This is a genomic window from Psychrobacillus sp. FSL K6-1464, assembly GCF_038003145.1.
GTDB lineage: Bacteria > Bacillota > Bacilli > Bacillales_A > Planococcaceae > Psychrobacillus > Psychrobacillus psychrotolerans.
Window position 1 is genome coordinate 3,110,427 of the sequence record NZ_JBBOOP010000001.1, and the last position, 670,523, is coordinate 3,780,949.

General features: G+C 37.0%; 719 protein-coding genes, 13 tRNA genes, 12 rRNA genes, 5 pseudogenes, 7 riboswitches and 6 other annotated features. Of the genes and pseudogenes, 158 read left to right on the plus strand and 591 right to left on the minus strand.

What is annotated here, in order from left to right; all coding sequences use genetic code 11:
* Positions 1–51 precede the first annotated feature (51 nt).
* Positions 52–570, plus strand: coding sequence for a CarD family transcriptional regulator (locus tag MKX39_RS15775; protein ID WP_340763539.1), 519 nt, complete (start codon positions 52–54; stop codon positions 568–570).
* 93 nt (positions 571–663) lie between these two features.
* Here MKX39_RS15775 and MKX39_RS15780 read toward each other — a convergent pair.
* Positions 664–1,161: pseudogene (locus MKX39_RS15780) on the minus strand (DNA glycosylase); the annotation flags it as partial.
* A gap of 264 nt (positions 1,162–1,425) precedes the next feature.
* On the minus strand, positions 1,426–1,971 hold the full coding sequence (locus MKX39_RS15785) for a helix-turn-helix domain-containing protein (protein WP_340770352.1): 546 nt from the start codon (positions 1,969–1,971) through the stop codon (positions 1,426–1,428).
* A gap of 124 nt (positions 1,972–2,095) precedes the next feature.
* Here MKX39_RS15785 and MKX39_RS15790 point away from each other — a divergent pair, with 124 nt between their 5' ends.
* From MKX39_RS15790 to MKX39_RS15805, 4 genes are all read left to right on the plus strand, one after another.
* Positions 2,096–2,347, plus strand: coding sequence for a PLD nuclease N-terminal domain-containing protein (locus tag MKX39_RS15790; protein ID WP_340770355.1), 252 nt, complete (start codon positions 2,096–2,098; stop codon positions 2,345–2,347).
* The gene (locus MKX39_RS15795) at positions 2,331–3,236 is read left to right on the plus strand and encodes an ABC transporter ATP-binding protein (protein WP_340771482.1); all 906 of its coding nucleotides are present in this window, start codon (positions 2,331–2,333) and stop codon (positions 3,234–3,236) included. Before MKX39_RS15790 ends, MKX39_RS15795 begins: the two co-directional genes overlap by 17 nt.
* Positions 3,233–4,021, plus strand: coding sequence for an ABC transporter permease (locus tag MKX39_RS15800; protein ID WP_340763542.1), 789 nt, complete (start codon positions 3,233–3,235; stop codon positions 4,019–4,021). The genes MKX39_RS15795 and MKX39_RS15800 overlap by 4 nt, the downstream gene beginning before the upstream one ends.
* 195 nt (positions 4,022–4,216) lie before the next feature.
* A complete protein-coding gene (locus tag MKX39_RS15805) occupies positions 4,217–5,356 on the plus strand; it encodes a fused response regulator/phosphatase (RefSeq protein ID WP_340763543.1) in 1,140 nt (379 codons plus the stop codon).
* Between the two features lie 168 nt (positions 5,357–5,524).
* On the opposite strand, the gene MKX39_RS15810 is transcribed toward MKX39_RS15805, so the two are convergent.
* From MKX39_RS15810 to MKX39_RS15830, 5 genes are all read right to left on the minus strand, one after another.
* Entirely contained in the window at positions 5,525–6,379 is an 855-nt protein-coding gene (locus MKX39_RS15810; protein WP_093538288.1) for a CheR family methyltransferase, read from the minus strand.
* 14 nt (positions 6,380–6,393) lie between these two features.
* The gene (locus tag MKX39_RS15815) at positions 6,394–9,180 is read right to left on the minus strand and encodes a CHASE3 domain-containing protein (RefSeq protein ID WP_340770358.1); all 2,787 of its coding nucleotides are present in this window, start codon (positions 9,178–9,180) and stop codon (positions 6,394–6,396) included.
* 209 nt (positions 9,181–9,389) lie between these two features.
* Complete coding sequence (locus tag MKX39_RS15820; protein WP_340770360.1) at positions 9,390–9,959, minus strand: SF0329 family protein; 570 nt, start codon at positions 9,957–9,959, stop codon at positions 9,390–9,392.
* A gap of 308 nt (positions 9,960–10,267) precedes the next feature.
* Positions 10,268–11,719 carry a vWA domain-containing protein gene (locus tag MKX39_RS15825; protein WP_445678029.1) on the minus strand — a complete coding sequence of 484 codons (1,452 nt, stop codon included), beginning with the start codon at positions 11,717–11,719 and terminating at the stop codon, positions 10,268–10,270.
* A 6-nt stretch (positions 11,720–11,725) separates the two neighbouring features.
* On the minus strand, positions 11,726–12,901 hold the full coding sequence (locus MKX39_RS15830) for an AAA family ATPase (RefSeq protein ID WP_340770364.1): 1,176 nt from the start codon (positions 12,899–12,901) through the stop codon (positions 11,726–11,728).
* A gap of 456 nt (positions 12,902–13,357) precedes the next feature.
* Between MKX39_RS15830 and MKX39_RS15835 the strand changes: the two are divergent.
* A pseudogene (locus MKX39_RS15835) lies at positions 13,358–13,574 on the plus strand (tyrosine-type recombinase/integrase); the annotation flags it as partial.
* 67 nt (positions 13,575–13,641) lie between these two features.
* Here MKX39_RS15835 and groL read toward each other — a convergent pair.
* Both groL and groES read right to left on the minus strand, forming a co-directional pair.
* On the minus strand, positions 13,642–15,273 hold the full coding sequence (gene groL, locus MKX39_RS15840) for a chaperonin GroEL (RefSeq protein ID WP_093538283.1): 1,632 nt from the start codon (positions 15,271–15,273) through the stop codon (positions 13,642–13,644).
* A gap of 42 nt (positions 15,274–15,315) precedes the next feature.
* On the minus strand, positions 15,316–15,600 hold the full coding sequence (gene groES / locus MKX39_RS15845; protein ID WP_340770366.1) for a co-chaperone GroES: 285 nt from the start codon (positions 15,598–15,600) through the stop codon (positions 15,316–15,318).
* Positions 15,601–15,787: 187 nt separating this feature from the next.
* Between groES and MKX39_RS15850 the strand changes: the two genes are divergently transcribed.
* A complete protein-coding gene (locus MKX39_RS15850; protein WP_093538281.1) occupies positions 15,788–16,516 on the plus strand; it encodes a CPBP family intramembrane glutamic endopeptidase in 729 nt (242 codons plus the stop codon).
* Positions 16,517–16,589: 73 nt separating this feature from the next.
* Here MKX39_RS15850 and MKX39_RS15855 read toward each other — a convergent pair whose 3' ends face one another.
* Positions 16,590–17,231, minus strand: coding sequence for a redox-sensing transcriptional repressor Rex (locus MKX39_RS15855; protein WP_340770370.1), 642 nt, complete (start codon positions 17,229–17,231; stop codon positions 16,590–16,592).
* Between the two features lie 129 nt (positions 17,232–17,360).
* On the opposite strand from MKX39_RS15855, the gene MKX39_RS15860 reads away from it, so the two are divergent.
* Positions 17,361–19,292, plus strand: coding sequence for an ABC-F family ATP-binding cassette domain-containing protein (locus MKX39_RS15860; RefSeq protein ID WP_340770373.1), 1,932 nt, complete (start codon positions 17,361–17,363; stop codon positions 19,290–19,292).
* A gap of 562 nt (positions 19,293–19,854) precedes the next feature.
* Here the strand turns inward: MKX39_RS15860 and tsaD are convergent.
* The 6 genes from tsaD to MKX39_RS15890 form a co-directional block, all read right to left on the minus strand.
* Positions 19,855–20,874, minus strand: a complete 1,020-nt coding sequence (gene tsaD / locus MKX39_RS15865; protein ID WP_340770375.1) for a tRNA (adenosine(37)-N6)-threonylcarbamoyltransferase complex transferase subunit TsaD — start codon at positions 20,872–20,874, stop codon at positions 19,855–19,857.
* Positions 20,871–21,326, minus strand: coding sequence for a ribosomal protein S18-alanine N-acetyltransferase (gene rimI / locus MKX39_RS15870; protein ID WP_093538277.1), 456 nt, complete (start codon positions 21,324–21,326; stop codon positions 20,871–20,873). The genes tsaD and rimI overlap by 4 nt, the downstream gene beginning before the upstream one ends.
* On the minus strand, positions 21,316–22,002 hold the full coding sequence (gene tsaB, locus MKX39_RS15875; protein ID WP_340770377.1) for a tRNA (adenosine(37)-N6)-threonylcarbamoyltransferase complex dimerization subunit type 1 TsaB: 687 nt from the start codon (positions 22,000–22,002) through the stop codon (positions 21,316–21,318). The genes rimI and tsaB overlap by 11 nt, the downstream gene beginning before the upstream one ends.
* A complete protein-coding gene (gene tsaE / locus MKX39_RS15880) occupies positions 21,999–22,451 on the minus strand; it encodes a tRNA (adenosine(37)-N6)-threonylcarbamoyltransferase complex ATPase subunit type 1 TsaE (RefSeq protein ID WP_093538275.1) in 453 nt (150 codons plus the stop codon). The genes tsaB and tsaE overlap by 4 nt, the downstream gene beginning before the upstream one ends.
* Positions 22,452–22,837: 386 nt before the next feature.
* Positions 22,838–23,248, minus strand: coding sequence for a YugN family protein (locus MKX39_RS15885; protein WP_093538274.1), 411 nt, complete (start codon positions 23,246–23,248; stop codon positions 22,838–22,840).
* Positions 23,249–23,309: 61 nt separating this feature from the next.
* Entirely contained in the window at positions 23,310–23,921 is a 612-nt protein-coding gene (locus tag MKX39_RS15890) for a GDSL-type esterase/lipase family protein (RefSeq protein ID WP_093538273.1), read from the minus strand.
* Positions 23,922–24,031: 110 nt separating this feature from the next.
* Here MKX39_RS15890 and MKX39_RS15895 point away from each other — a divergent pair, with 110 nt between their 5' ends.
* A complete protein-coding gene (locus tag MKX39_RS15895) occupies positions 24,032–25,078 on the plus strand; it encodes an acyltransferase family protein (protein WP_340763554.1) in 1,047 nt (348 codons plus the stop codon).
* A 499-nt stretch (positions 25,079–25,577) separates the two neighbouring features.
* Here the strand turns inward: MKX39_RS15895 and purU are convergent, their stop codons facing one another.
* On the minus strand, positions 25,578–26,486 hold the full coding sequence (purU, locus tag MKX39_RS15900; protein WP_340770382.1) for a formyltetrahydrofolate deformylase: 909 nt from the start codon (positions 26,484–26,486) through the stop codon (positions 25,578–25,580).
* Positions 26,487–26,628: 142 nt separating this feature from the next.
* Between purU and MKX39_RS15905 the strand changes: the two genes are divergently transcribed.
* Complete coding sequence (locus MKX39_RS15905; protein WP_093538270.1) at positions 26,629–27,147, plus strand: hypothetical protein; 519 nt, start codon at positions 26,629–26,631, stop codon at positions 27,145–27,147.
* A gap of 25 nt (positions 27,148–27,172) precedes the next feature.
* On the opposite strand, the gene MKX39_RS15910 is transcribed toward MKX39_RS15905, so the two are convergent.
* Positions 27,173–28,165, minus strand: a complete 993-nt coding sequence (locus MKX39_RS15910; RefSeq protein ID WP_093538269.1) for an ABC transporter substrate-binding protein — start codon at positions 28,163–28,165, stop codon at positions 27,173–27,175.
* Positions 28,166–28,278: 113 nt separating this feature from the next.
* On the opposite strand from MKX39_RS15910, the gene MKX39_RS15915 reads away from it, so the two are divergent.
* Complete coding sequence (locus MKX39_RS15915) at positions 28,279–29,313, plus strand: FecCD family ABC transporter permease (protein WP_445678030.1); 1,035 nt, start codon at positions 28,279–28,281, stop codon at positions 29,311–29,313.
* Positions 29,310–30,338 (plus strand): FecCD family ABC transporter permease, encoded by a 1,029-nt coding sequence (locus MKX39_RS15920; RefSeq protein ID WP_445678031.1) that lies wholly within the window; start codon positions 29,310–29,312, stop codon positions 30,336–30,338. Before MKX39_RS15915 ends, MKX39_RS15920 begins: the two co-directional genes overlap by 4 nt.
* A 55-nt stretch (positions 30,339–30,393) precedes the next feature.
* Here the strand turns inward: MKX39_RS15920 and MKX39_RS15925 are convergent, their stop codons facing one another.
* The 9 genes from MKX39_RS15925 to MKX39_RS15965 form a co-directional block, all read right to left on the minus strand.
* Positions 30,394–31,152 carry a 3D domain-containing protein gene (locus MKX39_RS15925; RefSeq protein ID WP_281249763.1) on the minus strand — a complete coding sequence of 253 codons (759 nt, stop codon included), beginning with the start codon at positions 31,150–31,152 and terminating at the stop codon, positions 30,394–30,396.
* Between the two features lie 169 nt (positions 31,153–31,321).
* Positions 31,322–31,948 (minus strand): 3D domain-containing protein, encoded by a 627-nt coding sequence (locus MKX39_RS15930; RefSeq protein ID WP_340770392.1) that lies wholly within the window; start codon positions 31,946–31,948, stop codon positions 31,322–31,324.
* A gap of 332 nt (positions 31,949–32,280) precedes the next feature.
* Entirely contained in the window at positions 32,281–33,231 is a 951-nt protein-coding gene (locus MKX39_RS15935; RefSeq protein WP_340770394.1) for a sensor domain-containing diguanylate cyclase, read from the minus strand.
* Positions 33,232–33,521: 290 nt separating this feature from the next.
* On the minus strand, positions 33,522–34,400 hold the full coding sequence (locus tag MKX39_RS15940; protein ID WP_340770397.1) for an ROK family protein: 879 nt from the start codon (positions 34,398–34,400) through the stop codon (positions 33,522–33,524).
* A gap of 5 nt (positions 34,401–34,405) precedes the next feature.
* The gene (locus MKX39_RS15945; protein ID WP_340770400.1) at positions 34,406–35,110 is read right to left on the minus strand and encodes an N-acetylmannosamine-6-phosphate 2-epimerase; all 705 of its coding nucleotides are present in this window, start codon (positions 35,108–35,110) and stop codon (positions 34,406–34,408) included.
* Between the two features lie 18 nt (positions 35,111–35,128).
* Complete coding sequence (locus tag MKX39_RS15950) at positions 35,129–36,043, minus strand: dihydrodipicolinate synthase family protein (protein WP_445678048.1); 915 nt, start codon at positions 36,041–36,043, stop codon at positions 35,129–35,131.
* Positions 36,044–36,056: 13 nt separating this feature from the next.
* Positions 36,057–36,938 carry a carbohydrate ABC transporter permease gene (locus MKX39_RS15955; RefSeq protein ID WP_340770402.1) on the minus strand — a complete coding sequence of 294 codons (882 nt, stop codon included), beginning with the start codon at positions 36,936–36,938 and terminating at the stop codon, positions 36,057–36,059.
* 14 nt (positions 36,939–36,952) lie between these two features.
* Positions 36,953–37,849, minus strand: a complete 897-nt coding sequence (locus MKX39_RS15960; RefSeq protein WP_434092747.1) for a carbohydrate ABC transporter permease — start codon at positions 37,847–37,849, stop codon at positions 36,953–36,955.
* Positions 37,850–38,126: 277 nt separating this feature from the next.
* A complete protein-coding gene (locus MKX39_RS15965; RefSeq protein WP_340770405.1) occupies positions 38,127–39,497 on the minus strand; it encodes an ABC transporter substrate-binding protein in 1,371 nt (456 codons plus the stop codon).
* A gap of 275 nt (positions 39,498–39,772) precedes the next feature.
* On the opposite strand from MKX39_RS15965, the gene MKX39_RS15970 reads away from it, so the two are divergent.
* The 4 genes from MKX39_RS15970 (at position 39,773) to MKX39_RS15985 (ending at position 43,934) form a co-directional block, all read left to right on the plus strand.
* Positions 39,773–40,570, plus strand: a complete 798-nt coding sequence (locus MKX39_RS15970) for a response regulator transcription factor (RefSeq protein WP_340770408.1) — start codon at positions 39,773–39,775, stop codon at positions 40,568–40,570.
* A 1-nt stretch (position 40,571) separates the two neighbouring features.
* The gene (locus MKX39_RS15975; protein WP_340770410.1) at positions 40,572–42,383 is read left to right on the plus strand and encodes a cache domain-containing sensor histidine kinase; all 1,812 of its coding nucleotides are present in this window, start codon (positions 40,572–40,574) and stop codon (positions 42,381–42,383) included.
* A gap of 232 nt (positions 42,384–42,615) precedes the next feature.
* On the plus strand, positions 42,616–43,053 hold the full coding sequence (locus MKX39_RS15980) for a GNAT family N-acetyltransferase (protein WP_340770412.1): 438 nt from the start codon (positions 42,616–42,618) through the stop codon (positions 43,051–43,053).
* Positions 43,054–43,391: 338 nt separating this feature from the next.
* On the plus strand, positions 43,392–43,934 hold the full coding sequence (locus MKX39_RS15985; RefSeq protein WP_093538259.1) for an NADPH-dependent FMN reductase: 543 nt from the start codon (positions 43,392–43,394) through the stop codon (positions 43,932–43,934).
* A 176-nt stretch (positions 43,935–44,110) separates the two neighbouring features.
* Here the strand turns inward: MKX39_RS15985 and gltS are convergent, their stop codons facing one another.
* Positions 44,111–45,295 carry a sodium/glutamate symporter gene (gltS, locus tag MKX39_RS15990; RefSeq protein WP_340770414.1) on the minus strand — a complete coding sequence of 395 codons (1,185 nt, stop codon included), beginning with the start codon at positions 45,293–45,295 and terminating at the stop codon, positions 44,111–44,113.
* Between the two features lie 10 nt (positions 45,296–45,305).
* On the minus strand, positions 45,306–46,235 hold the full coding sequence (gene hutG / locus MKX39_RS15995; protein WP_340770416.1) for a formimidoylglutamase: 930 nt from the start codon (positions 46,233–46,235) through the stop codon (positions 45,306–45,308).
* Between the two features lie 118 nt (positions 46,236–46,353).
* On the opposite strand from hutG, the gene MKX39_RS16000 reads away from it, so the two are divergent.
* Positions 46,354–47,232, plus strand: coding sequence for a LysR family transcriptional regulator (locus MKX39_RS16000; RefSeq protein WP_340770419.1), 879 nt, complete (start codon positions 46,354–46,356; stop codon positions 47,230–47,232).
* A 78-nt stretch (positions 47,233–47,310) separates the two neighbouring features.
* On the opposite strand, the gene MKX39_RS16005 is transcribed toward MKX39_RS16000, so the two are convergent.
* The gene (locus tag MKX39_RS16005; protein ID WP_340763580.1) at positions 47,311–48,015 is read right to left on the minus strand and encodes a DUF421 domain-containing protein; all 705 of its coding nucleotides are present in this window, start codon (positions 48,013–48,015) and stop codon (positions 47,311–47,313) included.
* 154 nt (positions 48,016–48,169) lie between these two features.
* Between MKX39_RS16005 and MKX39_RS16010 the strand changes: the two genes are divergently transcribed.
* A complete protein-coding gene (locus MKX39_RS16010) occupies positions 48,170–48,754 on the plus strand; it encodes a Crp/Fnr family transcriptional regulator (protein WP_340770420.1) in 585 nt (194 codons plus the stop codon).
* A gap of 7 nt (positions 48,755–48,761) precedes the next feature.
* On the opposite strand, the gene MKX39_RS16015 is transcribed toward MKX39_RS16010, so the two are convergent.
* A complete protein-coding gene (locus MKX39_RS16015) occupies positions 48,762–49,433 on the minus strand; it encodes a DUF4386 domain-containing protein (RefSeq protein WP_340770422.1) in 672 nt (223 codons plus the stop codon).
* Between the two features lie 162 nt (positions 49,434–49,595).
* Here MKX39_RS16015 and MKX39_RS16020 point away from each other — a divergent pair, with 162 nt between their 5' ends.
* Complete coding sequence (locus tag MKX39_RS16020; protein WP_340770425.1) at positions 49,596–49,991, plus strand: pyrimidine dimer DNA glycosylase/endonuclease V; 396 nt, start codon at positions 49,596–49,598, stop codon at positions 49,989–49,991.
* 252 nt (positions 49,992–50,243) lie between these two features.
* On the opposite strand, the gene splB is transcribed toward MKX39_RS16020, so the two are convergent.
* Positions 50,244–51,272 carry a spore photoproduct lyase gene (gene splB, locus MKX39_RS16025; RefSeq protein WP_340770428.1) on the minus strand — a complete coding sequence of 343 codons (1,029 nt, stop codon included), beginning with the start codon at positions 51,270–51,272 and terminating at the stop codon, positions 50,244–50,246.
* A gap of 305 nt (positions 51,273–51,577) precedes the next feature.
* On the opposite strand from splB, the gene MKX39_RS16030 reads away from it, so the two are divergent.
* Entirely contained in the window at positions 51,578–51,685 is a 108-nt protein-coding gene (locus tag MKX39_RS16030; RefSeq protein ID WP_245762754.1) for a putative holin-like toxin, read from the plus strand.
* An 861-nt stretch (positions 51,686–52,546) separates the two neighbouring features.
* Here MKX39_RS16030 and MKX39_RS16035 read toward each other — a convergent pair.
* From MKX39_RS16035 to MKX39_RS16045, 3 genes are all read right to left on the minus strand, one after another.
* The gene (locus tag MKX39_RS16035) at positions 52,547–53,278 is read right to left on the minus strand and encodes an MBL fold metallo-hydrolase (RefSeq protein WP_340770431.1); all 732 of its coding nucleotides are present in this window, start codon (positions 53,276–53,278) and stop codon (positions 52,547–52,549) included.
* A 105-nt stretch (positions 53,279–53,383) separates the two neighbouring features.
* Entirely contained in the window at positions 53,384–53,977 is a 594-nt protein-coding gene (locus tag MKX39_RS16040) for an ankyrin repeat domain-containing protein (protein WP_445678049.1), read from the minus strand.
* A 146-nt stretch (positions 53,978–54,123) separates the two neighbouring features.
* Positions 54,124–55,281, minus strand: coding sequence for a TerD family protein (locus tag MKX39_RS16045; protein ID WP_340770435.1), 1,158 nt, complete (start codon positions 55,279–55,281; stop codon positions 54,124–54,126).
* 182 nt (positions 55,282–55,463) lie between these two features.
* Here MKX39_RS16045 and MKX39_RS16050 point away from each other — a divergent pair, with 182 nt between their 5' ends.
* Positions 55,464–55,790 carry a nucleoside triphosphate pyrophosphohydrolase gene (locus tag MKX39_RS16050; RefSeq protein ID WP_340770437.1) on the plus strand — a complete coding sequence of 109 codons (327 nt, stop codon included), beginning with the start codon at positions 55,464–55,466 and terminating at the stop codon, positions 55,788–55,790.
* A gap of 401 nt (positions 55,791–56,191) precedes the next feature.
* Complete coding sequence (locus MKX39_RS16055; protein ID WP_340770439.1) at positions 56,192–56,647, plus strand: staygreen family protein; 456 nt, start codon at positions 56,192–56,194, stop codon at positions 56,645–56,647.
* 323 nt (positions 56,648–56,970) lie between these two features.
* Here the strand turns inward: MKX39_RS16055 and MKX39_RS16060 are convergent, their stop codons facing one another.
* Both MKX39_RS16060 and MKX39_RS16065 read right to left on the minus strand, forming a co-directional pair.
* Positions 56,971–58,029 carry an NERD domain-containing protein gene (locus MKX39_RS16060; RefSeq protein WP_340770441.1) on the minus strand — a complete coding sequence of 353 codons (1,059 nt, stop codon included), beginning with the start codon at positions 58,027–58,029 and terminating at the stop codon, positions 56,971–56,973.
* A 245-nt stretch (positions 58,030–58,274) separates the two neighbouring features.
* Positions 58,275–58,433, minus strand: a complete 159-nt coding sequence (locus MKX39_RS16065; protein ID WP_340770443.1) for a hypothetical protein — start codon at positions 58,431–58,433, stop codon at positions 58,275–58,277.
* A 395-nt stretch (positions 58,434–58,828) separates the two neighbouring features.
* Between MKX39_RS16065 and MKX39_RS16070 the strand changes: the two genes are divergently transcribed.
* Positions 58,829–59,362: a dihydrofolate reductase family protein gene (locus MKX39_RS16070; RefSeq protein WP_340770445.1), complete on the plus strand. Its 534-nt coding sequence runs from the start codon at positions 58,829–58,831 to the stop codon at positions 59,360–59,362.
* A 55-nt stretch (positions 59,363–59,417) separates the two neighbouring features.
* Here MKX39_RS16070 and MKX39_RS16075 read toward each other — a convergent pair whose 3' ends face one another.
* Both MKX39_RS16075 and MKX39_RS16080 read right to left on the minus strand, forming a co-directional pair.
* Entirely contained in the window at positions 59,418–59,594 is a 177-nt protein-coding gene (locus MKX39_RS16075; RefSeq protein WP_340770448.1) for a GGDEF domain-containing protein, read from the minus strand.
* A gap of 17 nt (positions 59,595–59,611) precedes the next feature.
* Positions 59,612–60,829 (minus strand): tetratricopeptide repeat-containing diguanylate cyclase, encoded by a 1,218-nt coding sequence (locus MKX39_RS16080; RefSeq protein WP_340770450.1) that lies wholly within the window; start codon positions 60,827–60,829, stop codon positions 59,612–59,614.
* Positions 60,830–61,254: 425 nt separating this feature from the next.
* Positions 61,255–61,507: a binding site (T-box leader), on the plus strand.
* Between the two features lie 69 nt (positions 61,508–61,576).
* Here MKX39_RS16080 and brnQ (MKX39_RS16085) point away from each other — a divergent pair.
* A complete protein-coding gene (gene brnQ, locus MKX39_RS16085; RefSeq protein WP_340770452.1) occupies positions 61,577–62,899 on the plus strand; it encodes a branched-chain amino acid transport system II carrier protein in 1,323 nt (440 codons plus the stop codon).
* A 63-nt stretch (positions 62,900–62,962) separates the two neighbouring features.
* Here brnQ (MKX39_RS16085) and MKX39_RS16090 read toward each other — a convergent pair whose 3' ends face one another.
* Positions 62,963–63,205 carry a hypothetical protein gene (locus MKX39_RS16090; RefSeq protein ID WP_340770454.1) on the minus strand — a complete coding sequence of 81 codons (243 nt, stop codon included), beginning with the start codon at positions 63,203–63,205 and terminating at the stop codon, positions 62,963–62,965.
* Between the two features lie 281 nt (positions 63,206–63,486).
* Between MKX39_RS16090 and MKX39_RS16095 the strand changes: the two genes are divergently transcribed.
* Complete coding sequence (locus MKX39_RS16095) at positions 63,487–63,597, plus strand: hypothetical protein (protein WP_340771489.1); 111 nt, start codon at positions 63,487–63,489, stop codon at positions 63,595–63,597.
* A gap of 201 nt (positions 63,598–63,798) precedes the next feature.
* Here the strand turns inward: MKX39_RS16095 and MKX39_RS16100 are convergent.
* Positions 63,799–64,387 (minus strand): annotated as a pseudogene (locus tag MKX39_RS16100) (NAD(P)H-dependent oxidoreductase).
* Between the two features lie 117 nt (positions 64,388–64,504).
* On the opposite strand from MKX39_RS16100, the gene MKX39_RS16105 reads away from it, so the two are divergent.
* Complete coding sequence (locus tag MKX39_RS16105; RefSeq protein ID WP_340770455.1) at positions 64,505–64,948, plus strand: MarR family winged helix-turn-helix transcriptional regulator; 444 nt, start codon at positions 64,505–64,507, stop codon at positions 64,946–64,948.
* Positions 64,949–65,130: 182 nt separating this feature from the next.
* Here MKX39_RS16105 and MKX39_RS16110 read toward each other — a convergent pair whose 3' ends face one another.
* The 13 genes from MKX39_RS16110 to MKX39_RS16170 all read right to left on the minus strand — a co-directional run bounded on the left by MKX39_RS16110 (position 65,131) and on the right by MKX39_RS16170 (position 75,389).
* Positions 65,131–66,165: a Gfo/Idh/MocA family protein gene (locus MKX39_RS16110; protein WP_340770457.1), complete on the minus strand. Its 1,035-nt coding sequence runs from the start codon at positions 66,163–66,165 to the stop codon at positions 65,131–65,133.
* 81 nt (positions 66,166–66,246) lie between these two features.
* Positions 66,247–66,453, minus strand: a complete 207-nt coding sequence (locus MKX39_RS16115) for a hypothetical protein (protein WP_340770459.1) — start codon at positions 66,451–66,453, stop codon at positions 66,247–66,249.
* Positions 66,454–66,621: 168 nt separating this feature from the next.
* Positions 66,622–67,128, minus strand: coding sequence for a flavin reductase family protein (locus MKX39_RS16120; RefSeq protein WP_340770461.1), 507 nt, complete (start codon positions 67,126–67,128; stop codon positions 66,622–66,624).
* A gap of 11 nt (positions 67,129–67,139) precedes the next feature.
* On the minus strand, positions 67,140–67,670 hold the full coding sequence (locus MKX39_RS16125) for a GNAT family N-acetyltransferase (protein WP_340770463.1): 531 nt from the start codon (positions 67,668–67,670) through the stop codon (positions 67,140–67,142).
* A 21-nt stretch (positions 67,671–67,691) separates the two neighbouring features.
* Positions 67,692–68,402 carry an amino acid ABC transporter permease gene (locus tag MKX39_RS16130; RefSeq protein ID WP_340770464.1) on the minus strand — a complete coding sequence of 237 codons (711 nt, stop codon included), beginning with the start codon at positions 68,400–68,402 and terminating at the stop codon, positions 67,692–67,694.
* A 20-nt stretch (positions 68,403–68,422) separates the two neighbouring features.
* Positions 68,423–69,127 carry an amino acid ABC transporter permease gene (locus tag MKX39_RS16135; protein ID WP_340770466.1) on the minus strand — a complete coding sequence of 235 codons (705 nt, stop codon included), beginning with the start codon at positions 69,125–69,127 and terminating at the stop codon, positions 68,423–68,425.
* 18 nt (positions 69,128–69,145) lie between these two features.
* Positions 69,146–69,943, minus strand: coding sequence for a transporter substrate-binding domain-containing protein (locus MKX39_RS16140; RefSeq protein ID WP_340770469.1), 798 nt, complete (start codon positions 69,941–69,943; stop codon positions 69,146–69,148).
* A gap of 102 nt (positions 69,944–70,045) precedes the next feature.
* Complete coding sequence (locus MKX39_RS16145) at positions 70,046–70,843, minus strand: transporter substrate-binding domain-containing protein (protein WP_340770471.1); 798 nt, start codon at positions 70,841–70,843, stop codon at positions 70,046–70,048.
* Positions 70,844–70,901: 58 nt separating this feature from the next.
* Positions 70,902–71,165 carry a glutaredoxin family protein gene (locus MKX39_RS16150; RefSeq protein ID WP_340770474.1) on the minus strand — a complete coding sequence of 88 codons (264 nt, stop codon included), beginning with the start codon at positions 71,163–71,165 and terminating at the stop codon, positions 70,902–70,904.
* Positions 71,166–71,182: 17 nt separating this feature from the next.
* Positions 71,183–72,190, minus strand: coding sequence for an LLM class flavin-dependent oxidoreductase (locus MKX39_RS16155; RefSeq protein ID WP_340770476.1), 1,008 nt, complete (start codon positions 72,188–72,190; stop codon positions 71,183–71,185).
* Positions 72,191–72,216: 26 nt separating this feature from the next.
* Complete coding sequence (locus MKX39_RS16160; protein ID WP_340770479.1) at positions 72,217–72,969, minus strand: amino acid ABC transporter ATP-binding protein; 753 nt, start codon at positions 72,967–72,969, stop codon at positions 72,217–72,219.
* A gap of 45 nt (positions 72,970–73,014) precedes the next feature.
* Positions 73,015–74,343, minus strand: a complete 1,329-nt coding sequence (locus tag MKX39_RS16165) for an LLM class flavin-dependent oxidoreductase (RefSeq protein WP_340770482.1) — start codon at positions 74,341–74,343, stop codon at positions 73,015–73,017.
* 137 nt (positions 74,344–74,480) lie between these two features.
* On the minus strand, positions 74,481–75,389 hold the full coding sequence (locus tag MKX39_RS16170) for a LysR family transcriptional regulator (RefSeq protein WP_340770485.1): 909 nt from the start codon (positions 75,387–75,389) through the stop codon (positions 74,481–74,483).
* Positions 75,390–75,981: 592 nt separating this feature from the next.
* Between MKX39_RS16170 and MKX39_RS16175 the strand changes: the two genes are divergently transcribed.
* Genes MKX39_RS16175 through MKX39_RS16185 form a run of 3 tightly spaced genes read left to right on the plus strand, consistent with a single transcriptional unit; the run spans position 75,982 to position 78,667 of the window.
* Entirely contained in the window at positions 75,982–77,118 is a 1,137-nt protein-coding gene (locus MKX39_RS16175; RefSeq protein WP_340770486.1) for a betaine/proline/choline family ABC transporter ATP-binding protein, read from the plus strand.
* The gene (locus MKX39_RS16180; protein ID WP_093538234.1) at positions 77,111–77,764 is read left to right on the plus strand and encodes an ABC transporter permease; all 654 of its coding nucleotides are present in this window, start codon (positions 77,111–77,113) and stop codon (positions 77,762–77,764) included. The genes MKX39_RS16175 and MKX39_RS16180 overlap by 8 nt, the downstream gene beginning before the upstream one ends.
* A gap of 9 nt (positions 77,765–77,773) precedes the next feature.
* Positions 77,774–78,667 carry a glycine betaine ABC transporter substrate-binding protein gene (locus MKX39_RS16185; RefSeq protein WP_340770489.1) on the plus strand — a complete coding sequence of 298 codons (894 nt, stop codon included), beginning with the start codon at positions 77,774–77,776 and terminating at the stop codon, positions 78,665–78,667.
* Between the two features lie 95 nt (positions 78,668–78,762).
* Here MKX39_RS16185 and MKX39_RS16190 read toward each other — a convergent pair whose 3' ends face one another.
* From MKX39_RS16190 to MKX39_RS16240, 11 genes are all read right to left on the minus strand, one after another.
* The gene (locus MKX39_RS16190; RefSeq protein WP_093538232.1) at positions 78,763–79,377 is read right to left on the minus strand and encodes an NUDIX hydrolase; all 615 of its coding nucleotides are present in this window, start codon (positions 79,375–79,377) and stop codon (positions 78,763–78,765) included.
* 208 nt (positions 79,378–79,585) lie between these two features.
* Complete coding sequence (gene rlmN / locus MKX39_RS16195; RefSeq protein ID WP_340763617.1) at positions 79,586–80,653, minus strand: 23S rRNA (adenine(2503)-C(2))-methyltransferase RlmN; 1,068 nt, start codon at positions 80,651–80,653, stop codon at positions 79,586–79,588.
* Between the two features lie 109 nt (positions 80,654–80,762).
* Positions 80,763–81,539 carry a DUF1295 domain-containing protein gene (locus tag MKX39_RS16200; protein WP_340770491.1) on the minus strand — a complete coding sequence of 259 codons (777 nt, stop codon included), beginning with the start codon at positions 81,537–81,539 and terminating at the stop codon, positions 80,763–80,765.
* Between the two features lie 15 nt (positions 81,540–81,554).
* Entirely contained in the window at positions 81,555–83,342 is a 1,788-nt protein-coding gene (locus MKX39_RS16205; protein WP_340770494.1) for a DAK2 domain-containing protein, read from the minus strand.
* A complete protein-coding gene (locus MKX39_RS16210; RefSeq protein ID WP_340770495.1) occupies positions 83,339–83,746 on the minus strand; it encodes a DUF2177 family protein in 408 nt (135 codons plus the stop codon). Before MKX39_RS16210 ends, MKX39_RS16205 begins: the two co-directional genes overlap by 4 nt.
* Before the next feature lie 294 nt (positions 83,747–84,040).
* Positions 84,041–84,679, minus strand: coding sequence for a PAQR family membrane homeostasis protein TrhA (trhA, locus tag MKX39_RS16215; protein ID WP_340770498.1), 639 nt, complete (start codon positions 84,677–84,679; stop codon positions 84,041–84,043).
* Between the two features lie 269 nt (positions 84,680–84,948).
* Entirely contained in the window at positions 84,949–85,149 is a 201-nt protein-coding gene (locus MKX39_RS16220; RefSeq protein WP_090568691.1) for a cold-shock protein, read from the minus strand.
* Positions 85,150–85,317: 168 nt separating this feature from the next.
* The gene (locus tag MKX39_RS16225; protein ID WP_093538225.1) at positions 85,318–85,833 is read right to left on the minus strand and encodes a hypothetical protein; all 516 of its coding nucleotides are present in this window, start codon (positions 85,831–85,833) and stop codon (positions 85,318–85,320) included.
* 222 nt (positions 85,834–86,055) lie between these two features.
* Positions 86,056–87,006: a hypothetical protein gene (locus tag MKX39_RS16230; RefSeq protein ID WP_340770500.1), complete on the minus strand. Its 951-nt coding sequence runs from the start codon at positions 87,004–87,006 to the stop codon at positions 86,056–86,058.
* Positions 87,007–87,101: 95 nt separating this feature from the next.
* Positions 87,102–87,701, minus strand: coding sequence for a pyroglutamyl-peptidase I (gene pcp, locus MKX39_RS16235; protein ID WP_340763624.1), 600 nt, complete (start codon positions 87,699–87,701; stop codon positions 87,102–87,104).
* A gap of 206 nt (positions 87,702–87,907) precedes the next feature.
* A complete protein-coding gene (locus tag MKX39_RS16240) occupies positions 87,908–88,108 on the minus strand; it encodes a cold-shock protein (RefSeq protein WP_090568691.1) in 201 nt (66 codons plus the stop codon).
* Positions 88,109–88,434: 326 nt separating this feature from the next.
* Here MKX39_RS16240 and MKX39_RS16245 point away from each other — a divergent pair, with 326 nt between their 5' ends.
* Positions 88,435–88,878, plus strand: coding sequence for a small multi-drug export protein (locus MKX39_RS16245; RefSeq protein ID WP_340771492.1), 444 nt, complete (start codon positions 88,435–88,437; stop codon positions 88,876–88,878).
* Positions 88,879–88,926: 48 nt separating this feature from the next.
* On the opposite strand, the gene MKX39_RS16250 is transcribed toward MKX39_RS16245, so the two are convergent.
* From MKX39_RS16250 to MKX39_RS16260, 3 genes are all read right to left on the minus strand, one after another.
* On the minus strand, positions 88,927–90,453 hold the full coding sequence (locus MKX39_RS16250; protein ID WP_340770502.1) for a sensor domain-containing diguanylate cyclase: 1,527 nt from the start codon (positions 90,451–90,453) through the stop codon (positions 88,927–88,929).
* Positions 90,454–90,736: 283 nt separating this feature from the next.
* Positions 90,737–91,900: a PstS family phosphate ABC transporter substrate-binding protein gene (locus MKX39_RS16255; RefSeq protein WP_340770505.1), complete on the minus strand. Its 1,164-nt coding sequence runs from the start codon at positions 91,898–91,900 to the stop codon at positions 90,737–90,739.
* A 16-nt stretch (positions 91,901–91,916) separates the two neighbouring features.
* Positions 91,917–92,372, minus strand: a complete 456-nt coding sequence (locus MKX39_RS16260) for a helix-turn-helix transcriptional regulator (RefSeq protein ID WP_340770507.1) — start codon at positions 92,370–92,372, stop codon at positions 91,917–91,919.
* Positions 92,373–92,565: 193 nt separating this feature from the next.
* Between MKX39_RS16260 and MKX39_RS16265 the strand changes: the two genes are divergently transcribed.
* The gene (locus MKX39_RS16265) at positions 92,566–94,719 is read left to right on the plus strand and encodes a M28 family peptidase (protein WP_340770509.1); all 2,154 of its coding nucleotides are present in this window, start codon (positions 92,566–92,568) and stop codon (positions 94,717–94,719) included.
* 65 nt (positions 94,720–94,784) lie between these two features.
* Here MKX39_RS16265 and MKX39_RS16270 read toward each other — a convergent pair whose 3' ends face one another.
* Together MKX39_RS16270 and MKX39_RS16275 are read right to left on the minus strand one after the other, a co-directional pair.
* Complete coding sequence (locus tag MKX39_RS16270) at positions 94,785–95,744, minus strand: D-2-hydroxyacid dehydrogenase family protein (protein ID WP_340770511.1); 960 nt, start codon at positions 95,742–95,744, stop codon at positions 94,785–94,787.
* A gap of 12 nt (positions 95,745–95,756) precedes the next feature.
* Complete coding sequence (locus MKX39_RS16275) at positions 95,757–96,491, minus strand: sulfite exporter TauE/SafE family protein (RefSeq protein ID WP_340770512.1); 735 nt, start codon at positions 96,489–96,491, stop codon at positions 95,757–95,759.
* Between the two features lie 163 nt (positions 96,492–96,654).
* Between MKX39_RS16275 and MKX39_RS16280 the strand changes: the two genes are divergently transcribed.
* Entirely contained in the window at positions 96,655–97,656 is a 1,002-nt protein-coding gene (locus tag MKX39_RS16280) for a PQQ-dependent sugar dehydrogenase (protein WP_445678050.1), read from the plus strand.
* 104 nt (positions 97,657–97,760) lie between these two features.
* Here the strand turns inward: MKX39_RS16280 and MKX39_RS16285 are convergent, their stop codons facing one another.
* Positions 97,761–98,255 carry a GNAT family N-acetyltransferase gene (locus MKX39_RS16285; protein WP_340770516.1) on the minus strand — a complete coding sequence of 165 codons (495 nt, stop codon included), beginning with the start codon at positions 98,253–98,255 and terminating at the stop codon, positions 97,761–97,763.
* A gap of 51 nt (positions 98,256–98,306) precedes the next feature.
* On the opposite strand from MKX39_RS16285, the gene MKX39_RS16290 reads away from it, so the two are divergent.
* Positions 98,307–99,449, plus strand: coding sequence for an FAD-dependent monooxygenase (locus MKX39_RS16290; RefSeq protein WP_340770519.1), 1,143 nt, complete (start codon positions 98,307–98,309; stop codon positions 99,447–99,449).
* 31 nt (positions 99,450–99,480) lie between these two features.
* Here the strand turns inward: MKX39_RS16290 and MKX39_RS16295 are convergent, their stop codons facing one another.
* Genes MKX39_RS16295 through MKX39_RS16310 form a run of 4 tightly spaced genes read right to left on the minus strand, consistent with a single transcriptional unit; the run spans position 99,481 to position 102,140 of the window.
* On the minus strand, positions 99,481–100,170 hold the full coding sequence (locus tag MKX39_RS16295) for a hypothetical protein (RefSeq protein ID WP_340770522.1): 690 nt from the start codon (positions 100,168–100,170) through the stop codon (positions 99,481–99,483).
* On the minus strand, positions 100,167–100,898 hold the full coding sequence (locus MKX39_RS16300) for a hypothetical protein (protein ID WP_340770524.1): 732 nt from the start codon (positions 100,896–100,898) through the stop codon (positions 100,167–100,169). Before MKX39_RS16300 ends, MKX39_RS16295 begins: the two co-directional genes overlap by 4 nt.
* The gene (locus MKX39_RS16305; RefSeq protein WP_340770527.1) at positions 100,882–101,769 is read right to left on the minus strand and encodes an ABC transporter ATP-binding protein; all 888 of its coding nucleotides are present in this window, start codon (positions 101,767–101,769) and stop codon (positions 100,882–100,884) included. The genes MKX39_RS16300 and MKX39_RS16305 overlap by 17 nt, the downstream gene beginning before the upstream one ends.
* Positions 101,766–102,140, minus strand: a complete 375-nt coding sequence (locus MKX39_RS16310; protein WP_093538209.1) for a GntR family transcriptional regulator — start codon at positions 102,138–102,140, stop codon at positions 101,766–101,768. The genes MKX39_RS16305 and MKX39_RS16310 overlap by 4 nt, the downstream gene beginning before the upstream one ends.
* Before the next feature lie 172 nt (positions 102,141–102,312).
* Between MKX39_RS16310 and MKX39_RS16315 the strand changes: the two genes are divergently transcribed.
* Complete coding sequence (locus tag MKX39_RS16315; protein WP_340770529.1) at positions 102,313–102,666, plus strand: VOC family protein; 354 nt, start codon at positions 102,313–102,315, stop codon at positions 102,664–102,666.
* 60 nt (positions 102,667–102,726) lie between these two features.
* Here the strand turns inward: MKX39_RS16315 and rrf (MKX39_RS16320) are convergent.
* The 32 genes from rrf (MKX39_RS16320) to acpS form a co-directional block, all read right to left on the minus strand.
* Positions 102,727–102,842, minus strand: a 5S ribosomal RNA gene (gene rrf / locus MKX39_RS16320).
* A gap of 109 nt (positions 102,843–102,951) precedes the next feature.
* A 23S ribosomal RNA gene (locus MKX39_RS16325) occupies positions 102,952–105,880 on the minus strand.
* A gap of 195 nt (positions 105,881–106,075) precedes the next feature.
* Positions 106,076–107,629 (minus strand): 16S ribosomal RNA (locus MKX39_RS16330).
* The 16S, 23S and 5S rRNA genes sit together here, the layout of an rRNA operon.
* A 479-nt stretch (positions 107,630–108,108) precedes the next feature.
* Positions 108,109–109,569, minus strand: coding sequence for a spore germination protein (locus MKX39_RS16335; protein ID WP_340770531.1), 1,461 nt, complete (start codon positions 109,567–109,569; stop codon positions 108,109–108,111).
* 359 nt (positions 109,570–109,928) lie between these two features.
* Positions 109,929–110,044, minus strand: a 5S ribosomal RNA gene (gene rrf, locus MKX39_RS16340).
* A 109-nt stretch (positions 110,045–110,153) separates the two neighbouring features.
* Positions 110,154–113,082 (minus strand): 23S ribosomal RNA (locus MKX39_RS16345).
* A gap of 195 nt (positions 113,083–113,277) precedes the next feature.
* Positions 113,278–114,831 (minus strand): 16S ribosomal RNA (locus MKX39_RS16350).
* A gap of 975 nt (positions 114,832–115,806) precedes the next feature.
* Positions 115,807–115,922 (minus strand): 5S ribosomal RNA (gene rrf, locus MKX39_RS16355).
* Between the two features lie 107 nt (positions 115,923–116,029).
* A 23S ribosomal RNA gene (locus MKX39_RS16360) occupies positions 116,030–118,958 on the minus strand.
* A 195-nt stretch (positions 118,959–119,153) separates the two neighbouring features.
* Positions 119,154–120,707: ribosomal RNA gene (locus tag MKX39_RS16365) — 16S ribosomal RNA — on the minus strand.
* Positions 120,708–120,864: 157 nt separating this feature from the next.
* Positions 120,865–120,938, minus strand: a tRNA-Gly gene (locus tag MKX39_RS16370).
* A gap of 28 nt (positions 120,939–120,966) precedes the next feature.
* Positions 120,967–121,053: transfer RNA gene (locus MKX39_RS16375), tRNA-Leu, on the minus strand.
* Positions 121,054–121,117: 64 nt separating this feature from the next.
* Positions 121,118–121,190 (minus strand) — tRNA-Lys (locus tag MKX39_RS16380).
* A 5-nt stretch (positions 121,191–121,195) separates the two neighbouring features.
* Positions 121,196–121,270: transfer RNA gene (locus MKX39_RS16385), tRNA-Gln, on the minus strand.
* A gap of 3 nt (positions 121,271–121,273) precedes the next feature.
* Positions 121,274–121,349: transfer RNA gene (locus MKX39_RS16390), tRNA-Asp, on the minus strand.
* Positions 121,350–121,383: 34 nt separating this feature from the next.
* Positions 121,384–121,455, minus strand: a tRNA-Glu gene (locus MKX39_RS16395).
* Positions 121,456–121,459: 4 nt separating this feature from the next.
* Positions 121,460–121,534 (minus strand) — tRNA-Asn (locus MKX39_RS16400).
* Between the two features lie 80 nt (positions 121,535–121,614).
* Positions 121,615–122,085 carry a SprT family protein gene (locus MKX39_RS16405; RefSeq protein ID WP_340770533.1) on the minus strand — a complete coding sequence of 157 codons (471 nt, stop codon included), beginning with the start codon at positions 122,083–122,085 and terminating at the stop codon, positions 121,615–121,617.
* A gap of 65 nt (positions 122,086–122,150) precedes the next feature.
* The gene (locus tag MKX39_RS16410; RefSeq protein ID WP_340770535.1) at positions 122,151–124,316 is read right to left on the minus strand and encodes a Tex family protein; all 2,166 of its coding nucleotides are present in this window, start codon (positions 124,314–124,316) and stop codon (positions 122,151–122,153) included.
* 85 nt (positions 124,317–124,401) lie between these two features.
* Complete coding sequence (locus tag MKX39_RS16415) at positions 124,402–124,998, minus strand: PP2C family serine/threonine-protein phosphatase (protein WP_093537584.1); 597 nt, start codon at positions 124,996–124,998, stop codon at positions 124,402–124,404.
* Complete coding sequence (gene sigB, locus MKX39_RS16420; protein ID WP_093537583.1) at positions 124,995–125,780, minus strand: RNA polymerase sigma factor SigB; 786 nt, start codon at positions 125,778–125,780, stop codon at positions 124,995–124,997. The genes MKX39_RS16415 and sigB overlap by 4 nt, the downstream gene beginning before the upstream one ends.
* Positions 125,758–126,228, minus strand: a complete 471-nt coding sequence (gene rsbW / locus MKX39_RS16425; protein WP_093537582.1) for an anti-sigma B factor RsbW — start codon at positions 126,226–126,228, stop codon at positions 125,758–125,760. Before rsbW ends, sigB begins: the two co-directional genes overlap by 23 nt.
* Entirely contained in the window at positions 126,215–126,562 is a 348-nt protein-coding gene (locus MKX39_RS16430; protein ID WP_093537581.1) for an anti-sigma factor antagonist, read from the minus strand. Before MKX39_RS16430 ends, rsbW begins: the two co-directional genes overlap by 14 nt.
* 87 nt (positions 126,563–126,649) lie before the next feature.
* The gene (locus MKX39_RS16435; RefSeq protein ID WP_093537580.1) at positions 126,650–127,648 is read right to left on the minus strand and encodes a PP2C family protein-serine/threonine phosphatase; all 999 of its coding nucleotides are present in this window, start codon (positions 127,646–127,648) and stop codon (positions 126,650–126,652) included.
* A 15-nt stretch (positions 127,649–127,663) separates the two neighbouring features.
* Complete coding sequence (locus MKX39_RS16440; protein ID WP_093537579.1) at positions 127,664–128,065, minus strand: anti-sigma regulatory factor; 402 nt, start codon at positions 128,063–128,065, stop codon at positions 127,664–127,666.
* Positions 128,066–128,068: 3 nt separating this feature from the next.
* Positions 128,069–128,431 carry an STAS domain-containing protein gene (locus MKX39_RS16445; protein WP_093537578.1) on the minus strand — a complete coding sequence of 121 codons (363 nt, stop codon included), beginning with the start codon at positions 128,429–128,431 and terminating at the stop codon, positions 128,069–128,071.
* Positions 128,431–129,258 (minus strand): STAS domain-containing protein, encoded by an 828-nt coding sequence (locus MKX39_RS16450; RefSeq protein WP_340764572.1) that lies wholly within the window; start codon positions 129,256–129,258, stop codon positions 128,431–128,433. The genes MKX39_RS16445 and MKX39_RS16450 overlap by 1 nt, the downstream gene beginning before the upstream one ends.
* A gap of 240 nt (positions 129,259–129,498) precedes the next feature.
* Entirely contained in the window at positions 129,499–129,849 is a 351-nt protein-coding gene (locus MKX39_RS16455) for a type II toxin-antitoxin system PemK/MazF family toxin (RefSeq protein WP_093537576.1), read from the minus strand.
* Positions 129,850–129,853: 4 nt separating this feature from the next.
* Complete coding sequence (locus MKX39_RS16460) at positions 129,854–130,135, minus strand: transcriptional regulator (RefSeq protein ID WP_245762718.1); 282 nt, start codon at positions 130,133–130,135, stop codon at positions 129,854–129,856.
* A gap of 133 nt (positions 130,136–130,268) precedes the next feature.
* A complete protein-coding gene (gene alr, locus MKX39_RS16465) occupies positions 130,269–131,375 on the minus strand; it encodes an alanine racemase (RefSeq protein ID WP_340770537.1) in 1,107 nt (368 codons plus the stop codon).
* A 66-nt stretch (positions 131,376–131,441) separates the two neighbouring features.
* Positions 131,442–132,467 (minus strand): LolA family protein, encoded by a 1,026-nt coding sequence (locus MKX39_RS16470; protein WP_340763639.1) that lies wholly within the window; start codon positions 132,465–132,467, stop codon positions 131,442–131,444.
* A 58-nt stretch (positions 132,468–132,525) separates the two neighbouring features.
* Positions 132,526–132,879 carry a holo-ACP synthase gene (gene acpS, locus MKX39_RS16475; protein ID WP_093537572.1) on the minus strand — a complete coding sequence of 118 codons (354 nt, stop codon included), beginning with the start codon at positions 132,877–132,879 and terminating at the stop codon, positions 132,526–132,528.
* A 68-nt stretch (positions 132,880–132,947) separates the two neighbouring features.
* On the opposite strand from acpS, the gene MKX39_RS16480 reads away from it, so the two are divergent.
* Positions 132,948–133,574: a rhomboid family intramembrane serine protease gene (locus MKX39_RS16480; RefSeq protein ID WP_340763641.1), complete on the plus strand. Its 627-nt coding sequence runs from the start codon at positions 132,948–132,950 to the stop codon at positions 133,572–133,574.
* Positions 133,575–133,742: 168 nt separating this feature from the next.
* On the opposite strand, the gene MKX39_RS16485 is transcribed toward MKX39_RS16480, so the two are convergent.
* From MKX39_RS16485 to MKX39_RS16525, 9 genes are all read right to left on the minus strand, one after another.
* Positions 133,743–135,245: a PH domain-containing protein gene (locus MKX39_RS16485; protein ID WP_340770542.1), complete on the minus strand. Its 1,503-nt coding sequence runs from the start codon at positions 135,243–135,245 to the stop codon at positions 133,743–133,745.
* Complete coding sequence (locus MKX39_RS16490) at positions 135,235–135,714, minus strand: PH domain-containing protein (protein WP_340770544.1); 480 nt, start codon at positions 135,712–135,714, stop codon at positions 135,235–135,237. The genes MKX39_RS16485 and MKX39_RS16490 overlap by 11 nt, the downstream gene beginning before the upstream one ends.
* Positions 135,715–135,884: 170 nt before the next feature.
* On the minus strand, positions 135,885–137,441 hold the full coding sequence (locus MKX39_RS16495; protein WP_340770545.1) for a DEAD/DEAH box helicase: 1,557 nt from the start codon (positions 137,439–137,441) through the stop codon (positions 135,885–135,887).
* 338 nt (positions 137,442–137,779) lie between these two features.
* Complete coding sequence (locus MKX39_RS16500) at positions 137,780–138,499, minus strand: alpha/beta hydrolase (RefSeq protein ID WP_340770547.1); 720 nt, start codon at positions 138,497–138,499, stop codon at positions 137,780–137,782.
* Between the two features lie 19 nt (positions 138,500–138,518).
* Positions 138,519–139,889, minus strand: a complete 1,371-nt coding sequence (locus MKX39_RS16505) for a UDP-N-acetylmuramoyl-tripeptide--D-alanyl-D-alanine ligase (protein WP_340770550.1) — start codon at positions 139,887–139,889, stop codon at positions 138,519–138,521.
* Positions 139,890–139,893: 4 nt separating this feature from the next.
* Positions 139,894–140,976, minus strand: a complete 1,083-nt coding sequence (locus tag MKX39_RS16510) for a D-alanine--D-alanine ligase (RefSeq protein WP_093537566.1) — start codon at positions 140,974–140,976, stop codon at positions 139,894–139,896.
* A 66-nt stretch (positions 140,977–141,042) separates the two neighbouring features.
* Positions 141,043–141,357 carry a DMT family transporter gene (locus tag MKX39_RS16515; protein ID WP_093537565.1) on the minus strand — a complete coding sequence of 105 codons (315 nt, stop codon included), beginning with the start codon at positions 141,355–141,357 and terminating at the stop codon, positions 141,043–141,045.
* Positions 141,357–141,695, minus strand: coding sequence for a quaternary ammonium compound efflux SMR transporter SugE (sugE, locus tag MKX39_RS16520; protein WP_093537564.1), 339 nt, complete (start codon positions 141,693–141,695; stop codon positions 141,357–141,359). The genes MKX39_RS16515 and sugE overlap by 1 nt, the downstream gene beginning before the upstream one ends.
* Positions 141,696–141,754: 59 nt before the next feature.
* A complete protein-coding gene (locus MKX39_RS16525; RefSeq protein WP_245762717.1) occupies positions 141,755–142,498 on the minus strand; it encodes a hypothetical protein in 744 nt (247 codons plus the stop codon).
* A 155-nt stretch (positions 142,499–142,653) separates the two neighbouring features.
* On the opposite strand from MKX39_RS16525, the gene MKX39_RS16530 reads away from it, so the two are divergent.
* A complete protein-coding gene (locus MKX39_RS16530) occupies positions 142,654–143,835 on the plus strand; it encodes an FtsW/RodA/SpoVE family cell cycle protein (protein WP_093537563.1) in 1,182 nt (393 codons plus the stop codon).
* Positions 143,836–144,252: 417 nt separating this feature from the next.
* Here the strand turns inward: MKX39_RS16530 and MKX39_RS16535 are convergent, their stop codons facing one another.
* The gene (locus tag MKX39_RS16535) at positions 144,253–144,390 is read right to left on the minus strand and encodes an Lmo0850 family protein (protein ID WP_175496281.1); all 138 of its coding nucleotides are present in this window, start codon (positions 144,388–144,390) and stop codon (positions 144,253–144,255) included.
* Between the two features lie 170 nt (positions 144,391–144,560).
* On the opposite strand from MKX39_RS16535, the gene MKX39_RS16540 reads away from it, so the two are divergent.
* Positions 144,561–144,974, plus strand: coding sequence for a CBS domain-containing protein (locus MKX39_RS16540; RefSeq protein ID WP_093537562.1), 414 nt, complete (start codon positions 144,561–144,563; stop codon positions 144,972–144,974).
* Positions 144,975–145,151: 177 nt separating this feature from the next.
* The gene (locus MKX39_RS16545; protein WP_340763648.1) at positions 145,152–146,315 is read left to right on the plus strand and encodes an MFS transporter; all 1,164 of its coding nucleotides are present in this window, start codon (positions 145,152–145,154) and stop codon (positions 146,313–146,315) included.
* 205 nt (positions 146,316–146,520) lie between these two features.
* Here MKX39_RS16545 and MKX39_RS16550 read toward each other — a convergent pair whose 3' ends face one another.
* Entirely contained in the window at positions 146,521–147,816 is a 1,296-nt protein-coding gene (locus MKX39_RS16550; protein WP_340770553.1) for an MFS transporter, read from the minus strand.
* Positions 147,817–147,943: 127 nt separating this feature from the next.
* Here MKX39_RS16550 and MKX39_RS16555 point away from each other — a divergent pair, with 127 nt between their 5' ends.
* The gene (locus tag MKX39_RS16555; protein ID WP_340770555.1) at positions 147,944–149,191 is read left to right on the plus strand and encodes a helix-turn-helix domain-containing protein; all 1,248 of its coding nucleotides are present in this window, start codon (positions 147,944–147,946) and stop codon (positions 149,189–149,191) included.
* A gap of 115 nt (positions 149,192–149,306) precedes the next feature.
* Here MKX39_RS16555 and MKX39_RS16560 read toward each other — a convergent pair whose 3' ends face one another.
* The 5 genes from MKX39_RS16560 to MKX39_RS16580 form a co-directional block, all read right to left on the minus strand.
* A complete protein-coding gene (locus tag MKX39_RS16560) occupies positions 149,307–150,866 on the minus strand; it encodes a GNAT family N-acetyltransferase (RefSeq protein WP_340770558.1) in 1,560 nt (519 codons plus the stop codon).
* Between the two features lie 15 nt (positions 150,867–150,881).
* Positions 150,882–151,991, minus strand: a complete 1,110-nt coding sequence (locus tag MKX39_RS16565) for an ABC transporter permease (protein WP_340770560.1) — start codon at positions 151,989–151,991, stop codon at positions 150,882–150,884.
* Complete coding sequence (locus MKX39_RS16570) at positions 151,988–153,262, minus strand: ABC transporter permease (protein WP_340770562.1); 1,275 nt, start codon at positions 153,260–153,262, stop codon at positions 151,988–151,990. The genes MKX39_RS16565 and MKX39_RS16570 overlap by 4 nt, the downstream gene beginning before the upstream one ends.
* Positions 153,263–153,278: 16 nt before the next feature.
* Complete coding sequence (locus MKX39_RS16575) at positions 153,279–154,208, minus strand: ABC transporter ATP-binding protein (RefSeq protein WP_340770564.1); 930 nt, start codon at positions 154,206–154,208, stop codon at positions 153,279–153,281.
* Between the two features lie 293 nt (positions 154,209–154,501).
* Positions 154,502–155,896: an L-cystine transporter gene (locus MKX39_RS16580; protein WP_093537554.1), complete on the minus strand. Its 1,395-nt coding sequence runs from the start codon at positions 155,894–155,896 to the stop codon at positions 154,502–154,504.
* A gap of 171 nt (positions 155,897–156,067) precedes the next feature.
* On the opposite strand from MKX39_RS16580, the gene cls reads away from it, so the two are divergent.
* The gene (gene cls / locus MKX39_RS16585) at positions 156,068–157,522 is read left to right on the plus strand and encodes a cardiolipin synthase (RefSeq protein WP_093537553.1); all 1,455 of its coding nucleotides are present in this window, start codon (positions 156,068–156,070) and stop codon (positions 157,520–157,522) included.
* 674 nt (positions 157,523–158,196) lie between these two features.
* Here cls and MKX39_RS16590 read toward each other — a convergent pair.
* The 5 genes from MKX39_RS16590 to MKX39_RS16610 form a co-directional block, all read right to left on the minus strand.
* Positions 158,197–159,042, minus strand: a complete 846-nt coding sequence (locus tag MKX39_RS16590) for a M15 family metallopeptidase (RefSeq protein ID WP_340770566.1) — start codon at positions 159,040–159,042, stop codon at positions 158,197–158,199.
* Between the two features lie 178 nt (positions 159,043–159,220).
* On the minus strand, positions 159,221–159,466 hold the full coding sequence (locus tag MKX39_RS16595) for a hypothetical protein (protein ID WP_093537551.1): 246 nt from the start codon (positions 159,464–159,466) through the stop codon (positions 159,221–159,223).
* 53 nt (positions 159,467–159,519) lie between these two features.
* Entirely contained in the window at positions 159,520–160,287 is a 768-nt protein-coding gene (gene yidC / locus MKX39_RS16600; RefSeq protein WP_093537550.1) for a membrane protein insertase YidC, read from the minus strand.
* A gap of 78 nt (positions 160,288–160,365) precedes the next feature.
* Positions 160,366–161,157, minus strand: coding sequence for an AraC family transcriptional regulator (locus tag MKX39_RS16605; RefSeq protein WP_093537549.1), 792 nt, complete (start codon positions 161,155–161,157; stop codon positions 160,366–160,368).
* Positions 161,158–161,268: 111 nt separating this feature from the next.
* Positions 161,269–162,156: a diacylglycerol/lipid kinase family protein gene (locus tag MKX39_RS16610; RefSeq protein ID WP_340770567.1), complete on the minus strand. Its 888-nt coding sequence runs from the start codon at positions 162,154–162,156 to the stop codon at positions 161,269–161,271.
* A gap of 104 nt (positions 162,157–162,260) precedes the next feature.
* Here MKX39_RS16610 and MKX39_RS16615 point away from each other — a divergent pair, with 104 nt between their 5' ends.
* Positions 162,261–163,385, plus strand: coding sequence for an MFS transporter (locus MKX39_RS16615; protein ID WP_340770568.1), 1,125 nt, complete (start codon positions 162,261–162,263; stop codon positions 163,383–163,385).
* 45 nt (positions 163,386–163,430) lie between these two features.
* On the opposite strand, the gene MKX39_RS16620 is transcribed toward MKX39_RS16615, so the two are convergent.
* Positions 163,431–163,769, minus strand: coding sequence for a hypothetical protein (locus tag MKX39_RS16620; RefSeq protein ID WP_093537546.1), 339 nt, complete (start codon positions 163,767–163,769; stop codon positions 163,431–163,433).
* Positions 163,770–163,987: 218 nt separating this feature from the next.
* On the opposite strand from MKX39_RS16620, the gene MKX39_RS16625 reads away from it, so the two are divergent.
* Positions 163,988–164,479, plus strand: coding sequence for a GNAT family N-acetyltransferase (locus tag MKX39_RS16625; protein WP_093537545.1), 492 nt, complete (start codon positions 163,988–163,990; stop codon positions 164,477–164,479).
* A gap of 17 nt (positions 164,480–164,496) precedes the next feature.
* Here MKX39_RS16625 and MKX39_RS16630 read toward each other — a convergent pair whose 3' ends face one another.
* From MKX39_RS16630 to MKX39_RS16660, 7 genes are all read right to left on the minus strand, one after another.
* Positions 164,497–164,982 (minus strand): DUF4064 domain-containing protein, encoded by a 486-nt coding sequence (locus MKX39_RS16630; RefSeq protein ID WP_340770572.1) that lies wholly within the window; start codon positions 164,980–164,982, stop codon positions 164,497–164,499.
* 324 nt (positions 164,983–165,306) lie between these two features.
* Positions 165,307–165,588 (minus strand): GNAT family N-acetyltransferase, encoded by a 282-nt coding sequence (locus MKX39_RS16635; RefSeq protein WP_340770574.1) that lies wholly within the window; start codon positions 165,586–165,588, stop codon positions 165,307–165,309.
* 33 nt (positions 165,589–165,621) lie between these two features.
* Positions 165,622–166,590, minus strand: coding sequence for a ring-cleaving dioxygenase (locus tag MKX39_RS16640; protein ID WP_340770576.1), 969 nt, complete (start codon positions 166,588–166,590; stop codon positions 165,622–165,624).
* A gap of 287 nt (positions 166,591–166,877) precedes the next feature.
* A complete protein-coding gene (locus tag MKX39_RS16645) occupies positions 166,878–167,795 on the minus strand; it encodes a DUF1002 domain-containing protein (RefSeq protein WP_093537541.1) in 918 nt (305 codons plus the stop codon).
* 96 nt (positions 167,796–167,891) lie between these two features.
* A complete protein-coding gene (locus tag MKX39_RS16650; protein ID WP_093537540.1) occupies positions 167,892–168,752 on the minus strand; it encodes a CvfB family protein in 861 nt (286 codons plus the stop codon).
* 242 nt (positions 168,753–168,994) lie between these two features.
* Entirely contained in the window at positions 168,995–169,423 is a 429-nt protein-coding gene (mntR, locus tag MKX39_RS16655) for a transcriptional regulator MntR (RefSeq protein ID WP_340763680.1), read from the minus strand.
* Positions 169,424–169,758: 335 nt separating this feature from the next.
* Positions 169,759–170,037, minus strand: coding sequence for a late competence development ComFB family protein (locus MKX39_RS16660; RefSeq protein ID WP_322788088.1), 279 nt, complete (start codon positions 170,035–170,037; stop codon positions 169,759–169,761).
* Positions 170,038–170,145: 108 nt separating this feature from the next.
* Between MKX39_RS16660 and MKX39_RS16665 the strand changes: the two genes are divergently transcribed.
* The gene (locus MKX39_RS16665) at positions 170,146–170,301 is read left to right on the plus strand and encodes a lmo0937 family membrane protein (RefSeq protein WP_139219921.1); all 156 of its coding nucleotides are present in this window, start codon (positions 170,146–170,148) and stop codon (positions 170,299–170,301) included.
* A gap of 62 nt (positions 170,302–170,363) precedes the next feature.
* Here MKX39_RS16665 and MKX39_RS16670 read toward each other — a convergent pair whose 3' ends face one another.
* From MKX39_RS16670 to MKX39_RS16695, 6 genes are all read right to left on the minus strand, one after another.
* A complete protein-coding gene (locus MKX39_RS16670; RefSeq protein WP_340763683.1) occupies positions 170,364–171,488 on the minus strand; it encodes a GNAT family N-acetyltransferase in 1,125 nt (374 codons plus the stop codon).
* 19 nt (positions 171,489–171,507) lie between these two features.
* Positions 171,508–173,604: a heavy metal translocating P-type ATPase gene (locus MKX39_RS16675; protein WP_340770578.1), complete on the minus strand. Its 2,097-nt coding sequence runs from the start codon at positions 173,602–173,604 to the stop codon at positions 171,508–171,510.
* Positions 173,588–173,962 carry an ArsR/SmtB family transcription factor gene (locus tag MKX39_RS16680; protein WP_093537536.1) on the minus strand — a complete coding sequence of 125 codons (375 nt, stop codon included), beginning with the start codon at positions 173,960–173,962 and terminating at the stop codon, positions 173,588–173,590. The genes MKX39_RS16675 and MKX39_RS16680 overlap by 17 nt, the downstream gene beginning before the upstream one ends.
* A 198-nt stretch (positions 173,963–174,160) precedes the next feature.
* Positions 174,161–176,518 (minus strand): penicillin acylase family protein, encoded by a 2,358-nt coding sequence (locus tag MKX39_RS16685; RefSeq protein WP_340770580.1) that lies wholly within the window; start codon positions 176,516–176,518, stop codon positions 174,161–174,163.
* Between the two features lie 234 nt (positions 176,519–176,752).
* Entirely contained in the window at positions 176,753–177,670 is a 918-nt protein-coding gene (gene murB, locus MKX39_RS16690; protein WP_340770581.1) for a UDP-N-acetylmuramate dehydrogenase, read from the minus strand.
* A 79-nt stretch (positions 177,671–177,749) separates the two neighbouring features.
* Entirely contained in the window at positions 177,750–178,055 is a 306-nt protein-coding gene (locus tag MKX39_RS16695; RefSeq protein WP_093537533.1) for a winged helix-turn-helix transcriptional regulator, read from the minus strand.
* Positions 178,056–178,305: 250 nt separating this feature from the next.
* On the opposite strand from MKX39_RS16695, the gene MKX39_RS16700 reads away from it, so the two are divergent.
* From MKX39_RS16700 to MKX39_RS16730, 7 genes are all read left to right on the plus strand, one after another.
* Positions 178,306–178,833 carry a YceI family protein gene (locus MKX39_RS16700; protein ID WP_093537532.1) on the plus strand — a complete coding sequence of 176 codons (528 nt, stop codon included), beginning with the start codon at positions 178,306–178,308 and terminating at the stop codon, positions 178,831–178,833.
* A 184-nt stretch (positions 178,834–179,017) separates the two neighbouring features.
* Positions 179,018–180,205, plus strand: coding sequence for a hypothetical protein (locus tag MKX39_RS16705; protein WP_340770583.1), 1,188 nt, complete (start codon positions 179,018–179,020; stop codon positions 180,203–180,205).
* A gap of 112 nt (positions 180,206–180,317) precedes the next feature.
* Positions 180,318–181,493 (plus strand): M20 metallopeptidase family protein, encoded by a 1,176-nt coding sequence (locus tag MKX39_RS16710; RefSeq protein ID WP_340770585.1) that lies wholly within the window; start codon positions 180,318–180,320, stop codon positions 181,491–181,493.
* Between the two features lie 134 nt (positions 181,494–181,627).
* Positions 181,628–181,909 carry a hypothetical protein gene (locus tag MKX39_RS16715; protein WP_340763694.1) on the plus strand — a complete coding sequence of 94 codons (282 nt, stop codon included), beginning with the start codon at positions 181,628–181,630 and terminating at the stop codon, positions 181,907–181,909.
* A 132-nt stretch (positions 181,910–182,041) separates the two neighbouring features.
* Positions 182,042–183,763, plus strand: a complete 1,722-nt coding sequence (locus tag MKX39_RS16720) for an ABC transporter ATP-binding protein (protein WP_340770587.1) — start codon at positions 182,042–182,044, stop codon at positions 183,761–183,763.
* Positions 183,764–184,122: 359 nt separating this feature from the next.
* Positions 184,123–185,409 (plus strand): helix-turn-helix domain-containing protein, encoded by a 1,287-nt coding sequence (locus tag MKX39_RS16725; RefSeq protein WP_340770589.1) that lies wholly within the window; start codon positions 184,123–184,125, stop codon positions 185,407–185,409.
* Positions 185,406–185,528, plus strand: a complete 123-nt coding sequence (locus MKX39_RS16730) for a hypothetical protein (protein ID WP_281249753.1) — start codon at positions 185,406–185,408, stop codon at positions 185,526–185,528. The genes MKX39_RS16725 and MKX39_RS16730 overlap by 4 nt, the downstream gene beginning before the upstream one ends.
* A gap of 133 nt (positions 185,529–185,661) precedes the next feature.
* Here MKX39_RS16730 and MKX39_RS16735 read toward each other — a convergent pair whose 3' ends face one another.
* The 5 genes from MKX39_RS16735 to MKX39_RS16755 all read right to left on the minus strand — a co-directional run bounded on the left by MKX39_RS16735 (position 185,662) and on the right by MKX39_RS16755 (position 191,836).
* Positions 185,662–185,964, minus strand: coding sequence for a DUF4288 domain-containing protein (locus MKX39_RS16735; protein WP_340770591.1), 303 nt, complete (start codon positions 185,962–185,964; stop codon positions 185,662–185,664).
* Between the two features lie 172 nt (positions 185,965–186,136).
* Positions 186,137–187,828: an ABC transporter ATP-binding protein gene (locus MKX39_RS16740; protein WP_445678051.1), complete on the minus strand. Its 1,692-nt coding sequence runs from the start codon at positions 187,826–187,828 to the stop codon at positions 186,137–186,139.
* 118 nt (positions 187,829–187,946) lie between these two features.
* Positions 187,947–189,689: an ABC transporter ATP-binding protein gene (locus MKX39_RS16745; RefSeq protein ID WP_340770596.1), complete on the minus strand. Its 1,743-nt coding sequence runs from the start codon at positions 189,687–189,689 to the stop codon at positions 187,947–187,949.
* Between the two features lie 12 nt (positions 189,690–189,701).
* Positions 189,702–190,163, minus strand: a complete 462-nt coding sequence (locus tag MKX39_RS16750) for a PadR family transcriptional regulator (RefSeq protein WP_093537522.1) — start codon at positions 190,161–190,163, stop codon at positions 189,702–189,704.
* A 140-nt stretch (positions 190,164–190,303) separates the two neighbouring features.
* Positions 190,304–191,836: an FAD-dependent oxidoreductase gene (locus MKX39_RS16755; protein WP_340770598.1), complete on the minus strand. Its 1,533-nt coding sequence runs from the start codon at positions 191,834–191,836 to the stop codon at positions 190,304–190,306.
* Between the two features lie 100 nt (positions 191,837–191,936).
* On the opposite strand from MKX39_RS16755, the gene MKX39_RS16760 reads away from it, so the two are divergent.
* Positions 191,937–192,293 carry a DUF2500 domain-containing protein gene (locus MKX39_RS16760; protein ID WP_340770600.1) on the plus strand — a complete coding sequence of 119 codons (357 nt, stop codon included), beginning with the start codon at positions 191,937–191,939 and terminating at the stop codon, positions 192,291–192,293.
* A 90-nt stretch (positions 192,294–192,383) separates the two neighbouring features.
* On the opposite strand, the gene MKX39_RS16765 is transcribed toward MKX39_RS16760, so the two are convergent.
* From MKX39_RS16765 to MKX39_RS16780, 4 genes are all read right to left on the minus strand, one after another.
* Positions 192,384–193,781, minus strand: a complete 1,398-nt coding sequence (locus MKX39_RS16765; RefSeq protein WP_093537520.1) for an alanine/glycine:cation symporter family protein — start codon at positions 193,779–193,781, stop codon at positions 192,384–192,386.
* 106 nt (positions 193,782–193,887) lie between these two features.
* Positions 193,888–194,535: a DsbA family oxidoreductase gene (locus MKX39_RS16770; RefSeq protein WP_340770602.1), complete on the minus strand. Its 648-nt coding sequence runs from the start codon at positions 194,533–194,535 to the stop codon at positions 193,888–193,890.
* Positions 194,536–194,775: 240 nt separating this feature from the next.
* Entirely contained in the window at positions 194,776–195,705 is a 930-nt protein-coding gene (locus MKX39_RS16775) for a manganese-dependent inorganic pyrophosphatase (RefSeq protein WP_340770604.1), read from the minus strand.
* A gap of 38 nt (positions 195,706–195,743) precedes the next feature.
* The gene (locus MKX39_RS16780) at positions 195,744–196,193 is read right to left on the minus strand and encodes an RrF2 family transcriptional regulator (RefSeq protein ID WP_093537518.1); all 450 of its coding nucleotides are present in this window, start codon (positions 196,191–196,193) and stop codon (positions 195,744–195,746) included.
* A gap of 154 nt (positions 196,194–196,347) precedes the next feature.
* Between MKX39_RS16780 and hmpA the strand changes: the two genes are divergently transcribed.
* Together hmpA and MKX39_RS16790 are read left to right on the plus strand one after the other, a co-directional pair.
* The gene (gene hmpA, locus MKX39_RS16785; RefSeq protein ID WP_340770606.1) at positions 196,348–197,535 is read left to right on the plus strand and encodes an NO-inducible flavohemoprotein; all 1,188 of its coding nucleotides are present in this window, start codon (positions 196,348–196,350) and stop codon (positions 197,533–197,535) included.
* Between the two features lie 150 nt (positions 197,536–197,685).
* On the plus strand, positions 197,686–198,483 hold the full coding sequence (locus MKX39_RS16790; RefSeq protein ID WP_340763717.1) for a GNAT family N-acetyltransferase: 798 nt from the start codon (positions 197,686–197,688) through the stop codon (positions 198,481–198,483).
* Positions 198,484–198,987: 504 nt separating this feature from the next.
* On the opposite strand, the gene MKX39_RS16795 is transcribed toward MKX39_RS16790, so the two are convergent.
* From MKX39_RS16795 to MKX39_RS16810, 4 genes are all read right to left on the minus strand, one after another.
* Positions 198,988–199,587: a DNA-3-methyladenine glycosylase gene (locus tag MKX39_RS16795; protein WP_340771495.1), complete on the minus strand. Its 600-nt coding sequence runs from the start codon at positions 199,585–199,587 to the stop codon at positions 198,988–198,990.
* 1 nt (position 199,588) lies between these two features.
* On the minus strand, positions 199,589–200,860 hold the full coding sequence (locus MKX39_RS16800; RefSeq protein ID WP_340770607.1) for an acetyl-CoA hydrolase/transferase family protein: 1,272 nt from the start codon (positions 200,858–200,860) through the stop codon (positions 199,589–199,591).
* Positions 200,861–200,965: 105 nt separating this feature from the next.
* On the minus strand, positions 200,966–201,496 hold the full coding sequence (locus MKX39_RS16805) for a DNA topology modulation protein (protein WP_340770609.1): 531 nt from the start codon (positions 201,494–201,496) through the stop codon (positions 200,966–200,968).
* Positions 201,497–201,591: 95 nt separating this feature from the next.
* Positions 201,592–202,794: an MFS transporter gene (locus MKX39_RS16810; RefSeq protein WP_093537513.1), complete on the minus strand. Its 1,203-nt coding sequence runs from the start codon at positions 202,792–202,794 to the stop codon at positions 201,592–201,594.
* A gap of 180 nt (positions 202,795–202,974) precedes the next feature.
* Between MKX39_RS16810 and thrC the strand changes: the two genes are divergently transcribed.
* Positions 202,975–204,033, plus strand: coding sequence for a threonine synthase (thrC, locus tag MKX39_RS16815; RefSeq protein ID WP_093537512.1), 1,059 nt, complete (start codon positions 202,975–202,977; stop codon positions 204,031–204,033).
* Entirely contained in the window at positions 204,033–204,944 is a 912-nt protein-coding gene (gene thrB, locus MKX39_RS16820; RefSeq protein WP_340770611.1) for a homoserine kinase, read from the plus strand. Before thrC ends, thrB begins: the two co-directional genes overlap by 1 nt.
* Before the next feature lie 96 nt (positions 204,945–205,040).
* Here the strand turns inward: thrB and zupT are convergent, their stop codons facing one another.
* The 11 genes from zupT to MKX39_RS16875 all read right to left on the minus strand — a co-directional run bounded on the left by zupT (position 205,041) and on the right by MKX39_RS16875 (position 215,126).
* Positions 205,041–205,850, minus strand: a complete 810-nt coding sequence (gene zupT / locus MKX39_RS16825; RefSeq protein WP_093537510.1) for a zinc transporter ZupT — start codon at positions 205,848–205,850, stop codon at positions 205,041–205,043.
* A gap of 284 nt (positions 205,851–206,134) precedes the next feature.
* Complete coding sequence (locus MKX39_RS16830) at positions 206,135–206,467, minus strand: antibiotic biosynthesis monooxygenase family protein (protein ID WP_093537509.1); 333 nt, start codon at positions 206,465–206,467, stop codon at positions 206,135–206,137.
* Between the two features lie 34 nt (positions 206,468–206,501).
* Entirely contained in the window at positions 206,502–206,858 is a 357-nt protein-coding gene (locus MKX39_RS16835) for a hypothetical protein (RefSeq protein WP_340763728.1), read from the minus strand.
* 93 nt (positions 206,859–206,951) lie between these two features.
* Complete coding sequence (locus MKX39_RS16840) at positions 206,952–207,602, minus strand: uracil-DNA glycosylase (RefSeq protein ID WP_340763731.1); 651 nt, start codon at positions 207,600–207,602, stop codon at positions 206,952–206,954.
* 45 nt (positions 207,603–207,647) lie between these two features.
* A complete protein-coding gene (locus tag MKX39_RS16845) occupies positions 207,648–208,259 on the minus strand; it encodes a phosphatase PAP2 family protein (RefSeq protein ID WP_340770613.1) in 612 nt (203 codons plus the stop codon).
* A 306-nt stretch (positions 208,260–208,565) separates the two neighbouring features.
* Positions 208,566–209,603 (minus strand): siderophore ABC transporter substrate-binding protein, encoded by a 1,038-nt coding sequence (locus MKX39_RS16850; RefSeq protein WP_093537506.1) that lies wholly within the window; start codon positions 209,601–209,603, stop codon positions 208,566–208,568.
* A 121-nt stretch (positions 209,604–209,724) separates the two neighbouring features.
* Positions 209,725–210,492 carry an iron ABC transporter ATP-binding protein gene (locus tag MKX39_RS16855; RefSeq protein WP_093537505.1) on the minus strand — a complete coding sequence of 256 codons (768 nt, stop codon included), beginning with the start codon at positions 210,490–210,492 and terminating at the stop codon, positions 209,725–209,727.
* A complete protein-coding gene (locus MKX39_RS16860; protein WP_093537504.1) occupies positions 210,489–211,445 on the minus strand; it encodes an iron chelate uptake ABC transporter family permease subunit in 957 nt (318 codons plus the stop codon). Before MKX39_RS16860 ends, MKX39_RS16855 begins: the two co-directional genes overlap by 4 nt.
* A complete protein-coding gene (locus MKX39_RS16865) occupies positions 211,432–212,388 on the minus strand; it encodes an ABC transporter permease (protein WP_093537503.1) in 957 nt (318 codons plus the stop codon). Before MKX39_RS16865 ends, MKX39_RS16860 begins: the two co-directional genes overlap by 14 nt.
* A 329-nt stretch (positions 212,389–212,717) precedes the next feature.
* Entirely contained in the window at positions 212,718–213,563 is an 846-nt protein-coding gene (locus tag MKX39_RS16870; RefSeq protein ID WP_340770618.1) for a DUF6612 family protein, read from the minus strand.
* 75 nt (positions 213,564–213,638) lie between these two features.
* On the minus strand, positions 213,639–215,126 hold the full coding sequence (locus MKX39_RS16875) for a peptide MFS transporter (RefSeq protein ID WP_340763742.1): 1,488 nt from the start codon (positions 215,124–215,126) through the stop codon (positions 213,639–213,641).
* A gap of 324 nt (positions 215,127–215,450) precedes the next feature.
* Between MKX39_RS16875 and MKX39_RS16880 the strand changes: the two genes are divergently transcribed.
* The gene (locus MKX39_RS16880; RefSeq protein WP_340763744.1) at positions 215,451–217,169 is read left to right on the plus strand and encodes an ABC transporter ATP-binding protein; all 1,719 of its coding nucleotides are present in this window, start codon (positions 215,451–215,453) and stop codon (positions 217,167–217,169) included.
* Between the two features lie 180 nt (positions 217,170–217,349).
* On the opposite strand, the gene hflX is transcribed toward MKX39_RS16880, so the two are convergent.
* From hflX to MKX39_RS16900, 4 genes are all read right to left on the minus strand, one after another.
* On the minus strand, positions 217,350–218,621 hold the full coding sequence (hflX, locus tag MKX39_RS16885) for a GTPase HflX (protein ID WP_093537499.1): 1,272 nt from the start codon (positions 218,619–218,621) through the stop codon (positions 217,350–217,352).
* A 13-nt stretch (positions 218,622–218,634) separates the two neighbouring features.
* Positions 218,635–219,381: a VOC family protein gene (locus MKX39_RS16890; protein ID WP_340770620.1), complete on the minus strand. Its 747-nt coding sequence runs from the start codon at positions 219,379–219,381 to the stop codon at positions 218,635–218,637.
* An 88-nt stretch (positions 219,382–219,469) separates the two neighbouring features.
* The gene (locus MKX39_RS16895) at positions 219,470–219,994 is read right to left on the minus strand and encodes an RDD family protein (RefSeq protein ID WP_340770622.1); all 525 of its coding nucleotides are present in this window, start codon (positions 219,992–219,994) and stop codon (positions 219,470–219,472) included.
* A gap of 83 nt (positions 219,995–220,077) precedes the next feature.
* Complete coding sequence (locus tag MKX39_RS16900) at positions 220,078–221,709, minus strand: AMP-binding protein (protein ID WP_445678032.1); 1,632 nt, start codon at positions 221,707–221,709, stop codon at positions 220,078–220,080.
* 173 nt (positions 221,710–221,882) lie between these two features.
* On the opposite strand from MKX39_RS16900, the gene nhaC reads away from it, so the two are divergent.
* From nhaC to MKX39_RS16915, 3 genes are read left to right on the plus strand one after another with little or no spacing between them, the layout of a single operon-like run.
* On the plus strand, positions 221,883–223,262 hold the full coding sequence (nhaC, locus tag MKX39_RS16905; RefSeq protein ID WP_340763753.1) for a Na+/H+ antiporter NhaC: 1,380 nt from the start codon (positions 221,883–221,885) through the stop codon (positions 223,260–223,262).
* A 52-nt stretch (positions 223,263–223,314) separates the two neighbouring features.
* Positions 223,315–224,478, plus strand: a complete 1,164-nt coding sequence (locus MKX39_RS16910) for a class I SAM-dependent methyltransferase (RefSeq protein ID WP_340763755.1) — start codon at positions 223,315–223,317, stop codon at positions 224,476–224,478.
* A 33-nt stretch (positions 224,479–224,511) separates the two neighbouring features.
* Positions 224,512–224,778, plus strand: a complete 267-nt coding sequence (locus MKX39_RS16915; protein WP_340763757.1) for a hypothetical protein — start codon at positions 224,512–224,514, stop codon at positions 224,776–224,778.
* Positions 224,779–224,828: 50 nt separating this feature from the next.
* Here MKX39_RS16915 and MKX39_RS16920 read toward each other — a convergent pair whose 3' ends face one another.
* The 5 genes from MKX39_RS16920 to MKX39_RS16940 form a co-directional block, all read right to left on the minus strand.
* Positions 224,829–226,115, minus strand: a complete 1,287-nt coding sequence (locus tag MKX39_RS16920) for an ABC transporter permease (protein ID WP_340763759.1) — start codon at positions 226,113–226,115, stop codon at positions 224,829–224,831.
* Positions 226,115–226,804: an ABC transporter ATP-binding protein gene (locus MKX39_RS16925; RefSeq protein ID WP_340770624.1), complete on the minus strand. Its 690-nt coding sequence runs from the start codon at positions 226,802–226,804 to the stop codon at positions 226,115–226,117. The genes MKX39_RS16920 and MKX39_RS16925 overlap by 1 nt, the downstream gene beginning before the upstream one ends.
* A gap of 214 nt (positions 226,805–227,018) precedes the next feature.
* The gene (locus tag MKX39_RS16930) at positions 227,019–227,801 is read right to left on the minus strand and encodes a hypothetical protein (RefSeq protein ID WP_340770626.1); all 783 of its coding nucleotides are present in this window, start codon (positions 227,799–227,801) and stop codon (positions 227,019–227,021) included.
* Between the two features lies 1 nt (position 227,802).
* Positions 227,803–228,675 (minus strand): ABC transporter ATP-binding protein, encoded by an 873-nt coding sequence (locus tag MKX39_RS16935; RefSeq protein ID WP_340770628.1) that lies wholly within the window; start codon positions 228,673–228,675, stop codon positions 227,803–227,805.
* The gene (locus MKX39_RS16940; protein WP_340763767.1) at positions 228,672–229,049 is read right to left on the minus strand and encodes a GntR family transcriptional regulator; all 378 of its coding nucleotides are present in this window, start codon (positions 229,047–229,049) and stop codon (positions 228,672–228,674) included. Before MKX39_RS16940 ends, MKX39_RS16935 begins: the two co-directional genes overlap by 4 nt.
* A 191-nt stretch (positions 229,050–229,240) precedes the next feature.
* Between MKX39_RS16940 and MKX39_RS16945 the strand changes: the two genes are divergently transcribed.
* Both MKX39_RS16945 and MKX39_RS16950 read left to right on the plus strand, forming a co-directional pair.
* Positions 229,241–229,738 carry a sigma-70 family RNA polymerase sigma factor gene (locus MKX39_RS16945; RefSeq protein WP_340763769.1) on the plus strand — a complete coding sequence of 166 codons (498 nt, stop codon included), beginning with the start codon at positions 229,241–229,243 and terminating at the stop codon, positions 229,736–229,738.
* Complete coding sequence (locus MKX39_RS16950) at positions 229,735–230,604, plus strand: DUF3298 and DUF4163 domain-containing protein (protein WP_340770630.1); 870 nt, start codon at positions 229,735–229,737, stop codon at positions 230,602–230,604. The genes MKX39_RS16945 and MKX39_RS16950 overlap by 4 nt, the downstream gene beginning before the upstream one ends.
* 110 nt (positions 230,605–230,714) lie before the next feature.
* On the opposite strand, the gene MKX39_RS16955 is transcribed toward MKX39_RS16950, so the two are convergent.
* The 5 genes from MKX39_RS16955 to MKX39_RS16975 form a co-directional block, all read right to left on the minus strand.
* On the minus strand, positions 230,715–231,206 hold the full coding sequence (locus tag MKX39_RS16955) for a PCYCGC motif-containing (lipo)protein (RefSeq protein WP_340771501.1): 492 nt from the start codon (positions 231,204–231,206) through the stop codon (positions 230,715–230,717).
* 101 nt (positions 231,207–231,307) lie between these two features.
* Entirely contained in the window at positions 231,308–232,684 is a 1,377-nt protein-coding gene (fumC, locus tag MKX39_RS16960) for a class II fumarate hydratase (RefSeq protein WP_340770633.1), read from the minus strand.
* 14 nt (positions 232,685–232,698) lie between these two features.
* Positions 232,699–233,634, minus strand: a complete 936-nt coding sequence (locus MKX39_RS16965) for an HD-GYP domain-containing protein (RefSeq protein ID WP_340770634.1) — start codon at positions 233,632–233,634, stop codon at positions 232,699–232,701.
* A gap of 126 nt (positions 233,635–233,760) precedes the next feature.
* Positions 233,761–235,278: a flotillin family protein gene (locus MKX39_RS16970; protein WP_093537490.1), complete on the minus strand. Its 1,518-nt coding sequence runs from the start codon at positions 235,276–235,278 to the stop codon at positions 233,761–233,763.
* A 19-nt stretch (positions 235,279–235,297) separates the two neighbouring features.
* Positions 235,298–235,816 (minus strand): NfeD family protein, encoded by a 519-nt coding sequence (locus MKX39_RS16975; RefSeq protein WP_093537489.1) that lies wholly within the window; start codon positions 235,814–235,816, stop codon positions 235,298–235,300.
* A gap of 288 nt (positions 235,817–236,104) precedes the next feature.
* Here MKX39_RS16975 and MKX39_RS16980 point away from each other — a divergent pair, with 288 nt between their 5' ends.
* A complete protein-coding gene (locus MKX39_RS16980; RefSeq protein ID WP_093537488.1) occupies positions 236,105–236,725 on the plus strand; it encodes a DUF47 domain-containing protein in 621 nt (206 codons plus the stop codon).
* Positions 236,726–236,737: 12 nt separating this feature from the next.
* Positions 236,738–237,736, plus strand: a complete 999-nt coding sequence (locus MKX39_RS16985) for an inorganic phosphate transporter (RefSeq protein ID WP_340763784.1) — start codon at positions 236,738–236,740, stop codon at positions 237,734–237,736.
* A 71-nt stretch (positions 237,737–237,807) separates the two neighbouring features.
* Here the strand turns inward: MKX39_RS16985 and MKX39_RS16990 are convergent, their stop codons facing one another.
* On the minus strand, positions 237,808–238,440 hold the full coding sequence (locus MKX39_RS16990; RefSeq protein ID WP_093537486.1) for a pentapeptide repeat-containing protein: 633 nt from the start codon (positions 238,438–238,440) through the stop codon (positions 237,808–237,810).
* 105 nt (positions 238,441–238,545) lie between these two features.
* Here MKX39_RS16990 and MKX39_RS16995 point away from each other — a divergent pair, with 105 nt between their 5' ends.
* A complete protein-coding gene (locus tag MKX39_RS16995) occupies positions 238,546–240,675 on the plus strand; it encodes an MMPL family transporter (protein ID WP_340770638.1) in 2,130 nt (709 codons plus the stop codon).
* A 161-nt stretch (positions 240,676–240,836) separates the two neighbouring features.
* Here the strand turns inward: MKX39_RS16995 and MKX39_RS17000 are convergent, their stop codons facing one another.
* The 8 genes from MKX39_RS17000 to MKX39_RS17035 all read right to left on the minus strand — a co-directional run bounded on the left by MKX39_RS17000 (position 240,837) and on the right by MKX39_RS17035 (position 248,177).
* On the minus strand, positions 240,837–242,390 hold the full coding sequence (locus MKX39_RS17000) for a histidine kinase N-terminal 7TM domain-containing diguanylate cyclase (protein ID WP_340770641.1): 1,554 nt from the start codon (positions 242,388–242,390) through the stop codon (positions 240,837–240,839).
* Between the two features lie 173 nt (positions 242,391–242,563).
* Positions 242,564–243,169 (minus strand): alpha/beta hydrolase, encoded by a 606-nt coding sequence (locus MKX39_RS17005; RefSeq protein ID WP_340770644.1) that lies wholly within the window; start codon positions 243,167–243,169, stop codon positions 242,564–242,566.
* 57 nt (positions 243,170–243,226) lie between these two features.
* Complete coding sequence (locus MKX39_RS17010; RefSeq protein ID WP_340770647.1) at positions 243,227–244,267, minus strand: beta-carotene 15,15'-monooxygenase; 1,041 nt, start codon at positions 244,265–244,267, stop codon at positions 243,227–243,229.
* 132 nt (positions 244,268–244,399) lie between these two features.
* Positions 244,400–245,572 (minus strand): MFS transporter, encoded by a 1,173-nt coding sequence (locus tag MKX39_RS17015; protein WP_093537481.1) that lies wholly within the window; start codon positions 245,570–245,572, stop codon positions 244,400–244,402.
* Between the two features lie 119 nt (positions 245,573–245,691).
* Positions 245,692–246,069: a YobA family protein gene (locus MKX39_RS17020; protein WP_093537480.1), complete on the minus strand. Its 378-nt coding sequence runs from the start codon at positions 246,067–246,069 to the stop codon at positions 245,692–245,694.
* A gap of 13 nt (positions 246,070–246,082) precedes the next feature.
* Complete coding sequence (locus MKX39_RS17025; RefSeq protein ID WP_093537479.1) at positions 246,083–246,556, minus strand: hypothetical protein; 474 nt, start codon at positions 246,554–246,556, stop codon at positions 246,083–246,085.
* A gap of 154 nt (positions 246,557–246,710) precedes the next feature.
* The gene (locus tag MKX39_RS17030) at positions 246,711–247,649 is read right to left on the minus strand and encodes a dipeptidase (protein ID WP_093537478.1); all 939 of its coding nucleotides are present in this window, start codon (positions 247,647–247,649) and stop codon (positions 246,711–246,713) included.
* 27 nt (positions 247,650–247,676) lie between these two features.
* Positions 247,677–248,177, minus strand: a complete 501-nt coding sequence (locus tag MKX39_RS17035; RefSeq protein WP_340770650.1) for a DinB family protein — start codon at positions 248,175–248,177, stop codon at positions 247,677–247,679.
* Between the two features lie 141 nt (positions 248,178–248,318).
* Between MKX39_RS17035 and MKX39_RS17040 the strand changes: the two genes are divergently transcribed.
* Complete coding sequence (locus MKX39_RS17040; RefSeq protein ID WP_093537476.1) at positions 248,319–248,693, plus strand: nucleotide excision repair endonuclease; 375 nt, start codon at positions 248,319–248,321, stop codon at positions 248,691–248,693.
* A gap of 173 nt (positions 248,694–248,866) precedes the next feature.
* On the opposite strand, the gene MKX39_RS17045 is transcribed toward MKX39_RS17040, so the two are convergent.
* The 3 genes from MKX39_RS17045 to MKX39_RS17055 all read right to left on the minus strand — a co-directional run bounded on the left by MKX39_RS17045 (position 248,867) and on the right by MKX39_RS17055 (position 250,957).
* On the minus strand, positions 248,867–249,859 hold the full coding sequence (locus MKX39_RS17045) for an NAD(P)/FAD-dependent oxidoreductase (RefSeq protein WP_340763801.1): 993 nt from the start codon (positions 249,857–249,859) through the stop codon (positions 248,867–248,869).
* A gap of 61 nt (positions 249,860–249,920) precedes the next feature.
* On the minus strand, positions 249,921–250,310 hold the full coding sequence (locus tag MKX39_RS17050; RefSeq protein WP_340770653.1) for a thiol-disulfide oxidoreductase DCC family protein: 390 nt from the start codon (positions 250,308–250,310) through the stop codon (positions 249,921–249,923).
* A gap of 161 nt (positions 250,311–250,471) precedes the next feature.
* A complete protein-coding gene (locus tag MKX39_RS17055; protein WP_340763804.1) occupies positions 250,472–250,957 on the minus strand; it encodes a TraR/DksA C4-type zinc finger protein in 486 nt (161 codons plus the stop codon).
* Positions 250,958–251,218: 261 nt separating this feature from the next.
* Here MKX39_RS17055 and MKX39_RS17060 point away from each other — a divergent pair, with 261 nt between their 5' ends.
* On the plus strand, positions 251,219–251,845 hold the full coding sequence (locus MKX39_RS17060; RefSeq protein WP_093537472.1) for a YfbR-like 5'-deoxynucleotidase: 627 nt from the start codon (positions 251,219–251,221) through the stop codon (positions 251,843–251,845).
* An 87-nt stretch (positions 251,846–251,932) separates the two neighbouring features.
* Entirely contained in the window at positions 251,933–252,577 is a 645-nt protein-coding gene (locus MKX39_RS17065; protein ID WP_340770655.1) for a GntR family transcriptional regulator, read from the plus strand.
* 251 nt (positions 252,578–252,828) lie between these two features.
* Here the strand turns inward: MKX39_RS17065 and brnQ (MKX39_RS17070) are convergent, their stop codons facing one another.
* From brnQ (MKX39_RS17070) to MKX39_RS17105, 8 genes are all read right to left on the minus strand, one after another.
* Positions 252,829–254,184, minus strand: a complete 1,356-nt coding sequence (brnQ, locus tag MKX39_RS17070; RefSeq protein WP_340770657.1) for a branched-chain amino acid transport system II carrier protein — start codon at positions 254,182–254,184, stop codon at positions 252,829–252,831.
* 420 nt (positions 254,185–254,604) lie between these two features.
* On the minus strand, positions 254,605–254,964 hold the full coding sequence (locus tag MKX39_RS17075; protein ID WP_093537469.1) for a Na+/H+ antiporter subunit G: 360 nt from the start codon (positions 254,962–254,964) through the stop codon (positions 254,605–254,607).
* Positions 254,942–255,226, minus strand: coding sequence for a Na(+)/H(+) antiporter subunit F1 (locus MKX39_RS17080; protein ID WP_093537468.1), 285 nt, complete (start codon positions 255,224–255,226; stop codon positions 254,942–254,944). Before MKX39_RS17080 ends, MKX39_RS17075 begins: the two co-directional genes overlap by 23 nt.
* The gene (locus MKX39_RS17085) at positions 255,226–255,708 is read right to left on the minus strand and encodes a Na+/H+ antiporter subunit E (RefSeq protein WP_093537595.1); all 483 of its coding nucleotides are present in this window, start codon (positions 255,706–255,708) and stop codon (positions 255,226–255,228) included. Before MKX39_RS17085 ends, MKX39_RS17080 begins: the two co-directional genes overlap by 1 nt.
* 17 nt (positions 255,709–255,725) lie before the next feature.
* Positions 255,726–257,210, minus strand: coding sequence for a Na+/H+ antiporter subunit D (locus MKX39_RS17090; RefSeq protein ID WP_093537467.1), 1,485 nt, complete (start codon positions 257,208–257,210; stop codon positions 255,726–255,728).
* Entirely contained in the window at positions 257,203–257,541 is a 339-nt protein-coding gene (locus tag MKX39_RS17095; protein WP_093537466.1) for a Na(+)/H(+) antiporter subunit C, read from the minus strand. Before MKX39_RS17095 ends, MKX39_RS17090 begins: the two co-directional genes overlap by 8 nt.
* A gap of 3 nt (positions 257,542–257,544) precedes the next feature.
* A complete protein-coding gene (locus tag MKX39_RS17100) occupies positions 257,545–257,970 on the minus strand; it encodes a Na(+)/H(+) antiporter subunit B (protein ID WP_093537465.1) in 426 nt (141 codons plus the stop codon).
* A complete protein-coding gene (locus tag MKX39_RS17105; protein WP_340770661.1) occupies positions 257,957–260,368 on the minus strand; it encodes a Na+/H+ antiporter subunit A in 2,412 nt (803 codons plus the stop codon). The genes MKX39_RS17100 and MKX39_RS17105 overlap by 14 nt, the downstream gene beginning before the upstream one ends.
* Before the next feature lie 338 nt (positions 260,369–260,706).
* Between MKX39_RS17105 and MKX39_RS17110 the strand changes: the two genes are divergently transcribed.
* A complete protein-coding gene (locus tag MKX39_RS17110) occupies positions 260,707–261,390 on the plus strand; it encodes a histidine kinase (protein ID WP_093537463.1) in 684 nt (227 codons plus the stop codon).
* Positions 261,391–261,436: 46 nt separating this feature from the next.
* Here MKX39_RS17110 and MKX39_RS17115 read toward each other — a convergent pair whose 3' ends face one another.
* Positions 261,437–262,645, minus strand: a complete 1,209-nt coding sequence (locus tag MKX39_RS17115; RefSeq protein ID WP_340770663.1) for an MFS transporter — start codon at positions 262,643–262,645, stop codon at positions 261,437–261,439.
* A gap of 144 nt (positions 262,646–262,789) precedes the next feature.
* On the opposite strand from MKX39_RS17115, the gene MKX39_RS17120 reads away from it, so the two are divergent.
* A complete protein-coding gene (locus MKX39_RS17120) occupies positions 262,790–263,497 on the plus strand; it encodes a YetF domain-containing protein (RefSeq protein ID WP_093537461.1) in 708 nt (235 codons plus the stop codon).
* A gap of 81 nt (positions 263,498–263,578) precedes the next feature.
* Here the strand turns inward: MKX39_RS17120 and MKX39_RS17125 are convergent, their stop codons facing one another.
* Both MKX39_RS17125 and nagZ read right to left on the minus strand, forming a co-directional pair.
* Positions 263,579–264,355 carry an alpha/beta fold hydrolase gene (locus MKX39_RS17125; RefSeq protein ID WP_340770665.1) on the minus strand — a complete coding sequence of 259 codons (777 nt, stop codon included), beginning with the start codon at positions 264,353–264,355 and terminating at the stop codon, positions 263,579–263,581.
* Between the two features lie 4 nt (positions 264,356–264,359).
* Positions 264,360–266,003, minus strand: coding sequence for a beta-N-acetylhexosaminidase (gene nagZ, locus MKX39_RS17130; RefSeq protein ID WP_340770666.1), 1,644 nt, complete (start codon positions 266,001–266,003; stop codon positions 264,360–264,362).
* 146 nt (positions 266,004–266,149) lie between these two features.
* Between nagZ and MKX39_RS17135 the strand changes: the two genes are divergently transcribed.
* Positions 266,150–266,308, plus strand: a complete 159-nt coding sequence (locus MKX39_RS17135) for a hypothetical protein (RefSeq protein ID WP_340770667.1) — start codon at positions 266,150–266,152, stop codon at positions 266,306–266,308.
* 47 nt (positions 266,309–266,355) lie between these two features.
* On the opposite strand, the gene MKX39_RS17140 is transcribed toward MKX39_RS17135, so the two are convergent.
* Positions 266,356–266,946: a histidine phosphatase family protein gene (locus MKX39_RS17140; RefSeq protein WP_340770668.1), complete on the minus strand. Its 591-nt coding sequence runs from the start codon at positions 266,944–266,946 to the stop codon at positions 266,356–266,358.
* Between the two features lie 115 nt (positions 266,947–267,061).
* Here MKX39_RS17140 and MKX39_RS17145 point away from each other — a divergent pair, with 115 nt between their 5' ends.
* The gene (locus MKX39_RS17145) at positions 267,062–267,817 is read left to right on the plus strand and encodes a MerR family transcriptional regulator (RefSeq protein WP_340770669.1); all 756 of its coding nucleotides are present in this window, start codon (positions 267,062–267,064) and stop codon (positions 267,815–267,817) included.
* 275 nt (positions 267,818–268,092) lie between these two features.
* Here the strand turns inward: MKX39_RS17145 and MKX39_RS17150 are convergent, their stop codons facing one another.
* Positions 268,093–268,521 carry an NUDIX hydrolase gene (locus MKX39_RS17150; RefSeq protein ID WP_340770672.1) on the minus strand — a complete coding sequence of 143 codons (429 nt, stop codon included), beginning with the start codon at positions 268,519–268,521 and terminating at the stop codon, positions 268,093–268,095.
* Between the two features lie 21 nt (positions 268,522–268,542).
* On the minus strand, positions 268,543–268,872 hold the full coding sequence (locus tag MKX39_RS17155) for an MGMT family protein (protein ID WP_340771504.1): 330 nt from the start codon (positions 268,870–268,872) through the stop codon (positions 268,543–268,545).
* 151 nt (positions 268,873–269,023) lie between these two features.
* On the opposite strand from MKX39_RS17155, the gene MKX39_RS17160 reads away from it, so the two are divergent.
* Positions 269,024–269,347: a PadR family transcriptional regulator gene (locus MKX39_RS17160; protein WP_093537455.1), complete on the plus strand. Its 324-nt coding sequence runs from the start codon at positions 269,024–269,026 to the stop codon at positions 269,345–269,347.
* On the plus strand, positions 269,340–270,386 hold the full coding sequence (locus tag MKX39_RS17165) for a DUF4097 family beta strand repeat-containing protein (protein ID WP_340770674.1): 1,047 nt from the start codon (positions 269,340–269,342) through the stop codon (positions 270,384–270,386). The genes MKX39_RS17160 and MKX39_RS17165 overlap by 8 nt, the downstream gene beginning before the upstream one ends.
* A 273-nt stretch (positions 270,387–270,659) precedes the next feature.
* On the opposite strand, the gene MKX39_RS17170 is transcribed toward MKX39_RS17165, so the two are convergent.
* A complete protein-coding gene (locus MKX39_RS17170) occupies positions 270,660–273,749 on the minus strand; it encodes an efflux RND transporter permease subunit (protein WP_340763837.1) in 3,090 nt (1,029 codons plus the stop codon).
* A gap of 99 nt (positions 273,750–273,848) precedes the next feature.
* Between MKX39_RS17170 and MKX39_RS17175 the strand changes: the two genes are divergently transcribed.
* Positions 273,849–274,691, plus strand: a complete 843-nt coding sequence (locus MKX39_RS17175) for a TetR/AcrR family transcriptional regulator (protein WP_340763839.1) — start codon at positions 273,849–273,851, stop codon at positions 274,689–274,691.
* Between the two features lie 93 nt (positions 274,692–274,784).
* The gene (locus MKX39_RS17180; RefSeq protein ID WP_340763841.1) at positions 274,785–275,360 is read left to right on the plus strand and encodes a hypothetical protein; all 576 of its coding nucleotides are present in this window, start codon (positions 274,785–274,787) and stop codon (positions 275,358–275,360) included.
* 78 nt (positions 275,361–275,438) lie between these two features.
* On the opposite strand, the gene MKX39_RS17185 is transcribed toward MKX39_RS17180, so the two are convergent.
* The gene (locus MKX39_RS17185) at positions 275,439–276,458 is read right to left on the minus strand and encodes an STAS domain-containing protein (RefSeq protein ID WP_340770676.1); all 1,020 of its coding nucleotides are present in this window, start codon (positions 276,456–276,458) and stop codon (positions 275,439–275,441) included.
* Between the two features lie 112 nt (positions 276,459–276,570).
* Positions 276,571–277,422 carry a GNAT family N-acetyltransferase gene (locus MKX39_RS17190; protein ID WP_340770678.1) on the minus strand — a complete coding sequence of 284 codons (852 nt, stop codon included), beginning with the start codon at positions 277,420–277,422 and terminating at the stop codon, positions 276,571–276,573.
* A gap of 68 nt (positions 277,423–277,490) precedes the next feature.
* On the opposite strand from MKX39_RS17190, the gene aroD reads away from it, so the two are divergent.
* Entirely contained in the window at positions 277,491–278,246 is a 756-nt protein-coding gene (gene aroD / locus MKX39_RS17195; RefSeq protein WP_340770680.1) for a type I 3-dehydroquinate dehydratase, read from the plus strand.
* Positions 278,247–278,349: 103 nt separating this feature from the next.
* On the opposite strand, the gene MKX39_RS17200 is transcribed toward aroD, so the two are convergent.
* Positions 278,350–279,771 carry a stalk domain-containing protein gene (locus MKX39_RS17200; RefSeq protein ID WP_340770683.1) on the minus strand — a complete coding sequence of 474 codons (1,422 nt, stop codon included), beginning with the start codon at positions 279,769–279,771 and terminating at the stop codon, positions 278,350–278,352.
* Between the two features lie 129 nt (positions 279,772–279,900).
* Between MKX39_RS17200 and MKX39_RS17205 the strand changes: the two genes are divergently transcribed.
* The 4 genes from MKX39_RS17205 (at position 279,901) to asnB (ending at position 285,956) form a co-directional block, all read left to right on the plus strand.
* The gene (locus tag MKX39_RS17205) at positions 279,901–280,800 is read left to right on the plus strand and encodes an ABC transporter ATP-binding protein (RefSeq protein ID WP_093537446.1); all 900 of its coding nucleotides are present in this window, start codon (positions 279,901–279,903) and stop codon (positions 280,798–280,800) included.
* Entirely contained in the window at positions 280,793–282,031 is a 1,239-nt protein-coding gene (locus MKX39_RS17210; protein ID WP_340770685.1) for an ABC transporter permease, read from the plus strand. Before MKX39_RS17205 ends, MKX39_RS17210 begins: the two co-directional genes overlap by 8 nt.
* Positions 282,032–282,316: 285 nt before the next feature.
* The gene (locus MKX39_RS17215) at positions 282,317–284,002 is read left to right on the plus strand and encodes a methyl-accepting chemotaxis protein (RefSeq protein ID WP_340770688.1); all 1,686 of its coding nucleotides are present in this window, start codon (positions 282,317–282,319) and stop codon (positions 284,000–284,002) included.
* 109 nt (positions 284,003–284,111) lie between these two features.
* A complete protein-coding gene (asnB, locus tag MKX39_RS17220; RefSeq protein WP_340770691.1) occupies positions 284,112–285,956 on the plus strand; it encodes an asparagine synthase (glutamine-hydrolyzing) in 1,845 nt (614 codons plus the stop codon).
* A 112-nt stretch (positions 285,957–286,068) separates the two neighbouring features.
* Here the strand turns inward: asnB and MKX39_RS17225 are convergent, their stop codons facing one another.
* Together MKX39_RS17225 and dapD are read right to left on the minus strand one after the other, a co-directional pair.
* Entirely contained in the window at positions 286,069–287,193 is a 1,125-nt protein-coding gene (locus tag MKX39_RS17225; protein WP_340770693.1) for an N-acetyldiaminopimelate deacetylase, read from the minus strand.
* 11 nt (positions 287,194–287,204) lie between these two features.
* Positions 287,205–287,918, minus strand: coding sequence for a 2,3,4,5-tetrahydropyridine-2,6-dicarboxylate N-acetyltransferase (gene dapD, locus MKX39_RS17230; protein WP_093537441.1), 714 nt, complete (start codon positions 287,916–287,918; stop codon positions 287,205–287,207).
* Between the two features lie 436 nt (positions 287,919–288,354).
* Here dapD and abc-f point away from each other — a divergent pair, with 436 nt between their 5' ends.
* Positions 288,355–290,010, plus strand: coding sequence for a ribosomal protection-like ABC-F family protein (gene abc-f, locus MKX39_RS17235; protein ID WP_340770695.1), 1,656 nt, complete (start codon positions 288,355–288,357; stop codon positions 290,008–290,010).
* 165 nt (positions 290,011–290,175) lie between these two features.
* Positions 290,176–290,598 carry a DUF4395 domain-containing protein gene (locus MKX39_RS17240; protein WP_340770697.1) on the plus strand — a complete coding sequence of 141 codons (423 nt, stop codon included), beginning with the start codon at positions 290,176–290,178 and terminating at the stop codon, positions 290,596–290,598.
* Between the two features lie 150 nt (positions 290,599–290,748).
* Here the strand turns inward: MKX39_RS17240 and MKX39_RS17245 are convergent, their stop codons facing one another.
* From MKX39_RS17245 to MKX39_RS17265, 5 genes are all read right to left on the minus strand, one after another.
* Positions 290,749–291,123: a DUF5412 domain-containing protein gene (locus MKX39_RS17245; RefSeq protein ID WP_340770699.1), complete on the minus strand. Its 375-nt coding sequence runs from the start codon at positions 291,121–291,123 to the stop codon at positions 290,749–290,751.
* A complete protein-coding gene (locus tag MKX39_RS17250; RefSeq protein ID WP_340770700.1) occupies positions 291,120–291,572 on the minus strand; it encodes a hypothetical protein in 453 nt (150 codons plus the stop codon). The genes MKX39_RS17245 and MKX39_RS17250 overlap by 4 nt, the downstream gene beginning before the upstream one ends.
* 110 nt (positions 291,573–291,682) lie before the next feature.
* On the minus strand, positions 291,683–292,402 hold the full coding sequence (locus MKX39_RS17255) for a YebC/PmpR family DNA-binding transcriptional regulator (RefSeq protein WP_093537437.1): 720 nt from the start codon (positions 292,400–292,402) through the stop codon (positions 291,683–291,685).
* A 100-nt stretch (positions 292,403–292,502) separates the two neighbouring features.
* Entirely contained in the window at positions 292,503–292,931 is a 429-nt protein-coding gene (locus tag MKX39_RS17260) for a DUF1801 domain-containing protein (RefSeq protein WP_340763864.1), read from the minus strand.
* Positions 292,932–292,953: 22 nt separating this feature from the next.
* On the minus strand, positions 292,954–294,540 hold the full coding sequence (locus tag MKX39_RS17265; RefSeq protein ID WP_340770702.1) for a DUF2339 domain-containing protein: 1,587 nt from the start codon (positions 294,538–294,540) through the stop codon (positions 292,954–292,956).
* Positions 294,541–294,695: 155 nt separating this feature from the next.
* On the opposite strand from MKX39_RS17265, the gene MKX39_RS17270 reads away from it, so the two are divergent.
* Complete coding sequence (locus MKX39_RS17270) at positions 294,696–295,085, plus strand: NUDIX hydrolase (RefSeq protein WP_093537434.1); 390 nt, start codon at positions 294,696–294,698, stop codon at positions 295,083–295,085.
* A gap of 75 nt (positions 295,086–295,160) precedes the next feature.
* Positions 295,161–296,024, plus strand: coding sequence for an AraC family transcriptional regulator (locus tag MKX39_RS17275; protein ID WP_340770704.1), 864 nt, complete (start codon positions 295,161–295,163; stop codon positions 296,022–296,024).
* Positions 296,025–296,134: 110 nt separating this feature from the next.
* On the opposite strand, the gene MKX39_RS17280 is transcribed toward MKX39_RS17275, so the two are convergent.
* Both MKX39_RS17280 and MKX39_RS17285 read right to left on the minus strand, forming a co-directional pair.
* Complete coding sequence (locus MKX39_RS17280) at positions 296,135–297,079, minus strand: ABC transporter substrate-binding protein (RefSeq protein ID WP_340770706.1); 945 nt, start codon at positions 297,077–297,079, stop codon at positions 296,135–296,137.
* Positions 297,080–297,083: 4 nt separating this feature from the next.
* A complete protein-coding gene (locus tag MKX39_RS17285; RefSeq protein WP_340770709.1) occupies positions 297,084–297,623 on the minus strand; it encodes a hypothetical protein in 540 nt (179 codons plus the stop codon).
* A gap of 169 nt (positions 297,624–297,792) precedes the next feature.
* A riboswitch (cobalamin riboswitch) is annotated at positions 297,793–297,980 on the minus strand.
* Between the two features lie 93 nt (positions 297,981–298,073).
* Between MKX39_RS17285 and MKX39_RS17290 the strand changes: the two genes are divergently transcribed.
* Positions 298,074–298,544 carry a VanZ family protein gene (locus tag MKX39_RS17290; protein ID WP_340770711.1) on the plus strand — a complete coding sequence of 157 codons (471 nt, stop codon included), beginning with the start codon at positions 298,074–298,076 and terminating at the stop codon, positions 298,542–298,544.
* A 4-nt stretch (positions 298,545–298,548) separates the two neighbouring features.
* On the opposite strand, the gene MKX39_RS17295 is transcribed toward MKX39_RS17290, so the two are convergent.
* From MKX39_RS17295 to MKX39_RS17305, 3 genes are read right to left on the minus strand one after another with little or no spacing between them, the layout of a single operon-like run.
* Entirely contained in the window at positions 298,549–298,875 is a 327-nt protein-coding gene (locus MKX39_RS17295) for a nucleotide pyrophosphohydrolase (protein WP_340770713.1), read from the minus strand.
* A 1-nt stretch (position 298,876) separates the two neighbouring features.
* Positions 298,877–299,695 (minus strand): methyltransferase domain-containing protein, encoded by an 819-nt coding sequence (locus MKX39_RS17300; protein WP_340770715.1) that lies wholly within the window; start codon positions 299,693–299,695, stop codon positions 298,877–298,879.
* A 54-nt stretch (positions 299,696–299,749) separates the two neighbouring features.
* On the minus strand, positions 299,750–300,256 hold the full coding sequence (locus MKX39_RS17305; RefSeq protein ID WP_340770718.1) for a GNAT family N-acetyltransferase: 507 nt from the start codon (positions 300,254–300,256) through the stop codon (positions 299,750–299,752).
* A 222-nt stretch (positions 300,257–300,478) separates the two neighbouring features.
* Between MKX39_RS17305 and MKX39_RS17310 the strand changes: the two genes are divergently transcribed.
* Positions 300,479–301,327, plus strand: a complete 849-nt coding sequence (locus MKX39_RS17310) for a DegV family protein (RefSeq protein WP_340770719.1) — start codon at positions 300,479–300,481, stop codon at positions 301,325–301,327.
* Positions 301,328–301,337: 10 nt separating this feature from the next.
* Here MKX39_RS17310 and MKX39_RS17315 read toward each other — a convergent pair whose 3' ends face one another.
* The 4 genes from MKX39_RS17315 to MKX39_RS17330 form a co-directional block, all read right to left on the minus strand.
* Positions 301,338–302,087, minus strand: coding sequence for a GNAT family N-acetyltransferase (locus tag MKX39_RS17315; RefSeq protein ID WP_245762708.1), 750 nt, complete (start codon positions 302,085–302,087; stop codon positions 301,338–301,340).
* Between the two features lie 72 nt (positions 302,088–302,159).
* Positions 302,160–303,407, minus strand: a complete 1,248-nt coding sequence (gene thrS, locus MKX39_RS17320; protein WP_445678033.1) for a threonine--tRNA ligase — start codon at positions 303,405–303,407, stop codon at positions 302,160–302,162.
* Positions 303,408–303,412: 5 nt separating this feature from the next.
* Positions 303,413–303,638, minus strand: a binding site (T-box leader).
* 37 nt (positions 303,639–303,675) lie between these two features.
* Positions 303,676–303,901: a binding site (T-box leader), on the minus strand.
* Positions 303,902–303,954: 53 nt separating this feature from the next.
* Positions 303,955–305,295, minus strand: a complete 1,341-nt coding sequence (locus MKX39_RS17325; protein ID WP_340770720.1) for an FAD-dependent oxidoreductase — start codon at positions 305,293–305,295, stop codon at positions 303,955–303,957.
* 197 nt (positions 305,296–305,492) lie between these two features.
* Positions 305,493–307,529, minus strand: a complete 2,037-nt coding sequence (locus MKX39_RS17330; RefSeq protein WP_340770721.1) for a catalase — start codon at positions 307,527–307,529, stop codon at positions 305,493–305,495.
* Positions 307,530–307,691: 162 nt separating this feature from the next.
* Positions 307,692–307,791, plus strand: a riboswitch (SAM riboswitch).
* A gap of 103 nt (positions 307,792–307,894) precedes the next feature.
* Between MKX39_RS17330 and MKX39_RS17335 the strand changes: the two genes are divergently transcribed.
* From MKX39_RS17335 to MKX39_RS17355, 5 genes are all read left to right on the plus strand, one after another.
* Positions 307,895–309,076, plus strand: a complete 1,182-nt coding sequence (locus tag MKX39_RS17335; protein WP_340770722.1) for an acyl-CoA dehydrogenase family protein — start codon at positions 307,895–307,897, stop codon at positions 309,074–309,076.
* Between the two features lie 2 nt (positions 309,077–309,078).
* Positions 309,079–309,930 (plus strand): transporter substrate-binding domain-containing protein, encoded by an 852-nt coding sequence (locus MKX39_RS17340; RefSeq protein WP_340770723.1) that lies wholly within the window; start codon positions 309,079–309,081, stop codon positions 309,928–309,930.
* Between the two features lie 80 nt (positions 309,931–310,010).
* On the plus strand, positions 310,011–310,718 hold the full coding sequence (locus MKX39_RS17345) for an amino acid ABC transporter permease (RefSeq protein ID WP_340770727.1): 708 nt from the start codon (positions 310,011–310,013) through the stop codon (positions 310,716–310,718).
* A 12-nt stretch (positions 310,719–310,730) separates the two neighbouring features.
* A complete protein-coding gene (locus MKX39_RS17350) occupies positions 310,731–311,444 on the plus strand; it encodes an amino acid ABC transporter permease (protein WP_340770729.1) in 714 nt (237 codons plus the stop codon).
* 13 nt (positions 311,445–311,457) lie between these two features.
* The gene (locus MKX39_RS17355) at positions 311,458–312,213 is read left to right on the plus strand and encodes an amino acid ABC transporter ATP-binding protein (protein ID WP_340770732.1); all 756 of its coding nucleotides are present in this window, start codon (positions 311,458–311,460) and stop codon (positions 312,211–312,213) included.
* A 162-nt stretch (positions 312,214–312,375) separates the two neighbouring features.
* Here MKX39_RS17355 and fabI read toward each other — a convergent pair whose 3' ends face one another.
* The 4 genes from fabI to MKX39_RS17375 all read right to left on the minus strand — a co-directional run bounded on the left by fabI (position 312,376) and on the right by MKX39_RS17375 (position 316,926).
* Entirely contained in the window at positions 312,376–313,155 is a 780-nt protein-coding gene (gene fabI / locus MKX39_RS17360) for an enoyl-ACP reductase FabI (RefSeq protein ID WP_093537418.1), read from the minus strand.
* Between the two features lie 192 nt (positions 313,156–313,347).
* A complete protein-coding gene (locus MKX39_RS17365) occupies positions 313,348–315,060 on the minus strand; it encodes a GMC family oxidoreductase (protein ID WP_340770733.1) in 1,713 nt (570 codons plus the stop codon).
* Positions 315,061–315,083: 23 nt separating this feature from the next.
* Complete coding sequence (locus MKX39_RS17370; protein WP_093537416.1) at positions 315,084–315,824, minus strand: gluconate 2-dehydrogenase subunit 3 family protein; 741 nt, start codon at positions 315,822–315,824, stop codon at positions 315,084–315,086.
* A gap of 199 nt (positions 315,825–316,023) precedes the next feature.
* Positions 316,024–316,926, minus strand: a complete 903-nt coding sequence (locus MKX39_RS17375; protein WP_245762705.1) for a MerR family transcriptional regulator — start codon at positions 316,924–316,926, stop codon at positions 316,024–316,026.
* Positions 316,927–317,080: 154 nt separating this feature from the next.
* Between MKX39_RS17375 and MKX39_RS17380 the strand changes: the two genes are divergently transcribed.
* The 4 genes from MKX39_RS17380 to MKX39_RS17395 all read left to right on the plus strand — a co-directional run bounded on the left by MKX39_RS17380 (position 317,081) and on the right by MKX39_RS17395 (position 320,874).
* Positions 317,081–317,536, plus strand: a complete 456-nt coding sequence (locus MKX39_RS17380; protein WP_340770736.1) for a hypothetical protein — start codon at positions 317,081–317,083, stop codon at positions 317,534–317,536.
* A gap of 124 nt (positions 317,537–317,660) precedes the next feature.
* Positions 317,661–318,731 (plus strand): ABC transporter permease, encoded by a 1,071-nt coding sequence (locus MKX39_RS17385; protein ID WP_093537415.1) that lies wholly within the window; start codon positions 317,661–317,663, stop codon positions 318,729–318,731.
* Between the two features lie 4 nt (positions 318,732–318,735).
* A complete protein-coding gene (locus tag MKX39_RS17390; protein ID WP_093537414.1) occupies positions 318,736–319,434 on the plus strand; it encodes an ABC transporter ATP-binding protein in 699 nt (232 codons plus the stop codon).
* Between the two features lie 264 nt (positions 319,435–319,698).
* Positions 319,699–320,874, plus strand: a complete 1,176-nt coding sequence (locus MKX39_RS17395) for an aminotransferase class I/II-fold pyridoxal phosphate-dependent enzyme (protein WP_340770738.1) — start codon at positions 319,699–319,701, stop codon at positions 320,872–320,874.
* 69 nt (positions 320,875–320,943) lie between these two features.
* Here the strand turns inward: MKX39_RS17395 and MKX39_RS17400 are convergent, their stop codons facing one another.
* From MKX39_RS17400 to MKX39_RS17455, 12 genes are all read right to left on the minus strand, one after another.
* Positions 320,944–322,611, minus strand: coding sequence for a diguanylate cyclase domain-containing protein (locus tag MKX39_RS17400; protein WP_340770740.1), 1,668 nt, complete (start codon positions 322,609–322,611; stop codon positions 320,944–320,946).
* Positions 322,612–322,709: 98 nt separating this feature from the next.
* Positions 322,710–324,095 carry an MATE family efflux transporter gene (locus MKX39_RS17405; RefSeq protein WP_245762704.1) on the minus strand — a complete coding sequence of 462 codons (1,386 nt, stop codon included), beginning with the start codon at positions 324,093–324,095 and terminating at the stop codon, positions 322,710–322,712.
* A gap of 161 nt (positions 324,096–324,256) precedes the next feature.
* Positions 324,257–324,607: a hypothetical protein gene (locus tag MKX39_RS17410; protein WP_340763910.1), complete on the minus strand. Its 351-nt coding sequence runs from the start codon at positions 324,605–324,607 to the stop codon at positions 324,257–324,259.
* A gap of 65 nt (positions 324,608–324,672) precedes the next feature.
* A complete protein-coding gene (locus tag MKX39_RS17415; RefSeq protein WP_340770742.1) occupies positions 324,673–325,167 on the minus strand; it encodes a glutathione peroxidase in 495 nt (164 codons plus the stop codon).
* Between the two features lie 5 nt (positions 325,168–325,172).
* Entirely contained in the window at positions 325,173–325,610 is a 438-nt protein-coding gene (locus MKX39_RS17420; protein ID WP_093537409.1) for a MarR family winged helix-turn-helix transcriptional regulator, read from the minus strand.
* Between the two features lie 19 nt (positions 325,611–325,629).
* Entirely contained in the window at positions 325,630–326,052 is a 423-nt protein-coding gene (locus MKX39_RS17425) for an organic hydroperoxide resistance protein (RefSeq protein ID WP_093537408.1), read from the minus strand.
* Positions 326,053–326,185: 133 nt separating this feature from the next.
* Positions 326,186–326,707, minus strand: a complete 522-nt coding sequence (locus MKX39_RS17430; protein ID WP_340770743.1) for a tubby C-terminal domain-like protein — start codon at positions 326,705–326,707, stop codon at positions 326,186–326,188.
* Positions 326,708–326,888: 181 nt separating this feature from the next.
* Positions 326,889–327,791 carry an NAD-dependent epimerase/dehydratase family protein gene (locus MKX39_RS17435; RefSeq protein WP_340770744.1) on the minus strand — a complete coding sequence of 301 codons (903 nt, stop codon included), beginning with the start codon at positions 327,789–327,791 and terminating at the stop codon, positions 326,889–326,891.
* Positions 327,788–328,747 (minus strand): NAD-dependent epimerase/dehydratase family protein, encoded by a 960-nt coding sequence (locus tag MKX39_RS17440; protein ID WP_340770746.1) that lies wholly within the window; start codon positions 328,745–328,747, stop codon positions 327,788–327,790. The genes MKX39_RS17435 and MKX39_RS17440 overlap by 4 nt, the downstream gene beginning before the upstream one ends.
* A gap of 165 nt (positions 328,748–328,912) precedes the next feature.
* Entirely contained in the window at positions 328,913–329,476 is a 564-nt protein-coding gene (locus MKX39_RS17445; RefSeq protein ID WP_340770748.1) for a hypothetical protein, read from the minus strand.
* Between the two features lie 49 nt (positions 329,477–329,525).
* A complete protein-coding gene (locus MKX39_RS17450) occupies positions 329,526–330,779 on the minus strand; it encodes a glycosyltransferase family 4 protein (protein WP_434092730.1) in 1,254 nt (417 codons plus the stop codon).
* A gap of 69 nt (positions 330,780–330,848) precedes the next feature.
* Positions 330,849–331,208, minus strand: coding sequence for a DUF4183 domain-containing protein (locus tag MKX39_RS17455; RefSeq protein ID WP_340770752.1), 360 nt, complete (start codon positions 331,206–331,208; stop codon positions 330,849–330,851).
* 164 nt (positions 331,209–331,372) lie between these two features.
* Here MKX39_RS17455 and MKX39_RS17460 point away from each other — a divergent pair, with 164 nt between their 5' ends.
* The 3 genes from MKX39_RS17460 to MKX39_RS17470 all read left to right on the plus strand — a co-directional run bounded on the left by MKX39_RS17460 (position 331,373) and on the right by MKX39_RS17470 (position 333,684).
* Positions 331,373–331,744: a DUF4183 domain-containing protein gene (locus MKX39_RS17460; RefSeq protein ID WP_340763926.1), complete on the plus strand. Its 372-nt coding sequence runs from the start codon at positions 331,373–331,375 to the stop codon at positions 331,742–331,744.
* A gap of 298 nt (positions 331,745–332,042) precedes the next feature.
* The gene (locus MKX39_RS17465; protein ID WP_340763928.1) at positions 332,043–332,666 is read left to right on the plus strand and encodes a DUF1796 family putative cysteine peptidase; all 624 of its coding nucleotides are present in this window, start codon (positions 332,043–332,045) and stop codon (positions 332,664–332,666) included.
* A gap of 52 nt (positions 332,667–332,718) precedes the next feature.
* Positions 332,719–333,684 (plus strand): polysaccharide biosynthesis protein, encoded by a 966-nt coding sequence (locus MKX39_RS17470; protein ID WP_340764586.1) that lies wholly within the window; start codon positions 332,719–332,721, stop codon positions 333,682–333,684.
* 66 nt (positions 333,685–333,750) lie between these two features.
* Here the strand turns inward: MKX39_RS17470 and MKX39_RS17475 are convergent, their stop codons facing one another.
* From MKX39_RS17475 to MKX39_RS17510, 8 genes are all read right to left on the minus strand, one after another.
* Entirely contained in the window at positions 333,751–334,653 is a 903-nt protein-coding gene (locus tag MKX39_RS17475) for a DMT family transporter (RefSeq protein WP_093537402.1), read from the minus strand.
* Between the two features lie 108 nt (positions 334,654–334,761).
* Positions 334,762–336,207 (minus strand): hypothetical protein, encoded by a 1,446-nt coding sequence (locus MKX39_RS17480; RefSeq protein ID WP_340770754.1) that lies wholly within the window; start codon positions 336,205–336,207, stop codon positions 334,762–334,764.
* A gap of 121 nt (positions 336,208–336,328) precedes the next feature.
* A complete protein-coding gene (locus MKX39_RS17485; protein ID WP_340763931.1) occupies positions 336,329–336,541 on the minus strand; it encodes a hypothetical protein in 213 nt (70 codons plus the stop codon).
* 53 nt (positions 336,542–336,594) lie between these two features.
* Positions 336,595–337,059, minus strand: a complete 465-nt coding sequence (locus tag MKX39_RS17490) for a YndM family protein (RefSeq protein WP_340763933.1) — start codon at positions 337,057–337,059, stop codon at positions 336,595–336,597.
* Between the two features lie 31 nt (positions 337,060–337,090).
* A complete protein-coding gene (locus MKX39_RS17495; RefSeq protein ID WP_340770756.1) occupies positions 337,091–338,029 on the minus strand; it encodes a cytochrome c oxidase assembly protein in 939 nt (312 codons plus the stop codon).
* 6 nt (positions 338,030–338,035) lie between these two features.
* On the minus strand, positions 338,036–338,455 hold the full coding sequence (locus MKX39_RS17500; protein WP_340764588.1) for a DUF2243 domain-containing protein: 420 nt from the start codon (positions 338,453–338,455) through the stop codon (positions 338,036–338,038).
* A gap of 521 nt (positions 338,456–338,976) precedes the next feature.
* Entirely contained in the window at positions 338,977–339,534 is a 558-nt protein-coding gene (locus MKX39_RS17505) for an isochorismatase family protein (protein WP_340770759.1), read from the minus strand.
* Between the two features lie 22 nt (positions 339,535–339,556).
* A complete protein-coding gene (locus MKX39_RS17510; RefSeq protein WP_340770761.1) occupies positions 339,557–340,075 on the minus strand; it encodes a GNAT family N-acetyltransferase in 519 nt (172 codons plus the stop codon).
* Between the two features lie 338 nt (positions 340,076–340,413).
* Between MKX39_RS17510 and MKX39_RS17515 the strand changes: the two genes are divergently transcribed.
* Positions 340,414–340,704, plus strand: a complete 291-nt coding sequence (locus MKX39_RS17515) for a YiaA/YiaB family inner membrane protein (RefSeq protein ID WP_340763945.1) — start codon at positions 340,414–340,416, stop codon at positions 340,702–340,704.
* Positions 340,705–340,742: 38 nt separating this feature from the next.
* Here the strand turns inward: MKX39_RS17515 and MKX39_RS17520 are convergent, their stop codons facing one another.
* A complete protein-coding gene (locus tag MKX39_RS17520; RefSeq protein ID WP_340770763.1) occupies positions 340,743–341,291 on the minus strand; it encodes a histidine phosphatase family protein in 549 nt (182 codons plus the stop codon).
* A 215-nt stretch (positions 341,292–341,506) separates the two neighbouring features.
* Between MKX39_RS17520 and MKX39_RS17525 the strand changes: the two genes are divergently transcribed.
* The 3 genes from MKX39_RS17525 (at position 341,507) to MKX39_RS17535 (ending at position 343,470) form a co-directional block, all read left to right on the plus strand.
* A complete protein-coding gene (locus MKX39_RS17525) occupies positions 341,507–342,052 on the plus strand; it encodes a GNAT family N-acetyltransferase (RefSeq protein ID WP_340770765.1) in 546 nt (181 codons plus the stop codon).
* A 117-nt stretch (positions 342,053–342,169) separates the two neighbouring features.
* Positions 342,170–342,553 carry a potassium channel family protein gene (locus MKX39_RS17530; protein ID WP_340763952.1) on the plus strand — a complete coding sequence of 128 codons (384 nt, stop codon included), beginning with the start codon at positions 342,170–342,172 and terminating at the stop codon, positions 342,551–342,553.
* 137 nt (positions 342,554–342,690) lie between these two features.
* Positions 342,691–343,470 (plus strand): ABC transporter substrate-binding protein, encoded by a 780-nt coding sequence (locus MKX39_RS17535; protein ID WP_340770766.1) that lies wholly within the window; start codon positions 342,691–342,693, stop codon positions 343,468–343,470.
* Between the two features lie 218 nt (positions 343,471–343,688).
* Here the strand turns inward: MKX39_RS17535 and MKX39_RS17540 are convergent, their stop codons facing one another.
* Entirely contained in the window at positions 343,689–343,994 is a 306-nt protein-coding gene (locus tag MKX39_RS17540; RefSeq protein WP_093537386.1) for a DUF3817 domain-containing protein, read from the minus strand.
* A gap of 24 nt (positions 343,995–344,018) precedes the next feature.
* Positions 344,019–344,360, minus strand: a complete 342-nt coding sequence (locus tag MKX39_RS17545) for a zinc ribbon domain-containing protein YjdM (protein WP_340763957.1) — start codon at positions 344,358–344,360, stop codon at positions 344,019–344,021.
* A 151-nt stretch (positions 344,361–344,511) separates the two neighbouring features.
* Here MKX39_RS17545 and MKX39_RS17550 point away from each other — a divergent pair, with 151 nt between their 5' ends.
* A complete protein-coding gene (locus tag MKX39_RS17550) occupies positions 344,512–344,661 on the plus strand; it encodes a hypothetical protein (protein ID WP_175454042.1) in 150 nt (49 codons plus the stop codon).
* Between the two features lie 163 nt (positions 344,662–344,824).
* Here the strand turns inward: MKX39_RS17550 and MKX39_RS17555 are convergent, their stop codons facing one another.
* The 3 genes from MKX39_RS17555 to MKX39_RS17565 form a co-directional block, all read right to left on the minus strand.
* A complete protein-coding gene (locus tag MKX39_RS17555) occupies positions 344,825–346,432 on the minus strand; it encodes a thiamine pyrophosphate-binding protein (protein ID WP_340770768.1) in 1,608 nt (535 codons plus the stop codon).
* Between the two features lie 149 nt (positions 346,433–346,581).
* Positions 346,582–347,214 carry an FMN-dependent NADH-azoreductase gene (locus tag MKX39_RS17560; protein WP_340770771.1) on the minus strand — a complete coding sequence of 211 codons (633 nt, stop codon included), beginning with the start codon at positions 347,212–347,214 and terminating at the stop codon, positions 346,582–346,584.
* A gap of 130 nt (positions 347,215–347,344) precedes the next feature.
* Positions 347,345–348,496, minus strand: coding sequence for an MFS transporter (locus tag MKX39_RS17565; RefSeq protein WP_340764590.1), 1,152 nt, complete (start codon positions 348,494–348,496; stop codon positions 347,345–347,347).
* Between the two features lie 98 nt (positions 348,497–348,594).
* On the opposite strand from MKX39_RS17565, the gene yeiL reads away from it, so the two are divergent.
* Entirely contained in the window at positions 348,595–349,260 is a 666-nt protein-coding gene (gene yeiL / locus MKX39_RS17570) for a transcriptional regulator YeiL (protein WP_340770773.1), read from the plus strand.
* Between the two features lie 153 nt (positions 349,261–349,413).
* Here the strand turns inward: yeiL and MKX39_RS17575 are convergent, their stop codons facing one another.
* A complete protein-coding gene (locus MKX39_RS17575; RefSeq protein WP_340770775.1) occupies positions 349,414–350,469 on the minus strand; it encodes an LLM class flavin-dependent oxidoreductase in 1,056 nt (351 codons plus the stop codon).
* A gap of 143 nt (positions 350,470–350,612) precedes the next feature.
* Here MKX39_RS17575 and MKX39_RS17580 point away from each other — a divergent pair, with 143 nt between their 5' ends.
* Positions 350,613–350,960: a winged helix-turn-helix transcriptional regulator gene (locus MKX39_RS17580; protein WP_093537588.1), complete on the plus strand. Its 348-nt coding sequence runs from the start codon at positions 350,613–350,615 to the stop codon at positions 350,958–350,960.
* Positions 350,961–351,043: 83 nt separating this feature from the next.
* Here the strand turns inward: MKX39_RS17580 and MKX39_RS17585 are convergent, their stop codons facing one another.
* The 5 genes from MKX39_RS17585 to MKX39_RS17605 all read right to left on the minus strand — a co-directional run bounded on the left by MKX39_RS17585 (position 351,044) and on the right by MKX39_RS17605 (position 354,407).
* A complete protein-coding gene (locus MKX39_RS17585; RefSeq protein ID WP_340770777.1) occupies positions 351,044–351,487 on the minus strand; it encodes a GNAT family N-acetyltransferase in 444 nt (147 codons plus the stop codon).
* Positions 351,488–351,514: 27 nt separating this feature from the next.
* A complete protein-coding gene (locus tag MKX39_RS17590; protein WP_340770779.1) occupies positions 351,515–351,709 on the minus strand; it encodes a hypothetical protein in 195 nt (64 codons plus the stop codon).
* Between the two features lie 32 nt (positions 351,710–351,741).
* On the minus strand, positions 351,742–352,197 hold the full coding sequence (locus tag MKX39_RS17595; protein ID WP_340770781.1) for a GNAT family N-acetyltransferase: 456 nt from the start codon (positions 352,195–352,197) through the stop codon (positions 351,742–351,744).
* Positions 352,198–352,311: 114 nt separating this feature from the next.
* Positions 352,312–352,899 carry a lipoprotein BA_5634 family protein gene (locus MKX39_RS17600; RefSeq protein ID WP_340770783.1) on the minus strand — a complete coding sequence of 196 codons (588 nt, stop codon included), beginning with the start codon at positions 352,897–352,899 and terminating at the stop codon, positions 352,312–352,314.
* Positions 352,900–353,078: 179 nt separating this feature from the next.
* The gene (locus tag MKX39_RS17605; protein ID WP_340770784.1) at positions 353,079–354,407 is read right to left on the minus strand and encodes a TrkH family potassium uptake protein; all 1,329 of its coding nucleotides are present in this window, start codon (positions 354,405–354,407) and stop codon (positions 353,079–353,081) included.
* A 219-nt stretch (positions 354,408–354,626) separates the two neighbouring features.
* On the opposite strand from MKX39_RS17605, the gene MKX39_RS17610 reads away from it, so the two are divergent.
* Positions 354,627–355,139 carry a methylated-DNA--[protein]-cysteine S-methyltransferase gene (locus MKX39_RS17610; RefSeq protein WP_093537375.1) on the plus strand — a complete coding sequence of 171 codons (513 nt, stop codon included), beginning with the start codon at positions 354,627–354,629 and terminating at the stop codon, positions 355,137–355,139.
* A gap of 93 nt (positions 355,140–355,232) precedes the next feature.
* Positions 355,233–355,463, plus strand: a binding site (T-box leader).
* Positions 355,464–355,538: 75 nt separating this feature from the next.
* Positions 355,539–356,900, plus strand: coding sequence for a sodium-dependent transporter (locus MKX39_RS17615; protein ID WP_340770789.1), 1,362 nt, complete (start codon positions 355,539–355,541; stop codon positions 356,898–356,900).
* Positions 356,901–357,021: 121 nt separating this feature from the next.
* Here MKX39_RS17615 and MKX39_RS17620 read toward each other — a convergent pair whose 3' ends face one another.
* The 4 genes from MKX39_RS17620 to MKX39_RS17635 all read right to left on the minus strand — a co-directional run bounded on the left by MKX39_RS17620 (position 357,022) and on the right by MKX39_RS17635 (position 360,650).
* A complete protein-coding gene (locus MKX39_RS17620) occupies positions 357,022–357,573 on the minus strand; it encodes a YdhK family protein (RefSeq protein WP_340771510.1) in 552 nt (183 codons plus the stop codon).
* Between the two features lie 28 nt (positions 357,574–357,601).
* On the minus strand, positions 357,602–360,034 hold the full coding sequence (locus tag MKX39_RS17625) for a heavy metal translocating P-type ATPase (RefSeq protein ID WP_340770791.1): 2,433 nt from the start codon (positions 360,032–360,034) through the stop codon (positions 357,602–357,604).
* A gap of 76 nt (positions 360,035–360,110) precedes the next feature.
* Positions 360,111–360,320: a copper chaperone CopZ gene (gene copZ / locus MKX39_RS17630; RefSeq protein ID WP_093537371.1), complete on the minus strand. Its 210-nt coding sequence runs from the start codon at positions 360,318–360,320 to the stop codon at positions 360,111–360,113.
* 15 nt (positions 360,321–360,335) lie between these two features.
* Positions 360,336–360,650 (minus strand): metal-sensing transcriptional repressor, encoded by a 315-nt coding sequence (locus MKX39_RS17635; protein WP_340771512.1) that lies wholly within the window; start codon positions 360,648–360,650, stop codon positions 360,336–360,338.
* Positions 360,651–360,868: 218 nt separating this feature from the next.
* Here MKX39_RS17635 and MKX39_RS17640 point away from each other — a divergent pair, with 218 nt between their 5' ends.
* Positions 360,869–361,816 (plus strand): cation diffusion facilitator family transporter, encoded by a 948-nt coding sequence (locus tag MKX39_RS17640; RefSeq protein ID WP_093537370.1) that lies wholly within the window; start codon positions 360,869–360,871, stop codon positions 361,814–361,816.
* 30 nt (positions 361,817–361,846) lie between these two features.
* Positions 361,847–362,161, plus strand: coding sequence for an ArsR/SmtB family transcription factor (locus tag MKX39_RS17645; protein WP_093537369.1), 315 nt, complete (start codon positions 361,847–361,849; stop codon positions 362,159–362,161).
* 55 nt (positions 362,162–362,216) lie between these two features.
* Here the strand turns inward: MKX39_RS17645 and MKX39_RS17650 are convergent, their stop codons facing one another.
* The 4 genes from MKX39_RS17650 to MKX39_RS17665 all read right to left on the minus strand — a co-directional run bounded on the left by MKX39_RS17650 (position 362,217) and on the right by MKX39_RS17665 (position 365,180).
* Complete coding sequence (locus tag MKX39_RS17650) at positions 362,217–362,933, minus strand: ZIP family metal transporter (protein ID WP_340770792.1); 717 nt, start codon at positions 362,931–362,933, stop codon at positions 362,217–362,219.
* 151 nt (positions 362,934–363,084) lie between these two features.
* Entirely contained in the window at positions 363,085–363,504 is a 420-nt protein-coding gene (gene arsC, locus MKX39_RS17655) for an arsenate reductase (thioredoxin) (protein WP_340770795.1), read from the minus strand.
* 21 nt (positions 363,505–363,525) lie between these two features.
* A complete protein-coding gene (locus tag MKX39_RS17660) occupies positions 363,526–364,824 on the minus strand; it encodes an arsenic transporter (RefSeq protein ID WP_445678034.1) in 1,299 nt (432 codons plus the stop codon).
* A gap of 11 nt (positions 364,825–364,835) precedes the next feature.
* The gene (locus MKX39_RS17665) at positions 364,836–365,180 is read right to left on the minus strand and encodes an ArsR/SmtB family transcription factor (RefSeq protein WP_093537365.1); all 345 of its coding nucleotides are present in this window, start codon (positions 365,178–365,180) and stop codon (positions 364,836–364,838) included.
* A 349-nt stretch (positions 365,181–365,529) separates the two neighbouring features.
* Between MKX39_RS17665 and MKX39_RS17670 the strand changes: the two genes are divergently transcribed.
* Positions 365,530–365,796 (plus strand): hypothetical protein, encoded by a 267-nt coding sequence (locus tag MKX39_RS17670; protein WP_093537364.1) that lies wholly within the window; start codon positions 365,530–365,532, stop codon positions 365,794–365,796.
* Between the two features lie 311 nt (positions 365,797–366,107).
* Here the strand turns inward: MKX39_RS17670 and MKX39_RS17675 are convergent, their stop codons facing one another.
* The 21 genes from MKX39_RS17675 to MKX39_RS17775 all read right to left on the minus strand — a co-directional run bounded on the left by MKX39_RS17675 (position 366,108) and on the right by MKX39_RS17775 (position 385,389).
* A complete protein-coding gene (locus MKX39_RS17675) occupies positions 366,108–367,046 on the minus strand; it encodes a DNA/RNA non-specific endonuclease (RefSeq protein WP_340770796.1) in 939 nt (312 codons plus the stop codon).
* Between the two features lie 263 nt (positions 367,047–367,309).
* Positions 367,310–369,112, minus strand: a complete 1,803-nt coding sequence (gene glmS, locus MKX39_RS17680; protein WP_340770798.1) for a glutamine--fructose-6-phosphate transaminase (isomerizing) — start codon at positions 369,110–369,112, stop codon at positions 367,310–367,312.
* 420 nt (positions 369,113–369,532) lie between these two features.
* Positions 369,533–371,137: a gamma-glutamyltransferase family protein gene (locus MKX39_RS17685; protein ID WP_340770800.1), complete on the minus strand. Its 1,605-nt coding sequence runs from the start codon at positions 371,135–371,137 to the stop codon at positions 369,533–369,535.
* A 156-nt stretch (positions 371,138–371,293) separates the two neighbouring features.
* The gene (locus tag MKX39_RS17690) at positions 371,294–371,806 is read right to left on the minus strand and encodes a type 1 glutamine amidotransferase domain-containing protein (RefSeq protein ID WP_093537360.1); all 513 of its coding nucleotides are present in this window, start codon (positions 371,804–371,806) and stop codon (positions 371,294–371,296) included.
* Between the two features lie 70 nt (positions 371,807–371,876).
* Positions 371,877–372,488 carry an FMN-binding negative transcriptional regulator gene (locus MKX39_RS17695; RefSeq protein ID WP_340770801.1) on the minus strand — a complete coding sequence of 204 codons (612 nt, stop codon included), beginning with the start codon at positions 372,486–372,488 and terminating at the stop codon, positions 371,877–371,879.
* A gap of 148 nt (positions 372,489–372,636) precedes the next feature.
* Positions 372,637–373,989: a phosphoglucosamine mutase gene (gene glmM / locus MKX39_RS17700; protein ID WP_093537358.1), complete on the minus strand. Its 1,353-nt coding sequence runs from the start codon at positions 373,987–373,989 to the stop codon at positions 372,637–372,639.
* Positions 373,990–374,022: 33 nt separating this feature from the next.
* Positions 374,023–375,297: a CdaR family protein gene (locus MKX39_RS17705; RefSeq protein WP_340770804.1), complete on the minus strand. Its 1,275-nt coding sequence runs from the start codon at positions 375,295–375,297 to the stop codon at positions 374,023–374,025.
* Positions 375,290–376,123 carry a diadenylate cyclase CdaA gene (gene cdaA / locus MKX39_RS17710; RefSeq protein WP_093537356.1) on the minus strand — a complete coding sequence of 278 codons (834 nt, stop codon included), beginning with the start codon at positions 376,121–376,123 and terminating at the stop codon, positions 375,290–375,292. Before cdaA ends, MKX39_RS17705 begins: the two co-directional genes overlap by 8 nt.
* A 121-nt stretch (positions 376,124–376,244) precedes the next feature.
* On the minus strand, positions 376,245–376,871 hold the full coding sequence (locus tag MKX39_RS17715) for a zf-HC2 domain-containing protein (protein ID WP_093537355.1): 627 nt from the start codon (positions 376,869–376,871) through the stop codon (positions 376,245–376,247).
* A 17-nt stretch (positions 376,872–376,888) separates the two neighbouring features.
* Complete coding sequence (gene sigW / locus MKX39_RS17720) at positions 376,889–377,461, minus strand: RNA polymerase sigma factor SigW (RefSeq protein ID WP_093537354.1); 573 nt, start codon at positions 377,459–377,461, stop codon at positions 376,889–376,891.
* A 207-nt stretch (positions 377,462–377,668) separates the two neighbouring features.
* Positions 377,669–378,568 (minus strand): arginase, encoded by a 900-nt coding sequence (gene rocF, locus MKX39_RS17725; RefSeq protein ID WP_093537353.1) that lies wholly within the window; start codon positions 378,566–378,568, stop codon positions 377,669–377,671.
* Between the two features lie 70 nt (positions 378,569–378,638).
* Positions 378,639–379,229, minus strand: coding sequence for a GNAT family N-acetyltransferase (locus tag MKX39_RS17730; RefSeq protein ID WP_245762702.1), 591 nt, complete (start codon positions 379,227–379,229; stop codon positions 378,639–378,641).
* A gap of 105 nt (positions 379,230–379,334) precedes the next feature.
* Positions 379,335–379,407: transfer RNA gene (locus tag MKX39_RS17735), tRNA-Ala, on the minus strand.
* An 18-nt stretch (positions 379,408–379,425) separates the two neighbouring features.
* A tRNA-Gln gene (locus MKX39_RS17740) sits at positions 379,426–379,500 on the minus strand.
* Between the two features lie 6 nt (positions 379,501–379,506).
* A tRNA-Tyr gene (locus MKX39_RS17745) sits at positions 379,507–379,590 on the minus strand.
* 20 nt (positions 379,591–379,610) lie between these two features.
* A tRNA-Val gene (locus MKX39_RS17750) sits at positions 379,611–379,686 on the minus strand.
* Positions 379,687–379,846: 160 nt separating this feature from the next.
* Positions 379,847–379,919, minus strand: a tRNA-Thr gene (locus tag MKX39_RS17755).
* A 12-nt stretch (positions 379,920–379,931) separates the two neighbouring features.
* Positions 379,932–380,006 (minus strand) — tRNA-Asn (locus tag MKX39_RS17760).
* A gap of 404 nt (positions 380,007–380,410) precedes the next feature.
* A 5S ribosomal RNA gene (rrf, locus tag MKX39_RS17765) occupies positions 380,411–380,526 on the minus strand.
* A gap of 185 nt (positions 380,527–380,711) precedes the next feature.
* Positions 380,712–383,640, minus strand: a 23S ribosomal RNA gene (locus MKX39_RS17770).
* A 195-nt stretch (positions 383,641–383,835) separates the two neighbouring features.
* A 16S ribosomal RNA gene (locus tag MKX39_RS17775) occupies positions 383,836–385,389 on the minus strand.
* Between the two features lie 291 nt (positions 385,390–385,680).
* Between MKX39_RS17775 and MKX39_RS17780 the strand changes: the two genes are divergently transcribed.
* Positions 385,681–386,340, plus strand: a complete 660-nt coding sequence (locus MKX39_RS17780) for a hypothetical protein (protein WP_093537829.1) — start codon at positions 385,681–385,683, stop codon at positions 386,338–386,340.
* A gap of 68 nt (positions 386,341–386,408) precedes the next feature.
* Here MKX39_RS17780 and MKX39_RS17785 read toward each other — a convergent pair whose 3' ends face one another.
* Entirely contained in the window at positions 386,409–387,086 is a 678-nt protein-coding gene (locus MKX39_RS17785; RefSeq protein WP_093537830.1) for a KinB-signaling pathway activation protein, read from the minus strand.
* 135 nt (positions 387,087–387,221) lie between these two features.
* Here MKX39_RS17785 and gerD point away from each other — a divergent pair, with 135 nt between their 5' ends.
* On the plus strand, positions 387,222–387,824 hold the full coding sequence (gene gerD, locus MKX39_RS17790) for a spore germination lipoprotein GerD (protein ID WP_093537831.1): 603 nt from the start codon (positions 387,222–387,224) through the stop codon (positions 387,822–387,824).
* A 30-nt stretch (positions 387,825–387,854) separates the two neighbouring features.
* On the opposite strand, the gene MKX39_RS17795 is transcribed toward gerD, so the two are convergent.
* The 68 genes from MKX39_RS17795 to MKX39_RS18130 all read right to left on the minus strand — a co-directional run bounded on the left by MKX39_RS17795 (position 387,855) and on the right by MKX39_RS18130 (position 431,293).
* The gene (locus MKX39_RS17795) at positions 387,855–388,907 is read right to left on the minus strand and encodes an Mrp/NBP35 family ATP-binding protein (RefSeq protein WP_093537832.1); all 1,053 of its coding nucleotides are present in this window, start codon (positions 388,905–388,907) and stop codon (positions 387,855–387,857) included.
* A 78-nt stretch (positions 388,908–388,985) separates the two neighbouring features.
* A complete protein-coding gene (locus MKX39_RS17800) occupies positions 388,986–389,699 on the minus strand; it encodes an N-acetylmuramoyl-L-alanine amidase (protein ID WP_093538023.1) in 714 nt (237 codons plus the stop codon).
* Between the two features lie 51 nt (positions 389,700–389,750).
* Positions 389,751–390,935: an MFS transporter gene (locus tag MKX39_RS17805; RefSeq protein ID WP_340770806.1), complete on the minus strand. Its 1,185-nt coding sequence runs from the start codon at positions 390,933–390,935 to the stop codon at positions 389,751–389,753.
* Positions 390,932–391,471, minus strand: a complete 540-nt coding sequence (locus MKX39_RS17810) for a GNAT family N-acetyltransferase (RefSeq protein ID WP_340770808.1) — start codon at positions 391,469–391,471, stop codon at positions 390,932–390,934. The genes MKX39_RS17805 and MKX39_RS17810 overlap by 4 nt, the downstream gene beginning before the upstream one ends.
* A 386-nt stretch (positions 391,472–391,857) precedes the next feature.
* On the minus strand, positions 391,858–392,586 hold the full coding sequence (locus tag MKX39_RS17815; RefSeq protein ID WP_340770811.1) for a hypothetical protein: 729 nt from the start codon (positions 392,584–392,586) through the stop codon (positions 391,858–391,860).
* A 163-nt stretch (positions 392,587–392,749) separates the two neighbouring features.
* Complete coding sequence (locus tag MKX39_RS17820; protein ID WP_340770813.1) at positions 392,750–393,079, minus strand: YolD-like family protein; 330 nt, start codon at positions 393,077–393,079, stop codon at positions 392,750–392,752.
* Between the two features lie 11 nt (positions 393,080–393,090).
* Positions 393,091–394,350: a Y-family DNA polymerase gene (locus MKX39_RS17825; RefSeq protein WP_340770815.1), complete on the minus strand. Its 1,260-nt coding sequence runs from the start codon at positions 394,348–394,350 to the stop codon at positions 393,091–393,093.
* A complete protein-coding gene (locus MKX39_RS17830; RefSeq protein WP_340770818.1) occupies positions 394,347–394,550 on the minus strand; it encodes a LexA family protein in 204 nt (67 codons plus the stop codon). The genes MKX39_RS17825 and MKX39_RS17830 overlap by 4 nt, the downstream gene beginning before the upstream one ends.
* Positions 394,547–394,768 carry a transcriptional regulator gene (locus tag MKX39_RS17835; RefSeq protein ID WP_340770820.1) on the minus strand — a complete coding sequence of 74 codons (222 nt, stop codon included), beginning with the start codon at positions 394,766–394,768 and terminating at the stop codon, positions 394,547–394,549. The genes MKX39_RS17830 and MKX39_RS17835 overlap by 4 nt, the downstream gene beginning before the upstream one ends.
* A gap of 115 nt (positions 394,769–394,883) precedes the next feature.
* A complete protein-coding gene (locus MKX39_RS17840) occupies positions 394,884–395,465 on the minus strand; it encodes an SLATT domain-containing protein (protein WP_340770822.1) in 582 nt (193 codons plus the stop codon).
* Positions 395,443–396,321 (minus strand): SMODS domain-containing nucleotidyltransferase, encoded by an 879-nt coding sequence (locus MKX39_RS17845; protein ID WP_340770824.1) that lies wholly within the window; start codon positions 396,319–396,321, stop codon positions 395,443–395,445. The genes MKX39_RS17840 and MKX39_RS17845 overlap by 23 nt, the downstream gene beginning before the upstream one ends.
* A gap of 141 nt (positions 396,322–396,462) precedes the next feature.
* A complete protein-coding gene (locus tag MKX39_RS17850) occupies positions 396,463–397,326 on the minus strand; it encodes an N-acetylmuramoyl-L-alanine amidase family protein (RefSeq protein WP_340770826.1) in 864 nt (287 codons plus the stop codon).
* 1 nt (position 397,327) lies between these two features.
* Entirely contained in the window at positions 397,328–397,576 is a 249-nt protein-coding gene (locus MKX39_RS17855) for a phage holin (protein ID WP_340770829.1), read from the minus strand.
* A gap of 12 nt (positions 397,577–397,588) precedes the next feature.
* Positions 397,589–397,891, minus strand: a complete 303-nt coding sequence (locus tag MKX39_RS17860) for a hypothetical protein (protein ID WP_340770831.1) — start codon at positions 397,889–397,891, stop codon at positions 397,589–397,591.
* Positions 397,892–397,973: 82 nt separating this feature from the next.
* Complete coding sequence (locus MKX39_RS17865) at positions 397,974–398,204, minus strand: hypothetical protein (protein ID WP_340770833.1); 231 nt, start codon at positions 398,202–398,204, stop codon at positions 397,974–397,976.
* Between the two features lie 108 nt (positions 398,205–398,312).
* Complete coding sequence (locus MKX39_RS17870) at positions 398,313–398,969, minus strand: hypothetical protein (RefSeq protein ID WP_340770835.1); 657 nt, start codon at positions 398,967–398,969, stop codon at positions 398,313–398,315.
* Between the two features lie 160 nt (positions 398,970–399,129).
* The gene (locus tag MKX39_RS17875) at positions 399,130–399,282 is read right to left on the minus strand and encodes a hypothetical protein (protein WP_340770837.1); all 153 of its coding nucleotides are present in this window, start codon (positions 399,280–399,282) and stop codon (positions 399,130–399,132) included.
* Complete coding sequence (locus tag MKX39_RS17880; protein WP_340770838.1) at positions 399,279–399,578, minus strand: hypothetical protein; 300 nt, start codon at positions 399,576–399,578, stop codon at positions 399,279–399,281. The genes MKX39_RS17875 and MKX39_RS17880 overlap by 4 nt, the downstream gene beginning before the upstream one ends.
* A gap of 23 nt (positions 399,579–399,601) precedes the next feature.
* Positions 399,602–401,113 (minus strand): glycine-rich domain-containing protein, encoded by a 1,512-nt coding sequence (locus MKX39_RS17885; protein WP_340770839.1) that lies wholly within the window; start codon positions 401,111–401,113, stop codon positions 399,602–399,604.
* 1 nt (position 401,114) lies between these two features.
* Complete coding sequence (locus MKX39_RS17890) at positions 401,115–401,678, minus strand: phage tail protein I (protein ID WP_340770841.1); 564 nt, start codon at positions 401,676–401,678, stop codon at positions 401,115–401,117.
* Positions 401,671–402,798, minus strand: coding sequence for a baseplate assembly protein (locus MKX39_RS17895; protein ID WP_340770843.1), 1,128 nt, complete (start codon positions 402,796–402,798; stop codon positions 401,671–401,673). The genes MKX39_RS17890 and MKX39_RS17895 overlap by 8 nt, the downstream gene beginning before the upstream one ends.
* Entirely contained in the window at positions 402,785–403,090 is a 306-nt protein-coding gene (locus MKX39_RS17900; protein WP_340770845.1) for a hypothetical protein, read from the minus strand. Before MKX39_RS17900 ends, MKX39_RS17895 begins: the two co-directional genes overlap by 14 nt.
* Positions 403,091–403,489, minus strand: a complete 399-nt coding sequence (locus MKX39_RS17905) for a phage tail protein (protein WP_340770847.1) — start codon at positions 403,487–403,489, stop codon at positions 403,091–403,093.
* 8 nt (positions 403,490–403,497) lie between these two features.
* Positions 403,498–403,884, minus strand: coding sequence for a hypothetical protein (locus tag MKX39_RS17910; protein WP_340770850.1), 387 nt, complete (start codon positions 403,882–403,884; stop codon positions 403,498–403,500).
* Positions 403,885–404,904, minus strand: coding sequence for a phage late control D family protein (locus tag MKX39_RS17915; RefSeq protein ID WP_340770852.1), 1,020 nt, complete (start codon positions 404,902–404,904; stop codon positions 403,885–403,887). It abuts the gene before it with no gap.
* A gap of 3 nt (positions 404,905–404,907) precedes the next feature.
* On the minus strand, positions 404,908–405,114 hold the full coding sequence (locus MKX39_RS17920; protein ID WP_340770854.1) for a tail protein X: 207 nt from the start codon (positions 405,112–405,114) through the stop codon (positions 404,908–404,910).
* A 12-nt stretch (positions 405,115–405,126) separates the two neighbouring features.
* Positions 405,127–407,724, minus strand: a complete 2,598-nt coding sequence (locus tag MKX39_RS17925) for a phage tail tape measure protein (protein ID WP_340770855.1) — start codon at positions 407,722–407,724, stop codon at positions 405,127–405,129.
* Between the two features lie 175 nt (positions 407,725–407,899).
* The gene (locus tag MKX39_RS17930) at positions 407,900–408,190 is read right to left on the minus strand and encodes a hypothetical protein (RefSeq protein WP_340770857.1); all 291 of its coding nucleotides are present in this window, start codon (positions 408,188–408,190) and stop codon (positions 407,900–407,902) included.
* Positions 408,191–408,206: 16 nt separating this feature from the next.
* Positions 408,207–408,725, minus strand: a complete 519-nt coding sequence (locus MKX39_RS17935; RefSeq protein WP_340770859.1) for a phage major tail tube protein — start codon at positions 408,723–408,725, stop codon at positions 408,207–408,209.
* A 3-nt stretch (positions 408,726–408,728) separates the two neighbouring features.
* The gene (locus MKX39_RS17940; protein ID WP_340770861.1) at positions 408,729–410,192 is read right to left on the minus strand and encodes a phage tail sheath family protein; all 1,464 of its coding nucleotides are present in this window, start codon (positions 410,190–410,192) and stop codon (positions 408,729–408,731) included.
* A complete protein-coding gene (locus MKX39_RS17945; RefSeq protein WP_340770863.1) occupies positions 410,182–410,508 on the minus strand; it encodes a hypothetical protein in 327 nt (108 codons plus the stop codon). The genes MKX39_RS17940 and MKX39_RS17945 overlap by 11 nt, the downstream gene beginning before the upstream one ends.
* Entirely contained in the window at positions 410,505–410,969 is a 465-nt protein-coding gene (locus tag MKX39_RS17950; RefSeq protein WP_340770864.1) for a hypothetical protein, read from the minus strand. The genes MKX39_RS17945 and MKX39_RS17950 overlap by 4 nt, the downstream gene beginning before the upstream one ends.
* Positions 410,969–411,529 (minus strand): phage tail protein, encoded by a 561-nt coding sequence (locus MKX39_RS17955; protein ID WP_340770866.1) that lies wholly within the window; start codon positions 411,527–411,529, stop codon positions 410,969–410,971. The genes MKX39_RS17950 and MKX39_RS17955 overlap by 1 nt, the downstream gene beginning before the upstream one ends.
* The gene (locus tag MKX39_RS17960) at positions 411,526–411,846 is read right to left on the minus strand and encodes a hypothetical protein (protein ID WP_340770868.1); all 321 of its coding nucleotides are present in this window, start codon (positions 411,844–411,846) and stop codon (positions 411,526–411,528) included. Before MKX39_RS17960 ends, MKX39_RS17955 begins: the two co-directional genes overlap by 4 nt.
* 14 nt (positions 411,847–411,860) lie before the next feature.
* On the minus strand, positions 411,861–412,247 hold the full coding sequence (locus MKX39_RS17965; protein WP_340770869.1) for a hypothetical protein: 387 nt from the start codon (positions 412,245–412,247) through the stop codon (positions 411,861–411,863).
* 17 nt (positions 412,248–412,264) lie between these two features.
* Positions 412,265–413,314: a major capsid protein gene (locus MKX39_RS17970; protein WP_340770871.1), complete on the minus strand. Its 1,050-nt coding sequence runs from the start codon at positions 413,312–413,314 to the stop codon at positions 412,265–412,267.
* Between the two features lie 18 nt (positions 413,315–413,332).
* Positions 413,333–413,698, minus strand: coding sequence for a hypothetical protein (locus MKX39_RS17975; RefSeq protein WP_340770873.1), 366 nt, complete (start codon positions 413,696–413,698; stop codon positions 413,333–413,335).
* Position 413,699: 1 nt separating this feature from the next.
* Positions 413,700–414,764: a head maturation protease, ClpP-related gene (locus MKX39_RS17980; RefSeq protein ID WP_340770875.1), complete on the minus strand. Its 1,065-nt coding sequence runs from the start codon at positions 414,762–414,764 to the stop codon at positions 413,700–413,702.
* Positions 414,765–414,793: 29 nt separating this feature from the next.
* Entirely contained in the window at positions 414,794–415,027 is a 234-nt protein-coding gene (locus tag MKX39_RS17985; protein ID WP_340770877.1) for an Acb2/Tad1 domain-containing protein, read from the minus strand.
* Positions 415,005–416,624, minus strand: coding sequence for a phage portal protein (locus MKX39_RS17990; protein ID WP_340770879.1), 1,620 nt, complete (start codon positions 416,622–416,624; stop codon positions 415,005–415,007). The genes MKX39_RS17985 and MKX39_RS17990 overlap by 23 nt, the downstream gene beginning before the upstream one ends.
* Positions 416,625–416,644: 20 nt before the next feature.
* Entirely contained in the window at positions 416,645–416,875 is a 231-nt protein-coding gene (locus tag MKX39_RS17995) for a DUF6148 family protein (RefSeq protein WP_340770881.1), read from the minus strand.
* Complete coding sequence (locus MKX39_RS18000) at positions 416,872–418,650, minus strand: phage terminase large subunit family protein (RefSeq protein ID WP_340770883.1); 1,779 nt, start codon at positions 418,648–418,650, stop codon at positions 416,872–416,874. The genes MKX39_RS17995 and MKX39_RS18000 overlap by 4 nt, the downstream gene beginning before the upstream one ends.
* Entirely contained in the window at positions 418,643–419,167 is a 525-nt protein-coding gene (locus MKX39_RS18005) for a hypothetical protein (protein ID WP_340770885.1), read from the minus strand. The genes MKX39_RS18000 and MKX39_RS18005 overlap by 8 nt, the downstream gene beginning before the upstream one ends.
* 508 nt (positions 419,168–419,675) lie before the next feature.
* A complete protein-coding gene (locus MKX39_RS18010; protein ID WP_340770887.1) occupies positions 419,676–420,233 on the minus strand; it encodes a tyrosine-type recombinase/integrase in 558 nt (185 codons plus the stop codon).
* A complete protein-coding gene (locus MKX39_RS18015; protein ID WP_340770889.1) occupies positions 420,230–420,781 on the minus strand; it encodes a sigma factor-like helix-turn-helix DNA-binding protein in 552 nt (183 codons plus the stop codon). The genes MKX39_RS18010 and MKX39_RS18015 overlap by 4 nt, the downstream gene beginning before the upstream one ends.
* Before the next feature lie 20 nt (positions 420,782–420,801).
* Complete coding sequence (locus tag MKX39_RS18020; protein WP_340770890.1) at positions 420,802–420,981, minus strand: hypothetical protein; 180 nt, start codon at positions 420,979–420,981, stop codon at positions 420,802–420,804.
* Positions 420,982–420,991: 10 nt separating this feature from the next.
* A complete protein-coding gene (locus MKX39_RS18025; protein WP_340770892.1) occupies positions 420,992–421,261 on the minus strand; it encodes a hypothetical protein in 270 nt (89 codons plus the stop codon).
* Positions 421,262–421,351: 90 nt separating this feature from the next.
* Complete coding sequence (locus MKX39_RS18030; protein WP_340770894.1) at positions 421,352–421,516, minus strand: hypothetical protein; 165 nt, start codon at positions 421,514–421,516, stop codon at positions 421,352–421,354.
* On the minus strand, positions 421,516–421,701 hold the full coding sequence (locus tag MKX39_RS18035; RefSeq protein ID WP_340770896.1) for a DUF3954 domain-containing protein: 186 nt from the start codon (positions 421,699–421,701) through the stop codon (positions 421,516–421,518). Before MKX39_RS18035 ends, MKX39_RS18030 begins: the two co-directional genes overlap by 1 nt.
* A gap of 58 nt (positions 421,702–421,759) precedes the next feature.
* On the minus strand, positions 421,760–422,035 hold the full coding sequence (locus tag MKX39_RS18040) for a hypothetical protein (RefSeq protein WP_340770898.1): 276 nt from the start codon (positions 422,033–422,035) through the stop codon (positions 421,760–421,762).
* Between the two features lie 34 nt (positions 422,036–422,069).
* Positions 422,070–422,483, minus strand: a complete 414-nt coding sequence (locus tag MKX39_RS18045; protein WP_445678035.1) for a hypothetical protein — start codon at positions 422,481–422,483, stop codon at positions 422,070–422,072.
* A 44-nt stretch (positions 422,484–422,527) separates the two neighbouring features.
* Positions 422,528–423,259, minus strand: a complete 732-nt coding sequence (locus tag MKX39_RS18050) for a DUF2786 domain-containing protein (RefSeq protein ID WP_340770904.1) — start codon at positions 423,257–423,259, stop codon at positions 422,528–422,530.
* A gap of 70 nt (positions 423,260–423,329) precedes the next feature.
* Positions 423,330–424,106, minus strand: a complete 777-nt coding sequence (locus tag MKX39_RS18055; protein WP_340770906.1) for a DNA-methyltransferase — start codon at positions 424,104–424,106, stop codon at positions 423,330–423,332.
* Between the two features lie 111 nt (positions 424,107–424,217).
* Positions 424,218–424,388, minus strand: coding sequence for a hypothetical protein (locus tag MKX39_RS18060; protein ID WP_340770908.1), 171 nt, complete (start codon positions 424,386–424,388; stop codon positions 424,218–424,220).
* Positions 424,389–424,431: 43 nt separating this feature from the next.
* On the minus strand, positions 424,432–425,187 hold the full coding sequence (locus MKX39_RS18065) for a hypothetical protein (protein ID WP_340770910.1): 756 nt from the start codon (positions 425,185–425,187) through the stop codon (positions 424,432–424,434).
* Between the two features lie 329 nt (positions 425,188–425,516).
* Positions 425,517–425,681, minus strand: coding sequence for a hypothetical protein (locus MKX39_RS18070; protein WP_340770912.1), 165 nt, complete (start codon positions 425,679–425,681; stop codon positions 425,517–425,519).
* A gap of 11 nt (positions 425,682–425,692) precedes the next feature.
* Positions 425,693–425,845: a hypothetical protein gene (locus MKX39_RS18075; protein WP_340770914.1), complete on the minus strand. Its 153-nt coding sequence runs from the start codon at positions 425,843–425,845 to the stop codon at positions 425,693–425,695.
* A complete protein-coding gene (locus tag MKX39_RS18080) occupies positions 425,842–426,324 on the minus strand; it encodes a hypothetical protein (RefSeq protein WP_340770916.1) in 483 nt (160 codons plus the stop codon). The genes MKX39_RS18075 and MKX39_RS18080 overlap by 4 nt, the downstream gene beginning before the upstream one ends.
* Entirely contained in the window at positions 426,321–427,610 is a 1,290-nt protein-coding gene (locus tag MKX39_RS18085) for a replicative DNA helicase (protein ID WP_340770919.1), read from the minus strand. Before MKX39_RS18085 ends, MKX39_RS18080 begins: the two co-directional genes overlap by 4 nt.
* Positions 427,607–428,413 (minus strand): conserved phage C-terminal domain-containing protein, encoded by an 807-nt coding sequence (locus MKX39_RS18090; RefSeq protein ID WP_340770921.1) that lies wholly within the window; start codon positions 428,411–428,413, stop codon positions 427,607–427,609. Before MKX39_RS18090 ends, MKX39_RS18085 begins: the two co-directional genes overlap by 4 nt.
* A gap of 60 nt (positions 428,414–428,473) precedes the next feature.
* Positions 428,474–428,611, minus strand: a complete 138-nt coding sequence (locus MKX39_RS18095; protein ID WP_340770923.1) for a hypothetical protein — start codon at positions 428,609–428,611, stop codon at positions 428,474–428,476.
* On the minus strand, positions 428,604–428,861 hold the full coding sequence (locus tag MKX39_RS18100; RefSeq protein ID WP_340770925.1) for a hypothetical protein: 258 nt from the start codon (positions 428,859–428,861) through the stop codon (positions 428,604–428,606). The genes MKX39_RS18095 and MKX39_RS18100 overlap by 8 nt, the downstream gene beginning before the upstream one ends.
* Complete coding sequence (locus MKX39_RS18105) at positions 428,854–429,513, minus strand: ORF6N domain-containing protein (protein WP_340770926.1); 660 nt, start codon at positions 429,511–429,513, stop codon at positions 428,854–428,856. Before MKX39_RS18105 ends, MKX39_RS18100 begins: the two co-directional genes overlap by 8 nt.
* 47 nt (positions 429,514–429,560) lie before the next feature.
* Positions 429,561–429,965, minus strand: a complete 405-nt coding sequence (locus MKX39_RS18110; protein WP_340770928.1) for a helix-turn-helix domain-containing protein — start codon at positions 429,963–429,965, stop codon at positions 429,561–429,563.
* 161 nt (positions 429,966–430,126) lie between these two features.
* Positions 430,127–430,399 carry a helix-turn-helix domain-containing protein gene (locus tag MKX39_RS18115; RefSeq protein WP_340770931.1) on the minus strand — a complete coding sequence of 91 codons (273 nt, stop codon included), beginning with the start codon at positions 430,397–430,399 and terminating at the stop codon, positions 430,127–430,129.
* 203 nt (positions 430,400–430,602) lie between these two features.
* Complete coding sequence (locus MKX39_RS18120) at positions 430,603–430,833, minus strand: hypothetical protein (protein ID WP_340770934.1); 231 nt, start codon at positions 430,831–430,833, stop codon at positions 430,603–430,605.
* Positions 430,834–430,840: 7 nt separating this feature from the next.
* The gene (locus MKX39_RS18125) at positions 430,841–431,056 is read right to left on the minus strand and encodes a hypothetical protein (RefSeq protein ID WP_340770936.1); all 216 of its coding nucleotides are present in this window, start codon (positions 431,054–431,056) and stop codon (positions 430,841–430,843) included.
* 39 nt (positions 431,057–431,095) lie between these two features.
* Positions 431,096–431,293, minus strand: coding sequence for a helix-turn-helix transcriptional regulator (locus MKX39_RS18130; RefSeq protein WP_340770938.1), 198 nt, complete (start codon positions 431,291–431,293; stop codon positions 431,096–431,098).
* A gap of 135 nt (positions 431,294–431,428) precedes the next feature.
* Here MKX39_RS18130 and MKX39_RS18135 point away from each other — a divergent pair, with 135 nt between their 5' ends.
* The 5 genes from MKX39_RS18135 to MKX39_RS18155 all read left to right on the plus strand — a co-directional run bounded on the left by MKX39_RS18135 (position 431,429) and on the right by MKX39_RS18155 (position 435,318).
* A complete protein-coding gene (locus tag MKX39_RS18135; RefSeq protein WP_340770940.1) occupies positions 431,429–431,797 on the plus strand; it encodes a helix-turn-helix domain-containing protein in 369 nt (122 codons plus the stop codon).
* A 128-nt stretch (positions 431,798–431,925) separates the two neighbouring features.
* Positions 431,926–432,579: a DUF3862 domain-containing protein gene (locus MKX39_RS18140; protein WP_340770943.1), complete on the plus strand. Its 654-nt coding sequence runs from the start codon at positions 431,926–431,928 to the stop codon at positions 432,577–432,579.
* 192 nt (positions 432,580–432,771) lie between these two features.
* Positions 432,772–433,608 (plus strand): hypothetical protein, encoded by an 837-nt coding sequence (locus MKX39_RS18145; RefSeq protein WP_340770945.1) that lies wholly within the window; start codon positions 432,772–432,774, stop codon positions 433,606–433,608.
* A 145-nt stretch (positions 433,609–433,753) separates the two neighbouring features.
* Entirely contained in the window at positions 433,754–434,245 is a 492-nt protein-coding gene (locus MKX39_RS18150) for an ImmA/IrrE family metallo-endopeptidase (RefSeq protein ID WP_340770947.1), read from the plus strand.
* A gap of 50 nt (positions 434,246–434,295) precedes the next feature.
* Positions 434,296–435,318 (plus strand): tyrosine-type recombinase/integrase, encoded by a 1,023-nt coding sequence (locus MKX39_RS18155; protein WP_340770949.1) that lies wholly within the window; start codon positions 434,296–434,298, stop codon positions 435,316–435,318.
* A 136-nt stretch (positions 435,319–435,454) separates the two neighbouring features.
* On the opposite strand, the pseudogene rpsI (MKX39_RS18160) reads toward MKX39_RS18155, so the two are convergent.
* Positions 435,455–435,520: pseudogene (gene rpsI / locus MKX39_RS18160) on the minus strand (30S ribosomal protein S9); the annotation flags it as partial.
* 276 nt (positions 435,521–435,796) lie between these two features.
* Between rpsI (MKX39_RS18160) and MKX39_RS18165 the strand changes: the two are divergent.
* Positions 435,797–436,297, plus strand: a complete 501-nt coding sequence (locus MKX39_RS18165) for a membrane lipoprotein lipid attachment site-containing protein (protein ID WP_340770951.1) — start codon at positions 435,797–435,799, stop codon at positions 436,295–436,297.
* Between the two features lie 22 nt (positions 436,298–436,319).
* Here the strand turns inward: MKX39_RS18165 and MKX39_RS18170 are convergent, their stop codons facing one another.
* The 40 genes from MKX39_RS18170 to MKX39_RS18365 form a co-directional block, all read right to left on the minus strand.
* Positions 436,320–436,487 (minus strand): hypothetical protein, encoded by a 168-nt coding sequence (locus tag MKX39_RS18170; RefSeq protein WP_340770953.1) that lies wholly within the window; start codon positions 436,485–436,487, stop codon positions 436,320–436,322.
* A gap of 14 nt (positions 436,488–436,501) precedes the next feature.
* Positions 436,502–436,831 (minus strand): YolD-like family protein, encoded by a 330-nt coding sequence (locus MKX39_RS18175; protein WP_340770955.1) that lies wholly within the window; start codon positions 436,829–436,831, stop codon positions 436,502–436,504.
* A gap of 11 nt (positions 436,832–436,842) precedes the next feature.
* The gene (locus tag MKX39_RS18180) at positions 436,843–438,102 is read right to left on the minus strand and encodes a Y-family DNA polymerase (protein ID WP_340770957.1); all 1,260 of its coding nucleotides are present in this window, start codon (positions 438,100–438,102) and stop codon (positions 436,843–436,845) included.
* Positions 438,099–438,302, minus strand: coding sequence for a LexA family protein (locus MKX39_RS18185; RefSeq protein WP_340770960.1), 204 nt, complete (start codon positions 438,300–438,302; stop codon positions 438,099–438,101). The genes MKX39_RS18180 and MKX39_RS18185 overlap by 4 nt, the downstream gene beginning before the upstream one ends.
* Complete coding sequence (locus tag MKX39_RS18190; RefSeq protein WP_340770963.1) at positions 438,299–438,520, minus strand: transcriptional regulator; 222 nt, start codon at positions 438,518–438,520, stop codon at positions 438,299–438,301. The genes MKX39_RS18185 and MKX39_RS18190 overlap by 4 nt, the downstream gene beginning before the upstream one ends.
* A gap of 97 nt (positions 438,521–438,617) precedes the next feature.
* Entirely contained in the window at positions 438,618–439,715 is a 1,098-nt protein-coding gene (locus tag MKX39_RS18195; protein WP_340770965.1) for a HigA family addiction module antitoxin, read from the minus strand.
* Complete coding sequence (locus tag MKX39_RS18200; RefSeq protein ID WP_340770968.1) at positions 439,708–440,046, minus strand: type II toxin-antitoxin system RelE/ParE family toxin; 339 nt, start codon at positions 440,044–440,046, stop codon at positions 439,708–439,710. The genes MKX39_RS18195 and MKX39_RS18200 overlap by 8 nt, the downstream gene beginning before the upstream one ends.
* A gap of 174 nt (positions 440,047–440,220) precedes the next feature.
* The gene (locus MKX39_RS18205) at positions 440,221–440,985 is read right to left on the minus strand and encodes a M15 family metallopeptidase (RefSeq protein ID WP_340770970.1); all 765 of its coding nucleotides are present in this window, start codon (positions 440,983–440,985) and stop codon (positions 440,221–440,223) included.
* A gap of 1 nt (position 440,986) precedes the next feature.
* The gene (locus tag MKX39_RS18210) at positions 440,987–441,238 is read right to left on the minus strand and encodes a phage holin (protein ID WP_445678036.1); all 252 of its coding nucleotides are present in this window, start codon (positions 441,236–441,238) and stop codon (positions 440,987–440,989) included.
* A gap of 8 nt (positions 441,239–441,246) precedes the next feature.
* Entirely contained in the window at positions 441,247–441,546 is a 300-nt protein-coding gene (locus tag MKX39_RS18215) for a hemolysin XhlA family protein (protein WP_340770972.1), read from the minus strand.
* Positions 441,547–441,674: 128 nt separating this feature from the next.
* The gene (locus MKX39_RS18220; protein WP_340770974.1) at positions 441,675–442,007 is read right to left on the minus strand and encodes a hypothetical protein; all 333 of its coding nucleotides are present in this window, start codon (positions 442,005–442,007) and stop codon (positions 441,675–441,677) included.
* Between the two features lie 100 nt (positions 442,008–442,107).
* The gene (locus MKX39_RS18225; protein WP_340770976.1) at positions 442,108–442,260 is read right to left on the minus strand and encodes a hypothetical protein; all 153 of its coding nucleotides are present in this window, start codon (positions 442,258–442,260) and stop codon (positions 442,108–442,110) included.
* Positions 442,261–442,310: 50 nt separating this feature from the next.
* The gene (locus MKX39_RS18230; protein ID WP_340770979.1) at positions 442,311–442,604 is read right to left on the minus strand and encodes a hypothetical protein; all 294 of its coding nucleotides are present in this window, start codon (positions 442,602–442,604) and stop codon (positions 442,311–442,313) included.
* Between the two features lie 15 nt (positions 442,605–442,619).
* Positions 442,620–444,152 carry a hypothetical protein gene (locus tag MKX39_RS18235; protein ID WP_340770980.1) on the minus strand — a complete coding sequence of 511 codons (1,533 nt, stop codon included), beginning with the start codon at positions 444,150–444,152 and terminating at the stop codon, positions 442,620–442,622.
* Positions 444,149–445,261 (minus strand): siphovirus ReqiPepy6 Gp37-like family protein, encoded by a 1,113-nt coding sequence (locus MKX39_RS18240; protein WP_340770981.1) that lies wholly within the window; start codon positions 445,259–445,261, stop codon positions 444,149–444,151. The genes MKX39_RS18235 and MKX39_RS18240 overlap by 4 nt, the downstream gene beginning before the upstream one ends.
* Before the next feature lie 2 nt (positions 445,262–445,263).
* On the minus strand, positions 445,264–446,151 hold the full coding sequence (locus MKX39_RS18245; RefSeq protein WP_340770983.1) for a phage tail family protein: 888 nt from the start codon (positions 446,149–446,151) through the stop codon (positions 445,264–445,266).
* 9 nt (positions 446,152–446,160) lie between these two features.
* Positions 446,161–450,399 carry a phage tail protein gene (locus MKX39_RS18250; RefSeq protein WP_340770986.1) on the minus strand — a complete coding sequence of 1,413 codons (4,239 nt, stop codon included), beginning with the start codon at positions 450,397–450,399 and terminating at the stop codon, positions 446,161–446,163.
* A 224-nt stretch (positions 450,400–450,623) separates the two neighbouring features.
* On the minus strand, positions 450,624–450,977 hold the full coding sequence (locus tag MKX39_RS18255) for a hypothetical protein (protein WP_340770988.1): 354 nt from the start codon (positions 450,975–450,977) through the stop codon (positions 450,624–450,626).
* A 3-nt stretch (positions 450,978–450,980) separates the two neighbouring features.
* Complete coding sequence (locus tag MKX39_RS18260) at positions 450,981–451,559, minus strand: major tail protein (protein WP_340770990.1); 579 nt, start codon at positions 451,557–451,559, stop codon at positions 450,981–450,983.
* A gap of 16 nt (positions 451,560–451,575) precedes the next feature.
* Positions 451,576–451,905: a hypothetical protein gene (locus MKX39_RS18265; protein WP_340770992.1), complete on the minus strand. Its 330-nt coding sequence runs from the start codon at positions 451,903–451,905 to the stop codon at positions 451,576–451,578.
* A complete protein-coding gene (locus MKX39_RS18270) occupies positions 451,902–452,267 on the minus strand; it encodes an HK97 gp10 family phage protein (protein WP_340770993.1) in 366 nt (121 codons plus the stop codon). Before MKX39_RS18270 ends, MKX39_RS18265 begins: the two co-directional genes overlap by 4 nt.
* Positions 452,257–452,601 carry a hypothetical protein gene (locus MKX39_RS18275; protein ID WP_340770995.1) on the minus strand — a complete coding sequence of 115 codons (345 nt, stop codon included), beginning with the start codon at positions 452,599–452,601 and terminating at the stop codon, positions 452,257–452,259. The genes MKX39_RS18270 and MKX39_RS18275 overlap by 11 nt, the downstream gene beginning before the upstream one ends.
* Positions 452,588–452,884, minus strand: coding sequence for a hypothetical protein (locus tag MKX39_RS18280; RefSeq protein WP_340770997.1), 297 nt, complete (start codon positions 452,882–452,884; stop codon positions 452,588–452,590). The genes MKX39_RS18275 and MKX39_RS18280 overlap by 14 nt, the downstream gene beginning before the upstream one ends.
* Positions 452,884–453,060: a hypothetical protein gene (locus tag MKX39_RS18285; protein WP_340771001.1), complete on the minus strand. Its 177-nt coding sequence runs from the start codon at positions 453,058–453,060 to the stop codon at positions 452,884–452,886. Before MKX39_RS18285 ends, MKX39_RS18280 begins: the two co-directional genes overlap by 1 nt.
* A 23-nt stretch (positions 453,061–453,083) precedes the next feature.
* Positions 453,084–454,508: a phage major capsid protein gene (locus MKX39_RS18290; RefSeq protein WP_340771004.1), complete on the minus strand. Its 1,425-nt coding sequence runs from the start codon at positions 454,506–454,508 to the stop codon at positions 453,084–453,086.
* Positions 454,505–455,086, minus strand: coding sequence for an HK97 family phage prohead protease (locus MKX39_RS18295; RefSeq protein ID WP_340771007.1), 582 nt, complete (start codon positions 455,084–455,086; stop codon positions 454,505–454,507). The genes MKX39_RS18290 and MKX39_RS18295 overlap by 4 nt, the downstream gene beginning before the upstream one ends.
* A complete protein-coding gene (locus MKX39_RS18300; RefSeq protein WP_340771010.1) occupies positions 455,070–456,278 on the minus strand; it encodes a phage portal protein in 1,209 nt (402 codons plus the stop codon). Before MKX39_RS18300 ends, MKX39_RS18295 begins: the two co-directional genes overlap by 17 nt.
* A 4-nt stretch (positions 456,279–456,282) precedes the next feature.
* The gene (locus MKX39_RS18305) at positions 456,283–456,450 is read right to left on the minus strand and encodes a hypothetical protein (protein ID WP_340771016.1); all 168 of its coding nucleotides are present in this window, start codon (positions 456,448–456,450) and stop codon (positions 456,283–456,285) included.
* Between the two features lie 3 nt (positions 456,451–456,453).
* A complete protein-coding gene (locus MKX39_RS18310) occupies positions 456,454–458,208 on the minus strand; it encodes a terminase large subunit (RefSeq protein WP_340771019.1) in 1,755 nt (584 codons plus the stop codon).
* A gap of 5 nt (positions 458,209–458,213) precedes the next feature.
* Positions 458,214–458,579 (minus strand): P27 family phage terminase small subunit, encoded by a 366-nt coding sequence (locus tag MKX39_RS18315; RefSeq protein ID WP_340771516.1) that lies wholly within the window; start codon positions 458,577–458,579, stop codon positions 458,214–458,216.
* Between the two features lie 114 nt (positions 458,580–458,693).
* On the minus strand, positions 458,694–458,975 hold the full coding sequence (locus MKX39_RS18320) for an HNH endonuclease (protein ID WP_340771024.1): 282 nt from the start codon (positions 458,973–458,975) through the stop codon (positions 458,694–458,696).
* Between the two features lie 63 nt (positions 458,976–459,038).
* Complete coding sequence (locus MKX39_RS18325; protein ID WP_340771026.1) at positions 459,039–459,236, minus strand: hypothetical protein; 198 nt, start codon at positions 459,234–459,236, stop codon at positions 459,039–459,041.
* A 99-nt stretch (positions 459,237–459,335) separates the two neighbouring features.
* On the minus strand, positions 459,336–459,872 hold the full coding sequence (locus MKX39_RS18330; RefSeq protein WP_340771029.1) for a hypothetical protein: 537 nt from the start codon (positions 459,870–459,872) through the stop codon (positions 459,336–459,338).
* A 42-nt stretch (positions 459,873–459,914) separates the two neighbouring features.
* Positions 459,915–460,880: a DUF6731 family protein gene (locus MKX39_RS18335; protein WP_340771033.1), complete on the minus strand. Its 966-nt coding sequence runs from the start codon at positions 460,878–460,880 to the stop codon at positions 459,915–459,917.
* A 307-nt stretch (positions 460,881–461,187) separates the two neighbouring features.
* Positions 461,188–461,478: a hypothetical protein gene (locus MKX39_RS18340; RefSeq protein WP_340771036.1), complete on the minus strand. Its 291-nt coding sequence runs from the start codon at positions 461,476–461,478 to the stop codon at positions 461,188–461,190.
* Positions 461,479–461,622: 144 nt separating this feature from the next.
* The gene (locus tag MKX39_RS18345; protein WP_340771037.1) at positions 461,623–462,165 is read right to left on the minus strand and encodes a site-specific integrase; all 543 of its coding nucleotides are present in this window, start codon (positions 462,163–462,165) and stop codon (positions 461,623–461,625) included.
* Complete coding sequence (locus MKX39_RS18350) at positions 462,162–462,611, minus strand: ArpU family phage packaging/lysis transcriptional regulator (protein WP_340771040.1); 450 nt, start codon at positions 462,609–462,611, stop codon at positions 462,162–462,164. Before MKX39_RS18350 ends, MKX39_RS18345 begins: the two co-directional genes overlap by 4 nt.
* Positions 462,612–462,699: 88 nt before the next feature.
* On the minus strand, positions 462,700–462,876 hold the full coding sequence (locus MKX39_RS18355) for a DUF3954 domain-containing protein (protein ID WP_340771042.1): 177 nt from the start codon (positions 462,874–462,876) through the stop codon (positions 462,700–462,702).
* Between the two features lie 58 nt (positions 462,877–462,934).
* Positions 462,935–463,153, minus strand: a complete 219-nt coding sequence (locus MKX39_RS18360) for a hypothetical protein (RefSeq protein WP_340771044.1) — start codon at positions 463,151–463,153, stop codon at positions 462,935–462,937.
* 1 nt (position 463,154) lies between these two features.
* A complete protein-coding gene (locus MKX39_RS18365) occupies positions 463,155–463,418 on the minus strand; it encodes a hypothetical protein (protein WP_340771046.1) in 264 nt (87 codons plus the stop codon).
* A 156-nt stretch (positions 463,419–463,574) separates the two neighbouring features.
* On the opposite strand from MKX39_RS18365, the gene MKX39_RS18370 reads away from it, so the two are divergent.
* On the plus strand, positions 463,575–463,754 hold the full coding sequence (locus MKX39_RS18370; RefSeq protein ID WP_340771048.1) for a hypothetical protein: 180 nt from the start codon (positions 463,575–463,577) through the stop codon (positions 463,752–463,754).
* Between the two features lie 22 nt (positions 463,755–463,776).
* Here the strand turns inward: MKX39_RS18370 and MKX39_RS18375 are convergent, their stop codons facing one another.
* From MKX39_RS18375 to MKX39_RS18435, 13 genes are all read right to left on the minus strand, one after another.
* Positions 463,777–463,971 carry a hypothetical protein gene (locus MKX39_RS18375; RefSeq protein ID WP_340771049.1) on the minus strand — a complete coding sequence of 65 codons (195 nt, stop codon included), beginning with the start codon at positions 463,969–463,971 and terminating at the stop codon, positions 463,777–463,779.
* Between the two features lie 353 nt (positions 463,972–464,324).
* Positions 464,325–464,585, minus strand: coding sequence for a DNA-entry nuclease (locus MKX39_RS18380; RefSeq protein WP_340771052.1), 261 nt, complete (start codon positions 464,583–464,585; stop codon positions 464,325–464,327).
* Between the two features lie 159 nt (positions 464,586–464,744).
* Positions 464,745–464,897: a pilus assembly protein PilO gene (locus MKX39_RS18385; protein ID WP_340771054.1), complete on the minus strand. Its 153-nt coding sequence runs from the start codon at positions 464,895–464,897 to the stop codon at positions 464,745–464,747.
* A 3-nt stretch (positions 464,898–464,900) separates the two neighbouring features.
* Entirely contained in the window at positions 464,901–465,587 is a 687-nt protein-coding gene (locus MKX39_RS18390; RefSeq protein ID WP_340771058.1) for a Rha family transcriptional regulator, read from the minus strand.
* Between the two features lie 14 nt (positions 465,588–465,601).
* Positions 465,602–465,733: a hypothetical protein gene (locus tag MKX39_RS18395; protein ID WP_340771060.1), complete on the minus strand. Its 132-nt coding sequence runs from the start codon at positions 465,731–465,733 to the stop codon at positions 465,602–465,604.
* Positions 465,734–465,747: 14 nt separating this feature from the next.
* Positions 465,748–466,575, minus strand: coding sequence for a hypothetical protein (locus MKX39_RS18400; RefSeq protein ID WP_340771062.1), 828 nt, complete (start codon positions 466,573–466,575; stop codon positions 465,748–465,750).
* Positions 466,517–467,308 (minus strand): conserved phage C-terminal domain-containing protein, encoded by a 792-nt coding sequence (locus MKX39_RS18405; protein ID WP_340771064.1) that lies wholly within the window; start codon positions 467,306–467,308, stop codon positions 466,517–466,519. Before MKX39_RS18405 ends, MKX39_RS18400 begins: the two co-directional genes overlap by 59 nt.
* Before the next feature lie 15 nt (positions 467,309–467,323).
* Entirely contained in the window at positions 467,324–467,509 is a 186-nt protein-coding gene (locus tag MKX39_RS18410) for a hypothetical protein (protein ID WP_340771066.1), read from the minus strand.
* 90 nt (positions 467,510–467,599) lie between these two features.
* Positions 467,600–467,731 (minus strand): hypothetical protein, encoded by a 132-nt coding sequence (locus MKX39_RS18415; protein ID WP_340771068.1) that lies wholly within the window; start codon positions 467,729–467,731, stop codon positions 467,600–467,602.
* Positions 467,724–468,197, minus strand: coding sequence for a hypothetical protein (locus MKX39_RS18420; protein WP_340771070.1), 474 nt, complete (start codon positions 468,195–468,197; stop codon positions 467,724–467,726). Before MKX39_RS18420 ends, MKX39_RS18415 begins: the two co-directional genes overlap by 8 nt.
* Before the next feature lie 142 nt (positions 468,198–468,339).
* The gene (locus tag MKX39_RS18425; protein ID WP_340771072.1) at positions 468,340–468,843 is read right to left on the minus strand and encodes a helix-turn-helix domain-containing protein; all 504 of its coding nucleotides are present in this window, start codon (positions 468,841–468,843) and stop codon (positions 468,340–468,342) included.
* A 113-nt stretch (positions 468,844–468,956) separates the two neighbouring features.
* Positions 468,957–469,256 carry a hypothetical protein gene (locus MKX39_RS18430; protein ID WP_340771073.1) on the minus strand — a complete coding sequence of 100 codons (300 nt, stop codon included), beginning with the start codon at positions 469,254–469,256 and terminating at the stop codon, positions 468,957–468,959.
* A complete protein-coding gene (locus MKX39_RS18435) occupies positions 469,256–469,477 on the minus strand; it encodes a helix-turn-helix transcriptional regulator (protein ID WP_340771518.1) in 222 nt (73 codons plus the stop codon). Before MKX39_RS18435 ends, MKX39_RS18430 begins: the two co-directional genes overlap by 1 nt.
* 192 nt (positions 469,478–469,669) lie before the next feature.
* On the opposite strand from MKX39_RS18435, the gene MKX39_RS18440 reads away from it, so the two are divergent.
* The 5 genes from MKX39_RS18440 (at position 469,670) to MKX39_RS18460 (ending at position 473,007) form a co-directional block, all read left to right on the plus strand.
* Positions 469,670–470,344, plus strand: coding sequence for a helix-turn-helix domain-containing protein (locus tag MKX39_RS18440; protein WP_340771075.1), 675 nt, complete (start codon positions 469,670–469,672; stop codon positions 470,342–470,344).
* A gap of 64 nt (positions 470,345–470,408) precedes the next feature.
* The gene (locus MKX39_RS18445; RefSeq protein ID WP_340771077.1) at positions 470,409–470,885 is read left to right on the plus strand and encodes a hypothetical protein; all 477 of its coding nucleotides are present in this window, start codon (positions 470,409–470,411) and stop codon (positions 470,883–470,885) included.
* Positions 470,857–471,231, plus strand: coding sequence for a hypothetical protein (locus MKX39_RS18450; RefSeq protein ID WP_340771079.1), 375 nt, complete (start codon positions 470,857–470,859; stop codon positions 471,229–471,231). Before MKX39_RS18445 ends, MKX39_RS18450 begins: the two co-directional genes overlap by 29 nt.
* An 85-nt stretch (positions 471,232–471,316) precedes the next feature.
* Positions 471,317–471,754 (plus strand): ImmA/IrrE family metallo-endopeptidase, encoded by a 438-nt coding sequence (locus MKX39_RS18455; protein ID WP_340771080.1) that lies wholly within the window; start codon positions 471,317–471,319, stop codon positions 471,752–471,754.
* Positions 471,755–471,813: 59 nt separating this feature from the next.
* Positions 471,814–473,007: a tyrosine-type recombinase/integrase gene (locus MKX39_RS18460; protein ID WP_340771084.1), complete on the plus strand. Its 1,194-nt coding sequence runs from the start codon at positions 471,814–471,816 to the stop codon at positions 473,005–473,007.
* 47 nt (positions 473,008–473,054) lie between these two features.
* Here the strand turns inward: MKX39_RS18460 and rpsI (MKX39_RS18465) are convergent, their stop codons facing one another.
* The 81 genes from rpsI (MKX39_RS18465) to MKX39_RS18865 all read right to left on the minus strand — a co-directional run bounded on the left by rpsI (MKX39_RS18465) (position 473,055) and on the right by MKX39_RS18865 (position 542,068).
* Positions 473,055–473,447, minus strand: coding sequence for a 30S ribosomal protein S9 (gene rpsI / locus MKX39_RS18465; RefSeq protein ID WP_093537835.1), 393 nt, complete (start codon positions 473,445–473,447; stop codon positions 473,055–473,057).
* A 22-nt stretch (positions 473,448–473,469) separates the two neighbouring features.
* Positions 473,470–473,907 (minus strand): 50S ribosomal protein L13, encoded by a 438-nt coding sequence (gene rplM / locus MKX39_RS18470; RefSeq protein ID WP_093537836.1) that lies wholly within the window; start codon positions 473,905–473,907, stop codon positions 473,470–473,472.
* Positions 473,908–474,073: 166 nt separating this feature from the next.
* Complete coding sequence (truA, locus tag MKX39_RS18475; protein ID WP_093537837.1) at positions 474,074–474,823, minus strand: tRNA pseudouridine(38-40) synthase TruA; 750 nt, start codon at positions 474,821–474,823, stop codon at positions 474,074–474,076.
* A 15-nt stretch (positions 474,824–474,838) separates the two neighbouring features.
* Complete coding sequence (locus MKX39_RS18480) at positions 474,839–475,636, minus strand: energy-coupling factor transporter transmembrane component T family protein (RefSeq protein ID WP_340764019.1); 798 nt, start codon at positions 475,634–475,636, stop codon at positions 474,839–474,841.
* Positions 475,636–476,505, minus strand: a complete 870-nt coding sequence (locus MKX39_RS18485) for an energy-coupling factor ABC transporter ATP-binding protein (protein ID WP_340771085.1) — start codon at positions 476,503–476,505, stop codon at positions 475,636–475,638. The genes MKX39_RS18480 and MKX39_RS18485 overlap by 1 nt, the downstream gene beginning before the upstream one ends.
* Entirely contained in the window at positions 476,481–477,329 is an 849-nt protein-coding gene (locus MKX39_RS18490; RefSeq protein ID WP_340771087.1) for an energy-coupling factor ABC transporter ATP-binding protein, read from the minus strand. Before MKX39_RS18490 ends, MKX39_RS18485 begins: the two co-directional genes overlap by 25 nt.
* Before the next feature lie 321 nt (positions 477,330–477,650).
* Positions 477,651–478,031, minus strand: a complete 381-nt coding sequence (rplQ, locus tag MKX39_RS18495) for a 50S ribosomal protein L17 (protein ID WP_093537841.1) — start codon at positions 478,029–478,031, stop codon at positions 477,651–477,653.
* A 53-nt stretch (positions 478,032–478,084) separates the two neighbouring features.
* Positions 478,085–479,029 carry a DNA-directed RNA polymerase subunit alpha gene (locus MKX39_RS18500; protein WP_093537842.1) on the minus strand — a complete coding sequence of 315 codons (945 nt, stop codon included), beginning with the start codon at positions 479,027–479,029 and terminating at the stop codon, positions 478,085–478,087.
* A gap of 134 nt (positions 479,030–479,163) precedes the next feature.
* Positions 479,164–479,553, minus strand: coding sequence for a 30S ribosomal protein S11 (gene rpsK, locus MKX39_RS18505; RefSeq protein ID WP_093537843.1), 390 nt, complete (start codon positions 479,551–479,553; stop codon positions 479,164–479,166).
* Positions 479,554–479,578: 25 nt separating this feature from the next.
* Positions 479,579–479,944 carry a 30S ribosomal protein S13 gene (gene rpsM, locus MKX39_RS18510; RefSeq protein ID WP_093537844.1) on the minus strand — a complete coding sequence of 122 codons (366 nt, stop codon included), beginning with the start codon at positions 479,942–479,944 and terminating at the stop codon, positions 479,579–479,581.
* 23 nt (positions 479,945–479,967) lie between these two features.
* Entirely contained in the window at positions 479,968–480,081 is a 114-nt protein-coding gene (rpmJ, locus tag MKX39_RS18515) for a 50S ribosomal protein L36 (RefSeq protein WP_003247619.1), read from the minus strand.
* Between the two features lie 40 nt (positions 480,082–480,121).
* On the minus strand, positions 480,122–480,340 hold the full coding sequence (gene infA, locus MKX39_RS18520) for a translation initiation factor IF-1 (RefSeq protein ID WP_016429904.1): 219 nt from the start codon (positions 480,338–480,340) through the stop codon (positions 480,122–480,124).
* 440 nt (positions 480,341–480,780) lie between these two features.
* Complete coding sequence (locus MKX39_RS18525; RefSeq protein ID WP_093537845.1) at positions 480,781–481,434, minus strand: adenylate kinase; 654 nt, start codon at positions 481,432–481,434, stop codon at positions 480,781–480,783.
* Positions 481,435–481,500: 66 nt separating this feature from the next.
* Positions 481,501–482,793: a preprotein translocase subunit SecY gene (gene secY / locus MKX39_RS18530; RefSeq protein ID WP_093537846.1), complete on the minus strand. Its 1,293-nt coding sequence runs from the start codon at positions 482,791–482,793 to the stop codon at positions 481,501–481,503.
* Complete coding sequence (gene rplO / locus MKX39_RS18535) at positions 482,793–483,233, minus strand: 50S ribosomal protein L15 (RefSeq protein ID WP_093537847.1); 441 nt, start codon at positions 483,231–483,233, stop codon at positions 482,793–482,795. Before rplO ends, secY begins: the two co-directional genes overlap by 1 nt.
* Before the next feature lie 32 nt (positions 483,234–483,265).
* Complete coding sequence (gene rpmD / locus MKX39_RS18540; protein ID WP_093537848.1) at positions 483,266–483,448, minus strand: 50S ribosomal protein L30; 183 nt, start codon at positions 483,446–483,448, stop codon at positions 483,266–483,268.
* Positions 483,449–483,463: 15 nt separating this feature from the next.
* On the minus strand, positions 483,464–483,964 hold the full coding sequence (gene rpsE / locus MKX39_RS18545) for a 30S ribosomal protein S5 (RefSeq protein WP_093537849.1): 501 nt from the start codon (positions 483,962–483,964) through the stop codon (positions 483,464–483,466).
* A gap of 21 nt (positions 483,965–483,985) precedes the next feature.
* Complete coding sequence (rplR, locus tag MKX39_RS18550; protein WP_093537850.1) at positions 483,986–484,345, minus strand: 50S ribosomal protein L18; 360 nt, start codon at positions 484,343–484,345, stop codon at positions 483,986–483,988.
* Between the two features lie 30 nt (positions 484,346–484,375).
* Positions 484,376–484,915, minus strand: a complete 540-nt coding sequence (gene rplF, locus MKX39_RS18555; protein WP_093537851.1) for a 50S ribosomal protein L6 — start codon at positions 484,913–484,915, stop codon at positions 484,376–484,378.
* A gap of 30 nt (positions 484,916–484,945) precedes the next feature.
* Complete coding sequence (gene rpsH, locus MKX39_RS18560; protein WP_090567854.1) at positions 484,946–485,344, minus strand: 30S ribosomal protein S8; 399 nt, start codon at positions 485,342–485,344, stop codon at positions 484,946–484,948.
* Between the two features lie 30 nt (positions 485,345–485,374).
* Complete coding sequence (locus MKX39_RS18565) at positions 485,375–485,560, minus strand: type Z 30S ribosomal protein S14 (protein ID WP_093537852.1); 186 nt, start codon at positions 485,558–485,560, stop codon at positions 485,375–485,377.
* Positions 485,561–485,578: 18 nt separating this feature from the next.
* Positions 485,579–486,118 carry a 50S ribosomal protein L5 gene (gene rplE, locus MKX39_RS18570; protein ID WP_093537853.1) on the minus strand — a complete coding sequence of 180 codons (540 nt, stop codon included), beginning with the start codon at positions 486,116–486,118 and terminating at the stop codon, positions 485,579–485,581.
* Between the two features lie 23 nt (positions 486,119–486,141).
* A complete protein-coding gene (gene rplX, locus MKX39_RS18575) occupies positions 486,142–486,450 on the minus strand; it encodes a 50S ribosomal protein L24 (RefSeq protein WP_090567845.1) in 309 nt (102 codons plus the stop codon).
* Positions 486,451–486,487: 37 nt separating this feature from the next.
* Positions 486,488–486,856: a 50S ribosomal protein L14 gene (gene rplN, locus MKX39_RS18580; RefSeq protein WP_053591327.1), complete on the minus strand. Its 369-nt coding sequence runs from the start codon at positions 486,854–486,856 to the stop codon at positions 486,488–486,490.
* A 43-nt stretch (positions 486,857–486,899) separates the two neighbouring features.
* Positions 486,900–487,163 carry a 30S ribosomal protein S17 gene (gene rpsQ / locus MKX39_RS18585; protein WP_090567844.1) on the minus strand — a complete coding sequence of 88 codons (264 nt, stop codon included), beginning with the start codon at positions 487,161–487,163 and terminating at the stop codon, positions 486,900–486,902.
* Positions 487,164–487,181: 18 nt separating this feature from the next.
* Entirely contained in the window at positions 487,182–487,382 is a 201-nt protein-coding gene (gene rpmC / locus MKX39_RS18590) for a 50S ribosomal protein L29 (protein ID WP_093537854.1), read from the minus strand.
* Entirely contained in the window at positions 487,372–487,806 is a 435-nt protein-coding gene (gene rplP / locus MKX39_RS18595; RefSeq protein WP_093537855.1) for a 50S ribosomal protein L16, read from the minus strand. Before rplP ends, rpmC begins: the two co-directional genes overlap by 11 nt.
* Position 487,807: 1 nt before the next feature.
* Positions 487,808–488,464 (minus strand): 30S ribosomal protein S3, encoded by a 657-nt coding sequence (rpsC, locus tag MKX39_RS18600; protein WP_093537856.1) that lies wholly within the window; start codon positions 488,462–488,464, stop codon positions 487,808–487,810.
* 3 nt (positions 488,465–488,467) lie between these two features.
* The gene (rplV, locus tag MKX39_RS18605; protein WP_093537857.1) at positions 488,468–488,812 is read right to left on the minus strand and encodes a 50S ribosomal protein L22; all 345 of its coding nucleotides are present in this window, start codon (positions 488,810–488,812) and stop codon (positions 488,468–488,470) included.
* 20 nt (positions 488,813–488,832) lie between these two features.
* Positions 488,833–489,111: a 30S ribosomal protein S19 gene (gene rpsS, locus MKX39_RS18610; protein ID WP_093537858.1), complete on the minus strand. Its 279-nt coding sequence runs from the start codon at positions 489,109–489,111 to the stop codon at positions 488,833–488,835.
* A gap of 60 nt (positions 489,112–489,171) precedes the next feature.
* Entirely contained in the window at positions 489,172–490,002 is an 831-nt protein-coding gene (rplB, locus tag MKX39_RS18615; RefSeq protein ID WP_093537859.1) for a 50S ribosomal protein L2, read from the minus strand.
* A 42-nt stretch (positions 490,003–490,044) separates the two neighbouring features.
* On the minus strand, positions 490,045–490,329 hold the full coding sequence (rplW, locus tag MKX39_RS18620) for a 50S ribosomal protein L23 (RefSeq protein ID WP_093537860.1): 285 nt from the start codon (positions 490,327–490,329) through the stop codon (positions 490,045–490,047).
* Positions 490,329–490,952 carry a 50S ribosomal protein L4 gene (gene rplD / locus MKX39_RS18625; protein WP_093537861.1) on the minus strand — a complete coding sequence of 208 codons (624 nt, stop codon included), beginning with the start codon at positions 490,950–490,952 and terminating at the stop codon, positions 490,329–490,331. The genes rplW and rplD overlap by 1 nt, the downstream gene beginning before the upstream one ends.
* A 26-nt stretch (positions 490,953–490,978) precedes the next feature.
* Positions 490,979–491,608 carry a 50S ribosomal protein L3 gene (rplC, locus tag MKX39_RS18630; protein ID WP_093537862.1) on the minus strand — a complete coding sequence of 210 codons (630 nt, stop codon included), beginning with the start codon at positions 491,606–491,608 and terminating at the stop codon, positions 490,979–490,981.
* A 45-nt stretch (positions 491,609–491,653) separates the two neighbouring features.
* Positions 491,654–491,962, minus strand: a complete 309-nt coding sequence (rpsJ, locus tag MKX39_RS18635; RefSeq protein ID WP_042478628.1) for a 30S ribosomal protein S10 — start codon at positions 491,960–491,962, stop codon at positions 491,654–491,656.
* A gap of 377 nt (positions 491,963–492,339) precedes the next feature.
* Positions 492,340–493,656 (minus strand): Na+/H+ antiporter family protein, encoded by a 1,317-nt coding sequence (locus tag MKX39_RS18640; protein WP_340771089.1) that lies wholly within the window; start codon positions 493,654–493,656, stop codon positions 492,340–492,342.
* Positions 493,657–493,895: 239 nt separating this feature from the next.
* On the minus strand, positions 493,896–495,875 hold the full coding sequence (locus MKX39_RS18645) for an ABC transporter permease (RefSeq protein WP_340771091.1): 1,980 nt from the start codon (positions 495,873–495,875) through the stop codon (positions 493,896–493,898).
* Positions 495,865–496,626 carry an ABC transporter ATP-binding protein gene (locus MKX39_RS18650; protein WP_340771092.1) on the minus strand — a complete coding sequence of 254 codons (762 nt, stop codon included), beginning with the start codon at positions 496,624–496,626 and terminating at the stop codon, positions 495,865–495,867. Before MKX39_RS18650 ends, MKX39_RS18645 begins: the two co-directional genes overlap by 11 nt.
* 98 nt (positions 496,627–496,724) lie before the next feature.
* On the minus strand, positions 496,725–497,756 hold the full coding sequence (locus MKX39_RS18655; RefSeq protein ID WP_340771094.1) for a sensor histidine kinase: 1,032 nt from the start codon (positions 497,754–497,756) through the stop codon (positions 496,725–496,727).
* The gene (locus MKX39_RS18660; RefSeq protein WP_340764086.1) at positions 497,753–498,442 is read right to left on the minus strand and encodes a response regulator transcription factor; all 690 of its coding nucleotides are present in this window, start codon (positions 498,440–498,442) and stop codon (positions 497,753–497,755) included. Before MKX39_RS18660 ends, MKX39_RS18655 begins: the two co-directional genes overlap by 4 nt.
* 91 nt (positions 498,443–498,533) lie before the next feature.
* Complete coding sequence (gene tuf / locus MKX39_RS18665) at positions 498,534–499,721, minus strand: elongation factor Tu (RefSeq protein WP_093537867.1); 1,188 nt, start codon at positions 499,719–499,721, stop codon at positions 498,534–498,536.
* Positions 499,722–499,837: 116 nt separating this feature from the next.
* Positions 499,838–501,916: an elongation factor G gene (gene fusA / locus MKX39_RS18670; protein WP_340771096.1), complete on the minus strand. Its 2,079-nt coding sequence runs from the start codon at positions 501,914–501,916 to the stop codon at positions 499,838–499,840.
* 62 nt (positions 501,917–501,978) lie between these two features.
* A complete protein-coding gene (rpsG, locus tag MKX39_RS18675) occupies positions 501,979–502,449 on the minus strand; it encodes a 30S ribosomal protein S7 (RefSeq protein WP_093537869.1) in 471 nt (156 codons plus the stop codon).
* A 41-nt stretch (positions 502,450–502,490) separates the two neighbouring features.
* Entirely contained in the window at positions 502,491–502,913 is a 423-nt protein-coding gene (gene rpsL, locus MKX39_RS18680; protein WP_093537870.1) for a 30S ribosomal protein S12, read from the minus strand.
* 98 nt (positions 502,914–503,011) lie between these two features.
* A complete protein-coding gene (locus MKX39_RS18685; RefSeq protein WP_093537871.1) occupies positions 503,012–503,260 on the minus strand; it encodes a ribosomal L7Ae/L30e/S12e/Gadd45 family protein in 249 nt (82 codons plus the stop codon).
* Positions 503,261–503,395: 135 nt separating this feature from the next.
* Positions 503,396–506,998, minus strand: a complete 3,603-nt coding sequence (rpoC, locus tag MKX39_RS18690; RefSeq protein ID WP_340764091.1) for a DNA-directed RNA polymerase subunit beta' — start codon at positions 506,996–506,998, stop codon at positions 503,396–503,398.
* A gap of 138 nt (positions 506,999–507,136) precedes the next feature.
* Positions 507,137–510,691 carry a DNA-directed RNA polymerase subunit beta gene (rpoB, locus tag MKX39_RS18695; protein ID WP_093537873.1) on the minus strand — a complete coding sequence of 1,185 codons (3,555 nt, stop codon included), beginning with the start codon at positions 510,689–510,691 and terminating at the stop codon, positions 507,137–507,139.
* Between the two features lie 219 nt (positions 510,692–510,910).
* On the minus strand, positions 510,911–511,531 hold the full coding sequence (locus MKX39_RS18700; RefSeq protein WP_093537874.1) for a class I SAM-dependent methyltransferase: 621 nt from the start codon (positions 511,529–511,531) through the stop codon (positions 510,911–510,913).
* 77 nt (positions 511,532–511,608) lie between these two features.
* Positions 511,609–511,971 (minus strand): 50S ribosomal protein L7/L12, encoded by a 363-nt coding sequence (gene rplL / locus MKX39_RS18705; RefSeq protein ID WP_093537875.1) that lies wholly within the window; start codon positions 511,969–511,971, stop codon positions 511,609–511,611.
* A 70-nt stretch (positions 511,972–512,041) separates the two neighbouring features.
* Positions 512,042–512,542 carry a 50S ribosomal protein L10 gene (rplJ, locus tag MKX39_RS18710; RefSeq protein WP_093537876.1) on the minus strand — a complete coding sequence of 167 codons (501 nt, stop codon included), beginning with the start codon at positions 512,540–512,542 and terminating at the stop codon, positions 512,042–512,044.
* A 32-nt stretch (positions 512,543–512,574) separates the two neighbouring features.
* Positions 512,575–512,718, minus strand: a sequence feature (ribosomal protein L10 leader region).
* 42 nt (positions 512,719–512,760) lie between these two features.
* Complete coding sequence (gene rplA, locus MKX39_RS18715) at positions 512,761–513,453, minus strand: 50S ribosomal protein L1 (RefSeq protein WP_093537877.1); 693 nt, start codon at positions 513,451–513,453, stop codon at positions 512,761–512,763.
* 128 nt (positions 513,454–513,581) lie between these two features.
* Positions 513,582–514,007: a 50S ribosomal protein L11 gene (rplK, locus tag MKX39_RS18720; RefSeq protein ID WP_139176005.1), complete on the minus strand. Its 426-nt coding sequence runs from the start codon at positions 514,005–514,007 to the stop codon at positions 513,582–513,584.
* Between the two features lie 171 nt (positions 514,008–514,178).
* A complete protein-coding gene (nusG, locus tag MKX39_RS18725) occupies positions 514,179–514,712 on the minus strand; it encodes a transcription termination/antitermination protein NusG (RefSeq protein WP_093537878.1) in 534 nt (177 codons plus the stop codon).
* Positions 514,713–514,813: 101 nt separating this feature from the next.
* The gene (gene secE / locus MKX39_RS18730; RefSeq protein ID WP_093537879.1) at positions 514,814–514,999 is read right to left on the minus strand and encodes a preprotein translocase subunit SecE; all 186 of its coding nucleotides are present in this window, start codon (positions 514,997–514,999) and stop codon (positions 514,814–514,816) included.
* A gap of 41 nt (positions 515,000–515,040) precedes the next feature.
* Positions 515,041–515,241: a 50S ribosomal protein L33 gene (rpmG, locus tag MKX39_RS18735; protein WP_411748183.1), complete on the minus strand. Its 201-nt coding sequence runs from the start codon at positions 515,239–515,241 to the stop codon at positions 515,041–515,043.
* Between the two features lie 21 nt (positions 515,242–515,262).
* Positions 515,263–515,904 (minus strand): RNA polymerase sporulation sigma factor SigH, encoded by a 642-nt coding sequence (gene sigH, locus MKX39_RS18740; RefSeq protein WP_407691716.1) that lies wholly within the window; start codon positions 515,902–515,904, stop codon positions 515,263–515,265.
* 68 nt (positions 515,905–515,972) lie between these two features.
* Positions 515,973–516,482 carry an NYN domain-containing protein gene (locus MKX39_RS18745; RefSeq protein ID WP_093537880.1) on the minus strand — a complete coding sequence of 170 codons (510 nt, stop codon included), beginning with the start codon at positions 516,480–516,482 and terminating at the stop codon, positions 515,973–515,975.
* 4 nt (positions 516,483–516,486) lie between these two features.
* Positions 516,487–517,257 (minus strand): 23S rRNA (guanosine(2251)-2'-O)-methyltransferase RlmB, encoded by a 771-nt coding sequence (rlmB, locus tag MKX39_RS18750; RefSeq protein ID WP_093537881.1) that lies wholly within the window; start codon positions 517,255–517,257, stop codon positions 516,487–516,489.
* Positions 517,258–517,677 (minus strand): Mini-ribonuclease 3, encoded by a 420-nt coding sequence (locus MKX39_RS18755; protein WP_093537882.1) that lies wholly within the window; start codon positions 517,675–517,677, stop codon positions 517,258–517,260.
* Positions 517,678–517,681: 4 nt separating this feature from the next.
* Positions 517,682–519,082, minus strand: a complete 1,401-nt coding sequence (cysS, locus tag MKX39_RS18760) for a cysteine--tRNA ligase (protein WP_340764103.1) — start codon at positions 519,080–519,082, stop codon at positions 517,682–517,684.
* The gene (cysE, locus tag MKX39_RS18765; protein WP_340764105.1) at positions 519,063–519,734 is read right to left on the minus strand and encodes a serine O-acetyltransferase; all 672 of its coding nucleotides are present in this window, start codon (positions 519,732–519,734) and stop codon (positions 519,063–519,065) included. Before cysE ends, cysS begins: the two co-directional genes overlap by 20 nt.
* A 53-nt stretch (positions 519,735–519,787) precedes the next feature.
* Positions 519,788–520,005 (minus strand) — a binding site (T-box leader).
* A 59-nt stretch (positions 520,006–520,064) separates the two neighbouring features.
* Entirely contained in the window at positions 520,065–521,528 is a 1,464-nt protein-coding gene (gltX, locus tag MKX39_RS18770; protein WP_340771099.1) for a glutamate--tRNA ligase, read from the minus strand.
* Between the two features lie 127 nt (positions 521,529–521,655).
* A complete protein-coding gene (gene ispF, locus MKX39_RS18775; RefSeq protein WP_093537886.1) occupies positions 521,656–522,135 on the minus strand; it encodes a 2-C-methyl-D-erythritol 2,4-cyclodiphosphate synthase in 480 nt (159 codons plus the stop codon).
* A 1-nt stretch (position 522,136) separates the two neighbouring features.
* The gene (gene ispD, locus MKX39_RS18780) at positions 522,137–522,829 is read right to left on the minus strand and encodes a 2-C-methyl-D-erythritol 4-phosphate cytidylyltransferase (protein WP_340771101.1); all 693 of its coding nucleotides are present in this window, start codon (positions 522,827–522,829) and stop codon (positions 522,137–522,139) included.
* Between the two features lie 66 nt (positions 522,830–522,895).
* Positions 522,896–523,984, minus strand: a complete 1,089-nt coding sequence (locus MKX39_RS18785; RefSeq protein WP_093537888.1) for a PIN/TRAM domain-containing protein — start codon at positions 523,982–523,984, stop codon at positions 522,896–522,898.
* Positions 523,985–524,176: 192 nt separating this feature from the next.
* Complete coding sequence (radA, locus tag MKX39_RS18790) at positions 524,177–525,547, minus strand: DNA repair protein RadA (protein WP_340771103.1); 1,371 nt, start codon at positions 525,545–525,547, stop codon at positions 524,177–524,179.
* 157 nt (positions 525,548–525,704) lie between these two features.
* The gene (locus MKX39_RS18795) at positions 525,705–528,155 is read right to left on the minus strand and encodes an ATP-dependent Clp protease ATP-binding subunit (RefSeq protein ID WP_093537890.1); all 2,451 of its coding nucleotides are present in this window, start codon (positions 528,153–528,155) and stop codon (positions 525,705–525,707) included.
* Complete coding sequence (locus MKX39_RS18800) at positions 528,152–529,246, minus strand: protein arginine kinase (protein ID WP_093537891.1); 1,095 nt, start codon at positions 529,244–529,246, stop codon at positions 528,152–528,154. Before MKX39_RS18800 ends, MKX39_RS18795 begins: the two co-directional genes overlap by 4 nt.
* Positions 529,236–529,784 carry a UvrB/UvrC motif-containing protein gene (locus MKX39_RS18805; protein WP_340764114.1) on the minus strand — a complete coding sequence of 183 codons (549 nt, stop codon included), beginning with the start codon at positions 529,782–529,784 and terminating at the stop codon, positions 529,236–529,238. Before MKX39_RS18805 ends, MKX39_RS18800 begins: the two co-directional genes overlap by 11 nt.
* 16 nt (positions 529,785–529,800) lie before the next feature.
* Positions 529,801–530,274 (minus strand): CtsR family transcriptional regulator, encoded by a 474-nt coding sequence (locus tag MKX39_RS18810; RefSeq protein WP_093537893.1) that lies wholly within the window; start codon positions 530,272–530,274, stop codon positions 529,801–529,803.
* A gap of 218 nt (positions 530,275–530,492) precedes the next feature.
* Entirely contained in the window at positions 530,493–531,548 is a 1,056-nt protein-coding gene (rsgA, locus tag MKX39_RS18815) for a ribosome small subunit-dependent GTPase A (RefSeq protein WP_340771106.1), read from the minus strand.
* Between the two features lie 307 nt (positions 531,549–531,855).
* Positions 531,856–532,815 carry an ABC transporter ATP-binding protein gene (locus MKX39_RS18820; RefSeq protein ID WP_340771109.1) on the minus strand — a complete coding sequence of 320 codons (960 nt, stop codon included), beginning with the start codon at positions 532,813–532,815 and terminating at the stop codon, positions 531,856–531,858.
* Between the two features lie 11 nt (positions 532,816–532,826).
* Positions 532,827–533,750: a C40 family peptidase gene (locus MKX39_RS18825; protein ID WP_340771111.1), complete on the minus strand. Its 924-nt coding sequence runs from the start codon at positions 533,748–533,750 to the stop codon at positions 532,827–532,829.
* An 11-nt stretch (positions 533,751–533,761) separates the two neighbouring features.
* Positions 533,762–534,844 (minus strand): dipeptide epimerase, encoded by a 1,083-nt coding sequence (locus MKX39_RS18830; RefSeq protein ID WP_340771113.1) that lies wholly within the window; start codon positions 534,842–534,844, stop codon positions 533,762–533,764.
* A 13-nt stretch (positions 534,845–534,857) separates the two neighbouring features.
* Positions 534,858–535,781, minus strand: a complete 924-nt coding sequence (locus MKX39_RS18835; RefSeq protein WP_340771115.1) for a S66 peptidase family protein — start codon at positions 535,779–535,781, stop codon at positions 534,858–534,860.
* 135 nt (positions 535,782–535,916) lie between these two features.
* Positions 535,917–537,569, minus strand: coding sequence for a peptide ABC transporter substrate-binding protein (locus tag MKX39_RS18840; protein WP_340771116.1), 1,653 nt, complete (start codon positions 537,567–537,569; stop codon positions 535,917–535,919).
* 56 nt (positions 537,570–537,625) lie between these two features.
* A complete protein-coding gene (locus tag MKX39_RS18845) occupies positions 537,626–538,750 on the minus strand; it encodes an ABC transporter ATP-binding protein (protein WP_340771118.1) in 1,125 nt (374 codons plus the stop codon).
* Between the two features lie 5 nt (positions 538,751–538,755).
* Entirely contained in the window at positions 538,756–539,703 is a 948-nt protein-coding gene (locus MKX39_RS18850) for an ABC transporter permease (protein WP_340764130.1), read from the minus strand.
* Positions 539,703–540,638 (minus strand): ABC transporter permease, encoded by a 936-nt coding sequence (locus MKX39_RS18855; RefSeq protein ID WP_340771120.1) that lies wholly within the window; start codon positions 540,636–540,638, stop codon positions 539,703–539,705. The genes MKX39_RS18850 and MKX39_RS18855 overlap by 1 nt, the downstream gene beginning before the upstream one ends.
* A 12-nt stretch (positions 540,639–540,650) precedes the next feature.
* Positions 540,651–541,475, minus strand: a complete 825-nt coding sequence (locus tag MKX39_RS18860) for a M55 family metallopeptidase (RefSeq protein WP_340771122.1) — start codon at positions 541,473–541,475, stop codon at positions 540,651–540,653.
* A 233-nt stretch (positions 541,476–541,708) separates the two neighbouring features.
* Positions 541,709–542,068, minus strand: coding sequence for a hypothetical protein (locus MKX39_RS18865; protein WP_093537904.1), 360 nt, complete (start codon positions 542,066–542,068; stop codon positions 541,709–541,711).
* Positions 542,069–542,311: 243 nt separating this feature from the next.
* On the opposite strand from MKX39_RS18865, the gene MKX39_RS18870 reads away from it, so the two are divergent.
* The gene (locus MKX39_RS18870; RefSeq protein ID WP_340771124.1) at positions 542,312–543,787 is read left to right on the plus strand and encodes a BCCT family transporter; all 1,476 of its coding nucleotides are present in this window, start codon (positions 542,312–542,314) and stop codon (positions 543,785–543,787) included.
* A gap of 167 nt (positions 543,788–543,954) precedes the next feature.
* On the opposite strand, the pseudogene MKX39_RS18875 reads toward MKX39_RS18870, so the two are convergent.
* Both MKX39_RS18875 and MKX39_RS18880 read right to left on the minus strand, forming a co-directional pair.
* Positions 543,955–544,092, minus strand: a pseudogene (locus tag MKX39_RS18875) (5-methyltetrahydropteroyltriglutamate--homocysteine S-methyltransferase); the annotation flags it as partial.
* A gap of 131 nt (positions 544,093–544,223) precedes the next feature.
* Entirely contained in the window at positions 544,224–544,961 is a 738-nt protein-coding gene (locus MKX39_RS18880; RefSeq protein ID WP_340771126.1) for a cyclase family protein, read from the minus strand.
* A 94-nt stretch (positions 544,962–545,055) separates the two neighbouring features.
* Positions 545,056–545,158: riboswitch (SAM riboswitch) on the minus strand.
* A 202-nt stretch (positions 545,159–545,360) separates the two neighbouring features.
* Here MKX39_RS18880 and corA point away from each other — a divergent pair.
* The gene (gene corA, locus MKX39_RS18885) at positions 545,361–546,323 is read left to right on the plus strand and encodes a magnesium/cobalt transporter CorA (protein ID WP_093537914.1); all 963 of its coding nucleotides are present in this window, start codon (positions 545,361–545,363) and stop codon (positions 546,321–546,323) included.
* 601 nt (positions 546,324–546,924) lie between these two features.
* Here the strand turns inward: corA and MKX39_RS18890 are convergent.
* The 19 genes from MKX39_RS18890 to MKX39_RS18980 all read right to left on the minus strand — a co-directional run bounded on the left by MKX39_RS18890 (position 546,925) and on the right by MKX39_RS18980 (position 563,148).
* On the minus strand, positions 546,925–547,731 hold the full coding sequence (locus MKX39_RS18890) for a hypothetical protein (RefSeq protein WP_340771129.1): 807 nt from the start codon (positions 547,729–547,731) through the stop codon (positions 546,925–546,927).
* Positions 547,732–547,814: 83 nt separating this feature from the next.
* Positions 547,815–548,756: a malate dehydrogenase gene (gene mdh / locus MKX39_RS18895; RefSeq protein WP_340771131.1), complete on the minus strand. Its 942-nt coding sequence runs from the start codon at positions 548,754–548,756 to the stop codon at positions 547,815–547,817.
* A gap of 22 nt (positions 548,757–548,778) precedes the next feature.
* A complete protein-coding gene (locus MKX39_RS18900) occupies positions 548,779–549,141 on the minus strand; it encodes a BMC domain-containing protein (RefSeq protein ID WP_340771132.1) in 363 nt (120 codons plus the stop codon).
* Complete coding sequence (locus MKX39_RS18905; RefSeq protein WP_340771133.1) at positions 549,116–549,418, minus strand: EutN/CcmL family microcompartment protein; 303 nt, start codon at positions 549,416–549,418, stop codon at positions 549,116–549,118. Before MKX39_RS18905 ends, MKX39_RS18900 begins: the two co-directional genes overlap by 26 nt.
* Positions 549,419–549,429: 11 nt before the next feature.
* Positions 549,430–550,290: a phosphate propanoyltransferase gene (gene pduL, locus MKX39_RS18910; RefSeq protein WP_340771135.1), complete on the minus strand. Its 861-nt coding sequence runs from the start codon at positions 550,288–550,290 to the stop codon at positions 549,430–549,432.
* A gap of 29 nt (positions 550,291–550,319) precedes the next feature.
* On the minus strand, positions 550,320–550,607 hold the full coding sequence (locus MKX39_RS18915; RefSeq protein ID WP_211896023.1) for a BMC domain-containing protein: 288 nt from the start codon (positions 550,605–550,607) through the stop codon (positions 550,320–550,322).
* Positions 550,608–550,627: 20 nt separating this feature from the next.
* On the minus strand, positions 550,628–552,151 hold the full coding sequence (locus MKX39_RS18920) for an aldehyde dehydrogenase family protein (RefSeq protein WP_340771141.1): 1,524 nt from the start codon (positions 552,149–552,151) through the stop codon (positions 550,628–550,630).
* 16 nt (positions 552,152–552,167) lie between these two features.
* The gene (gene eutL, locus MKX39_RS18925; RefSeq protein WP_445678037.1) at positions 552,168–552,815 is read right to left on the minus strand and encodes an ethanolamine utilization microcompartment protein EutL; all 648 of its coding nucleotides are present in this window, start codon (positions 552,813–552,815) and stop codon (positions 552,168–552,170) included.
* A gap of 17 nt (positions 552,816–552,832) precedes the next feature.
* Positions 552,833–553,783 carry an ethanolamine ammonia-lyase subunit EutC gene (gene eutC, locus MKX39_RS18930; protein ID WP_340771143.1) on the minus strand — a complete coding sequence of 317 codons (951 nt, stop codon included), beginning with the start codon at positions 553,781–553,783 and terminating at the stop codon, positions 552,833–552,835.
* Positions 553,784–553,795: 12 nt separating this feature from the next.
* Positions 553,796–555,145 (minus strand): ethanolamine ammonia-lyase subunit EutB, encoded by a 1,350-nt coding sequence (locus MKX39_RS18935; protein WP_340771522.1) that lies wholly within the window; start codon positions 555,143–555,145, stop codon positions 553,796–553,798.
* Between the two features lie 31 nt (positions 555,146–555,176).
* Complete coding sequence (locus MKX39_RS18940; protein ID WP_445678038.1) at positions 555,177–556,625, minus strand: ethanolamine ammonia-lyase reactivating factor EutA; 1,449 nt, start codon at positions 556,623–556,625, stop codon at positions 555,177–555,179.
* A 167-nt stretch (positions 556,626–556,792) separates the two neighbouring features.
* On the minus strand, positions 556,793–557,302 hold the full coding sequence (locus tag MKX39_RS18945) for a EutP/PduV family microcompartment system protein (RefSeq protein ID WP_340771145.1): 510 nt from the start codon (positions 557,300–557,302) through the stop codon (positions 556,793–556,795).
* Positions 557,303–557,318: 16 nt separating this feature from the next.
* Entirely contained in the window at positions 557,319–557,660 is a 342-nt protein-coding gene (locus MKX39_RS18950) for a BMC domain-containing protein (protein WP_340771147.1), read from the minus strand.
* A gap of 34 nt (positions 557,661–557,694) precedes the next feature.
* Positions 557,695–558,963, minus strand: a complete 1,269-nt coding sequence (gene eutH / locus MKX39_RS18955; protein ID WP_340771149.1) for an ethanolamine utilization protein EutH — start codon at positions 558,961–558,963, stop codon at positions 557,695–557,697.
* A 140-nt stretch (positions 558,964–559,103) separates the two neighbouring features.
* On the minus strand, positions 559,104–559,673 hold the full coding sequence (locus tag MKX39_RS18960; protein WP_340771151.1) for an ANTAR domain-containing response regulator: 570 nt from the start codon (positions 559,671–559,673) through the stop codon (positions 559,104–559,106).
* Positions 559,648–561,090 (minus strand): sensor histidine kinase, encoded by a 1,443-nt coding sequence (locus tag MKX39_RS18965; RefSeq protein ID WP_340771153.1) that lies wholly within the window; start codon positions 561,088–561,090, stop codon positions 559,648–559,650. The genes MKX39_RS18960 and MKX39_RS18965 overlap by 26 nt, the downstream gene beginning before the upstream one ends.
* Before the next feature lie 169 nt (positions 561,091–561,259).
* Positions 561,260–561,637, minus strand: a complete 378-nt coding sequence (locus MKX39_RS18970) for a hypothetical protein (RefSeq protein ID WP_093537916.1) — start codon at positions 561,635–561,637, stop codon at positions 561,260–561,262.
* A gap of 20 nt (positions 561,638–561,657) precedes the next feature.
* Entirely contained in the window at positions 561,658–562,131 is a 474-nt protein-coding gene (locus MKX39_RS18975) for an acyl-CoA thioesterase (RefSeq protein WP_093537917.1), read from the minus strand.
* 51 nt (positions 562,132–562,182) lie between these two features.
* Entirely contained in the window at positions 562,183–563,148 is a 966-nt protein-coding gene (locus tag MKX39_RS18980; RefSeq protein WP_340771155.1) for a DUF4003 family protein, read from the minus strand.
* Positions 563,149–563,239: 91 nt separating this feature from the next.
* Here MKX39_RS18980 and rluF point away from each other — a divergent pair, with 91 nt between their 5' ends.
* On the plus strand, positions 563,240–563,944 hold the full coding sequence (gene rluF, locus MKX39_RS18985; protein ID WP_093537919.1) for a 23S rRNA pseudouridine(2604) synthase RluF: 705 nt from the start codon (positions 563,240–563,242) through the stop codon (positions 563,942–563,944).
* A 95-nt stretch (positions 563,945–564,039) separates the two neighbouring features.
* Here rluF and MKX39_RS18990 read toward each other — a convergent pair whose 3' ends face one another.
* The 5 genes from MKX39_RS18990 to MKX39_RS19010 form a co-directional block, all read right to left on the minus strand.
* Entirely contained in the window at positions 564,040–565,581 is a 1,542-nt protein-coding gene (locus MKX39_RS18990; protein WP_340771157.1) for a Mur ligase family protein, read from the minus strand.
* Positions 565,582–565,970: 389 nt separating this feature from the next.
* A complete protein-coding gene (locus tag MKX39_RS18995; protein ID WP_322788095.1) occupies positions 565,971–566,270 on the minus strand; it encodes a DUF6509 family protein in 300 nt (99 codons plus the stop codon).
* A gap of 292 nt (positions 566,271–566,562) precedes the next feature.
* Positions 566,563–567,567, minus strand: a complete 1,005-nt coding sequence (locus MKX39_RS19000; protein WP_340771159.1) for a serine hydrolase domain-containing protein — start codon at positions 567,565–567,567, stop codon at positions 566,563–566,565.
* A 12-nt stretch (positions 567,568–567,579) separates the two neighbouring features.
* Entirely contained in the window at positions 567,580–568,098 is a 519-nt protein-coding gene (locus MKX39_RS19005; protein ID WP_340771161.1) for a DUF4825 domain-containing protein, read from the minus strand.
* A gap of 14 nt (positions 568,099–568,112) precedes the next feature.
* The gene (locus MKX39_RS19010; RefSeq protein WP_340771162.1) at positions 568,113–570,734 is read right to left on the minus strand and encodes a cation-translocating P-type ATPase; all 2,622 of its coding nucleotides are present in this window, start codon (positions 570,732–570,734) and stop codon (positions 568,113–568,115) included.
* A 126-nt stretch (positions 570,735–570,860) separates the two neighbouring features.
* Here MKX39_RS19010 and MKX39_RS19015 point away from each other — a divergent pair, with 126 nt between their 5' ends.
* Positions 570,861–571,685 carry an STAS domain-containing protein gene (locus MKX39_RS19015; protein WP_340771164.1) on the plus strand — a complete coding sequence of 275 codons (825 nt, stop codon included), beginning with the start codon at positions 570,861–570,863 and terminating at the stop codon, positions 571,683–571,685.
* A gap of 113 nt (positions 571,686–571,798) precedes the next feature.
* On the opposite strand, the gene MKX39_RS19020 is transcribed toward MKX39_RS19015, so the two are convergent.
* Both MKX39_RS19020 and MKX39_RS19025 read right to left on the minus strand, forming a co-directional pair.
* Entirely contained in the window at positions 571,799–572,452 is a 654-nt protein-coding gene (locus MKX39_RS19020; protein WP_093537928.1) for a hypothetical protein, read from the minus strand.
* 13 nt (positions 572,453–572,465) lie between these two features.
* Positions 572,466–572,909 (minus strand): ASCH domain-containing protein, encoded by a 444-nt coding sequence (locus tag MKX39_RS19025; RefSeq protein WP_340771526.1) that lies wholly within the window; start codon positions 572,907–572,909, stop codon positions 572,466–572,468.
* Between the two features lie 206 nt (positions 572,910–573,115).
* On the opposite strand from MKX39_RS19025, the gene MKX39_RS19030 reads away from it, so the two are divergent.
* From MKX39_RS19030 to MKX39_RS19055, 6 genes are all read left to right on the plus strand, one after another.
* Positions 573,116–574,288: an alanyl-tRNA editing protein gene (locus MKX39_RS19030; RefSeq protein ID WP_340771166.1), complete on the plus strand. Its 1,173-nt coding sequence runs from the start codon at positions 573,116–573,118 to the stop codon at positions 574,286–574,288.
* A gap of 67 nt (positions 574,289–574,355) precedes the next feature.
* Positions 574,356–574,838: a hypothetical protein gene (locus MKX39_RS19035; protein ID WP_340771168.1), complete on the plus strand. Its 483-nt coding sequence runs from the start codon at positions 574,356–574,358 to the stop codon at positions 574,836–574,838.
* 148 nt (positions 574,839–574,986) lie between these two features.
* Positions 574,987–575,382: a MarR family winged helix-turn-helix transcriptional regulator gene (locus MKX39_RS19040; protein ID WP_340771170.1), complete on the plus strand. Its 396-nt coding sequence runs from the start codon at positions 574,987–574,989 to the stop codon at positions 575,380–575,382.
* A gap of 192 nt (positions 575,383–575,574) precedes the next feature.
* The gene (locus MKX39_RS19045; RefSeq protein WP_340771173.1) at positions 575,575–576,747 is read left to right on the plus strand and encodes an MFS transporter; all 1,173 of its coding nucleotides are present in this window, start codon (positions 575,575–575,577) and stop codon (positions 576,745–576,747) included.
* Positions 576,748–576,850: 103 nt separating this feature from the next.
* Positions 576,851–577,387 (plus strand): superoxide dismutase family protein, encoded by a 537-nt coding sequence (locus tag MKX39_RS19050; protein ID WP_340764165.1) that lies wholly within the window; start codon positions 576,851–576,853, stop codon positions 577,385–577,387.
* A gap of 14 nt (positions 577,388–577,401) precedes the next feature.
* A complete protein-coding gene (locus MKX39_RS19055; protein ID WP_340771176.1) occupies positions 577,402–578,487 on the plus strand; it encodes a CAP domain-containing protein in 1,086 nt (361 codons plus the stop codon).
* A 57-nt stretch (positions 578,488–578,544) separates the two neighbouring features.
* Here the strand turns inward: MKX39_RS19055 and MKX39_RS19060 are convergent, their stop codons facing one another.
* From MKX39_RS19060 to adh, 4 genes are all read right to left on the minus strand, one after another.
* The gene (locus MKX39_RS19060) at positions 578,545–579,180 is read right to left on the minus strand and encodes a DNA alkylation repair protein (protein WP_340771528.1); all 636 of its coding nucleotides are present in this window, start codon (positions 579,178–579,180) and stop codon (positions 578,545–578,547) included.
* A gap of 35 nt (positions 579,181–579,215) precedes the next feature.
* On the minus strand, positions 579,216–579,947 hold the full coding sequence (gene nfsA, locus MKX39_RS19065) for an oxygen-insensitive NADPH nitroreductase (protein ID WP_340771178.1): 732 nt from the start codon (positions 579,945–579,947) through the stop codon (positions 579,216–579,218).
* Positions 579,948–580,035: 88 nt separating this feature from the next.
* Entirely contained in the window at positions 580,036–580,392 is a 357-nt protein-coding gene (locus tag MKX39_RS19070; protein WP_340764170.1) for a DUF779 domain-containing protein, read from the minus strand.
* Between the two features lie 23 nt (positions 580,393–580,415).
* Positions 580,416–581,936 carry an aldehyde dehydrogenase gene (adh, locus tag MKX39_RS19075; RefSeq protein WP_093537937.1) on the minus strand — a complete coding sequence of 507 codons (1,521 nt, stop codon included), beginning with the start codon at positions 581,934–581,936 and terminating at the stop codon, positions 580,416–580,418.
* 396 nt (positions 581,937–582,332) lie between these two features.
* On the opposite strand from adh, the gene MKX39_RS19080 reads away from it, so the two are divergent.
* Positions 582,333–583,145, plus strand: coding sequence for a YitT family protein (locus MKX39_RS19080; protein WP_093538028.1), 813 nt, complete (start codon positions 582,333–582,335; stop codon positions 583,143–583,145).
* Positions 583,146–583,229: 84 nt separating this feature from the next.
* On the opposite strand, the gene MKX39_RS19085 is transcribed toward MKX39_RS19080, so the two are convergent.
* The 3 genes from MKX39_RS19085 to MKX39_RS19095 all read right to left on the minus strand — a co-directional run bounded on the left by MKX39_RS19085 (position 583,230) and on the right by MKX39_RS19095 (position 586,587).
* On the minus strand, positions 583,230–584,744 hold the full coding sequence (locus MKX39_RS19085) for an acetyl-CoA hydrolase/transferase family protein (protein ID WP_340771183.1): 1,515 nt from the start codon (positions 584,742–584,744) through the stop codon (positions 583,230–583,232).
* Positions 584,745–584,966: 222 nt separating this feature from the next.
* Positions 584,967–585,611 carry a LytTR family DNA-binding domain-containing protein gene (locus tag MKX39_RS19090; protein ID WP_340771187.1) on the minus strand — a complete coding sequence of 215 codons (645 nt, stop codon included), beginning with the start codon at positions 585,609–585,611 and terminating at the stop codon, positions 584,967–584,969.
* A gap of 25 nt (positions 585,612–585,636) precedes the next feature.
* Positions 585,637–586,587, minus strand: coding sequence for a TRM11 family SAM-dependent methyltransferase (locus tag MKX39_RS19095; RefSeq protein WP_340771530.1), 951 nt, complete (start codon positions 586,585–586,587; stop codon positions 585,637–585,639).
* A 140-nt stretch (positions 586,588–586,727) separates the two neighbouring features.
* Here MKX39_RS19095 and MKX39_RS19100 point away from each other — a divergent pair, with 140 nt between their 5' ends.
* On the plus strand, positions 586,728–588,389 hold the full coding sequence (locus tag MKX39_RS19100; protein WP_340771189.1) for an FAD-binding dehydrogenase: 1,662 nt from the start codon (positions 586,728–586,730) through the stop codon (positions 588,387–588,389).
* A 76-nt stretch (positions 588,390–588,465) separates the two neighbouring features.
* Here the strand turns inward: MKX39_RS19100 and MKX39_RS19105 are convergent, their stop codons facing one another.
* A complete protein-coding gene (locus MKX39_RS19105) occupies positions 588,466–589,266 on the minus strand; it encodes a serine hydrolase (RefSeq protein ID WP_340771191.1) in 801 nt (266 codons plus the stop codon).
* A gap of 176 nt (positions 589,267–589,442) precedes the next feature.
* Positions 589,443–589,631, plus strand: a riboswitch (cobalamin riboswitch).
* Between the two features lie 36 nt (positions 589,632–589,667).
* Here MKX39_RS19105 and MKX39_RS19110 point away from each other — a divergent pair.
* On the plus strand, positions 589,668–589,799 hold the full coding sequence (locus MKX39_RS19110; protein WP_340771192.1) for a hypothetical protein: 132 nt from the start codon (positions 589,668–589,670) through the stop codon (positions 589,797–589,799).
* A gap of 52 nt (positions 589,800–589,851) precedes the next feature.
* Entirely contained in the window at positions 589,852–590,079 is a 228-nt protein-coding gene (locus MKX39_RS19115) for a hypothetical protein (RefSeq protein WP_340764182.1), read from the plus strand.
* Positions 590,080–590,117: 38 nt separating this feature from the next.
* On the opposite strand, the gene MKX39_RS19120 is transcribed toward MKX39_RS19115, so the two are convergent.
* Positions 590,118–590,294: a hypothetical protein gene (locus tag MKX39_RS19120; protein ID WP_093537944.1), complete on the minus strand. Its 177-nt coding sequence runs from the start codon at positions 590,292–590,294 to the stop codon at positions 590,118–590,120.
* A gap of 98 nt (positions 590,295–590,392) precedes the next feature.
* Here MKX39_RS19120 and MKX39_RS19125 point away from each other — a divergent pair, with 98 nt between their 5' ends.
* Positions 590,393–592,318, plus strand: coding sequence for a translation factor GTPase family protein (locus tag MKX39_RS19125; protein WP_340771194.1), 1,926 nt, complete (start codon positions 590,393–590,395; stop codon positions 592,316–592,318).
* Between the two features lie 175 nt (positions 592,319–592,493).
* Here MKX39_RS19125 and MKX39_RS19130 read toward each other — a convergent pair whose 3' ends face one another.
* Positions 592,494–593,102 carry a class I SAM-dependent methyltransferase gene (locus tag MKX39_RS19130; protein ID WP_340771195.1) on the minus strand — a complete coding sequence of 203 codons (609 nt, stop codon included), beginning with the start codon at positions 593,100–593,102 and terminating at the stop codon, positions 592,494–592,496.
* A 15-nt stretch (positions 593,103–593,117) separates the two neighbouring features.
* Positions 593,118–594,209: a CapA family protein gene (locus MKX39_RS19135; protein WP_340771197.1), complete on the minus strand. Its 1,092-nt coding sequence runs from the start codon at positions 594,207–594,209 to the stop codon at positions 593,118–593,120.
* A 163-nt stretch (positions 594,210–594,372) separates the two neighbouring features.
* Between MKX39_RS19135 and MKX39_RS19140 the strand changes: the two genes are divergently transcribed.
* From MKX39_RS19140 to tatA, 4 genes are all read left to right on the plus strand, one after another.
* Complete coding sequence (locus MKX39_RS19140) at positions 594,373–595,992, plus strand: glycosyltransferase family 2 protein (protein ID WP_340764191.1); 1,620 nt, start codon at positions 594,373–594,375, stop codon at positions 595,990–595,992.
* Positions 595,989–597,107 carry a non-hydrolyzing UDP-N-acetylglucosamine 2-epimerase gene (wecB, locus tag MKX39_RS19145; protein ID WP_340771199.1) on the plus strand — a complete coding sequence of 373 codons (1,119 nt, stop codon included), beginning with the start codon at positions 595,989–595,991 and terminating at the stop codon, positions 597,105–597,107. Before MKX39_RS19140 ends, wecB begins: the two co-directional genes overlap by 4 nt.
* A 479-nt stretch (positions 597,108–597,586) precedes the next feature.
* Positions 597,587–598,342, plus strand: a complete 756-nt coding sequence (tatC, locus tag MKX39_RS19150) for a twin-arginine translocase subunit TatC (RefSeq protein ID WP_340764195.1) — start codon at positions 597,587–597,589, stop codon at positions 598,340–598,342.
* Between the two features lie 58 nt (positions 598,343–598,400).
* Positions 598,401–598,604 (plus strand): twin-arginine translocase TatA/TatE family subunit, encoded by a 204-nt coding sequence (gene tatA / locus MKX39_RS19155; protein WP_093537949.1) that lies wholly within the window; start codon positions 598,401–598,403, stop codon positions 598,602–598,604.
* A gap of 65 nt (positions 598,605–598,669) precedes the next feature.
* Here tatA and MKX39_RS19160 read toward each other — a convergent pair whose 3' ends face one another.
* The 7 genes from MKX39_RS19160 to mtnK form a co-directional block, all read right to left on the minus strand.
* On the minus strand, positions 598,670–599,653 hold the full coding sequence (locus tag MKX39_RS19160; protein WP_340771201.1) for an EAL domain-containing protein: 984 nt from the start codon (positions 599,651–599,653) through the stop codon (positions 598,670–598,672).
* Positions 599,654–599,737: 84 nt separating this feature from the next.
* Entirely contained in the window at positions 599,738–600,904 is a 1,167-nt protein-coding gene (locus MKX39_RS19165) for a TraB/GumN family protein (protein WP_093537951.1), read from the minus strand.
* Positions 600,905–601,062: 158 nt separating this feature from the next.
* Positions 601,063–602,082, minus strand: coding sequence for an ABC transporter permease (locus MKX39_RS19170; RefSeq protein WP_093537952.1), 1,020 nt, complete (start codon positions 602,080–602,082; stop codon positions 601,063–601,065).
* Positions 602,057–603,562, minus strand: coding sequence for a sugar ABC transporter ATP-binding protein (locus MKX39_RS19175; RefSeq protein WP_340771206.1), 1,506 nt, complete (start codon positions 603,560–603,562; stop codon positions 602,057–602,059). The genes MKX39_RS19170 and MKX39_RS19175 overlap by 26 nt, the downstream gene beginning before the upstream one ends.
* 60 nt (positions 603,563–603,622) lie before the next feature.
* Entirely contained in the window at positions 603,623–604,711 is a 1,089-nt protein-coding gene (locus MKX39_RS19180) for a sugar ABC transporter substrate-binding protein (protein ID WP_340771207.1), read from the minus strand.
* On the minus strand, positions 604,698–605,768 hold the full coding sequence (gene mtnA / locus MKX39_RS19185; RefSeq protein ID WP_340771209.1) for an S-methyl-5-thioribose-1-phosphate isomerase: 1,071 nt from the start codon (positions 605,766–605,768) through the stop codon (positions 604,698–604,700). Before mtnA ends, MKX39_RS19180 begins: the two co-directional genes overlap by 14 nt.
* The gene (mtnK, locus tag MKX39_RS19190) at positions 605,768–606,955 is read right to left on the minus strand and encodes an S-methyl-5-thioribose kinase (RefSeq protein ID WP_340771211.1); all 1,188 of its coding nucleotides are present in this window, start codon (positions 606,953–606,955) and stop codon (positions 605,768–605,770) included. The genes mtnA and mtnK overlap by 1 nt, the downstream gene beginning before the upstream one ends.
* A 75-nt stretch (positions 606,956–607,030) precedes the next feature.
* Positions 607,031–607,187: riboswitch (SAM riboswitch) on the minus strand.
* A 157-nt stretch (positions 607,188–607,344) separates the two neighbouring features.
* Positions 607,345–607,449, plus strand: a riboswitch (SAM riboswitch).
* Between the two features lie 104 nt (positions 607,450–607,553).
* Here mtnK and mtnW point away from each other — a divergent pair.
* The 5 genes from mtnW (at position 607,554) to MKX39_RS19215 (ending at position 611,013) form a co-directional block, all read left to right on the plus strand.
* Positions 607,554–608,768, plus strand: coding sequence for a 2,3-diketo-5-methylthiopentyl-1-phosphate enolase (gene mtnW, locus MKX39_RS19195; RefSeq protein ID WP_340771212.1), 1,215 nt, complete (start codon positions 607,554–607,556; stop codon positions 608,766–608,768).
* A gap of 4 nt (positions 608,769–608,772) precedes the next feature.
* Positions 608,773–609,438 (plus strand): 2-hydroxy-3-keto-5-methylthiopentenyl-1-phosphate phosphatase, encoded by a 666-nt coding sequence (locus MKX39_RS19200; RefSeq protein ID WP_340771215.1) that lies wholly within the window; start codon positions 608,773–608,775, stop codon positions 609,436–609,438.
* Positions 609,435–610,049 (plus strand): methylthioribulose 1-phosphate dehydratase, encoded by a 615-nt coding sequence (locus MKX39_RS19205; RefSeq protein WP_340764214.1) that lies wholly within the window; start codon positions 609,435–609,437, stop codon positions 610,047–610,049. Before MKX39_RS19200 ends, MKX39_RS19205 begins: the two co-directional genes overlap by 4 nt.
* Positions 610,050–610,064: 15 nt before the next feature.
* Positions 610,065–610,598 carry a 1,2-dihydroxy-3-keto-5-methylthiopentene dioxygenase gene (locus MKX39_RS19210; protein WP_340764216.1) on the plus strand — a complete coding sequence of 178 codons (534 nt, stop codon included), beginning with the start codon at positions 610,065–610,067 and terminating at the stop codon, positions 610,596–610,598.
* 76 nt (positions 610,599–610,674) lie between these two features.
* A complete protein-coding gene (locus MKX39_RS19215; RefSeq protein WP_093537961.1) occupies positions 610,675–611,013 on the plus strand; it encodes a heme oxygenase in 339 nt (112 codons plus the stop codon).
* Between the two features lie 16 nt (positions 611,014–611,029).
* On the opposite strand, the gene MKX39_RS19220 is transcribed toward MKX39_RS19215, so the two are convergent.
* The 4 genes from MKX39_RS19220 to MKX39_RS19235 form a co-directional block, all read right to left on the minus strand.
* The gene (locus MKX39_RS19220) at positions 611,030–611,764 is read right to left on the minus strand and encodes a hypothetical protein (protein ID WP_340771217.1); all 735 of its coding nucleotides are present in this window, start codon (positions 611,762–611,764) and stop codon (positions 611,030–611,032) included.
* A 23-nt stretch (positions 611,765–611,787) separates the two neighbouring features.
* A complete protein-coding gene (locus MKX39_RS19225; protein WP_340764222.1) occupies positions 611,788–612,522 on the minus strand; it encodes an amino acid ABC transporter ATP-binding protein in 735 nt (244 codons plus the stop codon).
* 18 nt (positions 612,523–612,540) lie between these two features.
* On the minus strand, positions 612,541–613,302 hold the full coding sequence (locus MKX39_RS19230) for an amino acid ABC transporter permease (protein ID WP_340764224.1): 762 nt from the start codon (positions 613,300–613,302) through the stop codon (positions 612,541–612,543).
* A 129-nt stretch (positions 613,303–613,431) separates the two neighbouring features.
* Positions 613,432–614,277 (minus strand): transporter substrate-binding domain-containing protein, encoded by an 846-nt coding sequence (locus MKX39_RS19235; protein WP_340771220.1) that lies wholly within the window; start codon positions 614,275–614,277, stop codon positions 613,432–613,434.
* 125 nt (positions 614,278–614,402) lie between these two features.
* A riboswitch (Lysine riboswitch) is annotated at positions 614,403–614,586 on the minus strand.
* A gap of 190 nt (positions 614,587–614,776) precedes the next feature.
* Between MKX39_RS19235 and MKX39_RS19240 the strand changes: the two genes are divergently transcribed.
* A complete protein-coding gene (locus MKX39_RS19240) occupies positions 614,777–616,177 on the plus strand; it encodes a purine-cytosine permease family protein (protein WP_093537966.1) in 1,401 nt (466 codons plus the stop codon).
* Between the two features lie 188 nt (positions 616,178–616,365).
* Here the strand turns inward: MKX39_RS19240 and MKX39_RS19245 are convergent, their stop codons facing one another.
* Positions 616,366–616,530: a YvrJ family protein gene (locus tag MKX39_RS19245; RefSeq protein WP_093062371.1), complete on the minus strand. Its 165-nt coding sequence runs from the start codon at positions 616,528–616,530 to the stop codon at positions 616,366–616,368.
* Positions 616,531–616,972: 442 nt separating this feature from the next.
* Between MKX39_RS19245 and MKX39_RS19250 the strand changes: the two genes are divergently transcribed.
* The gene (locus MKX39_RS19250; protein WP_340764237.1) at positions 616,973–618,277 is read left to right on the plus strand and encodes a helix-turn-helix domain-containing protein; all 1,305 of its coding nucleotides are present in this window, start codon (positions 616,973–616,975) and stop codon (positions 618,275–618,277) included.
* A gap of 1 nt (position 618,278) precedes the next feature.
* Positions 618,279–618,410, plus strand: a complete 132-nt coding sequence (locus MKX39_RS19255; protein WP_281249759.1) for a hypothetical protein — start codon at positions 618,279–618,281, stop codon at positions 618,408–618,410.
* Between the two features lie 177 nt (positions 618,411–618,587).
* Here MKX39_RS19255 and gltP read toward each other — a convergent pair whose 3' ends face one another.
* The 3 genes from gltP to MKX39_RS19270 all read right to left on the minus strand — a co-directional run bounded on the left by gltP (position 618,588) and on the right by MKX39_RS19270 (position 622,144).
* A complete protein-coding gene (gene gltP, locus MKX39_RS19260) occupies positions 618,588–619,868 on the minus strand; it encodes a glutamate/aspartate:proton symporter GltP (protein ID WP_093537968.1) in 1,281 nt (426 codons plus the stop codon).
* A 121-nt stretch (positions 619,869–619,989) separates the two neighbouring features.
* Positions 619,990–620,874 (minus strand): response regulator, encoded by an 885-nt coding sequence (locus MKX39_RS19265; protein WP_340771224.1) that lies wholly within the window; start codon positions 620,872–620,874, stop codon positions 619,990–619,992.
* Between the two features lie 4 nt (positions 620,875–620,878).
* Positions 620,879–622,144, minus strand: a complete 1,266-nt coding sequence (locus MKX39_RS19270; protein WP_340771226.1) for a sensor histidine kinase — start codon at positions 622,142–622,144, stop codon at positions 620,879–620,881.
* 137 nt (positions 622,145–622,281) lie between these two features.
* Between MKX39_RS19270 and pgeF the strand changes: the two genes are divergently transcribed.
* Entirely contained in the window at positions 622,282–623,043 is a 762-nt protein-coding gene (pgeF, locus tag MKX39_RS19275) for a peptidoglycan editing factor PgeF (RefSeq protein ID WP_340771229.1), read from the plus strand.
* A 112-nt stretch (positions 623,044–623,155) separates the two neighbouring features.
* Complete coding sequence (locus MKX39_RS19280; RefSeq protein ID WP_340771231.1) at positions 623,156–624,346, plus strand: M14 family metallopeptidase; 1,191 nt, start codon at positions 623,156–623,158, stop codon at positions 624,344–624,346.
* Positions 624,347–624,420: 74 nt separating this feature from the next.
* Here the strand turns inward: MKX39_RS19280 and MKX39_RS19285 are convergent, their stop codons facing one another.
* Positions 624,421–625,224, minus strand: a complete 804-nt coding sequence (locus tag MKX39_RS19285; RefSeq protein WP_340771233.1) for a hypothetical protein — start codon at positions 625,222–625,224, stop codon at positions 624,421–624,423.
* Positions 625,225–625,511: 287 nt separating this feature from the next.
* On the opposite strand from MKX39_RS19285, the gene MKX39_RS19290 reads away from it, so the two are divergent.
* Entirely contained in the window at positions 625,512–626,045 is a 534-nt protein-coding gene (locus MKX39_RS19290; protein WP_093537974.1) for an ECF transporter S component, read from the plus strand.
* 120 nt (positions 626,046–626,165) lie between these two features.
* On the opposite strand, the gene MKX39_RS19295 is transcribed toward MKX39_RS19290, so the two are convergent.
* From MKX39_RS19295 to MKX39_RS19330, 8 genes are all read right to left on the minus strand, one after another.
* Complete coding sequence (locus MKX39_RS19295) at positions 626,166–626,390, minus strand: DUF1540 domain-containing protein (protein WP_093537975.1); 225 nt, start codon at positions 626,388–626,390, stop codon at positions 626,166–626,168.
* A gap of 169 nt (positions 626,391–626,559) precedes the next feature.
* Positions 626,560–628,068 (minus strand): malate:quinone oxidoreductase, encoded by a 1,509-nt coding sequence (locus MKX39_RS19300; RefSeq protein WP_340771235.1) that lies wholly within the window; start codon positions 628,066–628,068, stop codon positions 626,560–626,562.
* A gap of 370 nt (positions 628,069–628,438) precedes the next feature.
* A complete protein-coding gene (locus MKX39_RS19305; protein ID WP_340764251.1) occupies positions 628,439–629,263 on the minus strand; it encodes a MetQ/NlpA family ABC transporter substrate-binding protein in 825 nt (274 codons plus the stop codon).
* Between the two features lie 25 nt (positions 629,264–629,288).
* A complete protein-coding gene (locus MKX39_RS19310; RefSeq protein WP_340771531.1) occupies positions 629,289–629,951 on the minus strand; it encodes a methionine ABC transporter permease in 663 nt (220 codons plus the stop codon).
* Positions 629,944–630,693 carry a methionine ABC transporter ATP-binding protein gene (locus MKX39_RS19315; RefSeq protein WP_340771237.1) on the minus strand — a complete coding sequence of 250 codons (750 nt, stop codon included), beginning with the start codon at positions 630,691–630,693 and terminating at the stop codon, positions 629,944–629,946. Before MKX39_RS19315 ends, MKX39_RS19310 begins: the two co-directional genes overlap by 8 nt.
* 209 nt (positions 630,694–630,902) lie before the next feature.
* Positions 630,903–631,808 carry an ABC transporter ATP-binding protein gene (locus tag MKX39_RS19320; protein ID WP_340771238.1) on the minus strand — a complete coding sequence of 302 codons (906 nt, stop codon included), beginning with the start codon at positions 631,806–631,808 and terminating at the stop codon, positions 630,903–630,905.
* An 18-nt stretch (positions 631,809–631,826) separates the two neighbouring features.
* On the minus strand, positions 631,827–633,017 hold the full coding sequence (locus MKX39_RS19325; RefSeq protein WP_340771240.1) for an ABC transporter permease: 1,191 nt from the start codon (positions 633,015–633,017) through the stop codon (positions 631,827–631,829).
* Positions 633,018–633,029: 12 nt separating this feature from the next.
* A complete protein-coding gene (locus MKX39_RS19330) occupies positions 633,030–634,148 on the minus strand; it encodes a hypothetical protein (RefSeq protein ID WP_340771242.1) in 1,119 nt (372 codons plus the stop codon).
* 231 nt (positions 634,149–634,379) lie between these two features.
* On the opposite strand from MKX39_RS19330, the gene MKX39_RS19335 reads away from it, so the two are divergent.
* Both MKX39_RS19335 and MKX39_RS19340 read left to right on the plus strand, forming a co-directional pair.
* A complete protein-coding gene (locus tag MKX39_RS19335; RefSeq protein ID WP_340771244.1) occupies positions 634,380–635,279 on the plus strand; it encodes an EamA family transporter in 900 nt (299 codons plus the stop codon).
* 371 nt (positions 635,280–635,650) lie between these two features.
* Complete coding sequence (locus MKX39_RS19340) at positions 635,651–636,196, plus strand: glutathione peroxidase (RefSeq protein WP_340764262.1); 546 nt, start codon at positions 635,651–635,653, stop codon at positions 636,194–636,196.
* A 260-nt stretch (positions 636,197–636,456) separates the two neighbouring features.
* On the opposite strand, the gene MKX39_RS19345 is transcribed toward MKX39_RS19340, so the two are convergent.
* The 19 genes from MKX39_RS19345 to rpsF all read right to left on the minus strand — a co-directional run bounded on the left by MKX39_RS19345 (position 636,457) and on the right by rpsF (position 656,336).
* Complete coding sequence (locus tag MKX39_RS19345; RefSeq protein ID WP_340771245.1) at positions 636,457–637,635, minus strand: DUF262 domain-containing protein; 1,179 nt, start codon at positions 637,633–637,635, stop codon at positions 636,457–636,459.
* On the minus strand, positions 637,632–638,861 hold the full coding sequence (locus MKX39_RS19350) for an FRG domain-containing protein (RefSeq protein ID WP_340771249.1): 1,230 nt from the start codon (positions 638,859–638,861) through the stop codon (positions 637,632–637,634). The genes MKX39_RS19345 and MKX39_RS19350 overlap by 4 nt, the downstream gene beginning before the upstream one ends.
* 79 nt (positions 638,862–638,940) lie before the next feature.
* Positions 638,941–639,420, minus strand: a complete 480-nt coding sequence (gene rlmH, locus MKX39_RS19355) for a 23S rRNA (pseudouridine(1915)-N(3))-methyltransferase RlmH (RefSeq protein ID WP_093537986.1) — start codon at positions 639,418–639,420, stop codon at positions 638,941–638,943.
* A gap of 87 nt (positions 639,421–639,507) precedes the next feature.
* The gene (locus tag MKX39_RS19360) at positions 639,508–639,675 is read right to left on the minus strand and encodes a CxxH/CxxC protein (RefSeq protein ID WP_340764266.1); all 168 of its coding nucleotides are present in this window, start codon (positions 639,673–639,675) and stop codon (positions 639,508–639,510) included.
* Between the two features lie 166 nt (positions 639,676–639,841).
* A complete protein-coding gene (locus MKX39_RS19365) occupies positions 639,842–641,074 on the minus strand; it encodes a S1C family serine protease (RefSeq protein WP_419957692.1) in 1,233 nt (410 codons plus the stop codon).
* Between the two features lie 135 nt (positions 641,075–641,209).
* Positions 641,210–641,998, minus strand: coding sequence for an MBL fold metallo-hydrolase (locus MKX39_RS19370; protein WP_093537989.1), 789 nt, complete (start codon positions 641,996–641,998; stop codon positions 641,210–641,212).
* A gap of 12 nt (positions 641,999–642,010) precedes the next feature.
* Entirely contained in the window at positions 642,011–642,814 is an 804-nt protein-coding gene (locus tag MKX39_RS19375) for a two-component system regulatory protein YycI (protein WP_340764268.1), read from the minus strand.
* On the minus strand, positions 642,801–644,129 hold the full coding sequence (locus tag MKX39_RS19380; RefSeq protein ID WP_340771253.1) for a YycH family regulatory protein: 1,329 nt from the start codon (positions 644,127–644,129) through the stop codon (positions 642,801–642,803). Before MKX39_RS19380 ends, MKX39_RS19375 begins: the two co-directional genes overlap by 14 nt.
* A complete protein-coding gene (gene walK, locus MKX39_RS19385) occupies positions 644,120–645,943 on the minus strand; it encodes a cell wall metabolism sensor histidine kinase WalK (protein ID WP_340771255.1) in 1,824 nt (607 codons plus the stop codon). The genes MKX39_RS19380 and walK overlap by 10 nt, the downstream gene beginning before the upstream one ends.
* Positions 645,944–645,948: 5 nt before the next feature.
* A complete protein-coding gene (gene yycF / locus MKX39_RS19390) occupies positions 645,949–646,653 on the minus strand; it encodes a response regulator YycF (protein ID WP_093537993.1) in 705 nt (234 codons plus the stop codon).
* Positions 646,654–646,901: 248 nt separating this feature from the next.
* On the minus strand, positions 646,902–648,380 hold the full coding sequence (locus MKX39_RS19395; protein WP_340771257.1) for a peptidoglycan DD-metalloendopeptidase family protein: 1,479 nt from the start codon (positions 648,378–648,380) through the stop codon (positions 646,902–646,904).
* A gap of 355 nt (positions 648,381–648,735) precedes the next feature.
* Positions 648,736–650,022 (minus strand): adenylosuccinate synthase, encoded by a 1,287-nt coding sequence (locus MKX39_RS19400; protein ID WP_093537995.1) that lies wholly within the window; start codon positions 650,020–650,022, stop codon positions 648,736–648,738.
* A gap of 202 nt (positions 650,023–650,224) precedes the next feature.
* Entirely contained in the window at positions 650,225–651,580 is a 1,356-nt protein-coding gene (gene dnaB, locus MKX39_RS19405) for a replicative DNA helicase (protein WP_093537996.1), read from the minus strand.
* A gap of 12 nt (positions 651,581–651,592) precedes the next feature.
* Positions 651,593–652,042 carry a 50S ribosomal protein L9 gene (gene rplI, locus MKX39_RS19410; protein ID WP_093537997.1) on the minus strand — a complete coding sequence of 150 codons (450 nt, stop codon included), beginning with the start codon at positions 652,040–652,042 and terminating at the stop codon, positions 651,593–651,595.
* Positions 652,039–654,015 carry a DHH family phosphoesterase gene (locus MKX39_RS19415; protein WP_340771259.1) on the minus strand — a complete coding sequence of 659 codons (1,977 nt, stop codon included), beginning with the start codon at positions 654,013–654,015 and terminating at the stop codon, positions 652,039–652,041. Before MKX39_RS19415 ends, rplI begins: the two co-directional genes overlap by 4 nt.
* 12 nt (positions 654,016–654,027) lie before the next feature.
* The gene (locus MKX39_RS19420; protein WP_093537999.1) at positions 654,028–654,969 is read right to left on the minus strand and encodes a YybS family protein; all 942 of its coding nucleotides are present in this window, start codon (positions 654,967–654,969) and stop codon (positions 654,028–654,030) included.
* Between the two features lie 232 nt (positions 654,970–655,201).
* Positions 655,202–655,438, minus strand: coding sequence for a 30S ribosomal protein S18 (rpsR, locus tag MKX39_RS19425; protein WP_093538000.1), 237 nt, complete (start codon positions 655,436–655,438; stop codon positions 655,202–655,204).
* Between the two features lie 49 nt (positions 655,439–655,487).
* Entirely contained in the window at positions 655,488–655,988 is a 501-nt protein-coding gene (gene ssb, locus MKX39_RS19430; protein WP_093538001.1) for a single-stranded DNA-binding protein, read from the minus strand.
* Between the two features lie 39 nt (positions 655,989–656,027).
* The gene (gene rpsF, locus MKX39_RS19435; RefSeq protein ID WP_093062319.1) at positions 656,028–656,336 is read right to left on the minus strand and encodes a 30S ribosomal protein S6; all 309 of its coding nucleotides are present in this window, start codon (positions 656,334–656,336) and stop codon (positions 656,028–656,030) included.
* 168 nt (positions 656,337–656,504) lie between these two features.
* Between rpsF and MKX39_RS19440 the strand changes: the two genes are divergently transcribed.
* On the plus strand, positions 656,505–657,062 hold the full coding sequence (locus MKX39_RS19440) for a DUF3267 domain-containing protein (RefSeq protein WP_340771266.1): 558 nt from the start codon (positions 656,505–656,507) through the stop codon (positions 657,060–657,062).
* 214 nt (positions 657,063–657,276) lie between these two features.
* Here the strand turns inward: MKX39_RS19440 and ychF are convergent, their stop codons facing one another.
* The 3 genes from ychF to MKX39_RS19455 form a co-directional block, all read right to left on the minus strand.
* Positions 657,277–658,377 carry a redox-regulated ATPase YchF gene (gene ychF, locus MKX39_RS19445; protein WP_093538004.1) on the minus strand — a complete coding sequence of 367 codons (1,101 nt, stop codon included), beginning with the start codon at positions 658,375–658,377 and terminating at the stop codon, positions 657,277–657,279.
* 86 nt (positions 658,378–658,463) lie between these two features.
* Complete coding sequence (locus MKX39_RS19450) at positions 658,464–658,664, minus strand: DUF951 domain-containing protein (protein ID WP_093538005.1); 201 nt, start codon at positions 658,662–658,664, stop codon at positions 658,464–658,466.
* Positions 658,665–658,697: 33 nt separating this feature from the next.
* Positions 658,698–659,516, minus strand: a complete 819-nt coding sequence (locus MKX39_RS19455) for a mechanosensitive ion channel family protein (protein WP_340764287.1) — start codon at positions 659,514–659,516, stop codon at positions 658,698–658,700.
* 78 nt (positions 659,517–659,594) lie between these two features.
* Between MKX39_RS19455 and yyaC the strand changes: the two genes are divergently transcribed.
* Positions 659,595–660,197 carry a spore protease YyaC gene (gene yyaC / locus MKX39_RS19460; RefSeq protein WP_093538007.1) on the plus strand — a complete coding sequence of 201 codons (603 nt, stop codon included), beginning with the start codon at positions 659,595–659,597 and terminating at the stop codon, positions 660,195–660,197.
* Here yyaC and MKX39_RS19465 read toward each other — a convergent pair.
* From MKX39_RS19465 to rpmH, 11 genes are all read right to left on the minus strand, one after another.
* Positions 660,153–660,857 carry a DUF554 domain-containing protein gene (locus MKX39_RS19465; RefSeq protein ID WP_093538029.1) on the minus strand — a complete coding sequence of 235 codons (705 nt, stop codon included), beginning with the start codon at positions 660,855–660,857 and terminating at the stop codon, positions 660,153–660,155. The genes yyaC and MKX39_RS19465 overlap by 45 nt on opposite strands.
* Positions 660,858–660,921: 64 nt before the next feature.
* Positions 660,922–661,764 (minus strand): ParB/RepB/Spo0J family partition protein, encoded by an 843-nt coding sequence (locus MKX39_RS19470; RefSeq protein ID WP_093538008.1) that lies wholly within the window; start codon positions 661,762–661,764, stop codon positions 660,922–660,924.
* A complete protein-coding gene (locus tag MKX39_RS19475; protein ID WP_093538009.1) occupies positions 661,757–662,518 on the minus strand; it encodes a ParA family protein in 762 nt (253 codons plus the stop codon). Before MKX39_RS19475 ends, MKX39_RS19470 begins: the two co-directional genes overlap by 8 nt.
* A gap of 134 nt (positions 662,519–662,652) precedes the next feature.
* Positions 662,653–663,522 (minus strand): nucleoid occlusion protein, encoded by an 870-nt coding sequence (noc, locus tag MKX39_RS19480; RefSeq protein WP_340764290.1) that lies wholly within the window; start codon positions 663,520–663,522, stop codon positions 662,653–662,655.
* A gap of 88 nt (positions 663,523–663,610) precedes the next feature.
* A complete protein-coding gene (gene rsmG, locus MKX39_RS19485) occupies positions 663,611–664,327 on the minus strand; it encodes a 16S rRNA (guanine(527)-N(7))-methyltransferase RsmG (RefSeq protein WP_093538011.1) in 717 nt (238 codons plus the stop codon).
* Between the two features lie 23 nt (positions 664,328–664,350).
* Positions 664,351–666,240, minus strand: coding sequence for a tRNA uridine-5-carboxymethylaminomethyl(34) synthesis enzyme MnmG (gene mnmG, locus MKX39_RS19490; protein ID WP_093538012.1), 1,890 nt, complete (start codon positions 666,238–666,240; stop codon positions 664,351–664,353).
* Between the two features lie 22 nt (positions 666,241–666,262).
* Positions 666,263–667,648 carry a tRNA uridine-5-carboxymethylaminomethyl(34) synthesis GTPase MnmE gene (mnmE, locus tag MKX39_RS19495; RefSeq protein WP_340764295.1) on the minus strand — a complete coding sequence of 462 codons (1,386 nt, stop codon included), beginning with the start codon at positions 667,646–667,648 and terminating at the stop codon, positions 666,263–666,265.
* Between the two features lie 235 nt (positions 667,649–667,883).
* Positions 667,884–668,627 carry an RNA-binding cell elongation regulator Jag/EloR gene (jag, locus tag MKX39_RS19500; protein ID WP_093538014.1) on the minus strand — a complete coding sequence of 248 codons (744 nt, stop codon included), beginning with the start codon at positions 668,625–668,627 and terminating at the stop codon, positions 667,884–667,886.
* Complete coding sequence (gene yidC, locus MKX39_RS19505; RefSeq protein WP_340764299.1) at positions 668,624–669,394, minus strand: membrane protein insertase YidC; 771 nt, start codon at positions 669,392–669,394, stop codon at positions 668,624–668,626. Before yidC (MKX39_RS19505) ends, jag begins: the two co-directional genes overlap by 4 nt.
* 65 nt (positions 669,395–669,459) lie before the next feature.
* On the minus strand, positions 669,460–669,807 hold the full coding sequence (gene rnpA / locus MKX39_RS19510) for a ribonuclease P protein component (protein ID WP_093538016.1): 348 nt from the start codon (positions 669,805–669,807) through the stop codon (positions 669,460–669,462).
* A gap of 65 nt (positions 669,808–669,872) precedes the next feature.
* Positions 669,873–670,007 (minus strand): 50S ribosomal protein L34, encoded by a 135-nt coding sequence (rpmH, locus tag MKX39_RS19515; protein ID WP_090567297.1) that lies wholly within the window; start codon positions 670,005–670,007, stop codon positions 669,873–669,875.
* Between the last annotated feature and the right edge of the window lie 516 nt (positions 670,008–670,523).

The window sequence follows — 670,523 nt, forward strand, 5'->3', positions numbered from 1 at the left end:
ATAATTAGCTTAGTTAACTTAGTTGACAATATTCTTTAGAGGAGCATGTAAATGTTTAAAGTTGGCGAACTAATTGTTTATTCTACTCATGGCATATGTCAGATAGATGATATTTGTGAAAAAACATATTTCGATATTACAAAGAAATATTATGTTTTACACCCATTAGACAATCTGAAGTTATCGATAAGCACTCCGGTCAATAGTAAAGCGGTAGCTATGCTTGAACTCCTTGATCAAGCTGAGGCTAAAACAATATTAAATTCCTTTGGCTCATCGGGTATTGAGTGGATTGAAGATAGTAAACAACGTACAAAAACTTACTCTGAGATTATTAAAAGTGGTAATCGAAAAGGGCTCGCAAAAGTAGTAAATACACTTTTACGAAAAAAGTATGATGCCCAGTTGGAAAATAAAAAATTAGTTGACCAGGACTTGAAACTATTGATTTCCGTTCAAAACATTCTGTATAGAGAACTGGCATATTCTTTAAATACTTCCTTTGAATCCATATTGGAAGAGATTTCAAACAGCATTCACTCAAAAATGAAAGTTTCCAGTACTGTGTGATATATTCTATACAAAAAGCCCCGACCAATTCAGTGAATTGATTGGAGGCTTATTTAGTTCTTTTCATACCAACGAACCTAAGAACATCTTCAATTAATATAAGAATCTCCATAAATAAAAGGTTGCATATGACTCCCAGCCCCTCCATGGGACTGCTAGTTTTGATATTTCTTCTTTTGTTGGTTTATCTACTGTACCGGTTAAATTAGCAATATCCCCGAATGTTTCTACCAATCTTCTTTTTAATGTATATGCATATGCCAGATTGATCTGCTGTCCAAGAATTCCCCAAACTATTGCTTCAAATAAATCTGGAATCCCAATATTACGAAGCCCATAAAACTCATCCACTGCATTATGTAGTAAGTAATCTTTTTTAGCCATTTCATAAAAAGGTCTTAAATCATTATCTAGATCCAACCATTCTCTTACATATTGGTGTACCTCGTCCCGTACCTTTTCACTGACAACGTAGTTATCCTCTAAAAAGTGAATAACAAGATTCCCGTCAGTATTTTCACTAATTCTAACCAATTGAACTTCATCTATTACGGGGATTGCTTTTACGACTATATTATCTAGGAATGAGAAGCCTCTTAACTCTTAGATCCTATATGAAATTACCATTTCACTTTAACCCTTATGCATGTTAGAAGTACACTTTCTGACTTTCTGCATCGAGGTTGAAAATTCCTTCTATTGATAGTTACTAACTCTTTTACTTTTTACCTTTTCATAGACTTCACATATTCCATGTCTACGTAAAAAGAGACCTCCCATCAATCCAATAGAATGATGAGAAATCTCTAGAATAAATCTAACTAGCTATTCCCTTTAGGCTTTTTTGAAACCACTTTATGTATCGGGAATAATTGTAACTCCAATTGTTCGTACGGGGATATCTTTTTCCTCTTGGTTACTTGGAAAAAGATAGTATTTAGTTAAAATTTCTTTTAGCTCATTTTGAAAATTTAAGAAATCTTCGTCATTCATTTTTAATTCGATTAAAGAAAATGCTGCTCCATCATGAGAATCGTTCGTTTCTTCTATTTTCTTTAAATAGTTTTGATATTGAGTCATTAATGTTAATTGATAGAAAGATACAAAATCAAGTTTTTCTTGTTGAGATGCTTGATTCCACTCCCCTTGATCAAGTTTCAGCTTCTCTTCATTTAACACATAATATTTCTCAGATACCGATTTCACCTTCTTTTCATTTATTACACGAATTATCTCGGAGTCTAATAACACTTGTATATGTCTGTAGAGAGTTGCTTGTGGCACATCCTTAATAATTTTGACCATTTCTAATGGTGTTAATCCATTTTCTTTATTTCTTAATAATGCTTGAGAAATTTTCATTCGTACTGGATGCATAAGAACTTCAACTTTATTTAACATTATATCCCCTCACTTGGTTATTCTTATTCTCATTATAAAGAATAAGAATAAGTAGTGCAAAATATAAAACACTATGTTATCATTATTGATAATGAGAATTACTTTTTAAAAAGGAGTTGGGATTATGCAATTGCATTATGGAATAAATGATTTAAAAGACTTTGATTTAATGTCTTTCCTACCTATCGTGCTCCCAGTTATTTTAGTAGGATTTATACTTGCTATGGTTGCATTAATAGATTTGTACAGAAATAAAAACAGGAGAAATAATGTACTTATATGGACACTAATAATAATTTTTGGCAACACACTTGGACCAGTTCTGTATTTTGTTATAGGAAGAAAGGATAGTGAGCAAGTTGACATTGGAAATTAGAAATGTAAAGAAAACTTTTAAAAACAAAACTGCCGTTGACAGCTTCTCGGTGGTACTACAATCAGGAGATTGTGTAGGATTAATCGGACCTAATGGGGCTGGGAAATCGACACTCATTAAAATGATTGCAGATATTATTAATCCAGACACTGGTGAGATCCTATTAAACGGGAAAAAAATTTCTTTGATGAAAAAAGAAATTGGATACTTACCACAATATCCAAATTTCTTCCCCTGGATGACAGCCAAAGAGACACTAATGTTTATGGGAAAACTTTCTGGATTAAATAGAGCTGTACTAACAAGCACTATTCCGAGTATTTTAAAAAAAGTCGGTTTAAGCGAAGAGGAAGACTCGAAAGTAGGCACATTTTCAGGTGGTATGAAACAGCGACTTGGAATTGCTCAAACCTTACTACATAAGCCCTCCCTCATTATTATGGATGAACCCGTTTCTGCTCTGGACCCCATTGGCCGAAGAGAAGTATTAAACCTTATCCAAGAAATAAAACAGGAAACAACCATCCTACTATCAACGCATATTTTAGGTGATGCACAAGAAATCTGTGAGCGATTTATAGTTATTAAAAATGGGTTGAAAATCGAGGACACAACGAGTACTGAACTACTTCAAAGAAATAGCGAAGATAGATTGAATATTGAAATTACAGAAACAGATCATAAATGGGTTGGTATTATAGGAGAATTACCTTATGTGAAAGGAATAGAAGTAATTGGGAATAAACTAATGGTGAAAATGGAAAACCTAGAGGCTAACAAAAACTTATTACTAGGCAATGCACTGAAACATAATGTAAATATCTTAAAGTTTGAAGTAGGTAATGATACGTTAGAAGAAATTTTCTTAAAATTGGTGGTGGAGAAATGAATACTTTTATAGTCCTAGTTAACAAAGAATTTACCCAGATGGCACGAGATTTTAAGATTATTTGGCTTCCGCTAGTATTTATCTTGCTAGGGATTACGCAACCTGTAATGACATATTACTTGCCTGCTATATTAGATACTTTGGGAAGCGGTCAAGGCATTACGATTGACCCAAGTATGACAAATCAACAAGGTGGTGAGATTTTAGCTGGCACGATAGGTGCCCAATTTGATCAGCTAGGAATTATGATTATTGCAATCTCTTTGATGGGAATCATCCAAACCGATAAAGCTAGCGGAATGTTAGCCTTTATTTTAACTAGACCTGTAGCTGTTTTCTCATACGTGGGAGGTAAAATTGCTTCTAACTATATTTTTATTGCATTTAGTGTTGCTGCTGGATACCTCGCATCCTATCTATACGTAAATTTTCTATTCACAGATGTGGCTGTTTCCGATATGCTCATCGCTCTATTATTTTATCTAATATGGGTTATTTTTATAGTCTCGTTTACAGCAATGATTAGCACACTTATAAATAGTCCAGGCCTTATCGCATTAATCTCCATTGCATTTTTAATAGGTTGTAGAGTTATTGTTGGCTTAAATTCAATAATCGATTTAGTAAATCCGGCCAGTATGAGTAAACATGCAATGGAAGTGCTCATAACTGGATCTGTAAATTCAAACGCATTTGTCAATTTAGCGGTAACGTTGGTTTGTGTTGCCGGAGCAATATTTGTAACAAACTATTGGATTTCCAATAAAAAATACAGTAATGAATGACCAGATACTCAAATAAAAAATCTAAATTAGGATTCCAGTATACAAGAATTGAACTAGTTTTAAATTGAAGCATTAATCTTTTAAATACCGTATCTGTATAATCTTTTGTATAATAAAGAGATAAAAAGTATTAGTTCATATTATTAAGTGATAAAATACAAAACTATCTTTATAAACTACAGGGGGAAATAACCAATGACGATTTTACTGGTAGATGACAATACCGTCAATCTATTTGTAATAGAAAAAATATTAGATAGCGCTGGTTATAAAGATACAGTTTCACTAACATCGGCTCAAATGTTATTTGACTATTTACAACTTGATCATCCTAATCCAACCTTTAATTCGGTTGATTTAATTTTACTAGACATCATGATGCCCGAAATTGATGGCATTGAGGCTTGTAAACGTATTAAACAAAATGAGAGATTTAAAGATATCCAAATAATCTTCGTAACAGCACTCGAAGATAAAAACAAACTAGCTGAAGCACTTGATATTGGTGGGAGCGATTATATAACTAAGCCAATAAACAAAGTGGAGCTATTAGCACGTATTCGCGTAGCCCTTCGATTAAAGGCAGAACTTGACTGGCATACCCAACATGAAAACAAAATTCAATACGAGCTAGACTTGGCCACACATGTCCAAAGAAGTTTATTGACCGCTCCTTTTAAAGAAGAAAAGATACAAATCGAAGTATCATACTTACCTTCTTTTAATCTTGCTGGAGATATGTACTATTGGCATAAAATAAGTGACAATCGATATGCGATCGTTTTATTGGACATGATGGGACATGGTATTTCGGCTTCCTTAGTATGTATGTTTATATCCTCCGTACTAAGAGAGTCCATTAAGCAATTAGTAGAGCCGGAACTAGTTATTAAGGAATTAAATCGTTATATGCTTCTTTTACATAATGAAAAAATTGGAATCCCTTATTATTTTACAGCTATCTATATGGTTGTAGACACAGAAAAGAAAACGATTGAATACGTGAATGCTGGTCATCCTCCGGGATTCGCACTTGTAGACGATACTAAAATGGTTCCATTAGATAAAGGGAGCTGCGCAGTTGGTTTCTTCGATGAGATTGAGGTTAAAAAAGAGGTTATTACGTACGAGAAAGATATACAAATTATATTGTATACAGACGGAGTTCTAGAAGCTATGGATCCTTGTGAAATAGAATCTGAAAAAAAACTTGAACAGTTAGCTTCTAAAAGATGGAAACAATCACAGTCATTGATTGATAACCTATTAACAAAAGAACAACAAACTGCTCAACCTGACGATATGTGTGTGTTAATGATTAAATGCAACGAATAATTTAAAAAGTACATTCTTATATAAAAAAAAGCACAAATGTTATTTTACAACATTTGTGCTTTTTAAAATTTATTGGTTAACTTAGGAGAGATATGATAGTCAGCTATGATTAGAAGCTTAAAAAGTAAATGTAAATACTCCTCCTAAAACATCCTAAAGTAATCATTATCAAACCCTTTGATAAATACGTTCATTCCCTGCTATTTCTTGATACTTCTCCGTGACTTGAGAGAAACGGAGTGTTTCTTTGTCTCCCAATCCGAGGAACCCTTGAGGGCTTAAACTCTCATAGAATAGATGCTGTACCTGTTCTTGGAGATCTGCAGTAAAGTAAATAAGGACATTTCGGCATATAATCACATGAAACTCATTGAATGATTGATCTGTCACTAGATTATGCTGAGCAAAGATAATATTCTCTAGTATAGATGGATGAAAATAAGCATATTGATCATCTGCTTTATAGTACTCAGAAAATGCGTAATTTCCTCCTGCAAGCATATAGTTTTTCGTATATGCTTGCATTTTTTGGATAGGAAAGGCGCCTTTTCTTGCCTTTTCCAATACTTGTTCATTCATATCCGTCGCATATATAACTGCTTTGTCCTTGAGTCCTTCTTCTTCTAACAAAATTGCCATGGAGTATACCTCTTCACCCGTTGCACATCCTGCATGCCAAATTCGAATCTCTGGATACTTGCGAAGAATAGGAACTACTTCTTTTCTAAAAGTCTTAAAGAAGCTAGGATTACGAAACATTTCTGTTACGTTGATGGAAAAATCATTTAGCAAGCTTTCTAAAAAGTGCTCTTCATGTATCACTTTTTCTAGTAACCCGGTAACTGTCTCAATGCCATTTATATTCATGCGATTGTGAATTCGACGAGAAATGGAAGATCGGTTGTACTGTCGAAAATCGAATCCTGATAAGCGATAGATGGCTTCCAGCAAGAAATCGATCTCCAAGTCTTCATGTTGTTTATATACTTCCTCAAGTTTCATATTTTCACCTTGCTTGTCCATCTTTTAAAACTCCCTTAAGATACTAACCATACTCGAAGAACAGAGAATAGTTGATCTAGATTTAGTGGTTTACTGATATAGTCAGAAGCACCAGCTTCCAAACACTTATCTCGATCATTCTTCATTGCCTTCGCTGTTAAAGCTATTACAGGTAATTCTTTCAATTTTAAATCGTTTCTAATTCTATACATTGCTTCATATCCATCCATATTCGGCATCATGATATCCATTAGTACTATATCAATTTCAGTATTGTCCTGTAATATATCCAAGCATTCAATGCCATCTTTGGCTACCAGGATATTCACTCCCCTTTTTTCAAGGGCCGTTTTAAGAGCGTATATATTACGGTAATCATCATCAACGATTAAAATATTTTTGTTTTGGAAAACATTCGTGTGATCATGCAAAGAAACTAACACTTCATCTTTTTTAATTCCTGTTTGCTTCTGGACCTCTAGATTAGCGAAATCTGATACAAAAGCTGTGGACGGTTCGAATGATGCCTGTGTTACAGCTACCTCTGAATAATCTATATTTAAATGTTTATCTAGAATAAGGCCGTTCGGAAGACTTGGAACAACTAGTTTAAATACGCTACCAACTCCTTCTTCACTTTGCAGTGTAATCCAACCACCAAGTAACCTTGCGAACTCTTTACAAATAGATAAACCAAGACCTGTTCCACCAAACTTACGAACGGTTGCACCATCAGCTTGCTGGAATGTCTCAAAAATTAGCTCATGCTTGTCTACTGGGATACCAATACCTGTGTCGGCTATCGATACTTCCAACCAATCTTTGCTTATTGCTCTCATTTCCTCTGTTTGCAGTTGGTTCTCAATTTGTTTAATCGTTAATGCAACGGAACCTTCTTCCGTAAATTTAAAGGCATTGGATAGAAGATTTTTTAAAATCTGCTGAAACCTTTTTTCGTCTGTAAAGAAAAGGTCTATTACATCGTCCTCTTTGAAAATATGAAATTCTAAATTTTTCTTCTGTGCAATAGGCGAGAATACATGCTCCATATGTTGAGGTAACTCACTTAAATTGACTTCTTCAAATAGAACTTCGAGTTTACCTGCCTCTACCTTAGAAAGATCTAAGATGTCGTTTATTAGCGAGAGTAAATCTTCTCCTGAAGAATGGATAACATTTGCAAACTCTGCATCCTCATCAGTTAAACGTCCTTGATCGTTTTCTGCTAGCATTTCCGATAATATCAGAATACTATTCAAAGGTGTTCGGAGTTCATGAGACATATTCGCCAGAAACTCCGATTTATAGTTTGAATGTAGGGTAAGTTGCTCTGCCTTTTCTACTAATTCTTTCCTAATTTTCTCTAGCTCTTTGTTTTTTGTTTCCGCATCCTTTGTTTTTTCTTCTAACTGCTCATTAATTTGTGTTAATTCTTCCGTTTGCATTTGAAGCTCTTCGGATTGAGTTTGTAATTCCTCAGACTGTACTTGTAATTCTTCTGTCATCGCTCTAGATTCGTTTAGTAGTCGAATAATTTCCATGCGTCCTATGACACTATTAATCGATAATCCAAAGGTCTCCACAATTTGTTTTACTAAGTCCTGCTGTAGCTTACTATATTCAGACATAGTAGCAAGTTCCATCACTGCTATGACGTCCCCTTCAAATAATATAGGAACAATAAAGATACTACGAGGAGGTACTTCCCCTAAACCAGTAGATATATAGCGATAATCTTCGGGTATTTCATTAAAGATAAAGGTTTGTTTCTCTTGCACACACTGCCCAATTAGCCCCTGTCCAATTCGAAAACTTTCTCTTCCAATATCCTTCTCGAAATTATTATCTGCAAAGGAGGCATTCTTTATGAAATGATTTCGGTTATCCTCTATTTCTCTTACATAAAATGCACCAGAAGAAGAGTTAGTCATCTTAGCTATTTCAGACATAAATACTTTTGCAAGTGCTTCTATAGAAGCAACACCTTGATATTTTGTCACAATTTCAGCAAGATTTGTTTGCAACCATTCTCGGCCATCCAAATTATCCAATAGATCATTGGTTGCATTTGCAAGTTCATTTATTTCATCATTCGTATTTACATGTATTCTTTCTTTCAAATCACCATTGTTAGAGGCAATTTTTTTAATGGTTTGTGTCACATCATTAATAGTTCTAACAATTGATTTCGAAACCTGGCTTGATATAACTATTGCAATGATAGAAACAGTTAAAAGCAGACCGAATAATCCTACTGTCAAATTATTATTTTGCTTATCTAACTCTTCTGCCCTAACTTGGGCAAGCTCTCTTTCGGATTCACGGAAGTCGTTAAACTGATTTCTAATAGATTGCATGTATTCACGACCACGGTCATTGGCATAGAACTGTTGAATAGCAGCATCATCATTGTCCCTTTTCAGTCTAATCGCGTTCTCCCCAGCCTCCTCTATCCAAAGGTCAGTTGTTTCTCTTACCACCTGTAATTTTTGTTGCTGATCTGGTTTATCCGCCATTAACTGATACAGTTCCTTGAATTCAATCTGCCACTCACCAGCTGCTTTGTAGTAAGGCTCTAAATAGATTTCATTTCCTGTAATGACAAACCCACGCTGACCTGCCTGCATATCCATCACAAATTTCTCTACATTATTTGTCAGTGTTTCTACTTTATTATTATATTGAAGAAGAAAATTTCTTTCTTGCTGAAGTGAACGAATTTGATTGTTTAATATAATCACGGAAGCAAATAAACAAACAATAATAATGATGTATCCGATGGTAATCTTAGGACGTATACCAAACTTCCATTTATTCTCCATTTATATCCTACCTTTATTTTAGATTTTCTTATTTAATACTATAGCAATTAGCCGTAAAATAACAGTGTTCCTTAGACTATTTAAAACAAACTATTATTTAAAATATTTAAATATAAAAAAGAAGAAAGACCTCTCTCCAAAGCTATGTTTGGATGAAAGGTCGCTAAACTGTTGAATGTCATTATAAATTTTCACATCGTTATTTATTATCATAATTTACTAAGTCGTAGTGCATAAAAATACTGTACAATTGGATGCTTTAGCTTTATCTTCTCAGCCATATTTAAAATTCGTTTTTTTCCAAGCCGTCTGTCTACCAAAGCTAGAATATTCATTAGAATATCATTGCTCTCTAGGCTTTCCTCTAGAGGAGTGGATAAAAACTTATTAGCTACAACGATAAAGTTTGATTTGCTTAATGATGACTGCGCTGACAAAAGCTCCTTTGCCAATTCTGATAACTTTCTGTTCCTTGCTATTACTAGTAGGCGATCCTCTGGAACTAATCCCTTGGTTTCTTTTCTCAATACTTCAATTTCCTCATTACTGATAGGAATTTGTATACCAGAGTCATTCTTAATTTCTTGCTCTGTCTGATACCATTTGATTAAGGTAGTTTTATCGCTCATATTGAATACATTTTTTTTATCGACCGCGATATAACAACTCCCTGCTTTATCGGGTAAATAACGGTAGCTAGTTGCACGGTATTCAACTCTTCCTTGTAATGCAGGACAGAGAAAACTCTCCAAATTTTGTTTCAATTTGCTCCAGGACATATAATTCTCCTTAATTTTCATACTGTATAAATAAATTGAGTTAGTTAAGCTGTTCTAATATTATCATACAATAATCAACACATCGAACATACTAAATGCTAGGTGATTTTAGAATATCAGGCTTTACCAAAATTTTTGAATTGGTGATTACTCATTTTTACTATATAGGAAACTTACTATTCATCCTTGTTAAATTGAATAGTATTTTAAAAGCATAAAAAATAACCACCTCTCTACTTACATGAAGTGGTTATAGCTTTATTATATTAAAGAAAATGAAAAGAAGAGCCAAAATGGAAAGCTTTCTTTTATATTTCAAACGCAGTAAAACTACCCTCTTCATCAAAATCTTTAACTTTAATAACCTTATCGGCAAACTGTTCAACAGTATCTATGCTGCAACCTATTACAAGGGATAGCACTTTAAAATTCTTCTCCTTTTTCTTTCTATTAAATGCTTCAAGAAATGAAGCCGAAACCTTATCTTCCCCGTCTGTTACAAACACAATATCCGCTTGCTTAAACTTGCTTTCATTTATTACATTCAATGCTCCATCAAGCGGAAGCGCAAAGTTCGTACCTCCACCTAAGAAAGTTTGGGCTAAATTGATCGTATCTGAACTTTTTATTTTTCCTTTTTCGAATGTTAAAATCTGCGTGGAGGTAGAGAACAAAATTAAACAAAAATCCCTTCTTTGCTTTCTTGCAATTGACATAAGAGCTAATGTAAAGCCTTTGGATTGGGTGTCTAGCCTTTGCATACTTCCTGATTGATCTAGACAAAGTATGATTGGTCCTTTCCCCAATACTTCTTTCCCTATTTGCTCATATTGCATCGTCTGCCCTTCTACAAAGCGACGAAGGAAGTCGTTCTTTGTTATTGGGTGTATATATAAGCCCAATTCTATCGGCAGTATTCTCTCCACATCGTTGCCTAACGTAACCCCACTTCTTTCTATTGAATCACTTTTATTGGGCTTTTGCTTATTGCGAGCTATCTGTTTAAATCTTCCAGCCCAATCCGCAATTTCTTTCATCTTTTTATTAGATGCAATTTTTTCAGCTAATGAGATTTGGTCACGCAAAGGAATCTTTTTCAGTTCTGCATCACCATTCCCTGCACTGTAGCCACCAAGCAACGACTTCAGACTATCTTTCACTTGTTTTGTTTCTTGCATAGCGTGAACCAATGCATGGGAAAAGCTGTCACTGTTGATTTGAAGCATCCAATGCAATTTCTCATTAAACTTAGTCATCGCTTCTGTAAGATTCTCTTCTGACACCAAAGGTTCTTTTCCTATATACTCTTGCCGCTTTTGCTTTAGAAAATTCCTTTGAATCATGTGAAGTTCCTGCATCTGTTTCTGAATTTTTTCATCTTCCTGTATTTGGTCAACCAGCCATTGGTTCGTCCTCTCTCCGATTTTCACAGTGGCAATAGCTGACGAAAAATCATCCAATCGGGTGAAGTTCCGGTATTCTACAAAATATTCATCCTTCATAATTCTTTCCATGAGTGTTTTATTGACCATAAGCATGTTATCTACATCACTTTCCGTAATTTCAGGTTTCATCTTATATAATGATGCCCAAATGTCAGCTAGTAATGGTTCGAACATCGGTAATACACCTTCACCTCTAACCTTTTGAAGGCCGGGTGACATCTCAAATACTTCTTTGAAGCGTCTTTTATCGAATGAGTCCGTGTTCAATACGGAAAGATTATCGATGTAACTTTTAGGAGATTTCACAGAGGTCATCCCTTTTCACATCTTAAAAAAGATACTCGTGGAACATCTTTTTTCTTTTAGGTTATCCAAATAACAGGGTTCTAAAATCCTATCCAACATTTCATGTTGCATCGAGGTTACTTTATTTAGTAAGACATCGATATCAGCCTTTCGACTTTCATTTTGATTTTTAAGCTTATTTAAATCAGCCACTAAGGCCATCATTTTTTGAGTCGCTTCCATTCCAGTCTCTGGTGACTGATCCTGGAGTATGGAGTAGAACACTTCATTTGCTTCATTTTGTAAGGAATAGAGAGTTTGCGTAATAACGTCATGTGCATGGTTCCGAATAATGTAAGACACGGCATCTTTTTGCTCCACCTTTTCCCAAAGAACATTTTCAAGAATCGCGATATCATCCATCTGGACAACTTGCCTTTGGTTAATCATTGCTTTCGCTTGTAGAACACTCAATGACTGCTTGAACCTTCTATCTGATGGGCGAATTCCTTCATCCCTTAACTCCACACGAATTTTCGATAGGGCTTTATATACCTCGTCAGGAATGACTACCCTATCGGTCAAAAACTGGAGATGCAGCAATTCTTCCATTGTCATGAATGGCATTTGTATAGTTTGTCCAGCAGCTTTCAACATCGAGACAAAATTTGTTTCATCTGCGATAAAGTCAATCTCAAATCGCAAAAGGAAACGATCAAATAGCGCATCAAGCCCTTCTTCTTCCTCAGGGTATTCATTGGAAGCACCTATTACAGACATCAAGGGAACTTGAACTGGTGACCCATTATTATAGAATAGTCTTTCATTAATAAGCGTAAGTAAGCTATTCAAAATAGCAGAGTTCGCTTTAAAGATTTCATCTAAGAAAACTATATTCGCTTCCGGCATTTTAGATGTAATAATCCGTTGGTATACGCCCTGTTCCAAACCTTTTAACGACAATGGGCCAAATACTTCCTCGGGTGTACTGAACTTTGTCAGCAACCATTGAAAATATGCAGATCCCTCTATAATTTTAGATAATTCACTCGACAATGCCGATTTTGCAGTTCCTGCAGGACCAATCATGAGCATATGCTGCCTAGAGAGTAATGCAACTAGAATTCCTTCAACCTCATTCTCTCGTTCAAAAAACTTTGAATTGAGGGCCTGTCTGATTTCCTCTAACTTATTGCAATTAGTAAATATCATTTTATATAACTCCTTACTTTGTAATATAAATAGAAAAAACCCTTGCTTGTAGTCTCACTTTCCCATTTCTCGAAAGAAAATATATGCGAGAACTGGTTTTAATACAGTTTGATTCAAACTCATTCACTTTACTCTCCCCATAACTATATTTTACTGAAAGATGCTTCTTCTCCTTCCAAAACAGAACAAAATATACCTCTCCAAAATTCAGCGAATTAAAGAGAGGCATCAATATTTAATATAAATAAAAGTGCATAAACACCAAACTATCGTTTTTTTCCTAGTAACAGCACTACAGATGAGGTGAATAGAAAGTGAGTAGAAACTATGGCCATAAGGATAAAAGAGTAAGAAAAAAGGTCTTTCAACAATTCAGCGAATTGATGAAAGACCTTCCTATTTAGAGTATTTAGAGGCGCAGATGGGGCTCTGTTCTTATATAAGTGGAATGGTTGACTAAACCAATCGATTTCACCGCATTCATTGAGGCATACGCACACTTCATTATTAGCAGAAGCAGGTGTCGCACTCGAACAAGTCATGGATAGACTTGGCCATTTCAGATGATCAAATCACCAAGAATGTCTATCTCCACGTTACAAAAGAAATGAAAAAAGAAGCTTCCCAAAAGTTTGCACTAATGAGAAGCCTCGAATATAATCCTCTATATTAGCAAAATGTTAGCATTTCACTTTCACCTTACATACAAACCCATACATATCAAGGGTTGAAGCAGCTTATTACATCATGCCGCCCATTCCACCCATGTCAGGCATACCCATGCCGCCGCCTGCTGGTTCTGGAATATCTGCTACTACTGCTTCTGTAGTTAAGAATAATGCTGCTACAGATGCAGCATTTTGAAGTGCTGAACGAGTAACTTTAGTTGGATCTACGATACCAGCTTCGATCATGTTCACCCATTCGCCTGTTGCTGCGTTAAAGCCGATACCAACTTCTTCACGTTTCAAACGATCTACAACGATAGATCCTTCAAGACCTGCGTTGTTAGCGATTTGACGAACTGGTTCTTCTAATGCACGAAGTACAATTTTCAGTCCAGTTGCTACGTCGCCTTCTTTAGTTTCTGCTAATTCTGCAACTTTGTTATATACGTTTACTAGTGCAGTACCACCACCAGCTACGATACCTTCTTCTACAGCTGCGCGAGTTGCGTTTAAAGCATCCTCAATACGAAGCTTACGTTCTTTTAGTTCTGTTTCTGTAGCTGCTCCAACTTTCACTACTGCTACACCACCAGCTAATTTAGCAAGGCGTTCTTGTAGTTTTTCTTTGTCGAATTCAGATGTTGTGTCTTCTAATTGAGAACGGATTTGTGTTACACGACCAGCGATGCGATCAGAATCTCCGTTACCTTCTACGATTGTCGTATTGTCTTTAGATACAACAACTTTAGAAGCGCGACCTAACTGTGTAATATTAGCAGATTTTAAGTCTAAACCTAAATCTTCTGTAATTACTTCAGCACCAGTTAATACGGCAATATCTTCTAGCATTGCTTTACGACGGTCACCAAATCCTGGAGCTTTAACAGCTACAGCATTGAAAGTTCCACGTAATTTGTTTAACACTAGAGTAGCAAGTGCTTCTCCTTCTACGTCCTCAGAGATTAGTAAAAGTGGCTTGCCTTGTTGAACAACTTGCTCAAGCACAGGAAGAATTTCTTGAATGCTTGTGATTTTTTTATCAGTAATTAAAATATATGGATTATCTAAAATAGCTTCCATTTTATCTGAATCTGTCACCATATAAGGAGATGCATATCCACGATCGAATTGCATACCTTCTACTACATCAAGTTCAGTTGTAAACCCTTTAGATTCTTCAATAGTAATAACACCGTCGTTACCAACGCGTTCCATTGCTTCAGCGATTAGTTCACCAACTTCAGAATCACCTGAAGATATAGCTGCAACTTGAGCAATAGACTCTTTGCCTTCAATTTGTTTAGAGATTGCTTTTAGTTCTGTAACTGCTGCAGCAACTGCAAGGTCAATACCTTTACGGATTCCTACTGGGTTAGCACCAGCTGTTACGTTTTTCAATCCTTCGCGAATCATGGATTGTGCAAGTACTGTAGCAGTTGTTGTACCGTCACCAGCGATATCGTTTGTTTTAGAAGCAACTTCTGCCACTAATTTAGCACCCATGTTTTCGAATGCATCTTCCAATTCGATATCTTTTGCAATTGTTACACCATCATTAGTAATAAGTGGTGAACCAAATTTTTTCTCTAGAACAACGTTACGTCCTTTTGGTCCAAGTGTTACTTTAACAGCATCTGCAAGTTTATCCACTCCACGTAGCATTGCACTACGAGCGTCTTCACTGAATTTAATTTCTTTAGCCATGTGTATAGTTACCTCCTGAATATATTTTGTAAAGTTTTATTATTAGCCAATTACAGCTAGTACATCGCTTTCGCGTAATATTAAATAGTCATTGTTGTCATATTTCACTTCTGTACCTGAATATTTAGAGAAGATGATACGGTCTCCCTCTTTAACGTCAAGTTCAACGCGAGTGCCGTTTTCAAGTACTCGTCCAGTACCTATAGCAACAATTTTTCCTTCTTGCGGTTTTTCTTTAGCAGAGTCTGGAAGTACGATGCCAGATGCTGTTTTTTCCTCAGCTTCGATTAATTCGATTATAATACGATCACCTAATGGTCTTAACAAGTGAAACTACCTCCCTAAAATAGTAAAATGTAATATTATTAGCACTCTTACTCTTTGAGTGCTAACACACTTATAATAATAATTAATCACAGAACATTTTGCAAGTGAGAAGGTATCTTTTTCTTTTATTTCCTATTTCCTATACAATAAAAGGAGAAGGTACATACAGAGAGGAATCAAACTGTTCATGAAACAACAAAAAACCGGTATCTACATTTTAATTGTTTATTGTATTATGCAGTTATCAGGAGCTGTGTTTGCACCGCTTCTTTATAAGTTATTAGAAACTATGGAAATAGAAAATGCAGCCCTCATTGCTTCTGGATGGTGGGTATTTCTTAGTATGGGGATCGCCACATTAATCACCTTGTTCATTATTAAGAAAGACAATAATTACTTAAAACCGTTAAAAGGCAAGTCTAGTCCACTCCTTCAAACAGTTGGTTGGGGAGTTATCGGTTTTTTCCTAGTCCTTTTAGGTCAAGCTTATGCAGCTAACATTGAACAAAAGTTTGGTGTGGATCCTGGATCAGAGAATACAACCCAGTTTATCGAAATCGCCCAAGCTGTACCATTAGCTATTTTTTCCATCGTTATTTTCGCTCCTATTTTAGAGGAGCTCATATTCAGACGCATAATCTTCGGAACATTATTACCAAAAACTAATTTCTTTGTAGCTGCTTCTGTTAGTGCGATTGTATTTGGAATTATTCACTTTGACTTTACGCACATACTACTATATGCAGTATCAGGATTTATATTCTCCTTTATCTATTACAAGACGAAAAGGATTATTGCGTCTATGATCTCCCATATGCTATTAAATGGATTCGTTGTACTCGTTCAATTTTACGGAGATGAAATCCAGCAATTTTTGAAGCAATATTCCAATATGCAGTTAATATTCTTTCAATAGTACACTCCTATAACTTATAGTCATCAATAAAAAGCCTTTGACCCATTAGCATTGTGGTCAAAGGCTTCTTTAGTTATTCAGTATGTTCGTTTCTTATGAGATAAATCAAAGTTTGCAATTCAACAGATAAATCAATTGTGTGTACTCGGATCGCATCCGTTGTTTGAATACGAATTGGTGTAAAGTTTAGTATCCCTTTAATAGACGAAATCCCTAGTTGGTCTGCTACTTGCTGTGCTGATCTACTCGGCAAAGTGAAAATAACTAACTCAATTCCATATTCCTCTAGTTTTTCTAGCATAACACTAGAATGATATACAGGTATATCACTAATAGTCGTTCCCTCAACAGGTGCCTTTGTATCAAAAGCTACAACAATCTTAGTGTTATGATTTTTTTGGAAGTTATACTTCAAGAAAGCAGTTCCCAAACTACCAACACCAATAAGCGCGACATTCGCTGCCTCATCCTGATCTAGTGTTTTACGGAAAAACTCCAGTAACGTTGGTACTTCGTAGCCGTAACCCTTTTTCCCGAGAGCACCAAAATGAGAGAAATCTCTTCTAATTGTTGCGGAATCAATCTTCATCGCTTCACTCAATTCCTGTGAAGAAACTCTTTTATGTCCAGCATTATCAAAACTTTGTAAAAATCTATAATATAATGGAAGTCTTTTTGTAGTTGCTTGAGGAATTCTTGGTATATCTGGTTTCATAAAAATCCTCCTAGTTTAGTCAAACAAATCGTTTTTATCTTACTAGACATTTCTACCATTGTAAAGCTATGGCGTTGCAACAACAAGCCCTATCTATTACACTTAAGTTAGAATTGAGGTGCGAATACTGTGATCGTTTTACAAGTCAATCAAATAACAAAATCCTTTAACGGTGAAGATATATTAACAAACGTAAAGCTAGAGGTTCAGGACAGAGACCGGGTCGCCCTTGTTGGCAGAAACGGTGCTGGAAAATCTACTTTACTTAAAATAATTGCTGGTGAAATGTCATACGATTCAGGCGAAATCATTATGCCCAAAAATATTCGTCTTGGCTATCTAGAGCAACATGCAGGTCTAGAATCTAAGCTGACTATTTGGGATGAAATGAAGACTATTTTTAGTCATCTCATTAACTCAGAAAAAGAGCTTCGTTCCTTAGAATCACAGATGGCTGATCCTTCTGTATATGAAGATACCGAGGCTTATGCAAGAGTGGCAGCAACGTACGATGAATTGCAATTAGCTTTCAATGAAGCTGGTGGTTATCGCTTCGAATCTGATATTCGATCTATCCTACATGGCATGCAGTTCTTCCCAGAAGATTATGAGAAGCCAGTACAAGCATTATCTGGTGGTCAAAAAACGAGACTAGCATTAGCTAAAATGCTTTTAAGTAAGCCAGACTTACTCATCCTCGATGAGCCTACCAATCATTTGGACATTCAAACATTAAGCTTTTTAGAAAATTATTTAAAGAATTATAATGGTGCTGTTCTTATCGTATCGCATGATCGTTACTTTTTAGATCAGGTAGTTACCATTGTGTATGAGGTATCTCGTCATAATGTAGCAAGATTTGTTGGAAACTATAGCTCTTACTTAACGCAAAAAGCAAAAAACTATGAATTAGATAGTAAGAAATATGAAAAACAGCAAGAGGAAAAAGCAAAGCTAGAGGAGTTTGTTAGTAAAAACCTAGCTCGTGCCTCTACGACTAAAATGGCCCAATCTAGACGGAAGGTTATTGAAAAAACAGAGTGGATGGATTCCCCAGATGGCGATGAAAAATCTGCTTCATTCGGATTTACTATCGACCGACCTAGTGGGAATGACGTTCTCCGCCTAGAGGAAATTGCAGTCGGTTATCCAAACAATACAGTTTCATCTAACATATCCTTTTCTGTGTACAAACAGGATCGAATTGCACTTGTTGGACCAAATGGAGTTGGAAAATCGACTTTACTAAAAACCATTATGAAACAACTGGAAGCTGCTGGAGGCAAAATTCAATACGGAACAAATGTCCAATTTGGTTATTATGACCAAGAACAAGCGGCACTGACTGGCAATAAGACAGCTTTGTTAGAACTGTGGGATGAATGGCCATTGATGAATGAGCGAGATATCCGTAACGTATTAGGTCGATTCTTATTTACGGGAGATGATGTACAAAAAACGGTATCTACACTGTCTGGTGGTGAAAAAGCTAGACTTGCACTTGCCAAGCTCATGCTTTTAAAAGCGAACACCCTTGTACTCGATGAGCCTACTAACCATCTAGACTTAGACAGTAAAGAGGTTCTCGAAAATGCATTACTTGATTTCCCAGGGACGATTATATTCGTATCCCATGACCGTTATTTCATTAACCGAATAGCAACAAAAGTGATTGAGTTAGCAAGTGATAATGCAACCCTGTTCCTTGGAGACTACGACTACTACTTAGAGAAAAAAGAAGAAATGGAAGAGCTTGCTTTAGAAAATGCTGTCGTGGAAAATACGGTAGTTACCAAAGTGAACACATCCACTATAGATAAAGAAGCTAAGAAAAAAGAACGCCAGCTTCGACGTCAGCTAGAGGAATTAGAAAGTCAGATGCCGACGGTGGACGCGGAAATTACGATAATCGAAGAAAAGCTATGTGAACCGGAGATTTTCCAAGACCATGAAGCTGTTCAACAATTACAAATGGAACTCGATCAATTGAAGGAAAAACAAGATAACTTATCCAATGAGTGGTTGGAATTACAGGAACAACTGGAAGAAATAGCGACTTAAAGAAAAAAGGTAGTGTAACCAATTTTGTTTTGGCTTCACTACCTTTTCTTTTTGCTTTCTAATCTTGGTATTTTCTCCCTAACTACTAAAATTCTACAATTTTAGTATTAATCCTTCCTTTATATTAATTTTTCATTGAATGTCTGTCGTATGGTGTACATATATGTTGGTCAAGTGCTATTTTGCAATAATTTTTCTCCACATATTTATTCACAAAGAAAAACGAGTTATATCAATCTATCAACAGGTTTATCCACATTGTCCACAATTCAAAAACTTAGTTGTCCACAGCGCTGTGCATAACAATCATACTATATATAGTTTTATCTTAAGTTACACACATGTTATCCACAAATTGTGCATAAGTACGGATGTTCTCTATTGACAACTACTAAATTCCGTGTTAAAAAACCCTCTTTTCTTGTCGAAGAAAAGAGGGCATCAATTATTTGTCTAGGCTCTAGCCCCTTGAGTTATTTCAGAATGTCGGATAAAGGAAAAAGATGCCTTACTGTCAAATCTCCGACGCTTTTCAGGGCTATTATAGGTATTTGTGTTTTTTTCAGTTCCAACTATCTAATTCTAGTCCAGGCCTACCATTCATCGACATATTACCTCTATGACCCGCTGAAAATTTCGAATTTCCTGCAGCTGCAATCATCGCAGCATTATCGGTACACAGTTTGATGGGAGGAACATAAAAAGGTATATTTTCTTTAATAAAAGCTTCTTCTAGTGATGTACGAAGTCCTTTATTGGCAGCAACTCCACCTGCCGCTATGACTTGTTTAACTTTAAATTCTCGTGCAGCACGAATTGTTTTTGTTGTTAACACTTCCACTACACTTTGCTGGAAGCCCGCCGCCAGATGGTTCGGATTTACTTTTTCCCCTCGTTGCTCGGCGTTATGCTGATAATTGATAACTGCTGATTTTAATCCACTAAAGCTAAAATCATAGGACCCCTCTTCTAGCCAAGCTCTTGGAAATTGCAGTGCTTCGTCACTTTCATTAGCTAGTTTATCGATATGTGGGCCTCCTGGGTAAGGGAGATTCAGTACACGTGCTACTTTATCGTACGCTTCACCTGCAGCGTCATCTCTAGTCTCACCGATTAGTTCGAACAGACCATCGTCCTTCATCAATACAAGCTCTGTATGCCCTCCAGAAACAACTAATGCAAGAAGTGGAAATTCCATCTTCTGTACTAACGCATTTGCATAAATATGTCCTGCGATATGATGAACTCCGACAAGTGGAAGCCCATTCGCAAAAGCAAATGCTTTCGCTGCATTTATACCTATTAGAAGAGCCCCTACTAACCCAGGTCCTTCTGTTACTGCAACTGCATCTAAATCCTGAGGGGACATGCCTGCTTGTTTTAATGCTTCTTCAATGACAATCGTAATTTGCTCCACATGATGTCTGGATGCAATTTCGGGCACTACCCCACCGAATCGTTTATGACTTTCAATTTGTGAAGCGACTACATTGGAAATAATCTCTTGCCCATTTTTTACTATCGATGCCGCTGTCTCATCACAGCTCGTTTCTATCCCTAAGATATATTGGTCTTTCATCATTTAAATTCCACCCACATCACAAGTGCATCCTCTCCGGTATCTGAATAATAATTTTTCCGTATGCCTCCGTCTTGAAAATTGAGTTTATGATATAAGTTCTTCGCTACATCATTTGAAACTCTAACTTCTAACGTCATGAGAACTACATTTTGCTCTGTTACAACACGGATAGCTTCACGCATTAAGCCTTCGCCAATTTTGTTTCCACGCATTCTTTCCGATACCGCCACATTGGTAATATGACTTTCATCCATCACTACCCACATGCCACAGTATCCAACTAACTCTTTCGTTTCAGTTTCAGCTACAAGATAGTGTGAATATTCATTTGTCGTCATTTCGTGCTCAAAGGCTTCTCTTGTCCACGGTGTATCGAAAGCTTCCTCTTCGATTAACAGAACTTGGTCTATATCATCTATTGTCATTTTGCGATACGTAATATTAGTTTCCATTTTGCTTCTGCTCTTTCATCCAGTTTGCCTCTGCTTCTGTAATACGTAAATACTCCGGCACTACTGTATGCACTTCGTCAGGCTCCCTTTTTTTTGCCATCTCTATTAAAACTGCAGCATTTGGTAAATCGAAAGCAGCATTAACACGTTGCACCTTATCTCCAAGTACTTCCTTTATATGCTCCCAGTGAATTGTAACGTCCATCCCAACAAACAAAACTGGCTGTTCTAAATTATCTAACGTGGTCAGTAGATCTACTAAAGACATATGCGCTTCTTTTACTACTTCACCGTTTGTATAGATTCCAGCAAAGACATTACCGCGACGTGCATCCATAATAGAACACACTACTCCTTGGAAATAGGGTGCATTCTCGGCAAGTACATGTAAGCTCGATACTGAATATATCGGCACTTTTAGTGTCCATGCGAGCGTTTTTCCAATCGTAACTCCAATACGGACTCCTGTATAAGAACCGGGTCCTTTCGCTACAGCAATTGCCTCTATTTCATTTGGCTTGATATTTGCTTTTTCCATTAATTCTTCAATCGCTGGCATTGTTCCAATCGAGTGAGTAATTTTCATAGAGGACTGAATCGAAGCAAGTACTTGTTCATCCTTTACAATAGCTACCGCTAGCGGTGTATGTGATGTATCTATTCCTAACCAAATCATTCAAAAAGCTCCTCACATAATTGTTCATATCGTTCGCCCAGGGGCATAAACGTAAATTTTCTAGCATTCTCATCTAGCCGTAGTATCTGAATCGCTAATCGTTCTGCTGGTAGGTCTTCTTCTATCAAATGGGCCCACTCAATAATACTGACCGCATCCCCGTAAAACAGCTCGTCCCACCCTAGATCCTCGTCACTATTTGCAAGTCGGTAAACATCTAAATGGTTTAACGGGAGCCTACCCTCATACTGTTTTAAAATAGTAAAAGTGGGACTGTTCACGTTACGCTTAATACCCAAACCTTTTGCCACACTTTTAGTGAATGTCGTTTTACCTGCTCCTAAATCACCTTCTAGAGTCAGGACATCCCCGGCATGTAAGCGAGCTGCCATTTGCTCAGCAAGAGCCTGTGTTTCTTGCTCCGAATTAATCATTCGTTCATATTTCATCGGTTGCTTTCCTTTCCAGTTACATCTCTAATGCTTCTATTATAATGAAATACGTCGAATATTGTAAGTGTGGGGTCTTTCAGTTAGCTTCTAGCAAGAACAAAAGCGCAAGCGCCTAGGTAAGACCCGACAAGCGCTGGAAGAATAGCAATAAAGACGCTCTTTGCCTTTATTGCTATTCTGAAGCGACTCGAGGGGCTAGACGCGGCGACACCAGCTATATAGCTTGAGCTGAAACCAAGCCCACGGAAAGCTGCCGCCGGAAGTGAAAATCAGTAGTATAATTTTTTCTTAAAGGTTCAGTAAATCCAGATTTCTCGCTACATACACTTTCTCATCTGTTAAAAAAAAGACCATTTCGCAACTTGTGCAAAATGATCTTTCACTTATTGAACTAACCGTACGATTTTCTCAACTGCTTGTTCTCCAGCTGCTGTCCATTTATTTTGGTTTTCAATTTGACCATCCTTATCAACTGGAGGTTGGAATTGATTGAAACCTGTAGAAGTGAGCAGTGAATTCTCCTCATCATCTAAACCTATATTAACAACATGCTTGATCACATAAGGAGTTTGAAACTTAATCTGTGCGTCGTAATTATCTAACTCCCCTTCCACCACTTCAAATGGAAGTCGCAAGTAAATGGTTTCGCCTTCATTTCGCCATAATACATTGTCAAAACTGCCTTTATGGTAGTCCCAATTTCCACCTATCGTATACCCGAGGCTATCTATTCTACTTCTTAAATCACCAAAACCGATTTCTTTTCCTTCTAACTCTGTTTGTAATTGTAGCATGAAAAATTCACTCCTCATTCGAATCTTTCTATTATCATTACCAACAATCGCTAGAAAAATACTAGCCTCTCATTAATCGGTCTACTAACTTTTTGAAGAAACCATCCTCAATTTCCATGTCCTCTATCTTTTCCACTATTACATCAGAAAGTAATTCATAGCAAGCTTCCCCAAAATGAAGTCCATCATTCTTCTCTCCAACTAATAACTCCTTATAGTTTGGCTTTGAGTATACAATTTGAAAAAAATCGATAAAATAACTGTTTGTCTCTTCTGCCACCTCTTGAACGACCTGAGCATATTGTTTTAAACGTTCATTCGTTCGGTTGCGCTGAAGGGATTCATCAACGGGAGCTGGGCTTATTAATATAGTCTTTTCTGGACCAATCTGCTTTGTAAACAATGAAATATTACGCTTAAACGTATCTATATCTACCAACTTATCAGTTGCCGAATCATTTGCTCCAAATAATACAGTCACTACATCTGGACGCTTAGATAACACATCTTTGTTAAAACGAAACATCGCTTGCTCCGTTGTATTTCCGGATACTCCTGCATTGATAAATTTATAATTAGGCATTTTTGAAGACATTTTATGAGTTAGTATGGGCGATGGATACCCTTCTTTTCTGGCAGTGATACTATCACCAAAACAAATTACTTCCAACATATAACAAAACTCCTTTTAAAAATATGTAATATACTTGAAACACATTATACGTTTATAATTACCCAAAAACGGATAAACAAACATAGATATTATGTGTTGGAGGAAGTTTTATGGCTAACAAGCGATTAACATGGGTCGATGTGACAAAAGGATTCTTAATGATATTAGTTGTAATCGGACATTATCCAGGTGAATTGGATTTTCCGTTTATCACATATATATATTGGTTTCATATGCCGGCCTTTTTCTTATTAAGTGGATTATTTTTCAAAGAATTAAAAGAGGAACAAGATACAAAAGTCTCTATCAAAAAAAGGTTTCTACAGCTGATGGTACCTTATTTCTTTTTCCTATTAGCCATTACAACTGTTCGATATGGAATGGAGCTTGCAGGAGGTAACTTCGACTTATCCTGGTACATACAAGATTTATGGAAATTAGTTATTGCGGGTCGTTTTGCACGTGGTGCTTATGGAGTTTTCTGGTTCGTCACCACATTGTTCTTTACATATTTATTGTTCACATTGATGACAAAGTATTTAAATCGATTCAAACAAATAGTATTACTTATCGTATTTTACATCGTCGCACATTTAGAAAGTATTTTTGCAATGCAATATATTAGTGGAGCTCCAGATAAAGCTTCACAAACAATTCCAATGCTTTGGAACTTGGATGTCGTCTTAATGGCAATCGTCTATTTTTCTCTTGGCTATTATGCTAAATCTATTTGGATGAACATTACTAAAACGTGGTTTATCGGAGCTCTAATCGTGGCAATAACTGCCATAGTTACTGATAAACTTGGGGTTATTGATTATCACTTAAGTATGAAATTCCTTCGCTATGAACATTTACTACTAGACTTAGTGATACCCATTGCGTTCATAATCGTTATTCTTGGTCTGTTCCAAAGAATTACTACTATTCTTTCGTTAGACTGGTTGGCAAAAATTGAAAAACATTCAATTACTATTATGTATTTGCATATTTTCACTGATATTATCCTGAACGACTATTTCCAATACGGCATTATTGGTTTTACAACACTCGGATTAATCATACCGATCATAGCATCTATTATTATTCAAAAAATGATTCCATACGGAAGGTTCTTATTAGGAGATATTCGAGCAAAGAAACCCATTCAAATTTAATAGAAGCCCTACCAGAGAAATAATTGCTCTGGTAGGGCTTTTATTGTCGGAGAATTTATGTGAAAAATCATGCATCTGTGACATCATTAGATAGAGATTCGAATAACGACACAACAATAAAATAGAACATTAGTTCTTTTTTGTGTTATAATAAGTTGGCAATTACATAGTAGGGTAGGCGGCTGGTCACTTTTCCGTTAGGAGGTGTTGCCATGACAACATACCAGATGATGAGTTTGTTGATCCAGCTTAGTGCTGTACTGATAGCAACCTTTTCCATTGTAGTGACCATTATCATTTTCTTTGTAAAAAAGAAATAACCGTCCCCTGAGCTAAAGGTTTGACGGTTATTTTCGACCTTGGACCAACCGCTCTTTCCGCGGTCTGTAATTGCTGACTGGATATTCGCGTATCCAGTCTTTATAGTCTCTGTTTCTATATCCATTATATACAGAAGGAGTAGCGCATTCAACCTATATGAGCATTACCAACTTTTGACTTAGTGGAAAACGATCGTCTTATTGCCTTCTACGATAACACGATTTTCTAAATGCCATTTCACAGCTTTTGTTAATACTCGTCGCTCGATATTACGACCAATTTTCTTTAACTGAACTACGTCATCCCGATGATCTACTCGCTCCACATCTTGTTCGATAATTGGACCTTCATCTAAATTGTTTGTTACATAATGAGAAGTAGCCCCAATCAGCTTTACTCCGCGTTCGTATGCCCGCTCATATGGACCAGCACCGATAAACGCTGGTAGAAATGAATGATGTATATTAATAATCCGATTTTCAAAATGCTCTACAAACTCTGGTGTTAATATTTGCATATAACGAGCCAGGATGAGTAAATCTACTTTGTACTGCTCCATTAAACGAACCTGTTCAGCTTCCACTTGTTTTCGAATTTCTTTGTTTGCTGGTATATAATAATATGGAATGCCTAGAGCCTCGACAAATGGTCGGGCGTCTTCATGATTACTAATGACTACAACTATATCTGTATCCAAATCTCCGTTTTGCCATTCCCATAAAAGCTCCATTAAACAGTGTGGTTCCTTAGAAACAAAAATTGCAGAACGTGTACGCTCACGTAAATAATTAAAACTATATTCCATATTATGCACTGCAGCAATTTGTTCGAAATCCTTTTCCATTTGTGCACACTTTCCAACTAAACCTTCACAATGATATGCAATTCGTATAAAAAATGTACCGTTCACTGGATCACTGGAATATTGGCTAGACTCAATAATATTTGAATTATGTGTGTGTAAAAATGTTGATAGCACTGACACGATTCCTGGTTTATCAGGGCATTTTACTAGCAATCGTCCACGATTTTCAAAATGACTGTTTTGATGTTGTAAGTTACTTTTTGCTTTCATGTTAATAGACATAGAAACAGCTCCCATTATATAAATATTAATTTTCTTATTATGCTACATTCTATCTGTCTTCTCAACCCTTTAGTAAATTAAATGATTAAAGGGGGGTACAATCGATGTTAAACATAGAATTTTACGCAAAGAGGGTGTGTACATGCATCAGAAACTGACAAAAACACTATTTAAATTGTTTACAGGTGAATTGACCGCAACAATTATGTTTGGAGGTGTATGGCTACTGTTTTTACGTATGTATGAATGGGCAAATCCATACTTAACTTCTTTTCCCCCTTTATATGCATTTCTATTCCTAGAATTTCTATTATTACAAGGAAGTTATTATTGGTATTTAAAATGGAGACAAGCTAAGCATAGGGATTTCACTATATTGCCCGATTATCATCTGAAATTTTTTCGGATTCTAAAGCGAGTGAATCTTTTTCTTATAGGAGCTGGCTTTGTTCTATTGATATATGAATCGATAAATCATTCTAAAGCCTACTATTGGACCCTCTTTTTATATTTGTTTGCGCTAGCAGAGTATATAAATTATTACTATATTCGCTTGTCTTATCAATCTGTGGATGAGATGAAGGACTTTCTGCGACACAGAAAGTTACGTAGATCTAAATTGGCAGAAGAACTAAAACAATTAAAGGCTATCTCCCAATAACAGGGAGATAGCCTCTCTTGGCAAACTATTTTACAATGCTTTTTAAAATATTGTCGATAATTTGTTCATTAGCAATTGTTCCAGTGTATAACCAACTTTCGTCTGGGGAAAATTCATATACATTTCCAGCTTTTACAGCAGGAACACTGTTCCATAATGCTTCACTTAAAGCAGTAGAACCACTTGTTGTATCACTATTAATCAAGAATAAATGCTCTGCATCTAACTCAACCAGTTTTTCTAAAGATATTTCACTCCAGTTACCAGTTGCACTTGCTGAAATTTCTTTTACTACTGCAGGTGTCTTCAATCCTAAATCACCATACATTACCGCACCACTAGATAAGTTTTCTCCTACTACGAAGAATTTCCCACCTACTAGCCATACAGCAGCTACTGAAGGATTTCCTACCTCGGCTTCTATCGTTGCTTTTGCTTCTGCCGCTTTTGCATCATAATCTTCCAGTGCTTTTTGAGCTTCTGCTTCTTTACCGAATACTTCCCCTACACGCTTTAGTTCGTCGCGCCAATCGTTGTTGACTTCTGTTCCAATTACGTATGTTGGAGCAATTTTACTGTATTGTTCGTATTTACCGCCTTCTACCATGCTTGCTGAATCCATGATGATCAAGTCAGGTGCGTATTCTTGAACTGCTTCGAATGGTAGGTCATAAGGAATCATTGGAACGTCTTTTAAATCGTCCTGTAAATATCCCTGTATGCTTGCTCCATCATTTACACTCCATTGTGCAACAGGAGTTATTCCTAATGCGACTAAATTATCTTCTAAGTATGAAGCTAGTACACGTTCTGGGTTAACAGGCACTACTACTTCATTGCCCATCGCATCTGTCAATGTACGTGTATCGCTTTCCTGTGCGTCCGTTGCTTGTTCTTCTGCTTTATCTGTTGTGGACTGCTCTTTAGAATCTTCATCCCCACAAGCCGCTAATGCTAAAGCTAAAGCACCTGCTCCTACTAATTGTATCCATTTATTTTTACCTAGTATATTTTTCATGTTAATCTCCCTTTTGGTATGATATAATAGAATCATTGATAATGATTCTCGATTTCAATTAGAATACAAATTCTTTCATTTGTCAATATTTATTTTTTCTTAAAATGGGGATAATGATACATATGAATACTAAAACAACATTAGATTATAAAAATCCTTACACTAGCTCTGCTGTCATTATCATTGGCATCATACTACTTGCCCTTAGTGTGGTCGTATCTATAAATTTTGGGGCATCCTCCACCTTAAGCTATCAGGACGTATGGAGTGCTATTTTTCACTTTGATCCAACTAATTCTTCCCATGTTATCATTCGTGAACTTCGACTTCCCCGAGCAATAGCCGCTATTTCTGTTGGAGCTGCTTTAGCAGTATCTGGTGCAATCATGCAAGGGATGACAAGAAATCCATTGGCTTCCCCATCCATAATGGGGGTTACTTCAGGGTCATCTTTTTTAATAGCCATTGCGCTAGCTGTGTTACCAGGTATAAGTTACTTAGGCTTAATGATGTTCTCATTCGTTGGAGCGGGGCTCGGTGCAGCTTTAGTATTTGGAATCTCTGCTATGGCGAAGGGTGGAGTTACTCCGGTAAAATTAGCGCTAGTCGGCTCAGCCATTACTTCCTTACTTAGTTCCCTATCCACAGCTATTGGTATTAAATTCAATGTATCAAAGGATATCAGCTACTGGTATGCTGGCGGCGTATCGAGTATTCAGCCGCAACATATTTTATTTGCTATTCCATTTATCATCGTCGGACTTATATTAGCGTTAATCTTGTCGCGCTCTATCTCTGTGCTAAGTTTAGGAGAAGATGTCGCAAAAGGACTCGGTCAACGAACCGGTTATGTACAATTGTTAGGAACAATTGCTGTACTTCTATTAACGGGAGCTGCAGTATCCATTGCTGGGATGATTGGTTTTGTAGGTCTGGTAATTCCTCATATCACTAGATTTCTAGTTGGAGTAGATTATCGGTGGATTATTCCATGTTCCGCTATTTTAGGCGGTATATTATTGATCACTGCAGATATCGTTGGACGCAGTGTAAATCCTCCCTTTGAGACACCTGTTAGTGCTATTACTGCCTTGATCGGTGTGCCGTTCTTTCTCTACCTAGCACGTAAAGAGGGGAGAGGATTATGATGCCAAACACTTTAGCTAAAAATGAAGCCAAATATAAGTTTCTTATGATCACTACATTTATTTTAATCATTATGGCTATTCTTATAAGTATTAATGCAGGATATATGAAAATACCGATTGCCGATGTTATTGCTACATTGTTTGGTAATGGTACTCCTCAAAATGAACTTACTATATTTGAATTCCGCTTACCTCGAATATTCATGGCCTTACTGGTAGGTTTAGGAATTTCTATATCTGGTGCAATTTTGCAAGGAATTTCTGGAAACCCACTAGCTGATCCCGGTATTCTAGGCATCAATGCTGGTGCAGGTTTTACCATCGTGCTTTATATGTTCTTTTTTCAAGGAACTGTCTTTATAACTGGTTGGCTCTCTATTTTCATCATGCCATTTGCAGCACTAATCGGAGGATTTATAGCAGCATTCCTCATCTATATAATTTCCTGGAAAAATGGTCGTGTAACTCCTATACGGCTAATACTTGTAGGAATCGGGATTAATGCTGCATTTGGAGCAGGTCTAACTATTTTCCAAATGAAAATGGAGCCGATTGACTTTATGAAAGCGATAGTTTGGCTTTCTGGTAGTATTTGGGGAACAAATTGGACATTTGTTTGGATGATTGCACTTTGGTTAGTTGTCCTAATCCCAATTGTTCTTTATAAATCTCGAGTCTTAGATGTATTAAAGTTAGGAGACTCTATTGCAATAGGTGTCGGGGCCAATATTGAAAAAGAAAGACGCTTCCTTCTGTTCATTTCCGTAGCGATTGCGGCGGTTTGTGTATCAGTTGGAGGAGGAATTACTTTTCTCGGTCTAATCGCTCCACATATGGCACGCCGTTTAGTAGGTGCTTCTCATGCCAAGTCACTACCCCTAGCTGCTTTGCTAGGAGCACTGTTACTTTTACTCGCAGACACCCTTGGCCGAGTCATATTAGCACCAATGGAACTCCCAGTCGGATTGGTTATCTCCGTTCTTGGTGCTCCTTACTTTATCTACTTACTTATAAAAGCGAATTAAATATGTATTACTAAAAAAACAGATCAGCATAAGTCGCTGATCTGTTTTTTGGGATTTAATTGATAACTCTAAGTTTTACTTCTTTGACTCCCCAAGCGATAGCATTATCATGAGAAGGGATAAAAACATCAATTTTATTGCCTTTAATAGCTCCCCCTGTGTCACCAGCTATTGCTTCTCCATAACCCTCTACCCACACTCTTGTACCTAATGGGATTACCCGAGGATCTACTGCTATTACTTTTTGATTGGGGTTAGCTCGCAAATCGATTCCATATGCGGTCGTCCCTGAGCACCCTGCGCAATACGCTGTGTAAGCCGTGGCGGTAACCGTCATCTCTGCTCCATAACTTTCCGGCTCTTCTTTGGAAGAAGATACGGTTACTTTTGGTTCTTCCACCGTATTAGTTGGTGGGGAACTTCTAGCTACAGTTGTTGAAGCAGCCGCTACCTTCTTAATAGTTTCAGGAATACCAGTGTTGCTTACAGTTAATACATCGCCAGGTAAGATTAGTTCCCCTTCGATATTATTCCATTCCATCAGAGATTCCAATGAAATACTATGCTCTAGAGCAATCCTAAATAGATTATCCCCTTTTTCTACCGTATATGTCTTAGGTTCCAGTAGAAAATCATAAGCTAGTTCGATATTTAGTGCATCATCAAAAAAAGAAAAATCCGCGACGCTATCTGAATTGTATATATCAAATTCTTCTCCATCACTAGTGGCGACTAGAAATGGATCAGCAGCGTACGTTACTGAGCTCATCGAAAAAGTAGCTACTAAAATCATTAACAACGTTTTTGCTTTCAATACTTTATCCTCCTTACAAGCAATCTTTCAATCACTTTTAAATTTGATTAAGTATTGCCCAAAAACTTTCAAAAACAAACATTCTAACAAAATAAAAAGAAACCATCCTCCCAAACATATAAAATCTGTTTGGAAAAATGGTGTTATATACACATAGTTTACATCTAAATTACTCCAGGATTTTCAATATTATTTCCTGTCTTCCCCACTCAATTGCTCCATCATAAGTAGGAATGAACACATCAATTCGATTACCTTTTATAGCACCACCAGTATCCCCAGCAATTGCTTCTCCGTATCCTTCTACCCACACTTTAGTGCCAAGCGGAATAACTGTAGGGTCCACTGCAATCACTTTCTCTTCTGGATTAGATCTTAGATCGATACCGTAAGCAGTTATGCCGATGCAGCCATAGCAATAGGCTGTATAGGCTGTTGCCTCCACTATCATCTCTAGTCCTGGTCCGTCTGGCGGAATAGTACTTGGGTGCTTCACTAGCTCCGCATCCTTACTTAGTATTAACTGGTCTTTTGGATAAATCACATGATCAGACAATCCATTCCACTCCATTAGTAAGTCAATGGGAACATTATAAGCTTCCGCAATATCATACAGATTATCTCCTTCTACAACTGTATGAATAGTTGGATCTGGAAGACTTTCTTCTACGATAGGTGTATCCTCTACCTTTGTATTTGGTAAATCTAGTTGGTTTATCAATGGTTCTGAAGCACTTGCTGTAGATAAAGTTATACTTATAAATATTAGTGTAAATATTATAATTCTATTTTTCAATGTTATACCTCCGATGTACTTTTCAATAATCCCTTTTATGTATTGCCCTAAAAAAGAGAGATACAAACATTTCTGTATATAAGTGCAATAGGTAGCTTTCCAAAGCGCACATTATAGAGGTCTCTTAAAATCTGAAGTTGTCGACTGTTTTAATATGCATCAAAACAATTATTTTATGTAAGGATTTATATGGAAATAAGTATTTTAAATACATCGAATCATTATTTGTAACGCAAAAAAGAAGCTACCAAAGAGGATTGGCAGCTTCTTACTTTCTATTTAATTGGATATTGAACTATCATGATTTCAAGGCTTTAGATCACTTTCTTTTTTTATAACTCTACAAGTTTTCTTTTGCCTATTTTTTCTTCATACATCTTTTTGTCCGCTTCCACGAATAGAGCATCCATTTTCCCTAAAGAAGATGGACTATATGCATAACCAACCGATATTTTAACACGGTAAGGTCTACTTACACTATTAAAAAGATCAATTTTTTTTCGAAGATCCGTTAAATACTTTTCAATATGTAATAATTCAGTATTGATGAATATAACAGCAAATTCATCCCCACCTATTCTTGCTACTATCCCATTTTCAATTACTGTACTATTTAATAATTTGGCTGTTTCACGGATTAAAGAATCCCCTACTCTGTGTCCAAAATGATCATTTACTAGTTTTAGTTCATCTACATCACATATGAGAACTGCAACAGGGACATCTCTTTTCCAGTTGAAGTAATCTAACTGTGATTCAAAAAAACCTCGATTATATACATTCGTCAAAGCGTCATGGGTGACTTTGTATTCTAGTTTCTGTTGCAGTTCCACTTTTTCACTTATGTCTCTTAACACTCCTTGAATAGCAATTAGCCTTTCCTGGTCATATACAGGTGTAGCATATTCCTCAAACCAAATGTATTTACCATCCGTGTTTTTCAGTCTAGTTACGATGGGCTTACTATAATCCAGTTCGCCATTATTTTTCTTCACTAAAATATGACGATCATCCGGATGCACAAGATCACGAAAGATTATACTAGGATTTTTTATATGTTCCTGCATAGCACCCTCTCCAAAAAACTGGTCTACTACAGGACTTAAATAGCGATATTTTAAGTTTGGCTTTAACTCGCAATAGTACATAATATCTTTTAAGTTTTCTACGACTTCTAGCATTGGGATTACAGAGTCTACCTCTTGTTGTAACTTTGACCGTTTAAAGTTTAATAGAAGAATTACAATAATAAGTACTACTAATAGTACACTCAATATCCACATCCAAAAATTCCCTTCACATCTATCATAGTTATAATTGCATATAAAGTAGTTAAATTAACTCATGTCTTTTTTCCTGTTACTTTGACAATTTTACTATTTATAAGCCCTTAAAACAATGGGTGAAAGGTTATTTTTATATCGATTTGGAACCTAATATATTTACCCATATATGTCTAAATACCCTCACATAATTTATTATCCTTATAAAAAAAGAAATATCCGCTACCTCTAATTGGATAGAACGATTATTTCTCAGTTGAAAAGAACTTAAGACTTACACTAAGGTTCACTCATAAATGCAAGGAAACTGCACCTAATAACCCCGCTTTGTTACCGAGTGTTGCCTTTACAATTTCTATGTCGGAATAGCTTTCCATTACTAGTTCCTTCACTTTACTGTTTACCAATGATACTAATTTATCCTGTTCCATAACTCCACCGCCTAATATAATTACAGGCGGATTGAATATGTGGGTCAATGAAACTAAACCATATGCTACATCGATTATCCATGCATTCAGAATCTTCTCCAGTTCTGTATTACCTCTTTCAAGCCCTTCAAATATTGCTCGACCGTTCGCATACTTATGATCGACTTGAAGTGCTTTTTCAACTAAGGCTGTCGTGGAACCATACACTTCATAACAGCCTAAAAAGCCACAAGTACATTTCCTTCCACCTGGATATAGAATGATATGTCCAAACTCAGCTGCTGAGCCATTAAATCCTCTATAGATACTAGAATTATATACAATAGCACCACCTATACCAGTTCCATAGGTTAAACATAAAAAGTCAGTATACCTTTTACCAGCACCAAACTTTTTTTCCCCTAACGCTGCAGCATTCACATCATTTTCTACAGCAACTGGGACATTAAAAGTCAACTCAAAAATATCCTTTAACCTCATACCAGTAAAATTAGGAATGTTATCATTTGCATAGGTGATAGAGCCTTCTTTACTATTAACCTGCCCAGCAGTACTAATGCCAATAGCTTGAAAGTCTACATAATTCATTTTGACTAACTGAATTATTCTTTCTATTAAATGTTTCCCTCCCATTTTAGCTTGAGATTCGAACTCTTGAAAATTTACTATATTTCCTTTTTCATCAGAGATACCAAGTTTAATAGATGTTCCACCAATATCGATAGCTAATATATTCATCGGCTTCACCCTTCTAGATCGAACTTTACGGCTTTTACAAATCTTTTCGTAATATCCATCGGTCTCGTAATGGCAGTTCCCACTACCGCTGAATATGCACCTAATTCGAATACTTCCTTTAGTTCCTCAGGTGTCCAAATTCCACCCTCTGCAATGATTGGAATTGGAAAATCTCTAACTAGGTTTGCAATCAGCTCCCCATCTGGTAATTTAGTACCTTGAGTATATGTTGTATAACCACTAAGTGTAGTACCTAAGCAATCAAAACCTAATTCATATGCTTGTTTTGCTTCATCATAAGTGGAACAATCAGCCATAAACAATTGGTTCCTATATTGTTCACGAATAGCTGGAAAAACTTCGCTAATTACTCTACCATCAGGTCTAATCCTATTAGTTGCATCAATCGCAATAATTTCGACGCCTTCCTGATAGAGTAAATCTATTTCTTTACGTGTAGGTGTGATGAAAACATTCGATTCATCATAGACCTGTTTAATAATTCCAATGATCGGCAGGTTAACTGCTTTTTTAATCTCTCTAATATCATCAATGCTATTCGCTCTAATCCCCTTTGCGCCACCCAACATTGCAGCATAAGCCATTCTTGCCATAATGTAAGGGCTATGCAATGGTTCTTCAGGCAAAGCCTGGCAAGAAACGATGAGTTCACGCTCGATGGATTTTAATATTTCCTCTTTACGTTTCATCTATATTCATCTCCATACTTAAGCCATTTGATATTTTTCGATTGCCTCATCAATCATCCTTTTAATACCTTCTGCTTTTCCTAAATCTTCTCCATGTAGTGCCTCTAATGGACCTCGGACACTTCCAATATTTATGCCTCTTATTTTTAAAATCTCTTTTATAACGGAATACATCGAACCATTCAATGAACAAAGTGCAATAATAATATCGTTAATATCATGTTGGATTTCTCTAGCATTTGAGAAGTTACCTGTTGCAATAAATTCCTCTGCTTTTAAGAATAACTCCGGCATTACTCCATACGTTCCACCAATTCCTCCATCTGCCCCTATTAATCTACCAGACACATATTGTTCATCTGGTCCATTAAAAACGATAAATTCCTCATGGGCTGCTGCTTTAAATCGCTCAATATCCATCACTGGCATAGAAGAATTCTTAACGCCGATTAGCTTATCATTTTTTAATAGCCTTTTCAGTAACGAAACAGAAAGGTTATAGCCCGTCGTTTGAGGAATGTTGTAAATGATAAATGGCAATTCCGTTGAATTCATAATTTCCAACCAGTATTTTTCAATCGCACTTTCAGGTAGTTGAAAATAGATCGGGGGAATAGCAGATAACGCGTCATAGCCTAATTCCTCCGCATACTTGGCTAATTCCACACTTTCCTTAGTAGATGGTGCTCCGACATGTGCGATGAGCGTCAATTTCCCTTGCAGGCTTTCCGCAACATACTTGAGTGTTGCCTTTCTTTCGGCAAGAGATTGATATATACACTCGCCCGAACTTCCCCCCACATAGAGACCCTTGATCCCTTTTTCATATAAATACTGACTTAATTTTATTATTCTCTCTTGTGATATTTCCCCTGCATCATCATAGCAAGCATAAAAAGCAGGTATGATTCCCTTAAATTTGTTTAGCAATATAATCCCCACCTTTTTACTTGATAGAACCCATTGTAATTCCTTGTGTGAATGATTTTTGGAAAAGCATGAAGATGATGATCATAGGAACAGAAGCTAATGCAGCACCGGCCATCATTACACCGTAATCTGTTTTGTATTCACCCTGCATGGTTGCAATACCTAATGGCAGAGTCATCATATCCGTGGAACGCGTAATAACAAGTTGGCTAAAATAATCATTCCAACTTAACATGAAGGTGAAAATGGCCAAAGCACCGATTGCTGGTTTAAGCATTGGCAACACGATATGGAAAAATGAACGAATCTCACCACAGCCATCTATTTTTGCAGCTTCTAGGAGTTCATTTGGTATTGTTTGTGAGAACTGCTTCATCAAGAAAACTCCAAATGGCCAGCCAATTGCGGGAATGATTAGTCCTTTATATGTATCTACCCACCCCAAATCTGCCAGCATCGTAAACAGCGGAACTAAAATAACCTGTTTAGGTAGCGCCATTGCAGCGATAAGTGCGATAAAGATAAGCTTACGACCAGGAAATACCTTTTTTGCTAGTACAAAACCTGCTGTTGCACTTACAAAACATACGGCAATCATCTCTGCACTTGCTATGAAGAAACTATTAAATGTCCAACGCCAAACTGGATTGTTAAATAATATTACCCAGTTATCCAGTATAGGATTTAACGGAAACCATTCTGGTGGAATTGTGATTGCTACAACTTGAGATTTAAACGCGCCAGTAACAATCCAGTAAAGTGGGAACAAAAAGAATAATCCAGAGAGGACTAATATAATTGTGGATATTATTTTAAATGCGCTTAAGTCGCGAAACCATTTTGGACGTCCACGCCCATCTTTTTCTTTCTTCATTTTTACCGGAGATATTGCTTTCAAGATGTTTCCTCCTTTTAATACTCCACGTCATTCCCTAAGTATTTAAATTGAATGATTGAAATTATGCCAATGATAATGGCTAGAATTACCCCCATAGCTGAGGCTATACCAAAGTTACCTAAAAGAAATGCTTGTTGGTAAACACCATACATGACCGTCGAGGTACTATGAATTGGTCCGCCGGAAGTAAGTAATTGTATAAGTGCAAAACACTGAAACGAATTTATAGTAGTGATGACAATTACATACAAGCTTGTTGGCATTAGTAATGGCCAAATAATTTTGCGGAAAATTTGTCCTGGGCTTGCACGGTCAATTTGAGCAGCTTCTATATAACTGGCAGGAATATTACCTAAAGAAGCAACATATAAAATGATCGGCTGACCGACAGATGTTGTGATTAATATGACTGTTATGGCCATTAATGCTGTTTTTGGATCTCCAAGCCAGGATATTGGCTCCATTCCGAAAAAATTAGTTATATAGTTTAGCAGTCCAAAGTTTGGATGGTAGATCCACCCCCATACGACGGTCACACTTACAACAGAAGTAACCGCTGGCAGATAAAAGATGCCTCTACAAAATGACCGGATAAACTCACTTTTCTTGTAAATCGCCATTGCGACGAAAATAGAGAAGCCGATAACTATAGGAACTGCAACAGCAACTAATACAATCGTATTTATGAGTGACTTATGGAAAGTTTCATCATGATACAACGTTACATAGTTTTCCCATCCAATGAATTCAAAGCTTGTAATGCTATAGTCGAAGAAACTCATATATATCCCTCTTAACATAGGATATACAACAAAAATGAGGAAAAATGTTAACGCTGGTAACAAGAACAAATAACTCATCAACCAATCGTGCAATTTGTGTTTGTTTGGCTTACGAATAGTTGCTAACAATTTACTACCACCTCAATCTAATTCTTTTTTTAGATAAGTATATAAATATGGAGGATGAACACTGAGTTCATGGAATTTTAAAAAATGAATAATACTACTGATTTCAGAGGCTAAGAGCGCCACCTCGTGTGGCAACGCCTTTGTGACCACATCCTGTTGGCCTCCGCGGGCGATGGCAAGCATCCTTTTGACTAATTTTTCTTTTTAGAAAGGAGCAAGACATCAATGATGCTGCTCCTTTTCCATCTATTCATACTGCTGTGTAATATCGGTAATACTATTTTGCAGATTTTGCTTTTTCAATCGTTGCATTCGCTTTTTCCGCAAACTCATCTAATGCTTCTTTCGGTGTTTTCGTTTCAAGAATTGCTTCTTGCAGCGCAGGGAACCAGAAAGTACGGATTTCAGCATAACCATCTGCAGTAGTTGGAGGATCTGTTATAAATTTACGTGCTAACTCTGAGTAGTCATATTCAGACCCTTCGTATATCCCCGTTACGGAGTTACGCGCTGACAATCCTCCAGTTTGAATAAGGTTCTTTTCGCCCCATTCTGGATCATTCACGATAAAGTCGATTAATTTCTTAGAAGCCTCTACCTTTTTGTCATCTTCATTGTTGAATACAGCTAACCCTCCAAGAAACGGCTCAAGCTTTGGATCTGAACCATCTGGAGTTGGATAAGGTAATAATACATCTTCAAAGTCTTCTGTTTTATTTGGAGCAAATAGTGATTTTAGTACAGCAGAATAGTTAATAGCAAATGCCATTTTCCCTTGCAGGAACAAATCATTATGATCTCCTGCTTCAAGTGAAGCTGCACCCGGTGCTACTAATCCATCTCTAGAAGCTTGCACAACCCACTCAAGACCTTTTACACCAGCAGCTGAATTAATCGCTACTTCGCTATAATCCTCATTTAAAAATCTACTTCCACCTAAGTTCGTAATGTAACCTCGTGTTCCTTGATCACCTGCAACACTCTTTGCATAAAACCCAGAAGGTATAATATCTGGCGCTTTTTCTTTCACTGCATTTAGAGCTTTTTCATATTCTTCGACAGTCCAAGTACGATCTGGTCGATCTAAAGGCAATAAATCAAGTTCTCCAATTTCCTCAAACAATGTTTTATTTACCGCCATCATGAATGGTCCTGTATTGAATGGGTACATGAATACTTCCTCCCCAACCATCGATAGCTTTAACAAAGCTGGAGAAATATCACTCATTACCTCTTCTGGCATCATGTCATTTAACGGTGCAAGTAAATCTTTTTTTCCCCAGTCAATAATTCTTCCAGGAGCATCGTAAATTACGTCTGGCGCTGTATTTGTAGCAATAGCCACGTTAAGCTTTTCCGGACCACCTTCAAAAGTTAGCATTTCTAAATTCACTTTAATATCAGGATTTTTCTCCTGGAAAGCTGCTATAATTCCTTCTTCATACTTCCCTACTTCTCCATCTAAAGCCTGGAAGTTGGGAAAATTCCACCATGTTATTTCTACTGATTTTGCGTCACTAGAAGCTGGAACTTTTGTAGAATCATCTTTTTCTTTTTCACTAGCATCCTCACTACAAGCTGCCAAGAACATTGATACAACAAATGCAATTGCGATAAACAAAATGAACCTTCTCTTTGAACCTTGCATAGTATCCCCCCTATTATGAATCTTGAAATATTGGTAAGCGCTTTCATTACCTGTTTTTATCATAGAGTTATAGAGCTCTATCTACAATCCCTCTTATTTTACATTCATACTCCCATTCTGACATATACACTCTAAACATATAAAATTATCTGAATGCTCATATAATTACCTATTGGGAAATTCTACTTTATCATGTACACTAGGAAAAAATGGCATAGAAAAATGTCTAAACGTGTTCTATAACAACAACTACTATTAAATCATTTTGGGGGAATATGATGTACAAATTAATGATAGTTGAAGATGAACCTGTCATACGTTCTGGCTTAAAGCAATATTTTGATTGGAAGGAATTAGGGGTTGAAACCATTGTGGAAGCAGAGAATGGCAAAGATGGAGTAGATACAGCTTTAATCGAATTACCTCACCTAATCATTACAGATATTCGAATGCCCGTAATGGATGGACTTGAAATGATAGGTCATCTACGACCAAAGTTACCTGACGCTATCTTCATTATTTTAACTGGGCATAGCGAATTTGAATATGCACAAAAAGCTATTCACTACGGCGGGGTACACGATTATTTACTCAAACCATTACAGTATGACAAGAGTTTTTCAGTTATTGTGGAATGCATAGAAAAAATCCGTAAGAAGCAATTAGGATCCCTAGAAACTATAGAGAGCACGCAAAATATACTGGATTCCTCTCTCATTTTGAATAGAATGGAAACGCTTTCTCAAGAGGATCTCCAACTGTTCAAAAAAATTGAATCCTATATAAAAAAGCATATTAACCAAGAGTTAACACTCAATATGGTTGCGGATCATTTCTTTTATAATCCATCGTATTTAAGTCGGTTATTTAAAACAAAACTAAATATGAACTATATGACCTTTGTAAGCGAAATCAGAATTCGCTATGCGCTAGAATGTCTAAAAGAATCCAAATACTCCATCAATGACGTGTCACTTATGTGTGGCTATAAAAGCTATAAACACTTCGTTAAATTATTTAAAAGTATTTCGCAAATGACACCTACGGAATACCGAAAACAATTAAGGATATAACATGATGAAACAACTAAAACGACTCTTTCAAATATGTCAGTTTAAACATGTTAACTATCAAATTTTCAGTCTAATGATTATAACAATTACCATACCGTTGCTAATTTTATCCGTTATTATATATATCTTCTCTATACAATCAGCAAAAAGTGAATATCAAAATAGTTCGAACCTGATTCTCAATAATTTATCATTTAATTTCGATCAATATTTGCGGAGTGTGGAAATTGGAGCTTTAACAGCTCATATGGATAGTAATCTTCAAAATGCATTAGAAAATTGGGGGAAAACGGACTCCGACAAGGACTATGTTCAAAGTCTAGAATACGAAAATGCCATTGAACATTTCATCAGCAGTATTGAAATGACCATTGATAATGTAGACAGTGTACAAATCTTTTTAGACAATCGTGTATTTTACTCGAGCTTTAAAAGAGCTGTTTACGATGTTAGTAACCTTTCAAGCGAGGAATGGTATAAACAAACGGTGGCCCAAAAAGGAAAAAGAGTATTATTTGGAACCCACCAACCCTTTCATCGCCCTAACTCTAGTGAATCTGTTATTTCTATCGCAAGGGTCATTAACAAAAGTGGTACTAGGAATCCTTTAGGTGTTCTACTAATCGATATCCGTTTAGATTCACTCCGCAATATCTTAAACCTATCAGAGAATAGCAATCGAAACTTCGTTATTATGGATGACGTTGGCAATATTATTTATGCTTCTGATTTAAATCAGGTTAACTCTAACAAAAAATTTAAAACACCTATTCAGCAAGCAATATCAGATACTCAAACAGATAACGGAAGCTTCTATGCCGAAGTAAATGAAGTTAACTCTTTCTTTAACTATGTTACTTCTCCATACTCCGGATGGACAGTTATACAATATATTGAGGAACAAGAAATGACGAAGCATGCAGATATCCTTCGTCAGGTTATTTTATGGTTAGCACTCTTCTCCATAGCTATGGCTATGTTGTTTATGGTGATCTTATATTCACGTGTGACTAAACCTATTATCTTTTTAAGTAAGCAAGTAAAAAAAATTGGAAGTGGACAATTCAATGTTAACTTAACTAGTGAACGTCAAGATGAATTCGGTGTTTTATATCAAGGGATTAGTAAAATGACTACTAACTTAAAAGGTTATATAGAACGAGCCTCTTATCTCAAAGCCCAACAACAACTAGCACATTACCGCGCGCTAAAAAGTCAGGTCAATCCACACTTTTTAGCAAACGCCCTCGAATCAATTCAAATGAAGGCGGTCATCAACAAACAACGAGATATTGCAGAAATGATTGGACTCCTGGGACAGTTATTCCGCATCACTATACAAAGTGGAAAAGAAACTATCACATTGGAAGAAGAACTCACACATATTCGCTTATATATACAAGTGCAGCAAATGCGATTTGGGGACAAAATACAGTATATCGAAAACTTAGCACCACATAGTAATTCCATACACATTGTACATTTTTCCCTACAGCCCCTAGTGGAGAATGCAATTATTCATGGTTTAGAACCGATGCTTGGACAAGGCACGCTAGAACTTTCTTCTACCTTTTCAGGCAAAGACCTACTTATTAAGATTCAAGATAACGGAGTAGGTATTAATCCAGAAAAAGTTCAGCAATTGCGAGATTATCTAGAAGAATCATCTAACACGTTAACCGAAGAACATATCGGACTTAAAAATGTACACGATCAAATCCGATATTATTTCGGCAACAAATATGGAATCACTATTGATAGTGTGTTAGGAGAAGGCACTACTTTAACAGTTCGAATTCCAGCCCTTTCATAATAAGAAAACTCAGGACATTTCGGAAGAGCTTGGACAAATGTTTTCTATATTATTAACGAGTAAATGAATAGTGGTATTGGTTGGACATAATACACAGCCAGTATCACTTTTTTTCGTTATTCCTGTGGTTTAAATTGAACTAAAATGACAGGTTAGTTGAATTACTAGAAATAGATATCTGGAATATTATGTTAGAATATATCAAAGAACTTTGAAAGGAATGACTCTTTTAATGGATATAAGAAGACCTAGTGATTGCGAACTTAAAGAGGTTCTTTTACTTTCTCCACAAGCCGTATTTGACGGCACATTGGGTGAAGTAAAACCTACAATTGAAAAAGTAAAAAGTCTTATGGAACCACTATTAGAAAAGGGGAGCTATTATTTAATAGCAACAGAGAACGGTAAAATAATTGGGTGGATTCTTTTAGGGGAGAGTAAAGACCAATTTACTGATAAGATGAATGGATTTATTTATGAGTTATTTGTTAAAGAAGAATTTAGAGGGAATGGAGTTTCCAAACTGTTAATGAGAACAGCCATTGACCAGCTAAGATTAAATGGATACTCTGAAGTTCGTCTTAGTGCATTTGCAGGAAATCAAGCTATTAAACTTTATGAAAGCATAGGATTTAAGTTAAGAACAGTTTCTATGAGTTTACCATTATAAGCTTGGAAATTTTCACACGAAGCCTTAGTAAAATAGGACAACACAATAAGTGAGTGGTGAATATATCCTAACTCCTTATTGTGCATTTTAAATAAACCACTAGCTTTAAGGATCAACAGCTATATTTGTCGCGAAGACGTATTATATATAGCAGCGAGCCAAATTCTTTGACTTACTTTTAGTAACCTCCTATACTAACAAAGGACTAAAGTTGAAAAAATGACACAATATAAAGAGTCTGCTACTTATATTGTGTCACTTTTAACAACTAGCAGTCACACACACTTATAATGGAAATCACAAATTTCCACTAACTAGAACTTTGGAGGGAACACATCATGAAATTAGTAGCAATTGTAGGAAGTATCCGAGAAGATTCATTCAATTTGAAACTAGCAAAACATCTACAAACACGCTATGCGGAGAAGTTTGAGCTAGAGATCTTAGATTTAAAACCGATTCCAATGTATAACCAAGATATCGAGTTAGATGCACCACAGGAAGTATTAGACTTTAAAGCAAAAGTAAAAGCAGCCGACGCTGTTCTTTGGATAACACCCGAATATAACTCTACGATTCCAGGTGTTTTAGGAAACGCTATTGACTGGATGAGTCGTGTAGATAAAGTTATGACAGGAAAACCATCTATGATTATGGGTGCTTCTATGGGTGCTATGGGTACGGTAAAAGCACAAATGCATTTACGTGATATTCTATTCGCAAGTGGTTTAAATTCACCTTTACTACCGATGAACGAAGTATACGTTGGAGCAGCACATACTAAATTCAATGACAATGGTGAATTAACAGACCAAGCAACAGTTGAGTTTATTGATACAGTAATTGCCAACTTCCAAGAATGGATGAAAAATTACTTATAATACTGAAAAACACCTCTTCATCGAAGAGGTGTTTTCTATTTCCTACATTTAGTGATTGGTTCCCTGTGTAGCAAACAAACATGAAAGTTCAAACATTCACGTTTGTTCAAACTAACGCGAATGTTTCTTACACAGGGACGAAATTCAAGGGTTTGCGCTTTTCTATGCCCAGTATTCTATTTAAAGAGATTAATAGTTGTTATAATAATTGGCATACCGAAAACATCTATTAAGAATGCTCCTACAATCGGTACGATTAGGAATGCTTTCCGTGATGGACCAAATTTCGATACTACTGCAGACATATTAGCCATTGCGTTAGGCGTTGCACCTAGACCATGTCCAAGGAAACCCGATACCATAATTGCTGCATCGTAGTTTTTTCCAAGCAAACGGAAAAGGACGAACACAGCGAATAGTACGATGAAGATTACTTGTACTAAAACGATGATAAATAACGGTAACGCTAAGTCTGCAATTTCCCATAGCTTTATGCTCATCAATGCCATTGATAGGAAAATACCAAGGGAAATATCACCGATTAAATTTATTTCTCTCATATTGATTAGTTCAGGCTTGATGCGATCCACCACATTACGAACGATTACTGCTATGAACATAGCACCTACATAACCAGGTAAAACAAATCCTGTTATAGTAGAGAACCATTCGCCTACATATGTACCGACAGCCATACAGAAAGTGATTAAGAAAACTTGCATCATGAATGATTTGTCTGTAATCGGATGTTGTGATTTTTCAACGTATGCTTCTGTTTCTTCAGAAGATGGTTTTAAGTCAAATCTACGGATTAAGTAGCCGATAACAGGACCACCAACAAGTCCACCAGCTACCAGTCCACATGTAGCTGCAGCCATCCCTATTGATACTGCGGATGGTACTCCTAACCCTTCAATTGTTTCGCCAAAAGCCGCAGCCGCACCATGTCCCCCTTCCATAGATACAGCCCCTGCCATAACGCCGATCAATGGATGAAGATCCATTAATTTAGCTAAAGAAACACCAATCACATTTTGCATTAAGGCTAAGAATCCACAAGCTAACCAATAGATTACTAATAATTTTCCACCTAATTTAACAAGTTTGAAACTCGCACCAAGTCCGATAGTTGTAAAGAAGGTAATCATGAAAATAGATTGTAGTGATGTATCTAACGTAATCTCGATTAGGTCTAAACCCTTCAAGATAGTTGCTAGAATTGCGAATAGTAAGCCTCCTACAACGGGTGCTGGAATACAAAAACGATTTAAAAGGCCTACCCTTTTAACTAAAAAAGTGCCTACTAAAAATAATGTTACTGCGAGACATAATGTTGTAATTTGATTTATAGCCATATACATTCCCCTTTGTTTATTCGAAGCTATTCATAATTACTTCATTTATAAAGTAAGCCCCCAATTTTGCTGTTTGGTTGTTTATATCAAGCGAAGGATTCACTTCACAAATACTAAAACTTACCGTGTTTTTATGTGAAACCATCTGACGTAAAATGTCTCGAACTTTTATAGCGGATAATCCAAATGGAGATGGTGCACTGACACCTGGAGCTTCAGCAGCATTTAAAACATCCATACAAAGAGTAACGAGTAATACATCATGGGCGTCCATAAAATCTGTTAAATCTTTGTTAAACTGAGGTGATTCCAATTGTTCATCTAAAAAATATTGAACATTATAATGAGCTGCTGTATTAAATAATGCCGTAGTGTTCCCATATTGTTGGATGCCACATACGAAATAATGTGCATTTGGATCCTCATCTAAAATTTGCTTAAACATTGTGCCAGAAGAGGTTTGTTCATCATAAGCACGCATATCAAAGTGCGCATCAATATTAAGCAAGCCTATGGATGCTTCTGCCCCTACTGCTTTACGCACCCCTAAATATTGTCCATATAACGTTTCGTGCCCACCTCCAAGTACAATTGCCTTCCCATTTGTTAGGATGTCAGAAACTTTATCTCCCAATTCCAGTTGTGCCTGTTCTAGTTCATGCCCCTCACAAACGATATCCCCAAAATCCATTAAAGAATTTGGCTGAACATGATTGCGCCATGGTAACGATGCCAACTGTTTACGCAAAGCAAGAGGAGCATCTTTTGCACCAACACGTCCATTATTACGCCGGACACCTTCATCACAAGAAAAACCTACTAAGCCAATTTTTCCATGCTCAGTTGTTGGTTCGACTTGAACAATTTGGTGATAACGAAAGTAGGCCGAATCCACCTCATGATCGATGCGACCTTGCCAAATACTCACATCCGTTTTTCTATACAATAGGCTCGTCTCCTTATAAACTGAAAAATTCATATTTTCATTATATTTATATGTATTTATAATAACAAATACTATTTTTTTATATTATAATAGTTTAAAACTATAAATGAGGTGCGAAATGGATTTACGGAGGATGTATTACTTCAATGCCACTGTAAAATATCAAAGCTTTTCAAGAGCCGCAAAATCTCTACATATATCCCAGCCTTCATTAAGCAATGCAATAAAAACCTTAGAATTAGAAATAAATGCACCACTTATAGAGCGCACAACCAAAAAATTTCAACTAACAGAATTAGGCCAGCAATTCTATGAACGTTCAAAAAGTTTACTTGCTCAATTTGAAGTAATGGATACTGAGTTAAAGGAGTTAGCAAAAGGCGAGCAATTAGAAATTAGATTAGGCATGATTGAGTCAGCGAATCACTGGTTTTCACAAGTAATCATTGCCTATCAAAAACAATATCCACAAAACCAAATTACGTTAATCGATACATTGTACAATCAAACGGTTCGTCAAGCGTTATTAGGTTTAAATGTACATGGTGTTATTACAAACCAGCATATTGTCGATCAGGAAATAAAAAGCGAATTATTGTATACCGAACCGTACGTCGTGCTAACTAAAAAAGATCATCCTTTTGCTACAAAAGAGAAAATAACGCTAGTAGATTTTGCGGAAGAATCCCTCATAATTGGAATGCCTGAATTTCAAACGAGTGCACAAATATTAAAAGCATTTGAACAAGAAAATATCACACCACATATTCAATATAAAATAGAAAGATTTGAGATGATTAAAGTTTTGGTAGAAGAAGGGCTCGGAATCGCTCTACTGCCCCAACAATATGTTAACCACCATTTATCCGAGAGCTTAATATCACGCCAAGTACACAGTGATTTTCTAAGTCGAAATGTATACTTAAGTACTATGAAAGACCGTACATTTCCAGAGAGTATACGAAAGCTATTTGAGCTTATAAAGACAATGCATTAAATAGATTGCAGCATAAACAAACGCCCCGGAGAAGTCTTTGGGCGTTGTTTTATAAAATGAAACTAAGAATCCCTTCAATTACTTATAAAGAAAAACCTTCAAATTTTCTTTCTTATCAATTGTAGCGAGCAGAACATTTTTTATTTCGGTCTGGTATTGTGTTTTTAAGTTTGAAGCTACCCATTGTTCGTCCCTATTGATTTGCATTAACTCCTTTAATTCCAATTTTCCATCCTTAATGATTAACTTTGGTAGATCAAAGGGCTCTGTTACTAACTGATAATTTGCAGGTGTAAGTGGATTATATTTTGGATCTAAGAATACGGAAATTTTCCCATCCGCCTCCCAAATAGCTAATGCCACTTTCTTTACATCTTCTACTTTTTCTTCTCTTAGCTCCTCCAATAACACATCAATAGAAATTCTTGCTTTTTTTAATCCCTGATAAATGATTTCTCCATCTTTTATAAGGTTAATGGGTGGAGGTGTCACTAGTCTTCTAAACCACGGCCATTTAAGGATCAGATAAATACCACAAAGATATAGGGAAACCAATACAATTGTTGTAATAACAGAACCTTTAAGTCCAAGGTTCTCATCAGATAATGGATGTGCAATAATATTTCCGATGACCAAAGCCATAACAAAATCTAAAAGTCTTAATTGGGAGATGGCGCGTTGACCCATCACTTTAGCTACAATAACTAAAAAGATAAATGCAACAATGGCTCGCAATACCCACTCAATCGAAGTAAGTGTTTCCTGACTCTGAAAAAAATCCATAGGACACATCCTTTCTTACAAGAGCTACTAATACTTAGTTTGCACGGATGTTATTCTATTAGTCATGATGACAAGATAAATTTATAGGAACATAATCCTTCAAAATGATTTGTAGTATTATAGGATAAAAGCGTTTGGATAAAAGGAGAGCAAAATGAAAAGTATATTGTTTAAGTACATGTCTAAATTCACTACTCTTACTGAAGAACAGCAACAGACCATCGCTAATGAAATAAAGATCGACGAACTTAAAAAAGGAACAATCCTTTTTAGACAAGGAGATGTTCCAACTAAATGTTATTTTGTACTAAGTGGGTGTATAAGGCAGTATTCTGTAGATGAAAATGGAAAAGAAGTTACGTCCAATTTCTACACAGAAGAACAGGCGATTGCAGTTTTCAATAATCATAAACTAGACAAATCATCCGATTACACTTTCCTATGTTTAGAGGATTCAATCCTCGTCGTTGGAGATTTAGCTATCGAACAAAACATGTATACCAAATATACACAGTTGGAAGTAATGACACGAAAGATGATTGAGGAAAACTTCGCAAATGTACAAGATGAATTTGCTACATTTATTGCCTCTACTCCTGAAGAACGTTTTAAAACATTACTAATAAAAAGACCTCAACTAATTGATCGTGTACCGCAACATCAACTGGCAAGCTATCTCGGAATAACTCCAGAGTCATTAAGTAGAATAAAAAAACGCTTGGAAATAGATAGTAAGTAAGAGGAAATCAAAACTTTTTAATAACTTTTCCACCTTTAAATAGTAGCCACAATCCAAAACCTAATTCCCCTGCTATCATAGGCATATTAAAAATAAATTCTATTGTAGTAATGATATTTTGATCGATAAGTAAAGTTTTGCATACATGAATACCAAGGTATCCTACTGCTGCTATTACCAGTAAAATAGAAATAATTTTAGGGATACTATTTGTCTGGAAAGTAATCCACCCCACTATGAATAGATGCAAACCAAAAACAATTAATCCAACAGCCCAAATCATTTCAAATGCTTCCAAATAGAAAGTAATACTTTCTTGAAGTTGATCGGTTACGGGTACATTATTGGAGAGCAGTAATACAAAGAGCAGGTTTAATATGCCTATTCCTAATATAACTGCATACGTGAGACGTAACCAGGAAGCCAGTAATGCTAACTCCTGATTAATCGGCTTGAGGAAGATATAAAATGACCAAGTGACTATTACGTCTAAGATTAAGATAATAATCCACCCCACTATTTCCACTTTAAATAGCGTTATGGATGAAGCGATATTATGATAGGTTGTGCTCACATCGCCAGGCACGACAAGACTATTGTGGACATAACCGTAAGAAAAGCCTGCCACAATGGCCATAATGATAAGTGCAATGCCCGAAATTATAGCAGCTGTTCTCAAATTTACGTTCCTTTGTGTACTAATAATAAAGACCCCCTATTACTATTTTGACTTAATTGTAATAGGAAAGTTAAAGTGATTCATTGACTTAAATCAAGATTGCCTGTTATTAAGAACAAAAAGGCGAAATTATTATAACTGATTGAACTGGAGATGATTTATTTGCGTTTATGGCACCAGAGTTTACTAAGCGTTTTGCCGAAGTCCCAGCTGCTGGCACAGTGGCGCGAGTTAAATAGTATTTATGCAAAGGAAGATCGGCATATTTTGATAAATTATATTTATGACTATCCGAAAGATGATTTGTTTTCTTATACTGAACTAGTCCTACAGGAAATGCGTGCCCGAGAAATTAACATTCGCACTGTTGATAAAATGGAACGATACTTCCCAGATGGCCCTTTTGAAAAAGTGACGAATCCATTCGTTCGTCATCATAACAAGGAGTATTTAGAAATATGTTATTTCAATCTTAAAGAAAAATTTATTCGTGGACAGAAGGATTTTGATGAGGAGCGGTATGAAGCTTTGAGGGAGATGTATGAATCGATGGTGTGAAGTATTAAATCGCAAGATCGACTCCGAGAATCGCAATACATTTCCCGGAAATCGCAAGCTCAGGACCACAAATCACAAGTCTCATCGTGTTTTTGGGTGAATCGCAAATGAAATCCTTCAAATCGCATGTTCATCACTAACAATCGCAAGTCGAATGATTTGTTTGGCACTAAGTAGTAACCTCTTCTACTAATTCCATCAAAAAAAGCGTAAAGCCCCTGTTCCCAGGAGTTTTAAGCTTTTTGTAATGATTCATGTAAAATATTCTAACTTCGCATTCGGAAAGTATTTATCCATATAGCCGTAAAGATGGGATTTTATATCCTCCTCTTCGTCCTTTTGATAAATGTATTTCCCAATTCCATACTTACCCCATTTATAGCGTCTTTTTTCTTCATCCAACTCTAATTTTGACTTTGGATAGTTTTTCTCAATGACTTTTTTCGCGGGCTTTGTGAACCGATGTTGGATGAATTCAAAGGTAATATCATCTCTTGCATCTTTTGGCAATTCCTCGTCTAGTCGTTCGAACATGTGACGGTAGCCTTCCTCCCAGCCATCATGGAGGTAGATGGGAGCAACGATAAAACCAAGCGGGTATCCTGCTCTTGCTACTTTCCCTGCAGCCTCGATTCTTTTATCCAAAGGAGAAGTGCCGGGCTCGAAATTTTTAATCACATAGTCGGCATTTATACTAAATCGGAATCGCGTATTCCCATTGTGTTTAGCATCCAATAAATGATCGACAAAATGGAATTTCGTTACAAAACGAAGCCTACCTAATTCTGTTTGACCAATATGTTCAATCGCTCTTTTTAATGAATGCGTCAAATAATCAATTCCCACAATATCAGATGTACACGCGGCTTCAAAACGAGTAATCTCAGGTGCCCGTTCCTCAATATAACGATCCGCTGCTTCAAAAATCTCCTCCACGTTCACGTAAGTTCGAATATATGGTTTACTGCCCATCGTCGTTTGTAAATAACAATAATGACAATGCCCCATACATCCTGTCGCAAGTGGGATTGCATATTCAGCAGATGGCTTAGATGTATCAAATTTTAACGTTTTCCGAATACCTACAACTAAGGTAGATTTTGCAATGCGATATTTTTGAGCGTCTGTTTCACCTGGTAAATCCCGAATTTGATTGTGTGAAGTAGTAAAGCGGATTTCGATACCCATTTTCTCGAACTTATCCTTTAGTTCTTTTCCAAGTGGATAATCCAGTGCGTTAGGCTCAAAATATACAAGCTGTGGTACGAAGGGTTTATTCATATTGCAAACTACCTAATCCATTATTTTTGTCCATTCCATCACCTTTCTCTTTTTTATAGCTTGTCTTAAAAGTGAGAAATTATGAAAGTGGACTTAATTTTCGGTGAGTGTTCAAGACTCAGCATGAGATTCTAAACAAAGAAAATCCAGAAAAGAAACAGTACAAAACCGTTTCTTTTCTGGAATAGTTAAAACCTATCTTCTCTTTTAAAATAGAATATTCATTCTGTTTCAATGGTATAATAAAGGCACAATTGCATAGCAGAGTGGGCGGTTGGTCACTTCCTTTCAAGGAGGTGATGCCAGTGACCACATACGAAGCAATCAGTTTGTTAATACAGCTAAGTGCTGTAATTTTAGCAGCTTTTTCTATCGTTGTGACATTGATTATTTTCTTTGCTAAAAAGAAATAACCGTCCCTCAGCAAAGGTTTGACGGTTATTTTCTGACCCAGGACCAACCGCTCTTTCTGCGGTTAGCAGTTGTAGGACTGGATATTAGCGTATCCAGTCTTTCTTATTTTATGATTCTAAGTTCATTATATACAGAAACTTTTTTGTATTCAACAAATACGCAAGTTATTGCCTGTCCCTCCTTTGTCACTACACAGAGACAGCAACGGGGATCAGATTGCCTTAACTATCACTAGGATAATGAGACAGATGACAACATCTGCTAGACTAATAGAAACTACGATATGATAATTAATAAGAAAGTTGGTGAAACTATGAATGTGTTCCTAATACTCATGCTGCTCATCTCGTTGACTATAATTATAGCGATAACCATCTACGGATTAAGAGCAAAGACTAGCGAGAATATGATGCTATTCCAATCCCTACTAGCATTCTTTTTATTCAACTTTATATTAATAGTTATACCGCTCTTCTCCAAACTTTTTCCAGAACCAGAAATAGAGAATACTAGTGTTCTATTCACGCTTTTGTTTCCAGGGGGATTTTTCCATTATGCGGGCTTACTTTTCATCGTACTTTTTCCCACGGTTTTGGGTATCTGCCTTTCTATGACGATTCTAGGCATTAAAGGAATAACACGGTGGAAGACCAATAAGGATAAACTCTTGCTCGCAGTGTCCCTTCTATCCGCCACAAGCATCTTAACCTTTTCAATTACGATCATCTTATATCCTCTACTAACTATTTATATCGTGTGCCTTAAAATGGTGAGGACACAAAATAAAAAAAGCAATCCTATTTAGGCTCAAAAAAACTGGTAGAACGAATACTTTTCAACAAGCATTCATTCTACCAATTTTATATTTCTATTAACATTCCTGACTCTGCTAACTCAATATGTTTATTTCCTTGGTTTATCGCACTAACTACTAAATCGTTCAAATCACCGTAGTGTGGAAGATGTGTTAATAACACTCTTTTTGCTTTTGATTGATACGCTAGTATACCGGCATCCTTGGAAGTCATATGTCCCGAACCTTCCCCGTCCATTCCTTCATACAAACTACATTCAGTAATAAGAAGATCGCTATTAGAAGCAAAATCTATTAAATCTGGCGTAAAGCTAGTATCAGATGTGAACACAATACTTTTGCTGTCGCATACAATTTTTATGCTATACGTTTCTACTGGATGAATATTTCGCTTAAATGTACAGGTGAATGGTCCGATTTCTAATTGACTCTTTTCGTTAAATGAAGTGAAACGAGAATAAGCAACAGCTTCCACTTGCTTTTGCATCCCATCGTCTGCCGGTCCATAAACACATAATTCTTCCGAAGCTCTACCTAACTGTGTATTTACCAACCTAGAGAATAAATACGATCCAATATCACTGAAATGATCATAATGATAGTGAGTTAAAATAACATGATTTATATCATTCAAATCTATATAATTTTGCAGCTCCGATAAGACACCACTGCAACATTCAAGTAATAGTGAAAACCCTTCATGCTGGATTAAATATCCGGAACAAGGACCATTCTTTTTAGGAAATCCTCCCCACATACCAATTACTCTGCATTCCATAGGTTTTAGCCTCTTTCTATGAATCTTTCTGATTCCATCATATTATCATGCGCTATTAGGGAGTACCAAATTATATATAATACTCTGTAAAATATTCCCATATCATTAGTTTGCCCCTGCTTCCAACAAAATCTCTTCAATCTCTTTATATCCCTTTTCCCTCGCATGTTCCAACGGAGTTACCCCATCTTTATCTGCAAGATTTACATCTGCTCCGTGCTCGATTAATAAACGAATCGTTTGCTGCTGTTTTTCAGATCCATCATTTAAAATGATAGCCTCGAGCAAAGCAGTCCACCCTAGATTATTAACATGATTCACGTCAGTCTTTGTATTTGTCAAAAGCTCGTTCACTACCTCTACATACCCATGTTCTGAGGCAGGGATGAGTGCAACTCCACCATATCGATTAGTGATCGTTGGATCTGCTCCAGCTGCAATCATTAGCTTTAAGATTTCCATATATCCTTCTGCTCCTGCATAAAGAAAAGGGTTATTAAGCATATTATCCTGAATATCTACATCTGCACCTTCAGCGATTAATACCTTGACCATTTCCACGTCATTTGCGTAAGTAGCAATCATGATCGCTGTTCTCCCCTGTGTATCCTGTGCATTGATATCTACTCCTTTATCAAGTAAATCTCTAACTCTATCAACCTCTTTGCCTTCTACTACTTTGAATAATTGCTCGTTCATCGTCTCATCCTCTCCTATATTCATCGCCATACAGCCTTGGAGGAATAAAGTTATCCCCATTAATATGAACAGTCTCTGCATATCCTACCCACAACTTTCCACCATTATCCTAGCTTCCACACACAAATGGATACAGCATATAAGAATTATTTAAACTCAACTACTCCACGATCCATTTCAAACAAGCCATCCGCGTATAGCTCTGGAGAATGTTCAGAACCAGATTTTGAATACCTCTCTACGTGGCTGACATTAATATTATCGGCATCTGTAAAGTCAATATGGGCAATCGCTACCCAGTAAGCTAAACGATTTTTCTCATATAACGGGCTAGTTATCCGTTGACCCAATTGGTTATCAACGACAGCTTGCGCCTTCATACTTTTGAAACTACCTATGCCATTGCTAACTGCGCTATATGCCGCAAACAATACATACTTCAATTTAGAGGGATCGTGTATATCAATAGTTTCTTTCCCTGCTCCCCTACTATCACCATCTAGCGTAATAAAAGGCTCTTGGTTCGCATTCCCCATTGAACGGTAATACACTTTTCCTGTATCACCATTTTTCAATACATAAAAACAATATAAATCTAAATCCTTTTTACGATTCGCCCACTCCAAAGTGGCTACAATTTTATTGGACTTAGCTATCGATATGGATTCCTTTTTCTTCAGATTAATATTCATTTTCTCCAGGTTTGGCTTTTCTTTTTTAGGTGCTTCTATAGGAGGTGGAGTAGGATCACTCTGTATACTACTCTCGCTATTTTCAATCTCTAAACCATAATTTAAGCATAATGCCTCCAGCCCTCCATTAAATCCACTACCAATCACACTAAATTTCCAATACCCCTTATATCTATATAACTCACCTACCACTATGGCCGTCTCCTGCTGCAAGTCGTCACCAAACGAATAAGTATATAAAGTATTGCCTGTAGCAGCATCTCTTATAAGAAGCTCTAGCTTTTCTACTTCTTGAAAACGTAAATTTTGCGCGTCTCCTTCATGAATAGTCAAGGCAATAGCTATTTTTTCAATTGTTTCAGGAACAGTATTCAACTGAATAGTAATCGAGCCATCTAATATTGTTCCTTTCGCATAGCTAACTGATTTATCGGGACTATGTGGTTGACCGTAAAAGATAAAATGTTCATCCTTTTCGCAGCGACCCCCAGTTTGCAATAAAAAGGAAGAAATATCTAGCTCCATATCTTTTTTCGGTGTGGACCATCGTACAAAACATTCGAGTTGTGTTGTATTTTCTAATGTAACCTTCTGCCCACGTTGTATTTGCATGAAAACACCCCTTTAGATTATTACTTACCATTATACAAAATACGCTATATTTTTTCTTTGTTTTCAGATTTTTACACACGTATTTTTTAAAAAATGAGAAAGCAGAGAAGGATACCCCACTAGTTCTAACCTTTCAAATAATCCCAGTTTTCTCTATAATAAAAGAAAAAGGGGGATTTTCAATGCCAGTCTACAACAAACTAGTACGCGATTTAATACCGCAAGTCATCGAAAAATCAGGCAGTAAATTCACTACTCGTACACTAGATCCTTCCGAACATTTAACGGAAATAAAGAAAAAACTATATGAAGAAGTACAGGAATTCCAAGAAACGATGAATCACCAGGATGCATTAGAGGAACTAGCAGACATATTAGAATTAATTCATGCAGCTCTTCCTATTCATGAAGCAACTTATGAGAATTTGGAGAAAATCCGAATTGCTAAGAAAGAAAAAAGAGGTGGATTTGAAGAAGGGATTTATTTGATAGAGGTGGAGGATGAATAAGTAAAAGGATAAGTGTTTCCAACTTATTCTATGTCACAATATTTAACTATTTTACTGGACCTTTTTACAACTAGAGAACAAAGTAAAAAATCAGTTCAATTGGAAATGGATTTTCAGCCAATCAAGCTTGAACATGATGGAAAGGCAAAGCTTAATTGGTTTTATATTGCTACCTAAAACTCCACTTTGCTTTTTATGTCCATTAATTTGTTCATATATGACACTCTGTTCAATGAAGGGTCATATTCCTACAATAATTGCATCATACAATAAAAAACTCATTAGCCTTCCTTGTTTAGTGTGATGAAAATTCCTAGATGATTCTGAACATCCATGACTTGTTACCGTTCTCAAACAAAAAAGTAGCATATACATATAAATAAACGATTGGGGTTAATGGCATGAGTAAGTTCAATTCAGAAAAACTATCTGTTGAATACAGGGATTGCGTCACCGCTACGGAGCCGATTATTTCTAGAAAATACACACTAACTCATTCTGATTTCACTGGAGAACTATTCTTAACAATTGGAACCCAGTTTGCGTGGTATAAAGTCAATCCTAAAATGAGAGATGAAGTATTAGGTGAATGGGTAACACATGAAAATTGTTTATATTTCAATGTATTTCTATATATCGATCAAGGAGAGTACGACTTAACCACAGCAACAAAACGAGATGAAGTTTTCCGACGCGAACTACCAATTGCTTTAACAGCTATTCGATATGGTGACAGGTTTTTATTCCACCTATACCCAGATCTAAATAATGCCTTAATCATTGTGAATTTCATATCCACTTACCCTCCACTTGCTAAACAAGAGGTTTGGCAGACTTTCAACAGTTTCACCACTTAATTTTCATATAAAATTGGAAAAGCTTGAAATATACGAAGCTGTTTTCTTCTTCATCCCTTACTTCCGTACAAAAGAAAACAGTCCCTCTGACCTTTAGTCATTATTTTTCAATAAGTATTGCTCTTTAATTTGTCTACCTCGCTATTTTTTCGTTTTCTACTGGACTACACAAACTTTCCTTTATACCATTTCTAAATTAGTAGCGAGGGTAAGACTCACGTATCTATATTGATGTAGGCCCCTCGGTTATAACATACTAAGCCAAAGTGTTGCATTAATCCTCCAATAGTTGTAAAGCTACAATTGTTAAATCTAATTGACTTTCAATCTTTCGAAGCCTGTCTCTGAATAACTTCAATTATTTCACTCCCAAATTCCTCTATCTTTTTATCACCAATACCTCTTATTGTTGATAGTTCTATCAAAGTAGTAGGTTGTTTTGAAACAATTTCGTCTAGAGTCTGATTTGAAAATATATGAAATGCTTTCATACCTAAAGCTGTTGCTTTGTTTTTTCTAAATTTTCTTAACGCCTCTTCTAGCCCTGATACAGTTGGAGAATTTTCTACTGGTGTAGTTTCCATAGCTTCTACTGTTTCACCTAATAGTTTCATTTCTACTGTATCCTCGGTCTTTTCTATTTCATTTTCGATGTGAGACTCCATTAGAAAATTACTTATATCAGACATACGATTATCTAAAATTTGAACAGGTGAAGGTTTCTTTAATTCCTTTGATATGTATCCGACTAATCCATCTACACGTACAATTCTATCTTGTATATTCTCTTTTGCTTTTTTCAAGTCTAGTATTGTTTTGTTATTAGTAAACACAACTACTTGTTTAATAGGCGTCTTGTCCCCTATTACCCCATGCTCCTTCAATAAGGTTCGTAATACTTCTGTTTGTCTTTCTATTTGGCGTATTGGACTGTAAAATCCTTCTTGAAAAACTACCTTTTTCCCCTTCATGACATTCCGTATAAAATCTCCCTGTTCTGTTACATGAATGTTCCCGTAGTAATTTTTCACTTCGACAACGAGTATAAATTTTCGTGTTATAACAATAAAGTCAATTTGGGCTTTCCATTCACCATGTTCCAAGTAAAGATCATGCAAAATATGAATAGGAATAAATGCGTTCATTAGCTCAAATTGAACACTTTTTTCACCGGATAATCCTAATTCAAAGATTTTAATTTTATTTACTAAGTCTTTTTGAGTTTCAGATGACTTCTCTTTTTCCAAATCAATTTGCATTTTATCGATTGTTTTTTGAGCAGTTCTACCTTCTTTTATAAGAACCGGTACTTTTAGTTCTTCCTTATCCTTTAAAGCTAATTTCACTCTTTCTAAAAATGACTTTTTAGCAAATCCCGTCACTTTAATCTCTCCTCAAAATACCTATTTTTCAAATATAGTTTCCTCTTAACTAATTCTAATTACCTTCATAATATCACAATATTTAACTATTTTACCTGACTTTATTTTTTAACACAGGGAGCCATTAACTCATGACTGTGAAAATTGCTTTGATTGAATTTCTTCTAATTTTGTCCTCATAGAAAAAAACACTCTTCGTACTAGGTATTGTCTATACCTAACGAAAAGTGTTTTATTGTATCCTATTAATTTCCGCCACGTTCATCCACATGATGATCATTTTGGCCATCTTTCACTTGAAGTTCTTCTTTCTGTTGGTCACTTAACTCATTGGGCTTTCCTTGCTCCACAGTTATATCTTTTGGATTAGAGGTATCCTTGTTATGATTAGACTCTTTTTTCATCACATTCACCTTCCTATTTTTCTTCTTAGTATTTCTTTTCCCTAAAAAATTCATTTCTAACATTTTTCCTTTAAAACTTAATGATTCAACTATTTCTTCGATAAAAAAATCACCTTTTTACGTAAGCTTATAGCTGTCCAGTTAATCTTTACCTATCATGTAGGATGAAAATTTAAAGAGACAAGTTTAAAAGGATAATTTCCAGAAAGTATTGTATGATGGGACTAAAATATGCTCCCTGTGTAACACACAACTTCAACACTACTTGGAATTGTTTCTGAGTTGTATCTTACACAGGGTAACTTTATATTTCTTTTATAAAAGAGCCATGACCAGAATTCTCTTATCTTCGTTTGATCCTGGTCTCTCTAGAAATCTAACTAAAGGAGTTTATTATGATTAATAAAAGAAAAATTGTATTGTTCATTGCCACAAGCTTAGACGGGTATATTGCCACAGAGGATGACTCTTTAGAGTGGTTATTTAAGGTGGAAGGTGAAGGTGATAATGGATATTCTGAATTCTATGACACAGTAGATACTGTAATAATGGGTAGACGCACATACGATTGGCTTCTCGAACAAGAATCAGAAAGCTTCCCTTATAAAGGTAAGGAATGCTATGTTTTCTCTAGAACCGTTAGTAAGGATAATGAGAACGTCAAATTCTTTAGTGAAAATGTAGTCGACTTTACGAATCAATTAAAAAATAAAGAAGGAAAAAATATTTGGGTAATGGGCGGTGGAGATTTAATCCACTCATTCATTAACGATAAATTAGTGGATGAAATGATTATTACAGTGTCCCCAGTGCTAATCGGAAAAGGAATTCCTTTGTTTAAAGAAGTGGATTTTGATACGGAGCTTACTCTAAAGAGTATTAATCGCTTTAACCAATTTGCTGAGCTTCATTATGAAGTGAAGAAATAACAAAGGGACAAGACAGTGAAGTTCATTCACCTATCTTGTCCTTTTGTTTAATTGATCAAACCTTTATGTTACCTGCGTATACCTGATTCTTGCCATTTTGTTTTGCATTATAAAGACGCATGTCAGCCATATGAAAAAGCTCATCAAAGGAATTAAGTGAATCATCTTCTGTAGAAGAAACACCAAAGCTAGCTGCTATTGTTATAGACTGCTCATTTACAACTATTCTCATGCCTGACATAACTTCTTTCAATACGCAAGCTTCACTGTTTCATCTAATGAGCTTCTTCCAAGTACCACAAATTCATCCCCTCCATAACGTCCAATGACGAAATCAGGGCTTAATGCGCTTTTGCACACCTTTCCTACTTCACGAATAACTTTGTCACCCATTAAGTGTCCATGTACATCGTTAACCGCCTTGAATCCATCCAAATCGAAGGCAATACAGCTAATTGGCGTTTTCATTTCTTTCACATCCCTGAGCCAAGTTGTTGCCAGTTCACTCAAATAACCTCTATTAAACAAACCAGTTAGATAATCTAATTCTGCTTTTTTCTGTATTTTGGATAATTGGTGTTTTACATTTAATTTAATAGCCTTATAAGCAATTTCTCGCTCATTAATAATATTTAGAAGGTTTATGTATTCTTTTTGGACTTGATAAGATAAATGAAAGTCTTCCATTATTTCGCTCGTTTTTAAACGTTTTTCTTGAATGGTCTTTAACAAATAGACATCCTGATAAGTATTTACAATTTCCTTTGCAGTAGAATATGCTTGAAAAGCCTCTTTATATGCTTTTTTCTTTCTTAGCCATTCTCCTTTTAATAATTGGAACTGTGCACGCTCTCTTACAAATGAATCGAACACATTTTTCTGTTCCATTTCAACCATTATTAGGTTCGCATCTTCCAAAAGGTTTAAGTTAATGTAGGCATGAGCTATATTAAACATTACCCTTACTTCTAGTACAGGAGTGTTTGGCTCATGTAGCTTTGCAGCAGCTAACCCTTTTTTTGCCATATCTAATGCTTCTTCATACTCCTCTAGTTTGATGCACACATGACTATAATTACTATAGGCATTGCTCAAAATATTATACTTCTTTAATTGCTCTGCTAGATGCATACTTTTTTGCAGAGTTTCTTTCGCAAGGGCATACTGTTTGTTAAATTCATATAACAAGAACAAGATATTATATAATTGCAGATAGTCAGCATCGTCACCATGTACTTGTGTAATTTCCTCGTATTGCTCCATACTTGCAAAAGCTTCCTCAATATCTCCAATGGAATAATAAGAAGCAGCCTGATTGATATGAGCAATAAGCATTGATTTGTAATCATTATATAAGGTCCCAATCTCCAACAGCTCGTTTGCTTTTTCAATTGTTTCTTGGTATTTCCCTTCAGCTCGTAACTGGGTAACTTCTGTCTGCAAACTACTTAACATTTCTTTCCCCATTATCTTGCTCCATTCTCATCGGACTTCTATCAAAAAAATTTAAGGTTCTATTATTAACAAGTTCAATAAACAAGACTAAACAAGTATGTAAAAAATAAGAAAAACTAAAAATAGAGGTATTTTAACCCACCTCTAAACTTATTTAAAATTACTTTTAGACTATCCAATTATAACGTGAAAATATTTATTATCCAATCATTGTTAATTTTAATATTACCTTTCCACTGGATTGATAGTCTTCAAAACACACCATTCAAATAGATAAAACTTTCTCAAATAAAATAAACAATGCTCAGACACTTCAATAAGTCTGCTCTACGATGACTTTTTCTGTGTCTTATATTCCCTTCACAGTTACTTGAGGGTGTAAAACTTTCCCACTATATTGACAATTCATTTTTCTGTTGGTAAGCTATTAAACAAATCCAAATTCGTTGAAGAGAATAAGTACGAATGGTCACTTAATCTGTAGAGAGTCGACGTATGCTGAAAGTCGATGTTTAAGTCCTTTTTTGAAATCATCTCTGAGAAGCAAAATTGAACTTCTTGTAAATTTTGCCGGTTTATCCTCCGTTACCTTGGGATCACGTATGATAGTACGTTGACTGAGTGCCGGAATTTTTGTGAAAGACAAATTTCCGGAATTAGGGTGGTATCGCGAGTAATCTCGTCCCTTTTTATAGGGGCGAGTTTTTTTGTGCCTATTTTTCACTGAATATGGATCATTATATTGAAGGAGTGAATGAAATGAATAAGTCTAGAACACTATTTATAGGTCTAATGTTATTTTCGATGTTTTTTGGAGCTGGTAATCTTATCTTCCCACCATTTTTAGGTGCAAATGCCGGCACAAACTTTCCACTCGCTATTGCTGGATTTATCGTAACTGCAGTGGGTCTTCCACTTCTTGTGTTAACTGCACTTTCTTTGGTTAAAGGCGGCGCTCGTACGCTAGCTGGTCGGGTCCATCCTATTTTTGGTTTAGTATTTACGGTTATTGTTTATTTGTCGATAGGACCGTTTCTAGGTATCCCCCGTAATGCAACACTTGCTTATGAAATGGGGTTTAAACCGTTTATCGCGGATTCTTCCGTTGCTTTATTTGGTTTTACAGCTGTGTTCTTTCTTCTTGTATTTTTAGTTAGTTTAAACCAAAGCAAAATGGTAGACCTTATGGGGAAAACTATTACGCCACTTTTATTGCTGGGTATGGTCGTATTAGTTGTAACAGGATTTATGCAATTAAAAAATAGTTCGTTAGGTCCTTCGACACTAGAATATCAACAGTCCCCATTTTTGAAAGGATTTTTGGAAGGTTACAATACAATGGATGCACTTGCCGCTCTTGCATTTGGAATTGTCATTTTAACTACCTTAAAGCAGCAAGGTGTTTCAGAGGGGAAAATGATGAGAAGAGAAATGCTTAAAGCTGGTTTACTAGCTGGGTCCCTACTTGCTGTTGTGTATTGTTCTCTTGGTTACATTGGAGTAGAAATGGCTGGGGTTGGGGCATTTGAAAACGGGAGTGTGCTCCTTTCGTCAGCTTCTTCCTTATTGTTTGGTCAATGGGGAAATTTGCTATTAGGAATTATTTTTGTATTAGCTTGCTTCACTACTTGCGTAGGTTTAGTTTCTGCTTGCGGGAATTATTTTCATTCGTTATTGCCGAAAGCTAGCTATAAAAAAATTACTTTGTTCTTTACGATCATTAGTTTTGTTTTTGCCAATTTTGGACTAAACACCATTTTATCTGTAAGTGTTCCGTTTTTGGTAGCTACATATTCCCTAACGATCGTATTAATCGTATTATCTTTTTTTCACCCGCTGTTTGGAGGGTCTCCCTATGTCTACATTGGAGCAATCACGCTAACTGGAATAATCGCTGTATATGATGGATTAAAAGCATTTGGAATCAAATTTGGAATCTTTGATATCTATATGGGCTATCTTCCATTCGCAGAACTTGGTCTCGGGTGGATTATTCCTTCACTTGTAGGTACTGCAATTGGTTATGGATTATTTGTAATGAAAAGAAAGCCATTGATCCTTCAGAAACATACTTTAGAGTGATGATGCTATATCATAAGGTCAATCATAAAAGTGGTTGAAAATTCTATTTTAAAAGTAAAAGCATCAGATTTTATCAATCCCTGATGCTTTTTTCGTTTTATCTATTCGGTGATATTCTGCTATTTGAGTCACTCGAGCTCTCCTCGTATTTAGTTCATGATATATCCCTCTGCTATCTGTAAATGAAATATATCCATCCCGCTCATTTTGAATTAGTTCTTCCGCTTTTTCTTGAGACTCGGCATAGATGAACCTTCTTATATAATGATCTTCATCAAAAAAGTAAGTAACTTTGAATTCTTTCACGACTACTATCTCCTGTTCTAAAAAATCCATGATAATTTTTTCAAAATTATTAGCTTCGATACTTACTATAATTTTCTATAGTATAACTAAGTTTTTTCACACTTAAACTTCTCTTATTTCTTTGAAAAACTGGAGGTGAAATTTAGAATGGATAAATTTAATCGGTTTTGTAAGAAACGGTCCAGTTCATATAAGAAGTTTAACCATTTAGAGATGCGAATATTATACCTGAATTAGAATTACAAGATCGCTTAAGCGAAATACCAAAAGACAAGGAAATTATTGTTTATTGCTGGGATGTCTGGTGCAATACTGCTGCCAATGTAGCTAAGGTATTATTAGAAAAGGATTATAAGATTAAAGAGTTGACCGGGGGTATTGCAGCATGGTAAGCAATGAACTTTCCTGTTTCAGAACGAGCCCAAGATGCTAGAGTAACTGACAATTGCGGGTGTTAAGTGAAGTTTTTGATTGGAGTCGCTTTTCGAGATTATGTGATGAATGTGGTTTATGGTAGAAGTTAAAGGAGATTAGAGTGTTCTAATCTCCTTTAAATTCTTTAGATTTTCTCGGTTAAAAAAGGATTTGGTTTCTTAGTGCTCTATCTTTTTAAAATAATTATAGACTTTTTCTAGCTTTTTCTTTTGATTTCCCTTTGGACTTTCCATATTTCCAAACTCAAAGAACTTAACTTTCCTGATACCCACAAAATTAAATAAGGCTCTTTTCATTAGAATTTTGTGGGCATTGTTTAACCAAAGAAATGGATAGTTAGTTGGCCCCTTCATGGTAGACACACATACCACGGACTTCCCTTTCAATAGTCCTTCCGGGAAAAGTCCTTTCTTATCTTTATAGGCAAAATTAGAAGAAAATAATTGATCTACATATCCCAATAGCATTGCAGGTGGTCTTCCCCACCAAATCGGATAGATAAAAACAATCTTGTCAGCCCACATAAATTGTTCCCTATATTTTTCAAGACTAGGATCAGTATGCATATCACGTCTTCGCTTTTGTTCGTTAAACACTAGAAGTTGGATTAAATTTCTCTTCATATAAATCTAAAACCTGTAAGTCCTCTACCTTGGGATTTTCGTTACTACCCCTAAGAACTTTTTGTAAAAATGTATAGTTTAAGCTGTTGTGGTTTGGATATGTGTAAATTAGCAGCAACTTCATAACGCACCTCTTTATTATCATTTGATAACTAAATCATAACATGTGAAATTTTAATTATCAAATGATAATTGTTTTTTGACAATATCTTTGTTACCTTGTCTATAAGAGGTGAGGAAAATGGACAAAAATGCTCTTTTTTATAAATTAGTATCATTTACATCTTCTGTTCATCGAGTAACACAGGAATTAACAAAAAATGCAAAGTCAGATTCAATCTCGCAGACCCAATATAATATTCTTGAATATATATCAGTTAGTCAACCTGTGACTCCCAGTGAAATTAATTATTGTCAAAACATGTCTATGCCGAACACGAGTCGTGAGCTCAGTAAGTTAAGTAATAAGAATTTAATTGAAAAAATAAATGATACTGAAGATCGACGAAAACAATATATTCGTCTATCGAATGATGGAGAAGCCATGATGAACGAAGCTTTTGCAACTATAGAATCTCGTTTTCTAAAACGAATAGAAAATGCTTCAATAGAAGATTTAGATGATATTGAACATGCATTAGAAGTTCTGCAGACAAAACTATTTTATTCATCAGACAAGAGTTAAACATCACTTTTTAGTAAAGATGCTGCATTTACTTCCTCCTCTTTAGTATGAATTCCTATTTCAAAAGTGGGTAGTGGATCTGAAAAACTATCGAAGGAAAGTCATGATATTAAAAAAGCCTTTTTCTGTTCAGTCAGAAAAAGGCTTTGTTTATTGTATAATTTTTATTTCATCCTTGTACTTTATATCGTCACAACCGTATTTGTTTCAGCTGCTTCTATAATACCTAAAATAACTTTTAAAGCAAGAAGTGCATCTTCTCCAGTAACAAGCGAAGTCTGATCCATTCGGATGCTTTCGATAAAGGCATCGATTACCCCACTGTTTGTTTGGTTGTTATTCGTTTGGATATTCTCTAGTTGGTATTGTACCTTCTCTCCATCTTTCGTAATCACTTCTAATTGGTGTTGATCACTATGATAGATTTTCACAATACCTTTTTCACAGTAGATAATAGTGCTATTATCTTCTTCTCCGTAATATGTCCACGAAAATGCTGCAGTTCCTAAACGCCCTTTTTTCGTTTTTAAACTACATACAATGTTATCGCATACTTCTATTGGTTCGTTGTTTTCATCGACCTTTTCTAGTGCTCCTTGGAAAGCACTTACCTGTTCCATTTCATCATCTAATAAGTAGTGCAATAAATCTACCTTATGAATTCCTAAATCTCCTGCTACACCAAGACCAGAACGCTCCTTTTGAAAGAACCATGTGGAGTTAGATTTATTAATACCCCATTGTTCTGGCCCTGAATGTCCAAATGTCGTTCTAAAAGTCAGTACTTTTCCAAGCTCTTCACTCTGTATGATTTCTTTCGCCTTTTGATGTGCACGTGTAAAACGTTGATTGTGATCGACCATAAACTTTTTTCCGGACTGCTTTTGCGCATCCAGAATTTCTTTTGCATGTTCAATCGTAAGCGAGATTGGTTTTTCACACAGTACATGCTTCCCATTTAATAATGCTTTAGTTGAAAATAGATGGTGAGATTCATTCGAAGAACAATCACTAATTACTTGAATCGTAGGATCTGTTAATAATTTATCTACATCTTGCTCTACTATCCCATCAAACATGACCGCTAAAGCCTCTGCTCGTTCAGGATTCCGATCATAAAAAACGATTTCTTCTACAAATGGATTTGCTTTATATTCTGGTGCATGGCGCAATTTAGTAATCGATCCACATCCTATAATTCCCACTTTTATCCCCATTGTATCTCTCCTTTTTTTGTTCCCTGTGTAAGTAACAATTTAGAATTGTTTCTTACACAGGGAACATCAAAAAACGATTTCCTATTCGAAATCGTTTTTTGATGCTTTCTCTGCTTTAATACCTCTTGCCAAATATATGATTAACATTACTGTTCCTGAAATTGCAACGACCATGCTGATCAAGAAACCTGTAATCCACAGACCAAAATCCATTGTTAAATCTGCAAACATAAAAATACCAAGCAACACTGCTCCTATGAACATCAGCACTGTACCAGTTCTTTTCACTGTTGAACCTCCTCTAGCTGTAGCAAACATAACTTGTCCTTCTTCTCATCTTACCGAACTTGTGCTAGGATTCGCAAGCAATTAACAGTTTTCATTTCCCCAAAAAGCGAAGGAGGTGATAAAGTCACTCCCCTTCGCTTTAGACTCCAATCTGCAATAAGTTAAACCTTATACCTTTGCTACTTTTTTATAGAATTCCTCGGGAATAGCACCAAAATTTCGTTTGTGATAAAGCAAAGGGTTTTTATCTTCATTGGAGATGTGAATAACTTCTCCAATGAAGATAATATGATCACCAGCATCAACTTTTTTGTATACTTCACATTCAAGTTGGGAAAGTGCACCTGGGAATACCGGTAATTGTCGTTCGGATAAATCCCACTCACATTGACCGAAGCGATCCGCTACTTTTGAAGCAAACAGACTACATAAGTTTTCTTGATCCTCCGCTAAAATATTTATAGCAAATTTACTAGTTTGTATAAATGCATTGTATAAGCTCGATTTTTTATCAAGCGACCATAAAATAAGTAAAGGATCTATCGAAACAGATGCAAAGGAATTTGCGGTTAACCCTACCGGCTTATTATTTTCATCCAGAGTAGTGATTACTGTAACGCCCGTTGGATAATTACCTAATGCTCTTTTAAATTCTACTTGTGAAATTGTCTCCACTTCCTATTCTTTTAGAATTGAGTATTTGAAGATTGCATATCGTATCTGAAACACTTTACAACAAAATTTAGTTTGTTAAACTCCTTGGAGGTATCCCGTTTGAATCCTAACCATTCATATAACCTAATTGCATCTGCCATTAGATCCGTCGAATGTAAATAAATATGATCCGCTCCTTTTTCACGAGCATAGCTGATACTTTCTCTTAACAATGCTTGGGCAACGCCTTTTCCTCTCGCTGAAGGACTTACACCAAGCATCCGAATAATGGGAGAGAAAATCGCTAAGTTTGGCAGATTATATGCAGTTTCAGAATTGGTGAATAGCTGTAAGCTTCCTAAAATTTCTTCTCCATCTCTAGCTACTAAAATACGGTCAACGAATGGATTATGCACCGAATCCCTTAAGCTTTCTGCATACTCTAGCCAGTCTTCTTTACGGTTATATGACGCCTGATACTGCGAATAGCTTTCTACAAGCTTTTCACTAACCTGCTCAAATTCCCCTACTCGAATATCTTCAATTGTAATTACACTTCGCATAGATTAAAACCTCCTTGGGCTTTAAGTAACTCCGCCCTTACTATATTCCTTCACTCTTTTTTCGATGAGATGAGAGATTCCTTCAATAATGATCGATAACCCCCAATAGATTATTCCAGCAGCGATAAAAGCTTCTAAGAACTTCAAGTTTGAGGATGCCACGATATTAGCGGTTCCAGTTAGTTCTTTTTGCGAAACAAGAAAAGCAATAGACGTTAAATGTAAAAATCCTACCGAAATATTTGTTAAATTAGGAATCGATTTTGCCAAGGCTTGTGGAAAGAGAATTCTTTTCATCGCTTGGTAAGTACTCATCCCAATAGAGTGCGCTGCCTCCATCTGTCCTTTCGCAACACTAGAAATACCTGACCGTATAATTTCAGATAAATACGCTCCCGCTGTAAGTGATAATGCAAATAGCACAAAAACGATAATAGGAATCGAGCTCGTTTGAAATGGTATATGAAGCGAAGCAAAGATACTGTCTAGTAATAAAGGAATACCAAAATAAATTAACATTATATGCATAATTGCTGGGGTTCCTCTAAAAAAGGAAACATAGGCATTTGCTATGACATACAAACCCTTCACTTTGTACTCTCTTATTAACGTAACTGCTAATCCAATAAAAAAACCAATGATAATGGGAACAATAGCTAATACTAATGTTAAGGGGATTGCTTTTGCGATCTCTTTAAAAGCCACCCATATAAATCCAATATCAATACCCATAGCTGTTAACTCCCTTACGATCAAGCAACCGACGTATCTATTCCTTGATAACGATTTGTGTATTTCTCAAAAACTCTAAACCCTTTTTCTAGGATAAGGACTACGACGTAATAGATTATCGACAAAGCAATATATACTTCTAATGCATGTGCTGAGGATGCTATTAACGTTTCTCCCCTACCCATCATATCCATAACCCCAATCGTAAAAGCTAATGAAGTATCCTTCAATGATCCTATAACCGTGTTTGCGATATTTGGGAATGCCACACGAATAGCCTGTGGGAATACAATTCGCGTAAAGTTATAAAAAGGAGTCATCCCGATCGAATAAGCTGCCTCTGTTTGCCCAAACTCTACAGCATTAATAGCACCACGGAAGATTTCTGCGAATATAGCTCCATTGCTTATAGAATATGTGATAATTACAAAGAAAAAGGCATCCATTCTTGTAATATCAATATAGATTAGTGACAATAAAGCAGGTAGCCCGTAATACACGAGGAACAGCTGAATGATAATAGGTGTTCCTCTTATAAAAGATATATAAACAGTAACTATTTGCTTTAAAATTGGAATATTAAACAGCTTGGGGATGGCTGCACTTATACCGATGAGAACGCCAAACAAAATAGATACCGCTAATATCTCAAGCGTCACACCAAGATATTTTATTAATGTCGGGATAAATTCCAATATTAAAGAAGGGTCAAATACCTTTCCCATACCTTTTGCCCTCCTTGTTTAAAATTCAACTGAGTAGTCTGCTCCTAACCATTCTTTACTTAGTGCACTCACTACCCCTTCTTCTTTTAGTTCGACCAACACTTCATCTATTCGATTAGAAAGAGCTTTATTGTCCTTTTGTAGTAAAAAGAATACTTCTGAATTTAAAAGCGATTCCCCAACAACCTTTTGCTGTGCATCCGCATATTTATTGTTGAAATCTACCGCAAAAGGAGTGGAAATGGTTGCATCTACCCGACCAGTACGAAGCTGGTTATTAAGATCTGTTGTACTATATAGAATTTCTGCTCCTAGTTTATGCTCTTTGTTATAATTCTCCATAAATAATGCAGGGTTACTAGTAGCCGAGACAGCTACCTTTTTCCTAGCCAAATCATCAATTGATTTAACATTATTGTTATTTTCATTCACTACAATATGTAATGGGAAAATATTATAGGGTTCTTCGTTAAACAAGAACTTCTCTTTACGTTCTTCATTTACCGCCATTTGATGTGCAATAAAATCGATTTTGTTTGTCTCTAAACTTAATAAAAGGTTCGTAAAGTCCATCGTTTTAAATTCAAATTCATATTCCTCTAGCTTTTCATCAATTGCGCGTACTAATTCCACATCGTATCCAGTTAACTTTCCGTTGTCATCTATGAAACAGATACTAGGAAATTGTGTTCCTGTGCCTACAATTATTTTTTGAACAGCGGTATTGTCATTGGATTTGGATTGCACTGCGTTAGAGGAACACGCTCCTAGTAAGCCCATTGCTGAGACTAATGCAACTAGTATTATTTTTTTCAACTTGTTCCCTCCTTTTTCATTAAATTTAAAGCTAGGATTGAATCTTGCGCATGCTCACCTTCTAAGAATGCCTGAAAATGTACGACTCCTAATAACCCTTCTTTAGAATCCTACTGTGTAGTCTGCTCCAAGCCATTCTTCACTTAGTGTACTTATTACTCCCTCTTCTTTTAGCTCTATCAAGGCTTCATCTATATGATCTGAAAGAGTTGTATTCTCCTTTTGTAGTAAGAAAAATACATTTGAATTTAATAATGGTTCACCAACAACCTTTTGTTGAGCATCTGCATATTTATTATTGAAGTCCGTCGCAAATGGTGTGGAAATGGTTGCATCTACTCGACCAGTACGCAGTTGGTTATTAATATCTGTTGTACTATAAAGAATTTCTGCTCCTAAATTATGCTCTTTGTTGTACTTCTCTATAAATACTGCTGAATTACTAGTAGCCGTTGTCGCTATCTTTTTACCAGCTAGATCATCAATCGATTTAATATCCTTATTATTTTCATTCACCACAATTTGTAATGGGAAAACATTATACGGCTCTTTGTTAAACAAGAATTTCTCCTGACGTTCTTCGTTGACTTCCATTTGGTGAGCGACAACATCGATTTTATTAGTCTCTAAGCTAAGTAAGAGGTTAGTAAAGTCCATCGTTTTAAACTCAAATTCATATTCCTCTAGCTTTTCATCAATTGCTCGCACTAATTCAACATCATACCCGGTTAGTTTTCCATTTTCATCTATGAAACAAACATTAGGAAATTGAGTACCTGTGCCTACAATTATTTTTTGTACATCTGATTCACCTGCTGATTTAGATTGCGCTACGTTAGAAGAACACGCTCCTAATAAGGTCACCGCTGAGACTAATGTAGCTAATAATGCTTTTTTCAAATCGTATCCTCCTTTTTATTAAACCTATAGAATTAGTTGGTATTAAAGAGAAAAAATTTTATACTTGCACACTTCCCAATGAAGCCTGTAGATGTTCGATTCCTACCTCAGTTACCCCTTCGTATACATTATGCTTACCTATTTCCACAACCGGTACGTGACGCACTCCGTATTTTGTTTCTAAAATGTCGCGATACTCATCGTGATTCGTTACATCGATTGTTTTATATTCAATATTTTGTTCAGACAAGTATTCCTTCACTTCATTGCAATAGCTACATCCTTCTTTTGACCATACAATTACCGATAGATCTTGTGCCATGTCTTTTGCCTCCTGATTTATGAATAGATTGCTAATTGGTTTATATATTTAGGGCTTAATAATTTAAACGAGCGTAAACGTTCTTCAGGACTAGGTACTGGGGTATGCAAGATAAACTCATCTACTCCATATAATTCATGTAACTCATCCAAGCTAGACTTCACTTGTTCAGGAGTTCCAGAAATAATATCAGCGTCAAATTCTTTTACTTCATACGCTTCGCCAGATTCTTTGCCGAATTTTTCTGCTTGTTCAACATTCTGTAGCGTTAATCTGCGGCCACTTGCTAAAAAAACCTTTACGACCTTTTGCTTGCCGGCTAGCGTTTTTGCCTCTTCTTCCGTCGGTGCCGCAATGACTGCTACAGAAACGATAAAAGTTCCTCCCGGATAATTGTTGTGATACGTTTTAGCTGCTTCTATTAAAACGTTCTTATCGCTATTGAAGAATTGTGCGAATGCAAAGGAAATTCTAAGGTCTGCTGCTAGCTTTGCACTTTCTACACTCGCTCCCAACAAATACGTTTGTGGTTTTGTTGGGGGAGTAGGGGTTGCTTTTATACCCGCGAATTCATGTGCTTCTGGGACAGAGTTATTGAGTAGCTGCTGAAGAAATGTTAAACGATACTCAAAATCCTCCCCTGTATTTCCCTTACCGTATTGTAGTGCTTTGGTTGAAAGGGGTAATCCACCTGGACCTTTACCAATTCCTAAATCTACTCTTCCAGGCTCTAATGTAGATAGAACATGAAAGTTTTCTGCTACTTTATAAGGACTATAATGTTGGAGCATAACGCCACCAGAACCAATTCGAATGCTAGATGTTTTAGCAAGGAGGTAGGAAACCAATACTTCCGGAGATGAACCAGCGACTAAGTCTGCATTATGATGCTCCGAAACCCAAAATCGTTCATATCCCCACTCTTCTGCTTTTTTGGCTAAGTCTACCGTCTTTTGTAATGTATCAAAGTTGGATACCCCTTCTATAACTGGACTTTGATCTAAAATCCCTAATTTATAACTCATCTACTTCCCTCCTATTTAGGCTACTTCTAGATGGAATACTCTAATGCTGGTGTCATTCTCTTTAAAAACTGTTTCGTACGTTCTTCCTTAGGAGTTGTGAATATATCTCGCGGATTCCCTTCTTCCACAATTACACCCCCGTCCATAAAGATAACTCGTTTAGAAACCTCTCGTGCAAAATTCATTTCATGGGTAACGATAATCATCGTAATCCCTTCATGGGAAATTTTACGAATAACATCTAGTACTTCCCCTACAAGCTCAGGGTCAAGCGCAGACGTTGGTTCATCAAACAGGATAACTTGTGGATTGAGTGCAAGTGCCCGGGCAATTCCTACACGTTGCTGCTGCCCCCCTGATAACTGAAGAGGAAAGCTATCAATTTTTTCTTCTAAACCAACCTTTTTCAACATCTCTAATGCAATTTCACGCGCTTCTTTTACACTCTTCTTTTGTACTATGACTAAACCTTCCATCACATTTTGTATAACCGTCTTATGCTGAAATAGGTTATAGCCTTGAAAGACCATTGCTGATTTTTTTCTTATATTATAGATATCCTTCTTATAAACTTTATGAGAATCGATGGTGACATTATCTATCGTTATAATACCTTCATCTGGACGTTCTAAATAATTGAGGCATCGCAGTAATGTCGTTTTCCCTGAGCCACTAGGTCCTAAAATGGAGATAATATCTCCTTTGTTCACCTGGATATTTATTCCTTTTAGTACTTCATTTTTTCCGAATTTCTTATGGAGATTAGAGATTTCAATCATCTTATCCCTCCTTCTTGTTTCATCATTAAGCATATAATCTCGAATCTAGACTAATTCCTTCACATAACGACTTTCTAAAAATGGAAGTCCAAGATTACCTCTTAATGTATCTGCCTCATACTCTTCACGATATAAGCCTCGCTGCTGTAATAATGGAATAACTTTTTCTACAAAAACATCAAGTGTATGAGGTACCTGTGTCGCAATTATGAAGCCGTCTGCTCCGCGTTGCTCAAACCATTTTTGTACTAAGTCAGCAATTTTTTCAGGTGTGCCGATAAACTCTGATCGAGGAGTAGCTTCTCTTAAAGCAACTTGACGAAGCGTTAATCTTTGCTCCTTTGCTTTCTGTTTAATGCGATCTGTATGACTTTGGAAACTGTTTTTACCTAATTCACCAAGGTCAGGAAATGCTTCATCTAATGGGTACTGAGAGAAATCATGATGTTCAAAATAACGTCCTAAGTATGCTAATGCTTTATCGATAGATACTAAATTAGCAATCTCTTCATAGTTTCTTTCTGCTTCTTCCTCTGTATCTCCGATGATAGGTGATATCCCTGGAAAAATATTTAACTGATCTGGATTTCGTCCAAATTCTGCAGCCTGCTTTTTCACATCTGTATAAAATTGCTGAGCAGTTTCAAGTGTTGGATGCCCAGTAAATATAGCATCTGCCCCTTTTGCCGCAAACGTTTTCCCTGCTCCAGAAGATCCAGCTTGGAAAACAACAGGCTGCCCTTGTTTGGAACGGCCAATATTTAGCGGTCCCTGTACAGAAAAATATTTTCCTTTATGGTTTAACTGATGTAGCTTAGTAGGATCGAAGAAAATATCATTTTCTCTATTCCCTACGAATGCATCATCATCCCATGAATCCCAAAGACCTCTTGTTACTTCTAAATATTCTTCCGCAATTTTATACCTTGTTGCATGATCGGGATGTTGTTCAACTGTTTTATTGTAATTTAACGCTGTACTTTCTAAAGGAGTTGTTACTAAATTCCATCCAGCACGACCACCGCTTAAATGATCGAGTGAGGCAAATTGACGAGCGATTGTAAATGGATCACTATAAGAAGTCGATACAGTACCAACAAGCCCAATATGAGAAGTTACTGCTGCAAGTGCAGATAGAATAGTTAATGGTTCAAAACGATTTAAAAAGTGAGGAATAGATTTTTCATTTATATATAGTCCATCTGCAATAAAAACAAGATCAAACTTACCCTCCTCTGCTTTTTGTGCCTGCTGCTTATAAAAGTCTAACGATACACTAGCATTTGTTTGTACTTCTGGATGTCTCCAACCAGAAATATTTCCTCCAACCCCATGAATGATAGCACCGAACTTAATCTGTCTTTTGTTCGTCATATGAATACCTCCCATTTTAAGCAGATTACCCAAATTTTAAATCCGAGTTAAACAATAAGAATAATCTGACATTTGTAATGAGTATTATCCTATCATCTTCTACTCAACTAAAGCAATAGTTTATCTGATAGAAAAATTTATAGTTTTGATAGGGAAATTCTATCAATTGGTTGGAATGCTTTTAAAGATGCTTCTATATCAAGCCAAATTGAAGACCTAACAATGTCATCTTGCATACAAGCAAGTAATACATGTTGTTTTATTTGTATTAAATTCGATACATCAACCTCCATTAACTCGCCATTTTCTAGCTCTTTTTTTACACATAAGTATGGTAAAAAACCTATGGCGTACTTACTTTTTATAATAGACTTAGCAACCTCCAAATGATCTACTTGAAATTCAATCTTAGGCTCTACTTTCTCCACCTCAAATAATTTATGTACTCGATTCCAGTCAAACGCTCCACATTCGAAAAACACGAGTGGTTCCTCTACCAAGACACTAACTGTTATATTCTGCTTAAGTAAAAGTGGGTGACCAGGGTATACAATAAGCTTTACGGAATTATCCAGTGCTTCGCATGTTTGCAAATCATCGTGAGATAAGTTTCGAATAAAACCTATATCTACTTTTCTATTTAGTATTTTTTCTAGTAGCATATCATTTGTTCCTGATACAAACTTGAAATGGATATCTGGATTTCTCTTCTTCCACAATGGTAAGGCAAATGGGATAAAATACTGCGCTGTTATCACATTAGCACCTATGATAATTTCTTCCTGTTCATTGCGCCCTTTCATTTGTTTCTTTCCTTCTTTATATGTTTGTATAATTTTTTCTGCATATGGAATGAATGCTTTACCTTGCTCTGTGAGTAGTAGTCCTCTCCCTTCTCTTGTAAATAATTCTGTACTTAGTTCTCTCTCTAACGTTTTTATCCTAGCAGTAACCGTTGGCTGGGATAAAAATAAGGCATTTGCTGCTTTATGAATACTTTTTAAATGCACTACATACATAAAAGCTTCCAGATGGTCAATATTCATAATCCTTACCTCTTTCTCATATTCTATATTTTTTACTAAATATCTTATTCATTATAATAATTCAACAATTCCAACTGGTAAAGTAGGATTTATAAATTTAAAGATGGAGAAATTCCACAGTGACAAGCATTATGTAAGTATTGATCATCATTTTCGGACATCTTGCTAGGTTAAACAATTTTAATAGTCAATATACCCCTATCTTGCACTAATCCTCACACAATAAATTGGCAACTAATTGGAAGTTACTTTGCAAAACTAGGAAAATAGTGTTACCCTTAATAAAGGAAATATTTATATAAATGATTTTATTCTAAAAAACCAGACGATTTTCTCCCATCACTTTTCTATTCACATTCTACGTGAAACCATTCTATGCTGATCACAAGTTCAGCACCAATTGCTATTTACTTCTCTCGTCAAAGGTAGTTATCATTTTGGTAAAATCACATTTGTAAACATTAGCTGTATGTCTTAGCAATGGCATAGAGACGCCTCACTTTCCCAAAGGAATTGTAGGTAGTCCTTTTTTTGTGCGCCAAATTAATGTAAATATTTTCTATTTAAATAATTATTAACCAAGGAGGTACTTATGATAAAATTCGAACATGTTAGCAAAGTATATACAGATGGCTTTAAAGCTGTGGATTCAGTAAGTTTTGAAGTCCCAGAAGGTGAGTTTTTAGTTCTTATCGGACCTAGTGGTTCTGGAAAATCAACCACAATGAAGATGATTAATCGAATGATACCGCATACTAATGGGACTATATCTATTGATGGAAAGGACATTACGAAGTTAAATCCTTCCGAACTACGTCGTAATATTGGATATGTTATTCAACAAATCGGACTTTTCCCCCACTACACGATAGAAAAAAATATTGCAATTGTTCCAGAGTTAAAAGGCTGGGACAAAGAGAAGATTAAAGCTCGAGTGAAAGAGTTACTCATAATGGTTGACCTTGACCCTGAAGTGTACGGTAGTCGTTATCCCAAAGAACTTTCGGGAGGACAACAACAGCGTGTGGGTGTGGCAAGAGCTCTGGCATCTGACCCTCGTGTCCTTCTCATGGATGAGCCGTTTGGTGCATTAGATCCTATAACTCGTGATCAACTACAAGACCAATTAATAACTTTGCAAAGAAAACTAAAGAAAACAATTGTATTTGTGACACATGATATGGATGAGGCGTTAAAGCTTGGGGATCGTATTGCGATTATGAAAGACGGAAATTTACTCCAAATAGATACTCCAGAGAAAATATTACAAGAACCTGCTTCCAACTTTGTCGAGGAATTTATCGGTAAGGATAGAATTATACAAAACCCAGAACTGATGCCTGTGGTCAGTGTAATGACAACAAGAGTTGTTACCTCTTTACTTAATCTCTCTCCTGAAAAAGCATTATTAATGATGCGTCAACAAAAAATTACTTCTTTAATTATTGAAGATGATCTGGATGATTCATTCGTTGGGCTCATCTCTGCCTATGAATTAATAAAAAAAATGAATTCGATTCAGTCAATCGAAGAAATCCTAATAGTACCTGAACATACCTTGACCATAACAGCGACAGCTAGAGATGCAATTATGATGATGCCAAGTGTTAAATACGGGGTTATACCTGTCTTAAATGAAGCAAAAAAAGTAGTTGGAATAGTGACTCGTGGGACATTACTCACTGCTTTGTCCAGTCAGTGGACAGAATTGGAGGGTATAAATGAATAATTTAAATATATGGGAACAGTTTATGCAACAAGCAGAAATGCGATGGTCAGAGGTACTAGAAGCAACTTCTGTTCATATACAATTAGTTTTCTTCTCTATGCTAATCGCAATTGTCCTAGGGATTGGTTTAGGAATTTTAATAACACGTGTTCCAAAGCTATCAACAGTAGTACTTGGTGGTGCGGGAATTATGCAAACCATCCCGAGTTTAGCACTATTAGGTTTTATGATTCCTATTTTCGGTATTGGTGTAAATACAGCAATTGCTGCTCTATTTCTGTATTCTCTTCTTCCAATTATAAGAAACACATATACCGGTATTAAAGATGTCAATAAAGCAACAGTAGAAGCTGCGAAGGGTATGGGTATGACAAGTCTTCAAGTGTTGATAAAAGTAGAACTTCCTCTTGCGATTCCAATGATTATGGCCGGTGTACGTACTGCCGCTGTTATTAATGTCGGAACTGCTACACTTGCAGCGTTTATCGGTGCTGGTGGTCTTGGAGATTTCATCTTCCTTGGGATTACTCGTGGTATAGACGGTTTAATCTTACTAGGTGCTATTCCAGCGGCGTTATTAGCGATAATTTTAGAAATTTTCTTTACTTATCTAGAACGTTGGACGACGCCAGAAGGGTTAAAATAAGGTGATCATATGACGAAAAAAACTTTTATTAAATGTTTAGCACTACTTCTTTTAGTTACTACACTATCAGGCTGTATATTCAAAGAAGAGGATGCCTTAATAATAGGGTCTAGAAACAATACGGAAAGTATCATTCTCTCTAATCTTATGGGCCAATTAATCGAAGAAAAAACAGGTATTAATGTAACTTATAAAGAAAACCTTGGTGGATCTAATGTCGTTTGGACTGCTATGTTAAATGGAAAAATAGATGTTATTCCAGACTATACTGGTACGATCGTTATTAACTATTATCAAGAAACTACCGGTAATGCCGATGAAACGTTGGCAAAGACAAAAGAGTTAGTTTTAGCTGATGGTATTACTGCTCTTGAATCTTTTGGTTTTAACAATACGTATACATTAGCCCTTGATGAAGCAGAGGCTGAATCATTGGGAGTAACAACATTTAGTGACTTCGCAAAAGTTTCCGATGATTTTATACTCGGCGCGGTTTTTGAATTTATCGATCGTCCTGATGGTTTACCAGGGTTTCAAAAAGAATACGAACTTCAGTTCAAGGATGTAAAGGGAATGGATCACGGGATTATGTATCGCTCCATCAATGCTAAAGAGGTAGACGTTATTAACTCTTATACAACGGATGGTCAGCTACAAATGTATAATTTACGTGTGTTAGAAGATGACAAAGGTTATTTCCCACCATATCATGCTCTTCCTCTCGTTCGAACAGAGGTATTGGAACAGTACCCTGAAATTGGCGAAGTCCTCCTTGAATTAGCAGGTAAAATTGATGAAACAGCAATGCAAGAGATGAATGCTAAAGTAGACAATGAAGGACAGATGGTTGAACTTGTAGCTAAAGAATTCCTTCAAGAAGCTGGATTTATCAGCAAAGAATAGATGTGTCGAAAACACCGATTCCTTTTGGGAATCGGTGTTTTATATGTCCCCTGTGTAGGGCACTATTCAGAATAGTGTCCTACACAGGGAGCCGTTTATTTTATCGTCTCCACAAAATGCTTCAATACCCTAGCTGTCAGACCCCAAATTGTATACTCTCCATACTCGTAAAACCATTCCTCAATTGCACGAGGTCTCCATTGATATTTGTCTCCGTTGAAAATCTTGTCGTATGGGAAATCCATCGGAGGCATTGGCTGTACAGAAACTGTATGCATATAGGGCTCATGATTTAAAAGCCAGTTAACGGGGATCGTGAATACCGCTTCGACCTCGTCTTTGTTAAAGGATTCGATTTCGTGATGGTCGATCGTTGCCACAAATGGGTAGACAACAAATGATGGAGAGGCAATATATGCACTCATCTGCCCCAACACCTTGATGCATGTTGGATCGACACCTAACTCTTCATGGGTTTCTCGAATTGCCGCTTCCATTGGAGATGCGTCTGTTGGATCGATTCGACCACCTGGAAAACTGATGTCCCCTGGTTGCTTTCTCATCGTTAATGAGCGCACCTCGAATAGCACATGCCATTCGCCATCCACTTGTACTAGGGGTATTAAAACGGCATAACGTAGTGCCGTTTCCTCTCCTATAAAAAGCGGTTGCTTATCATTTAGCTCCTTCTTCAGCTTATCCAAAAACACAGAATCTCTCCCCCAACATTAGTATTATTCTATTATCGTAACATTAAAATTGCTGTCCATAAAATAAATGCCATCTTTCGCCAAATAAAGATGTAGTTTTCCTTTTTCCAATTAAATAACATAGAAAAAACACTCAGCTTGATGAAAATCCAACTGAGTGCTTATTAAGTGATATCCTAGCTAATACTATCAAAAGTTAATACGCTAATTACCGTACTTTTTCCTTTTTCATTTGCTTACTTCTCAACTGACCACACGCAGCATCGATGTCTGTTCCATGTTCTTGACGAATTTTGCAATTGACGCCTCTCTTTTTCAGCGTATCATAGAACGACAATACAGATGCTTGTTCACTTCTTTGATACTGGCTATGTTCATCGACAGGGTTATACGGTATCAAGTTGACATATAACTGATCTTTTATGTCATGAAGTAAATCGGCTAACTCCTCAGCTACTTCCTTCGTATCATTTACGTCCTTCAGTAGGATGTATTCAATCGTAATTCTTCGATTGTTTTTTGATAAGTAGTATTTTAGAGATTCCATTAGCTTTTCAATTGGCATGGCACGGTTGATCTTCATAATTCTAGTACGTAGCTCATTGTTTGGTGCATGTAAGGATATAGCTAGATTTACTGGAATTTTCGTATCCGTGAATTCATAAATTTTATTGACAATACCACTCGTAGAAACAGTTATCTTTCTAGCAGCTATTGCGAGTCCTTTATGATCGATTACGACGTTTAGGAAGTCTAACAGATTTGTAAAGTTATCAAACGGCTCTCCAATTCCCATCACGACAATGTGACTAACCTCATCTTTTTGCTCCAGTTGGTCTAGATGCAGTTGAATATTCATAATTTGTTCGACGATTTCTCCGCTTGATAAATCGCGGCTCTTTGCAAGTAAGCCACTCGCACAGAAGCTACAGCCGATGTTACAGCCTACTTGCGTCGTCACACAAACGGAAATACCATATTTATGTCTCATCATAACCGTTTCGATCAAGTTGCCGTCTTGCAGCCTAAACAAAAACTTCATCGTTCCATCGGCTGCTTCTTGCTTTACATGTTCCGTAAGGGTTTGTATCGTATAATGTTCTTGCAATAATTGAATACATTCTTCATGTATATCTGTCATATCTGCAAAATTCGTAACACGCTTTCTATATAACCAATTCCAAACCTGTAACGCTCGAGACTTTTTGTGGCCACGTTCATGAAGCCACTCTATTAATTGATCTAATGTTAATCCATATATAGATGTTTTATTCATAACTATCCTCTTCTCTAAATTCTGCTTCTAAACATTTAAATTTCATTATAACATTTGAAGTATAAAACAGAGAACAGAAAGGTACATCCAGAATAGTCCGTCAATAACTTTAAACTTGTTTGGAATACATTGGGATAAATTTACTAGTTGTTCTTTCATACTCCGCCCATTCCGGATGTTTTTTGTATTTTTTCTCAAGTAATGGAACTCCTGATACAAAGAGCAATAGTAATGTAATAATTAGCGGACTATAAAAACCGATCCAACCATTTGGAACGGATAGCGAGATAATGAAAATCCCCCACCACATCGTTGCTTCTCCAAAGTAATTTGGGTGGCGTGTGTATTTCCACAATCCATATTTCATCAGTCTGCCTTTATTCTCCGGTTTGTTTATGAACGCTTTAAGCTGACTGTCACCTACTACTTCAAAAATGTATCCAATAATCCATATTGCTATCCCAATATAATCTAACCAGCCTAATCCCATTTCCGAGGATTTATTGACCGTTATGATGGGCTGTGCAATGATAAACAGTAGGATAAGCTGAAGAAGATATACATTCAAGAACATCTTCACGTACTTCGATTTAGTCGTACCCCAACGTTTGCGCATATTCACGTATCTATAATCTTCATCTTTACTCCAATTTCTACGAAATAAATAGTACGCTAGACGAAGTCCCCATAAGGCCACTAAAATTGTAACGACTGCTGCACGTTCTGATTGAAATTCACTTACAAAAAAGCTATAAACCCCAACAATAACAAAGCCTAGTCCCCATGCAATATCTACTAAACCATTATTCTTTTTAACTTGCCCAATTAAAAATACGACAAAGAAAAATGCCAATAATACTAGTAATATTTCGATATAAATGTTCATATTCCTCATCCCCCCTTACTCTGTTGTTAAAGCAATTGCTACGCAGCCAACCCCTGCATTCATCGCAACAATAGATGAAATATTAGTGATATATGTTGGCTCTTTTCCAATTAATAAACTGAATTCCTTCGCATATTGCCTTGCTTGTTGTTCAGCATCGGCATGTACGATAGAGTAACCTGTTATATTTTTACTTTGTGCTATATTGCTTACAAGTGCCTGCATTTTCTTTTTGCTAGAACTATCACTTAGAGCTTTACCAAGGATGATGCCCTCTCCATTTTCATCAATCGAAACAACTGGTTTCAGATTTAATAATTTGCCTGCCATCCCTGTTATCTTATTGATGCGACCAGATCTTGCCATATATTTTAGCGTTTTAACATGCACAAAAATTTTCGTGTTTTGTACAGCTTTTTCCGTTTGATACACTACCTCTTCAAAAGACTTACCTGCTTCAATGGATTCCGCTGCCTTTAAAACGATTAGTCCTTGCGCTGCCGAATTCGACTTGGAATCAATTACTGCAATTTTTTTCCCGGCGTCCTGTAGCTTTTGTGCTGCTTTAGTAATCGTTTCAAATGTCCCACTCATTCGATTCGATACTGTTACAACGACAATAGAATCATAGTTTGTAGAAACAAAGTTCAAGAAATCCTCCGCCGCTTTACGGGTTGGCTGCGAAGATGTTGGATAATTTTCTCCCTTATCCATTAACTCATATAAATAGGAAGGGCTTATCGTTAGTTTATCTAAGTAATTGCTATCATCCACAATCAGATTCAATGGAATCATATGTATTTGATGTTTGTCCATAATGTCTTTTGGTAGATCTGCTATGGAATCTGTTACAAGTGCAATTTTATGCTTTCTTGCATGACCTGCTTCATATTGTCTTTGCATATCATCTGCTTTTTGTTGAATAATCTGTCCGAAGTTTTTTAATCGATGAAACAAATCTGCTGGTGTATTTGTATGAATATGAATGCGTATTTTATGTTCATTTCCTGCAACTATTAACGAATCCCCGAGATCACTTAGAGTCTGTCTAATCTGATCTAAATCCAAGTTCTCTCCTTTTACAAGTGCTTCCGTGCAATACCTGTGACTTAAATCTGGGCTATCATGTGTATGAGTATGTTCAAGTGGGATAATATTTTCTTCTTTCCCAACGGATGTTTCATTGCTTTTCCCCGTTTGAATGAAGTGCCCAAACCCTTCTAAGAAATGGATAAAACCCTTTGCTCCTGAATCGACGACGGAAGCGTCTTTTAAAATCTTTAGTTTATTTGGAGTATCCTTCAATGATTGCATAGCGATAATCATTGATTTTGTGAATACTTCTGTAAAATCTGTTGCTTTATCCTTTAATGTATCTAAGGAATTTGCCCAGTCACGCATAACTGTAATCATCGTTCCTTCAACTGGATTGGAAATTGCTTTGTGTGCGTATGATACTGCACTAGTTACGGAGTGAGAAAATCCTTTAATGGAGATTTCCTCTTTATCTTCTAACCCCATATATAAACCATTGATGAATTGTGCAAAGATAATACCAGAATTACCCCTAGCACCAACTAAAGCAGCATCCGCAATGGTTTCCATCGTTCTTTTAGCAGAGCTTTGTACTTTTGCTTCTTCAATGATGGCATTCATTGTGAATGCCAGATTAGTACCAGTATCTCCGTCAGCTACTGGAAATACATTGATTTTGTTGAGGTCGTGCTTTTGTTTAATAACCTCACGGGCACCCGCTAAAAAGCCAAAGTATAACTTTTCACTATTCATATATTGTATGGTCATCCTTCTGCACCTCCGAAATAACTTATGACGAAGAATGTAATCATCGATGTGACACCACATAATAAAGTTCCCCAAATAATGTCTAATATAGTTACTTGAATTGGCCAATCCTTTAAGGTTGCAAGATTTGTCATATCATATGTTGCATAAGCAATCATTCCAAAGAATCCACCAGCTAAAAGCGCGTACTTCCAGCTATCCTTTGCAAGTGCGGGATTGATCACGAAGAATATTAAACCGGCTATGAATAATAGATAGAACAGACCCGCTGCTACCCAATTCACATCCGCTTTCATCAGATGTCCAAGCTTTTCTTGATATAAATTTTTAGAAATAAAACCGAGCCATATGATATCTATTAAGAAAAACACAATAATTGTTACTACATAAGTTTTTAAATACATTCTCTTAACCTCCTTAAAGATTCCAGTTTACGAACTTCTATTAAATTAAAAATAACATTCTATTTCTCTTGTGTCAATACTTTGTATAACCTTAAATGTGATAGTTAATACAATAACGACTGGTTTACATGGCCGAAGGTTATACAAGTTGTACATACTTACAAGTGAAATGATAAGAGGAGGAATAAGCTAGAATCATTTTACGTTCCAGCTAGAAGAATGATCAAACCAAAAAAGAGCTGCCGGAATTAAACTCCGGCAACTCTACCTTGTTTTTTAATTTTCCCTAATATTTTACGGCAACAACGTCATAACTGCGAAGAAATGGAGAATAGACGCTGCAAGTACAAATACATGCCAAACTGCATGATGATAAGTAAAAGCCCGCCAAACATAGAAAACTGCTCCTACTGTATATAAGATACCACCTATAGCTAGCAGTATAAGTCCTTGTGATGATACATTCTCCAGAAGGGGTTTCCATCCAAATACCATTAACCAACCCATTACGACGTATAATAAGGTCGAAGTATGTAAAAAACGTTTCACAAAAAATGCTTTGAACACGGTGCCCCCAATTGCAAGCCCCCATACGATACCGAACAATGTCCAACCCAACGTACCTTTAATAGCAAGAAATAAAAAAGGGGTATACGTTCCAGCTATAAAAAAGTAGATAGCGGAGTGATCCATAATCTCAAAGAAATCTTTTACACGTCCTGCCGGAAAACTATGGACAAGTGTGGAAGACAAATATAATAGGACCATCGACGAACCAAACAACGTAAAACTTACGACATGCCAAGCTGTTCCCTGCATGGCAGAAGATACGATTAGTATGACAAGCGCGGCGATACTAAAAATAGCCCCTATCCCATGAATGATTGCATTAGCTATCTCTTCACGCTTTGAAAATATATGTGTATTGCTCATATTTTGCACATCCTATATCTAAGTTCTTTCTTTATATACTATCACTTTGCTTTAAAAAAATCTGATAACATGTGTTCTAGATGTTAATAATGAGTCAAACTTAAGGTAAAAACAATACAATTCTAGCCATATTAATAAGATCTCAGTTCACTACGCTCGCTTAGTTGGAATAGCTATTTTCTTCCATTAACAATAAAAAAATGCACAAAAAAAGACACCCTTAGAAAGGATGTCTTTTTTGCTAACTATGTTTAATTAATTCCGAAGAATTAAAGTTTTACAATGTTAACTGCTTGTGGTCCACGTTGACCATCTTCAACGTCAAATTCAACTTTTTGACCTTCGTCTAAAGATTTGAATCCGTCGCCTTGGATTGCTGAGAAATGAGCGAATACGTCGTTTCCACCTTCAACCTCGATAAATCCAAAACCTTTTTCTGCGTTAAACCATTTTACTGTACCTTGTGTCATGTAAAAAACCTCCATTTATGGTGAATAAAAAAATTCACATATTACGAAAAGCTACCGAAGACTCACGATTACCTTTAGTAATATGTGAATTCATTGTTTCTATCTAAGCAATTTAATTATTATCCTAACTATACAACACATCCCAGCAAAAAGCTAGTGAAATGATTATTATATTTTAAATAATATTTCTAACGTCTCTAAAACATGGTCTAGGAACACAGAAATGTCACTTATTTGATCTTCATTAATCTTCTGATCAAACTTCACTTCTATAGTGTTTTTATAACTTGATAATTCCGTTCCAAATACAAAGCTGAGCGTTTGGGTCAACGATATATCGTCCTCCCAAATGTTATTAATCGCTTGTTCAATTTCTTCACATTGTAGATCGGGATTTTGTATATTTTTGATAAACTTCAACTCTAATGTACACCCTAGATTTTTATTACCTATTTCTAGGATTTCTCCTGCCAAATCTTCTAAAGATGCATCTAAGATTATTTCTGCTGTTATATCCTGCTGGTCAGCTAAAGTAAACTCAATCTTAAAAGCTCTCGCGATGACGGAAAGGTCCATGAGGTCGACTCGGTTTTTAATATCTATCTTACGTTCTATATTATCTAAATCGTATACATGATTTTCAAATGCTACTTTTAGATTTTCAAAAATAGTTGGATCATACATTGGTTTTCCTCCTGAGAACAATTTACGTGCGCTTTACCTATACTTGCCCCTGTTAAATGAAATTATACTGTTGCCAATGCCAACATTTGTCTAAAAGACAAGTTAATTGTCAAATTATTTCCCGAGAAATAAGTATAGATAACGCTCAATTTCGTCATATTATACAGATCTTATCGCCAATACGGACAGACGTTGGCACTTGTACTTTTCGGTTCACCTATATTATTGTTCAATTATCTTCGCAATTTCTATCCCCATATTATATAACATATCTTGATCTTCTTTAAGCTGTTCCTCTAGTTGAACAGTTGTATGTTCCAAACTGCTTATTGTATCATTAATGTGATCTATCGAGTTATTAATTTTGGAATGAGTGGACCATGCAGAAAAGATATCATCGAATATATAATCTGCGAATGTAACAAAACTATCTCTTTCAACAGATAAGTTCTCGGCATTTATTTGTTGGATATCTAACAGTTCTGTTTGAAAATTTTGTAAATAACGTTGCGCAGCATGAATAGCATTTTCCGATTCATCCAGTTTACTATGCTTTAAAGAGGTTGCAATTAGTCCCCCACCTAAAAAAGTGTCCCAAGTAGAGTAATCCTTTGCGCCTTCTAGTGACTTTAGGGCTCTTCTTAAGGCAATCTTAGCCTCATGCCCCGCAGATATTGCTTCTGTTATTTCACGGCTACTTGATGTAAGAAATGTCTTTTGATCATATAACTCGTCGAGACGAGCTGCCTCCACCTGCTTGTTCCCGTATATCCATCCCTCTTTTTCTTTCATTAACGTTTCCCATTCCATATCAATAGATTTCCAGCGCGCTTGATCTAGCTCTCTTTCAATATCTACTATATCCTGTTCTAAATCTGTCACTGTTTTTTCTATTTCTCTGTACTTCGCTTCTATAGTAGCTAGCTCACTTAATTCCTTTTCTCGGATCTCGTCCTGCTTGCCAGTCCATGTTCGAACTACCTTCAAGATTGAAAACCCGTCAAGATTCTCCACATCTTTCTGTTCCTTTTTTAAACGCGACCAATACGTTTGCTTTTTATGTAATGCGACCTCTAAATGTTCCGTTAGTGTTTGGTGCTTTCTTTTTACCTTATCCCTATTTATAATTTCCGTTTTTAAAACTGCCTGACGTTCTTGTAATTTACCCCACATGTGTATCCCCTCCTACCTCTTATACGAGTTAGTAGGATATACGTTTCAATTGTCTAAAATATTTTTCAGTAATATAATAGCTGGCGGTATCACTTTTATAGCACTCCGATACAAATTTCTACCCCTCGTTTTAAATCTACATGAGACCAACTCGGAATTTTCCCATGCTGAATTGCTAATTCATGAGATGCTGGTATATGGATGAACCCGCACGGCATGCTTAGATTGTTCAATTTAGCATAATGTAAAGCCTCGTACATGACGTTATTACACAAGTATGTACCAGCTGTGTTCGAAATGGCAGCAGGAAGTCCTTGCTTCGTTAATTCGTCTACCATTAATCGAATAGGTAATGTCGAAAAGTAACCCGGATCTCCGTCTAGCTGTATTGACTCGTCTACTGGTATATGACCATTGTTGTCTGCAGCACCGTCTTTCACATTGATCGCAATGCGTTCTGGTGTAATCTTATAACGCCCACCAGCTAAACCTAAGGATATAACGGCATCTGGTTTTATCTCTTCTATATAACGTAGTAACTGAGCTCCCGCCTTCGTAAAGTCGACTGAGAGAACTCTGCTTGTTACTTCATATTCTCCTAATATCGACTTGTCTAATTCCTCTACAATTTTCATGGTCGGATTTACTGTAAATGCTAAAAATGGTTCAAATCCAGTCAAAAGTAGTTTTTTCATCCTTCACCTCTCCATTTCTTATCGTGACACTTTTTAAAATATCTTTTCAATTCATTCTTTCAACTTAGAGTTATTAATAGTTTACCAAAGATAATGCTATTTGAATTTTCAATTTTCCTTTAATTAAAAAAGTACACAAAAAAAGAGATACTCTCGAAAGAGTATCTCTTTTTAACAGTAGTACCTTAACTTAAAATTCCTAAGAATTAAAGTTTTACGATGTTTACTGCTTGTGGTCCACGTTGACCATCTTCAACGTCAAATTCAACTTTTTGACCTTCGTCTAAAGATTTGAATCCGTCGCCTTGGATTGCTGAGAAATGAGCGAATACGTCATTTCCACCTTCAACCTCGATAAATCCAAAACCTTTTTCTGCGTTAAACCATTTTACTGTACCTTGTGTCATGTAAAAAACCTCCATTATGGTGAATAAAAAAATTCACATATTACAAAAAGCTACCGAAGACTCACGATTACTTTTTGTAATATGTGAATTCATTGTTTCTATCTAAGCAATTTAATTATTGTCTTAACTATATAACATAATTAAGCATTTGTCCACTGAAATGATTAATAGTTAGATAATTTTTTTTTGGAAGATAGAATCCCTCTAAATATGGATTATTTAGTAGTCTGATCAAAGGCTATTAATAATATGAATTAATAGGTTGTAATAAAAGTGAAACTTTTCTTATACAGCATCGTAACTAAGGGACGGAAGGAAGTGTATATATCGTGAATTATTTCTTAGTATTTTTGGGAGCAGCCATACCTTGGCTTGAATTAGGACTAGTCATTCCTCTGGGGATTATCTCCGGGTTAAATCCTTTAGCAGTTATTATCGTCGGTTTTATAGGAAATATGGTAACAGTACTTGCCCTTATTATTGGCTACGATAAATTTAAACTATGGCTAGCCAAACGAAATGAAGGAAAAGAACAAAAAGTATCCAAAAGAAGTGAACGCGCAAAAGCACTTTGGGATAAATACGGTTTACCTGGAATGCTCATGCTTGGACCTATTTTAATCGGTACACATGTTGCCGCGTTTATAGGCATGACGCTTGGAGCATCTAAATTTAAAACTACGATATGGTCGACCATTAGTATTGGGGTTTGGGCAATATTATTTGGTGTTGCGACGTCCCTTGGTTTTGACTTTTTTGTACGTGAATAGATAAATAACGAAAACGGCACAATTTAATTATTGTTCCGTTTTCGTTATTTAATCATTATTATTTATTTCATGGAAACATACATATTGATTTTTTCCTTTATTTTTTGCCTCGTACATTGCTGTATCCGCACTTTTTAAAACTTGTTCTATAGTAGTACCGTCTCTTGGATATATACTAATACCAATGCTTGCAGTGACAAGTGTACTAATAGCATTAAACTGGTATTCCCTTCCTATTTCCTCTAATAGTCGCTGAACTATTCTTTCTAGTTCCTGATCATTCATTTGATCGAATAATACTAAAAATTCATCTCCACCATACCGAGCAACCAATCCATTCTTTTCTGCTGCAATAATTTGTACTCTTTGCGAAAGTTCTCTCAATAGTTGATCACCTATTTCATGACCGTATGTATCATTCACTTGTTTAAATCCATCCAGGTCAACAAATAAAATGATTAACTCATTCGTTGAGGCATCCATTCGTCTACTTACCTCTTTCTTAAATGCATAACGGTTAGGTAACCCAGTTAAATGATCATACAACGCTAACTGAATTACTTCATCATGCTTCTCTTCAAGGGAAGAGAGAACCTGATTAATAGAATTTTCAAGCTTGGAAATTTCGTCGTGCTGATTCTTTTTATCATGAATCCTCAAGTTCAAACTTCCTTCTGCTTGAATATAATGAAGCTGCTTGGAGAGGTTACTGATCCGACTGATTATAAAACGATCTAACAGAAAAATTGTAAGAAGAACAAATATAATTCCTATAATTACTAAAGAAACTGCAATGTTATAAACTGTATTCTTTTTCTCCATATAGAAGCTTCTATCCATATTAAAGCTTATCCCTAATAATGACTGTTCTTTGTAGTCTTTTAGTAAAATCGAACCTTGCATTTGATCGGCGCCTGTGACTTCAACACCAATCCGTCCCTGCGTTTTTTCATTGTTCTGCACTTCATGAAACGTCAAATCAAACGACAACTCTTTTCCGATTCGATTAATGGTACGTTCATCTAGATATTTCCCGATGATTAAAGTACCTACAGAAGGTCCATCTCCATTGCTTTGATAGATGGATTCAAACGATGCCAGTGAGAATCCATTCTTGCTCATTACAAGCAATTCTTCACTAGTATTTTCTACATTTTTAATAGCAGGTAGAAATTCTTCATAGAAATCATTCTGCAGAGATACTATTTTTTTGTTATCTAAGTCATAGCCTACTTGCAATTTAGGTTTTTTTTCACTATCTATATAGATTATGTAGTTAATGTTCAAGTTAGCGAATGTCTCAGATTCTAAGTTTCGTTCGATATATAGAGGATTTTGATCCACCATAAAATCATACGTATCATCCCAAATGGACCAATCTCTATTTATTTTCCCTAAATTATGTAATGTTGATTGGATATTATTCTCTATCCTCTTTACTTCACTTATGGCAGTATCTCTATCTAAATCATTAGATTCTTTTAAAAGTACTGGTCTTAAAAATGACAAAAATATTGTCACTAATAGAATCATTGTAATACTGACTACAACAACAGCTTTATGTTTTAGTTTCATGTTTTTCCTCCACATTATCTCTCTATTAAGGAAGCTTTATATACACTCATACATACCCCAATAAACCTACGTCAAACATATTTTAAAAGGACTTATATATCACATATATTTTAAAAATATAACCCTTTAGTCTCTATAAATGAGATTTCATCTTTAATTTAATAGGCGTATAGAATTACCTTAATGAAAGAATCTATCAAGCGTCGTTTAGGTGAAATAACAATGTACGTTATGAATATACATATAAAAATAGCCGCAGTATATAAACTGCGACTTCCTATTTCTATTCTTTTAATGGAACATATCCTACTTTTTCCACAAGTGCTTGCCCCTGCTCCGATAATACCCACTCGATTAACGGCTTTACATTGGGATTTTCCGTTCCTGCTGTAACAATATAGAACTCTGATGTAATGGGATAAGTATTTGCTCGTATATTTTCTTTCGTCGGTGCCACTCCATCTACTTCTAGTAGTTTAATCTCATCATTGTCGACCATTTCGGTGGAATAAAATCGAAATGTAAAGCCAATTGCATTCTTATAGTTTCTATATTGGGACACCTCATTTATGATACCACCCATTCCTGTAACTATATCCTTTGAAGGTGGCTGCATAAGCGGCATTCCCTTCATAAGTGACTGAAGCGCAGATTGAGAGCCACTGTCTTCCGGTCGTTGAAAAGCCCGTATTTCATCATTGTTGCCCCCTAATTGTTTCCAGTTGGTGACCTTTCCCATATATATATCTGTAATTTGTTCTAAAGTAAGGTTATTTACAGGATTTTTTTGATTGACGAAAAAGACAAATGCTTCTCGACCAATAGGAATCATCTGTAGCTCAAGTCCTTTTTTCGCTGCAGTTTCCTTTTGAGCTGTAGATGGTGCTGCAGCAAAAATCATATCTACCGTACCATCAAATAGGTTCTCATAGGCATACTGTGTAGTGCTCACCATTACTTCACTATCGTATGAAGGATACACCTTTTCTGGATATGTCGCTTCTGCAATGGCCGCATATAACGGATAAAGTGCAGTTGCCCCGTCTAATATTGGTAAATCATCAGTTAGCTGAAGTGTCACTTTCTCCTCTAACTTAGTAACCTTACCAAATTGTGAAAAGGGTTCGTACTTACTTATATCCACCTCTGCATCTACTGTAGGTATCAAGTGAGTATACGCATCTTTTATAGGAGTAATGGCGCTGACTAATATGGCTGCTCCTGCGATAGAACCAAAAATAACTTTCCGCTTTTTTGTTTGAAAAAGATGAAGTAAATTAAACACAAACAGTAGATATAGCACCAATCCAACAGTTATAAGCAATGCAATATAATCGATTTTCCCCATAAGCAGTAGAAACAACGCACCGAAGCCTTCAAAGAACACCAATACGATTAATGCAAAAATGGAAACCAATACTGTCCCAGATTTAGACTCTACTTTCATCCCATTTCCCCCATTATTATTCTTTTTTAGTTAGTTCACTTAAGCGAATTTTTGCTTCCTCTTCATCAAACGAACTAAACCATCGATAATTTTTATCATCTAAAATACGATAATGCTGACTAATAACGTTTTGTTGCAATCGGAAATCTCCCTTTGAAATAATCTCTTTCCACCATACACGTCCACCCATTGATTTATCCTTCGGACGATTTATGCCGTCATGCGCTATTGTTTCAATCACTTCTAATGGATCATCCCCTAAAACCGACCGCAATATCTCACTATCATGAAACAATGCACATACTGCAATTACACTAGTCCATCCTGCTAGTACTCTCTCTTTCTCTATTTGGACAAGCGTTTTCTTAGAGATACCTATAATGCTCGCCATTTTTTCTTGTGAATAACCTTTTTCTAGTCGAACCATTCGAATCCGCAAGGAAATAAGCTGTGTTACATATTCTTTATCCATATATGGCTCCTCTAAAATGAATTTTCACTCTATTTAGTGTAATTTTACACTAAATGTATCTTAATAGCCAATAGTTATTGGGTTTTTTCTTTTTAATATAGGGAATGTGATAAGTGAAAATTACTCTTGTAATTACGCTAGTTTTATCGTTTAATAAGCTAGTTGTTAAAAATTTTGTAAAGGAATGTGATAAATGAACAAGTTTACGGGAGGAATAGCATTATCTTTGGTAATCGCTATGTCATTGGGGGCCTGTGCGCCTAAAGAAGAGTCGACAGAAGTAAAAAAAGAGGTTACACCTGAAAAGGATTTAATCAGTGTAAATGAAGATTATCTATCAGCTGTCGACGTCGACTATGCCTTTGGATTCACAAAGAGCTTAGAAGAATTTAAAACAAATGAAAAACTTGGTTATCGGACTGCTGGATCAGAAGCAGAGCTGAAAACGGGAGAAAAAATTGCGGACGAAATGAAGAAAATTGGACTTACTGAAGTGACAAAGGATGAATTCACCTTAGACACATGGGAATTTGAAAAAGCGGACCTAACATTCGTAGATGAAAATGGCAAAGAGCATTTGGCTGTTTTAGGAGCATACCAAGTGAATTTTGATACGAATGGTGTAAAGGATCTTGAAATTGTCTACGGTGGTAAAGGGACTGCTGATGATTTAGCAAATCTAGATGTCGAAGGTAAGCTAGTTTTAGTTGACATAAACCAACGCGAGGAATGGTGGATAAACTATCCTGCCTACCAAGCACATTTAAAAGGAGCTGCGGCAGTAATTGCAGTTCAGGAAGCAGGTTATGCGGAAGCGGATGAAGATGCACTTAACGCTCAGGATGTCTGTGGACCGGATGATGCTCCTGCATTTTCTATGTCTCAAACGGATGCAAATCAGCTGAAGAAGGCTTTGGAATCTAGTGAGAATGGTACGATGACTGTAAAATTCGATGCTAAATCTACGGTCAAAATGGATGGAAAGTCTTATAATTATTACGGGAAAATTATCGGAAAAGACCCGGAATCATATATTATTTTATCTGCTCACTATGATTCTTACTTTACAGGATTCCAAGATGACCATGCAGCAATCGGGTTAATGATGGGTGTCGCTAAAGGGTTAGTAGACAGTGGCTATCAACCAGAAAAAACAATTATTTTCAACGCACTCGCTGCAGAAGAATGGGGAGTTTCTAACTCTCGGTATGACTGGTCAACCGGGGCTTATAACCAAATATTCAATATTCATCCGGAGTGGGTAGGAAAAGCTTTTGCCAATATGAACTTTGAGCTTCCAGCCTATGAGCACACAACACAAGATGAAATTCGTTCTGTCTATGAATTGAATAGTTATTTAACGGATTTTGCGAAGAATGTACCAACTGTAGATGGTGTCTATAAGGATGGAATTTCTGTCGTTTCACCACTGCGTACATGGTCAGATGATTTTTCATTTGGAATTGCTGGTGTTCCAGCCCTTCGTAATGATTTCCAAGACAGTGATTTCATGCGTACCCATTATCATTCACAATTTGATAATGAGGACACATATAACGCGGATGCATTCAAATTCCATTTAAATCTATACGGTTTACTTTCCATGCATTACGATCAAACAGCAGTCGTTCCACTAGACTTCACAACCCGTTTGACGGCAATGAAAAAAGTAATTGACACAGATACTTTTGGACAAGCTGAAGTTTCTTCCGACCAATTAGTTGCGGAGATTGACAAAGCTATTGCACTTGCAGAAGAAGTAAATACAAAGGTCGCTAAAGTAAATGATGATTATTTTACTGCTTTAACTGAGGAAGATACCGAGGCAACACAAAAGTTATATGAGGAAAGCCGTGATTTGAATAGCGGTCTACTCGCTGCATTCAAACACGCTGAAGATCAATTTGTTCGTTTAACATGGGAAGATGCACAAATATTCCCACACGAACATGCACAAAATAATATTACTAATCTTATACTCGCTATCGAAGCTTTAGAGAAAGGCGATATAACTACTGCAGTGGATGAATACCTATGGGCTATCGACAATAATTGGTATGCCTACGACTTTGATAAAGAGGTATTCAATTACTTTACAAACTATGTGCTAGAAGCGCCTAAAGAAAAACTGATGTGGGGTGAAGGCAGAATAGTCGGTCACGAAAACCTATTCGATCCGATTAACTCATTGATCGAAAAAAGTGAGCAAAAAGATGCCGACATATCCGCTGAACTAGCAACATTGAATGAAGTACTAGAAAGACAAAAATTATTATTGAAAACAACTACAGATGAAGAAACAAAAGCTGTACAAGAACTAGGCAAACAGCTTGAAGCATTAAAATAATTATAAAAAAGGCTATCGGAGAATTCGTGTAAATTCTTTAGATAGCCTTTCCTTTTTTCTATTTATTATTGTAAAGAACGAATCACTCTCCCATCCAAGTACGCCTGTATATCTTCCACCGCTTCTTCGTAGTATGTAGTGTAGTTTTTCTCTGTCACATTTCCTAAATGTGGAGTAGCTAAAATATTTGGCATTGTTCGGAAAGGATGGTCTTGAGGTAATGGCTCGAGGTCGAATACATCTAATCCTGCTCCGGCAATCCAATTTTCACGGAGCGCTTGTATAATCGCTTGCTCGTCAATTATAGCTGCTCGAGATGTATTGATTAAATAAGCGGAGCTTTTCATAAGCTTTAAGTCCTTCTTACTAATAAGTCCTCTAGTTCTGTCGCTTAATACGAGATGAATAGAAATGTAATCACTTGTCTCTAACAACTCTTCTTTTGAATTTGCCAATTGAACACCTAGCTTATCTGTTTGCTCCTTCGTTAAGTTTTGACTCCAGGCGATGACATCCATTCCAAAGGCTTTTGCAATAGTTGCCATTCGCCCTCCTATTTTACCGAGCCCAAGGAGACCTAAACGCTTCCCATATAAATCTGCCCCAACTGTACTCTGCCATAATCCATTGCTACGAAGTTCAGCGTTTTCTTTTACAATATGACGTGCCAAGTTTAATATTAAAGCCCATGTTAACTCAGTTGGTGGCTCAGAAGAGCTCGCAGTTCCACACACAGCGACTCCATGCGCAGAAGCAGCCTCAAGGTCAATCGATGCATTTCTCATTCCAGAAGTAATCAGTAATTTAAGCTTCGGTAACTTTTTGAAGAGTGTTGCTCCAAAAGGTGTACGCTCTCGCATAATAATTACTATCTCCGCATCACGAATGGAATCTACTAATTCATCTTCATCATTAAAGTGCTGAGAAAACGATACAACGTCGACCTTCTCTGTAATACTTGACCAATCTGCACTTTTTAACGCAACTTGCTGATAATCATCTAGAATAGCACATCTTATCCTCATACTAATTCCTCCCTATCTCAAATAGTCCACAACAATTTGCACTAAAAGCAATATAGTTACCACACGCAATAATGGCTTTACATGCTCTGCCTTTAATTTTCGTGCAAGTCGAAGTCCAAGCTGCGCTCCAAGTATCGCTCCTAGCATTAGTGCAAATGTAACCGGCCACATAATTTTACCAGTAGAAATATACGTAATGGATGCTCCAAAGCAACTAGAAAACACACCAATTCGTGCAAGTCCGACTGCACGTATATAGGCAATTTTTTCACTCGCATATAAATATAGCGCTAATGTGCTGCTCCCTGGACCGAACATGCCGTCGTACATACCAATTCCCAACAAAGCTGGAGCTGTTTTTTTGTTTAGTTGAAAGATTTCCGTGCCGCCAAAATTTCCTTTTCCCATAAAGGAAGTAATAAAGGCAAAGCTCAATAAAATAATAGCAATTATCGTCAGTACCTCACCACTTAGAAAAGATGCTATCAGCCCTCCTATTATTCCTCCTCCTAAACAAAATACCAATACGGAAAGTGCTTCCTTACCCGTTACCTCTTTTTTAGTGAAGATTACTAGAAAACTTGAAAGCGAGCTAACTGTATTAGAGACTTTATTTGCCCCAATGGCTGAATGCACTGGCAGACCCATTAATAACATCATTGGTAAACTTATAAGCCCCCCGCCTCCAACTAATGTGCCCACTACATTTCCTACAATTCCTATGATGAAAAAGATTAAAAACTCCATTTAACTGCCTTCTTTCAAAATCCGCTTCTGTGTATTTAGCATACATTGACTAATGTCATAAGTAAATTCGATAGTTATTATCGTTTTACATAGGAAAAACTTATCATTCTTGGAAGGATTAATTGTTCTCTTAAGGGAACTAGTAATACATGGAGGGATTATGATGAAAAAGTGGATGCTAGTTATTTCCCTAGTTTTATATGGTTGCGCAGAGGAAACTAAAAAATCACCTACCGAGGGTCCCATTGCAGAAAAGATCGCAACTAATTTGAATATCCCCTGGTCTATCAATTTACAGGACGATACATTTTATATATCAGAAAGGGTCGGAACGATTGCACGTATACAAGGTGACCGTGTTGTACATGAGCCCGTTCAACTTTCGGATAGTCTTTCCTCTGTATCTGAAGCAGGACTACTCGGCTTTACGCTGAAACCTGACTTCCCTGAAACTGGTGAAGCTTATGCTTACTATACGTATGACATGAATGGAAAACCCTTTAACAAAATCGTGACTATTCAACGCCAAGATGGGCAGTGGCAGGAAATTTCCATTCATTTGGACGGCATTGAGACCGGCAATATACATCACGGTGGGCGTTTAGAAATTGGTCCAGACGGGTCTTTTTATGTAACTGTCGGAGACGCTGGAAACCCAATTAATGCGCAGGATCCAGCTTCACTAAATGGGAAAATTCTTCGTATGAAAGATAACGGTGCTTTTGAAATATTCTCTATGGGGCACCGCAATCCACAAGGTCTCGCTTGGAATGCGGCGGGAACACTATATGAAGCGGAACATGGTCAGTCAGCAAATGATGAAATCAATTTGGTTGAACAAGGCAAAAACTACGGCTATCCAATCATTGAAGGAGAGGAAACGGAAGAAGGACTTGAATCACCTATTATCACTACTGGCAGCAAGGAAACCTGGGCACCTTCAGGCATTACCTTTTACCAAGGAAAATTATATGTAGCGACTCTCCGTGGTGAATCTATTAAAATACTGAATGTGGAAACTGGCGAGGTGGAACAATCGATTACTGGGTTCGGACGAGTACGAGACGTATTCTCTGATGGGGAATCACTCTATTTCATCACCAATAACACGGATGGCCGAGGAACACCCAGTGAAGATGATGATGTACTATATAGACTAAAATAACAGGTATGATCGATCGATTATTGCACGTGATCGATCGATGTTTGGAAGGCATCGATCGATTTCACCGTGGGATTGATCGATTTTCCTTCTACATCGATCAATTATCACGCGTCATTGATCGATTCTAAACAAATCCTTTTTGACATAGCAATTTGAATACCAGATCTCCCATTAAAACGTCTGCCCTCATCGAGAAAACCTGATTTTATATACACAGCCTGTGCAGCAATGTTTGCTTCATTCACTCCTAGAACGATTCTGTTTACATGTGGAAAATGCTTCGCCACAAAAGATTGAAGCAGTATCATTGATGCTTGCGCAATTCCCTTCCCCTGATAATCTGGGTGAATGGAATATCCCCTTAGTAAAATACTCTCTTCAATATCTGTGTAATGAAATTTATACTCACCGGTATCTAGTACGAAAAAGCCAGCAACTTGATCATCTTCCGTTATAATAATGGGAGTATACGATGCATTTATATTAGCTCGTTCTAGCAATTCTAATGGATGTCCCGTAAATGAAAGTTGCTCCACAGATAGCGGATAATTTTCTAATGGTTTTCTATAACTGTCATTATACATAGTTAGATTTATCATGATTATCACCCCTTTAGATTAGAATATCACAGGAGGAGGAGGTTTTACCAAATGAAAATAGCAATAATAGGCGGGGGCATTGGAGGGCTCTGTGCTGCCGTAACCTTACAAAAACAAGGTTTTTCTGTTCAGGTATACGAAGCTAGTCCAACTTTTCAACCTGTCGGCGCTGGAATTGGAATAGGCTCTAATGCTTTGCAAGCACTCATGGAAATTGGTGTTGGGGAAGAGATATTTGCGAATGGTCATACTCTTCATCAACAGGTATTTCTAGATACCTATGGGAATACACTCAATACGATAGATCTTACCGTACTAAAAGAGCTTTATGGACAAGAGAATATTACCATTCACCGAGCTGATTTACATAATATTTTTCTGAAAGCACTTAAACCAGATACACTTCATTTCAATAAAAAGTACATATCTGTCGAGCAAAATGATAATCAAGTAACTGTCTATTTCGAAGACGGTACAACTGTGACCGCCGATATGCTCATAGCTGCCGATGGTATTCATTCATCTATACGGCAACAACTAATACCTGGCTCTGTTACTCGATACGCCGGCTACACATGTTGGAGAGGAATAACAGAGAACAATGGAAGAGTTGATGAATACACATCTTCGGAATATTGGGCGACACAAGGAAGATTTGGGATGGCCCCGATGAAAAATGGGTTGATATATTGGTTCGCCTGTATTAATACAACGGCTAGAAATCCACAATTTCAAAAGCTCACTGCTCCGGAAATCGGTGATATATTTGACCATCTTCCAAAAGTTGTACACAACATAATTACAACTACACCTCTCGAGAGAATTCTTCACCATGACTTATCTGATATTAAACCACTGCGGCAATTTGTTTTTGGAAGAGTAGTTCTTCTTGGAGATGCTGCTCATGCCACTACACCCAATATGGGGCAAGGAGCAGGACAGGCTATTGAGGATGCCATCGTTTTAGGTAACGGCTTCAAACAATTTGAACATATGGATAAGGTGTTAGCATTTTATGAAGAAAAGCGAGTTGCACGAACTGCCAAAGTAATTAGGCTTTCTCGTCAAATTGGAGAAATCGCTCAAATCCAATCTCGCCCAATTGCCAGTGTTCGAGACCTTTTATTCCCTTTTATCCCTTCTAAACTTTTAATGAGACAATTGAAATTCTTATTTGATGTAAAACTAAAATAAAGTGCTCGAGTAGCAAGCACTTTATCTTTAGTTAATACATTTGAAGTCCCAAAGGATCCACGATCTCTATATGCTTCGGGACTTTTAAGTGAATATACGTGAAACCTCTTACCATCCTAATCTCCATCGTATCCGTTTGCTGAAATACGTTTAACTCATTAGAAAACTGTTCGAATGTAAACTCTTGCTCCACAGGCTCATGTATAACTAACTCATTCCCCGTCCATTCTGCTACATGAAGGGGAATCTTATCTTCTATTTTTAATCCATATAAATTTATATGAGACCGGTATACCTTTCCTTCAATCTTTTGAGCAGTAGAGTCTATCCATTCCACTACCACTTTTGTAGAATATGAGTCATTTCCTATATATCCAAGAGTTAATGTATTCCCACTTAGTTCATGAGTCCATTCTTCTTTAAGAAACTTCTGACTCAATTTGTTCTCTTCTTGTTTTAGTAACTTTTCTTCAAATACTTCGTTTTCTGTTTGTAATTGCTGTAATTGTTCTTCGGATAATTGTTCTACTATCGGTTCCTTTGGTAGTATTTCATATACAACTCCAACACCGATTAATAAACTGAAGTAGATCATTATCACAATTTTATTTAGACGTAGACTCCCTTTATATTTTACTTTCTTCGTTATATAAAGAACTATAAGTATTCCAATGACTACAGGTATTAATCCAATAAAGAATATCATCCAAGTATTACTCATACTCTAACCCCCAAACGGTTAGAAATTGCAGTGGATGTCGCAAAGATCAATATCGCTATACCAAAAGTTTTTGCAATCAATATTAGCAATGAACTGTTCTCTACAAAAATTATTTCTGATATCCTTATCCAAGTCCCTGTCAGCAACAACATAATAATAATTACTAATGCCCCAAAGAACAGTAGCTTATGGTTTTGAAACAGAGTGCCAGCTATATATCCTAACGAGCTGAACATCCATAAGAAAATAATCATCGCTATAATAGTTAATAAAGAATTCATAGGATCACCTAGAATAGTAGGACCTTCTACAAACTCATTAGTACTATTAAACGTTAAAAAGATACGCATTAGATAAACTGAAAAATAAGTAGTCACCCCTGCATAACAACTAAAAATCAATAAAACGATACAATTAGCTATATTGCTACTTAGACGAGTAGCTACAAACGAAAAGTCATCATAGCGGTATGCTCTCGTTGTAATTAGATTACCAACTGAAATAGCTAATAATGAGACAAAAATGAATCCTGAATCGATTGATGATATATTCAAATTAATAGATATATTATTAATGGAAGTTCCACTACTTGACCACCCAGTAGCAAAAAGTATCCCTAACACCTGTAAAATAATTAGTGAGTAGATCAATCCGCTATAAGCACTTAGCTTAAACTTTACCTGAGATAGTACTACACTCGTTAGGCTAATGTTACTTAAAAACATCATCGATTCCCCCTTTGCTCTCACTCGTCATGTACATGCATACCTCACTGGCAGTTAACATCTGAATGTTGGCACCTTCTAAGCGAGCTCTTTCCAGCTTCGAATTTTTTTTAACCACTGCATATTGCTTTTGCTCATCAACTCTTTTTGAATGAAGAACTTCCTCCCCTGCTGTCCATTTTTCCACATCTGCAACTGGTCCCTGAATAGCTACCGCATATTCCTTCACTTCATCTAAGTCTGCATGAAGTACAACTTTCCCTTTATGAATCAATAATATATCCTCTAGTAAATGCTCTATTTCTGATAAATGGTGACTAGATATTAGAATAGAGCGAGGATGTGCAATATAATCCTTTAGTAAAGCTCTATAAAAGTCTGTCCGAACCGCTTCATCCATTCCGTTTGTTGGCTCATCAAACATCGTTAACTCACAATGTGTAGACAATCCGAAAATCATATTAAACGTAGCTCTTGAACCTTTGGATAACTTAGAATGCTGTTGCTTGGAATCCAGTTTAAAGTATTGAAATAACCGATTGGCAAGTTGTGTATCCCACTTTTTATAAAAAGCTGGTGCACTTCGCAATATCTCTTCTAAGGTAAGTGAGTCTGGAAAAGTCATTTGATCATCCACTAAAATACTGTTTGCAGAAACCAGTAAATTATTATAAGGGTTTTTTCCAAATACATTTACTTCACCAGATTTATGCTTAGTTAAGCCTGCCAATATTTTGAGCAAAGTTGTCTTCCCCGCACCATTACGACCAATAAGTCCTGTAATTTTTTGATCTGTCAGTTGAAAAGTAATATCTTCTAAAGCATTAGTTCTTCGATAACCCTTGCTTACCTTTTGACAATCTATCACATTCACTGGATCTCCTCCTCACATTTATGGATGAGTTGTATTAATTCCGCTTTTGTTACTGATAACCTTTTCGCTTCTAAAACAATGTCTGTTACCATTTTCGTAAGTGTTTCATTTCTCCGTTTTTCCAGAATCATCATTTTGGCCTCTGGTGCTACGAACATCCCAAGTCCCCTCTTCTTATATAATGTCATTTCCTCTACAAGTATCGTTAGTCCCTTAGCAGCTGTAGCTGGATTTATATTGAAAAGCTCTGCCAACTGATACTGAGAGTATACTTTTTCGTTAGCCGTAAAACGCTCTGCAATAATTTCATTCTCCAACCATTCTGCAATTTGCACATATATTGGCTTGCTGCTGTCGTTACTTAATATCACCTGAGGTTAATCTCCTCTCTCCTAAAAATCAGTACATTAGTGTTGTAATGTAGTATATAATATTAACTGTCATTTGTCTAGTTATATTTGGGCCTATGCATAGGCAAGTATTTTAAAGGAATTTGCAATGAAATAGAGAATAGATATATATAAGAAATGAGGGAAATTATTTATGAAATTAGGACAAGTAGCGATAAATGTGGAAAATGTGGAAAGAGCGGTTACATTTTATAAGGATGTTATTAATTTATCTCTGTTATTTGAAATGGATGGTCTAGCTTTTTTTCAATGTGGAGATACACGACTTCTCTTAAGTCGAGCTGAAAAAGAAGAATTCAATCACCCCAGCTCCGTGTTATATTTCCAAGTGGAGGATTTAAATAGCGAGGTTTTGAGAATGAAGGAGGCAGGAGCTACTTTCATCGATGAACCACATATGGTAGCAAAGGTAGAGGATAAAGAAACCTGGATGGCATTCTTTAAAGATACAGAAGGAAATACACTTGCATTAATGAGCGAACGTTAATTTTTCAAAAACAAAAAAGAAGTCGTTACCGATATAACTCGGTAACGACTTCTTTTTGGTGCCCAGCGACGTCCTACTCTCACAGGGGGAAACCCCCAACTACCATCGGCGCTGAAGAGCTTAACTTCCGTGTTCGGTATGGGAACGGGTGTGACCTCTTCGCCATCATCACTAGACTCTTCGGCTTCCAATCTACAGCGCATTGCGTTGTAACTTGAAATCTTTATAAATAGAGTGCTTGTTCACTCAAAACTGGATAAACGACATTGTTACGTTAAACAAAATTTGGTTAAGTCCTCGATCGATTAGTATTCGTCAGCTGCACGTGTCGCCACGCTTCCACCCCGAACCTATCTACCTCATCGTCTTTGAGGGATCTTACTTACTTGCGTAATGGGAAATCTCATCTTGAGGGGGGCTTCGTGCTTAGATGCTTTCAGCACTTATCCCGTCCACACATAGCTACCCAGCGATGCTCTTGGCAGAACAACTGGTACACCAGCGGTGTGTCCATCCCGGTCCTCTCGTACTAAGGACAGCTCCTCTCAAATTTCCTACGCCCACGACGGATAGGGACCGAACTGTCTCACGACGTTCTGAACCCAGCTCGCGTACCGCTTTAATGGGCGAACAGCCCAACCCTTGGGACCGACTACAGCCCCAGGATGCGATGAGCCGACATCGAGGTGCCAAACCTCCCCGTCGATGTGGACTCTTGGGGGAGATAAGCCTGTTATCCCCGGGGTAGCTTTTATCCGTTGAGCGATGGCCCTTCCATGCGGAACCACCGGATCACTAAGCCCGTCTTTCGACCCTGCTCGACTTGTAGGTCTCGCAGTCAAGCTCCCTTCTGCCTTTACACTCTTCGAATGATTTCCAACCATTCTGAGGGAACCTTTGGGCGCCTCCGTTACACTTTAGGAGGCGACCGCCCCAGTCAAACTACCCGCCTGACACTGTCTCCTACCCGGGTTACGGGTATGGGTTAGAATTTCAATACAACCAGGGCAGTATCCCACCGACGCCTCCTCCGAAGCTGGCGCTCCGGGCTCTAAGGCTCCTGCCTATCCTGTACAAGTTGCACCAAAATTCAATATCAAGCTATAGTAAAGCTCCACGGGGTCTTTCCGTCCTGTCGCGGGTAACCTGCATCTTCACAGGTACTATAATTTCACCGAGTCTCTCGTTGAGACAGTGCCCAGATCGTTACGCCTTTCGTGCGGGTCGGAACTTACCCGACAAGGAATTTCGCTACCTTAGGACCGTTATAGTTACGGCCGCCGTTTACTGGGGCTTCAATTCGCACCTTCGCTTGCGCTAAGCACTCCTCTTAACCTTCCAGCACCGGGCAGGCGTCAGCCCATATACTTCACCTTACGGTTTTGCATAGACCTGTGTTTTTGCTAAACAGTCGCCTGGGCCTATTCACTGCGGCTCTTCTAGGCTATGAACCCAAAAGAGCACCCCTTCTCCCGAAGTTACGGGGTCATTTTGCCGAGTTCCTTAACGAGAGTTCTCTCGCTCACCTTAGGATTCTCTCCTCGACTACCTGTGTCGGTTTGCGGTACGGGCACCTTTCACCTCGCTAGAGGCTTTTCTTGGCAGTGTGAAATCAGGAACTCTAGACATACGTCCTCGCCATCACAGCTCAATGTTAAAGAATGCGGATTTGCCTACATTCACACCTTACTGCTTGGACATGCATAACCAACAGCATGCTTACCCTATCCTTCTGCGTCCCCCCATTACTCAAACGGTGGTTTGGTGGTACAGGAATATCAACCTGTTATCCATCGCCTACGCCTATCGGCCTCGGCTTAGGTCCCGACTAACCCTGAGCGGACGAGCCTTCCTCAGGAAACCTTAGTCATACGGTGGACGGGATTCTCACCCGTCTTTCGCTACTCATACCGGCATTCTCACTTCTAAGCGCTCCACCAGTCCTTCCGGTCTGACTTCAACGCCCTTAGAACGCTCTCCTACCACTGATACCAAAGGTATCAATCCACAGCTTCGGTGATTTGTTTAGCCCCGATACATTTTCGGCGCAGCGTCACTCGACCAGTGAGCTATTACGCACTCTTTAAATGATGGCTGCTTCTAAGCCAACATCCTGGTTGTCTAAGCAACGCCACATCCTTTTCCACTTAACAAATACTTTGGGACCTTAGCTGGTGGTCTGGGCTGTTTCCCTCTTGACTACGGATCTTATCACTCGCAGTCTGACTCCCAAACATAAATCATTGGCATTCGGAGTTTGTCTGAATTCGGTAACCCGGGATGGGCCCCTAGTCCAAACAGTGCTCTACCTCCAAGATTCTAACGTTTGAGGCTAGCCCTAAAGCTATTTCGGAGAGAACCAGCTATCTCCAGGTTCGATTGGAATTTCTCCGCTACCCACACCTCATCCCCGCACTTTTCAACGTGCGTGGGTTCGGACCTCCAGTAAGTGTTACCTTACCTTCATCCTGGACATGGGTAGATCACCTGGTTTCGGGTCTACGACCACATACTCATTCGCCCTATTCAGACTCGCTTTCGCTGCGGCTCCGTCTTCTCGACTTAACCTTGCATGGGATCGTAACTCGCCGGTTCATTCTACAAAAGGCACGCTATCACCCATTAACGGGCTCTAACTACTTGTAGGCACACGGTTTCAGGATCTATTTCACTCCCCTTCCGGGGTGCTTTTCACCTTTCCCTCACGGTACTGGTTCACTATCGGTCACTAGGTAGTATTTAGCCTTGGGAGATGGTCCTCCCAGATTCCGACGGAATTTCACGTGTTCCGCCGTACTCAGGATACACTCAAGAGAGAATGAATTTTAGACTACGGGGCTTTTACCCTATCCTGCGGACCTTTCCAGATCGCTTCGTCTAACTCATTCCTTTGTAACTCTATGTAGAGTGTCCTACAACCCCAAAAGGCAAGCCTTTTGGTTTGGGCTATTCCCGTTTCGCTCGCCGCTACTCAGGGAATCGAATTTTCTTTCTCTTCCTCCAGGTACTTAGATGTTTCAGTTCCCTGGGTGTGTCTCAGATGCGCTATGTATTCACGCAAATGTACTGCTCCATTACGAACAGTGGGTTTCCCCATTCGGAAATCTCCGGATCAAAGCTCACTTACAGCTCCCCGAAGCATATCGGTGTTAGTGCCGTCCTTCGTCGACTCCTAGTGCCAAGGCATTCACCGTGCGCCCTTATTAACTTAACCTAAAAGTTAAAAAGTCTTACACGTCGTGATTACGTAAATAATCACAACAGAATTTCTTGTTGTTTATTGTTTCAATGTCGTTTTATCCAGTTTTCAAAGAACAAGAGTTGAATCTTCATATAAAATGAACATTCAAAACTGAACTGCAAAACGTTAAGATACGAATAAAGATTCGTATTCCGATATTATCCTTAGAAAGGAGGTGATCCAGCCGCACCTTCCGATACGGCTACCTTGTTACGACTTCACCCCAATCATCTGTCCCACCTTCGGCGGCTGGCTCCCGTAAGGGTTACCCCACCGACTTCGGGTGTTACAAACTCTCGTGGTGTGACGGGCGGTGTGTACAAGGCCCGGGAACGTATTCACCGTGGCATGCTGATCCACGATTACTAGCGATTCCGGCTTCATGTAGGCGAGTTGCAGCCTACAATCCGAACTGAGAACGGTTTTATGGGATTTGCTCACCCTCGCGGGGTTGCGACCCTCTGTACCGTCCATTGTAGCACGTGTGTAGCCCAGGTCATAAGGGGCATGATGATTTGACGTCATCCCCACCTTCCTCCGGTTTATCACCGGCAGTCACCTTAGAGTGCCCAACTAAATGCTGGCAACTAAGATCAAGGGTTGCGCTCGTTGCGGGACTTAACCCAACATCTCACGACACGAGCTGACGACAACCATGCACCACCTGTCACCGCTGTCCCCGAAGGGAAAAGCCTATCTCTAGGCCGGTCAGCGGGATGTCAAGACCTGGTAAGGTTCTTCGCGTTGCTTCGAATTAAACCACATGCTCCACCGCTTGTGCGGGCCCCCGTCAATTCCTTTGAGTTTCAGTCTTGCGACCGTACTCCCCAGGCGGAGTGCTTAATGCGTTAGCTGCAGCACTAAGGGGCGGAAACCCCCTAACACTTAGCACTCATCGTTTACGGCGTGGACTACCAGGGTATCTAATCCTGTTTGCTCCCCACGCTTTCGCGCCTCAGCGTCAGTTACAGACCAGAAAGCCGCCTTCGCCACTGGTGTTCCTCCAAATCTCTACGCATTTCACCGCTACACTTGGAATTCCGCTTTCCTCTTCTGTACTCAAGTCCCCCAGTTTCCAATGACCTTCCACGGTTGAGCCGTGGGATTTCACATCAGACTTAAAGGACCGCCTGCGCGCGCTTTACGCCCAATAATTCCGGACAACGCTTGCCACCTACGTATTACCGCGGCTGCTGGCACGTAGTTAGCCGTGGCTTTCTAATGAGGTACCGTCAAGGTACGAGCAGTTACTCTCGTACTTGTTCTTCCCTCACAACAGAGTTTTACGATCCGAAAACCTTCTTCACTCACGCGGCATTGCTCCATCAGACTTTCGTCCATTGTGGAAGATTCCCTACTGCTGCCTCCCGTAGGAGTCTGGGCCGTGTCTCAGTCCCAGTGTGGCCGATCACCCTCTCAGGTCGGCTACGCATCGTCGCCTTGGTGAGCCGTTACCTCACCAACTAGCTAATGCGCCGCGGGCCCATCCTGTAGTGACAGCCGAAACCGTCTTTTAACATCTCCCCATGAGAGGAAATGGATTATTCGGTATTAGCCCCGGTTTCCCGGAGTTATCCCAATCTACAGGGCAGGTTGCCCACGTGTTACTCACCCGTCCGCCGCTAAATCAGAAGAAGCAAGCTTCTTCGTCATTCGCTCGACTTGCATGTATTAGGCATGCCGCCAGCGTTCGTCCTGAGCCAGGATCAAACTCTCCATAATAGTTCACTTTCAGTATGCAGAGCACATTGAAAGCAAACAAATTAGAACTAGTTTAAAAGCTCATTTTGTTTTGCTGGCATCATCATTAAATGATGTCCAAAATTGTTTTGCTATCATACTAACAAGTTAGCTGAAAGCTATGTTTCTTAACGTTTTGCATGTTCAGTTTTCAATGTTCATGTTGTTGTAATGTCTTTTTGACAACTTATATATCATATCAATTCCTGATGTGATTGTCAACAACTTTTTTTAAATTGTTTTTTTGTTTAACGTCACTTGTTAAAGTGACAACTTGATAACTATACCACTTATAATGGTCATTGGCAAGGTCTTTTCCAATTTTCTTTTAGAATTCTATATTTAATGTAAGAACAGCTACTTTCCCTCCTGTTCCTACTATATAGAAGAGATATGTATAGCGTTCTCTAAATAGTAAAAGCCAGCTATCATTAATAGCCAGCCGGCTTAAGTAGATACGGTTAATTATCATCTGGAAAGCTATGTTTACTGTTTGCTAATTTTTTCAAATCACCTCTATACAAAGTGTCTTTAAGTTCCATATATCTAAAAGGAATGAAGGGTGAAAGATATGGGACGCCTATTGATTTCAAACTAATCATATAAAAAATTAATACAGTTGCCCCTATAAATATTCCAACGGAACCTAATAAGTAACCAATCAAAATGAAACCAATTCTTAATATCCTTATTGATCCTAAAAGTCCCTTATTCGCAAGTACCAACGCAGATACACACGACATTCCTACTACAATAAGAGATACCGGATGTATTAACGTAGCCGAAACTGCTACGTCTCCGAGTAAAATAGCTCCTATAATTGATATTAAAAAAATGGCACTTTTGGGAACTCTGAAAGTTGCATCTATAAATAATGCTAATATTATGTTGAGTATTAATACTTCCCAAATCGTTGGTAAGAGCTCGTCCTTTGTAAATAATGCTTCATAGATTTTTGGGGGTACATAATCTTTACCATGTTTATCTAAGGCAATATAGATACCAGTAGAAAAAATAGCTATAAGAAATGAGAAAAAACGCATCAATCGAATTGTAAATCGTCCAAAACTAACATTATATTCATCTGGAGATTGAAATAATTCAGCGAATAAAGATGGGGCAATAATCACTTGCGGAGTACCGTCTACTAATACAATTACACGACCTTCAAAAAGAGCTGAAGCTGCTGAATCAGGACGTTCTGAAGATACTGTTAAAGGAAAAAATGACTTTGACTTACCTTCTATTATTTCAGCAACAACCTTTGCTTCTAAAATATATTTAACATCCAATTTCTCAATTCTATTACGTACTTCTTTTAATATTCCTTTATCTACAATACCATTGATGAAGAGTAGAAAAACATCTGTTTTAGCTATGGTTCCAAAAGTCATTTTTTGCACGCTAAATTGTTCCGTTTTAATAATTCCTCTCAAGATGTTAATGTTAGTTTTCGCTTTTTCAGAAAACCCTAAAGCAATTCCTTTAGGTGAACGTTCGCCTAGCGATTCCTCAACTGATCTTTCTACCCAATTAGCAACCTCAACAATGATAACTTCATGAAACCCGTCTATAAGTAAAACTGCGTTACCTTGGATAATAGCACTCAATAATTCTTGGTATGAATCGGTTACTTTTACTCCTGGAGTAGTAAGGATTGTATTAGATACATAACTTATTAATTCTTTACTTTGCGATTTATCTATATTTAAATTCTCTGCCAATGGCAGAATAACGGACTCCTGTAATAAAGTAGTATCAATAATACTATCTAAGTAGACTAGTTTTAATTTCTTCTCTTGTGATATTTCTTTATTTAGACCAACTGTCATTTCTCTAATCATTAAATCTGATGTATTATTGAAGCTCATTTTAATACGATCTATATTAGTCTGAAGTTTATCTTGTAATAAATCCTCCATTGCATAATAACCACCTAATTGTTTATGTATATATTATGGGCTAAATCATTATTAGTTAAACAATAAGAGAGGGCCCAAAATAACAAATGCACTCCCTCATTTCGGTTATTTTTTATTATACAACTAAACTGTATTCGTTAATTCGATAAGAAAAAGGCTTTACACCTTCTAGTTGAAGAAGGACACTCCAGAGCACGAAAGCGAATAGCCGACAGATTTTTTCGGCAGCTGCACTCGAACTCTTCGTTTCTCAACTTGCTCGTACACTTTCTTATATAGTAACTGCCTTCGGCTTATTTTTTCAGTAAACAAAAAAAGAAGTCGTTACCGATATAACTCGGTAACGACTTCTTTTTGGTGCCCAGCGACGTCCTACTCTCACAGGGGGAAACCCCCAACTACCATCGGCGCTGAAGAGCTTAACTTCCGTGTTCGGTATGGGAACGGGTGTGACCTCTTCGCCATCATCACTAGACTCTTCGGCTTCCAATTTACAGCGCACTGCGTTGTATCTTGAAATCCTTATAAATAGAGTGCTTGTTCACTCAAAACTGGATAAACGACATTGTTACGTTAAACAAAATTTGGTTAAGTCCTCGATCGATTAGTATTCGTCAGCTGCACGTGTCGCCACGCTTCCACCCCGAACCTATCTACCTCATCGTCTTTGAGGGATCTTACTTACTTGCGTAATGGGAAATCTCATCTTGAGGGGGGCTTCGTGCTTAGATGCTTTCAGCACTTATCCCGTCCACACATAGCTACCCAGCGATGCTCTTGGCAGAACAACTGGTACACCAGCGGTGTGTCCATCCCGGTCCTCTCGTACTAAGGACAGCTCCTCTCAAATTTCCTACGCCCACGACGGATAGGGACCGAACTGTCTCACGACGTTCTGAACCCAGCTCGCGTACCGCTTTAATGGGCGAACAGCCCAACCCTTGGGACCGACTACAGCCCCAGGATGCGATGAGCCGACATCGAGGTGCCAAACCTCCCCGTCGATGTGGACTCTTGGGGGAGATAAGCCTGTTATCCCCGGGGTAGCTTTTATCCGTTGAGCGATGGCCCTTCCATGCGGAACCACCGGATCACTAAGCCCGTCTTTCGACCCTGCTCGACTTGTAGGTCTCGCAGTCAAGCTCCCTTCTGCCTTTACACTCTTCGAATGATTTCCAACCATTCTGAGGGAACCTTTGGGCGCCTCCGTTACACTTTAGGAGGCGACCGCCCCAGTCAAACTACCCGCCTGACACTGTCTCCTACCCGGGTTACGGGTATGGGTTAGAATTTCAATACAACCAGGGCAGTATCCCACCGACGCCTCCTCCGAAGCTGGCGCTCCGGGCTCTAAGGCTCCTGCCTATCCTGTACAAGTTGCACCAAAATTCAATATCAAGCTATAGTAAAGCTCCACGGGGTCTTTCCGTCCTGTCGCGGGTAACCTGCATCTTCACAGGTACTATAATTTCACCGAGTCTCTCGTTGAGACAGTGCCCAGATCGTTACGCCTTTCGTGCGGGTCGGAACTTACCCGACAAGGAATTTCGCTACCTTAGGACCGTTATAGTTACGGCCGCCGTTTACTGGGGCTTCAATTCGCACCTTCGCTTGCGCTAAGCACTCCTCTTAACCTTCCAGCACCGGGCAGGCGTCAGCCCATATACTTCACCTTACGGTTTTGCATAGACCTGTGTTTTTGCTAAACAGTCGCCTGGGCCTATTCACTGCGGCTCTTCTAGGCTATGAACCCAAAAGAGCACCCCTTCTCCCGAAGTTACGGGGTCATTTTGCCGAGTTCCTTAACGAGAGTTCTCTCGCTCACCTTAGGATTCTCTCCTCGACTACCTGTGTCGGTTTGCGGTACGGGCACCTTTCACCTCGCTAGAGGCTTTTCTTGGCAGTGTGAAATCAGGAACTCTAGACATACGTCCTCGCCATCACAGCTCAATGTTAAAGAATGCGGATTTGCCTACATTCACACCTTACTGCTTGGACATGCATAACCAACAGCATGCTTACCCTATCCTTCTGCGTCCCCCCATTACTCAAACGGTGGTTTGGTGGTACAGGAATATCAACCTGTTATCCATCGCCTACGCCTATCGGCCTCGGCTTAGGTCCCGACTAACCCTGAGCGGACGAGCCTTCCTCAGGAAACCTTAGTCATACGGTGGACGGGATTCTCACCCGTCTTTCGCTACTCATACCGGCATTCTCACTTCTAAGCGCTCCACCAGTCCTTCCGGTCTGACTTCAACGCCCTTAGAACGCTCTCCTACCACTGATACCAAAGGTATCAATCCACAGCTTCGGTGATTTGTTTAGCCCCGATACATTTTCGGCGCAGCGTCACTCGACCAGTGAGCTATTACGCACTCTTTAAATGATGGCTGCTTCTAAGCCAACATCCTGGTTGTCTAAGCAACGCCACATCCTTTTCCACTTAACAAATACTTTGGGACCTTAGCTGGTGGTCTGGGCTGTTTCCCTCTTGACTACGGATCTTATCACTCGCAGTCTGACTCCCAAACATAAATCATTGGCATTCGGAGTTTGTCTGAATTCGGTAACCCGGGATGGGCCCCTAGTCCAAACAGTGCTCTACCTCCAAGATTCTAACGTTTGAGGCTAGCCCTAAAGCTATTTCGGAGAGAACCAGCTATCTCCAGGTTCGATTGGAATTTCTCCGCTACCCACACCTCATCCCCGCACTTTTCAACGTGCGTGGGTTCGGACCTCCAGTAAGTGTTACCTTACCTTCATCCTGGACATGGGTAGATCACCTGGTTTCGGGTCTACGACCACATACTCATTCGCCCTATTCAGACTCGCTTTCGCTGCGGCTCCGTCTTCTCGACTTAACCTTGCATGGGATCGTAACTCGCCGGTTCATTCTACAAAAGGCACGCTATCACCCATTAACGGGCTCTAACTACTTGTAGGCACACGGTTTCAGGATCTATTTCACTCCCCTTCCGGGGTGCTTTTCACCTTTCCCTCACGGTACTGGTTCACTATCGGTCACTAGGTAGTATTTAGCCTTGGGAGATGGTCCTCCCAGATTCCGACGGAATTTCACGTGTTCCGCCGTACTCAGGATACACTCAAGAGAGAATGAATTTTAGACTACGGGGCTTTTACCCTATCCTGCGGACCTTTCCAGATCGCTTCGTCTAACTCATTCCTTTGTAACTCTATGTAGAGTGTCCTACAACCCCAAAAGGCAAGCCTTTTGGTTTGGGCTATTCCCGTTTCGCTCGCCGCTACTCAGGGAATCGAATTTTCTTTCTCTTCCTCCAGGTACTTAGATGTTTCAGTTCCCTGGGTGTGTCTCAGATGCGCTATGTATTCACGCAAATGTACTGCTCCATTACGAACAGTGGGTTTCCCCATTCGGAAATCTCCGGATCAAAGCTCACTTACAGCTCCCCGAAGCATATCGGTGTTAGTGCCGTCCTTCGTCGACTCCTAGTGCCAAGGCATTCACCGTGCGCCCTTATTAACTTAACCTAAAAGTTAAAAAGTCTTACACGTCGTGATTACGTAAATAATCACAACAGAATTTCTTGTTGTTTATTGTTTCAATGTCGTTTTATCCAGTTTTCAAAGAACAAGAGTTGAATCTTCATATAAAATGAACATTCAAAACTGAACTGCAAAACGTTAAGATACGAATAAAGATTCGTATTCCGATATTATCCTTAGAAAGGAGGTGATCCAGCCGCACCTTCCGATACGGCTACCTTGTTACGACTTCACCCCAATCATCTGTCCCACCTTCGGCGGCTGGCTCCCGTAAGGGTTACCCCACCGACTTCGGGTGTTACAAACTCTCGTGGTGTGACGGGCGGTGTGTACAAGGCCCGGGAACGTATTCACCGTGGCATGCTGATCCACGATTACTAGCGATTCCGGCTTCATGTAGGCGAGTTGCAGCCTACAATCCGAACTGAGAACGGTTTTATGGGATTTGCTCACCCTCGCGGGGTTGCGACCCTCTGTACCGTCCATTGTAGCACGTGTGTAGCCCAGGTCATAAGGGGCATGATGATTTGACGTCATCCCCACCTTCCTCCGGTTTATCACCGGCAGTCACCTTAGAGTGCCCAACTGAATGCTGGCAACTAAGATCAAGGGTTGCGCTCGTTGCGGGACTTAACCCAACATCTCACGACACGAGCTGACGACAACCATGCACCACCTGTCACCGCTGTCCCCGAAGGGAAAAGCCTATCTCTAGGCCGGTCAGCGGGATGTCAAGACCTGGTAAGGTTCTTCGCGTTGCTTCGAATTAAACCACATGCTCCACCGCTTGTGCGGGCCCCCGTCAATTCCTTTGAGTTTCAGTCTTGCGACCGTACTCCCCAGGCGGAGTGCTTAATGCGTTAGCTGCAGCACTAAGGGGCGGAAACCCCCTAACACTTAGCACTCATCGTTTACGGCGTGGACTACCAGGGTATCTAATCCTGTTTGCTCCCCACGCTTTCGCGCCTCAGCGTCAGTTACAGACCAGAAAGCCGCCTTCGCCACTGGTGTTCCTCCAAATCTCTACGCATTTCACCGCTACACTTGGAATTCCGCTTTCCTCTTCTGTACTCAAGTCCCCCAGTTTCCAATGACCTTCCACGGTTGAGCCGTGGGATTTCACATCAGACTTAAAGGACCGCCTGCGCGCGCTTTACGCCCAATAATTCCGGACAACGCTTGCCACCTACGTATTACCGCGGCTGCTGGCACGTAGTTAGCCGTGGCTTTCTAATGAGGTACCGTCAAGGTACGAGCAGTTACTCTCGTACTTGTTCTTCCCTCACAACAGAGTTTTACGATCCGAAAACCTTCTTCACTCACGCGGCATTGCTCCATCAGACTTTCGTCCATTGTGGAAGATTCCCTACTGCTGCCTCCCGTAGGAGTCTGGGCCGTGTCTCAGTCCCAGTGTGGCCGATCACCCTCTCAGGTCGGCTACGCATCGTCGCCTTGGTGAGCCGTTACCTCACCAACTAGCTAATGCGCCGCGGGCCCATCCTGTAGTGACAGCCGAAACCGTCTTTTAACATCTCCCCATGAGAGGAAATGGATTATTCGGTATTAGCCCCGGTTTCCCGGAGTTATCCCAATCTACAGGGCAGGTTGCCCACGTGTTACTCACCCGTCCGCCGCTAAATCAGAAGAAGCAAGCTTCTTCGTCATTCGCTCGACTTGCATGTATTAGGCATGCCGCCAGCGTTCGTCCTGAGCCAGGATCAAACTCTCCATAATAGTTCACTTCCAGTATGCAGAGCACATTGAAAGCGAACAAATTAGAACTAGTTTAAAAGCTCATTTTGTTTTGCTGGCATCATCATTAAATGATGTCCAAAATTGTTTTGCTATCATCCTAACAAGTTAGTTGAAAGCTATGTTTCTTAACGTTTTGCATGTTCAGTTTTCAATGTTCATGTTGTTGTGATGTCGTTTCGACAACTTATATATCATATCAATTCCTGATGTGATTGTCAACAACTTTTTAAAATTGTTTTTGTTTGTTTAACGTCACTTGTTAAAGTGACAACTTGATAACTATACCACTTATAATGGTAGTTGGCAAGGTCTTTTCGTATTTTCTTTTAGAATTCTATATTTTATACAAGGACAGCTATGTTTCACTCCTGTTCCTACTATATAAAAGGGGTTTATTTAAGGGAACTACCCTCCTTTTCAATTCCAACTGTTATATCATCTCCAGTTAACGAAAGGTATACTCTCCGTCCGCAGCTTTTCTATTTCCTTTTTGCAGATCATCTTACATACCTTCTTATAGAGCTAAACAGTCTTCTACTTTCGTATATTAAATAAAATTAATCCCCAATAGTTAAATACCAATAGATCCTTTAAGGTATAAATTAGGTTTATTTAATCCCTTACTTTTTCATTTAATTAACACTAGAGTCTTAACCTAAATTAATCATATTTATTCCAAATTCTTATACAAAAAAATTCCCTAATGTCTGACTCCGCTACAAATCTTTTAGAACCCCGTGACGCCCTATTCTCACTGGTAGAAACCTCCAACTACCATTGGCGCTAGATCTTAACTTCTGTTCCTGCCAGATTTCTCCGGCAGCTGCACTCGAACTCTTCGTTTCTCAACTTGCTCGTACACTTTCTTATATAGTAACTGCCTTCGGCTTATTTTTTCAGTAAACAAAAAAAGAAGTCGTTACCGATATAACTCGGTAACGACTTCTTTTTGGTGCCCAGCGACGTCCTACTCTCACAGGGGGAAACCCCCAACTACCATCGGCGCTGAAGAGCTTAACTTCCGTGTTCGGTATGGGAACGGGTGTGACCTCTTCGCCATCATCACTAGACTCTTCGGCTTCCAATTTACAGCGCATTGCGTGTATCTTGAAATCCTTATAAATAGAGTGCTTGTTCACTCAAAACTGGATAAACGACATTGTTACGTTAAACAAATTTGGTTAAGTCCTCGATCGATTAGTATTCGTCAGCTGCACGTGTCGCCACGCTTCCACCCCGAACCTATCTACCTCATCGTCTTTGAGGGATCTTACTTACTTGCGTAATGGGAAATCTCATCTTGAGGGGGGCTTCGTGCTTAGATGCTTTCAGCACTTATCCCGTCCACACATAGCTACCCAGCGATGCTCTTGGCAGAACAACTGGTACACCAGCGGTGTGTCCATCCCGGTCCTCTCGTACTAAGGACAGCTCCTCTCAAATTTCCTACGCCCACGACGGATAGGGACCGAACTGTCTCACGACGTTCTGAACCCAGCTCGCGTACCGCTTTAATGGGCGAACAGCCCAACCCTTGGGACCGACTACAGCCCCAGGATGCGATGAGCCGACATCGAGGTGCCAAACCTCCCCGTCGATGTGGACTCTTGGGGGAGATAAGCCTGTTATCCCCGGGGTAGCTTTTATCCGTTGAGCGATGGCCCTTCCATGCGGAACCACCGGATCACTAAGCCCGTCTTTCGACCCTGCTCGACTTGTAGGTCTCGCAGTCAAGCTCCCTTCTGCCTTTACACTCTTCGAATGATTTCCAACCATTCTGAGGGAACCTTTGGGCGCCTCCGTTACACTTTAGGAGGCGACCGCCCCAGTCAAACTACCCGCCTGACACTGTCTCCTACCCGGGTTACGGGTATGGGTTAGAATTTCAATACAACCAGGGCAGTATCCCACCGACGCCTCCTCCGAAGCTGGCGCTCCGGGCTCTAAGGCTCCTGCCTATCCTGTACAAGTTGCACCAAAATTCAATATCAAGCTATAGTAAAGCTCCACGGGGTCTTTCCGTCCTGTCGCGGGTAACCTGCATCTTCACAGGTACTATAATTTCACCGAGTCTCTCGTTGAGACAGTGCCCAGATCGTTACGCCTTTCGTGCGGGTCGGAACTTACCCGACAAGGAATTTCGCTACCTTAGGACCGTTATAGTTACGGCCGCCGTTTACTGGGGCTTCAATTCGCACCTTCGCTTGCGCTAAGCACTCCTCTTAACCTTCCAGCACCGGGCAGGCGTCAGCCCATATACTTCACCTTACGGTTTTGCATAGACCTGTGTTTTTGCTAAACAGTCGCCTGGGCCTATTCACTGCGGCTCTTCTAGGCTATGAACCCAAAAGAGCACCCCTTCTCCCGAAGTTACGGGGTCATTTTGCCGAGTTCCTTAACGAGAGTTCTCTCGCTCACCTTAGGATTCTCTCCTCGACTACCTGTGTCGGTTTGCGGTACGGGCACCTTTCACCTCGCTAGAGGCTTTTCTTGGCAGTGTGAAATCAGGAACTCTAGACATACGTCCTCGCCATCACAGCTCAATGTTAAAGAATGCGGATTTGCCTACATTCACACCTTACTGCTTGGACATGCATAACCAACAGCATGCTTACCCTATCCTTCTGCGTCCCCCCATTACTCAAACGGTGGTTTGGTGGTACAGGAATATCAACCTGTTATCCATCGCCTACGCCTATCGGCCTCGGCTTAGGTCCCGACTAACCCTGAGCGGACGAGCCTTCCTCAGGAAACCTTAGTCATACGGTGGACGGGATTCTCACCCGTCTTTCGCTACTCATACCGGCATTCTCACTTCTAAGCGCTCCACCAGTCCTTCCGGTCTGACTTCAACGCCCTTAGAACGCTCTCCTACCACTGATACCAAAGGTATCAATCCACAGCTTCGGTGATTTGTTTAGCCCCGATACATTTTCGGCGCAGCGTCACTCGACCAGTGAGCTATTACGCACTCTTTAAATGATGGCTGCTTCTAAGCCAACATCCTGGTTGTCTAAGCAACGCCACATCCTTTTCCACTTAACAAATACTTTGGGACCTTAGCTGGTGGTCTGGGCTGTTTCCCTCTTGACTACGGATCTTATCACTCGCAGTCTGACTCCCAAACATAAATCATTGGCATTCGGAGTTTGTCTGAATTCGGTAACCCGGGATGGGCCCCTAGTCCAAACAGTGCTCTACCTCCAAGATTCTAACGTTTGAGGCTAGCCCTAAAGCTATTTCGGAGAGAACCAGCTATCTCCAGGTTCGATTGGAATTTCTCCGCTACCCACACCTCATCCCCGCACTTTTCAACGTGCGTGGGTTCGGACCTCCAGTAAGTGTTACCTTACCTTCATCCTGGACATGGGTAGATCACCTGGTTTCGGGTCTACGACCACATACTCATTCGCCCTATTCAGACTCGCTTTCGCTGCGGCTCCGTCTTCTCGACTTAACCTTGCATGGGATCGTAACTCGCCGGTTCATTCTACAAAAGGCACGCTATCACCCATTAACGGGCTCTAACTACTTGTAGGCACACGGTTTCAGGATCTATTTCACTCCCCTTCCGGGGTGCTTTTCACCTTTCCCTCACGGTACTGGTTCACTATCGGTCACTAGGTAGTATTTAGCCTTGGGAGATGGTCCTCCCAGATTCCGACGGAATTTCACGTGTTCCGCCGTACTCAGGATACACTCAAGAGAGAATGAATTTTAGACTACGGGGCTTTTACCCTATCCTGCGGACCTTTCCAGATCGCTTCGTCTAACTCATTCCTTTGTAACTCTATGTAGAGTGTCCTACAACCCCAAAAGGCAAGCCTTTTGGTTTGGGCTATTCCCGTTTCGCTCGCCGCTACTCAGGGAATCGAATTTTCTTTCTCTTCCTCCAGGTACTTAGATGTTTCAGTTCCCTGGGTGTGTCTCAGATGCGCTATGTATTCACGCAAATGTACTGCTCCATTACGAACAGTGGGTTTCCCCATTCGGAAATCTCCGGATCAAAGCTCACTTACAGCTCCCCGAAGCATATCGGTGTTAGTGCCGTCCTTCGTCGACTCCTAGTGCCAAGGCATTCACCGTGCGCCCTTATTAACTTAACCTAAAAGTTAAAAAGTCTTACACGTCGTGATTACGTAAATAATCACAACAGAATTTCTTGTTGTTTATTGTTTCAATGTCGTTTTATCCAGTTTTCAAAGAACAAGAGTTGAATCTTCATATAAAATGAACATTCAAAACTGAACTGCAAAACGTTAAGATACGAATAAAGATTCGTATTCCGATATTATCCTTAGAAAGGAGGTGATCCAGCCGCACCTTCCGATACGGCTACCTTGTTACGACTTCACCCCAATCATCTGTCCCACCTTCGGCGGCTGGCTCCCGTAAGGGTTACCCCACCGACTTCGGGTGTTACAAACTCTCGTGGTGTGACGGGCGGTGTGTACAAGGCCCGGGAACGTATTCACCGTGGCATGCTGATCCACGATTACTAGCGATTCCGGCTTCATGTAGGCGAGTTGCAGCCTACAATCCGAACTGAGAACGGTTTTATGGGATTTGCTCACCCTCGCGGGGTTGCGACCCTCTGTACCGTCCATTGTAGCACGTGTGTAGCCCAGGTCATAAGGGGCATGATGATTTGACGTCATCCCCACCTTCCTCCGGTTTATCACCGGCAGTCACCTTAGAGTGCCCAACTAAATGCTGGCAACTAAGATCAAGGGTTGCGCTCGTTGCGGGACTTAACCCAACATCTCACGACACGAGCTGACGACAACCATGCACCACCTGTCACCGCTGTCCCCGAAGGGAAAAGCCTATCTCTAGGCCGGTCAGCGGGATGTCAAGACCTGGTAAGGTTCTTCGCGTTGCTTCGAATTAAACCACATGCTCCACCGCTTGTGCGGGCCCCCGTCAATTCCTTTGAGTTTCAGTCTTGCGACCGTACTCCCCAGGCGGAGTGCTTAATGCGTTAGCTGCAGCACTAAGGGGCGGAAACCCCCTAACACTTAGCACTCATCGTTTACGGCGTGGACTACCAGGGTATCTAATCCTGTTTGCTCCCCACGCTTTCGCGCCTCAGCGTCAGTTACAGACCAGAAAGCCGCCTTCGCCACTGGTGTTCCTCCAAATCTCTACGCATTTCACCGCTACACTTGGAATTCCGCTTTCCTCTTCTGTACTCAAGTCCCCCAGTTTCCAATGACCTTCCACGGTTGAGCCGTGGGATTTCACATCAGACTTAAAGGACCGCCTGCGCGCGCTTTACGCCCAATAATTCCGGACAACGCTTGCCACCTACGTATTACCGCGGCTGCTGGCACGTAGTTAGCCGTGGCTTTCTAATGAGGTACCGTCAAGGTACGAGCAGTTACTCTCGTACTTGTTCTTCCCTCACAACAGAGTTTTACGATCCGAAAACCTTCTTCACTCACGCGGCATTGCTCCATCAGACTTTCGTCCATTGTGGAAGATTCCCTACTGCTGCCTCCCGTAGGAGTCTGGGCCGTGTCTCAGTCCCAGTGTGGCCGATCACCCTCTCAGGTCGGCTACGCATCGTCGCCTTGGTGAGCCGTTACCTCACCAACTAGCTAATGCGCCGCGGGCCCATCCTGTAGTGACAGCCGAAACCGTCTTTTAACATCTCCCCATGAGAGGAAATGGATTATTCGGTATTAGCCCCGGTTTCCCGGAGTTATCCCAATCTACAGGGCAGGTTGCCCACGTGTTACTCACCCGTCCGCCGCTAAATCAGAAGAAGCAAGCTTCTTCGTCATTCGCTCGACTTGCATGTATTAGGCATGCCGCCAGCGTTCGTCCTGAGCCAGGATCAAACTCTCCATAATAGAGAACTTAAAAAGCTCAATTTGTTTTGCTGGCATCATCATTAAATGATGTCAAAAATTGTTTTGCTATCATACTAACTAAGTTAGTTGAAAGCTATGTTTCTTAACGTTTTGCATGTTCAGTTTTCAATGTTCAATATTCAATGATATTAAATAATGGAGCGGGTGAAGAGAATCGAACTCTCATCATCAGCTTGGAAGGCTGAGGTTTTACCACTAAACTACACCCGCATTAATTTTTGTTAAATTGTTATGTGACTGGTGCGGCCGAGAGGACTTGAACCTCCACGGGGTTATCCCCCACTAGGCCCTCAACCTAGCGCGTCTGCCGTTCCGCCACGACCGCTTAGTACTTAACAGAACAAGGTTGATTATACTCTCGAACACCTTAAATGTCAACAACAATTTGATGAGCCATGTAGGATTCGAACCTACGACCCTCTGATTAAAAGTCAGATGCTCTACCAACTGAGCTAATGGCTCAAAAATGGCTGGGGTACCTGGATTCGAACCAGGGCATGATGGAATCAAAATCCATTGCCTTACCGCTTGGCTATACCCCAACATGGCGGTCCCGACCGGGATCGAACCGGCGATCTCCTGCGTGACAGGCAGGCATGTTAACCGCTACACCACGGGACCGTTGAAAATACAAAGTAATAAATACAAATGGTAATGACCCCTACGGGATTCGAACCCGTGTTACCGCCGTGAAAGGGCGGTGTCTTAACCGCTTGACCAAGGGGCCATAATGGCTCCGAAGGTAGGACTCGAACCTACGACCAATCGATTAACAGTCGATTGCTCTACCACTGAGCTACTTCGGAATAACTTTTGTCGTTTTGTTTTACTCGACTTTTTCTATTATAGAGAGGGTTTTGCAAAACGTCAACTACTTTTTGATAATTTATTTAAGATTTTCAAAAGAAACTAACATTAGGTCTCCAAAACACTTGCCACAACGGTATTTCCTAGTATTTAAACGAATTTTCCGATTATATGAAAGAGAGCATTTTACACATTTATATGTATATCTCTTTTTACTTTTCCGGACATTTCTCTCCACTAAAGTAGAACAGAATCTAGGTGAGTTTGTTATTTTAAGTAACTCCCTAAAGTCAGTATCTCTATGCTGATAGCCTTTTCCTTCTATATGTAAGTGATAATGACAAAGCTCATGTTTGATCACGCCTAGCAATTCATCCATTCCGTACTTTTCGAAAACTAGCGGATTCACTTCTATATTGTGCGATCTCAACATATACCTTCCACCAGTTGTTCTAAGTCTTTTGTTGAAATATGCTTTATGTTGAAATTGTTTCCCAAAGACTTCGTTTGATACATGACTTACTAGTTCGTGTAATTTTTCATCAGACATATTATCTCCCCCCTATTTAAAAAGAGGTTGTCCAGTGGCATATCTCCATTGGACAACTCTATTCTTTACACTTGTTGTTCTGGAGGAAGCATCGTTAATGCAATCCTTCCTTTGTTGGCATCAAACTGTTCTACCCAGACAGTAACTATATCTCCAAGGGAGACAACATCTAAGGGATGTTTGACAAAGCCTTTTTTTAGTTTAGAAATATGAACTAGGCCATCTTGTTTTACACCAATATCTACAAATGCACCGAAGTCTACTACATTTCTTACTGTTCCTTGTAACTCCATTCCTGTTTTTAAGTCCTCTAATTTGAGTACATCTTTTTTCAGGATTGGCTGCGGGAATGCTTCACGAGGGTCACGCGCTGGTTTGATCAATGTATCTACAATATCCTTTAATGTGATCTCCCCTATTTCTAACTCTCTACTTACTTCTTCTATAGAAATTTTCTTTAATGCCTCTTCTGCTTCTTTTGTGCCTATTTGCGTCTTCTTAAGTCCTGCAATTTCCAGTACCTGCTCCGCTCCCTTATAACTTTCAGGGTGGATTCCTGTTGCATCAAACGGATTTTTTGCATCTGGTACGCGTAAAAACCCAATTGCTTGTTCATAAGTTTTGGCTCCAAGGCGTGGGATTTTCTTAAGTTGTGCTCGCGAAGTAAACCTCCCTTGCTCGTTTCTCATATTCACCACGTTTTCTGCAACTGTTTTTGACAACCCTGAGACGTATTGTAAAAGGGAAGCAGATGCAGTATTTACATTTACGCCAACTTGGTTAACCGCAGTTTCTACTATAAAGGATAAGGAATCGGATAATTTCTTTTGCGAAACGTCATGTTGGTATTGTCCTACTCCTACCGCTTTTGGATCTATCTTCACTAATTCCGCCAAAGGATCCTGCAATCTTCTTGCAATAGATACCGCACTTCTCTGCTCTACTTGTAAGTCAGGAAACTCATTACGTGCTGTTTCAGATGCTGAATACACACTGGCACCCGCTTCATTTACTATTACATATGCTACCTCGCCCTCTACCTCTTTCAAACAGTCCACAATGAATTGTTCTGTTTCGCGAGAAGCGGTACCATTTCCGATAGCTATTAAAGAAATAGGATAGTTTTTTAAGTAAGCAAGTACTTTTTTCTTGGAACCCTCCAAATCCATTTTAGGCGCATGTGGATAAATAGCCGATACTTCTAGCAGTTTTCCTGTATCATCTACAACCGCTAATTTACACCCAGTACGATAAGCTGGATCGACACCTAGAATTACTTTTCCCTTTAATGGTTGTTGCAATAGTAGGTTCCTTAGGTTTTCAGAGAATATGTGAATAGCCTGGGCTTCCGCTTTTTCTGTAAGCTCTGCTCGAATCTCTCGTTCAACAGAAGGCTGGATTAGTCGTTTGTATGAGTCTTCTACCGCCAATTCAATTTGTTCCACTGCATCACTAGAGGATGGTTTAATCCAATGTGTTTTCATCACATTAGCTGCTTTCTCCATAGGAACTTGAAGAGCAACTTTTAAGATATCTTCTTTTTCCCCTCGGTTTACCGCTAATATACGATGAGGAACTATCTTTTTTACAGGTTCTTCGTACTCATAATACATTTCAAACACATTCTTTTCATCTAGCTCTGCCTTTTTGACCGATGTAATAATTTTACCGTCCGCACGGGTAATATTACGGATTTGCTCTCTTATTTTCGCATCATCAGCGAATTGCTCAGCTAGGATATCTCTAGCTCCAAGTAATGCATCCTCTACTGAAAGAACTTCTAGTTCTTCATTTAAATAACCTTCTGCTAACTTAGAAATGGATTCTTTAGGGAAAGTCATGATGAGAGCCGCCAAAGGTTCTAATCCTTTTTCCTTTGCAATAGTAGCCTTTGTTCTACGTTTTTGCTTATATGGTCGATATAAATCTTCTAATCGTTGCAATACCGTCGCATTATTAATAGAAACAGTTAACTCTTCGGTTAGTTTACCTTGCTCTTCAATTAAGCGAAGGATCTCTTCTTTTCTTTGTTCCAACTGCTGTATGTAATTATACCGATCTTCAACGGCTTTAATTTGGACTTCATCTAAAGAGCCTGTTTGTTCTTTTCTATATCGTGCTATAAAAGGAACGGTATTTCCCTCTTCTAGTAATTTTATAACTTGTTCAGCTTGTGATGATTTAACACCTGTATCTTTTGAAACAAGTTGGAGCATTTTCTTTATTTCCAATATGAACACGTCCTTTCTTTATAGTACTCAGTTTATCATATTTGTTACCTTCTAGAAAAAGCCAAACAAAAAAGCTTACCCTATATTAGAGTAAGCTTCCTACTATAAACGTTGAGTCGTCGCCATGTTCAATTTCTTTAAAAATCGTTTCATAGAGACATTCCGCATTCGAGGCATTTTTTATAGTGGATTTCGGACTTTTCATCACAACCCCGTCTGAGTGAAGCATGAACAAATCATTTTTTTCACAGGCATATGTTTGGGTATTAATCTTTTGCTTTCTGCCTGATAAGTAGCCCATAACGGGTAGAGGATAAATCATTTTATCGGTAGAGCGTTTATACATATAAAACTTCACATTACCAACACAGCTATAGGATATAGTTTGATGTTTATAATCTATTTTAACTATCGCTACTGCTGCACCTCTCTTACTAACCATTAACTCGTTGCAACGTAGTAGTAATTCATCTAATGTTTCTTCTTTATATTCCTCTAGAATCTTCGGGATAATATCTGCAGACTCTTTAGCCACAGGTCCATTTCCCAACCCATCTGCTATAGCACAAAGCATAAACTCATCTGTCTTTGTAATATAATAAGTATCTCCAGATTCTAGATTTCCACTTTTGGCTTCTTGGTATACAAACAAATCTACTTTGTCATCTGAAAAATTCATCATTTAACTACTTCACCTGACAATAAAATGGCCTCCTGTAATTTCTTTATAGCCTTTCGTTGAATCCTAGATACATGCATTTGGGATATACCTAGACGATCTCCTGTTTCTTTTTGACTAAGCTGCTCCATGTATGTAAGTTGAATGATTTCTTTCTCTCGATCTGATAATACATTTAATGCATTAGCAACAAGTAAGCGTTGATCTGTTTTCTCGTATTCGCCATCTGCTTTACCAATAACATCAAATAACGTAATGGTACTACCGTCTGAGTCAGATTCAAGTGAATGATCCATAGATAATGCCTGATAACTTTTACCCATTTCCATGGCCTCAAGCACGTCTTCTACTTCAACACCTAGAAAATCAGCGATTTCCGGAATAATAGGAGAACGTTGGAATTCCACTGTTAGTGTTTCCACTGCTACTCGGATTCGTGGTCCAAGTTCTTTTATCCTTCTTGGAACATGTACAGCCCAAGTTTTATCTCTTAAAAAGCGTTTTATCTCTCCGATAATGGTAGGGATAGCAAAAGCTTCAAAGTTTTTTCCGAATGATGGATCATATCTTCGGATAGCTCCAAGAAGACCAAGCATGCCGACTTGGGCGATATCCTCATGATGCGATTTACCATTAGAATATTTTCGAGCAATGGATTCTACCAACCTAGTGTAATTCAGTACTAAGTTAGTTTGTGCCTCTTCACTTTCTGTCTCTTGATATTCTTTGATCCATCCCAATATTTTCTCTTTCGATTCTTTATTAGGAAGGGACGTGTTCGACATTTTCATCCACCTGCTCTACTCTGACATGTTTCGTCATAAATACAGTAACGCCTTCTTGGTGATGTACTTTAACCTCATCCATTAATGTCTCGATCAAATATAAACCAAGACCTCCTTCTCTCAAGAAAGATCCTTCCTCTAAATCATGATAAGGGCCGACTTTTGCTTTCGTTTCTTCAAAGTCAAAACTTTTACCATGATCCGCTACCATAATTTCTATTTTTTCATCGTATAATGCACAGCCAATAACCACTTCGCCTTCCTCATTATCCGCATATGCATGTTGGACTGCATTTGTAATCGCTTCACTTGCAGCTATTTTTAAGTCTTCGATATCATCATACGTAAATCCGATACGATTGGCCAAACCAGAAATTGTGAGGCGAGCAACGCTAACATATTGAGGCTTTGCAGGCACCCGAATTTCAACATAATCAAACGGTTTCATCTATTTTCACCTCTTCATCTCTAGCCTGTATATCCATAATTTCCACTAAACCAGTAATATCAAATAAGCGCTTCAATCTAGATGAAAGTCCCGTTAACTCCATATGACCATTTGCAGCTATGACGCTCTTATAAAAGCCCACAAAAACACCTAGTCCCGTACTATCCATATAGGAAACATCTTGTAAATTCAATTCAACATGTATATTATCCTGTAAGGTTACCTCTGCAAGTTTCTCTCTTAAAATCGGCGCTGTAAAAGCATCGATTTCACCACCAATTAATCCTTTAATATGCAATTCAGCTATCGTTTGTAATTCAACTGAAATATTCATTTTTATTCCCCCGTTTTCGCTATATATAGTCCATTATCTATTGTCTATAGTCTCTATACCACAAAGCAGTTATTAATAAACCTCAAATTACTTCTTTTTGAAAATAACGAGTGTGAAATCATCTCGTTGTTCAAACTCCTGTAATTCCTCAAGCTTGTGAAACACATATTCCACCATATCTTGAGCAGATTGATCTCTTACGCTTTCAATAATATCCATCACGGTTTTTTGGTCAATGAATCCCTCTTTTGAACGGCATTCAGTTACACCATCAGTCATCATAACGACAAAATCGTCTTTTCCTAAAGAAATAGAGTGTTGTTCGTATTTAACATTGGGAATTACCCCTAACAATAATCCCTTTGCTTGTAGTTCTGAAAAACTATTAGACTTAGCACAATAAAATAAAGGTGGCTCATGTCCTGCAGAGGCATATGTAAATACACTTGTAGAAGTATCATAAGTTCCATAAAACATGGAGATGAACATCGAATCACTTACACTTTTCTCAACAATTCGATTGATGACATCTAGTACAACAATGGGTTCAGTTTCTGCTCCATTTAAACTATCCATCCCATACTTAATCATGGACATGCATAGGGCAGCTGGAATCCCTTTACCGATTACATCTGCAACGGCAATACCTACTGTAGTATCATCATTTAGAAAATGCGTGTAATCCCCATTCATTTCTTTTGCAGGAACAGAGATCATCCCTATATCTAAACTGTTCATCTCTGGCACTTTAGTTTTCAACAACGTTTGTTGAACATTAGAAGCCAGCTCCATTTCCATTCTAAAGTTTTCCTGTTTTTTAATTAGGGTCTGGTGTTCTTTTAGTGCAAGTCCATATCTAATCATCACTTCTATTAATAAATCAAAAGAATGCCAAACATTATTTGGCAATTCAGGCATAAGCTCTTCTAAAGAAGCCTTATGTATACTTATAACTTCCTCTGGAGAAATATTCTTTTGGATAAGTTGTCTACTGAAGTTTTGACCTTCATACAAATTATGTTCTGTTTGTCTTTGTGTATATTGCTCTAAAATCTCTCTGTATTGTCTCTTAAATTCTTGAGGCATACTTTGAATTACCTCCTATCTTAATAACTTAGATGCACTAATAGTGGTACCTTCTCCTAGGACAGTTTCAATTTTGAAATCGTCCATTAGTCGCTTTACTCCTGGAAGGCCGGCACCTAAACCACCTGATGTCGTATATCCATCTTCCATGACTTTACGAACATCTGCAATTCCTGGTCCTTTATCAGATGCAATGACAAGCAGACCTTTTAGGTTGCCATCAGTAATTTGTCTAATTTCTATTTTACCTTTACCAGCATATAAGTATATATTCCGAGCGAGTTCACTAATCGCTGTTGTGATTCTTGCTTGGTCAACTGTACCGAAGCCTACATCCTTCGCTTCATTTCTACCAAGTTGCCTTGCAGCAACGATATCCCACTCAGTTATTATATCAACAGAAGACCTTAAGTTCATGGACTAGTCCTCCAATTCTCGTTCTAATTTTTCCAATCCATTTTCTAAGTCTAGGGCCGTAACTACATTTTCGAGTCTAATGCCTAATTCTATGAGAGTAATAGCTACCGCAGGTTGAATACCTGTAATTACTACCTTCGCACCCATTAGACCCGACATACTGATTACATCTCCCAATACTTTTGCGATGAATGAGTCTATAAAATCTATTGGTGTAAGATCAAGCACTACTCCTCTTGCAGATGTTGTATGAAGCTTATCAAGTAAATCTTCTTGAAAAGAAAGAGCAGTTTGATCATCTAACTCCCACTGAATGGAAACGATTAAACAATCTCTCAATTTTAAAATAGGTATTCTTGTCATCATTATGCTTCCACCTCTACTATTGCTCGATTTGTTAAAGCCAGGGCTTGTTCAACGCCTTTTTGTAAAGTACTTGTTGTTGTAAAATCATTTAAGTTTATACCTAGTGTAACAATAGTTTGCGCAATTTCCGGACGGATTCCGACTAGCATACATTTAGCTCCGACTAATCGGACGGCATCTGCTGCTTGAATAATATGATGCGCAACCATCGTATCTACTACTGGGACGCCTGTAATGTCTAGCAACACAACTTCTGCACGATGCTTTACAACTCCCTGTAGAAGATTTTCCATTATTAGCTTTGCTCGTTCCGTATCAATTGTACCTACTAGAGGCATTACGGAAATTTTTTCGAAGACAGGTATTAAGGAAGCAGACAGTTCTTGTAGAGCAATCTTTTGTAGACTCACCGTTTTTTCCCACACTACCGAATAGGCATCTACAATGCTGTGATTCAAAGGAATAATCCAATTATTTAATATTTCTCTATAGGATTGGAAATTACCTTCATCTAAGTTCTCTACATCGTCCATTTTTTCATAGATAATTTCTGTGAAATTGGTTAAGGCTTTTAAAACAAATGAGATTGACCATCCATAATGTACAATTTGAACGGAAAAATCATTTAACTTGGCCGTATATGTATCGCGGTCTTCCGTTAGACTTGAAATCATTAACTCTCCGAATTCACGAACTGTATTATCCACTATTCTATTAGACATAATCTGGAAGAAACGATCATCCTTCTCTTCCTCCATTTTTATTCTCCACTTTTCTAAAATTTCATCAATATTATCGTGAATATACGAAGCAATTCTGCTATTCATTGTTTTACATACATCTCCTCGTTGAATATTAGTAATTATATTGTACAGAATTTCATCTAACATTACATCTTTTACACTTGTCCATGTTTTACCTGATTAGTGACACTACCCTGTAATATAATATTTTGCAAACCAAGTAAAGTGAATTAGTTTTACCTTCAACTCTAACTTTGTTAAAAAAATTCCTATTAAAAAACACAATGTGTTTTTGTCGGTTCCACATTGTGTTTTTACTATGTATTAAAATTTAACAATCCCTAAGCTAATCCCTAATGCATGATCTACGTCTTCCATCACGTCTTCATCTAGGTGGGTGATTTTATCCGTAAGTCTGGATTTATCAATTGTTCTTAACTGCTCCAACAAAATAACGGAATCTCGTTCAAAATCATATTCTTTTGCATTTATTTCTACATGTGTTGGTAACTTTGCCTTTTGAATTTGAGCTGTGATAGCTGCCACGATGACAGTTGGACTGAATCTATTACCGATATCATTTTGTATCACCAAAACGGGTCTGGTTCCACCTTGCTCAGACCCGATTACTGGTGATAAATCCGCAAAAAAAACGTCTCCACGTTTTACGATCAAATTTTCATCCTCCACTTACGAGTCGCTCTGTCGTATGTTGAGCTTCATACTCTGCATGTAAACACTCCGTGCAAATGGATAGATTTATATGAGACATCTCAACATAGCCTTTCTTCATCGCTTCTCTTATAAGATTTGCCTGACCATTTTTTACATATTCATTTGCTTGGACACGAACGAAACTTTCTACGCCAGTTAATGATTGTTTTACGGTTTTTACTCCTTCATTAACCAATTGATTTGGAAGCTGAATGATCGCTTCCTTTTTCTTTTTATCACTTACCACAGCAAACACCTCCGACAAAACATTTCCCTATATGACAATATACTTCATCTTACCATTTCTATAGCTTAAATAAAAGACATTAAGAGAAATGGTTAGACAATTTATGCATATAACTTTAAGTTTTGTCGAAAATCTACTTGCTATATATTCTAGGGATTCTGTTCGAGAAAGTGCAGCAAACTTCATAAGGGATAGTTTCCAATGCTTCCGCCCATTCTTCTATTAGAATCTCTTCATTTTCCTGTAAACCTAGTAATGTAACTTTTTCGCCAACCTCTACTTTTTCATCGAGCCGAATCATGCATTGATCCATACAAATTTTCCCGACGATTGGCATCTTTTTACCTTTTATCAAAACAGACTGGTTATGAAGTTTCCTTAATAGCCCATCTGCATAACCAATCGGAATTGTTGCAATCCACTCATTTGTTGGAGCTACATATGTAGCTCCGTAACCAATGGTAGAACCCTTCGTTACCTTTTTAACATGTGCAACCTCAGTGTGTAACGAAAGAGCTTTTTCTAAGGGAAACGGAAGTTCTCCATTAACCCAAGAAGACGGCGCTATTCCATACATAGATATACCAAAACGCACCGCATTCCAGTGTTGGTCAGGGTATAGTAAAGCCGCTGCACTATTAGAAGTATGAACCATTGCGGGTCTTTGCTCAAATACATTTAATAATTGTTCGAATCTGGAAACTTGTTTTCGGAATAGTGTTTGCTCCTCTTCATCAGCAGTTGCAAAATGAGTAAAAACGCCCGTAATTTGCAACCAATCTCTTTTGCTTATAAAGGCTAGTGCCTGCTGTAGCTCTGTCACTTCTGTAAAACCAATTCTACCCATTCCACTATCGATTTTTATATGAAGCTTTAAAGGAATTTGAAGATCCTTAGTAGCAAGTAACCACTCATATGAATATGCTGTAAGTGTAATGTTTTGTTTAGAAGCTTCCTCTAAAAAAGAGAGCGGAGATGTACCTATTAGAAGTATTTCCGCTTCAATACCCGCTTCCCTTAAATGTAATGCTTCTTCTGGCGTGGCAACCGCCAAAAGATTGGCTCCTGCTTTTAATGCTGCTTGCGCAACTTCAATATCTCCATGACCGTAGCCATTCGCTTTAACTACAGCAATCACGGCAGTATGTTCTGGAAGTATTTCCATGAGCCGTTTAATATTATTTTGTATAGCTTGTAAGTTTACTTTGATGAATGTAGGTCGGTATAGCTGTTGAGACATATAGTTCCCTCTTTTAATCAGTTTAAACCGATTATCCTACTAGTGTACTGAAGTAGTCAACCCTAATTACTTTAAACCACTAGTTGTCATAGATGCGGCAACTTCAATCATTTCTTCTTTCGTCAATGTAGAGGATGCAATAAAGAATGACATACCATCTTGCTCCCAAGAAAGAGACTGGTCAGTAATTGCACCTATTGCAACTCCTAGATCAACCGGATCTCCAGGTGAGAATACAGGAATAATAGAGGAGTCCCCCGGTTCGCTTCGATGTTGAATTATCGTAAACTCTTTGTCTCCACTATATGTTAAAATAACTCTTTTTTCTCCGTCGACTTCCACCACTTTTTCGTCAATATTGTGCACTTGATCCCATTTTAACATTGGATAATAAGTTTCCATTTCAGCATTATCAATCTCTGCCGATGTCTCTACGGTTTCTTCCGTGCCTTCAGCTTTACCTGTAGGCGTTTGCTCTATTTTATATTCTGCTGCTGCATGTGTTTTTCCTAGCGATACTTTTTTAAATGTAATATGAATTTGCTCTTCTTTGTTTTCATTCATGATAGAAACATCTGTTGGTAGTAATGTCTTTTTATTGATGTAAATCTTTTGAGTTGGCAGCATAGTTTTATGGTTGTTACTAGTTTTTGTTTCAAAGACATATTTGTCACCTTCTTCTTTGAAGGTTGCCGTTTTATCTTTTTTTATGTCGTTGGCTAGTGAACCGATTAAATATGCTTGGCTATTTTCAGTTGGCCATTTACTTTGGAACTTATACGTTTTGTTCAGCGCTGGTGTTACGACAAATACACCTTCTGTGTTACGGATGATCATTTGGGTATTCTCTGCATTTGTATCCGATACCTGTACTCGGTAAAAATCCGGTTTAGTGTGCCAAACTTCCACACCATATACTCTTGGTTCTTCCCCAGTCATGATGCTCATCTCTGCTTCGAGCTCATACCCCTTTGCATCCACCCACTTGTTACTAAGTTTTTTCACAACATCTTCTTTCGAATCGGCTCCACATGCGGAAAGTACTAAGATTGTTACAATTAAAAAAAATAGTTTAGCCACGCGGCTCTTCAATCAGTCCATCCTTTCTATTATCACTGCGTTCATTCATTGTATGTAGATGGACGACCGGTTATGATTGTAGAATTACTTGAGCAGCCACATAAACTTTTGTATGGGTTATAGATACAAATCCATTAACTTCTATTCCTTTAAAATATAAAACAGGCTTACCTGAAGGTTCTTTTAAAATTTCAATATCTTGAAAACTACAATCTTTCCCTATTCCAGTTCCTCGAGCTTTAGAAAATGCTTCTTTGGCTGCAAATCTCCCTGCTAAGTATTCGATTCGTCTTGTCCCGGATAACTCATTTAATTGAACTCTTTCTTTTTCGGAAAGTACCCGCTCTTCAAACTTACGTGTTTTAGCAGAAATGGATTGGATTCTTTCTATTTCAGTTATATCTAATCCTATTCCAGTAATCATGAATGTTTCTCCTTTCCAAATATCCTCCTTACAGGATATACTAATAGTAGATAAATTGAGGTGAAATAATGTTTAGTAGAACAGAAAATTTTAAACAATACATAAAACTATATCCAGTTGTTTCTTCTTTGCTTGCATTGAATATTGTTATTCATTTGTTAACTTTAGTCCCTATATTTGGATCACAATTATTTAATTACGGTGTTCACTTTAACTTATTAATTAGTGAGGGTGAATATTGGCGTTTGATAACTCCGATATTCTTGCATGCAAACTTTGCTCATTTATTATTCAATATGTTCTCGTTGTACATATTTGGGCCAGAGTTGGAGCAACTAGCTGGTAAGGCTCGTTTCCTAACTATTTATATGCTAGCAGGATTAGTTGGTAATGTCGCTACCTACCTAATACACGATTGGAATTATACAAGTGTTGGAGCAAGTGGGGCTATTTACGGGATATTCGGTGCTTTTGGGGCTTTGGTTTATTATACGAGAAATTTCATGCCACAGCTAAAACAAATTATTATTCCGATTATTGTAATTGGAGTAATTATGACATTCCTGCAACCGAAGATTAATGTTACTGCTCACATAGCTGGGCTGATAACTGGTTTTGTACTAGGAATGGTTTACTTCCATCCGAAGCGAATAGCTGCTTGGAAGAAAAGACAGCGTAAGCTTAAATCTGTTTAAGGATCAAAACCAGATTCTATCGTTTCCGAAGTGCTTTGGACAGATTTACAGCTATTTTATTAACCGTTAATTTTTTGAGAGACTGATTGTGACTGCCGTCGCAATTAGTCTCTCTTTTTTCATTAATCTTATTCCTGGGCTCACACTTCATAAAAAAAAGAACAGCCCTTACAAAGGCTGTTCCTTCTCTCTATCTATAGGCTCTATCCTAGTAGGTTCATACCATTTCATTAAGCTCTCTGCATCAGCTTTTTCAATATGAGGAATAGTAGTTGATGATCCAGACACACCTGACTTAATAGTAGTCATAATAGAAGATACATTGGATTTTTTTTGAAAATACGTAGTTCGAGCTGTCATTGCTTGAATACGTTTCTTTTCCATCCAAATAGATACTCTACTAAATAGACGATATTGCACAACAAGTTGCTTTTCATCCATCCAATATCCAGCCGTCTTATGCTGCCATGCTCCCCATAGGAAACTCAGTGGAAATAGTAAGAAGGAGAATAGTCCAAATGGAAAGAAGAAATAACTTACACATGCTGCAACTGGAATCATCCATAAAAAATCTAAACGATAGAAAAACTTTCTCGACCGCTTCGGAACTCTTGTAAAGTTAGCTTCAAATTCATAGTTAGGGAAAATTTGAACGAGAATCGGGTTTATTTTATCCTTTTTAATGAGAGGGATTAACCTAATTTTCTCATCCTTCTCTGCTAGTGACCCCCCCGCACTATCCACGATGACGGTCGCATGTCCCGTAAGCTGCCTTAAAGGATTTTCCACTATACGTACTGCCTGAATGCGAGATAAAGGAATAGTAATTTTTTTCTTTTCTAATAATCCCCTAGTAATAATAATCTCCTGATTTTCAACCCAAATAGTAAACTCATAGTAATTTATAAAAGTAATAGCTACTGATACAATCCATGCTACTAGCAGCGCAAAGAATACCAATAATGCAATTAGTAGAGCTCCAAAACGGATAAACATAATAATCTCATTATAAATTGTTTCGTATGGGATCAATTCCGAGAATTGCGAAACGAACACTGCTAAACCTGAGAAAAATACACCTACCCCGCCTGATGTACTAGCAAGAATGAATAAATCTTTTCGAGACATACGAAACAAGGGCTTCCTTTGCTCTTTCGCTACCTCTTCTTGTTGAAGATCTCCATCAGATATAGTTGATTCTTTATGTTTAGCTAGATTCATCTCTTTTTTAATTTGCTCCGCTGCTTCTTTGGTAATTGCTGTCAATTCAGCATCCGCTTCTTTTGTCGCGCCCCCGCCAGCTGTTTCTACTTTCACCTTTATTAAACCAAATGGTCGATGAAATATGCCCTCTGTATAATTTAAACTTTGGATTCTTTCAAATGGGATATACCTTTTTTTCTTTACGAAGAGACCATATTCGATGCGAAGCTCTTCTTCTTCAAACCAATAACGAAACCTTTTCCATTCAATGATGCCACTAACTAACATTGCGATTAATAGTACGGCATAAATAATATAGATAATATAGGAGGTCCAACTACCAGAGCCTCCCCCAAATCCATTAACGGCAATAACTACGACTAATGGAATAATCATTTCTTTTAATACTTTTACAAAGTTAATAACCGCTGAAATAGGATGTAGAGTAAACTTTTCTTTAGACATCATCTTCCGCCACCCTTGCAAGTACAGAAATCCTGCCTCGAAGTTCATCCGCTTCCTCAGTTACGAGTGCAGGAATAGTATGACTCGTCGCAGCAGTTGAAATAGTAATAGAAGATAGATCATACTTTCTCAAAATAGGTCCCTGTTCCGTATCAACATGCTGTACTCTCACCATTGGCACTAAAGTTCTTTTCACGATAAACAAACCATGCTGTAATTCAATTTCTTGTTCACGCACTTCATATCTCCAACGAGTCCATCTAATTTTGGGGAACAAATAAATTAATAAATATCCTATGAGTAATATCACTACTACATCTACTATGTATAACCATATTAATTGTCCTGTAAAATAATTGATAAATCCTACTCCAATACCTACTAAAAGGACAATTAACGTTTGAAATAACCCGTAAATTCTCCAGACACGTAATCCACTTTCTGATAATTGATTGATTGGTTCTTGTCTCATATGAAACCCCCTCTTCCATCATTGTATACGAAACAAAGGATAAAATGTTTCAATATAGTACATTTTTCTTGTACGAGAATGGCAACTTCCATTTAAAAATTCTTCCAAAAGATAAAAGGGTGAACTTACATCGAAATGTAAGTTCACCCTTTATAAGTTCTTGTCTTAAATTATTTTTCGCTACGTGGTGAGCGAGTTCTTGTGCTACGTTGTGTAGAGCCGTCACGGGGACCACTGCTACGACGTGCGCCAGAACTTGGACGTGAACCGCCAGCTGATGATGAACGAGGTCCGCGATCGCTGCTTCCATTACGACCACCTGATGAACTACGTCCGCCACCGCCGCTACGGTTACCTTTGTAACCACCGCCGCCACTGCGTCCGCCGCCACCACGTTCTCCACGAGAAGGTAATGGACGTTCTTCAGAAAGAGAAATCGGAGTATCATCCGGTTCTTTCGTCATTGATTTTAAAGCTGCAGCAATTACATCTACTGCTTCAAATTTTTCAAGCATTTCTTGTGCTAATGGACGATAATCGCCTAAATCATTTTTGTTTACAATTTCAGCTAAAGATTCTACTGCAACACGTTTAAGTCCAACTAGTGCTTCATCAGAGCTTGGAGGGATTAAAGCTTCCATACGTTTTTTCGTTGTATTCTCAACGATACGTAAGTAACCCATTTCTCTCGGTGTTACGAATGTAGTTGCGATACCACTTTTACCTGCACGCCCTGTACGACCGATACGGTGAACATAGCTTTCAGGATCTTGTGGGATATCAAAGTTATACACATGTGTTACGCCAGAGATATCTAATCCACGTGCCGCTACATCTGTTGCAACAAGAATATCGATTTTACCTGCCTTGAATTGTTTTAATACAGACATACGTTTCGCTTGGCTTAAATCACCATGAATACCTTCTGCAAGATATCCACGAATGCTTAGAGCATGTGCTAATTCGTCTACTCTACGTTTTGTACGACCAAAGATAATCGCAAGTTCTGGTTGTTGTACATTTAAAATTCTTGAAAGAACATCAAATTTCTCACGTTCAGTAGCTTTTACGTAGAACTGTTCAATATTTTCAACAGTCATTTCTTTAGACTTGATTTTTACTTCCACTGGATCTTTCATGAAGCGTTCTGCAATTTTACGAATTGGTCCTGGCATTGTAGCTGAGAACAATAATGTTTGACGCTCAGGAGGTACACTTTCTAAAATTGTGTTAATATCTTCAATGAATCCCATGTTAAGCATTTCATCTGCTTCGTCTAAGATAAGTGTTTGAACTTGGTCAAGTTTTAACGTACGACGGTTAATATGGTCAAGAATACGACCAGGTGTACCTACGATAACTTGTGGTTTGTTTTTAAGTGCACGGATTTGACGGCTAATTTCTTGCCCACCGTATACTGATAATAGACGAACCTTTTTGTCATATCCTAATTTATAAAGCTCTTCCGAAACTTGAATTGCAAGTTCACGTGTTGGAGCGATGATTAACGCTTGGATATTTGGGTTTTTAATATCGATTTTTTCAATCATTGGGATACCAAATGCAGCAGTTTTACCTGTACCAGTCTGTGCTTGACCGATAACGTCGCGTCCACTCATAGCATGTGTAATAGTACCTTCTTGGATTGGTGTTGCTTCTTCAAACCCCATACGTTGTACGGATTTTAATGTAGAAGCGCTAATATTTAATTCTGAAAAGTTTGTCAAAATTTTAATCTCCTTTTTGTCCTTTTTCGACAAATGGTTACATTTTCAGATGAAATTGCGGCAAATTCGAGCCTATACGAGGAACGTTTCCGTTACTTAAAATTCTCTGTGGTTTTAGATCAGAGGGGTCTTATATAAAGGGAAAGCCCGGTCTTTTGCCGAGCGGTCTGTTAATGAGTGATCGTGCCATACTACTTCAACAAACCGTTATGTTCAAAAAAAAGTACTCTTCAATAAACGCTGAAGAGTCTCCACACAAAATGTATCCATTGCTCTAAACGTAGTATATCATGCAACAAACTCAGTTGCAATGAATAAGCAACTGTTATAATTATTAATTAATTACTTGCAATATTCCCCTCCTCTTCTTCCTCCTTCAAAAAATTGAGTGCGGTATTAAACCAATCTTGACAGTCTTCACTATGGCAAATATGGTGTTTCCCTAATTCCGAATAGACTATTTCTTTTTTCAAAGAACCAATTTCATCGTAGATAAACTGGGCAGTGGCATAAGGTACAATACCATCTTTTTTACCTTGGACTATATAGACTGGTACTGTAATTTGATCATAATAAGGTTGAACTATACGTACTAAACGGATAAATTCTAATGTTGCAGGTATAGGAGTTCCTTTCACTTTATAACTGTATTGTTTATATAAAGTATTTTCTGCAAGCTTACCAACAACTGCCTCTTTAGCTATATCCTTTATATCTTGTAGAAGTTGGGGTGGATATATATACTTTGCAGCAGCACTCAACAATACAAGTTTGTGAATTGGATAACGATTCGCCAAGTACATCCCAATAATACCACCCATGGAAAATCCCACTATAATTACACGGTCTACTTCTTTTTGTAACTGGCGAAGCGACTGTTCCGCCGCCATCATCCATGATTCTGCTGTTACATTTTTTAGCTCTAACGTTTCACCATGACCAGGTAAAGTAGGGACAACGATGTTCCAGTTTGTATGCGCTTGTAAATAGTCTACAAATGGCTGTATCTCATATGGTCCACCTGTAAAACCGTGAATACCTAATACTCCTGTTTTCATCGTCCCCACACCTATCACATTATTTTTGAAATGGCTCAATTACTCTTTCTAACTGCATTCCCCTTGAGCCCTTTACTAAAACAATAGATTGATCATTTATTTTATTTGCTAAGAAAGCCACAAGTTTTTCTATGTCATCATTAACCCAAATAATTTGTTTGTCAGCAAATTGTTCTACCAACTTGTTATACAGCCATTCCATCCGCGGACCGTATAAACAAACTCCATTAAAGACTTCATTCGAAATCGATTTGCTCATCTCTTCATGGTATTGCTGCTCTTTGTTACCAAGCTCGAGCATATCTCCTAAAACTAACCATTTTTCTGGCTTTATAGAGGATTTTTCAATGAACGAAATTGCTGCACGCATGGAAGTCGGAGCCGCATTATAAGCATCATTGATGAAAACTGTCCCATTATTCCCTTCGATTACTTGCATTCGCATATCAGTTAAGACTATTTGTTTTAACGCTTTACGCATTTGTTCGGAAGTTAATCCAACTTCTTTTCCGATTAATAGTGCAGCAAGCGTATTTTTCACTTGATGCTCTCCTAATACAGGAATAGACATTTCTTCGTTTAACTCTCCTTCTACACGGAAGGTGCTTCCTTGTTCCGTAAAGTTCACTTCAGCAATACGTAGATTATTGTGTTCCTGAACACCAAATGATTTAGTCATTATCTGAGGATTTCCTTCAACAAACGGACGTAGCAAAGGTTCATCTCCATCATAGAATAATTGGCCAGTTTCCTCTAGGCCTGCAATAATTTCAAATTTCGCTTTTGCAATACCTTCACGAGAGCCGAGATCCTGCATGTGCGCTTCGCCAATATTCGTAATAACTACATATTTTGGCTTTGCCAAATTGGATAAAAATTCAATTTCGCCAAAAGAGCTCATACCCATTTCAAGCACTGCAAACTCCGTATCTTCTTCAAGAGAAAGGATTGTTAAAGGTAAGCCTAGCTCATTATTAAAATTGCCCTCTGTCTTTTTCACGCGGAAATACGGCGAAAGCATACCTGCCACCAAATCTTTAGTCGATGTTTTACCATTAGATCCAGTAATTCCGATGAACACTGAATGCAATTCAGCCCGATAAGCCTTCGCCATTTGCTGAAGTGCTCCTTCTCCGCTTTCTACAAACAAAAGGGGAACGTTTTGGGGTGGATTCGGTTCGTCTTTCAACCAAAGGGATGCTGCTGCTCCTTTGGCAAAAGCATCCTGAACAAATCGATGACCATTTACTTGCTCTCCGCGAAATGGGATAAACAAATCACCTGGTTGAATCGTTCTTGTATTGATCGAAACTCCTGTAATAACAGGATTCTCATCAATTTTTTCTTCAATGTGTAACCACTCTGCTATATGCGCTAATGTCTTTTTCACTTGGTCACTCCCCGTCTTTCGAGTGTTCCAACTGTTGCTTTTCTTCATGACGTTCAAGCGCTAATTGGATAAGTTCTTCTATTAAATCGGAATACGATAGACCTGATTCCATCCAAAGTTTAGGATACATGCTTATAGGTGTAAATCCTGGCATTGTATTTACTTCATTGATAATGACTTCTTCTTCATCTGTTACAAAAAAGTCTGCCCGTACAAGACCCGAACAATCCAAGATTTTGAAAGCACGAATAGCAGCATCCTCTAATTTCCCTTGAAGCTCTACAGAAACTTGGGCAGGAATTGCATAATTCGTTGTGCCATCCTCATATTTTGCCTCATAGTCATAAAAGTCCTTCGTCGGTAGTACTTCCCCTGCAACGGAACATCTAGGCTCATCATTACCAAGTACACTCATTTCAATTTCACGCGCCATAATTCCTTGCTCTACAATAATTTTACGGTCATATTTAAAGGCATACTCTATTGCTTTGATAAGTTCTTGGCGGTTTGTAACTCGACTAATCCCTACACTAGAACCTAGATTGGCTGGTTTTACAAATAGAGGCCATTGTAGGCTTTCTTCCATTTTTTGAAGTAAATCATTCTGGTTTTTTTTCCATTCTCTATTTATGAAATAGATATATGGAACCTGTGATAAGCCAGCTTGTGCAAATAACTGCTTCATCACTACTTTATCCATACCTGCCGCAGATGCTAATACACCATTACCAACATAGGGTAAGTTTAATACTTCTAACAATCCTTGTACCGTTCCATCTTCCCCGTTCGGACCATGCAAAAGAGGAAAAATAACATCTAGTTGAGTTGTATCGTCCCCTTGTTGCGGTAGAAAACTAGTAATCGTATTTGGATTTGTTATTTCACTGCCAAATTGCAGAGATTCAATTGACTCAACTGCTGCAGTGAGCTGACCTTCTTTTCTCCATTCACCTGTTTTTGTGATGAAAATTGGATACACTTCATATTTATCAAAGTTAATCGCTTGAGAAACCGCTCTTGCAGTAAGTAAAGATACTTCATGCTCTGCAGATTTCCCACCGTATAATAAGCCCACTTTTATTTTCATAAGTTATATTCCTCCACGTTTTGGATATTCATTATTTTATCACGGACAGCCTCAATAGTTGAGTATTTAACCAAACAATTTAAGACCCACTACACCCATAATTATACAGCTTAAAAAGAACAACTTCTTTCTACTTCTTTTCTCTTTAAATAAATACATCCCTAATAGAACACTTCCTGCTGCACCGATTCCTGTCCATACAGCGTAACCAGTACCAACCGCAATTTCTTTTAATGCTAAAGACAATAAGAAAAAACTTAAAGCAGCAGAGATCACAGTTAAAATCGTAAATTTTATGTTTTTGAATCCATCCGATAACTTCATGCTAATAACGAAGGCAACTTCAAATACACCAGCAATTACTATTAAAAACCACGCCATTAGATCGCCTCCTCTTCATCTTCATCATCTACTAGTTTGAGACCGATGATTCCAAAAAGTAGGACAAACAAAAAGAGCAGTTTCCCTGCACTTACTTCTTCACCAAACCAAATAATGCCAACAATAGCCGTGCCTGCTGCTCCAATACCCGTGAATATAGCATATGCTGTACCGATCGGAATCGTCTTCATCGCTTTAGCGAACAGGAAAAAACTTACGATTAAAAATATAATCGTTACAATAGAAGGAACAAGCTCCGTAAAGCCATGCGCCTCCTTTAAACCAATCGCCCAGACGATTTCTGTTAATCCTGCTATTATCAATAAGATCCACGCCACTTAGTTCACCTCATTACAATAAACGCTCTCGCCACTTTCCCGTAGCAAAAGCGTTCTATTTATACTTCTATTAAGACGTCTGATGGCTTAGCCATATGTAAGTTTAGATCTTCCAAAACTTCATCTGGGAATATATTTTCTGGGAGAATGCGAATCTCAATACCATAATTTAGTTTATCTGTTTTGAACAAGGACATTAACACTCCATCTTCAAACAATTCGTTATGCTCTGTTACTTTCTCCGCAGACAATCTAGGTAGAACGATATTATTCTTTTTACGCCAAAAAGCACTCGACTTAGACTTTTCACCAATCAACCCGGTAAAAACGTTTGCAACTAAATGATTTAAATCCTCCATATCACGGAAATAAATTTTAGTAATTTTCTGCCCTTCGTCTGAAAGGTAGACAAATCTATTTTGTAGATGATGATAAAACGGTGATCGAATAGCTTCTTTTTTATGTGCTATGTATAGTAGCTCTGCTTGTTCTTGAGGAGAGAGCATATTCAATTTTCGCTCATCTTCAAAATCCATAAAGCATAATTCAAATGGGCCTTCAGCAAATTCCTTGATAAAATGGTTGTATTGTTCAGGAACTATAAATTCAAGCTGTGTATGCATATTAAATGAAGCATCATCATAACCATGTTTTAGTAATAAAAGAGCTGACAAATCAGTGAAATTCCTTATAAATTGCTGAATCGTAATCCCACTAAACAGAGCAAAGTGCTCTACCTCATTAACGTGAACATACAAATGAGTTAAGTACTCATCCATATCTCTCACTTCTTTTTTTGCCACTGAAAATCACTCCTTTATCTGTTCTTAATAATAGCACGATTAATACAAGGAAACATCTTTATTACCTCTCACGTCTCTATTAAACCATCAAGCAAAAAATATCAATATACGCTATAATAAATGAATGAAATTCGAAAGAAATATAGGTGACTTACATGGAAAACAAAAAAGGCTTTGCTGATCGTTTCGATTGGACACTTGCTTTTATTATATTACTATTTCTAATCATTAGTTTGTTTGCTATTTCATCAGCACAAACGACTGGACAATATGGCATAAACTTTATACCTAAACAGCTTGTTTGGTATATTATTGGTTCTATTATTATTGGAATTGTCATGTTTTTTGAACCAGAACAATATAAAAAATTGTCTTGGTATATTTATGGTATTGGAGTATTTTTACTATTTATCCTTTTCGTACTCCCTGACAGTTTAGCTTTAGTAAAACCGATGAATGGCGCAAAAAGTTGGTTTCACTTACCTATAGGTGATATTCAACCTGCCGAATTTATGAAAACTTTTTATATACTAGGACTGGCCCGATTAATCACTATGCATCATGAGCAAAATCTTATTAAAACGGTTAAAACTGATTTAATTTTGCTAGTTAAAATGGGTGTAACTTTAATTATTCCTTTAGCATTTATCATGCAACAACCAGATTTAGGGACATCGTTAGTGTTCCTTGCAATTACTGTAGCCTTAATCATAGTCGCAGGAATTACATGGAAAATAATTCTCCCCATCTTTTTAGGTGGGTTGGGAATGGGCGGTTTACTACTTTGGATGGCGGTTTATATGCAGGATTTCTTATCGGACAATTTTGGATTTAACCCGTACCAATTTGCACGTATATACTCATGGTTGGATCCCTATTCATACGCATCTGATGAAGGAATGCATTTAATCACTTCATTAAATGCAATTGGCTCTGGAGAAATTTTCGGTAAAGGCTACGGAGAACGTATTGTGTATGTCCCAGAAAATCATACCGACTTTATATTTGCTGTCATTGGCGAAGAGTATGGTTTTGTAGGAGCAAGTATTGTGGTTAGCCTTTACTTCTTACTTATCTTTCATTTGACGAAAATTACCCTTCAGTTAAAGGATGCTTATAGTACGTATGTATGCGCAGGTATCATTGCAATGATTACATTCCATGTATTTGAAAATGTCGGCATGACGATTCAGTTATTACCGATTACTGGTATACCCCTTCCTTTTATAAGTTATGGTGGTAGTTCACTCATGGGGAATATGTTAGCCATTGGTTTAGTGTTTAGTATGAAATTTCATCATCGAACTTATATGTTTTCAAAAAATGAAGACGATTAATCAATTAAAGCGTGTAGATAAAGGGATTAACGCCCGACCTCTGCACGTTTTTTGTATTGTTGGACAGGTTAAAAAAAGTTCAAAACCTATTTCTAACGTTTCCGAAGGGCTTTGAACAGACATTTTGCTATATTATTACCGAGTGGATTTTTAGGGATACTGATTGGTAGTTTTATGGCGTTTGTCCCCCACAAGGAAGACATTGGTCAAGCTTTGTTTGATCAATGTCTTTGCGACGAGTAACGGCAGGAGCATATGTTTTCGTAGTGACGAGGAGATTGAAGCCGTGCCCGCGGAAATCAGCAGTATCATTGTGTAGGTGCCTAAATAAAAGACACCAAATTCTATATATTTTCTTCTATGAAAAAGAAGGTGACTCTAATCGTTTGTTAACGAAATTGTAGAGTCACCTTCTTTTTAGTTTTGCGCATGAGGACTTTGTGCTGGTGGTGCTAAAGCTTTAAGTAGGTCAAGTCTAGATTTAGTCATTGTAACAGTAACACCAAGCTTAGAAAGATTACTTACAATTTTCTTCAAATCAACTTCCTTTACCATTGAATCCACCTCGTCCTTCTATAATAATTACGATTTTCTTTCGTAAAAGTTTCTTGTTTGTCTAATTAATATATTTTATTATACCACTTTTTACCTAAGTTTAATCTTTCATTTTTATTACATATATTATGGTCTTGTAAACCATGCTATTTCTTAAAGGAGTGAATGGTTTGAACATAAGAAATGTAATGAGTAAACAAGTAGTAACGTGCAACCCACAGGACTATGTGAGCGAAGTTGCAGAACAGATGCGCACTTTGGATATCGGCTGTTTACCCGTAGTCAGCAATAAAAAATTAGTTGGAATGATTACTGATCGAGATATTGTGACAAGGGCGGTTGCCAAAGACATGAAAAGCAAAGTAGAAGATGTTATGACTAAATCTGTTATCTCTGTCACCCCAGAAGATTCTACATCCGATGCATCCATTGTTATGGCACGCCATCAAGTTCGAAGACTACCCGTAGTAGAGGATGGTGTCCTTGTAGGATTTGTCTCTTTAGCTGATTTAGCTTTTCCTTTTCCACATGTCCAAGAAATTTCTAATGCTATGGAAAGTATATCCGAGCCAAGGGATTTCTAAACATAAAAGCTGTCCTAATTAGGACGGTTTTTTTTATTACATTCCACTTGGTTATACCTTACTTTGTAGCATTTAGCTCTTTTTTTATTATCTACTAGGATATCGATTACAACGTGGCAAACTGATTAAAAACGTGTAATATAGAGATTAGAAGATTGCAGAAAGCGGGTTTGATGCGTGAAAAAGATTCTACTCATATTGATGTCTATCCAATTTTTAGTTTATCTCGGCTTTGGAATTATTATTCCCGTGCTGCCAGAGGTTATTTTAGAGCAAAATTATAATGAAATTCACGTTGGCGGTTTATTGACGATTTACTCGTTAGCTTCCTTCTTCACTGCTCCACTTTGGGGAATGCTATCCGATCGTATTGGCCGTAAAACACTTATTTTAGTCGGATTGGTAGGATTCAGTTTAAGTTTTTGGTTGTTTTCCTTGTTTTTTGATTCGCTCTTTATGCTTTACTTATCTCGTGTAGTAGGAGGATTATTTTCTGGGGCATTGTATGCAGCAGTTACAGGTTTTGCAGCTGACTTATCAACGGAAGAAAACCGTAATAAGTATATGGGATTCCTCGGTATGTCGATTGGTTTAGGCTTTATATTCGGCCCAGCAATTGGCGGAGTTCTCGGACATATAGATTTAGCTCTTCCATTTACTGCTTCTGCTATCTTGTTACTGGTGATTTTCGTGTATGCTTTGATCATTTTAAAAGAACCAGAGCGAACAGGTGAAGCAAATAAACGTGCACTCCTTCCTAAGGGAGCTATGAGTTTGTGGAGCTACCGCATTAAATATCTATTCCTATTTTCATTCATGGTCACGTTTTTACTAGCGGGTCTTGAGGCCACGTTCCAATTGTTCCAAATCGAAAGAATTGAGATTACCCCGCTACAAATAGGCTATTTGTTCATGTTCAGCGGATTTGTCGATGCGGCAATCCAGGGTGGTGTCGTTCGACGTATTAAAAATGGTACAGAAACAAAATGGCTTTTGTACGCACAAATTGTTACAGCAATTGGATTGTTTATGACTGTCTTCACTCAAAGTATTTTCTGGGCAGGACTATCTTTATGTGTGTTTACTGCAGGAAATGCGTTAGCACGAACAACGATTGTTTCTCTCACAACGAAAGAATCGGGTGGACGCTATGGGACAGCAGCAGGGATGTCTTATTCGATGGATAACCTAGGTCGTATTATCGGTCCATTATTATTCGCTTGGCTATTTACAAAACAACCAGATAATATTTATATGCTATCTGGGGTACTTGCGGTGCTCTCTATTGTTTTAATCTTTGCGTATCGCAAATCAACGAAATCATTAAAGAATGCGGCATAGTATTTAGCTATTAATACAGGTGAAGGAAAACAATTCCTTCACCTGTATTTTTATGTGGTTGAGCTTCCTTGTATCAAGATGGTGGTCTCTCATATACGAGTTAGTTCCTCTCGGATAGCTGGGCCCGTATAAGTAAGGAGCTTTCTCGTATAGGCTCTATTCTCTCTCGTATAGTATAATTTCGCTCTCGTATAACCAAACCAGACTAACTTTCCGTCTTTAAATACGCCACTCTTTTCTGCCCCAACTCCGGATGTGCAGCTCTAACTACAGAAGGTCTTGCCAAGAATAGAGTTACTAATATCAACAACATACTAGAGACAATTAAAATACCTTCTGCTGGGAATATATCGTATAAGAATCCGAACAATACCATTCCAAGTGGCATAAGCGCCATTGCGCAGGTTTCTATGATAGAAAATACACGACCCTTATAATCATCCTCTATCATTTTCTGCATCATTACCTGTATCGGAGTGTTAGTTACCATCATTGTTGCTCCAAAGAAGAACATTAGTACAATATAAAATACTACTAACATTGTGGAGGACATAGTTATTAACAATGGCAAAGCCACGGTCCCCATAAGAACTCCTAATACAACGATTCCCCATTTAGATACGAGAAACGGAAATTTTAATTCTTTTCGTGTAGAGAAGTAAATAGACAATAGAAGCATTCCAATCGCAAATGCGCCCTCTGTAAAACCAAAATGCTGTGCATTAATCTTTAATTTTTCAATGAGGATAAATGAGTATCCTACCTGATAGGCACCAAACAAAAAGTTGATAAATAAAGAGATGACAACCATTGTTTTTAAAATAGGTTGCTTCATCAAGTAACGTAAACCAGCTTTCATACTTTCTAGCATTGGTTCCTTCGGTTCCCCTTCAACTACCTCTTTTCGCTTCGCAAACAATTTAAAGTCCATCGTAGATTCCAAAAGAACCGCAATAACGGAAGCAACCATATACATAATTAGGAATACCGGCATAGACACTGCTCCGTAAAGAAGTCCGCCTACAGCTGGGCTTCCAATGGCTGCAAAAGAAATGGACATTTGGTTGAGCGACATTGCTTTTTGAATTCTTCCCTCATCGACTAATCCTGTAATAGATGAACTAAAAGTAACTCCGGAGAATAAAGAAGTTAACGATAAGATCACGGTCGTACTATAAATCGCGAATAAAGATAATCCCATCGTCAAACTCACAACGAGCAGCCCACCAATTGCGATTGTTGTTGCAATCTGTGCCACAATAACAATCATTTTACGAGAATATTTATCAGCAGCATATCCCGCAAAAGGTGCAACTATCGTTCTCGGTAAAATACTACAAATCAAATTTAGTGCAAAGCTGGATGCAGATCCTGTTAACTGTAAAATATAAAAACTAATTGCAAATGCATAAACCTGTGCTCCAAAAGTGGAAACTAATTTACTTACTGTGAACGTCCACAAATGATATGTCGCCTTCTTAAGTTTTAGTGCTTCTTCCATTTCTCTAACCCCTTCGTTTTGTGAATTATCAAAAAGTTTAATATGATTAAACAAATAATATCATGAATATACTTTCATTTCAAGAAAAAGTTTAATATAATTAAACTATTGTAAAGAGGTGAAAAAGTTGTCCACATTAGGCGAACGCATTCGAACATTACGTAAACAACAGAAAATGACACTTGAAGCTTTAGCAGGTACAGAATTAACAAAAGGCATGCTCAGTTTAATAGAAAACAATAAAGCAAATCCATCTATGGAAAGTTTAAATTATATTGCATCACAACTTGGTGTAGAAGTTACGGAGCTACTAGAAGAAATAAGCGGACAAGAGCTACGAAAGGTATTGGATCAAGCAGAACTATTATTCAATACAAAGTACGAAGTGCTAACGGATGAATTGGAGCAAGTGATAAATCTAATAGAACCCTACCTGCCTAAACTAACACAAGGCTATGAGGCAGCTAGGTTACTCGAGTTATACGGAAGATGTTTGTCTTTATCATCTCCATCTGATTCAGTAGTTCTCTTAAAGCGTGTTTCTAAAATGTATGAGGACCTACATTTAATAACAAAAAAAGCGGACATAGGAAGGTATCTTGCGTTAATTCCATTTATGAGTCACAAATATCAGAAAGCACTAGATATTTTACTAGAGGAAAGAACAAAACTAGAAGCAAATATTTTTTGGATTGATCCGCTATCACGTATGGATTATGACTATTTAGAAGCAGTACTTTACTTTGCAGTCGGGAAAAAAGAGGATGCAATTCGTATGATGAATGAAGCTATCCAATATTGCAATGAGCATAAAATATTTAAACAAATAGACAACTTATTTAGGTTGGCTGCAGCGCAAGCAATGATGGACGAAGACATTGAAAAAAAAGACTATTATTTGAAAAAATTGGAAGCTTACAGTGAATTTTCTGATGACGAGGATTCTAAAGTCTTTATTCATTACGCTAATATTCATTACTTAAATACTTTTAAGAAAGCTTATATAGAAGCTGATGCTCTTCATAATAAATTCTACTTAGATCTAATTAACTTTAAATTATTCGCCCCTTATTTTCTCCTAGAAAGAGGAAAGACTTTATACGGATTAGGGCGATTTAAAGAAGCTTTGGAGAAATTCGATGAGGTCAAAATTCCTGAGGTCACCCACCATCCCATCGATTTATCTATTTTCTATGAAAAAGATGCATATATCGCTTTATGCTATCTAGAACTAAACCAAGTAAAAAAGGCTGTTGGTGCTGTTAAAGTCGCAATAGGCAACATCAAAGAAATGCCAGACACGCCGTATAAGACATTTATCCAAAACATATATGAAAAAGTAATGAAACGTAGTGAACTCAATCTTTTTGGATGAACATTCATTTGGATACAAGTATTCCATTAATTATTTTCTTAGTAAATGGGCTGATATCTACCCATTAGATGATAGAATCAGCCCTTCATTAATATGTTCACGAAATAAGTTCAAATTAGCCATGATATAAACGATAATTCCCTAGCCAATCCATAAATTTTACCCAAGCATCTTCAAAATCTGGTTGGATACAGGATACTTGCAGCAAGCCTTTTGTGATTAAATAATCGCTTTTATAGTGAAGATCGAACCCAGACATTCTTGCATCCTCTGCTAGGTAGGGGAATCTCTCCTCTTTCCATGTGAAAATCATTGGATAGTGATTATCTGAGAGCAATTCGATCCCATGCTTGGACACATCGTCTTCGATAAATCGCATGCGACGATGTAACAGATTGTACCTCTCTCCATTTTCATAGGCTTTTAAAGCTACCTCTAGGCTATGTACAAACTGAGAAGGAATCGTAAAAGGTATTGCATTATTCACGCTCAATCCCAGATCTAAATATGAAGGGATATTATTACTCGATGTTACTTCTGTGTTAGCGAATACAAAAGCTAATCCACTCATAGTCCCGATAGCTTTACCACTTACACCAGTTGCAAGATATACTCCTTCTAAGCTAAATGGAAGTGCTCCAAATGAACTCACACAATCCATACAAAGCAGCACACTATAACGGTTACATAATAACTTTATTTCTTCCAGGTTATTTAACATTCCAGTGGACGTTTCACCGTGGACCATTAAGAGCCAACTATAAGCTCCGGTGGCAAGTTTTTCTTCGATTAGCGATAGATTATAAGGGCTTCCCCATTCAAAAGATGCAACATCAAAAGATAACTGCCAACGTTCCGCTTGTTTTTCCAAGCGGTCTCCAAAGGCTCCATTTTTAACGATTAAGCCTTTCTCTCCTAATACGTGTAACTGCGCTATCATCGCTTCATTTGCAAGCGTCCCACTCCCTAAAAGCAAGTGGGCATATGCAGCACCACTCATCGATAATAGATTGTTCTTCACTCGCTCTAGCATGACCTCGAACTCATGCGTTCGATGAGACAATGGAATGGCAGAAAACGCTCGTTGTATGGCGTCCGATTGTTGTACAGGCCCTGGATAAAATGAATATCTTTTTTGTTTAAACCGAGAGGCCACTGACTGGTCAAAACGATCCCTAGTTAGTACCATCGGGATAAATTTAGCTTCTTCTGTACCCACTGGATCTGCAAAAGGTTCAAAACCAAGCTGATTATACAACTTTTGTTCCCGTACCGTTCCCGATATTAGCGCTGCTCCATATCCATTTTCATACGCGTAATCGGAAAGAGCACGTGCTAAGTAATAAAACACTCGTCCATTCCGGTGAGCCTTATCTACAGCCATTAATCGAACCTCACATAACAGTCCACCTAATGCATCCTTCGGCAGATACTCCTCCACTTGCCCAAGCTTTAAATCTAGAGAAAAAGGACGGGCAGCTCGAAATGCTACCATTCCTGCTAACTCCTGATCCTTTAAAACAATGACATACACATTCTCATGGTGAAACGCATCGACCCGCATCCCACTAGGATCCGGCTCGTGCTGTGGAATCTCCTCCACAAATGTTTCATAATTTAATCGCGCTATCGCTTCAAACTCTTTTTCTGTTCGTGCAATTTTACACCAATACATCCCTATCTCCCCTATCTATTCACTGGAATGATAGCGTTCCGTTCTTTTTTCCAATAAACTAATCCCTACCATCAATAGAACTATTGCAATAACCACCATCATACTTACATACGTCCCAATACTACCAAAAGTTCCCTCATATACCGTTACTTGTTTCATAGACTCCATTGCATAATATATTGGAGAAATCCATTTCATCGCCAGTAATGCTTCCGACTGAACTATTTCTAATGGCCAGTAAGCCCCGCCAATCATCGCAAATGCTACCGCTACAAGAGAAATGATAATACTGCTTTGACTTACTGTTTTTACTAATGAAATAACAAAAACAGAAAATGCCATTACAAGCAAAACATAGATAGCAGCAATAATCCCTACTTTCCAAAATCCACCGTACATATTAGTACCTAACACATACCTGAAGACAAATAAAACAAGCATCACTTGGAGAAGCCCGATAATGTAACTAAAAGAGAGATGCCCGACATAAAGTTGAAATTTACTTACTGATGCTAACTTTAATCGATTCCATACTCCCGTGCGCTTGTCTTCTAATATAAATTGAACATTAATCGAGACTGTATAAAAAACAAAGAATAGCGTAAATCCAAACAAACTTTGAAGTGCATTATCGTAACGAAATACTTCTGACTCATCCATTGCTTCTGTTTGAATATGGAATGCTTGTTCTTCTTGCAAACTTATTTCAATGTCTTTCCAAGCTTCCACGCCACCTACCTGTATAACTTGCTTTTTAAAACTAATATCGCTATAAGCCGATTCAATTCTCAAAGATAGGTTTCTCACATTATCAGAATCTGAGGCAGAATAAATAGTATAGGAATTTTCCTTCAACCCAATACCGACCATTCGAATATCTTTTTTCGCTTTTTGCTGCAACTCTTCGGCTGTAATTTCTATAAGGGAATATCCGTCCTCTTCCTTCAACTTCTCTAGTACTGCTTGAGACGTTTCTGTACCGTCGACAGCCACCGACACACTCATCTTTCCATTACTAGAGCTGCCTACTACGTATGCCATTACTAATGTCATTACTGTCATCATGATTAAAACGACAGGCTTTCGTTTTAAATTTAAAAATCTAGCAATCCAAATCCCCTTCATCCTGCTACACCTCTTCTCGGAAAGAAAACAATGGCAAATAGCACACACACAGCTACTAGAACATATATAGCCAACATAAAAGGCCAAATAACTGATAAATCCTGCCCTTTTTGTATAGATAGTATGGCAGACATTGTTGCACCATTGGGAGTAAAGTCACCAATCTTTCCGAGTGTTTCCGAAATATCACGAATATTAAAGAAGGATCCACCTAAGAAAGAAAATACCGTTATAAACAATCCATTAAACACATTCGCAATACCTTCTGTTTTTGTTCGAAATTGGAGAGTAGTTATCAAAGCAGACAATGCACCAACAAATACACTATAACTAATAATTATAAGGCCCATTCCCTCTAGAGTGATCCATTCTATACCTAATACAAGCATTCCAAATGAAAGCATAATGGCTTGCTGGATAAAGGCTACAAATGTTCCTGTAAAGAAAATAGAAAGTGTATATAAAACAGGAGACACCCCTGCAAGTAATATCCGGTCATATACTTTCCATTGTACTTCTTGCAGTGCAAAGCCTGCTAGGAAAGCAGGGATATATAATGCGAACATCACCATCATTCCAACTGTGTAGTAAATAGTGGCAGGTATTTTCCGCTCACTTGCCTCTAAAACCTGTTCTACCTTCTCTACACCACTGACGTTACTCATAATTTCCTGAGGTGATAAGTTTGCCGCTAAAAGTGCCGCGGATTGGGAATAGCCACTTTGCCAGTCTGTTAGAACAGCATCAATTATGGATGCACGAATTTCATTATCTTGATTTAGATATAAGGATACACTAGGAAAATCGGGATTATTAAAATAGGCAGATTTTATATAATTCAATCGGAAGTTAGAAGGGATAGTTAGTATGCCATCTATATTTTCATCCTGTCGAGCGGTCTTTAAATCTACTTCCTTTTTATATTCCACAGCAATATACTTCTTCATTTCGTCAGCAGCTAGAACGGTGCTGTTTAATAATTCTACTGGATCACCACTTTTAAACTGAGTGAGCAAAGCATCCAAGGCTACACCTGTTACCCCTTCTCCTTCTAAAAATAGCTTAATTTCTTTTTCCTCTTGAACCCATGATGAATTATCTAGGATGAGTAAATTTGCTTGAATCGCCGCTTCTTCTCCACCGTCCATTATGCTTCCTAACGCATTTGAAAGTATGGTTATTAAAACGAGTGGCATGACCAATAAAATAATTAACGGTTGCTTATTTCGAATCAGCATTTTCATTTGCTTCGCAATTAAACTAAACAGCATCACTTCATCTCCCCTCTTAATCCCTTAGTGCTTTTCCAGTCAAATGCAAGAACACATCTTCTAGGGATGGCACTTTGACAATCGCAGAGGTAATCACTACATTACTTGCCGCAGCAATCGCAAAAATATTAGCTAGTGGCTCTTCACTTTTGGACATTGAAATCGTTAGTATCTCTTCATCTATACGAAAAGTCGCTTGTGGGAACTGCTCTTTCAAGTTCTTTTCAAAGTTCTCCGTAAGTAAATTAGTTTTCAATTCAATTGTTTGGTTGTCGGAGACCAGTTCTTTAAGCTCTTCTTTTGTACCGTGTGCAATTATTTTTCCTTGATCCATAATATATATTTTGTCACACAGCATTTCTACTTCTTCCATATAGTGACTCGTATATAAAAGAGTCATTCCATCTGCCACAAACTGCTTAACAGTTTCTAAAATATACGCTCTCGATTGTGGATCAATTCCGACGGTCGGCTCATCCATTATTAAAATCGAAGGTTTATGTAAAAGTGCAGCACCAATATTCAGACGTCGTTTCATCCCACCTGAGAATGTTTTAACTATATCCTTTTGTCTATCCAACAACCCAATCTTTGTTAAGACTTCTGTGATCCTCGTTGCCAAAAGTTCCCCCTTTAATCCATTAACTCTACCGAAAAAAGCGAGATTTTCCCTAGCAGAAAGCTCTGGATATAAGGCAATTTCTTGTGGAACTACTCCTAATGCTTTACGCAATGGGTCTGGATTTTTTGCAATGGATTTTTCATTCCATAAGACGTCTCCGCTTGACGGTTGGACTAAGGAAGATAACATAGAAATAGTCGTTGATTTGCCCGCCCCATTGGGACCTAGTAATCCGACCGACTCTCCCGCGAACAGTTCCACATTGACTTCTTTTACAACTACTTTGGTTTTAAATTTCTTAGAAAGATTTATGGCTTGAAGCATTTCTCCATCTCCTTACAACCTAGTTATTTCGATTATAGCAAACTACTAGATTAGTTTATGTAGAAATATTTTTAATATTTAGTATTTCGATAAGTTATCTGAAAGTATATTTCTAAACATGAGAAAAACCGAGCAAAAAATGCCCGGTCCCTTAAAAATAAAATGTGCATATGCCGTTGATATCCGCTCCGAGCCACATAAAAGAAAGCAGTAGTATTATTCATTCTTTAAATTTCTGAAGAACCATAAAAAAACTGCCCTTTGATGAAAGGACAGTTTTTTTGCGAGCCATATTAAACTTCGTCTGTTGCAATTTGGTTTAATGGTGTGTTGTATAAATCTTTATCTAATTCACCTGTTAGTTTCGCAGTAGCAACACCAGCGGTCATTGAACCACTAACGTTTACTGCTGTACGTCCCATATCGATTAACGGTTCAACCGATACTAGGAGACCCGCTAAAGCAACTGGTAAATTTAATGCAGATAGAACTAGAATTGCAGCAAATGTTGCACCGCCACCAACTCCTGCTACACCAAACGAACTAATTGCTACTACTCCGACAACAGTTAAGATGAACATCGGGTCTAATGGATTGATGCCTGCTGATGGAGCAATCATGAATGCTAGCATCGCTGGGTAAATACCTGCACAACCATTTTGACCAATAGATAGTCCGAACGATCCAGAGAAGTTAGCAACTCCTTCTGATACACCCATTTTAGTTGTTTGTGCATTAATGTTAATAGGTAGAGTTCCTGCACTTGAACGTGAAGTGAACGCAAAGATTAATGGTTCTGCTGCCTTTTTAACATAAGTTATTGGATTTAATCCAGATAGAGTAATGATTAATAAATGTATCGCAAATACTACTGCCAATGCTACATAAGAAGCGAGAACAAACTTACCTAAATTGTATATGGCACTAAAATCTGATGTTGCAACGGTTCTTGCAATAATTGCTAAAATTCCGTATGGAGTTAAACGAAGTACTAGCTTAACTACTCGCATGATTAATGCGTAAATCGCATCAATGCCTGTTTTAATGGTTGCTGCAGTTTCTTTCTCTTTACGTGCTATTCCTAAATAAGCGAATCCTAAAAACGCTGCGAAGATAACTACCCCAATAGTAGAGGTTGGTCTAGCTCCTGTAAAATCTAAAAATGGATTTGCAGGTAATAATTCTAGTATTTGGTCTGGAAGTGCTTTGTCTGCAACTTCTGCAGAGCGGCCTTCATAGTATTCTGCACGTTCAGTTTCAGCATCTCCTTGAATGATTTGTTCTGCATTCAAATCGAATATTGCTGCAGAGCCAATACCAATAACAGCAGCAATGGCAGTAGTTCCGATTAAGAAACTCAAAATAATTGCTGCCATTTTACCAAAGTTTTTACCGATTGTAATTTTTGTAAACGCCCCTAATATTGAGATGAATACTAATGGCATTACAATCATTTGTAGTAATTTTACATAACCAGTACCAATAAGGTTATACCAAGGTACAGTTTCTGCCAATACTTCCGAATCTACCCCATAGGCTAAATTCAATACTAAACCTAGTAAAATACCTAGTCCTAGAGCCGTGAATACACGCTTCGAGAATGAAACATGTTTCTTTTGCATTATGATTAGTACTCCAACTAAAAGGAGTAAGGCAACTATGTTTAGAATAATAAATAATAAATTCATATAAAAACCTCCATTTTTTGTGCTCATCATATATTAATACTTTTATCCCTATTGGTCAAGTAGGATTTACTTTCTATTTAATATATGTCTTCCCTACTTTCTTTGAGACAAATCAGCTATACTAGAATTTAATAGCAAATGATTATATAGACATGCACCGGGGGTGAAAATTTGATAGCAAGCTTTTATGGTATTATTGTTTCTGGCATCCTCATTTTAAATATTTCTTTGGCAATAGCCCTAATATTTTTAGAACGTCGAGATGCTTCCGCTACTTGGGCGTGGATTCTAGTCCTATTCTTTATACCTATTTTAGGATTTGGTATTTATTTATTGTTTGGACGAAAGCTACGTAAAAAAACGTTATTCCGTTGGGAAGGAAAAAACAAGATAGGTATCGATAATCTCATTGAATTTCAAATGGAAGCTATCGAAGATGACTCATTTGATTTTCGTTTAGATGATGCAATGCATTATAAAGAGTTAATCGTTATGCACTTACATAATAACCAAGCAGTCTTAACTCAAGACAATAAAGTCGAAATTTTCACTGATGGACGAGAAAAGTTTGATGCTCTCCTTCACGATATCGGAAATGCAAAGGATCACATCCATATTCAATACTATATATTCCGATTAGATTCCTTAGGGCAGGAGATTTACCAGGCAGTGTTAGCCAAAGCAAAACAAGGGGTTAAAGTAAGAGTTTTATACGATGATACTGGATCACGTTCCTTAAGAAAAAGACATTTTAACGAACTGATTGAGTTAGGTGGTCGTGTAGAGGCATTCTTCCCTTCTATCTTTCCACTTATCAATCCCCGGATGAATTACCGGAACCACAGAAAAATCGTTGTAATAGACGGACGAATCGGTTATATCGGAGGATTTAATGTTGGAGATGAATATCTTGGATTAAAAAAGAAATTTGGATACTGGCGCGACACGCATTTACGTATCGAAGGTAGTTCTGTTCATCCTCTTCAAACCCGATTCATTCTCGATTGGAACCAAGCCTCCGCAGAGCATGATATCGAGTATTCTGATAGATTTTTCCCAGCCATTCCGATGAAAGGTTCTGTTGGCTTGCAAATTGTTTCTAGTGGACCCGATTCCGAATGGGAGCAAATAAAAAATGGCTACCTTAAGTTAATTATGATGGCTAAAAAGTATATTTATATTCAATCTCCATACTTCATCCCAGATGCTAGTTTCATGGATACGTTACGTATTGCATGCCTTTCAGGTATTGATGTACGAATTATGATTCCAAATAAACCCGATCATATTTTTGTCTACTGGGCGACTTACTCCTATGTTGGCGAGTTAATAAGAGCTGGAGCTAAAGTATATATTTACCAAAATGGATTCTTGCATACAAAAATGATTGTAATTGATGACGAAGCTTCTACAGTGGGAACGGCAAATATTGATGTGCGTAGTTTTAAATTGAATTTTGAAGTAAATGCCTTTATATATGATCGCGAAACTTCTCATCAGTTAGCAGAGTTATTTGAAGAGGATATGAAGTTATCTACCGAGATGACGGCAGAAATATATGAAGAAAGATCAACCATGATTAAATTTAAAGAGTCATTAGCTCGTCTAATTTCACCGATACTTTAATATATTAAGTTCAAAACCTATTTCTATTGTTTTCGAAGGGCTTTGGACAGATTTATTGCTATAAGATTACCGTTTGATTTTTTAAAGAGGCAGTCGTGACTGACGTCACGACTGCCTCTTTTTTCTCGGTATTCTTATGGCTTTTTACTGTCCGTAGCCCTCTTACAACTTTTAGAAATAGGTTAGTTCATTTTTGGATAACTAGAGAAAAGATGCTTTCTTAGGAAAGCATCTAAAAATACATCATGAACACTGGTTTTGCAGAGCTTTAAAGAAAGAATAATACTGCCGATTTCCGTTACATGTGGACGCTTTCCGTGGGCACGGCTTCAGTCGCTTCCCTCGCGATGCTCAGTCCAGGGTCTTCAGCTCGTGCTGTTCCCACTGGAGTCGCCACATTTCACTCCAATCAATTAAGTGAGTAGTACTGCACGATAAGATTGACCATACCCTCTCGCTTAGATGATAATAGTACTCCAGTTAATGTAAGGATATTTAATGAGGGATACTATTCTGCAAGGAGGGAGGAAGAAAGAGGATTTCCTCTAATCTAGTGGAATTAAAGAGAATCCCTAAATAAAGAAGCAAGCGAGCGAACGAAATTGTATCTTCGAATCTTTTCAAACTGAGGTTTCCATTTTTGGAAACCTCTTTTTGTATTCTAATGCTGTCTACTAAAGATTTAGGAATTCTTCTAAAGTCACGTTTGCTTCGTATACTTGAGGCGCAAGTTCTTTTCCGATGTACCTAAAATGCCACGGCTCATACATATAACCTGTAATTTTTTCTGAGCCATTCGGATAGCGCATAATAAATCCATACTTATGGGCATTGGCTGCAACCCATTTGCCTGCTTCTGTTTCTCCGAAGCTTTCTCTAGCGAAATGTTGTTCAAAATGCTGCTCTCCGATGTCAAAAGCTAGCCCTGTTTGATGTTCGGAATAGCCCGGGCGTGCACTATAACGATCCGCAGCCTCTTGACCGTCATTTGTTACATAACGTTCATATAACTGAGTTTGATAGTCAAAAGATCGATACGTACTGAAAGCTACAAGGTCATACCCAGATAAAATTGCCTCAGCAGCCATTTCTTGAAATGCTGTTCTAGCCTCTTTGCTTTCACCAGGTGCATAAGTAGATGGCAGGGGATACTTTTTACTAGCAATTAATACACCTTTTACTATTGTAGGCTCCTGGGGTAAAACTTCGTTACCAATATAGCCTTTTGCGCCAGACATATCTACCTCTTCCACTACCGGCTCCTCCACAATAGGAATTTCCTGTTTTGGTTCTTCTATAACTGGTTTATCCACATTAGCTTCTTCTGTTTTATCAACATCGACTATTTGCTTAACACCTGTCAAATCACGGAGTTCCTCTATACTTTTATCTATATTCCATTCATTCATTCCTACCCACACTACCGCTGTGGCTACAAGTATTCCTGCAATGATTCCAGAAATAATATATGGCCATTTTTTCTTCTTTTTTTCTTGTAAAAAGCTATATCTTGACTGCATATCTTCGGACTTCCTTCTTTCTTATTACGTTATTTCTAGTTTACCATTTTTCTAATAACTATTCTCTTATTGAAATTCAACTTCGCCAAAATAATTATAACCATCCTGAACGATAAATGAATCCTCCTAAATAAGTAAAAGCGTATCTACCCATGATAGGTAAATACGCTCTCTCTTATTAAAAAATTAGCAAAAATAACACGACAAAAAATAATACTGCAAACAAAATGGACATACCTTTCATCCACTTCGCCTCTTTGACGAATCCTTTTTCTTTAAAACTTATTGCTCGGAAACCATTACTTAGAGCAAAGATTGCTGTCATAAACAAAACAGCCATATTAATATTTCCTTTAATGATAAATACCAACGCAGAAATACTAACTGCTGCAATCAGTAGTCCAAATATCCAATTTCTATTCATAAACACCTTACCTCTCAAGAAAAAAACGAAGCAACAATCGCTTCGTTTTTGTGTTATACAGATTCCTCTGCTTTTTCTGGATGATTCGAGTAAAATTTACGCCCCAAATATGTTTGGAATATTAGCAATAGTCCACCGACAGCCCAATAAACTGGAAGTGCCGCCATAGAACTGAAGGAAATAAACATAATCATAATTGGCGAAATATAAATCATCATTTTCATTTGTTTCTGTTGCTGCTCAGGTACTGTCCATAATGAAACTTTTGCTTGAATGAAATAAACCGCTCCAGCAATAAGTGTCATTGCAATATCAGGAGATCCTAAGTTAAACCATAAAAATGGATGCGCTTTAATATCCGCAGAATAGAGAATCGCAAAATACAATCCCATTACAATAGGCATCTGAATAATCATCGGTAGACAACCCATGTTCAGCGGATTTACTCCATGCTTACGGTATAATCCCATCATTTCTTGTTGTAGAGCCATTTGCTGTTCTTTATCTTTTGTTTCCTTTAATCTCTTTTGGATATCGTCCATTTCTGGTTTCAATTTATCCATTTTCTGTTTCATGCCTTGTTGATTTTTATAATTTTTAAGCATCAAAGGCATCAGAATAAGACGGATAAGTACGGTAATAGCGATAATCGCCAGTCCATAACTACCATTGAACATTTCTCCAAAGAAATGTATAAGAAATTCAAAAGGTCGAACAAAAATATTATAAAAAGTACCTTCTTTGTTTTCTACTCCAGAACATCCACTAAGCACTAGGGCTGCAAATACAAGAATAGAAAATAAACTAATCTTCTTTTTCACTCTATTCACCTTCACTCATCAAACTATAAAGAAGTATACCTTACTATGAAGCTATTTATCAAATTTAATCCAAAATATTTAAACTGATTGTTGTTCATTAGGAAAATTATATTTAAAACTAGGATATTCCTGGTTATCGCGGTATTGCTTCGGTGTTATTCCGGTATACTTTTTGAATATGCGAGTGAAATAGCTTTGATTGCAAAAGTGAAAACTACTAGAAATATCGGAAATAGCTTTATTTGTTGTTCTTAAAAAGTATTGGCATTCCTCTACTTTTCGAACATTTAAGTATTCTACAAGCGTCACTCCTGTATGCTCTCTAAAAATACGAGAAAGATGACTTGTACTTATAGCAAATCTTTTAGCAATATCCTCTACCGTTAAATTTGTCTCTATTTCATCATTAATATAGAGGATTACTTTGTTAACCGTTTGATGGCCAAATGACGGCTTTTTCCTTTCGGTTATGACCATCACAAAAAACTCAACCAACTCATCTGCACATAATAAAAATTGCGCATCACTCATCTTCGTCTCAATAGTTTCTACACATGCAATGTTAAACGCGCTAACTTTATCAGTAGGAACTTGACTCTCATTTAGTTTTCTTCCCATAATAGCCGCTAGCTGAATGTAGTAATACTTTACATTTTGGATCATATTCTTACGTGTTCTAGCAATTATTAAATCTATCATGCTTCTTAGAATTTCTTTTGCTTCCGTTACTTCAAAAGAAAACATTTTTTGAAATAGCTGTTCTTCTAATTCTAGGAAAGAATCTAAACCTTCTACTCTTGTTGTTGTACCTATTTCTCTAGTGTATATTTTAGAGAAATTATCTAAAAATTGCTTCTCGACAGTCTTCATATTTCCCTCTTTTTCCCTAAGTAGGTCTTAATGTTTATATAACCTTTTGGGTATGTTGTATTAGTCTATATCATTATCCTGGAAATTATATATTTTTTCAACCTTTTAGACTCAGTTTTTTTGAGGGACTAGCATTTTTAAATGTTTAGGTAATATTTGAATGTTCAGTGGCGTGCAATCTCCTTCATCCCCGTCTACATTACAATATAGAGGATTTCCAGATTCGATTAATACATTACTAGATTCGATTACTTCCACTCCAGTATCTTCCTCTAGTGTACCCAACAGGACTTTTGCTCCCATTCTTGCTATAGAAGCCAATCCTGCTTGTTTTATAATATAAATATGTAACTTTCCATCATTTACTTCCGCTGCATTTACCAATTTTTCAAATCCACCTACAGAATTCGTTAAAGCCACAAGTATAAGCATAGGTGTCCCTTTCCAAATTCCTTGATCATGCGTTATTGTCATTTCTATTTCTTCGTTCGAAATAACGGCTTTTGCTCCTTCTAGCAAATAAGCAAGTGAACCCATTTTTGTTTTTTGTTCAACAGTAGTATCCGCAACACGACTAGCTATCTCACCAACAGCTACTATATTCATAAAATATTTATCCCCAATTTGCCCAATATCCACTAATCGTGTGTTCGTCATTTTTAAAGCTTCAATAGCAAGCTCAGGCTCCAATGGAATGCCAAGTGCACGAGCAAAATCGTTCACAGTACCGAGTGGAATAAATGAAAATAGAGGCCGGTTAGGTTGTTCAGCGAGACCATTGACAACCTCATTTATCGTCCCATCTCCACCCATTGCTAACAAAAAGTCTACTTTCTCAGCACACGCCTGTGTGGCAAATATGGTGGCATCATTTTGTTTATTCGTTTCCTTAATAATCACTTCATACCCCAAACCTTCTAACACATTAACTGTTGTTTCTTTATATTGCTCGGCATCCGCTTTTCCTGAAGATGGGTTATAGATGAACATTGCTTTCATAAGACTTCCCCCTTGCATGATTTGTTTTGTTCCAAATTCCCTTTATCGATACATTTAAAACCTTTATACTAGAATAAAAGCTACTATAGAAAAGAGGAGCAGTATTGCACTTTTTTATATATATTATTATCTTCATCTCATTCTTTGACTTATTTTCTCAACTACCAATTATGAGCCCCTTTGCAGAATCTCTTGGTGCCACTCCTTTTATAACTGGTTTAGTTGTAGGGATGTATTCTCTTTCGAATACATTTGGTAATATTATTTCTGGATTTCTAACTGATCGAAAAGGACCCTATTACATACTCATCACTGGTTTATTTGCAACGAGTTTCTCCTTATTCCTTTACCAATTTGCTAGCGAGCCGTTTGGATTATTACTAATACGTTTTATACATGGTTTAGTAGCTGGACTAATTGTACCTGCAGCTTTTACCTACTCAGCTAATAGGACTTCGCATGAAAAACGAGGTAAAGGAGTTGCACTATCAGGTGCATTTGTTGGACTTGCTGCAATTGTTGGTCCCGCTACAAGTGGTATTCTCGCAAGCAAAAAAAATGAGGTATTTGTGTTAGGAATGACAGGTTCTATTATGCTTGCTTTAAGTATACTGTCTTTAGTTTTGTTAAGAAAAGTAGCTATCGAAAGAAAAGAGAAGGATGTCTCTCACCATTCCGTTCACTCTATTTTCCAAAAAAGTGGAGTGATTAAGTCATTTGCAGGTGCTTTTTTCTTAATGTTCTCGCAAGGGGTATTAGCGTATATGCTCCCTTTAAAAGTAGTGCATTTAGGATTTGACACTAAAACAAGTGGATTTCTTCTAAGTACTTTCGGCTTTGTCGCAATTTTAGTGTTTATCCTTCCGATAAATCGAATATTTGACCGAGTAAAACCCATCTATACACTTACTTTTGGTATGAGCATCATGGGAGTAAGTATGCTATTGCTCGGCCATACAGATTCCCTGAACTTACTATATATTTGGATGGGGTTATATGGAATAGGATTTGCATTTCTTTTCCCATCTATTAACACATTATTAATAGATTCAACAGAGCAATCATATAGAGGAAAAGCATATGGCTATTTCTATGCTTTCTTTTCTATAGGAGTAGTTGTGGGATCGAGTATCACTGGCTTCCTAGAATTGGATGCTACGAGCGGGTTTACTATGACAGGTATCATATTGTTAATAGTGTCTATCTTGGCCATTACGTGGAGAAAATAAATAGGACAGGAATGTGGTTTTTGACACATTCCTGTCCTATTAAGATTATAAAGTTATTTGGTCATTAGGATTAGACTTCTTTTCTCCGTCTTGCTTATTTGTATCGTCTTTCTTTTGGTTGTCCTGAACTTCATCATTATAGTACTGGACGCTTGTAAGAGCTCCTTCATCGACCATATTATTATCTGATGTATCGTAAGGATCTGGATGTCCTGCTGCGGTTAAATCGGATCTTTGATGTTTTTGTGAGTCTATGTAAGCATTCACTTTAGATTTTGTATTATTAAAAGCCACTACTGCTTTCTCACGATTTTCTTTCTTACTGAAATATGCATACGCTCCTGCCGCTAATCCTGCCAATAATAGTGATTTGTTTTTTGCCATCCTAATTACCTCCAAGGTTTTCTATATATAATGTATATACCCACTATTAAATAAGTTAACACCTTAACAAACTAATTCTTTAGAGGTATATGATTTTAATGCTTCATTACCCATCTTATATTACAGTTTGATATCTAAATGATTTTAATTGTATATATATGTAGAAGATTATAGTTATTTTTGTTATGATTACAAAAAGAATCTAGAGGTGATTTCAAATGATTAGAGCGACTACGTTAGATGACATTCAAGTAATTCAACAGATCGCAAAGGTCAGTTGGAACGATACATACAAGAATATTATACCTGATGACATACAAACTCTTTTTCTAGAAAAGGCTTATTCCCCTATGATGATTGTGAAGAGAATAGAGAAAACTATCTTCTTAATCGCTGAATATGAAGGCAATCCCATCGGTTTCGCTAACTTTACTTATACCGACGAAGATGGAGATGCAGAACTAACTGCTATTTATGTGTTACCTGAATATAAACAAAGTGGATATGGAAAAAAACTATTATTAGCTGGGCTAAACCAAATGCCAGCTGGACGACAATTATTTGTTTACGTGGAAAGCTTAAATGATAATGCCCGTCAATTCTATGAAAACTTCGGCTTCGAATGTTTAGAAGAATTCGATGAATATTTTGAGGGTCACCCTTTATCTACTGCTAAATACGTATATCTATTGAAAACACCGGCCTTATAGGTCGGTGTTTTTGTTTGTTAAAGTGACTTTTCAGTTGTATAGTATTCCTCTTGTATTTGAACTGGTGGTTTGCGAACGAAACACATGATAGCCGCAATATACAATAGAATTGATGTTAGCGATATTACACCAGCAAAAAGACCTGCAAGGATGAACATAATTCCTGCTAACTTCGGGTTTTTATTTTTGGAGATAGACATGATTCCGATAATATTTAGGATTAGGCTAATGACAAGAATAATTATAAATACCCAACCAAATATGCTAAATGCATCGATTGCTAAACTCATATTATCATTTATCAATTGTTGGTCAGTTTCCGTAAATGTAGGCTCATTCGAAATCGTATTCTCAAATTCTTTTTTAAAATCTTCATCTTTCAATACGCTGCTTCCACTTACTACTAAAACTGTTACTAAAATAATACTAAGTAATGTCATAATTGCACTAATAACACTTAATACCATTTCTCCTGTACGTGACATAGAATTCAGTCCCTTCATTTTTACACTTCTTATCATTCTACGATTAATAGTTGAAAAGGTTTCGTATAATTTTAAAATCCCCTTCATAAAATAATTTAAACCTGTTTAAACATTTATAAACCCGGGTAATATTTAACTATCAACATAAAAAGAGAGGGTGGAATTTATGGAAAAAGAGATAATTTTTAACCAAGCAGATTTCCTTTATACGTTAGCAGGTGCATCGGTATTAACAGGAATTTTAGTGTTTTTCACACAAATTTAATAATGCTATTATAAAAAGGCAATCCTTTTCTAAATAGAAGCGGATTGCCTTTTTGTTATGAAGTATACAAATTTCTTTTATGCTTTTACATCATCATATTCGTTAGATTTTGAGAAGGCTGCCACTACGTATGAGCAAACCGGCTCCATCTTTAGCTCCTGCTCTCTTGCATAAGAAGCAGCGCTATCTAATAACTTTTTGGCAACCCCTTTTCCTCTCAGCTTATCCGATACATATGTGTGATCCATCACCATGACATCTCCAAGTAACGTCCAAGTAATTTCACCTAATCTTTCCCCACCTTGTATATATTGAAACGCATATACATCGTTTCCTAATTCTTTAAATTCAAATTCCATCAGTAACCACTCCTTTTCTGAATTTTAGCACATTTATTTATTGATTGACAACGGACGCAACTTCGCTTCAATTTCCACTCTTCTCATTTCTAGAAAAGGTGGTAGTGCTAATCGTTCTCCCAAGCTATCCATTTGTTCATCTGTATCGAATCCTGGCTCATCGGTAGATAATTCAAATAGAATGCCATTTGGTTCTCTGAAATAGATTGCCTTGAAATAGTATCGGTCTACTAAACCAGAAGTGGTAAAGCCATTTTCACGTAAGCGCTCCTCCCATTTTGGGTAATCTTCCATTGAAGGAATTCGGAATGCTACATGATGTACACTACCCCTTCCAGGTCGCTCCATTGGTAAATCTGTACGTGTCTCGATATGAACTTCTCCACCTGGACCGCCTTTTCCCGTCGTATAAACTTGAATATCTGGCATGTCCAGTACCTCCGATGGGTAGGAACCAGCTAACTCAAATCCAAGTATTTCTGTTAAGACCTTTTCAGTCGGTGCTAATTTTCGAACTGTAAGCTTTACAGGACCTAAACCAACAATTGCATTGTCCGCTGAAATCTCCTCTCTAACCCATGCTTCGCCATAAGGTATTCCAGCCCCGTTGTCGACCACTAACATAAGTCTTGCCCCTTCAAAGTCTTCAAAGTAAAGTGTTTTACGACCAAACCTTTCTATAATAGAATCATGTGGTACATTAAATTTTTCAAATCTACTTTTCCAAAAATGTAGAGCTTGCTCATTTTTGACCCGGAAACTTGTATTGCTAATACTAGATACACCAGGATATGTTCTTCCTGCATTTGGTATGTCAAAGTAAGTCATGTCTGTTCCTGGCGTACCTATAGCATCTGCATAAAACAAATGATAAGAAGAAGGATTATCCTGATTTACACTTTTCTTCACTAATCGCATTCCTAATATTCTTGTATAAAAGTCATGATTTTTATCAGCGTCTGCAGTAATTGCTGAGACATGGTGGATACCTGCTAATTTCATTTCTTTACCTCCTCATTATTTTATCTTGAAGTCGAGATATATTACTTCCATGATAACAAATCCTTGTATTTTGTGCAAATAAAGAGAACAAGGCTTTAAGAAACTCCTTCCAGGGTCTTCAGCTCGCGCTGTTCCCACTGCAGTCACCGCTCTTCGCTCCAATCAACTAGATCCACTTTATATAATCAGTAATTGTATAAAACCACATAAGTATAGGTGCATTTTCTTAAAATAAATTTTGAACAAAACAACGCCCTCCTATCTATTTAAGAAGGAGGGCTCATACATTAGTTAAAAATAGAACGAATCGAGTCTATTAGATTCGTAAAGAAGTTTTTGACACCTTCCCAAAATCCTTCATTATCGACTATTTTTCCAATCTTGTCTTCAATTGTTTTACTTAAATCATTCAGTTGATCTGACCATTGACTGAAATCGATATCTAATTGACGAATACGGTCCATTAAATCGATCAACAGCTGACGATCCTTTTCCGAAAGCTCAATTTTTAGATTAGCTAATTGCTCCGAAACAATTTTTTCCACCTCTTCACGAGAAACTGGATTTTGTTCTGCAATTTGCTTTTTAATCTCTGTTAGTAACTCACTCACTTTTGCCTCATCAATACCTGCATCTTTTGCTAGATTAGTAGCAATAGATAGTTCGTCATTGGCCACATCTGTACGTTCGGGATCAAGTTCTTCCCCCGAAACCTCATAGGCTTTATATATCCCTACTAGTGCTGAATGACCCGTTACAGGCTTAGGTGCAGCAATTTCTACTACTGCGTCCTTAATGCCCGCAGTTAGCATTGCATTTGCATACATCTCGGATGTTACTTCTGTAATATTATCCGGTGTAACTATGCTTATCACTAGACCTTTACCAGCGTCTTTTCGAGTGATCTTAGCAGAAGAGAACATTCTTGCAGATGCATCTCCGTCTTGTAAATATGTTGCTAAATCTTTGCCAGTTACCTCTATTTCTTGAACATCTGATTTATCCGTTATTTTTAAACTCTTTTTTACACTGTCTTTTTGCTCAGCAGTTAAATTTCCACCATATACGATGATAGGTGCACCAAATTTTTCATTTACAACTTCTTCTTCAGTGGAGCCATCTGAGTCTGCTAATGAATAAGTAGGCGCAATAACCATACCTATTAATAACATTGCTGTAATGAATGGCAATAATAATTTCTTCATACTATTTAACCCCTTTCCTTTCTCTTCCATTCCCTCAATAATACGAAAATAGGAGTAAAAAGTTCCGACTAATCGATTCTTTTTACTCCGTATGAACTACATCTTCAATTGTGTCCAACCATCTTCTTGAACAATTTTTTTATCTTTCATAAGTTTACCTAGGGCGCGTTTGAAAGCAGCTTTACTCATACTGAACATTTCTTGAATTTCATCTGGTGAAGACTTATCTGTGAATGGCATTTTACCACCAACATCGTTCAGGTAACGGAATATAGATTCTGCATCGTCTCCTAGACGTTCATGTCTACGTGGCAAAAGGGAACCATTCAAAGATCCATCCTCTTTCACGTCAATAACGCGTACTGTTAAATCTTCACCTAACCGCGGTTCATTAAAGCGTTCTGACTCATGTACAAAAATTCGGTAGTTTTCAGGAAAACTTAACAAAAACGTACCTACAGGAAGCAAGCGGTATGCACGTGCTTGTAGATTTTGATTGAATAATGTCGTTGGTGCATCTATATATAGCTCTTCTACTCGGTCCTCAGTTGCTAATCGACCGAATAACTCACCATCTTTATCGGTACGGAGTGTCATATATAAATGATCTCCAACAGCAGGCCATAATTCTTTTATTTTTGGAAGATCATCTTCTTTAACCTGAACTTCCTTAGAAGTACCGATATCAACAAAAACGCCATCTCTATCGACTACTTTAATGACACGAGCCCATCCGTATGTGCCTTTTTGAATAGATGGAAGCTGTGTTGTGGCAGATAGATTTCCACGTCTGTCCACAAATAAGAATGCTTCTATTGTGCCACCTACCTCTACACCCTCTGGTGCTTCAGATGCATTTAACGGAATATCCATTCCATCATATGTTAAAATCCATTTTGATCCGTCCTGTTCTTTCACTTGTAACTTTACTATTTCTCCTGATGCTGTTCCTATCAAAATTACCGCTCTCCTTCTCACCAAATATGGTATCGATCTTTCCTTGCTTCTTCTGAATTATATATAAAGTGATTAGACTGCAAAAAAGGTTATGCTACTTCCCTATAGCCGATTCATATAAATCATAAACTCTATTGTAAACTCATACACACAAAAGATTATATTCTACTTTTTGTGTTAAAACTCAACCTCTATCATTCCCAGAGATTGTATGTATCATGTGGTATTCCTTTAAACAACATTTACAAGGTTTGCTCACTTTCTGGTTCTTGTAATTCCATTAACTTGGATTGTAATGCTGGATTTTCCTCTAAAAATAATACCAAATCTGCAATACGGTCGATGGAGTTCCAACTTAAATGGTGTTCAATTCCCTCTACGTCATTGTAAATATTCTCTTCCTTTACGCCAATAATTCTCAAGAAATCTTCTAAAAGTTCATGTCTTTTTACTAATTTTTTTCCGAGCTTCATTCCTTTTGCCGTAAGAGTTAACCCTCGATACTTTTCATATATTAAGAAGCCATCTTTATCAAGTTTTTGAACCATTTTGGTTACGGAAGATGGTAATACAGACAATGCTTCTGCAATATCAGACACACGAGCATATCCTTTTTGCTCTATCAACAAATAAATTTGTTCAATATGGTCTTCCATGCTTGGTGTTGGCATATTTATCTTCCTCTCATCTTTGCTCTATATATTTTACTACAATAAAGACCCTATCACAATTCTAGATATTTATTCCTATATCTTGAAAGGTGCAAGCGCCTATGTTAGCCCCGAAATGCGTTGGAAGAATCGGAATAAGGCGCTCATTGCCCAGTCGAAATCAGTCGAAGTTCGCGACATCGTGTCGCAACGACTGACTGACCCGCATCCTGCGGCCCCGCAAGTCTGAAACGACTCGAGGGGCTAGGCGCTGGAACTAGAAAGAGTCTGAGCAAAAAGCATTTATCTATTAATATTTAAACAGAGGAAAAACCTTATCGAAAAAAGACAAGGTTTTAGTGACGATGCGGGTACTTACCCACAACATAGATGGAGTGGATAATTCTTTTGTTGATCCATTCTAAATTTTCCGCTGTATTTAAGCGCTCAAAAACGGCTATTCTTCCTTTTTCTGTTGTAACGTAATGAGCAGGTAATGTATTTAAACTCAAGGCAATAATATCACGTTCGCATTGTTCGCATTTGCAAAAGGTTTGATACTCGGACCCTCTCATCATCACTCTGACAAGGCTATGAACTATTTCTTGCATCACATTAGTAAGCAATGATAACACTCCTTTCATGCATATAAAAAGTGAAGCATGTTTAATACTATACCCAAACGGGTAAAATTTAAATATCAACATGACTTGATAAATTAAATAAAGAGAGGAAGATATGAAATGGGTAGAATTTTATGGGGAATTATCGTAGTATTAATCGTACTTTGGCTACTTGGTTTAGTATTAAAGATTGGCGGCGGATTTATTCATGCACTACTAATCATTGCGGGTATCATTTTTGTAGTTCAACTAATCAGTGGAAAACGATCACTATGAAGAAAGGTGTTGCCTAAACGGCAACACCTTTTTATTTTTTCATTGATATTCAAATTGAAATTTTAAATAGAATCTTGAGATTCCCTGACTTTGGCATATATGCATGTGTCCCTCAATTTTTCCCCATCGGCAGATAAAGAATCATTTTGAAGTATGCCCTCCAACTTAAACCCAGCTCTTTCGGCTACAGAGCGACTTCGAACATTTTCACTATCACAACGAATTTCTACTCTATTGGCCAGTAGTTCCTCGAATGCAAATTGTGTTATGCGTTCACATGCTTCTGTCATTAAGCCTTTCCCCTCAAACTTACTATCAATCCAATAGCCAATTTCAAATTTCCGAACGTCCCAGTCAATTCGATGCAATCCAGAAGCACCTACAAATTCTCCTGTTTCCTTTAAATACAATTGCAGGCGTAAATCCTTTCTAGTTATAAAGTCGGCAACTGCTTGACGTATATTCGTTGTAATTTGCTCCAATGACTGCTTTTTTTGGGCCCATGGCATCCATTCTTTCAGTGCAGCATCCGAATTGACTACCGCCTTCCAAATTTCATCCGCGTCTTCTACCTTTGGAGCTCGTATCAACAATCGTTCTGTGTAAAACTCCTCCGCAAAGGTTAGCTCTTCTTTAGCAGGATAAGTCTTAGGGAAATCTTCATCCCACTTCACGGGAGTTGCAGTTCCTTTTAAGAAATCTTCTCTCGTTAGACCATACGTTACAGCATCGTAATAGGAACTCTCTTTAGGAGAAAACCATGCTTGTCGAAGTTGTGCTTCTTTTACAAATCCAGCTCGTTCAAAAGTTTTGCGCATTGCAAAGTTATCCTGTCTTGTATGTCCTTCTAAACGAATTTTCGCTTCTGGTAGTTGGAATACATACTCTGCTACAAGCTTTAATGCCTCCGGTCCGTAACCACTACCTCTCGCATGATCTGCAATTCGCAAGTCAAAAAGAGGAATCTCATCTCGTAGGTCATAAATTTTTACGAAACCAACCTTTTCATTTGTTTCATTTTCAATCCAAAAGGTTTTAACTTCATCCGATTGATATCCGCCTTCTTCAATCGTTTTTTCGATTAGTTCTCTTGCTGGGTGTGAGTTTCCATGATACGGCCAACTATTCGTCGTCATGAAGTGGATCAGTTGTTCTTGTTCTTCCATCGTCCATTCCGTAAGCTTCATTTTCCCGCCTCCGTACACGCTATTTATTTATCCTTATAAGTCTTAATGAATTAAGCACTACCAATAGAGTAGCCCCCATATCTGCAAAGATAGCAATCCATAAAGTTAACCATCCTGGAATAATGAGTAGCAATGCAATTATTTTTAATCCTAATGCAAACATAATATTTTCTTTAATAATATGCAATGCTTTTCGACTTAATCGGATTGTATAAGGTAACTTATCTAGGTCATCAGCCATTAAAGCCACATCCGCTGTTTCAAGTGCCGCATCTGTTCCCGCTCCACCCATCGCTATACCAACCGATGCCGCTGCTAGTGCAGGAGAATCATTAACACCATCTCCAACCATTGCAACAGTGCCGTACTCTTCTCTTAATGCTTTTATGGCAAAAAGTTTTTGTTCTGGCATTAACTCTGCTTCTACGTCCGTCAGACCTAGTTTTGTTGCGATAGCGTTTGCTGTACGTTTGTCATCTCCTGTTAGCATGACAGTATGCTTTATCCCTGCTTTTTTCAGTTGCTCTAACACATTTACACTAGTTTCACGGATTGGATCTGCTACAGCTATAAACCCTTGATATACACCATCTGCCGATGCTAGCATGACTGTATTACCCTCCGTTTGTAACTGTTCAATTTTAGTAATGACTTCAAAGGAAACAGTGCTGATAGTAGAAATCCAACTAACACTTCCAACTGACCATTTTGTTCCGTCCACTATACCCTCTGCCCCTTTGCCAGTGACAGATTGAAAATGCTCGATTTCTACACTTTGAATATGCTCTTTTGCACCATATTTTACAATAGCCTTTGCCAATGGATGCTGAGAGTAGATTTCAATGGACATTACTTTTTGGATAAAGTCTTTTGGTGCATCTGCTTCTACATGCGTTACCTCTGGATACCCTTTGGTCAGCGTGCCAGTTTTGTCAAATGCAATTGCTTGAAGTCGACCAATCTCTTCTAAGTGAATACCACCTTTGATTAATACACCTTGTTTTGCTGCATTTCCGATTGCCGTAACAATGGCAACGGGAGTTGATACTACTAACGCACATGGACAACCCACAACTAATACCGCAAGCCCCTGGTAAATCCATGTTTGCCAATCTGATCCGAACAACGGAGGAATTATAGCCACTAATATAGCAATCATGATAATTGCAGGTGTATAATATTTTGCAAATTTATCTACAAATTTTTGAGAGGGTGCTTTTTCCGCTTGCGCCTCTTCAACAAGGTGTATGATTTTTGCAATTGTTGTATCTTCTACTCTCTTCGTCACTCGTACTTCAAGTGATCCTTCTTCGTTTAACGTTCCAGCAAATACCTCATCGTCTACCGATTTCATAACTGGTAATGATTCACCGGTGATAGACGCCTGGTTAATTGTAGAAGTACCTTTCAGTACAATTCCATCCATTGCAATTTTTTGCCCTGGTTTTACAATTAGTACATCGTTTATTTGTATAAAATCTGTATCAACCTCTATTAACATTCCATCTTTGCGGATCGTTGCAGTAGGTGGCGCAATATCCATTAAATGACTGATGGATTGACGCGCTTTATTCATCGAATAAGCCTCTAAAGCTTCACTCACCGCGAATAAGAATACTACTACCGCTCCCTCGCGCCACTCTCCAATAATTGCTGCACCAATAATAGCTATAGTCATTAACGACTTCATATCGAAGTAAAAACGAGATAAATTGGCTAACCCACCTCTAAATAAATCGAAGCCTCCTACTACTATAGAAATCATGAATAACCCTATAGAAATTGGGTGTGCTTCCTCATAAGTGAACGATGCGATAATCCCTATAACTAGAAATACAAATGAAATAACCGTGAGTATATTTTCTTTCCGTTTGAAAAAAGGAATTTTTTCTAATTGACGTTGTTTGACTGTAGTCACTTTTATGCCATCAAACGCACCGGCTTTTTCAATATCCCCTATTGTTGCTTTACCAATGACCGATACTTTAGAAGCACCAAAGTTAACTGTTGCATCCTCTACATTAGGAAGTTTTTTTATATTTTGTTCAAATTTCATGGCACAATTGGCACATGAAAGATTTTCTAATCGATATTCTTGTTTAGCTACTTTTACCATCCTTTTCACCTTCTTCTATTGCATGTTCATATGCGATTTTTACTAACGCGTTCACATGATGATCTGCTAAGGAATAATAAACTTGTTTTCCCTTACGTGTTGATTTAGCAAGGGATAAGTCTCTTAAAAATCGCAAATGATGAGATGCTGTAGCTGTAGATGAACCTATAATCTCACCCACATCACAAACGCAAAGTTCTTCCTCTATTGTTAATGCAAATGCTATCTTCAATCTTGTTTCATCTGCTAGTGCTTTAAAGATTTGAGCTGCTGCTCCTAAATCTGGTATTTGGTTCTTTATGGAAAACACTATGTCTTCGTTCACCTTTGTTACTTCACACATATCCTTTGTCTGCATATTTCCACCTCATTCAAATGATTGTTTGATTGTTATATTCAGTATATGTTCAGAATATTTAATATGCAACTTATTCTAATGAGTATTTGAATGTTTTTACTACTTTAGTTTTTATCGCTTAAAAACAGGGTAACTTTTACTCTTCATTTCCTCTTAATATAAAAAAAAGCCGAAGATAAACACCTTCGGCTGCCAATTTTAGTTTGCTTTTAATATTAGTTCATATCCTTCTTTGATGTCTCCGTCTATTACGGTAGTGTGATAGTTTCCTTCTGCCCAGTCATCTACTTGGCTATGATACCATTCGGATTTCATATGACCGCTTTGTCCCGGCCCTACGATGTGATAGGCCTCATTTAAATCAGCCAAATCTGCTACAAATCGCCAGGACGCTCCGTGGTCCACTTTTCCATCCTCTCCAAAACCGGCTGCTTGCACGGTAATATTGGATCCCCCTATAGGAACTGGATCTGGATTTAAGAGATAAGCCAAGATTGGAGAGGCCCCTCCCAGTGGATGATCAAATGTTAACTGGTGGTAATCTCCCCACTTCCATTTCTTTTCATTTGAACCAAACTCTTCGGATATTTCTACGGTTGCTTTCACAAATGAGTCATATACCCACTTGTCTACACCACCATATGCTTCTAACCAAGCACTTTGTTCATTATTATAGCCTTTTCGTAATAATTGATCTGAAATATTACCTTTTCCTGGCAACATCGAATATACATCCTCTGGCATTTCTTCCTCGAGTAATGTCTGAGGTAACTCCTTCATCCATTTATGAAAAACAAGCGGAGCAGCTTGTTCTTTATCATCTACCTGATCCCACTGCTTCACTAAGGAAAGGATTTCTTTATATTCACCCTTGGTATCTAAGTTTTCAACTGATCCAAGCATCTGGGTCAAGAATTCCTTAGCGTATAGATTCGTTTGATCCATCTGTAAATCCATCATATCTTCTTTTGTGAAATCCGATTTGCTCTCCAGCACTTCAGCAATTCGCTCATACCGATATGATTGAGCCCAAAAATCAGTAATATGGTATGGATAGGAATCATCTACGACCTCATTATTTGCTGTCGCTATATAGCCTTCCTCTGGGTTCACAACAACTGGAAGCTCGTTATAAGGAACAAATCCTTGCCAATCGTATTCCGCCGAGTCTCCAGGAACAGGCAATTGGCCATCCCCGGTCTTTCTTAAAGGTATCTTCCCATTTGCTTTATAGGCAATGGTCCCATCTTTTGCAGCAAATACAAAATTTTGAGCTGGTGCATGGAAGTCTTCTAGTGCTACTTCAAATTCTTCCCAATCAGCAGATTTATTCATTTTTAAGATTGCTTGTAATTCAAGTGTTGGAGCTAACGCAGTCCATTGCATGGAAAATAACGCTGATGCTTCTTCCTCTTTGAATACGACATCTGAAATAATTGGGCCATGTCGAGTCACCACTACTTCAAAAGGTATATCCTCCTGTCCCTTTACTTTAATAGGTGAATTACGAACCTCTGCTTGCTCCCATTTCCCCTCATATAAGAATTGGGTCCGATCCTCTGGGTTTGGTGTTTCAATATAAAGATCCTGCACATCCGGCCCTACATTGGTTACACCCCAAGCAACATCTTCGTTATGACCAAGAATAATGCCGGGTATCCCAGCAAATATAACACCACTAACATTCTGTTCTGGTGATTCTAAATGCATTTGATACCATACAGATGGTGTGCTCAATCCCAAATGTGGATCATCTGCAAGTAGTGGAAGACCACTAGCTGTCTTGTCCCCACTCACAACCCAGTTATTACTACCGTTAAATTCATTCGGTAAAACCGATGAGTCAAAGTGACCACTTACATTTACTGGGTTACTTATATTCGCCTCTATAATCGATTTTGCATTCTCAGGATAAGTAATAAAAAGTTCCTTCGCCTTTTCTTCATCCAATTCATTTAAAGCCCAATGTCGTATTGCAAGTGTCGACCAATTTCCACCTAAGTCATATGCCATATACTTTCCAATTGCTAATGAGTCAGTTGGAGTCCACTCTTCTGGCTCATATCCAAGTAATTTAAACTCATAGCTTAATTTATTTTCTTCTTTCGCAAATTCGATAAAATCATTGACCCCTTCTGCATAGAACTTTAATACTTCCTTCGCTTCCTCACTATATCCATCATAAGATTTCTTAGCAGCATCACGTAAGCTAAAGGTTAAGAAAAACTTATCTGTATCTACCGCAGATTCTCCTACCACTTCTGCTAAACGCCCACTAGCCTGCCTTCTAGCTAAATCCATTTGAAAAAGTCTATCCTGTGCTTGCACAAATCCTTGCGCACGGTAAAGGTCAGCATCTGATTGTGCAGTAATATGCGGTACCCCATCTGCATCACGTACTACTTTTACATCTGCGTCTAGCACCTTCATTGCAAGTTCACCTTCAATAATGGCTTTTGTGCTAGATAAATACAGGTTCAAACCTACAACGACAATAACTGCTAACACAACGATAGTACCTATAAGCCAAGCAGTTATTTTCCACCCTTTTCTCATATACCTTGCCCCCTTTGTTCCTTTACAGTATTCGACATTCCCTACTTTTTTCCTTCTATATATATCGCTAGAACACAAATAGAGAAATAGGAATCCATCCCAAAAGACCTCTAGTCCCATCCTCAACCTTCACACAATTTTTTTGGAGTGCTTCACGCTAAAAATGATTACAATGCTCTTTCAAACATATAAAAAAGGCCCATGAATAATTATATTCATGGGCCTAGGCTTGTATTAATCTATATTTTCTCCAACAATTTTTACTTCTAACTCTAGCTCAACACCAAAATTTTCTTTCACTTTCTCTTTCACCATTTCTATCGTGCTAATATAATCAGTTGCTGTAGCATTATTTTTATTGACGATAAAGCCTGCATGCTTCATGGAAACCTCTGCACCACCAAAGCCTTTACCTTGTAAGCCACTGTCTTGAATGAGTTTCCCGGCATAATAACCTGGTGGTCTTTTGAATACACTACCAGCAGAGGGGTATTCTAATGGTTGTTTAGATTCTCTTTGAAAAGTAAGATCTGCAATTTTTGAGTCGATCTCTTCTTGATGCCCTTTTTCCAATAAAAATTCTGTCGACAATACATAATAGCCTTTTTTCGTAATAATACTCTTTCGATACCCTAGCTCCAATTGCTCTTTCGAAAGAACTAACTTTTCTCCAGATGGAGTTAGTACAGTACATTGCACAATTACGTCTTGAATTTCGCCACCATATGCTCCTGCATTCATCGCCATCGCTCCACCGATAGATCCAGGAATACCACAGGCAAATTCCAAACCAGTTAAGGATTCTCGTGCAGCCGCTTTTGACACATCAATAATATCCGCACCACTCTCGGCAATTACCCGGTTACCATCTATTATAATATTATTTAAATTTTCTAGTCGAAGTACGATTCCTCTTACTCCACCATCCCGTACAACCATATTAGATCCATTTCCTAATAGTAGCATCGGTATATTATGTTCATAAGCATACTGTACAACATAGGCTGCTTCATCTTGCGTGGCCGGTGAGACAAACAAATCTGCCATCCCACCCATTTTTGTTACTGTATGCAAATTTAATGCTTCATCTATTTTAATATTCTCCGGGTTTAACTTTTCACTTAAGTTTTCAAACCATTTTTGTTTACTCAAAGAGAGACAATCCTTTCTTCATTAACCTTGTATCCTTACATAGTATGCATTTTCACACATAATATATCAAGAGAAAATGCTATAACCATTCTTTAGACCAAGTCTCAATTCCTCCAACTACTTCTTTTAGAGCAAGACCTTTCTCTGTCAAGTTATATTCTACCCGTATTGGCACCTCGGAAAAGACAGTTCTTTCAACAATACCCTCTTTTTCGAGTTCTTTTAGACGCTCTGATAACAAACGACCACTTATAGGAAGGGACGACTCAATCTCATTAAATCGTTTTGCTCCATCCATTAGTTGATATACGATTAGGGCAGTCCATCTTTTACCTAGCAACTCCATTGCTTTCGATAAACGTGGACATAATAACGTTTCTTTCATCTGATTCACCTCTATTACCTTCTATTATATTCTTTTTTCCTTCTAAAGTAAAATAAAAGTAATTTAATTACTTGACGTAACTAATATATTAATCTATATTTAGTTACATAAAGTAACCATATATTTGCTATTTGTAAAAGAAGGTAAACGAAATTATGGCAATATATATTACCTCGAAATAAAAACTCTTGATTTCGAAGTAATATTGTTTTATAGTTAGAATAACAACAAACTTAGGAGGAAATAAAAAATGACAAAATTTAATCTTGACGCAGCGCATTCTACAATCGACTTTTCCGTAAAACATATGATGGTTTCAAAAGTAAAAGGAGCTTTCACTAATTTCACAGCAGACTTAGAAGGTAATACAGAAGACTTAACAGGTGCTACAATTAGTTTTGATATCGACGTAAAATCTATCAACTCAAATAACGTAGACCGTGATAACCACTTACGTTCTGGAGATTTCTTTGATACAGAAACATACCCAAGCATCAAATTTGTAGCTACAGATATTAAGAAAAAAGACGATGGTGAGTACGACGTAACTGGCGACCTAACGATTAAAGACGTTACAAAACCAGTAACATTCGACGTTGAATATGGTGGTAAAGGTACTAATCCATGGGGGCAAGAAGTAGTCGCTTTCTCTGCTGAATCAAAAGTTAACCGTAAAGAGTTTGGTTTAACTTGGAACCAAGCATTAGAAACTGGTGGCGTTCTAGTTGGCGAAGACATTAAAATTACTGTTGAACTTGAGTTAAACCCAGCTCAATAATCATCTCATAAGTATAAAAAAGCTATCCTTTTGGATAGCTTTTTTGTTTTTACTATTAAATAACCTCTGTAAAAATTAAGTAATTATAATTAACTGAATATTACGCGATATATTATATACTTTATATTGAATAAGAAGTATGATATTGTATGAATTATCTTACTTTCAGAAAGGACTGAATATTATGCCGCAAATGCTAGCTTTGGTTATTGTTGTCGCTATTTTATTTATTGGAGACTTTGTCTCTATACGAACTAAAGCTTGGATCCCGTCTGTTTTCATAGCTGCCATATTGTTCATTCTTGGTTACTGGACATTTTTCCCTAAGGAAATCATTTCAATAGCTGGTGTACCTCCAGTAGTTGCAACAATGATGATTTATCTTCTTATCACAAATATGGGTACACTCCTTTCTCTTAGACAATTAAAGGAACAATGGAAAAGTATATTAATTTCACTAGCTGGGATTTTAGGTATAATTGTCTCATTATTCACAATAGGCACTTTACTATTCGGAGTTAAAACTGTTATCGTGGCTATCCCTCCATTGGTTGGGGGTGTGGTGTCAGCGCTAATCATGTCAGAAGGTGCTGCAAATGCAGGTCTTACCACTTTGTCGGTGTTTGCAATAGTCATATACGTTATGCAAGGATTCGCCGGGTATCCACTTACTTCAATTGTACTTAAAAAAGAAGGAAAAGAACTTCTTCAAAAATTCCGCATCGGCGAAATCACTATTGCAGGACAAACTAAAGATGAAGTAGGAATACCAAAAGAAGAACTCAAAATGTTTCGTAAATTACCAGAAAAGTATAATACCGACTACTTTAAATTGTTTCGTCTAGCTTTCGTCGGATTCCTTGCTTATGGGGTATCTACTCTATTAAATCCTATTCTAGAAATAAGTCCTTTCGTACTTTGCTTACTATTTGGGATTATCGCGGGAAGTATTGGTTTCTTAGAAAGAAACGTCCTTCAAAAGGCAAACAGTTTCGGTATTTGTATCTTAGTATTAATGTTATTTGTTTTTGATGCCTTGAAAAACGCTACACCTTCTATGATTATGCAACTGTTTTATCCACTTGTAGGAACAATTGTCATAGGAGTCATAGGAATGTACATATTCTCCTTCATCATCGGAAAAATTCTAAAAGTCAGCAAAAATATGGCCTTTGCAGTTTCATTGACTGCACTTTATGGATTCCCTGCTGACTACATTATTACAAATGAAGTTATTAAATCTTTAACAGAGGATGAGAAAGAAAGAGAAGTTTTAACTAGTCACATGCTTCCTCCCATGCTTGTAGGAGGATTTATCAGTGTAACTATTGTTTCTGTTATTCTAGCAGGTATATTCGTAGGGTTTTTATAAAACTGCGTAATGCTTACATAGAGAGCCAATCTAATAATCTTATAAGTGTCATATGAATTTAAGGGAACCATAATAATATATAAAATCATATAAAAGTTAACGGGGGATCAGCATGATAAACAATAAAATAAAAGAATCCATTAAAAATAATAAGGAAGAATTAGTTCAACTTCGTAGAAAATTGCACAGCGAGCCTGAACTATCATTTGAGGAGTTCCAAACGACTCAGTTTATATGCGAGTATTTAGATAATCTTGGAATCTCTTATCGTAAAACGGAACCTACTGGAGTTATCGCGGAAATCAAAGGGGCAACCGATGGAAAAACCGTTGCTCTTCGAGGCGATATGGATGCCCTTGCGATTCAACAGCTTAATAAACACGTCCCATATGCCTCTAAAACAGAAGGAAAAATGCATGCATGTGGTCATGACGCACATACTGCTATGTTATTAATAGCAGCGAAGGCACTTTCAGCGGTAAAAGATCAGCTTTCTGGAAATGTACGCTTGTTATTTCAACCAGCAGAGGAAATAGCGCAAGGGGCAAAGGCTATGGTTAAACAAGGCGCAATGGATGATGTTGATAATGTATTCGGTATCCATATTTGGTCTCAAATGCCTACTGGTAAGGTTTCCTGTAATCCAGGTCCTTCCTTTGCTGCAGCCGATATTTTCAAAGTGACATTCAAAGGACGAGGCGGTCATGGCGCCATTCCAGAGGCTTGTATCGATGCAGCTCTTGTTGCTTCATCCTTCGTCATGAACGTTCAAACAGTTATCTCTAGGACGATTGATCCGCAAAGCCCTGCTGTTTTAACTGTTGGTAAAATGGTGGTTGGTACTCGATTTAATGTCATTGCGGAGAATGCCGAGATAGAGGGAACTGTCCGTACCTTCCATTCCAATACTCGCGATCATATTGAAAAGTCTATTGGCCAATATGCTGAAAGTGTTGCGGCTATTTACGGAGCAACCGCTGAGATACAATATATAAGAGGCACAGACGCTGTAGATAATGACGAAGAAAGCGCTAATCTTGTCCAACAGGTGGCATCTGCTTCGTTTGGTTCAGACGTTGTCTATCATGAGAAGCCGACAATGGGCGGAGAAGATTTCTCGGAGTTTTTAACAAAAGCACCTGGTAGTTTTGCACTTGTCGGTAGCGGGAATTCTAAAAAAGATACCGAATGGGCTCATCATCACGGTAACTTTGACATTGATGAGGATGCACTTTCTACTGGAGCTGAACTCTATGCTCAGTATGCTTGGACATATTTGAATAAATAAAGATTTCAAATGCATTGGATGGAGAAAACAGTTAGTAGTTTTCTCCATCTTTTTTCATTAACTTTTATCTGACTTTTTAAACTATTTATATAGGAAATCGTATATACTTATGTAAAAGGCTTGGAGGGATATAAATGGAGGATTTTATAGGGTTAGTTGCTGTAGTGATGGTTTTTTCCATACCACTGACTGCAATATGGACAACACATCTACGAAAATCACAAAAGGTGAAATTAATCATTGTAAAAGATGAAATTGAATTGGAAAAACTCAAGTATAATAATTTTTTGCTCGAAACAGAAAAAATGCGAATGGATCTTCAGCACAAACAAGCTAACTTACTAGAAAGCTCAGATCCACTTGTTTTAGATTTACAAAAAAGCGCACAACAAGAGGCAAAAACTATATCTTCTTAAAAAAATCGTGCTGATTTCATTTCTGCACGATTTTTTTGAATGCTTATTTCCATTGCAACCCCTCTCATTCGCTACTTTAACAGTGCATCGATTACAATAGAAGTATTCTACTAAACGAAATAGGAGCTTACTATGCAAACATCTACTAAAGGATTCTTTCAACTACTCAAAAGTCTCAAATGGCCCGTCAAGATAACAATTATAGCCGTTGCTTTATCCTTGATAAGCACTGTTATTGGATTAATCGTTCCACTTGTCACGAAGAATTTAGTTGACACATTAACTACTAGCGCTTTCAACTGGAAAATGATTGGAATATTGCTAGTTGTATTCCTTCTACAAGCGATTTCCGGTGGATTCTCATTTTATCTATTATCATATATAGGAGAATTTATAGTTGCGGATCTTCGAAAAAAACTCTGGAGCAAAGTACTCCATCTCCCTGTCCCCTACTATGATCAAAATGAAAGTGGAGAGACGATGAGTCGTATTACACAGGACACAACTACTTTGAAATCTCTTATCACGGATCATCTAGTAAATTTTGTATCTGGGATTATTACCATAACTGGATCGGTTATTATCCTATTTTTTATCGATTGGAAAATGACATTAATCATGCTTGTTAGTGTGCCATTAAGTATAGCAATCATGATGCCCCTTGGATCGATGATGCATAAAGTATCCAAATCTACACAAAAAGAAATGGCATCGTTTTCAGGACTTCTGGGCCGAGTGTTATCAGAAATTCGGCTAGTTAAATCTTATCGAGCCGAGAAAACGGAAACTATTAGTGGAAATGAAGCTATTCAAAATTTATATCGATTTGGCTTGAAAGAAGCAAAAATACAAGCTTTCATCTCCCCTTTTATGACCCTTATTATGATGGCCATTTTAGTCGTCATTTTAGGCTATGGCGGTTTGCAGGTATCTCAAGGAATATTATCAGCTGGTGATCTTGTTGCGATTATCTTTTACTTAGTAAATATTATTGTGCCTTTTGCACAAATGGCTACCTTTTTCACATCTTTCCAAAAAGCCGTTGGGGCTACAGAACGAATTCAAGAAATTTTCTATATGGACAGTGAAGCTGTTGAATTAGAAGCACCAAAACATTTAAAAGACGGTGTTATCACATTTGAAGATGTCCATTTTTCTTATGGTCCCGATAAGAAAATAATAGATGGCATTTCCTTAATAGCACATCCTGGAACTGTCACCGCTTTTGTCGGGCCTAGTGGTGGCGGTAAAACTACTATATTTTCCTTAATTGAACGGTTTTATGAACCCGATTCTGGAACCATCTTATTTAACAAGTCTCCTATCACCGACCTATCGTTAAATGCATGGCGCTCTAAAATTGGATATGTTTCTCAGGAAAGTCCATTAATGAGTGGTACTATTTTATCGAATATCACCTATGGTATGTCGACTATTCCTTCTATGGATACAGTCATCGGAGCAGCGGCAGCAGCAAATGCTGCAGACTTCATCGATAATCTACCAGAAAAGTATGATACTCTTGTCGGAGAAAGAGGCATTAAACTTTCTGGTGGCCAGCGCCAACGTATCGCAATTGCAAGAGCCCTCTTGCACAACCCGAAAATATTATTACTGGATGAAGCGACCTCTAATCTTGATAGTGCGTCGGAGACATTGGTGCAAGAAGCGCTCGAACGGCTAATGAATGGAAGAACTACCCTTATCATTGCACATAGACTAGCAACGATTATTCACGCCGACCAAATATTCTTTTTAGAAAAAGGAAAAATTACTGGTAGCGGTACACATGAAAAATTGCTTGCCCAACATCAGCTTTATCGGGAATTTACTCACGGTCAAGGCTTGTCTTAATCGACCTGTCATAATAAATAACAAAAAGAAGGATTAGAAAGTGACAAGGTCACTATCTGCTCCTTCTTTTCTTATATATTTGATTTTAGCTTAATCTTTTTTCGAGATATCTAATAGTCAGAGAATTAAAGCTCTCCTTGTAGAAGGTATACAATATAATAGGTAGGAGAATTGAGCGAATTGAAATATATTAACACTATTAGATCATGAAAGTTGAACTAAAATATGGGCATTATTTCAAACTTTTCATAACTTCTTTCATATTTTAAATTTTCTATGTATTACACTCTATAATATGGTATCTTATTTATAATTGGATTTGATTTCCTTTTATTGATTTAGAAGAGGGTGTGGGTTTTATGAACCTTGGGCAATTGATTAAGTTAGAGCGCCAGAGACAAAATATTAAGCAAGAGGCTTTAGCTTTGGGTATATGTGTTCCCTCTTACTTAAGCAGAATTGAAAACGGCTTAGTCATTCCAAGCGAAGATATAAAGCACCTTATACTTATGCGGCTAAACATCTCGGCAGATACATTAACGAATAGACCCAATGAAGAAAATGCTACGCAGTTTAAAGTACGGTTCAAGCAAGTTATAAACTCTCGAGATAAAGAGTTGGCTAAACAACTACTAGTTGATATTCACCTTCATATTGCCGAACATCCCTTAGAAGCAGATCGACTTACACTGCTGTTATTGGAAGCTCGATTGATGCTTATGTTACCTGAGGAGTTGGAAATACAAAGGAATATAAATATTTTAGTAGATTTCAAAAAGGAAATGACAATAGAACAACTATTTTATCTGTACACAATTCAAGGTATTATAGCGTATCAAGATAATCAGTTTAGTCAGGCTTCTCATTTCTTTAAGGAAGTTTTTCAATTAATCAAAGGCTATCGTATGGAAGACTGGGAAATGGCTGAATTGCATTACATATCTGGATTATCTCTATTATCTGAGTCTCGTTACATACTTGCTATCGACTATGTAAAGGAAGCAATTTTTTATTTCAATCAAGAAATATTAATCGATCGATCCATTGAATGTTTAATGATTCTGGGGATTGCACAAAAGAATTCGGGTGTCTTAAAGGATGCTCTTGCTACTTTTGAGCGGGCTAGAGATATCAATTTGAAGATTGAATCCTGTGAATTCAACGGGATGATTGAGCATAATCTAGGATCTTGCTACTCCTTACAGAAGCAATCTGAACAAGCCTTACAACATTTTTTTAACGCTCTGGATTCCAAACACAACCCAGAGGACAAGATTGTCACTATTCTATCTATACTTAAGGAATATCACAAAAATGGGGATTTACAGAATGCTTTAGTATGGTTGGAAAAAGGATTAGAAACTGTCCAATATGTAGGAGATAGTAAGAAAGATCTTTATACCAATCATTTTTCCGTATATGGAGCGATATTACTGGAAAACCAAGTGCTTATACCTATATTTAAGAAAAGCTTGGACTACTTCGAAGGAAAACAGGATTATAAACATTGTATGATTTATTGCAACGTATTGGCTAAACGACTAGCTGAAACTAAACAGTATAAGCAAGCGTCCATTTACTATGAGTTAGGATTCCACTATCATTTGAAGCAATCAAAAGTATTTAGTTGGGAGGAATTGTCATGAAAAAAGTTGTATTTGGTGTTCTACTTTGTTTCGTCTTATTCACATTTCCAGTTCTAAGTTCAACCCATTCTACTGAGGACGACAAACCCAAAATTACATCTATTGGTGAGCTTATTTAATTGATTGATTGAAAAACTAAGGCACAAGATTCGATTTGGAATTTTGTGCTTTTTTAATTGTACGTAAACCCTTTTTTTGCATGCAAAAACGAGTCCTCTTCAATCGAAGGGCTCGTTTTAACTTTGAGCATTTTTATTCAACTGTCACTTCTTCGGCAATAATATGCTGACTGTATACTTCAACAAATTCCAAAGACTCTTCAATATTATCTACTAACTCAAAAACATCCAGAATCATTACAAGTCTGATCGTCGTATCTTCCCCAAAAATGTTTTTGTAAATAACATCTTTATAATGGGATTTCACTAGCTTATCGACATCCTCTAGCCTAACGGCACGTATGATATTAATAGTCTCTTCATAGATTTTATTAGACATAGAACCGGATAATGAAATGTGTTCAAACAACAATTTAACAGAAAAAATTTTATACATTACGCTCACCTCTTACTTATAACTTTAGTATGTGAGCACGTAGATTGCTAGATATTTCATGTGTGAATGTAGTGTTGTAAATCCAACATTAAACGTCTATTTTTGTTCTTGCTTTCCTAGATAAAATAACCTAGCTAATCCCTTTGTATTTGCTAGGTTATTTCTCTTCCATTTAAATATTAAACTGACTTTCATATAGCTCGGAGTAGAAACCTTTTTGTTTCAGTAGCTCTGTATGAGTCCCGATTTCAATTAATTCACCTTGATGAATAACTAAGATTCTATCCGCATTTTCAATTGTTTTTAGACGATGTGCTATGACAAAACTGGTACGGCCTTCGGAAAGTCTATTGAGTCCTTGTTGAATATCTATCTCTGTTTTCGTATCAATGCTTGAAGTTGCTTCATCTAGTATTAATATATCTGAGTCTGCTAAAACGGCACGAGCAATCGCTAATAACTGTCGCTGTCCTATACTTAAATTAGATCCGTTTCCGGTAATCTGGGTATCATACTTATCAGGTAAATGCTTGATAAATCGATGAGCAGATGCTAGTTTAGCTGCCTCTATTACTTCGTCATCCGTTGCTTCTAGTCTACCGTATCGAATGTTCTCCAAAATGGAACCCGTGAAGAGAAAAGTATCCTGTAAAACAACCCCAATTTTTTCTCGAAGCTTGCTTATTTGATAATCGCTAATTGATCTCCCATCGATTTTAATATTTCCCGAGTCCAATTCATAAAAACGCATAAGCAAGTTAATAATTGTCGTTTTCCCCGAGCCTGTTGGACCTACTAAAGCAATTTTTTCACCAGCTTTTGCCTCGAAGCTAATATTTTTTAGAACTGGTTTTCCACTCTCATATGAGAAGTTAACATTGTTAAAAGTAACGTCTCCTTTTAAATGATCTATTGTAAGTGCGTACTCCTGATCCTGAATATCGGGAGCTTCATCCATTATTTCAAATACTCGCTCTGCTCCTGCTATAGCAGACTGAAAAGTGTTCAATAATGTTGAGAGCTGATTAATAGGTCTGAAAAATTGTCTAGAGTAATTTACAAATGCTGCAATTATACCGACAGTTGCCAATTCTTGAACAGTCATTAGAGCTCCAATTCCAATTATTAATGCAAGACCTAAATTGTTGATAAAGTTGTTGATAGGTCCTAAAAACCCCGACACAGTATCGGCAGCTGTTGCAGAACTGCGAAGTCGTTCATTTACAATCGAGAACTTTTGGATGTTCTTTTCTTCTTGACCAAAAAGGGTAATTACTTCATTGCCAGATATGGCTTCTTCTACAAATCCATTTAACTCACCTAAATCACGTTGTCTTTTGATGAAGTTGCTACTACTATAGCTGATAATCTTTTTCGTTGTGAATATAACTAATGGAACTACCAACAGTGACACAATAGCCAACACCCAGTTAAGTATAAACATAGCTATCGTAACACCTGTCACCATCATTACAGTTGAAATAATTTGAATCACACTTTGACTTAATGCGTTATTCAAACTTTCAATATCGTTCGTCACACGGCTCATAAGGTCTCCATGGGTACGTTTATCGAAAAACCGTAGAGATAGAGTTTGAAACTTTTCATATAGATCCTGGCGTAGTGACCGAATAGTTTTTAACGACACTCTAATCATTAAAAAGTTTTGTAGCCAAGTAAATGCAGCCGCCGCTGTGTACACAATTGCTAAGATCACTAAGTACCGTAACGTTCCATCCATATCCTTTGGAATTATAAACTCATCAATGGTTACACCTATCATGTAGGGAACTAACAAGTTTAATAGAGTAGAAATAATAACTAATATGATTGATACTACAATTGCTATTTTCTGTTTCTCCATATATCGCCATACTCGTATAAGCGTTCCTTTTTTATCTTTTGCTTTCTCTACTGGCCCTCCAAATCCTCTTGGACCCCTTGCACGACCTATTGCATTAGATACCGGTGGAGCGGAAGTTTTACTCATATGAAAGGACCCCCTTTCCACTTTGCGTCGCATAGATACTGCGGTAAACCTCACTATTTTCAATCAGTTCATCATGTGTGCCACTGGCAACAATCATGCCGTCTTCCATTACTAAAATTCTGTCAGCATTAATAATGGAAGAGACTTTGGAAGATACGATGAATACAGTTGTATCAGGTAAATCATGTGTAAGTGCTTGCTGTACTTGCACTTCCGATATGGCATCTATCGCAGAGGTAGAATCATCTAAAACTAGTATTTTCGGTTTACGGATAAATGCACGAGTCATCGATAATCGTTGCTTTTGCCCACCCGAAAGATTTGTAGCCCCCTGCATAAGCTCATGCCCAAATCGTCCATCTACTTTGTTGATAAACTCGCTTGCAGCCGCAGAGTTAGCCGCTCTTTCCATGTCCTCTATAGTTGCCTCTTCTTTACCGAAGCGAATATTTTCCTCTATGGATCCTGCAAATAACGTTGCCTTTTGCGGCACAAAACCAATTAAATCTCTTAAATTTTTAATAGAATACTCTTTTATATTTATGCCATTGATCATTACCTCTCCTAAATCCGGATCATACAATCGAGGGAGAAGTTTTATAAGTGTCGACTTTCCGCTTCCGGTCGGTCCAATAATTCCAATCGTTTCTCCACTATTCACATGAAATGAAATATCCTTTAATACATATTCTCCGTTTTTACTATAACTAAAATAAACTGATTTAAACTCAACTTCTCCCTTGAACTCGTTATTCGATAAAGGATTCACAGGATCAGTTATATCAATTTGAGTTTCCAATACTTGTTGAATTCGACGTGCCGAAGTAAACGACCTCGTAATTTGCATTAATACATGACTACTCGATACCAACCCGTTCATGATTATTGTTAAATAATTGATGAATGCTAAAATAACACCAACCTGCAGTGTTCCTTCATTTACTTTTATGGCACCCATCCACATACCAACAACCACTCCAATATTAACGATGAATAGCAGCACTGGCATAAGCGTAAGAATGAGTTGTTCTGCCGACATATTACGCTTCGTTAACTCCTCGTTCACATGTTTGAATGCTTTTACCTCAAAGTTTTGTCTATCAAATGCTTTAATCACACGTATCCCTGCGAACGTCTCTTGAAGTTTTGTATTTACTTTATCCATAGCTTTTTGTACTTTCGCAAATAATTTTCCTGTTTTATACGAGAAAAAATAGATTAAAATCATCAAAATCGGAATTATTACCAATAGCACTGGGAATAACTCTCTTGCTGTAAACCAAACAATCGCAACTGCTCCTATAAATAATAGTGGTCCTCTTACAAACACTCGAAGCGTCATCATAAGTGCCTGTTGAACGGCAGTAATATCATTTGTCACAATCGTTATTAGCTTACCTACACCAATATTGTCCATATTTTCACTGGAAAATCGCTCGGTCATTTTAAATACATCTTTTCGAATATCAGCAGCAAAATTCACAGCCGCTCTAGTACTATATATCGTACACCCTACTCCACCTATCAGCCCAATAACTGCGGTTACAAGCATTAACACGCCTAGTTTTATGACATAGGCTGTATCATCATTCGCAATACCATTATCAATAATATGTTGCATAATTGTCGGGGAAAGTAAATCCATGGCAACTTCAATGCACATAAACATTGGGGCTAATATTGCAAAAAGCATATATGGTTTTAAATAAGGAAGTAATTTCCAAAACGATTTCATAAATCTCACTCCCTAATAGTTATCTGTCTTTAATCGTTCCGTTATTTCTTTCATAAATGAGATTAGTCTTGGCGAATTTTCAGGAGTCGTTCGAGTTTGCTTTATCGCCTTTCTAAGCTCAGACTCCCATAAATCTATTTGTTCCTTTAGATGAATTGCTTCTTCAGATTTTTGCCAGATCCAACGAGCCTCCCAATTACTCCAGAATAGTCCTTCGTTACGGGTTTCAAACTCCTGCAATCGATTATTTCCCTTTTCTTGAATGATATAAGTTTTTTTTTCGGCTGAAGGTTCAAGTTTTATCAATTCCTGCTCCAGTAATTCCTGAAGTGCCGGGTAAACTGTTCCCGCACTTGCAGTATAATGTCCGCTTGATCTAATTTCTAATTCCTTCATAATCTGATAGCCATGCATCGGTGCCTCTTCTAATAAATGTAAGATAGCCAGTTGAACAAAACCTCTACGCCTTTTCATGTAATCCAACTCCTTTAACTATATCGATAATTTTAATCGATATATCGATTAAAAACAATAGTAAAGGAGTTACCCATTTTATATGTGGGTAACTCCTTTGTGATCAAATTATTTAAAAGGAAATGTATATGTCATTTTTGTTATTCCCCGTATTTAACCTTCTCTAACGGTTCAAATGCTGGTCCCTCGAGTACATCACCATTATAACTAAATCTAGAACCATGACATGGGCAGTCCCATGAACTTTCTGCATTATTAAAGGAGACATTACAGCCCATATGAGTACACGCCGGTTTTACCAAATAAACTTTTCCTTGGTCATCCTTATAGGCACCGACCTTTTTGCCATCTAGCATTATTAAATCTCCACTACCATTTTTTAAATCGTCCAGCTTCAAATCTAGTAACTCTGTCTTTCCTTTAACAAGCTCTTTTGCAACACTTGCATTCGTCTTAGCAAAACTGGTGATATCTTCTTTTTTCATCTTAGATCGGGTTGGATCATACAACTCTATATACCGATTTTCTTTTTCAAGCACTAGATCAGCCATTATTTGTGCTGCAACTGTACTATTTGTCATACCCCATTTAGCATAACCCGTAGCTACTAATACATCAGTCTTCCCCGCTGTCATTGTACCGACATAAGGAAGCTGATCTAAGGTCACTAAATCCTGAGCAGACCAACGATAATCATAATTTTTCACCTTAAACTGTTCTCGACCAAAAGCTGCGAGGTTTTCATAATTTACATTGGTATCTCCTTCAAATCGACCAGTTACATGTCCTTCTCCACCTAATATCAAATACCTTTTACCATCTTGTCCTAACGCAGTTCGTACAGATCTGGTCGGTTTCTCTACATTTATATACATCCCTTTTGGATAATTAGTCGGGGCGATAGAAGCTAGAGCATAAGAACGTTCAGGATGCATTCTAGCAAAGTACAAACCATCCCCATCATTAAACGGGAAATGACTACATACTAGTATTTTGTTTGCTCGAATATACTGTCCTTCCATTAGTTCTACTGTGTTCGATTTCACAGTCTTAGCACGAGATTCCTCATAAAATTCCACACCATTTTCAATTGCTTTTTCCATTAAAGCTTTTGCATATTTTATCGGATGGAACTGCCCTTGATCCTCTAACTTAAGTGCTTGCTTCACTGTATAAGGAAGTCCAGTATCCTTTGTTAAGGAAGCACCTTCTATTCCTAGAGTGTTATAAGCTTCCATTTCTTTTTCTACTTTTTCTATACCGACCTCCGTATCTGCATAAATATAAGCAGGCATCGTCTCGTAGTCACAGTGAATGTTCAATTGTTCAATCGTTTGTTTGATATATTCTTTCGCTTGCGTATTTGCATCATAATATAATCTCGCTTTTTCTTCTCCAAAAGTAGAAATTAGTTGCTGATAGATAGGACCATGCTGCGCAGTCACCTTGGCAGTTGTGAATCCCGTAGTACCTTCTAATATTCGACTACCCTCTACCACAATCACCTTTCGACCGCTATTACTTAACAAATATGCAGCAGTGATACCTGTAAGACCAGCACCAATGATGACAATGTCCGTTTCGATATTGTTGTTTATTTTAGAGAATAATGGAAAGTCATTATTTGCTCTCCAGTAGGATTTAGATTCTGTAGGTAAAATTTGATCTGACAATGTGTATTTCCTCCTTTTTACTACAGTGTCTATCTATTGATGAAACTTTATTCATTTTTTTGCGTATAACAGAAAAACAGTTTTAGTAAGGGGAATAAATGTGGATACTTTTGGTTTATATTTTGTAGGTTTTGCTCCTATTTTTATCGGTGCTGTATTTGTCATAGTTTTTGGATTTATTATTTTTGCGATTATTAGCAGTGTAAAACAGTGGAACAAAAACAATAACTCTCCTAAGTTATCTGTACCCGCTCAAATAGTGACTAAACGCGCTAATACACGTGGTGGTTCAGGCAATAGTTCAGCTTCAACAACCTACTTTATTACTTTTCAGTTTGATAGTGGCGACCGTATGGAGTTACAGCTTAGTGGAAAAGAATACGGAATGTTAGCAGAGGATGATCTTGGTGTATTAACATTCCAAGGAACTAGATATCATTCTTTTGAAAGAAAATAAAACCGCGCAGTCTCCAAATAGAGCTGCACGGTTTTTGAGGGTTCGTATACTGTTAAACTGTCCTAATAAGTTTTGCTTTTGCTGCTGACTTTAACGATCCTCTTCTTCCCAACATTCGGTATTCTTTAACCCAGGAATTGTTTTTGCATAAAATACTGGATTTACTCCCTTTTTACGTTGTTTCGTATAATCATTAAGCACTTGGAATGCTGTCTTTCCAAGTAAAAGTATCACTGCAATATTCAATATCGCCATTAGTCCCATGAATAGATCCGCTAAGTTCCATACGAGTTGTACATGTGCGATAGAACCAAACATCACCATAACTAGTACTAGCATACGGTAACCGGTCATCCAACCCTTATGCGCATGGATAAATTCAATATTCGTTTCACCATAATAATAATTTCCTATAATAGAACTGAACGCAAAGAAGATTATTGCAATCGCGATAAAGTATGGTGCCCAACTACCAACATGTTCGGCCAATGAGTTTTGAGTTAACACGATTCCATCATTTTCTCCGGTCTTATAGAGACCCGCCAAAATAATTATGAAAGCAGTCGCTGAACAAATAATAATCGTATCAAAGAATACTCCTAGACTTTGTACTAAGCCCTGTTTAGCAGGATGTGAAATACTTGCAGTCGCTGCCGCATTTGGCACACTCCCCATACCAGCTTCATTGGAGAATAGTCCACGACGTACCCCTTGCATGATTGCAGCACCAAGAGTTCCTCCTGCTGCTTCTCGAAGACCAAATGCTTCCGTAAAGATCAAGCTAAATACTGCTGGAATTTCTGTAAAATTCGTCACCACGACATACATCGCGACGATTAAATAAAATATAGCCATTACTGGCACGATGACTTGTGTCACCTTAACAATTCTATGTACTCCTCCAAATATAATGGTTGCTGTTAAAAGTACTAGCAAAATACCTATTACATAAGGCTGGATACTAAATACATCCCCTACTGAAGCAGCGATTGTATTAGATTGAACCGCATTAAAGATAAAGCCAAAGCATAGCGTTAATAGAATACTAAATATGATTGCTAATTTGCGTGTGCCCAATGCTTTCTCCATATAATATGCAGGTCCACCTCTAAAAGTATCTCCGTCCTTCACCTTATAAACTTGGGCAAGTGTACTCTCGATAAAAGCAGTTGCCATCCCGATAATTGCAATAATCCACATCCAAAAAACAGCTCCTGGACCACCAACACCAATTGCCAGTGCTACACCAGTAATGTTCCCAGTCCCTACACGGGAAGCTGTACTAATGGTAAAAGCTTGAAATGGTGATACTCCTCCCTTTTCTTCCTTTTTTTCAACAATCAGTCGGAACATTTCTCCAAACAGACGAAATTGTACAAACTTCGTACCAATAGTAAAGTACAGTCCAGCGATTATTAACAAAGCTATCAATATGTAAGTCCATAAAATATTATTTACTCCATCGACTAAGTTCCCTAACCAGTCCATAATTTTCTCCTCCAATTTTATTAACTTTGTTTATATACCCTTTTCACCCATTATAAAAACCAATAGAATAATTCCTATTGGTTTAGTGGAATGGCATTATTATATTTTAGGCTTGATGTCCTTCTTCTTCTACTACTTTTTGTAAGGCTCCAACAAATGTTTCCGTTGGTTGAGCTCCTGAAATGGCATACTTGTCATTTATGACAAAGAAAGGTACTCCACGGACTCCGATTTGTCCTGCTTTAGCAATGTCTATACGTACATCTGCTAAGTATTCCTTAGAGTTTAATACTTTTTCTGCTTCTTCTCTTGATAGATCAAGCGATTCCATCAGATCCAACAGTACATCATTATTTCCAATTGCTTTCCCTTCGATAAAATAAGCATGTAGCAATAGCTCGTTAGCCTCTTTTGCTTTACCTTGTGCAGATGCCCATTTTACTAACCGATGTGCATCTAAAGTGTTGGCAGGCTTCATTTTTTCAAAATTATAATCAAGACCTACAGTTTTTGCTTGCTCTACTACTCCTGCTGTCATCGTTTTTGCAGCTTCTACAGTAGAACCATATTTTTCTGCTAGCACTTCATACATCGTTTTATCTGATTGTTTTGGTGTATTCGGATCTAATTCAAAGCTTTTAAATTCTACTTGAGCTTGTGAAGCAAAACCGGTTTGTTCTAAAGCTTCTTCTAACCTTCTCTTTCCAATATAACAAAAAGGACATACAAAATCGGACCAAACTTCAATTTTCATTATCATCATCACCTCTTCTACATTGTAATAGGAACAAATCTTGAATTCAAAATTACTGCCTCATAATATGTGTGGACTAAATTAAGAAAATAAACGAGCAGTTATCTCAAATATTCCACTAAACTAACAACCAATATATAACCGCAAATAAATCCCTTTAAACGGGAGGGGATACTTGAGGTGACATTACCTGTAATAGAAAAAACGATGCAAATTAAATGCATCGTTTTTTAGCCATTTTTATTCAGCTAAAGCTTCTGTAAGAGCCGGTACTACTTGTTTTTTACGGGATACTACACCTTTTAGAAGGGCGGTATTATTTACAAATGGCACATTGAATGCCGCTTCTGCTTTTAACGCTAATTTTCCTAGAGCTAATGCTACAGAATCGTTATTTAGGATGTCCGTTACAACAAAGAAGAATAAATCTAATTCTTTTTCTTGGATTTCACGTGTGATTAACTCTTCTAGTTCAACTTGACGATCCATTACATCATTGACATCTACAGCATTTACTTGTGCAATGATTACTTTCGATTCGCCCATTCCAAACTCTTTAGCATCTAGTGTAAGCAGGTCTTCTAAGCTCTTGTCACTTAAATCTGCCCCTGCTTTTAACATTGCAAGTCCGTACTCTTCTACATTGACTCCAGCAATTTTTTGCAACTCTCTTGCAGCTACTATATCTTCCTCTGTGCAAGTAGGTGATTTGAATAATAATGTGTCTGAGACAATGGCAGAAAGCATTAATCCTGCAATATTTGCAGGCACTTCTATGCCTTTTTCTTTATATATTTTATTGATAATTGTTGCTGTACAGCCTACTGGCTCAGCACGATAATATAGTGGGTCAGCTGTTTCAAAGTTTGCGATACGGTGATGATCGATTACTTCTGTTATTTGAACCTCTTCTATACCCTCTGCACTTTGTTGTTTTTCGTTATGATCAACTAAAATGACCTTTTTTGCTTCTGTCGATACGTTTTCTATAAGTCTTGGTGAGTCGAAGCCAAATTTTTCTAAAGCAAACTTCGTTTCATTATTTATATCACCTAAACGAACCGCCTCTGCTTCCATACCAATCTGATTTTTTAAGTGTGCATAAACGATTGCTGATGTAATTGTGTCTGTATCTGGGTTTTGATGACCAAAAACGAGTACCTTTGTCATGAATAATCCTCCTAAAATCTATTTCCGATTATATTTTATCATACATCTTGGGTGTCATTGAAAAGTAAATCTGCTAGTTTATGCTTTTGATGCAGATAATCTTGAAGCGTATATTCGTCTAACACCTTTAAATAAGCATTCAGCGCTAAGCGAAGGGTTGCCCGTAGCCCACAAACTGGAGTTATAACACAACTATTCGTTTGACAATCAAAGCATTCGACGAGATGAAAATCGTCCTCTGTATGCCTTACGACTTGTCCTATATTAATATCCTCCGGTTCCATCGCTAAACGGATGCCGCCACCTCTACCTCTAACAGTTTGTATATATCCAAGCTTTCCAAGTTCATGGGTCACTTTCATCAAATGGTTTTTAGAAATACCATATGCATCTGATATAGCTTGTATTGTAGAGAGTTTATCCTTTTCCTGTGCTCCAAGGTATATTAACACGCGAAGTGAGAAATCTGTATACATAGTCATTCTCATATTGCCACCGCCATTCTTCCATATCATTATAACGATTTTGACAACATTGTGGTATAAATGTGTCTGATTTATTAAAGATGTATTTTAAATATTGCTTTTAAAAAATTACAGGAGTATATTGTGGATATAAACAAAGAAAAGGACGTGGATTAGAATGTTATCTCAAAAAACAATTGATATTGTAAAATCTACAGCACCCGTTTTAGAAGTACATGGTGTCGCTATTACCACCGCTTTCTACAAAAATATGTTTGAAGCTCATCCAGAATTATTAAATATATTCAATCATGCCAACCAAGCAAAAGGACGTCAACAAACTGCATTAGCGAATACCGTTTATGCTGCTGCTGTTCATATTGATAATCTTGCTGCAATCATTCCCGTAGTTAAACAAATTGGCCAAAAACATGTAAGCTTAGGTATCAAACCTGAACATTATCCAATCGTTGGAGAGCATCTTCTTGGTGCTATTAAAGAAGTACTCGGTGATGCAGCAACCGATGATATTATCAATGCTTGGGCAGAGGCATACGGTGTAATCGCTGATGCATTTATCGGTATTGAGGAAGAAATGTATACCGCTACAGAATCCAAGCAAGGCGGTTGGAGATTCTTCAAAGATTTCGTTATTGCCGAAAGAGTAAAAGAAAGTGATAATATCACTTCTTTCTATTTAAAACCTGCTGATGATTCAGCAGTTCCATCTTATGAGCCTGGTCAATTTATCACGATTCGAGTAAGTATTCCTGGTGAAAAATACTTGATGAATAGACAATATAGTTTATCAAAAGCTGCGGACAATGAATCTTTCCGCATTTCTGTAAAAAAAGAGGATGAAAATAACCCAGAGGGTAAAGTATCGGTTCACCTTCACAATAATGTGAAAGTTGGCGATAAAGTAGAGCTTACCGCTCCAGCGGGAGATTTCGTTTTAGATCCATCACAAACAACACCAGTTACTTTTGTAAGTGGTGGGGTTGGAATCACACCAATGATGAGTATGTTTGAGACGGTTGCAAAAAACAACCAGAGCCGTCCTGTATCCTTTATCTATAGTGCCCGCAATGAGAACTTGCATCCATTTGACCAAGATATTCGTTCTTTAACGGAAAACATGGATGATGCAAAATATGTAACACTTTACTCTGAAAGTGGCGATGGTTTTATCACGAAAGACGTGCTTAAAGAACATACTATTGCAGATGGTGACGTTTACGTTTGTGGTCCAACAGGATTTATGGAAGCTATGATCAACTACTTATTGGAATTAGGAGTTCCAAATGAAAGAATTCACTATGAATTCTTTGGACCTGCCATACAATTAGAGCTGGCAAACGCTTAATAAAATAATCTCAAATAAGTGTCACTTCTATATGGAGTGACACTTTTTTATGATGGAATAATTATACATTGCGAGAGATGTGAAGTTATCAACAATAATGTTATAATTAGGATATATTCCTAATTCAGAAGAAATGAGTGAACATGTTCAATGCCCAAAAATTCCGAGAGCAAGTACATTCCCTTGGCAGCCTTTTTTAAACAATCGACTACCCAAGAAATTACATTAACATATGTTGAAATTGAAGCAATTATTGGTCATGTTCTGCCGAATGCCGCCTATTTAAGTAGTAGCTGGTGGAAAAAAACAAAGCCCCCTGCACTTCATTATTTTGCATGGACCGAGTCTGGGTATTCTGTAAAAAACGTGGATCTTGGAAAAGCCATTCATTTCCAAAGTATTTTACATGAATCCAATGAACGGAATTCTGATGATGATAGTCAGGATATCCTTATAATTCGGGAAGCTGATTTAGAGGATGCTCGCCCTTTCATTAACTTACAAGAAACTATCTTTACCGAGACTGATTTTATGCTATTTGGAAAAGCAGATAGACAATTAACAGTCCAAAGTATCCGTAAAAGCATGAACACTTGGAAAACTTCACCAAATTCCATTTTACTTTTAGCAATTATGAACGGCCAATATGCTGGTTATGTACAGTTTATCGGAGGTCCTGCTCCCCGCGCTGTCCACCGAGCTTCCGTAGTTATCGGGGTCAAACAGGCCTTCTCTAAGAAAGGAATTGCTTCTTCACTCATGCTCCAAGGAGAGAAATGGGCAAAGGGATCTGGTATTTCTAAGCTAGAACTTACGGTTATTAAAGAAAACACGAATGCTCAAAAGCTGTATAAGAAACTAGGGTTTGAATTAGAGGGCACACGAAAAAACGCATTGGTTATAAATGACCAATTCGTTGATGAATATTACATGGGGAAACAGATTTAAGGAAAATCATATCTTAACGAAAACCAATACTTCATAATAAAAAATTGGGTAAAAAAACGCCCGTTCCTTTAAGATCTAAATCTGTTTCTATTGTTTCCAAAGGGCTTTGGACAGACTTATTGCTCTATGATTACCGTTTGATTTTTTAAAGAGGTTGGTAGTGACTGACGTCACTACCAACCTCTTTTTTCACAGTAATCTTACAATCTTTTACTGTCCGTCGCTTTCCTACAACTTTTAGAAACGGGTTAGTTCGTTTTTGGGTAACTAGAGATATGAAACTCTCCTATTCATAGTATAAGCTCACGAAGATACAATTTCGTGAGCTCTTTCGCTTCTTTATTTAGGAAGCACTTACTATTTCTCTTTAATTCCATTAGATAAGGGAAAATCCACTTTCTTCCTCCCTCCTTGTAGAATAGTTTCCCTAATTAAAAGTCGATTTTATCCTTACATTAACTTGGACTACTCTTATCATCTAAAAAAACCAGTGAGGATCTAATTTCAGGTCTGCACTGGTTTTCTTGTTTTTGATACGAATGGATTATCTGTTTCCCAAAATCTATAGGGGTAATGTACAGCCTCTGCGCTGTTTTCAATGCCTATTCTCGGACCCGTTGATACAGCGATTACTGGCTCACCCTCTGCTATATACAAAGGCTTCTCAGTCCAATGGGAACCATAATGTTCCATTGATATACCCATGGCTTTTGTTAGCTTTCCGGGTCCGTTCGTCCACTGCTTCATTGGAAGATCATTACGGAATTCCTTCATTAATTCTAAGCCCTCTACTGGTTCCACAGCACGGATTAATATCGCATTAGGAATATCTGGAGGTGCCGAGACAACATTGATCAGGGTATGGGTGTGCATTTGATAACTGTATATCAAACCTGGCTCACCAAACATAATCTCTGTGCGCTTCGTTCTTCTATTTCCAAAACTATGCGCTGCTCGATCATCTGGTCCCATATACGCTTCCGTTTCTACAATCCTACCGATTATTAATCCACTTGGATGCTCATGAACAATATAGTTGCCTAATAATTGGCGGGCAAGCTCTAGAGTCGGTTGTTGAAAAAAACTTACATCAATTGGTTCCATATTAAATATAACCATTTTGTTTTGCTTCAAATGTTAACTCTTCCCTAAATTTCGGGTGTGCTATTGAGATAAGTTGTTTCGCACGTTCTGAAATTGGTTTTCCAAACATTTTAGCTACCCCGTACTCCGTAACAATCATATCTACATCATTTTTAGAAGTCGTAACAACTGAACCTGGACTAAGACTTAGTTTTATACGAGAAATTTCATCATTTTTTGCTGTAGAAGTCATACAAACAAAGCCTTTTCCTTCTTTAGCAAATCGAACACCACGAGCAAAGTCAGCTTGCCCACCAGTAGATGAATAGTACTTTCCAGCTACTGTTTCGGAAGCACATTGCCCGAATAGGTCAACTTCGGTAGTGGCATTAATCGAAACAATTCGCTCTTCTTTAGCAATTTCTCTTGGGTCATTCACAATACTGACAGGTAAAAACTCTACCGAAGGATTATTGTTTAGGAAGTCATACATTTTCTTTGAGCCATGAGCAAATGTTGCAATAATCTTCCCTTTATTCGTAAACTTTTGTGTACCATCTATAGCACCAGCTTGTACTAAATCAACAATGCCATCGACGAACATTTCTGTATGAACTCCTAAATGACGATGATTTTTTAACAAGCTTACTACTGCATTGGGAATTGAGCCAATACCTATTTGGAGCGTGTCTCCATTTTTAATCGATTCCGTCACATACTCAGCAATTTTCATGTCTTTCTCACCAATAGGAGCAGCAACATCCTCGAATAAAGGACGATCATTTTCAACAAATCCTGCTATTTGGCTAATGTGTATTTGGTTTTGGCCAAAAGTACGAGGCATATGCTGGTTCACCTCTAATATAAATGGTACTGTACCGATAAACTCACTTACGATATCTGCTTGTGTTCCAAGTGAAAAGTAACCAAATTCGTCCATTGGTGAAGCAACAGCCATAATCATGGAGAGATTTGTGGAGCTTTTTAATATACGAGGCATTTCATGAAAATGATTTGGCACTAAGTCTACTAAACCTTGGTAAAACTGTTTTCTTGTTGCCCCACTTAAGAAGTAAGAGACATGGTGTAGTTGCCCAGGAAACGCACCATTCATATACTTTCTAGATTGCAATGCAAGCAGTTGATGTATTTTTACATTCGTTAATTGATGTGCTTGATCTTCTAAAATGTCCAGTAATTTATGTGGTTCCCCGTTCGTTAGTGGAAGAATAATATCTGCATTATGTGGAATCAAATCAATTACTTGTTGTGCTGTTAGTAGTTTGTTATTCATATTGGCATACTCCTATGGTATTCGGTATTTTTTTATGCTCTTAGAAATCATAAAATCTACGACCTGTGGATAAACTTCTACAAATAATTATCCGTCCAGCGTTTTTCACGATTTACTCCTTGGTGCAGTCATTAGAAATCCTTCTACTTCTTTAGGATTTCTTAAAATGCATATATCTGTATTTTTGACGTTCCTTAATATGTCGAGGGTATGCGGACGTACATCCTGTGGAAATCGCCATACCCATTTTGCAAATTCCATATCCATTTTTTCCTTACAGCCCACAGCCATATCCGGTCGTGTTTTACCCCGATAGATCCATGCTCTCTTCAAGACTCTGTACGTGCATAATACTCTAGAGAAATCCAAAAAGACTATTAAATCTGCATAGGAAGTCCGCAACTCTAATGTCGAATCAAAATTTCCATCTATAATCCATTTATCTTTTTTTAACTCTTCTTGAATTTTTTCGCGAAATTCTGGCTTTGGTGTAGGGACCCAACCCTCATTCCAAAAAAGGGTATCGAGATGTATTAAAGGCAAACCCCATTGTTTAGATAATCGTTTGGACAATGTAGACTTACCAGCACCGCTTGAACCGATGATGAGTATGCGTTTATGTTTTAATTGATACATCCTCTGCCCCCCTTGTATAGCCATTCTTCATTTTACTATGTTTTCACCCTTAGGCAAAACAAAACCTGCTCCCAAGGAGGAACAGGTTTTGTTTTCTACTCTAATTCTATTTGTTTTGTTTCTGTGCCTAGGAACAGTACCGCCAATACTCCGATTACAATCGCAATACAGAAAATAGTGAAGATGTAGCCAATTTCATAGCCTCTCATAACTAGAGTCCCAACTAATAGAGGTCCTAAAATGCCTCCAATACGTCCAACAGAGGCAGCCATACCAGAACCAGTAGCTCGAATGACAGTTGGATATTGCTCTGGAGAATATGCATATAAGGCTCCCCATGCACCAAGGTTAAAGAATGATAGAAGAATTCCTGAAACCATCAATAGCGTTGTTGTCTCCGCAGAACCAAAGACGAATGCACTTGCCGCAGTTCCCAATAAATATGTAATTAATACAAATTTACGTCCTGCCTTCTCTATTAACCAAGCTGCTGAGAAATAACCCGGTAATTGAGCTATCGTCATGATCAATACATATTCAAAGCTTTTAATAAGCGTAAATCCTTTAATGACCATTACACTTGGTAACCATAGGAACATTCCATAATAGGAAAATACAACTGTAAACCATACTATCCATAACATTAACGTTCGCTTCGCATATTTCTTTGACCAAACCTCACTCATATTTTGCATAATCGTTCTAGTTTCGGACTTTTTCTCTGTATATTTAGGCGAATCGGGTAATTTTAAACGTAAGTAAATTGCATAAAATGCAGGTAATGCAGTAATTATTAAAGCAATTCTCCAACCGTAATCAGGAATAATAAAATAGGCAATGATTGCGGAAATAATCCATCCTGCGGCCCAAAAGCTTTCTAAAAGAACAACTACTTTTCCTCGTTCTTTTGCTTCCACACTTTCAGATACTAATGTTGACGCTACCGGTAGCTCTCCACCGAGACCCATTCCTACAAAGAATCTTAAAATTAAAAATGCCGCAAGTGTTGTTGTTAGTGCGGACAATCCACTTGCAATAGAAAACAACAGTAATGTAATCATAAATATTTTCTTACGTCCTACTTTGTCTGCAAAAACTCCAAAAACAAGAGCCCCTACTGCCATTCCAATAGAGTTGACACTACCAATCCATCCCATTTGCTCTGGTGATAAATTCCAATCTATCGCTAAGGCTGCAATTACAAATGAAAGAATCCCAACGTCCATTGCATCGAACATCCATGCAAGTCCTGCTATCCCGAGTAATTTATTTTTTGATATCTTTTTTTGTTCTTTCATGCTACTTTTTCACTCCTGTCTTTACACCTGTAAAGTTTTTAGTTTACCTGTTTAGTATACGCATCCAACATCAAAGTTACAATATAAATTTTACCTTGTTTTTTCCACTTTATTAGAGTAAAATGTCCTTTATACAAATACATATGTTTGTTCAAGGAGAACAGAGAGGTGGAATACATCATGGCTTGGCAAGGACTAATCGAAGAATATAAGGAGTTTTTACCAGTAACAGAAAATACCCCTAAATTGACTTTGCTGGAGGGTAATACTCCTCTCATTAAGCTAGAAAATATTTCAAAAGAATTAGGCGTCGAAGTATACGTGAAAGTAGAAGGAGCAAACCCTACTGGATCTTTTAAAGATAGAGGTATGGTTTTTGCAGTTGCAAAAGCAAAGGAAGAAGGAAGCAAAGCAGTTATTTGTGCTTCTACAGGAAATACGTCAGCCGCGGCTGCTGCTTATGCGGCTCGTGCTGGAATGCGCGCAGTTATTGTTATACCCGAAGGAAAAGTAGCTGCAGGAAAATTAGCTCAAGCATATATGTACGGAGCAGAGGTTATTCAAATAGAAGGAAACTTCGATGTAGCACTGGATATGGTACGCGCAATTAGCGAAACCTCTCCTATTACACTAGTGAACTCAGTTAACCCATATCGTATTGAAGGACAAAAGACTGCTGCCTTTGAAATTTGCGATGTGTTAGGAATAGCTCCAGACTATCTAGCAATACCAGTAGGAAACGCCGGTAATATTACGGCTTACTGGAAAGGTTTCAAAGAATATAACGACAAAAAACAAACAGGTTTACCTCAAATTTTTGGATTTGAGGCAGAGGGCTCTGCTGCTATTGTACAAGGAAAACCTATCGAATTCCCTGAAACAATTGCTACTGCAATTCGTATCGGTAATCCAGCAAGTTGGAAAGGTGCTGAAGCTGCCCGCGATGAGTCTAATGGTGTCATCGAAGCTGTAACGGATGATGAAATTATCGAAGCCTATAAACTAATCGCAAGCAGAGAAGGCATCTTCGCAGAGCCTGGCTCATGCGCTTCAATAGCTGGACTACTACGTTCCGTAAAAGAAGGAAAAATAGCAGCAGGAAGTACAGTAGTTGCAGTATTAACTGGCAATGGCTTAAAGGATCCACAAACTGCAATTGATGTTAAAGTTGCTGAGCCCCATAAACTTGAAAGTAATGCTTCAGCTCTTAGCGCATTTATAGAGGAGGTGCTAGTCTAATGGTTTGGTGTATTTCAATACCAGCAAGTACAGCGAACCTTGGACCAGGCTTTGACTCCATCGGTATCGCCCTAGACAAATATTTAGAACTGGAAGTCGAATTAGGATTTGATTGGAAAATCATTAACTTGTCCGGTAATCTTCCGGATGTTCCAAACCCACTAGATCACTTAATTGTCCAAGCAGCTGAAAAAACGGCCGAGTTACATGGTTTTTCCCTTCCTCCATGCACAGTGAGAGTGAAGAGTGAAATTCCACTAGCAAGAGGAATGGGGAGCAGTGCTTCAGCCATTGTTGCTGGTATTGAGTTAGCCAATCAAATTATGGAGTTACATCTAACTGCACAGGATAAACTAAAAGTTGCAACACTAATGGAAGGACATCCTGACAATGCAGCAGCTTCCATTTTTGGAGGTTTTACCATCTCTTCTAATGCAGCAAACGGGGAGATAAATGTATTTCATGCAAATCACATCGAGGCCTCATTTGTGTTATTTATACCCAACTTCGAATTAAAAACAACAATGGCGAGACAAGTTTTACCGGATTCTTATTCACGTCAAGAAGCAGCACAAGCAAGTGCAATCGCAAACTTATTAACTGCCGCTTTCCTATCGTCAGCTTTTGAACAGGTTGGAACTTATATGGAACAAGATTTGTTTCACGAGCCTTACCGACTTGATATGATTCCACAGAGCAAAGAGATAAAAATAGCAGCTAAACAAGCGGGTGCTTATGGAACTTGTATCAGTGGTGCAGGACCTACCCTGCTCTCGTTAGTGGAAAAAGGAACAGAACAGGATTTCATCTCTAAGTTAAAAGGTCAATTCCCTGATTTTAATCTCGTTGAAGTACCTATGAATCGCACAGGTATTGTCGTTACGATTAAAGATACAGAGAATGCCCACTAAAGGAAACTTTCACTAGTCAGAAGTTATACATTCCATTATAAAAGGCAGTGCAACTTCGTTTGAAGGTTACACTGCCTTTTTATGATTGAGCTTTTATTAAGCTAGGAGAACAAGACTTAAGGCCATTACTGCCATTCCTGCAACGAGTCCATAAATAGATGAATGGGTTTCATCATATTTTTTCGCTGCTGGCAATAACTCATCTAAAGAAATAAAGACCATAATCCCCGCTACTCCGGCAAATATTACTCCAAACATGACTCCATTTAAATAGGGCATCAGTATTAAATAAGCTACGAACGCTCCAACCGGTTCCGCTAAGCCAGACAAGAAAGATAACTTGAAAGCTTTCTTACGACTACCAGTTGCATAATATATAGGAACTGCTACAGCAATTCCTTCCGGTATATTGTGAATAGCTACGGCAACGGCAATTGCAATCCCTAAATTGGGATCTTGTAGAGCAGATGCAAAGGTTGCAATTCCCTCTGGAAAATTATGAATCCCTATTGCAAGTGCTGTAAAAACACCCATTTTCATGAGTTTTGTCTGCTCAGCATTACTGATTTTGACATCCATATCTTCTACACTTTTAACTTCATGTGGGTTACCAAGACTAGGTATTAATCGGTCAATTACCGCAATTACGAACATCCCACCGAAAAAACCAACTAATGTCATCCAATACCCATTTGTCTCTCCAAGTTCAGCAACGAGAGAGTCCTTAGCTTTCACAAAAATTTCTACCAAGGATACATAAATCATGACACCTGCTGAGAAACCTAGTGCAACGGATAAAAATTTAGTATTTGTGCGAGATGTCAATAATGAAAGTAGACTACCAATACCAGTTGCCAGACCAGCAAATAATGTAAGTAATAAAGCAAACGCTACATTTCCATCCATTGACCCAACTTCTTTCTATTTATCGATTTTCATTTATTATACGCAAAATGTTTCCTTTGCGCAACTCTTTTCAACTAGTGAAAATATAATTTTTTTATTTTTACGAATTCTACAAATTTATTACTAATTATGGAGACATCACTTCGTTATTTATTTCTTCCCTAAGCAACAGTGGTTTAACCTATAAGTGATGTTATTAAACAAAAAAGCATTGGAAGAAGTGTATACCACTTAATCCAATGCTAATTTTTTTATCATAATATGACTACTTTTGTTATTATATTCTATTCCACAACAGTATAACTACCATGTTCCATAGCAATTACAAATTCAGGCTGTGGTGGTTTTCCACCATGCTCTTTTATTTTCTTTTTATGTCCGGCAATATGCTCAGGACTCTTTTCCCATGCTTTCCAAGCCTCTTCTGATTCCCAACGAACAATCATTACTACTTCTTCTTCACCTCGACGAACATTCTTAACTAATAACTCACGCCCGATGAATCCTTCACGTTGTTCAATCAATGATGGACCTTGATCTGGTTTCTTCTTAAAACGTTCAAGAATCTTATCGGCATTTCCTTCTGTCACTGTCCATTTACGAATTTGTACTAACATTTCTATTCCCCCATTTTTATCTTAGCGATTGTTTTTAATTTTGTGTATCAATTGGTTTTTCTTCATTAATTGTGTCTTGAGTTGTGGGTTCTTCTACTTCATATAGTTCAAATAACTGTGCAAACTCTTCCATAAGAGTTTCTACTGCCTTCAATTCACCAACTATAATCGGATTAATCGATTGTAATTCAGGAGTTTCTAATTGCTTCTTTAATGCGTTTGATTTCATATTCATCATATCATAAAACGCTAACGCTCTCCCACGTCGGAACGTTTTCGCACCATGTCTTTTTTCTTTGTCTTCTGCTTGTAATGGTCTTCCTCTACGTCTACCCTCCCGATGGTTTTCGTCTCGGTCATGTCTCCCTAGAGGATGTGATTCACTTCTCATACAAAGCCCCCTTTGTATACGTTTGTATACTTATATATATATTGTATACAAACGTATACATCGAGTCAATCAATTAACTCAATTCAAATACAATCAATACTTTCTATTCGTTAAATAATTCCCAATATTAATCCAATCTTGCTCAAGAAAATCGCGGTTGGAAGGTCTATAAAACACAGAGGCAGGGTGGTAGGTAGGAATAATCATATAGCTTTCATCCGACCATTCAAATTCAATAGAATCTAGTGATTTTAAGTGACGTACTGGTCGATGAAGCAGTTCTCCATGTAACTTGGAAACCTTTGCCTCTTTTCCTAACAAACGCTGTAAACCTACATTCCCTAACGTAACAATAATATTAGGGACAATATTTTTTAGTTCATAATCTAATATGGGTGCATGTGCCACTATTTCTAATTGGGTTGGTGGGCGATTATACTTTTTTTGTATTAACTCACCATTACGAGTCTTCTTATCTCTCCATACATATGGCCGGCTACGAACTGCACTAGTCATATATACGTCTTCTCTGGTCAATCCAATACTTTCTAATGACTTGTTGAGTTCGTCACCTGCTCTACCGATAAATGGAACTCCTTTTATAGCCTCATTCTCTCCAGGAGCTTCGCCTATAAGTAAGATACTTGGTTTTTTAGGTCCCTTCCCTTTAACAAACCCTTCTACAGGAAACCCCTCTATCCGATTGATCCCAAGTTTAATAAGCTCCTGTGGTATTTCAAACATATACCCCACTCCTTTAGAAAAAACCTTTCCAACGAGGAAAGGTTTCTACTCTGTATACTTTTTAAAAACTCTGTTTCTGTATTCATACCACAATGCTACGATGACAAACCAAGAATACCCAATCATCCACCCAGCTAAAACATCTGAAGCATAATGCCTATGTTCCGCAATCCGTGAAAGTCCAACCATTATGGTAGCAAATATAGCGACTAACCAGATTAGAACTCGTTTCGGTTTACTCGACTGATGCTCTGTTAAAAAGTAGGCAATGGTAAATAAATATAAAAGGCCCACCATGGCATGTCCAGATGGAAAGCTAAAGGTCTCCAGCTGTTGTGGAATATCTGGTCGTTCTCTTTCCACCCACTTTTTAAGCATTTGATTCAGAACATTTCCAAACCCTACAGAGAGTAAAACAAAAAGCATTCCTCGATAATTTTTTGAGCGTAACCAAAGATAAATAACTAATAACAGCGTGACAAATATAATAAATTTAGTGTCCCCGAAATTATGAAAAAATCCTATAATATTATTATCTCCAAATATTTGGGACATTTGATTATCAAACTGTGCTATTTCTTTTGAATTGAAATATACGAACAGTGCTGCAAAACCTAATAATGTTACCAGACTAAGTGGATAAAACCATTTCTTCAAAAAATCCCTCCTATCCCATAACAAAATTATAAGCTAGTAATATATGGATGTACAATGAATACCTACCCTTTAAGCAGAATCTGTTTATAGTCTTCGAAAGACCTGCGGGCAGAATTCCGGCTAACTATTAATCGAGTTATTCTGATGGAGATTATGAGAAGTTGGAAAATCAGGCGGGATGATTGAGCCAGATAAGATATCAAATGGCACGTTAGAGATGATACCGACTTATCGATCCTCATAAACGTATAAAAAAAGAACTACTCTACTCGTTTACACGAATAGAGTAGTTCTGGTTACTATGAATTATTTTAATTCATCTAAGATTTCTTGTAACTTTGCTGTCTCAGTTGTTACACCGTTGCTTGAGAAGTACCAGTTCGTACCATCTAAGTATACGATTTTGCCTTCTTTATAAGCACGAGTTTGTTTAATAATATCATTTTCGATATCCGCTTTAATCGTTTCTACATCCGAAACTGTGCGGTCAATTACTAATAATACTTCTGGATCTACTGAAAGTATTGACTCATAAGAAAAGTCTGATCCGTGTGAAGATGCTTCAATATCAGTTGTTGCTGGTTTGAAACCGAAGTCATTGTACACATATGCAAAACGTGATTCTGCACTGTTATCAAAGCCAGACATTTTTTTGTCATTATACATAGCAACTAATGCATTTTCATAGCCAGTTGCTTTTTCTTTCACTTCATCTACTTTTTCTTGTAATGCAGCTTTTAGCTCTTCACCTTTTTCCACTTTATCAAACATATTAGCCGCTAAGTCTACTGTTTCATAAACTGCATCAATATAGTTAGAGTTATCTGAACCGATAAATACTACATTTGGTGTAATTTCTTTTAACTCTTCATAGAAGGCTGTTTGACGACCAGAGATAAAAATGATATCTGGATCTGCAGCTGCAACTGCTTCGAAGTTAATAGATTTTAAAGTACCAACATCAGCAATTTCATCACTTGGTGCATACTTTTCTTTCAAGTGTTCTGGAATATTCCCTTGACCACCGTTAGCTGCTACACCTACGATACCTTCAACACCTAAAGCATCAAGAGTGTCTAAGAAACCGTAGTCTAAAGAGATAATGCGCTTAGGCTCTTCTTCTAATGTAATATCTTCAAAAGTAACTGAAGCACCTTCTTCTGTTTCACGAGCAGTACTTAAAGAAGATACCGTCATCGGATATGCCGACTCTTCTGCTACATCTTTTTCTGTATCACTTGCTTCGTTTGTTTCAGTTGCCTTTGGTGTTTCTGTTTCTTCTGATCCACATGCAGCTAACATTAATGCTAATGCAGCAGCAGTAATTATATTCCATTTCTTCATTCTAAATTTCTCCTCCTAATAAATGCTCTTTCAAGTTTTGATTGATAATGAAAATCATTCTCAATCAACTATTTCAAATTCTAATTTAGTTTGCTTCAATTGTCAAATACTATCTTGAAAATTAATTGTGTGAATTAAAATAGACGCAAATTCTACATCCATCTTGCACTTGAACAGGAATGTGCATATCATACACTTCACGTAAGGATTCTGAGTTGATAATCTCTTCCGTAGGACCATCTTTTACTAGACGTCCATTTTTTAATGCAACAATTCGGTCTGAATAGACAGAGGCAAAGTTAATATCATGCAATACGATTACAACTGTTTTACCTAGCTCATCCACCAATTTACGCAAAATTTTCATAATTTGTACAGAATGCTTCATATCGAGATTGTTTAAGGGTTCATCAAGCAAAATATATTCAGTATCTTGCGCAATAACCATCGAAATAAATGCACGCTGTTTTTGACCACCTGAAAGCTCATCTAAAAACATATCTTGCATATCTGTTAAGTTCATATAATCTAACGCTTGGTCAACGAATTTGTGATCTTCTGCGTTTAACCGGCCTTTTGAATACGGATAACGCCCAAAAGCTACAAGTTCCCTAACAGTTAAACGAATATTAAAATGATTTGCTTGCTTCAAAATTGCAACACGTTTTGCAAATGCATCAGACTTCATTTTCTTTACGTTTGATTGATCTAACAATACTTCTCCTGTATCCGCATCTAACAATCGACTTACCATTGATAATAGCGTTGATTTACCCGCACCATTAGGTCCAATAAAGGACGTAATGGCTTTCGAGTGAATTTTTAGAGTGACGTCTTCGACAACAGTTTTTTTCCCAAAGCTTTTAGAAAGCCTTTTAATCTCAATCATGCCGCTTTCCTACTTTCCTTTAGTAATAAGTATATAAAGTAAAGACCACCGATAAAGTTAATAATGACACTAATCGTTGTTGTTAAATTAAATACATGTAGCACTAAAAATTGTCCACCGACTAATGCAATAATGCTTATTAAGCTTGCACCTATTATTAAGACTGAATGTTTGTATGTAGCAAAATATTGATATGCCAAGTTAGAAACTATTAAACCTAAAAACGTAATTGGTCCTACTAACGCTGTGGATACAGCTATTAAAATCGAAGATAAAATCAAAATACGTAATACCATTTTGTCATAGTCAACGCCTAAGTTCATAGCATTGTCACGCCCTAAAGCCATAACATCCAACTTATGTAATATGCGTGAACCATAAAGAAATGCTAAAACTAAAATACCTGCGGATAAAAATAGCAACTCTGTTTTTACGTTCATAAAGCTCGCAAACAATCGAGCTTGTAAACTTTCATATTCTACAGGATCAATTATTACCTGCATAAAGGTACCTAAGCTTCCAAGTAGCGTACCGAGAACCATACCTGCTAATAGTAATAAAAAAATTGGATACTTATCTGCACGGAATAAGAAACGGTATAATATTAAAGCAAATAAAACCATCGCTATAATGGATACTCCAAAGTTTAAGTAGCGACTTACAACAAAAATCGAAGTCGATCCTAACGCAAAGTAAATAATCGTTTGAACTATCTCATACATAGAGTCAATACCCATAACCGATGGAGTTAATAGTCGATTGTTCGTTACGGTTTGGAACGCGATAGAAGCAAAAGCGATCGCTGTTCCTGTAATGACCATCGCAAACATTCGTTCTAAACGTTTCGGAAATGCATAACTAAACCCACCTTGGATATTATAAAAAGCAAATAACAGCATACAAATAATTGCAATAACTGCTAATATAATTAGCTTCGTACTATTTTTGCGCATATGCTTTCCCCCTAAACAACATAATTAAGAAGATCACACTACCGATTACTGCAACGGTTGTGTTAACGGGAATTTCATATGGATGTACGATTAAGCGGCTAATAATATCACAGAACAATAAAAATGCTGCACCCATAAAAATAGTATGGGGTATCGTTTTACGCAAATTATCCCCTAAATACAGAGAAACAAGGTTTGGCACTATTAATCCCAAGAACGGAATTACACCAACAGTTAAAATAACTGTTGTCGTAATAATAGCCACAATTATTAAACCAATATTCAACACTGTTCGATAACTTAAACCTAGATTTTTAGCAAAATCCTCACCCATACCTGCAACAGTAAACTTATTGGCATATATATAAGCAATAATGATCGCTGGTACAGCTACATATAGAAGCTCATAGCGCCCAGATACAACTAACGTGAAGCTTCCTTGGAAAAACGCATCTACATTTTGTAAAATGTTTGCTTCGTATGCTAAGAAAGTAGATAGTGCCCCAATAACATTTCCGTACATAATCCCGATAAGTGGAACAAACACGGCATCTTTGAACTTAATACGCTCAAGTAGTTGCATAAAGATAAATGTACCAATTAAAGCAAAAGCAAAACTAAAAAGGATTTGTCCAATATAAGATAAACCTGTAAAGAATATCATTGATATGATAATCCCTAATTTTGCTGCATCTAATGTACCAGCCGTTGTTGGCGACACAAATTTATTTCGACTTAAACTTTGCATGATTAAACCTGCAATACCCATCCCTGCGCCAGCTAAAATTATAGCTAATAATCTTGGTAAACGACTTATTAAGAAAATCTGTGTCTCTAACGATTCCCAATTAAGCAAATGACTCGGTTTTATGTCAATCGCACCAATAAATAGCGAAATAACTGACAGGATGATCACTGTAACTATCAACATCCACAGTCTCATTTTAAACCCCATATTTCTTTTATTCTCAGACGATAGTGAAATTTCTTCCACACTGAGTAAACATTTATTTATTGTACATAGAAGATATTTTTATAATAAACAGCATTGAAAATCATTATCAATTACCATCAATTTAATTATAGCATCCTGACTATTTAAGTCAATGTCTAAATGAAAACGTTTGTCATTTAGATATAGGAACGAGTGACTATTCCCCTATATTAATCCGACCCTATCCTACTTTGGTTTAATTAAAAAAACTGTTTCAATTGTCGAATTTCATAACAATTGAAACAGCCTATTAAGCTAAAACCTATTCTATTATTTTATTAAATTGATGTAGCGCTATCAATAATCTCTTGAGGAACGACAATTTCCCCTATTTCATTGAACTTAGAGAAGTCTGTTTTAGCATCCATTTTTAGATTCATTGTTTCTCCTTCCATCGTCATATCCATATCTATCACTGTATCTAATTTGGTCGTTTGATACGATTCTTTATCAATATGGACTACGTAGTCAACCGAGTTAATCGTAAAGTCTAAGTTAATATTTTCACCTGCAGTTAAATTTTGAAGTGCTTCATCTACCTGGTCTTTCACAAGGGCAGTAAACTCTTCACCACTGCCTTTCAGTGTTAGAATATAGGTGTCATCGTCTTGTTCAAATTCTACTTGTTCTAAATATTCCTGTAAGGGTTGCAGTTGAGTAGCTGGATCTGTTTGGTTTGCAGAACTCATGATTTGGTCTACCATTTCCTGAGGGAACTTCATCCATTGTGCAGTTGTGCCTTCATACACATACATTGCATCTTCTGTAATATAAGTCTCCACCTCAGTTTCTTGAGACTCTCCACCTTCACCCATACCCATCATTGTCGTTGTGCCCTTTTGGTGCATTTGCATTGGTTCCAGTATATATTCCATATCTAGCGCTGACTTAATGTCCAAAGTCATTTCTTCACTAGGCATTGTCATCGTCTGATTCATATCTATCGTGCCTTTAACGCTTTTTAACTCTTCAGAAACTTTCATTGACTTGTCATATACTTCTTGTAAAGTAAGTTTACTAGTTTCTGTTACCTCTTTTTCTTGTACGGGTGTTGCAGTTTCGTTACAAGCAGCTAAGCCTAATGTTAAGGTTGCTATAGATAATAGAGCTGTCCATTTCTTCATAAAAATAATCATCCCTTCTCAGTAAGATACTTACTTTACGGGATGATTACTTATAAAGTTTCACTATTTTGAATTTTACTTAACGCCACGCATATATTTTTGGATTAATGGAGTCATTATATAGAGTAATAAACCAATTACTAAAGCTACTACACCTATAACACCGAAGTATATAATTTCGTTTTCTGGTGAGTAAAATTTAACAACTTGGGCATTGATAGCTTGAGCTGACGCGTTCGTCATAAACCATAAACTCATCGTTTGTGCTGCGAATGCTCCCGGTGCAAGTTTCGTTGTCGCAGATAATCCTACTGGTGATAATAATAACTCACCTAATACTACAAGGAAGAAACTCAGTACTAGCCAGAAAGGACTAACTAGAGAGTCAGTACCGTTGAAGTAAGCTGGAATAATCATGACGATGAAGGACATCCCCGCAAAGAACAAACCAAATGAGAATTTCTTAGGTGTAGATGGTTGTCTGTCACCTAGTTTTACCCACATCCACGCAAACACTGGTGCAAGGGCTATGATGAACAATGGATTTAAAGATTGGAACCAGGCAGGTGAAATCTCAACAGATCCAATCATTAAGTCTACTCGTTCATCTGCATACTGTGCTAAAATGTTGGACCCTTGTTCTTGAATTGCCCAGAACATCATAGCTGCAACAAATAATGGGATGTATGCAAGTAAGCGAGACTTTTCATCCTCTGTTGTTTTACTGCTTCTATACATAACGATAAAGTACAAGGTAGGAATAACAATACCTAAAATAGAAACTGTCATGATGAAACTATCAATTGTTAAAATACCTTGTTGAATCAATATGAATCCAACAATTAAAATAATGACTAAAGCAATACCAATTCTAGTTAGTACTTTTTTACGTTCATCTTTGGCCATTGGGTTTGGCACATATGTACCTGCTAACCCTAAATATTTCTTTTTGGTTACTAAAAATACGACTAAACCAATTGCCATACCGACCGCAGCAAGACCAAATCCTAAATGGAAGTTATACTCAAGACCAATTGTTCCAACGATTAAAGGTGCGATAAACGCTCCCATATTAATCCCCATATAGAAAATGCTAAAACCTGAATCACGACGAGTATCTTCTTTAGAATACAGATCCCCGATAATACTTGAAATATTTGGTTTCAACAAGCCTGTCCCAATGATGATTAATGCCATCGAGGCAAACAAAGTAGTTAAACCACCAGGGAATGCCAAGACGATATGACCGAACATGATGAGAACCCCACCATAGAATACCGTTTTCGTCGTACCGAATAGGCGGTCAGCTATCCAACCTCCAATAATTCCAGACATATAAACTAGTGAACCATATACAGCCATAATGGAGTTAGCAGTAGAACGTTCTAGTCCCAATCCTCCCTGCGTTACTTCGTAATACATATAGTAGATTAGTATTGCGCGCATTCCATAGTAAGAAAAACGCTCCCAAAACTCCGTGAAAAACAATGATAGTAATGCTTTCGGATGACCAAAAAATCCCTTCTGAGGGACGGATTTAACTATCTCTTCTTTTGTTGCCATTTTTTTACCTCTTTTCTAATTTTGAAAACATTAGGAATACACTCTATCGCCATATTAATGGATTACATGAAAAGTAACCTAATGCCCATAAAACTAACAAGACACATATTATAAACTGCCCTTTTGCAATTGTCAAAAAACCTTTTATATTTCAACTAGGAAGATTACTAGTAAAAAACAGCGTAATATCAACGTTCTAATATAAAATACAGAGCAAATTTTGACTGAAATTGGAATTTTATTTATTCTATCGAATTTAATTATTTCGACTTTTGAAATTGTTGGTTATAATAGTCGTTATGACAGAAGGAAGGAGCTAAGAAAATGCTCAAGAAGTTTTTTTCATATTACAAACCGCATAAACGACTATTTATCATTGACTTCAGTAGTGCTGTATTTGTCGCAATTTTAGAGCTCGCATATCCAGTTGCAGTTCAATGGTTTATCGATGACTTGTTACCTACTGGGGATTGGAGCATGATAACAAAAATCAGTATCCTACTATTGGTAGTATTTATCCTCAGCACTTTTCTACAGTATGTCGTAAGTTATTTTGGCCATAAACTCGGCATTAATATAGAGACCGATATGAGACAGCAATTATTCACCCACGTTCAACGCCAATCATTCCGGTTCTTTGATAATACGAAGACAGGTCATATTATGAGTCGAATTACAAATGATTTATTTGATATTGGTGAACTTGCCCATCATGGTCCGGAGGATTTGTTCATCGCTATTATGACATTAATCGGTGCTTTTACGATTATGTACAATATTAATCCGGAACTTGCGATCATCGCTATTGTCATGGTGCCGATCTTATCCGTCGTGGCAACGTACGGTAACATTATGATGAATAGAGCATGGAAAAACATGTACGGAAAAATTGCAGATGTAAATGCACGAGTGGAAGACAGTGTTTCTGGTGTTCGTGTTGTTCAATCATTTACCAATGAAACTTTTGAAATTGGCCGTTTCAAAGAAGATAATGGACAATTCCGTTTAGCTAAGCTGGTGGCCTATAAAGTGATGGCCGGTACACATTCTAGTATTTATATGTTAACTCGTCTCGTAACATTGGTCGTGCTTGTTGTCGGAGCTTGGTTTACATACAAAGGAGCTCTTACCACCGGGGAACTTGTAAGTTTTGTACTATATGTCAACGTGTTGATAAAACCTGTTGATAAAATAACGGCACTACTTGAGCTATATCCTAAAGGAATGGCTGGTTTCAAACGCTTCTTAGAACTAATTGAACAGGATCCTGAAATTCAAGACTCTCCAAACGCCCTAACTGTTCAGCATTTAAAAGGAGATATAAATTTCGAGCAAGTTGGTTTCCGATACGATGAACATAAACCTGTATTAGATAATATTAACTTGTCTATTAAAGCAGGAGAAACTATCGCATTCGTAGGTCCATCTGGAGCAGGGAAAACTACTATTTGTTCCCTAATCCCAAGGTTTTACGATGTTCAAGAAGGAGCGATTTCCGTAGATGGATTGAACATCCAAGATATTACGATGAAATCATTGCGTTCTCAAATTGGTATTGTTCAACAGGATGTATTTTTGTTCACGGGATCTATTCGTGAGAATATTGCCTATGGTAAACAAGATGCAAGTGAGGAAGAAATTCGAGACGCTGCCAAAAAGGCACATTTAGAAGATATGATTGCTTCTCTACCAGAAGGTTATGATACACAAATCGGGGAGCGTGGACTTAAGTTATCAGGTGGACAAAAACAACGCCTTGCGATAGCTCGTATGTTCTTAAAAAACCCACCAATTCTAATTCTGGATGAAGCTACATCAGCTCTTGATACGGAAACAGAGCGGTTTATCCAGAAGTCTTTAATGGAGCTAGCCGAAAATAGGACTACCCTTATCATTGCACATAGATTGGCAACTATCCGTGATGCCGACCGTGTCCTTGTTGTAACAGAAAAAGGAATCGAAGAAGATGGTTCCTACAGTGATTTAGTAGCACAGGACGGAATATTTGCTAGATTGCATAACATACAGTTCCAAGAGGTTTAATATTAAGGAAACCAAAAAAGTTGTCTCCCAGTAGAATACCTACCGGCGAGACAACTTTTTAATTTGTTCTATTAGTTCTTGCGACTTTGCGGTGATTTTTGGTTACTTTCCGGTGATTCTTGACTACATTGCGATGATCCTTCGTTACTTTGGGGTGTTTCTCTACAACATTGCAGCTATCTATTGGACAAATAAAAATTCTTGAAAACGATCATAATCTGATTTTTTCATTTCTACTTGTACAACGGTACCCTCTTCCTCATACGAAGTAGTGGAGACTGACGCATGCTCATTTAAGTAAGATACAATATCTCCACGGTCAAACGGGATTAGTAAGGAACAACTAACATAATTAGAGAAAATATGTTTTCTAATAATCTCTATCAGCTCATTCAACCCTGCTCCCTCTTTCGCAGAAATCCAAATATTATCACCTGCGATATGTGGGTATTTCATATCTGCTAAATCAGATTTGTTGTAAACAAATACAGTAGGTACATCTTCAACACCAACAGCATGAAGTGTGTCGTTCGTTACGTCCATCATGAAGCGATGCTCTGCGTTCGATACATCCACAACGTGTAGAAGTAAATCTGCATCACGTGCTTCTTCCAATGTTGAACGGAAGGCTTTTACTAAATGATGGGGAAGCTTACTAACAAAACCTACCGTGTCTGTTAATAAAAATTCCTTTTGGTCCGGAAGTTTAATCTGTCTGACGGAAGTTTCTAGCGTTGCAAAAAGCATATCTTTTTCAAACACTTGCTTCGATTCCATTTGTCCGACTTTGTTTAACAATTGGTTCATAATTGTAGATTTACCAGCATTCGTATAACCTACTAAAGATACAACGGGAATTGCATTTTTCTTACGTTGCTTGCGCTGCGTTTCACGTTGATCTTTTGCATGCTCGAGGTCTCGTTTGAGTTTGGCAATCTGATCTTCAATTTTACGTCTATCCAGCTCTAGCTTTGTTTCCCCAGCACCACGGTTTTTAAATCCACCGCCAGTTCCCCCACCTTGTCGCCCTAGAGATGCTCTAAGTCCCACAAGACGTGGAAGCATATATTGAAGTTGCGCTAAATCTACTTGCATTTGAGCCTCGTTAGATTTTGCACGTCGAGCAAAGATATCAAGAATTAGCATAGTACGGTCAATAACTTTACAGTCCAAGTCACGTTCTAGGTTCCTAATTTGTGATGGGGAAAGCTCATCATTGAAGATAACTAGATTAGCTCCGGCTTCTTCATATAGGCTTCTAATCTCCTCTACCTTACCGGTCCCCACATAATGAGATGAGGTAACTCGTTCAAGATTTTGCGTTACTTCCCCAACTACCTCCACATCTAATGCCCCTGCTAAATTGTGTAGTTCTTCCAATCCATATTCAAAATGCTCATCTTTTTGTAATTTTACAGCTACGAGTATTGCCTTTTCTATTATTTCATCCATATAATTTCTCCTTTTAAAGAAAGCGATAGGTTGCTTGTTCATATGTGATTTCTTTATGTAGATTAGAACCATCAATATCAATGCTTGCAAGTCGCTCTTTTGTTTCGATTTTACTTTGTTTAAATATTAATCGTGTATTTTCTAAAAGTAATGTTTGTTCATCATACTCGATTAGCTGAAAATAGTTTTTCCACTTATTCATTACTTCCCTTGGATCTCGAACGTGAAACTCACAAGCAGTAATAGATAACTTCAGATTACTGGCATTTATTGTTCCATCCTCCTGCAGTGAGTGGTATCTATCCTCATCGCTCTCCTCCCATTCTATAAAGAATGGAAAAGGCAAAGCATTACTAACTTCCTCGTGGATAAATAACATTTTCCATTTACGTATTAATCCGCTAGTTGTCTTCCTCTCAGCATGTAGAACTCCCGAAGTTTTTATACCCTGGTCCATTAGCTTGTTACTAAGATGAGCTATATTAGTAGTGCGGATACAGATTGTATTGAACCCTGCTCCACTTGTTTTCAAGTCATGAAGCATAAGATTTATAAGAGGATGATCAGCGTTGTTCGCAACTTCCTCCCGTTCTACGGAAAGCCACTCAATATAGCTTGTTTTCGTATAAAGTAGCGCGTTGTATGTTCCCCATTGAGTATGTTGACCACCCACTACTGTATGAACTTCATTTTCCATCCAATTTTTCGCTACCTCTAGCGGTTCTTTTGTAACGCTATGAACGATATGATCCAAATACATCGTAGCACCTCCTTTCAATAATTCCCATGCCATCAGTATATCAATAAATATGAAGAGCATCGATCGGAAAACTGATGCCTATCAATTACTAAGATCCCACCTTAATAACCTGTGTTTCGACAACCATGTCATAAAGTGATTTTTTACGCTTACTAAATAGAGCGGTAAGAATATATGCAAGCATAAGCCCATAGATAATTCCACCAATTGCATAGTAGCTAATTGGAACTTCTGCATCTCCAAGGTAAATCAGGCGATACACTAGATAATGTGAAAGTTCCCAAGGGAGAAATTTCACAATGGTTCTAAAAATGGACTGGAGTATCGAAAGGTTTTGATTATGTTTATTGACTACTTTAATTCCCATATATCTCTTACCTATGGACTGTTTCCCTAGCACTGAATCACTAATAATAAAATAGAGTGAAACCGGCAATGTTACCATTAGAAATCCTGTGAACTGCGCAACTACAAGTGAGTTAATAAACAAACTCTGTACAGATGGAAATACAAATATATTAAAGACAGCAAGCACACTCAAGTAGGCAAATATAAGCAAGTAATCCAGCATAAACGCTTTGAATCGCATTATGAAAGTTGCATTCGCATTCACTTAAAGTTACTCCTCGTAATGGATTTGTTTTCTTACCTTTCTATTCACATGAAATTTGTCGATTTCCCAGGAAATAATTCGAATTATACCTCGGCCTTCTCTTTAGACATTTCACGAAGGAGAAACTTTTGAATTTTGCCTGAAGCTGTCATTGGATATGACTCTATGAATTCAATATACTTTGGTATTTTATGAAATGAAATTTTCCCTTTACAGTATTCCTTTAATTCATCAGAAGTTATCTGTTCGTCGCTTTTTAGAATAACCCATGCCATAAGTTCTTCTCCGTATTTAGGGTCAGGTACTCCAACTACTTGAACGTCTTGGACCTTAGGGTGCTGATATAAAAATTCTTCTACTTCTTTTGGATAGATATTTTCTCCACCACGGATTACCATGTCTTTAATACGTCCCGTTATATCTATATACCCTTCCTCATCCACCACTGCGATATCACCTGTGTGAAGCCAACCATTAGGGTCAATTGCCGTCTTAGTTGCTTGTTCGTTTTTATAGTATCCTTTCATCACTAAATAACCTCGGGTACAAAGCTCACCAGGGACTCCAGTTGGTGTATCTTCCCCTGTAAGTGGATCTATAATCTTCACTTCAACCGCAGGATGAGGCTTCCCGACAGATGACACTCGCTTCTCAATAGGATCGTCGGTCTTCGTTTGTGTAATGACCGGAGAGGATTCTGTTTGTCCATAAGCTATTGTTATTTCACTTGCACCCATATCGGTGATCACTTTTTTCATCACTTCAATTGGACAAATAGAGCCTGCCATAATACCTGTTCGCAGTGTAGACAATTTAAACTGCTTAAAATCTGGATGGTTCAATTCTGCGATGAACATTGTTGGTACCCCGTGCAATGCTGTACATTTTTCGTCCTGAACTATTTGAAGTACTTTACCTGGATTAAATTGCTCGATAATGACCATGGTAGTTCCATGTGTTACAGATGCGATTGTTCCCATTACACACCCAAAGCAGTGGAAAAAAGGTACCGGAATACAAAGACGATCTTTTTCTGTTAAATATATATAGTCGCCTACGAGTTGTCCGTTATTTACTACATTTTTGTGCGAAAGCATTACACCTTTTGGAAAACCAGTCGTTCCAGAAGTATATTGAATATTAATCACTTCTTCATTATGAAGTGATTTCAATGCGTTCTCCAACGTGTCGTCCGACACCTTATCTGCATGTGATAATAGCTCCGCCCATGAATACATACCTTTATACTCATTGTCAGTCATTACTATGACTCTTTTAAAATGGGGGAACTTTTCTGAGAGAATATTGCCTTTTTCTGAATGAATAATTTCCGGGCAAATTGCACGGACAATATCTAAATAGGATGTTCCTTTAAAAGATTCGCATAATATGAGCGTCGTAGCATCTGATTGTTGCAACAAGTATTCTAGTTCTTTCTCTTGATAATTTGTATTCACTGTTACGAGTACGGCACCCATTTTTCCTGTTGCGAATTGGCTGAGTAACCACTCTCTCTTATTGTCAGACCAAATGGCCACATGCTCCCCTTTTTGAATGCCCATACCGATAAAGGCTTTTGCAAGCTCATCCGTTTCTTTGTCAAACTCCTTATACGTCTTTCGAATGCCATGCTCTGGATACACATACGCTTCTGTATCTGGAAATTTCCTGGCTGCTTCTTTCACAATTTCCCCAACTGTTTTTTCATTTAACAAACCAATCACCCCTTGATTGTTTATTTACACTCTATTTTATCACAAAATTCTGATGAAATAGACTTTTCCTTTTCCGATTGACAGTTTGTTGAAACCTGGTAAAATCCTAATTACTTTAGTGATTGAAAGCGTTGAATCGCCAAAGTGTTAAAATTAGTTTAGGAGGATATTTTATGTTTCGAATTTCATCTACAATTACGCCTCCTTTTCGAGAGGCATTATTTCTAATCTTGTTAATAGTTTCTTTGATGGTAGTTTGTATTATAAAATTTGATGCTGTACCACATTTACCAATTTTATTTGCCATTCTACTTTTAATTGGTTATGGGCTATTAAAAAGGGTTCCATTCGAGTCATTGGAAGAAGGACTAATAGAAGGTTCTAAAACGGGACTCGGCGCTGTTTTCATCTTTTTCTTTATAGGAATTTTAATAAGTAGCTGGATGATTGGCGGTACTATTCCGACGCTTATTTATATAGGATTTCAATTGATTTCACCTCATTTTTTCTTTGCAATAGTCTTTTTAGTAACATGCGTTATCGGTCTTGCTATTGGCAGTTCATTAACAACCGTTGCCACAGTAGGTGTTGCTTTTGTTGGTATAGCAAGTGCTATGGATATTTCATTGGCTATTACTGCTGGGGCCATCGTTTCAGGAGCCTTTTTCGGAGATAAGATGTCTCCATTATCAGATACCACGAATCTAGCGTCAGCTATAGTTCGCGTTGATCTGTTTGAACATATACGTAATATGGGCTGGACGACAATCCCAGCATTTTTTATAGCGATAATTGGATATGCATTACTTTCGCCTAACAAAGAAATTCAACAATTAGAGCAAATAACTACACTGAAAGAAGGTCTACTTCAAACTGGTATGGTCCATTGGTATTCATTACTTCCATTAGTTTTGCTCATTGTACTTTCTGCCAAAAAAGTGCCTGCTATGTTAGCACTTGCTCTCACTTCAGCAAGCGCAATAGCTGTAGCTTATTTCCATCAGTTTTTCACAGCAAGTGAAGTATTACACATCCTATTTAGCGGCTATACATCTCAAACTGGTTTAGAAGCGGTTGACTCCTTATTATCTAGAGGTGGAATGACTAGCATGATGTTTACTATCTCCTTAGTCTTACTGGCTTTGAGTATGGGGGGGCTTTTATTTACTTTAGGAATAGTGCAAAGTTTACTACGGAAAATAGAAAGTCTACTAACGAGTGTAGGAAAGGTCATTTCAGCTGCAGCTTTCACAGCTATAGGAGTGAATGTACTAATCGGGGAGCAATACTTGTCTATTTTATTGACAGGCGAAACCTTTCAAGCCCATTTCCAAAAAGTTGGGTTAGCAAACAAAAACCTTGCTCGTGTGATGGAGGATGCGGGGACTGTAGTAAATCCACTAGTCCCTTGGAGTGTATGTGGAATCTTCATAACAGACGTACTATCTGTTTCAACAATTGATTACTTGCCATTTGCCTTCTTCTGTTTACTTTGTCCGGTGCTCACCATTTTGTTTGGACTGACTGGCAAAACACTTACTTATAATAAATGAAGTCGATGTGATACACTATTTCCAAGTATATTACGAAAAAGTAGGCGATTTTATGGAATTTCAAGAAATGAAAGAATACATGCTTGAGCAAATAGTCACGAAGCAACTAGTCACGGCAACTATTAGTCAACCACGCGCAAAGTCTAATGAAGTGAAACGTGTAAAATTGAAACCAATTGAGATAAAGAATACGTATCATATCCAATTAGAATACCAGTACGAAAGAATATTAAAGCATGAGAATATTGCTTTAGATGCTTTTTCAGAGACATTAGATGGACTCTTAGAACAGTTCCGTCAGTTTCATATAGATTTCAGAGAGGAAAAAGTACAGGCTCAGCTTTCCAAGAAAAACAAGGTTATGTGGAAATCAGAAAAAGCCACTGTCTCTAAAGCTGTAGACCTCTCTCATAACCGTAAAAAGAATTATTTATTGGATGCGAATACACCATACCCTTTTCTTATACGCTTAGGTGTCCAAACAGCAGATGGAAAAGTCAAAAAGCAAAAGTACGATAAATTTAAACAAATAAATCGTTTTATCGAATTTATCGATGACACCCTTGCCTATTTACCAAAGGATAAGGCCGTTAGAATTCTCGATTTTGGTTCAGGTAAATCTTATTTGACATTCGCACTGTATCATTACTTGAAAATCGAAAAAGGACTTGATATTCGAGTTACTGGTCTTGATTTGAAAAAAGAAGTAATTGAAGAATGTGCTCAAATAGCCAATGATTTAGGATACGAGCAGTTAGAGTTTCTAGTAGGAGATATAAATGACTATAATGACGAAACTGCGGTAGATATGGTTGTGACGCTTCACGCCTGCGATGTGGCAACTGATATGGCACTTGCCAGAGCAGTTAAATGGGGTGCTAGTGTTATATTAAGTGTACCTTGCTGTCAGCACGAATTAAATACACAGTTAGAAGCACCTGGTCTAGATATAATGTTAAAACATGGTTTGATAAAAGAACGTTTCGCTGCTTTAGCGACGGACTCCATTCGAGCAGAGATTTTAAATATGGTCGGGTACGAAGCACAATTAGTAGAATTTATCGATATGGAAAACACCCCTAAAAACATATTGATACGTGCCTATAAAACAGGAAAAAAACCTACCACTGAACAAATGGCAAGTTATCAGCAATTTAAGCAGCTACTTAATGCAAAACCATTTTTGGAGAATGAATTGAAAGATTATCTGAATTGAAAAGATTGAAATACTATGCCGCCGGAGGATCTTATGATGAAAGAACCAACAATTAAAAAAGTGGCTTATGGTTTTGCTATGGCCATCGCAATTATTATTGTGCATTTTATTGATGCCCGCGTTTATGCAATGCCTCCAATATTCGCTTTGTTTTTGGCAATTTTCGTTACCTATCTGGGGATTGTATTAATAAATAAATCAGATAAACTAAATAAACCGATCTCTAGAACTAAATATAATTTAATAAATGCAGTCGTTGTGTTTATACTGTTTATCGCTTATTTTACGATTTCCGTATAAAAAAGAGTGAGCAAGAAATGTCTTAAGACACTTCTTACTCACTCTTTTCTTTATAACTCCTGACGTAATGCTTGAATCACGTCTATTTTTGTTGCTTTGCGAGCTGGTCTCCAACCAGAAATCATTGCGACTCCGATACTCATAGCTGATGCAAGAAGCACTAACTGCCAAGGGATTAACGAGAACGTGATAGATAAATCTGAGAACTCATCCTCTCCTAGAGCAGCGCCAACAACCAGCGGGAGTAACCAGTTAGCTAGGAAGCTCACTGCGTAGGAAATAACGATCGCTAGTAGAGTTCCGATTATCCCAATCCACGCACTTTCCATCAGGAACAATCGTTGAATTAGCTTAGGACTAGCTCCGATTGCTTTCATCACGCCAATCTCACGAGTCCGTTCAGTTACGGCCATTGTCATTGTGTTGAAAATACCTATAGATGATATAAGAATTGCAATAGTCCCAACAAAGATTAGTCCAATTTTAAAAGCCATAAAAAATACATCGATCTGTTCTAATTGCTCTGATACAGAAAAGACGTTATAGCCCATATCCTTTAAATCTTTTGTAACTGATTTCACATGCTCTAAACTAGATGTATAAATTTTGGTGTTTGTATAAATTTCAGGAACTTGTTCTCCATTTGCTTCATAAGCTGCTGTTAATTTCGGTAACCATGATTCATCCATTAGAATGCTTGAATCTACTATCCAATCTTTTGCTGGATTTTCCATCACTCCTACTACTGTAAAATCCCACTGTTCTGGAAATGCACTCTCCGATTCATACGGTTGTAAGGATAGAGAAACTTCTTTACCTATAATCGACTTTTCATATCCCTTAGGAAGATCCGCTTCCTCTACTCCCTCTTCTACTTTTATACGTTCTGCATCTGTCCACAAGTTCTGAGCAAAGTGATACCCTACTATTATCTCCGATTCATTTTTGGGCAATCGTCCTTCTGATAATTTAAGGTTTGATTGTTCTTCCTCTTTCATGTCAGTTAAGCGCAAGTCTCCTGACATCATTCGATCCTCAAAATGGAAGCTTGTCATTGTATCCATGCTAGTTCTTTGGACGATTGCTCCAATAAATGGTACAGCTTTGATTTCTTTAAGGTTCAATTCTTCATTTTCACTCGGGAAAACTTCTACCTGCGTGATGGCTTGATCTTGAAGTATTTCCTTGCGCATCGTATCTTGAATACCAAATCCAATAGAAGCTAATACGATTAAAAATGCACAACCCATCGTTGCGGCAAGAATAGTCATAAATACACGTAATTTATTTTTCTTAATATGTTGGCGAACAAAATCGACCTGATCTTTAAATAACATTACTGTAAATCCCCCTTCACTAATTCCCCGTCGCGCATTTTAAATGTTCGATGGGCAATACTAGCAACTTCCTCATCGTGTGTAATCATCACAAACGTTACACCAAGTGTTTGATTTAAATTTTGTATTAGCAATAATATATCTTGCTCCGTTTCAGAATCTAAACTCCCCGTTGGTTCATCTGCAAATAATATCGGTGGATTCGTTATTAATGCTCGAGCAATACTCACACGCTGCTGCTGTCCCCCCGACAATTCATTTGGATAATGGTCTCCAACCTCTGTCAAACCTACCTTGTCCATCATTTGTTTAACACTCGTTTTTCTTTGCTTAGCGGATATTCCCTTTAGTTTTAGTGGTAGTTCTACATTTTCAAAAGCTGTTAATCCAGGCATCAGTTGAAAATTTTGAAAGATGAAGCCGAAGTTATTTAATCGGAATGCTGCTCTTTCTGTTTCATTTAAGTTAGCTGTTTCCTGTCCATTTACTGTTATCGAGCCTTGTTCAGGGCTCATAAACCCTGCTATCGTATGAAGCAAAGTTGACTTACCCGAGCCGCTTTTCCCTACAATTGCCACGATTTCTCCCTTTTCCACTTCGAAGGATAAGCCTTTTAAGACCGGTACTTTCTTTTCCTTTCCTTTTTTCCCTATTAGGAATGTATGATTCACTTGCTTCACTTTTATCATCTTTTTACCTCCCGTTTCACTACTCATTTCATTGTATCCTTCATTTCTTAACATTTTAGAAGGATAAAAATGAAGAAATTCTTAAGATAGTCTGAAATGCGGAGGGGGCCCTGGTAGCCCTGAATAGCTCTGGAAGGGCTGGCGCCCGGAACTGGACACTGTCAAAAACAAAAAAGTGCACAAAGTTTTCACTTCGTACACTCTTATCCCTTTATTACATTTTAATAGCAACTTTCTTTGTAAGCTGGCGAATAACCCATAGAACTATAATTATAATTGCCACCACACCTATTATGGATATTGGTAAACCAAAGTCATACGAGGAAAGCCTTTCTGGTACTGTTAGCCCTAATCCTATACTTAATAATGCATTTTCTATAAAGACTAAGACAATGGAAATACCAATAAACACTAGACCAATCACCACACCAAAACCGTAAAAGGCACTTCCTATTAACCAACCTAGCAGATAAAACGTTAAGAGGTTTAAAATAACGATGAATATTGCTAACAACCAGTTACTTTGTGGATCGACATAAGGAGCTATAATAATGGATTGAATAACCTCAACGATTACCCCATCATCTTCCATGTTGACTCTTTCACCAAAAGTAGTCGTAAAAATTGATGACATATTAAACATTTTTAAGATGAATAATTCAATTACTGCCACTATACTCGTAATCACTGGAAGTGCAATAGAAAGTCCAACAGAAGCAAGTGCTGCTCCCTTAAAGTAATCTTTTCTCGTTACTCCATTACTGACATAGTGAGGTAAAAATCCATACGATGAGATAATGCCGACCACTAGCATAAATATATTTGCAGCTACAAATGTAGAGACAAAGTAGATTTCTATGTCATTGTTGCTATTTATAGCCATTACTATTTTTATTAGATGAATAACGAACATTATTCCTAAAAATCCAAATGCCCAAAATAATTGAACCCAAAACAAATCTGTTGCTACTTTCGGAAAAATGCTTGCTTTTTTCAATTTAATCATCCCCTTCTGTCAAATGTATAAACAGATCTTGAAGTGAAATTGGACCAATCTCCAGTCCCCTTTGCCGAGCTACTTTTCTGTCATGCTCACTTAGTTCACCATATACCATTACAGATTTTGTATTACCCAATTGTTGACTATTTAACTGTTTCATCGGGCGTACAAACTCGTCTACAACCTCCGCTGCGCCTGTAATGGAAGAGCCCTTTGTAACAAGGGACTCAAAATCCTCTTGTAACACAATACTTCCTTTATGCAATATTATTACTTCATCAAACAAATAATCCATTTCAGAAACTAGATGTGTAGAGAGTATAATGATGCGCGGATGGTTCGATTGGTCTTCTAGCAACTCACGGTAAAATATATCTCTAGTTGGAGCATCCATTCCCAAGTATGCCTCATCGAATATCGTAATCGGGGATCTACTTGCTAAACCTATCGTTACGTTTAGAGCGGACTGCATACCCTTCGAGAATTCTTTTATTGGTTTCTTTAATGGAAGTTTAAACTTCTCTACTAAGTAGTCAGCGTATTCTGCATCAAATTGAGAACGGTATCTCCCAACATACTCGAGTGATTCTTTTACATTATCTGATTCATCTTTATAGTCTTTATTGAAAATGAAAGATACATGCTTCATAATTTCTGCATTCTCAAATGGAGCTTCGCCACCTATTGCAATAGTTCCGCCGGTTTGTTCTCTGAACGATGCCAAGATAGAAAGTAGAGATGTTTTCCCTGCACCATTTCTTCCTAATAACCCGTAAATTTTAGGTTCATTTAGGATGAAAGAAACGTCTTTTAATGCGGGATAGGAACCATAGGTTAAGCTCAAATTGTTTACTGAAACATTAAAATTCATTGAAGATCACTCCTTTTCACTTTGCTTATTAGATGAACGATTTCCTTTTCTGTTATACCTAACTTGTCAGCTTCCCTCACTAGACCTACTATATAATCATCTACAAATGCTTCTTTCCGTTTTTGCACGAGCACTCCTTTAGCTCCTTCTGCTACGAACATCCCTATCCCTCGCTTTTTAAATAATATTCCTTCTTCTACTAATTGGTTGACACCTTTTGATACGGTTGCGTGATTTATCTTGTAAAAGCTAACTAATTGATTCGTAGAAGGGGCCTGCTCACCTTCTTTTAATTGATCGTTTACAATTTGGTCTTCAATTTTTTCTCGGATTTGCAAATAGATCGGTTTGTCATGGTCGAAAAGTGTGCTCACTACAATAACCTCTCTCCTTATTACTTATATGGTTATATACTTATGTGTATAACCATACCAGGTGGGATATTTTTCGTCAAGCAGAAGATTTGCCGTTAATATTAATAAAAGGCAAACTTTTTTTCAGCTAACCCAGTCTAATAATTAATACGTTCGAACGTTACAGCAAGAAAAAGGAGCATACCCCTGTCATGACAAAATCAGAAAAGTTTCAGCTAGTGGAAAATTATATAGTTGAAAATCAAAACGCCCATTACCGACTTGCTTATAGCTATGTAAAAAATAAGGAATCTGCCTTGGACATTATCCAGGAGAGCATTATGAAAGCATTAAAGTCGATTGATTCACTTGAGCAAATCCAATATTTAAAAACGTGGTTTTACCGAATATTAATAAATACTTCCATAGATTTTATTAACAAAAACAAACGAATGGTTGTCGTCGAAGATGAAGTTTTAGACTTCCACCTACCTTCCAACGAAATGGAAATACCGGACATCGACCTGTATGAGGCAATTGACCATTTAGCACCAAAACAGAAGACACTAATAATCCTTCGTTTTTTTGAGGATATGAAAATAGAAGACATTGCAATAACACTTGGTATAAATTCAAACACAATTAAAACTAGATTGTATGCATCTCTTAGGAAATTACGTTCCACTATGGAAGAGAAGGTGAAAGCATGAGCAAGTTAAATGAATCTAAAAAACAGTATAACGATATTGAAATTCCATCAGAGTTAGAGCAATTAGTAAGTAAATCTATTCAAACTGTAAAAATGGAACAAAAGAAGCCTTCTTTCAAAAAGCTTGGAATTGGCATTGCTGCAGCTGCAGCAATATTTGTAGCTAGTGTTAATATGAGTCCTGCTCTCGCTCAATCCCTTTCCACAGTGCCTATACTTGGATCCATCATTCAAGTCGTTTCGGTACAGGAAATAATTATAGAAGAGGACACATATAACGCGGATTTAAAAGTACCAAATATTACTGGATTAACTAATAAAGAATTAGAAAATAGTCTAAATGAAAAATATATAGCAGAAAACAAAGTACTTTATGAAGGCTTTCAAAAAGAGATGGAAGCACTGAAGGAAGTTGGCGGGGGTAATCTTGGTGTAGTTTCTACGTATGAAGTAGTAACGGATACAGATGAGATTCTCTCTATCAGCCGCTACGAGGCAAATATAGTAGGTTCTTCATCCACTACTATGAGAACCGATACAATCGACAAGAAAAATGAAATCCTCATCACATTACCTAGCCTATTTAAAGACAATGGATATATAGATGCAATCTCCAACTATATCAAGGATGAAATGGCTAAAGAGATGGAAGCAGATGAAACAATTATGTATTGGATTGCGAGTGAAGAAGAAATTGGTTTTGAAACCATTCGTCCAGATCAAACGTTCTCTATTACAGCTGATCACAAACTGACTATTTCCTTCGATAAGTATGAGGTGGCACCAGGTTCTATGGGAGTTATTACTTTTGAAATACCAAGCCGTATTATAAAAGAAGAGCTAATCAGCGATTATTATATTCGATGATTTCAGGGATATTCGCGTGATAATCATATTTATTCACCAGTTACTAAAATGATGGTATTTAAAAACTGCTCCTCCTCACGAAATGTGAGAAGGAGCAGTTTATTTTTTAGTTATGAGGGCATCGGTGTTTCGGTTGGTTTTGCATAGCCTTCTTTATACGTTTCATCAATTGTATTACGAATTTCTACTAGTGATTTACCCTCTTGTATCATTTGGATTGATGCGATAGCTGTTTCTAAACAGGCTGCGCAACGAGTTCCATGATCATCCCAAACGACCTCTCCATTTTCCTTTATCTCATGGACGAAGCAGTTGAAATTACTTTTGTGTCCTGCGCTATCCCCACAACCACAATAACAAGGCATCCATTTTAGTACATCATTCGCTTTTGCAGCTGCTTGATAAACGAGCTTCATGTCCTCGGACTGATTATCTAAAAATGCAGGCAATATATCTGATGAAGCAGTTGTTTCTTGTAAATCCCCATTTTCTAGATGACCAACATGATCCTCGTGTTCTTCATGATTTTCTTTCTTATTTTCCTGTCCACATGCGGAAAGCAATAATATACTGCTTAGTAACATAAGTAATACTTTTTTCATAATCATAAACAATCCCTTTTTACATATTATCAGTCTAGCTCCAGCACCTATCTTCTAGCGCTTTTCAGGGCTTACATAGGCGCTTTCGCTTTTCTTTAATATTAAATCATATTTTCCGGTTTTACGATTTCATCAAATTTGTCAGCAGTCAGAAGTTCTAGCTCGATTGCTGCCTCTTTTAATGTTGTACCGTTTTTATGTGCATGTTTAGCTATTTTAGCGGCATTCTCATACCCAATATATGGGTTTAATGCTGTTACGAGCATTAATGAGTTATTTACATGGTGCTTAATCGTATCTAAGTTAGGTTCAATTCCCACTGCACAATTATTATTAAAGCTAAGAATAGCATCACTTAATAACCCAACTGATTGTAGAAAATTGTAAATGATTACTGGTTTAAAGACATTTAATTGATAATTCCCTTGGCTTGCTGCAAAGCTGATCGTTGTGTCATTCCCCATTACTTGGGCAACAACCATTGTCATCGCTTCACTTTGAGTTGGATTTACTTTACCTGGCATAATGGAACTTCCTGGTTCGTTTTCTGGAATAGAAATTTCTCCAATACCTGAACGCGGTCCACTTGCAAGTAAACGTACATCATTTGCAATTTTCATCAAGTCTGCAGCTAATGCTTTTACAGCGCCATGGACATAAACAACATCATCATAACTTGTTAACGAATGAAATTTGTTTTTAGCAGAGGTAAATTCGATTCCTAGTGCTTTAGAAATTTCTGCTGCCACTTGGTCACCAAAGCCTTTGGGAGCATTTAAACCTGTTCCAACGGCTGTTCCACCAATTGCAAGTTCCTTCATATCTTCTACGCTTTGTATAATCATTTTTGCTGATTTCTCTAGCATCCGATGCCAGCCACTAAACTCTTGTCCTACTGATAGAGGAGTCGCATCCTGTAGATGTGTACGACCGATTTTTATAATATCCATAAATTGCTCGGATTTTTTTCCTAATGTTCCCTTTAAGACATCAATTGCTGGGAGTAGTTGGTTTTCTATTGCAAGTACTCCAGCAATATGAAGCGCCGTTGGAAAAGTATCATTGGAGCTTTGTGATTTATTTACATCATCGTTCGGATGAAGACGCTCTTCGCTTCCCTTTTCCTCTAATAACTGATTCCCTCTGTAAGCGATCACTTCATTAACATTCATATTAGATTGAGTACCGCTACCTGTTTGCCATACAACTAAAGGAAAATGCGCGTCTAGTTTACCAGCTAAAATTTCATCTGCTGCTTCTGCGATAGCATCTTTTTTCGCTTCCGACAGGTTGCCTAACGAATGACTTACAACCGCTGCAGATTTTTTTAAAAGGGCCAATCCATGAATTACGCCAATTGGCATCTTTTCTGTGCCAATTTTAAAATTTTGTTTGGATCTTTGAGTTTGGGCTCCCCAAAGACTATCTTCTGGAACTTTTATTTCTCCCATAGAGTCATGCTCAATACGATAAGACATTAACCTCGCTCCTTTTAAATCCATTTATTTTGTTTTTCTTCCAACATTGCTAAAAATTCATCCACTACCTCTGGGTGAAATTGAGTGCCTTTTCCATCTTTCATCTCTTGGATCGCTTCCTCAATGGTCATCGCCTTGCGGTATATTCGATTCGTAGTCATTGCATCAAATGCATCTACTACAGAAACAATCGAAGCCTCTATAGAAATTTCATCTCCTATTAAGCCATATGGATATCCTTTTCCATCATACCTTTCATGATGTTGTTCTACAATAAAAGCGGCTTTTCGTATACGTTCAATTTCATGATTACGCATCATTTCTGCCCCTAGAGTTGTATGCATTTTAATGACTTTCCATTCTTCGTCAGTTAACTTACCCGTTTTGTTTAGTATTTCTAAAGGAATTGCCAACTTACCTATATCATGAAAGTACGAACCCATCGATATAATAGCAACGCCTTGGCGACCTGGTCTCATTTTTTTCCAGAGTTCGATAGAATAATCACGAATTCGCGAGCAATGATGATAAGTATATCCGTCTACTTCTTGAATACGTTTAGCATCTCTTTGGATAATTTCACGCTCAGAAAAGCTCTTTTCAAATATCGAAGAAGTCATTTCAAATAAAATCTCGACATGTGATTCTGCATTACAGGTGACGACTCCAGTACACTTATTGACATCAATGACATCGCCTTGATGCAATATAAACTTTTGTCCATCGCAATCTATGTCTAAAACACCAGTTAAAATCGTATATCGCTCTACAAAATCAGCGGAATTATTTGAGTTATTATAAACCCAAGTTGTTGTGTTAGGAAACAATGTATATAGAGAGTAAGAAATATCTTCTGCACTTCCAAGATAGGTTGTAACCGATTGATCGGTAAATACTCTCGGTAGGTATGCTTTTATACGTATATCCTGTATTTGTTCAACGGTTAACATATTTCATCCCCCATACCTATGACAACATTCTGCTTTATCTGCTTTTATTATACAATTCAATTAACTTAAAAGAAATACAATAAAAAGAACCTATGAACATTTTCATAGGTTTTTTTCATTAAAACGTTATGGAGTTTCATTTACATTTATTATTTCTTCCGTTAAACGGTCAATACTTGGACGTATATTCCCTTTACCTGCATAGCTTTCAAGCATTTCTTTTACATCAATTCCAGAAGATGCTTTTAGAGTTTCTTGAAGAGTAGACATCAAGTTAGTTGCATAAGAGGTGACTTTGTTAGCTCCTCCACCTTCTCCGCTACCAGTGTCCACAACCGTAATTTTATCAATATTAGCAAGAGGACTTGCAATTTGTTTAGCGTACTCAGGAAGCATATGAACAATCATATCGAGAACAGCTGCTTGACCGTACATTTCAAAAGCTTCTGCTATCTTACGTTTAGCTTCTGCTTCGGCAAGACCTTTCAATCGAATAACATCTGCCTCTGATTCACCCTGTGCCCGCTGAGAATCTGCTTTTGCTTGACCATCTAAGCGTACCTTCTCCGCATCAGCCTTTGCTTTAGCTTCTATTCTATACTTCTCCGCATCAGCCTCTGCCATTTCACGAGACTTAGAAGCTTCTGCATTTTGTTCAATAGCATAGCGGTCTGCATCGGCTTTTTTCTTCACCTCAGAATCATATTGCTTCTCTCTTCTTAGAATCTCTTTTTCTTCTAGTTCTATTTGTTTTTGACGCTCAATAATTTGAATTTGCATTTCTTGCTCAATAACATCCTGCTTAGAACGCGCCGTTTCTAATTCATATGCTTGGTCTGCACGGGCTTTGGCAATATCCGATTCGCGACGATATTCCGCAACCTTTAACTGATTATCTTTTTCAGATTCCGCAATTTCCGTAGCTCTTTCTATTTCAGATCTTTGCGCATCTTTGGAAGCCTCTGCCCGTTTGATACGAGTTTCTTTTTCAGCTTCTGCAGTAGCAATGTCTGCATCACGCTTAACTTGCGCAATTCTTGGTTTCCCTAAGGAATCCAAGTATCCGTTTTTGTCACGTACATCTTTGATAGTAAATGATACAATGACCAATCCCATTTTCGCTAAATCTTGAGAAGCTACCCTTTGCACTTCCTGTGAGAACTTATCTCGATTTTTATAAATTTCTTCTACAGTCATGGAACCTAATATAGAACGAAGATGACCTTCTAATACTTCCTTGGCTTCGTTTTCACGATCTTCTTTCGACTTACCTAAAAACTGTTCGGCTGCAGTGGCAATTTCCGAAATAGAACCACCAATTTTAATAATTGCCGTTCCATCTGCCATTACTGGAACACCTTGTTCCGTATATACTTCAGGTGTAGTAACTTCTAATTTACTAGATAGTAGACTAAGTGGTTTTGCTTGTTGAAACACCGGGAAGATAAATGCACCACCACCACGAATAATCTTAATGCGGTTGCCAGATTCATCTGTGTGTACATTTCCAGAACCTAAATAACTTCCCGTTACAATTAGTGCCTCATCAGGACCAACTGTACGATACTTAGTAACAAAAACTGCTAAAATGGCAATAATCACAAAAACTACTATTCCAATAACAATAAACATTTCCATTTGCATTTCTAATTCCCCCTATTATTTATACTAGTGGTACATATTCTTTTACTAAAAAGGTACCTTTGTCTACATCAATAATTAACACCTTTTTGTCATAATCTATTTCCTCATTGTCATAACCTGTCGCTCTTTTAGAAATGATCCCATTGACTGTTTCAATTACTATTTCACCAAACCCGTCTATTGGTATCGGGACAATAACTCTTCCAACCTGTCCTTGAAGTGACTCATCCGTATATGCTGTCGATACTTCTGCAGAAGCGAGCGGAACTAGTATGAAAAAGTAAAGTAAAAATGTTAATACACTAGAAATAATAAGAGCTACTACAATGACAATTTTTTCGTCCCATTCTGTTAGCTTCAATAAGATAAAACCGGATGCACAAATAAATAATAGGAAGGAAAGAACCGTTGTTGGATTTAATATTCCATTGTCCATTCCATCAATTGCATCTGCAAATAACACATACAAAATTGTAATTAGTCCAATACCAATTAAGCCATATAAAAAGAATTGTTCTATTTCAATCACCTCTTCCATTATATAAATCTCTTTGTACTATATACGGAACTAAAATCAGAAGGTTTCATATATTCTACTTTTTGTGAGAACTTAATATTGCGTAAAATTTTTCGGTTATTCTTTAAATTCTGTTAAAAACCCTTCATTTTCAACAAAAAATACGTATATTAGTTCTAATTTGTCGAACTAATGTTACAGGATTGTAAATTTGTATAATCTAGAGTAAAAAATGTGTTGATTTAGTAATTTTTTTGTTATGCTATTTGAGGAAAAAGTAAATATATTAATTAAGTCCAGGAGGCTTTTATGATTAGTTCAAAAAAACCCGATCCATTTTTCGTGTCTCTATTAAAAATTGCCGAAAACGTACGTGATAGTGCTCACTATGCAGATGACTTCCGCATTAATACGGTTGCAGATTTAAAAGAAATCAGCGTACATTTAAAAAATTACGAAACTGCTGGAGACACATTAATACACGAATTGATCGTTATGTTAAATAAATCCTTTATGACTCCAATTGAGCGTGAAGATATTCTTGAACTTGCGATACGTATGGATGACATTTTAGATGGTATTGATAATTTTACCGCTCATTTAGAAATGTTTTCATTAATCGAAATTGATGAATCTATGCGTACATTTTTAGGGTATATCGTGAAAAGTACAGATGAAATTGTGAAAGCAATGGAGCTTCTAGCGAGTAAAAAACTTTTGAAGATGCATGAGCATTCCATCCTTATCAAAGATTACGAGAGAAAATGTGATGATGTACTTCGTTCATCGATTAAACAGTTATTCTTAAATGAAAAAGATCCAATTCGCATTATTCAATTTAAAGATATATATGAACAATTAGAAGAAATCGCTGATTATTGCCAAAACGTTGCAAATACGTTGGAAACAATTATCATGCGAAACGCGTAGGAGTAAACCTTTATGGAAACAGTATTTATATTAACCATTCTAGTAGTAGTCTTTGCTCTTGCATTCGATTTCATCAATGGGTTTCATGATACTGCAAACGCCATTGCCACATCCGTTTCCACAAGAGCATTGAAACCTAGAGTGGCAGTATTAATGGCAGCTGCTATGAACTTTGTAGGTGCTTTAACCTTTACGGGAGTTGCTAAAACAATAACAAAAGATATTGTAGATCCTTTTGCTCTGCAAAATGGCTCGCTAATCATTTTAGCTGCATTACTCTCTGCAATTATTTGGAACCTAGTTACTTGGTATTACGGAATTCCTTCCAGTTCGTCACATACGTTGATCGGCTCTATTGCCGGTGCTGCAGTGGCATCTTCTGGTTTTGCAATATTAAACTGGGAAGGTTTCATAAAAATCATTCAAGCATTACTTATCTCACCATTTCTAGCCCTTGCTGTTGGATTCTTAATGATGTCATTATTTAAAGTAATATTTAAAAACGGGAGTTTATATGGGACAAACAAGAAGTTCCGTATATTCCAAATTGGGACTGCTGCCCTTCAATCCTTTACGCATGGTACAAATGATGCGCAAAAAGCAATGGGGATTATTACGATGGCTTTAATCGCTGCAGAATGGCAAACAAATGACGATATTCAATTATGGGTTCGAGTTGCTGCAGCTACTGCAATGGGACTTGGTACTTCTATTGGTGGTTATAAAATCATTAAAACTGTTGGTGGTAAAATCATGAAAATACGTCCTATTAACGGAGCGGCAGCTGACTTGTCTTCTGCAATGATTATTTTCGGAGCTACCACTATTCATTTACCAGTTTCCACTACACATGTTATATCCTCTGCTATTATGGGAGTTGGATCTGCTCAACGTGTGAAAGGTGTAAAATGGGGAGTTGCGAAAAAAATTGTTTTAACATGGATTATCACTTTACCAATTTCCGCTGTAATGGCAGGCATTATTTTCCTAGCATTAAATTTATTCTTTTAATATAAAAAATGATCCTTTGTCTTTTTGGACAAGGGATCATTTTTTGTTCATTAGAACTCTCCTAAAACAACTTATTCTTTAATTTGTAAACCTAATGATTTAGCAAAGCCGATTGCTTGTTCTGTGGAGACAGTACAACCTTGCATTTTATCCAATGATACGGTTAGTTGTTCGTATGTATTCGAGCTTAAGTCTACACCGTTTAGAGCTGTGCCATTGAAATTTGCTTCATTTAATTCACAGCCTTCAAAATTTACTTTATCAAACGTCGTCTCTATAAAATCTGCACGATTGAATGACGTTTTAGTGAAGGAGACTTTTTTCAATTTGGAAAAACTCAAACTCACATAGTTGGCAACCGTATCTACTACTTTTACATCCGTCATCCTGCTTTGTGATATGTTAGCTCCCACTAACTTCGAACTAAGAATTTCTACACGATGGAATACAGCATTCCCAAAATCCACATTGGATAAGTCACACTTTTCAATAATACAATCAATAAACTCTACTTGTTGAAATCGAACACCTTCCATAGAGATATCCCGAAAATGTATTTGATCGAAAACGATTTTATCTTCTTGCTCCTCGTCTAACTCTAGCTTAGTGACCAATCCATCTGATACATAATAATCTTCCAACAGTGCTTGTCGCACATCTAGCTCTTGTAATGATTTTGATATTTTTGGTACTGCTATCTTCAATGAAATCCCTCCTGTGGAATTGCTCTTCATATTCTACCATTATATTAGTATTTTAGTCTTTGTTTGCTTTACAATGTAACTAGGTTTTAATGGAGGAGGAATTACATGAAAGGCTTGTCTAAAATAGTGACTCGTCACTATAAGGTAATACTAGGTATTTGGTTATTATTATTTGCCGCTTTAGCTGTATTAGCTATTCGTTTGCCTGGACTATTAGAAGGTGATGGATTTAGTACCGATGGGGAACACGCAGAGGTAATGGAAGAATTAACGAAAACATTTGATTTTCCTGCTGAGTCCCTTTTCGTGGTTTTTGACCAAACATCCGATGATACCATCAAAGAAACGTTACAGGAGATAGAAAAACTTGAGATTGCAGAATCTATTCAATCTCCTTTAGAGGATGACTCTTTATATAAAGATCACGTAGCCTATGCCATGCTTCACTTCGACTCAGATGCCGATATGACAGGTGCAGTCGATGACATCAGAGAAACTATTGACGGGGAGAAAGGCGTTACGTTAACTGGTGGTGCTGCTATTAACAAAGATATTAATAGTGCTAGTCAGAAAGACTTAGCGAGTGCAGAGGCAATTGGATTACCAATAGCAATTATTGTATTACTTCTTGCGTTTGGTAGTGTCGTTGCAGCATTTATCCCACTTGCTATAGGAATTGTCACAGTGGTATCCGCTTTCGGTGTGATGACCTTATTTAGTGAGACGATGGATTTATCCATTTTTGTTATGAACATTATTCCAATGCTCGGATTGGCATTAAGTATTGATTTTGCTCTACTACTTATCAATCGCTACAAAGAGGAACTTGCCAAGAATTCCACAATCGACGCTGTACAAACCGCTATCCAAACTGCTGGTAGATCCATCATCTTCTCAGCAATTTGTGTATTTATTGGTTTGGGAGCTATGCTCGTTATGCAAGTAGAGATATTCCAAAACATTGCACTTGGTGGAATGCTTGTCGTAACGATTGCAGTACTTTCGTCTATTACTTTGCTTCCTTCTATATTAATGCTATTAAAAGAACGTATAAACAAATGGACAATTATTCGTGTTAAACCAGGTGCTACAACTAAATGGCGTAACTTCGCTTCATTTGTCATGAAGCGTCCCGTGACATTAATACTTGTCGCACTAATTTTGTTAGGTATCGGAATAATTCCTGTGAAGAATATGGAATTGACAATTCCACAGGTCGATTCACTTCCAAAAACTTATGATTCTAGACAAGCATATGAACTAATGGACCAAGAGTTTGGTCTAGGTGATCAATCGACTGTCTATATGATTGCTGAGAGAACAGATGGCTGGGATAGTAATGCTGGCTTAGAAGACATTAAAAAAATTGAAGAGAGACTACTTGAAGATAATAATGTCACGACGGTTGACACTATCTTCACAGCAAGTGAGATCCCAACTGTAGAGCAGTGGGAACAGAGTCTAATGGTTCCAGAGGTGGAAGCACAGCTCACACCATTACTTGATACTTTTGTTCAAGACAACAAATTACTAGTACCAGTAACCTTAAACTTAAATGGATCTTCCAATGAAGCACAAGATTGGGCACGAGAGTGGTCTGAAAAAGATTTAGGTGTCGACTTTAAGCTAGGGGGCCAACCTAAATTCAACCAAGAAATTTTCGATGAGATATTTGATAAAGTTGGATGGTTATTAGCGATTATTTTAGGCTCTACTTTTATCATCTTGATGATTGCATTCCGTTCCATTTTAATACCATTGAAAGCAATCATTATGAATATTATTGGTCTTGCATCGACTTTTGGAATTCTCGTCTATATATTCCAGTACGGTCACTTTGGAATCGAGGAAACTACAATTGCATTAATTATTCCTGTTATTGTATTTAGTCTCGTATTTGGTTTAAGTATGGACTATGAAGTTTTCTTAATCTCCCGCATTCAGGAAGAATACATGAAGCATCAAAATAATACTTTGGCAACCGTTGACGGTTTGACCTCAACAAGTAAGATTATTACATCCGCTGCCTTAATCATGATTGTTATTACAGGGGCTTTTGCATTTACTGAGGTAATGCCTGTTAAACAAATTGGTGTCGGCATCGCAATTGCCGTAGCGATTGATGCTTCCATCATCAGGCTATTACTTGTACCAAGTCTTATGAAACTATTTGGCAAATGGAATTGGTGGCTACCTTTTAGAAAAGGACCTTATAAAGCCAAAAAGCTTCATTAATAGTTGCAGTTCACTTATGTCGAGCACCGTAAAAAAACGGTGCTTGTTTTTTTAAAAAGGTTCTATTAAAGAAAAAAGGTTATACCCATCTAAAAAAGCCTAGTTCATTATGAACTAGGCTTTTGCTGATGTACACTTAACCTTTTGAAGAGTTATGTATACTAAAATTCTACCAAATGTTCGTTTGCCTCATAAATCTCCACTCGGTTTCTACCTTTATGTTTGGCAGCGTATAATGCTTGGTCAGCTTCTCTTATTAGTTGTGGGATGGAGTAGCTATCGTTCCATACTTCTAGCATAACATTAGATATACCAAAACTTGAAGTCACGACAATTTCCTCCCCATTCACAATGGTAGAATTCTCTGCAATTGCTTGTCTAATAATATTCGCTCTATTCGTCGCTTCCATTAAAGAGGTTTCCGGCATACAAATAACGAACTCTTCTCCGCCATATCGTCCTATACAGTCTTTCACTAACAAGTATTCCTTTACTACGCTTGTAACACGAGTCAACACCCTATCCCCTGCCTCGTGACCAAACGTATCATTTATCCTCTTAAAATAGTCAATGTCAAACATGACAACGGAAATACTTCCGCCACTCCTCATTAACTTATCAAAAATCATTTCTGATTTTCTCATAAAAAATGTGCGATTAAATATCTGTGTTAATCCATCCATACTTGCTAATTGTTTTAGTTTTTCTTCCATTTGCACCTTTTCCGTAACATTTACAAACGTAATAATTTTACCTACCTGTAATCCACTTTTGTTTATCACCTCTGAGAAATTTACACGGAAGTGTGTAGCTCGACCTTCTAAGGTGCTAGTATAGTCACACTCCAATTCTTCATCTAAATTTGACCAAAGTATAGGATTTTTACTAAGAACTTCTGCAATTGGTTTACCAATATGATGTGCCATTATATTCGGAATGACATTGAGTATAGCTTTATTAAAATCGACGACCACCCTGTTTTGATTTAATACTATTATGCCCTCTGTTAAACTCTCAAATACACTTTCTCTAGCAATAGGTGCCACATTGAACATTTTCAATGATAAAAGAGCCACACCGTGAAACAGAAAAGTAATACTCAAAGATATTGGTCCAACATCAATTCCATTACTTGAACCATTTAGATAAAAGTAATTCGCTATTATCGGAGTAAGTAATCCTGCCACCATCAATGCAGTTTGCATACGAAACAAAAACAAAGACTTACGGTATTCCTTTAGCAATACCAGGATGGATATTGTTAAGCATAATAATAGGGAAATAGCATGAACATAAAACCAGGGCCCCCATTCTAACTCTAAAACAGGGAATGGGCCATTATTATTAATCCTCATCGATTTATAATAAAGATGATGTAGGTCATTTGTTTGCATCATAAATACCGTAGTGATCGGAATAATGAAAAGTGTATATATCCAGGTTTTAATTTTGTATCCAACATACTCCAAACACATGAACAGGACAAGTACTGGTATAAAAGGCATTGCAAGATACTCGATCCCAAGCCAAAATTTCATCTCCGTTAAGGAGGTACTTGCCAATTCAAAAGCATAAGCAAATGTGAAAATCGATGATAAGAGTGTAACTTTAATATAAGATTGTACACCTGGAGCATCCTTAGCTTTTACTCGTAGAAAAAAGCTAAGAAACAAACTTATTGTACCCGCCAATATGACGATCAGAATGTGTGACAAGAATATTTCTCCGTTTCCATTTTATTCATTTAATAACATTTATTATATATAAATTATAAACACCTGACTAGAGATGATTACGGGTAACAGTCATCTTTTATTATTAATATATCTTCCCTTTTAACCATAAAAAAAGGCCAAACAGAACAATACTTTCTGCATGGCTTTATTTATTAGAATTTCGACTGGTACCAGCGTTTCGCCGCTTGCACTTCATCTTGTGTTAATTGATGACCATAGGCATGCCAGTATAATTCTACCTCTGCTCCTACTCCTTGCAATAAGTCCCGTAGATCCTCTGACTCTGTGGCTGGACACATATGATCATTCTTACCAGCACCGATGAATACTGGTGTTTCTTGCATTTCTGGGATTTCTACACCTCGTCTAGGAACCATTGGATGATGAAGAATAGCACCTTTTAATACATTTTCAAATTCAAATAAAAGATTTGCTGCAATATTAGCGCCATTCGAATAACCAATCGCTACTATATTATCTCGATCTATTTCATATTTTACAGCTGCATCATCGATGAAACGTTTTAACTCTTCCGTTCTAAGCTGAAGATCCTCTAGATCAAAGACCCCCTCTGCTAAGCGTTTAAAAAATCGGGGCATGCCATTCTCCAATACATTTCCACGGACACTTAAAATACTCGCAGCTGCATCTATTTCTTTACCTAAACCTACTAAATCATGCTCATTTCCACCTGTCCCGTGTAAAAGTAAAAGTGTCGGTCTAGAGGAATCTTCCCCTTTATAAAATATATGGTTCATATTATAACTCCCTCTCAATTATCTTGAATTTGAGATAATTATAACGGATGCTTATTTCTAGGTCAAACTATTAGGATCGTCTCTATTCGAGAGGATTAATTTTAGTTGCTCTGGTTCATCAATCCTAATAGCAAATTCCGAAATGCTTTTCTTCATACCCATGAACATAGTTGTCTCAATAGGATTGCTCAGGTGAATAATGGCATCTGGCTCAACAGTCTCAAAATCTTTATAAACAAACTGTACTGTATGCTTATTTGGAACTTTTGCTCCCCACTCAACTTCATGTATCAGATTAAGCGGGACAATAATTCTAGTGCTAAGCCCTTTAGAGATATATAGATTCCCATTTTTCACTTCCAACGGGTGTAATTTCATAATTTGAATTTCTGCCATAAAAAAAAGTACTGAGTATATATTTAAAGTTAATAATATTATTGAAAGAACGATAGATTTATCATGTAACCACCAATGGAGCCCTATTGTCTCGATTACAATTCCATGGATTAACATCAAGTGGAAGGCTACTGCACTGTTTTTTTTATGCATTGTTACAACACCTTCGTGTTGAGGGGCTTTCTTCTTCCACGTAAAAAACGCATAATATAGCATTAAAAGCTCCGTCATGAGAACCCGAATTAATATATTTTTAGTCACTACTTTTTCAACTGCAGGAAGTAAACTGTACAATGCTTTCTCATTCATTTGTTTCATCTGCAATCGAATCTTGGGTATTTTCCAAATGACTAAAAAGATTAAGGCTATTTCTGCGACTATTAAGAGTATCTCAATTGTGATACCAGCATATAGTATTCCAGTAAACGGAGTGAACAATTCGTTAGGTATGAGTAATCTTGCTATAACTAATCCTGCTACCATTATTCCAATAGTTTGCTTGATAGATAATTTAAAAGCTACAAACATTAAAAGTGGCACGATAATGGCTAAATCAATTAGTGATCCTACTACAGCTCCAGTATTTAGTTGTATAGAGAAAAAGTCTAGAACTGTGGACTGATAAATAAGAAAATTGCTGGAAAGAACTAGGAAAAGTAAAGCAACGGCCATGTTTGCGTATTTGTTTTTACGATAAACCATAAAATCCCCTCCCTTATATATCCTTTCTTAAATTATATATTTCTTTTCACCTGGAAATCTATAGCAATATTCTAAATAATGGCACACTTTAATGACAAAAAAGCTGCTCCCTCATTTTAGGAGCAGCTTCTCTTAAGCTATTTTCTTTGGACCCTTCCAAATAATAGAACCAATCGTTGTAATTACTAGTACAATAAGTCCTAACACGAATGGATAAATAATATTTACATCATATAATGCCCCAGCAAGCAATGGTCCCAGAACATTCCCTATACTCATATACGCATTGTTCATACCCATCGCAAATCCTTGCTCATTTCCAGCTAATTTAGAGATTAAGGTTGTCAGCACAGGACGCAGAATCGAAGTGGACAAGAAAATAATCATCGTAATGACAAAGAAAAATGCATAGCTAGAAATTAGAATAGACAGAAGGAAGCCAAATGCTGCTACGCCTAGAAAAATTCTTAACACATTTGCTTCACCGAAACGTCTAACAACTTTATCCACCACGAATACTTGAATTATTACACTTACTATTCCAGTGGCTGTGATCATCCACGCAATATCCTGTGGTGAGGCAGCAAACTGATCATCAACAAACAGTCCTAGCACCGATTCATAAGCAAGTAGTCCAAAGCTCATCACTAATGTAATAACAAGTGGGATGAAGTAAGGCTTTTTAAATGATTGAGCAATCTCTTTTACCATAGTTTCAGATTTACCATCTGGTGTTACTACATCCGCTGGTTTACTTTCTTTCAGTACTAAGGTAGAAAAGATTACCGCAACAACTCCAACTAGCGCAGAAATTAAAAGCGGCATTTTTAAGCCGAATTCCGCTAAAAACCCACCAATCCCAGGTCCCACTACTATACCTAAGGACATGGCCGCAGATATTAAACTATTTCCTTTAGCACGTTGTTCCATAGTGGTGATATCCGCTACATATGCAAAAATAGCAGGCACCAATAACGCAGCTCCAACTCCACCAATTGCACGCGAAACATATAAAACTCCGATAGAATCCGAGAAATAAAACACAAACATCGACAATGCTAGTCCGCTTAAACCTGCTATAATCATAATTCTTCTTCCGTACTTATCAGCCCATTTACCTGCAATCGGAGACATAATAAGTTGCGCTCCAGCAAATATAGAAATCATTAGACCAGCTGCTATCCCACCTTGATCGATAGATTTTAAATAGGCTGGCAAAATAGGAATAACAATTCCAAAACTTGCAATAGCTATAAACATATTAATCATTAATATAAATAATTTCTTTCGTTGTTCTTTCGTCATCCTATCCCTCTTTCTTCCATCATACTAATACATAAGGAATAGATTAACATGATTTATTCTCATAAACAACAAAGCTACCTTACACCAAGAAAAACTGGTGGAAGATAGCCTTGTTTTATTTACTCATTTAACTTTTCAATCGTTCTTGCAGTCCCTTTAGCAGGATATGATTCGTTGAGAGTAGTATATCCAACCCTCACTTCATCATGTAACTTTAGTCGACTACGCTGATCCATCGCCAAAGAAAACCATATAGCATCTTTACCAGCTTCTAATGCCTCTTCTACCGACATAATTTTTGCATCGTCAACTGATAAACCACTAATTACTAAAACAGAAGTATCTTGCATATCGATAATAATTCCCTCTGTAAAACTTGTCGGTTGTTGAGGTTGATTTGGATTATCTTCAAAAAATTGCATGATAAAATAAAAGCTAGCACCAATCGCTGTTAATAGAATGGCTATTAATATTCCTACCGTATATTTCCCTCTCATAGTAGGAACCTCCTTATCTTTTGCTGTCTAGGCGGAAGCCTTCTGCTAATAGATAAGTTTTTGCTTCGCTGTATGAACCAAAGCTTTCTTCTAAGTTATATCCATGATAGATATTCCATAGTGTATCTTCTTGTAATAATGTTAGTGTAGAATCTTCTTTGTTTTTCCACACTTCTTCTATTTCTTCATCTTGCAGCTCTTCTTCCTCTGTTGAAAGATAAGCAATCGAATCTTTAATAATTGCTCTAAGTTCATCAGCAGAAGCTTCACGAATATTCAACAATCCTTTGTCATCAGCTTCTTCATATTGAGGAAGATCTCCTACATAAACAAAGCCATTTCCATTCGGATGGAGATGATAAACAACTGTTGTTTTTTCATATAAGCTCTTTTCGTAATGATAATTTACTCGTTTCATCGATACTTCTTTACGAACTAGCTCCGAAAATTCTTGGATAATTAATTCTTTTTCTTCAAATGTTAACATGCGATTCCTCTTTCTATACGTTTTTTCATTTACCTAGTATAGCACACTCTTTACCCTCTTCGCGTCCACCATTCTGCTAAAATAACGAAACAAATAACAACTCCAATCACTACTGCAAAAAACCAATCGGGTAAACTCCCCAAACTTATACCTCCTAACTAATGCCCATCACAAATCGTTCGAAATTCTGTGATGTGATTCCTACGACTTCCTCTGTTGTATAGGTTTCCAATAACTTCATAACTAAATTTTGTGTTTTGGATGCATCCTCTAATCCTAAAATAACTTCACTGATCCCGTCAAAATCAGAACCTAATCCTATCAAATGCTTACCACCTAGTGAAACAATATGTTCAATATGTTTTACTAAGTCCTCTAACCCTACTACTGACTTTTCTGCACCATTTATAAAAGGTGGGTAATACACCACATGGATTGGACTATTTCTGGCAATAAGTGCATTTATCTGTTTGTCGTTTAAATTTCTGGCTGAATCACATAGAGTCCTGCTATTAGAATGACTTGCCATCAACCATTTTGCTTTAGGAAGAACATCCCAAAAAGATTGTTCGCTCAAATGGGAGACATCCACAATTACTTTTTGCTCGTTCAACAAAGACAGGACCTCTTCTCCAAATGGTGTTAATCCTGTACCCGATTCTTCGAAAGAACCATCTGCTACTTTGTTTGCTCCGTTCCAAGTAAGACCTACTAACTTCACTCCATGGGACAAGAGTAGTTTTAGCTTATAGAGGTCCCCACCTATCATATCTAATCCTTCTAGAGATAACACGGCCCCAATCTGTCCATCCTTTAATGTTTTAAGTTGTTCCCACTCATATATTGGAATGATGTTGTCATGCTTTCCTACAATTTCCGTGTGGAAAAATTCAATTTGACGAATTGCCTCCAGGAATAGTTGTTCCTTAGGAAAGCCTTCAGAGACAAATACAGCAAAAACTTGAAGAGCTATTTCCCCAGCTTCTAAATTTTTTTTACTAGCTTGTAGTTTGGGGGAGTCAACAAATGACATAGGACCCTCTGCTTTCGCTAATTTATACAGCACATCACAATGTAAATCATAAACTTTCATTTCATCCTCCTAAATCTCGAACTTCTATCATTCCGGTGCTTCTTCACCAAATGCTAACCATTCGTCTTTCGATGGTCCGTACATTCCCGGCACCGTTAATCCCGCTTGTCGCATTAATATCGTCATCTGCCCACGGTGATGAATTTGGTGTTGGATCAAAGTTTGCAATACGGTCGCAATGGTCCATTGCTCCCCGTACATATCTTTTTCTACTAACAGGCTATCATCCGTCCATTGTTCCTTCATCGGCTTTACGATAGAATCTCTAGACTTTCTGTAGGCATCCGACATTTCCTTCACCGTGGAAGGTTGAGGAGTTTCATGTGGAGTTGCCGAAAACTGTAATCCTGTTCTGCCGATCATTTCATCGATACTTGTAACGAGATGCCATGCAATTTTCCCAAGTGTCCGACCGTCTTCATTTACTCTTTGTTGTAACGACTCATCTGTCAGTGCTCCCAAAATTTTCAGGGTAGAATCACTTTCATGCTGCCAATCCATTACAAAGTCTTCTAGATTTCTAATCATGACCATTCCTCCAAATTATATGATGTAATTTATTTCGTCATTAGTTTAAAATTATCCTGCTGTAGGAAAAATACCTTTCGAATAGATATTGCAGTGCAGTTCTGATATACTTAAGGATAGACAATAAGAGGACGTGAGCGAATGATTAAAATTGAATTACCAAAACCAACTGTAACAATCACACAACGTGAACAAGTACTAAAAGAGGGAGAACTAGAAATTCCAGCAATTCATGGATTTATCGACTTTCATCAAATCCCTCGTGATAAAGGTGGCATTTTCTTTTTCTACAATAAGAATAATGAACTTTTATTCGTAGGTAAGGCTCGTAAAATTAGACAGCGTATTAAAAAACATTTCGAAGATAATGTCTCGCCAATGATTAAACATCGTGATGAAGTGTACAAAATTAGTGTTTGTATCGTAGAAGAGGCAATGGATCGCGAAATTTACGAAACATATGCAATCAATACTCAAAAAGCGAAATACAATATCGATAAAGCGTTTTTTAAATAAGATGAAATCCCATGTTCTTCTATTGAAGAGAACATGGGATTTTTTTATTTGTCTAGCTCCAGCACCTAGCCCCTCGAGTCGCTTTAGGGCCCACAGGATGTGGGTCAGTCAGTCGTTGCGACACGATGTCGCGAACCTAGACTGACTTCCAATACATAGGCGTTTGCGCTTTTCTACTTTACTTCTTCAAAGATACTTGTGCTGTGCTTCGGCTGAACGCGTGCTTTTGGATCAATGAAAGCTTTAATATGGCTGATAGCAATTGGAACCTCACCAAATCCTACAGCAATCAGCTTTACTTTCCCATCATGTGTGGATACATCGCCAGCTGCGTATATACCTTCTACACTAGTTTCCATTTTTCCATTGACTACTACTGAATTTTTTTCCATCTCTAAACCCCATTCTTTTAAGGGGCCGAGGGATGCAACATTTCCGTAATTCACTAGAACATGGTCTACGGAGATTGTTTCCTCGATTTTGTCTTTGCCAACAATCACGACTTCATTAACCTTTTCCCCATCACCTATTACTTCTTTTATGCCATAAGGTGTTTTTATCTTGACCGTAGAGTTTTGGAGTTGTTGAATGGTCATCTCGTGAGCAGTAAATTGCTCTTTACGATGACAAATAGTTACACTCGAAGCAACCTCTTCCAACATTAATGACCAGTCGAGTGCAGAATCTCCTCCACCCAATACAAGAACATCAGAATCTCTAAATTCCTCCAAGCTTCTCACTTTATAATGAAGGTTTTTGCCTTCATAATCAGCAGCACCTGGAACATTTAACTTACGTGGTTGGAAAGAGCCAATTCCTGAAGTTAATAAAATCGTCTTAGAATAATGCACATTCTTATCCGTAGTTAGCGCAAAATAATCCGGTAATTTTTCTAGTGCTATTGCTGTTTCCTCTAAGCAAATCGTTGGATTACTATAGGCCGCCTGCTCTTCTAAATTAGCCACTAAATCTTTTGCTAAAATTTTCGGAAGACCACCAATATCATATATATATTTATCAGGATAGAGCTCCATCAATTGTCCACCTAGTTGTGGGAGACTATCAATAATCTTTACTTTTAAGTCACGTAACCCACCATAGAAGGAAGCAAACAGACCTGTGGGACCTCCACCAATAATCGTTACATCGTATAATTCGCCATCCATGTCATTTCACCTCATACCTATTTATATATATTATTTGTTGCATACCATAAAGCATTAATTACTATAAAAAACGCTTTCTTATCTCGGGAGGTGGAATCATACAGCTATCTTTTTTCCCAAACCACGCATAACGATTTTTGGCTATAAATTTATATGCTACATCACGAAGAGGTTTAGGAGTTGCCTTTAGCATATATAAATAGCTCCAAAGTCCATTTAAATGTTTGCTAATATGAAGTGCAGCATCTGAAGAATAATACACCTTATGTTGGTCAATAACTAATATACTATCCATACTATTAGGTACTTTATATTGATGTTTAAGCGTTTCCCCAATATCACTTTGCTGAGCTGCAAATTGAAAATAGCCCTTCGGATCTCGTTTAATAATAAACTGGACACTCGCATCACAAAAATTGCATTCTCCATCAAACAAAACGATAGCTGCCATAGGATTCCCTCCTTTCCCCTAGTGTACTATAATGACCTCTGAAAAGCGCTTAATCGGTTTCTAAATTACACATATTAAGTAAAGTTTCACGCTATACCTTTTCCTCTCTAGACAAAAAAAGATGCCCTAAAGTCCAGAAGGAACTAATAGGACACCTCTATTCATTGCTTGTCTTGTGGCGTATCAGAAGAACCAACTTCTTCTAGTACCTCAAAGCTGTTAGAATAATCACGAAGTCTATCGTCTTCATCTTCTACCGGTTGATCCGTAGTGGAATTTAAGAGTGATTCTTCTACTGGTCGAATATCTTCATTGACCTGTTGATGAGCATGCTCTACACATGTCAGAGCTGTAGGAACAGCTTCTAAACGAGCAAGTGGGATTTCTTCACCACACTCTGTACATTTCCCGTAAGTACCTTCCTCGATAGCTGCCAAGGCCTTTTCAATATCTACCATTTCTTCATCGAAGTGTCTATTTAATGCCAGTCGAGTATGCTGATCAGTTAAATCTGTCGCATTATCCGCTGGATGGTTATCATAATTGGATAACTCAGTAGTCTCGAATTCTTCTTCATTTTGCTTTTGATGTTCTAATTCTTTAAAACGTTTTTCCAATGTATTTTTTAATTTATCGTATTTTGTCATTTAAATTCCTCCTTGGGTTATTTAAGGATTACCCAAAAATCAGTGAAATAAAACAACTTACCTGTTTCTATTTAATCCGAAAACAACATTTAACAACTATTAAATTTTCGGTTGGACGTTTAGAAAACAGCTTTTCGTCTATATATTCAAATAGTTGGATTCAGATCTAATGCTAAGTGATTTTTCCCCTTCAATTCAGAGTGTTTTAGTATGGTATTTTTTGTTTTTCCAGTATGATTAATATTAAGGGAGTGATTGTTAATGGGTATACATAAATTTTTTATGAGCATGAATGATTTAGAAAGAATTATACGATGTCCTGGACGTTTTAAATTTGAAGAGCATAATGTAGCTGCGCATTCATGGAAAGTTTCACAATACGCTATGTTTTTTGCGACACTAGAAGAAAATAATGGTGCAACGATTAATTGGAAATCCCTTTATGAAAAGACGATTAATCACGATTTTGCTGAAATTTTCATCGGAGATATTAAAACACCTGTGAAGCACGCATCTCCCGAACTTAAACAAATGTTATCGCATGTAGAAGAAAAAATGATGGAGAAGTTCATAATGGATGAGATTCCAAAAGAATTTCAACCCATATTTTTTGACCGCATGAAAGAAGGAAAAGACGAAACTATTGAGGGTCGTTTACTTGAATTAGCAGACAAATTAGATCAAGTATATGAAGCTTTTGCTGAATTACAACGAGGAAACACGGATATTGAATTTGTGAATATGTACGAAACTGCCTTAAGAAAAATTCTCCATATCCCGTTAGAAACTAGTATCAGTTATTTTAAAGAGGTAATTATGCAGGACATTATGAAGGAAAAGTCAGTCATTGATGTAAAATCTATTACTGTACAATTACTTGTAGAATAATTTTTTCCATTTTTATACGATATATTGTATAATTTGTTGTATACTATTTTGGAACTATTAAGACAATTGAAGGGGGGGAATCTTTTCATGCCTATTCCTGTTAATCACACTAAACCTGTTCGTACAACTGCTAAGTTACACGCTTTTAACCAGTTACAACAATGGATTATCGACGGAACATTACAACCAGATGAAAAGCTTAATGATATTGAACTTGCACAAGCTTTGGGAGTTAGTAGAACGCCTATTCGAGAATCCTTACAACTTTTAGAGTCTCAAGGTTTTGTTACCATGCAACCAGGAAGAGCAACTCAAGTCACACCCGTTGAAAAAGAAGATATAAATAATCTATTGCCTCCATTGGCAGTATTACAAGCACTTGCGGCGGAGCTTGCAACTCCCCATATGGATGAAGAAGTTCTCAGTCTACTAGAAGAAAAAAATAGACAATTTTCCGATGCTCTCCAAGAGAAAGAATTTACTACTGCTCTAAGAGTAGATGAAGAGTTTCATCAGCTCATTGTTGATACAGCTAATAATCCATACATACATTCCATGGTAGAAATGCTTCAAGCACATGTTCGCAGATTATTTTATTATGAAAAAATTGTTTTGCGAGAATACTCCGTTATCCAACATGAAAAACTAATTTCTGCATTCCGCGACAAAAATACGCAGGAACTCGCAGAAGTGATGCGCGCAAATTGGATTTATACTATTGAAGAATTTTAAAAAGAGATAGGTAAACTTATAGATTACGGGTGAACCAATAAGACACCCGACTTCTTTTTGTCCAAATCTATTCCTAACGTTTGCAAAAGGCTTAGAACAAAGGAGTTTCTATTTAATTACGGTGAATTTTTAGGGCTAATGGTTATTTGTGAATTGTCACAAATAACCACAGCCTTTTTTTCGGTTGGAAACAGAAAAAGTGACCAGAAGAGTTGTTGTTCACAACTTTTTTGATCACCTTTTTATCATGCTTAGACTGATTTTACTTCCGTTTTTTCAAACCTTGCGATGATACCTGTCACTAGCGTTACTATTACAAATGGTATTAACCATCCTAAACCAACACTATAAAACGGTAATACGTTCTCGTAAAAATCTACGATTGGTTGTAGCCATCCATAATACTCAATGTCTAATGAGCCGCAAAGAGCTTTGAAGCCATCTACAATACTTATTAAGAACGTGACGAACATTACACTAACATATACAATTCTCGCATGATTAAATAGTGGCGATAGGAACGTTAAGAAAATAAGCACTATTGCTAATGGATACAATAACATTAATACAGGAATAGAATACGTAATAATATTAGATAATCCAAAGTTTGCAATAATACATGTAAATATACTAAAGAAAATAACAAATGCTTTATAACTAATCTTAGGCATTAATGTGTGGAAGTATTCACCACATGCAGTAGTTAACCCGATACTTGTAGTTAAACAAGCTAAGAAAATGATTACGGATAAAAGTATAGCACCAAATGAACCAAAGTAATGCTCTGACGCAGCGCTTAATACTGGCCCTCCATTAGCAAATAGACCATATTCGTTCACACTAGTAGCCCCTAAGTAGGCGATGCCAGCATAGATTAAACCTAAAAACAAAATAGCAATCCCACCTGATTTGGCAGTGGCAACTAAAATCCCCTTAGTTGATGTTACGCCCATAGATCGAATTGCTTGAATAACGATAATACCAAATACCAACGAGGCTAATGCATCCATCGTATTATAACCTTCCGTAAACCCGGTCATAAATGCATTTGATACGTAATTCCCTTGTGGCGCTTCGAAGCTACCCATTGGCTTAATAATTACAAATATCAATAAGAAGAACAATCCTATTATTATTCCTGGAGAAAGATATTTCCCAACATTGTCCACAATTTTAGTTGGATTCAATGACAGTAGTAACGTAAGTCCGAAGAAAAGAATTGTAAATATCAATAAACCAATTTGTGCATTATCTTGACTCATAAATGGTAAAATTCCAATTTCAAATGAAACAGCACCTGTTCGTGGTAGAGCAAAGAATGGTCCTATTGTTAAGTAAAGTATTGAAGTGAAGATAACCGCAAAGACAGGATGGACTCTACTAGAAAGCTCTTGCAAGTTTTTACTTCCCGAAAATCCCATTGCTAAAGTTCCTAAAAATGGCAACCCAATTCCTGTTAGTAAAAACCCAGTGATTGCTATCCAAACTTGTGTCCCGGCATTTTGTCCTAAACTTGCTGGAAAAATTAAATTCCCTGCTCCAAAAAATAATGCAAACAGCATAACTCCAATCACTAAATGATTAGAAAATGACAATTTGTTTTTCATTTTGTTGTTCCCCCTGTGATAAGAAATAATCATTTCTTTTGTTTTCTGGATGTTTTGTTATGAATGCTATACAAATGATTTGTTCTAATCACGTAAGTATGCAATATATCAATGTTGATAATACTATGGAAATTGGTAGAATGCAATATATTACTCAAAATTAATTGAACATTTATTTTATTTAAACAAATTAATTTATTTTGGTAATCATATTTTCAGTGAGGATTTTTGACTATAGATTCCTTGTATATCAACGAATCGCTAACTTGACTCTTGATTATGTAAATACTTTCCCTTCGTAAATATTAACAATAATTACCATATTTTTTAAGGCGGATACACACAATATTCAAACTCCAAATCTATTGTCTTACTAAAAAAGCTATGCAATCGGAGAACTCTCCCACTGCATAGCTTTTACTATTTATCCTCAGGGAACAATACCTCTTTTAAAGCATCATCAGAAGAATTTTCCGTTAACTTTACTTTAGATCGATACGCTGCCCGGGTAAGCAAGTGCCCTGATACAGGAGCAGTTAAAAACACAAATAATATACCGAGTATTAGACGAACGCTTATTAAGTTCTCGCTAACCCAAAAGTATATAAAGGCACCAGTTAGAGATAATAGTACTGCTACAGTTGAGCTTTTAGTAGCTGCATGTGAGCGAGTATAGACATCTGGAAGACGTATAATACCGAAAGCACTAATTACACTCATGACACTTCCCAAAAAAATGATAATTACCGCAACGTACTCAATTATCTGACTTATGTTCAATGATAGCGCCCCTTTCAATATACTTAGAAATGGCAATTGTACTTATGAAAGCAAGTATACCAAGTATAAGAATGGCCTCTAAAAAAGCCTTAGTCTTTAAGACAATTGAAATAATAGCGATCATCGATATTAAATTTACACCAATCATATCCAATGCTACTGCTCTATCTGGCATAGAAGGACCTTTAATGATTCGAAAAAGAGCAATTGCAATAGAAACTGCAAATAGAGTTAATGAGATCAACAGTATTTTTTCTACCATTAGCGGGTCACCTCCATAATTGCTTTTTCAAATTTAGTAATCGATCGCAATACATCCGCTTTAGACTGCTCTATATCCATTGCATGTATATAAAACATATTTCCTTCTGGGTTAACTTCCATCACAACAGATCCTGGAGTTAAGGTTAACAACATTGCTAACGTGGTAATTTCCCAGTCCCCTTTAAGTTCTGTCTTATAAGTGAAAATCCCTGGCTTTAAATCCCAGCGAGGATTTAATATTTGCTTACTTATCAACAAGCTAGACTGAGCTAACTCGGATATAAATATGAAAACTAACTTAATAACCGAGAATAATCTCTTCAAATAAAACTGGGTCCCAAAAAAGCGATGCATTAAGAAGATGATGAAGATACCTACGATGAAACCACTAAAAAACGTCGTTAGTCTCAGTTCATCTTCGTCCTGTAACGTTGTCCACAAAAATGCGATGAATAGGTTTAGTAAAAATTGTGCAGGCATATTTCTCACCTCTCCCATTACTTATCCCCTCCCATTACTGCATCAATATATACAGATGGATTAGATAGAGTATGAGCTGCATCCGCTACATAACCGGATAGAAACTCTGCTCCTAAACCTAAAGAAATCGTCGCTATTCCCAACAAAACAATTGGGATAATCATTCCCATTTTCATTGGTTTTTCATCTTCTAGACTAATAATAGTTTCCCCAAATATTGTATTTAAGAAAATTCTAAGAAGTGAATATAACACAACAATACTCGAGAGAAATGCTAGCGTTAGAAGTACGTAAGATCCTGATTCAATAGCACCTTGTCCAACTAATATCTTACCCACAAACCCACTTAACGGTGGAATACCTGCCAATGAACAAGTGACAAGGAAGAACATCCATCCAAATAGAGGATAATTTCGTATGAGTCCACTCATTTCATCAATTTTAGACTTTCCAGTCAAATAAATCATTGTACCAGCTAGCAAAAATAACATTGCTTTTGCAATCATGTCATGAATTATATAGTAAATAGACCCTGCAATAGACGTTTCCGTTCCAACCGCCAGGCCAATTAGTATAAACCCAACAGCAATTACCACATTATAAGAAACGATTAAACGGACATCCTTAAAAGCAATGGCTCCGATACATCCCACAATTAGTGTAATTCCTGCCATTATCCCAATCAGTGTTTGGGATATTAATGGGTCATGGTAGAAGATGAGTGTGAATGTACGAAAGAGTGCATATATCCCCACCTTTGTCAGTAACGCTCCAAACAAAGCAGCAACTGCAGTCGGTGGCACAGAATAAGATCCAGGGAGCCAAAAGAATAATAATAATCCCGCTTTTAAACTAAAGACAATTAAAAACAAAATACTAATGGTAGTAAGTAGAGGTCCCTGCCCTGCCTCCGCCACCCTTTCTGATATATGAGCCATATTTAAAGTACCAACCGTACCATACAAATAGGCAAGAGCTACTAAGAAAAACCATGAAGCTAGAATATTTATGACTACATACTTAATGGATTCTCTTAGCTGAGGCTTGGTCCCACCTAAAGTAATTAATACATATGAAGCTAATAACATTACTTCGAAACAAACAAATAAGTTAAACAAATCGCCTGTTAAAAACGAACCATTAACTCCTGCAACTAAAAATAAGACAAATGGATAGAAGTACATTTTTTCATGTCTTTCTCCTATAGAAGAAAATGCGTGGATTAGACAGATTGCTGTAACTATACTCGCCGTCAGTACTAGTAACATCGCAAAGGAATCTGCGACAAATAGTATTCCAAAGGGAGGTTGCCATCCTGCAAAATCTAGTCGAATAATTCCATCTGTCTGAATTCTATTTAAAGTAAATATACTTACCACAGCAATACCAATCATCGTTATTAAACTAATTGCACGTTGTAATTTCACATATGGTCTTAAAAACACTAAAATTATTCCAACCATAATTGGAATGATCAACGGTAATACAATTAAATTATTCATTTTTTGCCCCTCTCAATTCATCGAGATCTTCCGTACCCACATCCTGATAGGTACGGTAGGCTAGTACAAGTATGAAAGCTGTTACTGCAAAGCTAATCACGATAGCAGTTAATATTAATGCTTGTGGTAAAGCGTCTGCGTATGGTGCATCTGCTTCCTTCAGTAAGGGAACGTTACCTTGCTTTAACCCTCCCATTGTTAATATGAGCAAATGGACGGCATGTGAAAACACAGCTGTCCCTAAAATTATCCGAATTATATTTCTGGAGAGGATTAGATATGTGGCAACCGCAACTAGAATCCCTATTAACATAATTATTAATGTTTCCATTCGTTATCCACCATCCTCACTTATGCTTAAAATAATCGTTACTAATACACCGACAACCGTTAAAGCTACACCTGCTTCAAATATGGTCACCGTTGTCAGTTCTGTTACACCGAAAATCGGTAAATCAAAATAGGCAAACGTTTGGGACATAAATGGAACTCCAAATAATATAGACCCAAAGCCTGTGGCTGTTGCGAGTAATACACCAACTGCTGCAACATATTTAAAATCTAACGGAAGACTCTTCTGTACCGTTTCAATATCTGTAGACAAGTATAGGAGTACAATGGCACTTGCTAACACTAGTCCACCTATAAATCCGCCACCGGGTGTATTATGACCTGAAAGAAATAAATACACACCAAATGTCAAAATGATAAATACAACAATCCTACTAATTGTCCGGAGTATGACATCATTGATCTTCAATGTTTTCATCCTCCTTTTTTGCTCTAAGCTTTATCATGGAGTACACACCTAAACCTGCTATAAATAGGACTACCACCTCAAGCATCGTATCAAAGCCACGGAAATCTCCCAATATAGCATTTACAATATTGGCTCCTCCAGCTAGTTCATAAGCATTCTCAAAGTAACTTGAAATTGGATCAAATTGATTGAAATCTACAACTGACAATCCTACTAAAACAACTACTAAGCCCACTGCCACAGATATTATTCCATTGATCCCTTTTGTACGTTTGGAAAGCTTTTCCTTCTTCCAATCTGGCAAGTGAGAAAAAGCTAATAGGAATAAGGCAGTAGTTACAGATTCTACGACTAACTGAGTTAAAGCTAAATCTGGTGCTCGGAAAATAACAAAAAAGATAGCGATAGAGTATCCTAATACTCCATTCAATAAGGTCGCTGTCATACGTGATTTTGCAAATAGCATTGATACTGCAGCAACCGCCATAATAGCCACTAAGCACACTTCATACACTCTAAACCCTGCATTTGTTGAAATATCAAATGCAAACGCTTTTGAATAAAACAAGTAACCACCTACGGTCACTATAAAGAATACGAATATATATAGTAAATAATGTCGTAATAATCCGTTCATATATCGATTAGTAATGAGATTAGATTTGCTCACTGCAGAAGCCAAAAAGTTACTATAAAGTGCATTAAATGTAAATCGCGAAGAAAACAATCCATAGATTGGTTTCCACAATTTAAGAAATTTAAAGAGAATTGCACCTACTATAATAACTCCAATAGTCATGAGTAATTCAGGATTTACTCCATGCCAAGCCGATATTTTTGGAGTTAAATCTGCTGAATCTCCAAAAGTAGGATAAATACTACTCATCGCAGGTTGCAATATATATTGACCTAATAGATTTGGAAAAAGGAATATACCAATAACTAAAGCGGCAAGAATCATTGGAGATATTAACATTCCAATTGGAGCTTCGTGAATAGGTTTGTCCAGTTTCTCTGGCTGAGGTTTCCCAAGAAATGCTTTAAAAATAATTATCATACAATATACAAATGTAAACACACTAGCAATCCAAGCTACAACAGGGAATATAATTCCAAAAGATGATAGATCAAAGATATCTACATTCATAATATGAACAGTTGCCGCAAAGAACATTTCCTTACTTAGGAATCCGTTAAATGGCGGTAAACCAGCCATCGACAAACTTCCTATTAATGCTACCGTAAATGTAAAAGGCATTAATGTCATTAATCCACCAAGTCTTCGAACGTCCCTTGTTCCTAACTCGTGATCGAGAATTCCTACTACCATGAACAATGCACCCTTAAAGGTTGAGTGATTTATCAAGTGAAATAAAGCAGCAAATGTTGCTTGCGTGTACAGTACTGAATCCGCCGAATAGCCAAACTGCAATGCTATTGAACCTAAACCAAGCAAACTCATGATGAGTCCTAGCTGACTAATAGTAGAAAAAGCTAGTAATGCTTTCAGATCAGTTTGTTTCACTGCATTAAAAGAACCCCAAAATAGAGTAATCATCCCGACTATACTCACTACCCAAAACCAAACCTCATCAGCTCCAAAAACTGGTGTGAAACGAGCCACCAAATATATACCTGCCTTAACCATCGTAGCCGAGTGTAAGTAAGCACTAACGGGTGTTGGCGCCTCCATGGCATCCGGCAACCAAATATGGAAAGGAAATTGTGCTGATTTCGTAAAAGCTCCTAGCAATATTAAAATCATCGCAGGTATGAACAAAGAGTGGTCACTAAACTCACTTATACTTGAAATTATTTCTCGAATACTGAAAGAACCAGTCATTGTATGTAGCATGATAAATCCAACTAACATAGCAATTCCACCGCTTACTGTGATTAACATTGCTTTTTGTGCACCGTATCTCGATGCTTGTCGATGATTCCAAAAAGCGATTAACAGGAATGAGGAAACACTTGTTAATTCCCAAAAAACATATAACACCATTAAGTTATCAGAAAAGACAACTCCAAGCATGGCTCCCATAAATAATAATAAATAACAATAAAAGTGTTGTAAGGATTCTTTAGATGAAAGATAAAAAATGGAATATAAAATAACTAAACTTCCAACACCCGTAATTAATAGAGCGAAAATCATACTTAATCCATCTAAATACGTCGTGAAGTTGAAATCTAATGTGGGAATCCATTCATATGTATGGACATAAGTTTTACCACTTGCTACCGAGGGAATTAGCCTAGCAAGTATGACGAATAAAACAAAAGGTACAATTAACACAAACCATCCAAGGTGAGCCTTTTTAAATCGCCTGTATGTAAAAGGTAGAAGCGCGGCCACGATAAATGGGATTAATATTACTAAATTTATAGAAAACAAATTTTAACCTCCTATTGGTTAAGCAAGAATTAGGATTGAGTGTGGGGGGAAAATACTTTTAACTATAAGCTTGACTATCCTAACAACTAGTAGCATAATAGGATTCCATATGAGACCCTTCAAAATACATTAGTATTTAGGATATTTAACTTGCTTGTAAAAATACTTGAAGCATATTATGTATAGAATTGAAGTAGTTATGTTACTATACATGCACTTAATAATTATACATGAATGTAACGTACAACGCACTTTTAGTGTTTTGAAGCATATAATCTAACCCGATAAAATTACTCGAAAAATATATATAGGAATACAAAAAAGAGGTGTGTACAACCGTGAAACGCGTAAAAGGTCGAATGGATGAGAGTATACTTGTCTGCGTATACTACGGACCAAATGGAGAACGACTTATTAGAAGAGGACATAAGATGGCAAGTATGTTAGATTGTCCACTCTATATTCTAACAGTTGATCCACTTCCATATGATGCATTCAATGCTGAGAAATCCGGGTATATTGAACATTGGAAAGCTTTAGCTGAAGAGTTAGAAGTGGAAGAATTTATCATTCGTGACAACGAGAAACGTCCTTCACCAAAAGTTATTCAAGAAGTTGCTCATGGATTAAATATAACTCAAATTATAATAGGACAAACTGCACAAAGTAGATGGGAAGAAATAACAAAGGGATCCTTCATGAATGTCTTATTAAAAGAAATTCCTTTTGTTGATTTCCATGTGGTTTCAGTGGCTCGCTACATTAAAGATGAAGAAGATGGCATCTTCGAAAAAGGAGTCCGTGCTTATTTGGTTACAGACGGAGAGTCTTACAAAGTTTCTTTCACTTGTGCGAAGAATATGTGCCAAGAAGGAATTTTCTTCAAAGAAATTGGAACTGATTTTGATAATGGCATTTTCAAATTTATGCATAATAACAAAATGCATCAAGTTCATATACAAGAAAATCTTGTTACTGACCCAACTCAAGTTCCAGACAGTTGCAGCTTAAAAGCAAGATAAAAAGGAAACTCTTAGAGTTTCCTTTTTATTGTTGTTAGAAAGCACTTTAACTGGACATCGTTATTTTTCGGTCCTTCGGTAACGCCAAAGCCACTAATCCTATTATGGGCAATGTAGATACGACAATCATCGTCGTATAAACGCCTATATAATCCATCAATATACCAATTACTACTGCTCCTATTGCTCCCATACCAAATGCCAGGCCTACAGTTAAACCAGCCATCGTACCTATTTTACTCGGCACTAGCTCCTGTGCGTAGACTACAGTAACAGAGAAGCTTAGCATGATGAAAAATCCAATCGCAATAAGTAAGAATATAATTGCCCAAACAGGTACATAAGGCAGTAGTAAACATAATGGAATAGGGACGGCCATCGACAATATAATGACATTGCGTCTACCCATCCGATCTGCCATTGGTCCACCAAATAATGTCCCAACAGCTCCTAATGCAAGGAAAACAAAGATAATTAACTGCCCTTCTTTAATGGTCATGCCATAGTTCTTCATCAAATGGAAAATATAAAAGTTGGTCATATTGGTCACATAAAATGATCGCGCAAAAATTATTACCATAAGAAGCGCCAAAGCCACACCAATTTGTTTTTTAGTTAGTGCAGGGAGTGAAGAAAGAAGCGTTCTCTTTCGGTTGGAAAGTTTCTCTGCCTCCAACTGTTTTTTATACCAAGCAGAAATCTTCGACAAAAGAAATATCCCTACTGCCGCAACTACCAAAAAAAGTGCTGCTCCTTTTTGACCTAAAGGTACTAATATAAAAGCACTAATAAGTGGCGCAAGAGCTTGTCCAGAATTCCCCCCCACTTGATAAATCGATTGTGAGAGACCTCGCTTTGAACCCGCTGCCATAAAGGACACCCGCGAACCTTCTGGGTGAAATACTGCTGAACCCAACCCCAAAAATATGACCGATACGAGAATCATCCAATATTGTGGTGCTAGTGCTAATCCTGCCATTCCAACAAAGGAGCTCATCATTCCAAGTGGCAATGCATAAGGCATCGGTTTTTTATCACTTATGTACCCTACAACCGGTTGGAGGAGCGAGGCAACAATATTTAATGCGAATGAAATGAGCCCTAATTGGGTAAATGTAAGCCCTAATTCTAATTCCAATACAGGAAACATCGCAGGAATTACTGCCTGCAACGTATCATTAAATAGATGACACACACCTATTGCGAACATTATAGGATAAACTGGATTGCCCATTTTATGTTTCTCTTTAGCCATACACTCACATTCTTTCTTCATATTAACGAATAAAGTTATTATAGCGTAAATTTGACAAATTAATTAATAATGATTGGAATAACGACTTAATTCATGGAAACACTAAGTTCTAAGTTGAACATGAAATGAGGTTAAAGAGAAAATATGGATACCTTTTTCGAGATGAACTTTTGGGAAATGATTTTGAGATCCACTCTTTCCTTTATTGCTTTGCTGATATTAGCAAGAATATTAGGAAAGAAACAACTGAGTCAACTCACATTTTTCCACTATATCACCGGTATAACAGTTGGTTCTATTGCTGCAGAAATTGCCTCTCAACATGAAACACCTTTTCTTGATGGGTTGATTTCGCTTATTTGGTGGACATTACTTACTTGGTTAATGAGTTATGTATCATTGAAAATCCCTAAAGTTCGAACAATGATCGATGATGAACCTACCATTATCATAAAAGATGGTGAAATCAGTGTGAAGTCTTTAAACTCAGCACGTTTACATATGGACGATTTACTAATGCTGCTAAGAGAGCAATCTATTTTTTCTATCCAAGATGTACATTATGCTGTCCTTGAAACAAACGGTCAACTTAGCGTCATGAAAAAGGTTGGTCAGCAGGGAGCAACCAAGCAGGATGTAAAAGTACCTCTTACTCTTCCTTTATTCATACCCTCTGAAATTATAGCGGACGGCAAAATTGTACAAAAGAATCTACAAGAATTAGATTTAACCGAAGAGTGGGTTATGAAGAAACTGAAAAAGCATGGGGTTGACTCGGTAAGTGACGTGTTTTATGCACAGTTACAAACAAATGGCTCGTTGTATATTAGCTTAAAAGATAATGGCATATAAAATAATCTTCATACGTCATTAGTAAATGTTTTAAAAGAAACGACAACAAGTGACATAATCACTTGTTGTCGTTTCTCTTTATTACGCTTGATTTAAATAACTTAGAATGGCACTACTCAACTTTTTTGGTGCCTCATACATACTCATATGACCTGCACCCTTTATAACTACATGTTTGAAGTTTTCGCCACTTGCTGTAAATGTCTTGTCAGCAGGAATAAGTTGATCACTTTCACCAGCTATTAATAGTACGGGTAACTTAGTATTCGCCAAAACTTCAGTACGATCCTTCCTTACTTTCATCGCGTTAAGTGCGTCTTTTGCCCCTTCTGGACTAGTTTCGTAGCCAATCTTCTTCACCTTTGTAAGAGACTGTCTATGAGTTTCTACATTTTCTGGGGCAAACAGCTTCGGAACCAGACCATCTATGAAAGGATCGATACCATCTTTGTCTATTTTACCTGCTGAAGCAGTTCTCCCTTTCTTCGCTTCTTCCGAATCCGGAAAACCTGTGGAATGAATCAATGAAAAGCCGTTTAAATATTGACTATAGCTTTCTGCGAATGCCAGTGTAATATAACCTCCGAGTGAATGGCCAAGCATCGTCACCTTCTCTATTTTCAGTTCTTCTAAGAAACTCTTTATAACGGATGCATATTGGTCAATATCTAGCACACCATCATGATTCTTCGATTCTCCATGACCAGGAAGGTCAATTGCAATTACTCTATAATCAGCAGAAAGTTCGTGGATTACTTCATTCCAATATTCAGAGCTTCCACAAAACCCATGGATAAATAGTAATACTTCTCCTTGACCTTCTTCTATATAAGCAATGTTTGAATTAGTAGTCTTCATAAAGTCATCTCCCTAGTATCTCATTAATCGATTGGTTCAACTCTTGAATGTTTACCCCATCTAGTTGTGTATTACTCAAATTATATTTCTTTTTTATAGAAAGAATTCTGTTCACACTTTCATCAATTCTTTGTTCGGAAATTTCTCCTGTTTTTACCGCTTGGAGAATTGCATCTTTCGCTTTAATAACATTTGCATAGTCATGGGCTACTAACACAATGTCATTTCCAGCTTTAACTGCGGATACTACTGCTTCTCCTATCTCAAATGTATTTACGATTGCTTTCATCGTCATATCATCTGTGATAATAATCCCCTCGTAACCTAATTGTTTCCTCAAAATACCCTTAATAATCTTCTCAGATAAAGATGCCGGATATGTAGGGTCAATTTTAGGTAGCAAAATATGACCTGTCATTACAACTTCTGTCCCTTGATTTATAGCTTTTTTAAAAGGTATTAACTCTAAGCCCTGTAAATCATTTAAACTCTTTTGAATGATTGGCAGCTCTTTGTGAGAATCTACTGCAGTATCCCCATGTCCTGGGAAATGCTTTATAACAGGAATAACTTGCTCACTCTGAATACCTTCCATCGTTTGTATACCTAGTTCACTTACCTTCTGAGCATCTTTGCCAAAGGAACGGTCTCCAATTATAGGGTTTTCTGGATTGCTATTTATATCAAGAACAGGTGCAAAATCTAAGTTAAAGCCAAATGCACTTAATTGTTTCCCCAAAAGCTTTCCGATGCTATAAGAAAATGATGCGTCATTTCGAAATCCAATTTCTTCGTTTGTTGGTAGTTTAGTTAACTCTGGCAGCCTCGATATTCTCCCACCTTCTTCATCAATCCCTAAAAATAATGGCACTTTATTATTAGAGTTTTCTTGTTTGATGGCGTTTAGTAAAGTAACTGATTGATTGGCTTTCTTTAAATTGTCTTTGAACAAAATAATACCGCCGACTTGATGTGTAGATATAATTTTCTCTGTTTCATTGGTCATGACTTTCCCTTTTATACCTGCAAATATCATTTGACCCACTTTTTCTTCTAGACTTAAATCGGATAAAGAGACTTCTTTACCTTCTTTCACTTCCGTGAATACGGAAATGTGATGAACAGTTGGATTAGGATTTTCTTTCGATGGCTTCGGCAATATCCATTTCATTTGAAAGTCTTCAGTGACGTTATATATAAGTATCGTTTGATCTACTTGATCGTCTTTATAGCTTCTAATATCGTCAGGCTCACCTTTTATAGCTATAATATCTTCCAGATGTATTTGTTGGATCTCGGTGGAACTAGACCGTATATCAAACACGATCTCGGATTGATGACCAACCGTTACATCGTTTAACAAAAATTCTTCATAAATAGCACTACCATTCTTACCTTTTCGCTCTGGGGCTCCCCAGAGTTCACGCACTTTTTGAATGTTGGTTTCTCCTATGATAAAAGGCGTATTAATCGTTTGCCCTTTCTCCGCTAGTTCGAACAATAGGGAGACAATGGATACCGTATCCGAAGACACCTCCAATGACACGTCCTCTTGAATTTTGTTCTCCTCCTTAGATTCTTTAAGCATTACAAATACGGCAATTACCAAAAAGAACAGAAGAAGTATTAACACTTTCTTCGTCATCATAAAAACCTCCAAACAAATGATGATGTAATCTCTACTTCCATAAGCCTAACCAATATATCGTTAATTTAACTGCATTATGTTTGATATATTTGTATTTCTCCAATATAGTACTAGATAAATACTAAAACTAGAAAAGAGGAATAGTTATGTCCATTAAAGATGCTATGATATGTGATATAGAAACGGGTATTTGCGGACCAGCAGAAACAGATGAAGGTAATTCTGTTATAGAGCTAGTCGACTTAACTAACCTTTCTGCTAATAAGAATCCTGACCCAATTGAACAATTAGAAAAAGACAAATAAATAACCTAAAACGCCCTTCAGTAGTAAGTACTTAAGGGCGTTTCCTATTATCGTACTCCCTTCACCTCTAAATGCTTCATACAATTGTATAAATGACAAACATTTTCGTCATCCTTGAGCTCTACAATTGTAATGGCAGTGTTACCGATATCCGGAGAAAATTCACCATCTGGAACTAAAGCGTATAATAATCTACTGATAAAGCCTCCATGACTAACTACAAGTACTCTTTGACCTAAATGTTTTTTCTTTATTTCTTCTATAAAGGACATTCCACGAGATATAATTACATCTTCCGCTTCAAATCCCAGTTCTAAATCCCTCCAGGCCGGTCCCCACTTTGCAATCCGTTCCTCTTCAGTCGTACCTTCTATAATACCTCCGCCAATTTCCCCTAAGCGTTTATCTTCGTAAAAGTCGACTCTTGGATATTTCTGCGCAATAATTTCAGCTGTTTTTTTCGCACGGATGAGCGGACTTGTATATATAACGTCCCACTCCTCGTTCTGTATTCTTGTTGCTGCGCGCTCCGCCATATGTATTCCTTCCTCATCTAACGGTATATCTGTGTTTCCCTGCGCTCTACCTTCTTTGTTCCAAGCTGTAACTCCATGTCTTACAAACCCTATCGTTGTCATGAAATTTCCCCCTTACTTATTGTTTTATTATACTCAAAGTAAAATAGTTGAACAAATATCGCTTGACCTTCACGCAACGTCAAGGTTTAAGCTAAATGTATGAGGAGGTAATGAAGTGGAATACACAGTACAAACGCTTGGGCAGCTTGCTGGTATTAGTACTAGGACACTTCGGTATTATGATGAAATTGGTCTGCTTAAACCCGCACGCATCAATTCATCCGGCTACCGTATATACGGGGCTACTGAAGTAAATCGTCTGCAGCAAATTCTGTTTTATCGCGAACTTGATGTAAGTTTAGATACTATTAAAGCAATCCTAACTTCCCCTACATTCGATGGAACTACTGCACTTAAACAACATCGGGAGAAATTACTAGAAAAAAGAGCAAAATTAGACACACTTATCAACAATGTGGATAAATCGATTGAACATACGGAAAGGAAGGCAAACATGACAGATAAAGAAAAATTTGAAGGCTTTAAACAAAAGCTTATCGATGACAATGAGGAAAAATACGGTAAAGAAATACGAAAAAAATACGGAGAAAATGCTGTAAGCTCATCTAATGCAAAAGTAAAAAATATGACCGAAGAGCAGTATGCAGAAGTACAGAAGTTAGAGGAGCAACTGTTTACCAACTTAAAAGCTGCTATGAAAACCGGAGATCCTGCGGGGGAACTAGCTCAAAAGGCGGCAGATTATCATAAACAGTGGCTTTGCTTTTACTGGGATCAGTACTCTAAAGAAGCTCACGCTAGCCTAGCTGAAATGTATGTCGCAGATGAACGTTTTACAGCTTATTATGATAAAGTACATCCAGGTGCAACTAAATTTTTACGAGATGCAATTGTAATTTATATAAAGTAAAACTTCAAACAGTGGGGTTTATTCATCCCCACTGTTTGTTAGTTGAACCAATCGGCTTGTATGGGTAGTTGTCTCGCACCTACGTTTTATTACTTTTCGACCAATATGGATATCCTCTGAATAACTTATCTATACCATAAACACCAACCAGTAACAAAAAGAAAGCTATGATATAATTGAACAAACTTTTCTCTATATCGAGGATATTTAATAAATATAGAAAAACAACAGCCCAGATAATTATTAATCCAATTTTAATACTATCCAACCTCCATTTAGTTTGGAAGTTCATCCATCGCGTTTTTTATTACTTTCTCTATTATGTGGATATCCTCTGGATAAGCTAAATCCAAGGTTTGAATTTCCTCCAGTGACTTCCAAGCAATATCATGAATAAACTCATCTGGATCCTGAATCGTAATTTCTCCACTTATAATCTCTACTAAAAAGTATTCTACAGAATAGGAAATCCCATGTTCACTTATAACACCATTTTTGTTATGTATTTTATCCAATGTTTTTACTACAAATCCCGTTTCCTCTACAAATTCCCTTATACAGCATTCTTCTATCGTTTCATCCTCTTCAAGCGTCCCAGACGGAACTGTCCATTTCTTCTCTTCTCCTGGAGCCGCTTGAAGTACCATCAACACTTCCTTCTGTTCATTTACACAAATACCAGCCGCACCTTTCCAACTAAACATTAGCATTCACTCCCCTCTCTCTTATATCCAATCTTCCTCCGCTACATTAAGATCATAACGTGATTCCTTCAAATCCACACGTCCATTGGCAAGGAATTTGACCCCTTCTCCTTTTAACATGGCTTTTTGTGAGTATGCCGATTCTTCATCAGCTATCACAATCTCTCCTTTTGCATTAATAACACGATGCCAAGGAAGATTATAATTGGCGCTCATGGAGTGTAAAACGCGAACTACCTGTCTTGCTCCTCTAGGACTTCCTGCAACTTTTGCAATCTGGCCATACGTCATTACCTTTCCTTGCGGGATAGACTTTATAATTTGAATTGCTTTTTCAGTAAAAGGATTCATCATGCAACTCCTTTCATTTCAACTTATTATAACTGACAATTTATAAAATTATAACTATATTTAGTCTAGTACCTTGCATAAGATAATACCGTATGTTATATTCTATCCAAGGTACTGCACATTAACTAGTAGTGTCAGGGGGAAAGAAAAGATGAATATTCAATTTAAAAAAGGAGTATTAAATTTATGTGTGCTTGTTTTATTGGATAAGCAAGATCGGTATGGATATGAGCTAGTTCAAAAAATATCCGATCAAATCTCAATATCGGAAGGATCTGTCTACCCATTATTAAGACGATTGACGAAGGAAGGCTATTTTACAACGTATTTACAAGAGTCCACAGAAGGACCCCCTCGTAAATATTACAAGCTAACTGACTTAGGTCGCTCCTACCTACATGAACAAATAATAGAATGGCAAAGTTTTACTAACGGTGTAAATAATCTAATTGAAGAGGGTGTAAAAAATGACTGAGCAACAATTTTTATATGAATTAGAACTTGCATTAACAAGCTTACCCGCTGAGGAAAGAAACGATATTCTTTCTGATATTAAAGAGTATTTCTCGAATGGAAGAGAAGATGGAAAATCTGATAGGGAAATCGCAGCTTCTTTAGGATCTCCAAAAGAAATTGCAGAGGAGCTTTCCGAAAACCAAATTCAAATTCCAGATAAAATTACACCGAGCAATAAAATCATTAAAGTACCTCATGCAAATTTCTCGAATGTAATGATGGATATCGACTTCGGTTCATTACACGTGACCTCTTCAGATACCGAGGAAGCAACTATCGAGTTAGTGGGAGAAAACGACAAATTACAATTGACAGCTGAAGTAGTAAACGACACATTATCGATTCGGTTAAAAACTAAAAAGTATAAATTTTTTAGTTTCATATTCTTAATAAAAGAACTAAGAGTAAACGTTGCTCTACCTAAAAAACTGTATACGACTGTAATCATGAAAACCGATAATGGCCGTATTCGTGCAGAAAAAATACTCGGGAAGAATATTAAGATAACATCAGATAACGGCAGTATTGGACTGAAAGAATTTGCTGCAACTATTCTAGTAGCAGAAACGGACAATGGACGGATTGAAATGGAGAAAATTCAAGCTGATAAACTTACCGCTGAAACGGATAACGGCAGAATAGAACTTCAAAATATTGATGCGGAGCAAGTTCACACGGAGACCGATAACGGTAGAATTATGATGCAATATGTTAACGGCAGTATTACAGGAAAAACAGATAATGGCAGAATCGAGCTATTAACTACTAGCTTAGATCGAATGATTGATTTGGAAACGGATAACGGAAGTATATTAGTAGAAACAGAAACAGATCCTACAAATGTATCGATTCATACAAAAGTGGATTATGGCAAAATAAGTGTGTTCGGCGAAAAAAATTCTCGCACTGTATTTGGTGCAGGTGCAAACAAAGTACGCCTTTCTTCAGATAACGGAAAAATTATAGTTGAGAAGAAGAAAGTACCTGTGTTTGAATGAACAAAAAGGAGGAGATTCGTGACTAACGTCATGGATTCTCCTCCTTTTATATATTGGAAGTATTAAACGATTCTAACGAACAAGATCAATTCCCCAACTAAACTGTTCAACATTCCAGCTAAAGACAATTTTTTAATGAAAAAAACCCTTCAAGACAACGAATGTCTTGAAGGACTTTGAAATAAAACTTTTCTATTTGTCCAGACTTCAACGCCTAGCCCCTCGAGTCGCTTCACACTTGCGGGGCTTGCAAAGGCGCTTGTGCTTTTCTTGTTAGTTTTCTTCTACTTCTTTACGGTTTTTCTTGAATAATTTCGATAAAATCTCATAAACGATTGGTACAACAATTAATGTTAATAACGTTGAACTTGTTAAACCACCGATTACCGTAATACCAAGACCTTTCGAGATTAATCCACCGCCACCTGAACCTATTGCTAACGGTATTAATGCACCAATCGTTGCGATTGCTGTCATTAAAATTGGACGAAGACGAGTTGCCCCAGCTTCCAGAATTGCATCACGCATACTCATACCATCACGTTCCATATGAATGATTCGGTCCACTAATACAATTGCATTTGTTACTACGATTCCTATTAACATGAGCATACCCATCATTACCGATACAGAAATAGTTTCTCCTGCGATCAATAACCCAACGAATGATCCGATAACTGCAAACGGTAAAGAGAATAGGATAGCAAACGGTGCTACACCCTCACGGAATGTTACAACTAAGATAAAGTAAACAATTGCGATAGCCGCAAGCATTGCAATTCCAAGTTGTGTAAACGTTTCTTCCATGTCAGCTGCTACACCAGCAACACCAACTTCAACACCCTTAGGTAAGTCTAATTTATCAATTGCTTTATCTACTTCAGATGTTGCGACTGAGATATCATCTCCAAGGATTGTTCCTGCTACAGTTGCATAATACTCCCCTTTACTACGTGCAAGCGTATTAAGCGTTGTTCCTTCTTCTACTGTTACAAGCTCAGAAAGAGGCATTGTTGTTCCCAATGCTGTAGGAATTTCTGTAGCTAAAATATCATCTACAGACTTTGGTTGTTCTGCTTTTTCTTGTTGAACTATTACATCTAATGTATTGCCTTCTTTTTCAATAGTCGTCAATACATCTTTTGTATTTGTTGGACTTAACATCATGACAATTTGGCCTGTCGTTAAGCCATATTGTAGTAATTCATCCTGCTCTACTTTGAATGTATATTCAACATAAGCATCTTCAGTACTAGAAGAAACGTCTTCTAAACCGTCATTTTTACTCATTACATCTTCTACCATTTTTACAGCTTCATCTAATTTGTTTAAATCTTCACTATAGAATGTGTAGCTAACTTCATTTGAAGACATTGACATAGCGGAGAAGTTTTGGCTCTTCCACTCGCCTGATTGCTCAAGATTAAATACGTATTCTTCAATTTCTTCACGAGCTCCTGGGAAATCTTCCATTTCTGGATCGAAGATAAGGTACATTAATGCACCACCTGCTCCGCCACCCATCATCGCAGCCGCTGGATCTATACTATCGCTATCTGTTACAGACAGTTGAAGAATATCGATATCTTTACGCTTTAATAACTCTTCTTCTACTGCAGCAACGTTTGCTAATGTATCATCTTTTAATTCACCAGCTTCTGGTGTATACGTTAAATACATAACCTTTTCTTCTTCACTTCCTAAGAAGCTAAAACCGATTAATGGAGTTAATGCTATACTTCCAGCCAGTAAAACGATAGAAACAATTGAAGTAATTACTTTATGGTTTAGCGTCCATTCCAATATACGCTTATAACCATTTGCTAGCTTACCAGCCTCTTTATGATTACTTTCTTTCTTCTCACCATATAATTTCTTCTTAAATAAGAAGTGAGACAATGCTGGAACGATTGTAATTGCCACAAGTAAGGATGCCAAAAGTGCAAACGACATCGTTAATGCGAAAGGTAAGAACAATTCTCCGACCATGCCACCAACAAATAGTAACGGTGCGAATACTGCAATCGTAACTAAGGTAGAAGATAGTATTGGTTTGAACATTTCAATAGTCGCTTCACGTACAAGTGCACGACCTGATAACTTCTCATCTTTTAAGTGAATACGACGATAAATATTTTCCACTACTACAATGGAGTCATCTATTACCCGTCCTATCGCAACTGTAATAGCCCCGAGGGTCATAATATTTAAAGTAATATCCATCCAGTTCAATAATAGTAATGCCATGAATATAGAAACTGGTATAGATATGATTGAAATTACCGTAGATTTAAAATCACGTAAAAACAGTAATATGATTAATACAGCAATCAATCCACCAAATAAAGCTTTTTCAATCATTGTAAAGACCGACTCTTCAATTGGCTCACCTTGGTCTAACGATATATCAATAACAAGACCATCAATATTTTTTTGTTCTTCTTTAATCAGTTCTTTCACGCTATTAACAACATCAACTGTATTTGCTTCCTGCCCTTTAACAATCTGAACAGAAATTGCATCTTCTCCGTTTGTACGGGATACAGATTGAACTCTTCCTACTTCTTCAATAGTAGCAATATCACTAAGTTTCACAAATGGAGATGGATTTGTTGCTGATGGTGTTACTGGAATCAGCATTTCTTTTAACTCATCTGAAGTCATGAATTTACCATCTACAGAAATAGCTTCTTCGCCTTCTTCAAATTCATAAAGGCCTAGTGAAACAGCTAAATCACTTGCTTGAATCATTTGCTTGACGTCGTCTGTTTTTAAACCCAACTCAGTCATTTTTGCTTCATTATAGGTAAGCTCAACTTCCTCGATATGCTGACCTGCAATAGTTGCAGAGGCTACTCCATCGATTTTCTCGATTTTAGGAACTAAAAGCTCTGAAACTGTAGATGTTAACTCTACAATGTCCTCTGATTTACTACTAACGCTTAACGCCACAACAGGCATCATATTCAAGCTAATAGCAGTGACGATTGGCTCCTGTGCACCTTCTGGTAATTTAACAGCTTCCAATGCAGATTTTAAAGCTCGATTTGCTTCGTCCATATCTTCGCCATACTCGTACTCTACTTGAATACTAGCCATATTAGAGTTCGAATTTGAATATACAGATTTTACACCTGCTAGGTTTTCTACTGCTTTTTCTAAAGGCATGGATACGTCTTCCATAACCTGCTCAGGTGTTGCACCTGGATAGACATCCATAACCATTAAATACGGAATGGAAATATCCGGAATTGTTTCCATGTTCATACGTGTTCCAGAATAAATACCCGATACAGTAATAATAATTGTAAGTAACCATACCGCTAATTTATTTTGAAGAACAAAATTGACTAAACCTTTCACACTTACACCTACCCCTAATTGACTTTAATTTCTCAATTACTTATAATAATGACTAATTAGTCAGTTGTCAACAATATGAACTAGGAGCGATTGTTTTAAATGGGTAAAAAACAGTTAATTATGGAAAGAGCATTAGAGCTTTTTGCAGAACAAGGATTCGAACCAACCTCTGTTCAACAAATTACAGAACGTTGCGGTATTTCTAAAGGAGCATTTTATTTGTCTTTTAAATCTAAAGACGAATTGATAGTAGCATTAATCGATCAATTTATGAGTCAAATGATTTCAAATACTGACTACCAGGTCACTAACATGCAAAATAATGAATTATCATTATATAATTTTTACTTTACAATGTTTCAAGCCTCCCAAAAACATTCAAATTTCGCTAAAATTTTAATGAAGGAACAGTCACATTCTTTTAATAGCGAGCTTGTATTAAAGTTTCATGATTATGATAAGTTATTAGAGAAAACTATCCTAACCATGACAGAAAAGTTATTTGGAGAAAGAATCGAAAATACCAAATATGATTTAGTCTATTGTATTAAAGGTTTTATAAGTATCTATTCAGAGTTGATATTATTCAACAATGTTCCGGTAGATTTGGAACAACTTGCACAATCTTTAGTTGAAAAAACAAATTTACTTGCATCCGAGGTCACCATTCCATTTGTCACTAAAGAAATTTTTCAGCTCAGACGGTTGTCTAAAACAGAAATTACAAACGATCAATTGTTAGAAGTTCTAGAACAAAGTTTAAATGAAGCGGAAGAACCACTTGAACAAGAGTCTCTGAGTTTGTTAAAACAGCATTTATTGGAGCCCTCTCTTAGTCCCGCCCTAGTAGAAGGCCTGTTAAAAAATATTCAAGATTACCCTAATTGTAAATGGATTGCATTTTTGCTTCGTAATTATTTAAAGTTAAACTCTATTAAATAAGCATGCTTTATTGGAGATTATTACAAGGTTCGTACTGACATAAATCGGGTATTTTATACACAACACTTCAAATAATAAGAGAGTTGCGATAAAATGTTTGGTTTTTCAGATTTGCTTTCTTTAATAATTTCAGCTTTTATCATCTTGCCTATTGTTGTATTTTTGCGAGAAACGGGTTATTTAATAGTAAGTGAGATTTTCGGTGTAAAGAACCCCAGATTGACTATTGGATCTGGACCAAGACTTTTCAAATTTTGGATAATTGATGTACGAAAACATTATCATCTATTTAGTTGGTTTTCATACGATGCTCTAAAAAGAGAAAGTAAACTAGCGTATATATGTATATACGCAGGTCCTATTCTGATGAATCTGTCGGTAGCTCTAGTCCTAAACGCGTTATTGGCAAACGGTCTGTTAGAAGAATATCGAACATTTTGGGATCGCTTTGTGTTTTATGCGTTTTATTATGTTTTGTTCGATATTATTCCTATGAGAACTATAAATGGGATGCCAAACAATGGAATGATCATATACGAAATGCTTCGTTATGGAAAACGAACAGATTACAACCATGAACCCTTTATATACAAGACAACCGATATTGAAGAAGAATACCAAGAAACTCAAGAAGAAATAAGGCAGAAGTATAAAGACGAAAAATGGTAAGGAAATACGAAGAGCTAGACAAAAGGGTACTTACTTTACCCCAAACTTTGTCTAGCTCTTTTTGTATGACAGTAGAGTTTAAATTATCTTTCTTCCCATTTGCGCTAACGCATAGTGTATACCGTGCTGTAATGTTTGGAAGCAATCGAAGTTAGATAATTGAACATTTGACTGAGTAATAATAATACTTAACTGCGGGGAGATACCCACTAGTATCGTCGTCACACCTATTAAAGTGGAAGCTGACCCGATTTTTTCGATAAAACTTGCTGTATGTTGACTGATATTTTCATTCAGCCCTGTTAAATCAAGTACTACATACTTTGCCTTGTGTGAAGGTAAATTAGTTAATGTTTTCTCTAGTAATGCCTCTGAACGGTCTTCATCATACTTACCAATCAAAGGTACCACAACTATTCCATCCAACACGGGAATAATAGGTGATGAGAGTTCCTGTACTAATTCAGTTAAGTCCCTTACTTTATCCTCCACTACTGCTTCTAAATGAAGAATCTCATCCATTTCTGTTTTTCGAGCAAGCTGACCAATATTATGATTTACTGTAATAGTAGATGGGAAGTACTTTACTTCTGTAAATTCATCACCTTGTATTTGATCTTTTACTACCTCATACCACATATTTTCATTTAGAAGTCCAGAGAATATGCCAGCATAATGAGCAGGCATGTATTTTCCTCCCACCGACTTTTCTTGTGCTTTATTTATTTTGTATTCCCAGCTATTTTTAAATTTTGCAGTGAAGGTCTTTTCTTCGATATTTAGATTTTCTACTTTAGCTAATCCCCAGCCAGCGGAAGAATATGTGTTTGTAATAAGACCAACTGCTTCTGTAACACTTACGTTTTTCATATTTTGAAAGTACTCTCCCACCACTATCCCCTGGCGAAATCCTGTAGCTTCAAAAACTAAGTTTGATGCTTCATCCCCAGAAACCTCTTCAATTGTATCGAAGAAGGATTTCATCGCAGAGGAAACCCAGAAAAGAACAGCGTCCTGTTGTTCAAATAGAAACTCCCCTTTTTCCAGATCCCATTTAAAACTAATTCCACCTATATCAATACCTGCCTGTTTGTCCATTTATAAGACCCCTTTATATTTTCGAAATTATGTATGTACCAGTAAACTTCCTACACTAAAAGAGATTCTACTATAAATTTAGTTTACTACTATAAGGCATAAAAGGACAAAATTATATAGTTTCCAGCTTTAAATGAACAGAATCTACTAGCTTCTTATACCCAATTTCCTGATAAATTTTATTGGAGGTTGGATTGAGCATATCTGTATACAACACACAAAACTCAAATTCCTTTAATAACTCTTTACTCCCTGCCGCAACCACAGTTCTTCCATAACCTTTTCCTCGTTTTTCTGCTGGTGTAAAAACAAGTGAAACCGTAACCCCTTTTTTTGTTGGCCTAGCCTTTTTCATCATGGATACAACTTCCCCTTGGTTTTCCCAAAGAAAGACTTCATTACCCTCTAACATTTTATTCACACGTTTTTTTACTTCTACTGGAGCTGTCGTTGATAATCCAGTATCGCGTTCAAACTGGCTATACCATTTCTCTATTAGAAGTGCATCGTTAAGAGTTGCGTAACGCCATGATCCTGGACTCATTTTAAGGGACTCCTCTACTTGGTCCAGTCTATAAAGTCCTTGATCCATCATGAAAGAGTATGTTCCTCCTGTTTTTTCTTTCCACTTTTCCGCAAACATAATAGCCCATTCCTTTACACTGATGATGGATTCTACTCGTATGGAATGTTTAATCAATTCTGCGGTACATAAGTCAATACAAGCAGATATATGCTTTTTATCTACAAATACAATATTTAGGGGATGGGGAGGGGTCATTTGAAAAATTGCTAATAACTCACCTTCCTCTTCAATAGTTGCCATGTAAGGGTTATTGTATGCACCAGCTTTTATCCCGTTTAAAACACCAAGAAATAAGCTGAACTTATCCTCGTTTGTTTCCAAAAAAGGGGTTACTTTGCCCGCAAATTTCTCTACACTTTCATAATGCTGAAAATTCATATAATTGACCTCCTCTATATCTTTGTATGTTAATATAACTTAAAACACTAAGGAAGGGGTATACTTTTATGAAAGTTGTATCAATTCGAGATATCCATATAGGAATGGGTATTCCAAAAGTCTTTGTTCCCCTGATAGGAAGAACAATAGAAGAGCTTCTTTTAGAGATAAAAAGCCTTCAAACTAACTTCGAAATTATTGAATGGCGAGCGGACTTTTTAGAGGGAATTGAAGATATTAATAAAGTAAAAAAAACACTATCCACATTGCGAGAAGTACTATATCCAACCCCACTTCTATTTACTTTTAGAACACATCGTGAAGGTGGAAATAAAATAATAGAAGACTCCTACTACGAAACCCTTCTAGTAGAAGTGATGAAAACAAAAGAAGTTGATTTGATAGACGTGGAGTTGTTTTCCCCGAAAGTGACGGAAATAATGCAAGCAGCTAAAGGAACGGACGTTTTCATCATTATGTCTAATCACGACTTCGAAAAGACTCCCGCCAAGGAAGAAATCATATGGAGACTTAAAAGAATGCAAGAGTTAGATGCACATATACCTAAAATCGCTGTAATGCCAAACAATCCAACAGATGTTCTGACATTGCTAGATGCAACCTACACAATGTACTCCTTATATGCAAACCGTCCAATTATTACTATGGCTATGGCTTCTACTGGTGTAATTAGTCGACTCGCTGGAGAAGTTTTTGGCTCCGCCGCAACATTTGGTTCTGGTGTAGCTTCTTCTGCTCCAGGGCAAATTCCAGCTGTTGACCTTAAATATATTTTAGGGTTAATACATACAAAACAAGAGTAGCAGCTGTTCTCATTGTGCAGGAGTCACCGCCGGTAATTAGAAATTCATCATTAAATACTAATAAAACCCCACCCTTTTCTACTAGAAAAGGACGGGGTTTTGTTTATTTTAATATATCTAGGATTTCTTCTGATACATATGTTTTCTTATCTTTTAACACCGGTTTTTCTAAAAATAATTGTAGGCTCTTATTGTAACTAAAAGCTTTTGTATCACGAAAAATCTGGAAAGAACTGTTGCCTTTTAAAAGTGTTACTAACTTTTGCGTAGAAGTAGAATAGCTTTTTACTTCATATCCAAGTTGCTCTGCTACTTTACGAAGCGGAATCATTTTTGTCCCATTTTGTATAAAGTGATCATTTCCAATAATATGTTTTAAATCAGGCGAAAGATAATTTAGAGCAACAACCTTCAATGGAGTTGTTTGGTCGGGTACGCCTTCCATCCCTCTTTTAGTAACAGCATAAAAGACAATAAGCTCTTTTTCCACTAAATCCTCCTGAGTTATTACTTCGTTTTTCTCATTACGCAATTCGGTTTCTTCGGAAATAGTTAACTGAAGTTCTCGATCTAAACTAATCATATCTTGGTCAAACTTCGCCACTTTCACAAAACTAAATTCTTCTTTGCCAGGAACAAAGAGAAATTCCGGAGTTATTTGTGCTGGATAAATTAAAATCATTGGCTTGTTTTTATCATAATAAGCCTCTATTTTCTGCCCTATTTGGAAAGACTCTTTTTTAACTGTCTCTGCGGTTGTTCCTTTAAACAATCGTACATTTTTATCAAGTGTGAAGATAGTCGTAATTGGCTCATCCTCTTCTGTCACTACCGTAAGCGCTAACTTATTTTTATCGTTTGTTATTTCTGTTATAACACCTGAAAATTTTATGAAGTTGGACGTATCACTAACTTCACCAGGTGAGGACATAGCTACTATTTTAATAGGAGCTGTTTGAGCAGGAATGCTTTTAGTAGCCATCGTATAGAATACAATAAGCTCTTTTCCGCTTAAGTCTGCTCTTGCTATTTTTTCTCCGTCGGTATTTTCTAGAATTGTTTTGTCATCTACATTCAAATTCAATTCATTGTCTAAACTACGAAGCTCTTCATCAAATTTCCCTACTTTAACAGAACCGAATGTTTTAGCATCATGCACAATAACTAATTCGGGTGAAATTTGTGCTGGATATATCATAATCATCGGTTTATCTTTATCATAATAGGCGTCTATTTGTTGACCTTTTTGAAACGCCACTTTTTCCATTTCCTTCGTGGATCCACTACTGTATACCATTGTTTCATCCGTTACGTTGTAAAAAGTAATCTGCGGCTCTTTACCATTTGTTTCTACCGTTAAAGTAACAGTTCCCTTTTTTTCTTCCACTTTTGTTATAACCCCGGTTGCTTTTATAAAGTTAGTCGTTTCTACTTTTGCTTCATCACTTTGTGCAAAGGCAGAACCTTGGCTCCATACAAGCCCGAACATTAAAATCATTACGAAAGCTCCGTATATTTTCTTCATCCAATCACTCCTCTTTTTTCTTCTCTTTCCATTTGACGGAGTAATTTACAAAAACGTTACAAATTAAATGAAACATTCTTTAAGTTGTTTCGTATAAAGTTTAAAGAGAAAAAAGATAGGAGTTTGAATATGACGTTATCAATAAGCCAAGTAACTAAGAAATATCAAGACTTCGTAGCTGTTAACAGTTTGTCCTTTACAATTGAAAAGGGAGAAATATTTGGACTGATCGGTCAGAATGGTGCTGGTAAAACTACAACATTTCGTATGATTTTAGACTTACAGGAAACAACTGAAGGTAGCATTATGTGGAATGGCCAACATATAAATTCCATTAATAGAGATATTCTAGGCTACTTACCTGAAGAGCGAGGCATCTTCCCTGCCATGACTGTGGAAGACCAACTATACTTTTTTGGCGAGTTAAGAGGAAAGCTTAAAAAAGATCTAAAAAAAGAAGTAGATTACTGGATTGATCGTTTTGAATTAGACGATAAGCGAAAAGCAAAAGCAGAAACCTTATCCAAAGGAAACCAGCAAAAAGTCCAATTAATCGCAAGCTTTATACATCAACCAGAGTTCCTTATATTAGATGAACCTTTTAGTGGCTTGGATCCAGTAAATATGGATTTGCTAAAGTCTGCAATTCTAGACCTAAAGCATAAAGGAACAACTATACTATTTTCTAGTCACCAAATGGATAATGTCGAAGAACTTTGTGACCATTTATGCCTATTAAAACGTGGCGTATCCTTGTTTACTGGAAGTTTACTAGATTTGAAGAAACAATACGGAAAAACGAAGTTAACTATACGTACAGAAATTCCTAAAGAAGTACTAGCAGGACTACATGGTGTACGAGATGTTCAAACAGGCAGAGATCAATACACACTAACACTTGAGGATGAATCGTATGCACAGCCTATTTTTGACTATGTATCTAATGGCAAATACATAGAAAAATTTAGTTTGGATTATTTATCATTAGATGAAATATTCAAAGATAAGGTAGGTGCTAAGCATGTCTAAATTCTGGTTGTTAGTTAAGCAACTTTACGTTCAAAAAGTCAAAGCAAAATCATTTATATTTTCTATCATTTTATATGTGGCGGTGATCAGTGGTGTTATGTTCTGGTCAGACATTAAGGAGGCATTTTTTCAAGAAGACGCTCTACAAATAGCTCTTATTAACGAAACAGATGTGGAAATTGAGTCATTATTTGAGTCGACTAGCGATCTAGAATTCAGCTTTCCAACAGATAATCTTGAAAAAGTAGAAAAACAAGTAGTTGACGGGGACTTCGCGGCTGTCATTTTCGTGGAAGATCAAGATAATTCACTCACAGCAGAAATTGCCACCTTCGAACCGCTGACATTTAATGATCAGCTAAGCCTTTCTTCTACCCTTCAATACGCGGGCAAAATATATGAAGTGCAGCAGCTAAATTTAACTGCAGAAGAAGCGGATAAAATTCTGCAATCTGAAACTATCATTACGATGAAAAATCTGAATGAACAATCTGTCTCAGGTAAAAGTGAGGATGAGAAAGCTGCTGGAATTGGTGCTTCCTTTTTAGTAGGTTTTCTAATTTATTCATTTGTTATGACCTTCTTATCGATGATTACAACGGATGTTGCTTCCGAAAAAGGTTCGCGTGTTCTTGAAGTTTTACTTGCTAGCGTGAAACCAGCTACACATTTTATGGCGAAATTAACTGGAACGTTTCTTTTAGCGTTAACACAAATTGGGGGATTATTACTCGTTCAAGGATTGTTATTCGCATTTATTGACGGAGGCTCAAAATGGGATGTTGTACAGGAAATCGCCAATGAACTATCTCTTGCATTTATCGGATATTCAGTAGCCTTTTTATTGATCACAATCATTTTATATTTGATATTGGGTGCATTATTAGGGTCGTTAGTATCCAAAGTAGAGGAATCGAGTCAAGCAATGATGCCAGCGATGATGGTTGGAATTATTGGTTTTTACGTGCTAATCTCTGGAATGGCTAGTCCTGATACGATGCTCATAAAAGTGTTCTCCTATATTCCGTTTACGTCGGGTATGGTCATGCCACTACGAATTGGCGCCACTGACATATCTACATTCGAACCAATTTTGTCCATGGCTATATTAATAGTAACTGTAGTTCTTATGTTCCTGCTAAGCTTGTCCTTCTATAAACGAAGTGTACTAACTTATAGTAGTGGAGGAATAATCCAAAAAATTAAGACCGTGCTTAAAGTAACAACATAAGAAAAGCGTCGCAAAAGTTAAAACTTTTGCGACGCTTTTTTGTGTATACAGTTGAAGTAATATATGTAAAGTAGTGCATTTTTTAAAGTTAATAATATAGACCTATTACCTAATTATCGTCACGTATATGGAAATTTACAGTATTCCTTTGAAATTTCACAAATAAATCTTATTTTTTTATTATTAATATTATTCTTAAATAATCTTATTGACCTACCAATTAAGACACATATAGTATATAAGTAACAAATAAATATTTTATAGCTCATATTGGAGGAAACTACTATGTCTATTAAGACAAAACTTTATTCTGGCTTTGGTGTTTTAGTCGCTATTCTAATACTAACTTCAGTAATAGCATTCACACAATTAACTAAGGTTGATAATCAATACACTTTTCTTATTGAAGATCGAGTTTACAAACTACTTCAGGTAGATGAAATTTTAAATGCATCATCGCTTCAAGGGTTATACTTGCGTTCATACATTCTTGCCCCCTCCGATGAAACACTTAAAAATTTAGAAGAACAACAAACTCTAATCCATGCAAAAACAGAGGAATTAAAAAAAATTATTAATGTTCCTTCTAATGTAGAACAGCTTCAACTTTTAACCGAAAGTCAACTTAAATTCGAAGAAGCTGCGGAAGAGATACTTTCTGGTTTCGTAGCAACCGATTTAGATTCTGCCACTCAAATATTAGCTGAAAAAGCACGACCTGCTAACGAAGGAATACAAAGCGCAGTAAATACAATCGCAAAATTTCAATCTGGCGAAGTAGATAAAGGAAGCAAAGAGTCCACAGAAGCAGCTAATTTTACAAAAATATTGATAGTAGTTGTTGCTATTATCGCAACTATCTTTGCTATCATAGTTGGAATATTTATTACTTCCTCAATCACTCGTCCAGTTAACCGTTTAGCTTCTGCAGCAGCAATTATTGCAGGAGGCGATCTAAGTCAAGACGACGTTGTTGTTAAAACAAAAGATGAAATCGCTAAGTTAGCTGATTCATTTAACTTAATGAAAAAGAATCTCCATGGTCTTATTGCTAACGTATCAATCAATGTACAACAGACAACTGCAGCTTCAGAAGAGTTAGCAGCAAGTACAGATGAAGTTTCTATTTCTTCTAACGATGTTGCTACGCGTATAGAAACTATGGCTGAAGGTAGTAGTCATTCCGCTGAAATGGGTAGAGAAAGCTCTCTTGCTATGGATGAAACTGCACACGGAGTACAAAGAATTGCTGAAGCGACGCAAAGTCTTCACTCGAAAGCTATTGATACGCAGACTGTTGCAACTGACGGCGAAAAAACATTGAAAACTGCTGAGGAGCAGATGGCAGTTATTCAAAAATCTTCTCGCGAAACAAGCGAACGTATTAAGCAGCTAAGTATTCAATCAGCTGAAATTGAAAGTATTACAAAAGTTATTACAAATATAACCGAACAAACAAATTTATTGGCATTGAATGCAGCTATTGAAGCGGCTCGTGCAGGAGAACATGGTAAAGGATTTGCAGTAGTCGCAGATGAAGTAAGAAAACTTGCGGAGGAATCGAAAAACTCTGCTAGTCAAATTACAGAGTTAACTGCTTTGATCCAACAGGATACAAAACTAGTGGAAAATGCAGTTAACATTACTGTACAGAATGTAGATCAAGGAGTTAACTATATTCAAAATGCACAAAGAGCATTTGATAATATTATGGGCTCGATACAAGAAATGTCTTCTCAAATTGAAGAGGTCTCTGCTTCAACTGAGGAAATCTCTGCAAGCACAGAAGAAGTTTCTGCTTCCGTTAATGAAATGTCTTCCGCGGCAACTAATGCAGCTGAACAATCTGAAATGATTGCTGCTGCTGTAGAGGAGCAAACTGCAACTATCCAAGAGATCACTTCCGTTGCGAAGTCTTTAAGTGAAGGTGCAATGGTAGTTCAGGAAGAAATTAATAAATTTAAAATTTAATTAATATACTAAAGACAATCGTTAGGTGTGAAAAACCTGTGTGATTGTCTTTTTTGATACAATTTTCCACCTCTTGCATAAAATAATGGATGAAAGAAGGGATGCATATATGTGTGGAATTACTGGTTGGATTCATTTCCAAAGGGATTTGAGAAACGAATTATCAGCAGTTGCTAAAATGACGGAAACCTTAAAGAAGCGTGGCCCAGATGACGATAATATTTGGAATTCTCCGCACGCCATATTTGGACATCGCCGTTTAACAGTAGTAGATCCAGTCGGCGGAAAGCAACCGATGACTAAAACCTATCATTCTAATGAATATACACTTACGTATAATGGAGAATTATATAATACAGAGGATCTCCGAAGAGAATTATTGAAACGTGGGCATAGCTTCTCTGGTCATTCAGATACAGAGGTATTATTGACCTCCTATATAGAATGGAAGGAAAATTGTGTTGACCATTTTAATGGAATATTCGCATTTGCTATATGGGATGAGTCGGAGCAAAAAGTGTTTATAGCGCGCGATCGCCTTGGAGTGAAACCACTTTTTTATACAGAAAAAAACGGGGGCTTCCTATTTGGTTCTGAGCAAAAGTCGCTCTTTGCCCATCCTGCTATTTCCCCTATCATTAATAGAAATGGTCTAGCCGAAATCATTGGACTAGGTCCCTCACGTACCCCTGGTTCTGGCGTGTACCAGGATATACATGAATTACGCCCTGCCCATGCACTCAGTTTAACTCGCAACGGCATTCGGACTTGGCGTTACTGGAATGTAGAAAGCAAGGAACATACAGATTCTTTAGATGAAACTACGGAAAAGGTTCATTCATTAGTAACCGATGCTGTAGAAAGACAACTTGTATCAGACGTTCCCCTTTGCACATTCCTATCTGGAGGTTTGGACTCCAGTATTATCACTTCAATAGCAGCCAAATCCTATTCTCAGGATTCCAAATCCCCACTGCATACGTACTCCATCGACTATCAAGATAATGACCATCATTTTAAAGGTAATACTTTTCAACCTTCAAGCGATCTTCCATGGATACAAAAAGTGACGGACCATTTAGAAACGGACCATCATTTTTCTATTATTACCCAACAAAAACTAGCAGAGTATTTAAGAGAGGCTGTTCACGTAAGGGATCTTCCAGGCATGGCCGATATCGATTCTTCTTTACTATGGTTCTGCCGAGAAATAAAACAGGACTTTACGGTAGGTTTATCTGGAGAATGTGCGGATGAAATATTTGGTGGCTACCCCTGGTTTTACCAAATAGGAAATGCAGAAAAAGGGTTTCCTTGGATACGATCTACTAGTGAACGCTTCCAGTTATTGAATGATAGTTGGCAAGGTAAATTAAATATTGAAGAATATGTACAAAATGCATATGACACTACTTTAGCTGAAACTCCTCTTTTGGAAGGCGAATCAGAAATTGACGCAAAAAGACGCGCATTATTTTATATGAATATGATGTGGTTTATGACGACCTTGTTAGATAGGAAAGATCGTATGAGTATGGGGGCTAGCTTAGAGGTGCGTGTACCCTTTGCGGACCATCGACTGGTAGAGTATGCATGGAATATTCCATGGGAATACAAGATGGTCGGCAATCAGGAAAAAGGCATATTACGAAAGGCATTTGAAGGCAGTCTGCCATTTGATGTACTTTATCGTAAAAAGAGTCCATACCCAAAAACACATAATCCTGTTTATACAGCTATTGTGAGTAATTTGTTGAAAGAGCAATTACAAGACAAAAACTCTATTCTACACGAACTGTTCCAAAAGCAACGTTTAGCTGATCTTGTCGAATCCAACGGAGAAGCATTTAAAGTACCCTGGTTTGGCCAGTTAATGTCTGGACCGCAGCTTCTGGCATACTTGGTACAGATGGATATTTGGTTTAAAGAATGTAATGTTCAACTAGTGGATTAAAAGATACTAACCAAATAGAATGGAATATATTTACCGGCCCCTTGAGTAAGTGCATGATGAAAGCAAGTAAATTAAAAAGGATTTACTCTGTACTAAACAGAGTAAATCCTTTTTAGTTTGAAATTTTACGGAAATAGGCATCTATAAATGGAACTAGATAGTCTATCACAGCTTCATCGGGACTGAGCTTTGGATGATGCAGTCCATATGATGAGTTAACTCCAGCCCAAAATAGCAGACCTGGTATTTCTTGAAGGAAATAACCAAAGTCTTCACCAGTCATAGCCGCATCACATAAAATGGCATTCGTTGCTGAATGTACTTCCGCATAGGCTAAAAACTCGTTCGCAAGTAGCTCATCATTTTTCACCTGATAGTAGGACGAACCGTAGTCTATCTGAACAGAGCATTCAAAAGCAATTTCTGTCGCTCGACAAAACGACTCGATCTTCTCTTTAATAATCGCCATCGTATCTGCATCCATCGTACGAATAGTTCCCTCTAGCCTAGCGTGACCAGAAATAATATTTTGTACTGTTCCAGAAGTGAACTTCCCAATCGTAAGAACCGCTGGGTCCATAGGATTGATAGAACGACTTACAATCGTTTGTAATTGCAATAATAGTGTAGCTGCTGCAACAGACATATCTCTCGCCTGATGCGGAAATGCCGCATGCCCTTCCTTTCCAATTACATCAATAAATAATTCAGATGTATTAGCAAAAAGTAAACCTGGACGAGTGGCTACTGTTCCAACAGGATATTCAGGTGCTACATGAAAGGCAAATATTTTATCGGGCATTAAAGTCGTTTGTTCTTCTTTTAACCATTCTCGCATTGGAAGTGCACCTCCGGGACTTTCCTCTGCTGGTTGAAATAGAATAACTACATGATCCTTGATAGGGTTTTCTACTAGTTTCCTAAGTAAACCAAGGGCCACCGTCATATGAACGTCATGACCACAAGCATGCATTTTACCAGGATGGCTAGATTCAAATGGAAGTCCAGTCACCTCCGTAATCGGTAGACCATCTATATCCGTCCTCCAACCAATCGTTTGTGTAGGTTCTGTTCCCTCTACTTTTACGACAATCCCTGTTTTCCAAGTAATTATGGTTAGTCTATCTTGTGGAAGCGCACGAATTTGTTCCAATAAATAACTTTGTGTTTTTACTTCTTCAAAACCTAATTCAGGTATGCGATGTAAATCTCTCCGAATATCTTGTAAGGTTTTCATCAGCCACCAACTTACAACTGACGTAATTCTTGCATAATTTCCGTTTTCGATCTTGTTTGATCATCTATTTCTTTAATGACTTTTGCAGGTGCTCCTACAGCTACAGTATATGGAGGGATATCCTTAGTAACTATGGCACCTGCAGCTACAACTGCACCTTTACCAACTCTACATCCTTCAAGAACTACCACGTTCGCACCAATCATTACGTCATCTTCTATAATTACCGGAGTTGCAGAAGGTGGCTCAATTACTCCTGCTAACACTGCGCCAGCACCAATATGACAGTTTTTCCCTACAGTTGCGCGTCCACCTAGAACTGCGCCCATATCAATCATCGTACCTTCACCAATAACTGCACCAATATTAATAAGTGCGCCCATCATAATAACACTATTATCTCCAATACTAACTTGATCTCGAATAATTGCACCTGGCTCGATACGTGCGTTTATCCCCTTTAGGTCCAAAAGTGGAATAGCGGAGTTACGACTTTCATTCTCCACCACTACATCATCAATTTGATTTTTATATTCATTTAAAACGGATTCAATTTCAGACCATTCTCCAAATAATACTAGAGAATTTCCCTCCCCAAAAACTTTTGTATGTTCCCCGAAAGAAATCTGATCTATGCCGTTTCCTTTTATGTATACTTTCACTTGCGTTGATTTTTTAGCGTGTTGAATATATGAAATAATTTCATGTGCATCTAATTGTTTCATTCTCCATACCTCCTCAAATATGTATTCATTCTACAGGAGTTTTTATTAAAAATCACGAATTTAAATACATTTCACGAAATATAATGTAAAATTAATATTTTCAATTAACTCTTTCCATATGTCACTTGTTTCTACCCGTTTTCTAGGCAAATCCGCAAAAAATATGCTATAATTCAATTAACAAATTTGAAGGGACGATGGGTGGACTATGATTATATAATCTTATTTCTTGCATAATATTTGCTGCTTCATGCAGAAAAAAATATTTTATACGCAAACGGAAATAGGATTAGTCTGCCCATTATTCTTACAATACGTACGGTATTCTCTACATAGCACTGAATATGTAGTGTTTTTCGTATATGCTTTATGGTCAGCAACATCCTTCCGTATTATTCGGAGGGATTTTTTTATTCCTCCAAAAGGAGTTGTTTGTATGACACTATTAGGAAAACTAAATGATATAAGTATTATTTTTGGCGACGATGTAATCTTAAAGAATGTAAAAGGAGATATACAAGCAGATGTAGTTATTGGAATTGTTGGTGGAAACGGACAAGGTAAGTCTTCGTTACTCACGATTCTTTCCAATGAAGTCCTTCCTATTAGCGGAAGGGTTGAATGGATCGGAACTCCCCCTTCTATAAGCTACTTTCAGCAAGAAGATGAGCACTTTAGTGAAAAAGAAGATGAACTTGATAAGCTAGCCGCTTTAAGTAAATGGACTGTTCCAGAAGGAAGAGAATATGCACAACTGAGTGGCGGCGAAAAGATGAAAAGAAGATTATCTCGTGCATTCGCAGAGAATTCTCAAGTCTTACTTTTAGATGAACCAACAAATCATTTGGATCAGGAGAGCTTATCCTACTTAAGGAAACAGATTCTCACTTATAATGGCACGATCATTCTAGTTTCTCACGATCGGTACTTCTTAGATGAGGTAGCGGATTATATTTGGGAAGTTGAAAATAAAAAACTGACGGCATACGCTGGGAACTATTCGACTTATAGGGATAGAAAAGCAGAAAAAATCCTGACACAACAAAGACTTTATGATGCGCAACAATCAAAAATACAGCAAGTGGAAAGGCAAATTACCGAACTGAAAAACTGGTCATCCAAAGCACATGCGGATTCTACCAAGCATGAATTCAACAAGGAGTATTATCGAGTTAAAGCTAAAAAAATGGATGTGCAAATACGCTCCAAAAAGAAAAGGCTAGAACTGGAACTTACTAAAAACACTGTCGATAAACCTGATAAAGAAAAAGATGTGTCTTTTTCCATTGAAGGAAACAAGAAAAAAGGTAAACGCATCATCGAAGCAAAAGGTCTTAGAAAAGAATTTAAAAATAGTACACTCTTCCAACCTACTTCTTTCACCATACAAGCTCAAGAACGCGTAGGGTTATTAGGTTCTAACGGTAGTGGAAAATCAACATTTTTTCGCATGCTATTAGGAGAAGAAAGTTATCAAGGAGATCTTTGGAAAACCGAATCTATGAATATTGGCTATTTACGCCAAACCGTGTTCGACTTACCTGAAAACCTAACACCATTTGAATTTTTTGGACCGACTGACTTTGAGATAAGAGGACTTATCCAAACACTAATGACTAACTTAGGCTTTTCAAAAGAACACTGGACGCGGCCTATATCAACAATGAGTATGGGAGAGCGGGTGAAGCTGAAGCTAATGGAGTTCATGCTCGACCAAAAAGATGTCTTACTATTAGACGAACCAACAAACCATTTAGATCTCCCTTCTCGTGAACAGTTAGAAAAAACACTTTCTACTTTTCCAGGCACTATTTTACTTGTGACACATGACCGATATTTCTTAGAAAAGTTAACAAATAAATTGCTGATTTTTGAAAATGAATCGATTCGAAAGGTAGAAATGAACTATAACGAATGGATGCATAGAAACAATGAGTCTTCACTTGAAAAACAACTCTTAACACTAGAAACAGAACGGCAGGCAGTTCTCGGCAAACTCAGTTTCCTAAAAAATAATGACCCTAAGTATAGTGAACTCGATGTACAATTCAATGAACTAACTAAGAAAATAAACGACTTAAAAAAGAAATAATATAGAAGGCAGCTCCTATCTTGAAGTTACTTTTATTGTATTTGTCGTTTCAAATCACATCTTATCAATTTCCCAGGAAATATGATTATATATGTCCCTCTATTTACTTTCATGGACTATCAACATATAATAATATAAAATCCGATAAGAAAAGTAGGTTTTAAAATGAAAACAATTCCTAAACCACTTGTAATGCTCAACCAATGGACTATTGTTTTATCTGTAATCATTGCTCTTCTAACTCAATCTGCGTGGATATTACTTATTCCGTTAGTTGCAAATTTATCCAGTCTATTAACAGGTTTCCATCCAATTCTAGTTGTAGCCAAAAGGTGGTTCTTGTCTAAACCTGCCTCTCAATATATTCAAGAAGATTATGCACAACTAAGATTTAATCAGTGGCTGGCAGTTGGTTTCTTGTTAGTAGCTACAATTAGCTACATTCTAAACTGGTCGTTATTATTTAATATCGCAACTATTATGGTTGGCCTTGCCGCTTCCATTGCAATAGCAGGATTTTGTATTGGTTGTTTCATCCGATTCCAGTTTCAACAGTGGAACTATCGTAGAAAGAAATCGGCAGCTTAACCAGAAGGACAGAATCCCTAGGTCAGCACCGGAGCTAAACAGACGCTGGCTTCGCTATTAAGAAAAACAGCCTTTCCTTCGAAAATGGAAAGGCTGTTTATTTGTCTTCCCATCCGAACATTTTTAATATGTTAAATACCTCCACTAACACTAATGATATCTAAAATCATATTTTTCCTTTGGGACATTTAAAGTATGATTATTGATAATTACTGTATCATTATCCACCCAAGAAATTTCTGCATCCTCTTCTCTATAATTCCAATATATATTTTTGGTTTTCCCATTTTTTTCATTGAAAACGAGTTCACCGCGAACTGCATAGGAAGTAGTAGCTCCGCCGTTTGTAACATAGGCTTTTAACGTAAATTTCCCATCTGGTGATGATTCCTCCACTAAAAATTCTCCTTTCGGTAGACTTTCCATACTAACAAAAAATATATATAGGAAGATTCCTAATAGAACTAGAATCACCGTAATAGGTATACTTGTTACGAGGAGAATTACTTTTACTTTTCTGTTCATCCTTCTCTCCTTTTCCCATAATAATTAGTTCTTACAATTGAAATAATAACTAGTAAAATTGCTCCAATGAAAGCTAGAGTAATAACATTATCTATTCCATATTTGTTTCTAGCGTATTCTCCATCTCTTGTAGCTTGAATATATGTTCCATCGTCCTCCTGTATAGCAATGGCTTCCTCCGTATTTAGCCCTTGGATGCTATAATACTTCGTTCCTTTCGGATAGGCATTGGAGAAATTTCCAAAATAGGTTCCTTCCCTATCTGAATACTTTGTTACATGACCAATTTCTTTATCTACCTCATCGACTTGTTCATCGGTGATAACATATACGTAGTCATCCCACACAACAAATGCATACGCCCAATCTGCTAAAGACTTATTTGGAAATAAAGTTGATATAGAAAGAATAATGACAATAACAATCCGAATTATTATTTTACTATTCAAATAATAACCCCCTCTTCACATTGGACGTATTTGTTAAATTTCTGTTCCATCACTCAAATAAAAAAGCTGATCCAAAGTAGAAAACTACGTTGGATCAGCTTTTTTCACTATTATTCTCCTAAATCTACATTATGGTAGACTTGTTGAACATCTTCTAAATCTTCAATAGCATCAATCATTTTTTCAAATTGCGCTTGAGCGTCTGCATCTAATGCAATATCGTTTTGAGCAAGCATCGTTAGTTCTGCAACTGTAAAGTCTGTAACTCCTGAAGCTCTGAGTGCTTCCTGTACAGCATGGAATTGATCAGGATCCGCATAAACGATTACTGTATCTTCCTCTTCTAAAATATCGCGTGCGTCAACGTCCGCTTCCATCAAAATTTCCAGAACGTCATCAGCCGTTTTTCCTTCTAAACCAATAACGGCTGTTGCATCAAACATATAAGCAACTGAACCACTGACACCCATATTACCACCATTTTTACCAAATGCAGCACGTACATCGGATGCTGTGCGGTTAACGTTATTTGTAAGTGCATCAACGATCACCATTGAACCGCTTGGTCCAAAACCTTCATAACGAAGCTCATCGAAGCTTTCTTCGGATCCACCTTTTGCTTTTTCAATCGCTTTATCAATAATATGCTTAGGCACACTGTATGTTTTTGCACGTTCCAATACTACTTTAAGCGCTTGGTTAGATGTAGGATCAGGCTCACCTTGTCTTGCAGCAACATATATTTCACGACCAAATTTCGCATAAATACGACTAGTATTAGCGTCTTTGGAAGCTTTCTTTTCCTTAATATTATTCCACTTACGACCCATAAGTCCCACTCTCTTTCGCTAAGCTAAGTTTTATACTGTAACATTATACATGAAACCCTTATAAACTAGCAAAATAAATACATTAACTTCCATTAATATACTATTGATTTGGATATAGTTCTTGTATAAACGCTATGGCATTTCTAATCATTTCCTTCAAAACATCTTCATTTATATCTTCGACTTTATTTATATACACGCATGATTTTCCCGCTGTATACTTTCCCAGTCGTTTAAGTGTTTCATCTCGCGTCGTCTCTCCCGATGCAATATACAAACTGTGCTTTGCTTTTCTCGGCGAGAAGCCCACTAAAGGAGCATCCCCTTCGTGACCTGAAGCGTATTTATAATGATAAGTTCCAAAACCTATAATGCTCGGTCCCCACATTTTAGCCTCATAGCCTGAAGTCTGTTCAAAAATTTTTAAAAGCTTGTAAGCGTCTTCTCGTTTTTTCGGATGATCGACAGCCTCTATAAATTCAATTACATCAGCATCTGTTTCTTTCATCTTAGCTTCGTATTTAGCCATTTTTTCTATCCCCAATCTATAACTACTTTTTATAATAAGCCCGTGATACGAGGAGTCCAACCACGCCTAGAACTAAAAATAATAATGCCTTAATAGCTACAGAGACAAATGAAATATCGAATAATATAATTTTTGCTAACGTTACAAATAAAATACTGACACCGACGTATTTACCTTGAGGCAACGAAATACGATTAAAGACCATAAATAATATAGCCATGATAATCCATAACGAACTAGTAACGACCCGTTCCATATTGCTTCCACTATCCCCAGAAACTAAGACAGCAATCATGTGCAAGTAGTATAGAAGCATAATTGCAACAAAAGATACGCCGATATTTAAAATAGTTTTATCTTTAAATAGCCTTGTTAACAAATAGATTCCATACCCTGTACCTATTAAAAACACTGTCCAGTGTAGCATTTCCCAGGATACCCAGCCCGTAATAGAAAAAGATAGAACTTTGTAGAAAGCCACGATATAACTAATACTCAAAAGAATAAGGTGTAATATATGTTTGAACTTTTTATAGATGAAAAAGTAGATGAAGATAAATCCAATAATTCCTTCAAATAATAAATTGTCTATTTGAAGTTGCATTATATTTAGCAAAGTAACAGATGCATTTGCGATAAAAATAGGTGCACGAACAGAGTCCTCACGATATACATAATAACAAACCCCATAGATGAGCGTAATAATGGTCATTAAAACCGTTGCTTCGTTATCTGTGAATATTACACGAATCCATATAGCAGTTAAAAGCATAATGGAAAATAGAGTGTATGCTTGTTCTTTTAGCATCTGATTTGTTTTCAAAAGAATAGCCAATAATGCACCATGTTGCACGAATATAGGAAGCATTGCGATCCATTTATATCCATCAGGTACGTTTGTAAAAATAAAGAATACTAATATTGCTACCTGTAAGAAAACGATCGAAATAAAATATAATACCTTGTAGGAATATTTTAAGGCAATCCATAAAAATACCGTAAAAAGAACTGTTTCATATACAGAAAATAAAGGGATATTCGGTGAAGTACTCTTTATCAAAAATGGAACAAATACGCCCCCTACTATAGCAACAATACCGATCCCTTGCGAGCGGTATTTAAAAGTAAGAAATACCCCTAATGTTATCCACATAAGATTGAGAATAAAAGCTATGGTTGGTCCAGATATATCATATAGTTGATGCATTGCAAAAGTGGTCAACATTAGGATCGGAATAGACCCACCAAGAAGCATATGCCCTAAATTCTTGCGACCTTTATTAATTTGCCATATACCTAACACGATTAATACAAAACCAACAATGTACCCAATAATTACTTTTACGATTGGTTGTAAAAAGCCATAATCCGACACTGCTTTGAATCCCCAAATTACTCCCATTATAAATACGACAATAAATAAAGGGGGAAGTATTTTCTGAAAGATTAACACATCCCATTCCACAGGTTCCTTCGTTTGTTCTTGTTGTTGAATGACAGGTCGGTGAGGTGCTGAGGTAGATGGTTTAATATGTATTTGGTCTTCTAAAAATAGAATCCGTTTCTCTAACTCCTCTATTCTCTTTTCAAGAAGTTCGCTCTTCTCCATTCAATCCCTCCTTTTTGAATAATACGTTCTACTCATACTATTAGACAAACATTCAAAATATCCTTTAAACAAAAACCCACTCTTCCATACCTCTTCTTTGTCTTCTTTCATATATAATATAAAATAACTTAATCTTTATAGGATGGTGAGAAAAAATGAGAGATCGTGGAGCAACTATCATTATTGAAAACGGACGAGTAGCACTCATTAAGCGTACGAAACCTCATATGACCTATTATGTATTTCCTGGTGGGGGATTAGAAAAAGGCGAAACTCCAGAGCAAGCAGCGATCCGGGAAACATTTGAAGAAATTGGGGTACATGTAAGAATCCAGCGCCCCTTTAAAGTTATTGAACAAAGCGGCACTCAACATTTTTTCCTAGCAGATATAATTGGAGGGAAATTTGGACCAGGTATTGGAGAAGAATATACGGATCCTTCTCCTCATAGGGGTGGCTATGAACCAATATGGTTGGACGTTAAAGAGCTTTCCTCTTTAGATGTTCGTCCTAAAGAAATTATCGAGCTAATTACAGAAGAATAGGCAGTCCCATAAAAGCACAAAATGACAGGATTGCCTCTATGTATTCCACTAAGATACATATAAGGAGTGAAGTCAATGGGGTGGGTAGAGTCGATTCAACAGGCAATAAGCTATATAGAGGATCATTTACTAGAGGATCTATCTATGAAACAAATTGCTAAGGAAGCTAATTCTTCTGCTTTTCATTTTCAACGAACGTTTTCCATCTTAACGGATATGTCCCTAGGAGACTATATTCGAAGAAGACGACTAACTTTGGCTGCACAAGAACTGCTTAATACGGACAATAAAATAATTGACGTCTCCTACAAATACGGCTACGACACTCCTGAATCATTCACAAAAGCATTCCGTAAACAACACGGAATTACGCCTAGTGAAGCAAGAAAAAATATAGGGAAAATAAATTCCTATAACCGCTTGATCATTCAGGTAAATTTAAAGGGGGCAGAACCAATGAAGTATAAAATTGTCGAAAAGGAAAGCTTTCAAGCTGTTGGAGTGAAAAGAATATACAACTGTAAGAATGGAGAAAATACACAGGGTATTCCTTTGTTTTGGAATGATGTACATGCAGATGGAACAAATGATTTATTATTTCAATTAAACAACGGAGGCATTGAGGGTGTACTCGGTGTTTGTGTTGCAGACGCAGCTTATCGAGAGAATAGCTTAATTGATTATTGGATTGCAACAGATTATGTAGGTGAAGTACCGGAAAACTTATCAGCTATTACAATCCCTGCTTCTAAATGGGTTGTATTTGAGGTGCACGGTCCGATGCCAGATGCTATGCAAAATACCTGGAAACAAATATATGCGGAGTGGTTCCCCTCTAATCCATATGAACCCGCAGGGACACCGGAGCTAGAAGTGTATTCCGATGATGATCCTTCCAGCGAAAACTGCTATTCAGAAATTTGGATACCGATTAAATAATAGGAACGATCTGCAGAGCACAAGTACTACTTGGTGAGTCATGTAGCAGTATACTTTTTTCAATATTAAACCCAAAAAGCCTCATCCTAAATTAGGACGAGGCTTTAAGTTTATTGAAATAATTCTGGATACACTGTTTTAGCAATCAATTCCACTGCTTCACCAATACGAGGCCCTGGTCGAGAAATAACGTCACCATCTACTAAAAAGACTGAATCGTTTTGTACGGCTTGTATTTTGTCCCACCCTGCACGAGATTTAATCTCTCCAGGTGCATCATCTAAATAATTTGCAGTTGTTAAAATAATTTCTGGGTTTTTGACCGTAACATCTTCCTCTGACACACTGATCCAACCTTCTTGATCGCTAAATACATTGTCGACCGATGCTGCTGCTAAAATTTCTTGTTGGAATGTTTTACTACCAGTTGTATAAATATCTGGAGATGGGCTAATTTCATAATATACCTTTTTTAATGGAGTAGCAGATTTTACTCTTTCTTGAACTCCTTGAATAGTATCCTGAATAGAAGAAATAACTTCTTGCCCTTTTTCTTCAATGCCCATTACAGTAGCCAATTGCTCGATATCTTCGTATACATCTTCAAAAGAAGTTGCAGACTCAATTACAAAGACTTTTAATCCGGCATCTTCCAGAAGTTGCAATGCTTCTTCTTGGCCAATTGTATACGCTATTACTACATCTGGGTTCAGTTCTGTAATTCTTTCCGCATTAAATGCAACTGAATCCGATACTCGCTCTATTTCGAGTGCTTTTGCAGGATATGTATCATAATCTGTTGCTCCTACAATTTTATCTCCTACACCTAAAGCAAAAAGAATCTCTGTATTGCTCGGTTGAAGAGAAACAATCGTTTCGGGTACTTCTTCGAATGTAATTTCATTTCCTACATCATCAGTTACTGTGTATTCTTTTACTTCTTCTACTACTTCCTCTTGTTTTTCCACAGTTGTCTTCTCTTCCGCAGAACACCCTACAAGCAAGAATGAAAATAGCAGCACCGACAACCAATTAAATAAATAATTTTTCTTCATAGTATTATTCCTCCAGTTGTTTCTTTTTTCTCATTGGATATGATTTACTGACAAATTGAATTTCTTCCACTCCATGATGTTTGTTCACATAAACTGCCATCACAAACAACACATTTGCTAATAACTGTGCATAGTCAAACAAAATCTCAGGAATTTCTCTTTCTAACGAAACTTTATGAAGAGCTCTAACTGACTTTTTTGCTTCACTTCTACAAACATGTAATTCACAAGTCGCAGTCGTACCCTGTGGTAGTACAAATATATCTACTCTACCTTTTACTTCCTCTACATAGAAATCGTACATATCACTTAGAACTTGTAAATCGTCTTCTGAAATGGCTATCTTCCCTCGAACAGACCCGTTTAAATGGTAAGCCATTGGTGCCAAATACATCAGATCCTCATAAATCTTTGGTATATCCTTTGTTAAAGAAGCTGCTAATCCAATACGAGTAGTCAACGAATCTGTACGGATTTCAAAATCTACAGTAGAAGGTGTTTCACGCATAAACGGATAGCAAATATAGCGAATATCTTTTTTCATTACTTCTCCTCCTTTCCTTTTATTGGTGAATTTTCAAGCATATAATACTTTGTTAGTTAACAGCACAAAAAAAACGCCACCCAAATAAGGGCGGCGTGATACCTATTTAACGATAAAAAAACAGAAAAATAGAAACGTGCCGTACAATCCCTTAACTTCCGAAGAGTATCTATACGTTCAAGAAAAGGCTGGTCTCCTGGCTTATGCATCAATTTACTCTAAGAACCTTCCCATTGACTAGTCAACAGTGGTATTTTTCTTATTTCATCAGCATTTACAGTTGCGGAAACAGCTTCGGATTTTAACCGAATTCCCAAATTAAGCTAACAAGTTAGCACCTTTTCCCTGCGAAAATTATTCACTTACTATTAGTTTATCATAGCCAACTCCCTAGCAGGCACAATAATTTTCATGCATGTAAACTCACCAGTTTTGTGCTAATGTCAGTATATGAAAAAACTTATCCCGCTTTTAATATTACTTGTTATTGTATTTTTGGCATCAGGGCAGCCAGCTGAACAGCAATCTATGCAGGATGTCTTAAAAGCATGGCTTCCTAACAAACCATTAGAATCTTTTCTTCGTATTTTTGAAGTTCCATACTGGGGCATTCTCGTTTCTGTGGAAGAGCGTGGCTACTATGCTTTTGTAGAATTTTTGATAAGAAAAGGTACCCATTTTGTTTATTTTGGAATCATTGCTTTAGCCATTTATATTGCGTTACCTCCATTTAAGTATCTTAAAATTACAACAGTTGTGATCACTATGCTTCTTGCTGTTGCCGATGAATTTCGACAATCGTTTACAAGTGGTCGTACAGCTTCTCTTCAAGATGTCTTGTTGGATACAACTGGGGCTATTACTGCGCTATTATTAATGTCATTTTTTCAATGGTTTCAACAAAAAAAAGTTGACCGATAACGGGTCAACTTTTTTCACTTATAAGTACAGTGTTGTCTTCAGGTAATGGATATTTCAAAGCATTTTTCTTCATTTTTTGCTGTGCAGCCTCTATTAAATCAATTCCGAGCACATCAGCAAATTGCAAAAGATAAATAAATACATCTGCTGCTTCGTCAGTAATTGCCTGCTTGTCTTTTTTTATCGCATCCTCTGCAGTAACCCATTGGAAATGCTCTAATAACTCACTTGCTTCTAATGATACTGAAATAGCAAGACTACGAGCATCGTGGTTTCCTCCCCAACCTCGTTCGTCCCGGAATCTCTTTATCTCTTCTGTTAACTCTTTCATTTTATTCTCCTATTCTTGCTGTGAATGCGTATGTGTTCAGTGATGTGTATTTGTTTTGACTTCTTGCTTCCTCTAATAGATGCATTTCTGATTGTATTAAAGCTTTATATTTGATAGGTAAATGGTCGGCAGCTTCTATTAATTCTTTATAATCTGTTAATGTATATTCTATTTCCCATTTGCCATCTTGAAGATGAGTAGAGTCGATAATTTTTTCCGTTGTAATTTCGAAACCAGCTTTTTCCGCAATTTGTTGAATGTCCTTAGGTGTAAATAACGTTCGAACATTAACTAAACTGTTTTCTACAAAGCACTCATATTGAGCTTGGATGAGTACTGACAAGAAGTGTGGAAGCTGCTCATTAGTCTGAACTCTCGTGTCCCACTCGGCAAAGCATAATACGTTTGTCCATTTTTGGATTTTCTTTAACATTCCCAGGAATTCTTCCGGTGATTTTAAGTACCAAGAACAATGAGACAACACAATATAATCAAAAGATTTTTCAGGGAAATCCACTTCTGCTTGAAGGATATCCAATTCAAAATTTACCTTAATCCGATTTCCTAGGGGCGAGTTCTTTAAGAAGGTCATTGAATTACCTAAAGTAACTGGGCTGCCATAGTCCGGTGAAGCTATATCGATTCCATGAACAAATCCTGTCTCTCCAACTGTATAAGCCAAAACTGCTGTCGTATCTCCTTGTCCACAGCCAATTTCTAGCACTTTGCTACCTTCTTTAATATTCCAAAAGTCTACTAGCTTTAGTCGATGCTCTGTCTGCACCTTCTGAATGGTCGAATCAAATTCGTTTATTGGCATACATTTTACAATTTCTTCGATGATGTGAGAATTTATTTCGTTTCCTCCTTCCGCTCAATTCAATATTAGTGACATATGATGTTCACCGTAATAAGTATCCCCAACCTTTAATGCCATGTCTTCTGTCCCAAATACTTTAAATCCTAGTTGAAGATACAGATTCTTTGCCGCCTCATTACTTGTTACTACAGAGAGGTTTATCTTTTCAATTTCGCGACTCTCTCTCGCTTGATCAATGGCCAATCTCATTAGTGCTTTGCCTGTCCCTTGCCCCCTGCCGATTGGACTGACATACATAGCGAAAATATTTGCACGATGTTTCATTTTTAAGTTACTCTCCTGTGCAAGAGTGACCATTCCTACTAATTTAGATTGATCGAACGCCCCAAATGTATAATTTCCCTTTACGCTTAAATTCCCCTTTACTCGTTCAATTGGATTGTCTCGTCGCATTGCCTCTTCATAGCTCGCTCCAAAGGCTTCTGGGCTTGTTTTCAATGCTTCTAATCTTAACTCCCAATAAGCACTCGCGTCTTCTGCTACTAGTTGTCTTAACTCCATTCTCATACCTCCAAGCAATATCTATCATTATATAATTCATGCACTTGTATAACTCTTTACAGTAGAAGGCCCCACTTCATAATTCACTTTCCTACGTAATTATGTTCAAAATATGTACTAGATTCCGAAATATCGACAAAACATGACATATAACACTATTGCTAATATAATGTCTCATGTAAATTAGCACTAATAAGATTGCACAAAAAGGAGTTCTACATTATGAAGAAAAAAGTTGCTTGGATTACTGATACTGCCGCATTATTAGATTCAACTTTCATTGAAAAACATAATATATATGTCCTTCCCTTAAATATCGTATTTGAAGATGGTGCTTTTAAAGAAACAATTGATATGACTCACGACGAATTTTATGACAAGTTACGCACAGCAAAAATTCATCCAAAAACTTCTCAACCTCCAATTGGAGAGATGGTGCAATTATATGAAGATTTAAAAGCAAAAGGATACGACTGTGCCGTTGCAGTGCACACATCCAGTGAATTATCAGGAACCTATAATTCCTCACAAACTGCTTCAAAAATAGCAAATTTTAAAGTGTATTCAATTGACTCTAAAATAGGATCTTATCCAATGGGCAAAATGTTAGAAGTCGGCAAGCATATGATAGAAGCAAATCATGACATAGAGGAAGTAGTCACTCATATTGAAAATATGACAAATAACTCCGAGTTATCCTTTATTCCATCTAGTTTAACGCAGCTTCATAAAAGCGGTCGTGTTTCAGGTACTCAAGCTTTTCTAAGTAATCTTCTAAATATAAAAGTAGTCATTTCTTTCGATAACGGCAAAGTCGTAATGAAAGAAAAAGTTCGTGCAGATAAGAGAGCTAAGAAGTATGTAATGAACTTACTTCGTAAAGATATGAAAATATCCAATGTTCCAGAGGTTGCGGTTATTAACTGCAATAATACGACCGATGCTAGAACTTGGAAAGAAGAATTGCTACTGGAATTCCCTAAACTAAAAGTGATTGTCCTTCCTCTTAGCGCTTGTGTAGGAGTACATGCTGGGGAAGGAACAACAGGACTTAGCTGGGTTAGATATTAATGAGTTTGTGCTACTGCACAAACTCTTTTTTTAATAAGGAACAAATTGCCTCATCACAAAAGCGTCCTTTTTCAAACGCAGATTTTCGAAAAGTACCTTCATAAACAAAACCAGCTTTTTCTAGCGTTTTTTTAGATGCTATATTATCAGGAGCAAAGAGGGCTTCAATACGATTTAAATCCATTAACTCGAATCCGTAACGTAAAATGGGCTGTAACACCTCTATCATAATGCCTTTACGCCAAAACTCTGGTGCCACTTCAAAACCAATCTCTGCTTTAAAGTGTTTCTTTTCCCAATTATGATATCCACAACTACCGATAATTTTATTCTCTTCCTTCGTAGCAATCCCCCAGCGAATCCCCTCTTTTTTTAGATATTTCTTTTGCCAATTTCCTATTAATACCTTTGCTTCTTTAACGTCTTCAAATGTGTCCAAATCATAATACTTCGTAACCTCATCTTTTGAAAAATAATAGAAAACCTCTTTTGCGTCACTAATTTCAATGGGGCGCAATATAAATCGTTCAGTTTCTAATGTTGGAAATCTTTTTTTATGATTATCATGGATAAGTAAAGCTACAAATTGGGCAATTGCTATTACACCAGCTAACGTACTGAAAATAATACTGACCCAGACAGAATTGGCAATTTCTCCATTTCCAATTGGCCCCACCTTTGGCTGATACATTGAATATATTCCCCATGCATTTCCAACTATAATAGCGATTCCTGCAAACAATAACATCCATTTTGCCATTATACGACCTCCATAGAGTTTCATTCGTTATATATAGCCGAAAATCCTTTTAGTATGACAATATTTAATATTTCACCCTTTCCTAGCCTCTTTTAATTTCTCTATAAAGGCTGAAAAACTCATTTCTCCCAATACACCTACTCTATGTTGTCGAACAGAAACTGCGCCATTTTCCATTTCATGATCCCCAATAATGAGCATATACGGATGTTTTTGCATTGCAGCTTCACGAATTTTCAATCCGATTTTCTCTACCCGGTTGTCTATCTCTACTCGATACCCATCTTGCTCAAGTTGCCACTTTACGTTCTCTGCATACTCTTTATGTGCATCGGCAATTGGTAATATTTTAACTTGAACCGGAGATAACCACAGCGGAAAGCTACCTTGATAGTGCTCCAATAGAATAGCCATGAATCGCTCAATAGAACCGTAAATTGCACGATGAATCATAATGGGTTGTCGCAATTGATTGTGTTCGTCGATGTACTTACAGTCAAACTTTTCAGGCATTTGAAAGTCTAGTTGAACAGTACCGCACTGCCAGCTACGTCCCAATGCATCTAATATATGAAAATCGATTTTCGGACCATAAAATGCTCCATCCCCTTCGTTTACCTGATATTCTACCTGCTTATTCTGAAGAACTGCTTCCAACGCTTGCTCTGCTTGATCCCAAACCTCTACTGATCCCATATAATTTTCTGGTCGAGTGGATAGCTCTACTTTATAGCTAAAGCCGAACTCCGAGTAAAACTCATCCACAAGGTCTAGTACCTTCGCTATCTCACTTTCGATCTGCTCCTCCAATACAAACAGATGAGCATCATCCTGAGTGAAAGCTCTGACTCGTAATAATCCATTCAATGATCCAGAGAGTTCATGGCGGTGGACTAATCCAAGTTCTGCATATCGAACCGGAAGCTCCCTATAGCTTCTTCGTTTGCTATTGAAGATTAAAACAGCTCCAGGGCAATTCATTGGTTTAATCGCATATTTTTGGTCATCTACATCTGCAAAATACATATTTTCATGATAGTGATCCCAATGCCCTGATTTTTCCCAAAGCTCCTGTTTCATCAGAATAGGAGTTTTAATCTCTTGATATTCTGCTCGTTGATGCTTTTCTCTCCACAGGTTTTCCAGTTCGTTACGTAGTATCATCCCTTTTGGTAAATAAAACGGCATTCCTGGTGCTTCCTCCATCGACATGAACAATTCTAATTGTTGCCCTAAATTTTGATGACTTACTCTTTCTTCTGCTTTCACTTTAATTCCTCCATTTACTATTTTTCTCCTAACAAAAAAGACCACACCCATCCCAGTAAAGGGACGAGTGTGGTCGTGGTTCCACCCTAATTTGCAACACAAAAAAATCTGTTGCGCTCATACAAGATAACGGTTTCCCGATTATGGATAATTACATAAATGTGTTCCCCATAATTGCTCCAAGGTGGTAAATCATTTGCATTTCTTTAAGGGCTTTCAGTCAGTGACCCTATTCTCTGATAAGAAAGTTAAAACAATTCATATCCTTTTCTTCGCTTGAATATTAAATTTATATACAAAAAGACCACACCCATCCCGGTAAAGGGACGAGTGTGGTCGTGGTTCCACCCTAATTTGCAACATAAAAGTTCTGTTGCGCTCATGTAAGATAACGGTTTCCCGATTATGGATAATTACATAAATGTGTTCCCCATAATTGCTCCAAGGTGGTAAATCATTTGCATTTCTTTAAGGGCTTTCAGTCGGTGACCCCATTCTCTGATAAGAAGTATTTAAATGATCCATGTCCTTTTCTTCGCTTGTTACTAATTGATTTTTCTAAGTATATGCAACAAAATTCAAATAGTCAACATTACTGTTATATTTTTTTGGTAGTACTTCGCTTTGCCATTTGCTGCAGGGGATCCCAAACCCCATTAAATGGTGGGGCATATGCAAGATCAAGATCCAATAACTCGGAAAAGGTCATATGGTGATAAAGTGCAGTTGCTAATACATCAATCCTTTTATCTACACCATTTCCTCCAATAATTTGACCCCCTAAAATTTGTTGGTCATCCTTCCTGTAAATCAATTTCATATGCATCGTTTCCTTACCTGGATAATACCCTGCAATGTCCGTGGCTTCCTGCGTATGCACGTCATAGGAAATACCGAGCTGCTCCGCTTCTTTCTCAGACAAACCAGTTTTTCCAAGAGCCAAATCAAAAAATTTCATGATGGATGTGCCAACAATTCCTTTAAATTCATTCCTTTGACCTATCATATTTAATCCAGCGATTCGCCCTTGTTTATTAGCAGTTGTTCCTAAAGGAATATAATCATTCAGTTGTTTAATACGATGAAAATGAGTTGCACAATCTCCTGCTGCGTAGATATCGTCCAAATTCGTTTCTAAAAAATTATTTACTACAATCGCTCCATTATGGTGCAATTGAATGCCAGTTCCCTCTAAAAAACCCGTTGTAGGTTTAAGCCCTGTGGCAACTAAAACTAAATCGGTAGGGTAACTTCCTTTATCTGTCCTCACATCACTTACTCTCGTATCTCCCGTGAAAGATTGAACCTCTTCATTTAATATCACTTCTACATTATGAGCCTTTGCATGTTCATGTATGAAACATGCTATATCGTGATCAAATATACCGGCAAGCTGATCTCCTCTTTGTATAATACGTACTTTTTTTCCAATACTAGCAAAGTTTTCGGCCATTTCTAGTCCAATATATCCTCCACCAATTATAGTAACTTGTTGAACATTTTCTAAATCCGCGATAATTGCCTCTGTATTTGGAATGGTTTTAATCGTATGAATCCCTAACAAATGCCCACCGTTCCAATTAGGAACAACTGGAGTAGCACCCGTCGCAATAAGCAAGCGGTCATAGCTTAAGATGAAATTATCTCTCGTTTGCAGAATATTCCCTGACACTGTTTTATTGTTAGGGTCCACATGGGTCACTTCATATCCTGTCTTTGCATCAATTCCGTATTTACTACGGAACATTTCTACACTTCGTGCTATAACGTCCGTTGAAGATACTACTTGTTTTCCTACTACATAGGGTAAACCACACTGTCCATAGGAATAAATATGTCCTTTTTCCAGTGTCGTAATTCGAGCGTCAGGATCATTACGTACAATTTCCATTGCCGCACTCATCCCCGCAGCGTCTCCTCCTATTATTACGTAGTGCATGAAGTTTCCTCCTTTGACTTTCCTTATTACTCTTTCTATACCCAACAATAACTTCCCTTCAAGTATTAGTGAATAGTTATGTTTGTTATACGCTTAAAATTTTTCTTTTTATTTCCTTCTAAAAGTTCTTCATTATCTTATTCTCTCATTCTATGTAAAAAAGGCATGCCCTAATAGGACATGCCCAAAATAATTGTTTATATTGCTCTATTCCAGAAGCGATGGGCAGCAATAGCATTTAAGAAACTATCTACAAAGCCTTTACCAGTTTCTTTAGTGAGAACACCAGCCTGACCAGTGAAGTGCAGATTATCAACTAATTGCTCTCCACTAAATGTAGCACCAATCGGTTTAAAATGGGCATATGCTTCCTTAATGAAGTACGAAGCCTCTTTTTCAAACATGGCCGTTTTGCCATGTGAACTTGCTACATATACTGCATCAAATAATACAGAATCAGCAGTTAAGAAAGTATGGTCAACTGGTAACAGCGTGCCATCCGCTCCCGCAACAGATCCATGATGATCACTCACTATTTCAGGCATTGTTCCGCCTGCTTTTAAGTCTGCTAGAATCGCAGGTAAATCCTCTTCAAATCCTTCTCCGACTAAAACAGCAATTTTTCGTGTCTGAGGTTTCATAATAGTATTTAACTGACTAAGTGCTGGAGAAGACTTAGTATTCGTTGCAGTACTTACACCTTGCACTACTAGTCCTAGGTTTTCTGCTACCTTACTCGCTAGATCCAAATCTACTTGTGCAAACATCTCTAATACTTGCTGACGAACAGTAAGTTCCTTACATTTACCAAGTTCAAAGCTAAATGCATTAATGATATGTTCTTTTTCTGTATCGCTCATACTATTCCAGAATAATGTAGCCTGAGTGAAGTGATCCTTGAAACTCTCACTTCGCGCTCTAACTTTACGCGCATCTATTTTTTCCTCATAATGCGTGTATCCACCCTCCGCTTCGCTAACAGGTATTGGAGTATTGTTAGCAAGAGAGTTTTTATGGTAGCTCACTCTTCCTACATTAATCGATTGTCTACTATATCCGTCACGTTGGTTGTTATGGAATGGGCAAACTGGTCTGTTTATCGGAAGCTCATGGAAATTAGGTCCTCCAAGACGTATTAATTGTGTATCTGTATATGAGAATAATCGCCCTTGAAGTAGAGGATCATTAGAGAAATCAATTCCCGGTACAACACTCCCTGGATGGAATGCTACTTGCTCGGTTTCAGCAAATACATTATCTACATTGCGATTTAATGTCATTTTCCCTAGAATTTTAACTGGGATTTCTTCCTCAGGCCATAGTTTAGTAGGGTCTAAAATATCAAAGTCATATTTAAACTCATCTTCCTCTGCGATAAGTTGTACGCCGAATTCATACTCTGGATAGTCCCCATTCTCAATCGCCTCATATAGGTCGCGACGGTGAAAGTCTGGATCTTTCCCATTTATCTTTTGCGCTTCATCCCATACAACTGAGTGGGTACCAAGCAACGGCTTCCAATGAAACTTCACAAAATGGGATTTACCCGCATCATTAACGAAACGGAATGTATTTACACCGAACCCTTCCATCATTCGGAAACTACGAGGAATGGCACGATCAGACATTGTCCACATGACCATATGTGCTGACTCCTGATTGTTGGCAACAAAATCCCAAAACGTATCATGAGCACTAGCCGCTTGTGGAATTTCATTATGGGGCTCTGGTTTTAAAGCATGTACTAGGTCTGGAAATTTAATAGCATCTTGTATGAAAAAGACAGGAATATTATTTGCTACTAAATCATAATTTCCTTCTTCCGTATAAAATTTCGTTGCAAAGCCACGAGCATCGCGTGCTAACTCTCCAGAACCACGTGATCCTGCCACAGTGGAGAACCTCACGAATACAGGAGTCTTTTTACCCGGTGTTTGCAAGAACTTCGCTTTTGTAAATTCACTTGCAGATTCATATACCTCAAACTCCCCATGAGCCGCATAACCTCTAGCATGTACTACTCTTTCTGGTATACGTTCATGATCAAAATGAGTCATTTTTTCACGAAAATGGAAGTCTTCCATTAAAGTAGGGCCTCGTTCTCCTGCTTTAAGGGAAAACTCATCCTCCGAAACTTTAAGTCCTTGATTTGTAGTCATTGCTTGTCCTTGATCGTCCACTCGAAATTCTTCTAATTGTTCATTTTTACTATTTCCAGCTACTTTCTTATCCAAACAAATTCCTCCTCTAATTATCTCTTCCCTATTGTTAATACCCAGGATGACTTTCTAAAAAACCTATAAATTCAATTACATATTTAAATCCTATTAAAGCAATATGAATTACTATTGACTTCACCTAGATGAAGTAGTAAGATTATTTAAACAACTACATACTACTTATTAAGAGAAGCGAAGGGACTGGTCCGATGATGCTTCAGCAACCGCCAAAGCTATGGTATGGTGCTACTTCCAGCAAGAAATTGAGAGATAAGTATTTATTTAACCACTTACTCTTCTCATTTTGAGATGGGTTTTTTATTTCCTCTTAATACCCACTTAACTGATCGGAATAATTTAAATTAAAGGAGATAGCAACTGTGATAAATTTATACATCAAAACAGAAAAACAGCAGCAATGGATTAATCGTTTGGAAGAATTAGAAGACAAATTTAAAAGCAAATCAGCAGATATTGACGAGAATTCTATTTTCCCAAAAGAAAATGTGGAGGATTTATTGAAACTAGGTTATGCAAGTCTAACTCTACCGGAATCGTATGGGGGCAAAGGTTTTTCTGTCTACGATATGGTTCTTTCACAGGAAATTCTTGCTAGCTTTGATGCAAATACTGCCTTATCGGTAGGGTGGAGTTTAGGCGTAGTAGGCGAACTATACGAAAAAAAATTATGGACACAGGAAAGATTAGACTTTTTCGCTACAGAAGTATTAAATGGTGCACTCATAAATCGTTCCGTCAGTGAAGCACAAACAGGTAGTCCAACACGAGGTGGCAGACCTGGTACTACCGCTATTAAAAAGGGAGATTCTTGGGTACTAAACGGACGTAAAATATTCACAACCGCTTCCCCCGTACTATCCTACTTTTTAACATCTGCTTGGATTAAGGAAGAAGAAAGAATTGGTTTTTTCCTTATACCTCGTGATACGGAGGGGCTTTCCATTGAGGAAACGTGGGATGTAGTTTCCATGCGCGGAACTAGCAGCAATGATTTAGTACTAAGCAATGTAACCGTTCATAAATCCAATTTAGTAGAGCTTCCTGAATTCGCTAGTGGCGGGAAGATCAATGGTTGGCTGCTTCATATACCTGCAACTTATCTTGGAATTGCCCAGGCTGCAAGAGACTATGCAGTCCACTTTGCTAATACCCATTCACCCAATAGCTTGAATGGCTCTATTGCACAGCTACCAAACGTGCAGCAGCTACTAGGTGAAATAGATTTAGAGCTTACGAAGGCTAGACTCGTCATTTACGGAGTTGCGTCCTCTTATGACAATGAATCTACAAAAGAACTTCTAACCAACGAAGTAAGCGTGGCAAAGCATATCGTTACTAATTCAGCAATCACTATTGTCGACAAAGCGATGCGATTAGTTGGTGCCAAAAGCTTACAAAGAACAAACCCCTTGCAACGTTATTACCGCGATGTTCGAGCAGGACTCCATAATCCCCCTATGGATGATATGACGATAAAAAAACTTGCACTAACTGCGTTAGAGGAAGATAACAATAAAAAATTAGTGAAACGAGGAGATTAAATATGAATAAGTACTTTAAAGTGGCTGCATTAGGGTTAGCCTCCGTGACAATTTTAGCTGCATGTAGTTCTGGAAAGGCTTCAACAACTTCAGAAGATGGAGATGTTCGAAAAGTAAAAGTTGCCTATGACATGGCATCTAAGCCTATCTCTTGGTTAGATGATAAAGGAAATGCTACGGGATACGATGTAGAAGTTATGAAATTAGTAGATGAACTACTTCCTGAATACGAATTTGAATATATAGGAACGACAAGCGATGATCTATTAATCGGAGTGGAACAAGGTAAGTTTCAAGTAGGTGTAAAAAATGCATTTTGGACAGAGGAACGCACCGAGAAGTTTATTTTCCCTAAAGATTTCCTAGGTCTTAGCAGTGCCGGTCTCGTATTGAAAAAAGAAAATGAGCATATTAAATCATTAGAGGATTTTGCATCTGCTGGCTACTCTTTAGCTCCTATTGCAGCAAACAATGCGCAATATACAGTAATTGACGAATATAACAAGACCAACCCAGATAATCCAGTCAAACTAGATGCCGGAGATGCTTTCACAGTGGATGTAGTCCAATGGGTCAATGAGGGTCGCGTGGACGGCGGAGTAATAATCGAAGGACCATTCCAAAAACAAGTATTAGATGAAAGCGGCCCTTACTATAATCTAAAAGATGAAGTTGTTTACAATGAATTTGCAGTGATTAAAACATGGCCTTTATTCAATAAAAAAGAACAAGACTTTGCAAATGCGTATGACAAAGCTATTAAACAGTTGCAAGAAGAAAAGAAAACAAATGAACTTAGTAAAGAGTTCTACGGTCGAGACCTTTTTGAGGTGTTAGATAAAGTAGAAAGATAAACTTTGTATTTCCATCAAGGCTGCCTAGCGTTGGATACTGGGCAGCCTTTCAAATTTAAAAGGGAGGAATATTGCACAATATGGAAAAATATTTTGATGTATCGTACATATGGAGCTCACTTCCTACATTGCTTCCGTTCTTAAAAGTAACTTTTATGGTTGCTGGATTATCCATTATTTTCGGGACTTTTCTCGGGTTAATCCTTGCTGTGATGAAACTTGGAAAGAATAAAATTGCTCAAAAAACAGCGCATTTTTATACGACGATTTTAAGATGCACTCCATCTATCGTCTTACTATTTTTAGTATATTATGGCGTTCCTACCTTAGCAGACAACTTCGGGTTATATTTACATGATTTAAATACAGCAGTATTTGTAGTTATTACCTTTACCCTTCAATTCGCTGCGATTATGTCGGAAGTTATTAGATCTGCCTTCGAATCTATTGAAAAAGGACAATTTGAAGCCGCCGTTAGCGTTGGGTTAAGTCCATTTCAAGCGTATAGACGAATTATTTTTCCGCAAGCATTGGTTGTCGCACTTCCTAACTTTGGAAATGGACTTATCGCATTACTTCAAGAAGGGTCTCTTGCATATACCATCGGGCTAATCGATATAGTTGGGAAAGCAAACCTAATCATAGCAGCGAACTACAATACCCATGCATTAGAAATTTTCATCGCTCTTGCTATTGTGTATTGGGTCATCTCTATACTAATCGAGAAATTTTTTGGAAAGCTTGAAAAGGTTTTTAGTAAGGGAAAGCAAACAATTAATACGAACTAAGGAGTGTAAATAATGTCGGAAGGTTTAAATTATACGTTTTTAATTGATACATTTTTCATCGCATTATCCGGTGTCCCAATAACACTTCTCGTAACAATTGTTGCTTTGCTTATCGCATTACCTTTAGGTTTTTTATTGGCATTAACACGTATCAACCAAGTACCTGTATTGAACTGGTTCTCCAGAATATATGTTTCCTTCGTTAGAGGAACACCGATCATTATTCAAATTTTCATCGTTTATGCAAGTGTACCCTTAATACTTTCCCTATTTTTCGAAAAGTATAATATCAATATAAATGTCTACAATATCAACCCTATTTGGTACGCGTTTATCGTATTCTCTTTCAGCACTACTGCTATATTGATAGAAGTATTTAGATCTGCTTTAAGTACGGTCAACAAAGGACAACTAGAAGCGGCCCAATCAGTTGGCCTTTCAAATTTCCATGCCTACCGCCGTATCGTAATTCCTCAAGCGCTAGTCGTAGCTCTACCTAATATTTGTACTGCTACCGTGAATTTGATAAAAGCTACATCACTTGGCTATGCAATGTCCTTACAGGAAATTACATTAAAGGCAAAAGTAGCGGCAAACGTAGGTTATAACTATGTGGAAGCTTATATAGATATTTTCCTTGTATATATTATTTTGTGCAGCCTTGTAGAATACGGGTTCAAAATATATGAAAGACGACTACGCAGATACAAATACGCGAGTGCATAAGGAGGATGAGTGAATGTTAAAAATTAATGATATCCATAAATCATTTGGAAACAATGAGGTATTAAAAGGAGTCGACCTATCCATTGATAAAGGAGATGTAGTAGTCATTCTTGGTCCTAGTGGCTCTGGAAAAACGACGTTATTACGCTGTATTAACTTCTTGGAAAAAGCAGACAGCGGTCAGGCTGTTTTTGGCGATTTAAAGGTCAACTTGCACGGTGCCTCAAAAAGAGATATACATACAATCAGACAAAAAACAGCCTTCGTTTTTCAGAATTATAATTTATTTAACAATAAAACAGCATTAGAAAACGTAACAGAAGGACTCATCGTCGGTCGAAGAGTACCTAAAGCCGATGCAATTGGTATTGGGAAAAAAGCTTTAGACAAAGTAGGTTTATCAGACAAATATGATTCCTATCCGAGTCAACTTTCTGGCGGGCAACAGCAGCGCGTTGGAATTGCACGAGCCGTAGCCTTAAACCCCGATATTATTCTCTTTGACGAACCTACTTCTGCATTAGATCCAGAATTGGTTGGCGAAGTACTGACAGTCATGAAAAATATTGCGAAAGAAGGAACGACCATGTTAGTGGTGACCCATGAAATGTCCTTCGCAAAGGATGTAGCTAACCGGGTTATTTTTATGGACGGCGGAGTAGTAGTGGAAGAAGGTTCTCCTCATGATATTTTCGTGAGCCCTAAAGAAGAACGCACGAAGAAATTCTTAAAACGAGTGTTACCTGAAGATTACACATTTTATATTTAGGACAACAAGAAAAATCGGGCCCAGTTCATAAAGGACTTCATACAAACGTTTTGCTATGTTAAAATTTCGATAAAACCAGTGTTCACAGTACATTTATAGGAACTTATTAAAAAGCGGTGAAAAATGACCAGGTCATCTTTCACCGCTTTTATGAATGTCAAATTAGCCCATAATATTGTAGCCAGAATCTACGAAGATGACTTCGCCTGTTACACCGCTGGATAAGTTACTTAATAATGCCACCGTCATATCTCCTACCTCTTGCTGAGTGACATTCCGTTTTAAAGGAGCCTTCTCTTCAATTTGGTGCAAAATTGTATTAAAAGAAGATATCCCTTTTGCCGCTAATGTTCTAATCGCTCCTGCTGAAACAGCATTTATACGCACATTGTTTTTCCCTAGGTCTAATGCCAAGTACTTAACAGATGCTTCCAGAGATGCTTTTGCGATTCCCATTACATTGTATCCCTCTAGTACTCGTTCTGCCCCTAAATATGTCATAGTTACGATAGATCCACCTTCAGTCATAAAGGGTGTTGCTTCTCTCGCTGCAGCAATAAGTGAATACGCACTTGTATCTTGTGCGAAAGCATAGCCTTCTCTTGAAGTTTGTAAAAAGTCCCCTTTTAAATCTTCTGCGTGCGCAAATGCAACAGAATGTACTACACCATGGATCACTCCAACCTCTGATCCAATTTGCCCGAACGCAGATTTAATACTATCATCGCTATTTACATCACACTCTACTACTAGTTTTGCCTCTAAATTATTATCCTTCAGTAACTTTTCAATTTTTCCAAGGGAACGTTCTTTACGGTAAGTAAATATAACATTTGCACCCACTTCAAATAATGACTTCGCCACTCCCCATGCAATACTACGTTCATTGGCCACGCCCATAACAACAATATTTTTGTCTTTTAGTTGAATTAAGTCTCTCATAAATACCTCCAAATTATTATCTTAGTATATTATACCTGTTATTAGTACCTGGTTATTATTTTAATAATAACATAAATCCTTCTTTTTGTATTAAATCATTTTGTGTTTTTGGACTTAATTACACATCAAAAAACCAACTATCCCAGAAAAAATAGTTGGTTTCTTTATATGAATGGGGTCTGATATTACATACTATACGAGCGAGCCACCCGATTTACTATATTTAATAATTCCTTCTGCACTTCTATAAGCCAGAGCTGCAACTGTTCCTGTAGGATTGTAACCCCCATTATGCGGAAAGTTCCCAGCTCCTACTACAAACAAGTTTTCTGCATCCCAATGTTGTAAAAATGGATTTACTACACTATTTTCTGGACTTGCTCCCATAATAGTCCCACCCGTATTATGAGTCGTCTGATAACCTACAATATCATAATCAGTTATAGGTGCTTTTCCTTCTACCGTTTTTGCTCCCATTTCCTTCATGATATTTACAGTTTTTTCTGTAATAAACTTATGCAATGCTCTATCCTGATCTGTAAAATTATAGGTCATTTGTAAGAGTGGAAGACCATAGACATCCTTATATTTAGTGTCTAGGGATAGATAGTTCTCCTTATGGGGCATCGATGCACCCTGAGTTCCGATGGATAAAGACCGTGTGTAATTGTAGATAGAATTTTTCTTGAACTCTGCTCCCCAAGTTGGTGTCCCTTGTTGTATTGGATTTGTTTCAATAGGTCTATATCCAGTTTGCGTTATGGAAATACTACCACCATGTATAAAATCTAAGTCGCTATGATCAAAATTATCTGCGTTAAAGTCATCAATTGTCATTCCAAGGGCACCAGCCCCCATAAAGGTGTTCATTTGTTCTTCAAAGTATCCATTTGCACCGGGTAATATTTGATAACAATAATTTTTACCAAGCGTTCCCTTACCAGTTTCCGGGTCATATTGTTGACCAATATTAGATACCATGAGCAACTTAGCGTTATTCATAACGTAACTTGCTAGAACAACTACTTCAGCTTCTTGGATAAACTCTTCTCCAGACTCCGTGTCCAAATACCTTACACCGGTAACCTTATTTCCGCTTTTTATGACCTCTACAACATTTGCATGAAATTTTGTCTCAAAATTACCGGTTTTGATTGCGGTCGGAATAACGGTTATTTCCGGCGATGTTTTTGCTCCATATTCACAGCCAAATCGTTCACAAAAACCACAGTATTGACAAGCATTTATGACTTCTCCATCGGGGTTTGTGTAAGCTTCTGATAAATTAGCTGATGGGAGCATAAACGGAGAATACCCTAGTGATTGGGTTGCCCCTTCAAACTTTTTCAAAATAGGCGTTCTTTTCATAGGAGGGGTAGGGAAATCCTGCGCTCTCTTCCCCCAAAAAGGATTTTTATCTTCTCCTGAGATTCCAGCGGTCTGATCATATTTATAAAAATAAGGTTCCATTTCATCATAAGTAACGCCCCAATCTTGAAGCAAATAATCACTAGACAATTTGTTTGGACCATATTTTTCATCTGTCATTGTTTTAATTTGAAAATCATATGGATAGAACCTCCATGTATGACCATTCCAATGTGTTCCCGAACCACCTAACCCATCACCGAGTAGGAATGAGCTCATCTGCCTCATCGGCAACGCTGGCATCTTACGGTTATTGCGAATAGTAATGGTCTCTTTTGCTACGTCCTGCATTAGCTCGTAACGAACGGCATATCTATATTCGTCATGTATTTGCTGAAAGTCTTCTGTACCGCGTTTTCTTCCTCTTTCTAAACCAATTACCTTCAAACCGGCTTTTGCACATTCAGCTGCGATGATTCCTCCGGTCCAACCCAAACCAACGACAACCACGTCAACTTTTGTTAATGTTGTAGCCATAAATTTTATCCCTCTACTTTCCTTTACATTCCACCAAGTGGTTGTGGTGCAATTTTTTGGAACTTTTCCTTATCAATTACGTTAATATAGGACATTTGGTGACCAGGAAACTCTTTCATCTTCCAGCCATCCATATTTCGATTTCCACCATACATTGGATCTGCATAAGCACCCTCCAATGTCGCCGTGCGAAGTAGACGGAAGAAAAATGCGGAAGTAACTCCTGTCATGGGAATTTCATCATTTTGAAAAGCTGTTAATATTTCATCCATTTGCTCAGCTTCTATACTGGAAAACCCTTTTTCAAATCGTTTGTTTGCTTCTTCATCCAATACGGCAATTCCCTGTCTAAAAATAGACGCTCTTGTCAATCGACTCTGATAACCTTGAGTTTTAGCACCTACAGCAAACGGTCCTTGCATGTATTCTTTCGTATTACTTCCATATTGTCCCGCCAGCTGACGATCAATAAAATAAGGGACCCCTAAATCTATTGCACCCGGCCCTATATCATCCTTTGGAAAGATACGTTCCGTTGCATTCGAGATTACATTAAATTCTCTTTGATTTTGAAAGAACTGAAATCCCCCATTAGTGCCCATTTCATGATTGGTATTGCCTGTATCAGATACATGCTGATCATCCTTATCGACATTTAACCCAACTAACCCACCTATTAACCCGCCACCTATTAATGCACCAGTTGCAATTCCTGTAGTCTTAAGAAAGTCTCTTCTTGAATAGTTTTTTGGTTTTTCTGTCATTTTCACTGACTCCTCCAAGATAATGATCTTACTAGTAACTGCTTACAAAAGGATATACAAGTTTATAAATTTCTAAACATTAATCCACCACGATAATGCTCTATTAAATTCCCTATATTCCACCACATCATCAATTGTCCCATGGTACTAAATACAAAAAAACGTCACTAACTCTCTTCTGAGGAGTTAGTAACGTTTATTATTTCTTTAGAATTTCTTCCAAATCTTCACTTAAGTGAATAGATTTTAATTTTTTTTCTTTTAAATACATATGAGAACCCATTCCCCCTAAATAGAAGGTAATATGTTCCTGTTCACTTGCAAAATGATCGAGCCTTCGGATTAACTTAGGATCTTTTTCAAATGGCAAAGTAGTTGAAGCAGATAGTAACACTAATTTAGGCTTTAACTTTTGGACTAATGACTCTATTGCACCTGGCGCTGGTGAAGCACCAACTAATACAGTTTTCCAACCTCTTAGCATGAACTGAAGCAATACTATATGCATAGGCAGCTCATGATGCTCATCCGGTAAGCATGCACCAATAACTAAAGGTGCATCATCTCTTAATTGAAACGTTTTTCTAATTTGTATCAAATAATCACGTACACTCATACTAGAAACTGCCTCTTGGTATTCGTCCCACTCATCTCTTTCCCATCTATCCCCTACTTCTTGTAAAAAAGGAATAATGACCTTACTAATGAATAACTCTAATCCTAAATGATGATAAGCCTGTTGCAGTATTAGGTTTATCTCGACTTCATCACAATAAGTACCTTTTTCCAGTAACTGAATCACATAATCATTAAATTTTTTATAGTCAGATGGTTCCTCTAAGAAGAGTGACTCTGTTTGCTCCGGTTCTTTTTCTAACATATCCACAGCTTGCTTGATAGAGTAGCCTTTTTCTGAGAGAAGCTTAACTCGTAATAATGCATTTACATCCTTTTCGCTATATACTCTATATCCATTTTCTAATCGTTCAGGTTGTATAAATTCATAACGCTCTTCCCACTTACGGATAACTTGTTTAGACAAACCCGTGACATTAGAAACTTGTTGGATCGTATATATTCCAGTCATCCCTGTTTGGCTCACAAATGTTACCCCCTCTCTTGCCATTAATTTGTATCCATTAATAATGTATATATGCTACATTATAATAAAAAATAGTATAACACACAATAGACAAACACTATACAATGATTTGACGAATAGAATAATAAACTATTTTACAAGGGCGTGAACTGTAATGAATTTACACACTCACAATAAATTCTTCCTAAGAGCTGCTATATACGGAATGATTGCAGGCTTAGTATTAACCTTATTTTTAAAAGTAATTCAATTTATGACGGGTTATAAGATTTATACCTTACTATTAAACATTGACTACATACCTATTTTAAATGAGTTTAAGTTCCCCGAAGTAGTCGAAGTTATATTTCATTTGATTGTTTCTGTAGTACTTTCTATTGTTTTAATATTGATAATACGGCAACTTCCAACGATATCTGCTATTACAATTATTGCCCTCTGCGTCTTTGTTAGTTTTATCATTGGAGGTTTATACTTTCCAACTACTATTTTATCGGAAAGAACTCCACCCATCAGTAGCCTTCCATCTTTTATTTATTGGATGGTAGGACATGTTTTGTATGGTTCTATTCTGGGTATTTTATTGTCAAGCAGGTACTGGAGCAGATAACCTCGTGTGCAGAGGCATTATCTGCTTTTTTATTTAACTAAAAAAGATTATACAAAGGTTAGACAAAATTAAATTAATATGTTATGATTCATTTATCAAATTAACCTACAGGATGTGACAAAGTATGTTTTTAGCGTGGAATGAAATTAAAAAGAACAAACTTCGATTTGCATTAATCGTTGGAGTATTAATGCTAGTATCCTATTTAGTATTTTTCTTATCTGGTTTAGCAACAGGCTTAGCTAGTCTAAATAGAGAAGCCGTAGACAAATGGGATGCTACGGCAATCGTATTAACCGAGGAGTCCGATAAAAGTTTACCTCAATCTTCTCTAACTACCGAAGAAGCGGATAACATTAAGGACAATGACACTGCCACTCTTGGACAGTTAAATTCAATCGCTAGAAATGGCGATGCAAAACAAAATATCGCTCTTTTCGGTATTGATTCGGAAGAATTTATAATGCCCAAAGTAACAGAGGGTGAAAAGTTTGCAGGCGACAACGAAGTGATTGCTAGCGATACGCTTAAAGAGGACGGATTTAAACTGGGTGATGAACTTGAACTATCCTCTACTGATGAAAAGTTAACCATTGTAGGATTTACAGATAGCGCACGTTTCAATGCCGCTCCAGTCCTTTACGGGGATGTAACTACTTTCCAAAAGGTCAAGTTCGGTGAAGGCGCCGCAGAAAATGAAACACAAATAAATGGGATCGTTGTTCGTGGTGACGACTTCTCTTCCATCTCAACATCGAATGAAGATTTAGAGGTTATTGAAGTAGAAGAGTTTATAGAAAACCTTCCCGGTTATACAGAACAAGCCTTAACTTTAAACTTTATGATTTATTTCTTATTTGGGATTTCGTCTGTTATAGTGGCAATCTTCCTTTATGTATTAACAGTTCAGAAGATTAGTATGTTCGGAGTTATGAAAGCACAAGGTATTTCCAACGGCTATTTATCTCGTTCGGTAATTGCCCAAACATTCTTATTGGCCTTCATTGGTGTAGTTGTTGGCTTTGCTCTAACTCTAATTTCTGGAGAATTCTTACCTAGTGCTGTTCCGGTCGCATTTGATATTCCAACCATGATTATTTACGGAGTAATATTAATAGTCGTGGCAATTCTTGGAGCTGTATTCTCCGTGTTAACAATCGTAAAAATTGATCCGCTTAAAGCGATAGGAGGTTAATGAATTGGCTATTTTAGAACTTAATAATGTAAAAAAATCATTTGGCAGTGGACATATGAAGGTAGATGCTTTAAAAGAAACGAATTTTTCTGCTGAACCAGGAGAGTTAATAGCAGTCATTGGTCCTTCAGGATCAGGGAAAAGTACCTTTTTAACAGTTGCAGGTGGACTACAAACTCCCACAAGTGGAGCAATATTAGTAAATAACAAGGATCTTGCCGATTTAAATGAAAAACAACGCTCCAAAATTAGACTAAAAGAAATAGGTTTTATCTTGCAAGCATCTAATCTAGTACCATTTTTAAATGTCGATAATCAAATGAAATTATTAGATAATGTAAAAAAAGATAATATGAGCAAAGAGGAATTGAATGCGTTATACGATAATCTTGGCATTAAAGAATTACGCAAAAAATATCCCGCTGATTTATCTGGCGGTGAACGTCAACGTGTTGCTATTGCTAAAGCCTTATATAGCAAACCTTCCATTCTCCTCGCAGATGAGCCTACCGCATCTCTAGATTCGGAGAAGGCTTATGAAGTGATGGAATTATTGAAAAAAGAAACAACACAAAATAAAACAACTACAATCGTCGTGACGCATGATACTCGTCTAATAGAGTATTGCGATAAGGTTTATGAAATGACGGATGGTGTACTAAAATTGAAGGAAACATCTAAAAAATCGCAAGCAATCCTTTAAAGAAAAGCCTTTTCTATCGCTTTCGAATCTGGATGGAATTCCCACTATAAGACTACCGAATTTCTAGGAGTATTGGCTGTGACACCCGTCACAACCAATACTCCTTTTTATCTTGAATTTGATACCTTTGGTTGAGGTGACAAATCGTGGGACTCTTCTTTTTTTACCATTTGTAATATATCGCATTCATGTTTCTCACAATTATATTGAAAATTGTGATATCATAAAACATAAAATTTTATTAATGAGTTAGGAGTGCTTATATTGAAAGTTCAACCATCTACTAAAATGTCGTTATTTGAAAAAGCTATTTTTGGAGATTTGAAAGCCGCAGCTGCTGCAAAGCAAGCTCAAGGTTTTGACTTATATGATTTAAGCTTAGGCAGCCCTGACCTTCCACCAGATGAACGTGCTAGAAAAGTATTATCAGATCTTAGCTTTGCAACGGATTCATACGGTTATACACTTACCGGAACTAAACGTTTTAATGAAGCTGTTGCAGATTATTATAAGCGTCGTTCCAATGTTATATTAAATCCAGAGACGCAAATTGTTCAAACAATGGGTTCCCAAGAAGGACTCGTTCATCTACCAATTGCCTTTTGCGATGAAGGAGATATCATTCTTACGACAAACCCTGGATATGTAGCCTATGACGCTGGCATTAAACTTGCCGGTGCTAAACCCTATTATATGGAGCTATTAGAAGAAAACAATTTTTTACCTAATCTAGATGCAATACCAGAAGAAGTTGCGGTAAAGGCAAAACTAATGATATTAAATTTACCTGGAAATCCGGTTCCAGCAATGCCTGATCCGATTTTCTTTGAAAGAGTCGTAGCTTTTGCTAATAAGTACAATATTATTATTTTGCATGATGCGGCTTATTCAGAATTCTATTTTACTGGCGATTCACCGAACAGTTTCCTCTCAACACCAGGAGCTCTAGAAGTAGGTATGGAGATTAACTCTTTATCGAAGAGCTTTAGTCTAGCAGGAACACGCATTGCTTATATTGCAGGAAATGAAGAGATGATTAGTATTATGAAACAATTAAAGTCGAATTTAGACTTTGGGATTTACGGCCCTATTCAAGAAGCTGGAATTGTTGTCTTAAATCACGCAGAGGAAATAACAGATCGACTACGTAAGATATTTTCCGAGAGATACCATTTCCTAACCCAGGCTTTAACTGATCTGGGTTGGAAAGTTGCACCTTCAACTGGAGGGATGTTCGTTTGGGCAAAATATCCCTATGAAATGAATGACAAGGATTTTGTATTTGAAGTAATCGATCAAACTGGTGTTGTAATGGTACCAGGCACTGTTTTTGGATCCGCTGGTGCTGGTTATGTTCGCATTGCACTAGTACAAGATATTAATATACTGAAATTAGCAGTTGAACAATTAAAGAAGTTAAAGGTACTTTCAATTTGCTGAATATCTTCGTTTCTAGATCTAAAAAATAAAAAAGCAATCTCTAGTCATTTCACGACTTGAGATTGCTTTTTAATTGGGATGATTAAAACGAACTAAATTTTTACCGGAATTTTTAGCATCATACATAGCCTTATCCGCTTCTTTAAAAACGGATGTAGCTGTAGAACCACTTATAGAAGAAAATGCAATACCAATACTTGCAGAGATATTCAATGCATAATCATTGATTGACCAAGAAGCCTGGATAGCTTGCTGAATATTTTCTACCTTTTCCAAGATTTGACCTTCCTCGTGGATATTGGCGATTAAGGCGATAAATTCATCTCCCCCTAATCTCGCTACAAAATCTTCGGAATCTATGACTTCCCTTAACCTGCTACCAAACTCTTGAATAACATCGTCTCCTGTTTCATGTCCAAAGTTATCGTTGATTTGTTTAAAGTCATCAATGTCTAGAAGGATTACCGCAAAGCCTTCACCCGTTTTTTCTTCTTGCTCTAAAATTTCCTGAAGGCGATTTGTAAAATAACGCCTGTTTGGTAATCCTGTTAAAGAATCATGGTAGGCATAATACTCTAATTGGTCTACATTCTCTTTTTGCAACGAAATATCACGAGTAATTAGTAGCATGTATTTAAACTTGCCACTGTCATCAAATACCGGGGTACCATTTAGTTCAGTCCATATCCACCCCTTATTTACATGCATCGCTTTTAGCTCAACTTTGTAAGATTTCTTGTCTTTAATAGCTTGTTGAAAACGGTCTTCTAAAAGCACTACATCACCTGGATGTATATTCAAAAACGGATGCTTTTCCCCAATTTGTTGGTCATATTCAAATATTTCTTTGCCAGAAGGTGAGACATATAAATACTCTTGCTTATCGTTCAATAAAATAATAACGTCTTGTACATTTTCTGCTATAATACGAAACTTTTCTTCACTATCAATATATTTGCTTGCAAGCTTGTCTAACTCTCTCATATCTTTTACTCCGACGAAAATGCCCGTTTGCCGTCCGTCTAATATAATTGGAGTTAGTTTTACTAAGCAGCCCATTAAAGTTCCCGATTTGCCTAAAAAGTTTAACCGATAGTCCCTCAGTTCACCGTTTAATGCTTGAGCAAGACATTTTTTCGCTTCTTCTTTGTCTTTTGTTTCTACAAAGTCGATAAAAAATTCTCCAATAAGTTCGTTCACTGTATAACCACTCAATTGTTCCAGTGCACGATTTCCACTAGTTATATATCCTTCCAAATCAATTTTAAATATAGCATCGGGATTATGGTCATAGAGAGATCTATATTCGGATTCTGTTGCTGCCAACTGACTTTGACTTTTCATCTTTTCGATTTCTATTAATCTCTCAGTTGTTATGTCCTTTGCTAGAGCCACGATATGCGTACATACTTCATCCTCGTTTAGAATTGGTGTTAAAGTTATCTCAACATAAATTCTATCACCCGTTTTAATCTTAATATATTCCTCAAACAAGTGAATTTTCTTCTTCTTGATCACTTCCATACATTCCTTTTGTAGCTTGTTTGCAGGTTCTTCAGAGAGAATGCCATGTAACGATTTTCCAACTGCTTCATGAGTTAGGTTCAATCTATTTTTCAAAGATGTATTTAAAAACTCGCATATAAATTGTTTTTTTTCTTCTACCCTCAATATAAAGACCATTTCTGGAATTCCATACATAAGCGCTTTAACTAATGATAGATTTTCATTCGCCATGTTCATTCACCTCTTGATACAATATTTATATTTAAATATACACTACTAAGCTTATTGAATGGAAAAATAGACCAAGAATGAGCCAGATAGGAAATTATCTAGCTACCTCTTGGTCTGTCTTCCCCTTTTGAAGGTTGTATAAGCGCAAACTTTTCCCAACGTCTGCTTTTCCATCTAAAGAACATAATTGTAGCGCGGGTCCATTCATCTGCTGCTATGGCTAACCAAACTCCAACTAACCCTAGATCGAGTACAAATATTAAAAAGTATCCTAACGGTAAACTCATCATTACCATTGACAAGGCTCCCACAAATACAGGAAAAGTTGCATCACCTGCTGCACGTAAAGAATTAATAATGACTATATTTATCGTCCGACCAGTTTCTAAAAGAAAACTTAATAATAGTACAGATGCACCTATCTCAATTATTTCTTTATTGTCAGTGAATAATCCCATTAATGGATAGCGTAATACTATGACAATCGTCACCATTGTTACTGTAAAAATAACTGCCCATTTCACACTAAACCAGACGGACTTATATGCTTCCTCTTTTTCACTTGCACCAACAAGTCGCCCGACGATAATTGCTGTTCCCATTCCAATAGCTATTGCAAACAAGTATGTGAACATCGATATATTTACTGCATATTGTCTTGCAGCCAATGATTCGGCTCCTAAATAGGTCACATAGTACAGGAACACAATTTGACAACCCTGATACAAAATCTGCTCAAATGCAGACGGAAGACCGATCCGTAAAATTTTTGCAATATATTCTTTCGACAGAGTGAAATAATAATGCACTTGCACACGGTACTCCATTACCCGATAAAGCAACCAGAAAAAGACAAGCAAAGCTAGAAAACGACTTAATACAGATGAAATAGCCGCACCTTGTACTCCTAGTTCTGGAAAACCAAATTTTCCGAAAATTAAAGCGTAATTTCCTATTACATGAAAAACATTCATACCAAGAGAAACAAGCATGGTCTGTTTTGTATATCCATGTACACGAATAATAGCTGCGAGAGCATTAATAATGGCTTGTAAAAAAATTGCTCCACCAACAATTGTCAAATATTGATTTGCGTGTGCTAAAACATCGCCTTGCAAATTCATCGCAACCATCATTTTTTTGGAAAATAGAACAAAACCAATACTCAGGATTACTCCGACACATAAATTTAATGTCACTGCCAAACCTGATATCTTTGATGCTTCTACATAACGTTTCGATCCTAGATATTGAGAAACAACAATCGCCGCACCATTACCGACAACTTCTAATACCAATATTGCTATGTGAATATACTGATTTGCCGCTCCCACTCCTGATACTGCATCATCCGAGAGTGCACTGAGCATAAAAGTATCGGCTATTCCCATTAACATAAATAAAAATACTTCTAAAAATATCGGCCAAGTCAAAGTAAATAAGCTTAACTTTTCCCCTAAATTGTTCTTTTTAGTGACTACCACTGCTACTCCTTCTTTATCCTGAAATTTTTAATAAGAAGAATCTTACCATAGAAACTGATTTTCTCCTATTGGTTTTATTGACTTAATACTAAATTTCTCCTGATCCTTCATACAAAAATTGCACGTTTGACTATTGAGGAAGTCAAACGTGCAATTATCTATTATTCAATCCCTATATGTTTATGAATATACTCTTTAATCTCTGGAACAGATAACTCTATTTCATATGTCAAAAGATTATCCTTTACATAAGCTAATTTATTTCGCTCTACAGCATCAGATTGGATGTGTAAAATATTGTCTATATATAATATTCCTTCATTAGTAATCATTTGGTCATGGTCACTCAGCAAACCTTTGTTGTTTAGTGCTTCCTGAATACTAGTCAAATTATCTCCTAATGCCTTTGTTAAAACTTCCCCTAATTCGTCAGCATTTTTATCGTTTTTTTCCAAGAAATTACAAACGTAGTAAGCTAAAAGAATCTGTTCTTTCTCTACTAATCTCCCCATAGGTTTTCCCCATTTCATCTTTTTCACTATTATTCCTTTTTTCTCTCAAGATTAAACATAAAAAGTTAAATGGAGTCTTGTTTTGTTGAAGCAACTACTTTTGCAATGTCGGCTTTTATCGATTCCGGACTATCCGTTGGTGCATATCTTTTTATGATATTACCATTTTTATCGACAAGAAATTTAGTGAAATTCCATTTGATGCTTTTTGACAATATCCCTTTACTATTAGATGTTAAATGTTGAAATAGCGGGTGCGCTTCTTTACCATTTAACTTAGTCATTTCATGCATTGGAAATGTAACACCATAGCTCATTCGACATGCTTGCTCGGCTTCTTCCGCGTTACCTAACTCTTGTTTAAATTGATTCGACGGGAATCCTAAAACAACAAGCCCCTCTTCTTTATACTCATTATATATTTTTTCAAGTCCATCAAACTGACCGCTTAAGCCACATTTAGTTGCTGTGTTTACGATAAGCATTGGTTTTCCCTTATACTCATTTAATTCGTACTCTTGGCCGTCCGACTTTTTCACTTTAATATCATAGATACTCAAATTACTCACTCCTTAAGTTGATTTAGAAATGCATTTAACTCTTTAAGGTTAGTCATTAAAGTCTTGGCGTTAATATCTAAATAATTGCAGCTAGTAATTTTACTAATAATTGCCCGTTCGATTGGTTTTTCTTGCTCTAATGCCTTTTCTGTCAATGAAATGACGAATGCTCGTTTATCCTTGTCAGACTGCTCTTTGTTAAGCCATCCATTTGCAATCATTCGGTTAATAATTGGATTTAAGGTTCCAATTCCTAGACCTAATTGATTTCCGATATCCTTCACTAACAAGTTATTCTGTTCCCATAACGTGAGCAATACTAGATATTGAGAGAATGTTAAATGGAATGGCTCCAAAGTTCGTGCATACAATTTAGAAAAGTTACTAGATGCTTTATAAACCTCGAAGCATAGCTGCTGTTCCAACTTGGAAGGATTGTTCATGAAAATCACACCTAAATTATTATTTTACGATTATTTCTACATCAATAGAATTTTTTACTGCTTTTGAATATGGGCAGTAATCATGCGCTTTTTTCACATACTTTTCTTTCAACTCATGATCGTCTAACCCAAAAATCTCTACTTCTAGCTTCGCAGCTAATTTCACTCCGCCGTTTTCTTTGTCCGCGATCAATGAAATAGTAGCAGTAACTTCACTTTTTTCTACTTTTACTTTATCCTGTTCTAACACAAGCTCTAAAGCACTGTTAAAGCAAGAACTGTATCCCGCAGCAAAAAGTTGTTCTGGATTTGATGCTGTAGTCGCTTCCCCGCCTAAAGCTTGTGGTTTAGCAATGTCCAAATAAAATATATTATCTAATGAATGTACCTCACCTTGTCGTCCACCAGTATTTACAATAGTTGTTTCGTATAATGTTTTCATATTCTTTCCTCCTCTAGTTTGTATTGCGTTCCATCTAATTATCAGATTAAACTATATCGTGTACGATGTAAAATAATATGCATTACAAAAAAGTGTATGAAATTTTCCATCAGAAAATTCCACACACTTTTATTTAAGAACCTATAAACAATACACACTGACTAATCGCGATAAAAAATCCGACATTATTTACAGGGGAGTTATCATTCACTTCAAGCTGAATTTTAAATAAATCATTAAGCTCTGCCTTCCACTTCGCGATCTCACTATCATTATAGATAAACTTAGACCAGTCTTCCATTTCCTTATCCAATTTTATCTGTACATTACCATCTGATATTAGTAAGTCTGGAACGAGCTCTTTCCATTTATCATAAGCAACTAAGTATTTATTCTCGTTAATATAGTCATAAACCTCAAAATAAACCCTACCTTTTCGAGATAGTTTTTTACACATGCAAATTAAATTCTCGTTACTATCGTAAACGTTATAGATAAGAAAGTAACGGTAATCCATTATTTTATCTAACCGTTTTTTTAAACCATTAGAATAATATCGTTGAAATATAAAAACAACTTCTCCTCTTTCATTGTAAACAGGGGTTTTCGGATTCTTTGCAATATTAACCGGTTGTTCGTATGTATAGTTAGCCATGTTTATTCCTCCTGTGAAAATTACTACATAACTCGACTAAATTATTTCCCGGGAAACAAATCCCTATTAAGGTCTAATAGATTTAGGCCCTTCTGAATCTATATGTAACAAAGCAATGCTCATGAATCATATTAGCTCATGAGCATTCAACAACATTATCTGCACTTATAGATTTTATCATCTATGCTAGCGATTTACGCTGGTAATTTAGAATATCTTCCATTGATTTATCGAAGGGGATAAAAGATGACATATTTTCTACTATAAGATTAGAAGAATGCATAATCTCTTTTTCTTCTAATTTATCTTCAATAGACTCCACTGTGAACTCAACACTAGAAATGGCCTGCAAACTACTAGTAATTTCTTTTAGGTATCTTGGCAGTCCCGAGGTTATATTATGCATACTACCAGATTGACTTTTATTAAAAATAATTTCATATCCACTAACTGCATCACGCACATCTAGAAAATCGCGTTGGGCCAACAAATTGTTTATCTTGAGAACTTTTTCTGCCCCTAGTAATTCCATTTCTGCAACCTTTTTAGCTAAAATAGAGCAAACCCCGTTTGATTTTCCTGGACCTATTAAATTTGACGGATTCGCAATGACGATATCCATTTCATATAATAACTGCCAAGACCTTGCTACTAGTGTTTGTAATGTTTTACTTAAGCTATATGGATGTTCTAAAGTTGTAATATCATTTATATCAAATTGAAGAGTAGACCCTACGACTACAACCCTACATTCAGGAATTTCGTGTCTAATCGCTTCCAGTAAATAAGCTGTGGACATTGTATTTACTTCTAAAGAAGCGATTGGATTTGTCCAGGATGAGGGTACATGGTTTTGCCCTGCCAAATGGAGGACTCTGTCTGGATTGTGCTTTTTTATCAAGTCCATTATTTCATTTTTATTTGTTAGATCACATGGTTCGATTTGCATTTGACTACCTTCTAAAGTAAATGGCTTTCTAGAAACTCCAATTACTTCGTAGCCAGCTTGTTGAAAATGATGACAGGCATGAATACCTGTAAAACCTGTGGCCCCTGTTATTAATAACTTCGTCTGGTTGGTCATCCCATTAGCTCGTTCTCAAAATATGCACTAGAAATTTCTCTTTCTAATTGCTTATTAAATGTATACGTTTCTCTTAATCCATCCTCGATTGTATATGACGGATTCCAGTTTAATAGATTTCTAGCTTTATCATTGCACAAGCAACTATGTTTAATATCCCCTTCCCTCGGTGCGGTAAACTCTCGTTGAATGGATATTCCATGAATCTCTGTTAATAAGGATAATATATCGTTTATGGAAGTCTTTTGTGAGGTACTTACCTGGATTGTTTCTTGATCACCTAACTCCAATGCCGCAATATTTGCGGCAACAATGTCCTTTACATAGATAAAGTCTCTCGTTTGCTGTCCATCGCCATGTACATTGATAGGTCCACCTTTTTGAAGTCGATCTAAAAATACAGAAACAACCCCACCTTCTCCTTTAGGAAGTTGCCTCGGACCGTATACATTGGCATACCTTAAAATTGTATACGATTGTCTATAGAGCTCGTAGAAAAGCCTTATGTAAGACTCAGCAGTTAACTTGGACAAACCATAAAATGAAGCAGGAACTGTGATTTCTTCTTCTGAAATTATTTCATTATTTAAGTTTCCGTATACAGCGGAGGTGCTGGCAAATATAAATTTCCCCACTTTTGCCCTACGACAAGCCTCTAGTACATTAAGAGTGCCGATAATATTTATATTTCCATCATACTTAGGGTATTGTACAGATTTTCCCACATCGGCTTGTGCAGCTAAGTGATAAAATGCATCTGGTCTGATATTCATAATTACTTTACTTGCTTCCTCGCTACATATATCAACGACGTGTAATTGTGCTTGTGGATTGATATTTTCCTTCCGCCCAGACAGCAAGTTATCTATAATATGAACCTCAATACCTCTGTCTATAAGTGCATCAACAAGATGAGAGCCTATGAAGCCCGCCCCCCCTGAAACTATTACTTTCATATTCAATCTCCTTTTGGCTTTTTCATAATATATGCAGGATGAACAGAAAAATGGGGACATGTGCCTGAGAAAAGTGTGAAAGTCCAAAAACAGATTAGACAATTCGTTCGATAAGCAACAAAAAAATGAATGAATCATTAAAGAATCATTCATCTGAAGATTTTTTTAAGAAGAATTGCTGAAATTATGTTTCATAATAATCGGTGCAGCCGTATTATGTCGTTTTGCCCATATACCTATATCTGTTTTAGTACTAGGAATCAAATAAGAGCTGGGGAGATTTTTCATAATTTCTTCCCAGATACGATTATCCACAAATGTTTTAGAATTACCTGCTAATGGAGAGAAGATATCCTCGTAATACTCACTACTCATAGGTTTCATTAATTTTATGGTTACAGTTGGTGGAATCTCATACCCCTCTGGCAAATTACTCAGTATATCTGTCCATACACTCCGATCTACAAATAAGTTTGGAGTTATTGGCGAATATGGAAACAACAAATTATAATAATCTGATTTCATCGGTTTCAGCAAATTGATTGTTGAAGGATTTGGAAATTGCGTTTCATTTGGAATCGAACTATCTATCTGATCCCATACCTCTTTAACTATAGCTACTTCTGAGTTAAATCCATTACTAGAAAACCTAGAATTGTAATTTTCTGATGAAACAATGGTTTCTTCTTTTATGGACGAATCTGTCACCGATTTCTTATGGTTCCACAACCCTCTCCACCAAGTCTGACACTTGTAATATATGGCCAGAAAAAAAAGGTTAATGTAGTGGATTATGCGGGACATCTTCTTCACCATTCTTCCTCATGGAAATGGCATCATTGTAGACTTCCAGTAAACTTTTTACCCCTTGATCAATCGACCAATGTGTCATACCCCATTTTTTCGCATTTGTTCCTAGTTTCTTTCGCAACTGCTCATTATCTAAAAGTAAATTTATGTTTTCAAACAACATATTAGAATCACCAGGAGGTGTTAATATACCCGTTACATTATGCTGGACCATTTCAGGCAAACCTCCAACGTCGCTGACTATTGTTGCTTTCCCAGCAATCTGCGCTTCGATTAACGACAATGGCTGATTTTCTAACAATGTTGGCAATATATAAATATCAGCCTTTCCTAATAAAGCTGGAATATCATCACGTTTCCCTAGAAATTGAACATAATCATCTAAACCAAGCACCTTACATTTAACTCGTAGTTTAGATTCACTATCCCCTGACCCCACTATCCAACAAACCCAATCTTGTCGTTCCTTTTTTAGTTTCCCTAAAGTGTCTATCAAATACTGAATTCCTTTTAGATCAATTAGTCTTCCTGTATAGATAAGCACCTTTTTGTTTTTGGGTGGCGTAATAAGTGACTTCACTTTCATTTGCTTAATGAAGCTTTCAGTATCAAAACCATAATGGAGTACTTTTATTTGTTCCTCTGCTACCTTAAATTCATCTATTAATATATTCTTCAACCAATTGTTCGCTACAACAGTTATTTCCGCAGTATTTGCTCCTAATTTTTCTAAGTCATCGTAATACGCTCTAGCGATATAAGAATTGGGTGTTTTGTGAATGGTGTTTAGTTGGTGATGGATTTCATGTGCGACAGAACCATGTAAAGTTGCAACGAGCGGAACATGTTTAGGTCGAATTCGATCGATACAAGCTGTAGAAATAACATCTTGTGTGTGTATCAAATCATAATCATCTAACCCAAAGTAAGCTGTTCCCAGTTCGAAAATATATCGTTGAAACTCTGTATATTCAACTAATTTATTTTCATAAATTTCTGGATAATTTTCTTTATTTATCTTCGCTTGGAGTAATGGCAACAACTTGTCTCTAGTAATCTTTTGATCGGAACCTATCATATGGATATTCAAATTATCCTCATCATATCCAAGTACATTTACTTCATGTCCAAGCTGTTCCAACTTCTTTTTCAAATGAACCATATAGTTCCAAACTCCACCTAAATGGGGAATAGGCCAATATGTGGCTAGCAAGATTTTCAAATTATACATCTCCCCGTTTTAACCGCATGTTCTATACTTATTGCCGTTGACGTCAATTGGTGTGGGCTTTTAAATTTGAATCATTTGAAGAACAATTGGACATCCCTTTTCAGGTACATCTTCCGTCAATAACAAAAGTCTTCCTTCCGATACTAGGTAATTTATTTTTGGCTGTAAAATCCCGTTTATAAAAAGGTTCATATAAGACGCATTTGCTGGATTCATCATTTGTTGAAGCCCACAATCAGCAATAGCATCTTGTTCTGTATATACTTTCTTCACACCATCCGATAATACAAAAAGTTCAGTTGTCACAACCGTTCTATGGCTCACTACTTTGGACTCTGACTTACTTACCTTTAAAGGAATGATTAAAGGCTCCGAAAAGTATGCAGTCGCTTTCTGCGGGACGTACGGTTGGTTTATCATTTCTTCCCTCCTAACATATAAATAAAGTTAGTGTATCCATGAAATAATAAAAATGTGTATACATTAGGCCCTTCTTCTCATTTTCCGAAAAAATACTCAAATGCCCATATCTCTCTCTGACTTTTAGTCATATGTTGAAAGAGAAATGAAAAGGAGGAACACGTTTGGCTTTAAAAATTGTTAAATTAGCTATCACGCCAAAACAAACGATTTCAACTTCACCTACTGTCGCACGCTATTTTCATGAGGTACCAGAAACTATCACAGAGGTTACCACTCATAAGATTAATGCATCCGATTTTCTAAATGATCAGGGGGAAATAGCTCAATCGTTGCCAGTTCTAAATCTAAACAACAGTTACTTTAATGTATATATAAATGGGGTACTACAAATGGATGAAAATTTCTCTTATACGGCTGGAGAAGACGGAATAGGCTCTTTACTTCTCTCTCTCCCCGATGATTCGGAAATTCCTAAAGGTACTCCCATTATTATGGAGACGGTCAACTTTCATCCAGAGATAGTATCAGAATAGACAGGGAAACCTGTCTTTTTTTATTTGTACTTTCTATTTTTTCCCGCAGCAATCTTGTAATCGAGAATAGTATAGACTATCACTGATAAAAGTCGGATATTGATAAGACAATTACAGACACAATACTAATTTTCTTAGTGAGATAATCTCGGGGAATCTCTAGGCAATCTTTATTATCTATCCTTAAATTATTTTCTACTTATAGGAAACTCGCCCCTGCTCTATTTCATTCTCTAGCATTAACTATTAATAAGGTGCATGTACGCCTTGACGCTAGAGAATGAAGGAGGTGAAATAATTGAATTTAAGTCAACTTAAAGGAGAATATGATGCCATATTTAGCCTTGGAGACCTTTGCTTAGCATCTATACAATTGAAAAAACACAACTTGAGACCATACTCAGGCGTACTAGATTGGATGGCTAGTCCTGAGCTATCTATGGTAAATGAACTATTAGAAAATCGTTTTATAGGCTTCCTTGAATATGATAATCTACGTGTAATCGGTTACGCCGATGATTTTATATGCGTTTCAGATGATGGCTATAATTTTGTTTCCAATCATGATTTTGATGGAGAAAAAAATACACTAACTTATTTAGGCGGCTATGCAGAAGTAATGGAGAAGTATGAACGAAGAATTCAACGCTTTCTTTCAGAAATGGAAAATGCTAAAAGAATATTATTCGTTCGAACAGAAGGTACACTCGAGGATGCAGCTGTTTTACAAGACGTGCTTTCCAGAATAGTAAAACACGACTTCAGTATCCTACTTATCAATCACACATATGTACAAGGAATTGTAGAAAAAAGTTGGCCTTTAGAAAAAGTTTGTTCGATTGAGTTTCCTAATAAAGATAAATGGGAAGGAAATCACGACTTATGGGAAGAGGTGTTAAGCGGGATTCGTTTGCGTACGTAGCTTAATGTACAAAACGTCTCTAAAATCAAACAATTATTAGGGAGGAAAAATGGTGTTTACCAATGCAACAATACTGATAACCGGGGGGACAGGCTCATGGGGAATTGAACTAGTCACACAACTTCTTCTTCTTGACCCTAGGAAAGTTATTATTTTTTCAAGAAACGAAAATAGACAAGTCATGATGCGCCAGAACTTTGAAGATACAAGATTACAGTTTAGTATAGGGGATATACGAGACGAAAACGCTCTATCTTCCGTATGTGCTGGTGTAGATTATGTCTTTCACTTAGCCGCACTAAAACACGTCCCCGTATGTGAGGAAAATCCTTTAGAAGCTATTAAAACAAATATAGTCGGAACACAGAATGTAATTGAAGCTTCCATTAAGAACCAAGTCAAAAAAGTAATTTATATTTCTACTGATAAAGCTGCAGATCCAGCTAATACGTACGGAATGACAAAAGCACTTGGGGAAAAGCTGATTCTTGGTGCAAACGAATTAGGTTCGCACACTAGGTTCTTATGCATTCGAGGAGGGAATGTGCTTGGAAGCAGCGGCAGCGTACTACCAATTTTCATCAGACAACTAGAAGAAGAAAACAAGATCCGGATAACCGATAAAAAGATGACACGTTATTTTGTCACACCAAAACAAGCGATTAAAACGCTACTTCAAGCTACAGAGTTGGGAAATGGAGGAGAAATTTTTGTCATGCATATGAATGCTTGTAATATACTCGACTTGGCAGAAGTTCTCATCGAGTATTACAACAAAAAAAATGTTCATATCATTGAAACCGGTGCTCGAGTCGGAGAAAAGACTCATGAAGTATTAGTAGCAGAAAACGAAATACCAATGGCCACCGTATTTAACAAGGATCTGATAAAAATTACCCCTGTGAACTCTACCAGCAAAACTTCTTCTATACCTTCTATTCTAGTAGATACAAAACAAAATTTAATGACAAAACAAGAAATTAAAGAACTATTAGTAGAAGGAGGCTTTCTAAAGTAAGTAAAAGTACATTTCAAATTGCCTTTAAAATAGTAAATAACAAAAAACTAGACTCGCCTAAATTGTCTAGTTTTTTTGTATTTCACTTTTAGGATACCTTTTCATCTGCTGTAGGATAAACAAAAACACACCGACTAGCACTAGAATACCACCAACAATTTGCCAGCCTACTAATCGTTCTCCTAGGAAAATAGCAGCAAGGATAGTTGCTCCTACCGGCTCTCCTAAAATACTCATAGATATCGTAGTAGCTGTTACATAATTCATCAACCAATTGTTTATCAAATGAGAAATAGTCGGTACTACCGCTAACAACACAAAAATTCCCCACTCTCTTGAATCATACCCTCCCATAGCAACACCTGCGAGTAGGTTATAGACAATGAGTGCAATAGCGGCAAAGCCAAAGACAGTGAAACTATAAATCCAATGGGAAACTACTTTCACTGCTTTTTGCCCGATCAATAAATATCCAACAACCGCAATCACACTTAGAAAAGAAAGTATATCGCCAAGAATGGCATTTCTACTTAGACCAAAATCGCCCCATCCGACCATCACTGCTCCTATTACAGCAATCCCCATGGTCATAAGTGCGGATTTCGTAGTTCTCTCTTTAAACAAAATGACACCACCAACCAACGCGATAATCGGCTGCAATGCCAGAATAATTGTTGAGCTGGCGACTGTCGTTAGTTTTAAGGATCCAAACCATAGAGCAAAATGTAGAGCTAAGAACATACCTGCGACAAACAGTAATAGCCATTCTCTGTTTGTTAGTTTTTTAAACTCTGCCCTTTTAATCCATACAACTGGCAGTAATAGCAGGGTCGCTAAAATCATGCGATACATACTTAATATAGTTGCGGGCGCATGAGACCACTTGACGAAAATAGCAGCAAACGAAATTGCTATAATGGAAATTATTAATGGTAATACAATTGATTTGGATGCATTTGCTTGATTCACTAACTTACCCCGTTCTATTAATTTTCTTTGCTTATAAACTAATCTTAATATACTGGATAAAATTAAAATAAGAAATACAAAAAACTTCTCATTTTACAATAAGAAGTTTTAGGACTTATCTCTTTTCCACTTTCTGTATCTATCATAAATACCTTTACAAGTAGTGTAACCTATTATAGCGATCGCTAGACCAATTCCTGCTAATGCTGTAATAAGTGATATCCACTCAAAAAAGGAATATCCCGGAACCTTTGACCAATCTGTTTTTCCCTTCCAATCCTCAATAACAAGATTCATCCCATAGATACCCGAAACTACTGTGAATATAGTTAACATAAACAGCAATGAGTTACGTCGTTTGCTTGCTTGATTGTTTTGAGCCTTATATAGATCATCTACAGTTTGTCTTACCTCATCAAAAAGATCTTGTAAACGAAATACTTCCCGCAACTTCTGGGTAAGCTCTTTTCCTTCTGTTCTAGCCGAAACCTCTTCAAAATAATAGCGTGAATAGAATTTTGATATGAGTTCTATTAACTCCTCTACATATCTTTTATCCTTTGCCCAACTGACTTCACTATGTTCATAAGAAACTTTTAACAATATAATTTTATAATAGTAATGCAACATTAAATTATAATAATGCACACTCATAAATTGAGAAACACTTTGTTTTAACTGTTCTTTTTTCTTGTTAGAGATAGTGACCTGAGTATGTTCAGAAGAAATTGTATATGTATGCGGTGCCCAACGATCATGAATACGCGCATCAACATAGCGGTTCACATATTCTGGGTTGGAACTAGAGATAAATGCATTTCCGTCTATATCCTTACCATCTAAATGCGCCAAGCGGAACAGCTGATCTTTTGTTATTTCATTTTTATCATCCGCTATCAAGAAAACAGAAGTATGCATTCGCTCATCCTCAAAATAAGGAAGACTCCCGTAATAACCCGCTAATTTGTCATTATGGATGATATACGGCTTTAACGGTAAACAAATATAGTCAAAAACAAGTTCATTTGTATTATTGAACACTTTACCATCATGGTGGATTTTAGCACCTTTATCCTTGGGAACCTTAGGTTCAAGCACACAAAAATGATCGATGCAATCCAATAAATTCGTCAATGTTTCCTGCTCTTGATCCATTGCTACCCGGATCGTAATTATACCGATACCGAATGGACATAAGACAATATCCATACTATTAATGATAAAATTTAATGTATGGTCATGTACTTCGTATACAAATGAATCTTTAATTACTTTGGAGTAACGCAAAAATCCCCTATTTTTAATCGAAGGAGGGAAGAGCTTATCTTCAATAAATGGTAGAAAAAATTGATCCAATTCCTCATTTGAAATGTTAATATTTTCTCCATAGTACTTATCTTGTAGCTCTTCATTATCTAAAGTAAAAAAAGTGTAATGATTCTTTTCAAGTTGTGCCATTAGCTCTTTCCGCTCTTTTTCTCGAAAAGAAAACGGAAAAAAATACGTCATATATGCATCAGTAATATTCAAGGGTTGGATTTCTATTTTATCCATCTAAGTTCTCTCCCTTGTTTGTCATTATTATTCTTTACCACCGTACATTCATCTATAAACCAAAATACAGTCATTCCTAAAGTTTACTTTAGGAATAACTGTATTAGCTAACTAATTATTACTAAAGATTGTTGTTGTTGTTATTGTTGTTGCGGTTATTGTTACGTTGGTTTTGATTGTTGTTGTTTCTGTTTTGTTCGTTTTGGTTTTGCTCGTTTAGATTGTCAAAGTTGAAATCTTCACCGAACTCAGCTGGATTGTTTTGGTTATTGTTATTGCGATTGTTGTTGTTATTATTGTTGTTATTGTTATTTCGGTTATTATTGTTTCCCATGACTGCTCACCTCCCTGACTGTATTAGATTGGTCCAAATAGTGAATTATATACTTACTTTTTTAACTTTTTATCAGTGCTTTTTTCTTGTGCTATCGAATCAGTATCGAACTCCTCAGCAAACTCCGTTTGGAGATTCGTTCGATTATAGTATCCAACCTTCTCATCAGGATTAGCTTTCTTTGGTTCAAAGATATTTGTGTCCATATATCGATGCAACAAGAATTCTCCTATCATTAACAACAGTGCAGATATAAAAGAAGCTGTCCCTAGAGCAATTGGTTGCTCATAAAAATATGATCCCAACAAGTAAATGACGGCATAGGCAATGACAAAGTCACTTATCCCCGCCCAAGTATTTCCTATTCTAGGTAATATAAAGACATCTCCTACATATCCTACCGCTGTTAGAACCACACTAGTAATGAGTATATCTGTAAAAGAAACGTCATAAAAAAGACTTAAAACAATCCATAGCACCGCAGTTATCATGACAAACTTCATTAATAATGCTTTCATATACACTATTTAAACCCACCTTCCAAACGCTTTACCTTTTTTTAGTTAATGGATCGGCCTTAGACTGTTGCTTTGCAAACCATTCATTTATTTCACGATAACTCATCCCCGCATTTGCATTTAACCTCTTTACTTCCTCAATGTCTGTCCCTGCAACTGTAAATTTTTTATTATTACTTATAGCAAACCCTTCCTTCCCATTATTGAATGTAGGTCGACTTTTTTTGTACCATTGATAAAACAAGATTATAAGTAGCCCTACCTCCACAGTGTCCCCACCATAGTACATAATCATGCTACCTAATTCCGCTTGATCAATTGGCACTCCCGTTGGAGGATTCGCATAAATATATTTGGAAAGAACGGAATGACCCGCTAAAGCCAATACAAAAATAACAGTCCGGTATAAGTAACTTTTTCTAAAGGGTGTCACATCCACATAAATGATGGAAATTGTAAATACATACCCAGCTAAGAAAATATGTGTATGAATAATCACATATAGGAGCATATTTTCGTGCATCATAAGAAATAAATCGGTTATGTAAAGCACCCACAAGCCACCAATATTTAATATAGAAGCAACAACTGGATGCTGAACAAAATGTAGAGGACGGCTGTTGCGTAAAATTTTAGTTAGTTTCCTTGCTGTTGGGATACTAATCGTACGGAGAAGTAGCGTCACTGGAGCCCCTAAAGCCATCAAAAGTGGTGCCAGCATCCCCAGTAATACATGCCCAATCATATGAGCAGAAAAATCTGTGTGCGATAAATCTGCGATGGGACCAACTAGCGAAAGCAGCGCACATAATATACCAAAGCTCCAAGCAACCATACGGTACCCTGGCCATGTTTTTTTCTTTCGATTGGACAGAACTACCGCCAATATATATATAACAAATAACAGGATAAAAGGAATTGCTAAAAAAATTTGGAGAGTAGCAGCTGAATACTGTTCATGAGTATGCACCTAAAGTCAGCCCTCCTTTTTATGATTTGTCTGTTGTATTAAAATAGCTCCGATCAAAATCATTAAGGCAGCCAAAATATTCCATACCAAATCATAGGGTAGTATATCTACGCCATAGCGAATCTGGTGTAAACCCATCCATTTATGCTGAATAATACCGTCATACAGTTGAAATACACCTGCGCCTAAAAGAATTCCACCAATCCATCTCTTCAACCAAAACGCATGTCGCCTATGAAGGTCTGCTAGTAGAAACGATGCTCCTATCGTAGCTATAAAACTAAACGCATGAAAGAGACCGTCCGATACTAATCCAATATCGGTAGTAGATTTATCATAAAAATGGTGCCAATGAAGAAGTTGATGAAAAACTACTTCATCTATAAATGCCACAATCCCAAGTCCAAATAAAATACCTGTCCACATATTCTGTTCGGCATATGCTTTTTTGTTCGGATTTTGTTTAAAATCAGAGGAAGCGCTTATTGAATTGGTCATTTTAAAACCCCTTTTTAGACTAGCTTTTCCTTTTCCATAAGGAATTAAACTTTTCTCCAATGATTCGTGACTAATGTTAAGCGAAACAGAGATATTTTTGTAAGAATGAAACTGTTATTAACAGGATATCCACAGAAATTTCTGACAACTTAAAAATGTATTACCATCTATACATAGCTCCCCTAACCTAGGAAGAGCCTCTCTTTCACAGTATATCCCGTTGTGTTTTAGTCAATAAAAATTATCGTTAATTTAAACCCTTCCTTTAAATATGTGTATAAGTTTTCAAGAATTACTAGCTACCAATTATTTTTACTCTCAGTATAAAAAAACTAAGACTTATTCTCTTCTAAAAAATAAATACCAGGGAAATCAACAATGTTAGTTGTTAATTTCCCTGGTATATTACATAGGATTAGTATCGATTATTAAATTTTCCAACTCCAAGTTCACCTATGCGTATCATGTTGTGGCTGAAACAAATCTTCTTCAGCATTTCTAACCATAGAAAAGTTATCTACATTATAATGTCCATGCAGTATTTTATTGTGATGATTAATAATCTGCTCCGCTGAAAGAACAGATGACCCAGTTGTTGAATGTCCATCTCCAACTAATGTAACGTCTAATTGTGAAACGGTTGCAGTACGTACCGCTGTATCGATGCAATGCTCAGTCTGACATCCCATAATTACTACGTGTTTAATCTCGTGTTCATCAAGATATTCCTTTAATCCAGTTCCATAAAATGAGTTCGTTGCAGCTTTATCGAATGTCTTCGAGTCTGCTGGTAGATTAATATCTCTGTGTACTTGAAACCCTTCACCTTCTCCTTCTGCCACATCTGTATCTCTTACAAAAATGATCAAAGCGTCTGATTCAGTTGCTTTCTTTATTGCTAAATTGATATTTTCAATTAGCTTTTCTTTTTGAAATACACTAACCTCTTGGTCATTTCCTTCTATTAACTCCTGTTGCGCGTCGATGATTAATAATGCTTGTTTCATAACCACACCTCTTTTTATTTTTTCAATTCCTGGACGAATGAAGCTCCCATTCCATTAAAAGACACCTATCTTCTAATTCTTTCACAACTCGAAACCCGCATTTTTGATAACACTTTATGGCATGTAAGTTAGTGCTTTTGACATCCAGTACCACTGTATTGATGCCTAGTGTGGAATATAAATACTCTAACAAAGCACTAATCATCCGAGTCCCTATCCCTTTACCCCATAAATCAGATCTTCCGATAAATTGATCAATTCCATAGATAGGTTCTTTCAATGGATAGCCGTATATTTTTAACTGCTCTTTAGGAACTTTATAATATTGAATATAGCCTATCGATTCTTCTTTATATTCCACAATGCAAGGCATCACGTCATGCTCCTTATTAATTCTCGGACCGTACTTTGCAATTACTTGTTCTAAAGTCAGCCTCGGACCATAATACTCTATGACCAAATCATCATTTAGCCATTTTGCCATGTAAGGAAAGTCGCTTTCTCTCATAATTCTAATAGTCACGTCATATTTATGAATCATAGCGCTCTCGCTTACTTGTCACAAAAATTCGGAAGATCTGCATGGATATAATACCCCTCCATTAATATTTGCCATTATCAAACAGTGAATCATCTGACTCCACACACTGGATGGTTACATCAACTCATCGGTGATCAGTGGATTTTGCTTACTACATGAAACGAGTAAACGTGAGATAAGTAATATAAGATCACAAAACATTTTTGGGGATGAAAAAACATAGCTACCTACTTTTCTATAATTGTCTTATACTTCTAAATATTTCATATTATCATTCATCTCTGATAGAATATAATTCATACAATAACTATTAGAACGAAACTAAAGGGGAGTATGACATGAATCAAAAACGGTATCGCAGGCGTAATACGATGGCATTTACAGTACTTGCTTACTTTACGTTATTTGCAGGTGTTGTTATGTTCTGCATCGGGCTTTATAACGCAGACAATCTGCAGCTTAATGAAAAAGGATATTATATCGCAGTAATGATTTTGGTTGCAGTTGGAGCCATTCTTACACAAAAAGTTACTCGAGATAATGCTGAGGACAACGACATCATTGCCGAGCAAGAACAGGAACGACAAATGAGCAGCAACCGAATCCCATCGAGTTCTAAAGAGTCTTAATAAAAGTTTAAATCCTGTTATTTTTACACAGGATTTTTTTATTGTTCTATTTTATTTATGTATATAACGCCATTAACTTGCTCCAACAAAAAAATATCTGGGTTTTTCATCTGTTGCCACTGAGCAAACCCAAAAGTTGGATCATAGTGATTAATGAGTAGCGACAAAATATTTCCGTGAGTAACAATTCCTACGCAATACTTTTGTTTGTGTTCAAACACCTCCTCTAATACCGTTCGTATACGGGACAGTGCATGATTACTAGACTCCCCGCCTAAAAATATTAAATCTCTTTCTATAAACGTTCTCTCTAGTTGTTCTAACCAGTCCTCCATAGGTTCTGCACTCAACCTGCGTTCTTGTAAATTTTCATCTATAAGGACAGGAATTTTATTGCTTTCGGAAAACGGTTCAATAGTTTGGAGTGCTCTTTTGTAGGGACTTGAAATAATATAATCGATCTGTAATTTCTCTAACAAAGGAACTAACCGTATGGCTTTTCCTTTCCCTTCATTCGTTAACTCCGCAGATGGTTCTTGCCCCGTTGCCTCACAATGTCTGATTAAATAAATTTTCTTTCCTACCATTTAATCACCCCTCTACATTAAATTCGCTATTTCTACTTTTATTCCTGTTAAATATATAAATTTTCAGAATTATTATATATACTTAATTTAACTAACTATTGAGGAGTGATTAAGATGAAAAACATTCTACAGGTGATTGAGAAGTAAAGTATTACACTTTCTCTTTCCAACCCAACAAACCTATACACTATTACTGGATGAAAAGAGGAATAATTTTGTACCAAGACAATGAACTAGTTATTAGACCTATTAAGCGTGAAGATTTAACGAGACTTTGGGAACTAATGTGCAAGGACGAAAAGCCAGAGTGGAAAAAATGGGATGCGCCCTATTATGAATATAAATCGGTACCGTATGACAAATTCATGGAGAAAGCTGATTCATATATAAATAGAGACGACTTTTGGGGGATAGAAGTAGATGGGATATTAAGAGGAATTGTTTCTTACTACTGGGAGCATGAACCTTCAAAATGGTTGGAGATGGGTATCGGACTTCACGAAGCCGGCAGTTGGGGAAAAGGATTAGGAACGCGTGCTTTCAGACTTTGGATGAATCATCTATTCACTACACTACCACTTGTTCGAGTTGGTTATACCACTTGGTCAGGTAACGAGCGAATGATTCGAGTCGGCGAAAAACTAGGCATGACAATGGAGGCTCGCATTCGAAAAGTGCGGTACTATGATGGATATTACTATGATTCCATTCGAATGGGCATTTTACGAGAAGAATGGGATAACTCAGCAGCCAACAATTAATCTAAATTGTGTCAGACAGAGCAATATAGTAAAGAATCTACAAACTTTTTCTAAGTAGAGTGGGACATTTATTGATATACTACTTAAATAACAATCTTATATGTAGGTGGAATCAGTATGTTGTCCTTTATTTTAACAGTTAAAAGATTTATTGAAGCTTTAGTGAAAGCTTTTAAAACTCCGATGTTCTTATCTCTCTTTACCACGTTATTTCTGATCATTCTTTCTGGCACACTCTTCTATACAAATAAAGAAGGTTGGGGTGTCGTAGATGCCATATACTTCTGTGTTGTAAGTCTAATCCCAACTGGTGTAAATACAAACTTAACACCTGTAACCAATTTAGGTAAAATATTCACCATGCTATACTTGGTTGTAGGTACAGGGGTCATGTTTATCACACTACTTACTTTGGGAAAAACAATGATTAATACAAAAGCATTAGAAGAAAGAAAAACAGAGGGTAAAAAGAAGCTTAATGAGTATAGAAAGAAAAAATAACTATATGAGTATCAAAACCAAGGACGTTCAATGGAGCTCCTTGGTTTTTTTCTTTTAATTTATTAAAACGTAAAGGAGAACTCTTCTCTTACCACGAACTTATTACTTAGCTGAATAATTAAAGGAGGACCATTAAGATGCATGAAGTTATAGATCACCTTGGTAGAAATGTGATTCTTCCTCATTCACCTAAACGCATTATTTCTATATGCCCCGCCATTACAGAAACACTTTTCTCTTTAGGCTTAGAAAAAGAAGTAATTGGTCGCACTAAATATTGTATCTTTCCTAAAGGGACAGTTGACCAAGTCCCGATTGTAGGAGGAACAAAAGAAGTTGATTTTGAAAAAGTTAAAGCGCTTCAGCCCGACCTTATATTTGCTGAAAAAGAGGAAAACACGAAAGAAATGGTATTGGAACTTGAAAAAATAGCACCAGTTTTCGTGCTAGAGGTAAAATCTATACTAGATGCATATAGGCTCATCACTACACTTGGTGAAGCTACAAAGACTACAGAGACTGCAAACTTCCTTTTAACTTCCTGCCAAAAATCGTTTCAATCCGTAGTAGGTAAAGGCAACGGTAAAGCCGCATATGTTATTTGGCGGAAACCTTATATGGTCGTTGGTGGCAACACTTATATAAATGACGTGCTACATCAAATGGGCTATCAAAATCCTTTTACTAACGAAGGCTCTAGATATCCTGTTGTCACAAAAGAGCAGTTAGCTAATGCTCAACTTGATAAACTTTTCCTAGCTTCAGAACCATTTCCATTTCAACAGAAACATTTAAATGAGTTCCAATCATTTCTTCCCCATACAGAAATAATATTAGTGGATGGTGAGATGTTTTGGTATGGCTCCAGAATGCTGGTGGCTGGGGAGTATTTAGCAGAATTAGAAAGGGACATGTGAATTGGAGTTTATAATAATAATTGGCGGCATTATAATAGTTATTACTTGCCTGGCAATTGAAGTTAATCTTAAAAAAACAATTGAACAAAATGAAAAAATAATAGAACTGTTAAAACAGTTGGGAGAAAAATAATTTCTATCTTATTATGAAACGGCGGGCGTTAGACTAAATGCAAAATAGGCACCTTCCCAATTCGAGCATTGGGGAGGTGCCTATATTAGTTTTGAAAACGAGTTTCCATTTTTTTAAGCTGCCAGTCATAAATAAAGTTACCAAAAGGAATAAATGCAACTGCCAAAGCTAGCAAAGACCAGATAATATTCCACTTTAATCGAATTTGTACATATAAAATAACAAGTACATACGAAACAAAGATAAAACCATGTACAGATCCAACTATCGTAACTGCCATTGGTATATCCATCCAATACTTTAAGGGCATCGCAATAAACAAAAGGACTACCAAGGATATCCCGTCTAATATACCTGCAATTCTTAATTGTCCAAGTGTGTTTTTCATCATACATTTATACCTACATTTCTATATTTATATCTTCTTCACAAATTCGGATTTTAGCTTCATCGCACCGAACCCATCAATTTTACAGTCAATATTATGATCTCCATCTACTATTCGGATACTTTTTACCTTAGTACCTTGTTTTAACGTAGAAGAACTACCTTTCACCTTTAAGTCTTTAATAACCGTTACCGCATCCCCGTCATTTAAAACATTTCCATTCGAGTCTTTTACAACTTGTTGTTCCTCATTATTCTCACTTACCACCTGTTGAGACCATTCGTGAGCACATTCCGGACAAACAAACATATTTCCGTCTTCGTATGTATATTCAGAATTACATTTTGGGCAATTTGGTAAAGCTGCCATATTATATTCCCCCATTCACTTATTAGTCTCCATTCTAAAGTATTGCTTCACTGCATTCAACCACATACTTATTCTTTAATGTCTAGATGTTTACCACATTCTTCCGATGGGTACTCAATCTTTAAGACTATAACAGTAGGAGTGAGCTAATATGGAAGAAGAAAAACGTGTAGAGGTTCATCGCGAGGAAAGAACTGACTCAGGAATGGTTGGAGCTACCTTTATCAAATATGCAGCATATTTAATCATATTCTTTGGTGTTCTTTGGTTCTTAATCTCCTATGTGTTCCCGATGTTTTAATTCGAAATGTGTAGCGCCTATGTAAGCCCCAATAAAGGATTTTAGTAAAGGCATACCTTGCCTTTACTAAAATCCTGAAGTGACTCGAGGGGCTAGGCGCTAGAACTAGACAAAATAAAAAAGCGATATCCCCATTCGTATTCCAATGGAGATATCGCTTTTCTTATTCTGTTTCCGGAAAGAAAGCTTGAGCAGTCGGAATATCCACTAAACTTGGCCCCGCATAGGAGATTGCACTCTGAATGACAGATTCTAGCTTGTTCTCATCATGGACTCGAAAGGCTTTCCACCCACACACTTCGGCTATCTTAAGAAAGTCTGGATTAGTTAGCTTAGTTCCTATTTCTTTTAAACCTGCCGCTTGAATTTTGTCACTTTCCATTTGTAACGAACCATTATTGAATACAATAACGGTAATATCTAAATTATACCGAGTAGCGGTCAAAAGGTCTGCTAGCACCATCTCGAGGCCACCATCACCTACAATAGCAACAACTTGTTCCTCTGGTTTCTCCATTTTCGCTGCGATTGCTGCAGGCAATCCAAAGCCCATGGAACGCCAATAACCTGAAAAAAATATGTTCTGATTACTTTGCCTAAAATTACGATTCATCCATACTGTTACATCTCCAGTATCAATTGTTAGGATTGCGTTTTTTGCAACTGATTTCTCTATGCCTCGTACTATACGTGAAGGGTGTAGCGGGTAATCCGTGGCTTTCCCTTCTTGTTCGTTCTCATTAGCCCATTTAGTTTTAATCTGCTCAATACGATTAAGCCAGTCGGTATTCGGCTCATGTCCTGCGATGGTCTCATGAAGAAGTGGAACAACTTGCTCTGTTTTACCTTTAATAGCTAGTTCCACTGGAATACCACTTGTAGCACTTTCTATATGTGTATCAATTTGAATTATTCTCGCCTTTTCCGGAACATAACCTTCTGGCCACCAGGAAACACCAGCAAGAAGTACAACATCAGCGTCTTTAAAAACTTTCGGGGCATGAGGGTTTCCTCCTTCTCCAATCCCTTGGAGAAGATATGGAGTTGTCTCCTCAAAAAGTCCTTTTCCACCGAAGCTTGTAATAATGCCTGCTCCCCATAATTTAGCTAAACCTTCAATCGCTTCAGTGGCTTTCCAGGCACCTGCTCCAGCTAATATCATCGGTTTCTTTGCTGTTTTCATCAGGCTCGCTACTTTTTCCAAATCATCCCTTTGGAATGTCTCTGCTCCTTCAATTACTTGAGGAAGTGGTCGTGCCTCTACCTCGGTTTCTTTCTCAAATAAATCCTTTGGAATAGAAAGATGGGTAACCGCTCGTTGTTGCAATGAAATTTGAGTAGCTTTCTGTAGTAACTCAACAATTGCATCTTCACTAGCTAAATTTGCCGAGTAGGTAGCAAATGGTTTAAACAGCTCTTGTTGGTCTACATATTGTTGAAAATTGGTACCAATTTTATTTAATGGTGCTTGACCTGTAATAGCTAGTACTGGGGCTCTATCTGCATATGCATCTCCCAATCCATTTAGCAGATTTGTTGCACCTGGTCCCATTGTAGATGTACAAACAGCAAGGTTTCCAGTAAGCTTCGCTTCTGCAGAAGCCATAAATGCTGCAACCGATTCATGTTTCACTGTTATAAATTCAATCTGATCCTGTTTAGCTAATGCATCTAATAATCCAATAATTGTATCTCCTGTGACTCCATAAATACGCTTAACGCCGTAGTAAAATAGCTGATCCAATATCACTTCTGCAACTGTTTTCCTCATAGACTAACCACTCCTTTATATTCTCTTATACTTAAAAGGTGCCCTTAATCCTTATGAAATAAACTTTTACAAATTATATAGAATCGGTCGCAACAAAAAAAGCGTCCATAAAGTCTAGTAACAGACTTCATGAACGCTTATTGATAATTTTATACTAATTGTTTTGAAAGTTTTGTAGCAGCTGCTTTTACTTTTTCTAAGCCTTCTGCAACAATTACCTCTGCTTGTGCTGGCATAGCATTATGGCCTTCAATAATTACTTCGTCCACAATTTGCATACCGAAAACGCCACCTAATACATTTTTCATGTAGTTAACAGCCATTTCCATTGGTGCTGCTTCTGGTGCAGAATAAATACCACCGCGAGCATTTAAGATAACTGCTTTTTTGTCCGTTAATAATTGCACTGCTTGACCATTTTGGTCGTATTTGAACGAGAATCCAGCTTGGTAAATATAGTCAATAAACACTTGTAATGGTGCTGGAATTGTTAAGTTCCAAAGTGGGAATGCGAATACTACTACATCAGCAGCAGTTATAGCATCCATTGCTTTTTGTTTAGCCGCTATTAAACGAGCTTCTAGTTCTGTTAACTCTATTCCCTCTGATAATTTACCAAATGCATTAAAAAGATCTTGTCCGATAAAAGGCATGTCTTCTGCAAACACATCATAAGTTGTTACGTTTGCGCCTTCTAGATTTGCCATAAATGTATCATACATTCTGCTAGAAATAGCTTCTGCAGAAGGACGGTTATTTGCTTTTACTACTAAAATATTCATTAATTATTTCCTCCAATGTTTTATTACCTTGGTAATCATAACAACTTATTATACTACTTTCAATTACTTTGAATTCAAAACGAATATAACTACTTTTTTGTCGTCACTAATTTTTCACAATTCCTTTAGCTTAGTAGCTAAATCTTCTACGTGTTACCAGAATAATAATCATTGCTGGAATTGTACATAAAATCATACCTAAAAAAGATAAACCTGGTTCAATTTCATATAGATAGCCACCAACAAATGTTAAAATAGCTGTGCTTAGGCTAAGTGCTAATCCGGAATAAATACCTTGCGCATTGGCAATTTGTTGTTTTGGTAAAGATAAATTCAAGTAGCGAATAAAAGCAATATGCGCCATTCCGAAAGACAGTGCATGCAGCGCTTGAGAAATGATAAACATTCCAACGCTAGGGAATAAGTAAATCATACCCCAGCGGATGGTAGAACCAATCCCTGCTAACAACAATAAGGAGGAAGGTCTCCACTTAGACAAAAAGGTATCCGCCTTCATGAAATACAAAACTTCAAAAATAACCGCAATATTAATAATCATACCGATATAGAAAGGATTTACATTTAAACCCTGCAAATAAATATATCCATAATTGTAATAGGCAGCATGTGCACCTTGAAGTAAAAAAACAACGACGAGTACAATCGGAAAGGTTTTCACTTTCCAAAGCTCCTTCATCGATAGCTTTCCTTTCCTATCTTGTGGAGAGGGAGTTACAAGTAAGACTGGCGGAGTCGGCATGAACTGCTTGATCAATAAAAATAATAATCCTATAATCATACTCCAAAGAATCGCTTGCTCTCCCCAAACCCCTGTTAACATACTTATAATAAGAACTGCAACTACAAACCCAATGGATCCATACGACCGACTTTTTCCGTAGTGCACCTTTCCTTGTCGTACAAGTGAAGAAGCCCCACTTTCAATGGCTGGCATTAACGTCGGATACACTAAACTAAATAATAATGTGATCAGTAGCAAAGACATGCTAGAAGTTGCCGGTATATAGAGAACAGTTGCAAATAAAGCCAGTATAGTAAAGGTAATAATTATTTTTTTGCTACTCATAAATTTAGACATAAAAGGAAATAAAAACATGGTTGCTGCTGCACGTGCAACTAAACCAAATGCCATAATCATACTTGCATTAGCTACAGTTAAATTCTTCCCTTCAACTAACCAACCGGTCCAGTATGGTAAAAAGATTCCCCATGTAAAAAAGAAGACAAAAAAGCTCTGCGAAAGCCAACGCTGATTGTTTATCATTTTACAAAACCTCCATTCGCTAGATTGAATGTTAGCATGAGTCAAATTATAATAATAGGAGATATCTCATATATTTGAAGGGTGGATGACATACCATGAATTTACTAAAGGGGTTAGAAAAGGAATATTACATAGAAAAATATACAATTCAATCACTTTTTTCTTTTGACATTTCTCCCTTTGTACAGGTTTTTCAATTTGAAAAGGGCGATTTTATCATTCAAGAAGGATCAGCACCTGAGTATCTCTTTTATATGGTAGAAGGTAAGGCAAAACTCTACGTGTCCCACAAAAATGGCAAAGTTTCATTGATCAACTTTTTAACCCCACCAATATTCATGGGAGAAATCGAACTATTAAACGAAGAAAAGTATTCTAAAAGTATACAAACTAGCTCAAAATGCATTTGTTTAGGAATCGCAATTGAAAAATGCAAAGAAAAACTACTAGCGGATGCTCATTTCCTGAAATATTTATGTATATTTTTAAGTAATAAATCAACTGCTCATTCTACCAAGTATACAAAGCATCAAGCGTATCCGCTAGAAAATAAGCTAGCAGAGTTTATACTTTTATCCTCACACGAAGATATATACAGGGAAAAGCATACGGAAATCAGCGATTACTTCGGCGTATCCTACCGACATTTACTGCATACATTTGCTCAATTATCAGAAGCAGGTATGATAGAAAAAATAAAAATGAGTTACAAAATATTAGATAGAGAAAAGCTTCAGGCGTTAGCCGACGAAATCAAATAAAATACGCCGTAAATGAGCCAATCCTATCGATTAGTGAAAACGTTATGATATCTTTTTAAGACAGCTTTCTAGAGGAAGCACTATTACAAAAAACACCTTGTAACGAATTTCTAATCGCCCCAAGGTGTATATATTATTACTATTGATTTAATACTACTTAGCTGTATATTTTTTAATAGCAGGCAGAATCTCAGTGCCTATAAGTTCAATATTCTTCATAAGTTTCTCGAAAGGTACGCCGCCAAAATCCATTTGTCCGATATATCTTTGATGACCAAATACTTCATGCTGGTATAGAATTTTTTCAATGATTTGCTGTGGACTTCCGATATTCATGACATTATGCGGGTCTGCTCCTAACGCAAATGCGTCTCTTGGATAACCACTGCCATTCGATAATTTCATCCCTTCATTGATATAAGGATAGTATTCGTTTTGTGCTTGTTGTGTCGTTTCTGCTGCATAGAAGAAACCAGCAGTTGCTACTGGAAGTTCAGCAGGATTATAGCCACTACTTTTAGCTGCATCGCGATATGCATCAATAGAGCGTTTAAAAGAAGACGCTGGTCCTCCTAAAGTAGCTAAAAACATTGGGACACCAGCATGCCCTGCCTTAATCGCACTTGCAGGATGTCCACCGACTGCACGCCAAATGGGTAGTGAACCGTCTTGCGGGCGTGGGATAACACTTGCATCTTTCAATGGCGCTCGGAATTGTCCACTCCAATTGATGACATTCTCTTGGTTTATCTTCAATAATAACTCAAACTTTTCTTCGTATAATTCCTCATAATATCGAACATCAAACCCTAACAATTCGAATAGACCTATTCTAGATGCGCGTCCAGCTACAATTTCTGCACGTCCTTTGGATAGCAAATCTATTGTGGCAAAGTCTTCATAGACTCGAACTGGATCTGACGTACTGATGATTGAGGATGAACTCGCAATCTTAATCTTATTAGTTGCTTGTGCAATTGCTGCCAAAACAACTGTGTGAGCCTGTGTTGCAAAATATTCCTGGTGACTCTCTCCAACACTGAAAAAGTCAATTCCCGCCTGCTCTGCTAACTTTGCCAACTCTATAATTTCATGTATGCGCTGCGCTGCAGAGATACGTTCTCCTGTATGCGGATTTGGCATATGATCCCCTAATGTATATAACCCAAATTCCAATCCTTTGCTTAGATCAATACGATATTTTTCCATTTACCTCACCCTTCTAATTTACGGTGTTAATAACTATTATCTCTACGAGTAGTATAATATTGAAAGTCAAAATACATAAGTACGCACAAAAAAGTGGTATAGTATACTAAATGATACTAATGAGAGGAGATCGCATTATGAGGATAGAAATGCAACCAGAGCTTTGCAAAGTAGACGACGCTTTAGGTATTCTAGTGGGAAAATGGAAACCGATTATTTTATTAATCCTATTACAAGAAGGTACAAAAAGATTCAGCGATTTAAAACGTAGTGTACCTGGCATTACTCAAAAAATGCTAACAAAACAGCTTCGAGAGTTAGAAGAGGAAGATATTATTACACGTAATGTCTACGCTCAAGTCCCACCGAAAGTGGAATATTCCATGAGTGAGTATGGAAGAAGCTTAGAACCCATTTTGATGGCTATGCATGAATGGGGAACTGCACATACTCTTCATAAAACAAAAAAAGTACAACAACAAACAGGTTGACTTGCGATTGATTCTCATGATATTTCAACTAATGCCATAAAAATCGGCCCCTAAAAAAGGAGCCGATTTTTTATGTACAATAACTAGTTCATTTCTCCAGCTGGCATTACCATATCAATATGAGGAATATTATCCTCCAAATATACCTCTGACACTGTTTCAAAACCAAAGGACTTATAGAAATCCTCCAAATGAGCTTGAGCCTGAGCATAAATAGCCATTCCCGGATAAATAGTTTCGATATATTCCATCCCCCTAGCTACAAGCTCTCTACCTAAACCAGATTTTCTATGAGCTTGGTCAACTAAAACTCTACCAATATGGATCATATCTTCTTTCGGGAACACACGCATGTATGCACTTAGTTCATTATTTTCTTCTTTAAAAATATGTGTACTAATAAGATCTACATCGTCTACTTCCGGATAAGGACAATTCTGCTCCACTACAAAAACTGCCACTCTTACTTTATAAATTCGTTGTAATTCCAATGCACTCAACTCTTCAAATGCCATATAATTCCACATACCCACCACTCCTTACGATAAATCCTATTATATACCATCAATGAGATTACCGATAACTCTTCCTACGCCTCTAACTAACCAGAAACCCATTCGGAAAGGCAGGAGAAGTAACTCTGGTATCCAAAAGAAAACATCAAATACAAAGTCACCAAAAGTATAATGTTCACTATACTTTCTACGTTCCTTTCTAACTTCTTTCTTATTCTCCCATCGATCACCCAATTATTACCACTCCCCCAGTAAATGACTTCATTTCATCTATGCCCATCTTTTCTCGCTTGTATGTACCCATAATAAGTACATGTTCCATGTTGGTTTAAATCCTTTACTTCAAAGCCACATTTCTCATAAAAACTAAAATTATTAGCAGATGTATGAGCGAACCAATCGCCGTGAGGAAGCTTTTGCACACATAATTGTACAAGCTTTTGGCCAATTCCTTTTCCTCGATATTCCGAATGCACTGCTAAATCCATAATATTTGCTGCCATTATTTGATCGGAAATAACTCTGACCATTCCAATCATTCTTTCATCCTCCCAAACGGTATATGCCCAGGTAGAATTTTCAAATATTAAGGTGAACTTCTCTTTCTGCCAGCCTGGTGTATGCTTACTCCAACCCGCATCTTTAAAGAGTTCCTCTACATATTCGGCAGGGATCCCCTTTTTTCCTTCCCTAATAACGAGCCCTTCAAAATAGTGATACATTCCATACTGCCCCCTTCATGTCATTAATATATATACTACATGTAGGTAGTTATTTCCTTTTTTACATCTATCCAAAAAAAAGACTGCCCATGGATATGGACAGCCCCTACTTAACTAATCATTAAATCTCACAAGTGTTCTTTCTTCTACACCATAATCACTTAATCCGTCTGCACTAGGATCTTTGTCATACTCTAGTAAAGCCATCACTTTTTCTGATCCTTTAATCGAAGCCCAATCAGCATCATTTACGATTAGAAACATGTCTGCATATGCTCTTCCTCTTCCAATGACATTGTTCCCCTCATATTTTACGTTTAACTCCATGCCATCTAGGTTAAGTGCTGCTAGCTCTTTCTTAGCAAAAAGTATTCCCTCGCCTACCGCTACTTTCGGAAGAGATGAAATTACTGCTGTTTTAGCCTTTTCTTGATTTGTTATTTCTCTTATTAATTTTTTCTTTACAAGTGATTGAGCAGTTTCGTCTTTTAAGACAAGGATACGTTGCCCATCATTTTCCACAATTTTAATCTTGTACTGATCTTCCTTTACTAATTCATCCTTCTCTCGCTCTAAAGAATCGATGATTTGTTGTTCTTCCCCATATAGAATTACTCCATTTGCTTTTTCGAACATACCGCACCCTGTTAACACTGTTGATATTAAAAAGGCAGTTAGACATACCATAAGTAATTTTTTCATTTTAATTAGCTCCTTTTCTATTTTCTTAAACCTTCCTTGCTACTGACTTTAGTATAGGAGAAATCGTTATTTCGAGCATTCGCTTTAGATGACGTTAGCATTACATTTTTGCAACATTGCATTTTTACGCAAAAAAAGAAGAGTCGTCTATTTTAAAGTAGACGACTCTTTGTTTGAAATTATCCTGTGAAAACCTGATCATACGGGTATCGATAATGAACGTTCTTTGGCTTCATAAGTATGAAAAACAAAGTTAGAGGACCAATTCTCCCGATAAACATTACCATACATAAAAGCACTTCACCTATATCACTAATTTGTGAGGTTATCCCCATTGATAGTCCAACTGTTCCAAAAGCCGATACAACTTCAAATGCTAGGGGTAAGAAGGAGATCTTTTCGGTAACAGTTAATAGAAATAAAAAAAAACAGACTATAAATAAACTTATCGTTGAAATCGCTAGAGATCTTATAACTGTCTCCAAACGAATAGACCTTCCAAATAATTCTGGCTCACTACGTTTACGTAAAAAAGAAAATGTTGCTAATACGATTACGATAAACGTTGTTAGCTTTATACCAGACGCTGTCGATGCACTACCTGCTCCTATAAACATTAAAACCATCGTGACGAGTATAGTCGGATCTTCCATATCACCGTAATTTAATGTATTAAATCCTGCTGTACGAGGGCTTACACCTTGGAAGTAGGATACCATTAGTTTATCCTGTAATGGCATAGAGCCAATTGTTGCCGGATTATTATATTCCAACAGGAAAACAAAAGCGATAGCTATAACATTGATAATGATGGTTCCTACAACCATTATTTTCGTATGAAGGGACCATTGCTTAAATGACTTTTTTTGTTGAATATCCACAACTACAGTAAACCCGATTCCACCGATTATAAATAATAATGATAAAACGATATTCACAATAGGGTCATGCGCAAAGCCAATGAGGTTATCAGGGAATAAGGCAAACCCAGCATTATTAAAGGCAGAGATTACATGAAAGACACTTAAATATAAAGCTTCCTTAAATCCGAAAGTCGGTATCCAGTGTATAGTCAAAACCAATGTGGCGAAAAGTTGAACCGATAGAACGAATGTTAAAATCAGCTTCACTAGCTTTATAATGCCGCCAACTGAGTTTTGATTGAATGATTCTTGTATATAAATACGGTTTTGCAAGCCTATTTTCTTCTTTAACAGTATTAGTATAGCTACTGCAAATGTCATTAAACCAATGCCACCACATTGAATAAGTACCATTAATACAACTTCTCCAAATATAGTCAATGTACTCCCAGGGTCAAACACACTAAGCCCTGTCACAGTAGTCGCGGACGTAACTACGAATAATGCGTCTATCCAAGATATATGGGTGGTGGTTGCAATAGGCAATTTTAACAAAAGGGTTCCAACGAATATTAAAAACAAAAAACTTCCTGCAATAATAACAGGTGGCGACATAGTCCTTCTTTTCCTTTTAAGAGTTTGCACACGAGCACTTCCTAGAACCAGATTTGAAAAACCTATTTCTTGAAGAGAATTTGAAGGTAATAATACTCCGAAGTATTGAACTTGTAAATATATTTTTTAGCTCGAAAGGTACCATCCCACAGACTAATATAAAACTAATCGCCGTTCTCCAAAGATAGAAAAAACATTCTATATCATATCTATGTTATAAATAAAGAAACTATCAATGGAGGTGCAGGAATGGAGGGAAATAAGGAACAGATTGTGTACTGGACATTCTTAAATTGCGGACCATGGGAGATGTATATTGCCGCTACTACAGAAGGTCTTTGTTATGTTGGTTCACAGCATGCGCCATTTGAAGAACTTGTTAAATGGGTAAAGAAACGACTCCCTAGTTATATACTTTCGGAAAATGAGGATGTACTGAAATCCTATGAAACGGAACTGACGGACTATCTGGAGAGCCGACGTACAGAATTCACAGTGCCAATGGCTCTTCATGGTACAGCGTTTCAACAAGCTGTTTGGAAAGTGTTGCAGGAAATCCCGTATGGTCAAACAGTTTCGTACACGGATATCGCTCACCAGATACAGAAACCTAATGCAGTTCGTGCTGTTGGCACTGCTATTGGTGCAAACCCTTTATTAATAACCGTTCCTTGTCACCGGGTCATCGGAAAAAGCGGGAAATTGACCGGATACAGGGGTGGTTTAGACATGAAAGAACAGTTATTAGGGATTGAAAAGTAGCAAGACCCCTTTTGTTAAAATATTTATTTCAAAATAAAAAGGTTGACCAATAGGTGGTATCATACTATAATTTCGTTTAATATTATTTATATTAAACGAGCGACGAAAAGAACTATATTAAGCCGGTCTCCCTGTTGGTAGAGAATCAGTGGTTGGTGAAAACTGATACAAAGATTAGGTGAATTTCATTCTTGGAGCTTTTTTTATACTACATCAAAAAAACGACGTAGTATAAGAACGGATTAAACCGTTATTTTAACCAAGTGGGAAACATAGATTTGTTTTCAATTAGGGTGGTACCGCGTGAATAGCCACGTCCCTATCGTAAAAGATAGAGACGTGGCTTTTTTGTCTTTTCATATAGAAAAGACATAATAAAAATAGATTGGAATGGTTCGTTTGCAAACATCAGAGCAATGGTCATCAAAGATTGGTTTTATCCTATCAGCTGCAGGATCGGCTATCGGAGTAGGGGCAATATGGAAGCTCCCTTACGTAACAGGCATTAGCGGAGGAGGGGCATTCTTCCTTCTTTTTATATTATTTACTTTGTTTATGGGATTTCCGTTATTATTAGCTGAGTTTGTCATTGGGAGAAGCACGCAAAAAGAAGCGATTAGTGCATATCGTAGTCTTGCTCCTAATACTAATTGGCATTGGATCGGAAAGTTAGGAGTATTCACCAGCTTTCTTCTATTGTCTTTTTATAATGTAATTGGTGGTTGGATTCTAATCTATTTTGCTAAAGGGATGTTTGGTGGAGTAATTAGTGAGGGTGCAGATTATGGGTCCGTGTTTAACACGACCATTGGAGATCCTCTCATAGTTATTATTGCTCAATTTGTATTCTTGGCTATTACAGTTGTCGTGGTTGCTAATGGGATACAAAATGGTATTGAAAAAGCAAATAAAATTTTGATGCCCGCTTTGTTTGGACTATTTATCGTTCTCATCATTCGCTCCCTTACACTAGATGGCGCTATGGAAGGCGTGAAATTCTTTCTAGCCCCTGATTTCTCGAATATCACATCCCAAAGTGTGCTATTTGCGATGGGACAAGCTTTCTTCTCACTAAGTGTCGGCGTGTCAGTAATGGTTACTTATAGTTCTTATCTCTCTAAAAAAGAAAGCCTTATACAACCAGCTATTTCAATCGTTTCAATGAACTTGTTGATTGCATTATTGGCAGGGTTAGCTATTTTCCCCGCTGTTTTTTCACTAGGCTTAGAACCAGCTGAAGGTCCTGGTTTGCTATTTGTTGTATTACCTGCTGTTTTTGATCAAATTGTTTTTGGAGAAGTCTTCTTAATAGGATTTTTGGCATTATTTTTATTTGCTACATTAACCTCGGCCTTTTCTATGTTAGAAATAATTGTAGCGTCTTTAGTCAAAGGAAAACAAGAGAAGCGAACAAAGTATGCGTATATCATTGGACTATTAATATTCATAGTAGGAATCCCATCCGCATTATCTTATAGCGTTTTTGCTGATATTCTCATTTTCTCGAAAAGTCTATTTGATTCCGCCGATTATTTAGTTAGTAATATTTTAATGCCATTAGGAGTACTTTTAATCTCTATTTTCATCTCACATAAGATTGAGAAAAGTACTTTACGAGAAGAACTATTACAGCATTCTCGCTTAGGTGCTACTGCATTTAATATATGGTTTTTCATAATGAAGTTCGTCATTCCATTAGTAATTATTATTGTATTCCTTGATGTAACTGGCTTACTGGATAAATTAATTGCAATCTTTTAATATATACTATGTGGAAAAGTAGTGTTTCCAAGCTTTCTACTTATACAATTAAATATGTTGAAAGAGCTTATTCTATAAAGGAATAAGCTCTTTCAATTCTTAAATCTTATTTAATTATTGTTTATTTTGTAGATAATTCACTTTCCGTAACCCATTTGTGATTTTTCACTATTTCTCCACCTGAAGTTGGTGTGTAATCGACCATATATACAGTTGTTAGTTCTGCTGAATCAATATCTGCAGCAGCACCTTTCATTCCAGCCATGTGGTCAGCTTCAATCGTAACCTTTGTCCCCGGCTCTAAAATTTTATCTCCAGCATCTTTCAACTCTTCTTGAATGACCCACTTATGATTTTCTACTCTTTCTCCGCCAGATATTGGTGTGTAGGAAATTATATAGGCAGTCGTATCATATGCACCAATGATAGTTGCCTCTGCACCTTTCATTCCCTCCATATGATCTGTTTTAAGAATGGCTTGACTTCCAACTTCATAGGTCGGATTATCAGCTACTTTCACGTTTTCTGGGACTTCACCTGTACTAGAGTGATTCATGCCTGAATGATCCATCTCGATGTTTTCATGTTTACTTGCTTCCTTGTCATCACTGGCACACGCCGACAACGTAAATGCAGTTGCTAATGAGACAATTCCAATTACTATTTTTTTCATCATTATCCTCCTACCATGAAATTCGTTCTTATCCGCTAGGTCTATTCTTTTCTAGTTTCACTTTTTGAAGACGCAATGCATTCAAGACAACTGATACAGAACTAAATGCCATTGCTGCTCCTGCTACCCAGGGTGCAAGTAAGCCTACCGCTGCAATTGGTATACCTAATACGTTATATCCAAACGCCCAGAATAGATTTTGTTTAATATTCCTCATTGTCTTATGACTCATGATGATAGCATCGGCTATGCTATTTAAGTCCCCCCGGATCAATGTGATATCTGCAGCCTCCATTGCAACGTCGGTTCCTGTTCCAATAGCCATACCTATATCCGCAACTGCTAACGCTGGCGCATCATTAATACCATCTCCAACCATCGCTACCTTCTTACCAACAGCCTGAAGTTTTTTTACTTCTTCCGCTTTTCCTTCCGGAAGTACCTCGGCAATAACATGATCTATACCGACCTCTCGACCAATTGCTGTTGCTGTACGTTGGTTGTCACCTGTCATCATAATTACTTCAATATTCATATCACGTAAACGCTTGATAGCTTTCTTTGAAGTCTCTTTAACGGTATCGGCAACAGCTACTAGACCTGCATACTGTCCCTCAATACTTGCAAGCATTGCTGTTTTCCCATTAGCCTCAAGCTCCTCCATCACAGGTAATATATTCAAAATATCAACATTGTAACTATTCATGAGTTTTCGAGTACCTACAAGTATTTCTTTGTCATCAACAACTGTTTTCACTCCATATCCTGGAATTGCTTCAAAGCTCTGAACTCCCTTAAGTAATATTCCTCTGTCTTGGATACCTTTTACAATTGCTTCTGCGAGTGGATGTTCCGATTGTTTTTCAGCGGCACCGATTAAAGAAAGAAACTCTTCTTCCGCTATGCCACTTGCTACAACTATATCCGTTAGTTCTGGTTTACCATTTGTAACAGTTCCTGTTTTATCTACAATGACTGTATCGATATGATGAGTAGTTTCTAAATGCTCTCCGCCTTTAAACAAAATCCCGAACTCCGCTGCACGACCTGACCCAGCCATAATAGATGTAGGGGTAGCAAGTCCTAGCGCACATGGGCATGCAATGACAAGAACAGCAATCAGAGCTTCCAGGGCAGGCGTGACTTCACCTGGATTCACCCATATTATCCATACTAAAAAAGTGAGAATCGCAATACCAATTACAATTGGCACGAACACACCAGAGATTTTGTCAGCAAGCCTTTGAATCGGAGCTTTCGATCCTTGCGCATCTTCTACTACTTTAATAATTTGAGCAAGCGCAGTATCTCTACCAATTTTTGTAGCTTTCATTTTTAGAAAGCCATTCTTATTAATAGTTGAACCAAATAATGCATCACCAATAGCTTTGTCCACTGGAATACTTTCGCCAGTAAGCATAGATTCATCGATAGCAGTATTTCCTTCTACAACTTCGCCATCAACTGGTATCTTTTCACCAGGCTTTACTAATATAGTATCTCCCGTTACAACTTCCGCTAGAGGTATTTCTATTTCAGTTTCATTTCTAATTACTAAGGCAGTCTTAGCTTGAAGTCCCATAAGTTTTTTAATAGCTTCAGAGGACCGCCCTTTTGCTTTTGCTTCAAACAATTTACCTAATATAATAAGGGTGATTAGCACCGCACTCGTTTCAAAATATAGATTTGCTGTATGGTGTTCACCCGTAGTAATAATTGCTTGATAAACACTATAAAAATAAGCAGCGGAAGTACCCATTACTACTAAGACATCCATGTTGGCACTACCGTTTCTTAATGCTTTATATGCGCTTACATAAAACTGTCTCCCAATGATAAATTGGACAGGTGTTGCCAAAGCCATCTGCACCCATGGATTCATAAGGAATTCAGGCATATATATAAATGATGTGAACGAAAAATGACCGACCATCGTCCACAATAATGGGAGAGACAAAATCGCAGAGATAATAAATTTTTTCTTTTGTTTTTGAATGGCTTGTTCTCGGTAGTCAACAGCCTGTTTTTCGTCCTCTTTATTGATGGCCCCATAACCTAATTTCTCTACTCGCCCTATAATATCTGCAACTGAAATCTGAGCAGGGTTATATTCTACCGTTGCATTTTCTAGTGCCAGATTAACGTTCGCCAAGGTTACTCCCTCTAGCTTGTTAAGCCCTTTCTCAATTCTTGTAGAACATGCAGCACAGGTCATTCCCGTAATGACAAACTCTTTGTTTTCCTTGACAACACCATACCCTAAGTCTTGTATTTTCTGTTCAAAGTCTTTATTACTCAATTTTTCAGGATTGTATTTAATCAATGACTTCTCCAGTGCCAAGTTTACATTGGCTACTTCTACACCGTCCATTTTATTTAGCCCTTTTTCGATTCTAGTCGCACAGGCAGCACAGGTCATTCCAGTGATTTGTAAACTAGTTTCTTTTGTTTCACTACTCATTGTAACCTCTCTTCTATACCACCTGGGGGTATAATTATTTGAAAGAAAGAGAGTGCTATTTAGCACTCTACTGTCCTTACACTATATCGTAGCCTTGATCATCAATTGTTTCTTTAATTACCTCTAGTGACACTTTATCTTCTTCAAATGAAATGTCTACTTTTCCTGACTCTAAGTGAACTTTCACTTCATTTACTCCATCTAACTTCCCTACACTGTTTTCAACAGAACTAACACAGTGACCACATGACATTCCTTGTACGTTTAATGTTACTTGGTTAACCATTTAAAATTCCTCCTCTTACTTTTTCATTAATTTTTGTATGGTAACTAATAATTCATCGAGTACTTCATCATCACCTTCTGCTAGCCTGTCGACTACGCAGCCTTTTAAATGCCCTTGTAAAAGTACTTTTGCTACACTATTTAGCGCGGACTGAGTTGCAGAAAGTTGAGTAATAATATCATCACAATAGACGTCTTTGTCTACCATGCCTTTTATCCCTCGGATCTGACCCTCAATACGATTTAACCGATTCGTTAAATCTTTTTTTATATGTTCAGGATGATGACTTTTTCTACAAGAATTATCAGATGTGATTGCCTTTTCTTCCATTACACTATCCAACTCATCAACCTCCTATACTTCTTATTCACATTGTATAGTACCTATAGGGGGTATGTAAAGTGTTATGTTTTACGCGTGTCAGAAGAATCCCAACAAAAACGGTGAGTATATTTATTGACAAAGTACTTAAATGAACATAATCTGTATATATGAATATATTATCATATAACGTTTAATAGAAATGTAAAAATAACGGAGGGATTAATATGGCGGATAATCATAACCATGCACATGGGGCAAATAAGAAAGTATTATTGATCTCATTTTTTATTATTACCACCTATATGGTTGTAGAAGCTATAGGCGGATATATGACAAATAGTCTAGCCCTACTATCAGATGCTGGACATATGTTAAGTGATTCTGTCTCACTAGGGATTGCCCTATTGGCATTTACATTTAGCGAAAAAGCAGCAGATGCTAACAATACTTACGGCTTTAAACGGTTTGAAATTCTAGCAGCAGTATTCAACGGTGTAACGTTGATATTAATTGCACTATTTATATTTTATGAAGCATTTGAACGCTTTACTAATCCACCAGTAGTCGCAACTACGGGAATGCTTGTTATTAGTAGCATCGGGTTAGCTGTCAATATTCTTGTAGCGTGGATTATGATGCGTGGCAGTGATACGAAAGATAATTTAAATATGCGCGGGGCATTTCTTCACGTGATTAGTGATATGTTAGGCTCTGTCGGTGCAATTATTGCAGCCTTATTAATCATGTTCCTTGGTTGGGGTTGGGCTGATCCATTAGCAAGTGTCATCGTTGCAGCACTAGTTTTACGCAGTGGTTACTATGTGACGAAAGCTTCTTTACATGTACTGATGGAGGGTACACCGAGAAATGTTAGTGTAAATGACGTCGTTAAGACAATTGAACAGACAAACGGAATCATAAGCGTTCATGATTTACACATTTGGTCTATTACAAGTGGTTTAAATGCTCTTTCCTGCCATGTCGTAGTCGAAGATCAATTGATGATTGTAGAAGGCGAAAAGATGCTACAGAAAATTGAGCATGATTTAGGACATAAAAATATACAGCATGTGACGATTCAGTTTGAAACAGCTTCTCACAACTGTGATAATTCCATTTTATGTACTGCTAAAGCAGAAGGACCTGATCCACACGCACATCACCACCACTAATATAAGGAATAAACGGAGGTATGAAAAAGTATGCGAGAAGAAGTACAAACGAACCCACATGATTTGGATGAAGAAACGCTGTTTGTCGTATCCCAGACATTTAAAGCTTTAGGTGATCCAACACGTATTCGGATATTAAATTTACTTTGCTGCAAAGAGTATTCAGTAAATGATATTGCAGAGGAACTAAACTTAGGCCAGTCTACGGTATCCCATCAACTTCGGTTTTTGAAAAATCTACGTTTAGTAAAATTTCGACGTGAAGGCACAACCTTATATTATTCAAGTGCTGACGATCACATTATGAATCTGTTGCATCAAGCAATTGACCATGCAAAACATTAATAATGTAATCTCTCCAGCTAGATCTTACGGTATTATTTTTTACTAAAGAAGAACGTTATATAAAGTAAAAATACACTCCTATACATCCAAAGCTAATAGTAGAAATTAGTAATACATTGGAAGTATCCTTAATCGCTTCCATAATTACTTCTTTCACAATAATCATATAGATTGTACCAGCAGCCAAACTAATTGAAAACGACCATAAAAAAGGATTATCGTTTCCTAATGTACTGCCAAAATAAGCTCCCAATCCTACAGGAGCTGCAACAAGTAAGGAAAATATGAACCAGGACCAAATCTTCTGACCGGGTACAAACAAAAGAGTAAATACAATTATGCCTTCCGGTATATTATGGAGGAGAATGGCTTGAAGCATTGAAAATTCTACTGTTGTATCATGTGTAGAACCCAAAACAATCCCAATCGGCAAATTGTGGAATGAAATACTGAGTAATAAGAGGATTCCTACCTTCGGAGGAAGACCCTTACGCTGATCCGCGGTTTTTCCAAGTAAGGTTGTCAAAATAATATGTGCTGCTTCAAATAATAGGATTCCCACAGCAAAACCAAATATGAAAGTAATCCAATTTCCTAGCTCTATTGCTTCTGGTGCAATTTCAAAACTCAATATGCCAAGAGTTAGCCCCGCACAAACACTGTAAATAAAATCTGTTTTGTGCTGGAAACCCTTCGTGCTCCAAGCTATATACCCACCTATACTAAAGCCAATCGCAGTACACAAATAACCAATAACCCAGATGAAAGACACTTAACCATCCTTATGATTTGTTTTTACTTTATATGGGTTTTCTAAGGTATTTATGAAGATCTCTAAAATTAATATTTACTTCAGTAAGGGTAAATAAAAAGAACTTGAGGGTTCAAGTTCTTTTTAACTCTTGTACTTACCATACATTAAATCATTTCCCAGTTTCAGCAAAACGCTTAATTCTTTCACCAACTTCATCACGAACTCGTTGGAAGGTTGTCCACTTCTCTTCATCCGTTCCTTCTGCTTCTGCAGGGTCTTCAAAGCCCCAGTGATCACGTTTTACATGTGGTGGTGTCATTGGACATTTATCTGCAGCGTCGCCACAAAGGGTCACCACAAAATCTGCATTATTGAGTGTTTCCATATTTATCATATCTGAGGTCTGGGTAGTAATATCAATTCCGATCTCATTCATTGCTTTAACAGCTTTCGGGTTTAAACCATGTGCTTCAATGCCCGCACTTAGAACTTCCCACTCGTCACCTAAATATCTTTTTCCCCAGCCTTCTGCCATTTGGCTTCTGCACGAATTTCCAGTACATAAAAAGTAAATTGTTTTTTTAGACATAAATTAAGTACTCTCCTTTAGTTAGAACGATTTTAACGAGATGTAAAGACCTAATAAGGTAATGAATAAAATTGGAATCGTTAAGACAATACCTGTTTTAAAGTAAGTGCCCCATGATATCTTCACACCCTTTTGAGATAAAACATGAAGCCAGACTAAAGTTGCAAGAGAACCAATCGGTGTTATTTTAGGCCCTAAATCAGAACCAATCACGTTAGCATAAATAAGTGCTTCGCGAATGGTACCAGAAGTATTCGTTTCAGCAATCGCTAATGCATCGATCATCACGGTTGGCAAATTATTCATCAGTGATGACAGGAAGGCTGCAATGAAGCCCATTGACATCGTTGCTGCAAATAGACCTTGTTCTGCAGCTACCTCAATCACACTTGCTAACACACCAGTCAGTCCAGCATTCCCTAGACCGTAAACTACCACATACATGCCTATTGAGAAAAACACAATATTCCATGGCGCTCCTTTAATAACAGTTCTTGTATTAACCGCATTACTTCTTCTAGCCATTAAGATGAAGAAAATCGCTACTATTCCAGCAACTATGGAAACTGGAACTTGGATAAACTCACTACTAAAATAACCAATAACTAATAAAGCCAGTACAAACCATGAAAGATGGAACATTTTAATGTCTTTAATAGCCTCTTTTGGTTCTCTAAGTTTGGATAAATTATATGATCTAGGAATACTTTTTCTAAAATAAAATAGTAATACACTGATAGTAGCAATCAGTGAGAATATATTAGGAATAATCATTCTTGTTGCATATTCAACAAAACCGATATGAAAGAAATCAGCTGAAACAATATTAACAAGGTTACTAACAACAAAGGGTAACGAAGTCGTATCTGCTATAAACCCACTCGCCATAATAAATGGGAAAATCATTTTTTCGTTGAAATTCAAGTTACGAACCATTGCCAAAACAATTGGAGTTAATATTAACGCTGCTCCATCATTCGCAAAAAAGGCAGCAACTAAAGCACCCAACACACTTACATAGATGAACATCTTAAACCCATTGCCTTTTGCAACCCTTGCCATATGTAATGCAGCCCATTCAAATAAGCCAATCTCATCTAATATTAAGGAAATAAGTATAATTGCAATAAACGATAGAGTAGCGTTCCAAGTAATGTCTACTACTTCTAGGACATCACTAAAACCAACAACTCCCACTAATAACGCTATAACGGCTCCTCCACAGGCTGACCATCCAATATTCAAACCTCTTGGCTGCCAGATTACGAAGATAAGCGTTATTATAAAAATTAATGATGCCAAAATAACTGGTGACAACATACTAACCTCCATTATTCACATGAGATACGTAATCCCTGTTTTTCTAATTGTTGTAGTTTAAAATCTTGGTTTGGTAGGTGGTCCATCAAGCTCTGAACAAATGGAAGAATATCACTATCCCTATTTAAAGAATAAATAATCCATTGACTCCTTCTGGTTTCACACACTAATCCAGCTTCTTTTAACTTCTTTACGTGCTGGCTAATAGCGGGTTGACTCACTTTAAATATTTCAACGAATTCACAAACACAATAATCATGTGCCTCTAGCATTTTGAGCATTGTTAACCTTGTTTTATCCCCTAACAATTTTAATATCATTGCAGCTTTCTCTATTTCAATTGTCCATAACTCCATGAGGTACCTCCTTAGATCAGTAAATGACTATTATATAAGCATCTCCTTATATAATAGTTTGCTTATGTATGAATTTCAACTGTTTTTATATGACATTAAAAAAGAAACACATCATTTTATTGTTCATGACCTTTATTAACCATTAAAAATAAGGACACCAAACGCTATCTGATTGACATCCTATTTCTATGCGACATTGATAGTCTTCCACACGAACTATGGGGGAAAAAACTTCAATTAATTTAATTGCAACGTATTAGTTACTATAATTTGTGAGCAGATAGCTAGTTGGGAAAGATGTGCTGAACGTGTTAATATGGAAATACGCCTAAATTATGGAGGTTATTTTATGAATATTGAATGGGTATTAATTACATCTTTCATTTTATTAATCTTGGGATTATCACTTATTATTTTTGGTCAATCTAAGAAGATCCACGTTTTGAAGGTAGAGAACCAGAAACTGCGCCCCAAAGAAAACAATGATGAATTAATCGCTTTGGTTCGCGAAAAATTAAAAACTCTTGGTGTTGTTAAAACCGTGAAGTATCTAAGGGAACATAGAGGCATGTCCATGATAGATGCTAAGCAACTTGTTGATACCTTTAAAAATTAATTTACGCTAATCAGATGCAATTGCTAATATCGCCTATGGTCTGATAAAACTTAATTGCTTCGTAAGGTTAACCAGATTTTACTGGTTAACCTTATTTTAATACGATTCAATATATTAGAAGCAGCGTTGACCTTTTAGAAGATAGGTAAAAACTTTTCTTTAGTAATGAATCTCAAAGGGTTACCTTTCTAAACACCAATAAAAAAACTGGTTAGGGTAACCTAACCAGTTTTACGTCACGACAGAGTATTTGAGAACTGCCAATTACCATTAAGTTGGTAACCTATATCTTTTCTCAAAGTTCTAGGGTCTCACTCACCAACCATACCGTCCTTATCAGCATCGTGCATATATGGATATATCCAATGATCACTCGTTATTGGCATACTAAAACCTGCTGCTTTTGCTTCTTTAATCGTCACCTGTCCATTACCGTTTGTATCAACACTAGAAATATCGCCGCTTGTAGTTGAACTAGTTGACTCAGCAGGCTCACTACCAGTTAGACCGAGTGATGAATTTACCTCATCAGGGTTTACATTGTCAAATGTATCAACGATTACGTTACCCTTTACAGTATAGGTATACTGATAACTGGAAGGAATTTGCGTTTCCGTATTCGGATATGTGATAATTGCTTCAAAATTAGTAGCTCCAGCTGCTCTACGGATCACGTCTTCCATATAAGCTTGATCACCATGTCGGTTGAGCGTACTATCTTGTGGTGTAATATTATAGGCATTCGATACCCCTCCGAGAGAATCAGCAATTATATGTCCTTCATCTAAAACGTCACTTTCGACTCCAGGAACCTTTGCCTCATCACGATAGTATCTGCCAGACGATAATACAGGTTCTTTACTGTCATCTTGTAAAATGATTTGGTCCGCAATGACACGTACTAGTTGCCCGTACTCATTAGTAAATGCCCAATATTTACGGTCCCCATAACCAATATCAACAATGACTTTAGGTTCACGATGTCCAGACAAATCACCACCATCAACTTCAATAAGTTTGTATCCTGAAAAAATATCATTATTTGATTGTGCTGGTGTCTCCTTTTCTGATGGTTCATCAATAACCGTAGCGTTAGCTTCTTCTTTTTCACTATTTATATTTGTCTCAACTGTGGTTGCTTCTTGTAGGTCTGTTTCTACATCTGTAACGGATGCATCTTCTAAGTTGGTACAACCAATCATTAAGAAGGTTGTTAAAAGTAAGATTATATAGCTCATTTTCTTTTTCATTTAGGACTCTCCTATAATTGCTTCATACTGTTCATTCTAAAAATCTGGGAATGTTGACTTATGGATAATAGAGAAAAGATACCTTACAGGCATCCACTTGATTCAAGTAAAGCACCATATAGTTCAAGCGTATTTGTAAAAAGACATAAGTATTCAACAAAAAATCACCTCTCTGTTAAACTAGAGAGGTGTTTTAGCATTCTTTTATAAATTTCGGTAACCTACTATAATGTCACTGGACATCAAAATATATTACTTTAACTCTATTCAACTGTTACTGATTTAGCTAGATTTCTAGGTTTATCTACGTCGCAGTCTCTGTGCAATGCTGCATAATAGCTAATAAGTTGTAATGGAATTACGGCTACTAGTGGAGCGAAGAGCTCGTTTACTTTTGGCAGTACGTAACGATCTCCTTCTTCCTCATGGCCTTCCATTGCAATAATACATGGGTTAGCGCCACGTGCAACTACTTCTTTTACATTACCACGAATATTAAGGCTTACTGCTTTTTGTGTAGCTAGAGCGATAATTGGTGTACCGTCTTCAATAAGAGCGATAGTACCATGTTTTAGCTCTCCTCCAGCAAATCCTTCTGCTTGGATATATGAAATTTCTTTAAGTTTTAATGCACCTTCTTGGCTTACGTAGAAATCTACGTTACGCCCAATGAAAAATGCATTTCTAGTAGTAGCTAAAAACTCTTTCGCGATTTCTTCCATTTCTTCTTTAGAATCTACAATTGCTTGAACAGCATTGGCTACAATTCCTAATTCTTTTACAGCATCATAGTCTAATGTTTTCCCTTGAGCAAGTGCGTATACAGAAGCCGTTACCATTAAAACAGCAACCTGTGCAACATATGCTTTAGTGGAAGCCACAGCAATCTCCGGACCAGCATGAAGTAAAAGTGTGTGATCTGCTTCACGGGAAAGAGTAGAACCTGGTACGTTAGTCATCGTGATCGTTGGGTAACCTAATTTTTTAATCTTTACAAGAACTTGTCTGCTATCCGCAGTTTCTCCTGATTGTGTTAGGAACATGAAGATTGGTTTTTCAGAAAGTAGTGGCATATTATAACCGAATTCACTAGAAATATGAACCTCTACTGGTATACCTGCAATTTTTTCAAAGTATTCTTTTCCGATTAACCCACCATGATAGCTCGTTCCTGCCGCAATAATGTACAGGCGGTCAGCGTCTTGCAGTGCTTTTAAAATAGCAGGATCAATTGTAAGTTCCCCTTGCTCATTTTGATAAGCTTGAATAATTTTACGAATAACAGCTGGCTGCTCATCGATTTCTTTTAACATATAGTGAGGATATGTTCCTTTTTCAATATCGCTCATATCTAGTTCTGCTTTATATGGAGCACGTTCAACTTTTGTGCCTTCCAATGTTTGAATTTCTACAGAATCTTTGCGTACGATTACGATTTCTTGATCATGAAGTTCCACATATTGCTCAGTTACTTGAAGCATCGCCATTGCATCCGAAGCTACAACATTGAATCCTTCTCCAACACCAACTAGTAATGGTGATTTGTTTTTTGCTACATAAATAGTATCTTCGTCTTCATTATCCAGTAAAGCAAGTGCGTATGAACCATGTATTAAATGCAATGTTTTGCGAAGTGCATCAACTGTAGATAATCCGTCTTTAGAAAAATGCTCTATAAGTTGTACAATTACTTCTGTATCTGTCTCAGAAGCCATTTCCACGTCCGATAAATAAGCTTTTTTCATCAAATGATAGTTTTCAATTACTCCATTATGCACTAATGTGAAGCGTTTAGTTGTACTTTGATGAGGATGTGCATTTTCATGGTTTGGTACTCCGTGAGTTGCCCAGCGAGTATGACCAATTCCAATAGTTGCCGCTACTTCTGTATCTACTACGCCACGTAAATCCGCAATTCGACCTTTTTCTTTAAATACCATAACTCCATCTTCGTTAAGCACAGCAATACCTGCTGAATCATAACCGCGGTATTCTAACTTCTCTAACCCTTTTAATAAAATTTCTTTTGCATCTATTTCTCCAATATATCCAACAATTCCACACATAATTTAAATTCCTCCGTTTACATTCATGTCAAAATAAGCTCCCTACACAAGGCGTGTAGTAGCCAATTAAGCAAAGAATGCCTTCTATTCCACCTGTCATTCGATCACTCGAATGTTTTATGAAAAAGAATAACAACCGGGCAAATACGGTCGGGAGGCATCCGCCGAAATTTCGATAACCTCCACCTCGTCTGCTGAAGATGATTTTCCGTCCAATTTCTTCAGCTCTGGCGCTATAATTGTTTTCTATGTTTTACGCGTTACCTGTCCTCCACATCTACGCGGTTACTAATACTAGATTAGCAACTTCTACATTATATATGTTCATAGTATGCTCGTCAATTTAATGGGTGTAGGGGACTTTAACCGAATAAAAGAGCCATTACTATAGTAATGGCTCTTTTAACACAAGATAATCTTTTACCATGCTGCAATTGAACCATCCGTACGAGACTCTGTTCCTCCTTGTAGAACCCCAGTTTCAGCATTCCGCCAAATAATCTGACCTCTGCCGAATGTCCCACCGTCCGAAGCAATCTGAACTTGGTGCCCTTTTCCTATTAGACTTTGTACAAGATAGCTAGGGAATTCTGGTTCTACATGAATTACTTTCCCTTTTATCCACTGCCAACGAGGCATATCTAATGTAGCCTGTGGGTTTAACATATAGTCTACTGTATTCGTCACAACCTGGAAATGCCCTTGTGGCTGCATATATCCACCCATTACTCCGAAAGGTCCTACTGCCTTCCCATTTTTGCTTAAGAAGCCTGGAATAATAGTATGTAATGTTCTTTTCCCGGGCTTTAATATATTTGGGTGCGCGACATCTAAAGAGAAGTCATGCCCTCTATTTTGCAAGGCAATTCCTGTATTTGGAATAACTATCCCTGATCCAAATCCCATATAGTTACTTTGGATGTAAGAAACCATATTACCTTCTTCATCTGCAGTAGCTAAATATACAGTCCCACCTTTAGGGATGTCATAGATTTCTGGATTGCCAGCTTCTTCGTTTATTACGTTGGATCTTTTATTTGCGTATTCCTCTGATAATAATTGTTCTACGCTTATCGGCATTTCCTCAGACTCCGTTATAAAAGCTAACCCATCTGTGAAAGCTAACTTCATCGCTTCTATTTGATGGTGGAGAGTTTCCTTACTTTGCCATCTCGGTTCCCCTAAGTGCTTGTATATATTCAGTGCCATTAATGCAACCATTCCTTGTCCATTTGGCGGGATTTCCCAAACATCATAACCCTTATAGTTGACCGAAATAGGCTCTACCCACTCCACCTTGTATTTACTAAGATCTTCTTTCGATAAATAGCCTCCATGTTTTTTCATAAACGTATCGATTTTGTCGGCAGTTTCCCCCTCATAAAAGTCACGGGCATTCGTTTCTCCTATCGCTCGAAGTGAACGTGCGTGATTAGGAGAGCTCCACATCTCGCCTATTTCTGGAGCTCGTCCATTTGGTGCAAAGGTTTCAAACCAAGCATTAAATTCCTCTGAAGTAAATGTAGTTTTATATTTATCATAGGCCACTTTCCAGTATTTACCAAGTATTGGAGTTAACGGGTATCCTTCTTCTGCGTATTGAATAGCAGGTTCTAAAACTTCTTGGAGCGAGAGTTTACCAAATCTTTCTGATAAGGCAGCCCAAGCAGCAGGAACTCCTGGGACGGTCACAGGAATCACACCGTGAACAGGCATTTCATCATACCCTTTTTCTCTTATCGCTTCTGGGGATATCGACTGCGGTGCAGGACCAGATGCGTTTAAACCGTAGAGCTTATCTTTTGTCCATACTAACGCAAAAGCGTCTCCGCCAATTCCGTTAGAGGTCGGTTCTACAACGGTAAGTGCTGCTGCCGTAGCAATTGCCGCATCAATTGCATTACCACCTTTTTTTAAGATATCTAATCCTGCCTGAGCAGCTAAAGGCTGTGAAGTTGCTACCATCCCCTTTTTAGCAAATACCGTATGACGCTTTCCTTGAAACGGGTGATGTAAATAATCCATATAAACTCCCCCTCACACCTTTATACCGGTATGATTTAATTCCTTAAGTATAATGAAAGAAACACCTAAAATAAATAAGAATATTCTATCAATTAAAAGAGCATCTTCCAATAAAAGAAGATGCTCTTAATAATTTTATATAGTTTATATTACTAATTAACCTAACAGCTTAACGATTTCTCTATTAAACGCTGGAATATCGTCTGGTGTACGGCTTGTTACCAATTGATTTTGACAAACGAATACTTCTTCGTCATGGAATTTTACACCGGCATTTTCTAAGTCCACTTTGATCGACTTATATCCTGTCGCATCTCTACCATCTAACGTCTTCGCAGTGATGAGTAATTGTGGACCATGACAAATTGCAAACACTGGTTTTTTCTCATCCATAAAATACTTCGCAAATTGAACAAATCGATCATCTGCTCGTAAAATATCTGGTGAAAATCCTCCAGGTATAAATAATGCGTCAAAGTCTTCAGGTTTTACTTCGTCAATGCCATAATCGATTTTCACCGTAGCTTCGCCGTTTTTCCCTGTTACCTCTTTACCTGCTTCTTTTTCAATTGCAAATACCTCGTGTCCTGCATCGTTTAGTGCTTGTGCTGGACCTGTGTATTCTACGTCCTCAAACATATTTGTGATTAATGTTGCTACTTTAGCCATTTCCTCACTCCTTAATTGTTTGTACACTCTTACTATTCCACTAAACTTTACCTGATAAACATAAAATTTTTTAGCGTAACTTTTTCATTTCCTGAGCCACTTGATGGGCTTCAGGTGAAGTTTCTTGATGAAGCTGCGTTATGATGTTGGCATAATCTCTGTCATTTCGATTCTGGCTCATTTTATAGGCTGCTTGAATGTCTGTAACGGTAAGTTTGAATCCAACTATACCTTTCAATTCCCGTTCAAGAAGCTCAGGTGATAGTGTATCCCACAATACCGGATGTTGTCGATGATGCTCATATACGTGTAGAAGCGTCTTCAAATCGTCTATTAGTTCCTCTTGCGTTTGGAGACTAACATTCCCATACACATGAACGGACTGATAGTTCCATGTCGGGACTTGCTGCTCTTCATACCATGAAGAAGAAATGTAGGAATGAGGTCCCTGAAAAATTATCAAGGTTTCCTGCTCCTCATTAAGCGTGCGCCACTGTCGGTTACCATATGCCAAATGCCCACTTACCACAATTTCTTCTCCTTCGCGTTTAACCATTACAGGAATATGCGTTGCTACTGGTCTCCCTTTATCTGTTGTAACCAATGTTGCAAATGTGTGTTGCTTAAGAAAGGACCAAATTTCTTTCTCGTCATCTACCTTAAATCGTTTAGGAATATACATAGGTACCTCCTTTATTTGTCTATGGTCTTTAGAAACTCACTCGCTTTTATTCATAATATCATAAAATCCCTAACTCTTCGAAAAGAGAAAGGGATCGATATTAGTAATTTACATAGCTCGCAGATTGTTGAAATGTGATTCTTTACACTTATTCTTCAAGTCCCATTTCAGCTTTTACAACTTCTACGATGCGGTTTACGTAGGTTTCGCATTCCTGTTCAGTTGCTGCTTCTACCATTACGCGAACCAATGGCTCAGTACCCGATGGACGTACAAGGACACGACCATTTCCAGCCATTTCACTTTCTACTTCACTAATAATAGCTGCTACTTTTTCATTTTCTGTTACCGCATGCTTATCTGTCACTCGAACATTTATAAGTTTTTGTGGATAGATTGTCATTTCAGCAGCAAGCTCGGAAAGTTTTTTCCCTGTTACCTTCATAATATTCACGAGCTGTAACCCAGTCAACAAACCGTCACCTGTAGTATTATAGTCAAGGAAAACGATATGTCCTGACTGCTCCCCACCTAGGTTATAGCCATTCTTTTTCATTTCTTCTACTACATATCTATCTCCAACCGCTGTTTTTACACTAGTCATATCATGTGTTTCTAATGCTTTATAGAAGCCCATATTACTCATCACTGTGGAAACAACTGTCCCGTTATTTAAACGTCCATTTGCATGAAGATGTTTGGCACAAATATACATAATTTGGTCACCATCTACAATTTGTCCTTTTTCATCTACTGCAATCAGACGATCTCCATCGCCATCAAAAGCAAGCCCTACGTCTGCTCCTTTTTCTAGAACAAACTTCGCTAAGTTTTCTGGATGCGTAGAACCAACACCATCATTAATATTCAACCCATTTGGTGAAGAACCCATTGTAGATAGATCAGCATCTAAATCAGCAAATACATGTGTTCCAAGAGACGATGTTGAACCATTTGCACAGTCAAGAGCTACATGAATTCCTACAAATTCCTCATCTATTGATTGTTTCAAGTAATGAATATACTTTTGACCACCCTCGAAGTAATCAGATACAGAACCAACATCTGCCCCAGTTGGACGTGGTAATTCATCTATATCTTGGTCTAAAAGCTGCTCAATTTCTTCCTCTTGTCCATCAGATAATTTAAATCCATCCGACCCAAAGAATTTTATACCATTATCTGCCATAGGATTATGAGATGCAGAGATCATTACTCCGGCACTTGCACTCATAGCTCTCGTTAAATAAGCTACAGCTGGTGTACTAACAACACCTAGACGCATTACTTCAACCCCAACAGATAATAGACCAGCAACTAGTGCCCCCTCTAGCATATGACCAGATATACGAGTATCTCGACCAATTAACACTTTTGGACGATCTGTTACATCTTTCGTTAGTATATAACCACCAACTCTACCTAATTTAAATGCAAGTTCTGGTGTTAGTTCTGAGTTTGCTACTCCTCTAACTCCATCTGTACCAAAATATTTTCCCATTTATACTCTCTCCTTAAAATCCTGTTGTACTATCTATAAAGATTCTTTAACTGTTAGGACTGCTTCTTTTTCAGAAGTTTGCCATTCTACATCAGAAGAACCCTCTACTTGTATAGGGAGAGTACTTTCTCCGACTTCGGAATTAGTTGCTTCTACATATACAGATAGATTATTTAATTGAAGCTTATTTAAGGCCTCTGTTGTCCCTTTAGCAACGACTGTCACGATGCCATCCGTAGGTTTTTCAAAAAAACTTATCAGTTGCTCAGGTAAGCCTCTTACGGTTATAGGTACTTGCTCAAATGACTTTTCTGAAATAGTAGAAACAGGTTCTTCCTGTTCCACCGTTTCTTCTGAATCAGGGTCATTCACAACCGTAACATCGCCAGTAATCTCTATTACCTCTTTTGACAGTTTTGTAACCCCTTCTGGTAAAGCTAATTTCATATCAAAGCTACCAGTCTTCTCTATTTTACTTAGATCTACATCAACATTTAGTTGATCTATTTTATCAAGGACTGCTTTTGGTCCATATAATCGAATTGAATCTGTCTTTGTAGTGAGCTCATTTATGGTGACCCCTTCTTTGGGATTACCTTGTTTTACTAGAGCTAACGGTACCACTTTACTATACTCTTCTATTTTCACACTTACGTGAACAGAGCTTGGTTCAACGACAACGTCTAACTTATTTAAGTCAAGATCGAGTACTTTGACTGTTGTATCCTGTTCAAAGGACTTATTCATGCCTTGATCTCCTGCGACTGTTGCTTTTACATAACCTATGCTATTGATAACACTTTTTGCTCCAGTAATGGTTACTTTTTGTGGTTTTACTTCATAGGACTTCACTACATAGTTTTCAGCCAACAATCCTTCATTCATATCTGTTTCAACATTAAACTCTCGAGAAATACGCTCTTCAATCACTACATCTACATATTGAGGATCTGTTCGCACATTAAGCTTTTCTATGAAGTTTTCAGTTGAAACCGGAACTCGATGAGTACCTATAGTTAGTTCCCGAAGATCTACAAAAACTTTAAAATCTTTCATCAACTTAGCCGATAATACTAAGTTTTTAGGACCTTCAACATTTACGTTGACGGTCTTTGGTGGACCAGTTACAACCAGGTTTTCATGGTCATAATAAACTTCTAGAGGGATATCACGAATGACATCAACGTCATTACCACTTGCATTCTTATTATCGCTTTCTAATTCACTTCTCACACTTATAAAAAGTGCGATTGCTAATATTAGTGCAGTTATCCGCAAGAACCATGGATTATTCATCATTTTATCCATTTTGTTTCCCCCTCCATAACCATTTAGAAGAAGTTACTTGCTCTTCCACTGGAAACCAAAGGCGAGTTAAATGGGTCTCAAATTCCTCTAACGATAAATCTCTTCGTAAATCTCCATTGGAGGTTAAACTAATCGCCCCAGTTTCTTCTGAAACAACAATCGTTATCGCATCTGTCACTTCACTTAAACCAATTGCAGCTCGATGCCTCGTACCTAATTCTTTCGATATGAAAGGACTTTCAGACAAAGGCAAATAGGATGCTGCTGAAGCAATTTTATCTTTTTTTATAATAACGGCCCCATCATGAAGTGGCGTATTTGGAATGAATATATTAATAAGAAGCTCTGATGTGATATAAGAGTTTAACGGAATACCCGTTTCTATATAATCGGTCAAACCGGTTTCTCTCTCTATGGAGATGAGGGCACCAATTCTTCTCTTTGCCATATAACTAATCGATTTCGTCATGGCTGTTATGAGTCGACCTTGTTCTTCTTCCAGCTGCATGGTGCTTCTAGAGAATAACTTCCCTCTACCGATCTGTTCAAGTGCTCTTCTTATTTCCGGTTGGAAAATAATAATAATAGCTAAGAACCCAAACTCAATTACTCGATCCAATAACCAGTCAAGCGTATTTAAGCCGAAAAAGTCCGTCACAACTCTTGCAATAACAATCACAAAAATTCCTTTTAACAATTGAACTGCTTTAGTTCCTTTAATCAAGGTAATAACTTTATAAATAACAAACCATACAAATAAAACATCCAAAATATTTACAATAACGTTTACTGGCATAAGGTCTGTAAATTGCTCCATAAACGACATGTGGCATCCCCCACTTTTCCTCACTAATCCATTCTAAATAAGTATAACATAATTACGATAATCCCTCGCTTTTGGAACACAAAAAGTCTATCCAATAATATTTATGGATAGACTTTCATTTCTATTTGTCCTCTTTTTCAAAGAATGACACAACATTCTTCGCACCGTCTTTAATGTGGAACCATAGCCAGTCAAATACTTCATTGATTTCTTCACTAGTTCCGGTAACATTCGCAGTAGAAGCCATATATGCAGTTCCATTGATAATCGTTAAGTTTCCATCTAATTCTCCGTCAATCTGAACATCCCCGTTTCGAACAACCAGATCTCCCTTAACGACTTGTCCTTCAGGTATAATAACTGTTTCTCCTTCTACAAGAACGTTTTCTTGCTTAGTAAAGGAGAATTGTTGCTCATCATTAAAGTTCGTAAAAAGTGCACTACTCATCAATAATAAGAACATTGCAGCAGCTGCAAGAACTGGATGACGTCGCAACCATTTACTAACCCCTGCAGAAGATTTTTCTTTCGGCAATCTAGCTATAACCGAATGATTGAAATCATTTGGTGCCTCTATGTGAGCAGCTCCTTTGACGAAAGCAACAACATCGCTTAACTCATGCATATGAGCCTGGCAAGCTTCGCATGATTGCAAATGAGATTTAAGTTCCAGCTCATGTTCACGGCTGATTTCACCATCTAAATATTCGTGCATAAAGTGAACAATTCGTTCTGGACACGCATTCATCTTGATTCCCTCCTATATTATATATGAGGCTGTCTGCTTAACTGTTTTCTAAGCGCTTCTCGTCCTCTATGAATCCTTGTTTTAACTGTTCCAAGTGGCAAATCTAATATCTCGCTTATTTCTTGCAAAGATAATTCTTCCATATACTTTAATACAATAGCCGATCTATATTTATCGGGAAGTCTACTAATTTCATACTGTATACGCTCCTGTAGTTCCAGTTTCATGAGTTCTTCTTCTGGAAGTTCATCAGAGGCTGCGATTTGAGAATACATATCAAGGCCTTCTGTACCTCTTACTTCTGCATCTAAATAGTAATCCGGCTTTTTTTTACGAATACGATCAATACATAAATTAGTAGCAATTCTATACAGCCAAGTTGAAAATTTTCTTTTTTGATCGAACGTATGAATATTGATGAAAGCACGGACAAACGCCTCTTGAGCTATATCTTCTGCTTCATGACGGTTCCCAAGCATCCTAAAGCACACTTGAAATAGTCTATGCTGATACAGGTCGACAATCTCCGCGAATGCGTCTTTATCACCCTTTAATACTTGTTTTATTCGTTTATTCACTAACGCATCCATCGTGATATCTCGCCTCCGCCCCATGCGGCTGTCTTACCTTTACGTATGAAGGTATCCACAGGTTTCATTTATTTATAATATCTTAATATTATCAAACTTTTCCAACTTTGTCTGGATTATCAAAAAGAAAAAGCAGACAACATGTCCGCTTTTTCTTTTCAGCTATTTAACTTATCTATGAATAATGTTGGTCCCTATATACCCTTCTTAAATAAGGCTTTCTCCTAATAGTGATCCCATTAGTCCTACTGCTACATCAGCTGTTTTATTTTTTTCATCCAAAATTGGGTTTACTTCTACGAATTCAGCAGAAGTGATCATATTTGAAGCATAGAGCATTTCCATTGCTAAATGACTTTCTCGATATGAGATCCCACCAGCCACGGGAGTTCCTACGCCGGGTGTATATAGTGGATCTAGACCATCTAAATCGAGTGAAAGATGCACTCCATCAACCTTACGATCCACAAAATACTGAATGGCTTGTGTCATTACTTCAGACATTCCAAGCTTGTCAATTTCATGCATAGAAAATACTTTAATACCTTTTTCTTTGATCAGTTCACGTTCTCCTGGATCTACCGAACGAGCACCTATAATAACAACATTCTCTGGTTTAATCTTCGGTGCAAAATCTCGAATATTCACTAACTCCTCATGTCCTAATCCAATACTTACTGCAAGTGGCATCCCATGAATATTACCAGTCGGCGATGTTTCAGCAGTATTTAAATCGGCATGTGCATCATACCAAATAACTCCCAAGTTTTCATAGCGATCTGCCAATCCAGCAAGTGTTCCTATAGCAATACTATGATCCCCGCCAAGGACTATTGGAAAATTGCCTTCCCCAATAATATCGTGAACTCGGTTAGCAAGTATTGTATTAGCTGCAACCACTTCTTCTAGATTACGTAACTTCGTATTTTGAGATGTCTCTCTTCTACCTATTGCAATGTCCCCTACATCATCTACAGAGTGACCAAGCTCTTGAAGTCTCTCCACTACCCCAGCATATCGTATAGCACTCGGTCCCATATCGACACCTCGTCTATTTTGCCCTAGATCCATTGGGACCCCGATAATTGATATATTTAATTTATTCATAATTTTATGCCCCCTTTAGTTCTTACATCTATTGTAAATGCTAGAGGGTGTTTGGCTCAACCAAGCATAATTACGAATATTTATTCATTAATTGAACTAGCTTGTATTTCACTTCCGACCATTCGCTATCTATAATAGAGTAGACAACCGCATTTCGAACAAAACCATTAGATCGTATCCGTTCATTTCGCAGTATACCCTCTTTTACACCGCCAATTCGTTCAATTGCCCTTTGAGAAGATACATTTAACTCATCTGTTTTAAACTGAACACGAATTGTCCCCATTTGCTCAAAGCAATACTTTAACAATAAATATTTACACGTCGTATTTACGTGTGTACGCTGATACTGTTTCCCATAGTAAGTAGAGCCTATCTCGCAACTATAATTTGTCTGGTCTATTCCATAAATACGAGTGGTACCCATAATTTCTTTTGTTTCTGTATTTTCTACTACAAATGCAAGAGCTGTCCCCTCAACATTCATTTGGTGAATACCAACTGCCAACCACTTTTCTAGCTGTTGCTTGTTTTCTATTTTATTTAACATAAATTCAAAAATTTTGGGTTCATACAGTTCCCACAATGCTCCACTATCTGAAGTTAGTAATGGACGTAAGGTTACATCCCCATAGGTTAGTGTCTCAGTCAAATTGTACACCTCGCTTTTTATTTCATCATAAAGGAAAATGCACTATATTGAAAAGTATTTTCACCCACAAAAAAACTCTCTCAACTTTAGGTTGAAAGAGTTTTACTATATTTATGGAGCCTAGCGGGATCGAACCGCTGACCTCCTGCGTGCAAGGCAGGCGCTCTCCCAGCTGAGCTAAGGCCCCAATACTATTTGAAAAAGTTGGCTGGGGTACCTGGATTCGAACCAGGGCATGATGGAATCAAAATCCATTGCCTTACCGCTTGGCTATACCCCATTAAACTGGTGGAGGGGGACGGATTCGAACCGCCGAACCCTAAGGAGCGGATTTACAGTCCGCCGCGTTTAGCCACTTCGCTACCCCTCCAAAGCTAAATTTAAATATTATGGTGGAGGATGACGGGCTCGAACCGCCGACCCTCTGCTTGTAAGGCAGATGCTCTCCCAGCTGAGCTAATCCTCCTGGGTTTTATAAAATCTAGTACGTTATAGCATTCCATCTGGAAAAACTATTATACATTCTGTTGAAAGTATTTTCTTATTTAAATGAAAACCAGACAAGAACTATAATATCATATATCTGACATTAGGACAAGTTTTTTCCTTAAAATAAATTAATGAGAAGCTTCCAACCGGATTTGAACCGGTGACCTCTTCCTTACCATGGAAGCACTCTACCTACTGAGCTATGGAAGCAAAACAAAAAAATGGCTCCGAAGGTAGGACTCGAACCTACGACCAATCGATTAACAGTCGATTGCTCTACCACTGAGCTACTTCGGAACGTTTAATTATTTTAAAGTACAAGTATAATTATAGCAACTCTATTTAAAATTTCAAGCCTGTATTAAAAGTATATTTCAACAACTTATGTTACTCTAAAATATATCTTTGACTAGCATATATTTAGATTTTTTTTATGTTAATAAAACAGGAATTTATAAATTTTAATCGTTTGTATTCACTAATAGCTACTTAAGAAAAGCACGAAAAGTCGTTGCCGACTCTATCAATAACGTTTTTTGCACGCAGCATTAAAGTCTTCGTAAGCGACACTCGCTCGCTTCTCACGTATACCTACGCTTCTAGCCCTCTCTATTTTCTCAGTAACTGCCTGCAGCTTATTTTAATTCTGTAAACACAAAGAAGTCGTTACCGATATAACTCGGTAACGACTTCTTTTTGGTGCCCAGCGACGTCCTACTCTCACAGGGGGAAACCCCCAACTACCATCGGCGCTGAAGAGCTTAACTTCCGTGTTCGGTATGGGAACGGGTGTGACCTCTTCGCCATCATCACTAGACTTATTCGGCTTCCAATATACGGCGCATTGCGTTGTCAACTTCATTCGATCTGTCAGTCACGTACGTTAGTACGTTCCTTCCTTCTCTCACTTGTTTCCTAGCACTGCTTGTATCTTGAAACCCTCATAATAGAGTGCTTGTTCACTCAAAACTGGATAAACGACATTGTTACGTTAAACAAAATTTGGTTAAGTCCTCGATCGATTAGTATTCGTCAGCTGCACGTGTCGCCACGCTTCCACCCCGAACCTATCTACCTCATCGTCTTTGAGGGATCTTACTTACTTGCGTAATGGGAAATCTCATCTTGAGGGGGGCTTCGTGCTTAGATGCTTTCAGCACTTATCCCGTCCACACATAGCTACCCAGCGATGCTCTTGGCAGAACAACTGGTACACCAGCGGTGTGTCCATCCCGGTCCTCTCGTACTAAGGACAGCTCCTCTCAAATTTCCTACGCCCACGACGGATAGGGACCGAACTGTCTCACGACGTTCTGAACCCAGCTCGCGTACCGCTTTAATGGGCGAACAGCCCAACCCTTGGGACCGACTACAGCCCCAGGATGCGATGAGCCGACATCGAGGTGCCAAACCTCCCCGTCGATGTGGACTCTTGGGGGAGATAAGCCTGTTATCCCCGGGGTAGCTTTTATCCGTTGAGCGATGGCCCTTCCATGCGGAACCACCGGATCACTAAGCCCGTCTTTCGACCCTGCTCGACTTGTAGGTCTCGCAGTCAAGCTCCCTTCTGCCTTTACACTCTTCGAATGATTTCCAACCATTCTGAGGGAACCTTTGGGCGCCTCCGTTACACTTTAGGAGGCGACCGCCCCAGTCAAACTACCCGCCTGACACTGTCTCCTACCCGGGTTACGGGTATGGGTTAGAATTTCAATACAACCAGGGCAGTATCCCACCGACGCCTCCTCCGAAGCTGGCGCTCCGGGCTCTAAGGCTCCTGCCTATCCTGTACAAGTTGCACCAAAATTCAATATCAAGCTATAGTAAAGCTCCACGGGGTCTTTCCGTCCTGTCGCGGGTAACCTGCATCTTCACAGGTACTATAATTTCACCGAGTCTCTCGTTGAGACAGTGCCCAGATCGTTACGCCTTTCGTGCGGGTCGGAACTTACCCGACAAGGAATTTCGCTACCTTAGGACCGTTATAGTTACGGCCGCCGTTTACTGGGGCTTCAATTCGCACCTTCGCTTGCGCTAAGCACTCCTCTTAACCTTCCAGCACCGGGCAGGCGTCAGCCCATATACTTCACCTTACGGTTTTGCATAGACCTGTGTTTTTGCTAAACAGTCGCCTGGGCCTATTCACTGCGGCTCTTCTAGGCTATGAACCCAAAAGAGCACCCCTTCTCCCGAAGTTACGGGGTCATTTTGCCGAGTTCCTTAACGAGAGTTCTCTCGCTCACCTTAGGATTCTCTCCTCGACTACCTGTGTCGGTTTGCGGTACGGGCACCTTTCACCTCGCTAGAGGCTTTTCTTGGCAGTGTGAAATCAGGAACTCTAGACATACGTCCTCGCCATCACAGCTCAATGTTAAAGAATGCGGATTTGCCTACATTCACACCTTACTGCTTGGACATGCATAACCAACAGCATGCTTACCCTATCCTTCTGCGTCCCCCCATTACTCAAACGGTGGTTTGGTGGTACAGGAATATCAACCTGTTATCCATCGCCTACGCCTATCGGCCTCGGCTTAGGTCCCGACTAACCCTGAGCGGACGAGCCTTCCTCAGGAAACCTTAGTCATACGGTGGACGGGATTCTCACCCGTCTTTCGCTACTCATACCGGCATTCTCACTTCTAAGCGCTCCACCAGTCCTTCCGGTCTGACTTCAACGCCCTTAGAACGCTCTCCTACCACTGATACCAAAGGTATCAATCCACAGCTTCGGTGATTTGTTTAGCCCCGATACATTTTCGGCGCAGCGTCACTCGACCAGTGAGCTATTACGCACTCTTTAAATGATGGCTGCTTCTAAGCCAACATCCTGGTTGTCTAAGCAACGCCACATCCTTTTCCACTTAACAAATACTTTGGGACCTTAGCTGGTGGTCTGGGCTGTTTCCCTCTTGACTACGGATCTTATCACTCGCAGTCTGACTCCCAAACATAAATCATTGGCATTCGGAGTTTGTCTGAATTCGGTAACCCGGGATGGGCCCCTAGTCCAAACAGTGCTCTACCTCCAAGATTCTAACGTTTGAGGCTAGCCCTAAAGCTATTTCGGAGAGAACCAGCTATCTCCAGGTTCGATTGGAATTTCTCCGCTACCCACACCTCATCCCCGCACTTTTCAACGTGCGTGGGTTCGGACCTCCAGTAAGTGTTACCTTACCTTCATCCTGGACATGGGTAGATCACCTGGTTTCGGGTCTACGACCACATACTCATTCGCCCTATTCAGACTCGCTTTCGCTGCGGCTCCGTCTTCTCGACTTAACCTTGCATGGGATCGTAACTCGCCGGTTCATTCTACAAAAGGCACGCTATCACCCATTAACGGGCTCTAACTACTTGTAGGCACACGGTTTCAGGATCTATTTCACTCCCCTTCCGGGGTGCTTTTCACCTTTCCCTCACGGTACTGGTTCACTATCGGTCACTAGGTAGTATTTAGCCTTGGGAGATGGTCCTCCCAGATTCCGACGGAATTTCACGTGTTCCGCCGTACTCAGGATACACTCAAGAGAGAATGAATTTTAGACTACGGGGCTTTTACCCTATCCTGCGGACCTTTCCAGATCGCTTCGTCTAACTCATTCCTTTGTAACTCTATGTAGAGTGTCCTACAACCCCAAAAGGCAAGCCTTTTGGTTTGGGCTATTCCCGTTTCGCTCGCCGCTACTCAGGGAATCGAATTTTCTTTCTCTTCCTCCAGGTACTTAGATGTTTCAGTTCCCTGGGTGTGTCTCAGATGCGCTATGTATTCACGCAAATGTACTGCTCCATTACGAACAGTGGGTTTCCCCATTCGGAAATCTCCGGATCAAAGCTCACTTACAGCTCCCCGAAGCATATCGGTGTTAGTGCCGTCCTTCGTCGACTCCTAGTGCCAAGGCATTCACCGTGCGCCCTTATTAACTTAACCTAAAAGTTAAAAAGTCTTACACGTCGTGATTACGTAAATAATCACAACAGAATTTCTTGTTGTTTATTGTTTCAATGTCGTTTTATCCAGTTTTCAAAGAACAAGAGTTGAATCTTCATATAAAATGAACATTCAAAACTGAACTGCAAAACGTTAAGATACGAATAAAGATTCGTATTCCGATATTATCCTTAGAAAGGAGGTGATCCAGCCGCACCTTCCGATACGGCTACCTTGTTACGACTTCACCCCAATCATCTGTCCCACCTTCGGCGGCTGGCTCCCGTAAGGGTTACCCCACCGACTTCGGGTGTTACAAACTCTCGTGGTGTGACGGGCGGTGTGTACAAGGCCCGGGAACGTATTCACCGTGGCATGCTGATCCACGATTACTAGCGATTCCGGCTTCATGTAGGCGAGTTGCAGCCTACAATCCGAACTGAGAACGGTTTTATGGGATTTGCTCACCCTCGCGGGGTTGCGACCCTCTGTACCGTCCATTGTAGCACGTGTGTAGCCCAGGTCATAAGGGGCATGATGATTTGACGTCATCCCCACCTTCCTCCGGTTTATCACCGGCAGTCACCTTAGAGTGCCCAACTAAATGCTGGCAACTAAGATCAAGGGTTGCGCTCGTTGCGGGACTTAACCCAACATCTCACGACACGAGCTGACGACAACCATGCACCACCTGTCACCGCTGTCCCCGAAGGGAAAAGCCTATCTCTAGGCCGGTCAGCGGGATGTCAAGACCTGGTAAGGTTCTTCGCGTTGCTTCGAATTAAACCACATGCTCCACCGCTTGTGCGGGCCCCCGTCAATTCCTTTGAGTTTCAGTCTTGCGACCGTACTCCCCAGGCGGAGTGCTTAATGCGTTAGCTGCAGCACTAAGGGGCGGAAACCCCCTAACACTTAGCACTCATCGTTTACGGCGTGGACTACCAGGGTATCTAATCCTGTTTGCTCCCCACGCTTTCGCGCCTCAGCGTCAGTTACAGACCAGAAAGCCGCCTTCGCCACTGGTGTTCCTCCAAATCTCTACGCATTTCACCGCTACACTTGGAATTCCGCTTTCCTCTTCTGTACTCAAGTCCCCCAGTTTCCAATGACCTTCCACGGTTGAGCCGTGGGATTTCACATCAGACTTAAAGGACCGCCTGCGCGCGCTTTACGCCCAATAATTCCGGACAACGCTTGCCACCTACGTATTACCGCGGCTGCTGGCACGTAGTTAGCCGTGGCTTTCTAATGAGGTACCGTCAAGGTACGAGCAGTTACTCTCATACTTGTTCTTCCCTCACAACAGAGTTTTACGATCCGAAAACCTTCTTCACTCACGCGGCATTGCTCCATCAGACTTTCGTCCATTGTGGAAGATTCCCTACTGCTGCCTCCCGTAGGAGTCTGGGCCGTGTCTCAGTCCCAGTGTGGCCGATCACCCTCTCAGGTCGGCTACGCATCGTCGCCTTGGTGAGCCGTTACCTCACCAACTAGCTAATGCGCCGCGGGCCCATCCTGTAGTGACAGCCGAAACCGTCTTTTAACATCTCCCCATGAGAGGAAATGGATTATTCGGTATTAGCCCCGGTTTCCCGGAGTTATCCCAATCTACAGGGCAGGTTGCCCACGTGTTACTCACCCGTCCGCCGCTAAATCAGAAGAAGCAAGCTTCTTCGTCATTCGCTCGACTTGCATGTATTAGGCATGCCGCCAGCGTTCGTCCTGAGCCAGGATCAAACTCTCCATAATAGTTCCTTCCGATATGCAGAGCACATCGGAAGGAACAAATTAGAACTAGTTTAAAAGCTCATTTTGTTTTGCTGGCATCATCATTAAATGATGTCCAAAATTGTTTTGCTATCATACTAACAAGTAGTTGAAAGCTATGTTTCTTAACGTTTTGCATGTTCAGTTTTCAATGTTCATGTTGTTTAAGTGTCGTCTTGTTTCAGCGACCTTTGTATCTTAACATCTTTTTAACATTAATGTCAACACTAAATCATAAAATTAATTAAAACGATTTGAAAAGGTGTGTGTCCCTTGAAAAAATTAGCTGTCTTAGTTGGTTTAGTAATAGTTTTAGGATTGGTTTTATTTAATGTACCAAAACAAATGCCATCGCTGCTCCCTGTTTTTCAGCTCACAGAAAAACCTGCTGTTATTTCAAAAGGTTCGTACGGCAATACAATTACAATAGATTTAACTTTTGGAAGGGATGACGTAGAAAAGTTTGTAACCGAATTACAAGCTCCTTATCCACATTTTTTTATAAGTATCGAATGGATTGAGCGATCTGAGGAAATTATAGAAGTAATGAAAGATAAAAATATACCTATCAGCCTCTTAGGTAAAAATGGATCAACTTATATAGAAAATCCCACTTTGTTTAAAAAAGAGGTTAAACAATTCGAACAAGTAATTGGGGAAAAACCACTTTGGTTTAGAACAATCGATTATGAGTTTCCTATTGAATTACAAAAGGACGCGTGGGGACAGGAAGTAAATTTGCTTAGTTCTAGTAAGTACTGGTCCAACAAAGTTCCAAGTTTTGAAAAGGGAGACATTCTATCTATTCCTCTACACCAAAACGAACGAATTGATATTCAACAATTAACAAAGATCGTTCAATCCACAGAAATGATTACCATTGAACAAAATATATTTGGCTTAAAAGTAAAAACTAAAACCTTTCCAAATTAAAAATTAATTAGCACAAAGAAAAAAAGTAATATAAAAGTTGCTCTGACAATCAGTCGGAGCAACTTTTATTAGTTCTTAGCAGATGCTGCTTCTCTTCTTTTCTTTCTTCGTTCTTCTAATTTCAACCGATCCACTTCTGACTGCGCATTATATTTTGGCAAAGCCAGTAATTGGTATGCATTCACAGCAAGAATTGGGAATAATAAAAGTGTAACCCAACTATCGACATTATCTGCTCGTACCATTAATACCGGTAGCCACTCCAAAGTAGAAATGACAATCATAAAAAACAAAGCAGAGATGAGTGCATGCTTTTTCGTTAGATTTGCTTTAACGACTGCTACTACTACTGATGTAATGATTAAGACCGCAAGTAAGATAACGTATAGCCATATTTGAGCAGTAGTTTCTGCATTAGGTCTAAAACGGAACATGATCAAATCAAAAATAACGAATGCAATAATTAATAACTGTACCCAATTCCACAAAGTAAGAGTTCTAAAAATATTTACTCCCATTTGGTGAACGGTTAGATAGGCAAAGAAACCCATTTGAGCAATTACACTTATTGTAAAGCCCATTACTACCATAAAGGCAAAGGCAGCAAAGAATTCACTCCATTGTCCCGCTTCAAAATATACGGAAAAAGCATCATCCCAACGTATAAATAAACCAAAAATACCTGTGATTAAACCACCAATTAACAAGGCATTTAGAAAGAATTTGAACCAATTTCTAATAGTCACTGCAATATTTCCTCCATCTTTTCTATTTCCTTTATAAAGTGTAACAAGCCTTTTAGGAAAAATCTATTTCTTCCTACTGACTATACATATTTCCAAACCAAATGTGAACAATAATCGAAAGGATGGTGAACGGATATGAAATACTTCGCACTATTATTAATGAGTATTGGATTTCTTGCTAGTTGTAGTTCTCCCGCTGCTCAGCCTTCTTATGAAGAAAACAAAAAAATGTTCATCGATGCTCTACAGACAGAGGATGGTAAAAAAGCGATTCGCACATTATTATCAGATCCTCAATTTAAGGAACTACTTGTATTGGACAGCGAACAAGTGAAAACTTCGGTGGAAGAAACGATGCTTTCAAAAGAAGCAGAGGACTTTTGGAAGGAAGTTTATTCGGACCCCAAATTTTCAGAAACAATGGCTAAGAGTATGGTTAAGCAACAAGAGGAATTGATGAAAGCCTTAATGAAGGACCCTACTTATTTAAAGGACTTAGAAAGCTTTTTTGGTTCAGCAGAGATGAAAAAAGAATTAGGAAAAGTATTGGAATCCAGCGATATGAGAAAAGAAATACAAAAAGTAGTGGAAGAGACTATTCAAAGCCCATTGCTACAAGCTAAATGGCAAAAACTAGTCGAGGAAGCTGGAGGTAAATCTGAAAAAGGTGGAGCTGAAGGAGGAGGAGGAGAATCAGGGTCCTCTGAAGAAGATAAGAAAAAAGAAGAAGAAAAATAAGGCCGCTCCACTAAGGAAACGGCCTCTTTTTTATGCTTTTTCAATAACTTTTTGTGCAATTTCCAGATAGATTTTCCCTGTATTATGTGTTTCATCATAAACGGATGGAGCAAAATCAATGTCGTTCCAGTCCGGTTGCCCTAAAGGTAGTTGCCCAAGTAATTCAGTACGAAGCTCATCGGCAAGCTTTGGACCTCCACCTTTACCAAATACAAATTCTTTTTCCCCTGTAGATTTAGACTCATACCATGACATATTCTCTATTACACCGAGAATTTCATGGTCTGTTTGAAGAGCCATTGCCCCTGCTCTAGCAGCAACGAATGCAGCTGTCGGATGTGGTGTAGTTACGACGATCTCTTTTGATGTAGGTAGCATTTGGTGAATATCTAAAGCCACATCTCCAGTACCTGGTGGTAAGTCTAGTAGAAGAAAGTCTAACTCTCCCCATTCAACATCTTTGAAGAACTGGTCCAGTACTTTTCCAAGCATAGGCCCTCTCCATACTACTGGTGTATTATTCTCTACAAAGAAGCCCATAGAGATTACTTTAACGCCTTTGCGTTCTACCGGAATGATCCGATCTTCAATGATTTGCGGGATATCTTTTACGCCCATCATATCTGGTACACTGAATCCATAAATATCCGCGTCTACAAGCCCTACTTTTTTACCTAATCGAGCAAGTGCCACAGCTAAGTTAACGGATACGGTAGATTTACCTACGCCACCTTTACCAGAAGCTATAGAAATAATTTTAACTTTGCTGTTTGGAGAAAGAATGTTTTCATTATCACTTTCTTTTGTTTTCCCTCGGAATTGTTCCAGTACCTCTTTAGGTAATTCCTCAAAACGAATACCTACTGTTGCTGCTCCAGCTTCTTTTAAAACTTCCACAACTTTTCCTTGTAGTTGCATTTGTTCAGCAGAATTTATTTTAGCTATAGCTAACTTTACACTTACATGATTTTTTTCTTCTTTAATTGACACTTCGGATATCCCGTTTGTTTCTTCTAATGTTCTATGTAAAAACGGGTCGTTTAATGCTCCTAGCAATGTACGAACTTGTTGCTCATTAATCATCTGTAGACACTCCCCTTAAGTTTAACTATTCGCCTCATAGTATACCATAATAGAGTGTCTACAATACGCTACTTTGTCTTAGTAAATATTATCCTCAACAAATTGAACTACACCTTCAGATATAGCTTCCACCATTTGCTTTTGATACTTTTCAGACTTTAGTAATTCCCGCTCTTCGTTATTACTTAAAAAACCAGTCTCTACTAATACTGCTGGTGCATTTGCTTTCTTCAAAATATATACCTGCTTAATCGCTAGTGCTTCTCGTTCTGTGTTTCCAATCTTTTCTCTAATAGAACCTTGGATAGATTTAGCTAATAATTCGCCACCCGCGTGCCCTTCCGCATGATAAAAGACTTGAGCACCTCTCCATCTTTCCTCTGGAACTGCGTTCACGTGCAAACTTATGACTATGTCCGCCTCTGAGTTATTCATAATTTCTTCACGTAACAATAGGTCGGCAACCTTTCTAGCTCTCGTAGTCGGAAAATCTTCATCCGGCTTGTGCTCAGCTATAGCATCACCTTCTTTGCTGCGCGTCATAATTACTGTCGCACCCTGTGACTTTAACTTTTTCTCTAGCTTCAATGACATAGCGAGTGTTATATCTCGCTCAACTGTATCCCCGTTACTAGCCCCACCATCAATTCCCCCATGCCCTGGATCAATGACAATTCTTACTCCACTCATAGGTTCAGGCAAGAAGAAACCAATATCACTCGCTTTTGTTCCATACACAACTGCAAGAAGGGATATCAAAAACAAAACCAAGATAATTAGCCATTTTTTCAGGTTCATCGCTCCTTTTTCACTCATTATACGTACAAAGGACAAATAGTATGATTAGAATTGTCCACGTATTTTTGAACTATAATAGAACGATGGGATTGCCAGTAAAGTAACTACCGAAATGATGAAAAAGACTAAAGCACCGCTGCTCATTGTATCTAACAGTACTCCACCTAGGCTCGGACCCACTATTCGACCGACAGACTTTACACCGGAAAGAGCGAAGTAAGTACCCTTCTCCTGATCCTCACACATTCCATCCAAATGGATATCGACCATGGTAAATACTAATACTTCGCCAGCAGTAAAAATAACCATCGCGGCTATCAACCATATAATTGAATCACTTTGCCCAAAGAAAAATAATCCCATAGACAATAACCCACTTCCAATCATTAAGGAAGTAGTGGTGCTTATCAATTCTCCAAGCTTGTAAACGAAGTACTGAATGACTAATACAGTAATAGCATTTGTAGTTATGAGCCAAGCAAAATATTGTATCGCTAGTTCATGGTGAAAGGACTTCCCTAAGTATTGACTAAAAGTGGAGTCAAACTGACTATATCCGAAGCTAATAAATATCAATGCCAAAACAAAAATTAAAAAACTAGTATCCTTTTTAAAGACATGAAACGAATGAAATATTGACGGCTTGGTTGTGCGGATCGGATTCAGTTTCAACGGGTACCTTTTAAATATAATAATGAAGATCAATATATTAAGTAAGAAAATAAAACCTACAATAAAAAATAAGTTCGCCATTCCATACTGTTGAAAGTATACAGAAGTAAGCGGTGCAATTGCCGCAGATATATTAATCAAAAAGTAACGGATATTAAATATTAACCGTCGATTTTCCGGCTCTGTATATAAACTCAGTAATACTCGATAAGTTGGCTCCACCACCGCTTGACTTACTCCAAGCAAAGCAGCAAATGCGATAAACCCTGAATAATGCTCGATGAAAGGGAAATAAAAATAACAGATTAAATATCCAATAAGCCCAATAATAATGACTTTGTTTTTCGGATACTTATCAATATATGGTCCTACAAAAAAACTCATTACCAAATTGGATAGAGCCAAAGTCGATATAATCGTTCCAATTTGCATACCCGAGTAGTGGAATTCGTCGAGCAGAAAAAGCGTTAAATAAGGCAACACTAAAAACGTTCCAAAACGAGCAATAAAAATACTAACAAGAATTGTGCTCGTGACAATATTAAATTTGCTTCTCATACATTTCCTCTTTTTCTTTCTACATCATTACTTTTTTTATATGTATACACACTAACTTCTTTACCCTTTAAGATTACTTCTTTCTCTAAATGCATTCCATTTTTGTTGGCTATACGGATAGACCTTGTGTTTTCCGGCTGAATAAGAGAGATTAGACGCGTTAAACCTAACTGTTCAACTCCTCTGTTAAGTAGGGCACTTGCTGCTTCTATTGCGTAACCATTTCCCCAAAATTCTTTAGCGATCCAATAGCCAATTTCTAGTTCATCTTCTCCACCAATTTGTTGTGGTATTATTCCCGCATGTCCCACTGGAACTCCATCTTTTTTACGAATTAGCAGCTTTAAGCCATACTCTCCATTCTTCTTGTAGTGACTCTGAATTCTTTCTAAAAAAGCATGTGATTCTTCTCTATTCCGCTTATTGCCATTCCCTATATACTTCATCATCTGGGAATCGCTTAACATCGAATATAAAAAGTCCATGTCCCCTTGCTCATATAGACGAAAAATTAATCTTTGTGAGGTAAACTCCATATACTCCTCTCCTTTATAGGTATTATTGTTTTTAAATATACACCTCTCAAAATATACACACAATCACTTTTTAAACAATTGGACAATCGTCTATTTTCCCTAAAGACTAATAAAAAAAGCACTCCCCGAGAAAACTCGAGAAGTGCTTTGAACTGATAATATAATATTAACGTTTTGAGAACTCGGAGAGTACTATGCAATGGGGTTTGATGCCTCTTTTGTATATTACGTGTGTATTACTTAAAAACCTCTAAATAAACTTAAAAACATTTTATATAGAAGAAACTCAACATAAATCACCTTCCTAGTGGGTTATTATATAGAAATATTTTTACATAATAAAAAATGCAAAGAGAGTCAACTTTCAACTATCTTTGCATTTCAACCTATTTGAATTCTGTATGTGCTAATTGGCCGGTCGAAAGTTCTGATTCACTATAACTAAGTTTTACTATCTTTCTCATCTCATTGTATTCTGTAATTATTGTTTTTACTATTTCCTTAATCAAATCAAATTCTGAATCATCGAAGGCTTTCGAAATTCCGGGGTCTTCAATTTTTCGATTTCCTGAATAATTACTCCCCGCATATCTATAAGCTATTGCTAACTTTAATAACTTCGGAGAAGCATACTCACTATATTTTATTATGTAATCACATAACTCTTTCTTATTGAAAGAAGTCATTTCATCTACTATAGGATTTATTTCTTCTGATATTTTTGAACCTGTAAGAAGATCTATCTGTTGTTTAATGTCATTACGCTTTATCTCAATAAAAGGGTATTCTTCAAAACTTAAATCTTGAAGTTCATTCTTTTTATAAAAAAACCTAACATATTCTGACTGGATAACGATTCCATAAACTTTAGCATAGAGTATACTATATCGATTGAAAGCATATTCATTTGTAAATGTTAATTCATTCGAGAAAATCTCCATTTCCTTCTGGAATAGGATTTTCACCTCTTCTGTTCTTTTAGTTATTTCCTTTATGTCTTCCTTAGTAGCTAAATTTTTTCCCTTTTCTGCCATGTAAGTTGGTAGATAATTTTTAATAAAAAGTCCTAAAATAAATAATCCCACTATATTAATTATTCCTAAAATCCACTCCAAAATCTTTTTCCTCCTTTTGATTAAAGCTCATGTTTAACTTGGAACAAAGCATACTATTATTTTGTTAGAAATTCTGTAGGCGCTACATCCAGTACATGCGTTATATTTCCTCATTATATCACTTCTAAAATTTCTATTTGAGATAGTGAGTGAATTCACTACTTTAATCTATTATAGTTACGTCTACTATCTCATCTACATTTAACTTAATCAAAGAAAATGGAGTATCCAACTCTAATGTTCTCCTTTGGATATTGATACTTTCTATTGTTCCTCTTCTATAAATAAATTCGCCGTCCCTCCACAATTTCACTTTAGTGTCCGCTTTACTTCTTAACGATGCGTCCAAGGTATGTTGGATGGCATCATAGTCCCATTCATCTAGTTGAGGTTTAGGGATTCTTTTTAGATCCTGGTTATACTCATTCAACATTGATACATGCTCCGTTAACATCATGCCTTGCCATTTCATCATACCGCGATCTTTAATCAAACTTGCCACTCCTATTCCTTGTGTCCTCCGACCATTTTAGAGCGTTTTACAGCAGTACCGGCAGGTGTATAAGAAACCGCTCTTAATAGCGCAGCAGATCCGTATCGATTTCGAATGTTGTCCATAGCTGTAGCTAGTTTTCGTATTTTCCAATTCTCCTTTTCGAAAAAGTTAAGCTGCATTGAATGTTCATCTTCTAATTTTGTTATGGAGATTGATATATGCCTTACAGGATTTCTATTATAATTTTCATTTAATAAATCCAAACAAACCTTATAAATTTTCATGGTATCGTTTGTAGCATCATGTATTGTTCGAGACCGCTGAAATCCTCCGCCAAAAGAATCTTTACTATAACCAATTCCTAATGAAATTGTTCTTCCTGCTTGGTATGCATCTCTTGCCCTTTTAGCTACATCCTCGCACATTTCAAGGATAACGGCTTTTACTTCTTCGACTTTGTTGTAATCTCTCATAAGTATTTGGCTTTTGCCGTAACTGATTTGCCGTTCTTGCGATGGGGATCCCATCTCTGACAAATCGATTCCGTGAGCATGGTGAAATAATTGATTACCCATAACACCAAATTTATCTTCCAGTAGCTCTAAAGGTGTTCTAGCTAATTGTCCTATGCTAAAAATCCCCATATTATTTAATGTCTTTTCAGTTCCTCTACCAATTCCCCACATTTCTGATAATGGTGAAACTGGCCATAATTTAGTTTGAACATCAGCGTATGTCCATTTAGCAAATCCTGTTTTCTTAGCACTCAGGTCTAGAGCTAATTTTGCCATAAGCATGTTTGGACCCATTCCTGCTGTGCTATGCAATTGTAAGGTTTCTAATATTTCTTTTTGTATTTCTTTTATAGTGTGTTCTGGCGGGCCCCAAAGTTTTTCTGTACCTGTAAGGTCAATAAATGACTCATCCACACTATATACATGGACCGCTTCAGGAGGTACGTATTTGTGAAGGATATTTGTAACAGCCATCGACATTTCAAGAAAGTACTGCATCTTCGGCTCATAAATTTTAATGTCAGGATGGTTAGGAATTTCAAAAAGTCTTGTTCCTGTTTTTACTCGAAAACGTTTTTTCATTGCTGGGCTTGCTGCAAGTACAACAGATCCTTTTTGTTCTAAATTACCAATTACGGCAATCGGAACTGTCCTTACATCTAAATCATGTAATACTGCAATACAACTAGCATAAAAACTCATCATGTCTATACAGGCAATTGAGCGATTTGGAAATGAGCTATAGTCAATCATCGGATTATTTGTAAAGTTCTTGGTCTTGTATCAATGAAATCGATATATCCTTTTTTTCTCATTCTATCCAAATGACCATGTACCGTAGCTGAGGATTTAAGTCCAACCGCAGTAGCTATCTCTCGTATGGTTGGTGAGTAGTGGTGCTCAGCTAAATAGACTTTGATGTACTCATAAATTTGCAATTGACGGTCTCTCATATTACTGCACGCTCCTTTTGAATGACGGGAACAAATGCGAGTACATTGTTTATTTTAAAAGTCCTTTTCGTATTTCTTAAAAAGCAATACGCCTGGAATGAATCCTTAGAAATACTAATCACCTTAATCTTTCGCTTACTAATTTCACCATTATTTTTCATGTAAATCATTTCGTTTATTTGATTATTTTGCATAGACGTCACAATATTAATACGCACATATGTTCCCTCCTTTTTTAATCATTATACGAACAATCGTTCTTTTTTACAACTAGTAATATTTAGGGAAATAAAAAATGACTTACTCATATAAGTAAGTCACAAGCTAAATCTTTTATATTGTCTCTTCTCTCTTTTCTCTTCTAATTGAGTTGGGAAGCATTACATCAATTTCTTTTTCAGAAAAAGTCTGTTCTTCCTCTGTTTTCAGTGCCTTCTGCGCTTCTTTATAACTTCTTCCATCTGTTTTTGGAGACTGAGCATAGATTTCTGCTGTTCTATTTTGTAAGTCATCTCTACGTTCCATGATATCTGAAACTTCTAGTAAGTCAAAATCTGTTAGCAAAGACACATATTCTTCTCTTATTTTCCATAGGGCATCAGCTGAATTTTGGTGTGACTGAGCTGTTTCAACCAAATCAAAATTTTTCGTGTATGCATTTAATATTAATAATATTATTGAAATACAAGCTCCAATAATACCTGCAATTGCCTCATTAGACATGATGGTGGCTAAAAAACTACCGGTAGTTAACGCTGATAAGACAATCTGCCATACTTTAATAGTATTATTTTTTTTTAAGAGTCGTTCAACAATCTTATTGTGACAAGTAGAGGTATAAACTATGCGTCCATACGCTTCCCTGATTTGAGATTCTAACTTGTACCCTTGACTAGTAGGGGAATTTCGTTCCATATATTTCCCTCCATTTGAGCTTCGATGAGTAAGAATAACCGTTTGTTTCATTTTCAATAGCTTCTAAAGAAAGATTATATGCAGTGGCTGCTTTATATTGAAAATTACCATCCTTCCAAACATACCGGTTACTGCCGGGTGCTAACCAATACAGTTTTTCTTTATCCAAGTCTTTGAGATACTTAAAAAAATCTCTACTCAAATAATCATAATAAAAATATGATTTATCTTTATAAGCCCATTCATTAATGAACTTGTATGCTAAAGTATCAATTAAAATTCCGCTTATCGGTACGTTACAATGATTCTTCCAAGCTCGAGCCATTCTGCAGAGACGTTTTAAATTCCTATTTGTATCAGAATTACGAATGTTCATAGCAGCAATTTCTTTTTTAGGATCTGTAGTTTTCCATGATCCGCCAAAATTAGTATCTGGATAATAATAGCTACCTTCACTATTAATAAATACAGGAACAACTTCAAACTTAATTCCATCTTGAAAGCTGATTCCTACAACCTGTCCGTCGCCACGTAAATCTGAAGAACTATACGTCTTTTTTAATACATTTTTCACGTCTTGTAGTAAAGCAGACTGTCCGTTACTACTATAATTATGATATTTTTCATATATAGATTTAGGTAATTGAACAATAATATCAATATCACTTACCCATATTTCAGTACCTCTTCCATAAGAACCTACATATAAGCTATGTAGTATATCTGAAGTATCGCCCCAGTAATCTATATTAATTCTTTTAGTAATTTGTTTATAGCGATAGTTAATCTTGGAAACAATATCATCGTTCATTCTTAAATTTGAATTAAAAGTTGAAAAGTAAGTACTTACTGACAAGAGTAATAGCCTCCTTTTTATTTTAGCTAGGACATCAAATTTTATTGAAAATAATTCTTACAATTAATAATATTTTACATTAAAACTAAAATAAAAAAAGCCCCATTCACAATAATGTGAACAGGGCTATTAGTTATATTGTTATTTAGTTTCATCGATTAAATACGTAGTCCATCCATATTTCGTTTTAATTTTTGCTTCGGCTTCTTGTGCAGCTTCTTTTGTCGTAAATGTTCCAGTGTAAATACGATAGTTAGGATTGAACGATATTGTATCAGCAGCCTCATATATTAACATGTCAAAATCAGATTTAATTCTATCAATTGCATCTGCAAAAGCGCGTGCGTTTGGAAATGTGCCTGTTTTAATACGGAATAAACCCTTTGTTACTTCTTTCACTTCTTCGTCAACCTCCTTTAGCTCTTTATAAGGAACACCGAAGTATTTGCAGATACCTTGAACATGTTCTTTAGCTACTTCTTTTTGAAAATCTGTATTAATCATCAACCTTGCTTCGCGTGGATTATCCATGAAGCCATTCTCCGAAAGAATACAAGGCATCTTTGTTTCCCTTAATACATGGAAATTTTGTTCCCTGATTCCACGCCATTTTTGAACGGTACCTTGTTTTAAAAATTCTGCTACACATTCAGCAAGCTTCTTACTTGTAGTTGAACCAGGATAAACAAAAATTGAATGACCTTCTGCAGAGCCCCATACATTACCCATGGCATCAAAGTGTATTGAAAAATAAGCATCAGCACCTTTTGAATTCGCTAAGTTTGTTCTAGCAACCAAAGAAGTATCTGCATCTGTTGGTGCGACAAGCAAAGTTTTAAACCCGATGAATCGGAGATGTTCATCCATGATTTTCACTACTGCCCTATTAAACTCATTTTCTTTAATCGGACGTCCTAATTCAGGCACTACAGGAGTACGTTTACCTGCTGTTTCAATTCCGTGACCATCGTCTAAAGCTATTAGATAATCAAATGCAATAGGCATATTATTTCAACCCCTGCCTCTCTAATGCATCTTTTTGACGTTTACCCTTCCATGTTAAATAGTTATTCATAAACCAAGCCCAAACTGCAGCTATTGCTGTAAACCCCCATGAAATTACCTCGCCCCACAATTCTTCTGATCCGGGTATTGGATTCAATCCTGTTGATACCAAGAACTGATTTAAGAGCGCAAGAAAAAGCACGATAGAACGAACCTTCGTGCCAGTGTCCATCTTTTTAGTTGTATTCATTGTCTTTTCCTCCTAAAAAATATTTGCTATTGCAATTCCGACAATTCCACCAACAACTGCAGTAATAACTGCAGTAATTAATGCACCGGTAATCTTACGTCTAATCCAATTTGTATCTTCTTTGATCTCGGATAGCGTAGCTTTTATAGTTGTAATTTCTTGATTTTGCAAAGTATCTGAAATTTGGAGATTGCGAATGTCTTGTACCATTCGCTCTTGTTCATTTTTAAGATGAACTTGACTGTTCTTTAATTCGCTTATATCCTGTTGGACTTGGTTCTTCCACACTTCCATATTTGCCATCTCCTCGTTCATAATAGCCCCCTTTTTCTGAACACAGATGTTTTTTGTTACATAAAAAGAGCACCCTTTTGGATGCTCTCTTGATAAGTTATATTTAACCCCATGTTGCAGGGCCGCTTTTATTTATTATTTCTGATAATCCATTAAGCAGCTCATCTTGTTGTTCTCCTCTAAAAGCGAATTCATGTCGCCCGAAACCACTTGGATTAGTTTTTTCTGAAACAGCTCCATAGATAACAACATCATCAGTAACCATTCGATCCATTTTTAATTCCAGTAGATGCTCTCCACTGGATATCGCTTTTAATACCTCGTTAACATCCATCAATTTTTACCTCCTTTCTTTCATCCACAATTCGACAAAAGAAGAAGGGAATCCTTCTATTCTATTTAATTATTGATATGACACATAATGTTCCAACTGTATAACACCTTAAGCTCTTTGAATAATTCCACTGGTGTCGTTTGCTATTTCAAAGAAGAATTTGCTTAAAAAGTCTAACAGGTAAATACAAAAAGAATAATCAATAATTAGTGTTTTGTACTTAATTTCTTTTATAAGGTTGTGTTTCTCGATATATTTTTTTAATTCTTTCTCATCATATTCTAATAATTTTTTATCAAAATCAGGACCTAAATGTACAATCTTATTTCTTAATCTCCTCAGATTATGAAGCTCATCCCATTTTGTTTTATTAATATTAATTTTCACTATTTTTTCAAAATACTTTTGCGAGCGAAGTATGCCTGATCCGTCTAATGAACTAACTTTTTTTCTTAGTTTCAACTCTTCTTCGGCTATTAAACAGAACTCGTTTAACTCACTTTCAATCAAAGAATAACAAGTAACTAAAAATGAAGAATAATGTAATTGTGGAAAGAAAATATTGTTTTTATTAAAGATACCCATAAATTGCAATTGTAGTGATAAGTTACCCAAATCGTCATGCAGGTTCTGTTGTTGTAAATACTCGCTCCTCGATTTGCTCTGTAAGTTATCTAGGTACTCTTTAAAATGTTTAAGGTAATCTTCCATTAGTTTAATATTATATTCTACTAGCATAAGTCGATTTTTTACTTTTTCATTCATTTGACTACTCCAAACTATAGTTTTCACTAGTTTACCATTTCTTTGATTCAATGAAATAATTTGATTTTTGTACCTACATCGATTAAGCCATTCGATATGCTTCAAGATTTAGTATCAATACGAAAAAAATAACGCTAGCTTATGCTGCGTTTAATTTTACTTACTCTAATGGATTTCGCTCGGTTGATTTAATCGTTTCCCCTTGTTCTGTAGTGATATATTTCATTTCTACTGCCTGGTCAATGTTCTCTACTGTTGCATTACCATTGATCCAATTTCGCATAAATAGATTGCAATAGATTTGATTCATCATTGCGGCGTACCTCCCAATAACACTTGCATTAGTAGTAAATCTTGTTCCGCTTGATAATTTTTGAGGGATGTGATTTCATCTTTGAACATTTTCTCTGTTTCCGTTAGTGGCTTGTCCGTATATTCATAAAACAATTTCCCGCTAACAGTATCAAGATACAATTGCGCATCCTTATTGAGACGATTTTCGAGAATTGGAAGAGCATCCGCTTCAACATTGGTAGTAATGGATTCATCCGTGTAAACCGCATGTACCCTTGCCTTCGTACCGCCCTCTTGTGTGCTCACTACAATCATTTATTATTCCTCCTTTATAATTTTCACCATTTTATTAAAGCTCGACCATGTTTTCCTGCTTGAGAACCATTTCCTCCATCACCTATTCCACCAGGGTTTTTACCTCCTACCCCCTGAGAGCTTCCTGAACCATTAGTTCCTGCAACACCATTACCACCGTAGCCACCACCAGTACCGCCAGCACCTCCCAAGCCTGTGCCATATGTGCTACCAGGATAACCACCATTACCGCCGTTCGCTCCAATCCCTTTAAATAGTGTTTGCCCCCCTGGATTACCGTACCCAGCTGGTGTAGGATTGTAACCATTGGTTCCAGGATTACCACCATAGCCAACATAGACAGTAACTTTTTCTCCCGGAACTACAGCGATCGTCTCGATGTAAGATCCACCACTACCGCCACCACCACCGGCATTTCCTCCTCCTCCAGTAAATGTGAAGAAACCTCCACCACCGCCTCCAGCACCCTGCAAAACAACAAAGACTTTATATATATAGTCAGGAACGGTAAAGGTATAAGTTCCTGGAGTTGCGAAGAGTTGCTCACCGCTCGATTTCGATAGATCTAGTGTTCCAGTTATTATTCCGTTTTCAGTGCCTATTGTTTTACCAATTAATACATCAGGTGCTGTGGCTGTTCCATATTCCCCCCCTCCACCACTATCTGCTAAAAAATCCGACCCTACTTTTCTAAATGAATATGGTTTGCCTGCTAGTAGTTTTCCAGCTGCATAAGCAACACCTTTTTGGTCTTTAAGAGCGATTGTTCCGAGACCGTTAATAGTTAGGGTAGGAGATGCAACATTTGTTATGTGCGGAATAATTGTAATCCAAAAAAACTCTTGAATATCCAACGGTGCTGGATCAAGTGTGACTGTATAAGCTTTGGATGTTCCACTTGTTACTGATATCCCTGGATGCTTAACATAATCGGCAGTATGCGTCGTAATCTCTGTAGCTAAAGTATCTAATTCTTGGTTAGTAGCTAGGGTAGAGAAATCGATATTTAAGTATTCTGCCGGCACATACCCTTCTGAATTTAAAGGAGCTACACCACCAGGACTTCCTTTTTCAGATTCTGTTAAATAAATCAAAGAGGAATCAATTAATGCACTAACGTTAGCTGCGTTTCCTGTTAGAACTTGAACATCGATTGCTTTTTCTACAATATCAGCACCACCACCAGCGGGTATATACTCAGCCAATACTCCTGCGTTAGCGTAACAATAGAGAATCTCCCCAATGTCTGGATCTGTCGCAAATACACCTAGTTCACGGAAATAAAAGCCACTAGAAAGGGAATTGTTATCTAAAACACCCCCAATCACCGCTCTTGAATTGCTTTGTACGATTATTTTAGTAAGATCTAAACTCATTATTTGATTTTTTAAAGCCGTAAGATCTGCAATTGCAATAGATCCAATTTGACCGTCCCCAATACCGAATCGTGTATATATTAATGGAGCTCCTGCTTGTGCTTTTGCTTGCAAAATTTTACCTTTATTAGTCAATATTAATCCACCGAAAGCGCCCATATTACATCACCTGCTTAAATAAGTATTTGTCCCCAAAATGAACGGCAAATCCTACATAAATGTTCATCTCTTCGACTTGATTTATAGTCACACTATCCAATATTGCGGTTTTTCTTTTGACAGACTCCAGAGCTTCTATGAATTCTTGTGCTCTTGCTGTTGTGACTTCTTCGTTATTTGTTATTACTCTGAAGTGGAAAGGTGCTCCGTCATATTCAAACCATTCTTCCACGACACCTTCTCCAAAAATGGTTGTTATTAATTCCTCTACTGACTGTGCTGTACCTTTTTTTGCATGGATGAGTAGAGAATCATCAATTAATTGCCTTTTAATTTGAGTTGAATAGTTTTTATCGTAAAAATCTACGTGAAAATCATAAGCTAAAGCATCTAACAATACATCGTTTTCTAAATTTTTATTTGAATTGAAATTTAATTGGAGAGCAAGATCCAAATTTTTGGTGTTTGCTTTATCTAAAGATTTTGAAGCTGCGATAATATCCTTGTCTTGTTGTAATGAGGGTGGTAAAAGGGATAAAATTTTTAGACTCCCGATATTATTCACTTTCTACACCTCCAAATACTAAAGACGATGTTCCAATTTGGGCTATTTCATTGTCCTGGGTTGCAAGGTATAACGGGCTTATAACGTCAACACGTTTAGCGCCAGCTTCTCTAAGTTTAAAAATTAGTTCGGATGGATTTATATCTCTTCCGATTTTTGCTTTTTGCCATTTAATAAATTCGTCATAGGCTGTTTGAACCTTAGATTTTTTTTCTTCAATATTTTCACTACTCGACAAATAGTACGTGACATCCGTATTGTAATAGACAATATTTGGTGCACCTATAACCACTTTATCTGTCAAAGGTCGAATTCCTTTTCCAAAATAGCTAGTCATACCTTCTAAAAAAGACACAGAGGGTAGTTCTCCGCCCTCTAAAATTACTCTTATATCAACGGTACCATCTGTTGGATTTGATATATGAACGTCCTCAATTAACTGACTGTACCTCAATGCGTGATACTCGTATGCAGTTTCTGGACCAGCAACGCTAAGCCCCTCTGGTGCTAAATATATTCGTTCACGATAAGAGTCGTCATCTTCTCTGTCATCTCCACCTTGTGTGATCTCAATGTTGTAAGCTTCAACTAAATAGGGTTGAGGATCTACTATTACATTTATTTGACCAGGCAATAACCCGTTTCCTTCACTACCTGGAACTGAAGCAATGACGTCGACAATAATTTCTTGTTTACCTGCAGGCAACTCATTGGTTATTGTGGTTTCAAAATAATAATTGGAACCTGGTGAGAATCTAATACCTTTAGCGATATAAGTAGTGGTGGACTGTGCTTGTGAGAATTTAAGAAGCATTTTGGTAGTAGATTCCTTTGCTTCACCTCTAGGCGTCCTTACCCTAGCTCCTAAGTGGTCTAAAATTGGACCAGGAGCATATTTTAGTAAATTTTGTTTGGCGGTTTCATCTATTACATGGCGTAATTGAATTTCACGTAACGCTTGTGTGTACAAAAAAATACGTATTGGATCTGCAGGATGTAAAGACTTACGAATACCTGTAGATTCAAAATACGCATTTTCATAATTTAAAATAGTTTCTGTTATAATCGTTTCTGGATTTGTTTCTACAAACGATATATCTGGTAAATTACTCAAACTCAATTGAAATCACCACCTTTGGATATAAAGTTCCATCTAAATCGGATGTAAAATCAATAGATTCGACTAATGCTCTTGGTTCATATTTCCGTATCTTCGTTATACACTCTATCGTATAAAAGCTCTGTGCTTCGTTTACGGGCATATCTAATACATCTGGGTTAATACCAAACCCCCTGTCGTAAGGGACGGTACCCTCGAACGTCGTGATAATTACTTTGACATTCCGTAGAACTTCTTCATCTATTGAAGAATCGGAGGATAGCATTATTTCTACTCCAGTTGTGTTTAACATCTACATCACCTCAATGTACTCTTCTAATGTGATATCAACTTTTGAACTATAAAGTTCACCCTTGTTAAAAATAACATCCCACGATTGAGATACAGATTCTACCGTCCATTTGTCCAACCCTAATGCACGTTTACCGATTACGAGGACGTGAGCTTCACCAGTTCTACACATGCGTAACCATTTTTCCATATCTACACGAGGATTTACACCATTAGCTGCAGAGAATAATATAGTGAAAGTGATTGTATCTAATTCAGGTCCAATGAACTCTTTGACAGGTTTTCGTCCAATGGGTGCATGTTTTTCGCTACGTGCGCTTGCTTCACGCTTAAAATCATCAAAGGTAAGTATCCGCTTATCACTTGTTGTAAACTTTATAGGTCCATAATACCCAATCATATTATCACCTAATTTTCGATAGTCCCTGAAATTACCCCGTTAACAGTAAGATTACCGTTAATTGTAATGGCATTTTCAGAGCTAATTGTAAGATTTTGATTCTGTAAATCGTATTCGATAATTAATCCATCATTAAATTTTCTAACGTATACATTTTTATTTGGAATGGGAGGTAGATTTTCGTCATTATAATATGTCCCAAAGCAAAAACCTTGTTGTGAACCATTAGATAAGAAAATACATACTACTGGATCTCCTATTTCCGGAAACTTTTGTTCAGAGCTGAAAAGTGCTATATCATCTGTAACCATGTCATCAAGGTCAGGGAATGTTACTCGAATAGTCCCTTTTTCCACATTTAAGCCATCCACGATTCCAGCACGAATATTATTCATTTAATACCCTCCTAATATTCTGTGTAATTCCAGTGTAGTTTTAAATCCAGCTAAACTGTGAGAGGCTTTATCTACGTAATACTTTCCACTAAAACTCCCGAAACCTTTTAATTCAATCGTACAAGATGCGAGTATTCGAGTATCACCCACTAGTTCTAGTGTTGCGGTCAGTTGCTTCTTGTTTTTCTTGCGAAGAGTACTTTGAGCCAACCTTTTAGCTTCTTCTAGATTAGAAACCCTTTTATTGATTTTATAAACTTTATCTTTTTTTGGATCAATTTCTTTGGTAGAAAACAAATACTGAATTAGTTTCTTTTTTTGAGAATCAAAATAACTTAGACTCACGCCTGCATATCCAGTATCGGTAAGAGTTGGCTTAAAAGAATAACCAATCACTGTGCAATCATCTTCCTTAAAGGTAGCAACCGTTTTTTTATCTTCATACTCTTTTTCGTTAAAAACGATAAGCTGTTGATCAGTAACCTTAAACGCAAATCCTTCATCCTCACAAACCTGTTGAAAAAAAGCTGCATCTGAGGTGTCTGATTGTTCCTTCTTTTTTAATATTGGGTTCGTTTTACTGTCAAAAAATAACTTCATGCCATATCTATTAGCTATTTCTGTCCCTAATGCTTTAATAGAGACGTTTTTCCATGCTTTGCTACGTTTGGTATGCATAAAATTACTGTTAGCTGGGGTAGAAATTCCTTTTAAATTAACAACAGAAGGTCTTCCACTATATTCAGGTTCGTCGACCATAAAACTGCCACAAGGGAGGCGCTTCTTTTCGCCATCCTTGCGCCAATTTATAGTAACGATATTAGCTTTCAATGTGTCACCTTGTTCAAACTTCCAATTATTTATCCATTTATGTGTGGTGTCACTTATAGAAATAGAAATATCGTCTGCTTCACCACTTGCATTATCGGTAAAGGTAAATGATATTAAATCCTTATTCAAATCCGTTGTTATATCTACTCCTTGATAAGTAACTTCCACATATGCTCTACGAGTTAACATAGCCTAACCTCGCTTCCATGGAGGTAGATCAGTGAACTGTTCTATTACTTCCACATCTGGTATGTTCAATACAATTTCAGAAGGAAATATCATTACGGAAGCATGTTGAGGATTTGCTTTTATTAATGCTTCTGTATGCAATTCGCTACCATAACTATTTTTAGAGATGATATCCCACATATCGCCTTGAATAGTAATATACTGTTTCATTTATTTCGCCTCTCAGTCTGAATGCGGGTTAAAGCTTAATCTTTTCTTGTCTGCTACTATTTCTTTTGCAATTTGTTTAAATTCTTGTGCTCCTGCTTGTTGTGCTTGCTCTACAACCTCTTTTGATGTATTTCCTTGGATTATATAGGTAGGGCTATGGTGAAACTGAACGCCACCTGTGTTATTATTGTTTGAATTTGCTAATAAAGCATCTAATTTGGACAGTGGAAGAACCGCTTCTTGCTCTTTCCCTTCTCCAATCATCGCTAGCGTAGCTCCTGTAGTCACTCCCCCTTTGGCAAGCATAGGAATATTAGGTATACTAAATCCGATGGAATTACCTCCGATTTCCGGGACCCAATCAGGTACGTTCACCTTTAATTTATTAATTCCACCAATCATGGCATTTGCGCTCATAATCAAGGCATTTATTGCTCCTCGACCAGTAGCTTGTACTCCTATAAATAAACCACTAACGAGTCCACTAACAGAGCTAGTCACCGATGTCACCAATCCACTAAGAGCATTAAAGGGGTTAAGCATAGCGATTTGTATATTTGTAAAAATAGATTGTATAGATCCTAATAAGCCACTCATGAATCCTTTGATAGTTCCAATAAATCCACTTATTCTAGTAACAGCTCCACTAATTACAGTAGACAATGTCGTACCGATAGAACTTATTATGCTTGCAAATAAATTTCGTATAGCAGAGACCAAGGACATGAAAATATTTACGCCATATGTTCTTGCAGTTTGGAAAATGGTTATGAATCTACTAACACCCGACTTTGCCGCACCAACAATGGCAGTAATTGCATTCCAGATTATTTTAAATATGCCTGTACCAATTTTATAGAAACCATCCATAAACGTATGGTAGTAGTATTGGACATTGGTAGCGATTTTTGGCCCAAGTCCTTTAAAGAATGCCACAATTCCCTTAACCATAGTTCCGACGCTTTTAACTAACTTTCCTACCATCATCAAGTTCCATAAATTCCAAAGGAATTGAACGGCTCCCCCAAGTATTTTCTTTACGCCTTCCCAAATTCCAGACCAATTGCCAGTAAATAAGGCAGAAAATACTTTTACTAGCCCCAAAATGATATTTAGTGCTCCTTGAATTACCCCTTTAACGTTATTCCAGAGCGATTTAAGGATAAATAGTACAACTGGTGCTAAAACCTGAACTACTTTTATGATAAAAGAAAAAACGTTTTTAACAGCTTGTAGTATTTCAGCTCCATTTTTATCCCAAAAAACTTTAATTTGTGACCATATTTCGATAATGAAATTGACTGCATCCAGTAAAATAGGTAACACAATGCCTTTTATAGCTAGAAAGGCAGGGGCAAAGAAATCTTTTAATTCATTTACTTTGGATGAGATTTTCCCGAAGTACTCAATTGATTTTCCTGATACACTTTTCATTGTCTTTTGAATAATGGGCATGGACTTTTCTACGCCTTTAACAGCCTTTCGAAGAGTCGGCATTAACTTAACCCCAATCGGTTGTATCAAATGGATGTCGATTGTTCTCCCAACCGCTTTAAATACTTCCCCAATGGTGTCTATCTTTGTATTAGCTAATTTATCCATACTTTCTTTCGTCATATCAAATTGAGTTTTTACAGTTCCCATAGCTGCAATGACATCTGCTTCTAAATCTTCAAATTGAGTTCCGAAAAGAGCTACTCCAGTTTCATTTTTCTTCACGGGATCTTCCATTGATGAGATTGCTTGTACTACTTTTTGAAATGATTCTTGAGCTTTTGGTCCACCTTTAGCGAATGTTTGCATCATAGCATCAGAGTTCATGCCTAACGCTTTAAACGCTGCTATCGATGTTTTCGAACCATCTTTAGCACGAATATTGAACTCTTTTACTGCATCTCCTACTTTATCCAAATTGAAAGCTCCATTTTCCAAACCAGCACTAAACGTACTAAACATTTGGTCAGCGGAAAATCCAAGCTTTGAAAAGTAAGGTGAATATTCATTAGCGCTATCTAACAATTCGTCGGATTTATTTAGCCCTTTTTTAGCTCCTTGGGACAATAAATTGTAAGCTTGATCGGATGTTATGCCAAAGTTTCGCATCATTGTATCACTTGCTTTTACAGACTGTGTGATATCTTCGCCAAATACATCACGATATAAGATTGCATTTTGAGACGCTCTCTCAAGTTCTTTTCCAGATAGCTTTGTTACGCTTTGTACACTGGATATAGCACTCCCAAGATCTGCCCAATCTTCACCCATATTTTTTTGATATAGATTCTTAGAAATCTTTTTTATTTCGGCCATATTCACAATACTTTCATCTGTGCGAGCCTCAATTAACCCCATTGCGTCTGCAAATTCACTTGAACTTTTTAATGCAGCCCCCATTCCAGCCACCAATGATGTTGCTCCAGCTGCCACCGCTAAGATTGGTCCTCTTAAAGCTGAAAAACCTTTGCTTAGCCTTCCTGTACTGTTATTAAGATCTCTGGAGTTTCTGTTTAGGTCATTTACACTGTTATTGGCATTCGCGAAGGCAGACCGCATAGATGAATTGACTCTTGCTCCGAGTTCGAAAGCAATTTCATAATTTCTTTGACTCATTTTGGTTTATTCGCCTCCCCGATTTCATCAATAACACTTCTTAGTTCCTCCGGTTTTAATGCTTCAAAGTAGCTGATACTCGTAAAAGTGGACAAAGAAAGACGGACACACACTTTTCTAAGTGTTCGTCCGTCTACTTGTTTTATATATTTATTGTTTTTTATTTCTATGAATCCTAGCTGTTGAAAAAACCCATAACCAAGCGTTTTAATTTTACACCTTCTACAGCTGGTAACTGTTGAAAGAACTCCACAGGCTTTCCGCTAGCTTGCGAAGCCACGATACAAGCATATCCTGTTGTCATTTCATTCATGACTGCAAACTGTCCAATCTCCCCAAATTGACCATCTGCTTTTATTAAATCCCCTGTTGTTAGGTTTTCAATACCAGATAGATCAACACTTTTATGTTCATTTCCCTCAAAGTTAAAAGGGTTTTTAAATTCTATAATAAATTCTTTACTCATTCTCTTCTTCCTCTCTTTAAATGGAATTTCTAACGTCTGCTAATAGGTCTTCTCCGTTTACTATAAAAATGAAATTTAATTTATCGAATTCTAGTAATACTTTTCCAGATTCTTCGATTTTGATATAAAGTACTTCTAGTTTATTAGTTGTTTCAGTAGGAGTACCAACACCCAGGTTACCTAATGTTAATCCTTTTGGAATCCCTCTTAGGGTAATCTTTAACGCTCTTGCACTAGTTTTCCCTTTAGCCACGTCGTAACTTTGTTGAGCTGCACGTAAGACAATTGGTTTTCCCGCATTTTTCATTAGATTAAAAGATGAATCACTTATTGTCCGGAAAGGAATTTCAATTTCCTGTGATCCATAATGTCCTATTGTTGGTGATTCATATTCACCGGCGATGCCAGCTCCTGATACTGTTTCTGTCATTGCTTCAAAATCAGGTAGCGTAATTTCTCCGGAAACACCTACTAACTTTTCCGTGTGGCTATATACATTAAAATTTGCTACTTTTTCTGGAATTGGATTACTCATTAATTACTCACCTCCTGCAAGAGTTGCTGCTAAAATAGATGGATCAAATTCTAAAACATTTTCTATCTGTTCTAAAGGAGTCCAAAATGCGGCTTTTTGAATGAATTTTATATTTCCTGATAGGATGTCATTGAGAGGATTATCGGCTTGTCTAAATTCAATTTTCGCTCCTGCGATAACACCTCTTGCTTGATAACCATTTGATCTTACGTTTTCATCGTCTACGATACTCTCAATTAGTCTATAGCTAATAGGACCATCCAGACTGTCAAAGAAGTTTTGAACGAATGAGTTACCCCACCAATCAAACATACGTCGGACTGCAATAAATCGATCTTTAGGATCCGCTATAAGTGGTAGATCCGCATCAAATGCAGCGGTATTATTACCCCAAATTCTCCATCCGTTCATATTAATTGCAGTAACTATGCCTTTAGCATTCAATACATTAGCTTCAACTTGATCTAAAAAGACTTCTTGACCTTCGTCATTAACCATACCGCTAATAGCAATCTTCGTATTGGAAGCTGAACGGTAGGAGATACCTTCATCTTCTGCATTACGTCGTGCGTATGCTGCTGCAACTAATGTACTGTAGTTTAGTATCTTGCCTTTAATTTTCGGCTTTGGCCAACAAGTCATAGATGACTTGTCCGTATAATAATTATCTTCTTTAAAAACTAAAGCCTCTTCTTTTGTTTTTCCAACTAGATCTAAAACATTAGTAGCATTAAAGCTACCATTGATTTTATAGGATTTTGCGACTAATATAGCTGCAACTTCCGGAAGATGTGTATATCCAGGAGCTAGTAAGATATTTGGAACTACATTTAATGATGGATAGATGGTTTTAATCAGCTCTAAACCACTAAATGAATTTGTAGATGCATCATATCCTCCAATAATTTCTGCTGGAGTAACCAAACTAGAGTCTAATTGTTCATAAGCTACATTTACAGATGTTGTACCAGGAGTAATAGCGCCTCCTGTTAATATAGTAATAACCACATGCCCTGCATCGTTAAATGCAGCGATATAGTCAGTCCCTTTCACATGCGTAGTTGCTCCCGCGCTATCTTTTACAACCACTTTGTCTAATAAGATTCCTTCTTCCTGGATAACTGCAATTCTATTAGTTATCGCCACTATGGAATCTGGCACCGTTTTTTTGTGGATTTTAGGGTCAAGTATATTAACGAATACAACAGGCGCTACTTTAAAGAGCTCAAATGAGGTATACATTGCTTCGCACAAAGTAAACTTCTTAAAATCCTTAGAATACCCGAACTTTTCTTTTGCTTGTTCTAAAGTTCTCAATAAAACTGGTTTATTAACAATTGATTCAGTGTTCGAAACTAGATTCACTGGTGCAGTTCCAAACACCACTTGTACTGCAGAAAATGATTCTAGTGGTTGTTCAATAGATGTTGGATTCTCTAATACTGAAATTCCATGATTATAGGGCATTCGAATTTGCTCCTTTCGTTTTATGAACAAGGTCATAAAGTTGTTGCTCTCTTGTGCCTTTGATTTTGAGATTGCGTTGAATTAACGGTAATTCTTTAGGTTCTACAAATAATTCTTTTAAAGCTGGATTTATTTCTATATGTTTTTTTACATGAGAGGGTAAATCCCCTATAAATACTTGATATTGTTGTAAGTTTTTTAAAGATGGACCGAAATAAATTAGTTGTTGTTTGTTAGAATTTTCTACAACTTCACTTGTTGACTTTAATTTTGCATGTTTTTTTTCAGTTGCTGACATCTCTACTTTTTCTGTCATATCATTGCCTCCAAATCTTCTCGTAATATTTGTGGTATATCAAAAGTTGTTTCAATCCACGCGAAATAATACGGATAATTATCTTGATCGTTGTAAAACCATTTAGGAGAGTCTTGGATTTCATATTTATCGTCAATTACCGGATTTTTTACTAAAAGTTGCATTAGCCTTTCGGCAATCGATAAAGTGTCTCGAAACCCTTCGTTATCTGCGTTACTGTCTTGTGTGGCTATAATAAGCAACACTTTTACTTGGCCGTTCTCACCCTCATCTAAATAAACAATAACAGCAGGATAATTTGTTTCTTCAGATTTTCTAGAGTCTGATTTAACTTTTCGCGGTAAATGTTGTTCAAAAACCTGAACTTTCTTTAAGACGCCTTCTTGGGACGTTAACTCCATGCCGACTAATGCCTCTGTTATTTTTCTTTTTAGTGATTTTTGAAGATCTAAACTAGTCATTATGTAGCCCCCCCTAGAATACGATCAATTTCGTGATCTAATCGTCTTTCAAATGTTTCTCGCCCCTCAAGCTGTATACGTTGAACAATTTCTTCTCTTCCAATCATCTGAGGAATAGACGGACCAAATAAGCGCTCGATTGGTAATCTTGTTTTTTTTACTCGAATAAATAGCTTTGGCCCATTTATCTCTGCCATAAATGCACCCTTAAACTTCTTTGCACCATCTTTTTTAACCGCGATACTAATAGTAGATTTTCTTCTCGGGTTTACTGATTTCGGACTAACTTTGAACTTATCTAATGGTATAGCGCCGCCAACAGAAGCAACACTTGCACTTAAATTTGATTTATTTGCTCTATTTTTTCGGAGTGTTACATTAATATCTCCAGCTTTTATATGGTATTCTTTGCGCACTTCAGCTTTAATATTTGCTTGCATGTTCGACATACCTCTATTAAGAGCGCTTGCGACCACATTGGGAGTCTTCTTTTTGAACTGGCCAAGTCGATTTTGTATCACATTTAGTTGATTTTCATCTACCACTGCATTAAATATCATCCGCTCACCCTCTCACCAGACACAGTAAGTAACCCTACGTCTTCTTGAACGTCTGTTATCTTCCAGTCAACGTTATCGAATACCACTAAATTATCAGGGCGAGGATAAAATGATAATGCGTTTCTTTTAACATAAAAAAGGAGTTCCTCTGTATGGAACCCCTCTGCACCTTTGAATAACTTGCGTTCAACCATCTTTTCATCATCCATTACAACTACTACTAATTCATCTTCAATTAATACAGGAGTGCCAAATTCTTCTGGATTTAAAAAAACTGAATCCAAATCAGATTCAGCAAAATCTTTAAAACTAGGCATATGAATACCTCCCATTAGTCTTCTAGTTGATCTAGGAAGAACTGTTCATTTTTAGTTTCGATGATTAATTCAATTAACGCTTTCTTTGAAATATTACCTTTAAAATCTAATCCTTTTTCATTTGCGCCATCCACTAGTTCTGGATATTCGAAATTTATATCAAGAGTAACTTCTACTGGTTCCTCATCCTGTGTTTGAAGGCCCGAATTTGTACCAGAATCTGAATCAAGGACTGAAACTGTTTCCTCTTCTTCTTTAGTCGCTTTTGTAATGGCGTTCATTGTTAGCAAACGCCCAGCTTGTTGTTCTGTCAATTCTGATTCTGGAATAAAATCTTTTTCCAAATATCGCTTTCCATTATGACGAATTGGTTTTCTAGTAACTGTATATCCTTTTATCATTTTTCATCTTCCTTCCCTTAAATTACTGTTGCTACGAACCAAGAATCTACATTTTTTGGCAGAGGAACTGGACGCGAAGTTAAGCGCACCATTCTAGCATCGCTTTCTACGTTTGCCCAAAACTTCGGTACACGTGAACCTTCATATGTCACGAATTGACCTGCTTGTTCCAATTGGGTTACTGATCCGTAAACAAAACCGCCTAGTCCAATATGTGCCATTAATATTTTGTCACTTGGAACAAATGATTTTTCAACATTATCTTCATCAACGTACCAATCATTGTATAAGTAAAGCTCTAAACCAAGCTCTGGCAATTTTCCGATGAAGGAAACATGATCATCTTGCAAAGTTGGTTGAATATGCCCTAATGACACATTCAATTTATTAAATAACTCAATAACTTTTGGGTTATTCATGAATTCTGTGTATGCATCATTTCCGAAAATTACAATATTCGGTGCAACGCTGCTCTTTTGTAACGTTTCCAAGCGAGCTTTACGCAAGTATTCATAAGGGTTTGAATTAGGATCCGTCCATAAATCTGTACCGCTAAGAACGTCAAAATTATCAAAGCCATAGTCAATTTCTTGTTCAATGTATTCTTTGAATGTGTTGTCGGCATACCCTTTTACAACGACTTTCCCTTCAAATAATAACTCTGATACCATCCACTCTTCACGGCGGTCAATATGTTCGCCTAGATCCTCTAAATCTTTAGATAGCAATTCAACTTGACGTTCTGCAGGAGTTTTTTTACTATAAACCGTTTCACCCATACTACGCTGATTAATATCATCGATTGTCATTACACGTTGAGGAGCAATACGTGGTGGAGCTAACTCTTTTGTTGTGAAACCTTCACGGGATACTGTTACACCGCCAACTCGTGGTGCAACAAATGGAGCCATTTTTCGACGTCCTTTTTTGTAATCTAATTCAACTTTTTCTGTAATAACGGTTTGATCACTTAGACGCGGGAAAAATGTGTCGCGTAAAAAGCTTGATGCATGTGGCATTACCTCCACTGCTGGTAACATTGTGCGTGTTTGATATAAGTTTGTCATTGTTTTAACCCCTCCAAATTAAAGTACTGCTTTAAGATACAGTCCGAATTTTTTTAAGTCTGCCTCATGATCATCGATACTACCTGCTCCATCAATAATTAATGCAAAGCGATTAAATGCTCCAGATGCATAAGTAATAACACTTACTGGAGTACCGACCACCGTTCCTGTATCAACGTCATCTGCTAAAATATACTCAGCCGTGGCAACTGTAGTTCCACCAACTAAAATAACTTTTCCATCGGCAGCTCTTCCGAGAACTGACCCACGTAATAAAACACCTTGTCCAGTTTCTATTGACACAGCTGCTTTTAAAACTGGAATAGATGCATCGGCAATTAAACCATCATATTTAAATTCACTTGTGCTATTCACTAGATTCATATTATTTACCTCCCCATAGATCTACTAATGCTGAAACCGCTTTATCTTCGGCTGTTACATTATCCGTTTCTGGTGCTGCGCTTGGCGTTACTTGGTTTAATGGTTGCGCGTCTTTTTTAGCGTTATTCAAATAATTGCTACCAGCTTCTTTTTGCGCTTTAATCATTTTTACAGCTAATTGTTCAGCCGTTACTGGCGTCTCATATTTTGCTGCTTCAACCATTGATTCGTTGCCAGGTAGTGCCATTTCATCTATCGCTTTCATACGTTCGTTCTCAGCCTTTACGCCATCTGTAAATCCTAAGTTTTTAACTTCCTTAAAAAGTTCTGGATGTTCGTTTTTCAATTTTTCTAAATCCATTGTTAAATCCTCCTCTTTCACATTCGTTGTTGGAACAATAGTTGTTGCTGAATTAACTGTTTGTAAAGACTTGTCTCTTGCAAGCTCATTTCTTACCTTTTCTATTACTTCTGGAGGTAATATTCCGTTAACTAGTTCATTACTGCCATCTGCCACCGCTATAGGCTGATTTTCAAACATAACATTGTCAATAAAACCATGCTCCAAAGCCTGTTGGGAAGTTAACCATGTCTCTTTATCCATCATGTTTTTTAATTCGTCAGCGCTTTTTTTGGTTTTTATCATATATGCATTCGCAATTGATTGATTAACATTTTGTAGAAATTCTGATGTGTGATCCATATTTCTATAATCACCTGATGCAATTGTTGAAGCATTGTGAATCATTAGTTGCCCAGTTGGAGCCATCGATACATCACCATCATCACCAGCCATTGCAACAACGCTCGCTGCAGATGCTGCCATACCGACAATGAATATTGCTACTTTACCAGGAAATGCTTTTAAACTTGAATAAATTTCAGATGCTGCAAAGACGGAACCACCACCACTATTAATGAAAACATCAATTTGTTTTGATTTATTTCGCTCGGCTTCCTCGATTGCTGAATTTACTTTGCTCGGACTTACAGCTGGAATAGCGAACCAGTCATATATCCATTGGTCAGCATCGCCGATAATTGGTCCCTTGATGTCAATTTTCATCCTCTTCCACCTCCTCTCTAATGAGCTTTTTAATTTCTAGCTATTGAAGCATTTGCCCACATTACAGAGTCTTCTAATTGAGTCATTGCTACCGACTTTTCTCGACTCTCCGGGCAAACTTCATCAATTAAATATGCTAACTCTTTAGCTTTTTCTCGAATAGCTTCATATTTCTCTGGTTGTCCCTCTTTTGGGGAATGGTATTTAAAACTATTTTCAATTTTGGCGTTACGTTTAGCATTACTTGTCATCTCTGTCATCATCCTCCTCGTCGTCTTCTTTTGCCGGTTCTAACAACGGTGTAGGTTGTTTCATGCTTGCTGAATCTAACCCTGCCTCACGACGTGCTCGCTCTTCACGTACACGCAAACTATGATTTTCAAAGAAATTTGTACCAGTTAATTCATTTGCTTCTCGTGTGCGCGTACTTAATCCTTCATCGATACGCTTAGCGGCTGCATTTACTTCTTTCAATGGATCCAATTGACCTTGTGTTGGTCCGTGCCACTCTGCTTTTGAATATGATTTTCTTACCATCGGATCTGTAAAATAACCCGGTGCATAGATACGACCTTTCGCGATGCCTTCAACTAAGAACTCTTCATAAATTGGCTGACAAAAATTCGTAGCCACAAACTGACGTCTACGTTTAAACATTTTCCAAGCCTCTAATAACGCACCACGTGAAGCTGAATAACTCGATGTAAAATGTTTCATCAACACTTCGTAAGGAATTTCAAGTGCTACTCCTATTTGACGGCACATACTTGTAACAAATCCGTCAAATGCCACATTTGGTCTACCAGGATTTGATTCTTGTATTTTTTCGCCTTCACGTAAGAAATTTACCGTTCCATTCCCTACTTGAATATCTTCATCGGAGTCATTTCCAAATTCAATTTCATCATCTGGTGAAATTCCACGACCCATTGTGTCTGCTTCAGGTGATTCGCTCGTCACAAACAATGTATACATCCCTGAGATAACCGCAGCCATTAGTTCTGCGTCAGAATATCTAGTTAATTGTTTTAACGTCTCAATAACTGGCGCAAGAATGGGTACACCTCTTCGTTGTTCCGGTCTTTCCATCTCAATTAAATGTAATATGTTTGGTCTCCCACTACTTTTTCCGTATTTTTCTATACGAATCCATTTATTTTGTATGGAAGTTATTGATTTAGGGTGTTTATTAGCAACGTGGTATGCAATTACTTCACCCTTTTTATCTGTTTCAACGCCATTTACAATAGTGGTATCTGTATATGTTTCAAATCCACCTGGAGAACATATTCTGTCAGCTTCGAGTAACTGTATTGTTAACTCATAAGGTACTCCAACACGTTTGTGATATGGCAATGTTGCAAATGTGTCACCAGAAACAAGCATTGATAAAAAAGATAACTGCTGTAATTGGTAAAAGTCATTCATTCTAGTAACATCACAAGCTTTCGATTCGGACCATAATGCAAATTCTCGTTCAACATGGGTTTCCCATGCATCTGCCTCTTCTTCTGTTAATTTTAAAAACTCCGCATCAATTGAAGCGTTTAGTCGTAACCCTGAACCGACAACATTAGTTACAAGCGTCCGAAGTGCACCTGTCGAAATGGGTGAACCCATATAGAGATCCCGCGAACGTTCACGTAAAGTCCCAATGTTGCGTTCGATATCTTCTAATGGTGAACCAAGGGAACTTATCCAACCTTCTAAGCTTTTTCTAGTCCGGCTAGCTCCATGACGACCGTAACCTTGCCCTTCTCCAACTTGATTGTTGGGTGCTTTTCGACTTGATTGTTGTTTTATTGTTGATATCGGTTCCTCAATTTCGGTACTTATTGGATCCACTTTTTCATTTAGCAATTGATTTCACCTCATTTCTTTTATAAATCTCGTGGTATATAACGCTTTGCACGTCTAATTCGACCACCACTAGCTGTAATGGTTAGTGCGGCAACTTTATTTTCCCAATAATCTATTTGCTTTCGAATTTCTGCTAAATTTGCTCGTGTAAGTGAACGAGAACCAATTGAATAGCTTTGACCAGTAGAAACTGCTAATTCTGCATCTAACCATGCAACATAATGGGCTTTCGCACGTTCTAAGGTAATCATCTAGCTCGCACTCTCCTTTTTTTCTTCTTCTTTTTAGCTTCGTTTTGGAAATATTCAAGCTCTAAGTTGGGATTCAGAAACTCTAAACAAGCTAAATTGTATACTCGAAGATCAAAAGGTTCGTTTCGAGCTCGTATTTTTACCCATACATTGTAAGGAATCCCTCGTTCATATCGTGTTTCTAATCGCTCAGCAGTTAAACCGTTAAAATATTGTTCGTGATACCCTCTCCCTTTTGGGAAGTGACAATAGTTAGGACCAAAATCTGTCTGCTGTAAGTTGCTTAAAACTCTATTTTTCCCATCATTTACACCCAAAGAAATAAGATAATTTCGGACAACTTTAGTTCGACTTATACCATTAATCAATGGAACGTTTTCTCCCTTTTTAGCTGATGCACCTTTAATAGCATGAACTCTTTTCAATTCATGCTTACGAGTAAATTTATATACTTCTTGTGTAAAGTGACCTCCTGAATCCATAAACGCTCCAACGATACCAAAACGTTTACCGTCTCTTTTAGACCAGGTACGACTTAAGTATTCACTTAGTTCGTCCCAAACTTGAGGCCGTTTTAAATCACCAGGAATGATGTGGTACTCAATACCCCAAGATTCTTTCGATTTGCCCCAACCCATGACTTCAATTTCAAAACGATCATCTTGCACATCGATAGCTGCAGTTATAATATTTACCCCATCTGGAACTTCAGCTTCGTAATCTTCTTGCCTACTCATCAGTTCATGTTCGTTTACTTCCTTGCCTTCTTCCTCCCAAACCTCACCTAGTGATGTATTAATAAATACTTTTAATTCCTCTTTGCCATTTTTTAATGCTGATTTAAAGGCAACAATAATTTCTTCCCATTTACGCCATGGCGATAATAGTTCGTTTAAGTGGAATCCTCGTTTAAGAGCATCAGGAACTTCAGCAATCCAACGACCTTCTTGGTTTTTCCATTCAAATTGTGTATGCATAGAGCCACATTCAATACATGCGTGGGTTACAGATTCAAAATGAATTTGAGCCCATTTTAAAGGTTGTTCATGACCACATGATGGACATGGCAAGTGATATCGTTCTTTTGTACTCGATTCAAACTCTTTTTCAATTCTGGATGTACCTTTATCCGTGGGTGTCGAAACTTTTATCTTTTTACGATTGTAGAAAGTAGTTGTACGTTTTTCCGCTAAAGATAATGGGTCACCCTCACCGCCTGCAGAAGCTGGAAAACGATCAATTTCATCCGCTAATAAAACACGAATAGGACGCGATGCTAATCCAGAAGGCGCATTTGCACCAGCAAGCGCTACAAATCCTCCTGGAAATGATTTTTGTAAAATTGTATTTTCACCATCACGTGATTTCGAATTTGAGACTTTATTTCGTAATGATGGGCAAGCTCTGAACATAGGTGCGAGACGTTCTTTTGAAAAGTTCTTTGCAGCTTGTTCAGTTGGTTGCAACATCATTATTGGATAAGGTTCCATGTCTATAAAATAGCCTAGACCATTTAATAGTATTTCTGATTTCCCTACTTGCGCTGAAGACATAATTACAATATCTTCATAGCGAGGATCTGTAATAGCATTCATAATTTCGCGTTGATACGGAGCTCTACTTGTATCCCATTGTCCAGGTTCAGCAGAAGTTTCAGATGGTAGCACTCGAAATTTGTCAGCCCATTCCGAAACTGTTAAATCAGGTGGAGGAGACAAATTTTCTTTAATACTATTTTGAATTAGCTTTAATGTTGCTAAGTATTCTTTACTCATTCAATCTATCTTCTTCTTCAATAAATACATCTTCTGAGTAAAAATCCTTTGCATTATATTCGGCTAATTCTGTCATTGCTTCGTGTATTCCTGATTTCAGTATGTCTCTGATTTCTGTTAAATCTGTTTTACCAGCTACACGAGATGCCATTTTGGACGGGAATGCTAAGAGCTTACCTCTGAAATGACCTAACATTTCATTCATTACACGTTCAACATCTTCCGAACGGTGTAAATCCCCCCTCATAACTTGTACCTGCAGCTCCGTTTTTTCACGTCTTGCCCTTGTCCAATAAGCTTCTTCTACTGTTTTATCAACCACTTCTGTACGTTTGCTATCTAAATAAGCAATATATGCTTTAATAGATTTCGGTAAATCATACTTCCCATGCGATACCCTAACCACTGCATTTTCTTTCGTATATTGACGGATTCGAGCCTCTGAAACACCTAAAACTATCGAAATTTCTTTGCTACTAACAATCCACGCAGAATCCTCTGAACCTTTACGTGCCAAGCACTCTCACCCCTTTCAAATTATTAAATTCTCATTTTTTATTTCGAAAACGTAAATCACCGTTTTCGTTTTGTAACTAGACGACTTTCGGGCTCGAAAGCACCCGTAAAGCAATTTAAAACCCAGGAGAACCTAGTGTTTTTATATTCACTTATTGAATACCATATACACTATCAATTAATAATCATGAACCCTTTTTCCATAAGGGTTCATGACCTATGATAGGAGGTGTGATGCACATGAAGTATGCAAGGTTTTAATCATTGCCCTTCACTCTTAGTGGGCAGTTGCTTACATCAACCCTTTGAGTTCTCTTCAGGTCCTAGGGAGTTGAACTCATTTATAAATGCTCAAAGCTTGATAAATCAATAAAGTTAAAAATATTTTCTTTTTAGTTCTGTTAAGACACTCATTGAAGAGAAGTAAAACGTTAATGCACCCCTTAGACCTAACAACGATAGGTACTTGAAACAAATAAAAAAGACAAAGAGAGTCAATCCCCTTTGCCCTACTTAAGGTTCGAAACGTTTTCATCGAACTTAGCTTGTTGCATGCCTATGTATCTCAGTGTTATTTTGGGTGAAGAATGATTGAACAGGTCCTGTAAGTCTGCTAGATCTTTATGAGCTGTGTAATACATATGGCCAAACGTCTTCCTCATCGAATGTGTTGCTATTGGCTCCATATAACCAAGCTCTTCAGCAGCCTTCTTTAAAAATTTATCTACCGTACTACGTTCAATAGCCTTTTTCTTCCCGGTACGTGATCTTTGTCTAGACTCAAACAGATAATCAAACTTACTTTTGTCCTTAATCAATCGCTCTAGAGGTCGCTTTAGTTTTCTATGGATAAATACTTTTCTTCGCTTACCCGTTTTTCCTTCTACTATCTCCAGGTGCATCTTACCCTGTACATCTCTTACTCTTAGTTTTGTAATATCGGAGATGCGAAAGCCTGTATAAATGCCTATTAAAAATAGTACTAAGTTTCTATCACTCGTGTTCTCAAAGTATTCGATAAAGGATTCTCTCCACATTTCATCACGTATAGGTTCTACAGATTTCATAGCATAAACCATCCTTCCGCTTTAATCTTTTCTTTAATTCTTTTCATAGTCACATCTACCGTACCTTTAGGGATTCTTAGACTCTCCGCTATTTCGCTATGTGTCGCCCCATCTGCTTTAAGTGTCAATATTTCTTTTTGTTTATCGTTCAGGATTTTAGTAATTTCCTTTACTGATGCCTCTTTAATTATTTCATTTTCTTTATCCTCATCATCAAAGAGCCTTTCTATTGATTCGACGCTCTCAGACTCATCTTTTCTTAATTGGATCCAATAGGGTTCAAAAGAGACTTCTCTATCTTCAGATGCTCTTCTACTAATTTCTCTTCGAGCTCCTGGACGTTTACCAATAGTGATCCATTCGATTGAGTATTGTAGATTTGAAATCCAACTATTTATAATCTTTTTGTCTTCTTGTAGCCTAATTAAAATGGGAATGGCCTTTTTATTTTTAATTCTTTTAGCTATCTCTATTTTCTTTTCTAAACGCGTGCGTAGTGCGCGGGTTTCCTTCAAAGTTAGTCTGTATTCTACTAATAATTCTCTCAAGTTGAACGAACCACCCTTCATTATCTTTGTCTAAAGGCTCCACCCTTGCCTCTTGTATAGGTAGGTTGACTGCAACCCATTAGCTCTTTCAAATCTCTGCTTGATAATTGTTCTTTGACCTTTTTTCGGATAATTGGATAATTGTCCTTAGATGGCTTTTTATATCCTTTTTCAGTAAGTTCACTTTGAATAGTTCTCATATTTTCACCCTCAATTGATTATTTTTCGGACCATACTTCTTGGCTTGCGATCTATTACCTGGTGCTGCATCTTTTGAACAGACAATTTTTTATAATAGGGAGTTTTTTTCCGCATCGGTTTTTCTTCTTCAAATTGATAAAACTTGCTCCAATTTTCTTTAATAAACGTCCAATGTTCTTGAGCCCACTTGATAAAGTTTTTAAATGCATCAGTGATTGATTTAACAATCATCCTCATTGTTTCTTGTAGTGCTTCAATTGTTTTTAAGTCGATTTCCATATATACACCCCTTTTATGAATTAAAAAAAGACACCAAATGAGCTATAAATGCTCTTTTAGTGTCCGTCGGTTCTTCCGTAAGGACTTTTCTTATTTTTTTTGGTTAAACAACAACATTTGATACTCCCTAACCAATATAAAAGCTTGTTCTTCTGTAAAATTCTGTTTGACTAAATCTTGTTTGTATTGAAATAATAGAACAGCTATATCAGCTAGTCCTGCAGATAGTTGTTCAAACTCATGAATAGGATCCACTAAATTACCTCCTGCCCATTTAATCTAATACGTTCGCTTCTATCCACATCTAACACTTTCCCATTTTTCCAGATGACTACATCTTGACCATGCTCTTTTGGAGAAACTTTAGTAATATTCCCATCTTTTACTATATAAAAAGCTTCTTCCGACAGATCCACCTTTGCGACCATTTCCTTTTTCACTAAGACTCCTCCTTGTGTTATAATTGTCTTGACGGAGACAGGAGAAATCTTGTCTTTTTTATTCAGTCACTTTCCTACCTCTGATAGGTCTTCTAATTGCCTCCTCTTTGGTGAATCTTCCACTTTTATATCTTCTACTAGCTGCAATTAATGAGATTCCATTATTCCTCATGATTTCTCGTTCTTTTTGATTAAATATGTTACTCACTCTCTTATCTTGAAGTGGTTCTGTTGCAGCTCTTTCGTATTCCCAATTGTTTTGTATCCTTGACAAGTAAACTGCATCAGGTACACCATTACATCTTGCTACCTTTCTCCAATGTTGGAAGTCCAAACTAATTCCTCCTTCTCTAAATGAGGACTAATAATTATTTGCTCCTCTCAATACGTTCTCTTACACGCTTTTCATTAAATTTCCAGTTAACCCATGTATACAGTTCCTCTAGCATAAAAGGTTCGCTGCAGGAAGGACATATCGGCATCATTTTCTTGCCACGATACTGTTTTTCCAGATTTCTAATCACTAATAGATGAGGCTTATAGTCTATGATTTGCTTTCGTTGTTCCAATAAATATTCGACTTGCCTATTCCTTTCTTCATCAGCACGAGCAAGATCATGTAAAGCGTCATAAGGATCTATGAAAGCTCCACAACTACTACAAGTAACTCTGCGATTCGATGTATCTAAAACAAATTTTCTATTATCACATTTGCAGAACTTTTCAAGTCCTCTTGCAATCCTCAGTTGATCTAGCCCAATAATTTTGTCTGGTAAATCCAAATCCATATCCTCCTTCTAGTATCAAATAATGTTCTGCATATTCGCTACATAACTATATCTTCATCGATGGTTGATTTCGTATAATCGATTCTATTGCCTTCAATAAATCCTTTTTCAAAAGCAAGAGCTTCTTCAACCGGCGGTAGTTTAAACGAGATCCCTTTTTTACCTCCAAAACGATTGTCATATTCTTCTACTACTTCTATAGGAACTAGCACCATAAGACCATATTCCTGTTGCATTTCTTTGACCTGTTCTTCAAATTTTCTTTCAAGCCCTTGTAAAAATCCACGCATATAAGAATTTTTTACTCCATTTGTTATACGGTGAACCCTTGATCTTTTTTGATTCTCTTCATAATGGTCCTCAACATATCTATTGCTATAGAAAACCAATGCTTCATAAGCTAATAAATACATTTCTTTCGCTAATGCAACATCATTTTGAAAACCTAAAAACATAATTGCTCTTTTTCTTTGACTGCTGTTATCGAAAAGTTTGTTATTGTAATAGAATTTCACCCTGAAATTTTCAGAAATAACCTGAGCTAATTTTCTTTCCCACCAGAACAACTTTTTATGCACTGTTACTTGCCCATCTTCTAATGATTGAGAATTACTTTGTTCTTCTACTTCTGAACTAGAAATATCGTGTTTCATCATTAATTTTTGAGCTAGGATAAACGCAGATTGTGACTCTTCATCATTTTTTTGATCGTTAGCAATGGATAATAACCCTTTAATTTTATTTATGATTGCTGCGTTTCTATCGGTCAATTTATTTCACCCTTTCTTATTCCGCTTTTCACTAAGAAGGCGGTAGAAACCGCCTAATTCATTCGTTTAGTTATTCTTCATGCCCTTTTATAATTACATCAGGAAAGCCCAATTCTTTTCTGTTTTCGTTAATTCTACTTAACCCTTTTTCGCAATACTCCTCTTGAAGTTCAAAGCCGATCCAGTTTCGATTAGCGTTATCACAGGCAATTGCGGTAGTAAACCCACCCATACAGTTATCCAGGACCGTTTCGCCTTCATTGGTATACGTCCGAATAATGTATTCAAACAGGTCTATTGGCTTTTGTGTTGGGTGAAATGTCTTGCTTTCTCTTGGGAAGTCAAGAATGGATTTAGGGTAATTCTTGTGTCTCACTAAATGGTATTTATTTAACGTCTTATTTTGTTTACCCAGCACTTGCATTGATGGATTACTCTTCACTATTTTTGGTTTAATCTTCATAATTCCCTGTGGTTGATAAGTAGGCAATTTCTTGTAAAACACACAGACGTTTTCGTGGTTTTTCAATGGCATGCGGTTGGCATTTTGAAAACCTGTTACATGGTTACCTTTTTTCCAAATCCATTCATATCTGAACCATTTCATATTTGATGCAATCAATTTAGTGGTAAACGGTTGGCTAGCAGTGAGTACGATTGCTCCATTGTCTTTAATCACTCGCTTGTAATGCTGCCATAATTCTTCAAACGGAATGATAGAATCCCAATCGCAATTCGTAGTTCCATATGGCAGATCGCACAGTATGAGATCAACCGATTTATCTGGAATATGCTTCATCCCTTCTAAGCAGTCCATGTTATAAATTGTGTTTAACTCGATATTCATTGTTGTTTCCCCTCTCAGTGTGGTATATTAATAAGGGGAACATTAGTTCTCTATGAGTTGAGGCTTGGAGACAAGTCTCTTTTTTTATGAATATCATGGTAGAAATGTGAACTATAAACTCTGGATAATTTCAATAGCCTTATCTAGAGATAAACCTTTTAAATAGCATTGATAACCTAACTCTAATGTGTAGACAGTACCTTCACTTAGATGTTTTTCTTTTTGAATTTCTTCAAGTGCTTTACCGTTATCTCGCATCTTCAAATACGTTTCAATTGTCATTAATACTCATCCTTTCTCTGTGATCTCATGTTCGAACTGAGAATTAACTCCAATCGACTTCCGGTCTTTTTACCACTTCCAATTCGTCAGTTAAATAATCATCATTCAATATAATTTGAGTTCCAGCTTGCTTTAATCGCATAAGGAATATTTCGAAATCGCTCAAATTCCTTAATGACTGAATGTAATGATTTTCTAAGAATCCGCTATCTATTCTCCATTTGTCTTTATAAATATCTTTCCAAGAATAAACGGGTAATTCAAAGCCTAATTTTTCATCTTCATCACAAGTAAAAGTAACTGTTCCTCTAATCATCGAACTAGAATAACGAGATTTCTCGAATTCCTCGACAGACATGGATGCAGTCACATCGTAATAAGTTGGCTCCCCATCGTCATAACAAATTTCTAAATCATCAGTTTCCACATTTTTAGCAACATATTTTTTCCATTCCTCAAAAACTTCAGATATATTGATTTCCTTTTTATCTAATGGAATCATTAAATCTTTGAAATTATCCAATATATTTTTATTCTCTGATGCAGTGCTTTTTAATACTTCAACCATCACGTGATCCAGCTTCACAATATACTCACTGTAGTCGTAACCTTCCAGGTAAGGAATCATAACCGACTTGATTTGTTTTTCAATTACTTTTGTAACTTCACCATAAGAGCCAAGTAAATCTTTAAGAGCGTTTTTCACACCATTTTCTAATTGTTCGGCAATTAATTTTTCAACAAATCCTTCTTCTAATTTTTTTGAGATAACGTCCTTAATGTTGTTTTCTAAGTTCATTTTTTTCTCTCCCTTATTTGTTTTTTGCTACACATTTTGTGTCTCATTCGTCGCACCAATATATTTCTTGAATATTTCCACGACTTATCCACAATTAAATTTATTATGTTGATAACTATATCTGGTGTTGTGCAATCAATTGTTTGCGTAATTTCTAGTTCTCTTTGCATATTCTTTAAACTCTCTCAGGTCAGCGTTTTCATGGTGGCAATAACGGCAACGGATTGCATGCGCTTTTGGTAATTGATTCAACTCAAGATCTAATGACAAAATAAGAGGCGTTCTACAATTTTCACAAATGCAAAATAAGTTATTATGCTTACTTCTATTCATACCATTTCAACCTCCATTTCTGTTTCATCTGCATATCCAAAGTCAAAAGTAAGGAACACACGATCACACTCATGACATTTTTTGAGTTTTAAAAAGCTTTCGAGATTGTTTGTTTTACTTAACAAGTCAGCTACTTCTTGACTTAAACAATTAGGGCACATGTGAAGACCTCCTATTTGTACTTCTTCGATACTCTTTCGTAGGTATCAAGCAATTCTTCATCACTTAACTTTTCGAGATACTCTTCCGCATATTTCGAATTTATACTAATTGAAAAAATGATTGGATCCCGGTCGAGTTGTTTTCCAGATTCTTCATAAGTCATCCTGCTGCCTCATTTCTAGATAGTTGATAACAAACGTTTTCGCCAGCTACTGCATGTCCAATATAAGCTGGATACTGTACAAATCTCTTACGATATTCGAAAAAATTCGTGCTCAGGTTAGGAGTAGCAAAGTGCATGTACTTTGACATTAAACGAGTGCTTTTTGTAATTTTAGTTCCTTGTTCACCAAATAAATTTTGATGTAATCCACTTGCAGCGAGTATATCTTCTGCAAAGTAGAAAGCGAATAGGCTTGGATTATTAGTCGTAATAACGAACAGTTTAATTCGTTCAATGCCAAGAATATTTTGATCGGTGAGTTTTTGAATCGCTTCTTGATTTAGAACTATTTCCTGTAACTTATTGGCATCATCTTCGAGACCGATTATTTTTTCAGAAAGTGCCCAAAAAATTGCATGAGCAACAAATTTCATATCGTATTCAACCGCACCATCAAAAAGTTCTTTAACTGTTATCACGAAGTCCCCCTGTTCCCCCAATCAATGTTGAGTAAGCGTCCTGTTTCTTTGATATAGGCTGCCATTACTGTTCCAGTTGGTCCGTTACGATGTTTGGCAATTATCATTTCTAACATGTTGGGATTCTCTGTTTCTTTGTCGTAATAATCTTCCCGATAGAGAAAAGCAATTACGTCTGCATCTTGCTCAATATTTCCCGAATCACGTAGATCACTCATCATTGGCCGTTTACTTTGCCTTGCTTCAACGGCACGACTTAATTGGGATAAACACACTACTGGACATTTAAATTCTTTGGCCATTTGTTTTAAGTCCCAACTGATCTGACCAATGATTTGAGTTTGGTTGTCTCTTGGATTTTCGCCTCTTATGATTTGCAAATAGTCGATAAAGATAATTGGTTCCTTGTTAGGATTTTCTTTGATCAATTGCCTTGCTTTAGATTTTATTTGAGCAACTGTCAATCCCGCCCTGTCATCGATCTCTATATTTGCTTCGCTCAATCTGGTTAACGTTGGTATCCATTTGTTTTTTTGTTCTTCCGTAAAAAATTCAAACGGTTCACGCATTTTTAATCGACTATAATTACCTGTTGTAGCAATCAACCTGTCTATCTCCGTTTCCTCGCTCATCTCTAACGAAAATACAATTGGCAAGTACCCCGCCCATCCAGCACCAAGTGCAAAGTGATTCATAGTGTCCGTTTTGCCCATCGATGGACGAGCTGCTAATATTGTTAGTTCACTCGGCTGAAACCCATTTAACATCTTATCCAAATCACTTAGTCCGGTTGTTATACCTTTTTTTGCAAAAGATTTCATATAAGGTCGTTCAGCCATTCTCACAAGTTTTTGTTTAACATTGGTTTCGTTTGAACCATTCTGTTGATTCTGTAAATCATCTAGAGCTTTTTGAATAGCTGGCAGTTCCCAATTCTCTGTTTGTGCCTGGAACAATATATTGCTTTTTTTCTGTTCTCTCCAATGGTCAGAAAGAATCGTTTGATATTGTTCAAACTTTACTGAGTTCTCGAAATTGATAAGATCCAGCAGGTAATTAGCTCCTCCTAATTCGCTTGGCTCTTTAACTGTTAAGAGAGTAATATAATCGGCGGATTTATTTGAAGCCACTAGTTCTTGCATTCCTAGGAAAATGTTTTTGTGAATCTGTGTATTGAAATATTCCGCTTGTATACCGCTATCGGCAATCAAGTAGTTCTCTTTTAACATCGTGCCCAAAATACTTTTTTCAGCAAGCTCTACGCTTAGTTCAAGTGTTTGATTCATTCCAACTCTTCTCCTTTGTTAAAATCTAAATCAAATGGTTTAGGTAAGGGTGTTGTATTAGGCTTTCCAGTAGTGCTTGGTAAGCCTCCTTTTGTATTCTCGTTCAAATAGTTTTCGAAGTTTGTTGCACTGAACAATGTGCTTGGTCGTAAATAGGCATTCATTTCAGGATTGTTCAACCACTGTGCTACTTTTACATCGATTACACGTTTGAAATCATCTAGTGTGTATCCGTCTCTTAATCTCCCGTTAATAAATTTTTTCGCTGATGAGGTTTTTGGCTTGAAGCTTTTATTTGCTTTTGAATTTAGATAATTAATAATTTCAGATACGATGTTGAGCTCATGCTCGACATTATTATTCTTAATACTCTTAATCTCTTTAGGTATTGCTAGGTGCATTATGCCCTCATCACTCGGTATGTTTTGCACCTCTCCATTGGTGTATTCTGCCCCGTTGGACGGTGCATTTTGCCCCGTCGTCACATAACACTTTGAATAGTCGATTCGATACCATTTGGTCTTGTCCATTTTCATGCGGTTATAGGCTGACGTCGAAATGACGTACCCTTCGTTTTCAAGTTTGTGAATCGCTCTCTTGATAGTGTCTGGAGACCAAAATGGAAATTCCTCGTCTCTCCATTCTTCATATGTCTTGTAAACCCATTTGTACCCGTCCCGTACATTATTTGATATAAGGGATCGGAAGTGTAGCTGTTGTAGCACTATCGCTGCATTTAACCCCACCTGTTTTGCTAACGAGGGTAGCACTTGCAAGGGTGGCTCGTTGATTAATAAATTCATGAATAGCCCTCCATTTTCTTGACTAAAAGATATATTTCAGAGATAATAAATGTAATATTGTTACTCAAACCGCTGACCAACTTTGCCGAGTTGTTCAGTTTTTTTATTGTCTTCAGGACTGTTCCATAGTTTAGTAGCTGACACTGCAGCAACAATAGTAAATAAGTAGATGAAAATTTGTTCGGGACTGTTAAACACTTCGCTTCACCACCTTCACGTTAAAGCCTTGTGCATGTAATTCATTAACCGTTTGATGCATAGATAGTTTTTGCAAAGATACTAACTCTCTTAATGCTTTGATAGAGTCTTCACAACTGGCGATAGCTTGCTCGTATTCTCCACGAACCATATAGACTTTAATGAGGGTCAAGTAATCTTCAATTCGTGACTTTCCTTGCATAATTTTTGATGTCAGATTATCTTGTTCCTGCTGATTTAAGTTAACCATTCCATTTCTCCACAAATTTTATTGCTAACTGTAAATCATCCTGTTTTACATCACGATAAGACTTTACAGAGAACTTAACTTTGATAGATCTATAAATTCCTCCGAACAATGCAGCCCGTTTACCTGCATCTTTTTCTAAAGCATACACTCGCTCACCAACGGCTTTTTGTAATCTAATTTGCTCGCCAGAATTTAAGGTAATTTGTTCACGTACTCTCGATTCGATTGCCAACACCCTCTTTTCTGTTTTTTCTAGCTTTTCCTCCAGCTCGACTATTTTGTTATTTTGAATTGCAATTAATTCTTCTGGGGACTTTAATTGGCTTGTGACTTTGTAATAGTTATTTACCAATAGTTCATATGCTTGCCAAGCTTTATCGTTGTTAATAGACTTAGCTAACATCCATGCCCCTTGCTCTGACCACAAATATAGACTTGAAGCGAATTTAAGGGTGGCGTCACTTTGACGACTAGCTTTAAATTCTTTTAAAGCTTCACCGTTTAAAGCAAAGTAATGTTCTCCTTCGACAAAGCGCTGATTATTTCTTTGAAAGTTTCGGAGAAGTATTTTGCTTTCAATCCCAAAAGACTCCGATACCTGAGAAGTAGTTAAAACTCTCATTCCTTCTCGTTCAATAACTTGTATCTCCATTTTTCACACTCCATTTAAGGGCGACGTCAATTTGACGACTTCCTTATTTACTGACTCACTTGTCCTACATATTCTTCTAATAGTTTTGGAGAGATGTGATACGTCCATTTAGTTGACATTTGAATTGCAAATCCAAAGGGTAGGATATTTCTCTGCAAACCTATTCTTATAAATTGTTCTGATTTCCCCATCAGTTTGGCAGCCTCTGAAACTCTTATATTCATAACCTTTTCTTTTGATTGTTCGTTATTAGAAGCGCCAATTAGATAAGCTGCTGAAACGTCCAATACCTTAGCTATCTTTTCTACTGTGTCTATTTTTGGGTCATTCTTACCTGCAAGGTATTGACTAATAGAAGATTTTCCAATACCCGTAAGTTCGGATAACTGAGCTTGTGACACGTTCTTTTTATTCATAACTTCTTTTAATAGTGTCGAAAAATTAGAAGACACTCGATACACCTCCTTTCAATGGTTGAATCACATCAAGAAATTCACAAGAAGAGGAGGAGGTCTTGTGAACTTCTTGACGAGAGCCAAACTCTACGTCATAATTGAAGCTACATATAATATTTTTTAACGACTGATTAACTTTCCCGAGTTGATCAGTTTTTTTATATTGTTAGCCATAATGCAAATCCTCCCGCTATTATTGGTAGTAACTGTTGGATCATCGTTATTCCATCCATTCCGTACAAAAATGCTACCGCTACTTCCTGAGCATTTGTTGCGTTTACCCATTGTAAGAATGTGTTCATATCTGGAACCTTTGTATCTTTTTCAAACTTACTTACACAAGACTGTGAACGGTTTAATCTATGTGCCATTTCTTCTTGTGTGAAACCTGCTCTTTCTCTACATGCTTGCAATATTGCTCCGTATCTCATTTCACAACTCCCTTGTATATATTCCAAATTGGAATACTATTAAATAGAAAATAGATTTAAAATAATTATTAAGAAGCCACCACATATCCTCGCAATTCATCTTATAATTTCAAGCATTCCCCCTTTTCAGGCTGTCGATTGGCAGCCCCTCTAATCTCATTTCGAAATTTTATCTAATACTTGATAAGAGATACGCAACAACATTAATACCATGTGCCATCTTTTGAGTAATGCCACCAATCCCCATTTTTGTAATGCACATTCACACAACTTTCTTCTGGGTTGCTTTCTACTTTTACAACATCCGAAAGTGTAAAGTTCTTTCTCTTCTCCAGTCCCATAGCACGATTATGTTCCGCATATACTTGCAAAAATATTCTGTATTCACTCTCTGTTAAATGATCTGCAACAGGTAACTTTTTCATTTTATTCATCCCTTCTCTATTGAGCATAAATTGTTGACAGTGGCTCAATTTTCAAGAAAAACCCCTCTGATTTTGCCTGTGCAAATTCTTTCGAGGTGTACTGCATAGACCACTCATGACCAAAAACTTCAAACATTTTTTCTCTCGCTATCTCAGGAGAACTTGCTTCAATGACTGCGTATTTATCCCATAAAGGTTGCCCTCCACCAAATGTGAAAATGTGTTTATTCATTCTTTCACCTCATTACAATTCACCACATATCGTGTTGTTTTATGAGAAAAAAATTTCACCTACCGTTTTTTTATAGTAAGCCGCAATTCTAATTTTAATCTCATCTTTTGGAATACGCTGTCCATTCTCATACATCTGTAATGTACTCACACTTATTTCTAATGATTTGGCAACTTCTTCTCGTGATTTATCTCCTCTAAGTGAGATTAAAGTTTCTGCAATTTCATTTTTGTTCACTATTTCACATCCTCTCACCACAATTCGTGTTCCTTAAAATAAATATACACAACACGAATTGTGTTGTCAACACATTTTGTGTTGATTATTTCAAATAACGCATATTGTGTTAAAATATATAGTAGGTGATAACTTATGAATTCCATTGGAAATAGAATTAAGAAGCTTAGAACAGGAAAAAAGATTACTCAAAAAAGATTTGGGGAAATTTTTGATTTGGCTGAAAGTACTATTGGAATGTATGAAAGAGATGAAAGAAAGCCTGATTACGATACCTTATGTCGTATAGCTGATTATTTTGAAGTTTCTTCTGATTACTTACTTGGTCGTAAATCTACTCCAACTATTTCTCCAGAAGAAAAAGATGAGGCTGAATTTCAGGCATTTAAGGATGATCCATCTTTGGAAAAATGGTACATGGAGTTGCCGAAAAGTGAAGAAGAGGATTTACAAAAGCTTCGTACTATATGGGAAATGATTAAAAAAGATGTAAATAATAAATAGAGATGTGGCTATGCTAGGTCTCTTTTTTTATACATATATAGTAGTTATATTTACACAAGCCTATGGACATACGGATGTGTTTTACTTATACAATTTTTCTAGTTTTTAAAAACAAGGGAGTGTTTGGTGTGAAGAAGTTTTTTAAGTTTGGTTGTTTAGGAGTTATTGCACTTGTAGTTCTAGTGATTATTATTGTGGCTTTAAGTGGTGGAGGGGATGAAGAGACAACGACAACAGTTGACACCTCTTCTGCTGGAGAAACAACTAAAAAAGAAAGCCCATCCTCAGAAAAAGAAGAAACAGCTGCTGATGAAGGTACATTAACAGAAGAAAAATTTGCAGAAATTACAAATGGCATGACTTATGATGAAGTGAAAGCTATTATCGGCTCGGAGGGCACATTGTTGTCTGAATCAGGCGAGGCGGGAACTGACCTTCATACCGCTATCTATGAATGGACTACTGATGCACTATTCTCGTCAGCGAATTTCACATTTCAAGGTGGGAAACTACTTAATAAATCGCAAGTTGGAGTTTCTAATGGCTCAGATGTAACTATTACTCTCGATGAATTCAATAACATAGCAAATGGAATGACAGAAGAAGAAGTATTTGAAATTGTTGGTGGTGCAGGAGATATATCTTCTGAGTCAGGAGACAAAGGCACTGATTTTTACACAATAATGTATGAGTATTCAGGCGAAGATGGCTTTGGTGCAAACGCTAGTCTTATGTTCCAAGGCGGAAAATTGCAAAACAAATCACAATTCGGGTTGGAATAAACAAAATATCTTTCAAAACAAGGTTGATCACTAAATAGGAACGAATAAAAATCACAATAATAAAAGAGATTTGGGTTTGCCAAGTCTCTTTTTTCATAACTTATTAAATAAAGTTTGGTAATAAGCAGTATCTGGTGATTATTTAACAATGCGCTTTTAATAATTCGATTTAATTTTGGAGATGAAAATAAAATGAGTTTGTTAGTTTCAGAACTATTATCTTTCAATAAGGATAATCCTTTATTTACCCTATTTTTAGGTGTTTTAGGGGGTTTCGGTATTCCTTTAGTTTTATATTTAATGAAAAATTTAACTTTAGATCCTTTTGATATTAAACTTCTACATAAAAATAACCATACTGGAATCAAAATAGCTAAGAGTCTTACTTCAATATCGTTAATAGCTCTATTCATTTGTGGAATGGATTGGTATCTTTACTTTATAATAAAACAAACTTCAGTATTAGAAATTGTTTTATTAATCTTTCTTCTAGGCTTTCTATTATTTTATACATTAAATTTAATAGTTTTTGGTATTCATAAACTTATATATAAAATAAAGAGAAGAAGAGGTGTTAGTCAAGCACCCCAAACAGAAGGAATTTTTAATAGTTATATTAACAATTTTAATCTTATATTTATTCTTAGTACAACATTTCTTTTTGTTCTAATCAGTACATTCTTGCTTGTAGTTTTAGACACTGCTGGTGAAGAACTTGAATACCTTATTGGCGTTTCACTTATATTTTCACTATTCCCAAGCATTGTAATTTTTTCCTATAAACCGAATAATAGAACTATAAGTTATGAATTGAAAGAAATACTGACTGATCCTATTGCGATTGCATCCCAAAAATTAAATTTGGAATATTCTATCGATAAAACATCTTCAGTTCTTTCAAATAAAGAGAAGAACATTGTAGCAATCAAACATAATCATGATGGCAATTACTGTGTTGAAATATATAATGTCATTGGGATATATCGACCTACCTCTGACGAGCCAGGGACACCAACATCTGAGAATTAAGTAATGGTAAATATCATTTTATTTAAAGTTAGAATATGTATAATTAATTAAGAAGAAATTACTTCACAAAACCATCCCTTCCATTTGGGATGGTTTTCTTTTATACTAAAACCAAACGTGCGTTCTAATTGATAGGAGAGATATTATGTACCAATACAACCACTTAGAAGATTACATCAGAAAATTTTATTCTCAACTAAAAATTTTTAGACCGTCAGATTTGGATTTTAGGAGGATTGCTAAAGATTTAAACATTAAAGTATTTTATTGGACACACAAAAGCCAAGCTTTGTTTCTTAAAGGGAGAGCATTTATTTTCTTAAATATGAATCTATCATTTCATCAACAATATCAGGAGTTCATGCATGAGCTATGCCACATTTTATTCCATGCGGGAGATCAAATGAATATGCCCCCCCTTTTTCGTGTCTATCAGGAGTCTAAAGCAAAAAATTTCACGCTTCATGCTTGTATTCCAACTTTCATGTTAAATGATATTAATTTGCCCCGGGACATAAATGCAGCAACGCATGTAATTCAGCAAACATTTAATGTTGAATTTGACTTTGCTATGAGTCGATTGAATTTATATATCAATAACCATTGTTTTATGCCGTCTTGGAATACTGCTAATTAAACGAATCTTCTACAATTGAACTATCAGTAATCGAAAAGAAGGTGGTAAACATGAAAAACCCCAACGGATACGGATCCGTAATTAAATTAGGAGGAAAGAGGAGAAAACCATTTGCAGCAAGAATAACTGTAGGATGGAACGATCAAGGAAAGCAAATTTTTGAATACCTTGGTTATTATGAAACACGACCTGAATGTATGCTGGCTTTAGCTGAATACTATAAGAATCCATATGATCTTACAGCAGGAAAAATTACCTTTGCAGAAATTTATGAAAAATTATCTAAAGAAAAGTTCCCGAAAGTCTCACAATCTAACATAAACGGCTACAATGCGGCTTACAAGCGTTCTGCTACACTTCACGATATGAAATTCATAGAAATAAAAAAACCTCACCTACAGGCTGTAATCGACGATTGTGATAAGTCTCATGGTACTAAAAGAAAAATAAAAGTATTGTTCAATCAAATGTATAAATACGCTTTAGAAAACGATATTGTAACAAAAGATTATTCGAAATTCGTTGATCTTGGAAAGAATACTGATAAGAGCACTAGAAAACCCTTCACAGACGAAGAAATAAAACTTCTATGGGATAATCTTGGCAGAATGGATTTCATCGATACAGTGCTAATTATGATCTATACAGGGATGAGACCAGGCGAGGTAATTACAATCGAAAATGAAAATATTAACCTGGAAGGTAGACATTTCACTGGTGGTATAAAAACAGAAGCTGGTATTGATCGTGTAATTCCAATCAACAAAAGGATTCATTCACTTATTGAAAATCGAATGAATAAGGATAATAAATTTTTCATCGTCAATCACGAGAATAAACAAATGAGTTACTACAATTACTACGAAGAGAAATGGAAGCCGATTATGGAGCAATTAGAGTTAACTCACAAACCACATGACTGCAGACATACATTTGCTACCTTAATGGATAATGCAGGCGCAAATAAGCTCTCTATTAAGCGTATAATGGGACATGCTTCTACAGATATTACAGATAAGGTATACACGCATAAAGATATTGATCAACTTATAAAAGCAATAGACTTACTTTAATTAGACCCATTTAATTTGTATACTACGTGTGTATTACTTGTATACTACCTATGTAATTCGATGGCTTTTTATATCACTTTATAAACAAACAAATCCCCCAACCGCAATGGTTGAGGGATTTGTAAATTGAACTGAATTAACGTTTTGAGAACTGAGGTGCACGACGAGCGCCTTTAAGTCCTGGTTTTTTACGTTCTTTCATATATCTAATATATGAGATTGTATATGCGTATACGGATTGGGTGGGCGCTCAATATTTATTATTTATACCAACCACGTCATATATCTATTTATATGAGTATTAAGATTCCTGTGGTCAAAAGTGTGGTCAAAAAACTTTCGGTGGTCAATTTGTATTTTCTAATTTCGGTTTCTATCCGTTTAATTATTTATATAGAAGAAACTATTTTAAAATTAACTATACACTGTTTCTTTTGTATATTAGTATTATGGTGAATATATGTAAGGGAGGTTTATTTTGAAAAAGTTATTATTTACATTGTCGTTAGTTTTTTTATTGACGGCATGTGGTGAGGAAGAAGAAAAAGTTGTTGTAAAAGAGCCTGTCGTTGAAGAAGTTCCTACAGAAGAAGTGGCAACATGGCAGGACAAGGTAACAGAAATAGCATCCTCGGATGGAACTACCGGTGAAAAATTCGATGCAATTAGTCTATATGCTATGGACTATCCAGTAACAGAAGAAGAAATGAATACTTTCGTGGAGGATATTATTAAAGAATATCAAGCTGGAAATTATTTAGCTGACCTCGAAAACCATGAATATATGATTACAAATTTATTTAAATCCCAAGCAGTAGATGAATTTTTTAATGAAGATGATATTAATGCAAAACAAAGCTTCGCTTTCGACTTCTGGCAAAATAGCAAATACACTTATCGTGGAGTAGATGCTGTAGATAGTGAGGAAGTGAAATTTAATGAAAATCAAATGGATAAATGGCTTCTAGAATTAAAATAAAAATAAACCACCTTCCATTTAATTATGGTTGGTGGTTTTTATCTTCTACTATATTTTTTACTTCACATAAATTACCTAATACCAATAATTCTTTTTTATTCATTCGTGACATTTCATCTAATGCACCTAGTAACAATTCTGGAGAATGTTCGTCAAGTAACTTATAAAATACCTCTTCCGTTCTATCCAATTCATTCACAACCTTTAATCCATGATAGTTACATCTACTATTTCATCAAGCTTTAATGATAACAAATAAAATGGATCTTGCAATTCGATTTCTCGCTTCTGCAAATTTACACCTTCAACAATCCCTCTATTATAGATAAACGATCCATCCCTCCACAACTTCACTTTAGTGTCAGCTTTGCTTTTGATGGCCATATCCAAAGTATGTTGAATGGCATCATAATCCCATTCGTCTAGGTTTGGTCTCGGTTCCCTTTTTAGTTCCTGGTTGTAATTTTTCAACATCGACACATGCTCAGTTAACATCATGCCTTGCCATTTCATCATTCCACGATCATTAATCAACCTAAGTCCCCCTAACCTTTATGTCCACCGACCATTTTCGACCTTTTTACAGCTGTACCTGCAGGAGTATAAGAAACAGCTCTTAATAATGCAGAGGAACCATATCGGTTGCGAATGCTATCCATAGCGGTTGCAAGCTTTCTTTGTTTCCAGTTACTTTTTTCAAATAAACTTAATTGCATTGAATGTTCATCTTCAAGTTTTGTTATGGAGAGGGATATTTGTCTTACTGGACTTCTATTATAATTTTCTTTTAACAAGTCTAAACAAACCTTATATATTTTCATGGTATCGTTTGTTGCATCATGTATTGTTCGAGCTCTCTGAAATCCACCGCCGAAAGCATTCTTACTATAGCCAATCCCTAATGAAATAGTTCTAGCTGCTTGGAAAGTATCTCTTGCCCTCTTTGCCACGTCTTCACACATTTCCAACAGCACTGCACATACCTCTTCAATTTTGTTATAATCACGCATCAATATTTGACTTTTACCGTAGCTTATCTGTCCAGCTACAACGGGTGCTCCTAACTCTGATAAATCAATACCATGAGCATGATGGTATAACTGATTCCCCATTATGCCAAACTTATCTTCTAATAACTCTAAAGGTGTTCTAGCTAATTGACCTATGCTAGTAATTCCCATATTATTTAATGTCTTTTCAGTTCCTCTACCGATTCCCCACATTTCCGATACTGGAGTAACTGGCCATAATTTTGTTTGCACATCATCATATGTCCATTTAGCAAAACCTGTTTTCTTCGCATCTAGATCTAGTGCAAGTTTTGCCATTAACATATTTGGACCCATGCCTGCGGTTGAATGCAATTGTAAGGTGTCTAATATTTCTTTCTGTATTTCTTTAATAGTGTTCTCAGGAGGACCCCAAAGTTTTTCAGTGCCTGTAAGGTCAATAAATGATTCATCCACACTGTATACATGTACGGCTTCAGGTGGAACATATTTGTGGAGGATATTTGTAACAGCCATCGACATTTCAAGAAAGTACTGCATTTTAGGTTCGAAAATTTTAATATCTGGATTATTAGGTATTTCAAATAACCTTGTTCCTGTCTTCACACGAAATCGTTTTTTCATTGCTGGGGATGCTGCTAAAACGACAGAACCTTTTTGTTCTAAATTACCAACAACAGCAATAGGTACTGTTCTTACATCTAAGTCGTGTAATACTGCAATACAAGAAGCGTAGAAACTCATCATGTCAACACAAGCAATTGAGCGGTTAGGTAATTTACTGTAATCAATCATCGGATTATTTGCAAAGTTCTTGGGGATGAGTTAATGAAATCGATATAGCCGTTTTTCCTCATTGTTTCTAGATGTCCGTGAATCGTAGAAGATGATTTAAGTCCCACTGCTATGCCGACCTCTCTCATTGATGGAGAATATTTATTTTCAGCTAAAAAAATTTTGATGTACTCATAAATTTGCAATTGACGTTTGTTCATACTACTTCACGCTCCTTATGAATGACGGGAACACATGCGAGCACATTATTCATAATAAAAGTACGTTTAGCATTTCTCATAAAGCAAAACACCTGAAAGGTATCGCCTTGAATCCTCAGTACCTTCACTCTTCTTTGGCTTATATTACCCTTAGAATCCATATACATTAATTCAACTAGCTGATTACGTTCCATACATTTCATTAAATTTATACGCACATCTGTTCCCTCCTTCTTTCGTTTAGTATACGAACATTCGTTTGATTTTACAACTAGTAATTTTTGGACAAATAAAAAAGCGCCTATTTAAGGCGCCTTAGTCGTCCGTCCATTGATATCTAACTTTTAAATCATTCATGTAACTCCAAGGTATTTTCTTTTCATTTTGAAGTCTGCCGACAATTATACCTGGATGAATACCAATTTCATTAGAGAAATCTAAAATACTCTTCCTACTTATTGGTCTGCTAAGAAATGCTTTGTAGTCTTTGGGAGGAATAAGGATATTTGCAGCGAACGCATCGGCTTCATGTTCAGTTTTATCTTCCCTGTACTTCGAAAATTCAACAAATGGTTTTTTCTCATGTAATAAAACGTGCCCTAACTCATGAAAAAGTGTAAACCATAGACTATCATTTGTTTTATATCTAACACTCAATTGAATGATTGCTTTTGGCTTTGGTGTAAGCCACCTAGTCAAACCACTTACTCGACTTCCCTTTAATTCAGGTACAAATACAATGGCTACACCAAACGAGGAACATATCTCTTGTAGTTTTGGGATAAAAACCTTAGGATCTGTTTCAGTTGTTAGTTTTCTTATTTCCGATAATTTACTCATTGCACTTCTTTTATCGAAAGGTAATGTAATTATCTCACTTGCCTCGATTTCACCTTTTCTAATCCAACAGATAAGTGCATATTCATTTATTGATAATTCGGGTGTAATTCTATAGGCGCCTTCCAAAATTTTAGTGTCAGTAATTAAACTGTACATAGCTTCAAATGAAGAAACCCCAAAATATTTCAGCAGTGTATCTACTTTATTTTCTGGAGTTTCTTTATCTTGTGGAATCCACTTTCTTTTTTGAAGTTCTTTGATAGGGAACTTTTTTAATTCACCTATCTGCATTTCTAGTTTTTTCTTTCTTTCTACTTCAGCTAATTGTTCTTGATAATTCTTCTCTAAATTGTTCCAAAAAGATGCTTCAATAGAAAAAACATTTTCTAATTTGGTAGCTGTTTCGTAACTAATTGACGCTTTACCTTTAACGATTTCATTAACCGTCTTTAAAGAAAGTTCTATCCTACTAGCCAACTCTTTTTGCGTCATATTATAATGCTCAAGTAATTCATTAATTGTCTCACCTGGCGCAATAATATAATCTGGTTCAAATGTGATCAGATTAGCCATGATAATTCACAACCTCAATAATACTAATTTTTGTTATTTTTTCTTTAGGATATTCAGTATCCTCTATTACTGACAAATCCTCATCCAGACACTGGAAAACAATTCTATACTTTTCTTTAGTCCAAACCGCAAACTGGTTTTTTCTACTACCTTTTAGTTTATGCAATCCAATTGGAGGAACATGAGAAATTTGACTCAAGTTATCTGCAGCTTTTAATTGAGTGATCCTTAATGCAACAGTATCAGCAACTTTAGTTGGGAAGGCTTTGTTTAGCTCTACCCTATTATTACAGGTTTTATTCCATTTCTTTGTATGAAAATAGATCTCCAATATAAGCACCAACTTATTAACGTAAAAGGTTAATCCTTTTCAAGAAGTATAACATAATGCTAACGTTTGTCGATAGCCTATTGCTCAAATAAAAAAAGCGACCTACCCAATTAAGAGTAAGTCGCTAATCTTAGACAATACGATGCCCTGCATATTTGAATTATACCATGTAAATTATTTTGTTTCGTCGACCAAATAGGTAGTCCAACCATATTTTTCTTTAATTTTTGCCTCTACTTCTTGTGCAGCTTCTTTTATCGTAAATGTTCCAGTGTAAATACGATACATAGGGTTGAATGAAGTAGTATCAGCTGCCTCATATATTAGCAACCCAAAATCCGCCTTTATTTTATCTACTGCATCCGCAAATGCTCGAGCGTTTGGAAACGTACCTGTTTTAATACGGAAGATACCTTTTGTTATAGTCACCTCTTTGACCTCCTCCTTTATTAATGTTGGGAATGTCGGACGTTTACCCGCTCTTAATTGCGAAATTGTTAACCCTTTTGTATATTGCAAATGAGGATAGTCTTTAAAACTTGTCCAATCTCCACCCCACTCAAATCCCATTGATTTAGCAATGGCTGCAACACGTCTCCATTTATCGTTGACCGTCCACAATGAAATATTGCCATCATCCGATACAAGGAAATAATCTATTGCAAGACCATAATTGTGGACGGATGTACCTGGCTTAGCATTGGAAACAATGGATCCAATAGAACCGTACTTTTTTCCACTCCATATATAGTTAGGCCTGCCTTGACCATATATATATGCTTGGTCTGTATTTGACCGAAAACCACTGGATATCTGGACAAGTATGCCCTCGTTATAGCAACGAGTAAGCAGTTCAATTGTGTATTCTTTTATCTGTGGATGAACATCTCCTAAACGTTTAACAGAACGATCTATGAGTGTTTTTAATGATACAGTCATATTAATTCAACCCCTGTCTCTCTAATGCATCTTTTTGACGTTTACCCTTCCAAGTTAAATAATTATTCATAAACCAAGCCCAAACTGCAGCAATTGCTGTAAAGCCCCATGAAATTACCTCTCCCCACAATTCTTCTGACCCAGGTATTGGATTCAATCCTGTTGATACTAAGAACTGATTTAAGAGCGCAAGAAAAAGCACGATAGAACGAATCTTCGTACCATTGTCCATCTTTTTAGTTTTATTCATCATTTTTCCTCCTAAAATATATTTGCTATTGCAATTCCCACGATGCCACCAACGATTGCGGTAATAACTGCAGTAATTAATGCGCCAGTAATCTTACGTCTAATCCAGTTGGTATCGTCTTTAATTTCGCTCAACGTAGTTTTTAAAGCGCTAATTTCATTGTCTTGTAATTTGTCTGATAATTTCAAATCAGCTATATCTTTAAGTGCATCTGAAATTTTCGCAGCATCGATAACTTGTTGATTTTGAATGTTATTGACTCGAGTTTCGATGGTACTTTTCCAAACGTCCATATTATCTATCTCCTCCATAATTCCCCCCCTGAACACATATTTTTCTCTAAATAAAAAGAGCACCCAATTGGATGCTCTTCAGTGTTGATTATTTAATTATTGATACGACACATAATGTTCCGGAAGCTTCTTAGAAAAATATAGGACTACTTATCCTGTCTAAAGTACAAAGCATTTTCTAACTGCTCAATTTTATATTCTAACTGTTGAATTTTAAGATCCTGTTTCAAACTACTTTCAGTAAAAAATGGTTTTATAAACACATTTTTTAATGCGTTAAATACTTCAAGTATTGCAACCGCAAATGTAAATTCTAAAATATTATTATCCAACATATTATAAAAATTTTGGACATATTCATTTATATCCTTACCTTCAGTTAGACCATTCATTTTTATATATAAAAACAGCCATAAAGCCAAGATTGAATAACCAGTGAATTTTACCAATTCCAATAAACCTTCAAAAATATTATACATTTTTATTCCCCCCTAAAATATCATACAGACATTTAGGTAATATTCCAATGTATTTTCTCATAAATCACGCTAGCTTATACTACGTTTAATCTACTAAACATTATTCAGTCGTCGGAGGAACATAATCGCCTGCTAAAAACCCTACACCACTATCATCTAAATGTTCATATACTCCTGGTTTCAAAGTACTTGGTACAGTATCAAATTCCATTTTCCCTAAAATAACACGTTGCGCTAATAATAAAGCCATCATATCTTCATCTCCTAGTATTTTTATTATAATTCGTATTAAAAAACGAACTATCATGGAGTTATCGTCAGAATAATTTCTGCCAACACTTCCTCATGAAAGTCCGCTCTGTCTGAATTTGCTTGTGACTGTGCTTTTAGTAATGTGTTATCTTGTTTGAGTTCTCCATATTCTTCTTCCGGTACAGTTACATAAACTATCTTTTTTGTATCTTCTTCTGGACTGTCGGAAAAAATTAGAAAGTTACCTTCTGATATATTGAGCTCTTCAATTATCGTCTTGTCTTGGTGCTCCTTTATTAAACCATCCCTTTGGTCATCTGATTCATATTGAAATACATATCTCAAAAATATTCACTCCAATCATACTATTGTAGTTGTTACGGGATTTGTACTTAGTACAGATAACTTAAAACTCATTGGAACATTGGAGGCACTCGCCCCATTTGAGTACGCTGATAGTTTTATACTATCGCTTGCATTTACAGTAATATCCTCAACATATGTCACATCTATACCCGAGCTAGTGGTACGGAAAATTCCAGTAGGAACACTATTCACAAGTATTTGAGCATTACCGGAGGTCCCACTTGGATTGGTACTCCTCATAGTAAAAGTGACCCGATAAACTCCGGCTTTACTAACACGAACATCAACCCTAATAGATGGAACACCATGTATACCAGCACTTATTCCTGTTCTCTCATAGATTACTACATCTCCGGCACTTACTCGGGGAGTCAATACTTTCCCGCCATTATAATAACCAACAGGAATAGCAATATCTGATGTCGGGGAAGCTTGTATATTTGAGAATCCCCGATTGACCATTGTTCCTGTTTTTAAATCACCAGTTGTAGGATCAGTGTAAGTTGTTCCGCTCAAAACCTTATCAGCAGTTACATTTCCTTCTGCCCCCCCTTCACCCTGTAAGATAAAAGCCCCTTGACCGAAATAGGCTGCAGAACTATATCTAAGCGAATAGATGACTCCTTTTTTTAGGTTTCTAGCTTCACTTCCATTGGGCTTAAGGATATTTTTACTGCCAAGACCGTTGACCTTTATAACAAGGTTAGAGCCGGGTCCATTAGTTGTATCAGTATTGAGCTGGATGACCAAACCCATACCGTCTTTATATTCGACAGGTGCCGGGTCTAAAGTTATAGAGTAGGATGGGCTTGAACCAGTTGTAATCCCGTATCCCGGATGCTTTATATAATCAGCCTTATGTGACGCAAGAGCATCTGTATTTGAATTAATTAAATTAAGTAAATTACCAGCAACATCTCCACTTAAAATATCCTGTAACGATGCAATCCAAGCATCAAATTCAACTTGTTTGTCTGTAGTAAAATTACCGTACCACGTTTGATATTGATTAAATATTGTCGTTGTATCTACTTGATCTACTACACCGTGGACGATACCGCATAGAGCTGAATTCAATCGTTGGTCAGTAATATTTGCCTGAGTAATGACAGTAGCACCATTATTTATTAATACATCGGCAAGTGCCAATTCATAAGCATCAACATTACGTTGCAAAGCAGGAGCTACTGGGGTACTGGAAAACGTTCCTTTTTTAATCAACACATCTATTTTTCGAGTTAAATGGTTTAATCTCATTACTACTCGGTCAATACGTTTTAATACTCCGTCTGCAACGTCATGATTAAGGACGAAGTTCGAATCATTGACTAAATAATAACCATTGATCCATCCTTGGCCAGGACCAACAATAGTCGTCATGTTTGTATTTGCAATGACTTGAAGATTTGTGGAGGGATTAGGGAAAACTCCATTACCTATGAAACTAGCAAAGTAGCTTGCAAACCACTTGGCGTTATATTTTCTGTCTCCATCGACACTGTTAAAAATACCAGAAGTTAAAGTCATTTGTATTTCACCACTTTCTTAACAATTTTTTCACTGTATGATGGAATATTAGAACCAAATTCAGTCTTGATATCCACCCCATTTCGATTACTTGTAATAGTTGCTTTAGTTACTCTTGTATGAAGGACACGCCCAATATCATCATTTCTCACACTGACTTTATCTCCTAATCCATAATCGGTCCCAAATACAAATTGCTCGTCCACAATGTCAGATTCAAAGGTTTCTATCGGTTGATAGTCCGCTAAATTTTCATTGCCACGAGCAATTAACAAGTCGTTATATTCAGTTGCAGTTAAGATTACTTCAGTATCGTCATCATCCTTATATTCACTTTGAATGTCACGAGCATCGATATAAATTTCCCGTCTATCAAAGCCTGAAATACTATCATTTGCGATTGCTACAGTCCGAGAAATATCCTCACCTTCTCCTGCAACAACAGCAACATTCTTAAAATCCACATTGTTATATACATAGTTTTGGTTTGTAACGTTTTCGAATTCTTTGGAGAAGATAATATGCGGATTTACATTTTGCAAAGTGCTACGATCTAAACCTTGCCATGTATATACTTCATACTTTTTGTCCTTATGATTCATCAATACATCAAAAGAAATTTCGTTTACTTCACAGATACTAAAACAATATTCACTAACTTCCCCTCCAGATTTAGAAGTATCAACAGTAATGTTAACCCCACTATTTTCAACAAGTCTTAAATTAGGAATAATACGATTTGGATTAACTGGATTAATTGCATTCGTACTGATGTAGTACTTAATCGCATCTTCTATATTTCCATAATATGTTTGTTGCTTTAATATAACTTTCCAAGAGAGCATCCAGTTGAGCGAATAGGCGTAAACAGTGATTTCAGAATCATCATCGTTGTATTCAAAATGTTGAATAATGTAACCGTAATTTATATTAGTTGTAGTAGTTAAGATGTTATTAATCTTTAACTTTTCCAATACATTCGGTTCATTAACAATACGCAACGTTAATTCACTGTAAGTGTAGTAATTCTTTTTAATCTCTAATTCAACATACTCACTAATTTCACCAACTCTATTGAAATTGAGGTCAAAAACATTTAAATCAATCATGTTTACACCCCAACTCTCTTATTAGTGAATATCATCGAAACTTCTAAAAAATCCAATCCGCTATCAGCGTCATATCTAAATAGATTGTCTCCCACTTCTAATTGAAGCCATGTTGAATATAAATCGACTGTGTTAAATACATTCGATACAACATTATTACGAGTGAGTTTAACATTGCGTTTTCCTTGATAAGTAGATACCTCAATTACATCACCAGGTTGCATTGTAGTATTGAGTTTTAATTCTTCGTATGTGTTCACATTCAACAATTTGGGTTTTACTACCTGTGATAATGCTGTAAATCGAATCAACATTCCACTTGTGTCAGAACCTTCATTAAGGACATTTACTATTAAAGAAGGAGAACGATAACCAACTTCGATTCCTTCTTCCACAACTTCGAGGGGAAACTCTAAATTAGACACCCATAAGGCAATATCAACTTTAGTTTCAGCAGTTTCATAGATATATGGATCACTGCAGCTAAATTGTAGTAAACCCTTTTGCCATATATTATTATCATTTTCAAAACCTTGTGGAAGACTCGGTGTAGATAATAACTCAGCTTTTAGATATAACTCACTGCCGCCTTTTGTTGTAAAATCTAGCCTCATTGGATTTTTCAATGGATTCAGTACCTTGTATAATTCTTCTCTTCGCTCTTCTATCCAAGCGTAGCTATTCTGATCTCGAAAAATCAAAAAAGATGAATCTAAATCCCGTGATTCTAATTTTGTGTTTTTATATCTCGCACCATTTCCAGTAGTCGTAGAAGTATTAACCGTTGCACTTAACCCCGATAAATCAAATCCATCAATTAAACGAAAGTGACGACCGAACTCAATCGAATCACCACTACTGTTAGTAATTTTTAATTCCTTGATAATCAAATCCACCTCCTATAATCCGAATACCATTTTTCTCATTTCTCGTTTTATTACTTTTTCAGGACTTTCCACTGTGTAAATTTGGAATGTGGGGTTGTAATTCTTGCTATTGTCCACGGTTGAAGTGGATGAAGGTGAAGGTGAACTATAACCCATAGATTTATTCGCACTATTTGCGAGAGAACCATAAACGTTACTCACAGAATCCGCTAATCTTCGAGAAGAATTAGATACTTTGGCAAGCATATCGTCCATTCCAACAATAAGACCTTCACCGATATTAATACCAAAACCTTTCATTACACGGGATGGACTATGAATTTGCAAAGCACTTTGAATAGCTGCGGATATAGCATTTGCTATTTGAGTTGCTTTTGTGATTAAAGAACCTTCCATACTAGCAAGTCCGTCTAGAAGACCTTGTCCTGCATTCACACCTACCTGGTGCAAACTAGATAATTCAGTATCTGTTGTTCGAGTAATTGATTGGATAGATAACAACCATTCTCTTTCTAACACACCCAATTGCGTGTTAGCAGCTAAACGCATTTCTATAATACGTAATTCTGTATCTTCCTTCATGCCTGCAAGTTCTTCAGAAGCTTGTTCTCGTGCTAACATAAATTTCTCGTTATATAACTCTGTATATCTAGTTAATTCATCAGCAGATAGAGTATTCAACGCTTGTAATTCTCCAAGTGCTTTAGGACCCAATGCTTCTAGTTCTTCCATTAATGCCTGGTCATCGATTTTACCCCAAAGAGAATCTAATGTTTCTCTCCAAGCCTTCAGACCATCTACTTGTGATTGAGCGTTATTAAGTAAGTCCTGCCCAGACTTATCATTAGTTACTACAAATGCTTCAAATTGACCCACGAAGTTACGTATGGCATCCACACGACCGCTATAAGCATCCTGATAAGTTTTAGTTAAATCTTCTTCACCCTTTTTCAAGTCATCATTAATTTTTTGTATTTGACCTTGATAGTTTGTATTAATGGCGACCATCTCTTTATTAATTGTATCTACAGCTGTTTTATATAATTTTTGTGCTTCAATTTTTTCTTTAGTTCCATCTGAAAATAACTTAGCGGACTCTTGCCAAATCAATGCTTCATCCACAAGTGATAGTTGTTCAAGTGATTTTTTATCTTGTATAAATAATTTTACTCCCTCCAACATTTCTTTATTAGAGGTTTCTAATATTTTGAAACTATCAGCCGCTGACTTCTTCTCAATGTCTGCAATTTTTTTTGCAGAATCTTCTCGTAATCTCTGAATCTTTATATTCTCTGATTCATTAATTTTGCGTTTTTTTGCATAAGCGGCATTTTGGATTTTCTCAATATCTTCATTTGTACGTTTATTGATTTTGGTAATTTCGGCACTTGTCGCTTTTTCGATTTTAATCGTTTCAGATTTGTAATGATCCATTATATCGATAATGGCGTACCCTATATCTTGCATTGATTTAGCTACACGATTACTAGTAGAATCGATTCCATCCGCTAAACCAATACCTACCCACTTACCAATTAGAGCCATTACACGAGATGGTGACGCAATTCCAAGAATATCCTTGGCCCATTTAGGAATACTATTAGCGATTTCCTTCACCTTATCTGTAACCAATGACGCCATAGAACCAATACCATTAACCAATCCTTGTATAATATCTTTACCGATTTGTTTTAAATTGATTCCTTTTAGAAAATCTACTGCTTTTCCCCAAATATCTTCAACACCTTGTTTGGCATTACTCATTTGAGTTTTAACATTCGTAACAAAATTTCGGAAAAAGCCAATTACTTTGGAAAGCGTATCGTCTGTAAAACTTCGAATACTGCCACCCATTGTTTTAAAAACACCAAAAACGTTATCCCACATACCTTTTATTAGCGACAATGCACTCTTTCCTAAATTTGCTAGTAATGAACGGATACCACCAACAAAAGTAAGCGACAACCAACCGATGATCACATTAATTGCTCCAAAGAATAATTGCTTTACACCTTCCCACATCTTGCTGAAATCACCTGTAAATAAACCGCTAAATATTTTAACTATACCCATAATGACATTAAGAGCACCACTTATTATTTGTTGAATTGCAGTCCACACGATTTTTATGATAAGTTCTATGGCTGGCATAACAAATTGAATTACCGCCATAATTCCATTAAAAATATTTTCAGCTGCTTGAAGAATTTGTGCGCCATCAGTATCCCAAAACTGTTTAATTTGTGCTATTTTTTCCCCAATAAAAGAAGCCACTGTTTCAAATACAGTGACCGCTACATTTTTAATCGATTCAAATACGCTAGATAAATTGTTCCTAAAGGTTTCGCTGTTCTGCCATAACGCTACAAAAGCTGTTGCTAGTGCAGCTATAGCCCCTATTACGATTAATATCGGCGCTCCAATTCCAGCAATTGCTAACACTAACGCTGGCCATAAAGAGACCAATGATCCTATTGCCGGCATTAACACTGCGAATCCACCAACTAAAATACCAATGGCCGTTCCTATTGCAATCAAAGATGCTACAAGTATGGGATTGTTTGAGGCCCATTCAGCCAACATCGAAACAATGCCCGCAATCCCCATTAACAATGGTTTAAAAGCAATCATCATGTCATTGACTGCATCTTTCATTTGAACCATTGGATCTGCGTTATACCTTTCTGCCGATGCATTAAATTCATTTTGATTTTGTATAGTTTTCCCTTGAGCATCTGCTAACCCCTGAAATACAGCAATCATGTTATCGCCTTGATCTTCGGCTTTCGTTCCAAATACTGCAATTGCCATTTCGTTTCTTAAGGAATCGTCCTCTATGGTTTGTAACCAAGCAGAAACTTCCGACATAGCCTTGGCGCCTTCTTCACCGCCACTAGCAACAGCCTTACCCCAGTTTTGCATTTCTTTGGTAGAGACAGTTGTGCCTTTTAATACGGCCGCTAATGCTTTCGGCACTTCTTTGCCATATTCTTTCATCTTTATATTGGCTTCTTTAACCCCATCATTAAGATTATCTATATTCCAAGTTTTTAAATCTACACCATTTTCAAATATCGCTTGTATTTGTGCGGTGTTATATCCGATATCCTTCATTTGTAATCCGTATTCAGCAATCGTATCTAATTGTTCTGGTGGGAAACCGAACTTCAATAATGAATTTGTTAAATATAGCGCTTCTTCATTGCTAATTTCTAAAGCTGAAGCTATTTCATTTACCTCTTGAATTAATTCAATAAAATCAATGCCTGCATAAGTTTTAGCGATAACTCCTGCGCCTTCAACGATAGATGCATTTGTTGCATCAGATGCATCTTTATTGAGCGCCCATTGTCGCCTAACACCTTCTAAAGCTTCTTCTCCCTCCACACCATACTTGTCTATACTTTTTATTGCTCCCAGTATGGATTGTTTCGACTCTTCGGGTACATTAAAACTTATGTCAATTTTCGTATCTAACGAAGAAGTATCAAGCGCTGCTGATACTACACCTTCAATTCCTCCTCCAGCAACTAATCCTCCGATAACACTTGTTAACTCTTGTCCAAATCCATTTACTGCATCTTCAGCTGCATTAGATTCTTCGGTGATACGGGCTAAGTCTTGACGGATTTCATCTAGATTTGCTCCATTATCTGCATTACGTAAAGCTTCACGTAATTGATCTACATCTATCCCGGCACCCAATGCTTGTTGCCCCATTAAACGTAAAGCACGTTCCATTTGGTCGGCACTTGCAGAGCCATCACGTATAGCTTGTGTAAGGCGAGTTCCTAACGTTCCCGAGAATTGTTCAACATCTGTTCCAGTAGCTTCGAAAAACGTTCCTAATTGTCGTGTAGTTTGTGATAAACGATCTTGTTCGGCGCCTAGACTTCCTAATTGACCTTGAAGACGATTCAGTTCTCCTTCGGTCTGTTGTAACTCACGTCGAAATGCTCTGTATTGTTCTACACCAATTTCATTACGCTCAAATTGAGCCTGTACTTGTGATTGTGCAGTACGTAATACGTCTAGTTTGTCGCTTGTGGATGCAATAGAAGCTGTCAATAATTCTTGTTTTTGACGGACTAATTCAACATTACCTGGATCAAATTTCAAACCTCGTTCTACTGCTTTTAGTTCGTCCTGTAAACTCTTAGATTGGTTATTTACGCCTTCTAAGGCTTTGTTTAATGCTTTTGTATCCCCACCGATTTCAATCGTAATACCTTTGATACCTTTATTCGCCATTTATTCTCACCTGCCTTAAAATGCATCAAAATCAGATTGTGACGCTTTTCTTGCTTTTGGTTTCTTATCCGGATTTTTCATTTCGATGTATTCATCGATATAATCAAGTACCATGCCGATTGTCATAGTTTCTAAATCACCATGTGCTAATTTGCATTCATGACATAAAACAAGGTACGTCTCAGTGGTGATTGGCTCACCATTTGACGTACCTTCGTTATTGTTTATTTTTTTTTAGATGATGAAATGGATGCCGCTATCATATCTTGCAATTCAGGTATGATCTCCATAATCGGAAATTCATCAAACCCATCAAGCCAAGATAACGGATCTAGAATTTTTGTATCAGCTGTTTTAGCTAGTGTCCATGCAATATCAAAAAACACATCAAAATCGATTCTACTTGCTAATTCAAGTTGCTTTGCTTCAGTTACTTCGCCAGTTTCTTGATTCATAACGCCCAAACTAATTAAATCTTTAAAGAAATCACGCTGAAACTGCATTTTATAGCGTTTAGGTACCGCACCACTTGATTTAAAACTTACTTGTTGTCCACTAATCTCAATTGTTTTTTCCAATGTTTACGCCCCCGCTACTGTCTTTTTGTAAACACTCGTGTACCAAGCATCATAAATAGCAGATGTTGTAGTAGCGATTGTTTTCGTTTTAACGATTAACTTTCCGTCAATTTCAATTGGACTAGCAACAAGGGTTAATTCGTTTGTTCCTGGTTCTGTTGAAGTTGTTTTAGTACTACCTGTAATACTTGGACGATTCGCTGTGCAATTAAATAAAACATGACGAGTAGCCTTTACATCCCCCTCAAATTGGAACATGAATGCGAATGGTTTCCCTTGAGCATCTGCATACTCAGATACTACTCCGTCATCCTCATCTAACGTCTCCCCAAGTGCATCAATTGCGAATTGTTGAGGAATAGTCGCTATTTCTAATGAAGCATCATAGCCTTGGTTACTTGAAGCTACGTAGTATAAAATATTGTCTGCATAAAACTCCGTTAATTCACCACGTGGATCTAACGTCAAACTTACTGCCCCAGGAATCATAATAGGTGCTTCAAATGTAACTACATCACCAACTACTGAATAAGGTGCGAATGCTGCTTTACTTAAACCAAACTGTACTTTGTTTTCTGGCATGTTAATTTCTCTCCTTTTAAATTAATGTGATGGAAAATGTGCATTTAAAAACTCCCTCGGTTTCTATGAATTGTTCATCATAGTACCAAGAGAGTTCGTTTTCAGTGAGCATGGATTTTACTTTTCCTTCTGCTACTAGATTTTTAGTTGTTGAATATAGTTCAATATCAACCAATGTCGATTCGTGTATCGGCTTGTTATCAGCACTAAAAGTATCACTATCCACAACGAGATAACATATGAAAGGTGGTGAAGGGGCTGGATTTTCCTCGGTATTCACAAAATGCGAATAAGCAACTGGATAGCCGAGATCTAACAACTTTAGAGCAAATTGTGATAATGTCATTCAGTCAGATCCCTTCGTAATTCGTCCTCAAACTTTTCAATCATCTTGCCTTCAACAGGTGCTATGTGGACTCTTGCCGATACTCGACCGCCATTAACTTTCGCATGACCTTTTTCGAGTAAGTGTGTTAATCGATAATGATCTTTATTGTGGAGGACAAACACTTTCCCTACTTTTTTTAATGACCAACTTTTAGCGTACTCACCACCACCCGGGGATTTAGGAGAATCAGCTTTCAACATCTCAACGCCTTCAGCTGCAATTTCTTCTGCAATACGTTGAACTGATTCGTCTGTTTGGTTGGCATACAATGCTAGTTGTCTGTTAATTTCATCGGCAAGGTTGTTAACGTTAATTCCCACCTATACGCACCTCACAATACAGCTCAATATTTCCATCTTCCCTACCAAATGTACGATAAACAGAGTACTTTTTACGATTGTATTCAAGCACTTTTTCTCCATCGTATTCATCGTGATTCATGATAATAGTGATTTCAGCTTTAAGACCTGCTTGCATGGTTACTGAAAATTCCTTCTGGCCAACACTCAATTTACTGCAATACACGAGCTCGGGTAACGTAACCTCTATTTGTTGTAATAAATCATCAAGAATAATAGTAGTGGACATTAAAAAACACACATCATCTAACGATACATGTCTACTGCTACCTATGGATTGTTTAAGTGATGGCATCTGTGGAAGCACCTGCCTTTTGAATGACACGATTATTAATACGATACTTAAGGTTGCGTGACAAACCTACATCTTCTTGACGCTTACGGTAATTCCATACTGCATAATCGACAATTAGTTGCATGTCTTCCACAGTTGCAATAGATAGATCAACGCCCATTTTGGATAATTCAATATTGCTTGTTTTTAAGATATTGGTGAAATAGGTATCACGTAAACCATGTGTGATACCCAAGTCTAATTTTAGAAGTTGCAGAGAATTAGTGTGTAACTCTTCGTTCATTATTCTTCACCAACTTCAGCTATTAGCGGTTCTCCAATCTTGTTTTCATTACCAGCTAATTCTTCAATACGTTCTTTTCTCGCACGTCCTTTGCGTGGATACTTATCGCCCACTTTATACACATGGTTTTCATCTTCTAAATCTCTAAATGATTTAATAACTTCGACTTTACTCATGAATCATCAACCTTTCTATTGTTTTATGCTCCTTCAACAACTGGCTCGTTTGCTTCATCCGGTGCAAATGTTACAGTTGTTTTTGGTGCAGTTGCCAAAATATTCAATGCGACAAATCCATTTCCAGAGATTGGACGACCATCATAACGAGCCGTACCTTTATAAACTGTATTATCTTGAATAAATTGTACATGTTCAGATACTGCAAAAGTAGATCCTGAACGTTCTGCTAAGATGTAATGAGAACCATATCCACCAACAATATCCCCATCCGCCATGAATGGAAGAATAACGATTTCACCGCCGATAATAGGCATTGTATTATTCACGCTTGCTACAATTGCGCCAGCTGCGTTAAACGTTACTAGTTGTGCTTGTAATTCTGTGTAAGTGATTTCATTCATTGCCCAGAATTTTTCTCCGTTTCCATAGTTCGCTTTTGCTCTCCCACTTTTACGAATTAAATCAGCAAACAAATTCGCAGGAGTATCACCTGTAACTTGAGTGATATTAGTAGAAGAAAGGTTAACCCAATCACGTTCATTATTACCCCAGTAAGAAGGTTTAACTATTTCAGCAAGTCGAGTAACAATACCAACTGGCATTTTAACTCCTGTTCCATAAAGGATAGCTTTGTCTACAGCAAGACCAATTGCCTGTCCAAGAGCATCAAATACTTCACTACCTAAGTTAAAATCAGAATCCTCTAAAGTTGCGTTACATACTGGAATATAACCGCCAACTTTATACCCATCCATTTGCAACTGATAGAATTTAAGATCTAATTCATTTAAAGCAGCGCAAGCCTCTGTCCAAACTGCTTCTGGAATGTCACCAACAATATTTACTCGTGATGTACCAGAAAGAGGTTTCAGATTTACTTTGCTAATCAATTTAGAATAGCGGTGTAAATTATCACGAATTAAACCAAGAATTACATCCGGAACACCTAAGTTTCCACCCTCAATTGCTCTCGTTTGCATCGATTCTTTTTGGAAGCTACGCTCACGAATATTTGTTAAGAACCCTTTTACTTCCTCACGTTTCACTAATTCTTCTGCTGCAGAACGCTCCATACCTTTAAAGAAACCTTTGTTTACTTTCATCCCTGTCTCACCTCGTGTTTGATATTGTGGTTGTGTCTGTGGTTCTGCCGAACGTGTCTTATTCGATGGAGCATTCGAATTTAATTTTTCTAGTTCCTTTTCTAACGTTTCAATTTCTCCTTCTAAGGAGGATTTCTTTTCATCCACATCAGTCTTTTCTTTATCAAGTTCATCTACTTCGCCCTCCACAGTTGAAATTTCTTCTTCTGTTTTAGCTTCCTCTAAAGAACTCTCTAAATCTTGACTGCGTTTTTCGAACTCTTCCTCACGTAGCATTAAATCTGCTAATGCTGATTGTCGTTGTTCAATTTTCTTTGAAATCATTAATTGTTTTAATGTCATCTTTTCAAACGCTCCTTTAATTGTAGTTTTCGTTGTTCCATCTTGCGTTCTTGCATTTCATCAAACTCTGCATGTCTTGCTTGAATACTTGTATCTTGATAAGCGGGGAAAGTCACCACTGACACTTCGTGTAAATCAGCTTTATTGATTGTCCATTTAACCGTGTCGTCCTCTCGCCATTCCGTTTCTTCTTCTATGACATTAAAACCAAATGAACATTGATCAACATCGCCTCGTTTTACCCGAGAATACAATGCCATTGCTACAGGATCATCAGGATTAATTTTCACTGTCCCCCACAATCCTCTTGAATCTGTTCGTAATGCTAATGTACCTGGTTTGGTACGTCCCAATACCGAAGCTGTATCGTGATTGATTAAAGCTCGAATATCATTTGATAACGTGTCATCAAATGCAGTAGGTGAAATTACTTCATATGCACCACGCCACAATTCCGTTTCGCTATTAAAAACTGCAAAATAACCTTCGATAATTAGATTTTCATTTTCCGTATCATCACGAGTTGTAAGTTCTACTGTTGCACTCCGGTACATAATTTCTTTACGATTGACTGTCATCTTTTTTATCACCTCCTTGATTTAGTTTCTTTTGAAGTCCAATTGTATCGGCAGGAATATAATTTTCTAACATGACAAGCTCGTTTAATCCTTTCAATGGAGATAACCCAACTTTGTCACGAACCTCATTACCTGGAGAAAGACCTTTAACATATAAATCACTATAAACTGCTGATATTTCTGTAATGGAATAAGCATATAAACTATGCGGGTTTAATTTGAAATACCAATTAGGTTGATATAAGAGCCCTTTAGTTAATACCTGTTCGACACCTTTAGCGATAGGCAATATGGTTGTATTGATGAAATTGTTGTACTCATCTTTGCTATAATTACCGACACCCAAGAAAAAAGCCGGAACTCCTAGGAGACCAGCCACCGTCTTTTTATCAATTTCTACTGCGTCATTAATTGCTAAATCATTCAACGTTAAAGGTTTGACTTGTTCAATCTTCACTAGATCTGCAGGGATAACCCATGGCTTGCCACCATCTGTTTCTGAAATATATTTATTTAATATCTTGTCTCGGCCTTCTTCACTCGTCATTTCTTCTGTCATTGCATCGACTGCAATAATAAGAGGTGGCTTCCATTTATCACTCATAAAATTCTTCTTTGTGTGCATGGCTTGCTTCAGATTCTGAACTAAATCTTTTAAACTTACCTGTAGTCCCTTACCCTGCCATGGTTTATTTGGATCTGGATTATGCACAAAATGTAGGATTTCATCATGATTATATGTTTGATTTCCATAACGGACCACATAACCTTCATCTGTTTCAAGAAAAGAAACATTAGATGGTATGAGTGGTATTAAATCAGCGATTAACCCATCTTGTACCTTCGGATAAACAACGCTATTTCCTCGACCTTCAATTAACATCGTATAAACGATATTGTACATCCATGTCTTTCTCGTCATGAGTGAGTATGGACTTATATCGATTTTTCGAGATAAAGCGTTTTTTACTCGTACGTCTCCATCTTCTGTATTTTCCATCAGATGGATGGTCATGGAAGATATTAAATCTGCAATTTTATGAACAGCCGTTTGGACTTCAGGATTGTCCGACAGTTTAGAATAGCCTCTAACGAGTAATGAACTATCCTCGCCAGATAGAAATAAACCTACTGGAGATTGAGTCGTACCTGCTCTCGTTTGTCGTTCACTACGTTTAAATAGAACTCCCACTTATTTATTCACCACCTTTTCGTTGGAGATGCACTAGGAAAACAATACAGATTAGCAATATTCCGGTGGCGATAAAACCAAGTGGAATGTAAAGCATAAAAAAACCTATCGAAAGTAATATCACTCCGATAAGTAGCAAGGTTTCTAAGATATTTTCTTTTAGTAGTTTCAAACGTTAACCCCCTAACCATGCCGAAGCATCGGATGCTTTTGTCATATCTTCTAGCATTTGTACAGCTCCGAAAACACCAGCGTCAAATAAATCGATACGTTGAGTTCCGCCATCACCATCTACTTTTTCGTACTGTATCATGTCATCTGTCTTCTCTATTGCTCTAACGTTCTGAACGCAATATTCAAATGCTTGATTATGCACATAATAAAGGCTGCCATTTTTCGCCTTAACTTCTATACGTCTGAAGCCTTCTGATTTTTTATAAAAATACTGAGGTTGATCTACAATTTTGAATCCTGCTTTTTTCATACCTAAGAAAAATTCTCTACCAAACTTTCTATCAAATCCAACTTTTTTAATTTTGAATCCTTTTTTCTTCATTACTTTAAACCAATTAATAATATCGTCATAATGAACTGTTGCAGTATTACTCATAGTTAATACACCATCATCTTGCCAGCCGAAAAGAGGTATACCATCTTCTTCTGCTTTGGCATGGGCCGCAACAATTGGGAAAAATGCATGAGTAATGACAATATCAATTTCTTTCCCTTTATAGTTATAAGTTCCGTATAACGCTGCAGCCGTTAAATCATGAAGCTTAGATAAATCGGCGCCACCATACCAACTAATGTTTAATTTCGCTAACTCTTCTAATGTCCAATTATATTGGATATCCGATGATTTAAATTCATTTATGTCAAAATAGGCTTTTAAAGATGATGTAAAGATATTTAATGTTTTATTCAAAAACTCTCCTCTAGTTTGAGGATCATTCATTGCTAATTCTGCATCACGGATTAAATCATTTAACTCGACTGATACACCACAAGAAGGATTAGCCATTTCCAAAATTGCTGGATCTGTATAATCAATTACATTTCCTTTATCGTCCTGGTCTGCTTTGCAAATGAAAATAAAATATTCATCATCTTCAATCGTGCCATTCAATACTTTCTTACAATACTCTAAACGCATAGCTAAAAACCCGTTAGGAATGTCTCCAGCTGTAGAAATAGCAATAAGCAACTTATTTCTATAGGCCTTTTGTGAGTTTTTCATTAAGATATACTGTTTGGCTGATTGCCATGTATGAACTTCATCTAAAATTAACAGGTTACTATTTAATGAGTCCAAACGCTTTGGATCATTTGCCAACGCTTGTATTAAAATAGAACCGCCATCACTAAAGTTCTTCGTAATAGAATGTTCTTGGTTATTGTCCCTTACTCGAATCGTTTTGTCGTTGTATCGATTAACGTTGTATGTTAAAAAACCAAATGACTCCATCGTTTGTTTCAAACTGTTAGCTAAGATATATAACTTTGAACCAGACTTCCGTTCTAATATTGATAATGCCCAGCCTAGAGCACTAGCGAAAGCAGTCTTGCCATTCTTACGAGCAATCATTAATAGCGATTCATGAAATCGACGAACAATACTATCTCTGAGGAAAAATCCAAGCAAGTTAACGATAATGAAAATTTGCCAAGGTTGCAGTATTAATGGTGTACCCTTTAATGGGTTACCTTTTAAATCCTCCCCTTGCTGATGAGAAATCGTTCCCTCTATTAGACCTATAACAAAATCAAATTGATCCTGTCGGAAATCTAAATCATCACGTTCTAAATCATTAAGAAATCTTTGTGCAGCAAACCTATTTTCTTCACATGCTATTTTAATGCCGTTTACAATCGAGCGAGCATATTCTATTGCTATCTCAAAATTTTTAGAGTTAATATGTGAGATATCCATTTATATCACTTCGGACTAGCAAGATATTGATCCAGTATAGAACCTGCTTGCTTTTCTTTACTTGGAGTCTCAATAAATAATGATTTCGGGTTTAAGCAAAGTCTGTCTGAATAAGAAACAATATCTTTCCTCAGCGATTCCATTGCGGTAAGTAATGGCACTTTCCTTTGATTTGTCGCTCCTGCTTTGTTTGTATATTCCTCTGTAATTAGATAATTTGACTCTTCAAACTGTTGTTCAAAAAGTAAATACTGATGCAACATCCCTGAATAAATATCAACTAAATTGTTGTACTCTTTTTTATAAATTCCAAGGCTCTTCATCTCACGAATTACAGCACTTCTGAACTGTTTTTTGGTTTTTACTGTCACCAATTTCTCACCTCTTTCAATTCGTCATTTATATTTTCACACCCCTTTTTCTCTCAAATCTTGTCGTGGGGGGAAACATCTCCCACCCTCGGTCCCTTAAACAAAAAAAAAAAATTAAAAAAGAGGGGGGGATACTTTTTCTCTCCAATACTCTCCTAATTCCGTTAAAGTATCGTTCGTTCGGTCATGCATCTTGTCATGACAAATACCACATAGAGATAATAGATTCCATGTGGTCAATCTTAAATCAGGATGTTCTAACAATGGATTGCAATGATGAACGGTTGTTGCTTGCCGGCTCTTGCCGTATCTTTTACACTCTCTACATTCGTATTCATCACGTCGTAATATCTTTGGCCGTTTACTTCGCCAGGCTTTTGATTTGTAGAAAGTCATTAACTCACCACCTTTTATGTATAATAAAAAGCCACAACTCGTAATGAGTGTGACTCTTCTTTATTATTTTCGTTCAAATAAATTGAAGGAAATTATATATTGTCCACATATATATCCTGTGCCGAAAGGATTTTTAACTTTTAATATTTCTGCATTTCTAATGAGATTAGTAAAATCTCTTTCAGCTTGTAGAAGGTCGCCATCCAGTACTGCTTCATGTGTGGAACCATCTATTAATGTAATTTTTGCTATAACTGACATGTAATCACCTCCATCTACACTAATCATAATGTGAATGGAAATGATTGTCACTATTATAAATTTGACCAAAAAAAAGCACCTCAGTTGAGATGCTTTGCTTCAAGACATAGGTTTCCTTTCTTCGGGATCCGAAGCTGCTAAATTTGTTACGACCCTCAAACTATAAAGTGCACCTAATGAAATATGAATTAAAAAATACGACCATACTATAATTCCAATAAAAGCGATAATCGGATTACTTATTTCGCCAACGATACCTATGCCCAAATTAATCAGTATGAAATATATGCAAGCTTGGACCTGTTTTTTTAGCCCATCATACAGATAGGCGTGTAATACTGGAAATACTTTTTTTAGCCTTTCAAATATAGGGCTACCTTTTAAAGTGACCAACAAGGTTAGGAACACCCCATTGAGAGTTAGTAGCGCCGCAGCATACGTAATTATACTTCCAGAATTTTCACGAATACTCCCTAAAAATCCAAGGTAATAAAGTAATAAGAGGAGAGAGCTCAATGAAAAGTTTACTAGCCAACTTTTAGTTTCCCAACAATCCCAAAAGCGATTAGTTTGTTTTTTTATTTCTAAAAATAATCGCTCGCCTAGCCTTTTGATTATCGGAAAAACTTTCCCCATCGAAATCCCCTCCTCCTCCGTTACGTTTTCTATTTCCCCATATTACATTTCACGAATCACCCTTGCAATCTTTCTTCGTTGTTCTAGATAAGATTCCATATAAGCAGTATGGATTAATTGGTGCCCTATCGTTGCTCTATTCTCAACAACCACACTAATTTTATTAGTTAATCTTGGTGTTAAGAGATTTACAATTTCTATTGGTGATTCTAAATCTTCTCTTGAAGTTATTTCGATATTTGGTCTTTCCCTCTCGTCTTCGATGTTTTTAAATCCTTCAACAATTTCTTGGATAATCTCATTGTCAAGCGTCTCTTCTTTTGCAACTTGACCCAATGAGACAGTCAATTCAAAGTTCAATCCTTGTAAACGACCTAGCAATTCCGAAACCTCATTTAATGTCCCATGTTGTGCTAATGCGTCAGCTTCTACACTACTTCCCTTAACTGTGATTTTACGAAAAATTTCAGAATCCTGAATTGTGTCTACCTTACTGTAATCGATAAGTGGGTTTAGTTCCACCTTCATGGGAACTTGTTCCTGTTCGCCAACCTGTTGTTTATATCTTCTCCTTAATTCCGTCAAATAAACTTCGATTTGAGGGATGTTTAAGCTATATTGGTTAGACTGAACTCCTACAGTATTGTATGTCGGGTCGAACATAATCGTGACAAACTCTCCAATATATTCATCGTGATTTAAATTAATATCTTCTTTTGGGCTTCCAACTCTTTTCTTGGCTGGGATATTGGTATCTCTCAACTTGGATATTTGAAAAGTATAAAAATCACTACCCATGACGTTGATAATAGTTTCTCTTTCAAAATCCGCTATATATACTCCAACATCTACTTCTCCGTTCAATACATTCCTACCTACAGCTAAATAGTCTAGCATCGGTTTCATATCCCACGGTGCTGCTATGTTTCGCCCTGCCATATTCCCTGGAAGTCCTTCAGGTGTCAAATTCACCATAAAATAATTGAATCTTATATACTTTCTAGCCATTTACAATATCCCCTTTAACTCTATGAATTTATTGATACAATCATACAGTATTTGGGGATACTGGTAAACTATTAGACCTATAAGGAACACTTGTTCCGTTTATATTATCTTATATATTCGTCAAAATCAAACAAAAACTACCACAAACTTTAAAGGGGATTAAAGAATCTGTGGTAGTTTTTTGAAGGGAAATATTATAAACAGATTACCAACCTATTTATCTAACACTACTATTATTGCACGCTATTCGCCAAATGCTCTGCCATCTTTCTGCCTAAAGTCTGCCACAAATCTGCCAAAATATTTTTTACCTTAATATACTTCTTTTCTTATTTTGATTGAATAATTTCCGTGCCAGCTCATGCATCTGATCAGTTGGCTTGGACCTTAGTAAATCAGAAATATCCTTAGTGATTAGCTTACGATTCCCAATCCGATGTCCTTCCTCATTTAGTTCCTTCGTTATTTTGGTGACATTTTCTCTAAGTACATAAAGCTTAAATACTTTCTTCTCAAACGTATCATCCTCATAGTTGTCTACTTCTTCAATATATTTTTCCAGTTTCTTAATTTGTTCCTGCGCTTCATATATCTCCATCTTATTTCCCCCTTCACTTCACTTCAATACATAGACTGTTGCACTCACCATGTTCCTAAAACCCTTTATTTATAAGGCTTCAATACACTTCTATAAATGAGTGCACGATACGTATTTTTATGTTGCAGATATAGCAAAAAAAATTTATATTCTATACTTGTCCATTGCTTTATCTAATGCATCTTGATGTATACCAATATATTTCAAGGTTATAGATGGACTTGAGTGGTTAAAGAGTTCCTGTAATATGGCTACATCTTTTGTCTGTTGGTAGAAATGATAGCCAAATGTTTTACGCAATGTATGTGTTCCTACTTCAGTTATATTGACATAGTCTGCAGCATCTCGAAGGATACGATAAGCCGTTGATCTATCTATTGGCCTGTTGTCTCCTTGACGGCTTTTAAATACATAAGAATAATCATTTAAACTTTTTATATATGGAAGGATTTCTTTTTTTATATAACCAGGTAACTTCACTCGTTTTCTTTTAACTGTTTTTGTTTCTCTAATATCTATATGGGAAGCTAATAGATCTTCTTTAACCAGCGGTAGAAGATCTGATATTCTTAATCCTGTTCCAATTCCTAATATAAATAAAAAATAATCACGATCGTTCTTTTGTTTCAAATAAGCCTTCATCTTTTCTACTTTTTCTAAATCCCTTATCGGTTGAACAATATTCATGAAGCGCTCACCTCCTTCTCTTTATAAACCTCAATTTTCAGTGCAAATGCTAATTTGTAAAATGCACGAGCTTTTAGTCGGTAGTACTGTCTTTCCGAGATATTAAGCTTTGCATATACTTGATAATCAAATTCTTCGTTTTCCTCTAAATACCTTAGGATAATGAGTTTTCTCTCTTCGTTTGAGAGACGATTAACTGCACGTAGCATCACCTCAATGAACTTAGCACGCTCTCGTTCGTAATCTACGTTGGCAAGTGCTGCAGTTTCTGTAGAAGAACTTGGTAAACTAGGTGAAGGCGGAACTAATGTATACTTTGCTGTAACTGATGGTAATTTATCTAAACTTAACTGCAGTGAATACAAACGGTATTTCTCTAAAATAGATTCAACAACTTTCTTAGTTGCATCACGATCAATTTCCGGCAAGTCAAAATGTAACTGCATAAATATTCCTCCCTTTTGTCATATAAAAAGAGCACTAAGTAAACGTCATAATGACGTTCTCCTAGTGCCCTCGGTTGTTCCGATAAGCTCATACAAATTTAATTGATGCTTCTATAGATCCATTGCACGGCTTGCCACCTTGCCAATTGATTACTTGCTTTCCAAAGCCATCTAGAGGACGTGGCAATTCAGCAAGTTTTCCATCCCTCACAACGTACGTTGCGTTCTTCATCAAATCTACTTCTGCAACCATAGCCTTTTCCACCAAGACTCCTCCTTGTGTTATAATTGTCTTGTCGGAGACAGGAGAAATCTTGTCTTTTTTAGTATCCAAATATTCCTTTTTCCCTTGGCTTAATTTCCCCTATTTCAGCCCTGTCTAATGCTAGCAACAATGCCTCTATAGGCTTTCTTTTCATTTTTTCTGCTATTTCTTCAATTTCACAACCTTCATTCCAGTAGACTACAATTTCATCTAATTCAGCGGATTTGTAAACTGTGTTGACCTTATGCTTGTCATCTTCAAATAGATAGTAATTCATGCTAGCTCCCTCGAATCGGTTTTGTTATAGCCTCTTCCTTCGTGTAATTTCCGCTTTTAAATCTTCTACTTGCTGCAATTAATGAGATTCCATTTTTCATCATGATTTCTCTATCTTTTTGGTTAAATATTTTACTTACTCGCTTGTCTTGTAGTGGTTCTGTTGCAGCTCTTTCATAATCCCAATTGTTTTGTATCCTAGATACGTAAACTGCATCAGGTACACCGTTTCGTCTGGCTACCTTTCTCCAGTGATGGAAGTCCAAATTTATCCCTCCTACGTCGTTTTTTGGTCGTTCTAAGGTCTCCCGAAGTCCCATTCTAAATTTTCCCAACACTCTTTTATTGGTAATTTCCTTCCATTTATTAATTTAATGCTGCATAATGGTTAGTAAGAAATTCGAACTACCAGGAGTGCATAAATGCCTATATTATTGATTTATAAAGAACTTAACCAACTCGTAGATGAATATTACAAATGTCCAGATATGCAAATTAAAGAACTAATTCTTACAGACCTTAAGCTTTTGACAGAGGTATTGTTACTATTAGCAGCATCTGAATCCAATTCAGAATTCACTTTACCTTTAGAATCTGATTAAGATTACAGCATCTTGATGACACCTAAGACAACCCGATAACAATTTTATCCACTGGCTCATAACCCTCGATTAAGGCTCTTGCTAGTGTCCAGTCATCAATTTTAGTAAGGCGTTCATCTAACTGATTTCTATTCATGAAAGTGACCCGTGCACCTAGTCCTTTTTTGTAATACTCGATTGCTTCAGCCACATCTTTTTCGATTAAAACTTTCGGCAAGTTAATTCTCCTTTCTTACGACACTTTTTGGTCGAACTGTGACTTAGATATTATTTAAACATTTGAAACATGTTGCTTTCAGATACGTATAATAGATAATTAATATTTAGAAAGTTGGTATACTAACATGTTTAAATCAGAAGTAACTAACGAAATAATATTTATTGTCCTCTTGTTTTTATCAATGGCAGTATCATTATCCACCTACTTAATCACCACATCTTTTAGAGTATTTGTAATCCTTGTATTCTCAGCTTTGATTTTAAAAAGTACATACAAAATTATTAAAATCAAGAAACAGAAAGCTGATTAAATTTCGGCTTTTTTACTACGCTTTATGTGTCTAGTACGCCTCACCAGTGTTTATTTAGATTTTTGTAATACTGAAATAAACCACTTTTATTTAGCTCGTTAACCTTTTGACTTATAGTTGTTTCTGTTTTTCCAAGTGCAAGAGACATTGTTTTAGTTGAATCTAAATGCCAATACTTGCACATGTACTCTAACTCTGGTTCGCTAAACGGTTTTCTGTGATTTTCATGATACTCAGGATGATACTTCATTTGACCGAAACGATCATATTCAATGGGCGTAGCTTCTGGATTGTTCTGCATACATCTTTAACCCTTCCAAATCTCTGTTTTCATGCTCGCAACTTGGACACTGAATAATGTTTGTATTAGGCAATATGTTAATCTCTTCTTCTTTTGAAATAATGATTGGGTTACTACAGTTTTCACAGAGACAAAATAAGTTATTGTGTTTTTCGCTGTTCATGCTGATTGCTCCTCTCGTATTCCCAAGCGTATCTCAGCTTCTTGTAAGCGTGATTCTAGTAAATCCATACGCTTTTTGTTTACGACCTCATTTATAGGCCCTGTAGGTTGTACAAGGTAAAATCCTTTTCCCGGAATCCAGTTAGGCATTATTTAAGCCTCCTTAGAAATTGTTAGTTTTGAAGGAACGAAAGTATCAACCAATTTAATTGATTCTTGAAGATTACGTTGTTTAACATCCCTGTAAGATCTAACCCCGTATTGAGTTTTAATTGCTCTGTATATATCACGAAATAACTGACTTTGAAGAGATTTATTATTTTTTTCTAGCTTGTAAACTCTTTCGGCTACCGCTAACTGCAAGCGTCTTTGCTCTCCGCTATTTAAAGTGATCTGATTTTCAACCATATGTTGCAATTCAACTACCTTTCCCTTAATGACTTCCATTTCCTCAGACGTTTCAAGTGAAAGCTTCATAGCTGCCTTAAGTTGCTCTTTTTCGGTTAAAACTTTTGGAGTGTTTAATGCTTGTTGCATTTCTTCAAACTGTTTAACGTAAGCGGCAGTAAATAGAACTCCTTGTGTTCCAGTCATTTTATTGCCAATCATGTCGCAACCAATTTTTGTTAACAAATAGCAAGGTCTCACTTCCTTCTTAGCATCTGTGTATTCGCTTGGGATGAAGTAATCTAACGAGCGTAAGTTTGCGCTCGTTAATATACCAGAGTATTTGCGTATAGATCGCATAAGTTCTTTGTGTTCCTTGCCAGTCATTTCAGCAACTTCACGACTGCTAATAACTTTTGCTCCTTGATAATCAAGTACCGTTAACTCATTCATGTTTAATCGCTCCTTTAAGGTTTCGTGTAGTGGTCGTATTCTTCCAATAAGCGCTCATCCGTCATTCCCTCGAAATAAGGTCTAAACTTTCCACTCATAAATACCAATGATTCAATGACACCCTCACGATCAAGTGTTTCTTGCATTTGAACGCTCCTTTCTAAAATGGGATATCCCCTATTCGGTGGTCCTTTGTTTTTTCAAAGACTATGAATTTAGGTTTTTTAAAGCAACGTGATAGTAATTTTTCATCATACAGTTTATTTAAAGTAATACTAGAAAGGTTTGTTGTGTAGATCGTCACCTTATCTTGTCTACTAGAAGACAATGCATATAAAAATTTATGAACAAAATCAGTGGCAGCCTTTTCTGTATCTGTTGCTCCTGACTCAGCGCCTAAATCATCTATAACCAAGAAGTCGACCGTTTCTATCAATTTCAGAAAATAGAATTCATTCAAAACTAAATCGGGGTTTTTATACGATTCTCTTACTCTACGAAGCATTAACTCAAAACTGATAAATGCACATGATTTTTGCACTGGTTCCTTGTCTCCAATGCTTTCAAATTTCACCGAGTTTAACTCTCTTAAAATTGCATAAGACAAGTGACTTTTCCCAGTTCCCGCTTTTCCTTGAAAGATAATATTGAATATTTGACCCTTCTTTATTCGGTTCACACATTCTAGAGAAATCTGTTTATTTATGTTTGCCTCTGAATTTGCGTCAGCAGTGTAATTTTTAAGTGATGCATTTAGTAACGTGCGATCAGATAACAGACTTTTTTGCTCAAGTACTAGGCTCTTTGAACCTTGAAGTTGACTATTCATCTTGTTTTCTAACAGTCTACTTTCGTTATCTGCAAAACATCGGGGACATTGTGCAACACCTTCAAATTCAACCAATTGAACATCATGCACTGAGCATTTTTCAGAACGGTAAATCATTCTGTCTTCTAAACTCTTCACCACGTTGCTGATTTGCTGCATTCTTGTTCACCACTTTCTTTTGGTTTCGATAGTTTTCAAAATTTGTGCCGAATAGAGTAGATGGACGTAAGTACTGATTCCATTTTTGACTATCTAACCACTCACTTACTTTTACATCAATGACATGAAGAAAGACGTCTAGGCGATGTCCTTCATTCCAGCGGGCTTTAATCTTGGATTGTGTTGCCTGCGAACTCGCTTTAAAATTTGTATTTGCTTTGATGTTTAGATACTCGATTATTTTCGAATAAGGAATGTCGTCGGGCTTGTCCGACAATATCTCTTTATGATCTGTAGTAATCTCTGTAGTAATCTCTGTTAAAGATTCCGACAAATTGTCAGTATCGTTAGTTACACTTTGTAAGTTTCCATCCTTACAATTTGTCACTATCCAACTGACAAGATTGTCAAAACACAGCTTGTAGTGAACCGTTGGACTTCCATTTGCTTTTAATACCTTCGTTTCGATGAGACCTTTTTCTATTAATTTCTTGGCAGAATAACGAACTTGCCTTTCGGTTAAACAAACTTCTTTGGACCAATCTTCGTAAGTTTTATAAAAATATCCATCGTTCCTTTTAGACTTGTCCGAATAAAAAACAATCTGATTTAATAAAACTGATTCTGCTAAATCGCCTGTCATTTCGATGTACAATTTTGGAATCGTAACGATACGATCATGTCCGCTTAACTGCGCTAATACACGTCTAACCTCGTCATATTGACTTGCCACCCGTTACCCACCCTTTCAATTTTCCATTTCTTTTACTTCTGTATACACAAGAGTATTTGCTGGTACACGTAGTTTTTCTTTTATTTCTTCTGCAATAACATGACATTCAGAAACACTTATTGCCGTAACAAATGCCGTGTGTAGCGTAGAAAATATATCCCCTGTTTTCGTTAAAAATTCAATCTCATACAGGACAAACACCTCCTCTGTTTTGAGATAATCTATTCGTTTTTAAGGATTTCTTGACGAGATCGACAGTATAAGTCATAATAAAGATAGATATTTTTTGTACTACTGCTGATCAACTTTGCTGAGTTGTTCAGTTTTTTTATTGTCTTCTGGACTATTCCAAAGCATTGTTGCAGAGGCTACGGCAACGATGGAAAATAAGAATATGAATACGCCTTCCGGACTGTTAAACATGTCGTTTCACCACCTTTATAGTTGGCAGTGGGTCTAAGTTTAGAAAGAATCCTTCTGACTTCGCTTTTGCAAATTCCTTTTCTGTGTATTGCATGGACCATTCATTGCCGAAACAATCAAACATTCTCTGCCTCGCAAGTTCTGCAGATTCTGATTCAATGACTACATACCTGTTCCAATTTGGATGTCCTCCGCCAAATGTAAAAATATGCTGTGTCACATGGCTTTGAACTATCTCATTCCAGTTAGGGTATTTCCAAATCATTTCTGATTGGGTATACTCACGTGCGTAGTCCTCTTGCATTAACTCCAACTGGTGAGCATATATATGAGACTCTTTACCAGTTTTCAAGTTTTTAATGAGAATGAAGTCATCCATATCATGTGCATCTTCAAGAGCCATACAAGCTAACGAAGTAAAATAACGACCGCCGTATACCTTTCCCTTTTCAATGACTCTCGCCATAATCTTTGTACCTCGTTTCTGATGTTGAATCACATCAAGAAGTTCACAAGAGAGGAGGACCTTATGAACTTCTTGACGAGAGCCATACGCTCTGTCATAATTTAAAGTAGGAGATAGACCTTTGCTGATTAACTTGTCCGAGTTAGTCAGCTTTTTTTATGCCAATATATCCTGCACTTATCAACGATGCATAATGTTTGTCCCAGACACCTGTATAGCTTATTTCAGCTTCTTGACAAACCACTGCAACCATATGATCTAGAGCTGTTTGTGCCTCGACCAATTCGTCCAGAACTATCTCTAACGACTGTTTTTCGAAAGGTTGTAGTTTTGTTAATGGTTTTGAGAAACAAAAGTTTTCCAATTTCTCTAGCGCTTCTTTTAACTCTTCGAGAGTCTTCTCTTTAACGCTGGAACGATGTAAGTCTACGTTTGGTCCATCTAACCATCTAGGTCCTGTACCTGTGTATTCATTCCTAACTGTTATTGCAAATTTTGGATCATCATATTTATCTACTAAAGCTCTAGCGATATCTGACGGGACTTTAGTACGTCCGTTTTCATACTTCGATACAGTTTCACGAGTTAAACTTAAATCTAATCCAAAAGATACCTGGGTCTCCTCTCCTCTTAGTTCCTTAACCATTTCCCCCACACACGACCTCGTCACATTTACCACCCTTTCTATTCAATTTAGTTCACATATCTCTATAAAGTTAACTTGGATAAGACCGTCAACTCTAAGGAATATCCTTATAATTAAGACAGGTACTTGTCCAGTACCGAAGTGTTGCTTTCTATCCAAGCGAACACAGCATCACGTGGATAACGTGCTTGAATCGTTTTTAAACGTGGAAACGAATAGTCTTTGATTATTTTGTCTACAGTGGGTTTCTTTACTTGAAGAATCTCAACTAAATGTTCCTTTGTAAGTACAGGAGGATAGGCAAGTTCTGACTTCCCGTCTGATACTCCTTGCTGATAGGCTTGTTTGATTAGTAATTCGAATTTTTGAATCAAGTACTGTTCATTTAATTCTTGCAGCAATGGTGTATTCACTAAATATCATCCTTTCCAAACCCTACTTTAAGACACGGTATGTGTCTTACTTGATTAAAAAAAATTTCATCGACAGTTGTTTCATAATAATCAGCAATTTTTTTTGCTAGATGGAGAGATGGATTTCTATCTCCTCTTTCAATTGAACCAAGCATTTGGGGAGTTATATCTAAATCAGAAGCAACATCTATTCTAGTCTTGTCACCCCGAAGACTAAACAATATAACTCTTTCTTTATGGTTATCTTTCAAGCTTATCACCCGCCTTATTAGAAACGATTTGTTTCTTTGGTTTCATATTACTAGAAACGTATTGTTTCTGTCAACTGTTTTGGAAACTTTTTGTTTCTTTTTTGTTTTTTTATAGAAACAATTAGTTTCTACCAATATAATGTAATCATAGAGGTGATATTAATGTTTGGGAAGAATCTTGCTAAATTACGAAAAGTGAAGAAATTGAGTCAATATGATTTAGCTGAAAGAACGGGGCTATCAAGAGGACAAATCGCCAATTATGAACAAGGCACTCGTCAACCCGACTTTGAGACTTTGTTAAATTTTGCTGATTTTTTCGGGGTTTCTACAGATTATCTTTTAACGGGTGAGCAAAGTGGACAAATAATGATGTTTGAAAATGATATAGGAACTTTCGAAGATCCCTTTAATGTTAGATTTCCGATTAGATTAAAACAAACTATGGAAAATAAAGATATGACAGTAACCAGATTAACTGAAATTTTAGATCTGAAAGAAAGCGAGATAGAAGGATTTTTAAACGTCCCAACAGTTGCTGTAATTCCTTATGACTTAGACAAGATAAAAAAAATTGCTCTCATTTTGGATGTACCATTAAATTACTTAATTGGCGATGAGAATAAAGTGTCCTCTCAAGTAAAAAAAGAAGAACGAGACATAGCAAAACGCTTGGAAGCCTTTAAAGAAGAGATTGAAAACAGTGATGGTCTAGCCTTTGATGGTGAGCCAATGAGCGATGAAGCAAAAGAGTCTTTAACAGAGGCAATGGAACACTTATTTAGACAAACTAAGAGGATAAATAAAAAGTATATACCAAATAAATTTAAAGAATAAGTAAATATCCTGCACTCTACTGAAATTCCTTAAAATTGCTATATATAAAAAGGTGGTGAGGTTTTTGAACCAAGTAACTAAAATAGGCATAAGTGGACTTGTAGTTGCTGCATTACCCTTATTTTCAAAGTTTATCATTCGAGATACTATCCCTTTGAACATTCAATTTTATATTCTCTTTGGTATCATTTTTGTTGGAGTTTCAGTATTCGGGGGAATTTTCTATTTAAGAAATAAAGATTTAGAATTAAGAATCATAGAAATTAAAGATGAAAATAAAAAAAATACAGAAAAACTAGAAACTAGGTATGACAATGAAATAAAGTCTTTAAAAGAGAATATCAAAGAGCTTGAAAATAATCGGGAAGGTCTAAAAAACATAATTACTACTGAAAGACAATATAACTTTGCTTTACGTTCACAACTGGCACTTTATTCTTTCGGTTATCCCGCAGAAAAAAGACTTGAATTAGAACAAGCTGCAACAACGCATTTAGGAGGAGGAATAATAAATGGAAGCGAAAGTAATCAAGATCATTAGTGACAAAGAAATTGTTTTAAATGTTGGTAAGGATAAAGGGGTTAAAGTAGGGGACATCTTCGAAGTAATAGCTAAAGAAGGGGATAGAGTTTATGATCCTGATACCAACGAATTTCTTGGGACTTTAGATATTCCTAAAGCTACTTTAATAGTTGAATATGTATATCCTAGGATGTGTATTTGTACAAACAATGCACCTGCTATTGATCCCTTCACTTCACCATTAGCTATTGGAATTATACCTAGATTAAACGTAGACTTAAATCAAGTGTCTGGTGGTTTCGAGAAACATAGTCTTGCACCTATCCAAATCGGTGATTTTGCATATTTAGATGACAGCTTTTAACAGTAACTTTGAACTTCACTCTTTAAATTAATTGAATATAAAATAAGCTAACAACTAAGAGAATAAAGTGATTTGAGGGATGTTGATGTGTTGGATCAAATCAATTGCAGACGGTTTAACTATGAGTCATAACACTCAAAATCCATTTGAAATAGCAAGTAATCTCAATATCATGGTTATTTTATGGGATTTGCATGAAGAAATTAATGGCTTTTTTAAATATGATCGACGTAATAAATTTATTTATATAAATAGTAATCTATCAGATGAAATGCAGACTGTTGTATGTGCTCACGAATTAGGACATGCGATCCTCCATCCGCGAGCTAATACTCCATTCATGAGAAAGAATACTTTCTTTTCAATAGCTAAAATTGAAATTGAAGCTAATATCTTTGCTGCCGAACTACTTATATCTGATGATTCGCTGAGTGTTTGTAATCATTTTAGTATTTTTGAAATAGCTTCTTTACATAACGTTCCGACAGAACTAGCAATGTTGAAATGTAAAGAGCTTTTTTAATACCCTTTACAAGAACATACGTTTGCGACTTTTAATATTTGAAAGGTGGTGAAAATATTATGGCATCATATCAGAAATACAAGACAAAAAAAGGTCAATTGTGGCTTATTAAAATCGTGCTCGAAGATCCTATAACAAAAGAAAAGTTTCGCACTACTCGTCGAGGCTTCCAATCACTTAGGGAAGCAAAGTTTGCAGCTGAGCAATTAGAGGAAGAAAATAAAAACGCCAGTACGTTGAGAAAATCCAATCAGCTTTTTCGAGACGTTTACCTGGAATGGTTCAAGGAACAAGAACGTGTGCTTAAACCATCTACCATGAAACAAAAACTCACAAAGTTTAATAAATGGATTCTTCCCCATTTTGGTGAATTACCAATCGGTAAAATAAATAAAAAGAAATGCCAAGAGTTTATCGACTACACAGCAGGCCATATAACTTCGTTTAAGGACCTTGTAATCCAAGCCAAGCTAATATTCGATTATGCTATTAAGAATGACTACATAGCCTCTACGCCGTTTAAAAATACGGTCATTCCGGTTAAAGTCGTTGTTGATGACGAAGATGACAAAGATTTTGATGGATTTTGGGAAAGAGATGAAGTAAATAAGTTCCTGGACCTCGTTAAAGAACATGGCACTCTAAAGGAATATGCGATCTATCGAACTCTTCTTTATAGCGGATTAAGAAAAGGTGAGCTATGTGCCTTGATGGAAAAGGATTTAGATGATATGAGGAATGAAATAAGTGTGTCTAAGACCTTGTATTACGAAAAGGGAGAACATACCCTTTTGAAACCTAAGACAGAGAATGGGCGCCGTAAAGTGGATATAGATCAAGAGACCGTTGATGTACTTAAACAATTAATTCGAGAGAATAAAAAACGTAGACTTTCGGATAATATTCAGGTAAGTGAAAAGTTTATTTTTGTTCGAGACGATTTTAGACCAATGCGAGTTGCTTATGTAAATGAACGACTAGAAGCATTATGTAAAAAACTAAGTGTGAGAGAAATTAAAGTGCATGGTTTACGGCATACTCATGCTTCTATGTTATTTGCAGCAGGTGAAAAAATGAAAAAAGTACAGATGCGATTGGGTCACGCTAGATTAGAAACTACCATGAACATTTACACGCATATAACCAAAGAAGAAACTGGCCAGACTCCAAGTTTGTTGCTGGATTATATGCAAAAGGGAGAAATTAAACATTCAGTTGGTCAAACGGTGGTCAAAAGCATAAAAAGAACATAAAAATAGCACCCTCCAAATGAATGGAGAGTGCTCTAGTTGTTGATAGATTAACGTTTTGAGAACTGAGGTGCACGACGAGCGCCTTTAAGTCCTGGTTTTTTACGTTCTTTCATACGTGGATCACGTGTTAAGAATCCTGCTGATTTCAATGCTGGACGGAAATCAGGATCTACTGTAAGTAGTGCACGTGCAATACCATGACGGATTGCTCCTGCTTGTCCTGTGAATCCACCACCGTTAACGTTTACGTGTACATCGTAGCTACCTAAAGTTTGAGTAGTTACTAATGGTTGTTTAATAATTTCACGTAAAGTTTCGTATGGTACGTAGTCTTCTACGTCACGTTTGTTGATAACGATATTTCCTTCGCCCGGTACTAAACGTACACGTGCTACTGAACTTTTACGGCGACCAGTGCCGATATATTGAACTTGTGCCAAGTGAATGTCCTCCTCTTAATTATTATCCGCGAAGCTCGTATGCTTCTGGTTTTTGTGCTGCATGTGGGTGTTCTGCTCCAGTGTATACATGAAGCTTGCTGAACGTTTGACGACCTAAAGAGTTTTTAGGAAGCATTCCTTTAATAGCTAGCTCAAGCATTTTTGTTGGGTACTTAGTACGCATTTCTAAAGCTGTACGTTGTTTAAGTCCACCAGAGAATTGAGTGTGACGGTAGTAAATTTTGTCATTTAGCTTGTTCCCAGTTAAATGAATTTTTTCTGCATTAAGAATGATCACATGATCACCTGTGTCAACATTCGGTGTGAATGTTGGTTTGTTTTTTCCACGTAAAATAGCTGCAACTTCTGAAGCGAGACGACCAAGTGTTTGGCCTTCAGCGTCTACTACTAACCATTTACGTTCTACTTCGTGACCCTTAGCCATGAATGTTGTACGCATGTATTTTGTCCTCCTAATTCAATCATAATCGATCTAAAATTTTCTATATCCTCATACCAATAAGTTTCGGGGCTTATATTGTGGGGTTAAGAAATACCATACATCATCATACCCCGGAAACAACAATTAGTCAAGCGTTTTTCGTAAAACACCTGGTGATGTTGTTTCATCCACCATACGCTACTTTTTCAAGGTATAAACCGTGTGCTGGCGCGGTTTTCCCTGCTTCCTTTCTGTCACACGATGAGAGGATCTTGGAAATACTCTCCACACTTTTTTTTTGAATGCCAACTTCCCATAATGTACCCGCAATTATACGCACCATATTATATAAAAACCCACTTCCACTAATGACCATTTGAAGTTGTTGAGTTTCTTTTTTCACTTCAAAGTTAATAGAGTAAATAGTTCTCACAAAGTCATTTACATTCGTCTTCGCTGCACAAAAACTTGAAAAATCATGGGTTCCCAGTAAATGTTGAGCTGCTTCCTGCATCAATGCAATATCTGGTTTGTAACGATCTGCATGGACGGAAAAATCACGCTCAAAAGGACTATGTATTTCACTAAGTGACCAAATATAACGATACGTTTTTCCAACAGCATGGTATCTGGCATGAAAATCATCCGATACTTGCTCAATCGACAAAATACGAATATCTCTAGGAAGTTGAACATTCAAAGCAGTGCTCCAACGATCTACCGGAAATGTTAGTGGACTATCAAAGTGAATAACTTGTCCTGTTGCATGAACACCAGCATCTGTTCTTCCACTCGCAACTATTTTCACAACTGTGCCTTTATGAATCGTTTCTAAGACACGCTCTATTTCTAATTGAACAGTCCGTTTCCCTGGTTGAATTTGATAACCAGAAAACTGACTTCCATCATAACTAATAATCGCTCGAAGTCTCATCCTACCCCCTCCTCATCAGTTTCTAAAGTAAACCAGTATTACAGCTAGTACGACGAGCGTAAGGAGGGTTAGCGTGTCTCTGAGTGCCCATTCTAGCTTCCGGTATCTCGTGCGACCTTCGCCCCCTCTATACCCTCTTACTTCCATCGCTGTTGCTAAGTCTTCTGCTCGCTTAAAAGCACTAACAAACAACGGGATAAGAAGTGGTACAATTGCATTCATTCTTTCCTTCATATTCCCCGTTGTCATATCAGATCCTCTAGCCATTTGTGCTTTCATAATCTTATCCGTCTCATCCATTAAAGTTGGGATAAATCTTAACGAAATAGACATCATAAGTGCCAATTCATGTACAGGTAATTTCCATTTTTTTAATGGATTCAACAAGATTTCTAATGCATCTGTTATCGAAATAGGTGTAGTAGTTAATGTGAGAATTGATGTTAAAATAACGAGTACGGTAAAGCGAATTGAGATGAATATCCCTTGCTTCAAGCCTTCCTCATAAATTTTGATAAACTTCCAATCCAATATAATTGGACCTTCTCGAGTGAAAAACAAATGCAATAAAAACGTAAATATAATTAAAAAAACGACCGGTTTTAACCCATTAATCAAAAAATATAGTCTAATTTTCGATAGTTTAATGATAAGAAAAGTAAACACCAATAAGATCCCGTAGGTAATCCAGTTATTTGCAATGAAGACAACCATAATAAAGAAAAATACAAATATTAACTTTGCACGAGCGTCTAAACGGTGTATAAAAGAATCTCCCGGAATATAGCGACCAAATATCATTTTCTCTAGCATTAGATTTCACGCTCCTTTTTCAACAGGCGTGCAAGTTCCTCTGCTAAGGCCTCTTCCGTTAAACAAAGATTTGGCAGTTTTTTGTTCATCATCTCTTCTAGTTTCTTTTGAAACTTAATAGATTGAGGTAATTCTAAACGATAATCCATTAAACGATCCTCATCGGAGAATATCTCTTTTGGTATTCCTTGCAGCACACATCGACCATTATGCATAATTGCAATTCGATCTGCATATCTTGCCGCATCTTCCATGCTATGCGTTACAAGAATAGTCGTTAAGCCTTTTTCTATATGGAGTTTATAAAACAGGTCCATAATTTCTTTCCGACCTCTTGGATCAAGCCCAGCTGTCGGTTCATCTAATACTAATACTTCCGGATTCATCGCAAGTACTCCCGCAATAGCAACTCTTCTCATTTGCCCACCAGAGAGGTCAAAGGGTGACTTTTCCATTACCTCTTCAGGCAACCCAAGTAACCTCACTAATTCAATAGCACGGTGTCTTGCTTCCTCTTCTGGCACCCCAAAGTTCATAGGTCCAAACATAATATCCTTTAAAACTGTTTCATCAAATAATTGATGCTCGGGAAATTGAAAGACTATCCCTACCTTTTGTCTAATTTCTCTTAGTTTTTTGTTCTTTTTACCTGCCACAACTTCCGTGCCACCGATACGAATAACACCTTCTGTAGGCTTCAGCAATGCATTTAAATGCTGTAGCACTGTAGACTTCCCTGAGCCTGTATGACCAATGATAGCTTGATAAGAACCTGAGGGAATAAGTAAATCTACATCGTATAAAGCTCTTTTTTCAAATGGTGTATCTTTGGCATACGCATAACTTACTTGTTGAAGTGAGATGTCCATAAATCATTCACCAACTCTTCTTCTGACATATGGTCTGCTACAAGTTGCACACCTTGCGCTCGCAGTAGCCTAGACATATTCATTGCAAAAGGAAGATCCAATCCTAAATCGATTAGCTCCTGCCCTCTTTCAAATACCTCATGTGGTGACCCTGTTGCATATTTCTCTCCCTGGTTCATAACAATTACACGATCAGCGAGAAGTGCTTCTTCTAAATCATGTGTGATAGAGATTACTGTTAGATCAGTTTCTTTCCTTAACTCGTGCACTGTCTGAAGTACCTCTTCTCTCCCCTGAGGATCTAACATAGAAGTTGCCTCGTCTAACAGCAAAATACTTGGTTGAAGCGCGATAGCTCCCGCAATGGCAACTCTTTGCTTCTGTCCACCAGAGAGATGGTGCGGCTCACTATTCATAAAGTCACTCATTTTCACTTTTGCTAATGAAGCATGTACTCGTTCCACCATTTCCTCAAAGGGGATGCCGTTATTTTCTAACGCAAATGCAACATCATCTTGAACTGTTGCTCCTACAAACTGGTTATCTGGATTTTGAAATACCATTCCCATTTTAGAGCGTGTGTCCCATAAATTATGTTCGTTTAATGGTTCTCCAAATATTCGTACTGTTCCCGTCTGAGGAAATAGAAGACCATTCATTAATCGTGCTAATGTCGATTTGCCAGACCCATTATGGCCAACAATCGCCACCCATTCACCTTCATTAATAGTATAAGAGACACTCTGTATAGCTGGGCGTATACCGATATCTTCCTCTGCATATGTAAAAGTAACTTCCTGTAAAGAAATAATTTCGCGTTTCATCCTTTACCTCCTCTGCTCAACTCAGCTGTGCTAATAGTTTACAACATTTTACGATAAATTAAAAAAGCGCGCACCTCATTTTGAGAAATGCGCTCTTCTATAACTTATTTCTTGATTGGTTGCTCAAGACCAACCAGAAAATGAGGTGCGTAGAGCTAGACGAGACGCCACTTCTTAAAATTCAAAGAATTTCATAAGCCCGCTCATCGTAACACTCTGCTTTTATATTGTCGTATAAATCTGTTTGAAAAAAAGAGGGCGGTAGAAACCCACCAAATACCCTCTTCAATTTGGCAGACGAATAAACGTCTGAAAATTAAATTAAACTAACTCAATTACTACTACTGGTGCTCCGTCTCCGCGACGAGGTCCAGCTTTCATAATACGAGTGTAACCGCCTTGACGATCAGCATAGCGTGGTGCTACATCATCAAACAATTTCTGTAAAGCATAGATTGTTGATTCGTTTCCTTCTTCATCAGTAGAAGTAACGACCTCACGACGAATGTAAGCCGCAGCTTGACGACGAGCGTGTAAATCTCCGCGTTTACCTAAAGTGATCATTTTTTCAACAACAGAACGTAATTCTTTTGCACGTGCTTCAGTAGTTTGAATACGCTCATTAATAATTAGGTCCGTTGTTAAGTCACGTAACATCGCTTTACGTTGAGAACTTGTACGTCCAAGTTTTCTGTAACCCATGGATGTTTCCCTCCTTTGGTGAATAATTCAAGTCTTGCTATATCAAAACCCGTTTAGTCTTCTTTACGTAATCCTAAACCAAGCTCATCTAACTTCGCTCTTACTTCTTCTAAAGATTTACGTCCAAGGTTTCTTACTTTCATCATATCGTCTTCTGACTTGCTTGCAAGCTCAAGTACTGTATTAATACCAGCGCGTTTTAAGCAATTATAAGAACGAACAGAAAGATCAAGTTCTTCAATAGTCATCTCTAAAACTTTTTCTTTTTGATCTTCTTCTTTTTCGACCATGATTTCAGCAGTTTGTGCCTCGTCTGTCATCCCTACAAAAATATTTAAGTGCTCTGTTAAAATTTTCGCTCCAAGAGAAATCGCCTCTTTAGGACCTGTGCTGCCATCTGTCCACACATCAAGTGTAAGCTTATCGAAGTTGGACATTTGCCCAACACGAGTATTTTCCACTTGGAAATTCACGCGTGAAACTGGAGTATAAATAGAGTCGATCGGGATTACGCCGATAGGAAGATCCTCACGTTTGTTTTGAACAGCAGGAGTGTAGCCACGGCCTCGACCTGCGTACATACGCATACGGAAATGACCATTTTTGCTGATTGTAGCAATATAGAGTTCCGGGTTTAAAATTTCTACGTCACTGTCATGTGTAATGTCAGCGGCAGTAATCATTCCCTCACCTTTAACATCAATCTCAATGACTTTTTCCTCGTCAGAGTAGATTTTTAAAGCTAGTTTTTTCACATTCATAATAATAGATGCTACATCTTCCACTACGCCTTCAATAGTTGAAAACTCGTGTAAAACGCCATCAATTTGAATAGAAGTAACTGCAGCTCCTGGTAAAGACGACAGAAGGATGCGTCGTAAAGAATTTCCCAAAGTATTTCCATAGCCACGTTCAAGCGGTTCTACAACAAATTTACCAAACTTGGTATTTTCGCTGATTTCTACACTTTCAATCTTTGGTTTTTCGATTTCGATCATTCCAATTTACCCTCCCTCAAAACATCGAATGTATAGGTTCTTTCCATCATGAATTCGATCGTTAACTGATTGCTGTTAATACAACCTCAGTCTGTACAATAAATGATGTTCTCAAACAAGTTGAGTATCACCTATTAAACGCGACGACGTTTTGGTGGACGGCAACCATTATGTGGTACTGGTGTTACGTCTTTAATTGCTGTAACTTCTAGACCTGCAGCTTGAAGTGCACGAATTGCCGCTTCACGACCAGCTCCTGGTCCTTTAACTGTTACTTCTAAAGTTTTAATACCATGTTCCATTGAAGTCTTTGCAGCAGCTTCTGCAGCCATTTGTGCAGCGAATGGAGTAGATTTACGAGAACCTCTAAATCCAAGAGCTCCAGCACTTGACCAAGAAAGTGCATTTCCTTGCATGTCTGTGATAGTCACAATTGTGTTGTTAAATGTTGAGCGAATGTGAGCAATACCGGATTCGATATTCTTTTTCACACGACGCTTACGTGTTTGTTGTTTACGTGCCATGTTAAGAAGAAACCTCCTTTACCGATTATTTTTTCTTGTTAGCTACTGTTTTACGTGGACCTTTACGAGTACGTGCATTGTTCTTCGTATTTTGTCCGCGTACTGGTAAGCCTCTACGATGACGGATACCACGGAATGAACCGATTTCCATCAATCGTTTAATGTTTAGTGATACTTCGCGACGAAGGTCACCTTCTACTTTATATACACCGATTTGTTCACGGATTTTGTTTAGTTCGTCTTCTGTAAGATCACGTACACGTGTTTCTTCAGAAATACCAGCTCCCGCTAATACTTTTTGAGAAGTCGTTTTACCAATACCGAAAATGTATGTTAATGCAATAACAACGCGTTTGTCGCGTGGAATGTCAACACCAGCAATACGTGCCATATGTGTCGTGCACCTCCTTCTTATTATCCTTGTCTTTGTTTGTGTTTAGGATTTTCACAGATTACCATTACTTTACCGCGTCGGCGAATTACCTTACATTTTTCGCAGATCGGTTTCACAGATGGTCTCACTTTCATCTAACCTAACCTCCTTAGTAGTCCGGAGTGCAAAAGATTATTATTTAAAACGGTACGTAATACGACCGCGAGTTAAATCGTAAGGAGAAAGTTCAATTGTGACTTTATCTCCAGGTAAAATACGGATGAAATGCATACGAATTTTACCCGATACATGCGCAAGAATCGTATGACCGTTTTCTAATTCTACCTTAAACATCGCGTTTGGCAAAGTCTCAACAACTGTTCCTTCGACTTCAATTACATCATCTTTCGCCATCAACCCTGTCTCCCTTCTATATACAAATCAGGTTCTCATCAATGCTCAAACGTAATTTGCTGTTAGTATAGCCTCAATAGGAACGAAACTATTCGTTCAAGCATATGTTTGGAAATCATGAGAGATGTTCGAAAGACACTCGTAAGGTTTCGCTTATAGCAATCCACGGAGTAGACCGTCTCCCTCATGTCAACATGTTCGTACGAATGTGTTGGATGAGTTCCATAGTACCCGTTCGTTACACAGATGCTTCCACGAAACCCATTATACATCGTAAGTATTTTAAATGCACGTGGACAAGGGAGTCCGCGCTTTTGATGCATTCCTTTTCCTCCGAACGTATACCGGGCGCAATATGCTTTTGCAGCTCTCGAAAAAAACATTTTCGTTCTATTGCATACTACCCGGGTATTCAGTCGTCTGCGACAGGCACCGGGCAATTATATGCGGTTGCCCTGTAACAGAGCATCAAGATCAGCGAATACTAGTTTAATATCCTGCTGTCCATCTATATTAGATAAAACACCTTTGTCTTCATAAAAATCAAGCAAAGGTTGTGTTTGCTTCATATTTACTTCCAGACGGTTAGTTACCGTTTCCGGATTATCATCAGCACGTTGATAAAGCTCTCCACCATCTTTGTCACATACCCCATCTTTAGCAGGTGGATTAAAGACTAAATGATAAGCAGTTCCACATTCTTTACAAATGCGGCGACCTGTTAGACGTTTGATTAATTCTTCTTGTTCTACTTGAATATTAAGCACATGCTCAATAGATTTGTCGATATCCGAAAGCAAAGCATCTAGTGCATCTGCTTGTGGAACTGTACGAGGAAATCCATCAAGTAGGAATCCTTTTTCACAGTCTGGTTTACTTAATCTTTCGCGGACAATACCAATCGTTACTTCATCAGGTACCAAGGCACCTTGATCCATAAACGATTTTGCTTTTAAACCTAGTTCCGTACCATCTTTAATAGCTGCACGAAACATATCGCCTGTAGAAATATGAGGGATTGCGTACTTCTCAACAATTTTATCTGCCTGAGTACCTTTTCCGGCACCAGGTAAACCCATTAAAACGATATTCATACGAAAATGCCCCCCCAGGACTATATAGTTGATTTTTAGGAACATTAACGTCCCTAAAAATCCACCTTATTTCATAAAGCCTTTATAATGACGTTTAACTAGTTGGGATTCTAGCTGTTTCATCGTTTCGAGTGCAACCCCAACTACGATTAACAAACTTGTTCCGCCAATTTGTGCTGATTGCGGTAAATCCGCATACTTCACAAATAGCATCGGCATGATTGAAATAATAGCTAAGAATATAGCTCCAACAAATGTTAAACGATACAAGACGCTAGTTAAATAGTTTTGTGTATTGATCCCTGGACGAATCCCAGGAATATACGCACCTTGCTTTTTCAAATTGTCTGCTACATTTTCTGGGTTCACTTGAATGAACGCATAGAAGTAAGTAAAAGCAATGATCAAAGCAATATAAATTGTCATACCAATAGGTTGTGTATAATCTAATGCTCTCGTAATAGCATCGGTAGTGTTATTCTGACCGAAGAATAAAACGATTGACTGAGGCGCCATAAGAAACGCTGATGCAAAGATTACCGGGATTACTCCCGCAGCATTAACTTTTAAAGGTAAGTGAGTCTGTTGACCGCCTGTTTGAGCAGCACCAGAAACACGTTTCGCATATTGAATTGGAATTTTACGCAACGCTTGTTGAACGTAAATTACTCCAACTGTTACTGCGATAATCGCCAATAAAAGTAGAATGATGATTACTATATTGATAAACAGTGCATCTCCTGCACCTTCAATTTGTTGCGCATACACTTGGTTAACTGCGTTTGGAATGGCAGCAGCAATACCAGCGAAGATAATAATAGATATACCATTACCAACACCTTTAGCGGTAATTTGCTCTCCTAACCACATTAAAAATGCAGTTCCGGCTGTCAAAACAAGTGCAATAACTAAGTATGTCAATATACCGTCATCTTTTATTAAAGAACCACTATACATACGGTTAAAACCGTAAGACATAGCAATTGCTTGAACAAAAGCTAACACAATTGTGAAGTATCGAGTGAATTGTGCAAGTTTCCGTCTTCCGACTTCCCCTTGTTTTGCCCACTCAGTAAACTTCGGAACAACATCCATTTGTAGTAATTGTACTATGATGGATGCAGTGATGTAAGGCATGATACCCATTGCTAAAATAGAAAAGTTAGCAAGGGCTCCGCCACCGAATGTATTAAGGAAACCAATCAAACCCATTTGGTCTGTTTGTTTTAATACATCAGCATCAACGTAAGGTACTGGAACAAATGTCCCAATACGGAAGACGATTAACATCAATAAAGTAAAAATGATTTTATTTCTTATATCTCTAACACGCATAAAGTTGGAGATTGTCTGAAACATTAAACCACCTCTGTTGATCCGCCAGCGTTCTCAATTGCTTCTTTTGCTGATGCAGAGAATTTATGAGCTCTTACAGTTAACTTTTTACCAAGAGTTCCATTACCTAGAATCTTGATACCAGATTTCTCACTGCTCACAACACCTGTTTCTATTAATAGAGCAGGCGTAACTTCTGTGCCGTCTTCGAAACGATTTAATGTGTCAAGGTTCACAATTGCGAATTCTTTACGATTAATGTTCGTAAATCCACGTTTTGGTAAACGACGGAATAACGGGTTTTGACCGCCCTCAAATCCTGGACGAACGCCTCCGCCTGAACGAGCGTTTTGACCTTTATGACCTTTACCTGATGTTTTACCAGTTCCAGACCCGATTCCACGTCCGATACGCTTGCGCGAAGAACGAGAACCTTCTGATGGCTTTAACTCATGAAGTTTCATATGGTGGCACCTCCTTATTCTTAAAATAAAACTTATATTTCTTTAGTTGTTACTAGATGAGCTACTTTTTTAACCATGCCACGAATAGCGACATTGTCTTGATGCTCAACTGTTTGATGCATTTTACGTAATCCAAGAGCTTCTACTGTTTTGCGTTGAGTTGGTTTAGTACCAATCAAGCTTCTAGTCAGGGTAATTTCTAGTTTAGTTGCCATTGTAATTTCCCCCCCTTATCCTAACAGTTCTTCTACTGATTTACCACGCAATTTAGCAACGTCTTCAGCACGTTTTAACTGAGTTAAACCTTGTACTGTAGCACGTACCATGTTAATTGGTGTATTAGAACCAAGTGATTTAGAAAGAATATCTGTAATACCAGCTAATTCAAGTACTGCACGAACTGGTCCACCAGCAATAACTCCTGTACCAGGCGCTGCAGGTTTAACTAGAATAGAACCGGCACCAAAATGTCCTACAACTAAATGAGGAGTAGTCCCTTTAACTCTTGGTACTTCTATTAAGTTTTTCTTCGCGTCTTCAACAGCTTTACGGATAGCATCTGGAACTTCTTGTGCTTTACCAGTACCAAATCCTACATGTCCATCTTTGTCACCGACAACTACTAATGCAGTAAAACGGAAACGACGTCCACCTTTTACAACTTTAGCAACACGGTTGATCGTTACTACGCGTTCTTCAAGTTCAAGTTTGTTTGGGTCAATACCACGCATGAAATATGTCCCTCCTTCTTCTTAAAATTCTAAGCCGTTTTCACGTGCAGCTTCAGCTAACGCTTTAACACGTCCATGATATAAGTAACCGCCACGGTCAAATACAACAGATTTGATGTTTTTTTCTGTAGCGCGTTTTGCGATTGTTTCACCGATCAATTTAGCAGCTTCTACATTTCCAGCTGTTCCATTGAAATCTTTATCCATAGTGGATGCACTTGCGATTGTAACACCTTGAGTATCATCAATCAGTTGTGCGTATAAATGTTTATTAGAACGGAATACATTTAAACGAGGACGTTCAGTAGTACCCGTGATTTTTGTACGAACACGTACATGACGTCTCTTACGAACTTGATTTTTGTCTTGTTTCGTAATCACAGTGGTCACTCCTTTCTAATGCGAAAAGCATTATTTACCTGTTTTACCTTCTTTACGGCGTACAACTTCGCCTTCATAACGAATACCTTTACCTTTATACGGCTCTGGTGGACGAACTTGACGAATGTTAGATGCTAAAGCACCAACACGTTCTTTATCAATACCGCGAATGATAATTTTTGTATTTGCAGGAACTTCAACTACTAGTCCGTCTTCAGGAGTGAACTCAACTGGATGTGAGTACCCTACATTAAGTACAAGTTTAGTTCCTTGTAATTGTGCACGGTAACCTACCCCAACTAATTCAAGTGCACGTTCAAATCCTTGAGAAACACCCGTGATCATGTTAGCTAGCAAAGCGCGAGTTGTACCATGAATCGTACGGTGCTCTTTTGAATCCGAAGGGCGTACTAAAGTTATTACAGTACCTTCTTGCTCAATTTTAATATCTTGGTTAAAAGATTTTGTTAATTCACCTTTTGGTCCTTTTACAACTACTGTGTTTTCAGCGCTAACTGTTACAGTAACTTCTGCAGGAACCTCTATTGGTTTTTTACCTACTCGAGACATTTTGTTGCACCTCCATTCGTTTGTTGATTATTACCAAACGTAAGCTACGATTTCTCCGCCAACTTGTTTAGCGCGAGCTTCTTTATCTGTTAATAAACCATTTGAAGTAGAAACTAAAGCGATTCCTAAACCGTTCAATACTTTAGGTACTTCGTTTGTTTTAGCGTAAACGCGTAGACCAGGTTTTGAAATACGTTTCAAACCAGTAATAACGCGCTCGTCATTTTGACCATATTTTAAGAAGATACGGATGATACCTTGTTTGCTATCTTCTACATATTCAACATCACGGATGAAACCTTCGCGTTTTAAAATCTCCGCGATTTCCTTTTTCAGGTTTGAAGCAGGAACTTCTAATTTCTCGTGACGAACCATGTTAGCATTACGAATGCGTGTAAGCATATCTGCAATTGGATCTGACATTGTCATTACATTTACCTCCTTCCCAGTTATAGGGGATTACCAGCTTGCTTTTTTAACGCCAGGAATTTGTCCCTTGTATGCAAGTTCACGGAAACAAATACGGCAAAGCTTGAATTTACGATATACAGAGTGCGGACGTCCACAACGCTCACAGCGTGTGTATGCTTGCACTTGGAACTTTGGCGTACGTTGTTGTTTAACGATCATTGATTTTTTAGCCACGTTTTCGCCTCCCTTATTTTACTTTTGGAATGGCATACCGAATTGTGTTAATAACTCGCGAGCTTCTTCGTCAGAATTCGCAGTTGTTACAATTACGATGTCCATACCGCGTACTTTCGAAACTTTATCATAATCGATTTCAGGGAAGATCAATTGCTCTTTGATTCCTAGAGTGTAGTTACCGCGACCGTCGAATGCTTTTTTAGAAACACCACGGAAGTCACGTACACGCGGAAGAGAAATAGCGATTAATTTATCCAAGAAGTCATACATACGTTCTCCACGTAGAGTGACTTTTGTACCGATTGGCATACCTTCACGTAGACGGAATGTAGCGATCGATTTTTTAGCTTTCGTAACTACAGGTTTTTGTCCTGAAATAATTTGTAATTCCTCAACAGCTGCGTCAAGCGCTTTTGTATTAGAAACAGCATCACCAACACCCATGTTGATAACAATTTTATCAACTTTAGGTACTTGCATTACTGATTTATATTCAAATTTGCTCATTAGAGCAGGAGAAACTTCCTTAAGATACTTTTCTTTTAGGCGGTTCATGTGTGTACCTCCCTTCTCTTTACTTATTTAATAATTTCACCGGATTTTTTCGCAACACGAACTTTTTTGCCATCTTCCACTTTAGAACCTACGCGAGTCGGCTCGCCGGTTTTAGGGTCAATTAACATAACATTCGATACGTGGATTGCAGCCTCGTGGCTTACAATTCCTCCTTGCGGATTAGCTTGGTTTGGCTTCATATGTTTTTTGATGATGTTTACACCTTCAACTAACACACGGTCTTTCTTAGGAAAAGCAGTAAGAACAACACCTGTTTTACCTTTGTCTTTACCTGAGATTACCATTACTTTGTCGCCTTTTTTAACATGCATTCTTGTCGCACCTCCTTGATTGGCACTTTCATGTAAATTAAAGAACTTCTGGAGCTAATGAAACGATTTTCATAAAGTTGCTGTCGCGTAATTCACGAGCAACTGGTCCGAAGATACGAGTTCCACGCGGGCCTTTATCATCTTTGATAATAACGCAAGCATTTTCATCAAATTTGATATAAGTTCCGTCTTTACGGCGTACGCCGCTTTTAGTGCGAACGATTACAGCTTTAACGACGTCACCCTTCTTGACAACGCCACCTGGTGTTGCTTTCTTAACTGTACATACGACGATATCGCCGATATTAGCAGTCTTACGTCCAGTACCACCAAGTACTTTAATAGTTAAAACTTCGCGTGCACCTGAGTTGTCAGCAACTTTCATACGAGTTTCTTGTTGGATCACTTAGGTAACCTCCCTTCGGAATATATTAGTTCCGAACTTATTATTAGATAATAACCGCTTTTTCTACAACTTCCAATAGGCGGAAACGTTTAGTAGCTGATAGCGGACGAGTTTCCATGATACGGACGATATCTCCGATTTGGGCTTCGTTCTGCTCATCATGAGCTTTAAATTTCTTAGAATACTTAACACGTTTACCGTATAACTTGTGTTTTTTATGAGTTTCAATTAAAACAGAAATTGTTTTATCCATTTTATCTGATACCACACGGCCAGTGTATACTTTGCGTTGATTACGCTCAGTCATGCCAGAAAACCTCCTTTATCAGTTGTTTGCACTGATTTCTCTTTCACGAACCACAGTTTTCATACGCGCGATCGCTTTACGAACTTCGCGAATGCGAGCTGTGTTTTCTAATTGACCAGTCGCCAATTGGAAGCGTAGGTTGAAAAGCTCTTCTTTCAGTGATTTTACCTTTTGTTCTATTTCTGCAGTAGTAAGGTCACGGATGTCATTAGCTTTCATTAGATTCACCACCAATTTCTTGACGTTTGATTATTTTACATTTAATCGGAAGCTTATGTGATGCTAATCTCAATGCTTCACGAGCAACTTCTTCAGAAACGCCAGCTATTTCAAACATAATTTTTCCAGGTTTTACAACTGCTACCCATCCTTCAGGAGCACCTTTACCTGAACCCATACGTACCTCAAGAGGCTTTTTCGTATAAGGTTTGTGAGGGAATATTTTAATCCATACTTTACCGCCACGTTTCATGTAACGTGTCATTGCAATACGGGCTGCTTCAATTTGACGACTTGTGATCCAGCTTGCTTCAGTTGCTTGTAAACCAAACTCACCGAATGCTATTTCTTTGCCGCCTTTAGCTTCACCACGCATTTTCCCACGGTGTTCACGACGATATTTAACGCGTTTAGGCATTAACATATTATTTGCCTCCTTCCTCAGAGTTCTTCTTAACTGGAAGGACTTCACCACGATAGATCCATACTTTAACGCCAAGCTTACCATAAGTTGTGTCAGCTTCAGCATGTGCATAATCAATGTCAGCACGTAATGTATGAAGTGGTACAGTTCCTTCGCTGTAATGTTCAGCACGAGCAATGTCAGCGCCGCCTAAGCGTCCAGATACTTGAGTTTTAATACCTTTAGCGCCAGAACGCATTGTGCGTTGAATTGCTTGTTTTTGAGCACGACGGAAAGATACGCGCCCTTCTAGTTGGCGTGCAATACTTTCTGCTACTAATTTAGCATCTAAGTCAGCTCGTTTTATTTCAACAATATTTATGTGTACACGTTTACCAGTTAAATCGTTCAAGTGCTTGCGAAGTGCTTCCACTTCCGTACCACCTTTACCGATTACCATACCTGGTTTAGCTGTGTGAATTGATACATTAACACGTTTTGCAGCGCGTTCGATTTCTACAGTAGAAACAGAAGCTTCTTTCAAACGAGTTTCGATGTACTTACGGATTTTCAAGTCTTCGTGTAGTAGAGTTGCATAGTCTTTACCAGCGTACCATTTTGACTCCCAGTCACGAATGATGCCTACTCGTAATCCTATAGGATGTACTTTTTGACCCACGAATTATCCCTCCTTCTTCTCTGATACCACGATTGTGATGTGGCTAGTACGTTTGTTAATAGCACTTGCACGTCCCATAGCACGTGGGCGGAAACGTTTTAATGTTGGACCTTCATCAACAAAGACTTCAGAAACAACTAGGTTATTTACATCTAAATCATAATTGTGCTCAGCGTTGGCAACTGCGGATTTTAATACCTTTTCAACTACAGGCGATGCTGCTTTTGGAGTAAGTTTTAAAATTGCAACTGCTTCACCGATTTGCTTACCTCTGATTAAATCAACGACTAATCTTACTTTACGAGGGGCAATGCGCACTGTTTTAGCAATAGCTTTTGCTTGTGACATTTTAATGACCTCCTCTCAAATTAGCGTCTTGTTTTCTTATCATCAGAACCATGACTACCTATAGCGCGTGTTGGTGCAAACTCGCCAAGTTTATGACCTACCATATCTTCAGTTACGTATACAGGAACATGTTTGCGTCCGTCATATACAGCGATTGTTAACCCGATAAAAGTAGGGAAAATTGTAGAACGGCGAGACCAAGTCTTAATCACTTGTTTTTTCTCAGAGTCCTTTTGTGCATCGACCTTCTTAATTAGATGATCGTCTGCGAAAGGTCCTTTTTTCAAGCTACGACCCATGCTGAAACCTCCCTCCGTGATGACACCACGGTTCTATCTGCGAACCGTAGTAAGACCACTTTATTTTTTACGACGACGAATGATAAGTTTGTCGGATTTGTTTTTCTTGTTACGAGTTTTGTATCCAAGAGTTGGTTTACCCCATGGAGACATTGGTGACTTACGACCGATTGGAGTTTTACCTTCACCACCACCATGTGGGTGATCGTTCGGGTTCATTACTGATCCACGTACAGTTGGGCGTTTACCTAACCAACGATTACGACCAGCTTTACCAATGTTCACAAGTTCGTGTTGTTCGTTTCCTACTTCACCGATAGTTGCACGGCAAACACCTAGGATTAAACGAACTTCACCAGATTGTAAACGTACGATTACGTACTTACCTTCTTTACCAAGTAATTGAGCAGATGTACCAGCAGAACGAACTAACTGACCACCTTTACCAGGTTTCATTTCAATGTTATGGATAGTAGTACCCATTGGAATGTTTTGTAATGGAAGAGCGTTTCCTGCTTTGATATCAGCTTCTGGTCCTGACACGATTGTCATTCCCACTTCTAAGCCTTTAGGAGCTAGGATGTAACGTTTTTCCCCATCCGCATAATTAATTAATGCGATATTCGCAGTACGGTTTGGATCATATTCAATAGTAGCAACGCGTCCTGGTATACCATCTTTATTTCGTTTGAAATCAATGATACGGTATTGACGCTTATGTCCACCACCATGATGACGAACAGTAATTTTACCTTGATTGTTACGGCCGCCTTTACGTTTCACAGGAGCAAGTAGAGATTTCTCTGGCTTGTCAGTTGTGATTTCAGCGTAATCTAATGAAGTCATGTTACGACGTCCGTTTGTCGTTGGTTTATACTTTCTAATCGCCATGTTATTCCCTCCTTCTTGATTATTAATTCCTTATTATAAGGATTAGATTTCGAATAACTCGATTTCTTTGCTTTCTAGAGTTAACGTAACAATAGCTTTACGACGCTTGTTCGTATACCCACCAAATTTACCTACGCGTTTGTATTTTCCTTTGTAGTTCATGATGTTAACTTTCTCAACATCTACTCCGAAAATTTCTTCAATTGCGTATTTAACTTGAGTTTTATTGGCACGAGTGTCCACTTCGAAAGTGTACTTTTTATCTGCCATTACTTCAGAAGAACGCTCGGTAATGACCGGACGTTTAATAATATCACGTGCTTCCATTATCCAAGCACCTCCTCTACTTTTTCTACTGCTGCTTTAGTCATTACAACTTTGTTATGACCGATTAAATCTAAAACGTTAATGCCTGTTGCAGACACTACTGTGATTCCAGGGATGTTACGAGCAGCTAATGCTACTGTTTCATCTAAATCAGCAGTTACGAATAACGCTTTTTTATCGATTGAAAGGTTAGATAACACTTTCACGAAGTCTTTTGTTTTTGGTGCATCAAATGCTAAACCTTCAAGTACTACGATACTTTCTTCACGAGCTTTTGTTGAAAGCGCTGAAAGAAGTGCTAAACGACGTACTTTTCTAGGTAATTTGAAGCTGTAACTACGTGGAGTTGGTCCGAAAACAACACCACCACCACGCCATTGTGGAGAGCGGATAGAACCTTGACGAGCACGTCCAGTTCCTTTTTGTTTCCATGGTTTACGTCCACCACCAGCAACTTCAGAACGGTTTTTCACTTTGTGATTACCTTGACGAAGTGAAGCGCGTTGAGAAATGATAGCGTCAAATAAGACAGATTCATTTGGTTCGATACCGAAAATTTTATCGTTCAATTCGATTTCGCCAACTGAAGTTCCTGCTTGATTGAATAATGATACTTTTGCCATTCCTGTTTCCTCCTTTCTTTAGAGAATTATTTCGATTTAATAGCAGCTTTAACTACTACTAATGATTTACGAGAACCAGGAACATTACCTTTTACTAATAATAGGTTACGTTCAGCATCCACTCTTACGATTTCTAAGTTTTGGATTGTTACTGTATGTCCACCCATTTGACCAGGTAATTTCTTTTGTTTGAATACACGGTTCGGAGCAACTGGCCCCATTGAACCTGGACGACGGTGGTAACGAGATCCATGGGCCATTGGTCCACGAGATTGTCCGTGGCGTTTAATAACACCTTGGAAACCTTTACCTTTAGTAGTACCTGTTACATCAATTACATCGCCTTCTGTAAAACTTTCTACCTTGACTTCTTGACCAACTTCGTAATTAGCTGTATCCAAGCCGCTGAATTCGCGGATGAAGCGCTTAGGAGCAGTGCTTGCTTTAGCTACGTGCCCTTTCGCAGGTTTGTTAGAAAGCTTTTCGCGCTTGTCTTCAAAACCTAACTGAATAGCTTCGTAACCGTCTGTTTCAACTGTTTTCTTTTGAAGTACTACGTTTGGAGTAGCTTCAATAACAGTTACAGGGATTAAGTCACCGTTCTCAGCAAATACTTGCGTCATACCGATTTTTCTACCTAAGATTCCTTTGGTCATCCGTCACACCTCCTATAATAATTTGTGTTTTTTTATTTTTTACCATTAAAGTTTGATTTCAATATCAACGCCAGATGGTAAATCAAGCTTCATTAACGCATCAACAGTTTGTGGTGTTGGGTTAACGATATCGATAAGACGTTTATGCGTACGCATTTCGAATTGCTCACGAGAATCTTTATACTTATGAACAGCACGAAGAATCGTATAAACAGATCTTTCAGTCGGAAGTGGAATCGGACCCGATACACTTGCACCTGAACGTTTAGCAGTTTCCACAATTTTCTCAGCAGATTGATCCAGAATTCTATGATCATACGCTTTTAAACGGATACGAATTTTTTGTTTTGCCATTACTTTCCCTCCTTTTCGCCTATTTTCTAGACATTCTCCACGAAAATTTTCCGTACACTCGCCATGGCAAAGCGGCCGGGTGTGTCGGTAACCTCTCGCTTCATCGCAGTCAAAGACCAACATTCAACATTATACACATTAAAAAAATATTTCGCAAGTGTTTTTTACGAAATTATTTTTAAAGTTATAACCGCATTACTTTTCTATAATTCTTATGTTTTTCTAAGCCGTTTTCTAGTATATAAAATTCTAGTGAAAATAGCAACTGATAACAATAATAATATATACGCAACACGCATACTCTTCTGCAAGCTCTTTAAAGTTACTATAACTAAAAGGGATATCTCTTCTATAGAGATATCCCTTTCTAGTTATTACTATAGAACAAACACAACTGCAATCCATCCGAAAAGCACGAGCGGAATATTATATGCAACAAACGTGGGAACACAAGTATCCCATATATGGTTATGCTGTCCATCTACATTCAATCCTGCAGTTGGGCCAAGCGTTGAGTCAGAAGCAGGTGACCCGGCATCACCTAAAGCACCTGCTGTGCCTATTAATGCAATTGTTGCTAATGGACTTAATCCAAGTTCCATTGCAAGCGGTACAAAGATGGCAGCTATTATAGGGATAGTAGCAAATGATGAACCGATCCCCATCGTTACAACCAAGCCTACTATTAACATAATCAGCACTGCTATACTCACATTACCCTGTAATAATCCCGAAGATGCTTCTACAAGACTTTCTACATGCCCCGTAGCATTAATAACCGCTGCAAATCCATTTGCGGTAATCATAACGAATCCTACAAAGGCCATCATACGCATTCCTTCAGTGAGAAGTACATCCGCTTCTTTCCTTTTTAATGCACCACTGACATAAAGGACAACGATACCAGCAAGCGCTCCGGCAATCATAGAATCGGTTTCAACTTGAACTGTCAAAGCCGCAACCAAAGAAATAATAGTAAAAACTATACTACTTTTCTTTACATCTACTTCTAGATCATTCACTTCTACTTCTTGCTGCTTATAACTTCTGGGTTTCCGAAACAAAACAAATGCCATTACAAGTCCAAATACCATTCCTAGAGCTGGAACTGCCATCGCCTTAGGAATATCGCTTAAAGCTATTTCTAATCCTGATAACCCCATCTGTGTAGCAACGATGTCTTGATAAATTGCACCAAACCCGTATGGCAAAAACATATACGGGGTAATTAAACCGAAAGCTAAAATACAAGCTATCAATCTTCGATCCACTTGCAACATATTTAACACTTTTAAGATGGGTGGTACCAGTAATGGGATGAAGGCAATATGAATCGGAATTAAGTTCTGCGAGAATACAGCCATCATAAGTAACAACAAGAATACTAAAGCTTTCACTAGCCCTACTTTATTGGAGTCTCCTTTACTCTTTACTAACTTCAAGATGGCTAACACTAATAACTCAGGTATACCAGTCTTGGAGATAGCGATGGCAAAGCCTCCTAGTAACGCATAGCTAAGTGCTATGGTCGCCCCAGCTCCTAACCCACCTGTAAATGCATCAATGGTTTCCGCAACGGATAAACCGGCTGTAAGGCCTCCTACAAGGGCCCCTATAATTAAGGAGAATACTACGTTGATACGAAGTAAACTCAATACTAACATGACTATTACCGCTATTAAGACAGCATTCAACTTTACCACTCACTTTCACGCACTAGATTACTAATAGGTAGAAGTTTATATTTTTTTAATGAAAATGTCAATAGATTATATAATAATCTAAATCACTTTTAAAACTAACCTTGTCGGAATGAACAAGTCTATCTCCTGAGCACAAACCTGTACTAATAAAATATTACTCATTCAATATCTATGAAAAACTCTATACAAAAACAAAAGCCTGACCTCCAAATGGAAATCAAGCTTTTGTATTATAAGGCTGCTTCTACTACCTTTCGATAATAACCTGCTGAAAGAATCGCAAAGATGGAGTAAAGAACAATATATATACCCATTGTGATTAATAAGGGAGCAACCAACTCGGTGCCAAATAAAATCCAACCCGATTTTACTGCAAAATAACTATGTGCTAAGCCTATTATTAATGGAAAACCGAAGTTAAACAACTGCTTACGTCGGATCCCACTCATAATCTCATTAGTAGTAAAGCCCATTTTGCGTAAAATTTTATAGGTTCCTTTTTCTTCATCCGCCTCAGACATTTGTTTAAAGTACAGAATACTACCTGTAGCTATTAAAAACGCTAAGCCTAAAAATCCACTTATAAAAATGGTCATTCCAAGTGAATCTAACATATTTATGCGATAATCTTCCTGTGATTGTACACTGACTGTGTTTGTTGCTCGATCATTACCTGGAATAGGCATTTCCACTGACACTTTATTTGCTTCAAATACTTCTTGCGCCTTTATTAATTGATTTTCTTCCTTCAAATCCATACCAACTATTTTTTGGTTCTTAGTAAGAGGGTCATTAAGTAGCTTTTGAAAATAGGTGTCTGACACTACGACTGTAAAAAATCCAAAATAGTGATAATCAGGTATTAGTCGATCCTCTATAACTTCCTTAATAAATATTTCATCTTTACCTGTAGAAGTATTAAACTGTATAGGTTTTTGTCCTTCTATTCTTATGTTTTCTGCGCTCAAACTATCGTAACCTATTATATAACCTTCCTCTTCTTGTAATTGAAGATTAGGAAGCTTTTTTTGAATCGCCTTTAGGCTAACAACTTGTACACCTAACTCGGTGGACAAAGTTTTATCTAACGCAGCTTTCTTGATCAATAAAGTACGGACATCTGATGGAACCGCTAGTATGTCAATATCATACCTAGTATATTGAATTCCTTCTTTATCAAATTCTCCAACCATTTCAAAACCAGTATCCTCATACATTATAAAATCATAAGGTACTGCTTGATTCGCCACTGAGTCCGTTGAATAGTAGGAAATGTAGGTTAATGTTAATATTGCTAGCGTAGTCGCGGACAATACTGTAATAGTAGTCAGAGACATCGCATTGGCTTTCATTCGATGCATGATCGTTGATAACGATAATACATCTTGAATAGATAGCAAACCTTTTTTACTTTTTCTTATAAGGTTTAGGATTAACGCTACCGAAAATCGAAATACAAAATAGGTTCCACCAACCGTTAAAGCAAGTATAGAAACCATTTTGAATAACAGTATATTGGCAGAAGGTAAGTTATCCAAGTCTAATAGTGTCGTCGATAAATAGTAGCCATACCCTATAGAAATCAACCCTACAAATCCTAAAAACATCTGAAAGGCATTAAACTTTTTGACCCTTTCATCTGCGACTGCGGTTGTTGTAATTAGAGCTAGTAGAGTTACTCTTTTAATTCTTATTGCGGTTTGCAAAATTACTATCAATAATAGTACTGAAAAAATAACTATAGTATTAATCATTGCTTCTACAGAAAATGAAAGCTCTACAAATGCGTCCTTTTCTACTATTTTCAAGAGAATCATTACAAATATTCTTGAGGTAAGTAAACCTACTAATACACCAATGACAATAGCACTGAACCAAAGAATAATATTCTCAATTGCTATTAGTCTAGCCACTAGGCTCTTGGACATGCCGACTAGCTGGTATAAACCAATTTCTTTGCTCCGTCTATTCATGAAGAGCTTATTAGCATAGAGTACAAAGAAAGTTACGATAAATAATAATAAATAGGAAGCTGCTTTTAATGCAGCTGAAGATCTACCAGTACCGATTTCATTAACAATGGCTGGATTGTACTGTAAAGTAACAAAAGAATAATATAATGAAACACTGAATACTAAAGCAAAAACATAGAGATAATAACTCTTTATATTTTTCCTCATACTTCTTAAAACCAATTGATTAAGCGTCATAGCCATCACCACTCAATACACCTTGGGTATTCATGATCTCTTGGAAAAATTGTTTGCGATCCTTGTCACCCTTATACAACTCAGAATATATCTGTCCGTCCTTTAAAAATAGAACACGTGAGCAAAAGCTTGCCGCTACAGAGTCATGTGTTACCATCATAATCGTGACTTTCTTTTCTTTGTTTATTTTTTCCAAATTACTTAACAATGCAGTAGCAGATTTGGAATCTAGAGCTCCAGTTGGCTCATCTGCAAATACAATAGAAGGATTACCGACTAGTGCCCTTGCCGCAGATGTTCTTTGCTTTTGTCCACCAGATATCTCATTAGGATATTTGTTTAATATATCTTCAATTCCTAAAAGAGCTGTAATATCCCTTATCTTGTCCTCCCCCTCGCTCTTAGAGGTTTTTCCTACAGATAATGGAAGATAAATATTTTCTTTAACTGTTAGCGTATCCAACAAATTATAATCCTGAAAGATAAAACCAAGCTGTTCTCTTCTAAATTTGGAAAGCTTCTGTTCTTTCATTTTTTGAAGATTATTATTGTTAATCTCAATTATTCCAGATGTAACTTTATCAATTGAAGCTAAGACATTTAATAGGGTTGTTTTCCCTGAGCCCGAAGGTCCCATAATCCCAACAAATTCCCCTTCTCGTACTTCTATGTCAATATCCTTTAACACTTCCTGAGTATTGGATTTTTTACCAAATACTTTTTTAATCTTTCGACCTCGTAAAATAACCATGGTCTACCTCCTACCTTTTATTAACTTCATTTTACCCATTATTTCAAGATTAATCGTTCGTTTTAGGTGACAAACAAAGAAAGTAGATGACATTTTCGTCACCTACCTAGTATTTCTTGCATCTCATTTTGTATGGGGAATTGTAAGGAAAAGGTAGAACCAACACCTATCTCTGAAGTAACGTTTATATTAATCCCAAGTTTTTCCGCGGAATTCTTAGCTAAGTATAGCCCCATTCCAGTTGAGGCAGCACTTTCTCTTCCAACCCTACCGGTAAAGGACTTTTCAAAAATTCTAGGCAAGTCCGCTTGCGATATTCCTACCCCTTCGTCTTTTATAGAAAGGACTAGATGACCCAAATTGTCTATTGTTGTACTTATATGAATTTCTTTGTGCTCTTTGCTATATTTCACAGCATTTGATACGATTTGCCTTACAATAAATGCTAGCCACTTGTGATCAGTAAGTGTTGTTTTATCTAACCCTTCTGTTTCAAATCCAATATTCCGTTGCATACACCACGGCTTCAATTCTTTAATTTCCCGGAATATAACTTTTTGCAGATTTACTTTTTCTATAACGTTATCTTTCTCAATAAATGGTAGTCGTGTTTTATGAAGTTGTTGGTCTAATAGCATATGCATTCTAAGCCATTCTACTTCTAGTTGTTTCTTAAGGATCGAATCTTCTACATTATCTATCATTAGCTTCATACTCGTAAGCGGTGTTTTCATCTCATGTATCCAAGAAAGGGTCTGGTCCTTTTCTTCTAGAAAAAGTATATGGGAACCATTGAGCTCATGTTTTCCTGATTGAATAATTTCTTGTATCTCATCCATCATCATCTTATCAAAAAGGGATTGTCCGTCAGGTAGTCTAGCTATAAGCTGATCGAACGTCGAATCACCACGATTGACCTTTAATACATTTTTAATAAACTTTGTTTCCCTAAAATACCTACATAAAAAGAATACTAAAAATAAAAGTAGATTAGTACTATTCATATATAGAATAGAAGTATTAGTAAAGTTTACGTCTAATGTAAGGAGAATATTTAGCCATAGCTGTAGAAAACTAAAAAATAAAATCCAAGCTGATCGTTCTTTTATATATAATAGAAACAGCCTCATAGCCCCTCCTTTGTTATTGCTATATAACCTAATCCCTTTTTGGTCACGATGACTTCTTCCAACCCAATTTGCTCTAGTTTTAAGCGCAATCTATTAACGTTTACAGAAAGTGTATTGTCATTCACAAACTTTTCGTCATCCCATAATCTTCTCATAAGCTCATCTCTAGAAACAATTTTATCTAAAGACTGAACTAACACTCTTAGGATAAACAACTCATTTTTAGTAAGTTCAACCTCTTGATCTTCTCTGGAAATAGCGCTTCTAGAATAATCAATGATAGCATCATTCCAATGGACAATATCTAATTGCTCATCCCCATAATCATAAGTTCTTCGAAGTATTGCTTGGATTTTCGCCAATAACACTTCCATATTAAAAGGTTTTTGTACAAAATCATCTGCACCCATTTGCATTGCCATAATCATGTCCATTGGATGATCTCTAGATGAAAGAAAAATAATAGGAACTTTCGAGTGTCGACGAATTTCTCGGCACCAATGAAAACCATCATATGCTGGAAGTTGAATATCTATAATAACCAACTGTGGTTTCTCTTCTAAAAAAGTAGGAAGTATTTGCTGGAAATTAATTGGGCCAATTACTTCAAATGACCAATGAAGAAAATGATCTTTTATCAAATTGAATATAGAAATATCATCTTCTATTAACAAAATTTTTTGCATTTTATACACCCCTTTACTCAGTGTACACAATTTTAGGCATAAAAAAAACCATCTCGTCGTCACGAGATGGTTTTTATATAAGAATTATAGATTACTTAGTGATAGTAGCAACTACACCAGCGCCTACAGTACGTCCACCCTCACGGATAGAGAATTTAGTACCTTCTTCGATAGCGATTGGTGAAATTAGAGATACTGTCATTTCGATGTTGTCTCCAGGCATAACCATTTCTACGCCTTCTGGTAAGTTACAAACACCAGTTACATCAGTTGTACGGAAGTAGAACTGAGGACGGTAGTTTGAGAAGAATGGAGTATGACGTCCACCCTCTTCTTTAGAAAGAACATAAACTTCAGCTTTGAAGTCTGTGTGTGGAGTAATTGTACCTGGTTTAGCTAAAACTTGACCACGTTGGATATCTTCACGAGCTACCCCACGAAGAAGAGCTCCGATGTTGTCTCCAGCTTCTGCATAGTCAAGAAGTTTACGGAACATTTCAACACCAGTTACAGTAGTTGATTTAGCTTCTTCTGTAATACCGATAATGTCTACAACGTCACCGATTTTAACTTGGCCACGTTCAACACGTCCTGTTGCAACTGTACCACGACCAGTGATTGAGAATACATCCTCAACTGGCATCATGAATGGTTTGTCAGTTTGACGTTCTGGTGTTGGGATATAGCTATCTACAGCGTCCATTAATTCAACGATTTTTTCTTCCCATTCTGCTTCGCCTTCAAGAGCTTTAAGAGCAGAACCTTTGATTACTGGAATGTCGTCGCCTGGGAAATCGTATTCAGAAAGAAGATCACGAACTTCCATTTCAACTAATTCTAGTAATTCTTCGTCGTCTACCATATCACATTTGTTCATGAATACAACTAGGTATGGAACACCTACTTGTTTAGATAAAAGAATGTGCTCACGAGTTTGTGGCATTGGGCCATCAGCAGCAGATACTACTAAGATCCCACCATCCATTTGTGCTGCACCTGTGATCATGTTTTTAACATAGTCAGCATGTCCTGGGCAGTCAACGTGTGCGTAGTGACGAGTTTCAGTTTCATACTCAACATGTGAAGTATTGATAGTGATACCGCGTTCTTTTTCTTCAGGTGCATTATCGATATCAGCGTAAGACTTAGCTGTTCCACCCATTTTTTTAGAAAGAACTGTTGCGATAGCAGCAGTTAGAGTTGTTTTACCATGGTCAACGTGTCCGATAGTACCAACGTTAGCATGTGTTTTGGAGCGGTCAAATTTTTCTTTAGCCATTAGAGAAGTCCTCCTCAGTAATTGTATGATTTTTTATTATAAAAGTAAGGGACTAAACGCCCCTTAACTTTCATAGACTACAAATTAGTTATACTTTAAATTTGGTGATAATTCAATTATTCACCTTTATTTTTTTTGATAATTTCTTCAGAAATTGATTTCGGAACATCTTCATAGTGATCGAATGTCATTGAGAAGACTCCGCGTCCTTGCGTATTAGAACGTAAAGACGTTGCATATCCGAACATTTCAGCAAGCGGAACCATTGAACGCACTACTTGTGCATTTCCGCGAGCGTCCATACCTTCAACGCGTCCACGACGAGAAGTGATATCACCCATGATGTCTCCTAAATATTCTTCAGGAATAACAACTTCAACTTTCATGATAGGCTCAAGAATTACTGGGTTTACTTTAGATACAGCATTTTTCAATGCCATAGAAGCAGCAACTTTGAAGGCCATCTCATTGGAGTCAACGTCATGATATGATCCGTCGTATAATTTTGCTTTAATATCGATTAATGGATATCCAGCAAGTACACCATTGTTAAGTGAGTCACGAAGACCTGCCTCAACAGCTGGAATGTATTCACGTGGAACTACCCCACCGACAACAGCATTTTCAAACTCAAAGCCTTTTCCTTCTTCGTTTGGAGAGAATTCGATCCAAACGTGTCCGAATTGACCACGTCCACCTGATTGACGTACGAATTTACCTTCAACTTTAGCTGAAGAGCGGAAAGTTTCACGGTAAGATACTTGAGGAGCACCTACGTTAGCTTCTACTTTAAATTCGCGACGCATACGGTCAACTAAGATATCAAGGTGAAGTTCACCCATACCAGCGATAATAACTTGACCAGTTTCTTGGTCTGTATGAACGCGGAATGTAGGATCTTCTTCTGCTAATTTAACAAGAGCAGCACCCATTTTATCTTGGTCAGCTTTAGATTTTGGCTCAACTGATAACGAAATAACTGGCTCTGGGAATACCATAGACTCTAGAATTACTAAAGCTTTTTCATCACAAAGTGTATCACCAGTAGTAGTATCTTTTAGACCTACTGCTGCAGCGATATCTCCAGCATGTACTTCTGAAATCTCTGAACGAGAGTTCGCATGCATTTGTAGAATACGTCCTACACGCTCACGCTTACCTTTTGTTGAGTTTTGAACATATGATCCGGCTTGTAACGTACCAGAATATACACGGAAGAATGTTAGTTTACCAACATAAGGATCCGTCATAACTTTAAATGCTAATGCAGAGAAAGGTTCTGAGTCATCCGAATGACGTAAAATTTCTTCTTCGCTATCTGGGTCAGTACCAACCATAGCAGCAATATCAAGTGGTGATGGAAGGTATGCAACAACTGCGTCTAGAACTTTACGAACACCTTTGTTTTTGAATGCAGTACCACACACTACTGGATAGAACTCTACGTTTAGGGTACCTTTACGAATACCGTTAACTAATTCTTCGTTCGTGATTTCTTCACCATTTAAATATTTATCCATTAAGTCTTCGTCAAGTTCAGAAACCGCTTCAACTAGTTTTTCACGGTATTCTTGCGCTTGAGCTTTGTACTCTTCTGGAATTTCTATTTCTTCCATATCAGTTCCTAAGTCATTAGGATACATAGTTGCTGTCATCGTAATTAAGTCAATAATTCCGTTGAATTCATCTTCTGCACCGATAGGTAATTGAATTGGATGAGCGTTAGCTTGTAAACGATCATGAAGCGTTCCTACAGAATAAAGGAAGTCCGCACCCATTTTATCCATTTTGTTGATGAAAACAATACGTGGTACGCCATAAGTTGTAGCTTGACGCCATACTGTTTCAGTTTGTGGTTCAACACCAGATTGAGCATCTAGTACTGTAACCGCACCATCAAGTACACGAAGTGAACGTTCAACTTCAACAGTGAAGTCTACGTGTCCAGGTGTATCGATGATATTTACACGGTGATTATCCCAAGCAGCTGTTGTTGCAGCAGAAGTAATCGTAATTCCACGTTCTTGTTCTTGCTCCATCCAGTCCATCTGTGATGCACCTTCATGAGTTTCCCCGATTTTGTGGATTTTACCAGTGTAGTATAGAATACGCTCCGTAGTAGTAGTTTTACCAGCATCGATGTGAGCCATGATACCGATATTACGTGTTTTTTCTAAGGAGAACTCTCTAGCCATATTGTATTTCTCCTTCCATAGTCGGATTAGAGTATAGTTTTATAATAATATTAAAAAAGATTCTACCAACGGTAGTGAGCGAATGCTTTGTTAGCTTCAGCCATTTTGTGTATATCTTCACGTTTTTTAACTGATGAACCAGTATTATTAGATGCATCAAGAATTTCGTTAGCTAAACGTTCTTCCATCGTTTTTTCTCCACGAAGACGTGAATAGTTTACTAAGTAACGAAGACCTAGTGTTGAACGACGATCAGGACGTACTTCAACTGGTACTTGATAGTTAGCACCACCAACACGGCGAGCACGAACTTCTAGAACTGGCATTACATTGTTTAGGGCAGCTTCAAATACTTCTAATGGATCTTTACCAGAACGTTCTTTTACAAGTTCAAACGCTCCGTATAGAATTTTTTGAGAAGTACCTCTTTTACCATCAACCATCAATTTATTGATTAAACGAGTTACTAGTTTTGAATTGTAAATTGGATCTGGTAACACGTCACGTTTGGAAACAGGACCTTTACGAGGCATGTGTTTTCCTCCTTTCGACGAATGTCAAATTATTAATTATATTATTTTTTTGCTGCTTTAGGGCGTTTAGCGCCATAAAGTGAACGACTTTGCATACGACCAGTAACACCAGCTGTATCAAGAGCACCACGTACGATATGGTAACGTACTCCTGGTAAATCTTTTACTTTTCCTCCGCGGATAAGTACAACACTATGTTCTTGTAGGTTGTGTCCTTCTCCTGGAATATAAGCAGTAACCTCTAACGTATTAGTTAAACGTACACGCGCATATTTACGAAGTGCTGAGTTAGGTTTTTTCGGCGTCATAGTACCAACACGAGTACAAACCCCACGTTTTTGTGGAGAGTTTAAGTTAGTACCAGCCTTTTTGAAGCTGTTATAACCTTTCCCTAGTGCAGGAGACTTTGATTTCGTGATTTTGGATTGACGAGGCTTACGTACTAATTGGTTAATTGTAGGCATCGATTATTCCTCCCTTCATTTGTTCTTGTTAATACCACACATCCAGGTGGTTCATTTTTTGGGTAAAAACAAAGTCTTTGTGATTTACACAAAAACTGTTACACAGTAATAGCTACTACTGACGCCGCTAAGCGCAGTCCACAAGCCTTACCAAGATCTACTTTAGACTCAACATAGTTAATTGAAACATTGTTTTCTTGTGCTGTTGTTCGTGCTAGTTCAATGATTCTCTCTTCTATATCTAGTGCAATATAAACTTCTTTGACAAGCCCTTTTTTCATTGCTTTTACTGCTTGCTTTGTACCTATGATTGTTTCTTTCGCTTGTTTCACTTTTTCATAAGACATTTGCATATCCTCCAAAGGGTACAAGTCAAATAACTATCAACCTTAAATATATTATCACTCATTGAAAAATGTGTCAACAGTAATTATAAAATATTAGGGAGAAATAAAACTTCTTCTCCCTAACATTCAATTTTTTTACTCTGCGTTAACTAACTCTTTTCCAGAATCTGCTTCGTTGTCCGTGATTTTAATTTGGCGATAACGTTGCATACCTGTACCAGCTGGAACTAGTTTACCGATAATTACGTTTTCTTTCAAGCCTAATAATTCATCACGTTTCCCTTTAATCGCTGCGTCTGTTAAGACACGAGTCGTTTCTTGGAACGATGCTGCAGATAAGAATGATTCTGTTTCAAGTGAAGCTTTAGTAATACCAAGGATAACTGGACGACAAGTTGCAGGGATTTTACCTTGTAAAACTGCTTCTTTGTTCGCTTCAGCAAATTGATGGATATCTAGTAGTGATCCTGGAAGTAGGTCTGTTTCCCCAGCTTCAATCACACGTACTTTACGAAGCATTTGGCGTACCATAACTTCGATGTGTTTATCCCCGATTTCTACCCCTTGCATACGGTAAACTTTTTGTACTTCTTTTAATAAGTACTCTTGAACAGTTGAAACATCTTTAACTCTCAACAATTCTTTAGGATCTATAGAACCTTCTGTTAAAACTTGACCACGATGCATTGTATCGTTTAGTTGTACTTTTAAACGAGCATTGTATGGTGCCAAATATTTACGAGTTTCTACATTCCCTTGAATTGTAATTTCTTTTTGGCCTTCTCTAATTTCATCAATTTCAGTAACAGTTCCTGAGATTTCAGATATAACAGCTTGCCCTTTAGGATTACGTGCTTCAAAAATTTCTTGGATACGCGGAAGACCTTGAGTAATATCGTCTCCTGCAACCCCACCTGTATGGAATGTACGCATTGTTAACTGAGTACCTGGTTCACCAATTGATTGAGCTGCTATAATACCGACTGCTTCTCCTACTTCAACTGTGTCACCTGTAGCTAAGTTTAAGCCGTAACATTTTTTACAAACACCATGTTTTGTATTACAAGTAAATGCTGAGCGAATTGTTAACTCATTAATACCTGCTTCTTCAATAACACGAGCGACGTCTTGTGTGATTAACCCGTCTTTTTCTAGAATCAGTTCATTTGTAGTTGGATGGAAAATTGTTTTCTTCGTATGACGACCGACAATACGTTCGCCAAACTCTTCAATAACTTCCGTACCTTCCATAAGTGAACCAATTAATAATCCGCGGTCCGTTCCACAATCTTCTTCACGTACAATAACATCTTGTGCAACGTCTACTAGACGACGAGTTAAGTAACCTGAATCGGCAGTTTTAAGAGCTGTATCGGCAAGACCTTTACGAGCACCATGTGTAGAGATGAAGTATTCAAGTACTGTTAAACCTTCACGGAATGATGACTTGATCGGAAGTTCAATAATACGACCGGCCGGATTGGCCATAAGTCCACGCATACCTGCAAGTTGAGTAAAGTTAGATGCATTACCACGGGCACCTGAGTCACTCATCATGTAGATTGGGTTCATATGATCTAGTGTTTTCATCAGTCTATCTTGAATAACTTCTTTTGCTTTACTCCAATGTCCAATAACACTTGCATAACGCTCTTCTTCCGTGATTAGACCACGACGGAATTGCTTGATAACTTTATCTACTTTACTTTGTGCTTCTTCAAGAATTTCACCTTTGTCTGGAAGTACTACGATATCAGAAATACCAATTGTAATACCAGCTTTAGTAGAGTATTTAAATCCTAGGGCTTTCATGCGATCAAGCATTTTCGACGTTTCTGTAATATGGAAACGTTTAAATACTTCTGCGATGATATTTCCAAGAATTTTCTTCTTGAATGGCTCTACAAGTTCCATAGACTCGATATGCTTTTTAACATCTGTAATTGTTGGAACAAAATATTTCTCCGGAGTTTCAATTTGTAGATTGAAATCTGTCGGTTCATTAATGTATGGGAACGTTGCTGGAAGTATTTCATTGAAAATTACTTTACCTACAGTCGTTAACAATAGCATCTTGTTTTGTTCTTCTGTAAATGTTTGATTTTTTACAGATGCTGCTGATATTGCAATACGTGTATGCAAATGCACATGACCAGTATTATAAGCAATAAGCACTTCTTCTGGCCCGTAGAACGTTGTACCTTGGCCCATTGCACCTTTACGCTCAAGTGTTAAGTAATAGTTTCCTAAAACCATATCTTGAGATGGTGTAACAACTGGTTTACCATCTTTCGGGTTCAAAATGTTTTGTGCTGCTAGCATTAGTAAACGAGCTTCAGCTTGCGCTTCAGCAGATAAAGGTACGTGAACAGCCATTTGGTCACCATCAAAGTCAGCATTATATGCTGTACATACTAGAGGATGAAGGCGAATTGCGCGTCCTTCTACTAATGTTGGTTCAAAAGCTTGAATACCAAGACGGTGAAGAGTAGGGGCACGGTTAAGTAGCACCGGATGCTCTCTAATAACATCTTCTAATACATCCCATACTTCAGCATGCATACGTTCAATTTTACGTTTTGCACTCTTAATGTTGTGGGCTAAACCACGTTCAACAAGTTCTTTCATCACAAATGGTTTGAATAATTCAATCGCCATTTCTTTTGGAAGTCCACATTGATACATTTTCAAGTTTGGTCCTACTACGATAACCGAACGACCAGAGTAGTCAACACGTTTACCTAGTAGATTTTGACGGAAACGACCTTGCTTCCCTTTTAACATATGTGAAAGTGATTTTAATGGACGGTTACCTGGTCCAGTTACCGGACGGCCACGACGACCATTATCAATCAATGCATCTACAGCTTCTTGTAACATACGCTTCTCATTTTGAACAATAATATTAGGAGCGCCAAGATCTAATAGACGTTTTAAACGGTTATTACGGTTAATAACACGACGATATAAATCATTTAAATCTGATGTAGCAAAGCGTCCACCATCTAATTGAACCATCGGACGTAATTCTGGAGGAATTACTGGTAGAACATCTAAAATCATCCAGTCAGGTTTGTTTCCTGAGTTACGGAAAGATTCTACAACTTCTAAACGTTTAATCGCACGTGTACGACGTTGACCTTGAGCTGTTTTCAACTCTTCTTTTAAATGCTCTGTTTCACTTTCTAAATCAATTTCAGTAAGTAAACGCTTGATAGCTTCAGCACCCATTGCAGCTTGGAATTTAGTACCAAACTTATCGCGATATGCACGGTACTCTTTTTCTGAAAGCAATTGTTTCTTTTCAAGAGGCGTGTCTGCTGGTTCTATTACTACGTAAGAAGCAAAGTAAATTACTTCTTCTAGTGATCTTGGAGACATATCCAAAAGTAGACCCATACGACTTGGAATCCCTTTGAAATACCAAATATGTGACACAGGAGCAGCTAGTTCGATGTGACCCATACGCTCACGACGTACTTTTGAACGTGTTACTTCTACTCCACAACGATCACATACAACACCTTTATAACGAACGCGTTTATATTTTCCGCAATGACATTCCCAGTCTTTTGTAGGACCAAAAATACGTTCACAGAACAAACCGTCTTTTTCAGGTTTTAATGTACGATAGTTAATTGTTTCAGGTTTTTTTACTTCTCCATAAGACCATGAACGGATTTTATCAGGTGAAGCTAAACCAATTTTCATATACTCAAAATTATTAACGTCTATCAAGGAGCCTACCTCCCTTTAGTCTTGTGTCTTTTAAAAGACTTTTCCAAGTAGCTCTGCATTATGCAATTTTATACGGAAACACGGACAGGCATCACCTGTCCGGTTTTTATTATGCTATCTATGCGCAATTACGCTTTTTTATTCTACTGTACTAACTGGTTCCTCTTCTGTTGCAATCGGTAGTATACCAAGTGCATCAGCTGCTGGAATGTCATCATCTTCATCTAAATCGCGAAGCTCAATTTCTTCTTCGTCAATTGTAAGCATTTTAACATCCATACCTAGACTTTGTAGCTCTTTTATCAATACTTTGAATGATTCAGGAACTCCTGGTTCTGGTACACTCTCCCCTTTAACGATTGCTTCATATGTTTTCACACGTCCAACAACGTCATCGGATTTAACTGTTAAAATTTCTTGTAACGTATAAGCGGCACCATAAGCTTCTAGTGCCCATACTTCCATTTCACCGAAACGTTGTCCACCAAATTGCGCTTTTCCTCCTAGAGGTTGTTGCGTAACAAGTGAATAAGGTCCAGTAGAACGTGCATGTAACTTATCATCTACCATGTGGGCAAGTTTAATCATATACATAACCCCAACAGATACGCGGTTATCAAATGGTTCACCTGAGCGCCCGTCATACAGGATAGTTTTACCGTCACGATTAAGTCCAGCTTCTTCCATTGTGTTCCAAACGTCTTCTTCGTTAGCACCATCAAATACTGGTGATGCCATATGAACGCCAAGTAATTTAGAAGCCATACCTAAATGGAGTTCTAGTACTTGCCCGATGTTCATACGAGAAGGTACCCCAAGTGGATTTAACATGATATCTACTGGTGTGCCGTCTGGAAGGAATGGCATATCTTCTTCAGGAAGAATACGCGAGATAACACCTTTGTTACCATGACGTCCGGCCATTTTATCCCCAACGGAGATTTTACGTTTTTGAACGATATAAGCACGAACTAATTGGTTAACACCTGGAGATAACTCATCTCCATCTTCACGATTAAATACTTTTACATCTAATACAATCCCGCCAGCACCATGTGGAACACGTAGGGATGTATCTCTAACTTCACGAGCCTTTTCACCGAAAATTGCGTGTAGTAAACGTTCTTCAGCTGTTAGTTCTGTAACACCTTTAGGCGTTACTTTCCCAACAAGAATGTCTCCGTCACGAACTTCTGCACCAATACGGATAATTCCACGGTCGTCCAAGTTACGCAATGCGTCTTCACCGACATTTGGAATATCTCTCGTAATTTCTTCTGGCCCAAGCTTTGTATCACGTGATTCTGATTCATACTCTTCAATATGCACTGAAGTATATACATCATCTTTCACTAGACGTTCACTCATAATTACGGCATCTTCATAGTTGTATCCATCCCATGTCATGAAAGCTACTAGAACATTACGTCCTAAAGCAAGCTCTCCTTGTTCCATAGAAGGACCATCTGCAAGAATATCCAGAGGTTTAACACGATCACCAATTTTTACAATTGGACGTTGGTTTATAGATGTCCCGTGATTTGAACGCTCAAATTTATGAACTTTATAAGATGTTAAATCACCTTTAACTTCTTTGCCATCCACTTCTTCGATACGTCTAACACGAATTTCTTTTGCTTCTACGTGTTCAACAATACCATCGAATTTTGCAATAACTGCAGCACCTGAGTCACGAGCGTTTACATGTTCCATACCAGTTCCAACAAATGGAGCTTCTGGGTTTAATAATGGAACAGCTTGACGCTGCATGTTCGCTCCCATAAGAGCACGGTTGGAGTCATCGTTTTCCAAGAACGGAATACATGCTGTCGCAGCAGAAACAACTTGTTTCGGCGAAACGTCCATGTAGTCAATTTGTTCTTTTCTAAATACGGTGTTATCTCCACGGAAACGACCTACTACTTCTTCTTTAAGGAATGCTCCTTCTTCAGATAATGGAGAGTTTGCTTGTGCTACCACATAGTTATCCTCTTCATCCGCAGTTAAATAGTCGATTCGTGATGTAACTAAGCCGGTCTCAGGATCAACACGGCGATATGGTGTTTCTATAAATCCAAATTTATTTACTTTCGCAAAACTGGAAAGTGAGTTTATAAGTCCAATGTTTGGTCCCTCAGGCGTTTCAATTGGACACATACGACCATAGTGAGAGTAATGTACGTCACGTACTTCAAATCCTGCACGCTCACGTGTTAAACCACCGGGTCCAAGCGCCGATAGACGACGTTTATGCGTCAACTCAGCTAGCGGGTTTGTTTGATCCATAAACTGAGATAATTGCGAGCTACCAAAGAATTCTTTAATAGATGCAATAACTGGACGTATATTGATTAGTTGTTGTGGGACGATAGATTGTGTGTCGTTAATAGACATACGCTCACGTACTACACGTTCCATACGTGAAAGACCAATACGGAACTGATTTTGTAGTAACTCGCCTACAGAACGTAAACGACGGTTACCTAGATGATCAATATCATCCGTGTTCCCAACGTTAAATAACAGGTTAAAGAAGTAACCAATTGATGAAACAATGTCAGCTGGCGTAATATTTTTCACTTCTGTTTCTACATAAGCGTTACTTATTACGTTAACTTCTTTTTGTTCTTCATCATTCGGCGCATAAATTTTAATCGATTGGATTGTAATATCATCCTCTAAGACACCACCTACTTGAGATAATGTTTTAAAGCCAATACCATTTTCAAGATGAGGAATTAGGCGATCTAGTACACGACGATCAATTAATGTACCCGCTTCTACTAAAATCTCTCCTGTTTCCGGATCCACTAGCGTTTCCGCTATTGTTTGGTTAAACAAGCGATTTTTAATATGCAATTTTTTATTCATTTTGTAACGACCAACGTTCGCTAAATCATAGCGTTTTGGGTCAAAGAAGCGAGAGTATAGTAAGCTCTTTGCACTTTCCACAGTTGGTGGTTCACCAGGACGTAGACGCTCATAGATTTCCAATAACGCTTTTTCAGGCGTTTCTGTATTATCTTTTTCTAGCGTGTTACGTAAATATTCGTTGTCACCAATTAAATCGATAATCTCTTGATCTGTTCCAAAGCCTAAAGCGCGAAGTAAAACAGTAACTGGTAATTTACGTGTACGATCAATACGAACGTATACTACATCTTTTGCATCAATTTCGTATTCTAACCAAGCACCACGGTTAGGTATTACTGTTGATCCAAAACCTTTTTTACCATTTTTGTCTGTTTTATCATGGAAGTAAACACTTGGTGAGCGGACTAACTGAGATACGATTACGCGCTCAGCTCCGTTAATAACGAAAGTTCCAGTTTCAGTCATTAGTGGGAAATCACCCATAAAGACATCTTGTTCTTTCACTTCGTCCGTTTCTTTGTTGTGGAGACGTACTTTTACGCGAAGTGGTGCTGCGTATGTTGCGTCACGTTCTTTGGATTCGTCGACCGAATACTTCGGTTCATTTAAACTATAGTCGACAAATTCAAGTGATAGATTGCCTGTAAAGTCCTCGATTGGTGAAATATCCTTAAACATTTCACGTAAACCTTCCTCAAGGAACCATTCATAAGATGCCGTCTGAATTTCAATTAGATTCGGAAGTTCTAGCACCTCACTAATACGCGCAAAACTTCTGCGCTGGCGGTGTTGTCCGTATTGAACTAGTTGACCTGTCAACTCATTCACCCCTCAATTAAAGCGATATTAGGTCTTTTCGATATGAACATTTTGGTGTATGATATCGAAAGACAAAAAGAAAACGAGTTCTTAACAAGAGCTCATTTTCGATTAACCAAACTTTTTCTCGGCCAGTATACCCATTTGTATGACTTCTCATTCAAAAGGGCCAAAAGGGCATACGTCCTCAAAATAATAATTTTGCATTTTCTTATAATATCATAGCGATTTTGTCAAGTCAATCTTTGTAGCTTTGATAATCCAATAACCTCTAGCCTTATCAACAAGGTCTACTTGACCAAAAATCTCTTCTAAATAACTAAAAGTTGATGGTGCCCCTTGTTTCTTTTGAATCACAATCCACAATTCTCCCTTTGAAACTAACTTTTCATAAGATTCATTATAGAAACGAAAAATAGTTTCTTTCCCAGCGCGAATCGGTGGATTAGTTATAATAGCCGCAAAGTTCGCAGTGTCAACCGCTGACAATCCATCACTTTCATAGATTCGTACATTTTGTATCCCGTTAGCAGCAGCATTTTTTTCTGCAAGTTGGATTGCACGTGTGTTAACATCTACCAAATGAACTGTTCTTCTCTCATTTGCTTTTGCAATAGAAAGACCTATCGGGCCATATCCACAACCTATATCTAAAATTGGACCTTCTAGATCTGGAGCTTCAAAAGCATCGATTAATACACGGGAGCCAAAATCTACTTCGCTCTTACTAAATACACCTGCATCTGTTTCAAATCGAAAATTATGCCCAAGCAATGTGAAATTCCAATGGCGTGGTTTGCTTTCCGTTTGAGGTTTCCTAGAGTAATAATGATCAGACACCAAATCACCCTCCATAATACATACGAAGAAAAGCCCGTCGTTTGCAGACGAGCTTTTTTCTTCGAACTGTACAAAAATTACTTAACTTCTACGCCTGCGCCAACTTCTTCAAGTTGTGTTTTGAAAGCTTCTGCTTCGTCTTTAGAAATGCCTTCTTTAAGTGCTTTAGGAGCATTGTCAACTAATTCTTTAGCTTCTTTTAATCCTAAACCAGTGATTTCACGAACCACTTTGATTACTTTAATTTTTTGATCTCCAGCAGATGTAAGAAGTACATCAAACTCAGTTTTTTCTTCAGCAGCAGCAGCTCCGCCACCAGCAGCCATTGCCATTGGAGCAGCAGCAGTAACACCGAATTCTTCTTCAATTGCTTTTACTAAGTCGTTTAATTCAAGAACTGTCATTGATTTGATAGCTTCTAAGATTTGTTCGTTATTCATTTTATTTTCCTCCTATTATAGGTAATTTTAGGCTGTAAGCCCTTTTGTAGTTATTAAGCCGCGTAATAAATTATGCGCCTTGTTCTTCTTTTTGTTCTGCAACAGCTTTTGTTGCAAGCGCAAAGTTGCGCATTGGAGCTTGAAGTACTGAAAGAAGCATAGAAAGTAGTCCTTCGCGTGATGGAAGTTCTGCTAATGCTTTCACATCTTCAGCAGATGCTACAGTTCCTTCGATAATCCCAACTTTAATTTCAAGTTGTTCATTCTTTTTAGCAAAATCATTAATGATTTTAGCTGGCGCAATTACGTCATCGTTAGAAAATGCTACTGCGTTTGGACCAACAAGACTTTCGTTAATCCCATCAACTCCAGCAATTTCAGTTGCACGGCGTGTAAGTGAGTTTTTGTAAACTTTGAATTCCACACCTGCTTCACGAAGTTGTTTACGTAATTCTGTTACTTGTGACACGTTCAAACCGCGGTAGTCAACAACTACTACGGAAGCAGCAGCTTTAAACTTCTCTGCAATTTCTTGAACTTTTACTTTTTTCGTTTCGATTGCTTTGTTCATCTTGGCACCTCCTATAAGAATTGGCCATTTATACCGACAAAAGAAAAGCCTCTGTTCTACGAATAGACACAGAGGCAGAAAGTCATCATCTAAAAAGAATCTGAATTTACTTGTCCTCGGTAGGAAATTAAGCGATTTATCGCCCCTACTGTCTTCGGTACAAACGTATATTTAACAACAAAAGTCATCTTAACAGATAATCTTTTGAACGTCAACTATTATTTGATTGATTGAGCGTCAACTTTTACAGCTGGTCCCATAGTAGTCGTGATATTCACAGACTTCATATAAACACCTTTAGATGCTGCTGGCTTAGCTTTTTGAACTACTTCAAATACAGCTAAGAAGTTTTCTACTAATTTATCGTCTTCAAAAGAAACTTTACCGATAGGAGCGTGAATAATCCCTGCTTTGTCAGCACGGTATTCTACTTTACCAGCTTTAATCTCTTCGATAGCTTTAGTTACATCAAATGTAACTGTACCAGTTTTAGGGTTTGGCATTAAACCTTTTGGTCCAAGTACACGACCGATTTTACCAACTTCACCCATCATGTCAGGTGTAGCAACGATTACATCGAAGTCAAACCATCCTTGTTGGATTTTGTTAATATACTCAGTATCGCCTACATAGTCTGCTCCAGCAGCTTCTGCTTCTTTAAGCTTTTCGCCTTTAGCGAATACTAATACACGTTGAGTTTTACCAGTTCCGTTTGGAAGTACTACTGCTCCACGGATTTGTTGGTCATTTTTACGAGTATCGATTCCTAAACGAAAAGCAACTTCTACAGTTGCATCAAAGTTAACTGTGCTTGTTTTTTTCGCAAGCTCAACAGCTTCTTTAGCTGAATATAATTTTGAAGCTTCTACTAATTTAACTGCTTCTTGTAATTTTTTACCTTTGTTAGCCATTATAAATGTCCTCCTTGATAGTGGTTTTAGCGGAATAAACCTCCCACGTGTAAAGGTTGTAGTTATCCTTTATGAACAACTACAACCTCCCAAAAAACAATGCGTCATATCAAAATGCACATCAAGTATTAGTCTTCGATCGTAATACCCATGCTACGTGCAGTACCTTCAACCATTAACATAGCTGCTTCAACAGATGCTGCGTTTAAATCTGGCATTTTTTGTTCTGCAATTTCGCGAACTTTTTCACGTTTCACTGTCGCCACTTTTACGCGGTTTGGTTCACCTGATCCAGATTGAATACCTGCTGCTACTTTAAGTAACACTGCTGCCGGCGGAGTTTTTGTAATGAAAGTAAATGAACGATCTTCAAATACAGAAATTTCAACCGGAATGATTAGACCTGCTTGATCAGCAGTACGTGCGTTGAACTCCTTACAGAATCCCATGATGTTAACACCTGCTTGACCCAATGCTGGACCAACCGGCGGTGCTGGATTTGCTTTACCAGCAGGAATTTGTAATTTAACAACTTTAATCACTTTTTTAGCCACGAGACACACCTCCTTAAGTCCGTGATGTGGTAATTGGGTTGCCCCTCCCACTCAAATATCTGTCTCTCAGCTCTGCGCTGATAACATTAGAAAAATTAATACAGACTTATTTTCAGTCTGACCTTTGAAATGATATCATTCTTTTCCACCTTTAGCAAGTGGAAACGGAAATTATATTTTAATAACTTGTTCGAAGTCTAGTTCCATATTAGTTTCGCGACCAAACATGTCTACAGACACAGTTACTTTGCCTTTATCTAGATCAATCACTTCTACCTTACCTTGGAAGTGCGCAAACGGTCCTTCTAATACTTCTACCAATTCTCCAACCGTGAAGTCTACTTCTACTACGCGATCAGCGTCACCCATTTGTTTCAACATAGATTGAACTTCTTCAGGAGCTAAAGGTGTTGGTTTTGTTCCGCCACCTGATGAACCAAGGAACCCAGTTACACCCGGCGTATTTCTAACTACATACCAAGCATCATCTGTCATTATAAGTTCTACAAAAACATATCCAGGAAACGTTTTTCTTACAACTACACGCTTTTTACCATCTTTAAAGTCTGTTTCTTCTTGTTCAGGGATATATACTCGGAATATCTTATCCGACATACCCATTGTTTCTACTCGTTTTTCTAAGTTCGCTTTTACTTTGTTTTCATAACCAGAGTACGTATGAACCACATACCAATTTTTTTCCATAGTGTCAGGACTGATCGTCCGTCCCCTCCTTTTCTCAAGACAAATGAAAAAACCCGTTCGTTTAGTAGACGGGCTATTTTCAAATATTTACATACTAGTTATTATAACGCTAAATACCAACGGAACAATTCAGAGATACCTAAGTCTACCACAGCAAAAAATACAGCCGCCGCTACTACTGTAGCAAGCACAATAACAGTGTATTTAGAAAGCTCTTTACGTTTAGGCCAACTTACTTTTCTCATTTCACTCATTACATTTTTGAAAAACCCACCAACATTAGCCATTTAGCTAAACCCCCACACAAAAAATCTATCTTATTTTCTATTCATAACGTTTGTTTGTGAAGCGTATGCGCATTGCAATGTGCACAATACTTTTTCCGTTCAACTCGGATTACATTTTCTTTAGATAAAGGAATCGTATAATTACGATTGCCACATTGGATACAGCTTAAGACAGTCTTTTTTGCCATATTATCACCTTTTTTAAGCATATAAGTCTTTTTCAAGATTATCATCTTACACATACCATGTCAACAAAATACCAATTAAGCGTAATTACTATCAATCTCCATATAACGTTCTAGTTTACGCTTCACTCGTTGTAATGCATTGTCAATCGACTTAACATGACGATTCAATTCTTCAGAAATTTCTTGATAAGATTGACCGTCCAAGTATAAAGTAAGTACTTGTTGTTCTAATTCACTAAGTATTTCTGCCATCTTGCCTTCCATATAATCGAAGTCTTCTCGATTAATGATTAATTCCTCCGGATCATCTACAACTGAACCAGCAATCATATCCATCAATGTTCGATCAGATTCCTCATCATAAATAGGCTTATCCAATGATACATAAGAATTTAGCGGAATATGTTTTTGTCGAGTGGCTGTCTTAATAGCAGTTATTATTTGTCGGGTGATACATAGTTCGGCAAATGCCCGAAAAGAAGCAAGTTTCTCCTCTTTAAAATCTCGGATTGCCTTATACAACCCAATCATACCTTCCTGGAGGATATCTTCTTTATCGGCCCCTATTAAAAAGTATGACCTTCCCTTCATGCGGACGAAGGAACGATATTTTGTTATTAAAAAGTCTAGCGCTTCAGTGTTTCCTTGATGTACCATCTCTACAAGCTCTTCATCTAGTAAACTATCTAATTGTAGATTCTGCTCTGTCTTTTCCAATGAAGTCACCTCAGCTAACAAGAATATTATTCCAAGTATACAGGAAGGAAATTTATAGCGTCAATGAATCATTTCATTCCTCTTCGCCATTTTTCGAAAATTTCCGCAACTTCTGCTGTTAATGGGATATTAGAAGCGGGTTTGTCATCCTGAATAGTTTTCACTTTTTTTGTTATTTTGGAGGAAATCGACAACATCTCAATTTCTAATTCTCTAGCTGACTTTCTAAGGGCCCCTTGGCCAAATATGACCCTTTGCTCAGTCAGATCAGATGTAGCTACGTAAATCTGGACTCTTCTACCACTCAATTCTTTCGTTAACTTTTCAATACGCTCATCTGCAATTTCGTTTTTTCTCGTATAAATAACTTCTACGTTATATTGCTTCTTTTTATTTTCAATACCAGGCACCAAGTGTGCGTCAAAAACTACAATGACTCGGGTACCTGTATATGCTTTGTATTCTGCCATTAGCTCGATCAAGCGGTCTCTAGCTTCTAGTAATTTCACTTCTTTTAACTTTCTTAACTCGCTCCATGCGCCGATGATATTATATCCATCGACAAGTAAAATTTGCATCTTGTTATCCTTTTAAGGGATTTCTGACGCGCCATATTTCGTATAACAACACAGAGGTCGCTACCGAAGCATTAAGACTCGTCACATGACCGACCATTGGCAAATAGTAAAGAAAATCGCACTTTTCTTTTAACAGTCGACTCATACCTTTACCTTCACTACCAATAATGAGTGCCAAGGGTAGGGTCGCATCCATATTTCGATAATCAGTAGACTTTGCCGCATCAGTGCCCGCAATCCAAACCCCACGCTCTTTTAGTTCATCTACCGTTTGTGCCAAATTAACCGCTCGGTAAACTGGAATATGCTCAATAGCTCCTGTAGACGCTTTTGCAACTACCGCTGTAAGTCCAACCGCTCTTCTTTTCGGAATAATAATTCCGTGGGCTCCAACAGCATCTGCCGTCCGCATGATAGAACCAAGATTATGAGGATCTTCAATTTCATCTAAAATAATAAAAAGAGGATCCTCTTGTTTGCTAGCTGCTAGGTCAAACAAATCATCTAATTCCGCATAACGGTATGCGGCAACTGAAGCAACTATTCCCTGGTGATTTGCATCTGTTAAGTTATCCAGCTTTTTTTTAGGTACGAACTGTACAATTATTCCAGCATCTCTTGCTAATTGAATAATTTCTGTTACCCCACTTTTTTGAATGCCTTCTGCAAGCCAAACTTTGTTCATATCTCTACCTGCTCGAAGTGCTTCTACTACAGGATTTTTCCCTGCAATAAGTTCTCCAGTTTGTTCACTTTGATCGTTTATCTCTGTCATTTATTTTTTCGCCCCTTTCTGTTCATCTATAAAGTTAATAGAGAAATCCAGTACTTCTTGCAAACGTTCTGTTTGTCCACTCAAGTATAGACTACCGATTACTGCTTCAAACGCTGTACTGTGATGATAAGTAATAACATCTGTATTTTTAGGAACTGAACCAGACTTTGCATTACGACCTCTTCGTAGGACAGCTTGTTCATCTTCCGATAAAAAGTCCTTTTCCATCATTTCTCTTACTAACGTTGCTTGCGCTTTAGCTGACACATATCTAGTAGCTTCTTTGTGCAAGATATTCGGTCTGACTCGTCCAGAAAGGATGAGGTGTTCTCGAACGACTTGTTCGAAAACAGCATCACCCATATAGGCAAGTGCTAAGGAATTTAGTTGTTTTACATCGGATGGTTTTAAATTTTCCACCAGTTTATCCTCTTTTCCATCGGATACCCTGTGCAGTATCTTCCAAAATAATATTTAACTCTTTTAATTGATCTCTAATTTCATCGGCACGAGCAAAGTTACGGTCTTTCCTAGCTTGATTGCGTTCTTCAATCAATGCATCAATTTCTTCATCCAGTACTTCCTTTTCTTTCGCAAACGTTAATCCCAGAACAGCATTCAAATCATCCATAACTAAGATAAATTGTTTTAATACAATTTCAGATGTTTGTTTTTCTAGTAAATACGTATTCGCAAGTTTCGACAATTCGAAAATAGCCGCAATACCATTCGCTGTATTAAAGTCATCATCCATAGCTGTTTCAAACTGTACTTTTACATCTGCAATTTTTTGTAACCAAATGTCATCATGATCCCCTAAATTTGCAGTGGTACTTAATCTGTGAACTAAGTTATCATAAGCAGTCCGTATACGATCCAAACCTGCCTCCGCTTGCTCCACTAATTCTTTTGAATAATTAATGGGATTTCGATAGTGAACACTCAGCATGAAAAGACGTAATACTTGTGGATCTATTTGCTGACGAATATCATTTACCAATACAAAGTTGCCGAGTGATTTCGACATTTTTTCATTGTCTATATTTATATACCCATTATGCATCCAATATCTCGCAAATGTCTTACCGGTTCTCGCCTCGGACTGTGCAATTTCATTTTCATGATGTGGAAAAGTTAAGTCTTGCCCGCCCGCATGAATATCAATCGTGTCTCCTAGTATTTCTCGGGCCATGACAGAGCATTCTATATGCCATCCTGGACGACCTTTCCCCCAAGGACTTTCCCAATAGATTTCTCCTGGTTTTGCTGCTTTCCAAAGTGCGAAATCTAGTGCATCCTCTTTTTTGACACCCGTTTCAATTCTAGCTCCGACTTTTAAATCGTCTACCGATTGATGAGAAAGTTTACCGTATCCATCAAATTTTCTCGTACGATAATAGACATCTCCATGCGATTCATATGCATAGTCTTTTTCCTCTAATACTTTAATAAATTCAATAATTTGATCCATATGATCTGTAACTCGTGGATGTGAATCTGCTCGATTACAGCCCAGTGCCTCAACATCCGCAAAATAAGCGTCGATAAAACGTTCCGTGAGCTCTGAGACTTCTTCTCCCAGTTCATTGGCCGCTTTAATAATTTTATCATCTACATCTGTGAAGTTTGAAACATATGTCACTTCATATCCGCGGTATTGTAAATACTTCCTTACCGTATCATAGACGATTACAGGTCGTGCATTCCCAATATGAATATAATTGTAAACAGTTGGTCCACATACATACATCTTAACTTTGCCTTCTTCAAGCGGTATAAACGGTTCTTTTTCACGTTTTAGCGTATTAAAAATTTGGATTGTCATGACTATTTTCCCTCTTCTCTTTCGTCAATTGGTCTATTTCTTTTTGGAGCTTCTCTATTTTGTTTTCCATTTGTTTGCAATGGTCGGTAAATGGATCTGGTAGGTCCTGATGATCTAAATTTCGCTTCACTTTTATACCATCTTGAATTACGACTACACCTGGGATCCCAACAACAGTAGAGTTAGTAGGTACATCTTTTAATACAACAGAACCTGCCCCGACTTTACTATTTTCACCAATGATAATAGATCCTAATACTTTTGCTCCAGTAGCGACTAGCACATTATTATGAAGAGTAGGATGTCTCTTTCCCTTTTCTTTTCCGGTACCACCTAGTGTGACACCTTGGTAGATCGTGCAATCATCTCCAATTTCACAGGTTTCTCCAATGACCACTCCCGAGCCGTGATCTATAAAAAAGCGTCGCCCAATTGTCGCCCCTGGGTGAATTTCGATTCCTGTAAAAAATCTACTAATTTGTGATATAGCGCGTGCTAAGAAAAAGAATTTCTTTTTAAATAAGGCATGTGCAACTCGGTGACTCCAAATTGCATGTAGACCTGCATAAGTTAAAATAACTTCTAACTTGCTATGTGCTGCTGGGTCCTGTTCAAATACTACCGCAATATCTTCTTTCATTCGTTTGAACACATGATTACCTCCTTTCATTTACTCCATAAAAAAAGTCCCTGTCTATAAATATAGACAGAGACGCAATAGCGTGGTTCCACTCTGATTGGAAAACAGAAAAAATTTTCCCACTTAGCATCTTTAACGCAGATGATACGTTCAGCCTACTTAAAAGTTCGGCATGACGCTCTAAGGTGCATTTCAGTAACTCATAAGCTCAGACCACTTTCAGCCGGTGATGGTCCTCTCTAAAGAACGTGCGTTACTTACTTCTCCTCGTCTTCGCTTGCTATTCATTTTGCTTTCGAATTTGTAACACCATTTTCACACCTTGGTAGAGGAAAGTCAATCTTATTGTTTTGCAAATTTGGCAACACGAGCGATTACTATTTCTTTACCAATTAGACTGATTGCATCAGCTAGTTCAGGACCGTGCATTTGACCAGTTGTTACTACACGAATTGGCATGAAAAGATTTTTCCCTTTATGTCCAGTTTCCTTTTGTACCGCTTTAATAGCAGCTTTAATCTCCGCTGGTTCAAATGTCTCTAAGCCCTCTAGCTGTACTTTAAATGCAGCCATTACTTCAGGAACCTGTTCTCCGGCTAATACTTCTGTCGCTTCTTCAGTATATGCAATGTCGTGATCAAAGAATAGTGATGATAATTCAACAATCTCCGCTCCAAAACTCATTTGATCATGGTAAAGTGCAATAAGTTTTGTTGCCCACGTAAGTTCTTCTTCTGATAGTTCAGTTGGTAGCAATTCTGCTTTTTGTAAATGTGGCAATGCTAACTCAACTACTTTTTCTAATGGCAACTGTTTAATATATTGGTTGTTCATCCAAGTAAGTTTTTGTTTGTCGAACATTGATGGTGATTTAGAAAGACGTGATACATCAAAGTTTTTAATGAATTCTTCTTTAGTGAAGATTTCATCCTCCCCTTCAGGAGACCATCCTAATAGGGCAAAGAAGTTAAACATTGCTTCTGGTAAATACCCTAGATCTTTGTACTGTGTAACAAATTGGATGATTGACTCGTCACGTTTTGAAAGCTTTTTACGGTTTTCGTTGATGATTAACGTCATATGACCATACTTAGGATATGCCCATCCGAACGCATCAAAAACCATCAATTGTTTTGGTGTGTTCGATAAATGTTCTTCCCCGCGGAATACATGAGAGATTTCCATAAAGTGATCATCTAATACTACAGCATAGTTATAAGTTGGAATTCCGTTCGCTTTCACTAATACCCAGTCACCAACATCTTTAGATTCAAAAGTAACCTCTCCACGAACTAAATCTTCAAAGGTATAAGTTACATTTCCCGGTACACGCATACGAATCGTGTACGCTTGTCCTGCTTCTTCTTTTGCTTGCACTTCTTCTGCTGATAAATGACGGCATTTACCATTGTACATTGGAGCTGCAATACCTTTTTCTTTTTGCATTTCACGTTCTGCTTCTAGTTCCTCTGATGAACAGAAACATTTATACGCATGACCTTTTTCTAACATTTCTTCTGCATGCTTTATATATATATCTAAACGCTCCATTTGGCGGTAAGGTGCATAAGGTCCACCAATATCTATGGATTCGTCATATTCGATTCCTAACCATTTTAAGTTTTCAAGTTGAGATAACTCGCCACCCTCTACATTACGCTCAATATCCGTATCTTCTATACGAACGATGAATTTCCCGTTATGGTGACGTGCATATAAATAGTTAAATAATGCTGTACGCGCTCCTCCTATATGTAAAAATCCTGTTGGACTGGGTGCGTAACGTACGCGAACTTCTTGTGTCATAAGTGTATCCTCCTAGTTTTCTTTCCATCAAATTAGCCTTGATGCAGTTGCACTTATTTAAAGTATAAGGCAACTAACAATGACTTTAACTTAATCCATTCTACCACTGGTTATACGTTTATTAAAGTTAGTCCTTTTTCAGAAGTAATATTGTTGCCATCGATGCTATTCCTTCTTCACGTCCTGTAAATCCAAGTTTCTCGGTTGTTGTAGCTTTCACATTTACCTGAGAAACATCTGCTTGAAGCAACTCCGCTACACGCGCACGAATTGTTTCGATATGTGGTGCCATTTTTGGCTTTTGTGCAATTATTGTACAATCGATATTTCCTAACTTATACCCACGAGCGTCTACTAGTTTCCAAATATGTTCTAGTAGCTTGGCTGAATCTGCGTCTTTAAAGTCTGGATCTGTATCCGGAAAATGTTTGCCGATATCTCCTTCTCCTATTGCACCTAAAGCAGCATCAGTAATTGTATGTAGTAATACGTCTGCATCTGAGTGACCAATTAGTCCTCGTTCATAAGGAATATCAATTCCTCCTATTATTAACGGACGATTATCCGCAAATTCATGTACATCGAATCCTTGTCCAATTCTCATCATATTAATATTCCTCCTGCTCTCGCTTATTTAATATTGCTTCTCCGTATAGAAGATCTTCACTCGTTGTCATCTTGACATTATCATAGGTACTTTCAACAATATGAACACGCTCTCCTAATCTTTCTACGAGCATTGCTTCATCCGTCCCAAGAAAATTATCCTTCTCAGCTAATCTTTCCGCTTTTTCTAATATTGTATACCGAAAAGCTTGAGGCGTTTGAATAATCCATAAGCTCTCTCGATCGACCGTTTCTTGAATTATACCATTTTCTACTTTTTTCATCGTATCTTTTGCCCGGACAGCTGCAACTGCTGCTCCAGACGTGTTTGCCTTTTCCACTAATTGTTGTATCACTTGCTGATGAATAAATGGTCTTGCCGCATCATGAACAAGGATGATTCCTTTAGACGAGCTAACTTTTAATGCAGCGTATACACTATGCTGGCGCTCTTCTCCACCTTCTGCGATGTGGGAAACCTTTGTAATACAATGCTCTTTTAGAAGCTGTTCAATAAAAGCCTTTTCCTCTTTCTTTACGGCTAATACTATTCGCTCACAATTAAGATCTCTTTCAAAAACGCGTAAAGTGTGTATCAAAATAGGAATATTGCGTAGCTCTAAAAACAATTTATTTTGACCAGCACCCATTCGCTTCCCACTACCCGCAGCTGGCAATAAAACAGTATATTTCATATTATTGGACCTCCGTTACATAGAAAAAGGGCGTATTCCTTTTGCAAAGGAAACAACCCTTCTTCGTTATTTCGAGTCTTGTGGTTTTGCAAATATCATTCGACCAGCCGACGTTTGAAGCACACTTGTCACTTCTACATTTATAGCCTGTCCAATGTATGCTTTACCGCCTTCTACAACAATCATCGTTCCATCATCTAGGTATGCGACGCCCTGATTGTGTTCTTTTCCATCTTTAATAACGACAACATGCATTATTTCCCCGGGAATAACAACAGGTTTCACTGCATTTGCCAAGTCATTAATATTTAAAACTCTTACTTGATGCAGGTCACAAACCTTATTTAAATTGAAATCATTCGTTACAACAATTCCATTCATCTTTTTAGCTAGACGAACTAATTTCAAATCTACCTCTTGTATATCTTCAAAATCCTCTTCCACGATTAATACAGCAGAAGATCGTTCTGTTTGAAGTTTTTTTAATACATCTAAACCACGACGACCTCTAGTTCGTTTAAGCGTATCTGAAGAATCCGCAATATGCTGTAACTCCGTCAAAACAAATTGAGGAACGACTAGAACACCTTCGATAAATCCAGTTACCGATATATCTGCAATGCGACCGTCAATAATAACACTAGTATCTAGCAACTTATAAGTTCCTAAACTCAATTCTTGGGTATCGTCGTCCATAGTTTTCTTCTTGCTAGTACTTTGCTTAGAAGGAGTGAAAACTTGAAGAAGTTCATCGCGCTTTTTAAAACCGACTTGGAAACCTAAGTAACCTAACACAATCGATAACAGCACGGGTACTACTGATCCAATTCCTGGTATAGCAATATTATTAAGTGCAGAACCTAGGAAAAAGGCAACAATTAAACCAATAACTAGTCCGAGCGTTCCGAATAACAAATCTCCAATTGGCGCTTTTAATAACCGTTCTTCCATCCATTTGATAAAATTAATCAAGTAGTCGGTCATAAACAATGCAGCCACATACAACAAAATTGCTCCTACTAAAACAGATACATACGGATTGTGAATCCAAGGGTTGTTAGATAAATTAAAAAGCTCATATAAGTGCGGTAAGAATAGTAACCCCAATGTTCCACCAATTAAAACAAAAGCAATTTGGATAATCCATTTTAACAAGCATGCCACCTCCATTAATTTCATTATACTTGCATCTTTCCCAATAAGTCTAATCAGACAAGCGCAGTTGCCCACTCTATTCCCAAAAATAATGGAAGAATGCTGGATAAAGGCTTCCTTTGCCTTTATCCGGCATTTTGAAACTACTTGATCGGTTGGACACCAGAGCTAGACATATAGAATGCCTTATTATTATGAAAATGCTTCTTTCATCGCTTCGTTAACTGTTTCGATTCCTATAATTTGAATGCCTGGAGGGTAATCCCATCCTCCGAGGTTTGAGGCCGGTACAATCGCTCTTTTAAAGCCAAGCTTTGCAGCCTCTTGAACACGCTGTTCAATTCTAGACACCCTTCTCACTTCTCCAGTTAAACCAATTTCTCCAATAAAGCAGTCAGTTGGTGTAACCCCTGTATCTCGGAAACTTGAGACGATACTTACTAGGACGGCTAAATCGATCGCAGGTTCATCTAATTTTACTCCTCCCGCCACTTTTATATAAGCATCTTGCGTTTGGAGTAGTAATCCCATTCGTTTTTCCAGTACTGCCATTAGTAAGGAAACACGGTTTTGATCAATACCAGTAGCCATACGTTTCGGATAATTAAAACTAGATTGAGTCACTAATGCTTGAATTTCTACTAAAATAGGTCTGGTACCTTCCATCGAGGCAACAATTGCAGATCCAGCTGCTCCATGAGACCGCTCCTGCAGAAATAATTCAGAAGGATTAAGTACTTCTTTTAATCCGGATTGGACCATTTCAAAAATGGCGATTTCATTCGTAGAGCCAAATCTGTTCTTCTGAGATCTTAAAATACGATACGTATGGTGACGTTCTCCTTCAAAGTACAAAACAGTATCTACCATATGTTCCAATATACGAGGTCCTGCAATTTGTCCCTCTTTTGTTACATGTCCCACTAAAAAGATTGCTACATTTTTAGTTTTGGCAATCCGCATTAGCTCTGCTGTACACTCTCGAACTTGTGATACACTTCCCGGTGCACTTGTTACATCGGGATGATGAACAGTTTGAATAGAATCGACAATAACAAATTTAGGCTCTACACTCTCAATAGTTTCATTGATTAACTCCAAGTTGGTTTCAGCATAGATATAAAGCTCTGCTGATGTTACCCCTAAACGTTCTGCCCGAAGCTTCGTCTGACGGATGGATTCCTCTCCCGAAATATACAGTACTCTTTCTCCTTTATTCGCAAGTAAAGCAGAAACCTGCAAAAGAAGGGTCGACTTACCAATACCCGGATCTCCACCTATTAATATTAACGACCCAGGGACAATACCACCGCCCAGCACACGATTCAGTTCAGCAAAGTCAGTTGTCACTCGTGGTTCATCAGCTGTTACTACTGAAATTATTGGGGTCGCCTTCTGTGCTGTGCCATTTGAATGCTGAAACGAGCGTTTCGGGCCTTTGGATACTATTTCCGTTTCTTCTACCATTGTGTTCCATTCACCGCACCCAGGACATCTTCCCATCCATTTTGCGGACTCATATCCACATGAATTACACATAAACTTCGTTTTCTTTTTAGCCATAATACCTCCTACTATGAAAAGCACAAGCGCCTCTGAAAAAATTGCAATAATGACGACCTCTGTCTTTATTGACCAGTCTGCAGCGATCGAACTGCTGCTTCCAGAGCTACAAGTTAAAAAGGGCATTCCGGAAATATTTTTCGGAATGCCCGCTATATTAACCTTCTGTAACTAACGATTTAGTGCTACGAACCACAAATTCATTGTCTTCTACATCAAATATTACATGTTGCCCGTCTAATACTTCTCCTTTAAGAAGTTCTTCGGATAGACGATCTTCTACATGTTTTTGAATTGCACGGCGTAGAGGACGTGCACCGTATTCTGGTTCATATCCTTCAGTTGTAATTTTGTCTTGTGCTGCTTCTGTAATCTCTAATTCAATACCTTGTTCTTTCAAACGTTTAGATAATTGCTCTGTCATAAGTGAAACAATTTGTTTTAAATGCTCTTTTTCAAGCGAATGGAACACAATCATTTCATCTAAACGGTTTAAGAATTCTGGACGGAATGCTTTTTTCAATTCTTCTAGCATTTTGCCTTTCATATCTTTATAATCCGTTTTGCCACCTTCTGTTAAGTTAAATCCAACGTATTTATTGAATCTAAGTGCATCCGCACCAACGTTTGATGTCATGATTACTACTGTATTACGGAAATCTACTGTGCGACCTTTAGAGTCTGTTAATCGTCCATCCTCTAACACTTGAAGAAGAATATTAAAGACATCTGGATGTGCTTTTTCAATTTCATCTAACAGGATAACAGAGTATGGTTTACGACGTACTTTTTCTGTCAATTGCCCACCATCGTCAAAACCTACATATCCTGGAGGAGATCCAACTAGACGAGAAGTTGAATGTTTTTCCATGTACTCAGACATATCTACTCGAATCATTGCATCTTCGTCTCCGAACATCACTTCTGCTAAAGCGCGAGCAAGCTCCGTTTTACCTACACCAGTAGGTCCCAAGAAGATAAACGAACCAATAGGACGTTTCGGATCCTTCAATCCCGCGCGAGCACGACGAATAGCTCTTGAAATTGCATCCACTGCTTCACTTTGACCAATTACTCTTTCATGCAATTTATCTTCTAGTTTTAATAACTTTTCAGATTCCGTTTGTGCTAATCTAGACACTGGTACCCCAGTCCACATAGAAACAACTGCTGCGATATCTTCTACTGTTACTTCAGATTCTTCTTTTCCTTGTTTTTCTTTCCAATTGTTTTTCATTTTCTCTAGTTCATCTTTGAGCTTCTGCTCTTTATCACGGAATGATGCAGCTTTTTCGAATTCCTGACTTTGAACTGATGCATTTTTTTCAGATCGGATTGCTTCTAGTTTAGCTTCTAATTCTTTTAGATTAGGAGGTGTTGTATATGAACGTAAGCGTACCTTAGAACCCGCTTCATCTATTAAGTCAATTGCTTTATCTGGCAAGAAACGATCAGAAATATAACGATCTGACATTTTCACGGCCGCTTCAACCGCTGCATCCGTAATCTTCACACGATGATGAGCTTCATAACGATCACGTAAACCGTAAATAATTTGAATCGCTTCATCTACTGAAGGCTCATCTACTTGAATTGGTTGGAAACGACGTTCAAGCGCGGCATCTTTTTCGATATATTTTCTATACTCATCCAATGTTGTTGCACCAATACATTGAATTTCTCCACGAGCAAGAGCAGGCTTCAAAATATTCGAAGCATCAATAGCACCCTCTGCTCCTCCAGCACCAATTAACGTATGAAGTTCATCAATGAATAGGATAACATTACCTGCTTGGCGAATTTCATCCATCACTTTTTTCAAACGATCTTCAAATTCCCCACGATATTTTGTACCAGCAACAACTGTACCCATATCTAGTGTCATTACACGTTTATCGCGTAGGATTTCTGGCACTTCATTTTGGACGATTTGCTGTGCAAGCCCTTCAGCAATAGCCGTTTTACCAACACCTGGTTCTCCAATTAGAACTGGATTGTTTTTTGTACGACGAGCCAAGATTTCAATTACTCTTGTAATTTCTTTACTACGACCAATTACAGGATCTAATGTACCTTCTCTTGCAATTTGTGTTAAGTCACGAGCTAGACCATCTAGTGTCGGTGTACTAGCTGGAGCTGTTCCATTGTTGCCATTGCCGTGCGCTTGCTCTGTACTACCTAATAATTGAAGTACTTGTTGACGAGCTTTGTTTAAACTTACTCCTGCATTATTTAGGACACGAGCAGCTACGCCTTCTCCTTCACGGATTAATGCAAGCAATAGATGTTCTGTTCCAATATATGAATGCCCAAGTTTTCGAGATTCATCTACGGAAAGCTCAATCACTTTTTTAGCACGAGGAGTGTAGTTAACAATTGGGCCAACTTCTTCTTTGCCTGCTCCTACTAGTTCCTCAATCCCTGCTTCAATTACTTTTAAATCTACTTCTATTGCCTCTAATGCTTTTGCAGCAATTCCACTACCTTCTCGGATAAGACCAAGTAATATATGTTCTGTTCCAATAGATTCATGCTTCAAGCGTATAGCCTCTTCTTGAGCTAGTTGTAATACTTTTTGAGATCTTTGTGTAAAACGATTAAACATCATTCAGATTCCTCTCCCTTTGTTTTCTGTTTTTCTTCTTTTTGCAATCTTTCCCTTAACAGCTTCGCGCGAAACATATCCCGCTCAGAAGTATTCAATGAAGTTCCCGCATATTTTTGTAGAAATCCTGGTTGCATAAACACCATACATTCATTCAAGATAGATACATCAACATCTTCTATGAGTCCCATATCTATTCCTAATCGTACATCCGATAGGCATCTCGCTGCTTCATCCGTTGCCATGATACGGGCAAATGATAAAGTTCCTAGAGATCGATATAGTCGGTCTTCTAGTGTATTGGCCGAATGCTTTAGAAGTGCATCTCGTGCTTCTCTTTCTTTTTGAATAATTTGTTCGGTAATACTCTGAAGATCAGCAAGTATGTCTTCTTCTGACTTACCAAGTGTGGTTTGGTTGGACACTTGATATACATTACCGAGCGCTTCACTACCTTCTCCGTAAATTCCTCTAACAACCATTCCAAGTCTTGAAATGATCGTAACAATTCTGTTCATTTGTTTGGTCATCGTTAATGCCGGTAAATGCATCATGACAGATGCACGCAAGCCAGTACCTGTATTTGTAGGACAACTTGTCAAATAACCAAACTGCTCGTCAAACGCATATGGTAATTCTTTATCTAATACACGATCTAGCACATCTGCTTGTGCATAGGCTTCTTGAATTTGAAGCCCTGGAAAAAGACATTGTATACGAATATGATCCTCTTCATTGACCATTACACTAACCGATTCATCATTTGATAATAAAACCGAGCCAGTCATAGGCGAGTTAGCGAGCTTTGGACTGATTAAATGTTTCTCTACTAACACTTGGCGACTTAGTTCCGATACATCCTTTATATGAATGGAAGAAAATTGCATATCTAATTCGTCACTTGCATCTAACAAAGTGGCAGATACAGATTGGTCAATTTTATGCGCCTCGTCTTCTGTAAATGCTAAAGGAAAACGATAGCCATTCAGATTTCTAGCTAAGCGTATTCTTGTACTCATCACGATATCTGAATGCTGTCCAACACCAGCCATCCAACTAGAAATGGAGTTATCTAAAAAGTGTTCAATTGACATTCGTTTGGTCACCTCCTCCTGTTGAAAGTTGACTTTCCAAATCTCTGGCTTCATCTCTCAACTTTGCGGCTTCCTCAAAACTTTCCGTGGCAATAGCATCTTTCATTTGAGAGCGAATGGCTTCTATACGTTTCTTTAAAGCAATCTTCTCTCCTAGTGCACCTGGAGCCTTCCCGGTATGCTTCGTGTTTCCATTATGAAGTCGCTTAAATACATTCGGTAACTGAGGGCGAAAACTGTTATAACAATTCGCACAACCAAATTTTCCTTCATCTAAAAAACGCTGGATCGACCAACCACATTCATCGCATACAATTATATTTTTTTGTTGTTTTTGTTGCATTGGTTGTTGTTCTGTTTGACTAAACCAGTTCGATAATAGTTGATGTAAAGATAGTGGATCTTGTTTGTACTCAACGTAAAACGGGTGGAGGCTATTTGCACAGACTTCACAATAATGTCTTTCAAGATGTTCACCATTATGCACTTGGGTAACCGTTACTTTCGCCGGTCTTTGTTTACAATTTTCACAAATCACCTTTAACACACCCCGTTCATTTTTCACTTTTTTCATATTTTAATGTTAATAACATGGCGCATAAAATACGAGACCTTAGTTCATCTCTGGCAGGTAATGGAATCACCAGAGTCGTTCTATTTAAAGCTGCTAAAATGAGTTTTGCTTCACGTTTAGTAATAACATCTTCATCGATCAATCGAAAAACAATATCTTCCGTGACCGATTCTGAAGCCCCATTTTCTAGTGTTTGTATAATATGCTCTATTAGATCAGCTTTTGTATGAGCTCGAACGCGGAGGATTCGAATATATCCCCCTCCACCTCGTTTACTTTCTACTAAGTATCCGCGATCTTGGGTAAATCGTGTATTGATTACATAATTTATTTGAGATGGAACACACTGAAACTTCTCCGCGATTTCACTTCGCTTAATTTCGATTTGTTCCTTACTTCCTTCTTCTATAATAGCCTTCAAATACCCTTCAATTATGTCAGATATATTTTTCATCTTCTCACCTCTTCTCACAAACTGACTTTGACTAACTTTGACTATATTATAACGAGAATTTTTTGTATGTGCAATTGATACGATTTGCACTTAAAAACAAGAAAAAACTACAAACCATTGTTTGTAGTTTAGGATATATTATTATGACTATTCCTATTCAAAAAATCTTTTTTATCTTTCTAGAATGACTAATTGAACCTTCTATAGCTACAGCTAAATTAAATTTTCTTTTTATAATTATTTCGTTGAGACTTCGTAACTTGCTTCCATTTATTCGTTTCTGCTTTTTTGGCTGCAGCATCGCTTTTGCGGTCGATATGCGCAAGCTCTCGCATCAGTTTTACATAACTCTTGTATCGTTCTTGTTTAAGAGTACCATTATCAATAGCCTCCCGAATTGCACAACCAGGCTCTTTTACATGCTGACAATCACGGAAACGGCAATCTAATGCTAGGTCTTCGATATCCTGAAAACTAGCACTCACCCCATCACTTGTATCCCAAAGTTGAAACTCTCTCATCCCAGGTGTATCAATTAGTAAGCCACCTTCAGGTAACAGCGTCAACTCTCTATGAGTGGTTGTATGGCGCCCTTTACTATCATCTTCTCTTATATGATTGACAGTCATTACTTCTACACCTGACAAGGCGTTTATCAAGGATGATTTCCCAACTCCGGAAGAACCTAAAAGTGCACCTGTTTTATGAGAGGATAATAGACTTCCTAATCGATCGATACCTTCGCCGGTCACACTACTCACTGCAAATATATCCACACCAAATGCAATAGCCTCTACTTCTTTCATATAATATTCTAGGTCTTCACAAGCATCTTTTTTCGTTAATACAACGATGGGGGTCGCCCCTGAATCCCATGCTGCCAATAGATATCTCTCTAATCTACGAACATTGAAGTCATGATTAAGCGACATCACTAGAAATACAAAATCAACGTTTACCGCAATTAGTTGAATTTCCGTCGTCAATCCAGCCATTTTCCTAGAGAACTGTGAACTGCGAGGAAGTACTTCATGGATTATCCCCTTTTCCTCACCAGGCATCCGATCGAGCACTACCCAGTCTCCAACTGCCGGAAATGCTTCTCTATCATTCCCAAATTTAAATTTCCCAGAAAGTGAGCATAGTAGCTCTCCTTCATTGGTCATAACTCTATATAAATTTTTATGTTCCAGTAGTACGCGACCTGCAGTTCCACTACCTGTCATTTTTTCTTCCCAATTATTATTCCAACCATATTGTTCGATTAAATTCAATTCAATTTCCCCCTAATTTCCGTATGAATAATGCCCAAGCCACATTAATAGAGCTATAAGCTAAACAATAAAAAACCATGACTGCACGAATCTGCAGCCATGGTTCCCCGGTCATTAGTAAAGAAGCATATATCTGGTTAGAGACATACGGAGTGGGACATCATAAACTTACAGATTCGTGGATACGTATATTCATTTGCCATGATGCCTCACTCCTTTCTTTTCGTTATTTTCAGAATACTACAAGTATTAGCATTTTGTCAATATAAATTATGCAAGGTACGTATTTGTAATATGGGTATCATTATTAATTATAAAGATGACATCCTACAAAATGACCTGGTTCCTGTTCCTTCCAATTTGGCTTTTTTTCCGTACAAATGGACATAGCATGTGCACATCTCGTACGGAATACACAACCTGAAGGTGGATTAATCGGGCTCGGAAGCTCTCCATGCAAAAGAATACGTTCTCGTGACTCCTCTATGTCAGGATCTGGAATGGGAATCGCAGATAACAAAGCCTGTGTGTACGGGTGTAGTGGATTTTCATACAACTGACTACTAGTGGTCATTTCTACCATATGCCCTAGGTACATGACCCCTATTCGGTCAGAGATGTACTTGACCATCGATAAATCATGTGCGATAAACAAATAGGTTAGATTTTTTTCCTTTTGTAGTCGTTGGAGCAGCTTCACTACTTGAGCTTGAACTGACACATCCAAAGCTGAAATAGGCTCATCCGCAATGATAAACTCAGGATCTAATGCAAGCGCTCGAGCTATGCCAATACGTTGACGCTGACCTCCTGAAAATTCATGAGGATATCGATTAGCATGGTCTCTGTTCAAGCCCACATCCTCTAGTAATTCATACACTCTAGACTTTAACTCTTCCTTTTTGTATAGTTTATGTATTTCCATCGGTTCAGCAATAATTTCAAACACAGTGGAACGTGGATTTAAAGATGCATACGGATCCTGAAAGATCATTTGCATCTTTTTCAAGTAACCTCTTCTTTCTTTGTCAGTCATCTCATGCACATTTTCATTTTCAAACAGAACTTTTCCCTCTGTTCTATTGTACAATCCTAAAATAGTTCGGCCTGCTGTGGATTTACCACAACCAGATTCACCCACTAGACCAAATGTCTCCCCTTTGAAGATATCAAAACTTATCCCATCAACAGCCTTCAACGTCTCCCCATGTCCAATGTCAAAATGGCGCTTCAAATCTTGAACAGACAATAGAACTTTTTCCGTCATTTAAATCCCCCCTAAACGGCATATCTTCTAACTGCACAAATCTCCTTTTCTAACACAGATCCTGCTAGCCTTAAAATTTCTACTGTTTTCCCCGTTGAATGCGAATGCAATAGTTGGCCATCCCCATAATAGAACCCAACATGCCTTACCGTTCCCGTCCCTTCATCATTCGCAAAAAATAGTAAATCCCCTTTTTTCCAAAGCGAAGGGTCTTGGATAGAAATTTCTTCTCCCGATTTAGCCTGGTCACTTGCATCTCGAGGAATTATATAACCACAAGCCTTCAACATATTGTACGAAAAACCCGAACAATCATAGCCATATGGAGACATGCCCCCCCATAGATATGGTAAATCTAAATAATTTTCCCCTAAAGCCACCGCTTCCTCTGCAGACCTCTTCGGAATCTGATCCACAGAAGATGCAAATTGGGCATGTACTTTCGATAATAACGCTTTGCCGTGTGGCGTAAGAACGGTATAAAATACTTCATCCTCTGAGATTATCGGTAGAATAGTATTAAAGGCTAAAACGAGTAGCGGATTATGTTGTAAATCCCAGAGCTGTACTTTTGCAGAAGAAACTCTGGCGGAACCCCTGACATCCACTTGCTTTGTAGGTTGTATTTGCGAAAGCGGGATCCAACCTGGATAACCACGACTATCTTTTTTAGAGGGCTGCCAAATGGCAACAACTTTTGCCCATTCCCCTACTATCTCCTCCACAAGCACTGGTTCTCCGTAAAGTAGCTGCGTTTGCACACGATTTTCATCACATAAAGCTAACCTTTGTTTATACGGTAGTGCCTCAAGCCATTCCACCAATAACACAGGATTTGAGATTCCCGGAATATCTATCTCCCTGGCAGAGTTTGGTTCAGTCCAAATAGTTCCCACCTTTACAGCACAAACCCATTCTTTCTTTTCAACTGGCATCTTTTTGCCTCCTAATCCAAATTCACATGAACAATCCCTAATCCTGGTTCGTTGGAGAAGGTCATATCACTCTTATCATAGATAACGCCACCGACTATTAAATCATTTTTTAGCATTAACGGTGCGTCAAAGTCAAAATATCGAATATTCGGCTGGCTAGCTGCAAAATGAGCAGCCGCTGTGATTCCCAATTTCGTTTCAATCATGCTGCCTACCATACATTTCACCCCACTTGCCTCTGCAAGTGTATTTATTTTTTGGGCGTGATAAATGCCACCCGATTTCATCAGCTTTATATTTATCAAATCAGCAGCTCGCATTTTTAGAACTTGTTTAGCATCCTGCACAGAAAAAACACTTTCATCCGCCATAATTGGAGTATATGTGTGATCGGTAACATACTTTAGCCCTTCGAGATCCCAAGCAGGAACTGGCTGTTCTACAAATTCAATTGATAGTCCTGTATCCTCCATTAAGCTAATTGCTTTTACGGCCTCTTTAGCATTCCATCCCTGGTTAGCATCGAGCCTTAACTTTGGCGTCATTCCCACACGATCTTGAATAGCACGAATGCGTTGGATATCATCTTTTATCTCACCAATACCTACCTTGACCTTTAGAACTTTAAATCCATCCTTTATATACTGTTCTGCATCATCTGCCATCTCGCTAGGGTCATTCACACTAACTGTAAAATCGGTTTCTAGCTTTTTCCGATAACCTCCAAGAAATTGATATAAAGGAAGACCTGCATGTTTAGCAAGTATGTCATATACGGCCATGTCTAATGCCGCTTTAGCACTTGTATTTCTGACTAAAGCTGTGTTTAGTTTTTGGAATATCTGCTCACTTTGTAAAATGTTCATACCAATCAATTGAGGTGCAATTATCTCGTTAATAGCGTATCGAATACTGTCCATCGACTCGCCTGTAATTACATGTGTCGGTGGAGCTTCTCCATGACCTACTATGCCATCACTCGTCGTAATAGTTACATACACTGAGTAAGCCGTCGTCACAGTTCGTAGAGCAGTTTTAAATGGTTTAGTTAGAGGGACTGCCACATCAAAGGTTTCAATTGATTTTATATACAATCTCGTCTCCTCCTTATTCAACTCCAGGTAATATAGTTAGAGATAAGTTATTCGCATCCAATTCTGCTTCCATTCCAAGTGGGACGGCAAAATGAGGCTCGCAATGTCCTATTTTAAATCCTTTCACTGCAGGCTTACCTAATTTTCCAATGTAGTGATCAAACACTTCGTCTAAAGACAAAGTAACCGGCCTTTTTTTAGGTTCTGCACCACTAAAATCCCCAATGACAAACCCAGCTGCCGCATCTAAAATACCAGCTTGGCGTAGTTGGTTTAGCATACCATCTACTTTGTAAGGCTCTTCCCCTACATCTTCTATCAAGAGAAGTTTTCCTTTTGTATCTACCTCATATTTTGTACCTACACCATTAGCAAGTAATGATAAATTTCCTCCTGTAAGTTCCCCTCTTACGATACCTGGAGAAACTTGTGTCAATGGAGAGATTGCTTCAGTATAAAATAGCTCCATGGGATTAAACAACTGTTGAAACATTTTTTTGGATAGCTCGGAGAACGTACTTTTTCCCACATCTGAAGCTAACATTGGTCCATGGAAGGTGACGATATCCGAATATAGATTCATACCTGTATGTAGAAAAGTTATATCAGAGTAACCCCAAAAAACCTTTGGATTCTCATGCATCAATTGAAAATCGATTTGATCTGTGTAACGTGCAGAACCATAGCCTCCACCCGCACAAATAATGCCTGCAATATTTGGGTTAGCGAACATCTCATGTAAATCTTCTAAACGTTCCTCATCAGTGCCAGCTAAGTAGCCATGTACATTTTCTAGACTTTTTCCTAATTGATAAGATAAGCCAAGCTCCTCTAAAAAAGCAAAAGAGCCCTTTAAGTTCTCTAGATTCGGTGGACTTGAAGGAGCAATAATACCGATAGTATCTCCTTTTTGCAATCGTTTTGGACGGATTTTCATATGTAATTTCTCCTTTATAATGAAGCCTTAATAAACCAACTCACTGCAAATTTTAACATATCTAATAGGAAAGAAAAGGGCGGTACCAAATGAGGCACCGCAGCTTTCGCATAGTTGCTAGGGCATTTCTGGCAACTATTCTTTGTCAGCCCACTTTAAGTCCATATATCCAACTGGGTGTCTTACGATTCCTGAAATTGTTGGTTTTTCAAGTGTTACTTGGTTGTAATAATGTACTGGGAAAATTGGCATTTCGTCCATTAATAACGCGTCTGCTTGAATAAGCATTTCCCAACGTTTTGCTTCGTCTGTTTCATTTTTTATATCAGCGATTAGTTTATCAAATTTTGCATCTGACCAAGTAGTACGGTTCATAGAGGAACCTGTGATGAAGCTTTCTAAAGCATTCACTGGATCTGCATAGTCAAATAAGAAGGAAGAGCGAGACAATTGGTATTTAAACTCTTTTTGCTCAGTCGCAAACACACTTGCTTCTACATTTTGTAATACTACATCTACTCCTAAAACTTCTTTAAATTTACTTTGCAGTGCTTCCGCTATTTTCTTATGAGTATCACTTGTAGAATAAGTTAACGTTACTTCAGGTAACTCTGTGTAACCCTCTTCTTTCATACCTTCAGCTAAAAGTGATTTTGCTTTTTCTGCATCAAAGCCTATCAGTTTACCAGCTGTTTCTCTGAACTCCTTACCATCAGGCCCTACAAATCCATAAGGAACAAAGCCCTCTGCTGGTTTTTCGCCATTTTTCGTTACAAACTCTACGATTTCTTGTTGATCAACCGCTAAACCAAAAGCTTGACGGATTTTTTTATTTGTAAAAGGCTCTTGTGATACGTTGAAACGGTAGAAATATAACCCTGCTTGATCTTCATTTTTCAATTCAGGAGAATCCAATAACTGATCTGCCAATTCCGCCGGTACACCAGATACATCTAATTCCTCTGTTTCGTACATTTGGTATTCGGTATTGGAATCATCAACCATAGCCCATTCCACTTTATCCAGCTTTACAGTATCGGCATCCCAATAATTTTCATTTTTTGCAAATGTAAAGCTTACATCATGCTCCCATGCCGTTAACTTGAACGGGCCATTTCCTACGAATGTATCTGCTTCTGTATACCAGGTTGCATTCTCAGTAGCCACTTTTTCATTTACTGGGAAGAAACTTGGGTTAGTAATGATGTTTAAGAATGCTTCTGTTGGAGCATTTAATTTCACTTCAAATACTTTTTCCTCTACCGCTTTAATAGCAACGTCCTCAGCTGCGCCTTCCCCACTATTATAGGCTTCTGCTCCATCAATGAAATACGCTAAAAATGCTGCTGGGGAAGCTGTTTCCGGATTTAACATATGCAACCAACCATAAACGAAATCACTTGCTAATACAGGCTCACCATTAGACCATTTCGCATCGTCGCGAATTGTAAATGTATAGGTTAGACCATCTTCTGTAACATCAATTTTTTCAGCTGTTGCAGGTTCTGCTACATGGTCCTTTGATAGCCGTACAAGTCCTTCCATTAGATTATTCAATGCATTCCAAGAAACCGCATCAAATCCTACAGATGGATCAAATGATGTTGGTTCATTTCCATTATTTAATTTGAGTATTTTTTCTGTTTCAGTTTCTACTGCTGTTTCCTTCTCTTCTCCTTCGTTTCCTGTATTAGTTTCCTTTTTTTCACCCGCATCTTTCGTGGCTGTACAAGCACTTAACACAAGGACAAATAATGCTACTACAAATAACATTAACCATTTCTTCATCTTAGTTCCCCCTTTGTAATATATATGTGAATGCACTTAAGCGCGCTCATCCTATTTTAAGATAACTCTTGTAATACTTTTGCACGTTCGTCCTGAAGCCAACAGTCAACCGCATGTGATTCAGATATCGTTGTCGTAAAAGGATAAACATGATCACATACTTCCATTGCATACGGACATCTTGCCGTGAAAGGACATCCTTTAGGTGGTGAAAATAAATCTGGTGGCGTCCCTTCAATTGGTTGTAATTCTTCCTCAACCAAGTCCAGACGAGGAACTGAATTTAAAAGCCCTTTTGTATATGGATGCTCCGGTGTGTAAAATATTGCACGTTTATCCCCAATTTCTACTACTTTTCCGGCATACATTACGGCAATTCTATCTGCTATTTTCGCAACGACTCCTAAGTCATGAGTAATTAATATAATGGAAATATTCGTTTTCTGTTGAATCTCTTCAAAGAGTTCTAATATTTGTGCTTGGATCGTTACATCTAGTGCTGTAGTTGGTTCATCCGCAATTAGGAGCTCCGGCTCACATATGAGCGCAATAGCAATCACAATTCTTTGTCGCATTCCTCCTGAAAATTGATGAGGAAATTGCTTTAAGCGCTCTTTAGGATTGGGAATTCCCACCAGTTCTAACATTTCTATCGCTTTTTGTTTCGCCTCTTGTTTACTTACTTTTTTATGCGTTCGAAGCCCTTCTGTTAATTGCTCCCCAATCGTGAGCGTTGGGTTTAGTGCTGTCATAGGATCTTGGAAAATCATCGATATGTCTACCCCTTGAATTTTCCGCAGTTGCGGCTTCGACATCCCCGTCAACTCTTTCCCTTTAAAAAGAACACTACCATTCTTAATAATCCCGGCAGGCTCCGGTATTAACCCCATAATGGCATTAGAAGTAACACTTTTTCCACATCCTGATTCCCCTACTATAGCCAGTGTTTCCCCTTGATGAAGATCGAAACTAACCCCCCTAACAGCTTCTACCTCTCCACCATACGTTCGAAAAGAAACTTGGAGATTATTTACCTGAAGTACTTTTACATCTGACCTTACCTTCTTTGTTTTCTTTCTATTCCTTTGCGTTTCAGAGGTACCTACTGGAAGTGATTTATCTACTTCATTAACTCGCTGTTTTACGTGTTCCTTCGCAATATCTAACTGTTGTTCATTCATCCAACCTACCTCCTAAGCTTCGGATCTAGCGCATCCTGAAGTCCGTCCCCTAGCACATTAAAGGCGAACATCGTTAAAGAAATAAACAATGCTGGGAAGAATAAGCGCCACCAATGACCAGATAATATAACAGGAAGTGCATCATTTGCCATAACACCCCAACTTGCAAATGGAGCTGCTATCCCTAAGCCTAAAAAACTTAAAAAAGCTTCCGCAAAGATTGCACTTGGAACTGTAAGAGTCATTTGAACTATAATAGGACCCATTGTATTCGGCAATAAATTTTTCCGGATAATTCTAGAGCTCTTAGCACCAAACGATTTGGAGGCTGTTACAAACTCATAGTTTTTTATTTGTAGTACCTGTCCTCGAACAATACGCGCCATTCCTACCCATCCTGTAACAGTAAGAGCTACTATGATTGTCGTTAAACTTGCCCCCATGATAACCATTAACAAAATAACAACTAACAAATGGGGTAATCCATAAAGTACTTCTACTATTCGCATCATAATGGAATCCGTACGTCCACCTTTATAACCACTAATACCACCGTAAATAATGCCAATAAAGAAATCGATAAGCGCAGCCATTACTCCTACAAATATTGAAATACGGGCGCCATACCAGGTTCTTGTAAACACATCTCTTCCTGCTTCGTCGGTACCAAACCAATGAGCAGCGGATGGAGGTTGGTTTTGGTTAGGGTAATCAGTAGCGGTAACCGAATATGGAGAAAAGATAGGACCAAATATAGCGAAAAGCATCAATAAAATGAGAAAAATTAATCCACCCATTGCCAATTTATTTTTTCGTAATCGACGCCAAGCATCTTTCCAGTAGGATAATGAGGGTCTTACAACCGTTTCTGCTCCTCCATGCTTCTTTGGTAGAGGTTGAAACCACTCATCTTTTACATGCTGTGGGGACACTACTTCTTGTGAATTTGTCATTAGGCATCCCCTTCTTTTCGGTGTAATTTTATACGTGGGTCCAGTAATCCGTAGACAATATCTACAATGAATAGCATGAACACTAGAAATGCGCTATAAAACACAGTTGTACCCATGATTACGGGGTAATCTCGATTATTAATACTCTCCACGAAATATTTCCCCATACCTGGAATGGCAAAAATACGCTCGATTACAAAAGTACCTGTTAGTATTCCAGCAAGCATCGTCCCTAAAATTGTTACAACTGGCATAAGTGCATTTCTTAATGCATGGCGAACAATTATCCGTACGGGAGATAATCCTTTAGCACGGGCCATTTTAATATAATCTTGTGTAAGCACCTCTAACATACTAGATCTAGTTAAGCGAGCAATAATAGCGGTGGGTCCCGTTGCAAGGGCTATTATAGGCAATATCATATGTAACGGACTAGACCAGGTTGCTGCCGGTAGCAAATCCCAGGTCACAGCAAGATGTTGAATAAGTAATGTTGCAAGTACGAAGTTAGGTACAGATATACCAACTACTGCAAATGTCATGGCAAAGTAGTCTACCAGACCATTATGTCGAAGTGCAGCAATCGTACCCAGTATGATCCCTGAAAGCAAAGCTACTAAAATAGTAGCCATCCCAAGTTCAAAGGAAATCGGGAATCCCCGCGCTAACAATTCATTTACGGATTCATTCGGCTTCTTAATAGATGGCCCAAAGTCAAATGTGACAATGGATTTTAAATAACTTAAATATTGAATATGAAGGGGTTCGTCTAGTTTATAAAATTTTTCTAAGTTTGCTTGAATGGTAGGATTAGTCGTCCGCTCTCCCTCAAATGGAGAACCGGGTATTAAGTGCATCAATACGAAGGTTAATGTAGCAATGATGAGAATTGTCGCAATCATCATGATAAAACGCTTAACAATATATTTTCCCATTCAAAAGCCCCCCTAACAGAATTTAGCTTGTAACGCTAATTCCACCATAACAAGCATTGCTCGATATGCTTCTAAAATATCTTTCGCTTTAAACTCCACCACTGTAGTACCTTTTATAATTTCACAACCTGGCATTAAAGCTGCCCACTCCGCTTGACCATAGTTTACAAATTCAATTCTTAATACTGGTTTTTCAGGAGGAGTTAGAGGCTTAATTTGATCTCGTTTTTCTATAGCCTCCACTACTTTCTCTCTAAGCAAGGCCTGTGATTTTAAAGGATGTAACGTCTTAACAGCTGAACGAGAAATAGACTCCTTCACCACTGCAGTCACGACACCAGGTAGAAGGTCCTCCGCTTCACTACACGCACCGTCATCTCCTGCCACCATAATAACGGGCACATCATAATATCCCGCTACAAATGCATTTAATCCAAGTTCTCCAACTACTACTTCATTTATGTACATATTACGAACCCCAAATATCATCGAGTGACTCATTACACCAGGTTGTCCAGCCCGTGAATGATAACCTGCAAAAACAGCTCCTAAATACGTTTCATCTAGTGCATGCACCATTGAATAAGGCTTAAAATCCCCTGTGATTAAGGAAGCATCTGGATGTAATTCTTCTATCAGGAGATTATTCATTTTAGAGTGACTGTCATTGACTAGTACTTCTTTTATACCTTTTGATAAAGCGCCTTCCACAATGGCATTTGCTTCTTGAGTCATTATACGTCTCGCCCGTTCGTAATTATGCTTGTTGGACTCTACAAACGTGTAATCTGGCAAACCTGTTATTCCTTCCATATCGACCGATAAAAATAGCTTCATATTATTCCCCCGTATCTTTCTACTTTTCTCTTTCTTTTAGAAACCGAAATAATTATAAACTTTATCAAAATATACTGAATATTACAATACATCTAAATACATAGATACATTGTATCTAATGATTAGAAAGAAGAGCTTTACATTAAAATCATAATAAAAAAGCAAATGCACTTTGATATAAAGGCATTTGCTGTTGTTTTCTTCATAACGAAGAAAACTAGAATACAGATGAATTATCTATTCTGACCTGGGAAGAACTGTTGCTGTCCGAATTGTTGTTGCCCAAACTGTTGTCCGTATGGTTGACCAAATGATTGTTGTGGAAACTGTCCTTGTTGCATAGGAAATGCCTGTTGGCTGCCGGGTACCATTACATTTTGATTTGTAACTGTGTAAAAGTGCTGAGGAACGTTTACGATATGCTCTCTATTCACATTTACAATTGGATGGATAACAGGCTGCATTCTAGGTAGGAACGAATCACGCACTCGGTATTGCGGAGGACAAACAACTGGTTGAGCAGCTGGTTGTTGCCACTGCTTTTGTTGACAAGGATTACAGGAACAGGGTTGTTGATGTTGATGTTGATTCATTGTTAATTCACCTCCTTCTTGCACTACTATTAGTAAATGCAAGAGGAGAAGAAACTAACTAGACAAACATCCCCATTAAGTAAAAATAAAAACAGCTTGATAGGCTTTATTGGGAAAGAAGAAGTTTCAATCTCAGCTAAAATGGTAATACTATAAGGAATAAATATAAGTATTTTGGTTGATTCTATAATATTTTATTAGTATAGTTAAGCGTTTAGGATAAAAACGCGAGAGAGGGAAAACATGAAAAAATTATCAAAGGTATTTTATATAACGATTGGTTTAATAGTTTTAGCTGTTGGATACGGTGCTTTAGCCCCGGAAAGTTTTGAAGCTATTACTAGTACTATTAAAACTTTCGTTGCTTCATCATTTGGTTGGTACTATATGTTACTTATGACGCTAATGTTAGTATTAAGCATCTTCTTCATCTTTAGTCCCTATGGAAAAATCCGACTGGGAAAAGATTCAGATCGTCCGCAATTTTCAACTATTACTTGGATTTCTATGTTGTTTTCTGCTGGTATGGGAATTGGGCTTGTCTTTTATGGGGCAGCTGAACCCTTGTCACATTTTGCCATTGATCCTGCCACAGCTGAACCAGGTACGAATGCAGCTTTTAAAGAATCCCTTCGTCAAACTTACTTCCACTGGGGATTCCATGTTTGGGCTATGTATGGGGTTGTTGCATTATCTCTTGCATTCTTCCAATTCCGTAAGGGGGAACCAGGCTTAATCTCCTCCACTTTGAAACCAATTTTCGGCAAACGAATGGAAGGCCCATGGGGTACTCTCGTAGATGTGCTCGCTGTCTTTGCCACAGCATTTGGCGTTGCTACTTCTCTTGGATTCGGTGCTGTTCAAATTAATGCCGGCTTAAATTACTTATTTGGCTTCAAAATTGGCATTACGTCTCAGATTATCATTATAGCGGTTGTCACTGTCCTCTTTGTAGCATCTGCTTGGTCTGGATTAAGTAAAGGGATAAAATATTTGTCCAATATAAATTTACTATTAGCTCTTGCTTTACTTGGTTTTGTCGTTATTATGGGACCTACCTTACTGATTCTAGATATGTTTACAGATTCTTTCGGAGGTTATTTAGGGAATATTGTACAAATGAGTTTTCGTACATCCCCATTGAATGGTCATAATCGAGAGTGGCTAGACAATTGGACTATCTTCTATTGGGCTTGGTGGATCTCATGGGCACCATTCGTTAGTATGTTCATTGCTCGAGTATCTAAAGGTCGTACAATACGTGAGTTTGTTACAGGTGTTCTTGTAGCACCTACTTTACTGGGAACATTTTGGTTTTCAGCTTTTGGTACAACAGCCATTGACTTTCAGAAAAGAGGCATTGCTGATTTAGCACAAGCATCTACTGAATTGACTATTTTTGAAATGTTCCATATGATGCCTTTCTCTACAGGTATTTCTGTTTTTGCTGTGTTATTAATTGCTTCCTTTTTCATTACTTCGGCAGATTCTGCCACTTTCGTTCTTGGTATGCAGTCGACCAACGGGTCACTGACTCCACCGAACAGAGTGAAGCTCGCTTGGGGAATCACATTATCCGTAATCGCTATTATTTTGTTATCCGTTAATGGATTAGCGGCATTACAAAATACAATTATTATTGCCGCCTTACCATTTTCATTCGTAATGTTACTTATGATTATTTCACTGTTTAAGGCTTTAAAAGCAGAAAGAAAATAATGAAAATAAATGAAATGCCAAGGGTTTATTCCCTTGGCATTTCATTTATGTTTAAACCTTTACTTTCTTTCTCATTATCAAATGAGATCCGAAAAAGAAAGTTATATTTTTACTCAGCTACAGTATTCTACAAATGAGTATGGAAAGTAGTCGAGATCTTACACGGATTAACTCCAAACTTCTCTAGAAATATCAACAATGTATTTTAACTTTTTATACCGCTGTTCTTCTGTCAGCTTATTACCATGATGTGTAGAAGCAAATCTGCATTGCGGACTAATACTCAACTGCTCCAGCGGAACATATTAAGTTGCTTCCTTGTTCGAAGAAGTCTAAATGCCACCAGTAAACTTTCTGGTCTTAACAAACTTCCTACATGGTCCGCTCGAAATGGTGCTTGAATAGCTGTTTGAACTGTCCATTTATCTCGCTCCTTCTATGGTAAGATTGCAAATGATCGAACTGGGAATCCAGAGGCTTTTTCTGGCTTCGGGACGATATTGAAAATAATGGCTCCTGTTGCAGGGAGCTTATCTAAGTTCGTCAATAATTCTATTTGATAAGTGTCTTGTTCAAGCACATAATATTCTCCGTGTAATGCGCCGTTTTTTAGATAATCCGCACTTGAATCCGTGTCGAATGTTTCGTGTCCTATAGCTTTAATCTTTCGTTCTTGAAATAAAAATTTTAAAGCTTCTAATCCCCAACCCGGCGCGTGATTATTACCCGCTGCATCCTTATTGTTAAACTCCTTTTCGTCTGGCCAACGTTTACTCCAATCGGTTCTAAGAGCGACAAATGAGCCTTCTTCGATTTTTCCGTGGGCTTTTTCAAATGTGAAAATGTCATCCACCGATAAAGTAAAATCATTATCTTCAGCCGCTTCCTTTGACTGATCAATGACGACTAATGGTAATACCAATTCTTTCAATTCGAGTTCTTCTAAGTAACGCGTATCTCTTACAAAATGTATAGGTGCATCTATATGTGTGCCGTACTGTCCTGCAAATTGAAAGCTTTGTGCAAAGAATCCATCATCATGATTAAACAATGTATCGATTTCAGTTGCTTTAAAAGCGGCGAAATGTGGTGAATTAGCTCCAAATGTGTGTGTTAAATCTACCCACTGCTTTTCCTTCAATGTGTTGAATGCTTTTAGTAATTCCGATGACATATTGATTTCTCCCCCTATTTTTTATAGTTAAAATCAAATAAAACCCCTTCTTAGAAACAAGAAGAGGTTTACACGTCATCAGTGAATTAGTCTCTTCTTATCTTCAAGCATAACGCTTCTGGAATTAGCACAGTACAAATTTTTGCCTGTTGCTGAGGTATCATAGGGCCAAGTCCCTCCACCTCTCTTGATAAGAAAGTTGTTTTATTTGATTAACACCTAGTATACAAATAGAAATTACCTAAGTCAACCATTATTTTCTTTTTATTTAGAATATAATATTTTTAATGGTGGAAGCATCATAATTTTCTTTTCATTTCCTCTGTTTTTTAGGTACATTAATAATATGAAGACTATGAGATAATATGAAAAGAGATAGTGATGAAAAGAGGGGTATGTATGATCCATACGATTGGCATAACGACCGATCATGAAATAGTAAATGACTTTCCTATAGAAGATATAAAACGGAGAAAGTTTGAATGGTACTGGATTGACATTGCCGAGCCAACCAAAGAAGAAGAACTTTTGCTTAGTTCTTTCTTTCGTTTTCATCCACTGGCAATTGAGGATTGCTTACAAAGGCTACAGCGTCCTAAAGTGGACTATTATGATGGTTATAACTTCTTTGTTTTACATTCTTTCAATGAGGAAACATTAGAAGCGGAAGAGTTAGACATATTTGTTGGTCAAGACTATGTAGTGTCATTTCATTTCCATCCCATGCATGAAATGGAGCAAGCACGGCAGCGTATTAGACAAAATTCACAAGGCTGGGATAGAGGTGCTATCCATGCAACTTATAATATCATCGATACAGTAGTAGATGCCTATTTTCCGATTGTCTATAAAATTGAAGGCTATTTAAATGCTGTAGAAGACAAGCTTACTTATGATATGCGCCATTTTTCTATGGATTCAGTGTTTGATCTACGAGGAGATTTGTTGCGTTTAAGACGTACAGTTATTCCTATGCGAGATTTACTTTATAGAATATTAAATTCAGAACGAATGAATTTACAGCAAACAGAACACACCTACTTTGCCGATATTTACGACCATTTAATACGACTGACGGAAATGATTGAATCTAATCGAGAGCTGACAGCTGATATACGTGATAGTCATATGTCGATAAACTCTAGTAGGATGAACCGTATCATGATGATCTTAACGATTGTATCAACTGTTTTTATACCCTTAACGTTCATTGTTGGAGTATACGGTATGAACTTTGCAAACATGCCTGAACTTGAGTGGAAATATAGTTATTTCGTAGTACTCGGTGCTATGGTCCTCATCGCTTTTTCTATGCTTAGTTGGTTCAAATACAAAGGGTGGTTTAATTTGTTTAAAGATTAATATAAGAGAAACCGGGCATAAAAGCGCCCGTCCCTTGAAGGTCAAAACTGTTTTTTTCGTTTTCGAGGGACTTTGGACAAACGTCTTGCTATATGATTACCGATTGAATTTTTAGTGATATTGGTTGTGATTTGGTCACAACCAATATCGCTTTTTTTAAGTAATCTTATGGCATTTATCTGCCCGTCGCCCTTCTACAACTCTTAGAACAAGGTAAGTATGTTTTGAGAAAAGTATTACAGAGTAGTATCCTTAATTCAACAGACAATTTTATCACTATATTAGCTTGGGCGACTCATATCATCTAAGCGAAAGGCTGCAATATCTTAAAGTTAAATACTACACATTTGATTGCAGTGGAAGGTGGCGACTCCAGCGGAAAAAGCGTTATGTGAAGACCCGCAGCGTAGCGAGGAGGCTGAGGCAACGGCCGCGCAAAGCGTCCACCTGAAACGGAAATCAGCAGTACTATTCATTCTTTTAAGTCACCCTAACTCATTGTTCACGTTACATTTTTATATACTTCCTGGGCACATAATGAGTATAGAACATATATTTTCTTTTAAAAAAACGAGTAAATTCTAAATGAATTTGCTCGTTTTTATTGATTGGCTGTCCAATAGTAAAACAATGCAGTAAAAGTAAGTTTTTCTGTGTGCGTTAAATTATGCGCAAGAGAGACATGGACATTCATTGCTTGTATTTCAAATGCAGGATGCGTAGCATATGGGAAAATTCCAAACCGATATGTCGCTAATCTTTGACCACCTAAATCATGAACGTCAATGTCTCCATATACACTTTTCGCTTCCATTTGAAGTAGTTTTTCGTTATTTGCATCAAATATTATAGCTCTATTTTTTAAAGTCATTAGTGGCATAACAATAGTAGTTGCGTGTAAACGATTATGATCTAGTACCTTTATTTTCATAAACTTAAGCTTATTGTGAATGGTAAACGTAGACACTACCTTCTCATCCATCGTTATTATTCGATAAGTAATTGGAAAGAACATTCCCATTTTGAAAATATTTAATGTGGTTAGTTTCCTTCGAAAGGGCTGTTCTTCGGTAGGACTTATTTTATATAACCGCTCCCCTGTACTGGAGACTAAATAGGTCTGTGGAATTAACGAAACGTCTCGTTGGAAATTAAGTTCCTGAATCGGAAAACTAGCTGAGTAATAATTGCTATCCACTTTTTTCTCTTCAGGCAATTTTTCTGCAGCATGTTGAAACAAAAAAGAAGAGCTATATAAAACAAGTAATGTAAAGCCAACAGCAAAATGAGTTTCAAAGTCTTGCCACATAACATCTTTGAAAACTATAAGCAAAACTATGTATATTCCTACTAAGCTTATTGATGCGAATTTTGTATATTGAGCTGATTTTTCATAAATATGTTTCAAGTTTCTCACCTCTAATAGCCTTTACGAAGAATTAGCAAAATAGTTCCAAAAAAAAGCTTTCCCTATGTGTTACAGGGAAGCTTTTAGGAATTACATATTTCTAAAACAGACTGTACTGATTCTACTGATCTATCTAGAGCAAGTTTCTCATCACTAGTTAAAGGAAGTTCGATAATACTTTCTATGCCGTTTCCTCCAATTACTGTTGGTACACCTAAATATAAATCATTATAACCATATTCCCCTTCTAAATAGGCTATAGAAGGTAATATTCGTTTTTTATCGCGAATAATCGCTTCAGCCATCTCTACAAGAGAAGCCGCTGGTGCATAATAGGCGCTACCGTTGCCAAGAAGAGAAACAATTTCGCCCCCACCTTTCCTTGTCCGTTCAACGATTGCAGCTAATCTTTCCTTGGAAATAATCTTTTCTAAAGGGATTCCTCCTGCATATGAATAACGAACAAGAGGAACCATATCATCGCCATGACCACCTAGTACAAATCCTGATATATCTTCCACCGAAATATTTAGTTCCTCCGCAACAAATGTATTAAAGCGTGCAGTATCTAGAACTCCGGATTGACCAATCACTCTATTTTTTGGAAATCCAGTCGTCTTATAACATACATAAGTCATTGCATCTACTGGGTTACTCAATATGAGAACGTAGCTATTTGGTGCGTACTTCTTCACTTTTTCCGAAACAGCGCGCATGATTTTGGCATTTGTACTTACAAGATCATCTCTACTCATACCAGGCTTTCTTGCAATTCCAGCTGTAATAATGACCATATCAGCATCTTTTATATGTTCATAATTGGAAGTTCCCATAATCTTCGTATTAAAACCCTGTACCGGTCCGGTTTCTAATATATCAAGGGCTTTTCCTTTAGCAGGGTTTTCTAACTCTGGAATATCTACAAGTACTATATCTCCTAGCTCTTTTTGGGCAGCCATTAATGCAACAGTTGCTCCAGTATAACCAGCACCTATTACTGCAATTTTATTTCTTCGAAAAGCCAAGTATTTTCACCCTTTCCGATGTTTATGAATCGATTGATGGAGGTGCTTCAGATTTCACTGTTTTAGTACGTAATGCTTTCATTGGTTGTTCTGATTCCAAGTGTTTATTGTAATCTAGTGGTTCAATCATATCGTATACGCTTTGGTCAGGGCGTGGAATAACATGAGCTCCTAATAATTGCCCCACTCTTTTTGCTGCTTCTTGCCCAGCATCTACTGCAGCTTGAACTGCTCCCACATCTCCCTGAACAATCACAGTTACAATACCTCCGTCTATCATTTCTTGTTTAATCAATGTAACATTGGCAGACTTAATCATGGCATCTGCAGCTTCGATGGACCCAACTAACCCCATCGTTTCAATCATCCCTATTGCTTGACTCATTATTTTCACCTCTTTCTACTTCTGTCGAGTCGATAATACCGATGATTACAGCATCAATCGGAATAGGATTCTCTCGCATAATATAGCGTGATGACCCGCCACTCGTAACAAGAACGTCATCTCCAATCCCAGCTCCTATTCTATCGGCTGCAACAAACTGAGTTCTCACGGGTTTTCCCTTTACATCTACTGGCTGGATTATGAGTAGCTTTAACCCTTGTAAACCTTCTTCCTTACGAGTAGCCCAAACATTTCCGATAACTTTTCCTAGTTGCATGCTATCATCACCTACTTCTGTTTTCTAAATGATATGGATATACCAAGCTCTCTTGCTGTATCTCGAGCAAGTGCAGTTATAATGGTTCCTTTTTCAACTACTACTTCTTGTACTTTTAATTCTTTGACATCATCTTTAGAGAGTAATTTTTTTGGATAGATTAAAGAAGAATCTACTTTGCTTCTTGTATCTATTTCTGGGGCTGCTTTAGGTACATTTACCGAATCAGACTTCACCAAATGTCCAAATGCTTTTTTTGTTATTAGACCTGCATTAGCCTCATCCGTATCAATATGCATTTCTAGACGGTATCTTTCCGAAACACGAATTTTTACTTGTCGGTATGAGATCGGCCTAATTCCATCTGTTTCTATCGTTACATATTCACCATTTTGTACACCAAAATGAATTGCATCCGTAGGAGCCATATGAATATGTGCTTGTGCAATAATTAGACCCTCCTCTAGATAAAGACTTCCTCTAGGTCCAATTATCGTAAAAGCTCCTGATCCTTCAATATCTCCTGATTCACGAAGTGGGGGATTCAATCCCAACTTCATCGCATCTGTCCAACTTACCTCAGCTTGCGTCATTTGACGTGCAGGTCCCAGAACTCGAACATGTTCGATACTACCTTTGGGTCCTGCAAGTACAACTGTTTCGTTAGAAGCAAATTGACCAGGTTGAGATAGTTCAGCTCTTACGGTGAGCGCATATCCTTTACCGAATAATACTTCCACATGGTGTGAAGATAAATGAACGTGACGGGCAGAAACAGCGATTGGGATTAAATCGTTCGGAGGCGTTGCTTCAACTTTCCCAAGTTGTCCCAATACCTCCCCGACAATTTTTTCAATCAATTGCTGATTCATAGTGGAACCGCCTTTCTATAAACCTCTTATTAGTTTTCTAATTTAGGCAGAATCATTTCTAATTCATTATGAGGTCTTGGGATAACATGAACAGATAGTAATTCTCCTACTCGTTGTGCTGCCGCAGCACCTGCATCAGTTGCAGCTTTTACAGCACCAACATCTCCTCTAACCAATACAGTTACGATACCTCCACCAACATGTACTTTTCCAACAAGGTTTACGCTAGCAGCCTTTACCATTGCATCTGCTGCTTCAATTGCTCCAACTAATCCTTTTGTTTCTACCATTCCTAAAGCTGTACCTTCTCTTGACATATCCGTTTCCTCCTAATAGGTTATTTAGATAATTTGTTTACTATTTCACTAACTAAGTCCTTCACTATTTGCGGGTCGACATTACTAGATGCCATTGACCGCAATACGCTTTCTACCACTTGATCCGTTACATTGTCTGAATTATTACTTGCTATGTTTACTGTAATCTTAGGCAGGGTTAAATTTACTTCCTTTATTCCGTAAGCCATTCTTTTAATATTCAAAAGATGCTTTGCAGATACATTGTCAGAAGTTATGTTCCCACCAAAGGTCCCGCACCCTAAGGTCATGGATGGCATTAAACCTGTAGTACCGCCTACGGCCCCCACCGAGGACATTGTATTGACTAGAATTCGTGACACTGGCATTTCTAAAGCAAATTCACGTGCTACTGAATCTGTTTCGGTATGAAGAGACAGACTATGTCCCATGCCCCCTAGCTCTAAAAGAGATACACAGATTTCTTTTGCATGTGTAAGATCGGAAGCAATATACATCGCAAATATTGGTGATAATTTTTCAAGTGAAAATGGTATATCTTTTCCTACCTTCGTTTCTAGTCCTACAATTATGCGCGTATCGGAAGGTAATGAAATACCCGCTAGCTTTGCTATCGTTTGAGGACTTTTCCCAACAATTTTTGGATTTACCTTTCCTGGCACCGGGGAAATTATCTTTTCCATTACTTGCTTTTCCTCATCTGACAATATATAAGCGCCATTTTTCTTCAGAGCCCTCGTAACTAGTTCTGCAACGTTCCGATCCACTACTATGGATTGTTCTGTCGCGCAAATAGTGCCGTAGTCAAAGGATTTACTATTAACAATATTCTCTACAGCTTTTTCAATTTTTGCAGTACGTTCAATATACACGGGAACATTCCCTGGACCGACACCGTAAGCAGGTTTCCCCGAACTATATGCGGCCTTTACTAATGCCCCTCCCCCTGTAGCTAGGATAAGATTTATATCCTGATGCTTCATCAACTGCTGTGTTGCTTCCATGGAAGCCATTGTTAAACATTGCACCAAACCTTTTGGAGCACCCGCTGTGACTGCTGCTTCCTCGCACACTCTCAATGCTTCTTGTGTACACTTCACTGCATAGGGATGCGGACTGACAACAATTGCATTTCTTGTTTTTAAAGCTATAAGTGTTTTAAAAAAGGCAGTGGATGTTGGATTTGTGGTGGGAATAATTCCTGCTATAGTTCCAAATGGAACCGCAATTTCAAGTACTTTGTTCGTTTTATCTTCCCCAACAATACCAACAGTTTTTAAGTCTTTAATACTTTCGTACACATCACGAGATCCTACTTCATTTTTTATCTTTTTATGTTCTGCTACTCCCATACCTGTCTCTTCCACAGCCATTTCCCCAAGTCTTGCAGATTCAGCAAAAGCGGCATTTGCTACGGCTGCTACAACTTGATCGACCTGTTCTTGGGAAAATTTCACGTATAATTGCTGCGCTGCTTTGGCACTTTTAACGGCAGTTCTCATTTCCTGTAACGCCAATAAGTCGGTATCTATGACGCTAACCATAGCCATCACTTCCTTTCTAATAATCTAGTGGGCGTTTAGCCATATTAAGAATGGCTTCTCTAAATGCATCCGCTGCTGCTTGGCAAGAAGACTGACTCCCCGCTACTAATCCACCTCCAAAGTTGGTTTCGGAAGGTGGAGCAAAAAGCTCTCGCACTTGAACATCTGCCGCTTTCAAAGCAGCATCTAACCCAACAATTGCTTCTATAGGAGGAGCGATTAAATAAGCAAGAGATCTTCCCTCCTGTACCCTAGCCATCTGGGCCAAATAGCTTCCGCAACTAGAAATGACCTTTGCATAGAGGGCATGACTTTCATCTTCATTTATTGCTTCAAAATACGCATCATTTTCAATTGTAATTCGAATGGAATCAAGTCCACTTTTAACTTCCTCCGGAGAAGATCCCGCGATAATACCGATAAATTCACCCGAAAGAGGACCAGATGGATGCGCTGCTCCTGCATAAAAGCTTTTCGCATATACTACCTCTACATCTGCCTTTTTCGTTGCTTCATCCGCAGCCGTATACCCAACATCATCAATAGTTGTTGTAAACAACCCAAGACTACGCTGATACGGCTTTAAGTTAAATTTTTGAGCGAGTGCTGTATCTACATTGGGTATAACCTGCATGGATAAAATCTCAGCAAATAGCTTTTTCACCTTTTAATAGATACCTCCTATCCTTCTTTTCTCACTAGTGATACTCCGCTTGCCTCATATTTCAATATCTTTTGTATAAGAGAACCTAAATATGCCCCGGCCTCAACTGATGGAATTCCACCTTTATGGATATTAGAAACGACCATTCGATCCGCTTCAATTGTCCCGATTCTAGGTTTGTAACAGATATACGCACTTAATGATTCTGCCGATAAGAGCCCCGGCCTTTCTCCTATCAATATAATGACAATTTCAGGTTGAAGTAGTTCTCCAATTTCATCCATCAAAGCTACTCTACCCTTGTCTACGTAAAAAGTTGTACCCATTTCTATATTCAAATTTTTCAAGGACTGCTCCAAGCTTAGATAGACGTCTTCTAAGTTTTCTTCTAATGCTTTGGCACTTAAACCATTTGATGCTACTATTTGGACTTGTGGAGAGTGCCTGCATTTATCTAATACAACTTTTTTAGAGTCATCAGAAAGCCTTCTACCTAAATCGGGGCGACGAATATACTCTTCTTTATCTAGTACTCTTGTGTTTACTTGAAAGAAATTTAAACGTTCTAATATCTCTTTTGGCACCTCTCCATAAACGGCATCTACTGCTGCTGCGTGGTCAAAACGAAATTGTAGCCAAGTATTTGTTTTAGGCCTCGTCCCTGCCCTACCAACAGCAATCCTTGCAGGGGTTTTCTTACATAAATCTATTAAATACTTCTCTTTATCCTGTTCTATAGAAACTTCTTCTCTTTTTGTCTGTGTTTTTTTGTTTTCTAGCTGATGGATATTCACATTGGACGGATAAAATTTCACTTCTCCAGCGGGGTTTGTAAGAATACTTGTTTCTGTTAAACTCCCACTTGGATTCTTTGGAAATAAATTAATGTTTTGTTGCTCCTGTAATTCATTCATCTGAAGTTTTTCAACAACCATTTTTGTAATTTCTTTGATCAATTGATCATTCACATAAGTCATCTCCTAACGTGTGAATAGACTAGGGTCTCCTGCTCGGCCACTCAAACGACCATTCTCATAAATCCCCATCTTCTCTAACCATTTCAAAAATTCAGGAGCGGGTGTTTTATTAAAAGTTTGTAATAAGGTAGCAACATCGTGATAGCTCATCGATTGATAATTCAACATACAATCATCCCCCATTGGAGTTGCAATGATGAAATTAACACCAGCTGCTGTTAAAAGAACACCTAAGTCTTCAATATCATTCTGATCAGCTTTAATATGATTTGTATAACAGATATCTACACCCATAGGTATGCCGTGCATTTTCCCCATAAAATGATCTTCTAGACCTGCTCTTATTACCTGTTTGCTGTTATATAGATACTCCGGTCCTATAAACCCTACAACCGTGTTCACGATGAAGGGATCAAAGTGACGAGCAAATCCATAGTTACGAGATTCTAATGTCATTTGATCAATACCAAAGTGTGCTTCCGCTGAAAGCTCTGAACCTTGACCTGTTTCAAAATACATAACTTGTGGACCAGTCCCAGTCCCTTGTTTTAGAGCTAAATGACGTGCTTCTTTAATAAGTTCTGCCGATATACCGAATGAACGATTGGCAACTTCTGTACCCGCTATACTTTGGAAAATCATATCTGCTGGAGCACCTTGTTCAATTGCTTTCATCTGCGTTGTAACATGTGCTAAGACACAATTTTGTGATGGAATTTTCCAGTCATTGATAAAGTCGTGTGTAGCATGCAACAATCGTTTTACACTTTCAACTGAATCATCTACTGGATTTATCCCAATTACGGCATCGCCAATTCCATACGATAGACCATCCATTAGTGAAGCAATCATTCCGTCCACACTGTCCGTTGGATGGTTCGGTTGTAAACGAGATGAAATAGTTCCTCTTTGACCAATCGTTATATTACAAGTGGATAAAATTTCAATCTTGTTAGCTGCATGTACTAGGTCTAGATTGGACATTAGTTTTGCTACTGCCGCAATCATTTCAGAGTTTAGCCCTTTACTAATTCTTTTTAATTCTCGGTCGCCTACTTCATTGCTTAAAATATATTCTCTTAGCTCTGCGACACTCCAGTTTTGGATATCACCGTAAATCTTTTCATTTAAGTCTTCCTCAATTATTCGGGATACTTCATCTTGTTCTATAGGGATTAAGGGATTATTTCTTATATCACTAAGCAAAATCTCACTAAGAACGGACTTTGCAGCAATTCGTTCCTGTACTGTTTCTGCAGCTACCCCCGCTAGGCGATCACCCGACTTTTCTTCATTTGCTTTTGCCATAACTTCCTTCAAGTCTTTGAATGTATAACTAATACCGCCTAACATTGTCTTAAAATTCACTTTTGAAAATCCTCCTTTACGACGAGTGGAATGTTAGAGTTTTCACTACGACTGGTACTACTCCTGAGTCGAGTTCTTTTCCAATATCCATGTAGTCGCCATGATCTACACTTACTTGATCAATACAGATAACACTTTGAGGAACACTCATAGCTAGCAGTGTTTGACCAATTACTTTTGCATGGTCTGTCTCTAATACAAGTACGATAGGTAGTAACGGGTCTGACCGTTTTTCCATCACATGTATAATAGCTTTTGAAAGTTTTTGGATATCTCGAAATCCCATATAAGGCAGCTCTGAGATATACAACGCAAAATTTTGTCCCTCTCCAGATGCGTCATACATATCTGTAGCCTTTCTGATCTCACCATCAAATTCTGCTAAACCTTGTTCCAAATTAGAATGAAAGTTAAAACTATAAACAGGTAAATTTTTTAAAGGTAAATCACTTGCAGATATCTGTATCGTCGCCCCACTAATCTCTGTCGTTTGAGTTCCTGCGCCTAGTACAGTCGCACGTACTGTTTCAATGGGCTCAAGCCACTTAAAGCTTTGAAGACTTTTATTCCCCTGTAATTCTCTTGCCAATTCAGGACCAATATCGTCATATTGAGCAAGCCGCTTATCCTTTACTTCATGGCCGTAGACACATTCAGCTATTCCACCTGAGAGTACAATTGTATCGACTGTTTCTTTCCAGTTAGGAGAATGTCCAAGTAAAAGTAACTGATCAATTTCATTTGTCTCATTCCTCAATACTCGATTTAGTGACTCCGCCATAAACTGTGTTACTAGTTGAATCGCAGGTGCGGTCTTTGAATCACCTACACGCAAAGATAACCTCAGTGCTACAAGTAATCGCTGTACCGGAGCAGAAATGGATTTAATCTTTTCATCCTCAAATTCTATTAATCTTCCTCCAATATGCATTGTACAAGTACCAAGAAGTACCCTATCTCGATAGACAGCAATATTCGCAGTACCTCCACCAATGTCAATATTCGCAATTATATCTTTGGAACGAGTAGAATATTCATATGCGCCAGAACCTTTTGCAGCAATAATACCTTCCAAATCTGGCCCTGCCGTTGCTACTAAAAAATCTCCTACTTCATCTGAAAGATAATGTAACATCTCTTTTGCATTATGTTTTGTTGCTGTTTCGCCTGTGATAATTACAGCACCTGTTTCAATTTGGCTAGCTGTAATACCAGCATTGGCATATTCTGCACGAATAATTTTCTCTATTTCTGACACATGAATGGTCGATGTATCCTTTAGAGGTGTTCTAAAGATAGGACTCTTATATATGATTTCCTTGTCAATAATCTCAATTCTTGGTACGAGAGTGGTCCCGGCTGTATTCATTAAGGAAAAACGACTAATAATAAGCTTTGTCGTACTGGTACCTATATCAATTCCTGCACTAATAATTGTTTCTTTTTTTTGATTTAAATTGATCAAAACCGCATCTCACTCCTATCAAAAGCTTTCAGTAAGAAGAAAGAACAACTAATAATCATATAAAAACGCCTCTACTAAACACATAGGATTATCCATGTGAAAGTAAAGGCGTCGTTGCCAATTTATAAACTTGTATTTTGATATCTTTAAATATATCAAAAATTCCGTTAACTGTAAAGCTGATTTGTAAATAGGAGATCCTCACTTTGTTCATTTTCCACATATCTCTTCATGGATGCCATATCATTCATCTTCACTAATGCCTTTAAATGTTCCATGCCTGTTCCTTTAACCGAAGAAGTAATAACTATTGGTCCGTATGAAATAACTGAACGAATCATTTCAATAGAACGCTCTAAGTTTGCTTCGTTATGGTCACTCTTTGTTATTACACCAACCGGCAATTTTGAAAAGCCCATGCTAAACCCTGGTGGAAAAATCATCTTAGAGTTTGTTGCATCCTGTAAATAAAATACATGCGTAACTTCTAAGGCTGTAGCCATAATGTTTTTGTAAAAGAATGGATTTTCTGTATATTCTCCTGGTGTATCAACAATCCAATCATAATAGACCAATGTTTGTGTTTTAAAGGCAGGAACAACTTTCCCTAGCAAAGAATTCGTCAATGTTGATTTGCCTGCACCGATTGAACCAATGAGCATTGCTCTATTTTTCATGGCTCTTTACACATCCTTAAGACTTTGTTATTTCTGCTGGCGTATATCCTAGTCTTTCAGAAAGAAATCTATTTATCTCTATCATGGACATTTCTACTTCAGATACACTTCCCACAATTACAAGACTTCCCGTAAATCTATCTAAAAATCCAATTTGCACATTCGCGGCTTTCGTTGCTAAATCTCCCGCAATGATAACCGTCTCACTTGGAGTACAAGTCATTATTCCTAATGCTCCGGCCACTTGAATACCCAATTTTACAAACATATCAGGATCTGGATTAGCAATTAGGTGACTTAATGTAATTTGTTTTCCAGGTACAAATTCTTGTATGAATCTTTTTTTCTCTACACTCATTTAAGTACTCCTTTCATGCGTAATATAGAATTCCTTACGCTTGTACTGGAACTGCCTCTTTTCTAATATCCTCTTCTAGATACTCTCCATCTTTAATAATCCCAGCAGCTCGGTCCTGTTCCTCTAACCTCAACGCAGTAGGTACAGACAACCAGTACGCAAATGCAATTGCACATATACCCGCAATTAATTTGCCTAGTATAACTGGCAGTATAATATTAGGTTGAAAGTTAGCGGTAAATGATAAATGATCTCCTAATAAGAAAGCAGCACATACTCCAAAAGAGATATTCAAGACTTTATCCTTTGGTCTCATGTAGCGAACTAAAGAGAACATGGCTAGAATATTAGCAACTGTAGCTAATATACCCGCACTTCCTACAGAGGTAAGACCGATTTTGCGTCCTCCTGCTTCTAGAGGTCCCGAAGCATATTTGCGTAACAAATACACCATTGGGAAAGCACCCGCTAACATAATACCGATATATCCAGCGGTTTCAAGCGCTCGGAATTGGTCTGCCTCATCCGCCATAATCGGATCAAAGCCCCACCCACCAAAGACTGTTGAAAATATTCCTGTGAATATTTCTACAATGGAGAAAACTAATACTAATTTAATACCGGCATCCATTACTCGCCCAAATATCATAAAGCCCTTTATCATTCCATTTGGGAAGAATTTTAGTCCCGCTGCAATCAAGACTACAAAAATAAGCAAAGGTGTTAAGTTGATGAGTATTTGCCCATAACTTATGACGAACTCGTATGTTGAATCGGTGGTCGTGCTTATAACATCTCGAACCTTGGTATCAAATAGAACGACTAAAACAGAAGCGATAAATGCACCAATTGGAATAGTAAGTACTCCTGACATAATACCAAGCGCCATGTATTTATGATCTCTTTTGTCTAGCATTGCCAGTCCCATTGGGATTGAAAACACGATTGTTGCTCCTGCCATATACCCTACAATAAGTGCCATTATCCACCCTTCATATGAATCTTTTAGTGCATTTGCTAACTGATATCCCCCCATATCCGATGCCAGTATGGCAGTGGCAGCTATTGCGGGATCTGCTCCTATAGAATCGAATATAGGTCCAACAAATTTATCGATAAACCATGTTAAATACGGAATTGATGCCATAATACCCGCAGCAGGAACAAAAATATGACCAACCGCATGTAAACCAGACATAAATTCTTTCCCTAACCCCTTATCTGGATCCTTTATCGCTGCAAAAGCTCCAAGTACTGCACAAATCATAATTATGTACACTACCACTGTTCCTATCATCGCCATTTCTTTTCCCCCTTAAGAATTAATATATAATGCCCCATTTAAATTCTTTATTTTCACTAATTGAATAGATCACCCCCCCCTTAAAGAAATACAAAAAGGCACTTAAAGAATAAATTCTTTAAGCGCCTTTGCTTATATATTCACTTGTATTTTAAAATTATCTCTTTTGCAACTGACTCCATTGTCATCTGCATAGACATACTAGAATCTCTTAGTCTCTTAAAAGCCTCGGGTTCAGTTATCTCTTCAGCCTGCATTAATAACCCTTTGGCCCGTTCAATTACCTTTCTTTTCGCCACCTCTAGTTTTGCATCATGGATCTCTTTTTTGAGTCTTATTGCTTTTTCTGATTGATGTAAAGCAATTTCTACCGCAGGCATCAAATTAGCTTCAGAAATAGGTTTTACTAAATAACCGACTATATTATCTTGCTGGGCTTTTTCTACAAATTCCTTTTGACTATAAGCAGTTATTATGAGGATAGGTAAATCTAGTTGATTTGCAATTACCTTACTAGCCTGTAACCCATTTATTTTTGGCATCTTAATATCCATAAGTATTAAGTCTGGCTTATGAAAAAAAGCTAACTCTATTGCTTTATCTCCATCCCCAGCTTCTGCTACTACTTCATATCCATGATCCTCAAGCATAAGCTTTATATCCATTCTAATGATAGACTCATCTTCAGCTATTAGTATTCTCTTTTTCATGATAGATAATAACCTCCGAACTTATTGGGAATGTTACTACTGCATGTGTTCCCAGTTTCACAGGCATGTATCTAAACTCTCCATTTAAATCATTCAATACAAGGTTATGAACTATTTCTAAACCTAAGGATGACTTAGACTCTTTCATTCCGACTCCGTTGTCGAAAATATGAAGTTCTAAAAACGTTTTATTTGAATAGAAGCTTACAACAATTTCTCCCGCTAAATCTTCTGGGAATGCATGTTTCAACGAATTTTGAACAAGTTCATTAATAATGAGTGCTATGGAGACCGCTTTTCTGGATGTAGTTAATATCTTATTACCATTCGATTCAATGACTAGGTTAACTTTTATTACATACTCATTTAACACAAGAGTAGAAGAAACCTTTCTAGTTAACTCTATAATATTCACATCTTCATCATCTGTATTAGAGTTGGCTAATATCAGTTCATAAACGGAGGAAATACTATATATTCTATTAAGAGTATCTTCAAAATATACCTTACTTTCTTCAGGAAAACCTTTTCTCATTTGAAGTCGCAACAAGCTTGCTACCGTCTGTAAATTATTTTTTACTCGATGGTGAATCTCCTGTATAACAACAGATTTCATCATTAGTTCTTTTTCTTTAGTTCGCAGCTCTGTGACGTCTTGAATAAGCAGAAGCGTTCCCTTAAGCTGTTCTTTCTCTTTTACTCTAATTTTTTTTACTATCAAATTTTTTCTATCTATAGTTAAGTCGAATATAAAGACATCTTCTTTAAAATCATAAACAGATTGAAGGAAAGGTAATAATTCTAAAATAGGTTGATGTTGGATTTTATCCATCAGAGTCATTTCTGTTATAAAGTTTACTCCAGCTGGATTAGAGTAAGTTAAGCAATCATCTTTGTCTGTAAGAAGGAAAATTTCCATTAAAAGATCTGAAATCATTGGCACTTCCCTGGAGTTACCTCCCAATACTTCACTTAGCTCATCTTGACCAAATGAGACATTTTTATAACTACTACCAATCGGCGTGTGATTATATATTTCTTCTTCCGAAATTAAAACACCAATTACTTGATGTTTATCATTTTTGATCGGGATAACACTTTGTTCTACCGTTTTTCCTTCTTGTGTGACTGCCTGACTAGTAAGTGACTTTTTTCCAGCACGGTAACTATAAAAAACTCCAGGTTCGAATGATTCGAAAACAATCTTCCCTACTACCGAATTTTCATAAATAGACTCCGATGTTCTAGGAAATGCCTCCGCAACAACTATAGCTTGTTCTGAATTCTTCATCATACAGTCTATAAACATATATGCATTATTCAAATCGGCATATAGTTGCAATGTACTGGCAACATTCTCTAAGATTATTATTTCTTCTAAAGTTAACTCCGTATAGAGTTGACATATCTGTTTCAAGGTCGACTCATTCAAAGTAATTAACCTCGCCTCTACTTATTTGAATTATTTGAATTTATTATACGGAGAAATATACGTTTGGTCAATTATGTCTTTTAACAACTGAAGATCAAAATACTGAACAAAAAAACTGTAAACACACTGCTTTAAGCAATGCACTTACAGTTTTTCATTGTTTTTCCAACGCTCTTCCAAATAGCTTACCGATAAAATACCATAAAATATATATCCCAATTACTATACATACAAAGAACAGAGCACTCTCCATTTTTTCCGGAAGACCTATGGGCTCTAAGAATATTTGAATCGTTACTAACAGATAAATGATACTTGCAATACCTGCTAGTAATACGATACCGATAATAGATAGTTGCGAATAAGTTAGTTGTTTAATATGATGCCGATGCTTACTAAATTCCAAGAGGATTACGAGTATAATTGCCGTGAAAGTGATAGTAACTTCTTGAAGATAAATTGAATTGATCAAATATATGACAAGCAACATAACCATCAAATATTTGTAAAGGTCATCAATTTGTTTTAGCACTTGAGCCACTTCCTACTCTTTTAGTATTTCATTTCTAGGCGTTGCTTACGATGAGCGCGTCTAGCAGGTCCCGTTTCAAATAGACGTTTTTCCTCTTCTGTTTCTGGATGTATGCCCTTAACAGGTACAGGTTTCCCATTATCGTCAACCGCAACCATTGTTACGTAAGATTCTGTTGTTAGTTTTTCTTCCCCTGTAAGTAGGTTCATGGACGTTACTTGAACATAAACTTCCATGGAAGAACGACCTGTAGAAGAAACAACTGCCTCTAGCTCTAATACATCCCCCACTTTAGCAGATGAAAGGAAGTCAACAGAATCTATAGAAGCTGTCACTACAGCTCCTTGTGCATGTTTCATAGAACATATCGCTGCAATTTCGTCGATAAAAGCAAGTACTCTTCCTCCAAAAATTGTTTCGTGGTGATTTGTATCTGGTGGCAATATTAAATGTGTTTGAATAGTTCTTGATTGACTCATTGGATTCGTGTTCATTATTTCTAACTCCTCTAATCTAAATAGTATATGTTTAGTATAGCATGTTCATCAATTTGAGCCAGAATCTGCTGCTGCAGCGCTTGTTGCTGCCATAGTCGAAATCATAATTGCTTGCTGTGCTTGTAAAATAAGCTCTAGAGAAGTTGCCATGGAAATTGCGGCACTTGCATAAGCTTCTTTAGAGGATCTTAAAGATAATCCGAAAGCAATGGGAAGAGCCGAGTCTTTGTACCATGAAAATAATTTCGTACTAGCAATGGATTCATAGGTTGTTACAACCTCGTTCAGTTGTTCTTCATCTAATTTTAAAGCTGCCATAAATCCAATAATCGGATATTGTGCTGCGGATGTTTTTATTTTGACGCTTTTCAAACCATTGCGGATAATAACTGCCCTGTTCACCATATTTTCTTCATATTCAGGGTTAGAGTACGTGAGAACCTGTGACATCCATTGTAGTTCATTCCCTGTGTAGAATTTATGTTGCTTTAGTTCTTTATAATAGCGATTCATCGTTTCCGCTCGAACTGCAGTATCACCTTCCATCTTCCCTAGAAACATTGCATAAGGGTAGTCATCTGTAGAGGTTAAAAAACGATGATACGTCTTCATATCATCCATTAACTTTTGTGCCATCTTCAATTCAAATGGCCACTGCTCTTTTTGATCTGACATCATAAGAGCAGCTAAATAAGTATAGCTATTCATTTTAATACCAAACTGTTTTAAAGCATCTGCTTTTTCCATATACAGATTTACTGCTTGTTCCGGATCTACTCCTGATACATCTAGAGTTGCTACAAAAAGAGGATGTAAATGTGAGCGTAAAGCAGAAAAGATTCCAGCTCTTTTTTTCAAATAACTAGACACTTCTTTATATCTACTTTCATCAAATTCTTTTTCTAAAGTTACATAATACCCTGCAAGTGACAAAGTTATACGTTTATCTACAGTCCAACCTAATGTTTTTTTCAGTGCATTAAATGTTTGCTCTAATCTTTGTTCAACTGTCATACCAATCACTCCTTTTCTAATTTACGCTATTACTCTAATTTAGTTTCAACTTTTGTTATAATTAATGCATCAAGAAAAGTAGGTGTCTATAATGCGAATTAATAAATTTCTAAGTGAGGCAGGAATTACTTCTAGACGCGGTGCCGACAAGTGGATTACTGATGGAAGAGTAGTGATTAACGGAAAAACTGCAGAACTCGGTAGTAAGGTTGAAGCGGGCGATGATGTTCGAGTTGATGGCAAACAAATTGTTGTGGAGCAACCACTCGTTTATCTAGTATTAAATAAACCTGTAGGTATTACTAGCACTACAGAAACTCATATAAAAGGTAATATTGTCGACTTCGTTAATCATCCACTTCGTATTTTCCATATTGGGCGATTAGATAAAGATTCCGACGGTTTAATACTTCTTACAAATGATGGTGATATTGTAAATGAAATTCTACGTGCAGAAAACAGCCACGATAAAGAGTATATTGTGACAGTCAATGAAAAAATCACCGACACATTTATAGAAAAAATGGCTGCCGGTGTAAATATTCTAGGGACAACAACATTGCCATGTAAAGTAAAGAAAATTGGACCAAAAACCTTTAACATTATCTTGACCCAAGGCTTAAATCGTCAAATTCGTAGAATGTGTTCCGCATTAGGGTTTTCAGTGAAAAGATTACAACGAATACGAATCATGAACATATCTATTGAAGGTCTCCCTATCGGAGAATGGAGAGAACTTACACCTACTGAAAAAACAGAGCTCTTTCAGACGCTTAACTATTCACCAAAACGGTAATAGTGTGCAGCAGAGGGTTAACATGGCATATTGATTGGTAAATTTATACTCACGAAAAAAAGCAGCTCCAACAAAATGGAACTGCTTTTTTCATATTATGTGTTTCCCGCTACACGTTTTTCGAGCGGTTGGAATAATTTCTTTTTATCGACATTCGGACGAATGACTTCTAGTTGTTCAAGTGCAAGTTTTGCGCCATAATCCATTCCTTGGCAACCTGCTAATAACAGTAAGTCCCCATCCCTAACATCGTAAAGACCATGTTTAATAGCTTCAGGCAACTCTGCGTAAAGTTGTACTTTGATACCCGCTTCTTCCATAACTTCGAGGAATACTTCAAGCTCACTCTCCGAAACTACATCCTTTTGAGTCACATGGGAACGACTTAATGTCGCAATCACTTCATGTATACCAAGTTTAGGTGCCCATTTAGCGATAGTCTCTGCATTCTCTCTATTCACTGTCACTCCACGATCTCCACGAATAGCATAAACAAGCTTGATACGTTCAAAGTCCATTTTTTCTAAAGTTCCAAGCGTAATGTCAATGTTTCCACTGTTTGCAAAGTGGTCATCAATAATTTTAAAATCATCTTCAAAAATAATTTCAAAACGACGCTCTACACCTACAAACTCTGCCAAACTTTTTTGGATAGTAGCTACTGGCACTTCACATAATAGTGCAATCACAATACTGACCATTGAATTATATACAGAGTGAAAACCTGGAGTTGAAAGTTCAATTGTAAATTTTTGCTGAGGTATTACAAGATCCTGCGTTACTAGATCTTGTTGAATTTCCACCGTGAATTTGGCTCTTCCTGTTGATAGGTCTAAATTGGTACAGATAACATCTGCAGATTGATCTTCAACACCAATGGTAATAACTTTTGCTTTCGTTTTATTCATAAGTGAAGCAGAATAAGAATCATCCAAGTTTAAAATAGCTACTTTATCTGCACCAGCATTTCGAATGAGACTGGACTTATGATGAAAATAGTTTTCAAACGAAGAATGCAAGTCGATATGCTCACGACTAATATTATTCAGTGTAACAATATCAAAGTCTACACAGCCTACACGATTTAATTCCAATGCAGAGGAGGAAACTTCCATTGTTGCATGACTGACATTCTCCTCCACCATTTGTGCATAAAAACGTTGCAAATCAAGTGATTCTGGCGTTGTTAATTCAGAAGGCTCGGCATAGTCCCCAATTTTCACTACAACTGTCCCCATTAGCCCTGTTTTAAAGCCATGGTTTTCTAATATGGCATTCGTCATAAACGAAGTAGAAGTCTTCCCATTAGTCGCTGTAATCCCTATCGTCTTCAACTTCCGTGTCGGGTGATTATAGAAAGCATCTGCAAGAGTAGCTAGAGCCACACGTCCATTTTCCACTTTATATTGCGGTAACTCAATTCCATCGATAAAGTCCTCTACTACTAGAGCAACGGCACCATTCTCAACAGCTTGTCCTGCAAATTGATGTCCATCTACTTTGAATCCTTTTATACATACAAATACTTGTCCTTTTTCCACTTTGCGTGAATTATAAGCAAGTCCTGTTACTTTTATTGGTCCAGCATTTTTAGTTTCTAAAACAGGTATATGCTTCAATAAATTTGTAATCTCCATCAAACAGCCACCTTTTATAGTAAATCTTCTCCATCAGTTTACCTCAATTTCGATAAGAATTAAACTCATACAACTATTATTAGTAGAATTCTATTTAAACAGGTGATTCTGGTTAAGAATTAGTTACATACTCCGTTAACGTGTGGCAAAGGAATGAGAATATTTATTAAAGTTCATTTGCTTGATAATTTTTATGAATTTGATTAAACACTAAACCGCCAATCGTTAGTATAGCTAGACTTCCAACTATTGTGATCATGATTTGTAGTTGTTTTTCTTCAAGTGTACCTCCATTTACGATTGGTTTTTCCTACCAGTTTAAACAACAAACTCTGAGAAAACAGGCTAAAAATAAAAACCAAGAAGCGATTTAATTCGCTTCTCGGTTTTTATTTACTGTTATAATGTTCTTTACAAAAAGCAAGAACGACTGCTTCTTCTTCGTCTTCTAAACCAAAGTCTAATACTTTACCGTTACTCCGATTTAAGAAATGGTATTGTACAATACGCGCTTCTGTTTCTTCTACGACTAGAATAACACGTAAGTCTAATGAATTATTTTCATCAAAAAGTTCATCGTCTTCAGGTACTTCTAATCCAAGTAAGAATTCATAACGATCGCCTGTTATAATTCCTGTTGGATCGTTTAACTTATCAACTTCGTAGGATGTTATTTTCAAAAAGTCCACCTCCGTACTTATAGTTTATCATTTTTTCTAGATAATAATCCATTTTCATTATTATTGATATAATAATGCTTAGTAACTACCAAGTTTAGGAGTGAAAAAATGCGTCTAAATCCAGAAAAATTTATTTATATTTTAGTTCCTTTATATCTTTTACTATTAATATTCGGTAGAAATATAAATGAAGTGCTGTATTCTATATTGTCTTTTGTCTTGGGAATTAGCATGCTTTACTTGGCTTATAAACTTTTAAAAAAACGACAAAATCGAAAAAAGAAATAAATCCAATATTATTTTAGAACGTTTTTTCTAATTCTAGCATCATTGCATATGCTCCTTTAGATTTGTTGGAGCATATAGCTACAATAACGTTATTATGTGGGTAATAAGCCGAGTGAAAACTCACTCCTGGATCATATCCCATTACATGATACTTATGGATTTGATTTTCTTTTTTCTCTATCCAAATACCATACCCATAATAACTATTAGATTCCTCTTGAATATGTGGGGTCATTAATATTGCCTTATCATTCAATAATTTATCTTGTATTAGTGCTTCCCAAAATAACACCATATCATCAGCAGTGACAAATCCTCCACCATCTGATCCTCCTTGTATCGGAATAGAATACATATTCGTTTTCCATGTGCCGTCTTCGTGATCTATATAACCAATTGCTGTTTTAGTAGGTAATGCATCTAAGGCAAAATAACCGGAATTGCACATCCCTGCTTTGTCCATAATATTTCGTTGAACATAGTCTATGAAAAGCATTCCAGTCAATTTTTCTACTATTAAACCAAGTACTATATATCCCGCATTATTATAATAGAACTTTTCACCGGGTATAAATCTTTGCTTCTCGCTTTGAAAAAAGGGTAAAAAATCATGCAAACGGCGGATATGGTACATCGGAGTACTTATCCATAACTCTTCAAAGTCATCCATTATTTCCTCATCAAAATAGTCTGGAATACCTGAAGTATGCGTTAAAAGATGATGGACTGTTATGCCTTCATGAAAATGTGGAAAAGAAGTATCTAAGATTTCTTTTAATAGGCTATCAAATGTTAGTTTTCCAGCTTCTACAAGCTGAGCAATCGCAACTGCAGTAAATAATTTACAACCCGAAGCAATCCCAAAACGTGTATGCTTCTCATTTAGTACTGCATCTGTACGATTTGCATAGCCAAAACTTTCTTGAAGCTGTACCGAATCACCTTGTTTTACAACAATAGATCCTGAATATTGGTTTTCTGTTTGTCTCTTTTTTAATTGTTCTGTTAAAATTTCCATAGTAAAACACCCCTATTTTGTATATTGATCAATCCAATTGGTTGTTGTACTTTCCATTAGAGCGTTTTGAACTTTATCTTTAAATATGCTCGGATCTATTAAACTCTCAAAATCATCTCCAAACCATTGCTCCACATTCTCTCTGGTCATCACATAGGATTGGTCTGAAAAACGCATATCTATTACTTCTAAATTTTTTATCAATACAAAAGCAGCTGTTGTATTATATATAACTGCTTTTTCGTCGCTACTCGTGTTGTAATTTATAGCGGCTGTGAATGTATCTGGCTCCAACTCTACCGTGTACTTATAATTAGAAAGTGGAAGTTTATTAAATAGGTTTGTAATGTTAGAGTTATTGCCCATATAATCATTTTCATATGCAAGTACTTTATTGAAATTATGAGTTTCTACAGACAGTTGTTTCACATCTTCCTTTTCGACTTGTTTCTGATTATTACTAAGTACATAAAATACTCCTATTAATAGTACTAAAGCGATTCCGAATACAAGCCCTATTGTCTTTTGCAATTATTTTCCCCCCTCTACTTTTTAAACAATTTAACCAACTCATTAATGATTAATGGCAGCAAGCTAAGTGCAATGACAATTAGCCAATCCATCGAACCCAATGATTGAACGCTAAATAATTTAGCTAATGGTCCAACCGAAACTATTAGGACTTGAATAATTACGCCAACTAGAATAGAAGCTAACAAGAACTTATTTTTGAATATACCTACTTTAAATACAGATTGGTTCATAGATCTAAAGTTCAGCGAATGGATTAACTGTGAAAAACTAAGTGTAATAAATGCCATTGTCTGTGCATGCATTAATACATTCTCGGGAACACCCGATGTTACGCCATTTAAACCAATCATAAAAGCTACAAGGGTAATTATACCGATTAACAATCCGTTCAATATTAAAAATGGTAGCATTCCATGAAAAAGTCCCTCTTTTTGTCTCCTCGGTTTTTCCTTCATGACTCCTGGTTCCTCTGGATCTACACCAAGTGCCAATGCTGGGAATGTGTCTGTCACTAAGTTCACCCAAAGAATATGAATGGAACGGAGTGGGGTTGGCCATCCAGCCACAATAGCAAAAAACAGCGCAATAATTTCACCTAAATTACAGGAAATTAAAAAGATAACCGACTTTTTTATATTTTTATATATATTTCTACCTTCCTCTACCGCTTTCACGATAGAGGCAAAGTTATCATCGGTCAATATCATATCTGACGCACCTTTTGCTACATCAGTTCCTGTTATTCCCATTGCAACTCCAATGTCTGCTTCTTTAAGGGACGGCGCATCATTCACACCATCTCCTGTCATTGAAACAGTATGACCGGCAGACTTTAATGCTTGCACAATTTTCACCTTATGTTCAGGTGATACTCTTGCAAAAACGTTTGTTTTATTACATGCAGTCTTTATTTCTTCGTCTGTTATATTATCCAGCTCAATACCTTCCATTACTTCTGATTCTTGCTTGGCAATACCTAACTCACGAGCAATGGCAAAAGCAGTATCTCTATGGTCTCCAGTTATCATCACTGTTCGAATACCAGCTTTTTTACACACTTCAATAGATTCCTTCACTTCTAATCTCGGTGGGTCCATCATTCCCACAAAACCTACAAATATTAAATCCTCTTCAGACCCTACTAGTCCTTTATGTCCCTCCACTTGGTAGGCCGCAGCTAATACACGAAGTGCAGACTGTGACATGGTATGTGAAGCAGAGATAATTTCTGCCTTTATTTTCTCGGTTAAGGGCATGACACCTTCTTCAGTCATTATTTGATTACAATGATTTAATAATCGATCTATTGCACCCTTTGTCATACGGTAATATTCATTTTCATGTATATGCACTGTAGTCATTAACTTCCGGTTCGAATCGAATGGAATTTCATGAATACGTGGGTACTCTTTTTCTAGTAAATCTTTATCTAGATGGTTTTGAACTGCTGCTGCCACTAATGCTATTTCAGTGGGATCACCAGTTTCTGCATCTTTTGTATATGTAGCATCATTACATAATACAAAGATTTTCATCAATAGACTTTGTATATCGTTTTCTAACTGAAAATCTTTTAGGGCATGTATTTGACCGTCGGCATAGAATTTCGTTACTGTCATTTTGTTCTGGGTGAGTGTTCCGGTTTTGTCGGAGCAAATAACATTTACTGAACCCAATGCTTCGACAGCTGGTAATTTTCTAATAATGACATGTTGTTTAATCATCCTCTGTACACCGATTGCAAGAACAATAGATACAATGGCAGGCATTCCTTCAGGAATAGCAGCAACCGCCAAACTTACAGCAATCATGAACATTTCTAGAAAATCTCGCCCCTGTAAAATTCCTATTAAAAACATGACCAGTGAAATAATCAAAGCCCCTATACCTAGGTATTTCCCTACTTGTGCCAGGCTTTTTTGTAATGGTGTTTGCTCATCTACAGTAGTATTTAACATACCGGCTATTTTACCAATTTGAGTATCCATCCCTGTAGCTACAGCTATTCCTGTTCCTCGTCCGACTGTTACAAGCGTAGACATAAATAGCATGTTTAGCTGATCTCCAAGTGGAATATCCTGTTCGTCCTTTTCTAACAGAGCAAATGCATCTTTATCAACAGGAACTGACTCTCCCGTAAGTGTTGCTTCTTCTACCTTCAAATTAGCAGACTCTATTAGACGAATATCACATGGGATATAAGAACCTGCCCCTACCACCACAAAATCTCCAGGCACAACCTCTGCTGAGTCTATTTCTTTCATTTCTCCATCTCTTTGCACAATCGCTTTTGGGGTAGCCATATTTTTTAGTGCTTCCAGTGCATCTTCTGCTTTGGATTCTTGAATAACTCCCACAACAGCGTTAATTATTACGACCAGTCCTATAATAAGTGCATCTGCAATCTCGCCAACAAAAGCAGAAACGACAGCAGCAACTATCAAAACATAAATGAGAACATTGTTAATCTGTGAAAATATTCTCTCTACCCAAGTTTTCTTGCGATTAGTAGCTAATCGATTGTGGCCGTATTGCTGCAATCGTTTTTGTGCTTCTAGCTCCGTGATCCCTTTGTCGTTTTTAACATGAAGTTCCTGGAACACTTCTTCTTTAGATTTTTTATACCATATCATCTCTGTTTCATCTTTCCTTTCTAGTAATTGTTTAAATTACGATATTTTGTTCCACCTAAGTGGAATAATTTGTTCAGTACCCTTACAATAATATTAATATTAGAAAGATTGAAGGAGATAGATGAAATGAGTCATCTAAACAAAGAATTATTTGATTTTATCATGACCAATAAATCGGAAATAACAGATGCATGGTTAACTCAACAGTCAAAAGATAATCCAACCTACTCCCTACCACAAAACAATACATACTTGAGAGATGAAAATGGAGCTTTAATAGAAGCTATATCTTCTGTCTATATCCGTGATCAATTTGAATATCTTGAATATATCAACACCCGTTCTGCAGTAGTCGCAGAAAAGAGAGCAAAAGAAAAATTCCCTTTGTATGAAAGCATCCGAAGTTTTCGTAATGTCCGGATTGCCTATTGGGCTTTCGTTCAAAAATTTATCCAACAGTCTACAACTCCTGTAACTGGAAAACAGGTTGCGGAATGGTCTAATTTGATGAATACTGCATTTGACCACATCATTGAAAACTTTGCAAAGTATCATCATATATATACAGCAAATCTTCTCGCTACCCAACAAGCTCTGATTACAGAGTTAAGTAGTCCTGTTATTCCTATTAAAGAAGGGATAGGAGTTTTACCTTTAGTAGGAAATATTGATACCGAACGTGCATCCATTATTTTAGAAACCACCTTGGAACAGAGTTCTGCTAAAAAGCTTAGTACCCTTTTTATAGATTTATCGGCAGTACCAGTATTAGACACGATGGTTGCCCAACAATTGTATCAGCTGCATTCTGCACTAAAACTTATTGGTGTGCATGCTATTTTCTCTGGAATTCGACCTGAACTTGCTCAAACGGCAGTTTCACTAGGTATTAACTTTGCAGATATGCAGTCCTACTCCACATTAATGTACGCTTTGAAGGCTAACTCTTAAGTTATTCACAGTGTATCCACAGTACTCAAAGTTCCAGAGAGTTACCCACATGTTAATAACTTTCCAAAAGAAAAGCGACAATTATTCCACTGTGGATAATTAGTCGCTCTCTTTTATTGAATCGTTATTTTTCCTTCTCTATTTACTAGAATTTCTTTTCCAGTCTCCAGAACTATTTCTAGTGGAGAAGTTTTACTCATATTTTTAGAAAAATACCATTTTCTCTGTGGGGGAACTAATAAAATAAACGTATCTTTTTTTCCTAGAAAGTTTAATTCATCCGGTTCAATTTGGACATGTCCGGAAATAGGAATACCAATACTTTGCAGCTTTTCTCCTGTTTCCTCTACAAAGGGAGTAGTAATGCTTACCTCACTTAGATTCAAAAATGACTCGATGCTGAAATCACTCCATTTGTCTACATTTCTCCTTGCTATTAACTCAATCACATTACCCGTTGGATCTTCAAAGTAGAAAGCATCTGCTTCAAACCGAGCATAATAGATTTCATCTACAGATGCTTCTCTATTTAGCAACACTCTCTCTTTTGCCCAATGTTTTGCAAGGGTGAATTGGTTACCTGGTATATTAATGGCAAAATGATAGGAAGTCTGTAAATCGGAATGTCGAAAAATGAGCGTCGAAGTTCCAATTGATAGTTGGAAATATTCGTCTGTAGATTGTTCTATAGGAAGCTCTAAAACATTCCCATAGAAGCCTCGTAATTGTTTTAATTGATTTGTATATAGCGTTACTGTCTTAAACATATTCTCTCCTCCATTACTTAACGTCTATAAGTTCAAAACGCTCGCAAACTAGTAACATCTCTTCTGAAAACTCCCTATCTAATTCTTTTAACTCATTTGAGAAAAATTCGATATGTACCTTACGCCAATGTTCATAGCTAAGATCCCCTTCTCCTTCTGCATAAGCAAAATCCAAAGGTACCTCTTTCATCGGCATTATTTTCACGTCCGATGTCCGAATTATACAAACTGGTTCATCCTTACTATTAAGTACAATACTATAATCGTTTACCATAGGAAGTGGCTCATTCTCTAACTCATAATGTAAATGCAATGAGCAGGTAGCAGATTTTACTCCATCCTTTACTAGCTGAGCCAATTCATCTGGAATACCACCAAACTGCCATGCAGTGACTGAAAGCGGCTTTTCTTTTCCAACAAAATACGTATCCCAATACTTTTTAGCTAATGCATTCATCATAAAAACCTCATTCAATTTATTTTTTCTTTAAATTCAGTATATTAAACTACGTCTGTAATTACTATTGCAAAGGTAGATTTATTCTTACCTTACATACGTATTAACATTAGCACTCCAACTTGTTTATAATTCTTGTATATTTGTTATAAGCATTTTGCTTTAAAAGCATGCTCAAAACTTTCCAATCCAAAGGAGCCATTTAAATGACTAATAAACTCTATTATGAAAATCCCAACATCCAATCCTTTCATGCAAAAGTAATTGAACAGCAGCAAGATTATGTTGTTCTTTCCAAGACTGCCTTTTACCCTACCGGTGGTGGTCAGCCGCATGATCTTGGCCTGTTAAACGACGTTGAAGTGACAAATGTAGAAATAGTTGATGGTGAAATTAGACATTTCATTAATAATCCTTTACCTGAAAATACTTTGGAGGTAAAGGGACAGCTTGACTGGAAGAGACGTTTTGATCATATGCAGCAACATGCTGGTCAACATATCCTATCGGCAGCCTTTGAACAATTATTTGGATTCCAAACGGTTAGCTTCCATTTAGGAAAAGATACAGTGACGATTGACTTAAATGCAGCCGAAGTAACAGAAGCACAGTTAATAGAAGTAGAGCTACGTGCAAATCAAGTAATTCTAGAAAATCATCCTATTGAAACAAAGTGGATAACGGAAGAGGAATTATCAAACTTCCATTTACGAAAAGCGACATCAGTAAAAGAAAATATTCGACTCGTCATCATTCCTGACTACGATTACAATGCATGCGGGGGAACCCATCCATCCTCTACTGGGCAAGTAAGAGCTATTAAAATTCTTCAGACAGAAAAACAAAAGAAACTTGTACGAGTGGAGTTCATATGTGGGGAAAGAATTCTTACACATTTACATAGAAAACACCAGGTACTTGTAAATTTAGTTAGTACATTAAGCACTCCCGAAGACAAAATTATTAATGCAGCCAAAAATCTTTTAGCACAAAATTCCGCATTAGAAAAGGAAATAAAAGATCTATCCAATTCTCTTTTAACATATAAAGCAAGAGAGTTAAGAGAAAACTCAGATGGAACTACGATTACTTGTATACTCGAAAATAGATCGATGCAAGAGCTTCAAAAACTAGCTAAATTAGTCATCCAAGACACCCCACAATCTATGTGTATTTTAGTCTCTCACAATGATGACAGGCTACAAATTGTCCTTGCGAAAGGAAGTAATGTAGTACAAAGTATGAAAGATCTCATTACACATATTTTGCCTTTTATCCATGGCAAAGGCGGGGGCAACGAGAACATGGCTCAAGGTGGTGGAGAGAAAATAATAACAAGTGAACAATTAATCGAAATAGCTAAATCATATATCCATTAAGCACCGTTCCACAAATGTCCTCCTGACATATACTAAGTTGATTACTCTATGAAAGGAGGATTAAGCAATGAACAATCAATTTCCTTTTCCACAAGGTCCAGGCGGTCCCCAAGGATTTCCACCTATTGAAGGACAACAATTTAGAAATCCACAGTTTCCTGGAAGTATGATGCCACCATTTGGAAATCAACAATTTCCTGGGAACTTCTTCCCTCCGTTTGGTCAACAACAAGGGCCATCATTCCCTCCTAGCTTTCCACCAGGGGGTCAACAAGGTGGTCAACAAGGCGGTCAACAAGGAGCTCCGACTAGCCCACCACCTTCTTTCGTTCCACAAAGACAAAGTGTCGGGGTATTTGCTGTAGATCCTGGTTCCATCCGAGGTTGTCTATTCCGCAATACGTATGTCTGGCTGAATAACGGCAATTCTTTTTGGCTTTACCCTACGTTTGTCGGCAGAAGATCTGTATCAGGGTTTAGATGGAACGGATTCATGTGGACTTACTACGGAACAGATTTGGAGAGAATTTCCTCTTTTCAATGTTTTTAATCTAGAAAATGTACCGAGCATATTGCTCGGTTTTTTTATTTCACTTAAATAGCATAACTATGTACTCTTTACAAATATTATTTTTCGCCGTAACATATATTTAGTTAGCTAAGTAATTTGGATTTACATAAAAGGAGAGTTTCACTCAATGAATCCACTTATTCACGAGCTTTTTCAAAAATATCGTTTTTTAAAACAGGAAGTTAATCATACTTTAAAAGAATTTAATTTATTCGCTTCGCAGTGGTCAGTTCTTTACTGTATCCAAAAGCATAATGAAATGACATTGACACAGATTTGGAAATACTTAAACGTAGAAGCACCCACTATTACAAGAACGGTTAATAGGTTAGCTGAGCTTGGTTGGATTGAAATCTCTTCTGGTAAAGATAGACGAGAAAAAATTGTAAAACTGTCTGAACATGCGCTACAACAGTTTCCAGTTATCAACGAAGCGATGAAGGAATTTGAGGAACGAGTTCTCAATGGCTTGTCCAAAGAAGAAGAACTTCAATTGTTTGAACTGCTACAAAAGGTAAAATAAAGAGATAAATTAAAGTTAGAAGGAAGCGATTGACCTAGACGAAGCCACATGTGGCATCTTCTAGGTTCTACTTCGTGCTTTGATGGGTTAGTATATCTCTGAACTCTTACGATGGTATGGACGCCAATGTAGGATTGATTACTGGACTCCCTTTGGTCAGACCATAAATACGAGATATACAGGAGGATTATTATGTTAAAAACTAAAGAGCCTATATGGACGAAAGCATTTATAAGTTTGTTTACTACAAACTTTTCTATTTTTATAATTTTTTATGGACTTGTATCGGCACTTCCACTTTACGCTACAGATGTATTATCGCGCTCAGACGAGGATGCAGGTCTATTAATGACTATCTTTTTAGTTTCCGCAATTGTTACTCGTCCTTTTTCCGGGAAAATATTAGACCTAATTGGAAAGCGCAAGGTATTATGGCTTACTCTGTTCCTGTACTTAGTATGTACAGGCCTTTATTATTTTATTGAACCTTTTGAAGGCTTGTTAGCACTACGATTTGTACAAGGTATTTTCTTTAGTATTGCTACTACCGCTAGTGGTTCGATGGCTGCAGATAATATTCCTATTTCTAGACGTGGTGCTGGACTAGGCTATTTTACGATGTCTACGAATTTAGCAGTTGTAATCGGGCCGTTAATAGCTTTGACCCTTATGCAATCTTTCTCCTATGATGTCATGTTTTTATCTTTAACGGTTTTGCTTCTAATTGGCTCCATCGCAGCATTACTAATACCTGAGGGTAAAAAAGTGGAAGTTACTTCCCCTAGATCGAAGTTAACGTGGAATGATCTTTTTGAAAAAAAGGCATTACCTGTTGCTTTAATAGCCAGTTTAGTTGCTTTTTCTTATGCTAGTGTACTTTCTTACCTATCTATTTACTCCCAAGAAAAAGGTGTACTTCACTTAACTAGTAGCTTTTTTGCTGTCTTTGCTATCGTGATGTTAGCGACACGACCATTTACAGGTCGAATCTTCGATGAAAAGGGACCAAAATATATTGTTATTCCAGGGCTTGTCTCGTTCATGATCGGACTTGCCTTACTTGCTTTTATGAACTCCCCATTCCTTTTCTTACTCTCTGGTGCATTTATTGGCCTAGGTTATGGTGCTGTAGTTCCGAGTTTTCAAACACTTGCAATTCAGTCCACGAAGCATGAACGTAGTGGATATGCTACGGCAACATTTTTCACGCTTTTTGATACTGGTCTAGCTATAGGTTCTTACATTTTAGGACTTATCGCCACTCGACTTGGTTATCAAAATTTATATCTCTTCTCTATTATTTCTCTCATTATTGCGCTGGTTCTGTTTATTGTAAGAGTAAAAAAAATACAACGTCCTGTATAGCATAGAGGGTGAACCCTTTATTAGTTAGTTTTTAATCTATGTATATAAAAGCCCTTATTTTGGTAATACTGGAACCATTAAAGTATTTCAAGGAGGACAATACATGAGAAAGCAAATCGTAATTCCATTACTAATAGCAGTCACGGCACTAGGAGGGTGTAATTTCCCTTCTGCAGACGCTGATCTAAAAGATGCAGTGCAGGTTTCATTATTGAATACAGAAGGTAAAGAAGTAGGGAAAGCCACTTTGTCCGAGCATTCCAAAGGAGTGCATATATTATTAAAAGCAGAGGGTCTTACTCCTGGCATTAAAGCAATTCATTTCCATGAAAAGGCAAGCTGCGAAAAACCTACTTTTGAATCCGCGGGTGCTCACTTTAATCCAACTGGAAAAGAGCACGGGTTTGAAAATGCAAAAGGCTATCATTTAGGAGACTTACCAAACATTGAAGTTGGAGAAGATGGTACAGTAGAGTTAGAAACTGTATCTCCGGCGGTTGTTTTGACTGCAGGAAAAAGTAACTCATTATTAGATGCGGATGGAAGTGCCCTTGTTATTCATGAAAATGCGGATGATTATAAAACGGATCCTTCCGGAAATTCTGGTGGAAGAATTGTATGCGGGGAAATTAGCAAGTAGTTTGGAGGTTTAACATGAGAAAAATAGGCTGGTTACTACTTTTTGTTATAGCGCTATTCTTTACTAGACCTTTATGGGAAGAGTACACAGTAGAATACGTTGATCTGGCATTCCTAAACCCCGTGGACGACTGGATTGATTCACTGGAAGTAGAACAATATTTGGATGAAGTAAAAGCATACTGGATGCAGGCAAAAGATGAACCAGCCTCTCATATTGCAGCATCAGATCAAAAAACTTTACCAGGTACTGGAATTGAGTTAGACGAAATAAAAATAGGGATGAAAAAAAGTGAGATTGAGAAAATTCATGGTAATGCTAAACGAGTTAGTCTAAATGAATATAGTTTAGTATGGCATACCTATCATGAAAACTATCAAAACTTTATGATGGTTTCCTATGATAGTAACAACCGGGTAAATGCCATGTTTACCAATCAGCCTTCTGAATCTTCTTTTTTAGGTCTACAAATGAATAGTACTAGGGAAGAAGTACTCTCACAATTGGATGAGCCTATTAAGAAACTGAAAAAAGGGAATATCATCTACCTCCTACCTGATGCAGGTGAATATGATTTGTTCTTAATTGATAATAACTATGTAACTTTTTTCTATGATCTCCATGAAGATAATACAATAACAGCCATTCAAGTAGTCGAAAAATCTGTAGAAAAAAATCATAAATCTACTTTTGGGGTACCTTCGGACGAACTGAAGAAAGGATTTGAATTTCAGCTTTTTGATCTTACGAATGCTGCTCGAGTAGTTCATGGTCTTTCTGTTCTATCTTACGATGAGAGTGTGAGCAACACCGCTCGAAAACATAGTGAGGATATGGCAATTCATAACTATTTTAGTCATGAAAATCTAGAAGGAAAATCTCCATTTAATCGATTAGAGGAAGATGGACTGAGTTTCTCTTATGCCGGAGAAAATCTAGCATATGGACAAACTAGTAGTATTTTTGCTCATGAGGGATTGATGAATTCATTGGGACATCGGAAAAACATTTTAAGTGTTCATTACCAAAATCTTGGTGTCGGCACCGCTTTTGATAAAAAATCGACTCCTTACTACACAGAAAACTTTTTCACAAACTAAGAGGTTGTCTCTAAGTCAGTGTTCACTGATTTTTAGGGACAACCTCTTTTTGTTTACTCATTTAAAATGTTTTAACGCTTCTCTCTTACTTAAGGGAGCAAGTGTATGACTTCCAACAAATTCTTGCACTACTTGGGGACTTGTTTTAGCATATTCCCTCAATACCCAGCCAATGGATTTTTGAAGAAAGAATTCTTTTGATTCTGCATGACGTTGAATGGTCGCAAATAATAACTCTTCATTTGTTTTGTCCTTGTATTTTAACTGATGTAAAATAGATGCTCTATTCGTCCACCTATTCGAGGACTTGGCCCACTCGACCATCACGGCTTCTCCTTCCATTCTGTTTGCCAGGACAATATCCCCTACTATTTTAGGAGCGATAGAATCTACACTATCCCACCAAGATTTCATTTCAATGAGTTTTAGACAAAACAGTAGATCCTTTACAGCTAACTGTTTTTTATAATTGGATAATAATTCAATTGCTATGTAATGATATTCTCGTTCTTCTAACTGGAACAATCCCCATACTTCCTTTTCCATATCTTCATACGGTGGAAGTTCCATTTCATTAGTCATCGCTTTAAAAAGCTGTCGACGTTCTGGTGTTTTAATCCCAAGAAAGGGGAAATGATTTTTCATATACTTGGCCATGGGTAGTGCGATTTCATCATTTCGTTTAGGCTCCATATAACCTTTAACTTGCTCTATTGTCCACTCTTTTTTCACTTGAGAGTAAATCCTTTACTCGCCAAAAATTCTGCCATATGAGGTCTTCTAGGCGTCTCCAGGAATTCAGCCATCGACTTAGTCCAATTTGCGGTTTTCTGATTGGAGCCACGACTTTTATAATAGTCTTCCATTGTTTGATCATACTCAGGTAATAACACTTCATATTTGGCACTATTATAGTTATTTTCATGTAATACTGCAGTCACTGGCAAACGAGGTTTGACCTCATTTTGCTGATCTGGAATACCAAGAGTTATAGCAAATAGAGGGAATACTCCTGTTGGCAATTCAAACAATTGACTAATTGCTGCTGGTTCGTTACGTACTCCTCCTATATAACAAATACCAAAACCTTTTGCTTCTGCTGCAATGACTAAATTTTGCGCAAAAAGAGCAACATCAACTGCTCCTACTAACACATTCTCAGTTGTATCTATAACAATATCTGTTTGCTGTAATTTACCTGCCACCTCTAAACGGTGAAAATCAGCACATAATAATAATGCCGCTCCAGCAGTTTCAAATTGCGTGGGATTTTTAGATAATCTACCTAGTTCTGCTTTTTTCTGTTCATCACTTACCCAGATAACACTATATGCTTGCACGAAATGTGAACTAGCAGCATGCTGAGCAGTCTCCACAAGTTCGGATACTTCCTCTTTTGTTAATGTATAATCTTTATACTTTCTGACAGACGAATGCTTTCTTAATAATTCTTGAACCAAAGTAAGAACCCTCTTTCATCATAAAATTACTTTTAGTATAACCGAAAATAGCGAAGTAGAGAGTTATACACTCTTTACTTCGCTTCATTCATACTTGTAATTGATTGTTTTCTTCTTGTGTAAATGCTCGAGATCTTGTTAAAAATCGTTTTCCCTCTACACCTTCCAAGGAGAACATTCCACCACGACCTACCACTACATCTATGATTAGCTGCGTATGCTTCCAATAGTCAAACTGACTTTTGTGCATATAAAATGGAACATCCCCAATTTTTCCAAGAAGTACATCTTGGTCACCTATGATTAGATCACCTTCCGGATAACACATAGGAGAAGAACCATCACAACAACCACCAGATTGATGAAACATCAAAGGTCCGTGCTTAACTTTCAATAGATCAATGAGTTCTAGTGCAGCGTCAGTAGCAATTACGCGTTCAACCATCTACACTCACCCTTTCTACAGCATCAGAAGAAGCCTTGCTTGTTTTCACTATAACTTACAAGAAGGTTTTTCGTTTGTTGATAGTGATTAAGCATCATTAGATGATTTTCTCTACCAATACCCGACATTTTGTATCCACCAAATGCTGCATGTGCAGGATACTGATGATAACAATTTGTCCATACACGACCTGCTTGAATTTTACGTCCAAAACGATATGCAGTATTCATATCACGTGTCCAAATACCAGACCCTAAACCATATAACGTATCATTAGCTATTTCTAGTGCCTCTTCTTTTGTTTTAAATGTCGTTACCGAAACAACAGGTCCAAAAATCTCTTCTTGGAAAATACGCATTTTATTATTTCCTTTGAAGACTGTCGGTTTTATATAGTAGCCTTCTGCTAGTTCTCCGTCTAATTTGTTTTGTTCTCCACCGATTAAACATTCTGCTCCTTCTTGCTTTCCAATATCTAAGTAAGAAAGGATTTTCTCCATTTGTTCAGTTGAAGCTTGTGCTCCCATCATGACAGATGGATCTAGTGGATTTCCTATTTTGATAGCTTCCACGCGCGCTATGACGCGTTCAATGAATTTATCATAAATAGATTCTTGTATTAGAACACGCGAAGGACAAGTACATACCTCTCCTTGGTTCAAGGCGAACATAACAAACCCTTCTACCGCTTTATCCAAAAATGCATCATCTTCGTCCATAATATCTTCGAAGAATATGTTTGGTGATTTCCCACCAAGCTCTAACGTTACTGGTATTAAATTTTGCGACGCATATTGCATAATTAAACGTCCAGTCGTAGTTTCCCCAGTAAATGCAATCTTACTAATTCGTGGACTTGATGCTAAAGGCTTTCCAGCTTCTAATCCAAACCCATTGACAATATTTACTACTCCAGGAGGCAAAAGATCTCCAATTAGTTCCATCAACACTAGGATAGATGCTGGTGTTTGTTCTGCTGGTTTCAAGACCACACAGTTCCCGGCAGCAAGTGCTGGAGCTAGCTTCCATACAGCCATTAGAATAGGAAAATTCCAAGGAATAATTTGTCCTACCACTCCTAATGGTTCATGGAAATGATAAGCAACGGTATCATTATCAATTTGACTTAAACCACCCTCTTGTGCACGAATGGCACCAGCAAAATAGCGAAAATGGTCAATAGCTAGTGGGATATCCGCATTCAACGTTTCTCTAACTGCTTTCCCATTATCCCAAGTTTCAGCTACTGCTATCAATTCAAGGTTTTCTTCTATTCTATTCGCAATTTTATTTAAGATATTTGCTCTTTCCGCAACTGAAGTGGAGCCCCACGCATCTTTAGCACCATGTGCTGCATCCAATGCTAGCTCAATATCTTCTGAAGTAGAACGGGCAACTTGTGTAAATACTTTACCTGTAATTGGTGTAACATTTTCAAAGTATTGTCCTTTAACAGGGGGTGTCCACTCGCCATTAATATAGTTTTCATACTTGTCCTTAAACGATACCTTCGAGCCTTCTGTATTCGGAAATGCATAAACCATTTTCTATTTCCTCCCCTTCATATCTATTTAGCACATTCCATATATTATGTAAGACGCAATCTATGTATGCGCTTTCAAAACTATTAAAATAAAAAAATAGTCTTACCGTCATTTTGACAGACTATATGGAATATTACAATAATAACGGTTTCATTAAATATTAAAATTGACTACAATGTCCCTTTTAGAAATAGAACTTTCAATATTACTATTCTCACTTCTTTTAGTAAGGTCAGTAATTCTTCCTTCCTATCTATAGATTTTTTCTATAAAATAAATATATGATTACTTTCAGGAAAGAGGAGATTAACGTTGAGTGATTTAACATGTGAAATCAAACCTATCAAAACTCCCCACCGAAGTACCCCTAAGAAAGTCGTGTTTGTTCGCTTATTAATGATAGCAATAGGTGCTATCTTAATGTCTATTGGCTTAGAACTATTTTTAGTCCCTAACCAAATATTAGACGGTGGTGTTGTAGGGGTATCCATCATTATTTCCCACCTAACTGGAGTTCGTTTAGGTATTTTTATATTCATCCTGAACATCCCATTCTTTTTCCTCGGATATAAACAAATAGGAAAAACCTTTGCTTTATCCACATTATTTGGCATAACAATTCTATCGATATGTACTTCTTTCCTCCATAATATTGATGCTATTACACCTGATTTACTACTTGCTACTGTATTTGGAGGTATCGTTCTAGGAACAGGTGTTGGGCTAGTTATTCGTTATGGTGGCTCCCTTGATGGTTCCGAAATACTTGCTATTTTATTTAACAAGGCTACTCCATTTTCAGTTGGAGAGATCATCATGATTATAAATCTTGTCATCTTTGCAATTGCTGGTTTTGTTTTTACTTGGGAACAGGCTATGTATTCGTTTTTAGCATATTTTATTGCTTTTAAAACGATTGATATTGTAATTCAAGGATTAGATGAGTCAAAATCTGTCTATATCATTAGTGAAAATATAGAAGATATTGGTGATGCAATTATGGACCGGTTGGGTCGTGGATTAACTTATTTACACGGTGAAGGAGCATACACTGGGGATAATAAAAAAGTCATTTTCACCGTAATCACTCGATTAGAGGAAGCAAAACTAAAATCCATTGTGGAAGAAATAGACAGCCATGCCTTTTTAGCTGTTGGTAATATTGCTGAGGTTCGAGGAGGCCGCTTTAAAAAGAAAGATATTCATTAGACTGTAAGCCTCCGACAAGATCACCTACTACAAGCTTTATGCTGTACCTGAAGAAAAAGCCGACTCAAATGAGTCGGCTTTTTTCTATATTAAAGCTTTTTCTTTACTGAGCATCGTTCCATTTTTCGCCAGATCTGTGTGGAATGAAAATGCTTTTTCTAGGACATGCGGAGTTTGACCGCCTCTAGTTAATGCTTCTTCATAGTAATCTTGTAACTGTCTTTTGTACATCGGATGTACACAGTTATTAATGATTAACTCTGCACGTTCTCTTGGCGCTAAACCCCGAAGATCTGCATAGCCCTGCTCTGTTACGACTACATCTACATCATGTTCCGTGTGATCGACATGAGCCACGAAAGGTACAATACTGGATATGTTACCGCCTTTGGCAATAGATTTAGTTACAAAAATAGCTATTCTAGAGTTACGAGCGAAATCGCCTGAACCACCTATTCCGTTCATCATTTTGGTACCAGATACATGTGTAGAGTTAACATTTCCGTAAATATCGAACTCTAAAGCTGTATTAATAGAAATAAGCCCTAAACGACGAATGATTTCCGGATGGTTTGTAATTTCTTGTGGTCGTAACACTAATTTATCTCGATATTCCTCCAAGTTACCATACACTTTATCCATCATTTCTTGTGAAAGTGTTATTGAACATGCAGAAGCAAAATTAACTTTGCCAGCATCGATTAGCTCAAATACGGAGTCTTGAAGAACTTCCGAATATACTTGTAGATCTTCAAATTCCGAGTTAATCATGCCGCCAAGCACAGCATTGGCAACAGAACCTATACCCGCTTGAATTGGAGCTAACTTATTAGTTAATCTACCATTGCTCACTTCTTGACGCAAAAAACCGATTAAATGTTGGGCCATTTCCTCTGTTTCTTCATCGGGTGGGACAATAGGAGATGGTGAATCCAAATTGTTAGTAAACACGATTCCTCTTACTTTAGATGCATCAAAAGGAATTCCTATTTGACCAATACGATCCTCTACTTTTGATAAAGGAATTGGTAATCTACTTCCTGGATCTGCAGGTTCGTATATATCATGAAGGCCTTCTAACATTTCCGATTGTGCTACATTAATTTCTATAATTATATTTTTTGCTTGCGAGACAAAAGTTGTAGAGTTACCTACAGATGTGGTTGGAATAATCATTCCATCTGCAGTAATTGAAACCGCTTCCACAATTGCAAAGTCAATAATTGGCAATACACCCGAACGTATTAACTCCGCTGTGTGAGATAAGTGCTGATCCACAAACAAATGATCTCCTGTATTAATATGTTTGCGCATCGTTGCATCCGCTTGAAAAGGTAAGCGTTTATGCACAATTCCTGCTTCGGATAGTAATTTATCAATATCAGATCCTAAAGAAGCACCTGTAAATATATTCACTTTAAATGATTCATTGACCGCTCTCTCTACTAGTGCAAATGGAACCGCTTTCGCATCTCCCGCACGTGTAAATCCACTTAACCCTAATGTCATCCCATGTTGAATCCATGAAGCAGCTTCTTCTGCTCCTACTACTAAATTATGTAAACTAATATCTTTAACACGATCCAAATTGTTAAACATAAAGTATCCCCCTCAAAAAGTGCATTTAAATTATTTTACCCCCTTTTGTCACAATTTTGTTGAAACTTGTCGAAGACACATTTTATTTGTCCTAAACAGAATATATTCATACCAGAACAGAACAAATTTCCCTAGACAGTGATATTTAAGCGCTTTTTATAGAAATTAATAAAAAAAACGCTTGAATGTCAGAGTAATTACCCCTTATTCAAGCGCTTTGTATTAAAATCCCAACAATTTCCGGAAATAACTTGCATAAGATTGACTAACAGAAATTTTTTCTCCATTTGCCATAGCTAGTACAAAAGTTGAATGTGTATCCGGAAAAATCTCTTTAATTTGATGTACATTAACGATAAAAGAACGATGACAACGTATGAACATTTCTCTTGGCAATCTATACTCAAATTCTTGAAGTGAGTTAGTATGATTTCCTTTGAAAGATGTAGTTACAATATGAGTTTTACGATCTTTTGCCTCTAAGTAAATTACATCGGAAAAAGGAGTTGGAATCCAACCGTCTTGTGTTTTGATAGTTATGACAGATTTCCCCTCTGTAAATGCCGGGTAAATAGCTAGCACACAACCTTCTAGTTCCCCTTTATGTAAGAAAGGAACGGCCATTCCATTATATGGGACACCAAAAACCTCACGATTGATAAATTCCGATACCTTTTGTCTACTTTGCAATGCTTTATAAGCTAAAGTTTCCTCCTTTAACAAATCTCCAGGAAGAATCTTTAAATCGATACGTTTACTAGGGCGATAATAAATATATTTTTCTGTATCAGTAACAGCAATAGACACTTCATCTGAAAATAGTTCACCAATTACATTTAATAAGGCAACTATGGATAAATCCTTCATCCTTCCATCCCCTTTTTTAGTTAATCTACTGACAAACGACTATTTCACGTGTAAATTGTTGTTTTTTCGTTATACACCGGTCTGTGATATGCAAACCTACAGTATTTAGTCGATCATCCATTGACTCAATCGTAACGATAACTACTTTTTTGGCAATTCTACGAGCGTGTTTTAAAATAGTAAACTGGTCTTCCCAAGAAGCATTTGTATATAAATTATACGGTAAATCTATTATTGCGACATCATACATCTCTTCGATGTCTTCAATTGCACTCTTTCGAACATCTCCAGTCAGTCCAAAGTATGCTATATTTTCCCTAGAACCTTCACATACAAGCGGGTTAATATCTCTTCCTACAATATCAATCCCCATAGATAATGCCTCTACTAGTACCGTACCAATACCGCAGCAAGGATCAATAGCTTGAATACCTTTCGGATGTGGAACTGCAATATTCGCTACTGCTCTGGCAACTCTTGTGCTTAGTGCAGTAGAATACTCTCGCGGTTTCTTCATATGATTAAACCAAATAGGTTCGCTTTTCGTGTATAACCCGAAATACCAACGACCTTCAAATGGCACTACAGCGAATAACTGATCCGGATTTTGTAGATCAAAGTTACCTTGCATATCACTTCCAATGGCTCTTTCTATACGAAGCCTCTCCGCATTCTCCACCTTATCTTTTCCTTGGCGGTCATTTATCTTTAAAAATATTACTTTATTCGTTTCTTTTTCTGAACCAAAATTGGGTGCTTGGGAGATAATTTCCTCCACTTTGCCCCCTTCAGCTAAAACCTCTAGTCTTCCTTTCATAAAAGGACTTCTACTAGGATCAATTTTTATGAAACTCTTTAAAATTTTTGTTTCGGTGTCTTTGTCAAAAAAAGAGCGCATCTCTAAATGACACAGAGAGCGTTCGGCCTCGTTATAAGCATATGTATATATAAATGCCGGTTGTCGGCTGTTGTTCATCAATATATTCCCTCCAATAGTGCCTCTATTATATCATGGGTCACCGTTCAAATCATTTTTACAACAGTGAATAGTAATTCATAATTTTATAGAATATAATAAAAATAAGTTTCAGAATTATTGGAAAATGAGGGATATGGATGGAGTGGGATGTCATAGTAGTCGGTGCTGGACTAGCAGGACTTGTTGCTACCGCTGAACTTGCGGATGCAGGAAAGAAAGTTTTACTACTGGATCAAGAGCCTGAAGCATCATTTGGAGGTCAAGCCTGGTGGTCATTTGGAGGATTATTTTTAGTAGATTCCCCAGAACAAAAAAGATTAGGTATTCAGGACTCATATGAACTCGCATGGCAGGATTGGCTTGGAACAGCTGGGTTCGATCGGGAAGAGGATCAAGATTACTGGGCGTTGAAATGGGCGGAAGCTTATGTTCGGTTTGCAACCGAGGAAAAACGTGATTGGCTTCACGAACAGGGTGTTCGATTCTTCCCCGTAGTAGGTTGGGCGGAACGAGGAGGCTATCTTGCAGATGGACATGGAAACTCAGTACCAAGGTTTCATATCGTATGGGGTACCGGACCTGGTATTGTGAAACCTTTTGAAACTCGTGTTCGAGCTGCCATGTCCAAAGGAAATGTAGAATATAAACCTCGACACCAAGTAGACGAACTTGTCATGGACAATGGAAAGGTCATTGGTGTGAGTGGTTCATTATTAACTCCTAGTTCTGCTGGTCGTGGAGAACCAAGCCCAAGAGATGTGGTTGGCCATTTTCAATATGTAGCTAAATACGTAATGGTAACGAGTGGTGGAATTGGCGCTAACCACGAACTGGTAAGAGAAAACTGGCCTTCACGGCTTGGGGAACCTCCTAAACGTATGATTTCTGGAGTGCCAGAACACGCGGATGGACGAATGCTAGCCATTACAGAGAAAGCTGGTGGTCGCTTAGTAAATAAAGATCGCATGTGGCATTATACAGAAGGTATTAAAAACTGGAATCCAATCTGGCCACTTCATGGAATACGTATATTGCCAGGCCCATCCTCCATCTGGTTAGATGCCACAGGACAACGATTCTCTGCTCCAAACTTCCCTGGTTTTGATACTTTAGGAACGCTAGAGGCTATCCAAAGAACTGGGTATGACTACTCTTGGTTTATACTTACCGAGAAAATTATTGAAAAAGAATTTGCCCTTTCAGGATCTGAGCAAAATCCAGATTTAACGGGGAAAAGTATCAAACAGGTTTTGAAGCGAATTTTACCAGGACCCACTGCTCCAGTGAAGGCCTTCATGGAAAATGGAGAAGATTTCATAGTATCTAACAATTTATCCGACCTAGTAGATGGGATGAATAAAATTACTGGCGATAATCTCTTAAACTTAGAACATATTGAGAACCAACTACTAGCTAGAGACCGTGAAATGGATAATAAATTTACAAAAGATCTTCAAGTAACGGCTCTTCGAGGAGCTCGAAACTATATAGGTGATAAATTAATACGTGTAGCATCTCCCCATAAATTATTAGATCCTAATAATGGTCCTTTAATTGCTGTTCGGTTAAATATTGTGACTAGGAAAACACTTGGTGGATTGCAAACTGATCTCGACGGCCGGGTACTAAATGATAAAGGCCTTGCCGTCCCTGGGCTTTATGCAGCCGGTGAAGTAACTGGCTTTGGTGGAGGAGGAGTTCATGGGTATCGCTCTTTAGAAGGGACATTTTTAGGTGGTTGTATCTTTACAGGAAGAGAAGCAGGAAGGGCCTTGGTTCGTAGCCTAAATCAAACTTAACTCGATTACTGAAGTTTCCTATTCTGAATTAGTTACGGACGACATGCGTTGTATATCCATGTCGTCTTTAACCAATTTACCGTAAGTATTTGTATATTTCTTCTCCAATTTGAGCAAGAATTCGTTTCGAAAGTAAATCATCTTCATCCTTTGATAAAACCGTTGCAATTAACTTTCGGTTCCCTACATAAAAGATTCCAGCGTCGTGACGTGTTCCAGGAATCCATCCAGTCTTATTGGCTAACTCCCATGGCGTCATCCCATAATCAAAATTAGAGTATGGAGACGGTAACCTTTCAGGTAAACAATCACGTACCTGTTGTTTCTTCATCACTTCTACCATTTGACGACTTGCTTTACCACTCACTAAATCTCCCATAGCCATCTTATGTAAAAGTATAGCTATATCCACTGCTGCTATCCGATTAGCACCTTTGGGATTAGACTTACTCAACATGAGCTTGTTATAAAAAGTACTATATATCATTCCTGCTTCCTTCATAGAATTTTGGATATCGTCAACTCCTACAAGGTCGATTAGTAGATTAGTTGCCGTATTATCACTTTGAATAATCATCAGCATTATGATGTCTTGAAGGGGAAGAGATAATCCTGGAGTAAAATGTTGCAATACACCAGAACCTCCCACATACTCTTTTTCATTGAGGATGATTAAGTCCATTAAAGACAAGTCTCCTCGGTCCACTGCTCTATAAACTGAGGCCATGATTGGTACCTTAATGACACTTGCCGCATAAAAAAGCTCCTGTTCATTATGTTCCCATTTCTCCCCTGAATTTAAGTCCTCTAAGACGATTCCCCAAGTGCCTTTTGACTGTTCTACGAGTTTTTGTACCTTGCTCACAAGCTCTTCCACAATTCTTCCCCCCTATAGAAAATCTATTTATTTTATTATAGACTAACACTTGTTTGAATATTACATTAATTATAAACTATAAAAAGCAAATAGATTTATAGATTTACAATAAAGCTCGGTTTTAACTTTCTATCAACTGAATATTAAATTTTTTATGTTATAGTAAAAGAACAATTGAATAATGTGTAGACTTAGGTGTTCGTTTACGAAAGTAAATGAACTTAAAAGGGAAGTCGGTGAAAAACCGACGCTGTCCCGCAACTGTAAATGGGAGCAATTCTACTATATCCACTGTATGTCATTATGGGAAGGATAGAAAAGCGATGACCATGAGCCAGGAGACCTGCCTATTTCAAGTACACACCAAAAACCTACGCGGATAGGGGGTGTTAAGTGCAGCTATGAACAAGCAAATGCTTGAAATTGCTGTCGTACGAAAAAGCGCAATGAAAACACTGGAGATATTGACTCTTTTCGGTGTGTATTTTGTTACGTTTCAAACGTCTCGACAACAACCAATCATATCCAACTAGCATCTTCTTTTAAAAGAGGATGTTTTTTTATGTTGAAGAAAGGAATGTTGAAATGACTATCGGCACGAAAGAAGATTATATAAATAGATTTAAAAATGTATTAATGACTAATAATATTGGAAGCTCATCCATTTCACTGGATTTGATATTTGAAGCCTTTGGAAAAGAAATTGATACTATCTCAGAAATACACGAACAAGACAAAACTAAATATGTACTCAATTTACAAAAAGCATATAAACAAATTAAAGGTGAGATTTCAGGAATGAAAGAAGATTAAATAAAAAAAGCGAACCGATTTTGAATCGGTTCACTTTTTTATAGGTCTTGATAGTCTCTTTGAAATTTACCGCCGTCTTTTACTTCAGAATGATAAAGAGCTTTTAAAGCAAAGCTTTTCTCTAAATCATGCTCCTTCATAACCTCTTTTAAACGTTTGCTTAACTCTGGGCTATATTTCACTAGTTCTTCCATTTTCGATTTCGAATATTGCATGAATTGTACCTTCTTTCTACGTTGTTAGTCTATCTAGTATAGCACTGATACAGGTGTTTTCGCCCTAATTTGCTATAATTAAGTTCAGAGGTGAGTACATGCACAAAACTATTGGAATTCTTGCACATGTAGATGCTGGAAAAACTACTTTTTCAGAGCAACTGCTTTACCATACAAATACCATTAGACATAGAGGACGAGTGGACCACCAAGACTCGTTTCTTGATAGTCATACTATAGAGAAAAATAGAGGAATTACTATATTTGCCGATCAAGGAATCTTTACCTACAACAATTCTACCTACTATATTATCGATACTCCGGGACACGTCGATTTTTCTCCAGAAATGGAACGTGCTATCCAAGTGATGGACTATGCCATCATTATTATTAGTGCTGTAGACGGCATTGAAGGACATACGGAAACTGTTTGGCAATTACTGCGAAAACACCATGTCCCTACCTTTTTCTTTATCAATAAAACCGATTATGAAGGCACGGATCCAACAAGCGTTCTTGCTGAAATTCGCTCCACCTTATCAGAAAATGTGTGTGATATAACGACATCTTTTGACGAAGAACTAATTGAATTTCTTGCAGAGCGAGATGAAGTTCTCTTAGAAACTTATATGGACAGTGGATTCGATAAAGACTTATGGACACAAACGCTTAAACTAATGGTGAAAGAAAACAAAATCTTTCCTTGTGCTAGTGGTTCAGCATTGAAAGATATAGGTATTGTCGAATTTCTAGAAAAACTAGATTCGTTAACCACTACTTTCTATAAATCAGACGATGTATTTGCAGCACAGGTGTATAAGATAAGACATGATGAAAGTGGGAATCGTGTTACCTATTTGAAGTTAGTGAATGGGACATTGAAAGTACGCGACAGTGTAACTTACAATGAACAAACTGAAAAAATAACGCAAATCCGCCAGTATAGCGGCAATAAATTTAAAACTACAGATCAGGCTATAGCAGGTGAACTAGTAGCTGTTACTGGCTTAACAAATGCCTCCATTGGGGATGGGCTCGGTGTATTCGCCCAGAAAACTGAATTTGATATGATTCCAACGTTAAAATCTAAAGTACTCTTTGATGCTTCTGTACATGTAAAGGAAATATTACGTTGCTTTAAATTATTAGATGCAGAAGACCCTTCTTTACGTATCTTTTGGGATGAGTACTTTCAAGAAATACACGTTCATGTAATGGGAGTTATTCAACTAGAAGTACTCGAACAAATTGTTTTGGAGCGTTTTGGTTTCCACGTATCTTTTGGAGAGCCTAAAATTCTATACAAAGAAACTATTGGTAACTCCGTACATGGATATGGTCATTTTGAACCTTTAAGACACTATGCAGAAGTGCATTTACTAATCGAGTCTGCTGCAAGAAATAGCGGAATTACCTTTACAAATATATGTCATGCGAATGATCTATCGACAGGCAACCAAAACTTAGTGAAGCACCACCTTTTCGAAAGAGATCATCACGGTTTACTAACAGGCTCCACCTTAACTGATGTGAAAATTACTTTACTCACAGGACGCGGACATAATGAGCATACACACGGTGGAGACTTTCGAGAAGCAACCTACCGTGCACTTCGGCAAGGTCTGGAAAAAGCGGAAAATATACTTTTAGAGCCATTTTATGATTTTACGATTAAAGTAAATATGGACTTAATCGGTCGAATACTCTCTGATATCCAACAAGCAGCAGGAAGCTTTGAACCTCCAGAAAATAGTGGAGATAATGTTTTCATAAAAGGAAGAGTACCCGTAGCGACCTTTATGAATTACAGTACGACATTCGCATCTTTTACCCATGGCAAGGGATCTCTTAGCTTAGTTTATGGAGGTTACGATCGCTGTCATAATACTGAGGAGATAATTGATAGACTTGGTTATAACAAAGAAGCAGACCCTGAGTATACATCTACATCTATTTTCTGTGCTAAAGGAAAAGGATATCCTGTCTACTGGCATGAGGCGGAAGCAGCAATGCATTGCCTATAATCTTAAGAAGGAATAATTCATGATAGCAGAAAAAGAAAATAAGAACTATACCGCACAATACGAAAAACAGTTCGAACACCAGTAGAAACAGTATGGGACATACTAGCAGATAACGAGAAATTGCCAATGGTTTGAAGCTACAAAAACACTCCACTATAAGCGGAGTGTTTTATATTTAATCTAATCGGAAAACTAAAAACCGTTCATTATTATTTTCTTCATATAAACCAGGAAGGCGAATCTCCTTCCATAATTCAAATACTGTTTGAATTTCGAGAAAGTGACTATATTCTGAGGTTGGATAGTAGAGAATGACATCCACAGAGCGAGGATGGTCTTCAACTGACCGTAGGATATTATCTATAACTTTTTGAAAAATTTGCAAAGAAAACGGATTAAAAAAGTAAAATCGATTATCTTCCTTTTCTATGTCATACCCTTCTGCAAATATATGTTCAAACTGAATCGAAGCTCTTGAACTTTTAGCACGCTCCATATATTTAGCTAAGTTCTCCATTGCCTCCTGATAGAGTTGGCCATTCATTTCTACCCCAACCGCTGAAGCATGCAAATGGTGATAAACGTAAAATGGGAACCTCCCCTTGCCACATCCAAAATCTACAAAGCGATCTGTTGATTTCCACTCGTCATATTCGTCAAAAAGAATCTCCAATGCAGAATATGGGGTCGCTTCGTATCGATTATAATGAGACGATTGGTGCTGCCATTCTCTTACACCTTCTGTCTTAATACGTAGTAATCTGTCATGATCTTGTTCTTTCACACGTTCCCCCCTAACTCACTCTCCTCCAAACACATGCTGCTGCACCCATGCATTTGTTTTTCCTATTTCACTTTCAACATCTTTTAAAAAGTTAACCGTATAGGGCTCACCTTTTAAAACAGCCGTAGATATAAAGCTAGGATTTTCTAAAGTCATAATTTGTTTACCATTCACATTTTTCTTTAAAACTTCTATTTTAGCAATTCCACCAATATTAGTATACTCGTCTTTTTGACCAGAAAAAAAGTTTCCTAATGAATAAAACACATGTGTTTTATGACCATTTCCCGACAAAATTTGTTCATATGGTTGGATAACGTGGGGATGGTGACCGAATATAATATTTGCACCAGCGTCTGAAATAGACCTGGCTAGCCTTTTCTGTGTATCATTTGCCTCTAAATTGTACTCCGCTCCCCAATGGATGCTAACTACAACAAAGTCTACCTTTGCTTTTAATTCCTTTATTTCTTTTATAATTCGAGTTTCCTCTATTCGGTTCACTAAATAGTCCTTACCAACTGGGGTTTCATGACTATTAGTTCCGTAGGTATAACCTAGAAGTCCAAATGATATATTTTCCACTTTGAATATCCGATCTGTCTGTTGGTCTACTTCTGATTTAAAAGCACCGATATATGGCATTTCAACCTTTTCCATCTGTTGAATTGCTTCTAAGAGTCCCTCTTCGCCTTGGTCAAGTGAATGATTATTAGCTATCGATAACACGTCTACACCAATATCTTTTAAATCACTTATAATATGAGGCGGACTAGAAAATTTTGGGTATCCAGATACTCCAAATGTTCTTCCGGCCGGTAAGGATTCTTGATTTGCTATTAACAAATCTATGGATTCTAATTCCTGCTGTACAGGAGAAAAGGAAGGAGCAAAGTTTGTATAATTGTAAAGAGGTAAATGGAGTAATACATCTCCAATCATCCCGATTTCTATTTTTTCTTCCTCATATTCCATATAAAATGTCGAAAATTGTTTCCCGTGGAACTCTTCATTAAAATGAATAGGTTTCTCTATTTGTAGATTAAAATATAGCAAGATAGAAATAAGAATGACTAGAAAAGCTACTATGGTTTTAATATATACCACCTCCACCTTAATCATTCTCTACAATATCGTTACTTATACCGAAAAATCTTTATATATATTTATTAGGATATTAGCCGCTTTCTATTCTCAGCCCTTTCATAGTATACAAGACAGCCACTTTAATATATATATTTGTAGCTGAAAACTGTAAAGGAAGGTAGAAATGAACGCAGAAAATAGCAAATGGTACAAGTGGCTACCTAATAAAGATCGCCACTTAAGAGTACGAAAGAAAGGTTCAAATAGCTCAAAATCTAACGATAAAGTAGGCGTTGTGCTTCCTGTATACAACCAAGAAAGAGAGTACTTGTTTGAGTGTGTACAGGCTATCGAAAACCAAAAATACCGCAACTTTGAGTTAGTAATTGTTATCGATGGCGCAAACGCCCAAACGGTAAAAGCAGTATATGAAGCATCGAAGCTTCTAACGTGTAAATACACTATTATTCACCGCATCTTCAATAAAGGGATCGCACACTCCTTAAATGAGGGCTTTGAAAGACTATTAGATTGTGCCCTACTTACTTGGATATCTAGTGATAATATACAATGGCCAAACTTTCTTGAAAAGTTAGTAGCGACGATGAAGAATGCTACTCCCGATACAGTTTTAGTATATTCACTTTATCATCCTATCGATGAAAAACGAGTATCTCGAGATATAAATAACACTTGGTATCCTGCACTTACTGAAATGATGAAACGACCAAAAGAAGAAATAATGTTAACTTGTTTTATTGGTGCATCCTTTCTTTTCACTAGAGAAGCATATGAACAAGCCGATGGTTATGATCCTAAATATGGACTAGTTTCTGACTATGAGTTTTGGATAAGATTAATGCCTCTTGGTGAATTTCTATTTTTACCAGAACCTCTTATGGATTATCGTTTAAACGGGAAATATTCATTAACAACAATAACAGCCTCTGAGGAGCTATTTCTCCAAAGTATGTCTGCAAGTATAGACCATAGAAGAAAAAACGGTGATATCCCGAAAGTTACTGTTATTATTACGGCCTGTAACCATGGGAATTATATAAAAAATTGTATACAAAGTGTACTAAATCAAACCTTTTCAAGCTTCCAGGTTGTTGCTATAGACGTTGGTTCTACCGATTCGACTCTAAGTGAAATATACTCTATTCACGATTCTCGAATCATCCCTATTCACATTAGTAAAAGAACCAAGGCGGAAGCTCTCAATATCGGATTACAATATGTTCTTGGTGAATATGTACTAGAGCTAGATGGCGATGATTGGCTTGATCCATCTTCGTTAGAGATTATGGTAGGTGAAATGCTCTCACTTCCACCGAATGTAGGTTTAGTCTATGCAAATAGACAAGTTTGGTTTGAAGAGAACGGTGGATTGCTTGAAGGGCCAATTTATAAAGGGATTTCTTATAAGGACAAATATGAAGTGTTGGAAAAATTTCAAACGCATTGTCCAAGATTGTATCGTTCTTCCACACTTAAAGAATTGAATGGGTGGATAACAACAATCCAAGGAGAGCCTCTGTTAGCAGATGATTTTGCAATGTTCCTTCGTATTGCTGAGGACTTCGAACTTCACTGGGTTGACAAAGACTTATATCACCAACGCAGACATAGTACCAATATAACTATAAAAGAAAAAGAAATATTAAATAACCAATTTCGTATGATTGCTCAAGAATCATTACTTCGCTGGGGGAATGTGTACGAGGCAAATTTTGAAGTAATTGACGGAACAATAACGAAAATCATGCTTGTTCCTACCGGAAAAGAGATGACTCAACGGTGAAGGTATTAATTATTTTTGGTACTCGACCAGAGGGGATAAAATTTGCTCCAATTATACAGGAACTGGTGAGCTCGAAAGAAATGGATTGCATCCTAGTAAATACAGGACAACATCGTGAAATACTCGATCAAGTATTATCATTATTCTCAATTAGACCGCATTACCAACTAAACCTTATGAAACCAAATCAAACACTGGAAGAAATAACAGCTGAAATGATCAAAAAAATTGGAGAAGTATATGAAAAGGAAAGCCCTGATTTAGTGTTGGTACTTGGTGATACTGTAACTACTTTTACTGGTGCCTATACAGCATTCTTACATCGCATTCCTGTTGGCCATGTTGAGGCAGGATTGCGTACATTTAATATGTATTCTCCTTTCCCAGAAGAAATGTACCGAAAACTTGTAACGAGTCTTAGTAGCTATCATTTTGCCCCTACGGAAAAGAGTAAAACAAACCTTTTACATGAGGGAATTCCAGAGAACAGCATTTTTGTAGTAGGTAACCCCGTAATAGACGCACTTTTAGATGTTTCAAGTAGACCATATATCTTCCCACCAAATATACAAAAAATAATAGATAACAAGAGACGTATTATTTTAGTTACGACCCATCGGCGCGAAAATTTCATAAAACTCGAGGGAATCTACCTCGCTTTCAAACAGTTATTAGTGGAATTTGAGGATATTGATATCATTTTCCCAGTTCACCCAAATCCGAATGTCAAAAAACAGGTCCAAGATCATTTGATAACAAATAATATAAACTCCCGTATACACCTGATTGAGCCCTTGGACTATGAATGCTTTTCTCATCTTATGAAACTTTGCCACCTTGTAATTACAGATTCCGGAGGCATACAAGAAGAAGCACCTGCACTTAATGTTCCAGTGCTAGTAGTTAGAGAAAGTACAGAACGAATAGAGGGTATCGAAGCCGGAACCTTACAATTAGTTGGGACAGACAAGGAAAAAATTCTAGCCACAACAAGAAAGCTACTTGAATCTCCAAGTGAACACGCAAAAATAGCAAAAATCCCTAATCCTTATGGGGATGGTACCTCTGCAAAACAAATAATTGAATTACTAAAAAACATAGAAAAGAAGTTATGAGTATACCTACTCATACTTTTTTCTATTTACATATGGGATAACAGTGTAATCACAAAAACGAGGCTACATTTAAAAAAGTAGCCTCGTAATGATTAATGAATATTATTTAACTAATAACCCACCTTGTTGTTATATACAACAGTAGACAAGATGGAGGAACAGTCCAAAATTGGCCACCATTTGCAAAGAGCATTTGGTTTAACAACATTAATTCTTCTCTAATGTATTCAGTTATTTATATTCTCCTTTCAATAGCAATCTAATTCTAACTAACTAGTTTTTTAAAAAAGGTTAATAATTTCTTGATACTTGTTTTATTAGTGACAATAAGTTTTCTTTTATTTACAATTTGATCTGAAAGAGTATAATGTGGGATGGTACAAAAGAACATTTACTGGGTATAATGGATTGCAGACAGGTGCTGCGAGTAGTATATAAACAAGCTTCACTTTATTTGAGAAAATGGGGTGGTATCAAAAATGAACCAAGAACAACAACTGACGCTTGTTGAACATTTAACAGAACTTAGAAAAAGACTTATCATTGTTACATCGACATTTATCCTCTCACTTGCCTTAGGGTTTTGGTTAGCTCCAAAAACGCTTACGTTTTTAAAACAGCAACCAACTGCTATGAATGTGGAGTGGAATGTTTTCGGTTATACAGATGGCTTAATGATCTACGTAAAATGCGCACTAATACTAGCCATCTTAATTACTCTACCAATTGCATTACATCAGATATGGTTATTCGTAAGACCAGGCTTAAATGAGAACGAGGCAAAAGGGACAGGCTATTTTATCCCTGTGTCATTCCTTCTTTTTTTACTCGGGATTAGTTTCAGTTATTACATTCTTTTCCCTTTAATGCTGAATTTCATGTCGAATATTAATGATTCCATTGGTGCTTTAGAGACATACGGGATGAAACAATATTTCACTTTTATGTTTAACTTAGTGATTCCCGTAGGCATAGTATTTGAATTACCGGTTATTATACTTTTTTTAACCAAATTGGGTATAATAACTCCAGATCGACTGAGAAAAATGAGAAAGATATCTTATTTTGTACTAGTTGTTGTAGGAGTTTCTATTACTCCACCAGACTTCATCTCAGATTTCATCATTGTTATTCCATTGCTGCTGCTATTTGAAGTTAGTATCCTTGTTTCCAGCTGGTCTTATAAAAAACAACTTGCGAGACAAGCGCTTGAGGATCAAATTTTAGACAAATAGTTTGAGACACAATAGCCATTGAAAATTTGTACATCACCATATTAGAGGAGGAACTTCCATGCCAAACATTGGAGTACCAGGATTAATCATCATTTTAATAATTGCTTTAATCGTCTTCGGACCATCAAAATTGCCTCAATTAGGTAAAGCAGTCGGTCAAACATTAAAAGAATTTAAAAATTCCACAAAAGACATCGTGGATGATGTAACACAAGAGTTTAAGTTAGATGACAAAGATACGGACACTAAAAAGAAAGCATAAGTGTCTATAGAAAAAACCAACTATTCTTTCGAATAGTTGGTTTTTTTGATTTTATCAAGTTGTATTTAAATAGGAGCTGCAACGGGTTTTCCAAAATAATAACCTTGAAATAACTTGTAGCCCGTTTCTTTCAGCCATTCAAAATCTTCTCTCTCCTCTATACCTTCTGCTAGAGGAATCGATCCCACTTCTACTGCCTTTTCTAAGAACTTTTGTGCAACTGCTTGTTTATTTAGATCATTGGAAATTCCTTGCACATATTTCATATCTAACTTCATATAATTTGGTTTTATATCTGCCAGCATTTCCATCGTACTATATCCTTCTCCTACATCATCTAGTGCATATTCAAAACCTTTTTCTTTATAAAATGCAAGAATTTTTTTTAAATGCTCTATGTCTTCTACTTTTTCCGTTTCTACCACTTCAAATACTAGTTGAACTGGATCTATACCTAATTCTTCTGCTAATGCAGTCGTAGATTTCAAACAAAATTCAGGTGAATAAATAGAGGTAGGTATAAAGTTAATAAATGCTTTCTTTCCTTTAAGACTTGTTGCATGTTTTACTGCGGTCATTCGACATGCTCGATCTAAAGAGTATAGCCTTCCTCTTGCCTTAGCAGCGGAAAATATTTCATTTGGATAAATCATAGAACCATCTTCCTTTGGAAATCTAGCTAGTAATTCATAAGCAAATACTTGCTCCTCTATATCTACGATTGGTTGATAATGACAAATCATAAGTTGTTTTTTGATAACTTCATCAATCCATTTAACGTCTAATACTTCATCTATTTTTTCCATAGGCTCCCATGGCTGTTTTGAAATTCTGTATGTAATTTGAGAGGCGTCCATATGATCGTGGCTGAAGTCTATAAAATCTCTCACATCTGATTCTTTAACAATAAACGTATTCCCTTTTGCATCTACTAAAATGTCCCGGCGTTTCAAATGCTCTAATACACCAGCTAGTAGGGGGATGTTTGAATCTCCTTCTACCTTGAACTCAATTTTTAACTCATTTACTTGGCAATTATTACACTCCAAATTTTACACTCCTTTTATGTTCTAATAGCTTAGAATCTTAAAAAATCCCCTGTTCAGCACTTTGCTTCACAAGGGATAAGCTACTTAGAAATTTTTGAAAAATACTCGTATAACATCTGCCCCACCTATAAATGTCCCAAGCGATCCAAATAAGTTAGTTAATACAACAACAAGTAATACCCTCGTAACTTTGTTTCTCCAAAACCCTTTGATCGTAAAGACATCTTCTGATAACTTTTCAAAATCAGCTATCGTTGGACGTTTGATATATGCTTGGGCAAGCCCAGAAAACCAGCCTGACGCTAAGATAGGATGAAGCGCTGTAACTGGTGCTGTGACAAATGCAGCTAGAATTGCCAATGGGTGTCCTAACGCTACCGCTGCTCCTACTGCAGCCATAGAACCCGTCCATAGAATCCAACTGAGTGCTTGGTCAAAACCAGCAGAAGGATTTGTAAAGAATGTGATCACTATTAGCGCCACAATTAGAATTGGAATAGCCCAACCGATTATTTTAGGAACAATTGACTTAGGCGGAATAGCCGAAAGCTTTGCTAAATCTTGCTCCTTATGAATTTCCTTTGTAATACCAGGGACATGTGCAGCCCCTAAAACGGCTATAATTTTCTTACCTGGTGCTTCCTTAATTTTTTGAGCCAAGTACTGATCACGCTCATCGATTAAAGGTGTTTTTAACTTTGGAAAGGTTTCCGTAAACTCAGCTAGTACAGCATTTAACGTATCCTTTGATTTCATATTCTCCATTTCTTCTTCCGATATTGTATCCTTACTGAAAATACTAAAGAAAACCGAAGTAAGTAATTGAGATTTTCCAGTCCAGCCAAGATTATGCCATATACGTGAAAAAGTAGTTTGAATATTACGGTCCGCTAATACTATCTCAGCCCCGTTCTCATTTGCACTTGCAATACCTTGTATCATTTCTTGGCCAGGTTTAATATCAAACTGTTTAGCCATCCGATTTTGGAATGATGAAATCGCCAAGTTCATTAATAATAGAGTAGCTTTCTTATCCTTAATAACCTTAAAGATATCCGTCTGCCTCCACTTATTATTATCTATAATAGATTGGTACCTTTGCTCATCCAATTCAATACAAACAGAATCTGGTTGTTCTCTATCGATAACTTCCTTTACCTGTTCCGCACTCTGTCTTGATACATGTGCTGTACCGATTAATATAATTTCTTTATCGTTGACATATAAACGTGTAATATTTTCCTCGGACATAAACTACTTCCTTCATTTAGTGTATTATCTCTTAGTCAGAACATTAGAGATTCTCTACCTTTCATAATGAAGTAGATTATCTTAAATTTCAACGATGATTCCATTTTATTTTAATTTTTTTGAAAAAATCTTATTTGGTTAGGAAGATCTTCTTCTTGCTAAGCCCGTGAAAAACGTTTCTTCGCATAAACGTAAGTTGCTGCCAGCGCCAAAACTAATACTGTTCCCTTAATAATATCAAATGCATAGTAAGGCAAATTCAAAATTGTTAGCCCGTTAAGTAGGATGCCAATTACCGCTGCTCCAAAAAAAGTGCCTAACGCATTAGGCTTCCCAATTCCTAATACCGAATAGCCCACGAAAACTGCAGCAACCGCCTCCATTAAAAGTGGGGTACCGGCATCAATTTGACCTGACCCGACCCTTGCAGTAAATAATACTCCAGCCAATGAAGCAAAAATACCAGAAATGATGTACGCAATGAACTTCACTTTGCGTGTGTTCACTCCTGACAATATTGCCGCTTCCTCATTGCCACCTGTCATATATAAAATACGACCCCACCGTGTATGATTGAGAACAATATAAGCTACTACAACGAGTATTAACATAATCCAAACAGGTACAGGTAAACCAAGTAATCTACCTTGACCAATCCAAAGAAATGCCTCTGAGAATTGTCCTGGAGCAGTTCCACCCGAAGTAAGGGGCATATTATTGTAAATAGAATACCCTTCTGTATAAGTTCGATGGAAGCCCGCAACGATATACATCGTACTTAATGTTGCTAGCAAATCAGGTATACCTATAATTACAATAAGGAAACTATTCAACAAACCCACTAATACTCCAACTACAATAGGTACAATCAATACAAGCCATAGAGGCATCTCGTACCAAACCATCAGAGAGGCTGTCACAACTGTAGATAGCGACATAGTTGAACCTACACTTAAATCAAAACCTCCTACTACAAGTGTGAAGGTAACTCCCAATGCTAATAGGGTAACGATTGAAATAGATCGCAGAATATCTGTGAAATTTGCATATGTAAAAAAGGCATCGCTTATTGAACTAAAATAAATAATAATACAAATAAGTAACGCAATAGCTCCAAACTTGAACAAAAAATTTGTACCTCGTTCTTGCAACTTATTCCTCTTTACCGCCGCTTGCATAAAGCAAAATCCTTTCCTGGGTCGCTTCTTTCCGTGATAGTTCCTTCACGATATGACCATCATACATAACTAAAATGCGATCAGAAATCCCTAGAACTTCATGAATTTCACTTGAAAAGTAAAGACAACCCTTCCCTTTTTCAGCAAACTCACGAATCATTCTATAAATATCAGTTTTTGCACCAATATCGACGCCTTTTGTTGGCTCGTCGAACAAATAAAGAGAGGAATCAAGCGAAGTCCATTTGCCGATAGCAACCTTTTGCTGATTTCCTCCGCTCAAATACACAAGTGGTGTCTCAGTACTACTTGTTTTAATTTGTAATCGTTTAATAATCTCTTTTGCAAAGGACTTTTCTTTCTTTTTATCCATAAATAAGAGACGAGAAAAATTTTGTAAATTAGGAAAAGACGCATTGGTTCGTAATGATTCTTGAACAAATAGCCCTTCTTTTCGTCTTTCTTCTGGAATAAGAACTAGACCGGCTTTTATCGCGTCTTTGGGATGCTTTATTTTTAAGGTGTTTCCTAGGATTTCTATACTTCCTTCTGTATATGGAGAATATCCGAATAACGTTTTAGCTAACTCTGTTTTTCCTGCCCCTACAAGACCGACAATCCCAACAATTTCTCCTTCAGACACTTGAAAAGAAATATCCCTTACCTTTTCTCCTCTTGATATATTTTTAACACGAAGTAATGTATTTCCTAATACATGTTTACGAGCAGGAAAATCTTTGCTATAAGAAGTTCCTAGCATAGCTTCAACAATCTCTTCTTGGTTAGTCTCAGAAGTATTATAGGTCCCAACTAACGTACCTTCTGCCATAACGGTCATCCGATCGCAAATCTCAAATACTTCAGGTAGTCGATGTGATATGAATATGCACCCTACTCCTGTCGCTTTTAGCTTTTTAATGACTGAAAATAACTTGGTAGATTCATTTAGGGATAGAGGTGCCGTCGGTTCATCGAAGATAATAACCTTTGCAGAACTTACAAGTGCTCGCGCTATCAATACCAACTGTTTTTCTGCTAGAGAGAGCATAAATGCAGGTATTTCTACTGAAATATTGACTACCTGTAACTGCTTCAGGGCATTCCGTGCTTCCCTATTCAGTTTCTTTTTGGAGATGAACATATTAGAACCAGCAACAATCTTATCCAGCAATATATTCTCTGCAACCGAGAGTTCCGCAACGATGGCAGTATCTACCTCTTGATATACACAATAAATTCCAAAATCCTTTGCGACTTTAGGCGAACGTATACGTATTCTTTCTCCTTCTAACAAAATTTCTCCCACATCTTGCTCATACACACCAGAGAGTACTTTCATAAGCGTGCTTTTCCCTGCGCCATTTACCCCAAGTAAAGCGTGAACCTCGCCTTTTTTAAGTTCAAATTCAGCATTTTTCAGAGCATTTACATTTCCAAATGATTTATCTATAGCTTTCATGGAAAGAAAAGGATTCAGCATCGATTGCTCCTTTCTGAAAAAAGCTGTCCCATTAAACAGGACAGCTTAAATTCTTTTAAGTTATCTGTTTTCCTCTAATCCTTTTAATTCATCTGTGTAACCTTGATCACTTGCTCCCCAACCTTCAATATGATCACTGAGTTCATTAGTTGTTACTGTTTCTTTCGGCAATTTAGATGCTTCTACAAAAACTGGTTCTAATACTACTTTTTCTTCTACATTGCCTCCGCTTATTTTTTGATATAAATAACGAACTTGAATACGGCCGATATCCTTAGGATCCACTGCTGCCGAGGCAACCCAGGGACTATTCTCATTTTGAATCATCTGTAAATCTTCATCACTCATATCGATACTATATACCTTAATATCTGTACGTCCCGCTTGCTCTATCGCCCGAACTGCACCTTTGGCAAACTCGTCCCAAGCAGCCCAAACAGCGGTGATTTCACCTTTGTTGGGATACTGCTTTAATACCGCTTCCATTTGTGACTGGGTATCTAAAGCTGTATTTTGCGTTGCTGCACCGAATGTGGCAATTTCTTTTATCCCTGGATTCTCTCCTAGAAAATTCTCATATGCTACTTGTCGTCTTTCCATTGGAGCAAAACCCGCTACCCATATTTTCACGATATTGGCTTTCCCATTTGAATCTTCCGCTAGTTTTTCTAGTGTCATTTGAGCCATTTTTTCATCGCCTTGTTCTAAAGAGGTTACTCCCTCAACTTCTACTCCCGCATCAAATGCGACAACCGGAATTCCCTTTGCAACCGCATTCTCAACTCCTTGGTTCAGTGATTCTTTTGTGCCATGATCTATTAAAATACCGTCAACTCCTTGATTCACAGCGGCATCCAAATTGGACGCCATTTTAGATAAATCTCCTTCAGAAGTAAACACCGTTACTGTTCCTCCAAAATTCTCTACTTGCTCCTTTACCCCTTCAATATATTGAGCTGAAAATGTCCCTAAATTTTGTTGCATAACTAATGCAATTTTCTTGCCGGCTAACGGATTTTCTTTAGCCTTGGCATCACCGTTAGAGCTAGATGACTTAGTTGTTTCTCCTTCAGCTTTTGGCTGACATGCAGCGAGTAAAACCGCTATTACTAAAACCGTAAATATTAACCAGTACTTATTTGTTTTCATAATCCTTCTCCTTTTCAATTGAATCGACTATTTGAGTTGAAATATTTTCAAGATAGTTTGGATAAATAATACCTATTTCTGTAATTATGGCAGTGATATATTTAGCTGGTGTCACATCAAAAGCAGGGTTAAATACTTTTGTGTTTGATGGGGTAATAGCTTTGCCGTTAATATTAATAATTTCCTCTACTTTCCTTTCCTCTATTGGAATTTCTTCTCCATTATTTATGGACAAATCGAATGTAGAGGACGGTGCAGCCACATAAAATGGAATTCCAAATACAGATGCAAGAATTGCTAAGTTTAGGGTTCCTATTTTGTTTGCTGTGTCTCCATTTTTTGCTATCCGATCTGCTCCAACGATAATTGCTTCTATTCCCTTTGCGCCTATCGTATGTGCAGCCATACTATCTGTTATGAGCGTCACATCGACACCTGATTGTTGCAGTTCCCATGCTGTTAAACGGGCGCCCTGAAAGACAGGTCGAGTTTCACATGCAAACACTTCAAATTCTTTTCCACGTTCCTTCCCTAGATGAAAAGGAGCTAAAGCAGTACCATACTTAGCGGTGGCTATAGAACCAGCATTACAAATCGTCATTACCTTCGTTTTATCTTCAAGTAGAGAGAGTGCAAACTCGCCGATACTTTGACAGGACTCCTCATCTTCCTTGTGAATTATTTTTGCTTCTTCAATTAGAATCTGCTTTGCATCCGAAACACTATCTATTGGACTCGCTGCTTTCAACAAACGGTCAAGTGCCCAAACCAAGTTGACAGCAGTAGGTCGAGATTCACCCAAGTATGCTGCATCTCTTTTTAAGTATTCTAGAAAATCTATCATTGAATTTGTTTGATAACTCTGCGCCTCAATAGCTAATCCATACGCTGCCGTAATTCCAATGGCTGGAGCTCCACGAACTTTCAGAGTAATAATTGCATCGTGAACTTCTTTCATATTTTCTAGTGTTATATAGATAATTTCATGGGGAAGTTTCTGTTGATCTAAAATTATTAACTGCTTACCTTCCCACTTAATCGATAATGGAACATTCATTATTGAATTTCTCCTAACAGCTCAATTACAGCATCTATTGAGTTTATTTCATGACGACTCACTATTAGCCTTTCTCCAGCTTTAAGCGTTTGTTTTTTGGTTAAAATTCGTTGCTCATGGTTTTCAATACTATCTAAGTCTTTCACATGTGCTAGTCCAATCGTTCTACGAATTAGCTCACAGCCTGCAAACCCTACGGAATCATGGAATATTTTTTCTAGCACAAATGCCTCATAGCCTTCTATACTTTTATATAAATCGGACTCCCCTTTTTTCCAACACTCTGAAAATTTAGCGCAAAATGTGTTCCATGTATTCTGTATATGGGTATGTATAGCATCCCGTTGGTCATCTTGACGCGTAAAGGATTGAACTATTAAGTTCCCCAAAAATAAGCCAATATCAAATCCAATTGGGCCGTAAAATGCAAATTCCGGGTCAATTACTTTCGTTTCCGCTTCACTCGCAAATATACTTCCGGTATGAAGATCCCCATGTAACAAAGCTTCGGCTTCCGTCAAAAAACTTCTTTTTAGCTTGGCTACTTCCAATTTCAACAAGTTGTTATTCCAAATAGCTTCCACTTCTGCTTGTAATGCTGGCTCAAAGTCATTTGTTTCATGATCAAAAAAAGGATCTGTAAAGATTAAGTCTTCTGTGATCTTACATAGCTCGGGGTTAGAAAATTCTACAACAAGTGACTTTTTTTCAAAGGGGTGGAGTGCAAAGTCAGAAGTATTGAAAAGTGTTAAGGCTAGATATTCGCCAATATCGGTTGATAATTTAGGATAGGACTTTCCTTTTATCAAGCCCTCACGAACTATTTCAAGATGAGACAGATCTTCCATGATTGTGATTGCTAAGCTTTCATCAGTTGCATAAACTTTTGGGACTAATCCAACTGCGTATTCTCCATGTTTTTGTAATGCACTAGCTTCGATCTTTGCCCTTTTCAAAGTAAGTGGCCAACTCTCCCCGATGACCTTTGCATAGGGTAAGGCCTGTTTAATAATAATGCCTTTCTCACCGGATCCATCTGTTACACGGAATACATAATTTAGATTTCCATCACCAATCTCTTCGCAAACTAATGGAGCTTCGCTAGAAAATAATGATAACTCTATCGCCAGTGAAATTACCGTTTCTTTAGTTAATGATTCATATTCTTTCATTGCTACTACCGCCATTATGATCGTCCTCTCATTTACAAAATAAAAAACCTCTTTCCAAAAGAAAGAGGCTTAGAATAAGAGATTCTGAACCTCTTATCTCTCAGAAAGTAAACTTTCTGATGGAATTAGCACCGTGCCTTACGGAATTTTACATTCCGGCGCATAAAGCGCCCCGTCTCACAACGGTATTACGGTCGGTTGCTGGGCGTCATCGGGCCATTATCCCTCTGCCTGCTCTTGATAAGAGTGCGGTACAACTATGATGTTTGTTTAGAATCCTAGCATATTAGAAAAAGCTATGTCAATACAATTTTGAATAATGATAATTTTTCAATTTCTTGTTGACAGAATTTTTAATGCATGGAATAATCAATATAATTTATTAAATACAAACTGAATATTTTTTCTTATTTAGAGCAGGTGGAGGGACAAGCCCTATGATACCCGGCAACCGATTCAATTATGAACACGGTGCTAATTCTTGCAGTCAAATGGCTGAGAGATAAGAAGTTGTTAAGCTATTAACCTCTTCTTATTTGAAGAGGTTTTTTATATTATCTGTCTAGCTCTAGCGCCTAGGCACTTACGCTTTTCTAATATTAGGAGTGAAAAAATGAGTGGAATTACTGCGCACTATCAACTATACGGAAAGTCTGGTTCTTTTGAAAAAAAAGCGGATGATATTGCCCTTGGATTGACTATTGGTTCTTGGACCAATTTAGCTTTTTTAGAACAGGAACAGCTAAAAAAACATAAAGGAACTGTACGATCGGTTACTGAATTTGAAAATATTCTTCACCCCATTCATCCGGAAAGAATTAAAGGAGAAATTAAAGTATTCTATCCTGCCGCAAATTTTTCAGCAGATATACCAGCAATTTTAACTACCGTTTTCGGCAAACTATCTTTGGATGGAGAAGTAAAATTATTGGATTTAGAATTTGACACAAATATATTATCCCATTTCCCTGGCCCTCGCTTCGGCATTCAAGGTATCCGAGAAAGATTGGGAGTTTATGAACGTCCACTCATCATGAGTATCTTCAAAGGTGTCATTGGAAGAGATATCGAGTACCTAGCGCAACAACTTAAGCAACAAGCACTTGGTGGAGTTGACCTTGTAAAAGATGACGAAATCCTATTTGACAATCCACTCACTTCGTTTGAAACACGTATCACTACTGGTCGAGAGGTATTAAGACAAGTCTATGAAGAAACTGGTCATCGTACTCTATACGCAGTAAATTTGTCGGGACGTACATTCAAACTAAAGGACAAGGCCAAAAAAGCACGGGAACTTGGAGCAGATGCACTCTTATTTAATGTTCATGCATACGGTTTAGACGTTCTTCAGGAGTTAGCAGAGGACGAAGAGATTCAATTACCACTCATGGCTCATCCGGCTTATAGCGGAGCATTCACGTCCTCAGGATTTTATGGAGTTTCCACGGCACTTGTTCTTGGTAAACTTACCCGCTATGCAGGAGCAGATTTTTCATTATTCCCTTCTCCTTATGGCAGTGTTGCACTTGAAAAATCTGTAGCTCTTTCTTTAGGGAAAGAACTAACAAAGCCTAGTGAAGTAAAACAAAGCTTTCCGGTGCCTTCTGCAGGCATTCACCCTGGTCTCGTACCACTGTTAATGAATGACTATGGAATCGACAGCATCATTAATGCCGGGGGTGGAGTACACGGTCATCCGGCCGGTGCAACCGGAGGAGGTTTGGCTTTTAGACAGGCAGTATCGGCTGTTTTGGAAGGTATTCCATTAGAAGAAGCAGCTAAAACCCATTGTGAATTAAACACAGCACTTGAATTATGGAGGTGATAATATGAGTAATCTTGTAGTTTTTTGTGACTTCGATGGAACTATTACCAATCAGGATAACATTATGGCAATCATGAAAGAGTTTGCTCCACAAGAATGGACATCGATTAAAGATGATATTTTAGGACAACGAATTTCCATACAAGATGGTGTAGCAAAAATGTTCACACTCCTTCCTGTTGAGTCAAAAGATGACATTATCTCTTTTGTGCTTAAGCAGGCAGTCATCCGTGATGGGTTTAGTGAATTTGTCTCCTATGCAAAAAAACACAACATACCACTCTACATCGTAAGTGGCGGCATAGACTTTTTTGTCCACAAGCTACTAGAACCATTCGGGCCATTTGCAGGAGTCTATTGTAATACATCCGAATTTTCCAAGGATACAATTCACATTGAGTTTCCGTATAGCTGTGATGATCGATGTACTAGCCAAGGCTGTGGTTGCTGTAAACCCTCTATTATTCGTACCCTTCTTGACCAAGATGCTGTGAGCGTTGTGATTGGGGATTCCATCACTGATCTTGAAGCAGCAAAATTAGGTAATGTCGTTATTGCGAGGGATTTCTTAATCGAAAAATGCGATGAATTGAATATTCCCTATGAACCTTTTGAGAACTTCCACGATGTGATAAAAATTATTGACGCAAAGTTAGGTGTGGAAGTATGACTTTACAAGATAAATGGGAAGAACTTGCAGACATAAAAGATGAATTAGCCGTACGGGATTGGTTTATGGGGACGAGCGGTAATCTTGCTATTAAAGTACATGATAATCCTATGGAGTTCTTAGTGACAGCAAGCGGAAAAGATAAAAAAAAGAGAACAGCAGAGGATTTTTTACTTGTTGATGCAGATGGAAACCCAGTCGAAAATACACATTTAACTCCATCAGCCGAAACATTATTACACTGTGCAATATATCGCGAAACAAATGCAGGTTGTAGCTTACACATCCATACAGTTGCAAATAACGTTATTTCCGAATTATATGGTGACAAAGGTTCAGTGGATTTTCAAGGTATTGAACTTATTAAAGCTTTTGGAATGTGGGAAGAGGATGCCATACTATCGATACCCATTATCCCTAACTACGCCCATATACCAAAGCTTGCAGAAGAGTTTACACCGTATATTTCTGCAGACAAGGGAGTTATACTCATTCGAAATCACGGAATAACTGTTTGGGGAAAAGATGGATTTGAGGCAAAAAAATTACTTGAAGCTTGCGAATTTTTATTTCAGTATCAATTAGCACTACATCAAATACACTCAAAATAGAAAGGAAGATTGTTAATGGCTATTATTAAAATTCAAGGAACAAATGAAACAATTAAAGAGCAAAAAGAAGTAGCAGCATTTTTAGAGAACCAAGAAGTAATTTATGAGCATTGGGATATTAACAAACTACCAGAAAACCTTCGTGAAAAATTTGACTTAAGCGACGGAGAAAAGCAAGAGATTCTCCAAGCCTTCCAAATTGAAATAGATGATATCTCTAGTCGCCGTGGCTATCAAGCGGCCGATATTATCTCTCTTTCAGATTCGAACCCAAACTTAGACGAACTATTAAAAAATTTCGAACGCAAACACCTTCATACCGACGATGAAGTTCGTTATATTGTAAGTGGTCACGGTGTCTTCATCATACAAGGCAAGGATGAACGCTACTTTGAAGTTCATCTTTCACCTGGTGATTTGATATCTGTGCCTGAGAATATTACACATTACTTCACATTATCAGAGGACCGTAAAGTTGTTGCTGTACGCATATTTGTAACAACAGAGGGGTGGGTCCCAGTTTATCAAGAGGAAGCAGTAGAACAATAGAGGTAAATGCTCTTTGTAGGAATAAGAAAAAAGGAATGCTATACTAACTTTATCTAATAAGAAAGGAGAATGTACAATGATTATTGTAACGAATCGCATCAAAACCAAACCAGGATTTGCAGAAAAAATGGCTCCAAATTTCACAAAACCAAGCCCCCTTCAAGAAATGGAAGGCTTCATCAAAGTAGAGGTCGCTATTACTCAAGGACCAACTGAATATGATGAAATGAATGTAAATATGTACTGGGAGAAAGAAGAAAACTTCCAAGCATGGAAAGACAGTGATCTCTTCAAAGAATCGCATAAACGTCCCGAGTCTGGCTCTCCTGAAGCTTCTAAAGAATCTCCACTTTTAGGTAATGAATTAATCATTTCTAAAGTTGCCGCTTCAATAGAAGCAATTTCCAAAAACTAAAATAAAAGTGGAGGACTCATCTTCTGAGTTCATCCACTTTTTTCATGTCTATTCGGTAAATCCCCTTTATATCTCGTAATATACATCCATTTGTTTCAAAAATCCGTCTCATAGGGGCATTTCCTGTGTCTGTACTCCCTACATATATCTTGGCACCTAATGTTTTCAAAAGCTCTAAAGAAATAGCATGAAATATCTTTCCATATCCTTTTTGACGTTGCTCTGGAACTACCCCAAAGTAAAACATTCTACCTTCTTCTGTCGTGCCTTGTTCAATATGAGGAATATTAATACCGTAGTTTCTGCCATTTTGAGAAAAGATAAAACATTGATCTCGCCAATTAGTACCTAATTCAAGTTCTAATGACTCCATTATTTGACTGATAGAAAACAGCTTATTCTTGTTCGCTGAGCCACTCCTACATGCATCATACAATCTAGCAAAATCAGAATCCGTAACTTGACTCTCAGAGAGAGCATCTACTTGAAAATCACTAGTATTTTTAAATGGTCCTTGTAGTGTCTTTGTGTACTCTACAATAGACGACACTTTTTTGAACCGACGCTTTAAAAGCCAATCCTCATTTTCTTCATCCATCAGAAGGGATAGATATGCTACATTTTGTTCTTTCCACTCTGTTAATAATTGATCGAACGCAACTAAATAATCTATATTTGGAATATCGGATACTTTATGTTGATCCACAAGCCAGTATTCTCGTTCTTTTTTTATCAGATTGAAAAGGTCCACCTTTCGATTCCTCCATACTGTTATTAACTTAATGTTCGTTTTAAAAATGTTTTAGTTCTTTCTTCCCTCGGGTTGTTGAAAATTTGTTCTGGAGGTCCCTCCTCAGCAATTACGCCTTTATCCATAAAAACAACCCGATCGGCTACTTCTTTAGCAAACTCCATTTCATGTGTCACTATTAACATTGTAAGTCCCGTACTTGCTAACTCTTTCATCACTTTTAATACCTCTCCAACCATTTCTGGATCCAGTGCGGAGGTAGGTTCATCAAATAACATGACATCCGGTTCCATGGAAAGTGCTCTTGCTATAGCGACACGTTGCTTTTGACCACCTGATAGTTGCTTAGGCTTGGCATTTACATAATGATCCATTCCCACTACTTTTAAGTATTTTAACGCAATCTTTTCGGCATCCTCTTTAGAACGTTTTAATACCTTTACTTGACCTACCATACAATTGTTTAACGCATTATGGTTATTAAATAAGTTGAACTGTTGAAAAACCATTCCTAACTTTTTTCGGTAGGCATGGATATCATGTTTTTCATCTAAAATATTCTCTCCACGATAAATAATTTGACCGCCACTAGGCTTTTCCAACAAATTTATACAACGAAGTAAAGTAGATTTTCCTGATCCAGAGGAACCGATGATGCAAATAACCTCTCCTTTGTTCACTGAAAAATCTATGTCTCTTAAGACCTCATGATTTCCGAAGGATTTACTTAAATGTTGAACTTCGATGACATTTCCCATAGATTTCTCCTCCTTCGTTTAATCGATATTCGCATTATTTTTAGGTAACATAAGTTGCGGTGGCGGCTGACCAATCATACTGTAGTTTTCCGGGCCGTCTAATCTTCTCTCTATATATCGTAATATTAATGTTACTGTAAACGTCATGACGAAATACAAAATACATGCTATAAAGAATGGTTCAAAGTATTTAAAGCTTATACCTGCAACTGTTTTCGCTTGAAAATATAGTTCCGTAACACCTATTACATTCAAGACAGACGTATCTTTAATATTAATGATAAATTGATTTCCTGTTGCTGGTAAAATATTTCGGATGACTTGAGGTAGAACAACACTCCACATTGTTTGAACATGATTCATACCAATTGCTTGTGCAGCTTCGAATTGCCCCTTATCAATGGAAATAACACCGCCCCGTACAATTTCTGCCATATATGCACCCGTGTTGATCGAAACGATGAATATTGCTGCTGTTGTACGGTCCATATCTATCCCAAAAGCAAGCGCAGATCCATAGAATATTACCATGGCCTGTACGATCATCGGAGTTCCTCTAAAAAACTCAATATATGCAGAAAGTATTAGATTTACTACTTTTAACAAAATACGTTTCATTTTTCTTTCAGGTTTAGGAATTGTACGAATAACCCCTGCTAGCAAGCCAATAACTGCACCAAAAATTGTACCAATAATTGATATTAATAATGTCATTCCTGCTCCACGAAGGAACATCGGCCAGTTATTAGTAATCATAGAAATAATATATTCAATGCTCATACATTTCCCTCCTTTCTTAGAAAAGTCGCAGACGCTGCTGGCGTCTGGAGCTAGATAGTTAATAATTAGAAAGCATATATTCCATATAAAAACCGACTGCAAAAAGATGCAGCCGGTATCACTTCACCCTTATTCTGCCGCTGGTTGGTTATTGATAGCAGCATCCATAATTTCTTGTCTTTCTTCTTCAGAAATTTCCGCTAAAATTTTATTAATATCTTCTGTTAATTTACTATCTTTTTTTAAGCCTACTGCTACTGCTGTATCCTCTTCTGCCGCTTTAAATCCATCCGTAAATTCAACCATTGCAAAGTTGGCATTAGCGGAAGAAGCACTAATTCCTTCTGGACGTTCAGACACATAACCATCAATAACTCCAGATTCTAATGCTACACGCATTGCAGAGAAATTATCAGATGCTGGTTGTTTTTGCACATCTTTGATTTGATCAATTACACCATAGTGAGAAGTATTTAACTGACCTGTAATTTTAGCACCACTAAAGTCTTGAATAGAAGTAGCCCCTTCAAAAGCTCCACCTTTTTTCACTACCATAACAAAGTTGGAAGTATAGTAGTTTTCCGAAAAGTCGATTGTTTCTTTACGCTCTTCTGTAGGTGACATTCCCGCTATAATTGCATCAATTTTGTCTGATTGCAATGATGGCACAAGCCCATCCCACTCTGTTTTAACGATAACTAGTTCCTTTCCTAATCCATCCGCAATACGTTTAGCAATTTCCACATCATATCCACCAGCATACTCTGCGTTTCCATCAATCTTCACTCCACCATTGGAATCGTCTAGTTGAGTCCAGTTAAAAGGTGCATAACCTGCTTCTAAGCCTACTGTAAATGTATCAGCCGTATCTTTAGCTGAGGAAGATCCCGAAGTCTCTTTATCAGACGTTCCACATGCCGCTAAAAACAATGTAATAGATGCTAATATCGTTAAAAATGCTAATCTTTTTTTCATTCTAATTTCTCCCTTTTTATCAATATATGTTCTTGCCTATAAAAAAAGACAACTTGTACAAAAAAAGACCTGAGATGAACTCAGGTCGCAATATGTATAGTTGCCCTAGGTCCTCTACTTTTCCCAAATGAGATAGCACACCATTATAAACCGGGATGTTTATAGTGGACAGTCCTGCAATTATTAACTACAGACCCAGCAAGTAATAACGAGTAATATTACAAACTTCGGCGACATTTCCTTCTCCCTAGCATCGTAGCTTCTCAAACTCCACTAAGGACTGTTAAATATCGCGCCTCTACCTCACTACACTAAGTGAGGTTATATTCAATTATGTTTCATAGTTTACAATATACATATATTCCTGTCAACTGCCTCAGTATTAATACTTAGCTAGGTATATGTTATAATTAATGGGGGAAATATAAAAACAATGAGAATTTAGTTATTAATGTGTCTACTTACATTGGTAATTATTTATTAAAAGGAGAATGATATTATGAGATCTGTCCAAACTACAGATCACAAAGTAACAGAACAAATGGACTCAGATTATTCATTAGAAAAGGTACCCCGTAGCCAAAGAAATATGGGTTGGTTAAGTATAACCAATATTACATTCGGCATAGCCACTGCCATTTTTTACTTTCAAATGGGTAGTGTAATGGCTCTGCAATTTGGAGCACTAAATGCTATTATCTCCTCGATTTATGCAATAGTAGTTGCCGGTATATTAGGAACCTTCATTGCTTACTTATCCGCGAAATCTGGTATGAATGTCAATTTATTATCCAGAGGCGGTGGTTTTGGCTATATAGGTGCTTCCCTAACATCGTTCCTCTACGCGACAAACTTTATTATGTATTGTGCATTTGAAGGACTCATTTTAGTATCCGCGGTTCACACCTTCTTCCCTAACCTACAAGAATGGGCATTAATCATTTTCTTCGGTTTTATCGTTATACCTTTAAACTGGTTTGGAATTAAACAACTAGATAAGTTACAAAAGTGGTCTCTACCTATATTTGTAGTTTTCTTAATAACAGCAGTTGTTATATCATTTTATAAACCTTCCGTATTTGAAGGACCTTTTTGGACTTATTTACCTGAAGGCGTTCAAGTTGGAGGACAAGCCTTACTCCTTTGCATAGGTGTTCAACATGGAATAATGGGTCTAACAGCCCTACTAGCATCTGATTATGCTCGTTTTCTAAAACCAAAAGATATTAAAATTGGTTCGGTGGCAATCGGTTTTATTCCACAGATTTTCTGCTTCGGTATTATGGGGGGTCTTGGTATTTGGTTTGGTGTTCGCTTAGGTGAACCAAATCCAGGAGTTTATATTGTAATGCTTCTAGGTATTGGTGGAGCATTATTCACGATGCTAACTCAACTACGTATAAATATTACTAACATATATAGTAGTTCCCTATCGCTATCAAACTTCTTTGAAAACATTTTTAAATTTACACCTGGACGTAGATTTTGGGTGGTTGTAAGTGCAATTACTGCAATAATTCTAATGCTCGGTGGTATTGTAGATCATTTAGATACAGCTATGACATTTCAAGGTGTATTTTTACTATCATGGGCAGCTATATTGGTGACCGATGCATTGGTCGTTAAAAAAGCTTTGAAAATTGGGAATGGTTATTATGAGGCTCGACAAGAATTTCTCTACAAATGGAATCCTGTTGGAGTTGTTTCTTTAATCGTTGCTAGTGGCATAGGTACATTTGCAGCATTAGGTTATATGGGTTCATTTTTACAAAGTACCGCTGCTTTCTTTGCAGCTATTTTAGCAGCAATTCTTACTGTTTTTATAGCAGTATTAACAAAAGGAAAATATTACAATAAAGGTGCTGCCGACGATATCCCCAAAGAGGATTATATTGCATAACAGTAGTTCCCCTTATTCACATTAAAAAAGTAATCCATTTTTGAGTTATTACTCAGGATGGATTACTTTTCACTTCTAGCATTTTCTTAGAAGAAAATTATAGTTAGTGAAAATAAGCTTAGCTTACCTTTAAAAGAATAATTTTAATCTATATTATCAACAGGAATTCAATCCTTCTTGTTACATGTTCACTTTCTTTTTTCTATACTATTGTTTACAACATTTGCTATATTGTGAATGGTATTTTCGAGAGAGTCTATTTTATTTTCAAAGCGATGTAATAAATAAATAGTGACTACAATAGGAAATCCAAAGTTTCCAATTAATTGTACGATGTTTTCCTCCCCAATCATGTGTACCCCCCTTTCCCTTTTATTTACCATTCCCAAACAATTGATATTCCCGTTGAGTAAAACCAATTAAAGTATGACTGTTGTATTGCTAAAACTTACTTGTCCAAAAACAATTTTATCTCACGTTGATCTTCTTCCTCCTTTTTATTAATATTTTATTTAATTATACTAAATTTTTGTTATATTTAGAATAATTAAAGGTTGGGAAACATTACCTGAGTTCTTCCCTTATTACTATATAACTCAACCTATTTTCCTATTTTAATGAAAATTTACTACTTCTAAATCAATTCGGATAATTATTGTATCAATATTCTACAAATCTCTACAATATAATAAGTCTTTCTACAATTTAGTAGTCGTTTTTGGTCGAACGATTGAAAAAGGATATTTAGATTATTTCAAGAATTAGTACATTACTAATTCATAAGGGGTGAAGAAAATGAGTAGTATAGGTCATATAATAAAATCAGAAAGAATAGACCAAAGTATGAAACAAACCACATTGGCCAAAGGAATCTGCTCTACATCCTATTTAAGTAAAATAGAAAATAGTTTAACGGTTCCAAGTGAAGAAGTAGTAAATTTATTACTCAAAAAACTAGATATAGAAATAGATCAAGTGTCCAGTGAAAAGGAAAATAAAGTGATTACATCCCTATCCGAATTATACAAAATAGGAGTTTTGAAGAGAGATAAAAACTTTATAAGGGGAGCTTTACAGAAATACACCGACGAAAAACTACACTTTTTACAACTAAATAATTATTACAGTTATCAACTTTACCTCTTCCGTCTACTGTTAATACTAGATGAGAAGAAGGAAAACCTGCAGTCAATCTATAAGGCAATTGTACAAATAAAAGACGAGATAGACGAGAAAACAAAGTTTATTCTTAATTTGAATTTGGGGATTTATAGTTATTTAGAGGGGAATTACCAAGCTGCATTAAACCGGTTAGAGCTTTCATTAGGACACTTAAATAAAGGGAGTATTGAAGAATGGGAATTAGCTGATTTCTATAATGTACTTAGTTTAACGTACTCAAAATGTAATGAATTTTTTAATGCAATTAATTACGCTTCCAAATCACTACTTTACTATAAAGATAATCTGTTATTCGAAAGAGCTATTGATAATTACATTGTTATAGGAATTGCCTATAAAAAAATGAGACAATTTCAAGAAGCGGAAAAGAACTATTATTTAGCGGCAAAGCTTGCGAAAGACTATAAATTGATTAACTATGAGGAGGTGATTTACCAAAACCTAGGGTCCTTATATGCCATTCAAGGGTGTCCTGAAAAAGCAATAGAGTTTTATAAGCTTAGTTTAAAAATTAAAGAAGAAGACTGTAATGCGGAAGGATACTTACTAACAACTTTATCTATTATAAAAGAGTATTCCAAGCAATCTGACCATCAACAGGTTCTGCAATGGTGTCAAAAAGGATTAATAAAAATTGCTCAAGAAAAATCATCTACAAAAAATTATTTTGCTTATTTTTACCACCTTGAAATTTATAGTCATTACCTTAACCAAACGGAAGAACTTGAAATGGTATTAACAGAAGCTATAAGTTATTTTGAAAACGAACAAGATGGACGACATGTTCAAAAGTATTCTATATTATTGGCAGACTATCTTTTTAAACATCACAAGTTTAAAGCAGCAAGTATATATTATCAAAAAGCAAATCAGGTTTTATTTAAACAAAAATTTATTAATAATTGGGAGGATTTATAAAATGAAAAAGAAGATTGTATTGCTAACCTTATCAAGTATTGTCGTCCTAGCTCTAAGCTTTACAACGAACATAAAACATATTAGCGAGGACGAAACTCCAAGACCAACATCTATAGACAATTCGTTTATTTAAAAAACTCAACATTTGAAGCACAGTTTCAAGTCAGGTCTTTAACGAAGCACACCATTCATTACTAAAATTTATCGTTAGAGCTTTTCTGAGACTACAAAAAACCGGTCATCCAATTGGATAACCGGTTTTTTTGTTGTTATGTCTCTAGAATATAGTGACCTTTTTCTATAAAAGATGTTACACCGTTTTCTTTAAAGAAAGATAATACGCTTCTTCTTTTTCTTGATCGAATCGGCCTTCCCACTTAGCCATAACGATCGTAGCTAGCGCATTTCCTACAACATTTACAACTGTACGAGCCATGTCTAGAAGACGGTCAATTCCGGCGATGAAGGCTAGACCTTCAAGTGGGATACCAACTGTTCCTAAAGTTGCCAGTAACACAACAAACGAAACTCCTGGAACTCCTGCAATACCTTTAGAAGTGACCATTAGAACTAGTACTAATGTAATTTGTTGAGAAATACTTAAGTCAATATTATACATCTGAGCTATAAAGATTGCCGCAATTGCTTGATACAACGTAGAACCATCCAAGTTAAACGAATATCCTGTTGGCACTACAAACGATACGATATCTTTTGGTGCTCCGAATTTCTCCATCTTCTCCATTACTTTTGGTAAAACTGTTTCTGAACTTGACGTTGAATACGCTAAAAGAAGTTCGTCTTTTAGTACTTTTAGTAGATGGAATATATTGATTCCAACAAATTTTGCTATACCTCCAAGTACAATGATTATAAAGAATATCATTGTGGCGTACACAAGAATCATTAGCTTGCCCAACGGTAACAAGGATTCGAGACCAAATTTAGAAACTGTTACTCCGATTAAAGCAAAAACGCCAAAAGGAGCAAATTTCATAATAAGATTTGTGACCCAGAACATCGCATCTGCTGTACCCTGGAAGAAAGCTAAAACAGGCTTTCCTTTTTCACCGATTGCCGCAATACCTAGCCCAAATAATACCGAAAAGAAAATAATTGGAAGCATTTCTCCTGCCGCCATCGCTTGCACGATATTATCAGGAACTATTCCTACAATTATATCTAATATCCCATGATCTTCTTTTTGGACTTGCTCTGTTGTTTGAACATATTGATCGATATCACCTTTAGCAAGGCTTGACATATCTATCCCTTCACCGGGTTGGAAAATGTTTGCTGCAAATAATCCAATGATAATAGCGAAGGTTGTTACAAGCTCAAAGTAAATTAGTGTTTTCCCACCCAATTTACCTAATTGTTTGATATCACCAGTTCCCGCAACACCTAAGATTAAAGTTGAAACAATGATAGGAACAACTATCATTTTAATCATATTGATAAACATGGTTCCTATTGGCTGCAAGTACTTTTCTACTGAAGGATTTCCAAAGAAAACTGCACCCACAATAATCCCTAGGATTAGACCTACTAATATTTGATATGCTAATGTAAACTTGAATTTCTTTTTCATATTATGCTATCCCTCCTAGTTGTAAGCGCTTTCCATATATAAATTAGCTTAAAACTATTTTAAAGATAACCTATCAAATCCTACAAAATCCTACATTATAATTCCCTTAACGAAGAGTCTTCTAAGTTTGCTTATAACTTTCCAATACTTCGACGTATAACGTTTGAAGAAACTTTTTAATATTAATCTTTATTTTGGAAGAGTTAAAGCGGTTCTCTCCTACCTCAATCATCAACCTTCGAACTTCTTGGAATTCAAAGTATCGGGGTGCATAATGCTCAAATTCTCTACTTGTATAGTCGATTGAACCAATTGTAGCCATATGCTGGATTGCTGCTAATATAGTTCTTCGGAGCCGCTGCTCAATTGCTTTCATTTCCTTTTTTATATCTTCTGCATTCCGTCTCCTCGCAAGAGACTCATAAATATCGATTAATGCTGGAAAAACGTTCGACTCATTGTTTCCGTGTACTAGCATTTCTATAATCTCTTTCAGGTCCTTGCTGCCTACCTCACTCATTATCCCCATATCACCAAGCTTGATACTTACCAATTCTCCCACGTTTACCTTTTTTAGAGCGGGCATAATTGTATTGAAGCTTGCTAAAGATTCTTTTATCGTTAAAAGCGAATTCCGTAATCGTTTTTGTTCTGCATTTTTCTGCAATATACTTTGAACCTCTACCCTATTAATTGGTTTATGTATAAAAAATTCAATTCCTTTTTTATAAGCTTCTCCTACCATTTCTTTATTAACAATTTGAGAAATCATGATAAATTGACCTTCAAATCCTCTATTTTTCAATTTTTCAATTGTTTCGATGCCATCTAAATCTGGCATGAGAAAGTCAACCAGCACTACATCTGGAAGTGTAGCAAGTATTGGAACTAAGCTTTTTTCACCATTTTCTGCTTCTCCAATTACTAATCCTAACTCGTCATCTGTTATGATTTTTCTCAGCATCATTCTACTTGCTGGATCATCATCTACAATATAGTAACGCAATATTTTACCCACCTTTTCTTATGTTTTCTGTTGGGATATTTACCTTAAAGGTAGTACCTTTATCAAAAGATTCAATTTGTACTTGGCCTTCCAGGGTTGTAATAATTTCTTTGACGTGGGATAGACCAATACCTGTTGCAGCTACTCCTGAATCATTAAATTTGGTAGTATAGCCTGGTTCAAATACAATGCCATGATCTTCTTTGGAGATACCTCCTCCAGTATCTTTGATAATAAACCACGTTAATGCTGACTCTTCATAAACCTTTATGCTAATTTTGCCTGTAGTTGATATAGCTTCTACTGCATTAGCACATATATTATTCAATAGTGCCAACAATGGAATTTGTTGCTCTGTCTCATAATCGACTAAAATAGTAGAGTGAATGACAATTTCTTTATTAAGTAATTCACTGTATTTTTCGTTCCCTTGGATAACAAGCTGTACAACTTCTGAGAGCGTGTAATGTTTGTTCCTTTCAACTGTTGTGATCTTTTGCAATCCTGCTAAAATCCGTTGAGAGTCCTTTTTTACCTCATGTATTTCTTGAGCAATTTTCAATGCTTGGGTACTTAAAGCAAGATGATCCTGGCTCTTTAATTTGCGGTATAAATCATGGCTAGAAGCAGTAATTTTCTCTATATGATTCATCGATTTTTGTAGATAAAGTGTTTCTGCATATAAGTTTGAACCAACCTTTAACATTTCTTGTATTCGCTTATTTTGCTCCATTATAATAATTGAGCTATATAAACCTACTACAAAATAACTTCGAAAAATGGCTACCAATGCTAATAGTACCCATTCTTGAACCTCCAGATGCATATTGCTCCATAATAAATATCGAACAATATGTTCCACACTATTAGCTGTAAACTCCAAAACTGTGGCAAACGCTCCTAGAAGCAGAGGCGCCTTTTTAAACCGCTCTATGCGTATAACACTAAACCCAGTTGCAAAAAGCAAATAAAATAAAAAAGCGGGTATATGATCTACTAATATTAGACCAAAAGCCTCATCAGTAAATAGCATATCCTCCCCAATTCGCACAAGAACAACCGTAACTCCTGTTAAAAAACCCGTGAATATTAAAGATGTCGGTTGAAATATTAACAGAAGAAAGAAAAAAGCAGCACTTCCTAATCCAAAACGGAAATCCTCGCCATTAAAAGGAATAACTTTAAATTCGCTAGCTATTACAGTTATTAATATCGTTAAAATTAGTACACTCCATTTATTAGCGACTAATTGGTGTCGTTTAAAAACCATAAAACTCTCCTATATGGATATATTTATTAGATATAAGTATAGCATTTCCAACGAAACTTTAGACAAAAGTACAATCATCCCATGGTATTATATATACATTTAAAACCCGCTATTATATAGTGAATTTAGGTGATGACATGAAAATGAAAATGTACGTTAATAATGACAAGATAGTTGCAGGAATGACCTTGAAAAATACTACAGAACTAGAACAAGGAAACATGGCTCTACATATTTGTGTAAATCCGGAGGACATCCTTGAAAACCGAAAAAAACTAGCGACTTCTCTTTCTAGTGAAATGGACAATTTCGTTTGCGCCAATCAAACGCATAGTGCCAACTTTCATCGAGTAACGATTGAAGATAAAGGTCGTGGAGCTAGAACAAAGGATACAGCCATACCTGACACGGATGCTTTGTATACTTTTGAGTCAAATATTATTTTAACCAGTTTTTCCGCTGATTGTGTTCCCGTCATCTTTTACAACAAAGTGAATGGTCTTATTGGTGTTATTCATTCGGGTTGGCAAGGGACGATTAAGGAAGTGACCCTAAAGCTGTTTAGACACTTAAAAAAGGTAGAAAACTGTAACCCAAGTGACTTCCATGTACAAATAGGTGCTGCCCTGAGCCAAGAGAAGTTCGAAGTAGATCTAGATGTCTATAAAAAGTTTAATAACTTAGGCTATGCTAAAGACTTTATATATTTTAAGAGTTCAACTAACAAGTATCATATCGACAATCAGTTAACGGTGAAAAAACAGTGCGAGCTCGCCGGAATTCCTACAGACCATATTACAATTGATCCAACCTGTACGTTTATAAGTCCAGATGGATTCTCTTATCGAGAGGATCGACAATCAGGTCGGCATTTAAGTTTTATTATGAAAAAAGATTAACCTCCCAAAAGCACATCGACTTCGATGTGCTTTTTACTTATTGCACTCCTCACTAATTTTGAGTTATTTTCATATACTTTTATGATTGGTTTTTTTAAAAAGGAGGAACGACATGGACGTATACGTTAGATCCGCGGACTCGCTTTGGTATTATAGTCAATTATTCAAGGTTCCTTTTCGGCTTATTATTGACTCTAATCGGAATATCGACCCACAAACACTATCAATAGGCGTGCGTATTCAAATCCCAGGATATGTTACTACTTCTTACCAAATTAAATCGGGGAATTCACTGTGGTCTATTGCTAGTAGCAGAAATCTTCCACTGGATACACTTTTTCTTGTTAATCCTACACTTAATCCAGCGTTTTTAAGAATCGGACAGTCAATTAACATTCCCATTAGAGTGACATGGAGAATAGTGAATGGAAAACAGAATTATGATTATAGCACATTGATGAATGATATGAGACAACTACGAACTGTTTACCCATTTTTAAGGATATCTTCTATCGGTAATTCAGTGGAGGGGCGGGAAATACCTGAAGTATTAATAGGAGATGGAGAAAAAAGAGTTCATTATAATGCTTCCTTCCATGCAAATGAATGGATTACAACTCCCATCATATTAACTTTTTTAAATGATTACGCATTGTCTCTCACTAACCAAACTCCTATTCGAGGGCTCAATACGCTTCCACTATACTCACAAGCCTCTCTGTCTATAGTTCCCATGGTTAATCCGGATGGTGTCGATCTTGTACTAAATGGTCTACCAGAAGAAAGTCCATGGAGAGATAGAGTAATTGAATGGAATAATGGCAGCTCTGATTTTTCAGGATGGAAAGCAAATATTCGAGGAGTCGATCTGAATGATCAATTTCCTGCTGAATGGGAATTAGAACGTGCCCGTAATCCTCAGGTACCAGGTCCCAGAGATTACGGAGGGGAAAGCCCCTTGTCTGAACCCGAAGCAATTGCAATGGCAGATTTGACTAGGAATAGTGATTTTGCAAGAGTACTTGCATTTCATACACAAGGAGAAGTTATCTATTGGGGATTTGAAAACCTCGAGCCACCCGAGTCTGAAGCAATGGTCACAGAATTTAGTAGAGTCAGTGGCTACGAGGCTGTGCAAACGATTGATAGCTATGCGGGCTATAAAGACTGGTTTATCCAGGATTGGCGCAGACCAGGATTTACGGTTGAGCTTGGCACAGGTATAAATCCACTACCCCTCTCCCAATTTGATAAAATCTATGAAGAGGCATTAGGTATCTTCTTAGCAGGTCTGTATGTATAAAATAAATAGAATTGCATATATATTATCAGTCAGTCATCTTGATTATCAGATCTCGACGACTGACTATATAGACTCTAATAGCTGAACACTAAAGAAATTAACCAAATAAAGAAAACTATTCCCACAAAACCGAGTTCCAGAAAATGTATTCTTAATACCTTTTCATAACTCTGTCTTGCTTGTCGAACACCTAAAAAATCTACGTGGTGGATAATATAGACAAACCCACATAAAAAAATAAGGCCAGCTAAGCTATATACTCCACCCTCTAAAGTCATTACATTCATACCACTTATTTCGGCAAATGTATAACCTAGATCCTTAGCGAATAAATAAGAGAAGATTATTATTATAAATAGGAGCAAGGACAAGCTGAAGAGGTGATTTCTATAATCAAGTAAACTCATAAGCTTTCGGACTTTAGCAGTTTTGGGTTTTAGTTGTTCATCATCTTCCATTTGCATTTCTTCATGATACATTGCATAGAGGAAAGCTACTACAACCATTCCACAGAATAAGATTGGTAATAATAATTGAACAGCTAGCCCAAAATCGAAAACAGCTATAATTACTAAAGTAATCAAGAGAACTACCATTGCCCTTTCTCCGAGTTCCTCTCTTTTATCCCATACTTTACGAATATACAATCTATTATCTTTCTTAGCTTCGCAATCCTTCTGTATTGCTATACTTAGAGGCTCTTTAAATTTGAAAAAGAAATAGGAAATAACGATCAAACATATCCCTATTAACAAATAAATCAGTGCCTCTCTTGGATAGGAAACAGACGAATCATATGACTCTACAATCCAAAGTCCATCCAATACTATACAGAATAGACCAACTACCAAAATATATGGAGCAATTTTACGAGCCATCTCTCCACCCCCTATATACAAGTTTGGATGATTAAATTGTATCATGTCCTATAACAATACTAATACGACATATGTATAAAAAATAAACGTTAAAGGATATTTGCCTTTGAACGTTTTTTTGTTCGAGATTTAAATCCACTAGTTATATTGAATTTTGCTCTTAAGTTTTCTGTTTCCTTACAAACTGACCACTACAGTTTTCTTTATATTGGTACTTTTAAAAACATCAATTCATTGCTAATGTAAATTAAATCTAAAAAATAATTTGAAAAAGGAAGGATTCAACTATGCAAAAAACAACAAGCTATTCTCATGTACGTACTTTCGATTTAATTATTACATCTATGTTAATTGCACTTGTCTTCGTTGCTACTATTTTGTTAAACATTAAATTACCTATCACAGCTAATGGAGGGTTAGTTCATCTTGGAACGGCCGTACTCTTTATCTCTTCTATTTTATTTGGCCCTAAAAAAGGTGCTATTGCTGGTGCTATTGGTATGGGCTTATTCGATTTAGTAGGTCCTTGGGTTTTATGGGCACCAATTACGTTTTTAGCACGTGGCTTGCAGGGTTATATCGTGGGAAAAGTTGCTTGGTCGAAGGGACGCAACGGAAGTAGTTTAGCACTCAATCTAATTGCTACAATTGTGTCGATTCCTTTTATGCTGGCTGTCTATTATCTTGGAGAAGCAATCATCTTTAAAAGTTGGATCATACCAGCAGCCTCTATTCCTGGAAACATCGTACAAAATGTTGTAGGACTCTGTGTTGCCATTCCAGTTTGTGTAGTACTAAAAAAAATTCCGTATTTCAAATAGCTATATAAAGAGGGACTAAAGATAATATTCTTTAGTCCCTCCATCTCAATGATCAGGTTATTTTCGCCAATATAATCTAAAAAACAGGGCTGCTTTTATCATTAGTATGATTTACTAATACTATTCACAAGCTACATCTTTAGATTTGAACGTTTTACAGCAAGTATCTGCAGAATGACTAGCTTCTTCAGAAATAGAGCGGTAATCAAATTCAGAAGCGAACTCTGTATTATTGTGGTTTGCATGGTAATCCATATCTATTTCAATTTTTTCGGCACCACAAACATTCCCTTTTGCGTGAAAAATACAATTTGATACAGCGCATTTCACTTCTACATTTGGCATAAATGTCCTCCTCATTGAAATTTATTAAGAAATACAAAATGTATTCCTTATAAAGTATCTTGTCCCATTCTACGATATTAATTTATAAGAATTTTTCTTCTGAAAGTCCTAGAAGTCAAAAAAGAATCTTTAATCTATCAATAGACAGATTAAAGATTCTTTGGAAAACTTAATTATGAGCTTTCTCTTTCTTGCTTGGTAGAAGTGTTTCTGCAGTTAAAGCATGAACTTCCTGTAAAAGCTCAGGATTCTCCATTAACGATACGCCATATGATGGAATCATTTCTTTAATTTTTGGTTCCCACTCATCTACATGTTGTGGGAAGCATCTATAAAGTATCTCGATCATGGCATGTACAGCGGTTGAGGCACCTGGAGAGGCACCTAGCAATGCTGCGATAGAGCCATCCTCTGCGGTAACAATCTCTGTACCAAATTGAAGTGTGCCTTTACCACCAGTCTCTGTGTCTTTTATAACTTGTACACGTTGACCTGCAACTACTGTATCCCAATCTTCAAGTTTAGCATTAGGGATAAACTCACGTAATTCTTCAATACGTTTTTCTTTTGACAACATAACTTGTTGGATTAAGTATTTTGTTAATGATAACTCTTTTGCGCCTGCTGCCAACATAGTTGTTAAGTTATCTGGTTTCACAGAAGTTACTAAATCCATCATGGAACCAGTTTTTAAAAACTTCGGTGAGAAACCTGCAAATGGTCCGAATAGTAACGATTTTTTATTGTCAATAAATCGAGTATCAAGATGCGGAACAGACATTGGTGGAGCACCAACTTTAGCTTTCCCGTATACTTTTGCATGGTGTTGTTCTACAACCTCTGGTTTGTTACATACTAAGAATAGTCCACTTACTGGGAATCCACCAATATGCTTCCCTTCAGGAATACCGGATTTTTGTAATAAATGAAGACTTCCACCTCCGCCTCCAACGAAGACAAATTTTGCAGTATGGTATTCAATTTTACCTTCAGCGTCATTCTTTACTTTTACTTCCCATTTACCATCACTCGTGCGTTTAAGATTTTCCACACTATGATTATAATTTATATCCACGTTTTGGTTTTTTAGATGGTCAAGCAACATACGTGTTAAAGCTCCAAAGTTAACATCTGTTCCAGAGTCAATTTTTGTAGCTGCAATTGCTTCTGTTGCTGGACGGTCTTGCATAATCAGCGGAATCCATTCATTCAGTTTTTCTGGATTATCGGAAAATTCCATTCCTTGGAATAAAGGGTTATTTGACATTGCTTCAAAACGTTTCTTTAAAAATGCGACGTTCTCTTCTCCTTGTACCATGCTCATGTGAGGTAACGGCATGATAAAATCTTCCGGATTATTTAGTAGCTTACTGTTTACCAGAAAAGACCAAAACTGCATGGAAAGTTGGAACTGTTCATTAATATTAATAGCTTTAGTAATATTCATAGAGCCATCAGGATTTTCTGAAGTATAGTTTAGCTCGCACAGTGCTGCATGCCCTGTTCCAGCATTATTCCATTCGTTAGAGCTTTCTTCCCCTGCTTTATCGAGTTTCTCAAATACTTTAACTTTCCACTCTGGTTTTAATTGCTTCAATAATGTTCCTAAAGTAGCACTCATAATTCCGGCACCTATTAAGATAACTTCTGTTTCTATTTCAGTTTCTCTCTTGTTCATATAAACCTTCCTTACTCCGTATTTGTTTAAAGGATGTACACTACTTAGGCATAACTTTATGTCAAGTTAAATTACAGAAATACATCTTTTCTATTCTAATATAACCATATCATAAATTACAATTATAAATATTCTATCTTCTACTACGAGTCCATTATAAGCTATTTGTAAGCGATTTTAAAGTCAGCAAAAAATGTGACTACTTCCAGTCAGATAATGACATACAAAATCGCTGACTATACTTGAGTTCACATAAGAATTAGTATGTTGGCTGCTGTCACCAGAGCTAAATGCCCTTCTATAGTTTTCTCCTCACAAAAAAAGGCTATTCAGAGTGTAAGTCCACTCGAATAGCCCTTTTTAAGTTATATTAGAATGCTGGAATTGCCGTTTCATCATAGTTTTTCTCTAAAAACTCACGTACTTCAGTACTTGTCATAGCTTCCGCAAGTTTTTTAATTGCTTCTGAATCCTTATTATCTTCGCGCGCAACTAAAGTAATAGCAAAGTCGTTGTCGTCTCCTTCTGTAAGGAGGGCATCACTTTTTGGTGTCAAATTCAATGGTGCAGCATATGCTGGTGTCATTACTACTGCATCTGCATCATCGTACATTCTCGCTAGCATCAACAAGTCTACTTCCTCAAACTTATAGTTTTTCGGATTTTCCAGGATGTCAGCTTTCGTATAGTAGGAACCTGTTTTTTCTTTTAAAGTGATGACATTATGCTGGGCTAACAATGCTAGTGAACGATCTATATTTGAAACGTCATTTGCTATTGCAATTACAGCTTCTTCCGGTAATTCATCCATCGAATTATATTCTTTAGAATATGTACCATAATTCGCAAAGTATATAGGAATAATTGGCACTAGATTTGCATCGTTATTTCTATTGAATTCCTCCATATAGGGAACGTGTTGGAAGAAGTTCGCATCTACTTCTTCTGCTGCTAGTGCAGTGTTAGGTTGAACATTATCTCCTAAAACAACTATTTCAAGATTAATTGATTGCTCTGCTAACTTCGGTTTAATAAGTTCAAGAATTTCTGTCATTGGAGGGATTAATGACGCTACTTTTAATGTTACTTCTTCATCATTTCCCTGCACTTTTTCTTTATCATTCTTCTCTTTCTCTTGGCTACAACCAGCTAAAATTACCACTAACAATGTTATTAATAAAAGAATTTTTCTCATATGTTCCTCCTGTTATCCCTGTTATCTAACGCTTATCTATTATTCTGGCGATAGTAGTACCAGTAAACTGAATGAGCTGTACTAGTATAATCATAATAATAATCATATAAATCATTAAATCCGTCTTAAATTGTTGATATCCATACCGTATAGCAAAGTCACCAATACCACCGCCTCCTACTACTCCCATAATGGTCGAGTAAGAAATAAAACTAATTATTGATGTAGTTAGTCCAAGAACAAGACCAGATCTAGTCTCTACATAAAGAAATTTAAATACTATTTCTTTAACAGAAGCACCCATTGAAATTGCTGCGTCCATTACACCTTTAGGTACGTCCAATAAAGATTGCTCGACTAGTCTTGAATAATGTGCAATAGCAATGATTGCTAACGGAACAATTGCAGCTGTTGTGCCGATAGCTGTCCCTATGATTAATCTTGTAAAAGGAATTAAAAAAACAACTAGTAGTAAGAATGGAAAAGATCGAATTATATTTACCAATAAATTTAAAACAGTAAAAACCAATCGATTTTCAATTACTTCTCCCTTGCGACAAAGGAAAAGTAAAGTCCCAACCGGGAGACCTAATAGTATCGCTGCTCCTATAGATGCCCCAACCATTATAAATGTTTCACCAATGGACAACCAAATTTCAGCTTCATATTGAACCAATATATCAGGCATCATCCATCTCACCAGCCTTTGCTAATTGCTCTACAAAATAGCTAGGGCTCTTATCTATATGGTGGACCCCAATTGGTTCAGTTGATACGGTATCATAAATTTCTCCATTTGCCATAACCGTTACTCGATTACATATACTTTTAATTACTTCCATCTCATGGCTGACAATAACAATTGTAACACCTAGAACTTTATTAATGTTTTCTAATACTCCTAGTATTTCAGCACTTATATTTGGATCCAGTGAAGAGGTTGGTTCATCACATAACAAAACTTGTGGATTGTTCGCTAATGCTCTTGCAATTGCAACACGCTGTTTTTGACCACCACTTAATTGTGCTGGATATTGCTTTATTAAATCTTCTAATCCAACAAATTGAAGACACTCTATTATCCGATCCCTACGTTCCTTCTTTGGATAGTTAGCCAACTCTAAGGATACTGCTACATTCTCGTAAACAGTTTTATTTGCCAATAGGTTAAAGTGTTGAAAAATCATTCCGATTGACTTGCGGGCTCGTCGAAGTTCCTTGCTGCTAAGATTTGTTAGCTTTTGACCATTCACTTCTACTTCCCCTTGATCCGGGAGTTCTAACAAATTCACAAGCCTCAACAAGGTGGATTTCCCTGCTCCACTAGCTCCGATAATCCCATGGACCTCACCTTTATCTATCATTAGAGATACAGATTTAATGACTTTAAACTGCGAAAAGCTTTTACTGACATTAACTAATTTAATCATAAAAAAAACCCCTTTCTTTTAGTTGAAGGGTGATTACAATGTGGTTTATTATAACGCATTATGGGTGTACTGTCATTAAGCTAATACTATGGGACTAATCGTAGTAAAATATTCCACAATTTTGTCCATAGCATAATAAGCGCAAATCAAACAGAGCAAATCGCAAGGTCCCATTGGGAATCGCAAGTCTGCTCTGTTTCAAGAAGTAATTAGCTTTGCTGGTACTCCAACGAATATAAATCATTCAATGTCAACTTACCAAAGCTAAAATCAGTTAGTCTTTGTGCTATTAAATACTGGGTAATGGCACCTAAAGTTATTGTGTCTTGCTCCTTTACATCAATAAGCGTTTTACCGTTTGGTAATGTCTGCACTGCTAGTTCTGGAAACTGCTCTTTAAAAACTATAAGGAGCTCCTGCGAGAAATTTGATACACGAACCGTTGTTACCTTGTTGTCACTAAAACCAGGTGACACATCGTCTACTAACTTTAGTTCACCATTTTTCATAAAGAATATACGATCTGCGTATTGCTCTAGATTCTCCAATAAATGAGAGGCAATAATAATTGTTTTACCTTCTGCTTTTTTTTGTAAAAGTATTTGAGATATTAGCTCTACGTGCGTTGGATCCAATCCGTTCATCACTTCATCCATCAGCATCACTTGTGTATTGGAAACAATTTGCATAGCAAAGCATAGACGCTGACGCATTCCTAAAGAATAAGTGCCTGTTTTTTTCTTTACATAAGATTCCATACCAAGTTTTACAATTGTGTCATCTATTAATTTCGGATCGCTATTCCACATTTCCTGATAGATTTTCAGATGATTCTTACCAGAAACATGATTATATAAATCACTTTGGTCCGGCATCATAGATACATCCTGATGTATCTTCACCTCATTTGCTTTACTTGAATATTGTAGTTCATGATTTAAAATCACCTTTCCTTGATTGGGAGCTAAATAATTCATGATCACATTCATCAATGTCGATTTCCCTGTGCCATTTGGTGCTACTAAACCAATGATTTCCCCTGGTTGAAATTTAATCGATATATCCTTTAATACCTGTTTGTCTCCAAACTGTACACCTATTTTTTTTAGTTCCAACAAGTCTATCACCCTTTCCTAGGCTATTAACTTAAACCTTTTAAATTTACTCACAATCAGCGTCAATATCATCAAAAAGAGTGTACAACCTCCTACTATTGTTAACCCGTATTGATAGGTTAAATCAGGCGACTCATAAACAAAGTTTCTATATCCTGAAATGACTTGTCCTACTTGTACATATGATGTTGGATAACGTTCAATATCTGAATATGCCCCCATTACTCGTTCAAAATATATCCACTCCGCAGCAATTAGGAGAAAGCTGACAAATAAATTAGCAAACTCCGCTTTCACAATTATACTTAGGAACAAACTGATCACTATAAAGAATAAGAACCAAATAGCCATAAACAAGACATTTTTTAATATAAATGTAATCATTGGCATATTAGTAAAGGTTTCTTCTATGTAAGAATAGATAGGCACCGGCAGTGAAAAATCACCAAATCCATTTTGTAATCCAATAACTATAAAACCTACACATAAAGGAATAAATGTTAGAACACTTCCTATAAAAGCAACTATTCCTTTCATCAATAGCTTTTTCCAATCAGCTATGGGAAATCCTTTTAATAAACTAGGGTTACGACGATCTTTCAACACAATATCTACAGATAAAAAGATACAGCTTATAAATAATACGATTGGCAAATAATCATTTAGCATCCGTTGTAACGTTTGCAGAGCAGTTCTTTCTTCAAACAACTGCATAGACAGCTCCGAGCTTCCCTCTACGTAACCAGTAAACCTGCTAGCTGTATAACCATAACCATAATGTCCATCAGCATGAGCATAATTATTACCATAGGTGTAATAGAGAGGGTTGTAGAAGAAGTCACCATTGTTGACAATTAGTTGGTCTGAATACAGATACCATCCCGCTGTTGCTTCTGCATATTTTAAGTAATCCTTATCACCAATTGCATCAATTCTTGCCTTATCATATTCATTCCACCCCGGGAATATGGCCAGTGCAAATGCAACGGAAGGATGTATATTGTCTTTCCCTTCGACACTTTTGATAAAATCATCTCTCGTCGTGTAACGTGCTTCCATCTCTGCTACATCGACTTTTTCAATAGGTTCGTATGAAGGTGCAATTTTTAATACAAAGTATATAGCTAAAAATAGTAAAATCACGTATACAGCTATGTTTTTCTTATTCGTAAAAAATTGACTCAACTCCCATTTAAAATAGGCCCACATTTTATCCACCTCCTATATTTTCTGTAGCTTACCTGTCGATAAAACCCATTTTATAATAGCCATTAGCAATCCAATGCTAATACACAAATAAAGCAATCCTGCATTGCTATTTAAGGCGACTGGCGTAGCTAAATTCAAAGACTCTCCATTTAAGACACTCGGAAAGTTAACATAGTTAAATGGATTAAACGGTATCAGCTCGATTAGCCCCGGGAACAAAATGGGTAAAACAACAAGCATAACTTGTACAAAAATAGTTAAATAAACATTTTTTAATAGTACATTTAAAATTACAGACAACAAAATCGCAAAAATCGCCAGAACAATCATATAAATAATCGAAACTGCTATGTATTTATAAATAGGATAAATCATTACGTCCCCATTAAAAACGGCTACAGGATAGGATGCCTGTCCTAATCCTTTAAAATAGATTAGAGGTAAACTACATATGATGAGCTCAATTATGAAAATAACTACTATACTCATCAAAGTCATACATTTCGCTAACACATAATTACTAAAAGCAATAGGATAACCTTTTATAATAGAAATATGGCGGAAATCTTCTATCATAATATTAGACGAGTAAATACAAATTAGAACAAACCATACTGAGCCTACTACACTAAATAAAAATGCTAAAAATGGATAGAAACTTAGGGAGCCAAAAGACACTTCTAAACTATGTTTTTTTATATATTTATAATAGGAAGAGTCCATTTCATTCTCTATCTTTGAGGGCAAATTTCCAGCTACCAGATTATAATTGTCCATTTCAAATGCTTGTTTTCGTAATTCTGTAAGCTCTATTGCGGTATCTATAAATAATTCTGGTTGTTCTGTTTTTAAGGCCATCCCTTGTTTCGGGTATGTATAATATTGTTTAACGATATTTTTGTATATATCACTACCATCTCCGTACTCACTGGCATCTACAATTTGAAATTTATTCATAGCTACCTTAACTGGTAATGATTCACTTGATTTTTCTTTAATAGGATTACCTAACTCTGTTGAATTCGCATAAACAACCATCCCAATAATACAAAGCGCCACAATCAGACAAGCAAAAATATTTTTCTTATTTGTTTTTTCTATAATAAATAGCGTTTTTAACATACTTCTCACATAATCCACCCCTTTTAACAAAAACAAACAAATAATTTGAATATTAAGTTAATTTTTATTACATATCTCCTATATTAACCATTCTCTATGTACTAGGAAAATACCTTTTTCAGAAAAAATAATCTGTAAAATGACTGTAAGTTTTCTATAATTTGTTCCTCATTTTAGGTATTTATAGAAAATCTCTTTTTTCATGATATGATGATGTATTGGCGCGAAGGAGGTCATATCGTGAAATTAAATAAAGGTGTTATTTATATATTATTAGGTGCATCCTTTTTCGGCTTTACACCTATATTTGCTAAACTTGGATTTAGCTTTGGCTACTCGCTTGGGCAAATCAATATTGTACAAATGGTCATTTCCTTCTTTTTATTATGGTCCCTAACTCTATTCAAACGCGCCAGCTTCAAAGGCCTGAATAAGAAGAATATTGTTCAAATAATGATTACCGGTTGCTTAATCGGTTTAACTAGTATTTTTTATTATGGTTCGATGGAATATTTGCCGGCGTCACTGGCTATTATTTTAATGTTCCAGTTTGTTTGGATAGGCATTATTTTAGAATGGATTTTCAGCAAAATAAAACCTGCACCTATAACTATATTGTCCATCATACTAATCTTAATAGGGGTCTTTTTTGCTTCCAATTTTGTAAATGGCGATATAGGTGGTCTACCATATAAAGGGTTAATCTTTGGAATCCTATCAGCATTCACTTATGCAGGGTTTATATTTTGCAGTGGTAAAGTTGCTGTAAATGTGGACCCATGGACGCGAAGCTCTTTAATGGTGACTGGTTCAACCATTTTAGTATTCATTGTATTCATGCATGACATTCCTACGGTACTGCCATTGGAGAGTGACTTGTTGTCGATTGCTGTTGGTGTTTCGTTATTCGGAGCAGTGCTACCACCATTATTTTTCGCCGCTGGTGCTCCGTTAGTTTCAGGTGGAGTCGCCAATATATTAACGTCTATTGAATTGCCTATTGCCATTCTCTCAGCGAGTCTTATTTTATCAGAAGTAGTAACGCCTTTACAGTGGGTAGGCATCGCTATCATAATAGTAGCTATCGCATTTAATGAACTTGGTACTAAACTGTTCCAAAGAATTAAAGAATATCCTTAATGCTAAGAAGAGTATTTACCCAAATATGTTGATGTCTTCTCCTTACTAGTAAAAAAACCAGTCTGATTTTATTTAGTCAGACTGGTTTTTTATTCACCTTTTTCTATTAGTGTAGTCTTCGCTTTTATCTTTTAGCTTATTATCTAGTCAGTCTATTTTAAAAGAATAAAGACTGTAAGCACAGACTCAAATTTTAAGAGTTTGTCTATTTTCTACAGGCTGAAACACCCATAATTGATTCAAGACCAAATTAAAGTCTTCTCTTTTAAAAGTTCTCCTCAATTTTGTCTTTTTTTAACCTTTTAAACAAACTTTTGGACTATTAATGAGTATTCTTATATACTAATATCCTATAAAGGGGGTTAATAAAAATGAGTATTTATAATTATAAAGTGAAGAAGCCTAACGGGGATATTCTTTCTATGGAAACTTACAAAGATAAAGTGATGCTAATTTGCAACACTGCTAGTCAATGTGAATTCACCTATCAGTACGAAGATTTACAGAAGTTATATGAAAGACAGTTAAAGGATGGTTTTACAGTACTTTCTTTTCCTTGTGATCAATTTGGCAATCAAAATCCCGAGGATGGCGTGCAAACTGCCGCACAATGTAAGCTACAATTTGGTGTAAGCTATCCAGTTTTTGATAAAATCAATGTCAACGGCGACAACACGCACCCTTTATTTAATTATTTAAAGCATGAAATTGATGCACCGGAAATCGAAAAAAATACGTTTCAACAAAAAATGTTATTTGAAAATATCGAAAAGTATTATCCAGAATTTTTAATTGGTAATAATATTCGTTGGAACTTTACAAAGTTCTTAGTAGATCGTAAAGGAAAAGTTGTTGCTCGTTTTGAGCCAGATGCTTCTATGATTGATATCCAAGATGCTATTCAAGCATTACTTTAATCAAGCATTATATAAAAAGTCCTTTTACAAGGGGTACCCTTTGTAAAAGGACTTTTTAAAATTCAATACATATTGGGCTTTCTTTAACATAAATTGTAACAGAAATTTTACAGTGTCTTTTATATGAAAAGAGGACTGCTCTTAAAAGTCGTTTTTTCTGACTATTAAGGGCAATCCAATAATTCTTACAAAGTAAAAAAATTTAAGAAAATGAATCTATTTATGATGTAGTTTTCGTTAATATCCTATTAGATGTTACATTAAAGCTTGAACTTTAAGAATCTATAGTCCATATCTTGCATTTTATTTATTTCGAAAAGATATTTTTTAATTTCATTTAAATTGGTACTTGAACCTTTAAAATTCGGATTTCCTATTGGTGTTTTATTAATAAAATCCAATAATTCTTCGTAAAATCCTTCTTCTTCATAATTAACCTCAAAGTAATGCCATAAAGTTGCATAGACTATAGCTAATCCAATACTAAATTTATTTAATTTTGCTTCATCATCACCTTTTAAAATTCGAGGGGAAAATGGATATTCAAAGTAATTCGAGGTTTTAATTATAAAATCATTGAATAAATTAAATTCCTTAATTAATTCATCTAATTTTTCATCTTCACCATTTTTAAATAAATAAGATTTCTTTTGCAAGAAATTTTTAGAAATATCACTGGCATTTCTTATATCAATTAACCCATTTTCAATTATATTTAAGATGACACATATTTCTTGATGATTTCTTTGTTTGTTATTCCTAGAAGGGGTAACATTATAAATTCCACATAATTTATCTCTAACATAGTCTACAGCTATTTCATCACTGATTAAGTCGTTTATGAAATGGGTTATGTATTTATTAGTTTCAGAAAAATATGTTACCATTTCTATTTCTTGTGCTTCAAGTTTTTTTGTATTTGTATTATATCTTTTAAATAATTCAATTTCCTCTTCAGCAGTATTGAAATTTTCGAATTCTAAAATCGAAAGATTGCTTGTAAGTATTTTAATTTTTTCTGATAATTCCAAATCTGCAAATTTCTTATTATTAATATTTTTCTTTATTTCTAAATTCTTCAATTGATATTCATTGTTTAAAAATCTATAGATAGCGTTCAATCTATGTTGACCATCCATCACATGTCTAATTCTCAATTGATTTTTGTCATTTGCTACTAGAAAAACTTCTGGAATTGGGATCCCCATTAATAAAGATTCAATAATACTACTTTCTTCTTTTAGAGATGATTTGTATACCCTTTGATAATCTGGACTAATTAAAATACCGTTTATATAATCCATCAAATCATATTTATCAGTTTCTGTTAATTTTAAAAACTGTTCTCCTTTTTCTATAAATTTTACTATATCTTGAACTGAGATTTCTTTTCTTGTATATCTCAAAGATTGAAAAAACGTTTGAATTTGTTCTGTCATCTTCCTCTCCCTCCTTGCATAATTTCATAATTGAATCTAATAGATTTCACTAAATTATCTTTATCTGGATAAATACTTTCAAAAGTTATTCCCAGGGTAAATAACTCTTTAAGAATTTCTTCTTTACAGGATTTATTTATTATTGCTATTCCACATTTGTCTTTCAATTTTTCTATTAATTCTTTATTTTCATCAACATTGTCTTGATGAGATACTCTTAAAAAACAACCTTTTTGAAAATGGATACGCTCATTTATATTTGGTAATTTAATAAAATATGAACAAGAATTATAACTTGATAAATATTCTCTCTCTCCTTGTAAGTGTAAATTTATCAATTTTTCTTCTTTGTTTACAGATTGCTTATTAAAAGCAGCTGAATCTATAAAAAATACAATTGAATGATTATCTTTATAGTTATAGTCTTCAATTGCAAACAATAAGGAAATAATATGCGCTTCTGTAAAATCTAAATACTCTGTTGGTAAACCAAAATGCTGTCCTTCAGCTCTAAGTTCTTCATCTAATTTAATCGCGGAATCTTTAGAATAATAAGCAATTGTTTGTTTAAATGTCTGTTCATATCCCTTTGCATGAACATCCTGTCTTTTTTTATACAAACGGTATAATGAAGGTGATAAATTAAAACTAGAATCTTTCTGGCCTCTAGAAACTAATCCGTTATTTAAATTTATTTCTAGTTCACTTATAAATTGTGTATACTCACTTAATGAATTTATCAATCTTACATTTTCAGTATTCTCAATTGAATATTTTTTTCTAATCGTATCCTCTACAGTAGCTTCATTCCAAATATCATTTTTTTCCATTTCATCAATCTTTGTTTTTAATTCTTTAATTTCGATATTCATTTTTCCATCTTGAAATTCAAAACCAATATCTAATAAATCCCTTAATTTTAAGTTCCTATATGTATCTAATTCTAAAAGCTGATTTATATCTAATTGCTCTTCATCTGATTTACTTTCTATATAATCAATTCCTTCCAATAAATAGATTATATTATCAAAAAAGATGCGATTCTTATCTTTAGCTAAAATTTCATCATACTTATTATCCAAAATATCTTTTTTAAATTCTTTTTCTATTTGTAATAACTCGTCTCTATATTTTTGATATATATACAAGTAATGTTTTGGATCATTTTCTAATATTGTACTTTCCATTACTGTATCTTTAATAATTGAAAAACTCATTAAATCCATTTCTTCACCCCTATTTTAGTTATATATTGTAAATTATATCCTAAAAACAAAGGGAAAACTCTAAAAAATTTTTCCTCATTTACTTATGGTACGGTTCATTTTTCATAATTCTAAAAGCACGATAAATCTGCTCCACCAACACCAACTTCATCAATTGGTGAGGCAAGGTCATTTTACTAAAGGAAAGTTTTTCATCAGAGCGTTTCATGACATCTTCATGTAATCCTAAAGATCCTCCTATAACAAACGCAATTTTGCTTCTTCCATATGTCATGAGAGATTCTATATCGCCAGCCAATTGCTCCGAAGTTTTCATCTTCCCTTCAATTGCAAGAGCAATAACATATGTATCTGCTCCTATTTTTGCTAGAATTCGGTCACCTTCTTTTTTCTTTACAATTTCCATATCAGCTTCACTTAGATTTTCAGGCGCTTTTTCATCAGCCACCTCTACTAAATCTATTTTGGCGTATGCCCCTAGTCTCTTCGTATATTCTTCAATTCCCATTTTTAAGTACTTTTCTTTTAATTTACCTACTGATACAATTTGTATATTCACAGGTTATCCACCTTTACATTTCGTTTACAAACAAGTTGTACACAGCACTTATGCACATATCCACAACAGTTATCTACATCTTGTGTTTCAATTTTCATTAGCCACAATATATAATGCAGAGTTTTCACAGTACGAACAAACTGTGGATAACTTTTCCTCTTCTTTTAATTCCTCTAACATAGGAAAAGTTTTTTGTTCTGCCACAAACATGTCTAAAGCGTGGTTTATATGGGTTTCACAACTGAATATTCTCACTTCCATCACTCCTTTTATTGTCCGAATACTTTTAATAGTTATACACAAATCACTCATTGTTATCCACAACCTATTTTACCAAAGAAAAAACGAGTAGGAAAGTCACACTTTTTTTTCCTACTCGTTGTGTACATCTTTTATTTACACTAATAAGTTATCCACATGTTTATAGTTCTGTTGTTTCCTTTAAAAGTAATGTTAACTCTACTAGTTTTCCCTGTCTATAGACTTTTACTTTTAGTTCTTCTCCTGTTTCTTTTTCGTTGTACAGATGTTTGCGGAGTTCAATAGTATTTTCTATTTTTTCACCATCCATTTCTACAATGACATCGTATGATTTCATCCCTGCTGCTGCCGCTGGAGTTCCTTCCACTACTTCATCAACTACAACACCAGTTGTAACTTCAGCTGGTAATTTTAATGTTTCCTTTTGGTGAACCGCCGGTACATTCGTTAAATCAATAAGTGTTATTCCCATAGAAGGGCGATTAACTTTTCCGTTTTGCTCTAAATCTTCTATAATTGGAATGGCTGTATTAACTGGTATTGCAAGACCTATACCTTCTACCGTGGATTCAGAAATCTTCATTGAATTTATTCCGATAAGCTGCCCTGCTAAGTTAATCAGAGCACCACCGCTGTTTCCAGGGTTAATCGCAGCATCCGTTTGTAAAACCTCTGACTGCCAATCCTCTAAACCATCGCCATTTAAATCTACTGGTATTGCACGGTCTTTACCAGATACCACTCCTGTTGTAACCGAGCCATAAAAATCAAGTCCTAGGGGATTACCTATAGCAATAACTGTTTCACCTTGTTTTAATATATCTGAGTCACCAAATTCTATAACTGCTTCTACACCAGTGTCATCTATTGCGAGTACTGCTAAGTCAGACCAAATATCTCCTCCTACAATACTTGCTTCTGCTTTAGATCCATCAGCTAATGTTACTTCTACTGATTTTGCATCTTCAATAACATGATAATTTGTAATAACATAAGCTTTACCATTTTCTTTCTTATAAATTACGCCGGAGCCTGTTCCCGCATCCTGAGTTGCTTCTGATTGGTTCCAGAAATTTGTTACGGACTGAATATTAGTTATCCCAACAACTGCACTTGAAGCTTTTTCTACAGCATCAGTGACATCTGTAGTAACATCTACTGAAAGCTGTTGTGTTTGTTGTGTTGTATCTTTTGACTTTGTTTCACTGTCTGATGGTAGGTTTGTTACTACAGAAGGTATTAAGAACCATACGAGTAAGGCACCAACAAGTACGCCTGCAAGTCCACTAAAGAAATAGCCAGCCATGCCTCGTTTTTTTCCATTCCTTTTCTTGGGTTCTATCGTTGGTTGTTCATTTGGCAATTGTGGTCCATAGGGATTATTTATATCCATCTTTCTCTTCCTCTCTATTTCTAATATGTCTGATACTAACAATGTACCCATTACACATTAAAATAAGATGAAAATTTCTTAAAAAATAAATAAAAGTTCCAAATACTACATCCATAGTATTCGGAACTTCAATTTTTATACAAATACTAGCTCTGTAGGTTTATTGGCATCTGTGTCATGTAGATGCACATACTCTCCTGCAATCACACCACAGGATTGAAGTGTTTGCGTAACACTCATACGAGCTAAGTCTTTCATATTATTATCTTTACTTAAATGTGATAAATAGATATTCGTATTCTTCACATCAATTACTTCACTCATAGCAACTGCAGCATCCTCATTAGAGACATGTCCAACATCACTTAATATTCTTCGTTTAACGGACCAAGGATAACGACCCATCTGCAACATGCTAACATCATGATTACTCTCAAAGACAAAGGAGTCTGCTCCTTTAATAAGCCCTTTCATACGATCGCTCACATATCCTGTATCCGTGATTAAAACAAGTTTTCGATCATTTTCATGAAAAATATAAAACATAGGGTCGGCTGCATCATGAGATACTGCAAAAGATTGTATATCAATAGAGCCAAACTGTTTTACAGTTTCCATATCAAATTGAAATCTTTGGTCTAATGGTACGTTACCGATTAGTGGATCCATAGCAGACCATGTTTTTTCATTTGCAAAAATAGGAATACCATACTTTCTAGCTAAGACCCCTAACCCTTTAATATGATCGCTATGCTCATGGGTGATAAAAATTCCAGAGAGTTTTTTAATATCCCGATCAATTTCTTGAAATAACTGATCCATCTTTTTCCCACTTAGTCCTACGTCTACTAAAAATGAATGTTCCTCATTTTCTACATAAACAGCATTACCACTACTACCACTTGCTAACACACTAAACTTCATCTTTAAAACTCCTTATTCTACTGCTGATTGTTCCGTCTCTTTTTGCATCTCAATTACTCTTCCTTCTACTGCATTTACAAAGTATTCTTCCATTGTGCCATCTATTAGTTCCACGAGAATATGCCAAGTTGGTGCAAAAACTTGTGTCTCTGTTACCTGTGCTAACGTCGAATATCCAAGTTCAATTTCTTTAATCATGGAGTCTGGTTTTAAAAGAATATTATCATACAGTATTTTTATCACCTGTAAATGTGGCAACAGTTTTTGTGACTCTTTATAATTTTCTAAGTCATCCAGTATAGTCTGTTCATAACCAATAAGCTCATTTTCATCATTCCAATGAACAACTAACTTCGCATTCGTATTATAGTACACCAGCCGTTTATTTACTTGCTGAAATAATATAGCTGTTTTGCTTTCTTCATCTATTTTCCATAGACCATAAGCTGAACCTCTTATCACTTGCTCTTGTACTATTTTTTCAATGGTATTTTCATCGGTTATTTTTATAGGTTCTTTAAAGGTGCTCACTAGTTTATCTGTATTAAGGTTTTCTATTTCTTGATTCTCTAATTCTTCTATTTCCTCTAGAGTAAATTTATGGACAGTTCCTGACACATACGAAGCCTCTTGTATGGCATGATCAGTCTCTAAAATTTTTATATTATCTATAGCAAGTTTCTCTGAGATAGGTGTATCATTTGGTTTGTCCATTTGTTGAGATTCATTATACCGACCTAAATATAAAGAAAGTAAGAATACGTTTAAAATAGAAAAGACAATTATAAAGATAGTTTTTGTTTTATTCCAATCCATATTTCATCCCTCCTAATAATTCAGGAGATATGGGAATCCAGCTTCCACTCTCTAAGTAGTACCAGGAAGGTTCTAAATTGAAGTGAGGTTGAGTTTCATCTCGAGATAAGTAATATCCTATTATGATATCGTCTATAGTGTCCGTATTAATATCAGTTGCATTAGATAAAAAGTCATAAACAGACTGTCCTGAAGCTAGCTCTACTTCCCGTGTTTTAAAAGGGACAGCAGCAGCAAGTGTATAAAGAGGATGATAATATTGATACACTCGCTCAACTCCCCACTTCTGAGAGATTTCAGTTAATATCTCTCTACCAAAAACCGGTAAGTCTGCAAAATACAACTGATAGTTAATTTGACTATTGTCGGTGTTCATTCGGTAATAACGATAGTCATCTGTCCATCCGTTATGCTCATTGACAAAGTTTAAGCTATTTTGAATGAGATCTACTGGAACCCCTGGATTATCGTTCTCCGAAGCAGGATGCACATAGTTTAAACTTCTAGTATTATAATTCACTTTCATTAATGCGCTATCATCGGTGAATTGCAGCTCGTTCGTACCAACTGAATTACTTCTCACTAAGCTTGGGTTATTGAACAGAGCATCTTTGAATTTTTCTGATTCAATCTCTTTAATAGAATAGGTATAACTCAAGATTTTTTCTGGTGACGATGAAACGTATAATGATAATTTATTGTCTGTAATTATTTCATTATATACTTGCATTTTTTCTGTGTACTTTAAAATACGATCCGTAAATCCTAATTTATTCACCTGTTTAGCAGTCGCTGTATACATCTTCTGTTGTGATGTACTTATAAAATACAAGTTCATGTGCTCCGGGGTTTCCTCATTCCAATCGATTATTAATCGATTAAAATAAGCATCTGGAAAAGCGGGATCTGCAAATTTTAAGGTCGTGCCTAAAACCTCTACAGGAACATCCGCCGCAAAAAACAAACTTGCACGATTAGGCTTTTTGATAAATTCATTTATTTGATCGGTATTTAGTTTATTACTAGCTAATTCGACCGTTTGAATTTCCCAATTTTTCATATTGTCGAGTATAAAATCAATAGGCTTACTGTTAAAAGACCCTTTTAACTCACCTTCTTGACTTATAATCATACGATAAGGTTTAATAACGTCTTCCATTTTCTTTTTTTGAGCAATGGATATATCTACAGTGGTTCCTTCGCTTGTTTGAATAACAGGAGAATATGTCCAGATAGCAAAAGTTAATGTAAAGCTAAGGAAAATAAGTAAGACCAGAACAACTGATTTTAATTGCTCAATATATTTCAATCCCACTCACCTTCCTCTTCAGTTAAAATATCTAGTGTGAAGAAAATAGTCGTTCCTTTCCCTTCATCGCTTTCTGCCCAAATTTTACCGCCATGGGCCTCAATCATTTCCCGGGCAATTGCTAAGCCTAGGCCTGTACCACCCATTGATCTTGCTCTCGCACGATCCACTCTGTAGAAACGATCAAAGACTCGATCTACATTTTCAGATGGAATCCCCATACCATCATCAGAAATCATAACTTTTAAGATAGAGTCTGAAACTACTACACCAAACCGTATGTTGCCCCCATCTGGAGAATACTTAATAGCATTTGAGATAATATTATCGATTACTTGTGTTAACTTATCTGTATCAATATCCACGTAATAAGCATTGTCAGAAAGTATTCGTACGAAGCTTACATGATCTGACTTAGAAAGTTCAAATCTATCGATAATTCTATTGAAAAACTGATTGAAGTTAACAATTTCTCTATTCAAATCATAATCTCTACTATCCATTTTAGATAATTGAAGTAGGTCATTTACTAGTCGAATCATTCTTTGTGTTTCTGTCTGAGTTACCTGTAAAAATGATGGTGCAATTTCTTCGTCTTGCCAAGCACCATCAGCCAAAGCTTCTAAATAACTACTCATTGTTGTAAGAGGTGTACGGAGTTCATGAGACACGTTTGCTACGAACTCTCTTCTTTCCATATCAACTTTTTCATTTTCTGTATTGTCATGTAATACTGCTATTAATCCGTTGACAAAACCAGTTTCTTTTTGAATGACCGAAAAGTTGGCACGTAAAATGAAAGGTCTTTCTTTTGAGCTTAAATCCAAATTAATTGCTTCTTTTAAATGGATTAAATCTTCAAATGAATAGACTGGATCTATTCCAAGTACTGAAATGATCGGACGATTTAAAACCATTTCTCTTGGTATACGTAATAATCTTAGAGCCGGATCGTTTATAAGGATAACCCTACCTTTACGATCTGTCGCTATTACCCCGTCAGTCATGTTGGTTAAAACAGATGCTAGCTTTCTACGCTCTGCTTCCGTTGTTGATTGAGCTTCCTGTAATCTATTTGTTAAATGGTTAAAGGCAATTGCCAGCTGTCCGATTTCATCATTACCATAAACTCGTACTTTTCTAGAAAAGTTCCCTTTTGCCATTGCTTGTGCTTGTCTTCTCATATCGGAGATAGGACGTGTAATAGTCTGGGCAATTAGTATCCCTAATATTACTGTAATAACTAATGCTACTGCGGTACCTCCAGCAAGTATTCGATTAATTTCATTCATCTGACCAAAAACATTTTCAATATTAGACTCTACATATAATGTTCCAATTACTTCACCCTTATAAATAATCGGTGTAGCTAAATTCCAAACTCTATTTGTTGTTTCTCTATCTACCGATATATTATTAAAGGTGGCTTCTGCCGTAATGGATTTTCGAACTAAATCATCCATTGATCGTTGGCCAACAATCGATTGGTTGTTTGAATCTGAGGTTGCTAAAATCTGATACCTAGCATCTATAACACGTACTTCTTTAATATCAATTGAATTGAGACCAGACAAAATAGAATATAAACTTTGTTCTTTTGTTTGGTCTTCTTCGCTTCGTACTTTGATCATTTCTTCCCGGGCACTATATTCTATTAAGCTAACACGATCGGATATAGAGTCTTGAAAGTTATCTCTCAGTGTTATTTCTAGTTCACGAACAAAATATAACCCTATAATTTGCATCGCAATAACAATAAGTAATACATAAATCAGCACAATCTTAACGTGAATCGATTTAAAGTAGCCAACTTTTTGCATTCCTTCTACTCCTGTTCAGGACTTCTTAAATAATATCCTACACCTCTTCTAGTTACGATATAGGTAGGATGACTTGGGCTATCTTCAATTTTCTCACGTAGACGTCGAATTGTTACATCCACTGTACGCACATCCCCAAAATAGTCATACCCCCAGACCGTTTGTAGTAAATGTTCGCGAGTCATCACTTGTCCTATATGTTTCGCCAAATAATGCAATAGCTCGAATTCTCGATGTGTAAGCTCGATTGTCTCTTCTCTTTTTAACACTTGATAAGCATCTGGCTGTATCGTTAGTGGACCAATAACAATGTCATTTGTCACTACTTCTGCATCTTCTTGAATAGTTTGGTGTCTGCGCATATTCGCTTTAACTCTAGCAATTAATTCTCTTGTACTAAATGGTTTTGTTACATAATCATCAGCACCAAGTTCTAAACCAAGTACTTTATCTATCTCTGAATCTTTTGCTGTTAGCATGATTATAGGGAAATCATATTTTTTTCGGATTTCTCTACAAACTTCCATTCCATCTTTGTTAGGAAGCATAATATCCAATAACATTAAGTCAGGTTGATCTTCCTCCACCTTTTTTAATGCCTCATCACCATTGTAGGCACAAACTACTTGATACCCTTCTTTTTTCAAGTTAAATTGCAGTATGTCTGCAATTGGTTTTTCATCATCTACAACTAATATTTTTTTACTCATTTTAAATTCCCCTTTTTCTATTATCTATATTTATTTTAAGTAAATTTTTTTAATAATAATCATATCTACTTTAACATTGTTTTAAACTTCCTGCATCCCTGACAGGTCATGGCCCCATAATTCGACTCACTTTGTCGAATTATTTCCCAGGAAATTTAATAAAGTGCAAATTCCGCCAGTGGGGATTTGCACTCTATTTTACTTGGATAAAAAAGAGACAGTCCATATTAACGACTGTCTCCTATATATTATTGATTTAATACAGTTAATGGGTTAATCGTCACACCATTTTTCTCCACTTCGAAATGGAGATGAGTTCCTGTAGAACGTCCAGTGCTTCCCATTACACCAATTTTAGTGCCGGTTGGTACTACTTGACCTACTTTTGCAGAAATAGAAGACAGATGAGCATAAGTTGTTTTGTATCCGTTTTGATGGTCAATGATTACACGGTTGCCATATGTCCCATCCGAACCAGCAGCAACTACTATTCCATTATCTGCAGCTTTTATCGTAAACCCACTTGGTCGTGCAATATCAATGCCTTCATGTTGGCGCCCCCAACGATGTCCCATTTTACTAGAAATATATCCACCTTCAGCTGGCCAAGCGAAAACACCCGAGCCGCGTGAGGGAATTACTTTCGTTCCTTTTAAAACGATATGATCTTTTGGCTCCACAAGAATTATCTCTTCAATAACAGATTGCCCAACTTGTACCCCATTCACTTTACGAATTAAGTATGTCGCCTCTTTTTGACCATCCGAGCCTTCTTGTTTTACCTTCGTATCGCCTTTATACATATCTTCTGTTTCTTCTACTTTTTTTGTATGTAACATAGTTTCTACAGCCTTTTTCTCATACTGTACTTCTATATTAATAAGTGGTTTTAAGACTGTAACGTTTAACTCTTGACCTATTTGTAATACGGTAGAATCTGTTATGCCAGGATTAAGTGCCATTAGTCCAGCAGATGTTAAACTATGCTTGTCAGCAATAGTTCCTAATACGTCACCTGTAGCAACTGTATATAACTCTTTTTCTAAAGTTCCTTCTAAAAGAAGTTTCACGGCATCGTCTGGTGAAACAATCTGACTAGGATTTGTTTCTACTGTCACCCCTGATACCTTTTCTTTTATTATTAAATTAGAAATACGAGTTTCGTTTTCTTTTAAGTCGGGTAAAGTGTCACTAGTATTATTTCTAGCTTCCAGTATATTTAATTCTGCTTCTGAAACAAAGTGTAATTTTAGTTTTCTTAGAGCTTCGTTGTAAGCATCTAAGTCTTTGACGTAGACTGCCATCTCGTCATTGATCGATAATGCAAATGCTTTTGCCTCTACTTCTACTAAGCTCTCAAGCTTTTGAAGAGTAGTTTTATCATCAGTATTAGGAGTAAAAACTTGTTCCGGTACTACCGATAACTTAGATCCAGCCGTTAAAGACAAATCCTTAAACTGGGAGCTAGATTCTTCAACCTTTTTGTTAAGCATTGAATGTACTTTTGTTTGATCCGAAACGGCCCCGACATATTGACCATTCGTATATATATGGTATATTTCTTTTAATGTGTTGCTCTCACTTTCTTTTGCAAAAGCCATATTAAATGAAATACTTGAGATAAGTAAAACTGATACGGCTGCTTTTTTCACCATATTTGACTTTCCGTTTGATAGAACATTCAGTTTTGATAACTTTTGTTCCTCATTCTTACTTTTCAAAAACATGATAAAGCCCCTTCCAAACTATATATAAACTTTTACTTCATTTCACGCTACTCTAATTTAACATATTTGAAATGAAGATGTGTAGGATAACAGGACGTTGTAAAGAAACTGTAGTATTACTTCCATATACTAGTTATTTTTTACATTTTTTATAATAAATTAATCCTTTTAACCTATTGCCTCTATTTATATAAATTAGTAATCTCCAAAATATTCATATATTATACATATACCGCCAAATATCTTTGTTATATTTGTCATAATAGAAGACTTATATAATAGCGAATTCCCGAATTTCTTCATTAACAGACAAAAAACCGTCATAAAGCATGCTTTATGACGGTTTTTTTGCTTATTATTTCCAAACACTTGTAATGATGTTTGTTTGAGTGCGATCTGGACCTACTGAGAAAATCGAGATTTGCACACCTGTAAGTTGTGAAATTCGTTCCAAGTAATGACGAGCTGTTTCAGGAAGTTCATCAAGTGATTTACACTTAGTAATGTCTTCACTCCAACCTGGCATCTCTTCATAAATTGGTTCACATTCACCTAAAATACGAAGGTTAGCTGGATACTCTGTGATTAATTCATCTTTATATTTATAAGCAGTACATATTTTAACGGTATCTAATCCAGTCAAAACATCAATAGAGTTAACAGTTAAATCAGTTAACCCGCTTACACGACGTGCATGTCTGATAACTACTGTATCAAACCAACCAATTCGACGTGGTCTGCCAGTAGTTGTCCCATACTCTTTACCAACTTCACGGATTTGATTTCCAACTTCATCAAATAGCTCCGTAGGGAAAGGACCATCACCTACACGTGATGTATAAGCTTTACAAACTCCTACTACATGACTGATCTTGGTTGGACCTACTCCTGCACCAATTGTTACTCCGCCAGCTACTGGATTGGAAGAAGTTACAAACGGGTAAGTACCTTGGTCTATATCCAACATAACTCCTTGTGCACCTTCAAATAATACACGACGACCATCATCTAATGCGTCATTTAATACCTTTGAAGTATCTGTAACGTACTTAGCAATCTCTTGTCCATAACCATAAAACTCTTCTAAAATTTCTTCTAATGTAAAGCCGTCTGTTTCATAAAACTTCTCAAACATTCTATTCTTTTCTTGTAAGTTAAGTTCTAACTTTTCTTTAAATACTTCGTAATCCAGTAGATCTGCAATACGGATTCCTACACGAGCAGCTTTGTCCATATAAGCCGGTCCAATACCTTTACCTGTAGTACCGATTTTATTTGCTCCTCTACGAGCTTCTTCAACTTCATCTTGTTTTAAATGATATGGCAGAATAACATGCGCACGATTTGAAATGCGTAAGTTTTCAGTTGTAACACCACGATCATGTAATCCCTTTAGCTCTTTTACAAGCGCTCTCGGATCCACTACCATTCCGTTTCCTATAACAGAAATTTTATCTTTATAGAAAATACCTGAAGGAATTAAGTGAAGCTTGTAAGTTTCTCCTCCAAAAATAATCGTATGACCTGCATTATTACCGCCTTGGTAACGTGCGATTACTTCTGAGTGTTCGGATAGAAAGTCTGTGATTTTCCCTTTACCTTCGTCTCCCCATTGTGTTCCAACTACTACTACTGATGGCATTTGCCAGCACCTCCGTCAGACATTTTGTATGTCCTGATTCAAACATTGTTATTGTACCAATCTAAGTGTCCTTAGTCAACTGATTTAATGCAAAAACACGAACAGAAAATGTGTAAGCGCATTTATCGTTCGTGTTTTAGATATAAATTTCTATTTTCATTATAAATTATTAATGAAATTTTAAGTTCTTGCTCTTTTCTAATTATGCAGGTGGTGCTTGGTGTTGACTCCAATCAATATTAACGAATTTGTTGAACTCTTTAACGAATGCAAGTGTAACTGTTCCAGTCGGACCATTACGTTGTTTTGCAATAATGATTTCGATCATGTTCTGATTTTCGGTTTCTTTGTCATAATAATCTTCACGGTACAGGAAGGATACAATATCCGCATCCTGCTCAATAGAACCAGATTCACGTAAGTCAGACATCATCGGTCGCTTGTCTTGACGCTGCTCCACTCCACGAGATAGCTGAGACAGTGCAATAACAGGAACCTGCAGTTCACGCGCTAACCCTTTTAATGATCGAGAAATTTCTGATACTTCTTGTTGACGGTTAGCTTGGCTTCCACCACTACCTTGGATTAACTGTAAATAATCAATTAGAATCATTCCAAGTCCGTGCTCTTGCTTCAAGCGACGACATTTAGCTCGAATTTCATTAACTCGAATACCAGGAGTATCATCAATGAAAATTCCTGCATTTGAAAGACTTCCCATTGCCATTGTTAACTTGCGCCAATCTTCGGTTGTCAATGCCCCGGTACGGAGTACTTGAGCATCTATATTCCCCTCCGCGCAAAGCATACGCATGACTAACTGTTCTGCACCCATCTCTAAACTAAAGATTGCTACATTTTCATCTGTTTTGGTCGCTACATTTTGTGCTACATTTAGTGCAAATGCAGTTTTCCCTACAGATGGACGGGCAGCTACAATGATTAAATCATTTCGTTGGAAACCAGCTGTAATTCGATCCAAATCACGGAACCCTGTTGCTATACCAGTAACATCACCTTTTCTTGTATGAAGTTTTTCTATATTATCGTATGTTTCCACTAAAACGTCTTTAATATGCTCGAAATCACCAGCATTTTTGCGGCTGGCAACTTCCATCATTTTACGTTCTGCTTCTGCTAACAATGCTTCTACTTCGTCTTCCCGAGTAAAACCATCTTCTACTATGGTAGTTGCTACTCGGATTAAACGACGTAAAATAGATTTCTCTTCTACAATCTTGGCGTAATATGCTATATTTGCTGCGGTTGGAACGGCGTTAGCAATCTCACTAATATACGAAATGCCACCTACATCTTCTAATTCCTTCTTAGCAGAAAGTTCTTCCGTCACGGTTACAACATCGATTGCCTTCCCTTTGTCGCTTAAATGAAGCATCGTCTGGAAGATTTTTTGATGTGCTACACGATAAAAATCTTCAGCTAGTAAGATCTCGCCTGCAGTAATTAATGCTTGTGGTTCTAAAAATATTGCTCCTATGACAGATTGTTCGGCTTCTTGGTTATGTGGCGGTACACGGTCCAACATTGGATCGCTCATTTACCTCTCTCCTTACGCTTCTTCTGCAACAAGAACTTTTAATGTTGCTACAACTTCATGATGAAGTTTCACAGGAACATTAGTATATCCTAATGCTCGAATTGCATCATCTAATTCCATTTTGCGTTTGTCTAATTTTATACCATGTGACTTTTCTAATTGAGAAGCAATTTGTTTTGTTGTAATTGAGCCAAATAGTCGACCATCATTTCCAGACTTTGCTTTTAACTCTACTGTTAATTGCTCTATTGTTTCTTTTAATTGTTGTGCATCTGCTAGCTCTTGAGCTGCTTCTTTTTCTGATTTTTTCTTTTGCCCTTCAAGAGCACTTAATGCAGCTGCGTTTACTTCTACCGCTAATTTGTTTTTTAGTAAGAAGTTGTGTGCATAACCATCTGCAACATTTTTAACCTCGCCTTTTTTCCCTTTACCTTTTACGTCTTTTAAGAATACTACTTTCATTCTTCATTTCCTCCTTCGATTGTATCTATAATTGCATTTTTTAGAAGTATTATTGCTTCGTCTATCGTGGTATCTTCTAACTGACAGGCGGCATTAGTTAAGTGCCCTCCACCATTTAGCTTTTCCATTATAACTTGAACATTTACATCACCCAATGATCGGGCACTGATTCCTATAGTAGATTCACTTCTCCGGCCTATTACAAAAGAGGCACCAATATTATTCATCGTCAATAAGATATCAGCGGTTTGAGCAAGCAATACTTGACTATAAGAGATGTCTTCCATACCATGTGCAATAGCAATGCCTTCTCTAAAGAATTCTACCGTCTGAACAATTTTTGAGCGTTCAATATAGGTATCAATGTCTTCCTTCAACATACGTTGAACAAGAATTGTATCTGCACCATGCGTACGCAAATAGGATGCTGCTTCAAATGTTCTTGCTCCCGTACGTAGCGTAAAGCTTTTCGTATCAACAATAATACCAGCTAACATGGATGTTGCTTCCAACATAGATAACTTTTCATTTTTCGGTTGATACTCAATTAGTTCAGTTACCAACTCTGAAGTAGAGGATGCATAAGGTTCCATGTAAACAAGCATCGTGTTGGAGATGAATTCTTCTCCACGTCGATGATGATCGATCACAACTACCTTCTCTGCTTTTTGAAGCAGCTTTTCATCAATAACTAGGCTAGGCTTATGTGTATCTACTACTACTAATAATGTTTTGTCTGTAATTTTGCTTATTGCCTCTTCTGGGCTTATAAAACGGTTATATAACTCTGGTTGTTCTTTGATCTCATCCATTAAACGAACAACACTATTATCCAACTCATTAGTATCCAATACAACATAACCTTCTACTTTGTTCATGCCAACCATTTTTCTTACTCCAACAGCAGAGCCAATTGCATCCATATCAGGCATTCTATGCCCCATAACAAATACTTGGTCACTATCCTGGATAAGATCACGTAGCGCATGGGAAATAACTCTTGCTCTTACTCGCGTACGTTTTTCTACTGGATTTGTTTTCCCACCATAAAACTTCACTTTTCCACTTGAATGCTTTATCGCTACCTGATCTCCACCACGTCCTAATACTAAATCTAAGCTGGACTGAGCAAGTTCTCCAAGTTCTACTAGGGAAGTGGACCCAGCACCAACACCTACGCTTAAAGTAAGGGAAAATCCGAATTTAGCAGTAGTTTCTCTTATATCATCTAATATGGAGAATTTACTTTTTTCTACTTCTACTAATATGGATTCATTAAAAACGGCTAAAAAACGATCCGAGGAAATTCGTTTTACATAAATTCCGTATTTGGCTCCCCAGTCGTTCACAGAGGAAGTTACCAGACTGTTAAGCCTTCCTCGAGTTTGATCATCTATCCCTTGTGATATTTCATCATAGTTATCTATAAACAGAACACCAATAACTGTTCGATCTCCATAATAGAGCGATTCCATTTCTATCTGTTCGGTTATATCAAAGAAGTATAGAAGCTTTTCTTCCGCTTTATAAAACACTTTATAATTTTTTTCATCTAAGGAAATAACCATTTCTTTAGATTCTTCCTGTTTTTTAAGCTGTTGAAAATCCTTTGATATCGAAAGGAGCTCCTCACCAATAATCGTATCGAATGGAAGTTGTTGGGTCATGTACGGATTGGCCCATTCAATGATGTACTGATCATTTATGAGTAATATTCCGATTGGCATTTCTAATAAGGCTTCTTCTCCTACCCTTTTCATCCGGTAAGAAAGAGTTTCTATATGTTTTTCTGTCTCTTCATACACACGTTGTTCAATCATCCATGCATAGATGAATACACCAATTACCATTAGAGCGAACAATAGTCCAATCAATGTGTTGGTAGACAGTAATAAATAAGTTGCAACCCCACTAAGTAGTAAAAACAATATGAGTGGATATCGAATTGGCCGTTTTCTAAAAAAAGATGCCACTAGATCAGCTCCTTATTTTTTGTATCTGTCTTTTATAAAACCTCTGATATTAAATCCTAAATCTAATACCCCTACTATAATAGTAAATGTATATAGTGGAACTGCAAAGATTGTCGCAAGAATCATTGACCATTTTGGCCATCCCTCTATATAAAAATAGTAGTGTATTAGAGAAACACCTTGTAAAAACAAAAGAGCTCGTAATATTAATGCTGCATTCACCAAAGCTAAATAGCCAAACGTTCCTACGTCAAATGATACAAACAATGAGAAAATCGATACGATTAAATAATACCATAACACTGCTTTAGGTAGTCTAAAATCCATGAATTTAGGGAACTTAGGTACACTTAATTTCAACTTTTTTAATAGAGATAAATTAATGATTAAATATAACCAAGCACTAATAAACACCCCGCCAATAAAATAGCTGGGCATAATTGATTCGATAAGCATTATGCTTTGTTCAACTAACTCGTCATAACCCTCAGGCAATTGACCAAAGGAAGACATAATATTTCCCAGTTGTTCGTAGTATACTTCAATGGTCGTGATTAATTGCTTCAAAACATTCATATTTAAAAACAAAATGGATATTATGTATTGTACAGCAGTCATTAAAAGTAAAAACAACCCTGTTGACATGAGCATATACAATTTGGACTTTTTAGCCTGAATTGCATATCCAATGAGAAAACCTAACGGACCAACTAGTAATCCAAAGATAAATCCAAAAACTCCGCCAATAACAAAAGAAATAATAATCGCAATCACCGTGACAAATACAGCTTGTTTTCTTTCAAACTTTGCACTGTACCATGCAAGGGGTAACGGTACAATAAATGACGTGAAAAATCCTAGTACTGGAACATAAACTGACATTGCCAACAAAATAGCAAATAGCGCAATCATCATAGATCCATAAGTTAAATAATTTGTTTGATTTCTTTGCATTTAGGAACCTTCCTTTAATGTAATCATCTATTCATTGTAACAGATTGTTTACAACAACTAAAATTCCACATACTGTATAGAAAAGTGCAAGCGTCTATGTTTGCCTTGAAATGCGGTGAAGTATGAAGATAAAGGCACTCTTTTCCTTTATCTGTCATTAAAAGTGAAGGACTTGAAGTATTTTAAAAGTTCACAAAAAAAAGACCGGTTTCCCGGTCTTTCTAATTTATACTTATCTCTCTTCAGAAGAGAATGGAAGTAAAGCCATGATACGAGATACTTTAATAGCTCGTGTTAATTTACGTTGATACTTCGCACTAGTTCCTGTCACACGACGTGGAAGAATTTTCCCACGTTCTGACACGAATTTTTTCAACAAATCTACATCTTTATAATCAATGTGTACGATATTGTTTGATGTGAAGTAACAAACTTTACGGCGTCTTTTGCCTCCGCGACGAATTGCCATATCGAGTTGCCTCCTTTTCGATTAAAGTAAACATGCTAAGTAATGCTTTTTAGAACGGTAAGTCGTCATCCGATACTTCGATTGGTCCACTACTATTAGAAAAAGGATCCTCATCTACACGTGTATAATTTTGCTGATTCGATGGTTGGTTTTGCTGATATGAAGGTGCTGAATATTGCTGCTGGCCATTCCCCGAAGATGATTGTCCACCTTGGTTGCCTCCAGAGCTATTACGTGGTTCTAAGAACTGAACGCTGTCTGCAACAACGTCTGTAGTATAAACACGTTTTCCATCTTGTCCTTCATAACTACCCGTTTGAATGCGCCCTTCAACCCCAGCTAAACTTCCTTTTTTCAAGTAGTTTGCTGTGTTCTCAGCTTGCTTTCTCCAAACGACACAGTTGATAAAATCAGCTTCTCTTTCACCTTGTTGGTTGGAGAATGTACGATTTACAGCTAGTGTAAATCTAGCCATTGCAACACCACTTGGTGTATAGCGAAGTTCCGGATCTTTTGTTAGTCTTCCAACTAATACGACACGGTTAATCATCAGTAAACAACCTCCCTCGATCAGCTTTTTTAGTCAGTTTTATTTTTTTGCTTTAACTTTAATATCATCGATACGAACAGCAATGTGACGGATAATGTCTTCATTGATGTTAGCTAAACGTGTGTATTCATCGATTGCTTTTGAATCAGCAGTTACTTTAAGGATTTGGTAGAATCCTTCACGTAAGTCATTGATTTCGTAAGCTAAACGGCGTTTACCCCACTCTTTTGCTTCGATGATTTCTGCACCATTTGAAGTTAAGATCTCTTGGAAACGCTCTACTAAAGCTTTCTTCGCATCTTCTTCGATTGCTGGTTGAATAATGTACATTAATTCGTACTTTCTCATCTATTTACACCTCCCTATGGTCTTTGGCCGACTATTGAAAGCCGACAAGGAGTAAGTAATTCTATTACTCACATCAATGAATTGTAACATAGTTTATCTAACGTATCAAGGATGATTGTCATTATTTTACTCATTGAGGTATATTTATTTTAAATAGGAGGCACGTATATGGAAAACAATGAAGAAACTTTAGCCGTAATTGATATCAATTTAAAAAAGGTCGCATGGGAAAGCATTGGACTAACTGTAGGTTTATCTATAACAGGGCTAATTCTATTTCCTTGGTTAACTAGTATTACCGAAATAACTTTCTCTTTTTGGAACTTCCTCTGGTTCTTTATCGGTTATGTAGTATTAATCATATTGCATGAGTGCCTTCATCTCGTTGGATTCTGGCTTTTTGGTAAAGCACCTTGGAATAGTATGGACTATGGGGTCAATCTTAAAATGGGGGTAGCATATGCTACTACAACTATGCCTATCCCAAACAGTGCCATGAAAAAAGCATTGTTACTTCCTTTTTGGGCTACTGGATTTTTACCAATGATTTTTGGTTTTTGGATTGGTTCTCTTTCACTTGTCCTGTTGGGTGCCTGGTTAATCGCTGGAGCAGCTGGAGACTTTACCATGTATAAGGAGCTCAGAAAATATCCAAATGATTTATTGATAAAAGATGATCCAGTGAAGCCTAGGTTATATGTATTAAGAAAATGCGCGCAAAATTAAAAGGGTGATATGCCATTGATTTGCGCTCCAATCAATTAGATCTCTACTTTATATAATTGGATATAAAACCAATTTGGCTACTGTTAACATCTAAGCAGAAGCTATGTTCTACCTAATGATGAGAGTACTACTCAATTAATTGATTGTGTACATTTTATATACTTATTATTCAATAGAAAAAAGGATTAGTGATTTCTCACTAATCCTTTTTCTATTATACGTTGAAGCGGAATAACATTACGTCTCCGTCTTGTACGATATACTCTTTTCCTTCTAAACGAACTTTACCAGCTTCTTTTGCAGCTGCCATAGATCCAGTTTCAACCAAATCATCATAAGCTACTGTTTCCGCACGGATAAAACCTTTTTCAAAGTCAGAGTGAATTACACCTGCACATTGAGGTGCTTTCATACCCTTAAGGTATGTCCAAGCACGAACTTCTTGTACTCCAGCTGTGAAGTAAGTAGCTAAACCTATTAATGAGTAAGAAGCTTTAATTAACTGATCTAAACCAGATTCTTTAATTCCTAATTCTTCTAGGAACATTGCTTTCTCCTCATCTTCTAGTGCTGCCATTTCTTCTTCAATTTTTGCACATATAAGTATTACCTCTGCGCCTTCTTCTGCTGCAAATGCACGCACTTTTTGTACATATTCATTTTCGCCATCAGCCATAATATCATCTTCTGATACGTTCGCAACATAAAGCATTGGTTTTGTTGTCAACAAATGAAATCCTTTAACTACGCGTTGTTCTTCTTCCGTAAATTCAACCGAACGACCCGATTTTCCAGCTTCGAAAGCTTCTTTTAAGCGAGTAAGAACTGGTTCTTCTGCTAGTGCTTCTTTATCTCTTTGTTTTACCATTTTAGTTACACGAGCTAGGCGTTTATCTACGCTCTCTAAATCGGCTAATATTAACTCTAGGTTAATCACTTCAATATCTGAGATTGGATCTACTTTTCCAGATACATGTGTAATATTTTCATCTTCGAAGCAACGAACAACCTGACAAATTGCATCTACTTCACGTATATGGGCAAGGAATTTGTTTCCAAGTCCTTCCCCTTTACTAGCGCCTTCTACAATTCCCGCGATGTCCGTAAATTCAAATGCTGTAGGAACTGTTTTCTTTGGTACTACTAGCTCTGTTAATTTATCTAAACGCTTATCAGGTACTTCTACTACCCCTACGTTAGGATCAATCGTTGCAAATGGGTAGTTTGCTGCCAATGCTCCAGCTTTTGTTATTGCATTAAACAATGTAGATTTCCCTACGTTTGGTAGTCCTACGATTCCTGCAGTTAAAGCCATATATGTCACAACCCTTCATTATTTTAAACCATAAACTTTATATACAACTTGTTCATTATATTGATTTTAGTTATAAAAGTCTATCATTACTCAGCATCCGCTTGCACAAGGAGCTTTTTCATCTTCTTTTCAAATTCTTTTCTAGGAATCATTACACTATGTTGGCATCCTTCACACTTTATACGTATATCTGCACCCATTCGAATGATTTTCCAAGCATTTGTTCCACAAGGGTGTTGTTTTTTCATTTCTACAATATCATTTAGTTGAAATTGCTTCTTTTCCATTTCGTCACCTACTCATTTTAAATAGTTATCGGGTTATGAAATCTTAATGCCTTTTAATTCGAAAAATTCTATTAAATCTCTCCTAATTTTTCTAGCAATACTATTTTGTTTAGTTGGTAAAGTCTCAGCGGTGAAACGCACTACTATTTCAGATGCATCAAAACTTTGTACCCCAAGATAACTAGGTGTTTTCACAAGTTCTTCATACCTGTTTGGTAGCCCTTCAAGAAATTCTTCAATATTCTTTTCCATAGATGGAATATCATTTTCAGGTGCTATACTAATGTCTATTAAAGCTAGTGAGTTATAAATGGAATAGTTTATAACGACTAAAATGCTACCATTAGGAATTATATGAAGTTCTCCGGTATAACTCTTCACTTTTGTCGTTCGTAAACCTATTTCTTGTACAATTCCATTCGCTGTTCCTATTTGTACTTGATCTCCAACTGCAAATTGATCTTCAAACACTATAAAAAAACCAGTAATAACGTCTTTTACTAAGCTTTGGGCACCAAAACCAACTGCTAGACCGACAATTCCCGCCCCAGCCAACAATCCGGCTACTTTTATACCAAATGTAGTTAAAATAGCTATAATAGCACTGAAATAAATAACATAAGTTAAAACATTTTGAAGCAGTTTTAGTAATGTATTTTGTCTACGCTCTGAATAGCCTAAAGGGCTTCTTTGTCTGACCGCAAATACCTTTTGGATGATGTGTTTTCCAAACTTCACCGCAATAGCAGTTAATAATAAGATTAGTATTACTTTAAAAAAGGTAAGTCCTAGTTGAATCCAAGTCTCTTCTGTAAATAAATAATCCTTCAAACTTTGTAGCCTTTCTTCCATAAACTTGTTACCACCTCATTTGAATAAATAATTTCCTAGATGCATATACTGACTTAAAAAGAAAGTGAGTAAAATTATATGAACTCTTCTGCTATTAATACTATTTCCGAATCTTCTACAATTTATTATAAAGAAACAGGTGCAGTTTGGCGATTAAGTAACTACTTTATAGAACAAATACCATTTGATCATCCAAATCTAGTGTTTTGTTGTATAGGTACTGATCGCTCAACTGGGGATGCACTTGGACCAATGACTGGCTCTTTTTTATCACAACTCAAGTCATTCCCTTTTGAAATTGTAGGTACATTGGACAATCCTTTACATGCATTAAATATTGAAGAAATTACAGATACACTCCTTAGCTCTTCCATAGCCCCATACATTATTGCTATAGACGCATGCTTAGGAAATGTGAATAATATTGGACAAATCATTGTTCAACGTGGTCCCTTGTTTCCAGGCAAAGCAGTTAAAAAAGATTTACCACCAATAGGTGATGTATCTATTAAAGCTATTGTTAATATCGGAGGATTTATGGAATATAATGTTTTACAAAGTACCCGTCTCAGCCTTACTTACGATATGGGTAAAATCATATCTCGTTCTCTACTTTTAGCTTGGCATCGTTATAATTTAAAAGTTATAAATAATAGTAACAGCAATGCCGACGACAACTAAACTTGGTAATAGATTTGCCACTCTGACTTTCGTTACTCCTAAAAGATTAAGACCAATAGCAATAATCATAATACCACCAGTTGCTGTCATTTCTTGAAGAAATAATTCAAGTGCAGCCTCTGGTATTATTTTTGTTATTTGAGTAGCAAACAAAGCTATTACTCCTTGATAGATGGCTACAGGAATTGCAGAAAAAAGAACACCTATTCCTAAAGTTGCAGCAAGAACAATAGAGGTAAATCCGTCAATTATCCCTTTACTTATTAATAATTCATGGTCGTTTTGTAAACCTCCATTGAGAGCTCCAAGTACTCCCATTGCTCCTATTACAAATATCAACGTTCCTGCAACAAATCCCTGGGCAATTCCTGCCCCCTGCTTTGGAGATCCCATTTTAGTTTCTAAAAATTGTGCGAATCGGTTTAACCATTTATCCAGATCTATCCATTCCCCGATGACTCCACCAAAAACAATACATATAATGACTAAAACAAAATTATCACTTTCTAAGCCCATTTGAATACCTAACAAAGCTACCGCTATACCAATTGCATTCATAACAGTTTGTTTCATATTTTCCGGGATTCCTTTTAATAATCTACCTATAATAGCCCCTACTACTATTAATAGAGCATTTATCAATGTTCCAAATAGTGCCATTACCATGCCTCATTCCACCGCTAAAAATATAACCTATTCTTAGGCATTGCCTAAGAATAGGTTTTTAATCTTCTAACAATTGCAATATTCTTTCCAGATCATCATCTGAGTAGAACTCAATTTCAATTTTACCTTTATCTTTGTTTTTCACGATAGAAACAGGAGTTCCAAATAATTCTCTTAACTCAGATTCCTTTTCTTTAGTAAAAATATCCTTCTGAACTTTTTTTGTTTCACGTGGAACATTTTCATTAAGGCGCTGAACTAAAGCCTCTAGCTGTCTAACATTTAAGTTTTCTTTTATGGACTTTTGCATAATTAGTGGAATGTTTTTTTTCTTCTTTAATCCAAGAAGTGCTTTACCATGTCCCATTGAAAAAATCCCATCAGAGATAGCATCTCTAACAACCTGAGGTAATGAGAGTAAACGAATATGATTGGCTATATGAGGTCTACTTTTCCCTAATCTAAAAGCAAGTTGTTCTTGAGTTAAGTTTAAATGCTCCAGTAGATTTTGATACGCCTCTGCCTCTTCAATCGCAGTTAAATCTTCTCGCTGAAGATTTTCAAGAATTGCAAGTTCCATCATTTGCTGATCATTTAGTTCTCTTATAACTGCAGGAATAGCTTCTAAATTTGCTAACTGAGATGCTCTATATCTTCTTTCCCCTACTACTATTTCAAACTTCGATCCTTTTTTTCTTAATATAATAGGTTGCAGAACACCATGTTCCTTAATAGATTCAGAAAGTTCTTTCAGAGCTTCTTCGTCAAATATTTTACGAGGTTGAAAAGGATTTGGTTTAATATCGATGATTAGAATCTGTTCAACCTGTTCTAATTGATCTAAATCTAAATCTTCTCCAGGGAATAATGCATTAATACCCTTTCCTAATCCTTTAGCCATTACGAATCACTTCCTTCGCTAATTCTAAATATACCTCTGCCCCTCTAGATTTTGGATCATATATAATGATTGGTTCTCCATGACTTGGTGCTTCACTTAAACGAACATTTCTAGGAATTATTGTTTTGTATACTTTATCTTGGAAGTATTTTTTTACTTCTTCAATTACTTGAATACCAAGGTTTGTACGAGCATCAAACATTGTTAGTAATACACCATCAATAGCGAGATTTTTATTTAAATGCTTTTGAACCAAGCGAATTGTACTTAATAATTGGCTTAAACCTTCCAACGCATAAAATTCACATTGTACCGGAATAATAATTGCATCTGCAGCAGTTAATGAATTAATCGTTAATAATCCCAAAGATGGCGGGCAATCTATAACAATATAATCATATAAACTTTGTACTTCCTGTAAGGCTCTTTTTAAACGAACTTCTCTAGAAATTGTAGAGACTAATTCTATTTCAGCACCGGCTAAAGAAATAGTAGCAGGAACAATATGTAAATTTTCAACTTTTGTTTCTAAGATTGTATCTTTCACACTAACATCATCAATGAGGACATCATAAATACATTGCTGAACCTCACCTTTATTAACCCCTACTCCACTAGAAGCATTCCCCTGTGGATCTATATCAACTAGTAATACTTTTTTCCCCAAGTATGCAAGGCAGGCACTTAAATTCACGGATGTAGTTGTCTTTCCTACCCCACCTTTTTGATTGGCGATTGCTATAATTCTTCCCACACTTGCACCAACTTCCTTACTATATAATAGCCACTTCTTTATTCTATCAAATTTTGAATAGAAATGGATGTTATTCTTGTTACAAAAGAAAAAACTCTCGCAAAATTATGCGAGAGTTAAAGTAAAATAGTATATTATGATTTCTTTTTAGGGATTCTTACAGTAATTTGATAGAATTCTTCTGTATCTTCTTCTTCAGTTTTTATATTAATACCACTTTTAGTGACCATAGATAAAGATTGTTTAATCGTATTTAATGCTATTCGAACATCTTTACTTACTACTTTTCTTCTTGATTTTACTTTCTTATCTTCTTTAACTGGTGGGTTATTAATTTCATTAACCCTTTCTTCTAGTTGTTTCACATTCCAATGTTTCTCAATGGAAGTACTCATCAATTCTAGTTGTACTTCTTTTTCTTTAATAGCCATTAACGCACGAGCATGTCTTTCCGAAAGTTCTTTTTTCATAATAGCTTCTTGAACTTCTTGAGGTAACTTTAGTAATCTCAGTTTGTTTGCAACTGTAGACTGCCCCTTACCTAGACGTTGGGCCAGTGCTTCTTGAGTTAGATCATGAAGTTTTAATAACTTCTGATATGCTACCGCTTCCTCAATTGCCGTTAACTCTTCACGTTGTAAGTTTTCTATTAATGCAATAGAAGCAGTTTCTTTATCACTTAAGTTGCGGATTATTGCTGGAACTTCTGCCCACTTAAGCTTTGTCATCGCTCTAAAGCGACGTTCTCCAGCAATAATCTCGTACTTTTCATCTTCCATTTTTCGAATAATGATTGGTTGAATCACACCGTGAGTATGAATAGTTCTAGCTAGTTCTTCAATTTTATCATCATCAAAAACAGTTCTAGGTTGATATCTATTAGGTACTATTTTCTCAATTGCTATATTTAAAACTTCTTCTAAGTGATTTTGCCTTGGCTCAATCAGCTCTTCTTGCCCTTGTTTTTCAGAACTTCCAAAAAAACGTGAAAACGGACTTTTCATCTTACTCGCACCACCTTTTCGAAACTCTATACACAAAATATTCACGATTAAATTTATACCTTAAATGTTTCACGTGGAACGTTCCTCATTAAATAATTGGTGTTTTATTTGGAATACCTGGTTTTCGAGGGTATCTTTTCGGTGTGCTTTTAGTTTTAGAAAAGACATACAACGTTCTTTCACTATTTTCTAATGGTAATAAAAAAGAATAATCTGCTGTTTTTTCTGCACCTAAAACGGATAATGCTTTAGAAGCATCTTTTAGTTCTTCAGAAGCACTTGCTGCTTTCATCGCTATAAACTTCCCTCCAACTTTAACGAGAGGAAGACAGAGTTCAGATAACACAGAAAGTCTCGCAACAGCTCTAGCAGTTACTATATCAAAATTTTCTCTATATTCCTTATTTTGTCCAAAATCTTCTGCTCGAGAATGAACAAAGTGAACATTTTTTAACCCAAGTTCTTTACTAAGATGTGTTAAGAATTGAATTCGCTTATTTAAAGAGTCTACTATTGTAACACTTAAATTAGGAAAACAAATTTTCAAAGGAATACTAGGAAAACCTGCACCTGCTCCAACGTCACAAATTGAGTATTTTCCTGTGAAATCTTCATAAAAAGAAGCACTAATGGAATCGAAGAAATGCTTTAAATAAACAGAAGGCTCGTCCGTTATGGCAGTTAAGTTCATCTTCTCGTTCCATTCCACTAGTAACTTAAAATAAATTTGGAATTGTTCTACTTGAGTACTACTCAAATCTATTCCTTTTTCTTGAAGGGCTTTTACAAATTGTTCTTCGTTCATGTAGTTCTCCTTATCATTTTAGACTACCCAGAAATTTTCGCTATTTTTCCTTGTTCTATATATATAAGTAAAATAGATATATCTGCTGGATTTACTCCTGAAATTCGAGATGCTTGAGCAATCGACAATGGTCGGACTTGCATCAGTTTCTGTTTTGCCTCTGTAGCAATACCGTTAATAGCATTATAATCGATATTCTCAGGAATTTTTTTGTCTTCCATTTTTTTAAGTTTTTCTACTTGCTGAAGAGATTTATCGATATACCCTTCATACTTAACTTGTATCTCTACTTGTTCTTTTTCTTCTATAGATAATTCTACCTCAGAAGGTGACAATTGAGCTACTAAATCATAGTTCATTTCTGTTCGTTTTAAAAGATCTGCTGCACGAATTCCATCTTTCAATTCGCTACCAGCTACGCTTTTTATCAAATCTTGAGTTACTTCATTTGGTTTTATCATTGTTGATCGTAAACGAACTAACTCATCTTCTACTCTTTTCTTTTTCTCTAAGAATTTACTATATCGTGATTCCGGAACTAATCCAATTTCATATCCAATTTCCAACAGTCTTAAATCAGCATTGTCATGACGAAGTAATAAACGATATTCTGCACGGGAAGTAAGTAAACGATATGGTTCATTAGTTCCTTTCGTTACTAAGTCATCAATTAATACACCGATATATGCATCTGATCTACTCAATACTTTTTCTTCTTTTTTAAGTGCACGTAAACCAGCATTTATTCCTGCCATTAAACCTTGACCTGCTGCTTCTTCATAACCAGAAGTACCGTTTATTTGACCCGCTGTATATAGATTTTTTACTTTTTTAGTTTCTAATGTTGGCCATAATTGAGTTGGTACCATTGCATCATACTCAATTGCGTATCCAGCTCGCATCATTTCTGCATTTTCAAGTCCTGGAACAGAGGCTAACAGCTGACGTTGTACATGTTCTGGAAGACTAGTAGATAACCCTTGAACATACACCTCTCGTGTATTTCTACCTTCTGGCTCTAAGAAAATTTGATGACGAGGCTTGTCGTTAAAGCGTACAACCTTATCTTCAATTGAAGGGCAATACCTTGGACCAGTTCCTTTAATCATACCAGAATACATCGGTGATAAATGTAAATTATCATTAATAATTTGATGCGTTACTTCACTTGTATAAGTTAACCAGCAAGGTAATTGATCCATGATAAATTCTGTCGTCTCAAAACTAAAAGCTCTTGGAACATCATCCCCGGGTTGGATTTCTGTTTTACTATAATCTATAGTTTTACTATTTACACGCGGTGGAGTACCTGTTTTGAAACGAACTAGATCAAAACCTAAGTCACGGATACTATCCGCTAATTTTATAGAAGGTTGCTGATTATTAGGTCCACTTGAGTACTTCAAGTCGCCTATAATAATTTCACCACGTAAGAAAGTCCCCGTCGTAATTACGACTGTTTCTGCACGGTAAACTGCTCCTACTTGTGTCACTAGACCAGCAATTTTGTCGTCTTCCACTAGTAATTCCTCTACTACAGCTTGATGAATTGTTAAGTTCTCTTGCTCTTCTAAAAGACGCTTCATCTCATTTTGGTAAAGTACTTTATCAGCTTGTGCACGTAATGCTCGAACAGCAGGTCCTTTCCCTGTATTAAGCATTCTCATTTGAATATGTGTTTTGTCTATAACTTTTCCCATGGCCCCGCCAAGTGCATCTATTTCACGCACAACAATTCCTTTTGCAGGTCCTCCGATCGATGGATTACAAGGCATAAATGCAATCATATCAAGATTTATTGTTAGAACTAAGGTTTTTGCACCCATTTTAGCAGCTGCTAAAGCCGCTTCCACACCTGCATGTCCTGCTCCAACAACAATCACATCGAACTTGCCCGCTTCAAACTTCGGCATGTTCGTAACTTCCTCTCGTCTCTTATTTTCCTAAACAGAATTGTGAGAACAGTTGATCAATCAAACTTTCTTCGACTGTATCCCCTGTTATTTCACCTAGTATTTCCCATGTTCTAGTAACATCTATTTGAATCATATCTACAGGCACATCATTCTGTGCCGCTTCTAACGCATCTGTAATAGTTGATTTTGCCAAAGTCAATAATGATATATGTCGAGCATTCGATACATATGTCAGATCAGTGGCTTCAATTGTACCCTCAAAGAACAAAGAGGCAATCGCTTCTTCTAATTCATTTACCCCTTGTTCCTCTAGTAAAGAAGTAGTAACAATACGTTTATGACCTGATAATTTTCTTACTTCATCTATCTCTATTTCGGTTGGTAAATCAGTTTTGTTTATAATAACGATATAGTCCATTCCTTCAATTGCTTCAAACAATCTTCTGTCTTCTATCGTTAACTTCTCAGCACTATTTAAAACAAGTAATATAAGATCTGCTTCTTTTAGTACCTGTCTAGACTTTTCTACGCCGATTCTTTCTACAATATCTTCTGTTTCTCGAATACCTGCAGTATCGACCAGTTTTAATGGGACGCCTCGTACATTAACGTACTCTTCTATAATATCCCTAGTTGTTCCTGCTATATCCGTCACAATTGCTTTATTTTCTTGTATTAAACTATTTAAAAGAGAAGACTTCCCTACATTCGGTCTACCTATAATCGCAGTAGATAATCCTTCTCGTAGTATTTTCCCTTGAGATGATGTCAAAAGTAGTTTGTCGATTTCTTCACTAACCCACGTACATTTATCTATCATTAATGGAAGTGTCATTTCCTCTACATCATCGTATTCTGGATAGTCGATATTTACTTCTACTTGCGCCAATGTTTCTAAGAGTGCTTGCCTCAATGTAGCAATAAGTCTAGATAATCGACCTTCCATTTGCCCTAATGCAACATTCATGGCTTTGTCTGTTTTTGCTCTTATTAAGTCCATTACAGCTTCAGCTTGTGAAAGATCAATTCTCCCATTTAAAAAAGCACGTTTGGTAAACTCACCCGGTTCTGCTAGTCGGGCACCATTTATTAAGGCTAGCTGAAGTACTCGATTAACAGAAACTAGTCCTCCATGGCAGTTTATCTCAATGACATCTTCTCTTGTAAATGTTTTGGGCCCTTTCATAAGGGACAGCATAACTTCCTCTACAACCTCACCATTTTTAGGATCAATTAGATGACCATAATGAATGGTATGAGAACTTTGTTCAAATAAACTTTTTCCGCTTGGTGAACGAAATATTTTATCTGCTATAGCTATTGCACTAGATCCGCTTAATCTCACTATAGCAATGGCACCTTCTCCCATTGGAGTTGAGATAGCAGTTATTGTATCAAATTCCACAAGTGTCCACCTCCTTACAAATCCTTACTTATCCACATGTGTATAAGTAAACCGAACAAGACTATCTAACATATAACAATACCATAAAACGACTAAAATCAGAAGTATAGATACTTTTTCATATGTGAACAAAAATACCTAAAGTTCGCTAATAGATAGCAAGACTCGAGATAAAATTATTTAATGCAATAAAAACGGATTTCAGTGTTTAACATAGCTGAAATCCGTTGGAATATTATTTAATTGGTTCGATAACTAAATAACGATTTGGATCCGTTCCCACTGAATAGGTTTCAATATCCACTCGTACAGACAATGCATTATGAATTATTTTCCGTTCAAATGAGGACATTGGTTCAAATTCTACCTTACTACCAGTTCGAATAGCTTTGTCTGCCATTCTTTCTGCCAGTTGCTCCAATGATTCTTGTCTTCGTTCTCTGTAATCACCAACGTCTAACTTTATAATGATAAAAGAATTAGAAAATTTATTTGCAACTAATTGTGATAAGTTTTCTAATGCATTTAACGTTTGTCCACGCTTTCCAATTAATATAGCAGCTTTCTCACTATTTAAATGAAGATAGATAAACTTCCCGTCTCTTTTCTCATTAATAACTAGATCATTTATATTCATTTCTTTTGCAATCTCTTTTATATAACTTTTTGTTTCTTCCACTGCTTGTTCATTTGTAATTGTTGGTACATCTTCCATAACCGATTCTTTTTTGACTGTCTCTTCTAATTCGGTTACTTCTTCAACCTTTTCTACTTCTTGTACTTTTACTTCTTTTATTTCTTGTTCTTTTTTCAAAACAGTTACTTCAACAACTGCAGGCTTTTTTCCAAATCCAAGAAAACCTTTTTTACCTGCTTCCACTAATATAATTGACACGTCATCTCTGGAAACGCCAAGCTTTTCCAGTGCAACCGTTATAGCTTCTTCTTTTGTAGGTGCAGTTTGTGTAATCTGATTCATTTTTTTGGTCCTCCCGTTTTAACAGGTTCTGTTTTTGGTCTGTTCCAAGGTTTGTAAATGAATAAATTTTGAATGATGGAAATAATATTTCCGATAACCCAATACAACGTCAAGGCAGCTGGTAAAACGACACCAAATCCCATAATCATAAATGGCATAATGTACATCATTAACTTCATTTGAGGATTATCCATTGCTGGACCTGTGCGTAAAACAATTAATTGCATAAGACCTGCCAAGATAGCTAGGAAAATACTTGGTTCCGCTAAAGCAAAGCCAATAAAATCTCCAAGATTAATTTCTGGTGTATTATTCATACGGCTAATGGCATGATAGAAACCGATCAATATCGGCATTTGAATGAATACCGGTAAACATCCAGCAGCAGGATTAACTCCTCTTTCTTTAAAGAGGGCCATCATCTCTTGCTGATACTTTTGCTGCGTTACAGCATCTTTCGAGCTATATTTTTCTTTTAGCTTTGTTAACTCGGGTTGGACTTCTTGCATATTTTTAGAGCTTTTCGTTTGTTTTATCATTAATGGTAGTAACACTAAACGAATAATTATTGTTACGGCAATAATACCCAAACCATATGTCCCTAATAATTCTTTAAAAAACGTTATAGATGATACTAATGGCCATACGATGTATTCATTCCAAAACCCTTCTGATTTATCATAGATTGGCTCATTGAACTCTGTACATCCTGCAAGCAAAGCAGTAGTTACTACTAATAATAGTACAAGTGATAAACGTTTATTCAACCTTCTTCCCCCTAATAAGTCTTATATATCTCTTCATTGTATTTTAACATTTCCCTGGAAAGTTACTACTTACTTTTCTTATTTAAAGCTTTAGCAACTTTTAAAACATGCTCTATACTTTTTTTAGTTTCATGAAAGTCTAATTTGGCCGCCGGATTTCTGGCGATAATAATATAGTCCATGTTTGGAAATACTTGATCATGTATTTCTAGGAAGGTTTGTCTAATATATCGTTTAATGCGGTTACGAACTACTGCATTCCCAACCTTTTTGCTGACTGATAATCCAACTCGGTAGTAGTCTTCTTCTTTATTTAAACAGTAAACAACAAATTGTCTATTCGCAAAAGACTTCCCCTTTTTAAAAATGGTTTGGAATTCTGCATTCTTTTTAATACGTTGTTTCTTATTCATGTTCTCACCAGCTCCAACTAATTCGTTTTAAAAGAAAAAAAAGACCACTGAAATGGTCAGTGGACTTATGCTGATAATACTTTTCTTCCTTTAGCACGACGGGCTGCAATAACGCGTCGACCGTTTTTAGTACTCATACGTGCGCGGAAACCGTGATTTTTGGCACGTTTACGTGTATTTGGTTGGAATGTACGTTTCATCTTATATGACACCTCCTGAGTGATCATCTTCAATCTTCGTAAGACAGTCTCCGATATTATATATAACTTCTAGTGGTTTTGTCAATGGCTTTCAATAATTAGCTAATGAACAAACTACAATTAGTTATCCACAATTCGCAAGGTATTAAATTATAGCACTGTGTGTAACAAATTTCCCTAAAAAATTATCCACAACACTTATGAACATATTCTGCACATATCATTGTGTTGTGGACAACTTATATTGTTAATAATTAAATAATTGTGGATAACCCTTAAATTTCTTGTAATCTCAATGATTTTTTGTTACGATATTTGTGTTTTACTTTTTCAAAAATTTTTCGTTCCTTTTTCTTATCCACAGTTGTTAGTAATCTGTGGATAAGTTTATTCCCATAACTTTATAACGTTTATCCACAGGCAGTGGATTTGTGTATATGTCGAATTTTGTAATACATATATTATTTTTTGAAAAAAAGTTTAACTAACAAATCCGCAGTAAAGGAGACTAGATAA

Coding starts and splice junctions, on each gene's coding strand:
- MKX39_RS15775 (WP_340763539.1), top strand. CDS start 52: ATGTTTAAAGTTGGCGAACTAATTGTTTATTCTACTCATGGCATATGT.
- MKX39_RS15785 (WP_340770352.1), bottom strand. CDS start 1,971: ATGTTAAATAAAGTTGAAGTTCTTATGCATCCAGTACGAATGAAAATT.
- MKX39_RS15790 (WP_340770355.1), top strand. CDS start 2,096: ATGCAATTGCATTATGGAATAAATGATTTAAAAGACTTTGATTTAATG.
- MKX39_RS15800 (WP_340763542.1), top strand. CDS start 3,233: ATGAATACTTTTATAGTCCTAGTTAACAAAGAATTTACCCAGATGGCA.
- MKX39_RS15805 (WP_340763543.1), top strand. CDS start 4,217: ATGACGATTTTACTGGTAGATGACAATACCGTCAATCTATTTGTAATA.
- MKX39_RS15810 (WP_093538288.1), bottom strand. CDS start 6,379: ATGGACAAGCAAGGTGAAAATATGAAACTTGAGGAAGTATATAAACAA.
- MKX39_RS15815 (WP_340770358.1), bottom strand. CDS start 9,180: ATGGAGAATAAATGGAAGTTTGGTATACGTCCTAAGATTACCATCGGA.
- MKX39_RS15820 (WP_340770360.1), bottom strand. CDS start 9,959: ATGTCCTGGAGCAAATTGAAACAAAATTTGGAGAGTTTTCTCTGTCCT.
- MKX39_RS15825 (WP_445678029.1), bottom strand. CDS start 11,719: ATGACCTCTGTGAAATCTCCTAAAAGTTACATCGATAATCTTTCCGTA.
- MKX39_RS15830 (WP_340770364.1), bottom strand. CDS start 12,901: ATGATATTTACTAATTGCAATAAGTTAGAGGAAATCAGACAGGCCCTC.
- groL (WP_093538283.1), bottom strand. CDS start 15,273: ATGGCTAAAGAAATTAAATTCAGTGAAGACGCTCGTAGTGCAATGCTA.
- MKX39_RS15850 (WP_093538281.1), top strand. CDS start 15,788: ATGAAACAACAAAAAACCGGTATCTACATTTTAATTGTTTATTGTATT.
- MKX39_RS15855 (WP_340770370.1), bottom strand. CDS start 17,231: ATGAAACCAGATATACCAAGAATTCCTCAAGCAACTACAAAAAGACTT.
- tsaD (WP_340770375.1), bottom strand. CDS start 20,874: ATGATGAAAGACCAATATATCTTAGGGATAGAAACGAGCTGTGATGAG.
- rimI (WP_093538277.1), bottom strand. CDS start 21,326: ATGGAAACTAATATTACGTATCGCAAAATGACAATAGATGATATAGAC.
- tsaB (WP_340770377.1), bottom strand. CDS start 22,002: ATGATTTGGTTAGGAATAGATACATCACATACACCGCTAGCGGTAGCT.
- tsaE (WP_093538275.1), bottom strand. CDS start 22,451: ATGAAATATGAACGAATGATTAATTCGGAGCAAGAAACACAGGCTCTT.
- MKX39_RS15885 (WP_093538274.1), bottom strand. CDS start 23,248: ATGCTACAATTACAAACAGAGTTAGAAGGAAAAGAAATCGGTTTTGGT.
- MKX39_RS15890 (WP_093538273.1), bottom strand. CDS start 23,921: ATGTTGGAAGTAATTTGTTTTGGTGATAGTATCACTGCCAGAAAAGAA.
- MKX39_RS15895 (WP_340763554.1), top strand. CDS start 24,032: ATGGCTAACAAGCGATTAACATGGGTCGATGTGACAAAAGGATTCTTA.
- purU (WP_340770382.1), bottom strand. CDS start 26,486: ATGTCTATTAACATGAAAGCAAAAAGTAACTTACAACATCAAAACAGT.
- MKX39_RS15905 (WP_093538270.1), top strand. CDS start 26,629: ATGCATCAGAAACTGACAAAAACACTATTTAAATTGTTTACAGGTGAA.
- MKX39_RS15910 (WP_093538269.1), bottom strand. CDS start 28,165: ATGAAAAATATACTAGGTAAAAATAAATGGATACAATTAGTAGGAGCA.
- MKX39_RS15915 (WP_445678030.1), top strand. CDS start 28,279: ATGATACATATGAATACTAAAACAACATTAGATTATAAAAATCCTTAC.
- MKX39_RS15920 (WP_445678031.1), top strand. CDS start 29,310: ATGATGCCAAACACTTTAGCTAAAAATGAAGCCAAATATAAGTTTCTT.
- MKX39_RS15935 (WP_340770394.1), bottom strand. CDS start 33,231: ATGTGGATATTGAGTGTACTATTAGTAGTACTTATTATTGTAATTCTT.
- MKX39_RS15940 (WP_340770397.1), bottom strand. CDS start 34,400: ATGAATATATTAGCTATCGATATTGGTGGAACATCTATTAAACTTGGT.
- MKX39_RS15945 (WP_340770400.1), bottom strand. CDS start 35,110: ATGAAACGTAAAGAGGAAATATTAAAATCCATCGAGCGTGAACTCATC.
- MKX39_RS15965 (WP_340770405.1), bottom strand. CDS start 39,497: ATGCAAGGTTCAAAGAGAAGGTTCATTTTGTTTATCGCAATTGCATTT.
- MKX39_RS15970 (WP_340770408.1), top strand. CDS start 39,773: ATGATGTACAAATTAATGATAGTTGAAGATGAACCTGTCATACGTTCT.
- MKX39_RS15975 (WP_340770410.1), top strand. CDS start 40,572: ATGATGAAACAACTAAAACGACTCTTTCAAATATGTCAGTTTAAACAT.
- MKX39_RS15980 (WP_340770412.1), top strand. CDS start 42,616: ATGGATATAAGAAGACCTAGTGATTGCGAACTTAAAGAGGTTCTTTTA.
- MKX39_RS15985 (WP_093538259.1), top strand. CDS start 43,392: ATGAAATTAGTAGCAATTGTAGGAAGTATCCGAGAAGATTCATTCAAT.
- gltS (WP_340770414.1), bottom strand. CDS start 45,295: ATGTATATGGCTATAAATCAAATTACAACATTATGTCTCGCAGTAACA.
- MKX39_RS16000 (WP_340770419.1), top strand. CDS start 46,354: ATGGATTTACGGAGGATGTATTACTTCAATGCCACTGTAAAATATCAA.
- MKX39_RS16005 (WP_340763580.1), bottom strand. CDS start 48,015: ATGGATTTTTTTCAGAGTCAGGAAACACTTACTTCGATTGAGTGGGTA.
- MKX39_RS16010 (WP_340770420.1), top strand. CDS start 48,170: ATGAAAAGTATATTGTTTAAGTACATGTCTAAATTCACTACTCTTACT.
- splB (WP_340770428.1), bottom strand. CDS start 51,272: ATGAATAAACCCTTCGTACCACAGCTTGTATATTTTGAGCCTAACGCA.
- MKX39_RS16035 (WP_340770431.1), bottom strand. CDS start 53,278: ATGGAATGCAGAGTAATTGGTATGTGGGGAGGATTTCCTAAAAAGAAT.
- MKX39_RS16040 (WP_445678049.1), bottom strand. CDS start 53,977: ATGAACGAGCAATTATTCAAAGTAGTAGAAGGCAAAGAGGTTGATAGA.
- MKX39_RS16045 (WP_340770435.1), bottom strand. CDS start 55,281: ATGCAAATACAACGTGGGCAGAAGGTTACATTAGAAAATACAACACAA.
- MKX39_RS16050 (WP_340770437.1), top strand. CDS start 55,464: ATGCCAGTCTACAACAAACTAGTACGCGATTTAATACCGCAAGTCATC.
- MKX39_RS16055 (WP_340770439.1), top strand. CDS start 56,192: ATGAGTAAGTTCAATTCAGAAAAACTATCTGTTGAATACAGGGATTGC.
- MKX39_RS16065 (WP_340770443.1), bottom strand. CDS start 58,433: ATGAAAAAAGAGTCTAATCATAACAAGGATACCTCTAATCCAAAAGAT.
- MKX39_RS16070 (WP_340770445.1), top strand. CDS start 58,829: ATGATTAATAAAAGAAAAATTGTATTGTTCATTGCCACAAGCTTAGAC.
- MKX39_RS16075 (WP_340770448.1), bottom strand. CDS start 59,594: ATGAGAATAGTTGTAAATGAGCAGTCTATAACAATAGCAGCTAGCTTT.
- MKX39_RS16080 (WP_340770450.1), bottom strand. CDS start 60,829: ATGGGGAAAGAAATGTTAAGTAGTTTGCAGACAGAAGTTACCCAGTTA.
- brnQ (WP_340770452.1), top strand. CDS start 61,577: ATGAATAAGTCTAGAACACTATTTATAGGTCTAATGTTATTTTCGATG.
- MKX39_RS16105 (WP_340770455.1), top strand. CDS start 64,505: ATGGACAAAAATGCTCTTTTTTATAAATTAGTATCATTTACATCTTCT.
- MKX39_RS16110 (WP_340770457.1), bottom strand. CDS start 66,165: ATGGGGATAAAAGTGGGAATTATAGGATGTGGATCGATTACTAAATTG.
- MKX39_RS16125 (WP_340770463.1), bottom strand. CDS start 67,670: ATGCGAAGTGTAATTACAATTGAAGATATTCGAGTAGGGGAATTTGAG.
- MKX39_RS16130 (WP_340770464.1), bottom strand. CDS start 68,402: ATGGGTATTGATATTGGATTTATATGGGTGGCTTTTAAAGAGATCGCA.
- MKX39_RS16135 (WP_340770466.1), bottom strand. CDS start 69,127: ATGGGAAAGGTATTTGACCCTTCTTTAATATTGGAATTTATCCCGACA.
- MKX39_RS16150 (WP_340770474.1), bottom strand. CDS start 71,165: ATGGCACAAGATCTATCGGTAATTGTATGGTCAAAAGAAGGATGTAGC.
- MKX39_RS16155 (WP_340770476.1), bottom strand. CDS start 72,190: ATGAGTTATAAATTAGGGATTTTAGATCAAAGTCCAGTTATAGAAGGG.
- MKX39_RS16160 (WP_340770479.1), bottom strand. CDS start 72,969: ATGATTGAAATCTCTAATCTCCATAAGAAATTCGGAAAAAATGAAGTA.
- MKX39_RS16165 (WP_340770482.1), bottom strand. CDS start 74,343: ATGACGAACAAAAGACAGATTAAGTTCGGTGCTATCATTCATGGGGTT.
- MKX39_RS16170 (WP_340770485.1), bottom strand. CDS start 75,389: ATGAATATTGACCATCTGGAAGCTTTTATGTATGTAGTGCATTTAAAA.
- MKX39_RS16175 (WP_340770486.1), top strand. CDS start 75,982: ATGATAAAATTCGAACATGTTAGCAAAGTATATACAGATGGCTTTAAA.
- MKX39_RS16180 (WP_093538234.1), top strand. CDS start 77,111: ATGAATAATTTAAATATATGGGAACAGTTTATGCAACAAGCAGAAATG.
- MKX39_RS16185 (WP_340770489.1), top strand. CDS start 77,774: ATGACGAAAAAAACTTTTATTAAATGTTTAGCACTACTTCTTTTAGTT.
- rlmN (WP_340763617.1), bottom strand. CDS start 80,653: ATGAATAAAACATCTATATATGGATTAACATTAGATCAATTAATAGAG.
- MKX39_RS16200 (WP_340770491.1), bottom strand. CDS start 81,539: ATGAACATTTATATCGAAATATTACTAGTATTATTGGCATTTTTCTTT.
- MKX39_RS16205 (WP_340770494.1), bottom strand. CDS start 83,342: ATGACCATACAATATATGAATAGTGAAAAGTTATACTTTGGCTTTTTA.
- MKX39_RS16210 (WP_340770495.1), bottom strand. CDS start 83,746: ATGTATTTAAAAACTTATGTAGTAACAATTATTGTGTTTTTCTTAATA.
- trhA (WP_340770498.1), bottom strand. CDS start 84,679: ATGAGCAATACACATATATTTTCAAAGCGTGAAGAGATAGCTAATGCA.
- MKX39_RS16220 (WP_090568691.1), bottom strand. CDS start 85,149: ATGACACAAGGTACAGTAAAATGGTTTAACGCAGAAAAAGGTTTTGGA.
- MKX39_RS16225 (WP_093538225.1), bottom strand. CDS start 85,833: ATGTATGATCCAACTATTTTTGAAAATCTAAAAGTAGCATTTGAAAAT.
- MKX39_RS16230 (WP_340770500.1), bottom strand. CDS start 87,006: ATGTGGGGTAAATTACAAGAACGTCAGGCAGTTTTAAAAACGGAAATT.
- pcp (WP_340763624.1), bottom strand. CDS start 87,701: ATGAAAAAACTACTTTTGACTGGATTTGAACCATTTTTAGCATTTACA.
- MKX39_RS16240 (WP_090568691.1), bottom strand. CDS start 88,108: ATGACACAAGGTACAGTAAAATGGTTTAACGCAGAAAAAGGTTTTGGA.
- MKX39_RS16250 (WP_340770502.1), bottom strand. CDS start 90,453: ATGAAACTAAAACATAAAGCTGTTGTTGTAGTCAGTATTACAATGATT.
- MKX39_RS16255 (WP_340770505.1), bottom strand. CDS start 91,900: ATGAAAGTAGAGTCTAAATCTGGGACAGTATTGGTTTCCATTTTTGCA.
- MKX39_RS16260 (WP_340770507.1), bottom strand. CDS start 92,372: ATGGATAAAGAATATGTAACACAGCTTATTTCCTTGCGGATTCGAATG.
- MKX39_RS16265 (WP_340770509.1), top strand. CDS start 92,566: ATGAACAAGTTTACGGGAGGAATAGCATTATCTTTGGTAATCGCTATG.
- MKX39_RS16270 (WP_340770511.1), bottom strand. CDS start 95,744: ATGAGGATAAGATGTGCTATTCTAGATGATTATCAGCAAGTTGCGTTA.
- MKX39_RS16275 (WP_340770512.1), bottom strand. CDS start 96,491: ATGGAGTTTTTAATCTTTTTCATCATAGGAATTGTAGGAAATGTAGTG.
- MKX39_RS16280 (WP_445678050.1), top strand. CDS start 96,655: ATGAAAAAGTGGATGCTAGTTATTTCCCTAGTTTTATATGGTTGCGCA.
- MKX39_RS16285 (WP_340770516.1), bottom strand. CDS start 98,255: ATGATAAATCTAACTATGTATAATGACAGTTATAGAAAACCATTAGAA.
- MKX39_RS16290 (WP_340770519.1), top strand. CDS start 98,307: ATGAAAATAGCAATAATAGGCGGGGGCATTGGAGGGCTCTGTGCTGCC.
- MKX39_RS16295 (WP_340770522.1), bottom strand. CDS start 100,170: ATGAGTAATACTTGGATGATATTCTTTATTGGATTAATACCTGTAGTC.
- MKX39_RS16300 (WP_340770524.1), bottom strand. CDS start 100,898: ATGATGTTTTTAAGTAACATTAGCCTAACGAGTGTAGTACTATCTCAG.
- MKX39_RS16315 (WP_340770529.1), top strand. CDS start 102,313: ATGAAATTAGGACAAGTAGCGATAAATGTGGAAAATGTGGAAAGAGCG.
- MKX39_RS16335 (WP_340770531.1), bottom strand. CDS start 109,569: ATGGAGGATTTATTACAAGATAAACTTCAGACTAATATAGATCGTATT.
- MKX39_RS16405 (WP_340770533.1), bottom strand. CDS start 122,085: ATGTCTGATGAAAAATTACACGAACTAGTAAGTCATGTATCAAACGAA.
- MKX39_RS16415 (WP_093537584.1), bottom strand. CDS start 124,998: ATGATGAATTTTTCAGATGACAAAGTAGATTTGTTTGTATACCAAGAA.
- sigB (WP_093537583.1), bottom strand. CDS start 125,780: ATGTCGAACACGTCCCTTCCTAATAAAGAATCGAAAGAGAAAATATTG.
- rsbW (WP_093537582.1), bottom strand. CDS start 126,228: ATGAAACCGTTTGATTATGTTGAAATTCGGGTGCCTGCAAAGCCTCAA.
- MKX39_RS16430 (WP_093537581.1), bottom strand. CDS start 126,562: ATGAATATTTCAGTTGAATTACAAACGATAGCTGAATTGCATATTAAA.
- MKX39_RS16435 (WP_093537580.1), bottom strand. CDS start 127,648: ATGCCTCAAGAATTTAAGAGACAATACAGAGAGATTTTAGAGCAATAT.
- MKX39_RS16440 (WP_093537579.1), bottom strand. CDS start 128,065: ATGAACTTAAGGTCTTCTGTTGATATAATAACTGAGTGGGATATCGTT.
- MKX39_RS16445 (WP_093537578.1), bottom strand. CDS start 128,431: ATGATGACAAGAATACCTATTTTAAAATTGAGAGATTGTTTAATCGTT.
- MKX39_RS16450 (WP_340764572.1), bottom strand. CDS start 129,258: ATGAATAGCAGAATTGCTTCGTATATTCACGATAATATTGATGAAATT.
- alr (WP_340770537.1), bottom strand. CDS start 131,375: ATGTCTCAACAGCTATACCGACCTACATTCATCAAAGTAAACTTACAA.
- acpS (WP_093537572.1), bottom strand. CDS start 132,879: ATGATTACTGGAATAGGATTAGATATAACTGAAATAGAAAGAATCCAA.
- MKX39_RS16480 (WP_340763641.1), top strand. CDS start 132,948: ATGTTTAGTAGAACAGAAAATTTTAAACAATACATAAAACTATATCCA.
- MKX39_RS16485 (WP_340770542.1), bottom strand. CDS start 135,245: ATGATGTCTAAAGAAAAGTTTACTCTACATCCTATTTCAGCGGTTATT.
- MKX39_RS16490 (WP_340770544.1), bottom strand. CDS start 135,714: ATGAGACAAGAACCAATCAATCAATTATCAGAAAGTGGATTACGTGTC.
- MKX39_RS16500 (WP_340770547.1), bottom strand. CDS start 138,499: ATGAAAACAGGAGTATTAGGTATTCACGGTTTTACAGGTGGACCATAT.
- MKX39_RS16510 (WP_093537566.1), bottom strand. CDS start 140,976: ATGAAAATAAAAGTGGGCTTATTATACGGTGGGAAATCTGCAGAGCAT.
- MKX39_RS16515 (WP_093537565.1), bottom strand. CDS start 141,357: ATGGCGTGGTTTTTAATAGTAATTGCTGGTGTATTTGAAGTTGCCTTC.
- MKX39_RS16530 (WP_093537563.1), top strand. CDS start 142,654: ATGGAAAACAAAAAAGGCTTTGCTGATCGTTTCGATTGGACACTTGCT.
- MKX39_RS16535 (WP_175496281.1), bottom strand. CDS start 144,390: ATGGTAAAGGAAGTTGATTTGAAGAAAATTGTAAGTAATCTTTCTAAG.
- MKX39_RS16550 (WP_340770553.1), bottom strand. CDS start 147,816: ATGGAAGAAGCACTAAAACTTAAGAAGGCGACATATCATTTGTGGACG.
- MKX39_RS16560 (WP_340770558.1), bottom strand. CDS start 150,866: ATGTATTGGTGTAAAATTGCACGAACAGAAAAAGAGTTTGAAGCGATA.
- MKX39_RS16565 (WP_340770560.1), bottom strand. CDS start 151,991: ATGAAGGGGATTTGGATTGCTAGATTTTTAAATTTAAAACGAAAGCCT.
- MKX39_RS16570 (WP_340770562.1), bottom strand. CDS start 153,262: ATGCTGTTTAGTTTAATTGCGAAGCAAATGAAAATGCTGATTCGAAAT.
- MKX39_RS16575 (WP_340770564.1), bottom strand. CDS start 154,208: ATGCTTCAAGCCATAAATCTTTCTAAGAAATTTAAAACCAAAGTAGTT.
- MKX39_RS16580 (WP_093537554.1), bottom strand. CDS start 155,896: ATGAATTTATTATTTATTATTCTAAACATAGTTGCCTTACTCCTTTTA.
- MKX39_RS16590 (WP_340770566.1), bottom strand. CDS start 159,042: ATGCAGTCAAGATATAGCTTTTTACAAGAAAAAAAGAAGAAAAAATGG.
- MKX39_RS16595 (WP_093537551.1), bottom strand. CDS start 159,466: ATGAATAGAAATTGGATATTTGGACTACTGATTGCAGCAGTTAGTATT.
- MKX39_RS16605 (WP_093537549.1), bottom strand. CDS start 161,157: ATGAAGACTGTCGAGAAGCAATTTTTAGATAATTTCTCTAAAATATAC.
- MKX39_RS16610 (WP_340770567.1), bottom strand. CDS start 162,156: ATGAAAGCAATGTTCATCTATAACCCATCTTCAGGAAAAGCGGATGCC.
- MKX39_RS16620 (WP_093537546.1), bottom strand. CDS start 163,769: ATGGCAAAAAACAAATCACTATTATTGGCAGGATTAGCGGCAGGAGCG.
- MKX39_RS16625 (WP_093537545.1), top strand. CDS start 163,988: ATGATTAGAGCGACTACGTTAGATGACATTCAAGTAATTCAACAGATC.
- MKX39_RS16630 (WP_340770572.1), bottom strand. CDS start 164,982: ATGAAGGGACTGAATTCTATGTCACGTACAGGAGAAATGGTATTAAGT.
- MKX39_RS16635 (WP_340770574.1), bottom strand. CDS start 165,588: ATGGAATTTGAATTTAAAGAATTAGGAAACGATGTATATGCGTTTCAA.
- MKX39_RS16640 (WP_340770576.1), bottom strand. CDS start 166,590: ATGAAATTAGCAGGTATCCACCATGTCTCAGCAATTACTGCAGACGCT.
- MKX39_RS16645 (WP_093537541.1), bottom strand. CDS start 167,795: ATGAAGAAATTATTATTGCCATTCATTACAGCAATGTTATTAATAGGT.
- mntR (WP_340763680.1), bottom strand. CDS start 169,423: ATGCCAACACCAAGCATGGAAGACCATATTGAACAAATTTATTTGTTG.
- MKX39_RS16665 (WP_139219921.1), top strand. CDS start 170,146: ATGGGTAGAATTTTATGGGGAATTATCGTAGTATTAATCGTACTTTGG.
- MKX39_RS16670 (WP_340763683.1), bottom strand. CDS start 171,488: ATGAAGCTTACGGAATGGACGATGGAAGAACAAGAACAACTGATCCAC.
- MKX39_RS16675 (WP_340770578.1), bottom strand. CDS start 173,604: ATGGTAAAAGTAGCTAAACAAGAATATCGATTAGAAAATCTTTCATGT.
- MKX39_RS16680 (WP_093537536.1), bottom strand. CDS start 173,962: ATGCAGACAAAGGATATGTGTGAAGTAACAAAGGTGAACGAAGACATA.
- MKX39_RS16685 (WP_340770580.1), bottom strand. CDS start 176,518: ATGAGAAAAGGGTGGAAAATAACTGCTTGGCTTATAGGTACTATCGTT.
- MKX39_RS16695 (WP_093537533.1), bottom strand. CDS start 178,055: ATGAAAGAAACGTTATTATGTCCACGTTTATCGAAAGCAATGGAGTTG.
- MKX39_RS16700 (WP_093537532.1), top strand. CDS start 178,306: ATGACAAAATTTAATCTTGACGCAGCGCATTCTACAATCGACTTTTCC.
- MKX39_RS16705 (WP_340770583.1), top strand. CDS start 179,018: ATGCCGCAAATGCTAGCTTTGGTTATTGTTGTCGCTATTTTATTTATT.
- MKX39_RS16710 (WP_340770585.1), top strand. CDS start 180,318: ATGATAAACAATAAAATAAAAGAATCCATTAAAAATAATAAGGAAGAA.
- MKX39_RS16715 (WP_340763694.1), top strand. CDS start 181,628: ATGGAGGATTTTATAGGGTTAGTTGCTGTAGTGATGGTTTTTTCCATA.
- MKX39_RS16720 (WP_340770587.1), top strand. CDS start 182,042: ATGCAAACATCTACTAAAGGATTCTTTCAACTACTCAAAAGTCTCAAA.
- MKX39_RS16725 (WP_340770589.1), top strand. CDS start 184,123: ATGAACCTTGGGCAATTGATTAAGTTAGAGCGCCAGAGACAAAATATT.
- MKX39_RS16730 (WP_281249753.1), top strand. CDS start 185,406: ATGAAAAAAGTTGTATTTGGTGTTCTACTTTGTTTCGTCTTATTCACA.
- MKX39_RS16735 (WP_340770591.1), bottom strand. CDS start 185,964: ATGTATAAAATTTTTTCTGTTAAATTGTTGTTTGAACACATTTCATTA.
- MKX39_RS16740 (WP_445678051.1), bottom strand. CDS start 187,828: ATGGAGAAACAGAAAATAGCAATTGTAGTATCAATCATATTAGTTATT.
- MKX39_RS16745 (WP_340770596.1), bottom strand. CDS start 189,689: ATGAAATCGTTTTGGAAATTACTTCCTTATTTAAAACCATATATGCTT.
- MKX39_RS16750 (WP_093537522.1), bottom strand. CDS start 190,163: ATGAAAAGGCGTAGAGGTTTTGTTCAACTGGCTATCTTACATTTATTA.
- MKX39_RS16765 (WP_093537520.1), bottom strand. CDS start 193,781: ATGGACTGGTTAGGGAACTTAGTCGATGGAGTAAATAATATTTTATGG.
- MKX39_RS16770 (WP_340770602.1), bottom strand. CDS start 194,535: ATGAAAATTGAAGTTTGGTCCGATTTTGTATGTCCTTTTTGTTATATT.
- MKX39_RS16775 (WP_340770604.1), bottom strand. CDS start 195,705: ATGACAAAGGTACTCGTTTTTGGTCATCAAAACCCAGATACAGACACA.
- MKX39_RS16780 (WP_093537518.1), bottom strand. CDS start 196,193: ATGAGAATGACTATGTATACAGATTTCTCACTTCGCGTGTTAATATAC.
- hmpA (WP_340770606.1), top strand. CDS start 196,348: ATGTTATCTCAAAAAACAATTGATATTGTAAAATCTACAGCACCCGTT.
- MKX39_RS16790 (WP_340763717.1), top strand. CDS start 197,686: ATGCCCAAAAATTCCGAGAGCAAGTACATTCCCTTGGCAGCCTTTTTT.
- MKX39_RS16795 (WP_340771495.1), bottom strand. CDS start 199,587: ATGGAACCAATTGATGTAAGTTTTTTTCAACAACCGACTCTAGAGCTT.
- MKX39_RS16800 (WP_340770607.1), bottom strand. CDS start 200,860: ATGAATAACAAACTACTAACAGCACAACAAGTAATTGATTTGATTCCA.
- MKX39_RS16805 (WP_340770609.1), bottom strand. CDS start 201,496: ATGTATCAATTAAAACATAAACGCATACTCATCATCGGTTCAAGCGGT.
- MKX39_RS16810 (WP_093537513.1), bottom strand. CDS start 202,794: ATGAAAGAACAAAAAAAGATATCAAAAAATAAATTACTCGGGATAGCA.
- thrC (WP_093537512.1), top strand. CDS start 202,975: ATGGCTTGGCAAGGACTAATCGAAGAATATAAGGAGTTTTTACCAGTA.
- thrB (WP_340770611.1), top strand. CDS start 204,033: ATGGTTTGGTGTATTTCAATACCAGCAAGTACAGCGAACCTTGGACCA.
- zupT (WP_093537510.1), bottom strand. CDS start 205,850: ATGGATGGAAATGTAGCGTTTGCTTTATTACTTACATTATTTGCTGGT.
- MKX39_RS16830 (WP_093537509.1), bottom strand. CDS start 206,467: ATGTTAGTACAAATTCGTAAATGGACAGTGACAGAAGGAAATGCCGAT.
- MKX39_RS16835 (WP_340763728.1), bottom strand. CDS start 206,858: ATGAGAAGTGAATCACATCCTCTAGGGAGACATGACCGAGACGAAAAC.
- MKX39_RS16840 (WP_340763731.1), bottom strand. CDS start 207,602: ATGTTTGAAATACCACAGGAGCTTATTAAACTTGGGATCAATCGGATA.
- MKX39_RS16850 (WP_093537506.1), bottom strand. CDS start 209,603: ATGAAGAAATGGAATATAATTACTGCTGCTGCATTAGCATTAATGTTA.
- MKX39_RS16855 (WP_093537505.1), bottom strand. CDS start 210,492: ATGATTGAGATTAAAAGGCTTTCTAAAAGCTTTGGGAAAAAAACTGTT.
- MKX39_RS16860 (WP_093537504.1), bottom strand. CDS start 211,445: ATGCGCAAAAATAGTACGAAGCTAATTATATTAGCAGTTATTGCAATT.
- MKX39_RS16865 (WP_093537503.1), bottom strand. CDS start 212,388: ATGAGACTGTGGATGTTGATAGTTACAGTGATCATCCTGTCAGTTATT.
- MKX39_RS16870 (WP_340770618.1), bottom strand. CDS start 213,563: ATGAAGAAATGGACAGCTCTATTATCTATAGCAACCTTAACATTAGGC.
- MKX39_RS16875 (WP_340763742.1), bottom strand. CDS start 215,126: ATGGCAACAAAAGAAGAGATAGTTAAATCCGTCCCTCAGAAGGGATTT.
- MKX39_RS16880 (WP_340763744.1), top strand. CDS start 215,451: ATGCTCAAGAAGTTTTTTTCATATTACAAACCGCATAAACGACTATTT.
- hflX (WP_093537499.1), bottom strand. CDS start 218,621: ATGGATGAAATAATAGAAAAGGCAATACTCGTAGCTGTAAAATTACAA.
- MKX39_RS16890 (WP_340770620.1), bottom strand. CDS start 219,381: ATGTATTTGGATCATATCGTTCATAGCGTTACAAAAGAACCGCTAGAG.
- nhaC (WP_340763753.1), top strand. CDS start 221,883: ATGTTTCGAATTTCATCTACAATTACGCCTCCTTTTCGAGAGGCATTA.
- MKX39_RS16910 (WP_340763755.1), top strand. CDS start 223,315: ATGGAATTTCAAGAAATGAAAGAATACATGCTTGAGCAAATAGTCACG.
- MKX39_RS16915 (WP_340763757.1), top strand. CDS start 224,512: ATGATGAAAGAACCAACAATTAAAAAAGTGGCTTATGGTTTTGCTATG.
- MKX39_RS16920 (WP_340763759.1), bottom strand. CDS start 226,115: ATGTTATTTAAAGATCAGGTCGATTTTGTTCGCCAACATATTAAGAAA.
- MKX39_RS16925 (WP_340770624.1), bottom strand. CDS start 226,804: ATGATAAAAGTGAAGCAAGTGAATCATACATTCCTAATAGGGAAAAAA.
- MKX39_RS16935 (WP_340770628.1), bottom strand. CDS start 228,675: ATGAATTTTAATGTTTCAGTAAACAATTTGAGCTTAACCTATGGTTCC.
- MKX39_RS16945 (WP_340763769.1), top strand. CDS start 229,241: ATGACAAAATCAGAAAAGTTTCAGCTAGTGGAAAATTATATAGTTGAA.
- MKX39_RS16950 (WP_340770630.1), top strand. CDS start 229,735: ATGAGCAAGTTAAATGAATCTAAAAAACAGTATAACGATATTGAAATT.
- MKX39_RS16955 (WP_340771501.1), bottom strand. CDS start 231,206: ATGAAAAAAGTATTACTTATGTTACTAAGCAGTATATTATTGCTTTCC.
- fumC (WP_340770633.1), bottom strand. CDS start 232,684: ATGTCTTATCGTATTGAGCATGACTCTATGGGAGAAATAAAAGTTCCA.
- MKX39_RS16965 (WP_340770634.1), bottom strand. CDS start 233,634: ATGTTAACCGTTGAACAAATACAGGATATACGTATAAAAGCATACCTA.
- MKX39_RS16970 (WP_093537490.1), bottom strand. CDS start 235,278: ATGCAAATGGAAATGTTTATTGTTATTGGAATAGTAGTTTTTGTGATT.
- MKX39_RS16975 (WP_093537489.1), bottom strand. CDS start 235,816: ATGGAAGAGGTGATTGAAATAGAACAATTCTTTTTATATGGCTTAATT.
- MKX39_RS16980 (WP_093537488.1), top strand. CDS start 236,105: ATGATTAGTTCAAAAAAACCCGATCCATTTTTCGTGTCTCTATTAAAA.
- MKX39_RS16985 (WP_340763784.1), top strand. CDS start 236,738: ATGGAAACAGTATTTATATTAACCATTCTAGTAGTAGTCTTTGCTCTT.
- MKX39_RS16995 (WP_340770638.1), top strand. CDS start 238,546: ATGAAAGGCTTGTCTAAAATAGTGACTCGTCACTATAAGGTAATACTA.
- MKX39_RS17005 (WP_340770644.1), bottom strand. CDS start 243,169: ATGAACCATATATTTTATAAAGGGGAAGATTCCTCTAGACCGACACTT.
- MKX39_RS17010 (WP_340770647.1), bottom strand. CDS start 244,267: ATGGTTTATCGTAAAAACAAATACGCAAACATGGCCGTTGCTTTACTT.
- MKX39_RS17015 (WP_093537481.1), bottom strand. CDS start 245,572: ATGACGAAAGAACAACGAAAGAAATTATTTATATTAATGATTAATATG.
- MKX39_RS17020 (WP_093537480.1), bottom strand. CDS start 246,069: ATGAGAGGGAAATATACGGTAGGAATATTAATAGCCATTCTATTAACA.
- MKX39_RS17025 (WP_093537479.1), bottom strand. CDS start 246,556: ATGTTAACATTTGAAGAAAAAGAATTAATTATCCAAGAATTTTCGGAG.
- MKX39_RS17030 (WP_093537478.1), bottom strand. CDS start 247,649: ATGAAAGTTTATGATTTACATTGTGATGTGCTGTATAAATTAGCGAAA.
- MKX39_RS17035 (WP_340770650.1), bottom strand. CDS start 248,177: ATGATTAGAAATCTAGAAGACTTTGTAATGGATTGGCAGCATGAAAGT.
- MKX39_RS17040 (WP_093537476.1), top strand. CDS start 248,319: ATGATTAAAATTGAATTACCAAAACCAACTGTAACAATCACACAACGT.
- MKX39_RS17045 (WP_340763801.1), bottom strand. CDS start 249,859: ATGGATGGCGAATTATACGATGTAACGATTATTGGTGGAGGTCCCACA.
- MKX39_RS17050 (WP_340770653.1), bottom strand. CDS start 250,310: ATGGCAGCTATCGTTTTGTTTGATGGAGAATGCAATTTTTGTGATGCG.
- MKX39_RS17055 (WP_340763804.1), bottom strand. CDS start 250,957: ATGACAAAATACGATAAATTAAAAAATACATTGGAAAAACGTTTTAAA.
- MKX39_RS17060 (WP_093537472.1), top strand. CDS start 251,219: ATGGGTATACATAAATTTTTTATGAGCATGAATGATTTAGAAAGAATT.
- MKX39_RS17065 (WP_340770655.1), top strand. CDS start 251,933: ATGCCTATTCCTGTTAATCACACTAAACCTGTTCGTACAACTGCTAAG.
- brnQ (WP_340770657.1), bottom strand. CDS start 254,184: ATGAAAAACAAATTGTCATTTTCTAATCATTTAGTGATTGGAGTTATG.
- MKX39_RS17080 (WP_093537468.1), bottom strand. CDS start 255,226: ATGGTAGAAAAAATACTGTTGATCTCATTAACTCTATTTGCAGTTTCT.
- MKX39_RS17085 (WP_093537595.1), bottom strand. CDS start 255,708: ATGCCTGCACAATTTTTACTAAACCTATTCATCGCATTTTTGTGGACA.
- MKX39_RS17090 (WP_093537467.1), bottom strand. CDS start 257,210: ATGAATAATTTAATTGTATTACCGTTGATCATTCCAATTATGGTTGGA.
- MKX39_RS17095 (WP_093537466.1), bottom strand. CDS start 257,541: ATGGAAACATTAATAATTATGTTAATAGGGATTCTAGTTGCGGTTGCC.
- MKX39_RS17115 (WP_340770663.1), bottom strand. CDS start 262,645: ATGGCTAAAGAGAAACATAAAATGGGCAATCCAGTTTATCCTATAATG.
- MKX39_RS17120 (WP_093537461.1), top strand. CDS start 262,790: ATGGATACCTTTTTCGAGATGAACTTTTGGGAAATGATTTTGAGATCC.
- MKX39_RS17125 (WP_340770665.1), bottom strand. CDS start 264,355: ATGAAGACTACTAATTCAAACATTGCTTATATAGAAGAAGGTCAAGGA.
- nagZ (WP_340770666.1), bottom strand. CDS start 266,003: ATGATGACGAAGAAAGTGTTAATACTTCTTCTGTTCTTTTTGGTAATT.
- MKX39_RS17135 (WP_340770667.1), top strand. CDS start 266,150: ATGTCCATTAAAGATGCTATGATATGTGATATAGAAACGGGTATTTGC.
- MKX39_RS17140 (WP_340770668.1), bottom strand. CDS start 266,946: ATGACAACGATAGGGTTTGTAAGACATGGAGTTACAGCTTGGAACAAA.
- MKX39_RS17150 (WP_340770672.1), bottom strand. CDS start 268,521: ATGTTTAGTTGGAAAGGTGCGGCTGGTATTTGTGTAAATGAACAGAAG.
- MKX39_RS17155 (WP_340771504.1), bottom strand. CDS start 268,872: ATGAATCCTTTTACTGAAAAAGCAATTCAAATTATAAAGTCTATCCCG.
- MKX39_RS17160 (WP_093537455.1), top strand. CDS start 269,024: ATGAATATTCAATTTAAAAAAGGAGTATTAAATTTATGTGTGCTTGTT.
- MKX39_RS17165 (WP_340770674.1), top strand. CDS start 269,340: ATGACTGAGCAACAATTTTTATATGAATTAGAACTTGCATTAACAAGC.
- MKX39_RS17175 (WP_340763839.1), top strand. CDS start 273,849: ATGGGTAAAAAACAGTTAATTATGGAAAGAGCATTAGAGCTTTTTGCA.
- MKX39_RS17180 (WP_340763841.1), top strand. CDS start 274,785: ATGTTTGGTTTTTCAGATTTGCTTTCTTTAATAATTTCAGCTTTTATC.
- MKX39_RS17185 (WP_340770676.1), bottom strand. CDS start 276,458: ATGGACAAACAGGCAGGTATTGATATAGGTGGAATTAGTTTTAAATGG.
- MKX39_RS17190 (WP_340770678.1), bottom strand. CDS start 277,422: ATGAATTTTCAGCATTATGAAAGTGTAGAGAAATTTGCGGGCAAAGTA.
- aroD (WP_340770680.1), top strand. CDS start 277,491: ATGAAAGTTGTATCAATTCGAGATATCCATATAGGAATGGGTATTCCA.
- MKX39_RS17200 (WP_340770683.1), bottom strand. CDS start 279,771: ATGAAGAAAATATACGGAGCTTTCGTAATGATTTTAATGTTCGGGCTT.
- MKX39_RS17205 (WP_093537446.1), top strand. CDS start 279,901: ATGACGTTATCAATAAGCCAAGTAACTAAGAAATATCAAGACTTCGTA.
- MKX39_RS17210 (WP_340770685.1), top strand. CDS start 280,793: ATGTCTAAATTCTGGTTGTTAGTTAAGCAACTTTACGTTCAAAAAGTC.
- MKX39_RS17215 (WP_340770688.1), top strand. CDS start 282,317: ATGTCTATTAAGACAAAACTTTATTCTGGCTTTGGTGTTTTAGTCGCT.
- asnB (WP_340770691.1), top strand. CDS start 284,112: ATGTGTGGAATTACTGGTTGGATTCATTTCCAAAGGGATTTGAGAAAC.
- MKX39_RS17225 (WP_340770693.1), bottom strand. CDS start 287,193: ATGAAAACCTTACAAGATATTCGGAGAGATTTACATCGCATACCTGAA.
- dapD (WP_093537441.1), bottom strand. CDS start 287,918: ATGAAACAATTAGATGCACATGAAATTATTTCATATATTCAACACGCT.
- abc-f (WP_340770695.1), top strand. CDS start 288,355: ATGACACTATTAGGAAAACTAAATGATATAAGTATTATTTTTGGCGAC.
- MKX39_RS17240 (WP_340770697.1), top strand. CDS start 290,176: ATGAAAACAATTCCTAAACCACTTGTAATGCTCAACCAATGGACTATT.
- MKX39_RS17245 (WP_340770699.1), bottom strand. CDS start 291,123: ATGAACAGAAAAGTAAAAGTAATTCTCCTCGTAACAAGTATACCTATT.
- MKX39_RS17255 (WP_093537437.1), bottom strand. CDS start 292,402: ATGGGTCGTAAGTGGAATAATATTAAGGAAAAGAAAGCTTCCAAAGAC.
- MKX39_RS17260 (WP_340763864.1), bottom strand. CDS start 292,931: ATGGCTAAATACGAAGCTAAGATGAAAGAAACAGATGCTGATGTAATT.
- MKX39_RS17265 (WP_340770702.1), bottom strand. CDS start 294,540: ATGGAGAAGAGCGAACTTCTTGAAAAGAGAATAGAGGAGTTAGAGAAA.
- MKX39_RS17270 (WP_093537434.1), top strand. CDS start 294,696: ATGAGAGATCGTGGAGCAACTATCATTATTGAAAACGGACGAGTAGCA.
- MKX39_RS17275 (WP_340770704.1), top strand. CDS start 295,161: ATGGGGTGGGTAGAGTCGATTCAACAGGCAATAAGCTATATAGAGGAT.
- MKX39_RS17280 (WP_340770706.1), bottom strand. CDS start 297,079: ATGAAGAAAAATTATTTATTTAATTGGTTGTCGGTGCTGCTATTTTCA.
- MKX39_RS17285 (WP_340770709.1), bottom strand. CDS start 297,623: ATGAAAAAAGATATTCGCTATATTTGCTATCCGTTTATGCGTGAAACA.
- MKX39_RS17290 (WP_340770711.1), top strand. CDS start 298,074: ATGAAAAAACTTATCCCGCTTTTAATATTACTTGTTATTGTATTTTTG.
- MKX39_RS17295 (WP_340770713.1), bottom strand. CDS start 298,875: ATGAAAGAGTTAACAGAAGAGATAAAGAGATTCCGGGACGAACGAGGT.
- MKX39_RS17300 (WP_340770715.1), bottom strand. CDS start 299,695: ATGCCAATAAACGAATTTGATTCGACCATTCAGAAGGTGCAGACAGAG.
- MKX39_RS17305 (WP_340770718.1), bottom strand. CDS start 300,256: ATGGAGTTAAGACAACTAGTAGCAGAAGACGCGAGTGCTTATTGGGAG.
- MKX39_RS17310 (WP_340770719.1), top strand. CDS start 300,479: ATGAAGAAAAAAGTTGCTTGGATTACTGATACTGCCGCATTATTAGAT.
- MKX39_RS17315 (WP_245762708.1), bottom strand. CDS start 302,087: ATGGCAAAATGGATGTTATTGTTTGCAGGAATCGCTATTATAGTTGGA.
- thrS (WP_445678033.1), bottom strand. CDS start 303,407: ATGGGTGTGGTCTTTTTTGTTAGGAGAAAAATAGTAAATGGAGGAATT.
- MKX39_RS17325 (WP_340770720.1), bottom strand. CDS start 305,295: ATGCACTACGTAATAATAGGAGGAGACGCTGCGGGGATGAGTGCGGCA.
- MKX39_RS17340 (WP_340770723.1), top strand. CDS start 309,079: ATGAATAAGTACTTTAAAGTGGCTGCATTAGGGTTAGCCTCCGTGACA.
- MKX39_RS17345 (WP_340770727.1), top strand. CDS start 310,011: ATGGAAAAATATTTTGATGTATCGTACATATGGAGCTCACTTCCTACA.
- MKX39_RS17350 (WP_340770729.1), top strand. CDS start 310,731: ATGTCGGAAGGTTTAAATTATACGTTTTTAATTGATACATTTTTCATC.
- MKX39_RS17355 (WP_340770732.1), top strand. CDS start 311,458: ATGTTAAAAATTAATGATATCCATAAATCATTTGGAAACAATGAGGTA.
- fabI (WP_093537418.1), bottom strand. CDS start 313,155: ATGAGAGACTTAATTCAACTAAAAGACAAAAATATTGTTGTTATGGGC.
- MKX39_RS17365 (WP_340770733.1), bottom strand. CDS start 315,060: ATGGCTACAACATTAACAAAAGTTGACGTGGTTGTCGTTGGTTTGGGT.
- MKX39_RS17370 (WP_093537416.1), bottom strand. CDS start 315,824: ATGACAGAAAAACCAAAAAACTATTCAAGAAGAGACTTTCTTAAGACT.
- MKX39_RS17380 (WP_340770736.1), top strand. CDS start 317,081: ATGAATTTACACACTCACAATAAATTCTTCCTAAGAGCTGCTATATAC.
- MKX39_RS17385 (WP_093537415.1), top strand. CDS start 317,661: ATGTTTTTAGCGTGGAATGAAATTAAAAAGAACAAACTTCGATTTGCA.
- MKX39_RS17400 (WP_340770740.1), bottom strand. CDS start 322,611: ATGGCGAATGAAAATCTATCATTAGTTAAAGCGCTTATGTATGGAATT.
- MKX39_RS17410 (WP_340763910.1), bottom strand. CDS start 324,607: ATGGGGAGATTAGTAGAGAAAGAACAGATTCTTTTAGCTTACTACGTT.
- MKX39_RS17420 (WP_093537409.1), bottom strand. CDS start 325,610: ATGAACAATCCTTCCAAGTTGGAACAGCAGCTATGCTTCGAGGTTTAT.
- MKX39_RS17425 (WP_093537408.1), bottom strand. CDS start 326,052: ATGAAAACATTATACGAAACAACTATTGTAAATACTGGTGGACGACAA.
- MKX39_RS17430 (WP_340770743.1), bottom strand. CDS start 326,707: ATGGCTAACTATACATACGAACAACCGGTTAATATTGCAAAGAATCCG.
- MKX39_RS17435 (WP_340770744.1), bottom strand. CDS start 327,791: ATGACCAACCAGACGAAGTTATTAATAACAGGGGCCACAGGTTTTACA.
- MKX39_RS17440 (WP_340770746.1), bottom strand. CDS start 328,747: ATGAAAGTAATAGTTTCAGGGGGGGCGGGCTTCATAGGCTCTCATCTT.
- MKX39_RS17455 (WP_340770752.1), bottom strand. CDS start 331,208: ATGATAAACCAACCGTACGTCCCGCAGAAAGCGACTGCATACTTTTCG.
- MKX39_RS17480 (WP_340770754.1), bottom strand. CDS start 336,207: ATGGATAAAATAGAAATCCAACCCTTGAATATTACTGATGCATATATG.
- MKX39_RS17485 (WP_340763931.1), bottom strand. CDS start 336,541: ATGGGAAACAATAATAACCGAAATAACAATAACAACAATAATAACAAC.
- MKX39_RS17490 (WP_340763933.1), bottom strand. CDS start 337,059: ATGAAAGCATTATTAATGAAGTTTGTCATGATAACTGCGGTGCTATGG.
- MKX39_RS17500 (WP_340764588.1), bottom strand. CDS start 338,455: ATGTGGACAGGTATTTTATTTGGACTTGGGATTGTGGCATTTATAGAT.
- MKX39_RS17505 (WP_340770759.1), bottom strand. CDS start 339,534: ATGAAACAAGCATTATTAATCATCGACGCGCAACAGGAGTTAATAGAA.
- MKX39_RS17510 (WP_340770761.1), bottom strand. CDS start 340,075: ATGATTCATAAATATGACGTGACTATTAGAATTATGAGAGAAAGCGAC.
- MKX39_RS17515 (WP_340763945.1), top strand. CDS start 340,414: ATGAATCAAAAACGGTATCGCAGGCGTAATACGATGGCATTTACAGTA.
- MKX39_RS17520 (WP_340770763.1), bottom strand. CDS start 341,291: ATGGTAGGAAAGAAAATTTATTTAATCAGACATTGTGAGGCAACGGGG.
- MKX39_RS17530 (WP_340763952.1), top strand. CDS start 342,170: ATGTTGTCCTTTATTTTAACAGTTAAAAGATTTATTGAAGCTTTAGTG.
- MKX39_RS17535 (WP_340770766.1), top strand. CDS start 342,691: ATGCATGAAGTTATAGATCACCTTGGTAGAAATGTGATTCTTCCTCAT.
- MKX39_RS17540 (WP_093537386.1), bottom strand. CDS start 343,994: ATGATGAAAAACACACTTGGACAATTAAGAATTGCAGGTATATTAGAC.
- MKX39_RS17545 (WP_340763957.1), bottom strand. CDS start 344,360: ATGGCAGCTTTACCAAATTGCCCAAAATGTAATTCTGAATATACATAC.
- MKX39_RS17550 (WP_175454042.1), top strand. CDS start 344,512: ATGGAAGAAGAAAAACGTGTAGAGGTTCATCGCGAGGAAAGAACTGAC.
- MKX39_RS17555 (WP_340770768.1), bottom strand. CDS start 346,432: ATGAGGAAAACAGTTGCAGAAGTGATATTGGATCAGCTATTTTACTAC.
- MKX39_RS17560 (WP_340770771.1), bottom strand. CDS start 347,214: ATGAATATTTTAGTAGTAAAAGCAAATAACCGTCCTTCTGCAGAAGCT.
- yeiL (WP_340770773.1), top strand. CDS start 348,595: ATGAATTTACTAAAGGGGTTAGAAAAGGAATATTACATAGAAAAATAT.
- MKX39_RS17575 (WP_340770775.1), bottom strand. CDS start 350,469: ATGGAAAAATATCGTATTGATCTAAGCAAAGGATTGGAATTTGGGTTA.
- MKX39_RS17585 (WP_340770777.1), bottom strand. CDS start 351,487: ATGTGGAATTATATGGCATTTGAAGAGTTGAGTGCATTGGAATTACAA.
- MKX39_RS17595 (WP_340770781.1), bottom strand. CDS start 352,197: ATGTATCACTATTTTGAAGGGCTCGTTATTAGGGAAGGAAAAAAGGGG.
- MKX39_RS17600 (WP_340770783.1), bottom strand. CDS start 352,899: ATGAAAAAATTACTTATGGTATGTCTAACTGCCTTTTTAATATCAACA.
- MKX39_RS17610 (WP_093537375.1), top strand. CDS start 354,627: ATGGAGGGAAATAAGGAACAGATTGTGTACTGGACATTCTTAAATTGC.
- MKX39_RS17620 (WP_340771510.1), bottom strand. CDS start 357,573: ATGAAAAAAATAGTAATTGGAATTGTCTCATTAGCAACTGCATTTACG.
- MKX39_RS17625 (WP_340770791.1), bottom strand. CDS start 360,034: ATGAGTAGTGAAACAAAAGAAACTAGTTTACAAATCACTGGAATGACC.
- copZ (WP_093537371.1), bottom strand. CDS start 360,320: ATGGTTAACCAAGTAACATTAAACGTACAAGGAATGTCATGTGGTCAC.
- MKX39_RS17635 (WP_340771512.1), bottom strand. CDS start 360,650: ATGGAAGAAAAGGCAATCACATCTGATAATTCTTGTAGAAAAAGTCAT.
- MKX39_RS17640 (WP_093537370.1), top strand. CDS start 360,869: ATGGCGGATAATCATAACCATGCACATGGGGCAAATAAGAAAGTATTA.
- MKX39_RS17645 (WP_093537369.1), top strand. CDS start 361,847: ATGCGAGAAGAAGTACAAACGAACCCACATGATTTGGATGAAGAAACG.
- arsC (WP_340770795.1), bottom strand. CDS start 363,504: ATGTCTAAAAAAACAATTTACTTTTTATGTACTGGAAATTCGTGCAGA.
- MKX39_RS17660 (WP_445678034.1), bottom strand. CDS start 364,824: ATGTTGTCACCAGTTATTTTGGCATCATTAATTTTTATAATAACGCTT.
- MKX39_RS17665 (WP_093537365.1), bottom strand. CDS start 365,180: ATGGAGTTATGGACAATTGAAATAGAGAAAGCTGCAATGATATTAAAA.
- MKX39_RS17670 (WP_093537364.1), top strand. CDS start 365,530: ATGAATATTGAATGGGTATTAATTACATCTTTCATTTTATTAATCTTG.
- MKX39_RS17675 (WP_340770796.1), bottom strand. CDS start 367,046: ATGAAAAAGAAAATGAGCTATATAATCTTACTTTTAACAACCTTCTTA.
- glmS (WP_340770798.1), bottom strand. CDS start 369,112: ATGTGTGGAATTGTTGGATATATTGGAGAAATAGATGCAAAAGAAATT.
- MKX39_RS17685 (WP_340770800.1), bottom strand. CDS start 371,137: ATGGATTATTTACATCACCCGTTTCAAGGAAAGCGTCATACGGTATTT.
- MKX39_RS17690 (WP_093537360.1), bottom strand. CDS start 371,806: ATGGCTAAAGTAGCAACATTAATCACAAATATGTTTGAGGACGTAGAA.
- MKX39_RS17695 (WP_340770801.1), bottom strand. CDS start 372,488: ATGTATATTCCTAAACGATTTAAGGTAGATGACGAGAAAGAAATTTGG.
- glmM (WP_093537358.1), bottom strand. CDS start 373,989: ATGGGAAAATATTTTGGTACAGATGGAGTTAGAGGAGTAGCAAACTCA.
- MKX39_RS17705 (WP_340770804.1), bottom strand. CDS start 375,297: ATGGATAAAATGATGAATAATCCATGGTTCTTGCGGATAACTGCACTA.
- cdaA (WP_093537356.1), bottom strand. CDS start 376,123: ATGTCGTTTATGGAGCAATTTACAGACCTTATGCCAGTAAACGTTATT.
- MKX39_RS17715 (WP_093537355.1), bottom strand. CDS start 376,871: ATGAATGCGTGTCCAGAACGAATTGTTCACTTTATGCACGAATATTTA.
- sigW (WP_093537354.1), bottom strand. CDS start 377,461: ATGGATGCGTTAGTGAATAAACGAATAAAACAAGTATTAAAGGGTGAT.
- rocF (WP_093537353.1), bottom strand. CDS start 378,568: ATGAATAAATTAAATATATCAATTATCGGGGTCCCAATGGATCTAGGG.
- gerD (WP_093537831.1), top strand. CDS start 387,222: ATGAAATACTTCGCACTATTATTAATGAGTATTGGATTTCTTGCTAGT.
- MKX39_RS17795 (WP_093537832.1), bottom strand. CDS start 388,907: ATGATTAATGAGCAACAAGTTCGTACATTGCTAGGAGCATTAAACGAC.
- MKX39_RS17805 (WP_340770806.1), bottom strand. CDS start 390,935: ATGAGAAGCAAATTTAATATTGTCACGAGCACAATTCTTGTTAGTATT.
- MKX39_RS17810 (WP_340770808.1), bottom strand. CDS start 391,471: ATGGAGTTTACCTCACAAAGATTAATTTTTCGTCTATATGAGCAAGGG.
- MKX39_RS17825 (WP_340770815.1), bottom strand. CDS start 394,350: ATGATTGACTATAGCTCATTTCCAAATCGCTCAATTGCCTGTATAGAC.
- MKX39_RS17830 (WP_340770818.1), bottom strand. CDS start 394,550: ATGAGAGACCGTCAATTGCAAATTTATGAGTACATCAAAGTCTATTTA.
- MKX39_RS17840 (WP_340770822.1), bottom strand. CDS start 395,465: ATGGAACGAAATTCCCCTACTAGTCAAGGGTACAAGTTAGAATCTCAA.
- MKX39_RS17850 (WP_340770826.1), bottom strand. CDS start 397,326: ATGCCTATTGCATTTGATTATCTAATAGCTTTAGACGATGGTCACGGA.
- MKX39_RS17855 (WP_340770829.1), bottom strand. CDS start 397,576: ATGAATACAACTAAAAAGATGGACACTGGCACGAAGGTTCGTTCTATC.
- MKX39_RS17860 (WP_340770831.1), bottom strand. CDS start 397,891: ATGAACGAGGAGATGGCAAATATGGAAGTGTGGAAGAACCAAGTCCAA.
- MKX39_RS17865 (WP_340770833.1), bottom strand. CDS start 398,204: ATGGATGTTAACGAGGTATTAAAAGCGATATCCAGTGGAGAGCATCTA.
- MKX39_RS17870 (WP_340770835.1), bottom strand. CDS start 398,969: ATGAATGAAAAAGTAAAAAATCGACTTATGCTAGTAGAATATAATATT.
- MKX39_RS17875 (WP_340770837.1), bottom strand. CDS start 399,282: ATGATGAATCAAATCTATTGCAATCTATTTATGCGAAATTGGATCAAT.
- MKX39_RS17880 (WP_340770838.1), bottom strand. CDS start 399,578: ATGATTGTAGTGAGCACACAAGAGGGCGGTACGAAGGCAAGGGTACAT.
- MKX39_RS17885 (WP_340770839.1), bottom strand. CDS start 401,113: ATGGGCGCTTTCGGTGGATTAATATTGACTAATAAAGGTAAAATTTTG.
- MKX39_RS17900 (WP_340770845.1), bottom strand. CDS start 403,090: ATGTTAAACACAACTGGAGTAGAAATAATGCTATCCTCCGATTCTTCA.
- MKX39_RS17905 (WP_340770847.1), bottom strand. CDS start 403,489: ATGATTGGGTATTATGGACCTATAAAGTTTACAACAAGTGATAAGCGG.
- MKX39_RS17910 (WP_340770850.1), bottom strand. CDS start 403,884: ATGAATAATATTCGTGCTGGAATCGTGGATGGCTTAAATGTGGAAAAA.
- MKX39_RS17915 (WP_340770852.1), bottom strand. CDS start 404,904: ATGTTAACTCGTAGAGCATATGTGGAAGTTACTTATCAAGGAGTAGAT.
- MKX39_RS17920 (WP_340770854.1), bottom strand. CDS start 405,114: ATGAAACAGTATATTACTATTCAAGGCGATATGTGGGATATCATCTCT.
- MKX39_RS17925 (WP_340770855.1), bottom strand. CDS start 407,724: ATGAGTCAAAGAAATTATGAAATTGCTTTCGAACTCGGAGCAAGAGTC.
- MKX39_RS17930 (WP_340770857.1), bottom strand. CDS start 408,190: ATGAGTAAAGAATTTATTATAGAATTTAAAAACCCTTTTAACTTTGAG.
- MKX39_RS17935 (WP_340770859.1), bottom strand. CDS start 408,725: ATGAGTAATCCAATTCCAGAAAAAGTAGCAAATTTTAATGTATATAGC.
- MKX39_RS17940 (WP_340770861.1), bottom strand. CDS start 410,192: ATGCCCTATAATCATGGAATTTCAGTATTAGAGAATCCAACATCTATT.
- MKX39_RS17945 (WP_340770863.1), bottom strand. CDS start 410,508: ATGACAGAAAAAGTAGAGATGTCAGCAACTGAAAAAAAACATGCAAAA.
- MKX39_RS17950 (WP_340770864.1), bottom strand. CDS start 410,969: ATGACTAGTTTAGATCTTCAAAAATCACTAAAAAGAAAAATAACAGAG.
- MKX39_RS17955 (WP_340770866.1), bottom strand. CDS start 411,529: ATGATATTTAATGCAGTGGTAGATGAAAATCAACTAAATGTGATACAA.
- MKX39_RS17960 (WP_340770868.1), bottom strand. CDS start 411,846: ATGCCTAGTTTTAAAGATTTTGCTGAATCTGATTTGGATTCAGTTTTT.
- MKX39_RS17965 (WP_340770869.1), bottom strand. CDS start 412,247: ATGATAAAAGGATATACAGTTACTAGAAAACCAATTCGTCATAATGGA.
- MKX39_RS17970 (WP_340770871.1), bottom strand. CDS start 413,314: ATGACAAACTTATATCAAACACGCACAATGTTACCAGCAGTGGAGGTA.
- MKX39_RS17975 (WP_340770873.1), bottom strand. CDS start 413,698: ATGAATCTAGTGAATAGCACAAGTGAATTTAAATATGATGGTTTAATT.
- MKX39_RS17980 (WP_340770875.1), bottom strand. CDS start 414,764: ATGAAAATTGACATCAAGGGACCAATTATCGGCGATGCTGACCAATGG.
- MKX39_RS17985 (WP_340770877.1), bottom strand. CDS start 415,027: ATGATGACAGAGATGACAAGTAATGCTAAACGTAACGCCAAAATTGAA.
- MKX39_RS17995 (WP_340770881.1), bottom strand. CDS start 416,875: ATGATTACCTTAGAACGTGCGAAAGCCCATTATGTTGCATGGTTAGAT.
- MKX39_RS18000 (WP_340770883.1), bottom strand. CDS start 418,650: ATGAGTAAAGAATACTTAGCAACATTAAAGCTAATTCAAAATAGTATT.
- MKX39_RS18010 (WP_340770887.1), bottom strand. CDS start 420,233: ATGAAATCTGTAGAACCTATACGTGATGAAATGTGGAGAGAATCCTTT.
- MKX39_RS18020 (WP_340770890.1), bottom strand. CDS start 420,981: ATGAGAACTATTCAAAGTGAACTTACTGAAAAAGGATATAAAAAGCCA.
- MKX39_RS18025 (WP_340770892.1), bottom strand. CDS start 421,261: ATGGAAATCGACTTAAAAACAATTGAAGCACTACAAGAAACAATGAGG.
- MKX39_RS18055 (WP_340770906.1), bottom strand. CDS start 424,106: ATGAATATCGAGTTAAACACAATTTATAACATGGACTGCTTAGAAGGG.
- MKX39_RS18060 (WP_340770908.1), bottom strand. CDS start 424,388: ATGACAATTGAAACGTATTTGAAGATGCGAGATAACGGTAAAGCACTT.
- MKX39_RS18065 (WP_340770910.1), bottom strand. CDS start 425,187: ATGAACTTAGAAAACAACATTAAGGACGTTATCTCAAAAAAATTAGAA.
- MKX39_RS18070 (WP_340770912.1), bottom strand. CDS start 425,681: ATGTGCCCTAATTGTTTAAGTCAAGAAGTAGCTGACTTGTTAAGTAAA.
- MKX39_RS18075 (WP_340770914.1), bottom strand. CDS start 425,845: ATGACTTATGAAGAATCTGGAAAACAACTCGACCGGGATCCAATCATT.
- MKX39_RS18085 (WP_340770919.1), bottom strand. CDS start 427,610: ATGAATCAAACACTTGAACTAAGCGTAGAGCTTGCTGAAAAAAGTATT.
- MKX39_RS18090 (WP_340770921.1), bottom strand. CDS start 428,413: ATGAATTTATTAATCAACGAGCCACCCTTGCAAGTGCTACCCTCGTTA.
- MKX39_RS18100 (WP_340770925.1), bottom strand. CDS start 428,861: ATGGTTAACTTAAATCAGCAGGAACAAGATAATCTGACATCAAAAATT.
- MKX39_RS18105 (WP_340770926.1), bottom strand. CDS start 429,513: ATGGAGATACAAGTTATTGAACGAGAAGGAATGAGAGTTTTAACTACT.
- MKX39_RS18115 (WP_340770931.1), bottom strand. CDS start 430,399: ATGAGATACGGAGCAATATTGCAAGCATGTAGAGAAAGAGCAGGTTTC.
- MKX39_RS18120 (WP_340770934.1), bottom strand. CDS start 430,833: ATGAATAAAATGAAAAAGTTACCTGTTGCAGATCATTTAACAGAGAGT.
- MKX39_RS18125 (WP_340770936.1), bottom strand. CDS start 431,056: ATGAATAAACACATTTTCACATTTGGTGGAGGGCAACCTTTATGGGAT.
- MKX39_RS18135 (WP_340770940.1), top strand. CDS start 431,429: ATGAATTCCATTGGAAATAGAATTAAGAAGCTTAGAACAGGAAAAAAG.
- MKX39_RS18145 (WP_340770945.1), top strand. CDS start 432,772: ATGAGTTTGTTAGTTTCAGAACTATTATCTTTCAATAAGGATAATCCT.
- MKX39_RS18150 (WP_340770947.1), top strand. CDS start 433,754: ATGTACCAATACAACCACTTAGAAGATTACATCAGAAAATTTTATTCT.
- MKX39_RS18155 (WP_340770949.1), top strand. CDS start 434,296: ATGAAAAACCCCAACGGATACGGATCCGTAATTAAATTAGGAGGAAAG.
- MKX39_RS18180 (WP_340770957.1), bottom strand. CDS start 438,102: ATGATTGATTACAGTAAATTACCTAACCGCTCAATTGCTTGTGTTGAC.
- MKX39_RS18185 (WP_340770960.1), bottom strand. CDS start 438,302: ATGAACAAACGTCAATTGCAAATTTATGAGTACATCAAAATTTTTTTA.
- MKX39_RS18195 (WP_340770965.1), bottom strand. CDS start 439,715: ATGGCTAATCTGATCACATTTGAACCAGATTATATTATTGCGCCAGGT.
- MKX39_RS18205 (WP_340770970.1), bottom strand. CDS start 440,985: ATGACTGTATCATTAAAAACACTCATAGATCGTTCTGTTAAACGTTTA.
- MKX39_RS18210 (WP_445678036.1), bottom strand. CDS start 441,238: ATGATGAATAAAACTAAAAAGATGGACAATGGTACGAAGATTCGTTCT.
- MKX39_RS18215 (WP_340770972.1), bottom strand. CDS start 441,546: ATGGAGGAGATAGATAATATGGACGTTTGGAAAAGTACCATCGAAACT.
- MKX39_RS18220 (WP_340770974.1), bottom strand. CDS start 442,007: ATGTATAATATTTTTGAAGGTTTATTGGAATTGGTAAAATTCACTGGT.
- MKX39_RS18225 (WP_340770976.1), bottom strand. CDS start 442,260: ATGATGGCTTTATTATTAGCGCAACGTGTTATTTTAGGGAAAATGGAA.
- MKX39_RS18235 (WP_340770980.1), bottom strand. CDS start 444,152: ATGACTTTAACTTCTGGTATTTTTAACAGTGTCGATGGAGACAGAAAA.
- MKX39_RS18240 (WP_340770981.1), bottom strand. CDS start 445,261: ATGATTGATTTAAATGTTTTTGACCTCAATTTCAATAGAGTTGGTGAA.
- MKX39_RS18250 (WP_340770986.1), bottom strand. CDS start 450,399: ATGGCGAATAAAGGTATCAAAGGTATTACGATTGAAATCGGTGGGGAT.
- MKX39_RS18260 (WP_340770990.1), bottom strand. CDS start 451,559: ATGCCAGAAAACAAAGTACAGTTTGGTTTAAGTAAAGCAGCATTCGCA.
- MKX39_RS18265 (WP_340770992.1), bottom strand. CDS start 451,905: ATGACATTATCACAATTTGCTCTAAAGTTGTTAGATCTCGGCTATCCA.
- MKX39_RS18275 (WP_340770995.1), bottom strand. CDS start 452,601: ATGCCATCACTTAAACAATCCATAGGTAGCAGTAGACATGTATCGTTA.
- MKX39_RS18280 (WP_340770997.1), bottom strand. CDS start 452,884: ATGAACGAAGAGTTACACACTAATTCTCTGCAACTTCTAAAATTAGAC.
- MKX39_RS18285 (WP_340771001.1), bottom strand. CDS start 453,060: ATGAGTAAAGTCGAAGTTATTAAATCATTTAGAGATTTAGAAGATGAA.
- MKX39_RS18290 (WP_340771004.1), bottom strand. CDS start 454,508: ATGACATTAAAACAATTAATGATTTCAAAGAAAATTGAACAACGACAA.
- MKX39_RS18295 (WP_340771007.1), bottom strand. CDS start 455,086: ATGACAGTCAATCGTAAAGAAATTATGTACCGGAGTGCAACAGTAGAA.
- MKX39_RS18310 (WP_340771019.1), bottom strand. CDS start 458,208: ATGGATATCTCACATATTAACTCTAAAAATTTTGAGATAGCAATAGAA.
- MKX39_RS18320 (WP_340771024.1), bottom strand. CDS start 458,975: ATGACTTTCTACAAATCAAAAGCCTGGCGAAGTAAACGGCCAAAGATA.
- MKX39_RS18325 (WP_340771026.1), bottom strand. CDS start 459,236: ATGTCAGTTATAGCAAAAATTACATTAATAGATGGTTCCACACATGAA.
- MKX39_RS18330 (WP_340771029.1), bottom strand. CDS start 459,872: ATGGGGAAAGTTTTTCCGATAATCAAAAGGCTAGGCGAGCGATTATTT.
- MKX39_RS18335 (WP_340771033.1), bottom strand. CDS start 460,880: ATGGCTAGAAAGTATATAAGATTCAATTATTTTATGGTGAATTTGACA.
- MKX39_RS18340 (WP_340771036.1), bottom strand. CDS start 461,478: ATGGAGATATATGAAGCGCAGGAACAAATTAAGAAACTGGAAAAATAT.
- MKX39_RS18345 (WP_340771037.1), bottom strand. CDS start 462,165: ATGAATATTGTTCAACCGATAAGGGATTTAGAAAAAGTAGAAAAGATG.
- MKX39_RS18350 (WP_340771040.1), bottom strand. CDS start 462,611: ATGCAGTTACATTTTGACTTGCCGGAAATTGATCGTGATGCAACTAAG.
- MKX39_RS18360 (WP_340771044.1), bottom strand. CDS start 463,153: ATGAATTACTATCTATTTGAAGATGACAAGCATAAGGTCAACACAGTT.
- MKX39_RS18370 (WP_340771048.1), top strand. CDS start 463,575: ATGCCTATATTATTGATTTATAAAGAACTTAACCAACTCGTAGATGAA.
- MKX39_RS18380 (WP_340771052.1), bottom strand. CDS start 464,585: ATGCAGAACAATCCAGAAGCTACGCCCATTGAATATGATCGTTTCGGT.
- MKX39_RS18385 (WP_340771054.1), bottom strand. CDS start 464,897: ATGCCTAACTGGATTCCGGGAAAAGGATTTTACCTTGTACAACCTACA.
- MKX39_RS18390 (WP_340771058.1), bottom strand. CDS start 465,587: ATGAATGAGTTAACGGTACTTGATTATCAAGGAGCAAAAGTTATTAGC.
- MKX39_RS18395 (WP_340771060.1), bottom strand. CDS start 465,733: ATGCAAGAAACACTTGATCGTGAGGGTGTCATTGAATCATTGGTATTT.
- MKX39_RS18400 (WP_340771062.1), bottom strand. CDS start 466,575: ATGCAGCAAATCAGCAACGTGGTGAAGAGTTTAGAAGACAGAATGATT.
- MKX39_RS18415 (WP_340771068.1), bottom strand. CDS start 467,731: ATGTTTAACAGTCCGGAAGGCGTATTCATATTCTTATTTTCCATCGTT.
- MKX39_RS18420 (WP_340771070.1), bottom strand. CDS start 468,197: ATGGCGAGAGTCATTGAAAAGGGAAAGGTATACGGCGGTCGTTATTTT.
- MKX39_RS18425 (WP_340771072.1), bottom strand. CDS start 468,843: ATGGTTAAGGAACTAAGAGGAGAGGAGACCCAGGTATCTTTTGGATTA.
- MKX39_RS18440 (WP_340771075.1), top strand. CDS start 469,670: ATGTTTGGGAAGAATCTTGCTAAATTACGAAAAGTGAAGAAATTGAGT.
- MKX39_RS18450 (WP_340771079.1), top strand. CDS start 470,857: ATGGAAGCGAAAGTAATCAAGATCATTAGTGACAAAGAAATTGTTTTA.
- MKX39_RS18455 (WP_340771080.1), top strand. CDS start 471,317: ATGTGTTGGATCAAATCAATTGCAGACGGTTTAACTATGAGTCATAAC.
- MKX39_RS18460 (WP_340771084.1), top strand. CDS start 471,814: ATGGCATCATATCAGAAATACAAGACAAAAAAAGGTCAATTGTGGCTT.
- rplM (WP_093537836.1), bottom strand. CDS start 473,907: ATGCGTACAACATTCATGGCTAAGGGTCACGAAGTAGAACGTAAATGG.
- truA (WP_093537837.1), bottom strand. CDS start 474,823: ATGAGACTTCGAGCGATTATTAGTTATGATGGAAGTCAGTTTTCTGGT.
- MKX39_RS18480 (WP_340764019.1), bottom strand. CDS start 475,636: ATGCTAGAGAAAATGATATTTGGTCGCTATATTCCGGGAGATTCTTTT.
- MKX39_RS18485 (WP_340771085.1), bottom strand. CDS start 476,505: ATGGACATCTCACTTCAACAAGTAAGTTATGCGTATGCCAAAGATACA.
- MKX39_RS18490 (WP_340771087.1), bottom strand. CDS start 477,329: ATGAAACGCGAAATTATTTCTTTACAGGAAGTTACTTTTACATATGCA.
- rplQ (WP_093537841.1), bottom strand. CDS start 478,031: ATGGGTTACAGAAAACTTGGACGTACAAGTTCTCAACGTAAAGCGATG.
- MKX39_RS18500 (WP_093537842.1), bottom strand. CDS start 479,029: ATGATCGAAATCGAAAAACCAAAGATTGAAAGTGTAGAAATCAGCGAA.
- rpsK (WP_093537843.1), bottom strand. CDS start 479,553: ATGGCACGTAAACAACAAACACGTAAGCGTCGTGTGAAAAAGAATATC.
- rpsM (WP_093537844.1), bottom strand. CDS start 479,944: ATGGCACGTATTGCTGGTGTTGACATTCCACGCGACAAACGCGTTGTT.
- rpmJ (WP_003247619.1), bottom strand. CDS start 480,081: ATGAAAGTGAGACCATCTGTGAAACCGATCTGCGAAAAATGTAAGGTA.
- infA (WP_016429904.1), bottom strand. CDS start 480,340: ATGGCGAAAGATGATGTAATTGAAGTCGAAGGAACAGTTGTTGAGACT.
- MKX39_RS18525 (WP_093537845.1), bottom strand. CDS start 481,434: ATGAATATCGTTTTAATGGGTTTACCTGGTGCCGGAAAAGGTACTCAG.
- secY (WP_093537846.1), bottom strand. CDS start 482,793: ATGTTTCAGACAATCTCCAACTTTATGCGTGTTAGAGATATAAGAAAT.
- rplO (WP_093537847.1), bottom strand. CDS start 483,233: ATGAAACTTCATGAGTTAAAGCCATCAGAAGGTTCTCGTTCTTCGCGC.
- rpmD (WP_093537848.1), bottom strand. CDS start 483,448: ATGGCAACTAAACTAGAAATTACCCTGACTAGAAGCTTGATTGGTACT.
- rpsE (WP_093537849.1), bottom strand. CDS start 483,964: ATGCGTGGTATTGACCCAAACAAACTTGAACTTGAAGAACGCGTAGTA.
- rplF (WP_093537851.1), bottom strand. CDS start 484,915: ATGTCTCGAGTAGGTAAAAAACCAATAGAGGTTCCTGCAGAAGTTACT.
- rpsH (WP_090567854.1), bottom strand. CDS start 485,344: ATGACAATGTCAGATCCAATTGCAGATATGCTTACACGCATTCGTAAT.
- rplE (WP_093537853.1), bottom strand. CDS start 486,118: ATGAACCGCCTAAAAGAAAAGTATCTTAAGGAAGTTTCTCCTGCTCTA.
- rplX (WP_090567845.1), bottom strand. CDS start 486,450: ATGCATGTTAAAAAAGGCGACAAAGTAATGGTAATCTCAGGTAAAGAC.
- rpsQ (WP_090567844.1), bottom strand. CDS start 487,163: ATGACTGAGCGTAATCAACGCAAAGTATACACTGGCCGTGTGGTATCA.
- rpmC (WP_093537854.1), bottom strand. CDS start 487,382: ATGAAAGCTAATGACATCCGTGACCTTACTACTGCAGAAATAGAACAA.
- rplP (WP_093537855.1), bottom strand. CDS start 487,806: ATGTTAATGCCTAAACGCGTTAAATATCGTCGTGAACACCGTGGGAAA.
- rplV (WP_093537857.1), bottom strand. CDS start 488,812: ATGTCACAAGCAAAAGCTATTGCTAAAACAGTGCGCATTGCCCCTCGT.
- rpsS (WP_093537858.1), bottom strand. CDS start 489,111: ATGGGTCGTAGCTTGAAAAAAGGACCTTTCGCAGACGATCATCTAATT.
- rplB (WP_093537859.1), bottom strand. CDS start 490,002: ATGGCGATTAGAAAGTATAAACCAACGACAAACGGACGTCGTAACATG.
- rplW (WP_093537860.1), bottom strand. CDS start 490,329: ATGGAAGCACGTGATATTATTAAACGTCCGGTCATTACCGAGCGTTCT.
- rplD (WP_093537861.1), bottom strand. CDS start 490,952: ATGGCAAAAGTATCATTATTCAATCAAGCAGGAACTTCAGTTGGCGAA.
- rplC (WP_093537862.1), bottom strand. CDS start 491,608: ATGACCAAAGGAATCTTAGGTAGAAAAATCGGTATGACGCAAGTATTT.
- rpsJ (WP_042478628.1), bottom strand. CDS start 491,962: ATGGCAAAACAAAAAATTCGTATCCGTTTAAAAGCGTATGATCATAGA.
- MKX39_RS18645 (WP_340771091.1), bottom strand. CDS start 495,875: ATGACGCTTAATCAATTGGTTTTAAGAAGTATGAGGAAAAATATAAAG.
- MKX39_RS18650 (WP_340771092.1), bottom strand. CDS start 496,626: ATGGTTATTTTACGAGGTCGAAAGATTAAAAAAGTATTTGGTAAAAAA.
- MKX39_RS18655 (WP_340771094.1), bottom strand. CDS start 497,756: ATGAGGCTGTTTCTATTATATATAAAAGAACGATCAGCTTGGATTTTA.
- MKX39_RS18660 (WP_340764086.1), bottom strand. CDS start 498,442: ATGCAAAAAATTTTGTTAATAGAAGATGATATTTCTATATTCAATTTG.
- tuf (WP_093537867.1), bottom strand. CDS start 499,721: ATGGCTAAAGAAAAATTTGACCGCTCCAAAACACATGCTAACGTTGGT.
- fusA (WP_340771096.1), bottom strand. CDS start 501,916: ATGGCTAGAGAGTTCTCCTTAGAAAAAACACGTAATATCGGTATCATG.
- rpsG (WP_093537869.1), bottom strand. CDS start 502,449: ATGCCTCGTAAAGGTCCTGTTTCCAAACGTGACGTGTTACCAGATCCA.
- rpsL (WP_093537870.1), bottom strand. CDS start 502,913: ATGCCTACAATTAACCAATTAGTACGTAAGCCTCGTCAATCCAAAATC.
- MKX39_RS18685 (WP_093537871.1), bottom strand. CDS start 503,260: ATGTCTTATGAAAAAGTGAAACAAGCGAAAGAAACAATCATAGGTACA.
- rplL (WP_093537875.1), bottom strand. CDS start 511,971: ATGAATAACGAACAAATCTTAGAAGCTATCAAATCAATGACAGTTCTT.
- rplJ (WP_093537876.1), bottom strand. CDS start 512,542: ATGAACAAAGCAATCGAAACGAAAAAAGTAAAAGTTCAAGAAATTGCA.
- rplA (WP_093537877.1), bottom strand. CDS start 513,453: ATGGCTAACAAAGGTAAAAAATTACAAGAAGCAGTTAAATTAGTAGAA.
- nusG (WP_093537878.1), bottom strand. CDS start 514,712: ATGGAAAAAAATTGGTATGTGGTTCATACGTACTCTGGTTATGAAAAC.
- secE (WP_093537879.1), bottom strand. CDS start 514,999: ATGGCTAATGTTGGTGGGTTTTTCAAAAATGTAATGAGTGAAATGAGA.
- rpmG (WP_411748183.1), bottom strand. CDS start 515,241: ATGTGTAAGATGATAATCTTGAAAAAGACTTATATGCTTAAAAAAGGT.
- MKX39_RS18745 (WP_093537880.1), bottom strand. CDS start 516,482: ATGCAAATTTTACTTGTCGATGGATATAATATCATCGGCGCATGGAGC.
- rlmB (WP_093537881.1), bottom strand. CDS start 517,257: ATGACAGAGATAAACGATCAAAGTGAACAAACTGGAGAACTTATTGCA.
- cysS (WP_340764103.1), bottom strand. CDS start 519,082: ATGACAATCCAAATTTTTAATACGCTAAAACGTGAAAAAGAACCGTTT.
- gltX (WP_340771099.1), bottom strand. CDS start 521,528: ATGACACAAGAAGTTCGCGTACGTTACGCACCCAGTCCAACAGGATTT.
- ispF (WP_093537886.1), bottom strand. CDS start 522,135: ATGATGAGAATTGGACAAGGATTCGATGTACATGAATTTGCGGATAAT.
- ispD (WP_340771101.1), bottom strand. CDS start 522,829: ATGAAATATACTGTTTTATTGCCAGCTGCGGGTAGTGGGAAGCGAATG.
- radA (WP_340771103.1), bottom strand. CDS start 525,547: ATGGCTAAAAAGAAAACGAAGTTTATGTGTAATTCATGTGGATATGAG.
- MKX39_RS18795 (WP_093537890.1), bottom strand. CDS start 528,155: ATGATGTTTAATCGTTTTACACAAAGATCTCAAAAAGTATTACAACTA.
- MKX39_RS18800 (WP_093537891.1), bottom strand. CDS start 529,246: ATGTCAATTGAACACTTTTTAGATAACTCCATTTCTAGTTGGATGGCT.
- MKX39_RS18810 (WP_093537893.1), bottom strand. CDS start 530,274: ATGAAAAATATATCTGACATAATTGAAGGGTATTTGAAGGCTATTATA.
- MKX39_RS18820 (WP_340771109.1), bottom strand. CDS start 532,815: ATGACGGAAAAAGTTCTATTGTCTGTTCAAGATTTGAAGCGCCATTTT.
- MKX39_RS18825 (WP_340771111.1), bottom strand. CDS start 533,750: ATGCCAGTTGAAAAGAAAGAATGGGTTTGTGCTGTAAAGGTGGGAACT.
- MKX39_RS18835 (WP_340771115.1), bottom strand. CDS start 535,781: ATGAAAATCCGTCCAAAACGATTGCAAAAAGGAGATACTATCGGTATT.
- MKX39_RS18840 (WP_340771116.1), bottom strand. CDS start 537,569: ATGAAGAAATGGTTAATGTTATTTGTAGTAGCATTATTTGTCCTTGTG.
- MKX39_RS18845 (WP_340771118.1), bottom strand. CDS start 538,750: ATGAATGAACAACAGTTAGATATTGCGAAGGAACACGTAAAACAGCGA.
- MKX39_RS18850 (WP_340764130.1), bottom strand. CDS start 539,703: ATGACAAATTCACAAGAAGTAGTGTCCCCACAGCATGTAAAAGATGAG.
- MKX39_RS18855 (WP_340771120.1), bottom strand. CDS start 540,638: ATGGGAAAATATATTGTTAAGCGTTTTATCATGATGATTGCGACAATT.
- MKX39_RS18860 (WP_340771122.1), bottom strand. CDS start 541,475: ATGAAGCTATTTTTATCGGTCGATATGGAAGGAATAACAGGTTTGCCA.
- MKX39_RS18865 (WP_093537904.1), bottom strand. CDS start 542,068: ATGAATCAACATCAACATCAACAACCCTGTTCCTGTAATCCTTGTCAA.
- MKX39_RS18870 (WP_340771124.1), top strand. CDS start 542,312: ATGAAAAAATTATCAAAGGTATTTTATATAACGATTGGTTTAATAGTT.
- MKX39_RS18880 (WP_340771126.1), bottom strand. CDS start 544,961: ATGTCATCGGAATTACTAAAAGCATTCAACACATTGAAGGAAAAGCAG.
- corA (WP_093537914.1), top strand. CDS start 545,361: ATGATCCATACGATTGGCATAACGACCGATCATGAAATAGTAAATGAC.
- MKX39_RS18900 (WP_340771132.1), bottom strand. CDS start 549,141: ATGAGTCAAGCAATAGGGATGATTGAAACGATGGGGTTAGTTGGGTCC.
- MKX39_RS18905 (WP_340771133.1), bottom strand. CDS start 549,418: ATGCAACTAGGAAAAGTTATCGGAAATGTTTGGGCTACTCGTAAGGAA.
- pduL (WP_340771135.1), bottom strand. CDS start 550,290: ATGAATCAGCAATTGATTGAAAAAATTGTCGGGGAGGTATTGGGACAA.
- MKX39_RS18915 (WP_211896023.1), bottom strand. CDS start 550,607: ATGTCAAGAGAAGGTACAGCTTTAGGAATGGTAGAAACAAAAGGATTA.
- MKX39_RS18920 (WP_340771141.1), bottom strand. CDS start 552,151: ATGGTTAGCGTCATAGATACCGACTTATTGGCGTTACAGGAAATGAGA.
- MKX39_RS18935 (WP_340771522.1), bottom strand. CDS start 555,145: ATGTTAGGCGGTATTAGTTATACATTCAAAGACTTGAAGGAAGTTATG.
- MKX39_RS18945 (WP_340771145.1), bottom strand. CDS start 557,302: ATGAAAAATAGAGCAATGCTCATTGGTTCAATCGGTGCAGGCAAATCA.
- MKX39_RS18950 (WP_340771147.1), bottom strand. CDS start 557,660: ATGAGTGTAGAGAAAAAAAGATTCATACAAGAATTTGTACCTGGAAAA.
- eutH (WP_340771149.1), bottom strand. CDS start 558,963: ATGGCGATGATAGGAACAGTGGTAGTGTACATAATTATGATTTGTGCA.
- MKX39_RS18960 (WP_340771151.1), bottom strand. CDS start 559,673: ATGAAAAAGAGAATACTAATAGCTGAAGATGAGTCTATCATTAGAATG.
- MKX39_RS18975 (WP_093537917.1), bottom strand. CDS start 562,131: ATGAACACGAATCCAATGAGTCAATCAAGAACTATTCAAACACATTTA.
- MKX39_RS18980 (WP_340771155.1), bottom strand. CDS start 563,148: ATGACAGTTGAACAAAGATTAGAGCAAACATTTAATGCACTGAAAAAA.
- rluF (WP_093537919.1), top strand. CDS start 563,240: ATGCGAATTAATAAATTTCTAAGTGAGGCAGGAATTACTTCTAGACGC.
- MKX39_RS18990 (WP_340771157.1), bottom strand. CDS start 565,581: ATGGAGATTACAAATTTATTGAAGCATATACCTGTTTTAGAAACTAAA.
- MKX39_RS19000 (WP_340771159.1), bottom strand. CDS start 567,567: ATGGAAATTTTAACAGAACAATTAAAAAAGAGACAAACAGAAAACCAA.
- MKX39_RS19010 (WP_340771162.1), bottom strand. CDS start 570,734: ATGATATGGTATAAAAAATCTAAAGAAGAAGTGTTCCAGGAACTTCAT.
- MKX39_RS19015 (WP_340771164.1), top strand. CDS start 570,861: ATGAGTCATCTAAACAAAGAATTATTTGATTTTATCATGACCAATAAA.
- MKX39_RS19020 (WP_093537928.1), bottom strand. CDS start 572,452: ATGTTTAAGACAGTAACGCTATATACAAATCAATTAAAACAATTACGA.
- MKX39_RS19025 (WP_340771526.1), bottom strand. CDS start 572,909: ATGAATGCATTAGCTAAAAAGTATTGGGATACGTATTTTGTTGGAAAA.
- MKX39_RS19030 (WP_340771166.1), top strand. CDS start 573,116: ATGACTAATAAACTCTATTATGAAAATCCCAACATCCAATCCTTTCAT.
- MKX39_RS19035 (WP_340771168.1), top strand. CDS start 574,356: ATGAACAATCAATTTCCTTTTCCACAAGGTCCAGGCGGTCCCCAAGGA.
- MKX39_RS19040 (WP_340771170.1), top strand. CDS start 574,987: ATGAATCCACTTATTCACGAGCTTTTTCAAAAATATCGTTTTTTAAAA.
- MKX39_RS19045 (WP_340771173.1), top strand. CDS start 575,575: ATGTTAAAAACTAAAGAGCCTATATGGACGAAAGCATTTATAAGTTTG.
- MKX39_RS19050 (WP_340764165.1), top strand. CDS start 576,851: ATGAGAAAGCAAATCGTAATTCCATTACTAATAGCAGTCACGGCACTA.
- MKX39_RS19055 (WP_340771176.1), top strand. CDS start 577,402: ATGAGAAAAATAGGCTGGTTACTACTTTTTGTTATAGCGCTATTCTTT.
- MKX39_RS19060 (WP_340771528.1), bottom strand. CDS start 579,180: ATGGAGCCTAAACGAAATGATGAAATCGCACTACCCATGGCCAAGTAT.
- MKX39_RS19070 (WP_340764170.1), bottom strand. CDS start 580,392: ATGGTTGAACGCGTAATTGCTACTGACGCTGCACTAGAACTCATTGAT.
- adh (WP_093537937.1), bottom strand. CDS start 581,936: ATGGTTTATGCATTTCCGAATACAGAAGGCTCGAAGGTATCGTTTAAG.
- MKX39_RS19080 (WP_093538028.1), top strand. CDS start 582,333: ATGATAGCAATAGGTGCTATCTTAATGTCTATTGGCTTAGAACTATTT.
- MKX39_RS19085 (WP_340771183.1), bottom strand. CDS start 584,744: ATGTTTAACAATTTGGATCGTGTTAAAGATATTAGTTTACATAATTTA.
- MKX39_RS19090 (WP_340771187.1), bottom strand. CDS start 585,611: ATGAAGGATTTATCCATAGTTGCCTTATTAAATGTAATTGGTGAACTA.
- MKX39_RS19095 (WP_340771530.1), bottom strand. CDS start 586,587: ATGAACAACAGCCGACAACCGGCATTTATATATACATATGCTTATAAC.
- MKX39_RS19100 (WP_340771189.1), top strand. CDS start 586,728: ATGGAGTGGGATGTCATAGTAGTCGGTGCTGGACTAGCAGGACTTGTT.
- MKX39_RS19110 (WP_340771192.1), top strand. CDS start 589,668: ATGAACAAGCAAATGCTTGAAATTGCTGTCGTACGAAAAAGCGCAATG.
- MKX39_RS19115 (WP_340764182.1), top strand. CDS start 589,852: ATGACTATCGGCACGAAAGAAGATTATATAAATAGATTTAAAAATGTA.
- MKX39_RS19120 (WP_093537944.1), bottom strand. CDS start 590,294: ATGCAATATTCGAAATCGAAAATGGAAGAACTAGTGAAATATAGCCCA.
- MKX39_RS19125 (WP_340771194.1), top strand. CDS start 590,393: ATGCACAAAACTATTGGAATTCTTGCACATGTAGATGCTGGAAAAACT.
- MKX39_RS19140 (WP_340764191.1), top strand. CDS start 594,373: ATGAACGCAGAAAATAGCAAATGGTACAAGTGGCTACCTAATAAAGAT.
- tatC (WP_340764195.1), top strand. CDS start 597,587: ATGAACCAAGAACAACAACTGACGCTTGTTGAACATTTAACAGAACTT.
- tatA (WP_093537949.1), top strand. CDS start 598,401: ATGCCAAACATTGGAGTACCAGGATTAATCATCATTTTAATAATTGCT.
- MKX39_RS19165 (WP_093537951.1), bottom strand. CDS start 600,904: ATGTCCGAGGAAAATATTACACGTTTATATGTCAACGATAAAGAAATT.
- MKX39_RS19170 (WP_093537952.1), bottom strand. CDS start 602,082: ATGCAAGCGGCGGTAAAGAGGAATAAGTTGCAAGAACGAGGTACAAAT.
- MKX39_RS19175 (WP_340771206.1), bottom strand. CDS start 603,562: ATGCTGAATCCTTTTCTTTCCATGAAAGCTATAGATAAATCATTTGGA.
- MKX39_RS19180 (WP_340771207.1), bottom strand. CDS start 604,711: ATGAAAACAAATAAGTACTGGTTAATATTTACGGTTTTAGTAATAGCG.
- mtnA (WP_340771209.1), bottom strand. CDS start 605,768: ATGAATGTTCCATTATCGATTAAGTGGGAAGGTAAGCAGTTAATAATT.
- mtnK (WP_340771211.1), bottom strand. CDS start 606,955: ATGGCGGTAGTAGCAATGAAAGAATATGAATCATTAACTAAAGAAACG.
- mtnW (WP_340771212.1), top strand. CDS start 607,554: ATGAGTGGAATTACTGCGCACTATCAACTATACGGAAAGTCTGGTTCT.
- MKX39_RS19200 (WP_340771215.1), top strand. CDS start 608,773: ATGAGTAATCTTGTAGTTTTTTGTGACTTCGATGGAACTATTACCAAT.
- MKX39_RS19205 (WP_340764214.1), top strand. CDS start 609,435: ATGACTTTACAAGATAAATGGGAAGAACTTGCAGACATAAAAGATGAA.
- MKX39_RS19210 (WP_340764216.1), top strand. CDS start 610,065: ATGGCTATTATTAAAATTCAAGGAACAAATGAAACAATTAAAGAGCAA.
- MKX39_RS19215 (WP_093537961.1), top strand. CDS start 610,675: ATGATTATTGTAACGAATCGCATCAAAACCAAACCAGGATTTGCAGAA.
- MKX39_RS19225 (WP_340764222.1), bottom strand. CDS start 612,522: ATGGGAAATGTCATCGAAGTTCAACATTTAAGTAAATCCTTCGGAAAT.
- MKX39_RS19230 (WP_340764224.1), bottom strand. CDS start 613,302: ATGAGCATTGAATATATTATTTCTATGATTACTAATAACTGGCCGATG.
- MKX39_RS19235 (WP_340771220.1), bottom strand. CDS start 614,277: ATGAAAAAAAGATTAGCATTTTTAACGATATTAGCATCTATTACATTG.
- MKX39_RS19240 (WP_093537966.1), top strand. CDS start 614,777: ATGAGATCTGTCCAAACTACAGATCACAAAGTAACAGAACAAATGGAC.
- MKX39_RS19245 (WP_093062371.1), bottom strand. CDS start 616,530: ATGATTGGGGAGGAAAACATCGTACAATTAATTGGAAACTTTGGATTT.
- MKX39_RS19250 (WP_340764237.1), top strand. CDS start 616,973: ATGAGTAGTATAGGTCATATAATAAAATCAGAAAGAATAGACCAAAGT.
- MKX39_RS19255 (WP_281249759.1), top strand. CDS start 618,279: ATGAAAAAGAAGATTGTATTGCTAACCTTATCAAGTATTGTCGTCCTA.
- gltP (WP_093537968.1), bottom strand. CDS start 619,868: ATGAAAAAGAAATTCAAGTTTACATTAGCATATCAAATATTAGTAGGT.
- MKX39_RS19270 (WP_340771226.1), bottom strand. CDS start 622,144: ATGGTTTTTAAACGACACCAATTAGTCGCTAATAAATGGAGTGTACTA.
- pgeF (WP_340771229.1), top strand. CDS start 622,282: ATGAAAATGAAAATGTACGTTAATAATGACAAGATAGTTGCAGGAATG.
- MKX39_RS19280 (WP_340771231.1), top strand. CDS start 623,156: ATGGACGTATACGTTAGATCCGCGGACTCGCTTTGGTATTATAGTCAA.
- MKX39_RS19285 (WP_340771233.1), bottom strand. CDS start 625,224: ATGGCTCGTAAAATTGCTCCATATATTTTGGTAGTTGGTCTATTCTGT.
- MKX39_RS19290 (WP_093537974.1), top strand. CDS start 625,512: ATGCAAAAAACAACAAGCTATTCTCATGTACGTACTTTCGATTTAATT.
- MKX39_RS19295 (WP_093537975.1), bottom strand. CDS start 626,390: ATGCCAAATGTAGAAGTGAAATGCGCTGTATCAAATTGTATTTTTCAC.
- MKX39_RS19300 (WP_340771235.1), bottom strand. CDS start 628,068: ATGAACAAGAGAGAAACTGAAATAGAAACAGAAGTTATCTTAATAGGT.
- MKX39_RS19305 (WP_340764251.1), bottom strand. CDS start 629,263: ATGAGAAAAATTCTTTTATTAATAACATTGTTAGTGGTAATTTTAGCT.
- MKX39_RS19310 (WP_340771531.1), bottom strand. CDS start 629,951: ATGCCTGATATATTGGTTCAATATGAAGCTGAAATTTGGTTGTCCATT.
- MKX39_RS19315 (WP_340771237.1), bottom strand. CDS start 630,693: ATGATTAAATTAGTTAATGTCAGTAAAAGCTTTTCGCAGTTTAAAGTC.
- MKX39_RS19325 (WP_340771240.1), bottom strand. CDS start 633,017: ATGTGGGCCTATTTTAAATGGGAGTTGAGTCAATTTTTTACGAATAAG.
- MKX39_RS19340 (WP_340764262.1), top strand. CDS start 635,651: ATGAGTATTTATAATTATAAAGTGAAGAAGCCTAACGGGGATATTCTT.
- MKX39_RS19345 (WP_340771245.1), bottom strand. CDS start 637,635: ATGACAGAACAAATTCAAACGTTTTTTCAATCTTTGAGATATACAAGA.
- MKX39_RS19350 (WP_340771249.1), bottom strand. CDS start 638,861: ATGGATTTAATGAGTTTTTCAATTATTAAAGATACAGTAATGGAAAGT.
- MKX39_RS19365 (WP_419957692.1), bottom strand. CDS start 641,074: ATGGATATAAATAATCCCTATGGACCACAATTGCCAAATGAACAACCA.
- MKX39_RS19370 (WP_093537989.1), bottom strand. CDS start 641,998: ATGAAGTTTAGTGTGTTAGCAAGTGGTAGTAGTGGTAATGCTGTTTAT.
- MKX39_RS19375 (WP_340764268.1), bottom strand. CDS start 642,814: ATGGATTGGAATAAAACAAAAACTATCTTTATAATTGTCTTTTCTATT.
- walK (WP_340771255.1), bottom strand. CDS start 645,943: ATGCAAAAAGTTGGCTACTTTAAATCGATTCACGTTAAGATTGTGCTG.
- yycF (WP_093537993.1), bottom strand. CDS start 646,653: ATGAGTAAAAAAATATTAGTTGTAGATGATGAAAAACCAATTGCAGAC.
- MKX39_RS19395 (WP_340771257.1), bottom strand. CDS start 648,380: ATGTTTTTGAAAAGTAAGAATGAGGAACAAAAGTTATCAAAACTGAAT.
- MKX39_RS19400 (WP_093537995.1), bottom strand. CDS start 650,022: ATGCCATCAGTAGTAGTAGTTGGAACACAATGGGGAGACGAAGGTAAA.
- dnaB (WP_093537996.1), bottom strand. CDS start 651,580: ATGAGCGATCCAATGTTGGACCGTGTACCGCCACATAACCAAGAAGCC.
- rplI (WP_093537997.1), bottom strand. CDS start 652,042: ATGAAAGTAGTATTCTTAAAAGACGTAAAAGGTAAAGGGAAAAAAGGC.
- MKX39_RS19420 (WP_093537999.1), bottom strand. CDS start 654,969: ATGCAAAGAAATCAAACAAATTATTTAACTTATGGATCTATGATGATT.
- rpsR (WP_093538000.1), bottom strand. CDS start 655,438: ATGGCAATTCGTCGCGGAGGCAAAAGACGCCGTAAAGTTTGTTACTTC.
- ssb (WP_093538001.1), bottom strand. CDS start 655,988: ATGATTAACCGTGTCGTATTAGTTGGAAGACTAACAAAAGATCCGGAA.
- rpsF (WP_093062319.1), bottom strand. CDS start 656,336: ATGAGAAAGTACGAATTAATGTACATTATTCAACCAGCAATCGAAGAA.
- MKX39_RS19440 (WP_340771266.1), top strand. CDS start 656,505: ATGGAAAACAATGAAGAAACTTTAGCCGTAATTGATATCAATTTAAAA.
- ychF (WP_093538004.1), bottom strand. CDS start 658,377: ATGGCTTTAACTGCAGGAATCGTAGGACTACCAAACGTAGGGAAATCT.
- MKX39_RS19450 (WP_093538005.1), bottom strand. CDS start 658,664: ATGGAAAAGAAGCAATTTCAACTAAATGATATTGTAGAAATGAAAAAA.
- MKX39_RS19455 (WP_340764287.1), bottom strand. CDS start 659,516: ATGGAAGAAAGGCTACAAAGTTTGAAGGATTATTTATTTACAGAAGAG.
- yyaC (WP_093538007.1), top strand. CDS start 659,595: ATGAACTCTTCTGCTATTAATACTATTTCCGAATCTTCTACAATTTAT.
- MKX39_RS19465 (WP_093538029.1), bottom strand. CDS start 660,857: ATGGCACTATTTGGAACATTGATAAATGCTCTATTAATAGTAGTAGGG.
- MKX39_RS19470 (WP_093538008.1), bottom strand. CDS start 661,764: ATGGCTAAAGGATTAGGAAAGGGTATTAATGCATTATTCCCTGGAGAA.
- noc (WP_340764290.1), bottom strand. CDS start 663,522: ATGAAAAGTCCGTTTTCACGTTTTTTTGGAAGTTCTGAAAAACAAGGG.
- rsmG (WP_093538011.1), bottom strand. CDS start 664,327: ATGAACGAAGAACAATTTGTAAAAGCCCTTCAAGAAAAAGGAATAGAT.
- mnmG (WP_093538012.1), bottom strand. CDS start 666,240: ATGCCGAAGTTTGAAGCGGGCAAGTTCGATGTGATTGTTGTTGGAGCA.
- jag (WP_093538014.1), bottom strand. CDS start 668,627: ATGAATCAGATTACACAAACTGCACCTACAAAAGAAGAAGCTATAACG.
- rnpA (WP_093538016.1), bottom strand. CDS start 669,807: ATGAATAAGAAACAACGTATTAAAAAGAATGCAGAATTCCAAACCATT.
- rpmH (WP_090567297.1), bottom strand. CDS start 670,007: ATGAAACGTACATTCCAACCAAATACACGTAAACGTGCCAAAAATCAC.